The sequence below is a fragment of the Pseudomonas sp. S2_A05 genome (assembly GCF_054668485.1).
The window spans coordinates 2,864,435-3,780,788 of the sequence record NZ_CP162775.1 but is presented as its reverse complement, the minus strand read 5'-3'; the positions used below and the strand labels follow the sequence as shown (position 1 = coordinate 3,780,788).

Genomic DNA, 916,354 nt, shown 5'->3' with positions numbered 1-916,354 from the left:
TCAGCCCCAGCCACAGCAGCGGCAGCACCAGCACATCGGGCAGCAGTTGATGTTCGCAGTCGATCAGACTCATCGCCAGCAAGCCCCACGTCAGCAAGATCAGCAGACCTGCCGGCCAACCGAAGCCGAGATGCCAGGCAATGAATGCCGAGAGGACGCCGCAGGCCAGTTCGGTCAGCGGGTAACGTTTGCTGATCGGCGCCGAGCAGGCCGAGCAGCGACCGCGCAGCAGCAGATAACTGAGCAGCGGAATATTTTCCCACGGGCGGATCCGGTGTCCGCAATGCGGGCAAGCGGAGTGCGGCAGCATCAGGTTGTAAGTCGGCACAGGCGTTTCAGTGGGCAGGCCGAGCACATCTTGGGCCTGCTGGCGCCAGTCGCGCTCGAGCATCTTCGGCAGGCGCCAGACCACTACGTTGAGGAAGCTGCCGACCACCAGCCCGAGCAGCAGCGCGCTGACCACAAAGGCCAGCGGATACACGGCAAACAGTTCGTCGATAGGCATGTCAGATCGCTGAGCCGAGCTGGAAGATCGGCAGGTACATGGCCACCACCAGTCCACCGACGATGACCCCCAGCACCACCATGATGAACGGCTCCATCAGGCTGGTGAGGTTGTCGACCATGTTATCGACTTCCGCTTCATAAAAACCGGCGACCTTGTCGAGCATGTCATCCAGCGCGCCCGATTCCTCGCCGATGGCGGTCATCTGCACCGCCATGTTGGGAAACACACCGGTGCTGCGCATGGAGAAATTCAGTTGCATGCCGGTCGAGACGTCCTGCCGCACCCGCAACACCGCGCGCTTGAACACCACATTGCCGGTGGCACCGGCGACCGAATCCAGCGCTTCCACCAGCGGCACACCGGCTGCGAATGTGGTCGACAGGGTGCGGGCAAAACGTGCGACGGCGGACTTGTACGTCAAGGTGCCCACCAGCGGCAGCTTCAGCAGCCAGGCATCGCGCCGGTCGCGCAGGGCCTGCGAAGTCTTCAACGCGTGGCGAGTGCCGAAAAACACCGCCACCAGCGCAAAAAGAATCGCCCACCACCACTGCTGCATGAACTCCGACAGGCTGATGATCATCAGGGTGAAGCCCGGCAGTTCGGCGCCGAACCCGGAGAATACCGACTGGAACTGCGGCACCACTTTGACCAGCAGAATGCCGGTCACCACCGCCGCCACCAGCACCACCGCAGTAGGGTAAGTCATGGCCTTCTTGATCTTGGCCTTGAGCGCTTCGCTTTTTTCCTTATAGGTCGCGACCCGTTCGAGCAAAGTGTCGAGGGCACCGGACTGTTCGCCGGCGTCGACCAGGTTGCAGTACAACTCGTCGAAGTATTGCGGCTTCTTGCGCAGGGCCGTGGCGAAGCTGTTACCGGCCGCAACTTCCTGTTTGACCTCATCGACCAGTTTGCGCATGGCCGGGTTTTCGAAGCCTTCGCCGATGATGTCGAAGGACTGCAACAGCGGTACACCGGCCTTCATCATCGTTGCCATCTGCCGGGTGAACAGGGCGATGTCCTGCGGTTTGATGCGTTTGCCGAAGGTCAGCAGGGACGCGGATTTCTTGCGCACCTTGCCCGGGTTGATCCCCTGTTTGCGCAGTTGCGCCTTGATCAGTGCGGGGTTCTGTCCGCTCAACTCGCCGCTGACTTTACTGCCTTTGCGGTCCGTGCCTTCCCAAGCGTAAATGCTGACTTTCGCTGCCTTGACCGCCATGTTCAATCCTTGGTGACCCGGTTGATTTCCTCAAGGCTGGTGATGCCTTGCATCGCCTTGTGCAGCCCGGAAGTGCGCAGATCGGCGAAGCCGTCGCGGCGCATCTGAATATCGATTTCCAGCGAATTGCCTTCGGCCATGATCAACCGTTGCAGGTCCGGTGTGTTCTTTACCACTTCATAAATCCCCACGCGTCCTTTGTAACCGCCGTTGCAGTGATCGCAACCGACCGGCTCGTAGATCGTGAAATGACCGATGCGTTCCTCGGGGAAGCCTTCCTTGAGCAAGGTCTCGTGCGGGATTTCCAGCGGCCGCTTGCAGTGCGCGCACAATTTGCGCGCCAGCCGCTGGGCGATGATCAGGCTGACCGAGGTGGCAATGTTGAAACCGGGAATGCCCATGTTGTGCAGGCGCGTGAGGGTTTCCGCCGCGCTGTTGGTGTGCAGGGTCGACAGCACCAGGTGGCCGGTCTGCGCAGCCTTTATCGCGATCTCGGCGGTTTCCAGGTCGCGGATCTCGCCGACCATGATCACGTCCGGGTCCTGACGCAGAAACGAGCGCAGCGCCTGGGCAAAGTCCAGCCCTTGGCGGGGATTGACGTTGACCTGGTTGATGCCTTCCATGTTGATTTCCACCGGGTCTTCGGCGGTGGAAATGTTGATGTCGACGGTGTTGAGGATGTTCAGCCCGGTGTACAGCGACACGGTTTTACCGGAGCCGGTGGGGCCGGTGACCAGAATCATCCCTTGCGGCTGTTTCAGCGCGGCCAGGTACAAGGCCTTTTGTTCGGCCTCGTAGCCCAGCGCATCGATGCCCATCTGCGCACTGGACGGGTCGAGAATCCGGATCACCACTTTTTCGCCCCACAGGGTCGGCAAGGTGTTGACGCGAAAATCGATGGATTTGCTTTTCGACAGGCGCATCTTGATCCGCCCGTCCTGGGGTTTGCGGCGTTCCGAAATATCCAGACTGGCCATGACTTTCAAACGTGCGGCAATACGCCCGGCCAGCTGAATCGGCGGCTTGGCCACCTCGCGCAGCATGCCGTCGGTGCGCATGCGCACCCGGTAATTTTTTTCGTACGGCTCGAAATGCAGGTCGGACGAGCCGCTCTTGATCGCATCGAGCAGCATTTTGTGCACAAAACGTACGACCGGGGCGTCGTCAGCATCGAGGCCGCCGATCACGTCCTGTTTGTTGTCATCAATGGACTCGACGTCGAGGCCGTCGAGATCGACATCGGCCATTTCCTCCAGGCCCGAGGCATGGCTGTCGAAGAACTTGTCGATGGCGTCGCTGAGTTTGTCGTCCTCGACCAGAATCGCTTCGGTGCTCAGGCCGGTGCTGAACTGGATGTCGCTGATCGCCTGCTGATTGCTCGGGTCGGAAAGGCCCACGAACAGTTTGTTGCCGCGCCGCCACAAGGGCAGGGCGCAATGCTGACGAACCAGTTTTTCACTGACCAGGCCCTTGGGCTGAGTCTCTTTGTCGAGGCAATGCAGATCGAGCAGGGCCATGCCGAAATGTTCCGAGGCGATCTCGGCAATTTGCCGGCTGTTGACCAGTTTGTTGTGCACCAGGTAATTGACCAGCGACACGCGATTGCGCTGGGCCTGCGCCCAGGATTGCCGGGCACTTGTTTCCGTGAGCAGTTCGGCCTGGACCAATTGCTTGGCCAGACCGCTCAGAGCGATGTCATTCATGGGGATTCCGCACGCTTGCCGTTCATGACTTATAGCCTAGTCAAGTGACAGCGCCAAACACGGCCGGTGCAGGTGACAAAAAGTGTCAGATAGTGCGGTTGCGGGTTGTAGGAAACGGCGCAGGCGATTGCGCGCGCCCAGCAGGCGGGGCCTGAAAGGCGTTGGCATGGGCTGTGCTGAGCCTTGTTCAGATCATGAGATTTCGACTCATGCATGGAGCGTGTCTATGAAAAAACAACAAGGTTTCACATTGATCGAGCTGCTGATCGTTGTGGCGATCATCGGCATTCTGGCGACTATCGCCCTGCCGCAGTATTCGAAGTATCAGGCGCGGTCGAAGGTGACCGCTGGGATTGCGGAAGCATCAGCTCTTAAGGTCAATTTTGAAGACGTGATCAATGCCGGATCGACTGACCCGAGCATTACCAACGTGAACGGCGGCACAGCGGCCACGCAGAATTGCACGTTGGCGGCCTCCGGAAAAGTCGCCGATGGGACGGGTACTATTACTTGTACGCTGCTCAACGCTCCAGCGCCTGTTCTCGGCCAGACCGTAACGCTGACACGCAGTCCTACCACTGGCTGGACCTGTAAGTTCTCCGGCTCGAAAGAATATACAACTACGAGCTGCCCGGGCGTTTGACACGCACCTGCAACTTAAAAAGCTCCGCAATTGCGGAGCTTTTTATTACGCAACGGTTTTTAAAAGCTCCAATAATTTCAGCAGCTTATGAACTTTCCAAAAAACCGCAACTTGCATGTGATTTTCACGCACGTCATGCATTTTGCATGAAAATGAAAATCAGCGTTTTTCATAACTGTTTGTTTTTAAACGATTTTATGCGGTCGAAAAAGTTGGCACAGCGTTCGCAATATCTCCGGTAACCCTGCTGACAAGCGTTACAGCAGACTTCCAGTAAAAACAGGAGTTACTCGTATGAAGAAGTTCGCTATCACTGCCGCTGCTACCGCTCTGACCCTGACCATGGCTGGTGGCGCTTTCGCCCAGTCCGCTCAGGCTACCCAGTCGCCAATGGTTCTGGCTGCCGGTGAAGTTACCAAGGCTAAAGAAGCTACTTCCGACACTTGGATCACCACCAAAGTGAAAGGCGATCTGGTTACCGAAAAAGGTATTCCAGGCACCGACATCAAAGTCGAAACCAACAAAGGTGTAGTTTCCCTGTCTTCTGACGTAGCAGTAACAGACGCTCAGAAAGCTACCGCTGTCGCGATCACCAAAAAGATCAAAGGCGTTAAAGCAGTTTCTGCTGACGGCCTGAAAGCCGAGTAAGGCAAGACTTCTCGCCTGAACCGGGAGAAGACGCGACAGACGGGCCGAGCAATACGTCTGCCGCAACTTTAGAGTTCATGCGAACGGTCACACGGATGTGACCATTACAGGCCCCGGCACTTGTGTCGGGGCCTGTTCTATTTGGAGAATCAAAAGATCGCAGCCTTCGGCAGCTCCTACAGGGAAATGCATTCCAAATGTAGGAGCTGCCGAAGGCTGCGATCTTTTGCTCTTCTCAGTTACCGCGTTTGCTGTTGATCTGCCGCAGGCGATTGCCTTCGAAGCGCAGGTACTGGTACATGCCGTTGTTTGGTCCGTAGGTCCATTCCTCGACCTGAAACTCTTCGCGGCGATTGGCACTGCGCTTGTAGCCGAGCACATCGCGACTGACCGGCTCACCACATTTTTGCAGCACTTCGCTGGCGCGGTCGCCGAGGCTGATCAATTGGCTGCCGCAGCGCAATGTATCCGACGCCGACGCATGGCCGGCGGCGCACGTCAGAGCAAGCACAGCCAGCCAGTTACGCACGGTCATTCGGCATCCAGGTGCATTTGCGTCACCACGCGGCCGTCGCTTTCGGCCTCGCCGAGGTTGGCGTCGATGAAGTACACGCGGTCATCCTCGAGCTTGCCCTTGTCGACCAGGTAATCCTTGATGGTGCTGGCGCGGTCCTGGCCCAACTGGCGCAACAGCACCTCGCTGCCACTCCAGAATGCGATCACGCCCTGGCGCATTTTCGCCGTGCGTTCTTCTTTGCCGAGGTCTTTCCATTCTGCCGGTGGCTGGGTTTTCAAGCGGGTGCGGTAGATGCCTTCGAGCAACGCGCCTTTCTCGCTTTCGGGCACTTGCAACAGCGAGGCCTGGGCCGGGACTTTGTCGCCACGGCGCTGGAGCATCTTGTAGTAGTTGTACTGATATTCGCGTTCCAGACGTTGCTCGGCCAGCAGTGGCCCATCGCTGCTCTTCGCGGCCGTGCCTTCGATTTCCAGGCGCAGCGCCGGACGTTCCTTGAGTGCCTGCGACAGTTTCACCAGCGCCGCTTCGGCGTCTTTGCTCAGATCGCTGGAGCCCGGCGCGAAGGACACCGTGCCGAGGTCTTCGGAGCCGCCGCCACTGACCAGCCCGCCGATCATTTTGAACGGTGCGGCGGCCGCTTTGACGATCAAATTGCGCAGGGTTTGCCAGACGATCGGCATCACGCTGAACTGTGGATTATTCAGGTCGCCGGTCACCGGCAATTCGATGGAGATCTTGCCGTCGACGTCCTTGAGCAGGGCGATCGCCAGTTTCAGCGGCAGACTCACTGCATCAGGGCTGTCGACCTTCTCGCCCAGTTGCAGCTGCTCGACGACGACTTTGTTCTCGGCTTTCAGCTGGCCTTTGGTGATCAGGTAGTGCAGATCAAGGTTGAGCCGGCCCTTGCGGATGCGATAGCCGGCGAATTTGCCGGAGTAGGGCGTCAGGGTCGTCAGTTCGACGCGCTTGAAGCTGGTGGCGATGTCGAGGCTGGCCATCGGGTCGAACGGATTGACCGCACCCTTGATGGTCACCGGCGCATAACGGTCGACCTTGCCTTTGATATCGACGCTGGCCGGCTTCGCCTGACGACTGTCAATGGTGCCGATCTGACCGTTGAGCTGCTGCACGGCGGTGGCGAAATTCGGCGTCAGGCTGAAGTCGGCGAAGTTGGCCGAGCCGTCGTTGATCGCAATCGCGCCGATGTGAATACCCAGCGGTTTGTCCTTTCCTGCCGGTTTGGCTGCGGTGCTTTTTGCTCCGCTGTCGGCCGGTTGCGGGATCAGCAGGTCGTCGACGTTGGTGGTGCGATCGTCGTTGATCATGAAGCGTACATAGGGCTGCAACAGGTTGACCTTGTCGATCGACAGGCTGTCGCCGTGCTGATAGTTGATGCCGTCGACCACTACTTGCTGCCATTTGAGAAAATCGCGGGTCTTGAGCGTATCGAGGGTGTGCAGTTGATCGATCTGCGCGCGGCCGGTGACGCTGAGGGCCAGTGGTTCGGTGCTTTTCAGGTTGACCTTGAGGTCACTGCCGAGCATGCCGCTGCGCAGTTCCAGGCGAATGAACGGGTTGATATAGGACTGCGCGACACGCAGGTCGACGTCCTGGGTTTTCACGTTGAGCTGCGCGTTGACCGGGGCCAGATTGACCGTGCCGTCGGCGCTGATCTTGCCTTGCTTGCCCAGGCCGCTGTCGAGCTTGAGCTTGAAAGGCGAGCCGTTGAGGCTGTCGAAATCCTGCAGATCGACGTTCAGCGGGGTGATGTCCAGCGCTACTGCCGGTTGCGCCGAGCGGTCGGCGAGATGGACCGTGTAGTTGCGCAGTTGCACATCCTTGACCAGCACCTGCCATGGCTTGCTCGGCGCGCTTGGCTCAGGTTTCGGCGAGTCGGCGGCGGCCGGTGTATCCGCCGGTTCGGCAGCGGCTTTGGCAGCCGGTTTCGACGGTTGGCTGGCGAACAGCTTCTGCCAATCCAACTGGCCGTCGGCTTCCAGCGCCGCCCAGGTTTCCAGTTTGTTGCTGCGGATCTTGCCGACCACCACTTGCTGCTTGGCCAGGTCCAGCGAGGTTTCGCTGACGTCGAGGCGTTCGAGCCCGGCCAGCGGACGTCCGTCCGGAGCCTTGATGGCGAACGGCGCAATGCTCACCGCGACGTTGTTCAGCAGCAGTTCGGTCTGTTTCGACAGGTTGAGTTTGTACTCGGTGCTGAGGCTGACCACGCCGTTTTCCAGCACTAGCGGCACGGCGTCGCGCACGTAGGGCCAGAAGGATTTCATCTGGCCATCGGTGACTTTCAGGGTGCCTTCGGAGGTGAACGGGATCAGGCTGAAATTGCCGGTCCAGTCGATCCGCCCGCCAGCGGGGCCGATGGCGACGAGGGTCATGTCGGCGCTGTCCTCGGGCAGGGTACTGAGGTTTTTCAGCTCGAAACTGAGGTCGTCGTAAAGAAATTCGATCGGCTCGCTGGGCCGCATATCCTCGAAATGCACCACGCCGCCGGCCAGTTTGATGTTGTCGATACGCAGCGGGAATGGCTTGGCGTCGGGATCGGCGGGTGTCGGCTCGCTCGGCGGCACGTTGAACAGGCCGAGCAGGTTGAGCTTGCCGTCCTTGGCGAAGAGGATTTCGCTTTTGGGTTTGTCCAGTTCGATGTCGGACAGATGCAGCGCTTTGGTCCACAGGCTGTCGATTTGCAGGTTGGCATAGAGGCGATCGAAGCCGACCTGCTCCTTGCCCGGCTCGCCGATCACCAGCCCCCACAGGGTGACCTCAAGGCTGAAGGGGTTGAGTTCGATGCGCTGCAGATGCGCCGGCATCGTCGCGTAGTTCGCCAGTTGCTGGTTGGCCACGCGCAAGGCAATGCCCGGCAGGATCAAAAACCCCAGCAGGCTGTAGAGGGCCAGGGCTGTCAGCAGTGCGCCAATCGCGCGAATCAATCCTTTGGGCATGTGCGGCTTCATCTGTCTGAATCGGAGTGCCTTGGAGTATGGCACGCGATTCTGGTTCCGAAGTGCTTGATGTGGGACAGGATTGTTCAGAAATTTCTGTAGGAATAGATCTCCCCGGTGGGAGCGAGCCTGCTCGCGAATGCGCTGGTTCAGTGAAAAACAAGTCGACTGACACTGCGCTTTCGCCAGCAGGCTCGCTCCCACAGGGAAATGAAATCGCTCATGCCGGAGGGATCACAGCTGCAAAATCAGTGTCTTCAACGGTGGCTGCTGGTCCCGCGAGGGGAAGTCCGCACCCGGGGTCATCACGCTCCATTCGCGCACCGGGCGACCGGCCTTTTCGGCGCAGCGCAGCACTTGTTCGCGCCAGTCGTCCATGCTGACTTTCGCCAGGTTGTTGCAGCAGATCAGTACGCCGTTGTCGGCGGTGGCCAGCAGCGCGGGTTTGAGCAGGCTCTGATAATCGCGTAGCAGGTCGACGGTGCCGAATGCGCTTTTGGCCCACGCCGGCGGATCGAGCAGGACCAGATCGTATTGGCGCTGTTCGAGGCGCTGATAGCTCGGCAGCTTCTGCCCGCGCCGCACGCTGATCGGCAGGCCAGCGAGCTGGCGGATCGCCGGGAAGTAATCGGACTGAATGAATTGCATCGGCGGCAGTTGCGGGTTGAGCAAACCATTCTCGCGACCGACCGCCAGGTTGCCCTCGGCAAAATCGAGGTTGCACACCTCACGTGCACCGCCGGCCGCTGCACTGAGGCCAACACCACAGGTGTAAGCGAACAGGTTGAGCACGCTTTTGCCTTGCGCGTGATCCTTGACCCAGCCACGGGTGTTGCGCAGGTCGAGGAACAGTAGCGGATCCTGTCCGGCATGACGCCCGCGCACGCGGTAGTTCAGGCCCCATTCATGACCGACCAGATCCGCCAGTGCGGCGTCATCGGCTTTATAGACGCTGTCCTCGCGATCAATCCGCGAGTTGCCACGGGAGCGGTCGTTGTAGACCAGCAGGCTGTCGAAGCCCAGGGTCTGGTTGACCATGGCGTGCAGTTGCAGCAGGTCGTCACGTTCGAGCGTCTGGTGAAAACTCTGCACCAGCAGTTGCGGGCCGTAGCGGTCGATGGTCAGGCCGCCGGCGCCTTCCTGGCTGCCGTGGAACAGCCGATAGCAATCGGTGCCCTGGCTGTGCAGCGCAGCGAGCAGGTCCTGGCGTTGATCGAGGGCGGCGCGCAGCGCCTGATTCAAGGAAGACATGCGGGCGCCTTGCTGAGGGGAATTGGGGCGCGGGAGTTTAACAGTTTGCCGGGGGATCGCGTGATGGCCCTTCGCGAGCGAGCTCGCTGCCACATGTGCAATGCGATCACCTGTGGCAGCGAGCCTGCTCGCGAAGCTATTGATTCAAACGTTTATCAACGAGGTCCTGCACCACACTCGGATCTGCCAGGGTCGAAGTATCGCCAAGGCTGTCGAGCTCATTGCAGGCAATCTTGCGCAGAATCCGCCGCATGATCTTGCCCGAACGGGTCTTGGGCAATGCCGGCGCCCACTGGATCAGGTCAGGTTTGGCGAAGCTGCCGATCTCCTTGCTGACATGCGCCAGCAGGTCTTTCTTCAGCTCTTCGTTGGCCTCGGTGCCGTTCATTGGCGTCACGAATGCGTAGATGCCCTGGCCTTTGACGTCGTGGGGATAACCGACCACGGCGGCTTCGGCGATGCTGTCGTGCAGCACCAGGGCGCTCTCCACTTCGGCGGTGCCGATGCGGTGGCCGGAGACGTTGATCACATCGTCGATGCGTCCGGTAATCCAGTAATCGCCGTCCTCGTCACGGCGGGCGCCGTCGCCGGTGAAGTAATAGCCGGGGTAGGGCTTGAAGTAGGTGTCGATCATCCGCTGCGGATCGCCGTAGACGCTGCGAATCTGCGCCGGCCAGCTGGATTTGATCGCCAGCACGCCGCTGCCGGCGCCTTTGATTTCCTTGCCGGCTTCGTCAAGCAATACCGGTTGCACGCCGAACATCGGTTGCGTCGCGCAGCCGGGTTTGATCCGTTGGGCGCTGACCAGCGGGCTGAGCATGATGCCGCCGGTTTCGGTCTGCCACCAGGTGTCGACGATCGGGCAGCGCTGTTCACCGACAGCATTGAAATACCATTCCCACGCTTCCGGGTTGATCGGCTCACCGACGCTGCCGAGCAATCTGAGGCTGGCGCGCGAAGTTTCCTTCAATGGTCCGGCGCCTTCGCGCATCAGCGCGCGCAGGGCGGTGGGCGCGGTGTAGAAAATGTTGACCTTGTGCTTGTCGATGACCTGCCAGAAGCGCGAACTGCTCGGGTAGCTCGGCACGCCTTCGAACATCAGTGTGGTCGCACCGTTGGCCAGCGGCCCGTAGACGATGTAACTGTGGCCGGTGACCCAGCCGACGTCGGCGGTGCACCAGAACACTTCGCCGTCGCGGTAGTCGAGCACATATTTGAAGGTCATCGCCGCTTGCAGCAGATAGCCGCCGGTAGTGTGCAGCACGCCTTTGGGTTTGCCGGTGCTGCCGGAGGTGTAGAGGATGAACAGCGGATCTTCGGCGTCCATCGGTTCCGGCGGGCAGTCATCGCTGACCTCGCGCACGGCCTGGTGATACCAAAGGTCACGGCCTTCGACCCAATCGACTTGGCCCTGAGTGCGCTCGACGACCACCACGGTGCTGACGTTCGGGCAGCTTTGCAGGGCTTTGTCGACGTTGTTTTTCAGTGGCACGAAGCGGCCGCCACGTACGCCCTCATCGGCGGTGATCACGGTACGGCAGTCGGCGTCGAGAATTCGATCACGCAGGGAATCCGGGGAAAATCCGCCGAACACCACCGAATGAATCGCGCCGATTCGCGCGCAGGCGAGCATGGCGTAGGCGGCTTCGGGGATCATCGGCATGTAGATGCACACCCGGTCGCCTTTCTTTACGCCACGGCTTTTCAGCACGTTGGCCAAACGGCAGACGTGGTGATGGAGTTTGTTGTAAGTGATCTGCGCCGACTCGGCAGGATCGTCGCCTTCCCAGAGCAGGGCGGTCTGCTCGCCGCGTTGCTTGAGGTGACGGTCGATGCAGTTGTAGCTGACGTTGAGCTTGCCGCCGGCAAACCAGGCGGCTTCTCCGGTTTTCAGGTCATAGCGCTGAACGGTCTGCCACGGCGTGCTCCAATCGAGAAAACGCGTGGCCTGCTCGGCCCAGAAGGCACTGGGGTGTTCAATCGATTCGCGGTACAGGCGCCGATACTCGTCCTGGCTCAACTGAGCGGCCTGGCGCACGGCATCGGCTTTGGGGAACGTGCTGATATCGAACATGACGGTTCCTTATTCTTGTGGTGCGACACGAATAAAGATGCGCCGAGCGCTGCACAGGTTCAAGTCATGCGCCAAAACAACTGCGGGAGCGAGCCTGCTCGCGAAGGCGGAATGTCAGTCAACGAAGGTGTTGAATGAAGAACCGCTTTCGCGAGAAGGCTCGCTCCCACAGGGGAACAGCGTTGTGCCCGAAGGCTTTTATCAGCCGCGATGGCGCCCGCGGAAGTAGTTGATCAGGCCTTGAGTCGAGGCATCGTCAGCCACGGTCTCGTCGCTGCCGACCAGGCGGTTGTAGACGCCTTTGCCCAATTCCTTGCCCAGTTCCACACCCCACTGGTCGAAGGCGTTGATGCCCCAGACCACGCTTTGCACGAACACTTTGTGCTCATACATCGCCACCAGGGCGCCAAGGCGACGCGGGCTGATGCGTTCCACCACCAAGGTGTTGCTCGGGCGATTGCCCGGGATCACCTTGTGCGGCGCCAGTTTGCGCACGTCGTCTTCGCCCATGCCTTTGTCGCGCAGTTCGGCTTCGGCTTCCGGCAGGGTCTTGCCGAGCATCAGCGCCTGGCTCTGCGACAGGCAGTTGGCGTACAGCCACTGGTGATGGTCGGAAACCGGGTTGAAGCTGACGATCGGCACGATGAAGTCGGCCGGGATCAGTTGGGTGCCCTGGTGCAGCAACTGGTGATAAGCGTGCTGGCCGTTGCAGCCGACGCCGCCCCAGATCACCGGGCCGGTATCGGTCGACACCGAGGTGCCGTCCTGACGCACGCTCTTGCCATTGGACTCCATGTCCAGCTGTTGCAGGTGCTTGGTGATGTTGCGCAGGTAGTGGTCGTACGGCAGGATCGCGTGGCTCTGCGCACCCCAGAAGTTGCCGTACCACACGCCGAGCAGCGCCAGCAGCACCGGCATGTTCTGTTCGAACGGCGCGGTCTGGAAATGCTGGTCCATGGTGTAGGCACCGGACAGCAGTTCCTTGAAGTTGGACATGCCGATGGCCAGGGCGATCGGCAAACCGATGGCCGACCACAGCGAGTAACGCCCGCCGACCCAGTCCCACATCGGGAAGATGTTTTCTTCGCGGATACCGAAGGCCACAGCGGCGGCATTGTTGCTCGACACAGCGATGAAGTGGCGATACAGCTCGGCTTCCGAGCCGCCCTGCGCCAGGTACCAGGCGCGTGCGGCCTGCGCGTTCTTCAGGGTTTCGAGGGTGTTGAACGACTTCGACGAAACGATGAACAGCGTGGTCTCGGCGCGCAGTTTTTGCGTCAGCTCATGGAACTCGCTGCCGTCGATGTTTGCCAGATAGTGGCAGCGCACGCCTTTCTGCGCGTAGGACAGCAGTGCTTCGGACACCAGCTCAGGACCGAGGAACGAACCACCGATACCGATGTTGACCACGTCAGTGATCGGCTTCTCGGTGTAACCGCGCCACAAGCCATCGTGGATGCGACCGACGAGATCGGTGATCTGGTTCAGCACCTTGTGCACTTCCGGCATCACGTTGACGCCGTTGACCGACAATTTGTCGCCGACCGGGCGGCGCAGGGCGGTGTGCAGTGCCGGGCGGCCTTCGGAGGCATTGACGATTTCGCCGTCGAACAGCGCTTTGATCGCGCCCTTCAGATCGACTTCATTGGCCAGGCCCACGAGCAGGTTGCGGGTCTCGGCGTTGATCAAATTCTTCGAATAATCGAGAAACAGACCGCAGCTGCTGAGGGTGAACTGATTGAAACGCTGCGGATCGGCGTTGAAGGCTTCGCGCATGCTGAAATCCTGCATGGCTTGGCGGTGGTCTTTCAACGCTTGCCAGGCGGGCAGAGCGGTAACGTCGTGAGGAGTGCGGTAGTACGCCATCGCTGCGGTTTTCCTTTTTACTTGAACGGCCTTTTGAACACGGTACAGATCAACCACGGGTTTTAGCGCATGGGATCAACTGCGTCGACACGAGATCTGGACACAGGGCGAATACAGTAAACCTCGCGCTGCGTTCTGTCTTGACTTTGTCTGACCAGATCCCTGTACTTTTTTAACATCCGCAGAGGAATCTGGCCGACAAACGGAGGTGCCCGGAAGACTTTCGCCCAACCGGCATGCACCGGAAACACATGTGGGAGCGAGCTTGCTCGCGAAGGCGTGGTGTCAGGCAACTTATAAGTCGCTGATACACCGCCTTCGCGAGCAGGCTCGCTCCCACAGGGAAATTCGTTGCTGCTTAAATCGGGCTATCGAGATTCAGGTGCAGGTTGTCGATCAACCGCGTGGTGCCGAGGAACGCCGCCGCGAGAATCACCAGATCGCGATCCTCCGCCGTCGCCGGACGCAAGGTCAGGCCATGACGGATTTCCAGATAATCCGGACGCAGCCCCGCCGCTTCCAGCACCTGCAACTGCGCAGCGATCAGCGCCGGGTAATCACGCTCACCTTGTTTGATCGATTCGGCGATGCTGCTCAGCACGCGATACACCACCGGTGCCACGGCGCGCTGGTCTTCACTGAGGAAGCCGTTGCGCGACGACAGCGCTAGACCGTCCGCAGCACGTACGGTTGGCTCGCCGATGATCTGGATCGGCATGTTCAGGTCATGCACCAGTGCGCGGATCACCGCCAGTTGCTGGTAATCCTTCTGGCCGAAGATCGCCAGGTCCGGTTGGACCATGTTGAACAGCTTGCTGACTACGGTCGCCACACCTTCGAAGTGCCCCGGACGGCTGGCACCACACAGGCCTTCGGACAATTGCGGCACGCTGACCCCGGTTTGGCCGGCCATGCCGTCCGGGTACATCTCTTCAACCGTCGGCGCGAACAGCAGGTCGCAACCGGCTTCGAGGAGCTTTTCCTGATCGGCGGCGAGGGTGCGCGGGTATTTGTCGAGGTCTTCGCCGGCGCCGAACTGCAGCGGGTTGACGAAAATACTCGCGACGACGAAATCGACTCGCTGCGTAGCCTTGGTGATCAATGCGACGTGGCCGCTGTGCAGGTTGCCCATGGTCGGCACGAAGCCGATGCGCTTGCCTTCACTGCGCGCGCGAGCGACGGCGGCACGCAGTTCGCGTACGGTTTTGACGGTGTTCATGCAGAGAATCCGTGTTCGATGCCGGGAAACGTGGTGGCTTTGACTTCACTGACGTAAGCCTTCAGCGCGGCCTGGATGCTGTCCTGACCTTGCATGAAGTTCTTGACGAATTTGGGGACGCGGCCGGTGATCGACAGGCCGAGCATGTCGTGCAATACCAGTACCTGGCCGTCGGTGGCGTTGCCGGCACCGATACCGATCACCGGAATGCCCACGGCCTGGCTGATTTCTGCCGCCAGTTCGCTCGGCACGCACTCGAGCAACAGCATGGCCGCACCGGCCTGCTCCAGCGCGATCGCATCGGCACGCATCTGCCGCGCCTGGTTCTCATTGCGGCCCTGCACCTTATAGCCACCAAGGATGTTCACCGCTTGCGGGGTCAGGCCCATGTGCGCACACACCGGCACACCGCGCTCGGCGAGCAGGCGTATCGACTCCGCCAGCCATAGCTGACCTTCAACCTTGACCATGTGCGCGCCGGCCTGCATCAGCATGGCGCTGTTGTTCATGGTCTGTTCGAGGGTGGCGTTGGCCATGAACGGCAGGTCGGCGAGGATCAGGGCATCGCCATTGCCACGCTTGACGCTGGCGACGTGATAGGCCATTTCCGCCGTGGTCACTGGCAGGGTGCTGTCGTGCCCCTGCAGGACCATGCCCAGGGAGTCGCCGACCAGCAGCACTTCGACACCGGCCTCATTGCAGGCATGGGCGAAGGTCGCGTCATAGCAGGTCAGCATGGTGATTTTTTCACCTTTCTGCTTGAGGCTCTGGAGCGTGGTCAGGGTGATGGCTGGCATGTAAAAAATCCTCGTTCAGGCGCTCTGGAAACTGCTGCGAGTCACGCGCGTGATTCTTCATCTACTCAGGCGCACGGTCTTGTGTCGTGCTTTGAAAGGCCTGGATTGCGCCCGTTCATGCCGGGTTGGCGGCAGCGGGACGCCTATAGTCGTGATGAGCCAACAGGAAGTCAATTGCGTGTGTTACCGCCTTGTTACGCGGGCGGTGTTACCGGCGTTACTGATGCGATTCAGCGGCGCGGCGGGCCTGATTGGGGGGATTTTTGTCTGACAAAAACTGGAGATTGGCAGGTGACCTGTGGCGAGGGGATTTATCCCCGTTGGGTCGCGGAGCGGCCCCATGTTTGTATACGGCTTGGTCAGATTTGGGCCTGCTTCGCAGTCCAGCGGGGATAAATCCCCTCGCCACATAACCACATTTCACAGAAGATTTTTGTCAGGGCTGGGAGATGCGTTCGAGGCCGACGAACGGGCAGGCGGCCAGCAGGTCTGTCAGCGTGCGGCCGTCGGCAAGACGCAGATCCTGCGGTGCCAGTTCAGCGAGGGGATAGAGAACGAACGCCCGCTCCTGAATCTGGTAATGCGGGACCTTCAGCCGTGGCTCATCGATCAGGCGATCGCCGAACAGCAGAATATCCAGATCCAGCGTGCGTGGTCCCCAGCGTTCCAGACGTTCGCGGCCCTGAGCGTTTTCGATCGCCTGCAAGGCGTCGAGCAACTCGATCGGTGCGAGCGAGCTGTCGAGGGCGGCGACAGCGTTGGTGTAGCGCGGCTGGCCCGGCAACAGTGAATCGCTTTGATAAAAGGCTGAAACGCCGGCAAGACTCGTCTGCGGCAATTGCCCCAGCGCCGCGATGGCGCTGCGCAACTGGTCGGCCGGGTCAGCGAGGTTGCTGCCCAGACCAATGTAGATGCGTTCCATCGCTTACTCGCCCGTCGCGCTCGAAGCGCCGGCGCGCTTGCGCTTGGAACCGCCACTGCGGCGACGTTTGCGTGGCGCGCCGCTGGCATCGTCACCCTTGCCGCTGAGGTCGCGGATCATGTCGCGACGCTCGCTGTCGTTGGCGTCCTGATAATCGGTCCACCATTCGCCGAGGCCATCGGTCTCCTCACCGGCGCTTTCGCGCAGCAGGAGGAAATCGTAACCGGCACGGAAGCGCGGGTTGTCCAGCAACAGATCGGCGCGTTTGCCACTGCGCCGTGGCAGGCGTTCCTGCATGTCCCAGATTTCGCGGATCGGCATGGTGAAGCGCTTCGGAATCGCGATGCGCTGGCACTGTTCGGCAATCAGCTCGTGAGCGGCTTCCTGCATCGCCGGAATCGGCGGCATGCCACGTTCCTGCAGACGCAACACGCGGGCCGGCAGTGCCGGCCAGAGCAGGGCGGCAAACAGGAACGCCGGGGTCACCGGTTTGTTCTGCTTGATGCGCAGGTCGGTGTTGGTCAGCGCTTCGCTGATCAAGGTGTGGGTGTATTCCGGATTGTATTCCAGCGCTTCGGCACTGGCCGGGAACAGCGGGGCGAACAGTTGCAGATCAACCAGCATTTCAAAGGTGATCGCGCCGTGCCCGGAGAGGAACAGCTTGAGCACTTCTTCGAACAGCCGCGCCGACGGAATCTCGCGCAGCATCGGCGCCAGCTCACGGATCGGCTGCACGGTGTGCTTCTCGATGCCGAAGTTGAGCTTGGCGGCAAAACGCACGGCCCGCAGCATGCGCACCGGGTCTTCCTGGTAACGCTGCTTCGGGTCGCCGATCAGACGGATCAGGTGATTGCGAATGTCGTGCACGCCATTGGCATAATCGAGAATGCGCTCGCTGACCGGATCGTAATACAGAGCATTGATGGTGAAGTCGCGGCGTTGCGCGTCTTCTTCCAGGGTGCCGTAGACGTTGTCGCGCAGAATCCGCCCGCTCTCGTTGCGCGAAGACTGGTTGCTGTCTTCCTCGTCTTCGTTGACCGGGTGATTGGCGCGGAAGGTCGCGACTTCAATGATTTCGCGACCGAAATGGATGTGCACCAGTTTGAACCGGCGACCGATGATCCGCGCATTGCGGAATTCGGCACGGACCTGCTCGGGGGTGGCGCTGGTGGCGACGTCGAAATCCTTGGGCGTGATGCCCAACAGCATGTCACGCACGCAACCACCGACCAGATAAGCCTGGTAACCGGCACCTTGCAGGCGTTCGACGATATTCACCGCATAGCGGCTGAACTGCGTTTTCTGCAGCGAATGTTGGCCGCTGTTGAGCACTTCAGGGGTGCTGCGGATGTGTTGCGTACGACGCACGGGAGTTCGGAATGACTGGAACAGCTTCTTCAGCATGGGATGCACTGTTTGAAGGAATGTTCGGCCATACCAAAAGAATGACCGCATGATGGGCGCAGATTCTAGCATTTAGTCGGGGGATGGTGTAGGACGCAGCAGATATGAGCTGCAAGCCGCAAGCTGCAAGGGTCGAACGCGGGAAACGGGGGGATTTCACGGAGGGGAGAAACTACAAGGGGAGCCGAAGCTCCCCAAGAAGTAGTTGCGTGCTCTTTTTATTATTGATTCGGGCTTCTTGTTTTTGTTGAGTGCCCTCGCCACGAAGCGTTTCCTTCGTGACCCTCCCAATCGGGAGCCAAGAGCAAACGGATTGCTTTGGTCGCTGAATTGCAGTGATCTGTCGATCCAACCAGTACAGGCTCTGTCTTAGGACAGTTTTTGTTGTTCTCGGCCTGGTCGTGGGGCAAGCCCCAAATACAACGCCTCTCCAAAAGAATCAGTTAGCTGCGCCTCTCGCCGTCTTGTTTTTATTGTGCGTGAGTCGATTCGTCTTATTTTTATTGTCTTGTGCATTGCTTGTTATTGTTCTTGTACCAAACATATAGCAGGGTGCGTGCCAACTTTTGCCAAGCCCAGTAAAACAAGGGGTTAGGTCGATATAACCGTTTTGCAGGGGCGAAAAAAAGCCGGGGTTTCGTTACCGATAACCCCGGCTTCTGTTACGTGAATCGACTGCGGTAACAGTTTTTTCACGTTGTCATGCGTTACCCGCGCACGCGGTGGGTAACGCTCAGCTTTCGCTGGCGACCCCGGTCTTGCGCCGTGGAATGCCCAGACGCTGGCGGCGTTCCCACAGGCATTTGCGGCTGACGCCCAGTTTGCGTGCCAGTTCGGTCTCGGTCATGTGGTCCTGATGCTCGAGGACGAAGTGCTGGAAATAGTCTTCCAGCGACAGATCCTCGGTCGGCTCATGGCTGCTGTTGCTGGCGTTACCGCCGGTTTGCGGCGGCAGACCGATGAACTCGTCGTCTTCCAGATCGCTCAGCTCGATGTCGATGCCCAGCAGGTCGGCCGAAATCTCCGGGCTTTCGCTGAGAATCACCGCGCGCTCAACCGCGTTTTCCAGCTCACGCACGTTACCGGGCCACGAATAGTGCCGGATCGCCTGTTCAGCGTCGGCAGCGAATTTCAGGTCGGTGCGATTGATCCGCGCGCTCTGGCGAGCGAGGAAGGCATTGGCGATTTCGTTGACGTCGGCGCCACGCTCGCGCAGCGGCGGCAGCTTCAGGGCAATCACGTGCAGACGGTAATAAAGGTCTTCACGGAACTGGCCGATTTTCGCCAGGCTCTTCAGATCTCGGTGCGTTGCAGCGATCAGGCGCACATCGACTTTCTGCGACTGCACCGAACCTACGCGGCGGATCTCGCCCTCCTGCAGAACCCGCAGCAAGCGAGCCTGGGCTTCGAGGGGCAGTTCGCCGATCTCATCGAGGAACAGGGTGCCGCCGTCCGCCGCTTCGACCAGACCGGCGCGACCGGCGCTGGCTCCGGTGAACGCGCCTTTCTCGTGGCCGAACAGTTCGGACTCGATCAGGCTTTCCGGAATCGCCGCGCAGTTCACCGAGATCATCGGCGCCTTCGCGCGTTTCGACAGATTGTGCAGGGCGCGGGCCACCAGCTCTTTCCCGGTGCCGGACTCACCCTGAATCAATACGTTGGAATCGGTTGGCGCGACTTTGCGGATCTTGCTGTACAGGTCCTGCATCGGCGGGCAGGAGCCGATGATGCCGATTTCGCCATTGCTGTTATCCACAGCGGCTTTGCCGTTGCCGGCGGCAGGCTTGCTCGCCGTGGTTTCGCCGGCAGCTGGCGCCGACTGGCGATCGCGCAGGATCCGTGCAACCGCCTGGAGCATTTCATCGTGGTCGAACGGCTTGGCGATGTAATCGACCGCACCCATTTTCATCGAGTCGACCGCCGAGCGCAGGCTGGCGTAACTGGTCATGATCAGCACCGGTGTGCCTTGCCCGAGCTTGATCAGCTCGGTGCCCGGAGCGCCCGGCAGGCGCAGGTCGCTGACGATCAGATCGAACGTAGGAATGGTGAAGCGTTCTTGTGCTTCCTGCACTGATCCGGCTTCGCTGACCTGGTACTGGTTGCGTTCCAGCAGGCGGCGCAAGGCGGAGCGGATAATGGTTTCGTCTTCGACGATCAAAATGTGCGGCATTGATTCGATACTCTCGACGGTCTCAGTTCACAGCGGACGTCGCTTCGACATGACGCGGTAAGGTCACCCGGATACGGGTGCCGCGTTGGCTTTGTACATCAGCCGGGCTGTCGATGGTGATTTGTCCATAATGCTCTTCAACGATGGAATAGACCAGTGCAAGGCCCAGACCGGTGCCTTCACCCGGATCCTTGGTGGTGAAGAAAGGTTCGAACAATCGGTCCATGATGCTCGACGGAATACCGCCGCCTTCGTCTTCGACGATCAGATCGACCGTGTGTTCGCCGGCTTCGCTCTTGACCCGTACCGCACTGTGCGGCGGCGAGGCGTCGCGGGCGTTGGAGAGCAGATTGATCAGCACCTGGGCAAGCCGTTGCGGGTCGCCTTCGACCCAATGATCGGGATCGCACAGGTTGTAGAACTGCACTTCGAAATTGCGCCGGTTCAGCGCCAGCAGGCCGATGGCATCCTGCGCGACTTCGGCCAGACACACCGGTTCGTCGTTGTGCTGATGACTGCCGGCATGGGCGAAGCTCATCAGCGACTGGACGATGCGCGAGACGCGTTTGGTCTGCTCGAGAATCTGCCCGCTGATTTCCGTCAGCTCGCCGTCGTCTTCGCGCTCTTCGCGCAGGTTCTGCGCCAGGCAGGCGATGCCGGTGATCGGGTTGCCGATTTCGTGGGCCACACCCGCTGCGAGTCGGCCGATGCTGGCCAGCCGTTCGGAATGCACCAGTTTATCTTCGAGCATCTGCGTTTCGGTCAGATCCTCGACCAGTAACACCAGGCCACTGTTACCTGGGGCCAACGGCTCGTCGATTGCCGCTTTGTGCAGATTCAGCCAGCGGGTCTGACCATCTAGGGCCAGATGCTGTTTGTGCAAATGCTCGTCGGGCAGGTTGATGAAGCCTTGCAGCAATTCTTTCCACGGGTTGGCGATGGTACTCAGACGCGAACCGACCACTCGCTGCGCAGCGATGCCGGTCAGCTCTTCCATGGCCTTGTTCCACATCAGGATCTCCTGATCCTTGGCCAGCGAGCAGACGCCCATCGGCAGTTCCTGCAAGGTCTGGCGGTGGTAGCGGCGCAGGGCGTCGAGTTCGGCGGCCAGGCCGGTGAGGCGCGAGTGGTAATCCTCGAGACGGCTTTCAATGAAGTGAATGTCTTCGGTGACGTAGTTTTCGCCGCCAGCCTTGTAGGGCAGGAAGGTTTCCACCATGTCCTGCGCAACGCTCGGACCCATCAGGCCGGACAGGTTGGCCTCGATGCGGTCGCGCAACCGGCGCAAGGCATACGGCCGGCGTTCATCGAAGGGCAGATACAAGTCGCGCAGCGCTTGCTCGACCTCCTTCTGCGCGGCCTTGGCACCCAGCGGCTTGGCCAGTTGCGTGGCGAACTCCTGCGGCGAAGCGGCGTGCAGTTCGCGGCGTTGCGGGCGGCGCACGTTGTCCACGGCGCAGGCTTCGGCGGCGCTGGCTTCTTCCGGGCTGGCGTTGGTGAACAGCGAGATCAGGGTGAACATCAACACGTTGGCGGCCAGCGAGGCGATGGCCGCCATGTGCCAACTGGTGTCGTCGAGCACGTAGATCATGTTCAGCAGCGGGATATAGAAACCCTGCAGATTGCCGACCAGCGGCAGCAGCATGGTCACCACCCAGACCGTGATCCCCGCCAGCAGACCGGCAATGAAACCGCGGCGGTTGGCGGTCGGCCAGTACAGCACCGACAACACCCCGGGCAGAAATTGCAGGGTCGCAACGAACGCGACGATGCCGAGGTTGGCCAGATCCTGTTCGACGCCGAGCATCAGGTAGAAACCGAAACCGGCCATGATGATCGCCACGATCAGCGCCCGACGGGTCCATTTCAGCCAGCGGTAGATGTTGCCTTCGGCCGGCGGCTGATAGAGCGGCAGCACCAGATGGTTCAGCGCCATGCCCGACAAGGCCAGGGTGGTGACGATGATCAGGCCACTGGCGGCGGACAGGCCACCGACGTAGGCGAGCAAGGCCAGCGGTTTGCTGTTGGCGGCAATGCCGATGCCGAGGGTGAAATATTCCGGGTCGGTGGTGGCGCCGAGTTTCAGTCCGGCCCAGAGAATCAGCGGTACGGCAAGACTCATCAACAGCAGAAACAACGGCAGGCCCCAACTGGCGCTGACCAGCGAGCGCGGGTTGAGGTTTTCCGTAAAGGTCATGTGATACATGTGCGGCATCACGATCGCCGAGGCGAAGAACACCAGCAACAGTGTGCGCCACGGGCCTTCCTGCAACGGCGTGTGCAGGGCGGCGAGGGCGGTCTGGTTTTGCAGCAGCCACAGTTCGAGCTGTTGCGGGCCGTCGAATACGCCATACAGCGCATACAGGCCAACGCCGCCGAGGGCGATCAGTTTGATGATCGATTCGAAAGCAATCGCGAACACCAGCCCTTCATGTTTCTCGCGCGTGGCGATGTGCCGGGAACCGAAGAAAATCGTGAACAGAATGATCAGCGCACAGAACGCCAGCGCCACGCGGCTCTGCACACGTTCGCCGGTGAGGATGCCGATCGAGTCGGCCACTGCCTGAATCTGCAGGGCAAGCAATGGCAACACGCCAATCAGCATGAAAATCGTGGTCAGCGCGCCGGCCCAGGTGCTGCGAAAGCGGAAGGCAAACAGGTCGGCCAGCGACGACAGTTGATAGGTGCGGGTGATCTTCAGGATCGGATAAAGCAGCACCGGCGCCAGCAGGAATGCACCGGACACGCCGAGATAACTGGACAGAAAGCCGTAACCGTACTGATAGGCCAGGCCCACCGTGCCGTAGAACGCCCAGGCACTGGCGTAAACCCCCAGCGACAGGGTGTAGGTCAACGGGTGGCGAATGATCGCGCGCGGGATCATGCCCCGTTCGCTGACCCAGGCAACGCCGAACAGCGCCGCCAGGTACGCGGCGCTGATCAGGATCATCTGGGTCAGGCTAAAGCTCATCGGCATCTTTTTGGCTCTGCAGGATGAAGGTCACGACAATCAGGATCAGCCAGAGCAGATAAGGGCGATACCAGGCGCCCGTCGCGTCGATCCACCAATCCATGATGGCGGGGGAGAACAGGTAGATCCCGACGACCAAAAGCAGGACCAAGCGATAGATGTACATCCCGGCCTCTCTTTTTTATGCGCGTGCCCGAAAACGTGCGGCGATGGTAACGGATGGGCGCGCGACTGCAAGTGTCGTCATTGCAGTTGCGCTTCGGGCAGGGTCAGTGTGCGCGGGATCTCTTCGGCATCCCAGTGCGCGCTGCCCCAGGCCAGCAGTTCGCGCGGCGAAGCGTGTGCCAGTTCGGTGCCGGGATTCTGTCCCAATGCACGCAAGGCCCGCAGCAGCAACGGCGTGGCCTGATCGGCTTCGAGCGGCGGCGAACGGTAGGACTTGCCGAGTTTGTTGCCATCCGGCTGGGTGATCAGTGGCAGGTGCAGATAGCGCGGCTGTTTCAGGCCGAGCAGTTCTTGCAGGTACAGCTGACGCGGCGTCGAATCGAGCAGATCGGCGCCGCGCACAATATCGGTAATGCCTTGCCAGGCGTCGTCGAGCACCACCGCCAATTGATAAGCGTAGAGACCATCGCGCCGACGAATGACGAAGTCGCCGACGTCGCGGCCCAGGTGCTGACGGTATTCGCCCTGCACGCGATCGATGAAGTGGTATTCCAGCTCAGGCACGCGCAGGCGGATCGCGGCGTCGTGCTGATCATGGCCGGCATTGCGGCAAAACCCCGGATAAATCCCGTGATAGGGCTCCAGTTGTTTGCGCGAGCAGGTGCAGGCGTAGGCAAGGCCATGGTTGAACAGGCTGTTGAGCACTTCGGCGTAGGCAGCGTGCCGATCGCTCTGGCGGACCATTTCGCCGTCCCATTCGAAACCGTAGCTTTCCAGCGCCTTGAGAATCGCCGCTTGCGCACCGGGCTCTTCGCGCGGCGGATCGAGATCTTCCATGCGCACCAGCCAGCGCCCACCGACGGAGCGGGCGTCGAGGTAAGACGCCAACGCAGCGACCAGCGAACCGAAGTGCAGGTGGCCACTGGGGGTAGGGGCGAAGCGGCCGATGTAGGCGGGGGATTTGGCAGTCATGGAGGCGATAAAGGCTATTCAGAATTTAAGCAGGTTACCCCTGTGTGAGCGAGCCTGCTCGCGAAAGCGCTGTGTCAGGCAATAATGAGCTGTCTGAAGGGACGCTTTCGCGAGCAGGCTCGCTCCCACAGAGGCAGAAGCAGATTCCGCGGGCAAAACACAGAAACAAAAACGGAGCGTTTACACGCTCCGTTTTTCGTTCAGGCCGAGATTACTTGCCGACCTGCTTTTCCTTGATTTCCGCCAGGGTCTTGCAGTCGATGCACAGATCCGCGGTCGGACGGGCTTCGAGGCGCTTGACGCCAATCTCGATGCCGCAGGACTCGCACCAGCCGTACTCTTCGTCTTCGATCAACTGCAGGGTCTTGTCGATTTTCTTGATCAGCTTGCGCTCGCGATCGCGGGCGCGCAGTTCGAGGGAGAACTCTTCTTCCTGGCTGGCACGGTCGGCCGGGTCAGGGAAGTTGGCCGCTTCGTCTTTCATGTGATCAACCGTACGGTCGACTTCCTGCATCAAGTCCAGTTTCCACTTGTTCAGGATCTTGGTGAAGTGCGCGCGCATCGGAGCGCCCATGTACTCTTCACCCGCCTTCTGAACGTAAGGTTCGAAGCCGCTGATCGACGTTTGCTGCTGTTGCTTTGCTTGGGTGGGCATGAAATGGACCGCCTCTACTCTTGTAATCCATTGCGCAGGATTGCTCCATCACCGACACCTGCCGGCCCTGCGGCTGCAAGCGGGCGAACTTACCAGATCAAATCAGCCTGCGCTACTCCCGGATGTCGAGCCCCCGGCGGGTGGCGCTTGCAGATGTCTGACAAGCCGTGTCTGTGGGAAGGGAGACCTGTTCAATCACTGATTTTAGTCAATCCTGGAGCGTACGTTCAGATCGTTACAGTCCAGCGTTCTTGAGGCTGTGACCTTCACGGGTTCTCGCTCGTTCCGGCAGACAGGTAGAATCGTCTCTTTTTTCCGTCGAAGGCATTCCAATGGCCCCCTACAGTGCGCGCAGTCGTGCGATCGAACCGTTCCATGTGATGGCGCTGCTGGCGCGGGCCAATGAATTGCAGGCCGAAGGCCACGACGTGATCCATCTGGAAATCGGTGAGCCGGACTTCACCACCGCCGAGCCGATCATTCGCGCCGGGCAAGCTGCGTTGACGGCGGGCAAGACCCGTTATACCGCCGCCCGTGGCATTCCCGAACTGCGCGAGGCGATCGCCGGTTTCTACCAATCGCGTTACGGCCTGAATATCGACCCACGGCGGATTCTGATCACGCCGGGCGGCTCCGGCGCGTTGTTGCTGGCCAGTGCCCTGTTGGTCGATCCGGGTAAACACTGGCTGCTCGCCGACCCGGGCTACCCGTGCAATCGGCATTTCTTGCGGCTGGTCGAAGGCGCGGCGCAATTGGTGCCGGTCGGGCCGGAGGTGCGTTATCAACTGACCCCGGATCTGGTGGCGCGGCATTGGGACCACGACAGTGTCGGCGCTCTCGTCGCTTCGCCGGCCAACCCGACCGGAACCCTGCTGACCCGCGATGAACTGGGCGGATTATCCACAGCCATCAAGGCCCGGCACGGGCACTTGGTGGTGGATGAGATCTACCACGGCCTGACCTACGGTACTGATGCTGCCAGTGTGCTGGAAGTCGATGACGGCGCTTTTGTCCTCAACAGTTTCTCCAAGTATTTCGGCATGACCGGTTGGCGCCTGGGCTGGCTGGTGGCGCCAGACGCGGCGGTCAGCGAATTGGAAAAGCTTGCGCAGAACCTCTACATCAGCGCGCCGAGCATGGCGCAATACGCTGCGCTGGCCTGTTTCGAGCCAGCCACCATTGCGATTCTCGAAGAGCGCCGCGCCGAGTTTGCGCGCCGTCGCGACTTCCTCCTGCCGGCGCTGCGTGAACTCGGTTTCAACATTGCCGTTGAGCCGGAAGGCGCGTTTTATCTGTACGCCGATATCAGCCGTTTCGGCGGCGATGCATTCGCATTCTGCCGACATTTCCTCGAAACCGAGCACGTTGCCTTTACGCCGGGACTGGATTTCGGTCGTTATCAGGCCGGTCATCACGTGCGCTTCGCTTACACACAAAACCTCGCACGTTTGCAGGAAGCGGTGGAGCGCATCGCGCGCGGCTTGAAGAGCTGGCAAGGCTGATGCGCTTTTATCCTGCTCTGGAAGAAGCGCGGCTGATTCGACGTTACAAGCGTTTTCTCGCTGATATCGAGACCGTTAGCGGCGAGTTGCTGACCATTCACTGTCCGAATACCGGTTCGATGCTCAATTGCCAGGTCGAGGGCGGGCAGGTCTGGTTCAGCCGCTCCAACGACCCTAAACGCAAGTTGCCCGGCACTTGGGAAATTGGCGAAACCCCGCAGGGCCGGCTGTTTTGCGTCAACACCGGGCGCGCCAACGGCTTGGTTGAGGAAGCCTTGCACGCTGGGGTGATTACCGAGTTGAACGGCTTTACCGCGTTGAAGCGTGAGGTTGCCTACGGACAGGAAAAAAGCCGCATCGACTTCCGCCTCGAATACCCCAGCGGCCCGGCGTATGTCGAAGTCAAAAGCGTCACCCTCGGCTTTGACGGCACGGCGGTGGCGGCGTTTCCCGATGCGGTGACCCAGCGCGGCGCCAAACATCTGCGCGAGCTGGCGCATCTGGCGCGCGACGGCATTCGGGCGGTGCAGTTGTACTGCGTGAACCTCACCGGCATCGATGCCGTGCGCCCGGCCGAGGAAATCGATTGGGCTTACGCCGAGGCGCTGCGTGAGGCGGTCGCGTGCGGTGTCGAGGTGTTGGCGTATGGCGTGCGCCTTGACCATGAAGAGATGGTCATCGATCGCCGGCTCGACGTGCGGCTCAACGGTTAAACGTCGATCCACACGCCTTGTGTATCCTCCCGGCATTCAATTGCCGTGAGCGACTGCCCGGCGCAGGGGCCGGCGACGCATTCGCCGTTCTCGATCAGAAACAGTGCGCCATGGGTGGCGCACTGGATCAGGCTGTTGCTCGGATCGAGAAACTGGTCGGGCTGCCATTCCAGCCCGACACCCCGGTGCGGGCAGCGATTGAAATAGACAAAGACTTGGCCACCTCGACGCACGGCAAACAGCTTTTTGCCTTCGATTTCGAAACCGCGACTGCCAGCTTCGGCCAGATCGCTGCCGGCGCAGAGAAACTTCATGGCTATCCTCTAATGTCCGCTCGTGTCGGGATATGTCCGAGCTTGACGTTCAAATGCAAACAATTATCAAATGGCGACCTTCTCCCACAAGGAGTCTGGCCGTTGCCGAGGATACTTGGCTCGCTGCGCCGATGCCCGGGAAACCTTGTTCAAGGAAGCTGCGTATGCGCCTGAAAACCCGCGTTGCCGTACTGTGCGTCGGCCTTTTTCTCAGCCATCAGGCGAGCGCAGCGGATTTACCGCAACGCTGGGTCAGCGCCGGCGGTGCGCTGTCGGAATGGGTCAGCGCACTGGGCGGCGAATCGAAGCTGGTAGGGGTCGACACCACCAGTCAGCATCCCCAATCGTTGCAGACGCTGCCGAGCATTGGTTATCAGCGCAGCCTGTCGGCCGAAGGCATCTTGAGCCTGCGCCCGGACATTGTGATCGGTACCGAAGAAATGGGGCCGCCGCCGGTTCTGGCGCAAGTCAAAGCAGCCAAGGTACAGGTCGAGTTGTTTTCAGCCCAGCCTGATCTGCCGACGCTGGAAAAGAATGTCACTCATCTGGGCCAGTTGCTCGGCGCACAAAGCCAGGCGGCGCAGCTACTGCAGAGTTATCAACAGCAACTCCAGGCGCAGACAGTGCGAGTTGCCCAAGTGCAAACCACACAGAACGCCCCCGGTGTGTTGCTGTTGCTCGGGCACGCCGGCGGCAAGCCGTTGATCGCCGGCAAGGACACTGCCGCCGACTGGTTGCTGCAACAGGCCGGCGGGCACAACCTTGCGACGCATACCGGCTACAAACCGTTTTCTGTCGAATCCCTCGCCAGCCTCGATCCCGAAGTGCTGGTGTTCGCTGACCGAGCGTTGACCGGTGAGGCGGCAAAAGCCGCGTTGTTCAAGGAAAACCCCATCCTCAATTCCAGCCGCGCGGCCAAAAGCGGGCGGGTGATGGAGCTGGACCCGACGCTGCTGGTTGGCGGTCTCGGGCCACGGTTGCCGGCTGCTTTGCAAACCCTGACGGACGGTTTCTACCCGGCCAAGGGCGGCCAATGACCACACTGGTCAAACCCCGTGGCTTGTTCATCGGCCTGACATTGTTGTGTCTGCTGGCGATCTGGCTGTCGCTGGCATTGGGGCCGGTGAGCCTGCCGCTGTTTGACACTTTGCGCGCCGCGCTGCGTCTGGTTGGCGTGCCGCTGGCGCCGGAGGGGCTGGAGCAGGCCGAGCTGATTCTCGGCCAGATCCGCCTGCCGCGAACCTTGCTCGGCTTGGCGGTCGGTGGCGTGCTGGCGCTGTCCGGCGTGGCGATGCAGGGTCTGTTTCGTAATCCGCTGGCGGACCCGGGGCTGGTCGGGGTGTCCAGTGGCGCGGCACTTGGCGCGGCGATTGCGATTGTCGGCGGCTCGTTCTTTGGCGGCCTGCCGGAGTGGTTCGGGCCGTATCTGTTGTCGGTGTGCGCGTTTCTTGGCGGGCTCGGGGTGACGGCGCTGGTCTATCGGCTGGGCAGGCGCAACGGTCAGACCCACGTGGCGACCATGTTGCTGGCCGGTATCGCGCTGACGGCGCTGGCCAGTTCGGCGGTCGGTCTGTTCACTTATCTGGCCGATGACGCGACGCTGCGCACTCTGACCTTCTGGAACCTGGGCAGCCTCAACGGCGCCAGTTACGCGCGGTTGTGGCCCTTGCTGATCATCACCATCGGCGTGGCGCTGTGGCTGCCGCGTCGGGCCAAGGCATTGAATGCCTTGTTGCTCGGTGAATCCGAGGCTGGTCATCTGGGCATCGATGTCGAACGGCTCAAGCGCGAACTGGTGTTCTGCACCGCGCTGGGTGTTGGCGCGGCGGTGGCCGCTGCGGGCATGATCGGTTTTGTCGGGCTGGTGGTGCCGCATCTGGTGCGCCTGCTGGCCGGCCCGGATCACAAAGTGCTATTGCCAGCCTCGGTCCTGGCGGGTGCGAGCCTGTTATTGCTCGCCGATCTGGTGGCGCGCCTGGCGCTGGCGCCGGCGGAGTTGCCAATCGGCATTGTCACCGCGTTTATCGGCGCGCCGTTCTTTCTTTATCTGCTGCTGCGAGGGCGTGCCTGATGTTGTCTGCGCACAATCTGCATGTTCGCCGTGGCCGCAAAGCGGTGCTCAGTGGAGTCACGCTCGGGCTCGAACCCGGCGAGGTGCTTGGCGTGCTGGGGCCGAACGGCGCCGGGAAAAGCACGTTGCTTGGCGCCTTGTGCGGGGAGTTGCTCGCCAGTGACGGCAACGTTTCGCTCGATGGACAGGCATTGAGCTATTGGAGCGGAACACAGCGGGCACAACGACTGGCGGTGTTGCCGCAGGTGTCGACGCTGGATTTTGCCTTCGCCGTCGAAGAGGTCGTCGGCATGGGCCGTTTGCCGTACCAGACCGGGCGCGTACGTGATGACGAAATCGTCGCGGCAGCGCTGGCCGCCGCCGATGCCGGTCACTTGGGTGGGCGCAGCTATCTGGCATTGTCCGGTGGCGAGCGTCAGCGCGTGCATCTGGCGCGGGTGCTGGCGCAACTCTGGCCGGGTCAGGCCGGGCAAACCTTGTTGCTCGACGAACCGACATCGATGCTCGATCCGCTGCATCAGCACACCACCCTGCAGGCGGTGCGCGAGTTCGCCGATCGCGGCGCGGCGGTACTGGTGATCCTGCATGATCTGAATCTTGCGGCGCGCTATTGTGATCGCGTGCTGTTGCTGGAGGAGGGGCGCCCGGTTGCGCTGGATACCCCGCAGCAGGTGCTGCGTCCGGATACGCTCAGAGCGGTGTTCGGCCTGGAGGTTTTGGTGCAACCGCACCCGGAGCGTGGGCATCCGCTGATCATCGCCCGCTGATCAATCATCGAGGTGTCGCATGCGTGGATTGTGGTTGTTGGCGCTGGTGTTGCTCGCGGGCTGTCAGCACGTGGCGGCTCCGCCGGTGGGCGCTGATATCCGCGATCTGCGCAGCGGCGAGATGCTCACCGCGCAGCAACTGCTGGTGCGTCTCGCTGAACCTGAGCGTTTGATCATCGGTGAGCAGCACGACAATGCCGATCATCATGCTGCGCAATTATGGCTGTTGCAGTCGCTGGGCAAGCGCCGGGCGCAAGGCAGTCTGCTGCTGGAAATGCTCACGCCGGATCAACAAGCGAAAGTCGATGCGTTGCGCCAGTCGAATTCCGTTGCGGCTGATTTGCCTGCGGCATTGACCTGGCAGGAGGGCTGGGACTGGAATCTTTACGGGCCGATCGTGCGCTTCGCTCTGACACAGCCATATCCGCTGCTGGCGGCCAATCTCGATGACAGGGAAATCCGTGCGTTTTACCGAAATCCACCTGCGCTGAACGGTCCTCGCAGTAATGCGTTGTCCGTGCAGAACACGTTGCTTGGACAAGTCAGTGAATCCCACTGCGGCCTGCTGCCCGAATCACGGATGCCGGCGATGCTGGCAATTCAGCAACAGCGTGATCGACGCATGGCCGAACGCATGCTGGCGGCGCCAATGCCTTCGATCCTGCTGGCCGGTGCCTGGCATGCGCGCAAGGATGTCGGCGTGCCGCTGCATTTGCTGGATCTTGGCGCTGGCAAGCCACCGATCGTATTGATGCTGGCCGAGCAGGGCGCTGCGGTAACGGCGGCGATGGCCGATTACGTCTGGTACACGCCGGCCACGCCGAAGCCGGATTACTGCGAGCAGATGCGTCAGCAATTCGCCAAATGACTTTCCGGCAGGCAAAAAAAGACCCGGTAAAAACCGGGTCAAATAACCGTGATTAGCCTGATGAGGAGATAATCTGAGAGTCCGAACCAAGGGCTTTTCAGAATATCGACTGATCTCGCGACCAGTTGTGATAATCATAGCGATTCTCATTACCGCGTCAACCGCTGTTTTTGCAAATCTGTAATTTAGTTTTGCGAGTGGTGGTGAGGCCCTGTGAATAAAGGGCTATGCGCTAGGTGCGCTGCGTCGTCAACTGCGTGATCTGGCGATTCAACTGTCCGATGCGTCGAGCCATACCCTCAATCAGGCCATGGGCGATCTTCGGATTGCTGCGAGTCATGCTCAAAAATTGATCACCGGGAATCAACATCACCGTGCTCGGCTCGGACGTCACCACCGAAGCGTTGCGCGGCTCGCCGGTAAACAACGCCATGGCGCCGAAAATCTCGTCCTTCGGCACGTCACCGACCTTGTGCCCGTCAACAAATGCCTCAGCATGCCCATCGATAATCACGAAAACATGGTCCGCTGCATCGCCCTGTTGAATCAGCACGGCGCCGGCCTCGACCCGTTTGAAGCCGTTGGTGCTGCGGAACTCCCGGGGTTTCAACTCGGCCACAGCGTGGGCGAGCAGCGCCATTTGCCCGAGCAGATAGCTCAGAAGCTGCTCGGCTCGATCAGGGTCGGCATACAAATGCTGCAAAACCTCTGCGCGACCATAGGGCAGCAGGCGCACAGTGCTGTCGCTGCATACGCGGCAGTCGCTCCATTGCTCGCCACGTTGCAGACCGAGCAGATCACCTTCCTGCCAATAGAACAGAGGGCGGCCCGCGATGCAGCCATGCACAACGCCCTCGCTCAGCAAAAACAGCTGATCGTCCGGCAACTGCGCAAACAAATCATCCGTGGCCTCCAGTTCGACAACAGGCGCGCACGGCGACAAATCCTGCAGCCACTGCCCGGGAAGACTCTGCAAGCGATTGATCAATGCGTCGGCGTGGGCCGACTGTTCCCCCAGCAAATACATGGCGTCAGCGCCTGTTCAGTTTTTATGGCGCGCGGAAATGGCTTCGAGCTGCTTGTTCAAGGCGTCCTTGCGCTCGGCAGGGATGTCGTTCCAGTGCACGTCCATCAACGCCCCTTCGATCGCATACAACAACACCTTTGAAGCGCGAAAGCCTCGAGTACGCACGGCCCGGTAGGCATCCACTGCACCGAGGCGACGCAAGTCCGAGGCGCTGTGGATGCCCACGGCATGCAGCCATTGCGCCGATGTCTTGCCAAGATTTTTCAGGTGTTGCAGTTCATCATTCATCAAGCCTCCTTGCGACGGCCGAATGGTGCGTGGGCGAGCTTCTCAGCAGTGTAGCCATCAGTAGGAAAAGCGTGGTTGTTTGGTCGGATTCGACGCAAAAGCTTCTAAGAAAGGGGGTAAAGGACCTGCGAACGCAGAGGGAAGGGAGGTAAACGATTATCAATGTGGGAGCGAGCCTGCTCGCGAAGAGGGCGTATCAGACACAATCAATATCGACTGACACTACGCCGTCGCGAGCGGGCTCGCTCCCATAGGGGCAAGGCGTGGTGTCAGGAAGATTTCCGGATATCAGCGGGTGCGATAGCGCAACCGTGTGCCGAAATTCATCGACATCAGGATCTCGTCGGCACTCAGCTCCGGCGGAAAGTACGCACCGGAAATCTGTGCATGGGCCAGGCTGGCGCCTTCGAGCGAAGCCTTGCGGAAATCGATGCCGCGCAAATCGGCGGAGCGGAAATACGCATCCCGGAAATCCACGTTATCGGCGTTCAGTTCACGCAGGTCGAGGCCACGGAAATCGCCGCCGACCATGTCGATCAGATCATCCTGTGGACGTTCTTTGTTGAAGCCTGCAACGTCATCTTTGTGCAGCAGGGCGTAAAGCGGAGTGTCGAGCAGTTTAGGCTGGCTCATGTCAGATCACCTGTTGGTTTTATGACGCCAGTATAGTGCCACTATTTGCCGGCCGTGAAGCGAGCGAGGGCTTCACGGCCGAAATAGTTTTTTACAGGCCCGGCAGGCGCTGACGGATCTGCGCGACCACAGTGTCCAGCGTGCCGGATTCATTGGTCTGCACGCGTTTGCTGCGCAGGATTTCTTCCGGCGTCAGCGCTTCGCGGTTGGCCTGTTGCGCTTCGATCACGGCGAGGGTGGCGTCGGACGGATCCTTCTGGTCGGCCTGACGCATCGCCAGCCAGCTCTCGATCACGGCTTGCGGGGCGTTGCAGTCGAGGATCAGGAACGGCGTGCCGGTGGCTTCGGCAATCTTCGCCGCGTTGTCGCGCTGTTCACGCTTGAGGTAAGTCGCGTCGATCACCACCGGGAAACCGGCGTGCAGGATCACCTCGGCGATTTCATGCAGGCGCGCGTAGGTCGCAGTGCTGGCATCGGCGCTGTAAATGCCGGCCTGCACATCGTTGGCAACGGTCTGCTCACCAAACAGACGCTTGCGCTCGACATCGGAACGCAGGCGAATCGCGCCCAGCGCTTCGACCAGGCGCATGGCCACATGGCTCTTGCCGACTGCGGAAACACCGTGGGTAATGGCCATGAAGCGCGAAGGAATGGTGCTGTAGCTTTCCGCCAGGTTGGCGTAGTTGCGGTACTGGCGCAGGGTGGTGGCGCGCTGCACCGCAGTCGCGTCCGCCGGCATGCTGAACAATGCCACCTTGGCCCGCACCAGCGCGCGGTAGGCTTTATAGAAGTTCAGCACTTCCAGGCCCTCATAGTCGCCGGTCAGTTCCAGGTACTGGCTGATGAGGCGACGCGCCAACGATTTCAGGCCACGGTCTTCCAGGTCCATGGCGAGGAAGCCGGTGTCGGCCCAGACATCAGTGAAACGGAATGGCTCGTTGAACTCGATGCAGTCGAAGATCACCACATTGCCGTCGATGACCGTGGCGTTGCCCAGGTGAATGTCGCCGTGGCATTCACGGGTGAAACCTTGTGTCTTGCGCTGGGCGAACAGGGGCTTGAGGCGCTCGAAGCTGCTTTCGGCCCAGGCTTTCAATGCCTCAAGTTGCAGCAAATCGTTCTTGTCGCTGAGGAACGGCAGGATCTGCTCGAAATTTTGCGCGACCGGCGCCATCACGCTGTCCGGTGTACCGGCGTCGTGTTCGGCCGGGACTTTCGGGGCGTTGAGATGGAAATGGGCGATCTGCTCGGCCAACGCGTCGATGTGCTGAGTGGTCAGTTCGCCATTGGCTTGCAGGGTGCTGAGCAACCCGCTCTGCGGGAACTGGCGCATTTTCAGCACGTATTCGATAGCCGGGCCGTCGCCGCCCAGTTGCGGTGCCTCGACGCTGCCGGTGACCGGCAACACGTCCAGATACAAATCATCGGTCAGACGCTGGTTCAGCCGCAGCTCTTCAGCGCAGAAATGCGCACGTGCGTCGAGGCTGGTGAAGTCGAGGAAGCCGAAATTCACCGGCTTCTTCACTTTATAGGCAAAGGGCCCGGTGAGAATCACCCACGAGATGTGGGTTTCGATGACCTGAAACCCTTCGACGGGATGCGGGTAGAGGGCCGGGTTTTGCAGGGCAGCGATCAGGGACTGGCTCACGGGCGATCCTTCAGAGGCGGGGGAATTCGAGGCGGCCATTATGGCTGCTTGCCCGCCTGACGCAAACCTCCGCGCGTGCCTGTTGAGGATCGATAAAGTGCGTATAATCCGCCGCCATGACTCGATCCCGATCCCCCCGTACCAAGAAAAAACCACCAGCCAAGGGCCTCAGCCCATGGTTGAGCTGGGCCATTAAACTCAGCCTGGTCGGCCTTGTAGTGCTCGCCGGCTTTGCCGTTTACCTCGATGCCGTGGTGCAGGAGAAGTTCTCCGGCAAGCGCTGGACCATCCCGGCCAAGGTGTACGCACGCCCGCTCGAGCTGTTCGTCGGACAGAAGCTCAGCAAGGACGATTTCCTCACCGAACTCGATGCCCTCGGCTATCGCCGCGAAGCCGTGAGCAATGGCCCCGGCGCCGCCGCCGTCAGCGGCAATACGGTTGACCTGAACACCCGTGGCTTCCAGTTCTATGAAGGTCTGGAAAAGCCGCAGCCGGTGCGTGTGCGCTTCTCCGGCGATTACGTCGCCGAACTGTCCTCGACCAACGGTTCGAAACTGTCGGTGGTGCGCCTCGAGCCGCTGATGATCGGCGGCATTTACCCGAAAAATCTCGAAGACCGCATCCTGATCAAACTCGATCAGGTGCCGCCGTACCTGCTCGAAACCCTGATCGCCGTCGAAGACCGCGACTTCTACAGCCATTGGGGCGTGTCGCCGAAATCGATCGCCCGCGCCGTGTGGATCAACACCTCCGGCGGCAAGATGACCCAGGGCGGCAGTACGCTGACCCAGCAGTTGGTGAAGAACTTCTACCTGACCAGCGAACGCAGCCTGACCCGCAAGCTCACCGAAGCGATGATGGCGTTGCTGCTGGAACTGCATTACGACAAGAAGGAAATTCTTGAGGCCTACCTCAACGAAGTCTTCGTCGGTCAGGACGGCCAGCGTGCGGTGCACGGTTTTGGTCTGGCCAGTCAGTTCTTCTTCGGCCAGCCATTGTCCGAGCTGAAACTGCATCAGGTTGCGATGCTGGTCGGCATGGTCAAGGGACCGTCCTACTACAACCCGCGCCGCAACCCGGAACGCGCGCTGGAGCGGCGCAATCTGGTCCTCGACGTGCTGGCGCAGCAAGGCGTGGCAACCCCCGAACAAGTCGAAGCGGCGAAGAAAATGCCGCTCGGTGTGACGACTCGCGGCAAGCTCGCCGACAGCTCGTTCCCGGGCTTTATCGACTTGGTCAAACGCCAGTTGCGCGAAGACTACCGCGACGAAGACTTGACCGAAGAAGGCCTGCGCATCTTCACCAGTTTCGACCCGATTCTGCAGATGAAAGCCGAAGCCTCGGTCAACGACACGTTCAAGCGTCTGGCCGGGCGCAAGGGCTCGGATGACGTCGAAGCGGCGATGGTCGTGACCAACCCGGAAACCGGCGAAGTCCAGGCGATGATCGGCAGCCGTCAGGCCAGTTACGCCGGTTTCAACCGCGCACTCGATGCGGTACGCCCGATCGGCTCGCTGATCAAACCGGCGGTGTATCTGACCGCGCTTGAGAAACCGAGCCAGTACACGCTGACCAGTTGGCTGTCGGACGATCCGCTGTCAGTCAAAGGCGCCAACGGTCAGGTGTGGAAGCCGCAGAACTACGATCGCCGCTCCCACGGTACGGTGTTCCTCTATCAGGGCCTGGCGCATTCCTACAACCTGTCGACCTCGCGCCTGGGCCTGGAAGTCGGCGTGCCGAACGTGCTCAAGACCGTAGGTCGCCTGGGCGTTACCCGTGAATTCCCGGCGTTCCCGTCGATGCTGCTCGGTGCTGGCGGCATGACGCCGATCGAAGTGGCGACCATGTACCAGACGCTGGCCAACGGTGGTTTCAATACGCCGATGCGCGGCATTCGCAGCGTGCTGACCGCCGAGGGCGAGCCGCTCAAGCGTTATCCGTTCCAGATCGAACAGCGCTTCGACCCTGCCTCGATTTACCTGATCCAGAACGCCATGCAGCGGGTGATGCGTGAAGGTACCGGCAGTTCGGTTTATAACGTGCTGCCCAAGACCCTGACACTGGCGGGCAAGACCGGTACCAGTAACGATTCGCGCGACAGCTGGTTTGCCGGTTTCAGTCAGGATCTGCTGGCAGTGGTCTGGCTGGGTCGCGACGACAACGGCAAGACGCCGTTCACCGGGGCCACCGGTGCGCTGCAGGTCTGGACCAGTTTCATGCGCAAGGCCGATCCGCTGCCGCTGGACATGCCGCAGCCGGACAACGTCGTGCAAGCGTGGGTCGATTCGCGCACCGGCCAGGGTTCCGATGCCAACTGCCCCGGCGCGGTACAGATGCCGTATATTCGCGGCAGCGAGCCGCCACCCGGCGCCGCGTGTGCAAGCGAAACACCTGCCTCGCCGGAGTCGGTGATGGACTGGGTCAAGGGCTGGATGAATTAAGCAAAGAGGGTTTCAAGTGAACAAGTGGTTGATTCCAGCGGTGACCGCCGTGGCTTTGCTCAGCGGCTGCTCCACCGTACAGCGTGGTTCGATTCCGGTAGTGGATTCGGGTACGGCCGTGTCCAACAGCGAACGCATCGGCGCCAATGGCGGTTTCCGCCAGACCACGGTCAAGCGCCCGGCGCAGGGCCAGACTCAGGCGATTCCGCAGGGCGATACCGGCGTGGTGGTGATGGTGCCGGGCGGCGGTGCTGCGGTGTCAACACCGATCAGTTCTTCGCCGATCGTCCCGGGGCCTGCATCTGGCGGTATCACGTCGGGGCCGTATAACCCATCGGCGGTTGAGTCGGCGCCGATCAACTCCGGCAGCTACAGCATGCCGTCGACGCCAAGTGGCATTCCTTCGGCCAGCAGCGGTGGCGGGCTGTCGGCGGATGAGCAACTGGACGGTCCGGTACTCGCCTTGCTGACCACCGCGCAACAGCAGCAGGCCGGCGGCGACCTCAACGGTGCCTCTTCCAGCCTGGAGCGGGCGCAACGTGTCGCCCCCCGGGAGCCACAAGTGCTTTACCGTCTGGCGCAGGTGCGCATGGCCCAGGGCGATGCGCCGCAAGCCGAGCAGTTTGCCCGTCGTGCGCTGACCATGGCCAACGGTCGTCCGGATCTGCAAGCCAGCCTGTGGGAAATCATCGCTCAATCTCGTGAGAAACAAGGCGATTCCGCCGGCGCCGCGCTGGCCCGTCAGAAGGCCAAGGTTTCCCTGTGATGGACGTGCGTTTCCCGAAAATCGCCGATCAGCTGTTGTTGATTGAACGCGAGCTGCGCACCCAGGGCTGGTGGGATGAGGTTCAGCCGTCGGTCGAAGCCCTGAGCAGTGTCGAGCCGTTTTCGGTCGACACGCTGGACTTCGAGCAATGGCTGCAATGGATCTTCCTGCCGCGCATGAAGATGATCCTCGAACAGGATCTGCCCTTGCCGAACGCCTCGGGCATTCAGGAAATGGCGGAAATGGTCTTCGCCCAGCGCAACCTTGGCGGCAAGGATCGGCAGTTGCAGGTGCTGCTCAAAGAGTTTGACCGGCTGATCACTGCCTCCCGCTGAGCGCGTTTGTGTAGGAGCTTTGTAGGAGCTGCCGAAGGCTGCGATCTTTTGACTTTAGACGAGCAGGATCAAAAGATCGCAGCCTCGTTGCACTCGTCAGCTCCTACAAGTTCCGACGTCGCGATTACGAGCAATTCTCGGCAATCTGCTTCTTCGCTTCGACGATGCGTTCCTGACGCTGTGTATCGTCGAGCCTGCGCAAATCCCCCTCAACCTCCTCACGCAAGCGCGGATTGTTCTGCAGTTGCGCCAGGTTCGTGCGTGCCTGTTCGCAAAAGGCCTTGAGCTGCGCCTGCTGCTCGGCGACCTGTTTCTTCACCTTGGCATCAATGGCTTTCTGATCGCCGAGTACGCCGCCGCCCGGCAGCGGCGCGGCTTTCGGCGCGGGTGAGGAGGGCGTTTGCACGGTCGTCGCCGGTTGGCCCTGCGGCGGTTGTGCATCGAAATGTGTGACGCCTTGGGCATCGACCCATTTGTAGATTTGAGCGGCCGAGCACCATGGGCTGAGACCGATCAGCAAAGTGAGGAGGAGCGTTCGCATGCTGATTCCTTGGCAAAAATGCGCAATTGACGCTAACAGAGTAGCGCTTTTCAGGTTTTTTCTTGCGTTCTCATGTGCTTACCCACAATTAACCCCACAGACGACTTGACTTGCAGAGGGCGAAACAGAAGAATCCAAAGTCCGCTGTAGAGGGACTGCCAGAAGCAGACCCACTCGGTAGATCATGAGGCGCACATCCGCGCCGACCTGTTACACCCGCAACGCGTTACCTCGCGCTGGGTGGGAAAGGCCCGCAACACTTGGGACGATCCCAATACTTGCTCAGTCAGTGCTGACGTAGTCGGCGACCACCGTCGCTCATGCTCTGCCGAGAAGTAAACCTATTAAGACCCGCCCCTTTTTTGTGGACGGTATTCTGGCGTTTTAGAGGTGAACAACGTGGAGCTTTTATCTGGCGGTGAGATGCTCGTCCGCTTTTTGCGTGACGAAGGCGTCAAATATATCTACGGGTACCCGGGTGGTGCTCTCCTGCATGTTTACGATGCCCTGTTCAAAGAACCGGAAGTGACCCACATCCTGGTTCGTCACGAACAAGCGGCGACCCATATGGCTGACGGCTACGCCCGTGCCACCGGTAAAGCCGGCGTGGTATTGGTGACATCCGGTCCAGGCGCCACAAACGCCATCACCGGTATCGCCACCGCCTATATGGACTCGATTCCGATGGTGATCATTTCCGGTCAGGTGCCAAGCACCATGGTCGGCACCGACGCGTTCCAGGAAACCGACATGATCGGTATCTCCCGGCCGATCGTGAAGCACAGCTTCATGATCAAGCACGCTTCGGAAATCCCGGAAGTCATGAAGAAGGCCTTCTACCTGGCGCAGTCCGGTCGTCCGGGCCCGGTCGTGGTCGACATCCCGAAAGACATGACCAATCCGGCCGAGAAATTCGAATACGTTTTCCCGAAGAAAGCCAAGCTGCGTTCCTACAGCCCGGCCGTTCGCGGTCACTCCGGGCAGATCCGCAAGGCGGCAGAAATGTTGTTGGCGGCCAAGCGCCCGGTGCTGTACTCCGGCGGCGGCGTGATTCTCGGCAATGGCTCCGCGCAACTGACCGAGCTGGCGAAAATGCTCAACCTGCCGGTGACCAACACCTTGATGGGCCTGGGCGCTTTCCCTGGCACTGACCGTCAGTTCATCGGCATGCTCGGCATGCACGGCAGTTACACCGCGAACCTGGCGATGCACCATGCCGATGTGATCCTCGCCGTCGGCGCACGCTTCGACGATCGGGTGATCAACGGCCCGGCGAAATTCTGCCCGAACGCCAAGATCATCCACATCGACATCGACCCGGCGTCGATCTCCAAGACCATCAAGGCTGACGTGCCAATCGTGGGTCCGGTCGAGAGCGTCCTGACCGAAATGGTCGCGATCCTCAAGGAAATCGGCGAGACCCCGAACAAGGAGTCCGTGGCCAGTTGGTGGAAGCAGGTCGATGAATGGCGTGGCGATCGCGGCCTGTTCCCTTATGAAAAGGGCGACGGCAGCAAGATCAAACCGCAGACCGTGATCGAAACCCTCTGCGAAGTGACCAAGGGCGACGCCTTTGTGACCTCCGACGTGGGTCAGCACCAGATGTTCGCTGCGCAGTACTACACGTTCAACAAGCCGAACCGCTGGATCAACTCCGGTGGTCTGGGCACGATGGGCTTCGGTCTGCCAGCCGCGATGGGCATCAAACTGAGCTTCCCGGACGACGACGTTGCCTGCGTCACCGGCGAAGGCAGTATCCAGATGAATATCCAGGAGCTGTCGACCTGCCTGCAATACGGCTTGCCGGTGAAGATCGTCATCCTCAACAACGGTGTGCTGGGCATGGTTCGCCAGTGGCAGGACATGAGCTACGGCAGCCGTCACTCGCACTCCTACATGGAATCGCTGCCCGACTTCATCAAGCTGGCTGAAGCCTACGGCCACGTTGGCGTACGCATCACCGAATCGAAAGATTTGAAGTCGAAGATGGCCGAAGCGTTCGCCATGAAGGATCGCCTGGTGATCATCGATGTTGCGGTCGACACCAGCGAGCACGTCTACCCGATGCAGATCAAAGACGGCTCCATGCGCGATATGTGGCTGAGCAAGACGGAGCGTACTTAATCATGCGGCACATTATTTCCCTGCTTCTGGAAAACGAACCCGGCGCTCTGTCTCGTGTAGTCGGCCTGTTCTCGCAGCGCAACTACAACATCGAAAGCCTGACCGTGGCGCCGACCGAAGACCCGACCCTGTCGCGTCTGACGCTGACCACCGTGGGCCACGATGAAGTGATCGAGCAGATCACCAAAAACCTGAACAAGCTGATCGAAGTGGTCAAGCTGGTGGACCTGTCGGAAAGCGCTCACATCGAGCGTGAACTGATGCTGGTCAAGGTCAAGGCCACTGGCGCCCAGCGCGCCGAGATCAAACGCACTACCGATATCTACCGTGGGCAGATCGTCGATGTCAGCGCCAGCGTGTATACCGTTCAGTTGACCGGTACCAGCGACAAGCTCGACAGCTTCATTCAGTCCATCGGCACCGCATCGATTCTGGAAACCGTCCGTAGCGGCGTGACCGGCATTGCTCGCGGCGACAAAGTTCTCAGCATCTAAACCAAATTAGCGCATGGCCTGAACGGCCGGATATAAGGGGAAATTCATGAAAGTTTTCTACGATAAAGACTGCGACCTGTCGATCATCCAGGGCAAGAAAGTTGCCATCATCGGTTACGGCTCCCAGGGCCACGCTCAGGCGTGCAACCTGAAAGACTCCGGTGTCGACGTTACCGTCGGTCTGCGTAAAGGTTCGGCCACCGTTGCCAAAGCCGAAGCTCACGGCCTGAAAGTGACCGACGTTGCTTCCGCTGTTGCCGCTGCCGACCTGGTCATGATCCTGACCCCGGACGAGTTCCAGTCCTCGCTGTACAAGAACGAAATCGAGCCGAACATCAAGAAAGGCGCCACCCTGGCCTTCTCCCACGGCTTCGCGATTCACTACAACCAGGTTGTTCCGCGTGCCGACCTCGACGTGATCATGATCGCGCCGAAAGCCCCGGGCCACACCGTGCGTTCCGAGTTCGTCAAAGGCGGCGGTATCCCTGACCTGATCGCGATATACCAGGACGCCTCGGGCAACGCCAAAAACGTTGCACTGTCCTACGCCGCTGGCGTCGGTGGCGGTCGTACCGGCATCATCGAAACCACCTTCAAGGACGAGACCGAAACTGACCTGTTCGGCGAACAAGCCGTTCTGTGTGGCGGTACCGTTGAACTGGTGAAAGCCGGTTTCGAAACTCTGGTTGAAGCTGGCTACGCGCCGGAAATGGCCTACTTCGAGTGCCTGCACGAACTGAAGCTGATCGTTGACCTCATGTACGAAGGCGGTATCGCCAACATGAACTACTCGATCTCCAACAACGCCGAGTACGGCGAGTACGTGACTGGCCCGGAAGTGATCAACGCTGAATCCCGTCAGGCCATGCGCAACGCCCTGAAACGTATTCAGGACGGCGAATACGCCAAAATGTTCATCAGCGAAGGCGCAACCGGCTACCCTTCGATGACCGCCAAGCGTCGTAACAACGCCGCTCACGGTATCGAAATCATCGGCGAGCAACTGCGCTCCATGATGCCGTGGATCGGTGCCAACAAGATCGTCGACAAAGCCAAAAACTAAGTCGTCGTCCCTTGCACGAAAAACGCGGCCTAGGCCGCGTTTTTTCGTTTGGGCCGGTGCTTCTGGTATAAAGCTGCATCGTTTGTGGCCGAACTGTCGTCCTCAAGCCTCTGTCGAATTTTTTCCAAACCGTTGCAAGGTAATGTCCATGAGCGAACGTCCCGAAGAGCCGAACAAGGCTTCCGACGCCGAAAGCCTGCTGCCCATCGATGAACACATCGAAGAAGGGCACGACGCTGAAGGTCGTAAAGTCCGGCATCGTGGTATCTATCTGCTGCCGAACCTGTTCACCACTGCCAACCTGTTCGCAGGCTTCTATTCCATCATCAACTCGATGAGCGCGCAGGCCGCGTTGAGCGCCGGCGACTCGGTGAATGCGAGCAAGTATTTCGCCTTCGCTGCGATCGCGATTTTCGTGGCGATGGTGCTCGACGGTCTCGATGGTCGCGTGGCACGCATGACCAATACGCAAAGTGCTTTCGGCGCCGAGTATGACTCGCTGTCGGACATGGTCGCCTTCGGCGTCGCGCCGGCATTGCTGGCCTTCGGCTGGGCGCTGGGAGACATGGGCAAGGTCGGCTGGATGGTCGCCTTCATATATGTAGCGGGTGCGGCGTTGCGTCTGGCGCGTTTCAACACCCAGGTCGGCACGGCGGACAAACGCTACTTCATCGGTCTGGCCAGCCCGGCGGCGGCAGGTGTGGTGGCCGGCATTGTCTGGGCGTTCAGCGATTACGGCATTCAGGGTTCGAAGATGTCGTTCCTGGTGGCGTTGATGGTGGCGGCGGCCGGCATGCTGATGGTCAGCAACATCAAGTACAACAGCTTCAAGGAGCTGGATCTCAAAGGTCGCGTGCCGTTCGTGGCGATCCTGGCGGTGGTGCTGGTATTCGCTGTCGTGTTCAGTGATCCGCCACGCATTCTGCTGCTGGTGTTTCTCGCCTATGCGGCGTCCGGTCCGGTGCAGTATCTGTTGCGTCTTCGTCGTCACAAAAACGCCGAATGATGTAATTTCCCGCATACTCCGCAGTCTATGGGTGCACCTGTCCTCCAAAGCTGCGGAGTTGTCATGTTGATCAAGATCCCCAAAGCATCCGACTGCCATGAGTCGGATGTCACGCCTGAAGCCATTTATCTCTCCCGTCGCCAATTGCTCGGCGCCACTGCTGCCGGTATTGCCATGGGCAGCCTGCCACGCTGGGCCAGTGCCGCTGATGCCCCTCGCTACTCTGATGTTGAACCCGGCAAGGCTCCGGCCTGGTTTGCCGAAAAGCTTCCTTCTACTCAATGGGGTGCGGTCAACGTCAAGGACGAGGCGATCACGCCTTATAAAGACGCTACGAACTACAACAACTTTTATGAATTCGGTACCGGCAAGGGCGATCCGGCGAGGAACGCTGGCGACCTGAAAACCGAACCCTGGAGCGTGGTGATTGACGGGGAGGTGGGTAAGCCGGGGCGTTATGCGCTGGAAGACTTCATGAAGCCGTATCAACTGGAGGAACGTATTTATCGTCTGCGCTGCGTCGAGGCGTGGTCGATGGTCATTCCCTGGATCGGCTTTCCCATCTCGGCCTTGCTCAAGCAGGTCGAGCCGACTTCCAAGGCCAAGTACATCCGCTTTGAAACCCTGCAGGATCCCAAGAGCATGCCCGGCCAGCGTTCCGGTTTTGCCTTGATCGACTGGCCGTACGTCGAAGGCTTGCGTCTGGATGAGGCGATGAATCCTTTGGCGATTCTGGCGGTGGGCATGTATGGACGCGAACTGCCGAACCAGAACGGCGCGCCTTTGCGTCTGGTGGTGCCGTGGAAGTACGGCTTCAAAAGCGTGAAATCCATTGTGCGCATCAGTCTGGTCAGCGAGCAGCCGAAGACCACTTGGCAAAGCATTGCTGCCGATGAGTATGGCTTTTATGCGAACGTGAACCCTACGGTCGATCATCCGCGCTGGACCCAGGCGCGCGAGCGGCGCCTGCCGAACAGTCTGTTCAAACCGAATGTGCGCGATACCCAGATGTTCAACGGCTACTCGGATGAAGTCGCTTCTTTATATACAGGGCTCGATCTGCGGAAGAACTACTGATGCGTTATCCGTTCTGGCGAGTGGGCGTGTTCATTGCGGCAGCGATCTGGCCATTGCTGTGGTTCTATCAGGCGTTCGCCGATCTGCTCGGGCCTGATCCGGGCAAGGTGCTGGTTGATCGTCTCGGGCTTGGCACGCTGGTGTTTCTGTTGATTACGCTGAGCATGACGCCGTTGCAAAAGCTGAGCGGCTGGGCGGGGTGGATCGCGGTGCGCAGGCAGTTGGGGCTTTGGTGTTTTGCTTATGTAGCGCTACATCTGTTCAGCTATATGGCGTTTATCCTCGGGTTTGACTGGTCACAGTTGGGCGTCGAGCTACGCAAGCGGCCTTACATCATTGTCGGTGCACTCGGCTTTCTCGGATTGCTGATACTGGCAGTGACGTCGAATCGTTATAGTCAGCGTCGTTTGGGTGCTCGCTGGAAGAAGCTGCATCGCTTGGTTTACGTGATACTTGGGCTGGGTTTGCTGCATATGCTCTGGATCGTGCGGGCCGATCTAGAGGAGTGGGCGATTTATGCCTTTATAGGCGCTGTGCTCTTGCTGCTTCGTGTGCCGCCGGTGATGAGGCGAATCCCGCGTTTACTGGGTAAAAAGCAGAATCTGCAAGAAAAGCGAAATTAACGGTTGACGGCAGATTCCAGAGGTCTATAATTCGCCCCACTTCCGGCGCAGTCGAAACGGAAAACTCCTTGAGATTCAAAGAGTTACGCAGTTTTCGACAGCGGCTTGCTTCAGGTCATCGAAGCCTGGAAGGAGTTGAAAGGGCAGTGATGTGTAGCTCTTTTAACGGTTCGATCTTCTCGGTCGAAAGCGGAGAAAAAGAGGTGTTGACAGCAGCGATTAACGCTGTAGAATTCGCCTCCCGCTAACGAGAGATCGGAAGCGCAAGTGGTTGAAGTTGTTGAAGAATTCTTCGAAAACTTCTGAAAATAATCACTTGACAGCAAATGAGGCTGCTGTAGAATGCGCGCCTCGGTTGAGACGAAAGATCTTAACCAACCGCTCTTTAACAACTGAATCAAGCAATTCGTGTGGGTGCTTGTGCAGTCAGACTGATAGTCAACAAGATTATCAGCATCACAAGTTACTCCGCGAGAAATCAAAGATGTAACCAACGATTGCTGAGCCAAGTTTAGGGTTTCTTAAAAACCCAAAGATGTTTGAACTGAAGAGTTTGATCATGGCTCAGATTGAACGCTGGCGGCAGGCCTAACACATGCAAGTCGAGCGGATAAGAGGAGCTTGCTCCTGGATTCAGCGGCGGACGGGTGAGTAATGCCTAGGAATCTGCCTGATAGTGGGGGACAACGTTTCGAAAGGAACGCTAATACCGCATACGTCCTACGGGAGAAAGCAGGGGACCTTCGGGCCTTGCGCTATCAGATGAGCCTAGGTCGGATTAGCTAGTTGGTGAGGTAATGGCTCACCAAGGCGACGATCCGTAACTGGTCTGAGAGGATGATCAGTCACACTGGAACTGAGACACGGTCCAGACTCCTACGGGAGGCAGCAGTGGGGAATATTGGACAATGGGCGAAAGCCTGATCCAGCCATGCCGCGTGTGTGAAGAAGGTCTTCGGATTGTAAAGCACTTTAAGTTGGGAGGAAGGGTTGTAGATTAATACTCTGCAATTTTGACGTTACCGACAGAATAAGCACCGGCTAACTCTGTGCCAGCAGCCGCGGTAATACAGAGGGTGCAAGCGTTAATCGGAATTACTGGGCGTAAAGCGCGCGTAGGTGGTTTGTTAAGTTGGATGTGAAATCCCCGGGCTCAACCTGGGAACTGCATCCAAAACTGGCAAGCTAGAGTATGGTAGAGGGTGGTGGAATTTCCTGTGTAGCGGTGAAATGCGTAGATATAGGAAGGAACACCAGTGGCGAAGGCGACCACCTGGACTGATACTGACACTGAGGTGCGAAAGCGTGGGGAGCAAACAGGATTAGATACCCTGGTAGTCCACGCCGTAAACGATGTCAACTAGCCGTTGGGAGCCTTGAGCTCTTAGTGGCGCAGCTAACGCATTAAGTTGACCGCCTGGGGAGTACGGCCGCAAGGTTAAAACTCAAATGAATTGACGGGGGCCCGCACAAGCGGTGGAGCATGTGGTTTAATTCGAAGCAACGCGAAGAACCTTACCAGGCCTTGACATCCAATGAACTTTCCAGAGATGGATTGGTGCCTTCGGGAACATTGAGACAGGTGCTGCATGGCTGTCGTCAGCTCGTGTCGTGAGATGTTGGGTTAAGTCCCGTAACGAGCGCAACCCTTGTCCTTAGTTACCAGCACGTAATGGTGGGCACTCTAAGGAGACTGCCGGTGACAAACCGGAGGAAGGTGGGGATGACGTCAAGTCATCATGGCCCTTACGGCCTGGGCTACACACGTGCTACAATGGTCGGTACAAAGGGTTGCCAAGCCGCGAGGTGGAGCTAATCCCATAAAACCGATCGTAGTCCGGATCGCAGTCTGCAACTCGACTGCGTGAAGTCGGAATCGCTAGTAATCGCGAATCAGAATGTCGCGGTGAATACGTTCCCGGGCCTTGTACACACCGCCCGTCACACCATGGGAGTGGGTTGCACCAGAAGTAGCTAGTCTAACCTTCGGGAGGACGGTTACCACGGTGTGATTCATGACTGGGGTGAAGTCGTAACAAGGTAGCCGTAGGGGAACCTGCGGCTGGATCACCTCCTTAATCGACGACATCAGCTGCTGCATGAGCTCCCACACGAATTGCTTGATTCATTGAAGAAGACGATAGAAGCAGCCCGAAATTGGGTCTGTAGCTCAGTTGGTTAGAGCGCACCCCTGATAAGGGTGAGGTCGGCAGTTCGAATCTGCCCAGACCCACCAATTTTGTGTGGGAAACGCCTGTAGAAATACGGGGCCATAGCTCAGCTGGGAGAGCGCCTGCCTTGCACGCAGGAGGTCAGCGGTTCGATCCCGCTTGGCTCCACCACTACTGCTTCTGAAGTTTGAAAGCTTAGAAATGAGCATTCCACCGGTTTGGTGATGAATGTTGATTTCTAGTCTTTGACTAGATCGTTCTTTAAAAATTTGGGTATGTGATAGAAAGATAGACTGAACGTTACTTTCACTGGTAACGGATCAGGCTAAGGTAAAATTTGTGAGTTCTCTTAGTTGAGAAATTCGAATTTTCGGCGAATGTCGTCTTCACAGTATAACCAGATTGCTTGGGGTTATATGGTCAAGTGAAGAAGCGCATACGGTGGATGCCTTGGCAGTCAGAGGCGATGAAAGACGTGGTAGCCTGCGAAAAGCTTCGGGGAGTCGGCAAACAGACTTTGATCCGGAGATGTCTGAATGGGGGAACCCAGCCATCATAAGATGGTTATCTTGTACTGAATACATAGGTGCAAGAGGCGAACCAGGGGAACTGAAACATCTAAGTACCCTGAGGAAAAGAAATCAACCGAGATTCCCTTAGTAGTGGCGAGCGAACGGGGACTAGCCCTTAAGTGGCTTTGAGATTAGCGGAACGCTCTGGAAAGTGCGGCCATAGTGGGTGATAGCCCTGTACGCGAAAATCTCTTAGTCATGAAATCGAGTAGGACGGAGCACGAGAAACTTTGTCTGAATATGGGGGGACCATCCTCCAAGGCTAAATACTACTGACTGACCGATAGTGAACTAGTACCGTGAGGGAAAGGCGAAAAGAACCCCGGAGAGGGGAGTGAAATAGATCCTGAAACCGTATGCGTACAAGCAGTGGGAGCAGACTTTGTTCTGTGACTGCGTACCTTTTGTATAATGGGTCAGCGACTTATTTTCAGTGGCGAGCTTAACCGAATAGGGGAGGCGTAGCGAAAGCGAGTCTTAATAGGGCGTCTAGTCGCTGGGAATAGACCCGAAACCGGGCGATCTATCCATGGGCAGGTTGAAGGTTAGGTAACACTGACTGGAGGACCGAACCGACTACCGTTGAAAAGTTAGCGGATGACCTGTGGATCGGAGTGAAAGGCTAATCAAGCTCGGAGATAGCTGGTTCTCCTCGAAAGCTATTTAGGTAGCGCCTCATGTATCACTGTAGGGGGTAGAGCACTGTTTCGGCTAGGGGGTCATCCCGACTTACCAAACCGATGCAAACTCCGAATACCTACAAGTGCCGAGCATGGGAGACACACGGCGGGTGCTAACGTCCGTCGTGAAAAGGGAAACAACCCAGACCGTCAGCTAAGGTCCCAAAGTTATGGTTAAGTGGGAAACGATGTGGGAAGGCTTAGACAGCTAGGAGGTTGGCTTAGAAGCAGCCACCCTTTAAAGAAAGCGTAATAGCTCACTAGTCGAGTCGGCCTGCGCGGAAGATGTAACGGGGCTCAAACCATACACCGAAGCTACGGGTATCACCTTCGGGTGATGCGGTAGAGGAGCGTTCTGTAAGCCTGTGAAGGTGAGTTGAGAAGCTTGCTGGAGGTATCAGAAGTGCGAATGCTGACATGAGTAACGACAATGGGTGTGAAAAACACCCACGCCGAAAGACCAAGGTTTCCTGCGCAACGTTAATCGACGCAGGGTTAGTCGGTCCCTAAGGCGAGGCTGAAAAGCGTAGTCGATGGAAAACAGGTTAATATTCCTGTACTTCTGGTTATTGCGATGGAGGGACGGAGAAGGCTAGGCCAGCTTGGCGTTGGTTGTCCAAGTTTAAGGTGGTAGGCTGAGATCTTAGGTAAATCCGGGATCTTAAGGCCGAGAGCTGATGACGAGTGTTCTTTTAGAACACGAAGTGGTTGATGCCATGCTTCCAAGAAAAGCTTCTAAGCTTCAGATAACCAGGAACCGTACCCCAAACCGACACAGGTGGTTGGGTAGAGAATACCAAGGCGCTTGAGAGAACTCGGGTGAAGGAACTAGGCAAAATGGCACCGTAACTTCGGGAGAAGGTGCGCCGGTGAGGGTGAAGGACTTGCTCCGTAAGCTCATGCCGGTCGAAGATACCAGGCCGCTGCGACTGTTTATTAAAAACACAGCACTCTGCAAACACGAAAGTGGACGTATAGGGTGTGACGCCTGCCCGGTGCCGGAAGGTTAATTGATGGGGTTAGCTAACGCGAAGCTCTTGATCGAAGCCCCGGTAAACGGCGGCCGTAACTATAACGGTCCTAAGGTAGCGAAATTCCTTGTCGGGTAAGTTCCGACCTGCACGAATGGCGTAACGATGGCGGCGCTGTCTCCACCCGAGACTCAGTGAAATTGAAATCGCTGTGAAGATGCAGTGTATCCGCGGCTAGACGGAAAGACCCCGTGAACCTTTACTATAGCTTTGCACTGGACTTTGAATTTGCTTGTGTAGGATAGGTGGGAGGCTTTGAAGCGTGGACGCCAGTTCGCGTGGAGCCATCCTTGAAATACCACCCTGGCAACTTTGAGGTTCTAACTCAGGTCCGTTATCCGGATCGAGGACAGTGTATGGTGGGTAGTTTGACTGGGGCGGTCTCCTCCTAAAGAGTAACGGAGGAGTACGAAGGTGCGCTCAGACCGGTCGGAAATCGGTCGTAGAGTATAAAGGCAAAAGCGCGCTTGACTGCGAGACAGACACGTCGAGCAGGTACGAAAGTAGGTCTTAGTGATCCGGTGGTTCTGTATGGAAGGGCCATCGCTCAACGGATAAAAGGTACTCCGGGGATAACAGGCTGATACCGCCCAAGAGTTCATATCGACGGCGGTGTTTGGCACCTCGATGTCGGCTCATCACATCCTGGGGCTGAAGCCGGTCCCAAGGGTATGGCTGTTCGCCATTTAAAGTGGTACGCGAGCTGGGTTTAGAACGTCGTGAGACAGTTCGGTCCCTATCTGCCGTGGACGTTTGAGATTTGAGAGGGGCTGCTCCTAGTACGAGAGGACCGGAGTGGACGAACCTCTGGTGTTCCGGTTGTCACGCCAGTGGCATTGCCGGGTAGCTATGTTCGGGAAAGATAACCGCTGAAAGCATCTAAGCGGGAAACTTGCCTCAAGATGAGATCTCACTGGAACCTTGAGTTCCCTGAAGGGCCGTCGAAGACTACGACGTTGATAGGTTGGGTGTGTAAGCGCTGTGAGGCGTTGAGCTAACCAATACTAATTGCCCGTGAGGCTTGACCATATAACACCCAAGCAATTTGCTGACCTGAAAAGGCACCAGATTGCGGTGTGTGAAGACGAAACGAACCGAAAGTTCGAAGTTCACAAACACCTAGCTGTCACATACCCAATTTGCTGAAGCGAGGCCATCTGGTCCCGAGTCAGTACCCGAATTTCTTGACGACCATAGAGCGTTGGAACCACCTGATCCCATCCCGAACTCAGCAGTGAAACGATGCATCGCCGATGGTAGTGTGGGGTTTCCCCATGTGAGAGTAGGTCATCGTCAAGATTAAATTCCGAAACCCCAATTGCGAAAGCAGTTGGGGTTTTGTTTTGCCTGCGAGAAAGTTTCAGCGCTATGGCGAACAAAATTGCACAGTTATTTTCGAAGCAGAACACTAGAATAGCCCCATCTTTATCGGAGCCAGAGCCTGTATGTCAGAATCGGTTGACGCCCCCGGGCTGTCAGATTTACCGCTGGAAGACTTGATAGCCTGCCACGAGTGCGACCTGCTGATGCGCAAGCCGACACTTGCCCATGGTGAGAAAGCACTCTGCCCGCGTTGTGGTTATGAGTTGTACGCCCATCGCCATAACGTGGTGCAGCGCAGCCTCGCCCTGGTGATTGCCGCGTTATTACTTTACGTGCCGGCAAACTTTTTACCCATCATGCAACTCAATATCCTCGGGCAATCCTCGCAGGATACGGTCTGGAGTGGCGTAGTCGGCCTGTTCAGCACCGACATGCAAGGTGTGTCGATCGTCGTCTTCCTTTGCAGCATGGCCATACCGTTACTCAAGTTGTTGTGCCAGCTGTTTGTGTTACTGACGATTCGTTTCGATGTCGGCCGAAGCTACGGTTTGCTGCTCTATCGTATTTACCACCACCTTAGGGACTGGGGCATGCTCGAGGTCTACCTCATGGGCGTGCTTGTCGCGATCGTGAAGCTGGCGGATATGGCAGCAATTACCGTCGGCCTCGGGCTGGCATGTTTCATTGGCTTGTTATTGGTGCAAGTCTGGCTGGAGGTGGTGATGTCACCGCATCAGATCTGGCAGGCATTATCAGGAGAGGATGCCCATGCGGGCGATTGATGCGGGCATTCTGGTGTGCACCGAATGCCACGAGCTGAACAAGCAGGAAGCTGACGTCGACGAGCAGAGCTGTACCCGCTGCGGCGCGCAGGTTCACGCTCGCCGCCCCAACAGCTTGACCCGCACCTGGGCGCTGTTGATCACGGCAGCCATTATCTATGTTCCGGCGAATGTCTTGCCGATCATGACGGTCAGTTCTCTGGGCCAGGGTGAACCGAGCACCATCATGTCCGGCGTGATTGAACTGGTTCAGCACGGCATGATCCCGATCGCCACCGTGGTGTTCATCGCCAGCATTCTGGTGCCCACGTTCAAACTGGTTGGCATCGCGCTGCTGCTGTTTTCCGTGCAGCGTCGGCAGCCATTGTCGGCCCGTCAGCGTATCTGGATGTACCGTTTCATCGAGTTCATTGGCCGCTGGTCGATGCTCGATATTTTCGTGATCGCCATTCTCGTGGCGGTCGTCAACTTCGGCCGGATAGCCAGTGTCGAAGCCAATTTGGGCGCCGTCGCCTTCGCCTCTGTGGTGATTCTGACGATGCTCGCCGCAGTTACTTTCGATCCCCGACTGATTTGGGATAACACGGAGTCGGACGACGACCATGACTGATTTGCCTGTAGCGAAAACCCGACCGGCTTCGAACTGGTCGGCCATTTGGGTGCTGCCTCTGATCGCGCTGATCATCGGCGGCTGGCTCGGCTGGCGTGCTTATTCCGAGACCGGTATCGAGATTCAGGTGCGCTTTGAAAGCGGCGAAGGCATCCAGGCCAACAAGACTGAAGTGGTCTACAAAGGCATGCCGGTCGGCAAGGTCAAGACGCTCAAGCTCGACGATGAGGGCAACTCGAAAGGGGTGATCGCCACCATCGAAATGAACAAGGACGTTGAGCAGTACCTGAAGACCAGCACGCGGTTCTGGCTGGTCAAACCGAGCGTGACCCTGGCCGGTATCACTGGTCTGGAGACATTGGTCTCGGGTAACTATGTCGCGATCAGTCCCGGTGAAGGCGAGCCCGTGCGCAAGTTCAAGGCACTCGCCGAAGAGCCGCCGCTGTCCGACGCCAAGCCCGGTCTGCACCTGACCATCAAGGCCGATCGCCTCGGCTCGCTGAATCGCGGCAGCCCGGTGTTCTACAAACAGATCAAGGTCGGTCAGGTCAAAAGCTACGTGCTGTCCGAGGATCAGAGCACCGTTGAACTTAAGGTGTTCATTGAGCCGACCTACGCCAAACTGGTGCGCAAACATACTCGTTTCTGGAACGCCAGCGGCATCAGCATCGACGCTAACCTGTCCGGCGTGAAAGTGCGCAGTGAATCCCTGGCTAGTATCGTCGCCGGTGGTATCGCGTTCGCGACGCCGGAGAATCGCAAGGACAGTCCGGCGACCGACCCGAGCCTGCCATTCCGTCTCTATGAAGACTTCGACGCTGCCGCTGCCGGCATTCGCGTGAAGGTCAAACTCAGCGATTTCGAGGGCCTGCAAGCCGGTCGCACGCCGGTGATGTACAAAGGCATTCAGGTCGGCAACCTGAAAGCGCTCAAAGTCGATCCGGACCTGAACAGTGCAACAGCCGAGCTGACCCTCGATCCGTTGGCCGAAGACTATCTGGTTGAGGGCACGCAGTTCTGGGTGGTCAAACCGTCGATATCCCTTGCCGGTATTACCGGCCTGGAAGCGCTGGTGAAAGGTAACTACATCGCCGTGCGTCCGGGCGACAAAGGCGCTGCGCCGAAACGCGAGTTCGAAGCGCGACCGAAAGCTCCGCCGCTGGATCTGCGTTCGCCGGGCCTGCATCTGGTGCTGTTCACCGACTCGCTGGGCTCGATCGATGTTGGCAGTCCGATTCTGTACAAGCAGGTCAAGGTCGGTTCGGTGCAGAGCTACCAGTTCTCCCGAACCAAGAAGCAGCTGGTCATCGGCGTGCACATCGAGAAGGAATACGAAAACCTGGTCAACGCCTCGACGCGCTTCTGGAATGTCAGCGGCATTACCCTCACGGGTGGCTTGACCGGCGGCATTCAGGTCAAGAGTGAATCCCTGCAAACCCTGATGGCCGGCGGTATCGCGTTCGAAACGCCGCAAGCCAATGCGCCGTTGAAGAAACGTATCCCGCGCTTCCGTCTGTTCGCCGATCACGATGAGGCGAACAAGAAAGGTGCGGTAGTGACGATCAAGGTTGATCGCGCTGACGGCTTGAGCAGCGGTACGCCGGTACGTTTCAAGGGGCTGGATGTCGGCAAGATTGAAAGCGTCGATCTGACCGATGACATGCAGTCGGTAATCCTCACCGCTCGCATCACTGAAGTGCCGGAGAAGATCGCGCGAGTCGGCAGTCAGTTCTGGGTGGTCAAGCCGGAACTGGGTCTGATCAAGACGCAGAATCTGGAAACGCTGGTCACCGGCAAATACATCGAAGTCCAGCCGGCGGCGAAGAATCTCGGCCCGCAGAAGAACTTCGTTGCCTTGGCCGAAGCGCCGGAAGTCACCAGGCAGGAAGCGGGTCTGAGTCTGGTGTTGAGCGCCGCACGTCGTGGTTCGCTTAAGCCTGGCGTACCAGTGACTTACCGTGAGATCACCGTCGGAAAGGTGACCGGTTATGAATTGGGCCAGACAGCTGACCGTGTGTTGGTGCACATCCTGATCGAGCCGAAGTATGCGCCACTGGTGCGCAGCGGCAGCCGTTTCTGGAACACCAGCGGCGTGGGCTTCGATTACGGCTTGTTCAAAGGCGTGACGGTTCGGACCGAATCGCTGGAGACGCTGATTCAAGGTGGCATTGCCTTCGCCACACCGGATGGCGAGCGCATGGGCAATCCGGCGAGGGCCGAGCAGACGTTCCCGTTGTTCGACAAGTTCGAGGATGAATGGCTGACCTGGGCGCCGAAGATTCAGCTGGGTAAGTAGTGGCGCCTATTGAATAGCCTTCGCGAGCAGGCTCGCTCCCACAGGGGAACGCATTCCAATTGTGGGAGCGAGCCTGCTCGCGAAGGGGCCAGCCAAATCAACACAAAATCCACTCCATAAAAAAGGGCCGCGATCTCATCAGATCGCGGCCCTTTTTTTGCTTCAGCTACCGCCGATCAAACCGCATCCAGCTCCGGCTCATCGGCCTGCACATTCAGCGTGGCCTTGACCACATCATGCCGGCGAATGTACTTCCAGTCCGCCTCATCGATGTAGATCCCGGCCGGGCCGCTGCCGCCTTCCAGGTCGATTGCGACACTGGCGCAGACCTGCGGCTTCACACTCGCCAGAATCGGCACGAAGCCTAGTTGCAGACTGGTTTCCAGCAGCGCCGCCTGGTTCTTCTCGTCGATGTCCGCCGCCTCGTCGAGGTAGTACGGCAGACGCACGCGGCCGGCCAGATCGCGATCCATCAAGTGCAGCAACAAGTACATGTTGGTCAGTGCCTTGATGGTCATGGTCGTACCGTTGGAGGCCGCGCCGTCGATGTCGGTGTGGATGACTGGTTGACCGTTGACCTTGGTGATCTCGAAGGCCAGTTCGAACAAGTCCTTGAGGCCGAGCTGGTTGTGGTTCGCTGCCACCAGCCGCGCCAGATATTCCTTGGCCTCTTCGTTCTTGTTGTCCTGCTCGGCGCTCTGGCTGAGATCGAACACCGACAGGGTTTCGCCTTCCTCATATTGCCCGGCGCTGTGGATGATCTGGTCGATGTGCTTGAGTGCTTCCTTGTTTGGTGCGAGGACGATGCGGAAGCTCTGCAGGTTGGAAACCTGCCGCTTGTTGATCTCGCGGTTGAACAGCGCCAGTTGATGCTCGAGGCTGTCGTAATCGCTGCGGATGTTGCGCAGAGTACGGGCGATGTCGGTGACCGCCGCGCGCCGCGCCTTGCCGAGGGTCAGGGCTTCATCGGTGCGGTGCGCGTAAGCGTTGATCAGCAGCGACAGACGTCGTTCCATGTCGTCTTCGCTGTCGAACTTGGCCACGCCTTTGAGGCGGACCTGCGCGTACAGCGCTTCGATCTGGCCATCGGCACGCAGCAGACCCTGCCAGCTGTCCTGATAGTCGTTGAGCAGCGGCAGCAGGTTGTCCATCGAATCATCGACCGGATCCATGAACGGCGTGCCGAACGGCAGATCCGCTGGCAGCAACTGACGACGACGCAAAGCATCGTCGAGCGTGCGTTGCTTGGCTTCCATGTCGGCGATCTGACGGCCGACCAGTTGCAGCTTGGCCGACAGTTGCTGGACGCGCTCGGTGAACGCATCGCTGGAGCGCTTGAGTTCGTCCTGCGCGGCTTCCATCTGCGCCAGTTGCTCGAGCTTGTCACTTTCTTCGGCGCTCAGGGTCTGGGTGCGACGGAAATCTTCCAGCGCCTTCTGCGCGTCCAGCACCTGCTGGTACAGCGCTTCGGTCTGGGTCTTGCTCGCGGCGCGGTCGGCGGCCACGGCCTGCTGGGTTTTCAGTTGCTTGAGCTCTTTTTCCAGACGCTCTTTCTGATCACGCAACGCGGCGCGGTCAGCCAGAGCCTGCAAGGCAGGCGGCTCAATGTGCGAGATGTCGATCGACAGGCCCGGCACTTCGAAGCGCTCGCCCTTGAAGCCATCAAGAATCAGCTCCACGGATTTGACCCACTCGCCATTCTCGTCGAGGGTGATGCCATGTTCGCCCAGCGGCAGGCTGAACAGCGCGCTGTTGAACAGACGCATCAGGCGCTCGACGTCCTGTTGCGAGAACTCTTCGCGCAGGCGGGCATAGCTGTTGTTATCAGCGTGATCGAGTTGTTGCTTCACCGACTTCAGGCGTTTTTCCAGATCGCGCAGACGCTCTTCGAGATCTTCGGCGCTGAACTGACGCGACTGCGCCAAGGCACCGGCCAGTTCGTCGTGTGCATCCTTGGCCGCGAGCAATTGTTGCTCGAGCACTTTGACGTCATCGACCAGGGCGAAGCGGTTCTTCAGCACCGACAACTCGCCGAGCCAGCGCTGGATGCCTGAAATTTCCCGCTCCAGACGCATCAGTTCCTGAGTACCACCGCGTTGATCGTTCTGCAGATCGTCCTGCTCGCGACGGTAGTGCTCGGCCTGGATGGTCAGCTCTTCCTTGCGCGCCGTGGCGTAGTCCGACCAGGTGCCGAGCAAGGAGTCGAGCAGCGGCGACAGGCGATGCAGCTTGCCGCGCAGCACATCGCGCTGTTTCACGCCGTTGGCCAGCGCTTCGACCAATGGGCCGGCGGCGACCAGCGAGTTGTAGTCCTGCTCCATGCGCCGCACGTCGCGGAAGGCTTCTTCGCACGCGGCGATGTAATCGACGCTGCCCGAACGCAGGCTGTGCTCGAAAGCATCGAGGAACAGTTGCTTGAGCTTGGCCGCGGTGATTTCGCGCATGTGCAGCAGGTTGATGAACAGCGCGCGGAAGGTCTTCAGGCTCTGCTCGCTGGTGGAGCGCAGCGGGATCAGGGTCAGGTCGAGCGGGATTGACGTGTGGCCGCCAACCAGCAAGCGGCGCAGTTCGTCCGGCTTGAGTTCGTAGGCTTTCAGGCCTTCTTTTTCGAGATTGCTGAACAGTTCTTTCTGGCGCAGGCAGGTGTCGTTTTTCTGGTAATGCGCCAGGTCGAGCTTGCCGGCGTAGGCGAAGAACTGGTGCCCGAAACCGCCGCCCGGGCCGCGACCGACCACGCCGATCACGTGGGGGCCGTGGGGCAGGTTGACTTCAACGAGGATGTAACTGGTGTCGGAGGCGAAGTAGAAGCGCCGCGATTGTTCGAGGCTGTACTTGCCGAAGCTCATGTCCGACATGCGCGCCAGAATCGGGAACTGCAAAGCGTTGATCGACGCCGACTTGCCGAGGTTGTTCGCGCCGTAAACCGACAGCGGTTCTTCCAGCGGAAACAGACCGAGGCTGTAGCCGGCGGTGTTCAAAAGAGCAAAGCGGCGGATGCCGTAGCGTTCCTGGCTCATGCATCGGACTCCTGTTCTTCGGCAATGGCGCGGGCCAGTGCGTCTTCTTCGCTTTCTTCTTCAAATTCGGAAAGATCGAGCGGATCGTCGGTTTCGAGGAATTTCGCTTCGGCTTCTTCGTCGATCAGCACCGGCGCAGGCAGCGGCAGAACGCTGTGGACGCTGGCTGCCAGGTCGCGGTCCTGCTGTACCGACAGGCACACGTCGAGGAAACGGTGCATCGGCGGCAGGAAGCGGTAGACGCCGTTTTCTTCGCCGGCAAAACCAAGCTGGGTCATGCGGCGCATGATTTTTTCTTCGAGTTCTTCAACAGTCTGCACTTCGGCCTGAATGAACAGGTCGCGGTACTTGTCCAGCAGCGACGGCAATTCTTCGCGGCCGAGGCTGCCGCCGTCGAGCACGGCAATCGGGTCGCGGCCCTGATCGGCCAGGTGCTCGACGAGGATGAAGGTGAACAGCGCCAGACGCTGGGCGGTCTTGTTCACCGCTGCGGCGGCCATGTCCGGCACGAAATAGTAGAAGCCACGGGTGTCGCAGACCAGTTCAAAGCCCAGCGCCTTGAACAGCGTGCGGTACTGATCCTGGAAGTTTGACAGTTGTGCGTACAGCTCAGGATCACGGCGGCTGACGTGGTAACCCTTGAACAACTCGCGGAAGATCGGCGCCAGTTGCGACAGTTCGGAAAGATCAAGATGCATTTGGGATGCTCGCAGAATCCTCGGCGGCGGTATCGCTGGCCGAGAGCAGGGCGAAGGAGCGCAGGCTGACCTGGTGCTCGTGAGTATGGTATTCGCGGCGTTCCAGACGCTCGCGCTTGAAGCGTTTTTCCCGCGACAGGCGCGAGAACCAGTAAAGCAATTCGTCGGTGGCGCCGTCCGGTTCCTGCTCCAGCAGCCAGGTCATCAGGTCCGGCATCGGCAGGGACTCTTCGCAACGATCGACCATCTCGCGCACGGTGCGCGGTGCACGTGGGGCGTCGCCAGCCTTTTGGGTTTTGTGCGCCTTGGGGAAGCGCGCCGGTTTCGGCTCGAAACGCGCCAGGGCATACACGTAGGCTTCGACCTGACTGGCGCTGCCGAGGAAGGTGCTCTGTGGGCGGGTGAACAGTGGCATCGCCGCTTGCGGCACGGCGTCGATGCCTTTACGCCGGATCGCCGCCAGCGCCAGTGCGGCGCCACGGGTCACGGCGTTATGCCGACGCGCTTCTTCACGCAATGGCAGCAGCAGTTCGCGGGCATGGCGCAGGGTCAGTTGCGCGCTGGTCTGCATTTCGAGGATGCGCGCGTGGGTGCGCAGGAGCATGTCGTCATCGACCAGATGGCCGAGGCGCTGCTGTTCGCTGAGCATCTTCAGCAGCACGGTTTCGACCTTGCGCACGCCTTGTTCGAAGGCGCCATCGGCGTTGACCAGATCGATCATCGGCTCGACGTATTCGTCCCACGTCGCCAGGACTTCGGCGTAACGCTGACGCAGCGGAATCTGCCGGTCGCTGGTCTTCGCCCGTTCGGCCACGGCCACCAGGGCCTGTTCATCGTTGTCGAGTTTCTTCAGTACGTCGCGCACACGCATGTCGAGCAAACGCAACTGGCGCGCCAGATCGTTGCCGTCACGGACGTCGAAAGCGTCCTGGATATAACCGGCCAGACGCTCAAGGTGACGCAGGTAGGCTTCGATTTCCAGGCACAGGCCGAGGCGGTGTTCGCGGCGCAGGTAGGCGAGGAAGTCGTGGATCTGCGCGTTGAGCTCGAAACGGTTCGGGCTTTTCGCCACCGGAACCAGAATATCGAGGCGAATCCACACGTCGAGCAGGCTGGTGATGTCCTGCGGCGTGCTATCGAGTTGTTGGGCGGCCAGTTGCGTGCGCAGTTCGTTGAGGCTCAGGGTGCCTTGGTCGAAGTGCTCGCACAGTGGCTCCAGAAGTGCCCAGTGTTCAGCGAGGGCGCGCAAGACGCGCTTGGGTTCGATCATCGGAATGGCCGGCTGGTTGGCGATTAAAAGCGGCGATTGTACTGCATCACAGGCGCGGCGATTCACTCTCGGGACGGGCTGTCGCATTCTTTGGCCAAAGGGCAGCGGCGCAGCGCAGCGCGGGGTATCGATCAACAGCGAGCGATCTTGTGCGAAGGGCGGTAGAATCAGCGCACTTTCCGTTATCCACAAGTGGCCGACCTTTGCTTATCGAGTCCCGCCGCCGCGCCTATTTGAACGCCATGCAGGTGGTCAACTGGCTGCCGCGCACCGAACTGCCTTTCGCCGCACCGTCGCGGCCCGAGCTGCTGGAGATGCCCGAGCCTGAGCTTGAGGTGCCGGTTGCACCGGCGCCTCAGGCCGAAGCACCGGCGCAGCCTGCCGCGCGTCAGGTCGAGCGACCGAAAATCGAGGTGCCGCGTCCGTCGCTGGCCAGTACCCGCAACGGCGCCAAACCGGTGGAGGAAGTCGATGACACGCCGGTGGTGGTCAAGCCTGCGCCAGTGCCGCCGCCTCGGTTCGCCCTGCAACTGCTGCGCGCCGGGCGCTGCCTGCTGCTGGTCGAGTTACCCACAGGCGAAGCGTTTCAAAGTCGCGATCCGGCCTACCTGCTGCTCAAGGACATGCTGCGCGCCGCCGGTCTGCCGGATGCGCCGCAGATCGTCGGCGAGCCGGTGCGCTGGCCGTGGCTCAATCGCGGCACGCTGGATCAAGGCCCGGAAGCGGCGCGCGACTTCGTGCAAGGCTTCCTCTCGGTGCAGATGGAAGCAGCACCCTGCGCCTGTCTGTGGCTGATCGGCCTGCCGGCGCTGAAGTTTGCCGGGGAAGCGGACGCCGAAGCGTTCAATAGTGAATTGCAGATCGAAGGTCTGGGCCTGGCCTGGGCGATTCCCGGTCTGGAACTGTTAATGGAAGAGCCACAGCGCAAGGCCGCTGTGTGGCAAGCCATGCGTCGGCTGATGGCGCGCTGGAAACAATCCGATGAGTGAGGCTGTAACCTTTCGCCCGATGACCGAGGCGGACCTGGACGCTGTGTTGAAGATCGAATACGCCGCGTACAGCCATCCGTGGACCCGGGGGATTTTTCTCGATGGCCTGGGCAAATACCAGATCTGGCTGATGTTCGAAGGCCAGCAACAGGTTGGCCATGGCGTGGTGCAGATCATTCTTGATGAGGCGCACCTGCTCAATATCACCGTCAAGCCGGAAAATCAGGGGCGCGGGTTGGGCCTGACGTTGCTTGAGCATTTGATGTCGCGTGCGTATGCGGCTGAAGCGCGGGAGTGCTTTCTCGAAGTGCGCGACAGCAATACTGCTGCTTTCAAGTTGTATGAGCGGTATGGCTTCAACGAGATCGGCCGGCGTCGCGATTATTACCCGGCGGTGGGTGGGCGTGAGGATGCGGTGGTGATGGCCTGTACCTTGGTGGATTAGGCCTGTAGGAGCTGCCGAAGGCTGCGATCTTTTGATCCTGTTTTTGTAAGATCCAAAGCAAAATCAAAAGATCGCAGCCTTCGGCAGCTCCTACAGGGGGCGAATTTCAAGTCAGCGGGTCAGCGCTTGCCATCCAGCGGATCCAGATCCGCCAGTTCCGCTTCATCCAGCCCGTCACCGCCGCCGATGTCGGTTTCACTGACCTCGCTCAAATCCCAATCCGCCGGATTGCCCTCGCCGAGTTCATCGGCATCGCGCGCGCCATCCTCGCGAATCAACGTTTCCGGGCTCAGGTCATCGTCGGTCGGCTGATGATCATCCACCGAAGCCCCGGTCATACCCGCCTCACGCACTCGCTCAGCCGGCATCAATTTTTCGCGTTCACGCTCGGGCAGCTCATCTCCGATTTTCGCGCTGGGCTCTTCGTCGTCGAAATCCAGCTCGTGCACCGAGCCCATGCGGTCTTCGTTATCGTCGATGGGTTCCGGTTGCACCGCATCATAAGGGCGTCGTGAATCAGTCATGGCAATTCCTCATACTGTGGGCCTTACTGAGTGGACTCACCGGGCGCGCGAGAATTCCAACGAAAACACTTTGCGCTGGCGGCGTGACTTCGACGGGTGGTCGTCTATCAAACCTGCGCATCTTTCTTGAGGCCTTATCCATGCACGATCTACAAGACCTGATTGATAACAACGAGCGTTGGGCTGACGCGATCACCAAGGAAGACCCGGACTTCTTCGCCAAACTGGCGCGCCAGCAGACCCCGGAATATCTATGGATCGGCTGCTCCGACGCGCGCGTACCGGCCAACGAAATCGTCGGCATGCTGCCGGGCGATCTGTTCGTACACCGCAACGTCGCCAACGTCGTGCTGCACACCGACCTCAACTGCCTCTCGGTGATCCAGTACGCGGTGGATGTGCTCAAGGTCAAACACATCCTCGTCACCGGCCACTACGGCTGCGGCGGCGTGCGCGCGTCGATGCAGGATCGCCAGTTCGGCCTGATCGACGGCTGGCTACGGTCGATCCGCGATCTGTACTACGAGAAACGCGAAGAGCTGGCCAAGCTGGCGACCGAAGAAGAGCAGGTCGATCGCATGTGCGAACTCAACGTGATCCAGCAAGTGGCCAACGTCGCGCATACCAGCATCATCCAGAACGCTTGGCATCGCGGACAGCCGCTGTCGATCCACGGCTGCATCTACGGGATCAAGGACGGCCGCTGGAAAAGTCTCAATACCACCATAAGCGGTTTCGAACAGTTGCCGCCGCAATACCGCTTACGTCCGGTCGGCGCCCCGTAACCGCGGCGTTCAGTTACGGCCTGGATGCCGCCAGCGCTGTAAAAAGCGCTGGCCTTCAGGCGTGGGTGGTTCGTCGTAACCGGTGATCCAGCCACGGCAGCGCGACGAACCGCAATCGCAGGCGAACTGGCGCAGCAGTTTATCTTCGGTCGATGCGTAGTCGATGCTCAGATGGTCGCCGCTGTGGATATCTTTCAAGGCCCACAGCCACAACTCGCTCATGTCGAGAAATACATTCGGATCGCAGGCGTGCTCGAGCACCCCGCAAAAACGCGGATCGTAAACGTGGATGCCGGTTTGCAACTGACGGGTCTGTCGACGGCGATAGGGCAGCAATTGCCCGGAAACCCGGCACATTCGGCTAATGCGCAGAAACTCGCGGCGCGCGACCACCGCCGTGGCCATGCCACGTTCGTCGTGGATAATCTGAAAGTCCTGGCAGGATGGGAAGCCCAGCCGCACCGGAAGTCCGGCGAACGGATAGATGCCTTCTGTGTCGCGCGGCAGGTGCCGGCCCATGGCTTGATTGTTCATAACGATCCTTGTTGGTGAGTATTGCCTCCGGGTTGTCCCCACGCCCGTCAGGCGAAGCATGATTGGATCCAAGCGTCGCGCAATTGAAGGTACCGGTCTACTGTCAAACCTGACAGGCGCGATCACCGCTGGCCCGCGTCAGCATTGGCTGACACGGGGGACTCCAGCAGCGATTACAGAGTTGGTGCGGGCACGGCGGCCGCAGGCAGTGGCGCTTTCAGCTGTCGCAGTTGTGTCTTGACCGATGGCGTGGCGCACTTGGCAACCGCTTGTTCAGCGCTGAGGTTGCGGATCGAGGTATAGAACAACTCGCAGGTTTTGACCTTTTGCGTCACCTGCCATGTTTGCGTGCAACTGTTCAGCGTGGCCTGCGCATCGCTGCCCGGTTTGCTGCCCATTGCCGCCTGCCAGCAGGCAGCACTCAAATCCTGGCCCATGACTTTCAAGCCCGCCGCGTCAGCCTTCGCCTGGGCATCGTCGCCGGTATAGCTTTTCGGATCGGCGGCGTACCAGATATAGCTCGGATGATTCGAGCCGAGCACCGGCACATTCACTCCTTCGGCCGGACTGATGCTCGCCAGCCCCAGCACCCCCAAGGTCGGCCCGTATTGTTCCTTGATCCAGTTGCGCACCGGCGCCCCGAACGCAACCATCGGCAGCGTCGCGCCGCTGGCGGTCTGGCTGAACTGCTTGACCAGCGTGGTCTGGTAATCCTTGAAGTAGTCGTAGACATCCTCCAGATCCCCGCCGGCATTGGACGGCGCGGCGATCGGCGCGATGTCGATGATGGTCTGGTAAGCCGGCGTCTGCCCGGCGGGGATGCCGTTATCGGTCAGCAACGTCGCCCAGCGATCGGTGGTGTTCGAGCGCAGATAGTCCTGCGCCTGGGTCAGCGAGTAGTCAGGCGGGAAGTGCAGCAACTCGACGCTCTTGCGATTTTCCAAGGCCATGCCCAACGGCAGGAACAGATACCAGCTGTAGGCCCATTTGCCATCGGCATTCAGCTTGCTGGCGCCAGCATAAGCCAGGTCGCCGGCGTCGAGCAACGCCGACAGCGGCTTGTCATAGCCGTCCGGCACTCCGGTGATCTCGGCGTAAAGCTGATCGTTGTCGGTTTTCACCAGCACCTTGGCATCGGCGTAACCGTCGCGCTGGACGCTCTGGCTCAGGTAGTGAGCAACGGTCTGCTCCAGCGTCCAATTGCGAAAGCAGATCACGCTGCAATTGTTGGGGTAGGCGAAGAGGCGGGTGACGCGCTCGGTGCTGCCCAGTTTTACGTCGACATCGGCGTGGACGGCGGCGCTTAGCGTCAGTGCAACGAGGGTAAGTCCTGCGAGTTTGAACATGCTCAGATCCTTTTCAGCGTGGGTTCCCCTCGATTTGGGGGCGCTTCATAGTGGATCAGTGGTGTTTGACAGAAAAGCGGTTGAGTGTGGATTCTTGCCTGAATGCGGTATTACCCAAGCAGCGCACATATTGTTACGGCTGTGCCAACAAGCACGCTGCCTGGTGCGCGTCCGCACTGCTAGACTGCAGCGACATCGAATTTTCCAAGGGTGAGTCATGAAGCCTTCTACTGCTCTCGACATGCAAAGGTCCGCCGTCCGCGAAGTGATCGGGCGCTTTCGCGTGGCCAACCCGCGTGTATTTGGTTCAGCATTGCTGGGGACGGATCTGGACGGCAGCGATCTCGATCTGCTGGTTGACCCACTGCCCGGCACGACGCTTTTTGATCTGGGCGGACTTCAGGTTGAGCTTGAAGACCTGCTGGGTGTTGCGGTCGAGGTGCTGACCCCCGGCGACCTGCCAGTGAAATTTCGTCAGCAGGTGCTTGATCAGGCGCGACCCGTCTAAAGCAGCGATCAAACCAAGTTTTGAGAGCACCTGCCCTTGAGCAGGTGCGTTTTTATCGACTTACGGCATCACCGGCGGCGTATACGCCAATGTCGTCCCCAGCGCCCACAACAACAGCAGCACCAGCGGCGTGTGCACCAGCAGTTGCACAAACGAGAAGCCTATCAAATCCCGCGCCTTCAACCCGAGCACGCCCAGCAGCGGCAGCATATAGAACGGATTGATCAGGTTCGGCAGGGCTTCGGCGGCGTTGTAGATCTGCACCGCCCAGCCGAGGTGGTATTGCAGGTCATTGGCGACTTGCATCACGTAGGGCGCTTCGATGATCCATTTACCGCCGCCGGACGGGATGAAGAAACCGAGAATCGCCGAATACACGCCCATCAGCAGCGCATAGGTGTCGTGGGAAGCGATGCTGACAAAGAAAGTCGAGATGTGATGCGCGAGGGTTTGCGCATCGGCGCCTTTGACCGTGGTCATCAGCGCGGCGATCGAGCCGTACAGCGGAAACTGGATCAACACGCCAGTGGTGGTCGGCACCGCACGGGCCACGGCATCGAGGAAGCTGCGCGGGCGCCAGTGCAGCAGCGCGCCGAGCATGATGAACAGGAAGTTATAGGTGTTCAGGCCGGAAATCGCGGTAATCGCTGGTTTGGTCGAGAACTCGTGAAACAGCCATCCTGCTGCGAGCAGCACCAATACGATGATCAGCAACGGGCTGTGTTCCAGCCATTCGCCGGGGCGAGTGCGCGGTTGCAGCGGCGGCAGGTTGAACGCCGGATCGATGCCGCAGGCCTTGGCGTCGCGTGCCGAATTCGGCCCGGGCGCGGTGGCGTAGGCGATGATGATCGAGATCACGATCAGCGCCAGCAGCATGACTCCGGATTGCCAGAGAAAAATGGTTTCGGTGAACGGGATTACGCCAGTGATCGACAGGATCGACGGCGGCAGGCTGCCCGGGTTGGCCTGCAACTGTGCGGCCGACGATGACAAGCCCAGCGCCCACACCGCGCCGAGGCCCAGGTAAGCAGCGGCACCGGCGGCGCGGTAATCCATCTTCAGATCGGTGCGGCGGGCGAGGGCGCGTACCAGCAGCCCGCCAAATACCAGCGACAGACCCCAGTTGAGCAAAGATGCGACCATCGAAATCAACGCCACCCAAGCCACGGCGGAGCGGCCGTTTTTCGGGATGCGTGCCAGTTTGTCGATCAGTTTGACTGCGGGCGGAGAGCTGGCGACGACGTAGCCGCCGATCACCACGAAGGCCATCTGCATGGTGAACGGGATCAGGCTCCAGAAGCCGTCGCCGAAGGCCATCGCTGCAGCGGTGGGTTTGGCGCCCATGGCCAGAGTGGCCAGCGCAACGATGATCACGGCCAACGCGGCGAATACCCAGGAATCGGGAAACCAGCGTTCGGCAAAACTGGAACAGCGCAGGGCAAAGCGCGCGGAGCGGCTATCTTCGATATCAACGGCCACAGGAAGTACCTCGGATTTTTTATGGTTATTTTGATCCGTGGGAGCAGTCGCCCGGCTCGACAGCCACAGAGACCCCTGTGGGAGCGAGCCTGCTCGCGAAGACGTCGGCACATTCAGCATCAGGTTGTCTGAACTGACGCTTTCGCGAGCAGGCTCGCTCCCACATGGGCGGCTGGTCGGTGTTGGCGTGGTCCCTTGGACAGGCGCTAACAGTAAATCAAGCGCCGCCCTTTTGTTGAGCAGGTTTTCGCAAACCGAGACTATGGTCTGACGGGTTGTCGATCCGTGCTTTTGCGTAGACCATGGGCGCCTTGGTTTTTGCCGATGCCTGAGTTCTTTGTCATGACTGCCAATTCTCCAGCCCGACCGGCGCCGTTCAGCCGTGCCGACTACAAGACCCTCGGCCTTGCTGCGCTTGGCGGGGCGCTGGAAATCTACGATTTCATCATCTTCGTATTCTTCGCGCTGACCCTGAGTCAGTTGTTCTTCCCCCCGGAAATGCCCGAGTGGCTGCGTTTGCTGCAAAGCTTCGGCATCTTCGTCACCGGTTATCTGGCGCGGCCGTTGGGCGGGATTCTGATGGCGCATTTCGCCGACCGTCTGGGCCGCAAAAAGGTGTTCAGCCTGAGCATCCTGATGATGGCCCTGCCGTGCCTGCTGATCGGGATCATGCCGACCTACGCACAGATCGGCTATTTCGCGCCCTTGCTGTTGCTGGCGCTGCGCATCCTGCAAGGCGCAGCGGTGGGGGAGGTGCCGAGTGCCTGGGTGTTCGTCGCCGAGCATGCGCCTGTCGGCCATCGTGGTTACGCCTTGGGATTTCTGCAGGCCGGCCTGACCTTCGGTTACTTGATCGGCGCACTCACGGCGACCTTCCTGGCGCAGGTTTTCACGCCTGCCGAAATTCTCGATTACGCCTGGCGCTATCCGTTTCTGCTCGGCGGCGTGTTCGGCGTGGTGGGCGTTTATCTGCGCCGCTGGCTCAGCGAAACCCCGGTGTTCATGGCCATGGAAGCGCAGCGCGAGGCGCGGGTCGAGCTGCCGCTGCGCACGGTGCTGCGTGAACATCGTCTGGCCATGCTGCCGGCCATGTTGCTCACCTGTGTGCTGACCTCGGCGGTGGTGGTGTTCGTGGTCATCACCCCGACGATGATGCAGAAAACCTTCGGCATGACCGCCAGCCACACCTTCGGCCTCAGTGCCTTGGGCATCGTTTTTCTGAATATCGGCTGCGTGATCGCCGGACTGCTGGTCGACCGCATCGGCGCTTGGCGCACGGTCATGCTGTACAGCCTGTTGCTGCCGCTGGGCATTGGCGTGTTGTATGGCTGCCTGATCATGGGCGGCCATTGGATCGGCATGGCCTATGCGGTCGCCGGCCTGGCTTGTGGGGTAGTAGGTGCGGTGCCTTCGGTGATGGTCGGGTTGTTTCCGGCGCGGATTCGCGTGTCGGGCATTTCTTTCACCTACAACATTGCCTACGCCGCCTGGGCAAGTATCACGCCGCTGTTGCTGATTGGTCTGATGCCGTGGAGCCCATGGATCTGCGTGATCTTCTGTGCAGTGATGGGCGCGGTGGGGGGTGTGACGGCGGCGTATTTCGGTGCGCGCATGCCACGTACCGGACCGTGTCAGGCGGCCGGCGCTGCCTGATCCGCAAGCGCCGGATTATTTTCGACTGACGGGTCTGGCGCTGGCTTCAGAAAAGCTGTGCAAGGCCGATGGCTAGGTTGTATCCGCTAACTACCCTGCCATCGGTGCTTTCCCATGTTTAATAAACGCTTGAAACAAGAGCTGGCCGCTCTGCGCGAAGAACTCTCCAGTCTTGTACAAGTGAAGGAAAGCCTGGAAAGCGAAATGCTCGCGCTGACCCTTGAGCCCGACGGGCGGATTCGTTCGGTCAACCAGAATTTTCTCGATGAAATGTTCTACAAGAGCCAGGACCTGATCGGCCGGGCAATCGAAGACATCGTCCCGGCCCACGTCAAAACCGACGAATTCCATCAGCGCTTCAAAAACTCGATGAGCCGTGGCGAGCATTTTGCCGGCGCCGTGCGCCTGTTGCGTGGCAATGGCGACGAGGCGTGGCTGCGTTCAATCGTGCAACCGGTGCGCTCGTCTGATGGGCGGATCAGACACATCTCCTTCTACGCCAGTGACCTGACCCGCACCATCGAAGCCTCCCGCGAGCATGAGAACCTGATCGGTGCGCTGGTGCGTTCCACCGCCGTGATTGAATTCGACCTCAACGGCAATGTGCTCAGCGCCAATGATCGCTTCCTCAACGGCATGGGTTACAGCCTGGCGCAGATCAAGGGTAAACATCACCGCACGTTTTGCGCCCCGGAAGAGTACAACAGCGCCGAGTACCAGAACTTCTGGCGGCGCTTGAACAGTGGCGAATTCGTCGCAGGCCGCTTCAAGCGTATCGACAGCCATGGTCGTACGGTGTGGCTGGAAGCGTCCTACAACCCGGTGGTCGATGCCAACGACAGACTGTACAAAGTGGTGAAGTTCGCCACGGTGATTACTGATCAGGTCAACCGCGAGCAGGCGGTTGCCGACGCGGCCAGCATCGCTTACAGCACCTCGCAACAAACCGACAGCACCGCGCAACGGGGCACCACGGTCGTCACCGAAGCGGTGAACGTGATGCGTGATTTGTCGCGTCACATGCAAGCCGCCGGCGAAGGTATCGAGGCGCTGAACGAGCAGTCGCTGGTGATCGGCACGATCGTCAAAACCATCAGCGGCATTGCCGAACAGACCAACCTGCTGGCGCTCAACGCTGCCATCGAAGCCGCCCGGGCCGGCGAGCAGGGCCGTGGTTTTGCCGTGGTCGCGGACGAGGTCCGGCAACTGGCCTCGCGCACCAGCCAGGCGACGGACGAAATCGTCGGCGTGGTACGGCAGAACCAGGAAATGGCCCGCAATGCCGTGGCGCTGATGACCGACGGCAAGCTTCAGGCCGAACAGGGCCTGGCGCTGGCGGCGGAGGCGGGCACGGTGATCGTCGAGATTCAGGACGGTGCGCAGAAAGTGGTGGATGCGGTGGGGCAGTTTGCCAATCAGCTCTCTCACTGATACCGCACTGATCGTTCCCACGCTCTGCGTGGGAATGCCGCCCGGGACGCTCCGCGTTCCTTCGCTGGCGTGACGCAGAGCGTCACAGGATGCATTCCCGCGCGGAGCGTGGGAACGATCACCGAGGGGCAGCGCCGCATCTGCTCGCTCCCACAGGTTCTGTGTTTCGCCAGTGACAGCGCTACAATCGGCTCCTTTTCCTCCGGAGCAAATCCCATGAGCGTTTCCCACCGCCGTCCGGTGCCTCTGAACAAAGCCTACCGCCTGCTCAACCACGGGCCGACCGTGCTGGTCAGCGCCGCTCACGACGGCCAGCGCAACATCATGGCCGCCGCCTGGGCCATGCCGCTGGATTTCGAACCGCCGAAAGTCGCCGTCGTCCTCGACAAATCCACCTGGACCCGCCAGTTGCTTGAAGCCTCCGGGACCTTTGTGCTGAACGTGCCTTGCGTCAATCAGGCCGATATCGTGCAAACCGTCGGCAACACCTCCGGCCTGGAAATCACCCGCGACCAAGGTCAGGACAAGTTTCAGGCGTACGGTCTGCAAACCTTCGCTGGCGAACAGGTTGAAGCGCCGCTGCTCGAGGGCTGTGTCGCCTGGCTCGAATGCCGCCTGCTGCCGGAGCCGCGCAATCACGAGCAATACGACCTGTTCCTTGCCGAAGTCATCGCCGCCCAGGCCGACGAGCGTGTGTTCAGCGATGGGCGCTGGCATTTCGAAGGGCAGGATGGATTGCGTACCTTGCACCACGTGGCGGGGGGGCATTTCCTGAAGATTGGGGACGGGGTGGATGGCAAGACGTTGGCGGTCTGATTTACTCCCGGGAGAAGGCCTGCTGCTCGGCAGGCCTTTTTCAATGCGGTGTTTCAGTCCCCCAACGCTTCTCCCTCACGCCGAGGATCGGCACCCCCGTCAAGGTCGCTTTGCCCTGCGCATCCTTCACCCGCACGATCGCTTGGGTGCCGCTGGTCATGTCGATTTCACTGACCGTGTGGCCTTTGTCTTTCAACGCCTGAATCAGCACCGGGCTGAACTGTCCCTGTTCCAGTTCGGTGGGACCGTTGCGGCTGCCGAAGTTGGGCAGGTTGATTGCACTTTGTGCATCGAGGTTCCAGTCGAGCAGGCCGATGGTGGTTTTCGCCACGTATTCGATGATTTGCGAGCCGCCGGGCGAGCCGACCGTGGCGACAAATTCACCAGTGTTGCGATCAAAGATCAGCGTCGGCGCCATCGACGAACGTGGGCGTTTGCCCGGTTCGACGCGGTTGGCGACTTTCTGCCCGTTCTCTTCGGGGATGAACGAAAAGTCGGTCATCTGGTTGTTCAGCAGAAAGCCCTGAACCATCAGGTGCGAGCCGAACGCGGCTTCGATGGTGGTGGTCATCGATACGGCGCCGCCGAGGTCATCCACCGCCACCACTTGCGAGGTGGAGATGCGTAACGGCGAGCGGTCCGGTGCATAGGCAACCTGCACGCCCGGCGGTGTGCCCGGTTTGGCGCTGCCCATGCTGCGCTCGCCGATCAGGCTGGCGCGGCTGGCCAGGTAGGCCGGATCGAGCAGACCTTTGACCGGCACCGGGACGAAGTCGGTGTCGGCCACGTATTGCGCACGGTCGGCATAGGCCAGACGTTCAGCCTCGGCGATCAGGTGCACCGCTTGCGGCGCCGGTTCCATGCCGGCCGGCCTATTGGTGTTCACTGGTTTGAGTGGAGTCAGCGACAGGCGGGGATCGCGAGTCTCCAGCGCCTGCAACGTGCCGAGAATCTGCGCCACGGCGATCCCGCCCGACGACGGTGGCGGCATGCCGCAGACCTGCCAACGCTTGTAGTCGGTACACAGCGGCGCGCGCTCCTTGGCCTGATAACGCTGCAAATCGTTCAGCGACAGGCTGCCGGGGTTGGCGTGCTGTTGAACCCCTGGCGACGATCTCTTCGGCGATCGGACCTTTGTACAGCGCATCGGCACCTTCGCTGGCGATACGTTTGAACACGGCCGCCAACTTCGGGTTCTGCAGGCGCGTGCCGACAGCTTTGACGCTGCCATCGTCATTGAGGAAGTACGCGGCCATGTCTGGCGACTGGCGTATCAGTGGATCGGCAGTCAGCAGCGAATGCAGGCGCGGGGAAATCGCAAAGCCTTGCTCGGCCAGTTTGATCGCTGGCTCAAACAGCTTCGCCCAAGGCAAGCGACCGTGTTGTCGATGCGCCAGCTCCAGCGCCCGCAATACCCCGGGCGTACCGACCGAGCGCCCGCCGATCTGCGCTTGCGTAAAGGCCATCGGTTTACCGTCAGCCTTCAGGAACAGCTTCTCGGTGGCCCCGGCCGGCGCCGTTTCGCGGCCGTCATAGGTGCGCACCTGCTTGCCATCCCACAACACAATCATCGCCCCGCCACCGATCCCGGAAGACTGCGGCTCAACCAGCGTCAACACCGCCTGCATCGCAATCGCCGCATCAATCGCCGAACCACCCTGACGCAACATCTCCCGCCCGGCTTCGGCCGCGAGTGGATTGGCAGCAGCGGCCATGTGTTTATTGGCATGACGGGTTTGCAGATCAGTGCGGTAACCGGAAGCGGCTTCCGGTGCCAGCGGCAACGAAGAAGAGGGCGGGGCGTTGCATGCGGTGAGGGTCAGAGCGCTGACAAGCAGTGTCAGGGCTGGCAGGTGAAAGCGCTTCAAGGGCTGGGCTGGAAACACGCGGGCTCTCCGTCCGTGGGGTAGAAGTCTTCGGGGACTTTATCGAGTGGGCCGGCGGGGTGCAAACTGCGTGGGGATTACAGCCCTCCCGCTCAGCGGCCGCGCCAATCGATCGGCCGAAAACGATGCCCTTGTGGGAGCGAGCCTGCTCGCGAAAGCGGTAGCTCGGGTGGTGCGATCTTCTTGAGAGTGATGCAGGGTTAGTGAGTCAGAAACTCATTGCTTGAAGCCCGGCAGACCATGGGTAGAGCGCCACTTTTTCACGATTTCGGTAATGCTCTCGGCTGTTTGTTGTTTCATATCCTCGGGCCAATAGATAAGGTCAGTGCCCGCTGGGTGCTCACACAGACGTACAAATTCAAACAACAGCGGATCGAGAATCTCGTCTGGGCTTGTGTTGGCTGCAAGAACAGATTGCACAAATTTCAAGAATTCTGCTTCGGTGTAGTCAGCTATGCTTTGCTTGGTGCGTTTTCTTATCATTGCTTGAAGCCCGACAGCCCATGGTCACTACGCCATTTCTTCAATGACTCAATGATTCCCTGTGCCGAGTCATCGGCGCCATCTTCAGGGTAAAAAATCAAATCGGATCCTGTTGGGTGTCCACATATCAAATTAAAGTGCAGAACGAGCTTGCTTTCTTCTTCTTCGCTCCCCTCATTTCCGATAATGCGCTCAAGGACGTTGATGAATTCTTGCTCGGTGTAATCTGACAAATCGTCTTTAATAAGGAATTCCGTTGCCATTGCCTATCTCATGCACGAATCTTGGATATGTTGTGACGCAATAAATCGTAACAGCCAAAGTTAACTCGATGGCTCGAACCCTCAACGACACGATTTATCAAGAGTCTTTGAACCCCGGCAATCCCTGTGCTTCTCGCCAGTCCCTGACACTTTGCATTACCCCCACAGGGGAGTTATCAGCACCAGGCTCCGGGTAGTAGATCAAGTCCGATCCTGCTGGATGCTCGCTGATTGTCTCGAAGTGTGCCAACAGTAAGTCAGCACGATCATCGTTTTCAGCCTCTTCATCCTCTTTCGCGAGCTCTTGTAGTAGCGCGACGAATTCGGCCTCTGTGTATTCAGAAATGCTGGCTTTTAATAAGGTGTCTTTCATATTTGCCTATTCACGCCGGTGTATATCGATATGGTTCCGAGGAGTATTTACTCGAAGGTTATCTAGGTCATATACGCCACCACCCTTGGATATTTTTTCGAGATGGTGAATTTCATAAGACTTTCTACCGCCGACTCTATCGGCTTTACGCACACGTGGCGCCTTACCCTTACGCATGCGACCAACATTCTGTTCAATCAACTCCCCCCCGATGTTGACTCTGCAACAGTTTTCCAAAAGGTTGCTCTGAATGAGTCGAAGTTTTTGAATTCTCGTCCTCGTAGAGAGTTGGCAACGTCTGTTGGAATCGGAACCCCCACGTCCGAATCAGCTCCCGCAAGCCATATCCCCGCCACATCCTCTCCCACCCCCGTAACGATCCCAGGCGTCTGCCTCGCCGGCCTTGAATAAACCACATACAACGACTTCAGCCCGGTGTCCGCCGGGAACACCAGAATACAATCCTCGGCCGTTACATCCTCGCCCGGCAGACCCTCAATCTGGCTATCGGTGTTGTCCGGGATCGGGTGGACGAGGATCGGGTCGAGTGCATCACCGTGGTCGGGATAAACCAGCGGAGGCATCGACCCCAGCGGCCCGCGTTGCGGCGTCCAGAGAATGGTGATGCCGTTGAGCTTGGCCTCCATGGCGGTCTTGTCGGCGTTCCACTTGACGTTCACCGTGCGTACGGCGTCGTCGCCAGAGGCGCCGGAGTGGATGCCGTAGACCCGCAGAACACCTTCGGCATCACGACGAAACTGGAAGCGCACGCGCGTGGTGGCGCGGCTCATGCGGCGTAGTTCTTCGTCGGTGTGAAGCGTGCCGTCGGCCATTTTGCTCGGCAGCATTCCCAGCACGAACACGCTGGCCGGCCCGCCGGCGCCACGGATGGCCCAGTTCAGGCGCTGTTGCAAAATCCCGCCGCCGGCCAGACGCCCCAAAGCCAGGTCGGCACCTATCGCCGTCGCTACAGCGGTACTGGCGGAGGGCATGAGCATGGCGCCGGCGACCATGATCTTGCCGAAGTTGCTGGCTGGCTCCTCGGCAGTGCCAGCGTCCGTGCGACACCAGTTGTCCGGCGTGCAGGACTTGGCAAAGACCCTGTCTTCGCGTGGCTTGGGCGCAGGCCACTCATCCTTCTCGATGTACACCGGCTCCGGCGCTTTCGGTGGAAGCAAAGTAAACCAGGCCCTGCCACCGCTATACGGATTTAATAACCAGTCATCGTCGAGAAGGTATTTGTATTGAGGCATGCCAACTCCCTGTATGGCGCTGAATCGAGCCAGGGGGAGCTTGTCGGTATAGGAGCGATTCGGGGAGAGAGCGACAGGTGGCTGATGCTACGAAAGATCCGTTTCGTACCAGAGATCTACTTTTTTCTTACGGAGGCATCTGAATTGCATGCAGGGAGCGGGAGGAAAAGGACTTTTCTCGAGGCATAAAAAAACGGCCTACCTTTCGGTAAGCCGTTTTTAGTACTTGGTGGCTACACAGGGACTTGAACCCCGGACCCCAGCATTATGAATGCTATGCTCTAACCAACTGAGCTATGTAGCCAAGTGGCGCGCATTATTCCCCTGAAATGGCAAAGCGTCAAGCGTAAATCGAAAATATTTCTTCCTGTTTTCAACTGCTTATCCTCCAGCCCCGAAAATCGGGGCCGGGGAGGGCGTCAGCGCAGTTGGAATCTGGCGGTATTGGCGCTCAGTGCCTCGCTGCCCTGGCTCAAGGTGTCCGCCGCGAGGTTTACGGCGCGTGCACCTTCAAGCAAACGCACCGCCGCTTGATCGACCTGCTGGATATTGCCGCTGACTTCGTCGGCAGTGCTGGCCTGTTCTTCAACCGCTGTGGCGATTTGCGCCAGGGTGTCGGTGACACTCTGTACGGCGCTGGCGATTTCTCCCAGGCGTTCGCCGAGTCCGGTGACTGCTTCGGCATCCGATTGCGCCTGACCACAGGCGGCTTCCATCAGGCTTACCGCTTCGTTGACCGTGGCGCGCAGGCTGTCGACGGTGCCGGCGATCTGCGCGGTGGACGATTGCGTGCGCTGCGAGAGGCTGCGCACCTCGTCGGCGACCACGGCAAAGCCGCGACCCTGTTCGCCGGCGCGGGCGGCCTCGATGGCGGCGTTGAGCGCGAGCAGGTTGGTCTGCTCGGCGACGCCGCGAATGGTATCCACGACCAGTTGAATCTGCTGGCCTTGCTCGCTGACCCGGCCAAGCGCGGCGGCGGTATCGTTAAGGCGCTGATTGAGCTGCTGAATGCTCGCCGTGGTGCGTTCGCTGTCGCGGCTGCTGTCGGCGGCGATGCGCCGGGTTTGCTGGGCGCTGCCGGAGGCCTGTTCGCAACTCTGCGCGACACCTTGCGAGGTGGCGGCCAATTGCGTGGCGGCAGCGGCGATCTGGCTGATCTGCAATTGCTGCGCTTCGACTTCGCTCAGGGCGCCGCTGGAGTGTTGGTTGAGGCTGCGTACCGCGTTGCTCAACTGCGAGGTCTCGTGGTCGACGCCAAGCATGCTGCTGCGCAATTGCACCACAGCGACGTTGAGCGCGGTGCTGATCGCTGCCAGCTCATCGCGCCCCACCACCGGCACTTGCAGGCTCAGGTTACCGTCGCGCAAGGCTTCGGCGAGCAAGGTGATGCCGCTGGCGCTACGGCGGATCGAGGCTTGCAGGCAAACGAACAGGTATAACGCGGCCAACAGCAGGCAACCGAAGATTGCGGCGACAACAATGAACTGGCGGATCGCCGAGCTGTAATACGCATCGAGCCGCTGATCCAGCGCGACCAGGGATTGCTGGCGCAGGGAAGCGAGGTCGGTGAGCAGCGCGTCGAGGCTGCGTTCGAAGTCCTCTGGCTTGAGGTTGATGCTGCCGCCAAACACACCGTCGTCGAGGACTTTCAAGCCGCTGTCGAGGTGTTTCAGGCTGTCGTGATACTGGCCGGCCCAGGCTTGCAGCTCGGCTGGCAGACGCGCCTCCAGCAGGCCGGCGGTTTTCACCAGTTGCTCTCGGGCGTCACCAATGCGGCTGCGCAGGTCGCGCAACTGCAGGCGGCTCTGCAGGGTGAACTGCCCGGAGACCACCGAAGCCTGGCCGACCGCGGCGAGACGGCCGACACGCTCGATCAGGTCCGGCGCGTGCTGCGTGGAAATCTGCGTCAGCAGGTAGGTTTCCAGCCACGGCGCGAGGGTCAGGCGATTGTCCATGACGATCTGCTCGCGCAAGGCTTGCAGCGCGCCCAAGGCATTGGTGAAGCGGTCATAACCGTCCGGCCACCAGCCGACACTGCTCAGGCTTTTCGAATCAAGGCCATTGAGTGCGGTTTGCAGCGCCTGAAAGCGTTCGAGGATTGCGCCGTCGGCGCCTTGCTGGTTCAGGGCATTGCCCAGCTCAGTGGTGGCTTGCAGCACCGCCGGTTGCACGCCGTCGAAGGCAGCCATGGCGGCGAGGGTGGCCGGTGTCGGCTGACGATTGGTCTCGGTGGCGCGCCAGCGGGCGGCGCGGTCGCGTTGCGCGGCGAGCAGGTTGTCCAGCGCATCCAGCGCGAGCAGCTGACGCACGCCGGCACGTTCGCCCGAGATCAGATTGAGCTTCTCGCGATAGTCATGGCCGATCATCAACAGGCTACCGGCCAGCGGCAGAATGAACAGCAGAAACAATAATTGGAATTTACCTGCGAAGCCAAACCGCCCCAGCAAATTGATCCCCGGTGAAAGGAAAGCCTGCATGCCTCATGACTCCTCTGGACACCACGCACCATTGGCGTGCATCGCGAACCTTTCGGCTGCGACCTGTGCCCTCTAAAAGGCCTCGAAAGTTCACCCTCGCCCGCTCTGTAGGCCGGCTCTGTAGCGAAACTTCCCATTGTCGAGCGCCTTTGTAAGGCGATCGTGTTCAAGGGCAGAAGCAAGGCAAGATTCAGACCATGGCGTTGCGCTATCACCTTCGCCACCAACGATCCCCTGTAGGAGCTGCCGAAGGCTGCGATCTTTTGACTTTGATGCTTAGAAGCAAGATCAAAAGATCGCAGCCTTCGGCAGCTCCTACGCGAGATAGGAATGTTGGTTAGTTAGCTGGCTAAGGGGATAGCGCGAGCGCACCGAAAAATGGCACATTGACGCACCTGCCTGCGGGCACCCATCTGCTGTCCGGAATTTTCCATGGCTATCAGCAACGTCCAGACCGCCGCTGCCTCGGCGACCGCTGCTCCGCAAAGCAGCCCCTTGGTGATGCGCATCATCGGCGCGGTGGCGCTGGCGCATCTGATCAATGACCTGATCCAGTCGGTGCTGCCGTCGATCTACCCGATGCTCAAGGCCAACTATGGCCTGACGTTTACCCAGGTCGGCCTGATCACCTTGACCTTTCAGTTGACCGCGTCGCTGTTGCAGCCGTGGGTCGGGTATCACACTGATCGCCACCCCAAACCGTGGCTGTTACCGGCAGGCACGGTGTGTACCTTGATCGGCATTCTGATGATGTCGGTGGTCGGCAGCTTCCCATTGATTCTGCTGGCGGCGGCGCTGATTGGTATCGGCTCGTCGACCTTTCACCCGGAAGCCTCGCGTGTTGCGCGGCTGGCCTCGGGCGGCCGGTTTGGTCTGGCGCAATCGACCTTTCAGGTCGGCGGCAATGCCGGCTCCGCGTTCGGCCCATTGCTGGCGGCGGCGATCATCATTCCCTTCGGCCAGGGCAATGTGGCGTGGTTCGGTCTGTTCGCGGTGTTTGCGCTGTTCGTGCTGTACCGCATCAGCCGCTGGTACGCCAATCACCTGAACCTGTTCAAGCTCAAGGCCGGCCAGGCGGCGACGCACGGCTTGTCGAAGGGCAGGGTGACCAGTGCGCTGGTGGTGCTCGGGCTGCTGGTGTTCTCCAAGTATTTTTACATGGCCAGTTTCACCAGTTATTTCACCTTCTACCTGATCGAGAAGTTCGACCTGTCAGTGGCGAGTTCGCAATTGCACTTGTTCCTGTTTTTGGGCGCAGTGGCGGCTGGGACGTTCTTCGGCGGGCCTATCGGCGACAAGATCGGGCGCAAGGCAGTGATCTGGTTTTCCATCCTGGGGGTGGCGCCATTCACCCTGATCCTGCCGCATGTCGATCTGTTCTGGACCAGCATTCTCAGCGTGGTGATCGGCTTCATTCTGGCGTCGGCATTCTCGGCGATCGTGGTGTACGCGCAGGAACTGGTGCCGGGTAATGTCGGGATGATTGCCGGGATTTTCTTCGGCCTGATGTTCGGTTTCGGCGGGATTGGCGCGGCGCTGCTCGGGCATCTGGCGGATGTGCACGGGATTGAGTACGTGTATTTCCTTTGCTCATTCCTGCCGTTGTTTGGTGTGTTGGCGGTCTTTTTACCGCGTACCAAAAATTGAAGAGGCGCGTCCCCCCGCAAACTATCAGCTGCCTAGGCAGTGAGCGTTAGGGAAGGAAAAGCTTCCACCAGCCTTAAATTAAAAAATTTGGTGGAAGCTTGAGGTCATATGTGTTCTTAAATTTCGCTACGTTGAAAAGACAAAAAACCGGATCTATATTCTGCGATATTTAAAATTGACGACTTTAGGCATTTGATTAGTGCACCGTCAATTTCTGTTTTGCACTGTTTTAGTAATTCGTCGTTATCAAAGAACAATACTAGGGGCCTATTTTTTGTGTCTGAATCTTGGTCGAAGCTATTGAGCGCTTCCGCCAAGTGCGAACTCAGGTTGTCTATGTTTTCTTTTGAGTATATTCCAGCTCTCCCGAAAAAATCGAAATAGCTCATTTTCATTTCGTCGAACAATTTGAATGCTAATAGTCTAGAGCCTGCAAATAAGTCCAGGCGAGGAGCTGTTCTCATATCCAACATACATAAAGGACGATATTTTTTTGCGAACTCCGCAAAGGCTCCTTTCTTCTGAAGTTCGGACTCTCGCATGAGAACGATTATCCTGTCAGTCGTATTCACAGACGTGAGGTTCGACATCGTCTTATCCTTGAGAGCCGGGAGGGGGATCTCCGAATATGCGTTCACAATAAGGTGTAGATTTCCTTGTTTTCTAATTCTATTCATTGGGGATTCCAACGGAGTTAGAGATAAGTCTTTTTTCGACCTCTTTGTAGCTGATGCGAAGTAGTCCCGAAGTCCACTCCGGCGAACCGAGAGTCATATTCCCTTCGCTATCTTTAAGAGGTCTGTTTTTAATAAAGGCTTGTTTGTAAAGTCGAGGGGCTACGCCTGTGAAAGGTCTAAAAAGCACTTTTATTGGTTTTTCAGTGCCAGGGGACTTTGCGATTATTTCGCTAGGGGGCAGCCATTCTGTTTTTGATTTGGCAATAGCATCACCGTGCAAATCGAATGCTAAGCTCTTTGGGTACGGTTCAATGTACTGAACCTCATCAACTCCAGCTGAAACGATATGTCGGGCGCAATAATGGCAAGGAAATGTAGTTACAAAAAGCTTCCCACCTACCGGAGAGGCTCCTTTGCGAGCTGCGCTAAGCAGGGCATCCATTTCAGCGTGGACAGCTCTGCTGAATTCTAGAAGTCTTCCTATTCCCGTGTTTTTTAGAGTCTTTTTCAGGTCGGTAAATACTACGTTGTTAAGTTCTGGTACCGAACTGATTAACTCTCTAATTATTTGATCTTGGTGCCTGTTGCTGCTGCAGTATTCGTTAGTGAACGCGCACCTATGATCATGGTGGTTACCGGCATCTAAAGAGAAATTACCGCCATATACACCGCCGCCCGCGCTTGGAACTTCGTTTTTTCCTGTGGAGACTAGGTTTCCTGATTTGTCCATCAAGGCTGCACCGACTTGTCTGGAAAGACATGCGCTAGTCATTTGTGCGCCATAGGCGTGAAACATACCTGTTTCGCTAGGTGAGGGGCGAACTACCTTCCTGTACGTAAGTATATCAATCAGCCTTCCAAGTTGATCATTTACATCCCACGCAGGGTTTTCTTGTTTCTTTTCCTCACCAATGAAGCGATCTTGGGAGTTGTCAACGAAAAAGTCTGCTAGATGAAACGTGTCAGTAACTTTTTGTCCGTAAGCTATTCCAGAGTCTTGGTCGCGTGCAATGAAATTATCAATGTCAACTGTTGCGGAAGCCCTGCATTTTTCATCGCGCAGACGCGAGCGTCCTTTCTGGCTTTCACACACAACGCCTATCAAGCAAAAAGCGTCTTGATAAACGCTCCTCATAAGAGCAACCTCTGCGGGATGCTTAAGGGAATCTAGAATGTAAACGCGGAAGGTATCTTCGCTCTCATGGGTTGTTTCTTCTTCAGCTTTGTCCCTAGTAGACTTGATCTCAGTCATCAGAGTGACAGCTACACCTGCTGGATCAAGTCGTCTGATTTCGTCGCCTGCATCTTGTAGTGACTTTGCGCGAGATAGTTTATTAGTCTCGTCAATGTTTTGACCATTTTTGATGGCCCAATTTTCGATCGCAGTACTTGCTTTCAGAATAACTATTTCAGATCCCGGAATTACTGAAAGAAGCTGTTCTTGCAGGGCGGTAGCAATCCAGCTGGTTCCTGAGCCTACAGGCCCCACCACACCAAAAATTAACTCATTCGAACTGAGCTCCTTGAGGATGTCCTTCGATACCTGAATATTATCGTTGGACGCTGCTGCCAGAGATTTTTTATGGGGAGTGGCCATTTTCAATTCCATTTGCATATCAGCTCACGAATGAGCGGGATCGCATTATTTTTATCTTAAAGCGCAAAAAAAGGATAGACCAAAAAACAGATCTATCCTTTCAAGAACACCACTGAATTTAGGCAATTTCTATGCCTGTTATTTGTAATCAGACGTTGAAGCGGAAGTGCATCACGTCGCCGTCCTTGACGATGTAATCCTTGCCTTCCAGGCGCCACTTGCCGGCTTCTTTGGCGCCGGCTTCGCCCTTGTACTGGATGAAGTCGTTGTAGGCGATGACTTCGGCACGGATGAAGCCTTTTTCGAAGTCGGTGTGGATCACGCCGGCGGCCTGTGGTGCGGTGGCACCGACCTTGACGGTCCAGGCGCGGACTTCTTCGACACCGGCGGTGAAGTAGGTCTGCAGGTGCAGCATTTCGTAACCGGCGCGGATCACGCGGTTCAGGCCGGGCTCTTCCAGGCCCAGCGCTTCGAGGAACATGTCCTTCTCTTCGCCGTCGTCGAGCTCGGCGATTTCCGCTTCGATCTTGTTGCACACCGGAACGACCATGGCGCCTTCTTCTTCGGCGATGGCCTTGACCACGTCCAGGTGCGGGTTGTTCTCGAAACCGTCTTCGGCAACGTTGGCGATGTACATGACCGGCTTGGTGGTCAGCAGGTGGAAGCCCTTGATCACGGCTTTCTCATCCGCGCTCATGTTCTTCATCAGGCTGCGTGCCGGTTTGGCTTCGGTGAAGTGCGCGATCAGTTGCTCGAGCAGAGCCTTCTGAACCACGGCGTCCTTGTCACCGCCCTTGGCGTTGCGCGCGACTTTCTGCAGTTGTTTCTCGCAGCTGTCGAGGTCGGCGAAGATCAGTTCAAGGTCGATGATTTCGATGTCGCGTTTCGGGTCGACGCTGTTGGACACGTGGATCACGTTGTCGTCTTCGAAGCAGCGCACCACGTGAGCGATAGCGTCGGTTTCGCGGATGTTGGCCAGGAACTTGTTGCCCAGGCCTTCACCTTTCGAGGCGCCGGCGACGAGGCCGGCGATGTCGACGAATTCCATGGTGGTCGGCAGGATGCGCTTGGGATTGACGATGGCCGCCAGCGCTTCCAGGCGTGGATCAGGCATCGGCACGATGCCGCTGTTCGGCTCGATGGTGCAGAAGGGGAAGTTCTCGGCCGCGATACCGGATTTGGTCAGGGCGTTGAACAGGGTGGACTTGCCGACGTTAGGCAGGCCGACGATGCCGCAATTGAATCCCATGGTGTTTCCCCTCGGGTAAAAGTCAGGCCTTCTGGCTGTGCAGGTTTTTCATCGCGCGGTTCCATTCCCCGGCGAGGATATCCGGCAGCACGCCGAGGGCAAAGTCGATGCTGGCATCGAGTTTTTCCTGTTCGGCGCGTGGCGCACGACCCAGGACGAAATTTGAAACCATACTGGCAACGCCCGGGTGGCCGATGCCAAGCCGCAGACGGTAGAACGTATTCTGATTGCCCAGTTGCGCAATGATGTCGCGCAACCCGTTGTGACCGCCATGGCCGCCGCCCTGCTTGAGCTTGGCAACGCCCGGAGGCAAGTCGAGTTCGTCATGCGCCACGAGGATTTCTTCAGGCTTGATGCGGAAGAAACCGGCGAGTGCCGCCACGGCCTGGCCGCTGCGGTTCATGTAGGTGGTGGGAATCAGCAGACGAACATCCTGACCCTGATGCGAGTAGCGCCCGGTCAGGCCGAAATATTTGCGATCGGCCACAAGATTCACATTCTGTGCGTGGGCGATGCGCTCAACAAAAAGGGCCCCTGCGTTATGCCGGGTCTGTTCGTATTCAGCGCCTGGATTTCCCAGGCCAACGATCAGTTTGATGGCAGTCACGATAGGGGCCCTTCCTTGGAGTGGTGGATAACATCGCCGCGATCAGGGAAAGCGGCGAAAGTGGACGAAAAATGCTCATTTACCATGGATGTAAACTCCGCGTTCTCGCCCGCTTTCTCGCTACGTTCCAGTCCGCGATGTTACTTGCTCACTCCGGCATGACAGAGTGAATTACTCTGCTTCGCCTTCTTCGGTAGGTTCTGCAGCAACACGTGGAGCGTGGACGTTGGCAACAGCCTTGTCATCGCCGTGTGCCAGAGCAACGAACTCAACACCTTTAGGAGCTTTGAGGTCCGACAGGTGAATGATGGTGCCGATTTCTGCTTTCGACAGATCGACTTCGATGAACTCAGGCAGATCTTTTGGCAGGCAGGTCACTTCGATTTCAGCAACAACGTGCGAAACTTCGCCGCCTTTCTTCACTGGAGCTTCTTCGCCAACAAAGTGTACAGGCACGATGGCGGTCAGTTTCTGGCCGGCAACAACGCGTACGAAGTCAGCGTGCATCACGTGGCCTTTGGCCGGGTGACGCTGCAGCGCCTTGATGATGACGTTCTGCTTGGTGCCACCAACGTTCAGCTCGATGATGTGGCTGTAAGCCGCTTCGTTTTCGAGCAGTTTGGCAACTTCTTTGGCCAGCATGCTGATGGATTCAGGGGCTTTGTCGCCACCGTAAACAACAGCTGGAACCAGAGCGGCGAGACGACGCAGGCGGCGGCTCGCACCTTTCCCCAGGTCGGAACGCACTTCAGCATTCAGAGTAAAATCGTTCATTTTGTATCTCCAAAATAGCCATGACCGAGTGGCGTTTGCGACCAGCGCCGAACACGGTATGGGCAAAAAAGCCCCGCCCCGACAGGAATGCCGGGGCGGGGCGCTTTTCGTCAACGAGACATTTCGCGAAGGGCAGGGCCCTTAACGGAACATCGCGCTGATCGATTCTTCATTGCTGATGCGGCGAACCGCTTCGGCAACAACCGGTGCGATATCCAGTTGACGGATACGTGCACAGGCTTGTGCTGCAGCGGACAGCGGGATGGTGTTAGTGACCACCAGCTCGTCCAGCACGGAATTTTCGATATTCTCGATGGCCCGGCCCGACAGCACAGGGTGTGTGCAGTAGGCAAAGACCTTGGCTGCGCCATGCTCTTTCAGGGCCTTGGCCGCGTGGCACAGGGTGCCGGCGGTATCGACCATGTCATCGACCAGAATACAGGTACGCCCTTCGACATCACCGATGATATGCATCACTTCAGAGTGATTGGCTTTCTCACGGCGTTTGTCGATGATCCCGAGATCGACGCCCAGCGACTTGGCAACAGCCCGTGCACGCACGACGCCACCAATATCCGGGGACACGATCATCAGGTTTTCGAAGCGCTGATCTTCGATGTCATCCACCAGAACCGGGGAGCCGTAGATGTTATCTACCGGAATATCGAAGAAGCCCTGAATCTGGTCAGCATGCAGATCAACCGTGAGAACACGGTCGATGCCGACTACGGTAAGCATGTCAGCAACGACTTTCGCGCTGATAGCCACACGTGCGGAACGCGGACGGCGATCCTGACGGGCATAACCAAAATAAGGAATAACAGCAGTGATACGAGTAGCTGAGGAGCGGCGGAAGGCATCAGCCATCACTACCAGTTCCATCAGGTTATCGTTGGTCGGAGCGCAGGTCGGCTGAATAATGAAGACGTCTTTACCGCGAACGTTTTCATTGATCTCGGCTGTGATTTCGCCGTCGGAAAACTTGCCGACAGAGATGTCACCGAGAGGGATATGCAGCTGACGTACGACACGCCGAGCCAGATCGGGGTTGGCATTCCCCGTAAAGACCATCATCTTGGACACGCGCAGTACCTAGAGGCTGAGGGTAACCTGGATGAGTAGAGAAAATGGCAGGGGCGGCTGGATTCGAACCAACGCATGGCAGGATCAAAACCTGCTGCCTTACCGCTTGGCGACGCCCCTGTATCTGTTGCTTTCAAGTGCCGGGCACTTGATTCCTTTAGAGCAGACTTTGCAGCTTGCGATGCAACATCGAAACGTTGCTTCCTTTCGCTACAAACCCTGTAAGGGTCTCTGTCAGAAGGGCCGAGACTTTATCAGCTTCAGCTTTGCTTGGGAAGCCCCCAAACACACAACTTCCAGTTCCGGTGAGCTTTGCTTCGGTAAATTTACCTAACAAATCCAATGCGTTACGTACCTCTGGATAACGCCTTGCTACCACCGGCAAGCAGTCATTTCGACTGTTTCCCTCGGGAACGGGGCGCACTTTAATGGGCGGTGTGTTACGTGTCAACAAAGGATCGGAAAAAATTTCTGCCGTACTAACAGCGACTTGCGGCACGAGCACCAGATACCACGGTTCTTCGGGGTCGACCGGGGTCAGTTTCTCGCCGACGCCCTCGGCAAATGCCGCATGGCCACGGACGAACACTGGTACGTCGGCACCGAGTGACAGGCCCAGTTCCGCCAGACGATCTTCATCCCAGCCCAACTGCCAGAGATGGTTGAGGCCGAGCAAAGTCGTCGCCGCATTCGAACTGCCGCCACCGATGCCGCCGCCCATGGGCAGCACCTTGTCGATCCAGATGTCGATACCGAGCGCGCAGGCGGACTGTTGCTGCAACATCTTCGCCGCGCGCACGATCAGGTTGCTGTCGTGGGGCACGCCGGCGAACTCGGTGTGCAGCTGAATCACGCCGTCATCGCGCACGGCGAAAGTGATTTCATCGCCATAATCGAGGAACTGAAACAGCGTCTGCAATTCGTGATAACCGTCTTCACGGCGACCGAGAATGTGCAGCATCAAGTTGAGTTTGGCCGGCGAGGGCAGGGTCAGGCGTGCAGCGGTCATGCTTTATTGCCCCAACTTGCGCGGTTGCCAGGTCTTGATCACCAGCGTCACGTCGAGATCGGTGCCGTGCAGCTTGATGCGCTCGGGCAGCCAATAACCATTCTGTTCGGTGTAGGCGGTGTATTCGACTTTCCAGCCGTCCTGCTCAAGGCTGGCCAGGCGACTGTCGGCGTCCAGGTTCAAGCGACTCTTGCTTTCCGGCGCTGGCAGGCCGCGAACCCACCAGGCCAGATTCGACACCGGCAATTTCCAGCCCAGTTGCTCTTCGAGCAAGGCTTCAGGAGATTGCGATTCGTAGCGGCCCTGGTTGGCGACTTCCAGCGATACCTTGCCCGGGCGCCCGGTCAGGCGCGCCGCGCCACGACCCAGCGGGCCGGACAGGCGAATGTCGTAGTAGTCCTGACGCTGCAGCCAGAACAGCGTGCCGCTGCCGGAATCCTTCGGCGCGCGGATGCCGATCTTGCCGTCGATCTGCCAGCCATCGAGGCCGGTCAGTTGCTGTTTGTTTGCCGCCCATTGGGCCGGGCTGCCGTGGCCCTCGACCGATTCGCGAGTGCCGAAGCCCGAGCAGCCGGCGAGGAGGGCGATGAAGCTGAAAACAATAACGTGGCGCAAAAGCATGGTTTAAAGATTCTCGGATCCGGTCAGGCGCTTGATGGTGCTGCGCAGAATGGTGCTGTCGGGCTGATCCTTGAGGAACTTGCCCCACACTTGTTTGGCTTCGCGCTGATTGCCCTTGGCCCACAGAACCTCGCCAAGGTGCGCGGCGACTTCGTGGTCAGGGAAACGCTCGAGCGCCTGGCGCAGGTATTTCTCCGCGTCGTCCAGATTGCCCAGGCGATAGTTCACCCAGCCGAGGCTGTCGAGAACTGCCGGGTCTTCCGGGTTGATCTGGTGCGCCTGCTCGATCAGCGTTTTCGCTTCAGCATAGCGGGTGGTGCGATCGGACAAGGTGTAGCCCAGCGCATTCAGCGCCATGGCGTTGTCCGGGTCGCGCTTGATGATCAGGCGCAGGTCTTTCTCCATTTGCGCCAGATCATTGCGTTTCTCCGCGAGCATGGCGCGGGTGTAAAGCAGATTGAGATCGTCCGGATATTTCTGCAGCGCTTGTTGCAGAACCTTCCAGGCCTTGTCGTCCTGTTTGTTGGCCGACAGGCTTTCCGATTCGATCAGATACAGCTGGATCGCGTAATCCGGTTGCTCGTCACGCTCGGCCGCCAGCTTGCTCTGCGCTTCGGCGGTTTTGCCGTTGCTCATCAGGATATCGGCCTGACGCAGCTGTGCTGGCAGATAGTCATTGCCCGGGCCGACCTGGGCGTATTCGATGAGCGCGCCTTGTGGGTCATTGCGCTCTTCGGCAATCCGGCCGAGATTCAGATGCGCTGAATCGACGTGGCTTTCGCGAGCGATCAGGTCTTCCAGATAGCCCTTGGCCTCATCCCACGCCTTGGCTTCCAGGCACACCAGTGCCAGCGAGTAACGCAGTTCATCGTCTTCCGGGTATTGCTGAACGAGGGTGGAGAATTCGGCCTTGGCGTCGTCCATGCGGTCCTGTTCGACCAGCATGCGCGCGTAGGTCAGGCGCAGGCGCTTGTCTTCCGGGTATTTTCTGATGCTTTTTTGCAACAGCGGCAGCGCCTCGTCGCCACGGTTGAGCAATTGAAGCAGGCGCGCACGCAGCAGGATCGGTGCGATCTCGCCATCTTCCGGCGGATTGTCTTCAAGCAGAGTCAGCGCACCTTGATTGTCGCCATCCTGCTGCAACAGCAGAGCCTTGCCGAAAATCAGCTGATTGTTGTTCGGGTGGCGCTCAAGCAAACGGTCGAAGCTTTTCATCAGGCCGTTGCGGGTTTCCTGATCGGTGTCGGCGGCCGACAGCGCGAGGAAATCGAAATGGGTGTCGCCCTTGCCCTGCAGGACTTTCTCCATGTAGACCATGGAGTCGTCGTAACGCCCGGCGCGGGCCAGTTGCACGGCGGCGGCGCGTTGCGCTTCGAGATCGTCCGGGGCATTGCGGGCCCAGATCAGCGCGGTGTCGAGGGCCGGTTGATCGGCGCCCAGATATTCGGCGATGCGGAACGCACGCTCGGAAACGCCCGGATCCTGGGTGTTGATGGCCTGGGTCACGTAATTGTCCAGGGCAATGTCGAAACGATTGCGCTGGCCAGCGAGTTCGGCGCTCAGCAGGCTGAACACGGTTTCCTCGCTGAACGAGCCGTAAACCTTGGGCTTTTCAGGTGCGGGCGTGGTGTCTTCGACCGGCGGGGTGCCATCCGGCGCAACGGGCGCCATGGCCTGGCAGCCGCTGAGGAAGACAAAAGCGAGGAGCAACGCGGAAGATCTATTCATATAGGAAGAGGACGACTAACCTGCGGTCGGATCATCATGACACAAGCCTTCGGCCAAACATAACCGAGACTCAATTGTGGCCATTATAGGGGCTGACGATTGGGACAATAGTCAGCGGTAGTTGTTCTGAATCTTTCGAAGTAGGACAATTGCCGGCTTCACGTCACCATCAGCGACCTTGAATGGCCTTCCTTGCACTCGGTATTAACCACAAGACTGCTTCAGTAGACGTCCGCGAGCGCGTGGCCTTTACCCCTGAGCAGCTGGTGGAGGCCTTGCAGCAGCTCTGCCGACTGACCGACAGCCGCGAAGCCGCGATCCTCTCCACCTGCAATCGCAGTGAGCTTTATATAGAACAGGATCAGCTGTCGGCCGATGTCGTGCTGCGCTGGCTGGCCGATTATCACCATCTGAGTCTCGACGAGCTGCGCGCCAGTGCTTACGTGCATGAAGACGATGCGGCTGTTCGTCACATGATGCGCGTCGCCTCCGGGCTCGACTCGCTGGTGCTGGGCGAACCGCAGATTCTCGGTCAGATGAAATCGGCCTACGCCGTGGCCCGCGAGGCCGGCACCATCGGTCCGCTGCTGGGGCGGTTGTTTCAGGCGACGTTCAATGCCGCCAAGCAGGTGCGTACCGATACTGCGATTGGCGAGAACCCGGTGTCGGTGGCGTTTGCTGCGGTGAGCCTGGCGAAACAGATTTTCAGCGATCTGCAACGCAGCCAGGCGCTGCTGATCGGTGCCGGCGAGACGATTACGCTGGTCGCGCGCCATTTGCATGAGCTGGGGGTCAAGCGCATCGTCGTCGCCAACCGCACGCTCGAGCGCGCCAGTCAGTTGGCCGAGCAGTTCGGCGCTCACGCGGTGCTGCTCTCGGACATCCCGGCGGAGCTGGTGCGCAGCGACATCGTCATCAGTTCGACCGCCAGCCAGTTGCCGATCCTCGGCAAGGGTGCGGTGGAAAGTGCGCTGAAGCTGCGCAAGCACAAGCCGATCTTCATGGTCGACATCGCGGTACCACGAGATATCGAGCCAGAAGTCGGCGAGTTGGACGACGTTTACCTGTACAGCGTCGACGATCTCCACGAAGTGGTCGCCGAGAACCTCAAGAGCCGTCAGGGCGCTGCGCAAGCGGCGGAGGAGATGGTCTCGGTCGGCGCCGACGATTTCATGGTGCGCCTGCGCGAACTGGCGGCAGTCGATGTGCTCAAGGCCTATCGTCAACAGAGCGAGCGCTTGCGTGACGAGGAATTGCAAAAAGCCCTGCGTCTGCTGGCCAACGGCGGCAACGCCGAAGACGTGCTCGGGCAACTGGCCCGTGGCCTGACCAACAAACTCTTGCATGCGCCCAGCGTGCAATTGAAAAAGCTGTCTGCCGAAGGCCGCCTCGATGCGCTGGCCATGGCCCAGGAACTCTTTGCCCTTGAGGGCTCACCGGATAGTTTTTCGGATAAAAAACCGCAATGAAAGCGTCACTGCTCAACAAGCTGGACATTCTCCAGGACCGTTTCGAGGAACTGACCGCGCTGCTCGGCGACGGTGAAGTCATTGCCGATCAGGCCAAATTCCGCGCCTATTCCAAGGAGTACGCCGAACTCGAGCCGGTAGTGGCCGCCTATAAAAAGCTGCTCGGCGTACAAAGCGATCTTGAAGGCGCGCAGGCGCTGCTCAAGGACAACGACCCGGACATGCGCGAAATGGCCGTGGAAGAAGTTCGCGAAGCCAAGGAGTTGCTGGTCACGCTGGAATCCGATCTGCAGCGCATGTTGCTGCCTAAAGATCCGAATGACGGGCGCAACGTCTTCCTCGAAATCCGCGCCGGCACCGGTGGCGACGAGGCGGCGATCTTCTCCGGCGACCTGTTCCGCATGTACTCGCGTTATGCCGAGCGGCGTGGCTGGCGCGTCGAGATCCTCTCGGAAAACGAAGGCGAACACGGTGGCTATAAAGAAGTCATCGCGCGCATTGAAGGCGACAACGTTTACGGCAAGCTGAAATTCGAGTCCGGCGCGCACCGCGTTCAGCGCGTACCCGCCACCGAATCCCAGGGCCGGATCCACACCTCGGCGTGCACCGTGGCAGTGTTGCCGGAGCCGGACGAGCGCGAAGCGATCGAGATCAACCCGGCGGATCTGCGCGTCGACACTTACCGTTCCTCCGGGGCCGGTGGTCAGCACGTCAACACCACCGATTCGGCGATCCGCATTACCCACATCCCGACCGGCACTGTCGTCGAATGCCAGGAAGAGCGCTCCCAGCACAAGAACCGTGCCCGGGCGATGGCGTGGCTGTCGGCCAAGCTCAACGATCAGCAAAACGCAGCGGCGGCCAACGCGATTGCCAGTGAGCGCAAGTTGCTGGTCGGCTCCGGTGATCGTTCCGAGCGTATCCGCACCTACAACTATGCCCAGGGCCGGGTCACCGACCATCGCGTCAACCTGACCCTGTATTCGCTGGATGAAATTCTCGCCGGTGGCGTCGAAGCCGTGATCGAGCCCTTGCTGGCCGAATATCAGGCTGACCAACTCGCAGCGATAGGTGAATAAATGACCATCATCGCCAGCCTGTTGCGCGCCGCCGAGTTGCCGGACTCGCCGACTGCGCGTCTGGACGCTGAATTGCTTCTCGCCGCCGCACTGGGCAAGTCGCGCAGCTTCCTGCATACCTGGCCCGAGCGCATCGTGCCGAGTGAAGCGGCGCTGACCTTTGCCGAGTATTTGCAACGGCGGCGTAGCGGTGAACCGGTGGCCTACATTCTCGGCCAGCAGGGCTTTTGGAAGCTGGATCTGGAAGTCGCGCCGCACACGCTGATTCCGCGTCCTGACACCGAATTGCTGGTGGAGGCAGCCCTTGAGCTGCTGCCGGCAACTCCGGCCAAGGTTCTTGATCTGGGCACCGGCAGTGGCGCGATTGCTTTGGCCTTGGCCAGCGAACGCCCGGCGTGGAAAATCACTGCCGTGGATCGTGTGCTTGAAGCCGTGGCCTTGGCCGAACGCAATCGCCAGCGTCTGCACCTGAACAACGCTACGGTGCTGAACAGCCATTGGTTCAGCGCACTTGCAGGCCAGCGCTTTCAACTGATCATCAGCAACCCGCCGTACATTGCCGCCGCCGATCCGCATCTGGTCGAGGGCGATGTACGCTTCGAACCGGCCAGTGCGCTGGTCGCCGGTGAAGATGGTCTCGATGATCTGCGTCTGATTGTTGCGCAGGCGCCGGATTATCTTGAAACCGGCGGCTGGCTGATGCTCGAACACGGCTATGATCAGGCCGAAGCCGTGCGTGATCTGCTGCTCACTCGTGGCTTTGAAGAAGTCCACAGCCGCACCGATCTGGGCGGCCATCAACGCATCAGTCTGGGGCGCCTGCCGTGCTGAATGATCAGGAATTGCTGCGCTACAGCCGGCAGATTCTGCTGCAACACATCGACATCGACGGGCAGCTGAAGCTCAAGGCCAGCCGCGTGCTGATCGTCGGCCTCGGCGGCCTCGGCGCGCCAGTGGCGTTGTATCTGGCAGCGGCGGGCGTCGGCGAATTGCATCTGGCGGATTTCGACACGGTCGATCTGACCAATCTGCAACGGCAGATCATTCACGACACCGACAGTGTCGGCATGTCCAAGGTCGACTCGGCGCTCAAGCGCCTGGGCGCGATCAATCCGGAAATTCAACTGGTCGCCCATCGCCAGGCGCTGGACGAGGATTCTCTCGGTGCAGCGGTGGCGGCGGTGGATCTGGTGCTCGATTGCTCGGACAACTTCTCTACCCGCGAGTCGGTTAACGCCGCCTGTGTTGCCGCGTGCAAGCCACTGGTCAGTGGCGCGGCGATTCGTCTAGAAGGGCAGTTGTCGGTGTTCGATCCACGACGTGCCGACAGCCCTTGCTATCACTGCCTGTACGGTCACGGCAGTGAAGCCGAACTGACCTGCAGCGAGGCCGGCGTGGTCGGGCCATTGGTCGGTCTGGTCGGCAGCTTGCAGGCGCTCGAAGCGTTGAAGGTTCTGGTCGGCTTTGGTGAACCATTGGTGGGGCGACTGTTGTTGATCGACGCCTTGGGCTCGCGATTCCGTGAGCTTCGCGTCAAGCGCGATCCGGGCTGCAGCGTCTGTGGCGCCCGCCATGCGTGAAGCGCCGATCGGCGTGTTCGATTCCGGGGTCGGCGGCTTGTCGGTCCTCGGCGAAATCCAGCGCTTGCTGCCCAACGAATCGCTGCTTTATGTCGCCGATTGCGGGAACATTCCTTACGGCGAGAAAACCCCGGAATTCATCCGCGAGCGTTGCAGCGTGATGGCCAGGTTTTTTCGCGAGCAGGGGGCCAAAGCTTTGGTGCTGGCGTGCAATACCGCGACCGTGGCGGGGGTTGCCGATCTGCGTCGCGATTTCCCCGACTGGCCGATTGTCGGCATGGAACCGGCGGTCAAACCGGCCGCAGCGGCCACACGAAGCGGCGTGGTTGGCGTCCTGGCCACGACCGGCACGTTGCAGAGCGCGAAGTTTGCCGCGTTGCTCGATCGCTTCGCGGCTGACATAAAAGTCATCACCCAGCCCTGTCCGGGACTGGTCGAACTGATCGAAACGGGTGATCTGCACAGCGCCGAATTACGCACTTTATTGCAAGGTTACGTCGCTCCATTGCTGGCGCAAAACTGCGACACGATCATTCTTGGCTGTACCCATTATCCCTTCCTAAAGCCGCTACTCAGGTCGATGATCGCCGACGATGTCAGCCTGATCGATACCGGAGATGCCGTGGCCCGGCAGTTGCAACGCTTGCTCGCCGAGCGTGATCTGCTGGCGCAACGTCCGAGCCAGCCGGTGAAGTTCTGGACCAGCGGCGATCCGCAATCTCTCAGAAAAATCCTACCGTTGCTGGGCCAAACTGCGTCGAATGTGCAAAACTTCGACTTGTAAAAAAAATGTGAAATAACTAAAAAAACGCTGAACTTCTGACCAAGCGCGGATTTCTATAGCGACAGCAGCAACTAAAAACCAAACGATCGTTCCGGAAAAGGAAGTTTCAAAGTGAAGCGACTATTCTGCTTGGCCGCGATTGCGGCCGCACTGATGGGGCAAAGCATTACTGCACAAGCCGCTGGCGTTGAATTCGCCGTCGGCGGTACCAGCGATTCGACAATGACGTATCGCTTAGGCATGAATTTCGACTGGGACAAGAGCTGGCTGCAGAGCGACGTGGGTCGCCTGACCGGCTACTGGAGCGGTGCCTACACGTACTGGGAAGGTGACAAGACTTCCAGCAACAACAGCCTGTCGTTCTCACCTGTATTCGTTTACGAGTTTGCCGGCCAGTCGGTCAAGCCATACGTGGAAGCGGGTATCGGCGTGGCGTTCTTCTCCAACACCGAATACGAAAGCAACAACCTGGGCGGCTCCTTCCAGTTTGAAGACCGCATCGGTGTCGGCCTGCGTTTCAACGGCGGCCACGAAGTCGGAATCCGCGCCACGCACTACTCCAACGCCGGCCTGTCCAGCGACAACGATGGTGTAGAAAGCTATGCGCTGCATTACACAATGCCGCTGTAATCCGCCTACGCGGAACCAACGTGGGAGCGAGCCTGCTCGCGAAAGCAGAGTGTCAGCCAATTCAAATGGTGGCTGACACACCGCCTTCGCGAGCAGGCTCGCTCCCACAGTTGTTTCTGCGCCGTCAAAGAAATCAGCGGTAGGCTGTAGCAATTCCCCGGCGCTCTTCGATGCACTCCGGCGCGCCCATTTCAAACTCGCGGCAAATCAGCGGGCGTCGTTCATAGATCGTGCACATCATGCTGTCGCGATCCAGTGCCGCGCACCAGCCGTCGTCCAGACGCAGCATCACTTCGCCGCCCCATTCATCGGTATCGATAAAGCGATCAGGCACGCCGGTGTCGGTGATCAGCATCACTTCGAGCTGGCAGCAGCACGCCGCACAGGTCGAGCAGGTGACCGCCGGTTCGGCGATTTGTGTGTGAGGGATGGTTTTCATCGTGGCAGTGTAAGGCAGTGATCGCGGTGGGTGTGAAAGCGCTGACGGACGCTCACGGCGCCAGACGCCGTGCCATCAAGTGCAACAGCGGGAACAGCCCTGCCCAGAGCAGCCCGATAACGATCAGCGTCGACACTTCGCCGTAAGGGAAATGTACGCCGGCCAGGCGTCCGCCACCGTAGTACGACAACGCCCCGCCCACCGCGCCAAGTGCGCTGGCCAGCCACCATGGCCGCGCGCTCCAGGCCAGGCAGTGGCGCAACGTGGTGGCGAGCAGTGCCCATAGCAGCATCAGCCACAACGGAATCAGCGGTGACGCGTCTGCAAAGCGGAACACGTCGAGGTAACGCAGAACACTGTCCACCGCCGTGCCGACAATCACCACGCACAGTATCAAACGACCTTCTGCCGCCCAACTGCTGATCCAGCGCAGATGAATCACCAGCGCCGCCAGTGCCAGCAACAGCCATAAACTGTTGCCGCCGAGCACGCAGGCCAGCCAGCCGAGCTGAAACAGCACGGCATTGGCGATTCGCTCACGCATCGAAGCGTCCGAGCAGCGGCGCGGTCATCGCCGCCGGTTTGGCCAGCAGCAATTGCGCGGTGCCGATGGTGCGTTCGAGGAACCCGCCCTCGCAATAGCACAGGTAAAACTCCCACAAACGCAGGAAATAATCGTCGTAGCCCAGCTCGCTCAGGCGACCATGGGCGAGGCGAAAGTTCTCGTGCCACAGGCGCAGTGTCTTGGCGTAATGCAGGCCGAAATCTTCCATGTGCAGCAGGTTCATGTCGGTTTCGCGGCCGACCACATCGAGCATCTTGTGCACCGAGGGCAGGGCGCCGCCGGGGAAGATGTAGCGCTGGATGAAGTCGACGCTGCGCTTGGCCTGTTCGTAGCGTTGTTCGCGAATGGTGATCGCCTGGAGCAGCATCAGGCCGTTGCTTTTGAGCAACTGCGCGCATTGTTTAAAGTAGGTCGGCAGGAACCGATGGCCGACCGCTTCGATCATCTCGATCGACACCAGTTTGTCGTACTCGCCGCTGAGGTCGCGGTAGTCCTTGAGCAGCAGGGTGACGCGATCCTGCAAGCCCAGTTGTTCGATGCGCTTGGCAGTGAACGCGAACTGCTCTTTCGACAGCGTCGTAGTGGTCACGCGGCAACCGTAATGCTGCGCTGCGTAAAGGGCCATGCTGCCCCAACCGGTGCCGATTTCCAGCAGGTGGTCGCTGGGTTTGAGCGCGAGTTTCTGGCAGATGCGCTCGAGTTTGTTCAGTTGCGCCTGTTCCAGGGTGTCGCTCGGCGAAAGGAACTGGGCGGCGGAATACATCATGGTCGGGTCGAGAAACTGTTCGAACAGTTCATTGCCGAGGTCGTAGTGCGCGGCGATGTTTTTCTGCGAACCCTTGCGCGTGTTGCGATTGAGCCAGTGCAGCCCTTGTACGAAGGGCCGGCCCAGACGCGCCAGGCCACCTTCCATGGCGTCGAGTACATCGAGATTGCTGACGAACACGCGCACCACAGCAGTCAGGTCCGGCGAACTCCAATAGCCGTGGATGAATGCTTCGCCGGCGCCGATCGAGCCGCTACTGGCGACCATGCCCCACAGGGCCGGATCGAGCACATGGACTTCACCAAGCAGAGCACTGCCCGGGGTGCCGAAAAGCATTTGTTCGCCATCCTCGACGACCATCAATTGTCCGTGTTTGAGCTGGGCCAATTGGCGCAACACGCCACGGCGCAGCAGCGAGCCGGTCAAACCGTTGGTGCTGAAGCGACCGAGCGGCAGGCTAGAGGATTTCATGGTGCGGCTCCTTCGGAGGCACAGTGGCGGTTTTAAAGCTGCCGTCGGCAGCCTGGTGAGGGAAGATCGGCGCGCGCTTGAGCAGCAGTCGCAGTGCTTGCCAATAAATCGCCAAGGCGGTTTTTGCGGTCATCCACGGGAAGCGCCGCAGATAGCGATGCAGGCTGCGACGATCGAGCGGTTCGCGGCGCAGATTCAGTGTGGCGTCGAACAGTTTCTCGCTGCCCTGCCAATCGGCCATGTGCACACCCAGGCTTTGCGCGGCCGGGCTGAAGCTCATGCGGTATTCGAGGTCGCGGGGCAGAAACGGTGAAACGTGAAACGCCTTGGCTACAGCAAAATGTTGGTGGAAATCCACCAGACTGGTCGGCGTCTGCGCCGGCAACACGTAATGAAAACGCTCGCGCCATGGCGTATTGGTGACTTCACAAACGATCGCCGCCAGTTGTCCGTCGGCTTCATGGCAGTAGAAGAAACTCACCGGATTGAACGACAGGCCCCAACTGCGCGGCTGAGTCAGCAGGCACACCGCGCCTTGTGGTTCATGACCGATGGCTGCACCGACCTGCTGGCGCACCGCGTCGATCAGGCGCATGCCCTTGCCGGTGAAGGCTTTGAGGTAATCGGTTTCGCGAAACGAGAACGGCGCAAAGCGGCTGCGCCCCGCCAGCGGCGACAAGGCCAGCACGGCGTCCTGTTCGCTCAGGTCGAGATAGAGCAGGCCAATGCGGTAGCGGAATTCGTGGCGGCGCGGCGCAAAACGTCGGTGGCCAATCACGCCGCTATACAGTGCGCTGTTCACAGGGTTTCACCGAACGCGGCGGCCACGCGCAAACCGCTGACCACGCCATCTTCATGAAAGCCGTTGGCCCAGTAGGCGCCGCAATAATGGGTGTGCTGCTCACCATCGAGTTCGCCCCAGCGGTTTTGCGCGGCCGCTGCGGCGAGGGTGTATTGCGGGTGCGCGTAGGTATAGCGGGCCAGCACTTTATCGGGGCTGATGCCGGCAGTCTGGTTGAGGCTGACGCAGAACGTGGTGTCGCTTTCGATGCCCTGCAGGATGTTCATGTTGTAGGTGACCGCCGCGCGGGTATGGCCTGCGCCGCCGAGGCGATAGTTCCAGCTGGCCCAGGCCAGTTTGCGCGTCGGCAGCAGGCGCGTGTCGGTGTGCAGCACGACGTCGTTGTCGGCGTAGAGCAGGGCACCGAGAATCGAACGCTCGGCGTCGCTCGGGTTGGCCAACAGCTTCAGTGCCTGATCGCTGTGACAGGCGAACACCACCTTGTCGAAATGTTCGAGGCCGGCCGGGCTGTGGATAACCACGCCATGCTGATTGCGCTCGACGCGGCTGACCGGGCAGTTCAGGCGAATCCTGTCGCTGAACGAAGCGGTCAGCGGCGCGATATACGCACTGGAACCGCCTTCGATGACCTGCCACTGCGGCCGATCACTGACCGACAACAGGCCATGATTCTTGAAAAAACGCAGGAAGAATTGCAGCGGGAAATTGAGCATTTCCGCCATTGGCATCGACCAGATCGCCGCGCCCATCGGCACGATGTAGTGCAGGATGAAGCGCTCGCCGTAGCCGCCGGCCTTGAGGTAATCATCGAGCGTGGTATCGGCGGCGATGCGCAGTTCCACCAGGTCGCGCTGGGCTTCTTTGTTGAAGCGCAGAATGTCGCGCAGCATGCCCCAGAACCCCGGCGACAACAGATTGCTGCGCTGGGCGAACAGGCTGTTGAGGTTGTTGCCGTTGTACTCGACGCCGGTGTCCGGGTCGGTTACCGAAAAGCTCATTTCGGTCGGCTTGAACGCCACGCCGAGCTGGTTGAGCAAGCGAATGAAGTTCGGGTAGGTCCAGTCGTTGAACACGATGAAACCGGTGTCGATGGCGAACGATTGCCCAGCCACGCTGACCGGTACGGTGTGGGTGTGGCCGCCGACCCAGTCACTCGCTTCGAACACGGTGATGTCGTGGCGGCGGTTCAGCAGGTAGGCGCAGGTGAGCCCGGCGATACCGCTGCCAATTACGGCGATTTTCATATCGGGTCCCGCTGCGGTGGGTTCTTGCGCACCATGCGTTTGCCGATCGCCAGTTGCGCGCGAGCGGGCAGTTTCGACAGCGGCCACAGCGCGGCCATGAACAGCCCCGGGAAGGCAATTTCCAGCGGACGGTCCTTGAGTTTGGCGAAGATGTGCCGCGCCGCTTTATCTGCGGGCCAGCTCAGCGGCATCGGGAAATCGTTCCTCTCGGTCAGCGGCGTTTCGACAAAACCCGGGCTGATGATGGTGACTTCAATACCTTCATCCGCCAGATCGATGCGCAGCGATTCGAACAGGTAACGCAGCCCGGCCTTCGATGCGCCATAGGCTTCGGCCCGTGGCAGCGGCAGGTAAGTCACCGAGCTGGCCATGCCGACCAGATGCGGCGCCGTGCCTTTGCGCAACAGCGGCAGGGCGGCTTCGATGCAATAGCTGCTGGCGAGCAGATTGGTGCGCACCACGTGCTCGATGATCGACGAGTCGAACTGGCGCGCGTCGACATATTCACAGGTGCCGGCGTTGAGAATCACGCTGTCCAGCGAACCCCAGGCCTCGGCGATCTGCTCACCGATTTCGCGCACGGTCTGACTGTTGGTCAGATCGCCGGGCACCACCAGCACCTGGCCCGGATAACGCTGGGACAAGACCTTGAGCGGCGCGGCCGAGCGCGAGCTGACCGCCAGGTGCGCGCCGCTTTTCAGAATGTCCTCACACAAGGCTGCACCGATGCCACTGCTGGCCCCGGTCAACCAATACCGCCGTGGAGGTGTACGACTCATCCCATTCTCCTTTTCAGCCAGGCAATCACCCGGCCCAATATTGGCAAGTGTTCATACAGCAGCGCCCCGGCATCGAAATAATCCCGATGGCGATAAACCTTGTCGCGCCAGAGCAGGTGCGAACAGCCACCGACTCTGATTTCCCGCCCGTTGGCCAGGCGCGGATGGCGATAACTCATGACCCAGCGCAGGTAACCCTCACCTTCGCGGATCTGGTCGAAACCATGAAAATCGAAACGCAGATCGCTGACGTTGGCGTACAGCTCGCTGAAGTAATCCTGCAGTTGTGCCAGGCCCTGAACTTCGTGCAGCGGATCGGTGAAATGAATGTCGTCGCTGTACAGCTCGCCGAGGCGATGCAGGTTGTCTTTGTTCAACCCGCAAAACTCGCGGGCGAAGCTGCGCAGGAATTCACTCATCGCTGCCGCCCACAGGCTGGCGCGACGGCAGGTTCTTGAACGCCGTCAGCGCACGCTCGCGTGAAGTGCTGAGATTAACGATCGGCGCCGGATAACCGGACACGCCGAACAGTCCTCCGGCTGCCGCCGGATTGTGCACTTCCTTCTTGTTGAGCCCGGCCAGTTCCGGCAACCAGTGCTTGATGAACACGCCTTCGGCATCGAATTTTTCCGACTGGCTCAACGGGTTGAAGATACGGAAGTACGGCGCCGAGTCGGTGCCGGTCGATGAGCTCCACTGCCAGCCACCGTTGTTGGCCGCCAGGTCGCCGTCGATCAGGTGGCGCATGAAAAAGCGTTCGCCCTCGCGCCAGTCGATCAGCAGGTTTTTGGTCAGGAACATCGCTACGACCATGCGCAGGCGATTGTGCATCCAGCCGGTTTCCAGCAGTTGACGCATCGCCGCGTCGATGATCGGCAGCCCGGTGCGTGCCTCCTGCCAGGCCTTGAGTTCTTCCGGCGCATCGCGCCAGGCCAGCGCTTCGGTTTCCGGGCGGAAGGCGCGATGCCGGGAGACGCGTGGATAGCCGACCAGAATGTGTTTATAGAACTCGCGCCACAGCAGCTCGTTGATCCAGGTCACCGCGCCGACCTTGCCGCTTTCGAACTCGCCCTGATTGCTTTGCAGTGCAGCGTGCAGGCACTGGCGTGGCGAGATCACGCCGGCGGCGAGATACGCCGACAATTGGCTGGTGCCAGGTTTGGCCGGGAAGTCGCGTTCGCTGCGGTAGTAGTCGATCTGCGCATCGGTGAAGGTGTCGAGGCGGCGCCGCGCCTCTTGCTCGCCGGCCGGCCACAGGGCGCGCAGGGATTCGCTCGGTGTGGCGAAACCTTTTACCGCCTCCGGAATTGCATCGCTGGCGATATCCAGCGCGGCCTGCTTGCCGGGTGCCTTGACCAGTGCCGGCATCGAGCGATGCAGGCGTTCGTAGCAGACTTTGCGAAACTGACTGAACACCTGGAAGTAGGTGCCGGTCTTGGTCAGCACTGTGCCGGGTTTGAACAGCAACTGATCCAGGTAACTGTGGAATTCGATGCCTTCGGCTCGCAACGTTTCGGCCACGGCTTCATCACGGCGGCTTTCGTGAACGCCGTATTCCTCGTTGACGTGCACCGCCTCGACCTTCAAATGCCGGCAGAGTTTGAGCAGCTCCGCCGGTGCCTGATCCCAGTGCGGTGCGCTGCGAATCAACAACGGGATGTTCAGCGCGCCGAGGCTCTGACTCAGTTCGCGCAGGTTGCGCAGCCAGTAATCCACTTTGCACGGCGCATCGTCGTGCTCCAGCCATTGCTGGGGACTCAACAGATACACCGCCACGGTCGGGCCGCGCGCTGCGGCGGCCGCGAGGGCAGTGTTGTCATGTAGGCGCAAGTCGCTGCGCAGCCAGATCAGTTGCATGTGATTAAACCCATCATCAAATCAATCCGCGCTCGAGCAGCGCCTGGTGGGCGGCAAGCGGATCTTCAGCCAGGAACAGATCGGCAGTCTGGGCGGTGCGTGCGGACAACTCGGTGTGGTGGATGTGCACCGTGGGGCCAGCAATCAAGGTCGGGCAATTGACGTTTGCCAACAGCTTGGGCAACTGCGCCAGTTGCATGGCTTTGCTCGAATACAGCAGCACGCCACGGGCTTGCAGATGCTCGACGGTCAGCGCCAGTTCACCGGCCGGCAGTGGCCAGTCGAACACTTGCACCGGGCAATCGGCACTGCTGATCAGCCATGCGCACAGCCACAGATGCGGCTCCAGCGGCAGGTCGGAATGATTGATCAACAGCAGCGGCGCCGAATGCAGCTGACGGTTGTTATGGTAGATGCGTGCGCCGAATTTGCTGCGCAACCAGGAAAAGAAAAACGTCCGTTCCATCTGCGCACCGAACTGGCCCTGCCAGCGCTGTTCGAGCTCGGCCAGCAGCGGCATCAGCAATTGCTCGCACAACGTCCGTGGCGGATACAAGGCGATGGCCTGATTGACGCTGTCATCCAGCGCGCGCTCATTGAGCGAGGTGACCGCCGACAGCAACGTCTGATGCAGACGCTGCCAATCGTTTTCCACAGTTTCCGTGAAGGCCTGCGGCGCATCGAGCAGTGGCTTGACCTGGCTCACCGCAACGCCACGGTTGAGCCAGGTGAGGATGGCCATGATCCGCTGCACATGTTCAGCGCTATACAGTCGATGGCCCTTGGGCGTGCGCTGGGGCACCACCAACCCATAGCGACGTTCCCACGCGCGCAGGGTGATGGCGTTGACGCCGGTCTGCCGCGCGACTTCGCGAATCGGCAACCAGCCCTCGTCGAGGGCTTTCTTGAAGTCGGCGCCGAGGTCTTCCTGGGCGCTGCTGTCGGTTTTATCGTTCATTAGATCGCGTTTCGCAGACTGAGGTTTTCCGGATGCGGCTGCAGGTAAACCTGCTGCGCGATGTACGGGTCCGGATGGAGTCGAAAATGGTGTTTGAGCAGCGTCAACGGCACCACGAGCGGCACGATGCCCTGGCGGTACTGGCCGATGATCTGCTGCATTTCCTGTTTGTCTTCGGCGCTCAGCGATTGTTTCAAATAACCGCTGAGGTGCAGCAGCACGTTGCAATGGGTGCCGCGAGTGGCGCATTTCTTCAGCGCGGCCATCAGCTCGCTGAAATAGCGCGGGCCGAGTTCGGCGGGATCGCTGTCGGCCATGTTGCCGAGCATCTTGCCGAGGTTTTTGTATTGCAGCGGGTTGTGCGCCATCAGCAGGTACTTGTAGCGCGAATGGAACTCGGTAAGGGCGCGGCGGCTCAGGCCCTCGGCGAGCACTTGTTGCCAGGCGCTGTAGGCCAGGACGCGGGTGATAAAGTTTTCCCGCAGCACCGGATCGTTGAGGCGTCCGGCTTCTTCCACCGGCAGATCCGGATGCTGTGCACAGAATGCCTGCGCATAGATCCCGCGTCCGCCACCATTCACTGGTGCGCCGTTGTCGTGATAGACCTTGACCCGTTCCAGCCCGCAGGAGGGCGACTGCTGCATGAAGATGTAGCCGGACAGGTCCTGCAACTCGGCGGCCATTTTCTCGCCGTACTCGGCCAGCGGCCTGGTCACGTTAATAGTGCGATCAACGGTGCCGACCGCCTCGGGTTGCTCAGGGTCGCCGACCAGCCGAATCGGCTCACGGGGAATACCCATGCCGATAGCAACTTCAGGGCACAGCGGGACGAAATCGAAATATTCGGTAAGGGTACGGCTGCACAGCCGCGATTCCTTGTGCCCACCGTTGTAGCGCACTTCTTCGCCCAACAGGCAGGCGCTGATGGCGATCTTCGGCTTGGACAGGGAAGCAGTAGACATGAGCACCTCGAATCTATACCTGTACAGAGAGTTATCTCTGTACAACTTTTCCTCAGCATAGATCGATGGATGTACAAGTCAAATGATTTGTATAAGATTTTTCTACAGCGCTGAATCTGTGGGAGCGAGCCTGCTCGCGAAAGCGGTGGGTCAGTCAGTGATTTCGTATCCGATACAGCGCTTTCGCGAGCAGGCTCGCTCCCACAAGGGAAATCTATTTCCAGCCCAGTAACCAGTGCTCGCTGTCTTTCAGCACCTGCCAATCCATCCGCTCGCTACGCTGGGTCAGCACCGCCTGCAATTCAACTTCCAGCACCGTACCTTCCTCGTCGCGGATCAGTTCGGTGACCAGAAAATGTTTTTCGCGATTTTGCGGATGGGCTGCTGTCCACTTCGACAGCAGCAATTTGCGCGGATTGATGCGATTCATTGCAGGTGTTCGTGCAAGCGACGTGCAGCCTCCTGACCGCTCAGCCAAGCGCCTTCAACGCGGCCCGACAGGCACCAGTCGCCGCAGGCGTACAAGCCCAGATCGGCGTCGGCCAGCGTGGTCCACTCGTGGCCGGTAGCGGGGCGGGCGTAGAGCCAGCGGTGGGCGAGGCTGAAGGTCGGCGCAGGCATGGCGCTGTGCAGCAATTCGGCGAACGCACCGTGCAGATGTTCGATTACTGCTTCCTTGGAGAGGTCGATGTGTTGCCGGCTCCAGGCGCTGGTTGCATGCAGCACCCACGTGTCGAGAGTGCTGTCGCGCCCGGGTTTGCTGCGGTTGCGCGCCAGCCAGTCGAGCGGGCTGTCCTGCACGAAGCAGCCTTCGATTGGCGTATCGAGCGGGGTTTCAAATGCGAGGGCGACGGCCCAGGTCGGCTCCATTTTCACCCCGGCAGCGACGCCGGCAAGTTTCGGTGCGGCGGCCAGCAGCGCGGTGGCTTGCGGTGCCGGTGTGGCGATCACCACATGGCTGAAGGGGCCGTGGGTGCAGCCGTCGGCGTCCTGCAGATGCCAGTGCTCTTCGCCGCGATAGACCTCGGTGATGCGGCAGGCAAACTGCACGTCCAGGCCATCGAGCAGGCCACGGGTGATGGCGCTCATGCGCGGCGTGCCGACCCAGCGGGTCTGCTCGTCCGGCGACATGTTCAGTTGGCCGCCCCGGAAGGTGTACAGCTGTGGCGTCCACTCAGCGGCCCAGCCCCGGCTCTGCCAGCGCTGCACTTCGGTGACGAAGCGCCGGTCGCGCGCGGTGAAGTATTGAGCGCCCAAGTCCAGCGAGCCGGCGTCGCTGCGCTTGCTCGACATGCGCCCGCCGCTGCCGCGGCTTTTATCGAACAGTTGGACGGTATGCCCGGTCTCTGTCAGAGCCTGAGCGGCGGAGAGCCCGGCGATGCCGGTGCCGATGATTGCGATAGGTACAGTCATAGGGGCCTCGTTTACCTTTCTGTACAGACTACGCCGTCGATGAAACCTGTACAATTCTGTTTTTTGGTATAACTTCTAGCGTTCTCGTTCTGACAGCTTGGCCTATTGTTAAACCATAGAGCCTGCCCGATCGAAAAGATCCCTGCCTATAAAAATAGACTAGTGATCCGGGTTAAACGCCACGCGAGGAAGATGTCATGCACATATTGCTGACCGGCGGTACTGGTTTGATCGGACGTCAGCTCTGCCGGCACTGGCTGGAGCAGGGCCATCGGCTGACGGTGTGGAGTCGCCGCACGGAAAAAGTCGCGCAGATCTGCGGCGCGCAGGTGCGCGGAATTTCGCGTCTGGAGGACCTCGGCGAGGAGCCGCTGGATGCGGTCGTCAATCTTGCTGGTGCACCGATTGCCGATCGCCCCTGGACCCATCGTCGCAAGGCGTTGCTGTGGAGCAGCCGCATCACGCTGACGGAAACGCTGCTGGCGTGGCTGGAAACTCGCGCGCAGAAACCGTCGCTGCTGATTTCCGGCTCGGCGATCGGCTGGTACGGCGACGGTGGCGAACGCGAGTTGACTGAAGAATCACCGCCGGGCATCGACGACTTCGCCAGCCAATTGTGCATCGCCTGGGAAGAAACCGCCCTGCGCGCCGAAAACCTCGGCATCCGCGTGGTACTGGTGCGAACCGGTCTGGTGCTGTCGGCAGAGGGCGGCTTTTTGTCGCGGCTGTTGCTGCCGTTCAAGCTCGGGCTGGGCGGGCCTTTGGGCAATGGTCGACAGTGGATGCCGTGGATTCACATCGACGATCAAATCGCCCTGATTGATTTTCTTCTGCACCGGAATCAGGCCAGCGGTCCTTATAATGCCTGCGCGCCGAAACCTGTGCGCAACCGCGAATTTGCCAAGACCCTGGGCAGTGTGTTGCACCGCCCGGCGTTCATGCCGATGCCGACCCTGGCGCTGAAAGTCATGCTCGGCGAGCTGTCACTGTTATTGCTCGGCGGCCAGCGTGCGACGCCGGCACGCCTGGTGGAAGCGGGGTTCAGCTTCCGCTTTACGGATTTACGCGCGGCTCTGGATGACCTCTCCAGCCGCCTCTGAAATAGGACGTTGCATGACCGATCACGCTTTGCTTCTGGTCAACCTGGGCTCTCCGGCCTCCACCTCGGTGGCCGATGTGCGCAGCTATCTCAATCAATTTCTGATGGACCCCTACGTGATCGACCTGCCATGGCCGCTGCGGCGGCTGCTGGTGTCGCTGATCCTGATCAAGCGTCCCGAGCAATCGGCACACGCCTATGCCTCGATCTGGTGGGAAGAGGGTTCGCCGCTGGTGGTGCTCAGCCGCCGCTTGCAAGAGCAGATGACCCGCACGTGGAAACACGGCCCGGTGGATCTGGCGATGCGCTATGGCGAGCCGTCGATCGAGACCTGTCTGCTGCGGTTGGTGAAGGCCGGGCACAGGAAAATCACTCTGGCGCCGCTGTACCCACAGTTCGCCGACAGCACCACGACCACGGTGATCGAAGAAGCCCGGCGCGTGCTGCGCGAGAAGAAGCTCGACGTGCAGTTGTCGATCCTGCAACCGTTCTACGATCAGCCGGAATACATCGAGGCGCTGGCCGCCAGCGCTCGACCACATCTGCAGCAGGACTACGATCATCTGCTGCTGAGCTTTCACGGCTTGCCTGAGCGCCATCTGAGCAAACTCGATCCGACGGGCAATCACTGTCTCAAAGGCGCCGATTGCTGCCAGACCGCCTCGCCGGCGGTATTGGCAACCTGTTATCGCGCGCAGTGTTTCCGTACCGCCGCCGCCTTCGCCAAAAGCATGGGGCTGGCGGACGGCAAATGGTCGGTGTCGTTTCAGTCGCGCCTGGGCCGGGCGAAATGGATCGAGCCGTACACGGAAGCGCGGCTGGATGAACTGGCCAAAAGCGGGACGAAAAAGATTCTGGTGATGTGCCCGGCGTTCGTCGCCGATTGCATCGAGACGCTGGAAGAGATTGGCGATCGCGGTAGGGAACAGTTCCGCGAAGCGGGGGGCGAGGAGTTGGTGCTGGTGCCGTGCCTGAACGACGACCCGCAATGGGCCAAGGCGCTGGCGACCCTCTGCGAAAGAGCGCCGCTGGCCCTTTAAAAACTTCGCGAGCAGGCTCGCTCCCACAGGGGAAATACATTCCAACCTGTGGGAGCGAGCCTGCTCGCGAATGCTATCTGTCAGGCGATGAAGATCTGAAAGCCTTAGATCAGCGGCTCATCCGCCTTCTTCTGCTTCCAGCCATCATTGCCCGGCAGGATCAGGTTCAGCGCAATCGCAACCACCGCGCACAGCGCGATGCCTTTGAGGCCGAAGTCATCAGGACCGGTGCCGGTGCCGACCAGCACGCCGCCGATACCGAACACCAGCGTCACCGAAACAATCACCAGGTTGCGCGCTTCGCCCAGGTCGATCTTGTGACGGATCAGGGTGTTCATGCCCACCGCTGCGATCGAACCGAACAGCAAGCACAGAATCCCCCCCATCACCGGCACCGGAATGCTCTGCAGCAGCGCGCCGAACTTGCCGATGAACGCCAGGGTGATGGCGAAGATCGCCGCCCAGGTCATGATTTTCGGGTTGTAGTTTTTGGTCAGCATCACCGCGCCGGTCACTTCGGCGTAAGTGGTGTTGGGCGGGCCACCGAACAGGCCGGCGGCCGTGGTGGCGATGCCGTCACCGAGCAGGGTGCGATGCAGGCCCGGCTTCTTCAGATAGTCGCGACCGGTCACGCTACCCACGGCAATCACGCCGCCGATGTGTTCGATCGCCGGGGCCAGTGCCACTGGAACGATGAACAGAATCGCCTGCCAGTTGAACTCCGGCGCGGTGAAGTGCGGCAGAGCGAACCATGGCGCTGCAGCAATTTTCGCCGTGTCGACCACGCCGAAATAGAACGACATGGCAAAACCCACCAGCACGCCGGAAATGATCGGCACCAGACGGAAGATGCCCTTGCCGAACACCGCCACGATCAACGTGGTCAGCAGCGCCGGCATGGAAATCATCATCGCCGTCTGATAGTGGATCAGTTCGGTGCCGTCGCCGGCCTTGCCCATCGCCATGTTCGCGGCAATCGGCGCCATGGCCAGGCCGATGGAAATGATCACCGGACCAATCACCACCGGTGGCAGCAGACGGTCAATGAAGCCGGTGCCTTTGATCTTCACGGCGAGGCCGAGGAAGGTGTAGACGAAACCGGCCGCCATCACCCCGCCCATGGTCGCGGCGAGGCCGAACTGGCCCTTGGCGAGGATGATCGGCGTGATGAAGGCGAAGCTCGACGCGAGGAACACCGGCACCTGACGGCCGGTGACGATCTGGAACAGGATCGTCCCCAGACCCGCGGTAAACAGTGCGACGTTGGGGTCCAGGCCGGTGATCAGCGGCATCAGCACCAAGGCGCCGAAGGCCACGAACAGCATCTGCGCGCCGGACAGCACCGTGCGCCAGAGCGGATCGTTGAACTCTTGCTGCATGGTCACGCGTCCTTCTGCTTGGTGCCGAAGATCTTGTCACCGGCGTCGCCAAGCCCGGGAATGATGTAGCCGTGCTCGTTCAAACGTTCATCGATGGACGCGGTGTAGATGGTCACGTCCGGGTGCGCCTGTTCGACCGCAGCAATGCCTTCCGGCGCGGCCACCAGGACCATGGCGCGGATGTCGCGGCAACCGGCCTTTTTCAGCAGGTCGATGGTGGCAACCATGGAGCTGCCGGTGGCGAGCATCGGGTCGATGATCATCGCCAGTCGCTCGTCGATTTCCGGTACCAGTTTTTCCAGATAGGTGTGCGCTTGCAGGGTTTCTTCATTGCGGGCAACGCCCACAGCGGAGACCTTGGCGCCCGGGATCAGGCTGAGCACGCCTTCGAGCATGCCGATACCGGCACGCAGGATCGGCACGACGGTTATCTTCTTGCCGGCGATTTTCTCCACCGACACGGTGCCGCACCAACCGGCAATGTCGTAGGATTCGAGCGGCAGATCTTTTGTAGCTTCATAGGTCAACAGGGCGCCGACTTCCTGAGCGAGCTCGCGGAAATTCTTGGTGCTGATGTCAGCGCGGCGCATCAGGCCGAGTTTATGACGGATCAGCGGATGGCGGATCTCGAGGATGGGCATGGGAAAGGCTCCGGCGGCGGGCAAAAAAACCGGCCTAGATTAATCTATCCGAGGGTGATGTCCTATAGGACATTCTGTACGTTAGTCCATAAGAGCTTGATTCGACCTCGCGGGATGCGTACCTTTGCCCGCTTTTCCAATTCCGCCAACCCCTGGAGAGCGCCATGTCCGCTGATCTCGAGCATATCCGTCAAATCATGCGAGAGGCTGACTGCCTGTACACCGAGTCTGAAGTCGAGGCGGCCATCGCTCGCGTCGGTGCACAAATCAACGAACAACTGGCTGACAGCAATCCGGTGGTGTTCTGCGTGATGAACGGCGGCCTGATCTTCTCCGGCAAACTGCTGACGCATCTGCAATTCCCGCTGGAAGCGTCCTACCTGCACGCGACCCGTTATCGCAACGAAACCAGCGGCGGCGACCTGTTCTGGAAAGCCAAGCCGGAAGTCTCGTTCATCGACCGCGACGTGCTGATCATCGACGACATCCTCGATGAAGGTCATACCCTGGGCGCGATCATCGACTTCTGCAAACACGCCGGCGCACGCAAAGTGCACACCGCCGTGCTGATCGACAAGGACCACGACCGCAAGGCACGTCCTGACCTGAAAGCCGATTTCGTCGGCCTGCCATGCATCGACCGCTACATCTTCGGTTATGGCATGGACTACAAGGGCTACTGGCGCAACGCCAACGGGATTTACGCCGTTAAAGGCATGTAAGAACCTGCATTGCCCCCTGTGGGAGCGAGCCTGCTCGCGAAGGCGTCGTGTCAGTCAGCATCATTGAAAACTGACACACCGCTTTCGCGAGCAGGCTCGCTCCCACAGTTGTTTTTATGTGTGCTGATCCTTGCGCGACAGCCATGCTAGAGTGCTCGGCCCCGCCCCCCGGAGCCTGTCATGCGCCTCTTGATCCGCAGTCTCGCCGCCCTGTTGCTGTCCCTCAGCCTGCCGCTGTCCGCCGCGCCGATGCACAGCCAGTTCCTGCCGCCGGACGATCTGACCCTGCGCGACGCTGAACCCGAGCAGCAGCAACTGCTGCAAGTCAGCGAGTATTCGGTGGTGGTCGGTGCGCAGCGCCAGTCCAATCAGCAGCCGATTCCGGTCACCTCATCCTTGTTGATCCGCCTCAAAGGCAAATCGCTGAACAAAGGCGCGAGCATTTCTCAGGTGTTGGTGAGTTTCGACGGCGAAAGCAAAAGCCTGAAAAAACCGGCCTACGACGACAAAAGCAAAACCCTGACGCTGTTCTATCCGCTCGCTCAGTACCGCGTGGTGATGGATCTGCTGCGCAACGACACGGTGTATGTGCAGTTCCTCAGTTATGCCAACGGCCATATCTGGGCCGATTTGCACACCGGGGCGATTCGTCCGCGTTGAGCCGGGCGGTCGGGCAGGGGTAAACTGCCCGCCCCGTGTCATGTCTGCGAGCTGGAGTCGGCAATGCGTAAAGATAAGAAACAAGTGATTGGTGACGAGATCGGCGATGAGCAGATCAAGCTGTTCCTCGATTTTGAGCCGGTCGACGCCACTTCGCCGTCGCTGCACAAACTGATCAAGGCCTATCGCGGTTTGCGCATCGATGATTTCGAGCGCTTTCTGGGCTTCTTCGTTGCGGCGGGTTATGACGTTGATGGCAAGGATGAGCAGGGCAAGACCTTTGTTGACCTGATCGCAGATCAGCGCAACGCCCCGGACTACATCGAGCTGATCGAAAAGTCCCGCTCCTGAGATCAAAAGATCGCAGCCTGCGGCAGCTCCTACAGGTTGAACACAAAACCTGTGTAGGAGCTGCCGAAGGCTGCGATCTTTTGCTTTTCAAGGCCATAAAAAACGCCCCGATCGGGGCGTTTTTTCATGCCGCAAGATCAAGCGAAGCTTGGCGTCTCGCTGCTTTCTTCAACCAGTTCCAGGGCGATGTTGTTCTGCGTGTTGATCTTGCGATACAGCGCAGCATCGGTTTCCAGAACCTTTTCACGGGCCGGGAAGATCTCGGCCAGTTTGCTTGCCCACTCGCCGGACGCCTTGGCCGGGAAGCACTTCTCGATCAGTTCGAGCATGATCGAAACGGTCACCGACGCGCCTGGCGAAGCGCCGAGCAGGGCGGCGAGGGAGCCGTCCTTCGCCGCGACCAGTTCGGTACCGAACTGCAGGATGCCGCCCTTTTTCGGGTCCTTCTTGATGATCTGCACCCGTTGGCCGGCCACTTCCAGGCGCCAGTCTTCGGCTTTCGCCTGCGGGTAGAAACGCCGCAGCGATTCCAGGCGCTGTTCCATCGATTGCATCACTTCGCTGACCAGGTACTTGGTCAGGTCCATGTTGTTTTTCGCCACCGCCAGCATCGGCCCGATGTTGCCGGCGCGCACCGACATCGGCAGGTCCATGAAGGAGCCATGCTTGAGGAACTTGGTGGTGAAACCGGCGTATGGCCCGAACAGCAGGGATTTCTTGCCGTCGACGACGCGAGTGTCGAGGTGCGGCACCGACATCGGTGGCGAACCTACGGCCGCCTGGCTGTAAACCTTGGCCTGGTGGTGCTTGACCACTTCCGGGTTATCGCAACGCAGCCACTGGCCACTGATCGGGAAGCCGCCGAAGCCTTTGCTTTCTTCGATGCCCGAAGCCTGCAGCAACGGCAGGGCCGCGCCACCGGCACCGAGGAAGACAAACTTTGCGTCGACTTCGCGGGTGTTGCCGTTGTTGACGTCCTTGATGCTGACGGTCCAGCCGGCGCCGTTACGCTTGAGGCCGGTCACGCGCTTGCAGTATTTGACCTGAGTGTCCGGGGCGCTGCTCAGGTGCTTGAGCAACTGATTGGTCAGGGCGCCGAAGTTGACGTCGGTGCCGTTCATCACACGGGTGGCGGCGAGGACTTCGTCGGGCGAGCGGCCCGGCATCATCAGCGGCATCCACTCGGCCATCTTGCCTTTGTCTTCGGTGTACTCCATGTCGGCAAACGCGTGGTGCTTGCTCAGGACATTGAAGCGCTCCTTGAGGAACGACACACCGCTTTCGCCCTGAACGAAACTCAGGTGCGGAACCGGGCTGATGAAGGATTTGCACGAGCCGAACGTGCCCTTTTTGGTCAGGTACGACCAGAACTGCTTCGACACCTCGAACTGGGTGTTGATGTGCACGGCTTTCTTGATGTCGACGCTGCCATCGGCAGCCTGCGGGGTGTAGTTCAGCTCGCACAGGCCGGCGTGACCGGTACCGGCGTTGTTCCACGGATTGGAACTCTCGGCGGCGCCGGAATCCATCAACTCGACGACTTCCAGCTTGATCGCGGGGTCGAGCTCTTTGAGCAGTACGGCCAGGGTGGCACTCATGATGCCGGCCCCTACCAGAACTACGTCGACTGCTTCGTTATGCGCCATTTAACGCGTCTCCCAAATCTGCAGCACCAAATTGTCGGCATGGCTGCCAGGCGTTCCAGGGCAGGTCAGTGGGCCCGGGCTATCCGTGGTCAGGTGGGCCATGTCCGAATCTTCGCAATTTTTCGCAACTTCGACGGATGCGTGCGGCCTGGTTTCAAGCGTTCCATGAACGCATTTTCGCGCAGGGCTGGCAATTCGACTTATGGTCGAGTCATCCGTTTTCGTGCAACCAAATCCGTAGCGGACAGGCTTCAGGCTCCGATGTTCGAGGTATACCCGGTCCTGTGTCGTTGGGCTGTTTCAGACGCTAATGGTGCATGTTCAGACGCAAAACTATTCATTTGCTCGCCACACTCTTGTGAAGTTGTGAAAACCCGTTTTTTTCACGCTCTTTTGAAGACGTGAACCTCAAAAAAGGGCTGCCTTGGCCTGGCACCTGCCCGCTAGGGCAAAACAACGCGGTGGCCGAGCGAATGACAGCTCTGCAGATTCGCGAAAAGCGGGTTTTTGCCGGAAGAACAGGCAAGCGCGCCAACTTCACTCGATCTGTGTGGGCGGCTCTCTGTGGGCGATTTTGATGTCGATGCATGCGCATTGACGCTGTTGCGGGGCCCGATCAGGAGACGTCCTTATAATCGGGGGGAGATTGTAGCGAAGAAATGCGCGCAGTTGCTCGTGTTTAATGACTTTTATTAGGCATCCGGTCAGATGCTCAACTGCACCTGACCCCGTGCGCGCATTTGTCGCGGTACGACCCGGGCGCTGGCGGGCAGCGGCTGGTTCAGCCAGGTCAGGCGGATTTCTTCGATTTCCACCCAGCCGTCGCCCATCGGTTGCAGGCTGCACTGCTTGAAGGCCTGGCAATGACCGTTGCGGTCGAGCAGGGCAAAGCTGCGATGCAGCGGGCGTGGGGCGAACAGCGAGATCAGATAACGCATGGCAGAGTTCCTTGAAGGAGGACTGCTGTGAAGCTTGCCGGTGGGCCGTGACGTCGCGGTGTATGGACGGTGAAGAATGTGTGACAGGAACCGCTTTCAGCGGGGTTTGTCAGACATTGCAGTATTCACTGTGCGACGCTGGTTACGCGCAGTGGCCCACCGCTATACTGCCGGCCTGTTTGTGCCTGATTCTGGAGAGAAGAGCATGTTGCAACGCCTGTTGTTCGGTTTGATCACTGTCGCCGGTTTGACCCTCGCCGGCTGCGCCCACAGCCCGCAACAACTGAATCCGGAGCCAAAGCTGACCACGCAATTGCCAGCGGTCGGTCGCGGCCAGCCTGTCATCGTGCGTGTGGTCGACGGTCGTCCGTCGCCGACCCTCGGTACCCGTGGCGGTCTGTATCCGGAAACCAGCGCCATCACCGTGCAGCGCGAGCAGATCCTGCCGAAGCTGCAGGCCCAGGCCGAAGCTGCCGTACGTCTGCTCGGCTTCACCCCGACCACCAGCGCACCTAACGCGCCGCAGCTGACCGTGACCCTGGCCGAGCTGAAATACCAGTCGCCGAAAGAAGGCATGTACGTGACCGAAGCCACCATCGGCGCGACCTTCCGCTCCGACGTGCAGAACGCCAACCGCCGTTACAGCGGCCGTTACGGTGCGTCGCTGGACCAGCGCTTCGGCATGGCGCCGAATCAGGAGACCAATACCAAACTGGTCAGCGATGTATTGAGTGACGCACTGACGCGTCTGTTCAAGGACCCGACCGTGGGTCAGGTTCTGGCTGAGTAAGTTTTCCGTAGATGTGAAAAAGCCCGGGGCCAGTGATGGTTCCGGGCTTTTTTGTGGATCTGAGATTTGTGTCGTATGGGAAATCGATTCCCCTCACCCCAGCCCTCTCCCGAGGGAGAGGGAGCCGATCGCGTGTGCTTCAAAACCTGAATTCGGCGCGGTATCTCATGTCGGCGTATCTACCGCAAACACCTCGGTCAGTCCCCTCTCCCCAAGGAGAGGGAGCCGATCGCGTGTGCTTCAAAACCTGAATTCGGCGCGGTATCTCAAGTCGGCGTATCTACCGCAAACACCTCGGTCAGTCCCCTCTCCCTCTGGGAGAGGGCTAGGGTGAGGGTCTTTTGACGTTCAGGCAGCCTGAGAATAAAAATCGAGCACGCTCACGCCAGTCAACAAATCTGTCTCGGGCAGGTCCGCATGCTGATGCCCGCCCAGCGCGCAATACACCAGCCAGTGCCGATCCTGCACGTTGAAGGCAAGGCTGCCGATCAGGCTTTGCTGGTCGTCGTAAGGAGTGATGAGGTACAGGCGATCCTGGTTTTCCGCGTGCAGCATGTCGCATTCCATTCGAGTTTCGAGGCGCGCAGGGTGAAGCATCCACGTGACGATGCCATGACACAGGACAGCCATCGGTCGATTGTCAGGTTATTTGTCGCAAAGGCTGGGGCAGAGCGTCAGGGTTTGGGTAGAATTCGCGCCGCGGTCGTCGGTCTGGCGTCTGCCACACCGGTTAAGTTCGAGGTCTGTGATGTCGCTGCACTTGATGACGCTGTTTACCGCCCATCCCGCCAAGTTGATCAACCTGCTGGCCTTGCTCCTGGCCTTTCCGGGCAGCTGGCTGCTGCACGCGACCCGCCGCCGTGAGCAACGCGCCCAGGCCAGTCTCGCCGCCCAGCGCCAGGCGCAGCCCAATGCCGAGCCGATGCTCGATTGGGCGACGTTGCGCATGAACCGGTTTTTCTATCGTTTTGGTTTTGCTTGCCTTGGCCTGGCCCTGATCGTCTCGTGGATCAGCACGCGCTTCTGAAAGCAAAAGCAAACCCTGTGGCGAGGGGATTTATCCCCGCTGGACTGCGTAGCAGGCCCCGTTTTTCTCAGGTAAAAACTTGGGAGCGCTGCGCACTCCAACGGGGATAAATCCCCTCGCCACAGCCGTTGCCTACAGCGGCAATCCAGCCTTGACCCGATACTGATTACGCACCGGCGTCGCATATTGCAGCACCAGGTACGGACGATGCTCAGCGGGGCACGCATCCAGTCGGCTTTGCCATTCATCCTGCGCCTTGGCCAGTTCGTCAGCCGGGAACACCTCGGCCGCCGTCGGCACATTCAGTTGCGGATCGGCATCCGCCCACTGCGCGTACGCCAGATAATGCACCGGGAACAACCGGTAGCCGCCGAGAATCTGCTTGTCCATCTCGATCGCCAATTGCTTGGTGTCCTCGAACACCTCAGTGATCGGCGCGGCAAAGTTCACGTGCACGCGACCCTTGTAACCGGTGATGCCCTTCGCGATGCTCACGTCATCCTCGCCCGGCGCCTTGGCGTAGGTGCCGGTGGTGGCGCGGATGTAGAGTTCGCGGGCCTTGGCCTGGTCGCAGGGGTCGTACTCATAGCTGATCGACACCGGCGTCACGTTGAGCGAGCGGATCACTTCGCCGAACGGCTCGTCCTTGCGGCTCATGTGGAACATCTTGAGGATCGCCGACTCGGTGCGGTCGTCGCCGTCCTTCGCCCGACCTTCAGCCTGAGCAATCCAGATCGACGCGCAGTCGTTGCGGATCGAGTGGTTGATGTACGCCGACAGCAACTGATAAGCAGCCATCTTCTCGCGGCGGCCGGTGATCGAGCGGTGGACGATAAAGCTCTTGTTCAAGCGCATCAGGTCACTGACAAACGGCTTTTGCAGCAGGTTGTCGCCAATCGCGATGCGCGGCGTCGGCAGGCCGGCGTGGTACACGGCGTAGTTGACGAAGGCCGGGTCCATGACGATATCCCGGTGGTTGGCGATGAACAGGTAGGCGCTGCCGGACTTGAACTGCTCGACACCGGTATAGGTCACGCCGTCGGTGGCGCGCTCGATGGTGTGGTCGACGTAGAACTCGACTTTGTCCTGTAAGGTAGCCACGGAATTCACGTCGGCAAACTCACGACGCAGCCGATGGGCTATAAGAGGTTTGAGCATCCAGCCGAAGGCACCGGCAAAACGCGGGAAGCGGAAGTGGGTGAGGATATCTAGAAACGCCTTGTCGCCGAGCAGCCTTGCCAGTACCGCAGGTACTTCGCTGTCGTCGTAAGGTCGGATGGCATCGAATTCGCCCATCATGCTCTCTTGTTGGAAACGGCTAGGGTAAGTAAAGGGTTTGATCGAAAACCCGCAGGGCACGGTCTGAAAAGTAGTCAGACAAAAATAGCCCTGCAAATAGACCGGCGATTATACGCACAAGTCACTTGGGAGACCGCGATGCTGGAAGATGCACGGTATGAATGTCCGTATTGCGGTGAGGAAGTCGAGACCACGCTGGATTTGTCCGGCGGCGATCAAACGTATATCGAAGACTGCCAGGTGTGCTGTCGTCCGATCACCTTTGTCCTGCAAGTCCATGAAGACGAGTGGCATCTGGAAGTCTTCAGCGAAAACGAGTGAGGGCCGCGTATGCAGCGCATCTACGAACCGGCGAACCTGATGGAAGGGGAGATGCTCAAGGGCATGCTCGCCAACGAAGGAATCGAGGCGCACCTGATCGGCTGTGATCTGGTGGGCGGTACGGGTGAACTGCCGATCTTCGGCCTGCTCGGGCTGTCGGTGGATAACGATCAGGCCGAATACGCCCGCGAGCTGATCAACTTGTACAATGCCGCGCTGCCGCTGCACGGCGACGAACCGGAGAGCTTCCCCGGGACGCTGGTCTGTTAGGCTGGCGCTGGTTTTATTCAGAGTTATGTTGCCCCATGTGTGGACGTTATGCCCTGTTTCGCTGGAACCGCGACTTTGCGGCCCTGCCAGGTTTTCCCGCCGATCAACAGGCGCAGTGGAACATTTCCCCCAATGATTCGGTGTTGATGCTGCGTGCCGACGAAGACGGCCAGCGCACGTTGGCCCGTGCGCGCTGGGGCCTGACACCGCCGTGGCTGACCGATCTGTCGAAGACCCCGGCCCATGCTCGCGCCGAAACCGTGGCCGAGCAGCCGATGTTTCGTGAGGCGCTGCGTCTGCGGCGTTGCCTGCTGCCGGCCAACGGTTTCTACGAATGGCGCGGCACCCAGCGCAAGCGACCGTACTGGTTGACGCCGGGGGAGGGCTCATCGTTGTTTTTCGCCGCGATCTGGGAAGCGTATCCGGTGCAGGAACAGGTCTGGCTGAGCACGGCAGTGATCACTCAATCGGCGGCGAGTCAGCGGCGACCGTTGATTCTCGATGAAGCGGGGCAGGCTGCCTGGCTTGATCCCGAAACGCCGCTCCATGTCTTGCAGGGTTTGCTCGCCAGTGAACCGGCGGCGCTGCGTGAGCGGGTGTTGGCGAATCTGGTGAATGATCCGAAGTTGAACGGGCCGGAGTGTTTGACCCCGGCTTGATTTGCGTGGATCAAAAGCCCCTCACCCCAGCCCTCTCCCGGAGGGGAGAGGGAGCCGAATGGGGATACTTCAGAGGTACACCGACCTGAACGATCTGTTGTGAATCCATAATCGACTGTTTTTTTCAGGTCGATGTATAGCGCAAGACATCGCGGTCGGTCCCCTCTCCCTCCGGGAGAGGGCTAGGGAGAGGGCTAGGGTGAGGGGGCTCTTGATCTTTCAGACCTTGAATTGATTGATCAACCGCCGCTGCTGTTCCGCCAGTTTGGTCAACCCGGCGCTCGCCGAACTCGATTCATCCGCACCGCCGGCCACTTCATTCGCCACCTGACCTATGTTGATCACATTGCGGTTGATGTCGTCGGCCACTGCGCTTTGCTCTTCTGCCGCACTGGCGATCTGCGTGTTCATGTCGTTGATCACCGACACGGCCTGGGTGATCGTTTCCAGCGCTTCGGCCGCTTTCGCCGCGTGTTGCACGCTTTCGTCGGTGCGGTTCTGGCTGTCTTCCATGACGCGCACCACATCGCGGGTGCCCTGTTGCAACTGCTGGATCATGCTCTGGATTTCTTCGGTGGCCTTCTGGGTTTTCTGCGCCAGATTGCGCACCTCGTCGGCGACCACGGCAAAACCGCGACCCTGCTCACCGGCTCGCGCGGCTTCGATCGCCGCGTTCAGTGCCAGCAGATTGGTCTGTTCAGCGATGCCGCGAATGGCAGTGAGGATGGCGTTGATGTTTTCGCTGTCCTTGGCCAGCGTCTGCACCACCTCGACAGCCTTGCCGATTTCCACCGCCAGTACGCCAATCGAATTCGAGGTGTCGCGCACGATCTGCATGCCCTGGCTGGCGGCCTGATCGGCGTGGCTTGCCGCTTGTGCTGCCTGGGTGGCGTTGCGCGCCACGTCCTGGGCGGTAGCGGTCATTTCCTGCACCGCTGTCGCCACTTGATCGATTTCGGCCATTTGTTTCTGCACGCCGATGTTGGTGCGGATGGCGATGTCGGCGGTGTGTTCCGAGGAATCGCTGACGCTCTGCACCGAGGTCACCACCTGGGTGATCATCGCCTGCAACTTGCCGAGGAAGGTGTTGAAGCCCTTGGCAATCGAGCCCAATTCGTCGCTGCGGTCACTGCTCAAGCGACGGGTCAGATCGCCTTCGCCCTGAGCGATGTCATCGAGCATGGCGACCATTTGCTTGAGTGGCCGCGCGATGCCGTGACCCACCAGCCAGATCACCAGCAGGCCGATGCCAGCGATGATCAGACCGACCATGGCCATGCCGAAGGTGTCGGATTTGCGCTGGGCATCAAGGTCGGCTTGCAGGTTTTGCAGATCGGCCATGACGGCGTTGAGCGGCAATTGCAGCATCAGCGTCCAGCGTGCGTCGGTCTGGCCGATGCCGAACGGCAGGTACAGTTCGATGCGGCCCTTGGCCTGATTCACCGAATAGGTGACCTCGTCGCGCTTGAGATTGGCGAGACTGCTGGCCTGTTCGGCGTCGAGGATGTCGCTGACTTTTTCACCGAATTTGCTCGAGTCCTTGGTGTAGGCAACGATCCGCCCGTTGCCGCCGACCAGAGCCATTTCACCGGCGCCGCTGTAAAGCTTCTGGTTGGCGGCGAGCAGCATGTCCTGAATGAAGTTCACCGAGAGGTCGGCGCCGACGATGCCCTGAAATGCGCCGTTGACCATGATCGGTTCAATGAACGAGGCGAGCATGACAATCTTGTCGCCGACCTTGTACGGTGCCGGGTCGATCACGCAGGGTTTCTTCGTCTCTTTCGAGCACAGGTAGTACTCGCTGGCGCGCACCCCGGTGGACAAGGTTTTCTGATCGTCGACATCGGCCAGTTTGTCCACGCCCAGACTGCCGTCGGTATTGCGGAACCACCACGGCAGGAAACGTCCATTGGCTGGATCGATACCGACCACGGCGCTGCCGATGTAGGCCGCGTCATTGTGGTCCAGTGCGTTTTTTTCCCAGCCGATGTAGGTGCCGAGAATCTTCGGGTTCTTTTCGACGTTTTCCTTGATCAGGCTGATCAGTTGTTCGCGGCTGACGCTCAGGCGCGGCTGGCCATCGGTGCCGGTTGTGCCGAGCAGGGCGTTGACGCGCACCAGGCCGCCAGCAATCAGCAGCGGCGCTTCGAGTTCGCGCTGGATCTGGCTGACCTGGGTCTGCGCCAGCGAGGTCAGGCGCTGTTCGATGACTTGCTCGAACTGCGCCTGGGTGCGCTGTTGCACCATTTCTTGAGTGCGAGCGCCGGAGAACAGCGCGTACAGCACCAGCGCCGCGACCACGCTGAGAACGATGGCGCCGGCCAGAGCGGCGACGGAAAACTGGATCGACTTGAACTTCATGGGAGCTCCGCACGCAAGAGGACAATCTGCGAGGGATTTATCGGCGGGGTGGGCGCGGCCATGAGAGACGCTGGTCGGAATCGCCGCGCGATGTCGCTGATGGATCGGTGCACGGCGGATTCAATGCGCGTTGAGGAATTTCCAGCCAGTCTTGCGGCCTTAGGTGGATGTACGCGCAATGCGTCCGTTGTATCTGGCGCCAATACAATTAGCCGCCTAGGATACGCCTCAGGTTTTCAGGGAGCTTTTGAATGAACAAGACATTAGTGGTAAGTGCTTTGAGCGCAGCGCTGTTGCTGGCCGGTTGTCAGTCGGTCAACACCACCAGCGGCGGTGCCGTCGGCGTGGAGCGCAAGCAGTACATGTTCAGCATGCTGTCCTCGCAAGAGGTGGACCAGATGTACGCGCAGTCTTATCAGAAGACCGTCGGCGAGGCGTCGAGCAAAGGTGTGCTGGACAAGACCAGCCCGGAAGCCAAACGCGTGCAGACCATCGCCAACCGCTTGATCGCCCAGGCGCCAACCTTCCGCCCGGACGCGGCGCAGTGGCAATGGGAAGTCAATCTGATCAAGAGCGATGAGCTCAACGCCAACTGCGGGCCCGGCGGCAAGATCATTTTCTACACCGGATTGATCGACAGCCTGAAACTCACCGACGATGAAATCGCTGCGGTCATGGGCCATGAAATCGCCCACGCCCTGCGCGAGCACGGTCGTGAAGCGATGTCCAAGGCTTACGGTATGGAGATGGCCAAGCAGGGCGCCGGTGCCTTGTTCGGTCTGGGCCAGGACAGCCTGGCGCTGGCCGACACCGTGGCCAACTACGGCATGACCTTGCCCAACAGCCGCGCCAACGAAAACGAAGCCGACCTGATCGGCCTGGAACTGGCCGCCCGCGCCGGTTACAACCCGAACGCGGCGATCACCCTGTGGGACAAGATGAGCAAGGCTTCCGAAGGCGCGCCACCGGAATTCATGAGCACTCACCCGGCATCCAGCAGCCGCATTGCTGCGTTGCAGGCAGCGATTCCGAAGGTGATGCCGTTGTACGAAAAAGCGCCAAAATCCTGAATAAAGCAGCTGTAAGCTTCAAGTGACAAGCTGCAAGTCAAAGCAGATTCGCTTGGCTTGCAGCTTTTTACTTTCAGCTTGCAGCTTGCAGCTTGCAGCTGCTTCAAACCCAGCCGCTGCTCTGCATCGCTTTATAAACCGCAACAATCGCCAGAATCATGAACGCCGAAGCCGCGAGGCGGCGGATCAGGGTCAGCGGCAGTTTCTCTGCAACAAAGTTACCCGCCAGGACCACCGGCACGTTGGCAATCAGCATGCCCACGGTGGTGCCGATAATCACCAGCCAGAGTTCCGGATATTGCGCGGCGAGCATCACCGTGGCGATCTGCGTCTTGTCGCCGATTTCCGCGAGGAAGAACGCGATCAGCGTAGTCAGGAACGGCCCGAACTTGCGCGCCGTGCTGGCTTCGTCGTCATCCATTTTGTCCGGGACCAACGTCCACAGTGCCGTGGCGGCGAAGCTGGCGGCGAGGATCCAGTGCAGAACGGCGTCGGAGAAGAAACTGCCGACCCAGGCGCCTACCGCACCGGCTGCTGCGTGGTTGGCCAAAGTCGCGGCGACAATCCCGGCGATGATCGGCCAGGGTTTGCGAAAGCGAGCGGCGAGAATCAGCGCGAGCAGTTGCGTCTTGTCGCCGATTTCGGCCAAGGCAACGATAGCGGTGGGAACGAGTAACGAGTCCAGCATCAGGGATTTCCTAAGGGGCGGGTCGACACGGCTATGACACGTACAGCCTTCCCGCCCCGGGTAAGGTGTGCGTGTCATAGGTCTTGTCAAACCCTGCGATCCGTCTGGTGCGGACGCTTGGGTCGCATACGCCATGATCTGAGGATCAAGTATGTTGACGTATGCCGGACGAGCTTGGCGCTCGTGGGAGACTACTCCCCTAGGACGGAGCGGATTCTGCCTAGGCAAATCCGATTGGGCAAGAACAAATTTTCAACCGCGCTTGGCCCGGTAAATCCGGAAACCATTGCCTTCAGCCTTGATCGCACACACGCCCAAGTGCTCCTCGATCAACGGCTGATACTTGAGAAAGCTGTTCGCCACAAGGCGCAGTTCGCCACCGTTTTTCAGATGTTTCGCCGCTTTTCGCAGCAGGTTCTCCGTAGCGAAATAATCGGTGTGCACGCCGACATGGAACGGCGGATTGCTCAGAATCGCGCTCAAACCCATTGGCGCGGCATCGATGCCGTCCCCGGTCAGCACTTCCGCCTCCAGGCCGTTGGCGGCCAGGGTCAGACGGCTGCTGGCGGCGGCGAACGCGTCGACATCCAGCAAGGTGACCTGATTGTGCGGATAGCGACGTTTCACCGCAGCCCCGAGCACGCCGGCGCCGCAACCGAAATCGAGCAGATGGCCGCTCGGCAGTTTGTCCAGATGCTCCAGCAGCAGGGCGCTGCCGCGATCCAGTCGACCGTGGCTGAACACGCCCGGCAAACTGATGACTTTCAACGGCCCTTCGGCCAGGGGCAGTTCGTAGGTCTGCGCAAGACTTTCCAGGGATTTCGCTTCAGGCGCATTGGCCACGGTGACTTGCCAGAGCTGGCAGTGACGCGCGCTGTCGAGTTTACGTGGCTTGCCAAAAGGATTGAGCTGTTTGGATGCGCCTTCGATGCCGCTGCGTTTTTCCCCGACCAGAAACACCTCACGCCCGGCCAGACGCGACGCCACGGCGTTGAGGATGTAATCGGTCAGGTCCTTGGATTTGGGCAGGAACACCACAGCGCTGTCGAACTCGCGCTCCGGGACATTCACGCCGAACTGGCTGCGGCCCTCGAAACGCGCGTCCAGTGCGGCTTGGTCGCCAGCGTGCCAGCACCAGCCGAACGCATTCGGCAGACGCCCGAGCAAATCATCGGCGGGCAGGCCGGCCAACAGCAGCGAACCCTGGAATAACTCGGCCTGACGAAGCAGTACTTCACTGCGCGGATCCATAACTGCTCCTTGAAAAAAAGTGCCGCAGTTTATCAACTGACGACCCGCAGCGCCTCACCGCTGAAGAACGCCTGGGCGTTTTCGCTCAGTTGCCCGACGATACGCTGGCGTGCCTCGCGGCTGCCCCAGGCGTTGTGCGGGGTGACGATCAGGCGCGGGATATCGGCGGCGAGCAGCGGATTGCCCTGGGTCGGTGGCTCGACACTCAACACATCGGTGGCCGCACCGCCGAGATGACCGCTGCGCAAAGCGTCGGCCAGCGCCTGCTCATCGATCAGGCCGCCCCGGGCGGTATTGACCACAAATGCGCCAGGCTTCATCGCGGCCAGTTCGCGGGCGCCGATGAAATGCCGGGTGTGCTCGTTGAGCGGGCAGTGCAGGGTCAGGGCGTCGATCTGCGGCAGCAGTTCTTCCAGCGGCAGGCGATCCGGTCGAGCAGGGCGCCCCGGAATCTGTCCGAGCAACACACGCATGCCGAACGCTTCGGCCAATCGCGCCACGGCGCCACCGAGCTCGCCATGCCCGAGCAGGCCGAGGGTTTTGCCTTGCAGTTCGACGATCGGGTAGTCGAGCAGGCAGAACTGTTTCGCCTGCTGCCAGCGGCCTGCGCTCACAGCTTTCTGATAGTCGGCCAGGCGCGTGGCGAGGTTGAGCAACAGCATGATCGTGTGTTGCGCCACCGACGGCGTGCCGTAAGCCTGGCAATTGCACACGGTGATGCCGTGGGTGCGGGCGGCAGTGAGGTCGACATTGTTGGTGCCGGTGGCGCTGATCAGGATCAGTTTCAGTTGCGGGTTGGCAGCCATGGCAGCAGCGTCGATCACGACCTTGTTGGTGATCGCCACTCCGGCGCCTTGCAGGCGTTCGCTGACCTGTTCCGGCAAAGTCTGGGCGAACAGCTGCAAGTCGCTGAAGCATTCGCGCAACGGACCGAGGTCCAGATCGCCGAGATCCAGCGAAGGGTAATCAAGGAATACCGCGCGGCGCGTGTTCGTCATCAACTGTACCTTTTGTGCTGTGAGCGGAGGGCGTACCCTGCCGAGCCTACCAGATGAAACAATTGGTTACTCGACACCGAGATGCCTTGAACTCTTGTGGGAGCGAGCCTGCTCGCGAAAGCTCTGGCCCAGTCAACATCTCTGTTGGCTTACCCAGCGCTTTCGCGAGCAGGCTCGCTCCCACAGGGAAAGCATTCGGCAATGAGCCCAGTGTGAACATTCGAATCCTGAGGAGCCCCCATGTACTGGACCGAGTTCTTGACCGTTGCCCTGATCCACTTGCTCGCCGTCGCCAGCCCTGGCCCGGACTTTGCCGTGGTCGTGCGCGAGAGCGTGACCCATGGTCGCCGCGCCGGTACCTGGACCGCGCTGGGCGTGGGCTCGGCGATTTTCCTGCATGTCGGCTATTCGTTGCTCGGCATCGGTCTGATCGTGTCGCAATCGATCGTGCTGTTCAACGCGCTGAAGTGGGCCGCCGCCGCGTATCTGCTTTACATCGGCTTCAAGGCCTTGCGCGCGCAACCGGCGAAAACCGTCACCGATGACTTGCACCGGGAAACCGGCGTACGCACCGCGCGGGGCGCGTTTACCTCGGGCTTCGTCACCAACGGTCTGAACCCGAAAGCCACGCTGTTTTTCCTCTCGCTGTTCACCGTGGTGATCAACCCGCACACACCGCTGGCGGTGCAGGCCGGTTACGGCGTTTACCTGGCGGTGGCGACGGCGATCTGGTTCTGTCTGGTGGCGATGCTGTTCAGCCAGCAACGCGTGCGCGCCGGCTTCGCCCGCATGGGCCATTGGTTCGACCGCACTATGGGTGCCGTGCTGATTGCTCTCGGCGTGAAAATCGCGTTCACCGAGATGCATTGAGAACTGGAACACATCAATCCCTGTGGGAGCGAGCCTGCTCGCGAAAGCGCCAGTACAGTCACCAAAAATGTCGACTGACCCGACGCCTTCGCGAGCAGGCTCGCGCCCACCGGTCGTGTTTTCTTCAACTTCGGCCCGAAATGCTGGCGCAAAGCTAGCATTTGTACGGCTCTGCAAATCATTCCTTTGGCTGATTTGACTGTCATGCAGGCGCACTAGAGTACGAATCTCTCCGCCAACACCGTGCAGTCAGAAAAGGGATTCTTATGTTGCAGACTCGGGTCATTCCGCCGGCCGATGGGGCCTACCAGTATCCATTGCTGATCAAACGGCTGCTGATGTCCGGCGCCCGTTACGAGAAAACCCGCGAAATCATCTACCGCGACCAGTTGCGCTACAGCTATCCGACCCTGATCGAGCGGGTTGCGCGGCTGGCCAACGTGCTGACGGCTGCCGGCGTCAAGGCTGGTGACACCGTGGCGGTGATGGACTGGGACAGCCACCGTTATCTGGAATGCATGTTCGCCATTCCGATGATCGGCGCGGTGATCCACACCATCAACGTGCGTCTGTCGCCCGAGCAGATCCTCTACACCATGAACCATGCCGAGGACCGCTTCGTGCTGGTCAACAGCGAGTTCGTCGGGCTGTATCAGGCGATTGCGCCGCAGCTGACCACGGTGGAGAAAACCCTGCTGCTGAGCGATCTGCCGGAGAAAACCGCAGAGCTGCCGAACCTCGTCGGCGAATATGAGCAACTGCTGGCCGCTGCGAGTGCGCAATACAATTTCCAGGACTTCGACGAAAACTCGGTCGCCACCACGTTCTACACCACCGGCACCACGGGCAATCCGAAAGGCGTGTATTTCACCCATCGGCAACTGGTGCTGCACACCATCGGCGTGGCGACGATCATGGGTTCGATCGACAGCGTACGGCTGCTCGGCACCAACGATGTGTACATGCCGATCACGCCGATGTTCCACGTTCACGCCTGGGGTTTGCCGTACGTGGCGACCATGCTCGGGCTCAAGCAGGTTTATCCGGGGCGCTACGATCCGGAGTATCTGGTGGAGTTGTGGCGCAAGGAGAAGGTCACCTTTTCCCATTGCGTGCCGACCATCCTGCAGATGCTGCTCAACGCCAAAGCCGCGCAGGGTGCCGACTTCGGTGGCTGGAAGATCGTCATCGGCGGCAGCGCACTCAATCGCAGTCTTTATGAAAACGCCAAGGCCCGTGGCATTCAGCTGACGGCCGCATACGGCATGTCGGAAACCGGGCCGCTGGTGTCTTGCGCGCACCTCAACGACGAACTGATGGCCGGCAGCGAAGACGAGCGCACCACTTATCGGATCAAGGCTGGCGTGCCGGGGCCGTTGGTCGAAGCGGCGATTGTCGACGGCGACGGCAATTTCCTTCCCGCCGACGGTGAAACCCAGGGCGAACTGGTGCTGCGCGCGCCGTGGCTGACCGAAGGCTATTTCAATGAACCGCAGAAGGGCGCCGAGCTCTGGGCCGGTGGCTGGTTGCACACCGGCGACGTCGCCACGCTCGACAGCATGGGCGTGATTGATATTCGTGATCGCATCAAGGACGTGATCAAGACCGGCGGCGAGTGGATCTCCTCCCTTGACCTCGAAGACCTCATCAGCCGGCATGCGGCGGTACGCGAAGTAGCAGTGGTGGGCATCGCCGATCCGCAGTGGGGCGAGCGCCCGTTTGCCTTGCTGGTGGTCCGCGAAGGGCAGGTGATCGGTGCACGGGAACTGAAGGAACACCTCAAGCCGTTCGTCGAGCTGGGACACTTGAGCAAGTGGGCGATCCCCAGTCAGATCGCCCTTGTTACCGAAATTCCCAAGACCAGCGTCGGCAAGCTCGACAAGAAGCGCATTCGCCTCGACATCACCGAGTGGCAAGCCAACAACAGCACCTTCCTTTCCACACTTTGAGTGCCTGCTGGCGCGCCGAAACCGGCGCGCCAGACCCACCAAGCAAGCGCTTGGCTTGTGAAATCGAAAAAATCAGCCATCCTTGCCCTGCCGACGTGTGTCGGACTGGCGAAAGGACTGTTCCAGAGTGGTTGGCGGCTGCAAATCACACTTTAGAGGGATCAAGCACTACCACCCGCTGGATATAGTCCGCTCAAGGACTTTTTAGAAACGGAGCACACGCACTGATCGGGGCGAGCAACTCTGGAGCGATTTCGGGCAGCCTTGGCGCCCGGTCCTCCACAGCGTTTTTAAAAGTACTCACTGCCATAACAATAATGCACATGGAGTAGCGTCGATGACCTCAGTAAACCAGTTCTGGCGCCGGGCGAAACTGCCTCTGGCGGTCAGTCTTGCCTCCTCGCTCGCCGGGCCTGCATTCGGCGTCAGTTTCAACGTCGGTGAAATCGAAGGCCAGTTCGACTCGTCCCTGTCGATCGGTGCCAGTTGGTCTACTCAGAGCCCGAACAAGAACCTTATCGGCGTCAACAACGGCGGCCGTGGCCTGTCGCAGACTTCCGATGACGGGCACGCCAACTTCAAGAGCGGCGAAACCTTTTCGAAGATCTTCAAGGGCATCCATGACCTTGAATTGAAATACGGCGACACCGGCGTGTTCGTCCGTGGCAAATACTGGTACGACTTCGAACTGAAGGACGAGAGCCGCGAATTCAAGGACATCAGCGACAGCAACCGCAAAGAGGGCGCCAAGTCCTCCGGCGGGCAGATCCTCGACGCCTTCGTCTACCACAACTACGCGATTGCCGATCAGCCGGGCTCCGTGCGTCTGGGCAAGCAGGTAGTGAGCTGGGGTGAAAGTACCTTCATCGGCGGCGGCATCAACTCGATCAACCCGATCGACGTCTCCGCGTTCCGTCGTCCGGGCGCCGAGATCAAGGAAGGCCTGATTCCGGTCAACATGTTCTACGTGTCGCAGAGCCTCACCGATAACCTCTCGGCCGAAGCGTTCTACCAACTGGAATGGGACCAGACCGTCGTCGACAACTGCGGCACCTTCTTCTCCCAGCCGGACATCGTTGCTGACGGTTGCGACAGCAATCTGCGCGTGCTGAACAAGCGTTCGCAGATTCCGGCGATCGCTTTGGGGCCGTTGGCCGCCAACGGTGTGAACGTCGACCAAGAAGGCGTGCTGGTGCGCCGTGGGCCGGACCGTGACGCGCGCGACAGCGGTCAGTGGGGCGCGTCCCTCAAATACATGTTCGAGCCACTCGACACCGAGTTCGGCGCGTACTTCATGAACTACCACAGCCGTGCGCCGATCTTCAGTGCAACCGGCGCACCGCAGTCGGTCTACAACACTGCCGCCGCGCTGCCGGGGCCGTTCGCCGCACTCGCACCGCTGCTGGTCGCGGGCAATTCGAATTACTTCATCGAATACCCGGAAGACATTCGTCTCTACGGCCTGAGTTTCTCCACCACCCTGCCTACCGGTACGGCGTGGAGCGGTGAGATCAGCTACCGTCCGAACGCGCCGGTACAACTGAACTCCACCGACATCCTGTTTGCCGGCGTGCGTCCATTGGGCGGTGCACTGACCAACGCTTCGCTGCTCACTGGCGTGCCGGGTCAGGATCTGCATGGTTACGAGCGCAAGGAAATCACCCAGATCCAGACAACGTTCACGCACTTCTTCGATCAGGTCATGGGCGCCAGCCGTCTGACCCTCGTTGGTGAAGTCGGCGCGACCTACGTCGGTGGCCTGGAAAGCCGTTCCGACAAGCGTTATGGCCGCGATCCGGTCTACGGTCCGGGTGAGTTGCCGGCTACTGGCACAGTCGATACCTGCGCCAACATCCTCAACAACAGCACCATCAACGGCGCAGGTCCTGGTTCGCCGCAGAACAACCGCAGCCGCAATTGCGAAAACGACGGCTTCACCACGTCGATGTCGTGGGGCTACCGTGGTCGGGCGATCTGGGAATACAACGACGTGTTTGCCGGTGTGAACCTCAAGCCGAACGTGGCCTGGTCCCACGACGTGAGCGGTTACTCGCCAGGCCCTGGCGGCAACTTCGAGGAAGGTCGCAAAGCGGTCAGCCTGGGCGTCGACGCCGAGTACCAGAACACCTACACCGCGAGCCTGGCCTACACCAATTTCTTCGACGGCAAGTACACCACCGTGGATGACCGCGACTTCGTGGCGCTCAGCTTCGGCGTGAACTTCTAAGCACTGCATTTCAGGACGAACGAATTTATGAAAATAACAAAGAGTCTGTTCCACGCCGGTGTTCTGGGCCTGTCGCTGCTGGCGACCAGTGTCATGGCGGCGGTGCCTGCTGCCGAAGCGGATAAACTGGGCAAGAGCCTGACGCCGATGGGCGCGGAAATGGCCGGTAATGCCGACGGTTCGATCCCGGCCTGGAAACCGCTGCCGAAAAATGCCGGCAGCGTCGACAGCAAGGGCTTCCTGTCCAACCCTTACGCCAGTGAGCAGCCGCTGTTCACCATCACCGCCAAGGATGTCGACAAGTACAAAGACAAGCTTGCCCCGGGCCAGTACGCGATGTTCAAGCGCTACCCGGAAACCTTCAAGATGCCGGTCTATCCGTCCCATCGCGGCGCCACCGTGCCGGATGACGTGTTCGCCGCGATCAAGAAGAACGCCACCAGCACCAACTTGGTGTCCGGCGGCAACGGTCTGGAAAACTTCGATACCGCCGTACCGTTCCCGATCCCGAAAACCGGTGTGGAAGTGATCTGGAACCACATCACCCGCTATCGCGGCGGCAGCGTGACCCGTCTGGTGACCCAGGCCACGCCGCAACCGAACGGCTCGTACAGCCTGGTGTACTTCCAGGATCAGTTCGTGTTCCGCGACAAGATGAAGGACTACGATCCGGCGAACCCGGGCAACATCCTGTTCTACTTCAAGCAGAAAGTGACCGCGCCGGCGCGTCTGGCCGGTGGCGTATTGCTGGTGCACGAGACGCTCGACCAGGTCAAGGAGCCGCGTTCGGCGTGGGTCTACAACGCCGGTCAGCGTCGTGTGCGCCGTGCACCGCAAGTGTCGTACGACGGCCCGGGTACTGCCGCCGACGGCCTGCGTACCTCGGACAACCTCGACATGTACAACGGTGCGCCGGATCGTTACGACTGGAAGCTCGAAGGCAAGAAAGAGATGTACATCGCCTCCGACAGCTACAAGCTCGACGATCCGAAACTGAAGTACTCGGACATCATCAAGGCCGGTCACATCAACCAGGACCTGGCTCGCTACGAGCTGCGCCGCGTCTGGCACGTGGTCGCGACCCTGAAGGAAGGCCAGCGCCACATCTACGCCAAGCGTGACTTCTACATCGACGAGGACACCTGGCAGGCAGCGGTCATCGACCACTATGACGGTCGCGGCCAACTGTGGCGTGTAGCCGAGGCGCATGCCGAGAACTACTACGACAAGCAAGTGCCGTGGTACGCCCTCGAAACCCTCTACGACCTGCAGTCCGGCCGCTATCTGGCACTGGGCATGAAGAACGAAGAGAAGCAGGCGTATGACTTCGGCTTCACCGCTACCACCAGCGACTTCACCCCGGCCGCTCTGCGTCAGGATGGTGTTCGCTAAACCTGCGTAAACCCGAGGCCGCATCCTCGTGAAAACGCCCCGACCGGTTCGGGGCGTTTTTGTGTCTGTAGCCTTTTTGTAGCCATTTGTAGCAGCGACCTTCATTACCTCTTCGTTTAAGGCTAGGCTGCGGACATCTGCAACGCCGCCAATCGCCTTCGAACAAGAGCCGGCCATGACTGATCTGTCCCCACTTCCGGGTCCCGCAAGCATCACCGTCGCAGCACTGGACGGGCGTTTTTTTCGCCCGCCGCTGCCTGATGGCTATGTCTTGCGGCCGCGCCTTTGCCAGCGTCTGCAGGCCGGGCTCGGAGGTCGGTTGCTGCTGGTCAGCGCCCCGGCCGGGTTCGGCAAAAGCTCGCTGGCAGTGGAGTTCTGTCAGAGCCTGCCGGCGCATTGGCAAAGTCTCTGGCTGGGCTTGAGTCCGCGTGACAGCGATCCCGGACGCTTTCTTGAGCGCTTGCTCGAAGGTCTGCAGGACTACTTTCCGGCCTTGGGCGCTGGCGCTCTTGGTCTGCTGAAAATGCGTCAGCGTCATCAGCCATTCGCTTTTGAAGAATGGCTCGACGGTCTGCTCGATGAGCTGGCGCTGCACCTCGATCCTGCTGCACCGCTGCTGCTGGTGCTCGACGACTACCACCTCGCTCAGGGGCCGGTGCTGGATCGTTGCCTGCAATTCTTCCTCAATCATCTACCCGATGGCTTGCTGGTGATGGTCACCAGCCGTCAGCGCCCGGACTGGCATCTGGCGCGTCTGCGCCTGTCGCGGCAGTTGCTCGAGCTGCACGAACAGGACTTGCGCCTGACCCACGACGAAGCCCTGACCTTGCTCGACCGCCACAGCAGCTCACTGCGCGGCGAAGCACTGGAAAGCCTGATCCAGCGCAGCGAAGGCTGGGTCGCCGGCCTGCGCTTCTGGCTGCTGGCGGTGGCCGAGGCGGGCAACGATGCCGCGCTGCCGCAAGCATTGAACGGCGGGGAAGGGCTGATTCGCGACTATCTGCTCGAAGAAGTCATCGATTGCCTGCCCGCCGAAGTGCAATCCTTCCTCTACGAAACCGCTCCGCAGGAACGCTTTTGCAGCGAGCTGTGCGACGCCGTCCGCGAAGCCCACGACAGCGCCGAGATCCTGCGCTTTCTCCTCGCTCACCAAGTGTTTCTCGTGCCGCTGGACGAGCACGGTCACTGGTATCGCTATCACCATTTGTTTTCTGACTTGTTGCGCAGCCGGCCGATCGCCCAGGCGATGGTGCCCAACGCTACCCTGCATTTGCGCGCCTGCCGCTGGTTCAATGCGCAAGGCCTGCTCGACGAAGCGGTGGAGCAGGCGTTGCGTGCCGGGCATCTCGACGTCGCGGCGAATCTGGTACAGAACCTGTCCGAAGAACAGCTGCTCGCCGAGCAGAACGTCGGCATGCTGCTGCGCTGGAAAATGGACTTGCCCGACAGCCTGCTGATCAGCACGCCACGGCTGATCGTGCTCTACAGCTGGGCGCTGGGGCTGGCCTGTCAGCTCGACGCCGCTGAAGAGCTGGCCAGCCATTTGAGCCGTTTCCTGCCGGCGCCTTCGGCCACCGCGCAAAAATCCATGCTGGCGCAATGGCTGGCGCTGAGCGGGATCATCGCTCGCGGGCGCGGCCATCGCGATTTGACCCTGCGTTATTGCAGTGAAGCGCTGGAGAGCCTGCCGGCCAAGCGTTATGGCCAGCGGCTGATGTGCCTGTCGACCTTGTCCAATCTGGCGATCGCCGACGGTGATCTGTGGCGCGCCCGTGGCCTGAACCGTGAATCCCTCGAGCTGGCGCAACGGGTCGGCAATCCATTATTCGAAGCGTTGGCTCACTACGACAGAGCTCGAGTCTTGCAATCGAGGGGCGAGATTCTGCGTGCGCTCGATGAAGTGCATCAGGGCCTGGAACGCTTGCGCGGTCTGTCGCCGCAACGCCTGTACGCTGTACGCGCGCGGCTGACGTTGTACGAAGGTTTCCTGCTGGCGATGCGTTTGCAGCCGCAAGCCGCACGCGTGCGTCTGCTGGCCGGCATTGGCGAGGCGCGCGCCTGTCGCGACATCAGCGTGCTGATCGGCCACTGCGTGATTGCCCGCCTCGACGGCGCCAGCGGCGAGTTCGCCAAGGCCTTCGCCGAACTCGCCGAAGCCGAACGCCTGATGCACATCTGGGACGTGCCGCCGATCTACTATCTGGCGATGATCACCCTGGTCAAATGCGAGCTGTGGCTGGCCCAGGGCCGGATTGATCTCGCCGAGGCGTGGCTTGCACGATTGGGCCAGACCTACACCGGCGAAAACGCTGCGGCGCCACCGGAGTTTCATCCACAGCTGCCGCTGCATGTGGAACTTCAACAGGCGCTGCTCGATGTGATTCAGGGGCAGCCTATGCTCGCCGAAGGGCGGCTGAACGTGTTGCATGAAAACGGCCAGCGGACCGGACGCCAGTTGCTCAGTGTGATGGCGTTGACGCAGAAGGTGGCGCTGTTGCTGTCGAGTGGACGCGAGCCCGATGCGCGCAAGGTGTTGAGTCAGACGCTGGAAGCTGCGGCCGGCGGCGTTTACCAGCCTTTTGATGCGCTGCTGAAAAACCATGCCGACTGGTTGCGCGGACAATTGCAGGCGCTCACTTGCAACGCGGTCGGCCAGCAATTGCTCACGCATTTTCCAACAGCCGCGCCACGCCCGGCCGTGGAAAGCTCCGCTACCGAACAACTCAGCAGCCGCGAACTGGCGGTGCTGCGCCTGATCGCCCAAGGCTGTTCCAATCAGGAAATCAGCGAGCAGTTGTTCATTTCCCTGCACACGGTGAAAACCCACGCCAGCCATATCAACAGCAAGCTGGGGGTCGAGCGGCGTACGCAGGCAGTGGCGCGGGCGAAGGCGTTGGGGTTATTGCTCTAGCGACGGTAAAATTCGCCATCGGCCGTTGCCAACGGCGTTGACCCTGTCCAGGATTTTTCCATGATCACGCCCAGCCCTGCGCTTATCCGCGAAACCTTCCCCGTCGGCCCGCTCCAGTGCAACTGCACGATCATCGGCGACCCACTCACCAAAAAAGCCATCGTCGTCGATCCCGGCGGCAACCCGGACCTGATCATGGCGCGCCTCGATGCCCATGGCCTGAAAGTCGTCAGCATCATCCACACCCACGCGCATCTCGATCACTTTCTCGCTTCCGGGCAGATGAAGGAGAAAACCGGCGCGACCCTGCATCTGCATAAGGAAGACCAGTTCCTTTGGGACAACCTTGAAATGCAATGCCAGATGTTCGGCGTGCCTTACACCCCGGTGCCGTCGCCGGATCGCTGGTTGAGCGATGACGAAGAACTCGCCTGCGGTTGCGGTGTGGCACTGCACACGCCGGGACATACACCCGGGTCCATGAGCTTTTGGTTTTCCGAGGCTAAGCTGTTGATAGCCGGCGACACGCTGTTTCGTCGCGGGGTAGGGCGCACGGATTTGTGGGGTGGCGATCAGGCGACCATCGTGCGTTCGATCAAGCAGCGGCTGTATACGCTGGACGAGGACGCAACGGTTGTCACCGGGCACGGCCCGGACACGCGTCTGGGTGATGAGATGCGCGAGAACCCGTTTGTGCGTGCCTGAATTTTTTGTCACGGGCAGCGGGCGGAATTTTTAGGCATTGTCATGATCCAACGCCCGCGCAGGTCCATTGATTGATCAGTGGCCGCTGCACCACAGAATGCAGAAAACCAGGAGCTCTCCATGTTCACCACGCGTCGTTTGATTATTGTCGCTACTGCCGTGGCCGTGCTGTCCGGCTGCGCCTCGCCTAATCCGTATGACAATCAGGGTCAGGCCGACGGTGGCTCGCAAGGCATGAGCAAAACCGCCAAATACGGTGGCCTCGGCGCGCTGGCCGGCGCACTCGCCGGTGCCGCCATCGGTCACGACAACCGTGGCAAGGGCGCCTTGATCGGCGCTGCTGTCGTCGGTGCCTCCGCTGCCGGCTACGGCTACTACGCCGACCAGCAGGAAAAGAAACTGCGCGCGAGCATGGCCAACACTGGCGTTGAAGTGCAGCGGCAGGGCGATCAGATCAAGCTGATCATGCCGGGCAACATCACCTTCGCCACCGATTCGGCGAACATTGCCCCGAGTTTCTACCAGCCGTTGAACAACCTGGCCAACTCGCTGAAGGAATTCAACCAGAACCAGATCGAAATCGTCGGTTACACCGACAGCACCGGCAGCCGCCAGCACAACATGGACCTGTCCCAGCGTCGTGCGCAGAGCGTGGCGACCTACCTGACCTCGCAAGGTGTCAGCGGTGCCAACCTGTCGGCCCGTGGCGCCGGCCCGGATAACCCGATTGCCAGCAACGGCGACGTCAACGGCCGCGCGCAGAACCGCCGCGTTGAAGTCAACCTGAAGGCGATTCCGGGCCAGCAGTATGGTGGTCAGCAGCAACAGCCGGGTACGGTGCAGCAGTATCCATAAGCGATTGCCTGAATGAAGAAATGCCCGATCCTGTGATCGGGCATTTTTTTGTCTGGGCAGTGCCGGCCTCTTCGCGGGCAAGCCCGCTCCCACCGGTATTGGCGGTGGCCACAAAGTCTGTGTTCCACACCTGACCCCTGTGGGAGCGGGCTTGCCCGCGAAAAGGCCAGTGTTGTCACCGCAAAATCAGCCGATACAAAAAAGCCCCCGGACAACAGCATTGTCCGGGGGCTTTTTGTTGGGCGCGAAACTCGATTACTTCTTCAAACCATAATGCTCATCAAGCATGCCAGGGGAATTTGGCGATTTCGGTGCGTAGTCACGCGGTGGCTCCTGATCGCGCGGTGGCGTCAGGCGTTCGCGAGGTGCCTGCGCTGCGTCGGCGTGCAGGGCGGCGATCAGGCGCTGGCGGGTCTGCTCGTCCAGGGCCAGACGATTGGCGCCCTCGGCGAGGTGGTCCTGCACTTCCTGATAGCTCTGGGTCAGTTTCTTGACCAGCATCGCTGTGCTGTTGAAGTGGGTGACCACTTCGTTCTGATAACTGTCGAAACGCTCCTGGATATCATCCAGTTGACGCTGCGTGCGGCTCGGTGCGGCGTTCGGCGCAACGCGCGCGATCAGGAATCCAATGGCGACACCCACAACCAGGGCAAGAGTCGGTAACAACCAAACTAAGAGCGAGTGTTCCACGAGTCCTTCCTCTATAAACGGCTTTGCTTTACGTTAACGGCTCGAACCTGCGCTGTATACCGCGATTCACTCGCAATAGATTGGCACAGACAATTTGCTAGACGAGTCGACCCGATTCGAGGTCACGGAGTTCCTCCCTTGCTGATGCGTGAAACCCCTGTAGTGATTGACGGCCCTGTCGGCCAAATTGAGGCTTTGTATCTGGATAACGAGCAGCCACGCGGCATCGCGCTGATCTGCCATCCGAACCCGGTGCAGGGCGGCACCATGCTCAACAAGGTTGTCTCGACCCTGCAGCGCACCGCGCGCGACGCAGGCCTGATCACCTTGCGTTTCAACTATCGCGGCGTCGGCGCCAGCCAGGGCACGCACGACATGGGCACCGGTGAAGTCGACGACGCCCAGGCCGCCGCCACATGGCTGCGGGAAAAACACCCGGATCTGCCGCTGACCCTGTTCGGTTTCTCCTTCGGCGGATTTGTTGCAGCAAGTCTCGGCGGCCGTCTCGAAGCCCAAGGCGTCCAGCTTGCCCACCTGTTCATGGTTGCCCCGGCGGTGATGCGTCTGGGCGAGCAGGATCAACTGCCGCAGCACGGCGGGTTGACCGTGATCCAGCCGGAAACCGATGAAGTCATCGATCCGCAACTGGTCTACCAGTGGTCGGAACAACTCCAGCGCCCCCATGAGCTGCTGAAAGTGGCAGAATGCGGACACTTTTTTCACGGCAAGCTGACCGATCTCAAGGATCTGCTGCTGCCGCGTCTCTCGAATTGATTGCAGTCTGACAAGCGATTACCCATGACCAACCGTACCCGCATTCTCACCGGCATCACCACCACTGGCACGCCGCACTTGGGCAACTACGCTGGGGCCATTCGCCCGGCAATCCTCGCCAGCCGCGACAGCCAGGCCGATTCGTTCTATTTCCTGGCCGACTACCACGCCCTGATCAAATGCGATGACCCGCTGCGCATCCAGCGCTCGCGTCTGGAAATCGCCGCGACCTGGCTGGCCGGTGGCCTCGATGTCGACCGCGTGACGTTCTACCGCCAGTCCGACATCCCGGAAATCCCCGAGCTGACCTGGCTGCTGACTTGCGTCGCCGCCAAGGGCCTGCTCAACCGCGCGCACGCCTACAAGGCCTCGGTGGACAAGAACGTTGAGACGGGTGAAGACCCGGATGCCGGCATCACCATGGGCCTCTACAGCTATCCGGTGCTGATGGCGGCGGACATCCTGATGTTCAACGCGCACAAGGTGCCGGTCGGACGCGATCAGATTCAGCACGTGGAAATGGCCCGCGATATCGGTCAGCGTTTCAACCATCTGTTCGGCCAGGGCAAAGAGTTCTTCAACATGCCCGAAGCGCTGATCGAAGAAAGCGTGGCGACGTTGCCAGGCCTCGACGGTCGCAAAATGTCGAAGAGCTACGACAACACCATTCCGTTGTTCAGCAGCGCGAAAGAAATGAAGGACGCGATCTCGCGGATCGTCACCGACTCCAAGGCCCCGGGCGAAGCGAAAGATCCGGACAACTCGCACCTGTTCACTCTGTTCCAGGCCTTCGCCACTCCGGCGCAGGCTGACGAGTTCCGCAGCGAACTGCTCGGTGGTTTGGGCTGGGGCGAGGCGAAGAATCGCCTGTTCCAGTTGCTCGACAACGAGCTGGGCGAGGCGCGCGAGAAGTATCACCAGTTGATCGAGCGTCCGGCGGACCTGGAAGACATCCTGCAGATTGGTGCGAAGAAGGCCCGGGCGGTGGCCACTCCGTTCCTCAACGAATTGCGTGAAGCCGTTGGCCTGCGTTCTTTCGTCAATCAGGTTCAGGTGGCCGCGACTACCAAGAAGAAAGCCGCGAAAGCCGCACGTTTCGTCAGCTTCCGCGAGGACGACGGCAGCTTCCGTTTCCGTCTGCTGGCGGCCGATGGCGAGCAATTGTTGTTGTCGCGCAACTTCGCCGACGGCAAGACTGCCGGCCAGGTGACCAAACAGTTGCAGTCCGGCGAGTCGCTGGATGTGCGTACTGATGACCTGAGCTTCAGCGTCTGGCTGGCCGGTGAGTGCGTGGGCGACAGCCCGGCGTTTGCCAGCATCGGTGCGCGGGACGCCGCCATCGAGGCGTTGCGCGTCGCGCTGACTCCAGCTCAAGACTGATCGGCGGCACGACCCGACCAAGGGCCGATTGCCATTCCCACAGGCCGTCGCTACAGTGACGGCCCGTTTTTGTTGCCTTGCTAACGAATTATGACGCCCCTAGAACGATATCAAGCTGATCTGAAACGCCCGGACTTCTTCCATGACGCCGCGCAGGAAACTGCTGTGCGTCACTTGCAGCGTCTGTACGACGACTTGATCGCCGCTGACCAGAACAAGCCGGGCTTGCTCGGCAAGCTGTTTGGCAAAAAGGATCAGGCACCGGTCAAGGGCCTGTATTTCTGGGGCGGCGTCGGTCGTGGCAAGACTTACCTGGTCGACACCTTCTTCGAAGCGTTGCCGTTCAAGGAAAAGACCCGCACGCACTTTCACCGCTTCATGAAGCGTGTGCACGAAGAAATGAAAACCCTGGGCGGCGAGAAGAACCCGCTGACCATCATCGCCAAGCGCTTCGCGGCCGAGTCGCGGGTGATCTGCTTCGATGAATTCTTCGTCTCCGACATCACTGACGCGATGATCCTCGGCACGCTGATGGAAGAGCTGTTCAAGAACGGCGTGACCCTGGTCGCGACGTCGAACATCGTGCCGGACGGCCTGTACAAGGATGGCCTGCAACGCGCGCGCTTCCTGCCAGCCATCGCGTTGATCAAGCTGAACACCGAGATCGTCAACGTCGACAGCGGTGTTGACTATCGTCTGCGTCACCTCGAGCAAGCCGAGCTGTTCCACTATCCGCTCGACGAAGCCGCCCACGAAAGCCTGCGCAAGAGCTTCAAGGCACTGACGCCGGAGTGCACGGCGGCGGTGGAAAACGATGTGCTGATCATCGAGAACCGCGAAATCCGCGCTCTGCGCACCTGCGACGACGTGGCCTGGTTCGACTTCCGCGAACTGTGCGACGGCCCGCGCAGCCAGAACGACTACATCGAACTGGGCAAGATCTTCCACGCCGTGCTGCTCAGCGGCGTCGAGCAGATGAGCGTCACCACCGACGATATCGCTCGGCGCTTCATCAACATGGTCGACGAGTTCTACGATCGCAACGTCAAGCTGATCATTTCTGCTGAAGTCGAGTTGAAGGATCTGTACACCGGCGGACGCCTGACCTTCGAGTTCCAGCGCACCCTGAGCCGACTGCTGGAGATGCAATCTCACGAATTCCTGTCGCGGGCGCACAAGCCTTAAACGGAGTTTCGGCGACAAAAAAGGGCCTGCGATTGCAGGCCTTTTTTATGCGCTGAAGTTTTTCCCTGTGGGAGCGAGCCTGCTCGCGAAAGCGCAGTGTCAGCAACGTCAATGTTGCAGGTAAGTACGTATTCGCGAGCAGGCTCGCTCCCACATTGGATCGCGCAGTTGAGTTACGCAGCCTGCTGAAACTGTTGCCGATACTGGTTAGGCGACAGTTCGGTGTGCTGGCGGAACAGTCGCGCGAAGAAGCTAGCATCGTCGTAACCGACCTCATAACTGATGGTCTTGATGCTCTTGCGCGTGCCCGAAAGCAGGCCCTTGGCCGTCTCGATGCGCAGGCGTTGCAAGTAATGCAGCGGCTTGTCGCCGGTGGCGGTCTGGAAGCGGCGCATGAAGTTGCGGATGCTCATGCCGTGCTCGCGGGCGACGTCTTCGAAGCGGAACTTGTCGGCGAAATGCTCTTCGAGCCACTGCTGGATCTGCAGGATGATCACGTCCTGATGCAGCTTCTGCCCACCGAAACCGATACGTCCCGGCGAATAGCTGCGCTGCACTTCGTAGAGGATGTCGCGGGCCACGGCTTGCGCCACGTTCGCGCCGCAGAAGCGTTCGATCAGATAGATATAGAGATCGCATGCCGAGGTAGTACCGCCGGCGCAGTAGAGATTGTCGGCATCGGTCAGGTGCTTGTCCTGATTCAGATAGACCTTGGGGAAACGCTCGGCGAAGGCATTGAAGAAGCGCCAGTAGGTGGTCGCTTCCTTGCCGTTGAGCAGTCCGGCTTCGGCGAGCCAGAACACCCCGGTGGCTTCGCCACACAACACCGCGCCGCGCGCATGCTGTTCGCGCAGCCACGGCAGGATTTGCGGATAACGGCCGCACAGCGTATCGAAGTCGTCCCAGAACGCCGGGAGGATGATCACATCGGCGTTTTCCAGGCCACCGTCGACCGGCATGACCACGTCGCTGAAGCTTTTCACCGGTTTGCCATCCGGGCTGACCAGGCGCGTTTCAAACGCCGGTGTCAGGCCGTGGCCCAGTTGTTTGCCGTAACGCAGGCTGGCCACATGGAAAAAATCCTTGGCTTGCATGAGGGTGTAAGCGAAAACCCGATCGATGGCCAGGATGCTGACGCGCCGCAAGGGCGGGGAGACGTGCTTAGACATAATTCAACTTTTGTTTTGTTTTTATAAGGGAAAGTGGTCACCAGACGGCTGGATCGTCTTATTTTTTGTCGGATGTGTCCAGTGTCCCGTAGCGGAAGCGGGGCTTAGTCTCTGAGAGCCGAATCCCTCCAACAACAAAGAAAGGTGCCGCATGATCCCTAGAACCCTGTTCAGCCCCGAGCACGAATTGTTCCGCGACAGTGTGCGAACTTTCCTCGAGAAAGAGGCCGTGCCGTATCACGCGCAGTGGGAGAAGCAGGGGCACATCGATCGCGCACTGTGGAACAAGGCGGGGGAGGCGGGGATGCTTTGTTCGCACCTGCCGGAAGAGTACGGCGGGCTGGGCGCGGATTTCCTCTACAGCACCGTGGTCATTGAGGAAGTCGGGCGTCTGGGACTCACCGGCATCGGCTTTTCCCTGCACTCGGACATCGTCGCGCCGTACATCCTGCATTACGGCAGCGAGGCGTTGAAACACAAATACCTGCCGAAACTGGTCTCGGGCGAAATGGTTACGGCGATTGCCATGACCGAGCCTGGCGCCGGTTCCGACCTGCAAGGGGTGAAAACCACGGCGGTTCTGGACGGTGACGAATATGTGATCAACGGCTCGAAAACCTTTATCACCAACGGCTTTTTGGCTGATCTGGTCATCGTGGTGGCCAAGACCGACCCCAAGGCTGGGGCCAAGGGCACCAGTCTGTTTCTGGTGGAGGCGAATACGCCGGGCTTCGAGAAAGGCAAGCGCCTGGAGAAGGTCGGCATGAAAGCGCAGGACACCTCCGAATTGTTCTTCCAGGACGTGCGCGTGCCGAAGGAGAACCTTCTCGGCCAGGCGGGGGCCGGGTTTGCCTATCTGATGCAGGAGTTACCGCAAGAGCGCCTGACCGTGGCGATTGGCGGCCTGGCCTCGGCTGAAGCGGCGTTGCAATGGACGCTGGATTACACCCGTGATCGCAAGGCGTTCGGCAAGGCGATTGCCGATTTCCAGAACACTCGCTTCAAACTGGCCGAAATGGCCACCGAGATCCAGATCGGCCGGGTCTTCGTTGACCGCTGCCTGGAGCTGCATCTGCAAGGCGAACTCGATGTGCCGACGGCGGCGATGGCCAAATATTGGGGCACCGACCTGCAATGCAAAGTGCTCGACGAATGCGTGCAACTGCATGGCGGCTACGGCTTCATGTGGGAATACCCGGTGGCCCGGGCGTGGGCGGATGCGCGGGTGCAGCGGATTTATGCCGGCACCAATGAAATCATGAAGGAGATTATTGCGCGGTCGCTTTGATGATCGTTCCTACGCTCTGCGTGGGAATGCCGCCGGGGACGCTCCGCGTTCCGCTGTTGAGGTAATCCGACTGGCCTCTTCGCGAGCAGGCTCGCTCCCACAGGGGATCACCGTACCTGTGGGAGCGAGCCTGCTCGCGAAGCCTTTGGCGGTCAGTTACGGCGCGGGATTCGGATGATCCTTGTGAATCGCCTCGATCCCGGCCAGCACTTCATCGGACAGTTTCAGATCAAAACTGGCAATGTTGCTGTCCAGTTGCTCAAGCGTCGTTGCGCCAATGATGTTGCTGGTGACGAAGGGTTGCTGGGTCACGAAGGCCAGTGCCATTTGCGCCGGGTCCAGACCGTGTTCACGGGCCAATGCAACGTAACGGCTGCACGCCGCTTCGGATTGCGGGTTGAAATAGCGGCTGAAGCGGCTGTAGAGGCTCAGGCGTCCTTTCGGTGGTCGGGCGCCGCCTTCGTACTTGCCGGAGAGGAAGCCGAACGCCAGTGGCGAATAGGCGAGCAGGCCGCACTGTTCGCGGATGGCGATCTCGGCCAAGCCGACTTCGAAGCTGCGGTTGAGCAGGTTGTACGGGTTCTGGATCGACACTGCACGCGGCCAGCCACGGGCTTCGGCCAAAGCCAGAAAGCGCATGGTGCCCCACGGCGTCTCGTTGGACAGACCGATGTGGCGAATCTTGCCGGCCTTCACCTGTTCGTCGAGGGCTTCGAGGGTGTCTTCCAGCGGCGTCAGGTTGGCTTCGATCTTGTGCTTGTAGCCCAGCTGTCCGAAAAAGTTGGTGCTGCGTTCCGGCCAGTGCAGTTGGTACAGATCGATGTAATCGGTCTGCAGGCGCTTGAGACTGCCGTCCAGCGCCTCGGTGATGTGCTGGCGGTTGTGGCGCAGGTTCTTGTCGCGGATGTAGTCGATGGTGTTGCCGGGGCCGGCGATCTTGCTGGCGAGGATCCAGTCGGCACGGTCACCGCGACTCTTGAAGTAATTGCCGATGTAGCGCTCGGTGGTGGCGTAGGTTTCGGCTTTGGGCGGCACCGGATACATTTCGGCAGTGTCGAGGAAATTGATCCCGGCTTCCTTGGCCCTTTCGATCTGGGCGAAGGCTTCAGCTTCAGTGTTTTGCTCGCCCCAGGTCATGGTGCCGAGGCAGATTGCACTCACGTTCAGATCGGTACGGCCTAGCTGGCGATAGTCCATCGGGTGCTCCTTGGGCAAAACAATCATAAAAGCAGGTTGAAAAATTTTTCGCAATCTGCATAATTGCCGACCTCTTTCTGCAGTGGAAGTGATGCGCCGCCGCCGAAGAATCTTGCCGTTGAACGGACGCGCCGACCCGAGCCCCCGAAAGCGTCTGTATCCGGCTGCCTTTGACTTGTCAAAGTACGCACTATTCAGTAAGATCCGCCGTCTTATTTACAGGCGGCCCCTGAGGCTATAAAGAATGAAAACTTTTACTGCTAAACCGGAAACAGTAAAGCGCGACTGGTTTGTCGTCGACGCTGCTGGTCAGACCCTGGGTCGTCTGGCCACCGAAATCGCGAGCCGTCTGCGTGGCAAGCACAAGCCTGAGTACACTCCTCACGTTGACACCGGCGACTACATCGTCGTCATCAACGCCGAGCAGATCCGTGTTACCGGCGCTAAAACCACTGACAAAATGTACTACTCCCACTCCGGTTTCCCGGGCGGCATCAAGTCGATCAACTTTGAAAAGCTGATCGCCAAAGCCCCTGAGCGCGTGATCGAGACCGCGGTTAAAGGCATGCTGCCTAAAAACCCACTGGGTCGCGACATGTACCGTAAGCTGAAAGTCTATGCGGGCGCTGCACACCCTCATACTGCTCAGCAGCCCCAAGAACTGAAGATTTAACGGAATAGTTCATTATGTCGGCGACTCAAAATTACGGCACTGGCCGTCGCAAGACCGCAACCGCACGCGTTTTCCTGCGTCCGGGTACTGGTAACATCTCCATCAACAACCGTTCGCTGGATAACTTCTTCGGCCGCGAAACTGCCCGCATGGTAGTTCGTCAGCCGCTGGAGCTGACCGAGACTGTCGAGAAGTTCGACATCTACGTCACCGTGATCGGCGGTGGTGTAAGTGGTCAGGCTGGCGCAATCCGCCACGGCATCACCCGCGCTCTGATGGACTACGACGAAACCCTGCGTAGCGCTCTGCGCAAAGCTGGCTTCGTTACCCGCGACGCCCGTGAAGTTGAACGTAAGAAAGTTGGTCTGCGTAAAGCGCGTAAGCGTCCGCAGTACTCGAAGCGTTAATTCCGCTTCCACGTTCAAAAAAGAACGCCCGCCTCCTCACGGAAGCGGGCGTTTTTTTATGCGTGCGATTTATCAAAGAATTGCGTTGTGACAACTTGCCACAGCCGTAGACCCCCTATACTCCAAGGCTTGAGGGGTTGAGCCCCGGGGAATTAACCTTGTCAGAATTGGGGGTTTTCATTACCATTCGGGCAAAATTTTTATAAGTAACATTTGATTTATTTAGTAGACGCCTGATTTAACAGGCCAAAAAAGCTGATGGGAGAGGACTGAATGAGCAATGACGGCGTGAATGCAGGCCGGCGTCGCTTCCTGGTGGCAGCCACATCCGTGGTGGGTGCTGCAGGAGCGGTGGGGGCTGCGGTCCCGTTCGTGGGGTCATGGTTTCCCAGTGCCAAGGCGAAAGCTGCCGGTGCACCGGTGAAAGTGAATGTCAGCAAAATCGAGCCAGGCCAGCAGATGATTGCTGAATGGCGCGGCCAGCCGGTGTTCATTGTCCGCCGTACCGAGGAAATCCTGGGGAATCTCAAGAAGATCGAGGGTCAGCTCTCCGATCCGACCTCCAAAAACTCCACGCAACCCACTTATGTCGACCCGGAAGTACGCTCGATCAAGCCGGAGATTCTCCTGCTGATCGGGATCTGTACGCACCTGGGTTGCTCACCGACCTTCCGTCCCGAAGTGGCACCTGCGGATCTGGGCAAGGACTGGGTAGGCGGCTATTTCTGCCCGTGCCACGGCTCCCACTACGATCTGGCTGGCCGCGTCTACAAGTCGCAACCTGCGCCTTTGAACCTGCCAGTTCCCCCGCATTCCTATGAGACCGATGACCTGATTGTCATTGGCGTCGATACGGAGAAAGCGTGATGAGCAAGTTCATGGATTGGGTTGATGCGCGCTTTCCCGCGACCAAAATGTGGGAAGACCATCTCAGCAAATATTACGCACCAAAAAACTTCAACTTCTTCTATTTCTTCGGCTCACTGGCGCTGCTGGTGCTGGTCAACCAGATCGTTACCGGTGTCTGGCTGACGATGAGCTACACGCCGTCGGCAGAAGAGGCCTTCGCCTCCGTCGAATACATCATGCGCGACGTCGAGTACGGTTCGATCCTGCGTCTGCTGCACTCGACCGGCGCTTCGGCGTTTTTCATCGTCGTCTATCTGCACATGTTCCGCGGCCTGCTCTACGGCTCGTACCAGAAACCGCGCGAGCTGGTCTGGGTGTTCGGCATGCTGATCTACCTGGCACTGATGGCCGAAGCGTTCATGGGTTACCTGCTGCCGTGGGGCCAGATGTCGTACTGGGGCGCCCAGGTGATCATCTCGCTGTTCGGCGCGATTCCGCTGATCGGCGATGACCTGACCCAGTGGATTCGTGGTGACTACCTGATCTCCGGAATCACCCTGAACCGATTCTTCGCCTTGCACGTTGTCGCGCTGCCGATCGTGATTCTCGGTCTGGTGGTGTTGCACATTCTGGCGCTGCACGAAGTGGGCTCGAACAACCCTGACGGCGTCGATATCAAGAAGCACAAAGACGAAAACGGCATCCCGCTGGACGGCATCGCGTTCCACCCGTACTACACGGTGAAGGACATTGTCGGCGTCGTGGTGTTCCTGTTCATCTTCTGCTTTATTGTGTTCTTCTTCCCGGAAATGGGCGGCTACTTCCTCGAAAAACCAAACTTCGAGCCGGCTAACCCGTTCAAGACGCCTGAGCACATTGCCCCGGTCTGGTACTTCACTCCGTTCTACGCAATCCTGCGTGCGGTGCCGGACAAGCTCATGGGCGTTATCGCCATGGGTGCGGCGATTGCGGTGCTGTTCGTGCTGCCATGGCTGGATCGCAGTCCGGTGAGGTCGATGCGCTACAAGGGCTGGATGAGCAAAATCTGGCTGGTGGTGTTCTGCATTTCTTTCGTGATTCTCGGCATCCTCGGCGTTCTTGCGCCGACGCCGGGGCGCACGTTGCTGTCGCAGGTCTGCACCTTCCTGTATTTCGCCTACTTCATTCTGATGCCGTTCTACACCCGGCTCGAGAAGACCAAACCGGTTCCGGAAAGGGTGACTGGCTGATGAAAAAGTTATTTCTTGCTCTGATTTTTACTGCGCTGCCTTCCCTGGCTTTTGCTGCCGGGGGCCATGGTCCGGAACTGGAAAGTGTCGATATCGACGTCTCCGACAAAGCCGCCCTGCAGGATGGTGCACGGACCTTTGCCAACTATTGCATGGGTTGTCACAGTGCCAAGTTCCAGCGTTACGAGCGCGTCGCCGATGACCTTGGCATCCCGCACGAGCTGATGCTGGAGAAGCTGGTGTTCACCGGTGCCAAGATTGGCGACCACATGAACATCGGCATGCAGCCGGCCGACGCCAAGACCTGGTTCGGCGCAGCGCCGCCGGACCTGACTCTGGTAGCGCGGGTACGTGGCACCGACTGGCTCTACGGTTACCTGAAGTCGTTCTACGAAGATCCGGCGCGTCCATGGGGCGTGAACAACAAGGTCTTCCCGAACGTCGGCATGCCTAACGTGCTGGTCGGCCTGCAAGGTCGGCAGGTCGTCGGCTGCAAGCAGGTGCAGATCGTCGAGGACGGCAAGAAGCAATACGATCCGCTGACCGGCACGCCGCTGACTCATGAAGCGTGTGATCAGTTGACCATCGTGCCGAAGTCCGGTGCTCTGAACGAAGAGCAGTTCGATGAGAGGGTCAAGAATCTGGTAACCTTCCTGGCTTACTCGGCTAACCCGGTTAAGCTGCAACATCAGCGCATCGGTACTTATGTCTTGCTGTACCTGGCGTTCTTCTTTGTGTTCGCCTACCTGCTCAAGCGTGAATACTGGAAAGACGTGCACTGATACGCTTCAAGCATTGCTGTTAATCGCGCGCGCCCAAGGGCGCCTCCGCTAAAGCAGGATCTGCTCAGTCAGACCCTGCGGGAGGTGCCCTCTGGGCGCGCGCGTTTTTCCGGTTCCGACAAATTCAACAAGCGAGGAGGATCGCCATGGGCGTGACCAATCGGTTGGCCTGTTACTCCGACCCCGCCGACCACTATTCCCACCGAGTGCGCATCGTGCTTGCAGAGAAGGGTGTCAGCGCCGAAATCATCTACGTGGAAGCGGGCCGCCAGCCGCCTAAACTGATTGAGGTGAACCCTTACGGCAGTCTGCCGACGCTGGTCGATCGTGACCTGGCGTTGTGGGAGTCGACCGTGGTGATGGAGTATCTGGATGAGCGTTACCCGCACCCGCCGCTGATGCCGGTTTATCCGGTGGCGCGGGCCAACAGTCGTCTGCTGATCCACAGGATTCAGCGTGACTGGTGCGGGCTGGTGGATCTGATTCTGGATCCCAAGAGCAAAGAGGCCGCACGGGTCGTGGCGCGCAAGGAATTGCGCGAAAGCCTGACCGGCGTTTCGCCGCTGTTTGCCGACAAACCGTTCTTCCTCAGTGAGGAACAAAGTCTGGTGGATTGCTGCCTATTACCCATACTCTGGCGTTTGCCGATTCTGGGTATTGAACTGCCGCGGCCGGCCAAGCCGCTGCTTGATTATATGGAGCGTCAGTTTGCGCGTGAGGCTTTCCAGGCGAGTCTGTCTGGTGTCGAACGCGATATGCGCTAAGGCTTAAGGAGCCGCTATGAACTCCAGTCGACCTTATCTGGTCCGCGCGCTCTACGAGTGGATTGTGGATAACGATTGCACCCCGCACATGCTGGTCAACTCCGAGTACCCGGCGGTGCAGGTGCCACAGGGTTTTGCCAGTGACGGCCAGATCGTCCTGAACATCTCGCCGAGTGCCGTGCGTCATCTGCACATGGATAACGACGTGGTCACGTTCGAAGGCCGCTTCGGCGGTGTTCCGCACAGTCTCTACGTGCCGATCAGCGCGATCCTGGGCATCTACGCCCGGGAGAACGGCCAGGGCATGGTGTTTGACCTCGAGTTGCCGATGGACGACGAGGAAGACATCGATCCGGATGACGACTCGCCGCCACCGGGCAGCGAGCCGCCACGTCCGAGTGGCCGGCCAAGCTTGAAGGTTGTGAAATAAAAAAAGGCGATCCGGATGGATCGCCTTTTTTGTGCCTGCATTGGTCGTGTAGGAGCTGCCGGAGGCTGCGATCTTTTGATTTTTAAAAGCAAGATCAAAAGATCGCAGCCTCGTTGCACTTGTCAGCTCCTACACAACTCCTGCGTAATCAGGTCAGTCGATGTATTCGAACAGCTTCACGATCTTCTGCACACCGGACACACCCTGAACCAGATTGGTTGCCTGAGTGGCTTCCTGTTTGGTCAGCAGGCCCAGCAGATAGACGATGCCATTCTCGGTCACGACTTTGATGCGCGAGCCAGGAATGCTGGCGTCGGTGAGCATCTGGGTCTTGATCTTGGTGGTCAGCCACGCGTCGTTCTGGCGCGCGAGCAGGGAGGACGGTTGCAGCACTTGCAGTTCGTTATGCACCTTCTTCACGCGCTGGACGTTGGCGGCGGCCTGTTCGGCTTTGGCCTTGAGGTCTTCGCGTGGCGTCTGGCCGGCGAGCAATACCACGCCGTTGAAGCTGGTAATGACGATGTGCGAGTCGTTGTCCAGTGCCGGATCGGCCTTGGCGATGTTCACGCCTGCTTTGGTTTCGATCAGCGAGTCGTCGATCTTGCTGCCGAAGGTGCGCGTGCCACGGTCGTCTTCGATCGGCGCTTCACGGCTGGCATTTACCACCGAGGTGCAGCCGCTGATGCCGAGGCACAGGGTCAAGGCCAGAAGGCCAAGGCGATTAGGGGTCATTCTTCACTCCCGAACAGTTGGCTGTCGATCAGATCGCAGAGGCAATGGATCGCCAGCAAGTGGACTTCCTGAATACGTGCAGTGACGTTGGCCGGTACGCGAATCTCTACGTCCTCGGGCAACAGCAGCGACGCCATGCCGCCGCCATCGCGTCCGGTCAAAGCTACGACAATCATTTCGCGATCATGTGCGGCCTGGATCGCTTGAATAATGTTCGCCGAGTTGCCGCTGGTCGAAATCGCCAGCAATACATCGCCCGGCTGGCCGAGCGCGCGGATCTGCTTGGAGAACACTTCGTTGTAGCTGTAATCGTTGGCGATCGAGGTGATCGTCGAAGTGTCGGTGGTCAGCGCAATCGCCGGCAGGCTCGGACGCTCGCGCTCGAAGCGGTTGAGCAGCTCCGAAGAAAAATGCTGGGCATCGCCGGCCGAACCACCGTTGCCGCACGAGAGCATTTTGCCTTCGTTGAGCAGGGCGTTGACCATGATCTGGCTGGCTTGCTCGATGTGCGGTGCAAGTACGTCCATCGCCTGTTGCTTGGTGTCGATACTGGCCTGAAAAAGCTGGCGAATTCGGGATTGCATGTCCATCTGTGTGACCTTAAGTGGCGCGGCTGTTCGGCACGTGAATGTGCAGCCGGCAAAGCAAAGAGCAAAATGTGTCGGACGAAAACGGGGCAGGGTGCAGGCGATCAACTGTCGAAAGCATTCTGCAACCAGTTCAGCTGATTCGGGTGGCTGTCGATTGCCACCACATCGAAGCGGCAGGGGGAATTGGCCCAACGCGACTCGCGCTGAAGAAAATACTGTGCTGCAAAGATCAGTTTCTGCTGCTTGCGCTCGTCGATACTGGCGAGCGCGCCACCCCATTGAGTGTTTTTTCTGTAGCGAACTTCAACGAATACTACTGTATCGCCATCAAGCATGACCAGATCAAGCTCGCCGCGTTTGCATAACCAGTTCTGCGCCAACAGGCGCAGACCTTGTTGTTGCAGATGTTCGAGCGCCTGGCGCTCGGCATCCTTGCCGCTTTGCGAGCGTGACCTGTCGGGCATCAGCGCGGGGTGTCCGGCAGGCGCTGCACCTGACCGCTGACGAACTGTGCCCACGGCAACTGGCGCACAACGCGCTGGGTCTGGGTCATGCCGAGGCTGCCCGACTGACCTTCGATGCGGCTGTCCGGCAGGGCCTTGAGTTGGCCCAGGCGCGGTGCCAGGCGATAGGCGTCGGCGCCCATGGCGTACAGGCGACCGAGGCTGCCATTGGCTTGCGGCCATTGCGCAGCTACTTGCTGGCGCAGCGGATCGCTGGTTTCCAGCAGCCATGGGGTTTCGCAGAAGCGAATGCCGTTCATGTCGTTGTACTGATTGACGTCGCCGCTGGCGCTGTAGACGTGGGAGGTCGCGTAGACCGGGACGTCACCGGCGTACTGGAAATTCAGGGTCGGCTTGATCTGCTGGGCCTGTTGCGGCGTGGCGGCCAAGAAGATGAATTCGATGTCCTGACGACGCGAAGGCTGCGCGGCGACATTGGTGCCGGCAACATTCTGCAGGCTCTTGGCGCGGGCTTCGCTCTGGCGCAGCTGGAACATGTCGGCAATCTGCTGGGCCAGTTGCACCGGCTGATCGACACGCTCGGTGGCAACGATGCTGCCGCCATTGGCTTGCCAGTCCTGGCTGAAGGCACGCAGGACGCGATCGCCCCATTCGCCCTTCGGTACCATGATAGCGGCGCGATGCAGGCCGTCGGCACGAGCGCGACGGGAAACTTCGCGAGCTTCGTCTTCAGCCGCCAGGCCGAACTGGAACAACTGCGCCGGGCCTTGCTCGCCTTCGCTGTAGTTCAGCGCCAGGGTGGTGATTGGCAGTTGCGGGCGAGTGCTCAGTTGCTTGACCAGTGGTTTTTCCAGCGGGCCGACTACCAGTTGCACGCCGTCAGCCTGAGCCTTGCGATAGAACTCGTCCATCGAAGTCAGCTTCGAGCTGTCGTAGAACTCGATGGCAGGTGGGTTCTGGCCGGCCTGTTGCGCCTGATAATGCGCGGCCATGAAGCCTTCACGCAGCGCTTTGCCGACCGACGCCAACTGGCCGTCCTGTGGCAGCAGCAGGGCGATTTTGCTCAGTGGCTGGCTGGCCAGTTCCTTGAGCTTGGTCAGCGGCAGCGGCAGGTTGATCGCCGCCGGGTGCTTTGGATTCTGCGCACGCCAGTTGTCGATCGCGGCTTGTTGCTGTTCCAACGTGCCTGCGGTTTTCACCGCTTGCGCCAGAGCCATCCAACCCCCGAGATCGTCGGTGTTGTTCGGTTGCAATTGATCGGTTGGCAGCGAAGCGATCAGGGTCCAGATCGCTTCGTGGTTCTTGCTCGCCGCTTCGCCTTCCAGCATCGGTGCGATGAACACACGCTCACGGGCAGCGGCCAGTGTCTGGCCATCGGCTTCAAGGGCGCGGGCGTGAACAGTGCCAGTGCGCACTTGCTGCTCTTCCGGCATTTCCCCGAGCTTCTGGAAGCTCGGATGGCTCAGGGCGGTCAGCGCAGCTTTCGGCTGATTGCGCGTCATGGCCAGTTCGGCGGACAGCGTATTGGCGAAAATCTGCTGGCCTGGCTTGAGTTGCTCCACCGGCACTTGTTGCAGGATTTGCGCGGACTGGCCGGCATTGCCTTGGCGGTAAGCCTGGTCCGCCGCGCTCAGGCGCAGCAGGGCGGCTTGTTCCGGGGTTTTAGCCTGCGCAGCCTGTTCGAGCAGTTGCTCGATGCTGGCGTCCGGAGTCCGTGGAAGTTCGCCAAGGCTGGAGGAAGGGGAGCTGGCACACGCGGCCAACAAGGCAGCGAGGCAGAGGGCAGTGAACAGCCGCAGGCAAGCGATCATGTAAGTGTTCCTGATACTCGATCAAATTAGCGTGGAATTGTACCCAAGCACTGGCCGGGGCGCGATGTTACTGGCGTGAATCGGTCAATTTAGCTGGAGTAAATGTTGCGGCAGCGCACAACCGGGCGAAAAACCGCACTCGGCGGGAGCGCATCGCAAGCCTCATGACGCGCTACAATGGCCGCTTTTACCGATCACGAGGTGTGCGCTTTGACTGCTCCAGGTCCTTTGAATTCCGCTGCTGGCTCGCTTTATGTGGTGGCGACGCCCATCGGCAACCTGGACGACATCAGCGCCCGGGCCTTGAAAATCCTGCGTGAAGTGGCGCTGATTGCAGCGGAAGACACCCGGCATTCGGCGCGCCTGATGCAGCACTTCGGCATCGGTACGCCGCTGGCCGCATGTCACGAACACAACGAACGGGATGAGGGTAGCCGCTTTATTACCCGATTGCTGGCGGGCGACAACGTCGCGCTGATCTCCGATGCCGGCACGCCGCTTATCTCCGATCCGGGTTATCACCTGGTGCGTCAGGCCCGTGCCGCCGGCATCAACGTGGTGCCGGTGCCGGGTGCCTGCGCTTTGATCGCGGCGCTGTCGGCGGCGGGATTGCCGTCCGACCGTTTTATCTTCGAAGGTTTCCTGCCGGCCAAGTCGGTCGGACGCAAAGCGCGTCTGGAAGCGGTTAAAGAAGAACCGCGCACGCTGATTTTCTATGAAGCGCCGCATCGCATTCTCGAATGCCTGCAGGATATGGAAGCAGTGTTTGGCGGCGAGCGTCAGGCTCTGCTGGCGCGGGAAATCACCAAAACCTTCGAAACCCTCAAAGGCCTGCCGCTCAGCGAACTGCGTGCGTTCGTCGAGTCCGACAGCAATCAGCAGCGCGGCGAGTGCGTGGTTCTGGTGGCCGGCTGGACGGCGCCGGAGTCGGAGGACGCGGTCAGCAGCGAAGCCATGCGCATCCTCGATTTGCTGCTTGAGGAAATGCCGCTCAAGCGCGCCGCCGCACTGGCAGCGCAAATCACTGGCGAGCGCAAAAACGTGTTGTATCAGGTGGCGCTGGATAAACAGAAAGGCGTGTAAGCCGTCGCCCATGGCGTTCCTGAGGGTTTTAGCGCTTGTTCTTCCGGCGCTCTGCCGTTAACCTTCGCGGCGGAGAGTCGATCGGACAGTCGCTGCCCTCTATGAAAATTAGGGGGGAGGAAAGTCCGGGCTCCATAGGGCGAAGTGCCAGGTAATGCCTGGGAGGCGTGAGCCTACGGAAAGTGCCACAGAAAATAACCGCCTAAGCGCGCAAGCGCCGGTAAGGGTGAAAAGGTGCGGTAAGAGCGCACCGCACGTCTGGCAACAGTTCGTGGCTAGGTAAACCCCACTTGGAGCAAGACCAAATAGGGTCCCAAGGCGTGGCCCGCGCTGGGACCGGGTAGGTTGCTAAAGATGTCCAGTGATGGCCATCGTAGACGAATGACTGTTCAAGACAGAACCCGGCTTACAGATCGACTCTCCACCTTTTTCTTTCCCTGCTTGAAACAAAAAAGACGCGGCTGTGTAATATCAGCCGGCCTGGTCTGAAATTCCGGCAGCGGCAAACGCGGTAATAGCCTTTTCCCACCCTGCTTCAATCAACAGCCGAAGCGCCTTTGTAATACCGAAAAAATCTTACTCTTAACAAACTACTTTAACTTTCGAGCGCAGCTTTCAGTGCTGCATCAAGTTATTGACCAAAACTTCACGTCAGATTCTCGTTGAGCCTCCTTTTACGTCGCTAAATCTCCGTTCTGTAAGGCTTTTCCTTTAATCCGCGCCTTGACGGTGTGGTGGGCGCATTCCTATAGTGTGCGCAAGTGGCGGAAAGTGGCATGAAGTGGGTTTTTTGAGCTCAAAACGATAAAAATTGGAGAAACGCTGACGTGTTTCGCGGAGCTAACGCTATCAGTCTCGATGCAAAGGGCCGTCTCGCCATGCCGAGCCGGTACCGTGACGAGCTCGATTCGCGCAGTTCCGGCCAATTGATCGTGACCATTGATGCCGTTGATCCGTGCCTGTGTGTCTATCCGCTCGATGAGTGGGAAATTATTGAAACCAAGTTGCGCGCACTCCCTTCGCTTCGCGAAGAGAACCGTCGCCTGCAACGTTTATTGATTGGTAATGCCGTCGACCTCGAACTCGATGGCAGTGGTCGTTTCCTGGTTCCGCCGCGTTTGCGCGAATACGCCAAGCTCGATAAGCGCGCGATGCTGGTCGGCCAACTGAACAAGTTCCAATTGTGGGACGAGGATGCATGGAATGCGGTATCTGCCGCTGACCTTGCTGCTATTCAACAACCGGGCGCGATGCCTGATGAACTGCGTGATTTGATCCTGTGACTATTGATAGCGGCTTTAACCACATCACCGTACTGCTTGACGAAGCCGTCGAGGCTCTCGCCGTACGTCCTGATGGCTGCTATCTGGACGGCACGTTCGGGCGCGGCGGGCACAGTCGGCTGATCCTCAGCCAGCTCGGGCCGGACGGTCGACTCATCGGATTCGATAAGGATCCTCAAGCGATTGCCACCGGGCAAACGCTAGCGGCCGAAGACGGCCGCTTTGTCGTTGTGCAGCGCAGCTTTGCCGAGCTCGGTTCGGTGGTTGCCGAGCAAGGCCTGACCGGCAAGGTCAGCGGCATTCTGCTCGACCTCGGCGTGTCGTCGCCGCAGCTCGATGATGCCGAGCGCGGCTTCAGTTTCCTCAATGACGGTCCACTTGACATGCGCATGGACCCGTCCCGTGGCATCAGCGCTGCCGAATTCGTCAACACCGCGCCGGTGGAAGAAATCGCCCGGGTGTTCAAGGAATACGGCGAAGAACGTTTCTCCGGGCGTATGGCCCGTGCCGTCGCCGAGCGCCGTGACATCAAGCCGTTCGAGCGCACCGCCGATCTGGCCGAAGTGCTGAAAGTCGCCAACCCGGCGTGGGAAAAGGGCAAGAACCCAGCTACCCGCGCGTTCCAGGGTTTGCGCATTCACGTCAATAACGAACTCGGCGATCTGGAAGCCGGCCTCGACGCCGCGCTGGAAGCGCTGGAAGTTGGCGGCCGTCTGGTGGTCATCAGCTTCCACTCGCTGGAAGACCGCATCGTCAAACTGTTCATGCGCAAGCTGGTGAAAGGCGAGGCCGACAACCTGCCGCGCAACCTGCCGGTTCGCCACGTCGCCTTCGAACCGAAAATCAAAATCCACGGCAAAGCGCAGACGGCCTCCGACGCCGAACTCAAAGCCAACCCACGTTCCCGTAGCGCCGTCATGCGTGTCGCGGAGAAGTTGCGGTGAGCAAGCTTTTCGCCAAACCACTGCCCGGCGGCAGCTTTCTGATGCTGCTGCTGTTTATCGGCGTGCTGTTTTCGGCCATTGCCGTGTCGTACAGCGCGCACTGGAACCGGCAGTTGCTCAACACCCTTTATAACGAACTGAGCGTGCGCGACAAGGCGCAGGCCGAGTGGGGCCGCTTGATTCTCGAGCAGAGCACCTGGACTGCGCACAGCCGCATCGAAGTGCTGGCCACCGAACAACTGAAGATGCACATACCTGGCGCGGCTGACGTGAAGATGGTGGCGCCATGATGAAACTCGAAGGCGCGCTGTTCCCATGGCGCTTCCGCCTGATGGTGGCGCTGCTCGGTCTGATGGTCGCAGCGATCTGCTGGCGCATCATCGACCTGCAAGTGGTCGACCGTGACTTCCTCAAAGGGCAGGGCGATGCGCGCAGCCTGCGGCATATTCCGATTCCGGCGCACCGTGGCCTGATCACCGACCGTAACGGCGAGCCTCTGGCTGTCAGTACCCCAGTGACCACGCTGTGGGCCAACGCCAAGGAAATGCAGTCGGCCAAAGAGAAGTGGCCGGCACTCGCCGCCGCGCTGGGCCAGAACCCGAAAGCGCTGAGCGAACGCCTCGAAGCCCAGGCCAACAAAGAATTCATTTATCTGGTGCGCGGGCTGACCCCCGAGCAGGGTCAGGCTGTGCTCGATCTGAAAGTGCCGGGCGTCTACGGCATCGAAGAATTCCGCCGCTTCTACCCGGCCGGTGAAGTCACCGCGCACATGGTCGGCTTTACCGACATCGACGATCACGGTCGCGAAGGCGTCGAGCTGGCCTATGACGAATGGCTGGCCGGGGTGCCGGGCAAACGACAAGTCATCAAGGATCGCCGTGGCCGGTTGATCAAGGATGTTCAAGTCACCAAGAACGCCAAGGCCGGCAAGCCCTTGGCGTTGTCGATTGACCTGCGTCTGCAATACCTGGCCAACCGCGAGCTGCGCAACGCGATCATCGAAAACGGCGCCAAGGCCGGCAGTCTGGTGATCATGGACGTAAAGACCGGCGAGATCCTGGCCATGGTCAACCAGCCGACCTACAACCCGAACAACCGTCGCAACCTGCAACCGGCGATGATGCGCAACCGCGCCATGATCGACGTGTTCGAGCCGGGTTCGACCATGAAAGCCATTTCCATGAGCGCGGCAATCGAAACCGGCCGCTGGAAACCGAGCGACACCGTCGAGGTGTATCCGGGCTCGTTGCAGATCGGCAAATACACCATTAAAGACGTGTCGAAGACCGAAGGGCCAGTGCTCGATCTGACCGGCATCCTGATCAATTCCAGTAACGTCGGCATGAGTAAAGTCGCCTTCGATATCGGCGGCGAAACCATTTTCCGTCTCGCGCAGAAAGTCGGCCTCGGTCAGGACACCGGCCTGGGCTTCCCCGGCGAACGCGTCGGCAATCTGCCCAACTACCGCGAATGGCGCAAGGCTGAAACTGCAACCTTGTCTTACGGCTATGGTATTTCCGTGACCGCGATCCAGTTGGTGCACGCGTTCTCGGCACTGGCCAACAACGGTCGTCTCGCGCCGCTGACGCTGATCAAAACCGACAAGATGCCGCAGACCACCCAAGTGCTGCCGGAAGCCGTGGCGAAAACCATGCAGGGCATGTTGCAGCAGGTAATCGAAGCGCCGCGCGGCGTGTTCCGTGCGCAGGTGCCGGCTTATCACGTCGGCGGCAAGTCGGGTACCGCGCGCAAGACTTCGGTCGGCACCAAGGGCTACGCAGAAAACTCCTACCGTTCGCTGTTCGCCGGCTTCGGCCCGATGAGCGATCCGCGTTACGCCATTGTTGTGGTGATTGATGAGCCAACCAAGGCCGGTTACTTCGGTGGTCTGGTGTCGGCGCCAGTGTTCAGCCGTGTGATGTCCGGCACCCTGCGCCTGATGAACGTGACCCCGGACAACCTGCCGACCACCCAACAGGCCAACGCCACCCCGGTCGTTCCGCTGAAAGCCAATGGAGGGCGCGGCTGATGTCATTAAGTCTGAACAAGATATTTCCCCACGCCGGCCACGATCTGTTGATCCGTGAACTGGCGCTGGACAGCCGCAACGTGCGCGCCGGCGACTTGTTTCTTGCCGTGCCCGGCGGCCGTTTCGATGGCCGTGCGCATATCGCCGATGCCTTGCAACGCGGCGCGGCTGCCGTGGCTTATGAAGTCGAAGGCGCCACCGTGCTGCCGATCACTGACGTGCCGCTGATTCCGGTCAAGGGTCTGGCGGCGCAACTTTCGGACATTGCCGGGCGTTTTTACGGTGAGCCGAGTCATCACCTGAACCTGATCGGTGTCACCGGCACCAATGGCAAGACCAGCGTGACCCAATTGGTCGCGCAGGCGCTGGATCTGCTCGGCCAGCATTGCGGCATCGTCGGTACGCTGGGTTCCGGTTTCTACGGCGCGCTGGAAAGCGGCCTGCACACCACGCCGAATCCGATTGCCGTGCAAGCGACCCTGGGCGACCTGAAAAAGGCCGGCGCGAAAGCCGTGGCCATGGAAGTGTCGTCCCACGGTCTGGATCAGGGCCGGGTCACCGCGCTGGCCTTCGACGTGGCGGTGATGACCAACCTGTCCCGCGATCACCTGGATTATCACGGCACCATGCAGGCGTACGCCGAGGCCAAGGCCCGGCTGTTCGCCTGGAATGACCTGAAGTGCCGCGTGGTCAACCTCGACGACGATTTCGGCCGGCAACTGGCGGCGGAAAAACGCGAGTCGCGTTTGATCACCTACAGCCTGCTCGACAGCAGTGCCTACCTGTTCTGCCGCGAAGCGCAGTTCGACGACCATGGTGTACGCGCCACGCTGGTCACGCCGCAGGGCGAGCATCACCTGCGCAGTACGCTGCTTGGTCGTTTCAACCTGAGTAACGTGCTGGCCGCAGTCGGCGCCTTGCTCGGTCTGGATTACGCCCTCGACGAAATTCTCAAAGTGCTGCCGAAGCTCGAAGGCCCGGCCGGTCGCATGCAGCGTCTGGGTGGTGGTACGCAACCGCTGGTGGTGGTCGATTACGCCCACACCCCGGATGCGCTGGAAAAGGTTCTCACAGCACTGCGCCCGCACGTCAAAGGCCAACTGCTGTGCCTGTTCGGCTGCGGCGGTGATCGCGATCGCGGCAAACGTCCGTTGATGGCCGAAGTGGTCGAGCGTCTGGCTGACCAGGTGTTGGTCACCGACGACAACCCGCGCACCGAAGATCCTGCGGTGATTTTCGACGACATCCGCGCCGGTTTCACCGCTGTGGATAAAGTCACTTTCGTCGCCGGTCGCGGCCAGGCCATTGCGCAATTGATTGCTGGCGCAACCGCTGATGACGTCATTGTGCTGGCCGGCAAAGGTCACGAGGACTATCAGGAAATCAACGGCGTGCGCCATGCCTTTTCCGATCTGGTCGAGGCCGATCATGCCCTGACCGCGTGGGAGGTGGCCCATGCTTAAGGCCCTGACACTCAGTGAACTGACCAACGTCCTCGAAGCCCGTTTGATCGGCGCTGATGCGAGTTTCGACGGCGTCAGCATCGACAGCCGTGCGATCCAGCCCGGCCAGTTGTTCATCGCCCTGACCGGCCCGCGTTTCGACGGTCATGATTATCTGAACGACGTTGCCGGCAAAGGCGCCGTGGCGGCACTGGTCGAGCGCGAAGTCGCCGACAGCGCGCTGCCGCAATTGCTGGTCAAGGACACCCGTCAGGCGCTGGGCCAACTCGGCGCGTTGAACCGTGCTGCGTTCACCCAGCCAGTGGCGGCGGTGACCGGTTCCAGTGGCAAGACCACGGTCAAGGAAATGCTCGCGAGCATCCTGCGCACGCGCGGTCCGGTGCTGGCGACCCGTGGCAACCTGAACAACGACCTCGGCGTACCGCTGACCCTGATCGAACTGGCGCCGGAACACACCTCGGCTGTCATCGAACTGGGCGCTTCGCGTCTCGGTGAAATCGCCTACACCGTCGGCCTGACCAAGCCGCACGTAGCGATCCTGAACAACGCCGGCACCGCTCACGTCGGTGAGTTCGGCGGTCCGGAAAAAATCGTCGAAGCCAAAGGTGAAATCATCGAAGGCCTGGCCGCCGATGGCATCGCCGTGCTCAACCTCGATGACAAGGCTTTCGGTATCTGGAAGACCCGCGCTGCCGGTCGTCAGGTGCTGACCTTCGCCCTGAGCAACAGCGAGGCGAATTTCCACGCCAGCGATCTGGCCACTGATGCCCGCGGTTGCCCGGCGTTCAACCTGCACACCCCTGAAGGTAGCGAGCGCGTGCAACTGAACCTGCTCGGTACTCATAACGTCGCCAATGCCCTGGCTGCCGCCGCTGCTGCTCACGCCTTGGGCGTGTCGCTGTTCGGCATCGCCACCGGCCTCGGTGCGGTGCAACCGGTCAAGGGGCGCACCGTCGCGCAACTGGCAAAAAACGGCATGCGCGTCATCGATGACACCTACAACGCAAACCCCACCTCGATGTGCGCGGCCGTTGATATACTCGCCGGCTTTTCCGGCCGCACCGTCCTGGTGCTCGGGGATATCGGCGAGTTGGGCGACTGGGCGGAGCAGGGGCACCGCGACGTGGGCGAGTACGCCCGAGGCAAGGTTTCCGCGCTTTACGCGGTCGGGCCGAACATGGTCCACGCGGTAAACGCTTTCGGTGAGCAGGCGCAGCATTTCGGCACCCAGGCCGAGCTGATCCAGGCCCTCGCCGCGGAGCAGGACACAAACACCACCATTTTGATCAAGGGTTCGCGCAGCGCAGCGATGGAAAACATCGTTGCGGCTCTGTGCGGGTCCAGTCTGGAGAAACATTAATGCTGCTGCTGCTAGCGGAGTATCTGCAACAGTTCTACAAAGGCTTCGCGGTCTTCCAGTACCTGACCCTGCGCGGGATTCTCGGTGTGCTGACCGCGCTGGTCTTGTCGCTGTGCTATGGCCCGTGGATGATCCGTACTCTGCAGAACCGTCAGATCGGCCAATCGGTGCGCAACGACGGTCCGCAATCGCACCTGTCCAAATCCGGTACGCCGACCATGGGTGGCGCGCTGATTCTGTCTTCGATCGGCGTCAGCACCTTGCTCTGGGCTGACCTGAGCAACCGCTACGTCTGGGTGGTGCTGCTGGTGACCCTGCTGTTCGGCGCCATCGGCTGGGTCGACGATTACCGCAAAGTCATCGAGAAGAACTCCCGTGGCCTGCCGAGCCGCTGGAAGTATTTCTGGCAGTCGGTGTTCGGCCTCGGCGCTGCGATCTTCCTTTATATGACTGCCGCGACGCCGGTGGAAACGACCTTGATTCTGCCGATGCTCAAGGACTACAGCATTCCGCTGGGCGCCGGGTTCATCGTGCTGACCTACTTTGTGATTGTCGGTTCGAGCAACGCGGTCAACCTGACTGATGGTCTCGATGGTCTGGCGATCATGCCAACCGTGATGGTCGGCGGCGGCCTGGGGATTTTCTGCTACCTGTCGGGTAACGTGAAATTCGCCGAATACCTGCTGATTCCTTACGTGCCGGGCGCGGGCGAGTTGATCGTCTTCTGCGGCGCGCTGATCGGCGCGGGTCTGGGCTTCCTGTGGTTCAACACTTATCCGGCGCAAGTGTTCATGGGCGATGTCGGTGCACTGGCACTCGGCGCGGCACTGGGCACCATCGCGGTGATCGTTCGTCAGGAAATCGTCCTGTTCATCATGGGCGGCGTGTTCGTGATGGAAACCCTGTCAGTGGTCATTCAGGTTGCCTCCTTTAAGCTGACCGGTCGCCGCGTGTTCCGCATGGCGCCGATCCACCACCACTTTGAACTCAAGGGCTGGCCCGAGCCGCGCGTGATCGTCCGTTTCTGGATCATCACCGTGATTCTCGTCCTGGTCGGCCTTGCCACCCTGAAGCTGAGGTAGAACGAGTGTCTCTGATCGCTTCTGACCACTTCCGCATCGTTGTCGGCCTCGGCAAGAGCGGCATGTCCCTGGTTCGCTTCCTGGCGAACCGGGGCACGTCGTTTGCTGTGGCCGACACGCGGGAAAATCCACCGGAACTGGCCACGCTCAAGCGTGACTATCCGCACGTGGAAGTGCGTTGTGGCGAGCTGGACGTCGAATTCCTCTGCCGTGCCGACGAGCTCTACGTGAGCCCCGGCCTGGCGCTGGCGACTCCGGCCCTGCAAGCCGCCGCTGCCCGTGGCGTGAAAATGTCTGGCGACATCGAACTGTTCGCGCGTAACGCGCGGGCGCCGATCATCGCGATCACCGGCTCCAACGCGAAAAGCACCGTGACCACGCTGGTCGGCGAGATGGCGGCTGCGGCGGGCAAGCGCGTCGCTGTCGGTGGCAACCTCGGCACCCCGGCGCTGGATCTGCTCAGCGATGACGTCGAGTTGTATGTGATGGAGCTGTCGAGTTTTCAACTGGAAACCACCGACCAGCTCAACGCCGAAGTCGCCACCGTGCTGAACATCAGCGAAGACCACATGGATCGCTACAGCGGTCTGCCGGCCTATCACCTGGCCAAGCACCGGATCTTCCGGGGCGCGAAGCAGTTTGTGGTCAACCGTCAGGACGCCCTGAGCCGTCCATTGATCGGTGAAGGTCAGCCATGCTGGACCTTTGGCCTGAGCAAACCGGATTTCAAGGCGTTCGGCATTCGCGAAGAAGACGGCGAGAAGTACCTGGCCTTCGAATTCCAGAACCTGATGCCGGTGCGTGAACTGAAGATTCGCGGTGCGCATAACCAGTCCAACGCTCTCGCCGCATTGGCACTGGGGCACGCTGTGGGTCTGCCGTTCGACGCCATGCTCGCGGCGCTGCGCACGTTTGCCGGGCTCGAACACCGCTGCCAGTGGGTGCGCGATCTCGACGGCGTGGCTTATTACAACGACTCCAAAGCCACCAACGTTGGCGCCGCTCTGGCCGCGATCGAAGGCCTCGGTGCGGACATCGACGGCAAGGTCATTCTGATCGCCGGCGGTGACGGCAAAGGCGCCGAATTCAACGATCTGCGCGATCCGGTGGCGGCCAACTGCCGCGCTGTGGTCCTGATGGGCCGCGACTCCGACAAGATCGGCGCAGCCATTGGCGATGCCGTGCCGCTGATCCGCGCGACCTCGCTGGTCGACGCCGTCGCGCAATGCCGCGCCGCTGCCCAACCGGGCGATGTGGTGCTGCTGTCGCCGGCCTGCGCCAGTTTCGACATGTTCAAGAATTACGAAGACCGTGGTCACCAGTTCGTCCGCGCGGTGGAGGAACTGGCATGAACCTGAGAAACATCATCAAGCCGTACCCGTCGCCGCTGATCACCGGGCGTGGCATCGACCTCGACTTCCCGATGCTCGCCGGTTGCCTGGCGCTGCTCGGCCTGGGCCTGATCATGATCGCTTCGGCGTCCACCGAAGTGGCGGCGGCGCAGTCGGGCAGCCCGCTGTATTACATGATTCGCCACCTTATCTATGTGGTGCTGGGTCTGGGCGCGTGCATTGTCACCATGATGATCCCGATCGCCACTTGGCAGCGCCTCGGCTGGATGATGCTGATCGGTGCGTTCGGCCTGTTGGTGATGGTGATCATCCCCGGCATCGGCCGCGAAGTGAACGGTTCGATGCGCTGGATCGGTTTCAGCTTCTTCAACGTGCAGCCGTCGGAAATCGCCAAGGTGTTCGTGGTGATCTACCTCGCCGGTTATCTGGTGCGCCGGCAGAAAGAAGTGCGCGAGAGCTGGATGGGCTTCTTCAAGCCGTTCATCGTGCTGCTGCCGATGGCGGGTCTGTTGCTGATGGAACCGGACTTCGGTGCCACCGTAGTCATGATGGGCGCGGCGGCGGCGATGCTGTTTCTTGGCGGGGTCGGGCTGTTCCGCTTCTCGCTGATGGTGGTGCTGGCGGTTGGCGCGGTGGTTCTGCTGATCCAGATGCAGCCGTATCGAATGGCGCGTCTGACCAACTTCGCCGACCCGTGGGCCGACCAGTTCGGTGCCGGCTATCAGTTGTCGCAGGCCTTGATCGCTTTCGGTCGCGGCGAGTGGCTGGGCGTCGGCCTGGGCAACAGCGTGCAGAAGCAGTTCTACCTGCCGGAAGCGCATACCGACTTCGTGTTCTCGGTGCTCGCCGAAGAACTCGGTGCAGTCGGTTCGCTGTGCACCGTCGCGCTGTTCGTGTTCGTGTGTATTCGCGGCATGTACATCGGCCTGTGGGCGGAGAAGGCCAAGCAGTTCTTTGCCGCTTACGTGGCTTACGGCTTGTCGTTCCTGTGGATTGGTCAGTTCCTGATCAACATCGGTGTGAACGTCGGCCTGCTGCCAACCAAAGGTCTGACCTTGCCGTTCCTCAGTTACGGCGGCAGCTCGCTGGTGATCTGCTGCGCCTGTCTGGGCCTGTTGCTGCGCATCGAGTGGGAGAGTCGGACCCACCTGGGCAGCGAAGAGATGGAATTCCAGGAGAGCGACTTCGCCGAGGAGCCGACTCATGGGCGCTAACGTATTGATCATGGCCGGCGGTACCGGCGGCCACGTGTTCCCGGCGCTGGCCTGTGCCCGCGAGTTTCAGGCTCGCGGCTACACCGTGCACTGGCTCGGCACGCCACGCGGGATCGAAAACGAACTGGTTCCGGCGGCAGGGCTTGAACTGCACCGGATCAACGCCAGCGGTCTGCGCGGCAAGGGCAAGCTGTCGCTGCTCAAGGCGCCGCTGATGTTGCTCAAATCGGTGTGGCAGGCGCGGGCGATCATGCGCCGCCTGAAACCGGTGTGCGTGGTTGGCTTTGGCGGATATGTGACCGGCCCTGGTGGTCTTGCCGCGAAACTGGCTGGCGTGCCGGTGATCGTTCACGAGCAGAACGCTGTCGCCGGCACCGCCAATCGGTTGCTGGTGCCGTTCGCCGCCAGAGTGTGTGAAGCGTTCCCCGACACCTTTACTCTGTCGGACAGCCGCCGTACCACCGGTAATCCGGTGCGCAGCGAGCTGTTCCTCGACACATCGCGACCGGCACTGGCCGGGCGCAAAGCGCGTTTGCTGATCCTTGGCGGCAGCCTGGGCGCAGAACCGTTGAACAAATTGCTGCCTGAAGCCCTGGCCCAAGTCGCTGCCGACCTGCGCCCGGAAGTGTTTCATCAGGCCGGCAAAAATCACGATGAAGTGACTGCCGAGCGTTACCGCGCCGTGGGTGTGGAAGCGCAGGTGCAGCCGTTCATCAAAGACATGGCCCAGGCCTATGGCTGGGCTGACCTGGTGGTGTGCCGCGCTGGCGCGTTGACCATCAGTGAGCTGGCGGCCGCCGGTCTGCCCTCGATGCTGGTGCCCTTGCCCCACGCGATCGACGATCACCAGACCCGCAACGCCGATTATTTGGCCCGCGAAGGCGCTGCCTTCCTGATGCCGCAAAGAACGACTGGTGCCGCGGATCTTGCCGCGCGCCTGACAGAGGTCTTGATGCAACCGCAACGACTCGAAGCAATGGCCCAAGCGGCCCGCCGACTGGCCAAACCCGATGCCACCCGTAGCGTGGTCGATACCTGTCTGGAGGTGGCCCATGGTTGAGAATCAGAAAGCCATGCCACAACCGGAAATGCGCCGCATCCGTCGCATCCACTTCGTCGGCATCGGCGGCGTGGGCATGTGCGGTATCGCTGAAGTGTTGTTGAACCTGGGCTATCAAGTCTCCGGTTCCGACCTGAAAGCCTCGCCGGTCACCGAGCGCCTGGAATCGTTTGGCGCGCAGATCTTCATCGGTCACCGTGCCGAGAACGCGGCTACCGCCGACGTGCTGGTGGTGTCGAGCGCAGTAAACACGTCCAACCCGGAAGTGGCGACTGCCCTTGAGCGCCGCATTCCAGTGGTGCCGCGTGCAGAAATGCTCGCCGAGCTGATGCGCTATCGCCACGGTATCGCCGTCGCCGGTACCCATGGCAAAACCACCACCACCAGCCTGATCGCTTCGGTGTTCGCGGCCGGTGGTCTGGACCCGACATTCGTAATTGGTGGTCGTCTGAATGCAGCGGGCACCAATGCCCAGCTCGGCACCAGCCGTTACCTGATCGCCGAAGCCGACGAAAGCGATGCTAGCTTCCTGCATCTGCAGCCGCTGGTGGCCGTGGTCACCAACATCGACGCCGACCACATGGCGACCTACGACGGTGACTTCAACAAACTGAAGAAAACCTTCGTCGAATTCCTGCACAACCTGCCGTTCTACGGGCTGGCGGTGATGTGCCTGGACGATCCGGTGGTGCGCGAAATCCTGCCGCTGGTGAAGCGTCCGACCGTGACCTACGGCTTCAGCGAAGACGCCGATGTGCGCGCGATCAATGTGCGCCAGCAGGGCATGCAGACCTTCTTCACCGTCTTGCGCCCGGATCGCGAGCCGCTGGATGTGTCGGTGAACATGCCCGGCAACCACAACGTGCTCAACTCGCTGGCGACCATCTGCATCGCCACCGACGAAGGCGTCAGCGATGAAGCCATCGTTCAGGGCCTGTCAGGCTTCCAGGGTGTCGGTCGGCGCTTCCAGGTCTACGGTGAACTGCCGGTAGATGGCGGCAACGTGATGCTGGTCGACGACTACGGGCACCACCCGACCGAAGTCGCTGCCGTGATCAAAGCCGTGCGCGGTGGCTGGCCGGAGCGTCGTCTGGTGATGGTCTACCAGCCGCATCGCTACAGCCGCACCCGTGATCTGTACGACGACTTCGTCAATGTACTGGCCGACGCCAACGTGCTGCTGCTGATGGAAGTCTATCCGGCCGGCGAAGAGCCGATCCCGGGCGCCGACAGCCGCAAGCTGTGCAACAGCATCCGCCAGCGCGGTCAGCTCGACCCGATCTACATCGAGCGTGGCGTTGACCTGGCGCCGTTGGTCAAGCCGCTGCTGCGCGCCGGTGACATTCTGCTGTGTCAGGGCGCTGGTGATATCGGCGGTCTCGCGCCGAAGCTGTTGAAAAGTGAATTGTTCGCCGGCGCCGTGGCGGCGCCGGTCGAGGGGAAGTTGAAATGACTGCTGCCTACGCCAAGCTGTTCTCCACCATCGCGCCGAAAGACTTCGGCCGCGTCGCCGTGCTCTTCGGCGGCCTGAGTGCCGAGCGTGAGGTTTCGCTGAAATCCGGCAATGCCGTGCTCGAGGCGCTGCAAAGCGCTGGCGTCGATGCGTTCGGCATCGATGTGGGCGAAGACTTCCTGCAGCGTCTGCTCAGCGAAAAGATCGACCGCGCGTTCATCATTCTCCACGGTCGCGGCGGTGAAGACGGCAGCATGCAGGGCCTGCTCGAGTGCGCCGGCATCCCGTACACCGGCAGCGGCATTCTTGCTTCCGCACTGGCGATGGACAAACTGCGCACCAAGCAGGTCTGGCACAGTCTCGGGATTCCGACGCCGCGTCACGCCGTGCTGTGCAGCGAAGCCGATTGTATTTCCGCAGCGACGGAACTGGGCCTGCCTTTGATCGTCAAACCGGCGCATGAAGGTTCAAGTATCGGGATGGCCAAAGTGAATTCTGCGTCCGAGTTGATCGACGCATGGAAAGCGGCCAGTACCTACGATTCGCAAGTGTTGGTCGAGCAATGGATTCAAGGTCCGGAGTTCACCATCGCCACCCTGCGTGACCAGGTGTTGCCTCCAATCGCCCTGGGTACACCGCACACATTTTACGACTACGACGCCAAGTACATCGCCAACGATACCCAGTACCGCATTCCGTGCGGGCTGGACGCGGCCAAGGAACAGGAACTCATGGAACTCACGGCCAAGGCCTGTGAGGCGCTGGGTATCGCCGGTTGGGGTCGGGCGGACGTGATGCAGGACGCCGACGGGCAGTTCTGGTTCCTCGAAGTCAATACCGCACCGGGCATGACCGATCACAGCCTGGTGCCGATGGCGGCGCGGGCTGCCGGTCTGGATTTCCAGCAACTGGTTCTGGCCATTCTGGCCGCCAGCGTTGAAGACGCAGGCGCAACAGAGGCGCGAGGTTAAGACCATGCAAGGCGCTCATCTCAGACATCAGCCACCCGCACCCGGCCGCAAGCCGGTGCCGCGGGGTGCCAGCCGAATGGTGGCGAAAGAGCCGATGTCCGCGCGCCTGCCGAAAGCCAATTTCAGCTTTCTGAAAAGTCTGTTCTGGCCGGTGCTGCTGGTGGCGCTGGGCTTTGGTACCTACGAAGGCGCGCAGCGTTTGCTGCCGTACGCCGACCGGCCGATCAGCAAGATCGCGGTGCAGGGCGACCTCAGCTACATCAGCCAGCAGGCGGTGCAGCAGCGGATCGCGCCGTTCGTGGCGTCGAGCTTCTTCACCATCGACCTCGCCGGTATGCGTACCGAGCTCGAGCAGATGCCGTGGATCGCCCACGCCGAAGTGCGTCGGGTGTGGCCGGATCAGGTGGTGATCCGCCTCGAAGAGCAATTGCCGGTGGCGCGTTGGGGCGACGAGTCGTTGCTCAACAACCAGGGCCAGGCGTTCACGCCCAAGGAACTGGCGAACTACGAACACCTGCCGCAGCTGTTCGGCCCACAACGGGCTCAGCAGCAGGTGATGCAGCAGTATCAGGTGCTGAGCCAGATGCTGCGCCCGCTGGGTTTTTCGATTGCACGCCTGGAATTGCGTGAACGCGGCAGCTGGTTCCTGACCACCGGTGCCGGCAGTTCCGGCCCCGGCATCGAGTTGCTGCTGGGACGCGGCAACCTGGTGGAAAAGATGCGCCGCTTTATCGCCATCTATGACAAGACGCTGAAAGAGCAGATTACGAACATTGCGCGCATCGATCTGCGCTACGCCAACGGCCTCGCTGTTGGCTGGCGGGAACCCGTAGCGCCGACGACAGCCCAACCCGCTGTCGCAAAGAATTAAGAAGAGGCAGGACCCATGGCAAACGTGCAAAGCGGCAAAATGATCGTCGGTCTGGATATCGGCACCTCCAAAGTGGTGGCGCTGGTAGGCGAGGTCGCGGACGACGGCCAGCTGGAAATCGTCGGGATCGGCACGCATCCGTCCCGCGGCCTGAAGAAGGGCGTGGTGGTCAACATCGAATCCACCGTGCAGTCGATCCAGCGCGCGATCGAAGAAGCCCAACTGATGGCCGGCTGCCGCATTCACTCGGCGTTCGTCGGCGTTGCGGGCAATCATATCCGCAGCCTGAACTCCCACGGCATCGTCGCGATCCGTGATCGCGAAGTCAGCTCGGCCGACCTTGAGCGTGTGCTCGACGCCGCCCAGGCCGTGGCGATCCCGGCTGACCAGCGCGTGCTGCACACCCTGCCGCAGGATTACGTGATCGATAACCAGGAAGGCGTGCGCGAGCCTCTGGGCATGTCCGGCGTGCGTCTGGAAGCCAAGGTTCACGTGGTCACCTGCGCCGTCAACGCTGCACAGAACATTGAAAAATGCGTGCGCCGCTGCGGTCTGGAAATCGACGACATCATTCTCGAGCAACTGGCCTCGGCCTACTCGGTGCTGACCGACGACGAGAAAGAACTGGGCGTGTGCCTGGTCGACATCGGCGGCGGCACCACCGACATCGCGATCTTCACCGAAGGCGCGATCCGTCACACCGCGGTGATCCCGATTGCCGGTGATCAAGTGACCAACGACATCGCCATGGCGTTGCGCACCCCGACCCAGTACGCCGAAGAGATCAAGATCCGTTACGCCTGCGCCCTGGCCAAACTGGCCGGTGCCGGTGAAACCATCAAGGTGCCGAGCGTTGGCGACCGTCCACCGCGTGAGCTGTCGCGTCAGGCCTTGGCCGAAGTGGTCGAGCCGCGTTACGACGAACTGTTCACCCTGATCCAGGCCGAGCTGCGTCGCAGCGGCTACGAAGACCTGATCCCGGCGGGCATCGTGCTCACCGGTGGTACTTCGAAAATGGAAGGCGCCACTGAACTGGCCGAAGAAATCTTCCACATGCCGGTGCGCCTCGGTGTGCCGCATGGCGTGAAAGGTCTGGATGACGTGGTGCGCAACCCGATTTATTCCACTGGCGTCGGCTTGTTGATGTACGGCCTGCAAAAGCAGTCCGATGGAGTTTCGTTCTCCGGCATCGGCAGCCGCGACAGCTACAGCAGCGAAGAGCCTCAGGCGCCGCTGCTGGACCGACTGAAAAAGTGGGTTCAGGGCAATTTTTAAAAAAGCAGCTTGGAGCGACAAGCTTCAAGCGGCAAGCAACTGCAGTAGATACACCGCAACAAACAGCAGTAGGCGAAAAAACTAGAGAATGTAAGGAGAGGGAAAATGTTCGAACTCGTAGACAACATCCCCGCAAGCCCGGTAATCAAAGTTATCGGTGTCGGCGGTGGCGGCGGCAACGCTGTCAATCACATGGTCAAGAGCAACATCGAAGGCGTTGAGTTCATCTGCGCCAACACCGATGCTCAAGCGCTGAAAAACATCGGCGCGCGGACCATCCTGCAACTGGGCACCGGCGTGACCAAGGGCCTGGGTGCCGGCGCCAATCCTGAAGTCGGCCGTCAAGCCGCTCTGGAAGACCGCGAGCGCATCGCTGAAGTCCTGGCCGGCACCAACATGGTGTTCATCACCACCGGCATGGGCGGCGGTACCGGTACCGGTGCAGCGCCGATCATCGCCGAAGTGGCCAAGGAAATGGGCATCCTGACCGTTGCGGTCGTGACGCGTCCGTTCCCGTTCGAAGGCCGCAAGCGTATGCAGATCGCCGACGAAGGCATTCGCATGCTTTCCGAAAGCGTCGACTCGCTGATCACCATTCCGAACGAAAAACTGCTGACCATCCTCGGCAAAGACGCAAGCCTGTTGTCGGCTTTCGCCAAGGCTGACGATGTCCTGGCCGGTGCCGTTCGCGGTATCTCCGACATCATCAAGCGTCCGGGCATGATCAACGTCGACTTCGCCGACGTACGCACCGTGATGAGCGAAATGGGCATGGCGATGATGGGCACTGGCTGCGCCAGCGGTCCGAACCGTGCACGTGAAGCCACCGAAGCGGCAATCCGCAACCCGCTGCTGGAAGACGTCAACCTGCAAGGCGCGCGCGGCATTCTGGTGAACATCACCGCCGGTCCTGACCTGTCCCTGGGTGAGTACTCCGACGTGGGTTCGATCATCGAAGCCTTCGCTTCCGAGCACGCGATGGTCAAGGTCGGTACCGTTATCGATCCGGACATGCGCGACGAGCTGCACGTAACCGTAGTTGCCACCGGTCTGGGCGCGAAAATCGAGAAGCCTGTAAAGGTCATCGACAACACCGTTCACACCTCGATGGCTTCGGCGCAGGTGCAACAACCGGCTCCGGCCCGTCAGGAGCAGCCAGCGGTTAACTACCGTGATCTGGACCGTCCGACCGTCATGCGCAACCAGGCTCAGGCCGGTGCTGCGGCTGCCGCGAAGATGAATCCGCAGGATGACCTGGACTATCTGGACATTCCGGCATTCCTGCGTCGTCAGGCCGATTGATGGAATGTATCAGGGCTATGAAGGTGATTGGTGTTCAGCAAAGGCATGGTCTGCTATCATCGCCAGCCTTTGTTGATACCAGTTCGCAATTTGCGCTGAAGCGGCCCAAGCCATGATTAAACAACGCACACTGAAAAATATTATCCGTGCCACAGGTGTAGGCCTGCATTCCGGCGAGAAGGTCTATCTGACCCTCAAGCCTGCGCCTGTCGACACTGGCATTGTGTTTTGTCGCGCTGACCTCGACCCTGTGGTGCAGATTCCTGCCCGCGCGGAAAACGTCGGTGAAACCACTATGTCGACGACGCTGATCAATGGCGACGTCAAAGTGGACACGGTAGAGCACTTGCTCTCGGCCATGGCTGGCCTGGGCATCGATAACGCCTACGTCGAGCTCTCCGCGTCCGAAGTCCCGATCATGGATGGCAGCGCTGGACCCTTCGTATTCCTGATTCAATCGGCAGGCCTGGAAGAACAGGACGCCGCCAAGAAATTCATCCGCATCCTGCGTGAAGTGACAGTGGAAGACGGCGACAAGCGCGCCACTTTCGTCCCTTTCGAAGGCTTCAAGGTGAGCTTCGAGATCGATTTCGATCACCCGGTATTCCGGGACCGCACCCAGAGTGCAAGCGTGGATTTTTCCAGCACTTCGTTCGTAAAAGAAGTCAGCCGCGCCCGTACCTTTGGTTTCATGAGTGACATCGAGTACCTGCGCAAGCACAACCTCGCACTCGGCGGCAGCGTGGAAAACGCGATCGTGGTCGACGCTGATGGCGTGTTGAACGAAGACGGTCTTCGTTATGAAGACGAATTCGTGAAGCACAAGATCCTCGATGCGATTGGCGACCTGTACCTGCTGGGCAACAGCCTGATTGGTGAGTTCAAAGGCTTCAAGTCCGGTCATGCACTGAACAACCAGCTGCTGCGCAAATTGATTGAGCAGACAGATGCTTGGGAAGTGGTGACGTTCGAAGACGCCAGCACCGCACCAATCTCTTACATGCGCCCGGTTGCGGCGGTGTAAGTAAAAAACCTCTCTAGTTTTTTGAAGGCCATCCTCGGATGGCCTTTTTTTATGCCCTTTCAAAAGCAAAAGATCGCAGCCTTCGGCAGCTCCTACAGGGATACCGCATTTCAGATGTAGGAGCTGCCGAAGGCTGCGATCTTTTGACTTTAAATTGACACTACAACGCGATTGCGCCCGCCTTCCTTGGCCTGATACAGCGCCTTGTCCGCTGTAAACAGCAGCTGCTCCAGTGTCATCTCGCTCGCCGTCGTCCATGTGGCGATGCCGATACTCACCGTCATCGCCCGCTCAGCGCCTTCAACCCATGGCAAGTTTTCCACCGCCTGGCGAATCTGCTCGGCGATCTGCTGCGCCCCGGCGCTGTCGGTCTCGGCGAGAATCACCGAAAACTCTTCACCGCCATAACGTGCGACCAGATCCGCCGGGCGCCGCACGTTCGCGGTGATTACCTTGGCCAGTTCGCGCAACACCTGATCCCCAGCCTGATGGCCATGGCGATCATTGAATGCCTTGAAGTGGTCGGCATCGATCATCATCACCGACAGCGGCTGGCCGGAGCGCTGCGCGCGGAACCATTCGTGGCGCAGGGTCTGGTCGAGCATGCGTCGGTTGGCAACGCCGGTCAGATCATCGGTGGCAGCCAGTTGCGCCAGTTCGCGTTCGGCGCGATGGCGCAAACGCAGTTCCCGAGCGAGCAGCCAGGTCAGCCACAACAGCCCCAGGCACAACACGCCGGTGGCGCCGCTGATCAGGATCGCCGTGCGCCGCCAAGTGCCGAACACCTCCTCGCTGGACAGCGCGACCATCACCGTCAACGGCAGATTGCCCACCCGCGAGTAGGTATAGAGCCGGCGTTGTTTATCCATGCTCGAGGTACTGGTGAAACTGCCGCTGCCATCGCGATCGTTGAGAATCCGCACGACGTTGGGCCGGTTGCCGAAACTCTTGCCGACCGAATCGCTTTGCAAATAGGGCTTCTGCGCGAGCAGCACGCCATCGCTGTTGATGATGTTCAGTGTGCTGTCGGTGCCGATGTCGAGGCTTTTGAACAGGTCGTCGAAGTAGTCGAGTTTCAGCGACGCCACCGCTACGCCGAGGAATTCGCCGGTCTGCGAGGAGATGCGCCGGCTGAAGCTGATGCGCCACTGATCGGCCTCTTCGCAATCGCAACGGGTCTTGAACGGGCGGCTGATGAACATGCCCATGTCACGGTTGAACGCATGGGCGAGGAAATAATCGCGGTCGGCGAAATTGCCCGGTTTCGGTTCGATGCGCGAGGAGTCGGCGATCACCTCGCCATGCTTGTCGAGCAGGAGGATGTCGCCCTTGAAACGCGCGGTGGCAGAGCGATCGAACAGTGCCAGATGACGGATCTGCGGCGAGACGTTCTGCAGGTCGTCACGCTGAGCGGCGGCGATCAGGCCTTGCAGCGTCAGGTCGTACAGCTCGACGGTGCGCAGCACATCGGCGTCGATCAATTGCGCGATGGTCGTGGCGCGGCGCGTGGCGACTTCCTGCGCACTGGCGTACTCGCGGATCAGCAGAAATGTGACGATGCACACCATCGCAATCACCGTCAGCAGGCTGCCGAGGATCAGCAGGCGCTCGGGGCGACCGGTAAGGCCTGTGATGGAAGGCGTGCGGCTGGTGATCATGATGGGCTGTCGGTAGGAGTGGTTTCGTAAGCTTAGTAGGGCTGACGCCGGAAAAACTTGTGGGAGCGAGCCTGCTCGCGAAAGCGGTGTGCCATTCAACATCAATGTTGATGGATCAACCGCGTTCGCGAGCAGGCTCGCTCCCACAGGGTAGATCACAGGATCTGAAAAACGCAGCGCCGATCTTAGAAGACGTTGACCGGGTAGTCGATGATCACGCGGTATTCATCTGTATCCGAATCAATCGCGCCGTAGCCGTTGCCGCCACGGTTGGTCGCCCATTGCAGGCGCACCGCCAGGTTCTTGGCCTGGCCGCTTTGCACGACGTACTGCAAATCGATGTCGCGTTCCCAATGCTTGGCGTTATGGCCGTCGGCGCTGTACCAGCTGGAATAGCCTGCGCTGTTCGGGTCGGCTTTGGTCAGATCCACCGTGCCGCGTGAATAGGACAGCGCCGAGGTCAATCCGGGCATGCCGAGGCCAGTGAAGTCGTAAGCGTACTTGAGCTTCCAGGAGCGTTCGTTCGGACCGTTGAAGTCCGAATACTGCTGCGAGTTGTCTAGATAAACGCTGTCGCCCTGGCTGATGTAGTCGAACGGCGTATTACCGTTGACCCGCTGAAAGGCGGCGGTAACGCTGTGATGACCGACGCCAACGGTGAAGTGCAGGCTGTAGGTGTTGTTGTCGATATCGCCGAGCAGCGCATCACCGGTGTCTTGCGTGTGATAGAAGTGCAGGCCCGGGTTGAGGCTGACCAGATCGTTCAAGTGCCAGGTGTAACCCAGGTCGTAGTAGTACTGGTTCCAGATGTCCTTGAGCTCGGACGCGTAAAGGCTGCTCGTCAGGCCTTCAACGCCGCTCCAGGCCACTCCGGCCCAGTTCAAGTGTTGGCTGTCATCGCCATCGGCCAGCGTGCCGTAGGACGTGCCGATTCGGGTATGACCGCTCTGGTTATACGGCTTGGTGAAACTGGCCTGGCCACCTTCGATCAGCCAGCCGTCGAAGCTGCGGTTACTCAGGCTGATGCCACGAAAGGTCTGCGGCAGCATCCGCGTGTCGCCGCCGGCAATCACCGGGTTGGTGAGGAACAGGTCACCGGCCTTCAGTTCGGTATCGAATGCTCGCAGCTTCAGGGTCCCGCCGGCGGTTGAAAACGAGCCCGGCGCTTTGCCGTTGCCGTCGCTGATCGGCAGGATGCTCGAACCGTCGGTACCGCCTCCGCCATCGAGTTTCAAGCCGAGCATGGCATGAGCATCGACGCCGAAGCCGACCGTGCCTTCGGTATAACCCGATTCGAAAACCCCGAGAAAACCTTGCCCCCATTCAATGTTGTCGTCCGCTTTCTGCAAGCGGTTGCGATTCATGTAGTAGTTGCGGGCATTGAGGCTGAGGCTTGAGCCTTCGACGAAACCTTGTTCAGCGGGCTCGTCGGCGTGGGCGGCGGGAGCAATCGTTGCGGCAATTGCAATGAACAGCGGGGTGAGGCGGGCAGGGTAAAACACGTGCGGTGGAGCTCCTTGGGTCAGCGGGCCGCTCTGGTTCATGAGCGGCTTGATGTTTCTTGTTTTTTCAGACGCGCCAGACGGCTTTCAGACCACAACGAAAAAAGGCCGCTGAATGGCAGCGGCCTGGAGTGACGACGGTTGAACGGGAAGAGCCAAACAACCGCGTCGAGGGAAACCTTTCGCGGTGCGACTCAGCTGTCTTTCTCGAGCGCTTGAGCCTGGGAAGTAGCGGCCTGCGGGGATTGCGTCGCGTCTTGAGCCTTGGCCATCACTTCGGCCTGATGCTGATCGAATGCCTGCGCGCGAGCGACGTTGTGCGCCACGAACGCTTGCGATTCTTCAGCCATCGCCATCGGCGACAGGATCAATGAGGACAAAACGAATGCGCTGGCAATACCCATACTGTTGGACATCTTGAAAACCTTCTCGCTTGGCGAGTGCTGTTTGGTGCGGGCAAAGATAAGGTTGCCGGGGGTTGGGAAACAGCGCGATTTTCATAAATGACTGTTACAGCAAAAGCAAAGATCGGCACGGGTAACAACCCGGTCTGTGCGTGATGGTGGCCTGTGGCGAGGGGATTTATCCCCGTTGGGCTGCGAAGCGGCCCCAAGAATTCCAGCCTCAAAGATTCTTAGAGCTTGTGCACAGGATTTGCGACTGCTGCGCAGCCGAGCGGGGATAAATCCCCTCGCCACAGGGCTTGGCTGAGCATTCAGACCGGGAGATGGATGCCAAAGGTGTTCATGCCCCGGTCACTGCGCACAAACACATCCCCGCCATGCATCAGCGCAATCGCCTTGACGATCGCCAGCCCCAGGCCGTGGTTATTGCCGCTGTTGCTGCGCGAAGCATCGACCCGATAAAACCGTTCGAACAATCTCGGCAGATGCTCGCTGGCAATCGGCGTCCCGGGATTGGCCACGCCAATGCTCACCTGGTGTTCTTCAACCTCGATGCGCACCTCGATCACCTGGCCCGGATCGGTATGCTGCACCGCGTTGCTGAGTAAATTGATCAATGCCCGGCGCAGGTGCGCGACCTCGATCTGCACTTGCGCATCGCCGCTGACCTGCACTTCAACCTGCGCGTCTTCAAGGATGAAATCCAGATAGTCCAGTGTCGTCGCCACCTCATCAGCCAATGACGTCGAGGTCAGTTTGGTCGCTTTATTGCCTTGATCGGCGCTGGCCAGAAACAGCATGTCGTTGATGATCGAGCGCAGTCGCTCAAGCTCTTCGAGATTGGATTGCAGCACTTCGAAATAGTGTTCGGCGGAGCGCCCGCGAGTCAGTGCGACCTGGGTCTGGCCGATCAGGTTGGTCAGCGGCGAACGCAGTTCATGGGCGACGTCGGCGTTGAACGATTCCAGCCGTGAATAGGCCAGTTCGACCCGTTCCAGAGTTGAGTTGAACGATTCGACAAACTGCTCCAGTTCCGGCGGCAGCGGCGACAGACGCAAGCGCCCGGCGCGCAGCGGTGGTGCCAGACGCTGGGCTTCCTGCGACAGTTTGATCAGCGGCTTCAGACCGATTCTTGCGACCCAATAGCCCAATGCCGAGGCCAGCAGCACCCCGACAATCGCCAGACTGATCAGGGCGATGAGCAAGTGATGCTGGGTCTGATGCAGCGTCTCGGTGTCGATGCCGATCATGAAGCGCAGCGGCGGGCGCTGGTCCTTGGCCGGGAACTGACTGACCAGCACTTTCAGCGGGTAGGGCTGATCGGGCAGTTGCAGATCAAGCATGCCCAACGGGCCGTTGATGGCCGCGCGAATCTGCGGCGTAAGGTTGCCGTACTCGTAGCGCGGATCACCGCTGCTGATCCAGAAACTGATGCGCTTGTCTTCCTCGCCGAGCAGTTTGAGCTTGTTGTTGATCTTCACCCAATGCTCCGGCGTGCCGTAACGGCCAACGGTGGATTCGAGCACGCTGTACCGCGCATCCAGCTCGGCTTCGGGCAACAATCCCAAGCCCTTGTCGACCTGTTGATACAGCGCGCCGCCAATTAACAGAAACACCACCAGCGCCACCAGCGTGAACATGCCGCTCAGGCGCAAGGCAATCGAGTTACTGGACACCACGGCTCTCCAGCACATAACCCATGCCGCGAATGGTGTGCAGCAGTTTTTCGTTGAACGGCCCGTCGAGCTTGGCGCGCAGGCGTTTGATCGCGACTTCGACGACGTTGGCGTCACTGTCGAAATTGATGTCCCAGACCATTTCCGCGATGGCGGTTTTCGAAAGGATTTCACCCTGGCGGCGGGCGAGGACGCTCAACAGCGAAAACTCTTTGGCGGTCAGATCCAGACGGGTGCCGGCGCGGGTGGCCTTGCGGCTGATCAAATCGATCCACAGGTCGGCGATGGTCACTTGCACCGGTTCGTGGCCGCCGCTGCGCCGGGTCAGCGCTTGCAGGCGGGCGACCAGTTCTAGAAAGGAAAACGGTTTGCCGAGGTAATCGTCGGCGCCGTCGCGCAGGCCCTTGATGCGATCTTCGACGCGCTCGCGGGCGGTGAGCATGATCACCGGGGTTTGCTTGCGCGCACGTAATGCGCGCAGTACGCCGAAGCCATCGAGCCCCGGCAACATGACGTCGAGGACGATCACGGCGTAGTCGCATTCCAGTGCCAGATGCAGGCCTTCGACGCCGTCGCGGGCAAGGTCCACGGTGTAGCCCTGTTCGGTCAGGCCACGGTGCAGATAGTCCGCGGTTTTTTCTTCGTCTTCGATAATCAGAACGCGCATGACCGCCTCAGTCTGTGGTCGCCAGTGCCGTTGCGGGCGTTGCGGCTGGTGGGTGTGAGTGCCGGTGAAACAGCCGCTCGAGCCATAAGTATATGACCGGCGTGGTGAACAGCGTCAGCATCTGGCTGACCAGCAAACCACCGACCACGGCAATGCCCAACGGCTGGCGCAGTTCGGCGCCGGTGCCGTAACCGAGCATCAGCGGCAACGCACCGAGCAGGGCGGCGAGGGTGGTCATGATGATCGGCCGGAACCGGGTGATGCACGCTTCGAAAATCGCCTCCTGCGGCGGCAGACCGCGCTGGCGCTGCGCCTCGAGCGCGAAGTCGATCATCAGGATGCCGTTCTTCTTGACGATACCGATCAGCAGCACCAGACCGATCAACGCCATGATCGAAAAGTCCTGGCCGCAGATCCACAGCATGATCACCGCGCCGAGGCCTGCTGCCGGCAGGGTCGAAATGATCGTCAGCGGATGCACGAAGCTTTCATAAAGCACGCCGAGAATGATGTATACCGCCACCAGCGCCGCCAGAATCAGCCATGGCTGGCTGGCCAGCGAACTCTGGAACGCCTGCGCCGCACCCTGGAAATTGCCGCTGATCGCGGTGGGCATGCCGATCTCGGCCTTGGCCTGATTGAGCTGAATCACCGCATCGCCCAATGCCACGCCGGGGGCGAGGTTGAATGACATGTTGGCGGCGGGGAACATGCCGTCATGGGCAATCGACAGCGGGCCGATGGTCGGCGCGTCGAATCGGGCCAGCGCCGACAGCGGCACCATTTCCCCACTGAGCGGCGAGCGCAGATAGAAATAGTTGAGGCTTTCGGCCTTGCCGCGTTGTTTGGTATCCAGTTCCAGAATCACGTTGTACTGATTGACCTGGGTCTGGAATTCATTGATCTGCCGTTGGCCGAATGCATCGTACAGCGCCTCGTCGACATCGCTGGCGGTCAGGCCGAAACGCGCGGCGGCGCTGCGATCGATGCTGATGTGGGTGATGCTGCCGCCCAGTTGCAGATCGTTGGAAATGTCGCGAAACGCCGGGTTGCTGCGCAGTTTCTCGGTCAGGCGCTGGGTCCAGGTGGCGAGGGTCGCGCCGTCATTGCTCTTCAGCACATATTGATACTGGGCACGGCTCGGGCCGGAGCTGAGGTTGATGTCCTGCCCGGCGCGCAGATACAGGACGATGCCGGGGACTTTCATCAGTTGCGGGCGGATGCGATCGATGAACTGGCTGGCGCTGACATCGCGATCACCACGTTTTTTCAGGGCGATCCAGAAGCGCCCGTTGGCGATAGTCTGGTTGCTGCCGGAAACCCCGACCGAGTGCGAAAACGCCTGCACCGCCGGATCGGCCGCGACGATTTCGGCCATCGCCAAGTGTTTTTTCACCATGTCGCCGTAGGAGATATCCGCAGCGGCTTCGGTGGTGCCGAGGACAAATCCGGTGTCCTGCACCGGAAAGAAACCCTTGGGAATAAAGATGTAACCGGCAACAGCCAGCGCCAACGATAAACCGAACACACCAATCATCAGTTTCTGGTGGTCGAGGGCGCGGCGCAGGCCTTTTTCGTACCAGCCGAGCAAGCGCTCGCTGAAACCCGGTTTGGCGCTGGCGTGATGCACCGGTTTGCGCATGTACAGCGCAGCAAGGGTTGGCGCCAACGTCAGCGAGACCACCACGGAAATCATGATGGTCGATGTCGCGGTCAGGGCGAATTCCTTGAAAAGGCGCCCGACCACACCGCCCATGAACAACAGCGGAATAAACGCCGCCACCAGCGAGAAACTGATCGAAACGACGGTGAAGCCAATCTCGCCGGCCCCCTTGATCGCCGCCTCGCGCATATCATCGCCGGCCTCGAGATGGCGATGGATGTTTTCCACAACCACGATCGCATCGTCCACGACGAAGCCGACCGCGACGACGATCGCCACCAACGTCAGGTTGTTCAGACTGAAGCCGAGGACGTACATCAGGGCGAAACTGGCGATCAGCGAGACACCGAGCACCGCCGAGACAATCAGCGTCGCCGACAACTGGCGCAGGAACAGCGCCATGACCGCGACCACCAACAGGATCGCGATCAGCAAAGTGATTTCCACTTCATGCAGCGAGGCGCGAATGGTCTGCGTGCGGTCGATCAGGGTTTTCACCTGCACCGAGGCCGGCAGCATCGCTTCGAGGCCGGGCAGGGCGGCCTGAATGCGATCAACGGTCTCGACAATGTTGGCGCCAGGCTGGCGGAAAATCACCAGATTCACACCAGGTCGATCTCCGGCCCAAGCCTGCACGTAGGCATCTTCCGCACCGTTGACGACGTTGGCGACATCGCGCAGGTGAACCGGGGCGCCATCCTTGTAGGAAACGATGAGCTCGCTGTAGTCCTCGGGGTGGAACAACTGGTCGTTGGTCGACAGCGTGGAAATGCTCGATTCGCCGTACAACGCACCTTTGGCCAGGTTGAGGCTGGTCTGCTGAATCGCCAGCCGAATGTCGGCCAGCGTCAGGCCAATCGCCGCGAGTTTGTCCGCCGAGGCTTGCACTCGGATCGCCGGGCGTTGCTGACCGGTGATGTTGATCTGGCCGACGCCGTCGATCTGGCTGATCTGACGCGAGAGCAGGGTTTCCACCAGGTCGCTGAGTTCGGTGCCGGGCATTTGCGTCGAGCTGACGCTGAGGATCAGCACCGGGCTATCGGCCGGGTTGACCTTCTTCCACGTTGGCAGCGTCGGCATGTCTTTGGGCAACTTGCCGGCGGCGGTATTGATCGCCGCCTGCACTTCCTGGGCGGCGGTGTCGATGCTTTTGTCGAGAGTGAACTGCAAGGTCAGCAGAGTTGAGCCCAGCGCACTGCTCGAGGTCATCTGGGTCATGCCGGGGATGGCGCTGAATTGCACCTCCAGCGGCGTCGCCACCGAGGAAGCCATGGTGTCGGGGCTGGCGCCGGGCAACTGTGCAGAGACCTGGATCGTAGGAAATTCCGCTTCCGGCAGTGGCGCAATCGGCAAACGCGGAAAGGCAATTACGCCGACCAGTACCAGAGCGAACGTCAGCAAAATCGTCGCTACCGGGTGATCGATGCACCAGGTCGAGATGCCCTTGTGCGAGTTCATGGCTTGGGCTCCGCCTGCACCACTTGCGGCGGCTCGCTCATGATTTGCACGATCGCCCCGGGCTTGAGCCGCGACTGGCCGTCGGTCACCAGTACGTCACCGGCGTTGACGCCTTTGATGATGTCCTGACCGCTGCCCTGATAAACCATTTGCACCGGCACTGCCTCGACCTTGTCGTCCTTCACGCGGTAAACGAAGTGTTGTTCGAGGCCTCGCTGTACGACGGTGGGCGGAACCACCAGCGCGTCTTTATCCACAGCGGTCTGAATTTTCACCGTCACCAGCAAACCCGGCCAGAGCTTCTGGCTGGCATTGGCGAACTCGGCCTTGGCGCGGATGGTGCCGGTGTTGGCGTTGATCTGGTTGTCGATCAGGGTCAGCTGACCTTCGCCGAGCAGATTGCCGGTTTCGCCATCGGTGTCGGCGCCGATGTAAGCCTTGACCGGGGCGCGTTGCGGATCGCTGATCAGGCTCTGCAGGGTCGGCAGCATCTGCTGCGGCAGGGAGAACTCGACGGCGATCGGGTCGATCTGCGTGACGGTGAACAGGCCCTGGGTGTCGGTCATGCGCAGGAAGTTGCCTTCATCGACCGTACGAATACCGACGCGCCCGGTGACCGGCGAGCGAATCTGCGTGTAGGACAGCTGCACCTGCGCCGCATCGATCGAGGCCTGATTGCCTTGCGCAGTGGCTTTGAGCTGATTGACTAAGGCCTGTTGCTGGTCGACGGTCTGTTTCGATACGCCGTCGTCGACGCTGAGCAGTTTGTAGCGCTTGAGATTGACCAGCGCTACCTGCAACTGCGCCTGACTCTCGCCCAACTGCGCCCGGGCCTGGTCGAGGTTGGCGCGGATCGAGCGGTCGTCAATGGTCGCGAGCAGGTCGCCTGCTTTGACCCGTTGGCCTTCCTTGACCAGAATTTTCGTCAGAATGCCGTCGATCTGCGGGCGTACCACCACGCTGTGCAGCGAGAGCACCGAGCCGATGCCGCTGGTGTAGCGCGGCACGTCTTTGGCGCTGACCGTCACCACCCGCACAGGAATGGCGGTCGGGCTGGCCAGTTTGGCCGGCGCCGGTTTCAGCGCGAACCACAGGCCGGCGGCTGCCAGCAGAATCAGGAGAGTGGCCAGCAGGATTTTGTTTTTCTGGATGGACATGCGCGGCGCCGAAGTCTGGAGTTTGGGCAGATTGACCAGTTATAAACCGCTCAGGCGGTCGGCAGGGTGACGGCTGGCTGTCAGGATTGTCAGTTTCGTTTGTATAGATGGGGAGTAGCAGTGTGCGGCGATGCTCTTGTGTTGGATTCGCCCCTCACCCCAGCCCTCTCCCCAAGGAGAGGGAGCCGATTTGTGGGCTTTTCGAACCTGAGTTCGACTCGGTATCCCATGTCGGCGAACCTCGAGTAAACACCTCGGTCTGTCCCCTCCCCAGGGCGAGGGTTACGGTGAGGGGAAACCATTCAGCGCACCGTGCAAATCTTCAGATGCCGAGCCAGAGCGCACAGGTATACTGCGCGCCTTTGCGGCTCACTGATCGGGCCGACTTTTTGTTCCCGGAGCTTTTATGACTTCCCCGACCCAACCGCCGGTTGACGACGCTGTGAGCGACGTCCCGGCTGAAGTGGCTGATGCCAGCGAAACCAAGGCCGAGATCCCGGCGTTCAAGTTCCCGTTCAAGCCGGGCGAGCTGGCTTCGGCGAAAGGCTCGAATCAGCCGTGGTACAAGAATGGCGCGAAGAATGGCCACACCAAAACCCCGGGCATGGCGCCGCCGGGGACGCGTCGGTCGATGGGCAAGCGCTGACATCGGAAAGTGATGGTGCTTGTGCTTGCCTCTTCGCGAGCAGGCTCGCTCCCACAGGTTTTGTGTTTGGCGCAGATCCAATGTGGGAGCGAGCCTGCTCGCGAATGCGACAGCCGCTACAGCACAAATGTCAGATCAAGCCGCGCGCAATGAAATAAACCCATAAGTCTGCGCCGGTTCAGTCACCACCAGCCCACCCGCAGCCAGCACCTGTCCGGCCACGTCATCGCCGGACAAATGAAACAGCCATTCACTGGTTTGCGCCGCTAGCGGTTGCGCGCTCACTTGGTCGATCACTGCCGCAAAGGCATCCATGTTCGGCAAGTACGCGGTGAACCCGTCACCCTTGAGCGCCGTGGTGCGAATTCCCAGGGTTGCGCAGATCGCATCCTTGAGTCTGATGTCGTCCCGATCCGCCTGACGTGAACGCTGAATCAACTCAACCAGTTCCCGATCAACCAACTCGCCCCCCACAATCAGCTCCGGTCCCTGTTCCCAGGACTCCGGTGGGCAATCCTTGGCAGCAGGATTGAGCGGGATGTGCGGATTGATTTCCGCCGGGTAAATCCGGCACACCAGCGGGCGACGCTCGTAGATCCGGCAGCGCTTTTCGTCGTCAAGATTCCGGCAGGGGCCGACGTTGTAGGCGGCAAAGGTGATCGCCACGTGAGCATCAGTAGTGCCACTGCGGACCACCGCCGAACGGCGCTCGGCATGTTCGCGCTGTTGCGCTGGCAGCCCCAGGCCATTGCCGAGAAAAGCCTCGGCCAGCACGATCACCTGACCGCCATCCGCCGCCCACATGCGGGCTTCGGCGAGCGTCAGCGGGACATGGTGATCGGTGCAGCATTTGCCGCAACCTACGCAGGAAAACGTCGTATTCATTGAGCGATCTGTCTTCAATCAGGGTGTGAAACGGTGGCGGAAAACCACCGCACAGGGCCGGGTCGAAGCAAGTTGTGCGCCATTCACTGAGGTTTGGCGGTCGGGCGAATCGAATCCCACTCGGTGACGTACGCGGTTTTCGACTGTTTGTTGTACAGGCACAGCTCGCTGCCTTGCTGGCCTTTCATGTGTTTTTGCGGGTATTGGCCTTGCAGCAGAACGGCGGTGTAACCGACGCGGTCGTCGAATTGCGCCGGTGTGCCGACCGGTTTGACGTTTTTCAGACCGCTGGCCTTGGTGCAGCTGGCGAGGACGGTCTTGTCATAGGCAGCCCAGGCGTCGGGGCTGGAGGCATGGGCCTGGGAGGCGAGGGCGATGAGGCTGAGCAGCGCCAGGGTGATGGCTTTCATGGTTGGGGCATCCTTGGTTATGGCCAAGGTTGGAGTCTGTCGGATAGCGGAAGTTGCCAGTGCTGCCCTTCGCGAGCAGGCTCGCTCCCACAGTTTGAAATGCAATCCACCTGTGGGAGCGAGCCTGCTCGCGAAAGCGGTAGATCAGTCGGGCACAGGCTCGCGCCGAACCACAACCATCCCGGCATTTTCATACAACCGCCGCGCCCGCAGGTTGTCCTCCAGAACCCGCAAATCGACAAACCCCTCGCGCCGCTGTTGAAAGACGCTGAAGGCATGCAGCAACAACGCGCGTCCAAGCCCCCGGCCCTGCATTCGCGGGTGCACCACCAGATTCTTGATATACGCACTGGTCCAGCACTGCGCCACGCCCACCACACCCTCGGCATCGCAGGCGACGAAACACAGCGCTGGATCGTATTCAGGGTCGCTGGCAAAGCGCCGCTGCCAATCGTCCAGTGACGGCACTCGACCGCCACCTTCCAGATGTCCGAGGTACATCAACTGATGCACCGCCGGCGCCAGCTCCTCGCGGTAGACGGACAGCTCAATCCCGTCCGGCCGCTGAGCATCCGGCAGAGGTCCACTCAAGTCGCGGCGCAGCAGAAAGCAAAACGTCTCGGCCAAGACTCAATGCCCGTTGGCCGCGACGTGCTTGGCGGCTTCGATCAGGCGTTGGGTCAGCTCCGGCGAGGAGAACTTGGTCAGCACCGCATTGGCACCGGCCAGTCGGGCCTTTTCACTGTTCATCGCGCTGTCGAGGGAGGTGTGCAGCAAGACGTACAAGTGCGCAAAGTCCGGGGTTTCACGCAGGGTGCGGGTAAAGGCATAGCCGTCCATTTCCGACATTTCGATGTCGGAGACGATCAGATTGATCTGCTGCGCGGTGCCTTGCAGGTCGAGCAGGCAGTCGATGGCTTCCTTGGCACTGCGCGCGGTGTGGCATTGCAGGCCGAGGTTGCGCAGGGTGTGCACCGATTGCTGCAGGGCCACCTGGCTGTCATCGACCACCAGAATGCGCGCGTTGCCGAGCACTTCAGCGTCTTCCATGGTCAGGTCGGTCGGCGCCATTTCGATCTGCGCCGGGGCGATGCTGTGGATGACTTTTTCGATATCCAGCACCTGTACCAGCGTGCCGTCCACCGAGGTCACGCCGGTGATGTAGGCGCGCGAGCCGCCGGAGCCGAACGGTGGTGGCTTGATGTCTGTAGTCAGGCAATGGACGATCTTGCTCACCGCCTGCACATGCAGACCCTGCTTGGAACGGCTGACATCGGTGACGATCAGGCAGCCACCGTTGGGATCTTCCAGCGGCCGCTCGCCGATCGCGCGGCTGAGATCGATCACCGACAGCGATGCACCGCGCAGCGAGGCGATGCCTTTGACGTGCGGGTGCGACTCCGGCAGCTTGGTCAGCGGCGGGCAGGGAATGATTTCACTGACTTTCAGCAGGTTGATCGCCATCAGCTTGCCGCTGCGCAAGGTAAACAGCAGAAGCGAAAGTGAATCTGCGCGGGCTTTGGTGGAGGACATAAGAACCTTCTGTGGGGCGAGAGTGGAAATCGCCAGAAACCTTTGATGCCGTGTTATCGGCGTCAGAAGGTGGGGCTTTAGCTCAGTTGTCGGCTGGACAAAAAACATCTGTGGCGAGGGGATTCATCCCCGTTGGGTCGCGTAGCGGGCGCAAAAGACGGGACTGCTGCGCCGTCCAACGGGGATAAATCCCCTCGCCACAGGTCACCAAGCAAGCTACATGGCGTGGTTATTTCATGCCCAAGCGCTTGGCCATCCGCCCCAGATTCGCCCGATCCACCCCCAACTCCCGCGCCGCACTCGCCCAGTTATCCTGATGACGCTCCAGCGCTGCACTGATCAGGCGCCGCTGAAACTCATCGGTGGCAGTGCGCAGATCCCCGCTGATCATCGGCAGTACATTGGTCAAGTCGGTACTGGCAGGCGCAACCACGTTATCCACAACCTCACGGGGCAAATCCAGATCCGCCGCGCTCAAACTCAGAATTTTCGGCCGCACTTTGCAGTTACCCAGCGCCTTCAGCGCACTGCGTCCGATCAAATGCTCCAGCTCTCGGACATTGCCCGGCCAGGTGTAGGCCAGCAGTGCTTCCTGAGCATCACTGTTCAAGCGCAGGCTATTGAGGCCCATGCGCGAGCGGTTCTGCTCGAGAAAGAAGCCACTGAGCAGCAACACGTCGCGCCCGCGATCGCGCAGGGCCGGCACCCGCAGCGGATACACGCTCAAGCGGTGATAAAAGTCGGCGCGGTAGCGACCGCTGCGCACTTCCTCGGCCAGATCGCGATTGGTCGCTGCAATCAGACGCACATCGACCTGATGCTCCTTGTCCGAACCCAGGCGCTGCAACTGACCGCTCTGCAATACGCGCAGCAACTTGGCCTGGACTGTCAGCGACAGCTCGCCGACTTCATCAAGAAACAGCGTGCCGCCATTGGCCAGTTCGAACTTGCCACGCCGGTCGCTGGTGGCGCCGGTGAAGGCGCCGCGCACGTGGCCGAACAGTTCGCTTTCCACCAGCGTGTCGGGGAGGGCGGCGCAGTTGAGGCTGATGATCGGTTTGTCGGCGCGCGCGGAGGCGGCGTGGATCGCTTGGGCTACCAGCTCTTTGCCGACCCCGGTTTCGCCGGTGATCAGAACAGTCAGATCACTGCCACCGACCAGATTGATTTCTTCCACCAAGCGTTTGTGCGCTTTGCTCTGGCCGATCATTTCGCGGTGCTGCTGACCGCTGGCCTGACGGTAGACCTCGGCGCGCTGATGCTCGTCTTCGGCGCGGGTGGCCAGACGTTCGATGCGTTCGGCCGCATTGACCGTGGCCGAGGCGAGGCTGGCGAAGGCTTGCAGTGCGTCGAGTTCGATCGGCTCGAAACGCTCCGGGTCCAGCGCGTCGAGCGTGATAAGGCCCCAGAGTTTTTCATCGACGAATAAAGGACAGCCGAGGCAGTCGTGAACTTCAAGATGATCGTCGAGGCCATCGACCAAACCGTCATAAGGATCGGGCAAGTCGCTGTCGGCGGCGAAGCGCGTCGGCCCGGCGCCGGCCAGCAGGATTTCGAAACGCGGATGCTCGCTGACCTTGAAGCGGCGGCCGAGGGTGTCGGTGCTCAAACCGTCCACCGCCAGCGGCACCAATGATTCGCCATCCAGACGCAACAACGCGGCGGCATCGCAGGGCAACAAGGCGCGCATGGCCTCGAGGAGGCGCCGGTAGCGCTCACCTTCGGGCAGTTCGCGGGAGAGGTCGGCGACCAGAGGCAGCAGGGCGGTAAGCAAGGATTTAGCGGTCATGATTTTTTGTAGTCAAAGAGACAAGGTGTAGTCGCGAGGACTATACGTTCATTTGTGTCGAAATGACTATGAAGGTTTCAAGCTGTTGAATTAAAAGGATTAATTAGTTGGCACGAAAGCTGATATCCCTAATGCAATCTTTCAAGAAAGCGCAGGAGTCACCTTATGCTTAGCGTCCAGGATCGTGCCATCATCAAATCCACTGTGCCTCTGCTGGAAAGCGGCGGCGAGGCGTTGATCACACATTTCTACCGCATGATGCTCTCCGAATACCCGCAGGTGCGGCCACTTTTCAACCAGGCGCATCAGGCCAGTGGCGATCAGCCGCGTGCCTTGGCCAACGGCGTGCTGATGTACGCCCGGCACATCGATCAGCTCGACCAGTTGGGCGATCTGGTGGCGAAGATCATCAACAAACACGTCGCCCTGCAAATTCTGCCAGAGCATTACCCGATCGTCGGTACCTGCCTGCTGCGCGCCATTTCCGAAGTGCTCGGCGAAGAGATCGCCACACCAGAGGTGATGAGTGCCTGGGGCGCTGCGTACGGGCAACTGGCCGACATCCTTATCGGCGCCGAAACCGCGATCTATGACCAGAAGGAACACGCTGTCGGCGGCTGGCGCGGTGCGCGGGAATTCATCGTCGCAGCGAAGGTGCAGGAGAGCGCCGAAATCACCTCGTTCTACTTCGAACCGGCAGACAAAGGGCCGATTCTTGCGGCCGAACCGGGTCAGTACATCGGCATGAAGCTGATCCTCGACGGCGAAGAAATCCGTCGCAACTATTCGCTCTCGGCACTGGCCAATAACGGTCAGTACCGCATCAGCGTCAAGCGTGAACCGAATGGTCGCGCGTCCAACTATCTGCATGATCAACTGCACGTCGGCGCGAGCATCCAACTGTTCCCGCCGTCGGGCGAATTCACCCTGGCGGCCAGCGACAAGCCGCTGGTGCTGATCAGCGGCGGCGTCGGCATCACTCCGACGCTGGCGATGCTGGAAGCAGCGCTGGCCACCGAGCGTCCGGTGCACTTTATCCACTGCGCGCGCAATGGCAGTGTCCACGCGTTCCGCGACTGGGTCGATGGGCTGGCGGCGCGTCATCCGCAGCTCAAGCGCTTCTATTGCTACGCCGAAGAAGATGGTGTCAGCCCGGCGGCGGACAAGGTTGGCCTGCTCAACGAAGAACTGCTCGGCCAGTGGCTGCCGGCGCAGCGTGATGTCGATGCTTACTTCTTGGGACCGAAAGGGTTCATGGGCGCGATCAAACGGCACCTGAAAGCGTTGGGCGTGCCGGAGAAGCAGAGCCGTTACGAGTTCTTCGGCCCGGCTGCTGCTCTGGAGTGATCCGAGACCGCCTTGTCTCGTTCGCGAGCAGGCTCGCTCCCAGCGGATTTGCGTTCGACGCAGATCCATTGTGGGAGCGAGCCTGCTCGCGAATCTTCTGCGCGCCGCAAAAGCCATGTTGGTTAATCATTCCTTAACCGCTCTATCGTTTATTGCCCCGGTGTAGACTTGCGACAATTTCAGCCGCCGGCCGGCTGGACCATGGACTTACAAAGGAAAGGCAATGAGCGAGGAAACGATGCGGTTGGGGCGTGAGCGGCGCTATCTGGTGTTGCTGGGGATCATCTGCCTGGCGTTGATCGGCGGCGCACTTTACATGCAGGTCGTGCTCGGCGAAGCACCTTGCCCGCTTTGCATCCTGCAGCGCTATGCACTGTTGCTGATTGCACTGTTCGCCTTCATTGGCGCGGGCATGCGCAGCCGTCGCAGCATCACTGTGTTCGAGACGCTGGTAGTGATCTGTGCGATCGCCGGGGCCGGTGTGGCCGGGCATCACGTCTATACACAGTTCTATACGGCGGTGAGCTGTGGCGTCGATGTGCTGCAGCCGATTGTCGATGATCTGCCGCTGGCAAAGATTTTCCCGCTGGGCTTCCAGGTTGACGGTTTCTGCTCGACGCCGTATCCGCCGATCCTCGGTCTGTCGCTGGCGCAATGGGCGCTGGTGGCGTTCGTGCTGGTGGTGATTCTGGTGCCTCTGCTGACTTCGCGTAATCGAAAAGCGCTGCGCTGAGTCAACTTCTCGGCACAGCTGCCGATAAACAAAACGCCCCGATTTTCGTTGATGAAAATCGGGGCGTTTTGCATTTCAGAGCGTTTGTGAAAACACCGTGACGAACGGCAATGAAGCGTGCGGCAAATGTGCGACATGTTGTCACACAGGGGCTGTCGCAGTGGCTCGGGATGCGGCGGATTGGCCGCCTGTTACATAAAAACATTGGCCAGTTTTAGTGTTTTCGGGCTTGAGCACGGACGTACCAGAGCAGGCAGTTTTAACAGGCGCCGGCAGATGGACGAAGCCCTTGGAACATCGGGCTTTGCGCCGCTCCAGCGTTTGTAGATCGGGTGCAGAGCTGTCTGATTTGACGCGGTTTCGCTGGCAGATTTTGCCGCTTTTATTGAGAAACGCTTTCGATAACTTGCGCAACTTTTGCAAAAATGGCGATGGATTGTTGCTCTGAGTGATAAAAATTATTTCGGGATAAGACATGGTGTATAGGGCGCTACCTATCTACAATCGCCCGCACTGAATTCCCGACGCTGTTCAGCCTTTATCAAGGAACTGATCAGGAGGTCGGGTGTCGAGCGAGCCGCGAGGCTTTCGAGACACCCTGGTGTCGGTGCCTTTCCAATTTTCCGCACCAAATGGAATTGGTCTGTAACAAGGCCTTTGACCACGAATTCGAATAAGAACTGAACGCTGTCCCAAGGTTTTGTCGAGCGTGAGACGCGCGACGGGCGGCCCTTATTCAATCCAAAGAAAATGCCAACCCTTGGCAGGGTGAAGTGTTGGCGATCAAAACCCAACTGCATTGCGCAAGCTGCTTTAGAGGTCGTGAGATGAGTAAAAACAGGTACCCCAGATTACTAGGCCTAGTGCCGCTGCTCGGCACGTTGTTGCTGGGAGGCTGCAACATGACCTTGCTCAATCCAACGGGCCAGGTCGGCCTGGAACAGCGCAACCTGATCATCACCGCCACGCTGCTGATGCTGTTGGTCGTCGTGCCGGTCATCGTCATGACCTTCCTGTTTGCCTGGAAGTACCGCGCTTCGAACAAGAACGCCGTCTACACGCCGAAGTGGTCGCACTCGACCAAGATCGAAGTGGCCGTATGGACCATCCCGGTGCTGATCATCATCGCCCTGGGCTACATCACTTACATCTCGACTCACGAGCTGGACCCGTATCGTCCGATCGAGTCTGACGTCAAGCCGGTGACCATCGAAGTCGTCGCGCTGGACTGGAAGTGGCTGTTCATCTACCCGGAACAAGGCATTGCCACGGTCAACAAGATCGTGTTCCCGGCGCACACGCCAATCAACTTCAAGATCACCTCCGACGCCGTGATGAACTCGTTCTTCATCCCGGGCCTGGGCGGCCAGATCTACGCGATGGCGGGCATGCAGACCAAGCTGCACCTGATCGCTGACCGCAACGCTGAAATGGACGGTATCTCCGCCAACTACAGCGGTGCCGGTTTCACCGGTATGAAATTCAAGGCTATCTCCACCACTCAGGAAGATTTCGACGCCTGGGTAAGTGAAGTCAAGAAGTCGCCTAAACAGCTTGATCAGGCTGAATACGCGGCCCTGGCCAAACCGAGCCAGAACAACCCAGTCGAACTCTACTCGTCGGTCACGCCGAACCAGTTCCAGATCATCGTCGACAAGTACGAAGGTATGAAGCCGGGCAAGCCGCTGAAGCACGAGAAGAAAGAGAAAGAAGTGGCGGCCACGGATATTGACGCGGGTTCGCATTCAGCTGCCGGGGCAGAGGAGTAAACGATGTTTGGTAAATTAAGTTGGGAAGCAGTCCCATTCCACGAGCCGATCGTGATGGTGACCATCGCCATGATCGCCCTCGGTGGTCTGGCGCTGTTCGCTGCGATCACTTACTTCAAGAAGTGGACGTACCTGTGGACCGAGTGGCTGACTTCGGTCGACCACAAGAAAATCGGCGTGATGTACATCATCGTCGCCATGGTCATGCTGCTGCGCGGCTTTGCCGACGCGATCATGATGCGTACCCAGCTGGCCATGGCCACCGAGGGTTCGCCTGGCTACCTGCCACCTGAACACTATGACCAGATCTTCACCGCTCACGGTGTGATCATGATCATCTTCATGGCGATGCCATTCTTCACCGGCCTGATGAACCTTGCAGTGCCGCTGCAGATCGGCGCGCGTGACGTTGCGTTCCCGTTCCTGAACTCCCTGAGCTTCTGGCTGCTGGTGTCCGGCGTTGTGCTGATCAACCTGTCGCTGGGCGTCGGCGAGTTCGCCAAGACCGGTTGGGTTGCGTATCCGCCGCTGTCGGGTCTGCAATACAGTCCTGGCGTGGGTATGGATTACTACATCTGGGCGCTACAGCTATCCGGATTGGGTACGACGTTAACCGGGGTCAACTTCCTCGCGACCGTACTGAAAATGCGTACCCCTGGCATGAAACTGATGGACATGCCGATCTTCACCTGGACCTGCACCTGGGCAAACGTTCTGATCGTGGCTTCGTTCCCGATCCTGACCGCTACCCTGGCACTGCTGACCCTTGACCGTTACATGGATTTCCACATTTTCACCAATGAACTTGGTGGCAATCCAATGATGTACGTCAACCTGTTCTGGGCCTGGGGCCACCCTGAGGTTTACATCCTGATCCTGCCGGCATTCGGCATCTTCTCGGAAGTGATCTCGGCGTTCACCGGCAAGAAACTGTTCGGCCACCACTCGATGATCTACGCCTCGGGCGCGATCTCGGTACTGGGCTTCATGGTCTGGCTGCACCACTTCTTCACCATGGGTTCGGGTGCGAGCGTCAACGCCTTCTTCGGTCTGGCGACGATGCTGATTTCCATCCCGACGGGTGTGAAGCTGTTCAACTGGCTGTTCACCATCTACCAGGGCCGTCTGCGCTTCACCAGCCAGGTAATGTGGACACTGGGCTTCATGGTGACCTTCGCCATCGGCGGCATGACCGGCGTACTGCTGGCCATCCCGGGTGCTGACTTCGTGCTGCACAACAGCCTGTTCGTGATCGCGCACTTCCACAACGTGATCATCGGCGGTGCGGTATTCGGTTACATCGCTGGCTTCGCGTTCTACTTCCCGAAAGCGTTCGGCTTCAAGCTGCACGAAGGCTGGGGTAAAGCAGCGTTCTGGTTCTGGATCTCGGGCTTCTTCGTCGCGTTCATGCCGCTCTATGCACTGGGCTTCATGGGCATGACCCGTCGTCTGAACGCCACCACCAACCCTGAGTGGGTACCGTACCTGTACGTTGCCATGTTCGGTGCGGTGATGATTGCTGTGGGTATCGCCTGCCAACTGATCCAGCTGTACGTCAGTGTGCGCGACCGCAACAAGCCAGAGAACGTTTGCGATCACGGTGACCCGTGGAATGCACACACCCTGGAATGGTCGACCTCGTCGCCACCACCGTTCTACAACTTCGCTGTGCTGCCTAAGGCTGACTGCATCGACCCGTTCACCGAAGCCAAGGAAAACGGTACTGCGTACCAGCGTCCGGCCAAGTACGAGCCGATCCACATGCCGAACAACACCGCCACTGGCGTGGTGATGGGCGCGCTGTTGACCGTCTTCGGTTTCGCGATGATCTGGCACATCTGGTGGCTGGCGATCGCGAGCCTGGTGGGCACCGTCGTTTACTTCGTGATCCACGCTGCACGTGACGACCAGGGCTATATGGTTCCGGTTGAAACGATCGAGCGTATCGAAGCCGAGCAGCACAAGCGTCTGGTCGCGGCAGGGAAAATCCCGGCCAATGCCACCCGTGTTGAAACCTCGTTGGAACAGGCTTAAACCATGTCGAACTTAGTGACCAATGTTGGACACGCCCATGGTGACCATGGGCACGATGACCATCACCACGACTCGGGCGAGATGACCGTATACGGTTTCTGGCTCTACCTGATGACCGACTGCATTCTGTTTGCGTCGATCTTCGCGGTGTACGCAGTACTGGTAAACAACGTTGCCGGTGGCCCGTCGGGCCACGACATCTTCGAACTGCCTTACGTGCTGGGCGAAACCGCTCTGCTGTTGTTCAGTTCGATCACCTACGGCTTCGCCATGCTGGCGTTGTACAAGGGCAAGAAGCAGGCGGTCCTGGGCTGGTTGTTCATGACCTTCCTGCTCGGCGCGGGCTTCATCGCCATGGAGATCAACGAGTTCCACCTGCTGATCTCCGAGGGCTTCGGTCCTAGCCGTTCGGGCTTCCTGTCGGCGTTCTTCACCCTGGTCGGTACCCACGGTCTGCACGTTTCGGCCGGTCTGATCTGGATGGGCATCATGATGTATCAGGTCAACAAGCATGGCCTGACGTCGACCAACAAGACCCGTCTGAGCTGCCTGAGCCTGTTCTGGCACTTCCTGGACGTGGTCTGGATCTGCGTCTTCACCGTTGTTTACCTGATGGGGACTCTGTAATGGCTAATGCACACTCCCATGACAGCCACGATGCTGGCCACGGCAGCGTCAAGTCGTACGCCATCGGCTTCATCCTGTCGGTAATCCTGACCGTCATTCCGTTCGGTCTGGTGATGTACCCGACCCTGCCGAAGTCGACGACGCTGGCAATCGTTCTGCTGTTCGCAGTGATCCAGGTGATCGTTCACCTGTATTACTTCCTGCACCTGGACCGTTCCATTGCACAGCGTAACAACGTGATCGCGTTCGTCTTCACGGCGATTGTGATCGTGCTGCTGGTTGGCCTGTCGCTGTGGATCATGTTCAGCATCCACACGTACATGATGGCGAAGTGAGGTAGACCCGATGTCGCTCAAGCACTTTATCCAAATCACCAAACCGGGGATCATTTTCGGTAACGTGCTTTCTGTGGCAGGCGGGTTCTTCCTGGCCTCGAAAGGGCATGTCGATCTGGCGGTGTTTCTGGCCGCCATGATCGGTACTTCCCTGGTCGTGGCCTCCGGTTGCGTGTTCAACAACTGCATCGACCGCGACATCGACCTGAAGATGGAACGCACCAAGAACCGTGTGCTGGTCCAGGGCCTCATCTCCCTGAAACTGGCCCTGGTTTACGCGACCATTCTGGGTGTTCTCGGCGTTGCCTTGTTGTACAAGGTGGCCAACCCGTTGGCTGCCTTGTTCGCAGTAATCGGCTTCATCATCTACGTCGGCTTCTACAGCCTGTACCTCAAGCGCAAGTCGGTTCACGGCACGCTGGTGGGCAGTCTGTCGGGCGCCATGCCGCCAGTGATCGGTTACGTTGCCGTGACCAACAGCTTCGACATGGCCGCACTGACCCTGCTGGTGATGTTCAGCCTGTGGCAGATGCCGCATTCCTACGCCATCGCGATTTTCCGTTTCAATGATTACCTGGCCGCATCGATTCCGGTGCTGCCAGTGAAACGCGGCATCCAAGTGGCGAAGAAGCACATCCTGCTCTACATCCTGGCGTTCCTCGTGGCGACCTTGATGCTGACCTTCAGCGGCTACGCCGGCATGAGCTACCTCGCCGTCGCCGCCGCCATGGGCATGTACTGGCTGTACATGGCCTGGACCGGCTACAAGGCAGTCGATGACACCGTCTGGGCACGCAAGCTGTTCGTGTTCTCGATCTTCACCATCACTGCGTTGAGCGTCATGATGTCCCTGGACTTCAAGGTGCCGACAGAGCTGTTGCTGACGTACGCACCGTAAGGTTTGCAAGCTTCAGGAAAAACCCCGCACGTTGAGAGATGTGCGGGGTTTTTTGTTTATTCGAGCAGCGATTTGTTGATAGGCTGTCTATAGTCAAGCTGCTTATAGTTTGGCTATGCGAACAATCTTTTTTGAAACAACGATATTTACCAAAAGCGTTGGCCGTTATCTGACGGACGACGAATATCGAACATTGCAGAACTACCTTCAGAGCAATCCGCTTGCGGGCGATGTAATGCCTCGAACGGGTGGCTTCCGTAAGCTGCGCTGGGCTGATTCTCGCCGTAGCAAGGGAAGACGGGGCGGCTTGCGGGTTCTCTACTATTGGCTTATGAATGATGGTCAGTTCTGGATGTTCGCCATTTACGACAAAGATGAGCTTGAGAAGCTGACTGCCGAGCAAGAGAGGGCACTCAGGACAGCCATTGATAAAGAGTTGAAAAAACGAGGTACCCCATGAAAAAACGCGACCTGTTTGCAGAGTTAATGCAGGGCGTTGATGAGATGGCGGCTCAACGCGAGGGCAAGATCACACTGCGCAATACAGTGCTTGAGGACAAGCCTGTACCTGAAGTGGGCGCACAGGAAATTGTGGCTCTTCGAGAAAAACTGCATATGTCTCAAGCTGTTTTTGCCAGTCGAATCAGGACAAGTCCAAACACCCTTCGAAATTGGGAGCAGGAAAAGTCGAAGCCCAATGCTCAAGCAGCCTTATTGATACGACTGGTTGAAAAATTTCCAGATATGGTTGAGCGCTTGAACACTGTTTGAGCGCCGCTGAAGACCAGCTTGTGGTCCGGGGCATCCGAAAGGTTTAGGGCTTTTTGTTCCATCTACGCTGGTTGCACAACTTAGGCAAACGCCATAGATTTGGATCCAACCCCGACAGTAGTAGCTCCAAGCCATCCCCCGGTGCTCGACTGTCTCAACCCGTGCATTGATCAAAAGGCTGGGCGCAATGACCGAACGGATGACCTGCGATGAGCGTTTTATCGCCTTGGCCGAAGAACTCAACTATGACATCTATGGCGAGAACACCGCCGGTGGCAATTACGCGCCGCTGATCCGTCATCACGACGAGCTCTACATCAGCGGCATGGTGCCGCGGGTCAATGGCAAGATTCTGTATCCCGGTCGCGTGGGGCTGGAATTGAACCTCAAGGATGCGCAAGCCGCGGCGAGCATCAGCGCCATGCGTTGCCTGGCGCTGATTGTCGATGCGGTGGGTTCGCTGGACAAGATTCGTGCGTTGTTGCGTGTCACGGTGTATGTGAAGTCGACTGCTGACTTTGTGGACCTGAGCGAAGTGGCCAACGGCGCTTCGGATGTGTTCAGCCATGTGCTGGGCGATGCCGGACGGCATACGCGCACGACCATCGGCGTGTATCAGTTGCCGAAGAATGCGGCGATTGAAGTGGACATGATTGCGGCGTTGCATCCTTCGGCTTGAGGGGGGGTAGCGGTTTGCCCTCACCCTAACCCTCTCCCGGAGGGAGAGGGGACTGACTGAGGGGCTTTCAAGATATACGCCGACCTGAAATACCGAGCCGAACTCAGGTTTGAAAATCACACAAGTCGGCTCCCTCTCCCTCGGGAGAGGGCTGGGGTGAGGGGCGACGATTTTCGCCTCCTCACGAATCACAAGCCGGACAACAAAAAGCCCCGCCTGAATCTCAGCGCGGGGCTTTTTTGCAAGTGCTTGGCAGATTACTGCGCCGCGATGCTGTACCCGTCAAACGCCGTCTGCTGCTGCAGCGCGGTGATGATGTTCTTGCGGTTCACCGCCTGTTCGGTACCGGCGTTATCGACGAAGGTTTCGCTTTCCAGCTCGGCTTCATCGCCTTCACCCACGAAGGTGAAACCGAGGAATTCCAGTGCCTCACGATCTACGTTCAGACGCGAACGCGGGGTGCGCATTGGCAGGGTCACGCTGGCGCCGTCCTTGCTGATGGTGAAGATTTCCACTTCTTTCTTCTTCGCAGCTTTGCTCTTGCCGCCGCTCGGATTGCTGATCGCCTGATGGGTCTGATTCAGCACCTTCAGCGCCAGGCCATAGACGATTTCCTGGAATGCCGGATCGTCCTTGAAGCTGGACAGAATGCGTCCGATCGAGAACTTGCTGCTCAGGTCTTCCAGCGCGGCAATATCGGCTGCCTCAGCGTCTTTCAGGCGCTTGAGTTCGCCCATCAGCTCGTACGCCTTGTCGTCATCAAAACTGTCATGCGCCTGACGGATCGCCGCACGCAATTCGCGGATCTGGTCGCTTTCGCGGGTCGACTGGAACGCGTCGAGGACCATCTCGCTGATGATTTTGGCTTGAGGCAGGTGTTGTGAAAGATTGATGGAGTTTTCGTATTCCGCTTTGGACGACTGGGTGACTACGGATTCAGCGGTGTTGAAATCGGACATTGAAATTTCACTACTTTTTAACTTGAGTTGAGGCGAGAAAGCACGAGGTCTTTTTCAGGCCGACTAATTTAGGGGAGCGGGGCGGCGTTGTCACGGAGCAACGGTCTGGTGGTCGGGATTTTTCCCGGCGTGCGTTATTTTCCGGGCATGGCGTCAGCGGGTTTCCCCCACGTACGCATCGCAAACTCGACAAAGCGTCTCAGCTTCGGCAGTCGATAGCGATCCTGCGCATACAACAGATGCATCGGCCTGCTCGGCGGTTGGTAGTCCGTCATTACCCTGACCAGTTTGCCGTCGCGCAGATCCTGTTCCACCAGCGCGTCGGGCAGCATCATGATGCCCATGCCGTTGCGCGCTGCCTGGTGCAAACCGGCGGAGCTGTTGATCAACATCGGCCCGCTGACGTCGACGAGGACTTCACCTTCCGGGCCGCTCAGACGCCAGCGTTTTTCCACCGATTGCCAGTCATCCCCAGCCGGGTAGGCGAAGGACAGGCAATCGTGTTGCTGCAAATCCTGTGGCGTGTGCGGCATGCCGCGCCGCGCGATGTAATCAGGGGAGGCGCAGACCGTCAGGGTGTAGTCGATCAAGGGCCGGGCGATCAGGTTGGATTGGTCGAAATTGCCCAGGCGGAATGCGACATCGAGGCCGTTCTCCAGCAGATCCGGACGGCTGTTGGTCAGCACCACGTCGAGTTTCACTTGCGGATACAGCAAGGAATATTCGCTGAGAGCCGGGGTCAGTCGTTCGACGCCGAAGGTCAGCGGCGCGGTGATACGCAGCAAACCGCGCGGCTCGTCCGACGCTTGTTCGGCAAGGCGTTCGGAGTCGGCCACCAAGCCAAGCACTTCCAGGCAGCGTTGATAATAGATGCTGCCGAATTCGGTCAGGCGCTGGCGGCGCGTGGTGCGTTGCAGCAGTTGCACGCCGAGCCGTTGCTCCAGCGCGCGCAGATGATTGCCCACCATTGTCGTCGACATTTCGCACTTCGCCGCGGCGGCCGTCATGCTCCCGGTTTCGACCACTTTGACGTAGACGCTCATCGACTGAAACAAATCCATTATCAAGCTCGGCTTTTAAATGATTGAAGTTTTTCCGGGTTTATCCAGCTCAGGTGGCTAACCATACTGCAAAAACACCGACCTGCAATGGAGTTTCACGTCATGACCGCCGCCCTGATGAACACCTACCAACCACTGGCCCTGAGTTTCACCAAGGGCCTGGGCACGCGCCTGTGGGATCAGGCGGGGCGCGAGTATCTGGATGCCGTTGCTGGTGTGGCAGTGACCAACGTCGGCCACTCGCATCCGCGTATCGTCTCGGCGATCAGCGAGCAAGCGGGGCTGCTGCTGCACACCTCAAACCTGTACAGCATCGACTGGCAGCAACAACTGGCCAAACGGCTGGCGGTGTTGTCGGGCATGCAGCGCGCGTTCTTCAACAACTCCGGCGCCGAAGCGAACGAAACGGCGCTGAAACTGGCGCGTCTGTACGGCTGGCGTAAAGGCATCGAAGAGCCGCTGGTGGTGGTCATGGCCAACGCGTTTCATGGCCGCACCCTCGGCACGCTGTCCGCCAGCGATGGCCCGGCGGTGCGGCTTGGCTTCAACGAACTGCCGGGGGACTTCGTCAAAGTGCCGTTCGGCGATCTCGCCGCGCTGGAGCAAATACAGCGCAAACACGGCGCGCGCATCGTGGCGATTCTGGTCGAGCCGATTCAGGGCGAAAGCGGCGTACAAGTCGCACCGCCGGGTTATCTCAAGGCCCTGCGCGACCTGTGCAATCGCCACGCGTGGCTGCTGATGCTCGATGAAATCCAGACCGGCATCGGCCGCACCGGGCAGTGGTTCGCCTTTCAGCACGAAGGCATCGTGCCCGATGTCATGACCCTGGCCAAAGGCTTGGGCAATGGCGTGCCGATCGGCGCCTGCCTGGCCCGTGGCCGCGCGGCCGACCTGTTCACCCCGGGCAGCCATGGCAGCACTTTCGGCGGCAATCCACTGGCCTGCCGGGTCGGCTGCACGGTGCTGGACATCATCGAAGAACAAGGCCTGCTGGCGAATGCGCGGGTGCAGGGCGCACGGCTGCTGGAACGCTTGCGCGCCGAATTGGCAGACAACCCGAACGTGCTGGCAATCCGGGGGCAGGGCCTCATGATCGGTATCGAACTGAAACAACCGGTGCGCGACCTGACGCTGATCGCTGCGCGGGATCACGGCTTGTTGATCAACGTGACTCGTGGCAAGACCATCAGGTTGCTCCCGCCGCTGACGATTGATGAGCGCGAGGTGGGGATGATTGTCAGAGGGGTTGGGCGGGCTCTGGCCGCACATTGATTGGTCTGCGCAAAACCCTGTGGGAGCGAGCCTGCTCGCGAAAGCGGTCGACTATTCACAGTAGATGTCGACTGAAATTGCGCCTTCGCGAGCAGGCTCGCTCCCACAGATCAGCGCATGGCTTTAGTCCGGCACATCTTTAAACTCCGGCGCCAGCATCCTCGTCTTCTCCGCCCCATTCGAGTTGTGCTGAACAATCTCGCTCGGCTGCCCCTGTTCATTGAAAAACACCTGTCCGATCCCCGCCGAATTCCACAACCGTTCCCCGGCCTCGGCATGTTCCGGCGTATACGGGACGATGCGCATCAGGCGGCGTTTGGTGAACCAGTTCAATGGCGAGCGCGGTGAGTAGAGCCAGCGGTTGAGGCGGTCGAACCATTCCAGCAGCGTTGGTGGGAATTCGTTCTTGATGCCGCTGCTGGTGATCTGCCAGATCCGTGGGCCGGCCTTGCGGTGGCGGATCAGGACTTCGTAGACGAAGGAATAATGCACATCGCCGGACAGCACCACGTAGTTCCCCGGTGTGCGCGAGTGTCGGAAAATGTTCAGGATCACCTGCGCCGCGCCGCGATGGGCCATCCAGTTTTCCGCGTCGACCAGCAGCGGATAACCGCACCAGCTGAACACTTTCTGCACGGTTTCAATCAGCTTCACGCCAAAGATCGGCGCCGGCGACACGATGATTGCCGAAGGGTGATCGAGCAGTTCCTGTTGCAGTTCGCTCAAGGCTTCCCAGTCGAGCAGGCCCGACGGTTGCTTGAGGGCCATCTCGCTGCGCCAGCGCCGGGTGCGCGTATCTATCACCACCAGTGCCGGACTGCTCGGCAACACAAAATGCCACTGCTGAAAACGCAGCAACTGATCAATCAGATCGTCCTGCACCGGCATGTCCAGATAGCCGTCGTCACCGCTGGCGCTCAGTTGCGCGGTCTGCTCCAGCATTCCTTTGAAAGCGTCCGGATTGTTGCCCCAGCCCTGACACAACAGATAAGCAATCAGCGCGTTGCCGATGATGCGTTTGGAGAACGGATGGCCGTAGGCGGTTTCCTCCCACTGCGCAGAAAGATTCCAGTCATCGGTGATGTCGTGGTCATCGAAAATCATCAGGCTCGGCAGATGCGCCAGCACCCGCGCGACGTTGCCCAGGCCCGTCTTGAAGGCATCGATGCGCGTCTGCTCGAGGTGGTAGCGCTTGCGGCGTTCCGGCGTCAGCGTCGGCGCGTTCGGATTGATCAGCGACCACGGCGTCGGCGACCACACCAGCATGTACATGGCCATGACTTCGGCGAACGTCACCAGATGGTTGTCGGCACTGCTGCTGGTGAAAATCGGCTTACGCGCGCCACCGAAAAATCGCTCGCGCAAGGTCTCGTTGCTCTCTAGCGCCGGTAACAAATCCGCACGGTGGTAGTAGCTGGCCGGGTGTTGGTAGAGCTTGGCGCTGTCGCTGACCACGGCACCGTCAAGGTGCTCATCGAACAGACCCAGACGCTCGATCAAGCCATGAATCGCCCGCAGCATCGGCCCGGCAACATCGTCGGCATAGACCTGATCACCGCTCATCATCAGCAGCGCCGGGCGCCGTTGCGCATCGGTTTCGTCGGCCAGCAATTGATCGACGCAGAGCAAACCGTCGGTTGCCGGATGATGTGGCTTGCGGCAGGAACCGTGGAGCAATTGATCGATCCGCGAACGCACGACGAGGTTCGCGCAGCTGGCACCAGGGTAAAGCAGATGAGGCGCCCACTCAGCCATACCGATGGCGTCGTCGATCAGCAGGTCGTAAGCGATAAACGTGTCGCAGGGCAGGGCGCTTTCAAGTTGAACGTCTATCAGATGCACGAACGCATGACGGCCTACGGCAATGACCGTGCATTTCTCTGAGTCGAGCGGAATATCTCCTACACCTTGCAGGTGCAAGGTCAGCGACAGTTCACGCGAGCCCACCAGCCACAGCGCCACGCGCGTCGGCTCCAGCCGCCGCAGCAGCGGGCCGGCTAGTACAGGAGGCAGCGAGGTGAGGTCATCAGGTGTTGAAAACATCGAGGGCAAGGTTCAAGGCGCACAGGCCGGCGATGATAGCGCAGCCGGCGCCTTGATCCCTTAAATGAGTCTTAAGAGTCGGCTTTTTGCAGTTTCAGCGCCAGCAAACGCCATTCCCCAGCCGTCGCATCAACCCGTGGCAATTCCTGCACGGAGCAATCGAAACGGTAGGTGATATCGTCGCCATTCATGTTGCGCGCAGTGACGCTGTTGCTGAAGCTGTAGACCTGATCCTTGTAGCGATGACTGACCAGCGCTTTGCTGTCAGCAAAACGCGCCGAAGCGGGATAACGCAGGGTGCTGGTGACAAACGGGCTGCACATGACATACGCGATCATCGACTTGTCGGCCTGTGCGTCGCCGCGCAACTTCTTGTTCAGCGCGGCGAGGGCCATGCGACCCTCGTAGTCGCTTTGATTCAGCACCGTCTGTACCGCCATTGATTTCGGTGCCCGGCTGACGTTATTCGGCAACAGTGCGGAGTCCGGGGGGGAAGGCTTGTCATCCGCTTCGATGGCAGCAAAAACCGGCGCATCTTTCAGTTCGGTGGCGGGCGTGACTGCCTCGGCTTCAGGCAGTACAGAGGTCGACTCGACGACTGGCGTGTTTTGCGCCTGCGCCTCGTGATCGAACGACGAAGGAAACAGCGAAAAGGTGATCGACAACATCACCAGCCCGACAATGAACCCACCCGCCGCGCCAACGATGTTGCCGTAGAAAATGTTCCAGCTGCCGCGGTTCTTCACCACCCAGCGCCACATGAAACCCCAGACAGCGACGAACGCCAGAAAACGCAAAAACTCCATTTGATCCTTTCCTTACCTTTCAACAATCCAAGCGCGGCGCGAGACGATCAGCGAGCCCCAACGATGCGCGGCAAGATAGCAAAATAGACGCGCCGTCCGGCTACGGTTGCGGAAAATAATTCGCCGCCAGAAAAATCAACGTGACCATGCCGGCGGCAACGCCACAGACGCCCGCGAGCAGTTGACGTGCAACCGGATGCGCCGGCTGTCGACGCTTGGCGATCCACAACCACACACCCGCCAGGACGCCCGCGCTGGTCATGAACACCACCAGGCTGTTATGCAGTCCCGGCGCTGCCATGGTGGTGCCGAACAGACCGTCATAAAGCAGTGTGAAGACAATGCCCGCCACCACAGCGCTGCCCGCTCCGGCGAGGTTTGCCAACAACAGATTCCAGTGCCCACGCTGTCGCACCACCCAGAACCACATTGCCGCCATGACCACTAAACACAACACAGCATCCATCGGATCTCTTTCCTTGCCACGAGACAGAGGCGACAACTTGTTCGCCTGTTGAGAGTGGACGGAACGATAGCAAAATAGTAGCGTCGCGCCATGCCTTCTCTGTAATGGACTACCCATGTTTTCCACAACCCGTTTGCTGCAACTGCTCGGCGCTCTCACCCTTGCCGTCTCCATTACCCCAGCCTTCTGCTTCGCGAAAGAACACCCGCAAGCCAGCTGGGATTACTACCTCGCCAATTGCCAGCGGATGCAGGAGACAATCGCCGACGTCCAGAGCGGTCGCGTCTCCGCTGCCTATGCACTAACGTCCGGCCTGCAAGACAGCCTCGCCTCCATGAACGAGCGCCGCCTTAACCTGCTACCGCAACACCTCGACTCCAGCGAGTATGCCCACTGCGAAAACGTCGCGGGCCATGCCGAGGCAACCCTGGCCCAAGGCAAAGCCGAGTTCGCCGCGCAAATGCAACGCGGTGTGGAGGAGGGCCGAATTGCGCACCAGAACTCCCCCGCCTATCAACGCGCCCGTTCCCTCGGCTACAGCGACGTCGGCGACATCTCCTTCCTGAAACTGCACGAAGACACCGACGGCGAAGCCCGTCTGAAAACCATGCTCATCACCGTCGACGAAATCTGCGGCCAATACTTCCGCGCCACGCAATACGTGAAGCCGTATGTGATCTACACAGTGCGACCGTCGGATGGCGGCTGTGGCGAAGTGAAGCGTGTTGCGATAGTTGGCGGAGGGCAGCCAGAGAAGGGCGACTACATTGATCCCAATGGCGAATTTCAATACATGGGCTGGAAAAAACTGGTGGGCGCTGACGGCTTCCCAACAGATATTCGAGTGCTGAAAGCACGTCGCTGACAGGAGAGATACTGGCGTGGCTGTAGCGCGGCATTCAAAGAATGTCGCGCAGATACCCCTTCAGTGCGAGCAGCGGCTGCCCCAGCTGCTCCACCGACCGCGCCTGAGCCAACTCCGCCGACAACTTGCGCAACTCCCGCCCCAACGGCTTCTCGACCCCACCCAAGGCATCCAGCGCCAGGTTCAGGCATTCGTTCATCTTGAACTGAATGGCCTCGACATCGCCGCGTTTCACCAGTAACTCGAAAACGTCTTTCTGATAATCGCCCATGACCATGTCATCGCGCAGGATCGGGCTCAGGCCTTCTTCTTCGTAGGCGAGTTTGAGGGAGAAAAGGGCGACGGTTTCCAGTGAGGTTTCCATGGGGATGTCTGTCAGTGAAGTGAAGGGCTTGAGCCCGATGCGCGAAGTACCAGCGGAAGTCTATTTTGCGGGCGCGATTATACGGGCGGTCATCGCATGCGAGGCAACCAGCAATCGGCCATCTAAACTCTCAAGCTCGCGCAGCATTGACATCCACTTTGATACGACGCTTTGATTACAAAAACTGAACATCAGCGGAGTGACCATCATGGAATACGACATGAAACTGATCGACGACGCCGTCCTTGCTCTCCTGGCTGCCTATAGCTCCGACGACGGCAATGCGTGGAAGGGCTATGACTTCGAAATCATGAACCGCTTGCACGAACAGGGTTTGATCAGTAATCCGGTGAACAGGAACAAGTCGATATGGTTGACGAAGGAAGGGATGGAGCGGGGGCGGGAGATTGCTGGGCTGATGTTTGGGGCTAAGGAATAGGTTGGGCAAGCGTCCGATTCTGGACTTGAGCTGTTGCTCGGCAAAATGACGTCAGTTTTGGCCATGGCTCGCCATAGCGATATGCATACGATTGTCGTCGGTGCGGTTACACGCAGATCTGCAGACGAAACGGTAGCGAGTTACTGGATAAGGAATCGGAGGATTTTTGCATTGGGACATCATCTGAATGAACCACAACTGACTAGGGTCAGAGATGCCTTATCGGAGCCTTTCAATCATTTCCCCACTGATTACGACTACGTCGTTCGTCAGCTCAAGGGCGTTGATCCAGCGGTGCTCTACAAGATTTTTTATTCAGAAGTAGCACCAGTGTGTTTCACAAACATTGCTGCAGTTCTGCCCACTGTATGGACTGGGTTCGACCCTGATTGGCTCAGATCCGAGATAGAGGAGAGGCTCGCGGCGCGACGGCGCAATTGGTTTCGCAGGCAGTACGACAGATTATTGGTGCGTTGGTTGGAGTACAACTATGACTACATGTGGAAGGAGATAGCCTCTAGGCTATGAGGACGGTTGCATGCGGTTTGGTATTCCTCGATGGTAAAAGCCACCTTTTGTTTCACCTATGCGGTGATTCAGGTCGCTTCAAGCTCAATCGTCGGGCGGGGCTTTAGTGGTCGGCATTGCACCAACCACTTTCCACCAGACGAAAAAAAGGCCCTGCTTTCGCAAGACCTTTTTCTCTGTGTTGGTGCCCCGAGGGAGACTCGAACTCCCACTCCTTTCGAAAACGGATTTTGAATCCGCCGCGTCTACCAATTCCGCCATCAGGGCTCAATGGCGGCGAAGTATAGAGAGGTGATTACCGTTGGTCAATCACGTTTCATGGTCAATTTTCGATATTTCCGCTAGACTTTCCGGCCCTGCTAGACGAACCCCATCATGCGCGTTGCTGACTTTACTTTCGAGCTTCCTGATTCGCTGATCGCCCGCCATCCGTTGGCCGAGCGTCGCGGTAGTCGCCTGCTGACCCTTGATGGGCCGAGCGGCGCCCTGGCACACCGTCAATTCACTGATTTGCTTGAGCATTTGCGCCCGGGCGATTTGATGGTGTTCAACAATACCCGGGTGATTCCGGCGCGGCTGTTCGGGCAGAAAGCGTCCGGCGGCAAGCTGGAAATTCTCATCGAGCGCGTGCTCGATGCGCACCGTGTGCTGGCCCATGTGCGCTCCAGCAAGTCGCCGAAACCGGGTTCGAAGATCCTTATCGACGGCGGTGGCGAAGCCGAGATGCTCGCGCGTCATGATGCGCTGTTCGAGCTGGGTTTTGCCGAGGAAGTGTTGCCGCTGCTCGACCGTGTCGGGCACATGCCGTTGCCTCCTTATATAGACCGCCCGGATGAAGGCTCGGATCGCGAGCGTTATCAGACCGTGTATGCCCAGCGTTTGGGTGCGGTGGCGGCGCCGACGGCGGGGCTGCATTTCGATGAGCCGCTGATGCAGGCGATTGCTGCCAAGGGCGTCGAGACTGCGTTCGTGACGTTGCACGTCGGCGCGGGGACGTTTCAGCCGGTGCGTGTCGAGAAGATCGAAGATCACCACATGCACAGCGAGTGGCTGGAAGTCGGCCAGGATGTGGTCGATGCGGTCGCTGCGTGCCGTGCGCGTGGCGGTCGGGTGATTGCGGTCGGCACCACCAGCGTGCGTTCGCTGGAAAGCGCGGCGCGCGAGGGTGTGCTCAAGCCGTTCAGTGGCGACACCGACATCTTTATCTATCCGGGCCGGCCGTTTCATGTGGTCGATGCCCTGGTGACCAATTTCCATTTGCCGGAATCCACGCTGTTGATGCTGGTTTCGGCGTTTGCCGGTTATCCCGAAACCATGGCCGCCTACAAGGCCGCCGTGGAAAACGGCTACCGCTTTTTCAGTTACGGGGATGCGATGTTCATCACCCGCAATCCCGCTCCAACTGCCCCTGAACAGACAGGCCCAGAGGAAACAGAATGAGTCGCGAATGTCGAATGTCCTTTGAGCTGCTGGCCACCGATGGCAAGGCTCGTCGTGGTCGCCTGACCTTCCCCCGTGGCACCGTAGAGACCCCGGCGTTCATGCCGGTCGGCACCTATGGCACGGTCAAGGGCATGCTGCCGCGCGACATCGTCGCCACTGGCGCGGAAATCATTCTGGGCAACACTTTTCACCTGTGGCTGCGTCCCGGCACTCAAGTGATCAAGGAGCACGGCGACCTGCACGATTTCATGCAGTGGAAAGGCCCGATCCTCACCGACTCCGGCGGCTTCCAGGTGTTCAGCCTCGGCGCGATGCGCAAGATCAAGGAGGAGGGCGTGACCTTCGCTTCTCCGGTCGACGGCGCCAAAGTGTTCATGGGCCCGGAAGAATCGATGCAGGTGCAGCGCGATCTCGGTTCCGACATTGTGATGATCTTCGACGAATGCACGCCGTATCCGGCTGACGAAGACGTCGCGCGGGTATCGATGGAGCTGTCGTTGCGTTGGGCCCAGCGTTCGAAGAATGCCCACGGTGACAACACCGCAGCGCTGTTCGGCATCGTTCAGGGCGGCATGCATGAAAACCTGCGCATGCGCTCGCTCGAAGGCCTCGACAAGATCGGCTTCGACGGCCTCGCCATCGGCGGTCTGTCGGTGGGCGAACCGAAGCACGAAATGATCAAGGTGCTGGATTATCTGCCGGGCCAGATGCCCGCTGACAAACCTCGTTACCTTATGGGCGTTGGCAAACCGGAAGATCTGGTTGAGGGTGTGCGCCGCGGGGTGGACATGTTCGATTGCGTGATGCCAACCCGTAATGCCCGCAATGGGCATCTGTTCATCGATACCGGTGTGCTGAAGATCCGTAACGCGTTCCATCGCCATGATGAATCGCCGCTGGATCCGACCTGCGATTGCTACACCTGCCAGAACTTCTCGCGCGCTTATCTGCATCACCTGGACAAGTGCGGCGAAATGCTCGGCAGCATGCTCAATACCATCCATAACTTGCGCCATTATCAGGTGCTCATGGCTGGTTTGCGCGAGGCTATTCAACAGGGTACATTGGCCGCCTTTGTCGATGCCTTCTACGCCAAACGCGGACTTCCCGTCCCGCCTTTGGACTGAGTTTTCTGACCCCAAGATTCAACATTTGCAACTGGAGTGCTAAATGAGCTTTTTTATCTCTAACGCCATGGCTGACGCAGCTGCACCGGCTGCTGCAAGCCCAATGGGCGGCGGCTTCGAGTGGATTTTCCTGGTCGGCTTCCTGGTCATCTTCTACCTGATGATCTGGCGTCCACAGGCCAAGCGCGCCAAAGAGCAGAAGAACCTGCTGAGCAGCCTGCAGAAGGGCGACGAAGTCGTGACCACTGGCGGCATCGCCGGCAAGATCACCAAGGTTGCCGATGACTTCGTGGTTCTGGAAGTTTCCGACACCGTGGAAATGAAGTTCCAGAAAGGCGCCATCGCCGCCACGCTGCCAAAAGGCACGCTGAAAGCGATCTAAGAGCAACAACTTCTACTCAATCGACGGGGCGCGCAAGGCGCCCCGCGTTCATAACGGGCGGCGTGATGCTGAACAAATACCCTCTGTGGAAATACATTCTGATCCTGGCGGTGCTGGCGATCGGTCTGATTTATTCCGCTCCCAATCTTTATCCTGATGACCCGGCCATTCAGATCAGCGGCGCCAGCACGGCTCTGCAAGTCAATGACGCCGATCTGGCTCGCGTCAGCACAGCGCTGAAAGAGTCCGGCATCAACGTCAAGGCGGCCACGCTGACGGCTGGCGGCAAGGGCGGTCTGATCCGTCTGAGCAAGGCTGAAGACCAGCTGCCGGCCAAGGACGTTGTACGCAAGGCATTGGGTGATGACTACGTCGTCGCGCTGAACCTGGCACAGACCACTCCGCAATGGCTGCGCAACCTCGGTGCGCACCCGATGAAGCTGGGTCTGGACTTGTCCGGTGGTGTGCACTTCCTGCTCGAAGTGGACATGGACAAAGCCCTCGATGCGCGCCTGAAAGTCTACGAAGGCGACGTCAAGAGCCTGCTGCGCAAAGAGAAGCTGCGCTATCGCAGCCTGCCGCAACTGGGCGGTGCCATTCAGTTGGGCTTCAGCGATGAAGATTCCCGCGAACAGGCCCGTGCGCTGATCCGCAAGAACTTCAACGATTTCGACATTGTTCCGGCCGACCTCAACGGTCAACCGGTGCTGCGTCTGGCGATGACCCCGGCCAAGCTGGCGGAAATCCGTGAATACTCCATCAAGCAGAACCTGACCACGGTACGTAACCGCGTCAACGAGCTGGGTGTTGCCGAACCGATCGTGCAGCGTCAGGGCGCCAACCGCATCGTGGTTGAGCTGCCGGGCGTGCAGGACACTGCCGAAGCCAAGCGTATCCTCGGCAAGACGGCCAACCTTGAGTTCCGTCTGGCCGCCGAGCCGGGCGCTTCGAAAGCCACTTCCGAGTCGTTCGAATTCCGCGAAGGCAACCGTCCGCCAGCGCAGATCGAGCGTGGTCTGATCATCACTGGTGACCAGGTCACCGACGCCAAGGCCGGTTTCGGCGAGCACGGCACGCCTGAAGTGAACATCCGTCTGGATGGCCACGGTGGCGAGCTGATGAGCCGCGCGACCCGTTCCAACGTCGGCCGCAGCATGGCGGTGATCTTCATCGAACAGCGTCCGGTCACCACTTACACCAAGCAAGTGGTCGATGGCGTCGAGAAAGACGTTGCGGTGCAGACGTTCAAGGAAGAGAAGAAGATCATCAGCCTGGCGACCATTCAGTCGCCGCTGGGTGCGCAATTCCGCATCACTGGCCTGAACGGTCAGGGCGAGTCGTCCGAACTGGCACTGCTGCTGCGTGCCGGTGGTCTGGCTGCACCGATGTACTTCGCTGAAGAGCGCACAATCGGTCCGAGCCTGGGTGCTGACAACATCACCAAAGGTATCGACGCTTCCCTGTGGGGCATGCTGTTCGTATCGCTCTTCATCATCGCCATCTACCGCTTCTTCGGCGTCATCGCCACCGTCGCGCTGGCGGTGAACATGGTGCTGCTGCTGGCATTGATGTCGCTGTTGGGCGCCACGCTGACCCTGCCGGGTATCGCCGGTATCGTCTTGACCATGGGTATGGCAGTCGACGCCAACGTACTGATCTTCTCGCGGATTCGTGAAGAGATCGCCGCCGGCATGACTGTGCAGCGGGCAATCAACGAAGGCTTCGGCCGGGCATTCACCGCGATTCTCGACGCCAACCTGACCACCTTGCTGGTCGGCGGCATTCTCTTCGCCATGGGCACCGGCCCGGTGAAGGGTTTCGCAGTGACCATGTCCCTCGGGATCTTTACCTCGATGTTCACGGCCATCATGGTGACCCGCGCAATGGTCAACCTGATCTTTGGCGGACGTGACTTCAAGAAGTTGTGGATTTAAGGGGCTGCCATGTTACGTACAATCAACTTCATGGGCGTTCGCAACTTCGCGTTCGGCGTCACCGTGTTGCTTACCGTCATTGCCTTGTTCAGTGTCGCCACCAAGGGCATGAACTGGGGTCTGGACTTCACCGGCGGTACGCTCATCGAGCTGACCTACGAGCGTCCGGCCGATGTCACCAAGGTGCGCGAGCAACTGGCGACTTCCGGTTATCACGAAGCTGTGGTGCAGAACTTCGGCGCCACTACTGACTTGCTGGTGCGCATGCCGGGTGAAGACCCGCAGCTGGGCCATCAGGTCGCAGACGCATTGCAGAAAGTCGGCGGCGACAACCCGGCGACGGTCAAGCGAGTCGAGTTCGTCGGCCCGCAAGTCGGTGAAGAACTGCGCGACCAGGGCGGCCTCGGCATGCTGCTGGCGCTCGGCGGCATCCTGATCTACCTGGCGTTCCGCTTTCAGTGGAAGTTTGCGGTCGGCGCCATTGTCTCGCTGATCCACGACGTGATCGTGACCGTGGGTATCCTCTCGTACTTCCAGATCACCTTCGATCTGACGGTGCTGGCGGCGGTGCTGGCGATCATCGGTTACTCACTGAACGACACCATCGTGGTTTTCGACCGGGTACGTGAGAACTTCCGTGTGCTGCGCAAGGCGACGCTGATCGAGAACATCAACATCTCGACCACTCAGACCCTGCTGCGCACCATGGCGACCTCGATCTCCACTCTGCTGGCGATCGCGGCGCTGCTGTTCTTCGGCGGCGACAACCTGTTCGGCTTCTCCATCGCACTGTTCATCGGTGTACTGGCGGGTACCTACTCGTCGATCTACATCGCCAACGTGGTGCTGATCTGGCTGAACCTGACCACCGAGGATCTGATTCCTCCGGCTAACACCGATAAGGAAGTCGACGACCGTCCATAACGGCCAGCGATTTTCCGGCTGTCAGCCAACAAAAGGCGCGAGTTGAACTCGCGCCTTTTTTTGTGCTCCAAGGCTGGGAGAAGCGCGGGCGCGTCCCGCATGTGATGGTCAGGAGGTTCATGTGAACAAGTCGTTGCTGGTTGGTGCGGTATTGGGTGCTGTCGGTGTCACAGCCGGGGGTGCTGTTGCCACCTACAGCCTGGTTAAAAGCGGCCCTGAGTATGCGCAAGTATTAGCCGTTGAGCCGGTCAAGACACAGATCAAGACTCCACGTGAAGTATGCAAGGATGTAACCGTGACGCGGCAGGCGCCGGTCAAGGATCAACACCAGATTCTCGGCACGGCGATCGGTGCCGTAGCCGGTGGTTTGTTGGGTAATCAGGTGGGTGGCGGTACCGGCAAGAAGATTGCCACCGTGGCCGGTGCAGTTGGCGGCGGTTATGCCGGTAACAAGGTGCAGGAAGGTATGCAGAACCGCGACACCTACACCACTACGCAAACTCGCTGCAACACGGTCAATGACATCAGCGACAAGGTCGTCGGCTACGACGTGCGTTACTCGCTCGATGGCAAGGAAGGCAAGGTGCGGATGGATCGCGATCCGGGCAACCAGATTCCGGTCGACAAGGAAGGCAAGCTGATCCTGTCGCAGAATGAGCCGGCTCAGTAAGGCTCCACAGTTGTGAAAAGAAGCACCCTGCGGGGTGCTTTTTTTGTGCTCGCGATTCAGGGCAGCGCGCGATTCTCACCTGTGGGAGCGAGCCTGCTCGCGAATAAGGTCTAACAGTGGATATTTTCTTTGCTGACACGCCCCATTCGCGAGCAGGCTCGCTCCCACAGGGAATTGTGCTGTTTGGAATTGCAGACATAAAAAAAGCACCCCGTAGGGTGCTTTTTTGGTTTCGCGGAAAGCTTAGCGCTTCAGCGAAGCCGGCAGGTGCGGCTGGATCGCCGTCAGCACTGCCTTGAAGCATTTGGTGTTGCCGGCAACGATGTGGCCTTTCTCAAGGAAGTCGTGACCACCGGTGAAGTCGCTCACCAGGCCGCCGGCTTCTTGAATCAGCAGGGCGCCTGCAGCCATGTCCCACTCGGACAGGCCCGATTCCCAGAACGCATCGAAACGACCGGCAGCTACGTAAGCCAGGTCCAGGCTCGCCGAACCGGCGCGGCGGATGCCGGCAGTCTGGCCAACCAGAGCGCGGAACATGCCCAGGTAGTTGTCGAGGTTGTCCATCTGGTCGTCACGGAACGGGAAGCCAGTGCCGAGCAGGGCGCCGTCGAGGCTGGTACGACCGCTTACGCGCAGACGACGACCGTTCAGTTGAGCGCCGCGACCACGGCTGGCGGTGAATTCTTCCTGGCGAACCGGATCCAGAACCACTGCGTGCTCCAGGCGGCCACGATATTTGCAGGCAATGCTCACTGCAAAGTGCGGAATGCCACGGAGGAAGTTGGTGGTGCCGTCCAGCGGATCGATGATCCACAGGTACTCTTCGCCTTCGATGCCGGTGCCAGCGTGCAGGCCGGTTTCTTCACCCTGAATCGAGTGGTTCGGGTAAGCCTTGCGCAGGGCATCGATGATTTTCTGTTCAGCGGCGCGATCGACCTCGGATACGTAATCCTTGGCGTCTTTTTCGTCGACCTTGATGGTATCCAGGCGCTCGATGGAGCGGAAGATCAGTTCACTGGCGCTGCGGGCGGCGCGCAGCGCGATATTCAGCATGGGCTGCATGGATGTGTCACCTAAGGTTGTTAAAGAAAGCCGCGCATTCTATCAGAACTTTTCTTCAGGTGAAGGACGCTGTTCGCTTTCATAGCTTAACGGTAGGCTGTTCTGTAAGATTTGCCCCCCTTTCCCGTGTCCGAGAGCGCCTCCCTTGCTGCAGAACATTCGTGTCGTCCTGGTCAACACCAGCCACCCCGGCAACATCGGCGGGGCCGCGCGCGCCATGAAAAACATGGGTCTGTCGCGACTGGTGCTGGTCGATCCGCGGGTCTTCCCGCACCACGAGGCCGATGCCCGCGCCTCCGGTGCCGGTGACATCCTTGAAAACGCGCAAGTCGTCGCCACCTTGGAAGATGCTCTGGTCGGCTGCAATCTGGTGCTCGGCACCAGCGCCCGCGACCGGCGTATTCCCTGGCCGCTGCTGGATCCGCGCGAATGCGGCAACAAGGTGGTCGAGGAAGCCGGGCAGGGCGCCGAGATTGCTTTGGTGTTCGGTCGTGAAGATTCCGGCCTGACCAATGAAGAGCTGCAGCGATGTCATTTTCACGTGCACATCCCTTCCGACCCGACGTTCAGTTCGCTGAATCTCGGGGCGGCGGTGCAGGTGTTGAGTTATGAAGTGCGCATGGCCTGGCTGGCCGCACAGGGTCAGCCAAGCAAGGTCGAGAAAGAAGAAGTGGCCTCGGTGAAAAGCGCCGAGCTGGCGACCATGGATGAGCTGGAGCGATTCTATGAGCACCTGGAGCAGACGCTGGTCGCCATCGAATTCCTCGATCCGGAAAAGCCACGGCACTTGATGGCGCGCCTGCGCCGGTTGTACGGACGCAGCTCGGTCAGCCGGGCGGAAATGAATATTTTGCGTGGCATCCTCACGGAAACCCAGAAAGCGGCCCGTGGCGAGCTTCTAAAGCGGAAGGATTGAATGATGTTTGAGCGTTTGCGTGAAGATATCCAGAGCGTATTCCATCGAGACCCGGCGGCGCGTAACGCTTTTGAAGTCCTGACCTGCTACCCCGGCATGCATGCAATCTGGATTCATCGTCTGGCCGGCATGCTCTGGCGCAACGAGCTGAAATGGCTGGCGCGGCTGGTGTCGAACTTTGGTCGCTGGCTGACCGGGATCGAGATTCATCCGGGCGCCAAGGTCGGTCGGCGTTTCTTCATCGACCACGGCATGGGCATCGTCATTGGTGAAACCGCCGAGATCGGCGACGACGTGACTATCTATCAGGGTGTGACCCTCGGCGGCACCAGTTGGAACAAAGGCAAGCGTCACCCTACGCTGGGTGATGGCGTGGTGGTCGGCGCTGGCGCCAAGGTGCTTGGCCCGTTCACGGTGGGTGCCGGTGCCAAAGTCGGTTCCAATGCTGTGGTCACCAAAGAAGTGCCACCGGGCGCCACGGTGGTGGGGATTCCGGGGCGGATCATCGTCAAGACCGATGAAGAGCAGGACGCCAAGCGCAAAGCCATGGCGGAAAAGATCGGTTTCGACGCCTACGGTGTCAGCGAAGACATGCCTGACCCGGTGGCTCGCGCCATCGGCCAGTTGCTCGATCATCTGCAAGCAGTGGACGGGCGCCTGGAAGGCATGTGCGGCGCACTGAAGGATCTGGGCAGCAATTACTGTGCGAAAGATCTGCCTGAACTGCGCGAAGAAGACTTCGCTTGCGTCAAAGGCAAGGACGAATCGAAAGCCGGCTGAACCGCGGCGCTGCTTTTCGCGAGCAGGCTCGCTCCCACAAGAGCAATGCATTCCAATGTGGGAGCGAGCCTGCTCGCGAAGAACGATCACGCGGTTCCGCTGGCTGTCCGCAGCCCGTCTTTGCTATAGTGCGCGCGCTCTTTTGCGGGTAAACCCGACTAAAGCACTAGGTCTTATAGTTGACTTAAATGCTCGGGAATTGCATACTCCCGCCCATTCCGAACTCCGTGGTAACTGTCCATGCGACTGACTACAAAAGGCCGATACGCCGTGACCGCCATGCTTGACCTGGCGTTGCACGCGCAGCACGGGCCGGTGTCTCTGGCCGATATCTCCGAGCGCCAAGGCATCTCCCTGTCCTACCTCGAGCAGCTGTTTGCCAAGCTGCGCCGCAGCAACCTGGTTTCCAGCGTTCGCGGTCCGGGTGGTGGCTACCAGTTGTCCCGCGACATGCAGGGCATCCAGGTCGCCCAAGTGATCGATGCGGTGAACGAATCGGTCGATGCCACCAAGTGCCAGGGCCAGGGCGATTGCCATTCCGGTGATACCTGCCTGACCCATCATCTGTGGTGCGACTTGAGCCTGCAGATTCACGAATTTCTGAGCGGTATCAGCTTGGCCGACCTTGTCACTCGCCGTGAGGTACAAGAAGTGGCCCAGCGTCAGGACCAGCGCCGTTGCAGCAGCAAGGCGCCACGCCTGGACAAGATTGAAGCGTCCGCCGTCGAATGACAGCCGAAGAGCTACCCGCGGCACGCCAGCCCTGATTTAGGAGATAGTCCATGAAATTGCCGATTTACCTTGATTACTCTGCAACCACCCCGGTTGATCCGCGCGTTGCGCAGAAAATGAGTGAATGCCTGCTGGTCGACGGAAACTTCGGTAACCCGGCGTCCCGCTCCCACGTGTTCGGCTGGAAGGCTGAAGAGTCCGTCGAAAACGCTCGTCGTCAGGTGGCCGATCTGGTCAACGCCGACCCGCGTGAAATCGTCTGGACCTCCGGCGCCACCGAATCCGACAACCTGGCGATCAAGGGCGCGGCACATTTCTACGCCTCCAAGGGCAAGCACCTGATCACCAGCAAGATCGAGCACAAGGCAGTCCTCGACACCATGCGCCAGCTGGAGCGTGAAGGTTTCGAAGTTACCTACCTCGAGCCGACCGAAGACGGTCTGATCACCCCGGCAATGATTGATGCGGCACTGCGCGAAGACACCATTCTGGTGTCGGTGATGCACGTCAACAACGAAATCGGCACCATCAACGACATCGCTGCAATCGGCGAGATGCTGCGCGCCAAAGGCGTGCTGTTCCATGTCGACGCGGCTCAGTCCACCGGCAAGGTCGAAATCGATCTGCAGAAGCTGAAAGTCGACATGATGTCGTTCTCCGCTCACAAGACTTATGGCCCTAAAGGCATCGGCGCGCTGTACGTCAGCCGCAAGCCGCGTGTGCGCATCGAAGCGACCATGCACGGCGGCGGTCACGAGCGCGGCATGCGTTCCGGCACCCTGGCGACCCACCAGATCGTCGGCATGGGCGAAGCGTTCCGCGTAGCCAAGGAAGACATGGCCGCTGAAAACGTGCGCATCAAAGCCTTGAGCGATCGCTTCTACAAGCAGGTCGAGCATCTGGAAGAGCTGTACGTCAACGGCAGCCTGACCGCCCGCGTTCCGCACAACCTGAACCTGAGCTTCAACTACGTTGAAGGCGAGTCGCTGATCATGGCGCTCAAGGATCTGGCAGTATCGTCCGGTTCGGCCTGCACCTCGGCGTCGCTGGAGCCTTCGTACGTACTGCGCGCCCTGGGCCGCAACGACGAACTGGCACACAGCTCGATCCGCTTTACCTTCGGCCGTTTCACCACCGAAGAAGAAATCGACTACGCCGCGCAGAAAGTCTGCGAGGCCGTTACCAAGCTGCGCGCTCTGTCGCCGCTGTGGGACATGTACAAAGACGGCGTCGATATCTCGAAAATCGAGTGGGCGGCACACTAACTATAGAAGCCGCCGGATACAGATCCTGTAGCGACGCGGCGTTAACGCAGCGCAGTTGCAGGGTCTCAAGAGCGGCCCTGATGAGTGAGGATTGAGAATCATGGCTTACAGCGAAAAGGTCATCGACCACTACGAAAACCCGCGCAACGTCGGCAAGATGAACGCGGAAGATCCTGATGTCGGCACCGGCATGGTCGGCGCTCCGGCGTGCGGCGACGTGATGCGTCTGCAGATCAAGGTCAACGATCAGGGCGTTATCGAAGACGCCAAGTTCAAGACCTACGGTTGCGGTTCGGCCATTGCCTCCAGCTCCCTCGCCACCGAGTGGATGAAGGGCAAGACCCTGGACGAAGCCGAAACCATCAAGAACACTCAGCTGGCCGAAGAACTGGCCCTGCCGCCAGTGAAAATCCACTGCTCTGTGCTCGCTGAAGACGCTATCAAAGCGGCTGTCCGCGATTACAAGCAGAAGAAAGGCTTGATCTGAATTTCAAGATTCGGCGACGAGTAAGGAGTCAACGATGGCTATCAGCATGACAGAAGCGGCTGCTCGACACGTGCGGCGCTCCCTCGATGGGCGCGGCAAAGGTGAAGGGATTCGTCTGGGTGTTCGCACCACAGGCTGTTCCGGCCTTGCCTACGTGCTGGAGTTTGTCGACGAGGTAGTGGCGGAGGATCAGGTGTTCGAGAGTCACGGCGAAAAAGTGATCATCGACCCGAAAAGCCTGGCCTACCTGGACGGCACCGAGCTCGACTTCGTCAAGGAAGGGTTGAACGAAGGCTTCAAGTTCAACAACCCCAACGTGCGCGGTGAATGTGGCTGCGGCGAAAGCTTCAACATCTGAGGCTGGTCGTGGGTATTCCTTGTCATTTCGCTTTATTCGAGCTGCAACCGAGCTTCCGCCTGGACCTCGAGCAGTTGGCCACGCGCTACCGTGAGTTGGCGCGCGGCGTCCATCCTGACCGCTTTGCCGACGCTTCCGAGCGCGAGCAGCGCTCGGCACTCGAGCAATCGGCGCGGCTCAACGACGCCTACCAGACGCTCAAGAGCCCGGCCCAGCGCGCACGCTACCTGCTGAAAATCAGCGGGCATGAAGTGCCGATGGAAGTCACCGTCCACGATCCCGAGTTTCTTCTGCAGCAGATGCAATGGCGCGAAGAGCTCGAAGATCTGCAGGACAGCGCTGACCTCGACGGTGTCGCGGTATTCAAGCGTCGTTTGAAGACGGCTCAGGAACAGCTCAACGAAAGCTTCGCAGCCTGTTGGGATGATGCAGCGCAACGCGAGCAGGCCGAACGCCTGATGCGGCGCATGCAGTTCCTCGACAAGCTCACCTACGAAGTGCGCCAGCTGGAAGAGCGCCTCGACGATTAACCCAGTGCTGCCCTGATTGCACGCTGACAGACAGACAAGACCTGATCACCATGGCTCTACTGCAGATCGCCGAACCCGGCCAAAGTCCTCAACCGCACCAGCGCCGTCTGGCTGTGGGCATCGACTTGGGTACTACCAATTCGCTGGTCGCTGCGCTGCGCAGTGGTCTTTCCGAACCGCTGGCCGACGCCAACGGGCAGGTCATCCTGCCGTCCGCCGTGCGTTATCACGCCGACCGCGTCGAAGTCGGTGAGTCCGCCAAGCTGGCGGCATCCTCCGATCCTCTTAACACCGTGCTCTCGGTCAAGCGCTTGATGGGTCGTGGTCTGTCCGACGTCAAGCAATTGGGCGAGCAACTGCCGTACCGCTTTGTCGGCGGCGAATCGCACATGCCGTTCATCGACACCGTGCAAGGACCGAAAAGCCCGGTTGAAGTCTCCGCCGATATCCTCAAGGTCCTGCGTCAGCGCGCTGAAGCGACCTTGGGTGGCGAACTGGTTGGCGCGGTAATCACCGTTCCTGCCTACTTCGACGATGCGCAGCGTCAGGCCACCAAAGATGCGGCCAAACTCGCCGGTCTGAACGTGTTGCGTCTGCTCAATGAGCCGACCGCTGCTGCTGTGGCGTATGGTCTGGATCAACATGCTGAAGGCCTGGTTGCAATTTATGACCTTGGTGGCGGTACCTTCGATATTTCCATTCTGCGTCTGACTGGCGGCGTCTTTGAAGTTCTGGCCACTGGCGGCGACAGCGCGCTGGGCGGCGATGACTTCGATCATGCGATTGCCGGCTGGATCATCGAGAGTGCTGGCCTGTCCGCCGATCTCGACCCGGGCGCACAACGCAATCTGCTGCAAACCGCTTGCGCGGCCAAAGAGGCTTTGACCGATGCGGCCAGTGTGGAAGTGGCTTACGGCGACTGGAAAGCGCAACTGACCCGCGAAGCCTTCGATGCGCTGATCGAGCCAATGGTCGCGCGCAGTCTGAAAGCCTGCCGCCGCGCGGTTCGCGATTCCGGTATCGAGCTGGAAGACGTCCACGCCGTGGTCATGGTCGGCGGTTCGACCCGCGTGCCGCGCGTGCGTGAAGCCGTTGCCGAAGCCTTCGGTCGTCAGCCATTGACGGAAATCGACCCGGATCAAGTGGTTGCCATCGGGGCCGCGATCCAGGCCGACACCCTGGCTGGCAACAAGCGCGATGGCGGCGAACTGCTGCTGCTCGACGTGATTCCGCTGTCCCTGGGGCTGGAAACCATGGGCGGGCTGATGGAGAAGGTTATTCCGCGCAACACCACCATCCCCGTCGCGCGCGCTCAGGATTTCACCACGTATAAAGACGGCCAGTCGGCCATGGCGATCCACGTGTTGCAGGGTGAGCGCGAGCTGATCAGCGACTGCCGCTCTCTGGCACGGTTCGAATTGCGCGGCATTCCGGCGATGGTGGCCGGTGCGGCGAAAATTCGCGTGACCTTCCAGGTCGACGCCGACGGTCTGCTCAGCGTGTCTGCCCGTGAATTGGGCTCGGGCGTTGAAGCGAGCATTCAGGTCAAGCCTTCCTATGGTCTGACCGATGGCGAAATCGCCAAGATGCTCAAGGATTCGTTCCAGCACGCCAATGACGACAAGGTCGCCCGCGTTCTGCGTGAGCAGCAAGTCGATGCCCAGCGCCTGCTCGAAGCGGTGCAGGGCGCGCTGGAGGCCGATGGCGAGCGTCTGCTCGACGCCGAAGAGCGCATGGTCATCGAACTACAAATGCAGGAACTGGCCGAACTGATGAAAGGTACCGATGGCTACGCCATCGAGCAGCAGACCAAGCGTCTGTCGCAAGTGACCGATGCTTTTGCTGCTCGCCGCATGGATCTGACGGTGAAAGCCGCTCTGTCGGGGCGCAACCTGAATGAAATCGAGGATATCTGATGCCGCAGGTCATTTTTCTGCCCCACGAGAAGTTCTGCCCTGAAGGCATGGTGGTCGAGGCTGCGCCCGGCACATCGATTCTCGAACTGGCCCACGAACACCATATCGAGATGGAAAGCGCGTGCGGCGGCGTCTGCGCCTGCACCACGTGCCATTGCATCATCCGCGAGGGTTTCGACTCGCTGGAAGAGGCCGACGAGCTGGAAGAAGATTTCCTCGACCGTGCCTGGGGCCTGGAAGCGCAATCGCGTCTGGCCTGTCAGGCCATCGTCGGTGAGGAAGACCTCACCGTCGAGATTCCGAAATATTCGCTTAACCATGCGGCCGAAGCGCCGCACTGACTGGTAAGACTGTCATGAGCTACGGTTGGAATGATGTTCAACGCATTGCAGAAGAATTGGCGGAAGCCAAGCCGGATGTAGATCCGGTTTATGTCAATTTCGTCGACTTGCAGCGATGGATCATGGAACTGCCTGACTTCGACAACACCTCCGGCCGTGTCGGCGAGAAGGTGTTGGAAGCGGTTCAGGCGCTCTGGATCGAAGAAGTCGACTGATCGTCCTCGCAGGTTAGGCAATACCAAAGAACCCGCGTATAATTCGCGGGTTTAATTTTTCGCAAATTACCGTTTCTGGAGTTACACCATGGCTGTTCAACGTACTTTCTCCATCATCAAGCCTGACGCCGTTGCTAAAAACGTGATCGGCAAGATCACCACTCGCTTCGAAGACGCTGGCCTGCGCGTTGTAGCTTCGAAACTGAAGCAACTGTCCAAAGCCGAAGCCGAAGGCTTCTACGCTGAGCACAGCGAGCGCGGTTTCTTCGGTGACCTGGTTGCTTTCATGACTTCCGGCCCGGTTGTCGTTCAGGTTCTGGAAGGTGAAAACGCTATCGCTCGCAACCGTGAGCTGATGGGCGCTACCAACCCTAAAGAAGCTGCTGCCGGCACCATCCGTGCTGACTTCGCTGAATCGATCGACGCCAACGCCGTTCACGGTTCGGACTCCGAAGCTGCTGCCGCTCGCGAAATCGCTTACTTCTTCGCAGCTACTGAAGTAACCACTCGCTAAGCATTGCTTGCAGAGTGAAGGTGAATCCATGACTACATCGACTGTTAAAACAAACCTGCTGGGTCTGACCCAGCCGGAAATGGAAAAATTCTTCGACTCAATCGGGGAGAAGCGTTTCCGTGCCGGTCAGGTAATGAAATGGATTCACCACTTTGGCGTCGATGATTTCGACGCCATGACGAACGTCAGCAAAGCCTTGCGCGACAAGCTCAAGGCCATTGCTGAAGTGCGTGGTCCGGAAGTGGTCAGCGAGGACATCTCCAGCGACGGCACCCGTAAATGGGTGGTGCGCGTGGCGTCCGGCAGCTGCGTCGAGACCGTGTACATTCCCCAGGGCAAGCGCGGCACTCTGTGCGTTTCGTCCCAGGCAGGCTGTGCCCTGGATTGCAGTTTCTGCTCCACCGGCAAGCAAGGCTTCAACAGCAACCTCACCGCCGCCGAAGTCATCGGTCAGGTGTGGATTGCCAACAAATCTTTCGGCAGCGTCCCGGCCACCGTCGACCGCGCCATCACCAACGTGGTGATGATGGGCATGGGCGAGCCGTTGCTGAACTTCGACAACGTCGTCGCCGCCATGCATCTGATGATGGATGACCTCGGCTACGGGATCTCCAAGCGCCGCGTGACCCTGTCCACCTCGGGTGTGGTGCCGATGATCGATGAGCTGGCCAAGCACATCGACGTATCCCTGGCGTTGTCCCTGCATGCACCGAATGACGCATTGCGTAACCAATTGGTGCCGATCAACAAGAAATATCCGCTTAAGATGCTGCTCGAGTCGTGCCAGCGCTACATGTCCGCCCTTGGTGAGAAACGTGTGCTGACCATCGAGTACACCTTGCTCAAGGACGTCAACGACAAGCTTGAGCACGCAGTGGAAATGATCGAGCTGCTTAAAGACATCCCGTGCAAGATCAACCTGATCCCGTTCAACCCGTTCCCGCACTCCGGGTACGAGCGGCCGAGCAACAATGCCATCCGCCGCTTCCAGGATCAGTTGCATCAGGCCGGTTTCAACGTCACCGTGCGCACCACCCGTGGTGAAGACATCGACGCCGCATGTGGTCAATTGGTAGGGCAGGTGCTGGATCGCACCCGTCGCAGCGAACGTTACATCGCCGTGCGCGAGTTGAGCGCCGACAGCGATCTGGCACAGAACGCCGCGAACACTAACTAAGAGAGGATCTCTATGTCCCTGCGCTTTGCGCTGCTGTTGCTGTTGGCCAGCCTGTGCGCTGGCTGTGTCCTGTCGGGTGACTACAACCCGATGAAGACCAGCAAGGGCCGCGATGAAGCGCGGGCTGCCTACGTTCAGCTGGGGCTGGGCTACCTGCAGCAGGGCATGACCGAGCGCGCCAAGGTGCCATTGAAGAAAGCGCTGGAACTGGACGGTTCCGACCCCGACGCCAATGCGGCCCTCGGTCTGGTGTTTCAGGCCGAGATGGAGCCGGCACTGGCCGACGAGCACTTTCGCAAGGCCCTGTCCTCACGTCCCGCCGATGCGCGCATCCTCAACAACTACGGCAGTTTTCTCTACGAAGAACAGCGCTACAAGGAAGCCTACGAGCGTTTTGAACAAGCGGCCGCCGATACCCTGTATCCTGAGCGCTCGCGGGTCTTCGAAAATCTCGGCATGACCGCCGCCAAGCTTGGCCAGCGTGATCTGGCCCAGCAACAGCTGGAAAAGGCGCTGCGCCTGAACCGCCAACAACCACGGGCGTTGCTGGAAATGGCTGAGTTGTCCTTCGAAGACAGGCATTATGTGCCCGCGCGTGACTATTACGACCGTTTCAGCCAGCTCACCGAACAAAATGCACGTAGTCTATTGCTCGGCGTTCGGCTGGCAAAAGTGTTTGAAGATCGCGACAAGGCAGCCAGTTACGGTCTGCAATTAAAACGACTCTATCCCGGTACGCCGGAATATCAGCAATACCTGTCGGAGCAATGATGAAAGCGGCGCATCCCGAAGTTGTAGCAGCGAATCGCGTAAATCCCGGTGAGACCCTGCGCCAGGCCCGCGAAAGCAATGGCTGGTCGCTGGCCGAAGTGGCCCTCAAGCTCAACCTCACCGTGACGTCCCTGAGCAATCTTGAAGCCGGCGCTTTCGACAAGCTGCCGGGGCATACCTTTGCTCGCGGTTACATTCGCGCCTATGCCAAGTTGCTCGGCATGGACCAGACCGTTCTGGTTCAGCAGTTCGACCAGTCCACCGGCACCGATTCCCAGGGCAGCAACGTTCACGCCCTCGGTCGTATCGAAGAGCCGGTGCGCGTTTCCCACACCATTTTGCGTATCGTCAGCCTGTTGCTGCTGATCGCGGTCATCGGCGGCGGTTTCGTCTGGTGGCAGGATCAGACCTCGCAGCGCACCCGCGATCTGACCAGCCTGGCGCCGGAACACGTCGAAGTCGAAGGCGCGGACGGCACCACGCAGATCCACCCGATCGACGAGCCGGAAGATCAGGCTGTCGCCGAAAATCAGGCCGACAGTTCGACAACGCTCGCCTTGCCGCAGTCGGAAACCAGTGCTGAATCGACCGGCGCCGAATCTGCTGCCCCAGCGACCGAGCCAGCTGCCCCGGCAGTTGCGCCAAGCGCACCGGCACAGACGCCTGCGCCAGTGGTGGCGGCTCCGGCCACTCCAGCGCCGAATGTCCCAGCGACACCTGCCCCGACCGCGCCGGTTGCTCAAGCGCCAAGCGCTGAAGCAGCTGCGCCGGTCGCCGGCGAAGGCCAGGTGCAGTTGCAGTTCACCGGCGATTGCTGGGCACAGGTGACCGATGGCCGTGGCAAAGTGATTTTCAGCGGCCTGAAGCATAAAGGCGACAGCGTGAGTGTTTCCGGCAAGCCGCCGCTCGCCGTACGTCTGGGCGTTGCCCGCGCGGCACAGGTCAGCTACAACGGCCAACCGGTCGATATCGCTCCGTTCACCAGTGGCGAGACTGCTCGCCTGAAGTTGGGTCAATAAGTCATGCACGGCGAATCTCCAATCAAACGTCGCGAATCGCGCAAGATCTGGGTCGGCAACGTACCGGTGGGCGGCGACGCGCCGATCGCTGTGCAGAGCATGACCAACAGCGACACCAATGACGTCGCCGCGACCGTGGCGCAGATCAATCGTCTGGAAGCCGCCGGCGTCGACATCGTTCGCGTCTCGGTACCGGACATGGACGCCGCCGAGGCGTTCGGCAAGATCAAGCAACTGGTCAAAGTGCCGTTGGTGGCTGACATCCACTTCGACTACAAAATCGCCTTGCGCGTGGCCGAACTGGGTGTGGACTGTCTGCGCATCAATCCGGGCAACATCGGTCGCGAAGACCGCGTGCGTGCCGTGGTCGATGCGGCGCGTGATCGCGGCATTCCGATCCGCATCGGCGTCAACGCCGGTTCGCTGGAAAAAGACCTGCAAAAGAAATACGGCGAGCCGACCCCGGCCGCATTGGTCGAATCCGCGCTGCGTCACGTTGAACACCTCGAACGCCTGAATTTCCAGGACTTCAAGGTCAGCGTGAAAGCCTCCGACGTGTTCATGGCCGTCGAAGCCTACCGTTTGCTGGCGAAAGAAATCGTCCAGCCGCTGCACCTCGGCATCACTGAAGCCGGCGGTTTGCGATCGGGCACGGTGAAATCCGCCGTGGGCCTAGGTATGCTGCTCGCCGAAGGGATTGGCGATACTATCCGCATCTCGCTGGCGGCCGACCCGGTCGAGGAAGTGAAGGTCGGTTACGACATTCTCAAGTCTTTGCATCTGCGTTCCCGTGGCATCAACTTCATCGCCTGCCCGAGCTGCTCGCGGCAGAACTTCGATGTGGTCAAGACCATGAACGAGCTGGAAGGGCGCCTTGAAGACCTGCTGGTGCCGCTGGATGTCGCGGTCATCGGTTGCGTGGTCAACGGCCCCGGCGAAGCCAAGGAAGCCCATATCGGCTTGACCGGCGGCACGCCAAACCTGATTTACATCGACGGCAAGCCGTCGCAGAAGCTGACGAATGACAATCTGGTGGACGAGCTGGAAAAGCTGATCCGCCAGAAAGCGGCCGAAAAGGTCGAAGCTGACGCTGCCGTTATCGCGCGCGGCTGATCGAACGAATTAAGGAAATTTTGTGAGCAAGTCTCTGCAAGCCATTCGTGGCATGAACGACATCCTGCCCGAACAGACCCCGCTGTGGCGTTATTTCGAAGGCACTGTGGCGCGTCTGCTGGATAACTACGGTTACAAGCAGATCCGCATGCCGATCGTCGAGTTCACCGAGCTGTTCAAGCGCTCGATCGGCGAAGTCACCGATATCGTCGAAAAAGAGATGTACACCTTCGAAGACCGCAACGGTGATTCCCTGACCCTGCGTCCCGAAGGCACTGCGGCGTGCGTGCGTGCCGTGCTTGAGCACGGCATCACCGGCGGTGGTCAGGTGCAGAAACTCTGGTACATCGGCCCGATGTTCCGCCACGAGCGTCCGCAAAAAGGCCGTTATCGCCAGTTCCACCAGATCGGTCTGGAAGTGTTCAACCTCGACGGTCCGGACATCGACGCCGAGCTGATCATCATGACCTGGCGCCTGTGGGGCGAGCTGGGCATCCGTGATGCGGTCAAGCTCGAACTCAACAGCCTCGGCACCAGCGAATCCCGTGGTCGCTATCGTGAAGCCCTGGTCGAGTACCTCTCGGCGCACCACGACAAGCTCGACGAAGACAGCCAGCGTCGCCTGAAAACCAACCCGCTGCGCGTGCTCGACACGAAAAATGCCGACACCCAGGCCGTGCTGGTCGATGCGCCGAAAATGGCCGATTACCTCGACGACGAGTCCCGCGCTCACTTTGAAGGCCTGAAGGCGCGTCTGGATGCCGTCGGCATTCCTTACGTGCTCAACCCGAAACTGGTGCGTGGCCTCGATTACTACAGCAAAACCGTTTTCGAATGGGTCACCGACAAGCTCGGCGCCCAGGGCACCGTGTGCGCGGGCGGCCGTTACGACGGTCTGGTCGAGCAGATGGGCGGCAAGCCAACCCCGGGCGTCGGTTTCGCCATGGGCATCGAGCGTCTGGTATTGATGCTCGAAACCCTTGAGCAGATTCCGCAGGAAATTTCCCGTCAGGTCGACGTCTACCTCTGCGCCTTCGGTGAAGAGGCCGAGCTGGCCGGTCTGGCCCTGGCCGAACGTGTTCGCGATGAACTTCCAAACCTGCGCCTGCAAGTCAATGCCGGCGCCGGCAGTTTCAAAAGCCAGTTCAAGAAGGCCGACAAGAGCGGTGCGCTGTACGCATTGATCCTCGGTGACGACGAAATGGCCCAGCAAGTGGTAGGTTTCAAACCCCTGCGTGGCCAGGGCGAACAACAAAGCATTGCCTGGGATGCGCTTGCCGCTCACCTGGCCACCTGCGTCGTGCAGGGTTGAAGCTGTCTTAACAGCCGATTTAGCGATTAAGGAGTATTGGGGTGTCGAGTACCGAAGACGAACAGTTGGCGGATTTGAAGGACTGGTGGACACGCAACGGCAAACCTCTGGTCACCGGCGGCCTGTTGGCGCTGGTCATCGTGTTCGGCTGGCAGGCCTGGCACAAGTACCAGAGCAACCAGTCGCAAGGCGCCTCGGTGCTCTATCAGCAATTGCTGGAAACCACGCTGACGCCTGACGGCAAGCCTGATGCCGCCCGCGTTGCGGATCTGGCCGGCAAGCTCAACAGCGAGTACGGCGGTTCTGCCTATGCGCAATACGGCAGCCTGTTCGTCGCCAAAGTGGCGGTCGACAGCGGCAAGCTGGACGACGCGGCAACCGAACTCAAAGCCATCGTCGACAAACCGGCCAACCCGGCGCTGGGCGAAATCGCCCGTCAGCGTCTGGCGCAGGTGCTGGGCGCGCAGGACAAGGCCGAAGACGCCCTGAAACTGCTCGACGGCGATGCCGACAAAGCGTTCCTGGCCACTCGCGAAGAACTCAAGGGCGACCTGCTGGTGCGCTTGGGCCGTACCGATGACGCGAACAAGGCGTATCAAAAAGCCAAGGCGGCACTGTCGGATGAAGCGGCGGTCGGTGGCCTTCAAATCAAGCTCGACGACCTGGCCAAAGGGGATGCGTGACGTGATCCGTTGGAAGCATGCAGCATTGCTGGCTCTGGCCCTTCTGGCCGCGGGTTGCAGCAGCAACAGCAAGAAAGAATTGCCACCGGCCGAACTGACCGACTTCAAAGAAGAAGTCGTTCTGCAGAAGCAGTGGAGCCGCTCGATCGGTGACGGTCAGGGCGAAACCTACAACATGCTGGTGCCGGCGATCGACGGTGACACCATCTACGCCGCCGATGTGACTGGTGTGGTGATGGCGCTGGATCGCAGCAACGGCGACGTGAAGTGGGACCAGGATCTGGAACTGCCTGTCTCCGGCGCCGTCGGCGTGGGTTATGGTCTGGTACTGATCGGTACGCTGCGTGGCGAAGTCGTCGCTCTGGACACCAGCAACGGTGAAGAGAAGTGGCGTGCCCGCGTCAACAGTGAAGTGCTCGCGCCGCCGGCCAACAATGGCGACGTGGTCGTCGTGCAGACCCAGGACGATCGTCTGATCGGGCTGGACGCTGCCACCGGCAACCAGCGCTGGGTGTATGACAGCACCCCGGCGGTCCTGACCCTGCGTGGCACCAGTGCTCCGCTGGTCACCAACCGCCTGGCCGTAGCTGGCCTGTCGACCGGTAAAGTGGTCGCGCTGGACATCTCCAACGGCGTGCCGGTGTGGGAACAACGCATCGCCATTCCACAAGGTCGTTCGGAGCTGGAGCGCGTCGTCGACATCGACGGCGGTCTGCTGCTGTCGGGCGGCACGCTGTACGTGGCCAGCTATCAGGGTCGCGTTGCGGCACTGGACTTGGAAAGCGGTCGTCAACTGTGGCAGCGCGATGCGTCGAGCTACGCGGGTATCGCTCAGGGTTTCGGCAGCGTCTACGTGAGCCTGTCCTCGGGCACCGTTGAAGGCGTCGACGAGCGTTCGACCACCGCACTGTGGAACAACGATTCGCTGGCTCGCCGTCAATTGTCGGCACCGGAAGTGTTCTCCAGCTACGTAGCTGTGGGTGACCTGGAAGGTTATCTGCATCTGCTGAGTCAGGTCGACGGTCGTTTCGTCGGCCGTGAGCGCATCGACAGCGACGGCCTGCGTGCTCGTCCGCTGGTGGTGGGCGACACGATTTATGTGTATGGCAACAGCGGCAAACTGGAAGCCCTGACCATCAAGTAACAACTATGCTTGGGGTTCATCCCCAAGCAGCCCTGCATCAGCAGGGTTTGCAGCGCCCCCGGGTGTTGCCCCGAGCACCAGCCGCTGCCTCGCAGCGGCTTTTGTATTTTCTGAAATAACGAAGTGGAGAGCCGCATGGTTCCCGTAATCGCCCTGGTGGGCCGACCGAACGTCGGCAAGTCCACCTTGTTCAACCGCCTGACCAGGACTCGTGACGCCATCGTCGGCGACCTGTCCGGTCTGACCCGTGATCGCCAGTACGGTGAGGCCAAGTGGCAAGGGCGTTCCTACATTCTGATCGACACCGGCGGTATCTCCGGTGACGAACATGGTATGGACGAAAAAATGGCCGAGCAGTCGCTGCTGGCCATCGAAGAAGCCGATGTGGTGCTGTTTCTGGTAGATGCCAAGGCCGGTTTTACCGCTGCCGACCAGATGATCGCCGAGCATTTACGCAAACGTAACAAGCGTTCCCACGTGGTGGCCAACAAGGTCGACAACATCGACCCGGAAATGGCCCGCGCCGAATTTGCCCCGCTGGGCATGGGCCACGCGATCCCGATCGCCGGCGCCCACGGCCGTGGCATCACGCAACTGCTGGAAGCCGCCCTGAGCGAATTCCCGCGCGATGATGACGAGCCGGCTGAAGGTGAAGAGGAAGAAGTCGTTGCCGAAGGCGAGGAAGCCAAGCGCATTCCTGGTCCGAGCGAAAAAGACGGGATCAAGATCGCCATCATCGGTCGTCCGAACGTCGGCAAGTCGACCCTGGTCAACCGCATGCTTGGTGAAGACCGGGTCATCGTGTATGACCAGCCGGGCACCACCCGCGACAGCATCTACATTCCGTTCGAGCGCAATGAAGAGAAGTACACGCTGATCGACACCGCCGGTGTGCGCAAGCGCGGCAAGATCCACGAAGAAGTCGAAAAGTTCTCCGTGGTCAAAACCCTGCAGGCGATCAAAGACGCCAACGTGGTGATCTTCGTGATGGACGCCCGCGAGGGTGTGGTCGATCACGACCTGAACCTGCTGGGCTTCGCGATCGAATCCGGTCGTGCGCTGGTCATCGCGATCAACAAGTGGGATGGCATGACGCCGAGCGAGCGCGACTTCGTGAAAGTCGAGCTGCAACGCCGGCTGTTCTTCGTCGACTACGCCGACATTCACTTCATCTCGGCGTTGCACGGCACGGGCGTGGGCAACCTCTACGCTTCGGTGCAGAACTCGTTCAAGTCCGCTGTTACCCGCTGGCCGACCAACCGCCTCACCCAGATTCTCGAAGATGCGGTGGGCGAGCACGCGCCGCCGATGGTCAACAACCGTCGGATCAAGCTGCGTTACGCTCACCTCGGTGGTGCGAACCCGCCGATCATCGTGATCCACGGTAACCAGATCGAGAAAGTGCCGAAGTCGTACGTGCGCTATCTGGAGAACACTTACCGTCGTGTACTCAAGCTGGTCGGTACGCCGATCCGCATCGAGTTCAAGGGCGGCGAGAACCCGTACGAAGGCAACAAGAACACGCTGACCGACCGCCAGGTCAACAAGAAGCGTCGCTTGATGTCGCACAACAAGAAAGCCAGCAAGAAGCGCCGCGACAAGAAGTGATCCGAGGCCCTGCACAATTTTGTGTGGGGCTTTTGTGGCGAGGGGATTTATCCCCGATGGGCTGCGCAGCAGCCCCAAAACCTGTGTCCGCGGTGTATCAGTCAAACCGCATTCAACGGGTTTGCGACTGCTTCGCAGCCGGAACGGGGATAAATCCCCTCGCCACAGGATTGGGTTTGTTCAATGAGAGAAGGGCGCCGTTTGGCGCCCTTTTTTTATGGGCGCCGGATGGGCTATCCTCGGGCTCTCCCGCGCCGTCGTCAGAGCCGGGTGTTGAGCAGAGAACCCCCGATGATCACCAGCAAGCTGCCGAATGTCGGCATCACTATTTTCACGCAGATGTCTCAGCTCGCGGCGCAGACCGGCGCGATCAACCTGTCCCAGGGTTTCCCGGATTTCGACGGCCCGCAGTCGTTGCGTGATGCGGTCGGGCGGCATATCGCCAGTGGCCATAACCAGTATTCGCCGATGACCGGTTTGCCGGCGTTGCGTCAGCAGATCGCGGCCAAGATCGCGCGCAGCTATGGCGTGACAGTCGATGCCGATCATGAAGTGACGGTAACGCCCGGTGCGACTCAGGCAATCTTCTGCGCGATTCAGGCAGTGATTCACAGCGGCGATGAAGTCATCGTCTTCGATCCGTGCTACGACAGCTACGCACCGGCGACGGAATTGGCGGGTGGTCGTTGCGTACATGTGCAACTGAATCCGGACGATTTCTCCATCGATTTCGATCAACTCGCAGCGGCCCTCAGTCCGCGGACGAAAATGATCGTCATCAACACCCCGCACAACCCGAGCGGCGCATTGATCAGCCGCGACGAGCTCGATCAACTGGCGGCGTTGATCCGTGATCGCGACATCTATCTGATCAGCGACGAAGTCTACGAACACCTGATCTTCGACGGCGTGCCGCATGTCAGCGTGCTGGCCCATGAAGAGCTGTATCAGCGCTCGTTCGTGGTCAGTTCGTTCGGCAAGACGTACCACGTCACCGGCTGGAAAACCGGCTATGTCGTCGCCCCGCCAGCCCTGACCGCCGAACTGCGCAAGGTGCATCAGTACGTGAGCTTCTGTGGCGTCACGCCGCTGCAATACGCGCTGGCCGATTACATGGCCGAGCACCCGGAACACGTTGAAGAGCTGCCGGGTTTCTATCAGGCCAAGCGCGATCTGTTCTGCGATCTGCTTGCGCCATCGCGCTTCAGCTTTACCCGAGTCACCGGCACCTATTTCCAGTTGGTCGATTATTCGCAGATCCGTCCGGATCTGAACGATGTCGACATGGCCATGTGGATGACCCGCGAGCACGGTGTCGCGAGCATTCCGGTGTCGGTGTTCTACCAGAATCCACCGCAAGGCCAGCGCCTGATACGCCTGTGCTTTGCCAAACGCGAGGAGACGCTGCGTGACGCGGCGGCGAAACTATGCGTGATCTGAGTGCATTGCCAGACCTGACCCTGGCGCTGATCCAGACCAGCCTGGCCTGGCACGACCGCCGGGCCAACCTCGAGCACTTCGAGTTGTTGCTGGAACAGGCCCGGGGCGCCGATCTGATCATCCTGCCGGAGATGTTCACCACCGGATTCTCGATGGAATCGGAAACCCTCGCCGAAGCCGAAAACGGCCCGAGCAGCAAATGGCTGCGGGTGCAGGCGGCCAAGTTCGATGCGGTCATCACTGGCAGCGTGATCATCCAGGCGGCTGACGGCAGCCATCGCAACCGCTTGCTGTGGGCGCGGCCGGACGGTGAAGTGCTGCATTACGACAAACGTCACCTGTTTCGTATGGCTGGCGAGCACAACCATTACACGCCGGGCGAGCGTCAGGTGCAGTTCGAGCTCAAGGGCTGGCGGATTCGTCCGCTGATCTGCTACGACCTGCGTTTCCCGGTGTGGAGCCGCGACGCGCAGGACACCGATCTGCTGCTGTACACCGCCAACTGGCCGGGCGCACGGCGTCTGCACTGGAATCGCCTGCTGCCGGCGCGAGCGATTGAAAATCTCTGCTACGTGGCAGCGGTAAATCGGGTGGGCAGCGATGGCAAAGGCTTCGCCTATACCGGCGACAGTCAGGTGCTGGATTTCCAGGGCGAGACGTTGCTGGCGGCGGGGGAGGCGGATGGCGTGTTCAAGGTGGTTCTGGAAGCGGCGCCGTTGGCGGCGTATCGCGAGCGCTTTCCGGCGAACCTGGATGCCGACACTTTCGAGTTCACCTGATACTCCCAGCGCCTGTCAGGACGCCTTCGCGAGCAGGTTCGCTCCCACAGGGAAATGCATTCCAAATGTGGGAGCGAGCCTGCTCGCGAAGGGGCCATAAAAGTCAGCCAGAAACCTGAAGGCAAAAAAAGGCCCCGGAGCTCACACTCCGGGGCCTTTCGCATTTCAGCAGTCGGATTACGCCGCTTTCGCCTCTGGCTGGCTCAGCGAGCGGTTCAGCGCGCTGAACAGTGCCTTGAAACTCGCCGTGGTGATGTTTTCATCGATACCCACGCCGTGCACCGCACGTTCACCGTTCACACGCAATTCGATATAGGCCGCCGCTTTGGCATTGGTGCCTGCGCCGATCGCGTGTTCGTTGTAGTCCATGATTTCCACCGGAATCGGCAGGCCGGCGACCAGGGCTTCCAGCGCGCCGTTGCCCTTGCCGCGCCAGTGCAGGTTGGTTTCGCCCTGACCTTTGCTGGCTACTTCGACTTCGACGGCGCTGTTGCCGTTTTCTTCCTGCAGACGATGGCTGACGAGCGCATACGGAGTGTTGGCCTGCAGGTATTCGCTGATCAACAGCGAGTGAATCTGCTTGGCCGTCATCTCCAGGCCCAGGCGATCGGTCTCACGCTGTACGACCTGGCTGAACTCGATCTGCATGCGCCGTGGCAGGCTGATGCCGTATTCCTGCTCCAGCAAGTAAGCGATGCCGCCCTTGCCCGACTGGCTGTTGACGCGGATCACCGCCTCGTAGCTGCGACCGATGTCGGCCGGGTCGATCGGCAGGTACGGCACTTCCCACAGGGTGTCCGGTTTCTGCTGGGCGAAGCCCTTGCGGATTGCGTCCTGGTGCGAGCCGGAGAACGCGGTGTGAACCAGGTCGCCAACGTACGGATGACGCGGGTGCACCTGGATCTGGTTGCACTCTTCGACGACCTTGCGCACGCCGTCGATGTCGGAGAAGTCCAGCTCAGGGTCGACGCCCTGGGTGTACATGTTCAGCGCGACGGTGACGAGGTCGACGTTGCCGGTGCGCTCGCCGTTGCCGAACAGGCAGCCTTCGACGCGGTCGGCGCCGGCCATAAGGCCCAGCTCGGTGGCCGCGACGCCGGTGCCCCGGTCGTTGTGGGTGTGCAGGCTGATGATCACGCTGTCACGACGGTTGATGTTGCGACCAAACCATTCGATCTGGTCGGCGTAGACGTTCGGCGTCGCGCATTCAACCGTGGCCGGCAGGTTGAGAATCATCTTGTGCTCAGGCGTCGGGTTCCACACCTCGATCACGGCGTCGCAGACTTCCTTGGCGAATTCCAGCTCGGTAGCGCTGAAGGTTTCCGGCGAGTATTCGAAGGTCCACTCGGTCTCCGGCTGCATGGCCGCGTATTTGACGAACAGCTTGGCAGCGTTGACGGCGATGGCCTTGATACCGTCCTTGTCCTGGTTGAAGACGATGCGACGGAAAGAAGGCGAGGTGGCGTTGTACAGGTGAACGATGGCTTTCTTCGCCCCGCGCAGGGATTCGAAGGTGCGCTCGATCAGGTCTTCACGGCCCTGGGTGAGCACCTGAATGGTGGTGTCGTCCGGGATGTGGCCTTCTTCGATCAGCGTACGCACGAAGTCGAAGTCGGTTTGCGACGCGGCCGGGAACGACGCTTCGATCTCCTTCACGCCGACCTGCACCAGGGTTTTCCAGAAGCGCAGCTTCTTCGCCGCGTCCATTGGTTCGATCAGCGACTGGTTGCCGTCACGCAGGTCGGAGCTGCACCAGATCGGCGCGGCGTCGATGGTCTTCGACGGCCAGGTACGATCCGGCAGGTTGATGACGGGAAACGCGCGGTATTTCGAAGACGGGTCTTTGAGCATGCTCATCGGGAAATTCCTTGTTGTCTGGGCCGAAAAGAGGCGGCCTGCCGGTTGAACGAATGTTCTTGGAAAAGCGTGGGACGAGGCGCAGCGATTCAGCCTGGCAGTCGTGCGCTGACGAGGCACAGGCTGCGGTGCTGGCGAAGCTGAATGAGGGTGTGAGAGGTTTTCATGGCTTCAACCCTAACCGCGAGGGGAAAGGATGGCAAGCAGTCGGAAAAAATTGAGAGGAATACCCGAAAAGCGGGGTTTTGCAGGAATTTATTGCGCTTTAGGCGGTGGAAGTTGTTGATGTTTGCGTAAGGCTAGATTGGGGCGCAATTGAGTTTTAGGAGATTCATTGAGTATGGCGGTGTTTTATAGGGCGCCTTCGCGAGCAGGCTCGCTCCCACAGGGGATCTTTGTTGTGAATAAGATCCAGTGTGGGAGCGAGCCTGCTCGCGAAGAGGCCGGTCGCCTCAACCCATATTCAAGGTTGGAAAGCCCCAATGAAAATCGCCGGATCCACCCGCGCGTCATTCAGGCTGACGTTCCAGTGCATATGCGGCCCGGTCGCGCGGCCGGTCGCGCCGACCTTGCCCACCACCGCGCCACGGGCCAGTTGCTGGCCGTTTTTCACGTCGATCTTCGACATGTGGCAGAACATGCTGATAAAGCCTTGGCCGTGGTCAACGAACACCGTGTTGCCGTTGAAGAAGTAATTGCCGATCAGAATCACCTTGCCCGCCGCCGGGGTCTTGATTGGCGTGCCCGCCGGCACTGCGAAATCGAGGCCGGCGTGAGGATTGCGCTCTTCGCCGTTGAAGAAACGACGCACACCGAACTTGCTCGACAGCGGCCCGTTGACCGGTTTGTCCAGCAGCAGATTGCTCGGCGTGTTCGGGCTGAAACTGCGATAAGCCGCGATCTGTTCCGCCAGTTCGCCTTCAATGCGCTTGAGGTTGTCGGCGTTCGGATTGACCTGCTGTTTGTTCTTCAGGGTGATGTGCTGTTCCGGGTATTTCTTGCTGCCCACGGTAAACGGCAGGTTACGCCCGCCACTGCTGATCTGCTGCGCGCCAGGCTTGACCGTCAGCGGCACGCCAACGATCGCCAACCAGTTGTTCTGCTCTTTCACCACCAATACCGGTTTGCCTTGATAAGTGGCTTTCGGCACCTGCGCTGCGGTGCCCAGATCCACCACGGCGACGCCGCCCGGCACCGGTTTGTTCAGCAGCCGAGTGATGTAGCTGTCGGCGTGGGCGTTGAAAGTCAGGCAGAGCAACAGCAGCGGAGCAAGAAAACGCGGCATGGATCAGTCCAGTAAAGAGAGGGTGACGGGCGTCAGGTGATTGTCCTCGACGCGCACTTGCAGTTCGCCTTCGCCGAGTTTGGCTTTCAGGCGCTGGCCGGTGTGGGTCTGCGCAGCGTTGCGGATCGCGTGGCCACGCTCGTCGAGCAGGATGCTGTAACCGCGACCGAGGGTCGCCAATGGACTGACCACATGCAGGGTCTGCATCTGACTGTGCAATAGCTGACGACGCTGTTTCAGACCATCGCGCATGGCTCGGGGCAAACGTTCGGCGAGGCTGTCGAGGCGCTGACGAAGCATCGCCAATTGGCGTCCCGGATGTTGCCCGGCGAGACGCGTTTCCAGACGGATCAGGCGCTCTCGACGCGTATTGAGGCTGCGCTCGAATGCGCGGCGCATGCGCATGTCCAGATCATCCAGACGCTGAGCCTGCTGGCGCAGACGTTCGCCGGGATGGCGCAGGCGACGGGCCATGCCTTCGAGGCGCAGACGATCACGCATCAAGCGGTCACGCATGCGCATCACCAGACGCCGGTGCAGGCTCTCGACCTGACGGATCAGATGGCTGGAATCCGGGGCGAGCAGTTCGGCGGCGGCCGAGGGCGTCGGTGCGCGGACGTCGGCGACAAAATCGCTGATCGAAACATCGGTTTCATGGCCGACGGCGCTGACTATCGGTGTGACACAGGCATCGACCGCGCGCGCCACCGCTTCCTCGTTGAAGCACCAGAGGTCTTCCAGCGAGCCGCCGCCACGGGCCAGGATCAGCGCGTCGAAGCCACGGGTATCGGCCATTTTCAGCGCGCGGACAATCTGCGCGGTGGCCTCGCGGCCCTGCACAGCGGTTGGAATCAGGGTCAGTTGCACCTGCGGCGCACGGCGGCGGAATACGCTGATGATGTCGCGAATCACCGCGCCGGTCGGCGAACTGATGATGCCGATGCGCTGTGGATGCGCGGGCAGCGGCACTTTGCGTTCGGCACTGAACAGGCCTTCGGCGCTGAGCTTTTCCTTCAGCGCATCGAAGGCCAGACGCAGCGCGCCGTCACCGGCCGGCTCCACGGTGTCGAGGATCAGCTGATAGTCGCCACGGCCTTCGAACAGCGAAACCTTGCCGCGCACCTTGACCGCCAGACCATCCTTCAACGCCTGACGTACGCGCGCGGCGTTCTGCCGGAACAGCGCGCAACGCACCTGCGCGCCGCTGTCCTTGAGGGTGAAATAGACGTGGCCGGACGCCGGGCGCGCGAGGTTGGAGATTTCGCCCTCGACCCAGATGTTGCTGAACACGTCTTCAAGCAACACCCGCGCGCGGCCGTTGAGCTGGCTGACGGTCAGGACTTCACGGTCCAGGCCAAGTCTTGCAAAGGGATCTTTAATCATGGGGCGCAGTTTAAAGGCATTTGCCCGCCAATCACCATGACGCCGCACAAAACCCTGTGGGAGCGAGCCTGCTCGCGAAAGCATTGTGTCAGCGGACAACAACGGGAATGACACTCCGCCTTCGCGAGCAGGCTCGCTCCCACATGGGATCAATTTGATATCTGGTCGTGCTGCCCGCTACTGGCTACAGTCAGCGCGGTCTTATAAAGGATGCGGACGATGAGCGTGATGGAGCTGTTGGGGGCGTGGTCGTGGGGCGCTGGCGGTTGGGCGGTCATCGGGTTGGCCATTGCCCTGGCCTACATCGTCTTCGGCATCGCCGGTTTCGGCACGGCGCTGGTCGCGGGGCCGATGCTGATTCTGTTCATGCCGCTATCGAAAATCGTGCCGCTGCTGGTGCTGCTGGATTTCGTCGCGGCATTCGGCAATCTGCTGCCCTCGCGGCGCGACGTCGCCAAGCCGGAATTGCTCAGGCTGCTGCCGTGCATGGCGATCGGCTGCACGTTGGGGGTGATCTTCCTGCTGAATCTGAAATCCGATCTGTTGCTGTTGTTGATGGGGCTGTTCATCAGCGCCTATGCGGTTTACAGCCTGTGGGTCAAAGCGCGGCCGGCACAGTTGTCAGCGGCGTGGGCGGTGCCGATGGGCACGGTGGGTGGGTTGTTCGGCGCGTTGTTTGGCAGTGGCGGCTTTCTTTACGCGATCTATCTGAACAGCCGCCTGCCCAAGGAAGCGGCGCGGGCCACGCAAAGTGCGTTGATCAGTTGCAGCACCGTGGTGCGCTTGAGTCTGTTTGTCATCGCCGGTGTGTATGCCGAGCTACCCTTGTTGATGCTGGCGCTGTGTCTGTTGCCGGCCATGGCGCTGGGCTTGTGGATCGGCCGGCGGCTTACCATGAGATTGTCGCGCGAAGCGTTTGTGCGGCTGGTGACGTGGCTGGTGCTGGCCAGCGGGATCGCGTTGATGGTGCGCTATTTCAGCACTTGACCGGATTTCTTCAGGGATTAAGCTGCCGGCCGCAGTTCCTTGTGGGAGCGAGCCTGCTCGCGAATGCGGTGGGTCAGCAACAAAAATGCAGCCTGACACTGCGCTTTCGCGAGCAGGCTCGCTCCCACATTGGAAATCTTAAATACTGGCAGCAGGCTCCACCATGAACTCGCAAAGCATTATCGTCCCGAAAATCTCCACCCTGCCGGTGCACGAGCCCCGGGCGCGGGCGATCGTGCGCTGGCTGGTGCGCAAGAATATCATCGAAGAACAGCTGACTACCTGCGGCCGCACCGGCAACCGTATGGCCCACGCCATCGCTGATGGGGCTCGCGCCGTGGTGCTGCACCCGCAAGCGCTGCCGTTCGGCGAGCCGGTCAATGGCCTGGAGATCGTCACCAAACGCTGCATCTACACCCCGGCCAAGGGCTTTCTCGAAGAGGCGGGTTGCGCCGAATGTCGCCGCGAAGTGGGTGAGGCGCTGTTCGAGAGTCTTGAAGACTGGTTTCCAGGCCGCACCGACAATTTCACCTGCCCCGAATGCGGGCATGAGGACGACATCAACGGCTTTCTGTTTTTGCAGGAATGCGCGTTTTCCAACCTCGGCTTCATTTTCAACAATTGGCTGGAGGCGGGGTTCAAGCAGAGCTTTATCGACGAGTTCGCCGATTGGCTCGATCAACCTGTCTCTTGGGTCAAGGTGGAGCTGTAGGGCCGGGCTTTTCCATCTATCAATTAGGCTGAGTTTTACATTGAACAGCAGGGGGTGTCTGACTATAATGGCGCGCTTCCATTTTCCCGCTCGGGAGCCCCCGCGATGCTGCGTATCAGCCAAGAAGCTCTGACATTCGACGACATTCTCCTAGTGCCCGGTTATTCCGAGGTACTTCCCAACGAAGTCAGTCTCAAGACCCGTCTTACCCGTGGCATCGAACTGAATATTCCTCTGGTTTCTGCCGCCATGGACACCGTTACTGAAGCCCGTCTGGCAATCGCCATGGCTCAGGAAGGTGGCATCGGCATTATCCACAAGAACATGACCATCGAGCAGCAAGCTGCCGAAGTGCGCAAGGTCAAGAAGTTCGAAGCCGGTGTGGTCAAGGATCCCATCACCATCGAGGCCGATGCCACGGTGCGTGATCTGTTCGAACTGACCCGTCTGCACAATATCTCCGGCGTTCCGGTCCTGCACGATGGCGACCTGGTCGGCATCGTCACCTCCCGCGACGTACGTTTCGAAAACCGTCTGGAAGCCACTGTCCGCGAAGTGATGACGCCTAAAGAGCGTCTGGTCACGGTCAAGGAAGGCGCCGACAAGAACGACGTACGCGAACTGCTGCACAAGCACCGCATCGAGCGCGTGCTGATCGTCGACGACAAATTCGCCCTCAAAGGCATGATGACCGTCAACGACATCGAAAAAGCCAAAGCCTACCCGCTGGCCAGCAAGGACGATCAAGGTCGTCTGCGCGTTGGCGCTGCGGTCGGCACCGGTAAAGACACCGGTGATCGCGTGACTGCACTGGTCAATGCCGGCGTGGACGTGGTGGTGGTCGACACCGCACACGGTCACTCCAAAGGCGTGATCGACCGCGTACGCTGGGTCAAAGAGAACTTCCCTGAAGTGCAGGTGATCGGCGGCAACATCGCCACCGGCGCTGCCGCCAAGGCCCTGGCCGAAGCCGGCGCCGACGCAGTCAAGGTCGGTATCGGCCCCGGCTCGATCTGCACCACCCGTATCGTCGCCGGTGTCGGCGTACCGCAAATCAGTGCCATCGCCAACGTCGCCGCTGCCCTTGAAGGCACTGGCGTACCGTTGATCGCCGACGGCGGTATCCGTTTCTCCGGTGACCTGTCCAAGGCCATCGTGGCCGGTGCGTCCTGCGTGATGATGGGCTCGATGTTCGCCGGTACCGAAGAGGCCCCGGGCGAGATCGAACTGTTCCAGGGCCGTTCGTACAAGGCTTATCGCGGCATGGGTTCGCTGGGCGCCATGTCCCAGGCTCAAGGTTCGTCCGACCGTTACTTCCAGGACTCCTCGGCAGGCGCCGAGAAACTGGTTCCGGAAGGCATCGAAGGCCGTGTGCCGTACAAAGGCACCCTGAGCGCGATCATTCACCAGTTGATGGGCGGTCTGCGTTCCTCGATGGGTTACACCGGCAGCGCCAACATCGAAGAAATGCGTACCAAACCCGAGTTCGTGCGGATCACCGGTGCCGGCATGGCCGAGTCCCACGTTCACGACGTGCAGATCACCAAGGAAGCGCCAAACTACCGCGTAGGTTGAGGCTTCCAGCAAAACGTTAAATCACCGGGGCTGTTCATTCAGCCCCGAGTTGTTTCTGATTCACTACATGAGAATGAGTCATGGCCCTCGACATTCACGCTCACCGCATCCTGATCCTCGACTTCGGTTCGCAATACACCCAGCTGATTGCCCGCCGCGTGCGCGAGATCGGCGTGTACTGCGAACTGCACCCGTTCGACATGGACGAAGATGCGATCCGCGAATTCGCCCCTAAAGGCGTCATCCTCGCCGGCGGCCCCGAGTCCGTGCACGAAGCCAACAGCCCGCGCTGCCCGCAGGCGGTGTTCGACCTCGGCGTTCCGGTGTTCGGCATCTGCTACGGCATGCAGACCATGGCCGAGCAACTGGGCGGCAAGGTTGAAGGTTCCGAACTGCGTGAGTTCGGTTACGCCCGCGTTGACGTGGTCGGCAAGAGCCGCCTGCTCGACGGCATCGAAGACCACATCGATGCCGACGGCCTGTTCGGCCTCGACGTGTGGATGAGCCACGGTGACAAAGTCACAAAGATGCCGGAAGACTTCCACATCCTCGCCAGCACCCCGAGCTGCCCGATCGCCGGTATGTTCAACGACGACCGCGCTTACTATGGCGTGCAGTTCCACCCGGAAGTGACCCACACCAAGCAGGGCGGGCGCATCCTCTCGCGCTTCGTCCTCGACATCTGCGGTTGTGAAGCCCTGTGGACGCCGTCGAAGATCGCTGAAGACGCCATCGCCAACATCCGCGCCCAGGTCGGCACCGACAACGTGCTGCTGGGTCTGTCCGGCGGCGTTGACTCCTCGGTGGTTGCCGCGCTGTTGCACAAGGCCATCGGCGATCAGCTGACCTGCGTTTTCGTCGACAACGGCTTGCTGCGTCTGCACGAAGGCGAGCAAGTGATGGCCATGTTCGCCGAGAACATGGGCGTCAAGGTGATCCGCGCCAACGCTGAGGAGCAGTTCCTCAACAACCTGGCCGGCGAAGCCGACCCGGAAAAGAAGCGCAAGATCATCGGCCGTACCTTCATCGACGTGTTCGATGCCGAATCCTGCAAGCTGGACAACATCAAGTACCTGGCTCAGGGCACCATCTACCCGGACGTGATCGAGTCGGCTGGCGCGAAAAGCGGCAAGGCCCACGTGATCAAGTCGCACCACAACGTGGGCGGCCTGCCGGAAGAGATGAACCTGAAACTGGTCGAGCCACTGCGCGAACTGTTCAAGGATGAAGTGCGTCGTCTGGGCCTGGAACTGGGCCTGCCGTACGACATGGTCTACCGTCACCCGTTCCCGGGCCCGGGCCTGGGCGTGCGCATCCTCGGTGAAGTGAAAAAGGAATACGCCGACCTGCTGCGTCGCGCCGACCACATCTTCATCGAAGAACTGCGCAAGGCCGATTGGTATCACAAGGTCAGCCAGGCGTTCGTAGTGTTCCAGCCTGTCAAATCGGTCGGCGTGGTCGGCGACGGCCGTCGTTACGCCTGGGTCGTTGCCCTGCGTGCCGTAGAAACCATCGACTTCATGACCGCACGTTGGGCGCACCTGCCTTACGAACTGCTGGAAACTGTCAGCGGCCGCATCATCAATGAAATCGAAGGCATTTCGCGCGTCACTTACGACGTGTCGAGCAAGCCGCCGGCGACGATTGAGTGGGAATGATCCTGCTGCGGTTCGAATAACGAAAAACCCTTGGCGTGAAGCCAAGGGTTTTTTCGTTTCAGAGCCCTGATAACTGATCAGGCGGGTAAACGACTTTGCAGGGTCATGCCGAGCTCGATCAGGCGCTCGGCTACTGCGGCGATGTCGCGGAAGACCATGCCGGTGATGCGACGCATCGACTGGTCCCAGATATAAAACCGGCCATCTGCGGTGCAATGCACCCTTGTTTGCACGATGTTGCTGGCGCTGTTGCGCCGCACGAGTGTGTATGTGCTTGGTTCTGTTTTCCGTATCACGAACATGCCATTGCGAGGCAGAAGCTTTTCCAGCGTTGCATCATTCCATGGCGGCACGGGGGCCTTGACCTGCAATCGCAGGTCAGCGAACAGAGGGTCGAAGGCGCTGTTTGTCGTCGCCCCGTTGTAAAACGGGCCGCGAGCGACTTCCACTCCCGGGTCGATCCTGAGGTCGGCCACCTCGTCGGGCCAGACTTCTTCGATGCGCAAACCGATGCCGCCGCGGAGTTCGCTTATGCCTGCCAGATCTCTGAAGGTATTGGTATTCGTGGCATCGACCAGAGCCACCCACTTGCCGGGTCTGTTGAGGAGCTTGTCACGCTCCATGATCTGCGTTGCGAGGCGCGCCTTGATCATCTGCTCTTCGATCGACGTGAGCGGGACTTTCAGCGTGCAGGTTTCTGCTGCATCCAGTCCATGAACCCGGACGCCATTGGCTTGGGCAGCCCGGATCAATTCGAGCATGTTGAACCGGTTCTCAGGGTCGGTACCCAGGCTGGACAAATAGGTACTGAGGTCCTCTGACATGTCTCCCGACAGGTAGAAATGGTTGAGGTCATCCTGGGCGAAATCACTCAGCAACCCACGCACGTAGAGCGTTTTGATATGCCGCGCGAACTTGGGCATGTTCTCGATCATGAAACGCGTGCTGGCGATGCGATCGAGGGTTTCACCGACGGCCAGTCCATCGGTACTGGCAAAGATGAGATCAATCAACTCATTGATCTCCATCTGCGGACTGACGGGCGGAATGACCGGGCGCTGGGGCAGGTTGATCCATTTCAACTCCCGATAGAATGCTTCGGCGTCGTTCAGCAGAGCCGTGCGTTGTTCTCCGAAATGGGCCACGTAGCGGTCGGTCGCCAGCAGATAGCGGCGCCCGGCGCTTGTGGTCTCGGCGGAGGCGTTGGGCAAGTTCATTGCCCATCTTCTCATTCCGGGTATTTCCGTCTCTGAGATACCCTTGAGCTTCGTAACCGGGCGTAGCGGACACGGAACGCCTGGAAGCGGTTCGACGCGTGGCAGGTCCACCGACGGTGTTGCCTCGGTTGAGCTCACATCAGTCTCCGGCAAACATGCCTTGCCCACGCATTGACCGCCTCCGCGCAGCCGCAGCGCTGGCATGCGCTCCCACTTGCCGGCGCTTCCCAGGCGGACCGGCAACGAATAAGCGAACTGATTGGGGCGCTCGGGATTGATGATTGCCCAGTTGCCACTGTCCTGCGAGTCGGCGAAGTAGCGCACGTAATAGGCGGCGCCATCCATTTCGATGGCATGACCGGGTTCTTTGTCGAGGCGGTAGATGCCTTCGTATTTCCCCGGCGTCGCCTCTACAGCGTGTTGCGCAAGTAACTCGTTGCATCGATAGCTGGCCGGTACTTGCGCAAAAGTCGAACCTTGCCGCGGAGCAGGCGTAATCAATGGCTCAGTGACATCGACGAATGCCTTTTCGCCGGGGATCTCGTTTGCCAACTCGCTGGCAGTTTCGTTGGACGACCTGACGGGCGGGGGATCCAGAGGCGGCAATAACCGTGAGTCAGCCGAAGTAAGTTCGATCAGCCCGCGCATCTCTTCAGCCTCGGCATACTCGACCTGTGGCCCAACTTCCAACTGCGCGCCAGTGCCAATCAGGAACGGAATATTGAATACGGTTTCGATCGCGCTGAGCACCGCACCGATAACCCCGGCTCTACGTTCGGTCGCCGTAATGCCGTTGATCGCCTGATCGATGTTCAGCCCCGTGTTGACGACGCCCGCCCCAATCAACGGCAAAGCTGCAGGCCAGCCCACGGCCGCCATCGGGCCGAACACTTTCAGCCCGGCGCTCAGATAGCCGGTCCAGAGTTTCTTGCGCAGGTCACTGTTGGACGTGAGCACCAGATGCGCCTCGGCAACCATGCCCGTGCGGGTCGACTCGCTTAACCACGTGAAGGCGTCACCGCTGATCGCAACGTTGCTGCGGTTGATCATTCGATGATCGCTGTGGCCCCAGGTGCTCACCAAACGGTTCATCAGATCAGTGAGGTTCTCGGTGATGTGATTGCTGTCAGCCAGCGAGAAGTGCTTGAGAAACAAAGAGCGTTTCTGCTCTGAATTCATCTGCTCAAGCAGCCACCAGTGCAGATCCGCGGCAGTGTCCATCAGCCGAAAGGCCTGGGCCTGTCCCGGCAGGTAAAGGGTCTGCCGGCCACTGTCTTCGACCAGACGCAGCACGTTGGTGGCGACGTGACCGTCCAGATCCAGCGTGCGCACTTGCGCGCCGACCGGGTACGTCGATCGGAGCATATGCAGGGTTACCGGCCAGGTAACGGGGCCGATCAACGAGGTGACGATGCGTTGAAAGTCATTGCCGTCAACGTCCCCCTGTTGCAGCGCCTGCACCGCCTGACTGAGAAAATTGCACTTGGCCATGGCGCGGAAATCGTCCGACGAGGTTTGCCAGAATTTGGTCAATTGACCGCTGTAACGCGTGCTGAAATCAACGGCCCAGAATGACTTCAGCACATCGCTGCCAAGCAGTCGCACTTCGTTGCTCTGATTGAAATTCTCCGCGCCCGGGCCATCCGAGTAGAAGCCGCAGTAAAGGCCCAGCAAATCTGCGTTGTCTTGGTCGGTGGCGCGAAATCGATGGACGACCAGTTGCGTGAGGGTGAGCGTTTCATAAGGCTTTTCGAGCAAGTGCTCCCAACCGGTAAAGGTCAGCGTGCTGCTTTGCGCCGTTTTGAAACGATGGAAATAAACCTGGTCGGGATCAAGGCCAGATAGGCCCTTGGCGGTCAGCAGTTCGATCGCGACTAGCCGGGCCTCATCCAGCAGGCTTGGGCAGTTCTGCACAATGGTAGTGGCGATGGCTTTGAGGGCGGTTTTGTCCGCTGCGTTTGGCAGCAGACGACGTTCGGCAGTGGTCATTCGGGTGTTCATCCTTGAGACACAAAGGCAGAAGATGGCCCATGCGCTCAAGGGGAGGGTGTTAGCCGGTTATCGCGTGTTGTCCTTTTGAAAGTGAGCCAATGCCTTCGCAGATATCAAAGATATTCAGACCGAATAAGATCCGTATCGAACGGAGTCAGCCCTTGTTCAGGTGCGAACACCCTCTGCGCCTGCTCTGCAGAGGCCACTCGTTCGCCTCGTGCTCGCACGTGTAAATCGAAAAGCGTGTGCAGGTCCGGCCTTGGTGTATGCACCAGGGCGCGCAGCATCAACGAAACTCCGCTGAGGTTGTTGTCGACGTTGTTCCAGCGGGGCGATGAAGTCAGCCCCAGATCGGCCCAGATCATGCGACGTTCCACCAGGTCCATCACGAATGGGAGGCAGATACTCGTGTCGGAGGCGATATCGATGCGGTCGACTACGGTGCGCGGCTCGAACACTTCGCCAGATGCCGTATCGGCGCGGGCCATCCAGCCCGCGAAGCATTCAGGAAGGTCACAATATGGCTGCCAGGTAAATGAGTTGAGGGACGTGACGAGATAGCGGACGCCCTTTTTGACGAGAGCATCAAGGTCGAGGTCGATGAACTCGGAAGCGCCATTAGGCGCGTCGACGATGTCGCCGCTGTGGTAACCGCCATAACCTTTGAGGTTGTAATAGGCGACCGCTTCCTTGAAGACGAAGTCGCTGTCGAAGAAGGCGGCGGACAAGTCGATGTCCGTGCGGTCACGACCGTTCTTCCACCACAGGAATAGGCGAATGAATCGCGTATCGGGCATTGGCAAGCGACTGCCGCGTACAAGTGTTCGCAGTGACTTCGCTGCGGCGCGCTGTGCCAATGGCACCCGGTATTCGCGCAATGCCGGATCGACAAAGCAGCGGCCCAGCGGTGGCAGCGACGCGAAACGTGCGATCAGGGCGTTCTCGCAAATCTGTGCGGCACGTGCCAATACCTGCGGTGCGATCGACTCTCGACGATCAGCAGTGCCGAAGACTTTCGCCAGCGCTCCTTTAGGTGTGAACGCTCGCAAGGGCAGGGGGCGCGGGGCATTTACCTGGGCCAGTAATTGCAGCAGCACAGGTGAGGACACTTGCGCCGCGACAGCCGCAAAGGCGTCGAGCACCGCGTCCGGTTCTGTGGCACGCCGTAACATCACGTTCAGACGGCGCGCGAATTCTCCGGGACGATCCTGCAGCACCGACGTAAGCGCGGCGATCTGGCGTTGGGCAAGCATGGTTTCGACACGCGACCCGAACGAGGCCGGCGGATCATTGCGTCGCGCTGCGGTGATGGCCGCAAATGCTCGCGGATACTTCTCAGCGTAATCGCCTGGATGCAGGACTTCGGCCAGACGTTTCCAGCGTTCGGCCTGGCGCATCACATCCTCGGTAGCGTTGGGCATGCGGTCGAGCAGGCGCAACAGCTTGCGACGCATCGAACGTTTCATTTTGCTAAAGCGCGTCAACGCTGTCGCCAGCGACACGTCTCCACCATGCAGTGCGATCGCCACGCGCAGCACGTCCGTCGCCGTTTCGACATTTTGCTCAAGGAAAGCCTCAACCTGTGCATCGTCGCCGATATGCAGGATTAGCGCGCCGCCAACGAGCGCGCGAATCTCGCGAAACGGAACGGTCTCGGGCAGTAGACGGAACACACCGCTTTTGTACGTTCGGATAAACCAGCTGACATCCGCAGCTTCCTCTTCGGACAGCGAGGTGCGCGATGAGACCAGCGGCTCGAGCAATGCCTCGAACTCGCTGACACTTCCCGGTTCGATGACCCAATGGATGAAGTTGCCTTCAAGCATGGCTGGCCGAACCTGTTCGCTGGGTGGCAGGCGCCGAAGTGTGTGGTAGTGAATGACGGCGTTGAGATACAACTCCGCCTCTGTCGCTTCGAGGACTTGATTGGGGAAGTCAGGATAAAACGGTCGGTGATGTACATGAGCACCGCTGAGACGGCGCAGGACTCGAATGACTTCACGCAGCCAGTTCTTGAGTTCTACCGCAGAGAGCATGCCGATTCGCTCGATCAGCGGTTCAGAGAGTACATATCGAAACGCCGCGACTTCTTTGACCGCTGATGCGACCTGCGCGCGCGTGGCTCCGCCAGAGCCGGCAGGGACGTGAAGTTTTGTACGGCGCCGCAGGAACAGCTCCTGATTGATCATGATTTCTTCCTTGGTCGCCGTTTCCAGTGAGCTGATGCTCACCTGTGCAATCGATACGAAAACGCCTGCAATAAGCAGGCGCGGTGTGGAGAGCGGAACCCCTAGTTCATGGAGGATAGAAGGAAGGTGTTCCATAGCCACGGCGGCATACTATCGGAGGTCATCGCGGCTTGTCAGCCAATCACATATTTTGAAATGGGCTCGCCTGTTGGCGAACGTCAGCGCCGCGCCACATCGGAAAAATAGAACTTGTCCAGCGTATGCCGCGATTCGGTGTACTCGAACTGGCGGCCGTCCTGCAGGAAGGTCTGGTTGCTGACCACGATGACATGGCTCTGGCCGTCGAGGTCCAGATGGTGGTGGTCGTCCTTGCTGCACGGCATGGCTTCGATGGTGCGCTGGGCGTAGGCGATCTGCAGTTGCAGGGTCTGTTCGATGTGGGCGTAGATCGAATGTTCGGCGATGTCTGCAGACAGGTCGGGAATCACCTCGCTGACGAAGTGGTTGATGTCGAGGATGACGCGTTTGCCGTCGATGCGCCGCACCCGTTTGATCCGGGTGATCGGGCTGCCGGGCTCGGCATTGATGTGTTCGAGCAGCGCACCTTCCAGCGGCACCTGACACATCTCGACCACTTCGGTGCTGACGTCGTTGCCCAGTCGCGGGTGGGTCTCCTGGAAACTGACGATGCCGCCGAGCTGGAATTCGATCGGGTTGGTCGCCAGCACGAACGCGCCTTTGCCGTGAATCTTCTGAGCGAAACCGCGTTCCTGCAACTGGTCGATGGCCTTGCGTACCGTGCCACGGCTGGCCTGATAGGTGTCCATCAGCTCGGTTTCGGAAGGCAGCCGGGCGCCGCGCTCCAGGCGCTGCGTGGTGATGCTGGCAAGCAAATCGCTGTAGATCTGGTTGTATTTGCTCATGGCTGGACTCTGTGCCGACGGTACTCAAAACCCCGAACCTTAAGGGCAGGGTAGGGGTTTGTCCATGCGGACGAAGGAAAACATCTTAGGTCGGAGTAGGAAGAATCCGCATTTTTCTGACGTTCATCCACGGACGCAAACTCGTACAGACGAGTTGTTGCATTAACTCGTACAGACGAGTATTTTTCCTCTCGGCGTGCTGCCAATAACAACAATCCACGACGGAAGAACAAGCATGAGCCATGACTACCCGAACATCGCCAAGGAGCTGCTGGAAAGCCTCGGTGGCCGCGACAACATCGAGCAGGCGGCGCATTGCGTGACGCGTTTGCGCCTGGCGCTGAAGAACCCCGCGCTGGTGAATGTGGCCGCGCTCAATGGCGTCGATCTGGTCAAGGGTTCGTTCTTCACCGGCGGCTTGTATCAAGTGGTCATCGGCCCGGGTGATGTTGAAAAGGTTTATGCCGAACTGCGCCAGCAGACGGGCCTGGCGGCATCGACCATCGCCGACGTTAAACAGAAAAGCGCCGAGAAGATAAACGCCATGCAGCGGCTGGTGCGGGTGTTTTCCGATGTGTTCATGCCGATCCTGCCGGCGCTGATCATTGCCGGCCTGTTGATGGGCATCAACAACCTGCTCGGTGCCAAGGGCATGTTCATCGAGGGCCAGACCCTGCTGGATGCCTATCCCAACCTCGACGGGTTGTGGAGTCTGATCAACCTGATGGCCAACACCTCGTTCGTGTTCCTGCCGGCGCTGGTGGGCTGGTCGGCGGCCAAGCGTTTCGGCGGCAGCGAAATCCTCGGCATTGTCCTCGGTCTGATGCTGGTACACCCGGACCTGCTCAATGCCTGGAATTACGGCAAGGCCGTGGCCGGGCTGGACGGGCAGCAACTGCCGTACTTCGACATCCTCGGCCTGTTCCAGGTGGAAAAGGTCGGCTACCAGGGGCAGATCCTGCCGATCCTGCTGGCGGCGTACGTGATGAGCGTCATCGAAAAATGGTTGCGGGCGCGAGTGCCCAACGCCGTGCAGTTGCTGGTGGTGCCGATCACCACCATCGTTGTCACCGGCGTGCTGGCGCTGGCAATCATCGGCCCGGTGACCCGGCATATCGGCATCTACATCACCGAAGGGCTGGTGATGCTGTTCGATCTGGCGCCGTTGGTGGGCGGTCTGATTTTCGGTTTGCTGTATGCGCCGCTGGTAATCACCGGCATGCACCACATGTTCCTCGCCGTGGATCTGCAACTGATCTCCAGCCAGGGCGGCACCTTCATCTGGCCGATGATCGTCATGTCCAATCTGGCGCAGGGCAGTGCGGCCCTGGCGGTGTTCTGGATGACGCGCAATGCGCGGGACAAGAGCATGGCCTCGACCTCGGCGATTTCTGCGTATTTCGGCATCACCGAGCCGGCGATGTTCGGTGTCAACCTGCGCTACAAGTTTCCGTTCTACGCCGCGCTGGCCGGTTCGGCGCTGGGCTGCATGTTCCTCTCGCTGAACAAGATCCAGGCCTCGGCCATTGGCGTTGGTGGCCTGCCCGGTTTCATCTCGATCATTCCGCAGTTCATCCCGATGTTCGTCATCGGGATGCTGATTGCCATGCTCGTGCCGTTTGCCCTGACCTGCGTGCTGAGCATGAAGATCATCCGCCCGGGTTACCGGGTTGCCTGAAATTGAACCGTAGGAGCTGCCGGAGGCTGCGATCTTTTGATCTTGCCTTTCAAAATCGAAAGATCGCAGCCTCCGGCAGCTCCTACAGAGATCGTAAAATTCAAGAGGGAAATCCGCCATGCAAGACTGGCAACGTTCGGTGATCTACCAGATCTACCCGAAGAGCTTTCACAGCCATGCCGGCAACGCCACCGGCGATCTGCTCGGCATCGTCGCCAAGCTTGATTACCTGCAATGGCTGGGAGTCGATTACCTGTGGATCACGCCGTTCCTGCGCTCGCCGCAGCGCGACAACGGCTACGACATCAGCGACTACTACGCGGTCGATCCGAGCTACGGCAGCATGGCCGACTGTGAACTGCTGATCGCCGAAGCGGGCAAACGCGGGATCAAGCTGATGCTCGACATCGTGGTCAACCACACCTCGATCGAGCATGTGTGGTTCCAGCAGGCGCGCAGCAGCCTCGACAACCCTTACCGCGACTTCTATATCTGGCGCGACCAGCCGAACAACTGGGAATCCAAGTTCGGCGGTTCGGCCTGGGAGTACGAAGCGCAGACCGGCCAGTACTATCTGCACCTGTTCGACCACACCCAGGCGGATCTCAATTGGGACAACCCCAAGGTCCGCGATGAAGTGTTCAAGATGATGCGCTTCTGGCGCGACAAGGGTGTGGGTGGTTTTCGTCTGGACGTGATCAACCTGATCTCGAAACCGGCGGACTTTCCCGAAGACGACAGCGATGGTCGGCGCTTCTACACCGACGGGCCGAACGTGCACACCTACTTGCAGCAGATGCACCGCGAAGTCTTCGAAGGGCATGAGCTGATCAATGTCGGCGAGATGTCCTCGACACGTCTGGAACACTGCATTCGTTACTCCAATCCGCAGTCGAAAGAACTGTCGATGACCTTCAACTTTCATCACCTGAAGGTCGATTACCCGAATCTGCAGAAATGGGTGCGCGCCGATTTCGATTTCCTCCAGCTCAAGCAGATTCTCTCCGACTGGCAGACCGGCATGCAGGCGGGTGGCGGCTGGAATGCGCTGTTCTGGTGTAACCACGATCAGCCACGCGTGGTCTCGCGGTTCGGCAATGACGGCGAGTACCGCGAGCTGTCGGCGAAGATGCTCGGCACTGCGCTGCACTTTCTGCAGGGCACGCCCTTCGTTTATCAGGGCGAAGAATTGGGAATGACCAATCCGGGGTTCGAGAGCATCGAGCAATACCGTGACGTCGAGACCCTGAATATCTTTCGCCTCAAGCGTGAAGCCGGGGCAAGCGACCTCGACAACATGGCAGCGATCATGCAGAAGTCCCGCGATAACGGGCGCACGCCGATGCACTGGCACGCCGGGCACAACGCCGGCTTCACCCGCAGCGAACCATGGATCGGTGTGCCGGCCAATGCCGCACAGATCAACGTCGCGCATCAACTGCACGACCCGGAATCGGTACTGCATCACTATCGGCGCCTGATCGCTTTGCGCCGCACTGAAGCGTTGATCTCCGATGGCATCTATCGCCAACTACTGCCGGAGCATCCACAGGTCTGGGCGTACCTGCGCGAGGGGACGGGAGAGCGCTTGTTAGTGGTGAACAATTTCTATGGCACCGCATGTGAGGTCGAGCTACCGGCGCTGATCGACGAAGCCCAGGAGCAGCGCCTGCTGATCAGCAACTACCCGGACTGCCCGCAACGCACGAGTTTGCTGCAGTTGCGACCTTACGAATCCTTCGTGCTGCACCTGACCGACCCCTGATTTTTTAACTGAATAACAACCTTTGAAAAAACACGCAGAACGCTGCGCGGGGGATTTGTGCGCGCTGAATTCCTGCAACCACACAATAAAAACAACGGGTGGCATATATGAGAGCAACCATAAATTACAGCCTGGCAGTCGCGGGGATTTGTCTGGCAATGCCCACGTCCTCACAGGCGCTGGAGTTCGGCGGCTATCTGCGCAGCGGTGTCGGTACTTCGGTCAACAGCAGCAGCCAGTCGTGTTTCCAGTTGCCCGGCGCGCAGACCAAATATCGCCTCGGTAACGAGTGCGAGCAGTACGGTGAGCTCGAGCTGCGCCAGGATCTGTACACCCTCGACGACGGCTCGGTGCTGAGCGTCGACGGCATGGCATCGCTGTACAACCGTTACGACCGCAGCCTGACGTTCAAGGAAGACAACGGCTCGATTCGTTTGCCGCAGGCTTACGCGCAATGGTCGGCGATGCCCGCGCTCAACGGCGGCTCGCTGTGGGCCGGTCGGCGCTACTACAAACGTAACGACATCCATATTTCCGATTTCTATTACTGGAACCAGAGCGCCACCGGTGCAGGCATTGAAGACGTGTTGCTCGGTGGCCTGAAATACAGCTACGCCTTTTCGCGCAAGGACAACCTTTACCAAAAGGATTACATCAACCGCCACGACTTCAACGTCGGCGGTTTCAACAGCAACCGCGGCGGAGAACTGGAGTTCGGCCTCAGCTACATCGACAAGCCCGACAGCCGCGACGCCCACCGTGGCTGGGCGATTACCACTCAGCACGTGCAGCAGGACTTTCTCGGCGGCAAGAACAAACTGGCGCTGCAATACGGCGAAGGGCCGGGCACCGGATTGGGCTATACCGGTAACGTCAGGCTTGATGACCGCAACAAGAGTTATCGGATCGTCGAGTTCTTCGACTGGCAACTGACGCCACGTTTTGGCGGACAATTCCAGGCGGTGTATCAGAAAGATATTCGTCAGGGCGGCGCCGATCAGAACTGGCTGTCACTCGGTGTGCGTCCGGCCTATGCACTGAGCGAGCAGTTCAAACTGGTGACCGAACTGGGTCACGATCAGGTCGAGGCGGCGGACGGCACGCGCAAGCTGAGCAAGTTCACCTTTGCACCGACCTGGTCACCGAAAGGCCCGGAATTCTGGGCGCGGCCCGAGGTGCGTCTGTATTACACCTATGCCAGCTGGAACCAGGCAGCCAAGCGTGCCGCCAACCTGTTGGCCAAAGGTTCGGCGCTGTCCGACACCGGCGTCTTCGGCAACGCACGGCACGGGGCCAATGTCGGGCTGCAGGTTGAATACTGGTGGAAATAAGCAAAGCGGCTGCGACCGCTCATTCAATCAATACACGCTCAGGTGATGTCATGGCCACACCCCAACAATTGCAGCTGCTGGCTCCTTTATCCGGCGTGCTGATGGCGCTGGACCAGGTGCCCGACCCGGTGTTTGCCGGGCGGATCATCGGCGACGGTTTGTGCATCGACCCGACTTCGTCAACGCTCTGCGCACCGCTTGCAGGTGTGGTCAGCGACGTGCAGGCCAGCGGGCATGCGCTCACCATCACCAGTGATGCGGGTGTTCAGGTGTTGATGCATATCGGCCTGGACACGGTGAATCTCGCCGGCGAAGGATTCACCCGCCGCGTTGACGCGGGGCAGCGGGTCGAAGCGGGGCAGGCGCTGATCGACTTCGATGCTGACTACATTGCCCTGCACGCGCGCAGTTTGTTGACCTTGATGCTGGTGGTCAGCGGCGAGCCGTTCGATTCACTCGTTGGCTCAACCGGGTTGGTCGAGGTGGGCCAGCCAGTGCTTGACGTCGTGGTCGGCGCAGCCGCCGGCGAACATCCTGCGCCGGTGCCGGGCGACGCGGTGTTCTCGCAGCCGATCCATCTGCCCAATCCCAATGGCCTGCACGCGCGGCCGGCGGCAGTATTCGCCCAAGCGGCCAAAGCATTTTCAGCGACCATCCATCTGCACAAGCTGCAAGCTCAAGCCAACGGCAAATCCCTGGTGGCGATCATGGCGTTGCAAACGGCTCATGGCGACAGTGTGCAGGTCAGCGCCGAAGGCGAAGATGCCGTAGCCGCCGTCGATGCGCTGACACGCTTGCTGAGCGAAGGCTGTGGCGAAGCGGTCAAAGCGCCCGCGCCGGTCGAAGTCGATGCAGCAGAAATGCCGAACATCCTGCGCGGTGTCTGCGCCTCGCCCGGTTCGGCGTTGGGGCAAGTCATGCAGATTGTCGAAGCGTCGCTCATGGTCAACGAGTTCGGCGCCGAGCCGCCAGTTGAACTGGAGGCGTTGAGCCAAGCACTGATCGAAGCCGACATGGCCCTGCAACATCTGCGCGACACCGCCAGCGGCCAGGCGCAGGCGGAGATCTTCAAGGCGCATCAGGAACTGCTCGCCGACCCGAGCCTGCTGGATCAGGCCGGGGCGCTGATCGACGCGGGCAACAGCGCGGCGTTTGCCTGGAAGACCAGCACCGACGCAACGGCGGCGATGTTTCGCTCGCTGGGCAATGCCTTACTGGCTGAGCGCGCGGCGGATCTGGATGATGTCGGCCAGCGCGTGCTGAAGCTGATCCTCGGTGTTCACGAGCAGACGCTGGAGTTGCCGGACGACACCATTCTGATCGCCGATCAGCTGACCCCGTCCCAGACCGCCGGGCTCGATACGCGCAAGGTGCTCGGGTTTGCCACCGTCGGCGGTGGCGCCACCAGCCATGTCGCGATCCTCGCGCGAGCCTGCGGTTTACCGGCGATCTGCGGCATGCCGGCGCAAATGCTCGGGCTCGGCAACGGCACGCGGGTGCTGCTCGATGCCGACAAAGGCGAATTGCAGTTGCACCCGGACGCCGAGTCCATTGATCAATTGCGCACGCGACATGAGCGCCAGCGCCAGCGTCATCAGCAGGAACTGGCTCAGGCCAGCGAGGCGGCCTGCACCCGTGACGGTCAGCACATCGAAGTCACCGCCAACGTTGCCTCGCAGCAAGAAACCGCCCAGGCCATGGAGCTGGGCGGGAATGGCGTGGGGCTGTTGCGTTCGGAATTTCTCTACCTGGGCCGTCAGCAGGCGCCGAGCCATGACGAACAGGTGGCCACTTATAGCGCCATCGCGCGCACCATCGGGCCGGCACACAATCTGGTGGTGCGCACCCTCGATGTCGGTGGCGACAAACCGCTGGCTTATGTGCCGATGGACAGCGAAACCAATCCTTTCCTTGGTTTGCGCGGCATTCGTCTGTGCCTTGAGCGACCGCAACTGTTGCGCGAGCAGTTCCGTGCAATCCTCGCCTGCTGTGAACTGACGCGTCTGCACATCATGTTGCCGATGGTCACGAATTTGGCCGAACTGCGTCTGGCGCGGCAGATTCTCGAGCAAGAAGCGCGGGTGCTGGGCCTGGCGCACCTGCCAAAGCTGGGAATCATGATCGAAGTGCCTGCCGCTGCGCTGATGGCCGATGTGCTGGCGCCGCACGTGGATTTTTTCTCCATCGGCACCAACGACCTCACCCAATACACCCTGGCCATGGACCGCGATCATCCGCGTCTGGCCAGTCAGGCGGACAGCTTTCATCCCTCGGTACTGCGCCTGATTGCCATGACGGTGAAGGCTGCGCATGCCCACGGCAAATGGGTCGGCGTCTGCGGCGCCATGGCGTCTGAACGCCTTGCCGTGCCGCTGCTGCTGGGGCTGGGTGTGGATGAGCTGTCGGTGAGCGTGCCGTTGATTCCGGCGATCAAGTCGGCGGTGCGCGAGGTGAATCTGGCCGACTGTCGAATCATCGCCGAACAGGTCTCGAACCTGGAAAGCGCCGCCGACGTGCGCGAAGCCTTGCAGCGGTTTCATGAGGCGAAAGTCGATGCCTCGCCGGTAATGGAGAATTGAACATGTTCGACAAATTGCAGCAGGCATTCTGGAAAGCACTGACACCGGATCTGGTCCCGGATGAGGTGAAAGCCGTCGCCGAACCGATTGCCGGCCTGAGCGCCGAGATTGTTGCGGCGCTGGGCGGTGTGGATAACCTCAAGTCGCAGCAACCGGTGGCGCTGACTCGGGTGCGCGTGGCGCTGCACGACGCGGCACGGGTCGACCGTCAGGCCCTGAGTGTGGCCGGTGTGGCGGGCGTCATGCCGCTTGAGGGCGGCGTGCTGCACCTGATTACCGGGCTGCGCGCATAAGGCCGACAAGACGTGCGGCCGCAGGTCGCCCTTACTGTTTCTCAACTGCGGGTGTATCGTATTCGCCTTTTGCAGGTCCCTCGGGATCTGTCGCTGATACGTGAGGTAGTTGAGTTCATGTCCTTTACCCGTCGCCAAATCCTCGGTGGCCTGGCCGGTCTTGTTGTCGTTGGCGTGGGCGCGGGAGGCGCGTCGCGTTACTGGCTGGGCAAGATGGCCGACGCCGAGGCCGGCCACGACTATGAACTGATCGCCGCGCCGCTCGATGTCGAACTGGTGCCGGGCCACAAGACCGAGGCCTGGGCGTTCGGCCCGTCGGCGCCGGGCACCGAATTGCGCGTGCGTCAGGGTGAATGGCTGCGTGTGCGTTTCATCAATCACTTGCCGGTGGCGACTACCATTCACTGGCACGGTATCCGCCTGCCGCTGGAAATGGACGGCGTGCCTTACGTGTCGCAACTGCCAGTGCTGCCGGGCGAATACTTCGACTACAAATTCCGAGTGCCGGACGCTGGCAGCTATTGGTATCACCCGCATGTCAGCAGCAGCGAAGAACTCGGACGTGGTCTGGTCGGGCCGCTGATCATCGAGGAACGCGAGCCGACCGGTTTCAAGTACGAGAAAACCCTGAGCCTGAAGAACTGGCATGTCGACGAGCAAGGTCAGTTCGTCGAATTCAGCATCCCCCGCGAAGCGGCCCGTGGCGGTACCGCCGGGCGCTTGTCGACGATCAATGGTGTGCCGCTGCCGGTGATTGATCTGCCGGCCGGGCAGGTCACCCGGGTGCGTCTGCTTAATCTCGACAACACCCTGACCTATCGCATCAACATCCCCGGTGTCGAAGCGAAGATCTACGCGCTGGATGGTAACCCGGTCGAGCCGCGCCCGTTGGGCAAGGAATACTGGCTCGGCCCCGGCATGCGCATTTGCCTGGCGATCAAGGCGCCGGCGGCCGGTGAAGAGTTGTCGCTGCGCAACGGTCCGGTGCGTCTGGGTACGCTGCGTTCAGTCGCCAACACCGATGCGCCGACGGACTGGCCGAAGGCCCTGCCGGCCAACCCGGTGGCCGAGCCGGATCTGGCCAATGCGGAGAAACTCAACTTCAATTTCGAATGGGTCGGCTCGGTCTCGGTGAACACCGAAAACGGCAAGCCGCCGAGCCTCTGGCAGATCAACGGCAAGGCCTGGGACATCACCGACAAGACCTGTGCTGACCGACCGATTGCCAGCCTGAAACTGGGCCAGAGCTATATTTTCGAATTGAAGAACATGACTCAGTACCAGCACCCGATCCACCTGCACGGCATGAGCTTCAAGGTGATCGCGTCGAACCGGCACAAAGTCGTGCCGTATTTCACCGACACATATCTGCTGGGCAAGAACGAGCGTGCGCAAGTGGCGCTGGTGGCGGATAACCCGGGGGTGTGGATGTTCCACTGCCATGTCATCGACCACATGGAAACCGGCCTGATGGCCGCGATCGAGGTGAAGTAATGCGCCAGATCCGCCCGGCGGCGATCATCGACCGCAGCCGCGACCGCGACTTCATGCGCGAAGCCCTGACCCTCGCCGCACAGGGCGCCGCCCTCGGTGAGGTGCCGGTGGGCGCGGTGCTGGTGCACGATGGCGTGATCATCGGTCGCGGCTTCAATTGCCCGATCAGCACCAGCGACCCGAGTGCCCACGCCGAAATGGTCGCGATCCGCGCCGCCGCGCAGGCAGTGGATAACTATCGCCTGCCGGGCAGCACGCTGTATGTGACGCTGGAGCCTTGCAGCATGTGCGCCGGGCTGATCGTGCATTCGCGGGTGGCGCGGGTGGTGTACGGCGCGCTGGAACCCAAGGCCGGGATTGTGCAAAGTCAGGGGCAGTTTTTTACCCAGGTTTTTTTGAATCACCGGGTGTTGTATGAGGGCGGGGTGCTGGCTGAAGAATGTGGTGCGGTGCTGACCGAGTTTTTCCGCGCCAGACGCACTAAAAGCCCCTCACCCTAACCCTCTCCCAGAGGGAGAGGGGACCGACCGAGTTGAATGGACCAAGTCCGCCGACCTGAAATACCGAGTCGGACTCAAGTTTTGAAAAGCTCAACAATCAGCTCCCTCTCCCTGGGGAGAGGGCTGGGGTGAGGGGTAGGCCCACCGCGGTCATGGGAAAATACGCTTACTTCCTGGCGACGATAACTGCCCGCATCGGCGCCGGCAGCCCTTCAATGGTTTTGCTGTGGTCCTCGGGATCAAGAAAATCACTCAGCGACTGATACTTCATCCACTCGGTCCCGCGCTGTTCCTCAACCGTGGTCGTGCTGACATCCACGCAACGAATATCGCTGAAACCCGCCCGTCGCAGCCACAATTCCAGCGCCGGCACCGACGGCAAAAACCACACGTTGCGCATCTGCGCGTAGCGATCTTCCGGCACCAGCACCTGATGCTTGTCGCCTTCGACCACGAGGGTTTCCAGCACCAGTTCGCCGCCCTTGACCAGGCAATCCTTCAGCGCCAGCAAATGCTCGATCGGCGAGCGACGGTGATAGAACACGCCCATGGAAAATACTGTGTCGAAGCCTTCCAGATTCGGCGGCAGGTCTTCGAACGGGAACGGCAGGTGCCAGGCATTCGGCTCGGACAAGTAACGCTGCACCGCCTGGAACTGGCAGAAGAACAGCCAGTTCGGGTCGACCCCGATCACGCTGTCGGCGCCGGCGCCGAGCATGCGCCACATGTAGTAGCCGTTGCCGCAGCCGACATCGAGGATGCGTTTGCCCTTCAGGTCGAGGTGCGGAGAGACCCGCGACCACTTCCAGTCCGAGCGCCATTCGGTGTCGACATGCACACCGAACAGATCGAACGGCCCTTTGCGCCACGGCGACAGGCCCATCAGCGCGGTGCGCATCTGTGCGCGAGTGTCGTCGTCGCAATCGGTGTCGAGTTTCAGGCCGTTGAGCAGGTCGACTTCGCTTGGCTGGATCTTCGGCAAGGCGTCCAGCGCACTTTGCCAGCGCTCCAGATCGCCGTGGCCTTTGTCCATTTTCTTGTCGAGTTGCGCTTGCAGCGTGTTGGCCCATTCGGCCAGCGGTGTACCGGCCAGACGCCGGGCGAGGGGGGACAGGTCAATCATGGCAAGGCAATCAACGAGGCAAAGTTAAGACACTGGAACCACGGCACGACTTTCGAGAACCCGGCGGCCAGCAGGCGTTCGCGGTGTTCTTCGAGGCTGTCGGGCTTCATGACGTTTTCGATGGCGCTGCGTTTCTGGGCGATTTCCAGTTCGCTGTAGCCGTTGGCGCGTTTGAACGCTACGTGCAGGTCGGTGAGCAGGGCGTGTTCTTCGGCATCGTTGAAGCGCAGCTTTTCCGAGAGAATCAGCGCGCCGCCGGGCAACAGTGACTGACGGATGCGCGAGAGCAATTCAGTGCGCTGATCCGGGGCGATGAATTGCAGGGTGAAGTTCAGCGCCACCACCGACGCGGGCTGAAACTCCAGCGCGAGGATATCGCCCTCGATCACCTCGACCGGCAGCAGTTCCTGGAACATCGAATCCTGACCGTTGAGGTATTCGCGACAGCGCTCGACCATCGCCGCCGAGTTATCCACAGCGATGACCCGGCAATCGTCGGTGCGCACATGGCGGCGCAGGGCTTGAGTCACTGCGCCGAGCGACGAGCCGAGGTCGTAGAGCACGCTGTTCGGCTGGGCGAACTGCGCCGCGAGCACGCCGAGGTTTTCGACGATGGTCGGGTAACCCGGCACCGAGCGCTTGATCATGTCCGGGAACACCCGCACCACGTCTTCATTGAAGGCGAAGTCAGGCACCTGGGCCAAAGGCTGGGCGAATAGGCGATCGGGTTCTTTGCTCACGGCGGCGTCCGGCGGTGTCGGTGGAAAAGGCCGGCATTTTAGCCAAAGTGGCGCGGGGATGCTTGGGTTGTCTGATAAAGCACCGAACCGGGTGTAATGCTCGCCGTCTGGGATATGGCTTTCGCGAGCAGGCTCGCTCCCACAGGGGGGGCGCGGTGATCTGTCGGAGCGAGCCTGCTCGCGAAGAAGCTGCAGTCAGTTCACCGAAATGGCGCAGTCGAAGGTCTCAACAGGCAGCACTTCCGGTGCCCACGGTTGTTGCGAGGTCAGGCGCAAACGCCCGGTGCCTGCTGCGAAGGCCTGGAAGCGCCAGGTCGAAACCCCCGCTGCGCCCACCACGCCGGCATCTTCCGGATTGCTGTAAACCTCGGGGCTGAGGGCGCGCAACACGCCGCCAGCTGAATCCTGAATCGCCCAGCGGTAGCCGGTGGTCGGGTTGCTTGGCAGGCTGATGATCAGGTTTTGCCCGATGTTGAGTCGCACGGGACATTCGCTTTGTTTTTCCACAGTCACGTTGTGTTTCGGTTGCGTGGCGCAGGCCGCCAGCAAGGAAAGGGCGAGGGGGAAAAACAGGCGAATGGGGGACATGAGGTCAGCAGCTCCGGCGGTTACGACGAACGGCGAGCATAACTGAAGATGGGACAAAGTGTGACGGTCAGGGAGTTCCGTGTTGGCAGCACTGAAGCCATCGCTGGCAAGCCAGCTCCCACAGGTTTCTCGGTTGACCACAAGATTTGTGGGCACATTGAACATTGTGGGAGCTGGCTTGCCAGCGATAGCGGTACATCAGGCACTACATGATTGTCAGAAGAGCACCTTCGCCACGTCCGCAAACCGCTTGGCAAAGTGCACGGTAATCCCTTCCTTCAGATAATCCGGCAATTCCTCAAAGTTACCCCGGTTCGGTTCCGGCAGAATCAATTCGAAAATCTTCTGCCGGCGCGCTGCGATGACCTTTTCGCGCACGCCGCCGATCGGCAATACATGCCCGGTCAGGGTCAGTTCGCCAGTCATCGCCACGCCTTTTTTCGGCGGCTGATTACGTGCAAGCGAGAGCAGGGCGCTGGCCATGGTCACGCCAGCGCTCGGGCCGTCCTTCGGCGTTGCGCCTTCCGGTACATGCAGGTGGACGAAGGCTTCGTCGAAGAACTTCGCATCACCACCAAATTGCTTGAGGTGCGAGCTGACGTAGCTGTAGGCGATCTCCGCCGATTCCTTCATCACATCGCCCAATTGCCCGGTGAGCTTGAAGCCCCGGTTGAGCGTATGAATCCGCGTGGCCTCGATCGGCAAGGTCGCGCCGCCCATGCTGGTCCAGGCCAGACCGGTAATCACGCCGGTGCCGGACAGCACTTGCTCATTGCGGAACACCGGATGGCCCAGCGAGGCTTCGAGGTCTTTCGGCCCGAGTTTGATCACCGCTTTCGGATCGTCGATCAGCTTCATCACCGCTTTGCGCACCAGTTTTCCCATCTGCTTTTCCAGCTGACGCACGCCGGCTTCGCGGGCATAGCCATCGATCAGTGCTTTGAGCGCGCTGTCGCTGATGCTCAGGCTGCCTTTCGATACTCCGGCCTTTTCCAGCAGTTTCGGCCACAAGTGACGCTTGGCGATGGCGACTTTTTCTTCAGTGATGTAGCCGGACAGGCGAATCACTTCCATCCGGTCCAGCAACGGGCCGGGGATCGAATCGAGGGTGTTGGCGGTGCAGACGAAAAGGACCTTCGACAGATCCATGCGCAGGTCGAGGTAGTGGTCGAGGAATTCAACGTTCTGCTCAGGATCGAGGGTTTCCAGTAGCGCCGAGGCCGGGTCACCCTGGTAGCTCTGGCCCATCTTGTCGATCTCGTCGAGCATGATCACCGGGTTCATCACTTCGACGTCTTTCAACGCCTGCACCAGTTTGCCCGGTTGGGCGCCGATGTAGGTGCGGCGGTGGCCCTTGATTTCGGCCTCGTCGCGCATGCCGCCGACGCTGAAGCGGTAGAACGGCCGCCCGAGGGATTCGGCGATGGATTTGCCGACGCTGGTTTTACCCACGCCCGGTGGGCCGACCAGCAACACGATCGAGCCGCTGATCTCGCCTTTGTAAGCTCCAACGGCGAGGAATTCGAGGATGCGATCCTTGATGTCGTCCAGACCCGCATGGTGCTTGTCGAGGATTTTGCGTGCGTGCTTGAGGTCGAGTTTGTCCTCGCCGTACACGCCCCACGGCACTGATGTTGCCCAGTCCAGATAATTGCGTGTGACCGCGTACTCCGGCGAGCCGGTTTCGAGGATCGACAGTTTGTGGGTTTCTTCCTCGAGGCGCTTCTGCACTTGCGCCGGCAGGGTTTTGCCTTCGAGGCGCTGCTGGAACTGTTCGAGGTCGGCGCTGCGGTCGTCCTTGGTCAGGCCGAGTTCCTGCTGGATGACCTTGAGTTGCTCCTTGAGGAAGAACTCACGCTGATGCTCGCCGATCTTGCGGTTGACTTCGGCGGAAATTTCTTTCTGCAGGCGCGCGACTTCGACTTCCTTGCGCAGCATCGGCAGGACTTTTTCCATGCGCTTGAGCATCGGCACGCAGTCGAGCACTTCTTGCAGCTCGGGGCCGGTGGCGGAGGTCAGCGCGGCGGCGAAGTCGGTCAGCGGCGACGGGTCGTTGGGGCTGAAGCGGTTGAGGTAGTTCTTCAGCTCTTCGCTGTACAGCGGGTTGAGCGGCAACAATTCCTTGATCGCATTGATCAGCGCCATGCCGTAGGCCTTGACCTCGTCGGTCGGCTCGGTGGGCTGGTGCGGGTATTCGACTTCGACCAGGTACGGCGGGCGATGGTGCTTGAGCCAGGTCTTGATGCGCACGCGGCTCAGGCCCTGGGCGACGAATTGCAGTTTGCCGTTTTCGCGGCTGGCGTGGTGCACCTTGACCAGCGTGCCGTATTCGGGGAGGGCGCCGGTGTCGAAGTGGCGCGGGTCTTCCTGGGGCGTGTCCATGAAGAACAGGGCCAGGGAGTGGTGTTCGGATTTGCTGACCAGTTCGAGGGTCTCGGCCCACGGTTCTTCGTTGACGATGACCGGCAGGACCTGGGCCGGGAAGAACGGACGGTTGTGGATCGGAATGATGTAGACCTTGTCCGGCAGGTTTTGCCCGGGCAGCGCCAGGCCGGTGCCGGAGGAGGTGTGTTCGATGTGGTCGTTTTCGTAATCGTCGTGGTTGTCCGGGCGATCTTGCTGGTCGGTCATGGGGCACCTGCGCAATGGGGTATGGGGTGTTAGATGGGGCAGGGGTGGGGTGGTTTCAATGGGGCGGGTGTGTTTCTGCTTGTGTGTTCAGGTTTGCAAAGTTTTTCACCTTGTTAACCTTGGCGGCCGTTGGGCCGGTGGCAAGATCCTTCAGGTCGGCACGGATGCCTAGTGGAATCTAACAATGTCTGTGCATAACTAGCGAAAAACGCGAGTGTTGGTTAGCTTTTACTATTAAATGGAGTTTTGATGGGTTCCGTTCGGCTTATTTCGAACTGGCCTTGAGCCCCTGTAATTTCTGACAGTAGACAACTGACTCAATCGTCCGAAGATTGCAGTTCAATCTCGAACGCCAGAGAGGTGTTCGAGAATTTACCAACGTCAAGGAATCGAACCATGAGTCATACCGATACGAAATACAGGGATTTCATCATTCGCGAATATTCTTCCGACACGCCGGGTTTGCGTTTCCAGGTGATCTACAGCGAAACGGATAAGAGTTTGTTGCTGGAAACCCGCAAGCATGCCGAGCAACTGATCATCGATCGATTGCAACGGATGGCAAATGGAGGAAAAGCCTTTTGATTCTGTCGGGTCACGCTGACGACAAGCGTTCGAAGGTTGCGATCTTTTGATTTTTTCTTGAAAGCACCGAATTGCCCAAGGCGAAGTGGACAGACTTCATTGATGCCATACACCTTGGTGCGAATGGAGCATGTTGGGCACGCCTCCATGCAAAAAGGCGCCACCCCTCACAGGGTGGCGCCTTCTTTTTTACCGCCGCTACCGCTTATTCCGGCAGTTTGTACGCAATGATGTAGTCACCCATCTTGGTGCCCAGCGAGCCGTGACCGCCAACAACGAGCAGCACGTATTGCTTGCCGTCCTTGCCGGTGTAGGTCATCGGAGTCGCTTGGCCGCCTGCTGGCAGGCGCGATTTCCACAGTTCTTTACCGGTATTCACGTCATAGGCGCGCAGGTACTGGTCGAGGGTGCCGCTGAGGAAGCCGACGCCGCCGGCAGTGACCATCGAACCGCCCATGCTCGGTACGCCGAGGGTGAAGCCGATCGGGATTGGCGAGCTGTCGCGGCTGGTGCCGTTCTTGCGTTTCCACACGACTTTGCCGGTGGTCAGGTCGATACCGGCGACGTAGCCCCAGGCCGGGGCCTGGCACGGTACGCCGAGTGGCGACATGAACGGGTGCATGATCACCGCGTATGGCGCGCCAGTGTTTGGCTGCACGCCCGAGGTTTCGCTCTCGCGCTTGCTGCCGGCTTCGACTTGCTCGCGTGGCACCATTTTCGAGACGAACGCCATGTAGTTCGGGCTGGTGAACAGCAGTTGGCGAACCGGGTCGACCGAGACGCCGCCCCAGTTGAACACGCCGACGTTACCCGGATAGATCAGGCTGCCCTGTTCCGATGGCGGGGTGTACTGACCTTCGTAACGCAGTTCCTTGAACTGGATGCGGCACAGCATCTGGTCGAACGGGCTGGCGCCCCACATGGCTTTTTCGGTCAGTTCCGGGGCCAGCAGGTTGAGGTCCGAACGGGCCTGGGTCGGTGCGGTGTGGTCGCCTTTCACGGCGCCCTGCGGAACCGGGATTTCCTTGATCGGAATGATCGGCGTGCCGTCACGACGGTCGAGGACGTACAGGCTGCCCTGTTTGGTCGGGGCGATCAGCGCAGGTTTCACGCCGTCGGCGGTTTTCATGTCGAGCAGGGTTGGCTGGCTGCCCACGTCCATGTCCCACAGGTCGTGGTGGGTGAACTGGTAGTTCCAGCGCACTTTACCGGTAGCCAGGTCCAACGCGACGAGGCCGGCGCTGAATTTCTCGGCGCCCGGGGTGCGGTTGCCGCCCCATTGGTCAGGGGTCTGGTTGCCCAGTGGCAGGTAGACCATGCCGAGTTTTTCATCGACGCTGGCCAGCGACCACATGTTCGCCGAGTTGCGGCTGTAGGTTTCGCCCGGAGCCAATGGCTCGGTGGCGTCCGGCTTGTCGCTGTCCCAGTTCCACACCAGGTGACCGTCGCGCACGTCGAAGGCGCGGATCACGCCCGATGGCTCGTTGGTCGATTCGTTGTCGGTAACGTGACCGCCCATGATCACCAGATCACGGGTAATCGCTGCTGGCGAGGTGGAGTAGTAGCCGCCGGCGGTGAACGGGCCGATGCCTTGGGTCAGGTCGACCACGCCGTTGGTGCCGAAGCCTTCGCAGATCTTGCCGGTGTCGGCGTTCAGTGCGATCAGGCGGGCATCAGCAGTTGGCAGGTACAGGCGACGCGGGCAGGCCTGAGCAACGGCCTGGCCGGCTTCAGAGATGACAGCGGAACCGGCATTTTCAGACTTGGCATAGGCGGCTTCGTCGTAGTACGACACGCCACGGCAGGTCATGTGGGCGAAGCCCTTGAAGCCGACCGGGCTCTTGATCTGTGGATCGAAGCGCCAGATTTCCTTGCCGGTGTCCGGGTCCAGTGCCAGCACTTTGCTGTGCGCGGTGCAGGCGTAGACCATGCCGTTGGCTTTGAGCGGGGTGTTTTCGTTGGTCAGCTCGACCGGGTCATCCGCAGTTGGCAGGTCGCCGGTCTGGATGCGCCAGGCTTCTTGCAGCTTGCCGACATTTTCCGGGGTGATCTGCTTGAGCGGCGAGTAGCGGTCACCGAACTCGGTGCGACCGTAGGCCTGCCAGTCGCCATCCGGCATGGCCGGTGCAGTGCTGGTCATGTCGGCGCTGTCGCGGTCCAGTTCACCGAAGGTTTCGCCCGGGTGGGTGAAGAGGCTGGCCAGGGCGGTAACGCCGGCCAGGATCACCGCCACGGTCAGACCGCCAGTGCCGATTTTCGCCGGGCCGTTGAGCAGCAGCGGACGACGGAACCATGGCAGCAGCATCACGAAGCCGAGGACAAACCACAGCGCCAGACGCGGCACCAGTTGCCACCAGTCCAGACCGACTTCCCACAATGCCCACACGGTGCTGGCAAACAGCACGATGGCGTACAGCCCCAGTGCCGCGCGGCGGCGCATCAGCAGCAGAATGCCGCTCAGCGCGATGCCGATACCGGCCAGCAGATAGTAAAGCGAGCCGCCGAGCATGCTCAGCTTGACTCCCCCGGCCAGCATGGCCAGGCCCATCAGTAGAAGCAGGATGCCGAGCAGGCCCGGTAGCAGACGGCCCCGACTCGAAGCACTTTCGGTGCTCATAGTGTGATTCTCCGTGACGTTTATGTAGTCCCGCGCTGTAGTCACTTTAGATGACGATCTGGCGCAGGCATGGTTCAGATAAAAACTTGTTCGGCTAACGAATTTCATGGATCCCTGTGGGAGCTGGCTTGCCAGCGATGGCGATTGCACATCCAACACTGAAATCGCCAGACAGATTGCTATCGCTGGCAAGCCAGCTCCCACAGGGCCTTGTGGCGTTTTTTAGAACGACGACTGGATCTTGATCCCGCCGATCAGGGCGTCGTCGACGTCGTTCACGCCACCGGGATGGCGGATGTATTGCAGGTTGGGGCGCACGGTCAGCCAGTTGGTCACGTGCACGCCGTAATACAGCTCGGCGCTGTATTCGGTGTCCTGCGGTGGCAGGAACGCCGGATTGTCGTAGTCGTAGACGGCGTTGGCGCGGTTGCTCGCCTCGGCGTTCTTGCGATAGGCCGGGTTGACGTGCACACGCGCGAGGGCGAAACCGATGTCATCTTTGGCGCGGGCGTCGAACGGGCCTTTGTAGGTCAGGCCGGCCTGCACGTAGTTGTCGATGGCGTTGGTTTTCTTGTCATGCATCGTCGCGTTGGCGAACAGGCTCAAACCACGGGAGTGGTCGCTAGCGATGCTGGTGACTTGCTGCTGAATGCCCAGCCATACGCCGTGCTTGCTCGAGGCACTGCGATAGGCTTCGCCGCTCAGCGCTGCCGGTTGGTCATTGCGGTCTTTATAGACGTCAGAGGCCTTGGCATTGCTGTAGTAATAACCGGCGCGGTATTCGCCCGGCAGACCGTTGAGCTTCGGCGTCCACACCAGTTCGACCGGCAGGATCGCGCCTTGCGTGCCGCTGCCGCTGAGTTTGAAGCCGTTGCCGCGATCGAGGTTCGACGGGTTCTGCTCGTAGGCGCCGACCTGCGCGTACAGCTCGGGCGTCAGGTGATATTTGACCCGCAGCGCCCATTGGCTGACCGGCCAGTTGTACCAGATGCCGCCGACCCAGTTGCCGACCTGCGAGCCGCAGAAGGCCAGGTTCTGGAAGTCGCAAGGGAAGCTGTTGAAGTCTTCGCCTTCGCCGAAACGGCCGACCTTGATATCGAGCTTCTGATCGAAGAATTTCTGCTGATACCACATCTGCGTCAGGCGAGTGGTCTGGCCACGACCCCAGACTTCCTGGGCGGAAGTGAAGCCGCCAACGCGCGGGTCGTTGATGCGGTCGTTGCTGATGTTGTTGCCACTGCGCTTGGTGATGGTCAGCTGAAATTCAGCGTCGTTCCAACCGAGGATCTTTTGCAGATCCAGATGGGTGCCGAGGCCGAACTGGTCGCTGTAGCGGGCAGTGCGGTCGTGGTCATAGCCGCCGTGCAGATTGCTGCCCATTTCGCCGGTGTAATCGAGTTTGAAGTCGTAGCCTTTTTCCGCAAGTTCCGTGCGCGTGCCGTTCCAGTCACCAAGCATGTACGGTGATTCACTGTCGAAGGCCGGCGCCGCGTGGGCGCAAGTGGCAAGGCCGAGGGCGGTGCAGCCGCCAAGGGTGCGCAGGGCAGAGATAGCGCTGTCTCGGGAGAAGGAAAAGTCAGGCATGAAGAAGTCTTTTTTTGATGTTTTCAGGTGCAGGCCGAACGCTTCAGATTGTCGCAGGCAGTGAAGCGTTTCAGCGGAAGGGCGGCAGGATAATGATCTGTAACAAATTGAGAAAGCGCTTTTGCAGACATGCAGCGTTTCGGATTTGGTAACAGTGCGGCAAACGGGCGCATTGTGAGTCGGGCCACAGCCTGCGATCTTCCCGGGTTGGCCTACATTTGCAGGAAGGCCTTCCACCTGCTCTGCCCCTCGGCTAAGGTGCGCGGCTTCTGCATATCACTTCGCCCAAAGGCCCGGCATGAACGAACAAACCCCCGATCCGCTGCACGGCGTGACCCTTGAACAGATCCTCAATGCACTGGTGACTCACTACGAGTGGTCGGGGCTGGCCGAGCGTATCGACATCCGTTGCTTCAAGAGCGATCCGAGCATCAAGTCGAGCCTGACCTTCCTGCGTAAAACCCCGTGGGCGCGGGAAAAGGTCGAGCGCCTGTACGTTAAGCTGATGCGCACCAAGCGACCGCTCTGAGATGGACAGCGCGAGGCGCCGACGCCTGATCACCGGCCTGGCCGTGTTGGGCTGGGCCGGATTGACGATTCAGCTGTACCTGATCTTCTTCGCACGATTGAGCATCGGCGCCAGCCTGCTGGGCGGGCTGGTGAGTTTTTTCAGCTACTTCACCATATTGACCAACACCTTGGTGGCGACGGTGTTGACCTGCGCGGTCACCGAGCGCGAATCCGCCGCACGGCGCTGGTTTCTGCAACCGTGGGTCAGCAGTGGAATCGCGGTGAGTATCGCCGTCGTCGGTCTGGCCTACAGCATTCTGTTACGGCATTTGTGGCACCCCGAAGGCTGGCAGTTTGTTGCCGATGAGTTGCTCCACGACGTCATGCCATTGCTGTTTCTCGGCTATTGGTGGCGCTGCGTCCCCAAAGGCACGTTGCGCCTGTGGCATCTGCCGCTGTGGCTGATCTATCCGCTGGTGTACTTCATCTATGCCTTGCTGCGCGGGCATCTGCTCGGCGCCTATGCGTACCCGTTCATTGATGTGGCGGTGTTGGGTTATCCACAGGTGCTGGCGAATGCCGGGGGGATATTGGTGGGGTTTGTGTTGGTGGGGGTGCTGATTATCGGCCTCGACCGCAAATTGTCCGCACGAAGTTGAGATCCAGTGTGGGAGCGAGCCTGCTCGCGAATGCGGTGCGTCAGCCAGCAAATCTTTCGACTGTGCCGATGCCTTCGCGAGCAGGCTCGCTCCCACAAGGGTGATATGGGTCAGGAAGAGATCACTCTTCCTCAGAGCCCTCGGCGCGCCAGTAGCCGACCGCCTTGATGAACTGTTCATCGAGCCCATGCTCATCGATCAGGACCCGGCGGATCTGCCGTGAGACCTTGGTTTCGGTCGCCACCCATGCGTACAGATTGCCCTTGGGCACCTGCAATTGCTTGACGGTAGCCAGCAGGTTGTCCTTGCCGCCTTCGCGCAGCACCCAGATCACATTGAACGGCGCTGCGCTTTCCAGCACTTGCTGCTCAGCGCCGTTTTCCACTTCGATCACCACCAGCGCCTTGCGATTCGCCGCGAGGTGTTCGAGGCGGCGGGCGATGGCGGGGAGGGCGGTTTCGTCGCCGATCAGCAGATAGCTGTCGAAGATGTCCGGCACGATCATCGACCCGCGTGGCCCGCCGATGTGCAGGAACTGCCCCGGTTGTGCCTGCTCGGCCCATGTCGAGGCGGGGCCGTCGCCGTGCAGGACGAAATCGATGTCCAGCTCCATTTTTTCCAGGTCGTAACGACGTGGGGTGTAGTCGCGCATCTCGGGCATCGGCCCGTTGTCCTTGCCGGCGCCCAGTTGCATCGTCTCCAGCGCCGCCGCTTGTTCGGCGTTCTGCGGGAACAGCAGTTTGACGTGATCGTCCGTGCCCAGGCTGATGAACCCGGCCAGTTCCGGCCCGCCGAGGGTGATGCGGCGCATGCGTGGGGTCAGGTCGGTGACGCGCAGCACTTCAAGCTTGCGCCGTTTGATTTCGTGCATCACGCGGTGAATGGTTTGAGTATCGACTGCAGTCATTCGGCTTTCTCCGTGGCAGGTTGAACGGCAGGGCCGTCGACGATGGCTTTGGCGGTGTCGTTGAGCAGGTCGCGCACGCGCAGGATTTCCTCGGCGCTCCAGCGCCCGTGGTGCAGCTGCAAGGCATGGCGCAGGTTGTGCACCGCTTCGTGGATTTCCGGCGGACGATCATGGCCGCGCAGCGAGCGCTTGCTGACGTCAATGCGCATGCGTACGCCGTCGAGCGCCACCGCTTGTTCACTTAAAGACAAACGACCGGCGTCGGTGACGCTGTAACGCTTTTTGCCGGCCTCGGCATCACCGGCAATCAAATCGCTCTCTTCCAGAAAGGTCAGGGTCGGGTAGATCACCCCGGGGCTCGGGCTGTAAGCGCCATCGAACATGCCTTCGATCTGGCGGATCAGGTCGTAGCCGTGGCAGGGCTGCTCGGCGATCAGCGCCAGCAACAGCAATTTCAAGTCACCGGGGGCAAAAACTCGCGGGCCGCGACCGCCGCGTTCGCGACCGGGGCGTTTCTCGAAGCCGTCGCGGCCATCGCCGTGCTCGCGATGGGGGGAATGATGGTCTCTCATTTCGCTTCTCTCTCGTCGTATTTAGATACAACTTAAGATATATCTTAATGGTTGCGCAAGACGTTTTTGGCCTTGTCCTGAGCCTGACGGACGAGCGGTCAAAGTGAAAAAGAGCCGAAAAAAGTTTTTTGATCAATAAATCAAAGCGGTGACCGTAAAGTTAAAGTTATCGCTCTAGTTGTACTTGAGTATATGTTCTAATTCCTCGCAAGTTACCGCGTTAAAGCGGCTAAGTTGCTGTATGGTTTTTTGCCTGTAACTGTGTGTAGGGCGCAACTTACAGCGAATGTTGCAAGTATCTGTTTTTTGTTCTTTTTTCTGGCGGGGTGTGAGGTTGTTTAACTACGAGTTTGTCGGAAGTTGCCTGCTTACATTCCAGAGGCAACAGCCGATGATGCCCGCCATTGAAAGTTCAAGTTGCTCTGGCGGTCGATGAGCAAATGGTTTGTGAACTTTCAATGACACCCCCTATATAAAGCAAACAGGTACTGAACGATGTTCAAGAAAATCGCAATCGCTGCTCCACTGGCTCTTCTGGCAATGTCCTCCACTGCCTTCGCTGCGGGCGAAGCGTCGCACTCCATCAGCCTGATCGCTCATGTGCCAACCAACGGTTTCTATGTGGTGCCGACTGATCCGGATCTGGTCAACAAAGACCAGGACATGAGCTATCAGCCGACCACCGGCAAGATGGCCGACGTCAACGGTTTCTTCGATGTGCGCAATAACAACGGTTCGGTTCACGCCAGTCTGGAAAGCCTGCCGAAACTGGTTGCCGGCAATACCTCGATCGACCTGCAGGTCATGCTCAACAACAAGGAACTGACCCTGACCCCGCAAATGGTCGTCGGTGAATCCGAGTCGGATGTGAACTACCGCGCCCCGCTGAAAATCTCCGCCAAAGGCAGCAACTTCCAGCCGGGTGACTACACCGGTTCCGTGGCGATGATCTTCGACGCCGTGCCACCGGTTGGCGGCAACTGATCGACTGATCAGGTCCAAAACGCTCGCTTTTCAGCAGTGGCGTCAACCGACGGGGCAGGCAGTGATGTTTGCCCCGACGGACTTTCATTGTCAGTCAATCAGAGTACGAGTTCATGTTCCCGATGACACCCATCGCGGCTGCGCTTGCGCTGTTGTTTTGTGCCAGCGCAGCCGTCGCATCCAACACCGCCGGTACGACGCCACGCAGTTTGCTGGCGCAGGCCAAAGGCTTGCCAGCGGATTTCGAGGAGCATTTCTTTGATGTGCCTCTGGCGGTGCGGGTCGAAGTCGACCAACAGTCGTTGGGTGAGGCCATGGTGGTGTTGTCCCGCGATGATCGCATCACCCTTCTCGAATTCACCGACACCAGCGAAAACCGCTTCGGCCCCGCTGAACGGGAAAAATGGGCAAGCTACCTCAAACCCGGCGTGCCATTAGGTGCGTGCAGCGGTTCCTGCCCCGACCAGTTTCTCGCGGTGCATTACAACCTGGAAAGTTCGCTGGTATCGATCGTCACCGAAAACGCCGAACGCGACCTTCAAGCCAAGCGTTATTACGAGCAACCGAGCGGTGGTAGCAGCGGCCTGATGGTGCGCAACCAGCTCAACCTGAACGGTGGCCAGGATCAGGACCTCGGCGGACGCTTCGGCCTGGAAGCCAGTTCAAGCCTGGGCAACTGGAGCCAGACGCTGAATCTGCAATTGGCCCGGCTCGGCGGCCCCGACGACAAGCTCTACCACGCCGTGCACGAGCTGCACACCCAGCGCGAACTGCAAGGCAGCTTCTTGCGCCTGGGCTATTTCACCCCCAATTCCGAAGGACTCACGCGCCAGCCGCGCACGTTTGGCACCAGCCCCGATACGGCGGTCGGCCTCATGTACGGCAGCTCCGACAGCCTCGCGATCAACAGCCCGATGCCCAGCGTTTACCCGATCTACGTGACAGCCAACCGGCAGGGTTCGGTGGAGATCTGGCGCGACGGTCTGTTGATCAATACCCAATCGGTGCCGGCCGGTTTGCAGACCCTCGACACCCGGCCGCTGCCCGGCGGTATTTATGAAGTGGAAGTGCGCCTGATCGAAGACGGCCAGATCACCTCCACCACCCAAGAGTTGGTGTACAAGCCCAGCAACTGGCGCAACCTTGACGAACGCTGGCGCTACAACGTGTTTGCCGGTGAAGAAAGCAAACTGCTGAGCAACTGGGACACGCAATCGAGCGGCAGTCCCACCGCCGGTGCGGCGGTCAATTACCTGCTGCACCCACGGGTGATTGTCGGCGCGTCGGCGCGGCAGATCCGCGAAAAACTGCAATACGGTACTTCCATCGACTGGACCCTGGCCAACCACGTCAGCCTGTATGCCAATGTCTACAAGACCGAGGATTACGGCACCGGTCTGGACCTGCAAAGCCTTTACAACTATGGCGCGGGCAGTCTGGTGATCAGCCACAACCGCAGCTGGCTCGACACCACCAACACCTACGACACGCTGCCGGACGGCACGCGCGTTCGTCCACGTAACGTGTTTGTCGGCCAGACCAGCAATTCGTCGCTGGCGCTCAACCATCGGCTGAGCAGCAAGAGTTCGGTCAATGCCCGGGTCTCGCACAGCGAAGGCAATGTCGAAGGCGTGGGCGTGGATCTGGGCTGGACCCAGCGCGCCGTATTGCTGGGCAGTGATGCCAGTTGGCGCCTGTCGGTCTTTGATCGCCCGGGCAGTTTCAGCAGTGGCGATGCGCGCAATCGCGGCGTCGATCTGAGCATCAACCTGGCGTTGGGCGCTCCCGGTCAGCAGCTCACCGGCAGCATCGGTTCACGCACGGCCCGCGACGGCAAACGCGACAACAATGCTTCGCTCGGCTGGCGCAAGGATTTCAAGGATCACGTGCTGCAAAGCGTCTCGGTGACGGCGCTTACCGACACTTACGGCCTGGGCATGTCGAGCCTGACCAATTTCCGCACCGACGCGGTAAACGGCGACGCCTTCGTCCAGCGCTCTTCCTACAACGGCAACTTCACTGGCGGGCTCAACCTCGACAGCACACTGGTGGTCGGCGGCGAAAAGATGCTGCTGACCAGCCAGAGCGACGTGCGCGGTGCGGGAATGATCGTCGACGTCGAGTCGGATATTGACGACATCGTCCTGCGGGCTGACGACTACAGCGGCGGCGGTGCCGCGCTGAAGCCGGGGCGCAATTTCATTCCGATCACCGCTTATCAGAACAGCTCGGTGAGCTTCGACTTCGAAGGCAACACCGTACCGGCCGCCACCATCGAACCGGCGCGAACCCGCTATCACCTGAACAAGGGCGGCATCGAGTATCGCAAGGTTCGCGTGATGAAAACCCTCACCGTGCTCGGTCGCCTGGTCGATGCAAGCGGGCGGCCGCTCAAGGGCCACCACGTGATCAACCACGCCAGCCGTGGCGTGACCGAAGTCGACGGTTTCTTCTCGATGGAAATGAACGCCGGTTCACCCACCCTGGAAGTGCGCCAGGGCAACCAGTTGTTGTGTCAGTTCCGCTTGAACGAGGCCGACCACCGCAGCGAAAACGACGTGTTGATGATCGGCGATCTGCGTTGCACCCCAGACACCCTCGCCGACGTCACTACCACCGAAATGAAGGCAGGCTGAGCATATGAAAATCTTCCAGGCAGGCTGCGCGCTGACGCTGGCGTTGGCCATGTCCACCGCCCATGGATTCAATCAGGAAATCCGTGCGACGTTTCAGCCTGACCCGACGCAGCCAGGCAAGAATCTGTTCGTGAACAAAACCCCCAACACCGGCTACTGCGCAAGCTACCCGGCGCAATGCGCCGACCACAACATTTTCAGCATCGAAATGCCTGTACGGTTCGACTCCACACGCTTCATCTCACGCGGTGAACCGATGCTGGTGAAAGCCCCGGCCGACTGGCGACAATTGACAGTTACCAATATGCAAACGCAGGAAACCGAAACCGTCGAAGTGCGCATCATCGGTATCGGCTCCACGTACATTCTGGGCGATTCCGCGACCAGCATCACCGGCGTGTCAGACGTGGCTGAAGCGCATGACAAATTATGGGACTCCAGCGGTTGGGTTTATGTGCCGGAACCCTGCCGTTACAGCGGTGTGGCGTCCTACGGTACGCACAGTTATCGCTTCTTCTGGAAGACCCCGGTGCAAGCTGGCTGCTCCAAAAATGTCGCTTACCGTCTCCCGTCAATAGCTTTCGACAAGATGGATTTTGCTTATGAATTAAGGACTCCCAATCCGTTGGGCATGTCTACCGGGCAATATACCGGCTCGGTTACTTACACCTTGGGAGGCGGCCGCGATTTTGTTCTGGGCGGCCTCTTGCTGCAGCCCGACGACCCCACGCTGACCCTGGATTTCGTCCTCGACGTGCAACACACCCTCAAGGTCGACCTGCCCCCCGGCGGCACTCGGGTCACGCTCGAGCCCGTGGGTGGCTGGGAGCCATGGATCAACAGTGGACGCAAACCCACGCGGATATTTGCCGACCAGGTCTTCTACATTTCGGCCTCATCGCGTTTCAAGGTCATGATGTTGTGCAATTCCTACGGCGGAAACGTCTGCAACCTGGGTAGCCCGAAGGGCGATACGGCCCCGGTTCATGTCTCGATGAGTTTGCCTTCGGGCATCAGCGGCCCCGGCGGCGGTCCGGTTAACCGGATTTCCCTGGATTTCAATCGCTGGTCAGCGCCGTTTCAGCCTGGCGTGTATGTCGAGCGCAAGCCTGGATATCTGCATTTTGATATGACATCGAAAGACATCGACTTCCTGCTCAGGCCGGGCAAGAACGACCGTTTGCGCGGCAATGTCACCATTATCTGGGATTCGGAAGTATGAGCGTCCCGGTCCGCTTTCACTCAACGTTCATGGAGTTCAACACGATGAACCGTGGTCTTTTGCTGGGCCTGCTCAGCGTTTTTTGCCTGACGGCGCAGGCCGGGCCGCAGATCAATGTCGGCACCGTTTACGACTATCTGGAAGCCGACAAGAGCACCTATCTCAAACGGGTTTTCAACAGCGGCGACGCCACCGCATTCGTCAAGATCAATGTGCTCGAAATCGTTTACGACGACGCCGGCACGCCCAAGGAAATTGCTGTCGAGAACGCCGCCGATGGCGCCTCGCGCAACGGCCTGATGGCCAGCCCGGCGCGGCTGATCGTCCCGGCGCAAGGCATGCAGGGCACACGCTTGCTGTACATGGGCGAACGGGATCGAGAACGCTATTTCCGCGTGCGCTTCGTGCCCGTGGTGCCGGAAAAGGAAGACGATTTTGTCGTCACCGGTGAAGAGCGGGAGGATTACAAAAAGTCGTTGTCGGCCGGCGTCAACGTCATGACCGGGTTTGGCACGATCTTCTTTGTCCGCCCCGGGAAGCGCGTTACGCCACGGCGATCAACGAAACCGAAGGTCGCTACGAACTGCGCAACAACGGCAATACCGTGGTGATCGTCGATGAGTTCAAGAGCTGTTCGCTGAGCAAGGAAAGCGATTGCGGGGCGACCACCAAACACCATGTGCTGGCGGGCAAATCCTTTGCCTTCAACAAGGAAAAGGGCCGTGAGTACCGCTTCTTTCTGATCGAAGGCAGCGACAAGAAAACCATGAAAGTCGCCAGCCGCTAGGCCGGTTTTCCATTCACGCATCAGGTAGCCAACATGATCAAGCAATGCACCGCCGCCCTGCTGGCGGTCGCCGCCGCGTTGACCGCGGCTGTGACGTGGGCCGCCCGGGAGGAGCACACCTTCGAAGTGTCGCTGACCATTCCCAGCCGACCCTTCTACATCATTCCGGCACAACCGGACTGGATTCACCGTCCGCAGGTGCTGGCCTGGCACCATGCCACGGACAGCCTGGGCAATCTGGAAAAATCTTTCGACATGCGGCATGACAGCAGCGCCATCGAGGCGCGTCTGGCCACCGAGCCATTCCTTGATACCGGCACAACGGGTGAAGTGATTGAGCTGCGGGTGACGTTCCATGACGTCGTGCTGAGTTCGCACATCATTCCGCAACAAGTGCTTTCGGAAGAAGAGGCGGCTGTCGGTAAACGTGTGCTGCTGAAAATCGAACCCATCAAACCGCCGGGTGGCTACCGCCCCGGTCATTACAGCGGCAACGTCGTGCTGTTGTTCAGCGCCAGCGCGCCAAACGGCAATGACGCTGATGCCTGAATGTCTTACGCGGTGGGTATCGCAAGCACGACCAGGGTCCGTCGGCAGATTCGGCCAGCCTGAAACGCTCGCCGAATGCCGTGTGATGGTTTCAGAGTCCGGCCCTGTCGAGGGCTTCGCGACTCAAGGCGCGGGATAGTTCGTTGCGCTCGTAGCTGATTTTGTCGGCCAGCTTCCTGTACTCCCGGTCGCTGCTGAACACCTGGCTGTCGAGCTGACGGAATTTTTCTTCGTACAGGCGCAGGTTCTCCTGATAACGGTCAGGATAGGTATTGCGCAGGTAATCCTCCCAGAAAGGATCGGTATAGAGATCGATCATGCCGTTGACCAGGCCATCCCCTTGTTCGCGCTGGATGATTCTCTGGTAAGCCGCGTTGAGCTTTTCCTCGGTGACCCCGGCCCGAGGCTGCACAGGCATGCCCTCCGCTTGCCAGGGCAAATCCAGACGCTCGCCCAGGCCCGCTTCGAACGCCCGATGAATCTGAATTTCGTCCGGCGCCGGCAGGCGCGGATCGATCAGGTGTTGCTGCTGCTGACGACTGACCTCCATGGCGGCCTCATCGCTGACCCGATCAAGGCGCGCCGCGCTGCGCGCCAGACGCACGAGTCTGTCTTCCAGCTGCGGGGCCGATGCCGTTTCGTTCCAGGCCTTGGACACCAGGACTTTGAGCCCCAGTGAATTGAACAGCTGCTGGCCCAGATCAGCGCAATCCTGTGCAGACACGTTCTGCTCGAAGAGCTTTTTGCGCAGATGTTCGTCGAGCGCCGCCGCATCGACCATGTCCCAGACCCGTGCGGTCAAATTCCGCCGCCCCGCGTCAGTCCCGTAATCGGCGGATTCGCGTTGCTTGCGGATCACGCTGAAAAAGCCGGCGGAATCAGGCTCGGCCATCAGGTCATGCCAGGACTGCTCGCGGTACCGGCTGAAGGCTGCCGAGGGGTGGGACGGATCCGCATTGGCGGGCATCAACTTCCAGTAATCAAGCTCATCGGCGGCGGCGGATGAATAACCGGGCACGACGCTCAACCCTACCGACTGGCGATACTCGCCAAGACGCCGCAACTGGTCACCGTCGAATTTGGCAACACTGATCCGTGCGCGAGCCAGCAGGCGCGCCTGATCGCTACCGGGTTCGACCCGGGGCAGGGTGTCCAGCGGATTGTCTCGCATGTCCAGGTAGAAGCCTTTCGGGCGCTGCCGTATCTGTCCATCGACTTCAAGCCATCCTGCCGGCCAATCGCGAATGCGCGTATTGACCAGGTTCAGTTCGACCAGTTGCTCCATGCGCCCGATATCCGGCGGCACACGCAGGTTGTTGCCATTGAGATTCAGGCTGTGCAAGCGGGTGAGATTGCTCAGGCGCGTGCTTGAGTCATAGGTCAGTTCAATGCTGTTGTGCGACAGGTCCAGCGTCTGCAACTGATGCATTTTTCCGAGGGCAGCCGGCACCTCCTTGAAACCGCACCGCTGGGCGCTCAATTGCCGCAGATTCGGGAAACTCGCCAGCAGGCTGTCCGGTGTGGTTGAAAGCGCAATGTTGGTGATGTTCAGTCCGGTAATCCGCTCGAAGTATTGCTGCATCCCGGGACGCCGTCGCAAGTCGCGCCACCATGACTCAAGGTTCGGTAGCGGCAGTTCGGCTGAAAGGTCCAGCGTATAGCCGTGTTCCGGATGGGGATTGCGTGCGCCGGGCCGTTCGTTCTCGCGTTTGAAGCACTTCCTCAACTGCTGCTCGATGTACAAGCCGCCCTCGCGGACGAAATCCGTTGGCAGCGCGATCAGTTCCCCGTTGTCTTCAATGACGGGGGTGTAACTGCTGCGCCAGCTGTCGAGGGCGTTGTCGAGCACTTCGCGTTCGCGCTCAAGGTCGGCGATGGCGCGTTCGCTGTTGCCCTTTTTTTCCAGCGCCGCCAGGAAACCCGCGACCTCTCTGTCGTTGAGTTTCGGGTACAACTGTCTGAGCCGCTGTTCCGGGGTTTTTGCCGCCCAGGGCCAGCCGCGTAGAAGAATCTCCGTCTCGCGGGGGGCGACCGTTCGGATCGGCGGTTGCGCCAGAGCAATACGGCGTCCGGCTGGCGGGGCGCTTTGTTCCATGATCCACAGTTTCAAGGCGCGGCCCTGACCGCGCTGATAACCGGTACTCGCCAGCGTTTCGAGCGGTACGGCGCGCAGGATGGCTTCGTGGAAATCGCTACTGTCATGCAGCACCTGACCCTTGGCGTCGCGCACTTCATAACGGCCTTCGCCACGCCTCAGCAGCTGCCTTACAGTGCTGGCGTCCTGCGGCCCGACACTGCAGCGCAACGGACCGTGCGGGCTGCCGTCGAACACTTCGATGCGCAGGTCGACAAAGGTGTCGGTGTGGATTTTCAGCGTATTGAGCGCCAGGCGTTCGGTCTGTTCGGTCATCAGATCGTCCCGATAAAAACCGTCGTACGCGCGACTGGCCGACGCCTCGAAATCCAGCTCTCGGGCCTGATTCTTCAGGCGTAGCGGCAAGTGCTGTTCGTCGCTGATGCGTTGGCGTTCGGCGACGCGAGCCTGGCTCAGAACCGTCTCGGCCAAGGGCAATGGCAGATCCGGGAACGACTGTCTGATCACCGCTATCTCGGCGTCGCCGCTGCGCTGCCCGGCCTGGTACAGATGGCGGGCGACGGCGCTGCGCTGCTCATTGAGCGCGTCGGCCAGTTGACTGCGCAGGACCTCGACCCGTTGCTCGGCAGTGACCATCGGGCCGAGCAGATGATTGAACTCATCGTCGCGCAGGAACCCGGCGACCCGCTCGGGCAAATGTCCGGCGTTGAGATCAGCCCGGCTGATGCGCAACGTGTCGGCTTCGGACGCCAGCGCGTTGCCGTATTTATGCGAGTAGCCGGTCAGGTCCTGACGCGCGAAAACCTCCAGCGCGCGTCGCGGCGGCCAGCCCGGCAGGCTGGTCAGCATCGGCTCCAGCCATACCGCATCGGCATCGATCGGTTTGCCGTTACGCAGGTTCTGCACAGCCTCGATGACATCCTCGTATGCACTGACGCGCCTGACCGTGTCGGCCAGCAGCGGCGGTGGCGGGCTGTTGTCGCTGTGCATGCGACGCAGTTCATCGTGGCTGGTGCCGCTGCTGCGCCGGATGTCCTCCAGTTGCACAGGCGTAAAGCGCTCGACGCTGTGGCCCAGGCGAGGCATCAGCCGGGCGTCGGGCCAGTCGCCTGGCGATTCTGCTTCATGCAGCCAGGCGCCGTGACCGTTGTGTTCGATCCTTGGCTGGTAGGCATTTTCTCGATTCGGATGTTTGATCCGGTGAGTTTTGCTGGTGGCATCGGCGGAGGCTTTTTCCACCACGTAGAGCTTGCCTTCCAGCGGCAGGACGCTGGCGCTGGCATGTTGATGCAGGCCGTGACGATCGGGCTTCGATTGCGCTGCCAGGCTCAGCTCGTCACGTGCATAAGGGCTGAGGTCGCGATGCCACAGGCTTGGTTTGCCGTCGGGCAATTTGACCTGTTGCATGGCATCGACCTGCGGTGAGAGTTTTATCCGCAACGTTTCGCCAATCTGCGCGCCGGCGCCGAACGCCGCCAGTTGAATGACATCGGTCACCACACTGATGACATGTCCGGCAGCTTCCTCCCAGACGCCTTCGGCCAGATCGACGATGCCTTCAATCACATCGCTGGTCAGTTGATAGGCGGTATAGGCCATCATCACCTCGCCCAGACCAGGCACAAAGGGCGTGGCAATCAGCAGGGCGACGTTGAAGATGTCCGAGACGATCCGCTTGAAGTTGTCCCACCATGCCCAGCGTGCGTTGCTATCGGCATCGGCGGTCGAGACAGCGATTTGCCGCGCATCATTGATGACCTTGTTGAGTTTCTGCTGATAGACGTGCCGCCAGTAATCGCCCTGCAACGGCAAGCGCGTGAACTGCAACCTGGGCTTTTCCACCGGGTCCTTGCGCCACACCGGGCGCTGGTCGGTGCTCTGCTCGCGTTCGTGATGGCGGACGACGAACAACCGCTGTTCGAGTTCGGCAAAAAAATGCCCACGTTGCTGCTGATCGACGAACTGGCTGAAGAATTGCCGGTACGTATGCCCGGTCGAGGCGCTCAGGCGGTCCTCGCGCAACTGGCGGGTCAGTTCGTCACGAAACGCCGCCAGCGACTCGTACTCCTTGAGTGGATGATCCGGATCGTGCGGCACGTAGACGATCAGGCGTCGAACGCCACGACTGTCGGGGTGGCCATGCATCAGCAACAGAATGCCGGTCAGGCGGGTACCGAGCATGGACAGGTCATTGCAGCGAATCGAACGGTTGTTGAGACGCAAGCGCGGGTTTTCCTCTGTGCTGAAGCTGAGCACCATCCTGAAGGTGTCGTACTGGATCTCTGCCTTGAGCAAGGCGATGTGCGCCGCGACGGCGAGGGCGTCTTTGAGGCTGGTGCCGATCTTGTATTGCAGAAGGCTCTCGGCCAGCGCTTCGCCGGGCAGCAAGTAGCCCTGCAAGTGCCTGGCATATTGCCCGCCCAGGTCGAGGTCGCGACACAGTGTCTGGAACTGGCTGATGGGCATTTGGTTTTTGAGCGGCAAGACGTCGAAGTGGCCGCGCGCATCAGGCTGGCTGATGTAGTCCGAGCCTGCGCCGACCGTCTCGTTGGCGGCAAAGTTGTGCAGAGCGGCATCGAGCAGTGAGACCGTACGGGTCGTCGAACCGTCGACCACGTCGATTGCATACCAGGGACTGCTGGCGGGGATATACAGGCGCAGCCAGGTCTTCCTGACGTCCGGCTCGATGCCATGGCATTGCTTGATCCTTGCTTTGAGCAGCGGCTCCGCGAAGGCGTACAGATCGGTCCTGGCCAGCAGATGATCGACCTTGTTCTGCGAGTCCCAGGCCTTGAGATTGGCGGCGGCGAGTCGGCTGGCAAACGTACCGGGTGCGCTGTACCAGGGTTCGCGCTTCAGTGGCGTGGCGGCGAGTGCCAGGCTGCGGCTGAGCGTTGCAGTTTTGAACGGCGCGCTGACAGCCGATTCGATGAACGCGTAATGCCGGCCTTTGTCGGCGGCTGCGGCAGGCTGAGGGGAGTCAGACATGGCCAATCATCCTTGATTGTTTGAGGAATGATCAGCGTACCGGCGGCAGGGCAAAACAAAAGTTCAAAGATCGGGAGCCAAACGTGTGATCGCCTCAGCGATGCGACAAGAATTCGAATCGGAACAATGCACGAATACCACCATTTGCGCCGATGGCCTTCGGCGCGACGTGCAGGCCATGTTCGGTCAGTGCAGCGCCGATGCCACCACGGGCGCCTGTGGCGGTTGGCACTGTGAGTCGCTGCCCGGTTGCAGATACGGCGTGAGAATCGGCGCCATGCCTTTGAGTACCTGCGTGGGCAGAGCCGAGGTGAACTTGAAGTTCTCCGCCGAGCGCCCCGGGACGAACGCGGTGAGGGTGCCGAAATGGTGGTCGCCGATGTAGAACACAAAGGTCGCCGTGCGGTTGATCGACTTCGAACTGATGATCCGCCCGCCAGACCCGATCGCCGCAATGCGGTTGTCGCCGGTGCCGGTCTTGCCGCCCATGGCCAGCGGTGTGCCGTCGGGCAGTTTGAAACTGCCGGACAGCCGTTTGGCGGTACCGGCGTCGACCACTTGCGACAGCGCCTCGCGCATGGCTCGGGCCACTTCCACCGGCATCACGCGTTTGCCCACGTGCGGGTCGTTGATCAGCCCGGTTTCATACGGCGTATCGGCGGCGAAGTGCAGGCTGTCGATGCGCAGCGTCGGCATGCGCACGCCGTCATTGAGGATGGTGCCGATCAGCTCGGCGAGCGCGGCGGGACGGTCGCCGGAACTGCCGATGGCGGTGGCCAGTGACGGCACCAGGTGATCGAACGGGTAGCCGAGTTTCTGCCAGCGCTGATGAATGTCGAGGAACGCTTCGATCTCGAGCATAGTGCGAATGCGGCTGTCGCGCGCGCCTTTGTGCCGGCTCTTGAACAGCCAGCTGTAGACTTCCTGGCGTTCGAATTGGCTGGCCTTGACGATCTCGCTGAAGGTCGCTTCCGGGTGATGCAGCAGGTAACCCATCATCCACAGATCCAGCGGATGCACCTTGGCGATGAAGCCTTGGTCAGGCAAATCGTAACTGCCGGGGCCATAGGAATCGTAGAGGCGGATCAGACGGTCGTCGGTGAGTTTTTCGTTGAGCTTGGTGCCCTTGAGGTGCGAGCGCACGAAACGGTTGAAGTCTTCCTGACTGGCCTCCGGCAGCAGATAGCGATGCACCGCCGCCATGCGGATCGGCGTCGGGCGGATGCTGTCGAGGAAGGTTTCCAGGCGCGCCTGGGTGTCCTTGTTCTTGTACTTTTTCCAGAATTTGAGCAGGAACGAGGTGCCTTCGCGGTCGGCGAAACTGGCCAGGTATTCCTGACGGCGCGGATCGCGATCATCCTTGAGCAATTCGCCGTTGGGGCCTGAGTAGGTGGTGTAGCGGACGATGTCGCGCATCAGGCGAATGAATGGCAGGTTGATCGACTCGCGCAGCGAATCGCGCAGGGTCGGCAGGCGACCGTTGTCCTCTTTGCGGAAGTTGTTGAATCTGTGCAGCCCACCGCCGGTAAAAAACGCCTCGCCGGGGCTGGCCGAGTATTTGCGATCCAGCGCGGCGCCGAGCAGCTTCGACAGGTCGTGATCCTTGTTCTGGATCAGGTAGTCGATGACCCAGCGGCTGAGGCGGTCCTGATCGGGCACTTCGACTTTTTTCAATTCTGCCACGCCCATCGCGCCGTATTTGTCGTGCAGCTCGGCGACGATTTGCAGGTACGTGGTCAGCACACGCATTTTCGCCGTCGAGCCGAGTTCAAGCTTGCTGCCTTCGTTGATGTCGAACGGCTGATCGGTGCTGTCGGTCTGCACGCGCACCCGCGAGCCGTCCGGGGTCAGTTCGAACAGGGTGAAGCTGTAACGCACTTGCGTGGTGCTGGTGGGTGTCAGCAAGCGTTCGCCGAGCAGACCGATTTCTGCTGCGTAGGCCGGGTCGGCAAGTTTTTTCAGATAAGCCGTGGCCTGCGTTTGCAGATCGCCCTGCAGGGTGCTGGTGGCCGACAGGTCGAGGCGATCGAGGTCGTACAGCGGGCGATTGAGCATGCTCGCCAAGCGGCTGCGGGCAACACTGATGCCCTTGTTGGTTTCAATCGGCTGCATCGTTGGCTGGGTCTGCCAGTCGCGATACGACACGGTGCTCGCCAGCGCAGCGTCAGCGAGGGCGCTGTCGATCACGCCGTTCTGCTTGAGCAGGCGCAGGTGGCTGTCGGTGAGGCTGGCCAATTCGTCGCGACCCTTGGTCAGGTAATGCGAAGGGCGGCGCTGGGCGATCATCAGCGAGAGCATTTCACGCAAGGCCAGGCCTTTGGCGGCCATGGTCTGCGGGTCAGTCTTCGGGCTGTTCAGTTGCTCGTTGGCCTTGTTGAAATCACTGCCGTACCAGACCCGCAAACCTTCGGCCATGCCGTGCACTTCACCGTGGCCGGGTACTGCCGAGAGCGGCACGCTGTTGAGGTAGTCGCGCACGATGTTCTGCCGCGAACCGAGGGTCTGCGGGCCATCCTGATAGGCGCGCACGCTGGCGGAAATCATCTGGCGGATCTTCTCCGCGCCCGACACGGTGAGGCCGTCGGGCGAGTGGCGATACTTCTCCAGTTGCGTTGCCAGGGTGCTGCCGCCGGCCGATTGCCCGGGCAGGTGCAGCAACTTCGCCACTTGCGACCACGCGGCCATGCCGAAGCGCGGCCAGTCCACCGCCGGGTTGGCCAGCGGCTGTTTCGGGTCGAGGAGAAAGCGGTTTTCGATGAACAGCAGGCTGCTGACCACCACCGGCGGAATCGCCGCGAAGTCGGCATACAGTTGCTGCGGATAGTTGTATCGATACAGCGGCGCGCCTCGGCAGTCGGTGATCGACAACCCCGCCTGGATCTTTTCCGAATACGGCACGAACAGGCCTTTGTCGGTGTAACCGAGCAGGGCGGGGGAGAAGCGCGTCTGCTCGGTGATCACGTAATTGCGCTTGAGCAGGCGTGGCAGGAATTCGTCCAGAGAGCTGTAACCCAGGCGCAGATCGAAAGGGCCGTTGCCCGGATAACGAATCGCTTCGCTGGGACCGGGTTCCAGTTTGTAGGTCAGCGAAGCGGCGTACTGGCTCAGCTCCCGCGCCTGAAAGCGCGAAGTGCGCATTTCCTTGGACGCGGCGAGTCCCACCACCACCGCAATGATCAAAAACAGCAACCAGAAAGCCTTCCACCCGTGCCGCTGACGACGGGGTTTTTCAGGGACAGGCGCTTCATTCACACGTTCAGTCTGAACCACGGTTTTACTCGAATCGGTTTGCCACAAAGCGCCCATAGTCGACTGATCCATTCACGCAGATTGATCGGACTTGTCTGAAGCTTAGACGGTGGTTGGAGCCGGTGAAGAAAATGTGCAGAGCGGAGGAGACGGCTTGTCTGAATAACTGGAACACACACTGTGGCGAGGGGATTCATCCCCGCTGGGCTGCAAAGCAGCCCCAAAACCTGCCACCACAGTTTCTACAGGCACACCGAGTCTGAGCAAGTTGCGCCTGCTGCGCAGCCGAGCGGGGATAAATCCCCTCGCCACAAAGAGGCTGTTCACATGCCGGGATGTTGTCAGTGTGAGGGATTCAGGCGGCTAGCCGATTTATCAGTCATGCGGGGACTCCCTGTGGCGAGGGGATTTATCCCCGCTGGGCTGCAAAGCAGCCCCAAAACCTGCCAGCACGGTTTCTACAGGCACATCGCATGTCAGCCAGTTGCGCCTGCTGCGCAGCCGAGCGGGGATAAATCCCCTCGCCACAACGATGCTGTTCACATCCCCATGATGTGTCTGTGCGAGCGATGGACTCCCTGTGGCTAGCCGATTTATCAGTCTTGCAGGGACTCCCTGTGGCGAGGGGATTCATCCCCGCTGGGCTGCAAAGCAGCCCCAAAACCTGCCAGCACGGTTTCTACAGGCACACCGCATGTGAGCAAGTTGCGCCTGCTGCGCAGCCGAGCGGGGATAAATCCCCTCGCCACAAGGATGCTGTTCACATCCTCATGATGTGTCTGTGTGGGCATGGATTCAGTTGGCTAGCCGATTTATCAGTCATGCGGGGACTCCCTGTGGCGAGGGGATTTATCCCCGTTGGGCTGCGAAGCAGACCCAAAACCTGCCAGGACGGTTTCTACAGGCACACCGAGTCTGAGGAAGTTGCGACTGCTGCGCAGCCGAGCGGGGATAAATCCCCTCGCCACAAGGATGCTGCTCACATCCTCATGATGTGTCTGTGCGAGCGATGGATTTAGATGGCTAGCCGATTTATCAGTCATGCGGGGACTCCCTGTGGCGAGGGGATTCATCCCCGCTGGGCTGCGAAGCAACCCCAAAACCTGCCAGCACGGTTTCTACAGGCGCACCGCATGTGAGCAAGTCGCGACTGCTGCGCAGCCGAGCGGGGATAAATCCCCTCGCCACAAGGATGCTGTTCACATCCTCATGATGTGTCTGTGCGAGCAATGGATTCCCTGTGGCTAGCAGATTTATCAGTCATGCGAGGACTCCCTGTGGCGAGGGGATTTATCCCCGCTGGGCTGCAAAGCAGCCCCAAAACCTGCCAGCACGGTTTCTACAGGCGCACCGCATGTGAGCAAGTTGCGACTGCTGCGCAGCCGAGCGGGGATAAATCCCCTCGCCACAAAAAGGCTGCTCACATCCCCATGATGTGTCTGTGCGAGCGATGGACTCCCTGTGGCTAGCAGATCTATCAGTCTTGCAGGGACTCCCTGTGGCAAGGGGATTTATCCCCGTTGGGCTGCAAAGCAACCCCAAAACCTGCCAGCACGGTTTCTACAGGCACACCGCATGTGAGCCAGTTGCGCCTGCTACGCAGCCGAGCGGGGATAAATCCCCTCGCCACAAAAAGGCTGTTCACATGCCGGAATGTTGTCAGTGTGAGGGATTCAGGCGGCTAGCCGATTTATCAGTCATGCGGGGACTCCCTGTGGCGAGGGGATTTATCCCCGTTGGGCTGCGAAGCAGCCCCAAAACCTGCCAGCACGGTTTCTACAGGCACACCGCATGTCAGCAAGTTGCGCCTGCTACGCAGCCGAGCGGGGATAAATCCCCTCCCCACAAGGATGCTGTTCACATCCTCATGATGTGTCTGTGCAAGCGATGGACTCCCTGTGGCTAGCCGATTTATCAGTCATGCGGGGATTCCCTGTGGCGAGGGGATTCATCCCCGTTGGGCTGCAAAGCAGCCCCAAAACCTGCCAGCACGGTTTACGCAGGCACACCGCATGTCAGCAAGTTGCGCCTGCTACGCAGCCGAGCGGGGATAAATCCCCTCGCCACAAGGATGCTGCTCACATCCCCATGATGTGTCTGTGTGAGCATGGATTCAGTTGGCTAGCCGATTTATCAGTCATACGGGGACTCCCTGTGGCGAGGGGATTCATCCCCGTTGGGCTGCAAAGCAGCCCCAAAACCTGCCAGCACGGTTTACGCAGGCACACCGCATGTCAGCAAGTTGCGCCTGCTACGCAGCCGAGCGGGGATAAATCCCCTCGCCACAAGGATGCTGTTTACATCCCCATGATGTGTCTGTGCGAGCGATGGACTCCCTGTGGCTAGCCGATTTATCAGTCATGCGGGGACTCCCTGTGGCGAGGGGATTTATCCCCGCTGGGCTGCAAAGCAGCCCCAAAACCTGCCACCACAGTTTCTACAGGCCCACCGCATGTGAGCAAGTTGCGCCTGCTACGCAGCCGAGCGGGGATAAATCCCCTCGCCACAAAGAGGCTGTTCCCATGCCGGGATGTTGTCAGTGTGAGGAATTCAGGCGGCTAGCCGATTTATCAGTCTTGCAGGGACTCCCTGTGGCGAGGGGATTTATCCCCGCTGGGCTGCAAAGCAGCCCCAAAACCTGCCACCACAGTTTCTACAGGCCCACCGCATGTGAGCAAATTGCGCCTGCTACGCAGCCGAGCGGGGATAAATCCCCTCGCCACAAGGATGCTGTTCACATCCTCATGATGTGTCTGTGTGGGCATGGATTCAGTTGGCTAGCCGATTTATCAGTCATGCAGGGACTCCCTGTGGCGAGGGGATTTATCCCCGCTGGGCTGCAAAGCAGCCCCAAAACCTGTCAGCACGGTTTCTACAGGCACACCGCATGTGAGCAAGTTGCGCCTGCTACGCAGCCGAGCGGGGATAAATCCCCTCGCCACAATAGATGCACTTACTCCAGAGAGCTGTTGCGCTCAGAGCCAGCAGGTATCCCAAAGCGGGTAATCACCGAGGTTATCGACCAGCCCGGCTCGCAAGGGATTATTGATGATATAGCGGGCGATGGGCTCCAGGTCCTCGCCGTCACGGATCGCTCGGTCATGGTAGCCGGTTTGCCACAGCGGTCCGTGACGTCCGGTGTTTCTGTTAACCGCATGCGTACAGCGAGCCTTTACACCGCCAATGACTTCACCAAGTGAGCCGCGTTGCAATTGCATCAGCCAATGAAAGTGGTCAGGCATGACAACCCAGGCGATGGACTGCGCGACTCCTTGCTCATGAGCCCGGCGCAGTTCTGCAACCAGTAATCGGCCTGTCCGCCAATCTGCAAATACAGGCTGGCGTTCGTGGATGACAGAGGTGATGAAGTAGGCACGACCGTTTTCCGAGAAACGACCTTGGCGCAAACGGTGGGAATTGGGACGAACTGGCATGTGAGCTTCCTTGCATATGCTCCTGACTTTTTCAAAGGTTAGTGGTTGGCCGCCCCGGTCGGCGCTGCAACTGTTGAGCGAAATTTCTGAATCCGCCGGGCGATTTATCCGTGATCAAGCGCGAGGGGAGACATCGCGCGGTGAATCAAATGCACCGGGGCTGGAACATGACGCTGCACCATGTCTGTGCAATACTTCGCGGCTTTTTCAGTGGCGACTTTTCCTACGTAATGCAGGTAATGCCTCTCCGCAGAACCCACTATTGCCGAGAGTTGTCGCTGAATGTTGTGACTTTTAGAGTGAAAAATCCTGCCCTGAGCTTTTTATACTGCACGCCCCGCTGATCTTTCAGGCCTGCCCTGCAAGACGCGTCTGCCCACGAAGCCGACGCGGTTTCCTGCCCAGCCAAGGCCTATCGGCCGATGCTTCGAAACCCGGTGGTCATATCCAATAACAAGACGAGGTTGTACCCCTATGCCAGTTGGCAATCCTCTGCCGCACGGCGACACCGCTTCGGGCGGTCCGCTCAAACGTGAACTCGGCGAACGGCATATCCGCCTGATGGCGCTCGGTGCCTGTATCGGCGTCGGTCTGTTTCTCGGTTCGGCCAAAGCCATCCAGATGGCCGGGCCGGCGATCATGCTCTCTTACATCCTTGGCGGTCTGGCGATCCTGGTGATCATGCGCGCCCTCGGTGAAATGGCCGTGCATAACCCGGTGGCCGGTTCGTTCAGCCGCTACGCGCAGGATTATCTCGGTCCGCTGGCCGGCTTTCTCACCGGCTGGAACTACTGGTTTCTGTGGCTGGTGACCTGCGTCGCGGAAATCACCGCCGTGGCCGTGTACATGGGCATCTGGTTCCCCGATGTGCCGCGCTGGATCTGGGCCTTGGCAGCGCTGATCAGCATGGGCTCGATCAACCTGATCGCAGTCAAAGCCTTCGGCGAATTCGAATTCTGGTTCGCCCTGATCAAGATCGTCACCATCATCGCCATGGTCATTGGCGGCGTCGGCATCATCGCCTTCGGTTTCGGTAACGATGGCGTGGCGTTGGGCATTTCCAACCTGTGGGCGCATGGCGGTTTCATGCCCAACGGTGTGACCGGTGTGCTGATGTCGCTGCAGATGGTCATGTTCGCCTATCTCGGCGTCGAGATGATCGGCCTGACTGCCGGTGAGGCGAAGAACCCACAGAAGACCATTCCTGACGCAATCGGCTCGGTGTTCTGGCGGATCCTGCTGTTCTACGTCGGCGCGCTGTTCGTCATCCTGTCGATCTACCCGTGGAATGAAATCGGCACCCAGGGCAGCCCCTTCGTGATGACCTTCGAGCGTCTGGGCATCAAGACCGCTGCGGGCATCATCAACTTCGTGGTGATTACTGCGGCGCTGTCGTCGTGCAACGGTGGCATCTTCAGCACCGGGCGCATGCTCTACAGTCTGGCGCAGAACGGCCAGGCCCCGGCGGGCTTCGCCAAGACCTCGAACAACGGTGTGCCACGCCGGGCACTGCTGCTGTCGATCGCGGTGTTGCTGCTGGGCGTAATGCTCAACTATCTGGTACCGGAAAAAGTCTTTGTCTGGGTCACCTCGATCGCCACCTTCGGTGCGATCTGGACCTGGGTGATGATCCTCCTCGCCCAGCTGAAATTCCGCAAAGGCCTGAGCGCCAGCGAACGTGCCGGGCTCAAGTACAAGATGTGGCTGTACCCGGTCAGCTCGTACTTCGCGCTGGCGTTTCTGGTACTGGTGGTCGGCCTGATGGCGTACTTCCCGGACACCCGCGTGGCGCTGTATGTGGGACCGGCGTTTCTTGTGCTGCTGACGGTGTTGTTTTACGTGTTCAAGTTGCAGCCGACGCAAGTGACGCAAGGTTCGGTGCGTTCGGTTTCTTGAACCTTAAGTGCGTAAACAACGAAGCCCTGATCGAGAGATCGGGGCTTTTGGGTTTTATGGGCAAGGCGATTAACGGTCAACGCCTTAAAATCGCACGGGAAGAGCTATTGACACGTGAGTACGACAAGATGACCGCTGGTCGGATAAAGCCCTCGACCTGTAATTTCTGACAGTAGACCGTCTTCAAGCTCTGGCCTAGTTTGGAGGTCCGTCCTCTGGCAGCGGCTGGCCCTCACCATGAAAGGATTCTCTGCAACCACCGCCATCGGAGTGGCCGATGCGCTCATCCATTGGCAGATATTTTTCGTGCTCTGTCAGGCGGCCGCCCTGAGTCAGGCGGCCAGCAACTTTGCGGCGTTCTGCGTAGCTGCTGCGCTCTCTTTCTATCTGAACATGCTTTATATCTTTGAAAGGGAAACGCCGGTATTTCCCTATCTGATGTTCATCGGCCTGATGGGCGGCGTGAGTTTTGGCGTGGGTGTCATTGGGGATGTCTGGCGCTTGTCGGGGCTTGTGACGGTCGCTTCGTTTTCGCTGGTGAATATTGTTTTAGGGTACTGCGTTTTCCGCTTTGTCCTTTTTCCAGGGCGACGGGCATGAACGTCTCTCCGCCTGACGTACTGCCGATGTCAGCGTCCTGCGCTGCTTCAATGCCCTTCGTAGTTGATCTGGACGGTACCCTCGTCAAATCTGATCTGCTGTTCGAATGCGTGATGTCCTTTGTCCGCAGCAAACCATTGCACTGCCTGAAACTCTTTCCCTGGCTCTGGCACGGCAAGGCGTATCTGAAAGATCGACTGGCAATGACATCGGACGTCGATCTCGCGACTTTGCCCTATGATCCCGACGTACTCCGGATGATCGAGGAACAGCGCAACGCCGGTCGGAAAATTGTTCTCGCCACAGCCAGTCATTACACATTGGCAGTGCGGATCGCCGAGCATCTGCAGGTGTTTGATGACGTTCTGGGTTCAACCCTCGAGCAGAACCTTTCGGGAACGAACAAACGTGATGCGCTGGTGGCGTTATATGGGGAGAAAAGTTTCGATTACATCGGCAATTCGCTGGACGATCTGCCGATCTGGCGGTCGGCCAGGCAAGCTTATATCGTCAATCCGCTAGCGGGCGTCCAACGTGCCGCCCGGCATCTGGATAACGTAGCCCAGGTGGTTCACTCTCGCGTTACGTATTTCAGAAGTTTGTACAAAGCCTTGCGCATTCATCAATGGATGAAGAATGTGCTGATTTTCGTTCCCCTGCTTGCAGCGCATCAAGTGGCCAACCCGCTGCTATTGGGTCGCGGCTTGCTGGCCTTCATGCTTTTCGGCTTGTGTGCATCCAGCGTCTATCTTCTGAACGACTTGCTCGACCTGAACGATGATCGCAGGCACCCGAGCAAACGCAATCGACCCTTCGCCAATGGTTCGTTATCCATCCAGTCCGGTCTGCTGATTTTCCCCCTGCTGTTGTCAGTGTCGTTCATCGGCGCGTGGTTGTGGCTGCCTCACCCATTCATTGCCGTGCTGGCCTGCTATTACGGCCTGACGCTGGTGTATTCGCTGGTGCTCAAGAGGTTGATGGCGCTGGATGTCATCGCTTTGGCGCTGCTTTACACCTTGCGCATCATTGCCGGTGGCGCCGCTTTCGGGCTCGACCTGACGGGGTGGATGCTGGCTTTTTCCATGTTCATGTTTTTGAGCCTCGCGCTGGTCAAGCGCTATGCCGAGCTGTTGCTGGCGCTGCACGGCGGCATCACCGGTAAGACCGGCGGCCGCGACTACTTTCCTGCGGACCTGGCAATGCTCTCCTCTTTGGGGGCCGCATCCGGTTATCTCGCTGTCCTGGTGCTGGCGCTTTACATCCATGACAGCGCAACTACCGAGTTGTATGCATATCCCCGATGGCTCTGGTTTGCCTGCCCATTGATGCTGTTCTGGATCACTCGTATCTGGCTGCTGACGCATCGCGGCCGCATGAATGAGGATCCGGTGGTTTTCGCACTGCGTGATCGCTTGAGTCTGGTGATGGGAACAGTGTTCTGTCTGATTTTCTGGGTGGCGGCATGATGGCCTCGCTGGCTTCCTGGGGAAACTATCCCTATGCCCCGCAGAGTGGTCGTCCCTGCCACTGGCAAGCGGATATCGGACCGCAGTGGCAGCAGTTGATCGAATCACACGGGACAACTTTGCCGTTTGGCAATGGGCGCAGCTATGGCGATAGCTGCATGGCCGCAAGCGATCATGTGCTGCAATTACGTCCCCTGAACCGCTTCATCGAAGCCGACTGGGAAAAGGGTGAGATCTGCGCTGAGGCCGGCGTGACACTGGGCGAGATTTTACAACTCGCCATTCCCCGTGGCTGGTTTTTGCCCGTCACACCCGGTACGCGGCATGTAACGCTGGGTGGGGCGGTGGCCAATGACGTCCACGGGAAAAATCACCATCGCTGCGGCACGTTTGCCCATTCGCTGGTGTGTTTCGGGCTGCACCGTTCCATGCAATCGCCGATGGTGTGCTCGGCGACGCTAAACCCACAGTGGTTTGCCGCCACCATCGGCGGGCTCGGCCTGACGGGCGTGATTACCTGGGTGCGCATTCGTCTGCGCAAGATCCAGTCCAGCCTGATCGACAGCACACGGGTGCGTTTTGACTGTCTGGATGACTTTTTTGCCCTGTCGGCCGACATGGATGCGCGGCATGAATACAGCGTCGCGTGGATCGATTGCCTGGCCAAGGGCAATGCGCTAGGGCGCGGATGCTACACGGCTGGGGATCATTGCGAGGCGGGGCCCCTTGAGGTCGCTGCACCACGTTCTCTGTCTGTCCCGATCCGCCCTCCGGTATCGCTGATCAATTCGCTCACCTTGAAACTGTTCAACTATCACTACTGGAAACGGCAGCCAACGAACGGACAACATCAAAAGGTTGCCTACAGCTCGTTCTTCTATCCGTTGGACCGTATCGAAAACTGGAATCGCATCTACGGACGCAGAGGTTTCCAGCAATTTCAGTGCGTATTGCCGGCCTCGGTTGCAGCCGTGGCACTGGCCGAATTACTCAAGTCGATTGCGCGTAGCGGCAGTGGCTCCTTCCTCGCGGTGCTCAAGCGTTGTGGCGACATTCCTTCGCCGGGATGGCTTTCCTTTCCTATGCCCGGTACTTCATTGGCGCTGGACTTTCCACACGACATAGATCTGCCGAAAAAACTTCTGCCGCGTCTCGACGCCATCGTGCGGGAAGCAGGCGGTCGTTTGTATCCAGCCAAGGACGCTCACATGAGCGGCAGCGATTTTCGCCAGGCCTATCCCGCCTGGGAGCAGTTGGAAGCGATGCGCGATCCGACCCTGATGTCCCGTTTCTGGCAGCGAGTCACTCGATGAAAAAAATACTGATTGTGGGCGCCACCTCGGCGATTGCCTGCGCTTGCGCACGATTGTGGGCGGCTGATCGCAGCGAATTGTTCCTGGTCGGCAGGGATGCGCAAAAACTCCAGCAAACCAGCGTCGATCTTCAGGCTCGAGGTGCCAGAGCCGTGACCACGTACGTCATGGACGCCAGTGATATCGCCGCACATCCGGTCATGTACGAGAAATGCCTGGCGACGTTGCAGACGGTGGATATCTGTCTGATTGCCTATGGCTCGCTGCCAGATCAGTACGCGTGCGAACAACACGTTGAACAGGCTATGGAGCAGTTCGCCAATAACGGCAGTTCAATGATCGCGCTGTTGACGCTGTTGGCAAATCGCATGGTTGTCCAGCAGCACGGCACGCTGGCGGTCATTTCCTCGGTTGCCGGGGATCGAGGACGACCTTCCAATTACCTGTACGGCGCGGCAAAGGCGGCCGTTTCCACGTTCTGCGAAGGCTTGCGGGTACGCTTGTTCAAAGCGGGTGTGCATGTGATCACGATAAAGCCTGGGTTAGTCGACACGCCCATGACGCGAGGGTTGGCGCTGCCCTCCGTGCTTGTAGCGCAACCGGATACGGTTGCCCGGCGAATAGTCAGAGGGATCAATCGACAGGTGGCGGTGCTGTATGTGCCCGGCTTTTGGGCGGTGATCATGTGGCTGATTCGGGTGATGCCGCAGCCGCTGTTCAAGAGGCTGAACCTGTGAATCAGACACTGAGGTTATCCGGGTGGCGTTACCGCGTTTTGATTGGCTCGGTGATTTGCTCCGCCCTCGCTTATCTCGCTGTTTCCCTGTGGGGTGGGTGGTCGGCGGTGAGCGCGGCGGTCAGTCGAGTGGGTTGGTGGCAGTGCGGGCAAATCGTCTGCGTGGTTTTGCTTGGATACGGTCTGCGTTTTTTGCGTTGGCAGGGTTATCTGTCTGCCTTGGGTCACCGGTTGCCTTGGCGGCCGAGCTTGAACATCTACCTGGCCGGATTCGCCCTGACGACGACTCCCGGCAAGGCCGGGGAGGCGTTGCGCGGTGTTTTGCTCAAACGTTTGGAGGTGCCTTACGCACAGAGCTTTGCCGCGCTGTTCAGTGAGCGGCTTGCGGACCTGCTGGCGATGGTGGGCCTGGCATTGTTCGGCTTGAGCGCGCATCCGGAATGGTTGTCGATGATCATTGCCAGTTTCGTCCTCTTGGTATGCGGTACATCGATGATGTTTTCGCCAAGCCTTGTCAGCGCGATTGATCGTCGCACTGAGCAACGGCACGACAGATTCTCGCGGTTGCTGGGGCATGCCGTTCAGGTATTGCGTCAGTCGCGCCGCTGTCATTCCCCTCGTCGCTTCATGGGCGCAACGCTATTGAGCCTGCTGGCCTGGGGGCTTGAAGCATTGGCGTTTTACTGGATTTTGCAGGCGATGGGCGCGGACGTGGGCCTAACGTTGGCGATCTTTATTTATGCGGTGGCCATGTTGGCGGGGGCTCTGAGTTTCATGCCGGGCGGTTTGGGCAGTGCCGAAGCAGCGATGCTAGCGCTGCTGGTTTCAGGCGGAGTCGGGTTGGCAGATGCGATCGCGGCGACGGTTTTGTTACGGCTGGTAACGTTGTGGTTGGCGGTCGGGGTGGGAATGCTTGCACTTTTATGGAAGAGGTCGGTAGCCGGTTTTGATCATGGCTGAGTAACTACTGAGGAGATGACAATGGACACTGCGTCGCGAAAGTACAAATTGGCAATGTACCTGTGTCTGATTGGCGCAATTGGATTTGGCCTGTATGTAAGGTTGCGCAACATCGATGCTACTGGCCTGTGGCTGGATGAGGCCTTCAGTGTATCGGTAAGCGATCCGCAAAATGGATTCTTTGACGTGTATCGAACTACATTGAGTGACGTTCATCCTCCCTTTTATCAGATTTTACTGTGGACTTATTATCAGGCTGTCGGGTTTGGCGAACACACAGGGCGGTATCTCTCTGCGGTAATCGGCGTGCTGTTGATTCCCTCTGTATTCCTCCTCGGGCGCAAATTGTTTGATGAACAAGTAGGGCTCATCGTTGCGTGGTTGGCAGCGGTCAATAGTTTCTTGGTTCAGTATTCGCAAGAGACTCGCTCTTATGCGCTTCTGTCGTTGCTTACCGTTTTGTCTTTTGTGATCTTCTTGCGCTGCTTAAGTCGAGGCAGAGGGCAGGATTTTTTTTGCTATTGGCTGACTTCCGCCGCGCTGATAAATACTCATTACTTCGGTTATCTGCCGGTCTTTGCTCAAGTGCTTGTGTTGCTTCACATGATCTTGCGCAGCGAGGTCCACAGCCAAGTTATATACAGGTTCATTTGCGCCGGATTTTTTGCCGCATTAACCGTAATTCCTGGTTTATCGTACGCTGAGAGTAGCTTTTCTCGGGATTTCTGGATTCAACCACCCGAAACTGTTTTTTTCTTCAAGGTTTTCCTGTTGTATTTCGGAGATACGTTTCTGGCCGCTTTGCTCGCTGTAATTTTAATTTCAGGGCTGGCGTCGATGGCTCAAAATCCTGAAAGCGCAATTGCTTGCAGGCTGATTGTGTTCTGGGGGGTAGTAGGAATTGTGGTGCCCTATGTCTGTTCTGTTTACTTACGCCCGGTGACAACTCAACGCAATTTTATTTTTCTTTTGCCCGCCGTATTGCTGGTGGCTGCGTACGCAGTTGGCAATATAAGAGATGTGCCAGTAAAAGTGTTAATGCTGGTGGTATTGATGACATTTTCTGCTACGCCTTTATTCAGGGATATCAGTTATCTGAGGGATCCTGAAAATCCGTACTCACGCGAGACGCACATGAGAGATATCGTCATCTCTGTAATGAATAAGTCAAGCGTGTTGCCAATCTATTCGCTTGATGCGATTCAGTTTGGTGTCTATTTCAAGTTGCTGGGATCTCCGCTGCTTGTTAGTAATTTAGAGAAGCTGAAAACTGATTTGTCGTTGCCCAGTCACCCGAAAGAATTTTATGTTCTGGAGACGAACTATGGTCCTGGTTTTGCTCAGGGAATCAAAAATCTAGAAAGGTACGAAGCAAAAATTATCGATAAGGAAGAAATAGGTCATGTGCGATTATTCAAGATCCGTACATTTGAACCATGATCGGTAGCGGTGGGCATTCCGAATAGAAATGCACACCTTTGAGCAGTTACGCAGCGACGACCTCGCTCGGCTCAAAACTGTCCGCCCGCGCCATCTGCCACATCCGCGAATAGAACTCGCCATTCACTTCACCGGTGAGCAATTCCCCCGGTTTCAAAAACACGTGCAACTGCGAGAACAGTTTGATCTCGGTCGCCGACATGCGTCGTACCAGATGCTTGGCCGACAGTTGCGAGGGATGCTCAAGGCCTGCTGCAGCGAGCATTTCCGCCAGTGCTTTGAGCGTGCTGCGATGGAAGTTGTAGACGCGCTGGGCTTTGTCCGGTACCACCAGAGCGCGTTGGCGCAAGGCGTCCTGGGTGGCAACGCCGGTCGGGCATTTGTTGGTGTGGCACGACTGCGACTGGATGCAGCCGATGGCGAACATGAAGCCGCGCGCGGAGTTGGCCCAGTCAGCGCCGATGGCCAGCACGCTGGCGATGTCGAAGGCGCTGACGATCTTGCCGCTGGCGCCGAGTTTGATCTTGTCGCGCAGGTTCAGGCCGACCAGCGTGTTGTGCACGAACAGCAGACCTTCGCGCATCGGCACGCCGATGTGGTCGGTGAACTCGACAGGGGCGGCGCCAGTGCCGCCTTCCTTGCCATCGACGACGATGAAATCGGGAAGGATGCCGGTTTCCAGCATGGCCTTGGCAATGCCCATGAACTCCCACGGATGGCCGAGGCAGAATTTGAAGCCCACCGGTTTGCCACCGGACAATTCGCGCAGTTGCTGGATGAACTGCATCATCTCGATCGGCGTTGAAAACGCACTGTGGCGCGACGGCGAGACGCAGTCCTCGCCCATCAGGATGCCGCGTGTTTCCGCAATCTCCCTGGTGACCTTGTGCTTGGGCAAGATCCCGCCATGGCCGGGTTTGGCGCCCTGGCTCATCTTGATTTCGATCATGCGCACTTGCGGATTCTGCGCCTGCACGGCGAAGCGCTCAGGGTCGAAACGGCCGTCGCTGGTGCGGCAGCCGAAGTAGCCGCTGCCCAGTTCCCAAGTCAGATCACCACCGTGTTCGCGGTGATACGGGCTGATGCTGCCTTCGCCTGTGTCGTGGGCGAAGTTGCCGAGTTTGGCGCCCTGGTTCAAGGCGCGGATGGCGTTGGCACTGAGCGAGCCGAAGCTCATTGCCGAGATATTAAAGATCGATGCCGAGTACGGCTGCGTGCACTGCGGACCGCCGACAATGACGCGGAAACCGTTCGGGTCACTCAACGGCGCCGGGCGCATCGAATGGCCGATGAATTCGAAGCCGGACTGGTAGACGTCGATCAGCGTGCCGAACGGTTTGTCGGCAGTTTCGTTTTTCGCTCGCGAGTACACCAGCGAACGCTGCGCGCGGGAGAAGGGCAGGGCATCGCTGTCGGACTCGAGCAGGTACTGGCGAATCTCCGGGCGGATGCCTTCGACCAGATAACGGATGTTGCCCAGAATCGGATAATTGCGGCGCACTGCATGGCGCGTCTGCAACAGGTCGAACACGCCGAGCAGGCTCAGCACAGCGGTGGCGGCGGTGATCGGCCACAGCCAGTCATGTTCGAGAAAGGGCAGGCTGGCGAGGGTGAAAATCACGCAGACGGCAAAGAAGGCGTAGCGGCTCAGCAGCGACAGGCTCATACGGTTTCCTTGGTTCGGATTGTTTGTGGCTGGCAGGCATATTGCGCCAACGACGGAACCGTGAACAGGCAGATTTCCCTCTCCTCGCCTACATCGGAGCCGTCTCGCTTACGATGCCAGTTGACTTGGCTGTTGAACGCGAGAAGCAGCCATGCAGCAATACTGGTGGGCAAACTTGTGGCATTGACGAACGCCTTCGCGAGCACGCTCGCACAAGGAATTGCAGTGAAAGGTGGAAGCGAACTTGCACGCGAAATCGACGATTACCTTTTTGTTTATGCCGCGACCGATTCCTGAGGCGTTTGCCGTTTCTGGTCATGTTTGTGCTTGGCCCTGGCCATATCGTTGATGCAGTAATTGATGTGATAGAAGGTGAACAGGACTGAATACAAGCGGTTCATTCGCGGTTCGAAGTTGTGTTTGGTCAGTGTGTAGGCGCGCAAGGCTCTGCGAACTCGAAAGCACCAAGCAATGGCGATGAGCTGGGCAATGACCGTCATCGCATACCCCGTGGCTATGAACCGCGGATCAGATACGGTGAAAAAGATCCCTCCGATACCACAGAGCGCCAGATAAACGACCAGACCGGTCTGGCTCAGTGTCTTGATTTGAGTGACCTCCTCAACCACGGTTGTTGTTTTGTGCAGCCATACAACCGAGTAGAGCCCCATGGTGACTACGGTCAGGAGAATGAAATGGAGCGTCTTGAGATTGTTCTTTTCCTTGAGCGTTGAAATGTCAGACATGCAGCGTTTTCCCTCTTAGGCGATGTAGCGAATGGCTGCCGGGCAGCGATGAATAACGCTACCAAATTCGCGAGTGGGAAATTTCCGAGCCTTTGGGCGGACTTGTCGTCAGAGTCAGGCTGATCACGGATGCTCCTTGTAGGGATCTTCTGATGACGCAGGCGCGTCGGGCGTGGGATCCTGCGATCTTTTCGCACAAGGCATTTTTCGACTCATGACGCCGACATCCGCCGTTTCGCCCTGCATCATCCATATGCCGCCGCCCTGTTGCTCAACGCCCAAGGCCAGACCCTGCTGGTGCGCAAGCGCGGCACCACGGCCTTCATGCAACCGGGTGGCAAGATCGAAGCCCACGAGTTGCCAGTACACGCATTGGCCCGTGAGCTGGAAGAAGAACTCGGGTTGCAGATCGACCCGGCGCAGGCGATTTTCCTCAACAGTTTTTCCGCCCCCGCCGCCAACGAGCCGGGCTTCATCGTGCACGCGGAGATCTTCCAATTGACCATCGATACTGACGTGTGTCCGGCGGCGGAAATCGAGGAAGTCATCTGGGTCGATCCGGCCACTGATCCGGCGCTCGAGCTGGCGCCATTGACACGCGAACACATCCTGCCGTTTTATCGCCGTTCACTGACTGCACTCGCCTGATCATTCCCGCAAAGGACGTTGCCATGATCCCGTTGCAAGACCTGCTGATCTTCGCCGCCGCCGCGTTGCTGATGGTGCTGACACCGGGGCCGAACATGATCTATCTGATCTCGCGTTCGATCTGTCAGGGGCGCCGCGCGGGGGTGACTTCGCTGCTCGGCGTGGTCGGCGGGTTCTTCGTGCATATGTTCGCTGCGGCGGTCGGTTTGACGGCAGTGTTTCTTGCCGTGCCGATGGCTTATGAAGTGTTGAAGTGGGCCGGTGCGCTGTACCTGCTGTGGCTGGCCTGGCAAGCGCTGAAACCCGGCGCGCGTTCGCCGTTCGAAGCGCAGCAATTGCCGCCGGACTCGTCGCGCAAGCTGATCACCATGGGCTTTCTCACCAGCGCACTGAACCCGAAAATCGCCGTGTTCTATCTGTCGGTGTTCCCGCAATTCATCAGCCCTGAGCACGGCTCGGTGTTCACCCAAAGCATCGTCCTCGGCCTGACGCAGATCAGCGTCAGCTTCAGCGTCAATCTGTTGATCGCGCTGTTCGCCGCAGGCATCGCCTCATGGTTTGTGCGCAACCCGACGTGGCTGGTGATGCAGCGTTATTTCATGGGCATGGTCCTCGGTGGCCTCGCCGTACGGCTGATGCTCGAACAACGCCGGACCGCCTGACATGTGGATCGAGCGGCTGGACGCCAGCCATGCCCTGGCTTACCGCGAACTGATGCTGCAAGCCTACGACCGGCATCCGCAGGCGTTCACCTCCAGCGTGCGCGAACGCGCGGTGATGCCATTGAGTTGGTGGGAAGGGCGCCTGACCAGCAAGCTCGATGTGGTGCTGGGGGCATTCGATGCCGGGACGTTGGCCGGGATTGTCGGCCTGGCCTTTGAACCGCGCGAGAAGGCACGACACAAGGCCACGCTGTTCGGCATGTATGTCTCGGCGGATTTTCGTCGCAAGGGGCTGGGCTTTGATCTGGTGCAGGCGGCACTGGTCGAAGCGCAAAAGCATCCGGCGCTGAAGCTACTGCAGCTCACTGTCACCGCCGGCAATGACGCGGCTTTTCAGTTGTACCAGCGTTGCGGCTTCATTCAGTTCGGCCTCGAGCCACTCGCCGTGCGGGTGGGCGAAGACTACTTCGACAAGATCCACATGTGGCGCCAGCTCTGACCCACCACGACAATCCTTGTGGGAGCGAGCCTGCTCGCGAAGGCGTCCGTCCAGCCGACATCATCGCTGAATCATCCACCGCTTTCGCGAGCAGGCTCGCTCCCACAGGGGGAACTCTTGCTCGGAAAAATCAGCGTACGGCACTGACCCCATCGAGGGTCGAGAACGAAGTGTCCTTGGCGGTCAGCAGGAAATCGCGCATGTACGGCGCGTCGAGCATGTCCGTGCGAATCGCCGCGTACAGCGTCGCGAACAAGCCTTTCTCACCCAACCGTTTGCCCTTCACATAGCCGCGCGATCTGTATTCATGCAGCGCCCAGTGCGGCATCCCGCAGACGCCACGGCCGCTGGCGACCAGTTGCATCATCATCACCGTCAGTTCCGAAGTGCGCACCTGCGCAGGTTCGATGTCGGCCGGTTCGAGGAAGCGGGTGAAGATGTCCAGACGATCACGCTCGACCGGGTAGGTGATCAGCGTTTCCGTCAACAAATCTTCGGGCACGATGTACGGCTTGCTCGCCAGCGCATGCTGATTGGCCACCGCGAGCATGGCTTCGTAAGTGAACAGCGGCACGTAAGTGATGCCGGCAATTTCCAGCGGATCGGAGGTCACCACCAGATCCAGATCGCCGCGCGCCAGTGCCGGCAGTGGGGCGAAAGCGAAACCCGAAGCCAGGTCCAGCTCGACCTCCGGCCAGGCATCGCGGAACTGGTCGATGGTTGGCATCAGCCACTGAAAGCAGCTGTGACATTCGATAGCCATGTGCAGACGCCCGGCGGTGCCACCGGCCAGCCGACCGATGTCCCGTTCAGCGGCGCGCAACAGCGGCAGGGTGGCGTCGGCCAGTTGCAGCAGGCGCAAACCGGCGCTGGTGAAGCGCACCGGTTTGGTCTTGCGCACGAACAACTGCATGCCCATGCGCTCTTCCAGCTCTTTGAATTGATGCGATAGAGCGGATTGCGTCAGATGCAGGCGATCAGCGGCATCCACCAGGCTGTCGGCCTCGCGCAGGGCGTGCAGGGTTTTCAGATGTCGGATTTCAAGCACCGGCGGGGCTCCATGAAGAAAACTTGTGACGAATGCGGGGAAGGTGAGTTTGTCTCATGACGTTGGCTTTGTCGATCTGTCGGCGAGGATCCGGGGGAATTCGACAGACGACCGCTCGGCACTCTTCATCAAACTGTCATGCAACTGTGGCAGCGCGCTCGCACGAACTTCATCAGACTCGCGCTCTACTGGGGTGCTGCGTTTTGGTATTTTTCATGTTCAAGAGAGTTTTTTCAGTCGCGGCCGCGTTGGCCGCGCTTTTGTTCGGGGCCGGCTCGTTTGCAGCCGGACGCTGTGATGTCAACGTGCCGACCGAGCACGCCGAGCTGGCGCAGGTCAGTCTTGCCTATCAAAGTATCGGCCGCGCATCGGACCCGGCGCTGTTGCTGGTCATGGGCCTGGGTGGGCAGTTAATCCACTGGCCGGACGAAGTCGTGGTCGCGCTGTGTCAGCAGGGTTTCCGGGTGATCCGCTATGACAACCGCGACGTCGGATTGTCGACCTGGCGGCAAGCGCCGATCGAGGCCAACCTGACCTTCGAAGTGCTGCGTTACAAACTCGGTTTGCCGGTTTCGGCGCCCTACAGCCTGACTGACATGGCCGACGATGCGCTGGGTTTGATGACGGCGCTGAAGGTTGAGCAATTCCACGTGCTCGGCGCGAGCATGGGCGGGATGATCGCTCAGCACATGGCGGCGATGGCGCCGCAGCGGGTGGAAAGCCTGACGCTGATCATGACCACTTCCGGCGCTGAAGGCCTGCCTGCACCGAGTGCGGCGCTGGTGCAGTTGCTCTCGCGGCGGGGCGCGCCGAATCGCGAAGTGGCACTGGAGCAACAGGCCGATCTGCTCGCGGCACTCGGTAGCCCGGCGGTAACCGATGATCGCCAAGCGCTGTTGCAACAGGCGGCGGCGTCCTACGACCGCGCGTTCAACCCCGAAGGCGTCAAGCGCCAGATCATGGCAATCCTTGCCGAACCGAGCCGGGTGGCATTGCTCAATCAGCTGCGCGTACCGACCCTGGTGGTGCACGGCACGGCAGATCCGCTGCTGCCGGTGATGCACGGCGTGCATCTGGCGGCGCACATTCAGGGCAGTCAGTTGAAACTGATTCCGGGACTGGCGCATCGCTTTCAGGAGGCGTTCAAGGAGCCGTTGCTGGCGGCGGTGCTGCCGTATTTGCAGGCGCATCGCGAGGACACTTCGCATTGGGCTCGGGTCGATCCGCCGGCGCCGAACAATCTGCTGTAAGAGTGCGCCAGCATCCTGTCGCCAAAAAAATATCAATGTGCCACTATTGTTTGCCGCGTTGTTGCCGATAAGGCGCAGGAACGTTTTCAGACATAGGGACTTGATCCATGATTTTTCGCGCTACACGTCAATGGGCCGCGCTGGCTCTGCTCGCCGTACTGACTCTCACCGGCTGCGCCCATGTGCAACCGCCCGTGGCCCTGGACAAACAGTTCTGGGATGCCAAAGAGCCGACCATCGGTGTGGCCATTACCGTCGTACCGTCGCCGGTGCTGGCGCTGACCGGCAATCAGGGCATCCTCGATTACGCCATCAATGCCGGCGTCAACAGCAAGCTCAGCGCCAATGTCGAGACCTGGCAGGTGCGCGACCTGGAAACCCTGCCCGACGCCATCGTCGCCAAGCTGCAAGCCAAGGGCTACAAGGCCAAGCGCATTGATGAAAAGGTCGATCTGAAGACCTTCAAGGAAGTCGATTTCCGCGAGGGCTACATGACCAAGGACCTGTCGCCGATGAAAGCTGCCCACGGCATCGACCGTCTGTTGCTGGTGTCGATTTATGCCACCGGTGCCACCCGCAGCTACTACAGCATCGTGCCCACCAGCGTGCCGATGGCCCAGGTCGGCGGCCAGGGCATGGTGATCGATCTGTCGGACAACAGACTCTTGTGGTACCAGCCATTCGCCGCTGTACAAGCCGCGCAAGGCGAGTGGGACGAGCCGTCTTACACCAACCTGTCCAACGCGTTTTATCAAGCGATGGATAACAGCCGTCAGCAAATGATCGCCCCGTTCGCGCAATGAAACGTCTGGCGCTGACCCTCGCGGCGATCTCGCTGCTGGCGTTGCCTGGCTGTGCGCAGAAACCGCCACCCGAGGCCGGTTTCAAGGATCAGGCGGCCATGAGCTATGTGCAGGCACACGGGCTGAAGGTCGACGTGCAACTGCCGGCGGAGTTTGTCGGCGCCAGCACGGTGATCGACAGCAAGGCGGCAGTGAACGCGGCGAATTCCAGTTACACGCTGGTGTCGAGCTCCGGTGCGGGCGCCGGGCTGGCGGGCATTCTGGTGGCCAGTCTGATCAACACGCAAATGGGTTCCGGTACGTTACAGCGCGATGCCGAAAAAGCCGCGCTGAACGAATCGCGGCCGCTGGCCGACCTGCTCGCCGGCGTGCCGTTGCAGGAGCGCTTGCAACAGCGTTTTCAGGCGGCGTCGCAAGTCTCCGGATTCAAGCAGGGGGCAGGTGCGGTCACGGCACGGTTGCTGATCGAACCGAAGCTGATGCTGACGCCCGATCGCGGCAGTTTCGTGCTGGTCAATCAGGTGCAATTACAGGATATCGCCGGCTCGCCGCTGTACCGCATGCGCATCGAAGTGGCCAGTCAGCCGATCCGTCGTTGCGGCAAGCAATGCATCGATGACGGCGCCCTTGACCTGGCCAAGGTCACCGCCGTGCTGGATGAATGCATTGATGAATCCATGCGCGTGTTAAGCGCCGATCTGATGCAACCGACGCCACCGCCCGCCGCGCAGGAAACCCTGCGTTACGTGCTCGACGGCCAGCGCGTGGTCGAGCGCGGTTATCAACTGGCGCAGAACGGCAACTACTGGCGCTACCGCAATCTCTACGGTGCGGTGAAGTCAGTGCCAGTGCCGTTCGAGGATGCCTTGTCGTCCGCGCAACTGGCCAGAGTCTACGGTCGCTAGAGGCTGATGCGCGTGGGTTCAGGCATGCAGCCGGACCCACACGCTCACCAATACCGTCGCCGCCATCAGCCACGCCACCGCCGCCACGGCCAGCGATGCTTCCAGGCGCATGCGGTCGACCATCACATACAGCGTCGCCAGATACACGAAGTAGGGAATGATCGACCACATGCCGAACACGATCGTGGTTTTCAGATCGTCGACCGAGCGGCCTTTGCCGACGATGTAGTGCGCAATCAGGGCAAAGGTCGGGAACAGCGGCACCAGACCGGCGATGTAGTAGTTTCTGGTCTTCGACAGCGCAGCGAGGATCAGCACGACTGCGGCGCCGATAGCGGCTTTGAGAATCAGATCCATCAGTGGCTCAGCCCGTACTTTTTGACTTTATCGAACAGCGTGGTCTTGGCCATGCCCAATTCCTGGCTGGCCTGGGTCAGGTTGCCGCCGCTGCGTTGCAAGGCGTCGACCAGCAGATTGCGCTCGAACGCTTCCACCGCTTCGGCAAACGCCAGGCCCTGGCCGGCGCTGGCCCCGGATTTCTTGAAAGCCGGCAGGCCGAGGGCGAAGCGTTCGGCGACGTTGCGCAGTTCGCGCACGTTGCCCGGCCAGTCGTGGCTCATCAGGTTCGACAGGGTCTGGTTGTCCAGCTCCGGCAGCGCGCGGTCGAAGCGCAGCGCCGACTGCTGGGTGAAATGCTCGAACAGTTGCAGGATGTCTTCGCGGCGTTCGCGCAGCGGTGGCAATTCCAGGGTCACGACGTTGAGGCGGTAGTACAAGTCGCTGCGAAATTCCCCAGCCTTGCTCGACTCATCAAGGTCGGATTTGGTCGCCGCAATCACCCGGCAATCCACGGCCACGCTCTGGTTCGAGCCGAGGCGCTCAAGGGTGCGTTCCTGCAGCACGCGCAGCAACTTGATCTGCAATGGCAGCGGCATGCTTTCCACTTCATCGAGGAACAGCGTGCCGCCGTCGGCGTGCTCGATCTTGCCGATGCGCCGTTTGCCGGCGCCGGTGAAGGCGTTGGCTTCGTGGCCGAAGATTTCGCTTTCAAAAAGGTTTTCCGGCAGGCCGCCGCAGTTCAGCGCGACGAACTGTTTGCTGTGGCGCCGACTGAAATCGTGCAGGCAACGAGCGACCAGTTCCTTGCCGGTGCCGGTCTCGCCTTCGATCAAGACGTTGGCCGAGGTGTCGGCGACGTTGGCGATCAGCTCGCGCAGGTTCTGCATCGCCGGTGAGCGGCCGATAATCCGCCCTTCCAGCGAATCGCGTTCGGCCAGTTGCCGACGTAGCGATGACACTTCACGGGCGAGGCTGCGTTGCTCCAGCGCCCGCCGCGCGACATCGACCAGGCGTTCCGGCGAGAACGGTTTTTCCATGAAATCGTAGGCGCCTTTCTGCATCGCGCCGACGGCCATGGAAATGTCGCCGTGGCCGGTGATCAGCACCACCGGCAGGCTGCGATCACGCTGCTTGAGGCGGGTGAGCAATTCCAGCCCATCGATGCCCGGCAGGCGGATGTCGCTGATGACGATGCCGGCAAAGTCGTCGCCGACCTGCGCCAGCGCCTCTTCGGCACTGCCGACGCCGATGCACGGAATGTCTTCGAGGGTCAGCGCCTGTTGGCAGCCGAGCAGCACATGGGGGTCGTCTTCGACAATCAGCACACTGAGTTCAGGGTTCATATTGGCTCGGCAGATAGAGGGCTTACCAACGGTAAACTGAGGACGAAAGTGGTGCCACCGCCGGCCGGGTGTTCGACACCCAGGTGCCCGCCGGTGGCGGCGGCGAGGCTGGCGGACAGGGTCAGGCCCAGTCCCAGGCCTTGCTCGCCGGGCTTGGTGGTGAAGAACGGTTCGAACAGATGCTTGCGCGCTTCGGCGTCGATGCCGTGGCCGTTGTCGCGCACCCGCAAGCGGTACTTGCCGTTGAATTCTTCACCCTCCAGCCACAGCTGCGGCTGCGGTTGCGCGTGCATGGCGTCGAGGGCGTTGCCGATCAGGTTGACGAGGATCTGTTCGAGACGGGTCTGATCGATCAGCAATTGCACATCGGCAAACTGCCGGTGAATCTGCAGCGCGGTGTTTTCCACGCGCGCGCCGAGCACTTGCAACGCGGCGTCGACGGCTTTGCCGAGACTGGCCTGACCCTTGTTGTCACCACGCCGGGCAAACGAACGCAGGCTGGCGGTGATCCGGCCCATGCGGTCGATCAGGTCGTTGATGGTCTTGAGGTTGGTGCTGGCGACGTCGAGCTGGCCGCGCTCGAGAAAGCGCACGGTGTTGCCCGACAGCGTGCGCATGGCCGCCAGGGGCTGGTTCAATTCATGGGCAATGCTGGTCGACATCTGACCGATAGCCGCGAGTTTGCCGGCCTGAACCAGTTCATCCTGGGCGCGGCGCAAAGTCTCCTCGGCCTGACGACGCTCGCGGATCTGACTCTTCAGGCGTTCGTTGCTGGCGCGCAGATCGGCGGTGCGTTCGGTAATCCGACGCTCCAGTTGGCTGTTGGCTTCCTGCAGCGCTTCGCGGGCGGCGAGGCGGGTGGCGAGGACCTTGCGCCGCTCGTTCCAGGCAATCAGCAGGAAGGCGAACAGGGCAAACGCAACGGCCACCAGAATGCCTTGGTTGATGGCTTCGCGGCGCAGGTCCTGCAATGGCGTGAGCAGGGTGAAATTCCACGGCGTGTCGCTCAGCAGTCGGGTTTGCGCCAGATAACTGATGTCGTCTTCGTCGGGCTGCAATTCGCTGTTGGCCGGGAAAGTCAGTTTCTCCACGCCTTCGGCCAGCGTCTCGCGGGCCAGTGGTTGCAGTTCGTTGAGCGGGAACCAGTAATACTGCAGGCTGCGAGCGAGTTTTTCCTTGACCTCATCGCTGAGCGGGATCACCGATTTCAGCCGCCTGGCCGGATCGCTGGAGAGAATGATGATGCCGTTCTCATCGCTGACGAACGCTTCCAGTCGCGCCCGCTGCCAGCGTTCTTCCATGGCTTCCAGACGCACCTTGACCACCGCGACACCGATGATCTTGCCGTGCTCTTCGAGGCCGTGGGCGAGGTAGTAACCGGGTTCGCCGTTGGTGCTGCCAATGCCATAGAAGCGCCCGGGCTGGCCGCGCACGGCGTCTTTGAAATAGGCGCGGAAGGACAAGTCTTCACCCAGATAACTGTCGACATCGCGCCAGTTGCTGGTGGCCATGACCCGGCCGGTGGTGTCCATCACGTAGATGGCGCGGCTGCGGCTGCGGCGGTTCAGGCCCTCGAGGTAGTCGTTGACCGTCTGCCGGTGCTCCGGGGTCGGATCGGCCAGCAACTGCGGCACACTCGTTTCGAGTTCCAGCAGGCTGGGCAGGTAGGTGTATTTGCTGATCTCGCTTTCGACCGCTCGGGCGTGCAGTTCCAGCTGACGCTGGCCGTTTTCGCCGAGGCTGCGGATGCCGAAGTGTTCACTGGTCCAGAAGCCGATGAAACCCAGGCCGACCATCAGGGCGATGATCAGCGGCGGCAGGAACAGATGACGGATCAGACGGGGCTTCACGGCAAGTGATGGCTCGGCAGCGCGATAAAGAGTGGGGTCGCATTTCATCACAGATGCCTTGGGTCAACCACAACACTTGTTTGTGCCTGTGGCGAGGGGATTTATCCCCGTTGGGCCGCGAAGCGGCCCCAAAACCATCACTGCGGTTTAACTGAAAGACCGCATGCACAGGGTTTACGACTGCTGCGCAGCCGGACGGGGATAAATCCCCTCGCCACAAGGGATCTCATTGTCAGGCTGCCCGCACCCCACAGACAGGGTGCGGGTGTGTTGCTTTCAGTGCTGCAGGATTTTCTCGAGGAAGTGCTGCGCGCGTTCGGAGCGGGCGCTGATGTCGCCGAAGAATTCCTCTTTTGGGCAGTCCTCGATGATCTTGCCCTGATCCATGAAGATCACCCGGTCGGCCACTTTACGGGCGAAGCCCATTTCGTGGGTCACGCACATCATGGTCATGCCTTCGTGAGCCAGTTGCACCATCACGTCGAGTACTTCGTTGACCATTTCCGGATCGAGCGCCGAGGTCGGTTCGTCGAACAGCATGACGATCGGGTCCATCGCCAGCGCACGGGCAATCGCCACACGCTGTTGCTGCCCGCCGGACAGTTGCCCCGGGTGCTTGTGGGCGTGCGCCGACAGGCCGACGCGCTCAAGCAGCTGCAGACCCTTTTTGGTCGCCTCTTCCTTGCTGCGGCCGAGCACCTTGATCTGCGCGATGGTCAGGTTTTCGGTGATGGTCAGGTGCGGGAACAGCTCGAAATGCTGGAACACCATGCCCACGCGCGAACGCAGTTTCGGCAGGTTGGTTTTCGGGTCGGCGATCGACGTGCCGTCAACCACGACATCACCTTTCTGGAACGGCTCCAGGGCGTTGACGCATTTGATCAGCGTCGACTTGCCGGAACCCGACGGGCCGCAGACCACGATCACTTCGCCTTTCTTGACCTCGGTGCTGCAATCAGTCAGCACCTGGAAGTCCCCATACCACTTGTTGATGTTTTTGATAGAGATCATACGGCGAACCTTTTTGCAGACGCTTGACCAACCGCGAGGCGGCGAAGCTGATGATGAAGTACACGAGACCGGCGAAAATCAGGAACTCATTGGAGCGGCCGATGATGTCGCCGCTGGCACGCGAGGCGTTGAGGAAATCCACCAGGCCCACGGTGTAGACCAGCGAGGTGTCCTGGAACAGGATGATGCTCTGCTGCAGCAGCAGCGGGGTCATCTTGCGGAACGCCTGCGGCAGGATGATCAGGCGCATCATCTGCCCGTAGTTCATGCCCAGTGCCTGAGCAGCACCCATCTGGCCCTTGGAAATCGACTGCACACCAGCCCGGACGATTTCGCAGAAGTACGCCGCTTCGAACATCATGAACGCCACGACGCAGGAGGTGAATGCACCGATCGGCGTGTCTTCGCCGGTGATCCAGCGCAGCACGAACGGCACCGCCAGGTAGAACCAGGTGATCACCAGCAGCAGCGGAATCGAGCGGAAATAGTTGACGTAGGCGCCGGCTATGCTCGACAGCAGCTTGTTGTGCGACAGACGGCACAGCGCGAGGATCGTGCCGAGAATCATCCCGCCGATCACGCCCATGGCCATCAGCTTGAGGGTCATCACCATGCCGTTCCACAAACCGGGAATGGCCGGGACGATGCCACTGAAATCGAATTCCATTATTTACCCCCCACGGAGATCAGGCCGGGCACCGCGACTTTCTTCTCGACCAGGCGCATCAGCAGCATCAGGCTCATGTTGAGGGTGAAATAGATCAGGGTCGCCAGGGTGAACGCTTCGAACAGGTTGGCCGAGAACTCGGCGGTCTGTTTGGTCTGCGCCAGCAATTCCATCAAACCGATCAGGGACGCCACGGAGGAGTTCTTGAACACGTTGAGGAATTCCGAGGTGAGCGGCGGAATGATGATCCGGTAGGCCTGGGGCAGCAGCACGTTCCAGTAGATCTGCGGCAGTTTGAAACCCATCGCGCGGGCGGCGGATTCCTGGCCACGGGGCAGCGCCTGGATACCGGTGCGCACTTGCTCGCAGACACGGGCGGCGGTGAACAGACCGAGGCAGACGACAACGCTCAGGTAGGCCGAGGTGGTCGGATTGAGGTCCTGCTTGTACCACTCCTGCAGATCCGGCGGCAGCAGATCGGGTACCAGGAAGTACCAGATGAACAGCTGCACCAGCAGCGGCACGTTACGGAACAGCTCGACGTAGCAGGTCGCGATGCCCGATACGATGCGGTTCGGCACAGTGCGCATGATGCCCAGCAGCGAGCCGAGCAGCAGGGCGATGATCCACGCCACGACGGCGATGGCGATGGTCCAGCCCAGACCGGAGATGAACCAGTCGAGATAGGTCTCGCTGCCCACGCCGGTGGACTTGAAGAACACGCCCCAGTCCCAGTTGTAATTCATTAGGGTCTCCCCTCGATTCGATCGATGTACAAGTGCCCGCCTGGGGAACTCCGTTCCCTCCCCAGTCTTTTTTTCAAAGACCGGGCACACGCGATCGGCTCGACAGCCACCGGTTCGAGTGTTTCCAGAAAAATGCCAGCAGGGAGTGACCATCCCCTGAAAAGGCAGGCGCCTCCTCAGGGGATAAGGTTAGTCAGAAAATCAGGACTTCTTGTCGTCAGCCGCTTTGTCGGTCGGATTGGCGATCAGGGTCTTGAGCTCGTCGCTCATCGGGAAGTTCAGGTTCAGGCCTTTTGGCGGAATCGGCTGCATGAACCACTTCTCGTAGATCTTGTTGATTTCGCCCGAAGCGTAAGTGGCCTTGATCGCGTCATCCACAGCCTTTTTGAACGGCTCGTCGCCTTTGCGCATCATGCAGCCGTAGATTTCGTACGACTGTGGCGTGCCGGTCACTTCCCAATCGGCGGCTTTCTTGGCCTTGGCGGCTTCGCCGGCCAGCAGTGCGTCATCCATCATGAAGGCAACGGCACGGCCCGATTCCAGCATCTGGAAGGACTCGCCGTGGTCTTTGGCGGAGATGACGTTCATGCCCATCTGCTTGTCGGCGTTCATCGCCTTGAGGATGCGCTCGGAGGTGGTGCCGGCGGTGGTTACGACGTTCTTGCCTTTCAGATCGTCGAAATCCTTGTACTTGGAGTCTTTCTTGGACAGCAGACGGGTACCGATTTCGAAGATGCCGACGGAGAAGTCGACCTGCTGCTGACGCTCGACGTTGTTGGTGGTCGAACCGCACTCGACGTCCACGGTGCCGTTCTGCACCAGCGGGATACGGGTCTGCGAGGTGACGAGGTTGTATTTGACTTGCAGGTTCGGCAGGTCGAGGTCTTTCTTGATCGCTTCGACGATCTTCAGCTGGATATCGTGCGAGTAGCCGACCGGCTTGCCGGACGCATCAGCGATATAGGAGAACGGAATGGAGGCGTCACGGTGGCCCAGGGTGATGACACCGGACTCTTTGATCTTCTTCAGGGTGCCGGTGAGTTCGGCGGCGAAAACTGGCGTGCTGATCAGAGCGGCAGCAATGGCTGCGCCCAGGATATGGGGAACGATGCGCATCAAATTTTCCTCGACATTGTTTTTTTTATGGAGCCAGTTTGTCGGCCCTTTTTGTGCTTCGAATGCCTGACGGCTCCTGAAGTGCTGGCACAGCAGGCATTCGTCGAGAGAGTGTAGAGCATGACTCGTGCCAGAGCAGTCGAACTCAGTTAAGCGGTTGTTTTATAACGTTATTAAAGTTTTATGGCGGTAATTTTATGAAGGCATGATCCGGTTAACCGAATCGACTGTGGAGTCGCGTTCGGAAAACCGAACGATCAAAAGCCCCTCACCCTAACCCTCTCCCGGAGGGGAGAGGGGACTGACTGCGGTGGATGGTCGAGTTACGGCGACGTGAGATACCGAGTCGACCTCGGACTTTGGAACCCACAGAGATCGGCTCCCTTTCCCCTCTACCCTCGGGGAGAGGGCTGGGGTGAGGGGGAAAAGATCCAACTGCCCCAATCAGGTTCAACAAAGTCCACATAACAAAAAGCCCCTGAATCTCACAATTCAGGGGCTTTCGTTCAAGCGATGGGGCGAAGATCAAGCCGCCTCGATCTTCCGGTTCTGCTCAACCTTGCCCAGATACGTCGACAGCGTCTGCTGTTCCTCCGGTGTGGTGAACAAGCCTAGCTTGGTGCGGCGCCACAGGATGTCGTGCGCCGTAGTGGCCCACTCTTCGCTGCACAGGTAATCGACTTCGCGGGTGTAGAGCCCGCCGCCGATGTGCTCGCCCATATCGGCCAGCGTTTGCACGCCTTCAAGCATGCGCCAGGTGCGGCTGCCGTAGGTGACGGCCCAGCGCCGGGCGATTTCGGTCGGGACGAAATCGAACTTGTCGCGAATCCGCGCGCTCAGGGCCTCTGGCGTGGTCATGTCTTCGCCGCCGGGCAGGGTGGCGGTCGCGGTCCAGCTCGGGCGCATCTGGGTGAAGAACGGCATCAACTGCGCCATCGCCGACTCGGCGAGCTTGCGGTAAGTGGTCAGCTTGCCGCCGAACACCGACAGCAGCGGCGCTTCCTCGGCGTTGCCCGACAGCGCCAGGGTGTAATCGCGAGTGACCGCAGACGGGTTGTCGGATTCGTCGTTGCACAGCGGCCGAACGCCCGAGTAGCTGTGCAGGATGTCTTCGCGGCTCAGCTGCTTCTTGAAGTGGGCGTTGACCACTTTCAGCACGTAATCGGTTTCGCCTTCGGTGATCGCTACTTTCGCCGGGTCGCCGGTGTATTCGCGGTCGGTAGTGCCGATCAGAGTGAAGTGGTTCAGGTACGGAATAGTGAAAACGATGCGCTGATCTTCGTTTTGCAGAATATGCGCATGTTCGCCTTCGTACAGTTTCGGCACGATGATGTGGCTGCCCTGGATCAGACGGATGCCATACGGCGATTCCATCTTCAGGTCGTCACGGATGAACTTGGCCACCCATGGGCCGGCGGCGTTGACCAGTGCTTTGGCGGTGATCGAAAACAAACTGCCGTCGGCGCGCTCCAGATGCAGATGCCACAAACCTTTGGTGCGGCGGGCACTGACACAGCGGGTCTGGGTATGCACATGCGCGCCTTTTTCACGGGCGGCCATGGCGTTCAGGACCACGAGGCGGGCGTCATCGACCCAGCAATCGGAGTATTCGAAGCCTTTCTTGATTTCGCTTTTCAGCGCGCTGTCGGCGCCGAACTTCAGGCTTTTCGAACCTGGCAGCTTTTCACGTTTGCCGAGGTTGTCGTAGAGGAACAGGCCGGCACGAATCATCCACGCCGGACGCAGGTGCGGGCGGTGTGGCAGTACGAAACGCATCGGTTTGACGATATGCGGCGCCTTGGCCAGCAACACTTCACGCTCGGCGAGCGCTTCACGCACCAGACGGAATTCGTAATGTTCCAGATAGCGCAGGCCACCGTGGATCAGCTTGCTGCTGGCCGACGAGGTGTGGCTGGCCAGGTCGTCTTTTTCGCAAAGGAACACCGAAAGACCGCGACCGGCGGCATCCGCTGCGATCCCGACGCCGTTGATCCCGCCGCCAATCACGGCAACGTCATAGATCTCGGAGAGAGGGGGCGTACGCAAGGTAGAGGTGGACATCGGCTGGCCTCGGTTCTTTTGATTTTGTATTGGAAATCGAACATAAATGTTCATTTGCGAAAATGGTAGCCCATAAACACGCGCGCAGCCAGTCGCGTTCGATTGAAAAAACTCATCGAAGGGCGATTAAAAGAAAATTTTCGAACATGAACGCGCGCAGGGGCGCAGAAGATGTGTTGTTTGATCGATTGTTTTCGCGAGCAGGCTCGCTCCCACATTTTGCAATGCATTCCAAGAGTGGGAGCGAGCCTGCTCGCGAAAGCGTCGGTTCGGTCAGCGAGGGAGAGGAATCAGACGACTTCCAGACGAATCTTGTGCTGACTCAGCAATTGCGCCAGCGCCGGTACCGGCTGCTGATCGGTGACAAGGCAATCGATCAGGCTGATCGGCCCCAGTCGAATCATCGCGTTACGCCCGAACTTGCTCGAATCCGCTGCCAGAATCACCTGTCGCGCGTTGGCGATGATCGCCTGGCTGACCCGGACCTCCTGATAGTCGAAGTCGAGCAGGCTGCCGTCCTCATCGATCCCGCTGATGCCGACCAAGGCGAAATCGACCTTGAACTGATTGATGAAGTCCACACTCGCCTGACCGACCACACCGCCGTCGCGGCGCACGTTGCCGCCGGTCAGCAGCACATCGAAATCATCCTTGGCGCTGAGCATCGAGGCGACGTGCAGGTTGTTGGTGATGATTTTCAGGTGGCTGTGATTGAGCAGGGCGCGGGCGATCGATTCGGTGGTGGTACCGATATTGATGAACAGCGAGGCGTGATCGGGGATCTGCGCGGCAATGGCTTCACCGATGCGTTGCTTTTCATCACGCATCTGATCGGCACGCATGGCATACGCGGTGTTTTCGACACTGGAATCGTAAGCGGCGCCACCGTGGTAGCGACGCAGCAGATTGGCTTCCGCGAGCTGGTTGATGTCGCGGCGGATTGTTTGCGGGGTGACGACGAACAGCGTGGCCATTTCCTCGATGCTCACATAGCCGCGTTCGCGGACCAGCTCGAGGATTTGCTGCTGACGGGGAGGCAGATTCATGGGGCTTCCTTTGGGCTGCCAAGCAAAATTTGCCCATGATGCCGCAGGAATCTGCTCCCTACCAGTTAGATACCCTTCTGGAACTGCACGTTGGCTTATTCAGCGTCCTCACGCGCCCAGTCACGGGTGCGGCTGACGGCTTTTTTCCAGCCTTTGTAGAGTTTCTCTTTCTCGGTTTCGTCAAGGCTCGGTTCGAACTCGCGCTCGATCACTGCCTTGCCGCGCAGTTCTTCCAGGCTGCCCCAGAAACCGCAGGCCAGGCCGGCCAGATAAGCCGCGCCGAGTGCGGTGGTTTCGCGCATTTGCGGGCGTTCGACCTGGGTGCCGAGGATGTCGGCCTGGAACTGCATGAGGAAGTTGTTCGCCACCGCACCGCCGTCCACGCGCAGGGCTTTGAGGCGTTCGCCGGAATCCTGTTGCATGGCGTCGAGTACGTCGCGGGTCTGGTAGGCGATCGACTCCAGCGCGGCGCGGATGATGTGATCCACGCGGACGCCGCGCGTCAGGCCGAACAGTGCGCCACGGGCATACGGGTCCCAGTACGGCGCGCCGAGACCGGTGAACGCCGGCACCAGATACACACCGTTGCTGTCCTTGACCTTGTTGGCAAAGTATTCGGTGTCGTGGGCGTCGTTGACGATTTTCAGTTCATCACGCAGCCATTGCACGGTCGAACCGCCGTTGAACACGGCGCCTTCCAGAGCATAAGCCACTTCGCCGCGCGGGCCGCAGGCGATGGTGGTGAGCATGCCGTGCTGGGATTTCACCGCTTTGTCGCCGGTGTTCATCAGCAGGAAGCAACCGGTGCCGTAGGTGTTTTTCGCCTGGCCCGGCTCGACGCACATCTGCCCGAACAGTGCTGCTTGCTGGTCGCCGGCGATGCCGCCGATGGCGATGCCGCTCTTGGTGCGACCGTAGATTTCCGAGGACGCTTTGACTTCCGGGAGCATCTCGCGGGGGATGTCGAGGATCTCCAGCATCTTCGAGTCCCACTCCAGCGAATGGATATTGAAGAGCATGGTGCGCGAGGCGTTGGTGTAGTCGGTGACGTGCACCTTGCCGCCGGTGAATTTCCAGATCAGCCAGCTATCGACGGTGCCGAACAGCAGCTCGCCGTTGCGCGCACGCTCGCGGCTGCCTTCGACGTTGTCGAGGATCCACTTCAGTTTGGTGCCGGAGAAGTACGGGTCGGTGACCAGGCCGGTGGTGTCACGGATGTAGTCTTCGTGGCCATCGCGCTTGAGCTGCTGGCAGATCTCGGTGCTGCGGCGGCACTGCCAGACGATCGCGTTATACACGGGGCGGCCGGTGGTCTTGTCCCAGACCACGGTGGTTTCACGCTGGTTGGTGATACCGATCGCGGCAACCTGGTCATGGTGCAGGCCGGCCTGGGCCAGCGCTTCAACCATCACCGCGCTCTGGGTGGCGAAGATTTCCATCGGGTCGTGCTCGACCCAACCGGCCTGCGGGTAATGCTGAACGAATTCGCGCTGCGCGGTGCAGACTACGTTCGCGTCGCGGTCGAAGATGATCGCGCGCGAACTGGTCGTACCCTGATCAAGGGCAATGATGTAGTTCTTGTTCTGAATGTCGGTCATGTCGATTGCCTTGGACGAAAAAAACGAGAGTGGGCCGTGGCGCAGGCTCGGATGGGCAGGAGCCGGCGCCGACTGTTTCAAGAAGTTCTTGGTTTGCCGTCAATGGCCGGTTCTGCATCCTTTGTAGCAGGTGTGGCGCCGGTCAGGTGACGGGCGATGAGCCCGCGATACCCGGCAGCGCCGAGGCAGGCACCGACAATCGGTGCAAAAATCGGAATCAGGAAATACGGAATATCACGACCACCGGTGAAGGAAATTTCACCCCAACCGGTAAAGAAAGTCATCAGTTTCGGACCGAAGTCACGCGCAGGGTTCATCGCGAAACCGGTCAGCGGACCCATCGCACTGCCGATCACGGCAATCAGCAAACCGATCAGCAACGGCGCCATCGCGCCGCGTGGCAGGCCGTTGTTGTCATCGGTCAGGGCCATGATCACGCCCATCAGGATCGCGGTGATGATCATCTCGACCAGAAAGGCCTGGGCCGTCGAAAGCACCGGGTTCGGGTAGGTCGAGAACACCGACGCCAATTCAAGGCTGGCGGCCGAGCCACGAATCATCTGGTGGGTTTGTTCGTAATCGAAGAACAGATTGCTGTAGAGCGTGTAGACCAGCAATGCGCCGCAGAAGGCGCCGGTAATCTGCGAAAGGATGTAGAACGGCAGTTTGCGCTTTTCGAAGTCAGCGAAGATTGCCAGAGCAATGCTCACTGCCGGGTTCAGGTGCGCGCCGGAAACCCCGGCGGTGAGGTAGATCGCCATGCTCACGCCGACGCCCCAGATGATGCTGATCTCCCACAGGCCGAAGCTGGCACCTGCGACTTTGAGCGCGGCGACACAACCGGTGCCGAAGAAGATCAGAAGGGCGGTGCCCAGGAATTCGGCCATGCATTGGCCGGAAAGCGATGGTTGCGGTAAAGCAGCTGTCATTGAAAACCTCGGTTCTTTTTCTTGTGTGGCGCCTTGCCAACGGAGCAGGGCGCGATCTTCACCGGGTCGGAATCCCCATTCGGTTCCCGGGTTACTGCTGGGTACTGCGTTGAGCATGATTCTTACATTATTCAGATTCGAAAAAATATAGACAAGAAACAAACCTGTCAAAGGTCGAAAGTGAACCACCGGTCACAATAAAACTATTCGCCTTGTGAATGATCAGCGCCGCGAACTGCTTGAATGCAGCGCGAAGCCACGGGATTCGCGGCTTGGAATAGAGCCTTTTGCCCAACGATGACCTAGAATCCGCCGCAGGTTTTTCAAAGATTGCCGAACCCGGAGCTGCCATGACCCCAGCGTTGGACTTGTTGAAAAAAGTTCGTGCCGAACATCGCGTGCACAGTTACGAACATGATCCGAAGGCCGCGTCCTATGGGCTGGAGGCGGCGGAGAAGCTCGGGCTCGCACCGGCGCAAGTGTTCAAAACCTTGCTGGCCGCCAGTGAAAAAGGCGAACTGCTGGTGGCTGTGGTGCCGGTCGTCGGAACGCTCGACCTCAAAGGGCTGGCCCATGCCGCTGGAGTGAAGAAAGCCGAAATGGCTGACCCGGCTGCCGCGCAACGTTCAACCGGCTACCTGTTGGGCGGCATCAGCCCGCTCGGGCAGAAGAAACGCCTGCGCACCTTCATCGACAATTCCGCTCAGGGGTTCGCGACTATCTATGTGAGTGCCGGGCGGCGAGGACTGGAAGTGGAATTGGCACCGGCGGTGCTGGGCGAGCACACTCAGGCGCAGTTCGCCGATATCGGCCGGGCTTAAAATGCGCGCCAGCTGTATGAAGAAAAAATTGCGCTTCTGTCACTGGCACTGATCCGGGCCGCCGTTGCATGCTCGGTCGACCAATTCAGGGAGAAAATCATGCAGCTTGCGTTTCATCAGGTCGACGCGTTCAGTGATCGGCCGTTCAGTGGCAACCCTGCGATGGTCTATCGGCTCGACAGCTGGCTGGCCGATGACTTGATGCAGAAAATCGCCGCCGAACACAACCTGGCGGAGACTGCGTTTCTGGTGCGCGAAGGGCAGGCCTGGCATATCCGCTGGTTCACCCCGACCACCGAAGTGCCGCTGTGCGGGCATGCGACCCTGGCCAGCGCGTTTGTACTGTTCGAAATCTATAAGGAAAGCGCCGAGCGCATCGACTTCATCTGCAAGTCCGGGCCGCTGAGTGTCAGCCGCGAAGGCGACCGGCTGTGGCTGGATTTCCCGACCATCGTGCCTTCGGAAATCGGCGTGACGCTGGATGTCGAGCGGGCGCTGGGTGTCGAGGCTGTTGATGTGCTCGGCTCCAACGAACTGTTCGTGGTGCTGGAATCGGAGCAGGCCGTGCTCGACTGCAAACCGGACATGGCGGCGCTGGCGAAACTGCCATGGCTGGGTGCAATCGTCACCGCGCGTGGCAATCAGCACGACTTCGTCTCGCGCTATTTCGCCCCGGCGATCGGTATCAATGAAGACCCGGTGACTGGTTCGACGCATTGCAGCCTGATTCCGTACTGGTCCAAGCGTCTGGGCAAAACGAATCTGACCGCGTGCCAGCGCTCGGCGCGGGGCGGCGAGTTGTTCTGTCGGCTGGACGGTGAGCGGGTGAAGATTGGCGGCAATGCGACGCTTGTGGCCAGCGGTACCCTGTTTTTAGGCTGAGGCAATACCAACTGTGGGAGCGAGCCTGCTCGCGAAAGCGCTCTTTCAGTCAACATCTTCGGCGACTGAAACACCGCATTCGCGAGCAGGCTCGCTCCCACAATTTTTATCCAGTGCGGATCAAAGGCTGGTGCTGAACCGACGGACGCCGTTTTCCACCGCCGGAATCTGCGCCGCGGTGCTGCCGGATGCCTGGAACAGCACCAGGTGATCCGCCGCTACGCGAATCCCGACCTGCGCGCCAACCAGATGATCGGCGTGGCTGGGGAAGATCGATTCCAGCTGCGCGCCGGTCGGCAGTTGCAGGCGATACAAGGTCGCCGCGCCGAGGAATGTCTTGCCGACAATCTGCGCCTTCAATGGGCTGTCCGGTGCATAAACAATGTCATCCGGACGCAACAGCACATCCACTGCACCGCCAATCGGCCAGGTGTAAGCACGGTTGCCGCGCAGTTCACCCAGCTCGGTCTGCACCGATTCCGGGGTGACGAGCTGGCCGCGAATGAAATAGCCCTGACCGATGAAACTGGCGACATACGGCGTCGCCGGTTCGTGATAGAGGTTGTAGGGCGTATCCCACTGTTCCAGCCGACCTTCCTTGAACACGCCAACGTGATCGCTGACGGCGAACGCTTCTTCCTGATCGTGGGTGACCAGAATCGCACTGGTGCCACGAGCCTTGAGAATGTCGCGCACCTCATGGCTGAGCTTGCGGCGCAGTTCGCCATCGAGATTGGAGAACGGCTCGTCGAGCAGCAGCAACTGCGGCTCCGGCGCCAGGGCGCGGGCGAGGGCGACGCGCTGTTGCTGACCGCCGGACAATTCGTGGGGGAAGCGCTTGCCGAGGTTTTTCAGGTTGACCAGTTCCAGCAGCTCTTCGACCACGCGCGCCTTGTTCGGGTGCTTGCGAATGCCGAAAGCGATGTTGTCGGCCACGCTCAGGTGCGGGAACAGCGCGTAGTCCTGAAACACCATGCCGATCCGGCGTTTCTCCGGTGCCAGGGTGAAACCGGCGCTGGAGAGGGTTTCGCCACCGAGGGTGATTTCGCCTTCATGCACCGGTTCGAAACCGGCGATTGCGCGCAGGGTGGTGGTCTTGCCGCAGCCGGACGAGCCGAGCAGGCAGCCGATGTCGCCGGCGTTGAGGTGCAGATTGAGGTTCTGCACCACGCGTTGATCTTGGTAGCCGCAAGCGAGGTTGCGCAGGTTCAGCAGTAATTCATGGCTCATGCGTGGTGATATGCCGGTTCGACGAGGAACTCGAGCAGGGCCTTCTGTGCGTGGAGACGGTTTTCTGCCTGATCCCAGGCGACGGAGCGCGGGTCATCGAGCAGGTCGAGACTGATTTCTTCGCCACGGTGCGCCGGCAGGCAGTGCATGAACAGCACGTCCTCGGCAGCGAGGTCGAGCAAGGCACGGTTGACCTGAAACGGCGCGAACAGCTTGAGGCGCTTGGCAGTTTCCTCTTCCTGACCCATCGAAGTCCAGACGTCGGTGCTGACCAGATGCGCGCCACGCACGGCGTCCTGCGGATCGCGGACGATGGTCACGCGATCACCAGCCTGGGCGACGAATTCCGGGTTCGGCTCGTAGCCTTCCGGGCAGGCAACGCGCAACTGGAAGTCGAACTGGATCGCCGCTTCTATATAGCTGTTGCACATGTTGTTGCCGTCACCGATCCAGGCCACGGTCTTGCCCTGGATCGAGCCACGGTGTTCGAGGAAGGTCTGCATGTCGGCGAGCAACTGGCACGGGTGCAGATCATCGGACAGGCCGTTGATCACCGGCACGCGCGAGTTGGCGGCGAATTCGGTGAGGGTGCTGTGGGCGAAGGTGCGGATCATCACCGCATCGAGCATGCTCGACATGACGATGGCGCAATCGCTGATCGGCTCGCCACGGCCCAGTTGGGTGTCGCGCGGGGACAGGAAGATTGCCTGGCCGCCGAGCTGGATCATGCCGGCCTCGAAGGAGATCCGGGTACGGGTCGAGGATTTTTCGAAGATCATCCCCAGCACGCGGTTTTTCAGAGGCTCGAACAGTACGCCGCGGTTACGCAGGTCCTTGAGCTCAACGCCTCGACGGATCACGCTGACCAGCTCTTCGGGCGTGCAATCCATCAGGGAGAGAAAGTGCCTTGCGCTCATCATTGACTACCTTTTTGCTACAGACCGCAGATGCTCAAAGCCTTGTTTAACGGAACAACGGGCGAGACCTGCGGCGTAAGCCGCACGGGGCGACGAAATAGGGGGAGGCGCGATATTGACACTAAATGTCGCGTTTTTCCAATAGGGTACTTTTTCAGCGGGATTCGGAGCGCGGACCGAGCATTTCGATCACGCATGTTGAAGCCGGATTCAGTACAGCGGTGAGCCTCTTTGTACACTGGCGCCGCCGCGCTTGGCAATGCGCCGCGACGGCAACGCAGCGGTCCTGGTCGGTTTGCGAACGCGGCGCCACCGATTCGCTTGGTCGGATGTTCAGACTGAAACATTTGCTAAAGCAAAGTGCTGGGTTATAAATAAGTTTCGAGCGACGCAGGGAGCCTCCGCATGGAATCGAAAGAACAACTGTTAATGGAGCTGCTGGGCCACACGGCTCGCTCTCTGACCCATCTCACCGCGTCAGTCACCTCGATGTCTTTCGAGTTGCTGCGCAGTGACGACGAAGTGGTCAAATCCGCCGGCCGACACATGATCGATCGCATGGCCACCATCAGCGCCGGGCTCGATGAGCACTGGCGGTTGATCGGCGAGCTCACCGGCGTCCACGTCGCCCACGAGCAGATCGAAACCATCCAGGAAATCCAGCTGGCCGCACCGCCGCAGTTGCCTTCGAACTGATCGCGACGGTTTATCGGCTGCCCTGATAACCGTCGATTCACGAGACGAACGTCGCTGGCGCCTGCTCCGCGCACGGGCCATAGTTTTGTTCCCGCGGGCGTGATTGCCTGCCCCCGAACAAGACAGAGACTGGCCATGACCAAGACTCTTCACCACCGTGCGTGCCACCTGTGCGAAGCCATTTGCGGGCTGACCATCGAAACTACGGAAACCGATGGCGATGTCGCGATCACCTCGATCAAGGGTGATGCCCTCGACACCTTCAGCCGCGGCCATATCTGCCCGAAAGCCGTGGCTCTGCAAGACATTCAAAACGATCCCGACCGGCTGCGGCAGCCAATGCGCCGCGTCGGCAGCGAATGGCTGCCGATCGAATGGGACGAGGCGTTTGCGCTGGTGGCCGAGAAACTCGCGGCGATTCAGGAACGTCACGGCCAAAACGCCGTTGCGGTGTATCAGGGCAATCCGAGCGTGCACAACTACGGCCTGATGACCCACAGCAATTACTTCCTGGGGTTGCTGAAAACCCGCAATCGTTATTCGGCCACTTCAGTCGATCAACTGCCGCATCACCTCAGCAGCTATCTGATGTACGGCCACGGTCTGCTGTTGCCGATCCCGGACATCGACCACACCGATTTCATGCTGATTCTCGGCGGCAATCCGCTGGCGTCCAACGGCAGCATCATGACCGTGCCGGATGTCGAGAAACGCCTGAAGGCTATTCAGGCACGTGGCGGCAAAGTGGTGGTGGTCGATCCGCGGCGCAGCGAAACCGCAGCGATGGCCGATCAACATGTATTCGTTCGCCCGGGCGGCGATGCGGCGCTGTTGTTCGGCATGCTCAATACGCTGTTCAGCGAAGGCCTGACCCGCGACAGCCATTTGCCGGTCGATGGCCTGGATGAGGTGCGCAACGCCGTGGCGGCGTTCAGCGCCGAAGCCATGAGCCCACTTTGCGCGGTGCCTGCCGAGCAGATCCGCCAACTCGCCCGCGACTTCGCTGCCGCGCCAAGCGCCGTCTGCTATGGACGCATGGGCGTCTCGACCCAGGCCTTCGGCACCTTGTGTCATTGGGTGGTGCAGTTGATCAACCTGGTCACGGGCAACCTCGACCGCGTTGGCGGTGCCCTGTGCACCGAGCCAGCGGTGGACCTGGTGGCGTCGACCTCGGGCGGGCATTTCAACAAATGGCAGAGCCGCGTTTCCGGGCGTCCTGAATACGGCGGCGAGTTGCCGGTCTCGGCGCTGGCCGAAGAAATGCTCACCGAGGGCGAGGGGCAGATCCGCGCGCTGATCACCGTCGCCGGCAACCCGGTGTTGTCGACACCCAACGGCCGGCAACTGGAGCAGGCGCTGGATGGCCTCGACTTCATGCTCAGCATCGACCTGTACATCAACGAAACCACGCGCTATGCCGATCTGATCCTGCCGTCGACCTCGGCGCTGGAAAACGATCACTACGACACCACTTTCAACCTGTTTGCGGTGCGTAACGTGACCCGCTTCAATCGCGCGATCCTCGCCAAGCCCGAGGGTGCGCTGCACGACTGGGAGATCTTCGTCGGTTTGGCCAAGGCCTTCGCCGAGAAAACCGGCAAGGAGCTGAAACCGACGATGCCGCCGGCGAAGATGATCGACATGGGCCTGCGCATGGGCCGCTACGGCGATGCGTCCGAGCACAAGTTGTCGTTGGCGACGCTGTTCGATCATCCGCATGGCGTGGATCTGGGTGCGCTGAAGCCGAATCTGGCATCACGTCTGAAAACGCCGAATCAGCGTATCCAGGCCGCACCGCCGGAAATTCTCGCTGACCTCGCTCGCTTTGCCGCGTTGCAGGCGCCGGCTGCCGATGAGTTGTTGATGATCGGCCGCCGCCATGTGCGCAGCAACAATTCGTGGATGCACAATTTTCATCGACTGGTGAAGGGCAAGCCGCGGCATCAGTTGCTGATGCACCCGGATGATCTGGCCAGCCGTGGCCTGGCTGATGGGCAACGGGTTCGGGTGAGTTCGCGGGTCGGGCAGATCGAGGTGGAAGTGCTCGCCAGTCTCGACATGATGAAAGGCGTGGTCAGCCTGCCCCACGGTTGGGGCCACGCGCGCCCGGGCGTGCAGATGGCGATCGCCAGCGGCCAGCCGGGGTCGAGCGCCAACGACCTGACCGACGAGTGCCAGCTTGACGAACTGTCGGGCAACGCGGCGTTGAACGGTGTGCCGGTGACAGTGGCGGCGGCTTGAGCGGGTCTGTCGGGGAGACCGAGCATGGCGCTCGGGATTCCGTTACAATGCGCCACCGTGCCGACCTCTGAGTCGGAAAGTTCAGCCGAGGTGCTCCATGGATATCATCGAAACGATTAAAGAGCAGATTGCCAACAACACCATTCTGCTTTACATGAAAGGCTCGCCGAATGCCCCGCAGTGCGGCTTCTCCGCAAAAGCTGCGCAAGCCGTGATGGCCTGTGGTGAAAAGTTCGCGTACGTGGACATCCTGCAGAACCCGGAAATCCGCGCCAACCTGCCAAAGTACGCCAACTGGCCGACTTTCCCGCAACTGTGGGTCGGCGGTGAGCTGGTCGGCGGCAGCGACATCATGACCGAGATGGCTGCAGACGGTTCGCTGCAAAGCACCATCAAGGCGGCTGTCGAAGCGGCAGCGGCGAACAAGTCCGAAGCCTGATTCTACGTTCATAGAGTTTCGCTCGACGACGCGTCTCCCGTAGGAGCTGTCGAGTGAAACGAGGCTGCGATCTTTTGATATTCGGCCAGCAAAAAGCCCCGCACCTCGAAAGAGGGCGGGGCTTTTTGTTGGTTATATGAGTTGACTGAGTATCAAGGCTGAAATCGATAAAGATCGCAGCCTCGTTTCACTCGACAGCGCCTACTCTTCGCCCATCTGCGACTGCAGATAGTTTTCCAGGCCGATCTTGTCGATCAGGCCGAGCTGGGTTTCCAGCCAGTCGATGTGTTCTTCTTCCGACTCGAGAATGTCTTCGAGCAGTTCACGGCTGCCGAAGTCGCCAACGGTTTCGCAATGGGCGATGGCGGCTTTCAGGTCAGCGTGGCCGGTCTTTTCGATGCGCAGGTCGCATTCGAGCATTTCGCGGGTGTGTTCGCCGATGTGCAGCTTGCCCAGGTCCTGCACATTTGGCAGGCCTTCAAGGAACAGGATGCGCTTGATCAGCTTGTCCGCGTGTTTCATCTCGTCGATGGATTCGTGATATTCGTGCTTTCCGAGCTTGTTCAGACCCCAATCTTCATACATGCGCGCATGCAGGAAGTACTGATTGATCGCGACCAGCTCATTGGCAAGGATCTTGTTGAGATGCTGGATGACTGTAATGTCGCCTTTCATGATCGGAGTCCTGCCCTGTATTAACTGTATATAAGGCGGAGTTTGAGCTTGGTGTTTATAAGTGTCAAACCTAAGTTATTGAATAATAAATGAAAATTAATCGGAATAAGAATGTTTGTGTTCCGCGTCTGGACGCTAAGCAATTGATTTTCAGGCATAAAAAAACCGGACGCGAAGTCCGGTTCTTTGAAATGGGGGCATTTACGCAGCAGTAAATTCTACAGGGTAAGGGATCGCGGCCTGGGCGGTTTGCAGCTTGGTCAGGGTTTCGCGCACCACTTCCTTGGCAAGGCAGGCGCATTTGCCGCACTGGCTGGCGACGCCGGTGGCCTGGCGAACTTCTTTGTAGCTGCAGCAACCTTCATAGATCGCTTCGCGGATCTGTCCGTCGGTGACGCCAGTGCAGAGGCAAACATACATAAGTAAGAACCGTCGCTGGTTGTGACTCAATTGCGATGGATCTTAATGTTAACGAGAATGATTGTCAAAGTGCTTTCGGAACGCTTCGCAGCCAATTTCCCAGCGACTGACGAACGGTATTTTCCAAATGCGCGTCTGACCCCATGAATACGCAGTGGATAACCGAACAGGGAAAATCCGTTACGGACAGGCCAAACACGCAGTGTATGATGGTCGTCCCTTGCGAAGAGGGTTCGTGTCACAGGGCTGTCGCCTGAGGGTGACAGGCTGGCCCGGACCCTGAACTTCAAGTTTCTACACCAGGAGATATCAATGAGCGTACTCGTAGGCAAACAAGCCCCAGACTTCACCGTCCCGGCCGTACTCGGCAATGGCGAGATCGTTGACAGCTTCACCCTGTCCTCGGCCATCAAAGGCAAATACGGCCTGGTGTTCTTCTACCCGCTGGACTTCACCTTCGTCTGCCCGTCCGAGCTGATCGCTCTGGACAACCGCATGGCTGACTTCAAGGCGCGCAACGTTGAAGTGATCGCTGTGTCGATCGACTCGCACTTCACCCACAACGCCTGGCGCAACACTCCAGTGAACAATGGCGGCATCGGCCAGGTGAAATACACCATGGCTGCCGACATGAAGCACGACATCGCCAAGGCTTACGACGTTGAATCCGAAGGCGGCGTGGCTTTCCGCGGCGCGTTCCTGATCGACGACAAAGGCGTGGTTCGCTCGCAGATCATCAACGACCTGCCGCTGGGCCGTAACATGGAAGAGCTGATCCGTCTGGTCGACGCGCTGCAATTCCACGAAGAGCACGGCGAAGTCTGCCCGGCCAACTGGAAGAAAGGCGACAAAGGCATGAACGCTTCGCCAGAAGGCGTTGCGGCTTACCTGACCGAAAACGCTGCTGCCCTGTAAGGCGCAACGTCGAGGTAGAAAAAAACCGGCCCATGTGGCCGGTTTTTTTATGCGCGGGATTTGTTCGCCGAGGATCAGTCGTCGAAGTCTTCCCAGCCGCCCATCTGTTTCCAGCGATTGACGATGCCGCAGAACAGCTCAGCGGTCTTTTCGGTGTCGTAGCGCGCCGAGTGCGCCTCACGACCGTCGAAATCGATGCCGGCGGCCTGACAGGCTTTCGCCAGCACTGTCTGACCGTACGCCAGACCCGCCAGGGTCGCGGTGTCAAAACTGGAGAACGGGTGGAACGGGTTGCGCTTCATGTCCAGCCGCGCGACTGCGGCGTTGAGAAAGCCCAGATCGAAGCTGCTGTTGTGCCCGACCAGAATCGCCCGTTTGCAGCCGTTGGCTTTCAGCGCCTTGCGGATGCCACGGAAAATGTCGGTCAGTGCGGTTTCTTCGCTGACGGCCATGCGCAGCGGGTGATCGAGCTTGATCCCGGTGAACTCCAGCGCTGCCGCTTCAACGTTCGCACCTTCGAATGGCTCGACGCGGAAGAAGTAGGTGTGATCCGGGTAGACGAAACCCTTTTCATCCATGGCGATGGTGGTCGCGGCAATCTCCAGCAGGGCATCGGTGGCTGCGTTGAAGCCACCGGTTTCTACGTCGACGACAACCGGCAGGTAGCCGCGAAAACGCGCTGCCATCGGGTGACGGGAACCGCCGCCACCACTTTGACCGTCCAGCTCATCGTCGAAATGCTCTTCACTCACGCGTGTTCCTCCAGCAGGCGCCAGCGCAGTTTTTCACCGGCGCGCAGCGGGATAACGGTCAGCTCGCCAAATGGCAGGCTGGTTGGGGCGGTCCATTCTTCGCGAACCAGGGTGATGCGATCGGTGTTTGCCGGCAGGCCGTAGAAACGCGGGCCGTTGAGGCTGGCGAAGGCTTCGAGCTTGTCCAGCGCATTACGCTGTTCAAACGCTTCGGCATACATCTCGATGGCGGCGTAGGCGGTGTAGCAACCGGCGCAACCGCAGGCGGCTTCCTTGGCGTGCTGGGCGTGGGGCGCCGAGTCGGTGCCGAGGAAGAACTTGGCGCTGCCGCTGGTGGCGGCATCGAGCAAGGCTTCCTGATGGGTGTTGCGCTTGAGGATCGGCAAGCAATAGAAATGTGGCCGAATCCCGCCCACCAGCATGTGGTTACGGTTGTACAACAGGTGGTGCGCGGTGATGGTCGCGCCGACGTTGGCCGAAGCCTCGTTGACGAATTGCACGGCGTCACCGGTGGTGATGTGCTCGAACACCACTTTCAGCGTCGGGAAGCGCTCGACCACGCGGCGCATGTGCTCATCGATGAAGATCTTTTCGCGGTCGAACACATCGACGTCGCCACGGGTGACTTCACCGTGGATCAACAGCGGCATGCCGACTTCGGCCATGGCTTCCAGCGCCGGGAAGATCTTGTCGATGCTGGTCACGCCGGAATCGGAATTGGTGGTCGCGCCGGCCGGGTAAAGCTTGGCGGCGTAGACGAAACCGCTGGCCTTGGCCTGACGAATTTCTTCCGGTTGGGTGCGGTCGGTGAGGTACAGCACCATCAACGGCTCGAACTGACTGCCGGCCGGGCGGGCAGCGAGAATGCGCTGACGATAGCCGTCGGCTTCAGCGGCGTTGCGCACCGGCGGTACCAGGTTCGGCATGATGATCGCGCGCCCGAAGGTGCGGGCCACATCGGCAACGGTATTGTTCAACACGGCACCATCGCGAAGATGAATGTGCCAGTCGTCGGGACGCAGCAGGGTCAGGCGGTCGGACATGAGGGGATTCCAGGCGGGTCAAACTGAGGCGAATGCTACCGGAAAAGACTCTTGCAGGCACCCGCTATCAAGTTTTGCCACAAGCGTCCGATATCCCGAAGGTATGCCGTAAACATTGTGTGAATCGGTGTTTGTGTTTCACAAGCCAATGGAGCCTCCCGTGCGCCAGCGTTATTTAGCCCTGCTCAGTGTGTTTGCCAGCCTTCCCGCGATGGCGCTGACTTACCAGACCCGTCTGGAGAACATTGAGTGGACGGTCGCCGGCGACCAGTTCGAATGCCGCCTGACGCAACCGATCACCGATTTCGGCTCGGGCGAGTTCGTGCGCAAGGCCGGTGAGCAGGCGATCTTTCGCCTGAATGCCTACAACGCCATGCTTGGTGGCGGCTCGGCGACGTTGCTCGCTGCCGCTGCACCGTGGCAGCCGGGGCGCGGCGATATCAATCTGGGCTCGGTACGGCTGGGCAGTGGCAATGTGTTGTTCAACAGCTCGCAATCCCAGGCCGGTGGGCTGATCAGCGGTCTGCTGGACGGCCGTAGCCCGGTAGTTCGCCGTGCGTCTGGCGATGGCCGGGTGTCGGAAGTGCGTTTGTTGCCGGTGAAATTCAGCAAGGCGTTCAACGACTACCAAGGCTGCGTGGCGAAATTGCTGCCGCAGAATTTCGACCAGATCAAGCAATCGCAGATAGGCTTTCCCGGCGAAGGCGTTGAGCTGGACCCGGCTGCCAAGGCCAAGCTGCAAGTGATGCTCGAATACATGAAGGCCGACCCGACGGTGAACCACATTGACCTCGACGGCCATTCCGACAACAGCGGCAATCGCCTGACCAACCGCGAATTGTCGCGCCGCCGCGCGCTGGCGGTGGTGGATTTCTTCAAGGCCAACGGCATTCAGGAATCGCAGATCACCGTGCGTTTCCACGGCGAGCAGTATCCGATCGTGCCGAACACCAGCAAGGCCAATCGTGCGAAGAATCGCCGGGTCAACGTGAAACTGTCGCGTGTGGCACCGACCACAGCCCCTGCGCCAGCGCCGCAAGCGAGTACGCCAGCCACCGCCGCAGCGACTTCCTGACTCGCCGGTCATCGTCGCGCTCTCGACAGATTCTGTCGCTTTGTCGTCTTAAGCTGTCGCGCCTCTGTAAATTATCGCGTTTGAGCGGTAGACTCCCCGGCTTTCCGTAGAACCCCGTGGAGTGATGGCATGGCGGACGTAAACAAGGTCGTTCTGGCGTATTCCGGCGGCCTGGACACTTCGGTGATCCTCAAGTGGCTGCAGGATACTTATAACTGTGAAGTGGTGACTTTCACCGCCGATCTCGGTCAAGGCGAAGAGGTCGAGCCGGCCCGCGCCAAGGCTCAGGCCATGGGCGTCAAAGAAATCTACATCGACGATCTGCGCGAAGAGTTCGTGCGTGATTTCGTGTTCCCGATGTTCCGCGCCAACACCGTTTACGAAGGCGAGTACCTGCTGGGTACTTCCATCGCCCGTCCGCTGATCGCCAAGCGCCTGATCGAAATCGCCAACGAAACCGGCGCCGACGCCATTTCCCATGGCGCCACCGGCAAGGGCAACGACCAGGTGCGCTTCGAACTGGGCGCTTACGCGCTCAAGCCAGGCGTGAAAGTCATCGCCCCTTGGCGCGAGTGGGACCTGCTGTCGCGCGAGAAGCTGATGGACTACGCCGAGAAGCACGCGATCCCGATCGAACGCCACGGCAAGAAAAAATCCCCGTACTCGATGGACGCCAACCTGCTGCACATCTCCTATGAAGGCGGCGTGCTGGAAGACACCTGGACCGAGCACGAGGAAGACATGTGGCGCTGGACCGTCTCCCCGGAGAAGGCTCCCGACACCCCGCAGTACCTGGAACTGACTTACCGCAACGGCGACATCGTCGCACTGGACGGCGTCGAAATGACCCCGGCCACCGTACTGGCGACGCTGAACAAGATCGGCGGCGAGCACGGCATCGGTCGTCTCGACATCGTCGAAAACCGTTATGTCGGCATGAAGTCCCGTGGCTGCTACGAGACCCCGGGTGGCACCATCATGCTGCGCGCTCACCGCGCCATCGAATCGATCACTCTGGACCGCGAAGTCGCTCACCTCAAAGACGAGCTGATGCCCAAGTACGCCAGCCTGATCTACACCGGCTACTGGTGGAGCCCTGAGCGTCTGATGCTGCAACAGATGATCGACGCTTCGCAGGTCAACGTGAACGGCGTAGTGCGCCTGAAGCTGTACAAGGGCAACGTCATCGTCACCGGCCGCAAGTCCGACGATTCGCTGTTCGACGCCAACATCGCCACCTTCGAAGAAGATGGCGGTGCTTACAATCAGGCGGATGCGGCGGGCTTCATCAAGCTCAACGCGCTGCGCATGCGCATTGCTGCCAACAAGGGCCGCAAGTTGTTCTGAGTGGCTCAGACCGACGCGCAATAAAAATGGCGGCCTGTTGAGGGCCGCCTTTTTTTCATCTTTTTTTTCTGGTTCATCAGGCTCCCTCGTGTATCTGCGCGCAGTCTTGACCCGGTTCAGCTGGTTCGTCCCAGTAATGTCACCGTCTGCGAACACAGGTTATATACGATGCACAGTGTGGCTCCTGAGCCTTTCTTGGCCTGCCTGATCTGTTGCAATGCGGAGTGGGCAAGCGCGTCCGACGCATGATTACAAAGAAATACGAGAACCCGCGCGTGCTTTTTATCGACGCCTTTTAGCGTTTCGAAGATGGCATCGAATTCCTTCGCTGCATCAACTTCTCTTGCGTCAATGATGTTCAGTTCACTTACCCAGGGTGACAGCTTGATATTCTGCATAACCGGATGGGATGGGTCGCGTGGACCGAGCGGTGGGTCCGGCGCGTTGTGAACTCTGCAGGAATCGGCACTCGGCCTGGCCCGGTTTTACCCGACACGATGCAACTGGTCAGCTCAAAAGCACAACGCTCGCCTGCTTCGCGAAAGGATTCGTCCCTCTGGTTATTTTGAGTGGTTTTCAAAAAGCTTTTGTCTTTGCCGAAGTCTGAAGGCGAGTAAAGCGAGCGATGATTGAAGTTGAGAGTGATAAAGAACAGGAATAACAAGTAAAAGGGGAAACTGATCAGAAACCAGACGTAAATTTCCCGGTCCTTGTTATCGAGAAATGGTAACGATACCGCCGCCGAGGTTTCCGAAAGAATTGCAAATATGGCGATGACTGTCATGGGGTTGGTGATTTTGTTTTTTATCTTTAGCATTGTTTTGCTTCTACATGGTTTGTCTAGTTTAAGTTGGTTGTTTCAGCGATAGTAAAGGCGCTTGTGTAAGTGCGCGGCTGTTAACTAAAGTTTTATAGAATCAACGATGTTGTGTCGAACAGGTGGTTGTGTCGGTTCGTTACGTCGTATGTCCCAGTGCTTGCCCAAGGCCAATTTGACAGGTAAATCATCGTGTATGAAGGTTCGTAATTGCGCCTGTTGAAGTTTTCCAACGACCCACCATGGCGTAGGACTCGACTGCATGAAGATCAAACTCCGCCGGTGTATGAAAGATCGGAAGGCGGTTGCAATGGGGCAAGGGCAGCGAATTTGTGGGAATTATCCTCAATGCCTGTAGGGAATGTCTCTGGATGCAAATGCGTGTAAAAGTTGCCATGCCTTGAAGCAAGTGACTGGGATATCGTGCGTGTTCTAAAAATTCGAACAGCGAAAACTGGACTTGCCCATGAATAAAGTGCTGATCGTGGATGACCACCCCGTCATTCGACTTGCGGTACGTATGCTGATGGAACGGCATGGCTACGAAGTCATTGCAGAAACGGATAATGGCGTTGATGCACTACAAATTGCTCGTGAACAAATACCCGATCTTGTCATCCTGGATATTGGAATACCCAAACTCGACGGGCTGGAAGTTATTGCGCGCCTGACCTCCACTGCCATGCCGGTGAAAGTGCTGGTGCTGACTTCCCAGGCTCCCGGACATTTTTCAATGCGTTGCATGCAATCGGGCGCAGCGGGTTACGTGTGCAAGCAGCAGGATTTGACCGAGTTGCTCAGTGCGATCAAGGCAGTTCTGTCCGGCTACAGCTATTTCCCCAATCAGGCGCTGCACACTGTGCGCACCAGTCTGGGCAATGCGAGTGAAGCGGACATGGTTGATCGTCTGTCCGGGCGGGAAATGATGGTGTTACAGCAGTTGGCGCGCGGCAAGACCAACAAGGAAATCGCCGATGGCATGTTTTTGAGCAACAAGACTGTGAGTACCTACAAGACTCGCCTGTTGCTGAAACTCAATGCGCGCTCTCTGGTTGATCTGATCGAGCTGGCGCAGCGTAACGGCCTGGTTTGAACGATTCGACAGCTGAGAACGTCATGGGCCGATCAAGCTCGGTTGTCGCAAAAAATGAAAAGCCTCCGTCTCGGGAGGCCTTCAGATATCACAGATCATAATCGTAGTCGGCCAATTGCCTTTGCAGTCGGCGCTCCTCAAGCAGGTTGTCGATTGTGCGACGCTTGCTAAGGTTGGTCTTGGCCACTTCAACCACCGGTTCGACCTCATCGGCGTCGGTGGCAATAAGATCCTCTTCTACATCCAGTTGCTCTGTGTCGGTACTCATGAAGTCAACTCCCGGCTAAGACTGCCTTTGGCGCTCCTTATATCGACATTACTGCGGCGGGTAAAAAAGATTTTTTCAATCGATGGATGCGAAAAACCGATGACCGCTCAATCGTCAGAAGTTTTATGTTTGTATTCGCATAGATCTTCGATGCGGCAGCTGCCGCAGCGCGGTTTACGCGCCAGGCAAACATAACGACCGTGCAAAATCAGCCAGTGATGAGAGTCGAGCAGGAATTCTTTCGGTACAAACTTCATCAACTTCATTTCAACTTCCACCACATTTTTCCCCGGCGCGATGCCGGTGCGATTGCTGACGCGGAAAATGTGCGTGTCGACCGCCATGGTCAATTGACGGAAAGCGGTGTTGAGCACCACGTTGGCGGTCTTGCGCCCGACGCCCGGCAAGGCTTCCAGTTCTTCCCGGGTTTGCGGGACTTCACCGCCATGACGCTCAACCAGCAAACGGCAGGTTTCAATGACGTTTTTCGCCTTGCTGTTGTAGAGGCCAATGGTCTTGATGTACTCGGACAGTCCCTCGACACCCAGCGCATGAATCGCGGCGGGTGTATTGGCGACGGGAAAGAGTTTGGCAGTCGCCTTGTTGACGCCGACATCGGTGGACTGCGCCGAAAGAATCACCGCAATCAGTAGCTCGAACGGCGAAGAGTAGGCCAGTTCGGTTTTCGGCTCGGGATTGTCTTCGTGCAGTCGGCGAAATATCTCAAGACGTTTTGCAGCATTCATGGGCGATGCGTTTCCTTGATGACAGAGTTGCGGCGTGTCCACGCCTGACGGGCGGCGAGAAGCAGGCCCAGTAAAACCAAAGCGCCGGGAACCAGCGTAATCAGACGCAGTCCTTCGGGGAACAAAACCAGACCTGGCCAATGCTCCGAAAGGCCTCGGCCAAGGCTGCCATAACCGATAATCTCGCGCAGCCCGCCGACTACCAGCATGAGCGCGCCGAACATTGCGCAGCGTTTGAAGCTGACAGCGACGGGCTCGCGGAAGGCACCGTGGTATTCAAACACGACGCAGTGCAAGGCGATCAGCCCTATGTAGAGCTCAGACGTCTGCTGCCATGGCAAAAACCAGCGTTGCGCCACAATATCCGCGCAACTGGTCAACGTCGCGGCGATTATCAGGCTGGCGAGCAATGCACGGGTGCCCGTGAGGCGCTCGCGCAGCGGCGACATGCAGACGGCAAATACACCGAGTACCGCGCTGAGCATCAAGGTTATCCCCAGTGCAGCGCTGAATGTTGGTGTGGCGCCCAGTAGGGGCACCAGCATCAATAAATTCACCGTGCGCTTCATGGGCCAGTCCCCAACAGCAGCGCCCGATGCTCATCGAAATAACGCAGTGCGTCATGAATTGCGTCAATGGCGGCACGGGAGGTAATGGTCGCGCCAGCGATTTGATCGAACTCCCCCTGATCCTTTTTCAGCGCCCAACCGGCGTCTGTGGGCTCAGTACGGGATTTGCCGATGAAGGCCTGAAGCCAGGCATTCGGCCATGCACCGATGTAACCACCCAATCCTGGCGTTTCGCGCTGCTCAAGGGTTTTCACGCCTAAAAGTTTGCCATTAGCATCAATGGCAATCAGCAGTTCCAGAGTACCTGCGTAACCTTCACTGCGACTGCGCAACAGCACCGCGACTGTCTGACCGGAGCGGGTCGCTCGATAGCCGCCCGACAGCGTGCTATGGCGCAAAGCAGGCTCGGCGAGCGTCAGCGGTTGCTCCAGCGGCTGATTGTCGTAGAGCGCGGCAGGCATGACATCGAGCAATTTGCGGCTGTCGAGCAAGCGCTGCTCGCTGGCAATCTGCGGCGCATTGCTGCGCTGCAGCACATATGTCGTACTCATGCCAACGAGTGCCAGCAGCACCACCGTCGCGACACTCGCTGAGCGATTCACGCGTTCACCTTCGACTGGCGGCTGAGGGCGAAGCGTTCGAGTGCCGGCACCAGAAGATTCATCAGCAATACCGCAAACGCGACGCCGTCCGGGTAACCACCCCACGTGCGAATCAGATAAGTCAGCAGGCCGACGCCAACACCGAACAGCAGGCGGGCAAGGGCGCTTTTCGCGCCGGACACCGGCTCGGTCACAATAAAAAATGCACCGAGCATGGTCGCGCCGCTGAGCAGGTGAAACAGCGGCGAACCATGGGAATCCGACCCCGAGCCGTTCCAGCACAACAGGCTGATGACGAACAGACTGGCGAGCATGCCCACCGGTGCGTGCCAGGAAAAGATCCGCCGCTGCAACAGCCACAGGCCGCCGAGCAGAAACGCCAGATTCACCCATTCCACACCGCGCCCGCCGAAACGGCCGAAGGCCGGGTTGCTGGCGAACAGCTCCTGCATGGTCAGGCTTTTATTGATGCGCAGACTGTCCAGTGCCGTGGCTTGCACCCAAGCGTCCGGCGCCTGCGCTGGACTGAAAACCTGTTGCAGCGCCGCAAGAAAATCCAGGCCATGAGCGGGCCAATGGGTCATCGCTTGCGGGAACAGCACCATGCTCAGGACAAAGCCAAGCATCGCCGGGTTGAACGGGTTTTTGCCGACGCCGCCATACAGATGTTTGCCGAACAACAGACCTGAAGCGGTCGCAATGACCGTCAGCCACCAAGGGCAATAAGCCGGCAGCGCGGCGGCCAGCAACATCGCACTGACCAGCGCGCTGCCATCACGCATTGCCGCTTGCACCGCTTGCCGACGCAGACAGGCGACGCCCGCTTCGACGAGCAAAGCACTGACAACCGCCAGGGAAAGGTTGATCAACACGCCCCAGCCATACAGCCAGAATAAAGCGAGCAGACCCGGCGCAGCGGCCAGCAGCACGGTGTTCATCGCCTGTTGCAGGCGATCGTCCACTGGCTCAAGGGGCGGCATGGTCTTGCACCCGGCGCTCGGCGTCACTCACGGCTTGCTCCAGTGCTGCGATCTGCTCCGGCGCAGCCTCCGCTGCCTGAGCCTTTTTCAACTCGGCGCGGCGCATGGCCAACTGGATCTTGGCTCGCTTCAGTTCGGCGTCGTTGGTAGTTGCGGGAACGGCGGGAATCACCGTTTGGCTGCTTTCCAGATTCGCCAGCGCCTGCTCGGCGGCTTCGAATTGTTGCTGCAGGACGATCAATTGCGACTGCTGCTCGAACGTCGGCGGGTGACCGAAGGCTTTCAGCGATTTGTGCAGTTGCGCTCGACTCATCGCCACATCGACCTTGGCCTTCTTCAGCGCCGCATCAGCGTTCGCGGCTTTTTGTGCACGCACCCGCTCCAGCGCAGCCTGCACCGGGTCGGCGGTCGATACTTGCGGTTGTGCCGCACGCGCGGCTCGCGCTTCACGTTCAGCCTGCTTTTGCTGTTCTTCATGCAGCAAGCGCTGGTTGCGGCGCTCGAAACGCTGGCGCGCATGGTCACGCTTTTCAGCGCGGGCGCGCTGTTCTTCGAGATCGAATGCGAGACCGCCAACCACTGGGATCGTGTTCGCAGGCAAAGGATGCATTTCTATGCAGTCAACCGGGCACGGCGCAACGCACAGATCACAACCGGTGCACTCGTCGATCAGCACCGTGTGCATGAGTTTTGCCGCGCCGACGATGGCGTCGACCGGGCACGCCTGAATGCACTTGGTGCAGCCGATGCATTCGGCCTCGCGGATAAAGGCGATTTGCGGCGGTGCCGGGCCACGGCTGATGTCCAGTTCCAGGACCGGTATTTTCAACAGCTCGGCCAGGGCGACGATGGTCTCCTCGCCGCCCGGCGGGCACTTGTTGATCGGCTCGCCGTCAACAATGCCTTGCGCATACGGTTTGCATCCGGGATGGCCGCACTTGCCGCATTGGGTCTGCGGCAGCAGGGCATCGATGCGTTGAATCAGACTCATGTTTTGATCAATCCACTGAATCCGAGAAAAATCACTGCGACCAGTCCGGCGCTGATCAGATCGATCGGCAGGCCGCGAAAGGGCAGGGGAATATCGTTGTCGACCGTGCGCTCGCGCAGGTCGCAGAACACGCTCAGCACCAGCCAGAAACCCAGCCCTGCACCCAGACTCAAAGCTGTCGCGTGCAGCAGGCCATGATCGTTTTGCGCATTGATCAAGGCCAGCCCGAGTACCCCGGCACTGCCCAGCAGCAGCGGCCACAATCCAGCGAACGGCCAATCGGGCAGGCCGCGCGCCAGCAGTTTCAGCAGCGGCGCGATCAACAACACACTCAATGGCAGAAACACGAACAGGCGCAGCGCTTCAAGCTGCAACGGCACCAATATCCACTGCCAGATCGCCTGACCGATAACGCCGACCACCACCATCAGGCACAACGTCGCCAACCCCAGCGCATGGACCTGGCGTCGGCTCCCCGCCAGCAGCGGAGCGACGCCCAGCGGCCAGTGCAACACGAAGTTGTTGAGCAGCGCAGCACTGATCAGCGTTAACACGAGTTCGGTCATGGTTCTGCCAGCGAAACGGGCGGGTGTCTCTTAAGGGTAGGCACTATCGGGCCAGATATGAAAAATCCCACCGGCATGCAGAGCACGTCGGTGGGATCGTTTTACGGCAACCTCTTACTTGATGCGCTGACCCGGCTTGGCGCCGCTGTCCGGGCTCAGCAGGTAAATCTCTTCACCACCAGGGCCCGCCGCCATCACCATGCCTTCGGAAATACCGAACTTCATTTTCCGTGGCTTGAGGTTGGCGATCATCATGGTCAGGCGACCGTCGAGCTTGGACGGGTCCGGGTAGGCGCTCTTGATCCCGGAGAACACGTTGCGTTGCTCGTCACCGATGTCGAGGGTCAGGCGCAGCAGCTTGTCGGCGCCTTCGACGTGTTCGGCCTTGACGATCAAAGCGACGCGCAAATCGATGGCGGCAAAGGCGTCGAAATCGATTTCCGGCGACAGCGGATCCTTGGCCAGTTCGCCGTTGCCCGCAGGCTTGGCTTCGCCAGTGTCGGTCTGGCTGGCGGTCAGGTCTTCTTTCGATGCGTCGGTCATGGCTTGCACTTTTACCGGGTCGATGCGGGTCATCAACGGCTTGAATTCGTTGAGCTGGTGATTAGCCAGCAGGGTGGTGTGGTCATTCCAGGTCAGCGGCGCGACGTTGAGGAACGCCTCGGCATCTGCGGCCAGCAGCGGCAGTACCGGTTTGAGGAAGATCACCAACTGGCGGAACAGGTTGATGCCGGTGGCGCAGATCGCTTGGACTTCATCCTGCTTGCCTTCCTGCTTGTTCAGCGACCACGGCGCCTTGTCGGCGATCCAGGCGTTGGCACGGTCAGCCAGGGCCATGGTTTCACGCATGGCGCGGGCGAAGTCGCGGGCCTCGTAGGCGTCGGCAATGCTCGGCGCGGCGGCGAGGAAAGCCTCGGTCAGCTCCGGCGCGGCATTGTTGCCGACCAGCAGGCCGCCGTTGCCCTTGTGGATAAACCCGGCGCAACGGCTGGCGATGTTGACCACTTTGCCGACCAGGTCGGAGTTGACCTTCTGCACGAAGTCTTCGAGGTTCAGGTCGAGGTCGTCGACGCCACGGCCAAGCTTGGCCGCGTAGTAGTAGCGCAGGTATTCCGGCGACAGATGATCCAGATAAGTGCGGGCCTTGATGAAGGTGCCGCGCGACTTGGACATTTTCTGGCCGTTGACGGTCAGGTAGCCGTGCACGTTGATGCCGGTCGGCTTGCGGTAGCCGGCGCCTTCGAGCATGGCTGGCCAGAACAGCGCGTGGAAATTGACGATGTCCTTGCCGATGAAATGATACAGCTCGGCGGTCGAGTCCTCGCCCCAGAACGCGTCGAAGTCCAGCTCCGGCGTACGGTTGCAGAGGTTCTTGAAGCTGGCCATGTAACCGATCGGCGCATCCAGCCACACATAGAAATACTTGCCCGGCTCGTCCGGGATCTCGAAGCCGAAGTACGGCGCATCGCGCGAGATGTCCCACTGCTGCAGGCCGGCATCCAGCCATTCGGCGATCTTGTTGGCCACGGCGTCCTGCAGGGTGCCGCTGCGAGTCCAGGCCTGAAGCATTTCCTGGAAATCCGGCAGCTTGAAGAAGAAGTGCTGGGAATCCTTGAGCACCGGGGTGGCGCCGGAGATGGCCGACTTCGGATCCTTCAGATCGGTCGGCGCGTAGGTCGCACCGCATTTTTCGCAGTTGTCACCGTACTGGTCTTCAGTGCCGCATTTCGGGCAGGTGCCCTTGATGAAGCGGTCGGCCAGGAACATTTTCTTTTCCGGGTCGAAATACTGCGTGATCGAGCGCTGGGCGATGTGCCCGGCGTCACGCAGCTTGAGGTAGATCTGGCTCGACAGCTCACGGTTTTCTTCGGCGTGAGTGGAGTGGAAATTGTCGAAATCGACAAGCAAGTCGGCAAAGTCGGCGCTGTGTTCAGCCTGCACGTTGGCGATCAGTTGTTCCGGGGTGATGCCTTCCTTTTCTGCGCGCAGCATGATCGCCGAACCGTGGGCGTCGTCGGCGCAGACATAAATGCATTGGTTGCCGCGATGCTTCTGGAAGCGCACCCACATATCGGTCTGGATGTATTCCAGCATGTGGCCAAGGTGAATCGAACCATTGGCGTAGGGCAGGGCGCTGGTGACGAGGATCTTGCGTGGCTCGGACATGGGGCTTCGCTACTTGATGAAACGGAGGTCGGCCACTATAAAGCGCCGGCGCATATTTTTCACCCCTGCGCCACTGGGTACTTTGAGTGTTCTTGTGGCGAGGGGATTTATCCCCGCTGGGTGGCGAAGCCGCCCCAAAACCACAAACTTCGATGCATCAGACAGTCCGAGTGCAATGGCTTTACGAGTGCTGCGCAGCCCAACGGGGATAAATCCCCTCACCACGGTGGCTTTTCAGCGCAAGTAATCTGTTCGCCTCAAATCGGTGTCCAGCGTACGATAGCCGCCATTCTTTCCAGTCTTGTTATCGGAGTTGCCCATGAGCGCCGTCACTCGCGCAGCGGTGGAAGCCGTCCTCAGCCAATACACCGACCCTTACCTCAACCAGGACCCGGTCAGCGCCGGTTGCGTGAAAAACATCGAGATCATCGGTGACCGCGTCAATGTGCAGCTGGAAATCGGCTACGCCGCCGGACTGTTCAAGAGCGGTTGGGCGCAATTGCTGCAACTGGCCATCGAAAACCTCGACGGCGTGGTCATCGCCCGTGTCGAGGTCACCAGCGTGATCGCCGCGCACAAGGCCCAGGCTCAGATTCCGGGGCTGGCCAACGTCAAGAACGTCGTCGCCGTCGCTTCCGGCAAGGGCGGCGTGGGCAAATCCACCACCGCTGCCAACCTCGCGCTGGCGCTGGCCCGGGAAGGTGCCAAGGTCGGCATCCTCGACGCCGATATCTACGGCCCGAGCCAGGGCATCATGTTCGGCATTCCCGAGCGCACCCGGCCCGAGGTCAAGGATCAGAAGTGGTTCGTGCCGCTCAAGGCTCACGGCGTGGAAGTCATGTCGATGGCCTTCCTGACCGACGACAACACGCCGATGGTCTGGCGCGGGCCGATGGTTTCCGGGGCGCTGCTGCAACTGGTCACGCAAACCGCGTGGGGCGATCTGGATTATCTGGTCATCGACATGCCACCAGGCACCGGCGACATCCAGCTGACCCTGGCGCAGAAAGTCCCGGTGGCGGGTGCGGTGATCGTCACCACGCCGCAGGATCTGGCACTGCTCGACGCACGCAAAGGCGTGGAAATGTTCCGCAAGGTCAACATTCCGGTGCTGGGCGTGGTGGAAAACATGGCCGTGCACATCTGCTCGAACTGCGGGCATGCCGAGCATCTGTTCGGTGAAGGTGGTGGCGAGAAACTGGCCACCCAGTACGGCGTCGAATTGCTGGCCTCGCTGCCGCTGTCGATGCTGATCCGCGAACAGGCCGATGGCGGCAAGCCAACCGTAATCGCCGAGCCGGACAGCCAGATCGCCATGGTCTATCAGGAACTGGCCCGCCACGTCGGCGCGCGCATTGTCTTGCAGGAAGCGGCCACGCCGGCGATGCCGAATATCACCATCAGCGACGATTGATCCATCGGCAGCGCTGAAAAACCTGTGGGAGCGAGCCTGCTCGCGAAAGCGGTGTGTCATCCAACTCATCAGTTGCCTGATACGACGCCTTCGCGAGCAGGCTCGCTCCCACATTGGCTTGTGTAATGGGACTTAGATACGCAACCCGCCATCCATCTCCAGAATCCGCCCGGTGTAGTAGTCGTTCTCGAAGATATACGCCGCCGAATGGGCGATCTCTTCGGGCTTGCCCATGCGCTTGAGCGGAATCCCCAACGTCATCTTCTCCAGCGCTTCCGGTTTCATGCCCAAAGTCATTTCGGTTTCGATGAAGCCCGGTGCGATGCCCGCCACGCGAATGCCGTAACGCGCCAGCTCCTTCGCCCAGGTCACGGTCGCCGCTGCGACGCCGGCCTTGGCTGCGGAATAGTTGGTCTGGCCGACATTGCCTGCGCGGGAGATCGAGGAAATATTGATGATCGCGCCGCTGTTCTTCAGCTCGACCATCTTCGCTGCGACTTCACGGGTGCAGAGAAACACGCCGGTCAGGTTGACGTCGATCACCGCCTGCCACTGCGCCAGGCTCATCTTGGTCATCTCGCCGTCCTTGACCTTCAACAGCAGACCATCGCGCAGAATCCCGGCGTTGTTGATCAGGCCGTGGATGGCGCCGAAGTCTGCGGCCACTTGCGCGACCATGTGCTCGACCTGTTCTTCATTGGCGACGTTGCACAGGTAGCTGCGCGCTTCGACACCTTTGGCTTTGCAGGCGGCCACGGCGTCGTCGAGTTTTTCCTGATTCAGATCGACCAGGGCCAGCTTCGCGCCCTTGCCGGCGAAATACTCGGCCATGGAACGGCCCAAACCCTGGCAACCGCCGGTGATAATGATTACTTTGTCGTTGAGTTGCATTCGCATGTCCCGCTGGCAGGTCTGAGTTGTTTTTGTTGTCGGCAACGCTCGATCGGCACCGGTCAGGCCTGGTAGCACACGAACATTTGCCCGATGCGCGCCGGTTACTTTTCGCTGCGCGCCTGTCCGTTTTCTAGACGGAACCTAATTAAGGAGTCACAAATTGAGCGCTGAAGTGGCGAAGAATGCCCGAGAATTGCTTCTCAAGGAATACCGGGGAGTGCTGTCGACCCACTCCAAATCGATGCCGGGTTTTCCCTTTGGCTCGGTTGTGCCGTATTGCCTGGACGAGCAGGGCCGGCCGCTGATCCTGATCAGCCGCATCGCCCAGCACACGCATAACCTGCAGAAAGATCCGAAGTGTTCGATGCTGGTGGGCGAGCGCGAGGCCGACGATGTGCAGGCGGTCGGGCGGCTGACTTATCTGGCCGAAGCGCAGAAGCTCGCAGAACCGGCAGCGATTGAGGCTGCCGCCGAACGCTACTACCGCTATTTCCCCGACTCGCAGAATTATCACCAGGCCCACGATTTCGATTTCTGGGTGCTCGATCCGGTGCGCCATCGCTACATCGGCGGCTTTGGTGCGATTCACTGGATCGACGATCTGACCCTGGCCAACCCGTTCGCCGGCAAGGCTGAAATCAGCATGGTCGAGCACATGAACAGCGACCATGCCAAAGCCATCGCCCATTACGTCGAGCTGGCCGGGCTGCCCAACAGCACGCCGGCGCAACTGGCCGGCATCGACAGCGAGGGCATGCACCTGCGCATCGGTCAGGCCGTCTACTGGTTGCCCTTCGCGGCGCCATGTAATACGCCGACACAAGTGCGCGAGGCCTTGGTTTCTCTGGCTCACGCCCAGTCCTGGCCGAAAAAAGCGCAAAGTTAAGCTTGAATTCACGCAAGGGCGACGTCATCTAGGGCTTACTGCAAGGCATTTCTTGCGTTGAGGAAACTTTGATGCGCCCTTTTCTGTTGCTCTTTCTGCTGTTTCCAGTGCTGGAGCTGTTCGTATTCGTCAAAGTGGCAGGCTCTATCGGGTTCTTCCCGGCCCTGCTGCTGATCATTCTCGGCTCGATGTTCGGTGTGTTCGTGCTGCGCGTCGCCGGTCTGGCCACCGCATTGCGTGCCCGGGAAAGCCTGAATCGCGGCGAGTTGCCCGCGCAGACCATGCTCGAAGGCCTGATGCTGGCGCTGGCTGGTGGCCTGTTGATCATTCCCGGCTTCATCAGTGACGTCGTCGGTCTGGTGATGCTGTTGCCGGTCACCCGTCGTCTGCTGGCGAACAAGATGCGCCAGCGCGCCGAAGATCAGGCCATGCGTCAGCGCGCCTTCGCCGACGACCTGCAACCCCGTGGCGGCCCGGCCCCGCGCGAGCCGCTCGGTCGAGAGCCGAATGTGATCGAAGGCGAGTTCGAACACCGCGACAACAAGTGATATCAGCATCGACACGGCACCCTCGGGTGCCGTGCTCGTTTATGGCGCTTTTTTACGGTGTGGCGATGAAAAATTTTTTCCGCCAGCCCTTGTAATCGGCTTGTACGCCCCTATGTATCGGTCACCGAAAGGTTTCCGGTATTCAAACCGGACAGACTTGCGCGGTTCGCTCGACGGACCGCAACCGGCGCAGGCCGGATTCGTTAAACCCGCCGGGACTACACCGGCCGATGAAAACCACAATTAGGAGAGATCGACAATGAAGCTTCGTCCTCTGCATGACCGCGTCGTCATCCGTCGCAGCGAAGAAGAAAAGAAAACCGCTGGCGGTATCGTCCTGCCAGGTTCGGCTGCTGAAAAAGCCAACCACGGTGTGATTCTCGCTGTAGGCCCGGGCAAAGCTCTGGAAAACGGTGAAGTGCGTGCACTGTCCGTGAAGGAAGGCGACAAGGTTGTGTTCGGTCCTTACTCCGGCAGCAACACTGTGAAAGTCGATGGCGAAGACCTGCTGGTAATGAGCGAGAACGAAATTCTCGCGGTTATCGAAGGCTGATACTCCCGTTCATTTTCCCGTTACTACAAAGTATTTAAGGAATATCGATCATGGCTGCTAAAGAAGTTAAGTTCGGCGATGCCGCCCGCACCAAGATGCTCAAAGGCGTCAACGTTCTGGCTGACGCGGTAAAAGCGACCCTGGGCCCGAAAGGCCGTAACGTGGTTATCGAGAAGAGCTTCGGCGCTCCGACCATCACCAAGGACGGCGTTTCCGTCGCCAAAGAAATCGAACTGGATGACCGCTTCGAAAACATGGGCGCGCAGCTGGTCAAAGACGTTGCCTCCCGTGCCAACGATGACGCTGGTGACGGTACTACCACCGCTACCGTTCTGGCTCAGTCGATCGTCAACGAAGGCCTGAAAGCCGTCGCTGCCGGCATGAACCCGATGGACCTGAAGCGCGGCATCGACAAGGCGACCATCGCCATTGTCAAAGAGCTCAAAGCCCTGTCCAAGCCATGCGCTGACTTCAAAGCCATCGCTCAGGTCGGCACCATCTCGGCCAACTCCGACAACTCCATCGGCGACATCATTGCCGAAGCCATGGAAAAAGTCGGTAAAGAAGGCGTGATCACCGTCGAAGAAGGCTCGGGCCTGGAAAACGAACTGTCGGTTGTAGAAGGCATGCAGTTCGACCGTGGCTACCTGTCGCCATACTTCGTCAACAAGCCGGACACCATGGTTGCCGAGCTCGACGGCCCGCTGATCCTGCTGGTCGACAAGAAGATCTCGAACATCCGCGAAATGCTGCCAGTGCTGGAGGCCGTTGCCAAAGCCGGCCGTCCACTGCTGATCGTGGCCGAAGACGTTGAAGGCGAAGCCCTGGCGACTCTGGTTGTGAACAACATGCGTGGCATCGTCAAAGTCGCTGCCGTCAAGGCACCGGGCTTCGGCGACCGTCGCAAGGCCATGCTGCAGGACATCGCTGTTCTGACCGGCGGTACCGTTATCTCCGAAGAGATCGGTCTGAGCCTGGAAAGCACCACCCTGGAGCACCTGGGTAACGCCAAGCGCGTAACCCTGTCCAAGGAAAACACCATCATCGTTGACGGTGCTGGCGTGCAGGCAGACATCGAAGGCCGCATCGCCCAGATCCGCGCCCAGGTTGCCGAAACTTCCTCGGACTACGACCGTGAAAAACTGCAAGAGCGTCTGGCCAAGCTGTCCGGCGGCGTTGCAGTGATCAAGGTTGGCGCTGGTTCCGAAGTTGAAATGAAAGAGAAGAAAGCCCGCGTTGAAGACGCCCTGCACGCAACCCGCGCAGCCGTTGAAGAAGGCGTGGTACCTGGCGGTGGCGTGGCGCTGATCCGTGCTCTGGAAGCACTGACCGAGCTGACCGGCGACAACGCTGACCAGAACGTCGGTATCGCTGTGCTGCGTCGCGCTGTTGAAGCGCCGCTGCGTCAGATCGCTGCCAACTCCGGTGACGAGCCAAGCGTAGTCGTCAACGAAGTGAAGAACGGCAAAGGTAACTTCGGTTACAACGCTGCTTCCGGCGAATACGGCGACATGATCGAAATGGGCATCCTTGACCCAACCAAGGTAACCCGTTCGGCTCTGCAAGCTGCAGCCTCGATCGGCGGTCTGATCCTGACCACCGAAGCAGCGGTTGCCGACGCACCGAAGAAAGAAGGTGCAGCTGGCGGCGGTATGCCAGACATGGGCGGCATGGGTGGCATGGGCGGCATGATGTAAGCCAGCCTCGGCCCTGTAACGCAAAACCCCGCTGGCGAAAGTCAGCGGGGTTTTTTATTACCCCAATTTCGAAGCTCACTGGTATCCCCCTGTGGGAGCGAGCCTGCTCGCGAAAGCGGTCTGTCATCCGACATGCAAGCCAGTTGAGCCGACAATTCGCGAGCAGGCTCGCTCCCACAGGTGCTTTATTTCAGGCATTGATCGGCTGTGTGTTCATCGCCGTCGAAGTCTTGCCAGCCGGGCGATACAGCACCCAGTAATAAGCCCCCAGGCAAATCAGCCAGCAGAAAATCGCCGTCCACACGTTGTGCGAAAAGAAGTGCGCGCCTTGCATCATGCGACTGATCGAGAACACCGAACCCAGCGCAAAGGCGAACACAAACGCCTGCCGCGCCAGTCGTGGACGGCGGTCGCGCAGCACGAAGAACAGTGCAAACAGGGTGAACCCGGTCGCCGCATGGCCACCCGGCCAGCAACGTCCCGGCTTGTCCGTGGCGGGGCGATGTTCCATGAGTTTGCTGTAGGTCTCGTGACCGCCGAATTGCTCCAGGCTCCATGGGCACTGCACGGCGGTGACGGCTTTGACTGGAGTAACAAACGAAGTCGCCAGCCCCAGCGACAGCACCAGACAGCCCAATTCACGCTTGAACGGTTTCAGCCGTTCGATGAAAAACGCGCCGATGAAACCCAGAATGGCAAACACCGAGAAGCCGATCACCAGCTGTTTCGCCCGGTCATGCAGGATGTCTTCAAGAAAAAAGCTGTGCCGTCCGATGAAATCCCCGGCGACCGGGTCGTAGAACATTTGCGCCAGAACCATGTCCAGATCGGTCAGTTCGAGCAACAGCAGAATGATCGCCGCCGCTGCGGGAATGCCCAGACACAACCACCAGTTCAGCGGTCTTGAAGCGGGAAGGGCAGAGGTCGACACCATGGCAGGTTCCTTGGTCGATGAACGGAGGAGAGAGCGTAATCGCGCGGAGTCTGCGCGCGCTGGCGTCGGCGATTTGTTAACCGAAAGTGAAAAAAACGTCGCAGCGCGCAGCGCAGGTTTATCGAAAAACGCCCCTAGCCCTCAGCCGCTCTTGGCCGTAAGCTGCGCGGGCCAAGACGGCCGTTACCCCGTTCGGAGGAGGTGCCCATGCGAATTCTGCTGGTCGAAGACAACCGCGACATCCTGGCCAATCTGGCCGACTACCTGGGCCTCAAGGGCTATACCGTCGATTGCGCCCAGGATGGTCTGTCCGGTCTGCATCTGGCGGCGACCGAGCATTACGATCTGATCGTGCTCGACATCATGCTGCCCGGCATCGACGGCTACACCTTGTGCAAACGCCTGCGCGAAGACGCCCGGCGTGACACGCCGGTGATCATGCTGACCGCCCGTGATCAACTCGACGACCGTCTGCAGGGCTTCAAGTCCGGCGCCGACGATTACCTGATCAAACCGTTTGCGCTGTCCGAGCTAGCGGCCCGCGTCGAAGCGGTCATGCGCCGTGCTCAGGGCGGCGGTCGCCGGGCGTTGCAGGTCGGTGACCTGAGCTACGACCTCGACACCCTGGAAGTGACCCGCGAAGGCAAGCTGCTCAAACTCAACCCGGTGGGTCTCAAGCTGCTCGCGGTGTTGATGCAGAAGAGCCCGCACGTGCTGCGTCGGGAGATTCTCGAAGAAGCGCTTTGGGGCGATGACTGCCCGGACAGCGACAGCCTGCGCAGCCATGTTCACCAATTGCGCCAGGTGATCGACAAGCCATTCGCCAAGCCACTGCTGCACACCGTGCACGGTGTCGGTTATCGCTTGGCCGAGGGGCGAGATGGAGTTTAAGCAGAGTCTTTCCCAGCGGATCATCATCGCCTTTGCGCTGATGAGCGCACTGGTCGCCGGCGCTTTCGCCATGGGCATCGTTGCGACGGTGCACCTGGTGGAAGAGAAACTGATTTCCGCAGGGCTGGGCGGCGACCTGCAACGTTTGCTGCTGATGGACAATGTCTCCGACTGGAGCCATCGGCCCGAGCCGGATCAGTTGTTCTACTTCAGTGGCGGGCCGGGGGATTTCGACCTGCCCAAGGATCTGCGTCACCTCGATGCCGGTTTCCATGAGGTCTTTCGCGAGCAGCTGTCCTATCACGCCATGGTCGAAGTGGTGGATGGTCGGCGTTATGTCTTGCTGCAGGACCAAAGCGATTTCGAAGAGCGCGAGCGCGTGCTGTTTGCGGTGGTGCTGGTGGGCTTCGTGCTCAGCCTGGCCTTGGCGGTATTTCTCGGCTGGGTGCTCGCGCGCAAGGTGATGGCGCCGGTGGTGCGCCTGGCGCGGCAGGTCCGGCATCGCGACCAACTGCTCGGGCTGGCGCCGCCCTTGGCGCCGGACTACGCGGCGGATGAAGTCGGTGAACTGGCGGTGGCGTTCGATGCCACCCTGGGGCGCTTGCGTCAGGCACTGACCCGCGAACGTCTGTTCACCAGCGACGTCAGCCATGAATTGCGCACGCCGCTGATGGTCCTGGCCAGTTCCTGCGAACTGCTGCTGGAAAACCCCGGAGTCGATCAGCGCGGTCGCGCCCAGGTCGAGCGCATTGCCCGGGCCAGCGAGGAGATGCGCGAACTGGTACAGACCTTCCTGATGCTGGCGCGCACGCAGAACGAAGAGGCCGCAGCGGCGCCCCAGCAGAACCTCACACAGGTGGCCGAGAGCCTGCTGTGCCTGTGGCGTGAGCCGATCGAGCGCAAGGGGCTGACACTGATATTCGAGCCGGGCACCCCAGCGGATACTCGCTACAACGCGACCTTGCTGAACGCGGTGATGGGTAACCTTTTGCGTAACGCACTGCATTACACCGAACAGGGTTTCATTCGCCTGACGCTCACCGCCAACGGTTTCGTCGTTGAGGATTCGGGCGTGGGCATTCCCGAGGAAAAACGCGAGGCGATGTTCGAGCCCTTTGTGCGCGGCAGCGAGAAGCGTGGCGAAGGGCTGGGCCTGGGTTTGTCGCTTGTGCAGCGTATCTGCGAAAACCAGGGCTGGACGGTCAGCTTGAGCACGATGGACCCCAATGGCTGCCGATTCGAGGTAGATCTTGGCGTGAATGCCAGCAAATAGTGGCTCGAGGCTACTCCCGTACACCTGTCTGAATCCTGTATAACGTTGTAATAATTTACGGATTTACCTGACAGATTTTTCACAATTGGATGACCTGACGCTGACACGCCGCTGATTAAGGTGGCGTCATCAGAACAGGAGTCCAGATGATGGCCGGCCCGATCAAGCTCGATTTTTCCGAAAAGTACGACGACCAACACGCACAACGATATCTGCGCAAGCACCAGCAAAGCCTCGGTCGCCGCCTGTCGCACTTGCGCGATGAGCAAGTCGGTCGCAAGGCCTTGGCGCTGGCGGGAGATCCCGGGCTGGTGCTGGATCTGCCCTGCGGTGCCGGGCGTTTCTGGCCAATGCTCGCGGAGAAGCCCAACCGGGTGATCATCGGCGCGGACAATTCCGAGTCGATGATCAAGACCGCGATGCAGGGACAACCGGCCGAGGTGGTCAAGCGTGTACAACCGCTGCACACCTCGGCATTCGATATCGCTCTGCCGGATAACTCGGTCGACAGCATCTTTTGCATGCGTCTGTTGCACCACATCGGCGAGGCCGAGCACCGTCGGGTGATCCTGCGCGAGTTCGAGCGGGTGACCCGCGACAGCGTGATTGTTTCGTTGTGGGTCGACGGCAATTTCAAGGCCTGGAAGCGCAAGCGTGCCGAGCGGGATCGGCCAAGTCATGATTACCAGAATCGGTTTCTGATTCCGGCGGCGACGATCGAGAAAGAATTTGAACAGGCGGGTTTCCGCATTCAGGAACAACTGGACTTCATACCGCTCTATGCGATGTGGCGAGTTTACGTATTACGCAAGAGGTAGAGGATGGCAGTGCAAGCAGCGGTTGAAGCGGATGTCGCTCCCCAGGATCGTTTCGATTATTACTGGAACCAGCGCGGCGAATGGGTTGAAGAGCCCAATGTGCGCCGTGGTGGCGAAAGCGGGGTGCAGCGCATCGTCGACCGTGACGGGCAGCTTTTGTACGCCAAGCGCCAGACCGGGCACATCTATCGCAGTTGGTTGCACCCCTTCGGTCGCCCGACCGTATTGCGTGAACTCGACGCCCTGACTGGCGTTAGCAAACTCGGCGTGCGCGTACCGCAGATCGTCTTTTGCGGCGCCCAGCCGGATCCGCAGCACAAATGGCGCGCGCTGCTTGTCACCAAATCCCTCGACGGTTTCCAGGAACTGGAACACTGGCTGGCCGCTGCCGGTGGTCGCGATCAGTGTGGCGACGTGGTTTACGAGAAAGTCCTCAAGGACCTCGCCGAGAACCTGGCGCGCATGCACAAGGGCCGCTGGCAGCACAGCTGCATTTACATCAAGCACGTTTTCGTTCGCGTCACCGGCGAGGGCGAAGCAGCGCAGGTTGAAGTGGCGTTGATCGATCTGGAGAAGTGCCGCCAGCGTCTGACCCCCTATCGCGCCGCGCAGCATGACATGAAGCAACTGCGTCGCCATTCGTCGTTCCGCGATGCCGACTGGAAGAAACTCGTCTACTTTTATGAGACGGCGTTTGGCAGCGCTATCAAAGGTTTATAGCGATGAAACTCGAAATTGCACGAGGTTTGTTCCTGATCGGGGCCTTGGCAGTTGCTTCACTGGCGGTGGCTGCCTGGGAGCAGCCGCGCATGCAGGTCATAGGGGCGTCCGGGAACGACGCTCATTGTTCGGTTCCACGGGTGGCCAAGGCTTCCGTGGCGACCCAGCCCGATCATGATCTGCTGTTGTTCATGTTCGGACTGTCTCAAGGGATGAGGCCAGCCAGTTGAAACGATTCAAGCCCAAATAAAAGGCCTCGCAATTGCGAGGCCTTTTATTTGGAATACGGATTGTGTAGGAACTGCCGAAGGCTGCGATCTTTTGATCTTACTTGATCGTTCCTACGCTCTGCGTGGGAACGCCTCAAAGGACGCTCCGCGTTCCAATGGGACGCGGAGCGTCCCGAGCTGCATTCCCACGCAGAGCGTGGGAACGATCAACATCGATTCAACTGAACTACCGCATTCGCGAGCAGGCTCGCTCCCACAGGGAAATGTGCTTATCTGGCATCTGGCTTAGCAAGGAAGGTATAAACACACGGCAGCACGAACAACGTAAACAACGTGCCAATCGACATCCCTGTGGCAATCACCATGCCGATATCAAAGCGGCTCACGGCGCCCGCGCCGGTTGCCAGAATCAGCGGCACCATGCCGAACACCATTGCCGCCGTCGTCATCAGTACCGGGCGCAAGCGAATTGCTGCCGCTTCCTCCACCGCGTCACGGGCGCTCAGGCCCTTGTCCTTGCGCAACTGGTTGGCGAATTCGACGATCAGGATGCCGTGCTTGCTGATCAGGCCGATCAGCGTCACCAGCCCCACCTGGGTGTAGATGTTCATGCTCGACCAGCCGAGGAACAACGGGATCAGCGCGCCGCAGATCGACAGCGGTACGGTGACCAGAATCACCAACGGATCGCGGAAGCTTTCGAACTGTGCGGCCAGCACCAGAAAGATGATCGCCAGCGCCAGAGCGAATGTGACCCACAATGCGCTGCCTTCCTGCACGTACTGGCGCGAGGCACCACCGTAATCGAAGGCAAACCCGGCCGGTGCTTCTTCGCGGGCAATCTGCAGCACGGTATCGATGGCTTCGCCCATGCTCACCAGCGGGAAACCGGAAATCTTCGCTGCGTTGAGCTGCTGGAACTGATTGAGCTGGCGCGGCCGTGCGCGGTCGCTGACCTTGATCAAGGTCGACAGCGGCAGCAATTCGCCCTGGGTGTTTTTCACGTAGTAATTGTTCAGCCAGTCCGGGTTGTCGCGGTAGGCCCGTTCGACCTGGGCGATGACCTTGTAGCTGCGCCCGTCGATGGTGAAGCGGTTGATCTCCGCCTCGCCGAGCAAGGTCGCCAGCGTGCTGCCGAGGTCGAGCATCGACACGCCCATCTGCGCAGCCTTGTCGCGGTCGATATCGACCACTACTTCCGGCTTGTCGAACGCCAGATCGAGGTCGACGAAGGCGAACTTGCCCGACTCCATGGCGCGTTTCTCGATGCGCTCGGCGACTTGCAGCAGCAGCTCGTAGTCATTGGCGGTGTTGATCACGAATTCGAAGGGCAGGCCTTCACCGGTGCCGGGCAGGGAGGGCAGGTTGAAACCGAAGATCTGCAGGCCGGGAATGCTCTCCAGTTTGCTCTGCACCTCGGGGAGGATTTCCATCTGCGTGCGGCTGCGCTCATTCCATGGCTTGAGCAGGAAACCGCCGATACCGGCCTGCACGCCGCTGTAGCCGTTGATCTGGAACGAGGAGTAGTACTCGGGAAACTCCTTGAAGATGGTGATGAATTCGTCGGTGTAGGTGCTCAGGTAGTTGAGGTTGGTCGGCTGCGGCGCGCTGGCCATCATGAAAATGATGCCCTGGTCCTCGTCCGGGGCCAGTTCCGACTTGGTGAACTTGAGAAACACCGGAATCAGGCACAGCACGATCACCGCGAACACCAGCACCACCGGCCGAGTATTCAGCGTGCCATGCAGCATGCTTTGATAACGGCGCTTGAGGCCTTCAAAGACTCGGTCGAGACGATGGGCCAGGCCGCTGGGATTCTCTTCGTGGCGCAGCAGAAACGCGCACATCATCGGCGACAGCGTCAGGGCGACGACGCCGGAAATCACCACTGCGCCGGCCAGGGTCAGGGCGAACTCCTTGAACAACGCCCCGGTCAGCCCGGTGAGGAAACCGATCGGCGCATACACCGCCGCCAGGGTGATGGTCATCGACACCACCGGCATGGCGATTTCCCGGGCGCCTTCCAGGGCTGCATCGAACGGCGTCTTGCCTTCCTCGATGTGCCGGTGGATGTTTTCCACCACGACAATCGCATCGTCCACCACCAGACCGATGGCCAGCACCATTGCCAGCAGCGTCAGCAGGTTCATCGAGTAACCCATCATCTGCATGAAGAACATCACGCCGATCATCGACAGCGGAATGGTCACCACCGGGATCACCACCGAGCGCAACGCGCCGAGAAACAGGAACACCACGACGATGACGATCAGTACCGCTTCGAACAAGGTCTTCACCACCTCATCGATCGAGGCCTGAATGAACAGCGTGGCGTCGTAGGCGATTTCGCTTTTCAGGTTCGGAGGCAGCTGCGCTTCCAGCTCGGGCATCAGCTTGCGCACTTCCTTGATCACGTCCAGCGGGTTGGCGCCGGGGGTGGCCTTGATGCCGATGTACACCGACGGCGTGCCGCCGAACGAGCTGATCGAGTCGTAGTTTTCCGCGCCCATTTCCACCCGCGCCACATCACGCAGCAGCACGCGGCTGTCGCCATCGACCTTGAGCGGAATCGCCGCGAAGGCTTCCGCGGATTTCAGTTCGGTGTTGGCGTTGATGCTGGTGACGGTGTACTCGCCTTTCACTTCGCCGGCAGCGGAGAGGAAGTTGTACTGGCGCACCGCCGCAGTCACGTCGGCGGCGCTGAGGCCGAAGCCGGCGAGTTTCACCGGGTCGAGCCACAGGCGCATGGCGAACACCTGATTGCCGAGGATCTCCGCTTCGGCCATGCCCGGCAGCGTCGCCAGTTTCGGCTGGATCACACGCGACAGGTAATCGGTGATCTGCGGGTTGCTCAGGTCTTTGCTGAAGAAGCTGATGTACATCAGCGCCGAAGCGTCGGCGGACTCCTTGCTCAGCACCGGGTCTTCGGCGTCCTGCGGCAGCTTGTTCTTCACCTCGTTGGCCTTGGCCAGCAGTTCGGTGAACAAGCGGTCGGTGTTGGCACCGATGCGCGCGTAGATCGAAATCACCGAGAAGTTCTGCCGGCTGACCGAGGTCATGTAATCGATGCCTTCGGCGCTGGCCAGGCTCTGTTGCATCGGCTGGGTGATGTAGCCCTGAATGGTTTCGGCGTTGGCCCCGGGATAAGCGGTGGTCACCGTGATCAGGGCGTTTTCCATTTGCGGGTACTGGCGCAGCGGCAGCTTGCTCCAGGCCTGAAAGCCCAGCAGAACAATCAGCAGGCTGACCACGGTGGCGAGCACCGGGCGGCGGATGAACGGATCGGTAAAAGCCATGGGGATTCCTTGATCAGTCGGCGCGAGGCGGACTGTTCTGCTCGCCGAGGGTCTTGTCGTCGCTGATGGCGATAGGGGCACCGTTGTCCAGTTTGATCTGGCCCGCCGTCACCACTTGTTCGCCGCTCTGCACGCCCTTGTTGATCATCACCAGGCCATCGCGGCGTTCGCCGGTCTCGACGAAGCGCCGCTCGGCAATCAGCAGCGGTTGGCCGTTGTCATCCTTGGCGACGCTGCCGTCCTCGGCCTTCTTCTGCCCGACCACGTAAACCGAGTTGCCGTACAGGGTGTAGGTGATCGCGCTTTCCGGCACGACGATGTGCTTCTGCGGATTTGGCAGCAGCACTTCAAGGCTGGCGAACATCCCCGGCAGCAGCTTGCCGTCGGGGTTGGCGAGGGTGGCGCGGACCAGAATATTACGCGTGGTGCTTTCGACGATCGGGTTGATCGCGCTGATCTTGCCGACAAAGTTCTGTCCCGGATACGCGGCGACAGTGAACTGCACGGGCTGGCCGATAGCGAGTTTCGGCACCGCTTGTTCGGGCACGTAGAAGTCGGCGTAGAGGCTGCTCAAGTCCTGCAACGTGGCGATTTTGGTGCCACTGGCGAGGTAGTCGCCGACGTCGACCTGGCGGATGCCGATGGTGCCGCTGAACGGCGCGAGGATGCGCTTTTTCGCCAGCGATGCGTTGAGCTGATTGACCGTGGCCTTGTTCTTTTGCAGCACGGCGGAGAGGCGGTCGTACTCGCCTTTGGAGATCGCGCGGCTGTCGACCAGTTGCGCGCCACGGCCGAAATCAAGCTGCGCTAGACCGAGGTCGGCGCGGGCAGTTTCCAGCAGAGCGGTCTCGACGGCGCTGTCGAGCTGCAGCAGCGGTTGGCCGGCCTTGACCTTCTGCCCGGATTCGAATTTGAGTTCAGTGACGGTGCCGGCGACTTCCAGACTCAAGTCGACACCTTGCAGGGCCTTGAGCGTGCCGACGGTGGGCAGGCGCATCTGCCACGGCTGTTCGCCGGCAGTGGCCACGGCGACGCTGATCGGCGGCTTGGGCTTGGAAAAGCCCTGGATCATCGTGTAGATCGAAAAGGCTTTGTATCCGCCCAGTACCAGGACGATCAGCAAAACAACACCCAACATGATCAGCATGCGGCGACGCAGCATATTTCCATTTCCTTGGATAAATCATGAGACAGGCGGGCACATTACTCCGAGTCAGGTGGGGATTCCAACTGGCAGTTATTACGTGAAGGCCGGATATGAACCCTGTGGCGAGGGGATTTATCCCCGCTGGGCTGCGAAGCGGCCCCCTGAATCCTTCAGTCATACCGCAATTGCAGTTTTAAGGGCGGCTGCGCCACCCAACGGGGATAAATCCCCTCGCCACAGGATGGGGGGCCATCTCAAAAATGGGGGGTATCAGGCCATCAGATGAAGATGGTTGTCCCAGAGCCCCGCCGGCAATTCCAGCGGCTTGGCCAGCAGTTGTTCCTGGCGGCAATCGTAGTAACGGCAACGGCCCTGCCCCGAGGTCACGACGAAGCCATCCTTTACCGCACCGACGCCGGCGCAATCAGGCAAAGGCGCATCGAGGCGCAATTCGCCGCTGTCCAGATCCCAGATAAAGAAGCGATTGCCGCGCGGTGCCGTCAACGCGACCAGACGCAGATCGCTGTGCACCGCGACGCTGGCGGTGTAGTGCCCCATCGCCTGCAACTGCTGCTCGGCCACCGGGAACGCCACGAACGCTTGTCCCGGTCGCTTGATCGCCAACAGCTCCGAACGCTCGTGGGACGGCCCCATGAATTGCTGACCGGCGACGATGGTGCCGTCACTGGCGATGCCCAGGTGGCGGACGCTGTTCATCTGCTGGGCGAGGGTTTCCTTGCTCAGCAACGTGCCGTCGCGCTGCATCAGCACCAGGCTCGGTTCCATGGCGTTAAGGTTCATGTCGACGCGGCTTTCCGCCTCGGTGCGAATGCCGCCGTTGGCCACCACCAGCGTCTCGCCGTCGGGCATCCACGACACCTGATGCGGGCCGAGGCCATGGGTGGAAATCTCGCCCGTGTGCACCAGCCGCTCGCCTTCGAACTTGTACACACCGAGCAGGCCACGGCCGGGATCGCTCGTGTCATTCTCGGTGGCGTACAGGTATTCGCCGTCCTTGTGCACCACGGCGTGGCCGTAGAAGTGCCGGTCCGGCTGCGAGGTCACGGTCTGCAGCAACTTGCCGTCGCGCAGGTCGATCAGGTAACTCTCGGTTCCCGGACGCCGCGCGACGAACAGCGCCAGCGGCTGCGTCGGATGATTGATGATGTCGTGACAACGCTGGCCGACGTGGGTGGCGAACACTCGCGTACCGTCGAGCCGATAGCCGACGGCGTAATGCTTGCCGTCAGTATCGTCGCGCGCCGACAGCAGCAGCGGGCTCTGATCCTTGCGTTTGAACAGCGTCCAGCCGCCCAGCGTCACTGCTCCCAGCAGTGCACTACCTAAAGTCAGAACCTGACGTCGCAGCATGGCACTCGCCCTCATCAGTCACCGTCGTTGGCGTTGAAGCCCAGTTGGATGCCCAGCGCCTTGGCCAGCTCGCCTTCATGCAGGCGATGGACGACGTTGAGGCTGTCGTAGATATCGTTGAGTTGCTGGCGCCCGGCGTCGTCCTCGAGCATTTCGCCGAGCGAACGCTGGGTGCTATCGAACAGCTTCAGCGAAGCGGCATAAGCGGCATCGATCTTGTCCGCCAACGGTTTCTGCTCGGCCGGCAGCAGACCGCGCAGGCCTTTGTTGTCGACGCCTTCCCAGACGGTTTTGGCTGCGGCAAGGCTGGCTTCCAGCGCCGTCAGCGACGACTGGCTGCGCCACGCATCCGCCTGGAATGGCTGCGGCACGCCTTTGCTCTGCCGGCCCATCGGCGTGCCGAGTTTTTTCTTCAGGGTATCCAGTGCCGTCACTTGTACGCGCAGCAGATCGGCGATCGCTTCGTGGGAGTCGGCGTAGCGCTGGTTAGGGAACTTGCTCATCTGCGCGAGCATGCCGTCGGTGTTGTTCCAGCCCTGCAGGATCTCTTCGGCCAGTTGCTTCTGGCGTTCGCCGATGGCGATCAGCAGCGGGCAGTACTTGGCTTTCTGCGCATCGTTGGCGACGTCAGGCTTGGCGTCGAAGAGGATGTATTCGTAAGCCGACAGGCCCTGCACCACGACGCTGGATTTGGCCAGCGCTGCGGCATCGATCTGCGGCTGGGCGACGATCAGTTGCTCGACCTGACGGCCAACCAGGTTTTTCTTGTCCGGCCAGAACTGCACTTGCCACGAGCGATTGCCCTCGGCCAGCGGCCCGATCAACAGCGGTTGCAACTCGGCCCAGGCTTTCTGCGCGTGAAGGAAGTCGGCACGGGCGGTTTCCAGGGTCTCTTTGCCCTGGCAGTAGGCGAGGGCGCTGACCGCCAGTTGCCGGTCGGCTTCGACCCAGCGAGTGTAGGTCGGCAGGATCACCGATTTGGCGATCGCCGCCGAAGTGACCGCTTGCGGGTCCTGCGGCGAGCAGGCGCCGAGGGCGAGCGCGGCAAGGCTGGTGAACAGTAACTTGGGACGGAACATGTCGGGCTCCCGATGCTTTTACAGTATTTAAAGTGAGTTCAGAAAAGCCAGCAACGCAGCGCGCTGCTCGGCATTGAAAGACAAAACCTGTTGCTGCGCCGCCGTCGCCTCGCCGCCATGCCAGAGCACCGCTTCGAGCAGGTTGCGTGCGCGACCGTCATGTAAAAACTGGGTGTGACCGCTGACCGCTTGCGTCAGACCAATCCCCCACAACGGCGGCGTGCGCCAGTCGCGGCCGGAGGCCTTGAATTCCGTGCGGTTGTCCGCCAGGCCTTCGCCCATGTCATGCAGCAGCAAGTCGCTGTACGGACGAATCACCTGATTGGCCAATTCCGGTTCGGCGGCATCGGCGGCGGTGGTGTATTTCGGCGTGTGGCACGACTGGCAACCGGCCTGGAAAAACAGATTCTTGCCGGCCAGCACCTGTGGATCGTTGACGCCACGGCGCGCCGGCACTGCGAGATTGCGGCTGTAGAACAGCACCAGCCGCAGGATGTTGTCGCTCACCTCCGGTTCACCGTCCGGGCCATTGCCGTTCGGCGCCTGTTTGCAGGCAGTCTGCGCCTCGGTGCAATCGTCGAACGGGCGCAGGCTGGTGGTCAGGCCCATGTCACCGGAGAACGCGTGAACATTCTGTTGATTGAGATTCGGTTGCCCGGCTTTCCAGCCGAACCGGCCGATGACGGTTTTCTGCAACTGGTCATCCCAGACCTGGTTGGGTCGGCCATTGATGCCGTTGTTCTCTTTCGCCTGGGCGGCGGCGTTGGCGAGGATCGCCTCTTCGGGGATCGCTTCGAGCAGGCCCAGACCAATCATCGGCGGCGCCACCCGCGCGGAAAAACGCGTGTCCGGGTGCATCGGCCCGTAACCGAGTTGAGTGATCTGCAAGGTCGGTTTGCGCAGCTCGACTTCAGTGCCGTCCTTGAAGCGTACCGGCACCGGCGTGTAGTCCACCCGCACCTTGCCTTCCGGGGCAACGCCGGGCACGGCCATGTCCTGGAACTGCCCGCCATACACCGGCTCCGGAACCACGCCGAGCTGTTCGATGACTTTGGCGTAGGGCGGCGCGTCGGGAATCGACAGGCGTACCAGCATCGACACTGCATTGCTTGCATCAGGTGCCGGCGGATGCCCGCGACCGTCCTTGATGTGGCAGTTCTGGCAGGCGTTGGTATTGAACAACGGGCCGAGGCCGTCGCGCGCCGTGGTGGTCGACGGCGCGATCACCCACGGGCTGCGAAAGAAACTGTTGCCGACACTGAAGTCCACGCGCCGCGAGGGCGGCAAGTTGGCCGATGGCAGGGAGAAGGCGTTCTGATCGCTCTTGCGCACGGTCGCCGCACCGCCCGAACGCGCTTCCCCCGGCTCGGCCTTGGTGAAACGCGGGGCGTCATCGCAGGCACTCAGGCCCAGGGCCAGCAACAGTGCGGACAAGCGAAGAGGCAGCGAGGGCATCAGACATCCTGCGGACGGGCAAAAATGAAGGCGCAAAGTCTAACAGGGCGGGGGAGTTTGAATAAGAGGAATTATCGTTTGCTTGATACAGCGCAAATCTGCAGAGCGATGCAAACCTCCTGTAGGAGCTGCCGAAGGCTGCGATCTTTTGATTTTGATCTTCAAAAATCAAGATCAACAGATCGCAGCCTTCGGCAGCTCCTACAGGGGACTGTGAACATGGGGTATGAAAAAGGCGACCCGAAGGTCGCCTCTTTTTTGACGCGGACGCTGCGATCAGAATTCGTGATCGGCGCTGTCCGGGTTCAGGTCGCTGATGCCCAGTTTGCCCGCAGCGGCTTCGATCGAGCCGGTCTGCTTGACCAGCGCGGCGATGGCGTCGCGAACGACCTGGTTGCCAGCGGTGTTGCCGGCAGCGATCAACTGGTCGTAGTGCTCACCCTTGTTGGCGTGATCGACCATGACCTGGATCTTCGCTTCGGTCGCGGCCAGATCGGCTTTCAGCGCGGTGTCGGCAGCCGGATCGGCCTTGGCCACCAGCGACGACAGGCTGGCGCCGGTCATCTTGGTGCCGTCAACACGGGTGTACTCGCCCAGGTAAACGTTACGCACGCCTTTGGCGTCGTAGAAGTGCGAGTAGTGGGTGTTGTCGCTGAAGCAATCCTGCTCGTCTTCAGGGGAGTTGGCTTCCAGGGAAACCTTCATGCGCTCGCCCGCCAGTTCACCCAGGGACAGGCTGCCCATGCCGAAGAGCATTTTGCGCAGGCCGGTTTCGCCTGGCTCGGCTTCCAGGGTGGCGCGGTAGTTGTCGGCGACGTTCGGCTTCCAGTTGGCGACCATTTCTTCCAGGTCGCTGACCAGCAGTTGGGTCACGGCTTTCAGGTAGGCACGACGACGGTCGTTATGACCACCGGTGGCGCCGGCGCCTTCCAGATAGTCCGAGGCCGGACGGTTGCCAGCGCCAGGGCCGGTGCCGTTCAGATCCTGGCCCCAGAGCAGGAATTCGATCGCGTGGTAGCCGGTGGCGACGTTGGCTTCGGAACCGCCCAGCTCGTTGAGGCTGGCGAGTTTTTCCGGGGTGATTTCTTTCACGTCGACTTTGTCTTCGCCGACCTGCACTTCGGTGTTGGCGATGATGTTGGCGCTGGCGCCCGGGTTACCCAGCGCGTGCTCGTAGGATTTGTCGACATAGTCGATCAGGCCTTCGTCCAGCGGCCAGGCGTTAACCTGACCTTCCCAATCGTCAATGATGGTGTTGCCGAAGCGGAACACTTCGCTCTGCAGGTACGGCACGCGCGCGGCGACCCAGGCAGCCTTGGCGGCTTTGAGGGTGTCGGCATTCGGCTTGGCGAGGAACGCGTCGACCGCAGTTTGCAGGGTTTTCGCAGTGGATTCGGCATCGCTGTAAACGGCGAAGACCATGTCGGCATAGTGCGCGACCACAGCCTTGGCGGCAGCATCGTCAACTTTACCGGCAGCAGGAGCCGGTGCAGCGGCAGGGGCTGGAGCAGCGCTGCTGGAAGCCGGAGTCATTTCGGAGGCTTTTTCTTTGTCCTTGCCTTCGCCGCAACCGGCGAGGGAAATAGCGATGGCCAGCAGACTGGCGGTAGCCAGAGGCATACGAATCATGGCGAACATCCTGCTTCGGTAGTTGAATGGACTGGCGCCGGGGGCGCGCAAAACTGCGACATAATGCAAATCTTTCGCATTATGTGTAAAGGCGTGCTTGGAAATATTTCTTATTTGCGCATGAAGATCAAAAGATCGCAGCCTCGTTGCACTCGTCAGCTCCTACAGGAGGAACGCATTTCAAATGTAGGAGCTGCCGAAGGCTGCGATCTTATAAAATAGCCGCGTTGCTGCGTTGCGCCTGCTTGAGGTAAATACCCAGCTCCCGCGCCGGCAGCGGTTTGCTGTAGTGGTAGCCCTGACCTTCGTGGCAACCCTCGGAAATGATGTAGGTTTCCTGCTCGGCGGTTTCCACGCCCTCGGCAATCACCTGCATGCCCAGGCTCTTGCCCAGCTGGATGATCGCGCGAACGATGGTCGCGTCATCGTCGTCATCGAGCAGATCCTGCACGAAGCTCTTGTCGATCTTGATCTTGTCCAGCGGCAGGCTTTTCAGATAGCTGAGGGACGAGTAGCCGGTGCCGAAGTCGTCGATCGCGATCAGCGCGCCGGAGCGGCGCAGGCTGAGCAGATGCTGGGCGGCGGTGGTGATGTCTTCCATCAGGCCGGTTTCGGTGACTTCCAGTTCCAGACTGCGCGGCGGCAAGCGGTACATCTGCAACAGGTTGTTGACCACCCGTGGCAGCTCGGCGTGGTGCAGTTGCACGGTGGACAGATTGACCGCCATGCGCAAATCGACAAAACCTTGATCGTGCCATTCGCGCAATTGCTTGCAGGCCTGATCGAGCACCCACTCGCCGATGGCGATGATCGTGCCGTTCTGTTCGGCCAGCGGAATGAACAGGTCCGGCGGCACCAGCCCGTGTTCCGGATGTTGCCAGCGAATCAGCGCTTCGACGCCAACCACGCGGTGATCGCGATAACTGATCTGCGGCTGATAGACGAGGTAGAACTGGTCGCGGATCAGCGCATCGCGCAAATCCTTTTCCAGCTCGCGACGACGGCGCATCTCGCTGTCGACGCTGGCGATATAGAACTGATAGCGATTGCGCGAGCGGGTCTTGGCCAGGGTCATGGTCTGCTCGGCTTTCTGCAACAGCTTCTCGGTGCTGTCGCCGTCCTCGGGGAACAGGGTGATGCCGATGGTCGCGCGCAGGCGGATTTCCTGATCGTCGAGGGCGAAGGGCGCCTCGAGGTCATCGAGAATGCTCTGCGCCAGTTCCGCTGCTTCGTAAGGCTGTTCAATGTCGGCCTGCACCAGCGCGAACTGATCGCCGCCCAAGCGAGCGAGGGCGCCCAGGCGACCGCTGTGGGCACGTAGACGATCGGCCAGGGCCAGCAGCAATTGGTCGCCGGTCTGGTAGCTGAATTGCTCGTTGATGCCCTTGAAGTCATCCAGGCCGACGCACAACACCGCGACGCGGCGCTGCAATTTTCCGGCATCGACGAGAATCTTGTCCAGTTGCTGCTGCAATTGCTGGCGGTTCGGCAGGCCGGTGAGGAAGTCGTACTGGGCCATGCGCAGCAGGCTGTTTTCCGCTTCGTGGCGCAGGTGGGTGTTGCGTTCGATGGACTCGAGCAACTGGTTGGCGGTGTTGATCCACAGGCCCAGCTCGTTTTTTTCGTGGCCCTTGATCTGCGGAATCTTGTGCTCGCTGGGACGATCCGGGTTGATTTCGGTGAGGTGCTCGATGATTCGCGACAGCGGTTTGGTCAGCAGCCAGTGATAGACCAGATACAGCACCAGGCCCAACGCCAGTGCGCGCAGCACGCCGGAAATGAAAATGATCACTGAGCTGACGATAAACCCTTCGCCATAGGTGGCGGTGTCGAGGGTGATGCTCAGGTCGCCGTAGTATTCGCTGTAGGGGCCGCGGCCGACCAGTTGCGTGGTGAAGGTGCGTTCCTGGCCGAGAATCAGGTCGGTCAGCCAACGGCTATTGGAATGCTGCAGTTCGCGGGATTTCTGCGCCAGCATGGCTTCGTTGGGGTGGCCGATGGAGGCCTGACGCACGGCGTCGTCCTGGAACAGCCCTTCGATCACCTGCATGCCCATTTCCCGGTCCAGGCTGTACACGGCCTGGGTCGATGGATCGCGGAACATGTCGAGGATGCGCTCGGCGTCGCCGGCAACCGCCTGACGGGTCTTGTAGGCATCGAAGACAATCTGCGCGCAGCTCAAGACTACGCCTACGATCAATGCCGACAGGAGCACGACCCGGAGCAACTTCACCGACAAGCTGTTCTTGAGTTCCAGCTTCAAAGGGTTATTCCTTGTTCCGTGCGGGTAGCGTCAAGTTGCCATGAGTATTGGCAATCCCGGGTTGGCAGTCAAAGGGACAATCGGGCACGGGAAAAGTCGCCGTGATCCTGGCCGCAATGTCGTCATTTGAGTAATAGCTCTGAATTAACTGTGTCGGTTGCAATTGCCTTCAACTTGAGCACTGGGCCAAAGATTTTTTCCTGTCTGTGATGGTAGACGGCTGGGGGCTGGCGGCAAACGGCGCGAAGCTGCTTTTACCGTGCGAGAAACGCCATGCGCCGGGCATAAAAAAACCCGGCCGAAGCCGGGTTTTTCATCTGGCGCGCAGCTTAAGCGGTGAAGGTTTTGCCTTCGAACTGCTCGGCCACGAACTTCCAGTTGACCAGGTTCCAGAACGCTTCAACGTACTTCGGACGCAGGTTGCGGTAGTCGATGTAGTAAGCGTGTTCCCAGACGTCGCAGGTCAGCAGCGGGGTGTCGCCGCTGGTCAGCGGGTTGCCGGCGCCGATGGTGCTGGCCAGGGCCAGGGAACCGTCAGCCTTTTTCACCAGCCAGCCCCAGCCGGAACCGAAGGTGCCGATCGAGGTTTTGCTGAATTCTTCCTTGAACTTGTCGAACGAACCGAACGCTGCGTTGATGGCATCTGCCAGTGCGCCGGTTGGTTGACCGCCGGCGTTTGGCGCCAGGCAGTTCCAGTAGAAGGTGTGGTTCCAGACCTGAGCGGCGTTGTTGAAGATGCCGCCCGAAGAAGTCTTGACGATTTCTTCCAGGGTCTTGCCTTCAAACTCGGTGCCTGGCACCAGGTTGTTCAGGTTCACGACATAGGTGTTGTGGTGCTTGTCGTGGTGGAACTCCAGGGTTTCCTTGGAGATGTGCGGCTGCAGGGCATCGTGTGCGTAAGGCAGCGGCGGCAATTCGAAAGCCATGATGATTCTCCTAATCAGGTCTGTTGCGGTGAGCGCAAGGCCGATCACGGGCGGCCGGAAATGCACCGGCGAGTTTTTACTCTTTGCGGCGCAGGGTTCGGATCATAGCACCGGGGTCGCGCCTTAACCACGCAACAACTGTGTGGGATAGAGGTTCCAGAGCCTTTGCGAATAAATCATCCGGCGATGATCAACTGCGCGGCGACGGTGAACATCATTAACGCCACCACCAGATCGAGAATGCGCCACGTGCTCGGGCGGGCCAGCCACGGTGCCAGCCACGCCGCGCCGAGGGCCAGGGTGAAAAACCACAGCAACGATGCACTCGCCGCGCCGACCACATAAGCGCCCGGCACCGATTGCTGCGCGCCCAGCGAGCCGATCAGCAATACCGTATCGAGATAAACGTGGGGGTTGAGCAAGGTCACCGCCAGCGCGCTGAGCATCACTGCGCGCAGCGAACGCACGCTCTGGTTTTCGCCTTGCTCAAGGCTCTGTTTCGAGCAGGCCCGGCGCAGTGCCTGGCTGCCGTACCAGATCAGAAACGTCGCACCGCCCCAACGGGCGATCGCCAGCAGGGTCGGGTTCTGCGCGAGGATCGTCGCCAGGCCGAACACCCCGGCCGCGACCAGAATTGCGTCACACACCACGCACAATGCCGCCACCGGCAAATGGTGTTCACGGCGCAGGCTTTGCGCCAAGACGAAAGCGTTCTGCGTGCCGATCGCCATGATCAGGCCGAACGCCACCAACAGGCCGTTTACGTAGCTTTGCCACATGGGAGAGATCCTTGAAAGAGAGTGCTTGCTGGCTATTCTCCGGTGTGACGCTGTATAAGAAAAACCAATAGTGCTGATCGCCCATTAGGAAAACTGATGTTCGACTATAAGTTGCTTTCCGCGCTCGCCGCTGTGGTCGAGCAGGCCGGATTCGATCGCGCCGCACAGGTGCTCGGCCTGTCGCAGTCGGCGATCTCCCAGCGCATCAAATTGCTTGAAGCGCGGGTCGGCCAGCCAGTGCTGGTGCGCGAAACACCGCCATCGCCGACCGAGATCGGCCGACGCTTGCTCAACCATGTGCAGCAGGTGCGTCTGCTCGAGCGCGACTTGCAATCAGTGGTGCCGGCGCTGGACGAAGAAGGCCTGCCCGATCGCCTGCGCATCGCCCTCAACGCCGACAGCCTCGCCACTTGGTGGGCCGAGGCCGTCGGCGATTTCTGCGCCGAGCAGCATTTGTTGCTCGACCTGATCGTCGAAGACCAGACCGTCGGTCTCAAGCGCATGCGTGCGGGTGAAGTGGCCGCATGCCTGTGTGCCAGCGAGCGGCCGGTGGCGGGAGCCCGCAGCGTGTTGCTCGGCGCCATGCGTTATCGGGCGCTGGCCAGTCCAGCCTTCCTTGCTCGGCATTTTCCCGAAGGCGTGCGCGCCGAACAGCTGCCGCGCACCCCGGCGCTGGTGTTCGGTCCGGACGATTTCCTTCAGCATCGCTATCTGGCGCTGTTGGGCGTCGACGGCGCGTTCGAGCACCATTTATGCCCGTCCTCCGAAGGCTTCATCCGCCTGACCGAAGCCGGTCTGGGCTGGGGCCTGGTGCCGGAACTGCAGGTGCACGAGCAATTGCAACGCGGGGTGCTGCGCGAATTGCTGCCAGATAAACCGATCGACGTGCCGCTGTACTGGCATCATTGGCGCAATGGCGGCCAGTTGCTCAATCTACTGACCGAACAACTGCTGCGCTCCTCAAAGCAATGGCTAGTGGCTTGAACGCAGCAACAAGCGTCAAGCTGCAAGCGGCAAGAATACGTACCGTTTCAACTTGCAGCTGAAAGCTCGAAGCTTGCAGCTGCTTCCCTGGAGTTTTTGATGAAGATTTTGGTTACCGGCGCCAGTGGCTTTATTGGCGGGCGCTTTGCGCGTTTCGCCCTGGAGCAGGGCCTTGAAGTGCGGGTCAACGGTCGCCGGGCCGAGAGCGTCGAACATCTGGTGCGCCGGGGCGCGGAGTTCGTGCCGGGCGATCTGACCGACGCCGATCTGGTGCGCGACCTGTGCAGCGATGTCGAGGCCGTGGTGCATTGCGCTGGTGCTGTCGGTGTGTGGGGGCGTTATCAGGACTTTCATCAGGGCAACGTCGAAGTCACCGAAAACGTTGTCGAAGCCTGCCTCAAGCAGCGGGTGCGGCGGCTGGTGCATCTGTCGTCGCCGTCGATCTATTTCGATGGCCGCGACCATCTCGGTCTGACCGAAGAGCAAGTGCCCAAACGCTTCAAGCATCCCTACGCCGCGACCAAATATCTGGCCGAGCAGAAAGTCTTCGGTGCCCAGGAATTCGGTCTGGAAACCATCGCCCTGCGCCCGCGTTTCGTCACCGGTGCCGGCGACATGAGCATCTTTCCGCGCCTGCTGAAGATGCAACGCAAGGGGCGGCTGGCGATCATCGGCGACGGCTTGAACAAGGTCGATTTCACCAGCGTGCAAAATCTCAACGAAGCCATGCTTAGCAGCTTGTTGGCGCAAGGTTCCGCGCTCGGCAAGGCCTACAACATCAGCAACGGTACGCCGGTGCCGCTGTGGGACGTGGTCAATTACGTGATGCGCCGGATGGACGTCGATCAGGTGCGCAAATATCGCTCCTACGGTCTCGCGTACAGCGTCGCGGCGCTCAACGAAGGCGCGTGCATGCTCTGGCCGGGACGCCCGGAGCCGACACTGTCGCGCCTGGGCATGCAGGTCATGAAGAAAAATTTCACCCTCGACATCAGCCGCGCCCGGCATTATCTCGACTACGATCCGAAAGTCAGCCTCTGGGCTGCCCTCGATGAGTTCTGTGCGTGGTGGAAAGCCCAGGACATCCGTTGAAACGATTCGGCCGGGCGGCAATGAACCGCCTTGCGGGTTGAGGGTCAATGCCTGCGGCTGCGGCGGTTATACTTCGCAGCATTTAGCCATCACCGCGTTTGCCAAAGGTTGCCTCAATGTCCATGCGAAACGATGCCCACGACGACGATTTCGATAACGTGCCAAGCCTGCGCGCTGACCCGTTCGACGACGATGACATCGCGCCCGGCCCCCGCACTTCCGTGCATTCGCGCACGGCGCCAGTGGTCAAGGTCAAGGCCGCCAGCACCGGGCCGCTGTGGGCGCTGGTCGGTGCGTTGTTTTTCGCCTTCATCGGTCTGGCCTGGTGGAGCTTCCAGCAGATCTCGCTGATGGAACAGCAACTGGTCGCCACCCAGGAAAGCTTCGCCCGCATCAGCGAAGAAGCGGCGGGGCGCCTGCAGGATATTTCCGGCAAGGTTGTCGCCAGCCAGAGCAACGTCAACAGTGACAGCGAAGCGCTGAAGCTGCAGATCAAACAACTCGAAGGCAAGCTGCTCGACCAGAGCAAGCAGCAGCAAGGCGTGGCCGGTCAGGCCAGCGAACTGGACAAGCGGCTGGCGCAAATGACCGCGCAGACCACCGAACAGCAGAACGCCAATACGCAGTTGCAGGCTCAGGTCAAAGCCTTGAGCGCCGAGCTGGCGACCATCAAGAGCACCCCGGCCGATACCAGCAAGGTCGATGCGCAGTTGAAAGCCTTCGACGCCCAGTTCAAAAGCCTTGGTGCCGATATCGCCGCGCTGAAGAAACAGGGCAACCCGAGCGCGGCGATCGATCGTCTGGAGCAGGACATCGTGGTGCTGAAAAGTCAGCAGGACAATCGCCCGGCAGCGCCGCAGGGTGGCGGCAATACCGCCGAGTTCGATGCGTTCCGCGCGCAGATGACCCGCAACCTCAACACTTTGCAGGCGCAGATCCAGAATCTCCAGCAGCAGATCAATTCCCGCCCGTAGCGACTGATCTGTTGCCCGGAGGGCTTTGTCCCCTCACCACAGGGGCCTGTAATCCCCTGCATCATTCTGAATACTCGTACATCAGCCCAAGCCGTCTACGCTCTTGAGACACCAAAAAGAACGAGGGATGCGCTATGGGGTTTTTGCATAAAGTGGCCTGGCTCGGCCTGATTCTGTTGGCCGGTTTCGGCCAGGCCAGCGCCGCCACCGCCGCCAAGGATGACAGTCAGGCGGCCATCGCCCTGCTGGAAAAAGCCTTGGCCTACTACCACGACAATGGCGACAAGGCCTTCGCCGCCTTCAGCCGCCAGGGTGAGTTCGTCGACAAGGATCGCTACGTGTTCGTCCTCGACACCAAAGGCGTCATGCTTGCCAGTGGCGGGCCGTCATCGGCGCTGATCGGCCGTGATGTCAGCGAAGTGCTCGGGCCGGATCTGCAGAAGGCGTTCAAGGATGCGCTGAAAGTGCCGGAAGGCAACGGCATCCAGCAGGCCGAATACCGCTGGCAGAATTGGGCCGACGGCAAGGTCGAGCGCAAGCATGTGTTTTATCAGCGCGTCGGGCAGCGCATTCTCGCGGTGGGTTACTACTTGCCACGGGCTTCGGCTGAGCAGGCCAAGGCCTTGCTGGACAAAGCCGCGACGGATCTGGGCAAGGACGAGAAGGGCACGCTGGTTGCGATCAACTCGCTCAAGGGCGGATATCTGCAGGATGACCTGTATGTCTTCGTGGTCGATCTGAACAACCAGCGTTATGTCGCCCACGGCACCAATCTGCGCTTGATCAACACTGATTTTGGCAAGGTCAAGGACCCGGAAGGCAAACCGGTGGGCGAGCCGATTCTGGCGCTGATCGGCAAGCAGGATGAAGGCGAATATGAATACCGCTGGAAAAACCCGGTAACCGGCAAGATCGAGGACAAGCATGCGTACCTGAAAAAGGTCGGGCATTTCCTCGTCGCGGTGGGCTACTACAGCCCTTGAGAGAACACCGTTCCCTTGTGGGAGCGAGCCTGCTCGCGAAGCGGTGTGTCATTCAGCTATGTGTCGGCTGACACCGCGCATTCGCGAGCAGGCTCGCTCCCACAGTGGTATTTGTTGCGGCAATTATTTCGCGCCGTGCTCCCGTCCGCGCAGCAGGTTGTTCGGCATGGCAATCGCCGCTGCCAGCCCCAGCAACGACACTGCCGTGCTGACCCAGAGCAAGTGGCGGAAGGTCACCAGCAGCTCCGCGCGCAAAGCGTTCTGCGCTTCACCGGGTGCGGCGTTCAGGCCATCGAGCAGGACGTTGCCCGAATGCCCTTCGCTGATCAGCGAACTGTTCGCCAGGTGGGCGAAACTGGAATGGTGCAGCAACGCCAGCAGCAGCGCCGACATCAAAGCCACGCCCACCGCGCCGCCCAGTGAGCGGAACAGGTTGGTGGTGCTGGTGGCGACGCCGATGTCGCGTTGTTCCACCGAGTTTTGCGTGCCGACCAGCGAGGTCGGGAACTGCATGCCGCCGGCGATGCCGCTGAGCAGCATGAACAGACCGCTGAGCAAGGTTGCTTGGGGCGGACTGAAGGCCATGCCGAGAATCGAGATCGGCATGAGGATCGCCCCGGTGAGAATCTGCGGTTTGTAGCGTCCGGTAATCGAGGTGCGGCGGCCGGCGAAATAGGCACCGATCGGCAAGCCCATCGCCAATGGCAGCAAGTGCAGCGCTGCGCTGTCGGCGCCAGCGCCGGTGACGCTTTGGAAACGCAATGGCATCAGCACGATCAGCGAGATGGCCTGGAAACTGGTGAAGAAGATCGTGCACCAGCACAGCAGCGCGCTGCGATTGGTGAACAAGTGCATCGGCAGCAATGGCTCACGTGCACGGCGTTCATGCCAGACGAACAGCGCCAGCACCACCACGGCGCAGGCGAACAGGCCGAGCACTTCGCCGCTGCGCCATGAATGACCCTGGCCGACTTCGGTGATGCCGAGCAGCAACGCCGTGAGACCAATGATCATCAGCACCGTGCCGAGGTAATCGATCACCGGTTTGCGCTGCGGAATCGGCAAGCCGCGCAGGTTGCGCCGTGCCACCCACCACGCGCCAAGCCCCAGCGGCAGGTTGATCAGAAACACCCAGCGCCACGACAGGTATTCGGTCATGTAGCCGCCGAGCACCGGGCCGGCGACGCTGGCCACGGCGTACATGCTGCTGAAGTAACCCTGATAGCGCCCGCGTTCACGTGGCGGGACGATGTCGCCGATGATCGCCTGACTCACCGAGATCATGCCGCCGGCGCCGATGCCCTGAAGGATCCGCGCCAGCACCAGTTGCTCCATGCTCTGCGCCATGCCGCAGAACAGCGAGGCGAGGGTGAACAGGCCCATGCCGAACAACATCAGTTTGCGCCGCCCGTACAGGTCGCCGAGTTTGCCGTAGATCGGCACCGCCACGGTCATCGCCACCATGTAACCGGAAATCACCCAGGCCAGCAGGCTGACGTCCTTGAATTGCGCGGAGATCGCCGGCATCGATACGGCGACGATGGTCTGGTCCAGCGCACCGAGGAAGATCGCCATCATCAAGGCGACCAGCACGCTGCGAATGGCCGGTTTGGGCGTTTCAGGTTGATTGAGAGTGGTCACGGGCGAGCCTGCGGGCATTGATGGACCCGCGCGGCCATCGCGCGCGGGTGGATGCTCGCAGTGTAAGTCGGTAGGAAGCTATTCGATAGCCTCGTACGGAAGCCCGACGTAATTTTCTGCAATGGTTTTTTGCCCGGCTTGCGAGCTGACAAAATAGTCCAGTTCCGAAGCGCAGATGCGCTGGCTGAATTCATCGTGCTCGTCGAAGCGATGCAGCATCGACGTCATCCACCAGGAAAACCGCTCGGCTTTCCACACCCGGCGCAGGCAGATTTCCGAGTATTTTTCCAGCAGATCAGTGCGGCCTTCGCGATACACCTTCAGCAGAATATTGAACAATGTGCTGACATCGCTGGCCGCCAGGTTCAAGCCCTTGGCGCCAGTGGGCGGGACGATGTGGGCGGCGTCGCCGACCAGGAACATCCGGCCGTATTGCATCGGTTCGACGACAAAACTGCGCAGCGGCGCGATGCTTTTTTCGATCGAAGGGCCGGTCACCAGTTTTTCCGCGAGGGCATCCGGCAGGCGTTTTTTCAGCTCATCCCAGAAACGCTGATCGCTCCAGTCATCGACGTTTTCATCCGCCGGGACTTGCAGGTAATAGCGGGTGCGGGTGGCCGAACGCATGCTGCACAAAGCGAAGCCACGCTCGTGGCGGGCATAGACCAATTCGTCGTGAACCGGCGGCGTGTCGGCGAGAATGCCCAGCCAGCCGAACGGGTAGACCCGTTCGAAGATCTTCAGGCAATCGGCCGGAATCGACTGCCGCGCGACGCCGTGGAAACCATCGCAACCGGCGATGTAATCGCAATCGACGCGCCAGCTTTCACCGTCCTTTTCGAAGGTGACGAAAGCTTCGTCGCTTTTCATGCCGTGGGGAACGACATTGCTCGCCTGATAAATTGTCGGCGCCCCCGCATCCCGACGAGCGGCCATCAGGTCGCGGGTGACCTCGGTCTGACCGTAGACCATTACTGTTTTGCCGCCGGTCAGAGCGTGCAGATCGATGTGCACCTGACGCCCGTCCAGCGCCAGATCGAAGCCGCCATGAACCAGACCTTCGGCATCCATTCGCTGACCGACGCCGGCCTGACGCAGCAGCTCTACCATGCCTTGTTCAAGCACGCCGGCACGGATGCGCCCAAGAATGTAATCAGGCGTCTGGCGTTCGAGGATCAGGGTTTCGATGCCAGCGTTGTGCAGCAACTGGCCGAGGAGCAGTCCGGAAGGACCGGCGCCGATAATGGCGACTTGGGTTTTCAGGGTTTTCATTGTTTTTATGACTCGCAAGCTTCACGCAGCAACAGCCGGTGAATGATTTTATGGATCGAGTGCTTGCATTTTTCCCTTGCGGGTCTGTCAATTGAAGGTGAAAACTGAGCCGATACCTGTACATTCTGCCAATCGGTGCGATTATCGCCCAAAAACCAGAGGCCTGGATTGAAGTATGAACAAGCCTGCCCTGCCTTCTATTCCGGTGTTCAAGCTCTACGGTGAAAGCCTGGACTGGCCGACCCCGGACTTGCTGCACTGTGAAACCATTTCCTCGCGCAGTCGCGAACATCAATGGGAAATCAAACCTCACCGCCACGCGGATCTGTGCCAGCTGCTGTTCGTTTTCAAAGGTCAGGCAGAGCTTGAAATCGAAGGCCAGCGCACGCAACTCGAGACGCCAGCGATTCAGGTGCTGCCACCGTTATCGGTGCACGGGTTTCGTTTTTCCGAGGATGTTGAAGGCTTCATCGTCACCTTGGCCACACCGCTGATCAATCATTTGCAGGCGCAATTGGGTGATTCGGTACACGCCTTGGCTCGGGCGGAAAACTACCCGGCGGGCAAGGATGGCGATTATCTCAACAGCCTGTTTTCAGCCTTGCAGGCCGAGTACAACGGCCATCAACCGGCGCGGGAAATGCTCATGCATTCGCTGGTCAGTGTGATCATGGTCTGGGTCAGCCGTCAGGCGATCGTCCGCCACAAGGCCAGCCAACGGCCGCAACGCCAGCGCGAATACCTCAACGGTTTCATTCAGTTGGTGGAAGAGACTTACCGCCAGCACGTCAAGGTCGAAGACCTCGCCCATCGCCTGGGCATCTCCGTGTCGCATCTCAACGGCACCTGCCGTGAACTGGCCGGGCAACCGGCGTTGCAGATCATGCACGAGCGTCAGTTGCTGGAAGCCAAGCGCCTGCTGACCTACACCAGCATGACGATTTACGAGATGTCGGAGCTGTTGGGGTTTTCCGATCCGACCAACTTCACGCGCCTGTTCCGTCGCCGGGTGGGGATTTCGCCAAAGGCATTCCGCGACCGCTTGAAGGCCGAGCAACAATCCTGATGAGCCCTGTGGGAGCGAGCCTGCTCGCGAATACGGTCTTTCATTCAGCAACTAGGCTGGCTGACACAGCGCATTCGCGAGCAGGCTCGCTCCCACAGCAGTTGCATTCCAGCGCAGGTCTATCAGCGCAATGCGTTCAGCGTGGCATTGTGCGGAATACACCGCTCATAGTTGCAGCTCGCATACTCACGCGGCAGCTGGCGCAACTGCTCGACCCGCCAGGCAGCGGTGCCGTACAGCGCCAGCGTGGCGGCGCAGGTGATGAAGATGGCGGCGTATCTTTTGTTTTGATGTTCATGGTGTTCGACCTCTGAACGTCTACCTTGCGGTATTACTTTGAGCATAGGTCAGCGGCGCGCACTTGCCAGCGAGTGCGCTTGAGGATTTAGCCGGCCATTCAGCGAATTGATGCCTATGTGGGAGCGAGCCTGCTCGCGAAGGCGGTGGTCCAAGCGACATCAATGTTGAATGTACTGGCCTCTTCGCGAGCAGGCTCGCTCCCACAAGGGATCGGGTTTACAGGCCGGCATCCCAGTGCCGGGGCCTCGGGAAAGCGCTGCACAAGAAAGTCGAGCATGCTGCGCAATGCCGCCGGCATGTGTTTGCGTGAGGCGTACACCGCGTAGATATTCATCTGGCGCGGTTCTGCGTGTGGCAGCAAACGCAGCAGTTCGCCGCTGTGAATATGCACGCCAGCCTGGTAGCTCGGCAGCATCGCCACGCCCGCGCCGGCCAGGGTTGCGCGCAGGAGGGTGCTGGCCTCGTTGGCGCTGATATTGCCCTGCACCGGCACCGAAACCGGTTCGCCATCCTCCTCGAAATGCCACAGGCTCTTGCCGAAATAGGAATGAGTCAGGCAGTTGTGTCGGCTCAGTTCCTCCACCCGCAACGGCGCCGGATGCTCAAGCAGATACGCCGGTGCTGCGCAGACCACCGAGCGGCACACGGTCAGGCGCCGGGCGATCAGATTCGGATCAAGATCGTTGCTGGTGCGAATCGCCAGATCGATGCGCTCATCGACCAGATTCACCGTACGGTCGAGCATCTGCAGATCGATGCTCACGCCTGGGTAAAGCTTGACGTATGCCGCCATCGCATCGGCCAGTTGCGCCTGGCCAAACGAGGTGCTGACGCTGATCCGCAGCAATCCGCGCGGCGCGTCATGGGGTTCGCTGACGGCGGCCTGCATGTCGTGCGACAGGTCGATCATCTGCCGGCAGCGCGGGAGGATTTCGCTGCCGGCGGCGGTCAGGCTCAATTTGCGCGTGGTGCGGTGCATCAGCCGCGCGCCGACCCAGTCTTCCAGCTCCGCCAGATAGCGCGACACCACCGGCCGCGACAGGTCGAGGTGGTCGGCCGCCGCCGACTGGCTGCCCAGGTCCACGACCGTGACGAATACCCGCATTGCTTGAAGCCGATCCATGATTTGCCCGCTTTCAGAAACAAACTATGTCCAAGCATCGCATTTTTTGTGCTGAGTCTGGCAACTAAGCTCTGTTGCATCGCCAGACTGGCATTCGCAATCCGGAGCAACACATGATCGGCTTCACCCCCTTCAAACGCGTTCTGCTCGCCGCAGCATTTTTCGGCTTTGCCGCCCATGCATCCGCCGCCGAGCTGAGCCTCGATGTCTACAACCCGGGCACCCAGGCGATTTTCCCGGTCAGCTCGGTGCTGGTCAGCGGTGAGAAAGAAGCGATTCTGGTCGACGCGCAATTCGGCAAATCCCAGGCTGAGCAGGTCGTGGAAAAGATCCGCGCCAGCGGCAAGCAATTGACCACCATCTACATCAGCCATGGCGACCCGGATTACTACTTTGGCCTCGACACCCTGACCAAGGCATTCCCGCAGGCGAAAGTGCTGGCTTCGCAGCCGACTGTCGATCACATCAAGCACACCGTCGACGGCAAACTGGCCTACTGGGGGCCGAAAATGGGCGCCGACGTGCCGGCGAAAACCATCGTCCCGGACGTGCTCAAGGGCGACAGCCTGACCCTCGAAGGCAAGCAATTGCAGGTGATCGGCCTCGACGGCAAGCAACCGGATCGCAGCTTCGTATGGATCCCGTCGCTCAAAGCAGTGGTCGGTGGCGTAGTGGTCGCCGAGAACATTCATGTGTGGATGGCTGACACCCAGACCGCGCAATCCCACGCCGATTGGCTGCACACCCTGCACACCATCGAAAGCCTGAAACCGCAAACCGTGGTGCCCGGTCATTACCTGGGTGACAGCAGCCGCTCGCTGGCCAGCGTGAAATTCACCGCCGATTACATCAAGGCCTTCGATGCCGAAACCGCCAAGGCCAAAGACTCCGCTGCACTGATCGCGGCGATGAAAAAACGCTACCCGCAGCTGGGCGAGGAAAGCTCGCTGGAGCTCAGCGCGAAAGTCGCCAAGGGCGAGATGCAGTGGTAAGCCGAACCTGAACACGCAGCATTTTCAAGCCAACTGGAGAATGTCATGAGCAAGATCGCAATCATTGGCGCCACCGGCCGTGCCGGTAGCCAATTGCTGGAAGAAGCCCTGCGTCGCGGCCACAGCGTCACCGCCATTGCCCGCGATACCTCGAAGATCGGCAGCCGTGCCGGTGTCGTCAGCAAGAGCCTCGACGTACTGGATTCGGCAGCGTTGCAAGCGGCGGTGGCCGGTCACGACGCAGTGATCAGCGCAGCGCATTTCGCCTCCGTCCCGGCCTCGGCGATTGTCGGACCGGTGAAGCAGACGGGCGTGAAGCGCTTGCTGGTGGTCGGCGGCGCCGGTTCGCTGTTGCTGCCGGATGACACGCGGGTGATCGACAGTGCCGGTTTCCCGGCCGAATACAAAGCCGAGGCGAGCGCAGGTGCTGAGTTTCTTGATGCGTTGCGTCACGAGCAGGAACTGGACTGGACCTTTTTGTCGCCGTCGGCGGAGTTCGTCGAGGGTGAGCGCAGTGGCACATTCCGCGTCGGCAAGGATCATCTGTTGGTCAGTGCCGAAGGACGCAGCTGGATCACATTTGCCGATTACGCGATTGCGCTGATTGACGAAGTGGAAACGCCGAAGCATTCGCGGCAGCGTTATACCGTCGGGTATTGAGTCAAGCCTTTTCCCCTCACCCCAGCCCTCTCCCGGGGGAGAGGGGAGCCGACCGAGTTGTCTTGGGTCACGCATTGACCTGAACGGCCGTGTCGATTATGGATTCGGCGGGGCTGTGTCAGGTCGATGAATTTCTTGAGTATCCCCAATCAGTTCCCTCTCCCTGGGGAGAGGGCTAGGGTGAGGGGAGAGGCTTCAGCGCAAATGAGCCTGCTCAACCAGCCAGAGCATCAGTTCCTCAAGTTGCGGCGAGGGTTCGGCTCCAGCAGGCACCACCACGTAATACGCCAACCCCGTCTTCACCTTCAACGCAAACGGCATCACCAGTCGTCCAGCGTTCAGATCATCACCAATCAGCGACCAGTCCCCGATCGCCACCCCCGTGCCGTGCGAGGCCATCGACATCGCCTGATCCAGCGTTTCGAAATGCTGCCCGCTGCCAAGGTTGCCCAATCGCAATCCCGCTGCATCGAGCCACACCGACCAGTCCTGAATGTCGTGGGTCGGGTGCAATAACAGATGCTCCTGCAAATCCTGCGGTGAATTCAGCGCCGGCGAACCTTTGAGCAGTTGCGGTGAGCAGACCGGTGTCAGTTGCTCGTCGAACAGATGCAGTGCGCCTGGCGAATTGTCCGGCGGCGGACCGTAGATCACGGCGGCGTCGAATTGCTCGCGCTGGAAATCCACACCGTGTTGCAGCGAGGCCGTCAATTTCACCGGCACGTCCGGGCGTTCCTTCTGCCATTGCAGCAGGCGCGGCAGCAGCCAGCGCATCACGCAGCTTGGGGCCTTGAGTTGCAACGTCTGGTGTTTGAGCCCGATCTGCTCGGTCGCTTCACTGATCAGCCCGAAAACCTTCTCCACTTGTGGCAGCCATTCGCGGCCTTCGGCCGTCAGCGCCAGACCTCGGGCCAGACGGATGAACAGCGGATAACCGAGCTGTTCTTCCAGCCCGGCGATCTGCCGGCTCACCGCGCCCTGAGTGATGTGCAACTGCTCGGCGGCGCGAGTGAAATTGCAGCATTGCGCGGTGATCCAGAACGTATGCAGAGCGGGCAGGGGTGGCAGGCGTTTCATGGCGATCCGAGGTATGACGTGGGGACATGGCTAGTATGACTTTTAATCGATTGTTGCTGCCAGTTGCGCACCGTTCCAATGGGCACTCCACGGACCCTGTGGGAGCGAGCCTGCTCGCGAAGACGGTTCAAGGTTCGACACGGATGTTGGCTGGACCGCTTATTCGCGAGCAGGCTCGCTCCCACAGGGAGTGTTCAGTGAATGAAAGGGCAATCAACATGGCAACGTGCGGCGAAGTACTGGTCAGGCTGTTGGAAAATTACGGGGTCGAGCAGGTGTTCGGCATTCCCGGTGTGCACACCGTCGAGCTGTACCGAGGCCTCGCGCGTTCAAGCATCAACCACGTCACGCCTCGCCACGAACAGGGCGCCGGGTTCATGGCTGACGGCTACGCGCGTACCAGCGGTAAACCCGGTGTGTGTTTCATCATCACCGGCCCAGGCATGACCAATATCACCACGGCCATGGGCCAGGCTTACGCCGATTCGATTCCGATGCTGGTGATCTCCAGCGTGCAGTCGCGCAGTCAGTTGGGCGGTGGGCGCGGCAAGTTGCATGAGCTGCCGAACCAGAGCGCACTGGTCGGCGGCGTCGCAGCGTTCTCGCACACGCTGATGTCCGCTGCCGAATTGCCGGTGGTGCTGGCCCGTGCGTTTGCCTTGTTTCAGGCCGGACGACCACGACCGGTGCATATCGAAATTCCGTTGGACGTGCTGGTGGAAGACGCCGATGAGTTGCTCGCCAGCCTGCCGGTGAATATCGATCGCGCCGGCGCCGCACCGGCTGCCGTGAGCCGCATGAGCGAAATGCTGGCCAGCGCGCAACGTCCACTGATTCTCGCTGGCGGCGGTGCCATCGACGCGGCGCCGGAGCTGACGCGACTCGCCGAACTGCTCGACGCTCCAGTGGCGCTGACCATCAACGCCAAAGGCATGCTGCCGACCAGCCATCCGTTGTTGATCGGTTCGACGCAAAGCCTGGTCGCCACGCGCGCACTGGTCGCTGAAGCCGACGTGGTGCTGGCGATCGGCACCGAGCTGGCCGAGACCGATTACGACGTCACTTTTGCCGGCGGCTTCGAGATTCCTCGGCAAGCTGCTGCGCATCGACATTGATGCCGATCAGACCGTGCGCAACTACCCGCCGCACGTCGCGCTGGTCGCTGATTCGCGCAATGCCGCACAAGCCTTGCTCAGCACGCTGACGCAAAAGCCGCTGGCCGAGCGTCGTAATGATTGGGGCCAGGTTCGCGCCGCGCGTCTGCGTGATGAATTGGCGGCGAGCTGGGATGCGCCGACGCTGGCGCAGACGCGTTTCCTCGAAACCGTGCTGCACGAACTGCCTGATGCGGTGTTCGTCGGCGACTCCACGCAACCGGTGTACACCGGCAACCTCACTTTCAACCCCGAGCGTCCGCGTCGCTGGTTCAACGCATCCACCGGTTACGGCACCCTCGGCTATGCGTTGCCGGCGGCGATCGGTGCGTGGCTCGGTGGGCAACTCGATAGCGGCGCGCGCCCGCCGGTGGTGTGCCTGATCGGTGACGGCGGCTTGCAATTCACCCTGCCGGAACTGGCCAGCGCCGTTGAAGCACGGGTGCCGGTGATCGTGCTGCTGTGGAATAACCAGGGTTACGAGGAGATCAAAAAGTACATGGTCAACCGCGCCATCGAACCGGTTGGCGTGGACATCTACACCCCGGACTTCGTCGCCGTGGCCAAGGGCCTCGGTTGCGCCGCGCAAGCCATCAGCAGCATCGACGAATTGCGCGCAGCGCTGCGCGAGGCGACGGACCGGCAAGGCCCGACGCTGATTGAAATCGACCAGAACCAGTGGATGCAGGCGGTGGCCCAATGATCAGCTTTCCAACCACACTCGACGGCCTCTACATCAATGGCCAATGGTCGTCAGGCCGCGAACATCTGCGGGTGATCAATCCCGCTACCGAAGCGCTGCTGACCACCGTCAATGGCGGCGACGAACAGGCCGTCGACCAGGCGATCAGCGCGGCGACCGAGGCGTTCAAACACTGGTCGACAACCACCGGCGCCGAACGCGCTGCGATCCTGCGCAACATTGCCAACGGCGTGCGCAACGGTCGCGATCACTTGATGAACCTGCAGTCGAGCAACAACGGTAAACCGCAGTTCGAAGCGGCCATCGATGTCGATGACGTGATCGCCACGTTCGACTATTACGCCGAACTCGCCGAAGGCCTCGACGCCGGTCAGGACAGCAACGTGCCGTTGCCCAGCGATGATTTCAGTGCGCGCCTGCGGCGCGAGCCGTGCGGCGTGGTCGGGCTGATCGTGCCGTGGAATTTCCCCATGGTCACCACCGCTTGGAAGCTCGCCCCGGCGCTCGCCGCCGGTTGCTGCGTGGTGCTGAAACCTTCTGAAGTGACGCCGTTGCCGGAGCTGGAACTGGCCGCGATCATCGCTGCATCCGGTTTGCCCGACGGCGTGTTCAATCTGGTCTGCGGCACTGGTCTGGCGGTGGGCGCGCCGTTGTCGGCCGATCCACGCATCGCCAAGATTTCCTTCACTGGCAGCAATGCGGTTGGCGTGCAGGTAATGCAACGCGCTGCTGAAACCGTGAAGGGTGTGAGTCTGGAGCTGGGTGGCAAATCATCGTTGCTGGTGCTGGCGGATGCCGATCTGCAGCTGGCGGTGGAACTGGCTTGTGGTGGGGCGTTCTTCAACGCCGGGCAAATGTGCTCGGCCACCAGTCGGGTGCTGGTTGCCGAGGAATTGATGGACGAATTTCTTCAGCGTCTGCAAAAGCGCGCAGAGGCGATTCGAGTCGCTGATCCGTTTGATGCGGATGTGGAGATGGGCGCGCTGGTCAATCAGGCGCAGTACCAACGGGTGCTTGGGCATATTGATCGCGGCCTGAGTGCGGGCGCGCGTTTGCTTTCTGGCGGCAATCGTCCGGCGCATTTGCCGCGCGGTTATTTCCTGCAACCGACGGTGTTCACCGACGTGTCGCTGGACAGCGCCTTATGGCGTGAAGAGATTTTCGGCCCGGTGGTGTGTGTGCGCGGTTTTGCCAGTGAGGCCGAAGCGATTGCCTTGGCCAACGACACGCAGTTCGGCCTGGTCGCGAGCGTAGTGACACGCGATGCCACCGCAGCAGATCGCGTGGCCAATGCGTTGCAGGCAGGGCTGGTGTGGATCAATGCTCCGCAGGTGATCTTCCCGCAGGCGGCATGGGGTGGGTACAAGCAGAGCAGCGTCGGCCGCGAACTGGGGCATTGGGGGTTGGCGGCGTTTTTGGAGATCAAGCACGTCGTGCGAGCGGTGTAGAAGCCTGCCCTCACCCCAGCCCTCTCCCGGGGGGAGAGGGAGCTGACCGAGGTGTCTTGCGTTCTCCGTCGACCTGAAAAACCGAGTCGATTATGGATTTGAAGGTCATCAATCCAACGGCGGGTTGGCCTGGCTTGGCTGATTCCGGATTCAGCACCGATATCGCAAGTCGATGAACCTCTCCAATATCCCACAATCGGTTCCCTCTCCCTCTGGGGAGAGGGAGCTGACCGAGGTGTCTTGCGTTCTCCGTCGACCTGAAAAACCGAGTCGATTATGGATTTGAAGGTCATCAACCCAACGCCGGGTTGGCCTGGCTTGGCTGATTCCGGATTCAGCACCGATATCGCAAGTCGCTGAACCTCTCCAATATCCCCCAATCGGTTCCCTCTCCCTCTGGGAGAGGGCTAGGGTGAGGGGCTTCTATGGAGTTACACCGACAGCCGCAACCGCGCCAGGTCCCGCAACGGTGGCGCACCAAACAGTCGGCTGTACTCACGGCTGAACTGCGACGGACTTTCATAGCCCACCCGATACCCCGCCGCCGACGCTTCCAGCCCTTCGGTCAACATCAGCCGACGCGCCTCTTGCAGGCGCAACTGTTTTTGATACTGCAACGGACTCATCGCAGTCATCGCCTTGAAGCGATGATGCAACGTCGACACGCTGAGGTTCACTTCCCGCGCCAGATCATCGATGCGCAGTGGTTGCTCGAAATTGCCGTTGAGCCATTTGATGGCCTGGCTGATGCGATGGCTCTGACTGTTGGCAATCGCAATCTCATACAGACGATGGCCCTGTGGGCTGCGCAGCAGGCGATAGAGAATCTCCCGGCGAATCAGCGGCGCGAGCATGGCGATGTCTTTCGGCGCGTCGAGCAGCCGGGCCAGCCGCAGCACTGCGTCGAGCATGGCGCTGTCGATTTTTTCCACGTACAGACCGCGTCCGGTCGGCCGCGTCGGTACGCCCATCGGGCCGGCGTCGGCGATCAGCGCGGTGATTTCGGTCGGATCGATGTCGAGGCGCACGGCGAGGATCGGTTCTTCCGGCGAGACATTGACCACGCGCCCGCTGAGCGGCATCGAAACCGACACCACCAGATAATTCAGCGGGTCGTAGTTGAAGAACTCGTCGGCCAGGCGGACCTCTTTGCGCCCCTGCGCCATGATGCACAGCGCCGGCTGCGCGAGCACCGGGGCAAAGTCATGGGACTGGGTGTGACGCGACATCACCAGTGAGCCGATGGCGGTCTGGTAGCTGCCATCGTCGCTGGTGTTGCGGCGGATGATCGCGGCCAGCTCCGCGCGCTGCTTTTCCATGTCGGCGCTGGGTTCGGCTTGAAAACGATCGAATGACGTCATGCACGGCATCCTCGGCAAGTGAGGGGGAATGCAGCAGAGCATATGTTTGTGCAAGCGGCGGCGGTAGACACATTCTGCCAAATGCTTGCCTGATTCTGCCCGCAGGTGCGCACATGCCTCCCGCCATACGATTCCGTAGGAGCTGCCGAAGGCTGCGATCCGTTGATCTTCGAGGCAAAAGCCAAAGATCGCAGCCTTCGGCAGCTCCTACACAAAACGCGTATGACAGACGTGTTGCGCGGGTTTACAGGTTGTTACAGGTCGTCTGCGCAGTCTCGCAGGATTGTGCAACGCGAAGGCAGGAATCGACTAACGGCGCAGCCGCCCCGGCCCTTAATCTTTGCTTCAGTCGCAGCCCGTCCCCCGGCTGTCACGCGATTTCATGGAGGGTTGATCATGTCCAAGCAAATGCCTGTCAGTCATATGGCCTTCGTTCGTGCCCAGGCCGGGCGTTCGGCGGAACTCGGTGTGCGCCTGAGCGCATTGATCGAAGTCTCGCGCGCGGCGCCCGGCTGCCTGAGTTTTTCCTTGCAACAATCGCAGTGCGACGCCGACCTCTGGCTGGTCAGCGGCTACTGGAGCAGTCAGCAAGTGATGACGGCGTATTTCAACAGTCCGTCGATGGAAGTCTTCGCCGAGCTGGTCCAGGACCTGGTGGTCAACAGTCTCGACTTCCACACGTTCAGGGACGTTTCCGCCGCGCAGGCCCTCGGTCAATGCGCTGCGCCGATACACAAACTCGCCGGTTGAGGGTTTAATGTCCGGCTTATTTGATTGAGCCAGGATCCGCGACATGGCACGTAAAGAGTTTGAACGCTTCGAAGCAGTCTCCGCAGTCGTCCCCGTCGAGCTGGGCGGCAACAAGGGTTATTACGCGGCGATCGCGGTCAAGGCCCTGGTCGATGGCGGCGCCCCACGCTTTCACAAATTGCTCAATGAGCAGGTGTTCCCCGGCGCCATTGCTGCCGATGATGCAGCCATCAACGAACTGGACAAGCTCAAGGGCGTCACTGATGACGCCGAGCTGATCTGGTAATTACTTCTGCGCCCCCGGGCGCCACATCTTGAACAGCGCCTCAGGCCCCAGCTGGAAATAATCCGCCGGCCCGCCGCCGCGCAGAATCGGTTGTGCGGCGGCGGTGTCGTAGATGCCATCCTTCAGCAGCCATTTGGCGATGTGCACCGCGACCACCTCGCCGAGGATCAGCCAACTCGGCACCGTTTCGCCATCGGCGCGTTGCAGCTGGACGATCTGCGTGACCTTGCACTCGAAGGACACTGGACTCTCGGCGACCCGTGGGACCGAAATCACCTTTGACGCCACGGTGGTCAGCCCCGCCAGTTCAAACTCGTTGACCTCGGGCGCGACCATCGCGCAGCTCTGGTTCATCTGCTCGGCCAACGGGCGGGTGGCGAGGTTCCAGACGAACTCACCGGTCTGCTCGATGTTGTTCAGACTGTCTTTGCGCCCGACACTGGAAAAACCAATGATCGGCGGCACGTAGTTGAAGGCGTTGAAGAAACTGTACGGCGCGAGATTGAGTCGGCCTTCGGCATCCTGCGAGGAAATCCAGCCGATGGGGCGCGGGCCGACGATGGCGTTGAACGGATCGTGAGGCAGGCCGTGGCCGTTGGCGGGTTCGTAGAAGTGGATGTCATCGGGCATGGGGAGCGGATTCCTGAGCTGCATTCGGATGCAGCCATAGTGCAAGGACCCAGCGCATATTTCCAGCCGGACGCGAGACCCCGTAGGGTTCGTGGCAGGACACAGATTTTGTGGCCTGCCAGCGAAGTAGCCCTATCAGTCAGTCACGATCCGCGAGTGCTTCTGGGTGTCTTTCATGGTGATGTACACCAGCAGCGACACGGCAATGCACGCGGTGACGTACCAGTAGTAACCGGTTTCCATGCCGATGCTTTTGAACCACAGCGCGATGTATTCGGCAGTGCCGCCGAAGATCGACACGGTCAGTGCGTACGGCAGGCCGACGCCCAGGGCGCGGATTTCGGTCGGGAACAATTCGGCTTTGACCACCGCGTTGATCGAGGTGTAGCCGCTGACGATGATCAACGCCGCCATGATCAGGAAGAACGCGCCCCACCAGGTCTGGATGGTGTGCAGGGTCATCAGGATCGGCACGGTGAAAATCGTACCGAGCACGCCGAACGCGATCAGGATCGGGCGACGACCGATCTTGTCCGACAGGCCGCCGATGATCGGTTGCAGGCACATGAACAGGAACAGCGTGGCGGCGGAAATGGTGGTCGAGTCGGAGATGCTCATGCCGACCGTGTTCACCAGGTATTTCTGCATGTAGGTGGTGTAGGTGTAGAACGCCAGGGTGCCGCCCATGGTCAGGCCGACCACGGTCAACAGCTCTTTCGGGTGGCGCATCAAGGTGCGCATGGCGCTTTCCTTGGATTTCTCTTTTGGTGAACGACTCGGTTTCTTCCATGCCGCGACGCAGGTACAGCGCCACGACCGCACACAGCGCACCGATGGCGAACGGGATACGCCAGCCCCACGCGTAGAGCTGTTCGGTGGTCAGCATGTTTTGCAGCACGATCAATACGCCGAGGGCGATGAGCTGCCCGGAGATCAGGGTCACGTACTGGAAGCTGGAGAAGAAGCCGCGACGTTCTTTGGTCGCCATCTCGGACAGATAAGTCGCCGAGGTGCCGTACTCGCCGCCGACCGACAGGCCTTGCAGCAGGCGGGCGAACACCAGCAGGATCGGCGCGCCGATGCCGATGGTTTCATAATTCGGGCTCAGGGCGATCAGCAGCGAGCCGAAGCACATCAGGTACACCGAGGCCATCAGCGCTTTCTTGCGCCCGACCTTGTCGGCGTACATGCCCATCAGCCAGCCACCGATCGGACGCATCAAGAAGCCCACGGCGAAGATCGCAGCGGTGTTCATCAGTTGCGCGGTGGTGGAACCGGCGGGGAAAAAGGTTTTCGCGAAGTACAGGGAGAAGGCGGCATACACATACCAGTCGTACCACTCGACCATGTTGCCGACAGAGCCGCTGAAGATCGATTTGATCCGGCTGGCGGTGGTTCTCGGTTTGGCCGGCACGGCAGCCGACCCAAGGGGCAGGGCGTTGGAGTTATCCATTGAAGGATCCTTCGTTTAATTGTTTTTGTGGAGCGCGTCGGAACGCAGCCTGCCAGGGCTATAGCAGGAGGTGTGCCAAGGGGTGAGGGGCCGGTTTAGAGGGGGGTAGCGGGGAGGAGTGAGCGGATTTGTGCCGACTGATTGGGCTGAGTGAGCGGATTTCCGCTTACCGCGTGAAGATCAAAAGCCCCTCACCCTAGCCCTCTCCCCAGAGGGAGAGGGGACTGACCGAGGTGTTCTGGTGGGTTACATCGACCTGCAACATCGAGTCGAATACAGATTCGGGAAAGCATGGAGATCGGCTCCCTCCCCCCTCGCCCCCCCGGGGAGAGGGGCTGGGGTGAGGGGGATGGATTTCAGCTACACCACAAATCTCTGCCTCACTCCGCCAGAAACATCTCCCGACTCAACCCATGCCGCTGCATCTTTTCATTGAACGTGCGGCGCGGCAGTTGCAGTTCTTCGAGCACGGCTTTCACATCACCCTTGTGCCGGGTCAACGCCGCGCGCAGACATTGTGCTTCGAAGGCTTCCTGCTGCGCCGCCAGGGATTGCCCCGGATCGATTCCGGCGACCGGTTCATCCAGCCCCAATACCTGACGTTCCGCGACGTTGGCCAGTTCGCGCACATTGCCCGGCCAGTCATGGCTGAGCAGATGGCTCAACTGCGCGCCTGTCAGCGGCGGAAATGTTCTGCCCAGCCGTTGGGCCGCATTGTGGGCGAAGGTTTCAAACAGCAACGGAATGTCTTCGCGGCGATCGCGCAGCGGCGGCAGGCGCAGTTCGGCGACGTTGAGGCGATAAGCCAGGTCCTCACGAAAACGTCCGGCGCGGGCTTCGTCGAGCAGGTCCGGTTTGGTCGCCGCGACGATACGCAAATCAACGCGAATGCTCTGGTTCGACCCCAGCCGCTCAAGCTTTTGCTCCTGCAAGACCCGCAACAATTTCACCTGCTGGGCCAGCGGCATGCTTTCGATCTCATCGAGAAACAGCGTGCCGCCATCGGCATATTCCAGCTTGCCGATGCGTTTGCCCGAGGCGCCGGTAAACGCGCCGCTTTCATGGCCGAACAGTTCGGCCTCGAACAGTTGCTCCGGGATCGCCGCGCAGTTCAGCGCCACGAAAGGTTTGCCGGCGCGCGGGCCGAAATCATGCAGGCAACGTGCGACCAGTTCCTTGCCGCTGCCGGTTTCGCCCCGGATCAGCACATTGACCGGCAACGTCGCCAGATCCAGCACTTGCCGACGCAATGTCTGCAAACCTCGGGACACGCCGAGCAATGTTGCATCGAGCTTTGCGCGGTTGTCGGCCAGTTCGTGCAGGGCGCGGTTTTCCAGGACCAGGCGGCGTTTGTCCAGCGCCCGGCGCAGGCTGCCGAGCAGGGTTTCCGGGCTGAACGGTTTTTCCAGAAAGTCGTAGGCGCCGTCGCGCATGGCTTCGACCGCCATCGGCACGTCGCCATGGCCGGTGAGCAGAATCACCGGCAGATCGCTGTCGCGCTTTTGCACTTCGGCGAGCAATTGCAAACCGTCCATGCCGGGCATGCGCACGTCGCTGAGGATCACCCCGGCAAAATGTTCCGGGAGCGCGGCGAGGCATTCTTCGGCACGGCTGAACAATTGCACCTGAAACCCCGACAGGCTCAGCCACTGTTCAACGGCGTCGCGAATGCTGCTTTCATCGTCGACCACCATCACCGAATTGAGCATCAGATATGTGCCTCCAGATCGATTGGCAGGGTCAGGCTGAACACCGCGCCGTGGTCGCCATTCTCGACGCTCAGGCGTCCGCCGGATTCATGCACGATGGCGAAGGATACTGCCAGCCCCAGGCCCAGACCGTCACCCACCGGTTTGGTGGTAAAGAACGGATCGAACACCTGGCCGACATGTTCCTCGGCAATGCCGCCGCCGTTGTCGCTGACGCTCAGCCGCCACAATTGTTCATCAGCCTCCAGACGGATTTCCAGACGCTTGCAGGCTTTACCCTGCATCGCATCCAGCGCGTTGCGCAGCAAATTGATCAACACCTGTTCCAGACGAATCGCATCACCGCGTACCCACGCCGGGCGGGTCAGATGCAGGACCAGACTGACCTGTTCGTCACGCAGTCGCGCATCGAGCAGTTGCAGCGATTGATCGACCACCGTCGCCAGATCCAGACGTTCGCGCAAGCCGCTCGGGCTTTTGCGGGCGAAGGTCTTGAGGTGGCCGGTGAGGGCGGCCATGCGGGTGAGCATGTCGTCCACCGGTTTCAGCGCCTTGTAGGCGTCATCGACGCGGCCATGTTCGAGCAGCAGGCGCAGAGTTGCCAGTTGCATGCGCTGGGCGGTCAGCGGTTGATTGATTTCGTGAGCCAGCGCCGCAGACATCTGCCCCAGCGCGGCGAGTTTGGCCGACTGCACCAGACCTTCCTGCGCGGTGCGCAAGTCGCGGGTGCGCTCCTCGACCAAGCGCTCAAGCTCTTCACGATTGCGCTGACGGACCTTGGCCAGCCGCCAGCGCTGATTGAGGAACAGCAACAGGAACACCAGCGCCAGCCACACGCCAGCGGCGGCCAGCGCGGCGTTGCGCAAATCCTCGAAGGCCACTTGCGGACGACGCAGCAGGTGCAGGGTCCAGCCCTCGGTCGTCAGCGGCAGTGATTCCCACAGATAGTCCGCCGTGCCTTGTGGACCTTCGACCCGGCGCAGATCGCTGTTGTCATCGAAGCGCCGCAGCGGCAAATGGGTCAGCGGCAGCAGCGATTGCTTGTCGTACTGGCGGGTGGTTTTGATCTCGGCCAGATCATCAGCGCTCAACGGCCGCAAGGCGCGATAACGCCAGCCCGGCTGATTGGCGATAAAGATGATCCCGCGTGCATCGCTGACCAGCAGCGTGTCGCTGCCTTGGCTCCATTCGCGCTCCAGTTCGGGAAACTCCAGCTTGACCACCATCGCGCCGAGAAACTCGTCGCTGTCGCCAAGTACGGCGCTGGAAAGGAAATACCCGGGAATGCCGCTGGTCACGCCTACCGCGTAAAAACGCCCGGTGCCTTGGGTGCGGGTCTGGCTGAAATAGGGGCGGAAGCCGTAATTGTGGCCAACGTAACTGCTGGGCAAGCGCCAGTTGCTGGCGGCCACGGCCAGGCCGGTGCGATCGAGCAGTTCAAGGGTCGAGGATTGCGCGGCGCCGTTGATCTTTTCCAGCTTCACATTCAATGCCGCTTGCTGCGCAGCATCGACCGGGCCGGCCAGGGCCGAACGCAATTGCGGATCCAGCGCCAGCACGGCGGGCAGGGCGCGATAGCGGTCGATCAGGGTGTGCAAGGAGTTGGCGTACAACCCCAGTTGCTGATTGGCGCGGGCGGCGTCTTCTTCCAGCGCCTGACGTTCCGCGTGGCGCATCGCGAGCGTCGCGGCAATGACCGTGCCGGCGATGATCAGCAGGGAATACAACGACAGACGCAGGGTACGGGAAGTCGGCAGCATGCTGGATGAAAGGTCGGCAGGACGGGCGGGCACGATAGCATGGGCCGAGGTGGCCGGGCGCACTGTTCGCGCCGGCCGTGTCTGCTAGACAGCTGTCTCCTGTACCTGACGTCGATGCACAAGATTCAACCTCGGCTTCGGCACCGGTCTTGCCTTAGGTTCGGCAGCGAGCGAGCGCTCCAGTTGCTGCAGGCGTTCAGTCACGCCTTGCGCCTCGCTTGGCGCTTCGATAGTCGCCTGGGCGGTTTGCATGACCTTGTCGATGGCTTCGAACGGGTCTACACCATTCCTGGACAGCTTCATGACCTGACGCTGTTTTTCTGCATCCAGTGCGTCCAGTTGGGCGTAGAACATCTTCTGGATGTGCTCGGAGTAGCTGTTGAGGTTATCCGTGAAAGTCTTGATGCTGTCGATAAGCGCAGCACCTCCATCGAGAAGAGCCCTCGCGCCGTCTACGGCTTTTGCAGCGCCGTCGCCCAGCGTTTTCAGCCCGTCCTTGAGCTCTTGGGTGTGCAGTGTCTGCGCTGCTTTCAAACCCTTCTTGAAAAAGTGGTAACGCAATACCGGAAACACTATTGCCCCCGCGATTGCCCCTGCGCCGGAACCGATGGCGTTGCCGATTCCGGGTACCACGGTGCCGATGACACTGCCGATGGCGATGCCTTTGCCGATACCGTAAAAGACCGATTTGATGCCGGCCCGGGAGGTGATGAATTTGCCGAACGTCATGCTTTTGCGCACCTCCTCGATGTTCTGGCCTTCAGGAATCAGGCCATCGAACTCGGTAGTCAGGTTGTGCAATTGCTCCGCCGCAGTTTGCGCTTGATCAAAGATACCCACCGCTTTTCTGATCAGGTCAAACACCACTTTGAAGGCACCGGTCTGGTCGACATGGACGATCGGGTTGTTACCGACAAAACCATACAGATTCAAACCGTCCACATCCCCCGCCGGATCCGCACTGACCCAGCGCTGCAACCACGGCGCGTAATAACGGGCGCCGTAGTAGTACAAACCGCTGACATCCATTTCCTTGCCGGAATAACGGATAAAGCGGTATTCGATTTCCGATTCCGGCGCCATCCATGCGGTTTCGCCGAACGGGTAATAGCCTTCTGCGCTGGTGACCACGGCGCCTTCATTGAGCTCCATCACGCAAGAGCCGAGGTGGTCTTCGAGGGTGTAACGCATCTGGTCGTCTATCGGCGCTGAACGTTGCGCCCAATGCAGGCAGCGCGCGTTACCGAGGCTGATGATGTGCAGCTCCTCGCCGTTGTCCTTGCTGCGAATTTCCAGCCCCGGCAGGTAGCGCACCTGGTGGAAGTGGCGGACCTTGTCGGTGAACCATTCATGACATTTGAGGACCCGCTGGCCCGCGCTGTATTGGTAATACTCGGCATCGTTATCGCTGTCCTGACGGATAACCAGATCCACGCGCTCCAGTTCATCACGGCTGTTCCAGTGCAATGACGGACCGTGGTGCAGCTTGCGTTGATTGCCGTGCGGGTCGAACCAGATGTCGAAGTCCGGCGGCTCGTCACCTGTTTGCCAACGCACCCCGCGATTGCTTTTGTCGTCGATGCGCATGGTGCGGGTACGACTGTTGCCGTCGCGCTGATGACGCAACTCGGTCAGATTGCCGCCATCGTCGTAGCTATACGTCTGGGTGTAATTGAGGCGGTTTCGCTCGTCGGGCGGTCGCGGCAGGCCGGGAATGTCCGGGGGCAGGGCGTCGTCATGACCGGTCGCACGAATCAGGCGATACAGGGAGTCGTAGTCGAATTCACGGTGGCCGTCGACCCGTTGATTGGCGAACCAGGTTGGCTCGAAGGCGTGGTCTTCGATGCGGATGATATTGCCGACGCGATCGTAGAAATATTGCAGATCCTGCAATCTGGGGTGAGCGGTTTTCTGACTGGTGCGCGTATGCAGGCGTCCATCGGCCGGGTCATACGTCCACTGACTCAGGACACCGTTACCGGCCAGTTGCGAGATGATCTGATTGTTGGCGTTGTACTGCGCATCCAGCAAGACCTGCGTGGCTTTCGTCTCGACTTGCAGCTCCATTTGCCTGAGTTGCCCGGCAAGACCATAGCGCGATGCTCTGCGATGGCCGCCGGCATCGGTTTGCTCCAGCACCGTGCCCAGCGGGCTGAACACCTGATGGCTGGTGAAAGCCTGTGTGTCCTGGAAAGTTCGGGTTTCCTGCATCGGCTGGCCGGCGAGGGAATAGCTGGATATCGCCAGAACACCAGACGCATCGGTTTGCTTGATCAACCGTCCGCGCAGGTTGTGGTTGGTGGTGTCGGCGCCACCGGCGTAGAGGAAGGTTTCGACCTCTTCCTCTTCCTCCTCATCCTTTCTGGTGACCTGGAGTCTGACGACACGCAGCTGGTCGTCAAAGGTCGATCGCCAGACATGGCCGCGCTCGTCCCAACGTTGCCGAGGCTCACCGGCCAGTCCCGGCAGTACCAAACGCCAGCCGGCATCGACGCTGTCGATTTTCAACACGGTGCCGTTGAGCGAGTAGTGAGTAGTGAGGTTGGGTGCAGATAAGCGCGGATCCCGTTTTTCTAGCAGGCGCCCGGCAGGGTTGTGAGTCTGGCAGGTGATCAGGGGCTTGATTTCTCCATGCGTCGTTGCACACAGATAGGCAATATGCCTGACAACCAAAGCCCGAGGATCCTTGACCTGCACGCTTGGCGTATGGATATGCGTTGATCTATTCAAGGGCCAGGTGCTCATGATTTATCCAGGCGCAGAACCACGGCAAAACTGCCTGAAGGTAGGCGAACTTGTTTACGCCGTCTTTTGACCGCTGTATTGGCGATACCTGCCAATCAACTCAATACCGCGCCTTGCTTCAGCCATGCGCACGGAAATTTCTTTCTTGATCCGATCCCGGCTGATTGAGCTGGAGCTCTGGGTTCCGACGCTACCTTTTGCAAGATCCAGCGCAAAACCGAATGAGCCCACCAGGCCTTGGTCATAAAACTCGTTGACTCCGATTTCACTGAAAGCCGCATTGATGTCGCTTTGGTCCTGTTCAAGCATGTCGATAATCAAACCCAACGCTGTCTCGAGGTCATCAATTTCGATATCCCTTAAACCGGCCAGCGCTGTGGCTGTGTCCTTCCCCGCGTAAGCAATGGCCATCATGTCACTCGCAGCGGGTACCTGCGCAAACTTGCTGAGCGTTTTCTCGGCTACTGTTCCGATCAGCTTATTTGCTCCCTCGGAAGTCCGAGGATCATAAGATCTGGCTATTTTTTTTGCGTATCTCAGAGGGGTTAAAATGCTTGTTGTGGCATTGCTGTGAATGCTCTCGGGGTTCAGTTTTTTGGCATCGGGCAGGACGGGAGTGGAAACAGTTGTAATTTCGCCGAGTTTGTCCATTGCCACGCCGGAGATTTTTGAGGCGACGATCCCTCCGATAAATGTCCCGACTCCGGGCAATATCAGCGTCCCAAGTGCTTCGCCGCCTTTCCCTGCTGTCGTGGTGGCAACTCCCTTGCCAATGTTGAAGCCGGTGTTTATGGCCATGCGTTTGGAAATGTCCGTAGCGCTGAACAGTCCGTTCAATTGCCGATTGTACGTTTGCAGCTCATTGCCCAGGTTATCCAGGACTTTTGCGTAGGTCGCGATGTCCTGCCTGACGTCAGACGGCAAGTCTTTTTTGTTACCGTCGTTATCGATGAACAGAATCGGGTTGTTACCGACAAAACCATACAGGTTCAACCCATCCACATCCCCCGCCGGATCAGCACTGACCCAACGCTGCAACCACGGCGCGTAATAACGGGCGCCGTAGTAGTACAAACCGCTGACGTCCATTTCCTTGCCGGAATAACGGATAAAGCGGTATTCGATTTCCGATTCCGGCGCCATCCATGCGGTTTCGCCGAACGGGTAATAGCCTTCTGCGCTGGTGACCACAGCGTCTTCATTGAGCTCCATCACGCAAGAGCCGAGGTGGTCTTCGAGGGTGTAACGCATCTGGTCGTCCATCGGTGCTGAACGTTGCGCCCAATGCAGGCAGCGCGCGTTACCGAGGCTGATGATGTGCAGCACTTCGCCGTTGTCCTTGCTGCGGATTTCCAGCCCTGGCAGGTAACGCACCTGGTGGAAGTGGCGGACCTTGTCGGTGAACCATTCATGACATTTGAGGACCCGCTGGCCCGCGCTGTACTGGTAATACTCGGCATCGTTATCGCTGTCCTGACGGATAACCAGATCCACGCGCTCCAGTTCGTCACGGCTGTTCCAGTGCAATGACGGACCGTGGTGCAGCTTGCGTTGATTGCCGTGCGGGTCGAACCAGATGTCGAAGTCCGGCGGCTCGTCACCTGTTTGCCAACGCACCCCGCGATTGCTTTTGTCGTCGATGCGCATCGTGCGGGTACGACTGTTGCCGTCGCGCTGATGACGCAACTCGGTCAGATTGCCGCCATCGTCGTAGCTATACGTCTGGGTGTAATTGAGGCGGTTTCGCTCGTCGGGCGGTCGCGGCAGGCCGGGAATGTCCGGGGGCAGGGCGTCGTCATGACCGGTCGCGCGGATCAGGCGATACAGGGAGTCGTAGCTGAACTCACGGTGGCCGTCGACCCGTTGATTGGCGAACCAGACGGGCTCGAAGGCGTGGTCTTCGATGCGGATGATATTGCCGACGCGATCGTAGAAATATTGCAGATCCTGCAATGCGGGTTGACCGGGCTTATGACTGATCCGCGTGCGCAAGCGTCCGTCGGCTGGATCGTAGGTCCATTCGCTGAGCACACCGTTGCCGTCCTGTTGCTCGATGAGCTGGCCATTGGCGTTGTAGTGCGCATCCTCCAGGACTTGCGTGATGTTCGCCTTCACTTGCAAGTGCATTTGCCTGAGTTGCCCGGCAAGCCCAAAGCGCGAGGTTCTGCGATGGCCGCCGGCGTCGGTCTGTTCAAGCACGGCGCCAAGCGGACTGAACACCTGATGGCTGGTGAACGCTTGGTGATCATCAAATGTGCGCTTTTCCACCAGTGCCTGTCCGGTGAGGGCATAGCTGGTGATATCCAGCGAGCCTGACGGATCTGTCTGCTGGATCAACCGGCCGCGCAGGTTGGAGTCTGCTCCGGCAGAGCCGGGGGCGTAAGTGAAGGTATCGAGCTGATTTTCGCCGTTTCCCGAAACTTCGAGCTGCACCACGCGCAATTGCCCGTCAAAGGTCGATTGCCAGACATGGCCGCGCGCGTCCCAACGGTGTCCGGGCTCCCCGGCCCTGCCCGGCAGCAGCAGGCGCCAGCCGCTATCCCGGCTGCTGGTAAACACGGCGATATCGTTCAGCGAAAACACGGTAGTTGTGTTCGCGATCGGCAGGCGCGGATCCTGTTGCGCGACCAGGCGCCCGGCGACATCGTGGTGCTGGCGGGTCACGAGTGCGCTAGGCGTGTCGCCCGCCACGGTACGCAAATAAGCGACCTGACGGACTGGCAGGCCACGTCCGTCGCTGACGGTCAGCGAAGGCGTGCGCCAATGTGTGGAGGCGCTCATGCGCCTGACCCACGCGTAGACACCACCTCTTCAGCGGTGTCGTTGAAGTCTTCGCTGGTGTGATACCAGGGATGATACGTCTCGCGGGAAAAGTCGCCCTTGGCGTTGATCAGCTTGATCGGACGTGCCGTTGCGTCATAGAACAGCTGATCGAAGAGCCCGAGTTGGCGCAGCGATTGATCATTGACGTAGCGGTGCGTGTTAGCGAAAAACGGCCGGTATTGGCGCTGCGGCAGACCTTTGTTGTTGTATTCGACGCGTTCACTGATACGCCAGCGTGTCTGCGTCGGTTGCTCACCTTCTTCGATCAGCAATTGACCATCCTCACCCACCACATAAGCCAGCCCGGGGTCGACCTTCTGCTGGGTTTGCAGTACCCGACCAAAGCCATCGATGCAGGTTTTGACGATCTGGATCTGTGCCTTGACGGTGTCGTAGGGATAGCGGTCGGCACTGAGCACCACGGTGTGTACCGGCTCTCGGTACGCCAGTTCAATGGCCTCGAGCAATTGCTGGTCTTCAGGCGTCAGATTGAGGCTTTGCGCGAGCCGGCGACGTGCGCTGGCGCGGATCTGCCCGCCGGGCAACAGATCGCCCTGCTTGATTGACAGGGTTTGAAGTGTGGAGGCGGGTATCAGGCCCATCCAGCTGAACAGGTTTTTGTGCAGGGTGCTGGCTGCGTTTTTTACAGTGTCCTCCGGATACTGGATGGCCTGTTCCGGACTGGGGGCCGGCAAGGTCCAGTCATCGGTCAGCTTGTCGAATCCGGCAGGTTGGCCATTCTCGGTACCGTGAAAGCTGATGACCAGCGGCTGACCGGAAGGCTCATGGATGACTTCTTCAGTGTTGTCGTTGGCGTCGGTGATTCGCTTGGGTTTCAGGGCGTGGTAATCGAATTCCGCGACCTGCACGGCACAACCGTCGGGCAACTCCATGCGCATGACCGTCAGCCAGTGTTGATCGTATTCGGCTTTGGTCACGCCATGGCTTGGCGTTTCGTTGAAATCGAGCACTTTATAGAACGCTTGCAAGTCGCCGTACCGAGCCAGATTGAACCGCGACGACCAAAGATCTTGTTCCTCACTCGGCGTCGCTTCGAACAGCATCGGCATGGGCGAGTAACCAATTGCCTTGAGGGCCTCGCGAATGTTCAGATCCGGCACAATGCTGTAAGCCTCCAGCGCGGTCTTGTCCAGCAGGGCAAGCTCCAGAGAATGCGACAGGGCTTCGAATCCGGCGACGCCGTCTTCCAGTTCAATACCCTCTACGTCCACATAGTGCTGTATGGATTGGGAAGTCAGTACCCGTTCGATGGCCCATTCTTGCGAATCCTGCAGCTTTCTCAACGATTCGAAAGATATCTGTGCCGGGTTCAGCTCGCCGGGTAGCGTACCTTTGGTCAATTTCAGCGCGTCGCCCCGTTCCTGATAGGGCAAGCCCAGTCGCCATTGCTGCGGCTCTGGCAGATTGATCAGACGCGCACGGGTTTCACTGATGTAAAAGTATTGCTGCGCCTCGTCGTGAGCGTCGGACCACCATTGATTCAGGTGGTCCTCGGTGAAGGGTGGCGGGCTCTGGGCGGTCAACCTGCGCGCATAGCTCACCGTCAGTGCATGGGTCGCGGCGCCATAAGCGTCCCAGCGCAGGCTGACATCGTGGCGGCACAGCGGGTCATTGATAAAGCCGTCGTACTGATAACTGATTGCTTCAACCTGAAGGGGCAGCAGAACGGCTGCGGCATATGGCCCCTGGGGCCGCACCTCGCGCACCAGATAACGCTTTTCCTCTACCGAGTACAGCTTGGCAGCGCCAGGTACCTGCGAATCTTCCTGGTAGGCAAGGGTCTCCGTTCGGGCGACCGAGCCGACCAGTGCCTGCGCAATCCGGTAGCGACTGTCGGCATCTTCCGGGGTGACAGGCTCATCGATTTCACCTTTGGGGTGATAACGACTGAACAGGGTTTCGCCCAACGGGCAGGCGTCCACGTCCGCGTTGAAATAATCCTCGCGGGAACGATTCATTTCCTGCCCGTTGTGAAACCAGGTGCATGTTTGCACCGGCTCGTTGAAGCCAGGCTCTGAAGGATCGGCTCCAATCTCGCAGTCAAGTTGCTGCAAATAGCCGAACCCGCGAAACTCCCGTTCCCTGCCGTCGTAGAACCCTTCGCGCCAGGTGAATGACTGGGTCAACCGGTTGTCGGTGATCTCGTCGTGTTGCTCCTGTTTCTTCACCACGGGCAGCGGAAACGGCAGATGACATACCGGTGCACGCGCAAGTGCCAGCAGTCGCTCCTTTTCATCCAGCCATTCCTGAGCCGAACTGCGATAAGTCACGCTGCTCGAGTAACCCATGTTGTTGTTGCTGTTGACCAGCAGATAGGGCTTGGCTGCAACAAAATCGTAGCGCCAATGCCGAGGCTGGATATGCGGCACCGTCAGAATCAGGCTGGCGCAACCGAGGCCTTGCAGGTCGGCGAAACTGACCTGGCACAGACGGTCATAGCGCACCTCTTCGGGCCACGGCACGCTGACGGGAATCTGCTCCAGACCGTTGCCGCCCCGGTTCAGGTAGATGTCGAACCCTTCGGATCGCAGATAGATCAGCGCGGGTGCGCCGGAGCCATCGAGGTCGGCCAGACGCACTCGTGCGGCGTCGAATTCGTCGTAGGTGAAGGGCAGGGCACTGATCTTGCGACCTTGACCGAATTTGCCATGACCAAGATTCGGCCAACAGCGGACTTCGTCATGGCGGATGCGACACAGCTCGGGCATGTCGCTGCCGAGCAGATTGCCCAGAAGCACCAGTTCGGTTCGCGAGTTGCTGAATACCGGCAGACGGTCGTCTTCGTATGCATGGGGGATTTCCTGTGCGGCGGCGAAGCCTTTTTCGCGCAGGCTGGCATAGAGCCGCACGCGGTCGGGGCTGATGCTGGCCGCTGACATCAGGCCGTCGCCGCTGAAATCCCCCATGGTCAAAGTCAGATCCTGGTGTTCCCGGGGAAACGTGTCGAACGCGCTGAACAGTTCGAATTGGCGCTGCGCATTCAGCGCATGGAACCCGCAGTAACCCAACCGGGCGATGATCAGGTCCAGGCGCCCATCGCCGGTCAGATCCAGCAGTTGCGCCACGGCGCGGTTACGATCTGCCACCGGGATCTTGTCCAGCAGAGCCCATGGGCCGTAACCGATCAGTTCGGTGCCAGGCGCCGCGCGCAGCGGCTCGCGGTAGTACCAGGCGTTGTCATAGCGGCAGAGAAAACCCGGTACGCCCTCGCCATACAGATCGACGCATTGGTAGAACCCGCCGTCTTCGATGCCCGGTTGAGTCTCGTTTTCCAACAGGCGTGCAGCTGTCTTGTTGATCTCGAAGGGCGAGTATTCGAACTCTAGCGGCGGTGAATGCTCGACATTGCCTTGCGCATCGAAGGCCTGATAGTGCGCCGCGCTGATCTGGCTGTAGGCCCACGGCGCAGAGTTCTGGATAGGTCGATATTCCAGCAGCAGGCGACGTACAAGCTTCGCCTCTGTCGCCAGCCCTTCGGGGAAGTGATGAAACATCAACACTTGCTGGCACAGCCTGCGGGTGCTCAGTTCAAAACCCTGGCCATAGGTGGAAAACGGATCCGGTCGCAGCCGCCAGCGGTTCACTTCTTCGTAGCTCGGGGTCTCCGTCAGCGAACTGCTGCGTTCGCCATAATCGAACACCAGTTGAAAATGCCAAGGCAAATCCGTCGGCCGGTCGGTGTCCCAGCTATAGAGACGATCGCTCGCCGTGGCATTGCCATAACACACCCGTCGCAGATAGCGCTGGGCGCGGTAGTCGTGAATCGGATCGTGCTCGTCAGGCTCATCGTCGGGCTTGTACTCGTAGCAGATGTGTTCGCCATGGGCGTTCATGCTTTCACACAGCAGCCAGCTACTGATGCGCGATTCGTCGTCGGGGTCGGCACGGCGTGAGGCGCTGGTTTTGCCGTAGACATGCAACGTACCGTCGGCACCATGTACCAACCAGAACGGGGCTCCACCGTCAGCCGGATGCCAGCATTCGCGCAGGGAAAAATCACTTTCGATCCGCGCCCGGTAAGACACGACGTTGTGTTCGGGAATGGGGCGGTCTCTGTAGCTGTGTTCCGTGCGTGACTTCAAGTCTCCGGCATCATCGAGCTCCGGCATCCACACCTCGCCGTCATGCCCGATGATTTCATCGTGCTCGGTATAACGTGGAACACCTTTGTTGGTGCGGCGGCTGATCTGGCTCAGGCCCAGGTGGCAACCAAGGCCAAACGGACCGTTACCGCTCTGGCTGTTGATTGACAGGGATATTTGCGGGTCGTAACCACGACCGCTCGATAGCGGAATCGGCAATTCGCATCCAGCCGAGGCGGTCGGCCCGACGGCGCTCCAGCTTTTGCCGATGGTGGCGATCGATGAGCTCTTGGCGATGGAAGGAGCTGTGATGCTGAGGTCTTGATCGGCCATGGTCGAATCCGTTCGCGCTACATAGGGCGTATGGACAGACGCTAACAGGAGTGGGCCAGAGATGGACCTGTCAGATCTGACAGGTGCGCAAGATCATTTTCTGTGCATGGGAAATTCTGTTATCGCGATTGGTTTGAACAAGCAAAAACGGCCGGGGCATCTTTGCGGATGCGCCGGCCGTTTTCATACGCCTGAGGCTTACTGCACTTCTACCGCCAGGCTTTCGCTGATCTTCTGTTGCCAGATCGCCGGGCCAGTGATGTGTACCGACTCACCTTTGCTGTCCACCGCTACGGTGACCGGCATGTCCTTGACCTCGAACTCGTAGATCGCTTCCATGCCCAGCTCGGCAAATGCCAGCACCTTGGACTTCTTGATCGCTTGCGCAACCAGGTACGCAGCGCCGCCGACTGCCATCAGGTACACAGCCTTGTTGTCCTTGATCGCGTCGATCGCGGTCGGGCCGCGCTCGGACTTGCCGATCATGCCCAGCAGGCCGGTCTGCTCGAGGATCTGGCGGGTGAACTTGTCCATCCGCGTTGCGGTGGTAGGACCCGCCGGGCCAACCACTTCGTCACCGACCGGATCAACCGGGCCGACGTAATAGATGAAACGACCTTTCAGATCCACCGGCAGGGTTTCACCCTTGTTCAGCATCTCGACCATGCGCTTGTGCGCGGCGTCGCGACCGGTGAGCATCTTGCCGTTGAGCAGCACGGTTTCGCCCGGCTTCCAGCTCTGCACGTCTTCCGGGGTCAGGGTGTCGAGGTTGACACGACGCGCCGACGGGCCGGCTTCCCAGACGATTTCCGGGTAGGCGTCCAGCGGTGGCGCTTCCAGCGAGGCCGGGCCGGAACCGTCGAGCACGAAGTGTGCGTGACGGGTGGCGGCGCAGTTGGGGATCATGCACACCGGCAAGGATGCGGCGTGGGTCGGGTAATCCATGATCTTCACGTCGAGCACGGTGGTCAGGCCACCGAGGCCCTGGGCGCCGATACCCAACTGGTTGACCTTCTCGAACAGTTCCAGACGCATTTCTTCGATGCGGTTCTGCGGGCCACGGGCCTTGAGCTCGTGAATGTCGATGGATTCCATCAACACTTCCTTGGCCATCACCGCGGCTTTCTCGGCGGTGCCGCCGATGCCGATGCCGAGCATGCCCGGCGGACACCAGCCGGCGCCCATGGTTGGCACGGTTTTCAAGACCCAGTCGACGATCGAGTCGGACGGGTTGAGCATGGCCATTTTCGACTTGTTCTCGGAACCGCCGCCCTTGGCCGCCACGTCCACTTCCACGGTGTTACCCGGGACGATGGAGTAGTGGATCACCGCCGGGGTGTTGTCCTTGGTGTTCTTGCGAGCGCCTGCCGGGTCGGCAAGGATCGAGGCACGCAGGACGTTTTCCGGCAGGTTGTAGGCGCGACGCACGCCTTCGTTGATCATGTCGTCCAGGCCCATGGTGGCGCCATCCCAGCGCACATCCATGCCGACACGGACGAACACGGTGACGATACCGGTGTCCTGGCAGATCGGGCGATGGCCGGTGGCGCACATGCGCGAGTTGATCAGGATCTGCGCCATCGAATCACGGGCCGCTGGCGACTCTTCGCGCAGGTAGGCTTCGTGCATCGCCTGGATGAAATCCACGGGGTGGTAATAGGAAATGAACTGCAGGGCGTCGGCAACGCTCTGAATCAGGTCATCTTGCTTGATCACGGTCATGAGTCGCGCTCCTCTGAAACACGGGAACATTCTATGGGGCAGCTTGAGGCTTTCGGCTCACAGCTGATCCTCTGGCACGCCGGGGCTGCTGGCGCGACGCTAAAAAGGCGCGGCAGTATACCGCGCCTCGGTGGGGCGTACACGCGCCGGCAGTCATTCGTTGGTCGCATGGGTGGGCGAATATCGGACAGCGGGTTTGCACTTCAGGATCGCCCCCCTCACCCCAGCCCTCTCCCCCAGATGGGGCGAGGGGGAAGGGAGCCGATCTTCATCTTGTTCAAAAACTAAGTCCGGCTCAGGAAAATGAAGCTGTTTTGTGCCGTTTCCAGACTCGAGTTCGGCGCGATGTTTGAAGTCGGTGTAACTCGGATAAACAACCCGGTCAGTCCCCTCTCCCCTCTGGGAGAGGGCTAGGGTGAGGGGCTTTTGGCGGTGTCAGTGGGCCACACTTTTGACGTCAATTTTCGAGCCCGAAAATCGGTGGTCATTTAGCGACCGGCCCTCTAAAGTGGCATCCGGTCTGTAGAGTAGGACACTCGGTCAGCCTCCTATCGCACGGTGAGTCAACGATTGACCCATAACGCCATTCAACGCCTTTTGCTCAAACGCTTCGCCCTCGCTGCGGCCACCTACGGATTGGCTCTGCTGCTGCTGTGGCTGGCGTTTTTCACCGGGCATTACCAGCAATCGCTCAGTGGCGTGGCCATCGGCAGCGCGCTGGTGGTGATCAGTCAGGCGAGCCTTTTCGCGATGTTCTGGAGCGGGCGCAACCAGCGCTTCGCCGACCCCAGCCTGACCGAAGCGCAAGTGCTGATGGGTCTGGGCTGGCAGACGTGGCTGATCGCCCATGTCGACGAGGCGCGCGGTGCGTTTCTGGTGTTCTATGTGCTGATTCTGCTGTTTGGCCTGTTCCATCTCACCCGACGGGTGTTCATCCGCTGTGCGCTGTTGGTGTTCTTCAGTTTTTCCGCGATTACCCTGTGGGACGCCTACCACTTCCGCTTGGCCGAGCCTGCGCTCGCAGCGTTGCAGGTGTGCATTCTGGCGATGGTCTTGGCGTGGCTGGTGCTTTACGCACGTTTTGTCCAGGTTTCCCGACAACGTCAGCGCCAGCGCCGGTTTGCCTTGCAGGCGCATCAGGACACCCTGCGCGGGATGATGCGCCAGCTTGAAGATCTGGTCGCCACCGACGAACTGACCGGGCTGTTCAATCGCCGGCATTTCCTGCGCATCGCCTCGCGCGAGCTGAACGCGCTGGACAGCGACGTGATGCACGGGCTGGCGCTGATCGATCTGGACCACTTCAAGCGCATCAACGACCTGCATGGCCACGCCGCCGGCGATCAGGTATTGCAGGCGTTTGCCGGGGTGGCGCAAGCCTGTCTGCGCGACGGTGACGTGCTGGCGCGTTATGGTGGCGAGGAATTCGTCGTGCTGGTGCCCGACTGTGATGCCGAACGCCTGACCGCGTGTTGCGAACGTTTGCGCATCGCCTTCAGTGAGGTGGAATTAATGGGCCTGCAAGTGCGCAACCTGAGCCTGTCGGCGGGCATGACCCTGCTGTCCGTTGGCGATGATCTGGATGAGGCGTTGCAGCGTGCCGATCAGGCGCTGTATCGGGCCAAGCGTGACGGGCGCAATCGTTGTGCCGCCGCGTGGGAGAACATTGATGCCTGAATTGCGCGTCGGTGATCGGCAGTGGACGGTTGAGGCGGGCAGCAACCTGCTCGACAGTCTCAATCAGAACGGCGTTGCCGTGCCCTACAGCTGTCGCGCCGGCAGTTGCCATGCCTGTCTGGTGCAATGCATCCAGGGCCTGCCCGCCGACAATCGTCCGGATGCCTTGAGTGCCGAGCAACGTCAGGACGGTTGGCGCCTGGCTTGTCAGTGTCAGGTGGTCGAAGACTTGCAGGTACACACTTTCGACCCGATCAGCGACGGCCGCCCGGCCGTGGTCGAAGCGCTGGACTGGCTCAGCGACAGCGTTCTGCGCCTGCGCCTGACCCCGCAGCGGCCATTGCGCTACAGCGCCGGCCAGCATCTGGTGCTGTGGATCGGCCACATCGCCCGCCCTTACTCGCTGGCGAGCCTGCCGCAAGAAGACCGCTTCCTCGAGTTTCACCTCGATTGCCGCCAGCCCGGCGAATTCATCGATGCCGCACGCCAGCTGCAGATCGGCGACTCGATCCGCCTTGGCGAACTGCGCGGCGGTGCCTTGCATTACGATCCGGACTGGCACGCCCGGCCGCTGTGGCTGCTGGCTACCGGTACTGGTTTGGGTCCGTTGTTCGGGGTGCTGCGTGAGGCCTTGCGTGAGGATCACCAAGGCGCCATCCGCGTCATTCACCTGGCCCATGACGAACGCGAACACTATCTGGCCAAACCCCTTGCCGCACTGGCCGCGCAGCGGGAAAACCTCAGTGTCGAGCTGTGGGCAGCGGCCGACTCGGCCGCCGCTTTGGCACAACTGCGCCTTGTTTCCCGGCAGACCCTGGCCTTAGTCTGCGGCTCGACGGCCAGTGTCGACGCGTTCGCCAAGCGTCTGTATCTGGCCGGATTGCCGCGCAATCAACTGCTGGCCGACGTGTTTGTGAGCCGTGGTTGAGCGCTGATTTTCAGACGCGAGACACGCCATGACCGAAGCCATCCTGCTGGAACGCGAACGCGGTTTGCTGACCCTGCGCCTCAACCGCCCGGACAAGAAAAACGCCCTGACGCGCGCCATGTACAGCCGCCTCGCCGAAGCACTGAAACAGGCCGACAGCGACCCCGAAATCAATGCCGTACTGATCAGCGGCAGCGCCGAGTGCTTCACCGCCGGCAATGACATCGCCGACTTCATCGAACAACCGCCGAGCGACCTCGACAGCCCGGTGTTTCACTTCATGCTCAATCTGCTCGAATGCCGCAAACCGGTGATCGCCGCCGTGGCCGGTGCTGCGGTGGGTATCGGCACGACCCTGCTGCTGCATTGCGATCTGGTCTATGTCAGCCGCGACGCCCGGCTGCGCATGCCGTTCGTCAACCTCGGGTTGTGCCCCGAATTCGGCTCCAGCCTGATCCTGCCGCGTTTGCTCGGGCAAGCGAAAGCGGCTGAGTTGTTATTGCTCGGCGAAGGCTTTAGCGGCGCACAGGCTGCGCAATGGGGAATTGCCACAGACGCGCTGGACAGTGGCGCGGCTGCGTTGAGCAAGGCCCGGGAAATGGCGCTGCGGTTTGATGAGCTGCCGGCCGAAGCGGTGCACATCAGCAAGCAACTGATGCGAGCGCCCGATCGCGAGCTGCTGCGCAAAGTGATCGAGGAGGAGGGCGCATTGTTTACCCAGCGGCTGCGTTCGCCAGAGGCGGTGGCGGCGTTGAGCGGGTTCTTTCGCTGAGTGTCAAGACGCCTTCGCGAGCAGGCTCGCTCCCACAGGAGATTGCATTTCAAGTGTGGGAGCGAGCCTGCTCGCAAAAGGGCCTTACCAGACAAAATATCTGTTGAATCATAAGCAAAAAAGCCCCGCCATTCACATGGCGGGGCTTTTTTGCGTTTCAGCTGCCGGTCACTCAGACCTGCGGATCACCGACATGCAGGATCTTCATGCCATTGGTGCCGCCGGTGGTGTGGTAGCTGTCGCCCTTGGTCAGGATGACCCAGTCGCCTTTTTCCACGACGCCGCGCTTGGTCAGCTCGTCGATGGCTTTCTGGCTGACTTCGTGCGGTTCCAGCGAGGCCGGGTCGAACGGGATGGTGTAGACGCCACGGAACATTGCTGCGCGGGCCTGGGCTTCGCGGTGCGGGGTGAACGCGTAGATCGGCACCGAGGAGCGGATACGCGACATGATCAGCGGGGTGAAGCCGCTTTCAGTCAACGCGATGATCGCTTTGACGCCCGGGAAGTGGTTGGCGGTGTACATGGTCGCCAGCGCGATGCTCTCGTCGCAGCGGCTGAATTCCTTGCCGATGCGGTGGCTGGAGGTCTTGCCGGTCGGGTGTTTCTCGGCGCCGACGCAGATGCGCGCCATCGCCTGCACGGCTTCCAGCGGGTAGAGACCAGCGGCGGATTCGGCCGAGAGCATCACGGCGTCGGTGTAGTCGAGCACGGCGTTGGCCACGTCGGACACTTCGGCGCGGGTCGGCATCGGGTTCTGGATCATCGACTCCATCATCTGCGTCGCGACGATCACGGCCTTGTTGTGGCGACGTGCGTGCAGAATGATTTTCTTCTGAATGCCCACCAGTTCGGCATCGCCGATTTCCACACCGAGGTCGCCACGGGCAACCATCACCGCGTCGGAGGCCTTGATCAGGCCGTCGAGGGTTTCGTCGTCGGCCACGGCTTCGGCGCGTTCGATCTTCGCCACCAGCCAGGCAGTGCCGCCGGCCTCGTCACGCAGTTGACGGGCGTATTCCATGTCGGCGGCGTCGCGCGGGAAGGATACGGCGAGGTAGTCGACTTCCATTTCGGCGGCGAGCTTGATGTCGGCCTTGTCTTTTTCAGTCAGGGCCGGCGCGGTCAGACCGCCACCGCGACGGTTGATGCCTTTGTGGTCGGACAGCGGGCCACCGATGGTCACCACGCAATGCAGTTCAGTGGCGGTGGCGGTTTCAACGCGCATCACCACACGGCCGTCGTCGAGCAGCAGCTCGTCGCCCACGCCGCAGTCCTTGACCAGATCCGGGTAGTCGATGCCGACCACCTGCTGGTTGCCTTCGGTCAACGGATGGCTGGTGGAGAAGGTGAACTTGTCACCGATCTTCAGCTCGATCTTTTTGTTGGCGAATTTGGCGATACGGATTTTCGGGCCTTGCAGGTCACCGAGCAGGGCGACAAAGCGGCCGTGCTTGGCAGCGAGGTCACGCACCAGCTTCGCGCGAGCCTTGTGCTCGTCGGGGGTGCCGTGGGAGAAGTTCAGACGGGCGACGTCCAGACCAGCCAGAATCAGCTGTTCGAGAACTTCCGGCGAGTTACTGGCCGGGCCAAGGGTAGCGACGATTTTGGTACGACGGACGGACATGCAAAGACTCCTGAGTTCAAGCGCAGGCAGAGGCTACTATGCTCGAAGGGTGTAGTCATTGTTCGAATGCACTACTTATCGTTTTCTTTATTGAACGCGGCAACTTTGCGACCAGCGCGTCTGAAGTTTTCCGACCTGGGGTCGATACAGAGCACAAGACAGGAGAACCCCCATGCGATTGTTGCCCATTGCCGCCCTTGCCCTCAGCGCCCTCGCCGCGACGGGCTGCACCCGTTGGTCGATGAACCACCATTTGAACAACGCCTACAGCGCCTATGAACGCGGCAACTGCGAGCAGGTCATGCTCGAACTGTCCAAGGTCGAACGCGCCAGCCGCGCCCGCCCGTACGTGTGGCCGGAAGTGTCGATGATGCGCGGTCAGTGCCTGGAACGGCAGAAGCTCTACATCGACGCGGTGCAGACCTACCAGTTCATTATCGCTTCGTACCCCAACAGCGAATACGCCTACCGCGCCCGCGCGCGTCTGGAAACGTTGCAGAGCCTGGGCCATTACCCGACACGCAGCGCCGCTGCGGTGGTTCGGCCGACGCGCTTCTGACGCGGTTTTCGTACAAAATCTGGCCGTCTGTACAAGCTCCGCTATAGTCAAGGAAACCGTTTCGAGCCGTGTCTCGATAACGGCGCAACACCTGCGACTGGCAGTTACAAGGTGACGGCGATTGTCGCGACCGTCACACCGGAAGCGGGGAGAGCGGGCCTGTCGCACAGGTTCGTTCCGAAGCACAGGTGCGGCTCCGTGACGGAGCCCTGCATGGCGAACAGCACATCATGTTTACCGACCGCCGGATCGAACGGCATCAATTGCCGTATTACCTCAGAGTGTTCAACAGCGTCACCGACAAACCCGTCGGCTTTCTCGGCAATGTGTCTGCGGACGGGCTGATGCTGATCAGCCAGTTGCCGATGATGATCGGGGTGGATTTTCAGTTACGCCTCAAGGTCCCCGCCCGCGATGGCAGCCAGCAAGTCATCGATTTCAGCGCCTGTTGCGTGTGGTGCCATGAAGACGCCACGCCGCTGCATTACGACGCCGGGTTCATCCTGCGCCGCGCTCCGCCGGAGTTTGGCCAACTGGTGCTGGCGCTGAAGCAGTATTTCAGTTTTCAGCCGCTGCCCGCTTCTGCCTGAACAGCAAAAGATCGCAGCCTTCGGCAGCTCCTACAGGGGGAACGCATTCCAGATGTAGGAGCTGCCGAAGGCTGCGATCTTTTGATTTTTACGTCACGCCACCGCGATCGCCCGCTCCTGATCCAGCGCCTTTTCCGCCAGCAATAACCCCATCTCGCTCAACTGATAGATCGCCATCGCCAGATGTCGCGGCTTGTCCTCGAGGCTGTCCGCCAGGTCGAGCAGCAGAATGCTGACCGAAGAAAAGGTTTCGTAGGTTTGAATGGCCATCGCTTCGGGGTTGATGTCGGGCGCGACCATGAACATCTGCATGCCGCGATCGACGGAATTGCACGACGGCGCAGCGGCGGGTTTTTTCAGGTAGTGATCGAGGGCTTTTTCAGCGGCCTCGTGGAGTCTGGTGGAATCGGGGGAAGCGTAGGGGGAGGTCGAGTCTTCGATTTCGGGGGATTGGGTGTTGGTTTGATCATGGTGATAACCCTTGGTTGGGGCCTTCACCCCTCGCGACTAAACGAAAGGGTGGCGGCTGGACGCAGGTTAGTCGACCGGGGGTATCACCAAAAACCGGCGCGCCGAAGCGCCCTGCGTACAGCCACCATCGAGTGCGGGGATAGGGATTACCCGACTGGATGACGCTTATACACCTTGATGACAAACCCCCGGGCGACTAAACCCGACCACTGATTGGCAGCGGCACGGATCACGTTACGGGGCAGCTTCAAAGCGCACAAGCCGGCGGATTCTGAGTGATGTGTAGGCAACGGCGCAAGCCGATGTAGCCGCGTGTTAATGACTGAAGGACGTCTGCATGTTGCAGCGTGGGAATAGTTACCGCTGATCGGGACTGTCAGGTTTTACAGGTGTCATTTCGTGCTTACGGTTCTTCAATGAGGCACCCAGGTACCGACGGTATAAGGAAGCTCGATCATGTCCGACCATGAGAACCCAGGCTCCAATCCTCCAGAAGATGGCCCGTTTCCTGAGGACCATCGCCCTTCCCAAAAATCCGATGATCCGATTTCCGAAGAGCCGGGAATCCTGGTCGCGGATTTGGAGTATGAGGCCGGCTCCGAGTCACTGTTAGTAGATACCACGATGGACTTCAAGTTTCGTATACCGGTAAACGATGGCCGTTATCACAACGTTCATCTGGATTTTCACGGAGCCGATAATTACTACCGACGTATCACTGAAAGTGCATGGTTGGGGGGCGTCTGGCACAGTATTCGAGTCGAAGACCTTCCCGAGAGTGACCTGCAAGTCAGAGTTGATGGAAGATGGGATTACATTGATCAATGGTCAAGGAGGACACCGCGGACTTTGCTGGTCAGAAAGGCTGCTCGCATTGCCAGCAATCGTACTGTGACTACAACGGTTCCAGGCCTCGCCGGTAAAGGCAGCAAAATCACGCTTGTGCGTCCCAATTCAGGCACTGTACTGAGCACAACGGCCATTACCAATGGCTACGGAAATTGGACTGTCACGCTCCTTGATAATGTCCCTCAGGGTTTACAGGATTTCATTATCCGTGAGGAGTATGGAAATACGCAGGGGCGCTACGCGGGGAAAGCGTCACTGACCGTACTCAAGCCTGTAACGCTCAGTCCGTTGCCGCAGGTTATAAGTACACAAACGCCGCAATTTGCGGGTACAGGCGGTCTGCACCAAGAGTTGACAAGAGTGGATGTTTACATCAAAGACACATCGATCAAAGTATTGGCCTACGCAAAGATCGAAATTGATGGGTCATGGGGTGGTACCAGCACTTATAAGTTTGCGTTCGGCAAAAATTATTCTCTAGTCGCCAGTCAAAGATACGATGGCGCAACATCTGTGCCGTCAGTCCAACGAAATTTTTATGTCATTGACCCCCCCGAATAACGTCTCCTGGATTGACGCAGACGGTGGACATGACATCGACGTTCACAGGCACTGTCGTCGCCGGGATCTCCAGTGCTGTTGCTGTGCGTTCGGAAAACACCCAAGCTCAAATCAGCACCCCAACCGATGCCGCCACAGGCGCATGGTCTGCATCTTTCACGCTGACACCTGGTCCGCATTCAATTGTCGGCACGCATACCTATTTGGGAACGACATCACTGACCAGCCAACCCTTCGGCATACGAGTACGCACGGGCAAGCCGACGGTCACATACACGCAAGCCAATGAAACGATCACATTTTCCGGCACCGGACATTTCGACGAGAAGCTCAGAACCGAAATCGAGTTCACTATCCTCGAAAGTCCAGCCGACCCAATGCCGGTCGCGCCTCCAAATGCACAAGTACAGCGCAACGGCACTTGGAGCACCACCGTAACGGGCTGGAAATTTGGCACCTATAAAATCAACGCCGTCCAGAAGATCAGAGACAACGCCAGCGGCTGGATCGACTCGCTGCCGCTGACCTTCGAAGTAAAGAATGTCCTCCCCGATGTCAGTGATGTGCAATTCACCAACGACTACCAACCGACCTTCAGCGGCAAAGGCTTCAACGGCGCCACGGTGAATCCACGCAGGCCCAATAGCGGAGATCTCGAAGCGCCAGCAGTGGAGGTTGCTGGCGGGCGGTGGTCTACCAAGGCTTCAACGGTCTGGGGACCCTCGTTTGAGCGTCAGGTCCACATCAAGCAATATCTCGACGGGCACCAGTCGCCAAACTGGTTTGTCCTCAAAGTCACCATCCCGCCGCAGGCCCCTGGCTTGAACGAGCCTGAAGATGACGGACTTTCGCCCAGGTTCAGCGGCACGTGCTGGCCGGGTGCAACCGTGAACATTGAGTACAGCGACGAAAGCGGCATTGTGCACAAGGGCATCGTCAGTGCTGGCACGTGGCAGTTCAGGCGCGACAAAGAATTTGCCCTGGATATCACACATACCGTCACGGTGACCCAGGTCGCCGCGCAGCAAACTTCGCAGCCGACGTCCACGACATTCATTGTCAGGAGAGCGATGGTTACGCCAGTGATTACCCAGCCGCCGAACGGCTCGGAAGTCGGTCGTGCTGTAACGGTCGAGGGCACGATGGGTATGGTGGGCGCCACTTTGCAACTGCGCGACAAGCAGTTTGATCGTCCCTTGGGCGATCCGAAAATATTGAGCCAGGATGGCGACTGGTCGATTGACCTGAGCCTCGAGCAATTCAGGCTCTACACATTTGACGCCCAGCAGACACTGGACGGTCGACCGTCGCTACACAGTGACGAGCATGAATTGACGGTGGTGCTGCTACCGCCAGAATTTCTCCAGCCGATACAACACGGCAAGTTGCCACGAACCGCGTTGCTCAAGGGTACGGGCATGAGGGGCGGGGTTGTCGAAGTCTGTCTGCAAGGGCTTGCCGAACCTCTGATCAGTGATGTCATTGTGGATTGGGCAGGCAATTGGCAAGCCGAAGTGACGTTGCCGGTGGGCAGCAAAACGATCTGGGCCCGGCAAAGTTTCATGGATGAAAGCGGCAAACTGCAGGAGTCGAAAGACAGCGATCCGCTGCACTTTGACGTTGTGCCAGCGGCACCCTTCATTGAAACCCCGATCGAGGGCGATGCCATCGGGCAGCAGGTGGTGGTGTGCGGTTTTGGCGTGCCGGGCGATACGGTCACGGTGACCCTGGTCGGTGCCGCGCGTTCCGAGCCGGCAAGCGCCGTCGTGCAGGAAAATCGCACCTGGTCAGTGATGCTCGATGCAAGTCTGCTCGGCGGGGGCTTTACCGGCTCGAGGCAGTCGCATCTCTGGACGGGTTCGAATCATTTGAAACCCTGCGCTCGGTCATTCTGGGTACTTTCCGACCTGTGCTCGACGGGCCTGCAGCCGGACGCTGGGTCAGTCATCCAGTGCAGTTCAGCGGCAAGGGCCGTCCGGGCGTGGGCGCCATCGCGAGTTGGTACAACCCGGATGTTCAGTGGCTGGCTCAGGTACCCGTGGTCGATGAGCACTGGCGCGGGGCGGCGACAAGGGCACTGCCTCTGGCGGGCAACTGGTACCGATTCCGGCAGACGCTGACTGACGCGGCGGATGACGCAACGATATCCGATTGGGCCGACAGTGCGCGTTTTGAAGTCGAAGCTGCGCGCTTGCCCCACGCCGACTCCTGAAATCCGGCTTCCGACGAACGGCTATCAAAACTGTCAGAACTGACAGTGGACTTGACGGCGTTCGAAGCGCTCAATCGTACTCACTGAATGTGCAGCCTGACGAAGGACGTCAGGTTGCGCGGGCCAGTTGTCGCCTAAAGGAATCTGATCATGGTTGATTCGCGCCGTCCCGCCCTGCAACTGTTCGATGAGTTGTTCAGCGAGGAACAACGAGCACAGAACGTCGGACTGCAGAACCTCGAGACATACCTGCAAAACGGTGGATCAATTTATCCACTGGTTGAAAGGGGTGTTCAATACATGGTCCAAGAGCATCAGCTCAGCGTTGAGCAAGCGCAACAATATTGGCGCGGCGCCAATAGCATAGCCACGTCTCAGCGGCGCCAATTTATCGAGCAGACGCTGCGGGGCACCAGGCCCGCGCCAAAGCGCAGCTCCAGCGGTTTGTTATCGATCGTGGACGGTCCCAATTATCACGCTCTGATCGGTACCGATTTTTCCGCGTTGTGCCCGCCAGATGCACTGGAGTCCATCTGGTCGCCAGTGGCGTATCTGATCGACTTGTTGCGCTGGGTTCGTGACCGTCTGGAGGGTATCAGAGAGGAAGACGATTTCTCGCTGCATAACCGGCGCACAGATCTCTTGGCACTGAACGTCGACTTCAATGCGGTTTATCAATCGATCTCTTCTGTGGACATCATCGTTGAGGTGCTGGAGAAATTCATCGCGGCGCAAACGGATATCGAATCCATCGAAGACGCGCTGATCGCAGCCCGCTACCCCAATGGTCTGCCTTATTACCAGCATTGGGTCACAATTGATGGTATCGCGCAGTTTCATGACTTGTCGGTGGGCGACTTCGAGCACCGGGTCGACCTGGCTTATCCCTATTTTCTGCAAGCCAATGCTCGAGGTGCCAATACTGCACAGGGTTTCGCCCATGCCTCGCGGCTTGGCCCTTATCAGCGCCAGTTGCTGACCGAACCGCGTGCGGATTTCGCCCTTCGCGAAGATTTTTTTGCGCACAACTTTGGTACCTATACCGAGATGTATTCGAATCTCAATCAGGTGGAGTTTTTCGGTCAGCGCACCAAGCTCGACAGCCGACAGATCGAGGCTCTTCTGTCGATTGGCGACTTTGCTCCCGTGCGCTCGGCCAATGTGACCTACCCGGATGAAACGCCCAAGCAGCCTGAAAGCGAGCGCTCGGGTTCGGTTTACATCAATGACGGTACTGCGCCGGCGGTGGGTTTCGATCCTGCAACCATGCCTCGCATTCGAATGACGGCAATCCCCGACGAACTCATCGGGTTCAACCGCTATACCCGGATGAATCAGATGGTGCGTCTGGCCAACTGGACAGGATTGCCGTTCGAACAGCTGGACGCAGTGTTGACATCGGTCATCCGGGCAACAGGGCGCGGCAATTCAACGAAAGGTCACAGCAACGAGATGGACATCTCCAGTGGCGCGGTTCATGCGCTTGGGTTGTTCCAGACGTTGCGCGAGCGCTACGAATGCACCGCCGCGGACTTTGCTGTGTTTGTGGGTGAGCTGTCGGTTTATGGCCGCGGTGAAGCGCTCTCGCAATTCGATCAGGTGTTCAATTTTCAAACCGGTTATCGCGAGCCTTTCAAGCTCGACAACGATGAGTTTGCGGTGGCGCCGATACCGGGCGTGGTGGATCTGACGATCAGCCAGCTCTGCAGTGGTCTGGCGATTGATCCGCAGACTTATTACGTGCTGGCGAACGCTGTGGCCAAGGCTCATGGCTTGACCGACAAATTGAAGCGCAACGCAGCGATCATCTCGAGCTTCTACCGTTTGGTGAGGCTGGCCCGGCTGTTGAACATCACTCCGGTTGAAGGCGTGCTGATGCTATCGATCCTGGGCGGCGATGACTGGGTCAATGGCTTGGCCGGTACTCCTGTCATCCACGATGTACCGGACGGTTCACCGGATGCGCTGGAACTGATCGAGGCTATGCAAAGTTGCGTGCAGTGGTGCGCGCAAAACAATCTGCCGGTGTTGTGGGTGTTGCAGCATGCGGTCGCTGCGCCAGCGGCTCAGGATCCATCCGAACAGGATGAGCAGTTTTTCGAGCAGGTTCGCAATTTGCTGCCGACTGCACAGTTGTCCAATAGTACGTTTCTCATGGCAGGCGTTCCGGCAGCCGGGGCCGCGGACTGGATCGAATTTCTCGCGACATCCGCCGACAGCCTGGGGCCGATAACCGACGGGCATGGTTTGATCCTGCCTCCGGAGGGAAGCGCTGAGATGTATCTGGCCTCCGTCCATAAAAAAATCGCCTGGGCGGTCGACAGCGCCTTGGGTGAGATCGAGCCAGCGTTGCGGCAGAGCATCATCGACAGCATGGTCAGCGCGTTTTTACAGATGCGCGATGCGCAGACTTCGCTGGTCAAGGAGACGCTGGCGGCATACGCCGGCGTTGGCGTGGATCAGGCATTGCCGGTCCTGAACTGGGCAGACGTCACGGTGCATCAGTTACTGCTGCATGTGCTGGAGCAAGCGGATGCGGGGAGCGAAGGGGGCGGCCGAACTCGCCCCCGAGTTGCCGACACATCATTCGATCTACTGGCTGAAGTTCGCCGGCGCAGTGAGGTGGTGTCGACCCTGGGGTTAAGCGCGGCGCTGTTGCAGGATTATCTGGATAGCGGCTACAAGGACTGGCTGGTTCAGGACGACAAGCATGCGTTGACGGTGCGCACGCTTTATTACCTGACCATGCTCACTCGCGCTTTTGCCCTCGCCTCAGCCTCGAGCGGCCAACCGCCACAGAAGCTGTTGGACTACCTGCGCCAGGTCAACGCATTGCCGGATGTCACCGGAGATGCGAGATGGCTGGCACAACAGGCGGCGGCGATCAAACTGGCCGATTTTTTTGGCTGGAGCGTTCAGGAAGTGCGCGAATGTGTGAGCCGCATCGATCCCGACCTGAAGGTGTTGAAAAACCTTCCCCAGCTCGATTTGTTGATGCGCGTGCTGGCGCTGTCCACCGAGAGCGGCATGGATGCGTTAACGATTTTTCTCATTGGTAATCTGCCCGAAACCGTCGACAAAAAATCCTATGCCGATGCCGCCGAACATGCCCTGCTCGGCGAGTCCGATACTCGTGCCCCGATCGTGCACGTTCCAGGCGACGTCAAAGGGCTGGTCACAATCACGTGCGAAGTGGTGGATGACAGCACCGTCGTGGCTAACAAGCCAGACGAAAAAGTCACTTATAAAGTGACCCTCAAAGACGCCAATGGAAAGTCGCTGAGTGGCGTCAATGTTTATTGGCGCGCCACATTGGGCACCATTGAATACAAGGCGACGGGAACGGACGGGACACTTTTGGCCGAGTTCATCCCCGGCAAGGTCATGGGCCGCGACACGCCAATGCTTTGGTTGGACTTGTTCGAGCCGCAATACGCCCCTCCCATAGAAATAACTGCCGACTTCACTACGTTGTCGTTCCCTATTGCAGAACTTTCACCTACGCCTTTGGAAACAGTGAAATACGGTCATGAAGTAGAACTGTATGCGGTGCTGGAGGACGACTACGGAAACCGCGGACAAAACTCGCTCGTGGAGTGGTTCGGCAAGAGCGTTCCGCCCGCGAAGATGGATGCCGTCACTATTCGGCCGGCGCAGGGGTTCACTGATCAGCAGGGGCTTACCCGGGTTTTTGTCTCAAGCAAGACGGGCGGCACATTCGTGTTCAGCGTTCGCTCTCAGTCTGGGGAAAGCGAAAGAATATTCCCCCATGCCATTACCTTTGCCAGGGAGTAGCGGCAGGGCGTTGCATACCGCCTGGCGAACGTTTTTCCCCGGGCCATATTCCAAGGAGCAAGATCATGGCACTGAGTAATATTGGCGGGCTGCTGGAAAAACGTCGCTCGGCACTTCTTGAATACTGCATCGGTCAAGTGGCCAATGATAAATACCCTTTTCTGAAAACACCTGAAGACTTGTTTGAATTGCTGCGCATGGATCCTCTGGATACTTATCAGGTCAAGAGTTCCAGAGTTGCCGAAGCGATAAGTTGTGTGCAGCAGTACATCCATGCGGTGTATCGAAAGCTGGAACCAGGATTCCGGGATCACGAGTTCGACAAGCGTCATCTGCGCGAATGGGAGATTTTCAGCAATTATCCCGACTGGACCGTGCCCCACCAGATTTCATGCTATGCGGAAAACTTCATCGTTCCATCGGTGCGATTGCGCAAAACCAGTCTGTTCAAGAATCTGGAAAACAACCTGAACCAGGCCCGTCTGGACAAAGATACCGTGCAGGCGGCGCTGCAGGATTATTTGCAGGCATTCGAACAAGTCTGCGATCTCGATGTGATCAGCTGTTTCATGGACGGCGTGACACCGGCCAAAGCTGATTACTACTTTCTGGGGCGGCAGCGGGTGCAGCCGTTTCAGTATTTCTGGCGCAAGGCCGAGATCGAACTGGGCGCAACCAGCGTTTCGGTCAATCCGGCGGTCTGGAGTGAATGGCAGGCCGTGGAAATCCCGACCGCCGATCAGGTGCTGGATATCCGCCCGGTGTTCTGGAATGGCCGGTTGTGTGTGGTCTGGGCCGAATGGCGCGACGCGGTAGTCGCGAGTGCAGCGGAGTCGCTCAGCCCGAGCAAACTGGTGATCAATCTGGCATTCATGAAGCAGAACGGGCAGTGGTCTGCGCCGTTGTGTGTGCACAGTTCAGAACACAAGGACGAGGGTTTGGCGAGCTCCAGACTGATTGCGACGGTGCAGGTCGATTATCTGAATCCGAAGGGCAAGTTGGGGATTTTACTGACGGGCAACCTATCTTCGCCATCCGGCAGTCTGCGGGTGCATGGTGTCTACGACGTTCTGATGCGCCCCCTTCTGGACGGTGGCGCATGGCTGGATCTGGCGCTTGAGGAGCGATTTGTCAGCAACGATACGGTTCAGCACCCACTGAACAGTCAGGTGACTGTTGTCACTCGCATAAAGACCCATGGTTCCCTGACGCCCTATCTCGACCTGCACGTTATGGCGACGCGCGCGGATGACAAAGATGTGCTGACGGTGCAGGGTTTTGCAGCCCCACGGGCCTGGACAGCGCTCGGTTGAAAATGGAGCTGCAAATTGCAGGTCTGCCTTCTGATAGTGACCCGCCGCCGATCCTCGAAGAACAGGATGCAGGCGGGGGCTGGGTAACTCAGTCGTGGACTTCCTCGCGGACGAAAGGCACCTGGCCCACGCCAGTCATTTTTTCATTCGCCTCTCCCACTTCCCCGACAGGACAGAAAGAGTTCGACCTGACGATTGTCGATCTCATGGATTTCGTCCCGCCAGCTCTGCACAAGAACAGTACCGACGGGGCACAGTTTCTTTCATTCAATCAAACTGGACTGGCGTTGAAATTCATTCGGCTCAATTCCTTGTTTGGCTCGGAACTGGTGAGATGCTCGAATATTTCCGTGGACGCCGTGCTGGACTGGTCCAACCAGTTCATTCGCGAACCATCGCCGATCGGCGCAGAGTTCGTTGAACCACCCAATGGTGCCTTCGACGGTGCCAATGGTCTGAACTTCTGGGAGCTGTTTTTTCACCTGCCGCATTTGATTGCCACCCGGTTGCGCGACGAAGAACGCTTTCAGGAAGCGCAGAGCTGGCTGCATTACGTATTCGATCCACAGGCCACCGCAGATCCGGCCAATCCGCCGGTTCCGATCGCGAACCCGAAACCGGCGTATTGGCGTTGCCGGCCTCTGGATATCGCAACAGCGCCGGGCAATCCGGGTGGGAAATCCAGAATCCCCTCGATCCGGATGCCATTGGCTATGCCGCACCCGCACATTTTCAGATCCTGATGTTCACCGACTACGTAGAAAACCTGATGGCGTGGGGCGATTGGTATTACCGACAATTGACCCGTGACAGTCTGGTGGCCGCCAAGCTTTGCTATGTCCAGGCCGGGTTTCTGATGGGCAAGGCGCCCACCGCCGACACAGCGACTCGTTGGCAGACCGACACCGTGGAAAACCTCTTGGACAATTGCGAATCGCGACCCCTGCTTGAAGCGCTTGAAAAAACGCTGGATTTCAACCTGGCAGATTACCCGATCGCTTCCGACACCCCGCCGATCCTGGGTTTGTTGGCCTGCGAACCTTTCAGAATTCCGATCAATCAATCGCTGCTCGACCTGTTCGCAAAGCCGCAGCAACGCCTTGATAACCTGCGCAACAATCTCACGATCGATGGCAAACCGCTGGACGTGTTGCTGTTCAGCCCGATGACCGATCCCGGCAATTGCTCCGCGATCTGGCCGCTGGTAGCGCGGCCGGGCCCAGACCGATGGGCGGGCGCCTGGTGGTCAATGCGTATCGCTGGCGGGTCACGTTCGAAGTCGCGTTGCGCGGGGTACAGAGCCTGCGGGATTTCGGCAGTCTGGTGCTGCGTCTGCTCGAGCAACGCGACCGTGCCGAGCAGGAAGAATCGCAGCAGAACCATTTGCTCGAGCTGGGTCGCTATGCCGAAACGGTACAGGAACAATCCATCGCCCAACTGGAGGCGAATGTCACAGCGCTGAAGCAGAGTCGGGCAATGGCGCAGGACCGGGCCGACGCCTATGCAATGCGTTACAGCGAAAACGTTTCGCCGATCGAGTATCAGGTCATGGCCAGTCTGCAGCAGTCGAAGACATCAGCACTGCAGGCCAAAGTTGTCAGGGTGGCAGGGGGCGTCATCGCGGCGTTGCCAAAAATCTATGGTACTTCCAACGGTGGCTTCAAACCCGAACGCACTTTCGATGCGGTGGCTTTCGGCCTGGAGGTTTCTTCGTCATTGCTGCAAATCGACGCCGACCGACAGGCCACCACTGAAGGTTATCGCCGTCGCCGCAGTGAGTGGGCGCTGCAACGCGATCAGGCGCTGGCGGAGGTGGGCGCAATCGATGCGCAGATCGAAGCGCAAAGCCATGCGGTCAGCGCGGCGAGGTCCAGCCTTGAACAGACGCTCAGGGCTAACAGCCAAGCGTTGACCATGTACAACTTCCTTAAAAAACGCGCGAGCAATGCCGAGCTGTTCGGCTGGATGCTTGGCCAGCTCAAGGCTCTGCACTATCAGGCGTACGACGCGGTCGTCAGCCTGTGCCTTAGTGCTCAGGCTTCACTGGCTGCCGAAACCGGGGATTATGATGCCCCCGTCCCTTTGCCTCAGGCCTGGCTCGATCACCGTTATGGTCTGGGCTCGGGTGAACAACTGCATATGTACCTGCTGGACCAGGAGCGCAGGCGCTTGCAAAGCTACGAGCGGCGGCCGGAACTGATCAAAACCATTTCCTTGCGGCAGTTGTTCGACGACAGAATCGAGCCTCAAGAGGGCATAACCAGCTGGGCAGATGCACACGCGCAATTGATGGCAACAGGTGTGTTGGAGTTCAGACTGACCCAGTTGTTGTTCGACCGTGATCATCCTGGCCATTTCTGCCGGCAGATCAGTTCGGTGGAAGTCGATCTGCCTGTGCTGGCCGGTCCCTACGAGGATGTGCGGGCAACGTTGCTGCAGATCAGTAGCGTGACCGCGACCCGACCGACCACACAGTCTGTGCAGTATTTGCATAAGCCCACCGCAATCGCACCTGGCGATCTGCTGTTCAACCTGCGCAGCGGTCAGCAGATCGTTTTGTCGGTCGGGCTTGGCGATAATGGCCAGACCCACCAGAAACCCGACGAAGGATTGCTCAACCCGTTTGAATACACGGGTGCCGTTTCCCATTGGCGGCTGAGTTTTCCTCGCCCCCTTAATCAGCCGCAAGCTGCAATGCTCAAATCCTTGACCAATATCATTCTTCGCGTGCGGTACTCCATCAAGGCCGGCGAGCCGACGTACGTCCAAAAGGTCACAGACCTGGTGACCGAGGCTGAAAACACCTACCTGGCGCGCCAACGCAACGGAGCCAGCGATCATGAATGAGCCCGTCGTGCAAAAAAATGAAAGCCTGCTGCTCAATGGTGACTTCAATGATCGGCTCAAAGAGTGGCGTACCAGCGGTAGGGTTGGCCTGGCGAGCGAGTTTTATGATGGCGAGTTAGTCAATTTCATGGAGGTCGGTGTCGGGGCTTCGGCCACACAGGAAGTCAAAGCTCCCAAAACCCCCGGTGCACAAGCCGGTTACGAACTGACGTTTTTATGTGAACTGCGGCCCGGCGTTTCATGGTCGGGCGAATCGGGCTGGTTGCACATCCGCAAGCGCGGTGAAGTGTTGATGAGCATCGAGCTCACGGCGCCAGAAGGTCGGAATCCGGAGCTCGAAAACGCCCGACGGCTGGCGGGACAGCCGCTTGAATTCAAGCCGCGCGCGTATCAACGGTCGCTGGATCAATTGGAATTCGTGAGCGATGACGCATTGAGCTTCGAGGTCAGCGGTGTCCCTGACAACACGGGCGACAATCGTTCGGCAATCTGCATCACTCGAATCGACCTGCAACTGAAGCTTGAACCGCTGCAACTGCAGACGGTGCGACTGGATAGCGAAGATCTGCCACCAGGCCAGACGTTATACCTTTGCCTGGGCGCTTCCCTTGGCGATGACCCGGACGACTCTCTGTTCATTCCCCACGGCCTGTCTTTTATTCCGGCAGACGGCAGCGCCTGGCTGGATACGAATATCGCATTGATCATTCACGGCAACCCGATGGAGTCAGTCAAGGCGACCCCCGACTGGGGCGCCTATCAACCGCTATTGTCGCAGTGGTCGCTCGATTGCCCGGATATGGGGGAGGAAAAGGCTCATGACTTCACGATAAGTCTGGTGAACCAGTACAACGCCGAGCCTTACACGATTGACGTATCGTTGGGGCATCATCGATTAGCGCTTCGCGAAGTACAGAGCGCGGCTTATTACCCTGTCCTGGATTGTGCCCAAAGCGTCCGTTTGGGTGTGCAGGTTCTCTCGTACTACACCGGCCAGGCGATTGATGGCCGGGAAGTCAGGTGGACGACTGCCGGGCAAGGTGTGCTGGGCACCGGCACTACCGATGAACAAGGCTTGGTCTACTTCGATTTCGTTCCTGAGCAAGCAGGCGATTTCATTCTCACAGCTTCGGTCGACAGTCCTTATTACCCAAGTGGCGAGGTGACTCTCGAGTTTTCGGTCACGGTGCTGGCGACCGATCCCTGGATGGACTTGCGTTGCGTTGTCGAAGGGCAGGTAACCCAGTGGAGCGCGACCGGTTATCCCAATCGCGGCACTGATTACCCCTTCATTGTGCGCTTGCCCGCCGACAGCCCTTTGCTGGCGACTGATCTATCGCTGCACTGGAGCGGCGTCGGGCATGAAGAGCTGAAGGTCACGGTCAACCCGCCACTCCAGCAACCGGTCGCTTTCGATGGGGACGATAGTCTCTGGACGCTGGCCTGCGAGGACTGGCTGGACGGTCGCTTCGAACTGTCATTGGTCTGCTCGAAGCTGTTACTGCCATCGCCGCGTAAACCCATGTCGCTGGCGCGCAACAAGGTCAGGATCGCTGACACGCGCGGCCCGAATATTTCACCGGTTGTCGAGGACTCCGAAAAGACGTTGATGCGGGTGCAGGTGGTGCATGTCACTGACAAAGGTGCCGGTGAGCCAGTGATTGATGCGATCGTCGACTGGCAAACCCCTGAGGGCATTGTCGAGTCTCGTACCGGCAGTGGGGGCTGGGCCAGCCTGTATTACCGACCGTTGACGGCTTTGAGCAACGAGACGATTACCGCCAGTGTGAGTGCCTACGAAGGCGGGCCGGCAGATGAACACTCATTTTCGGTCACGGCGTTTGCACGAGACGAATGGAAGGACAAGGTCAGCATCACGTTTGATGCCGTTCCGATTGCCCATGACGGAATCGCATGCAAGCGCGGCCAGAGGCATATCCTGACGGTCCGGGCATTAGCGGGCAGCCCGTTGATTGGCGAGGCAATTACGCTCGGATGGCGGAACGAAAATCCAGAGAACGGTCTGGCGGTGAGCGACCTTGACGTACCAAGAATATTGCGCGAAGGGGAAGATTTGAGTTGGTTGTTCAGCTCTGATCGTATCGAAAGTACCAGCAGTATTTTCGAGGTGAGTTTGCGCACCGACACTCTCACGAACAAGGATTTTTCTTGCCGACTGTTATCACCTGACCTCCATGAAGAAATGACCGTGGTCCTGGATCAGATGACCGATCTCAGGGGCCAGCCACTCTTTCCGTGTATCGGCGCTGTACATCGCTATATCTTCCGCACCAATGCGCTAAGCCCTTTAGTGGGTATTGCCATGGATCTGGTATGGAATGGAAGCCCGGCGGCAGAGCTCGGAATCGAATTGAGTCCACCCCGCGGAAGCGAAAATTTTGTGGATGACAGCGGGTTTATCTGGACGCTGGACTGTTCAAAAAGTACCAAACCCGGTGTCTTCGCACTTCGGTTCGTTATCGATACCCATGGTTTCAGCGACATCAATACGATGACCTTGGGCCACAATAAAATCACTATCGAAGACGCCCGTGCATCTGCGGTGGATCCGGTCATTGGGCAGGATCCTGCGTGGATGTGGCTGAAGGTACGCTCCCCTTATGGTCCCGACCTCGCTCTGGATCAAGTGCCTGTTCAATGGACAGGCGACGGCAGCACCGAAGAGCACAGGACGGCTGCCGATGGCTGGAGTGGTTTTCCTTTGCGCCATCCACCGCAGGTGAACATGTGGTGACAGCGGCGGTTATCAGCCCTTATGACCGTTTTGAAGAGCGCCGAACCATGAAGGTTCTAGCGCTGGAAGGGGATCCCTGGGCCGGATTTGAATACAGTTTCGACTCCCAACCGTTTCAGCCACTGGGTCAAAGCGCTGAGTTCCCTCGGCGCAAGGGGCAGCACCAATTGCGCGTGAGTGCCCCGGCGGGCAGCGCGTTGTTTGACCATCACCTGACGCTGGGCATGACCGGCACCGGGCCGACGGAATTGGGCATGCGCTTCGAGGAGCCACGTCTGGGTGACCCCGGGCTTTTCTCGAGCGCCGGAATGACCTATCGGTTCAACGCGGGCGACCTCAAGGACGGGCGTTTCGGCCTGCGCTTTTCCTCGGAGCGGTTGGCCGGGCTTTCTCCGGTTATTGCAATGTCGCTGGGGCAAGGCGCGCAGGTGGTAAAAATTGCGGATCGTTCGCGCAGCAGTCAGACGCTGTTTTGGGGCGAGGCTGTATCTGAGCAGATCACCATTGTGTCGGGCATCAGTGGCAGACCGATGGTGGGGATGAAGGTTGTCTGGTGCAGTCCGGACCTTGGTGAGGTGACCACCACTACCAACTTCTACGGTGAAGCTCGGATACGGTTTGTGCCGACAACACCGGGTGCGGCGCAACTGACCGCCACGGTGGGCGATGCGCTGTATTCGGAGTCGATTTCTTTACCGTTTGTTCTGCACGAGCCCCGGGAGATCAAGGAACTGATCAGCGCTGATCCGAGCGGGTATCCGGGGCAGGTGATGACCGCGCAAGTCCTGGTCGTTTCAGCCAGTACCGCGCAACCCTTGGCCAATGTCGAAGTGATGTGGGAGTACGACCGCACCTCGCTGCCGACAACCCTGACGGATGCCGAAGGCAAGGCAACGGCGCGCATTGTCTTGGGAGGAGCAGGCGAGGCTGCATTGCGGGCGTCGGTAAAGGGTGGTTTGGCTGGCTGGGTGGTAAAAACGCTCTGGTTGACCGTCACTGAGTGTCCAGCAGCGGTGGAATCCGTTGTTGCGTCGCCTAATCCGGTTCCCTTGCAGACCTACGTCTCCATGACCGCGCTGATTGTGGCCAAGGAGGGGCGAGAGCCCATGCCCAGACGGAAAATCCTTGTTTCCACTAATGGAGCACCGTTCACTGATTCGTTTACCGATCACAGAGGGCGATACCAGGCTCACTGGCGGCCGATGAACCTTACGGAGCAGATTTCGCTGGTCGTCAAAGTAGAAAACAGCGACGGCACTTCGGACAGCGGCGCTGTGTATGTTGCAGTCACCAACTGATCGAATCTGTCAGATCGCAGCGGTCTTTTTCCAGCTCATGTAACTTGTCACCAGTCCGGCCCCCAGCTCGGCGGGCCGAACATCCATCACTGCAACGCCATGAGCAGTCAGCCGCTCATGGAGTTGCGAGCGGGCATTGAGAAAATCGATGGTGCCGCAGTAGGCGAGTGCCTCGGGCAACGTTTGCACCGTGGTCTGGCGCAATGTATCCAACGCCTGTTCACGCAGGCTCGCCACCAGCACCCGATGTTGTGCGCTCAGGCGTTTGACTGCGGCCAGCAGTTGCTCGTCTTCATCGCGCAAATTGGTTACCAGCACTACCAGCGCCCGGCGCTTTTGGCGGGCCAATAGCTGGTTGGCGGCAGCCTGATAATCGGCGGAGCGCTGAGTGCTCCCAAGGTCATAAACAGCGTTGAGCAAGACATTCAGTTGGCCGCTGCCTTTGACCGGCGCGACATGGCGCGGCTTATCACCGGCAAAGGTACTCATGCCCACCGCATCCCCTTGGCGCAACGCCACATAACTGAGTAACAGGCAGGCATTGAGCGCGTGATCGAAGTGCGACAGCTCACCGTCCTGGCTGCGCATCTGCCGGCCGCAGTCGAGCATGAAAATGATCTGCTGATCTCTTTCGTCTTCGTACTCGCGGGCAATCGGTGTGCGCTGGCGGGCGGTGGCTTTCCAGTCGATCTGGCGCAGGCTGTCGCCCTCGCGAAATTCGCGCAACTGATGGAATTCCTGACCCTGACCGCGACGTTGTCGCTGGCGCACGCCGAGCTGGCTGAGCCAGTTGTCGACGGCGCGCAACTCGCCGCCGTAAAGCCGGGCGAAGTCCGGGAAGACGCGGGTCTCGTCGCGGACGCTGAGCAGGCGTTTGCCGGACCATAATCCCAAAGGGCTGGGCAGGTTGACTTCGCACTGTTCGAAGCTGAAATGCCCGCGTTCGAGAGGACGCAGACGGTAGCTGATCTGGCTGACATGGCCGGGTTGAAGCTCGACAAGCATCGGCAGATGTTCAAACGCCAGGCCGTCGGGAACGTGGTCGAAGAGTCCAATGGCCAGTGGCTCGGCAAATTCATGGGCCACCTCCAGCTTCACCTCCGCCCAGCGCCCCAATGCCAGGCTGCCGGGCATCTGTCGCTTGATGCGCGGCGAGGGCAGGCGTCTGAGGCGCACAGCGTCGATCACCGCCAAGGCCAGCAGCGCCAGGAGCAAACCCCAGTTGATCGAAATCAGGCTGGACGGGAGGTCGATCTGCAACGCCTGCAACGCGCCGAGCACGATACTGATAACCACCAGCAGGGCCAGCCAGATCAGCAGCAGCCGAGACGGTTTCACAGGCGCGGCGCCGGCACTTGATCGAGCAATTGCGTGAGCACCTGATCGACCTGCAGGCCTTCGATATCCAGCTCCGGCGCGATGCGCACGCGATGACGCAACACCGCCAGCGCGCAGCCTTTGATGTCATCCGGGATTACAAACTCGCCGCCGCGCAACAACGCCCGGGCACGGGCACAGCGAACCAATGCAATCGAGGCGCGTGGCCCGGCGCCGAGGGTCAGCCCCGGCCAGGTGCGCGTGCTGCGCGCCAGGCGCACGGCGTAATCGAGGACCTGATCGTCCAGCGGCAAGTCACTGGCGATGCGCTGCAAGGCTTGAACATCCTTGGCTTGCAACACCGTGCGCAGCGGTTGCACATCGAGCATGTCGGCGCGGGTCGAACGACAGACCTGACGGACCATGTTCAGCTCCTGATCGGCGTCGGGGTAATCCATGCGCACCTTGAGCATGAAGCGGTCAAGCTCGGCTTCCGGCAGTGGATAGGTGCCTTCCTGTTCGATCGAATTCTGCGTCGCCAGCACCATGAACGGTTGCGCGATGGGCAGGGCGCGACCTTCGAGTGTCACCTGGCGCTCCTGCATGGCTTCGAGCAACGCCGCCTGGGTTTTCGCCGGGGCGCGGTTGATCTCGTCGGCCAGCAGCAGGTTGGTGAACAGCGGGCCTTTGCGCAGCTTGAACTGCTCGGTCTGCAGGTCATACACGGCGTGACCGGTGACGTCGCTGGGCATCAGATCAGGGGTGAACTGGATGCGCGCGAACTCGCCGCCAAAGCATCGCGCCAGTGCTCGCACCAGCAAGGTTTTGCCCAGGCCGGGCACGCCTTCAAGCAGCACGTGGCCGCCGGCAATCAGCGCGGTCAGGACAGCGTCGACCACCGCATCCTGGCCAATCAGCGCCTTGTTCAATTCGTTGCGCACTGCCTGCGCCAACTGGCTGGCACGCTGGCGCTGCTGGGCGGCGTGCGTCGCGCTGCCGGGCTCGATCTGTTCAGTCATAACGCGTTCCTCAAGGTTTGCAGATGAGCGACCTGACGGCTGAATTCGGCGCTGGACAAACGCTGCTTCGGTCGTGGGCTCAGGGCCTGGCTGATGGCGCGGGTGGGTTGCCGGGTCAGGCGCGATAGCGCCAGCCATTGTTCGGCGACATTCAATTGATCGAAACCGGGATGGCGGCGGCGCGCGCGGCGCAGGATGTCTTGTTGCAAGGCTTGCAGCAGCGCCTGCTGGCCGTTGTGGCGCAGGAGGAAATCGGCACTGGCACGCAGATGCTCCAGCAGTTGGCGGCGACCCGCTGGCGCCGGCATTTGCACCGGGCCGTGACGCACGCCGGCCTGCCACAACCACAGGCCGATCAAGGCGAGCAGGGCGACGATGGCCTGCGGGAAGTAGCGCCAGAGCAACGTCCACAGACCATCGTGTGCAGTGTTGTAAACCAGCGTGACGTCGGTGTCGGCGCTTAGATACCAGAGCAGCCAGGCGTTGTCGTATTTGCCGATAGCCGGGGTTTTCCACAGCTCGGCATCGGTGACCACGGTGATCGTGCCGAGGCCGTACACCCGTTGCATCATGTGCGTGGCTTTGGCGCTGTTGGCCCAGGCTTGCGCGACATTGTTCGGGTCGTCGAGGTGGAAGTCGGTGTCGAAACCGGCGTAGGCCGGCGCGTCTTCATCTTCCAGATACAGTTTGGTCAGTTTCGGGAAGCGGTCCTTTTCCCCGTCCTCGGGAGGATCTTTCAAGTCCTTGCTCAGCGATTGGTGCAGTTGCACCTTATCGAGCAGCAGATCATTACTTTGCCCGGTTTGCGCATCCCACAACGATTCGGCGACGAACACCAGACGTCCTCCGGCGCGAGTCCAGTTCAGCACCTGATCGACTTCACGCGGCGTCATCCGTGCGCGCTCGCCGAACAGCAACAAGGTGTGGCTGTGCGGATCAATCTGCGGCAGCACCGTCAAGGTCTCGGCGTGGCTGACCGCGAGGCCGCGCTCGCGCAGGAACATTTCTGCCGCCAGATAGGGATTGGCTTGCGCAGCAGGCGAGGGGCCGTGATCGATGACTTCCTGATAAGGACGGGCTTTGAGGTAGAGGAACAGACTCAAGCCGCCAAGCAGCAAAAGCGCCAGCGCAGCCAACGACCCGCCGATGCGCCGGTTCAATGCCCGGATCCTTTGCTGAACAATTCACGCCAGCCGTTACACAGCTCTGCTTGCAGGTGCGCGGCTGGAAGTCGGTGCCCGTAGGCCATGTTCTGCCAGTGAACAGTGAGGTTGCGGCTGTAGGCGAGCAGGTCCGGGCGTTGCAATTGCTCGATGCGGGTGAGGATCTGGCTCTCGGTGTCGGCGGCTTTGAGCGTCAGGTCGAAATCATGCAGCAGATGACTGAGCAGGCCGCGATAGAGCAGGCCCAGCGCGGCGCGAGGTTCGCTCAGCCACAATTGTTCGGCACTGGCGGCGATGTCATCGGGAAGGGTTTCACGGTTCAGATCCAGCCCGAAGACGTGTGGCGGCGCCGGTGGTTTGCTGCGCGCTGGCAGGTTCGGGCGACGACTGACGAAGGCCCGGAGAAATTCGCGATAACGCCAGACCAGCCAGCCCAGCGCGGCAATCAGCGCGCCCCACAACAGCACTTCAATCACGTTCGCCAAGGCATCAAGGTGTCGACCGTCGAGCCAACCGAGAAGGGTTTTCAGCCACTGCGGAGCCTCACCCGGTTGCGCGTCCTTGGCCGGGCTTGCCGGGTCGTCTCCGAAGCGATAGCGGGTGACGCTTTCCTTGTTCTTGAACGGCGGTTGTTCGAGCAGCGACTGGATGCTGTCGCGCGATGCCTGACTGGTCAGCGGCTGATTGAGCAACCGTGGAGCATCCGGCGTATCGCTGGCCCATACCGGTTGCAGGTTCGGCAGCAGCAGACACGCCGCCAGCAACACACCGAGCACGCTGCTGTTCAAACGCTGGCGCAAACGGCGGAAAACCAGCTCGATGTCCCAGGCTTCCAGTTGCGTGCGACGGTTCAGGTACAGGCTGAAGCCGCAGGCGACATACACCGGTCCCCAGGCCACCAGGATCAGCGCATAAAAAACGTTGGTCAGGTGCTCCAGCCAGCGCCAGTCCTGATCGGCGGCGAGCAGCAGCGACTGCCAGTCCCAGTCGGTTTCGATCTGCTGCGGCAAGAGCATGTAGAACAGCAGCATCAAGCCGATCCACAGTGCGGTTTCCAGATGCACGCCGATAATCGTCAGCCATTGCGCGGCGCCACCGTTGCGTTGCAGCAGCACCTGCAGACGTTGTTGTCTGGCCTCGCCGTCGAGCCCTTCGAGTTGGGTCACTGGCAGCACAAAGCTGCGACTCAGGCTCAGCCGGCGCCAGGTCAGACTGGCCAGCAGTTGCGGCTTGAGCAGGCGCGGCCACTCGCGCAAGGCTTGTCTGAGGGTTGGCGTTTCACCGAACAGCGCTTTGGAGAGGATGTACAGCGGCAGGCGTTCGTAGGCCGGTTTCAGCCACCAGAAAATGAACACCGCCAGCGATGGCGAATCCCACAGCAACAGGCTGAGCAGGGCGAACAGCGGCAGGGTGACGATCGCCCAACTGGTCATCAACAACCGCCGATGCTGCTGGCTCATCAACACACCCAGGTCCATGGCTTCCCAGGTCGTGCGCGGGCGGATCACTACGCTGGCGTCACTCAGGCGCATGACGAATCCTTCCGGCAAACAGCAGATACACCGCGACGGCCAGCCACAGCGCGGCGCCGACGGCGTATTTGGTCAGCGGCGTTACGCTGGTTTTCGACGACCAATAAGCCTCGATAAAGGCTGCGATCAACAGGAACAGCATGGCCCCACACACCAGCAACACGCTTTTGCGCGCGGCCAGGCGCAGCGCCTCGCCCCATGTCAGACGTCCGGGGGCGATCAGCGCCCAGCCCAGCTTCAGGCCCGCCGCTCCGGCGAGGGCGATGGCGCTCAGTTCGAACGCACCGTGGCCGATCACGAACGACCAGAAGGTCTGGCCGAAACCGATCTCGCTGAGATGCCCGGCCACCGCGCCGATGATCATGCCGTTGTAAAGCAGGAAAAAACCGCTGCCCACGCCCATCAGCAAACCGCTGGCGAACGTCTGAAAGGCGATGCCCGTGTTGTGCATCACGTAATAGCCGAACATTACCCAGTCTTCGCTGGCCGCACGTTCCGCTGAGCGGCCGAGGTGGCCGGCAACGGGGTCGTACATGCCTTGCATCTCGCGCACCTGCTCGGCCGGGATCAGGTTGTAGATCAGTTCCGGGTTCAGATAAACCAGCACGCCGAAACCGATCAGGCTGCCGAAGAACAACAGGCTGGCGGCCGCAACAAAACGCCACTGTTCGCGCACCAGTCGCGGGAAGTCGGCGAGGATAAAGCTGATGATTTGCGCCCCGAGCCGACTGCGATGCCGATAGAGCTGTTGATGGCCGCGCAGCACTTGTTGTTGCAATGAATCGATCAGAAAACTGCTGTAGCCGCGCGCCTGGGCCAGAGCCAGATGTTGGCAGAGACGTCGATAGGCCTTGGGGAAATCGCTGACTTGCGCTGTCTCCTTGCCTTGTTCTAGGCGTTCGAGCGCCACGGCGAAGCGCTCCCATTCGGCCTTGTGGCGACTTTCGAACAGGCTCTGCTTCATGCGCTCGGCCCCAACAGGCCGCGCGCGATGCCGTTGAGTTCAGACACGGCTTTGGGCGCAGAGATGTGCAGCGGCTGCGCCAGCAATGCCGCCAGCTCGTTGATCCGTGCGGGAGAGAGCTCGGCCTGACGCTCGGCGAAACCGAGTACCGCGCGTTGTTCGCTCAAGGTCAGCGGAACGGGGCTGCGGCGAGGTTCAGCGTCAGGCAGTTGCGGACGGCTCAGCGGGCGTTCGCTGTAAACCACCAAGGTGCCGGCGGCAATGTCGCCGAGGCGTTTGAAGGTCGGGTGTTGCAGGCAACTGAGCGCACCGAGGAAATAGCCGAAGGGCAGTAGATCGACAAAGCGCAGCAGGTTGCGCAATAGCGAGGCCGACCAGCCGATCGGCGTGCCGTCATCGTGCACCACGCGCAAACCCAGCCATTGCTTACCCGGCGAACGGCCCTGACGCAGCACCTCGAACAGCACCATGTACCACCAGCTGATGGCAAACAGCAGCAAGGAACCGAGGCCCATGCCGAGCTTGCCGAGAAATGCCAGCGCGATAAACAGCACGCCGAGGATCAAGCCGCGAATGCCTAGATCGATGGCAAACGCCACGGCGCGCACCATCAACCCGGCGGGGCGCAGTGGCAGGTCGATGCCTTCCGGCGTTTCGACCTGATGCCGGGTATCCAGCGGTGCTTTCCTTCGCGGTGCTGTGGGCTCGAGCATGGGCTACCTGATGTTCGCCTGTTCGGGATGCAAGTGCGCCTGATGCTAGCAGCCTCTCGGGTGTGGGAGCGAGCCTGCTCGCGAATGTGGTGGATCAGTCAGCCTATGTGCACCTGACGGAAAGCCTTCGCGAGCAGGCTCGCTCCCACAAGGGCAATGCATTCCAGTTGTAGGAATCTGGAGAAATTGCTGTTCGAGGGCGACCAGGCTGGCCGTGGCAACCCTGAAACGCCTAGACTTCGCCGATCTTCTGTTCAGGATTCGCCCGTGACTTCAATCTTCTGGTACGACTACGAAACCACTGGCATCAATCCGCGCAACGACCGTCCGCTGCAGGTGGCCGGGATTCGCACTGACCACGCGCTCAACGAAATCGACGAGCCGGTCAATCTCTATTGCCAGCCCAGCGAGGACATCCTGCCGCACCCGGCGGCGTGCGCGATCACCGGCATCACCCCGGGCCAGCTCGCTGAAAAAGGCTTGAGCGAAGCCGATTTCATGACCCGCGTGCATGCGCAACTGGCCGCTCCGGGGACCTGTGGCGCCGGTTACAACACCTTGCGTTTCGACGACGAAATGACCCGCTACAGCCTGTATCGCAATTTCTTCGACCCCTATGCCCGTGAATGGCAGGGCGGCAACAGTCGCTGGGATCTGATCGATGTGGTGCGCGCCGCTTACGCATTGCGCCCCGATGGTCTGGTCTGGCCGACCGATGATGAAGGCCGCGTGACCCTCAAGCTCGAACGCCTCACAGCGGCTAACAATATCGATCACGGCCATGCCCACGAGGCGCTGTCGGATGTGCGCGCCACCATCGCGTTGGCGCGGCTGATTCGCGAGAAACAACCCAAGCTCTACGAGTGGCTGTTCCAGTTGCGTAGCAAACAGAAGGTGATGGATCAGATCCGCCTGTTGCAGCCACTGGTGCATGTATCCGGGCGTTTCTCGGCGGCACGCAGTTATGTCGGCGTGGTGTTGCCGCTGGCCTGGCACCCGAAGAATCGCAACGCCTTGATCGTCTGTGATCTGCATCTTGATCCGCAGGGGTTGCTGGACCTTGATGCGCAAGCCCTGCGTCAGCGTCTTTATACCCGTCGCGATGAGTTGGCCGAAGGTGAGTTACCGGTACCGCTCAAGCTGATTCATATCAATCGCTGCCCGGTTGTAGCGCCGCTGGCGGTATTGCGCGCACAAGACCAGCAGCGCCTTGGGCTGGACATGGCGCTTTATCATGAGCGGGCAGTGCGACTAACTGACGCACAACAAGTCTGGAAAGATAAAGTCGCGGCGATTTATGCCAGCGAAGATTTCACTCCCAGCGAAGATCCCGAGCAGCAGTTGTACGATGGATTTATCGGTGATCGTGATCGTCGTTTATGCGAACAAGTTCGAACGGCGGATCCTGCGCAGTTGGCGCAAGAGCAGTGGCCTTTCGATGATGAACGTTTGCCTGAATTACTTTTTCGATATCGAGCACGCAACTTTCCGGACACCCTGGATGTGGCCGAGCAAGAGCGCTGGAAATTATTTTGTCAGCAACGCCTGACGCAACCAGAGGCAGGTGCGCCGAATACCGTGCAGTCATTTATCGAGGCGGCAGAGCAATGGTCGCTTAGTGCGACGCCAATGCAGCGAGAGGTACTCAATGACTGGCAGAATTATGTACAGGCATTACGCAAACGTTTGAATCTGTGAAATCGAACATACCCGTAATTAATCTGCGGGCATAAAAAAACGCCAGCGCTAGCTGGCGTTCTTTTGTTCGCGGATCGCTCTGCGAAGGTGTTGCGGCTTAGCCCAGCAGGGTAGCCCAGCCTTCAACCACGTCGCCGCCCCACTTGGCTTTCCACTCTTTCAGAGTCTTGTGGTTGCCACCTTTGGTTTCGATGACTTCACCGTTGTGCGGGTTTTTGTATTGCTTAACTTTGCGTGCACGCTTGGTGCCGGTAGTTTTCACTGCGCCGCCGCGTGGAGCCTTGGATTTGGCTTCCGGATCCAGCAGCGCGATGATGTCACGCAGGGACTTGGAGTATTCACCCATCAGCGTGCGCAGTTTGCCTTCGAATTCCAGTTCGGCTTGCAGTTTGTCGTCTTCGGACAGGTTCTTCAGACGGGCTTGCAGCTCTTTGATGGCTTCTTCGGTGGCGCGATATTCGTTGATCAAGGACATGAGTACTACCTTTTGTAGAATGCTGAATGACAGGGGACAGTGCCGCAATAATAGTCAGGCTGTTTCATCAAGTAAACATTTAGATCGGCTTTTTATTTAAATGAGTTACAGGAATTAGCCGCGCTTTGAATGTTCCGTTAAATAATGTGATGCAGTCAGCACAGATATTTACAGTTGTCTGACAAAAGCCCCGCTAAAGCGTCACTGTCTTGACGTAAGACCTGCGCCAGAAAGCCGTTTGACCATGCTTTGTCCCACCCGGCGCGTATGCGTACTGCAGTTTTCCTGCGCAGTCGCTAGAATGGCGGCCTTTGTGAAGTTCTGGAGTTTCCCCCTCATGCGCACTTTTCGGCTGGTGATCTCTTGCCCGGACCGCGTTGGCATCGTTGCCAAAGTCAGTAATTTTCTGGCATCTCATAATGGCTGGATCACCGAAGCGAGCCACCACTCTGACAATCAAGTGGGCTGGTTCTTCATGCGTCACGAAATCCGTGCCGATTCCCTGCCGTTCGGTATTGAAGAATTGCGCGAGAAGTTCGCGCCGATCGCCGAAGAGTTCTCGATGGACTGGCGCATCACCGACACCGAGCAGAAAAAACGCGTGGTGCTGATGGCCAGCCGCGAATCCCACTGCCTGGCCGACCTCCTGCACCGCTGGCACAGCGACGAACTGGATTGCGAAATCGCCTGCGTGATCTCCAACCATGACGACCTGCGCAGCATGGTCGAGTGGCACGGCATCCCTTACTACCACGTGCCGGTCAATCCGCAGGACAAGCAACCAGCATTCGACGAAGTATCGCGGCTGGTCAAACAGCACGACGCGGAAGTGGTGGTGCTGGCGCGCTACATGCAGATCCTGCCGCCGGACATGTGCCGCGAGTACGCGCACAAAGTCATCAACATTCACCATAGCTTCCTGCCATCGTTCGTCGGCGCCAAGCCGTATCACCAGGCGTCCCTGCGCGGCGTCAAGCTGATCGGCGCAACCTGCCACTATGTCACTGAAGAGCTGGACGCCGGCCCGATCATCGAGCAGGACGTGGTGCGTGTCAGCCACAGCGACAGCATCGAAGACATGGTGCGCTTCGGCCGTGACGTCGAGAAGATGGTGCTGGCCCGTGGTCTGCGTTATCACTTGGAAGACCGCGTGCTGGTGCACGGCAACAAGACAGTCGTGTTCTGATCGAGCACGACACGCTTGAAAAACCAAGGGCCTGGGCGTTGAATCGCTCAGGCCCTTGTCATTTGAGCCCGAGGAAAAGTCATGAGCGATCCACTGGACAAAGCCACTTCCAAAGCGCCCGCCACGCTCGGCGAGGGTTGCCTGAGTCGTTACGACCCGGATGACATGAGCCCGGACGACGGCACCGAATTCCCCGGTGCCGCCGAACTTTGGGAGCAGCTCCAGCAAGAGCAGGACGAACCTAAGAAGCCTGCCTGACGTTCATCAACTTCTTCAGCAACGGCTTGCCCAGCATCAACACGAACACCGGGCCGCCAACCAGCAGATAGAAGTAATACGTCACCACGCGCCAGATCAGGATCGCCGCCGCTGCGGTGGATTTGCCCACCATCGGCGCGAGCAGCGCAGCCGAGGTCAGCTCTGCCGCACCGGCACCGCCGGGTAACAGACTGAACTGGCCGGCGCCAAGCGAGAGCATCTGCACCAGAAAGCTCCACGCCCACTGCAAATCCGCGCCGAGCCCGCGCAGGGCCAGATACAGCACGCTGTAGCGCAGCAGCCAGTGCACGCAGGTCAGGGCGAACACCTGAACCAGCGTCTGCCAGGGCAGTTTCAAGGTATCGGTAAATGCCGCGAGAAAGTGCAGCAACTTGCGCGCCCAGCGACGGCGAGTACTTGTCGTGATGTTCATCCCCGCCAACAGCCGCCCGCTCAGGCGAATCAACGCTCGGTGATAACGCGCGATCAACACGCAACTCAACAAACCCCCAAACAGCGAAACGGCGCTGACGGTCAGCAGCCACTCGAGGCGATCGCTCAGGTGCTGGAATAGCGCATAGATCAGAATCCCGCTGAGGGCGCAGAGAAAGAACAGCAGATCGCTGAGCTGATCCATGGCAAACACTGCGCTGCCTCGCGCCGGACGCACGCCGCAACGGGCGAGCAGAGCCATGATCGTCAGCGGCCCGCCGCTGCCGCCGGGCGTGGCGCAGTACGCGAACTCGGCGGCCATCACCACGCCGAGGCTTTTCAATGGCGCGACCTTTTCACGCTGGTCGCCGAGCAACAAACGCAGGCGCAACGTATTGATGCCCCAGCACAGCAGAATCATGCCGAACATGATCAACAGCCAGTTCAGTGGAAAACTGCGCAGGCGCGCCCAGGTTTCGCCGCCGCCGAGCAGCACCGGAATCAGCACCGCCGCGAGCAGGCCGATCAGCAACAACAGGCTGCGCTTCATGCTGCGCGTTCCAGTTGTCCGCGCTGTCGGGCCAGCCAGTCGATTTTGGTCAGCGGCACGCGCCCCTCGGCAAGCAGGCGTTGCAGCGTGTGCAACCAGTAATCGCGAGAAAAACGGTGACGCATGTCCACCGGATGCAGCCCCAGACGAATCACCGATGCCTCGCGCCAGCGCTGTTCACGCTGGTCGCTGAGGATTTTCGACACGCCGCGCCGCCAGGCGCTGCGCGCACTCCACACCAGCCCCGGTGCATCGATGGCGCTGAAATCGGGCAAGCGATAAAGATGCTGTGGATCGCTGGTGTAGCTGAGCGGCAATTCGCGCAAGGCCTGGCGGGTGCCGTCGCTCATCAGCCAGGCCGGGGCGACGAAACCCTGCACCGGCCAGTCGTAGCGCTGAAACATGTCCAGACCTGCGTGTAGGCGGGCAAGGGCTGCTTCGCGGGACAGGCGATAGAACTCGCCTTCGTGGGTGTAGACCCGGCGCATGAACCAGTCGCGCGGGGTGTTTGGCATGGGTTCCTGATCGTCGTGGTAGTAGCCGTGCAGTGCCAGTTCATCGCCTCGGGCGACCCCGGCATCGAGCACTTGGCGAAACGCAGGGTTGGCATCAAGGGCATCGTGGCGATGGAAATCCGGTACCACCAGCCACGTCATCGGCACATCACCCAAGGCATCGACAGTCTCGACGAAGGGCTGGTAATCCGCCCACGTCGAGGGCGCCACATCATGCAACACCAGGCAAACAGCTTTCATTTCTTCAACCATTGGCCACCCGTGGCAGCGTATGGCCGAGCACCGCGTGATAGTGGCTGAGCAGACTGTCGACCACGGTGTCCCAGGCGTAATGCCGTTCGACGTGCTGACGCGCCTGTTGACCGAGTCGATCGCAGCCGCGACTGAACAGCTCACGCACGGCATTGGCCATGGCCTGCGGATTATTCGGTGCACAGAGCAGGCCGCAGGAATCGTTGACGATCTCTTCAAACGCCCCGGCCGCCACCGCCACCACGGGAATGCCGCAGGCCATGGCCTCAAGGATGACCAGGCCGAAGGTTTCCTGGTCGCCGGCATGCAGCAGCGCATCGGCGCTGGCCATCAGCCGCGCGACTTTCGGCGCCGGGCAGAATTCGTCGATAACGCTGACGTTGTCCGGCACCGCCGCAGGCATCGACGAGCCGACCAACAACAAGTGATAACGCGGACCGAGGCGTTGCATGCACTTGAGCAGCACCGGCAGGTTTTTCTCCTTGGAACCGCGCCCGGCAAAGATCAGCAGGCGCGTGTCTTCGGCAATGCCCAGCTCAGCCCGCAGGCCAGGATCGCGGGCGTCGGGATGGAAAGTGTGCAGATCCACGCCCAGCGGTTGCACATGAACATTGCGCACCCCGAGCCCGATGAGCTTGTCGGCCATGACCTGGCTCGGCGCGAGGACACGATCGAAATTGCCGTACAGACGAGTCACGTAAGCCTCGACATTCGGCGTGACCCAATGGCCCATGCGATTGCCCGCCAGCAGCGGCAGATCCGAGTGATAAAAGCCGATCACCGGCACATCCAGCTGCCGCCGCGCATCCAGCGCTGCCCATGCGGTGAGGTAGGGATCGCCGACTTCGATCAGATCCGGCTGCAATTCCTGCAGGACGTTTCGCCAAGGCGCCAGGCGCAGGGGGAAGCGATAACCTTTGCCGAAGGGCAGGGCGGGCGCCGGAACCGTGAAAATGCCGTCATGTTCACCCAGTCTCGCGCCGGGGATCAGCAGGCTGTGGCGAATGGCGTTGCGCTCGCCAAGGCGACGGTGTTTGGCATCCAGATAAGTCCGCACGCCTCCGCTGGCCGGGGCGTAGAACATGGTGATGTCGGCGATATGCACGGTGAGCAACCCTCCGCTGTGTCGTTCTCCCTTGATTGACCTTTATCCAGAATAGATGTTCGGTCGGGATTGCGCGCCCCTCACCCTAGCCCTCTCCCGGAGGGGAGAGGGGACTGATCGGAGTGTTTGGGATTGTTGCGATGTCCTGCGATATCGAGCCGAACGCTCGCATTGAAAAGCTTGAAGATCGGCTCCCTTTCCCCTCGCCCCCTTGGGGGAGAGGGTTGGGGTGAGGGGGTAGGCTTTTGATCTTAAATCCTGAAGCTGCCCACCAGTTGCTTGAGACGCGAAGCCTGCTGCTCCAGATCCGAGCACGCGCGCAAGGTCGCTTGCAGGTTCTCTACACCCTCCTGGTTCAGCGTGTTGATCTCGGTGATATCGACGTTGATCGACTCAACCACCGCAGTCTGCTCCTCGGTCGCCGTCGCCACCGACTGGTTCATCCCGTCGATCTCGCCAATGCGCAGGGTCACGCTGTTCAGGCGTTCGCCGGCAAGGTTGGCGATCTCGACGCTGTCCTGGCTGTGGCGCTGACTGTCGCTCATGGTGCTCACCGATTCCCGGGCGCCGACTTGCAGCTCCTCGATCATGGTCTGCACCTGCTGTGCCGATTCCTGCGTGCGGTGCGCCAGGTTGCGCACTTCGTCCGCCACCACGGCGAAACCACGACCGGCCTCACCGGCGCGCGCCGCTTCGATCGCCGCGTTCAGCGCCAACAGGTTGGTCTGCTGGGAAATACTGGTGATCACTTCGAGAATCTGGCCGATGTTGACGGTCTTGCTGTTCAGCGACTCGATGTTGGTGCTGGACGCGCTGAGCATGCTCGACAGCTGGTTCATCGCCTTGATGCTGCGCTCCACCACTTGCTGGCCATCCTCGGCCAGACCCCGGGCGTCGCTGGCCTGATTCGACGCTTGGGCGGCGTTGCGGGCGATTTCCTGGGCGGCGGCGCCGAGCTGATTGATCGCGGCGGCAACACTGCTGGTGCGCGAAGCTTGCTGGTCAGAGTTGTACATCGACGAGTTTGACGCTGCGACCACGCGCAGCGCGACCTCGTTGACCTGGCCGGTGGCCGAGGACACTTCGCGGATCGAACCGTGAATACGTTCGACGAAACGGTTGAACGCGGTGCCGAGGATGCCGAATTCATCGTTATTGACGATGTTCAGGCGTTTGGTCAGGTCGCCCTCGCCGTCGGCGATGTCTTCCATGGCGCGGGTCATCACGTGCAGCGGCTGGATCAGCAGGCGGATCAGCATGCCGAGCAGGGCGATGATGATTGCCACGGCAATAATGGTTGCGATTACCGCTGAGGTACGGAATTCGCTGAGCATCGAGTAGGCCTGATCCTTGTCGATCGACAGGCCGATGTACCAGTTCACCGACGGCAGGCCCTTGATCGGGGCGAAGGTGACGATGCGGGTTTTGCCGTCGACGCTCACTTCGCTGAAATCGCTGCTGATGCGCGGCGTGTCCTGCGGGTAGGCTTCTTTCAGTGACTTCATCACCAAGGCCTTGTCCGGGTGGACGAGGATCTTGCCGTCAGCGCTGACCAGGAATACGTAGCCCATGCCGTCGAAATCCCGTGCGGCGAGGGTGTCGACCAGCGATTGCAGGCTCAGGTCACCACCGACCACGCCAACGCTCTGCCCGGCCTTTTTCGACGCGGTGGCGATGGAAATGATCAACTGGCCGGTGGCCGCATCGATGTAGGGTTCGGTCAGGGTCGAGGTGCTGCTGCTTTCGGCACCTTTATACCAAGGGCGTACGCGCGGATCGAAACCGTCCGGCATCTTCACGTCCGGGCGGATGGTGAAGTGGCCAGTGGCATCGCCCAGATAGGTGGCCATGAACGTCGAGGTCAGGCTTTTCTGTTCCAGCAGGCTGGCGACCGTGGCAGGTTCCGGGTTGATGGCGATGTTCTGCGCGGCGTTCTCGATCAGCAGGATGCGCCCGCTGAGCCAGGTCTGGATGTTGCCGGCGGTGACCTCGCCCATTTCATTGAGGTAGTTGTTCAGATCATCGCGGATCGCATTGCGTTGCAGCCAGTCGTTGTACAACGTGAACGAGGCGAAAGCGGCAATGACGATGAGAGCGGCGGCAAGCAAAATCTTATGGCTGAAGCGCAGGTTTTTGTTCATGGCTTGGGGTTCCGCTAAGGTCTTAATGTCCTGGGCGTGCTTTTATAGAGACGCGCACTATGGGCAAGGTTGAAAAATTGATATTTCCGGCTCTCCTTAGGGAAATGTCCGACCCGGTTTTCTGATGGGTCTATCCAATTTATGTATCGGCCATGTGTCATCAAAGATTAACCATTGGGTGAGAAAATGCCTGACTCTTCGCAACTCGTTATCGGCGCTGATCCGGCCGCGCAACCCATCGCTCAGGCCATGCGCCTGGCCAACCGCCACGGGCTGATCGCTGGCGCCACCGGCACCGGTAAAACCGTGACCTTGCAGCGCCTGGCCGAAGCATTCAGCGATGCCGGTGTGGCGGTGTTCGCCGCCGACATCAAGGGCGACCTCTGCGGGCTCGGCGCCGCTGGCAACCCGCAGGGCAAAGTGGCCGAGCGCATCGCCGGCATGCCCTGGCTCGGTCACACGCCGCAGGCTTATCCCGTCACGCTGTGGGACATCCACGGTGAATCCGGACATCCGCTGCGCACCACGCTGAGCGAAATGGGTCCGCTACTGATCGGCAGCCTGCTCGAGCTGACCGACAGTCAGCAGTCGGCGCTGTACGCGGCCTTCAAAGTGGCGGATCGCGAAGGGTTGTTGCTGCTGGATCTCAAGGATCTGAAAGCGCTGCTCAATCACCTCAAGGACAACCCGCAGTTGCTCGGCGAAGACGCGGCGCTGATGACCACCGGTTCCAGCCAGGCGCTGCTGCGCCGCTTGGCGACGCTGGAACAGCAGGGCGCCGAAGCCCTGTTCGGCGAGCCGGCGCTGCAACTTGAAGACATCCTGCAACCGGGCGCCGATGGCCGGGGACGCATCCATCTGCTCGACGCCAGCCGTCTGGTGCACGAGGCGCCGAAGGTTTACGCAACGTTCCTGCTGTGGCTGCTGGCCGAGTTGTTCGAGCAACTACCCGAGCGCGGCGATGCTGACAAGCCGCTGCTGGCGCTGTTCTTCGATGAGGCGCACTTGCTCTTCGGCGACACGCCCAAGGCCTTGCAGGAGCGGCTTGAGCAAGTGGTGCGTTTGATTCGTTCCAAGGGTGTTGGCGTGTATTTCGTCACCCAGTCGCCGGCGGATCTGCCGGATGACGTGCTGGCGCAGTTGGGCTTGCGCATTCAACACGGCCTGCGTGCGTTCACCGCCAAAGAGCAGAAATCCCTGCGTGCGGTCGCGGATGGCTTTCGGCCGAATCCGGCGTTCGACAGTCTGTCGGTGCTGACTGAGTTAGGTATTGGTGAGGCGCTGGTCGGCACGCTGACCGAGAAGGGCACGCCGGAAATGGTCCAGCGTGTGTTGGTGGCACCGCCGCAGTCGCGGATCGGCCCGCTGACCGAAACCGAGCGCACCGTGCTGATCGCCGGCTCACCGTTTAAGGGCCGTTATGACAAGCCGATCGATCGCGAGTCGGCCTATGAAATCTTGATGGGACGCAAAGGGCTGGCGCCCGAGGCTGAAACACCAGCGGGCAAAGCTGCGGCCGAAGAGCCGAGCCTGGCTGACCGCGCTGGCGAATTCCTCGGCACGGCGGCAGGCCAGGCGCTGAAATCAGCGATGCGCCAGGCGGCCAATAACCTTGGCAAGCAGTTGGTGCGCGGGTTGATGGGGTCTCTGCTCGGAGGCAGCAAGCGCCGCTAAAAGCAAAGATCGCAGCCTGCGGCAGCTCCTACAGTTGAAATGCATTCATTCTGTAGGAGTTGCCGCAGGCTGCGATCTTTTGCTTTTGCTTCAGGCTTTACCTTTGGCATGCGCCGCCAAACGCTCCAGCGCCGCGCGCAATCCCGGATCGCTGATCCCGTCGGCCGTCGACTGAATCGTCTCCGCCGCACTGCTCGACAGATCCATCGTGTGCCCAACCGCCCGGTGCTGGATGATCGGCGGGCGCACGCTGAATTTGATCCGCGTCAGGTTGGCGAACTCTTCGAACAACTGCAGTTGTCGTTGCAGACGTTTCTGCTGATAGCGCAGGCGCGTTGCCCAATGGCCGTCAGTGACCACCAGCGACAGCTCGCCTTCGCGCCACTTGGCCACCCGGCAATGCTCGCGGGCAGCCGGTTGCAGCTGACTTTCGAGCAGGCGCTGCAAATGCTCCAGACGCTGGGCATGGCCGAGGATGGCTTTCAGCGGTTTGGCTTCGCGTAACAGAACGGCGGGTGCTCTGGCCGTGAGAGGGCGAAACGCCATGATCGAACACCTGAAGGAACAGAGGCGCCATGGTAGCAGAAAGCTGCGGAACCTCTGGGCCATTGCTTTTGTCCCTGATTTGCTCATTAAATCAACGCCTGACTTCTTTCCCCCGACGGGTTGAAGTTGAGCAAAACGCCCCTATTTTAAGTGAGCCCCGTCAAAGCGCAGTGCCAGCATCGTGGAACATCGCCACTTTCCTCACCACCGTTTCCGGGTAGAATGCTCGTTCGCATGCGGCCATGAGGGCTGCACGGGCGACTCACGGGGCCGCCCTCCATCCCTTTAGTGTGGAAGATCCTGCCGATATGTTTGCGCCTTTGTTAAAGAAACTTTTTGGAAGCAAGAACGAGCGTGAAGTCAAACGCATGCTCAAGACGGTGCAGCTCGTCAATGCCTTCGAAGAGCAAATGGTGGCCCTTTCGGACGATCAATTGCGCGCCAAGACCGCCGAGTTCAAGGCCCGTATCGCCAAAGGGGAAACCCTCGACAAGCTGTTGCCGGAAGCCTTCGCCGTCGCCCGCGAGGCCGGCAAGCGTGTGATGGGCATGCGCCACTTCGACGTGCAACTCGTCGGCGGCATGACCTTGCACGAAGGCAAGATCGCCGAAATGCGCACCGGTGAGGGCAAGACCCTCGTGGCCACCCTGGGTGTTTACCTCAACGCACTGTCCGGCAAGGGCGTGCACGTTGTGACCGTGAACGATTACCTGGCCCGCCGTGACGCCAACTGGATGCGCCCGCTGTATGAATTCCTCGGCCTGACCGTCGGCGTCGTGACGCCGTTCCAGCCGCCGGAAGAGAAGCGCGCCGCCTACGCCGCCGACATCACCTACGGCACCAACAACGAATTCGGTTTCGACTACCTGCGCGACAACATGGCGTTCAGCATGGATGAAAAATTCCAGCGCGAACTCAACTTTGCCGTGATCGACGAAGTCGACTCCATCCTCATCGACGAAGCGCGTACTCCGCTGATCATTTCCGGTCAGGCCGAAGACAGCTCCAAGCTGTACATGGAGATCAACAAACTGATCCCGCAGCTGGAACTGCACGTCGAGGAAGTTGAAGGCCAGGTCACCAAGGCCGGTCACTACACCGTTGACGAAAAGACCCGTCAGGTCGAACTCAACGAAGCCGGTCACCAGTTCATCGAAGAAATGCTCACCCGCGTCGGCCTGCTGGCCGAAGGCGAGAGCCTGTACTCGGCGCACAACCTTGGCCTGCTGACTCATGTCTACGCCGGTCTGCGTGCGCACAAGCTGTTCAACCGCAACATCGAATACATCGTCCAGGACGGTCAGGTCGTACTGGTCGACGAACACACCGGTCGGACCATGCCGGGTCGTCGTCTGTCCGAAGGCTTGCACCAGGCTATCGAAGCCAAGGAAGGTCTGAACATTCAGGCCGAGAGCCAGACCCTGGCCTCGACCACCTTCCAGAACTACTTCCGTCTGTACACCAAGCTGTCGGGCATGACCGGTACCGCCGACACCGAAGCGTTCGAATTCCACCAGATCTATGGTCTGGAAGTCATGGTCATCCCGCCGAACAAGCCGTTGGCGCGTAAAGACTACAACGACCTGGTGTTCCTCACCGCCGAAGAGAAATACGCGGCGATCGTCGCGGACATCAAGGAAAGCATGGCTGCCGGTCGTCCGGTGCTGGTGGGTACCGCGACCATCGAGACGTCCGAGCACATGTCCGAATTGCTCGTCAAAGAAGGCATCGAACACAAGGTTCTCAACGCCAAGTTCCACGAAAAAGAAGCTGAAATCATTGCTCAGGCCGGTCGTCCGGGTGCGCTGACCATCGCCACCAACATGGCCGGTCGTGGTACCGACATCCTGTTGGGCGGCAACTGGGAAGTGGAAGTCGCTTCGCTGGAGAACCCGACCCCTGAGCAGATCGCCCAGATCAAGGCCGACTGGCAGAAGCGTCACCAGCAAGTGCTGGAGTCCGGCGGCTTGCAGGTAATTGCTTCCGAGCGTCACGAATCGCGCCGTATCGACAACCAGCTGCGTGGCCGTGCCGGTCGTCAGGGCGATGCCGGTTCGAGCCGCTTCTACCTGTCGCTGGAAGACAGCCTGATGCGCATCTTCGCCTCCGACCGGGTGAAGAACTTCATGAAAGCCCTGGGCATGCAGCCGGGCGAAGCGATCGAGCACCGCATGGTGACCAACGCGATCGAGAAGGCGCAGCGCAAGGTTGAAGGCCGCAACTTCGACATCCGTAAGCAACTGCTCGAGTTCGACGACGTCAACAACGAACAGCGTAAAGTGATCTATCACATGCGTAACACGTTGCTGGCCGCTGACAACATCGGTGAAACCATCGCCGACTTCCGTCAGGACGTGCTCAACGCCACCGTCAGCGCGCACATTCCGCCGCAATCGCTGCCAGAGCAGTGGGACGTGGCCGGTCTGGAAGCGTCGATCGAAAGCGATTTCGGCGTGAAACTGCCGATCCAGCAATGGCTCGACGAAGACGATCACCTGTACGAAGAAACCCTGCGCGAGAAGCTCATGACCGAGCTGATGGCGGCGTACAACGAGAAGGAAGATCAGGCCGGTGCCGAGGCGCTGCGCTCGTTCGAGAAGCAGATCGTCCTGCGCGTACTCGACGACCTGTGGAAAGACCACCTGTCGACCATGGATCACCTGCGTCACGGCATTCACCTGCGTGGCTATGCGCAGAAGAACCCGAAGCAGGAATACAAGCGCGAGTCGTTCACGCTATTCTCCGAGCTGCTCGATTCGATCAAGCGCGACTCGATCCGCGTGCTCTCGCACGTTCAGGTCCGCCGCGAAGATCCGGAAGCCGAAGAGCAACGCCTGCGTCAGGAAGCCGAAGCACTGGCGGCGCGCATGCAGTTCGAACACGCCGAAGCGCCTGGGCTGGATCAGCCGGAAGCGTTGGGTGAAGAGGTCGATGTGGCACTGGCCACCGCCGCTGCCCCTGTGCGCAACGAGCAGAAGCTGGGCCGCAACGAGCTGTGCTACTGCGGTTCGGGCAAGAAATACAAGCATTGCCACGGGCAGATCCAGTAAAACCCGTTTCAATCGCTGAACACCCCGCGCCGCGACCGGCTCCTGCCGTCGCGGCGTTTTGCCATTTATCCCACCGTCCTTTCCCGTGGCGGTGCTGACATCATTGAGTAAGGAGCGCATTCATGGCTGTTGGTCTTGGTCCTTTGCCAACGTTGCACCCGGTTGCCGGTTTTGAACTCGGTATCGCCTCGGCCGGCATCAAGCGCCCGGGGCGCAAGGATGTAGTGGTGATGCGCTGTGCTGAAGGTTCGACCGTGGCTGGCGTCTTCACCCTGAACGCGTTCTGCGCCGCGCCGGTTATCCTGGCGAAAAAACGCGTACAGAACGCCGTGCGTTACTTGTTGACCAACACCGGCAATGCCAACGCCGGCACCGGCGAGCCGGCTTGGCGGCTGCCGAGCGCACCACCGCTAAGTTGGCCGAGCTGACCGGCGTCGATGCCAGCCAGATTCTGCCGTACTCCACTGGCGTGATCGGCGAGCCGCTGCCGGTCGAGAAGATCGAAGGCGCACTGCAAGCCGCGCTGGACGACCTGTCGGAGAACAACTGGGAAGCCGCCGCCACCGGCATCATGACCACCGACACGCTGCCCAAGGGCGCCAGCCGCCAGTTCGAGCATGACGGCGTGACCATCACCGTCACCGGCATCAGCAAAGGCGCCGGCATGATTCGCCCGAACATGGCGACCATGCTGGGTTACATCGCCACCGACGCCAAAGTCTCCCGCGAGGTGCTGCACAACCTGATGCTCGATGGCGCGAACAAGTCGTTCAACCGCATCACCATCGACGGCGACACCTCGACCAACGATTGCTGCATGCTGATCGCCACTGGCAAAGCCGCGCTGCCTGAGATCACCCGCGCTGAAGGCGAGCTGTTCGCCAAGCTGAAACAGGCGGTATTCGAAGTGTGCATGGACGTCGCCCAGGCCATCGTGCGCGACGGCGAAGGCGCGACCAAGTTCGTTACCGTTGAAGTGAACGGCGGCGGCAACCATCAGGAATGCCTGGACGTCGGTTACACCGTGGCCCACTCGCCGCTGATCAAGACCGCGCTGTTCGCCTCTGACCCGAACTGGGGCCGTATCCTCGCTGCCGTGGGTCGTGCCGGCGTGCCGGACCTGGACGTGAGCAAGATCGACGTGTTCCTCGGCGACGTGTGCATCGCCAGCCGTGGCGCCCGCGCCGCGACCTACACTGAAGCCCAGGGCTCGGCGGTGATGCAGCAGGAAGAAATCACCATTCGCATCGAACTGGGTCGCGGCGATTGCAGCGAAACCATCTGGACCACCGACCTGTCGCATGAGTACGTGAAGATCAACGCTGAATACCGTACTTGATTCAAGGTGTGGGAGTGGGCTGCCGGCCTCTTCGCGGGCAAGCCCGCTCCCACAGTGATTGCGGTCGTTCACAAATGCCGTGTACACCACCAAAACCTGTGGGAGCGGGCTTGCCCGCGATGACGGACGACCAGACGCCAGACATTCTGGATTGTTTCCCTGACGAAAAGGCGCCACACCATGTCCCTGCACCTGATCATCGGCGACAAACTGCTTTCCTCCTGGTCCCTGCGTGCGGCACTGGCGCTGGACCTGACCGGCGCACCCTACAGCGAAGAGCTGATCAAGCTCGGCAAACCCGACACCCGCGAGCGCCTGCTCAAGCACTCGCCGACCGGCAAGGTGCCGCTGCTGCATACCACCCGTGGCACCATCGCCGATTCGCTGGCCATTGCTGAGTACCTCGCTGAGCAGTTTCCGTCCGAGCAACTCTGGCCGAGCGATACCTTTGCCCGCGCGCAGGCCCGCTCGGCCTGCGCACAAATGCACAGCGGCTTCTTCGCCATGCGTAACCACATGCCGTTCAACCTGAGCCAAGACGCACCGCTGAATCCTGTGCCGCCAGAAGTGAAGGTCGATATCGAACGCATGCTCGCGCTGTGGGCCGAATGCCGCGCGGCAGCGACGGAAGAGGGGCCGTACCTGTTCGGTTGTGTCAGCCTTGCCGATGCCTTTTTCGCGCCGATCGCCGTGCGCTTGCGCACCTATCAGGTGAAGCTGCCGGCGGTCGACGAAGCCTATGTTGAAACCATCTACCAATGGCCCGCCTTCAAAGCGTGGCAAAAGGCTGGACTGGAGGAATTGAACCCGTGAAACGCGTCCACGTCGCCGCTGCCGTCATTCGTGACGGCGCCGGCAAAATCCTTATCGCCCGCCGTGCCGACACCCAGCATCAAGGCGGCTTGTGGGAGTTTCCCGGTGGCAAGGTCGAGGCTGACGAGTCTGTCGAATCGGCACTGGCTCGCGAGCTGCACGAAGAGCTGGGCATCATCGTTGATGCTGCGCGGCCGCTGATCAAGGTTCGCCACGATTACCCGGACAAACAGGTCTTGCTGGATGTCTGGGAAGTCTCGGCGTTCAGTGGCGAACCCCACGGCGCTGAAGGCCAGCCACTGGCCTGGGTCACTGCCAGGGAATTGATTGACTATGAGTTTCCGGCGGCCAATCAGCCGATCGTCGCGGCGGCGCGCTTGCCTGCCGAATACTTGATCACTCCCGAAGATCTGGAAGGCCCGGCCTTGTTGCGCGGCATCCAGAAGGCGATTGCCGGAGGCATCAAACTGATCCAGCTGCGCGCACCCAACGGCTACGACCCGAAATACCGGGATCTGGCGGTGGATGCGGTGGGCCTGTGCGCCGGCAAGGCGCAGTTGATGATCAAAGGGCCGTTCGAATGGCTCGGTGATTTCCCGTCTGCCGGATGGCACATCACCGCTGCCCAACTGCGTAAATACGCAGCGGCAGGACGTCCGTTGCCGGCTGAGCGCTGGCTCGCGGCGTCCTGTCATGACGCTGAAGAGCTGGCGCTGGCCGAGCAGATGGGCGTTGATTTCGTCACTCTGTCGCCGGTGCAGCCGACGTTGACGCACCCGGATGCGCAGCCGTTGGGGTGGGAGCAGGCACAGGCGTTGATTGACGGTTTCAGTAAACCGGTGTTTCTGCTCGGTGGAGTAGGGCCGGCGGAGCGCGAGAAGGCTTGGGGTACTGGGGCTCAGGGTGTCGCGGGGATTCGGGCGTTCTGGCCTGATCCAGTGTAAGGGCTACCGACCTCTTCGCGAGCAGGCTCGCTCCCACAGTGGATTGCATTTCTCCAGTCAGAATGCAGTCAAATGTGGGAGCGAGCCTGCTCGCGAAGGCGCCCTGACAGGCGCTACTTTCCTCCAGGTTTCGCAGCCGGCTGCCACAAAATCTCCGCCACCCCTTGCCGCCGCGCAATCAACCGCGCCACAACAAACAGCAAATCCGACAACCGATTGATATACGCCAGGCCAACCCCGGCCAACGGCTCCAGCGCATTCAAATGCTGACAGCGCCGCTCGGCACTGCGCGCCAGACTGCGGCAGACATGTGCCTGCGCAATCAACATCGAACCACCCGGCAAGATGAAGTTTTCCAGCGGCCCCAGCTCTTCATTCCACACATCGATGGCCGCTTCCAGCCGCTCGATTTCGGCCTCGTTCAACGCCTGATATTCAGGCATCGCCAGTTCGCCACCGAGGTCGAACAGGCGATGCTGACAAGGCGCCAACACTTCGATGATTTCATTCAGCGCCGGATGCACTTCGCGCTCGGCGAGCAAACCGGCGAGCAACACGCCGACCTGACTGTTCAGCGTATCGACCTCGCCGATCGCCTCGATGCGCGGGTGATCCTTGGGGACGCGACGGCCGTCACCGAGGCCGGTTTCGCCTTTGTCGCCGGTGCGGGTGTAGATCTTCGACAAGCGAAAGCCCATGGGTTACCTCGGTAGTGAATTGGTTTCGGTGGTCAACGGCGCAGGCTGCACCAGCGGCAGACGCAGAGTGAAGCAAGTGCCCTGGCCGGGCGCCGACTGCACTTCCATCTGGCCTTTGTGATTGTTGGTGATGATGAAGTACGACACCGACAGACCAAGCCCCGTGCCCTGGCCGATTTCCTTGGTGGTAAAGAACGGCTCGAAAGTGCGCTTGCGCACGTTCTCGCTCATGCCGATGCCGTTGTCCTCGACCTGAATCTCGGCCCACGGCGGATTGAGTCTGGTACGCAAAATGATCCGGCCCGGCTCGCTGTCGTCTTCGCGCTGATGAATCGCCTGCGCGGCATTTTTCAGCAGATTGAGCAGCACCTGTTCCAGTTCGTTGGCGGTGCCCGGCACTGGACCCAGTGCCGGGTCGAACTGGCGGATGATCGCCTGGCCCTTGAAGTCGAAACCGATGGCCAGATCGAAGTCGTTGCCGGCGATCTCAACGGCTTGATCGATCAGCGCCGGCAGATCGCAGGGCGCCATTTGCCGGGTGCTGCGGCGGCTGAAGCTGAGCATGTGCGTGACGATTTTCGCCGCGCGGGCGCCGGCCTGTTGAATGCCGTCGAGCAGTTGCGGGACTTCGCGGCCTTGCAGGTAGCGGTTCACAGTGTCCAGTTCGATGCCCAGTTGTTCGGCAGTCTCGATGTTCTTCGGCAGATCCGCCGACAGACGCCGGCGAATGTTCTGCACGTTGTGCAGGATCGCGCCGAGCGGGTTGTTGATTTCGTGGGCCATGCCGGCCGCGAGGCCACCGACCGAGAGCATCTTCTCCGACTGCACCATCATTTCTTCCAGCGACAGACGCTGAGTGATGTCGTCGATACGGATCACCACGCCACGCCCGGCACCGCCCATCAGCGGATAAAACGTCAGCGCATAATGCTTGGGTTCATCGTCCTTGAACCAGGTTACCCGGTCGACTTTGGCCACGGTGTGCTGTTCGACGGTGGCCTTGAGCTGCGGCAAAAACGGCTTGAGCGGTTCGAAGGCGAGGAAGATCGGCTGGTTCAAAGCCTCATCCAGGCGTGTACCGGAGAGCGCGCTGGCCTCCTGGTTCCATTGAGTGACGTAGAGCTGCTCGTCGAGGGCGATCAGCGCCGAGGGCATCGAGTCGATGATGCTGTTGAGGTAATTCTGGAAGCCGGTGAGTTTCTTTTCGATCTTGCTGCGCACCTGGACTTCCAGTTCCAGTTTGCGGTTGGTGTGGCGGGTTTCCTCGGCCAGGCCTTGCGCCTGATCGTAGGCGGCCTGCGAGTCGTCGCGGGCGCGTTTCAATTGCTGCTCGCGGGCTTCGATGCGCGAAAGCATGGTGTTGAACGCCTCGGCCAGACTGCCGATTTCGTCGTGGTTGCCGCGCGCGGCGCGCAGGGCGTAGTTCTCTTCGCGGGTGACCTGCCGGGACAATTCCTCAAGCTGGTGAATCGGTCGGGTAATCAGACGTTTGATCTGCCGGGCGATGACCAGCCACAGCAAGACGCTGAAGATCAGGATGCCGAGGCTTGCGGTCAGAGTGCCGGTGTAGAACGCCATCGGCAGTTCGCTGCTGGCGACCAGCAACAGATGCCCAGGTGCGGCGCCGGGGCGGGGTAGGGTGATCAATTGATTGCTGCGGAACTCGGTGAGTTGCCAGGCTTCGACGTGGCGGTAGCGCTCGGGGAGACTGAGTTTTTCGCCGCGCTGCACTTGCGCCAGGCGTTCGCCCTTGCCGTCGTACAGGGCGGCGGCGCGCAGCGGTGAATAACTGTCGAGCTCCTTGAGCAGGCGCTCGGCGCTGCGCGGCGACTCCAGCGCATCGCTGACCAGACTCGGATTGGCGATCAGCCGGCCGATGGTCTGCAGGGCTTGTGGCGCCATGCTTTCCTGAGAAATGTAGTAGGCGGCGCTGATAAAGGTCAGGTTGGCGACCAGCAGAACCGTGGTCAACAACACCAGCAGGGCGGCCAGCAGTTTCTGGCCGACCGGCAGGTTTTCAAGGCGCTGGCGCAATGGCATCAGGTTTATCGCAGCAGGGGAACAAGTCGTCAGCCTAGCGGCTGCTCAGTCGCTGGGCAATCCACGCTTGTGCAGATGAGCGATCAGGCGTTGCTGCAACTGCTGCAGATGCGGCAGGTTCAACTGATGGCGCTCGGCAACTTTGCAGGCGTGGCCCAACAGATAGCTGATCTCGGTGCGGCGCTGGTTGGCGACGTCCTGATACATCGAAGAGTAATTGGCGGCGGTGGCGTGGATCACTCGTTCGACTTCCGCTTGCAGATTGTCCGCCGCAGCGGGTTGGCCGCAGCGTTCGAGCAGTTCGGTCAATTCGGCACAGAGTGTGGCAACTTCGCAGTGATGCTCGCTCAGCCCGCCGTTGCGGCAATCGTGGAGCACGGTCAGCGGGTTGATCGCGCAGTTCAGCGCCAGTTTGCGCCACAGTCGAGTGAGGATGTCAGCGCTCCATTCATGGGGAATGTTCGCCGCTTGCAGCTCGTCCAGCCAGACCGGCGCCAGCGGATTTGCCGCATCGCCCAGCCAGTTGAAACCGTGACCGGCAAACACCACGCGCCAATCGCCATCGCGGAACGCGCCCTCGGTGCTGGACGCGCTGATGCAGCGCGCTTGCGGTACCCGCGCGGCCACGGCGTCCTGACTGCCAAGGCCGTTTTGCAGGAGGATCAGTTCGGCGTCTGGCGCGAGGCGTGAAGCGAGGCGGGCGACGGCCTCTTCGGCGTCATAGGCCTTGCACGTGACCAGTAAACGGCGAATTGGCTCGGGGCTGTCCGGCGTTTCGCCGGGAACTGCATAGGTGTGAGCTTGTCCGTTTTCTACCAGGGTCAAGCCGCCCACTGCCTCGTAGCTGTGCAAACGCGCGGCATCGCGCAGGATCAGTTGCACAGGCAAGCCGGCCCGGGCCAGACGTGTCGCCCAGAGTGTGCCGAGGCTGCCGGCGCCGAGTACGTGCCAGGTGGTCGACATCAGTTTTTTGCTCGATTGCTTGCAGGCATGTGCGGCTCGCCGTATCGGTAGGAAAAGACCCGTTATAATGAGCCCGATTTTAACCGCAAGCCAAGCGCGCTCCATGCACATCGAGCGCGCCTTTTTATTGGAGAGATTACATGCCGTCGTTCGACGTGGTATCCGAACTGGACAAACACGAACTCACCAACGCGGTCGAGAACGCCGTGAAGGAACTCGATCGTCGTTATGACCTGAAAGGCAAAGGCAGCTTCGAGTTCAAGGAAAAAGACCTGACCGTCAGCCTCACCGCCGAAGCCGCTTTCCAGCTCGAAGCGATGATCGAAATCCTCAAGCTGGCGCTAACCAAGCGCAAGATCGACGTGCAGTGCCTCGAGGTCAAGGACGCCTACGCTTCGGGCAAACTGATGAAGCAGGACGCCATCCTCAAGGAAGGCATCGACAAAGAGCTGGCAAAGAAAATCGTCGGCCACATCAAGGAAGCCAAGCTCAAGGTCCAGGCTGCCATTCAGGGCGAGCAGGTGCGTGTCACCGGCAAGAAGCGCGACGACCTGCAGGAAGCCATCGCGGCCCTGCGTGCCAAGGAATTCGGCATGCCGCTGCAGTTCAACAACTTCCGCGACTAAGCTTGGTCTGAAGGCTATGTGGGAGCGAGCCTGCTCGCGAATGCGGTGTTTCATTCAGCGAAAAGTTGACTGACACGCCGCATTCGCGAGCAGGCTCGCTCCCACAGTTGTTTTGAATACACCCCGGGAAGCCGGAAATCAGGAGATAGAACATGGATTTGAATGCGGAAGTGGACCACCTGGTCAAGGCGTCCCAGGCGTGGATCCCGATGATCATGGAATACGGCAGCCGCGTACTGCTGGCAGTGATTACCCTGGCGATCGGCTGGTGGCTGATCAACAAGGTCACGCAGAAACTCGGCGGTCTGCTGGCTCTGCGCAATGCCGATCTGGCCCTGCAAGGCTTTATCAGCAGCCTGGCCAATATCATTCTCAAGGTGCTGCTGATTGTCAGCGTCGCGTCGATGATCGGCGTCGAAACCACCTCGTTCGTCGCGGCCATCGGTGCTGCGGGTCTGGCGATCGGTCTGGCCCTGCAGGGCAGCCTGGCCAACTTCGCTGGCGGCGTGCTGATTCTGCTGTTCCGCCCGTTCCGCATCGGTGACTGGATCGAAGCCCAGGGCGTGGCGGGTACCGTCGACAGCATCCAGATTTTCCACACCGTGCTGCGTACCGGCGACAACAAGACCATCATCCTGCCCAACGGCAACCTGTCGAACGGCATCATCACCAACACCAACCGTCAGCCAACCCGCAAAGTCGTGTTTGATGTCGGCGTGGATTACGAAGCGGATCTGCAGAAGGCCCGCCAGGTATTGCTGGATCTGGCCAAGGATCCCCGCGTCATGCAGGACCCGGAGCCACAGGCAGTGATTTCGACATTGGGCGACAGTTCGATCACGGTATCCCTGCGCGTATGGGTTAAAACTGCGGACTATTGGGACGTGATGTTCATGTTCAATGAACAGGCGCGTGATCGTTTGAAGGCTGCCGGGATTGATATTCCGTTTCCGCAGCGGGTTATACGCGTAGTGCAGGAATCTGCCACGCAGTAAGCGTCTTTGAAATTGGCTTGGCAGTCAGCAACTAATATAAACCCGAGCAGTGTGCACACTCTCGGGTTTTTTATCGGCGAGATAAAACTATGCTGGCTAATAAGTAGTTGGCTAATGTTTTTCTGTTTGATCAGTTATTCATCCATAAAAAAAACGCCCTCCTGATTCAGGAGGGCGGTTTTTTATTAGAGCAGAGCTCTACAGTACTTCAGCTTCGCATCCTTATTAGAGGATGTTCAGTGGGTACTCGATGATCAGACGGGTGTCGTTGTTATCAGACGAGTAACCGCTGTAGGCACCGTTGGAGCGGTACATGGCGTAACGCAGACGGAACGACAGGTCTTTGGCCGGACCTTCCTGAACCACGTACTTGGACTCGGCGTTCCACTCGTTCTCTTTACCTTCACCCAGACCGTTGGTGGTGATGTGGTCACCCATTACGTAACGGGTCATGAAGCTCAGGCCAGGTACGCCGTAAGTTTTCATGTTCAGGTCGTAGCGAGCTTGCCAAGAGCGCTCGTCGCGGCCCACGAAGTCGGAGATCTGAATGGAGTTGGCGACGAAAATGGTGCTGTTGCCGTCAACGCCGTAGTAGTAAGCGTTGTCACCGCTGGAACGCTGGTGAGCGAGGGTGAATTTGTGAGCACCGATGCTGTACGCAGCAGCCAGGGACCACAGGTTGTTGTCTACACCGGTGGTGCCATCGCCAATTGCGTCAACCAGATCACCGCGGCTGTCGCCTTTGGTGTGGTAGCCGTTGAAGTCGAAGTTCAGCGACTGCTCGTCGTTGATCGGCAAGGTGTAGTTGAGGTTGACGTAGTACTTCTTGAAGTAGTCGTCAGCGTCGGAAGCCGCCAGTGCACCGGTGAAATTGTCGGTGAACGAGTAGCTGGCGCCAAAAATGTTGATGCTGGTCAGGCCTTTGCCGCCATTGCCATCTTCATCCGGCAGACCACCGATGCTGTCGCGGCCCATGCCGGTTTGCTTGCTGAGGGCGGTGAAGCGACCTGCGCTCAGTTCCAGACCTTTGATCTCTTTGGAAGTGATCAGGGTACCGGTGGCGACTTCTGGCAGCAGACGGCTGTCGTCAGTGGCGAAAACCGGGCTGGCAACGAATTGCTGACCGTATTTCAGAACGGTGTCGGATACACGGAATTTGACTGCGCCGCCGACCTTGCCCTGGGATTTCTCAGGGTTGCCATCGCTGTCGTTGGCGAACAAACCGTTACCACGACGACCCGAACCGCCGTCCAGTTTTACCGAACCCATGGCCATGGCGTCGAGACCGAAGCCTACGGTGCCTTGAGTGAAGCCCGACTCGTAAGTCAGCAGTTGGCTGAGACCGCTATCCTGGCGATAGCCACTTTTGAAAGTGCCGTCACCGTTGGAAACGTTGCCCGCGCCATTTTTGTAGTCGCGGTTCATGTATTCGAAACGAGTCTTCAGTTTCAGGCTCTGATCTTCCAGGAAACCTTTGGCTTCATCTTGAGAAGACGCCATTGCGAACTGCGAGGTGCCTGCTGCAACAGCCAGGGCGATCATGCTCCACTTCATCACGCGCATCGTGATTTGCTCCTTTGGTTTTTAGAAGAGTACTGCCGTCCCACCTGTTTTATTATCTGGGCGGCTCTTTCTTTTTGTGTCGGCGCAAACTTATATCACGCCGACATTGTTGGCGATACTTGCGAAATCAACCTTTCAGCTTCTTTACGGCGTTGTCGCAAAAGGAGCGCTGGATGTCGCAAATTCACAGTACCGATGCAGCCGGACTGACAACTTTATCGCTGTTTCCGGGCCTTTTTTGCATCGCTAAAAAAGAGTCCCTGGCAAAACACTTGAATCTCCATCGGGCAACCCTGCCACTGTTTTTATTGGCTTCAAGCGACCACTTCCAGTGGTGCGCTTATAGTCCATACGGTTACTAATGCAACAAGCGTGCACAAACCGCGAAAACGCTGCGGTTATTTTTCTGTGGGCCGCTCGCAGATGTGAAAACCGTGTGAAAACGGGGCTCCGGAGCCTTTTTTGCTGCGGGCTTGACGAGGTTCTCCCAATGGTGTTGCAGCGCACCCAGGGTGCGCAGGACAGCAAAAAACGTTACCGGTTCACCCCTTACTGAGTATTTAGCGGATGCCCGACCCAGTGAGCGTAGTCGTGTTGTGCAGTTTTGGTGCAAAAAAATCATGAATCCAGCCTTGGCCAATCTGGCGGCGACTGACCTGAGGTACGGCAGATCAAGGATTTTCGTGCAGCTCTTCACGTCAAGGCTCATATCGGGGCCTGTGTTGGTGCGCGGCCGGGATAAATGTTTCATGTCGGAGCGCCTGGCGATTTACTGCCGGCAGCGGCGTGAAGCTCGCTGCATTCGCAGGTATGCTGCCGTTCTGTCGCTTGGCGCGCTGCTTCGAATGGGCCGCCGCTAAGCTGAGTTAGAGGATCAGCGGGAGTGCTCACAGTGTTTGCTTTGGATTCACGACTTCAACAGGACGCCCTGGTCATCGGCGACTTTCCGTTGTGCCGGCTGTTGCTGTCCAACGACAGCAATTACCCTTGGTTCATACTGGTACCTCGTCGCGAGGATATAAGCGAGTTGTTTCAGTTGGATGTCGCCGATCAGCAACAGCTATGGCGAGAAACCACCACCCTTGCCGAGTTACTCAAGGATTCGTTCGACGCCGACAAGCTGAACGTGGCAACCCTGGGTAACGTTGTCAGCCAGTTACATATGCATGTGATCGTGCGTAAGCGTGACGATGTCGCCTGGCCGGCTCCGGTCTGGGGCAGGCACCCGGCCAAGCCGTACAGCGCGGAACAGGTAGCAGCCATTCGCGAGCGCTTGCGTCTGGTGCTGACCGATGAATTCACTTTTTTGGAGGGCTGAGTCATGAGCCTTGAAGGACGCGTTACCGATCTGGAAAGCCGTCTGGCCTTTCAGGATGACACCATTCAGGCATTGAACGATGTGCTGGTGGCGCAGCAGAAGGTCATCGAGCGCTTGCAATTGCAGATGGAAGCGCTGATCAAGCGTCACGAAGAGATGGTCGGGCAGTTCGGTGCTTTTGAGGAAGATGCACCGCCGCCGCATTATTGAGCCATTCGGCAGGCATAAAAAAACCGCGAACAGACAGGCTGTTCGCGGTTTTTTTTTGCTTTGGATCAGCGACGCGGCAGGGCGGCGATCACGTCCTCGGCTTGCAGGCCCTTGTCGCGGTTCATTACCGAGAACTCGACGCGCTGGCCTTCGACCAGGACGCGGTGGCCTTCGCCACGAATGGCGCGAAAGTGCACGAAAATATCATCGCCGGAGTCCCGGGAGATAAACCCGAAACCCTTGGAAGTGTTGAACCACTTCACGGTGCCGGTATCGCGATTGCTCATGTCATAGGTGGTCGGCGCAGCGGCCGGTGACGATTTGTAGAAGCTCACGGCCAGATGCAGCAGCACGGCAACCAGGGCGATCACCAGACTGAACAACACCGCCGGCTGGCCAGCGATGACCGGCATTGGTGCGATCAGCGTCAGGGTTTGCAGGACGACAGTCAGCACCAGCAGGGCGCTGACCAGATTTTGCAGATGCTGGCGCGGGCCTTTGTTCCAGTACGGAATCACTGGAGCGATGACCAGGTTCAGCAGGCCGAAAAAGGCCAGGTAAAGTGCATCGGGCTGTTGCAGGTAAGGAACGGCTTCGGCTTTCAGGCTGGGTATGAACGACAGCAGCAAGGCTGCTGCGCCCATTAGCAGGTGGACGATTTTCAACATTTTGATTGGCTCACGTTATGACGGCTCACAAGGAAGAGCTGAAGGCGCACGGTTCGCTTCAGGACAAAATAAGAGGCGGTGGACACGTACACGGCATCAGCCTATGCGCAACACCCCGGAAAATAGGGCATGGCGACACACTGCCTATTTAACAGCAAAGCCTGCGGCTACTCAAATCAGCCCGGCCAGCGGCAGAAAAACGGTCGATTTGTCGCAGTCTGACCACGGATTCATAGCTGCGAGCCGGCTCTTGCCTTGCTACAGTGGGACCGAACCTGCTGGATGAATTCAATCACTGTTAGGGGGCAAGCATGGCAATTGATATCGGTATCAGTGAAGAAGACCGCAAATCCATCGTCGAAGGGCTGTCGCGACTGCTGTCGGACACCTACGTGCTGTATCTGAAAACCCATAACTTCCACTGGAACGTCACTGGCCCGATGTTTCGCACGTTGCACCTGATGTTCGAAGAGCAATACAACGAGCTGGCGCTGGCCGTCGATTTGATCGCCGAGCGTATCCGTGCGTTGGGCTTCCCGGCGCCGGGTGCCTACGCGACCTACGCGCGTCTTTCTTCTATTAAAGAAGAAGTCGGTGTGCCGAGCGCCGAAGACATGATCAAGCAATTGGTCGAAGGTCAGGAAGCGGTGACCCGTACCGCGCGCGGCATTTTCCCGCTGCTGGACAAGGTCAGCGACGAGCCGACCGCTGACCTGCTGACCCAACGCATGCAGGTGCACGAGAAAACTGCGTGGATGCTGCGCGCGCTGCTCGAGGAATGACCCGGCCGCTGCGGACGGCCTGAGGTCGTCCGCATGCTCTCCAGACTCTTACCGTTGTCGTTGGCTTATCCTACGAGGCTGGTCAACAAGTCGTATGGCGCTAACTTTGTCACTGGGTTTTTATGAAGGCGCAGGATGTTGCCTTATAAATCAGCAGTCATGGCAAAGGAGTGTCAACGCTATGGTAGAAGGAGACAGGCGAAGCGACAGGATGTCGGCTTCGCGGCATGTAATAAAGGTCGATCCGTTCGTCAGCGAGTTCGACATGAATCTGATCCGGCCGCTGTCGCGGTCGATTCGCCTCAATGGTTTTGCGACCTGCCTGCGACTCGAGCAGGTCTACTGGAACATCCTCGGCGGCATGGCCGAGGACAATCATTGCTCGATCAGCACACTGCTATCCCACGTTGATCGTGAGGTGCATCTGCGTTACGGCGGAGTGAAGAATTTCAGTGCGCTGGTGCGGGTGGTTTGCGTCATGAACGGGATCAAAGATCTCGCGCCCGCAGTTTCGCGCTGAACGGCGGGTGCAACGAGGTTGCGGGCTGTGCAGCGTTACGGCTGCACAGCCCGCATTTAATCGATATAATCCCGCGCTTTCGCCGCAAAGCCCTTCGCGCGGCAGCAATCTGATCGCCGAGACACCTCCATGCCAATGTACGATTACCAATGTGCTTCCTGTGGTCATCAGTTGGAAGCCATTCAGAAGATCAGCGACGCACCGTTGGTCGATTGCCCTGCCTGCCAGGCGCCCGAACTGAAGAAGCAGCTGTCCATGCCGGGTTTTCGCCTCAGCGGCAACGGTTGGTACGAGACCGACTTCAAGACCGGAGCCAAGAAGAATCTGGCCGGTGGCGACAAAGCTGACTAGGGTTCCAACCCTGAACGAACGACACGCGTGAGTTTCCGCCCTGCTTGATGGCGGCGGGATCTCCACCGAATTTCGAATTACGAGAAGCGAACCACACCATGATGCGCAGCCACTATTGCGGCCAACTGAACGAAAGCCTGGAAGGCCAGGAAATTACCCTTTGCGGATGGGTTCACCGTCGCCGCGACCACGGCGGGGTGATTTTCCTCGATATCCGTGATCGTGATGGTCTGGCTCAGGTGGTGTTCGATCCGGATCGCGCCGAGAGCTTCGCCGCCGCCGACCGCGTGCGCAGCGAATACGTCGTGAAGATCACCGGCAAGGTGCGTCTGCGTCCGGCCGGCGCGACCAACGCCAACATGGCCTCGGGCATGATCGAAGTGCTGGGTTATGAACTGGAAGTGCTGAACGAGTCGGAAACCCCGCCGTTCCCGCTCAACGAGTTCTCCGACGTCGGCGAAGAAACCCGCCTGCGCTATCGCTTCCTCGACCTGCGTCGTCCGGAAATGGCCGAGAAGCTGCGCCTGCGTTCGCGCATGACCACCAGCATCCGTCGCTTCCTCGACGAGAACGGCTTCCTCGACGTCGAAACGCCGATCCTGACCCGGGCCACTCCGGAAGGTGCGCGTGACTATCTGGTGCCGAGCCGTACCCACGCCGGTTCGTTCTTCGCCCTGCCGCAATCGCCGCAGCTGTTCAAGCAACTGCTGATGGTCGCCGGCTTCGACCGTTACTACCAGATCGCCAAGTGCTTCCGTGACGAAGACCTGCGTGCCGACCGTCAGCCGGAATTCACCCAGATCGACATCGAGACCAGCTTCCTCGATGAAAAAGAGATCATGGGCCTGACCGAGCAGATGATCCGCAACCTGTTCAAGGAAGTGCTGAACCTGGAGTTCGGCGAATTCCCGCACATGACCTTCGAAGAAGCCATGCGCCGCTACGGTTCGGACAAGCCGGACCTGCGTATTCCGCTGGAACTGGTTGACGTTGCCGACCAGTTGAAAGAAGTCGACTTCAAGGTGTTCAGCGGCCCGGCCAACGATCCGAAGTGCCGCATCGCCGCACTGCGTGTTCCGGGCGGGGCGAGCATGCCGCGCAAGCAGATCGACGACTACACCAAGTTCGTCGGCATCTACGGTGCCAAGGGCCTGGCGTACATCAAGGTCAACGAGCGTGCCGCCGGTGTTGAAGGTCTGCAATCGCCGATCGTGAAGAACATCCCGGAAGACAAGCTCAACGTGATCCTCGATCGCGTTGGCGCAGTCGATGGCGATATCGTGTTCTTCGGTGCCGACAAGGCCAAGATCGTCAGCGAAGCCCTGGGCGCGCTGCGTATCAAACTCGGTCACGACCTGAAGCTGCTGACCTGCGAGTGGGCGCCAATGTGGGTCGTCGACTTCCCGATGTTCGAAGAGAACGACGACGGCAGCTTCTCGGCGCTGCACCACCCGTTCACTGCACCGAAGTGCACCCCGCAGGAGCTCGAAGCCAACCCGGCCGGCGCACTGTCCCGTGCGTACGACATGGTCTTGAACGGCACCGAGCTGGGCGGCGGTTCGATCCGTATCCATCGCAAGGAAATGCAGCAAGCGGTATTCCGCCTGCTGGGCATCAACGAAGCGGAACAGGAAGAGAAGTTCGGCTTCCTGCTCGACGCGCTGAAGTACGGCGCACCGCCGCACGGTGGTCTGGCCTTCGGTCTGGACCGTCTGGTGATGCTGATGACCGGCGCCCAGTCGATCCGTGAAGTGATCGCCTTCCCGAAAACCCAGAGTGCTGCCGACGTGATGACGCAGGCTCCGGGCGTAGTGGATGCCAAGGCATTGCGCGAGCTGCACATTCGCCTGCGCGAAACGCCAAAGGCTGAGTAAGACGGGCCTGAAGGCGCATCTTCGGATGCGCCTTTTTTCTTTCTCAGGTCGAATTTTTCAATTGCCGGCCGCTGCCTCGGCGGGGCGGGCAAGGTTTCAAAGAGCATTCGGAGCAAGTTATGGCAGGTCATTCCAAGTGGGCAAACATCAAGCACCGCAAAGAACGTCAGGATGCCAAGAGGGGCAAGATCTTCACCAAGTGGATCCGTGAACTGACCGTTGCGGCCCGTCAGGGTGGCGGTGATCCGGGTTCCAACCCGCGTCTGCGTCTGGCTCTGGACAAGGCGTTGAGCGCCAACATGAGCCGCGACATCATCGACCGTGCCGTTGCGCGCGGTGCCGGCGCCACTGAAGCGGACAACGTTGAAGAACTGACCTACGAAGGTTACGGCCCGGGCGGTGTGGCGGTGATGGTCGAGTGCATGACCGACAATCGCAACCGCACTGCGGCGGCTGTGCGTCACGCGTTCAGCAAGTGTGGCGGCAACCTCGGCACCGATGGTTCGGTGGCGTATCTATTCGAGCGCAAGGGCCAGATCAGTTTCGCCCCGGGTGTCGATGAAGACGCACTGACCGAAGCGGCGCTGGAAGCCGATGCCGATGACGTGGTCACCCACGAAGACGGTTCGATCGACGTGTTCACCTCGTTCACCGGTTTCTATGCGGTGCGCAACGCGCTGGAAGCGGCCGGGTTCAAGGGCGACGACGCGGAAATCGTCATGCAGCCGACCACCAGCGCCGAGCTGGATCTGGAAGGTGCGGAGAAGGTGCTCAAGCTGATCGATATGCTTGAGGACCTGGACGACGTGCAGAACGTCTATTCCAACGCGGATATCCCGGAAGACGTCGCCGCTCAGCTTGGCTGATAAGCGACTAGTCTTCCTTGTGGGAGCGAGCCTGCTCGCGAAAGCGGTGTGTCATTCAGCACCTGTATCTGCTGACATACCGCCTTCGCGAGCAGGCTCGCTCCCACATTTGCTATTGGCTGTCAGGTAAATCGTTTTATGAATCTGCAGGCGTTATGACTCTAATCCTTGGTATCGACCCCGGTTCGCGCATCACCGGTTACGGGATCGTTCGCGATACCGGGCGGGGTGGCTGCATCTATGTGGCCTCGGGCTGCATTCGCACCGGCTCCGGCGAGCTGCATGAGCGTCTGCAGATCGTCTATCGCGGCGTGCGCGAAATCATCAAGACCTACGGCCCGGTGACCATGGGCATCGAAAAGGTGTTCATGGCGAAAAACGCCGACTCGGCGCTCAAGCTCGGGCAGGCGCGCGGCGCTGCGATTGTCGCCGGCGCCGAAGAGTGTCTGGAAATCGCCGAGTACACCGCCACGCAAGTCAAACAGGCGGTGGTCGGCACCGGTGCGGCCAATAAGGAGCAGGTGCAGATGATGGTCATGCACATGCTCAAGTTGACCAGCAAGCCGCAGATCGACGCCTCCGACGCCCTCGCGATTGCCATTTGCCATGCGCACACGCGCTCAAGCCTGCTGCCGCACGGGCTGGGAACCGCACGCAGTCGTGGCGGGCGCCTGCGTCTCTGATAGCATCAGCATCAATTTTCTCGAAAGTGACTTCGCGGTGCCTGTGTTGTCGGCGCGCAAGCCACCTTCAATCGTCGCCAGCCCACGGCTGGCCAGCGCTCAAGGATTCAAAACGTGATTGGACGCTTGCGCGGCACCCTGGCTGAGAAACAGCCGCCGCACCTGATTCTCGATGTGAACGGCCTTGGCTATGAGGTGGAAGTGCCCATGACCACCCTTTATCGTCTGCCGTCGGTCGGCGAACCGCTGACCCTGCACACCCATTTGGTCGTACGCGAAGATGCGCAATTGCTCTATGGTTTTGCCGGCAAGCGTGAGCGAGACTTCTTTCGCGAGCTGATCCGTCTCAATGGCGTCGGACCGAAACTGGCGCTGGCGTTGATGTCGAGCCTGGAAGTCGACGAGCTGGTGCGCTGCGTGCAGTCTCAGGACACTTCGGCGCTGACCAAGGTGCCGGGGGTTGGCAAGAAAACCGCCGAGCGTTTGCTGGTGGAATTGAAAGATCGCTTCAAGGCCTGGGAAACTTCGCCGGCGATGTTCGCGCTGGTGCCGAATCAGCCGGACGGCCCGGCGCCGGTCAACAGTGCCGAGACCGATGCGGTCAGCGCGTTGATCTCGCTGGGCTACAAGCCGCAGGAAGCGAGCAAGGCGATTTCCGCGATCAAAGACAAGAACCTGAGCAGCGAAGACCTGATCCGCCGCGCTCTGAAGGGAATGATTTAAGTGATTGAAGCTGATCGTCTGATCGCCGCCGCGCACAGCCCGCGCGAGCGCGAAGAAGTCCAGGATCGGGCCATCCGCCCGGTCAGCCTGGCTGATTACATTGGCCAGCCGACCGTGCGCGAGCAGATGGAACTGTTTATCCAGGCTGCCCGTGGCCGCAGCGAGTCCCTCGATCACACCCTGATCTTCGGCCCGCCGGGGCTGGGCAAGACCACGCTGGCGAACATCATTGCCCAGGAAATGGGCGTGTCGATCAAGAGCACCTCCGGGCCAGTGCTGGAACGCCCGGGTGATCTGGCCGCGTTGCTGACCAATCTTGAGCCGCACGATGTGTTGTTCATCGACGAAATTCATCGTCTGTCGCCGATCGTTGAAGAAGTGCTGTACCCGGCGATGGAAGATTTTCAGCTCGACATCATGATTGGCGAGGGGCCGGCGGCGCGTTCGATCAAACTCGATCTGCCGCCTTTCACTCTGGTCGGCGCCACCACCCGCGCCGGCATGCTGACCAATCCGTTGCGTGATCGCTTCGGTATCGTCCAGCGCCTGGAGTTCTACAGCACGGCGGATCTGGCAACGATCGTCAGTCGTTCGGCGGCGATTCTCGGTCTGCCGCTGGATCCGGAAGGTTCGTTTGAGATCGCCCGTCGCGCCCGTGGCACACCGCGAATCGCCAACCGTCTGCTGCGGCGGGTGCGCGATTTCGCTGAAGTACGCGCCAAGGGCCACATCACCAAAGCGGTGGCGGATCTGGCGCTGAACCTGCTGGACGTCGATGAACACGGTTTCGATCACCAGGACCGGCGTCTGCTGCTGACCATGATCGAGAAGTTCGACGGCGGCCCGGTCGGTATCGACAGTCTGGCGGCGGCGATCAGTGAAGAACGCCACACCATTGAAGACGTGCTCGAACCGTATCTGATCCAGCAGGGCTACATCATGCGCACGCCACGGGGCAGGGTAGTGACGCGGCATGCCTATCTGCATTTCGGTTTGAATGTTCCGTCACGCATGGGCGAGATGCCCGTGGCAGACGAGTTTCTGGACGCCGTCGACGATTGATACACATTTGTTGGTGATTTATTCAGGGTTTGTACTGTCAGACGACGGTACTTTTGCGTTAAAGCTTTGAAACCACGAAAAACAGTTGTCTGGCCGGATTGGCAACCTGAGGAGTAAGCACTAGAGTATGCGCGCGCAAAACGGGCTTGAGCCGTTCGCACATCGTTGTCGCGTTTATTACGAGGACACCGATGCGGGCGGCATCGTGTATTACGTTAATTACCTCAAGTTTATGGAACGGGCTCGAACCGAGCGGCTACGGGAACTGGGTTTTGCCCAATCTGTGCTTGCCGGAGAGGACCTGTTGTTCGTCGTGCATTCCAGCGAAGCGCGCTACTACGCGCCGGCGCGACTGGATGACGAACTGCTGGTAAGCGCTGATGTAATCGAATTGAACCGTGCCAGCCTGCGCTTCAAACAGCAGGTCAGGCGGGCCACGGATAATGTGCTGCTCTGCGAAGGGCAGTTTTTGGTGGCCTGCGTGCGCACCGACAGTTTGAAACCCCGGGCCCTTCCCGAAGACCTGCGTGCGGCCTTCGCCGACGCGGTCGGCCCGGGTACACACTCAAAGCAGGAGATAAAGCGTGGAAGCTAACGTCGTCGACCATTCCTCCATGTGGAGCCTGGTCAGCAATGCCAGCATCGTGGTGCAGTTGGTAATGTTGACCCTGGTGGCCGCATCGGTGACCTCATGGATCATGATCTTTCAGCGCAGCAATTTGCTGCGTGCCGGTCGACGTGCCCTGGAGAGCTTCGAAGAGCGCTTCTGGTCGGGTATCGACCTGTCCAAACTGTACCGTCAGGCCGGCAGCAACCCTGATCCGGATTCGGGCGTGGAGCAGATCTTCCGTGCCGGCTTCAAGGAATTCTCCCGTCTGCGTCAGCAGCCAGGTGTCGATCCTGAAGCCGTGATGGAAGGTGTCGCCCGTGCCATGCGCGTGGCCATCTCGCGCGAAGAAGAGAAACTCGAGCAGAGCCTGCCGTTCCTCGCCACCGTCGGTTCGGTCAGCCCGTACATCGGTCTGTTCGGCACCGTGTGGGGGATCATGAACTCCTTCCGTGGTCTGGCCAGCGCCCAGCAAGCGACGCTCGCCACCGTTGCCCCGGGTATCGCCGAAGCCCTCATCGCCACCGCGATCGGCCTGTTCGCTGCGATCCCGGCGGTCATCGCTTACAACCGTTTTGCTGCGCGCAGCGAAACCTTGCTGGGCCGCTACTACACCTTCGCCGATGAATTCCAGGCGATCCTGCACCGCAAAGTGCACACCAGCGAAGAATAAGCAGGTATTTCCCGATGGCTTTAATCGCTCGAGCTCGCAAAAAGCGCAAGCCGGTCGCCGAGATGAACGTGGTGCCCTACATCGACGTGATGTTGGTGCTGCTGGTCATCTTCATGGTGACCGCGCCGATGCTCAATCAGGGCGTGAAAGTTGATCTGCCCAAGGTTTCCAGCGAAGCCTTGCCGCAGGACAACAACACTCAGGTCCTGACCATTTCGATCAAGGCTGACAAGACCTACTACTGGAACCTTGGCAGCGAAGTCGACACCGAGAAGCAACAGGACAGGGCCATGACCCTGCCACAGATGACGGACGCGGTGACCAAGATCATCCGCGCCGGCACCGAGGGCGGCAAACGCACCCAGGTGTTCATTCGTGGTGACAAAACTGTCGACTACGGCGCCGTCATGGGTGCCATGGGCGGGTTGCAGAAAGCCGGGGTCGGTAACGTTGGTCTGATTACCGAGGCCCCCTGATGCAGCAACAGCGAGAGCCGTCCGCCTCGGAAAGCTACTTCTGGCCTAGTGTTCTGGCAATCGTCCTGCACGTGCTGGTGTTTGGCATGCTGTTCGTCAGTTTTGCCTTCACGCCCGAACTGCCGCCGGCCAAGCCGATCGTCCAGGCGACTCTGTACCAGCTGAAATCGAAAAGTCAGGCGACCACCCAGACCAATCAGAAGATTGCGGGTGAGGCGAAGAAATCCGCCGCGCGCCAGACCGAAGTCGAACAGATGGAACAGAAAAAGATCGAGCAGGAAGCGGTGAAGGCGGCGGAACAAAAGAAAGAGGAAGCGGCTCAAAAGGCCGAGGAAGCCAAGAAGGCCGACGAGGCGAAAAAAGCCGACGAGGCGAAAAAGGCTGATGAAGCCAAGAAAGCCGACGACGCGAAGAAAGCCGAAGCGAAAAAGGCCGAAGAGAAACAATTGGCTGATATAGCCAAGAAGAAGGCCGAAGACGAAGCGAAAAAGGCTGCTGAGGAAGAGGCGAAGAAGGCCGCTGCCGAAGAAGCCAAGAAGAAGATCGTCGAAGACGCGAAGAAGAAAGCCGCCGAAGACGCCAAGAAGAAAGCTGAAGCTGAAGAGGCGAAGAAGAAAGTCGCCGAAGACGCGAAGAAGAAAGCTGCTGCCGATGCTGCGAAGAAGAAAGCGCAGGAAGCGGCACGCAAATCCGCCGAAGACAAAAAGGCCCAGGCCCTGGCAGATCTGCTTTCCGACACGCCGCAGCGTCAGCAGGCCCTGGCAGATGAGCAGGGTGACGAAGTTGCCGGCAGTTTCGATGACCTGATTCGCGCTCGTGCAGCGGAAGGCTGGGCTCGTCCTCCTTCGGCGCGCAAAGGCATGACGGTCGTGCTGCAAATCGGCATGTTGCCGGACGGCACGGTGACTTCGGTCAGCGTCGCCAAGTCCAGTGGTGACGGTCCGTTCGATGCTTCGGCGGTCGCGGCAGTGAAGAATATTGGACGTTTGACAGAAATGCAGGGAATGAAGCCGAGCGATTTCGCTCCGTATCGTTCATTCAAGATGACATTCACACCTGAGGATCTAGCCTTGTGAGAAACCTTCTTCGAGGAATGCTGGTCGTGATCTGCTGCATGGCAGGGATCGCGACGGCAGATGAAAAGAACATTCTGGTCACCAGCGGCAGCGATCGGGCCACCCCGATCGCCGTCGTACCGTTCGGCATGCAGGGCGGCGCCGTGCTGCCTGATGACATGGCTGAAATCATTGGCAACGATTTGCGCAACTCGGGCTATTACTCGCCGATTCCGAAAGCCAACATGATTAGCCAGCCAAGCCAGCCGAGCGAAATCATCTTCCGTGACTGGAAGGCGGTGGGTGCTCAGTACATGATGGTCGGCAGCATCGCTCCAGCGGGCGGTCGTCTGCAGGTGCAGTGGGCACTGTTCAACGTCGCCACCGAGCAGAAAGTGGCGGACGGCAGTGTTTCCGGTACGACCGACCAGATCCGTGACATGGCGCACTTCATTTCCGATCAGTCGTTCCAGAAGCTGACCGGCATTGAGGGTGCCTTCTCGACGCGCCTGCTGTACGTGACGGCCGAGCGTTTTTCCGAGAAGAACACGCGTTACACCCTGCAACGTTCCGACTATGACGGTGCCCGCGCAGTGACTCTGCTGCAATCGCGCGAGCCGATCCTGTCGCCGCGTTTTGCACCGGATGGCAAGCGTATCGCCTACGTGTCGTTCGAGCAGAAGCGTCCGCGTATCTTCATGCAGAACATCGACACCGGTCGCCGTGAGCAGATCACCAACTTCGAAGGCCTCAATGGCGCGCCAGCCTGGTCGCCGGATGGCAATCGCCTGGCGTTCGTGCTGTCGAAAGACGGTAACCCGGACATCTACGTGATGAACCTCGGTTCGCGCCAGATCAGCCGCGTAACCAATGGTCAGGGCATCAATACCGAACCGTTCTGGGGCAAGGATGGCTCGACCATCTATTTCACCTCGGACCGTGGCGGCAAGCCGCAAATCTATAAAACCAGCGTCGGTGGCGGTGGTGCCGAGCGTGTGACGTTCGTGGGCAACTACAACGCCAACCCGAAACTTTCGGCTGATGAAAAGACTTTGGTGATGATTCATCGTCAGGATGGCTTCACCAATTTCAAGGTGGCAGCTCAGGATCTGCAGCGAGGTAGTGTAAAGATCCTCACTGATAGCACTCTGGACGAGTCACCTACTGTTGCGCCCAACGGCACCATGGTAATCTACGCCACCCGCCAACAGGGCCGGGGAGTCTTGATGCTCGTGTCCATTAATGGACGCGTGAGGCTCCCGCTTCCTACCGCTCAAGGCGAAGTCAGAGAACCGTCCTGGTCCCCTTACCTGAAGTGAGCGGGCGCTACACGTTTTACTTAACACACTGGGGTTCATTAGGAGTTTCACGATGGAAATGCTGAAGTTTGGTAAATTTGCTGCGCTGGCTCTGGCCATGGCTGTAGCTGTAGGTTGCTCGTCCAAAGGCGGCGACAACGCCGGTGAAGGCGCTGTTGATCCAAACGCTGGTTACGGCGCAAACACCGGTGCCGTTGACGGTTCCCTGAGCGAAGAAGCTGCTCTGCGCGCAATCACCACCTTCTACTTCGAATACGACAGCTCGGACCTGAAGCCAGAAGCCATGCGCGCTCTGGACGTTCACGCCAAAGACCTGAAAGCAAACGGCGCTCGCGTTGTTCTGGAAGGCAACACCGACGAACGTGGTACTCGTGAGTACAACATGGCACTGGGCGAGCGTCGTGCGAAAGCCGTTCAGCGCTACCTGGTACTGCAAGGTGTTTCCCCAGCTCAGCTGGAACTGGTTTCCTACGGCGAAGAGCGTCCAGTTGCTACCGGCAACGACGAGCAGTCCTGGGCCCAGAACCGTCGCGTCGAACTGCGTAAGTAATTCGATATGCGAACGTGCCGTCGTGCTGTAACTGTTCTGGCTCTCAGCCTCGCGCCGCTTGCGGCGTGGGCTGCGGTTCCTGTGGTCGATGACAACTCCGGTTATAACAATAGCGGGAGCAGTTATCCGCCTGCGGGTTACGGTACGAACGGCGCCTATGCCGGGGGAGCGGCTTCGGCCCCTGCCTCGGCACAAGGCATGCTGTTCAACCAATTGCAACAGATGCAGGATCAGATCTCGCGCCAACAGGGCGTGATCGAAGAACTGCAGAATCAGGTTTCGCGCATGAAGCAGGAATCCCTGGAGCGATACCAGGATCTTGATCGGCGCATAGGATCCGGCGTTGCACCAGCCGCGACTCCCGAGAATTCTTCTGCCGGTGGCGATGCAAGTGCTGCTGCCGGTGCTGCCGCAGGCGCGGGTGCTGCTGCGGCAGCCCAGGCCCCTGCTGCGGGTAGCGAACCGGCTGATCCGGCCAAGGAAAAGCTGTATTACGATGCCGCTTTCGACCTGATCAAAGCCAAGGATTTCGACAAGGCCAGCCAGGCCTTCGCCGCTTTCCTGCGCAAATACCCCAACAGCCAGTACGCGGGCAACGCCCAGTACTGGTTGGGCGAAGTGAACCTGGCCAAGGGTGATCTGCAAGGTGCAGGTCAGGCCTTTGCCAAGGTTTCGCAGCTGTATCCCAAGCACAACAAAGTGCCGGATTCGCTGTACAAGCTGGCTGACGTAGAACGCCGCCTCGGTCATACCGACAAGGTCAAAGGCATTCTGCAGCAGGTGGTGTCCCAATATCCGGGCACTTCCGCCGCGCAGCTGGCCCAGCGTGATTTGCAGCGCATGTAAGCCTGTTCATCCGTGTTTTGAAGAAACCCGCGCTTGTCGCGGGTTTTTTCGTTAGAATTCACGCCCTTTTTCTGAAACACGCTTCTTGTGGTCTACGCGTTGGCGGGATTGCCTGAAGTGCCTGACGGAGGCGGACAGCCTGTTTAGCTGTTACGCCCGTGGCGACTATGCAAGACACATTGAGAATCACCGAAGTTTTCTACTCGTTGCAGGGGGAAACTCGGACTGCCGGGCTGCCCACGGTTTTCGTGCGCCTGACCGGTTGCCCGTTGCGTTGCCAATACTGCGACAGCGCTTATGCGTTCAGCGGCGGCACCGTCCGCACCCTCGACGACATCCTTGAGCAAGTGGCCGGTTATCGTCCGCGTTACGTTTGTGTCACCGGCGGTGAGCCGTTGGCTCAGCCGAACGCCATTCCTTTGCTTGAACGGTTGTGTGATGCCGGTTACGAGGTGTCGCTGGAAACCAGCGGCGCCCTCGACGTGTCCGCCGTCGATCCGCGTGTCAGTCGCGTCGTCGACCTGAAAACGCCGGGCTCGAAAGAAGCCCATCGCAACCGTTACGAGAACATCGAACTGCTGACCCGCAACGATCAGGTGAAGTTTGTCATCTGCTCGCGGGAAGACTATGACTGGGCGGTATCGAAACTGATCCAGTACGGGCTTGATCGACGTGCGGGTGAAGTGCTTTTCTCCCCAAGTCATCATGACCTCAATGCCGGGGATCTGGCGGATTGGGTGGTGGCAGATAACCTGCCAGTGCGGCTGCAACTGCAGTTGCATAAATATCTATGGAATGATGAGCCGGGGCGCTGAGATGATTGAGCAACTGAACACTACCGAAAAACGTGCCGTTATCCTGCTTTCGGGCGGCCTCGACTCGGCCACCGTGGTGGCGATGGCACGCGCCGAAGGCTACGCCTGCTATACCATGAGCTTCGATTACGGCCAGCGCTCCCATGCTGAATTGCATGCCGCCGCCCGCGTTGCTCGCGATCTGGGAGTGGTCGAGCACAAGGTCATTGGCCTGAATCTCAACGGCATGGGCGGCTCGGCGCTGACTGACACCAGCATCGACATTCCGGAAGAGCTGGGCGAAGGCATTCCGGTGACTTATGTGCCGGCACGCAACACCGTGTTTCTGTCGTTGGCGCTGGGTTGGGCCGAAGTGCTCGGCGCGCGCGACATCTTCATCGGCGTCAATGCAGTGGATTATTCCGGCTATCCGGATTGCCGTCCCGAGTTCATCGAGTCGTTCGAGCGCATGGCCAACCTGGCCACCAAAGCGGGCGTGGAAGGCAATGGCTTCCGCATTCAGGCGCCACTGCAAAACCTGAGCAAGGCGCAGATCGTCCAGGCTGGCGTGAAGCTGGGCGTGGATTATGGCCTGACGGTTTCCTGCTATCAGGCAGACGATGACGGCCGCGCCTGCGGCAAATGCGACAGCTGCCGCCTGCGTGCTGAAGGCTTCGCGGCGGCGGGTGTGAGCGATCCAACTCCTTATTTTTGATCTTTTTCAAAAAAGGTGTTGAATAGTCCTTAAAAATCAGTATTATACGCGCCACCACACAGCGGGTCGTTAGCTCAGTTGGTAGAGCAGTTGGCTTTTAACCAATTGGTCGTAGGTTCGAATCCCACACGACCCACCATATTTGGCGGTTTAGAAAATCCGGAAGGCCCACGAAAGTGAGGATTTCCGGGTTTTTTTTTGCCTGCAATTCGGGCGTTCGACGTTTCAGCGCGGGCGGCCTGACACAGGTCAGAATCATCTTTTGTATCAACGGGATATTCTGTAGCCTTGCGCAGCTTCAACGCTGTCCGTGCCTGATGATACTCACTCTCCCGGCGGTACCCTCTAACGGTCCGGAGCCGGGTGTATACTCGACTTTCGCGCGAATGCGCCTGCAGGTCTTGCGAACATGACGCAGATTTCCGAACGCCTTCTGGTTCAAGCCCACCTCGACGCCAAACAGCCCAAACCGCTGACGGCAGAAGAGGAGGCTTATTACCGTTCCGCCATCGCCGCCGAGCTCAAGGCTCAGGACGCGGTGCTGGTTGCCCACTTTTATTGCGATCCGGTGATTCAGGCCCTGGCCGAAGAGACCGGCGGCTGTGTATCCGATTCCCTGGAAATGGCCCGCTTCGGCAATGCCCATCCGGCCAAGACCGTGGTGGTCGCCGGCGTGAAATTCATGGGCGAGACGGCAAAGATTCTCAACCCGGAAAAGCGAGTGCTGATGCCGACCCTGGAGGCGACGTGCTCGCTGGACCTGGGATGCCCGGTCGATGAGTTCTCGGCGTTTTGTGATCAGCATCCAGAGCGCACCGTGGTGGTGTATGCCAATACTTCCGCCGCCGTGAAGGCTCGGGCCGACTGGGTGGTGACTTCGAGCTGTGCACTGGAGATCGTCGAAAGCCTGATGGACAACGGCGAGACGATCATCTGGGGCCCGGACAAGCATCTGGGCACCTACATTCAGCGCAAGACCGGCGCCGACATGCTGCTGTGGGACGGTGCTTGCATCGTCCATGAAGAATTCAAGTCCAAGCAGCTCGAAGACATGAAGGCGCTGTACCCGGACGCGGCGATTCTGGTGCATCCCGAGTCGCCGACTTCGGTGATCGAACTGGCGGACGCCGTCGGTTCCACCAGCCAGTTGATCGCTGCCGCGCAAAGCCTGCCGAACAAGACCCTGATCGTCGCCACCGACCGTGGCATCTTCTACAAGATGCAGCAGCTGTGCCCGGACAAGGTCTTTATCGAGGCGCCTACCGCCGGTAATGGCGCCGCGTGCCGCAGTTGTGCACATTGCCCGTGGATGGCCATGAACACCCTTGAGCGCACGCTCAAGAGCTTGAAAGAAGGCACCAACGAGATCTTTGTCGATCCGGCGCTGATTCCCCAAGCGATCCGCCCGTTGAAGCGCATGCTCGACTTCACCCAGGCAGCGCGGATGAAATTGGCCGGCAACGCCTGAGAGAACCCCTTTTATGAGTGAGCCCTGTGGTGAGGGGATTTATCCCCGTTGGGTGGCGAAGCCGCCCTAAATCAAACACCGCGGCATATCAGGGATACCGCGTGGGCTCCTTTACGACTACTACGCAGCCGGACGGGGATAAATCCCCTCACCACAGGCCGGCTCTTGAGTATGGAAGTTATTTGCTCTTCTTCGGGATCCGCACCACGCACGTATCCGAATAGATGTCGTGCCAGGTGCGTTTCTGCTTGTCGAACAGCGACCAGAAGAATCCCAGCCCGACACACAACCACGACGCGATCGACACCATAAAGCGCAGCAGCGCCTGCCACAGGCTGATCGCTGTGCCGTTGGCGTTCTGCACGCGGATCCCCCACACCTGCATGCCCAGTGTCTGCCCGCCATGGGTCCAGAACTTGGCAAAGAAGCCGAACAATACCAACAGCAGCACCGTGGAGTAGAGCGGATCACCATCCAGCTGGCCGGCGTCGGTCATCACTCGCAGACGCTCTTCGCCAATGATCGCCGCCTGGATCAACTTATAGATGAAGCCGGTGACGATCAGCAGGGCGGTGCACAGCAGGAAGTCGTAGAACATCGCCGCCAGACGACGACCGAGAGCAACGGGAGGAAAGTCCCCTTGCGGCGTGAGCAGGTGTTTCGACATGGCAGCCTCGGGACGCGAATGGAAGCGCCATTTTACGGATAAGCGCGCACAAAAAAGCCCCTGATATCAATATCAGGGGCTTTTTCGTATCAGAAGATCAGGCTTCTGCTTGTACTTCGTCAGCCTGCATGCCTTTCTGGCCTTGCACAGCAACGAAAGTCACTTTCTGGCCTTCTTTCAGGCTCTTGAAGCCGTTGCCCTGAATGGCGCGGAAATGTACGAACAGATCCGGACCGCTTTCTGGAGTGATAAAACCAAAACCTTTCTCGTCGTTAAACCACTTGACGGTACCGCTCTGACGTGTGGACATTTCTTATTTCCTTTGACGCATAAATTGATGACAGCCCCTTTCACATGAAAGAGTACTGGAGCTGGTTGCAAGGAGTAAGAAGACGTCGAGCGGGATGTAGCTAACTTGTAGGCTACTGCCCAGGTCACGATTCCAAGCTGACCCATGCAAACACAGTGGACAAACTCTACGCCAACTACGGGAGAAAAAACAAGCCCTGCGAAGGCCCCGGTTTTACTGCTCTTCGCGGCAATTAGTCAGTTCACTAGTGCAGTCTTGGACGATTGTCTGGTTCAGTTTTTCGCAGTCGTTATAAGCAACGTTCATATTCGAAACAGATGATAAAAAACGCACTGTTTTATGGCGATTGCGTTACACATTAGTGCACGCATAACGCAATCGCGTTACTTATAGAAACAGTCGATCAACCGCGATAGTAGCGTTGTGGAACAAATGGCATTTTGCTTACAAGCATTTGCACCTTTTTCCCACGGACGATGGCCCACACAGGTGTATCGAGCGTGACGTAGGCGCTGTCGAGGTAACCCATCGCCAATGGTCCGCCCAAGGTTGGACCAAAGCCGCCGCTGCAGACGCTGCCGATGATCGCGCCGGCCTCGTTGACGATCTCTGCGCCTTCACGCACCGGGGTACGCTCCTGTGGCAGCAGGCCGACGCGTTTGCGTGCGACGCCGTTCTGTTGCTGCGCGAAGATCTGCTCGGCGCCCGGGAAACCGCCGGCCCGCGCGCCATCGGCGCGGCGGGGCTTGGAGATCGCCCAAAGCAGGCTGGCTTCGATCGGCGTGGTTTCGGTGTTCATGTCATGGCCGTACAGGCACAGGCCGGCTTCCAGACGCAGCGAATCACGGGCGCCGAGGCCGATGGCCTGGACCTCTGGTTCGGCGAGCAGGGCGCGGGCGAGTTTTTCCGCGTCGGCGGCCGGTACAGAGATTTCGAAACCGTCTTCACCGGTGTAGCCCGAACGGCTGACAAAGCAGTCCACGCCCAGCAACGACACACGCTTGAACTGCATGAAGGTCATCTTCGTCACGTCCGGCGCAAGACGCGCCAGCACCGTGACGGCTGCCGGACCTTGCAGGGCGAGCAGGGCGCGCTCTTCGAACAGCGCCGTAATGGTGCACTGATCGCCGATGTGTTTTTGCAGATGCGCGAGATCCTGATCCTTGCACGCGGCGTTGACCACCAGGAACAACTCGTCATTGTCCAGATTGGCAACCATCAGGTCGTCGAGGATGCCGCCGCTTTCGTTGGTGAACATCGCATAACGCTGCATGCCCACCGGCAGGTCGATGATGTCCACCGGCACCAGGGTTTCCAGGGCTTTGGCCGCATTGGCACCGGTCAGACGAATCTGGCCCATGTGCGAGACGTCGAACAGCCCCGCCTGTTCGCGGGTGTGCTGGTGTTCTTTCATCACCCCGAGCGGATATTGCACGGGCATGTCGTAGCCGGCGAACGGCACCATGCGCGCGCCGAGTTCGAGGTGCAGTGCGTGCAGCGGGGTTTTCGAGAGTTGTTCGGTGGACATGCGTGGCTCCTTTGAATTTGGGTTGCGGGTGAGAGGCAAGATCAAGAGCCCCTCACCCCAGCCCTCTCCCGGAGGGAGAGGGAGCTAGTTACGTTTGGCTGAGTTCGTAATCAGCATTCGATAATGTTGACCGCCAGGCCGCCGCGGGCGGTTTCCTTGTATTTGCTTTTCATGTCGGCGCCGGTCTGGCGCATGGTGCGGATGACTTTGTCGAGGGAGACGAAATGCTGGCCGTCGCCACGCATGGCCATGCGCACGGCATTGATGGCTTTCACCGAACCCATCGCATTGCGCTCGATGCACGGGACTTGTACCAGGCCGCCGATCGGGTCGCAGGTCAAACCGAGGTTGTGTTCCATGCCGATTTCCGCGGCGTTCTCGACTTGCTGCACGCTGCCGCCGAGCACTTCGCACAGAGCGCCGGCCGCCATTGAACAGGCCACACCGACTTCACCCTGACAACCGACTTCGGCGCCGGAGATCGAAGCGTTTTCCTTGTAAAGAATGCCGATTGCGGCAGCGGTCAGCAGAAAACGCACGACACCGTCGTCATTCGCCCCGGGGATAAAACGCATGTAGTAATGCAGCACCGCCGGAATGATCCCCGCCGCGCCATTGGTGGGCGCAGTGACCACGCGTCCGCCATTGGCGTTTTCTTCGTTGACCGCCAGTGCATAAAGATTGACCCAGTCGAGCACCGACAACGGATCGCGCAGGGCCGATTCCGGGTTCTTGCACAATTGCCGATGCAGCGCCGCCGCCCGGCGTTTGACCTTCAAACCGCCCGGCAAGATACCTTCGTTACGACAGCCAGCAGCGACGCAGTCCTGCATCACCTGCCAGATTTTCAGCAGGCCGGCACGGGTTTCGGCTTCCGGGCGCCAGGCGCTTTCATTGGTCAGCATCACCTGGCTGATCGACAGCCCGTACGTAGCGCAATGAACGAGCAAGTCCTTGGCGCTTTTGAAAGGGAAGGTCAGTGGCGTGGCGTCTTCGACGATGCGATCGGCACCGGCCGCATCTTCATCGACGACAAAACCACCGCCAACCGAGTAGTACTCGCGACTGCGAATCTGAATCCCCGCCGCATCGAAGGCGCGAAAGATCATGCCGTTGGGGTGATAGGCCAACGGCTTGCGGATCATCGCCAGATGTTCTTTCTCGTTGAACGCAATGCAGTGTTCGCCGAGCAGGTTCAAGCGGCCGTTGCCGCGAATTTCCTGCAGGCGCGCGGCGACGGTTTCGGTGTCGACTGTGTCCGGGTGCTCGCCTTCAAGGCCGAGCAGCACGGCTTTATCGCTGCCGTGACCTTTGCCGGTAGCACCGAGCGAACCGTACAGCTCGACACGCACGCTGGCGGTGCTGGTCAGCAGGTTTTCACGGCGTAAGCCCTCGGCAAAGCGCGCAGCCGCGCGCATCGGGCCGACGGTGTGAGAACTGGAAGGACCGATGCCAATCTTGAACAGGTCGAACACGCTTAACGACATGAGTGGTTCTCCGGTTTCTTGTTATAGGGATTGGCGCAGTTTTTGAGATCGGTGCAGATCCCTTGTGGGAGCGAGCCTGCTCGCGAAAGCGTCGGATCAGCCACCATTTACGTTGACTGAAATGGCGCCTTCGCGAGCAGGCTCGCTCCCACAGGGGGATCTAGGGTATTGCTGAAATCGGGGCCGATATTCAGCCCCTCATTCCATTAAGCGTAGCTTTCGATCGACGGGCAGGCGCAGACCAGGTTGCGATCGCCGAAGACATTGTCGACACGGCCGACCGGCGGCCAGTATTTGCCTTCGATCAGCGACGCGACCGGGTACACCGCTTGCTCACGGCTGTACGGGTGGGTCCATTCGCCGACCAGTTCCGCTGCGGTGTGCGGGGCGTTTTTCAGCGGGTTGTCTTCCTTGTCCAGCGTGCCGTTTTCCACTGCGCGGATTTCCTCGCGGATGCGGATCATGGCGTCGCAGAAGCGGTCCAGTTCTTCCTTGGATTCGCTTTCGGTCGGCTCGATCATCAATGTGCCGGCGACCGGGAACGACATGGTCGGCGCATGGAAGCCGAAGTCGATCAGGCGCTTGGCGACGTCATCGACGCTGATGCCGCTGCTGTCTTTGAGTGGACGCAGATCGAGGATGCACTCGTGCGCCACCAGGCCGTTGCTGCCGGTGTACAGCACTGGGTAATGCTCTTCGAGGCGGCGGGAAATGTAGTTGGCATTGAGGATCGCCAGTTGCGAAGCGCGCTTCAGACCGGCACCACCCATCATGCGGATGTACATCCAGGTGATCGGCAAAATACTTGCGCTGCCGAACGGTGCCGCGCAGACCGCGCCTTCCTTGCGTTCCATCTGGCCGTGGCCCGGCAGGAACGGGGTCAGGTGCGACTTGACGCCGATCGGGCCAACGCCCGGGCCGCCACCGCCGTGCGGGATGCAGAAGGTTTTGTGCAGGTTCAGGTGCGAAACGTCGCCGCCGAACTTGCCCGGTGCGCAGAGGCCGACCATGGCGTTCATGTTGGCGCCGTCGATATACACCTGGCCGCCGTTGTCGTGAATGATCGCGCAGATTTCGCGGATGCCTTCTTCGAACACGCCATGGGTCGACGGGTAGGTGATCATCAGCGCGGCGAGATGTTCGCGGTGCTCGATGGCTTTGGCGCGCAGGTCTTCGATGTCGACGTTGCCACGGGTATCGCACGCGGTGACGACCACGCGCATACCAGCCATTTGCGCGGTGGCCGGGTTGGTGCCATGGGCCGACGACGGGATCAGGCAAATGTCGCGGCGCTCGTCGCCACGGCTCTGGTGGTAGGCGCGGATCGCCAGGAGACCTGCGTATTCACCTTGCGAACCGGCGTTCGGTTGCAGCGAGATCGAGTCGTAACCGGTGGCGGCGCAGAGCATCGCTTCCAGCTCATCGGTCAGTTGCTGGTAACCGGCGCTTTGTGCGGCCGGGGCGAACGGGTGCAGCGCACTGAATTCGGCCCAGGTCACCGGGATCATTTCACTGGCGGCGTTGAGTTTCATGGTGCACGAGCCCAGTGGAATCATGGTGCGATCCAGTGCCAGGTCCTTGTCCGCCAGTTTGCGCAGGTAGCGCATCAGCTCGGTTTCCGAGTGGTAACGGTTGAACACCGGGTGGCTGAGGATCGGCGACTGGCGCACCAGCGCAGCAGGGATGGTGCTCTGCACCGAGGCGGCCAGCGCAGCGAAGTCCGGCAGGGTCTTGCCGTCGGCGAACAGGCCCCACAGGGTTTCGATATCAGCCTGAGTGGTGGTTTCGTCGACCGACAGGCCCAGACGTTCGGCGTCGATCACACGCAAATTGATCTGCTCAGCATGCGCCTTGTCGTGCAGCGCAGCGGTGTCTGCGCCGGTAGCGATGGTCAGGGTGTCGAAGAAACTGGCTTGTTCAACTTGAGTGCCGAGAGCAGTAAGGCCCTTGGCCAGGATCGCGGTCAGGTGATGCACGCGGTTGGCGATCTGCGTCAGGCCTTTCGGGCCGTGATAGACGGCGTACATGCTGGCGATGTTGGCCAGCAGCACTTGAGCGGTGCAGATGTTCGAGGTGGCCTTTTCGCGGCGGATGTGTTGCTCGCGGGTCTGCATCGCCAGACGCAGGGCCGGCTTGCCGAAACGGTCAACCGAAACACCGACCAGACGGCCGGGCATGTCGCGCTTGAACGCATCCTTGGTGGAGAAGTAAGCGGCGTGCGGGCCACCGAAGCCCAGCGGCACGCCGAAGCGTTGCGCCGAACCGATGGCGACGTCGGCACCGAATTCGCCCGGTGCGGTGAGCAGGGTCAGGGCGAGCAGGTCAGCGGCCACGGCCACCAGAGCGTTGGCGGCGTGGAAGCGCTCGGTCAGCTCGCGGTAGTCGAACACATCACCGTTGCTCGCCGGGTATTGCAGCAGCGCGCCGAAGAACGGCGTGACGTCAGTCAGTTCGCGCTCATCGCCCACGACCACGTCAATACCGAGCGGCTCGGCACGGGTGCGCAGCACGTCGAGGGTCTGCGGATGGCTGTGGATCGAGGCGAAGAACTGGTGGCTGCCCTTGTTCTTGCTCAGGCGTTTGCAGAAGGTCATGGCTTCGGCAGCGGCGGTGGCTTCGTCGAGCAGCGAGGCGTTGGCGATCGGCAGGCCGGTGAGGTCGCTGATCATGGTCTGGAAGTTCAGCAGCGCTTCGAGACGGCCCTGGGAAATTTCTGGCTGGTATGGGGTGTAAGCGGTGTACCAGGCCGGATTTTCCAGCAGGTTGCGCAGGATCGGCGACGGCGTGTGGCAGTTGTAGTAGCCCTGGCCGATGTAGGTCTTGAACAGCTGATTCTTGCCGGCGATGGATTTGATCATCGCCAGGGCGTCGGCCTCGCTGAGGCCGTCGTCCATGCCGAGCACGCTGGTGCCCTTGATGCTTTCCGGGATGACGCTGGCGCTCAGCGCTTCGAGGGAATCGTAGCCGAGGCTGTTGAGCATGGCTTGCTCGTCACCGGCGCGCGGGCCGATGTGACGGGCGATGAATTCGTTGGCGGTGCCGAGATTGATGGCGGTCATGGCGTAATTCCTCAGGCTTCGGCTTGGGCTTTGATCAGGCGGTCATAGGCGTCCTGATCGAGCAATTTGCCGACAGCGGCGGCGTCGCTTGGCTGAAAGCGGAAGAACCAGCCTTCGCCCAGCGGATCTTCGTTGACCAGCTCAGGAGCGTCTTGCAGCGCCGGGTTGACTTCCAGCACGTCGCCATCGAGCGGCATGTACACGCCGCTGGCGGCTTTCACCGATTCCACGGTGGCGGCTTCAGCGCCTTTTTCGTAAGCCTGTAGCTCAGGCAGTTGCACGAACACCACGTCGCCCAAGGCGTTCTGCGCGAATGCGGTGATGCCGACAGTAACGCTGCCGTCGGCTTCGGTGCGCAGCCATTCGTGATCTTCAGTAAAACGCAACTCGCTCATGGAAACTCCTCAGGGGCCAGACTCGTCTGGTGGACGCGGTGGAAAGCTTGGGGCGGCGAAGCCCTTTATAGATGAGGAGGCAGGTAGCAAGAATGCGGCCAAGGTTGATTTATCTATATAAATCAATGGCTTGTATTTTTTAGGTGGGTGTCGGCAGGTTGCGCCTGTAGCGAAATCGCTACAGCGTGGGGCGGGGAGAAAAGCTTAATCGGATCAAAGCGTTGCGCAGCGCTGGTCACAGGCGACTGTAGCGATATCGTTCCGCTGTAGCGCTTTCGGTACAGGTGGAGGTCGTTTTTGGACGGATTTCGAATCCGCCATAAATCCTGTGGGAGCGAGCCTGCTCGCGAAGACGGTGTGTCAGGCGCCAGCCATTTTGCTGATAGACCGCCTTCGCGAGCAGGCTCGCTCCCACATGGGGAATTCCCTGCAAAAGGGATGCGCGGTGAGTCAGGGTTTATTGGGAATGCCGTATTTGCGCAGGCGATGGGCGATGGCGGTGTGCGAGGTTTGCAAGCGGCTCGCCAGTTGCCGGGTCGAGGGATAGCTGACGTAAAGCTTTTCCAGCAGCGCTCTTTCGAACGATTCGACCGCTTGTTCGAGACTTTCCACCTCAGTGTCGGTCTGGCGCGCGACGGAGGTGCCGGCGATGTCGAGGTCGCCGATGTCGACCAGGCTGCTCTCGCAAATCGCCGCCGCACGGAAAATCACGTTCTGCAATTGCCGCACGTTGCCTGGCCAGCGATTGCCGAGCAGCGCTGTATAAGTGCCGGGCGCCAGACGGCAGACCGGGCGCTGGATCTGCGCACAGGCCTGCTGCATGAAGTAGCGCGCCAGCAGCAAAATGTCCTGACCGCGTTCACGCAGCGGCGGCACTTCGACGTTTAGCACATTGAGGCGATAGAACAGATCTTCGCGGAACAGCCCTTCACTGACCATTTTTTCCAGATCGCGGTGGGTCGCGCTGAGGATGCGCACGTTGACCTTCACTTCACGATCACCACCGACGCGGCGGAAGCTGCCGTCGTTGAGAAAACGCAGGAGTTTGGCCTGCAAGTACGGCGACATCTCGCCGATCTCATCGAGGAACACCGTGCCCTGGTTGGCCAGCTCCATCAGCCCTGGCTTACCGCCACGCGCCGCACCGGTGAAGGCGCCGGGGGCATAGCCGAACAGTTCGCTCTCGGCGAGGTTCTCCGGCAGCGCCGCGCAGTTGAGGGCGAGAAACGGAGCGCTGTGCCGTGCACTGATGGCATGGCAAGCGCGGGCGACGAGTTCTTTACCGGTACCGGTTTCGCCTTGAATCAACAACGGTGCATCAAGGGCGGCGACGCGTTGCGCGCGGGCCTTGAGTGTGCGGATCGCCGGAGACTCGCCGAGCAGCGCGTCGAAGCCTTCGGCGTGATCGTGGTGCAGTGCCGAGAGTTGTTCGCCGATGCGGTTCGGTTGATACAGGGTCAGCAGGGCGCCGGCGTCGGTGATCGGCGTGGCGTCGAGCAGCAGGGTCTGGCCGTTGACGGTGATTTCGCGCAGCGGCAGGCGAAAACCGTTTTCCAGCAGGGTATCGAGCAGGCCGGGATCATTGAACAGCGCCGAGACGCTTTCACCGGCCGGTTCGCGACCGTACAGGGCAATCAACGCCGGGTTGGCCAGCAGCACCTTGCCGGCGCTGTCGAGGGCCAGCACCGGGTCGGTCATCGCCGCGAGCAGGGCATCTAGCTGCAAGTGCCGGCGCTGGCCGGGGAGGATATCGACCACGGTCACCGCTTCCACGCCGAGCACGCGAAACAGCGCATCTTTCAGTTCTTCGAGCACTTGCGGGCTGAGGGTCGGCGCGTCGATGTAGACGTTCGGCGGGATCATCTCCACCGCATCCAGATTGAGATTGCGCCCACCGAGGATAGCCAGGACTTCCTGGGTGATGCCGACGCGGTCGATGAAGCTGACGTGGATACGCATGGGGGCGGTTCAGTGATCTGCATAGCGGAGGGGGGCAAGTATGCCTTAAATCAAAAGCCCCCTCACCCCAGCCCTCTCCCGGAGGGAGAGGGAGCCGACCGAGGTGTCTGGGGTTATGCATCGACCTGAAAGTACCGGGCGATTATGGATTCAGTGATGCAGGATCAGGTCGACGCAATGCTGCAGCATCCCCCAATCGGTTCCCTCTCCCCTCCGGGAGAGGGCTAGGGTGAGGGGCTTTTGATTTTTATTCGAAATGCTCGAGGTTCACCGGATCCCCCGACTGCATATTCAACTTCTGCCGAATGTCTTCAAACATCAGATCGTAATGCTTGTGCACCGAGCCGATCTGGCTGTGGGTCTTGGGGATGCCGTACTTCTCGGCGATCCGCGTGACATCGCGGGCGAAGTTGTAGGCCTCTTCCTTGGGCAGGAAAAACGCCTCCTTCATGTCCTTGCCCTGCATGCTGCCGTGCAGGGTGAACTGAATCCCTTTGCCTTTCTGCGGATCGGTGAACACTTCATAGTCCAGATGCACGTTGTAATTGACGTCATCGTCGGTCAACGCGTGCCGCTCGATGTGCAGATGACCAGGTTCGAACTGGGCCATTGAGCTACTCCTTTCAAGGCATGGAAGCGGAGCAGGTCTTGAGCCTGCCCCGGCGTTTATTGTTATCGGTAGCTGATCCCCGGCTTCGCCGTGCTGACCCGCGTACCGGCGGTGCCCTGGACGATGGCTTCGATATCGGCCAGCGAACCGATCACCGCGACCTTGCCAGTATGGCGCGCGAATTCGCAGGCTGCCTGCACCTTCGGCCCCATCGAGCCGGCGGCGAAACCAAGGCGTTCGAGTTCGTCCGGGTGGGCTTCGGCGATGGCTTTCTGCGTCGGCTTGCCGTAATCGATGAACGCTGCGTTGACGTCAGTGGCGATCACCAGCAGATCGGCTTCCAGTTGCTCGGCGAGCAACGACGAGCACAGGTCCTTGTCGATCACCGCCTCGATACCCTTGAGGTTACGGTTTTCGTCATACATGGTCGGAATGCCGCCGCCACCAGCGCAAATGACGATGCTGCCCTTGTCCAGCAACCACTTGATCGGACGGATTTCGAAGATGCGCTTCGGCCGTGGGCTGGCTACGACGCGGCGGAATTTGTCGCCATCCGGGGCAATTGCCCAGCCTTTCTCGGCGGCGAGTTTTTCCGCTTCGGCTTTCTCGTAGACCGGGCCGATCGGCTTGCTCGGCTTCTTGAAGGCCGGGTCGTTGGCGTCGACTTCGACCTGGGTGAGCAGGGTGGCGAACGGCACTTCGAAGTCGAGCAGGTTGCCCAGTTCCTGTTCGATGATGTAGCCGATCATGCCTTCGGTTTCGGCACCGAGCACGTCCAGCGGGTATGGGGTGACAGAGGTGTAGGCCGCCGCTTGCAGCGACAGCAGGCCGACTTGCGGGCCATTGCCGTGGGCGATGACCAGTTGGTTGCCGGGATGGATCTTGGCGATTTGCTCGGTGGCGATGCGGATGTTGGCGCGCTGGTTGTCAGCGGTCATCGGCTCACCACGGCGGAGCAGGGCGTTACCGCCCAGGGCTACGACGATACGCATGGTGCAATCCTTCTAAGCAGAGGAATGACAAACGATTCGATCTCCCTGCTGGAACCGATATCCCTGTGGGAGCGAGCCTGCTCGCGAACGCGTCAGATCAGTCGACATCGCTGTTGAATGACCCACCGCTTTCGCGAGCAGGCTCGCTCCCACATTGGGTTTCCGGTTCCTTCAGTGGGAGCGCTGTGGCGTCAGAGATCAGCCAGGGTCGAGACCAGAATCGCCTTGATCGTGTGCATGCGGTTTTCCGCTTGCTCGAAAGCGATGCAGGCCGGCGACTCGAACACGTCGTCGGTCACTTCAATACCGTTTTTCAGGTGCGGATATTGTTCGGCGATCTGTTTGCCGACCTTGGTGTCGCTGTTGTGGAACGCCGGCAGGCAGTGCATGAACTTGGTACGCGGGTTGCCGGTGGCCTTCATCAGCTCGGCGTTGACCTGATACGGCAGCAGTTGCTGAATGCGCTCGGCCCAGGCTTCCACCGGTTCACCCATCGATACCCAGACATCGGTGTGAATGAAGTCCACGCCCTTGACCGCTTCTTTCGGATCTTCGGTGAGGGTGATGCGTGCGCCACTTTCCTCGCCGTATTTTTTGCAGCGCGCGACCAGATCGTCCAACGGCCACAGCGCTTTCGGCGCGCAGATGCGCACGTCCATGCCCAGTTTGGCGCCGATCAGCAGCAGCGAGTTACCCATGTTGTTGCGCGCGTCGCCCAGGTAGGCGTAGCTGATTTCATGGATCGGCTTGTCGGCGTGCTCACGCATGGTCAGCACGTCGGCGATCATCTGGGTCGGGTGATATTCATCGGTCAGGCCGTTGAACACCGGCACGCCGGCGAACTTGGCCAGCTCCTCGACGATTTCCTGTTTGAAGCCACGGTACTCGATGGCGTCATACATGCGCCCGAGCACGCGGGCGGTGTCCTTCATGCTTTCCTTGTGGCCGATCTGCGAGGAGTTCGGGTCGATGTAAGTGACGTTGGCGCCTTGGTCATAGGCCGCCACTTCGAAGGCGCAACGGGTACGGGTCGAAGTTTTCTCGAAAATCAGGGCGATGTTGTTGCCCTTCAGGTGTTGTTGCTCGGTGCCGGTGTATTTCGCGCGTTTCAGATCGCGGGACAGGTCGAGCAAGTAACGCAATTCGCGAGGGGTGTGGTGTTCCAGGCTGAGCAGGTTACGGTTGTGAATGTTAAAAGCCATGATGGATCTCCTTGGGTTTCGGTTATCCCCTTGGCCGCGCTGGATAAGTCGCGGCGAAGGCTCAAAGATTAGTAGTCGATCGGGTCGCGGATGATCGGGCAGGTCATGCAGTGGCCGCCGCCACGGCCTCGGCCGAGTTCGCCGGCGCTGATGGTGATGACCTCCACGCCAGCCTTGCGCAGCAGGGTGTTGGTGTAGGTGTTGCGGTCGTAGCCGATGACCACGCCCGGTTCCATGGCCACCACGTTGTTGCCGTCGTCCCATTGCTCGCGTTCGGCGGCGAAGCTGTTGCCGCCGGTTTCCACCACGCGCAGTTTCGGCAGATTGAGCGCTGCAGCGACGGTGTCGAGGAAGCTGCCTTCTTCGCGGCGGATGTCGATGCCGCCCTGTTTGCTTTCGTCAGGACGCAGGGTGAAGGCGACGATCTGGTTGACCACTTCCGGGAAGATCGTCACCAGGTCGCGGTCGCAGAAGCTGAACACGGTGTCCAGGTGCATTGCTGCGCGGGACTTCGGCAGGCCGGCGACGATGACTTTTTCCACCGCTTTGTTGTTGAACAGGTTCAGCGCCAGTTGGCCGATGGCCTGCCGCGATGAGCGCTCGCCCATGCCGATCAGCACCACGCCGTTGCCGATCGGCATGACGTCGCCGCCCTCAAGGGTGGAGTTGCCGTGGTCCTTGTCCGGGTCGCCGTACCAGATCTCGAATTCGGCGTTGGTGAATTGCGGATGGAATTTATAGATGGCGGTGGTCAGCAGGGTTTCCTGACGGCGCGCCGGCCAGTACATCGGGTTCAGCGTCACGCCACCGTAGATCCAGCAGGTAGTGTCACGGGTGAACTGGGTATTGGGCAGCGGCGGCAGGATGAAGCTGGAGTGGCCGAGGAAGTCGCGGAACATCTGGATGGTCTTGCCACCGAAGCTGTCCGGCAGATCATCGGCCGACACGCCGCCAATCAGGAATTCGGCGATGTGGCGTGGCTCGAGGCTTTTCAGCCAGGATTTCACTTCGCTGATCAGGCCCAGGCCCACCGAGTCGGCAGTGACTTTGCGCTCAAGAATCCAGTCCAGCGCTTCGGGGATGGCAACGATGTCGGTCAGCAGGTTGTGCATTTCCACCACGTCGATGCCGCGCTCGCGCATCTTGGTGACGAAGTCGAAATGATCGCGCTTGGCCTGCGCCACCCACAGCACGTCATCGAACAGCAGTTCATCGCAGTTGTTCGGGGTCAGCCGCTGATGGGCCAGACCTGGGGAGCAAACCATGACTTTACGCAGTTTCCCGGCTTCGGAGTGGACGCCGTACTTCACTTTTTCCGTGGTCATTTCTGTGTTCCTCCAGATGACAATTCAATCAGGGGTTACAGCGTCAGGAAGCCATCGTAGAGACCATAGGCCGCCACCACGGCGCCCACGACCACTGCGGCGAAAATCAGCTTCTCGACGTTGGTGAAAACCGGTTGTTTGAGTTCCAGCTTGGCCTTGGCGAACAGGATCGCGCCGGGCGCGTAGAGCAGGGCCGACAGCAGCAGGTACTTGACCCCGCCGGCATACAACAACCACACCGCGTAGATCAGGGCGATACCGCCGATGATCAGATCCTTGCGCCGCTCGGCGGCGAAGCCTTCGTAGCTCTCGCCGCGCACCGCCAGCAGCAGGGCATAGGCCGCTGACCACAGGTACGGCACCAGAATCATCGAGGTGGCGAGGTAGATCAGTGACAGGTAAGTGCTGGCCGAGAACAGGGTGATGATCAGGAACACCTGCACCATCGCGTTGGTCAGCCACAGGGCGTTGACCGGCACATGGTTGGCGTTTTCCTTGCGCAGAAACTCCGGCATGGTGTGGTCTTTGGCGGCGGCGAACATGATCTCCGCACACAGCAGCACCCACGACAGCAGCGCACCGAGCAGCGAGATGATCAAGCCGACGCTGATCAGCACCGCCCCCCAGTGACCGACCACATGCTCAAGCACGGCGGCCATCGACGGGTTCTGCAGTTTCGCCAGTTCCGGCTGGGTCATGATGCCCAGCGACAGCACGTTCACCAGCACCAGAAACAGCAGCACGGTGATGAAGCCGATCACGGTGGCCTTGCCGACATCCGAGCGTTTCTCGGCGCGGGCGGAGAAGATGCTCGCGCCTTCGATACCGATGAACACCCAGACGGTGACCAGCATCATGTTGCGCACCTGGTTCATCACACTGCCCAGATCGGGGTTTTTCACGCCCCAGATGTCGGCGGTGAAGATGTCCAGTCTGAACGCGAAGACTGCGATCAACACGAACAGCAGCAGCGGCACGACCTTGGCGACGGTGGTCACCAGGTTGATGAACGCCGCTTCCTTGATCCCGCGCAACACCAGAAAATGCACGCCCCACAGCAGCAAGGACGCGCCGATCACCGCCGCCGGGGTATTGCCTTCGCCGAAGATCGGAAAGAAATAGCCGAGGGTGCTGAACAGCAGAACGAAGTAACCGACGTTGCCCAGCCAGGCGCTGATCCAGTAACCCCAGGCGGATGAGAAACCCATGTAGTCGCCGAATCCGGCCTTGGCGTAGGCGTAGACTCCGCCGTCCAGGTCAGGCTTGCGATTGGCGAGGGTTTGAAAAACAAATGCGAGGGTGAGCATGCCGACTGCGGTGATGGCCCAGCCGATCAGCACTGCACCGACGTCGGCGCTGGCGGCCATGTTTTGTGGCAACGAAAATATCCCGCCACCGATCATTGAACCGACTACCAGTGCAACCAGTGCACCGAGTCTTAGTTTTCCGGGCGCTTCAGACATTTGCATGACTCCATTGCAGGAAAGGAGAGCTCACAGCCTAGTACCGTTGTCTGTTCGAATAGCTGACTTGGATCAGTGCATGGCCACATTCCATTGTTAATGAATGACTTATCCACCCGTTGCGGGCATAACACTGTGCTCTGGAAGGCCCGTCCCAGAGCCGTTTCGCTGACGCAATTGGGAATAGCAATTAATGCTTTCGAACTATGACGCTAGTTGCTTTTCCGCGTTTGGCAAATGTCCGTCATCTGTTTTCAGTACAGAATTGAATAATCAAGATTGGCGCACAAAACTGACTTAACGTGCTAAGCGTTATCGTGGTCGGCTATATATAACGGTGCGAAATTGGCCATTACCTGATAAACGTCATCTACCCTTAGGCTTTTAGTCGGCAGTTGTTACAAATAAACAACAACGGCTCTTTCAAGGAGATCTGCATGTTGCAACCGACGCAAAAGCTGCGCCTTGGTGCGTTGATCGCGCTGGTGGTGGGGTCGATGATCGGCGGGGGGATTTTCTCGTTGCCGCAAAACATGGCGGCGCGCGCCGATGCCGGGGCGATCCTGATCGGTTGGGGCATTACTGCGATAGGCATGCTGACGCTGGCGTTCGTCTTTCAGACCCTGGCCAATCGCAAACCGGAGCTGGACTCGGGCGTCTACGCCTACGCCAAGGCCGGGTTCGGCGACTACATGGGCTTTTCGTCGGCGTGGGGTTACTGGATCAGCGCCTGGCTGGGCAACGTCGGCTATTTTGTGTTGCTGTTCAGCACCCTCGGTTATTTCTTCCCGGTGTTCGGTCAGGGCAACACGCCGATCGCCATCGGCTGCGCTTCGGTGCTGTTGTGGGCGGTGCATTTTCTGGTGATGCGCGGGATCAAGGAGGCGGCGCTGATCAACCAACTGACCACCGTGGCCAAGGTCGTGCCGCTGATCATGTTCATCGTCATCGCTGCCGTGGCATTCAAGGCTGACATTTTCACCCGCGACATCTGGGGCCGCAGCAACCCGAACTTCGGCGGGGTGATGGATCAGGTGCGCAACATGATGCTGGTCACCGTGTTCGTGTTCATCGGCATCGAAGGCGCCAGCGTCTATTCGGCTCGCGCAGAAAAACGCAGCGACGTCGGCCGCGCCACGGTGATCGGTTTTATCGGCGTGCTGGCGCTGCTGGTGCTGGTCAACGTGCTGTCGCTGGGGATCATGAGCCAGCCGGAACTGGCCAATCTGCAAAACCCATCACTGGCAGCGGTGCTCGAGCACATCGTCGGGCCGTGGGGTGCGTTGCTGATCAGCGTCGGGCTGGCGATTTCGCTGTTGGGCGCGTTGTTGTCATGGGCCTTGCTGTGCGCGGAAATCCTCTTCGCCACGGCCAAAGACAAAACCATGCCGGCGTTCCTGAAGAAGGAAAACAAGAACCACGTGCCGGTCAACGCGCTGTGGCTGACCAATGTGATGATCCAGATTTTCCTGCTGATCACACTGTTCTCGGCGGGGACTTACACCAGTCTGATCTATCTGGCGTCGTCGATGATTCTGGTGCCGTATTTGTGGTCGGCGGCCTACGCGGTGCTGCTCAGCGGGCGCGGCGAAACCTACGAACACGCCTCGGCGGAACGTACCAAGGATCTGCTGATCGGCGGCATCGCCCTGGTTTACGCGGTGTGGCTGTTGTATGCCGGTGGAGTGAAGTATCTGCTGCTGTCGGCGCTGCTGTATGCGCCGGGGGTGATCCTGTTTGCCAAGGCCAAGCGTGAACAGGGGCAACCGGTTTTCACTACGGTGGAAAAGGGGATTTTTGCTTGCGTGGTGATCGGGGCGGGGCTGGCGGCGTATGGGTTGTATAGCGGGGTGTTGTCGTTGTGATCTGAAAAGCAGCCCCTCACCCTAGCCCTCTCCCAGAGGGAGAGGGGACCGACCGAGGTGTCTGGCGCTATACATCGACCTGAGCGATCGAGTTGATTATGGATTCGACGAAAATCTTCCACGTCGGCGTAACTCTCCAATATCCCCCAATCAGTCCCCTCTCCCTCTGGGAGAGGGGACCGACCGAGGTGTCTGGCGCTATACATCGACCTGAGCGATCGAGTTGATTATGGATTCGACGAAAATCTTTCACGTCGGCGTAACTCTCCAATATCCCCAATCAGTCCCCTCTCCCTCTGGGAGAGGGGACCGACCGAGGTGTCTGGCGCTATACATCGACCTGAGCGATCGAGTTGATTATGGATTCGACGAAAATCTTTCACGTCGGCGTAACTCTCCAATATCCCCCAATCAGTCCCTTCTCCCTCTGGGAGAGGGGACCGACCGAGGTGTCTGGCGCTATACATCGACCTGAGCGATCGAGTCGATTATGGATTCGACGAAAATCTTTCACGTCGGCGTAACTCTCCAATATCCCCCAATCAGTCCCCTCTCCCTCTGGGAGAGGGCTAGGGTGAGGGGCTTCTCATGGCCAACACGGAGGATGCGAGCCCAACTCCGTCGCCGGCCAATTCCACCGCATCGCCGTCCCGCTGATCTGCAGCGGCACGCGCAACCTCCGCGCCGGTCCCCACGCGGTGTGTTCAATCGCCGGATCCTGATCCAGTGCGTCTTCAGCCCGCAGCGGGTCAAGCATCCCCGGCCCATGCTCAAGCAACAGCTTCGCCGTCCGTGCCAGCGACAACCGCGCCGAACCCCCGCGACCGCTGGCCAGTCGTTCAGTCAGCAGCCTTATTGCACTCGCCGCCATCAGATACCCGGTCGCATGATCCAGTGCCTGCACCGGCAGTGGCGTCGGTTTATCGCTGTGCCTCCAATGCTGCCCGGCCTCGGCGATGCCGCTGCTCATCTGCACCAGGCTGTCGAAGCCCCGGCGGTTCTGCCAAGGGCCGCTCCAGCCGTAGGCGTTGAGGCAGACGTCGATCAGCCCCGGTGCCAGTTGCCTTCGGCGTTCAATACCAAACCCCAGATGTTCCAGCGCATCGGCGCGATAGCCGTGGAGCAAGATGTCGGCGTCTTGCAATAAACCTTCGAACACTGCGCGATCCGCTGGCACTTGCAGATCCAGCCGCGCACAGCGCTTGCCGACAGTCATTTCCGGAACGACGCCGGGTTCGTTCCAGCTCGGTGGATCGATGCGCAGCACGTTGGCGCCCAGCCCAGCGAGGAAGCGGCTGGCGCTGGGACCGGCGAGCACGCGGGTCAGGTCGAGCACCTTGATCCCGGCCAGAGGCCGTGCGAGCGAACCTTGCCATGGGCTGCGGTTCTCGTCCGTCTGCTCGATGAATTGCACCAGCGCTTCGGCATTCACCGCCAGCCCCTGCGGATGCTGCTGCCACTGCGCCCAACTGCGCATCTCGGCGGCGCAGCCGTTGGCGTCGACCACTGCTTGTTCCAGATCCGCACTGTCCCATTGCGCGACTTTTGCCGCCATTGCGGCGCGGTCGGCGCAGGCACCGAGCACGCGTTCAGCGGCGGCGCGGTGATGCGGGGCGTTGGTGTGCAGACGGATCCAGCCGTCCCGGGTCGCATAGTCGCCGGCGATCGCGTCCCATAACGGCGGCACCTGCCAGCCGATCGGGCAAAGCGAGGTGGAGAACCAGAACGAGGCCAGGCGCCGGTCGACTGCAACCGCAGACAAGTGCCCGGTTTGCTGGTGAAGCAATTCGCTGAGCGCTTGGCCGGCAGCGGCGATGCTGGCGCAGGCCAGTTCAGTGACTGCGAACACCGAGGGCAACGCGCCGTCACCGTTGAAGGGGATGGGCGTGCGAGGCAGGTCGAGTGCGGTTTGGATGGACGTGAGCAGATCAGTCATCGAAGGCCCTCCGGAACGAGAGGGCGATGATAGTGCAAAAGAATCGCGGTTTAGATGAAACCAGGATGTGAACCCGTTTCCCCAGTGGGAGCGAGCCTGCTCGCGAAGGCGTCGTGTCAGTCAACACGGATGTTGGATATGACGACCGCTTCGCGAGCAGGCTCGCTCCCACAGGGATTTATGCTGGGCCGTTACACGCGGAACTGATCCATCAATTTCATCTGCTGGCTCGCCAGGCTGTTGAGCTGGCTGCTGATCGCTGCCGATTCGGTGGCCTGCTCGGTCAGGGTTTCGGTCACGGTGCGAATCGCCGAGACGTTGCGGTTGACCTCTTCGGCCACGGCGCTTTGCTCTTCGGCGGCACTGGCGATCTGCAGGTTCATGTCGCTGATCACTGTCACCGCGTCGCTGATCTTGCCCAGCGCATCAACGGCCTGACGAATCTGCCCGGCATTGTTGTGCGCCTGGGTCTGGCTCGAATGCATGGTCGCGACCACGCCACGGGTGCCGGTCTGGATGCGCTCGATGACGATGCGGATTTCTTCCACCGAATCCTGCGTGCGTTTGGCCAGGTTGCGCACCTCGTCGGCGACCACGGCAAAACCGCGACCGCTTTCGCCGGCGCGGGCGGCTTCGATGGCGGCGTTGAGGGCCAGCAGGTTGGTTTGTTCGGCGATGCTGCGGATTACTTCCAGCACCGAGCCGATCTGCTCGCTGTTGACCGCCAGCGCTTCGACTTCGGTCACCGCTTTGCTGACCTCATCGGCGAGTTGATTGATGTCGCGGGTGCTGCGCTCGATGATCGCCATACCGTCCTTCGCCGACTGATCGGCACCCTTGGCGGCGTTGGCCGCGTTCGAGGCACTGTTGGCGACGTCGTGGGCAGTGGCGCTCATTTCGTTGGACGCGGTGGCGACCTGATCGATTTCGCGGAACTGCACCTGCATGCCTTCGCTGGTCTGCCGGGCAATTTCCGACGACTGATCAGCCGTGCCACGGGCTTCGGTGATGCTCTGTTTGATCTGCGCGATGGTCGGCTGCAGCTTGTCGAGAAAGCGGTTGAACCAGTTCACCAGTTCGCCCAGTTCATCTTTCTTGCTGTAGTTCAGGCGCTGGGTCAGATCGCCTTCGCCGCTGGCGATGTTCTTCAGCATCTCAGCAACGCTGTTGATCGGACGGGTGACGCCGGAGGCGGTGAGCCAGATCAGCAGGAGGCCGACCAGACCGGCCACGCCCGCCACCAGCAGGGCAGTGATGACGCCGGTTTGTTGCGCGTCATCCAGCACCGCTTGCAGTTTCACCGAGTCGGCCAGCAGCACGTGCTCGGGCAGGTCGATGACCACGCCCCAGGCCCGCGAATTGCCGATCGGGTCGACCGGGTAAACCGCGCGAATCAGCTCGCCCTGTTGGAGGATTTTCGCCGTACCGCTGCCGACCAGTTGCAATACATCCTTGCCGTCAGCGCCGAGGGTGTCGCTGATTTTTTTGCCCACTCGCGTCGCGTCGGCACTGTCGGCCGCCAGCACACCGCTGCCGGAGACGATCAGCATATGCCCGGCGTTGTTGAACAGGCTGCGCTGCGAGTCGACGGCGGCGGCTTGCAGGGCGTCGAGCGCGATGTCGACACCGACCACACCGATCGCTTTGCCATCCACCAGCAGCGGTACGGAAATGGTCGTCATGAGCATTTCCTTGCCACCGACCGTGTCGGCATACGGGTCAAGCAGGCAGGTGCGTTTGTTGTCGCGAGGGCAGGTGTACCAACTGTTGTACGGCGTGCCGCTGACGCTGAGGGTGGTCTTGGTCAGGTCGTCCTCGACCATGATTGTATTCAGCGCGGCGCCGGCGGCACGGCTCCAGTACGAGGCGAAGCGCCCGGCTTCGTTGGACTGCCGCGCGGCATCGTTGGCGAATTCGCTGTCCTTGCCGTCGAGGCCGTTGGGTTCGAAGGCCAGCCAGATGCCGAGGACTTTATCGTTGCGCTCGAAGGCGGTTTTCAGGCTCTGGTTCAACTCTTCACGAACAGCGCCGGCTTCGAGCGAACGCTTGGCCGCCATCGTCCGCAGATCCTTGATCTGGTCGGCGAGGGCGGTGACCACGAGCAGGCTTTCACCAAAGGTTTTCTGCACCCGCACCGCTTGCTCAGCGGCCTTGGCCTGCAACAGGTTCTGCACGCTGGCGGTGAGCAACTGGTTGCTGGATTGACTGACCAGCGCGTCGTTCTGGTTGGTCTGGTAGATGTTCATGCTGACGATCAGCACCACCACTCCGAGCAGGCACAGGCCGGAGAGCAGGACGATTTTCAGGCGAATGGAAAGAGAGTCGAACATGGGGCGATCTCGCGAATGGAATAAACAGGTGGCTGGGCCTGAAGCCCGGTTTGCCAAATCCATTCAGCGCCATTCAATGCTCATCGGCGTCGAGTGAGACGGCATGAGGCACTTGCCGACGGACGGTCGCCGCTAAACGTTTGCGCAGGGGAAAGTGCTGAAAAGGCTTTAATTACAGGGATGTTTCACTAACGCGGCGGGCGTCTCCGGGCGCGACCAGATCCACAGGTTGCCCATGGCCATGCCGGCAATCGCCAGATAGATCGGCCAGCCGTGATCAAGCAGTACCAGCATCAAAGTGGCGCACAGCAGCATGCTGACGGTGGCGCTGATCTTGGCCTTGCGCGCGATCACCCTGCCGTTGCGCCAGTTACTGAGGATCGGCCCGAACAGGCGATGATTCTCCAGCCACGCACTCAAGCGCGGCGAACTGCGGGTCGCGGCCCACGCGGCAAGGAGGATGAACTCGGTGGTCGGCAGACCGGGCACGACGATGGCGACCAGGCCAATGCCGAGGCTGACATAGGCCAGCAGGCCGAACAGCAGACGGGCAAGTTTTGATGGGGCGGGTGCGGGCATGGGCTCAGCGGCGGCTTCTGAAGCGGAACGGGGATCTTACAGATTTGTGGTGAGCTCTGTGGGAGCGAGCCTGCTCGCGAAAGCGGTTGATCAGGCACATTGAGTTGAATGTGCTGCCGTCTTCGCGAGCAGGCTCGCTCCCACAAGTGATAAGAGTTGCTTCAGGCCGGTTCGGCTTCTATGGCATAAGCCCGTTCCAACAGCACGGTGAAGCGGTTGAATGCATCCAGCGCACCTTGCTCCACTTCAGCCTCTTCCTCAGCGGTGAACGGCAACGCATCGAGGGTGCGTACGAAGCTTTTCCAGCCCTCGGCGCGGCCACCTTGCGGTTCAGCCAAATGCCGGGCACCAAAGGTTTCGCTCAGATCGAGCGCCACCGCGCGCTTGATCAGGAACGCCGCGCCGAGCTTGGAACCCTCCGACACGAAAATCCAGCCCAGCGCCCGCGCCTTGCTCGGGTTTTTCAGCGCGCCAGCCACCGGGGCCGGAACCTCGGTGTCGAGGTCGGCGAGGTCAGCCCCGGCCGCTTCGGCGCGGCAACGGGCCGGCAGGTCGGGGACGATTGCAGTCAGTTCGGCATCGTTGTACAGCTCGACCAGTTCCGCCTGGAACAGGTATTGCGCAACGACGAAACGGGCGAAGCTGGCGCGGGTTTCGAATGGTGCGTGGGCTTTGACCAGCGCATCGAGTTTGCTGTGCGGCTCATGGGTGATCTGGTTCAGGCGTTGCGAACGCAGGGTTTTTTCCGGGGTAGTCATGGGGTGTCCTTGATTGATGAGGCGCTTGATAACAAGACGTACGGGCGGGCGCCGGACAGTAAAAAAACCTCACTGCGCGGCGAGAACTCGCGCAGTGAGGCCGGGCGGATCAGATGTCCCAGATCAGGTTGATCGCGAAGTTGCGTCCCGGTTGGGTCAGCCGATCGAGGTTGGCCGGTTGCGTCACCGAGGCTTCGCCGACGCTGTCGTAACCGCGCACGTCATCCCACAGCCAGTACTTCTTGTCGGTCAGGTTGTAGACGCCGCCGCTGACGGTGACGTCGTCGGTCACCTTGTAATAGCCGGCCAGATCGAGAATGCCGAAGCCCGGGGTCTTGAACTGACTGCTGACGCCGTCCGGCGACTTGAAGTTGCTGTCGTCGACGCGGTCCTTTTTCTTCACCACGGTCCAGCTCAGCAAACCGCCATAGTTGTCCTGGTCGTAACCGAGACCGAACACGCCGGTGAGCGGATTGACGCTGTTGATCGGCTCGCCGCTGTCGTTGTTGCGACCGTAGGCGTAGGCGATCGAGCCTTGGGTATACAGGCCTTGCGGCGCGCCGAACGCATCCAGGTTCAAGCGACCTTTGACTTCCGCGCCCTTGATGGTGGCGCGCTTGATGTTGTTGCTCTGGAAGGTCAACTGATCGTCGCCCGGCTTGACCGCGTCCTCGTTGATGAAGTCGCGGTACTTGTTATAGAACACCGCGACGTCGAACGAACCCTGCTCGAAATTCCCGCGCAGGCCGGTTTCGAAGCCTTTGCTCTTTTCCGGCTCGAGGTCGGAGTTGGGCGCTACGGTGTAGCCGGTGGTGTTGTTCTCGAAACGCCCGTACAGCGATTTTGCCGTGGGCGTGCGGAAGCCTTCGGCGTACTGGCCGTACCAGGTGTAGTTGTCCGTCAGTGCATAGGTCAGGCCGAATTTCGGCGACACCTTGTGCCAGGTCTTGTTTTTGTCGCTGACCGTGCCCTGGCCGTCGGCGTTCACGGTGTTGAGAAACTCTTCAGTGATGTGCGGCTTGAGCTGGGTGTAGTCGTAGCGCAGGCCCGGCAGGAAGGTCCAGTCGTTCCAGCTGATCTGATCCTGAGCAAACAGGCTGTAGGTGTTGATGGTCGGATCGGGGAAATCAGTGGCTTTGGCCAGCACATCTGCCGGACTCGTCGCGCCTATCGCCGTGCAGCCGCGACCGACGGCTACACAGGTGCCGTCGCCGCTGCGTGAGCCGGTGACTTTCTGCTGTTTGATCGTGGTGCCGTAAGTCAGCAGGTGATCGGTGTCACCGATGGCGAAAGCCTTGTCCAGTTGCGCGTCGAACACCCACTGTTTTTCTTCGTAGAGCGTGTCGCGGGTACGCAGCACTTTACGAGTGATCGGGTAGTACAACTCTTCGGTGCTCTGGTCGGTCTTGGCGATCTGGTGATTGAGGCTCCACTTGACGTTATCGACCAGCAGGCTGTCGAGGGCGAACGCGTGTTCGATGCCGAAACGCTCGCGGGTGATGGTGTCGTTACCGGTGCGCCACTGGTACATGCCGCCGGGCAGTACGCTGCTCGGAATGGTCGGCGCGCCATTAAAGTACGGGCCGCCGTAGGCACTTTTCTGATCGGTGTCGCGATCGTCCTTGTACTTTTCGTAGGTCAGGCCCAGGCGCGAATCGTCGTTGTAGTTCCAGCCGAGCTTGGCCAGGACGTTGGTTGCGCGCACGTCTTCCGGGTTGGCGGCGGTGCGTTCCAGACCGGTGCCGTTGTGGCTGCCAAAGGATTCGGTTTCATGACCGTCGCGCTGGCTGTAATGCAGCAAGCCGTCGAACTCAGCGCTGCGGCCAGCGACGGTGGCGGATTTCAGCCAGCTGTCGTCGGCGGAGCTGTAACCGCTTTTCATGCGCGCGCCGACGTCCTTGCCCGGTTTGATGATGTCGTCGGCGTCCAGCGTGTAATAGCTGACCGCGCCGCCGATGGCGTTGCTGCCGTACAGCACCGAGGCCGGGCCACGGAGGATTTCCACGCGTTTGACGATTTCCGGGTCGACGTAGTTGCGCTGGCTTTTGGCGTAGGGGCCGTTGAAGAAGCCGTTGGGGATTTCCACGCCATCGACTTGAGTCAGGATGCGGTCGCCGTCGATACCGCGAATGTTGTAGCCGCTGATGCCGCCGCGCTGGCCGGCACCGCCAACGGAAACGCCCGGTTCGTAGCGCACCAGATCCTTGATGGTGTTGACGTTGTTGCGGTCAAGCGCTTGGCGATCATGCACGCTGACCGTCGAAGGCACGCTGTTGACCGACTGTTCCTGGCGAGTGGCGCTGATGGTCACCTGATCGAGATTGAGCGTGCCGCTGCTGTTGCGTTTTTCCAGCACGACATTGTTGTTGCTCAGCTTGCGAAAGCTCAGGTTGGTCCCCACCAACAGGCGCTCGAGGGCTTTCTCCGGCGGCAGCGAACCGCGCACGCCCGGCGACGAAACGTTCTGCCCCAACTCTGCCGGCAAGCCGACCTGCCAACCGGTCACGGCGGTGAAGGCATTCAGTGCCGAAACCAGTGGTTGCTGGCCGATGGCGAACGCGTAATCGCCCATGTTGCGCGTCGGTTGCTCGGTGGCCGCCAGCAGCGGTGCGGTGCCAGCCATCAGGATGGCCGCAGTCAGCAGCGACAGTACGCGGGAAGGGGAAGCAGTCTGGCGGGTAAGGCGTGAGGACATCGATAGCGCTCCGTGTCGCACGAATCTTTATAGGTGCTGATCGGCATGGTTAGATGCGAATCAATTGCATTGGCTATAACGAGACGTACTGTCGCTGGCTATCGAGTAAAAATAATTCTCATTCAGTTAAGGATCACCAGCGCCGGGAATTCCTGCAGGCGCGCCGAGGTGATGTGGGCGAGGGAGCGGACCACGTCGAGCGGCTGGTCGAGACGGTAATTGCCGGTGACGGCGACGTCGGCCAGTTGCTCGTTGTTGTTGATGATCCAGCCCGGGTAGTAGCGGCGCAGCTCGGCCAGCACCTGATTCAGCGGGCAGTTCTCGAACACCAGACGGCCTTCAACCCAGGCCAGATCGGCATTGGCGTCGAGCTTGGCCGGGCGATCAAAACCGTTGGGGCCGATGCGAATGCTCTCCCCGGCGCGCAGGCGCACCCCGGCATCGTTGTGGGTGGCGCGCAGATCGACATCGCCACGCTGCACATTCACTTGCGCGACCCCGTCGAGGTAGCGCACGGCGAATGCGGTGTCGTGGACGCTGGCCGTTACCGGACCTGCGTCGATCTCCAGCGGCTGATTGCGCCCGCTGGCGATCTCGAAAAACGCCTCGCCCTGAAACAGCCGGGCCACGCGCTGTTGATCGTTGATGGTGCTGGAAAACGCCGAGTTGGTATTGAGCAGGACCTTCGAGCCGTCCTCCAGTTGCAGTCGCTGACGCTCGCCGACCACGGTCAGGTGATCCGCTTGAATGCGCATCGGCAAATTACTGAAACTGAACAGCCCAAGGATCAGCACCGCAGCGGTGGCCAGCGGTTTCCAATGTGGGCGCAAGCGTTTGAGGAAGGTGATTTTTACCGGTTTTGTCGCCAGAGCCTCGGCGCACAGTGCGACTTGCGGGCCTTCCCAGATGGCCTGGGCCTTGGCGAACGCCTCGGCATTCAACGGATCAGCCGCCAGCCAGGCATGAAATTGCCGGGTCTGTTCCTCATCCGGGCTGCCGAGCACGATGAGCCAGTCCAGCGCCTGGTCCATTGCAGCTGCAGCGTCCCGCGCCGAATCGGGCGAAGGCGAGCGGTGGGTGTCCGTCACGGTGGTTCCTCAGGGCTTCTGGCGAAGCAGTTTCTAGCTTCAAGCTGCAAGCTGCAAGCCGGATGCGTTACCGCTTTTTGTTTTTACCTGTAGCTTGCAGCTCAAAGCTTGCCGCTGCCGTTATGTCGTTCGGCGACGCCAATGCAGATCGACATGATCAGTTTCAGTTCTTTCTGCACGGTGCTCAGCGACACGTTCAGTTCATTGGCGATTTCCTGATAACTGTGCCCGTGCAGGCGGCTGAGGATGAAGATCTGTTGCTGGCGCGGGCTGAGTTGGCTGAGGCTCACGTTCAAACGCTCCAGCAGTTGTTCGGCGTGGGCGGCGTCTTCGGCGCTGCTGGCCGGCGCGGCGATGCTCTGCACTACGTCCTGAGGCACATCATCGACCATGGTCCGCGCATGAATCTTGCGCGCACGCAAATGATCCAGTGCCAGATTGCGCGCGGTCTGGAAGACAAAGGGTTCAAGGTGATCGATGGCCCGTTCGCTCAACGCTCGGGTGACGCGCAGGTAGGTCTCCTGCAACAGGTCTTCAGCGGTGCTGTGATTGTTGACCATCCGTTCCAGCGTGCGCAGCAGGGAAGTGCGCTGGGCGAGGAAGACGTGGTTGAAGCGCGATTGACTCACGGGAGGACCTGATCCATTTCGAGCGAATGATAATGCTTATCATCCAGCTAAATGGTCAAGCGCTGATTTCAAATTGAAATCGGATCTCCTGTGGGAGCGAGCCTGCTCGCGAAGGCGTTGTGTCAGTCAGCTCCATATTGACTGACATATAGCTTTCGCGAGCAGGCTCGCTCCCACAGGGATTGGGGACCGGCCGGGATTATTCGGCGTTACACAACGCCAGGCAGTTATCCAGCATGCGGTTGGAGAAGCCCCATTCGTTGTCGTACCAGGCCAGCACTTTCAGCAACTTGCCGCTGACCTTGGTGTGGTTGGCGTCGAAGATCGACGACAGCGGGTTGTGGTTGAAGTCGCTGGAAACCAGCGGCAAGGTGTTGTAACCGAGAATCTTCGAGTGCTGGCTGGCCGCTTTCAGCAGGGCGTTGACTTCGTCGGCACTGGCTTCTTTCTTCAGTTGCACGGTGAGGTCGACCAGCGACACATTGATCACCGGTACGCGCACAGCCATGCCGGTCAATTTGCCCGCCAGTTCCGGCAGCACCAGGCCTACCGCTTCGGCTGCGCCGGTCTTGCTCGGGATCATGTTCTGCGTGGCGGAACGGGCGCGGTACGGGTCGCTGTGATAGACGTCGGTGAGGTTCTGGTCGTTGGTGTAGGCGTGGATGGTGGTCATCAGGCCGCTTTCGATCCCCAGCTCGCGATGCAGCACCTGCGCCACTGGCGCCAGGCAGTTGGTGGTGCACGAAGCGTTGGAAATGATCTGGTGCGACTGACGCAGAATGTCGTGGTTGACGCCATAAACGACGGTGGCGTCGGCGCCTTTGGCCGGGGCAGAAATGATCACCTTGCGGGCGCCGGCGCTGATATGCGCGGCGGCTTTGGCACGGTCGGTGAACAGACCGGTGCATTCGAACACTACGTCGATTTTTTCTGCGGCCCACGGCAGGTCGGCCGGGTTGCGAATGGCGCTGACCGCGATGCGGTCGCCATTGACCGTCAGGCTCTCGTTATCGTGCGCGACTTCGGCGTCGAAAGTGCCGTGGACGGTGTCGTATTTGAGCAGATGGGCATTGATCGAACTGTCACCCAGATCGTTGATCGCGACGATCTGCAGGTCTTGACGATAGCCTTGGGTATACAGTGCGCGCAGGACATTACGGCCGATGCGGCCAAAACCATTGATTGCAATTCGAAGAGTCATGGAACAGCGCCGCCGTCGTTTTGTTGTTGGAATTACAAGATTATTCGCATAAAAATAGAAAACAAGCCTTTTTAGTGGCAATATTTTGTTTTATCTACAACGAGTGACCTGAATCAACTGGTCCGAATGGTCAAAAAAGCCGTCTGTCATTCCAACAACAACGGCGTTTGATCAGCATAGACAATCAGGTCGCCACATCCGTTAGCCTGGAGTTCTACACATGCATCCCCGCGTTCTTGAGGTCACCGAACGGCTTATCGCCCGCAGCCGCGCCACGCGTCAGGCTTACCTTGCATTGATTCGCGGCGCCGCCACCGATGGCCCGATGCGCGGCAAGCTGCAATGCGCCAACTTCGCCCACGGCGTGGCCGGTTGCGGCACTGAAGACAAGCACAGCCTGCGGATGATGAACTCGGCGAACATCGCCATTGTGTCTTCGTATAACGACATGCTCTCGGCGCACCAGCCGTACGAAGTTTTCCCGCAACAGATCAAGAACGCCCTGCGCGAAATCGGCTCGGTCGGCCAGTTCGCCGGCGGCACTCCGGCGATGTGCGATGGCGTGACCCAGGGTGAGCCGGGCATGGAACTGAGCCTGCCGAGCCGCGAAGTGATCGCCATGTCCACGGCGGTGGCGCTGTCGCACAACATGTTCGATGGCGCGCTGATGCTCGGCATCTGCGACAAGATCGTTCCGGGCCTGATGATGGGTTCGCTCCGTTTCGGTCATCTGCCGACCATTTTCGTACCGGGCGGGCCGATGGTGTCGGGGATTTCCAACAAGGAAAAAGCCGACGTCCGCCAGAAGTACGCCGAAGGCAAGGCGACCCGCGAAGAGCTGCTGGAATCGGAGATGAAGTCCTACCACAGCCCGGGCACCTGCACCTTCTACGGCACCGCCAACACCAACCAGTTGCTGATGGAAGTCATGGGCCTGCACTTGCCGGGCGCGTCTTTCGTCAACCCGAACACGCCGCTGCGCGACGCGCTCACCCGCGAAGCCGCGCATCAGGTCACGCGCCTGACCAAGCAGAACGGCAACTTCATGCCGATCGGCGAAATCGTCGACGAGAAGGCGCTGGTCAACTCCATCGTTGCCTTGCACGCCACCGGCGGCTCGACCAACCACACCTTGCACATGCCGGCCATCGCCATGGCCGCTGGCATTCAACTGACCTGGCAGGACATGGCCGACCTCTCCGAAGTCGTCCCGACCCTGAGCCACGTCTATCCGAACGGCAAAGCCGACATCAACCACTTCCAGGCAGCGGGCGGCATGTCGTTCCTGATCCGCGAACTGCTCGGCGCCGGCCTGCTGCATGAAGACGTCAACACCGTGCTCGGCCATGGCCTGAGCCAGTACACCAAAGAGCCGTTCCTTGATAACGGTGAGTTGGTCTGGCGTGAAGGCCCGACCGACAGCCTCGACGAAAACATCCTGCGTCCGGTATCCCGTGCGTTCTCGCAAGAGGGCGGCTTGCGGGTGATGGAAGGCAATCTCGGTCGCGGCGTGATGAAGGTTTCCGCCGTTGCGCTGGAGAACCAGATCGTCGAAGCACCGGCGATGGTCTTCCAGGATCAACAGGATCTGGCGGACGCATTCAAGGCCGGTCTGCTGGAGAAGGATTTTGTTGCCGTGATGCGCTTCCAAGGGCCGCGCTCCAACGGCATGCCGGAGCTGCACAAGATGACGCCATTCCTCGGCGTACTGCAGGATCGCGGCTTCAAAGTCGCGCTGGTGACTGACGGGCGCATGTCCGGCGCGTCGGGGAAAATCCCCGCAGCGATTCACGTCAGCCCGGAAGCTTATGTCGGTGGCGCTTTGGCGCGCGTGCAAGAGGGCGATATCATCCGCGTCGATGGCGTCAAAGGCACCTTGGAACTGAAGGTCGACGCCGCCGAATTTGCAGCGCGCGAACCTGCCAAAGGCCTGTTGGGCAACAACATTGGCAGCGGCCGCGAGCTGTTTGGCTTCATGCGCATGGCCTTCAGCTCGGCGGAGCAGGGCGCCAGCGCCTTCACTTCTGCCCTGGAGACGCTTAATTGAAACTGGCTTTGGTCGGTGACATCGGAGGCACCAACGCGCGGTTCGCGTTGTGGCAAAACCAGCAACTGCAATCGGTTCAGGTGCTGGCCACGGCCGACTTTGCCAGCCCGGAAGAGGCAATCGCTCTGTACCTGAGCGGGCTCGGCCTGGCGCCGGGTTCGATCGGCTCAGTGTGCCTGTCGGTGGCAGGTCCGGTGAGCGGCGATGAATTCAAATTCACCAACAATCACTGGCGGCTCAGTCGCAGCGCGTTCTGCAAGACCTTGCAGGTCGAGCAGTTGTTGCTGACCAACGACTTCTCGGCGATGGCGCTGGGCATGACCCGCTTGCAGCCGGGCGAGTTCCGCGTGGTTTGCGAAGGCACGCCGGAGCCGTTGCGTCCGGCGGTGGTGATCGGCCCCGGCACGGGCCTGGGTGTCGGCACCCTGCTCGATCTCGGCGAAGGGCGCTTTGCCGCGTTGCCGGGCGAGGGCGGCCACGTCGACCTGCCGCTGAGCAGCCCGCGCGAAACGCAACTGTGGCAACACATCTACAACGAGATCGGCCATGTCAGCGCGGAAACCGCGTTGAGCGGCGGCGGCCTGCCTCGACTGTACCGGGCGATCTGCGCGGTGGATGGTCATGAGCCTACGCTTGAAACGCCGGAAGCGATCACCGCCGCCGGCCTTGCCGGTGACCCGATCGCTTTGGAAGTGCTCGAGCAGTTCTGCTGCTGGCTCGGTCGCGTCGCCGGCAACAACGTGCTTACCACTGGCGCGCGCGGCGGGGTGTTTATCGTTGGCGGGGTGATTCCACGCTTCGCCGATTTCTTCCTCGCCAGCGGCTTCGCCCGCTGCTTCGCCGACAAAGGCTGCATGAGCGATTACTTCAAAGGCATCCCGGTGTGGCTGGTGACGGCGCCGTACTCCGGCCTGGTCGGCGCCGGCGTGGCCCTGGACCAATCAATCCCGACCTGAAATGCAATCCAATTGTGGGAGCGAGCCTGCTCGCGAAAGCGGTGTGTCAGTCAACAGATCTGTTGAATGTTAAAACCGATTCGCGAGCAGGCTCGCTCCCACAAGGGTTTCTGTAGTGTCTGTTAGTTTGATGCTTAAGGCATAATCCGCCCCAACTCCAACAACAAGGATGCCTTCGAAGTGAGCTCAGTCAACAAGTCGATATTGTTGGTCGATGACGACCAGGAAATACGCGAGTTGCTGGAAACCTACCTGACCCGCGCCGGGTTCCAGGTGCGGGCCACCGCCGATGGTGCCGGTTTTCGTCAGGCGCTCAACGAGGCGCCGAGCGATCTGGTGATCCTCGATGTCATGCTGCCCGACGAAGACGGCTTCAGCCTGTGCCGTTGGGTACGCCAGCACCCGCGTCAGGCACAGGTGCCAATCATCATGCTGACTGCCAGTTCCGACGAAGCCGACCGCGTGATCGGTCTGGAGCTCGGCGCCGACGATTACCTCGGCAAACCGTTCAGCCCGCGCGAACTGCAAGCTCGGATCAAGGCCCTGCTGCGCCGCGCACAGTTCGCCCACGAACGCAGCGGCAGCGAAGTGCTGGTCTTCGACGACTGGCGCCTGGACACGGTCAGCCATCGGCTGTTCCACACCGACGGCGAGGAAGTGATCCTTTCCGGCGCCGATTTCGCTCTGCTGAAACTGTTCCTCGATCATCCGCAGCAAATCCTCGACCGCGACACCATCGGCAACGCCACCCGTGGCCGCGATCTGATGCCGCTCGATCGCATTGTCGACATGGCCGTCAGCCGTTTGCGCCAACGCTTGCGCGACACCGAAAAACCGCCACGGTTGATCCGCACCGTGCGCGGCAGCGGCTATCAGTTGGCAGCCAATGTGGTTGCCGGCAATGCTCACTGAGTCGCTGCGCAAATTCGCCAGTCGCATACCGGTGCCGCGCTCACTGCTCGGGCGGATGCTGCTGCTGACTCTGCTGGCGGTGCTGTTCGCGCAGACGCTGTCGAGCGTGATCTGGGTGTCGCAACTGCGCGCCACCCAGCTCGAAGGCCTGGTCACCAGTGCCCGCAGCCTGGCGCATTCGATGACCGCCAGCGTCAGCTATTTCCGTTCCCTGCCAGTGGCCTATCGACCGCTGGTGCTCGATCAATTGCGCAGCATGGGCGGCACCCGGTTTGTCGTGACGCTGAACGATAAGCCGCTGGGCATGGACGTGCTGCCGGTGACGCCGCGCAAGGCTGCGGTGATGCAAGCGGTGGACGAAGTGCTGCGCCAGTCTCTGGGCCATGACACGGATATTTCGGTGACCTTCGTCAGCCCCGAAGACCTGCGCATTTTCAACGCAGGGCTGAAACTTGATGAATTGCCGCGCTCCTGGGCGCACTACGCGTTGACGCTTGAACCGGTGAATCCGCCGGTGCTGGTCACGCAGATTCAAATGGCCCCGGGCGAATGGCTGTACATCGCCTCGTTGCTGCCCGAGCCGTATACCAGTCTCGAAGAACAAGGCCTGCCGGCGCAGCAGGTGTGGTTTATCGTCCTCACCAGCGGCTTTCTGTTGTTGTTCATCGGCCTGCTGGTGCACTGGCAGAGCCGGCCGCTCAAGCGTCTGGCGCGGGCAGCGCGGGATCTGTCGCTGGGCGCGGACGTCGAGCCAGTGGCGGAGGGCGGTGGCAGTGAAGTGGTCGAAGTTGGCCGCGCGTTCAACACCATGCGCGAACGCATCAGCCGTTACCTGACCGAACGCAGCCAGTTGTTCAGCGCGATTTCCCACGACCTGCGCACGCCGATCACCCGCCTGCGCTTGCGCGTCGAGCTGCTCGAGGACGAACAGCTGCAAGCCAAGTTCGGCCGCGATCTGGATGAGCTGGAGCTGCTGGTCAAAGGCGCGCTGCAATGCGTGAAAGACACCGACATCCACGAGAACATCGAGCCGGTGGATCTCAATCATGTCCTCGATTGCCTGGTCGAGCCGTATCTGGCGCCGAACGGCAATGGCCGCGTCACTCAGCATGGCCGCGCGCTGTCGGCCTATCCGGGCAAACCGCTGGCGCTCAAGCGCTGCATCGGCAACCTGATCGACAACGCCTTGAAGTACGGGCAGAACGCGCACCTGCACATCGATGACGATGACAGCGCGTTCGTTTTGCACGTCGACGACGAAGGGCCGGGTGTGCCGCAGCAGCGGCTGGAGCAAGTGTTCGAACCGCACTTCCGTTTGGCGGGACAGCAGCAGGGCTACGGATTGGGACTGGGCATTGCGCGCAACATCGCCCATAGCCATGGCGGCGAGGTGACGTTGCAGAACCTGCGTGAGGGTGGGTTGCGGGTGACGTTGCAGTTGCCTCGGTCTGTGGATTAGCCCCGAAAAGCCCCTCACCCTAGCCCTCTCCCCAGAGGGAGAGGGGACCGATTGGGGGATGCTGCTGAGGTGCGCTGACCTGTAAATGCGGTGGTGAATCCATAATCGCCAATATTTTTCAGGTCGACGGAGGACGCAAGACACCTCGGTCGGCCCCCTCTCCCCTCCGGGAGAGGGTTGGGGTGAGGGTGCTTTTGCTCTTCTCTTTTGTCACGAGCCAGTGACAAACCCCGTCCCCTTCGTTACAAGCCCGCCCCGGCCCGTTGTTTAGACTGCCCGCAGTCCTAACAACAAAAAAGGGTCACGCCATGGACACCTTTCACCCAGACTTCAGCAGTTGGCTGAACGCCCCTGCCCACCAGCAATGGCTAGCCGCCGAAGGCCTGCGTCTGCTGGATTTCGCCAAGGCATCACGACTGCCCGAAGGCTTCGGCAACCTCGACGAACGCGGCCGTTTGCCGGCGCACGCACAAGCCGAGACCATGAACACCGCGCGCATGACCCACAGCTTCGCCATGGCGCACATTCAGGGCCTGCCGGGGTTTGCCGAACTGGTCGACCACGGTATCGCCGCGTTGCGCGGGCCGCTGCGTGATGCGCTGCATGGCGGCTGGTTTGCGGTTGCCCAGCATCGTGACGACAACACCGGCAAGAACGCCTATCTGCACGCCTTTGTCGCACTCGCCGCCAGCTCTGCCGTGGTCGCGCAACGGCCCGGCGCCCAGGCTTTGCTCGATGACGCAATCGACATCATCGACACTTATTTCTGGAGCGAAGAAGAGGGCGCCATGCGCGAATTCTTCAACCGCGACTGGAGCGAAGAAGAAGCCTATCGCGGCGCCAACAGCAACATGCACGCGACCGAAGCATTCCTCGCGCTGGCCGATGTCACTGAAGATCCGCGCTGGCTGATACGCGCCCAGCGCATCGTCGAACGAGTGATCCATGGCCACGCTGCGGCCAACGATTACATGGTCATCGAACACTTCGATCGCGACTGGCAGCCGCTGCGCGAATACAACCACGACAATCCGGCTGACGGTTTCCGTCCTTACGGCACCACGCCGGGCCATGGTTTCGAATGGGCGCGCTTGCTCCTGCACCTTGAAGCCGCGCGGGTGCAGGCCGGCATGCTTACGCCGGGCTGGCTGGCGACTGATGCGCAAAAACTCTTCGAAAACAATTGCCGCCACGGCTGGGATGTCGATGGCGCGCCGGGCATCGTCTACACCCTCGACTGGCACAATAAAGCAGTGGTCCGCCATCGCCTGCACTGGACGCACGCCGAAGCCAGCGCCGCCGCCAGCGCTTTGCTCAAACGCACCGGCGATGCGCAATACGAAACCTGGTACCGACTGTTCTGGGAATTCTGTGAGACGAATTTCATCGACCGTTGCAACGGCAGCTGGTACCACGAACTCAATCCGCAGAATGTGCCGAGTGCCGATATCTGGCCGGGCAAGCCCGATCTGTATCACGCCTGGCAGGCTGTGCTGATTCCACGATTGCCGCTGGCGCCAAGCATGGCCACGGCTTTGGCGCAGTCGTCCCGGCCTGTTGTTGTGTAACCATGTCGTGACATTTACGCGTCCCTTCGTTACCTGCGAAGCGAAACGCTCTGTTTAAACTCCGTGCAGCGCAAGCACCAGACTTGCAATGCATAACAACAAGAAAGGTACATCTCGAATGAATGCGATTTCTCGCCTCGCTACTGTCATTTCTGTCGCCTCCCTGTTCCCGCTCGCAATCCTGCCGCTCAGTGTCTCCGCCGCCGATTCCAAAGGTTCGGTCGAAGTCGTGCACTGGTGGACTTCCGGTGGCGAAAAAGCCGCTGTCGATGTGCTCAAGGCCCAAGTCGAAAAAGACGGTTTCACCTGGAAGGACGGCGCTGTTGCCGGTGGTGGCGGTGCGACTGCCATGACCGTGCTGAAAAGCCGTGCCGTTGCCGGCAACCCGCCAGGCGTAGCGCAGATCAAAGGCCCGGACATCCAGGAATGGGCGTCGACCGGCCTGCTCGACACCGACGTTTTGAAAGACGTCGCCAAGTCGGAAAAGTGGGACAGCCTGCTCGACAAGAAAGTCTCCGATACCGTGAAGTACGACGGTGATTACGTGGCCGTGCCGGTGAACATTCACCGCGTGAACTGGCTGTGGATCAACCCGGAAGTCTTCAAGAAAGCCGGCATCACCAAAAATCCAACCACCCTCGAAGAGTTCTATGCAGCCGGCGACAAGCTGAAAGCGGCGGGCTTCATTCCGCTCGCCCACGGCGGTCAGCCTTGGCAGGACAGCACCGTGTTCGAAGCCGTGGTGCTCTCGGTCATGGGCGTGGATGGCTACAAGAAAGCCCTGGTTGATCTCGACAACAAAGCGCTGACCGGCCCGGAAATGGTCAAGGCGCTCACTGAGCTCAAGAAAGTCGCGACCTACATGGACGCGGACGGCAAAGGCCAGGACTGGAACCTCGAAGCGGCCAAGGTCATCAACGGCAAGGCCGGCATGCAGATCATGGGTGACTGGGCCAAGTCCGAATGGACCGCCGCCAAGAAAGTCGCCGGCAAGGACTACGAGTGCGTAGCGTTCCCGGGCACCGACAAGGCGTTCACCTACAACATCGACTCGCTGGCCGTGTTCAAGCAGAAGGACGCAGGCACTGCGGCCGGTCAGCAGGACATCGCCAAAGTCGTGCTGGGTGAGAACTTCCAGAAAGTCTTCAGCATCAACAAAGGCTCGATCCCGGTGCGCAACGACATGTTGAACAACATGGACAAGCTCGGCTTCGACTCCTGCGCGCAGACCGCTGCCAAGGACTTCCTGGCGGACGCCAAGTCCGGCGGCCTGCAACCAAGCATGGCGCACAACATGGCGACCACGCTGGCGGTGCAGGGCGCGTTCTTTGATGTCGTGACCAACTACATCAACGACCCGAAAGCCGACCCGGCCGATGCGGCGAAGAAACTCGGCGCGGCAGTTCAGTCGGCCAAGTAATGCTTGGCCCCTGTAGGAGTGAGCCTTTGTGGTGAGGGGATTCATCCCCGATGGGTTGCGAAGCGACCCCGGAAAGTTGCAGCGGTGCAGTGTCTGAAATACCGCATGTAATGATTTCGCGACTGCTGCGCAGTCGATCGGGGATAAATCCCCTCGCCACAGGGCTCACTCCTGCAAGGGGAATGCTTTCGTAAACCCTTATTGTGGATTTCCCCATGAGTTCTGTTGCTGTGTTCAGCAAGGCCTCGCCGTTCGATGCATTGCAGCGCTGGCTACCGAAACTGGTGCTGGCGCCGAGCATGTTCATCGTGCTGGTGGGCTTCTATGGCTACATCCTGTGGACGTTCATTCTGTCGTTCACCACCTCGACCTTCCTGCCCAACTACAAGTGGGCCGGTCTGGCGCAATACGCGCGGTTGTTCGACAACGATCGCTGGTGGGTGGCGAGCAAGAACCTCGCCGTGTTCGGCGGCATGTTCATCGGCATTACCCTGGTGATCGGCGTGTTGCTGGCGGTGTTCCTCGACCAGCGCATCCGTCGCGAAGGCTTTATCCGCACCATTTACCTGTACCCGATGGCGCTCTCGATGATCGTCACCGGTACCGCATGGAAATGGCTGCTCAACCCGGGCATGGGCCTGGACAAATTGTTGCGTGACTGGGGCTGGGAAGGCTTCCGTCTGGACTGGCTGATCGACCCCGATCGCGTGGTCTACTGCCTGGTGATCGCCGCTGTGTGGCAAGCCTCGGGCTTCATCATGGCGATGTTCCTCGCCGGCCTGCGTGGCGTTGATCAATCGATCATCCGTGCCGCGCAGATCGACGGCGCGAGCATGCCGCGCATCTACTGGAAAGTCGTGCTGCCAAGTCTGCGTCCGGTGTTCTTCAGTGCGGTGATGATCCTCGCGCACATCGCGATCAAGAGCTTCGACCTGGTTGCGGCAATGACCGCCGGCGGTCCTGGTTATTCCTCCGACCTGCCAGCGATGTTCATGTATTCCTTCACCTTCAGTCGCGGCCAGATGGGCATGGGCTCGGCCAGTGCGATTCTGATGCTCGGTGCGATCCTCGCGATCATCGTGCCTTACCTGTACTCCGAGCTGAGGACCAAGCGTAATGACTAGTCTTGCTGCCAAACCCGCTATCAGCTTGAGCCGCATCGCAATCTACGCGGTGCTGATCCTTGCGGTGTTTCTGTATCTGGTGCCGCTGGTGGTGATGTTGCTGACCAGCTTCAAGACCCCGGAAGACATCAGCACCGGCAACCTGCTGAGCTGGCCGACCGTGGTCAGCGGCATCGGCTGGGTCAAGGCCTGGGCCACGGTTGACGGCTACTTCTGGAACTCGATCAAGATCACCGTACCGGCCGTCATCATCTCCACCGCGATCGGTGCGTTGAACGGTTACGTGCTGTCGATGTGGCGCTTCCGTGGTTCGCAGTTGTTCTTCGGTCTGCTGCTGTTCGGCTGCTTCCTGCCGTTCCAGACTGTGCTGCTGCCGGCCTCGTTCACCCTCGGCAAGATGGGCCTGGCGAGCACCACCACCGGCCTGGTGTTCGTGCACGTGGTCTACGGTCTGGCGTTCACCACACTGTTCTTCCGCAACTACTACGTGAGCATTCCCGATGCGCTGGTCAAGGCTGCGCGTCTGGATGGCGCGGGTTTCTTCACGATTTTCCGCCGCATCATTCTGCCGATGTCGACGCCGATCATCATGGTCTGCCTGATCTGGCAGTTCACCCAGATCTGGAACGACTTCCTGTTCGGTGTGGTGTTCTCCAGCGGTGATTCGCAACCGATCACCGTGGCGCTCAATAACCTGGTCAACACCAGCACCGGCGCCAAGGAATACAACGTGGATATGGCAGCGGCGATGATCGCCGGCCTGCCGACCCTGCTGGTCTATGTGGTCGCAGGCAAGTATTTCGTGCGCGGGCTGACGGCCGGCGCGGTCAAGGGGGTAATCATGGCTACGCTTGAACTTCGCAACGTAAACAAGACCTACGGGGCCGGCCTGCCGGACACCCTGAAGAACATCGAACTGTCGATCAAGGACGGTGAATTCCTGATCCTCGTCGGCCCGTCGGGCTGCGGCAAATCGACCTTGATGAACTGCATCGCCGGTCTGGAAACCATCACCGGCGGCGCGATCATGATCGGTGATCAGGACGTCAGCGGCATGAGCCCCAAGGATCGCGACATCGCCATGGTGTTTCAGTCCTACGCGCTGTACCCGACCATGAGCGTGCGCGAGAACATCGAGTTCGGCCTGAAGATCCGCAAGATGCCGCAGGCGGCGATCGACGAAGAAGTCGCCCGCGTGGCCAAGCTGTTGCAGATCGAACACCTGCTCAATCGCAAACCGGGCCAGCTCTCCGGTGGCCAGCAACAGCGCGTGGCGATGGGCCGTGCACTGGCGCGGCGGCCGAAGATCTACCTGTTCGACGAACCGCTGTCGAACCTCGACGCCAAGCTGCGCGTCGAGATGCGTACCGAAATGAAACTGATGCACCAGCGTCTGAAAACCACCACGGTCTACGTGACCCACGACCAGATCGAAGCGATGACCCTGGGCGACAAGGTGGCGGTGATGAAGGACGGCATCATTCAGCAGTTCGGCACGCCGAAAGACATCTACAACAACCCGGCCAACCTGTTCGTCGCAAGCTTCATCGGTTCGCCACCGATGAACTTCATCCCCCTGCGCTTGCAGCGCAAGGACGGTCGCCTGCTGGCGCTGCTCGACAGCGGTCAGGCGCGTTGTGAATTGCCGATGAGCATGCAGGACGCCGGCCTCGAAGATCGCGAAGTAATCCTCGGCCTGCGCCCGGAGCAGATTGTTTTGGCGAATGGCGAGGGCAATGGTCTGCCGAGCATCCGTGCCGAAGTGCAGGTCACTGAACCGACCGGTCCGGACACGCTGGTGTTCGTCAATCTGAATGACACCAAGGTCTGCTGCCGACTGGCGCCGGACGTGGCACCGCAGGTGGGCGAAAGCCTGACGCTGCAGTTCGATCCATCGAAAGTGTTGTTGTTCGACGCCAATACCGGCGAGCGTCTGGGCGTTGCGGGCCAGGTGCAGACAGAGACCCGGTCGGCGAATGTGGCGCAGTTCAAAGGCCGCTGAAGTACAAAATGTGGGAGCGAGCCTGCTCGCGAAAGCGGTCTGACATCCAGCATTGATGTCGCCTGATACACCGCATTCGCGAGCAGGCTCGCTCCCACAGGGGGCAAGCAGTGCCCGGCCTGTCGAGCACTGCACTTTATGTAAACCGCGTTAGATAAAAACAGTTAATAACAATAAAGACGAGGATGTAGGGATGAAAAAGAAACACGTCAATGCCCGGTTGATCTGCCAGGTTTCAGCGGCAGCTGCACTGGTGCTGGCCGGTAATGCAATGGCGGCGGATGCGTTCAGCTCCGACTCCAAGTGGATGACCGGCGACTGGGGCGGCGAGCGCACCAAGCTGATCGAGCAGGGTATCGACATCAAGGCCGACTACGTTGGCGAGATGGGCGCCAACCTGAACGGCGGTTACAACGACGACAAGACTGCGCGTTATGCCGACCAGTTCGGTCTGGGCGTGGCCCTCGACCTGCAGAAGCTGTGGGGCTGGGACAACACCCAGGCGAAGATCCAGCTGACCAATCGTAACGGCTACAACATCTCCAACGACCGCGTTGGCGATCCGCGTGCCGGCACCCTCAGCTCCTCGCAGGAAGTCTACGGCCGTGGCCACATGGTGCGTCTGACCCAACTGTGGATTCAGCACCAGTTCTTCGACAACAAACTCGACGTCAAGGCCGGTTACTTCGGCGAAGGCGAAGACTTCAACACCTTCCCGTGCGACTTCCAGAACCTGGCGTTCTGCGGTTCGCAAGTGGGTAACTGGGCGACCAACATCTGGTACAACTGGCCCGTCAGCCAGGCCGCGATCCGTGTGAAGTACAACATCAACGACGAGCTCTACGCGCAGATCGGTGCGTACAACCAGAACCCGTCGCAACTGGAACACGGCAACGGCTTCAAGCTCAGCGGCAGCGGCACCAAAGGTACCGTGCTGCCGGTTGAGTTGGTCTGGTCGCCGAAGGTCAACAGCCTGCCGGGCGAATACCGCGTCGGTTACTACAAGAGCACGGCCGATGCCGACGACGTTCGCGAAGACGTCAACGGTCTCGATGCGGCAACCACCGGTGATGACTACAAGTCGCACAACAGCAAAAGCGGTTACTGGTTCGTTGCGCAACAGCAACTCACCAGCCACAACGGTGATGCGACTCGTGGTCTGAACATCGCCGCCAACGCGACTTTCCACGACAAGGACACCAACTTCATCGACAACTACCAGTCGGTGATGTTTGTCTACAAAGGCCCGTTCGACGCGCGTCCGAAGGATGACATCGGTATCGGCGCGGCGCGTATCCACGTCAACAAGGACGTCAAGCGCAATGCTGAACTGCTGAACGCTGCCAACGGTGTCTCCGATTACGACAACGCCGCGTTCTCGCCGATTCGTGAAACCGAATACAACTACGAGCTCAACTACGGCATCCATGTCACCAACTGGCTGACCGTGCGTCCCAACCTGCAATACATCACCCATCCGGGCGGTGTGGATGAAGTCGATAACGCTTTGGTCGCTGGCCTGAAAATTCAGTCAACGTTCTGACGCGTCTGCGATAAGCTCCTCTCTATGTGCGCATTTTGCGGACAGCCCAGGCTGTCCGCTTTTTTTTGTGACACAGGTCAGATGTGTTGCTTGATGATTTTTTGTGGCTGGAGAGCTTTTTGTGGCGAGGGGATTTAGCGAAACGTCGCACCGCCCCGCTGGGCTGCGAAGCGGCCCCAAAACCATCCACTGAGGTGTATCAGCGAGAGGCCGTTTTCCAGGTTTGCGACTGCTTCGCAGTCGAACGGGGATAAATCCCCTCGCCACAGTATTCAAGGGTCACAAAGGTAATTGTACCCCCATGATTTTCAGGACCGTAGCCAATGCATGAGCATCCGCTGCAACGCTTCTTCAAATCCCTGCGTGAACGCCCCGTGTTCGCCTGGGAGCGCTATCAGATGCGCGATGTGCTGGTGATCGATCATCCGTTGTGTCAGGCGGTGTTCAGTCGGCAGGGTGCGCAGTTGCTGCACTTTCAGCCGCGTGGGCAGAAGCCGTGGTTGTGGTGCGCGGCGAAGTGGCCGCATGTCGGCGCGATTCGCGGTGGCGTGCCGGTGTGCTGGCCGTGGTATGGCCGTCATCCGAGCGAAAACGCCTGGCCGTCGCACGGTTGGGCGCGACTGCTCGACTGGAAACTGCTCGACAGCAGCAGCGCCGAGGATGGCGTGCGCCTGCACTGGCAATTGCAGCTGTGCGATTGGCAGGTCGACCTGCACGCGCACCTGGGCGAACGCATGGAATTACGCCTGAGCACCGAGCATCAGGACGACATGCCGTGCCAGTTGAGCCAGGCTTTGCACGCTTACTGGCGTATAGGCGATGTTGGTGAGATAGCGCTGTCTGGGCTCGAAGGCGCTCAGGGTTATGACCAGTTGAATCGCCAGGTTTGCCAGCAGGAAGGTGAATTGCGGGTCGATGGCGGCTGTCAGCGGGTGTTCCAGCATGACGGCGAATTGCAGCTCAAGGATCACGCTTGGCAGCGCGAGTTGTGCATCGATACCGGTGACAGCGGCGACACCGTCGTCTGGCATCCCGGCGCGCGGCCGTTACTGGGGGTAAGTTGGGACGAGATTTCCGAATTCGTCTGCGTGGAAGCAGCGGCGGGCGGCACGGACAGCCTGCACCTGGCGCCGGGGGAGAAGGCGCATTTGAGTTTGCAGGCGTGGGCGGCGGCTTAGTGCGTCAAGTACACCGATACCCTCACCCTAGCCCTCTCCCAGAGGGAGAGGGGACCGAATGGGGGATGCTCAAGAATTACGCCGACGTGAAAGTGCAGTTCTGAATCCATAATCGACTGGATATTTCAGGTCGATGTACCGCGCAAGACACCTCGGTCGGCTCCCTCTCCCTCCGGGAGAGGGCTGGGGTGAGGGGGCTTTTGATCTTTAGTTGAATTCATCCCCAACCGGATACCGGCTCGCATTCAAGCTCTCTTTGATCTTGCGCAGATGCGGCTGGAAATCCACGCCACGGCGCAGGGTCATCCCCGTTGCCAGCACATCCAGCACGGTCAACTGAATGATCCGCGAGGTCATCGGCATATAAATGTCGGTGTCTTCCGGCAGCGGAATGTTCAGGCTCAGGGTACTGGCTTTGGCCAGCGGTGAATTCTCCGCTGTCAGGCCCAAAACCGAAGCGCCGTTCTCCCGGGCGATCCGCGCCACTTCCACCAGTTCGCGGGTACGCCCGGTGTAGGAAATGATCACGAACAGCTCGCCGGTGTGTGCCACCGAGGCAATCATCCGCTGCATCAGCACATCGGCATGGGCAGTGACGGCGAGGTTGAAGCGGAAGAACTTGTGCTGCGCATCCAGCGCCACCGGGGCCGAAGCGCCGAGGCCGAAGAAGTGGATCTGCCGAGCCTGGATCAACAGGTCGACGGCGCGGCTGATCAGGTTCGGGTCGAGCGCCCGGCAAGCACTGTCCAGGGAAGCGATGGCGCTGCCGAAGATCTTCTGCGTGTACGCCTCGGGATTGTCGTCGGCCTCGACCGCGCGGCTGACATACGCCGCACCACTGGCCAGGCTCTGGGCCAATTGCAGCTTGAGTTCGGGGTAGCCGCTGACACCGAACGAGCGGCAGAAACGGTTGACCGTCGGTTCGCTCACCGAGGCGGCCTGGGCGAGGGCGGCGATGCTGAAGCGGGTGGCCTGCTGCGGATTGAGCAGAATCACCTCGGCGACCTTACGTTCGGCCTTGTTCAGCTCTTCAAGGCGACTCTGGATCTGTTCCAGTAAATTTCGCACGCGGTCCATATGGAATTCCTGATTCACCGACGCAGAGTTGCGTCGGGCTATGCAAATTGGGCCTTTGATATGGCCCGTGACGGTGGCCTATCCTACTGATGCGTCCGGGCGACCACCACTCGGATTGAGTATTCTGCGAAAATGTTGTGGTTATTACTACATTTTCCCTTGAGTGATGCCTTGAAAAAAGGTATTTGTAGCTTAACTTGATAAAAGAACAAACATCATGCCTTCCATTACGGTTGAACCGTGCACCTTTGCCTTGTTCGGCGCGCTTGGCGATCTGGCCCTGCGCAAGCTGTTTCCTGCCCTGTATCACCTTGACGGTGCCGACCTGCTGCACGAGGACACGCGCATCATCGCGCTGGCCCGTGAGCCCGGCAGCGAGCAGCAGCACATGGCGTTCATCGCCGCCGAATTGCGCCGTTACGTCGGCAAAGAGCTGAACGAAACCGTGGCCGAGCGCTTTCTCGCGCGCCTGACCTACCTGCACGTCGACTTCCTCAAGGCTGAGGATTACGTGGCGCTGGCGGAACTGGCCGGCAGCAGCCAGCGCATGATTGCCTACTTCGCCACCCCGGCGGCGGTGTACGGCGCGATCTGCGAGAACCTCGAGAAAGTCGGTCTGGCCGAAAATACTCGCGTGGTGCTGGAAAAACCGATCGGCTCTGACCTGGAATCGTCGCGCAAGGTCAACGACGCCGTCGCGCAGTTCTTCCCGGAAGACCGCACCTACCGCATCGACCACTATCTGGGCAAAGAGACCGTTCAGAACCTGATCGCCCTGCGTTTCGCCAATAGCCTGTTCGAAACCCAGTGGAACCAGAATTACATCTCCCACGTGGAAATCACCGTGGCCGAGAAGGTTGGCATCGAAGGCCGTTGGGGCTATTTCGACAAGGCCGGCCAACTGCGCGACATGATCCAGAATCACCTGCTTCAGCTGCTCTGCCTGATTGCCATGGACCCGCCGGCCGACCTGTCCGCCGACAGCATCCGTGACGAAAAGGTAAAAGTGCTCAAGGCGCTGGCGCCGATCAGTCCGGAAGGCCTGACCACACAAGTGGTGCGCGGTCAGTACATTGCTGGCCACAGCGAAGGCAAATCCGTTCCGGGTTACCTCGAAGAACCGAATTCCAACACCCAGAGCGACACCGAAACCTTTGTCGCCCTGCGTGCCGACATCCGCAACTGGCGCTGGGCCGGCGTGCCGTTCTACCTGCGTACCGGCAAGCGCATGCCGCAGAAGCTGTCGCAGATCGTCATCCACTTCAAGGAACCGTCGCACTACATTTTCGCCCCGGAGCAGCGTCTGCAGATCAGCAACAAACTGATCATCCGCCTGCAACCGGACGAAGGCATTTCCTTGCGCGTGATGACCAAAGAGCAGGGCCTGGACAAGGGCATGCAACTGCGCAGCGGCCCGCTGCAATTGAATTTCTCCGACACCTGGCGTAGCGCGCGGATCCCCGATGCCTACGAGCGGTTGTTGCTGGAAGTAATGAACGGCAATCAGAACCTGTTTGTCCGTAAAGATGAAATCGAAGCCGCGTGGAAGTGGTGTGACCAGCTGATCGCCGGGTGGAAGAAATCCGGCGACGCGCCCAAGCCGTATGCGGCCGGGTCGTGGGGGCCGATGAGCTCCATTGCTTTGATCACGCGGGACGGGAGGTCGTGGTATGGCGATATCTGATGTGCAACTGCCGACGGGCGTGACTGCCCGCGAATTCAACAGCCCGGTGCTGCTCGCCGAAGGTCTGGCGCTCAACGTTGCCAAGCAACTGAGCGACGCCATCGCGGCGCGCGGCAACGCGGTGCTGGTGGTGTCCGGCGGACGCAGCCCGGTCGCGTTTTTCCAGCACCTGGCCAAGCAGGAGCTGGACTGGTCGAAGGTCGTCGTGACCCTGGCCGACGAACGCTGGGTACCGGTTGAACATGCCGACAGCAATGCCGGCCTGCTCAAGCAGTATCTGCTCAAAGGCCCGGCAGCCAAGGCGCAGTTCCTCAGCCTCTACAGCGCGGCGGCCAACGTCGAGCAGGCTGCGGAACAGGCTGATCGCTTGCTCGCGGAATTGCCGCCGATTGACGTGCTGGTGCTCGGCATGGGCGATGACGGTCACACCGCGTCGCTGTTCCCCGACAGCCCGAACCTCGCCGAAGCCCTGCAAGCCGATGGCACGCGCCGTTGCTGGCCGATGCTGGCGCCCAGCGTGCCGCGTCAGCGCCTGACCATGAGCCGCGCGCTGCTGGCCTCGGCCCGGCACAAGATTCTGTCGATTTCCGGTCAATCGAAACTGACCACCCTGAATGCCGCGCTGGCATCCGATGACGTTGCGGCCATGCCGGTGCGCGCGTTTCTGCAACCTACGTTAGAGATTTACTGGTGCCCATGAGCCAAGGAACAGCCGCTATGACAACCCCATCCCCGACCGTTTCCATGGCGGACAAAGTTGCCCTGATCGACAGTCTCTGCGCCAAAGCGCGGATCCTGCCAGTGATCACCATCGCCCGCGAACAGGACGTGCTGCCACTGGCCGACGCCCTCGCCGCCGGTGGCCTGACCGCGCTGGAAGTGACCCTGCGTTCGCAGTTCGGCCTCAAGGCCATTCAGATCCTGCGCGAACAGCGCCCGGAACTGATGACCGGTGCCGGCACCGTGCTCGACCGCAACATGCTCGCAGCGGCGGAAGCGGCCGGTTCGCAATTCATTGTCACCCCGGGCATCACCCGTGACCTGCTCGAAGCCAGCGTCGACAGCCCGATTCCGTTGTTGCCGGGCATCAGCAACGCCTCGGGGATCATGGAAGGCTACGGTCTGGGCTATCGCCGCTTCAAGCTGTTCCCGGCGGAAGTCAGCGGTGGCGTGGCGGCAATCAAGGCGCTCGGCGGCCCGTTCGGCGAAGTGAAGTTCTGCCCGACTGGCGGCGTCGGCCCGGCCAATATCAAGAGCTACATGGCGCTGAAAAACGTCATGTGCGTGGGCGGTAGCTGGATGCTTGATCCGGAGTGGATCAAGAACGGCGACTGGGCCCGCATTCAGGAATGCACCGCCGAGGCCCTGGCGCTGCTGGACTGATTGTTACCCGACACTTCGTTGTGTGCTTTACGGCTTTATGGTGCGCTTGGTCGGCGCACCTTTTTTTGCGCTGAAAAAACTGCCGGTACATGCGGCGATACATAGTTACTGCACGCTGTCTTTTTCACGGGGTTAATCTGCGTCCATCTTATGGAAGAGAGAACGCCTCATGGACGACCGTCAGTCTCTGACCCTTACACCACAATCCCGTTATCAACCGAAGCAACTTCCCCTCGGCCGCCCCGCAGCCGATTCCCAAGTGCGCAATATCAGCCAGGGCGTCCAAGGCTTGCCGCTGATCCTGCGTCTGTCGCTGGTCGATGCGATGACCAGCGAGCCGGTCATCGGCGCGCTGGTGCGCATTCAACAGCGTGTCGATGGCGACACCAGCCTGGGCGGCAGTCAATCGACTGACAGCCATGGCATCGTCCGTTTCACCAGTGTCTACCCGGATCGACCTGCGCACGGCGCTGCTTGCCTGAGGCTGAACGTATTCATTCCCGGCGACGAAGCAGGAGCGCAAGCTCACCACGAGGCCTGGGCCGGCACCTTGCACCTCCCAGGCCGCTGCGGCTGTGAAGCTGCCGCCGAGGACGCCTTGCAGTTGCTATTGCAGCCGATCGCCGGCGCCGATCTTGAAGACGGCGCCTTCGCCAGCCAGATCCTCGGCATCGACACCTTCGCCGTGTCGGCCCAGTTGGGTCTTGAAGGCTACGAAAAGAACTCCGGTGTGCCGTTCTAGCGCAGCTGGTTCAATGCGTGGACCAACTGCTCCATCTCGCCAGCCGTGGTGGTCAGCCCCGGGGTAATGCGAATGCACGGCCCGCACGCGGCGCCGGTGCGCACCACGGTGAACAGGTTGAATTCTCTGAGCAGACGCTCGGCCATGGCTTGCTGATCGGCATGCCGGGTGAAGCGCAGCGCGGTGATCCCGCAATACAGTTGCGGGTCGTCCGGCGTCAGCACCTCGATGCCCGGCAGGTGCCGGACCCGGCTGACCCACAGGTTGCGCAGGTAACTCAGGCGTGGGCTTTTGGCTGCGGCGCCGCCGAGGGCGTCGTGCTCTTCGAACACCAGCGGCAAGGTCATCAGTGCCGGGATGTTCGGCGTGCTGTACGAGGTCCGCGCGCGAATATCGCTGACCGGGTAATGCATCTCGCCCATGTCCGGATCGATGTCGGCGAGACGCTGCGGGGCGATATAGATAAAGCCGAGGGTCAGCGGTGCGCCGATCCATTTGTGCAGGTTGTAACCGGCGAAAGCGATGCCCAACGCTTGCAGGTCGAATTCAATCTGGCCGAGGGCGTGGGCACCGTCGAGGATGATGTCGACGCCATGCTCTTTGGCCAATGCGGCGATGGCCTGCACCGGCATGACCAGACCGGTGCGATGGGTGACGTGGGTCAGGGCCATCAGTTTGAGTTTTGGATGGCTGACGAAAGCCTCGCGGTAGCTTTCCAGCAGGCTGTCGAAACTGGCGGGATGGTGGTGGGCAATTTCGATGACCTCCACGCCACGCTGCTTCGCCAGCCAGCGCATGGCGCCCTTGACCGTGTCGTACTCGAGGTCGCAGATCAGTACCTGATCACCCGGTTGCAGACGATTGTAATTGCGGATCAGCGATTGCAGGCCTTCGGTGGCATTGCGGGTCAGGGCCACGCTTTGCGCGCGCACGCCAATCAGTTCGGCCAGTTGCGCGCGGATCTCAAGGTTGTCGTGCTGTTCAAAGCGCTGGCGTGCATAAATCGAGTTGCTGGCGTTGATCAGCTCGATATTGCGCTGGTACTCCTCGATCACTGTGCGCGACATGCGCCCGAAGTAACCGTTTTCAAGATTGACCGGACCGGGCTGCACATCGTATCGGTCGGCGAATGTCTGCCAGAAGGCTTCGTCACGGGCGCGGCGGGTGTTGTCAGGCATGGTCGGCAAGGCTCAAGAGGGAAGGGCGCGTCAGTGGCGCGGGGCGGGTTTGCCGTGTTTGGCGCGCAGCGGCTCGAGCAGGTCGGACAGGCCGTTGTGGTCGATCTCCTGCATCAGCGCCAGCAGGCCACCGAGTTCACCGTGGGGAAAGCCTTCACGGGCAAACCAGTTCAGATAGGGGCCAGGCAGGTCGGCAATGATCCGCCCTTTGTACTTGCCGAAGGGCATTTCGCGGGTGATCAGCAGTTCGAGTTTTTCCGGATTCATCAGCACGCTTCATCGATTCACATCACAGCCTGGAAAATACAGGCATTCTGCATGCAGGCCAAATGACAGATCATGCAAAAAACCAGCATGCAGATGGTTCAATCTTTTTTAAGTCACTGAAAAATAAGGTTCTATTATCAATAAGCAAACTGGCACGCACACTGCAATATCCCTTGCATCTTCAACCAACCGCAAGGAATTGGAAAATGACTGACGTAAACAAAGAATCCATCTCGGTACTCAATGACCTGATCGAAACCTCCAAGGACGGTCAGGAAGGTTTCAAGACTTGCGCCGAAGACATCAAGCACCCAGAGCTGAAAAGCCTGTTTGTGACTCGCGCAGCTGATTGCGCCGCTGCCGCAGCTGAGCTGCAAGCGGCCGTTCGTTCGCTGGGCGGCGATCCGGAAACTTCCACCAGCGTGAGCGGTGACCTGCACCGTCGCTGGGTCGACGTGAAAGCCATGTTCACCGGCAAAGACGAAGAGGCTGTGCTGAACGAAGCCGAGCGCGGTGAAGACCATGCCCTGAAGGCTTACAAAGAAGCGCTGGAAAAAATCACCAAGCACAATCTGGTGGGTATTCGTGACCTGGTTGAGCGTCAGTACCACGGCGTACAACGCAACCACGACCAGGTGAAAGCCCTGCGTAATCAGGCTCGTGCGAACTCGTAAGAGTTAGTCGGCTGAAAAAAACGCCAGCTTGTCTGGCGTTTTTTGTGCGCGTCTGGAAAGCAAAGATCGCAGCCTGCGGCAGCTCCTACAGGGGAATGAATTCCAAAGTAGGAGCTGCCGCAGGCTGCGATCTTTTCGATCAACCGATACTGATCGCCGGCAATGTCGGCAACGTCACCGTCTGCTGTTTACGTGGCGCGAGAATCTCCGCTTCACCATCCACTACCAATTCATCACGCTGATTGAACACGCGAGTGGCAATGCGCACACGAAACTTCGGCAGCTTCTCGAGAATTTCCAGACGCACTGTCAGCGTGTCGCCGATCTTCACCGGCTTCTGAAAGCTCATCTGCTGACCGATATAAATGGTGCCCGGCCCAGGCAATTCACAGGCCACCGCTGCACTGATCAGCGCACCGCTGAACATGCCGTGGGCGATGCGCTCCTTGAACATGCTGGCGGCGGCAAACTCGGCGTCCAGGTGCACCGGGTTGTGGTCGCCTGACATCGCGGCGAACAGCTGAATGTCGCGCTCTTCGACAGTCTTGCTGTAGCTGGCGGTCTGGCCGACTTCGAGGGCTTCGTAAGGGATGTTGGTAACCTGGGTCATCGGTTTCGATTCCTGTGACGGATTTCAGTCAATCCACAAAAAATTATTCGCTGCGCTGCGGGCGCCGGTGGCTCAGGGCCTGGTCGATCCAGGCGAGCACATCGGCGGTCACTTCGTCGCGATTACTTTCATTGAACAATTCGTGCCGGGCCTGCGGGTAGATCTTCAGTTGCAGATGCTGGCTGCCGGCCCTGCGCAAGGCATTGGCCAGATCTGTCAGACGCTTGCCCTCGCTCACCGGATCACATTCGCCACCAATCACCAGCAGCGGCAGGCCCGGATCGATCTGCGCGAGATTGGACGCTTTGCTGATTTGCTGCAAGCCGCCGAGCAGGTCGATCCACAGCTGATTGGTGCAGCGAAAGCCGCACAACGGGTCGGCGGCGTACTTGTCGACTTCGGCCGGATCACGGCTCAGCCAGTCGAAACGGGTGCGCACCGGTTTGAATTCATTGTTGAACGAGCCGAACGACAGCCACTCGATCAACGCACTGCGGCCCTTGCCGCCCTGGCGCAGTTTTTCCAGCCGGGCAATCTGCCGGGCGGCGCGATACAGCGCCACTGGCTGGTAATTAGAGCCACTGAGAATCGCCCCGTGCAGACTGGCACTGTGGTGCAGCAGATACGCCTGCGCCAGATAGCTGCCCATGCTGTGGCCGAGCAGGATAATCGGCACGCCGGGATGTTGCTGGCCGATATGCTGGTTGAGGCTGGCCAGATCGCCAACCACCTTGCACCAGCCATCGTCATCGGCGAAATGGCCGAGGGTGCCGTTGTCGGCGGTACGACCATGGCCACGCAGATCCGGGGCGTAGACGCCATAGTCTTTGTCGCAAAACGTGTCGGCGAGCCGCGCGTAGCGAGCGCTGTGTTCGGCCATGCCATGGGCCAGCAGAATCACCGCTTTCAATGGCGTGGCCGGCAGCCAGCGGTTGACGTACAGGCGGCTGCGGTCACTCGCGTCCAGCCAGAAGGTGTCGTGGGTCATGGCGATTCCTTTGCTCAGCATCGCCACAGTGTATAGCGCGTCTGATCAGCTCACGCCACGGCTGGAAGATTCACGGGATCAATGAGGGCCTGCGTCATATTTGCCTCAATGGCCATAGCTGCTAGTGTCCGTGAAGCTCCGCTTTGTGCTTTTCGCCTTCCATGGACGAAGCAGAAACGACAGAAAGCGGCTCCCGGATCGGCTCAGGTAAAGAGGACAAGAACAATGCAACCTGATTTCTGGAATGACAAACGCCCGGCCGGCGTACCGCTGGACATCGACATGGGCGAGTTCAAGTCGGTCATCGAAGTGTTTGAGCGTTCCTGCAAGAAGTTCGCTGACCGCCCGGCGTTCAGCAGCATGGGCATCACCCTGACCTACGCCGAACTCGAACGCCAGAGTGCGGCGTTCGCCGGTTACCTGCAGGCCCATACCGATCTGGTGCCGGGGGATCGCATTGCGGTGCAGATGCCCAACGTCCTGCATTATCCGATTGCCGTGTTCGGCGCGCTGCGCGCCGGGCTGATCGTGGTCAACACCAACCCGCTCTACACGCCACGGGAAATGCGCCACCAGTTCAAGGATTCCGGCGCACGCGCACTGGTCTACCTGAATCTGTTCGGGCAGAAAGTCCAGGAAGTGCTGCCCGACACCGACATCCAATATTTGATCGAAGCGAAGATGGGCGACCTGATGCCCACCGCCAAAGGCTGGCTGGTCAACACCGTGGTCAGCAAAGTGAAGAAACTGGTTCCCGAGTATTCGCTGCCGCAAGCCACTTCGTTCAAAAGTGCGCTGCGCATGGGGCGTGGTCTGGGCATCAAGCCGCTGAACGTCGGCCTCGATGACATCGCCGTGCTGCAATACACCGGCGGCACCACCGGCCTGGCCAAGGGCGCGATGCTCACCCACGGCAATCTGGTGGCGAACATGCAGCAGGTGCGCGCCTGTCTGGCTCAGCTCGGCCAGGATGGTCAGCCGCTGTTGCGCGAAGGCCAGGAGGTGATGATCGCGCCGCTGCCGCTGTACCACATCTATGCCTTCACTGCGAATTGCATGTGCATGATGGTCTCGGGCAACCACAACGTGTTGATCTCCAATCCGCGCGACATCGCAGGCTTCATCAAGGAACTGAAGAACTGGCGCTTCTCGGCGCTGCTGGGTTTGAACACCTTGTTCGTCGCGCTGATGGATCACCCTGACTTCAAGACCCTGGATTTCTCCAGCCTGAAGCTGACCAACTCCGGCGGCACCGCGCTGGTCAAGGCCACCGCCGAGCGCTGGGAGCAGATGACCGGTTGCCGTATCACCGAAGGCTACGGCCTGACCGAAACCTCGCCGGTGGCGTGCACCAATCCTTACGGCGATCAGTCGCGCCTGGGCACTGTCGGCCTGCCGGTGCCGGGCACGCTGGTGAAAATCATCAATGATGACGGCGTCGAACAGCCACTGGGCGAACGCGGCGAGCTGTGCATCAAAGGCCCGCAGATCATGAAGGGCTACTGGAACAAACCCGAAGCCACCGCCGAAGTGCTGGACGCCGAGGGCTGGTTCAAGTCCGGCGATATCGCCGTGATCGACCCGGACGGTTTTGTGCGCATCGTCGATCGCAAGAAGGACATGATCATCGTCTCCGGCTTCAACGTTTATCCCAACGAAATCGAAGACGTGGTCATGGCCCACCCGAAAGTCGCTAACTGCGCGGTCATCGGCGTGCCGGACGAGCGTTCGGGAGAGGCGGTGAAGCTGTTTGTGGTAGCGCGGGAGAGCGGGGTCAGCCTGGAAGAGCTGAAGGCTTACTGCAAAGAGAATTTCACGGCCTACAAGGTGCCGAAACACATCGTGTTGCGTGAGTCGTTGCCGATGACGCCTGTAGGGAAAATTCTGCGGCGCGAGTTGCGGGATATCGCCTAGGCCTGAACCGCAGCGCTTGTGACATTCGCGAGCAGGCTCGCTCCCACAGGTATCGATGCTTTCTGTGGGGGCGAGCCTGCTCGCGAATCTTTTGTGCCCGCTGAATTCGGGGGTTTTGGGGAGTTATAGGATTTTTGCTCTAAAATGACCGCTGGCAAGTCTTGAGTCATCAATATGACTGTAGGGGCCTCTTTTGGCTCTGGTCGACCCTTGGCAAAGCTGCTACTCTCGGCGCGCTTTGTGACTTCTCGGCCTGTAAAACGCCGGATTCACCAATACAAAACACACACCAATAATAATCGCATCAAATGCGGTGAAGAATTCGCGTTGCTGAGGAGTGGGCTTCCATGATCGAAGACTTTTGGAAGGATAAGTACCCGGCTGGAATCGCAGCCGAGATCAATCCAGACGAGTATCCGAACATTCAGGCAGTGTTGAAGCAATCCTGCCAACGCTTCGCCAACAAACCGGCTTTCAGCAACCTCGGCAAGACAATCACCTACGGTGAGCTGTACGAGCTGTCCGGGGCCTTTGCCGCGTATCTGCAACAGCATACCGACTTGCAGCCCGGTGATCGAATCGCCGTGCAACTGCCCAACGTCCTGCAATACCCGGTCGCGGTCTTCGGTGCCATTCGCGCCGGGCTGATCGTGGTCAACACCAACCCGCTGTACACCGCGCGGGAAATGGAACACCAATTCAATGACTCAGGCGCCAAAGCGCTGGTGTGCCTGGCGAACATGGCGCATCTGGCCGAAGCCGTGGTGCCGAAAACCGGGGTCAAGCACGTCATCGTCACCGAAGTCGCCGACTTGCTGCCGCCGATCAAGCGCCTGCTGATCAACAGCGTCATCAAGTACGTGAAGAAAATGGTCCCGGCCTATCACCTGCCCAAAGCCATCAAGTTCAACGACGTCCTGAGCAAAGGCCACGGCCAGCCAGTGGCCGAAGCCAATCCGGACAGCGGCGATGTCGCAGTGCTGCAATACACCGGCGGCACCACCGGCGTGGCCAAGGGCGCGATGCTCACGCACCGCAACCTGGTCGCCAACATGCTGCAATGCAAGGCGCTGATGGGCTCCAACCTCAACGAAGGCTGCGAGATCCTGATCACGCCGCTGCCGCTGTATCACATCTATGCGTTCACCTTTCATTGCATGGCGATGATGCTGATCGGCAACCACAACATCCTGATCAGCAACCCGCGCGACCTGCCGGCGATGGTCAAGGAACTGTCGAAGTGGAAGTTCAGCGGTTTCGTCGGTCTGAACACGCTGTTCGTGGCGCTGTGCAACAACGAAGGTTTCCGCAAGCTGGATTTCTCCGCGCTGAAAGTTACCCTGTCCGGCGGCATGGCCCTGCAACTGGCGGCGGCCGAGCGCTGGAAAGCCGTGACCGGTTGCGCCATCTGCGAAGGCTACGGCATGACCGAAACCAGCCCGGTGGCCACGGTCAACCCGATTCAGCACATCCAGATCGGCACCATCGGCATTCCGGTGCCGTCGACCCTGTGCAAAGTCATCGACGATGCCGGTGTCGAGCAGCCGCTGGGCGAAATCGGCGAGCTGTGCGTCAAAGGCCCGCAAGTGATGAAGGGCTACTGGCAGCGTCAGGAAGCCACCGATGAAATGCTCGACAGCGACGGCTGGCTGAAAACCGGTGACATCGCGCTGATCCAGCCGGACGGCTACATGCGCATCGTCGATCGCAAGAAAGACATGATTCTGGTGTCTGGCTTCAACGTCTATCCGAACGAACTGGAAGACGTGCTGGCGACTTTGCCGGGCGTGTTGCAGTGCGCGGCGATCGGTGTGCCGGACGAGAAATCGGGTGAGGCGATCAAGATTTTCATCGTCGCCAAACCGGGCGTGACCCTGACCAAAGAGCAGGTCATGGACCACATGCGCGCCAACGTCACCGGCTACAAGGTGCCGCGCTCGGTGGAATTCCGCGACGCATTGCCGACCACCAACGTCGGCAAGATCCTGCGCCGCGAATTGCGGGATGAAGAACTGAAGAAGATCAAGGCCAAGTCTGCCGCGTAAATAAAAAGCCCCGCAGATGCGGGGCTTTTTGTTGGGAAAGATTGGTGATTTGCAGCGTCTGGTAAATCCTACCCCCTCACCCCAACCCTCTCCCCCAAGGGGGCGAGGGGGAAGGGAGCCGATCTTCAAACTTTTCAGAACCTGAGTTCGGCTCGATATTTCAGGTCGGCGTATTCCGTAAGAACAACCCGGTCGGTCCCCTCTCCCTCTGGGAGAGGGCTAGGGTGAGGGGAAGGGCTGACGCCACAAATCCTACTGACGAAACGGCGCAAAATTCACGTTGGTCCCCGCCGGACGCATGTCCTGCAGGTACGAATCCTTGTCCGCACTCAATTCCAGGCTCAGCGCCGCCTTGCGTTTGCCTTCATTGCGAATCACCAGGCCTTCGAGCTTTTCGCGCAGGAACACCGTCGGCACTTTCAGGTGCAGCAACTCATCGGTGGCCGGGGTGTGCAGCAGCAAGTGAATCCACTCGTACTGACCGATGGCCAGACGCGACACCGGCAGGTCGAACCACCAGATATTGCGGTTGCGGTTCAGTTCGGCGAAGTGGCAGTTGTTGGTGCCGAGCACGGCGCCGCCCAGTTCCTGGTTGCGACGGGCGATGGCCTGGGTTTTATTGAGCTTCATGACATTCCTGCGAATCGGTGTGCCGGGCTCAGCGCCCGTAGGCTGAGCATTCTCGGGGCAACGCCGGCAAACATAAAGCGCAACCTGCGCGCCACGACGAAATGCCGGCAAAATAAATGAAACTCGGCGCAAAGCGCACCGGTCAATCGTTACGTAATGACTTTTCTTCCCTATATGCATCACGGAGAAACACCATGAGTAGCACAGGCGATAAAGTAAAAGGCATGGCCAACGAAGCCGTCGGTAACGTCAAGCAAGGCGTCGGCAAGGTCACTGACAACGACAAGCTGCGCGCCGAAGGCAAGGTTCAAGAGAAAAAAGGCGAAGCCCAGCAAGCGGTTGGCAACGCCAAGGACGCGGTGAAAAAAGGCGTCGACAAGGCGTAAGCGAGCCTTGAACGAATCACACGAGCGGCCATCCAAGGATGGCCGTTTTTGTATCAGAACCCTGCGGTCATCCGCCAAAGGATCGCCAAGTAGGCTACCTTGAGGTAAAAAACGGCCCCTGAGTCGCCACGACTTCAACCTTTTGCGGCGCAAGGAGACGCGAATGATATTTCCGGACATGAAAGGTCTGCCCCTGCACCGGGTGATGGTGCGCACGGTCACTGAGTTCGTCGATGACGAAATGTCGACCTATGCCTCGGCATTGGCTTACCAGATGCTGTTCTCGCTGTTTCCGTTCATTCTTTTCCTGATTGCCCTTATCGGTTTCCTGCACTTGCCGGACTTCTTTTCCTGGCTGCGTCTGCAATCTGAACTGGTGCTGCCACCGCAGGCACTGGAGCAGGTCAACCCGGTGATCGACCAGTTGCAGCAATCCAAGGGTGGCCTGCTGTCCATCGGTATCGTTATTGCGCTATACACCGCGTCCGCCGGCGTGCGCCTGATGATGAGCGCAATGAATGCCGCCTACGACGTGGTCGAAGGCCGGCCGATCTGGAAGCGCTTCCCGTTGTCGATCGTCTACACCGTCGGCATCGCCGGCATGCTGCTGATCGCCGCTGCGCTGATGGTGCTCGGGCCGCAGGTGATGGGCTGGATTGCCGCACAAGTGGGGCTGGAATACTTCATCGTCACGGTGTGGACGATCGCCCGCTGGCCGGTGATCGTGATTCTGATGATGGTCGCGGTGGCGCTGATCTATTACGTGATGCCCGACGTCAAACAGGAATTCCGTTTCATCACCCCGGGTTCGGTGCTGGCCGTGGTGGTGTGGATCCTCGCCTCGTTGGGGTTTGCCTTTTACGTGAAAACCTTCGCCAACTACAACGCGATGTATGGCAGCATCGGGGCGATCATCGTGCTCTTGCTGTATTTCTACATTTCCTCCGCAGTCCTGTTGCTCGGCGCGGAAATGAATGCAGTGATCGAGCACATGTCCGCCGAAGGCAAGGAAAAGGGCGAAAAAGCCCCTGGCGAGCCTGACGAATCCCCCAAACAACACGTCTCGGGCCTGGGCCGCGATCATTCGCTCAAGCCGGACACTGATGAAGCGCGACCATGATTCGTGAAATTCTCAAAATGGGTGACGAGCGCCTGCTGCGCATCGCCGCGCCGGTACCACCGGAAATGTTCAACAGCGCCGAGCTCTGGCAACTGATCGATGACATGTTCCAGACCATGGAAAGCGTCGGCGGCGTTGGCCTCGCGGCGCCGCAGATCGGAGTCGACCTGCAACTGGTGATCTTCGGCTTCGAACACAGCGAGCGTTACCCGGACGCCGAAGCAGTGCCGCAGACGATCCTGATCAATCCGCTGATCACGCCGTTGAATCCGTTGATGGAAGAGGGCTTCGAAGGTTGTCTGTCGGTGCCGGGCCTGCGCGGCGCGGTGGAGCGTTATCAGCAGATTCGCTACGAAGGCTTTGATCCGAAGGGCGAGCCGATCGTGCGTGTGGCCTCGGGGTTTCATGCACGGGTGGTGCAGCATGAATGCGATCACCTGATCGGCCGGCTGTATCCGTCGCGGATTACCGATTTCAGCAAGTTCGGCTTTACCGAAGTGCTGTTTCCGGATCTTGATCCCAACGCTGACGACTGATTGTCAGAACACCATCAACCCCTGTGGGAGCGAGCCTGCTCGCGAACGCGGAGTATCAGAACCAAATTCGGCGCTGACACACCGCATTCGCGAGCAGGCTCGCTCCCACAGGGTTTCAGCGTAAATCTGCGGGATTGAGTCCCATCGCAATCATCGGCTTGCTCCGCGCATACCGGCTCAACCGCTCGGCCATCGCCTGCGGCAGCGGCGGATCGAAGCTGAACCCACGCCGCTCATAAAACCCGCGCAAATCCGGATGGCAAAACAGCCACACCGGCTCGTCCACCTGGGCAACCGCCGCTGCGATCAACTGCGCAGCGACACCTTGTTCCCGATACAGCGGATCAACAAACAACCCCGTCAGCCAGTGTCCGCCCGAGACTGGCCGCAGACACAGCGCCGCAACGATCTCGCCGCGCCTTGCCACCCACAACTGCGCCTCACGCACGGCTTTCATCGACGACTGGTGGCTGCGGTAGAACTTGTTCATCAGCGGCCACAACGATTCGTCGAGCTGGCTGTAGTGGATATCGGACATGGTTCGGGCTGTCGCTGCGAAAAGCGCCGATTATAAAAGAACGCGCGCTTCGGGATAGGTGTATACCTGAACTCACACCCCTGTGAGTGGAGTACCGATCATGTCCAAAGGTATGGATTCAAAGAAAGCCGCGAAGAAGAAGCCGGCCAAGACCGCGATTGAAAAACGCGCAGAGAAGAAAGCCAAGAAGGTCGATATTTTCGGCCATTGATCAAACCATGCGGAAGCCCGGTTCACGGGCTCCCGCCTCGCTGGCGAAAACGTCCGTTTTCACCACACTGTTTCCCGCGCTGAACCGTTTCTTGTGCAAAAAATGCCAGATACTGGCCGACTAGTGGCCTTGCGCCCGGCGTTCGGCTGGCTATGCTTGCAGGTAACTAACCATGTCGACCGTCATGCCAACAGGCGACGGCACAGGTTGGTCCGTGATTCATGCTGCCAGAGTGCGCAAATAAAGGCACCGACACTGAACCAACAAGGAGCGTCACCAACATGGAAGTTCTTCACGTTAGGGCTGGCCCGAGTGCGGGCTATCAAGAAAAGGATGTCTTGATCAGAGCGTCGCTGCAGGGACCCTCCGATTGATCATCATTTATTACCTGACAACTTCCTCCCGTGGAGGAAGGCGTGTGCCTGTTCTGTGGAACGTAGTGGTGGATCTTGAAAGACCTGAACTTTCATCAAATCAAAAGAACGCGCGGAAGGTGATACAACCATGTTCAACCTACATCACAAGGCTGACCTGCGGGAAATCGAGCGTTTCAGTTGTGCGCTGACTGAGGCCAACGCGAAAATCGAAGCGATCAGCCGCTCGATGGCGATGATCGAGTTCACTCCGGACGGCATCGTTCTCGACGCCAACGAGAACTTCTGCAAGACCATGGGCTACAGCGCCGAAGAAGTGCGCGGCAAACACCATCGGATCTTCTGCGAAGAAAGCTTTTATCGCAGCGAGGACTACGCGAAGTTGTGGCGCGACCTGGCCCGTGGTGAACCGCTCAGCGGCACTTTCCTGCGTCTGAACAAGAGTGGCCGGGAGATCTGGCTTGAAGCCAGTTACATGCCGGTATTCGGTCCCGACAAACAGGTCAGAAGTGTGATCAAGGTTGCGGCGGACATCACCGCACGCATCAACAAAGAACATGAAGAAGAAGCCATGCTCGCGGCGATCGGCCGTTCCATGGCGGTGATCGAGTTCACCCCCGAAGGCAATGTCATCCGCGCCAACGACAACTTTTTGCAGACCATGCAGTACGCGCACCCAGAAATTGTCGGCCAGCACCACAGCCTGTTCTGTCACCGCGCAGAAGCGGAGTCCGCGCAGTACAAGGCGTTCTGGGCTTCGCTCAATCGCGGCGAATATCACTCGCACCGTTTCGAGCGCAAGAACAAGTCCGGGCAGATGGTTTATCTGGAGGCTTCGTATAACCCGCTGTTCGACGCCAAGGGCCGCTTGTACAAAGTGGTCAAGTTCGCCAGCGACATCACTCGGCAAATGACCACTCTGCAGAACGCTGCGGAATCGGCCCACAGTACCTCGGTGCAAAACGACGCCTGCGCGCAGAAAGGCTCACAGGTGGTGCAGCAGACCGTGCAGATCATTCAGGACATTTCCCGCGATCTGAATGAAGCGGCGGTGAGCATCGATGCGGTCAGCAAACAGTCGGACATCATCGGCACCATCGTCCAGACCATTCGCGGCATTGCCGATCAGACCAATTTGCTGGCGCTCAACGCCGCGATCGAAGCCGCGCGTGCCGGTGAGCATGGACGCGGTTTTGCCGTCGTCGCCGATGAGGTACGCAGCCTCGCCGCGCGGACCAGTCAGGCCACTCTGGAAATTGTCGACGTGGTGCGCAAGAACCACGACCTGTCGCTGAGCGCAGTGTCGAGCATGCAGTCGAGTCTGAGCCGAACCGGGCTGGGCGTGGAACTGGCCAACGAAGCGGGCGAGGTGATCCTGGAAATCCAGCAAGGCTCGCGGCATGTGGTGGATGCGATCAGCCAGTTCAATGAAACCCTGCAATTGAACTGAGCTGTTTCAACGTCACCAATAACCAATGTGGGAGCGAGCCTGCTCGCGAAAGCGTTATGTCAGCCAGCACATGCCTTTCTGACACGACGCCTTCGCGAGCAGGCTCGCTCCCACAGGTGAGTCCTGTGTAGGCCGTCAGCGATGCGCAATGTTCTCCAGCGCCAGATTACGCGTACGCGGGCCGAACCAGCCGATGGTCAGCATCACGATCAGCATGCTGCTGACGATGAACGCCAGTACCCCCGGCGTGCCGAAGTTATCCAGGAACATGCCGATCAGCAGACTGCTGAACACCGTCGACAAGCGACTGAACGAATAGCAGAACCCGACCGCGCGGGCGCGGATGTTGGTCGGGAACAGCTCGCTTTGATAGGAGTGATAACTGAAGCTCAGCCAGGCGTTGCAGAAGGTGATCATAACCCCGCAGAAAATCAGCCCGAAGGCGCTGGTCTGCAGGGCGAACAGGGTGCCGAAGGTCATCGCGCCGAGCGCCGAGCCGACGATTTGCCATTTGTTCTCGAAACGGTTGGCGAACTTCACAAACAGCAACGGCCCGAGCGGGTAGGCGAGGGTGATGATGAAGGCGTACATCAAACTGTGGGTGACGCTTACGCCCTGGCCCGAAAGCAGCGCCGGCAACCAGTTGCCGAAACCGAAAAAACCGATCGCCTGAAAGATATGAAAAACGATCAGCATCAACGCGCGGCGGCGATAGGGCGGCTGCCAGATATCGGCGAAACGGCCCTTGCCTTCGACATCGACCGGCACCGGTTCCGGCGCATCCAGCGCTTTGCCGTAATCCTTGGCGCAGCGCGCTTCGAGATGGTCGAGGATCCGATTGGCCTCATCGAAGCGACCGTGTTGCGCCAGCCAGCGCGGCGATTCCGGCAGACGCTTGCGCAGCCACCAGATAAACAGCGCAAACACCGCGCTGGCCAGCACCACCCAACGCCAGCCGGACACCCCGAACGGCGCTTGCGGCACCAACCACCACGACATCAAGGCCACCGCCGGCACTGAGAGGAACTGCACGAAAAACGCAAAGGCGAACGCCGAGCTGCGCATGCGTTTAGGGACCAGTTCCGAGAGGTAGGCATCGATCGTCACCAATTCGATACCCAAGCCGATGCCGACCAGAAAACGCATGCCGATGATGCCCAGCGCCGAGGTCTGAATCCCCATCAGCACTGTCGCCGCCGTGTACCAGATCAGCGCGAAGGTGAATATTGCCCGGCGACCGAAGCGATCCGCCAACGGACTGAGCAGACTGGCGCCGAGGAACAGGCCGAGGAACGTCGCCGAGGCGAACGCCGCCTGATCGGAGAAGCCGAACACCCCCTGACTGCCAGTAGCGAACAGGCCGTCGCGAATCAGCCCGGGACTGATGTAGGCGGTCTGGAACAGATCGTAGAGTTCGAAAAATCCACCGATCGACAGCAGCGCCACCAGGCGCCAGATGGTGGCGACGGCGGGCAGACGGTCGATGCGGGCGGAAATCTCGGCGGCGCGTACCGGGTCGATGCCGTCACTGTGCGCGGCGGCGGGAGCGTGAGCAGTCATAAGCTGATCCATTTTTTATTGATGGAAAAGCTTAGCCTGCTATCGGAATTGATGGATTGTGAATATCAGCGGTTTACCCGGTCAAACCGCTGATTTCTCGCAATATCTGCTTACGAATTAGCGATTTATGCCGCAGCGGCAGAATCCGGCAGCGCCGAGTTCGGCAGGCCGAAGATCCGGTCGAACAGCCAGTTGAACACGAAGGTGTAGCACGGGATGAAAATGATCAGTGCCAGATCCAGCAGGAACGCCTGCACCAGACTGATGTTCATCCACCACGCGATCAACGGAATCAGAAACACGATCAGCGTCAGTTGAAAGCCGACCGCGTGGGCGATGCGCCGTTTGACCGTGCGGGTGCGCGAGACCTGGCGACTTTCCCAGCGCTCGAACAACGAGGTGTAAATGAAATTCCAGGTCACGGCGATGCTGGTGATGATCACCGCCAGCGGCCCGGTGCTGCCCGGAGATGTGCCCGAGAGCAACGCCAGACCGAGGGCCGAGAAGGTCATCCCAATCACTTCGTAGAGCGACACGTAGACCAGTTTGCGTTTCACGCCTTGCATGCAGATTTGCCTCTTTCTTGCCAAATGTTGGCCAGCAGGGCTGGCGAAGGCGAGCAAAGATAGCTTCAATGCACCTGACACAAAAAGTCGGTAGCTTTCAGTTTTATTGATAGGTGAGGCATTTGAATTTCAGCAGCGACAGCATCGAATTGTTTCTCGCGGTGATCGAGCGCGGCTCGTTTTCCGCTGCCGCGCGGCAGTTGGGCAAGGTGCCCTCCGCGGTGAGCATGGGCATTGCCAATCTTGAAGCGGAACTCGGTTACCCGCTGTTCGACCGCAGTCATCGCGAGCCGCAACCGACGGCGATGGCGCAGTCGTTGGTGCCCCACGCGCGACTGATCGCCGAGCAGCTCAAGCAGCTGCAGGTGCACGCGGTGGAGCTGTCGCTGGGGCTGGAAAGCAGGTTGTCGATTGGCGTGGTTGCGGACATGGATCGGCGCCGCTTGCTGGCAGCGATCAAGGTGATTGTCGAGCGGCATCCGTTGCTCGATATCGAAGTGCTGACTGCGCCACAGGATGATGTGCTGGCGATGTTGCACACTGGCCGGGTCAGCGTGTGTCTGGCGTTTGCCGGGTTAAGCGTCAATGCGCTGGAGCGGTTTCAGTTTGTCGGCAGCGAACGCATGATCGCGACGCTGGCGGCGGACAGCCCGTTGTTGCAGGGGCGGGATGTGTTTCTGGAAGATCTGGTGCAGGTGCGGCAGATCATCGTCGCCAGCCGCGACTTGCCGATCAGCGAAACGCGGCCATTGGTGGCTGAATCCTACTGGCGTACGGACAATCTCGAGACGGCGATGGAAATGGTTGAAGCGGGATTGGGCTGGGGGAATTTTCCGCTGTCGGTGGTGCAGCCTTGGCTGGACGCGGGACGCTTGAAGCGGCTGAATTTTCGCAACATCGAAAATGGCCTGGTGCTGCCGGTGCATGCGGTGTGGCTCAAGAGCCAGCCCTTGCAGAAGGGCGCCCAGGCGTTGGTCGACCTGCTCAGCCGTTGAATTTGGTAGAGATCCCCTGTGGGAGCGAGCCTGCTCGCGAAGGCGTCGTGTCAGCTGTATCAATGCTGACTGACCCACCGCTTTCGCGAGCAGGCTCGCTCCCACAAGGGTTGTGTTTCAACTCAGCATTTGTGAAGGGTCAGGTACTCTCGCGCACCTTCAGCTCAAACCCCATATCCTCCATCGGGCGCGCCACTTTGTTGCCCGCCATTAACGTGAGCATCTGCTCCGCCGCGCGCCGGCCGATCGCCTCGCGCGGGGTGTTGATGCTGCTCAGGCGCGGGACCATGTGCTCGGACATCGGCAAGTCGTTGAAACCCAGAATCGCCACTTGTTCGGGAATCTTGATGCCGTTACGCAACGCTTCCAGCAGCGCACCCTGGGCCAGGTCGTCGTTGCCGAAGAAAATCGCATCAACATCCGGATGCGCCGCCAGCAATTGCAAAAACAACTCGCCACCCAGACCCACCGACGAAGCACGCGGTGTCAGCACTTCCAGATCCGGGTCGTAACGGCCTGCCTTCTGCAACGCCTTGCGGAAACCCTCACCGCGCAGCAGGGTGCGCTGGTCCAGCTGCGCGCCGATGTACGCCAGACGTTTACGCCCACGGGACAGGAGATGTTCGGCGGCAGTTTCACCCGCGCTCAACTGCGAAAAGCCTACGCAATTGACTCCGGCAGCACTGTCCAGCTCCATCATGTACACGCAAGGAATGTTGCTGGCCTCGATCATCCGCCGCGAACTTTCCGTGCGATCAAACCCGGTCAGCAAAAAGCCGCGCGGCTGATAAGCCATGTAATTGCGCAGCAGGTTTTCTTCTTCATCGCGCGAATAATGGAAGTTGCCGATCAGCACTTCGAAGCCTTTGGGCGTCAGCACCCGATGAATGGCTTCCAGCGTGTCGATGAACAGCAGGTTGGACAGTGACGGCACCAGCACCACCACCGAATGGCTCTGCGCCGAGGCCAGTGCGCGGGCGGCGGGGTTGACTACATAGTTGAGTTCAAGCGCAGCTTTCTGCACTTTTTCCACCAGTTCGGTGGCCACCGTGCTTACCCCGCGCAAGGCGCGCGAGGCAGTGATCGGGCTGACGCCGGCCAGGCGGGCTACTTCGTTGAGGGTCGGACGGCCGGTGGTGCGGGTATTTTTATCGTTCTTGGGGGAGGTCATCGGGCGGCTTGCCAAACAAAAATCAAGGCACTAAGGTAGCGCTGTCCTGATGCAGCTGCAAATGCGTGAGCGCGGTCCTGCCTGATCTGTGCTCTTTGGCGTCGGGAACAAACCTGCTGCAACCCAAAAAAACGACAAGAAGGCGTCGGCAACTTCTGCCTGTGCACTAGAGTCATAGCTAGCAAAGGTAGCGCTGTCTGCGCGCTGAGGTGTTATATGAGTCATCCCATCACCGCCCTGGTCATCATGGGCGTTGCCGGTTGCGGCAAGACGTGCGTCAGCCAGGCCCTGTGCCATTTGAGCGGCGCCACTGCCATTGAAGGCGATACTTTCCATCCGGCCGCGAACATCGAAAAGATGAGCGCGGGGATCCCCCTGAACGACGAAGACCGCGCCGGCTGGCTCGACAGCCTGTGCGATGAACTGCGTCGCGTCGATGCCCAAGGCCAGCGCCCGGTGTTGACCTGCTCGGCCCTTAAACACAGCTATCGCGAACGTCTGCGCAGTGCCTTGCCGGGCCTGGGTTTCGTGTTTCTTGAATTGACTCCGGAAGTCGCCGCCGAGCGCGTATCGCACCGCCCGGGCCACTTCATGCCGGCGACGTTGATCGAAAGCCAGTTCGCCACCCTCGAATCGCCCAAGGGCGAGCCGCTGACTCTGCCGCTCAATGCCTCGATTCACAGCGTTGAAGAGCTGGCCCTGCAGGCTCACGTCTGGTGGCAGGCCAACGGCCTGAAACAGGCGATATGAGCATGTTGAAAAAGACAGCGCTGTCCTCCCGACTTCTGTTCAACCCGCTTTAATAACAACAACAATCCAGGAGACACCCCCCATGTTTGGCATGTCCCACGAGACGTTCCTGCTGCTCGATGCAGTGGTCACGGTAATCGGCCTGATTATCCTGATCACCAAATTCAAGATTCACCCTTTTATCGCCCTGACCATCGCCGCCGCCTTCCTCGGCCTGACTTCCGGCATGCCGATCAATACCATCATCAAGGCGTTCCAGGACGGCTTCGGTGGCGTGCTCGGTTTCGTCGGCATCATCCTCGCCCTGGGCACCATGCTCGGCAAAATGATGGCCGAATCCGGCGGCGCCGATCAGATCGCCCAGACCCTGATCCGCGCCTTCGGCAAGGACAAGGTGCAGTGGGCGATGATGTTCGCTGCGTTCCTGGTGGGTATCCCGCTGTTCTTCGAAATCGGCTTCGTGCTGCTGATTCCGCTGGTGTTCATCGTCGCCCGTCGCACTGGCGTATCGATCATCAAGATTGGTATCCCGCTGCTCGCCGGCCTCTCTGCGGTGCACGGTCTGGTACCGCCGCATCCGGGCCCGCTGCTGGCCATCGGCGTGTTCGGCGCTGACATCGGCAAGACCATTCTTTACGGTCTGATCGTCGCGCTGCCGACCGCCATCATTGCCGGTCCGATCTTCGGTACGTTCATCGCCAAGCACATTCCGGGTCACCCGAATCAGGAGCTGGTCGATCAACTGGCCCGCGAAAACGATTCGGCCAACCTGCCGAGCTTCAGCATCACCCTGGTCACCGTGCTGTTGCCGGTGTTCCTGATGCTGCTGAAAACCTTCGCTGACGTGGCGCTGCCGGACGGCAACTTCTTCCGCATCTGGATGGACATGATCGGCCACCCGATCTCCGCATTGCTGCTGGCGTTGCTGCTGTCGCTGTACACCTTTGGCTACAAGCAGGGCATCGGTTCCAACCAGATGCTCAAATGGCTCGACGCGAGCCTGGCGCCTACCGCTGCGATCATTCTGATCATTGGTGCGGGCGGTGGCTTCAAGCAGATGCTGGTGACCAGTGGCGTGGGTGACGTGATCGGCCACATGGCGGTCAGCGCGCAGATCTCGCCGATCCTGCTGGCGTGGCTGGTGGCGGCGGTGATCCGTATCGCGACTGGTTCGGCCACTGTGGCGACCATCACTGGCGCCGGCATTGTGGTGCCGGTTGTCGGCATGATTCCGGGCGTCAACCGTGAGCTGCTGGTGCTGGCCACCGGCGCCGGTTCGCTGATTCTGTCCCACGTCAACGACGCTGGTTTCTGGCTGGTCAAGCAGTACTTCAACATGACCGTGGCCGAGACGTTCAAGACCTGGACCGCGATGGAAACCATTCTGTCGGTGGTGGGCCTGGGCTTTATCCTGCTGTTGTCGCTGTTCGTTTAAGCGGCAGTTTGCAGGCACAAAAAAACCGCAGTGATGCGGTTTTTTTGTGGGTGGATTTCGTGGTTCACCCAAAACCAATGTGGGAGCGAGCCTGCTCGCGAAGGGGCCAGGTCAGCCAGCCAATATGCTGACTGACCCACCGCTTTCGCGAGCAGGCTCGCTCCCACAGGGGGCAGGTGTCAGGCAGGAGATTTCGGATTGAAGCCATCCGCGCGGAACATCCCGCGAATCCCGCGCACGGCCTGACGAATGCGGTCCTGATTTTCGATCAGGGCGAAGCGCACGTGATCATCGCCGTACTCGCCAAAACCCACGCCCGGCGAAACGCAGACCTTGGCCTCGGCCAGCAGTTTCTTGGCGAACTCCAGCGAACCCAGATGCGCATACGCCTCGGGAATCTTCGCCCAGACATACATCGACGCTTTCGGATTCTCGACCATCCAGCCCAGCTCATGCAGGCCTTTGACCAGCACGTTGCGCCGCTGACGATACTGCTCGGCGATGTCGCGCACGCACTGTTGATCGCCTTCCAGCGCGGCAATCGCCGCCACTTGCAGCGGGGTGAAGGTGCCGTAGTCGTGGTAGCTCTTGATCCGCGCCAGGGCGCTGACCAGTTCCGGGTTGCCGACCATGAACCCGATGCGCCAGCCGGCCATGTTGTAGCTCTTGGACAGGGTGAAAAACTCCACCGCAATGTCCTTGGCCCCCGGCACCTGCATGATCGACGGGGCTTTCCAGCCGTCGTAGACAATGTCGGCGTAAGCCAGGTCGTGGATGACCAAAACGTCGTACTGCTTGGCGAGCGCGATCACCCGTTCGAAGAAATCCAGCTCCACGCACTGCGCGGTCGGATTGGACGGGAAACCGAGGATCATCATTTTCGGCTTGGGGATCGAGCCGCGAATGGCCCGTTCCAGTTCATCGAAGAAATCCACGCCCGGCACCAGCGGCACCGAACGCACCTGAGCGCCGGCAATCACTGCGCCGTAAATGTGGATCGGATAGCTCGGGTTCGGCACCAGCACGGTGTCGCCCTGGTCCAGGGTCGCCAGCATCAAATGCGCCAGGCCTTCCTTGGAACCGATGGTGACAATGGCTTCGCTTTCCGGGTCGATATCGACTTCGTAGCGCTGCTTGTACCAGTTGGAAATCGCCCGGCGCAGGCGCGGAATGCCCTTGGACGTCGAGTAACCGTGGGTGTCTTCACGTTGGGCGACCTGCACCAGTTTTTCGACAATGTGCGGCGGCGTGGCGCCGTCGGGATTGCCCATGCTCAGGTCGATGATGTCTTCACCACGGCGGCGAGCGGCCATCTTCAGCTCGGCGGTGATGTTGAACACGTAAGGGGGGGAGTCGATCTATGCGCGCAAAGCGGCGCGGCGAACCTTGTTCGGCCATTGTTGCCTCGGATAACGTAAGCGCCCGGAACCGTCCGAGCGACGCTGGTCACTGCGGTGACCTGTGGCGGAAGATAAGGGCAGTGATGGCATACTGTCCAGCGCGGTTGTAAACATTTTTTTCAAGGAAAATCGGTCAATGGAATTCACCAGCGGCTTCTTGCTGAGCCTTTCGCTGTGCCTGGATATCGGCGTAGCCAACATCGCGATGATCACCCTGGCCATGCAGCGCGGCTACTTTCAGGGCTTCGCTCTGGGCCTGGGCACCTGCGTCGGCGACCTGATTTACGCGGTGCTGGCCTTGGCCGGCATGACCGTTTTGCTGCAATACGAAACCGTGCGCTGGGTCCTGTGGATTGGCGGTTCGGCGCTGCTGATCTACTTCGCGGCGAAGATGATTTATTCGGCGATCCACCACGAAGCGTTGCTGGCGGAAACGGCGGAAGTGGGGCAGAACTCCCATCGCAAGGAATTCTTTCGCGGCATCTTCCTCGCGATGTCGTCGCCGAGTGCGATTCTCTGGTTTGCTGCGGTCGGCGGCACATTGATTGCGCGATCCGGTGGCGGTGGTCCGTTGAGTTCGGCGCTGTTTTTGGGCGGCTTTCTCTGCGCCGGGCTGCTGTGGTCGGCCGGTCTGTGCTTCGCGGCAAGCCACGGCGGCAAACTGCTGGGCGACAAGCTGCTGCGCTACTCCTATCTGGCATCGGCGGCGATCTTCTGCTATTTCGCGGTCTACGTGATCGTTTCCGGGTACAACGAGTTTGTCGGCTCGGGCGCCGTCGAGCAGTTGCATGCGCTGTAAACGTGCGAAACGGATCGGGCTTTCTATACTCCCAGCCGAACCCACTTTTGCGTTCTGAGGAGTCGCGTCATGGATGAACAACCACGCGTCGAATTGGCTGGGCCGCGCTTCGAACACGGGCAATTTCTGTTGATTGCCGGTTTCGGTGGGCGATTCACTCAGCAAACCACCGAAAACATTCCAGCGTTGTGGGAAAAACTGATTCCGCACTTGGGAAAAATCCCGGCGCAAGTCAATGAAGTGACCTACGGCGTTTGCTGCAACGCGGACGGCGAGGGCGGTTTCGAATACATCGCCGGAGTGCAGATCGATAAGCTCGACGACCTGCCGGAAAAGTACCGCTGGGTTGAAATCCAGCCGCAGAAATATGCGGTGTTCGAGCACAAGGGGTCACTGGCGCAACTCCCTGACACCTTCCAGTACATCTGGAACACTTGGCTGCCGCAGTCCGCTTACGAAGCGGCGGATGCCCCGGAATTCGAGCGCTATAGCGAGGATTTCAATCCGAAGCTCAATACCGGCACCCTGGAAATCTGGCTGCCGATCAAGGCTTGAGCGGTGTAACAATCGAGGCGGAGCATGTCCGCCCCGGTGGTTCTGCTTTATGCTGGCGGGCCTTGTTTCCACAGATTCCCGAGTTGCCATGAACACCGTGATCCGCAACGTCAGCGCCGCCGACCTTGACCGCTGCTACGCCATCGAAACCGACGCCTATGAAGGCGACGAAGCTGCTACCCGCGAAAAGATCGCCACGCGCATCGCCACCTGGCCGGACGGCTTCATCGTCGCCGAGGTGGACGGCGTGGTCGCCGGTTTCATCAATTCCGGCGCGGCGTTCGACGTGCAGATGTCCGACGAGGCCTTCAAGGAGCTGATCGGCCACGACCCGAAAGGGCCGAACGTGGTGATCATGTCGGTGGTGGTGCACCCGGATTACCAAGGGCAGGGCCTGGCCAAGCGCCTGCTCGGCGAATTCATCGAGCGCATGCGTGGGATGGACAAAGCGACAATTCATCTGATGTGCAAAGAGCAACACATTGCGTTGTACGCCGGGTTTGGCTTTGCTTACATCAAACCGTCGGAGTCCGACCACGGCGGCATGGCGTGGCACGAGATGATTCTGACCCTCTGAAGCCAACACCTATCGAAACTGCCTGATCGTTCCCACGCTCCGCGTGGTAATGCAGCCGGGGACGCTCCGCGTCCCAAAACCGTGACGCAGAGCGTCACAAAGAGGCGTTCCTACGCGGAGCGTGGGAACGATCAGGGGATACTCAGAAGAACAGCCCCATCCGCCGCTCGTAACCGATCCGGCCCTTGTACGCTTCGCCGCTGTCGACATAGCCATGCTTGGCGTACAGCGCAATCGCCGCCTCATTGTCGGCGTCCACCGACAATTCCAGTCCTTTGATTTCCGGCCACGCTTCACGGGCGACAGCGGGCAGCGCTTGCAGGCAGGCCTTGCCATAACCCATGCCCTGTGCACGGCGATCGACCTGCAAGGCATGCAACGTGGCGCTGTGTTCGTCGGCCCAGTCGGGCAACACCGGCGGGCGCTTGAGCAGCAGAAACGCTACCGGTACGTCGTCCGCCAGCAGGGCAAAACCCTTTACGCCGGGGCCGGGTTTCGACAGTAGGGTGTGCAAGGCACCGTGGATGTCGCCGGAGAATTTGATCTGCTCGGGGTGGATTTCAATGGCCTCGACTTGCTGACGCTGTAAAGGGCTGAGGCTGTCGTAAGGCACGAGTTGGGCTGACACGGGAATTTCCTTTTTCCTACAAAGAGTGAGCCTCGGATTCTAGCGAGATTGTCGTCGGCGAAATTTTTTTGTTTGCCCTGTCGATCCGCGCATTGGGCAAACGACTAAGGGTGTCTTCACAACAAAAACCACGGAGAACACCATGAGCGCACAAAGCGAAATCCAGAACCTGATCAACACCTATCGCGAAGCGGTAATGGCCAAGGACGTCGAGAAAGTCATGGCCCTGTACGCCGACGACATCGTCTCGTTCGATGCGATCAAGGCCCTGCAATTCAAAGGCAAAGCGGCGTACCGCGCACATTGGGTCGAGTGCATGGAAATGTGCCCCGGCCCGCACATCTTCGAGTTCCACGAAATCGCCATCGAAAGTGCCGACAACATCGCTTTCGCCCATTGGGTAGCCAACTGCGGCGGCACCAATGACAAAGGCGAAACCCAGAGTTGCTGGATGCGTGTCACCGCCTGTTACCGGCAAATCGGCGGGGCGTGGAAGATTGCCCACGAGCACTGGTCGGCACCGTTCGATCCGATGAGCGGCGCGACGCTGTTCGATGTGCAGCCCTGATCTTCAGCCATAGTTGATCCGTTCGAATCAGGAGATCGCCATGAAATATCTATGCCTGGTCTACAGCGATGAACGCCTGCTGCACACCTCGCCCGACAGCCCGGAGGACGCCGAATGCTGGGCCTACGCCGAGTCGATTCAGGGCAGCGGGCGGATGATCGCCGCCGAAGCGCTGGAGTCGGTAGAAACCGCCACTACGCTACGGATGCGCAACGGCAAGTTGTCGATCACCGATGGGCCTTTCGCTGAAACCAAGGAGCAACTGGCCGGTTTCTACCTGATCGATGCCAAGGATCTCAACGAAGCGATCCAGGTCGCCGGCAATATTCCGGCAGCGCGGGTCGGCAGCGTTGAAGTGCGTCCGGTGCGGCAGTTGAATGTCTGACGTCAGGGCGCGGGTCGAGCAGGTCTACCGCGAGGATTCGCGGCGGATTCTGGCCACGCTGATCCGCCTGCTCGGTGATTTCGACCTCGCCGAAGAAGCCTTGCACGAGGCGTTCTTCGTCGCGGTCGAGCGCTGGCAGCGCGACGGCGTGCCGGACAACCCGCGCACCTGGCTGGTCTCGACCGGACGTTTCAAAGCGATCGATGTGCTGCGCCGGCGCGCGCGGTTCAAGGCGTCGCAACCGTTGCTGCTGGCACAACTCGATGAGCTGGAGCAGGCTGACTGGAGTGGCGAAGACGTGGAAGACGATCGCTTGCGGCTGATCTTCACCTGCTGCCACCCGGCACTGGCGGCGGATGCGCAGGTGCCGCTTACCTTGCGTGAAGTCTGCGACCTCACCACCGAGGAAATCGCCCGTGCTTTTCTCTCGGCGCCGGCGGCGATTGCCCAGCGTATCGTCCGCGCGAAAGCCAAGATCCGCGACGCGAAAATCCCTTATCAAGTACCCACGCTGAACGAATTGCCCGAGCGCCTCGACAGCGTGTTGCGGGTGATTTATCTGGTGTTCAACGAAGGCTATTCGGCCTCGGTCGGCGCCGAGCTGACCCGCGAGGACCTGACGCGCGAAGCGATTCGGCTGGGGCGCTTGTTGATGGAGTTGCTGCCTGAGCCGGAAGTCATGGGGCTGCTGGCGCTGATGCTGCTGCACGAATCACGTCGACCGGCACGAACCTCGCCGAGCGGTGAACTGGTATTGCTCGACGATCAGGATCGCTCGCTGTGGGATGCCGGGTTGATGGCTGAAGGCTGCGCGCTGGTCGAGCGCGCGCTGAGTACGCGACGCTTCGGGCCATATTGCCTGCAAGCGGCGATTGCAGCGGTGCATGCGGAAGCGCCGTCGGCGGCGCAAACGGACTGGCAGCAGATTGTCGGTCTGTACGACGTGTTGCTGCGCGCGGTGCCGTCGCCGGTGATCGAGCTGAACCGCGCGGTGGCGGTGGCCAAACGGGATGGAGCGTTGGCCGGGTTGTTGTTGGTTGAAGGGATTTTGGCGCGTGGGGAGTTGCAGGATTACCACTTGGCGCATTCGGCGCGGGCGGAGTTTTGCCGGCAATTGGGCCGAGTGGAGGAGGCGCGGGCAGCGTATCAGCGGGCGCTGGAGCTGACGCGGCAGGAGCCGGAGCGGCGGTTTATTCGAGGACGGATCATGGCGCTGGAAATGCTCTGACCTTGGCGCTCTGGCGATTGTGGGCAGTCTGTGAATTTCCCTCACCCTAACCCTCTCCCAAAGGGAGAGGGGACTGATCGGGGGATATTGGAGGAATTCACCGACTTGAACGAATTGTCTTGAATCCATAATCGATAAGGTTTTTCAGGTCGATGCATAACGCCAGACACTTCGGTCGGCCCCCTCTCCCAAAGGGAGAGGGGGCTGATTGGGGGGATATTGGAGGGATTCACCGACTTGAACGAATTGTCTTGAATCCATAATCGATAAGGTTTTTCAGGTCGATGCATAACGCCAGACACTTCGGTCGGCCCCCTCTCCCAAAGGGAGAGGGGGCTGATTGGGGATATTGGAGGGATTCACCGACTTGAACGAATTGTCTTGAATCCATAATCGATAAGGTTTTTCAGGTCGATGCATAACGCCAGACACTTCGGTCGGCCCCCCTCTCCCAGAGGGAGAGGGGACTGATTGGGGGGATATTGGAGGGATTCACCGACTTGAACGAATTGTCTTGAATCCATAATCGATAAGGTTTTTCAGGTCGATGCATAACGCCAGACACTTCGGTCGGCCCCCTCTCCCAAAGGGAGAGGGGACTGATCGGGGGATATTGGAGGGATTCACCGACTTGAACGAATTGTCTTGAATCCATAATCGATAAGGTTTTTCAGGTCGATGCATAACGCCAGACACTTCGGTCGGCCCCCTCTCCCTCCGGGAGAGGGCTGGGGTGAGGGGCTTTTGATCTCAAGCGCTTATTCAAGCATCTTGCTGAGCAACCAGCTCCCTGCCGGTCCCGGCGGATACAAGCGCGACCACAAGGCGTCGACAAACACCGGTTTCGGCCAGCCGCGCACGTCGAGCTCAATCAGCAAATCATTGGCATAACGCTGCACCAGCCACCGTGGCAACGGTGCCCAGCCAAAACCCTTTTCAGCCATTTCCAGCAGCATCAGATAACTCGGCGCCGACCACACCCGGCCTTTGCCACGGCTGTCATACGGATTGACGATGGTCGCCAGACGCAACTCGCGATGTTGCTCGAGGATCTGCTGATCGACATGCTCCAGTTTCGCCAATGGATGCTCGCGGCTGACGAACAGGGCAATCTCCGTGCGCTCGGCCACCGTCGAGGTCACAAGGTCCGGCGGGTAGCTGTCCTGCATTTCCGCGAAGGCCAAATGCGCCCGGCCGCGCTGGACCAGTTCGATCAGGTCTTCGCATTCGGCAATCAGGCATTCCAGCTCAAGCTCCGGATAACGCTGCTCGAAACCCACCAGTGCCGCCTCGAAACGATACGACTGATAAGTGTCGGAAATCGCCACGGTCAGCTTCGGCTCGATGCCCTGCGCTAATTGCCGCGCGCTCATTTCCAGACGACTGGTGGCGGCCAGAATCGCCTCGGCTTTTTGCAGCATGACGTGGCCGGCGGGGGTGAGCGTGGGCTTGCGGCTGCTGCGGTCAAACAGCTGCAGATCCAGATCGATCTCCAGGCTTGCCACTGCCGCGCTAATGGTCGACTGACTGCGCCCCAACTTGCGCGCCGCCGCTGAGAACGAGCCTTGCGTCGCCGCCTGTACAAACGCCAACAGCACTTCCTGCGAAGCCATGAACTATCGCCTTGATCGATGGTTATTGGTTTTGAAGTATCGGTATTCAGTTGGATCATGGCAACCATCGTCAAACAAGGAGTCAGGCCATGTCTGCCCACAAGTCCATCACCGAACGTGTTTTTCAGGCTATCGGTTTCGAATTTCTCGCCATCCTCATCTGTACGCCGCTGCTCGCGTGGATCATGCAAAAGCCGCTGCTCGACATGGGCGCGGTGACCGTGTTGATCGCGCTGTTGGCGCTGGCGTGGAACGTGGTGTTCAACCGTTTTTTCGACCGTGCTCTGGCGCGGATGAATCTGGCGCACAACGCCTGGGTGCGGGTGGTGCATGCGCTGTTGTTCGAAGGTGGACTGATCGTGATGGGCGTGCCGCTGATAGCCTGGTGGCTGTCGGTCAGCCTGTGGCAGGCGTTGTTGCTCGACATTGGCGTGCTGCTGTTCTTCCTGCCGTACACCTACGTCTACCACTGGGGTTATGACGTACTGCGCGAGCGCTTCATGGCTCGCCGCACATGTGAAAGCTGAGGTAAACCTGTGGTGAGGGGATAAATTCCCTCACCACAAAGGTGAGTCATCGCACACAAAGTCAGAGAAACATGCCGCCGGATGCCTCGACCCGCTGACCATTGATCCACTGTCCACCCTCCGACAGCAGCAGCGCCAGTGCACCGCCAATATCATCCGGCAGCCCGACCCGACCCAGCGCGGTATTGCTGGCGACCATCGCGTTGACCGCGCTGTTATCGCGCACCGTGCCACCGCCAAAATCGGTTTCAATCGCGCCCGGCGCCAGAACGTTCACGCCAATCTGCCGCGCACCCAACTCTTTCGCCTGATAACGCGTCAGCACTTCCATCGCGCCTTTCATCGCCGCATAGGCGCCATAACCCGGCAGGCTGAAGCGGGTCAGGCCGCTGGAAATATTGACGATGCGCCCACCATCATTGATCAGCGGCAGCAGTTGCTGAGTCAGGAAGAACGGTCCTTTCAACTGCACGTTCATCAGCAGATCGAACTGCTCAGGGGTGGTCTCGCTGAACAGCGCATGCACGCCGACCCCGGCGTTGTTGATAAGGAAGTCAAAGCGCTGGCGCTGAAAAGTCTGTTCCAGTGCTTGTTCAACCTGCTCGGCAAACGCGGCGAAGTTTTCGCTGCGGCCGACGTCCAGTTGCAGCATCGCCGCGTTCGCGCCGCGTGCCTGTAATTCGCTGACCAGAGTTTGCGCCTCGTCGGCGCGGCTGTTGTAGGTGCCGATGATGTCGATGCCTTGCGCGGCGAGGTGCAGGGCGGCGCTGCGGCCCAGGCCACGGCTGGCGCCGGTGATCAGTGCGATTTTGCGATTCATGCGGACTTCCTCGATTGCGTTGAGTGGGGATGGAAGAAGTTTATTTATCCGCCCTGAGGTGATAAACACGGCAAAAGCGGAATCACTGATCGGCTCAGCCGAACAATCACCGGGGCTTGTCATGAACAAACTGGAACTGCTGCGCACCTTCGTTCGGGTCAGCGAACTGTCGAGTTTCACTCTCGCCGGTGAAAGCCTCGGCCTGCCGCGCTCCACGGTGTCCGAACAGGTGCAGGCGCTCGAAGCCTTGCTCGGCACGCGGCTGTTGCAGCGCACCACGCGCAAGGTGCAGGCCACTCAGGATGGACTGGTGCTGTATGAGCGCAGCAAGGACTTGCTTTCGCACATGGATGAGATCGAAGGGTTGTTCCGTCAGGACGAGGCTTCGCTGACCGGGCGCATCCGCGTCGATATGCCGAACATTCTCGCGCGACGTCTGATCATGCCGCGCCTGCCGGAATTCATGGATCGCCACCCGAATCTGCAGATGGAAATCAGCAGCACCGACCGCCGTGTCGATCTGCTGAGCGAGGGTTTTGACTGCGTGTTACGCATCGGCGCGCAGCCGGATCAGTCAGTGGTCGCCCGGCATCTCGGCGACTTCCCGATGGTCAACTGCGCCAGTCCCGCTTATCTGCAACGCTACGGCGTGCCGCAGACCATCGAGGATCTGGCGCAGCATCGGCTGGTGCATTACGTCGGCGTACTGGGCTCGCGTTCGGAAGGGTTTGTCTATGAGGAGGGTGGCGAAGTGCGGCGCGTGGCGATGGCCGGCAGTGTCACGGTCAACAGCACCGATGCCTATGAAGCGGCGTGCCTGGGCGGCTTCGGGCTGACCCAGGTGCCACGTACCGGCATGCAGCCGCATCTGGAAAATGGCGAACTGGTGACCGTGCTGCCGCAACACACCGCACCGCCGATGGCGATTTCGTTGTTGTACGCGCGGCAACGGCATTTGCCGCTGCGGGTGCGGGTGTTTATGGATTGGCTCGGCGATGTGGTCCGCTCAACGCTCTGACATTGAGCACATGGCCCCTGTGGGAGCGAGCCTGCTCGCGAAAGCGCCATGTCATTCAACATTGATTTATCTGACACACCGACTTCGCGAGCAGGCTCGCTCCCACATTTGCCCTACGGTGCATTGCGTTTTGCGCTCAATAATCCCCACGCTTGCGAAACGCCCAACGCCCGGCAATCACCGTGAACGTCGCCACCAACGCGACCAGCACCCAAAATCCGTGCGGGTCCTGCGACAGCGGCACACCGCCGACATTCATGCCGAAAAAACCGGCGATGATGTTGATCGGCAAGGCCAGCACCGTCACCACCGTCAGGGTGAACAGCGTGCGGTTGCTCTGTTCGTTGAGGTTGGCGGCGATCTCTTCCTGCAACAGTTTGATCCGCTCGCCGAGGGCGGTGAGGTCGTTGATGATCAGCGCAAACTCCTCGGTGGATTTGCGCAACTCCTTGACGTCCTCCTTCTGCAACCACGGCGGCGGACGATTGAGCAAGCGCAGCAACGACCCCGGCTCCAACGCCAGCAGCCGTTGCAGGCGCACCAGCACGCGACGGTTGGCGCCAAGTTCGGCGCGGTTGGTCGACAGGCGTGAAGACAGCAATTCGTCTTCGACCTGATCGACACTCAGGCTGGTCTTGCGCACGATCTGCGTCAGCACCTCACCTTGATCGCGCAGCAGATGCACGAGCAATTCCGAGGGCGAGCGAAAGCACTCGCCGGCCTTTACCGACGAGCGCAATTTATCTACCGAATGCAGCGGTTGCAGGCGCGCGCTGACGATCAGTTTGCTGCGCACGCAGACCCACAGCGTCGACACGTCGGAGGAGACCATGTTGCTGAGGTTGAACACCACATCGTTGACCACCGCCAGCAGCGCCGAATCGACATGCTCGATGCGAGTCGAACGCGAACCTTCGTGCAGCGCTTCGAAAAACTCCTCGGGCAATTGCAGATGACTTTTCATCCAGCGCTCGCACGCGGCGTGGGCCAGGTTCAGGTGCAGCCAGAGAAATTCATCGCTCTCACCGTCATCCTGCAAACAGCGCAACGCCGTCGCCGAATCGATCTCGCGACCGCGCTCCCCGGGCAGAAAACGAAAGCCGTAGAGCAAGCCAAACAGGTCCGGGTCGCGATGGCTGATATCGAGGCTGTGGTTCATGGCGGCTCGCTGCGAGGAGGGTGTCTGGGGCAGGATTTTCAGGTTCACCGGAGCGGCATCATCGCAAGCTCACATGACCGTTTTGTGACAGCAAAATGACGGCAAATCAAAGCGTTACCGGCTGTCGGAAGTTTCTCAAGGAAGGCTCTGGCATGCCGATCTCAGGTGAGTTAGGTTGCGCGCCATTGGCCTTGGTCATGGTACGTCGACAGGGAAGTCCGGCCATTTTTCACGTCCGTTCGGGCGTGCCTCATCCCTGCTTCGAGTACCTTGCAATGCTGCAAAAATCCCTGAGGGCGCAAATTCTCGCCCTGTTGAGCGGCAGTCTGTTGGCGATGCTGTTGATCGCGCTGGCCTGCTTTCATTTCCTCTCCAACGGCGTGCAAAGCTACAGCCAGTTGATCGCCGGCCCGCTGCACACTTCGCAACTGATCGATGAAGCCAACCTGCAATTCAAGGTGCAGGTGCAAGAGTGGAAAAACGTTCTGCTGCGCGGCAAGCAACCAGCGGATCTGGCGAAATACTGGAGCCAGTTCGAAGAGCGTCAGCGCGACGTGCAGAACATTCTCGGCGAACTGGCCGGCCAGAAAGGCATCGAGGCCAATCTCAAATCCCGCATCGAACGCTTGCGCGACGAGCATCGCCAGTTGGGTACTGCCTACCAGAAAGGCCGCGATGCCTACGTGGCTGCCGGTGGTGATCCGAGCGCCGGCGACGCAGCTGTCAAAGGCGTCGACCGCGCCACCAGCGAGCAGATGAGTGCATTGGTTGCCGAACTGCGCGAGCAGGGCACCGCGCAGTCGGCATTGATCAGTGCCAGCGCTGAGCGCACCGTGTGGCTGGGGCTGTTGGTGATGCTCGCGTCAGGCTTGTTGATCGGTCTGCTGAGCCTGTGGCTGGTCAGCCGCAACCTGATCGAGCCGATCCGCAACCTCATCGATTACGTCACCCGCTTGAGCCGTGGCCAGTTGGCCGAACGTGTTGTCAGCGAGCGTCGCGATGAGCTGGGCAACCTCGCCGCCGCAGCGAACACTTTGCGCGATTTTCTGGCGGACACCTTCACTCGCTTGCAACGCAGCGCCGGTGATCTGGACAGCGCCAGCGGCGAGTTGAACGCCATTGCCACGACCATGGCCGGCGGCACCAGCGAGCAATTCAACCGCACTGATCAAGTGGCCACGGCGATGAATGAAATGTCCGCCACGGCCCAGGAAGTCGCCCGTCACGCCGCCGATGCCGCACGTGCTGCCGACGATGCCGATCAGTCGGCGCAGCAGGGTGAAAAGGTCATGCAAACCACCATTCACTCGATCACGCAGATGCGCGGCGAAATCGCCAACACCGCCACGGTGATCCGTCGCCTGGAAACCGACAGCGGTCGTATCGGCAAGGTGCTGGAAGTGATTCGTGGCATCGCCGAACAGACCAATCTGCTGGCGCTCAACGCAGCCATCGAAGCGGCGCGGGCGGGTGAGGCCGGGCGTGGTTTTGCCGTCGTCGCCGATGAGGTGCGCAACCTCGCTCAGCGCACGGCGGAGTCGATCATCGAGATCAACCAGATCATTCAGAACGTGCAGACCGGCGCTGTCGATGCCGCGCAGGCTATCGAGAGCGGCCAGGCGCGCAGTGATGAAAGTGTCGAGCAAGTCACCCAGGCCGGCGCGATGCTGGAGCGCATCACCTTGGCGGTGGAGGCGATTCGCGACATGAACCGTCAGATCGCCACAGCGGCAGAAGAGCAGACGTCGGTGGCCGAGGATATCTCGCGCAACCTCACTGAAATCACCGCGATTGCCAGCACCAACCTGGACAACGTGCAGCGCACCGAAAGTGCCAGTCAGAATTTGCATGGGTTGTCGGGGCAGTTGAATGAGGTGACGGCGCGGCTCAGTGCTTGATTTTGGGTGGTGGTTTGTCAGCCCCTCACCCTAACCCTCTCCCAGAGGGAGAGGGGACTGACCGTGTTGATTGTTCGAGATTCGCCGACCTGAAATGCCGAGGCGTACTCAGGCTGGTAGTCGTTTGTGATGGCTTTTTAATTTTGAGGCGAACTCAGGCTCCGAAATTTCCCCGATCTGCTCCCTTTCCCCCTCGCCCCCTTGGGGGAGAGGGCTGGGGTGAGGGGGATCGATTTCACAGACCACACAAAGTTTGCGCCTCAATCCGCAACCACAAAAAAGCCGCACGATCGTTAAATCGTGCGGCTCTTTAACAGCGGTCTATCAAGTGTCTTGCTTGTCGCTCAGCACTTTACCGGTGGTGGCATCAAAGTCCACGTCGAACTCTTTGCCGTCAGCAGTTTTAAGTTCAACTTCATACTCATAACCATTGAAGTGGTTATCCAGGTCGGTGTCGGTAATCGTTGCGCCCGGGTGCAGTTTCAGTGCTTCGGCGTTCATCGATTCCAGCGACTTGATTTTGCCGTCCTTGACCAGTTGCGGGATCTGGTCGATGCGAACATCAGCCTGAGCCAGGCCAGCGGTGAGGGTCAGGGCAGCGGCGGTAAACAGGGCAGTCAAAGTTTTCATCGGTTCATTCCTTGGCAGTGCGTTGAAGTGGTTGATCTGTGTAAGTGGGTTCAGATTAACCAGCGCAACTTAATTCACCCTTAAATCTCTGCTCCGCGATAAAACTGCTCTTTGCGGGAGCGAGCCTGCTCGCGAAGCAGGCGACTCGATTACAAATCAGAAACCGTTCTTCTTCAAAACATCGTCAATGCTGCCAGCCGCCGGACGCTTATAAAACTTCAACAATTCACTGGCGCGGTTGGTAAAGATGCCGTCGACACCCGCCGCCATGACTTTCTCGTAGTCCACCGCCTCGTCGACCGTATAAACGTGCACCAGCATGCCCTGATCGTGGGTGTACTGATTCATCCACGGTTGCACCAGGTCGGAATAGCTCTGATCACCACCATGAGTCAGCTTCGCCGAAGGGCCGGTGCCGATCGCGCCCTGGGCCTTGGCGTAATCGACCCATTGCTTGAATTCCGCTTCGGATTTTGGCTCCTGCTTGCCGTAGAAAACGTTTTTGTCTTTCTCGCCGGACGCGGCAAACGTCACCGCAGATTTAGGCTCGATGCTGCCTTCGCCGACCCACAACAGCAGGATCTTCGGCACTTGCGGCATCTCCTTTTCCAGCAATTGCAGGCTGTTCTTATCGAAGGTCTGCAGGATCACCTTGCCTTTGCCCTGACCGACGCCCAGCGCACTTTTCGCCAGTTTCGAGCCGGCCGGACTGAGCCAGCCGCGATCCTGCAGTTTTTCCTTCAGGTCATGTTCGATGCCGGGAAACAGCTGCGGCTCTTTGGTTTCGATGTACAGGCCCGGCTTGTGCTGCGGGTTGGCGCGGGCGATGTCGATGATTTCATCGAGGGTAAGAATTTTCAGTCCGGCGTAGGAAGGTCGCGCGCGATCCGGGTATTTAGTGTTGAACCAGCTGCCGGCATCGAGGGTTTTCAGTTCGGCCATGGTGAACGCGGTGGCCGGGCTGTCCTTGCGCTCGGGGAATTTGCTGGCGACGTCGGTGGTGCGTTGCAGGTTGTCGTCGTGCAGGGCGAAGAGCACGCCGTCCTTGCTGCGCTGCAAATCCATTTCCAGGTAATCGGCGCCGAGGTCACGGGCCAGTTTGTAGGCCGCAGCGGTGGATTCCGGGGCATCGAACGACGCGCCACGGTGGGCAATCACCGCCGGATGCGGAATGCCATGGGCGGCAGCGATTGCCTTTGGCTCGGGGTGGCTGGCGGCATGCGCCTGACCGAGGCCGAACAACAGACTCAGCACCAGAGCGCTTCGGGTAAAAGTGGCAGGCATGGTCGAGTTCCTTTCGCAGGTTTTTTTCGAGACGTACCTTTTAACAATTGACGCGCCGCAGGGCTATCGCCAGACCGACATAAAGCGAGCAAAACGGAAATTTCCTGCACTTTTGTGGCGCTGTTTGCAGTACGCTTGCCCACGGCAGACGCCCCGGCAGAGGGCGCACCGCTGCGTTGCCCTGCGTGTAAACCATCATCATCTTTCGTGAGGTTTACCATGCGCATCACCTCCCAAATCATCTGCCAGGCCGCCGACGATCTCAAAGGCTTCGTTGGCCTCAACCGCAAGACCGGTCAGTACATCGTGCGCTTCAGCGAAGATTCGTTCGGCATGGACGTCGCCGACGACGGCATCATCCCGGCCAGTGAATTCGTCTGGGCACCGCTGTCGGACACCACCATGACGCTCAAGCGCGAGTTGATTCAGTTGCTGCTCGATCAACACATCGACGACCGCATCAACATCACCGAACCCTTACGGGTTTACATGAGCAAGGTTGAAGTGCCGGAGATTGTTGCGGTGCGGAGTCTGGTGCGCGGTTGAAGTTTTGCTGTGTGGTTGCGGGCCTCTTCGCGAGCAGGCTCGCTCCCACAGCGATCTTGTGAACGCCACAGATCCAAGGTGGGAGCGAGCCTGCTCGCGAGGCGGCCTTAGTTCTGGCACACGTGAGCGTGCAATTCGCTGGTCAGTCCTTCGATGCGCTCGGTGAGGGTTTTCGTCATTTCGGTAAGGCGGGTGTTTTGTTCCAGCAATGCCAGCAATTGCGCGGAATTCTTCGCCGCCTCTGCCTGACGTTCGGTATTGGCCAATGCCAGAGCTTCGCGGTGCTGCGCATCGGCGTCGGCCTGCGCTTTGTCGCGCGCGGCCTGACGGGTTTGTGCAAGCAGGATCAATGGCGCGGCGTAGGCCGCCTGCAGGCTGAAGGCCAGGTTCAGCAGGATGAACGGGTAAACGTCGAATTGAGTCACGCCCCATACGTTGAGGCCGATCCAAACCGCAACGATCAAGGTTTGCGCGCCAAGGAACAGCGGCGTGCCGAAGAACCGCGCAAAGGCTTCGGCGCGCAGGGCGAAGGCATCGTTGCCGAAGGTCGTATTCAGGTGGGCGTGGGGGCGGTGGAAGCGCAGGTGATCGATGGGAGCGTTGGATATTCCGGGTTTTTCGTTATTCATGGGGCACTCGGCGGGGCTTGGGACGTGTCGTCACTATAGCTCTGCGTGGTGGCGGCCGACCTTCGCGGGCTGCCCACGAAGGTTGCGACTCGTTCTATCGACCCTGCACAAACCTCAATTTGGCACCCGCTCATTGGCAAACATGCTCACCGCATCCACCGCCTCACTGGCGCCGTCGCGAATCTGCAGAATCACCGTGCCGGCCTGATTGGCCAATTCCACGCCTTCTGCGGCGCGGTCACGGGTGCCTTGCATGCTCTTGATCGCCTGCCGTGTTTCGCTCTGGATCAGACTGATCATGGTGGATATCTCGGCGGTGGAGCCGCTGGTGCGCGCTGCAAGTTGCCGCACTTCATCGGCGACCACGGCAAAGCCGCGACCCTGTTCACCTGCGCGTGCCGCCTCGATGGCCGCGTTGAGGGCGAGCAGATTAGTCTGATCGGCGATCGCGCGGATGGTGTTGACGATGGCGGTGATCTGCTCGGAGCGGTCGCCCAGTTGCGCAATCAACGTCGAAGACTGGCTGATGTCCTCGGCGATTTCGCGCATTTCGCTGGCAGCCTGCTGAATCACTTGCGTGCCTTGCTCGGCGACTTTTCGCGTTGCTACCGAGATGTGGTAAGCGGTGCTGGCACTGCGCGCGTCCTGCTCGTGCTGCTCGACACGGGCGGTGACGTCAGACGCGAACTTCACGACTTTGTACAAGCGCCCCGAAGCGTCGTACACCGGGTTGTAATTGGCCTCCAGCCAGACGATCTGACCGCGCTTATCCACGCGCTCGAACTGTCCGTGGAAGAACTCGCCCTGATTCAGGCGCCGCCAGAAATCCTGATAGGCGCCGCTGTTGACCAGCGCCGAAGTGCAGAACAGGCGGTGATGCTGGCCCTTGAGCTCTGCGAGGCTGTAACCCATGCGCGTGAGAAAATTCTGGTTGGCGGTAAGAATGTTGCCGTCGAGATCGAACTCGATCACCGCCATCGCGCGATCGATCGCCTGCAGCTTGGCGTTGGCCTCGTTCTCCTGCTGCACCTTGGCGGTGACATCCATCGCGTACTTGACCACTTTGATCACCCGTCCCGACGCATCCTTGATCGGGTTGTAACTGGCCTCCAGCCAGATCGGCTGGCCCTTGCTGTCGACCCGTTCAAAGGTGCCGGACTGGAACTGACCGTTTTTCAGGCGCGACCACAGCTCAGTGTATTGGGCACTGCGACCGAACTCAGGTGTGCAGAAATGCCGGTGCGGCTGGCCAATCGCCTGGGCAGCCGTGTAACCCATGGTCTTGAGGAAATTGTCATTGGCACGCAACACCACGCCATCAAGATCGAACTCGATCACCGCCATCGAACGGTTGATCGCTTCAAGCATCGCGGCCTGGTCAAAAACGGTGTGTTGCAGTTCAGCGAGGGCGGCTTTCTGGCGATTGAAAAACATGCTTGCGATACTCGGGAAGTGGGGAAAATCTAAAGGATTCAGTCCCTATTCCTGCGCCGGCAAACCGAAATGCACAGGCGGCATTCGGTGGTGACTGCTCAATGCCAACGTTCCGTTACTGGCAGATGGCTACTTATACAAAACTTAATAAAGTTGTACAAGAAAGGAATTTTTCGCGAGGTTGTATAACTTTTTACGAAATTAGTTGTACACGGCTCGACGAGCCGGTGATTCACCGCTGATACAGTGCCAGGAACATCTCCAGCGCCGACTCGGCAACTGCATTCTGCGCGTCTGGATCAAGGGCCGCGCGACCCAGCGAGATCTGCGGCCAGAACGCGAATGCCTTGAGCAAACCTTGTACTTGATGCGCGGCAAATTCCGGATCCACCGGTTTGAGCCGTCCGTCGGCTTGCGCCGCGCGTATCCAGACGGTCAGGCCTTCCTCGCGCTCGCCCATGCGCTCGATCATATTCTGCGCACGTTCAGGGGAATGAATGGTTGCGGCAATCGCCACCCGGGCGAGGGTGAGAAAATTCTCGTCAGCCATCATCTGCACTTTTTCTCGCAGCATCTGGCGCAATTGCTCGTGCAGCGGTTGCTCGCGGTCGTAGCGCACCGATGGTTCGGCGATGATCCGCGCCCACAACTGATTGAGGATCTCGGCGAACAGCTCTTCCTTGCTGGGGAAGTGGTTGTACACCGTACGCTTCGACACGCCGGCCGTAGCGGCGATCTTGTCCATGCTGGTGATTTCGAAACCGTGGGCACGGAATTCGGAGATGGCCGCCTGGATGATGGCTTCGCGTTTGCGGTCAGTGAGGCGTTGTGGAGCGGTCATGAGCGGGCTTCGGCAGAGAGGAATGAAATTACACTCGGCAGTTTACTTGGCGTCGGCTTTGATGCAACCTAGAAACTACACCGCTCAGTGTAATGTTGCGTTAATCCTCGCACCTTACAAACCAGAGCGTTTGGCCCTTGCGTGCAGCTTGGCCATTTTCATTTCCCGTGGAATACCGTGCAGCACACGGTTTTTCGGAGTCGTTCAGTCATGGCCAATCCAGTCTCACTCCCGGATAACACTCCCACGCCTGAAGCCTCGCGCCAGGATCAAGGGCTGTTTCGCAATCATGCGCCGGTGCAGCGCGAAGGGCTACGCAAAATGCTGCGGATCATGTGGAACATGATTTTCCACAAACCGCGCAACACCCGTCCGACCGCCGCCATCCCTGTGCAGCCGCTGACCCGTGAAGATCTGCTCGCAGCGCCCAATCACAGCGTTTACCGCTTGGGGCACTCGACGCTGTTGTTGAAGATGCGCGACAAATTCTGGATCACCGACCCGGTGTTCGCCGAGCGCGCCTCGCCGGTGCAATGGGCGGGTCCGAAACGTTTTCATCAGCCACCGATCAGCATCGACGAACTGCCACCGATCGAAGCGGTGATCCTCTCGCACAACCATTACGACCATCTCGACTACGAAGCGGTACTCAAACTCGCCGCCAAAACCACTTACTTCCTGACTCCGCTGGGCGTGGGCGACACCCTGATCAAATGGGGCATCGACGCCAGCAAGGTGCGCCAGTACGACTGGTGGCAGGGCACCGAAATCGCCGGTGTCCGCTTCATCGCAACCCCATCGCAGCACTTCTCCGGCCGTGGCCTGTTCGACGGTAACAGCACGCTGTGGGCGTCCTGGGTGATGATCGACGCCGACACACGAATCTTCTTCAGCGGCGACAGCGGTTACTTCGACGGCTTCAAACGCATCGGCGAACAATACGGCCCGTTCGACCTGACCCTGATGGAAACCGGCGCCTACAACGTCGAATGGCCCCACGTGCACATGCAACCGGAAGAAACCCTGCAAGCCCACATCGACCTCAAGGGCCGCTGGCTCTTCCCGATCCACAACGGCACCTTCGACCTGGCCATGCACGCCTGGCATGAACCCTTCGACCGCATCCTCGCCCTCGCGTGGGAACGCAGTATTGCGATTACCACACCGCGAATGGGGGAGGCGTTCAACATTGCGCATCCACAACGGGGGAGTGCGTGGTGGATGGCGGTTGAAGAGGAGGGGGAGGCGCTTGCTCAGAATGCCTGACGCGTTCGCCTCAAGCGAATACCACCTCAATACGGCCCTCTTTCCGTGATCGGGGGGCCGATTTGACTACAATTTGCACATCTCGTCCGAGACGTGAAAGGCATTCCATCATTTTGGCCTCACTGATTCCGCGAAATTTGCCACGCAACATTTCGGAAAGCTTGGGTTGTGATAGTCCCAAGATTTCTGACGCCTGAATCTGAGTGAGATGACGCGCCTTAATGATTGCGCCAATTTTCGCTGCGAGCTGCGACTTCACCTGCATTTCACTTGCATTGGGTAAGTCCAGATCGTGATAGACGTTTCCGCTACCTACTTCAATCTCCATGGTTTTCTGATCCTTTCGCATGTTCCTGGGCGGCTCGAAGTCTGTTTCTGATCAGATCAATGTCCGACTGGGCGGTTTTAATCCCGCTTTTCGACTTTTTCTGAAAGCAGTGCAAAACGTAAATTGCACTGCCAAAACGAACCGTATAAATGGCGCGGTAGGTGTCGGTGTCGAAGTCTTCTATCAACTCCAGGACACCTGCGCCTCCGAACCCTTTCAATGGCTTTGCATCTGAATACTTCAGGCCACATTGAGCCAGATCCAGTGCGTGACCAAAAACGTCTTGGACCTCTGTGGGCATCTGCTTGAGATCTTTTTTACTACTGCAGACCCACATAAGCGGCTTCCTTGCACTCATGCGAAATATACCTATTTTGGAATAATTATCAAATTGCCATTTCAGTCAGCCATCGCAAAATCCCCACGCCCCACCGATTCCCCTGCCATACCCTGCGCCCTGACACTGCGCCCCGGTGCGAACCCCGGAAAGAACACCAACCCCTGCGCTTCAAACCGATAAGCCAGTGCCAGTCTCGCGGTGTCCGCCACGTCCTGCTGCGCTTCGAACCGCTGGATATCTGCCACCGCCACCTCGGCCTCGCGCGACAGTTGTTCAACGCTCCAGCCCAGCATGGCGCGGGCCTGGACGCAGTGGGTCGGGGTGAACTGGAAAAGGGCAATGCGTTCGAGGACGTGGTTCATCGCAAGAGAGGCCATGGTGTGCTCCGGGCTCAAAAGTGCTGATTGAAAATGTACTGTGTTTTTGTACAGTTGTTTTCGGCCGGGATCAAATGCATTTTTCGAGTTTGCCTAGTTCGTCGGCTCCAACCAGACGGACGGTGCCTGTCCCAGCACTCGCCGAAACATCGTCGAAAACGCCGCCGGGCTCTCATAGCCGAAGTCCAGAGCAATCCGCGTCACCGCTTCCCCCGCCGCCAACCGTGCCAACGCCTGCACGACGCACGCCTGCTGGCGCCACTGACGAAAGCTGAGCCCGGTCTGCTGCCGAAACAATCTGTTAAAGGTACGCAAGCTTATGTGTAACTGGTCGGCCCAATCCTGCGGCGATTTGTGGGCATTGGGCATGTTCAGAAAGGTCTGACACAGACTGAGGAGCTTTCCTTCGGCGGGCATGGGAATGTGTAGGGCAAGGGGCGCGCAGCGTGTCAGTTCATGCAACAGCAAGTTGATCAGCACACCGTCGCGTCCGGCCTGGTCGTACATCAGTGGCACGTCCACCGCTTCCATCAGCAAATGCCGCAGCAGCGGCGACACATTGAGCACTTGGCAGTCCGGCCCCAATTCCACGTTTCCCGGCTCGATATATACACTGCGCGTGCTCACCCCGAGCATCAATACCTCGTGGGCCACGCCCGGCGGAATCCACACCGCGCGTTGCGGCGGCACCAGCCAATTACCGTTCTGAGTGCTGACCTGCATCACGCCGGTGGCGCCGTAGAGCAATTGCCCACGGCGATGCGTATGAAACGGGAGTAGGTGGCCGTGGGGATAATCGGTACCGATGGCCACGACCGGGCGAGGCGTGTCATCGAGCTGATTGATCGAAATATTGCGCATCAGGCGTATTCCAGCGATTGGCGTAAACGCGAACATTATTGGCCCAACTACTGAAGCCGGCCAGTGCATCACGCTCTAATGTCCTGGGCTCCCCCGATCCTGGACGCCCACCATGTTCTACCTCCTGCTTACATTGTTCGGTTGCCTCGCCGGCATCAGCGCCGTGCTTTTCGGTTTCGGCGGCGGCTTCGTCATCGTGCCGCTGCTCTATCGCATGCTCACCGCCAGCCACGCAGCTGACGACCCCATTGCCCAGTCGGCCATGCACATCGCCGTGGCCACCTCGACCTGCGTAATGATCGTCAACGCCCTGATCGCCACACGCAAACACCAACGCGCCCGCAATCTGCTCCGGGACTACCTCTGGCCATTGGGCGGGTTTATCGGCGTAGGCGCGGTCGTCGGCGCCATCGCTGCGATGTGGGTCAGCGGTCAAGTGATCCGCTACGCCTTCATCGCCTACCTGGGCGTGACCATCGTCGATTGCCTGCTGCGCCGAGGGTTTCTCACACAGTCCCAAACCACATTCCCACGGCGACTGACCTCAACAGAAACGTCCGCCGGCGGTGTAGGCATCGGCGCCATCGCGACGTTTCTCGGTGTAGGAGGAAGCGTCATGACTGTGCCGCTGCTACGCCGTTGCGGGCTGAGCATGTCGCAAGCGACCTCCATGGCCAATCCGCTCAGCGTGCCAGTGGCGCTGGCCGGCACACTGACGTACATGGCGCTGGCCGGGTTCACCGAGGCTGATCTGGGGGGTTGGTATATCGGGTACGTCAATGTGCTGGCGTTTGCGCTGCTGACGGTTGGCTCGTTGCTGGGGATCAGATTGGCTGCGCGGTGGATTGGGCGGATACCGGATCGGGTGCATGCCTGGATCTATATTGGTTTGCTGATCCTGGTGCTGCTGAGCATTTCGCTGAAATGAATCGTTGATTGACGCAGGCGAAAGAAATCAGAATCAGCGGCAGAGCGTCGCCCTCCAGTCTTCAGCAGAGAACCAGGATGTTGATCTTCAATTGCACCGAAGCCGCCAGTAAGTTCTTCAGCCGTGTCCATAAAGGCAAAACGATCACGCCGGTGGACACCAAACCGCCGTCATCAGTTATTGAGGATGATGAGCTGAACGGCGCGGACGAACAGTGGTTGGTTCATGCGATCACTGTGCAGCGCAAACATGCGTTGTTGGTCCTGCACATCAAAACCCGCTATTGCGTGATCCTGGCTGATGCCAAAAAGGCCGACGCCGAAGGGTTTGTAGCGTGGTTTAACGAGCGTTGGCGCGAAGGTCTGATCCGCGATGCAATCAATCATGACCTCATGCAATGGGTTGATGCGGGGACAATGACCGATCGTCTCGAGCTGAGTCGCGAGTATCGTTTTTATCGCCGTGGCCATCGCAGCGCACAAAAGCACATCGAACAAATCGCCTGGTTTTTCGAGGATTGCGCGGCAGAGTGGGGCTGTTTGCCCCAAGGCGAACGTGCAGCTATCGGTTTAGATGCGCGGATGAATTCGCAAATTCGAAACACCAAGGACCGAAAAGATTACTTTCGCCCTGATGAAGAAATGCTCGCTCATTGGCTGCTCCAGTATTGCGGAGTGGAAGATCTGGGCGTTCAGGCTGCACTTGAGCGACGCAGGGAGGCGGAGCGGGAGATTCGAGCGTTTGAAGAAAGGGCACGCATCAACTGAGCTTCACTTCAACCCCGGCGCTTCACGAATAATGAAGTGATCCAGGTTCTCGATATTGGCATTGAAGACCTCGAAAGGTTTTTCGGGGTTCTTCTTGCCGGGCACCTGCTTCAGCTCCGGCGTTACGCCATAGAAGAAACAGAACAACGCCTTGTCGCTATCCACAGCGTGCTTGATCTCTTCCAGAAACGCCTTGCGCTTGCGGTAGTTGTCGATCAGCTTCTTGTTCAGATAAACGCTGACCGGATACGGCTTCTTCTTGCTGTCTTCGGGTTTCTTGAACCAGACCTTGTCCTCGAAATCGATACGAAAACTGGCACTGTGGAAGTCCTCGATCTTCTTGATCCGCCCCCAGTAAATCAGCCCCTTGTTGTCCGTCAGATATTCGATCTTCTTGAAGAACGAACTGTACGGCGCCGTATGCTCGCCGACCTTCAACGGCATGCGCTTGAGCAAATCCTTGTCGGCGAAGTTGGAAACAAAACACTCCACCGGATGCGCAAACACACTGGTCTTGTCCGGCGCCGACTCACGACTCGCCGACTCTTTACCATTGCCCGCCGCCGCCCGCACCGAGTCATCGCGCAACACATCCGCCGCCCCCGCTGGCGCGACAGGCTTGCGCACATACTCACGCCGGGTCAGCAACAACTCCGATGGGAAATGCTCCTCACGCCCGTCATCCACCTCGCCATCCGCCGTCTCAACACCCGACGCCGACGCCTTCAAACTCGCATACGGACAACCCGTCACATGCTGCGTCGTGGGCAGATTCTTGAAGTGCGGCGTGCGCACGTAATTCACATTCTTGGCATTGAACGTACCCAACTCATTGGAAGCCTCGAACGCCGCACGACAGGCATCGTTGGGGCACTGGAAGTGTTCCTTCGCCGAGTCAAACGCTACCGTCTCATCGAAATTGAGATCGCGAACATCATAGATCGACAACTTGTCGTCGAGGCTGAGGCAGTAGGCGAGATCGAATTTCATGGTGGGGCTCGGATCCTTGAGTGGGGGAGGGGTATTAATAGCGGGAGGCGGCGCGGGTTGCACTGATTGTTTTCAGGATGATGCGGGATTTGTGGGAGGTAGCCTGCTGGCGATTCTCGGCATCGACTCAATACCCAATCCCGACTCCCGGCCGGCAGCAACACATTTCAATTGTGGTGAGGGGATTTATCCCCGTTGGGCAGCGAAGCTGCCCCAAGGATTATTGGCCACAAAAAATCCGCTGCTGGAAAACTCAAACAGCGGATTTCTGAAACCATCAGCCTCCACGCAACAATCGCGAAGCCTTGCGCCACCAGGACTCATGGCGATTGAGCGAATTATCTGCGAGCAAACAAGGCATATCCCGCAATCGAATCCACGGCTCATCCTGCCAGTGCAAAGTACTCAGCGACATCTGCGGCCAGCTCAAAACACTCAGCGTTGGCCGCTCTACAGCTCGCGCCGGACGAGCGTCACGCAGCGTAGGCACAACCTGATGCGTCAGCCACTCACGAAGCTGCCGATACTCAGGACAGTAGTGATATATCAACAGGGCATACACGCCGGACTCACTCACCATCATGTGGTCCTCAGCTTCGCCATAGGTCTCTACGCGCATCATCTGCCGCTGATCCGCGTCGAGTTTGCGCAATTGGCGCTCATCAAGATGTTTGCCCATTAATCGGCCCAGCTCATGGACACAGAACCATGCTTGATTCTCAACCAGAAGGGCGTGCAGGTGGGTTTTGTTGCGGATGAAACGAGTAGGAAGAAGTGGTTCAGACATGGCATGCCTCCTGACCTAGAGGCACGTGATTCGAACGGCTGGTACAGCGATTCACCTTCATCATGAAGGTTGGATAGTCAGGCATTTCCATTTACCTCTGGCTGCTTTCTTAGGGCATTCGTTAGGGTGTCGGGAGCTAAGAAACCCACCAGAGACGGGCCGGACATATTCCCCTTTCGGGTCTTGTATTCGCCCACTCCCGACATAACGGGATTTTTCGCAGGCGTAGAGAAACCGCAGACGAAAAAAAGCCGCATGACTATCGGGTGCGGAAGACCGCTCTGGTTTGTAGAGTTTCTTAGGCTCGGAGCTGAGGGTAGGGGCTTCAAGGATGGTCGTCAACCAGCGACTTTTCCTACCGTTCCTGATGCGAAAGGGAACCTGGACAAAGACGCAGAGTAAATTATGCTGTGTATATATCCAGTATTTGATCGCCATTGAATCCCCCAATACCCATGTCCGTGTCGCCACGACTCGTCTCACGGAATCCAGGAAATTTCATTTACTTTGAAGTTTTGCGGGATAGAATGGCGACCATTCGTCACAGCTTTGACCCAGAGGAATATCGGGCTCATGAATCTTTTTGAAACACCGTCTTTTGAATCCTTGAGCGAAACAACCTCGGGTTCGTACGAGCCTGATACTCATCCCGTGACTGACCTAGCGCTGCTGCACAAGCTCTTGGAGATCTACGACCAAGGGCAACTGGCCGAAATTCTCAACGACGTAAGCCCGAGTCATTGGTGCCGTGAAACCATCAATCGATGGATCAAGGGAAAGGCCTCGCCGAAGCTCTCTCACATTGAGTTCACTCGTCTGAAGGATCTGCTGCCCAAGCGCTTGAACCACAGACCTTCATTTACCTTTATCGATCTCTTTGCCGGCATTGGCGGTATCAGGAAAGGGTTTGAAGCCATCGGTGGCGAGTGCTTGTTCACATCCGAATGGAATAAGTACGCCGTTAAAACGTACAAGGCGAACCACTACTGCGATCCTGCTCGTCATCGCTTCAATCTCGATATCCGCTCGGTCACGCTTTCAGACAAGCCCGAAATCAGTGACGAGGAAGCCTACAAGAATATTGATCGTGAAATTCCGGATCACGATGTTCTGTTGGCAGGCTTTCCATGCCAGCCGTTTTCGCTTGCAGGTGTTTCCAAGAAGAATTCCTTGGGGCGTAAGCACGGTTTCGAGTGCGAGACCCAAGGCACTCTGTTTTTCGACGTGGCGCGGATAATTGCCGCGAAACGCCCGGCCGCATTCTTGCTCGAAAATGTGAAAAACCTGAAAAGCCATGACAAGGGCAATACGTTCCGGATCATCTGCGAAGCGTTGGATGAACTGGGCTACGAGGTTGCAGATGTCAACGCGCCAAAAGGCTCAGACCCCAAGGTCATTGATGCCAGACACTTTGTGCCGCAGCATCGTGAGCGAATCGTGCTGGTCGGCTTCCGACGCGACTTGAATGTTCACCAAGGATTCACACTGAGCGACATCAGTAAACTCATACCGAAGCAGCGACCTAGCTTTGGTGACTTGCTTGATAAGGAAGTGGACGAAAAATACATCCTTACACCGAAGCTTTGGGATTACCTCTATCGGTATGCGGAGAAGCATCGTGAGAAAGGCAATGGTTTTGGCTTTGGCCTGACTCGTCCAAACGATGTTGCTCGTACACTCTCGGCGAGATATCACAAGGATGGTTCGGAAATCCTGGTTGACCGCGGCTTTGTCGATACCTTGGACTTCAACAGTGAATTGAATCAACTCCATCGCCCTCGTCGACTGACACCCCACGAGTGCTCGCGTCTGATGGGTTTTGACAAGCCGGGAGAAAGCAAGTTTGTGATTCCTGTATCCGATACCCAAGCGTATCGACAGTTTGGTAATTCCGTGGCGGTTCCTGTTTTTGAGGCGGTGGCTCGTTTGATGAAGGACCGCATTTTGGCGGCGAAGGAAAAAACTGCTGACAAGGAACGCCCGCAGTTGGAGTTTGCTCTTCCTGAGTAATCAGTCGCACCGCCTTCGCTCTCGATGATTGATACGCAAAGACCTGGCACCAGCTGCAGGGCTTTGCGACATCACATTATCCCTCCGCTTGAGGCTTCTCTTAGAAAGGTAATTCTGCGAATCTGTCGGAGATACTTTCCTTTCGTCTCCTCAATTGTTCAGCGGCCTTACCCATGACAAGCTTTTCCCAATGGATTGAAGACAAAAATCAAGATGAATGGTGGATATTCATCAAGCGGCTTTCAGCCAACGACACAGGTCTAACGGGGGGCAACGGGGTAGGTATTTATGTTCCCAAAGCTGTTGTAGCGACAGCGCTACCCTCCATTTCGAGCACTTGTTTCAAGAATCCTGATTGCAGTCTGAGGGCACAGGTCTCGTCACATGGTTTTCCGGAACAAACTCTGAGAGGCATTTACTACAATAATTACCATTTCGACGGGGCAGGATCTCGCAACGAACATCGTTTAACGCGATGGAATACTGACGTTAAAAACAGCCCCGCCCAAGATCCCGAAAATACGGGAGCATTAGCGATCTTCGCATTCCATGTGCCACATTTGGATCAGGATTCCGAGTTCCTGGATATCTGGATTTGCAAAGGTATAGATGAAGAGGAGTTTGTCGAGAATAAGATAGGTGAGGTGATTCCTGGAAGTTCGCTTTTTGAAAGAGGGGATAGAGTATTTGCTGGTTTCGCTGCTAGTTCAGATAAAGAGCCTAGCAATGTTGTAATCCCCCCACGATGGGAGGATAGGTTTCCTAGCGGTGAAGAAATCATTGCCTACCTGGCGTCAGTCTTTCGTTTTAATAAGATAACACCTGATGAACTTATTCTAGAAAGACGTGAAAACGAGTACAAACTATTCCGTCAAATTGAAGAGTTACACGTACTGCATCGAGTTCAGAATGGATTCGGTTCTGTTGACGAATTCATGCAGGTTGCAAACTCGGTGAGTAATCGCCGAAAGTCAAGGTCTGGTAGGTCGCTAGAGATACATCTTGAACACCTTTTTCGTCAGTTCGGGCTTAAGGCTTTCAGTACCCAGTGCAAAACTGAAGGTAATAAGCGACCCGATTTTATCTTCCCCTCATGCGCTGACTATCACAACCCAGCGTTTCCGGTTGACAGCTTGCGTATGTTGGCGGTGAAAACAACGTGTAAGGATCGATGGCGTCAGGTTATTAATGAGGCTGATAGAGTGGTCGGAGTTCATCTGTTTACACTTCAGGAGGGCGTTTCTCCCCATCAATTTGAAGAGATGAATGCCGCGAACGTGAGGTTAGTGGTACCTAAACCGCTACATGCAAAGTACCCGGAGGCGATGCGTAGTGCTCTTATGACTTTGAATGATTTCATCGAGGAAACTAAATCCATTTATTGATGTGCTTGGATCTTTCCTGCTTGATAGCGAGCGCAAAGGAAATTTTTGATAGGGGGGCGAATGGTAGATGTCGTAGATAGCACAACGAGATCGCGAATGATGGCTGGGATTCTCGGAAAGAATACTAAGCCTGAAATGGCCATTCGACGTTACCTGCATGCTTGTGGATATAGATATAGACTTCATCGTAAAGACCTCCCAGGTAAACCTGATTTGGTCATGTCGAAGTACAGGCTTGTGATATTTGTTCATGGATGTTTTTGGCATCGGCATAGTAATTGTGTATATGCAACATCTCCCAATAATCGTCCAGATTTTTGGGAGGAGAAGCTAAATGGGAATGTTTTCAGAGACCAAAGACAGGTTTCAGAATTAATATCGAAGGGATGGAGAGTTCTCGTTATTTGGGAGTGTGGCTTAAAACATCAGGTAGCTGAGCTAGGGGGAGTGCTGGAGAGAGTTAACAATTTAGATAAATTTTTTCAGCAGTGGCCAGAAAAACCGCCAAAAGCTAAAGTTTGAAAGTCAAGTTTTTATTGTAGATCATTTGGGCTGCTAGAGGGTTTTAAAGGTGACATCCATGTCTAAGGTATCTAGCTGAGGCGATTTTCTAGCAAGGTATCTGTAGTGAGGGGCGAGTTTAAATTACCATCCAATAGCCTTATTATGTTTGGGGTGAGATTGTCTTTGCCGTCTGCATAACGGCCAATAACATGAAAAAAGTTTCTGGGTATTCGGTAGTAGTTGGCTTTGCTAGCCCCGCTAAATGAGGTTTTTGATGGCGCTTTTTTTAAGTCGCCTTTCATTATGGCGTTTATTTTGTCAGGGGTTAATACTGCGCCAATCACCAAAGTATTTTTTCTTGCATCTTCGTCTACGAATAAGTAGCCAGGGTCTTCTTGGTCGGTCCAACGAGGTTTGACCAAAATAAGATGTAGTGTATTGAGGCCTTGGTCGGCCAAAAGTTTAATAATGTTTGCCTGTCCCTCGTTTATGCCGAAAGATAAGCAGTAGCGATTGTTCGTGTTGTTTATTTTCTCGAAGAACTCATAGTTGTCAATTGGGTACTTGTGTTTTAGCTCGAACTCCCAAAGTTTTCCTTTGTACCGAAAAATTCTATCTAAATCCCAGCCCGATCGGAAGAAGGGTTGAATTATATAGTTTTTAAATACTCGTGGAAGTATTACATCTCTTATGATTCTTTTGTTGTATGCGGGGAGAAGGCGGCCCAATATTGATGATAATTGTCGCTCGTTGTCTTTTGATTCTGCGTTTACTTGCGGAAATTTGATTTCTTTATCGTTGGTTATTTTTCTTTTTTTACATAAATATCGTTGTAGTGGGAGCCATTTGGAACTTCCGGGTTTTTGTGTGTGAAACTTCATGTTCTCTTCTTTGCAGAGAAATGTAGTGCTGGCACAGCCTTGGGAAAGGTTTTTTAGGATGGATATGAAGTCCTCAATATCAGAGTTATCTCTTTTCCATATAAAATTGCAGTATTGTCCGAGCGCGTTGCTGTGGTCGTCGGGTATACCCCTTACTATCAGTGTGACAACATCTAGTAAAACTATTGAATCTTTTAGAAAAGGGCTGGATATAAACTGTTCTGCGACATATTCAATAACCAAGCCCTCCAGTAGTTGGTGTTTTTCTCTAGTTAAAAGTGACTCGTTGGATGTCAAGTTTGCGAGGTCAATCTCTTCAGGAAAATAACCCAGTGGTGTGTACTGTGCGTCGTCAACGTTGATCTGTTGAACTACATATTTATTTTGCATGTGATGCGCTTGACCCTAAAGCATGTGTGTAAAAGTACTAGATATTTTATGCTTGGCTTTTCAATGGCCTGTGCCGTATTTTATTGTTGCTGTGCTTGTTGTTTTGTTAGCTTTTAATAGATTGGTTGCAGTATGGATGCGTTAGGTTGCAGTTTTCAGAGCGACCAGCCCCCCCGTCACGGGCTCTAATTATATGGTCGTAAGATACGGATTTATCTGTATCAAGATACCCTTCACAAATCGGGCATTTAATTGATGATCGAAGGGCTGTTGTTATAAAGGCTTCACTCTTTGCGTCATCGCTGAAGTTTTTTGTAGGGTCGGATCCAGTGCCAACAAAAATCTTTCCATCAAGGCCGGATATCCTAATTATTTCTAATTCGTTGAGGTCATCACTCGTGTTTAGATGGTTGATGAGATCGTCTAAGAAGTCTGCGTATTTGTCTACCCGCTTGGGGCTGATATGTTTTTGAATAATAGTGGCTATCAAGTCTTTATGATTTACGAGTATTTTTTCAAGTTTTGAGCGTGCTTGGGTGAATTTGTTAAAAAAAACTTTGTCGTTGTTTGATAGTTTTCTTCCCACAAGAGTCATAGTGCCCATGAACATTGGGCCGGAATGTCGGCCTGTTGGTCCGTAAAAATATACGGCTGGATGTAGGCCTAAACTACCGTTCTCATTGCCTGTAATTCTCTCGGCTAAGCGGTATGTTTTCGTTAGTACTGAAATAGTGGATAGGCCATCTTCGTCATCATCAGTATCGAAGACGTTTTTAGGCGTTCCTTGTTGGTTTCTTGTGGCGATTAGTGCTATATCGATTAAAGTTTGCAGTGCGGTTCTAACGCCCTTTGGACCTCCAAGAGGAAGGTCCAAAGTCTTTATAGGACTTTTGATTTCTGGGTCAAAAAGAATTGAGTGAAGTCTACCTGAAAGCTCTTCAATTTTTTCAGCATTTATTTTCTCAAAAGAGGACCAATATCTGTGCCCCTTGCCTGCTCTAATTATTGCTCGAGAGGCGATTGAAATAGGTTTTTTTCTGCTCTTTAGTAGTAGCTCTTCGATGCTATCAAGGGGAGTGCCTTTTGTATTTATTTTAAAGAAAGAACTCTCTGCTTTGTCTGCATCACCTTTTACCCATTGGATGGGAAGTCCCCTGGTAATGAGTGCACTGATTTTTTTACGCTCGTTTGGATCTAAATTTTCATCTTGAATTTTAGCGGTGAAATGCTGCCAGCTTCCTATTTTTTTATTTACCAATGAACGTACTTTTGTGGCGTTTTTTTTCTGTTCCGCGGAAATTTGATAACCAAAAAAAGGTTGAGAGGTAGGGCCGTCACCGTAATCGTCATCAATCCACGCTTTTAAAACACTAAGCCGATGCCCGCCATCAATAACAAATAGGTAAGTTGGTGACTGCCATAAAATTACCGATGGAATTAAGTCACCATTTACGAAGCATTCAAGTAAAGAAACAACTTGCTCTGGAGACCAATGGTTTGTCTCCCTTTGGAAGTCTGGTTTACGTAAACTTGGTCCGATTAATCCACCACTTGTAAAATCCCTTAGGGAAATAGTAGAAACGTTTTCGAACGAAGAGGATTCTGCATCAGAGGCAGCGAAGTCTTCTCGTTTTATCAGGGCGTCTAAATTCACAAGGTTAGATCTGAGTGCCATTTAGATAAACTCCATGTAAAGACCAAGCTTCGGCTGATATTTTTCTGACGAGGTGCCGGTCTATCGTGCCTTAACACTCGTCCGTTCAGCTCAAGATAGCCCATGGCCATTAATGCGTCTAGGCTCGGATTCTGGCGAGTAGGAACGTGCCTATGTAAATGGGCAGATGTCGACTTGCTAGGGTTAAAGAATTTGCGCAAGGATGGGGGCAGTAATTCGTTCGTTTTTTGCTTTAATCCTGGTTTTGCTTGTGAGAATTCTTCGCAAAAAAAAGGGCTCCCATCGCTGGCAGCCCGTTCTTAAATGCTTGATGGGATTGAAATTAAATCAATCCCAGCTCAACGCCCCACCAGTCTGATACTCAATAACTCTCGTCTCAAAGAAATTCTTCTCTTTCTTCAAGTCCATAATCTCGCTCATCCACGGGAACGGATTCGTAGTCCCTGGATACTCCTCCTTCAAACCAATCTGCGACAGACGACGGTTAGCGATGAACTTCAGGTAGTCCTCCATCATCGCCGCGTTCATACCCAACACCCCGCGAGGCATGGTGTCACGCGCGTATTCGATCTCCAGCTGCGTACCCTGCAGGATCATCTGGGTCGCTTCTTCTTTCATCTCAGCATCCCACAAATGTGGGTTTTCGATTTTGATCTGGTTGATCACGTCGATGCCGAAGTTCAGGTGCATGGATTCGTCGCGCAGGATGTATTGGAACTGCTCGGCGACGCCGGTCATTTTGTTGCGGCGGCCCATGGAGAGGATCTGGGTGAAGCCGCAGTAGAAGAAGATGCCTTCCAGAACGCAGTAGTAGGCGATCAGGTTGCGCAGCAACTCTTTGTCGGTGTCTGGGGTGCCGGTTTCGAACTTTGGATCGGAGATCGAGCGGGTGTACTTCAGGCCCCAGGCTGCTTTCTTCGCGACCGATGGGATCTCGTGGTACATGTTGAAGATTTCGCCTTCATCCATGGCCAGCGATTCGATGCAGTACTGGTAGGCGTGGGTGTGGATCGCTTCTTCGAAAGCCTGGCGCAGGATGTACTGGCGGCATTCCGGGTTGGTGATCAGGCGGTACACGGCCAGGACCAGGTTGTTGGCAACCAGGGAGTCGGCGGTGGAGAAGAAGCCGAGGTTGCGCATGACGATGCGGCGCTCGTCGTCGGTCAGGCCTTCCGGATTTTTCCAGAGGGCGATGTCAGCGGTCATGTTGACTTCTTGCGGCATCCAGTGGTTTGCGCAACCGTCCAGATACTTCTGCCAGGCCCAGTCGTACTTGAATGGCACGAGTTGGTTGAGGTCGGCGCGGCAGTTGATCATGCGCTTTTCGTCAACGGCGACACGGGCGGAGGCGCCTTCGAGTTCGGCGAGGCCTTCGGCGACGTCGAGGGAGTTCAGTGCAGCCTTGGCGCGGGCCACGGCGGCCGAGTCGTCGGCGGTGACGGCGCGGGCTTCCAGCGCTGCGGCGCCGCCGGCGTTGTCGAGGCGGTCCATGTTGGCTTCGCTTGCGTGGCCGGCGTTGGCGCCTTTCACGGTTGCGATTTCACTGTCTTCTTTATCGAATTCGTCCCAGCTCAGCATGACGTGTCGTCTCCTGCGTGAGGGCTTGTGCCCGTGTGAAACCTGATGGGTTGGTTTTTCACACGGCCAAACAAGCCGCGTTGGATGTCGTTTTTTGCAGCGCTGCACGCAGGCAAATAAACAGAAATTTTGACGGGTTCCGAGAGCCTCTGATGGGCGCAATCAGCGTCGGGCACTGTTGCGGGGCTTCAGAATGGCTTTTGCTCCCTGTAAGGGAATATTGCTGACCCGTATGGGGCGGCATTATAGGGAAATTTTTACCGGCGTGGTGCGGCGAATCGGCTCATGGCGAGGCCGAGGAGGGGGTGGATTTCGGTCCGACCGAGGGATTACAGGGCTTTGCGCGGAATCGACCCGAGCAGATTTTTTTTCGTTAATTTTTTGGCAGGTGGTTTTTTGTTTAAAAAATAGCCAGAAAATCGGGTTTTTCACTATATCTAGTGTTTTGCAAGCCTTTTTCGCGGCTCCAGACACAACTGAGCCCGACCGTAGCCGGGCTGGAATCGACCCTCAATGTAGCGCTGAGCGATCCGATTCGGTGCAGTCTGGTTCAGTTCGTGCAGCCATTGCCCATGATGCTGTAGCGCAGGATGTGGCGTTGGCCTTTGGAGTCGTCGTATTCCATTTTCGCCGGTACTACTTCGCAGACATTTGGTACTTCGCTCATCGATACAACTTTGGCGATGTCCAGATGTGTAGAGTAAGTGTATTCCTCGATGACCGGTTGTTGCTGTGCGACATCAGTCGGGACCTCGTCTGCCATGGCGGTTGCGCACAGACTGCTGAGGGCCAGAACCAATAAAGCTTTCATTTCTAATTCACCTTTTTGAGGTCGAGTGGGGTCACGCAACCTTTTTAGGGTTGCGTGTGGAGCTTGAGTATTTGATGCGTTACTTGGAGAGCTGGATTAACGGCCTTCGTGGGGGCTGTAACGTTGTTAATCGCGGTTGCCTTGTTGGCGAGGTGAATTTTAGGGCGGTGGGATGCAGGTAAACAGGGGCGGTTTTGATAAACACTTTTGATAGATTTGGTAACAATCGATTGAGGTCTTGGTGTCTGGCCGGATGGGGTTTGCCTGAAGGACTGCGTTGACTGCATCGCTGGCAAGCCAGCTCCCACATGGAATGCGGACATTTTGTAGGGGCTTGTTACTACCATCGTCGAATGGTTCTATGGCCCCCGCCCCGTTACAACAGGGTCATACAAAAACAACTATTACACCGAGGTAGGAAAGATGAGTGCGGCTTCTCTGTATCCCGTTCGTCCCGAGGTTCTGGCAAACACGCTGACTGACGAGGCGACCTACAAAGCCATGTACCAGCAGTCGGTCGTCAACCCTGACGGCTTCTGGCGCGAGCAAGCCAAGCGTCTGGACTGGATCAAGCCCTTCACCACGGTGAAACAGACCTCGTTCGACGATCACCATGTCGACATCAAGTGGTTTGCCGACGGCACCCTGAACGTTTCCTACAACTGCCTCGACCGCCATTTGGCCGAGCGCGGCGACCAAGTCGCGATCATCTGGGAAGGCGACGATCCTTCCGAAAGCCGCAACATCACCTACCGAGAACTGCATGAGCAAGTGTGCAAACTGGCCAACGCCCTGCGTGGTCAGGACGTGCACCGTGGCGATGTGGTGACCATTTACATGCCGATGATTCCCGAAGCCGTGGTCGCCATGCTGGCCTGCACCCGGATCGGTGCGATTCACTCGGTGGTGTTCGGCGGTTTCTCGCCGGAAGCCTTGGCCGGTCGCATCATCGATTGCCGTTCGAAAGTGGTGATCACCGCTGACGAGGGTATTCGCGCCGGCAAGAAGATTTCCCTCAAGGCCAACGTCGACGACGCGCTGACCAACCCGGAAACCAGCAGCATCCAGAAAGTCATCGTGTGCAAGCGCACCGGTGGCGACATCAAGTGGAACCAGCATCGCGACATCTGGTACGAAGACCTGATGAAAGTGGCGGGCACCGTTTGCGCGCCGAAAGAGATGGGCGCTGAAGAGGCACTGTTCATCCTTTATACCTCCGGCTCCACCGGCAAGCCGAAGGGCGTGCAGCACACCACTGGCGGTTATCTGCTCTATGCGGCAATGACCCACGAGCGCGTGTTCGACTACCGTCCGGGCGAAATCTACTGGTGCACCGCCGACGTCGGCTGGGTTACCGGCCACAGTTACATCGTCTACGGCCCGCTGGCCAACGGCGCGACCACCGTGCTGTTCGAGGGTGTGCCGAACTACCCGGATATCACCCGGGTGGCGAAGATCATCGACAAGCACAAGGTCAACATCCTCTACACCGCGCCGACCGCGATCCGCGCGATGATGGCCTCGGGTCAGGCCGCCGTGGAAGGCGCCGATGGCAGCAGCCTGCGTCTGCTCGGGTCGGTCGGTGAGCCGATCAACCCGGAAGCCTGGGACTGGTACTACAAGAATGTCGGCAAGTCGCGTTGCCCGATCGTCGATACCTGGTGGCAGACCGAAACCGGCGGCAACATGATGAGCCCGCTGCCGGGTGCCCATGCGCTGAAGCCGGGTTCGGCGGCGCGTCCGTTCTTCGGTGTGGTGCCGGCGCTGGTCGACAACCTCGGCAACATCATCGAGGGCGAGGCTGAAGGCAATCTGGTGATTCTCGATTCGTGGCCAGGCCAGGCGCGTACGCTGTACGGCGATCATGATCGTTTCGTCGATACCTACTTCAAGACCTTCCGTGGCATGTACTTCACCGGTGACGGCGCGCGTCGCGATGCCGACGGTTACTACTGGATCACCGGGCGTGTGGACGACGTGCTCAACGTTTCCGGCCACCGCATGGGTACCGCCGAGATCGAAAGCGCGATGGTCGCGCATCCGAAGGTTGCCGAAGCTGCGGTGGTGGGTGTGCCGCATGACATCAAGGGGCAGGGCATCTATGTCTATGTGACCTTGAAGAACGGCGAGGAGCCGACCGAGCAATTGCGCCTGGAGCTGAAGAACTGGGTGCGCAAGGAGATCGGCCCGATTGCTTCGCCGGACGTGATCCAGTGGGCGCCGGGGCTGCCGAAGACCCGTTCGGGCAAGATCATGCGCCGCATCCTGCGCAAGATCGCCACGGCGGAATACGACGGCTTGGGCGATATCTCGACCCTGGCGGATCCGGGTGTGGTGCAGCATTTGATTGATACGCACAAGACCATGAATGTTGCTTAAGCGTTAGAAGCATAGGAGCCCTGTCCGGTGATGCCGGGCGGGGCTTTTTTATGGCTGTGAGGTTTGTGGTAGCTGGGAGGGCCTCTTCGCGAGCAGGCTCGCTCCCACAAGGAAGCGGGCGCATTTCAAATGTGGGAGCGAGCCTGCTCGCGAAGGCGATCTGTCAGACACCGCAGTAGTCAGCTGTAGGAAACCGCAACACCCCAACCAATAATTATCGATCTCCCCCGTCAGACCTTTCCCGCTGTTACCCGCCACAACCCAATGTGTAACCGCCCGCGCCAAACCGGGGCGAAGGGAAACGCGGTGCGCCGTTTTAGAGCCTCCAAAGCCCTGCTGAAAAATAAGACATAACGCTGCGCTTGCCGGATTAGAAGGGTTTACGAATAATAGGCCCGCAACTTGCAATATGTATCGGTTCACTGTCTTTCGCTCTTGCATGAAATTGCAGGGCTGTCAATGAGCTCAAACCGCTTTCTCGGTGCATCTGTAATTAGTTGTCGCATTGAAGAAATATCGGCTTCGGGCCTGTCGTTAGAATGCCGATCACTCGCTCATCGTGGCTGACGTTGAAATCGCCTGCGGTTCCAATGGGAAATTTCCGCCGATGCGCAACCGATTTCCGATTCACCCATTCGCATATTGGGCTGTCGCTCACTCTGCCGTTTTTGCCCTTTACCGATGGAGTCCCAAGATGAAGAAACTTGTGCTGCTTGGCGCCCTGGCACTGTCCGTGCTGTCGATGAATGCCTTCGCTGACGAAAAACCGCTGAAGATCGGTATCGAAGCGGCTTACCCTCCGTTCGCTTCGAAAGCACCGGACGGCAGCATCGTCGGTTTCGACTACGACATCGGCAACGCGCTGTGCGAAGAGATGAAGGTCAAGTGCGTGTGGGTCGAGCAAGAGTTCGACGGTCTGATCCCGGCTCTCAAAGTGCGCAAGATCGACGCGATCCTGTCGTCGATGTCGATCACCGAAGATCGCAAGAAGTCGGTCGACTTCACCAACAAGTACTACAACACCCCGGCGCGTCTGGTCATGAAGGCCGGCACTCAGGTCAGCGAAGGTCTGGCTGAACTGAAGGGCAAGAACATCGGCGTACAGCGTGGCTCGATCCACGAGCGTTTCGCCCGCGAAGTTCTCGCTCCACTGGGCGCCGAGATCAAGCCGTACGGCTCGCAGAACGAAATCTACCTCGACGTGGCTGCCGGTCGCCTCGACGGTACCGTGGCTGACGCTACCCTGCTGGACGACGGCTTCCTGAAAACCGACGCCGGCAAAGGCTTCGCGTTCGTCGGCCCGGCCTTCACCGACGTCAAATACTTCGGCGACGGCGTAGGTATCGCGGTGCGCAAGGGCGACGCCCTGAAAGACAAGATCAACACTGCCATCGCGGCCATCCGCGAGAACGGCAAATACAAGGCAATCCAGGACAAGTACTTCGCCTTCGATATCTACGGCAAGTAACACGTCTCTGCGACAAGTCCGAAATGGCGCAAGCAACAGAATCTCTGCGGTTTGCGCCATTTTTTCATCCCAACTTTCGAGGACCTGAATCATGTTGAAAGGCTACGGGGCTGTCATCCTCGATGGCGCATGGCTGACGCTTCAGCTCGCCTTGTCGTCCATGGCTCTGGCCATCGTTCTCGGGCTGATCGGTGTCGCGTTGCGCCTGTCGCCGGTGCGCTGGCTGGCGTGGCTGGGCGATCTGTATTCGACGGTGATCCGCGGCATTCCCGACCTGGTACTGATCCTGCTGATCTTCTACGGCGGTCAGGACTTGCTGAATCGCGTTGCGCCGATGCTCGGCTATGACGACTACATCGACCTGAACCCGCTGGCCGCCGGTATCGGCACCCTCGGTTTCATCTTCGGTGCGTACCTCTCGGAAACCTTCCGTGGCGCGTTCATGGCGATCCCCAAGGGCCAGGCCGAAGCGGGCATGGCGTACGGCATGAGCAGTTTTCAGGTGTTCTTCCGGGTGATGGTGCCGCAGATGATTCGTCTGGCGATTCCCGGCTTCACCAACAACTGGCTGGTACTGACCAAGGCCACCGCGCTGATCTCCGTGGTCGGTCTGCAAGACATGATGTTCAAGGCCAAGCAGGCGGCGGATGCCACGCGTGAGCCTTTCACCTTCTTCCTCGCAGTGGCGGCAATGTACCTGGTGATCACCAGTGTTTCGTTGCTGGCATTGCGTCACCTTGAGAAGCGCTACTCGGTAGGCGTAAGGGCGGCTGATCTATGATCTTCGACTACAACGTCATCTGGGAGGCACTGCCGCTGTACTTCAGCGGCCTGCTGACCACCCTCAAACTGCTCGCGCTGTCGCTGTTCTTCGGTTTGCTCGCGGCGTTGCCGCTGGGGCTGATGCGCGTCTCGAAAAACCCGTTCGTCAATGGCGCCGCGTGGCTGTACACCTACGTGATTCGCGGCACGCCGATGCTGGTGCAGCTGTTCCTGATCTACTACGGTCTGGCCCAGTTCGAAGCGGTGCGCGAAAGCTTCCTGTGGCCGTGGCTGTCCAGCGCAACGTTCTGTGCCTGTCTGGCTTTTGCGGTCAACACCAGCGCCTACACCGCGGAAATCATCGCCGGCAGCCTCAAGGCCACGCCGAACGGTGAGATCGAAGCGGCCAAGGCCATGGGCATGTCGCGCTTCAAACTGTACAAGCGCATCCTGCTGCCGTCGGCCCTGCGCCGGGCGCTGCCGCAGTACAGCAACGAAGTGATCATGATGCTGCAGACCACCAGTCTGGCGTCGATCGTGACCCTGATCGACATCACTGGCGCGGCACGTACCGTCAACGCGCAGTTCTACCTGCCGTTCGAGGCGTACATCACTGCCGGCGTGTTCTACCTGTGCCTGACCTTCATTCTGGTCAAGCTGTTCAAACTGGCCGAGCGTCGCTGGTTGAGCTACCTCGCGCCACGGAAGCACTGATATGCAACGCATCGACCACCTATTGCCGTGGAGCCACCTGGGCAGCGAGCGCAAGGTTTCGGTTTTCCGTTTTGGTAGCGGCGAGCGCAAGGCCTACATCCAGGCCAGCCTGCACGCCGATGAACTGCCGGGCATGCGCACTGCCTGGGAGCTGAAAAAGCGCCTCGGCGAACTCGAAGCCCAAGGCTTGCTCAACGGCGTGATCGAGCTGGTGCCGGTGGCCAATCCGATCGGCCTCGGGCAATTGCTGCAAGGCAATTTCCAGGGCCGTTTCGAGGCGGGCAGCGGCAAGAATTTCAATCGTGATTTCGTCGAGCTCAGCGCGCCGGTCGCGGCGGCGCTGGGCGAAAAACTCGGTGATGATCCCCATGCCAACGTGCGCCTGATCCGTCAGGCAATGGCCGACCACCTGGCCGGATTGCCTGAAGCGAGCAGCCAGTTGCAAGGCATGCAACGTGTGCTGCTCAGCCACGCCTGCACCGCCGATGTGGTGCTGGACCTGCACTGCGATGCCGAAGCCGCGCTGCACATGTATGCGCTGCCGCAGCACTGGCCGCAGTGGCGTTCGCTGTCGGCACACCTGAACGTCAAGGTAGGTTTGCTCGCGGAAGATTCCGGCGGCAGCTCCTTCGATGAAGCCTGCTCGTTGCCATGGCTGCGCCTGTCGCGGCAGTTCCCCGAGGCGCAGATTCCGCTGGCGTGTCTGGCGACGACGATCGAGCTGGGCGGGCAGGCCGACACCGGCCGCGTCGAAGCCGAGGCTTATGCTGAAGGCATTCTGGCGTTCCTTGCCGAGCAAGGTCTGATCACCGGCGAGTGGCCGGACCCGGCCTTCGAACCGTGCGAAGGCATGCCGTTCGAAGGCACCGAATTGTTGTTCGCACCGCACCCCGGTGTGGTGAGTTTTTCCCGCAGGCCTGGCGAATGGGTCGAGGCGGGCGATGAGATTTTTCAAGTGATCGACCCTGTGTCCGATCGGGTCAGCACGGTATGTGCTGGTACGTCCGGGGTGCTGTTTGCCATTGAACGGCTGCGCTATGCCCAACCCGGTTTCTGGCTGGCCAAGGTGGCGGGGCGCGAAGCGCTGCGTCACGGGCGCTTGCTCAACGACTGACTGACTGTTTTTGTGAGAACCGACCGCATGTACAAACTTGAAGTCCAAGACCTGCATAAACGCTATGGCAGTCACGAAGTGCTCAAGGGCGTGTCCCTGAAAGCCGCCGCCGGCGATGTGATCAGCATCATCGGCTCCAGTGGCTCCGGCAAAAGTACTTTCCTGCGTTGCATCAACCTGCTCGAGCAGCCGCACGCCGGCAAGATCCTGCTCAACAACGAAGAGCTGAAACTGGTGGCGAACAAGGATGGCGCGCTGAAAGCCGCTGATCCAAAACAGCTGCAACGCATGCGTTCGCGCCTGTCGATGGTGTTCCAGCATTTCAATCTGTGGTCGCACATGACCGCGATTGAAAACATCATGGAAGCGCCGGTGCACGTGCTCGGCGTACCCAAGTACGAAGCGCGCGAAAAAGCCGAGTACTACCTGAACAAGGTTGGCGTGGCCCATCGCAAAGACGCGTTCCCGGGGCACATGTCCGGCGGCGAACAGCAGCGCGTGGCGATCGCCCGTGCGCTGGCGATGGAACCGGAAGTGATGCTGTTCGACGAGCCGACTTCGGCCCTTGACCCGGAACTGGTCGGCGACGTGCTGAAAGTCATGCAGGCGCTGGCGCAGGAAGGCCGCACCATGGTCGTGGTGACCCACGAAATGGGCTTCGCCCGTGAAGTGTCGAACCAGCTGGTGTTCCTGCACAAAGGCGTCGTCGAAGAAAGCGGCAACCCGCGCGAAGTGCTGGTCAACCCGCAGTCGGAGCGCTTGCAGCAGTTCCTGTCGGGCAGCCTGAAATAAATCAGGGCTGCCGTTGTGCACCAGATTAGGTCATGCTTCGCGATCTTCTGGCTGGCTCAGATCCCTGTGGGAGCGAGCCTGCTCGCGAAAGCGGTACAACAGCCAGCAATTATGTTGACTGGTACACCGCCTTCGCGAGCAGGCTCGCTCCCACATTCTGATCTTCACCGGTTTCAGGATTTGTGTTCATTTCCGGGCTAGCATTGGCCCATGCCTTCATCACCGTTGTTCGTTTCGGATTGCCCGCCCATGACTGCCCATCGAATTGGTTTCCTGATTTGGCCCAGCACTAAAGCGTTGACGCTGGCGCTGGCGGAGGAGGCCTTGCGTGTTGCGCAGCGGGTGCACCCGGACGTGGTTTACGAACTGTCGTTCTTGCAGGCCGAGCCGCAGAGCGAAGGTGCCTGGCAATTGCCCGGCGAGCCGTGGGCCGGCAAGCTCGAGAATTTCCAGAAACTGTTCCTGCTCGCTGACGAGCCACCGACCACGCTCGCGCCGGCGCTGAGCAGTGCGCTCAAGCAACTGGTGCGTGCCGGTTGCGTGATCGGTGGTCTGTCGGCCGGTGTCTATCCGCTGGCCCAGCTCGGTTTGCTCGACGGTTATCGCGCCGCCGTGCACTGGCGCTGGCAGGACGATTTCGCTGAGCGCTTCCCGAAAGTCATCGCCACCAGTCATCTGTTCGACTGGGATCGCGATCGTCTGACCGCTTGCGGTGGCATGTCGGTGCTCGACCTGTTGCTGGCGGTGCTGGCCCGCGATCACGGTGCGGAACTGGCCGGTGCGGTGTCGGAAGAACTTGTCGTTGAGCGCATCCGCGAGGGCGGTGAGCGTCAGCGCATCCCGTTGCAGAATCGCCTCGGCTCCAGCCATCCGAAGCTCACCCAAGCGGTGTTGCTAATGGAAGCCAACATCGAAGAGCCGCTGACCACCGACGAAATCGCCCAGCATGTGTGCGTGTCCCGTCGGCAGCTGGAACGGATCTTCAAGCAATACCTCAACCGCGTGCCGAGCCAGTACTACCTTGAATTGCGCCTGAACAAGGCCCGGCAGATGTTGATGCAGACCAGCAAGTCGATCATCCAGATCGGCCTCTCGTGCGGCTTCTCCTCGGGGCCGCATTTCTCCAGCGCCTATCGCAATTTCTTCGGTGCCACGCCGCGCGAAGATCGCAACCAGCGGCGCAGCAGCAGCCCGTTCGAATTGTCGTCAGTGCCGCCGGAGCGTGGCTGAGCGCGGATCGACCCTCAATCGGTTTCCATGCCGCCGGAGAAGTCATGGAAATCCTCAATCGTCTGATACGCGGTGTCGTTGCTCGACTGCTGCTCCAGCAGGCGCAATTGATACGCCGCCTCATACCGCTGCAGGCGCTGCAAACTTTCGGCAGTCAGCGGGTTGTCGCTGAAGTCGTATTCGGTCAGCACGTCGCCGGGCTGTAAAGGAAACTCGCCCGGCAACTCGGTGATCGCGTTCCCGGACAAGTCGGCGTACATCAATCGAGGCAGTTCGAGCAGGCTGTCAGGCACCTTGCTCAAGGCACAGTTGCCCAGACGCACATCGGTCATCTGCGGGAAATGACTCAGATCCGGAGCGATGTTGAGCGGATTGTCGCTCAGGTCCACCGAACTCAGGTTTCTCAGCGTTGCGAATGCTTCTGCGGTCTGCGCAGTCAACGTGATCTCACAGCCCGGCAGATACAGGCTGCGCAGCCTTTCCATGGCGAAAATCGGGGCGGGAATCTCGCCCAGCGGATAATTGCGGATGTCGATGCCTTTGAGCTTCGGGAACAGCTCCAGCAGACGATCGATCCGAGGCGCAGCGGACGCTGTGGTGGTCAGTTTCAGTTGTTCGATGTGGTCGAAACGCGCGGTCAGCGGCGGCAGCTCACCGGTAAACGACAACTCGCAGCTGACCCTTGGCCCTGTCAGGAACGAGGGCGCACGGCGCAGGTCGTCTTCGAGGTTTTGCCTGAAGTGCTGGCGGTTGAGTCTTTCCCTGGCTGCCGCTTCGGTCGCAAGCGGCATCTGCGTGTCAGTATCGTTGGGAGTCTCGTTGGCCCAGCTATCCAGGCGTTCGAGCAGGCTGGTGAGCTCGGATTTGCGGCGCATCAGCTCAACACGTCCATCGGCCAGCGTGCCCGCAAGCTTGTAGACCAGATCGTTGGCATCGAAGCCGAACAGCGATGGATAAAAGCTTTGCGCCAGATCGATGTCTTGCTGTTGAACCCAGACACCGAAGTTGTCAGCCTTGGCCTGGAATGCGGCCTTGATCCGTTCTCTGGAAGCAACCGACAACGGGTTGCCGCCCAGTTCAATGCCGCGATCGGAATACTGCGTCAGTTGCGCCGGCAATTCGCTGATGTTGTTGTCGCTCAGCAACGCGACTTCCAGGTGCGGCAGCTGTTCCAGCCCGGCGGGAACACTATCGATGCCGGTGTTGATCAGGTCGATGAACGTCAGGTTCTGCAGGGTCGATAGATCGGGCGTCACCTGCAGAGGGTTGCTATACAAGTCCAGAGATTTCAATCGGGTCATCGTGGACAGGATCGCTTGTCCGGCAGGATCCAGAGTGATCTGGCACTTGCTCAGCATCAATCTCTCAAGCAACGGCAGGCTTGGCAACGATTGGGGTATCCGGCCCAAGGCGAAATCCTGCAGTTCCAGTCCGCGCAGGCCACTGAAGCTTCGGAAAAACCATCGGGAATGTTCAACCCCGGATTGCCCTGAAGGTTGAGATGCGTGATGTGGCTGAAGTCAGCGGTCAGTTCCGGCAATTCGCCGGTGAATGTCGCATCGGCTTCGAAAGTATTGAACCGCAGGGCTGAGTTTTCGTTTTGCCGGCCGCGCCAGAGTTTCTCAAGGTCGCTGCTGAATCTTTGTCTGGCGGCAAGTTCTGCAAATCTTTCCGGCGCAGTCCAGGGCAGCTCTGTCGAAGGGTTGTTGACCGGCAGGCGCGCGCTCCATGTGTTGAGATCACTGGTCATGCGGGCGATTTCCGCCTCCCATCTGATCAGTTGCGCCGTGCCGGTCTGTAATGTCCCGGGCAGGCGATAAATCATGTTGATCGCAGCGTTTTCGCCCAGTCGCGGGAACAGTCTCTGCGCCATGGCAATGTCAGCCGATGGCGGCTTGATCCGGAAGTTGCGCCCTTGTGCGGCGTAGTAGCGCTTGACGCGCTCGCGGGCATTCATGGACAGAGGATTGTCGTTCAGATAGACGCTGTCGGCCCGCTCGGGATGCAAACTGAAGACCGCGTCGGGCAGCACGGTTATCTGATTGTTATTGAGATGGAGCTCTCGCAGCAGCGGATGCTCGGCGATGCCCTTCGGCACGCTCGTCAGTTCGCTATGGCCGAGTGAGAAGTTCGTCACCTTGGGCAGGATTGTCAGGTCTGGCGCGTTTGTCAGTGGGTTATGGCTCAGATCGAGCAACCGCAACTCGGGCAGCGCGCCAAGTACCTGCTGCCCGGCAGGGGTAAGCGTCAGCGCGCAGTCATTGAGTTTGAGCTCTTTGAGATAGTGCAGACGGCTGACGAATGAAGGGATGTCATAGAGTGTGAAAGCTTTCAGTTCCAGCATCTGAAGATTCGGGAACAAGGCAGCGAACGGCTCCAGTCCCGCGATCGTCACGTTGCCCGCCAGCTTGAGGCTGGTAACGTGATCGAAGTTGACCGTCAGGCGCGGCATTTCGCCGAGGAACTTCAGGTCTGCCGCAAAATAACCAGCGCGCTTGCCGGTACCCATCGATCTTTCGCCCCAGAAATCCTTTATCAATTGCTTGAAGTCCGAGCGTGCGGATCGTTGCGCCAAACGCTCGCTTGCGCTCAAGGCCTGACCGGTAACCGGGTGCGCAGACGGCGTTGCCAAGGCCCAGCGGGTCAGGTCGTCGCGCATCTGTTGCTGTTCTGCTTGCCAGCGAAGCAGCTGTTGGCGACCGTCGGCCAGGTCGCCGGGCAAGTCGTAAATCATCTCGCTGGCCTCTTGCTTGTTCAAACCGGGAAACAACTGCCGGGCGAGGCTCACGTCCGGCTCGGCCGCCAATACGTCGAAGTCGTTGCGACGGAGGCGGTAGTAGTTTTTGATCTGGTCGCGGGTGGCGGCCGATAGCGGGTTGTCGGCAAGGTCAATGCCGTCACTGCGCTCGGCGGGGAGGTCGAACAGCGCCTCGGGCAGTTGCGTGATGCGGTTGCCTGCGAGCACTGCGGTTCGCAACCCCGGATGGCTGGCCAGTCCTTCGGGAACGACGGTCAGCCCGCAGTTGGACAGATCGAGATAGATCAATTCGGGCAACAAATTCAGGTCGGGGAACGTACCCAACGGATTGTCGCTCAGGTCCAGTGAGTCGAGGCTGCCAAGTGACAGCAGCGCAGCCTGATTTTCCGGGGTCATGACCACGCCACAATTTTTCAGCTCCAGATCGCTCAGTTGAGGCAGTTTTGCTTCGCCCAGCGCAAGCGGTCCCAGTTCGAAACCGCTCATTTTCAGCTTGGCAAGGTTGGGGAAGCACTCCACGAAGCGCAGGGCAGCGGTGCTATTGGCGGTGCCGGTGAGGTTCAGCTGCGTCGCGCGCTCGAGACCGGCGCTGAGTATCGGCATATCCCCACTGAACGTCGCCGTTGCCCTGAGTTCTTCAAGGCGCGGGTACAGGGGCGGGCTGCGCCAGAATTGCTCGATCTGTTGCGCAAAGGATCGCCGGGCCTCCAGTTCGCGGGTTTGCGCCTCGAGGGGAAGACGTTCCCCCGACTCAGAGGCGGTCACGGTGGCCTGGTTGATCCATTGACTGAGTTCGAGATTCAGCACGCCGAGTTCATTTTCCCAGCGGGACAACTGTGCGCCGCACTCCGCCAATGGCCCGGGCAATCGGTACAACACCTGTGTTGCGCCTTCCGTGTCGAGGGATGGAAACAAGGCGATGGTGCGTTGCAGATCTTCCTGCACGGGCCGGACGCCGAAGTGCCTTCCGGTGTGCTCGTAGAACACTTTTACCCGCTCGCGAGAAGCCGCCGTCAACGGGTTATCGGCGAAGGTATAACCATCGCTGAGGGAGCTTGCCAGGTTGAAAAAACTGTCCGGTATCCGCGTGATGCGGTTGCGATCGAATTGCGCCGAAATCAGGCGCGGATGATCCAGCAGATCGTCGGGCACCGTGTGAATGCCGGTATCCGACAGGTTCACGTAGCGCAATGAAGGCAGTGTGTGCAGGTCCGGAGGCAGGCCCAGCGCATTGCCTTGCAGATCGAGCAGGGTGAGCTGCGGCATGGCCGCGAGCACTGACTCTGTGACCGTCGTCAGACTGATCCGACAATTGCGTAAGCGCAATTCGCGCAGCGAGCGCATCGAAGTCAGTGCTTGCGGCAGGCTCGACAGATTGAGATTGCGCGCATCGATATTCTGCAACTGGCTGAAGGACTGCAGAAAGCTGTCGACGGAGGTGGTCATCGGGCTGCCATCAATGGCGAGCGAGGTGATATGACTGAAGTCTGCTGACAACACGGGCAAGTCGCCCATCATCGCAGGTGTAAGGCGCAAGGCGTATCCGGCGGCAAAGCCCTGGTGGTTGATACCCGTGACGTGCTCCCGTCTCCAGGCTTTGAGCAATTGCTCCCGTAGCAGCCTGCGATTCTGGATTTCGGCGCGCTTCTCCAGCGAGGTGAGCGCCGTGCCGGTTTCCGGGTGCACGGCGGGCGGATTGTTGGCCCAGACATGCAGTTCGTTCTGCAATTGCAGGTAGTCATTTTGCAAACGAAGCATTTCGGCGCGCGGGCCTGCGGGACTGCTTCGCATGCTTTCGGCGAGGAAGCGCACTTCATGGTTCGACATGCGTGGATAGAGCACCCGGATGTCTTCTTCGAGGGTGTGCGGCTGGTAAGCGGGGCGTGGCGGACGCGGAGCATGGGCGTAACCATCGGTGCCCAGCAGGCGCAGGGTGTCGACAGCCGGCGCTCGGGACTGCGTATCGGCAATCACCTGACGCCACTCGTGGCGCTCGAGCGTGCGTTCACGAATGGCCGCCTTCAGCGCCAGACCCTGGCCGATCCGCATGTCCAGGCTCTGGCGCTCGCTGTCGGGCAATGCGTACAACAGGCTGGAATAGAAATCAGCGAACGAATGCAGCTGCTGCCCACGATCGTCATAAGGTTGGTATTGGCCATCGTCGCGGCGAACCAGCACCTTGTATTCGGGCGCATCGTCACGGCCGATCGTGTCCAGTAACCGGCCCTCGTAGCGCCCGTCACGGATTTCGATGCGTACATCGCCGCTCCAGCCCGGCAACAATTTGAGGCTGTGCAGCGCCAGAGAGTCAGAGTCGGAATTGCTCACCGAGGCCAGCTCAAGGCCTTCATACGCGCGGGTAACGCGCACCTCGTCACTGGCCATCTGCATGAGTGCCTGCTGGCGCGGGGGGCAATCGTCCTTCGCTGATCTGCAACAGTTCGCTGCCGGTCGCGGTATCGAGCAGTTCGCGGGTAATGCTGGCCGGCAATTGCGGAGGGTGAATCTTGAGTCGAGCGGCCAGCGGGTCGTCGAGGTGCTGGAGGGCTTGATAGCGCGACTCGAACAGCGCGCTGGTGTTGCGTCTGGCGAGGTCGGCCACTTGTTTGCGCAGGTTGTGGCTGCGGACCTCGATGGACGGCGTCGGTCCCGCGAAGGGCTCGTCCAGCAAGGTTTTGATCTGCGTCTCGTCGAGGGCTTGGAGCAGGGTTTTGAGCACGTCGCCACCGGCCAGCGTGTCGTGGCGTAGTTCGATTACCGGCAGGCTTGTGTCGGCAGACGATTGCCACAGTTGCTCGCCTTGGCGATCAAGCAGACGCAGGCATTTGTCGCCTGGCCAGCGGCCGTATTCGCTGAGCACCTGCAACTGCATGACCGGGTCGGCGCGCAAGAAAACTTCAGCGTCAGCGCTGTCGAGCTGGTCGATGAAGCGTTGCAACTGCTGATCAATCTTGAAGCGCTGGATGCTGTCGGCCAGCAGAGGCGGGACCTTTTCCTGCTCGACATGCATTTTGCGCAATGCGTCTTCGCTGGTTCCGCTGATCTGCAGCACGGTTTCGCGCTCGCTCGCGGACAAGCTCTCGACCGCAGGGCCGATACGGCGCAGCGCGGTTGCACCATCCCACTCCAGCGGTTGCTCGAGTTCAGTGTGCCAGGCGCCTTCGCCGTTGTGGCGCAGCACCGGTTGGTATGCGTCGGGGCGACTCGGATGTTCGATGCGGTACTGCCCCGGCACCTGACTTTCCGTGACCGCAAAGTGCGCGTCCTCCAAGGGCAGCAGAAGCTTGTCCTCATGCGCATGCAAACCCAGGGCATCGGGTTGCGAATCGGCACTCGGGCGCTGCGGATGTTTGTAGCGTTCGAGATCCGGTTGCCAGTAGCGGATGTCACCATTGGCCAGTTGTACCGGTTTGAAGCGGTCGATGAACGCCAACATTTCCTTGGGCAATACTTTGCGAAACTCGGCCGCGCCAATCGCACCGCCGACGGCGAACATGCCCAGCTGGATCATCGATTCCACGGTGCCCATCAAGTGTTCGACCGCTTCGGTCGTGCGTCCCTGCGCCCACTCAAGAATGCCTTCGAATACTTCATCGAGCATCTGATAGGCCATGTACGCCATCATCGCTTCACCGAGCACCGGCACGAAGGGCGCGACGATCATCGCGGCGGTCTGGGCGATGGAAGAGAGGATGTTGACCAGCGAATCCCAGAACGCCCAGCGCGCCCTTTGATCAACCAGGGCAGTCGGTACGGCAATGGTTCGGGCGTCATTGAAAATCTTGTTCAGTTTTGCCTGGTACAGGTGTTGCCACACATCGTCGTAAAACGGCGTCAGCGCAGGCTGCAGATCGGGCCGCTCCACTGCGGCTTCGCGCCACGCCGGCCGAGGGTCGCCGGGTTCGTGCGGGTGCCAGCGGATTTCACTCAGCCGGCTGTTGAGGGTGCTGAAGAAGAAGCCGCGCTGGTCGTGATTGACGAAGCGGCTGAAGAACTGCTGATAGTCCCTGGAGCGCAACTGGCGCGTCAGTTCCACGACCATTTCCAATGGCGAGGCGTACTCCTTGAACGGATGTTCGGGGTCATCCGGGACGTAGGCGACGACGCGCGCTGCATTGCGTGTCATGTACAGGTCCGGGGCGAATACCACGATGCCGGTGAGCGGTGCGCAAAGCATCGTCATGTCATGACACAGCAGCGGGGCGCCGTACACATGCAGGCCTTTCACACCGTCGAGCATGGCTTCGATCAGGCGTACCGCGTTTTCCGACACGTCGCGGTTCATCCGCGCCCATTGCAGGGCCGATTTCATCGCGGCCTTCTGGCTGGCGTCGATCTTGCCGCGCAAGACCGACGCGACCATCGGATCGGAGTAGCCCAGATTGTCTTCCAGACTGGCTTTGTATTTCGCGCCGATATCCAGTCGACGGCACAGTTTTGTGAAAGAGGAAATGCTCAGTTTCGCCTTGATCTCGGGCAGGGTTTCAAACTGTCCTGTAGCCGAAGGTGCGCTAGTGAATGTCGACTCGGCTTCGAAGGCGTCGTCTTCGGTTTCCTTGTCTTCGAAGTTATGCAACGCCGCCTCAAGCAGTGACACGGACCAGGCGCGGGCGCCGGTGCGGATCGGAAACCATGGGGTGGTGGCAGGAATGTACAGGTGCACGTAGGTGTTTCTTACATCCAGTTCCAGATCGAAGCAGCTTTTCAGTTCGGCCTTGAGCAGGGGCTCGGCGAAGGCCGCAGCGTCCTGTAAGTGCTCAAGGCTCTTGTCGACCCGGCTCTGCGCGGTGATATGCGCCGCCCCAAGGCTTTTCATCAACGCGTGCTGTTCGGCTGGCGCGACCTTGAGCGCGGCCGGCTGTTGCGGGACGCTGTTCTTCAGCGCTTCGCGCCGCGTGGCTGAGGTGTCGCCCAGCCAGGCCGGAATCGCGTTTTTCAGTGGTTGGTAATGCTCGTCCGCATGTTGCGCGTCATGTGCGGCATCCGGGGTTGCCGATGGGGGTGCTTCAGACAAATGCATGGCCATTCCTTGGCGTTGGGAAGAACCCTCAGCAAATCAGCGGCAAGCGACCACCGTGCGGTAGATATTTATGTCTCTGCCGTGGGGGCTGACTTGGTATCCTGCGCGGCCTGCCGCAAATCGGCCGCGCCCGGTAAACTGCGCCTTTGCGACGCTATATGTCGCATTGCCGTAAACCCGGGAAAATCCGGGGTTTGCGCTATAAGAAGTTGTCGCTTGGCGACAAGGCCGGGCACCCAACTGTCCTTACAATCCCCTCATCGCTCGCCAGTTCCAGGCGGGTGTTCCTCTTCAGGAGACTCCGATGTCCGTTGAGCACGCTGCGGTACAACGCGCCGATTTCGACCAGGTAATGGTTCCCAACTACGCGCCTGCCGCTTTCATTCCGGTGCGTGGCGCCGGTTCCCGGGTCTGGGATCAGGCCGGCCGCGAGCTGATCGACTTCGCCGGCGGGATTGCCGTCAACGTATTGGGGCACGCGCACCCCGCGCTGGTCGGTGCGTTGACCGAACAGGCGAATAAGCTGTGGCACGTGTCCAACGTGTTCACCAACGAACCGGCCCTGCGTCTGGCGCACAAGCTGATCGACGCCACGTTTGCCGAGCGCGTGTTCTTCTGCAACTCCGGCGCCGAAGCCAACGAGGCCGCGTTCAAGCTTGCCCGTCGCGTCGCATTCGACCGTTTCGGCACCGAGAAATACGAAATCATCGCCGCGCTGAACAGCTTCCACGGCCGTACCCTGTTCACCGTCAACGTCGGTGGCCAGTCGAAGTACTCCGACGGTTTCGGCCCGAAAATCACTGGCATCACCCACGTTCCCTACAACGATCTGGCCGCGCTGAAAGCCGCGGTGTCCGAGAAGACCTGCGCGGTCGTGCTGGAACCGATCCAGGGCGAGGGCGGCGTACTGCCGGCCGAACTGGCTTACCTGCAAGGCGCCCGCGAACTCTGCGACGCGAACAACGCGCTGCTGGTGTTCGACGAAGTGCAGACCGGCATGGGCCGCAGCGGCAAGCTGTTTGCCTACCAGCATTACGGCGTGACCCCGGACATCCTCACCAGCGCCAAGAGCCTGGGCGGCGGTTTCCCGATCGCGGCAATGATGACCACCGAAGCGCTGGCCAAACATCTGGTCGTCGGCACCCACGGCACCACTTACGGCGGCAACCCGCTGGCCTGCGCCGTCGCCGAAGCGGTGATCGACGTGGTCAACACCCCTGAGGTGCTGAACGGCGTGAACGCCAAGCACGACAAGTTCAAGACCCGCCTGCAACAGATCGGCGAGAAATACGGCCTGTTCACTCAGGTGCGTGGTCTCGGTCTGCTGATCGGTTGCGTGCTGAGCGAAGCGTGGAAAGGCAAGGCCAAGGACATCTTCAACGCCGCCGAACAGGAAGGCCTGATGATTCTCCAGGCTGGCCCCGACGTGATCCGTTTCGCCCCGAGCCTGGTGGTGGAAGACGCCGATATCGACGCCGGTCTCGACCGCTTCGAACGTGCTGCGGCGAAGTTGACGCAAGCCTGATGGACCTTTCGGCGCCTGGAGTTTTTCCGGCGCCGATCCTAATTTTTATATCGGACAGATTCGACTGTCGGAGTGAGCCCTTGTGGTGAGGGGATTTATTCCCTCACCACAGGGCTCGCTCCCACAGTGTCCGGTGTTTTTTTCTGTGAATATTGAAGAGAAAGGAGTGACACCATGCTGGTGATGCGCCCCGCGCAAATGGCTGATCTGGGCGAGGTACAGCGTCTGGCTGCGGACAGCCCGATTGGTGTCACTTCCTTGCCGGATGACGTGGAACGTCTGAGCGACAAGATCGCCGCGAGCGAAGCCTCGTTCGCCGCCGAAGTGAGCTTCAACGGTGAAGAGAGTTACTTCTTCGTCCTCGAAGACTCGAGCACCGGCAAACTGGTCGGCTGCTCGGCCATCGTCGCTTCCGCCGGTTATTCGGAGCCGTTCTACAGCTTCCGCAACGAGACCTTCGTCCACGCCTCCCGCGAGCTGAAGATCCACAACAAGATCCACGTGCTCTCGCAGTGCCACGACCTGACCGGCAACAGCCTGCTGACCAGTTTCTATGTGCAGCGCGAGCTGGTCGGATCGCCGTGGGCCGAGCTCAATTCCCGTGGCCGCCTGCTGTTCGTCGCCAGCCACCCGGAGCGTTTTGCCGATTCGGTGGTGACCGAGATCGTCGGTTACAGCGACGAGAATGGCGACTCGCCGTTCTGGGATGCGATCGGACGTAATTTCTTCGACCTCAACTACGCCGAGGCCGAGCGCCTGTGCGGGCTGAAAAGCCGCACCTTCCTCGCCGAGCTGATGCCGCATTACCCGATCTATGTGCCGCTGCTGCCGGACTCCGCCCAAGAGGCGATGGGCCAGGTGCACCCGCGTGCGCAGATCACCTTCGACATCCTGATGCGCGAAGGCTTCGAGACTGATCACTACATCGACATCTTCGACGGCGGCCCGACCCTGCATGCGCGGGTTTCCGGGATTCGTTCGATCGCCCAGAGCCGCGTGGTGCCGGTGAAGATCGGCGAGCCAGTGAAAGGTGCCGGGCGTCAATACCTGGTAGCCAATGCGCAGTTGCAGGATTACCGCGCGGTGTTGCTCGAGCTGGACTACGCGCCGGGCAAACCGGTGACGCTGGATATGGAAGCGGCCGAAGCCCTGGGCGTCGGTGAAGGTGCCAGCGTGCGCCTGGTGGCGGTTTAACGCCTTAGCGAGTTTCACGGGTGGCGCGAGCGGCCCGTTTGAGGAGATAGCATGATTGTTCGTCCCGTACGCAGCAGCGATTTATCCGCGCTGATCGACCTGGCCCGCAGCACCGGCACCGGCCTGACCACATTGCCGGCCAACGAAGAGCGCCTGACCCACCGGGTCGGCTGGGCCGAGAAGACCTTTCGCGGCGAAGCCGGGCGTGGCGATGCGGACTATCTGTTCGTGCTCGAAGACGATGACGGCCGCGTGGTGGGGATTTCCGCCATCGCCGGCGCGGTCGGCCTGCGTGAGCCCTGGTACAACTTCCGCGTCGGTCTGACGGTCAGCGCTTCGCAAGAGCTGAATATCTATCGCGAAATCCCGACGCTGTTTCTGGCCAACGACCTGACCGGCAATTCCGAGCTGTGCTCGCTGTTCCTGCACGCCGATTACCGCAACGGTCTCAACGGCCGGATGCTGTCTAAGGCGCGGATGCTGTTCATCGCTGAGTTCCCGGAGCTGTTCGGTAACAAGATCATCGCCGAAATGCGTGGCGTGTCCGATGACGCCGGGCGCTCGCCGTTCTGGGAAAGCCTCGGTCGGCACTTCTTCAAGATGGAATTCAGCCAGGCCGATTACCTGACCGGCGTCGGCAACAAGGCGTTCATCGCCGAACTGATGCCGAAATTCCCGCTGTACACCTGCTTCCTTTCGCCGGACGCGCGCAACGTCATCGGCCAGGTGCACCCGGACACCGAGCCGGCACTGGCCATGCTCAAGAGCGAAGGCTTCAGCTATCAGGGTTACGTCGACATCTTCGACGCCGGGCCGGCCATCGAATGCGAAACCAGCAAGATCCGCGCGGTGCGTGACAGCGAAGCGCTGGTGCTGGCCGTCGGCACGCCGGGCGATGACGCCACGCCGTTCATCATCCACAACCGCAAGCGCGAGGATTGCCGCATCACGGCTGCACCAGCGCGCCTGGCTGCGGGCACCCTGGTGGTCGATCCGCAGACCGCGAAACGTCTTCAACTCAGCGCCGGCGATCAGGTTCGCGCCGTGGCGCTGTCCGCTGCACGGGAGTCGAAATAATGAATTCGCTATACATCGCAGGTGAGTGGCTGGCCGGTCAGGGCGAGGCCTTTCAATCGCTGAACCCGGTGACCCAGCAAGTGCTGTGGGCGGGCGAGGGCGCCACTGCTGCGCAGGTCGAATCGGCGGTTCAGGCTGCTCGCCAGGCATTTCCTCAGTGGGCACGTCGCACCCTCGAGGAGCGCATCAGCGTCCTCGAAGCTTTCGCCGCTGCGTTGAAAAACCACGCTGACGAACTGGCTCGCACCATCGGCGAAGAAACCGGCAAACCGCTGTGGGAAGCTGCGACCGAAGTCACCAGCATGGTCAACAAGATCGCGATTTCGGTGCAGAGCTACCGCGAGCGCACCGGCGAGAAGAGCGGCCCATTGGGCGACGCCACCGCCGTGTTGCGCCACAAGCCCCACGGCGTGGTTGCGGTGTTTGGTCCTTATAACTTCCCCGGTCACCTGCCTAACGGTCATATCGTCCCGGCGCTGCTGGCCGGTAACAGCGTGCTGTTCAAGCCCAGCGAACTGACACCGAAAGTCGCCGAGCTGACGGTCAAGTGCTGGATCGAAGCCGGCCTGCCGGCAGGCGTGTTGAACCTGCTGCAAGGCGCGCGGGAAACCGGTATCGCGCTGGCGGCGAATCCGGGCATCGACGGTCTGTTCTTCACCGGTTCGAGCCGCACCGGCAATCATCTGCACCAGCAATTCGCCGGGCGTCCGGACAAGATTCTTGCGCTGGAGATGGGCGGCAACAACCCGCTGGTGGTCGATCAGGTCGCTGATCTGGACGCGGCGGTGTACACCATCATTCAGTCGGCATTCATTTCCGCCGGCCAGCGCTGCACTTGCGCCCGGCGTCTGCTGGTGCCGCAAGGCGCGTGGGGCGACAGCCTGCTCAAGCGTCTGGTTGAAGTCAGTTCGACCATTGAAGTCGGTGCCTTCGATCAGCAACCGGCGCCGTTCATGGGCTCGGTGATTTCCCTCGGCGCGGCGAAAGCGCTGATGGATGCGCAAGAGCAATTGCTGGCCAACGGCGCGGTGGCGCTGCTGGAAATGAGTCAGCCACAGGCGCAGTCGGCTTTGCTGACCCCGGGCATTGTCGATGTAACGGCCGTGGCTGAGCGTCCGGACGAAGAACTGTTCGGGCCGCTGCTGCAAGTGATCCGCTATACCGATTTCGGCGCGGCGATCACTGAAGCCAACAACACTGCTTATGGACTGGCCGCCGGTTTGCTCTCCGATTCCGAAGCGCGTTACCAGCAGTTCTGGCTGGAAAGCCGCGCCGGCATCGTCAACTGGAACAAACAACTGACTGGTGCCGCGAGCAGCGCGCCATTCGGCGGTGTCGGCGCCTCGGGCAACCACCGCGCCAGCGCCTATTACGCAGCGGACTACTGCGCATACCCGGTGGCGTCGCTGGAAACCCCGAGCCTGGTGTTGCCATCGGCTCTGACGCCTGGCGTGAAAATGGCGTAGCGCCCATTCGCGAGCAGGCTCGCTCCCACAGGTTCAGTGGTGTTCACACATTTTGTGTCCAACCTAAATCCTGTGGGAGCGAGCCTGCTCGCGAAAGCCGCGCCTCGGTCGCAAAGAATAGTTACTGAAGCCTATAACAACAGATTCTCGTGGAGCCTCGCTGATGAAATCCTATGAAGTCAATTTTGACGGTCTAGTGGGGCCGACCCATAACTACGGTGGTCTGTCCTACGGCAACGTCGCCTCGCAGAGCAACAGTCAGCAATCCTCGAACCCGAAGGAAGCGGCGCTGCAAGGTCTGGCGAAGATGAAAGCGCTGATGGACATGGGCTTTCAGCAAGGCGTGCTGGCTCCGCAGGAACGTCCCGACGTGGCGGCGCTGCGTCGTCTGGGCTTCAGCGGCACTGACGCGCAAGTGATCGAGCGCGCCGCCAAAGAAGCGATGCCGCTGCTGGTCGCCAGTTGCTCGGCGTCGAGCATGTGGGTGGCCAACGCAGCCACGGTCAGCCCGAGCGCCGACACCGCTGACGGTCGCGTGCACTTCACCGCCGCCAACCTCAATTGCAAATATCACCGCAGCATCGAACACCCGACCACCAGCCGCGTGCTCGGGGCGATGTTCGCCAATCAACAGCACTTCGCCCATCACGGCGCATTGCCGGCAGTGGCGCAGTTCGGCGACGAAGGCGCGGCCAACCACACGCGTTTCTGCCGTGAGTACGGCGAGGCGGGCGTCGAGTTTTTCGTGTTCGGCCGCAGTGCGTTCGACAACCGTTTCCCGGCGCCGCAGAAATACCCTGCACGGCAGACCCTCGAAGCCTCGCAAGCCGTCGCGCGTCTGCACGGTCTGCGTGACGAAGGCGTGGTCTACGCGCAGCAGAATCCCAACGTCATCGATCAGGGCGTGTTCCACAACGACGTGATCGCCGTGGGCAATGGTGAAGTGCTGTTCTATCACGAGGACGCGTTCCTCGAGACCGACAAGATGCTCGCCGAACTGCAAGGCAAACTGGCCAAGGTCGGCGGTAACTTCCAGTCCGTTTGCGTGCCGCGTTCGGCAGTCACCGTGGATGACGCGGTGCGTTCCTACCTGTTCAACAGCCAGTTGCTCTCGCGTCCTGACGGTTCGATGCTGCTGATCGTGCCGCAGGAATGCCAGGCCAATGAACGCGTCTGGGCTTATCTGCAGAGCCTGACCAGCTCCGGTGGGCTGATCCGCGAAGTGAAGGTCTTCGATCTCAAGCAAAGCATGCAGAACGGCGGTGGCCCAGCGTGCCTGCGTCTGCGCGTGGCGCTGAATGAAACCGAACTGGCGGCGGTCAACCCAGGCGTTATCATGACGGCCCCGTTGTACGGTTCGTTGACCGCATGGGTTGAAAAGCACTACCGCGACCGCCTGAGCGAAACCGATCTGGCGGACCCGCAGTTGCTGCTTGAATGCCGGACGGCACTGGATGAACTGACGCAAATCCTTAAACTGGGCGCGGTTTATCCCTTCCAGATCAATTGATCGCCAGCGCGCTGCCTGAACGCGGCGCGCGGCGTGTCACCCCAAGAGAGTAAAAACATGAGCGATTCCCTGCAACTGATCCTTGAAGACACCGACGGCACGCAATTGCAAACCTCGTGCACCCGCGTTGCGGTCATGTGGCAAGGCAAAGAGCTGTGGATCCAGCAGGACGGCCGTGGCCAGCTGCTGATCGGCGTGGACGTCGAGGAAGGTGACGAAGAGTACGCCAACCTGCTGCTGCGCCCATTGGCGACTAATCTGGTAAGTCTGCAACTGGAAATGGAACCGGCTGACCTCGGCGCTGACGAGGATCACGTACACGGCCCGGATTGCAACCACGACCACTAAGGAAACCGCTCTATGCTCGCCCTCGGCAAACTGCTTGAACTGACCCTCGCCGGCCGCGAACCGGCGGAGAAGACTCAACTGACTGTCGAAGGCGTGCGCATGCGCTGGTTGAGCGAAGGGGCGCTGGAAGTGCGGCCCCCGGAAGCGCGCGACAATGGCCTGGACCTGCTGCTGTCGGCAGGTATCCACGGCAACGAAACGGCACCGATCGAGTTGCTCGACCGGCTGCTGCACGACATCGCGCGCGGCGATCTGAAGCCGCGCGCACGCATTCTGTTCCTGTTCGGCAACCCGGAAGCGATTCGCAAGGGCGAGCGTTTCGTCGAGCAGGACGTCAATCGACTGTTCAACGGTCGCCACGAACAAAGCAGCGGCTCGGAAGCGTTGCGCGCCTGTGAGCTGGAACGGCTGGCGGCGAGTTTCTTCAGCAAGCCCGATCGCGAGCGTCTGCACTACGACCTGCACACGGCGATTCGTGGGTCGAAGATCGAACAGTTCGCCTTGTACCCGTGGAAGGAAGGGCGCCAGCATTCCCGTCGCGAACTGGCGCGCCTGCGCTCGGCCGGCATGGAGGCGGTGCTGCTGCAGAACAAACCGTCGATCGTCTTCAGTTCGTACACCTACGACAAACTCGACGCCGAGGCTTTCACCCTGGAACTGGGCAAGGCGCGGCCGTTCGGGCAGAACGATGGCGTCAACGTCTCACTGCTGGAAACCCGTCTGAAGCAGATCATCGAAGGCACTGAGCCGGATACAGAAGAAGGGCTGGACGGTTTGCAGCTGTTCAGCGTGGCGCGGGAAATCATCAAGCACAGCGATGCGTTCCGCCTGAACCTGCCGGCGGACATCGAAAACTTTTCCGAGCTGGAACCGGGTTATGTGCTGGCCGAGGATCTGGCCAATACCCGCTGGGTGATCGAGGAGCAGGGCGCACGAATCATATTCCCCAACCCCAAGGTCAAGAACGGCCTGCGCGCCGGCATCCTGATCGTCCCGACCACCGACGAAAACCTCGCCTGATAGCGACATCTGAATCGGCACAAAACCAATGTGGGAGCGAGCCTGCTCGCGAAAGCGGTCTACCAGTCAACTTGTCGTCGGCTGGCAGTCCCTCTTCGCGAGCAGGCTCGCTCCCACATTTGATTTGAGTGAGGTCAAAAACTCACTCGACGTTACACGGCTACAGCGCGCGGCTCGGTTCGACGCAGCGCACGAACTTTCTGCAGCGTATCCGCGCAAGTCCGCGCTGCTTCCTGACCCTTGTGCACAAAGTGCTCGAAGAAGAACTTCTGATGCTCTTCGCCGGAATGGAAGTGATGCGGGGTCAGCGACACCGAGAACACCGGCACTTCGGTTTCCAGCTGCACCTGCATCAGGCCGCTGACCACCGATTGCGCAACGAACTCGTGACGGTAAATGCCGCCGTCCACCACCAGGGCGGCGGCGACGATGCCGGCGTAACGGCCTGACTTGGCCAGCAGCTTGGCGTGCAGTGGCATTTCAAAGGCGCCGCCGACTTCGAAGAAATCGATGTCCGATTCCTGATAACCCTGCACCAGCATTTCAGCGACGAAGCCTTTACGGCTCTGGTCGACGATTTCCTTGTGCCAGCAGGCCTGGATGAACGCGACGCGCTCGCCCTGTGGGTGTTTGCTTTTGCTGTCGATAGCGGTGGGTTGCATGTTCTGACTCCTGTTTGTGTGAAAAACAGGGCGTTATGAATCGAAAGGGATGCAAGGGTGCGAACGCAGGCACGAGTGCACGCGGACGGCCCTTTGGCGTCGATCCCGTTCTCTCTTCATCCGGACTATGACCGTCGGCCCCGGAATCACACCGGGTCTGCTGACCTTGCCGATGCACCCGATCCAAGCCGTGTGCAGCGCCAAGCGCTCGCGGGCTATGCGCATTGCGCGCAATTACCGCCGGTGGGGAATTGCACCCCGCCCTGAGAACGTTTTCGCCGCCCATAGGCGGGCGGCGGCAAGTTTGTAACACATATTTCCCGGCCATGCACATGACACTGCGGGAGCGAGCCCGCTCGCGAAAGCGGCTTCACATTCAACGAAGATGCTGACTGTTACTCCGCTTTCGCGAGCAGGCTCGCTCCCACATGGGCTTTGTCTTCTCGAGGAAGAATGGGATTTTTCCTCGTTCTAGGGTTGATTAATCTGTGCGATGACCGCAGTAATCCCACTTCACAAAGGGATTTCCCATCTGACCAGAGGCCAGGTTCATGAGCGTTATCGATCTTCGCAGCGACACCGTCACCCAACCGACTCCCGCCATGCTCGACGCGATGACCGCAGCGGACACCGGCGACGATGTGTACGGCGAAGATCCGACGGTCAATCGCCTCGAGGCCGAACTGGCCAAGCGTCTGGGCTTTGCCGCCGCGCTATTCGTGCCGACCGGGACCATGAGCAACCTGCTCGGGCTGATGGCGCACTGCGAGCGTGGCGACGAATACATTGTCGGTCAGCAGGCGCACACCTATAAATACGAAGGTGGCGGAGCGGCGGTGCTCGGTTCGATTCAGCCGCAGCCGCTGGAGTTGCAGGCCGACGGTTCACTGGATCTGGATCAGGTTGCGGCCGCGATCAAACCGGACGATTTCCATTTCGCCCGCACGCGTTTGCTGGCGCTGGAAAACACCATGCAGGGCAAAGTGCTGCCGCTGGAATATCTGGCGCGCGCGCGACGCTTTACTCAGGAACACGGCCTGCAATTGCACCTGGACGGCGCGCGGCTGTACAACGCGGCGGTCAAGCTTGGCGTCGATGCCCGTGAGATCACCCAGCATTTCGATTCGGTGTCGGTGTGCCTGTCCAAAGGCCTCGGCGCGCCGGTCGGCTCGGTGCTGTGCGGCTCCGAGCAACTGATCGGCAAGGCGCGGCGTTTGCGCAAAATGGTCGGTGGCGGCATGCGTCAGGCCGGATTGCTCGCGGCGGCTGGCTTGTACGCGCTGGATCATCACGTCGAACGGCTGGCGGATGACCACGCCAATGCACAGTTGCTCGCCGATGGTCTGCGTGAGGCCGGTTTCATCGTCGAACCCGTGCAAACCAACATGGTTTATGTGCAAATGGGCGACAGGGCCGCAGCACTCAGGGACTTTGCCGGCGACCGCGGGATCAGGCTCAGCGCCGCTGCGCGCTTGCGCATGGTCACGCACATGGACGTCAGCCGCGCGCAAATCGAGCAAGTGATCGCGACATTCGTCGAGTTTTCACGCAAGTGACAGCGTCAGCCGTCCAATTGACCGTTTCTATCGTATAAACACGCTGTACCCCGCGCGCAGGGCCGATATAATGCGGCCCTTTGCCGTCGCTTCGTCTCATGACGTTTCGAACAGGCCTTTGGCCGCAGCCTCCGTGGAAGAACCTAATGAAAAGCGCAGAAATCCGTGAAGCCTTCCTTCGCTTCTTCGAAGAGCAAGGCCACACCCGTGTAGCCTCCAGCTCTTTGATTCCGGGCAACGACCCAACCCTGCTGTTCACCAACGCGGGGATGAACCAGTTCAAGGACTGCTTCCTGGGCCAGGAAAAACGTGCGTACACCCGTGCCACCAGCAGCCAGAAATGCGTGCGCGCCGGCGGCAAGAACAGTGACCTGGAAAACGTCGGTTATACCGCGCGTCACCACACGTTCTTCGAAATGCTCGGCAACTTCAGCTTCGGCGACTACTTCAAGCACGACGCGATCACCTTCGCCTGGACCTTCCTCACTGGCGTGCTCAAGCTGCCGAAGGAAAAGCTCTGGGTCACCGTCTACGCCACCGACGACGAAGCGTATGACATCTGGACACAGAAAATCGGTGTGCCAGCCGAGCGCATGATCCGCATCGGCGACAACAAGGGCGCGCCGTACGCTTCCGACAACTTCTGGACCATGGGCGATACCGGCCCGTGCGGCCCGTGCACCGAGATTTTCTACGATCACGGCGAGCACATCTGGGGCGGCCCGCCGGGCTCGCCGGAAGAAGATGGCGATCGCTACATCGAAATCTGGAACAACGTGTTCATGCAGTTCAACCGCACCGCCGACGGTGTGTTGCATCCGTTGCCAGCGCCGTCGGTGGACACCGGCATGGGCCTGGAGCGGATCAGTGCGGTGATGCAGCACGTCAACTCCAACTACGACATCGACCTGTTCAAGAACCTGCTCAAGGCTTCGGCTGAAGCGATCGGCTGCGAAAACGGCGATCAGTCGTCGCTCAAAGTCGTCTCCGACCACATCCGTTCCTGCGGCTTCCTGATTGCCGACGGCGTGCTGCCGTCCAACGAAGGTCGCGGTTACGTGCTGCGCCGGATCATCCGTCGCGCCTGCCGTCACGGCAACAAGCTCGGCGCCACCGGCAGCTTCTTCTACAAGATCGTCGCGGCGCTGGTTGCCGAGATGGGCGAAGCCTTCCCGGAACTGCAGAAGCAGCAAAGCAACATCGAGCGCGTGCTCAAGGCCGAAGAAGAGCAGTTCTCCAAGACCCTGGAGCACGGTCTGAAAATCCTCGAGCAGGATCTGGCCGAGCTCAAAGGCACCGTGGTGCCAGGCGACGTGGTGTTCAAACTCTACGACACCTACGGCTTCCCGATGGACCTGACTGCTGACATCGCCCGCGAACGCGGCCTGACCGTCGACGAAGCCGGTTTCGAGCGTGAGATGGAAGCGCAGCGTGTTCGCGCGCGTTCGGCCAGCTCGTTCGGTCTGGACTACAACACACTGGTCAAGGTCGACGTGGCCACTGAGTTCACCGGCTATGCCGCCACCCGCGGCTCGGCGAAAATCGTTGCCATCTATAAGGATGGCCAGTCGGTCGACGTGCTGAGCGAAGGTCAGGAAGGCGTGATCGTGCTCAACCAGACGCCGTTCTACGCCGAATCCGGTGGCCAGATCGGCGACTGCGGTTTCATTCAGGCCGGCAGCAGCCGCTTCGACGTGCGCGATACCACCAAGACCGGCGGCGCATTCCTGCACCACGGTGTGCTGGCCTCGGGCAGTCTGACCATCGGCGCACCGGTGGAAACTCACGTCGACGCCGAAGTACGTCACGCCACCGCGCTGAACCACTCGGCTACGCACTTGCTCCACGCCGCGCTGCGTCAGGTGCTGGGTGAGCACGTACAGCAGAAAGGTTCGCTGGTCGACAGTCAGCGTCTGCGTTTCGACTTCAGCCACTTTGAAGCAATCAAACCAGAGCAGATCAAGCAGCTGGAAGACATCGTCAACGCCGAGATTCGCAAGAACTCCGCCGTTGAAACCGAAGAAACCGACATCGAAACCGCGAAGAACAAAGGCGCCATGGCGCTGTTCGGCGAGAAGTACGGCGACAGCGTGCGCGTGCTGAGCATGGGCGACTTCTCGGTCGAACTGTGCGGCGGTATCCACGCCAACCGTACCGGCGACATCGGCCTGCTGAAAATCATCAGCGAAGGCGGTGTGGCATCGGGCGTGCGTCGTATCGAGGCAGTCACTGGCGCTGCGGCGCTGGCCTACTTGAACGCGGCGGAAGAACAACTCAAGGAAGCGGCCAGCCTGGTCAAGGGCAGCCGCGACAACCTGATCGACAAGCTCTCGGCGGTACTGGAGCGCAACCGTCTGCTGGAGAAACAACTCGAGCAGTTGCAGGCCAAGGCAGCCAGCGCGGCGGGCGACGATCTGTCGGCCTCGGCGGTGGACGTCAAGGATGTGAAGGTGCTGGCCGCCCGTCTGGACGGTCAGGATGGCAAGGCGCTGCTGGCGCTGGTCGATCAGCTGAAAAACAAACTCGGCCGCGCAGTGATCCTGCTCGGCGGTGTCCATGAGGAAAAGGTCGTACTGGTTGCAGGCGTAACCAAGGACCTGACTGGCCAACTCAAAGCCGGTGATTTGATGAAACAGGCTGCTGCGGCAGTGGGCGGGAAGGGCGGTGGTCGTCCGGACATGGCGCAGGGCGGTGGTGTCGATGCCGCTGCGCTGGATGGCGCACTCGCGCTGACCGTTCCATTCGTCGAGCAGGCTTTATAAGACGGCTCGCCAGGCCCGCAGTCTAGTGGCGGGCCTGGCGACTGTTCGGAAGATTATTGGGCGCCCTTCATGGGCAGAGGCGGCTTTGAAATGGCTTTGATCGTACAGAAATTTGGAGGCACCTCGGTCGGCACTGTCGAGAGAATCGAGCAGGTCGCCGACAAGGTTAAGAAATTCCGCGATGCCGGCGATGACCTGGTGGTTGTGCTGTCTGCAATGAGCGGCGAAACCAACCGTCTGATCGATCTGGCCAAGCAAATCAGTGGCGAGGCGCAACCGGTTCCGCGCGAGCTGGACGTGATCGTCTCCACCGGTGAGCAGGTGACGATTGCCCTGTTGGCCATGGCGCTGATCAAGCGCGGTGTGCCGGCGGTGTCGTACACCGGTAATCAGGTGCGGATCCTGACCGACAGTGCGCACAATAAAGCGCGTATCTTGCAGATTGATGACCAGAAGATTCGCGGTGATCTGAAGGCTGGTCGCGTGGTGGTTGTCGCCGGTTTCCAGGGTGTCGACGAGCACGGCAACATCACCACCCTCGGTCGCGGCGGTTCCGATACCACCGGCGTGGCACTGGCTGCGGCCTTGAAAGCGGATGAATGCCAGATCTACACCGACGTCGACGGTGTCTACACCACCGACCCGCGTGTGGTGCCGGTCGCTCAGCGTCTGGACAAGATCACCTTCGAAGAGATGCTGGAAATGGCCAGCCTCGGTTCCAAGGTCCTGCAGATCCGTGCGGTGGAATTCGCCGGCAAGTACAACGTTCCGCTGCGCGTACTGCACAGCTTCAAGGAGGGTCCGGGCACCCTCATTACTATTGATGAAGAGGAAACCATGGAACAGCCGATCATTTCCGGCATCGCTTTCAACCGCGATGAAGCCAAGCTGACCATCCGTGGCGTGCCAGACACCCCGGGCGTGGCGTTCAAGATTCTCGGCCCGATCAGTGCCGCGAACATCGAAGTCGACATGATCGTGCAGAACGTCGCGCACGATAACACCACCGACTTCACCTTCACCGTGCACCGCAACGACTACCAGGCTGCACAGACCGTGCTGGAAAACACCGCTCGCGAGATCGGTGCCCGTGAAGTAGTTGGCGACACCAAGATCGCCAAGGTCTCGATCGTCGGCGTCGGCATGCGTTCCCACGCAGGCGTGGCCAGCCGCATGTTTGAATCCCTGGCAAAAGAAAGCATCAACATCCAGATGATCTCGACTTCGGAAATCAAGGTTTCCGTAGTGATCGAAGAGAAGTACCTGGAACTGGCCGTGCGCGCGCTGCACACGGCTTTCGAACTGGATGCGCCGGCCCGTCAGGGCGAGTAATCCGCTTCTGTGAAGGGCGCGGTCTGACCGCGCCCTTTATTTTTGAATGGCGCGGGCCCTGAACTGTTCTTTTGCTCGCGCTGGTCAATACTCAGGCATGTAGGGCTACGATCGCTGCGGTTGTAGGTCGGGTGCCTTTTTTTTGCAGACTGTTGTCCCTGAAATGAATGGCGTAAGGAGAAAGGTATGCTGATTCTGACTCGTCGGTGCGCGGAAAGCCTGATTATCGGTGACGGCGAAATCACCGTGACCGTGCTCGGCGTCAAAGGAAACCAGGTGCGTATCGGCGTCAACGCTCCGAAAGAGGTTGCGGTGCACCGTGAGGAAATTTACTTGCGTATAAAGAAAGAGAAGGACGAAGAACCAAGCCATTAATTTTTATCGATTTTTATGTTTGCAAACGGGGAAGAAGCTGGTTAATATACGCCCCGTGTTGCGGAGAGCTGGCCGAGTGGCCGAAGGCGCTCCCCTGCTAAGGGAGTACACCTCAAAAGGGTGTCGGGGGTTCGAATCCCCCGTTCTCCGCCATTATTTGCTTAGTACGTCGTAATCTGGCTTCTTCTGTAAGTTGTTGAAATTACTAGAAAAAGTGTTTGACATAGAGATTAGACGGCCTATAATGCGCGGCAACAAATGCACTCGTAGCTCAGCTGGATAGAGTACTCGGCTACGAACCGAGCGGTCACAGGTTCGAATCCTGTCGAGTGCACCATTTAAGAGTTATTTGCTGTAAGGTGAGTAACTCGGCTTCAGCCAGTTGTGGTCTGGTTTAAAAACACAAAATGCACTCGTAGCTCAGCTGGATAGAGTACTCGGCTACGAACCGAGCGGTCACAGGTTCGAATCCTGTCGAGTGCACCATATACCAAGAAGCCCGCGTTTAACGCGGGCTTTTTTGCTGTCCGGGATTTGGCTTTTCCCTTCACGCAGCCTCTTTCATCAAAATCAATTTGAGCACTGCGGCCTCGCTTGAGGTCGTAACGATAGCTCGTGGTCGATGTGCGGGTGTTGATCTTGTCGGGCTTGCCCAGTGCGCTTTCGACGTCCCGCTGACTCATGCCGGCAATCACTCGACGGTTGATGATCGCTTCGCGCCGCTGTCTGTTGTCGATCAGGTTTCCACATTTATGTTCAGTGCCGCCGACGATGCCCGGTTCGCGTCCGCTGTCTTTCATGCCGGTCACAGCTTCGTGATTGAACTCCGGCATGATTGCGACCCAGCCGGGTGAATACGGGTGGACCTCCTGAGTTGAGAGTTGCTCGCCAGTTGCGCAGCTCATCGACGTAAACGTGACGCTGCCGTCAGCAGCCTGGCAGCGATGAAGTGTGGTGGCGTGGGCAGGCGTGATGTGGAGCAGGGCGGTCAGTAGAAAAAGCGCTGGTTTTGCTGGCATTCGATGTCCTCCATGACGATCTAAGCTCAAGGGTAGTCGCTGCTTTTTGCATTGCCGGTGTGTTTTCTTTTCAAGATGAGTCGTCGCATTTGCACGGGTCAGGCAGGCGCTCAGGTTTGTTTCGCAAGCGCTTGTTTCAGCCGTGATTTTTTCAACGTTTTAAACCGTCAGGCGTGTATCATTGCGCCCGTCAGCCCCGCCGGGGCTTATGGAAAACCTCCATGGACTTACCCAGTAGTTGTTCAGTAAACCGTTTCACCAATCATGAATTGACTGATTGATCCTTCCGGCGTGCCCCGCTGCTGGGAGTGGAGTTCGCCTATGTCCGAAATCGAAGTAAAAAAAACACAGGAAAGCCTGCAGGACCGCCTGGCTCAGGTCGTCGAGTTGCTGCAGCGCCAGCGTGTCGTTGAAGACCTGACTCATCGCCAGGAAGGTCCGCACCACGACCGCGTGGAAAACCTGGTTCACCGGCAAAACCTCGTCGAGCTGCAACGCAAGCTCGATGATCTGCACTCCGCCGACGTCGCCTACATTCTCGAAGCCTTGCCGCTGGACGATCGCCTGACGCTCTGGCAACTGGTCAAGGCCGACCGCGACGGCGACATTCTTCTCGAAGTATCCGATTCCGTCCGTGAAACGCTGATCGCCGACATGGACGATCACGAGCTCCTGGCTGCCGCCAAGGACATGGACGCCGACGAACTCGCTGACCTGGCCTCCGAGCTGCCGCGAGACGTTGTCCATGAGCTGATGGAGAGTCTGGATAACCAGCAGCGCGAACGCGTGCGCTCGGCGCTGTCCTATGACGAGGATCAGGTCGGTGCGCTGATGGACTTCGAGATGGTGACGATCCGTGAGGACGTCAGCCTTGAAGTGGTTCTGCGCTATCTGCGTCGCCTCAAAGAGCTGCCCGGTCATACCGATAAATTGTTCGTGGTCGATTACGACGGCGTGCTCAAGGGCGTGCTGCCTATCAAACGTCTGCTGGTCAACGATCCGGAGAAGCAGGTCGCGGAAGTGATGGCCAGCGATCCGGTGAGCTTCCATCCGGACGAAGATGCCTACGACGCTGCTCAGGCGTTCGAGCGTTACGACTTGATCTCCGCGCCGGTGGTCGACAAGAACGGCAAGCTGATCGGGCGTCTGACCATCGATGAAATGGTCGACCTGATCCGTGAGGAAAGCGAAAGCGAAGTCCTCAACATGGCCGGTCTGCGCGAAGAGGAAGATATCTTCGCCTCCGTGTGGAAATCCCTGCGTAACCGTTGGGCGTGGCTGGCGGTGAACCTGATCACTGCATTTGTGGCATCGCGGGTGATCGGTCTGTTCGAAGGTTCGATCGAGAAATTGGTGGCACTGGCGGCGCTCATGCCGATCGTGGCGGGTATCGGTGGCAACTCCGGTAACCAGACCATCACCATGATCGTGCGCGCCATGGCGCTGGATCAGGTCAGCACCGGCAACACTTCGCGCTTGATGCGCAAAGAGCTGGCGGTCGGTTTGATCAATGGTCTGGTCTGGGGCGGGGTGATCGGTGTGGTCGCGTACATGCTCTACGGCAGTTGGTCACTCGGCGTGGTAATGACGGCGGCGATGACACTCAACCTGTTGCTGGCGGCGTTGATGGGGGTGTTGATTCCGATGACGCTGGCGAAGATGGGCCGCGATCCGGCGATGGGTGCCAGTGTGATGATCACCGCAATGACCGACAGCGGTGGCTTCTTCATCTTCCTCGGGTTGGCGACAATCTTCCTGCTCTGACCTTGTGCAATGAAAAGCCCGTCAAATCGACGGGCTTTTTTGTGCCTGCCAAACAAATACGGGCGCAAGTACAAGTAACGGTGGCGAGGGGATTTATCCCCGCTGGACTGCGCAGCAGTCCCATTGTTTTTGGGGCTGCCATGCAGCCCAGCGGGGATAAATCCCCTCGCCACACTCCATTGCCAAGCGGCCATCTGTCATATCGCGGGCAAAAAAAAGCCAGCAATCATGCTGGCTTCAATATGTTCGGTATAACTCAGGACGCGTCTGCGGCCATTTCAGCGTCGTGGGCGATCAGCGACACCAGGGCGTTCTGCTGACGGTGCGACAGCTGACGGAAGCGCTGCAACAGCTCGCGCTCGTGCAGCGACAGCTCCGGGCTGTCCAGGCGCATGCTCAGCTCTTCGCCCAGTGCGCCTTCCTGAATAAGACTCTGCTCAAGGCGCGCAATGATTTCGGAGTTCATGCTGCGATGATGATTGCGAGCCACCTCGGCAATGCGTTCACGCATTCCGTCTGGCAGACGTACGACAAACTTGTCAGCCGTACGGCTGGAATAAATTGCCTGTTTCAATGGGCGCATATATTTAACCGGTTAGTTCAGGGGAGCGGTTCTCGGGATTGGCCGCAGGATGTGTGGTAGGACAAGCATCCGGACCAATTGGTTCAACCTGAATTGTTAAGAGGCCGGCATCATGCCTCAAAATTGCCAGATCATTGGCGTCAATTCTGTGACAAATATTGAGCCGGGTAAAGGCGTAATGCCAGCACCAGTTGTCAGAAATGCGGACTGGTTGGAAAACTTTCCATCCTTCCGTATCGCTGCCCGCTTTCGCATGCACATCTGTTGATGTCCGAAGACCTTAGAACGTGCATGCTATGCGGCTCGCTATTCTTGATCCCTATGTGTACAGGATAGTGGCAATTTGCCGATTTACTAGAGGCAGGACCCGTCGGAGGGCGTTTTCGGGATGGATGGCAAGCTTTTTTACCTGATGGGGCCGTCCGGTTCGGGCAAGGACAGCCTGATCGAAGCAGCGCGTGAGCCACTGCGTGAGTTGAACTGTGAAGTGATGCGCCGGGTGATTACCCGATCGGCGGAGTCAGTCGGCGAAGATGCAATCGGCGTGACGCCTGAAGAGTTCGACCGGCGACAGCACGCTGGCGCTTTTTCCTTAGCCTGGCAAGCCAACGGCCTCTCTTACGGCATTCCAAGGGAAATGGATGAATGGTTGCAAGCGGGCCGGCACGTATTGGTTAACGGGTCGAGAGCGAACCTGCGTCAAGCAATGGAGAAATATCCAACGCTGGTGCCGGTTCTGCTGACAGTCAACGATGAGGTCCTGCGTAAGCGCCTGCTCAAGCGTGGCCGGGAAACCCCTGAGCAAATCGACGCAAGACTCGCGCGCAACGCACTGTTCAAAGACCGCAGATCCAGCGACAGCCCCGTTCATCAGATCGAAAATTCTGTTGATCTTGCTGAAGCTGTCTCTGCATTACTTGAGCTGATCCGGCTCAACGCAGAACCGGATCAAACTTGATCTTGCGCCCTGCAATCAGCGCCAGCACAAACAGCACCGCAAACACGCCACAGCCAACCAGAGGCAAGGTGACTTCCGTCTCCTCGAACAGCGCCAGATGGGTAACGCCACTCAGTAAAGCGAGGATCAGAAATCCCGTCGCTGATTTGGACATGTTGTACTCCTGAAGATATTTCAAAAACCAGACGTTCGGTGGTCGGCGCCGAGGCTAGCTCAGGCTCGCTGACCATTTGCGTAGAGGCATCGCTCCGATCACTCAGCACCGCCCACTGCGGCGCTTTCTGCACCTGCAAGTAATGCGGCATGCGCTGCGCCACTGGCTGCTCGATGTCCGCCTTGGGAAAAAAATGCGATCCGAGCAAGAAGGCCAATGCCGCTGCGTTTGCAAGCAAGAGGGTGCTGTTCATGGCACGACGCTCCAAATTGTTCTTTTTGATAGAACAGCCATAGCAGTCGCCGTGCCAACAGTGTAACGGCTGATAAGTCCTTTAAAAACAAGGGTTTGGTAAGGTTTTTCGGGCGGCACTGATTGCAAACTGCAATGACCGCTTTTTCGCGTAGTGCAAATTGCCCGGTAAAAGTTCCCACAATCTTGCACGGCGCCTGCCTACACTTAAAAAGCCCTACGGACGACATGACAAAACAGGGGCCGGCCGTTAACATGCACGCCGTCTGTCGCCCCGCGTACAGCGCGCTTCAATCAGTGTCTCAGTAGCTCAATTGGATAGAGCATCCCCCTCCTAAGGGGAAGGTTGCAGGTTCGAACCCCGCCTGGGACACCACTTCTTGAAAACGAAAAGCCCCGTCGCATTTATCCATTGCGACGGGGCTTTTTGGTTTGGTCGACGAACAGGCGTTCTGCACTGTTACAAACTCCGGGGTTCCACCTCTGCGGTTGCAGCGGATCATCCTGCGCCGGTGCTGACTGACGATCAGTCGCCGTTCAGTTCGACTTTGCCGAGAGTGCTGCTGACGTCTGTGACATGCCGACGGCCGTGGACTTCGTAAGTAGTCCCGCTCGCCTCGACGCCCGGCTTGCGCACGGCCAGTTGAGCGAATAACCCCGTCTTTTCGCTGTAACTTCCGAACCAGTCAATCAGCGCCCCGATGTAGCATTCGCCGCCGATCATTACCGGCAAATCGGCGATCTTTTCGATGGTGTAGTGCCCTGGACCGTAGCTGTAGTAATCGTCGTCTCCGGCACCCGTGGGAGGAATTGGGCAAAGGGGCGCGTCAGGGTTTGAGTCCGATGCGATTTTCATTGCCTGAGTGATGGCTTGGTTGAGTGCCTCGTGCAGATCCGCGTCAAGCTCGTAGGTGCTGGTGCCATCCTCTTTATGTTGAGTCGTGGGCACCTGCAGGGCGTAACTGTAACGCACGGACACCTTCGGCACCTGACGATTGACCTTCAGCGGATTGAGCAGATAAAGGTTGTCGACACCGTAGGCGCCGTTTCGGTAGGCGGCATAGATTCTGTCGTGAAGCTTGATCCAGCTGATTGCCTGATTGGCGCCACGGTCGTTGGTGTAGAACAGCGAGCTTTCCGGCTCGACCGATCTTTTGACGAACCGCTCGCCCGTGCGGCGCCAGGTTTCCACGTAGGTGAACAAGCCGGTGCCGCCTGCGTATGTGTCGACGATAAGGTCGCGCTGGCCATCATTGTCCAGATCCAGCAGTGCGTAGGAAGACCGTCCGGTCTCGGCGGCGCCGTCGATGCTTGAGGCGTTCAATGCTTTCCATTCGTCCTCGCTCACGCCTTTGGGACGCGACTTGGGGAAGCTGGTTTGCTCGCCGTAGCTGTCGACTGGATCGCCCGCGAACGATGTCTGCGAAGACTCGAAAGCCCGTGCGGCCAAGGCATGTTCCAGCGCAAATTCCGGGTGGCTTTTGCTCTCGGCACGAATGCTTTGTTGCAGATCGTTCATCGCTTGAACATCCACGGTGTCCGGCTGCCACGCCACGGCTTGTGTCCACTGTGCCTTTAATATCTGCAGTCGCTGGCGGTAGCTGCCATCCAGGCAAGCGACATCGTCCGCGCAGGCGTTGCGGGTTTTCAGCCAGGCGCGCTGGGTGCGCTTGAGTTCAGGTTGCCCCGCTGTGGCAGTTGTCATCAGTTGGCGATACAGCGTGCCCATCTGCGCGTCCAGCTCATAGAGCGTTTTGTTCGCGCAAATCGTGTTTTCCACGTCGTTCGCCGCTTTTTTGCAATCCATCGCTGCCGCTGTCGCTTGCTGGACAAAGACAAGCAAACACGCTGACAGGATGTAGCGTCCCTTGATGTACACGATTCAGTCCTTATGCAAATCCTTGAGCAGGCGCGCAGAGTAATACTCCAGGCAACATTCTTGAAGCTCCGCCCTCAGGCCCCGGCACTTTTGGCCGATAACCCGAACGGTGAGTTCAGACTCCAGCGAAATCGCTTGATGGCGCATGGCCTCCGGCTATCATCTGCGCGCCTGAAATCGCCTCGGTTCGTTTTCTTCAATTGCCTGGAAATCTTCGATGTCGTCGTATCACCAAAAAGCTTTCTGATCGTCGATGATTTTTCCGATTTCCGCAGTTCCGTGCGTTCGATGTTGCGTGAGCTCGGCGTCAAGGATGTCGATACTGCCGACACTGGCGAGCAGGCGCTGAAGATGTGCTCGCAGAAGTCCTACGATTTCATTCTTCAGGACTTCCACCTCGGCGACGGCAAGAAGAACGGCCAGCAGGTGCTCGAAGACCTGATGTCGGAAAAGCTCATCAGCCACGAAGCCGTTTTCGTCATGGTCACCGCCGAGACCAGTCAGGCGATGGTGCTCAGCGCCTTGGAGCATGAGCCGGATGCGTACCTGACCAAGCCGTTCAACCGTTCCGGACTGGCCCAGCGCCTTGAGCGTCTGGAGCAACGCAAGACTTTGCTCAAACCGATTCTGCAGGCCCTTGATCGCGGTAAGCCGGTCGAGGTGCTCAATGCCTGTATTGCCTTGTGCAAGCAGGACATCCGCTATTCGCCGCTGTGCCTGCGCTACCGCGCCGACGCCCTGCGTGACATGAACCAGAACGAAGCGCTGGAGCGGCTCTATGACGGCATCATTGCCGACCGGCCGTTGCCGTGGGCATTCGCTGGATTGGGCAAGTTGCTGTTCAAGCGCGGGCAGGTCTCGCAGGCCAAAGAAGTTTATGAAAAAGCCTTGAAAGTCTTTCCGATGATGCCGGCGCTGTATGACGGCATGGCCGATGTGCTGGTGGCCGAAGGCGATAGCAAAGGCGCGCAGCGAGTGCTCGAAGAAGCGATCCGTCTGTCGCCGCTGGCGGTGCGCCGTCAGGCGCTGCTCGGCAAACTGGCGATGGCCAACGAAGATTTCGAAACCGCCTCGCGGGCTTATCGTCAGGCCGTGGCGCAGGGCGCGCAGTCGCGTTTCAAGGACCCGGAAAGCAATCTCGGCCTGGCGCACGCGCTGATCAGCAAGGGTAGCGATCGCGGGCTCGACACGCGTACGCGACTGGAGATCAACACCACCCTCAGCGCTGTGGCCAAAGAAAACCCGAGCGACCCCGGTCTGCAGATTCGCGCGCGTTTGATGAAAGCCACCAGCCTGTTGCTCAACGACGCCGAAACCGCCGACAAGCTCACCGAACAGGCGCTGATGCGCCTTGATGGCATGGAGCAATTCATGAGTCCCGAGGCGGCGTTGCTGGTGGCCAAGCAGTTGCAGATGCTCGGTCAGGCCGAGGCGGGCACTTCGATGCTCAAGAGTTGCGCGGAGATCTACGGTGATGACCCGGCGGTGATGAAAGACATCGCCAAGCTCACCGACGATCCGACGATTCTCAGTTCGAGCAACGCTGCGGCCGACCTCAACCGCCAGGGCGTGCGCGTGTACAAGACCGGCAATCTGGTCGAGGCCCGCGAAGTGTTCCGCAAGGCGCTCAAGCTGCAACCGAAAAACATCAGTATCGCGCTGAACCTGGCCCAGTCGCTGCTGCACGGCACTGACACCAGTGTGCCGTCGGCGGAGCTGGAAGAATGTCGGGCCTGCCTGAAACTGGTGGGCCTGATGCCCGACACCGACGCGCGGTTTGCGCGTTATCAGAAGCTGAAAAGCAAGGCGTTTGGCGAATGAACCCAATAGATCCGGCGCTGGATTTTTCCACGGTGATTGCCTCCACCGTTCACGACATGAAGAACTCTCTGGCCATGCTGATGCAGGCGCACAGCCAATGGCTGGCGCGTCTGCCGAAAGAGCTGCGCGACGGCTCGGAGCAGGGCGTGATCGACTTCGAGTTCGCCCACCTCAACGGCATGCTCGTGCAGTTGCTGGGGCTGTACAAACTTGGCGTGAATCAGTTGCCGCTGCAGCCGGCGTATCACGAACTCGACGATTTCATCGAGGCGCAACTGGCCGCGCATCAGGAAGTGTTTGCCAGTCGCGGCATCATCGCCACCTATGAAGTCGATCCGTTGAGCCCGCTGGGTTTCTTCGATCGCGAGCTGATCGCCTCGGTGCTCGGCAACTGCATCAACAATGCGATCCGTTACGCCCGCGAGTCGCTGCTGATCACCGTCAGCGACGAAGCCGGGCAATTGGTGCTGAGCATCAACGACGACGGCGACGGCTATCCAGCAGAGATGCTCGAGCGTCAGGCCGATTATGTGCAGGGCATCAATCACAGCAGCGGCAGCACTGGCCTCGGTCTGTATTTCGCCAATCGCATCGCGGCGCTGCATCAGCGCAACGGCGTGGAAGGGCGCACCGAAATCAGCAATGGCGGGCCGTTGGGCGGTGGGGTGTTCAGCCTCTACTTGCCCTGAGGTCTGGTGTTGGAGCTGCCGAAGGCTGCTATCTTTTGATTTTAAAAAGCAAGATCAAAAGATCGCAGCCTCGTTGTACTCGTCAGCTCCTACGGCTCCTGCACAAGATCGGGATTTTTGTGGGCGCTGCTTGATATTCCGAACAGCCGCAGCCTATTTTGTCCGGGTCGCCGTTCGCGGCTCGCACAACAACAAGGATTGCGTCATGACAACCGATGGCCGGGGTTCACTCGCGCAGCGATTGACCGGCATTGATGAGATTGAATGTGTCACCCCGGATCTGAACGGTGTGCCACGGGGCAAGGTGATGACCGCCGAGGGTTTCCTCGAAGGGCGGCGTTTGCAGTTGGCGCGGGGTGTGCTGCTGCAATGCATCATGGGCGGCTATCCGCCGGCGCGGTTCTATGGCAGCGATGACGGCGATCTGGCGCTGGTCGCCGATCCTGCGCAGATTCACCGTTTGCCCTGGAGCGACGAGCCGCGTGCCATGGCGATTTGCGACGCCGACGAACTGAGCGGGGGGAGCTCAAGTCTCTCGACCCGTGGCCAGCTCAAAGCGGTCATCGCCCGTTACGCCGCGCACGGTCTGGCGCCGGTGGTGGCGACCGAACTGGAATTTTTTGTCTTCGCACCGAACACCGATCCGACTCAGCCGTTCCGTCCGCCGGTGGGCCTCGACGGCCGCCGCGAGGATGGCCAGTCGGCCTTCAGCGTCAGTTCCAACAACGGCCTGCGGCCGTTCTTCAGCGAAGTGTATAAATGCATGGCCGCCCTCGGCCTGCCGCGCGACACCTTCATGCATGAAATGGGCGTCAGCCAGTTCGAGATCAATCTGCTGCACGGCGACCCGCTGCTGCTGGCCGATCAGACGTTCCTGTTCAAGCACCTGCTCAAGGAGGTCGCGCTCAAGCATGGCCTGAGCGTGGTGTGCATGGCCAAACCGCTGGCGCACACGCCGGGCAGTTCGATGCATATTCACCAGAGCATCGTTGAGATCGGCAGCGGCAAGAATGTCTTCACTGACTCGAACGGCGAGCCGACGTCGATGTTCCGCCACTTCATCGGCGGGCAACAGGCAGGCCTCGCCGATTTCACCGCACTGTTTGCGCCCAACGTGAATTCCTATCAGCGCCTGTGTCATCCGTACGCGTCGCCGAACAACGCCTGTTGGTCCCATGACAATCGCGCCGCCGGCTTGCGTATTCCCGCCAGCTCGCCGGTCGCACGTCGGGTCGAAAACCGCTTGCCGGGCGCCGACGCCAATCCGTATCTGGCGATCGCCGCCAGTCTGGCTGCGGGTTTGCATGGCATCGAGCAGGAACTGGAGCCGAGCGCGGCAATCCAGGGTGAGTTCGCCGTGCCGGATAATCTGGCCTTGCCGTGTACCTTGCACGCCGCGCTGGAGCGTCTGAAACGTAGCCAGTTGGCGAGGGAACTGTTCGGGTCGGAGTTCATCGAAGGCTACATCGCTTCGAAGACCATGGAGTTGACCAGCTTCTTTGATGAAATCACTCCCTGGGAGCGCCGTGTACTGGCCGCCCAGGCCTGACGTATCGCTGCTGCCGGGCTGTCGATCTGACCGCCCGGTATTTACTGCAAGGAGCCGCTCGGAACGCCGATGCGCCAAATCTGGAAATCCTTTCGAGCGCTGTATTTTGCCTCGCTGATGATGTTGATCGGCTCAGGCCTTCTTTCTACTTATCTGGCTTTGCGTCTGGCCGCCGACAATGTCGACGGGCTGTGGGTCGGTGCGCTGATGGCGGCCAACTATTTCGGTCTGGTGCTGGGCGGCAAGATCGGCCATCGCCTGATCGCCCGGGTCGGGCATATCCGTGCCTACTCGGCGTGTGCCGGGATCGTCGGCGCGGCGGTGCTCGGCCATGGGCTGGTGGACTGGCTGCCGGCGTGGCTGGTGCTGCGGACGATCGTCGGTCTGGGCATGATGTGTCAGTACATGGTCATCGAGAGCTGGCTCAACGAGCAGGCCGATGCCAATCAGCGCGGGCTGGTGTTCAGCGGTTACATGATCGCCTCTTATCTGGGCCTGGTGCTGGGCCAGTTGATTCTGGTCATGCACCCCGGCCTCGGCCTGGAACTGCTGATGCTGGTGGCGCTGTGCTTTGCCCTGTGTCTGGTGCCGGTGACGCTGACTCGACGGATTCACCCGGCGCCTCTGCACCCCGCGCCGATGGAGCCGCGCTTCTTTATCAAGCGTGTGCCGCAATCGCTGAGCACGGTGCTCGGCGCCGGTCTGATCATCGGTTCGTTCTACGGTCTGGCGCCGCTGTATGCATCGCAACAGGGGCTGACGACCGAGCAGGTCGGTCTGTTCATGGGTAGCTGCATTTTTGCCGGTCTGCTGGTGCAGTGGCCGTTGGGCTGGTTGTCCGACCGTTATGACCGCGCATTGCTGATTCGCTGCTTTGCCGGGTTTCTGGCGGTGGCGGCGTTGCCGTTGGCGATCATGCCGCAGGTGCCGCTGGAGGTGTTGTTCGTCGTCGGCTTCTTCTGTTCGCTGGTGCAGTTCTGCCTGTATCCGCTGGCGGTGGCGTTTTCCAACGACCACGTCGAAGGCGATCGCCGGGTGTCGCTGACCGCGATGTTGCTGGTGACCTACGGCGTCGGCGCGAGCATCGGGCCGCTGCTCGCGGGCGTGCTGATGAAGTTTCTCGGCAGTCAGAGCCTGTATGCGTTCTTCAGTTTCTTCGCGTTGGTGCTGGTCTGGCGGATTCGTCCGAAAGCAGTGACCAACCTGCACCAGGTCGACGACGCACCGCTGCATCACGTGGCAATGCCGGACAGCATGTCGAGCTCGCCGCTGGTGGCGGCGCTTGACCCGCGTGTCGATGAGCAGGTGGTGCAGGAGCAGATGGTCCAGGACCCGGCGCCGGTCACTCCTGAGCCTGAGCCTGAGCCCGAAGCGCAGCCGGAAGCAGTCGTTGAAACCGAACAGGACAGTGGCGATGACGACAAGCCTGCGCCGGATATCAGCGGTGGCAGGCCTTGAGTCGCACATAAACATCGGCGCATAAAAAAAGGGCAGTCCCGCACAGGACTGCCCTTTTTATTGGTCGCTGCGACTCAGAGATCGTCTTTGTCGAAACGCCGTGCTTCACGCTGCAACTGGTAAACGAAACGCTCGACGTTGCGCGCAGCCTGGCCACTGATGTTGTGGAAGCGCAGACCGGCGAAGGTGATGTTGAGTTTTTCTTCGAAGTGCAGGTAGCGCAGCTCGACCGATGTTGGCTGATTGCCGAACAGCGGCGGGGCGATCAGGCGATCGTAGACCTGGCCCAGTTGCAGGCGATCAGTGATGTCGCCTTCGAAGCGGAATTTGCAGCCAGTGGCGGAGATGTCCAGCAGCTTGCCGTGCAGAGGAACCTTGAGCTTTTCGCCGCCCAGTTCAACGCTGACCAGGTCGGTGAGTTTCAACGCAGCGCGGAAGGCGTTGCGGCGCTGGTGGTAGACCACTTCGCTCGGCAGGTCGCCGGTGTAAAAACGGTCGCCGTCGGATTCTTCGATGTTCAGCGTGCCGTTGCATTCCCAGGCGATGCGCACGCCGTCATGAAAGCCTTCGACCTTGAACGGTTCGCCCGCTTGCAGGAAGCGCTCGCCATCGCGCGGGATCATTTCGTCCAGGGCGATCGTCGCGGTTTCGCGGTCGACCTTGATCAGGTAGCTCTGAAAGCGCTGGCTGCGTTCATGGAAGGTGATGATCAGCGGATCGTGGCTGTCTTGCAGCTGGCGCAGGTTGCTGGAGATTTCCAGTGGCGTGGTGAGCACCTTCGGAGGCTGCGGAGCATCATCCGCGCTTAGGGTGTTGGACACGGTTCTTCAATCTCCAGACAAAATAAGACGACTGGCCAGTATTTTGCCAGCATGTTGCGCAGGTGGATAGTACAGGGTCAGCGAATGGCTCATGCCTGGCTGAGCGTTCGCGGCTTGACCGGTTTGGCAAAGGTCCCGCTGGCGTCGTACAGCGCTGGCGGCTCACCGCCGGTGAGGATCTTCAGCTGATTGGCCGTGGTCGCCTGCTGGATCTGGATCGACTGGCCATTCTTGACGTTGGCAGCCTGGCACTGGGCGATCAGCGCGGTCAGGGCATCGCCCTGGGTCAGCAACTGGTCGCCAATGCTCGACTGGCTGGCCAGTTGCTCAAGACCTGTGCGATCGGTCGGCAGGTTGAGGCTGGCGAGGATTTCGCTGCGCTTGCGGCCATGCTGCTCGAGCAGAATGATCAACGCTTGCTTGGTCGCCAGAATTTCTTCCAGCAACGGCATGTCGCGACCATGCAAAGCGAGGGATTCGGTTTGCAATAACTCCAGCAATTGTTGCGCTGGAGCAAAGTCGTCGTTGATCAGTTGCAATAAGTTAGTGTCGTGCATGGCTGGCCTTGGGGTTTAAGCGTCCAAAAGCCTGGCGCCGGCAAAAGCCTAGCGCTGGGCTTCGAAGTTGAGCAGTTTGCTGGCTACACGGTTGCTGTCGACTTTATAGCTGCCATCGGCAATCGCGGCTTTCAACTCGGCCACACGGGCTTTGTCGACAGCAGGCTGATCGCGCAGCTTGTCAGTGACCTTCTGCAACTGTTGAGCCTCATTGCTGAGGTGTACCGACTCCCCGCTTTTGGCGACATTGGCCTGTTCGGCCTGGGTATTCAGCGGCGCGGAGGGGCTGTTTTCAGCGCTTTCCTTGGCGTTGCTGGTACGTGTGCTGCCGGTTAGTGACGAGGAACTGTTCAATCGGTTGAAATCGATAACCATGATAAAAAACCTCTGGGAATTTGGACGCTTGCCATGTTTTCGGCTATCCCCTGAAAAACTTTAGGCCCAATCAACCATAAGCTTGCATGCGCCGTTGCGAGACCTGCTGCGGCACAGTTTAGGGAAGCGACGGGATCGGCGCCAGTTTTCTCCACGAGGCTTTTACATGGCCACTTCGACCTGTCCCGGCGCAATCACCTGCGCCTTGATAACTCTTTGAGAATTAAGGTTTTTTACTCGAATCTGTTCTTTCATGCCGCCATTGGAGAGCGCTTCCCCCGGCATGCGTACGGCAAGGGTGCCGCTGCGCGCAGTGATCACCACCTGGTCACCCTTACGGACCACTTCGGCCTGTTCCAGATGCACCAGAGTTATGACCTGATCGGCGACCGTTGGTCGGGTAAGTTTCTGCCCGATCGCTTCGTCGACCGAGGTCAGGAAACCCTGGTTGATCGTGCTGACGTCGCGCTCGCGCAAGGTCACATCCTGCGGCTCGATAATGCCGGCGCGTTTCAGCGGACGAGTGGTCGTCACGATCTCGCGAAACAGGCGGACTTGAGCGGGTACGAACACCGTCCAAGGCGAGCTGCCTTCGCAGCGAACCTTCACCGTGACGCGGCCCAGCGGGCGTGCCGGGCTCTCCAGAGTCGCTGTCAATTCCTTGTCGCACATGGGCATGCGCATGCGCGGGTCGAGCTGGTTGACTTCGATTTCGTAGCGGCCTTCGGTTTGACTGGAAGCCAAATAGTCTTCTACGGTGAATTCAAGAAAGCCCTGAGTCACGCCGATAAGCATATCAGGCAAGGTAACCGCATCTGCATGGGCAGGACTGCCAGCAAGCAAGCAGCAAACGGCGGACACCGCGCAAAGCCCTTTGCGAAGGGTAGATGTCAGGCGTCGGGAAAATGTCGTTTGAGCGTTCATACGAGTTAAAAAGCAAGCGCCGTGCCGTTTAGCAATGAATGTGCGTCGCAACAACACTTGGCGTTGATGTAGGAGTCTGGGCATGGCTGGTGTAATGGATTCGGTGAACCAGCGCACGCAACTGGTAGGGCAGAATCGCCTCGAGCTGTTGTTGTTCCGTCTCGACGGGCCACAGCTCTACGGGATCAACGTGTTCAAGGTACGGGAAGTGTTGCAATGCCCGTCCCTGACGTTGATGCCCAAATCCAGTCCTGTCGTGTGCGGGGTAGCGAATATACGGGGAGCGACCATTCCGATCCTGGATCTGGCAATGGCAACGGGCTCCGGTGCGTTGAAAGACAAGAACAGTCCGTTCGTGATCATCACGGAGTACAACACCAAGACCCAGGGTTTCCTGGTCCGCTCGGTGGAGCGCATCGTCAACATGAACTGGGAAGAGATCCATCCGCCACCCAAGGGCACCGGTCGCGATCACTACCTGACCGCTGTGACGCGGGTCGACAACCAGTTGGTCGAAATCATCGACGTCGAGAAGGTGCTGGCCGAAGTGGCGCCGACGCCGGAAGCGATTTCGGTGGGCGTGGTCGATGTCGAGACGCAGACCAAGGCATTGTCGCTGCGGGTGCTGACGGTCGATGACTCGTCGGTGGCGCGCAAGCAGGTCACGCGTTGTCTGCAGACCATCGGTGTCGAAGTGGTGGCGCTGAACGACGGCAAGCAGGCGCTGGATTACCTGCGCAAGCTGGTCGACGAGGGCAAGAAGCCGGAAGAAGAGTTCCTGATGATGATTTCCGACATCGAGATGCCGGAGATGGACGGGTACACCCTGACGGCGGAAATCCGCGGCGACGCACGCATGCAAAAGCTCCATATCATCCTGCATACTTCGTTGTCGGGGGTATTCAATCAGGCGATGGTGAAGAAAGTCGGTGCTGATGACTTCCTGGCCAAATTCCGTCCTGATGACCTCGCATCCCGGGTAGTCGACCGGATCAAAGCAGCAGATATCAGCTAGGGGCCTTCTGCCCCTGGCGGTCAACACGATTTAAGAGGCGGCATCATTGTCTACGGGTAATTTGGATTTCGAACAGTTCCGGGTCTTCCTGGAAAAAGCCTGTGGCATTCTGCTCGGTGAAAACAAGCAGTATCTGGTCTCGAGCCGTCTCAACAAACTGATGGAGCAGCAAGGCATCAAGTCCCTGGGTGAGCTGGTACAGCGCATCCAGACCCAGCCGCGCAGCGGTTTGCGCGAGCAGGTGGTCGATGCCATGACGACCAACGAAACCCTGTGGTTTCGCGACACCTATCCGTTTGAAGTCTTGAAGAACAAGGTACTGCCGGAAGCGATCAAGGCCAGCCCCAACCAGCGTCTGCGGATCTGGTCGGCGGCCTGCTCGTCGGGGCAGGAGCCGTACTCGCTGTCGATGTCGATCGACGAGTTCGAGCGCAGCAACCTGGGGCAGTTGAAGATGGGTGTGCAGATCGTTGCCACCGATCTGTCGGGCCTGATGCTCAACAACTGCAAGACCGGCGAGTACGACAGCCTGGCGATCGGTCGCGGTCTGTCGCCGGAACGCCTGCAACGCTACTTCGACCCGAAAGGGCCGGGGCGCTGGGTGGTCAAGGCGCCGATCAAGAGCCGGGTGGAATTCCGCTCGTTCAACCTGCTCGACAGCTACGCGGCGCTGGGCAAGTTCGACATCGTGTTCTGCCGCAACGTGCTGATCTACTTCTCTGCCGAAGTGAAGAAGGACATCCTGTTGCGCATTCACAGCACGTTGAAGCCGGGCGGGTATCTGTTCCTTGGCGCTTCGGAAGCGCTGAACGGATTGCCGGATCATTACCAGATGGTTCAGTGCAGCCCGGGGATTATCTACAAGGCGAAATAAGCGGTTTGCGCTGATACAAAAACGGGAGGCCCGCAAAGGCCTCCTTTTTTTATGCCCGAATTATTTTCCACGAATCCCCTGTGGGAGCGAGCCTGCTCGCGAAAGCGGTCTGTCCATAAGACAGTTGGCGCCTGACACGCCGCCTTCGCGAGCAGGCTCGCTCCCACAGGGATCTGCGCTGACCTGGCAACGACGGCAAGCGGCAGAAAAGCGGCATCCGGCGGTAACCGGTTGCCGCTTTTCTGGCATTGCCGCTTTGCCTGTCAGGCGCAAAGCCCCGGAATACGGGGCTTTGATCATTTGGCACGGCACTTGCTAAAGCTCAAGTACGAAAAACCGGTCACCTGAAGGTTCCCGACATGAGCATCAGCTTCGACAAAGCGCTGGGCATTCACGAAAAGGCATTGGGCTTCCGCGCCCAGCGTGCCGAAGTGCTGGCCAACAACATCGCCAACGCCGACACCCCGAACTACAAAGCGCGGGATCTGGATTTCTCCAAAGTGCTCGAAGCACAGACCGAGAAGACCAAGACCGGCGGCCACTTTGCCCTGAACATGACCAACAGCCGGCACATCGAGGCTGAAGGGCTGGGCAACGGCGACGAGTCGCTGATGTATCGCACGCCGATGCAGCCTTCGATCGACCAGAACACCGTCGACGCTCAACTGGAACAGTCGAACTACGCGGAAAACGCTGTCGGCTTCCAGGCCAGCTTCACCTTGCTCAACAGCAAATTCAAAGGGCTGGTGTCAGCCCTGCGCGGAGAATAATCCATGTCCCTGTCCAGCGTTTTCAACATTGCCGGCAGCGGCATGAGCGCGCAGACCACGCGTCTGAACACCGTGGCTTCGAACATCGCCAACGCCGAAACCGTTTCGTCGAGCATCGACCAGACCTACCGCGCCCGTCATCCGGTGTTCGCCACCATGTTTCAGGGCGGCCAGGCCGGCGGCAGCAATTCGCTGTTCCAGAACCAGGACGCGGCCGGGCAGGGCGTGCAGGTGCTTGGCGTTGTCGAAGACCAGAGCAACCTCGAAGCGCGCTACGAGCCGAACCATCCGGCTGCCGACGCCAAGGGCTACGTCTACTACCCGAACGTCAACGTGGTGGAAGAAATGGCTGACATGATTTCCGCGAGCCGCTCGTTCCAGACCAACGCGGAAATGATGAACACCGCCAAAACCATGATGCAGAAGGTACTGACCCTCGGTCAGTAATAAGGGGCGACTGCCATGAGCGTTACGGATACCACCAGCAGCCTGAGCATGAACGACATCCTGGCCAACTCGTCGAAGAAGGCCAGCAGCACGACGTCGGGCGGCATCGCTTCGGCGACCAACAGTGCCACAGGCGGCCAGGCGCTGGGCAAGGATGCTTTCCTGCAATTGCTGGTCACCCAGCTGAAAAACCAGAACCCGCTCGACCCGCAGGACAACAGCGCCTTCGTCGCGCAGTTGGCGCAGTTCAGCAGCCTTGAAGGCATCACCACGCTGAACTCCACTGTCAGTGGCCTTGCCGGCAACTACAACTCGTCGCAGGCGTTGCAAGCGTCGTCGCTGGTCGGTCGCAACGTGATCGTGCAGACCAACACCGCCCAGCTCGATGACCCGAGCAAAGGCCTGACCGGTTCGGTCACCGTGCCTTCGTCGATTGCCGGCGGCACCGTGACCATCACCGACAAGGACGGCAAGACCGTGCGCACCATCGACCTGGGCAGCCGCGCTGCCGGCGATGCCAGCTTCACTTGGGACGGCAAGGACACCGCCGGCACCGTGGTTCCGGTCGGCACTTACACGTTCAAGGCCAACGCACCGATCAACGGCACCGCGACCGACCTGGCGACCTACCTGCCGGCGACCGTCAACAGCGTGACGATCAGCCAGACCGGTGGCGAGCTGATGCTCAACCTGGCCGGCAAGGGCACCGTTGCCCTGTCCAAAGTACAAACCATTGGTATATAGAGCCGACTAACCCGGCACGAAGGAGTGGAACATGTCTTTTAACATCGGCCTTAGCGGTCTCTATGCCGCCAACAAACAACTCGACGTCACCGGCAACAACATCGCCAACGTCGCCACCGCCGGTTTCAAATCCTCGCGCGCAGAATTCGAAGACGTCTATTCGTCGACTCGTCTGGGCAGCGGCAGCAAAGTGATCGGCAACGGCGTGCGCCTGGCCAACGTTTCCCAGCAGTTCACCCAGGGTGACATCAACAACACTGGCAACGTGCTGGACATGGGCATCAACGGTTCCGGTTTCTTCACCATGAGCAACAACGGCTCGATCTCGTACACCCGTGCCGGTACGTTCAAGGTCGACAACGCCGGTTACATCACCAACACCGACTACACCTCGCGTCTGCAGGGTTACGGTGTGGATGCCAACGGCAAGATCATCAACGGCGTGTTGACCGATCTGAAGATCGACACCTCGAACCTGGCGCCGAAGTCGTCTTCTGCGGTGACCTCGAGCATCAACCTCAATTCGTCTTCGCCAGTGATCGTTGATACCGGCGCCAGCGCCGTCAAGTTCGATCCGTCGAAGCCTGAGACTTACACCAAGTCCTTCAGCACACCGATCTATGACACCCAGGGCAACGCCCACGTCATGGACCAGTACATGGTCAAGACTGGCGGGAACACCTGGAAGGTTTACACCCTGGTCGATGGCCGTAACCCGGACGCTACCGGCAGCAACCCTGTGACCACTGCGCCGGTTGCCTCGACATTGTCGTTCGACAGCTCCGGCAAGCTGGTTCAGGTGAGCACGCCTAACCCGGCGGATCCAGCCAACCCGATCATCAGCAGCGATCTGAAGATGACCGGCTGGGTGCCGGGCACTGTGACCAATGGCGTGTTTACGCCTAACGGCGCGGCAGCGAACCCGAATGGCGTGACCATCTCGATGGCCAACACCACTCAGTACAACGCTGATACCTCGCGTACGATCCCGACTCAGGATGGTTACGCCACTGGCCAGATCACCAACCTGACCATCGACGGCACCGGTACGCTGTTTGCCAACTTCAGCAACAACCAGAGCAAGGCGATTGGTCAGGTTGCACTGGCCAGCTTCACCAACGAACAGGGCTTGCAGGCTGTCGGTGGCACCAGCTGGAAAGAGACGTTCGCTTCGGGTATTCCGGGCTATGACGCGCCGAAGACCGGTACGTTGGGTGAGGTGGTGTCCAACTCGCTGGAAGAGTCGAACGTTAACCTGACCAATGAGCTGGTTGATCTGATCAAGGGTCAGAGCAACTATCAGGCGAACGCCAAGACTATTTCGACTCAGAGCACGATTATGCAGACCATTATTCAGATGACCTGATTCGGGTTTCTGACTGGTTTTTTGGGCCCCTCGGTTTTGAGGGGCTTTTTTTTGGGGCCGTGGCGGCCTTTGGGCCGACCAGGCTGTTGGGTTTTGGGTGAATATCCGTTGCTTCGGTAGCGGCTGCTGGCGGTTTCGCCTGACGGCGACTTACTTTTTTACAAGCGCCTAAAAAAGTAAGCAAAAAACGCTAGCTCCTGCGTTCGGCCCTCGCAGGCTCGGGTTCCTTCGCTGCGGGATCGATCCGGTCGCAGCGGCTCCGGTTTGCTTCGCTGCACCTCCTTCCGCTGTGTCTGGCTGCGCCAGACGGTCGCTGCGCTCCCGCGCCCGTATCAATCCCTCCGCTCAGCCTTCCGACGTCGCCCGTAGATCAAAAGCACTCGAGCTTGCGCTCATTGTTGAGTGGGGCGGCTTTGCCGCGGGCAGCTGCGCTGCTTTGCCTTTTTGTGGGAGCGAGCTTGCTCGCGAAGGCGGCATGTCAGCCGACCTGTTCTTGAAGTGGTACCCAATCCAACTGTAGGAGCTGCCGAAGGCTGCGATCTTTTGATCTGGCTTTTGCTTTTGCTTTTGCTTTTGCTTTTGCTCTGGCTTTTGATCCGGCTTTTGATCTTTTGCCCCTTCGGCAGGCTTCGTTACGGGATCGATCCGGGGGTGGGAGCGCAGCGACCGTACGACGCAGTCGTACACAGCGAGTGTAGGTGCAGCGAAGCCAACCGGAGCCGCTGCGCCCGGAACGGTCCCGTAACGAAGGTACCCCGAGCTCCAGCGAGCGGGCCGTACGCCGGGGCAAAGCCTTTTGGGTTACCTTTTGGCGTCTGAAAAAGGTGACTCGCTGTAAGAGCGAAACCATAAGAAGCCGTTACCGCAGCAACGGATATTCACCCAAAACCCCAAGAGCCTGGTCGGCCCAGAGGCCGCCAAGGCCGCCAAAAAACAAAACCCCCGACAAACCAGAAGTCTGTCGGGGGTTTCTTTTGCCTGAAGATCCCAGGCGTCTCGCAACGCCTGATCTCAGCTCAGCTTATTGGCAAGCTTCGCAATCCGGCTCGTCGATCGCGCAGGCCTTTGGCACTGGCGCCGGACCTGCCGGAGCGGCCAGAACCGAATCGTCGCCGTGGTTGCCGCCGCTGGAAACAGCGTTCAGCTTACCGGTGTTGATGGTCGACTTCTCGGTGCTGGTCGCGGCCAGGGCACGGAGGTAGTAAGTGGTTTTCAGACCACGGTACCAGGCCATGCGGTAGGTCACGTCGAGCTTCTTGCCCGATGCGCCGGCGATGTACAGGTTCAGCGACTGGGCCTGGTCGATCCACTTCTGACGACGGCTGGCGGCGTCAACGATCCACTTGGTGTCCACTTCGAACGCGGTCGCATAGAGCTCTTTGAGTTCTTGCGGGATGCGCTCGATCTGCTGCACCGAACCGTCGTAGTACTTCAGGTCGTTGATCATCACCGAATCCCACAGACCGCGAGCCTTCAGGTCGCGAACCAGGTACGGGTTGATCACGGTGAATTCGCCCGACAGGTTCGATTTCACGTACAGGTTCTGGTAGGTCGGTTCGATCGACTGCGAAACGCCAGTGATGTTGGCGATGGTCGCGGTCGGTGCGATGGCCATGATGTTCGAGTTACGGATGCCTTTCTGTACACGGGCGCGAACCGGTGCCCAGTCAAGGGTTTCCTTCAGGTCGACATCGATGTACTTCTCGCCGCGCTGTTCGATCAGGATCTGTTGCGAATCCAGCGGCAGGATGCCCTTGGACCACAGCGAACCGTTGAACGTCTCGTAGGCGCCGCGCTCGTCGGCCAGGTCGCAGGAAGCCTGGATCGCGTAGTAGCTGACCGCTTCCATCGACTTGTCGGCAAACTCGACGGCAGCGTCGGAGCCGTAGGCGATGTGCTGCAGGTACAGAGCGTCCTGGAAGCCCATGATGCCCAGACCGACCGGGCGGTGGCGGAAGTTGGAGTTCTTCGCTTGCGGCACCGAGTAGTAGTTGATGTCGATCACGTTATCGAGCATGCGCACGGCGGTGTTCACGGTGCGTTGCAGCTTGGCGGTATCGAGCTTGCCGTCGACGATGTGGTTCGGCAGGTTGATCGAGCCCAGGTTGCAAACGGCGATCTCGTCCTTGTTGGTGTTCAAGGTGATCTCGGTGCACAGGTTCGAGCTGTGGACCACGCCGACATGCTGCTGCGGGCTGCGCAGGTTGCACGGGTCCTTGAAAGTCAGCCATGGGTGGCCGGTTTCGAACAGCATGGACAGCATCTTGCGCCACAGGTCTTTGGCCTGGATGGTCTTGAACAGCTTGACCTTGCCCGGGTACTCGGTCAGCGCTTCGTAGTACTCGTAGCGCTCTTCGAAGGCTTTACCGGTCAGGTCGTGCAGGTCCGGTACTTCGGATGGCGAGAACAGGGTCCACTTGCCGTCATCGAAGACACGCTTCATGAACAGGTCAGGGATCCAGTTGGCGGTGTTCATGTCGTGGGTACGACGACGATCGTCACCGGTGTTCTTGCGCAGCTCGATGAACTCTTCGATGTCCATGTGCCAGGTTTCCAGGTAGGCACACACAGCGCCTTTGCGCTTGCCACCCTGGTTCACGGCGACAGCGGTGTCGTTCACTACTTTGAGGAACGGCACAACGCCTTGCGACTTGCCGTTGGTGCCCTTGATGTACGAACCCAGCGCACGCACCGGCGTCCAGTCGTTGCCCAGACCGCCGGCAAATTTCGACAGCATGGCGTTGTCGTGGATCGCGTGATAGATGCCCGACAGGTCATCCGGCACGGTGGTCAGGTAGCAGCTCGACAGCTGTGGACGCAGGGTACCGGCGTTGAACAGGGTCGGGGTCGAAGCCATGTAGTCGAACGAGGACAGCAGGTTGTAGAACTCGATCGCACGGTCTTCTTTCTGCTTCTCTTCGATCGCAAGGCCCATGGCCACGCGCATGAAGAAGATCTGCGGCAGTTCGAAACGCACGCCATCCTTGTGGATGAAGTAGCGGTCGTACAGGGTCTGCAGGCCCAGGTAGGTGAATTGCTGATCGCGCTCGTGGTTGATCGCCTTGCCCAGTTTTTCCAGGTCGAAGGTGGCCAGCACAGGGTTCAGCAGTTCGAACTCGATACCTTTGGCGATGTAGGCCGGCAGTGCCTTGGCGTACAGGTCGGCCATTTCGTGATGGGTGGCGCTTTCGGCGACTTCGAGGAAGTTCAGGCCTTCGGCACGCAGGGTGTCCATCAGCAGGCGGGCGGTGACGAACGAGTAGTTCGGCTCGCGCTCGACCAGAGTACGGGCGGTCATCACCAGGGCGGTGTTGACGTCGGTCAGGGCCACGCCGTCGTACAGGTTCTTCAGGGTTTCGCGCTGGATCAGGTCGCCGTCGACTTCTTCCGGGCCTTCGCAGGCTTCGGTAACGATGGTGTTCAGGCGGCCCATGTCCAGCGGCGCGAGGCTGCCGTCGGCGCGGGTGATGCGGATCGACGGGTGCGCGTTGACTGCTGCTTCGGCAGGAGCGTGAGCTGCGCGCTCTTTCGAACGGCCGTCACGGTAGATCACGTAGTCGCGTGCAACTTTCTGCTCGCCGGCACGCATCAGGGCCAGTTCGACCTGGTCCTGGATTTCTTCGATGTGGATGGTGCCGCCCGATGGCATGCGACGCTTGAAGGTCGCGGTGACCTGCTCGGTCAGGCGCGCAACGGTATCGTGGATTCGCGACGAAGCGGCAGCGGTGCCGCCTTCAACTGCGAGGAACGCTTTGGTGATAGCGACGGTGATCTTGTCATCGGTGTAAGGAACGACAGTGCCATTACGCTTGATCACGCGCAGTTGGCCAGGCGCGGTGGCTGCCAGATCCGAAGTCGAATCGGCGGCCTGCGGCAAGGTGCCCTGCGGGTTCTCGCGAGTTGTGTCGGTTTGCATGGGGGGTGGTCTCCACATTCTCTATGTTTGTTTGGCACCGTCATGGTGCTCACCGTTCTGTACCGAAGCACTGCAACCGACGGGCGTCGGCATTACAAACTTCGGAACAGTAGGAAAAAGGCTGCAACGCCGCATCCTTGCCGAAGTTTTGGTTACGAGCCGAAGCTCGCCACCGGATTCCTTCGCGGGTGGCAGTCATGACTGCAACACCCATACCGTTTTGTCCGTTTCGGACCAAATAAAACGGTGCCATCCGCCAGTGCGGTTTGGGCTTGAAAAAACTCGCTTGTTCTACCGGAAACCGGCCATAAAGCACTTGAGTTTCAGGTCTGAAATGTGGTTGGGCGTTTTAGGTGAAAACCCTATATGTAGGGTCTCCGTTTTCGCCGTGCTACAAGATAATGCGTTTCAGGGGGGATTGCAATGTACTACCTGTGGATAAGCCTGTGCGTAATTTGTGTAAGAAACAGGGAAAACGCGTGTAGGCCGCGAACCTGCTGAGCCAGACCGTTTGTCACTGTTTTTTTGCCTGGAAAAACGCTTCAGCGGTTTTTTAAGGGCGCGAACCCTATCACAGAATTCCGCCTTGTCCGAACGCATTTACCGACTTGTTTTCCGGGTGATCGGCGTTTATACAATCGCTGGGTGCACGGGCATTTTTATCCTCCTGAAACATGACAGATGATCGGGAGATACACGCAGGATTGTCGGAGCGAGCCTGCTCGCGAATCGGTTGACCACTGAGCATTCAGGTTGAAGCAACAGACGCTTTCGCGAGCAGGCTCGCTCCCACAGGTTTTGTCCGTGTCAGGCGATTGTCTTTCTTCTTTTAATAAAAACAGCAAGCAGAGGTCACCGGTGGAGCAACAAACCTGGCAGGTATTGATCGTCGAGGATGACCAGCGACTGGCCGAGCTCACCCGCGATTACCTGCAAGCCAATGGCCTGCGCGTCGAGATCGAAGGCAACGGTGCGCTGGCGGCGGCGCGGATCATCAAGGAGCAGCCGGATCTGGTGATCCTCGATCTGATGCTGCCCGGCGAAGATGGCCTGAGCATCTGCCGCAAGGTGCGCAGCCAGTACGACGGGCCGATCCTGATGCTCACCGCGCGCACCGACGACGCTGATCAGATCCACGGCCTCGACCTCGGTGCCGACGACTATGTGTGCAAACCGGTGCGTCCGCGCTTGTTGCTGGCGCGCATCCAGGCGTTGCTGCGACGCAGTGACACACCGGAGCCGGTCGCGGAAAAATCCCGGCGGTTGCAATTCGGTCCACTGGTGGTCGACAACGCATTGCGAGAAGCCTGGCTGAGCGACAACGGCATCGAGCTGACCAGCGCCGAGTTCGACCTGCTCTGGCTGCTGGTGTCCAACGCCGGGCGGATACTTTCCCGGGAAGAAATCTTCACTGCATTGCGCGGCATCGGCTACGACGGCCAGGACCGCTCGATCGACGTGCGCATCTCGCGCATCCGCCCGAAAATCGGCGACGACCCCGATCATCCACGCCTGATCAAGACCATTCGCAGCAAAGGCTACCTGTTCGTCCCTGAGGCCTGCGCAGACCTGGCACTGTGAATTCGATCTTCCTGCGCATCTATGGCGGCATGTGCGCCGCGCTGATTCTGGTGGCGGTGCTCGGCGTGCTGGCGCTGAACCTGCTCAATCAGGTGCGCAGCGAGCAATATCGCGAACGCCTGGCCCACGGCACCTTCTCGCTGATGGCCGACAACCTGCAACCGATGAACCAGACCGAACGCCATCGCGCGCTGCTGGTGTGGGAGCGGCTGCTCGGTATACCGCTGACGCTGAAGAAATTCTCTGAAACCGACCTTGATCTGGCCCAGCGCACCCGTGTGCTGCGCGGTCAGGCGCTGGTCGAGCAGACCGGGCCACATGCGGCCAAGGTCTATCGGCTGATCAGCGAAAAAGAGCAGCTTGTACTGGTAGGAGAGGTGCAGCAGATCAGCGAGCAACTGGCCCGGGCGACCATCTATTTGCTGGCCGATGAGCTGGTGCGGGTACCGGTGGGTGAGCAGCCCAAACGTCTGGCGCAGATAAAGCAGGAAAAGGGCTTCGGCTTCGATCTGCGTCTGGTCACGGTAAATGACGCCGACATGGACGAAGACCAGAGTCGCCGCGTGGCCGAGGGCGATACGGTGATGGCGCTGGGCAAGGGCGGCGATTCGATTCGCGTCTTCGCCGGCATGGTCGGTACGCCGTGGGTGCTGGAAATCGGCCCGCTGTACCAGATGAATCCGTACCCGCCGGAATGGCTGGTATTGATTGCCGCGCTCGGTCTGACGCTGATCGGTCTCATCGTTTATCTGCTGGTGCGTCAGCTTGAGCGGCGTTTGCGCGGTCTCGAAGCAGCGGCCACGCGCATTGCCAAGGGCAGCCTGGAAACCCGTGTGCCGGCGCGCGGCGCTGACTCTGTCGGGCGGCTTGCGTCGGCGTTCAATGGCATGGCTGAGCACTTGCAACAGTTGCTGGCGATCCAACGTGAACTGGTGCGCGCGGTGTCTCATGAACTGCGTACCCCAGTGGCACGGCTGCGTTTCGGGCTGGAAATGATCGGCACGGCTACCACCCCGCAGGCACTGGAGAAATACCGCGAAGGCATGGATCACGACATAGAAGACCTCGATAAACTGGTCGATGAAATGCTCACCTATGCGCGGTTGGAGCAGGGTTCGCCGGCGCTGACCTTCCAGCGCATCGATCTGGATGCGCTGGTCAATCAGGTGATCGCAGAATTGGCGCCGCTGCGCGCCGAGGTCACGGTGCAGCGCGGTTTGTGTCTGTCATCGGCCGACAATGACGGCGCCTGGGTCGAGGCTGAACCGCGTTATCTGCATCGGGCGCTGCAGAATCTGGTGGGCAACGCGATGCGCCATGCGCATTCGCAGGTGACGGTGAGTTATCAGGTCGGCCAGTTGCGTTGCCGGATCGACGTCGAGGATGACGGGCCGGGGGTGCCGGAGGTGGCGTGGGAGCGGATCTTCACGCCGTTTCTGCGCTTGGACGATAGCCGCACGCGGGCCTCGGGCGGGCATGGTCTGGGACTGTCGATTGTGCGGCGGATCATTCACTGGCACGACGGCCGGGCGATCATTGGCAAGAGCAAGAGTCTGGGTGGGGCCTGTTTCAGTCTGAGCTGGCCGAGGAATCAGGAGCGCCGCTGAGATTCGGGATACCGCCTTCGCGAGCAGGCTCGCTCCCACATTTGAAATGCAATCCCCTGTGGGAGCGAGCCTGCTCGCGAAGGCGCCATAACAGGCAATGCAAAACTTCAGGCAGGAATGCTGACCAGACTCAACAACTGCCCATCCTGCACTGCAAACTGCGCCTCCAGCTCCGATCCGTTGCGCCATTCGCTCGACAGATCCGTCAACAACCGCAGCCTGACCTGACCCGCAGCAGTCCATTCCAGCACTTCGGCATGCTCGAAATAAAAGCGCTGCTGCACGATCGGGTACAGCGCTTTGAATAAACTCTCTTTCACCGAAAACGTCAGGGTCACCCGCAGCGCCAGTTGCTCCTGCGAGCCTGCCGCCATGCGTTGCAGTTCCGCTGGCGTGAGGATTTCCCCGGCCAAGCGTTCGGCGCGCTCATGGCTCAACAGGTTTTCCAGATCCATGCCCAAGCCGCGCCAGTGTTGCTTGTTGGCGACAATCGCCGCCGCACGGCCAGTGCTGTGGGTGATCGAACCGCAGATGTGCGCCGGCCAAACCGGCGCGCGGTCTTCGCCGATCGGCGGGACGACGTTCAGGCCTTCGAGTTGTTGCAGCGCGGCACGGGCGCAGATGCGTCCAGCGAGAAACTCGGCCTGGCGCTTGGCCACCGAGCGCTGAATGCTCGGTGGCGCCAGCACAGCGCTGCGCTGGAAGTCATCGCCAAGCAGTCGGGCCGGGTCGAAGTGGGTACTGAGCAGCACGGTATCGGCCAGGACCGTCGGCAACGGCCAATGGCTGTCTAGCGCAGTGCAGCAGGCGGGCAGGGCGGGGGTGGTATGCATGGCGGGCATTTTGCCGGTTAGTCGAGGCAAGGTCGAGAACGGCGGTGAAGCCTTCGCGAGCAGGCTCGCTCCCACAGGGGATCTTCTGCGCGACAGATATCCAGTGTGGGAGCGAGCCTGCTCGCGAAAGCCGCGCCTCGGCGTTACTGACTCAACCGAAAATCTTCTTGAAGAACGCCTGCATATCCGCCCACGACTTCTCGTCCGCCGCCTTGTTGTAACCAATGTCCGGCCCGCCATGCTCGCCATGGCTCAGGCGATCGGCATCCGGGTTGCTGAAACCGTGTTTGGCGCCATCCAGACTGACGAACTGGTAGTCCGCCCCAGCCTTGTCCATCTCTGACTTGAAGGCGGTGACGTGGTCCTGAGTGACCATGCTGTCCAGCGCCCCATGCTCGACGAGAATCTTCGCCTTCACACTGCCCGGAGTCGCCGGGGTCTTGGTCGCCAGCGCGCCATGGAAACTCACCACACCGGCCAGGGGCACACCCTGACGGGCGGCATTCAGCACCACGGCGCCACCGAAGCAATAGCCGATGGCGGCGATTTTGTTCGGGTCGGTCTGCTTTTGCTTCTTCAACAGATCGAGCCCGGCGGCGAAGCGTTTACTGGCGGCATCGGCATCCTTGGTCGCTGCCTGCATGAAGGCCATGGCGTCTTTCGGGTGCTCGGTGTTCTTGCCTTCGCCATACATGTCGATGGCCAGCGCGCTGTAGCCGAGTTCGGCGAGATCCCGCGCGCGGCGCTTGGCGTAATCGTTCAGCCCCCACCATTCGTGGACCACGACAACGCCGGGGCGTGGGCCTTTGATCGCGTCGTCATAGGCGTAGTAGCCGATCAGTTGGCTGCCGTCGGCGCTTTGGTAGGGGATTTCTTCAGTCTTGATCGCAGCCTGGGTAAGGCTGCTGACTGCCAGCAAAGTGAGGGCGAGGAACAGGCGCATGGTCGGGTGTCCTTATTGAAAGTGGTCAGAACAGCCTAGTCGATCTGGTTCAGGTCAGGTTCAGAGACGGTTCAGGGGCCGTACAGGGGCGGCTCAGTAACCTTGCGCCATACCCAAACAGCACTGTGAAAGAGGAAATACCCATGACTCGTTTAAACAAATTGCTGCTGGCTTTTACCCTGTTAGGCTCCAGCATCGCGGCGAATGCCGACGACACCAGCAACTTCGCCGGCCTGACATTCGGCCAGACCAGCGACAAGATCGACAAGTCCCACGCGCTCAACAACAACCTCGGCAACCCCAACGTCACTGGGGCCATCGACGGCAACAACACCTACGGCATGCGCCTCGGTCAGCAAAACAGCCAGGGCCGCTACTACGCCACCTATGACAACGTTTCCGGCTCGCACAATGGCGTTAAACTGCGCCAGGAAAATCTGCTCGGCAGCTATGACCTGTTCTATCCAGTAGGCGGCAGCACCAAATTGTTCGGTGGCGCCACGGCCGGTCTGACCAAACTGACGCAGGATTCGCCCGGCTTCAGCCGTGACAGCGACATCGGTTACGCCATCGGTGGCCAGGTCGGTGTGTTGCAGCAAGTTTCGCAGAACACCTCGGTGGAACTCGGTTACCGTTACCTTCGCAGCAACGCCAGCACCGAAATGAAAGAAAGCGGCGGCAGCAAACAGGGCTCGCTGGACTTGACCAGCAGCGCGCAGACCTACCTGTCGGCCAACTACTATTTCTAAGCGGTTGTCGCAGTTTGAAGTGTGGGAGCGAGCCTGCTCGCGAAAGGGGTGTATCGGCCGACACTTGCTTGGCTGATCCACCGTATTCGCGAGCAGGCTCGCTCCCACAGGTAGTTGCCTGGAGAGTTCAAGTGATAGGGAGAAAGGCATGAAACTGTTGGTCGTCGAAGACGAGGCGCTGTTGCGTCATCACCTGCAAACCCGTCTGACGGAGAGCGGTCATGTGGTCGAGTCCGTGGCCAATGCCGAGGAGGCGCTGTACCAGACCGGCCAGTACAACTTCGATCTGGCGGTGATTGATCTCGGCCTGCCGGGCATGGGCGGCCTCGACCTGATCCGCCAGTTGCGCTCGGGCGGCAAGACCTTCCCGATCCTGATCCTCACCGCGCGCGGCAACTGGCAGGACAAGGTCGAAGGGCTCGCCGCCGGTGCCGACGATTACGTGGTCAAGCCGTTCCAGTTCGAAGAACTCGATGCGCGCCTGAACGCATTGCTGCGGCGCTCCAGCGGCTTCACCCAGTCGACCATCGTCGCCGGGCCGTTGCTGCTCGACCTCAATCGCAAACAGGCCAGCCTCGATGAACAACCGCTGGCGCTGACCGCTTACGAATACCGCATCCTCGAATACCTCATGCGCCACCATCAGCAGGTGGTGCCCAAGGATCGCTTGATGGAGCAGCTCTATCCGGACGATGACGAGCGCGATCCGAATGTCATCGAAGTGCTGGTCGGCCGTCTGCGCCGCAAGCTCGAAGGCCCGGCCGGGTTCAAGCCGATCGACACCGTGCGCGGCCTCGGCTACCTGTTCAATGAGCGCTGCACTTGATCCGTTCCCTTCGCGTACGCTTGATGCTCGCCGCCACCACGTTGGCGGTGTTGTTCATGCTTGCCTTGCTGCCGGCGATGCAGGGTGCCTTCAGCCTTGCCTTGCAGGACTCGATCGAGCAACGTCTGGCCTCCGATGTCACCACATTGATCTCCGCCGCCCGGGTGGAAAACGGTCGGCTGGTGATGCCGTCGCAATTGCCGGACGAACGCTTCAACCTCACCGACTTCCGTTTGCTCGGCTATATCTACGACCGCGACGGCAAACTGGTGTGGCGCTCGAAAGCCACCCAGGAAGAGCAGATCAACTACAAACCGCGCTACGACGGTCTCGGCAATGAGTTCGCGCGGATTCGTGAAGCCAGCGGTCAGGAGTTCTTCGTCTACGACGTCGAAGTCAAATTGCTCGGCGGCAAAAGCGCGGCATTCAGCATCGTCGCTCTGCAACCGGTGCGTGAATACGAAACCACCCTCGAAGGCCTGCGCGAAAATCTCTATCTGGGCTTCGGTGCGGCGTTGCTGGTATTGCTGGCGCTGCTATGGATCGGCCTGACCTGGGGCCTCAAGGCCTTGCGCCGTTTGAGCCAGGAACTCGACGAAATCGAAGGCGGCACCCGCGAAAGCCTGACGGAAAAACACCCGCGTGAACTGCTGCGCCTGACCGGCTCGCTCAACCGCTTGCTGCTCAGCGAACGCCAGCAACGCAGCCGCTACCGCGACTCCCTCGACGACCTCGCCCACAGCCTGAAAACCCCGTTGGCGGTGCTGCAAGGCGTCAGCGAAGACATGGCCCAGCGCCCCGAAGACCGCGACCAGGCCTGGGTTCTGCAAAGTCAGATCGAACGCATGAGCCAGCAGATCAGCTACCAACTGCAACGGGCCAGCCTGCGCAAAAGCGGCCTGGTGCGCCATCAGGTGCGCCTGCAACCGGTGCTCAAAAGCCTTTGCGACACGCTGGACAAGGTCTACCGCGACAAACACGTGCGCGTGACCTTTGATCTGCCGGAGCACTGCTACGTGCCGATCGAGCAGGGCGCCTTGCTGGAAATGCTCGGCAACCTGCTGGAAAACGCCTATCGCCTGTGCCTCGGCGAAGTGCGGGTCAGCGTGCGCGAATCACTGGCCGGGATCGAGTTGTGTGTCGAGGATGATGGCCCGGGTGTTCCACTCGATCAGCGTGCGCGGATTCTCGAACGCGGCGAACGCCTGGATGCCCAACATCCGGGGCAGGGCATCGGGCTGGCGGTGGTCAAAGACATCATCGAAAGCTACAACGCGCGTTTGGCTTTGGGTGATTCACCGATGGGCGGGGCGGCGTTCAGGATTGATTTTCCTGCGGTGTGATTGCGAGCTGCCCTCACCCTAACCCTCTCCCAGAGGTAGAGGGGACTGACCGAAGTGTCTTTGGAAAATTATCGACCTGAGCGATTTGCAGCGAATATGGATTCAATAGAGAGCTTGCAGGTCGGCGTATTTCTCAAGCATCCCCCAATCAGTCCCCTCTCCCTCCGGGAGAGGGTTAGGGTGAGGGGCTTTTGATTTAGCGCCTCATTGCTCCTGCGACCGATAAGCCCCCGGTGTCAGCCCCGTCCATTTCTTGAACGCCCGATGAAACGCCGAAGGCTCAGAGAACCCGAGCTGCTCGGCAATCTGTTGCAACGACAGCTCCGCCCGGCCCAGATGGTAGATGGCGATATCCCGCCGCAGCTGATCCTTGAGTTCCTGAAAACTGGTGCCTTCCTCGCGCAAATGCCGGCGCAAGGTCTGCGGGCTGATATGCAGATGCGCCGCAACCGCTTCCAGATCAGGCCAGTGCGCAGCGTCGCGACTGAGCAAGCGGCGCAGGCGGCTGCTCAGGCTGTCGCCGTCGTCCGGGCGCGAGAGCAGGTCGGCGGGGGAGCGTTCGAGAAAATGCTTGAGCGTGCGTTCGTCCTGCAACAGCGGCATGGCCAGATAGCGACTGTGAAACAGCAGGCTGCTTTGCTCGGCATCAAAGGTCAGCGGGCAGGGGAACAGCAGGTCGTATTCGCTGCCGTGCTCGGGGCGCGGATAGCTGAAGGTTGCCTGCTCCAGGCGTATCCGCTGGCCGATCAGCCAACTGCCGAGGCGGTGCCAGATCACCAACAGGCTCTCGCTGAGAAAATGATCCGGGTCCCACGACTGCGCGTCGTCCAGGCTCAAACGCACCCATTCGTCTTCGCGACGCAGGGTCAGGCGTGGGGCGTCGGGGAACAGGCTGTAAAACAACAAGCCACGTTGCAGAGCCTTCTCCAGGTTGCGGCAGTGAATCGAGGCGTGGCACATCATGGCGAAGCTGCCGGGCTTGCTCGGGGCGTTACCGAAACCCAGGTATTCGTCGTCCAGCGCCAGCCACAGCCCTTGAATCAGCCGGGTGAACTGCTCAGGGGCAATCCGCGCGCGGGGCTCGTCGAGCAACTCCGGGCTGATCCCCAGTTGCTGTAACAGGCCTGAATAATCCAGGCCGCGCCGGCGCGCACCGCCAAGGGCGGCACGGGCGAAATGGCTGGCGATGGTGCGTTCGCGCATAAGCGGCAATCCTTGTTCAGGCACCGATCGTAATGGCGGGCCGGCAACGCCACAAGGCGGATTTCCGCCAAATTGCAGGACGCTGAACGCTCAGTTGGCGGAAATCCGCCATGCCTCAAGTCGCTGATTGGTGACAGGGAACTCCCGCAGGCCCTGATATCAAAAGGCTTGCTGCCATTTGCACCAATCTGGCACGACGTTTGCGATACAAGCCACAGAAGCGTGCATTCTCCGACCGGGAAAAATGCCGTTCCAACAACAAATCCCTCCAGTGCAGGAGGGTTCGCAATTAAGGTTCGGCGCTCGACAGATGGATGTTGCCGCTGGACGCTTGAGGAAACCTGCAATGACGACTCGTCAGCCACTGTACAAATCCCTGTATTTCCAGGTGATCGTTGCCATCGCCATCGGCATCCTGCTCGGTCACTTCTATCCGCAGACCGGTGTGGCCCTCAAGCCACTGGGTGACGGCTTCATCAAGCTGATCAAAATGGTCATCGCCCCGATCATCTTCTGTACTGTTGTCAGCGGCATCGCCGGCATGCAGAACATGAAGTCGGTAGGCAAGACCGGCGGATACGCGCTGCTGTACTTCGAAATCGTTTCGACCATTGCCCTGCTGATCGGTCTGATCGTGGTCAACGTTGTGCAACCGGGCGCCGGCATGCACATCGACGTCACCACCCTGGACGCCTCGAAAATCGCCACCTACGTGACGGCCAGTAAAGACCAGAGCATTGTCGGTTTCCTCCTCAATGTGATCCCGAACACCATCGTCGGCGCGTTCGCCACCGGTGACATCCTGCAAGTGCTGATGTTCTCGGTGATCTTCGGCTACGCCCTGCATCGCCTCGGCTCGTACGGCCGTCCGCTGCTGGACATGATCGATCGCTTCGCCCACGTGATGTTCAACATCATCAACATGATCATGAAACTGGCGCCACTGGGTGCGTTCGGTGCCATGGCGTTCACCATCGGTGCCTACGGTGTCGGCTCGCTGGTGCAACTGGGCCAGTTGATGATCTGCTTCTACATCACCTGCGTCCTGTTCGTCGTGCTGGTGCTGGGTGCGATCTGCCGGGCTCACGGTTTCAGCGTGTTCAAACTGGTGCGCTACATCCGTGAAGAGCTGTTGATCGTACTGGGTACGTCCTCGTCGGAATCGGCACTGCCACGCATGCTGATCAAGATGGAGCGTCTGGGCGCGAAGAAATCCGTCGTGGGTCTGGTGATCCCGACCGGTTACTCGTTCAACCTCGACGGTACTTCGATCTACCTGACCATGGCCGCCGTGTTCATCGCTCAGGCGACTGATACGCACATGGACATCACCCACCAGATCACTCTGCTGCTGGTGCTGCTGCTGTCCTCCAAAGGCGCGGCAGGTGTGACCGGTTCGGGCTTCATCGTTCTGGCCGCGACGCTGTCGGCCGTAGGTCACCTGCCGGTTGCCGGTCTGGCGCTGATCCTCGGTATCGACCGCTTCATGTCCGAAGCCCGCGCACTGACCAACCTGGTCGGTAACGCTGTAGCGACCATCGTCGTCGCCAAGTGGGTCAAGGAGCTGGACACCGATCAACTGCAGACCGAGCTGGCTTCCGGCGGTCGCGGTATCTCCGATGAGCGTGAAGAAGACGACCTGGGTGTGGCTGAAGGCCCAACCCCGAGCAATGTGAAGTAAGCATCGCTTGCACAGAAAAACCCGCTTCGGCGGGTTTTTTCTTGCCCGGAATTTGAGCGCAACGGTCACACCTGCTGACATTTGCGGTGATTGCCGCATCGCCGATGGCTGCCTAGGCTGAGTACATCGCCCAAGGAGTTCGCCCATGTCTGCACCGCTGGCCTCACTGAAGATTCTCGATTTCTCGACCTTGCTGCCGGGGCCATTCGCCTCGTTGCTGCTGGCGGACATGGGCGCCGAGGTGCTGCGCATCGAATCGCCGACGCGTATGGATCTGCTGCGGGTGCTGCCGCCGCATGATGGCGGGGTCTCGGCCAGCCACGCTTATCTGAACCGCAACAAGCGCAGTCTGGCGCTGGACCTGAAACAGCCCGAAGCGCTGCAGATCATCAAGCAACTGCTGGGCGAGTACGACATCGTCCTCGAGCAGTTTCGCCCCGGGGTGATGGAGCGCCTGGGCCTAGGTTATGAAGCGTTGAAAGCGATCAATCCAAAGCTGATTTATGTGTCGATCAGCAGTTACGGCCAGACCGGGCCGTACAAGGAGCGCGCCGGGCATGACATCAACTATCTGGCGCTGGCCGGGCTGGCTAGCTACACCGGTCGCGCCGACAGCGGGCCGTTGCCGCTGGGCATGCAGGTGGCAGACGTGGCGGGCGGCTCGCTACACGGCGTGATCGGCTTGCTGGCAGCGGTGATTGCCCGTCAGCAAACCGGGCAGGGCACCCATCTGGATGTGAGCATGACCGACTGCGCGTTCAGCCTGAACGCCATGGCCGGCGCTGGCTATCTGGCCTGCGGCGCGGAACCGGGCCGCGAAGATCAGATGCTCAACGGCGGCAGTTTCTATGACTATTACCGCACCCGGGATGGGCGCTGGATGTCGGTGGGCAGTCTGGAGCCAGCGTTCATGCAGCAATTGTGCACGGCACTGGGCCGGCCGGAACTGGCCGCGCAAGGGTTGTCGCCCAGGCCTGAGCAACAACAAGCCTTGAAAGAGGCGTTGCGCATCGAATTCGAGCGGCACGATTTTGCAGAACTGTGTGAGTTGTTCGCCGGGGTCGATGCCTGTGTCGAGCCGGTGTTGAGTTTGGGCGAGGCGTTGCGCCATCCGCAGTTACAGGCGCGGGAGCTGGTGACCCAGGTGCCGCGCGGCGATGGCACGACGCAGGCGCAGATGGCCTGTCCGTTGAAATTCTCTGAGGCGTTGCCGGCGCCAAGGCATGTTGGTGCGGGGTTGGGGCAGCATACGGATGAGGTGTTGGGGGAGTTAGGGTTGAGTGCTGAGCGGATCACCGAGTTGCGTTCGGCCAGGGTGATTCTGTAGCGCTCATGCCGCCGCCTTCGCGAGCAGGCTCGCTCCCACATTGAAATGCATTCCCCTGTGGGAGCGAGCCTGCTCGCGAAGGGGCCCGCCGATACTCTACAAAACTGTCATTCCACCCGCATTTCACCACTGAACACCAGCGTACTGCGGCAACGCCGGCATAAATACCGCCGCCCTTGCCGCACCAGGCCATGGCGCTGGGCGGTAAACGGGAAATCACTGTCGGGGCACGGGCATTTGTAGATATAGCGGGTCACGCTGCGCCGCTTGATTTCATAGGTGTGGCAGCGATCCGGCGGCAGTTCGTAGACGCCGCGCATGATCAGTTGCCACTCCTCGCCATGGGGCTGGATGCGGTCGCCGAACAGTTGATGAGCGATCAGGTGGGCGACTTCGTGGGCCACGGTCTGCTTGAGGAAGTGTTCGGTGTTTTCCCGGTACAGCTGCGGGTTGAAGCGCAGCAGGTTCTCGTGCAGATGCGCGACACCGGCTTTCTGCCCGCGCAGCTTGAGGCTGACCACGGGGCGTTTGAAGGAACGTTTGAAAAAGGATTCAGCGAGTTGGTAACAATCTTCGACGCGGGTATTGAGTTGCTCGGGCATGCTTGATGGATCTCCAGAGACGCCGAGTATGCCGTAACCCCGGCGACTTGCGAATCGTCGACCTGCCGAATGGTCGTCGCCCCAACGAGAAGGCCGCCTTGCGGCGGCCTGTATTGGCAGATGTTGTTTTTCTCAGGGAGGAAACAGGTCAGTTGGTATAGACCGGGCCGACACCCAGGCCCCAGACAATCACGGTGAACGCCATGATCGCCACCAGCACCACCAGCCCAACCGCGAGCACCGAGCTGGAAAACAGAAAGCCTTCATCCGAAGGGATGTTCATGAACGTCGGCAAGCCGACATACAAAAGATAGACCGTGTAGCAGATGGCCGCCGTACCGACGATCATCCCCAGCCACATGTGCGGATACAGCGCCGCCAGACCGCCGACGAACAACGGTGTCGCCGTGTAAGTGGCGAATGCCACGCAACGGGCCAGGCTTGGATTGGCGTCATAGGTGCGCGCCATCCAGTGCACGAAGGCGCCCATCACCGCGACCCCGCCGAGCATCGCCAGGTACGACATGATGGTCATCCACAAGGCGCTTTCGAACGTGAGCATCACCGGCGCGCGGTTGCCGATCACCCAGCCGACCTGGGTCGTGCCGATGAACGCCGAAACAGCGGGGATCGCCGCTAGAATCAGCGTGTGCGTCAGGTACATGTGGCTGATGCTTTCCTCTTGGTCGCCACGGATCTCCTTCCATTCCTGATCGGGGTGGGTAAACAGTCCCACTACGTGATGGATCATGCCATTCACTCCTCTTGTCATTGCCATCGCCCCCCAACGGAGCGCCTACGGGCCAAGATGGCCGAGCAAATACAGGTCTTCAGATGTGTGCGACCTTATGTCGCAGTATAGAAAGGAGTCCAGCGCACCGGTATGCCGGGCTTAGAGCAAATCGCGCTGTAAACGGGATGGATAATCGCCTCGGGGTCTTGCGCGGGAAGGCATTTTTGGGGTTGAAACACTTTTTGTGGCGAGGGGATTTATCCCCGTTCGGCTGCGCAGCAGTCGCCAGCCCATTCAGCGCGCAGTGTCAGGCATTACGAGTTCCCAGGTTTTGGGGCTGCTTCGCAACCCAGCGGGGATAAATCCCCTCGCCACAGATGCTTCGCGCTACCAGGGTTTTTGCGTAAAATGCCGGCCTTTCGTCACACCTCACGGATTTCGCGTCATGGGCACTCTTACGGTCAACCAGAACAAACTGCAAAAGCGCCTGCGCCGCCTGGCCGGCGAAGCGGTCGCCGATTTCAACATGATCGAAGACGGCGACAAGGTCATGGTCTGCCTGTCCGGGGGCAAGGACAGCTACACCATGCTCGACGTGCTGATGCACCTGCAGAAGGTTGCACCGATCAAGTTCGACATCGTCGCGGTGAACATGGACCAGAAACAGCCGGGCTTTCCCGAGCACGTGCTGCCGGCCTACCTGAAAGAACTGGGCATCGAGTACCACATCGTCGAGAAGGACACTTACTCGGTGGTCAAGGAACTGGTGCCGGAAGGCAAGACCACCTGCTCGCTGTGCTCGCGCCTGCGTCGCGGCACCCTGTACACCTTCGCTGACGAAATCGGCGCGACGAAAATGGCCCTCGGTCATCACCGCGACGACATCGTCGAAACGTTCTTCCTCAACATGTTCTTCAACGGCACCCTCAAAGCGATGCCGCCGAAGCTGCGCGCCGACGATGGCCGCAACGTGGTGATTCGCCCGCTGGCTTACTGCAACGAGAAGGACATTCAGGCCTACTCGGACTTGAAGCAATTCCCGATCATCCCGTGCAACCTCTGCGGCTCGCAGGAAAACCTGCAGCGCCAGGTGGTCAAGGAAATGCTCCAGGACTGGGATCGCAAGACCCCGGGCCGCACCGAATCGATTTTCCGCAGCCTGCAGAACGTGGTGCCATCGCAACTGGCCGACCGCAACCTGTTCGACTTCACCAGCCTGAAGATCGACGAAACCGCGGCTTCGCGCTTCGTTAACGTCGTCAATCTGTAAACACCTTCAAATGTGGGAGCGAGCCTGCTCGCGAAAGCGGTGTGTCATTCAACTGATTGGTTGACTGAGACTCCCTCTTCGCGAGCAGGCTCGCTCCCACATTGGTTTCTTCGCTTCATTCAATAGGAGAGGGCATGCGCGATTACAAGTGGCTGCACGAATACTGTCTGAACCGTTTCGGTTCGGCGGCTGAACTGGAAGCCCATCTGCCCGTTCCCAAGACCCCCGCACAACTGCGCAAGATCCGCGATGACCGCTATCTCTCGACCATGGCCTTGCGGGTTTTTCGCGCCGGGCTCAAGCACAGCCTGGTCGACGCCAAGTGGCCGGCGTTCGAAGAAGTGTTCTTCAAGTTCGATCCGGAAAAAGTCGTGCTGATGAGCGCCGAGCACCTTGAGCGGCTGATGCAGGATGCGCGGATCATCCGCCATCTGGGCAAGCTGAAAAGTGTGCCGCGCAATGCGCAGTTCATTCTCGATGTGGAAAAGGACAAGGGCAGCTTCGGCGCATTGATCGCCGACTGGCCGGTGACCGATATCGTCGGCCTGTGGACGTACCTGAAAAAGCACGGCCACCAACTTGGCGGGCTGTCGGCGCCACGCTTTTTGCGCATGGTCGGCAAGGACACGTTCGTGCCGAGCTACGACGTGGTCGCGGCGCTTAATGCGCAGAAGATCGTCGACAAAGTGCCGACCAGCCAGCGCGATCTGGCGACGGTGCAGAACGCGTTCAACCAGTGGCACGAACAGAGCGGCGGACGGCCGATGAGCCAGATTTCGATGATGCTCGCCTATACCGTGAACCATTAAGACCGCGTCGCTGCATTCGCGAGCAGGCTCGCTCCCACATCTGGAATGCATTCCCCTGTGGGAGCGAGCCTGCTCGCGAAAGCGGTCGTTCAGGCGACGCTGATCTCGCCTTCACCCGCCAATTTGCGATTCAGCTGATACCGCCAGCGCACATACAGCAGCGCCGAGCAGAACACCGCCAGGCTTGCGGCCATTTCCAGCAGGCCGAACAACTGCCGGTTGGGGTCGTACGCCGCCAGCGCGCCTTTGATGAAGTACAGGTTCACCACAAAGCACATCCACGAATGGCCACGGGCGCTGCCCATGATCATCGCCGGGGCGAGCACCAGCCACGGGATCAGCTCGACCAGCAGAATCACCCAAGGCCGCGCGCCATGCAGATCGGCGAACAGCAGGTAATAAACAGCCAGCAAGCCGGCGAGGGCGAAAAAGCTCAGCAGGCTGAGCACGCGCATCGCCTTGACCCGTGGCTCAAGCCACTCTATCGAGGGCAGGACTTTCGGCTTCTTCGCCATCAGCCCACCAGCTTCTGTGAGGTTTTCGCCAGGCGCAGACCGAGTGCGCGACACAGCGCCACTTCGTGCTGATCAAGACCGTTCTTGCCGTCGGCACCGGCGTGATGGCTGGCCCCGTAAGGCGTGCCGCCACCTTCGGTTTCGAGCAGGGCCGATTCGCTGTAGGGCAGGCCGGTGATCAACATGCCGTGATGCAACAGCGGCAACATCATCGACAGCAGCGTGGTTTCCTGACCGCCGTGCAGGCTGGCGGTGGAGGTAAACACGCCGGCCGGTTTGCCGACCAGCGCGCCAGTCAGCCAGAGGTTGCTGGTGCCGTCGAGGAAGTACTTGAGCGGCGCGGCCATGTTGCCGAAACGCGTCGGACTGCCCAAGGCGAGGCCGGCGCAGTTCTTCAGATCATCGAGGCTGGCGTAGAGCGCGCCTTCAGCGGGAATGTCCGCCGCCACTGCTTCGCACTCGGTGGAAATCGCCGGCACCGTACGCAGACGCGCTTCCATTCCGGCCTGCTCGATACCACGGGCGATCTGCCGGGCCATCTCGTTGGTCGAACCGTTGCGGCTGTAATAGAGAACCAGAATGTACGGCGTGCTCATGGCAACAACTCCAGCACGTTTTCCGGTGGGCGACCGATGACGGCCTTGTCGCCGACTTCGAGAATCGGCCGCTCCATGAGTTTCGGGTGCGTGGCGATGGCGTCGATCAGCTGCTGCTCGCTGAGGCTGGCGTCGGCCAGATTCAGGGTTTTGTATTCCTCTTCACCGCTGCGCAGCAGCTGTCGCGCGCTGATCCCGAGCTTGCCGAGCAGGGCCTTGATCTGCGCGGCGCTGAGCGGCGTTTCCAGGTAGCGCACGACAGTCGGATGCAAGCCGCGGGCTTCGAGCAGTTCCAGCGCGCCGCGGGATTTCGAGCAGCGCGGATTGTGATAAAGCGTCAGATCGGTCATGGCGGGTCGCTTCTGGCGTAAAGTGGCGGCTATTCTAACTGTGCGGCGCGCAATCCAGAACCGTCAGAGGCGATGGGTCGCAGGCGCTTTCGAATTTTCACAAGGAACACGACATGACACGGCGATTGGCAGCGGCATTGACGATAATCGGGGCGTTGATGCTGGGGGGCTGCGGTAATGATTACGGCATCGACCAGAACGGCCAGAAGGTAGCGTCCGAACGTCTGGACAAGCAGTGGGTGGTGCTCAATTACTGGGCCGAATGGTGTGGCCCATGCCGCACGGAAATTCCCGAGCTGAATCATTTGGCTGATGAGCTCAAGAGCAAGAACGTCGGGGTGTTCGGGGTCAATTTCGACAATGTGCAGGGCGCGGAGTTGAAAGAGGCGAGCGAAAAACTCGGCATCAAGTTCACCGTGCTGGCGCAGGATCCGGCCGAGCTGTTCGACCTGCCGCGCAGTGAGGCGCTGCCGGTGACCTTCATCATCGATGACAAAGGCAAGGTGCGTGAGCAGTTGCTGGGTGAGCAGACGGCGGCGGGGGTGATGGCGAAGCTGGAGGCGTTGCAGGCTACGAAGTAAACCGCCAGAAGCCCCTCACCCCAGCCCTCTCCCGGGGGAGAGGGGGCCGACCGAGGTGTCTTTCGTCGTACATCGACCTGAGACACCGAGTTGATTATGGTCCCGTCAGACAGAATCCAGTCGATTATGGATTCGGCGAAGAATTACCACGTCGACATAACTCTTCAATATCCCCCAATCAGTCCCCTCTCCCTCTGGGAGAGGGTTAGGGTGAGGGCCTTGGCGATTCAGGGCGGATCAACCCTCTTCGAGCCACCAGCGCAACGGTTTGCCTTGAGCCGGCCAGAAGCGTATCTGCTCGATGGGCGAAATGTCCCAGCGCTCGACTTTTTCCAGCGCCTGCAAGAACCGTTGTTCCTGCTCCATCAGCGCCGGGGCGCAGAGCTTGCGGGTCTTGCCGATCTTGCCGAAAGTCAGCTTGTCGCCGTCCTGCGTGTACGGCGCGAACCAATGGTTGCAGCCGCCGTTGCCGTAGGCGCGGCCGTCATCGCCGAGGGTCACGGTCAGGTGGCTGTAATCCATCAATGGCCGCTCGCCGATCCATTCCAGAATGTAGCTGCGGTTGTGCTGCAGTTGCACCGGCTCTGCGGCGCAACCAGCCAGGCCGACACCGATCAGTGCGGTCAGGGCGAGGCGTTTCATCATGCAGGCTCCTGGCATTTCGGGCACAGGTGCTTGTCGCCGACGGCTTTCCAGCCGAGCTCGGCGATGCGCGCGGTGGCGGCAGGTTTCTCGGCGGTCTTGCCAAGTTTGGCATCCACGGCGAATTCGAAACTCAGCTCTTTCGCGCAGCTGTCGCAGTTGACCTGCCAGGTGTGAATGGCCAGTTCGCCAAACACCGGGCCTGTGGTCATTGCGGTCCATTGGCCTGGCGGATTGATCAAGTGGCGGACCGTGTCGACGGTCAGGCGCATGGACAAATCCTTGCTGCCTTTGAGGGTGACCAACAGGGCATCGCCGATGCGGATCGAGCCACCGTTACCGGTCACCTGATAGCGGCCCGGAACGAGGGCGCGGCATTCGGTGAGGGTGTGTTGCGGGTTCATCAGGGTGTAGCGGAAATCGTGTTCGACCATGGGTCCTCCAAATATGCGCGACATGCTAGCACGGGCTCGATTGCAGAATGATGCACGCGTGCGACCTTCGATCCGGTTCAAATGCGCCGACAGTCATGGCACACTGCCGGCCCCCGAATCTGAAGGAACGGAACATGGCGCTGATCGAATGTTATGAATGCAAGCGGAGCGTCAGTTCCGAAGCGCTGGTGTGCATTCACTGCGGCGCGCCGATGGCCGAGCACGCCGCCATGCAGGCGCAATCGACGGCGGCACCGGTGCAAGCCGCGACGATTTCCTTCGGCAGCCTGCCACGCAACAACGCAGTGCCCGAGGCGGTTGCGCCGCCAGTGTCCGAGCCTTTACCCAAAGTGATGCCGGCAGCAGCAGGGCGTCGCCGTCGTCAGCAGGCCGCAGAACAGGCTCGCGAGGAGCAGCAACCGCTCAACGCCGATGGCAGCCGCCCGGTGGAGGGCTGGCTGAAAATCATGGTGTTTCTGCTACCGGCGTTTTTCGTCTGGTTCCTGCTGCGCAACGGCCACTCCAGCAAGCAGCGCCTGCTCGGGTTCGGCTGGCTGGGCTTGCTGATCCTGGCGTCTTCGCTGTCCAAGTAAAACCGTTCAACCCTCGACCTGGTTCTGCGGCGAACCTGCCGCCCAGGTCGCGATGTTGTGCAGGGTGGTCGCGGCAATCGCGCCCAATGCTTCGCGGGTCAGAAACGCCTGATGCGCGGTGATGATCACGTTGGGAAACGTCAGCAGACGCGCCAGCACATCGTCCTGCAACGGCAGGTCGGAGCGATCCTCGAAAAACAGCTGCGCCTCTTCCTCGTAAACATCCAGCCCCAGATAACCGAGTTGGCCGTCCTTCAGCGCGTCGATCAGCGCCGGCGTGTCCACCAGCCCGCCACGCCCGGTGTTGATCAGCATCGCGCCCGCCTGCATGTGCGCCAGTGAATCGCGATTGATCAGATGCTTGCTCTGTTCGTTGAGCGGGCAATGCAGGCTGATGATCCGTGATTGCGCGAGCAACTCCGGCAGGCTCAGATAACGTGCGCCCAACGCCAGCACCTCGGGATTGGGATACGGATCGTAGGCCAGCAATTCACAGCCGAAGCCGTGCATGATTTTCGCGAAGGTCGCACCAATCTGCCCAGTGCCGACGATGCCGACGGTTTTGCCGACCAGATCGAAACCGGTCAGGCCATGCAGGCTGAAATCGCCTTCGCGGGTGCGGTTGTAGGCACGATGCAAGCGACGATTGAGGGCGAGGATCAGCGCCACGGCATGCTCGGCCACGGCATGCGGCGAGTAGGCCGGCACGCGAACCACGGCCAGGCCGAGGCGTTTCGCCGCCGGCAGGTCGACATGATTGTAACCGGCCGAACGCAGGGCAATCAGCCGCGTGCCGCCAGCCGCGAGGCGTTCGAGCACCGGGGCGCTGAGGTCGTCATTGATGAACGCGCAGACCACTTCGTGCTGCTCGGCCAGCGCCGCCGTATCGAGGCTCAGTCGCGCCGCTTGAAAATGCAATTCAAGCCCGGCCGGGCAGTCGGCGCCGAGAAAGCTGTCGCGATCGTAGGTCTGACTGCTGAAAAAGATTGTGCGCATGAATCCTCCTGGAACATCGACGCGGGCCGCAATGGCCCGCGACAACTGTAGCGCTTTGCGCGTGCAGCGCCTTGCCGTGGATCAGGCGCTGATGCGCGCCTGCGCCGCGAGTCGATTGATCGAGCGCTCCAGTTCATCCAGCGCGGCGGCGGCTTTCGGATCGTCCTGTTTGAGCAAGGTTTCGCTGCGCTGGCAGGCGGCGCGCAGTTGCGGCACGCCGCAATAACGGGTGGCGCCGTGCAAACGGTGCACGCGTTCAAGCAGGGCATTCTGGTCGTGGCTGTCACGCGCGGCGCGAATCGCTTCGCGGTCGGCTTCCAGCGAGGCCAGCAGCATGGCGAGCATGTCTGCCGCCAGATCCGCTTTGCCCGCCGCCAGGCGCAAGCCTTCTTCGTGATCGAGCACCGGCAGTTCCTGCTGACTCGCCGCGCTGTCGCCGTTGCGCTCCGGCGCCTGATTGCGCAGGGCCAGCCCGGTCCACTTCAACACCACCTGCGCCAGTTGCCGCTCGCTGATCGGTTTGGTCAGATAGTCGTCCATGCCGCTTTGCAGCAGCGCGCGTTTTTCGTTGGCCATGGCGTGGGCAGTGAGGGCGACGATCGGCAGCGGTGTGCAATGCCGCTCGCTTTCCCACTGGCGAATGGTTTCAGTGGTCTGGCGGCCGTCCATGCCCGGCATCTGCACGTCCATCAGCACCAGGTCGAACGATTCGCTCTGCACGGCTTTGACGGCCGCGTAACCGCTTTCGACCGCGAGCACCCGGGCGCCCATGTCTTCGAGCAGGGTCTGCACCAGCAACAGATTGGCCGGGTTGTCGTCGACACACAGGACGCGCGGCGCACGGCTGGACAGCGGCTCGCCCGGTTCGCTGCGGGTCTGGCGCGGATTGACCAGATCGGACAACGCCCGGCGCAGCTTGCGCGTACACGCCGGTTTGGCTTGCAGCTGGCTGTGCGGGTTGGGCACCGACAGATGAAACAGCGTCTGTTCGGTGGTCGGGCACAGCACCAAAACTTTGCAGCCCAGGTGTTCGAGGTCCCAGATGTGCTGGTTCAAGCGTTCCGGGAGCATGTCGTTGCTGGTGATGCCGATCACCGCCAGATCGATCGCCTGATCGGTCTGATGCGCGCCGGTAACGCCATTGCTCAGGCTCTCCAAAGTATTGAACGGCGTAACTTGCAGTCCGCAGTCTTCCAGCTGATGTTGCAAGGCCTGACGCGCCAGTTCGTGATTTTCCAGTACTGCCACGCGGCGTCCGAGCAATGGCGCGGCGGGCAGGTCTTCGGCGTCGTCGCGAGTCTTGGGCAGGCTCAGGCTGATCCAGAATTCCGAGCCCTCGCCCGGCGTGCTGTCGACGCCAATCTCGCCGCCCATCTGCTCGATCAGGCGCTTGGAAATCACCAGCCCCAGCCCGGTGCCGCCGGGTTGGCGCGACAGCGAATTGTCGGCCTGACTGAAAGCCTGGAACAGCGCGCGGACATCCTGACTCGACAGACCGATGCCGGTGTCCTGAATGCTGATGCGCAGTTGCACGCTGTCTTCGTGTTCGTCTTCGAGCATCGCCCGGGCGACGATGGTGCCTTCGCGGGTGAACTTGATCGCGTTGCTGACCAAATTGGTGAGGATCTGCTTCAGGCGCAGCGGATCGCCGACCAGCGACAGCGGCGTATCGCGATAGACCAGGCTGACCAGCTCGAGCTGCTTGGCGTGCGCGGCCGGGGCGAGAATGGTCAGGGTGTCCTGAAGCAGGTCGCGGAGGTTGAACGGAATGTGGTCGAGCACCAGTTTGCCGGCCTCGATTTTCGAGAAATCGAGAATCTCGTTGATGATCCCCAACAGGCTGTCGGCGGACTTTTCGATGGTGCCCAGATAGTCGAGCTGGCGCGGGGTCAGTTCGCTTTTCTGCAACAGGTGGGTAAAGCCGAGAATGCCGTTGAGCGGCGTGCGGATCTCGTGGCTCATGTTGGCGAGGAATTCGGATTTGATCCGGCTGGCTTCCAGCGCTTCTTTGCGCGCCAGGTCCAGTTCGATGTTCTGGATCTCGATGGTTTCCAGATTCTGCCGCACGTCCTCGGTGGCCTGATCGACGCTGTGCTGCAATTCTTCGCGAGCATTCTGCAGGGTGCCGGCCATGCGGTTGATGCCCGAGGCCAGTTCGTCCAGCTCCTGGCTGCCGAGGGGCGGCAAGCGGGTTTCCAGATGACCGTCCTTGAGCTGCGCGACAGCCTGTTTGATCTGGCTCAGCGGACGGTTGATGGTGCGGCCCATGCGCAACGCGAGGAGGGCGGCGCCGGCTAGTCCGGCGGCGATCAGCAGCAGGCTGGCGAACAGGCTGCGATAGCCGCGCAGCAACATGCCGTTGTGCGACAGCTCCAGCTCGACCCAGCCGAGCAGGCGTTCGGATTCTTCGGGAATGATTTCACCGGCGAGGTTGCGGTGCTTGCCGAACACCGGCATCAGGTAGCGCGTCGCGTCATTGCCGCTGCGTCGTTGCAGCAGCGCGCTGTCGCCGCTTGGCGCTTGATTGAGCATGGTCGGCCCGGCGTGGGCCAGTGGCGAGCGGTCCGCCGCGAGGAAGGTCACCGCGCGCACGTCGGGTTGTTCAAGGGACTGGGTGGCGATGCGTTCAAGCAGATCGGCGTCGCCGTGGCCCATCGCCGGGGCCACCAGTGGCGCCAGTTGCTCGGCGATCATTTCGCCGCGCTGCATCAATTGGCTGTGCAGGTCGGTCTGCTGCGTCCAGGTGAAATAGCCACCCAGCACCAGCGCCATCAGGCTGGTCGGCAACAAGGTCAGCAACAGCACGCGACCTTTGATTCCCAGTTTCTTGAGCACGCCTATCTCCCGCATCCCGCTGATCTGTTGACACATGCGTGCATCCGGCACGCGACATGGGCGCAGTGTAGCGATTTGCAGGCGGGCAATCTTGCGGAAAATGCAGCGCCGTCCACGCACTCGTTCGTCCGACAGGCCAAGCTTGTGTTGCCCGCTGTCGGACAATCTTGAATAATCCGCCAACTGAGAATTACTTGCAGATACTCATGACTCCTGTTTCCGTTGGCCAGCCACGCATCCTTTCCATTGAAGACGATCCGGTCCTCGGCGCGTATGTGCACGAGCATCTGGGCCGCAGCGGGTTTCAAGTGACCTGGTGCCAGAACGGCCAGGAAGGTCTGAACATCGCCCAGTGCCAGCCTTTCGACGTGGTGCTGATGGATATTCTGCTGCCGGGGCTCGATGGTCTGCAGTTGTTGACGCAATTGCGGCAGAGCCATTCGACGCCGGTGTTACTGATGTCGGCGCTGGGTGCCGAGGCCGATCGCATCAGCGGTTTCCGCCTCGGTGCCGATGACTATCTGCCCAAGCCGTTCAGCATGGCCGAGTTGCATGTGCGCATCGAAGCGATCCTGCGCCGCGTGGCCTTGGATCGGCGCCCGCCTGCGGTTACCGCTGCGGTGGTCAGCGGCACCCTGCGTTTCGATGACGAACAGTGCGACGTGTTTTTCCGCGAGCAAGCGGCCGGGTTGACCCGCAGCGAATTCCGTCTGCTGGAAACCCTGCACCGCAACAACGAGGAAGTGCTGAGCAAGGCCTTCCTTTATCAGCACGTCCTGCAACGCGGCTTTGCGGCGCATGACCGCAGCCTCGACATGCACATCAGCCAGATCCGTCGCAAACTCAAAGCCATCGGTTACACCGAGCGTGAAGTGCGCACGGTGTGGGGCAAGGGCTATGTCTTGAGTGGCGCCGATGAAACTGTCTGAGCTGCCGGGGCGGCATTCGCTGTTCTGGAAACTGGCGTGCCTGCTGGTGGCGTTCTGTCTGCTGATGATCTGGCTGAGCTGGTCGTGGGGCCGCTACATGGAGGAGCGCAATCAGTTCCTCTCCAGTGACGCGCGCAGCACCCTCAGCCGTTATGCCGCGCAAGCCGAACAGGCGTGGCAGCGCGGCGGGCGCAGTGGCGTCGATGACTGGTTGCAGAGCATGGAATTGCGCGAGGCCAGTTGGGTCGGCGTGATCGGCGCTGATTTGCAGTCGCTGAGCAGCCAGCCGTTGAACGCCGCGGAGGTGCAGCACCTGACCTTTTTGCGCGGCCTCGACTGGCCGATCCACAAGAAGGGCCGACCTTGGCTGCGGGTACCGTTCCCTCAGGATCCGGCCGCCGGCATCCTCGTCATCGAGCTGCCTGAACGTTTTGTCCCGGGCAAGTACCGGGTGTTCTGGCGGGTGATCACTAACGGCGTGATTCCCGGGCTGTTCACCCTGTTGCTCTGTGTCGGCCTGTATCGCCTGCTGGTGGTGCCGCTGAATAACCTGCGCGAACAGGCCAACGCCTGGCGCGCTGATCAGTTGAACGTGCGCCTGTCGAGCGGCATCACCCAGCGCCCGGATGAACTCGGTGAGCTGGCGCGAGCGTTCGATTCCATGTCCGAGCGCCTGCAAAGCACAGTCGCCCTGCAACAGCAGTTGTTGCGCGACCTGTCTCACGAACTGCGCACGCCGCTGAGCCGCCTGCGCGTGGCCAGCGAAAGCGAACAGGGCTTGCCGCAATTGCGCGAGCGCATCGGCCGCGAGGTCGACGGCATGCAGCGGCTGGTCGATGACACCCTGCAACTGGCCTGGCTCGACACCGACCGCTCGCCGTTGCCGGATGAAGCGATCCAGATTCAGGCGCTGTGGGAAATGCTTACCGACAACGCCTGCTATGAAAGCGGCTGGCCGAGTCTGCAACTGCAATGCTCGGTCGAGGCATCGTGCTGGGTGCGCGGCAACCTCAATACCCTGGCGCAAGCGCTGGAAAACATCCTGCGCAACGCCATTCGTCACTCGCCCGAGGGCGGGATTGTGCGTCTCGATGCACGGCGCGATGGCGAGTATTGGCATTTGTGGCTGGAGGATCAGGGCGGCGGCGTGGCTGACGAAGATCTGCAGCGGATCTTTTCGCCGTTCATTCGATTGGATGGATCGAGACCCGGGGATGGTGGCTTTGGCTTGGGATTGAGCATTGCGCGCAACGCGGTGCAGCGCCAGGGCGGGTTGCTCTGGGCGGAAAACACGGGGGCGGGGCTGCGGTTGAATTTGCGCTTGCTGGCGGATGATGGTGTTGCCCATGCGGACGCCTTCGCGAGCAGGCTCGCTCCCACAATGGCTGTGCATTCACCGCAGATCGCATAAGCAACATTCATCCCCTGTGGGAGCGAGCCTGCTCGCGAATTCCAAGCAGCACCACGAGAACTGAGTGTTGCGCAAATAAAAGGCTCACCACTGGTGAGACTTTTGTGCCTTATTCCCATAAACCATAAGCACCGCACTTTGCGTGATATGGCCTGCGCGGGTTTGCCGGTATGATAGGCGCCCCCGCACGTCTGGATTGCGAATACGCCATGACCTTGCAGTACCCAACCATCGCCGATTGCGTCGGCAACACGCCGCTGGTGCGTTTGCAGCGCCTGCCCGGCGCCACCAGCAACACCCTTCTGCTCAAGCTCGAAGGGAACAACCCGGCGGGTTCGGTCAAGGACCGCCCGGCGTTGTCGATGATCACTCGCGCCGAGTTGCGCGGGCAGATCAATCCCGGCGATACGCTGATCGAGGCGACCTCCGGCAACACCGGCATCGCGCTGGCGATGGCCGCTGCGATCAAGGGTTACAAGATGATCCTGATCATGCCGGACAACTCCAGCGCCGAGCGTAAAGCGGCGATGACCGCTTACGGTGCCGAACTGATCCTGGTGACTCAGGAAGAGGGCATGGAAGGCGCCCGCGATCTGGCCCAGCGTATGGAAGCCGAAGGCCGTGGCAAGGTGCTCGACCAGTTCGCCAATGGCGACAACCCCGAAGCGCACTACACCACCACCGGCCCGGAAATCTGGCGTCAGACCCAGGGCAGCATCACCCATTTCGTCAGTTCGATGGGCACCACCGGCACCATCATGGGCGTGTCGCGCTACCTCAAAGAGCAGAGCGACAGCGTGCAGATCGTCGGTCTGCAACCGATGGAAGGCTCGGCCATTCCCGGCATCCGCCGCTGGCCGCAGGAATACCTGCCGAAGATCTATCAGGCTGACCGCGTCGATCGCATCGTCGACATGGCGCAAAGCGAAGCCGAAGACGTTACCCGGCGCCTGGCCCGCGAAGAAGGCATCTTCTGCGGCGTGTCCTCGGGCGGTGCGGTGGCAGCGATGCTGCGCTTGTCCAGAGAAGTTGAAAACGCGGTGATCGTCGCGATCATCTGCGACCGTGGCGACCGTTACCTGTCGACCGGCATTTTCGACGCGCCGAACTGATGGCCAAACACGAGAGAGGCCTGCGCTTCCAGCCCACCGGCGGCAGCAAGGCGCCACAGATCCCGACCGGCAAAAAGCAGCGCTTGAGTATCGAGCGCCTGGCCAATGACGGTCGCGGTATCGCCTTTTTTGAAGGCAAAACCTGGTTCGTCCTCGGCGCCCTTGCCGGTGAAGAGGTCGAAGCACGGGTGCTCGGCGCCCACGGCAAAGTGGTCGAGGCGCGCACCGAACGGGTATTCACTGCCAGCGAATTGCGTCGTCCGGCAGCGTGCGCGCACTTTGGTCGCTGTGGCGGTTGCAGCGTTCAGCACTTGCCCCACGACGAACAACTCGCCCTGAAACAGCGCATGCTCGCCGAGCAATTGTCGCGGGTGGCCGGTGTCGAACCTGAAGAGTGGGCGGCGCCGCTGACCGGCCCGGAATTCGGTTACCGTCGGCGCGCGCGGATCGCCGTGCGCTGGGACATGAAGGCAAAAAAACTCGAAGTGGGTTTCCGCGCGGCTGGCAGTCAGGACATCGTCGCGATCAGCGAATGCCCGGTGCTGGTACAGCCCTTGCAGCCGATCATGACCCGCTTGCCGGAGATGCTGCGGCGCTTGAGCAAACCGCAGGCGCTGGGCCATGTCGAGCTGTTCAGCGGCTCATCACTGGCGGTATTGCTGCGGCACATGGCGCCGTTGTCCGAAGCGGATCTGAGCATCCTCAAGGATTTCTGCCAGTTCCACGAGGCGCAGTTGTGGCTGCATGGCGAAGGTGAACCGCAACCGGTCGAGGCCGGTCAGAGCCTCGGTTATCGCCTGGAACAGTGGAATCTCGAGCTGGCTTATCGGCCGGGTGACTTCGTTCAGGTCAACGCCGGGGTCAACGAAGCGATGATCGCCCAGGCGCTGGACTGGCTGAAACCGACGGCTGAAGAACGCGTGCTCGACCTGTTTTGCGGGTTGGGAAATTTTGCGCTACCGCTGGCCAAAGGCGTCCGTGAAGTGGTGGCGGTGGAGGGTGTGCAGACCATGGTCGAGCGTGCCGCTGCCAATGCCATCAGTAACAATTTGCATAACACAAAGTTTTTTCAAGCCGATTTATCCCAGCCTTTGAGCGATGCCCAGTGGATCGGAAACGGCTTTTCTGCGGTACTCTTGGACCCACCGCGTGACGGTGCTTTCGAGGTGGTGCGCAAGCTCGCGACCCTGGGTGCCAAGCGGTTGGTATACGTGTCGTGCAACCCGGCCACGCTGGCGCGCGACACGCAGGAATTGATCAAGCAGGGCTACCGGTTAAAACGTGCCGGGATTCTCGATATGTTTCCTCAGACGGCACATGTCGAGGCCATGGCGTTATTTGAAGCGAGCCAGGACGGCTCGTCTGAATCCGTCTGATCTGTCCGCGCAGCGCTCGCCTGAGCCCCGCGAGCGCGAACGGACACTGAGGATCAGCGATTTGACGCATTGAATCTGCGTCGTAGGGAAGGTAAAGCAGCATGGTACAGGTGAGAGCACACCAGCCGATCAACACCGACGGCAGTATCAATCTCGAGGCCTGGCTCGATCACGCGGTCAGTGTCGATCTGGCACTGGATCGCGAGGCCTTGAAAGAAGCCTGCGAGTTCGCTCGCGAGGCCGAACAGCAGTCCAATGCGAAGAAGAATCTGTGGGCCGAAGGCTCCGGCAGTTTCAGCACTGGCCTTGAGATCGCCGAGATCCTCGCCGACCTCAAGCTCGACCAGGATTCGCTGGTCGCCGCCGTTTTGTATCGCGGCGTGCGCGAAGGCCAGATCGAGCTGGCGGCCATCGGCCAGCGCTTCGGTCCGGTGGTGGCCAAGCTGATCGACGGCGTGCAGCGCATGGCGGCCATCAGCGCCAGCCTCAGCCCACGGCAATCGATGGTCATGGGCACCCAAGGGCAGGTCGAGAACCTGCGCAAGATGCTCGTGGCGATGGTCGATGACGTGCGCGTTGCGCTGATCAAACTGGCCGAACGCACCTGCGCCATCCGTGCGGTGAAAACCGCTGACGATGAAAAGCGCAACCGCGTCGCTCGCGAAGTCTTCGACATCTATGCGCCGCTGGCCCATCGCCTCGGCATCGGTCACATCAAATGGGAACTGGAGGACTTGTCCTTCCGTTATCTGGAACCCGATCAATACAAGCAGATCGCCAAGTTGCTCCACGAGCGGCGGCTGGACCGCGAGCGCTTCATCAGCGACGTGATGACCCAGCTCAAGGACGAACTGCAGGCCACTGGTGTCGATGCCGACATCAGCGGCCGGGCGAAACACATCTACTCGATCTGGCGCAAAATGCAGCGCAAGGGTCTGGAATTCAGCCAGATCTATGACGTTCGCGCCGTGCGCGTGCTGGTGCCGGAAATGCGCGACTGCTACACCGCGCTCGGTATCGTCCACACCCTGTGGCGCCACATCCCGAAAGAATTCGACGACTACATCGCCAACCCGAAAGAGAACGGCTACCGCTCGCTGCACACGGCGGTGATCGGCCCGGAGGGCAAGGTCCTCGAGGTGCAGATCCGCACCCACTCCATGCACGAAGAAGCCGAACTCGGCGTCTGCGCGCACTGGCGCTACAAGGGCACCGACGTCAAATCCGGCTCGAACCATTACGAAGAGAAAATTTCCTGGCTGCGTCAGGTGCTCGAATGGCATGAAGAGCTGGGTGATATCGGCGGTCTGGCCGAACAGTTGCGCGTCGACATCGAGCCCGATCGGGTTTACATCTTCACTCCCGACGGACACGCCATCGACTTGCCGAAAGGCGCGACGCCGCTGGATTTCGCCTATCGCGTGCACACCGAAATCGGCCACAACTGCCGGGGCGCGAAGATCAACGGCCGTATCGTGCCGTTGAACTACAGCCTGCAGACCGGCGAGCAGGTCGAGATCATCACCAGCAAGCACGGCACGCCGAGCCGCGACTGGCTGAACCCGAACCTCGGTTACGTCACCACCTCGCGGGCGCGGGCGAAGATTGTTCACTGGTTCAAATTGCAGGCTCGCGATCAGAACGTTGCGGCCGGTAAAACCCTGATCGAGCGCGAACTCAATCGCCTCGGCCTGCCGGCGGTGGATTTCGACAAGCTGGCCGAAAAGGCCAACATGAAAACCGCCGAAGACATGTTCGCCGCCCTCGGTGCCGGTGACCTGCGTCAGGCGCATCTGGTCAACCTCGCGCAGCAACTGGTCGAACCGGAGCGCGGCAACGAACAGTTGGAACTGATCCCGCGCAAGGCGACCGGTTACAAGCCGGGCAAGCGCGGCGATATCCAGATCCAGGGCGTCGGCAACCTGATGACGCAAATGGCCGGTTGCTGCCAGCCACTGCCGGGCGATGCGATTGTCGGTTACATCACCCAGGGCCGTGGTGTGAGCATTCACCGCCAGGACTGCGCCTCGGTGCTGCAACTGGGCGGGCGCGAGCCGGAGCGGATCATCCAGGTCAGCTGGGGCCCGGTGCCGGTGCTCACCTATCCGGTGGACATCATCATTCGCGCCTACGACCGTTCCGGGCTGCTGCGTGACGTCTCGCAGGTGCTGCTCAACGAGCGCATCAACGTGCTGGCGGTCAACACCCGCTCGAACAAGGAAGACAACACTGCGCTGATGTCGCTGACCATCGAGATCCCCGGTCTGGATGCGCTGGGGCGGTTGCTGGGGCGGATTTCGCAATTGCCGAACATCATCGAAACGCGGCGTAACCGTACCCCGTGATGCAATTGATTGTTCCCTGTGGGAGCGAGCCTGCTCGCGAAGAGGGCGTGTCAGTCGACATCTTTGTTGCAGACACAGCGCTTTCGCGAGCAGGCTCGCTCCCACAATGGTTTTGTGGTGAGACAGAAAAATGATGTACAGCCTCGAAGACCTGCTCCATCTGATGTCCCGTCTGCGCGATCCGCAGTTCGGTTGTCCGTGGGACATCAAGCAAACCTACGCGACCATCGTCCCACACACCCTCGAAGAAGCCTATGAAGTGGCCGATGCCATCGAGCGTGGCGATCTCGACCATTTGCAAGGCGAGTTGGGCGATCTGTTGTTTCAGGTGGTGTATTACAGCCAGTTGGCCAAGGAAGAAGGGCGGTTCGAATTTGCCGGGGTGATCGACAGCATCACGCGTAAACTGATCCGCCGTCATCCGCATGTGTTCCCGACGGGCGACCTGTACGCGCCGCTCGACGTGCCGCGCTTGAGCGACGAGCAGGTCAAGCAGCGCTGGGAAGAGATCAAGGCCGAAGAGCGTGCCGAGAAAGCCTCGGCGCCCGAGCAGTTGTCCTTGCTCGACGACGTGCCGGCCACCTTACCGGCACTGTCGCGCTCGGCCAAGTTGCAAAAACGCGCCGGGCAGGTCGGTTTCGACTGGCCGGACGCTTTGCCGGTGCTCGACAAGGTTCGCGAAGAGCTCGATGAAGTGCTCGAAGCCATGTCCGAAAACGATCCGGTGGCGGTGGCCGACGAGATCGGCGATCTGCTGTTTTCCGTGGTCAATCTGGCCCGGCATCTGAAGGTCGATCCGGAAACCGCCTTGCGCGGCGCCAACGGCAAGTTTGAAAGACGTTTCCGTTTTATCGAACAGGCATTGCGCGACACCCACCGTCCCATGGAAGATTGCACCCTCGAAGAGTTGGACGCCCTGTGGGGCGAAGCCAAACGCCAGGAAAAGAATGAGCCCAGCTGCGGCTGAGCCGTTGCCCAAGTGAGTAAGCATTGATGAGCCTTTCCCTTCGCGACCAGTTGCTCAAAGCAGGCCTGGTCAACCAAAAGCAGGCCAAGCAGGTCAGCAAAGACAAGCAGAAGCAACAGCGCCTGGCCCACAAAGGCCAGGCCGAGCTGGACGATTCGCAGCAGCGCGCCGCCCAGGAAGCCATGGCCGAGAAGGTCAAGCGCGACCAGGAACTGAACCGTCAGCAGCAGGAGAAGGCCGAGGCCAAGGCCCGCGCTGCGCAGGTCAAGCAGTTGATCGAAGTCTCGCGTCTGCCCAAGCTGACCACCGAGGACTACTACAACTTCGTCGACGACAAGAAGGTCAAGCGCATATCGGTCAACACGCTGATGCGCAACAAGCTCAGCAGCGGTTCGCTGGCGATCGTGCACCACAACGGCGGCTACGAAGTGATCCCCCGTGAAGCTGCGCTGAAGATCCAGGAGCGCGACCCGCAGCGCATCGTCCAGCTCAACGTGCAGACTGAAGAGGTCAACGCTGAGGACGATCCGTACGCGGCGTACCAGATCCCTGACGATCTGATGTGGTAAATCCACGGCTGTAACAACGACGAACCCCGCTCATGGCGGGGTTTGTCGTTTTCAAATGCTGTGTTGTTTCAGGCGGACTTCAGTTCTCTTTGCTGTTCCTGCACTTCCAGTTCAGCCTTGTAGTTGTGGGCATCGATCTCGTTGTGAAACATACCGACCAGCAAGTCTTGTTGATGCACATCCCAGATACGGATGCCGGCGGCCAGGCCTTCGTGGGACATGTGTGAATCGTCGCGTTCAGTTACTTTTACAGTCATCTGCTAGCTCCAGATCTCAAGTTACTGCACCAAGGCGTGTGCAGGACTCTGTTATAGGATTTGTTAGTCAGCTAAGTAAACTGCCAATTGGCGCAAGGTGTTGTTGCGAATTTCGCAACAAAGCTGCAGGCCGCGTAAACCGCGACATTCGGTCGCAGGGTAGTAAGTTTCATGACAGAAGTTTCATCTCCAGAACACCCTGAAACCCTGTGGGAGCTGGCTTGCCAGCGATGACGTCGGCACAGCAAACATCTCCGTTGCCTGACACTCCGCTATCGCTGGCAAGCCAGCTCCCACAGAGATCAGCGGTGTCCTAGCTAATTTTCAGGCAAAAAAAACGCCCCGAACCAGTCGGGGCGTTTTCATGTGTGGCTCAGCAGCGGGGAATTATTTGCCTTCCCAGCGCTTCAGTACCAGCGTGGCGTTGGTGCCGCCAAAGCCGAAGCTGTTGCTCATCACGGTGTTGATGGTGGCGTTCTCGCGGGTCTTGGTCAGCACCGGCAGATCGGCCACTTCCGGGTCGAGCTCGTCGATGTTGGCGGAGCCGGCGATGAAGTTGCCTTCCATCATCAGCATGCAGTAGATCGCTTCGTGCACGCCGGCGGCGCCCGGGGAGTGACCGGACAGGCTCTTGGTCGAGCTGATCGCTGGAGCCTTGTCGCCGAACACTTCACGCACACCTTTCATTTCCGCGACGTCGCCGACCGGAGTCGACGTGCCGTGGGTGTTCAGGTAGTCGATCGGGGTGTCGACGGTGGACAGCGCCTGCTGCATGCAGCGGATCGCGCCTTCGCCGCTCGGGGCAACCATGTCGTAGCCGTCGGACGTTGCGCCGTAGCCAACGATCTCGGCGTAGATCTTCGCGCCACGGGCCAGAGCGTGTTCCAGCTCTTCGACGACAACCATGCCGCCGCCGCCAGCGATGACGAAACCGTCGCGGTCCTTGTCGTAGGCGCGGGAAGCTTGTTCCGGGGTGTCGTTGCGCTTGCTGGACAGGGCGCCCATCGCGTCGAACAGGAACGACTGGCTCCAGTGCTCTTCTTCACCGCCACCGGCGAAGACGATGTCCTGCTTGCCCATCTGGATCTGTTCCATGGCGGTACCGATGCAGTGAGCACTGGTGGCGCAGGCAGAAGCGATGGAGTAGTTCAGGCCCTTGATCTTGAATGGCGTGGCCAGGCAAGCGGAAACGGTGCTGCTCATGGTCCGCGTTACACGGTACGGGCCAACGCGTTTCACGCCTTTCTCGCGCAGGATGTCCAGCGCTTCCATCTGGTTCAGCGTGGAAGCACCACCGGAACCAGCGATCAGGCCGGTACGCGGGTTGGACACTTGCTCTTCGGTCAGGCCGGAGTCAGTGATGGCGTCTTTCATGGCCAGGTAGGCGTAAGCCGCTGCATGACCGACGAAGCGATAGATCTTGCGATCGATCAGCTCTTCAAGGTTGAGGTCGATGGAGCCGGAAACCTGGCTACGCAGACCCATTTCAGCATATTCCGGGTTGAACCGGATGCCAGGGCGGCTTGCACGCAGGTTAGCGGAGACGGTCTCTTTGTCATTGCCCAGGCACGAAACGATGCCCAGACCAGTGATAACGACGCGGCGCATGCGAATAACCCTTAGAAGTTGTCAGTGGAGGTGAACACGCCGACGCGCAGGCCTTCGGCGGTGTAGATTTCGCGTCCGTCGACACTGACCGAACCATCGGCGATGGCCATGTTCAGCTTGCCCTTGAGGACGCGTTTGATATGAATGTTGTAAGTGACTTTCTTGGCGGTCGGCAGCACCTGACCGAAGAATTTCACCTCGCCCGAACCCAGCGCACGGCCGCGGCCCGGCAGGCCTTGCCAGCCCAGGAAGAAGCCGACCAGTTGCCACATGGCATCCAGACCCAGGCAGCCCGGCATTACCGGATCGCCTTCGAAATGGCAGGCGAAGAACCACAGGTCAGGGTTGATATCCAGCTCGGCGACCAATTCACCTTTGCCGTACTTGCCGCCTTCTTCGCTGATATGGGTGATGCGATCCACCATCAGCATGTTCGGGGCGGGCAGTTGCGCGTTACCTGGGCCGAACAGCTCACCGCGACTGCAGCGCAGCAGGTCTTCCCGAGTAAAGGCGTTTTGTTTGGTCATGCGAGCTCCTCAATAATCCCATGCGGCAGGTGGGGCAGATCTTCCCGACCGTTCAAGGCATTCATGCCTCGAACCGGCAGCCTACTCATAGACTATTGCGTTGTGGTGAAAGTCACAGCACCAAGGACATGAATGTACACTTGTGCACTGAAATTTTTAATCAAGCCCCTTTTGGGGCTCGTTCGGGTGCCTAAGACTGCCGCACTTTCGCTTTTCACGCCAGTCGCAGATGGTCGAAAGGCCCACACTACGACACCCAGCGCTGCAAAATCTGCTGCAGGTCATTGCGTTTGAACGGCTTGGCCAGGTAATCGTTCATCCCCGCTGCCAGACAGGTTTCGCGATCGCCCTGCAAGGCGTTGGCGGTCAGCGCGATGATCGGCACATCGCGGCGTCCGGGCAGGTCGCGGATCTGCCGTGTGGCCTCGTAGCCGTCGATGATCGGCAGCCGGCAGTCCATCAAAATCACTTCGAACTCGCTGCCCTCGGCACTGCGCACCGCCTGCGCGCCATCGGTCGCCACACTGACGGCAAAACCCAGACTGCGCAGCATCGCTTCGATCACGGTCTGGTTGACCGGGTTGTCTTCGACCAGCAACACATGGCGTCCTTCACCCTGACCACTACCGTTCGGCGCTCGCGGCGCGGCCAGCGCTGGCATTGCCTGCTTATATAGCGCCAATGGAATTTCCAGAGTGAATACCGAACCGCGTCCTTCCTCACTCTGCGCGCGCAACGTACCGCCCATGCGTTCGGCCAGAGTCCGTGCGATCGGCAGACCAAGACCGGTGCCACCGTAACGACGGGAGATCGAACTGTCGGCCTGCTGGAAGGCATTGAACATTAGCTCCAGACTTTCCGAAGAAATGCCGATGCCGCTGTCACGCACCGAGCAGGTGAACCACAGCAGTTCATGGTCCAGCGACTGCCATTGCGCCTCGATGCTGACCCGGCCCTGCTCGGTGAACTTCAAGGCATTGCCAACCAGGTTGACCAGAATCTGCCGGATCCGCGTCGGATCGCCCTGCACCTGCAAGCCGCGCATGTCGTCGGGAATGCGCAGATTCAGTGCCAGGCCTCGCTGCACCGCGCTGTGCTGGAACGATTGCGCGCAGGCGCCGATCAGCTCGGCGAGATTGAACGGGATGTGCTCCAGCTCCAGCTCCGAACGCTCGATTCGCGAGAAGTCGAGAATGTCATTGATGACCTTGAGCAAGTGCTCGGTCGACTCCGAAGCAAGCGCGGCGTATTCGACCTGCTCCTCGGTCATCTCGGTGGTTTCAAGCAACTGCAACATGCCCAGCACGCCGTTCATGGGCGTGCGCAGTTCATGGCTCATCATCGCCAGAAAGTCGGATTTGGCGTTGTTGGCCTTCTCCGCTTCTTCGCGGGTCTGGATCAGTTGCGCCATCGCTTGCTGCTGTTCGCGACTGGCCTGCTCCAGCGCCTGAGCAAGGTTGTTGATGTGCTGCGACAGTGCGCCCAGTTCGGTGTCGTCGACAATCGGCAGCGGGGTTTTGTAGTCGCCTTCCTGAATCGCCTTGACCGCATCGCCAATATCACGGATCGGCTGCGACAGACTGCCGGCCAGACGACGGGCGACGACGAAGGTGAAGAGCAGAGCGAACAGCGCGAGAACCCCGGCTTTGAACAGGATCTCCTGCTGGCGCTGACTGAAAGCGTCATTGGACAGCCCGACGATCACTCGCCCGAGATAATCCTCGCCGGCGGCGCTGTTGCTGACTTTGCCGTCCTGGAAGAAATCGTTGTGCAAGGCGATTCGTTGCAAACGCACTGGTGCCTGGAACACTTCGACCTGGTGCGGGCGGCTGTGGCTATCGGCCGGTTGTTCGACGTACACCAGGATCCGATTGGCGCTGTCCTGCACTTCGAGAAAGCGCACGTTGGGCGTGGCGAGTGTCGCCTTGAGCAGGCTTTCCAGCACTTCGTTGTTGCCGGAGATCACCCCGTATTCCGTGGCAGGCGCCAGTTGGTTGGCAATCAACTGGCCAGTGTGGTTCAGCTCCTGACGCAAATCCTGAATGCGCACGAAGGTAAAGAAACTGATCAACAGCAACGTCAGCAGCAGCGCCGGGCCGAGGCTGATCAGCTGCGTGCGGGTGTTGATGTCCCAACGGCGGCGGAAATTCATGGGCGGCGCTCTCCTTCGGCCAAGGCACTGGCGACAGATGCTTCATTCAACGGTTCGATGCCTAAGGAACGAGCCACCTGCGCATTACTTGAGACTTTGAAACGAGCGGGGTAAAGCGTTCGCGGCCATGCGCTGGTGGGCTGATCGAGCAAATGATCGAGAATCGCCAGCCAGTCGCTCTGGTCGCTGTAGGTACTGGCGAGGCTGCCAGCGCGAACGAATGCAATGTTGGGGCCGATCAGCGCAACCTGCCGCGAGTAGCTGCTGAGCAAAAGGTTTTTCGCCGTTTGCGAGTTGTACAGATCGGGGTCATCGAGGCCGAGCAAGACGTCGCTGCTTTTCAACACCGCTTGCAGCGGACGGCTGTCGTGAATGTTGTCCCAGCGCTGACTGACAATCTCCAGGTTCAATGGCCGCGCAGCCGCGCGCAATTCGTCAATGAGGAATTCGCCGTGCTCATCGAACAGCACGCCGACCCGCCGGGCCTGCGGCAAGATCCGCCGGATCAGTTGCAATTGCCGGCTCAGCGGTGGGTCGCTCCAGAGCAGACTCAGGCGCGCCGGTTGGGCATCGGCGAAACGCTGGCGCGCCTGCAAGCGGCTGATGCGCAACACCAGTGTCGATGGGCCTTGTGAGTCTTGCAGACGCCAGTCGAGGCTGGGCAGGTCGAGCAGAATCAAGCGCAGACTGGCCGGCAGTTTGCCCGGTGCCGGCAAACTGGCCAGCGGCTGGAACCGCACATTGTCGGTCGGGCGCAGTTCACTCAGTGCTTGTACGAAAGCCTGCACGCCGGGGCTTTCCTCGGCGCCGGTCAACAAAATATCCGCCGCTTGCACCGCGACCCCGTGCAGCCACGCGGTCAAGAACAGGCAGAGCCCCGCCAGCCAGTGGCCAAGGGTTGGCGTCTTCCGTGACGGGCCGTTGCGCATCCTAGAACTCCAGCTCGGCACTGAAATACATTACCCGGCGTTCATCGTAATTATTGTCGACGAAGGTATTCGGCTGATGATCGAGGCGCTGTTGCAGCACGCCGGCCAATTGCAGCTGAGCTTTGCCAATGGCGATGCGTTTGGCGATGCGCGTGTCGACGCGTTCGAAGCGATAGCCGTTGAGCGCGTTGTCACCGTAATAGAAGAGGGCGCTGTTCCAGCCATGCCCCCAGTTGCGCAGCCAACCGGCGGAACCGCTGTTGCGCGAGGTCAACTGCTGATCCAGCGGATTGCTCGCCTCGGCGTCGACGAAGGCGTAGGTCAAACGCAAACGGTCGGCGCTATTGAGGCGCCAGTCGAGTTGCGTTTCGGTGCCGCGAAAGCGCGAGCTGTTGGCATTGCTGGCGATGTACTGATTGTTGCGCAGCGGCTCACTGATCATCCCAGTGATTTCGTCGTAGAACAGCTTCACGTCGACGGCCAGTCCGAGCTCGGCGAAGTAGCCGTTGTAGCCCAATTCCCGCGAGCGCATGTGTTCCTGATCGAGATCGCCGGGGCCGCGGGTCTTGACGAAATAACGCGCCGACGACTGGCCATAGGCCGAGGGTCGCAGGTTGCTGACCTGATAGCTCCAGTTGACGTTGTTTTCGAACATGTCCGGCGAACGGATCGCCTCCGAGTACACCGCGCGCAGGCCGTGACGCGGGTTGATCAGGTAGTTGACCGCGAAGCGCGGGGTCAGCGAACTGCCGATCAGTTGCGTGTCTTCGAACATCGCACCGCCCTGCACCAGCCAGTGCTCGGTAGCGCGCCATTCCAGTTGGCCGAAGGCGCGCCAGGTGGTGTCGTCGAGGGTGCCGTTGAAGTAGGTTTCGGAGTCGGCGCGGTCGTAGCGGTAATTCAGGCCGCTGACCAGACGCAGGCTGTCTGCCAGGCTGAGGGTGTCCTGCAGTTCGAGGTCGTAACGCGACTCGCGGGCGCTCTGGTCGATATCGCCGCACAAGGTCTGGCTGGCGCCGTTGCGCCATTGCTCAAGCACTTGATTGGCCAGCGCCATTTCCTGCGGCGTGCCGGGCGCAGCGCCGGGGCCGGTGAACTGAGTGATGTTGCGCGCCAGCCGTTCGGTGTAATTCGGGTTGAGCTGCCACAGCTGCGTCAGTTCAGGGCTGAACGACACTTCGGCATCGCAGGCGCGCCAGACCTGCTGGCGATCCCAGTGCTGCGCCGAACCTTGCACATAGAGGCTGTGTTCGGGATTGATGTCGAGGTTCCAGCGCACCGAACCGGCGTAATCCTTGGCCACCACGTCGGAATTGTTCCCGGCGTCGGTAATCCCAGAGAACACCGGGCGGTAGGTATAAGGCCGCTGATTGCTGCCGTCTTTGGCGTTGAGCTGCCAGTCGAGGCTTTGATCTTCATTGAGATCATGGCTGACCGCCAAGCTCAGACGGTTCAAGCGCCGACTGTCGCGATAATCGGCGCCGTTGCGGTCGCTGTCGAAACCGTCGTCTTCCTGGCCGGACAGCGACAGGCGCAGATCGCCGCCATCCCAACCAGTGCCCTGGCTGGCATAAAAGTCGTTGATGCCACGCTGGCCACGGGTGATTTTCAAGCGCGTGCCGTGGCTGTCGGCCGGGTGGCGAGTGATGATGTTGATCACCGCCATCAACGCGTTGGCGCCATAGCTGACAGTGTTCGGACCGCGAAACACCTCGATCCGCTCGATATCTTCCATCGCGACCGGAATATCGCTCCAGTCCACCGTCGCCAGCCCGGCGCGATACACCGAACGGCCATCGATCAACACCTGCATGCGCCGTGCTTCGCTGGCGTTGGTGCCGTGGTAATTCACCGCCGGCTGATTGCCGTTGATGCTGCCAACCATCATCCCCGGTACCAGTCGCAGCAATTCGCTGATGTCGCGGGCGCCGCTGGCACTGATCAATTCGCTGTCGAGAACGGTCATGCTCCCCGGTACTTCGGCCGGGGTCTGCTTCAGCCGCGTGGCCGTAAGCACCGGCGGCAGCGTCTGGCTGTCGACGAACAGATCGTCCGCCAGCACCAGCGGGCTGAACATCAGCGCGAGTAACAGGGGCGAGCGCGGGGAAGGAGGGCCAGAAAACACGACACAGCCTGCAGAGAGAAGAATTGGCGCGCATGTTAACCGAGGGCTGCGACTTTTCCAGTGACGTTGCAGGCATTTTCCTAGGTTTTATTGGTCTTCTTCCTACAAATGTCGGTAATTGTTGCTGGGGCTGGCCGCCACCGGGTCGCCCCGTATAATGCCCGGCATCGCCACTGGTATGGATTAACGGATTGCATATGACTGAACAGCGCCCGATTGCGGTCCTGGGAGGCGGAAGTTTTGGTACCGCCGTGGCCAATCTGCTGGCCGAGAACGGCCATCAAGTCCTTCAGTGGATGCGTGACCCCGAGCAGGCCGAGGCCATCCGGGTCAACCGCGAAAACCCGCGTTACCTCAAAGGCATCAAGATTCTCCCGGGGGTGACCGCTGTCACCGACCTGCAGGCCACTCTCGATGCCTGCGATCTGTGCTTTGTCGCGCTGCCATCCAGCGCCTTGCGCACGGTACTCGCCGCCCACGCCGAGCGCTTGAGCGGCAAGATGCTGGTCAGCCTGACCAAAGGCATCGAAGCGCAGACCTTCAAGCTGATGAGCCAGATTCTCGAAGAGATCGCCCCGCAGGCGCGGATCGGCGTGTTGTCCGGGCCGAACCTGGCGCGGGAAATCGCCGAGCACGCGCTGACCGCCACGGTGGTCGCCAGCGAAGACGAAGAACTGTGCAAAGCGGTGCAAGCCGCCCTGCACGGGCGCACCTTCCGCGTTTACGCCAGCGCCGACCGTTTCGGTGTCGAGCTGGGCGGTGCGTTGAAAAACGTTTACGCGATCATCGCCGGCATGGCGGTGGCGCTGGAGATGGGCGAGAACACCAAGAGCATGCTGATCACTCGCGCCTTGGCGGAGATGACCCGCTTCGCCGTGAATCAGGGCGCCAACCCGATGACCTTCCTTGGTCTGGCCGGGGTTGGCGATCTGATCGTCACCTGTTCATCGCCCAAGAGCCGCAACTACCAGGTCGGCTTCGCCCTCGGTCAGGGCTTGAGCCTTGACGAAGCGGTGTCGCGTCTCGGCGAGGTCGCCGAAGGGGTCAACACCCTCAAGGTGCTCAAGGCCAAGTCCCAGGAAGTCGGCGTGTACATGCCGCTGGTCGCCGGGCTGCACGCGATCCTGTTCGAAGGACGCACGCTGGAGCAGGTGATCGGTCTACTGATGCGTGCCGAGCCGAAAACCGACGTCGACTTTATTTCCACCAGCGGTTTCAACTGATTCAGCTGTTACACGGACAGGAAGCAAGCCATGAGCGATCCGAAAAGCGAAACCCAGTACGAATCCATCCTCCTGCGGGTGTTGTGGATGATCGTTTATCTGCTGGTCTGGCAAGTCGCGCAATTCATCCTCGGCGCGGTGGTATTGGTGCAACTGATCTACCGCCTGATCTACGGCGCACCGAGCGCCAGCCTGATGAATTTCGGCGACAGCCTCAGCCAGTTCCTCGCGCAGATTGGCCGCTTCGGCACGTTTCACAGTGACCAGAAGCCCTGGCCGTTCGCCGACTGGCCGGCGCCGCGCACCCCGGAAGGTGAAGCGCCGCACACCGTCGCCCCGGCCGCGCATCCGGTGCGCGATGAGGAGCCCAAACTATGAAACTGTGGGTATTGCGTCATGGTGAGGCGGTGCCTCACTCGAAGATCGATTCCGAGCGCGAGTTGACCGAGCATGGTCGTAAAGAAGTCCTGAGCAGCGCCGCGCATCTCATGGGCCAGCCGCTGACGGCGATTTACGCCAGCCCTTATCTGCGCGCGCAGCAAACCGCGCAGATCGTGCGCGACGCATTGGGTTTCGAGCCGGAGATTCGCACGGTCGAGTGGCTGACGCCGGATAGCGATCCGGACAAGGTCGCCGAGCAATTGGTGTCCGTCAGTAATGTTTTGCTGGTCAGCCACAACCCGTTGGTGGGCAACCTGCTCAGCTATCTGCAGCACGGCGCCGGACATCCGCCGGAGCGGGTGAGTACGGCGGGGCTGGCGGAGCTTGAGCACAGCGAGCTGCTGATTGGCTCGATGAAGCTCAATAGCCTCAAGCACCCTTAACGCCATATCCCTGTGGGAGCGAGCCTGCTCGCGAAGGCGGCGTGTCATTCACCCTTTTTTGGGGCTGACATACTGCATTCGCGAGCAGGCTCGCTCCCACATTGATTTCTGCCAACCCATGAAATTATTTGTTTGAAAATTCCAACCAAGCACTTGCTTGGTTGACTACGCTTGCTCCAGACCAAAAAAACAGGAGCGAGTCGCATGTCTGCCGCCTTCCGTTTGCCGCTGGACGTGTTCTACGAACGGGAAGCCCGGCACCCGCGCCAGCGCTTTCTTGTGCAGCCCATCGGCGGCGGTCAGGTCGAGACGCTGACGTGGGCCGATGTCGGCCATCAGGCCCGCTGCGCCGCGCACTGGTTGCGGGCGCGGGAGTTGCCGCCCGGCAGCCATATCGCCCTGATCTCGAAAAATTGCGCGCACTGGATCATCGCCGACCTGGCGATCTGGATGGCCGGGCATGTGTCGGTGCCGCTGTACCCCAATCTCACCGCTGAATCCGTTGCGCAGGTGCTGACTCACTCGGAAAGTGCGCTGGCGTTCATCGGTAAGCTCGATGACTGGGCAGGCATGGCGCAAGGCGTGCCGACGGGTTTACCGACCATCAGCCTGCCACTGCATCCGCCGGGCGAGTTCGATTACAGCTGGGCGGATCTGCAGAGCTGTTCGCCAATCCAGGACGATCCACGTCCCGCCGCCGAGCAATTGGCGACGATCATTTACACCTCCGGCACCACCGGCCTGCCCAAAGGCGTGATGCACAGTTTCGCCAATCTCGGTTTCGCCACCAGTCGTGGCACGCAGCTGTTCGGGCTCAACGAGAACGATCGGCTGCTGTCATATCTGCCGCTGTGCCACGTTGCCGAGCGCATGTTTGTCGAATTGGCCTCGATCTATACCGGCCAGACCGTTTTCTTCGCCGAAAGCCTCGAGACTTTCATCACCGATCTGCAGCGCGCGCGGCCGACGGCAATGTTCGGCGTGCCGCGTATCTGGACCAAATTCCAGATGGGTGTGTACAGCAAGATCCCGGCGCAGCGTCTGGATTTCCTTCTCGGGCTGCCCTTCATTGGCAAGCGGGTCGGCCACAAAGTGCTGGCCGGGCTCGGCCTGGATGCCTTGCGCGTGGCGTTGTCCGGTGCCGCGCCGGTACCGCAGACCTTGCTCGCCTGGTATCAGAAACTCGGCCTCGATGTGCTGGAGGTGTACGGCATGACCGAGGGCTGCGGCTATTCGCATATCTGTCTGCCGGGGCGATACAAACAGGGCTGGATCGGCCAGCCGTGCCCGGAAGTCGAGGTGCGCATCGATGAGTCCGGCGAGGTGCAGGTGCGCAGCCAGGCCAACATGCTCGGCTATTTCAAGGAACCGCAGAAAACCGCCGAGACGCTGACCGCAGACGGCTTTCTGCGTACCGGCGACAAGGGCGAGCAGGACAGCGAAGGGCGCCTGCGCCTGACCGGGCGACTCAAGGAAATCTTCAAGACCAGCAAGGGCAAATACGTCGCGCCGGCGCCGATCGAAAACCGTCTGGCCGTGCATTCACGCATCGAACAAGTATGCGTGGTGGGCGATGGCCTGAGTGCACCGCTGGGGTTGTGCGTGCTGTCGGCGGTCAATCAGCAAGAGCCTCGTGCCAGCCTGCACGCGAGCCTGGAAAAATTGCTGGAGGAGGTCAACGCCGCCCTCGACAAGCACGAACGCCTGCACCGACTGGTAGTGGTCAAGGACAGTTGGGCGGTGGACAACGGCTTCCTCACGCCGACCCTGAAAATCAAACGCAACGTCATCGAAGACCGCTACGGCGAGCGTTTCGAAGAATGGAGCGCGCGCAGCGAGGCAGTGCTGTGGCAGGATTGAGCGTCGATTACAACAACAAAGGAAGTCTGCGATGAGCTTGTGGCGTACTACTCCCGACATTGAACAGTTGAACGCAATCCAGAAGAACACCATTGGCGAAGTGCTGGATATTCGCTTCGAAGCCTTCGACGAACAGTCGCTGACCGCGAGCATGGTCATCGACCATCGCACCCACCAGCCTTACGGTCTGCTGCATGGCGGCGCATCGGTGGTGCTGGCGGAAACCGTCGGCTCGATGGCCAGTTATCTGTGCATCGATGCCAGCAAATTCTATTGCGTCGGCCTGGAGATCAACGCCAACCACTTGCGCGGCTTGCGTAGCGGAAGGGTGACGGCGGTGGCCACGCCAATTCATATCGGCCGCACCACGCATGTCTGGGACATCCGTTTGACCAGCGACGAAGGCAAGGCCAGTTGCGTGTCGCGCCTGACCATGGCGGTGGTGCCGCTGGGGGAACAGCCGCCGCTGCGTTGACAGGTTGTAGATCAAAAGATCGCAGCCTTCGGTGTTGTGGTCTTTTGCTTGCGAAGCGTCTCCACCACCATTTCTGGCAGTTATGGTCATTGCTGCGGCGCCGGGTCTTGCGGACAATCAACGCCACGATTCCCGCTCATGGATTTGCCCGCATGTCGCAACCGATCTTTTTCGCCCACGCCAACGGTTTCCCCTCGGGGACCTATGGCAAGTTGTTCGCGGCGCTGGCGCCGGAGTATCGGGTCGCGCATCTGGAGCAGCATGCCCATGACCCGCGTTTTCCGGCGGACGACAACTGGTACAACCTGGTCGATGAACTGATCCATCACCTCGAGCAGCAGGAGCAGCCGGTGTGGGGCGTCGGCCATTCTTTTGGCGGTCTGCTGCATTTGCACGCGGCGTTGCGTTGTCCCGAGCTGTATCGCGGCGTGGTCATGCTCGACTCGCCAGTACTGACCCGCACTGATCAGTGGGTGATTCGCGCGGCCAAGCGCTTTGGTTTCATCGACCGGCTGACACCCGCCGGGCGCACCCTCGGGCGGCGTGAAGAATTCGCCGATCTCGACAGTGCACGCAGTTACTTTTCCGGCAAAACCCTGTTTCGCGGCTTCGATCCGGAATGCTTCGATGCCTACCTGCAACACGGTTTGCATCAGGTCGACGACAAGCTGCGTCTGCGTTTTGACCCGGCCACCGAAATCAGCATTTATCGCGGCGTGCCGCACACCAGTCCCGGGCGCACCCGCCAGTTGCAGGTGCCGCTGGCCATCGTGCGCGGGCACAAGAGCCGGGTGGTCATGCGCCATCACACACGTTTCGTCTCGCGCCTGCCCCAGGGCGAGGCGCTGAGCATGCCCGGCGGGCACATGTTTCCGCTGGAGCGCCCGCAGGACACGGCGCGATTGCTCAAGAGCCTGTTCATGCGTTGGGAACAGCGGCAGAACAAGGATTGCGCATGAGCCCGACCTGCGAAGAAGTGCGCCTGAACCTGCCGCATATCGAGTTGGCCGCTCATCTGTTCGGCCCCGAGGACGGCTTGCCGGTGATCGCGTTGCACGGCTGGCTCGACAACGCCAATAGCTTCGCCCGGCTGGCGCCCAAGCTTGATGGCTTGCGCATCGTCGCGCTGGACATGGCCGGCCACGGTCATTCCGCTCATCGACCAAGCGGCGCCGGTTATGCGCTGTGGGACTACGCCCATGATGTACTGCAAGTCGCCGAGCAGCTGGGCTGGAAGCGTTTCGGCCTGCTCGGGCATTCGATGGGCGCGATTGTCTCGATGGTGCTGGCCGGTTCGCTGCCCGAGCGCATCAGCCATCTCGCGCTGATCGACGGCGTGATTCCTCCGACAGACAAGGGCGAAAACGCTGCCGAACGCATGGGCATGGCCCTGCAGGCGCAACTTGATCTGCGGGAAAAGCGCAAACCGGTCTACACCACCCTCGCGCGTGCCATCGAGGCGCGGATGAAAGGCCTGGTGGCGGTCAGTCGCGAAGCCGCTGAACTGTTGGCCCAGCGCGGGTTGATGCCGGTGCCCGGCGGTTACACCTGGCGCACCGACAATCGCCTGACTCTGCCATCGCCGCTGCGCCTTACTGAAGAACAGGCGATGGCGTTTGCCTCGCGCGTCAGTTGCCCGGCGCGTCTGGTGGTCGCGGCGGATGGCATGCTGGCCAGGCATCCTGAGTTGCTGGAGCGTCTACCCTTCAGCCACGAACAGTTGCCGGGCGGGCATCATTTGCACCTGAATGACGAGGCTGGCGCAGGTCTTGTAGCAGACTGTTTCAATCGCTTCTTCGCCATGCCTTGACTTGCAGCGGGCAACTGTCGAGGCTGGGCGGGTTGAAATGGGAGACAAACTCGATGGATTTCTATACCGCTGCGACCCCGACCCGCCCAGCCATGACCGTCCGGTGAGGCTGACTATGCGGTCACTCAGTCTCTTCGCGCTGTGCTGCTTCAGCTCCTTGTCCTTCGCTGCCGATGTGCCGGGCAGCCAGGATCTGCAAATCGTGCCGCGTCTGGCCGATGCTCAGATCGTCGACTATCGCCCGGCGGCCGAGCTGGAGCGCATCTACCCGCTGGGCTCGATCCGCAAGATCAGCGGCCAGTTGCGGTTCGACGGTCAGGTCACCGCCCGCGGCCAGACTACCTCGGTGACCTACGAGTTGCCGCCTGAACATTCCGCCACCGAAGCCTTTACCGCCGCCCGCGAAGCCCTGCAACAGCAGGATGCCGAATTGCTGTTCTGGTGCCAGGCCCGCGATTGCGGCGAAAGCAGTCTGTGGGCCAACGAGGTGTTCGGCAACGCCAAGCTGTATGGCTCTGACGAGCAACAGGCTTATCTGTTGTTGAGGCTGGCGGCGCCAAAGGACAACACGCTGGTGGCGCTCTACAGCATCACTCGCGGCAATCGCAAAGCCTATCTGCATGTCGAGCAATTCGAGTCGGCTGCGCCGTTGGGCGAATTGCTGCCGACCTCGGCGACCCTGCTGCGTCAGTTGAAAAGCACTGGCGAGCTGGATTTTCCGAAACTGGTCGATGAACCGGATGCCACCTGGCTGCGCCTGATTTCCCGTGGTCTGAATCTCGACACGACCTTGCGGGTTACGGTTTCCGGGCCCAAGGCCGAAGCCTGGCGCCAGGCGCTGATCAATCAGGGCGTACGGGCGGCACGTCTGGAAGCCGGCAATCTCGAAGGCTCTGGCCTGCGCATCGACTTGTTGCGATAAGCTGTGCCGGGCGAGCACGCACACAGTGTTCGCCTACTCTTTCGCTGACTGACTTTGCCGGGACTTCCCATGCTCAATAACGATCGCCTGCTGGTGCAGATTCTGCTGCTGGTGTTGTTTGGTGCCAGCCTTTGGGTGATGGCGCCGTTCTGGTCGGCGCTGTTCTGGGGCGCGGTGCTGGCGTTTGCCAGTTGGCCGCTGATGCGTTTGCTCACGCGCTGGCTCAATGGCCGCGAATCGCTGGCCGCGTTGATCCTGACACTGGGCTGGATGTTGCTGGTGGCGGCGCCACTGGTGTGGCTGGGTTTCAACCTCGCCGATCATGTGCGCGATGCCACGGCATTCATCAAGGATGTGCAGGTCGACGGTTTGCCGGAAGCACCGACCTGGCTTGGCAGCGTGCCTTTGGTTGGTGAGCGGCTGGTGTCGATGTGGGATAGCATCGATCAACAGGGCGCGGCGTTGATGGTCTCGATCAAGCCGTATCTGGGGCAGGTCGGCAACTGGTTGCTGGCACGCAGCGCGCAGATCGGCGGGGGGATTCTCGAGCTGACGCTGAGTCTGGTGTTCGTGTTCTTTTTCTACCGTGACGGGCCGCGACTGGCGGCGTTTGTGCACAGTCTGCTGCAGCGCTTGATTGGTGATCGTGCTGGCTATTACATCGAACTTGTCGCCGGTACGGTGCAGCGGGTGGTCAACGGTGTGATCGGTACGGCGGCGGCGCAGGCGGTGCTGGCGTTGATCGGCTTTTTCATTGCCGGGGTTCCCGGGGCGCTGGTGCTGGGGATCGTCACGTTTCTGCTGAGTCTGATTCCGATGGGGCCACCGCTGGTGTGGGTGCCGGCCACGGCGTGGTTGGCGTGGAAGGGCGAGTACGGGATGGCGGTGTTTCTCGGGATCTGGGGGACGTTCATCATCAGTGGCGTGGACAACGTGCTCAAGCCGTATCTGATCAGCCGTGGCGGTAATCTGCCGTTGGTGATTGTGTTGCTCGGGGTTTTTGGCGGGTTGATTGCGTTTGGCTTTATCGGGTTGTTTATTGGGCCTACGTTGTTGGCTGTGGCTTATAGTCTTTTGACGGATTGGAGTAAGAGTCAGGCTCGGGTCTAGGGGGGGGCTTGGCGGCCTTTGGGCCGACCATGCTTGGGTTTGTTTGGTGTGAATATCCGAATGTTTCGCTGCGGCGGCTGGCGGTTCCGCCCTTACGGCGGGTCACCTTTTTCAAACGCCAAAAAGGTAACCCAAAAGGCTTGCTCCTGCGTTCGGCCCTCGCAGGCTCGGGTTCCTTCGCTGCGGGATCGATCTGGGCGCAGCGGCTCCGGTTTGCTTCGCTGCACCTACACTCGCTGTGTACGACTGCGTCGTACGGTCGCTGCGCTCCCACGCCCGGATCAATCCCTCCGCTCAGCCTTCCGACGTCGCCGGTGGATCAAGATCAAAAGCAGTACTCGAGCTTGCGCTCATTGTTGAGTGGGGCGGCTTCGCCGCGGGCAGCTGCGCTGGTTTGCTTTTGCTTTTGCTTTTGCTTTTGCTTTTGATTTTGTGGGAGCGAGCCTGCTCGCGAAGGCGGCCTGACAGCCGACCTGTTTTTTGAGGTTGTACCCAGTCCAAGTGTAGGAGTGAGCCTGCTCGCGATGACGTCCTCACTGCCAACCCATCGCCCTCTGAGATCACTCGATCCCCTGTGGGAGCTGGCTTGCCAGCGATAGCGCCCTCACAGCCAACCCATTATCCCGGATGAACACCACTCCAATGTGGGAGCGAGCACCGCGGCAACCGAACAATTGCGGTCAACCCGCCGCCCGGTGTGTCTTCCAGCGTCAATTGCCCACCCAACCGCTGCGCGGCTTCGCGGGCGATGGTCATGCCCAGCCCTACGCCGCCGGAGTTGCGATTACGCGATCCCTCCAGTCGATAGAACGGCTCAAAAACCGCTTCCCGCTGTTCTTCAGCAATACCCGGTCCGTGATCAATCACCCGAATCAGCAGTTCTTCGCGCTGTTCCAGCAGTTCAATCCGTGCCTGTCCGGCGTAGCGCAGGGCGTTGTCCAGCAGGTTGTTGATGCACGAACGCAGCGCCATCGGTTGCACTGGCAAAGGCGTGCAGTGGCCGCTGACCTGTACATCGGCGCCTTGGTCCTGGGCGTTCTCGCACAGCGATTCGACCAGCGCCTGCACGTCCAGCAACTGCAAGGCTTCGCTGGTGCGTTGTTCGTGCAGATAGGTGAGGGTGGCGTCGAGCATGCCGATCATATCGTCGAGATCCTGGCGCATCTGGCTTTGCAGTTTGTCGTCGCTGATGTTTTCCAGACGCAGTTTCAGGCGTGACAGTGGCGTGCGCAGGTCGTGGGAGACGGCGCCGAGCATGCGCGCGCGTTGCTGGACCTGTTCGCGGATGCGCCGTTGCATGAGGTTGAAGGTGTGCGCCGCTTGCCGGGCTTCGCGCGGGCCGGATTCGTCGAGGGGGGCGCTGTCGAGGTCTTCGCTCAGGCGCTCGGCGGCGTCGCTCAGGCGCTGGATCGGCCGGGTGAGCAGTTTGGCGCCGTACCAGGCGGCGATCATCAGCGTGATGAATTGAAAGGTCAGCGGCACCACCGGGCCACCGAACCAGGGCCGCGCTTGCCTCGGTGGATAAGCGGCGTCGCGCATGGGCGGTTGGCCGTCGATGTTCGCTGAGAACTCGGGCGGTGGTGGGGGCGGAGGAGGGCCGTAGAGCCTGAACCAGGCGAAGGCCAGCAGGTGCGCCAGGACAATCGCCGCGAACAGCACCCCGAACAGGCGACCGAACAGGGTGTCGAAGCGCGCCTTCATCAGCCGATGTCCCGCGCGTCGAACAGGTAACCCTCGCCGCGCACGGTCTTGATCAGTTGCGGGGCTTTCGGGTCGTCGCCGAGTTTTTGCCGCAGGCGCGAGACCAGCAGGTCGATGCTGCGGTCGAAGGCTTCGATCGAGCGACCGCGAGCGGCGTCAAGCAGTTGTTCGCGGCTGAGCACGCGGCGCGGGCGTTCGATGAAGACCCAGAGCAGGCGGAATTCGGCGTTGGACAAGGGCACTACCAGGCCGTTGTCGGCGACCACTTGGCGCAGGACGCTGTTGAGGCGCCAGTTGTCGAAGCGAATGTTGGCGCGCTGGTCAGTGCGGTCGTCGCGCACGCGGCGCAGGATGGTCTGGATGCGGGCGACCAGTTCGCGTGGTTCGAACGGTTTGGCCATGTAATCGTCGGCGCCCAGTTCCAGGCCGATGATGCGGTCGGTGGGTTCGCAGCGGGCGGTGAGCATCAGGATCGGGATGTCCGATTCGGCGCGCAGCCAGCGACACAGCGACAGGCCGTCTTCGCCGGGCAGCATCAGGTCGAGGACGATGACGTCGAAATGTTCGCCCTGCAGCGCCTGGCGCATCGCCGCGCCGTCGGTGACGCCGCTGGCGTGAATGTTGAAACGGGCGAGGTAATCGATCATCAGCTCGCGGATCGGCACGTCATCGTCGACGATCAGCGCGCGGATGCTCCAGCGCTTGTCGTCTTTGCTTTCATCCGTCACGGTTGTCGGGGCGTTGGGCATGGGGCTGTTCACTACCAGGGGTGGTTTCAGCATAGGCGTCCGGCCGGGGGGCGGGAAGTGCTGTTGTAAGGACGTGTTGCGCCGGGCGAGGCTAACCCGAATGCTTGTTGCGGGCGTGTCGGTTGTGTATCGGAGTCGACACAATAGCCGCGCCGGCTAAGCTGATAACCGCCAGCGCGACGATTTACCGATCATCGGGTGCCGCGCCGCCGCCGGTTCCGCTACAATGCGCGCCGTTTTCGACCAGCCTGAGAGCCCATCCATGTCCGCCTGCCAGACTCCTATCATCGTCGCCCTGGATTTCCCCACCCGTGACGCCGCACTGAAGCTGGCCGACCAGTTGGACCCGAAACTGTGCCGGGTCAAAGTGGGCAAGGAACTGTTCACCAGTTGCGCGGCGGAAATCGTCGGCACCCTGCGTGACAAGGGTTTTGAAGTGTTTCTGGATCTCAAATTCCACGACATCCCCAACACCACTGCGATGGCTGTGAAAGCCGCTGCCGAGATGGGTGTGTGGATGGTCAACGTGCACTGCTCGGGCGGTCTGCGCATGATGGCCGCCTGCCGTGAAGAGCTGGACAAGCGCAGTGGTCCGCAACCGTTGCTGATTGGTGTGACCGTGCTGACCAGCATGGAGCGCGAGGATCTGGCCGGTATCGGTCTGGATATCGAGCCGCAGGAACAAGTGCTGCGTCTGGCGGCACTGGCCGAGAAGGCCGGGATGGACGGTCTGGTGTGTTCGGCGCTGGAAGCGTCGGCGCTGAAAACCGCGCACCCGTCGCTGCAACTGGTGACCCCGGGGATTCGTCCGGCGGGCAGCGCGCAGGATGATCAACGGCGCATTCTGACCCCGCGTCAGGCGCTGGATGCCGGTTCCGATTATCTGGTGATCGGCCGTCCGATCAGCCAGGCGACAGATCCGGCGCAGGCGTTGGCCGCAGTCGTAGCCGAAATTGCCTAAAGCTTATTGAAGATCCAACTGTGGGAGCGAGCCTGCTCGCGAAGAGGGAGTGTCAGTCGGCATCATTACTGACTGATCCACCGCTTTCGCGAGCAGGCTCGCTCCCACATTGGTTTCAGGCTGGCCTTAAACCTTCAGAACCAACTTGCCAAAGTTCTCGCCGTTGAACAGTTTCATCAGCGTCTCGGGGAACGTCTCCAGCCCATCAACCACATCTTCCTTGCTCTTGAGCTGCCCGTTGGCCATCCAGCCGGCCATCTCCTGCGCGGCGCTGGCGAACTGCGCGGCGTAGTCCATCACCACAAAACCTTCCATGCGCGCGCGATTGACCAGCAGTGACAGGTAATTGGCCGGACCTTTGACCGCTTCTTTATTGTTGTACTGGCTGATGGCGCCGCAGATCACCACTCGCGCCTTCATGTTCAAGCGGCTCAGCACCGCGTCGAGAATGTCGCCGCCGACGTTATCGAAATACACGTCCACGCCCTTCGGGCATTCGCGCTTCAGACCGGCCACGACGTCTTCGGCCTTGTAATCAATGGCGCCGTCGAAGCCCAATTCGTCGATGAGGAATTTGCACTTGTCGGCCCCGCCGGCAATGCCAACGACGCGGCAGCCTTTGATTTTGGCGATCTGCCCGGCCACGCTGCCCACCGCACCTGCGGCGCCGGACAGCACCACGGTGTCACCGGCTTTCGGTGCGCCTACGTCGAGCAAGGCGAAGTAGGCGGTCATGCCGGTCATGCCCAGTGCAGACAAATAGCGTGGCAATGGCGAGAGTTTCGGGTCGACCTTATAGAAGCCGCGCGGCTCGCCGAGGAAATAATCCTGCACACCCAGAGCGCCGTTGACGTAATCGCCGACGGCAAAGCCGGGATTGTTCGAGGCGATGACTTTTCCCACGCCCAGTGCGCGCATGACCTCACCGAGACCGACCGGCGGGATGTAGGACTTGCCTTCGTTCATCCAGCCGCGCATGGCCGGGTCGAGGGACAGGTATTCGTTTTTCACCAGGATCTGTCCTGCCTGTGGCTCGCCGACCGGTACTTCCTGATAAGTGAAAGTCTCGCGGGTCGCGGCGCCCACCGGGCGTTTGGCGAGCAGGAACTGGCGATTGGTCTGGTTGGTCATGACAGGCACTCGAATGGAATGAAGCCTTGTTGATAGCTCTTCAACGCCGATGTCGCAAGGTTGGCTGATACGGCGAATGCGAGTCGATCCAGTGCAGTGATGGTTACGGGGCGGGTTTTATCACTGCGGCGCATGGGCCTTTAAACAGCGATTGCATAGTGCTGACGCGCTTTCGCTGCCCTTGGCTATGCTGCGACGCCAACATCTTCCAGTTTTTGCGTTCGAGGACATACCCATGAGCATGACGTTTTCCGGTCAGGTGGTTGTAATCACGGGGGCCGCCCACGGCATCGGCCGCGCGACAGCCCTGGCGTTTGCCGCCGAGGGCCTGAAAGTGGTGGTGGCTGACCTGGACGCGGCCGGCGGCGAAGGCACGGTGGCGCTGATTCGTACAGCCGGTGGCGAAGCGTCCTTCGTGCGCTGCGACGTGACGGTGGAAAGCGATGTGAAAAATCTGATGGATGAGGTGATCAATACCTACGGTCGTCTCGACTATGCCTTCAACAACGCCGGCATCGAAATCGAGAAAGGCAAACTCGCCGACGGTTCGCTGGACGAATTCGACGCGATCATGGGTGTCAACGTCAAAGGCGTCTGGCTGTGCATGAAGTATCAGTTGCCGCTGCTGTTGGCGCAGGGCGGTGGCGCGATCGTCAACACGGCGTCGGTGGCCGGGCTGGGTGCGGCACCGAAGATGAGCATCTACGCGGCGTCGAAACATGCGGTGATCGGCCTGACCAAGTCGGCGGCGATCGAATACGCGAAGAAGAAAATCCGCGTCAACGCAGTGTGCCCGGCAGTGATCGATACGGACATGTTCCGCCGTGCCTATGAAGCCGACCCGAAGAAGGCCGAGTTCGCCAACGCCATGCACCCGGTCGGGCGCATTGGCAAGGTCGAGGAAATCGCCAGCGCGGTGCTGTATCTGTGCAGCGATGGCGCAGCGTTCACCACTGGGCACTCATTGGCGGTGGACGGCGGCGTGACAGCGTTCTGAAAGTTGCCGAAATACAAAGAACCCGCCTGCGTGCGGGTTTTTTTGTACCTCGTGGTCGGTCCCTGTGAATACCGTTAAACAATGTGTATCAAACCGTTAGAACTGCCGCATTTGGCGGTGTTGTCGCACAGCCTCGGCGGTGCGGCTGTGATTTACTGCTGCCAGCAAAACTGACAGGAGTTTGCGAGCTCATGGAACTGAGAATTGACCGACAGGCAATGGTGCCGGTCGTGCAGCAGATCGTCGACGGAATGACTGACTGGATTGTGCAAAGCGGCATCCCGCCGGCCACCCGGTTACCCTCCGTACGGCAAATCGCCCGGGGGAATCTGCTCAGCCAGTCGTGCGTTGTCGAAGCCTGCGAGCGCCTGGTCTCGCAAGGCGTATTGACCACGCGCCAGGGCGCGGGATTCATCGTCGCGGCCTCGCCGGCATTGCGCGAAGCGGACTCGGAATGGGCAGCGTGCGAGGGCCGCCCCGCATGGCGTGATGAGGTGGACGCCGCAACGAGTCGCTTGATTTTGGGGCAAGGAGGCTTGCCGCCGAGTTGGCGTGAGCCCGACGACCTCAGCTACGCGCTGCGCGAGGTGGCACGCACCGACATGGCCAGCCTGTTCAACTACAGCTCGCCACTGGGCCTGCCAGCGTTGCGCGAGCAAATTGCCAAGCGTCTGAAACTGCTGAATATCGACGCCTGCAATACCCGGCTGATGAGCACCAGCGGTGCCAGTCATGCGCTTGACCTGATCGTGCGCACCCTGTTCAAGGCTGGCGATTGCGTGGTGGTGGAAACGCCCGGTTATGCACCGTTGTTTGACCTGTTGCGTCTGCACGGCGTACAGATGCTCGAAGTTCGTCGTACGCCGAGCGGGCCGGACATCGACATGCTCGAGTCGGTGCTGCGTCAGTTTCGTCCCGGCGCCCTGTTCATCGGCAGTCATCACCACAATCCCACCGGCAGTTGCCTGACGCCTGCGGTGGCCCAGCGTATCGTGCAGTTGAGCAAGACCTACGACCTGCGCGTGATCGAAGATGACGTCTACGCTGATCTGCACACCGGCAACGGTACGCGGTTGGCGGCGCTGGACCATGGCGGCCGGGTCATTTATGTCGGCAGCTTCTCCAAGACACTGAGCAGCTCGTTGCGGGTCGGTTTTGTCCTGGCGGACAGCGAACTGCTGAAGCGCCTGGCGGAGGTCAAGATGATCAGCGGCCTGGGCTGTTCGAGGCTGGCCGAGGCGGTATTGGCCAGACTGATGGCGACCGGCGCCTATCGCAAACTGGTGCAGCGCCAGCGTCAGCGCTTGAATGCCGATCGCGCGGCGGCCTTGCAGGCACTGGAAGACGCCGAGTGGGAAGTGTTCGGCAAGCCGGTTGGCGGGCTGTTTATCTGGGCGCGGGCACGCTTGCGCGACCAGGCGTCGGTGCGCAGGCAGGCCCAGCACTGCGGGCTGGAGTTGTCAGCAGCGGACGCTTTCAGTCCCAGCGGTGAGTGCGGTGACTGGCAGCGCATCAATGTGGCCTGTGCCTGCGACCCACGGGCGCGGCAGTTTTTTCGCAATACCTGCGCGGATCGACCTCCAGCATTCTGAAAACGACGCGGGCGTAGCTTTTTGCCATTATTCCGACGCCAGAGTCTTGTGCTGGTTCGAGCCCGTTGCGAATCTTCGGCAACAGACTTTGGCAGGGGACTACGCGCAATGATTTCGGCCGTGCAAGGACGTTTTGCCAACCTCGGTATGGCGAAAAAACTGGGTATCGGATTTGTGCTCGTCTTGTTGCTGACTGCGTTGGTGGCGGCGATCGGCGTCTGGTCGCTGCAAACCATCAGTCTGCGTTTCGACGGCTTGAAGCAGATGTCCGCGCTCAACAGCGGCCTGCTCAAGGTGCGCCTGCTCGAGCAGGAATACGCCCTGCGCGGCAATCCGAAAACCGCCGATGCCTTGCGCGAAGGCGTCGATGGGCTGGTTGTTCTAGCCGGCGAGCTCAAGGCACATTCCCCGGCCAATGTGCCGGTGATGAGCGATGTCGAGCAAGCGCTGGGCGCGTATCGCAAGGCCTTCGATGAATTCGTCTCGCTGAGCCAGGCCAAGGACCTCGCGCTGGAGATGGCCAGTTGGTCGGTGTCCAGCGTGGCCAATAACCTCGACGTGTTGCAGAGCGGGCTGGCCGATGATGGCGCCTATACGTTGAAAGACACCGAGGGCAAGGACGGCGCCCAGTTCATCGAACAGGCGAATCAGGTCAGTCAGGTCTCGCGACTGATGCTGCAAGCGATGAACGAGGCGCGCGTGCGGCTGGATCAAAGCCGCAAGGGCGATACCGACAATGCCGGCCAGGGCAACATCGAGCAGGCCGCGCAAGCGCAGGAGCAGGCCGAGGCGCTGAAAACCACGGTCAAGGACGAGGGCTATCTGACTGTGCTCAACGAAGTGTCGGGGCATATCGCCGGATTCAACGAGAAACTGGCTGAATACACCGGTTTGCTGGCGCAAGAAAAAACGGTTTATGACCAACTGCATCAGCGCGCGGCGCAGGTGGTGGACCGGGTCAATCAGGCCTACGTCGCCGAAGATGCTTCGATGCAGGCGGAGCTGAAAAAGAACACTGTGTTGATCATTGGCTCTTCGGCGCTGGCCTTGTTGGTCGGATTGCTCGCCGCGTGGGTGATCACGCGCCTGATCGTGGCGCCGCTGCGCAGTGTGATTCGCGTGGCGCAGCAGATTGCTGCGGGTGATCTGACGGCGAAGGTCGAGGTGACGCGCCGCGATGAAATGGGGCAATTGATGTTGGCCATGCAGCAGATGGCTGCCGGTCTCGGCACGATTGTCAGCGGCTTGCAGGCCGGCATCGAGCGCTTGGCCGGTTCCGCGCAATCGCTGTCGGCAGTGACCGAGCAGACCAATCTGGAGGTCAACAGCCAGAAGGAGGAAACCGAGCAGGTCGCCACCGCCATGAACCAGATGACCGCCACCGTGCATGACGTCGCGCGCAATGCTGAAGAGGCAGCTCTCGCGGCGCAGACGGCGGATGACAAGGTCGAGAGCGGCCAGCAGGTGGTGCGTCAAAGCATGGCGCGGATCGAGCAGTTGGCGGATTCGGCGACCTCGGCCAGTTCCAGCATCGAAAGCCTCAGCGCCGAAATTCAGAACATAGGCACGGTGCTGGAGGTGATCAAGAGCGTGGCCGAGCAGACCAATCTGTTGGCGCTGAACGCGGCGATCGAAGCGGCGCGGGCCGGCGAGCAGGGCAGGGGGTTTGCGGTGGTGGCCGATGAGGTTCGTGCGCTGGCACGGCGCACGCAGCAGTCGACCGAGGAGATCGAGCGCTTGGTCAGTGCCTTGCGCGCGGCGGCGCAGTCTTCGGTGCAGCAGATTCGCAGCAGTGGCGAGCTGGTGAAGCTGGCGGTCAGTGATGCGTTGCAGACCGAGAGTGCGCTGGGGAGTATTGCCGCGGCGGTGTCGTTGATTCAGCAGATGAATCAGCAGATCGCGGCGGCGGCGGAGGAGCAGAGTTCGGTGGCGGAGGAGATCAACCGCAGTGTTACGCAGATTCGTGCGAGTGCGGATCACTCTTCCGTGGCGATGAGCGGGAATGCGGCTTCGAGTGTTGAGCTGGCGCAGTTGGGCGGCGAGTTGCGCTCGATGGTTGGGCATTTTCGGCTTTGAGCCTTGGCGGCCCTTGGGCCGACCAGGCTCTCGGCTTCGCCGCGTGGGGATGGCCCGGGTTTGCTTTTGCTGTTCTGTGGGAGCTGGCTTGCCAGCGAAGGCGGCCTGACAGCCGACCGATTTTTACCTGAGAACACTACTTCCCAATGTGGGAGCGAGCCTGCTCGCGAAAGCGATCTTCAATTCACACCCTCTTTCAATTCGCCCACAAAAAAGCCACCAATAAAGGTGGCTTTTTTATCAGTATTCCCGCCTCAGTCGTAAATCACTTTCTTCTTCCAGTCCGCATCGGCTTCGACATCCTTCAAACCGGCAGTCAGTTGGTTTTCTTCACCTTCAACCGGGGCAATCTTGTCCATGACCTGGGCGTTCGCTCGGGCGAGGAGTTTTTCCAGGTATTGCAGTTGCTCCGCGTACATCTGCGGGTCCTGCTGTTTGCGCAGATATTGCACGCCGCGTTCGAAGGCGAGGCGGGCCTGGCCGGGTTGGTTTTGTTGCAGGGACTGTTGGCCGAGGTTGTTGAAGAATTCGATGTGCAGCAGCACGAGGATGTGGCGCACCTCGCGGATCCATTGTTTGGCTTCGTTCGGTGGCAGGAAGCCGTCGTGGGCGGCGCGGGTGATCTGGCCGTGCAGGGCTTCGAGGAGGAAGCGCACGTCTTTGGCTTTGGCTTCGGTCAGGATCGGCGCGGGCGGGTTGTTCACCGGGATCGATTCGCCTTGGGCAACGAGGGCGCTCAGTTCGGTGATGCGGGCCTTGGTGGTTGCGCTGGTCTTTTCCAGATTGAGCAGGCGCTGGCAGACGTTGAGTTCCAGTGCGGGTCAGCAGCAACTTGAGCGCCGGGGTCATGAACTGGCCGGGGAAGGTTTCGGTCAGTTCGCCGCAGCGGCGCAGGCGGTCGTTGAGTTCGACTTTGGTGCGGGCCTTCTCCAGTTTGTTGTTTTCCACCACATGGTTCATGTAGCCAATGGCGATCAGAATTGCGATCCCGGCTACGACTAGCAGGGTGATCATGAGTGGTGTCACCGGTAAGACCTCTTTATAGGGTTCGCATGCGAGTGTAGTGGCTGGGCATTTAGGCGCCTAGCGCCGCTCGACGGGTTTGATCGGCTGCTGCAATCTGTATCGGCCGCCAGCGGTATAGATGAATGCTGGCGCTTGATGTGCAGATTGCCATCACTGTTCGGTGGACTATAACGTCTTGGCGAGTGGCGGAATATAGGCGTCAGGTTTCGGACGACGGAAAAGCCTTACGCGGCCCGTAATCCGGGTCGAAGTCATTGATTTAAATAAATTTATATCAGGGGGTTGACGACCCCTCAATCCATCCATAGAATGCGCGCCACTTGCAGCGTAAAGCACACAGCGAAACGCGGCAGGGAGTGAATGTTGTAGTGTGTCCCCTTCGTCTAGTGGCCTAGGACACCGCCCTTTCACGGCGGTAACAGGGGTTCGAGTCCCCTAGGGGACGCCAATGCGGGAATAGCTCAGTTGGTAGAGCACGACCTTGCCAAGGTCGGGGTCGCGAGTTCGAGTCTCGTTTCCCGCTCCAATTTTAAACAGCAGTGCTTTCGGGCGGTGCTGAGTGAAACCAGAACCAAGTCTTCGGATGCGGATCTGGACACCGAAACACACACCATGTGTTCCGGGTAGCGTGTCCCCTTCGTCTAGTGGCCTAGGACACCGCCCTTTCACGGCGGTAACAGGGGTTCGAGTCCCCTAGGGGACGCCATTTGCGGGAATAGCTCAGTTGGTAGAGCACGACCTTGCCAAGGTCGGGGTCGCGAGTTCGAGTCTCGTTTCCCGCTCCAATTTCACAAAAACGCCGATCAGTGATGATCGGCGTTTTTGTTTGTGCGCGTTTTGTGGTGGCAATAAAAAAGGACCTTTTCACAGGTCCTTTTTTATTTTGAGCCCGGTCATCGGTGACTGGGCTCAGGCAGGCTTTACAGCTTCGGCAACTGCCCGACACGCCCCATCATTTCCGTGACGATCTGCAGATCCAGCAGGAACTGGTCGACGGTCTTGAATTCGCCATCGGTGTGGCCGGTGTATTTGGCTTCCGGTCGCGCCAGGCCGAATTGCACACCGTTCGGCAATTCGTGAACCGAAGTCGCGCCAGCGGAAGTACCGAATTCCGACTTCATGCCGAGGTTTTCGCTGGCTACGGCAAGCAGCGCCTTGACCCACTCACCCTCGGGGTTGCGATACATCGGTTCGGCCACGGAATAGTCGAACGCTACAGCGACATGAGTCTTCTTGCTCCAGGCGTCCAGTTTCTCGGCGATCTCAGCCTTGAGCTTTTCCGGGGATTTACCCTTCGGCACCCGCAGGTTCACCGCCAGTTTGAAGGCTTTGTCGTCCTCGCCGACGTAGGTCAGCGAGGTGGTCAGTGGTCCCATGAACGAATCGGAGAAGCCCACGCCAAGTTTTTTGCCCAGATAATCCAGGCCCCAGTTGTCATCGGCATAACGTGCGGCATCGGTGAACTGGTTGTGCTTGAGCGCGACTTTGCCGTCCAGGCTGTTGATGAAACTCAGCATTCGCGCGACCGGGTTGACGCCGGACTCTGGTTCGGAGGAGTGCGCAGAAACCCCCGTCACGGTCAGTTTGACGTCTTTGCCATCAATCTTTGCCGCGACTTCGAAGTCGCCGCCGTTGGCTTTGGCATAGGCATCGCCGGCTTTTTGCAGACTGGCGGCGAGCTCGGCAGGCTTGTCGGTTACCAGCGTGACCACCGAAGCGGACGGAATCTGGTTGGTCGCCTTGCCGCCGGTCATCGAAATGATTTCCGCGCCGTTGCCTTCGCCTTTGCGTTTGGCAAAGTTGGCCATGACGGTGCCGTAACCTTTTTCGGCGATCACTACCGGATAACCGCCGTCCAGCGCCATGTTGTAGTTCGGCGTCGGGTTGCGCTCGAAGTAATAGGGAATGGCGTCGCCGCTGGTTTCTTCGGTGGTGTCGACCAACAGCTTGAAGTTACGCGCCAGTGGCAGTTTTTCGTCCTTGATCACTTTCATGGCGTACAGCGCCACGACAATGGCGTTCTTGTCATCCTCTGTGCCACGACCGTACATGCGATCGCCAATCAGCGTGACTTTGAACGGGTCGAGTTTGGTGCCATCTTTCAGCACCCAGTTTTCCGGCGTCACCGGCACCACATCGGCGTGGGCATGAATGCCAACGACTTCGTCGCCTTTGCCATCCAGAGAGATTTCGTAGACACGGTTATCGATGTTGCGGAATTTCAAACCGAAGGATTCGGCGAGTTTCTGGATCTCGCCGGCAATTTTGATGAATTCCGGGTTGTCGTGTTGCTCCACGCCGTCCTTGCGGAAGGTCGGGATCTCGACGAGTTGGCGCAGGGTTTCCAGCGCGGCCTTGCCATATTTCACGCGGGTATAAATGCCCAGCAGACGGTGAATTTCATTCTGCTGTTCGGCGTTCAGGGTCTTGTTGTCGAGGAAGGCGCTGATGGACGGGTTGAGGTTATCCGTCTTGGCCAGGTCGCTTTTCGCCAGGCTGCCAAGGAAGCTGTGGAAATCCGTCAAGCTCTTGCCGTCAAAGGATTTCAGGATCGCTGCACTTTGCTCGGCAGTGATGTTGGCTTGTGCAGCGCTGGTAAACGCGGTGAGACTGGCCATCACGAGCGTAGCGGCGGCCAGTTTTTTAAGGGAAAAGACCATTGAACAGGCATTCCTTTGCTAAGGGTGGGAGGAAATGATTCTGATGCTTGTTGCAGAAACATTTTGCAACCTAACACCGTGGGCGGGTGAAGAGGGAGTCACAAACTTGATCTGTCGCACAGAAATGCAAAAGAGGCGCACAAATGAAAAAGTCCCGGCAGCTGATGCCGGGACTTTTTTTGTGTGAGTTACATCGACAGCATCAGGCGTCCGGCAAACAGAATCAGGATGACGCCCATGCTGCGCTCGAACCAGTGTCCAAGGCGCATGAACAGGAGGCGCACTTTGTTGCTGGAGAAAAACAGCGCGACGATCACGAACCACAGCGCGTTGACGAAGCACATCCACAATCCATAGAACGCCTGGATCTGCAGCGGTGTGCTGGCGCTGATGATCGTGGTGAAGATGGCCAGGAAGAACAGCGTGGCCTTGGGGTTGGTCGCATTGGTCAGAAAACCGGTGCTGAAGGCTTTGAACAGCGACTGTTCGACCAGCGGCTCGTCAGCGTTTTTTTCGCCTTCGACGCTGCTTTTCGGTTTGCTGCGGATCAGGCTGACGCCCAGATAAAGGATGTAGGCACCGCCGACAACCTTGGCGACGGTGAGCAGCCAAGGCGTGGTGTGCATCAAGGCGCCGACGCCCAGCAAGGTATACAGCACATGCACGGAAATCCCCGCGCCGATGCCCAGCGCAGTGCAGATACCGACGAGCCGGCCGAAGCGCACGCTTTGACGGATGGTCACGGCGAAGTCCGGGCCGGGTGCTACCACGGCGAGAAAGTGGATGGTGGCCAATGCGAGAAACTCGCCCAGGTAATTGGAAAGCATGTCAGCTCCAGAAAGTCAGAGGGGAGGCATTGCCGCGATAGCCGACAAAGAACGACAGGCTCAAGCGCGGATCCGCGACGCCCGGAGTTACCGAGTGCATGCGCCGCGAATTGAACATGATGAAATCGCCGGGCTGCGGTCGTACCTCGAGGGCGGGCGGCCCCAGCAGCGACGGCTCGATGCCATAACTGTCGCCGCGCATTTCGTCGAATTGATCGGGGGTGATGTGGTCATTCCACATCTGCAAGGCGCCACCCTCGGCGGGCATGTTCAGGTAGACGTTGCAGGCAAATTGCGCCTCGAGGCTGCGCGCCTGAAAACTGTCCGGGGCGTCCTTGGCGAAGATGTCGTGATGAGCAAGAAAGCACACGCCGGGTTTGACCACGCGCGACAAGCCGACATACATCTTGCGCCCGTAGAGGTTTTCCAGATGCGCGCCAGCGGGCCAGGATTCGTCAAGCATGCAGCGCAACGTGTCGATCGGCGAAGAGTAGGGCGCGCAGCGCTGGCGCAGTTCGTCGATGTTGCGGGTGGCGCGTTCGAAGTAATCCTCGATCAGCAGTGGCTGGTTTTCCGCCTCGTAAAAGGCCATGCCGATACGGCCGATACTCGGCGCGTTGATGTAGCCTTCAAAGCCCGGGGCGAGGATCTTGTCGCCGATCTCGATCGCCAGCGGCTCGGGCAGAAAGCGTTTGACGCGGATGGCGAGGACTTCTTCGTTGGCCAGTTTTTTTATGCACGTCTCATCGAGACGCTCGACGTCTAGCATCATTTTTTTTAGGTCCATCTATCGATAGTCAACGGAACCGGCGAGTGCAGTTCCCCGGCGTCGGACGCTGCGCGATGGCAATGTCCGAAATGCTCAATCCACGCTGTAGTGGACGGACAGCGTGCCCTTCTTCTGCGAAAGGGACGCGATCGTGACTGTGCCCAGATCCTTCAGGCTACGTACGTGGGTGCCACCGCAGCCATAGGCTGGCAGCTCACCGAAACTGATTTCCCGCGCGCCTTCGCGCAGCGAGGTCAGGCGCGGCAGATCATGTTCGATCCACTGCTTGATACCGGTTTGCACGGTTGGCGCATCGATTTCTTCAGCGCTATCGCCCGGCTTGAATTGCACCCGGCCTTCGTCCGGCCAGTGGTGCGCCTTGATCGGCATCCAGCCCATGGCCTGAATGAAATGACCGATCAGGTGCCCGGCCGAGTGCATGCGCGTATTGAAGCGGCGGCGCTCTTCATCGATACGGATGACGGTCATGCCCAGCGGCAGCGGGCGGTCGACGAAATGCACAATGCGCTCCGGTTCCTGCACCACGCGCGACACCCGGCTTTCACCGATCCAGCCGGTATCGCAAGGCTGACCGCCGCCCTGGGGGTGAAACAGGGTGGCGCGCAGCACTACGGCGAATTCGTTCTCGTGGGGTGTGCAGTCGAGGACTTCGACATTCGCCTTGAGGTCGTCACTGTGAAAAAACAGGCGAAGCGTCATATTCCATGCCCTGATCGAAGTTCTGTTTTTATTATATGAATCGTGCAATAACGTGATAATCCGTTCGAACATCAAAGGACTTGTGCGTCGTGAGCATCAATCTTCCGCTGCCGCTGCTGGGTGAAATGGCGATTTTCGTCAAGGTTGTCGAGACCGGCAGCTTCTCTGAAGCGGCGCGGCAGATGGGTTCCTCACCCTCGGCGGTCAGTCGCAGTATTTCCCGATTGGAAAAGGCGTTGGCCACGCGCTTGCTGCAACGCACCACGCGCAAACTGCGCTTGAGCGATGGCGGTGAGGAGGTGTTCAAGCGTTGCCAGGAAATGGTCAGCGCGGCCAGGTCGGTGATGGAAATCAGCGGCCAGTTCACCCACGAAGCCGAAGGCCTGGTGCGGGTCAGCGTGCCGAAAGCGGTGGGGCGCTTTGTGATTCATCCGCACATGCCGGAGTTTCTGCGCCGCTATCCCAAGGTTGATGTGGAGTTGTTGCTGGAAGATCGTCAGGTCGATCTGATCGATGATCATGTCGATCTGGCGATTCGCATCACTGATCGTCCACCGGCCGGTCTGGTCGGGCGGCAGTTGCTGACCATCGATCATTTGCTTTGCGCCACGCCGCAATACCTGGCCGAACATGGCACGCCGACGCATCCTCATGATTTGCTCAATCACAGTTGTATTTATCTGGGCGAAACGCCGAGCGATGCGCGCTGGAAATTCAAGAAGGGCAGCAAGGCGGTGACGGTCGGCGTGCGTGGGCGCTATGCCGCCAATCACACGGGTGTGCGCTTGGGGGCGGTGTTGCAGCACATCGGCATTGGCAGTCTGCCGTATTTCACGGCGCGTTACGCCTTGGAGCAGAAGTTGATTGTGCAGGTGTTGCCGGACTGGACGTTTCTTGCCTCTTATCATGGTGGGTTGTGGTTGCTGCATTCGCCGACGCGTTATCTGCCACCGAAATTGCGGGTGTTTATTGATTATCTGGTGGAGTGTTTGCAGAAGGAGCCGACGTTGGGTAGGCCCGGGAAATCTGCCGGTGGGAGCAATGCGGCTGTGGCGTATGAGCTGCCGGAGAGTGAGGGGTTGCTTTGAGGTTTTTTTGGTGGGACTTGGCGGCCTTTGGGCCGACCAGGCTCTGGTGGTTTGGGTGAATATCCGTTTCTGCGGTAACGGCTGCTTAGGGTTTCGCCCTTACGGCGACTTACTTTTTTACAAGCGCCTAAAAAAGTAAGCAAAAAACGCTAGCTCCTACGTTCGGCCCTCGCAGGCTCGGGTTCCTTCGCTGCGGGATCGATCCGGGCGCAGCGGCTACGGTTTGCTTCGCTGCACCTACACTCGCTGTGTACGACTGCGTCGTACGGTCGCTGCGCTCCCACGCCCGGATCAATCCCTCCGCTCAGCCTTCCGACGTCGCCTGTGAATCAAGATCAAAAGCGGTACTCGAGCTTGCGCTCATTGTTTTGAGTGGTGAGGGGCGGGTGGTGTCTGGCTGTTTTTGTGGTGAATTTTCCCCTCACCCCAGCCCTCTCCCGAGGGAGAGGGGGCCGGTTTGTGGGTTGTTCATAATCTGCATTCGACTCGGTAATTCAGGTCGACGTACCTCATCCAAACAGCGCGGTCAGTCCCCTCTCCCCTCCGGGAGAGGGCTAGGGTGAGGGGCTTTTGATCTTGAAAAAAGGCCCGCATGGAATCTCCATGCGGGCCTTTTCAGTAGTGTTCGAATATCAGTGCTTGCTGTCCTGCGCCGACATGGCCAGCAGTTGTTTTTCCTGGTTCCAGTCAAACGGTTCGTCGTTCTGTTCGGCTTCGTAGCGGCGTTCTTCGAGGGCCTGGTAGAGGTCGATTTCTTCGTCGGAGAGGTAGTGCAGGCAGTCGCCGGCGAAGAACCACAGCAGGTCGCGTGGGATCAGGTGGGCGATTTGCGGGTAGCGGGTGATGACTTGGGTGAGGATGTCCTGGCCCAGGTATTGGCTTTCGATAGGGTCGATAGGCAGGGAGGCCAGCAGTTCGTCGAAGCGCTCGAGGAACAGGGCATGGCTTTCTTCGGGCACTTGTTCGGCCTCACCTACGGCGACCAGGATACTGCGCAGGTGGTCGAGCAACACGAGATGATCGGCAACGACGTTGGACACGAGATAAGTCCTCAAGAGCAAAACGGGCGCGGGAGTATAAAGCCCTCGCGCCGTTTTTTCACATAAACCGGGTTCAGCGGACTTTGCCCTCTGCCTGGGTCAGTTCTTCTTTGGCGAAATCGTCGACGTCGATCACCTTGCGGCGGGCCGCTTCGGCGTCGCGCAGGCTTTGCGCTTCGACGGCTTGCAGCACGCCGGCTTCCAGCGCGGCATCGATGGCGTGTTCGCCGGCTGCCGGTTTGACCTGGCCGCTCTTCAGTGCGGTGTGCAGTTTCTTGTGGAGCGGTTGCGCGGCATTGAGCAGGTCGCTGGCGTGTTGCAGCGCGCCCACGGCATCGTCCGCCGATTGCGGGCGGTAGCAGCCGGCGAGCAATTCTTCGAGGGCCGGATCGCCTTTGGCGCGACCGATGACCGCAGCGACTTCGGCGCCGAGTTTGTCCGATGGGCCTTTGTGACGGCGCCCGAACGGGAAGACGATGACCCGCAGCAGGCAGCCGAAGACTTTGTTCGGGAAGTTGCTCAGCAGTTCATCCAGCGCACGCTCCGACTGGCCGAGGCTTTCTTCCATGGCCCAGCGGAACAGCGGCTCCATGTACGCCGGCGAATCCAGGTCGTGATAACGCTTGAGCGCCGCAGAGGCCAGATACAGGTTGCTCAGCACGTCGCCGAGGCGCGCCGACAGGCGTTCGCGGCGTTTCAGTTCGCCGCCCAGGAGCATCATGCTGAAGTCGGCGAGCATCGCGAATGCGGCGGCCTGACGGTTGAGCGCGCGGAAGTAGCCTTGGCTGATCCTGTCGCCCGGCGCATGTTCAAAGTGACCAAGGCCGAGGTTCAGCACCAGTGTGCTGGCGGCATTGCTGACGGCGAAACCGATGTGCTTGAGCAACAGACCGTCGAATTCCTTGAGTGCCTGATCCTTGTCCTCGCGACCCGCCAGGGCCATTTCCTTGAGTACGAACGGATGGCAACGGATCGCGCCCTGACCGAAGATCATCAGGTTGCGCGACAGGATGTTCGCGCCTTCGACGGTGATGAAGATCGGCGCGCCGTTCCAGCTGCGGCCGAGGTAGTTGTTCGGTCCCATGATGATGGCTTTGCCGCCGTGCACATCCATGGCGTGGCTGATGCATTCGCGGCCGCGTTCGGTGAGGTGGTATTTGAGGATCGCCGACAGCACCGATGGTTTTTCACCCAGGTCCACCGCGTTGGCGGTGAGCATGCGGGCGGCGTCCATCATCCACGCGTTACCGCCGATGCGCGCCATGGCTTCCTGAATGCCCTCGAAAGCGGACAGCGGCACATTGAACTGCTCGCGAATCTGCGCGTACTGGCCGGTTACCAGACTGGTGAACTTGGCCGCACCGGTACCGACGGCTGGCAGCGAGATTGAACGCCCGACGGACAGGCAGTTCATCAGCATCATCCAGCCCTTGCCGAGCATTTCCTGACCACCGATGAGGTAGTCCAGCGGAATGAACACGTCCTTGCCGGAGTTCGGGCCGTTCATGAACGCGGCGCCCAGCGGCAGGTGACGACGACCGATTTCCACACCTGCGGTATCGGTCGGGATCAGCGCCAGACTGATGCCGAGGTCCTCTTCTTCACCGAGCAGGTGATCCGGGTCATAAGCCTTGAATGCCAGGCCAAGCAGAGTCGCGACCGGGCCGAGGGTGATGTAGCGCTTTTCCCAGTTCAGGCGCAGGCCGATGACTTCCTGTCCTTCCCACTGGCCTTTGCAGATGATCCCGGTGTCGGGCATCGCGCCGGCGTCGGAACCGGCCAGCGGACCGGTCAATGCGAAGCACGGAATATCGTCGCCACGGGCCAGGCGCGGCAGGTAGTGATTACGTTGTTCGTCGGTGCCGTAATGCAGCAATAGTTCGGCAGGGCCGAGGGAGTTGGGCACCATCACGGTGGAGGCGAGGTCGCCGCTGCGTGTCGCCAGTTTCATTGCCACTTGTGAGTGAGCGTAGGCCGAGAAGCCTTTGCCGCCGTATTCCTTGGGAATGATCAGGGCGAAAAAGCCATGTTCCTTGATGTGCGTCCAGGCCTCGGGCGGCAGGTCCATGGACTGGCCGATCTGCCAGTCGCTGACCATTGCGCAGAGTTCTTCGGTCGGGCCGTCGATGAAGGCTTGTTCTTCTTCGCTCAGTTGCACTTTTGGATAGGACAGCAGTTTGTCCCAGTCCGGACGGCCGCTGAACAGCTCGCCGTCCCACCATACGGTGCCAGCATCGATCGCGTCGCGTTCGGTCTGTGACATGGGCGGCAGGGTTTTCTGGAACCAGTTGAACAGCGGCGCGGTGAAGTGCTTGCGGCGCAGGTCAGGCAGCAACAATGGCGCGGCGACCACCGCCAACAGGACCCAGAAGACAAACAGCAGCCAGCCCGGCGCGTGACTGAAAATCCCCATGGCGACGAGATAGGCCGCAACGATGCCCAACGCGGGCAGCGGGGCGATGCGTCGATGGGCGAGATACGCCACGCCGACGATCAAAACCAGTATCCACAACAACAGCATATTCAGTCCTCCGTGAACCAAGGCAAATCGACCCTCCAGAGCTTAGACGGCATCTGCAAACAAGGGTGGTCAGAGCATGGTGATTGAAATCGTGGGAAACCCCGGATGGTTTTCGTAGGTTCGGTGGGCAACACGTGTGGGAAATCGTTCGTTGCTGCGCAGCTTTGCTTTCAGGTTTGGCCGAAACGTCGTTATCTCTGTGCTCAGGCTGTCGCTAGACTCGTGGCTTACCCAGGAGATTGCCGTCATGCACGAGTATCTGAGCCCCGGCCGCTTCATCGATAGTGACCACCCGGCGGTGGTGGAGTTCGCCGATCAGCATCGCGGCGCCAGTAACGATCCGCGTGAGCAGGCGATCAGTCTGTATTACGCCGTGCGCGAGGCGGTGCGCTACAACCCCTACACCTTCAGTCGTGATCCGCAAACTTTGTGTGGCAGTTACGCACTGGCGGCGGGGGAGAGTTATTGCGTGCCGAAAGCTACGCTGCTCGCCGGTTGTGCCCGGCATTGCGGGATCCCGGCGCGCATCGGTCTGGCCGATGTGCGCAATCATTTGTCGACGCCGCGTCTGCTCGAGTTGCTGAAAAGCGACGTGTTCGCCATGCATGGCTACACCGAGCTGTTTCTCGACGGCCGCTGGGTCAAGGCGACGCCGGCGTTCAACCAGCAACTGTGCGAGCTGTTCAACGTCGCAGCGCTGGAATTCGACGGGGTCAACGACAGCGTTTTCCACCCGTTCAACCGTGATGGCGCGCAGTTGATGGAATATCTGCTCGATCACGGCCAGTTCACCGATGTGCCGGAAACGTTCTTCTTCGAGCACCTCCAAAAGTGCTATCCGCATCTGTTCAGTGAGCAACTGCCGGTGCTGTTGGGCGACATGCAGACTGATTTGAGTCGCACCTGATCCGGCGTATGCTGGCCGTCCACTCACTTGCAAAGAGGCGGTCATGCTGAAGATCTGGGGACGGAAAAATTCATCGAACGTCAGAAAGCCTTTGTGGGCTGCCGAAGAGTTGGGCCTGGCTTACGAGGCCATCGATGCCGGCGGCGCGTTCGGTGTGGTCGATACGCCCGAGTACCGCGCGATGAACCCCAATGGCCGGGTGCCGGTGATCGAGGATGACGGTTTCGTGCTTTGGGAATCCAACGCCATCGTTCGCTACCTGCTGGCCAAGCACGCCCCAGACAGCGCTTGGTACCCGGCGGATGCGCAAGCCCGCGCCACGGCGGACAAATGGATGGACTGGACCACGTCGAGTTTCGCCGGGCCGTTTCGCACGGTGTTCTGGGGTGTGCTGCGCACGCCTGCCGAGAAGCAGGACTGGAAGGCGATCAACGCCGCGATCAAGGAATGCGATGAACTGCTGAACATGGCCGACCACGCCTTGATCAGCCAGCCTTATCTCTCCGGCAATGACATCGGCATGGGCGACATCCCGTTGGGCAGCTTCATCTATGCCTGGTTCGAAATGCCCATCGAGCGCGCCCCGCAACCGCATCTGCAAGCCTGGTATGAACGTTTGAAGCAGCGTGTGGCCTATCAGAAAGCGGTCATGACCGCGTTGACTTGATAATTACTATCGACACACTTGACTGTACTTGTTCGGCGGCGGCAAGCACCATTGCGAACTTGCGCCGCGGTTGTTTCCCTCGCCGCCCGCCCTTATTTACTTCTTTCCTTCCTTCTTGGTGCGTAAATCCGATATGAGTTCCGCTCTGTCCATCCGGCAGCTAACCAAAACCTACGGCAACGGGTTCCAGGCCTTGAGTGGTATCGATCTGGACGTCGCCGAAGGTGATTTTTTCGCCTTGCTCGGCCCCAACGGCGCCGGCAAATCCACAACCATCGGCATCCTCTCGACCCTGGTCAACAAAACCAGCGGCACCGTGAATATTTTCGGCCATGACCTGGACAAGAACCCGGCGGCGCTCAAGCGCTCGATCGGCGTGGTGCCGCAGGAATTCAACTTCAACCAGTTCGAAAAGACCTTCGACATCGTCGTGACCCAGGCCGGCTACTACGGCATTCCGGCGAAAGTCGCCAAGGAACGCGCCGAGCAGTACCTGACCCAGCTGGGGCTGTGGGACAAGCGTGATGTGCCATCGCGTTCGCTGTCCGGCGGCATGAAACGGCGTCTGATGATTGCCCGTGCGCTGGTGCACGAACCGCGTCTGCTTATTCTTGATGAACCGACTGCGGGCGTCGACATCGAGCTGCGCCGTTCGATGTGGACCTTCCTCACCGAGCTGAACCAGAAAGGCATCACCATCATTCTGACCACGCATTATCTGGAAGAGGCCGAGCAGCTGTGCCGCAACATCGGCATCATCGACCACGGCACCATCGTCGAAAACACCAGCATGAAACAGTTGCTGGGCCAGTTGCACGTGGAAACCTTTTTGCTCGACCTGAAACACGACTTGCACGTTGCGCCGCAATTGCTCGGCTACCCGGCCCGATTGCTCGACGGCCACACCCTGGAAGTGCAGGTCGACAAATCCATGGGCATCACGGCGCTGTTCACCCAGTTGGCGCAGCAGAACATCGAAGTGCTGAGCCTGCGCAATAAAACCAATCGCCTTGAGGAGTTGTTCGTGTCCCTGGTGGAGAAAAATCTGTCGAAGGTGGCGGTATGAGTTCCGAGTTCGGTCCCAACCTCGTCGCCCTGCAAACCATCGTCTACCGCGAGGTCAAACGCTTCATGCGGATCTGGCCGCAGACGTTGCTGCCGCCGGCGATCACCATGGTTCTGTACTTCGTGATCTTCGGCAACCTGATCGGCCGACAGATCGGCGACATGGGTGGCTTCACCTACATGGAGTACATCGTGCCGGGTCTGATCATGATGTCAGTGATCACCAACTCCTACGGCAACGTGGTCTCGAGCTTTTTCGGCAGCAAGTTCCAGCGCTCGATCGAAGAGCTGATGGTCTCGCCGGTGTCACCGCACACGATCCTGATCGGCTTCACCATTGGTGGGGTATTGCGCGGTCTGGCGGTGGGTCTGATCGTGACGATCCTGTCGCTGTTCTTCACCCATCTGCAGGTGCATCACCTCGGCGTGACTATCCTGGTGGTGGTACTGACCGCGACGATCTTTTCGCTGCTGGGCTTTATCAACGCGGTGTTTGCGCGCAACTTCGATGATATTTCGATCATCCCGACCTTTGTGCTGACCCCGCTGACTTACCTTGGCGGCGTGTTCTACTCGATCACTTTGCTGCCACCGTTCTGGCAGACCGTGTCGCTGGCCAACCCGGTGCTGCACATGGTCAACGCCTTCCGCTACGGCATCCTTGGTGTCTCGGATATCCGTATAGGCATCGCCATCACCTTCATGCTGGTGGCGACCGTGGTGCTTTATCTCGGCTGTGCGCGGTTGCTCGTAAGTGGACGCGGAATGCGCACCTGATCCCGACCGTGTCACCTTCTTCGCGAGCAGGCTCGCTCCCACATTGGAATGATGTTCTCTGTGGGAGCGAGCCTGCTCGCGAAGGGGCCAGCCCAGACACAACAAAAAACGGCCTCCCATCGCGGAGGCCGTTTTGCATTCATTTCTGCCGACTTTGCTTGCGCCGCCGCCATTGCCGCGCCACCCACCAGCGCCAGTACAGCATCACCAGAAAGTACGCGAGAACGCCCAGCACCAGGCCGACAACCACCGAGCCCAATAAAAACGGCTGCCACAATGTCGACAGCTCACCGCTGATCCATTCCCAGGTCAACTCGTCCGGCAGATGCCGCGCCGGCACATCCATCAGGAACGCCCCGGCCTGGTAGGTGCAGAAAAACACCGCCGGCATGGTGATCGGATTGGTCAGCCAGACCAGGCTCACCGCGATTGGCATATTGCCGCGCACCATCACCGCCAATGCCGCCGCTACCAGCATCTGTGCCGGGATCGGCAGGAATGCCGCAAACAGGCCGACCGCCATCGCCCGGGCGACCGAGTGGCGGTTGAGATGCCAGAGGTTAGGGTCATGCAGCAACGTGCCGAGAAAGCGTAAGGATTTGTGTTCCCTGATGCTCGTCGGGTCGGGCATGTAACGTTTGAATAAGCGCCGGGGCATAGGGCTTCTCGGTCGGTTAAGGCGGCAAGTATGTCTGGATTCTACGAACCGCCCATTCAGACTTTGTGACAATTGTTGACGACGGTGGTGCCGCAGACCGGCTATGCCTAGTGGGGGGACTCTCAAGGACGGGCATATGCGCACAGGGATGATGGCGCTGGCAGTCGGTCTGCTGGCCCCGGTTTTTTTGCCGGCCTTGCCGCCGGTCGGTTGGTTGCTGGTGCTGCCAATGGTGGCGCTGATGTTGCTGCCGTTTCGCAGCTTTCCACTGGCATTTTTGCTGTTTGGCTTTACCTGGGCCTGCGTTGGCGCGCAGTGGGCGCTAAATGACCGCTTGCCACCGAGCCTGGACGGCGAAACCCGTTGGCTTGAAGGGCGCGTGGTCGGCTTACCGCAGCACAGCGATGGCGTGGTGCGTTTCGAGCTGGCTGATGCGCGCTCACGCCACGAAAAACTGCCATCGCTGCTGCGCCTGGCCTGGTACGCCGGGCCGCCGGTCAACAGCGGCGAACGCTGGCGCCTGGCGGTGAAGTTGAAGCGCCCGGGTGGCCTGCTCAACCCGCACGCCTTCGACTACGAGGCCTGGCTGCTCGCGCAACGGATCGGCGCAACCGGCACGATCAAGGATGGCCAGCGCCTGGCTGAGGCCCGGCATGCATGGCGCGACGGCGTTCGCCAACGCCTGCTGGCGGTGGATGCGCAAGGACGCGAGGGCGCGCTGGCAGCGCTGGTGCTCGGTGATGGCTCTGGGCTCAGTGGCGAGGATTGGCAGGTACTGCAAGACACCGGCACCGTGCATCTGCTGGTGATCTCCGGCCAGCACATCGGTTTGCTCGCCGCAGTGATGTATCTGCTGGTTGCCGGGCTGGCGCGTTTCGGAATCTGGCCGTTGCGCTGGCCCTGGTTGCCGTGGGCGTGTGGCCTGGCATTCGCGGCGGCGCTGGGTTACGGCTTGCTCGCCGGGTTCGATGTGCCGGTGCAGCGCGCCTGCGTGATGGTGGCGCTGGTATTGTTGTGGCGCCTGCGTTTTCGCCATCTCGGCGCGTGGTGGCCGTTATTGCTGGCGTTCAATGGCGTGCTGTTGTTCGATCCGCTGGCCAGTTTGCGTCCAGGTTTCTGGCTGTCCTTCGCGGCGGTGGCAGTGTTGATCTTCACTTTCGGCGGGCGGCTGGGGGCCTGGCGGTGGTGGCAGACCTAGACCCGCGCGCAGTGGCTGATCGCGATCGGCTTGTGTCCGGTGTTGCTGGCGTTGAGCTTGCCCATCAGCGTCAGCGGGCCTGTAGCCAATCTGCTGGCCGTTCCGTGGGTCAGCCTCGTGGTGCTGCCGCCGGCATTGCTCGGCACGCTATTGCTGCCCGTGCCTTATGTTGGCGAAGGACTGTTGTGGCTGGCCGGTGGTTTGATCGACTGGCTGTTTATCGGGCTGGCGCTGATTGCCGGGCAATGGCCGGCGTGGATACCGGCCGCCATTCCATGGTGGGCGTTGGTCCTGGGCAGCCTTGGCGCGATTTTATTGCTGTTGCCCCGTGGCGTGCCGATGCGTCCGTTGGGCTGGCCGCTGCTGTTGCTCTTGGCACTGCCGCCTCAAGAGCGAATAGAGGAAGGGCGAGCCGATGTCTGGCAAATCGACGTCGGCCAAGGCTTGGCGATTTTTGTGCGCACGCGACATCACGCATTGCTCTATGACGCCGGCCCGCGCTTCGGCGATTTCGATATCGGCGAGCGAGTGGTGTTGCCAGCGTTACGCAAACTCAACGTGCAAGCGCTCGACTTGATGCTGCTCAGCCACGCTGACGCCGATCACGCTGGCGGCGCCCGGGCGGTCATGCGTGGATTGAACGTGCAACGCGTGGTCAGCGGCGATCCGCCAAACCTGCCGCCGGAGCTGAACGCCGAAGCCTGCGCAAGTGGCGAACAGTGGCAGTGGGATGGCGTGCAGTTCCAGCTCTGGCAATGGTCGGCGGCCGATGACAGCAACCAGCGCTCCTGTGTATTGCAGATCGAAGCCAACGGTGAACGCCTGCTGCTCACCGGCGACATCGACATTCACGCCGAGCGCGTTCTGCTCGACAGCCCGCTGGCCGTGCCGACGCAGTGGCTGCAATCGCCACATCACGGCAGTCGCAGTTCATCGTCGATGGCGCTGTTGAAAGCCTTGCAGCCGGAATCAGTGCTGATCTCCCGCGGTCACGGCAACTCCTTCGGTCATCCGCATCCCACCGTGCTGGCGCGCTACCGCAAGCAAGGTCTGCGCATCTACGACAGCGCCGAACAAGGTGCCATTCATTTGCAACTGGGCAGCTTCAAGCCGCCGTGGACGATGCGGCAACAGCGGCGTTTCTGGCGCGATCCGCCGGTCCCGGGCCGTTGATCGGTGCCAGCATGGGTGCCACCTCACGGTCGTCGGGGCGGCGGGTCTTAATCGCGGATCGGTATGGTAAAGTGGCGCACTTTTTCGAGGGGACTGTCACTGTGTGGGAATTGGTCAAATCCGGCGGCTGGATGATGTTGCCGATCATTCTGAGTTCCATCGCGGCCATGGCGATCGTCGCCGAGCGCCTGTGGACACTGCGCGCCAGTCGCGTCACCCCTGAGCATCTGCTGGGTCAGGTCTGGGTCTGGATCAAGGACAAGCAGCTCAACAAGGAAAAACTCAAGGAATTGCGCGCCAACTCGCCGCTGGGGGAAATCCTCGCCGCAGGCCTGGCCAATTCCAAGCATGGTCGCGAGATCATGAAAGAGTGCATCGAAGAGGCCGCCGCGCGGGTCATTCATGAACTCGAGCGCTACATCAACGCGCTCGGCACCATCGCCGCCATGGCGCCGTTGCTCGGCCTGCTTGGTACCGTGTTGGGCATGATCGACATTTTCAGTGCCTTCACCGGGTCCGGCATGACCACCAATGCTTCGGTACTGGCCGGCGGTATTTCCAAAGCGCTGATCACGACCGCAGCGGGCCTGATGGTCGGTATTCCGGCGGTGTTCTTCCACCGCTTCCTGCAACGTCGTATCGACGAGCTGGTGGTCGGCATGGAGCAGGAAGCGATCAAACTGGTGGAAGTGGTGCAGGGCGACCGTGATGTCGACCTGGCCGAGGGCAAAGCGTGAAATTCCGTCGCAAGCCCCGGGAAACCGTGGACATCAACCTCGCGTCGCTGATCGACGTGGTGTTTATCCTGCTGCTGTTTTTCGTGGTGACTACCACTTTCACTCGGGAAACCCAGTTGCGCGTGGATCTGCCGGAAGCGGTCAGCGGTTCGCCCGCCGAAGATCAGCAGGTCAAACAGCTGGATGTCGCGATCAGTGCCGAAGGCGTGTTCTCGGTGAACAACAAGATTCTGCCGAAGAATGATCTGCCGACGCTGATGGAAGCCATGCAGAAAGAATCCAACGGCGACACCAACATGCCGCTGTCGATCAGTGCCGATGGCAAGGCCCAGCATCAATCGGTGATCACTGCCATGGACGCGGCCGGCAAGCTCGGTTTCAGCCATCTGCGCATGACCACGGTCGAGGCGGCGCCGAAATCCTGATGAGCCTGTCCGATCGCCTGCTCGCCGCGTGGTATCAGGGGCACCCGGCCCTGACGCTGCTGCGACCACTGGAAATGCTGTATCGCCGCGTGGTGATCAACAAGCGTCAGCGCTTTCTCGATGGTGAAGGTGAGATCTACCAGTCGCCGGTGCCGCTGATCGTGGTCGGCAATATCACCGTTGGCGGTACCGGCAAGACGCCGATGATTCTCTGGCTGATCGAACATTGCCGACGCCGTGGACTGCGCGTTGGCGTGGTCAGTCGTGGTTATGGCGCCAAACCGCCGCAACTGCCGTGGCGGGTTGAGGCCAAGCACAGCGCCGAGGTTGCCGGTGACGAGCCGTTGCTGATCGTCCAGCGCACCGGCGTGCCGCTGATGATCGATCCCGATCGCAGCGCCGCCGTCAAAGCCTTGATCGCCAGTGAACCGCTGGACCTGATTCTGTCTGACGACGGCATGCAGCATTATCGCCTCGCGCGGGATCTGGAACTGGTGCTGATCGACGCTGCACGTGGCCTGGGCAACCAGCGCTGTCTGCCGGCCGGGCCGTTGCGTGAGCCGGTCGAGCGCCTGCAAAGTGTCGATGGCGTGCTGTTCAACGGTGCCCTTGATGATCGCGACGATGGTTTCGCCTTCCGCCTGCAACCCACGGCCCTGGTCAATCTGCGCAGCGGCGAACGTCAGTCACTGGAGCATTTCCCGCCCGGGCAAGCGCTGCATGCGGTGGCCGGGATCGGCAATCCGCAACGTTTCTTCAATACCCTCGAAGCGCTAGACTGGCGGCCGATCGCCCATGCGTTCGCCGACCACGCCGAGTACAGCGTGCAGGCGTTGAATTTCACCCCGTCATTGCCGTTGGTGATGACCGAAAAGGACGCGGTGAAGTGCCGTGCCTTTGCTGCTGCCGACTGGTGGTATCTGGCGGTCGATGCCGTGCCGTCGCCAGCCTTCGTGGCCTGGTTCGACACTCAGCTGATGCGCCTGTTGCCGGATCGTCTGCTGCCTTAACTCTTTTATTTCTGGGAATGTTCATGGACACCAAATTGCTCGACATCCTCGCTTGCCCCGTGTGCAAAGGTCCGCTCAAGCTCAGTGCCGACAAGACCGAGCTGATCAGCAAGGGCGCTGGTCTGGCGTACCCGATCCGCGACGGCATCCCGGTGATGCTGGAAAGCGAAGCGCGCACCCTGACCACCGACGAGCGCCTGGATAAATGACCACAGCCTTCACCGTTGTCATCCCGTCGCGGTTCGCCTCGACCCGTCTGCCGGGCAAGCCGTTGCTGGATATTGCCGGCAAGCCGATGATCCAGCATGTCTGGGAACAGGCGAGCAAAAGCAGCGCCAGCCGTGTGGTTGTCGCGACTGACGATGCGCGCATCGTCGAGGCCTGCAGAAGCTTCGGCGCCGAAGTGGTGCTGACCCGTGAAGATCACAATTCCGGCACCGATCGTCTGGCCGAGGTCGCAGCGAAACTCGGTCTTGCGCCTGATGCGATCGTGGTCAACGTCCAGGGCGATGAGCCGTTGATTCCGCCGAGCGTGATCGACCAGGTCGCCGCCAACCTTGCTGCCCATACCCAAGCGCGCATGGCCACGCTGGCCGAGCCGATCGAAGACGTGGAAACCCTGTTCAACCCGAACGTTGTGAAGGTTTCCAGCGATATCAACGGTCTGGCCCTGGCGTTCAGTCGTGCAACCTTGCCATGGGCACGCGATGCATTTGCCAAGAGCCGCGAGCAGCTGCCGGAAGGCGTGCCCTATCGCCGCCACATCGGTATTTATGCCTATCGCGCCGGGTTCCTCCACGACTTCGTGAGCTGGGGGCCGTGCTGGCTGGAAAACACCGAATCCCTTGAGCAACTGCGTGCCTTGTGGCACGGCGTGCGTATCCATGTTGCCGACGCGCTGATCGCGCCGCCGACCGGTGTCGACACCGTCGAAGACCTTGAGCGGGTTCGTCGCCTGCTGGGGGCCTGATGCGCGTTCTGTTTGTGTGCTTGGGCAACATCTGCCGTTCGCCCACCGCCGAAGGCGTGTTGCGCCACAAGTTGCGTGAAGCCGGGCTGGCGGATGTGGTCGAAGTGGCCTCCGCCGGCACCGGTGACTGGCACGTCGGCAACCCGCCGGACAAGCGCAGCCAGGCGGCGGCGAAACTGCGCGGTTATGACCTGTCGACGCAACGCGCGCAGCAGGTCAGCCGGGCCGATTTCGCCAGCTACGACCTGATTCTCGCCATGGACAACAGCAATCTGCGCAACCTCAAGGCCTTGCAGCCGTCCACCGGCAGGGCCGAGCTGGATCTGTTCCTGCGTCGTTATGCCGGGCTGGTCGATGAAGTGCCGGATCCGTATTACGACGGTGATCAGGGTTTCGAGCAGGTGCTGGATCTGATCGAAGCGGCCTGCGACCAGTTGCTGATCGAAGTGAAGGGCCGTTTATGAGTTTGCAGGTCCAACCGCAAGTATCGTTGCAGGCCTTCAATACGTTCGGCGTCGATGTGCGCGCGCAGCTGTTTGCCGAAGCCCACAGCGATGACGATGTCCGCGAAGCGCTGGCCTATGCCGCGTCCCATGACGTGCCGTTGCTGGTGATCGGCGGCGGTAGCAACTTGCTGCTGACGGCGGATATTCCGGCGTTGGTGCTGCGCATGGTCACGCGCGGCATCCGCGTGCTCAGCGATGATGGCAGTCGCGTGGTGGTCGAGGCGGAAGCGGGCGAACCGTGGCATCCATTCGTGCAGCACACGCTGGCCCAAGGTTTGGCCGGGCTGGAAAACCTCAGCCTGATTCCTGGCACCGTTGGCGCCGCGCCGATGCAGAACATCGGCGCCTATGGCGTCGAGATCAAGGACGTGTTTGCTGGCCTGACCGCGCTGGACCGCGAGAGCGGCGAGCTGCGTGATTTCAGTCTGGAAGACTGCAATTTCGGCTACCGCGACAGCCTGTTCAAGCAGCAGCCGGGACGTTGGCTGATTCTGCGGGTGCGCTTCAAGCTTGATCGCGCCGCGCACCTGCATCTGGAATACGGCCCGGTGCGCCAGCGCCTGAGCGAGCAGGGCATCGAGCAGCCAACGCCCACCGATGTCAGCCGCGCCATCTGCAGCATCCGCAGCGAAAAACTGCCGGACCCGGCGGTGCTCGGCAATGCCGGCAGCTTCTTCAAAAACCCGCTGGTGCCCGCCGCTGTGGTCACGCAGATCAAAACGCAGCACCCGGATCTGGTGGCTTACCCGCAAGCGGACGGGCAGATGAAACTGGCCGCTGGCTGGCTGATCGAACGCGCCGGCTGGAAGGGTTTTCGCGATGGCGACGCCGGCGTGCACAAGTTGCAGGCGCTGGTGCTGGTCAACTACGGCACGGCCACCGGCCTGCAACTGCTCGACCTGGCGCAACGTATCCAGAAAGACATCGCCGAACGGTTTCATGTCGAACTGGAAATGGAGCCCAATCGGTATTGAGGCTACGCTTGCCTGACGCCATCAAAAGCCCTGCACTGATGAAAAAGTGCAGGGCTTTTTTGTTAATGCTGGGTTAACTTAGCGAGCTAACGATACCAACCATTTGCTCCACCCAAAGGCCCGGTGCAGACGTTCCCGTCGGCGCAAGAGAGCCTGATTAGCCTGAGTCGATCTGCGCGAACCCACCGCTGATTTTCCGGCGGCAGATTGCTCGACCCCATAACCACTAAAAAATATGCGGGCGTGCCCATGATTACCCTGAAACTCAACGGTCAAGACCACTCCCTCGATGTCACCGAAGACATGCCGCTGTTGTGGGCGATTCGTGACGTCGCCGGTTACAACGGCACCAAATTCGGTTGCGGCATGGGCCTGTGCGGCGCTTGCACCATCCATATCGACGGCTTGCCGGCACGCAGTTGCATCACGCCGATCGGCTCGGTAATTGGTCAGAACGTCACCACCATCGATAATCTCCACGCCGACCCGGTAGGCAAGGTCGTGCAGCAAGCCTGGCTCGACAGTGCCGTGGCCCAATGTGGTTATTGCCAGGGCGGGCAGATCATGTCGGCCACCGCTCTGCTGAAAACCAATCCGAACCCGAGCGACGAGCAGATCGAAGAAGCCATGGTGGGCAACATCTGCCGCTGCGGCACCTACAACCGGATCAAAACCGCGATCCGCCAGGCCTCCACTCAACTGAAGGAGGTGAAGGCATGAGCCGCGTCCCGAATGATTTCGCCCTGAGCAACCTCAGCCGCCGTGGCTTTCTCAAAGGCGTCGGCGCCACCAGTGCGCTGGTCCTCGCCGCGAGCTGGGGCTGGCAGGATGCGCTGGCCGATGACGCTGCGAAGAAGTTTGGCGCCGATGGCATGCCCAATGGCTGGATCGACGATCCCAAAGTCTACGTGAGCATTGCTGCCGATGGCAGCGTCACCGTGGTTTGCAACCGTTCGGAAATGGGCCAGGGCGTGCGCACCAGCCTGAGCATGGTGGTTGCCGATGAGCTCGAGGCCGACTGGGCACAGGTCAAAGTGCAGCAGGCGCCGGGCGACGAAGTGCGCTTCGGCAACCAGGACACTGATGGTTCGCGCAGCATGCGTCACTGGTACGAGCCGATGCGTCGTTGCGGCGCCGCCGCGCGAACCATGCTTGAACAGGCGGCCGCTGCGCAGTGGAAAGTGCCGGTTGGCGAATGCCATGCGCAACTGCACAAGGTCATTCACAAACCGTCCGGCCGCGAACTGGGCTACGGCGAACTCGCCGCTGCGGCCAGTGCGCTGGCAGTACCGGCGCGTGACAGCCTGCGTCTCAAGCAGCCGTCGGAATTTCGCTACATCGGCAAGGAAGGCACCAAGGCCATCGACGGTGCCGATATCGTCAATGGCCGCGCAGTGTACGGCGCCGATGTGCATTTCGATGGCATGCTCTACACCACCATCGCTCGCCCGGCGGTTTATGGAGGCAAGGTCAAAAGCCTCGATGACAGCGCCGCACTGAAAGTCCCTGGCGTGCTAAAAGTCATGCAGATCGAAGGCCGGCCATTGCCGTCGGAGTTCCAGCCACTAGGCGGCGTCGCGGTTGTGGCCAGCAATACCTGGGCGGCGATCAAGGGCCGCGAGGCGCTGAAGATCGAGTGGGATGACGGCCCGAATGCCAGTTATGACTCGATTGCCTATCGCAAAGAGCTTGAAGCCGCGTCGCTGAAGGCCGGCAAAGTGGTGCGCAACACCGGTGATATCGACAAGGCCTTGAGCGGCGCTGCCAGCACTCTCGAAGCGTCGTATTACCTGCCGCACCTGGCGCAGGCGCCGATGGAACCGATGGTTGCTATCGCCCGTTACAAGGACGGCGTCTGCGAGGCTTGGGCGCCGAGTCAGGCACCGCAGGTCACCCGTGAGCGCATCGCCGAGCGTCTTGGCGTGCCGTTCGAAAAGGTCACCGTCAACGTGACATTGCTGGGCGGTGGTTTCGGTCGCAAGTCGAAACCGGACTTCGTCGTCGAAGCGGCGATTCTCGCCAAGGAATTTCCGGGCAAGGCTGTACGGGTGCAGTGGACGCGCGAAGACGACATCCACAACTCGTATTTCCACACCGTGTCGGCGGAATATCTGAAGGCGGGCATCGACAAGAACGGCATGCCGTCCGGCTGGCTGCATCGTACCGTGGCGCCGAGCATCACCGCGTTGTTTGCGCCGGACATGAACCATGAGGCGGCGTTCGAGCTGGGCATGGGCTTTACCAACATGGCCTACGCGATTCCCAACGTGCGCCTGGAAAACCCCGAAGCCAAGGTACACACGCGGGTCGGCTGGTATCGCTCGGTGTCGAACATTCCCCACGGCTTCGCGATTCAGAGTTTCGTCGATGAACTGGCGCACAAGGCCGGGGAGGATCCGCTCAAGTACCAGATCAAATTGCTCGGCCCGGACCGGCAGATCGATCCTCGCACCTTGAGCGAAGAGTGGAACTACGGCGAATCGCCCGAGCGTTATCCGATCGACACCGGGCGCATGCGCACCGTGCTGGAAACCGCCGCCAAGGCAGCCGGATGGGGACGCAAACTGCCCAAGGGTCGTGGCCTCGGTCTGGCAGTGCATTACAGCTTCGTCACCTATGTCGCGGCGGTGATCGAAGTCGAGGTCAAGGATGACGGTTCACTGATCGTGCACAAGGCCGACATCGCCGTGGACTGCGGGCCGCAGATCAACCCTGAGCGCATCCGTTCGCAGTTCGAAGGCGCGTGCGTCATGGGCCTGGGCAACGCTGTGCTCGGTGAGATCAGCTTCAAGGACGGCAAGGTCCAGCAGGACAACTTCCATATGTACGAGGTCGCGCGCATGTCGCTGGCGCCCAAGGAAGTCGCGGTGCATCTGGTCACGCCGCCGGGTGACGTGCCGTTGGGTGGCGTTGGTGAGCCGGGCGTGCCGCCGATTGCTCCGGCGCTGTGCAACGCGATCTTCGCCGCCACCGGCAAGCGTATCCGCAATCTGCCGGTGCGTTATCAGTTACAAGGCTGGCAGAAGGCGGAGGCGTAAATGGACAGCGTCGATCTCAACGTCCTGCGCAGCGTCCTCGAGTGGCGCCGCGCCGGGCAACGGGTGGTGCTGTTCAGCGTGGTGCAGACCTGGGGCACCGCGCCGCGCTCGCCCGGCGCCATGCTCGCCTTGCGCGAGGACGGCGTGGTGATCGGTTCGGTGTCAGGCGGCTGTGTCGAAGATGACCTGATCGCGCGGCTGCACGACGGCCGCATTGCCACCGATGGTCCGCCAGTGCAGATGATTACCTACGGCGTGACCCGCGAAGAGGCCGCGCGTTTCGGCCTGCCTTGCGGCGGCACCCTGCGCCTGACCGAAGAGCGCGTCGGTGACCCGGCGTGGGTCGCCGAGCTGCTGCAGCGTTGCGAAAACCATGAAATCGTCGCCCGAGAACTGAACATCGAAACCGGCGAGGTGCGGCTGGCTCCGGCGAGCAAGTCCGATTCGCTGGTGTTCGACGGCAAGACTCTGCGAGCGATTTACGGCCCGCGCTGGCGCTTGTTGCTGATCGGTGCCGGGCAGTTGTCGCGCTACGTCGCCGACATGGCGCGGCTGCTGGATTTCGAAGTGCTGATCTGCGATCCGCGCACCGAGTTCGTTTACGGCTGGGAAGAGCAGCATGGCCGTTTCGTCCCCGGCATGCCGGATGAATCTGTGCTGAACATCCAGACCGACGAGCGCACGGCGATTGTCGCCTTGACTCACGATCCACGCCTGGATGACATGGCTTTGCTCACCGCGCTCGACTCGCCGGCGTTTTACGTCGGCGCGCTCGGTTCGCGGGTCAACAGCCAGAAGCGCCGGGAAAACCTCGCTCAGCTAGGCTTGTCGCAAGCGTCGATTGATCGCTTGCACGGGCCGATCGGCCTGCACATCGGCAGTCATTCGCCGGCAGAGATCGCTTTGTCCTTGCTGGCGGAAATTGTCGCGATCAAGAACGGTGTGGAGCTGAAACAGAAAAAAACGCTGGAGGGTGCATGAGCCAATCCATCGCAGTGATCGTGCTGGCGGCGGGCGAGGGCAAACGCTTTCGCCAGATCGCCGGCCCCGACAAAGACAAATTGCTCGCTGACTGCACCGGGCGTGACGGCGCGGTGCGTTCGGTCATCGAGCAGGTGCTGGTGAACCTGCCGGCCAGTCTCGACAAGCGCGTACTGGTCACCACCGAAGCGCGACCACAGGCGATGCGCATGGCCCAGGCATATGGCTGCGACGTGGTGTCAATCGAGTCGACCGGCATGGGCGACAGCATCGCTGCAGGTGTTGCCGCTTGCCCTGACGCTGATGGCTGGTTGATTGTGCTCGGCGATATGCCGTTTATCTTGCCATCGAGTATTGAGCGAGTGGTCGCGGCGATGGCTGATGATGCGGTGAGCGTGCCGGTGCGGGGTGGCGAGTTTGGCCATCCGGTGGGGTTTGGCCGTTCGTTTGCCGCGCAGTTGCAGGCGCTGACCGGCGATCGTGGCGCACGGCCGTTGTTTGCGCAGGGTAGGGTGGTGGAAGTAGCGGTGGAAGATCCGGGGGTGTTGTGGGATATCGATGTGCCTGAATCTCTGGTATTTCCTCGGCCCTGAGCCGTGTTGAAATTCCTTGTGGGAGCGAGCCTGCTCGCGAATGCGCTGGTTCAGCTACATGAATATTGTCTGACCTAGCGCTTTCGCGAGCAGGCTCGCTCCCACAAAGGTTGTGGATGATGCTGGTATTTCAGGCAATAAAAAGCCCCGCCAGGCTTTCACCGGGCGGGGCTTTTTAATGGCTTCAGGAATTACACGAGTGGTTTAGGCTCGTGCTCTTTTTCCTGGGCTTCTTCGCGCTGTTCAACCGCGTCCTGAACGGAGCGTGGTGCTTCAGCGATCACCGCTTCAACCGATGCTTCTTCCGCGACCGGGGCAGGGGCTGCCTCGACCACTTCAGCCGCAGCGGCTGGTTCGGCAGCCACTGGCGCTGCAGCGGCAGCCAGTTCGGCTTCCTTCTGCAGACGCTCGGCTTCACGCTTGCGACGACGCACTTCACGCGGGTCGTTTGGCGCACGGCCGTTTGGCGTCAGGGCGCTGACCGGAGCCGGAGCTTCAACCACCGGGGCTGGCGCTTCGACTGCGGCTGGTGCTTCTTCAGCCTGAGCTTTTGCAACTGGTGCTTCGACAGCTGGTGCTTCAACCACTGGCTCTGGAGCCGGTTCGGCCGCTACAACTACTGGTTCGGAAACCATGGCCTGCGGTACTTCGGCTTCAGTGACTGGCGCTGGAGCTTCGGTCACAGCTGGCTCGGCAACCCAGTTGAACGCAGTCTGCTCTTCGCGAACTTCACGCACGGTTTTGGTCACGTTTTCGCTGACGGTTTCGGTCGCTGGTTCGGATTCAGCAACTGGCGCTTCAACGACAGCTTCCGGTTCGGCAGGCGCTTCAACCTGAGGCTGAGCTTCGCGGACCGGGGCGACTTCGATTTCCGGTGCAGCAGTCACTTCCACTGGAGTGGTGGCTTCGACAACCGGCGCTTCGACTGGAGCGGTTTCCAGTGTGGCGGCAGTGGCGCGTTCAGCCTGCTCGTGAGCTTCGGCTTCTGCCGGAGCGCTGATGGTGCTGCTGGCTACGGCGGCGGTGACGGCCAGGCCAGCGGCCAGATCGGCAGTGCTTGGCTCGCCAGCGTTTTCAGCGGACTCGGATTCTTCCGAACCTTCGATCACGTTGCCGTTGGCATCACGTTGACGCTCGCGACGGTTGCTGCGACGACGCTGGCCACGGGAGCGACGACGTGGACGATCGCCTTCGGCGTTGTCCTGACAGTCTTCCGGCAGTTGCTCTTCGTTGTTGCTGTTCACTTCTTCTTCAGCAACGGCAGCAGCGGCCTGCTCGGCACGCGGTTGACGCTCTTCACGCGGCGGACGCGGGGCGCGTTCTTCGCGTGGCTGACGGGCCGGACGCTCTTCAGCGGTCACGGCAGCAACAGCTGCGGCTGCGGCTGGCGCGGCGTCCAGCGGCTCGCGCAGTTCACGCACGCGTTCTTCACGCTCGCCACGCGGCTTGCGATCTTCACGCGGTGCACGCGGTGCACGTTCTTCACGCGGGGCACGTGGTGCGCGCTCTTCGCGGGCTACCGGCGCTTCGCTGCGGGTTTCACGCGGCTCGCGGGCTTCGCGTGGCTGGCGCTCTTCGCGCGGCTCGCGTGGTGCGCGCTCTTCACGTGGAGCACGGTCTTCGCGCGGCTTGCGTTCTTCATCGCGGCGACCGTTGCGGTTGCGGCTCTGCTGACGACCGTTGCGACGCTCTTCGTTGCGGGCAGGACGCTCGGTGGCAGCCGGTTTCGCGACAGCGACCGGTGCGGCTGGCTCTTCCTTGGTGGCGAACAGGCTGACCAGCGACTTCACCAGGCCCTTGAACAGGCTTGGCTCAGGTGCGGCAACCGATGCCGGAGCAGGTGCGGCAGGTGCAACTTCAGTCGGCACCGGAGCGTTGGCACGGGCCGGCGCAGTTTTCACTGCAGCTTCCTGGCGAACCAGAGTGCGGGTCGCAGCGGCTGGCTGGACTTCTTCGACTTCGGCAGCGGCCGCAGCGATTTCGTAGCTGGACTGGTTGGTCGCGGCTTCCGGGCTGTCGTCACGCAGGCGCTGAACTTCGAAGTGCGGCGTCTCGAGGTGATCGTTCGGCAGAATGACGATACGGGCACGGGTGCGCAGTTCGATCTTGGTGATCGAGTTGCGTTTTTCGTTGAGCAGGAACGCAGCGACCGGGATCGGCACTTGCGCGCGAACTTCGGCGGTGCGGTCTTTCAGGGCTTCTTCTTCGATCAGGCGCAAGATGGCCAGCGACAGCGATTCAACGTCACGGATGATGCCGGTGCCGTTGCAACGCGGGCAGACGATGCCGCTGCTTTCGCCCAGCGATGGACGCAGGCGCTGACGGGACATTTCCAGCAGACCGAAACGCGAGATGCGGCCGATCTGCACACGGGCGCGGTCAGCTTCCAGGCATTCGCGGACTTTCTCTTCCACGGCGCGCTGGTTCTTGGCCGGGGTCATGTCGATGAAGTCGATGACGATCAGGCCGCCGATGTCGCGCAGGCGCAACTGACGGGCGATTTCTTCGGCGGCTTCAAGGTTGGTCTGCAGCGCGGTTTCTTCGATATCGCTGCCTTTGGTGGCGCGCGCCGAGTTGATGTCGATGGACACCAGGGCTTCGGTCGGATCGATGACGATGGAGCCGCCGGAAGGCAGTTCGACGACGCGCTGGAACGCGGTCTCGATCTGGCTTTCGATCTGGAAACGGTTGAACAGTGGCACGCTGTCTTCGTACAGCTTGATCTTGCTGGCGTACTGCGGCATCACCTGGCGGATGAAGGTCAGGGCTTCGTCCTGGGCTTCAACGCTGTCGATCAGCACTTCGCCGATGTCCTGGCGCAGGTAATCGCGGATGGCGCGGATGATCACGTTGCTTTCCTGGTAGATCAGGAATGGCGCGGAGCGATCCAGCGAGGCTTCTTTGATGGCGGTCCACAGTTGCAGCAGGTAATCAAGGTCCCACTGCATTTCTTCGCTGCTGCGGCCCAGGCCGGCAGTGCGCACGATCAGACCCATGTCGGCCGGAGCAACCAGACCGTTCAGCGCTTCACGCAGTTCGTTGCGTTCTTCGCCTTCGATGCGACGGGAGATGCCGCCGGCACGCGGGTTGTTCGGCATCAGTACGAGGTAACGACCGGCCAGGCTGATGAAGGTGGTCAGGGCGGCGCCCTTGTTCCCACGTTCTTCTTTCTCGACCTGAACGATGACTTCCTGGCCTTCGCTCAGGACGTCCTTGATGTTGACGCGGCCTTCTGGGGCTTTCTTGAAGTATTCGCGGGAGATTTCTTTGAGGGGCAGGAAGCCGTGGCGCTCGGAGCCGAAATCGACAAAGGCAGCCTCAAGGCTTGGTTCGATGCGAGTGATACGGCCTTTATAGATGTTGGCCTTCTTCTGCTCGCGTGCACCGGATTCGATGTCCAGGTCGTAGAGGCGTTGGCCATCTACCAGTGCAACACGCAACTCTTCGGGTTGAGTTGCGTTAATCAGCATTCTTTTCATGTAGTACCGTCGGTTTCCGGGCTGCCGGAAACGGCGTTCGGCACACACGACTTCTCACGGTCGGTGTCAGGTGCGTCGGGAGTGGTTGGCCATTCCCGTGTCCAGCGATGTGCGGCCAATTGGGCCGATACCGCGACGTACGCGTCCTGCTTGCTGTGGCTACTTAAGCACTCAGTCAGGAGGAGGAATCAACCAGCGGCTGTGGACGAGATGAAGCGTCTTGATCAAAGCTTGTTGCTACACAGTCCGGCGGTTGTGCATCTCCACCCTACACGTATCCCTGATAATTCGGGTGCTGCCGCGCGCAGAATCCGCAGCGGGTTGGCATTTACCGTGAGCTCCGAAAGGGGAGGTCACGCATCATGGCTAATTCAGGCGATGTTTCCGAAGCAATCGCTCGGGGTCATTCGCAGTCGACTGCACTTTGTGAACTGGCCTCGAATGTCGCCTGCCTGGCGAGTCAGAACTCTGCCCGGCGGTGTAATTCAGGCCTCATGTCACCTGCGCTCGTTACAACCGCAAACTCCACCGTTACGTAGCGAAAGCCCCGTAGGACGGCCTCGCGCCCTGGTGAATTGCGTTGGTCAGGGCCGGTCTTTGACCGTGGTTCCGCTGTCCAGGCCGCTTTTGGCGGCGTTCGCGACTATAGCAGCAATGATTAAGTGCTTCAATTCCATAAAAATTGTTATCATCCGCGGCATGACAACTACTGCCCCTTCGACTCCAGGCGTTCAACTGCTTGAAGTCTCGCCGGAGTATGCCGGCCAACGAATCGACAACTTTCTCCTCGCCCGGCTCAAGGGCGTGCCCAAGACCTTGATTTACCGCATTTTGCGCAAAGGCGAAGTGCGCGTGAACAAAGGTCGGATCAAGCCCGAATACAAGCTGCAGGCCGGCGACATCGTGCGCGTGCCGCCGGTTCGCGTGCCTGAGCGCGACGAACCGGTGCCGCTGGCCCAGGGGCTGTTGCAGCGCCTGGAAGCCTCGATTGTCTTCGAAGACAAGGCCCTGATCGTGATCAACAAGCCCGCCGGCATTGCGGTTCACGGCGGCAGCGGGCTGAATTTCGGCGTGATCGAAGCCTTTCGTCAGTTGCGTCCCGACGCCAAGGAACTGGAGCTGGTTCATCGTCTGGACCGTGACACCTCCGGCCTGCTGATGATCGCCAAAAAACGCAGCATGTTGCGCCACCTGCACGAGCAGTTGCGCGGCGACGGCGTCGACAAGCGCTACATGGCGCTGGTCCGTGGCAACTGGGCAACCTCGATCAAGCAGGTTCGCGCACCGTTGCTCAAGAGCAATCTGCGCTCCGGCGAGCGCATGGTCGAAGTTAACGATGAAGGCAAAGAAGCCCTGACGCTGTTCAAGGTGCTGCGCCGCTTCGGCGATTTTGCCACCATGGTCGAAGCTAAACCGGTTACCGGTCGTACCCACCAGATTCGCGTGCACACCTTGCATGCTGGCCATTGCATTGCCGGTGACAGTAAGTATGGCGACGAGGATTTCACCAAGGAAATCCGCGATCTGGGCGGTAAGCGTCTGTTCCTGCACGCCTACATGCTGACGGTGCCGCTGCCCGACGGCGGCAAGCTGAATCTGCAAGCGCCCGTCGATGAAATGTGGGCCAAGACCGTGGAGCGATTGAGTGCGCCCATCTGATTACAAGCTGCTGATTTTCGACTGGGACGGCACCCTCGCCGATTCCATCCATCGGATCGTCGAGGCCATGCACTCGGCGTCCGGGCGTTCCGGTTTCGAGCTGCGCGATGACTTCGCTGTCAAAGGCATCATCGGTCTCGGCTTGCCGGAGGCGATTCGCACGCTGTACCCCGAAATCAGCGACGCAGAAATGCTCGCGTTTCGCGAATATTACGCCGATCACTACATCGCTGCCGAAGCCGTGCCGTCGCCGCTGTTCGAGGGCGTGGTCGAGTCGATGGCATCGTTTCGCGAGCAGGGTTATCACCTGGCGGTAGCGACGGGCAAGAACCGTCGCGGACTGGATCGGGTGCTCAAGGCCAATGGCTGGGAAGATTATTTCGATATCACCCGCGCCGCCGATGAAACTGCCAGCAAGCCACACCCTCTGATGCTTGAGCAGATCGTCAGGCACTGCGGCGTACGTCCGGAGCAGGCGTTGATGGTCGGCGATTCGTCGTTCGATCTGCTGATGGCACGCAACGCGGGGATGGATTCGGTGGCGGTCAGTTACGGCGCGCAATCGATCGAGTCCCTGCAACAGTTCGAGCCGCGCCTGTCGATCGACCGTTTTTCTGAATTGCACGCCTGGCTGGGTCAGCAGGCTTAATACGTTTTTGCTGGGGTAGATGGCATGACCGACGAATGGAAAGCACCGGCCAAGGCAAGTGCCGACGACGGTGACGCGAAAAGCTGGAAGCTGTTGGAAAAGACTTTGCTGGCCGGCGTGCAGGAACAACGCCGTTCGCGGCGCTGGGGGATTTTCTTCAAGCTGCTGACGTTTGTTTATCTGTTTGTTGCGCTGCTGCTGTTCACGCCGCTGATGGACATGGAAAAAACCGCCACCCGCGGCCCGAACTACACGGCGTTGATCGAGATCGACGGCGTAATCGCCGACAAGGAGCCGGCCAGCGCCGACAATATCGTTGGCAGCCTGCGTGCGGCGTTCGAAGACAAGAAGGTCAAGGGCGTGGTCCTGCGCATCAATAGCCCGGGTGGCAGTCCGGTGCAGTCTGGCTATGTCTATGACGAGATCAAGCGTCTGCGTGGGTTGCATCCGGAGATCAAGCTCTACGCAGTGATTTCCGATCTTGGTGCTTCGGGCGCCTATTACATCGCCAGCGCGGCGGATCAGATCTATGCCGACAAGGCCAGTCTGGTCGGCTCGATCGGCGTGACGGCGGCGGGTTACGGTTTCGTTGGCACCATGGAAAAACTCGGGGTTGAGCGCCGCACCTATACCTCGGGCGAGCACAAGGCATTCCTGGATCCGTTCCAGCCGCAAAAGCCTGAAGAAACCGCATTCTGGCAAAGCGTGCTGGACACCACGCACAAGCAGTTCATCAACAGCGTCAAGCAGGGCCGTGGCGATCGTCTGAAGGACAAAGAGCATCCGGAGCTGTTTTCCGGGCTGGTCTGGTCGGGTGAGCAGGCGCTGCCGCTAGGCCTGATCGATGGCTTGGGCAATGCCAGTTCGGTGGCGCGTGATGTGATTGGCGAGAAGGAGCTGGTGGACTTCACCGTGCAGGAATCGCCGTTCGATCGCTTCTCGAAAAAGCTCGGCGCCAGCGTGGCCGAGCAGTTGGCGATGTGGATGGGGTTTCACGGGCCTTCGTTGCGGTAAATCGTTTCAAGGTCAGAAGATCGCAGGTCAACGGCAGCTCTTGCACAATCGGTGTAGGAGCTGCCGAAGGCTGCGATCTTTTGCTTTAAGGGATTTGCACACCCTCGACCAACAACATATCGATCAGGCGAATCAGCGGCAGGCCGATCAGGCTGGTGGCATCCGGGCCTTCGGTCGATTGAAACAGGCTTACGCCGAGTCCCTCGGCCTTGAAGCTGCCGGCGCAGTCGTACGGCTGCTCGATGCGCAGATAGCGCTCGATGCGTGCCTGATCCAGCTGGCGCATGTGCACGGTAAACGGCACGCAGTCGACCTGGCATTGCCCGGTCTGGCTGTTGAGCAGCGCCAGGCCGGTCAGGAAGGTCACGCTCGCGCCGCTGGCCGCCATCAATTGCTCGCGAGCCTTCTCGAAGGTGTGCGGCTTGCCGATGATGTGTTCGCCGAGGACGGCAACCTGATCCGAGCCAATGATCAGATGAGCAAGGTGGCTGTCCGCCAGGGCGCGGGCTTTTTCCTCAGCGAGGCGTTTGACCAGATCGATCGCGGATTCGCCCGGGCGGTGGCTTTCGTCGATGTCCGGCGAGCTGCAGACGAACGGCAGGTGCAGGCGGGCGAGCAATTCGCGGCGATAAGTCGAGCTTGAAGCGAGTAATAAAGGCAGCATGGACGTCTCCTGAGGCAGGTGCGGATTCTAGCGGAGGCGCGCAAGTGACGGACAGGGCACAATTTCCTTTGACATGGTTGGGTGCATCCCTATAATGCTGCGCCTATGTTGAATGACCCGATTCCACCTCACGTTGACCCGCGCAAATTGGCTGACCGTGGCACCACCCTTCAAGGTGAACTGCTGCTGGCCGATTTGAAGAGACTCTGCGACCCGCTTTCCGACGATGTCGGTACGGTGCAGGCCAAATTCGTTTTTGAACGAGATGAACGTAAGTCTGTGGTCATCCACAGCTTTATCGACACCGAAGTCAAAATGGTTTGCCAGCGTTGTCTTGAGCTGGTCACCCTGCCGATCCACAGCGAATGCAGTTACGCGGTGGTGAAGGAGGGTGCGAATACCCAGTCGTTGCCGAAAGGTTATGACGTGCTGGAACTGGGCGAAGATCCATTGGATCTGCAGTCACTGATCGAGGAGGAGCTTCTGCTCGCCTTGCCCATTGTGCCTGCTCATCATCCGGAAGAATGCCAGCAGCCGGCGGGAGCAGATGAGCCCGAACCGAGCGAGGACGAGGTAACGCGGTCCAACCCGTTCAGTGTATTGGCGCAGTTAAAGCGTGACCCAAACGTTTAGGAGTTAATCAATTATGGCTGTTCAGCAGAACAAAAAATCCCGCTCTGCCCGTGACATGCGCCGTTCGCACGACGCTCTCGAGGCTAGCACCCTGTCTGTAGAAAAAACCACTGGTGAAGTTCACCTGCGTCACCACGTATCGCCAGAAGGCGTTTACCGTGGCCGTAAAGTGATCGACAAGGGCGCTGACGAGTAATCACTTGTCTGCTCAAGTCATCGCGATTGACGCAATGGGCGGGGACTTCGGTCCCCGCAGCATTGTTCAGGCCAGTCTCGCTTGCCTGTCTGCTACACCCTCGCTGCACCTGACCCTCGTCGGTCAACCCTCCCTTCTTGAAGAACTGATCCACGGCCAGTCGGCTGCCGATCGCGCGCGCCTGACGATTGTCGCGGCGAGCGAAGTCATCACCATGGACGAAAAACCCGCCCAAGCCCTGCGTGGCAAGCCGGATTCGTCGATGCGTGTAGCCCTTGAACTGCTGCGCGATGGCAAGGTGCAGGCCTGTGTCAGCGCCGGCAATACCGGTGCGTTGATGGCCTTGTCACGATTCGTGCTGAAGACATTGCCCGGCATTGATCGTCCGGCCATGGTCGCGGCGATTCCGACGCAGACCGGTTATTGCCAGCTGCTCGATCTGGGTGCCAACGTCGATTGCAGTGCCGAGCACCTGTTGCAGTTTGCGGTGATGGGCTCGGTCGCTGCACAGACCCTGGGTATCGCCCGTCCGCGTGTGGCACTGCTGAATATCGGCACCGAAGACATCAAGGGTAATCAGCAGGTCAAACTGGCCGCCACGCTGTTGCAGGCTGCGCGCGGGATCAACTACATCGGTTTTATCGAAGGCGACGGCTTGTATCGCGGTGAGGCCGATGTGGTGGTGTGTGACGGCTTCGTCGGCAACATCCTGCTCAAGTCCAGCGAAGGTCTGGCGACGATGATTGCTGCGCGGATCGAGGCTTTGTTCAAGAAAAACTTCGCTTCGCGCGCTGTCGGCGCTCTCGCGCTGCCGTTGATGAAGCGTCTGCAGGCCGACCTGGCCCCGGCGCGGCATAATGGCGCAAGCTTTCTCGGCTTGCAGGGCATCGTCGTGAAAAGCCACGGATCGGCCGGGGTACAGGGCTTTCAGAGTGCCATTCAACGGGCGCTGATCGAGATTCAAGAGAACCTCCCCGAGCGTCTCCACGGTCGTCTGGAGGAGCTGTTGTCTTAGGCGTTTTCGTCGGACAATGCTTAAATGTGACCGCCCGGTTCAAAGGGCCATCCAAACTGTCAGTTTCTGGCGTCCCCAACAGGGCGTTATTTTCCGACGACAAGATCATTAGGGGCTTGTTACATGTCTGCTTCCCTCGCATTCGTCTTTCCAGGACAGGGTTCGCAGTCCCTCGGCATGCTGGCCGAGCTGGGCGCGCAACATCCGCTGATCCTCGAAACCTTTCAAGAAGCCTCTGCTGCGCTGGGCTACGACCTGTGGGCACTGACCCAACAGGGTCCGGAAGAGCTGCTCAATCAAACCGACAAAACCCAACCAGTCATTCTGACCGCTTCGATCGCCCTGTGGCGTCTGTGGCTGGCCGAAGGCGGCGCGCGTCCGGCGTTTGTCGCCGGCCACAGCCTGGGTGAATACAGCGCGCTGGTTGCCGCCGGCAGCCTGACCCTGGCTGACGCGGTCAAGCTCGTCGAGCGCCGTGGCCAGTTGATGCAGGAAGCGGTGCCGGCCGGGCAAGGCGGCATGGCCGCGATCCTCGGCCTGGAAGATGCCGACGTGCTGGCTGCCTGCGCCGAAGCGGCGCAAGGCGAAGTCGTCAGCGCAGTGAATTTCAACTCGCCGGGCCAAGTGGTGATCGCCGGTGCCAAGGCGGCCGTCGAGCGCGCCATCGAGGGTTGCAAGGCCCGTGGTGCCAAGCGCGCCATGCCATTGCCGGTGAGCGTGCCGTCGCACTGCGAGCTGATGCGTCCGGCTGCCGAGCGTTTCGCCGAATCCATCGCCGCCATCGACTGGCAGGCGCCGCAGATCCCGGTGGTGCAGAACGTCAGCGCACAAGTGCCAGCCGATCTGGAAACCCTCAAGCGCGATCTGCTCGAACAGCTCTACAAGCCAGTGCGCTGGGTTGAATCGGTGCAGACTTTGGCCGCCAAGGGCGCGACCAATCTGGTTGAATGCGGCCCGGGCAAAGTCCTCGCTGGCCTGAACAAACGTTGCGCCGAAGGCGTTTCGACTTCCAATCTCAATATCCCAGACGCCTTCGCTGCCGCTCGCGCAGCGCAGGCCTGAATCAGGAGAAACTTGCATGAGTCTGCAAGGTAAAGTTGCACTGGTTACCGGTGCAAGCCGCGGCATCGGCCAGGCCATCGCGCTGGAACTGGGTCGTCAGGGCGCCATCGTTGTCGGCACCGCGACCTCCGCGTCGGGCGCCGAGCGCATTGCCGCGACCCTGAAGGAAAACGGTATTCAGGGCGCCGGTTTCGAACTCAATGTCACCAGCGACGAATCGGTCAGCGCCGTGCTGGCAGGCATTCAGGAGCAGTTCGGTGCGCCGGTGGCGATTCTGGTCAATAATGCCGGTATCACCCGCGATAACCTGATGATGCGCATGAAAGACGACGAGTGGTACGACGTGATCGATACCAACTTGAACAGTCTGTATCGCCTGTCCAAGGGCGTTTTGCGTGGCATGACCAAGGCGCGCTGGGGTCGAATTATCAGTATTGGCTCGGTAGTGGGTGCCATGGGCAACGCCGGCCAAGTAAACTATGCAGCCGCCAAGGCCGGTCTGGAAGGTTTCAGCCGGGCGATGGCGCGTGAAGTCGGTTCGCGTTCGATTACGGTCAACTCGGTAACCCCAGGGTTCATCGACACCGATATGACCCGCGAGCTGCCTGAAGCACAGCGTGAAGCCTTGCAGACGCAGATTCCGCTGGGTCGTCTGGGGCAAGCTCAAGAGATCGCGTCCGTGGTCGCTTTTCTTGCATCCGACGGTGCGGCATACGTTACCGGGGCTACAATCCCGGTGAACGGTGGGATGTACATGTAAGTAAAATGTGACGGATTGCTTCAAAAAAATGTCATACGAGCTGTCTAAAATCCGTTATAAAGCTGCAATCTATTTATAGGCAGAGGGCCGCAGGGTTTGAGGAGTGAAGCTTTCAGTTGAAAAACTGAAAAGGCTTTCTATACACTTACCCACTGGCCAGCTGCCTGAATTTGTCCATTAGGAGTGAAAACAAGGTATGAGCACCATCGAAGAGCGCGTCAAGAAAATCGTTGCCGAGCAACTGGGTGTTAAAGAAGAAGAAGTGGTCAACACCGCTTCCTTCGTAGAAGACCTGGGTGCCGACTCCCTTGACACCGTTGAGCTGGTGATGGCTCTGGAAGAGGAATTCGAGACCGAAATCCCTGACGAAGAAGCTGAAAAGATCACTACTGTACAAGCTGCAATCGACTACGTTACCAGCCACCAGGCGTAATAGTTTGTAATCGTTGCTTGCTGTCATGGAAAAACCGCACTGCCATCATGGCGTGCGGTTTTTTCTTTAGGCCTGATGCAAAGTCGTCATTTGAAAAAGGAGAGTGCTGTGTCGCGTAGACGCGTCGTAGTCACCGGTATGGGTATGTTGTCGCCACTGGGCACGGATGTGCCGAGCAGTTGGCAGGGCATTCTGGCTGGCCGCAGTGGCATTGGTCTGATCGAACACACCGACCTTTCTGCCTATTCGACCCGCTTCGGCGGTTCGGTCAAGGGCTTCAATGTCGAGGAATACCTGTCGGTCAAGGAAGCGCGCAAGCTCGACCTGTTCATTCAGTATGGCCTCGCCGCAGGCTTTCAAGCCGTGCGCAACGCCGGTCTGGAAGTCACCGATGCCAACCGTGAACGCATTGGCGTGGCCATGGGTTCGGGTATCGGCGGTCTGACCAACATCGAAGAGACCAGCCGCACCCTGCACGAGACCGGTCCGCGACGGATCTCGCCGTTCTTTGTGCCTGGCTCGATCATCAATATGATTTCCGGCTTCCTGTCGATCCATCTCGGCGCACAGGGACCCAACTACGCCATCGCCACCGCGTGCACCACCGGTACGCACTGCATTGGCATGGCCGCGCGCAACATCATGTACGACGAAGCCGACGTGATGATTGCCGGCGGTGCGGAAATGGCTGCCTGCGGTCTGGGCATGGGCGGCTTCGGCGCATCCCGTGCGCTGTCGACCCGCAACGACGAGCCAACCCGCGCCAGCCGTCCGTGGGACAAGGGCCGCGACGGCTTCGTTCTGTCCGATGGTGCTGGCGCTCTGGTTCTCGAAGAGCTGGAGCACGCCAAGGCCCGTGGAGCGACGATCTACGCCGAGCTGATCGGTTTCGGCACCAGTGGCGACGCGTTCCACATGACCTCGCCACCCGCCGATGGCGCCGGTGCCGCGCGCTGTATCACCAATGCCCTGCGTGACGCGAAGATCAATGTCGATCAAGTGCAGTACATCAACGCCCACGGCACCTCGACCCCGGCCGGCGACCTTGCCGAAGCCAATGCGATCAAGTCGGTGTTCGGCGATCACGCCTACAAGCTGGCCGTCAGCTCGACCAAGTCGATGACCGGCCACCTGTTGGGTGCGGCGGGCGCGGTCGAAGCGATTTTCAGCGTGCTGGCGATCAACAGCCAGGTGGCACCGCCGACCATCAACCTCGATGAACCGGACGAAGGCTGCGATCTCGATTTCGTTGCGCACACCGCGCGTAACATGGACATCGATGTCGTGCTGTCCAACTCCTTCGGTTTTGGCGGCACCAACGGCACTCTGGCGTTTCGCCGGTTCGCCGGCTGATGGACAGCTGGGTCGACGGTCAACCGGCTGACGTGGTGTCGCTGAAAGATCGCGGCCTGGCTTACGGCGATGGTCTGTTCGAGACCATTGCCGTGCGCAGTGGTCAGCCCGTCCTGCTGGATCGGCACCTGACGCGTCTGGCTGATGGCTGCGCGCGTCTGGCCATCGCGACCGATCTCGAGCTGGTTCGCCATGAGCTGCTCAGCTATGCCGCTGCGATGGGCGAGGGCGTGCTCAAGCTTATCCTCACTCGGGGTGACGGCTTGCGTGGTTATGCGCCCGATCCTGCGGCGCAGGGCCGACGCATCCTGCAAGGCAATCCGCCGGCAGCGTATCCCGCTGCCCATGCCGAGCACGGCATCCGCCTGTTTCCCTGCAACACGCGTTTATCTACGCAGCCTTTGTTGGCCGGGCTCAAACATCTGAATCGACTGGAACAGGTGCTCGCCCGCGCCGAATGGCAGGACAGCGAGCATGCCGAAGGCTTGATGCTCGATCAGGCCGGGCGCGTCGTCGAAGGTGTGTACAGCAATATTTTCCTGGTGCGCGACGGTGGTCTGATTACGCCCGACTTGAAGCGCTGCGGGGTCGCTGGGGTGATGCGCGCGGAAATATTGTTTCAGGCCGAGTCGCTGGCCATCCCCACGCAAATCGCCGATATCAGCCTCGAACAGCTGCAATGGGCTGATGAAGTGTTTGTCTGCAACAGCGTTTATGGCGTCTGGCCGGTACGCGCCTGTGCTGCACTGAGCTGGCCGGTTGGCCCGCTCACCCGTAAACTGCAAACCATTGCCCGCGCGCTACTGGATGCTTGATTCGTGAGACGTAAACTTTTGCTGCTGCTGGAAACCGGACTGGTTCTGGCAGGGCTGCTGTTGGGCGCCAGCGCCTGGAAAATTCATTCGGCGCTGGAACAGCCCCTGAACATCCCGCAGGAACAACTGCTGGATGTGCCGAAAGGCTCTACACCGACCCGTACCTTCCTTGAACTCGAAACCGATGGCGTCATCAAGGACGCGTTCTGGCTGCGCGTCTACTGGCGCTTCAATCTCGCCGGCACACCGATTCACAGCGGCGAATACCGCATGCAGCCGGGCATGACCGTCAACGGTCTGATCGACTCGTGGAAGCGTGGCGACGTGGTTCAGTACAGCCTGACCCTGGTCGAAGGCTGGACTTTTCATCAAGTGCGCGCCGCTCTGGCCAAGGATGACAAGCTCGAGCAGACCCTCAATGGCCTGAGCGACAGCGACGTGATGGCGAAGATCGGCCACAAAGGCTTGTTCCCGGAAGGTCGGTTTTTCCCGGATACCTATCGCTTCGTGCGCGGCATGTCCGATGCCGAGCTGCTGAAAAAGGCCTTTGATCGTCTCGATGAAGTGCTCGCCAAAGAGTGGGCGCAGCGTTCTGCCGATGTGCCTTACAGCGAACCTTATCAAGCGCTGATCATGGCCTCGCTGGTCGAGAAAGAGACCGGCGTTCCGCAGGAGCGCGGGCAGATTGCCGGCGTCTTTGTACGGCGCATGGCGCTGGGCATGCAGTTGCAGACCGATCCAACGGTGATTTATGGCCTCGGTGATCGCTACACCGGCAAACTGACCCGCGCACATTTGAAAGAGCCGACGCCTTACAACACCTACGTGATTCCAGGCTTGCCGCCAACGCCGATTGCGATGGTCGGGCGCGAGGCGATTCATGCTGCGCTCAACCCGGTGGAGGGCAGCAGCCTGTATTTCGTCGCCCGTGGCGATGGCAGCCATGTGTTCTCCGATGATCTGGATGCGCACAACAACGCAGTGCGTGAATACCAGCTCAAGCGCCGCGCCGATTACCGTTCCAGCCCGGCACCAGTAACCGCGCCGGCCACCGATGAGGCGACTCCGGCGGCCTCGCCGAACACCGCGCCCGAGGCGCTGCCGCAAGTGCCGCCGCAAGAACCTGCGCCAGCCCTGGAACCGGACGCCGCTGCACCACAGAACGCGCAATGACTTTGATGAAGGACTGCCTGTGACTGGCTTGTTTATTACCCTGGAAGGCCCGGAAGGCGCGGGCAAGAGCACCAATCGCGAATACCTCGCCGAGCGCCTGCGCGCCGCCGGTATCGAAGTGCTGCTCACCCGTGAGCCCGGCGGTACACCGCTGGCCGAACGGATTCGTGATGTCCTGCTGACCCCGGCCGACGAAGTGATGCACCCGGACGCCGAGCTGTTGCTGATGTTCGCCGCGCGCGCCCAGCATCTGGCCGAGGTGATTCGCCCGGCGCTGGCCCGTGGCGCTGTGGTGCTGTGTGATCGTTTCACCGACTCGACATACGCCTATCAGGGCGGCGGTCGTGGTTTGTCACTGGAGCGCATTGCTACGCTGGAAACTTTTGTGCAGGGCGACTTGCGGCCCGATCTGACCTTGATTTTCGACCTGCCCGTTGAAATCGGCCTGGCCCGCGCCAGTGCCCGTGGTCGCCTGGACCGTTTCGAACTCGAAGGCCGGGCGTTTTTCGAGAACGTGCGCAATGCGTTCCTGAAACGCGCCGAAGCCGACCCGTCGCGCTACGTGCGCATCGATGCCGGTCAGCCATTGGCCAAGGTCCAGCAATCGCTGGACACCTTGCTACCGAATTTGCTGGAGCTGGCCCGTGGCTGAGGCCTATCCATGGCAGGACAGCCTCTGGCAGCAACTGGCCGGACGCAGTCAGCATGCCCACGCGTATCTGCTGCACGGTCCGGCCGGGATCGGCAAGCGTGCGCTGGCCGAACGCCTGATGGCGAGCCTGCTGTGCCAGCGTCCGACGCCTGAGGCGTGCGGCGAGTGCAAATCCTGCTTGCTGCTCAAGGCCGGCAGTCATCCGGACAATTACATCCTGGAGCCGGAAGAGGCGGACAAGGCGATCAAGGTCGATCAGGTTCGTGATCTGGTCAGTTTCGTCGTGCAGACCGCGCAGCTCGGCGGGCGCAAAGTGGTGTTGATCGAGCCGGTCGAGTCGATGAACATCAACGCTGCCAACGCCTTGCTCAAAAGTCTTGAAGAACCGTCCGGCGATACCGTGCTGCTATTGGTCAGCCACCAGCCGAGCCGTTTGTTGCCAACCATCAAGAGCCGTTGCGTGCAGCAGGCCTGCCCGCTGCCGGGCGAGGCGATGAGCCTGCAATGGCTGGCCCAGGCGCTGCCGGATTGCGCGGAGGAAGAGCGCGTCGAACTGCTGACCCTCGCCGCCGGGTCGCCGCTGATGGCGGTCAGCCTGCAATCGCAAGGTGTGCGTGAACAGCGCGCGCAAGTGGTCGAAGGCGTGAAGAAGTTGCTCAAGGGCCAGCAATCGCCGACGCAACTGGCGGAAGAGTGGAAAAGCATTCCGATGCTGCGTCTGTTCGACTGGTTCTACGACTGGTCGAGCCTGATCCTGCGCTATCAACTGACTCAGGACGAAGCCGGTCTCGGCCTGGCCGATATGCGCAAGGTCGTGCAGTACCTGGCCCAGAAAAGCCCGCAGGGTAAAGTGCTGGATATTCAGGATTGGATTCTCGCCCAGCGACAGAAAGTGCTGAGCAAGGCCAACCTCAATCCGGCCCTGTTGCTGGAAGCATTGTTGGTGCAATGGGTGGGATTGCCTGGTCAAAGATAAGAATGTGTACCTAGACTCTGAAGATCAGCAGTGGAGGTGAACATGATTGAACCTGTCAGCCCGGGGCCGCGTAACGGCATCTTGTCCCTGACCATCAAGGACAAGTCGGTGCTCTACGCCGCCTACATGCCGTTCATCAAGAATGGCGGACTGTTCATCCCGACCAACAAAAGCTACCGGTTGGGCGACGAGGTGTTCATGCTGTTGCACCTGATGGATGAAGCGGAAAAAATTCCGGTCGCCGGCAAAGTCGCCTGGATCACCCCCAAAGGCGCACAAGGCAATCGCGCCGCCGGTGTCGGTGTGCAATTCAACGACGGCGACGACACCGCGCGCAGTCGCATCGAAACTCATCTGGCCGGAGCGCTGAAATCCGACCGTCCCACTCATACGATGTAAGTTGCAGTCCTTTTTATGCTCGTAGATTCCCATTGTCACCTTGACCGTCTCGACCTCGCCGCCCATGAAGGCTCGCTGGATGCCGCACTCGCTGCGGCCCGTGAGCGCGGGGTCGGACACTTTTTGTGCATTGGCGTCAGCGCCGACAACGCCGCCGACGTCAAAGCCCTCGCCGAGCGTTATGCCGATGTCGATTGCTCGGTCGGCGTGCATCCACTGGATGTGCAGCCGGGCGCGGCACCGGCGCTGGACTGGCTGCTGCACGAACTCGATCACCCGAAAGTGGTGGCGATCGGCGAAACCGGTCTCGACTATCACTACGAGCCGGAAGCTGCCGAGTTGCAGCAGGAGTCGTTTCGCCTGCATCTGCAAGCGGCGCAGCAGACCGGCAAGCCGGTGATCATCCACACTCGCGGCGCCCGTGCCGACACCCTCGAACTGCTGCGCGAAGCGGCGCTGCCCCAGGCCGGTGTGTTGCATTGCTTCACCGAGGATTGGGACATGGCCAAAGCGGCGCTGGACATGGGTTATTACATTTCCCTGTCGGGCATCGTCACGTTCCGCAATGCCGACGCTCTGCGCGATGTGGCGAGCAAAGTGCCGGCCGATCGCCTGCTGGTGGAAACCGATTCGCCGTATCTGGCGCCGATTCCGTATCGCGGCAAGCCGAACCTGCCGCAGTACGTGCGCGAAGTGGCGGAGTTTCTGGCGATGCTGCGTGGTGAGAACTACGAGCGCTTTGCCGAGCAGACCACGGAAAACTTCAAGCGCTTGTTCCCGCTGGCGAGTGTTAAATCTGCCGTATGACGGCAGGCCAAATCGCAGGCAAAAAAAACCCGGGTTCTGGGGGGTGAATCCGGGTTAAGACCATTAGGAGTAAAACAAAGGCACGCGGTCCGTTGGTACCTTTACCGGCACGACACTTGGGGGAGATGTCGCCCGACAGTTCAAGTATTGATCAGTCTGGCGTGCAGTCCAGTGAGCGGGTCGGGGTTTTTAAACAAATTTGGAATACGTTTGCTTCAGTTGAGTTCTCATTGCACCCGATTCGTTCTCGAAATGAACAAGAAACACAGATTTGGTCGATGAACCGTGCTTTTTTGCGCAAGTTAGGCATAATACGCGGCTTCGAATTTTGACCCTTCAGACCTTTTTCTTATGCATAAAGAACCTCGTAAGGTCCGTGAATTTCGTCGCCGCGAGCAGGAAATTCTCGATACCGCGCTCAAGCTGTTCCTCGACCAGGGTGAAGACAGTGTCACCGTCGAGATGATTGCTGATGCCGTGGGTATCGGCAAAGGCACGATCTACAAGCACTTCAAATCCAAGGCCGAGATCTACTTGCGCCTGATGCTCGACTACGAGCGCGATTTGAACGAGCTGCTGCATTCGGCCGATGTCGACAAGGACAAGGAAGCGCTGTCGCGCGCCTACTTCGAATTCCGCATGCGCGACCCGCAGCGCTATCGCCTGTTCGACCGTCTCGAAGAGAAAGTGGTCAAGGGTAATCAGGTGCCGGAGATGGTCGAGGAGCTGCACAAGATCCGTGCCTCGAACTTCGAACGCCTGACCCTGCTGATCAAGGGGCGCATCAGCGAAGGCAAGCTCGAAGACGTGCCGCCGTACTTCCACTACTGCGCATCCTGGGCGTTGGTACACGGCGCGGTGGCGCTGTATCACTCGCCATTCTGGAGCAATGTGCTGGAAGATCAGGAAGGCTTCTTCCAGTTCCTGATGGACATCGGCGTGCGCATGGGCAACAAGCGCAAGCGCGACCCGGAAACGCCGAGCACATAAGTCATTCAGCGGGCTGATTGCGCCGTGTTTTCACAACATGGCGCAATAGCACAGGAATATACTCAGGCATAGGGCTTGCTAAAACCTGATTTCTCAGTCAAGTTTTGCTCGCTCGATTTCTTTCGCCGGAGTGTTTCATGATCGTTGACCGTCAAGGCAGGCGTTTTCGCAATCTGCGCATCAGCCTGACCTCTGCCTGCAATTACGCCTGTACCTACTGCGTGCCCAACGGCAAGCGGTTGGTCGCTGCGCAGGATGAACTGTCGGCCGAAGCCATGGCGCGCGGCGTCGAATACCTGATCGAAGCGGCCGGCATCGAGCGCCTGCGCATCACTGGCGGCGAGCCACTGGTCAGCCCCAAACTCGAATCGTTCATGACTGCCGTCGGCCAGATGGGCCTCGACGACATCAGCCTGACCACCAATGGTCAACTCCTCGCGAAAAAACTGCCGCTGCTGGTCGATGCCGGTCTGCGTCGAATCAACGTTTCCCTCGATACTCTTGATGCCGCTGCTTTTCGCAGCATCGCTCGTGGCGGCGATCTGGCCAGCGTGCTCGATGGCATGGATCAGGCTGCCGCTGCCGGGATGAAGATCAAGGTCAACATGGTGCCGTTGCGCGGGCAAAACCTCGATCAGGTCATGCCGCTGCTTGATTACTGTCTGGAGCGCGGCTTCGAACTGCGCTTCATCGAGCTGATGCGCATGGGCCACCTGGCCAAGGATTCCAATGCCTTCCTGCAGCAGTTCGTCAGCCTTGAGCAGTTGCTCGGCCTGATCGGCGAACGTTATGAATACGCCCAGACCGACGCACCGGTGGACGCCACGGCTGTGCGCTATGCGATTCCCGGTCGCGGCAATTTCGGAGTAATCGCCAACGAAAGCGTGCCGTTCTGCCGCACCTGCTCGCGCTTGCGCCTGTCGTCGACCGGTTGGCTGCATGGCTGTTTGTCGTCGAGCAACCGCCACTATGTCGGCGATCTGCTCGACAAGCCGCGTCATCAGGCGTTGCCGGCGCTGCAACGTTTGCTGGTCAAGGCGTTGGGTGACAAACAGGAGGTGGCGTTCTCTGGCGGCGCTACTGTCATGAAGATTATTGGCGGTTGAACAACGGCTTTCGCGAGCAGGCTCGCTCCCACATTTGGAATGCATTTCAATTGTGGGAGCGAGCCTGCTCGCGAATGCCTTTATCACTGAATTTGTCGAGCTGGCGCAAAAGCTGCATTCAACGGCCATTCGCCGGTTTTCCGACACCGGCTTCTGGAGGAATAGGATGCGTAGCCTGGTTTTGCTGCTGGCCGTTTTGGCGCTTGGCGGCTGCATGAATGTCAGCGATATGGCCGAAGGCACTCGCTATCACATGAGCGATGCGGGGCTTCTGGACCATAGCGACAGTCGCCGGGTGAACAATCTCCGCATTCAGCCGGACTCGTTCATCTTCATCGCCCAGGGCGCGTTCGCACCGCCGGGTGGTTCCTATCCACGGCCGAACGTGGTCGCCGAAGAAGCCTTCAAGGGCTTTGTCGAATACTTCCCGATGGTCCGCCGCGCCCGTGCGCCGGAAGGCCTCGACCAGGCCATGGGCGAAGCACGCGATGCCGGGGCGCATTACCTGCTCTACACACGATTCGCCAAGGCTGACGACCGCATCGGCAACTCCGATGAGTGGCTGGACCAGGAAGCCGTGGATCGCCTCGGTATCGATGGCGGCGTGATTCAGATCATGTTGATCGAGACCAGCACCCAGTATTTGATTGATACTGCGCGGATCAAGAGTCGTGGCGGTTTACTGACGTTCCATGATTCCAAACCCGAAGACCTCATCGGTCCGCCGCTGGCGCAATACGCACGCAGCCTGCTGGGGATCGGCGACCAGTAATCAAGGAGTACGCCATGAGTGACCCGCAAACAGCCAATGACCTGCTGGGGCAGATCCCCAAGACCAAAGGCCTGCCACCGGTGCATTTGTGGAACCCGGATTTCTGCGGCGACATCGACATGCGCATTGCCCGTGACGGCACCTGGTACTACCTGGGTACGCCGATCGGGCGCAAGCCGATGGTCAAACTGTTCTCCACCATCATCCGCCGCGACGGCGATGATTATTTCCTGATCACCCCGGTCGAGAAGGTCGGGATCAAGGTCGATGACGCGCCGTTCGTGGCGGTTGCCGTTGACGTGCAAGGCGAGGGCGAGGCGCAGGTTTTGCGCTTTACCACCAACGTCGAGGAAACCACCGAAGCGGGGACTGAGCATCCGCTGCGTGTCGAGATCGATCCTGAGACCCAGGAGCCTGCGCCTTATGTGCATGTGCGCAGCAACCTTGAAGCGCTGATTCACCGCAATGTGTTTTACCAGTTGGTGGAACTGGCGGTGAGCCGCGAGATCGATGGTCAGCGCTGGTTGGGCGTGTGGAGCGGCGGCGAGTTCTTTCGCATCGGCCTGGAACCCTGACACAACATCAAAATGTGGGAGCGAGCCTGCTCGCGAATGCGCTGTATCAGTCGCCAGCAATGTTGACTGACACGACGCTTTCGCGAGCAGGCTCGCTCCCACAATGGTTTGCGCAAGCTGAAAAAATCCGATTGACTGTTATTCGTATGATGATTAGCGTAGGCACCCATCGCGATTCGCCTTGAGGTGTATATGTCCAGCAGCTTTCATGCGTCGACCGTTGACTGGCTGGGCAGTTGGATTGCGGCCGGTCAGGTCAAGCCGGGGCAGACTATCAAGGTCGAGGCGGATCTGGGCGAGCAGCTTGGCGTCAGCCGCACGGTGATCCGCGAAGCAATCAAAACCCTCGTCGCCAAAGGCATGCTCGAAGTCGGTCCGAAAGTCGGCACGCGGGTGTTGCCAGTACGGCGCTGGAATCTGTTCGATCCGCAGGTGGTCGGTTGGCTATCGCGCAATGGGTTGCCGGAAAACTTCGTCGATGACCTGCTGGATTTGCGCCGCACCATTGAGCCGATGGCGGTGCGCTGGGCCTGTGAGCGGGCGACACCGGAGCAGATCGAAGCGGTACAACTGGCTTTCAATGCGCTGGAACGTGCAGTCGACAGCGGCGTTGATTACAACCGTGCCGACCAGGCTTTCCACGAATGCATCCTGGCCGCCAGCCATAATCAGTTCATCGAACAAATGGTCCCGGCCCTCGGCGCGTTGCTGGCGGTGTCGTTCGAAGTCTCCGCCGCCGACCCCGATGAACTGCGCCGCACCTTGCCGATCCATAAAGACATGGCCGATGCCATCGCCGCGCGCGATTCGACCCGTGGCGTGTGGGCGTGCATGACCTTGATCGACAATGCCGATCTGGCGATAAAACGCTTTTACCCGAAAGTCATGGCGGACCGCAAAGCCAGCTAAGACCGAAAATTCCCTGTGGGAGCGAGCCTGCTCGCGAATGCGTCAGGTCAGATGCATCATCATTGACTGACACGCCGCTTTCGCGAGCAGGCTCGCTCCCACATTGGAAACAACAAGAACATGAAGGATTCCAGATGACCTGCACCGCCCTGACCCAACACCGCGCGCAACTCGGCGAAGGCCCGTTCTGGGATGCGCCGACCCAGGCGTTGTACTGGGTCGATATCGCCGGTAAACAAGCGTTGCGCCTGATCGGCCAGAACGTGCAGATCTGGCAGATGCCCGAGCACATCTCCGCCTTCATTCCCTGCGCCAGCGGCGATGCGCTGGTGACATTGACCAGTGGTGTCTACCGCCTCGATCTCGATTCGCCTGGCCTCGAGCCACGTTTGACGCTGTTCTGTGTCGCCGACCCGCAACCGGGCAACCGGCCCAACGAAGCCCGTTGCGATGCCTTGGGCCGGTTGTGGTTGGGCACCATGCAGAACAACATCGGCGAGCACGGTGAGGATCTGCCGCTGGTGCGCCGTTCCGGTGGCCTGTTCCGTATCGATCCCGATCAGCGCGTCACACCGCTGCTGCTCGGCCTGGGCATTCCCAATACCTTGTTGTGGAGCGACGACGGCACCACGCTGCTGTTTGGTGAAAGTCTCGACAGCACGCTCAATCGATATTTCATCCGCACCGACGGCAGTCTCGATGCGCCGCAGGTGTTCTACTCGTCCGATCAACACGGTGGTCCCGATGGCTCGGCGATGGACGCCGAAGGCTACGTGTGGAATGCACGCTGGGACGGCAGTTGCCTGCTGCGCCTGACGCCGGACGGGCAGGTGGATCGCAAAATCGATCTGCCGGTCAGTCGCCCGACCAGTTGCGTTTTCGGTGGCGAAGACTTGAAAACCTTATTCATCACCAGCGCCAAGAGTCCACTGAATCATCCATTGGATGGCGCGGTGCTGAGCATGCGCGTCGACGTTGCAGGAAAACTCTGTACGCGTTTTGCTGGTTAAATCCCAAAATATGGGATGCGAAATTATATATTGAGATTATTTGGCGGTCGGGTTTATAGTCGGCTCCAGCAGTAACACGCACTCACACTTAAAAAGAACAAAACAGGTGAAGTGATGCAGCGAATTCTTGTTGCCCGCGCCAGCGGGATCCGCCTTTCGTCACGGCTCAATGCCGTTGACGACGCATGCCTGTCTGTTTTTCCCAGCCGTCAGAACCGGACATCCACCGATGGCCGGTTTTTTTGCGCCTGCGTGCGGGAGGCCTGAGCCATGGCTGAAGCGCTGACATTGCCGCAAGTGTCGGCCCCGCCGAAAGGCGAGCGTCTGAAAAACAAGGTCGTGCTGCTGACCGGGGCCGCTCAGGGCATCGGCGAAGCGATTGTCGCCGCCTTCGCCGCGCAGCAAGCCAGATTACTCATCAGCGACATCCAGGCCGACAAGGTCGAGCAGGTCGCCGCTCACTGGCGCGATCAGGGCCATGACGTGCAGGCGCTCAAGGTCGACGTATCGAATCAGCAGGATCTGCATGCCCTGGCCCGACGCGCCGTGGAATTGCATGGCCGCATCGATGTGCTGGTCAACTGCGCCGGGGTCAATGTGTTCCGCGATCCTTTGCAGATGACCGAAGAAGACTGGCGCCGCTGCTTCGCCATTGACCTGGACGGCGCCTGGTATGGCTGCAAAGCGGTGCTGCCGCAGATGATCGAGCAGGGCGTGGGCAGCATTATCAACATCGCCTCGACCCATTCCAGCCAGATCATTCCCGGTTGCTTCCCGTACCCGGTGGCCAAGCACGGCTTGCTCGGCCTGACCCGCGCGCTCGGCATCGAATACGCGGCCAAGGGCATTCGCGTTAACGCTATCGCGCCGGGCTACATCGAAACGCAGCTGAACGTCGACTACTGGAACGGCTTTGCCGATCCGCACGCCGAACGGCGGCGCGCCTTTGACCTGCACCCGCCCAAGCGCATCGGCCAGCCGATCGAAGTGGCCATGACGGCAGTGTTTCTGGCCAGCGATGAAGCACCGTTCATCAACGCATCGTGCATCACCATCGATGGCGGCCGCTCGGTGATGTACCACGACTGAATAAAGCGGATTTCCAGCGCTGAACTACGCTTGCAATCCAATCATCATACGATATGACTATTTTCAAACAGCTTCACTGAGAACACGCTTCAACGCTTTCCAAACCTTGCTCAAAAAAAATAACAAGGAGTCATCTGATGAAACGTCGTTTCGGGATTCGTACCCTGTGCAGCACTGCCCTGGCGGTCACTGCGTTCAGCCTGAGCAGTGCGCTGCTCGCCGCCGACGCGGTGAAGATCGGTTTTCTGGTCAAGCAGGCCGAAGAACCGTGGTTCCAGACCGAATGGGCTTTTGCCGAAAAAGCCGCCAAGGACAAAGGCTTTGAACTGATCAAGATCGCGGTGCCGGATGGCGAGAAGACCCTCTCGGCGATCGACAGCCTGGCCGCCAACGGCGCCAAGGGTTTTGTGATCTGCCCGCCTGACGTGTCCCTCGGCCCGGCGATCATGGCCAAAGCCAAGATCAACGACCTGAAAGTGATTGCCGTCGACGACCGTTTTGTCGATGCCAACGGCAAGTTCATGGAAGACGTGCCGTACCTGGGCATGGCCGCGTTTGAAGTCGGCCAGAAGCAGGGCGCCGCCATGGCTGCCGAAGCGAAGAAGCGTAACTGGGACTGGAAAGACACCTACGCGGTGGTCAACACCTACAACGAACTCGACACCGGCAAGAAGCGCACCGACGGTTCGGTCGATGCCCTGAAGAAGGCCGGCATGCCGGAGGACCATATCCTCTTCGCCGCGCTGAAAACCCTCGACGTACCGGGCAGCATGGACGCCACCAACTCGGCGCTGGTGAAACTGCCGAGCGCGGCGAAAAACCTGATCATCGGCGGCATGAACGACAACACCGTGCTCGGCGGCGTGCGCGCCACCGAAGCGGCCGGTTTTGCCGCGAGCAACGTGATCGGCATCGGCATCAACGGCACCGACGCCATCGGCGAGTTGAAAAAGCCTAACAGCGGCTTCTTCGGTTCGATGCTGCCAAGCCCGCACATCGAAGGCTACAAGACCGCCGAGATGATGTACGAGTGGATCACCGCCGGCAAAGAGCCGCCGAAGTACACCGCCATGGATGACGTCACCCTGATCACCCGCGAAAACTTCAAGCAAGAGCTGGAAAAAATCGGCTTGTGGAACTGAGGCAGCGACGGCCCGGGCAGCCGGGCCGTCTTTCGGTGTGAAGAGGTGGCTTTATGCACGCGCAAGTACAGACACAAGAACAACACGGCGCCAGCGGCAGCCTGCGCTTCAACGGGATCGGCAAGACCTTTCCCGGCGTGAAAGCGCTCGACGGCATCAGCTTCGTCGCCCACCCCGGCCAGGTTCATGCCCTGATGGGCGAGAACGGCGCGGGCAAATCGACCCTGCTGAAGATTCTCGGTGGTGCTTACATTCCGAGCAGCGGCGAGCTGCAGATCGGCGAGCAGGCGATGGCGTTCAAGTCCACCGCCGACAGCATCGGCAGCGGCGTCGCGGTGATTCACCAGGAACTGCATCTGGTCCCGGAAATGACCGTGGCCGAAAACCTGTTTCTTGGCCATCTGCCGGCCAGTTTCGGCCTGATCAATCGCAGTGAGCTGCGCCAGAAAGCCTTGAATTGCCTGAAGGGGCTGGCGGACGAAATCGATCCGCAAACCAAGGTCGGACGCTTGTCGCTGGGTCAGCGGCAACTGGTGGAAATCGCCAAAGCGCTGTCGCGCGGCGCTCACGTCATCGCTTTCGACGAACCGACCAGCAGCCTCTCGGCGCGCGAGATCGATCGCTTGATGGCGATCATCGGGCGCCTGCGCGACGAAGGCAAAGTGGTGCTCTACGTGTCCCATCGCATGGAAGAAGTTTTCCGTATTTGCGACGCCGTCACCGTGTTCAAGGACGGCCGCTACGTGCGTACCTTCGAGGACATGAGCCAGTTGACCCACGATCAACTGGTGACCTGCATGGTCGGTCGCGACATTCAGGATATCTACGATTACCGCCATCGCCCGCGCGGTGCCGTGGCGCTGAAGGTCGACGGCTTGCTCGGTCCGGGCTTGCGCGAGCCGATCAGTTTCGAAGCGCACAAAGGCGAAATCCTTGGCCTGTTCGGGCTGGTCGGGGCAGGGCGCACCGAGCTGTTTCGCCTGCTCAGCGGCCTGGAGCGCAACACCGCTGGCCGTCTCGAACTGCGCGGCCATGAGCTGAAACTGCGCTCGCCCCGTGATGCGATTGCCGCCGGCATTCTGCTCTGCCCGGAAGATCGCAAGAAAGAAGGCATCATCCCGCTGGCCAGCGTCGCCGAGAACATCAATATCAGTGCCCGCGGTGCGCATTCCGGGCTCGGCTGCCTGATTCGCGGCTTGTGGGAAAAGGGCAACGCTGACAAGCAGATCAAGGCCCTGAAAGTGAAAACCCCGCACGCCGGCCAGCAGATCAAGTTCCTTTCCGGAGGCAACCAGCAGAAAGCCATTCTCGGCCGCTGGCTGTCGATGCCGATGAAAGTCCTGCTGCTCGACGAACCGACCCGTGGCATCGACATCGGCGCCAAGGCTGAGATCTACCAGATCATTCATAACCTCGCCGCCGACGGTATTTCGGTGATCGTGGTGTCCAGCGATCTGATGGAAGTGATGGGCATTTCCGACCGCATCCTTGTGCTGTGCGAAGGCGCCCTGCGCGGCGAAGTCAGCCGCGACCAGGCCAATGAATCCAACCTGCTGCAACTGGCTTTGCCACGCCACCGCGCTGACGGCGTGGCGAACTGAGAGGTGACTATGATGACTACGCAAAACGAAACCCTGCCGACCGAGCGCAAACCGCTGGACATGCGGCGCTTCCTCGATGACTGGGTCATGCTGCTGGCGGCGATCGGCATCTTTGTCGCCTGCACACTGCTGATCGACAACTTCCTCTCGCCGCTGAACATGCGTGGCCTGGGTCTGGCGATTTCCACCACCGGCATCGCCGCGTGCACCATGCTTTATTGCCTGGCATCCGGACACTTCGACCTCTCGGTCGGCTCAGTGATCGCCTGTGCCGGCGTGGTCGCGGCAGTGGTAATGCGTGACACCAACAGTGTATTTCTCGGGGTCAGCGCGGCGTTGGCGATGGGCCTGATCGTCGGGCTGATCAACGGCATCGTGATTGCCAAGTTGCGCGTCAATGCCTTGATTACAACGCTGGCGACCATGCAGATTGTGCGCGGCCTGGCCTATATCTTTGCCAACGGCAAGGCAGTCGGCGTTTCGCAGGAATCGTTCTTTGTTTTCGGCAATGGCCAGCTGTTCGGTGTGCCGGTGCCGATCCTGATCACTATTGTCTGCTTCCTGTTTTTCGGCTGGCTGCTGAACTACACCACCTATGGGCGCAACACCATGGCCATCGGTGGCAACCAGGAAGCGGCGCTGCTGGCGGGCGTCAACGTCGACCGCACCAAGATCATCATCTTCGCCGTGCATGGTTTGATCGGTGCGCTGGCGGGTGTGATTCTGGCCTCGCGGATGACTTCCGGGCAGCCGATGATTGGTCAGGGTTTTGAACTGACAGTGATCTCGGCTTGCGTGCTGGGCGGAGTTTCGTTGAGTGGCGGCATCGGCATGATTCGCCACGTGATTGCCGGGGTGTTGATTCTGGCGATCATCGAGAATGCGATGAACCTGAAGAACATCGATACGTTTTATCAGTATGTGATTCGTGGTTCGATTCTGTTGCTGGCCGTGGTCATTGACCGCTTGAAACAACGGTAACGTCAAAAGCTACCCCTCACCCCAGCCCTCTCCCAAAGGGAGAGGGGGCCGACCGAGGTGTCTTGCGTTCTACATCGACCTGAAATATCGGGTCGATTGTGGATTCGCTAAAGCAACATCAGTTCGGCGCATTTCCTGAGCACTCCCCAATCAGTTCCCTCTCCCAAAGGGAGTGGGGGCCGACCGAGGTGTCTTGCGTTGTACATCGACCTGAAAGATCGGGTCGATTGTGGATTCGCTAAAGCAACATCAGTTCGGCGCATTTCCTGAGCACTCCCCAATCAGTCCCTCTCCCAAAGGGAGTGGGGGCCGACCGAGGTGTCTTGCGTTCTACATCGACCTGAAAGTTCGGGTCGATTGTGGATTCTCTAAAGCAACATCAGTTCGGCGCATTTCCTGAGCACTCCCCAATCAGTTCCCTCTCCCAAAGGGAGTGGGGGCCGACCGAGGTGTCTTGCGTTGTACATCGACCTGAAAGATCGGGTCGATTGTGGATTCGCTAAAGCAACATCAGTTCGGCGCATTTCCTGAGCACTCCCCAATCAGTTCCCTCTCCCTCCGGGAGAGGGCTAGGGTGAGGGGCTCTTGATTTTGCTCTCTCCACCGGTCACCTCCCTCAAATTTTTGTTGCCCGCCACGCCTCGTTTCGGTTATCAATTTGTACATGATTAGACAGGTACGATTCGACAAGAAACAACGGGTGGTCGACGAGCTCGTCCGACGCATCGAAAGCGGCCTCATGGAGGACGGCTTTCTGTTGCCCGGCGAACATCAGTTGGCTCAAGAATTCCAGGTCAGCCGTGGCACCTTGCGTGAGGCGCTGGCCGAACTGAAGCGGCGTAATTACATCGCCACGCAGAGCGGTGTCGGTTCCATCGTCACTTTCGACGGTGTCGCGCTGGATCAGCGCAGCGGCTGGGCGCAGGCATTGGCCGACAGCGGGGCGCTGATCAATACCGAAGTGTTGCGCCTCGAAGCCGTGACTCGCCCGGATCTGCTGGTGCGTTTCGGCACCGATCAATTCATCACCCTCGACCGTCGCCGGCGCGCCACCGACGGTACGCTGGTGTCTCTGGAACGATCCTTGATGCCGGCCAACGGCGGCCTGGAAAGCCTGCCTCGCGTCGGCCTGATCGACAATTCCCTAACCATCACCCTGGCCGCCTACGGCTATATCGGTGAGCGCGGCGATCAGTGGATCGGCGCCGAGCCGCTGAATGCCGAAGACGCTGAGCTGCTTGGTCGACCGGTCGGCACGGTGTTTCTCAAAGCCCTGCGCACCACCTACGACCGGCAGAACCGTTTCATGGAACAGGTCGAAAGCCTGCTTGACCCGGTGCACTTTCGTCTGCACCTGCAATTCGGAGAATCGAAATGACCGCGCTCAACCGTGCGCTTGGCGCTTTCTATGGTCTGGCTCTGGGTGATGCGTTGGGCATGCCGACGCAGTCGCTTGATCGTGAAACGATCAAGGCGCGCTTCGGCCAGATCACTGATTTGCAGGACGCAGGTCCCTTGCAACCGATCGCCGCGAACATGCCCAAAGGCTCGATCACCGATGACACCGAGCAGGCGATCCTGGTCGGCGAATTATTGGTCGAAGGTCACGGCCGTATCGAGCCGGCGGTCCTCGCCCAGCGCTTGATCGAATGGGAAGCCGAGATGCAGGCCAAAGGCTCGCAGGACTTGCTCGGCCCCTCGACCAAACGCGCTATTGAAATGATCCTCGCCGGGCATTCCCCGGAAGAAGCCGGGCGTTACGGCACCACCAATGGCGCGGCGATGCGCATCACCCCGGTGGGCATTGCCGCGAACGTGGCCGATCCGCAGCGCTTCATTGCGGCGGTCGTGCAGGCTTGCCAGGTGACGCATAACACCACGCTGGGGATTTCCAGTGCAGCAGCGGTGGCGGCGGTGGTTTCCGCTGGCATCAACGGCGTCGATCTGGGCGAGGCGCTGAACCTCGGCCAGCAGATTGCCCAGCAAGCCGAAGCCCACGGGCATTGGGTCGCTGGCGGGCGCATCGCCTCGCGCATCAGTTGGGCGCGCAGTATCAGCGTCGACAGTGACAAAGCACTGCTCGCCGATCTGCTCTACGACGTGATCGGTACATCGGTGGCGTCGCAGGAGTCGGTGGTGGTCTCATTCGCCCTGGCCCAGCAAGTGGCCATCGGCGAGATGACGGCATTCGAGGCGTTGTGCATGGCCGCCAGTCTCGGCGGCGACACGGATACCATCGCGGCGATTCTCGGCGCCATGCTCGGGGCCTGCCTGGGTCTTGAGTGCTGGCCGCAGCCGATGATCGAAACGGTGAAAGTCGTTAATCAACTTGAGCTGGAACCGTTGGTGCAGGGGCTGTTGGCCTTGCGTTGACTGGCTGGCCTCTTCGCGAGCAGGCTCGCTCCCACAATTGGAATGCATTTGCTTGTGGGAGCGAGCCTGCTCGCGAAAGGGGCGGCGCATTTCTAAAGAATTCACACAGCAATGGATCGCACAGACAGGCCTCGGAAGGCCGGTTGTCTTGTCGTTTTGCATCATTGCCACAACCACAAAAAAGGCAAACAGGAGCATCTTCATGAGTTCATCAACCGCCGGGCAAAGCGTCGGGCAACTGGAAACCCGGGGCATCGAGCCGGTGCCGGAAGCCGAGTGCAACGGCCATCCGCTGCAACTGTTCTGGGTCTGGTTTGCGGCCAATATTTCCATCCTTGGCCTGCCGCTGGGAGCCACGCTGGTGGCGTTTCGCGGGCTGGCGATCTGGCAGGCGATCATCGTCGCCATCCTCGGTGCCGCCGGTTCGTTTGCCGTGGTCGGGATCATCTCGATTGCCGGGCGCCGTGGCCGCGCGCCGAGCCTGACGCTGTCCCGGGCAATTTTCGGCGTGCGCGGCAACATCGGCCCGACGCTGGTTTCGCTGATGTCGCGTCTGGGTTGGGAAACCGTCAACACCACCACTGCGGCGTTTGTCCTGCTGTCGCTGTGCTCGATCCTGTTCGGCTCGCCGGTCGAGGCGAAAAGTGCGCCGGTACTGACGCTGATCTTTATCGCCATCTTCGTCCTGCTGACCTTGTCAGTGTCCGGCCTCGGCCACGCGACTTTGCTGGTGATCCAGAAGTGGGCGACCTATGTGTTCGGTGCGCTGAACATTCTCGTCGGTGGCTTCCTCTGCGCGACGATCGACTGGAGTGCGGTGTTCAACGCCACGCCAGCACCGCTGAGCGCAATGATCATCGGCATCGGCACCATGGCCGCCGGCACTGGTATCGGTTGGGCCAACGCTGGTGCCGACATGTCGCGCTATCAGCATCGCAGCGTCAAGGCAGTGCGCCTGGTGGCGTCGGCGGCGTTCGGCGCAGGGATTCCGCTGGTGCTGCTGATCACCCTCGGCGGCTTGTTGTCGGTGGGCAACAATGACCTGGCGTCGGCGACTGACCCGATCGTGGCGATTCGCGACATGCTGCCGACCTGGATGGCCGTGCCGTACTTGATCACCGCGTTCGGCGGCCTGCTGCTGTCGAACAACCTGTCGGTATATTCCGCCGGCCTGACCACGCTGACCCTGGGCCTCAAGGTCAAACGCGTCTACGCGGTAGTGGTCGACATCGTCGCGATCTTCGCCGGCTCGATCTACTTCATGCTGATCGCCGACAGTTTCTACGGCCCGTTCATTACCTTCATTTCCCTGCTGGCAGTGCCGATCACCGCATGGGTGGGGATCTTCGTGGTCGATCTGATTCACCGTCACTACTACAGCCCCAAAGACCTGCTCGATGTCAGCCCGAGCAGCGCCTACTGGTATCGCGGCGGCATCGAGTGGCGCGCGTTTGGTGCCTGGGCGATCGCCATCGTCCTTGGTTTCAGCTTCACCACCATCGGCACCACGGCAGAAAACGTCTGGTTCAAGGGCTTTCTGTCCGACTCCTGGCTGGGCCACAACGGCCTCGGCTGGATCGTGACCTTCGTCGTCGCCGGTGGCATTTACCTGATACTTGGCGGTGCGAAAGATCGCCGCGCCGCGCAAACCGAGAATGCTCATGCCTAAGATGTTGCACACCGGCCAGGTCATCATCGACCTGGTCATGGCCGTGGATAAACTGCCGCAGATTGGCGGTGATGTGCTGGCGCAGTCGGCCGGTTTCGAAGCGGGCGGCGGTTTCAACGTGATGGCCGCTGCGGTGCGTAACGGTCTGCCGGTGGTTTACCTCGGTCGCCATGGCACGGGGCGTTTCGGTGACCTGGCGCGCCAAGCGATGCAGGCGGAAGGTATCTGCATCGGCATCCGCGAACCGGCCGAGCGCGATACCGGTCTGTGCGTGGCGCTGACCGATGCGTCGGCTGAACGCAGTTTCATTTCCTACATCGGCGCTGAAGGTGAGGTGACCGAAGACGATTTGAACAGTGTGGCTGCCGAGCCCGGCGATTACGTTTATCTCAGCGGTTACAGTCTGCTGCACGAGGGCAAGGCGCAGGCGTTGCTCGACTGGACGCTGGCGCTGCCGGCGTCGGTCAATGTGGTGTTCGACCCGGGACCGTTGGTGGAGTCACCTGACGCGCCGATGATGCAGGCGTTGCTGCCGCGCATCAATGTGTGGACCAGCAACAGTGTCGAGGCGCTGCGGTTTACCGGAGCCGATGAGATTGGTATAGCGATGGATCGCCTCGCGGAACTGCTGCCGGAAAGTGTGCTGATGGTGGTGCGCGACGGGCCGCAGGGTTGCTGGATTCAACAGCGCGGCGAGCGTCGACAAGTGCCGGGGTTTGCTGTCAATGCAGTGGACAGCAATGGCGCCGGTGATGCGCATGCCGGGGTGTTTGTGGCCGGATTGGCGCAGGGGCTGGATGCACTGGAAGCGGCGCGGCGGGCGAATGCTGCGGCGGCGCTGGCGGTGACGCGCTGGGGGCCGGCGACATCGCCGGGGGCGGGTGAGGTGGATGCGTTTATCCGCGAATCCTGCGGCGACTGATGCACCGCAATCGCTGGCAAGCCAGCTCCCACAGGGTCTTCGTGTGTAAGTGTAATAGTGCAACTACCCGAAAAATCTGTGGGAGCTGGCTTGCCAGCGATGAGGCCATCAGACTTAACCTGCCTTGCGCAACGCCTCAATCAACTCCTGCTTGCGCATCGAAGAGCGTCCCGGAATATTCTTCGCTCGGGCTTCCTTCATCAGGCTATCGACAGTCTGCGTATCCTTCGAAGTCTCGCTATCGCGTGAATGGCCCTTGCGGCTAGCCACCGCGCGGCGGGATGACTCTTTGCGCTCTTCCGACTTGGCACTTGCAGGCTTCTTGCGCCCTGAGCCGCCGGACTTTTCGCCACCGCCGGATTGCTTGTTCACCGTCGCCCAGGCACGCGCCTCAGCTTCATCTTTCGACACGCCCTTTTTCTCGTAGCTGTCTTCGATGTGCTCGGCTTTGCGCTTCTGTTCGCTGGTGTATTTGTCTTTGCTTCCACGAGGCATGGGATTTCTCCTTGCGTCAGGATGTGCCGCGTTACGCCGAAGGCTGCGAATCACTCGAGACGAATCACCCGTTCGAAGTCGAAGATCCGCAGCCCCAACCAGCGTCAGCTATCGAGTTTCTTCGCCGCTTCAACCCCGGCTGAACTGAGCTTGATCGGCAGGTTCAGCGAGTGCTCACCGGCTTCGCTGCAGGTCACATGACCATGGTGAATCAGCCCGCGATCCTGCAGGGCGGCGAGGGCGCTGGCCACGACTTTCTCGCCCCGGTAATTGTCCAGCACCTCCTTGCCCAAGCCGTTGGGATGCGCGTGCAGCAGGCGGGTGAGAACTTCTTTTTCCAGGTCTTTGTCGACGTTCATGGTTACCTCTTCATGGGAGTGAATAGGGCGCTCGCGTCGGCGAACTACTGACCGGCACCTTCGGAACCGGAGCCACCGGTGGTGGTTTTCGAGCCGACACCGGGGCCGGCATTGTCAGGCGGAGTGGCAGGAGAGTCAGGCGTGTTCATGCCACCCTGACGGCCCGGATCGCTGCCTTGTGTGCGCGGATCGGTGCCGGTGGCGGGTGGCTGATTGATCAGCGGCACGCCGGAACCATCGGTATTCATACCGGGAGCACTGTTGATGGCGGGCGCGCGTGGCGGGGTCGGATCGGTAGGGCCAGTGCCCGCTGCCGTGGACGAGGCGGCGAACACCGCAGGGCAGAGCAGGGCGCTGAAGACTAAAGCGGTCAACCTTGACGAGATCATAGGGCTTCTCCAGTGATTGGAATCCTTACACTGGGTTGGTCAGCCCTGATGACGGATTGGTGCCTGATGATCGACGAACGGTCTTCTCCGGGGTCGCGTGTCTGCTGTTCAGACGATGCCGATCTTTAGTGTTTCCATCGGTGCAAAACAGTTAACGGTCATAAGCATCCTTTCAGAACGTGCGCTATCAACTGTGGGAGCGAGCCTGCTCGCGAAGGCATTTTGTCAGTTGACTCGAGGCTGACTGGAAGGACGCGTTCGCGAGCAGGCTCGCTCCCACAGGGGCAACGGCGTTCGCCCGATCGGGCAGGTCAGTATGTTTGCCATGTGACGAGCGCCGCTGCGCGCCTTAGTATGGCGCTTTAATTTGCAGACAAGGCCCGTCCATGACGATCGAAATCCGCCCGGCGACCCCCAGCGATGCGCCGCAAATCCTCGCCTTCATCACCGAACTGGCAGATTTCGAAAAGGCCCGTCACGAAGTCATCGCCAGCGTCGCCGACATCGAACGCAGCCTGTTCGGCGAAGGCGCGACCGCCCATGGCCTGATTTGCCTGCGCGACGGCTTGCCGATCGGCTTCGCGGTGTTCTTCTTCAGTTATTCAACCTGGCTGGGCAGCAACTGCCTGTACCTCGAAGACCTTTACATCACCCCCGAACAACGCGGTGGCGGCGCCGGCAAAACCCTGCTGCGCCACCTGGCGAAAATCGCCTGCGCCAACGACTGCGGCCGCTTCGAATGGAGCGTGCTGGAATGGAACACCCCAGCCATCGAATTCTACAAATCTCTCGGCGCACAACCGCAGGAGGAATGGGTGCGGTATCGCATGGATGGCAAGGTGTTGCGAGAGTTTGCCGAGGGCTGAGCACAATGATGGCAATCTACTGCTGATTCAGTTGTCGCCACCGCTCTGGTCCGGCATTCTGTGCGCCATTTTTGCGCGCTCACGGACGACACCTGCAATGCATCTGGCAAAATTTCTCCGCGCCTGTGGAGCCCTCGCTGCGTCAATGAGTGACCAGCTATGAGCGGACTGCAGGCGTCTATGCGTCTGTATGGTCTGGTGAAAACTACCGGCTCTTCTGACGACCCGAATCGACAGGCTGTCGAAATTCTCTGCATGGCCCAGCGCACCGGCGGCCTGGCTATTCGGGCTTTCGTGTCGCGGCTCGACGCCGAGTTGATGACGCGCAGTGCCGACCTTGGCGACTACCGCGTGGTAGCGCTGAGAACCTTTGATCCCACAGCGATTATCGACGCCCATCAAGGCTGGCTGATGCTGCACATCTGTTGCGGCTTCGTCGCTCTCGCCGGCCATTCTCTGTTGAAAAACGGTGCGTTGATCCCGATGGGCTGGCACGTCTACTCCGAAGTGGGGCGCTGGACCTCCAGGCATCATCTGGACCTTGGCGTGGAAATGGTCGAGTTGCTGCAATCGACTTTCGAGCGCAATCACCTGCGCAACTACAACGCCTGGCTCAACGAACTTGATGATGCAACGCCTGCCGAGTTGAGTTGGCAAGCCAACGAAGCCTGGCGTGCCATACAAACCGCGACATCACCTGAAAGCCGTGAGCATTGTCATGCTCTGTTCGACCCGGTCGATAATCGCTGGCGCTTTGCCGCGACCGACATCGACATCTATCAGCCATCCCCGGCACCCCTTAAGCAAGGAGCTTTGAATTGAGTGGTAAACCCGCAGCTCGCGTCACCGACCCAACCGCCTGCCCACTGCCAGGTCACGGCACCAACCCGATTGTCTCCGGCTCGCCGGACGTATTCTTCGACGGCCTCGCTGCTGCACGCATGACCGATAAATCAGCGTGTGGCAGCCCTATCACCGGAGCGGTCTCCGGCACTGTTTTCATTAACGGCCTGAACGCCGCGATGCTCGATAGCACTGGTGGGCATGGCAATGTCGTGATCGGTGGCTCGGGCACGGTGATCATCGGCCAAAGTGGGGGAGGGGCCGCATTTAGTGGGCTGTTGCCGATGCCGGTGCATTTCACTGACAGGTTGCAAGTAGTCAATCAGGACACCGGAGAGCCGGTCTCTTATCACCCTTACATCATTCAGCGGGGTGACGGCAGTGAAGAGTCTGGCGTGACGGATGCGGCGGGATTTACCCATACCGTCAGTTCTCACCTGGCTGAGACGATTAAATTATTTGTGGAGTAATTAGAGATGGCAAATGGAAGTGCTACAGCAGAGGCTCCACCACCGCCAATGGCGACAAGGGATCCCGTGAGTCATACACTTACTTGCAAGACAGATCAATCGGTCAAGCAAGTAACAGTAAGCATCCGCGATGCAATGGTTTTTCTTGTTGGTGGAGCTGGCGATCAGGAACGGTATTACGTTGATGGTCCCAATCACAATGTCGACTATGTGCGAGATATGGTCGACGCGGACATCGAAGCGCTGGAAATACAGAAATCTTGTACGACGTTGCCTCTTGGTTATAACTCATTTATGAGTGAGGAGGATTTGGAGCGTAACGTTATTCGAAAAATTCCAAGTTGCAATACTGCGATTTATATCATTGGCCACAGTTTGGGTGGCTGGAACGGTGCTCATTTGTCTGCCGTTTTAACCGAGCGCGGTTTCAAAATAAAAATCTTGGTGACCCTGGATCCCGTAGGACACGGCAAAATCGTATATGGTATTTCGAAAATATATCGTCAGGTTCCCAAGCCTAAAGCGCAGTATTGGGTAAATATCAGGGCAGCTGCGGTCGATTGGAACCTGTCAGATCTGGTTGCAGACTTCGGTGAGCAATGGGAGATCTCCGAAGGACCGAACGTCATGGGGCGGCTCGATATCAATCACGCAGATGCCAACTCTATGTATGCTCACGCCTTGCCCGGTGGAAAGTCAGCGCGACAGATTGTAGCGGAGTCAATATTCAAGTGGATTAAGGGGTAACAACCTGTGAAGGTTTTAATCTTGACAATATGTATGTCGGTGCTCTCGGCTTGTTCTTTGAATCATGGTCGGCCCATTGCTGACCTCAAATACGAAAAGACAGAGCGGCTTCGTACTACCGGAATTTATCAAGTTTATTTCAAGTCCGACGTGGAACTTCTCGGCCTGTTCAAGTCGTCTATAGGGCGTGGGCTGGTCTGCTCGTTGACAAATGACCTTGATTTTTCTCAGGCACATCGAATTAAACAGTCCGGCTTCGGGTTTATCGAGAGGGTTTCGCCGGACTCGTTAATTTACAGGGCAGATGTCATTTTTGACGAGTCGGTAGACGATGAGGGGGGAGAAAGACGCCTGAAAGGGGAAACACTGGATCCCTTTTTAAAAGCCAGAGATTCCTTTTCCTGTGTGTATAGAGTCCACTCCACTACATACAAGACGTATTTTTCCAGGATTATGCGGGTACCTAGCGCGGATTTGCTGACAACTGGACCTGCAAAATAAAAACTATCCCGTCCGGCCTTGCCTCTTTCGAGGGCCGGTCTCCCTGAGTATTTCCCGACCGCAGCGGCATGGCGAACCTTGCATTTTTGCCCGTGCAAGCCTGACTCGGTCCTTCCCGGCATTCGATCGCCATCGTTGCAGCCCAAGGGCGGCGTTTCGAGTGAGGTGATACCGTTACTGTTGATTCTTCCCATAATGTGGGATTGATATTTATATATTGAGATTTCCCGTCTCTCGGGTTTATAGTCCATCGCACTCACTGCCAAAAACAAAACAGGTGAAGCGATGCAGGCGCAATTGATCGCGCTCGATTGGGGGACGACCTCATTACGTGCTTACAAACTCGCGGCCGACGGTGTGGTGCTGGAGCAGCGTGCGCTGTCGTCCGGGATCATGCAGTTGCCCAAGACCCCGCGAATCATCCACGGCCGTGAATGCGCCGATGGTTTTGAACTGGCCTTCGACGAGGCCTGTGGTGACTGGCTCGATGCGCAGCCGGATCTGCCGGTGATCGCTTGCGGCATGGTCGGCAGTGCGCAGGGCTGGCGCGAAGCGCCTTACTGCGAAACGCCAGCCGACGTCGCCCATCTCGGAAATTCCCTACAAACCGTTGTCAGTCTGCGCGGTACGCCGGTGCATATCGTCCCGGGCGTGATCCAGCGTTCGCGTCTGCCGAATGTAATGCGCGGCGAAGAAACCCAAGTCCTCGGCGTGCTGCAAAGTCTGCCGGTCGAGGCGGGTGATGATCTGCTGATCGGCCTGCACGGCAGCCACTCGAAGTGGGTGGAGGTGGTCGATGGCCGCATCACCCATTTCGACACGTTCATGACCGGCGAAGTGTTTGCCGTGCTCAGCGAGCACAGCATTCTCGGCCGTACCCAACAACCGAGCGCGACCTTCGATGCGCAGGCGTTCGATCGCGGCGTGCAAATCGCGCTGTCGACAGATGCCGAGCTCGGTGTGCTGTCGACCTTGTTCAGCGCCCGTACCCTCGGCCTGACCGGTGAACTGAGCCCGAGCGCTCAGGCGGATTATCTGTCCGGTCTGATGATCGGCCATGAGCTGGCCGCGCTCGCCAATGTGCAGCGGCGCCGGCGCAATCAAGCGAATCTTCCAGCGATCGTGCTCATCGGCAATGCGCTTCTGTGCGCACGCTATCAACGCGCCCTCGACGCCTGCGGCTTTGCTCGGGTGACGCTGGCCGAGCAGGCGACCGAGCGTGGCCTGTGGCAACTGGCGCGCGCCGCCGGACTGATCGATTCCTCATCCCGTTAACCCTGACTGGAGGCCTGACATGCTCAAGCAAGCACTGGCACAAAACGGTCTGATCGCGATTCTGCGTGGCCTGCAACCGCAGGAAGCGGCGGCTGTCGGAGAAGTCCTTTATTCCGCCGGATTTCGCGTCATCGAAGTACCGCTCAATTCCCCATCGCCGTACGAAAGTATCCGCATCCTGCGTGATGCGCTGCCCGCCGATTGCCTGATCGGTGCTGGCACGGTGCTCAGCCCCGAGCAGGTCGAGCAGGTCAAAGCTGCTGGCGGACAAGTGATCGTCATGCCGCACAGCGATGCCAAAGTATTGCGCGCGGCGAAAGCGGCGGGGCTGTTCCTGTCGCCGGGTGTGGCCACGCCGACCGAAGCCTTCGCCGCACTGGCTGAGGGCGCGGACATTCTCAAGCTGTTTCCGGCCGAGCAAATGAACCCGGCGGTCGTCAAGGCCTGGCTGGCGGTGTTGCCAGCCGGCACGGTGCTGGCGCCGGTCGGCGGGATCACACCGGACAACATGCAGGCCTTTATCGATGCCGGTGTGAAAGGTTTCGGCCTCGGTTCCGGTCTGTTCAAACCGGGCATGACGCCCGAGCAGGTGGCGGTCAATGCCAAGGCCTACGTGACTGCCTGGAAAGCCCTGCGTTAAGAATTTTTGGGCGCTGTGTGCGCTGCATCTAATAAAAGCTGCATTTACAAAAGAGAGCAGAGATGAAAATCACCAAACTCACGACCTTCATCGTTCCGCCGCGCTGGTGCTTCCTCAAGGTCGAAACCGACGAGGGCGTGACCGGTTGGGGCGAGCCTGTGGTCGAAGGGCGCGCGCATACCGTAGCTGCTGCGGTGGAAGAATTGTCCGACTACCTGATCGGCAAAGACCCACGCAATATCGAAGACATCTGGACCGTGCTCTATCGCGGTGGCTTCTACCGTGGCGGCGCGATTCACATGAGCGCGCTGGCCGGTATCGACCAAGCGCTGTGGGACATCAAGGGCAAGGCCCTCGGCGTGTCGGTCAGCGATCTGCTCGGTGGCCAGGTGCGCGACAAGATTCGTGTCTATTCGTGGATCGGCGGCGACCGTCCGGCGGACACCGCGCGTGCGGCGAAAGAAGCAGTGAGCCGTGGTTTCACTGCGGTAAAAATGAACGGCACCGAAGAACTGCAGTTCCTCGACACCTTCGAGAAAGTCGACCTCGCGCTGGCCAACGTTGCCGCCGTGCGTGATGCGGTGGGGCCGAACGTCGGTATCGGCGTCGACTTCCACGGCCGCGTGCACAAGCCGATGGCCAAGGTGCTGATGAAAGAGCTCGACCCGTACAAACTGATGTTCATCGAAGAACCGGTGCTCAGCGAAAACTACGAAGCATTGAAAGAACTGGCGCCGCTGACCAGCACGCCGATTGCCCTCGGCGAGCGGCTGTTCTCGCGCTGGGACTTTAAACGGGTGTTGAGCGAAGGCTACGTCGACATTATCCAGCCGGATGCCTCTCACGCTGGCGGCATCACTGAAACCCGCAAGATCGCCAACATGGCCGAAGCCTACGACGTCGCGCTGGCGCTCCATTGCCCGCTGGGACCGATCGCCCTGGCTGCCTGTTTGCAACTCGACGCGGCTTGTTACAACGCGTTTATCCAAGAGCAGAGCCTGGGCATCCATTACAACGAGAGCAACGACTTGCTCGACTATGTGAAGGATCCGCGCGTGTTCGACTACGACCAAGGCTTCGTGAAGATTCCGAACGGCCCGGGGCTGGGCATCGAGATCAACGAGGAGTACGTGATCGAGCGTGCCGCCGTCGGCCATCGCTGGCGCAACCCGATCTGGCGCCATGCCGATGGCAGCTTTGCCGAGTGGTGATCTCCTGATTCAGCACTGATCCCTGTGGGAGCGAGCCTGCTCGCGAATGCAATGTCACATCCGCCATCCATGTGACTGACCCGACGCTTTCGCGAGCAGGCTCGCTCCCACAGTTTGATCTCCAGGGAGAGGAGATCTGCGTCATGACCTCAACAAACATAAAAAGAGGCATCTCTCATGCAAACGCATACCCTCTCCGGGCAGGCGTCTTTAGTCACGCCTAGCCGCAAGCGATTTTTCATCATGGTGTTGCTGTTCATCACCGTGGTCATCAACTACCTCGACCGCAGCAACCTGTCGATTGCCGCGCCGGCGCTGACCAGTGAGCTGGGCATCGATCCGGTTCACGTCGGTCTGATCTTCTCCGCCTTCGGCTGGACTTACGCTGCCATGCAGATCCCCGGCGGCTGGCTGGTCGATCGCGTGCCGCCGCGCATCCTTTACAGTGTCGCGCTGCTGCTGTGGTCGCTGGCCACGGTGATGCTCGGTTTCGTCAGCAGCTTCATCGCCCTGTTCGTGCTGCGCATGGCCGTCGGTGCGCTGGAGGCGCCGGCCTATCCGATCAACAGCCGCGTGGTCACCACCTGGTTCCCTGAGCGCGAGCGCGCCACGGCGATCGGTTTCTACACTTCCGGACAGTTTGTCGGTCTGGCTTTCCTGACCCCGGTGCTGGCGTGGCTGCAACATGAATTCGGCTGGCACATGGTGTTCGTCGCCACCGGCGCGGTGGGCATTCTCTGGGCGCTGATCTGGTACGCGGTGTATCGCGAGCCGCGCGATTTCAAAGGCACTAACCAGGCGGAAATCGACCTGATCCGCGAAGGCGGCGGGCTGGTCGATATTCAGGCCGAAGCGGCCAAGGTCAAAGCCAAATTCAGCTGGACCGATCTGGGCATCGTCCTCAGCAAACGCAAGTTGTGGCGTATCTACCTCGGCCAGTTCTGTCTGAACTCGACGCTGTGGTTCTTCCTCACCTGGTTCCCGACCTATCTGGTGAAATACCGCGGCATGGACTTCATCAAGTCCGGCCTGCTTGCATCGCTGCCATTTCTTGCCGCTTTCGTCGGTGTGTTGTGCTCGGGATTCTTTTCCGACTTCCTGATCCGGCGCGGCTACACCGTGGGCTTCGCACGCAAGTTGCCGATCATTGGCGGGCTGCTGATTTCGACCTCGATCATCGGCGCCAATTTTGTCGAGTCGACGCCGCTGGTGATTGCCTTCCTCGCCCTGGCATTTTTCGGCAACGGGCTGGCGTCGATCACCTGGTCGCTGGTGTCGACGCTGGCGCCGGCGCGTTTGCTCGGTCTGACCGGTGGCGTGTTCAACTTCATCGGCAACCTGTCGGCGATTGCTACGCCGATTGTGATCGGCTTCCTTGCCAGTGGCGATTCGTTCGCTCCGGCGATCACCTACATCGCCGTGCTCGCGCTGGTCGGTGCCTTGTCCTACGTGCTGCTGGTGGGCAAGGTCGAGCGTATCGAGTTGTAGTGCTCAGCGTCGGGCGACCATAATGCCGCCCGTTCCTTCGCTCAACGGTAAAAAGGCTGGATATGCAGGAAGACGCCCCGGAAAAAACCAAGGACGCCGCGCCCACCGGCACCCAGACGCTGCTGCGCGGCCTCGGTGTGGTGCAGGCGGTGGCCAGTGGCGCGCGTGATCTCAAGGAGATTGCCCGGCTGATCGGTACCACGCGCAGCACTACCCATCGTCTGGCCAGCTGTCTGGTCGACGAGCGTTATCTGCGCGTGGTGCCGCAAATCGGTTATCTGCTCGGGCCGAAACTGATCGAACTGGGCTTCCAGGCCCGCGAAGAGTTGCCACTGGTGACCCTGGCCGGGCCGTATCTGGACGAGCTCTCGGCGCTGACCGGCGACACGGTGCATTTGGGGATCAGGGAAGGCGACGAAGTGCTGTACCTGCTGAAGAATCCAGGGCGCAACGGCCCGGAAATGCGCTCACGGGTTGGCCATCGCATGCCGCTGGTACGCACCGGGATCGGCAAGGCCTTGATGCTCGATGATTCGCCGCAGGATTGGCGGCGGCTGTACGACATCAGCCTGCCGGCGGGTGGCAAAAGTCAGTTCTGGCCGCAGCATCCGCAGCAATCGTGGGAGCAGCTGGAGCAGCGCATGGGCGAATACGTTGCCGGTGGCTACGCGTTCGATCTGGAAGACAACGAACCGTCGATCCGCTGTGTGGCGGCGCCAATTCGTGATGCGAGCAAGGGCATCGTCGCGGCGATCAGTATCGCCAGCACCGTGCCGTACATGCCGCTGGAAAAAATGGCCGAGTTGATCCCCCTGCTCAAAGGGGTCACAACCCGGCTGTCGGCGGAGCTTGGTTTGAAGGTATAGCCCTAAGGTTTAGGCCTTCAGCGTCGCCATGTCGATGACGAAGCGGTACTTGACGTCACCGGCAATCATCCGCGCGTAGGCTTCGTTGATCTGGCGGATGTCGAGCATTTCGATGTCGCAGGTGATGTTGTGTTCGGCGCAGAAATCCAGCACTTCCTGGGTTTCGGCGATACCGCCGATCAGGGAGCCGGCCAGTACGCGACGGCTCATCACCAGTTTGCCGGCGTGCACGGGCGGGTTCACTGGCTCGATCAGGCCGACCAGAATGTGCACGCCGTCGAAACGCAGGGTGTCGAGGTACGGGTTCAAATCGTGTTGCACCGGAATGGTATCGAGCAGGAAGTCGAAGTAGCCGGCCGCGGCCTTCATCTGCTCGGCATCGGTGGAGACGATGACGTGATCGGCGCCCTGACGGCGACCTTCTTCAGCCTTGCTCGCCGAACGGGTGAACAGCGTGACTTCCGCGCCCATGGCCTTGGCGAACTTGATGCCCATGTGGCCGAGGCCACCCATGCCAAGAATGCCGACCTTGTCACCGGCCTTGACGCCGTAGTGCTTGAGCGGCGAGTAAGTGGTGATGCCGGCGCAGAGAATCGGTGCGGCGCTGGCCAGTGCGAGTTTCTCGGGGATGCGCACAACGAAGTGTTCGCTGACCACGATGCTGTCGGAGTAACCGCCCATGGTGTTGCTGCCATCAACCCGATCCGGGGTGGCGTAGGTCATGGTCGGGCCTTCGAGGCAATATTGCTCGAGGTTCGCCTGACAGGCTTCGCAGCTGCGGCAGGAGTCGACCATGCAGCCTACGCCAACCAGATCGCCTACCTTGTGACGGGTGACATTCGCACCGACTGCGGTGACTTTTCCGACGATCTCATGGCCAGGCATCAGCGGATAAACGGCGATGCCCCATTCGTTGCGTGCCTGATGGATGTCGGAATGGCAGACGCCGCAGTAGAGAATTTCGATCGCCACGTCGTCGGCGCGCGGGCTGCGGCGTTCGAATTTCATCGGGGCGAGGGGCGTGGTGGCCGATTGGGCGGCATAGCCGATGGCGGTGTACATGGGTGACCTCGCAAAAACAGTGACAAGTGAGGCGGTGAATTCTGGCCGTCAGACGCGGGTGCGGCCATGACGATTTCTCCGGGTCTCATGCCTAATCCTCCGGCATGCGGGTTTCGGCGATCGCATTGGTCAGCGGATCTGCGATGATGTTTTCATCCACTTTTCCGTGAATTTTACGAAGACCTATTCGATGCAGTTGACCCGTCATCTTGATGCCAATGCCCGGCTGGTTTCGCTGATCGAACCGCTGGCGCTGCGCGATGGCTACAGCCAGACCGGCCTGCCCGGTGTGCAGATCCTGCGCGCCAGTTGCGACGTCGCCCGTGGCCCGCACATTTACGAGCCGAGCCTGATGATCATCGCCCAGGGCAGCAAACTGGCGTTCCTCGGCCCACGAACCATGGAATACGGCGCCGGGCATTACCTGATCCAGGCGCTGCCGGTGCCGTTCGAATGTGAAACCTTTGCCTTGCCCGATGCGCCATTGCTCGGTGTGTCGGTGGCGATTGATCGCGTCCTGCTCGGCGAATTGGTGCTGGCCATGGGGCTGGCGCCGGGTCGGCATATTCCGGCGCAGACGCCGGAGTCGATGACCTCGGTGGTGCTCGACGATGGCATGCGCGGTTGTGTCGAGCGGCTGCTCAGCTGTCTGCACGATCCGCTGGAATGCCAGATTCTCGGCCCGGCGCGGGTCCGCGAGTTGTTGTTCGTTGCGTTGCGCGGGCCGCAGGCGGATGTATTGCGTGCGTTGGTCGAGCAACAAGGGCAATTCGCCCGGGTGGCGGCGTCGATCAGCCATCTGCATGCGCATTACACCGAGCCGCTCAATGTCGAGACACTGGCCGGTTGCGCGAACATGAGCGTGTCGACGTTTCATGAGCATTTCAAGCGCAGCACACTGTTGTCGCCGGTGCAGTATCTCAAGCGTTTGCGCTTGTTGAAGGCGCAGACGCTGCTGGTGGCGGAGGGGCTGGGTGTCGCGCAGGTGGCGCATCGGGTGGGGTATCAGAGCACGTCGCAGTTCAGCCGCGAGTACAAGCGTTACTTCGAACGCAGTCCGGGGGATGAGCGCGCTGCCTGATCCGCCGATATTCCCTGTGGGAGCGAGCCTGCTCGCGAAGGCGCTGGATCAGTCGACATCATCTTTATATGACACACCGCTTTCGCGAGCAGGCTCGCTCCCACAGTTGTTTTGTGGTGTCAGGGGTATTTTGGGCAACAAAAAGGCCCCCATTGCGGGAGCCTTGTTGTTCAGCGTTTCGACTTACATGTTCGGGTAAGTCGGGCCGCCGGCACCTTCCGGCGCGACCCAGGTGATGTTCTGCGCAGGGTCCTTGATGTCACAGGTCTTGCAGTGCACGCAGTTCTGGGCGTTGATCTGGAAGCGCTTCTCGCCGTCTTCCTTGGTGATCACTTCGTATACGCCGGCCGGGCAGTAACGCTGCGCCGGTTCGTCGTACAACGGCAGGTTTTTGCTGATCGGGATGCTCGGATCAGTCAGCTTCAAGTGGCATGGCTGCTCTTCTTCGTGGTTGGTACCGGAGATGAACACCGAGCTGAGTTTGTCGAAACTCAGTTTGCCGTCGGGTTTCGGATAGTCGATCTTCTTGCAGTCGGCCGCGAGCTTGAGGCAGGCGTAATCCGGCTTGGTGTCGCGCAGGGTGAACGGCAGTTTGCCGCCGAAGATGTTCTGGTCCAGCCAGTTGAAACCACCGCCGATGATCGCGCCGTACTTGTGGATCGCCGGGCCGAAGTTACGGCTGGCGAACAGTTCTTCATGCAGCCAGCTGTTCTTGAATGCGTCGACGTAAGTGGTCAGTTCGACGGTGCAATCCTGCTCGGCGAACAACGCATCGGCCACCGATTCCGCCGCGAGCATGCCGGACTTCATCGCGGTGTGGCTGCCTTTGATCTTGGCGAAGTTCAGGGTGCCGAGGTCGCAACCGATCAGCGCGCCGCCCTTGAAGACCATTTTCGGCAGCGAGTTCAGGCCGCCCTTGGCGATGGCGCGGGCGCCGTAGCTGACGCGCTTGCCGCCTTCCAGATATTGCTTGAGCACCGGGTGATGCTTGAGGCGCTGGAACTCATCGAACGGCGACAGGTAAGTGTTGCTGTAGGACAGGTCGACGATCAGACCGACCACCACCTGATTGTTTTCCAGGTGATAGAGGAACGAGCCGCCGGTGTTCTCGGTGCCCATGATGTCCAGCGGCCAACCGGCGGTGTGCACCACGAGGCCCGGCTGATGCTTGGCCGGGTCGATTTCCCAGATCTCTTTCAGACCAATGCCGTAATGCTGCACGTCGGCATCGCTGTCGAGGTTGTAGCGCTTGATCAGTTGCTTGCCGATGTGGCCACGGCAGCCTTCGGCGAACAGCGTGTATTTGCCACGCAGTTCCATGCCAGGGGTGTACAGGCCTTCTTTCGGGTTGCCTTCACGGTCGACGCCCAGATCACCGGTGATGATCCCGCGCACTACGCCGTTTTCATCGATCAGCGCTTCCTGAGCGGCGAAGCCCGGGTAGATTTCCACACCCAGATTCTCGGCCTGCTGAGCCAGCCAGCGGCACAGGTTGCCCAGGGAGATAATGTAGTTGCCTTCGTTGTGCATGGTCTTGGGCACAAAGAAGTCGGGAATCTTCTGCGCGCTGTCGGCGTTTTTCAGTACGAAAATGTCATCGCGCGTGACTGGCGTGTTCAGCGGTGCGCCGAGTTCTTTCCAGTCCGGGAACAGTTCGTTCAGGGCGCGGGGTTCGAACACCGCACCGGAGAGGATGTGTGCGCCGACTTCGGAGCCTTTTTCGACCACGCAGACGCTGATTTCCTTACCGGCGTCAGCGGCCTTCTGCTTCAAGCGGCAGGCGGCGGACAGACCAGCGGGGCCGGCACCGACGATGACGACGTCGAATTCCATGTATTCGCGTTCCACAGGCTATCTCCTACTCAAGGCTCAACAGTTTTTTTTCTAATATGGAGGTTTGATCTCGCATCCGTATTGCCTTTACGTTAACGTCAAAGGGAATATTGGCGAATCCACCTTTCTCTCTAGGCGGCGCATTATATCTACACCACTCCTAGCGTCCAATACAAACGTTTGTTTGAATCGCCTCCAGCCCTGATAAATCAAAGAAGCGCGGCTTATGACAGGGCATTTTGGCGTATTGACCAGAATGGGCGTTCCGGTCAAGATACGGGCGGTTTTGCGCTCGCCGTAGGCAGACTGGCGGTTTCAAGAGCACCTCTAAAGACAGGGCACAGGCAGTAGACGGTGATGCGCAGCGCAAGTCCGGCGCGCAGTTTACACAGCGTGAGAATGAATGACCCGACAGTCACCCCTGACGAACGGTCACCGCTCTTCGCGAAGTGAATCACCTCACATTCAAGCCGGCGTTTTTAGAGGTGCCCTTGTCGCCCGATGAGCATCATCCGCCAGGTTCGCCTAGGCGACTTTCTTTTCACCGGAGAGTAACGAGGAATCCATGAAGGTTCTTGTAGCTGTCAAACGCGTTGTGGATTACAACGTCAAGGTCCGCGTCAAGGCGGACAATTCCGGCGTCGACCTCGCCAACGTCAAGATGTCGATGAACCCGTTCTGCGAAATCGCCGTGGAAGAAGCCGTACGCCTGAAAGAGAAGGGCGTTGCGACTGAAATCGTCGTCGTCTCGATCGGCCCGACCACCGCTCAGGAGCAGCTGCGTACCGCACTGGCTCTGGGTGCCGACCGCGCCATCCTCGTCGAATCCGCTGAAGACCTGACCTCGCTGGCCGTGGCCAAGCTGCTCAAGGCCGTTGTCGACAAGGAACAGCCTCAGCTGGTGATCCTTGGCAAACAGGCGATCGACAGCGACAACAACCAGACCGGCCAGATGCTCGCGGCACTGAGCGGCTACGGTCAGGGCACCTTCGCTTCGAAAGTCGAAGTCTCCGGCGACAGCGTTGCCGTGACTCGCGAAATCGACGGCGGCGCGCAGACCGTTTCGCTGAAACTGCCGGCCATCGTCACCACCGACCTGCGTTTGAACGAGCCGCGCTATGCGTCCCTGCCAAACATCATGAAAGCCAAGAAGAAGCCTCTCGAAGTGCTGACTCCGGACGCTTTGGGCGTTTCCACCGCCTCCACCAACAAGACCCTGAAAGTCGAAGCGCCGGCTGCACGCAGCGCGGGCATCAAGGTCAAGTCGGTGGCTGAACTGGTTGAAAAACTCAAGAACGAAGCGAAGGTAATCTAAATGACTATCTTGGTTATTGCTGAACACGACAACAAAGTGCTGGCCCCGGCCACACTGAACACCGTGGCTGCTGCGGCAAAAATCGGCGGCGACATCCACGTTCTGGTAGCAGGTCAGGGCGCAGGCCCGGTGGCCGAAGCCGCAGCGAAAATCGCTGGCGTGAGCAAAGTCCTGAATGCTGACAACGCCGCTTACGCGCATCAGCTGCCGGAAAACGTTGCTCCGCTGGTTGCAGAGTTGGGCAAGAATTACAGCCACATTCTGGCTGCCGCCACTTCCAACGGCAAAAACATCCTGCCGCGCGTTGCTGCTGCGCTGGACGTTGACCAGATCTCCGAGATCATCTCGGTAGAAAGCGCTGACACTTTCAAGCGTCCGATCTACGCCGGTAACGCCATCGCCACCGTGCAATCAACCGCCGCGATCAAAGTGATCACCGTGCGTGCCACCGGTTTCGATCCGGTTGCTGCTGAAGGTGGTTCGGCTGCCGTTGAAGCTGTTGGCGCTGCGCACGACGCCGGTACCTCGAGCTTCGTCAGCGAAGAGCTGGCCAAGTCCGATCGTCCTGAGCTGACCGCTGCCAAGATCGTCGTCTCTGGCGGCCGCGGCATGCAGAACGGTGACAACTTCAAACACCTGTACGCGCTGGCCGACAAGCTTGGCGCTGCTGTTGGCGCTTCGCGCGCTGCGGTCGACGCAGGTTTCGTACCGAACGACATGCAGGTCGGTCAGACCGGCAAGATCGTTGCGCCACAGCTGTACATCGCCGTCGGTATCTCCGGCGCGATCCAGCACTTGGCCGGTATGAAAGACTCCAAAGTGATCGTTGCGATCAACAAGGACGAAGAAGCGCCGATCTTCCAGGTGGCCGATTACGGCCTCGTGGCGGATCTGTTCGAAGCAGTACCTGAGCTGGAGAAGCTGGTCTAATCCTGCGGCTTCACTTATAAAGAGCCCGGCCTGTTGGTCGGGCTTTTTTTTTGTCTCGAATTTCAAGCGGGAGCGTTTAGCCATGGATCTGCGCTGCGGATGGTTGTTGGGATGGGTGCTGTTGCCAGGTCTGGCCACGGCCGCTGGCAAGTGCGAGCGCCTGGTTGTCACCGGCAGCCCGGATGCGCCGCCCTATCTGTGGCAGGACCCGCAAAACCCCAAGCGCCTGATCGGCGCCAGTGCCGATCTGTTGCAGCAAGTGGCCAAGGATCTGGGCATCAAAGTTGACCTGCTCTACGCCGGCAAACGCTCGCAGGCCCTCGATGAAGTGCGCAGCGGGCGCATGGACATGCTGGCCGACGCGCCGTTGACCGTGAATGAGCTGGAAAACCTCGACTACATCCATCCGCCACTGCTGGAAAACGACTATCTGGTGTGGACGCGCAAAGGCTCGACGCTGACCTATGCCGAGGCCAGCGACCTGAAAGGCCACGCCGGCGCTGTGTCGGAAAAGTCTCGGATGACCCAGGCATTCGGCACCTTCGCCGAACAGAATCTGACCCTGACGCGGACAGCCAATCTTACCCAGGCCCTGCAGAAACTTCTTTTGGGCGAGGTGGAATATGTTCTTGCCGGACGTTACTCAGGCCTGGCCGCCGCGCAGACATTGGGCATGACCAGCGATCTGTTGGCGTTCGAACAACCCATCGACCGGCCGGGTCTGTTCCTCGCGGTTTCGCATAACTCGGCTTGCAACGATCCGTGGTTGCGCGGACAGCTCGCCAAAAAGATGACAGAATTGCCCGCGTCCGGACTGACGGAAGCCGCGCTGCAAAGCAACATCGAGCGCTGGAAGGCGCAACAGCAACAGTCGCCACAACCTGTCAGTGCCCCAAAACAGTAGGGATTCTTAGTGAGTATTCGACCTCTTTTCGCGGCTGTGGCCGTTCTGGCCCTGGCCGGGTGCGCATCCGATCCGGCACCCAGTGAACAAATGCGTTTGACCGAACAAGCCATCGTGCAGGCCAAGGCAGTCGGCGCTACCGCCGACGAAGTGCCGGAAATGCAACTGGCCGAAACCAAATACAACCGCGCCAAAGGCAGCATGGCCGACGAGTCCTATCGCAACGCGCGCATGCGTGCCGAGCAGGCGGAACTGGATGCACGTCTGGCCGAGGCCAAGGTGCTGACGAAAAAAAGTGAAGAACAGCTGAATGTGCTCAATACCCGCATTGTCCGCCTGCGCAAGCAGCTGCAACTGGGGGAAGCACAATGAGCCTCAAGTCCAATGCTCTCGGCATTCTGCTCCTCGCCGGTTGCGCCAGCCTGTACGGCTGCGCCGGCCAGCACAGCGAGGCGGCGCTGCAACAGGCCGGCGCTGATTTCCAGAAGGTCAAGGAAGATTCCAACGTCCTGCGCATTGCGCCGAAAGACGTGATCCGCGCCGGCGAATCCCTGGCCCGTGCCGATCGGCTGTCGACCTATTGGGGCAGCGGTGCCGACGTGGTGCATTACGCCTACTTGAGCCAGCGCTACAGCGAAATCGCCCGCGAGCACACCAACCAGGCGCTCAACGAGGAACGCGCAGCCAAGCTCGAGCTTGAGCGTCAGCGTCTGCAACTGGCTCTGCGCGAGTCGAAGCTGCTCAGTGTGCAGCAGCAGGGCAAGTGGCTGGAGGAACAGATCGAGGCGCTGGCCACCACACAGACCGACCGGGGGCTGGTCATGACCCTCGGCGACGTGTTGTTCGACACCGGCCAGGCGGAACTGAAAAACTCGGCCAACCGTGTCGTGCTGAAGATCGTCCAGTTCCTGCAACTCAACCCCAAGCGCGTGGTGCGCATCGAGGGCTACACCGACAGCACCGGTGGCAAACAGGAAAACCTCAAACTGTCCCGCGATCGTGCGCAGTCGGTAGCTGACGTGCTGGTCGATCTGGGCATCGATGAAAAACGCATTCAGGTCGAAGGTTATGGCGACCAGTTCCCGGTTGACGCCAACGCCTCCGAGCGCGGCAGGGCGCAGAACCGCCGGGTGGAAATCGTGTTCTCCGACGAAAAAGGCCAGCTCGGCGCCGCCCGCTGAGGGCTGCGTCTCTGGAAAGCCCGGACTGTCATGCAGTGCCGGGCTTTTTTATGTCTGTCGATTGCTGCGCAAAACCGTACAGATGGGGCAGACACCCCACTGTACGGTCGAGTAATCTGGCAACTGTCCCAGTACACTTCTAAACTGTTCCGGTATTGTTTCAGACAAGAATAAAACGCCCGTGAAATCGAGTGCTGCGTCATGACCAATCTCTTGCTCTACCAACGTATTGCTCAGCAACTGGCCGAAGACATCCGCCGTGGTGTCTATCAACCGGGGGAGCGCGTGCCTTCGGTGCGCAAGATGAGTTCGCAGCTCAACGTCAGCCATGCGACGGTGTTGCAGGCTTACGCCAACCTTGAAGATCAGGGCCTGATCCGCGCTCGGCCGCAGTCGGGTTACTACGTGCACCAGACCCCAGCGCTGACCGCGCCGACGCCGGATATTGCCCGGGTCGAACGGCCGGGGCTGGTGACGCGCAGCAGCATCATTCAGCAGGTATTGGTCGAATCCCGCCGCGAAGGCGTGTTTCCGCTGGGCGCTGCGGTGCCGAGCGTCGATTATCTGCCGGTGCGCGCGCTGCATCAGCAACTGGCCAAGGTCACCCGGTTTCACAGTCCACGGGCGTTCAGCTACATGTTCAGCCCCGGCTTCGAACCGCTGCGTCGGCAAGTCGCGATCCGCATGCGTGACGCCGGCGTGGTGGTCGATCCGTCGGAAGTGGTGATTACCCACGGCTGTGTCGACGCCTTGCAGATGTCATTGCGTGTGCTGACCCGGCCGGGGGATCTGATCGCTGCCGAATCACCGACCTATTACGGCCTGCTGCAACTGGCCGATCTGCTTGGCCTGAAGGTCATCGAAATCCCCAGCGACCCCGCCACCGGCATGAGCCTGGAAGCCTTGCAACTGGCCGCCAACCAGTGGTCGATCAAGGCGCTGGTGCTGACCACGCGCCTGAGCAATCCCCTCGGCGGAACCATGCCGGAAGAGCGGCAGAAACAGTTGCTGCGGCTGGCCTCGGATTTCGACATTCAGATTGTCGAAGACGATATCTACGGCGAACTGATGTTCGAGCAGGGCCGTACCAAGGCGCTGAAGGCTTACGACAGGCTGGATCGGGTGATCTACTGCTCGAGCTTCTCCAAAACCTTGTCGCCAGGTGTGCGTATCGGCTGGATGATCGCCGGCAAATACCAACAGGAAATCCAGCGCCTGCAAACCTTCAGTACCCATTCGGCGTGCAGCGTCACGCAGATGGCGATTGCCGCCTATCTGGAAAACGGTGGTTATGACCGGCATTTACGCTACATCCGCCAGGAGTACCGGAAAAACCTCAGCGCGTTCCAGCTGGCGGTTCAACAGCATTTCCCTGAAGGCACGCAGATGTCCCGTCCAACGGGCGGTTTCATCCTTTGGGTGAGCTTGCCGGGGCGGGTCAACACCCAGGAATTACATGTCCGCGCACTGCAACAAGGCATCAGCATCGCGCCGGGGCTGATCTTCAGCAACACCGAGCAGTTCAACCACTGTATCCGGCTCAATTGCGGCATTCCGTGGAACCGCGAGGCGGAGCGCGCGCTGATGACGTTGGGTCTGTTGGCCACCCAACTGTGTCAGGAAATGGCTGGCGGATTCTGAACGGGGAGGGCGGTGGTGCTTGTCATGTGACGCACAACAAGCGAGCATGTGGCCCTCTGCCGTTAGTTCGTTGGGTCCATGAAAGCCATTGTTCCTGCCGCGTGGGTATTGCTGGGTTTGTTGATGATCGGTCAGGCACCGGGTGTCATGGCGGCCGCAGCCCAGGAAAAACCGGCAGCGACCAGTACGACGAAGAAAGCCGTCAAAACCGTGGCTCCGGCAAAAAAAGCCCAGGCCAAAAAAAACGCCACGGTGAAGAAGCGTCGCCCGGTTGCCTCGAAGTCGAAATCCGCCAGCGAAGTGGCCAAGACCAAATTGCCGCCGGCAAAACTCGATCTCAGCCTGCCCAAGGATATGGTTGAAGACCTGAAGCCACAGGGCACCGTAGAACTGCCCAAACGCGAGGCCATCCTGCCGCAGATGTTTGGCGAAAAAGATAACGGCTTCCAGCTCAACGGCCGCTTGCTCAGCAATGAAATGGAGTTGCAATTGCGCAACGAAGCGCGACGCGATGTGGAAGGCGCGGCGCTGGATTTCGAATTCAAGCAATAGATGCAGGCCTCTGCGACGCGCAGAGCAGACGCTTCGTCGGAGACTGCCCGGTCACTTTTACTTATCGTTGAAAAGCCGCTTGCAGCAATTTGAAACGGCTGTTTTAGCGGTTACTCTGTTTCCCGTCTCTTTACACATCGCCCGTCGCGAGGATCTGTTCGTCATGAAATGCCGTGAAGGCTGTGGCGCTTGCTGCATTGCCCCCTCCATCAGTTCGCCGATTCCCGGCATGCCCGATGGCAAACCCGCCGGCGAACGTTGCGTGCAACTGTCGGTCGATAACCTGTGCAGCATTTTCGGCCGTCCGGAACGTCCGGCTGTCTGCTCGGGCTTCGCTGCGGATGTCGAGGTGTGCGGCAGCAGTTCAGAAGAAGCGATCAGATTGATCGGCTGGTGGGAGCAGATGACGGCGGCGTGATGTGTTCACCAACGGAACTTCAACAATAAGGAATAAAACTATGGGTTCGCTGCACCGTATCGCTGTGTTGTGTGGTCTGACTGCCGTACTAGCCACTTCGGTCGCCCACGCGGAAGACTGGAAAGTGGCCAAGAACGAAGACGGCATCAAGGTTTCCCTGAGCGAAATACCCGGTTCGGATTACAAGTCCTACCAAGGCGTTGCGCTGATGAAAACCACCGTTGCCAAACTGCGTGCCTTGCAGGAAGACGTCTCCGGCGCCTGCGCGTGGATTCACGAATGCAAGAGCCAGAAACTGCTCAAGCACGAAGGCGATCTGAGCTGGACCTATTCGCAATTCAATACGCCGTGGCCGGTGACCCCGCGTGATTCGGTGTTGAAGATCACCACTGTTGAGGGCGCCGATGGCAGCCTGACCCGTAATCTTGAAGGCGTGCCGACCTATCTGCCGGAAGAAAAAGGCTTCGTGCGGGTTCAGCAAGTCAAAGGCTTCTGGAAGTTCGTGCCTAAAGGCGATCAGGTTGAAGTGACTTACCAGGTGCACACCGAGCCGGGCGGTAGCGTGCCGGCCATGGTCGCCAACAAGTTTGTGGTGGATGCGCCATTCAATACCCTGAAAGCGCTGAAAGAACGCGCCGAGAAATAATCAATTGGCTGTAAGCAAAACGCCCCGATCGCTTCGGGGCGTTTTGTTTTGTCTCTAAATTGTATTTCCAGATATGCGTTGCACGAAATTTTCACAAAGTCTCCAAGACAATTCGCCCGCACTTGTTGACTGCCATTGCGTTGCCAGCCTTCGAATGAAAGTCTCGAAGGGCTGGGCAGTAATCAATGGCAATGGTGTGAACGATCGTGCAACATTTGCGCACCGCGCACGCCCCGGGGTCTGGAATGACCAATAGAGGGCATGGCGCCGCTGTATTTTTGCAACTTCAACTTCCAATGGGTCCTAAAACGACATGGCAAACCCGGACGCCCTGAGTCAGCAGCGATCTTCTGCTCGTCTGCTGCAACCGACCGTCAAATCGCATCTGGCCTACACGCTGCTGTGCGCGCTGGTCATGATGGTGATGTTTTCCGCGCTGCGCCTCGCGCTGCTGGTCTACAACCGCGAGATGATCCTCGACACCCCGGCCGCGACCTTCCTTGAAGCGTTCGTCAACGGTCTGCGTTTCGACCTGCGCCTGGTGGTCTACCTGTGCATTCCGCTGGTGCTGGCGCTGTTCAGTGCCCGGGCCATGGCCGCGCGCGGTTTCTTCCGTCTGTGGCTGACCGTCGCCTCGAGCATCGCGCTGTTCCTCGGCCTGATGGAAATGGACTTCTACCGCGAGTTTCACCAGCGCCTCAATGGTCTGGTGTTCCAGTACGTGAAGGAAGACCCGAAAACCGTAATGAGCATGCTCTGGTACGGTTTCCCGGTGGTGCGCTACGTGCTGGCGTGGGTAATCGGCACGGTCATTCTGACCCTGGCGTTCAAAGGTGCCGACCGCGCCACCCGCCCGCGCGGGCCGTTCAGCGGGGGCAGCGTCAGCTCCCGTCAGGTTGCGCCGTGGTACACCCGCCTGGCGGTGTTCGTGGTCTGCCTGCTGATCTGCGTAGTCGCCGCTCGCGGCACCTTGCGTCAAGGCCCGCCGATGCGTTGGGGTGACGTCTATACCACCGATTCCAACTTCGCCAACCAGCTCGGCCTCAATGGCACGCTGTCGCTGGTCGCCGCAGCCAAGGCGCGCATGGGCGAAGACCGCGACAATATCTGGAAAGCCACGCTGCCTCAGGAACAGGCGCAGCAAGTGGTGCGCGACATGCTGCTGATGCCGGACGACAAACTGGTCGATGCCGACATCGCCGCTGTTCGCCGCGACTACATGCCGCCGGCTGACAAGACCCTGCCGATCAAGAACGTTGTGGTGATCCTGATGGAAAGCATGGCCGGTCACTCGGTCGGTGCTTTGGGCGCGCCGGGCAATATCACCCCGTACCTGGACAAGCTGTCGAAGGAAGGTCTGCTGTTCGACCGTTTCTTCTCCAACGGCACCCACACCCATCAGGGCATGTTCGCGACCATGGCCTGCTTCCCCAACCTGCCAGGTTTCGAATACCTGATGCAGACCCCGGAAGGCAGCCACAAACTGTCCGGCCTGCCGCAGTTGCTCAGCGCCCGCGACTATGACGACGTCTATGTCTACAACGGCGATTTCGCCTGGGATAACCAGTCGGGCTTCTTCAGCAACCAGGGCATGACCAACTTCGTTGGCCGCAATGACTTCGTCAACCCGGTGTTCTCCGATCCGACCTGGGGCGTGTCCGACCAGGACATGTTCGATCGTGGCCTGCAAGAACTGAAGGCGCGGGAAAACGGCAAGCCGTTCTACGCGCTGCTGCAAACCCTGTCCAACCACACACCGTACGCCTTGCCGACGCCATTGCCGGTCGAGCGCGTGACTGACCGTGGCAGCCTCAACGAACACCTGACCGCCATGCGCTACTCCGATTGGGCGCTCGGTCAGTTCTTCGAGAAGGCGCGCAAAGAGAAGTACTTCAACGAAACCCTGTTCGTCATCGTCGGCGACCACGGCTTCGGCAACGAGCGCCAGATCACCGAAATGGACCTGGGTCGCTTCAACGTGCCGATGCTGATGATTGCCCCGGGCATTCAGCAGAAGTTCGGTACCCGCGACCACACCGTGGGCACGCAGATCGACATCGTACCGACCATCATGGGCCGTCTCGGTGGCGAAGTGCGTCACCAGTGCTGGGGCCGTGACCTGCTCAACTTGCCGCAGGGCGATACCGGTTTCGGTGTGATCAAGCCTTCGGGCAGCGAACAGACCACCGCCATTGTCACCGCCGACCAGATTCTGGTGCTGCCGCGTGACAAGGACATGGGCCCGAAAATCTGGCAATACCAGCTCGGCGCCAACCCGCACGCCGAAGTAGTGCCGGACGCGCCGCGCACTGCCGAACTCAAACTCAAACTTGAGGCGTTCCTGCAAACCGCGACCAAGAGCCTGCTCGATAACACCGCCGGTGTTATTCATGGCAAGCCGGACTGATCACTTCTTAAAGTCCACGCAATAAAAAAGAGGCCCTTGAACAAGGGCCTCTTTTTTTACCGCGTCAAATCGTCATATCTTGCCGAGTAACAACAGCACCAGCAGCACGACCAACACCACGCCGATAATGCCCGACGGGCCATAACCCCAACTTCTTGAGTGCGGGAAGACCGGCAGACCACCGATCAGCAACAGGATCAGGATGATGATTAGAATTGTGCCCATGGGTGATTTCCTTGTTCAGAGTCTGGAAGAGTCTTGATGCTCAGTGGGCAGCTGGAGAGCAACTAAATTCCAGCCGGCTTACATGTTCCGACTTGCGCCGATGAAAAAAAATTCAATGTTTTTTTAATGTATTTGGATTGCTCGGTTATTTCCTTTCCAGCAAAAAGATCGCAGCCTCGTTGCACTCGTCAGCTCCTGCATGAGACCAACCGGAAAACAATGACGGCTGGAATCTTTTGATCCTCCATTCAGCAACTGGATGGAGCGTGGGCGAACGAAGTTCCTTCGCTACACTCGGCGCATCTCTCCCGGAACAACAAGGCTGTCCGCTATGCAAAATCGCATGATGATCACTGGTGCAGGCTCAGGCCTGGGTCGCGAAATCGCGCTGCGCTGGGCCCGTGAAGGCTGGCGGCTGGCCTTATCCGATGTCAGTGAGCCCGGCCTGCAGGAAACCTTGAAGCTGGTGCGCGAGGCGGGCGGTGACGGCTTCATCCAGCGCTGTGACGTGCGCGATTACAGTCAGCTCACCGCCTTCGCCCAGGCCTGCGAAGAGAAACTCGGCGGCATCGACATCATCGTCAACAATGCCGGCGTCGCCTCGGGCGGTTTTTTCAGCGAATTGTCGCTGGAAGACTGGGACTGGCAGATCGCGATCAACCTGATGGGCGTGGTCAAAGGCTGCAAGGCGTTCCTGCCGCTGCTGGAAGAGAGCAAGGGCAAGATCATCAACATCGCCTCCATGGCCGCGTTGATGCAAGGCCCGGCAATGAGTAACTACAACGTGGCCAAGGCCGGCGTAGTGGCGTTGTCGGAGAGTCTGCTGATCGAACTGGCGCAGCAGGAAGTGGCGGTGCATGTGGTTTGCCCGTCGTTCTTCCAGACCAACTTGCTCGATTCTTTCCGTGGCCCGACCCCGGCCATGAAAGCCCAGGTCGGCAAGTTGCTGGAAAGTTCGCCGATCAGCGCAGCCGACATCGCTGACTACATCTATCAGCAAGTCGCCGCCGGCGAATTCTTGATTCTGCCCCACGAACAAGGGCGCATGGCCTGGGCGCTCAAACAGAAGAATCCGCAACTGCTCTACAACGAAATGACTTCCATGGCCGAGAAAATGCGCGCCAAGGCCAAACAAAACAACGCTTGATCTTGTTTGATGCCCGTCGCGTCGTTAGGGTGGCCGCCAATGGTCACCCTGTCGAGATGCGCTCATGCTCAATTACTTGTGGTTCTTCCTTGCGGCGCTGTTTGAAATCGCCGGCTGTTTTGCCTTCTACATGTGGCTGCGCCAGGGCAAGAGCGCGTTGTGGGTGATTCCCGCGTTGCTCAGCCTGACCCTGTTCGCGCTGTTGCTGACCCGTGTTGAAGCGGCCTACGCCGGGCGCGCCTATGCCGCGTATGGCGGGATCTACATCGTTGCTTCGATTGGCTGGCTGGCGGTGGTCGAGCGGGTGCGTCCGCTGGGCTCGGACTGGATTGGCATGGCCCTGTGCGTGGTCGGTGCCAGCATCATTCTGTTCGGGCCGCGCTTTTCCGCTGCCTGAGGCTTTTGTGCGAAGTGTCTGACAGCCGTGGGCGTGGGCGCCTGTAGGGCAAGACTGATTTGCTCGTCGTGGATTGTGAAGACGCTGTAAGCCGCGCATCTTCAGGGTTTGCCAGTCCTGAAGGATGAATCCCATGCTTGTACTCAGCCGTGTGGTCGGTGAGTTGATTTCAATCGGAGACGACATCACCCTGCGTGTTCTGTCGGTCAACGGCTCCAGCGTGCGCTTCGGCGTCGAGGCGCCGAAAAAGGTCCATGTACACCGCGCCGAGGTCTATGACCGGATCAAGCGCAAGGAGGCTGCGGCGAAGGCTGGCTGACGGCTTCAGTCGAACAGATGCTTGGGTACGTCGTGCTTGAGCATCAGCTGGCACTGCTCGCTTTCCGGATCGAACACGATCAATGCCTGGCCTTTGGTCAGTGCCTGACGCACGCGCAGGACGCGGGTTTCCAGCGGGGTGTCATCGCCGTTGTCGGTACCGTCGCGGGTGACGAAATCCTCGATCAGGCGGGTGAGGGTGTCGACTTCAAGCGCGTCGTGGGGAATGAGCATGGGCACCTCGGTCAAATCAATGTCGGGATGCTACGGGGAATGGGTTTCGTCTGCCAGTTCTGTATCGGTCTTGCCGGCCCATTCGCGAGCAGGCTCGCTCCCACCTTTGAGTTGCGATCCCTGTGGGAGCGAGCCTGCTCGCGAAAGCGGTTATCTGTTCACCGAAGGCTCAACTGTCAGAACGCTGCCCAACCAGACTGTCCACCGGCGGCACGCGGGTTTCGCTTTCCATTTGGGTGTCATGCTCGATCTGATGGCTGAAGCGATCCAGTGAAGCATTGGCTGGCGCCGCATCGCTGGCGAAGACCGGCGGGCTCAGAATGTACGCGCCGAGCAAACGGCTGAGCGCCGCCAGGCTGTCGATGTGCGTGCGTTCGTAGCCATGCGTGGCATCGCAGCCGAAAGCGAGCAGGGCAGTACGAATGTCGTGGCCGGCGGTGACCGCCGAGTGCGCATCGCTGAAGTAATAGCGGAACATGTCACGGCGCACCGGCAATTCGTGTTCATCGGCCAGACGCAACAGATGCCGCGACAGGTGATAGTCATACGGCCCGCCCGAATCCTGCATCGCCACGCTCACCGCGTGTTCGCTGGAGTGTTGGCCGGGGGCGACGGGTGCGATGTCGATGCCGACAAATTCGCTGACGTCCCACGGCAATGCCGCCGCTGCACCGCTGCCGGTTTCCTCGGTGATGGTGAACAGTGGATGGCAATCGATGTTCAGTTCCTGGCCACTGTCGACAATCGCCTTCAGGGCAGCGAGCAGTGCCGCGACGCCGGCCTTGTCGTCGAGGTGGCGAGCACTGATATGGCCGCTTTCAGTGAACTCCGGCAGCGGATCGAAGGCCACCACGTCGCCGACATGGATGCCCAGCGATTCGCAATCGGCTTTGGTCGTGCAGTAGGCATCCAGACGCAGTTCGACGTGGTCCCAACTGATCGGCATTTCATCGACCTGGGTGTTGAACGCATGCCCGGACGCCATCAGCGGCAACACGCTGCCGCGAATCACCCCGGTGTCGGTAAACAGGCTGACCCGGCTACCCTCGGCAAAGCGACTCGACCAGCAGCCGACCGGGGCTAGGGTCAGGCGACCGTTGTCTTTCACCGCACGCACAGCAGCGCCGATGGTGTCCAGGTGCGCAGACACCGCGCGGTCAGGGCTGCTCTTTTTGCCCTTCAACGTCGCGCGGATGGTCCCGCGCCGGGTCATTTCAAACGGAATGCCCAGCTCTTCGAGACGCTCGGCGACGTAGCGCACGATGGTGTCGGTGAAACCGGTCGGGCTGGGAATGGCGAGCATTTCCAGCAGGACTTTTTGCAGGTAAGCCAGATCCGGTTCAGGGATTTGTGTGGTCATGGTCATGGAAACTCCTGATGGGTTGAGCACACCGATGGTTTCGATGAGGAAAATTGGTGGTGACGTTCAGGGCCTCTTCGCGAGCAGGCTCGCTCCCACATTTGGAATGCATTCCCCTGTGGGAGCGAGCCTGCTCGCGAAGGCGTCAGCCGGAACAACGATGGTTCAAGAGACAGCCGGCTGACTATGCGGAAACAACAGATCGACAAAGCGCTCCGCCGTCGGCTGCGGTTCATGGTTGGCCAGGCCGGCGCGTTCGTTGGCTTCGATGAACACGTACTCGGGCTGATCCGCCGCCGGCACCATCAGATCGAGCCCGACCATCGGAATGTCCAGCGCCCGCGCCGCGCGCACTGCCGCGTCGACCAGGGTCGGATGAAGAATGTCGGTCACGTCTTCCAGCGTACCGCCAGTGTGCAGATTGGCCGTGCGCCGCACGAACAGATGCTCGCCGGCCGGCAGGATGCTGCTGTAGTCGTAACCGGCCGCGTGCAGCGTGCGTTGGGTTTCGTGGTCAAGCGGGATCTTGCTTTCGCCGCTGGTGGCCGCTTGCCGACGGCGACTCTGCGCTTCGATCAGCGCACCGATCGAATGCTGACCATCGCCAACCACTTCCGCCGGCCGGCGAATCGCCGCCGCTACCACTTCAAAACCGATCACCACGATGCGCAGATCAAGGCCTTCGTGGAAGCTTTCCAGCAGCACGCGACTGTCAAACTGCTTGGCGGTTTCGATGGCCTTCTGCACTTCTTCGATGGTGCGCAGATCCACCGCGACGCCGTGGCCCTGTTCGCCATCGAGGAGGCTTGACCACCACCCGTTGGTGCTCATCGAGGAAGGCCAGGTTGTCGTCGGCGTTGCCCGCCAGTTGCTGCGCCGGCAGTTTCAGGCCTGCGGCCTTGAGCACCTTGTGGGTCAGGCTTTTGTCCTGGCACAAGGTCATGCTGATCGCACTGGTCAGGTCGCTCAGCGACTCGCGGCAACGCACGCGACGGCCGCCGTGGCTGAGGGTGAACAGCCCGGCGTCGGCGTCATCCACTTGCACGTCGATACCGCGCCGATGGGCTTCTTCGACGATGATCCGCGCGTAAGGATTGAAGTTCGCCTCAGGCCCCGGGCCGAGAAACAGCGGCTGGTTGATGCCGTTTTTGCGCTTGATGGCGAAGGTCGGCAGGTTGCGGAAACCCAGTTTGGCGTAAAGGTTTTTCGCCTGACGATTGTCGTGTAGCACCGACAGATCCAGATAAGCCAGGCCGCGACTCATGAAGTGCTCGACCAAATGTCGCACCAGCACTTCGCCGACGCCCGGGCGTGAGCAATGCGGGTCGACCGCCAGGCACCACAGGCTGCTGCCGTGTTCCGGGTCGTTGAAGGCTTTTTCATGATTGAGACCCATGACACTGCCGATCACCGCGCCGCTGTCCTCGTCTTCCGCCAGCCAGTACACCGGGCCGCCCTGATGATGTGGGGTGAGCAGCTCCTGATCGATCGGCAACATGCCGCGCGCCTGGTACAAACGGTTGATGCCCTGCCAGTCGGTTTCGCTTTGCGCACGACGAATGCGGAAGCCGCGAAACACCCGCGTGGCCTGCCGGTAATCGCTGAACCACAAACGCAAGGTGTCGGATGGATCGAGAAACAGCTGCGTCGGCTCGAGGCCGAGAATCTGCTGCGGTGCGGCAACATACAGGGCGATATCGCGTTCGCCGGGCTGCTCGTTGAGCAGCTCCTGCGCCAGTGACGCCGGGTCGGGAAAGGTGTGACCGATCAGCAGCCGGCCCCAGCCGCAATGCACGGCAATCGGGGCGCTGGCAGGCTCGCTGCCGTCTTCGGCCAGGCGCGCCTGCAAACGTTCATACGACGGGGCCTGACCACGCAACAGGCGTTGGTTGATGGACGTGGCATGGGGTTTCATCAATCAGATTCCTTGTTCACTGAGCCACAGGTTCAGGGCCGCCAGTTGCCACAGTTTCGAACCGCGCAACGGGGTCAGTTGGCCTTGCGGATCAGTCAAAAGCTTGTCGAGCATGGTCGGGTTGAACAGGCCGCGATCCTGGCTCGGATCCAGCAGCAGTTCGCGCACCCAGTTGAGCGTGTCGCCCTGCAAGTGCTTGAGACCCGGCACCGGGAAATAGCCCTTCTTGCGGTCGATCACTTCGCTTGGAATGACCCGGCGCGCTGCTTCTTTCAGCACTTGCTTGCCGCCATCGGGCAGCTTGAATTGACCTGGTACACGAGCCGATAGCTCGACCAGTCGATAGTCGAGGAACGGCGTGCGCGCTTCCAGGCCCCAGGCCATGGTCATGTTATCGACGCGTTTGACCGGGTCATCGACCAGCATCACCGTGCTGTCCAGGCGCAGCGCCTTGTCCACGGCAGCATCGGCGCCGGGCTGGGCAAAGTGCTGTTTGACGAAATCACCGGCCGCATCGTGGTCGACCAGCCATTTCGGCTGCACAGTCGCTGCGTAGTCGTCGTAGCTGCGATCGAAGAACGCATCGCGGTAGGCCGCGTATGGGTCCGCCGCGCCGTCGACCTGCGGATACCAGTGGTAACCGGCAAACAGTTCGTCTGCGCCTTGGCCGCTTTGCACCACTTTGCAGTGCTTGGCCACTTCACGGGACAACAGATAAAAAGCGATGCAGTCATGGCTGACCATCGGTTCGCTCATCGCCCGGAAGGCGGCGGGCAGTTGCTCGATGATTTCTTTCTCGTCGATGCGCAACTGATGGTGGCGCGTGCCGTAGTGCTTGGCGATCAGGTCCGAGTACTGGAACTCATCGCCGCGCTCGCCGCCGGCATCCTGGAAACCGATGGAGAAGGTCGACAGATTCTCTACACCGACTTCGCGCAACAGGCCGACGAGCATGCTCGAGTCGACACCGCCGGACAGCAACACACCGACATCCACCGCCGCACGCTGACGAATCGCCACCGCTTCGCGGGTGCTGTCGAGGACGCGATCGACCCAGTCTTCGAGGTTGAGGTTTTTCTCGTCCTCATGCGGGCCGTAGGGCAGGGTCCACCAGGTTTTCTGCTCGGTGCGGCCATCAGCTTCAACGCGCATCCAGGTGGCGGGCGGCAGTTTTTCGATACCGGCCAGCAAGGTGCGCGGCGCGGGTACGACCGCGTGGAAATTCAGATAGTGATTGAGCGCCACCGGATCGAGGATCGGGTTGATGTCGCCGCCCTTGAGCAGCGCCGGCAGTGCTGAGGCAAAACGCAAGCGTTGGCCAGTGCGCGACAGGTACAACGGCTTTACGCCGAGACGGTCACGAGCGATGAACAGGCGCTGGGCATCACGCTCCCAGATAGCGAAAGCAAACATGCCATTGAGCTTCGGCAGCAGCGCCTCGCCCCAGGCGTGATAACCCTTGAGCAGCACTTCGGTGTCGCCACCCGAATAGAAGGCATAACCGAGTGCTTCGAGCTCTGCGCGCAATTCCGGGAAGTTGTAGATCGCACCGTTGAACGCCAGGGACAGGCCCAGTTGGCTGTCGATCATCGGCTGCGCCGAGCCGTCCGACAGGTCCATGATTTTCAGGCGTCGATGGCCCAGGGCAATTGGCCCTTGGGCATGGAAGCCCCACGCGTCAGGGCCGCGAGGGGCCAGGTGATGGGTGATTCTCTCGATCGCTGCAAGGTCTGCAGGTTGTTGATCAAAACGTAACTCGCCAGCTAATCCGCACATAAAGTCCTTACCGGTTTTTCCGTTGGGGAAGGTCAAGCCGTACCGCGCGAGAAGTGCGGGTACTCAGAAACTGACCTGTCTCGGTAGGTGGAGTTTTAGATCGATAAGTTATAAGGCGGCCACGCTGGCTCCGGCCGTAACGCTATCGGTGCGGATCGAGGCTCGGGATGTACCCCTGCGCCGTTACGCTTTTTTTGCATAAGCCCACACGTGCACGGACGTTCCGGGTGGGGTGGTGCAGGGCTGTTTTTTCCATACAAAAAAGCGTTTGATCTGCGCGGATTTTGTCCAGCATTTTGAACTGTTATCGGCTGTCCGGCAGCGCTAGGGTCAAGGCTTCAAATCGCAATAAAGGACTATTGCCATGCCCACCCAAGACAAGACAAATCCACAGATTCAGGCCTCGGTCCTGAGCACCTTGTACGCCGCGACCGGTGACCTCGATACCGCTGAAAGCCTGGAAAAAAACCTGCCGGCGCATCTGCTCACGGCTTCTGCGGCCACGCTGAACAAGCTGGACGAAATCAATCGTGAACTGCACACCCTGCAAGTCAAAGTCGACAAGGATCTGACCCGGCTCAAACCCTTGCACAGCTTCTGCATCAGCGAACTCAACGCGGCGCTGAGCGAGAAATGGCCAGCGGTCTATGACGTGAGCGAGGATCTGCTCAGCCTGCCCGGCGTCGATTGTGGCTGCGATGTGAAGGCGACGGTTCAGGCCGATGTCGGCTTGGTCAGACACGCGACGCAAAGCCTGTTGCAGGCAGCCATGCAAAACTTCACCGCAGACGAGGAGCAGGCCGACGGTTTCCCCGCCGGCAGCCTGGTGCGCGTCAAGAGTGTGCCCGCTGGCGTGAAGGATCTGACGCCGGCAGCGTTTGCAACGATGTGCCGCAAGCTGGATCTGGGCAAGAAATACCAGGAGCATCTGCAGCAAGTGTTCGGTCTGCGTGAGGACTGCGGCAAAGTCGTGGCGACCAGTGCCATGACCCGCAATATCGCCGCATTGAAGCAATCGCTGCTGGAGCTGGACGCTCATCTTGCGGAGCTCAAGGGCGATATCACCGCAGCTGGTTTGCGCATGCTGCAGGATCTGATGCTGGCCGAAGGCGTCGCTTCGGCGCAGCACCTGCGCTACGGCAAAGACCCGATGATCATGCAGGGCATCAGAATCCTCGACAGCTGCGTTTGGGGCGTGGTGGTATTTTCCAAACGCTCCGTGGAACAACACCCTGAGGACGGATGCATGGTGTATATGCCCGGCGAGCCCGAGCGCGCCGTGTATGAGTACCCGAGTTTCAATGCGTTCAAGCGCTACCTCGCGCAACAACTCAAGAGCACGGAATATCAGGGGTATTTCGCCGGCAGCCTCGATGAAGATGACAAGGCTGACTTCTTCAAGGCGTTGGCTGAGAAACCCGATCTGGGCGTCGTCGAACAATGGCCGATCAATGTGGCGCTTTTTGATTTCATGGTGCAAAGCCATGTCGGCAAGTTGCAGATCGACGCGCGCAAACTGGCGGTGCCAACCGCTGATATCGATGAAGAGATCCGACAGAAACGCCTGTTGGATTTCGTTCAGCGCGGGGTGACCGTGGCATCGGTGGCGGGGCTGTTCGTGCCGGTCCTGGGGCAATTGATGATGGGCGTCGCGGTCGGGCAATTGCTCGGTGAAGTGTATGACGGCGTCGCGGACTGGCGTCGCGGTGATCATCAGGAAGCACTGTCACATCTGCTCAGTGTGGTAGAGAACATCGCATTGATGGGCGTTTTCGCCGGCGGTCAGAAGGTGCTGGGAACTGTGGGCAAAAAACTGCTGCGCACGCATCCGGAGTTCTTCGCGCAGTTCACCGCGATACTCGATCGGGCCGGCAAGCCACGCCTGTGGAAGTCCGATTTGAGCCCGTACGAGCATGCTTTGCCGGCCGGATTCACCATCGGTGCCGGTTCAAAGGAGTTCTACCAGATCGGCAACAAGACCATCGCCCGCTTCGAGCACCGCCTGTTGGCGGGCAACTTTGATATCGACACTCAGCACTGGCGCCTGGAACACCCCGTACGCGCACAAGCCTATGCTCCGGAACTGATCCGCCACGTCGAGGGCGGCTGGCGGTTCCCCGCTGAACAGCCCGAAGAATGGGGCAGCAGCGCCTACACGCTCAAGCGCATCGATCCGCAGTTGAGCGAATTTGCCGACAGCGACCTGGACATCCTTCGCCGGCTGAGCAACACCTCGCAGCAAACCTTGCTGGAGACCTTCAACGACAATCTGAGCCTGCCGGTACGCCTGCGCGATACCGTCGAGCGCGTGCGCATCGAGCGCCAGCTGCGTGAGTTGACCACGGAACTGGAAAACGGCGAGATCCACTCCGAGCAACCTCTTGAAGAACAGATGCACGCCTTGACGCAACTGCCGGGCTGGCCGACTGACCGATACCTTGAGGTCATCGGTCATGAAGGAGACGTCGAAACCACTTATCCTGCAAACAGCACGCTCGACGAAACCCTGGGAGTGCCGGTCACCCAAGGCCAGTTGGCACTCGGGCGCTTGCTGCAAACCGTCATCGATGGCCTCTACGAGCATGAAGTCGAGGCCTTGCTCGGCGGCAAAGTCGCGAAAAGCACGCAAGCCACCGGGCTGGCAAGAAAACTGGGTGCTGCGCTCAAATCCGATTACCGCGCGGCGTTCGAGCGGATGTACAAGCGCTATGACCACAGTGACGCGCAGGATCTGGGCAAATTACGCCAGGTCTTCGCCGACATTTCGGCGCGCCATGGTCAAAGGCTGATCGACCGCGCTTCGAGTGTCGAGCGCCTGCACTTGCGCTCGACCGGGAGCGCGCCCTTGCGGTTGGGACAGCGGGCTCGGGCCGGCATTGCCGAGGTCCGGCTTGACCGGGCTTTGAGCGGGTTGCACTGGTCGTGGCTGGCCAATGCCGACACCGACAGGCTGGCCATGAAATTACTGCCGCGCCTGAGCGGCTGGAACGCGCAGCTGCGTCTGCAAGTCCGCGACAAGGCCTTGACCGGACCGATACTCGAAGACATCGGCGATGGGTCGGCGACCTCGGAAAATACCGGCTATCTGGTGAAGTCCACGCAGGGCTATGAGGCGTTTGGCGGCGACAAAAAATCCTTGGGCAAGGTGGCATCCGGCCCCGACGCTTTGTACATGGCCATCCTCAAGGCATTGCCGCCACGTCAGCGGACCGCACTCGGGTTTGCCGATACCGGACAGGTCAGTACGCAACAGTTACGCAAAAAGCTGCTCAACGTTGCCCTCGACGAACGCGAGGGCACTGCGCGGGCATTGCGCGGCGGCAGTACGGAATCACTTCCCGTCGAGCCGGCCTGCGTGCAAGGCGATCAGGTTCCCGCGACAGCTCATTCACGCACACTGCTGCGCAAAGCGCGCAGGCTTTATCCGCGTCTGAGCGAGCCGCAGCTCAGTCAATTGCTCGATGCACTGGGCGATGATCCGCTGAGCCGTGCGACCCGCATCAAAGCCCTGCGTCAGGACCTGCAAACCCTGCGTGACGCGCTGTTTGTCTGGAGTGAAGATGCCGCCGCCCTGCAAGCCATGGGCGGCGATCTGGCTGAAGCGCGGCACAGTCGGAAAATGGCCGCCGAGCTGATCGAAGAAGCGTTTCGACGCTTTCATTGGGCCACCAACGAAGAGGGAAAAAACCTCTGTACCCTTGACCTTGACGGCATGCGCATCGGTAAGGTGCCGACGTTACCGTCGTCGGTGAGCTTCGACCATGTCGAGCAATTGTCGATGCGGAACATGGCGCTAGGGGATGATGTGGCGTACTTCCTCAAGTCCTTCAAACAGCTCGACTCGCTGGAACTGGGCAACAACGCGATCACCCGGCTGCCCGAAATGTTGTCGCACATGCCGCGTCTGCAACGGCTGAGCCTGGCAAACAATCAGCTCAAGCTCACCGAGCAGACCCTGGCGAAGCTGAACAGGCTGAGCACTTTACGCTACCTGAATCTGGACAAGAATCCGTTGGGTGCCACCCCGGATTTCAGCCGAATGTCGCAACTGCGTCGCTTGTCGCTGAACGATACCGGCATCACCGAACTGCCAGAAGGCCTCGACCATTCTGCGCACATTGAACTGATGGATCTGAGCGCCAACAGCATCACGGAGCTGCCCGAGTGGTTATTCGAGAAATCACGACGTTTCACCGGCGCACTCAAGCTGGGACTGAATCCCTTTTCCGAAGCGACCAAAACGCATCTGGAGAACTATCGCGATAATTTCGGCGTTGGGATGGACTATGTCGCCGATGACATCGCACGGCTGAACGAGCAAACGGCGCGCTCGCTCTGGTTGACCAAGGTCAGTGGCGAAGAGTGGGCAGAGCAGTCGCGCATCTGGGCGGCATTGCGCAGCGAGCGGACGGCCGATGGCTTGTTCACTTTGCTGGCGCAACTGGGCGATACCGCAGACGGCAAACAGGGCAGCGCTGACATGCAGCGACGCGTCTGGGCGGTACTGAAGGCGGCGGAAGCTGACGAGCCGCTGGGCCGTCAACTGCTCGACATCGCGGCCGATCCGCTGCACTGCACCGATAACGCGGCGCTGGTTTTCAGTCGCCTTGAAGTCGCAGTGGAAGTCGAGCGGGTGAGCAGGGCTGCAAGCGGGAGCAGGGGTACTGCCAAGGCGTTGTTGGAACTGGGCCGCAGCCTGTTCAGGCTGGACAGGCTGGAAGAAATCGCCCGGGAGCATTCGCTCCGGGCGCCAAAGGTCGATGCGCTGGAAATGAACCTCGCTTACCGCATCGGTCTCACCGATGCGCTGGGGCTGCGCGGTCAACCGAAAGATATGCTGTTCAGTGCCCAGAGTGGCGTGACGGCCGCTGATCTTGAGGTCGCAAAAAATCGCGTCTTCACCGCTGAACTCTCCCCGCAATGGCTGGAATACATGCAGGGGCGAACGTTCTGGCGTGACTATCTGCGACGCATATTTGTCCGCAAGTTTGCGCTGATCGATGACCTGTACGACCCGCAAATGAGCGCACTGTTCGACAAGAAGGACACGCTGCCCTCTGGCGATTATTTGAGTCAGAACCAGGCACTCAAGCTTGAAAAGGACCAGGCTGAAGACGTGCTGTTCAAGAGCCTGACGGAAGACGCGATACGGCTGATGGATCTGGGCATCTGCGAAATGCCCGATACGTGAAATTCACTTGCCGCGAATCAACTGCCGTAAGGCGAAACGATTGGGATGGCAGGCTTCGGCCACACTGCGTGGCAATGGCAGCGGCTCGTTGTCCAGCCACGCGGCAAGCAGCTCGCCGGACAGCGGCGCGGTGATCAGCCCGCGAGAACCGTGGCCGCTGTTGACGTACAGACCATCGAGCCACGGGCAGGCGAGGTCCGGTACTTGCCGGGCGTCTTTGCTCAACGCTGCGTAGGTCTGATTGAAGGTTTGCAGATCAGCGAGCGGGCCGACAATCGGCAGGTAATCGGGGCTGGTGCAGCGGAAAGCTGCCCGGCCCTCAAGGTTCGCAAGTGGCTGCTCGCTGATGTTGAGGCGTGTCAGCAGGTCGCTGGAAATTTCTTCGAGCATCGCCAGATTGCCTTGGTGCTCGGCAGTCGTGGGTGTCAGATCGTCATTGTTGAAGTCGAAACTGGCACCCAGCGTGTGCTCGCCCAGGCGCGCCGGGGCGACGTAGCCCTCGGCGCACACCACCGTAGCCAGCGCATGACTTTCTGCAGTCTCGGCCAGACGCGTGATTTGGCCGCGAATGCGCTTGAGCGGTAGGTCGGCACTCTGGGCAAAACGTTTGATTTCGGCGGCACCGGCCAGGATCACCACCGGCGCACTGGCGAGCAAACGTTCGCCGTCGAAGGCTTGCCACAGGTCTGCGACTTTGCGCAGTTCCAAAGCTTCGTGATGGCTGAGCAACTCAATGTTGGTGTGGGTCGCCTGGGCCTGACACAACGCCGGCGGATGCACCCAGCCGCCTTCGGGGTAGAACAAGCCGCCGTGGGCCACGCCGACACCGGCGCGATCCTGCGCTTGCGGCTGTTCCAGCCACTGCAAGAGATCTTCAGGAAACGCCGCCGCCAGTTGCGCGTGGCGCTCGGCTTCCTTGGCGTTGAACGCCAGTTGCAGCACGCCGCAGTCATCCCAGTCGCTGCCGCGTTGCAGGCTTTCCAGCAGGCGCCGGGTGTAACCGAAGCCGCTGACGATCAACTGCGACAACGCCGTGCCATGGGCGGACAGCTTGAGATAGAGCACACCTTGCGGGTTGCCCGAAGCTTCTTGCGCCACCGCCGCGTGACGCTCGAGCAGACTCACCTGCCAGCCGCGCGCCGCCAGGCTCGACGCTGTCGCGCAGCCAGCCAGGCCGGCGCCGATCACCAGCGCCCGGCGTTCACCGCGCAACGGAGCAGGGCGGGCGAACCAGGGTTTCGCCGGTAGCGGCGCCGCCACCTCGGCGGGCCAGCCGAGAAACTCGCCACGCAGGATTTCCCATTTGTGGCCGATGCCCGGCGTGCGCTTCATCTTGAACCCGGCAGCATTGAGCAGACGGCGGACCCAACCGGTGCTGGTGAAAGTGCTGATGGTCGAGCCCGGCGCAGCCAGCCGCGCCAGTTCGACGAACAGTTCAGCAGTCCACATGTCCGGATTTTTCGCCGGGGCGAAACCGTCGAGAAACCACGCGTCGATCTGTGCATCGAGTTGCGGCAGTTGCTCCAGCGCATCGCCGATCAGCAAGGTCAGCGTCACGCGGCCGTTGGCCAGAGTGATGCGTTGAAAGCCTTGATGAATCGCCACGTAATGCCTGAGCAACTGATCCGCCAACGGCATGAGTTCTGGCCACAGTGCCAAGGCTCGGCGCAGATCCGCAGGCGCCAGCGGGTACTTCTCGACGCTGACAAAATGCAAGCGCGCGCCGGCAACAGCGTGCTGTTCGAACAACTGCCAGGCGCAGAGAAAATTCAACCCGGTGCCGAAACCGGTTTCGCCAATGACCAGACGTCCATCCGCCGGCAGCGCAGCGAAACGCTCAGCCAGACGGTTCTGTTCGAGAAACACGTAACGGGTTTCCTCCAGCCCCGACTGGTCGGAAAAATACACGTCATCGAACACCCGCGAACGTGGGCGTCCCTGGTCGTCCCAGTCGAGTTGGGCGTGGGGCATTTCGGCTTTCATGGCAGGCTCGGCAAACACAAGGCGGCCATTCTAGCCGATCGCGCCGATACTACCGATCCAGCACAAGACTCGCGGTGAAAAGAACCCTGTGGCGAGGGGATTTATCCCCGCTGGACTGCGAAGCAGTCCCAGAACCAACCACCCCGTTTTCCCGAGTTAAACCGTGCTTCCGGGGTTTACGACTGCTGCGCAGCCGGTCGGGGATAAATCCCCTCACCACAAAGTTCTCATCCCGTCCTGAGTTCGTGGGAATTTCTGCCCTGCGCCCGTGCCCAATCCGCTAGTCTTGCTGAACCCTGGAAGGAGCCGTCCCATGTTTGAATCCGCTGAAATCGGTCACGCCATCGACAAAGACACTTATGAGGCGGCCGTCCCTGCGCTGCGTGAAGCCTTGCTGGAAGCGCAGTTCGAGTTGCAGCAGCAGAAGCGCTTTCCGGTCATCATCCTGATCAACGGCATCGAAGGGGCGGGCAAGGGCGAGACGGTCAAACTGCTCAATGAATGGATGGACCCGCGCCTGATCGAAGTGCGCACCTTCGACCAGCAGACCGATGAAGAACTCGCGCGGCCACCGGCCTGGCGCTACTGGCGGATGCTGCCGGCCAAGGGGCGGATGGGTGTTTTCTTCGGCAACTGGTACAGCCAGATGCTCCAGGGCCGGGTGCACGGACTGTTCAAGGATCCGCGTCTGGACCAGGCCATCGCCGGCGCAGAGCGTCTGGAAAAGATGCTCTGCGATGAAGGCGCGTTGATCTTCAAGTTCTGGTTTCACCTGTCCAAGAAGCAGATGAAAGCGCGGCTCAAATCACTGGCCGACGACCCGTTGCACAGTTGGCGCATCAGTCCGCTGGACTGGCAGCAATCACAGACTTACGACAAATTCGTCAAATACGGCGAGCGGGTGCTGCGCCGCACCAGCCGCGATTACGCGCCGTGGCATGTCATCGAAGGCGTCGATGCCAATTACCGCAGCCTGGCGGTGGGCAAGATTCTCCTCGAAGGTCTGCAAAACGCGCTCAAGCGTGCCGACGTCAATCCTCACGAAGTCAGTGCCGCGCCGCTGGGTACGCCGGTCGATCAGTTGAACCTGCTCGACAGCCTCGACCTGACGCAGCGTCTGGACAAGAAAGACTATGAAGAGCAACTGATCACCGAGCAGGCGCGCCTGTCCGGGCTGATGCGCGACAAACGCATGCGTCGCCATGCGCTGATCGCGGTGTTCGAGGGTAACGACGCGGCGGGCAAGGGCGGGGCGATTCGCCGCGTGGCAGCGGCGCTCGATCCGCGTCAGTACAGCATCGTCCCGATTGCCGCACCGACCGAAGAAGAGCGCGCACAACCGTATCTGTGGCGGTTCTGGCGACACCTTCCGGCGCGGGGCAAATTCACCGTGTTCGACCGCTCGTGGTACGGGCGGGTGCTGGTCGAGCGGATCGAGGGCTTCTGCACCCCGGCCGACTGGCTGCGCGCCTACGGCGAAATCAATGACTTCGAAGAGCAACTGGCCGATGCCGGCGTCATCGTGGTCAAGTTCTGGCTGGCGATCGACAAGGACACGCAGATGGAGCGCTTTCAGGAGCGCGAGGAGATTTCCTTCAAGCGTTTCAAGATCACCGAGGACGACTGGCGCAATCGGGAAAAGTGGGACGACTATCGCCGGGCGGTCGGCGACATGGTCGATCGCACCAGCACAGAGATCGCGCCGTGGACGCTGGTCGAGGCCAACGATAAACGCTGGGCACGGGTGAAAGTATTGCGCACGATCAACCGCGCGCTGGAAGACGCGTTCGAGAAATCCGACAAGAAGGCCAAAAAGCACAAGGACTGAAGCGATGGCCGCGCATACGCCGGGTGAATGATCCTCGCGGTCGGCAAGAAGGTGGACTTATGCTCAGGTCCACTCTCAACCGACAACAACAATGAGGTATGCCATGCGTGAAGTGGTGATCGTCGACAGCGTGCGGACCGGCCTGGCCAAATCCTTTCGCGGCAAGTTCAACCAGACCCGCCCCGATGACATGGCGGCCCACTGCGTCAATGCGCTGCTGACCCGCAACGATATCGACCCGGCCAGCGTCGAGGACTGCATCGTCGGCGCCGGCTCCAACGAGGGCGCGCAGGGCTACAACATCGGCCGCAACGTCGCGGTACTGTCGCGCCTGGGCACCGGCACTGCCGGCATGACCCTCAACCGTTTCTGCTCGTCGGGTTTGCAGGCGATCGCGATTGCCGCCAACCAGATCGCCTCCGGTTGCAGCGACATCATCGTCGCCGGCGGCGTCGAGTCGATCAGCCTGACCCTGAAGAGCGTCAACACCGATCACCTGATCAACCCGCTGCTCAAGCAACAGACTCCCGGCATCTACTACACCATGGGCCAGACCGCCGAAGTGGTGGCACGACGTTATGGTGTCAGTCGTGAGGCGCAGGATCGCTATGCGCTGCAAAGCCAGATCCGTACCGCTCAGGCCCAGGCTGCCGGTCTGTTCGACGATGAAATCGTGCCGATGGCGGTGAAATACCGCGTCGAGGACAAGAACAGCGGTGAAGTGCAGATTGTCGACGGCGTCGTCGAGCGCGACGACTGCAACCGCCCGGACACCACCTACGAAAGCCTTGCCGGACTGAAACCGGTGTTCGCCGACGACGGTTCGGTGACGGCGGGCAATTCCTCGCAGCTGTCCGACGGTGCGTCGATGACACTGGTGATGAGTCTGGAAAAAGCGCTGGAGCTGGGGCTCAAACCGAAAGCGTTTTTCCGTGGCTTTACCGTCGCCGGTTGCGAGCCGGACGAAATGGGCATCGGCCCGGTGTTCTCGGTGCCAAAACTGCTCAAGGCCAAGGGCTTGCAGGTAGCGGATATCGATCTGTGGGAATTGAACGAGGCGTTCGCTTCGCAGTGCCTGTACAGCCGCGACCGGCTGGAGATCGACAACGACAAATACAACGTCAATGGCGGCTCGATTTCCATCGGCCACCCGTTCGGCATGACCGGCTCGCGTCAGGTAGGGCATCTGATCCGGGAATTGCAGCGGCGCAACCTGCGTTACGGCATCGTCACCATGTGCGTGGGCGGCGGCATGGGAGCGAGCGGGTTGTTTGAGGCGGTGCGCTAAAGGATTGGTTGCCCGTTCAGGCCCCTTCGCGAGCAGGCAGCGCCACGGTTCAGCGGCTGGAATCCCGCCGCTGCATCCGCGCTATATAAGCCTGAATCTCCCGCTCGATCACCTGACCGTCAAACGGCCCCTCAAGGGTATTTTCCCGGGTGCTGAAATACAGCTCGCCATTGACCCGACATATGCGGTCGCTGCGAAAACGGGTGGCGGGGGCGCTGTCCTCGGCGCGCATGGCGTACATGTCGGTCTCCATGATTAATGCGCTGAAAAGTCTGCAATCAGCTTATGCCTGAAGCACTTGGTGCGCCTGCCCGGCCGATCAACGGCGGCGCGCCGGTTTACTGCTGCGACCTGCACAGTTTCATTCGCGGCCTGCCGGCAACTGTCCCTGTGTTGTGCGCAGTTGGACGCCTAGAATGAGTGTCCTTGTCAGCAGGCTTCTGGGGTTCGCATGCACATTTCATCGGGGCGCTGGGTGTACGGACTGTTCCTGGCGCTGCTGACCGCTTTTCTGTGGGGCATCCTGCCGATCAAGCTCAAACAGGTATTGCAGGTGATGGACCCGGTCACGGTGACCTGGTTTCGTCTGATGGTTTCCGGCGGCTGCCTTTTCATTTATCTGGCTTCGGTCAAGCGCCTGCCAAGTCGCAAGGTGCTCGGGCCGAAGGGCGGCTGGCTGGTGCTGATGGCGGTACTGGGGCTGGTCGGCAATTACGTGCTGTACCTGATGGGCCTCAACCTGCTCAGCCCCGGCACCGCGCAATTGGTGGTGCAAATGGGTCCGATCATGCTGCTGATCGCCAGTCTGTTCGTGTTCAAGGAACGCTTCAGCATCGGCCAGGGCCTCGGCTTGCTGGTGCTGTTGATCGGCTTCGGCCTGTTCTTCAATCAGCGCCTGGCCGAACTGCTGACTTCGCTGTCCGATTACACCGCCGGCGTGTTGTTGGTGCTGCTGGCGTCGACGGTCTGGACCTTCTACGCGCTGGGCCAGAAGCAATTGCTGACTGTGTGGAATTCGTTGCAGGTGATGATGGTGATCTACCTGTTCTGCGGGCTCTTGCTGACGCCGTGGGTACATCCACTTGAAGCGCTCAACTTGAGCCCGTTGCAGGGCTGGCTGTTGCTGGCGTGCTGCATGAACACCTTGATCGCCTACGGCGCATTCGCCGAAGCGCTGGCGCACTGGGAAGCCTCGCGAGTCAGTGCGACGCTGGCGATCACGCCGCTGGTGACATTTGTTGCGGTGGCGATTGCGGCGCGGATCTGGCCGGACTACGTGCATGCCGAGCAGATCAATGCGCTGGGCTATGGCGGGGCGGTGCTGGTGGTGCTGGGTTCGGCGCTGGTGGCGTTGGGGCCATCGTTGATTGCCGGGCTCAGGGCGCGGCGGGCCAGGGTTGTGCCTGGCTGACGATCGGCGGCGCCTGAATTCGCGAGCAGGCTCGCTCCCACTTTGCAATGCAATTTTCCTGTGGGAGCGAGCCTGCTCGCGAAGACGGACTTTCAGGCGCTACATGACTCAGCCCTTGGCGCCAGCCTCGATCATGTTCTCCGGGCGCACCCAGGCATCGAACTCTTCATCAGTCAGATAACCCAGCTGCAACGCCGCCTCACGCAAAGTCAGCCCTTCGCTGTAAGCCTTCTTGGCGATCTCCGCCGACTTGTCATAACCGATGTGCGGGTTCAGCGCGGTCACCAGCATCAGCCCACGTTCCAGATGCTTGGCCATGACCTCCGCATCCGGCTCGAGCCCGGCGATGCAGTGCTGCTGGAAGTTGCTGCAGCCATCACCAAGCAAACGGATCGATTGCAGCAGGTTGTGGATGATCACCGGTTTGAACACGTTCAGCTGCAAGTGCCCCTGACTGGCGGCAAAACCGATCGCCACGTCATTGCCGAGCACCTGGCAGGCGAGCATCGACAGCGCTTCGCACTGGGTCGGGTTGACCTTGCCGGGCATGATCGAACTGCCCGGTTCGTTGGCCGGCAGCTTCACTTCAGCAAAACCTGCGCGAGGACCTGAGCCCAGCAGACGCAGGTCGTTGGCGATCTTCATCAAGGCCACGGCGAGGGTTTTCAGCGCACCTGAAAGCGTTACCAGCGGTTCATGACCGGCCAGTGCAGCGAACTTGTTCGGCGCGGTGACGAACGGCAGACCGGACAGTGCTGCGAGTTCAGCGGCAATCGCCTCACCGAAGCCGTGCGGCGAATTCAGCCCGGTGCCGACCGCAGTGCCGCCCTGCGCCAGTTCGCAGACCGCCGGCAGCGCGGCGCGGATGGCGCGCTCGGCGTAATCCAGTTGCGCGATGAAGCCGGACAATTCCTGACCGAAGGTGATCGGCGTCGCGTCCATCATGTGCGTGCGCCCGGTCTTCACCAGTTTCATGTGCCGCGCCGCCAGTTCGGCAAGGCCGCCGGACAGCTCGGCAATCGCCGGCAGCAGTTGTTCCTGCACCGCTTTGGCGGTGGCGATGCTCATGGCGGTGGGGAAGCAGTCGTTGGAACTTTGCGAGCGATTGACGTGATCGTTCGGGTGCACCGGCGACTTGCCGCCGCGCGGGTTGCCGGCCAGTTCGTTGGCGCGACCGGCGATCACTTCGTTGACGTTCATGTTGCTCTGGGTACCGCTGCCGGTCTGCCAGACCACCAGCGGGAACTGCTCGTCATGCTCGCCGGCGAGCACTTCATCGGCGGCCTGTTCGATCAGGCGAGCGATGTCGGCGGGCAGGTCGCCGTTGCGGTCGTTGACCCGTGCGGCGGCTTTCTTGATCAGCGCCAAGGCGTGCAGCACCGGTAGCGGCATGCGTTCCTGACCGATTGCGAAGTTGATCAGCGAGCGTTGCGTCTGAGCACCCCAGTAAGCGTCGTCCGGGACCTCGATCTGGCCCAGGCTGTCGGTTTCGATACGGCTCATCGTGCACACTCCTGTTGGTCTGTTGGCGCAATTTAGGCCGGCATCGGCCCGGGTGGTTCCATCGGCTCGATTGTTGACCGCAAAACCCCGCCAATCAAGCGCGGCAAGGGCCGGGGGTTGAGCCATAGCGATTGTTAGGCGCAGAATGGTCGCCCTTGGGGTTCGACCTCGCTTTGCTTAAAGGAAACTCGATGACTCGTCTTCGCGCCATCTGTACCGCGGTTGCACTGGTTTGCGCCAGCGGCCAGGTGCTTGCCGATACCGCCAGCCACAACGCCAGTGCCGAAGCTTTCCTGACGCTGGCTCACGCTGACAAGCTGGGTACCCCGGTGTACATGCAAGTGCAGCAAATGTTCGCCCAGCGCTTTGAACAGACCAAAGCCCCTGAGTCGAAGAAAGCCGTGCTCGAAACCTACCAGGCCAAGGCCAACGCCGCGCTGGACCAGGCCATCGGCTGGAACAAGCTCAAGCCCGACATGGTCAAGCTCTACACCAGCAACTTCAGCGAATCCGAGCTGAAAGATCTGGTTGCCTTCTACCAGTCGCCACTGGGCAAGAAAGTCCTGGAAAAAATGCCGCAGCTGACCCAGCAGTCGGCGCAGATGACCCAGGGCAAACTGGAAAGCGCGGTGCCAGTGGTCAACAAGCTGCTCGATGACATGACCAAAGAGCTGACCCCGGCCGCGGCGCCAGCCAAGAAGAAGTAAGCGGAGTTCGTGATGACCATGCAACAACGCATCGAATCGACGCTGGCTCTGTTACAGCCTGAGCACCTGCAAGTGCTGGACGAAAGCCACATGCACAGTCGCGGGTCACAGACCCACTACAAGGCGGTGGTGGTCAGCGCGCAGTTCGAAGGCCTGAACCGGGTCAAGCGCCACCAGAAAGTCTACGGCACGCTCGGCGAGCTGATGGGCGAGTTCCATGCGTTGGCGCTGCACACCTACACCCCGCAGGAATGGGCAGAGATCGACGGCGCTCCGGCGTCGCCGACCTGTGCCGGCGGTAGCAAACATTAAGATCAAAAGATCGCAGCCTTCGGCAGCTCCTACAGGGCACAGCCGCAGGCGGTGGTGTTTTTTGCTAGAATCCGCAACGCGCCGCTTAGCCGGCGCGTTTTTTATTGAATCCGGTTCACCCTTTGCGAGGGTAGCCACCTGGAGAAATACCCATGACACAACCGATTGTCGTGGCGGCACTGTACAAGTTCGTCACCCTCGAAGATTACGTTGACCTGCGCGAGCCACTGCTGCAAGCGATGGTCGACAACGGCATCAAAGGCACTCTGCTGATCGCCGAAGAAGGCATCAACGGCACGGTTTCCGGCAGCCGCGAAGGCATTGACGGCCTGCTCGCCTGGCTCAAGAACGATCCACGCATGGTCGACATTGACCACAAGGAATCGTACTGCGACGAACAGCCGTTCTATCGCACCAAGGTCAAGCTGAAGAAAGAGATCGTCACCCTCGGTGTCGAAGGCGTTGACCCGAACAAAAAGGTCGGCACTTACGTCGAGCCGCAAGACTGGAACGCGCTGATCAGCGACCCGGAAGTGCTGCTGATCGACACGCGCAACGACTACGAAGTGTCGATCGGTACCTTCGAAGGCGCCATCGATCCGAAAACCACCAGTTTTCGCGAGTTTCCCGACTACATCAAAGAACACTTCGACCCGGCCGTGCACAAGAAGGTCGCGATGTTCTGCACCGGCGGCATTCGCTGCGAGAAAGCCTCGAGCTACATGCTCGGCGAAGGCTTCGAAGAGGTCTACCACCTCAAGGGCGGCATCCTGAAGTACCTCGAAGAGGTGCCGCAGGAAGAAACCAAATGGCGCGGCGACTGCTTCGTCTTCGACAACCGCGTCACCGTGCGTCACGACCTGACGGAAGGCGACTACGATCAATGTCATGCCTGCCGCACGCCGGTCAGCGTTGAAGATCGCGCCTCCGAGCACTACGTCGCCGGCATCAGTTGCCCGCATTGCTGGGACAAGCTCAGCGAGAAAACCCGGCGCAGCGCCATCGATCGGCAAAAGCAGATCGAACTGGCCAAGGCACGCAATCAGCCGCACCCGATCGGCTACAACTATAAGCAAGCATCTTCCGAGGCTTAATCATGTCTGCGCGCCTGCTCTATGTGATGGATCCGATGTGTTCATGGTGCTGGGGGTTTGCTCCGGTGGCCAAGGCACTGGTCGAGCAGGCGCAGGCAGCCGGGGTCGAGCTGCATCTGGTGGTCGGCGGTCTGCGCACCGGCAGCGGTTCGGCGCTGGAGCCGACCACGCGGCGCTACATTCTCGAGCACTGGCAAGCGGTCACCGAGGCCACCGGCCAGCCGTTCAAGTTCGACGGCGCGTTGCCTGACGGTTTTGTCTACGACACCGAGCCTGCCTGTCGCGCCATTGTCACCGCGCGCAGTCTGGCGCCGGATTGCGCGTGGACATTGGTCGGGCTGATCCAGCAGGCGTTTTACGCCGAAGGTCGCGATGTCACCCAGGCCAGCGTGCTGGTCGAGTTGGCGGAGCAGGCCGGTGTGCCGCGTATCGAATTCGCGGCGTTGTTCGATCATGCCGATCAGCACAGGGCGACCCAAGCCGACTTCACCTGGGTGCAGGACTTGGGCATCGCCGGTTTTCCGACCCTGCTGGCCGAGCGCAACGGGCAACTGGCGCTGCTGACCAACGGCTATCAACCGCTCAGCGAGCTGTCGCCGTTGCTCGGCCGCTGGCTGGAGCGCGCGGCCTGTGTCTGACCGCGCCGATGACACGCCAGCCGTAGAGCGTGTCGACCGGCTGAGCTGGGCTGAAGTCCGGCGTCTGGCACTGCATCACAAGAAATCCCTGTGGATCGCCAACGGCGTGGCCGTGCTGGCGACGCTGTGCAGCGTGCCGATCCCGTTGCTGCTGCCGTTGCTGGTCGACGAAGTGCTGCTCGGCCACGGCGATGCCGCACTGAAAGTCATGAATCATTTTCTGCCGAGCATGTGGCAGCAGGCGGCGGGTTATATCGGCCTGATGTTGGTGGTGACCCTGACCTTGCGTTGCAGCGCCCTGTGTTTTGGCGTGTTGCAATCGCGGCTGTTCGCGCGCCTGGCCAAGGACATCGTCTACCGCATTCGCGTACGCCTGATCGAGCGGCTCAAGCGCATTTCCCTCGGCGAATACGAAAGCCTCGGCAGCGGCACAGTAACCACGCATTTGGTCACCGATCTGGATACCCTCGACAAATTCGTCGGCGAAACCCTCAGCCGCTTCCTCGTCGCCATGCTGACCCTGGTCGGCACCGCCAGCATCCTCATGTGGATGCACTGGAAGCTGGCGCTGCTGATTCTGCTGTTCAACCCGTTGGTGATCTATGCCACGGTGCAGTTGGGCAAACGCGTCAAGCATCTGAAGAAGCTGGAAAACGACAGCACCTCGCGTTTCACCCAGGCCCTGAGCGAAACCCTCGATGCGATTCAGGAAGTGCGCGCGGGCAATCGTCAGGGCTATTTCCTCGGGCGCCTCGGTGTGCGCGCGCAGGAAGTACGCAACTACGCAGTCAACTCGCAGTGGAAAACCGACGCCTCGAACCGCGCCAGTGGTTTGCTGTTCCAGTTCGGCATCGACATCTTCCGCGCGGCGGCGATGCTCACCGTACTGTTTTCCGATCTTTCGATCGGGCAGATGCTCGCGGTGTTCAGCTACCTGTGGTTCATGATCGGCCCGGTCGAACAACTGCTCAATCTGCAATACGCCTACTACGCAGCGGGCGGTGCGCTGACGCGGATCAATGAACTGCTGGCGCGTGCCGACGAGCCGCAGTATCCCGGCGGCGTCGATCCGTTCAAGGGGCGCGACACCGTCGGCATCGAGGTGCAAGGCCTGAGCTTCGGTTACGGCGACGAGCTGGTTCTGGATCAGATGAACCTGTCGATCCTGCCCGGCGAAAAAGTCGCGATTGTCGGGGCGAGCGGCGGCGGCAAAAGTACCTTGGTGCAGTTGCTGCTGGGCCTGTACACGCCAGCGGCCGGGACCATCCGCTTTGGCGGGTCGACCCAGCAGGAGATCGGTCTGGAGACGGTGCGCGAGAACGTCGCGGTGGTGCTGCAGCATCCGGCGCTGTTCAACGACAGCGTGCGCGCCAACCTGACCATGGGCCGCATGCGCAGCGACGAAGCCTGCTGGCAGGCGCTGGAAATCGCGCAAATGGCCGCAACCATCCGCGCGCTGCCCGCTGGCCTCGACAGCATCGTCGGTCGTTCCGGCGTGCGCTTGTCCGGCGGCCAGCGCCAGCGTCTGGCGATTGCACGGATGATTCTCGCCGAGCCGAAAGTGGTGATTCTTGACGAAGCCACCTCGGCCCTCGACGCTGCCACCGAGTACAACCTGCACCAGGCGATGGCGAAGTTTCTCCATGGCCGCACCACGCTGATCATTGCCCATCGCCTGTCGGCGGTGAAGCAGGCCGACCGCGTACTGGTGTTCGACGGCGGGCAGATCGCCGAGGACGGCGACCATCGCCAACTGATCGCCGACGGCGGTCTGTACGCCAAGCTCTACGGCAACTTGCAACAGCACTGATCGAAACCCTTGCCGACCTGTCAGAGGTTCTGCGCGCGGTGTAACGCCGCGCCTTGCCTTGAACGAGAACCCCACCTAGTCTCGTCATAGCGAATTCGCCCGGAAGGCGAGCGGGCAGTGCTCATGCAAGGAATCTCATGAAGCAAAAGCAGACTCTGGGAACACCACGGTTGTTGGGTATCGTCTGGCCCTTTATTGCTGTCGTGGTGTTCCAGGCATTACTGGGGGGCGTGAGCCTTTACGTGCTTTCGGCCGTGCGAGGCTACGTCGCTGGCGAAAGCCTGTGGTCCAAGGGCCAGAAAGACGCCATCTATTACCTCAACCTCTACGCCGACAGCCGCGACGAGGCGATCTACCGCAAATACCTGACGGCGATTGCCGTGCCCCAGGGCGGGCACCAATTGCGCCTGGCACTGGATCGTCAGCCGCCTGATCTGCAAGCGGCGCGCGAAGGCATTCTCAAGGGCGGTAATCATCCGGACGATGTCTCCAGCGTCATCTGGCTGTACCTCAATTTTCGCCACTACAGTTATCTGGAAACCGCGATCGATCGCTGGACGATTGGCGATGCCTATCTCGACCGATTGCACGAAGTCGCGCAGGAGATGCATCAGGGCATTGCGCAGAACCAGGCCAGCCCGGGCGATGTGCAGCGCTGGAAGTTACAGATCTTCGCCATCAACGATGCAGTCACCCCAGCGGCCGGGGCTTTCAGCGATGCCTTGGGCGAAGGCTCGCGGGTGATCATGCGCCTGCTGTTGTTCACCAACCTGGCCACCGCGCTGGGTCTGATCGCGCTGGCGCTGTGGCGCACGCACAAACTGCTCAGGCAACGGCATGAATTTGCCCAGGCGCTGCAACTGGAAAAGGATCGCGCGCACATCACCTTGCAATCGATTGGCGATGGCGTGATCACCACCGACGTCAACGGCGCGATCGATTACATGAACCCCGCCGCCGAGGCCATGACGCACTGGAAGGCCGAGCAGGCGGCGGGGCTGCCGTTGTCGGCGCTGTTCAACCTGCTTGACGATAACGCTCAGACCGAAGGGCTGACGTTGATCGAGCACATTCTCAGTGGCCAGCTCAGCGGCGGCAGCGAACATTCCAAGCTGATCCAGCGTCTGGACGGTAGCACCCTGTCGGTGACCCTGGTCGGAGCGCCGATCCGCAATGCCGGCAACGTCAGCGGCACAGTGCTGGTGCTGCACGACATGACTCAGGAGCGGCAATACATCGCCAACCTGTCCTGGCAGGCGACCCACGATGCGCTGACCGGTCTGGCGAACCGCCGCGAATTCGAATATCGCCTCGAACAGGCCTTGCACAACCTGACGCGCCAGCCCGGCCGGCATGCCCTGATGTTCCTCGATCTGGACCAGTTCAAACTGGTCAACGACACCTGTGGTCATGCGGCGGGCGATGAGTTGCTGCGGCATATCTGCACGCTGCTGCAATCAGACCTGCGCGAGGGCGACACCCTGGCGCGACTGGGCGGCGACGAATTCGGGATTTTGCTCGAGAACTGCCCGCCGGACATCGCGGAGAAGATTGCCGAAAGCCTGCGTCAGACCGTGCAGAATCTGCATTTTGTCTGGAAAGGACGGCCGTTCCTGACCACCGTCAGTATTGGCCTGGTGCATGTCGCGCAGAATCCGACCACTCTCGAAGCCTCCCTGCGTGCGGCGGACATGGCTTGCTACATGGCCAAGGAAAAGGGCCGCAACCGCGTGCAGGTCTATCATGCGGACGACTCCGAACTGTCCATGCGCTTCGGTGAAATGGCTTGGGTGCAAAGGCTGCACATGGCGCTCGAAGAAAACCGCTTTTGCCTTTATGCCCAGCAGATCGCGCCGCTCAAGCCGCAACCCGGCCAGGCCGGACACATCGAAATTCTCCTGCGCCTGCATGATGAATCCGGGCGAATGATTTTGCCTGACAGCTTTATTCCGGCGGCGGAGCGTTATGGTTTGATGACCCAGTTAGATCGCTGGGTAGTTCAAAACGTTTTCAAGGTTATTGCCCAGTGTATTGAACAGGAACATGAACTTCCTTTGGCAATGTGTGCGATTAATCTGTCAGGCATTACTATAGGAGATGACGCGTTTTTGCACTTCCTGCGGGAACAGTTTGTTAACTACGCTATACCGCCTGAAATGATTTGTTTTGAAATTACCGAAACCAGTGCAATTGCAAATCTTGGCAGTGCAATTCGTTTTATCAATGAACTCAAAGGCTTAGGTTGTCACTTTTCTCTGGATGACTTTTGTGCCGGAATGTCTTCATTCGCTTACTTGAAACATTTGCCTGTAGACTTCCTGAAGATCGACGGGAGTTTCGTAAAGGATATGCTGGACGACCCGATTAATCGGGCAATGGTCGAAGTGATCAATCACATCGGTCATGTTATGGGTAAGCAGACAATTGCCGAGTTTGTTGAAACTAACCAGATCGAACAGGCGTTGCTTGAAATAGGTGTGGATTACGCTCAGGGGTATGTCATCGAGCGTCCGCAGTTGTTTACCTGTGACAGTTTGCAAAGTCGTCCTGCCAGACCGCAGCCGTTGTTGTTCAAAGCGCCTGGCACGTTCCGTTGAAGTCTCTCGCCGATCCTTGCCATCACAACTCAAAAGGAGCCGAACAGTGATCGACACATTCAACCGAACCGGACCCCTCATGGAAGCTGCAAGTTATCCTGCCTGGGCGCAACAGCTCATCAAGGATTGCAGCGAGAGCAAGCGCCGGGTTGTCGAACATGAACTTTATCAGCGCATGCGTGACAACAGACTCAGCGCGAAAACCATGCGCCAGTACCTGATCGGTGGCTGGCCGGTGGTCGAGCAGTTTGCCTTGTACATGGCGCAGAACCTGACCAAGACCCGCTTTGCCCGCCATCCCGGCGAAGACATGGCGCGGCGCTGGCTGATGCGCAACATCCGCGTCGAACTCAATCACGCCGACTACTGGATGCACTGGAGTCGCGCCCATGGCGTCAGTCTCGAAGATCTCCAGGCCCAGCAAGTGCCGCCGGAGCTGCATGCTCTGAGTCACTGGTGCTGGCACACCAGCTCGGCGGATTCGCTGATCGTGGCGATTGCCGCGACCAACTATGCGATCGAAGGGGCGACCGGGGAGTGGTCAGCGGTGGTCTGCTCGACCGGGGTCTACGCGGCGGCGTTTCCGGAAGAAGATCGCAAGCGCGCGATGAAGTGGTTGAAGATGCATGCCCAGTACGACGATGCCCATCCGTGGGAAGCGCTGGAAATCATCTGCACCCTGGCCGGCATGAACCCGAGCAAGGCTTTGCAGGCGGAATTGCGGCAGGCGATCTGCAAGAGTTATGACTACATGTACCTGTTCCTGGAGCGGTGCATGCAGCTTGAAACTTCGGAACGCTTGCTGGTCAACCGCGAGCGCCGGACCGTAACCGAAAGCTGATCGAACTGTGGGAGCGAGCCTGCTCGCGAAAGCGGTGGGTCATGCAACGAATCGTTGTCTGACACTCCCTCTTCGCGAGCAGGCTCGCTCCCACAATGATTTTTAGCCGGCCATCGCCAGCCGGTTCCGCCCCTCGCGCTTTGCGACATATAACGCACTGTCGGCCCGGCGCAGCAAGCTGTCTGCCGACTCGCCCGGCAACAACGTCGAGCATCCCAGGCTCACGGTGATCTCGATCAACTGGCCATCGGCAAAATATTCCTCTGACTGCGTCGCCTGGCGCAAACGCTCGCCAACCATCGCCGCCGCTTCGCGACCGGTGTTGGACAGCAGGATCAGAAACTCTTCGCCGCCATAACGGAACACCATGTCGACGTTGCGCAGTTGCGCCTTGATCGACGCGGCAATGGCTCTGAGCACGTCATCACCGGCGCCATGCCCGTGGTCATCATTGACCCGTTTGAAGTGGTCGATGTCGAGCATCAGCACCGACAGCGGTTGCGCATGACGGCGCGACATGTCGATCTCGCGCTGCAAGGTCTGCTCCATGGCTACCCGGTTGCCAGCACCGGTCAACGGGTCGCGCAAGGCACTCTGGGTCGCGGCGCGATAGAGCAGGGCGTTGCGCATCGGGTACAGCAGGCAGGACAGTAACGACTCGAGGTCGCCCTGTTCCTTGTCGTTGAAACGCTGATTGCGGCGGAAGACCAGTTCGCCCATGTGCTCGCCTTCGTGGCTCAGGATGTAGCTGACCGAGTGGTGGCCGCGTGTGCCGAACTCCAGGCGCAAGTCACTGGCCTGATGCACATAGCTGAGCGCGTCCAGCGGCACCAGGCGTTGAATTTCGCGAAAGAACAGGCCAAGGATGCGCTGTGGCTCAAGGCTGGTTTGCAGTTGCAGGCTCATTTGCTGACGCAGTTGCGCCAGGCTGGTCGGGCGCTCGATCAGCGCCGGTAGTTGACCGAAGCCCAGGCGCTGCAATTTGGCACTGTCGAAGTCAATTGCATGGGTCTGGGAAGGAGATTTCATATGGCGTGAGCCCCTAAGCAGTAAGTCTGTCTTACAGGCTGGGTGAGAGCGGCTATGGGCTGCGCGTCGTACTGATCCATCAGTCCCGTAGGACGTTTGGCGTAAGTTTAGTCTGCCGCAAGACGATCAGTCAGCTATCGAAATCGGCGTTTGCCCCATGGCCATCACACGGCATGTTTTGAGGGAATTTAGAGCGAAAGGCGTGCCATTCGGTTCGATTTTATTTAAAGCTTTTCGAATCAATGACTTGCTGGAGAATGCCAAGCAGCCGCGCTGGGTTATTGGCGGCTTTGTGACGGTTATGAGCGGCAATGGCTTGCCGCGACAGCATTCTGCCGCGGCAACAAATGCGACGTATGGCGTTATTGGGCGTTGAACGCCTGGCCATTAACGCCTGCGCTGTCGGGGCCCATCAGGTACAGATAGACCGGCATGATCTCTTCCGGTGTCGGGTTGTTCAGCGGATTTTCCCCCGGATACGCCTGCGCGCGCATGCTGGTGCGCGTGCCGCCCGGGTTGATGCTGTTGGAGCGTACCGGCGCAACGCCTTCCACTTCATCGGCCAGGGTTTGCATCAGGCCCTCGGTGGCAAATTTCGACACACCGTAAGCGCCCCAGTATGCGCGACCCTTGCGCCCGACGCTGCTGGAGGTGAACACCACCGAAGCATCCTGGGACAGCTTGAGCAACGGCAGCAGGGTGCTGGTCAACATGAACATCGCGTTGACGTTGACCTGCATGACACGCATGAAGTTTTCGCCGGACAGTTGCTCGATCGGCGTGCGCGGGCCGATGATCGAAGCGTTGTGCAGCAGGCCGTCGAGGTGGCCGAACTCGGTTTCGATCATCGCCGCCAGCTCATCGTACTGATGGGGCAGGGCGGTCTCGAGGTTGAACGGGATCACCGCTGGTTGCGGATGACCGGCAGCCTCGATTTCGTCGTAGACCTCCGTCAGATTGGCTTCGGTCTTGCCCAGCAGCAGCACGGTGGCACCGTGGGCGGCATAGGTTTTCGCCGCAGCCGCACCAATGCCACGGCCGGCACCGGTGACCAGAATGACCCGATCCTTGAGCAATTCAGGGCGAGCGGTGTAATCAAACATAAAAACCTCATAGTCCATTTCATGAAGACCTGCTTCACCCAGTGGCGAGGGGATTTATCCCCGTTCGGCGGCGAAGCCGTCGCAAAACCTGTGTGTCACATCGCCTGGATAAAAGCGGGGGCCGCTTCGCAGCCCGGCGGGGATAAATCCCCTCGCCACACAGGGAATTTGCAACAGTCAGGTCAGCAACTGCACAGCGCGCTATCGAGCACCTTGCGCAACTCCAGCGGGTGATCTACCACAACGTCCGCGCCCCAGTGCCGTGGGTTGTCGTCCGGGTGGATGTAGCCGTAAGTCACCGCAGCGGTCTTGGTCCCGGCATCGCGGCCCGATTCGATATCGCGCAGATCATCGCCGATAAACAGCACGGTCGACGGATCCAGATCAAGCATCTTGCAGGCGAGGATCAGCGGCTCCGGATCCGGCTTGCTGTTCTTCACATGATCCGGGCAGATCAGCAGCGCTGAACGCTCGGCCAGCCCCAGACGCTGCATGATCGGCTCGGCGAAACGCAACGGTTTGTTGGTGACCACGCCCCAGATCAGGTTGGCCTTTTCGATGTCAGCGAGCAGTTCGCCCATGCCGTCGAACAGCTTGCTGTGCACTGCGCAGCCGACCAGATAGCGCTCGAGAAACTCCAGACGCAGCTCCTCAAAGCCCGGCGATTCCGGATCCATCGAGAACGTCACCGCGACCATGGCCTTGGCGCCGCCGGAAATTTCGTCGCGGATATGCTTGTCGTTGATCGGCGGCAGACCGCGATCGGCGCGCATCGCCTGGCAGATGGCGATGAAGTCCGGCGCGGTGTCGAGCAGGGTGCCGTCCATGTCGAAAAGTACCGCTCTGATGGCCATCGGCTTATTCCTCGCGCAGGGTCTGGATCATGTAGTTGACGTCAACGTCGTTGGCCAGCTTGTAGTGCTTGGTCAGCGGGTTGTAGGTCAGGCCGATGATGTCCTTGACGGTCAGGCCAGCCATGCGGCTCCACGCGCCGAGCTCGGAGGGGCGGATGAATTTCTTGAAGTCGTGGGTGCCGCGCGGCAGCAGCTTCATGATGTATTCGGCGCCGATGATCGCGAACAGATACGCCTTCGGGTTGCGGTTGATGGTCGAGAAGAACACCTGGCCGCCCGGCTTGACCATGCGGAAACAGGCGCGGATCACCGACGATGGATCCGGCACGTGCTCGAGCATTTCCAGGCAGGTGACCACATCAAACTGCTCGGGCATTTCGTCGGCGAGGGCTTCGGCGGTGATCTGCCGGTATTCGACGCTGACCCCGGATTCCAGCTGATGCAGTTGTGCGACCGCCAGCGGCGCTTCGCCCATGTCGATGCCCATCACGGTGGCGCCGCGCTGAGCCATGGCTTCGCTGAGGATGCCGCCGCCGCAACCGACGTCGAGGACTTTCTTGCCGGCCAGATTGACTCGTTCGTCGATCCAGTTGACCCGCAGCGGGTTGATGTCGTGCAGCGGCTTGAATTCGCTTTCACGGTCCCACCAGCGATGGGCAAGGGCCTCGAATTTGGCGATTTCGGCGTGGTCGACGTTGCTCATGTTAAATCCTCTAAAACTTGAAAAAGGCTGTAGCCGCGGATATTGCGCCGCGGTGTTTACGATTCGGTGTGGCCGCTGATGCGCTGGCCCCAGTGGCGGGCGGTCTCGCCCAGCTGTTGTTCGTCCATGCGGGTCAGGCGCCGGTCGTCGAGCAGTTGCTTGCCGGCAACCCACAGGTGCTTCACGCAATCACGCCCGGTCGCATAGATCAGCTGCGACACCGGGTCATACACCGGTTGCTGCGCCAGGCCGGACAGGTCGAAAGCGACGATGTCTGCGGCTTTGCCGATTTCCAGCGAGCCGACCTGCGCCTCGATCCCCAGCGCACGGGCGCCATTGAGAGTGGCCATGCGCAAGGCGCGATGAGCGTCCAGCGCCGTGGCAGAACCGGCCACGGCTTTGGCCAGCAGGGCGGCGGTGCGGGTTTCGCCGAGCAGGTCCAGATCATTGTTGCTCGCCGCGCCATCGGTGCCGACGGCAACGTTCACCCCAGCCTGCCACAAACGTTCGACCGGGCAGAAGCCGCTGGCCAGTTTGAGGTTGGATTCCGGGCAGTGGATCACGCTGCTGTTGCTTTCTACCAGCAGCGCGAGGTCTTCATCGCTGATCTGGGTCATGTGCACCGCCTGGAAGCGCGGGCCGAGCAGGCCAAGGCGACCCAGGCGCGCCAGTGGCCGTTCGCCGGTCTGCTCGACGGCCTGCTGCACTTCGAATGCGGTTTCATGCACATGCATGTGGATCGAGGCGTCAAGCTCCTCGGCGATCACCCTGATTTTCTCCAGGTTCTCATCACCAACCGTGTAGGGTGCGTGAGGGCCGAAAGTAATCTTGATGCGTTCGTGATGCTTGAGATCCCCGAACAATTCGACGCCCTGACGAATGGCTTCGTCGGCACTGCTGGCGCCGGGGATCGGGAAATCGAGGATCGGAATGGCGATCTGCGCGCGGATACCGCTGTTGTGTACGCGCTCGCTGGCGACCTTCGGGAAGAAATACATGTCAGAGAAGCAGCTGATGCCGCCCTTGATCTGCTCGGCGATGGCCAGATCGGTGCCGTCGCGGACGAAGTCCTCATCGACCCATTTGCCTTCGGCCGGCCAGATGTGGTTTTCCAGCCAGGTCATCAGCGGCAGATCGTCAGCCAGGCCACGGAACAGTGTCATCGCCGCGTGGCCGTGGGCATTGATCAGTCCCGGCGCCAACAGAACATCCGGCAGTTCACGGATTTCTGTCGCGTTACACTTCAACGCTTCGGCGCGCGGGCCGATAAACACGATGCAACCGTCACGGATGCCCAGGCCGTGCTCCTTGAGCACCACGCCTGCAGGTTCGACGGGGACCAGCCAGGTCGGCAGCAATAACAGGTCGAGCGCAATGGCAGGTTTCGGCATCGAGGGTCGGTTCCAGTGCTTTTGTAAAGGATGGCGAAGTATACCCGAGCGTCTTCGCGGGGGGATCGCTATAATCGGCGGCTTTTGTTCATGAGTGCGGGGTGTGGGATGCGCGATCGACTGTTGGCTGCGGAGAAAGTGAAGGCCATCGATTGGCGTGATGGCGCGCTGCACCTGCTGGATCAGCGTATTTTGCCGTTCGAGGAAACCTGGATCGCCTACACCAGCGCCGCCGGCGTGGCCGAGGCGATTCGCTCGATGGTCGTGCGTGGCGCGCCGGCTATTGGCATCAGTGCGGCCTATGGCATCGTCCTCGCGGCGCGGGCGCGGATTGCCGAGGGCGGCGACTGGTACGCGGCGCTGGAAGAGGATTTCGCTCTGCTGGCCGATTCGCGTCCGACCGCGGTCAATCTGTTCTGGGCGCTGGGTCGCATGCACGATCGCCTGGATCGGCTGAAAAGCAACGCCGATCCGCTGGCGGCGCTGGAAGCCGAAGCTATCGCCATTCATGAAAGCGACCGCGAGGCCAACCTGACCATGGCGCAGCTTGGCGTCGATCTGATTCGCAAGCATCAGGGCAACGCTCAAGCCATCCTGACCCACTGCAACACCGGCGCGCTGGCCACCGGTGGGTTCGGAACTGCGCTGGGAGTGATCCGCGCGGCTTATATAGAAGGCATGGTCGAACGCGTCTATGCCGACGAGACCCGGCCGTGGCTGCAGGGCTCGCGGCTGACCGCGTGGGAACTGGCCAACGAAGGCATCCCGGTGACCCTGAATGCCGACTCCGCCGCCGCGCACATCATGAAAACCAAAGGCGTGACCTGGGTGATCGTCGGCGCTGACCGCATCACCGCCAATGGCGACGTGGCGAACAAGATCGGTACCTACCAACTGGCAGTCAACGCCATGCACCACGGCGTGCGCTTCATGGTCGTGGCGCCAAGTTCGACCATCGACATGAATCTGGCCAGCGGCGATGACATTCCGATCGAAGAGCGTGATGGCGCCGAGCTGCTTGAAGTTGGCGGTAAACGCGTCGGTGCCGATGTTGAAGCGTTCAACCCGGTGTTTGATGTCACTCCGGCGGATCTGATTGACGCGATCGTCACCGAGAAAGGCATCGTCGAACGCCCGGACACCGCGAAAATGGCCCAGCTGATGTGTCGCAAGCGCCTGCATTGACAGGCTTTGGTGTTGTGTTGAGCCATTCGCGAGCAGGCTCGCTCCCACAGGTTTTGTGAACGCCACTGGCCTGTGTGGGAGCGAGCCTGCTCGCGAAGAGGTCGGTAATGTCAATAAACATCGCTAATTCAGACCCCGATTTCACATTCAACCAAGCTCTGAGCCTCTCTCGTCCCCCTCAAGCCTGTCATCGGTCAACTAACTATGCTCCATGCGCATCTGGGGGATAGGTGCGTGGCGGCCTTTGTGATAACATCCGGCGTTTTCCGAGGCGGCTCCACGGAGCTGTCTTTACTGCGCAAATCCGCGATCCAATGTTGATTTGTCGTAAGTCGGCGCATGGCACTCGGCCGGCCCCGACGAGCTTCGTTGCTCCCACATGGATATGACGAAGTTTCACCAGAAAAAGGAATCAGGCTTCTCATGGGCGAACTGGCCAAAGAAATCCTCCCGGTCAATATCGAAGACGAGCTGAAACAGTCCTACCTCGACTACGCAATGAGCGTGATCGTCGGCCGTGCACTGCCGGATGCGCGCGATGGCCTCAAGCCCGTGCACCGTCGCGTACTGTTCGCGATGAGCGAGCTGGGCAACGACTACAACAAGCCGTACAAGAAATCTGCCCGTGTCGTCGGCGACGTGATCGGTAAGTATCACCCGCACGGTGACACTGCCGTGTACGACACCATCGTTCGCATGGCCCAGCCTTTCTCCCTGCGCTACCTGCTGGTCGACGGCCAGGGCAACTTCGGTTCGGTCGACGGCGATAACGCTGCGGCCATGCGATACACCGAAGTGCGCATGACCAAGCTGGCGCACGAGCTGCTGGCTGACCTGCACAAGGAGACCGTGGACTGGGTGCCGAACTACGACGGCACCGAACTGATCCCGGCAGTCATGCCGACCCGCGTACCGAACCTGCTGGTCAACGGTTCCAGCGGTATCGCTGTGGGCATGGCGACCAACATTCCGCCGCACAACCTCGGTGAAGTCATCGACGGTTGCCTGGCCCTCATCGACAACCCCGAGCTGACCGTCGATGAGCTGATGCAATACATTCCCGGTCCGGACTTCCCGACGGCTGCGATCATCAACGGTCGCGCCGGCATCATCGAAGCCTACCGCACTGGTCGCGGGCGCATTTACATGCGTGCCCGCTCGATCATCGAAGACATCGACAAGGTCGGTGGCCGTCAGCAGATCGTCATCACCGAGCTGCCTTACCAGCTGAACAAGGCGCGTCTGATCGAGAAGATCGCCGAGCTGGTCAAAGAGAAGAAGCTCGAAGGCATCACCGAGCTGCGCGACGAGTCCGACAAGGACGGTATGCGCGTCGTGATCGAACTGCGTCGCGGCGAAGTGCCGGAGGTGATCCTCAACAACCTCTACGCCCAGACCCAGCTGCAATCGGTGTTCGGTATCAACATCGTCGCGCTGATCGACGGCCGCCCACGCATCCTCAACCTCAAGGATCTGCTGGAAGCCTTCGTCCGTCACCGTCGCGAAGTGGTTACCCGTCGTACCGTGTTCGAACTGCGCAAGGCGCGCGAGCGTGGGCACATTCTCGAAGGCCGGGCCGTTGCCCTGTCGAACATCGACCCGGTGATCGCCCTGATCAAGGCTTCGCCAACGCCGTCGGAAGCCAAGGAAGCGCTGATCAGCACGCCTTGGGAATCCTCGGCTGTGGTGGCGATGGTTGAGCGTGCCGGTGCCGATTCGTGCCGTCCGGAAAACCTCGATCCGCAATACGGTCTGCGTGAAGGCAAGTACTTCCTCTCGCCAGAACAGGCGCAAGCCATTCTCGAACTGCGCCTGCACCGTCTGACCGGTCTGGAGCACGAGAAGCTGCTGGCCGAGTATCAAGAGATTCTCAACCAGATCGGCGAGCTGATCCGCATCCTCAACAGCGCCGTGCGCCTCATGGAAGTGATCCGCGAAGAGCTGGAAGTGATCCGCGCCGAATACGGCGATGTGCGCCGCACCGAAATTCTCGATGCCCGTCTCGACCTGACCCTGGGTGACATGATCCCGGAAGAAGAACGCGTCGTGACCATCTCCCACGGTGGCTACGCCAAGACCCAGCCGCTGGCTGCTTACCAGGCTCAGCGTCGTGGCGGCAAAGGCAAATCGGCTACCGGCGTCAAGGACGAGGACTACATCGCTCACCTGCTGGTTGCCAACAGCCACACCACGCTGCTGCTGTTCTCCAGCAAGGGCAAGGTGTACTGGCTCAAGACCTACGAAATTCCGGAAGCATCCCGCGCGGCCCGTGGTCGTCCGCTGGTCAACCTGCTGCCGCTGGATGATGGTGAATACATCACCACCATGCTGCCGGTCGAGGAATACACCGAAGGTCACTACATCTTCATGGCCACCGCCAACGGCACCGTGAAGAAGACCCCGCTGGAATCCTTCAGCCGCCAGCGCAGCGTCGGTCTGATCGCGCTGGAGCTGGACGAGGGCGACGTGCTGATCTCTGCGGCCATCACCGATGGCGAGCGCGAAGTGATGCTGTTCTCCGACGGCGGCAAGGTCACCCGTTTCAAAGAGTCCGACGTGCGTGCCATGGGCCGTACCGCTCGCGGCGTGCGCGGGATGCGTCTGCCGGAAGGGCAGAAGCTGATTTCCATGCTGATCCCGGAAGAAGGCAGCCAGATCCTCACCGCTTCCGAGCGTGGTTATGGCAAGCGCACCGCGATCACCGAGTTCCCTGAGTACAAGCGTGGCGGTCAGGGCGTGATCGCCATGGTCAGCAACGAGCGTAACGGCCGTCTGGTCGGCGCGGTACAGGTGCTCGACGGCGAAGAAATCATGCTGATCTCCGATCAGGGCACCCTGGTGCGTACCCGTGTCGACGAAGTGTCGAGCCTCGGACGTAATACTCAGGGCGTGACGCTGATCAAGCTGGCCAAGGATGAAACCCTGGTCGGCCTGGAGCGGGTTCAGGAGCCTTCGGAAATCGAGGGCGAAGAGCTCGAAGGTGAAGAGGGCGAGGAAATCGCAGGCACCGTCGGTATCGACGAGGCCGCAGACGACCAGCAACTCGACGCCGCAGCAGACGAAGAACCGCAGGAATAAGCGGACAAACGAGGGGGCGGATGAGAATTCGCCCCCTTGTTATTTGTCCGGTATGAATTTTCGACATAATGGAGATCCCCTGTGGGAGCGAGCCTGCTCGCGAAAGCAGGCGCTGCGGTACCTCTGAAGCACCGCGGTGATGCATTCGCGAGCAGGCTCGCTCCCACAGGGCCATGTTGATCGGTAGTGTGATTTATTGCGTGATACCACCAAATCAGAGCGAGATTGGATGTGAGCAAGCGAGCCTATAACTTCTGCGCCGGTCCGGCGGCGCTGCCTGAAGCTGTCCTGCAGCGCGCCCAGGGTGAACTCCTTGATTGGCACGGCAAGGGTCTGTCGGTCATGGAAATGAGCCATCGCAGCGATGAGTTCGTGTCCATTGCCACCCAGGCCGAGCAGGATCTGCGTGACCTGCTGAATATCCCGTCGAACTACAAAGTGCTGTTTCTGCAAGGCGGCGCCAGCCAGCAGTTTGCGCAGATCCCGTTGAACCTGTTGCCTGAAGGCGGCTCGGCCGACTACATCGACACCGGTATCTGGTCGCAGAAAGCCATCGAAGAAGCCTCGCGCTATGGCCACGTCAACGTTGCTGCCACTGCCAAGCCTTACGACTATTTCGCCATCCCAGCCCAGAACGAGTGGAACCTGTCGAAAGACGCCGCGTACGTTCACTACGCGCCGAACGAAACCATCGGTGGTCTGGAATTTCAGTGGATCCCGCAAACCGGTGACGTACCGCTGGTGGCGGACATGTCTTCGGACATCCTCTCGCGCCCGGTCGATATTTCGCGTTTCGGCATGATCTACGCCGGCGCGCAGAAAAACATCGGCCCGAGCGGCATCGTCGTCAACATCATCCGCGAAGACTTGCTCGGCAAGGCCCGCTCGCTGTGCCCGACCATGCTCAACTACAAGGTCGCGGCCGATAACGGCTCGATGTACAACACCCCGCCGACGCTGGCCTGGTACCTGTCCGGTCTGGTGTTCCAATGGCTGAAAGAGCAGGGCGGCGTCGAAGCGATCGCCAGGCTCAACGACGTCAAGCAGCGCACCCTGTACGACTTCATCGACGCCAGTGGCCTCTACAGCAACCCGATCAACAAGTCGGATCGCTCGTGGATGAACGTACCGTTCCGTCTGGCTGATGATCGTCTGGACAAGCCATTCCTTGCCGGTGCCGACGAGCGCGGTCTGCTCAACCTCAAGGGTCACCGTTCGGTGGGCGGCATGCGCGCCTCCATCTACAACGCCGTCGACATCACTGCGGTCAACGCGCTGGTGGCGTACATGGCGGAATTCGAGAAGGAACACGGCTGATGTCCGAGCAAGAACTCAAGGCACTGCGCGTTCGCATCGACGCTCTGGACACCAAAGTCCTCGAGCTGATCAGTGAGCGTGCGCGTTGCGCCCAGGAAGTCGCCCGCGTGAAGATGGCCTCGCTGGCCGAAGGCGAAGTGCCGGTGTTCTATCGTCCCGAGCGCGAAGCTCAGGTGCTCAAGCGCGTGATGGAGCGCAACCAGGGGCCACTGGGCAACGAAGAAATGGCGCGGCTGTTCCGCGAAATCATGTCGTCGTGCCTGGCGCTGGAGCAGCCGCTGAAAGTGGCGTATCTCGGCCCTGAAGGTACGTTCACCCAAGCGGCAGCGATGAAACACTTCGGCCACGCGGTGATCAGCAAGCCGATGGCGGCGATCGACGAAGTGTTCCGTGAAGTCGCCGCCGGTGCGGTGAATTTCGGCGTGGTGCCGGTGGAAAACTCCACCGAAGGCGCGGTCAATCACACGCTGGACAGCTTCCTCGAGCACGACATGGTGATCTGTGGCGAAGTCGAGCTGCGCATCCACCATCATCTGCTGGTCGGCGAAAATACCAAGACCGACAGTATCAGCCGCATCTACTCCCACGCGCAGTCGCTGGCTCAGTGCCGCAAGTGGCTGGATGCGCATTACCCGAATGTCGAACGCGTCGCGGTATCGAGCAACGCCGAAGCGGCCAAACGGGTCAAGGGTGAGTGGAACTCGGCGGCGATTGCCGGCGACATGGCGGCCGGTCTGTATGGCCTGACCCGTCTGGCCGAGAAGATCGAAGACCGTCCGGACAATTCGACGCGCTTCCTGATGATCGGTAATCAGGAAGTGCCGCCGACCGGCGACGACAAGACCTCGATCATCGTGTCGATGAGCAACAAGCCCGGCGCGCTCCATGAGCTGCTGGTGCCGTTCCACGACAATGGCATCGACCTGACCCGCATCGAAACCCGTCCGTCGCGCAGCGGCAAATGGACCTACGTGTTCTTCATCGACTTCGTCGGCCACCACCGCGATCCGTTGATCAAAGGTGTGCTGGAAAAGATCAGTCAGGAAGCAGTAGCACTCAAAGTGCTGGGTTCCTACCCGAAAGCAGTTCTCTAAGGGGCGGTAGCAAATGAGTGGCAACTTCCTCGCTCTGGCACAGCCGGGCGTGCAACAACTTTCGCCGTACGTTCCGGGCAAGCCTGTGGACGAACTGGCGCGCGAGCTGGATCTGGATCCGGCAAAAATCGTCAAACTGGCGAGCAACGAAAACCCATTGGGCGCCAGCCCGAAGGCATTGGCGGCGATCCGCGAAGAGCTGGCCGAGCTGACCCGCTACCCGGACGGCAATGGTTTCGCCCTGAAGTCTCTGCTTGCCGAGCAGTGCCGTGTCGAGCTGAATCAGGTCACGCTGGGCAACGGCTCCAACGACATTCTTGAGCTGGTCGCCCGTGCCTATCTGGCGCCGGGCCTGAACGCGGTATTCAGCGAACATGCATTCGCTGTGTATCCGATTGCTACCCAAGCTGTCGGTGCGCAGGCCAAAGTCGTTCCAGCCAAAGACTGGGGCCATGACCTGCCGGCGATGCTTGCGGCCATCGATGCCAACACCCGCGTGGTGTTCATCGCCAACCCGAACAACCCGACCGGTACCTGGTTCGGCGCCGAAGCGCTGGACGAATTCCTGCAGGACGTTCCCGAGCATGTGCTGGTAGTCCTCGACGAGGCTTACATCGAGTACGCCGAAGGCAGCGATTTGCCGGACGGTCTCGACTTCCTCGCGGCGTACCCGAACCTGCTGGTGTCGCGCACCTTCTCCAAGGCCTATGGTCTGGCCGCGCTGCGCGTCGGTTATGGCTTGTCGACGCCTGTGGTGGCAGACGTGCTGAACCGCGTTCGCCAGCCGTTCAATGTCAACAGCCTCGCCTTGGCGGCGGCGTGTGCGGCGCTGAAAGACGAGGAATATCTGGCGCAAAGCCGTCAGCTCAACGAAGCCGGCATGCAGCAGTTGCAGGCGGGTTTCCGTGAGCTGGGACTGAGCTGGATCGAGTCCAAAGGCAACTTCATCTGTGTCGATCTCGGCCAGGTCGCGGCGCCGATTTTCCAGGGCTTGCTGCGCGAAGGCGTGATCGTGCGTCCGGTGGCCAATTACGGCATGCCGGACCACCTGCGGGTGACCATCGGTCTGCCGGCGGAAAACAGCCGTTTCCTCGAGGCGCTGCGCAAGGTTCTGGCTCGTGGTTGATGTCACTGCGCTGCAACCTGTTGCACCTATGATCGGTCGCCTTGTGGTGGTCGGTCTGGGGTTGATCGGTGGTTCGTTTGCCAAGGGTTTGCGTGAAAGCGGCCTGTGCCGTGAGGTGGTCGGTGTTGATCTCGACCCGCAATCGCGCAAGCTCGCGGTCGAATTGGGTGTGGTTGATCGCTGCGAAGACGATTTGGCGGCGGCTTGCGTCGGTGCCGATGTGATTCAGCTGGCGGTGCCGATTCTGGCCATGGAAAAGCTGCTCGCGCGTCTGGCTGTCATGGATCTGGGGCAGGCGATTCTTACGGATGTCGGCAGCGCCAAAGGCAACGTGGTGCGCGCGGCGACCGAGGCGTTCGGCGGCATGCCGGCGCGCTTCGTCCCGGGGCACCCGATTGCCGGTTCCGAGCAGAGCGGGGTGGAAGCCTCGAATGCCGAGCTGTTCCGCCGGCACAAGGTAATCCTGACGCCGCTCGAGCGGACCGATCCTGCCGCACTGGCGCTGGTCGATCGGCTCTGGCGCGAGCTGGGCGCCGATGTCGAGCACATGCAGGTCGAGCGGCACGACGAAGTGCTTGCCGCGACCAGTCATCTGCCGCACCTGCTGGCTTTCGGTCTGGTCGATTCGTTGGCCAAGCGCAATGAAAATCTGGAGATCTTCCGTTACGCTGCCGGTGGTTTTCGCGATTTCACAAGAATCGCCGGAAGCGACCCGGTGATGTGGCACGACATCTTCCTCGCCAACCGCGAGGCTGTCCTGCGCACACTCGATACATTTCGCAGCGACCTCGACGCCTTGCGCGACGCGGTCGATGCAGGGGATGGGCACCAATTGTTGGGCGTTTTCACGCGCGCCCGGGTTGCCCGCGAGCATTTCAGTAAAATCCTGGCCCGCAGGGCCTATGTGGACGCTATGAATTCCAACGATCTGATCTTCCTGGCTCAACCTGGTGGCCGCCTGTCCGGTCGGATTCGCGTACCGGGCGACAAATCGATTTCCCACCGTTCGATCATGCTCGGCTCGCTGGCCGAAGGCGTCACCGAAGTCGAAGGCTTCCTTGAGGGCGAAGACGCCCTGGCGACCTTGCAGGCGTTTCGCGACATGGGCGTGGTCATCGAAGGCCCGCACCACGGCCGCGTTACCATCCACGGTGTCGGCCTGCACGGCCTGAAACCTGCGCCGGGCCCAATCTATCTGGGCAACTCTGGCACCTCGATGCGTCTGCTCTCTGGCCTGCTGGCGGCGCAGAACTTCGACAGCACCTTGACCGGCGACGCTTCGCTGTCCAAGCGTCCGATGAATCGCGTGGCTAATCCTTTGCGAGAAATGGGCGCCGTGATCGAAACCGCTGCCGAAGGTCGTCCACCGATGACCATTCGCGGTGGCCATAAGCTCAAGGGCCTGACCTACACCATGCCGATGGCCAGTGCTCAGGTGAAATCCTGCCTGCTGCTTGCCGGTCTCTATGCTGAAGGCAAGACCACGGTGACCGAGCCAGCACCGACCCGCGATCACACCGAACGCATGCTGCGTGGCTTCGGCTACCCGGTCAGCGTCGACGGCGCCACGGCTTCGGTCGAGTCCGGCGGCAAGCTCACCGCGACTCACATCGAAGTGCCGGGCGATATCTCGTCGTCGGCGTTCTTCCTGGTCGCAGCCTCAATCGCCGAGGGCTCCGAGCTGGTGCTCGAGCACGTCGGCATCAACCCGACCCGTACTGGTGTGATCGATATCCTGCGTCTGATGGGTGCCGATATCACTCTGGAAAACCAGCGTGAAGTGGGCGGCGAGCCAGTGGCTGACTTGCGCGTGCGGGCAGCTAAACTCAAAGGTATCGAGATTCCGGAGGAACTGGTGCCGCTGGCCATCGACGAATTCCCGGTCCTGTTCATCGCTGCTGCATGCGCCGAAGGGCGGACCGTGCTGACCGGCGCCGAAGAGCTGCGAGTCAAGGAATCCGACCGGATTCAGGTCATGGCGGACGGCTTGCTGGCGCTGGGCGTCAAGTGCGAACCGACCCCGGACGGCATCATCATCGACGGCGGCCAGATCGGCGGCGGTGAAGTGCACGGTCACGGCGACCACCGTATCGCCATGGCCTTCAGCGTTGCCTCGTTGCGCGCTACCGCACCGATCCGCATCCATGATTGCGCCAACGTCGCGACCTCGTTCCCCAACTTCCTCGCGCTGTGCGGGCAAGTCGGCATTCGTGTGGCACAAGAGGCTCAGTCGTGAAAAACATTGCACCGGTCATCACCATCGATGGGCCAAGCGGCTCCGGCAAAGGCACGGTCGCCGGGATTCTGGCCAAGCGTCTGGGCTGGAACCTGCTGGATTCCGGTGCGCTTTATCGCTTGCTCGCGTTTGCTGCGCATAACCATGGCGTCGACCTGACCAATGAAGAGCTGCTGAAGACATTGGCCGCTCATCTGGATGTGCAGTTCATCGCCGCGACCGAAGGTCAGCTGCAGCGGATCATTCTCGAAGGCGACGAAGTCAGCGATGTCATTCGCACCGAAAGCGTCGGTTCCGGGGCCTCGCAAGTGGCTGCGCTGCCCGCCGTACGCGAGGCGCTGCTGCAGCGCCAGCGTGCGTTTCAGGAAGCGCCGGGTCTGGTGGCGGACGGTCGCGACATGGGCACGGTGGTATTTCCGGGTGCACCGCTGAAGATTTTCCTCACCGCCAGTGCCGAGGAGCGGGCGCGCCGTCGATATTTGCAGTTGAAGGGCAAAGTCGAGGGTGTTAGTCTGTCGAGTCTGCTAGATGAGATCCGTGCACGCGATGAGCGTGACACCCAGCGCGCAGTAGCCCCGCTCAAGCCGGCGGCCGACGCGATTCAGCTGGATTCAACGGAGCTTTCCATCGATCAGGTGCTTGAACGCATCATGAGCGAGATCGCCATTCGCGATATCGCCGGGTGACCAAGAAGGCCGCAGGGGACCAGTCATAGTCCTGCGGTGCTTCTTTTAAATGAAACTAACCCACACCGTCTGGGGTGTGGAGATGGGCGTTTACTTCGCCCTCATCTACAGGAATTAAAATGAGCGAAAGCTTTGCGGAACTCTTTGAAGAAAGCCTGAAAACCCTGAACCTTCAGGCAGGCTCCATCATCACCGGTGTTATCGTTGATATCGATTACCAGGCTCGCTGGGTAACCGTTCACGCTGGTCTGAAGTCTGAAGCACTCATCCCGCTTGAGCAGTTCTACAACGATGCTGGCGAACTGAACATCAACGTTGGTGATGAAGTTCACGTTGCTCTGGATTCGGTTGAAGACGGCTTTGGCGAAACCAAGCTGTCCCGTGAAAAAGCCAAGCGCGCTGAATGCTGGATCGTTCTGGAAGCAGCCTTCGCAGCCGAGGAAGTGGTCAAGGGCGTTATCAACGGTAAGGTTAAAGGCGGCTTCACTGTCGACGTTAACGGCATCCGTGCGTTCCTGCCAGGTTCCCTGGTTGACGTCCGTCCAGTGCGCGACACCACGCATCTGGAAGGCAAAGAGCTGGAATTCAAGGTCATCAAGCTGGACCAGAAGCGCAACAACGTTGTCGTTTCCCGTCGCAGCGTCCTCGAAGCCGAGAACTCCGCCGAGCGTGAAGCTCTGCTGGAATCCCTGCAGGAAGGCCAGCAAGTCAAAGGTATCGTCAAAAACCTCACCGATTACGGCGCATTCGTCGATCTGGGTGGCGTGGACGGCCTGCTGCACATCACCGACATGGCCTGGAAGCGCATCAAGCATCCTTCCGAGATCGTCAACGTTGGTGACGAAATCGACGTCAAGGTTCTGAAATACGATCGCGAACGCAACCGTGTTTCCCTGGGCCTGAAGCAACTGGGCGAAGATCCATGGGTTGCTATCAAAGCCCGTTACCCAGAAGGCACTCGCGTTACCGCTCGTGTAACCAACCTGACCGACTACGGCTGCTTCGCTGAGCTGGAAGAAGGCGTTGAAGGTCTGGTACACGTTTCGGAAATGGACTGGACCAACAAGAACATCCACCCTTCGAAAGTCGTACAAGTCGGCGACGAAGTGGAAGTCATGGTTCTGGACATCGACGAAGAGCGTCGTCGTATCTCCCTGGGCATCAAGCAGTGCAAGTCGAACCCATGGGAAGACTTCTCTGGCCAGTTCAACAAGGGCGACAAGATCTCCGGCACCATCAAGTCGATCACCGATTTCGGTATCTTCATTGGTCTGGACGGCGGCATCGACGGTCTGGTTCACCTGTCCGACATCTCCTGGAACGAAGTGGGCGAAGAAGCCGTACGTCGTTTCAAGAAGGGCGACGAGCTGGACACCGTCATCCTGTCGGTTGACCCAGAGCGCGAGCGCATCTCCCTGGGCATCAAGCAACTGGAAAGCGATCCGTTCTCCGAGTACGTCTCGGTTAACGACAAGGGCGCTATCGTGACCGGTACCGTGAAAGAAGTTGACGCCAAAGGCGCCATCATCGTTCTGGCCGACGACATCGAAGCTACCCTGAAAGCCTCCGAAATCAGCCGTGACCGCGTTGAAGACGCGCGCAACGTTCTGAAAGAAGGCCAGGAAGTTGAAGCCAAGATCATCAGCGTTGATCGCAAGAGCCGCGTAATCCAGCTCTCGATCAAGTCGAAAGACGACGCTGAAGAGAAAGAAGCCATCCAGAGCCTGAAAGCAGCTCCGGAAGGCGAAGCAGCTGACACCACTATGGCGGCACTGCTGCGTCAAGCAATGGCCAAACAGAACTAAGTTCTGCTTGATCATTAAAAAGGGCGACTTCGGTCGCCCTTTTTTGTGCCTGCGATTTGGCTCTTGTACGTCCGTGCATGAAACCAATGGCTTCGCCTGTGGGTCTGTTTCTTTAATCGGATCAATCGCCTATTCGCGACTAAGCTTGATCTTGAGTATTAGTCGTCAGGCTTGCCTGGCATAAGGAAGTGGATGAACAAGTTATTTGTTGTTGCGGTGGTCCTGGCGCTGGCAGGTTGCACCACCAGCGCGAAAACCCATGCGGTGCGCGGCGTCAGTGGTATCGAGGTCGATTGCTCCGGGTTGGGTTCCGGTTGGGAAAAGTGCCAGAAGCGTGCAGCGAAGGAGTGCAAAGGTAAGGGCTACAAGGTCATCACCCGCTCTGATGATGCGAAAGATGAAGATGAATACCCGTTTGGCTTCAATCCCGCAGGCTTTGTAACCCGGACCATGCTGGTGATGTGTCGTTAAGTGAGCAGCGATCCGACTCGCTAGGAAATGCCCTGAAAATGGGCGTTTTGACCGCGGGAGATATATGTCAATCCCTGGGCTGTTCAAATTCTTCCGGGCATGCTAAAACCTTTCAAGCGCTGATCTAGCTGCTTGAAAAAGAAGGGAAAAATATGACGAAGTCGGAGTTGATCGAACGAATTGTCACCCATCAAGGGCTACTCTCATCCAAGGATGTGGAGCTGGCCATCAAGACCATGCTTGAACAAATGTCTCAGTGCCTCGCCACCGGTGATCGTATCGAGATCCGTGGTTTCGGCAGCTTCTCCCTGCACTACCGCGCGCCGCGCGTCGGCCGCAATCCCAAAACCGGCCAGTCGGTAAGTCTGGACGGTAAATTCGTTCCGCACTTCAAGCCGGGCAAGGAATTACGTGATCGCGTGAACGAAGAAGAGGAGGAGGGCGCTTGATCTTCGCTATTCAAATTCAAGGGGGCATGAATGCGTAACCTGAAACGCATACTGCTTGGCGTTTTTCTTCTGCTGATGGTTCTGGTTGTGCTGGGATTCGTGCTGGAGAACCAGCAATCGGTTTCGCTTTTGTTTCTGGGTTTTACCGGCCCGCAGTTGCCGGTGTCGGTTGTTGCGGTGTTGGCGTTGCTGATTGGTATGTTGATTGGTCCTGTGTTGGGCTGGTTTCTGGGGCGCTCGTCCAGAGCTGCACGCAAGCGAGTGGTGTGAAAACGACAGGCGCACGGCATCTGTCGAAATTGCGCCTCAGCCTGTCTTTATCCATTAGTAAAACCATCATTAAGCTGAAAAAATGCATCCCTTGTTCGATCGTGCCTTCATGCGCGTCGATTCAGACTGACTCTGACGGATGCCAACTGATAGTGGCTTCTGCATTCATGGATTAGACCGCGCTCGCTGGCAGCGCTGTCCGCAGCTCAAGGGTATCGCTTCGCGTGAAAGTTCTAGTTACCGGCGGCGCCGGCTTTATCGGCTCGGCAGTCATCCGTCACATCATCTCCAACACTGCCGATGCGGTCGTCAACGTCGATAAGTTGACTTACGCCGGCAACCTGGAGTCCCTGGCAGAAGTCAGCCAGAATTCGCGTTACACCTTCGAGCGTGTCGATATCTGTGATCGTGATCAGATCGACCGCGTCCTGCGTGAACACCAACCTGATGCGATCATGCACCTGGCGGCAGAATCCCACGTTGACCGCTCGATCTCCGGCCCGTCCGAGTTCATCCAGACCAACATCATTGGCACTTACACGCTCCTAGAAGCTGCGCGCCATTACTGGGCTGCTCTGGATGACACCCGCAGAGCCAATTTCCGCTTCCACCACATCTCGACTGACGAAGTTTACGGAGACCTCGAAGGCCCGGAAGACCTCTTCACCGAAACCACCCCTTACCAGCCAAGCTCGCCTTATTCGGCAAGCAAGGCCAGCTCCGACCACCTGGTCCGTGCCTGGGCCCGCACTTACGGCCTGCCGACACTGGTTACCAACTGCTCGAACAACTACGGCCCGTGCCACTTCCCTGAGAAACTGATCCCGCTGATCATTCTCAACGCACTCGAAGGCAAGCCACTGCCGGTCTACGGCAAAGGTAACCAGGTTCGTGACTGGTTATATGTCGAAGATCATGCGCGCGCGCTATACAAAGTCGTCACCGAGGGCGTAATCGGAGAGACCTACAACATCGGTGGCCATAACGAAAAACAAAACATTGAAGTAGTTCGGACCCTGTGTGCATTGCTTGATGAATTACGTCCGGATTCGGCCCACCGCCCGCATGCCAACCTGATTACTTATGTTCAGGATCGCCCTGGTCACGACGTGCGTTATGCGATCGACGCGAGCAAGATCCAGCGTGAACTGGGCTGGACTCCGGAAGAGACTTTCGAGACTGGTATTCGCAAGACTGTAGAGTGGTATCTGAATAACACCGAGTGGGTAGAGCACGTGAAGAGCGGTAGCTACCAGCAGTGGATTGATCAGAACTACACGGATCGTTCGAACAAAGCATGAGAATTCTTCTGCTGGGCAAGAACGGTCAGGTGGGCTGGGAGCTGCAGCGCTCACTTGCACCGTTGGGTGAGCTGGTTGCTCTTGATCGACATCCCGTTAATGGGCTCAGTGGCGATCTGGCCAATCTCGAATCCCTGCGCGCAACGATTCTTCAGGTCAAGCCTGACGTTATTGTTAACGCCGCCGCTTATACCGCGGTCGACAAGGCTGAGTCGGAAACCGATTTGGCGGATCGCGTGAATGGACTCGCGAGTGGCGTTATGGCGGAAGAAGCCGCCGCGTCGGGCGCATGGCTGGTTCACTATTCGACGGATTACGTTTTCAGTGGCCAAGGCGTCACGCCATGGCAGGAAACAGACGCTGTTGCGCCGGTGAACTATTACGGCTCCAGCAAGCTAGCCGGCGAACAGGCAATTATCGCGTCGGGTTGCAAGAATCTGATCTTTCGTACCAGCTGGGTATATGGTGCTCGCGGCAACAACTTCGCGAAGACCATGCTGCGCTTGGCCAAAGACCGCGAAACGTTGAGCGTGATTGCAGATCAGATCGGAGCGCCGACCGGGGCTGATCTGATTGCTGACGTTACGGTACTGGCTATCCAGCAAGTTATAAAGAGTCCAGAGTTGGCCGGTCTTTACCACTTGGCCGCTGCTGGCGAAGTGTCCTGGCATGGATATGCCAGTCTTGTAATCGACTTTGCAAAAGCCCAAGGTGAGGAATTGGCTGTGAAAACGGTCAGTCCTATCGAAACGACTGCATATCCGACACCTGCACGTCGCCCTCTGAACTCACGTTTGAATACTCAGAAGCTGCGCGACCATTTTTCTCTACACTTGCCGGATTGGCGAAGTGGTGTGACCCGAATGCTTAGGGAAGTTCTGAACAAATGACCACGATAAATCGTAAAGGCATCATCCTCGCCGGTGGTTCGGGCACCCGACTGCACCCGCTGACGTTGGGCGTCTCCAAGCAGATGCTGCCGATCTACGACAAGCCGATGATTTTTTATCCTTTATCGGTTTTGATGCTGGCAGGCATACGCGAGATTCTGGTTATTTCCACACCAGAGGATCTTCCCAGTTTTCGAAAGTTACTGGGAGACGGTAGCCGCTACGGCATCTCATTGACCTTTGCTGAGCAACCAAGCCCCGACGGGTTGGCCCAGGCGTTCATCATTGGTGAAGAGTTCATCGGGGATAGTCCCTGCTGCCTCATATTGGGAGACAACATCTTTTACGGGCAGCACTTTTCTGAAAAATTGATATCCGCGGCAAATCAAAGTTCTGGTGCCACGGTTTTTGGCTATCACGTTTCAGACCCCGAGCGTTTCGGTGTGGTCGAATTCAACTCTGCCGGCAGGGTGCTAAGTATAGAAGAGAAGCCGAGTCAGCCAAAATCCAGTTATGCGATCACTGGATTATATTTTTACGATAATCAAGTTGTCGAGATTGCCAAGAGCATCAAGCCTTCGGCGCGGGGCGAGCTTGAAATTACCGATATCAATCGTGCGTATCTTGAAAAAAATACATTGAAGGTTGAAATGCTGGGCCGTGGATTTGCCTGGCTGGATACGGGTACTCATAACGCGTTATTGGAAGCCAGTCATTTCGTTCATACCATAGAGCAGCGCCAAGGACTTAAAGTGGCTTGTCTGGAAGAGATTGCTTACGTTAACGGATGGATAACTACCGAAGAGCTGCGTACTCAGGCGCATAGTCTCGGCAAGACGGGCTACGGGCAATATTTGCATAAACTTTTGGCATCGGCGCAAGACCCGAGCAGCGGATCGCCGTCGGCATTGATCTGATGAAGGCGCATTATCAGAATAATTGGAAACCAGAAGAATATGATCGAGCGGATGATATGAGCGCGTCGCGGGTTCTTGTGACAGGTGCAAGCGGATTTGTTGGAGGCGCTCTAGTCGCGAAATTGCTGGCTTCCGAAAAATTTTCTCCAGTAGGCGCCGGTCGTTCCCTTTCCCCTGACCCTGCATCAGGTGAGCGGATTCATTATGATCTGGGTCTGGAGGTTCCATTAGAGACGTTGCGCGGCATCGATACAATTGTTCACGCTGCTGCCAGGGTTCATGACATGAAAGCCTCGGGAACTGACGATTTGGAGCAGTATCGGCAGGCTAATAGCCATGCGGCATTGAAACTTGCTGAATCAGCGGCGCGAGCGGGTGTCAGGCGATTTATATTCATCAGTTCCATAAAGGTCAACGGAGAAGAAACCCGGTTAGATAGGCCCTTCACAGCGCTTGACGCTCCAGCTCCAGCGGATGCTTATGGCATTTCAAAGTGGGAGGCTGAGTGTGGACTTCGCGAGCTGGCTCAGCGGACTGGCCTTGAGGTCGTCATAATTCGTCCACCCTTGGTATATGGGCCCGGAGTGAAGGCAAACTTTTTGCGAATGGTTAGATGGGTACATTCAGGTATTCCATTGCCTTTTGGCGCAATCAACAATCGGCGCAGTATTGTGGCCATGGATAATCTGGTGGGTCTGATAATTCGCTGCATTGATCACCCAGCGGCACCGGGCAACACTTTTCTGGTCAGTGATGGTGAAGATTTGTCTACCACTCAGTTGCTTGAGAGCGTGGCCAGATCACTTGCTGTGCGCTCGGTCCTTGTTCCGGTTCCGGAGCGTTTGGTGATCGCAGGCTTGGGGCTGATGGGTAAGCGTGCGCTTGCCAAAAGGTTGTGCGGGTCGCTTCAAGTCGATATCAGTCGCACGCGCGATTTACTGGAGTGGGAGCCGCTCGTTACAAGCCGTCAAGCGCTTGATCATGTGGCAGGACATTACTTGGGAGCGAGACAGAAATGAGTGCCCTCTTTGTTGGGGTGTTTCTGGCATCACTCCTGATGACATTCGTGTTGCGGCGATATGCGCTGCATCGCCAGCTAATTGATATGCCTAACGCCCGCAGTTCTCACACTGTTCCAACCCCTCGCGGTGGAGGAGTGGCCATAGTGGTGTCGTTCCTGGCCGCTTTGGCGGCGGTCGCTGCGGTCGGGATCTTGCCTTTGGATCAGTTCGCTGGACTTTTTGGTGCGGGACTGATTGTTGCCTTGATCGGATTTGCCGACGATCACGGTCATATCGCCGCGCGTTGGCGTTTGTTAGGCCACTTTGCCGCAGCCAGCTGGTTGCTCGTCTGTTTTGGGGGGCTGCCACGTCTGAATGTGTTTGGGTTTGATCTTGATCTGGAGTGGTACGGTGCGATCCTGGCCGCTGTTTACTTAGTCTGGGTATTGAATCTTTACAATTTCATGGATGGTATTGATGGCATAGCAGGTGCGGTAGCAATCTGTGTCACCGTAGTTGGTGCAGTTTTGTATTACTGGTGTGGTCACCCTCAGCAAGTATGGACGCCTTTGCTGCTTGCCAGCGCGTGCGCGGGGTTCCTTATATGGAATTTTCCCCCGGCAAAGATATTCATGGGCGATGCAGGTAGCGGCTTTTTGGGGATAATTTTGGCAAGCATGGCACTTCAGGCTGCGTCGATTGAGCCTCAGCTGTTGTGGAGCTGGCTCATATTGATGGGGGTTTTCGTCGTGGATGCGACCTACACTATGCTGCGTCGGTTGATACGTGGTGAAAAAATCTATGAGGCGCATCGCAGTCACGCCTACCAATACGCGTCCCGTCAACATTCCAGTCACAAGAAAGTGACGCTATCGGTCGTCCTGATCAACATCGTTTGGCTGACGCCTTTGGCTTTGTGGGTGGGTAAGGGAGGGCTGGATGGTCTTTCCGGCCTTGTGCTCGCCTATGTTCCGTTGCTCTTTCTTGCGATCAGGTATAACGCTGGAAAACCGGAGTTCCTGTGAAAATCTGACTGTCAAGTCGACGTTGGAGTTCTTCGCACAGGTAATTTGTATCACGCCTTTGAATCCTGGCAGGATGGCGGTTGTCGTCCTCTCAGTCGGTCAAAATTGTATGGTAAACTTCGTTGGTTTTTATAGGGTGGTGGCATAAGGCTGGTAGTCAAGTTGTTTTCTCCTTGTAAAAGCCCGGCAGCCACTCTGTCGATAGGTCTATGTGCGTTGGATGCCTGTACCCCCATTGGGAGGTATCGAAGTCAAAACCGCATTTCCTGGCTACATGGATGAACAGCGGGTTCCAGCTGGAATTGTGTGCGCACTGCGGATTTGAATATTGCGGCCTGAGGTCGCTTTTCTGATCTGCTTTGCCATCGGATTCAAGCTAAGGAGCCCTGCCTCGCATTGAGTAGAGATTCGCGATACGCCCTTCATCGAAGCCGCGCATCTAGACGTCCACTGGTGAGCAGGAATCGAACCTAAACACGTTCCGGTTCGGGAAGTGAGGAGTAGAGTAATGAAAGTTTTGGTGTTGGGTGTTTCCGGAATGCTGGGTAATGCAGCCTACCGAGTATTGTCCGCAAACCCCGATTTGAGGGTTTTTGGTACTGCTCGGAGCGAAGGCGCCCGAAAGTTTTTTTCACCAGCGTTGGCGGAGAACATCCTGCTGGGTGTAGATGTTGAAAGTCAGGACTCCCTTATCAAGGCTTTCGGAGCCGTCCGTCCGGACGTGGTGGTCAACTGCGTAGGATTGGTCAAGCAGCTTTCCGACGCGAACGACCCACTGATGGCCGTGCCGATCAATACTTTGCTGCCGCACCGTCTTGCGGCACTGTGCAAAGCCGGTGGAGCCCGCCTGGTTCATGTAAGTACCGATTGCGTATTCTCTGGCAAGACTGGAGGCTATCGGGAGTCCGATTTTCCTGACGCGTACGATCTTTATGGCCGTACCAAGTTGTTGGGGGAGGTCGATTACCCTCACGCAATAACTTTACGCACGTCCATTATCGGACGTGAATTGTCGGGACACCGCAGTCTTGTTGGCTGGTTTCTGGCGCAGAGCGGTAAAGTCGATGGCTTCACTGGAGCTATCTTCTCAGGCTTGCCGACAATGGAATTGGCGCGTGTCATCAATGAATACGTATTGCCACGCCCTCATCTGCACGGCCTGTATCATGTAGCCGCTAAACCTATAAATAAGTACGAGTTGCTAAAGCTTGTGGCGAGCACTTATGGAAAAGATACGGAGATTGTCCCTTCCGATAGGCTGACAATTGATCGTTCGTTAAATGCAGATCGTTTTGCTGAGGCGACGGGTTATGTTGCCCCGGAGTGGTCTGTGTTGATCAAAAATATGCATGACTTCAATTAAGCGCAAGGTTTAGACAATGTTTGATAACAAAGTACTAATGATCACTGGCGGTACAGGCTCCTTCGGAAATGCTGTTCTTAATCGTTTTTTGAAAACCGACGTCAAAGAAATTCGTATTTTCAGTCGTGATGAAAAGAAACAGGAAGATATGCGGATCGCGCTTAACAATCCGAAGCTCAAGTTTTATATCGGTGATGTCCGCGATTACGACAGCATACGCAATGCTATGAAGGGCGTTGACTATGTATTTCACGCCGCAGCATTGAAACAGGTTCCATCGTGTGAGTTTTACCCAATGGAGGCTGTTCGTACGAACGTCCTGGGCGCTGATAACGTCATGCAGGCAGCGATTGAGAACCACGTCGGTCGTGTAATCGTACTCAGCACAGACAAGGCGGTCTATCCCATCAACGCCATGGGCATCTCCAAGGCAATGATGGAGAAGTTGATGGTTGCCAAAGCGCGAATGCAGACGGAAGGCGAGACGGTCTTCTGTGCTACCCGCTATGGCAACGTCATGGCTTCTCGCGGTTCGGTTATTCCATTGTTCATCGAACAGTTGCGTGAAGGTAAGTCTATTACCATCACCGATCCAACGATGACACGTTTCCTGATGTCTCTGGAAGATTCGGTTGATCTGGTATTGCACGCTTTTGAACACGGCAATCAAGGTGATATTTTCATTCAGAAGGCTCCGGCTTCGACTATCGAAGTGCTGGCCCAGGCTTTGAAGGAATTGTTCCAGAAGGACAATGAAATTCGCGTGATTGGTACTCGTCACGGCGAAAAATTGTTCGAGTCCTTGGTCGCTCGCGAAGAATTGGCGAAGGCAGAGGACATGGGGCAGTACTATCGTGTACCTGCGGATAATCGTGATCTGAATTACGCTAAATTCGTTGTTGAGGGCGAAACTGAAATTTCCAGTTTCGAAGACTACACGTCTCATAATACCGAACGCCTTGATGTAGAAGGTGTAAAAAAGTTGCTGCTGAAACTTTCCTATATTCAGGAGCAACTCAATGCTTAAGGTCATGACCATCGTCGGAACTCGTCCTGAGTTGATCAAGATGTCTCGCGTGATAGCGGAATTTGACACGCATACTCAGCACATTCTGGTCCACACCGGGCAAAATTTCGATTACGAGTTGAACCAGGTATTCTTCGATGATCTGGATATTCGCAAGCCGGATTATTTCCTCGGCGCTGTCGGCAGCAATGCCGCGCAAACCATCGCTCGGGTCATCGAGAAAGCTGATGAGGTCATGGAGGCAGAAAAACCTGACGCGTTAATGCTTTATGGGGACACCAACTCTTGTCTCGCAGTTATAGCTGCAAAGCGTCGGAAAATTCCTGTTTTTCACATGGAAGCGGGTAATCGTTGCTTCGATCAACGCGTACCAGAAGAGCTTAATCGTAAAGTTCTTGATCATCTCAGCGATATAAACCTCGTGTTGACCGAGCATGCGCGACGTTATTTGCTTGATGAAGGCATCCCGCCTGATCGGATCATCAAGTCCGGTTCTCACATGCAGGAAGTGCTTGAGCATTTCATGCCAAGAATCGACGGCTCCGAAATCCTCGAAAAACTTGAGCTGAAGTCCAAGTCATTCTTCGTTGTGAGTACTCACCGGGAAGAAAACGTCGATACGCCGAGCAACTTGCAGGATTTGCTTGATACATTACAGGCGCTCGTTAAAACTTACGATATGCCGGTGATAGTTTCAACACACCCGCGCACCCGTCAGCGCCTTGAAGCGTTGGGACTTGACGGTCTGGATTCGCGAATTCAGTTCCTGAAACCCTTCGGATTCTTTGATTACATCAAATTGCAGAAAGAAGCGTTCTGCATTTTGTCAGACAGTGGAACAATTACCGAAGAAGCGTCTTTGTTGGGGCTGACCGCCGTGACTATCCGCAACGCACATGAGCGTCCGGAAGGCATGGATCAAGGTACCCTGATCATGAGCGGATTGAAGTCTGAGCGAGTTCTGGATGCCGTGCGTATCGTTACGACTCAGGACCAGGCCGATAGTGTGCGCCCCGTAGTACCAGACTACGAAGGTGGTCTAGTATCACAGAAAGTACTTCGAATCGTTTTGAGTTACGTTGATTTTATCAATCGCGTTGTTTGGTCGAAATAAAATGTGCGCATTCGGTATGTATATTCACATACCTGAATGCGCTATTTTTGAATGAGCGTAATGTTCAAGTCAAAAATGGTTTCGATTAATCAGACAAGCGGTTTTCCATTTCACGCTTGTTGATGCTAAAAGGTAAAGTTACGTGAATACGATTATCGATGAAGGCGTTGTCTGGTGCGACCGCGAAGAGCTACACAGCAAGGCCGCCAGTTTCATCAGACCTGTGTCCACTGTGTTGGACATTGGCTGTGGTATCCGGCCTCAGCAATATATAACGCCTGAACAGTTGATCTGCGTAGAGCCGCATCCTGAATATGTGGAATTGCTGAAAGAAAATCTTAAGGATTCGAGTTCGGTCATTATCCCTCTTGATGCGATACAAGCGTTGGCCGGGATGCCAGATCGTTCAATCGACTCGATTTTTCTAATCGACGTGATTGAGCATATGGAGAAGGAAGTCGGCGCTCAGGTTCTATTGGAATGTGAACGAGTTGCGCGTCAGCAGGTGATTATTTTTACTCCGCTTGGATTCATGCCGCAGGAGGTCCACGCCGGAGCCGTCGACGGCTGGAATCTTCATGGTGGAGAGTGGCAGGACCACAAGTCAGGCTGGTACCCGGAAGAGTTTCCTGGTTGGGACATCATTGGCTGCAAGCACTTGCATTTGCAGGACTACCTTGGTCAGGATATAGATCCTCCATATGGCGGTTTCTATGCAATAAAAAATATAAATAAAGTCGCAAATCATTTTAATGATGTTTATTCAAACGACATCATTGCGAGTCGGGTTGCGCATCTCGATTGGCTTCATGATAATTTCCCACTGCTCAGTGAAAAAGTAGTTGGTCGTGATATAAATACCAGCTATTTGAAGTGCGGTTTGGCTGCTTGCCAGCGTACTACGGAACTGTTCATCGAGTTGGGTGCAACTGAAAGTCGGGAAGTTATTCTGAGCAAGGCTGCGCATGAGAAATCCGAGGCGATGCTTCTGGAAACGCGCAAGCACAACGAGCGCATCAAGGCGTTTGCTGACGAATTTGCCAGGCTTGATGGTTTTGCTTTTTCGCGTTCCGAATTCGACTCGAGAGCGGCAGCTCTCGACGCCTATGCGCACGAGCTGGACGGTAGAGCTAGCGAATTCGAGGCTAAGTTTAGTGAGTTCTCTGCAAAAGAGTCCGAATTAGTTGCTCGTGAATCGCTGCTGGCAAGCAGAGATGCTGAATTGTCCAAACGCGAAGAGCTACTCAACGCCTTGGATAAGGAGATTAATAATAATTTATGCGGAAGAATAAGCCGCTCAATCCGAGCTCTGTTTAAATGAAAGTCTTGCAAGTAAATGGCTACGAGTCTCCAGGTCGTCGATTCAATGGTCTTTCCATTACGCCGCTTCTGAAAAAATATGATGTCGAGTCCCGTCACCTCATTTGGGAAAAAGATACGCAAAACCCCGAGGTCCTGACATTCGAAGGGAAAAACACCAGAAAGATCAACCGAATTATCAATCGCGTTGAGCGGCTGACTTCGATGCAGTCCGTGTTGTATCCGCATGCCCGCGAAATGATGAAGATGCCCGCCTTCGAAGAAGCGGATGTCCTGCATTTGCATATTATTCACTCGGGCTACATGAGCCTGTCAGACTTGCCCGAGATTACCCGAAGAAAGCCCACAGTGTGGACGCTACATGACCCGTGGGCCATGACTGGACATTGTGTATATCCATTCGAATGCAAACGCTGGATGACTGGCTGCGGCAAATGCCCAGATCTGGATATTCACTTTCCATTGTTAATGGATACCACCCGATTTTTGTTCAAATACAAAAAGCGTGCTTACAACAAATCGAAGTTTGATGTGATCGTGGCGTCTAAGTGGATGCGCGATATGGTCGAGGCTTCTCCTCTATTCGAGGATGTGGATATCCACCAGGTACCGTTTGGCCTGGACCTTGATTTCTTCAATCCAGACGCGTCGCCGGATGCTCGCAAACGTTTCGGTATTCCTGACGACGCGTTGGTCATTTGTTTCCGAGCTGTTGACAATCAATTCAAGGGCTTGCCCTACATCATTCAGGCACTTGAGAAGATCAGTGCCAAGCAGCCGGTATGTTTGCTGACGCTCAACAGCAAAGGACTGGTTGAGCAGTTTGCTGACCGTTTTCAACTCGTTGAACTCGGTTGGACCAACGATGAGGAACTTGCTCGCGATGCATTTGTTGCTTCCGATATCTTCCTGATGCCTTCGATTGTAGAGGCATTTGGTGTGATGGCGATCGAGGCACTCGCTTGCGGCAAGCCGGTGATCGTTTTCGAGGGAACGTCTTTGCCAGAGGTCACTTTCGCTCCCGAAGTGGGCGTCTCGGTGCCGATGTACGATGGTGAAGGGCTGTATCGGGCGTTGCAAAACCTGATCGATAATCCGGCCGAACGTGAAGAACGCGGTCGCAAAGGACGAGAGATTGCCGAAAAACACTATGGCGATGACTTGTACGCACAGCGACTGGCGGAGATATATAAAACGGTTGCTGCTAAATGAAAGTAATGCTTTTGACAGATATCCCACCCTGCCGAAATTTCACGGCAGGTTTGGTGCTGGATCGGTTGGTCGGCTTTTTGCCCAAGGATCAGATTGCGATCTGTGCTGTTGTTAATCCGGCGCTGAATCCGGAAATTCCCGCAGATCTGGACGCAGTTCCGAAACTTCTTTTGAAAAAACCAAGAGAAGCGGCAGTGCGCGTTCTACCTAGAAAAGCCGGGGTTCTATCGGCATTTCCATTTGAGCTAGTACAGGCCAATCGTGTTCAGCGTGAACTGCTGCCTCAGATCGTCAAGTTTGCGACAGAGCAGAAGGTGGATGCAGTTTGGGTCGTGCTGCAAGGCCAGACGATGGTGCGCTTGGCTCGTCAGGTCACCGGTGCACTGAATGTGCCCCTGTTGACTCAGGTATGGGACCCGTTCGGATGGTGGTTGCAGGCGAATCTGATTGATGGATTTACCCGTCGTCGCTTGCTTAAAGAGTTCGACCAGGTCATCAAGAGCAGCGCTTCATGTGCTACCGCATCGTGGGCAATGTCGGAGAACTATACGAACAAGTACCGGGTGACTAACGCCCCGGTGATTGCCGGGCTACCACGTGAGCTGGCGTTGCCACCTGCGACGAATATGCATGATGGTGATGAGTTCATTATTGCGATGGCGGGACAGTTCTATGCTCAAACCGAATGGGAGTGCCTGCAACACGCGTTGAATTCATGCAACTGGAAAATTGCGGGCAAACGCATTCGCGTGCGTGTGATGGGCGGCGCTTTTAAAGTGTTCACACAGAGCCCTTCAAACTTCGAGTATCTGGGCTGGCAGAGTCAGGACGATACGATTCGGCTGTTGTCCGAATCCGATCTTCTCTACATGCCTTACTGGTTTTCTGGTGAATATCACGAAGAATCCAGTAACAGTTTTCCATCGAAACTGGTTACTTACTTTGCCTCGGGACGCCCGGTTTTCTGTCATGCGCCTGGTTACGCATCGCCGGCGAAGTATATCAAGGACAATGAAGCTGGCTTTCTCTGCGAATCGCTGGACACTGCAGCGATCGTCAGTCAGTTGGAGAAGGCAGTGAAAGACACCGAGGCGTATGGCCGTTTCGCTGGCAACGGCCACGCGTGCTTCCTGAAGGACTTTACTCTGGAGCGAATGAAAGAGTCGTTTCTGGCGTTCTTGGGGACACACACTAAGGCATCATTGGGGCTTTCCAGTTGAGTCAATCTATTATCATTGCTCATGTCAGGCATTTCGATCTGATCAAACAACTGATCAAGCGTGATGTTGATATGCGATTCAAAGGGGCGCTTTTGGGCGTCCTCTGGCCTCTGATCACTCCATTGCTGACGCTGGCAATGTACGCGGTCGTGTTCGGTTATTTCCTGCCTTCGCGCTGGCCCGGCGTAGAAGGCATAACCGGCTTTGCATTGATGTTGTTCCCCGGTCTCATCGTTTTCCAGTTCTTTGCCGAATGCGTCAACCGTGCGCCAAACTTGATAACCACGAATCCCAATTTCGTAAAAAAAGTGGTTTTCCCGGTTGAGCTTCTTGTTTGGGTACCGATTGGCTCGGCGGCGTTCCAACTGTGTCTGAGCGTTGTTGCGTGGGCCGCCATCGCGCTGTTCGTCAACGGTGAAATGAAATGGACGATCGTCTTCCTGCCGTTAGTGATCGCTCCTCTGGTGCTTTGCCTCTTGGGTCTCACATGGTTTCTTAGCGCGTTAGGCGTTTTTCTAAGGGATATTGCACAGCTGACGATCGTGATTACTCAGGCATTGATGTTTTTCTCTCCGGTTTTGTATCCGCTTGACAAATTGCCGCAATGGGCCAGTCATTTGATTATGCTCAATCCGCTGTCGTTCATCGTCGAACAAGCAAGGATGGTGATGATCAATGGTTCAATTCCTGATTTTCAGGGGTTGCTGATTTATTCCTGCGTAAGTTTGTTCGTGTGCTGGCTTGGCCTTCGGTTTTTCAGGTCGGTAAGACACGGCTTTGCGGACGTTTTATGAGTATGGATATGACAACAGAAGCGAAGCCGCAGCCAGTCATCGAAGTCGTCGGTCTGGAAAAGGCTTATCACATTTACGATGCGCCTCATGATCGGTTGAAACAGATTTTTCTCGGCTGGAAGCGAAATTACTATAGAGATTTTCTGGCTCTCAAGAATGTCAGTTTTGAAGTTTTGAAAGGGCAGTCAGTCGGCGTGATTGGTCGCAACGGTGCGGGGAAAAGTACCCTCCTGCAGTTGTTGACAGGCACTCTGACGCCTACAAGCGGGTCAGTAAAGATCAACGGTAAGGTCGCGGCGGTGCTGGAGCTTGGTTCGGGCTTCAATCCGGAGTTCAGTGGTCGCGAAAACATATATTTGTACGCCAGCCTGTTTGAATTGAAAAAAACCTGCATTGAAGAGCGGTTTCAGAAAATTGTAGATTTCTCGGAACTTGGCGATTTCATTGATCAGCCGGTCAAGGCATATTCCAGTGGTATGCAGGCGCGCTTGGCGTTTTCGGTCATTGCGCATGTTGATGCGGATATTCTGATTATCGATGAAGCCTTGTCGGTGGGCGATGCGTTCTTCGCACAGAAGTGCATGCGTTTCCTTCGTCAGTTCCAGGAGAGGGGGACGATCCTCTTCGTTAGCCACGACCTTGCTGCAGTCACGGCTTTTTGTGATCACGCAATCTGGCTGGAAGGTGGCGTTGTCCGCGACGCAGGCAGTGCAAAAGATGTATGCGAAAAATATTTCGCCCAACTGTATATGCGGCACACCGGTGCGGACGGTGCTGCGGCTGCGGTCGAGGCGGCTGCTATTGAACAGGACGCGGAAGAAGCAGATGAGATGGTCGATGAGGAGCCTGACGCCGAAATCATCGAGCAACGCATCGTCATGCAGGATGACGGTTCGATTTCCAAGGGAGCTCAGGAGATCGAAGGTTTTGGCTTCAACCCCCAGTCCTCTACATTTGGCACGGGTGGGGCAGAAATTCTCAACGTCAGTTTCACCAACGCCAATGGACGACCATTGACTGTTTGTGAAGGCGGCGATGAAGTAGTGGTAAAAGTTTCCGCCAGGGCTAACCACGATGTTGATATGCCAATCATCGGCTTTATCATCAAGGATCGACTGGGTCAGCCACTGATCGGTGGAAACACTTATCATTCCTACAAAAATACGGCGGTCAGAGTTACTGCCGGCAAACGAGTCGATGCAGCCTTTCATTTCAAATTGCCGATATTGGCTGTCGGCGATTATTCAATCGTAGCGGCTGTTGCCAACGGCACTTTGCATGAACACGTGCAATTGCACTGGATGCACGACGCTGTACTTTTCAAAGTGGTCGCTACCAGTATCGACGGCGTAATCGTCGGCGCGCCGCTGGATAAAATTATCCTTACCACCAAGGCTTGATTCATACCATGACACTACAAAAAGATCCGGGACGCTTAGCCTGGGCCGATGCTTGTCGATTGATCGCGATGTTTGGAGTACTCCTCATCCATATCTCGGCGCCTATATTTTATGACTTCAGAAATATAGAGCTGAACAGCTTTTTGGTCGCCAATGGGCTGGACTCGATTGCCAGAGTATCGGTGCCTCTGTTTGCGATGCTATCCGGGGCATTATTGCTTGGGCGTGACATGTCCAAAGGGCTTGGGGGAATCGTGTCGCGAATCCTGAAAGTGGCGATTCCGTTGGCGTTCTGGAGCGTGCTGCACGTATTCTGGATCAACTACTGGACCGGTAAGCCAATGGATATTCCGAACGCGCTTGCTCAAGCCTGGCAAGGTCCGGTGATGTATCACTTGTGGTTTGTATACATGACAATAGGCGTGTATATCCTTCTGCCCATTCTGCAACCGATCTCGGTGGCTCTTTTGGCGAGCAAGCGCCTTGCGGCATATTTTTTTGGCGTCTGGTTCGCCGTCAACGCGGTAACGATCTACTTCCCGGCCAATATCGTCACGCACCTTACGCTAACCAGCTTTTTGAATTGGCCAGGTTACTTCCTGTTAGGGTTCTACATCATTCGCTCGGATGTCCTCAACAGATTGCCCATCTGGGGTAGCGCGTTGGTGTTCTGTCTGGCGACTCTGGCGACATTCCTGCTCAGCTGGAGATTCAATTCGCTGTCAGCTGTGCCAGATGAAACAGCATTTCTGTACTTCAGTCCTAACGTATTGATCGCTGCGTGTGCCGCTTTTCATATGATAAGTAAAATACGCGTTACTCCGATTTTGCTACGACCCGTGGCATTTCTTTCCAGTATCGTGTTCCCTGTCTACTTCATGCATTTATTGGTGATCGATTTGATCAAGGCGAGCATGTTCGGGTTCACCTTGAATCTGGCGTCGATGTCTACTTTCACCGCCATTTTCAGTCTTTCCCTGAGCACGTTTGCAGTGTGTCTTCTGCTGGCAGCTCTGACCCGTGTGATACCGTATTCGGCAAAACTGGTAGGTTAAAACCTAATTCTGATAAGCACACTGTTAAAGTAGCCCGTTTGAGAGAGTAAAAATGACCATAAATGAATCCTTCCACTCTGTTCCTGAGGTTTCCGGTTCGCTAGCGTCTTCGGTCGAAGATCCTATCGATCTGACTATCGTGATCCCGTGTCTAAATGAAGCGGAAAATATTGTCGGTATTCTCGACAGTGTGAAAGTTGCGGTTTCCAACCAGCCGTTCACTACCGAAGTCATTGTTGTAGATGATAAAAGTGATGATGAGACGTACAGTCTCGCTATGGCCTGGGGAGAGGCCAATCGGGACCAATTACCGGTTCGTGTGATCAGCCGTTCTCTGCACCGACGCGGTTACGGGGCGGTCGTGCGCTTCGGAGCAGCTCATGGCATCGGGCGCTATTGTATTTTTGTTTCCGCAGATGCCGTTGATCCGATTCATCTGATTCCTGCACTTTACAACGAGATGGAAAAGGGCGCGATTCTGGCCCAATGCTCTCGATACATCCAGGCAGGCGATGATGGAACGATTCCTTTCAAGTACAAATTCTTCCAGTTTTTCTTCCGCATTGGTGTTCGAATTGCGTTGGGGCAGTACATTCCTGATTCGACATACGCATTTAAAATGTTCCGCAGAAGAGAGACATTGGGTGTAGGGCTGAGTCAAAACCGGTTCAGCATCAGCCCAGAGATCACCTTCAAGTCAATTCTTATGGGCGGCGAAGTCAAGTACATCGCAGGGGCACAGGGCGTGCGTGAGCGCGGGGTTTCCAAGTTTATCTTCAGAAAGGAAGGCTTGGGCTTTGGCTATTGCTTGATCCGCGCCTTCCTGCACAAAACAAAATTGATTTACTGGTTCTGATACCCCTTAGATATTGAAGAATGTGGATGCCCCGTGTCTAATTTTTTTGCTGTCGTAAAAGATCGATTCAAAATAAGTCGTAAAGTGGCGGAGGCTTACTTTGTAGCATTGTTGTTATTGGTGGCGGCGTTTCCGGATGTGATATTCAAGGACGCCAGTCTGCGACTTACAGATCAAATTAACGCGGCTTTCACGGGTGTTCCTTTGCAGCCGTTTTATCCAATCCCCAATAGCACTGGTTGGTGGGCTGGATATAACGATAGCGGCGGGGCAACTTATCAGTCTGAACCCATGGCCCAGTTCATGGTTAATGCCATCCGTGATGGCGAAAGTCCGTATTGGAATCCATATTCTGCAGCTGGTGCACTCGGACCTGAAGCACTCATTGATCAAAAGTTTTCTGCGATGACTCTCGCTAATGCATTCTTGGGAGGCGGATCGCGCGCTTACAATCTTGTTATGCTCTTAGCACTCTATTTTGGTGTGTTTTTTATCTACCGAATTGTCAGGGAAGTGTTTGGGCTTTCTGCAATTGCAGCCTTTGCGTCGAGTGTATTTTACTTATTGAATGGCTATATTGCTTCCAATCTTGGATCTAATGTTACTCAAAGTTATTTGTATGTGCCGATATGCCTCTACGCGGCGCTTTTATATGTAGCCAAACTCTCTGCCATAAGGTGGAGCATGGTCGTGCTTGCCTTTGCATTGTTTTTTTCCTGCACATTCATGCCAACCACGGTAACTTCTTTGATCGTGATGGGGTGCATAACGATTGGCTATGTACTTTACTGCGTTAGAAGCGAGCTGTATTCCGCTAAAGTTGGTATAATAGGTATTTCAATTCTAGGGTTGGCATTGGTTTCATCGTGTTTGCTATTGGCGCCACTGTATTTCCCGTTTTTGGAGAACTTAAAAAGTCTCGGAACACTAGACGATTACTCGAAAAGACAATTTTGGCCCTTGCGTTTCCCAAACGCTATCCCATCTTTTTTTCTTCCTCGCATTTATTTGAATCGTATAATGCTGCAGAACCACGCGCAGCCTTGTTTGATCAACACGGATCGTTCACCGGTAATACTGTCTTTCATAGTGGAGTCATCGCACTAGGATTGGCCAGCTGTGCGTTAGCCAATCGACTCGGTCGTTTCAAATGGTTAATTGGAATTAGTCTGAGCATTACATCCCTTGTGCTGGTACGGCTTTTCGATCCAGTTTGGATCCGGACTCTGTTTTCTCAGTTACCTATTATTGGGAACATCGGTAGCCAGTATTGGTGGCCGGTCATCATGTTCTTCCTGACCTTTTTGGTAGGTTTTGGGGTTCACAATCTGCAGGAACGCAACGCGCGTGTATTGCCGTGGGTGGCGTTGCTGGCCCTCGGCGTGGGCTCGTTAATATGGTGCTATTTCGCTTTCGGATTGCAAGAACCGCATTTGGCGTATAAAAGCGCATCGTTAATCTTGCTGATGCTGACCAGTACATTGATGCTTTCGTTATTACTGTTCTCTAAGTACATCACCGGAGATCATGTCCTGCGCGGGGTCTGCGCGGGTGTTGTTGTACTGATGTTTGTTGAGCTAATGATTATGGGGAAGATGGTCCGTTTCGAAAGAAATGATCTTTTTGCTAACCTGCCGCCAGCTCTTCAATTCGTCAAACAGAATATCGGCATCTCGCGAACGTTGAACTTTGGTCAGCGTGGACTCTATCCAGAACTGGGTTCGGCATTTAAAATCCAGGAAGTGAGCACCATGAATCAGGGTGGTCTCCCTGAATTCAGAGATTTTTTCTACTCTTCCATTGATTTGGATAACGCACAACGACTCGGTTACAACCCGATAACTCGCGGAGCCTTTCCATCCCTCATTATGGTTCAGGACACACCAAAAAAGAATATCATCAACTGGCAAGCGATGAATTTTCTCGGTGTCAAATATGTGCTCTTGCCTTTGACGTACACCGCTTACGAAGCTGATCTGAAATCGCGCGGCTTCAGAGAGGTTTACCAGAGCTTGGAAACAAGAGTAATGGAGAACATGGACGTCCTGCCGCGTGCTTTCGCCATCAGTACCGATAGGCTGGCCGAAAAGAATAATCCAGCGTTACCGGCAGACTACGCCAAGCACGTTGTTCCGGTATCCATCGACTCCTACCATAATGCCCGCGTGAAATTATCTGGCAGCACGGATAAAGAGTCTTTGATCGTTCTGTCTGATACATGGCACTCCAATTGGTCTGCCAAGCTGAATGGAAAAAAGGTGCCTATTGTCAAAGTTGATAATGTGTTTCGTGGAGTGGTCGTACCAGCGGGTGATTTTAAGATAAAGATGACTTATCGCCCCAAATCTCTGCCTTGGGCCCTGGGGGCTTCGGTTCTGATGATCATGCTTCTGCTGTATCTCTGCATCTGCCGGAAACGTATGAATGCAAAAAATGATTCGTGGTTGGTCAAGGCCAGTTGATTGTGAGTTTTCAGCTTGCAATTTCGATGGAAAAACCAGATCTCGGAAATATAACCAAGGTTGATCAAAATGCTTCGTGCAGTTAAGAAGAGCCATGTTTTCCTGCTGATCAAGCTGACGCTGGCAGTAATACTGGTGATGGTTTTATTGAATAGCGGGCAGCTTGATTTTCGCTCGATCTTGATCGTGTTCGAAAAGCTCGATTTATTCGTCCCAGCGTTGGTTTGTCTTTTCCTCGGCATCGTCATCAGCGGGTTTCGCTGGTGGCTGCTGCTACGCGCAACGGACAACAACATTCCCTTGGGTACCGTGCTCAATCTGCAATTGATCGGCAGTTTCTTCTCGACCTGGCTACCCGGCGCTGCTGGCGGCGATGCTGTGCGCGGGGTTCAGGTTTTTCGACTGTTGAAGAACGGTCGGTCGACGGCGTTGTTATCGATCGTGGCGGACAGGGTGTTTGCGATGATCGGATTGATTTCCGTCGCCGTCCTGGTGTCTTTTTTCTGCCGATGGCGATTTCTCCCGACGCAAGTATCTACGAATATGTGGGATTGATTCAGACGTTGGCTTTTGTGCTGGTCGGCGCAATAATTCTCGCATTGGTTGGCATCTATTCAGCCTTGCGGTTTTCGTTTATCGATTACTTGCCAGTCAAGATTCGTCACTACTTGCACCCATTTGGCGTTACCCTGTTGATGTACCTGCGTGCATGGCCCACGTTGCTGATCTGTTGGGCGGTCTCGGTATTGGCGACCGGCATTGTAATTATCGGAATGGTGACTATTGCCTCCATTTTTTCTTATGCGGCCAATCCGCAGGTCACTGCCATTGCAGGTATTTTCGGCAACCTCTTCTCGGTTATACCGATTACTCCTGGTGGAGTAGGCGTGGGGGAGTCTGTCTTCTCGAAAGTGTGCGTTGAGCTTGCAGCACGCACTGCGCCCTTTGCCACAATCTATTTCAGTTTTCGTGTGGGAATGTTGATCGTTAATATTCCCGGTATGATTGTTTCATTATTTTATAGCACGGCCCGGCACCGAGAAAAGGCAGATACCTCAATTTGACGGGGTGGGCTGATGTTTGATGAAACGATTCAATGGCGGGGATTGAAATGAGTTTTTGCGATGGTGCTGATTCAGTAGTGGTCGAGTTCAAACCCCGTGTCACCGTTGTTATTCCCGTCTATAACGGAGCTGAGTTCCTTGCCCAAGCGATCACTAGCGTTCTCGAGCAGACCTATCGCGATATCGAACTTATTGTTGTCAATGATGGAAGTAATGATGATGGAGCCACCGACAGAATAGTGCGCTCTTTCGGTAATGCGATCCGTTATTATACGAAGAGTAACGGGGGCGTTGCCTCTGCCTTGAATCTGGCAGTTCAGGAAATGTCGGGAGAGTATTTCTCCTGGTTAAGCCATGATGATCTTTACGCCAAAGACAAGATCTCCAGACAGATTGACTTTCTGTCGTCTCAACCAGAACACACCATTGTCTACTCTGACTACTCTATTTTCACCGGTAAGGATGTCGGCAAGGCGGTGCCGGTTACCATGCCAACCGTGCAGCCGGAATATTTTCGTTATTGGATTACCGCCCAAAGCGCTCTGCATGGCTGCAGTCTGTTGATTCCGCGCAGCGCATTCGAAGTGGCTGGATCATTTCATGAAGGGCTTAGAACAACGCAGGACTATGAACTCTGGTTCCGTATGGCGGGCACCCATCGATTCGTCCATATTCCTGAACTTCTCCTGTTTGCTCGCAGTCATGGTAATCAGGATACCCACCGACTCGCTGACCTCGCGTTTGCTGAAGCTGGCGATTTATACCTGGAGTTCGTGAAGTCAATGAGCCCGTCGGAGGTCCCGGGTAGCTCACCTGCGGAAGTAGGTTCCAGTTATTTGCGGCTGGCTTCCGGTCTCTGGCAACGAGGTTTCAATGATGCGGCAGCTTACAGTGTCGCTCTTGCTCGTCGGTATGGTGTTTCCTTCTATCATGTGCTTGGATCTCAGTTACTGGCTGTGTGCGCGCGTAGCATCAGGCGGTATGCCCGCGCTGCGCTTTCTCCACAGAGAAGGCAGACTGTTCGACGTGTCATCGGGCATTTACTGCCGTTTCATAGAGGCCGTTAGTTTTTTTGAATACTTCCAAGAAGCTTTTTTTGCATGCGCCGAATGTCCATGTCGGGGGAGGCTTGAGTTTACTGAGGGCACTCTACGCTCTCCCCGAACTCAATGTGGCCGTCGAACAGCTGGATATACGCGCGCAAGCCTGGTTGATCCCTGTATCCGCGAGTACCTATTGGGTACATCCGACTTTTTTTTCCAGGCTGTCAGCCGAATTGCGGTTGCGGCGGCAAGTAGAAGCTAAGGATGTCGTGTTGTGTTTCCACGGTCTCGTCCCATTGTTGCCGTTGAGGGGTGAAGTCACGGTTTTCCTTCAGAACCGGATACTACTTTCACCAGCGAGCCTGAAAACATTCCCTCTGAAGACAAGATTGCGTTTGTGGCTCGAGCGCTCAATGCTCAAGGCTTTCGCGCATCGAGTAAAAAAATTCGTGGTACAGACGCCGTCAATGGCAGAACAGGCGCGGGCATTCCTTGGGGATTTGACACCTGTGGTCGTCTGTCCTTTTGTTATTGCGCAGTTCAATGAGCAACGAGCAGTCGTCGCAGAGAAACGTTTTGATTTCATCTACGTTGCAAGCGCAGAACCACATAAAAATCACCAGAAATTACTGGCCGCATGGTGCCTTCTTGCGCAGCAAGGGTTACGGCCTGAACTGGCGTTAACGGTACCTTTTAGTTCGCCAATCGCGGACCGGATCGAAGAGCTCAAGCAAACCTGGGGCCTGAATATTTCAAATTTTGGTCACGTCAGTCCGCAACAGGTCGCTGCGTTGTACGATCAATCCAACGCGTTGATTTACCCCTCGTTGACTGAGTCCCTCGGGCTGCCACTAATCGAGGCGCAGTCGCGCCACCTGCCAATTGTCGCTGCGGAACTGGATTACGTCAGGGATGTAGTCGAACCAGTTGAAACCTTTGATCCGAGATCGCAAACTTCGATAGCCCGAGCTGTGAGTCGCTTCATGGGGATCGAACAGGTTGTACAACCGATGAATGGCCCCGAAGTGTTTTTGAGGGAAGTATTGCGATGAAGGTTTTGCTTTGGACGCAATACTTCTGGCCTGAAAACTTCCATATAAATGAAGTGGTCGCAGAACTCGTCCGACAGGGCGCCGACGTTACGGTGTTAACGGGCAAGCCGAATTACCCTGACGGTGAAATTTTTCATGGGTATCGAGCCTTGGGAACTCAGATCGACGACTTCAATGGAGTCGAAGTCATTCGGTTACCCTTGTTTCCACGCGGGAAGAACTCAGCGAAAGGACTCATCCTCAACTATTTGTCCTTTATTCTTTCAGGCTATTTATTGGCACCTTGGGTGCTGCGTGGAAGGCAATTCGATATTGTGTTCGTCTACGCTCCATCGCCTTTGCTGCAGGCATTGCCTGCAATTTTTGTCTCCTGGATCAAACGCGCGCGAATGGTATTGTGGGTGCAGGATATCTGGCCGGAATCCCTTAAGGCCACCGGGTTTATCACTAACGGCAAGGCCCTCAGGTGCGTTGAATGGGTTGTTCGGTATATCTACCGCTATTCCGACTCGATTCTGATTCAATCGCAAGGTTTCCGTGATTCGGTGCAACGGCTTTGCCGTGATTGGTCCAAGGTAAAGTTTTTCCCAATTCTGCACCGGAATCCGTGGCTGGCGAAGGGGTTCAATTGTTCGACTGTAATCCACTTGTCGAGCATTTTTCTGTGGTCTTTGCCGGCAATATCGGTATTGCACAGTCTTGCGACACGATCGTGGGTGCAGCTAGGATTTTGCGCAATTACAAAGAAATCCGCTTCTTTCTCGTGGGCAGCGGGAGTATGGAGCAATCCATTACCCAGATGATTCAGGATGAGCAGCTGGATAATATCGAATTGCCCGGACGCGTTTCTTCCGAAGAAATGCCGAATGTTTACGCGGCTTCTTCAGTCCTGTTACTGACGCTGAGTGCTGATCCGATATTTGCGCTCACGATTCCCAGCAAGTTTCAGAGTTATCTGGCAGCGGGAAAGCCGATCATTGCCAGTTGCAACGGGCAAACGGCGGCAATGGTAATAGAAGCGGGCGCTGGATTGAGTTGTGCGGCACAGAATGCAGACGAGCTGGCTGAAGCGGTATTGACTCTATATCGCACGGATCGGGACCGCCTGGCAGAAATGGGCACGCGAGGACGCGCTTTCTTTCTCGACCATTTTGGTCTTTTTGGCCGGGTGTCTCAGTTGATCGATCATTTCGAAGCCGTGCTGAAAAAAACGACGCGGTGAGTGCTTGTTCACTTCGTTTGCCTGTGCTGCCAGGAAATGAGGCTTTGAACGACCTCTTGTCATAATATCTCTGTGACGCTGATCCCTACCTACGTACAATGCGCGCTACTGTCGCATGCAAGGGAGCGGGAGACTTGGGACAAGGGTATATGGATAAAGTACGTATGTTTCTGCTGGCATTGCCGCGCCGGCAGAAACGGTTGATCCAGGTGCTGACCGACGTCGTTCTCGTCTGGGTAGCCTTGTGGATGGCTTTTATCGTGCGTCTGGGGATTGATGAAATGATCAATCCTTTCAGAGTTCATATCTGGCTGTTCGCGTGCGCCCCGGTCGTGGCGATCCCATTGTTCATCCGCTTCGGCATGTACCGTGCGGTGATGCGCTACTTTGGCAATGACGCGCTAGTCGCGATTATCAAAGCGGTCAGCTTGTCAGCGTTGATTCTTGCCTTGGTGGTTTACTGGTACAGCAATCATGAAGCCGTCGTTCCCCGTTCCATTATCTTCAACTACTGGTGGCTAAGCCTCGTCATCATCGGTGGCTTGCGTCTGTGCATGCGCCAGTACTTCATGGGCGACTGGTTCAATGCTGCACAGCACGTGCCCTTCACGAACCGGGATGACGGACTGACGAAAGTGGCAGTGTACGGTGCTGGTGTAGCTGGTAATCAACTGGTGGCAGCTTTACGTATGGGGCGCGTGATGCGACCTGTCGCTTTTATCGATGACGACTCCAGTATTGCGGATCGGTCCATTTCCGGCTTGCATGTCTACAAGCCGAAAAACATACAGCAAATGATCGATGTGACAGGTGCCCAGGAGATCCTCCTGGCACTGCCGTCTTCCACGCGCGCCCGGCGCAGGGAGATACTGAATCTCTTGGAACGCTACCCGCTGCATGTCAGAAGTGTGCCTAACTTCACTGATCTGGCCAGTGGTCGGGTGAAAGTCGAAGATATCCAGGAAGTTGACATTGCCGACCTGCTCGGACGCGACGCTGTCCCCGCCCAGCCTGATTTGCTTGAACGATGCATCAAAGGCAAAACAGTCATGGTGACAGGTGCAGGAGGGTCAATCGGATCGGAGCTATGCCGGCAGATATTTTCGTTGGGACCGACCACACTCTTACTTTTTGAACACAGTGAGTTTAACCTCTACAGCATTCTTACTGAACTGGAACAACGTGCACTCCGCGAGTCCGTGAATGTGCGACTGTTGCCGATTTTAGGTTCAATACGCCATCACGAGAAGCTGCTCGATGTCATGAAGACGTGGCATGTGGATACCGTCTATCACGCTGCGGCTTATAAGCACGTGCCTATGGTAGAGCACAATATTGCTGAAGGTGTTCTCAACAATGTGATAGGTACGCTAAATACTGCTCAAGCCGCGCTCAAGTCCGGGGTGGCCAACTTCGTATTGATTTCCACGGACAAAGCAGTACGCCCTACCAATATCATGGGTAGCACGAAACGTCTGGCCGAATTGACATTGCAAGCACTGAGTAATGAACTCGCCCCGGTGTTGTTCAATGAAAAAGCTAATGTCGCCCATGTCAACAAAACCCGGTTCACCATGGTCCGCTTTGGTAACGTCCTGGGATCTTCCGGGTCGGTCATTCCGGTTTTTCACAAGCAGATCAAATCGGGTGGGCCACTGACGGTAACTCATCCCAAAATTACCCGCTATTTCATGACAATTCCCGAAGCAGCCCAGTTAGTGATTCAAGCCGGCTCCATGGGCCATGGAGGCGATGTTTTTGTGCTGGACATGGGTGATCCGGTGAAAATTGTCGAATTGGCTGAAAAAATGATTCATCTGTCGGGCTTGAGTGTGCGCTCCGAGCGTAACCCACAGGGAGATATTGCGATTGAGTTCACCGGTCTGCGTCCAGGTGAAAAGCTTTATGAAGAACTGCTCATCGGCGAAAATGTCTCGGCGACCGACCATCCAATGATCATGCGTGCGAGTGAAGATCATTTGCCCTGGGAAGTTTTGAAAAGCCGCTTGAGCGAGCTGCTGGCTGCTGTCGAACTCGATGATTATGCGCGCGTCCGTCAGCTCTTGCGCGAGACCGTATGTGGTTATTCACCGCATGGCGAAATCGTCGACTGGATCTACCAGCAACGCCGCCTCGAACCCTGATTATTTCACATCCTGTAACGCTCGCATTTTTGACTTCGCTCTATCATGACCTACGTTTGGAGAGCAGCTTCGGAAAAGCTGCTTTCTAAAACGATGATGGAGCGTCACTTATGCGTACCGGTTATTTCTACTCGCTGATCTTTGCTTTCCTCACCAGCGCCTCGATCGCTGCCATTGCTGCGCCTGTAGCGCCGACCGAGTCAACAAAAGCGCCGTTGCTGATGGATGCAGCTGCGCCCTCGGCAAGCGCCAAGGTCGATCTCAACGGCGCGGATGCGGCCACGTTGCAGAAGGAGTTGGCGGGCGTGGGTGAGGCGAAGGCGCAGGCGATTGTTGCGTATCGGGATACAAACGGGCCGTTTGCGTCGGTGGATGAGTTGCTGGAAGTGAAGGGGATTGGCAAGGCGATTCTGGATCGCAATCGTGAAAAGCTGGAAGTGAACTAAGCTGACAGTTCAACGCCGAGAGGCCGGTCATTGACCGGCCTTTTTATTGGGTGCCGATCTGGTGGATGTCTGAATGCTAAAAATTACGGGTATCATATTGTGTCTTGATTATGCCTATAATAATTTCGCTCGGGACTGATTCAGCAGCCGAATCGAAGCACACCGATGCACGTCGAATTTTGAATTGATAAGGGGTAACCACGATATGAACCAACGTCGAGTCGTCGTCACGGGCATGGGCCTGGTTTCACCCTTGGGCAGTGATGTTGAAATTGTCTGGCAGCGCTTGCTGGCCGGTCGTTCCGGGTTGCGCAATCTGCCTGACGCTGTGGTGGCTGATCTGCCGACCCGGGTCGGCGGCAGTGTGCCGACGGTGGAGGAGGATGCCGAGGCCGGGTTTGATCCGGATCGTGCGACGCCGCCCAAGGAACAGAAGAAGATGGATCGCTTCATCATGTTTGCCATGGAAGCGGCGCGGCAGGCGCTGGAGCAGGCCGGCTGGCATCCGGCGGACGCTGAAAGCCAGGAGCGCACTGCAACAATCATCGGCTCGGGTGTCGGTGGTTTCGGTGCGATTGCCGATGCGGTGCGTACCACCGACAGCCGTGGTCCTCGGCGTTTGTCGCCGTTCACCATTCCATCGTTTCTGGTCAATCTCGCGGCGGGTCATGTCTCGATCCAGCATGGCCTCAAAGGGCCGTTGGGCGCTCCGGTTACCGCATGTGCCGCCGGGGTTCAGGCGATCGGCGATGCAGCGCGGTTGATCAGGGCGGGGGAGGCGGACATCGCTGTATGTGGCGGTGCGGAGGCGTCGATCGATCGCGTCAGTCTCGCCGGTTTCGCGGCGGCGCGGGCGTTGTCCAGCGGCTACAACGACACCCCGGAAAAAGCTTCGCGTCCCTTCGACAGTGGGCGTGATGGTTTCGTGATGGGCGAGGGCGCTGGTTTGTTGGTGATCGAATCGCTCGAGCATGCGCTTGCACGCGGTGCGAAGCCGCTGGCCGAACTGGTCGGTTACGGCACCACCGCCGACGCCTATCACCTGACCGCCGGTCCGGAAGACGGCAGCGGCGCACGCCGGGCGATGCAATTGGCACTGGCTCAGGGCGGTGTGACGCCGGAGCAGGTGCAGCATCTCAACGCTCATGCCACTTCAACACCGGTCGGTGATTTGGGCGAGTTGGCGGCGATCAAGGCGTTGTTTGGCACGCAGAACAAGATCGCCGTAACGTCGACCAAATCCGCTACCGGTCATTTGCTCGGCGCGGCCGGTGGGCTGGAGGCGATTTTCACGCTGCTGGCGATTCGTGATCAGGTGGTGCCACCAACGCTCAACTTTGAAAACCCGGATCCAGCGAGCCAAGGGGTGGACATTGTCCATGGCGAGGCGCGGTCGATGGCGATCGAATATGCATTGTCCAACGGCTTCGGTTTTGGCGGGGTCAATGCGAGCGTGTTGTTCAAGCGCTGGGAAGGTTAATCGCTCGATTGCTTGAGATGCTCGCGGGTGACGTCGAGGATGCGCTGGGCGAAGTCGGCATCCGCGACGCTGCGTGACAGCAGAAGAGCGCCGGCCAGGGTCGCCATGATGACAATGCTGCGATCGGCGCTGTTCTCGCCATCGAGCGTGGCCTGAATTTGTTCGAGGCGAGCATTGAGGACTTCGTCACTGGTGGGGCTTGGCTGGCCGCGCAGGCCCAGCTCGGAGGAAATGGTCAGCAGCGGGCAGCCTTCGTGGGGCGAGGTCTGATGCCACTCTGACAGGTAGGTGTCGATGAATACTTGCAGAGGGTTTTCCTGCGCGAAGATTTCTTCGCACAGGCCCGCGACTTGCTCGCCGGCCTCTTGCAGGGCTTTTTCGACCAGCTCTTCCTTGGATTTGAAGTGCGAGTAGAAACCGCCATGGGTCAAGCCCAGGGCTTTCATCAAAGGCTGCAGGCCGGTGCCGCCGATACCGTCCTTGCGAAATCGGGCGGAAGCCTCCTTGATGATGCGTTGATGGGTCTGGGCTTTGTGATCTGGCGAGTAACGCATGTGGAGCTCTCCGCGACGATGCTGCCATCTTAACCACGGAAGATTAAATGGTGACTGTACTTCTAAAATCTAAACAGCCTGCGGGTAAGTCCGATTGTGCTGAAAAAACTAACCCCGCCATTGCGGCGGGGCTCGTATCAGCGGTCTTGCGCATCCTTGGCATCCGCTTCGGCATTGCGCTGTGCGACGCGCTTGCGTTCTTCATCGGTCAGTTCGACCTTGTTGGCGGTGTCGCGCAACATCATCAATCCGCCGACAATCGAGCCGATCGCAACGACCAGAATCAACCAGGCATACCAGGGCATAACGGCTCTCCTTAATGGCAGCTCGACGGGCGAGGACTTCGCCGTGCGATGCTGCATACCACCTCTGAGCGAAACGACTTCGCAGTGGTTCCATTCTAGGCCGCTTGCACCCGGTGCATCCGAAATTCCTGTAGGAGCTGCCGAAGGCTGCGATCTTTTGATCTTGAAAAGCAAAGATCGCAGCCTCGTTTCACTCGTCAGCTCCTACAGGGGACGAGTCGTTACAGGCCTGTGAGCATGGCATCCGCCGGCGCATCGGCGCGCAGTTGCCCGGTGAGCATGAAGTAGCAGAACCCCACCGCCATGAAACCGAGGAAAATCAGCCCGATCAGTGTGTTGAACCACGCCATCGCCACCAGGCAAACCACCGCCAGCACCAGCGCGATCAGCGGAACCAGCGGATAGCACGGCGCGCGGAAAGTACGCTCCAGATTCGGTTCCGATTTACGCAGTTTGAACAGGCTGAGCATGCTCATGATGTACATCACGATGGCGCCGAACACGGCCATGGTGATCATCGCGGCGGTGAGTGTCATGCCGCCGAGGTTGATCAGACCGTCGCTGTAGATCGCCGCGATGCCGATAAGGCCGCCAGCGATGATTGCGCGGTGCGGGGTCTGGAAGCGCGACAGTTTTGCCAATGAGGCGGGCAGGTAACCGGCGCGGGCGAGGGCGAAGAATTGCCGCGAATAACCAAGGATGATGCCGTGGAAACTGGCGACCAGGCCGAACAGGCCGATCCAGACCAGCATGTGCAGCCAGCCGGAGTTGTCGCCGACCACGGTTTTCATCGCCTGCGGCAGTGGGTCGTTGATGTTGGACAAGGTGCGCCAGTCGCCGACGCCGCCAGCGAAGAACATCACGCCCATTGCCAGCAGCACCAGCGTCAGGATGCCGCTTATGTAGGCTTTTGGGATCGTGCGTTTCGGGTCCTTGGCTTCCTCGGCGGCCATGGCGGCGCCTTCGATGGCGAGGAAGAACCAGATTGCAAATGGAATTGCCGCGAACATCCCGGCAATTGCCGGCGCGCCGAAGACGTCGGAACCGGCCCAACCATTCAGCGCGAAGTTGCTGAAGCTGAACGCCGGCGCGACCACGCCCATGAACACCAGCAACTCAGCCACCGCCAGCACGCAGACGATCAGCTCGAACGTCGCGGCCAGTTTCACCCCGAGAATGTTCAGGCCCATGAACACGATGTACGCCCCGACCGCCGCGTGTTTCGGGTCGAGTGCCGGAAATTGCACATTGAGATACGCGCCAATCGCCAAGGCAATCGCTGGCGGGGCGAAGACGAATTCGATCAGTGTGGCCAGTCCGGCGATCAATCCGCCTTTTTCGCCAAACGCGCGGCGGCTGTAGGCAAACGGCCCGCCGGCATGGGGAATCGCGGTGGTCAGTTCGGTGAAACTGAAGATGAAGCAGGTGTACATGGTCGCGACCATGAATGAGGTCACCAGAAAACCCAGCGTACCGGCCACGCCCCAGCCGTAACTCCAGCCGAAATATTCCCCGGAAATCACCAGCCCCACGGCAATACCCCACAGGTGCAACGTGCCCAGCGTGGGTTTGAGTTGTGTGTTCATGCGCTTGCTCCCGCAATGGTTGGAAAGCTCAAGGGAGGGCGTGTGCAGTGGGCGTGCCACTATCGTGAAACAAGTCGTAATGAGTTCAAAGCTGTCGCAGGGGGGATGTCCGGGTGGGGATAGCTGCTTTTTGTGCGCCAGTTGGGTGCGATGTTGTCGGTGATGCCGTCTTCGCGAGCAGGCTCGCTCCCACATTTTGAAATGCGTTGCCCCGGTGGGAGCGAGCCTGCTCGCGAAGGCGCCAGCCCAAACACCACGAAACTCAGCCGTAAAGCCCGCATAAACCCACTCTTTACGCTTTCTTTATGACCCACGCCGGGCCTCGCTCTCGTTCCTTTACAGCCTCCTTCCCGACAATCGCTGCACACACGGCAATACGCCGTTACACGGAGATCTTCCATGAGCGTTCTGGACGGGGTGTCACTGCTGTTGGCAGTGGGGCTGTTCATTTATCTGTTGGTTGCGCTGTTGCGCGCGGACCGGAACTAGGAGCGGCTATGCACAGTTATGACTATTGGCTGATCCTCGGGTTTTTTGCGCTGGTCCTGCTGCCGGCGCCGTTCCTTGGGCGCTTCTATTACAAGGTGATGGAGGGCCAGCGCACCTGGCTGACGCCGATTCTCGGACCGGTCGAGCGCGGTTGCTATCGTCTTGCCGGGGTCGATGCGCAGGCGGAGCAGAGCTGGCAGAAGTACACGCTGGCGCTGCTGGCGTTCAACCTTGCCGGTTTCCTGCTGCTGTTTGCGATTCTGCTGTTCCAGGATCACCTGCCGCTGAACCCGCAAAATCTGCCAGGCCAGGAATGGACCCAGGCGTTCAACACCGCGGTCAGTTTCATGACCAATACCAACTGGCAGTCCTACAGCGGTGAAGCGACCCTCAGCTATCTGAGCCAGATGGTCGGTCTCACCGTGCAGAACTTCGTCAGCGCCGCTACCGGCCTCGCCGTGCTGGTCGCGCTGTGCCGTGGCATCGGCCGTAAATCAGCGCAGACCCTCGGCAACTTCTGGGTCGACATGACCCGCGCCACCCTCTATGGCCTGCTGCCGCTGTGCCTGCTGCTGGCGCTGTATCTGGTCTGGCAGGGCGTGCCGCAAACCTTCGCCCAGTATGTAAATGCCGTGACCCTGCAAGGCGTCGATCAAGTGATCCCGCTCGGGCCGGCTGCCAGCCAGATTGCGATCAAGCAGCTGGGCACCAACGGTGGCGGTTTCTTCGGCGTCAACTCGGCGCATCCGTTCGAGAACCCGACCGCGTGGAGCAACCTGTTCGAAGTCGCTTCGATCATCCTGATCCCGGTGGCGCTGGTGTTCACCTTCGGCCATTACGTCAAGGACCTGCGTCAGAGCCGCGCGATCATCGCCTGCATGCTGGCGTTGTTCCTGATCGGCGGTGCGACATCGTTGTGGGCCGAGTATCAGCCGAATCCGACCCTGAACAACGCTGCCGTCGAGCAGACCGCGCCGCTGGAAGGCAAGGAAGCGCGCTTCGGTACCACCGCGACGGTGCTGTGGTCGGTGACTACCACGGCGGCTTCGAACGGCTCGGTGAACGGCATGCACGACAGCCTCAACCCGCTGAGTGGCATGGTCGCGCTGGTCAACATGATGGTCGGCGAAGTGATCTTCGGCGGTGTCGGTGCCGGGCTCTACGGCATGTTGCTCAACGTGCTGATCGCGGTGTTCCTCGCCGGTCTGATGATCGGTCGTACGCCGGAATACCTCGGCAAGAAACTCCAGGCCCGCGAAGTGCAATTGCTGGTGGTGACGCTGCTGGTGATGCCGGTCGGCGTGCTGGTGCTCGGCGCGATTGCCGCCACGGTTCCCAGCGCTGCGGCAACCATCAGCAACCCCGGCGCGCACGGCTTCAGTCAGTTGCTCTATGCCTACACCTCGGCGAGCGCCAACAACGGTTCGGCATTCGGTGGCCTGAGCGCGAACACGCCGTTCCACAACCTGATGCTCGGTCTGGGCATGTTGATCGGCCGCTTCGGCTACATCCTGCCGGTGCTGGCACTGGCCGGTAGTTTGGCGATGAAGAAAAGCGCACCGGTCGGCCAGAACAGCTTTCCGACTCACGGCCCGCTGTTCGTGACCCTGTTGACCGTGACCATTCTGCTGGTGGGCGGCCTGACGTTCTTGCCGACGCTGGCGCTCGGTCCTGTCGCCGAACATTTAAGTATGGGCTTCTAAGGAATCCATCATGAATATGCCTGCAATCAAACCCGCCGCCGTCAAGGCGCCGGAACAAGCCAAAACCGCGATCTCGGCCCTGTGGCGTCCGGCGCTGGTGCAAGCCTTCGTCAAGCTCGACCCTCGGCAATTGGCGCGTTCGCCAGTGATGCTGGTGGTCGAACTGACGGCGATTTTCACCACCGTGCTGTGCTTCCTTCCGGACGCTGATGTGCCGACCTTCGTCGCCGCGCAAATCGCCCTGTGGCTGTGGTTCACCGTGCTGTTCGCCAACTTCGCCGAGGCCTTGGCCGAAGGTCGTGGCAAGGCTCGCGCCGACAGCCTCAAGGCCGGCAGTGAAGGCCTCAGCGCCCGTTGCCGCCAGGCTGATGGCAGCTTCAAGATCGTGCCGGCTGCCAATCTGCGCAAGGGCGACGTGGTGCGAGTCGAAGCCGGGGAGATGATCCCCGGTGACGGCGAAGTCATCGAAGGCATCGCGGCGGTCAACGAAGCGGCGATTACCGGTGAATCGGCGCCGGTGATCCGCGAGTCCGGCGGCGACCGTTCCGCCGTCACCGGCAACACGCGGCTGGTGTCCGACTGGCTGCTGGTGAAGATCACCACCAACCCCGGTGAATCGACCCTCGACCGCATGATCGCCCTGGTCGAAGGCGCCAAGCGTCAGAAGACCCCGAACGAAGTCGCGCTGGATATCCTGCTGATCGGCCTGACCCTGATCTTTCTGCTGGTGGTCGTCACCCTGCAACCGTTCGCGCACTTTGCCAATGGCAGCCTGCCGCTGGTGTTCCTCGTGGCGTTATTGGTCACGCTGATTCCGACCACCATCGGCGGTCTGCTGTCGGCCATCGGTATCGCCGGGATGGATCGGCTGGTGCGCCTGAATGTGATCGCCAAATCCGGCCGCGCTGTGGAAGCGGCGGGTGACGTGCACGTGCTGTTGCTCGACAAGACCGGCACCATCACCTTCGGCAACCGTCGTTGCAGCGCGGTGTATGCCGTGCCGGGTGTGAGCGGCCGTGAGCTGGCCGAAGGCGCGCTGTTCGCCTCGCTGGCCGACGAAACCGCTGAGGGCAAGTCGATCGTCGAATTCCTCCGTGGCCTGCATCCACAACCGGAGCCGGCCCCGGAAACCCTGACCGCCGTGCCGTTCAGCGCGGAAACCCGCTTGTCTGGCGTCGATTATCAGGGCCGCGTGTATCGCAAAGGGGCGGTGGATTCGCTGCTGGCGTTTCTCGGTCAACAACGTAGTGATCTGGCCCCGGCGCTGGCGCGGGAAATCGACAAGATCGCCCAGAGTGGCGGCACGCCGTTGCTGGTCTGCGCTGACGGCAAATTGCTTGGCGCGATCCATCTCAAGGACGTGGTCAAGCCAGGCATCCGTGAGCGTTTTGCCGAGTTGCGCAAACTGGGAATTCGCACGGTGATGGTCACCGGCGACAACCCGCTGACCGCAGCAGCGATCGCCGCTGAAGCGGGCGTCGATGATGTGCTCGCCGAAGCCACGCCGGAGAAGAAACTCGCGCGCATTCGTCACGAGCAGAACGACGGTCGCCTGGTCGCCATGTGCGGCGACGGCGCCAACGACGCCCCGGCGCTGGCCCAGGCAGACGTCGGCATGGCCATGAACGACGGCACACAAGCGGCACGCGAAGCGGCGAACATGGTCGATCTCGATAGCGACCCGACCAAGCTGCTCGACGTGGTGCAGATCGGTAAGGAATTGCTGGTGACCCGTGGCGCGCTGACGACCTTTTCCATCGCCAACGACATCGCCAAATACTTCGCGATTCTGCCGGCGCTGTTCGCCTCGATTTACCCGCAGCTGGGCGTGCTGAACATCATGCATCTGAGCAGTCCGCAGAGCGCGATTCTCTCGGCCATCGTCTTCAACGCTTTGATCATCGTTGTGCTGATTCCACTGGCATTGCGCGGCGTGCGTGTGCAAGCAGCGAGTGCGGCGGCGTTGCTGCGGCGCAATCTGCTGATCTATGGCGTCGGCGGGATTGTCGTGCCGTTCTTGGGGATCAAGGTGATCGACATGCTGCTTACGGCGTTGCATCTGGTGTAAGGCTGAAAAGAGCCCCTCACCCTAACCGTCTCCCGGGGGGAGAGGGGACTGACCGAGGTGTTTGTGCGAGGTTCGCCGACCTGAAATTCCGAGCCTAACTCGGGTTTGAACAGCGCAAGGATCGGCTCCCTTTCCCCCTCGCCCCCTTGGGGGAGAGGGCTGGGGTGAGGGGGAAAAATCTCCCTGACACCCCGCAAAAGTTTGCCCAACGAATTCGAGGATTTTGAAATGTCCACAATGATACGCCCGGCCCTGACCCTGTTGGCGCTGATGACCCTGATCACCGGCGTCGCCTATCCACTCGCGGTCACCGGCATTGCCCAGGTCGCTTTCCCGGGTCAGGCCAATGGCAGCCTGATCCACGACGCCGACGGCAAAGTCCGCGGCTCGGCGCTGATTGCGCAGGATTTCAGCGGCGACAACTGGTTCCACCCACGCCCGTCCGCCGGGGCTTTTGCCACGGTCGCCAGCGGCGCCAGCAACCTCGCGCCGAGCAATCCGGCCCTGGCGACCCGCGTAATCGAAGACGCGCAAAAACAACAAGTCGCTGGGCAGGGGCCGGTGCCATTGGCCTTGCTGACCACCTCCGCCAGCGGCCTCGATCCGGACTTGCCACCGGCGGCAATTGCCTATCAACTGGCGCGTGTCGCAGCAGCGCGTAACCTGCCGGTGTCGACCTTGCAGCAATTGCTCGATAAGCACATCGAACAGCCGCTGGTTGGGCCGCCGGTGGTGAATGTGCTGGAGCTGAATCTGGCACTGCAAAACCTGTAATCGGCGGCGCGGCCATTCGCGAGCAGGCTCGCTCCCACCTTTGGAATGCATATCCATGTGGGAGCGAGCCTGCTCGCGAAGGCGCCCTGACAATCACCGCATAAACATCAGAAGAAAGAGAGCATCCCCAGCATGAGCGACTCCGGCCGCGCCGACGCATTGTTAGCAGACCTGCCCCGCGATGGCCGTGGCCGGCTCAAGGTTTTCCTCGGCGCGGCGCCCGGGGTCGGCAAGACCTACGCCATGCTTCAGGCGGCGCACACGCAACTGCGCCAAGGCGTGAAGGTTCTCGCCGGCGTGGTCGAAACCCATGGCCGCGCCGAAACCGAAGCCTTGCTCGGCGGCCTGCCGCAGCAGCCGTTGGTGCGCAGCGAATACCGTGGCGTGCTGCTCGAAGAAATGGACCTCGACGGCATTCTCGCGGCGAAACCGAAGCTTGTGCTGGTGGATGAACTGGCCCACAGCAACGCCCCCGGCAGTCGTCACGCCAAGCGCTGGCAAGACATTCAGGAACTGCTCGCCGCCGGCATCGACGTGTACACCACGGTCAACGTCCAGCACCTGGAAAGCCTCAACGATCAGGTGCGCGGCATCACCGGCGTACAGGTGCGCGAAACCCTGCCGGACTGGGTCCTGCAGGAAGCCTTCGAGCTGCTGCTGATCGACCTGCCGCCGCGTGAATTGCTCGAGCGTCTGCGCGAAGGCAAGGTCTACGTGCCGGAACAGGCCCGCGCTGCGATCGACGCGTTTTTCACCCAGACCAACCTTACCGCCCTGCGTGAACTGGCGATGCAGACCGCCGCCGCGCAGGTCGACAACGATCTCGCCCAAGGCTATCGCCAACTCGGGCAGGCCGCGCCGGCGGTACGCGGGCGTTTGCTGGTCGGTATCGATGGCGATGCGCAGGCCGAACGGCTGGTGCGTCACGCCAGCCGCGTCGCCCAGCGCCGGCATCTGCCGTGGAGTCTGGTGCATGTCGACAACGGCAGTGCGCGGGATGAGCAATCGCGTTTGCGTTTGCAAAGCGCCCAGCAACTGGCCGAACGCCTCGGTGGCGAAGTGGTGCTGTTGCGGGCCGGCGAAGTGGCGAAAACCCTGATTCAACACGCCGCCGAACGCCGCGCCAGTCTGTTGCTGGTCGGCCAGTCGCGGCCACGCTTGCGCCGTCGCCTGTTCGGCGGTGGCCTGGCGGCGCGCCTGTTGCGTCAGGCGCACGGTCTGGAAATCAACGTGCTCGACAGTGACCACGAGCAGCGCCAACCGCGCCCGCGCAATTCAGTCACGCTGGTGTGGTTCGACTACGCGCTGGCGCTGGTCGCGACGTTGTTGGCCACGGCCCTGGCCTGGGCGGTGTCGAGTGTGTTGCCGCTGCCGAACATCTCGCTGGTTTTTCTCGCGGCGGTGTTGCTGGTGGCGGTGCGCAGTAGCCTCGGCCCGGCGCTGGCCTGTGCGGCGCTGTCGTTTCTGACCTACGATTTTCTATTCATCCCGCCGAATTTCTCCTTAAGCATTCAGCGCGAAGAAGACGTGCTGACGCTGCTGTTCTTCCTGTTGATGGCGGCACTCACCGGCAACCTCGCGGCGCGTCAGCGGCGGCAGTTGCAAGCTTTGCGCGATACCCAGGAAGAGACCAGCGAGCTGCTCGACCTGTCGCGCAAACTCACCGCCGCGACGGATCGCCAAGCCGTGATCAGCGCTGCCGCGCAACACCTCGAAGGCTGGAGCGATGTGCAATTGTGCTTGCTCAACCGCGACGGGCAGGGCGGCTGGAAAGTCGAAACCGGCGGGCCGCTGCAATTCACCGAGGCCGAACGCGCCGCCGCCGATTGGGCCTGGCAACACGATCAACCGGCGGGCAAGGGCACCGGCACCTTGCCGCTGGGACGTTGGTGGTGGTGGCCGTTGTCGGTCGAGGACGGGCCGCTGGCGCTGCTTGGTGTTTGCGCCAAGGAAGGCCAGAGCTTGAGCGGTCAGCGCCGGCGCTTGCTCACTGCGCTGAGTCAGCCGCTGGCGCAAGCCTTGGCTCGTGCGCAATTGGCCGATGACCTCGAAGCGGCGCGTCTGCACGGCGAAACCGAACAGTTACGCAGCGCCTTGCTGGCCTCGGTGTCCCACGATTTGCGCACGCCGCTGACGGCCATGCGCGGCAGCATCGACAGCCTGCTGGCCCTTGGTGAAGCGATCCCGCTGGAGGATCGCCGCGAGCTGCTCGAAGGCACCCGCGACGAGGCCGAACGCCTCGACCGCTACATCCAGAACCTGCTCGACATGACCCGCCTCGGCCACGGCGCCTTGAAGCTGGCGCGCGACTGGGTGTCACCGGCCGATATCGTCGGCAGTTCACTCAACCGCCTGCGCGCCGTGCTGGCGCCGCTGCAGGTCAGCACCGAAGTGCCGGCCGAGCTGCCGTTGCTCTATGTGCACGCGGCGTTGATCGAGCAGGCGCTGGTCAATGTGCTGGAAAACGCCGCGCGATTTTCGCCCAGCCACGGTCGCCTGCAACTGCGCGCCGGCGCCGATGAGCAGCAGATTTTCTTTGCGGTCAGCGACGAAGGCCCGGGGATCCCTGAAGAGGACCGAGCGAAGATTTTCGACATGTTCTACACCGCCGCGCGCGGTGATCGCGGCGGGCAGGGCACGGGGCTGGGGCTGGCGATCTGTCAGGGCATGGTCGGCGCGCACGGCGGGCGTATTTCCGTGGCTGACGGCATCGACGGGCGCGGCACCTGCATCACCTTGCACCTGCCGTTGCAGGCGCAACCGGGGATGGACGGTGAAGCTTGAAGTCGACTGCGCTACTCTCTTGCCAATCTATTGTGTTGATGTGAATTCATGAGCCAGACCGCGACCATTTTGGTCATCGATGACGAACCGCAGATCCGCAAATTCCTGCGCATCAGCCTCGCCTCACAAGGCTACAAAGTGCTTGAAGCCGGCACCGGCGCTGAAGGCCTGGCACAAGCCGCGCTGAGCAAACCGGACCTGGTGGTGCTCGACCTCGGCCTGCCGGACATGGACGGTCAGCAGGTCCTGCGCGAACTGCGCGAGTGGGCGACCACGCCGGTGCTGGTGCTGTCGGTGCGTGCCAGTGAAGGGCAGAAGGTCGAAGCGCTGGATGGCGGCGCCAATGACTACGTGACCAAGCCGTTCGGCATTCAGGAATTTCTCGCCCGAGTCCGCGCGTTGTTGCGTCAGGCCCCGGCGGGGGAGGCGCAGCCAGCGGCGCTGAGTTTCGGCCCTCTGACCGTGGATCTGGCCTATCGGCGCGTGCTGCTCGACGGTGCCGAAGTCGCCCTGACCCGCAAGGAGTATGCGGTGCTCGCGCAACTGGCGCGGCATCCGGGGCGGGTGATCACCCAGCAGCAGTTGCTCAAGGATATCTGGGGGCCGACGCACACCGAGGACAGTCATTACCTGCGCATCGTGGTCGGGCATCTGCGGCAGAAACTGGCGGATGACCCGACCCGGCCACGGTTTATCGTGACTGAGGCGGGGGTTGGGTATCGGTTGTTGAGTGAGAACGGCCTGTAGCTTTGTAGTGGCCGATCCGGCGCTTTCGCGAGCAAGCTCGCTCCCACATTTGGAATGCATTCCTCTGTGGGAGCGAGCTTGCTCGCGAAGAGGCAAGAATAAACACTGAAGGACTTTCAGGATTTCAACCCTGCTCCTGCTCATACCGATCCAGCGTATCACTGGCAATCTGTCTGCCCAGCGCGATCAACTCCGGCGCCTTGTAGAACTCGAAAAACCGGCACACCCGCTTCGGCACGTTGATCAGGATATCCGGCGGATACCCGGCAATCTTGTACTGCGCCAGTGAGGTCTGCATCACCTCGAAACTCTGGTTGATCAGATCCAGCAGCGACGCCGGCCCGACGTTATCGATGATGAACGAACCGGTAGCGGATTTCGGTGCGCCTTCGCGTTCCGGGGCGGCCGCCGGTTGCTGGCTTTCCGGTTCGACGCCCTCGAGCCACGGATTGATCTCCGCCGCCTCGGCGCGCAAGGCTTCCTGTTCCAGCTTCAACAATTGCTCGGCCTGTTTACGCCGGAACGGCAACTTCGAACCCATGGATTTGATCAGACTGTCGAAGCGCGAACGGAACGCCGCCGGCCGCTCGATCACCGGCAACTTGTACTGGCGCTGATTGGTGGCGTTGAGGTTGACCGCGATGATCAGGTCGCAATGGCTCGACACCACCGGAACGATCGGCAACGGATTGAGAATGCCGCCGTCGACCAGCATGCGGTTGCCCTGCATCACCGGGGTAAACAGGCTGGGAATCGCCGCCGAGGCGCGCATGGCCTGATGCAGGCAGCCTTCCTGAAACCAGATTTCCTGCTGATTGGTCAGGTCGGCGGCGACGGCGGTGTAGGGAATGCGCAGGTCTTCGATGTTGATCTCGCCGACGATCTTGCGAATCTGCCCGAAGACCTTTTCGCCGCGAATCGCGCCGAGACGGAAACTCACATCGACCAGACGCAGCACGTCGAGGTAATCAAGGCTTTCGATCCAGCGGCGGTACTCATCCAGTTTGCCGGCGGCATAGATCCCGCCGACCACCGCGCCCATCGAACAACCGGCAATGCAGGCGATGTCGTAGCCGCGTCTTTCAATTTCTTCGATAACGCCGATATGGGCATAGCCCCGGGCGCCACCGGAGCCCAGTACCAGTGCGACACGCTTTTTCATCAAACTTCCTCCGGACAAGCCTGCACAATGCACGCATCGGCCAAGCGGCTCAATCGCCAAGGTCGTTGCGCGAAGCGGTGACGTCGTTTTTCGTTCGCGGCGCACGCTTGCGCGCTATGCTCTGCGCCACGTGGTTTGACCGATCAGCGAGGCACTTTTTCACCGCTTGACCGTCTTACCTGCACGACTGTTGACCTACCTTGAGGTGTGAGTGATGAAAGCCTGGATCTGTGTACCGTTGATGGCTCTGGTTCTGGCCGGTTGCGCCGGCAAAACCGCGTACCGCGACAGCTGCGGCAGCCAACTCGACGCGGCCTGGCACGAACTGGACCTGGCCAAGGCCGAAGGCTTCGCCGGCACCGTCAGCTATTCCAAAGCGCTGTCGCTGCTGACCGCCGCCAAGACCCAGCAACAATTCGAAGGCTTTGAAGGCTGCAGCAAGAAAGCCGAGAAAGCCCGCTTCTACATTCGCGAATCCCGCGCAGGACGTTAACAGCAGCTGCAAGTTTCTAGCTGCAAGCCACAAGCTTTGAAGCAAAAGCATTCAGCTTGAAGCTTGTAGCTAGAAGCTTGCAGCCGTCTACGGAGTAGACCCCATGATCGATCGCTTGGTGGCTCATGTGTTGAGCCTGGATGTGCGGCTGCTGGCATGTCAGGCGCGCTTGACTGCGCGGACTGATCCAGAGGCGTTGCATGATTTGCGCACTACGGTGCGGCGCTTGCGCAGTCTGTTGCGGCCGTTGCGAGGGTTGCCGGGTGTCGAGCAACTGGAGGCGGCGGCGTCTGCGGTGGGCGAGTTGACCACACCGTGGCGTGATCGCGAAGTGCTCGCGGCGTATCTGCTCGAGCATGATCAGCCCGAGGCTGCGCAGCGGCGTCTGGCGCAAATGGCCGAAGCGTATCCGGCGCTGGCGGCGAGTGCGGAACTGGCTTCGTTGCTGATGATTCTCGACGCATTTCCACGGTTTCTGCGCGCGTCCGAGCGCCAGGGCTTGCTCAAAGATCTGGGTAAACGCATTGAAAAACGCCTGGGCAAACAATGGCAGAAACTCGACGATGCGCTGCACGATCCCGCCCATGACCGCCATCGCCTGCGCCTGCTGATCAAACGCGTGCGCTATGGCATCGAAGCCTATCCCGAGCTCGATCGCTTGCCGAAGCCGGCCTACAAACGCCTGAAATCCGCGCAAGGCGCACTGGGCGACTGGCACGATTGCTGGCAATGGCTGGCGCGTGCCGAGCAGGAGGCTGATCTGCAACCGTGCGTGGCCACCTGGCAGGCCGGGTTGATCAAGGCAGAGCTGAAGGCCGATCAAGTGCTGGAAAAGCTCAGCGCGACCTGTTTCAAACGTTCCTGAGGATGACTCCGTTCCCCTGTGGGAGCGAGCCTGCTCGCGAAGAGGCCGTGTCAGTCGCAATCGTTGTCGACTGATCGACCGCTTTCGCGAGCAGGCTCGCTCCCACAAGGTGATTTGTCGCTTGAAGGAATCGGGCCAAGGCCTATCTGTCAGCCCATTTGACCGGAATAGACGCTGCGCCGCCGCCCGGGGCTGGGTAAGATCCGCGCATTCCTTTCTCGTTTTCCGAGGTTGCCATGCGCTTTTGCGATCTGCTCGATGCTGTCCGCCAACAACCTGAAGTAATCATCCCCGCCGAATGGGGGCAGGGCCGCGCCAGTTTTGGCGGACTGGTGGCCGCGCTGCAATTTGAAGCCATGCGCGCCGGGGTGCCGACGGAGCGCCCGGTGCGTTCGCTGGCGATTACCTTTGTCGGCCCGGTCGAGCCGGAAGTGCCGGTGAGTTTCGAAGTCGATGTGCTGCGTGAAGGCAAAGCCGTCAGCCAGGTGTTGGGCCGCGCCATGCAGAATGGTCAGGTGGTGACGATCATTCAGGGCAGCTTCGGTGCCTCGCGGCCCTCGGAAGTCGCCGTCGAAGCCTACCCGGCGCCTATCATGAAACACTGGGACGAATGCCAAGAGCTGCCCTACATCAAAGGCGTGACCCCGGAATTCATGCGCCATCTGGCGATGCGCTGGAGCGTCGGCGGCATTCCGTTCTCCGGCACGGCCTCGCGCTTGATGGGCGGCTGGGTGCGGTTGCGTGGGGATGTCAAAGAGGAGCCGGTCAACGAGGCGCATCTGCTGGCGCTGGTGGATGCCTGGCCGCCGGCGCTGTTGCCGTATCTGAAGAAACCGGCGCCGGGTAGCACGCTGACCTGGACCATCGAATTCGTGCAGCCGTTACACGACTTGAGCACGCTGGACTGGTGCCAATACCTGGCCGATATCGAACACGCGGCCGACGGTTACGGCCATGTCGCCGCGAAGCTGTGGAGTGCGAAGGGAGAGTTGATTGCCATGAGTCGGCAGACCGTGACGATCTTCGCCTGACTCAATGCCGACGGTGGCGCTCACGCCAGGCGCGCCACCAGCCACCGCTGAGGAAGAACCGCGGAAAGGTCAGAAACTGCTCGACCAGCAAACGTGACACGGCATCTTTGCGATCACTGAACGGCTCGGAGGCTTGCGCCTCCAGGCGGTGACCGTGGCGCTGCAGACCCAGCGCCGCGATGATACCGATCACGCCGATGGCGACGCTGGCCAGACTCAGGCTGAACACCCCCGACACGATCAGCAGAAACGCCACGATAAACAGCGGCACGGCAATCAGGTGCAGGACCAGATTGGTCGGATGCTGATGACTGCCCGGGTAGGCGCGCCATTGCCACGCGGGAAGGTTGGGGTGACGTTTGCCCATGTTTGCTACTCCTCGATCCATGTTGAACTTCATGGTTGAAGAATAGGCCCGGGCGCGGAGGGCGGCGAATCAAGGTTGGCTATTGAAGTGATAGCCGTCATCGCAGGATTCGATGTAGGTGCCTCTGACGCCTTCGCGAGCAGGCTCGCTCCCACATTGATTCTATGGCGCATGTGGGAGCGAGCCTGCTCGCGAAAGCGGATTCACAATTTCAACTGGCCTATCGCCTTGTTAAGCGCCCCGGCCAGCGCCGCCAGCTCATTACTGGTCGTCACCGAATCCACCGTCTGCTGCACGGTGTTCTCGGTCACGTCACGAATACTCACCACCGCGCGATTCATCTCCTCGGCAACCTGACTCTGCTGTTCCGCCGCCACGGCAATCTGCGTGTTGCTTTCGCGCATCTGCGCCACTGCCCCGGTGATTTCCGCCAGCGCCGCGCCAGCCTCTTGGGCCTGCTGCACGCAGTCGTCGGCCTTGTACGAACTCTCCTGCATGAAATCCACCGCATCGCGGGTGCCGGCCTGCAATGCGGCGATCATGCCGGTGATCTCGTCGGTGGAAGCCTGCACGCGCTTGGCGAGATTGCGCACTTCATCGGCGACCACGGCAAAGCCGCGACCCATCTCCCCGGCGCGGGCCGCTTCGATCGCCGCATTCAGCGCGAGCAGATTGGTCTGTTCGGCAATGCTGTGAATCACGCTGACCACGCCGTTGATCTTCTGGCTGTCCTCGGCCAGGCGTTGAATCATTTCTGCCGTCTGCTGCACGCCGTTGGACAACCCGGCAATCGATTGCTGCACCCGCGCCACCACCTGCTGACCGCTGCCGGCGAGGCCATCGGCGGTTTTCGACAGATCGCGTGTGGCGCCGGCGTGTTGCGCGATGTGATAAACGGTGGCGGTCATTTCGTTGATCGCGGTGGCAGCCTGGTCGGTTTCGCTTTGTTGGCCGAGCATGCCGTGGCGCACGTCGTTCATGCTCGAGGCCAGCCGCGCTGCACCGTCATCCAGTTGTCGCGCGGTGCTGGCAACGGTGGTCACGACGCGTTGATAACCGGCCTGCATGGCGTTGAAGGCATTGGCCATCTGCCCGACTTCGTCCCTGCCCACCAGCGGCACGCGAGCGGAGAGGTCGCCGGTTTTTTCAACGTGCAGCATCACGTCTTTCAACGTGTTGAGCTGGCTGAGCAGAAAGCGGATCAACAGTTGCGAGGCGCCGAGCATCGCCAGCATCAGGATGAATACCGCCAGCGCATAGTTGGCGAAACGCTCGCTGAACACCTGGCTCAGGCTCGGGGCATAGGCGATGACCGCCACTTGCTCGCCGTCGGCACGGCTGAACACTTCGGCGCCGATCAACGGATTCTCGCCAAACAGCGGCATTTCATTGATGGCGTTCCAGCCGTTGCTGCCGGTGATTTCCAGCAGCGGTTGATCATTGAGACGCGGCGCTTCACTGCGCTTGAATGTCAGCACTTGGGCGGACTTGGGCAACGGTTGCCCGAGCGGCCAGGCCTTGAGCAACTGCGCCTGCGCTTGTGCGGATGCCTGCGCGGCGTGGCTGCGGGCCTGCTGTTCGAGATGTACGGCGTACAGTACGAGCAGCAGGGTGGTGACAAAGGCGACCGCGTTGACCGCCCAGAATTTGTATTTCAGCGAGATGTTGCTAAGCCAGGCACCCATGGAGGTCTTCTCTGATAGCGGAAACAGTTTTGGCAAGGTGCCATTATTGTGCCGCTATGCAGATTCGGGAGTTTTGATATGAATCAACAGATGCCGAGATCTATTGTGGGAGCGAGCCTGCTCGCGAAAGCGCTGCGTCCTTCAGCCCATTTGTAGCTGATCCACCGCCTTCGCGAGCAGGCTCGCTCCCACAGGGGAAGTGTGCAGTCAGGTGAGAATGGGAAGATTAAAAAACGCCCGGGCACACGCGGTGGTATGTGCGGCCAGCGCTTCCTCAGTCTCGCCGCGATGCAACGCCACCTCGCGCAGCACTTCGGTCAGATACGCCGGTTCGTTGCGACCGTTTTTCGGCTTCGGCCGCAACGTGCGCGGCAGCAGATACGGCGCGTCGCTTTCCAGCATCAGCCGTCCCGCTTTGATCTCTTTGACCAGCGGATGCAGATGCGTGCCCCGGCGTTCGTCGCAGATCCAGCCGGTGATGCCGATGTGCAGATCCAGATCGAGGTAGCTGAACAAAGCCTTTTGCTCGCCAGTGAAGCAGTGCACCACCGCCGCCGGCAGTTGATCGCGGAAGTCTTTGAGGATCTCCAGCAGCCGCTGGCTGGCATCACGCTCGTGCAGGAACACCGGCAATTGCAGTTCGACGGCCAGCGCCAGATGTTCTTCGAGAACCTTTTCCTGTTGCGCGCGCGGGGAGAAGTCGCGGTTGAAATCCAGCCCGCATTCGCCCACCGCGACGACGCTGGATTCGTTCAACAGACTGCGCAGGCGACGCGCGCTGTCAGCATTCCAGTCGCTAGCCGAATGGGGGTGAATACCGGCCGTGGCGAACAGCCGTTGGCCGCTTTCATCCAGTTGCCGGCACAGTTCCAGCGCCTGCTCGCTACCCTCGACGCTGGTGCCGGTCAGTACCAGTTGGCAGACGCCGGCGGCATAGGCACGGTCGAGCACGGCCTGGTGTTTGTCGGCGAAACTGGGGTTGGTCAGGTTGACGCCGATATCGATGAGTTGCATGGTGCTACCTCGGGCCGAAGGCCGGAAAGCATATCAGAGCTGTAGATTTATAAGAAAAGCCAAGAACTACAACGACTTATGGCTGTCTGTTGAGGCCGCGAAGGACTCCGGGGTGGCGACGATGCCATCACTGTGCCAGTCTCTCGCACTTTATCAGCGCGCAAAGCGCTCTGTTTTCGTCGGTGATGTCGTCTTTTTTGCGACGAATCGCCCCGTATTCTTTTCGGAGAGTGGATGCATCGTCCCTCGGTTCTGCTGCTGTTGTGTGCTGCGTTGCTGCTGCCGATGACGGCGGTCGCGCGCCTGCCCGGGCCGCTGCAAGCCGTGCCGGCGAGCAAGGTTCGCGACCTCTCCGAAATTCGCAGCAGCCGCGTGTTGCGGGTGTTAGTCAATCAGAGCCGCAACAGCTCCGGCGAGGTCCAGGGCCAGGCCATCGGTGTCGAGTACCACCGATTGCGCGCGTTCGAGCAATACCTCAATGGCCATGCTCGTGACGGCCAGGAAGTCACCCTCAAGATCATTCCCAAAGCCAAGGATCAATTGCTCGGCGCTTTGCAGCGCGGCGAAGGCGACATGGTCGCGCCCGGTGAATTGCTCGATCTGCCTTCTGGCTACGCGGTCGCCAGCAGTGAGCCGATTGCCAGCAACGTGCCGTTGGTGCTGGTCGGGATCAAGGGCCAGCGCCGTTACACCAAGGTCGAGCAACTGTCCGGCAAGACCCTGGCCTTGCCCACCGGCAGTGCGGCGGGGGAGGTGGTCAGCCAGCTCAACCAGAAACTGGCGCTGCACAAACTGGCGCCGATCAATATCGAGTGGGTCGATCCGACGCTGGCGGTCGAAGATGTGCTGGAGATGGTTCAGGGCGGGATTTTCCACCTGACCATTGTCGAGCAACCGATTGCCGAGCGTTGGGGCAAGATCCTGCCGAAGCTGCGTCTCGATCGGCAGCTGAGCCTCGGCGAGCCGGGCGAAGAACATTGGTTCGTGCGTCGCGATGCGTCGATGTTGCGCGCGAGCATCGATCGCTTCCTCACCGGTTACAAGAGACCGTCGGACGAAGACGCGGCGTTCCTGCGCATCTATCGACGCTTGTACCAGGTGCACAACCCGCTGGCCAAAGCCGATCGCCAGCGTCTGGAAAAACTCCGTCCGACCCTGCAGAAGCACGCCGATGCGCAGAACATGGACTGGCTTAACCTGGCGGCGCTGGCGTTCAAGGAATCGCGTCTGCAGCCCAACGCTCGCAGCGGCAGCGGCCCGACCGGGCTGATGCAGATCACCCCGTCCGCCGCGCAGCGGGTCGGCGTGAGCAATATCCAGAATCTCGATGCGAATGTGCAGGCCGGCGCCAAGTACCTGGCGATGATCCGCCGCAAGTTCTTCAGCAGCCCGAAACTCAACGAGCGTGAGCGCATGGCCTTCACCCTCGCCGCTTACAACATCGGCCCCGAGCGCGTGCAGGGCATGCGCGCGGAAGCCCGCCGCCGTGGCCTCAATCCCAACCAGTGGTTCTTCCAGGTCGAGCGCATTGCCATGGAGCAGGTGGGGATGGGCGCCGTCAGCTATGTTAATAGCGTGAACAAGTATTACCTGGCATTCGACCGGGAGCGAGAGTCGCTCGAGCCCCGGCAGCAGAAAGTGGTCACACGGAAATAATCTAACAATTCGATTGTTATGGCGAAATTTTTGCGCTTTAAACATGAAATAAACTGATTAATATAGCGACCAACCCAAACACACAAACACTTCTGCACAACAAGGAATGCACCATGAGCTCTCTGATCAACAAGGTTCTGTTCACCCGCGCCGGTTACGGCCTGACTGTCCTGCGCATTGCTGTCGGCGTGATCTTCGCCGCCCACGGTTCGCAGAAACTCTTTGGTCTGTTCGGTGGTTACGGCCTGGCCGGCACTGCGCAATGGATGGAAAGCATCGGCCTGACCCCCGGCTATCTGATGGCCTCGCTGGCTGGCGGTACCGAGTTCTTCGCCGGTCTGGCGCTGATCATCGGCCTGCTGGCACGCCCGGCGGCACTCGGTCTGGCGTTCCTCTCGCTGGTGGCGATCTTCTCGGTGCACATCGGTAACGGTCTGTTCATGGCCAACAACGGTTACGAGTTCGCCCTGGCTTTGTTGGCCGGCAGCATTGCGGTCCTCATCGAAGGCGCCGGCAAGCTCTCGGCGGATCGCGCCATCGCCGGTTGAAGGCTCTGGCTCAAGGCAAAGGCCCGCATTGCGCGGGCCTTTTTTGTTGCTGGCGATTCTTGACACTGATCGGTCACGTTCTCTAGGATGTTGCCCATGCGCCGATTTAAACAGCTACTTGCGGGGCGCCAGGTGACTTCTACAGTTACCGTCAGAAGCCGGAACAGGGCTTCGAAATACCGCTAAAGCGCTGGTTCGGTGTTGCCTCTCACCTGCCATGCAGACTTTTGAGGCAGAGACACGACACGATGAACGCACTACGCCCTCCAGCACGTCCCGCGCCGATCACGGCACATGTCACCCAGCGCAACCCGAAAATCCTTCTTGGCGGCAAACACCAGCCGACGCTGTTGCGTTATCTCGATGGCTGGCCACGTCGCAGCGGCGGTCCTGCCGCGTTCCTGATCCAGTTTGTCGATGACGGCGAGTCGCTGGCGCGTTTTGCTACGGACAGCTTCGATCTGGCGGTGATTCAGGCGCCGAGCGCAGAAGATGCGCCGGACATGATCAAGCAACTGACCCGCGTAGCGCGGCAGGGCCTGATCACTCGGCTCTGATCAGTCTTACGGGTATTCAATCGCAACGATGTAAACGAACTGCTCGCCGGTCGGCGTCTGCACCCGCACTTCTGCGTCGAGTGCCTTGCCGATCAGCGCGCGGGCGAGCGGCGAGTCGATGCTGATCAAACCCTGTTTGAGGTCCAGTTCATCGGGGCCGACAATGCGGTAGCGCGACTGCTTGCCGTCCTCGTCTTCGATGGTTACCCAAGCGCCGAAATAGACTTTGTTCGGGTCGCTGGGTTTTTCGCTGACTACCTTGAGCGCTTCCAGGCGTTTGGTGAGAAAACGCACGCGACTGTCGATTTCGCGCAGCATCTTCTTGCCGTAGGTGTATTCGGCGTTTTCCGAACGATCACCCTGCGCCGCCGCTTCACTCACCGCCTGGGTGACCTGCGGGCGACGCACATGCCACAACTCATGGAATTCGGCGCGCATCCGCGCTTCACCCTCGGGGGTGATCAGCGCGGTGCCAGCGGTGCGGGGAGGGCGATAACGGCTCATGGCGACTTCTTGTGATTAAGACCGTTTGAGTCTATCAACCCTCGCGCAACACTGTCAGCGGGCTCGCATTCAGAGCGCGACGCGTGCCGAACACACCGGCGCCACCAATCAGCGCGGCGCCAATCAGCGGCAGCACCAGCAGCCATGGATGCGGATGCCATGGCAGATCGAAGGCGAAGCGGTACAGCACCAGACTGACCACCTCCGAACCGATCGCCGCGAGCAGACCGCTGACCGCACCCAACAAACCGAACTCGATACGCCGCGCCTTGATCAGCAACTGCCGCTCGGCGCCCAGCGCGCGCAACAGCGCACCCTGGCGGATGCGTTCATCCAGCGTCGCTTGCAGGCCGGAGAACAGCACCGCCATCCCCGCAGCCAGAACAAACAACAACACATATTCCACCGCCAGGGTGACCTGGGCGAGGATGCTGCGTAGCTGTTCGAGCAAGGCCTCGACCTGCAGGATGGTCACCGCCGGGAAGGTCCGCGACAACTCGACGATCTGCTGATCATGCCCCGGAGCCAGATAGAAACTGGTCAGATAGGTCGCCGGCAGATCCTTCAGGGTGCCAGGCTGGAAGATCATGAAGAAGTTCGGCTGGAAGTTGTCCCAATTGATCTCGCGCAGGCTGGTGACTTTCGCTTCGCGATTGACCCCGCCAACACTGAATACCATGTGATCGCCGAGTTTGAGTTTCAGGCTTTCGGCAACCTTGCCTTCCACCGAGACCCCCGGCACATCATCGGACGGCTGGCCGCTCCACCACGAGCCGGCGGTGAGCTTGTTGCCGGCCGGCAGATCCGCCGCCCAGGTCAGGCTCAGGTCACGCTGAATGGCGCGGTCACCGGCCGAGTCCTTGCTGACGATCTGTTGTACCGCTTCGCCATTGATGCTGATCAACCGACCCGGTACCACCGGATACAACGGCGCCGCTTGCGCGGACACCTTGATCAGGTGATCGGCGAAAGCCTGTTTGTCCGCCGGGAGGATATTCAGCGCGAAATAGTTCGGCGCGTTTTTCGGTAGCTGGTTCTGCCAGGTGTCGAGCAGTTCGCCGCGCAGCAGTGCGATCAGCGCCATCGACAACAGGATCAGACCGAACGCCAGCGACTGCCCGGCCGCCGCCAATGGATGCCGCAACAACTGGCCAAGGCCCAGACGCCAAGGCAACGAGGCGCGGGCCAGCATGCGGCGCAGGCTTTGCAGCAGCAACAACAGCAGGCCGCCCAGCACCAGCGCGGCGACTACGCCACCGCCAAGCAGGGCGAAGGTCAGCAGCAGATCCAGACTCAGACGCCACATGATCAGGCCCAGCGCACCCAACGCCGCGCCGTACACTATCCATGTGCTCGAGGGGATCGGCAGCATGTCGCGGCGCAACACCCGCAGCGGCGGCACGCGACCCAGTGCAGCCAAAGGCGGCAAGGCAAAACCGGCCAGCGCCACCAGCCCGGTGCCAATCCCGGCCATCGCCGGAAACAGGCCGCCCGGCGGTACGTCACTTGGCAGCAAATCATGCAGCAACGCGAACAGACCCAGTTGCGCCAGCCAGCCGAGCAGGGCGCCGCTTATGGCGGCAATCAGGCCGAGCACGGTCAGTTGCAGGCTGAACAGCACCATGGTTTCCCGGCGTGACAAGCCGAGGCAGCGCAGCAAGGCACTGGCGTCGAAACGGCGACTGGCGAAACGATTGGCCGACAGCGCCACGGCCACGCCAGCCAACAACACCGCGACCAGACTGGCCATGTTCAGATAGCGCTCGGCCTTGCCCAGCGCACCGCCAATCTGCCGGTTACCGTCACGGGCATCCTGGATTCGCTGGTTTGCAGCGAGGCCCGGTTTGATCAGCTCGCGATAAGTTTCCAGCGCCTGCGGTTCGCCGCGCCACAGTTCGCGATAACTCACCCGGCTGCCCGGTTGCACCACGCCGGTGGCGGCGAGGTCCTCAAGATTGATCAACACCCGTGGCGTCAGGCTGTAGAAGTTGCCGGCGCGATCCGGCTCGTAGGTCAGCACGCGGGTCAGCTTGAGCGTCTTCATGCCGACGTCGATGCTGTCGCCGATCTTCAGATCCAGCGCGGTCAACAGACGTGCCTCGACCCAGGCTTCACCGGGTTGCGGTTCGCCGCCGACTTCTTCATTGGCAAATGGCGCGGGCGCGCTTTTCAGCTCGCCGCGCAGAGGATACGCGCGGTCGACGGCTTTGATGCTGGATAACTGAATGCCATTGTCGGTGGCGATGACGCTGGAGAACTCCACCACTTGCGCATGATTCAGGCGCAGTTCGGTGCCGCTGCGGATTTGCTCATCGCGGGCCGGCGAGCTGCCTTCAAGGACCAGATCGGCACCGAGAAACTCGGTAGCGCGCAGCATCATTGCGCCATTGAGTCGGGCGCCGAAATAGCCGATCGCGGTGCTTGCCGCGACGGCCACCACCAGCGCAAAGAACAACACGCGCAGCTCACCGGCGCGGGCATCGCGCATGAGCTGGCGCAGGGCAAGGCTGAACAGACGCAACAGCGGCAGACGTGCCATCAAGGCTCCAGAGGGGCGACCAGCAGCCCGGCTTCAAGACGGATCAGGCGCCGGCAGCGATGGGCCAGGCGTTCGTCGTGGGTCACCAGCACCAGGGTGGTGCCGCGTTCCTTGTTCAATTCGAACAGCAAGTCGCTGATGCGCTCGCCGGTGTGGCTGTCGAGGTTGCCGGTCGGCTCGTCGGCGAACAGCACGTCCGGTTCGGCAGCGAAGGCGCGGGCGATGGCCACGCGTTGCTGTTCACCACCGGAGAGCTGGCGCGGCGAGTGGGTCAGGCGCTGACCGAGGCCGACGCGCTGAAGCAATTGCGTGGCGCGCTCGCGGGCATCTTTGCGGCCATCGAGTTCAAGCGGCAACATGACGTTCTCCAGCGCATTGAGGCTGTCGAGCAACTGGAACGACTGGAAGACAAACCCGACGTGCTCGGCGCGGATTCGCGCGCGCTGGTCTTCGTCGAGATTGCTCAGGCCCTGGCCGGCGAGAGTGACTTCGCCGCTGCTCGGCAGGTCGAGTCCGGCGAGCAGGCCGAGGAGGGTGGATTTGCCGGAACCGGACGCGCCGACGATGGCCAGGCTGTCGCCCTTGTTCAGTTCCAGGCTGAGTTCGTGCAGGATAGTCAGTTCACCTTCCGCGCTAGGGACCACTTTGCTGAGGTTCTTCGCGGTGAGAATGCTTGCGCCCATGGAGAATCCGATGCGTGTATGGTTTTTGAGTGCTGGCCTGGCCTTGATGTGCATGGCCCAGAACGCAGCGGCGGGTACTGTCCTGATCGTTGGCGATAGTATCAGCGCCGGTTTCGGCCTGGATACCCGTCTGGGGTGGGTGTCGCTGCTCGAGCAGCGCCTCAAACAAGAGGGTTTCGACGATAAAGTGGTCAACGCCTCGATCAGTGGCGACACCAGTGCCGGAGGCCTGGCGCGGCTGCCGGCGCTGCTTGCAGAGCATAAGCCTGAGCTGGTAATCCTCGAGTTGGGTGGCAACGACGGCCTGCGCGGGATGCCGCCAACGCAATTGCAACAAAATCTTGCCTCGATGATCGACAGCTCGCGGCAGAGCGGCGCGAAAGTGCTGCTGCTCGGCATGCAGTTGCCACCCAATTATGGCAAGCGCTACACCGATTCGTTCGCCGAGGTTTACGGCAAGCTCGGCGAAGAGAAAAACATCCCGTTGGTGCCGTTTTTTCTCGAAGGTGTCGGTGGGCATCCGGAGTTGATGCAGGCCGACGGTCTGCACCCGGCGGCCGGGGCTCAGGGCAAGTTGCTGGAAAATGTCTGGCCGACGCTAAAACCGCTGTTATGAGGCTTTTCTAGAGGCAGGCTTTCGGCTAATGTGGCGCCCCCTAATTTGGAGCCCCCGATGCCGCGTCCTGCCTGGTCCCTGTTTGCCTACCAACTGATCGAGCCTGACGAGCAGCTGGATCTGTTCGCCTGCCAGGAAGTGCGGGTGCATCTGGTGACGCGTCAGCTGGAACTCGGTGGCTCTGCCGATCGCACGCTGTGCGGCACGCTGCTGCCAGCGCAACCGCGCTGGTCGAATGTTGATCGCCGGGTGTTCCAGGATCAGCGTCTGTGCTCGCTGTGCCGGGCGATTCTCGAATCGCAGAAGCGCGGTACGTCGCCGATCTGGCCCGAGCTTCGATTCGAACTTTAAGATCAAAGATCGCAGCCTCGTTGCATTCGTCAGCTCCTACAGGGAATGCGTTGCAAATGTAGGAGCTGACGAGTGCAACGAGGCTGCGATCTTTCAGGGCGCGACACGGTCTATCGGCGTGTCTCCCGAATCCCCAAGCCGCGGTGTACAATCGCGTCCTTATACCCTTGATGATCATGCGAAGGATTTTCCGGATGTTGCCGCGCTTTCCTGCCGTCACCCGCTGCCTGTCACTTGCCGCCCTGTGTGTGGCCGGCCCCGTTGCTGCATTGGAGCTTCCCCTGCCACCACCCGGCGAAGACATCGTCGGCCAGGTGCAGGTGATCAAAGCCAAGTACGAAGACACCTTCGCCGACCTGGGTACCACCTACGATCTGGGTTATTCGGAAATGGTTGCGGCCAACCCGGGCATCGATGCCTGGCTGCCGGGCGCCGGTACCGAGATCGTCCTGCCGACGCGTTTCATCCTGCCGCCGGGCCCGCGTGAAGGCATAGTCATCAACCTCGCCGAATACCGTCTCTATTACTACCCGAAAGGCCGCGACGTGGTGTACACCTTCCCGCTGGGTATCGGCCGGGAAGGCTGGGGCTCGCCGATCGCGCACACCTCGATCATCGCCAAGACACCGAACCCGACGTGGACGCCTCCGGCTTCGATCAAGGCCGAACACGCCGCTGACGGTGATCCGCTGCCCAATGTGGTGCCGGCCGGTCCTGATAACCCGCTGGGTCCGTTCAAGTTCACCCTCGGCACGCCGGGCTACCTGATCCACGGTTCGAACAAGAAGTTCGGCATCGGCATGCGCACCAGCCACGGCTGCTTCCGCATGTTCAACAACAACGTGCTGGAGATGGCCGGCATGGTCCCGGTCGGCACCTCGGTGCGCATCATCAACGACCCGTACAAGTTCGGTCGCAGTGGCGGCAAGGTCTATCTGGAAGCGCACACGCCGCTCGACGACAAGGGCAACCCGTCGGTGGTCGACAAGCACACCGCGGTAATCAACGCGATGCTCAAGCGTGAGGACATCACCAGCAACCTGCGCATGAACTGGGATGTGGTGCGTGATGTGGTCGCCGCCGAAGACGGCCTGCCGGTAGAGATCGCCGTGCCGAATACCTCGGCGCCAATGGTGAGCAGTGCACCGATCGACCTGCAGCAATAAGCTCTGATTGAAAACCCGCCGATGCGAGCAGCGTCGGCGGGTTTTTTATTGCACGGAGAAAAGCACCGGGCACAAAAAAGCCGACCCGGAAAACCGGATCGGCTCGATAACAATCCCGAGGGATTATTACTTGCGGCTAGCTTTTTCCAGCATGCGCAGAGCACGCTCGTTAGCTTCGTCAGCAGTCTGTTGTGCTTTTTGAGCAGCAGCCAGAGCTTCATCAGCTTTACGGTAAGCTTCGTCTGCACGAGCCTGGGAGCGAGCAGCTGCGTCTTCAGTAGCGGTCAGACGTGCTTCGGTTTCTTTCGATGCGCTGCTGCAACCGGTAGCCAGAACTGCGGCCAGAGCCAGAGCAGAGAATTTCAGAACGTTGTTCATCGTGTTCCCCTTCAAGGACTTTCAAATTAAGTAGCTGTCTCCTCACGATTGAGGAAATAGCCGGCGTACATACTACCCATTACTTGTAGTAAGTAAACTGACGTAGCGCAAGAAGCAAAAAAAATTGTAGGCGTTGATTCTTTTTCGAGCAACTTTTAACTGCGCTGTATAAAAAATATCCAGCTGCAAGCCCCGGCGTGAGCGACTCAAACGGGAAAAGTTCCCGCGCTCGCGCGCTGTTTTTGCGACTTCGGCTAAAGTCTTTCTAAATGAATTCGTCCACACTTTTGTTCAGGTTCTGCGAAGCGCTTCGCGTATCTTTGTTGATGTACAGGTGACTTTAAAAAAGGTCGCACGTCTTAAGTCTCAACATTCCGGCAATGTTCAGGCAAACGGCACGCAAAGATTGTCTTGCGGCCGAACCTGCGACCATCGATGCCAATGCACGCAAACCATCCGATGACGAGCGTACCTTGAGCATTTTCGCCAATGGTGCCTACTATTCAGCAGGTGTCAGATTGCGCGAGATCGGTGTGGCTCTTCTCAGTGTCCATCAGGCACGGGGTGGCGTAGATGTTCCTTCGCCGGAAAAACATCGGTAAGGTAGGGGTCACAATTCAAGACCCGCGAGGAGTAGTGATGAGCGAGGCGTTGTCCATCCACCATGACCAGGCTGGTCATCAATTCGAGACCACTGTGGACGGTCATCGTGCTTACCTGACCTACATGGATCTGGGCAAGCAGACCCTGGATATCTATCGTACCTTCGTGCCCAACGCCCTGCGCGGCCGTGGCATTGCCGCAGCGCTGACTGAACGCGCGCTGCAATACGCCGAAGAAATGGGCTACACGGTGATCCCGTCATGCTCCTACGTCGAGCGCTATATGGAACGCCATCAGCGTCGCGCCGCGAAGATCTGAACCGCACACACAAAAACGCCGGGCAATGCCCGGCGTTTTTTTATGCCCGCAAAACGCAGCTTACGTGCGCTGACGCTTCGGCAATACGTCCTTGAGCTTGGCGTGCATGCTGCGCAAGGTGTTTTCGGTGGCGGACCAATCGATGCAGGCATCGGTGATCGACACGCCGTATTGCAGGTCGGCGAGATCCTTTGGAATCGCCTGGCAGCCCCAGTTCAGGTGGCTTTCAACCATCAGGCCGATGATCGACTGGTTGCCTTCAAGAATCTGGTTGGCGACGTTCTCCATCACCAGCGGTTGCAGGGCCGGGTCCTTGTTGGAGTTGGCGTGGCTGCAGTCGACCATGATGTTCGGCTTGATCTTCGCCTTGTTCAGCGCCTGCTCGCACAGGGCTACGCTGACCGAATCATAGTTCGGCTTGCCATTACCGCCGCGCAGCACCACGTGACCGTAGGCGTTGCCTTTGGTGGTGACGATCGACACGCCACCTTCCTGGTTGATGCCGAGGAAACGGTGCGGGCTGGACACCGACTGCAAGGCGTTGATCGCCACGGTCAGGCCGCCGTCGGTGCCGTTCTTGAAGCCGACCGCCGAGGACAGGCCGGAAGCCATTTCGCGGTGAGTCTGCGATTCGGTGGTACGCGCGCCGATGGCCGACCAACTGATCAGATCCTGCAGATACTGCGGGGAGATCGGGTCGAGGGCTTCGGTCGCGGTCGGCAGGCCTTTCTCGGCCAAGTCGAGCAGTAACTGACGACCGATGTGCAGACCGTCCTGGATCTTGAACGAGTCGTCCAGATACGGATCGTTGATCAGACCTTTCCAGCCGACGGTGGTACGCGGCTTCTCGAAATACACACGCATGACCAGATACAGCGTGTCGGAGACTTCCTCGGCCAGCACCTTGAGGCGATCGGCGTATTCGTGGGCAGCCTTGATGTCGTGAATCGAGCACGGGCCGATCACGACGAACAGACGGTGGTCGGTGCCATCGAGAATGTTGCGAATGACTTCGCGGCCCTTGGTGACGGTGCGCAGGGCGGCGTCGCTCAGGGGGATATCACGCTTGAGCTGATCGGGAGTGATCAGGGTCTCGTTAGAGGCGACGTTTAGGTCGTTGATCGGTAAATCAGCCATCGTTTACTCGTCAGGTCACGGGTGCCGGCCGCCAGCGATCCCCGCGCGGCGGAGCACAGCAGATTTAGCGCGTCGGGGGAGCCGAACCTTAGCGCGTCAGAGGCGGCTCGACAATGGGCAAACCGTGCTTTAGTCCAGCGCTGGCTGCGCGAAAGCCTTGCGCAAGTTGTCGTGGGAGAACTCTTCGGCATGCTCCTCGACCCATTGCAGGGCCAGCGCCTGACTATCCTGCAGATCGTCGTGGCTTTCCTGCATGCGCGAATAGCGTTCGATCTGACACACCTGCTCACCCATTCGCGCGCTGAACAGGGTCTGTTCGTCAGTGAAGGCGATGCCCACCAGATAGCCTTTTTTACGGCGCAGACACCAGGCCACGTAGCCCGGGCAACAGAAGTCGGCATTCAGCGTCGGCATGCGTACTTGCAGTGCAGTGCCGTGGCGCCAGGCGCGGTGGTAATTGCAAGCGATGCCGCCGAGGCTGATAGTGTGCAGCTGTTGTCTGGAAATGCATTCAGGCTTGAGTAACGTCAATTCAACCGGCACTTCGTCCGGATGAGGAATGAAACGTCCCATGAGCACAGACTCCCTGTGTCGGCCATCTGACATTGTTTCCCCCAGTATAGTGGTCGAATCCGAGCTGACCGACTTCGACGCCGACCAGCGGCTGCTGGCGATGCGCGGGGTTTCTCTGGTGATCTTCACCAGCGTCGGCTGTGCCAGTTGTCGTTATGCCCGCGAGGTGTTGCCGGGATTGCCGCTGGCTATCGATCGGCTGTGCTGGATTGACGCCGGCGACAATGGCGGGCTGGTCGAGCGTTATCAGGTGTTTCATTTGCCGGCGCTGTTTGTGGTGCGCGACGGCGAGTTCTTTGGCGCAGTGCACACTCGCCTGACGGTTGATCAACTCAACCAGGCGGTGGCGCAATCGCTGAGTCGAATTGCAGAGGAGTTGCCATGAGCGAGACAGTCAGCAAACCGGTGGTGGGGATTATCGGCACCGGTGCAATCGGCGGATTCTACGGGGTGATGCTGGCGCGTGCCGGTTTCGACGTGCACTTTTTGTTGCGCAGCGAATTCTCGGCGGTGGCTGAGCGCGGTTTGCAGATCAACAGTGCGGTGCACGGGCCGTTGACGCTGAATCCGGCCAATGCCTATTCCGCTGCCGAAGACATGCCACCCTGTGACTGGCTGCTGGTCGGCACCAAGACCACCAGCAACGCCGGTCTGGCCCCGGCGATCATTCAGGCCGCTAAGCCTGACGCCAAGGTGCTGTTGCTGCAGAACGGTCTGGATGTCGAAGACAGCCTGCGGCCACTGTTGCCGGATTCGCTGCATCTGCTCGGTGGTCTGTGCCTGATCTGCGTGCACCGCGAGGGGCCGGGGCAGATTACCCATCAGGCCCTTGGCGCGGTGAATGTCGGTTATCACAGCGGCTCGGCCATTGATGAAGTAGCGCGCATGGCGATCGTCGAGGAGGGCGCCGGACTGTTCCGTGCCGCCGGCATCGACTCGCAGGCGATGGCCAACCTGCATCAGGCGCGCTGGCAGAAACTGGTGTGGAATATTCCCTATAACGGCCTTTCGGTGTTGCTCGGCGCGGGAACCGAAGCGCTGATGGCTGATGCTGACAGCCGCGTGTCGATTCAGGCACTGATGGCGGAAGTGGTGCTGGGCGCCAAGGCCTGTGGATACGAGATCCCGCCCGGCTATGCCGAGTACCTGTTCACCATGACGGAAAAAATGCCCGATTACTGGCCGAGCATGTACCACGACTTTGCACACAAACGCCCGCTGGAGCTGGAGGCGATTTACGCCCGGCCACTGGCGGCGGCGAAAGCGGCGGGCTGCGAGTTGCCGCGCATCGAGGCGCTGTATCGCCATTTGGGTTTTATCGACCGACGCAATACCTGAGTCGGTTGTTTTGGGGGGAAGGCATGGCCAATAACATCGATGACAAACTGGTGCTGGCGATTTCCTCGCGCGCCTTGTTCGACCTGAGCGAAAGCCACAAGGTCTACCTGTCGAGCGGCGTCGAAGCCTATCGGCAATATCAGATCGAGCACGAGGACGAAATCCTCGCGCCGGGCGATGCGTTCCCGCTGGTGGAAAAACTCCTGAGCCTGAACAGCCGCCTCGGTCGCGCGCGGGTCGAGGTGATTCTGGTTTCCCGTAACAGCGCCGACACCGGGCTGCGCGTGTTCAATTCGATTCATCATTACGGCCTGGCGATTTCTCGTGCGGCGTTCGTCGGTGGGCGCAGTCCGTACCCTTATCTGAAAGCGTTTGGCTGCGACCTGTTTCTCTCGACTCACGCCGAAGACGTGCGTGCCGCGCTGGACGCCGGGTTCGCCGCCGCCACGATTCTGTCCGGTGGCGCGAGCCGTGCGGCCAGTGATGAATTGCGTATCGCCTTCGACGGTGACGCGGTGATCTTCTCGGACGAGTCCGAGCGCGTTTATCAGTCCGGCGGCCTGGAAGCGTTTCAGGCCAAGGAACGCGAATCGGCACGCGAGCCTTTGCGCGGTGGGCCGTTCAAGGGCTTTCTGGCAGCGCTCAATCTGTTGCAGCGCGAGTTTCCCGATGACGATTGCCCGATCCGCACCGCGCTGGTGACTGCGCGTTCGGCGCCGGCCCATGAGCGGGTGATTCGCACCTTGCGGGAATGGGATATCCGTCTCGATGAGTCGCTGTTTCTCGGTGGCCTGACAAAATCGGCGTTCCTCGAAGCCTTCGCCGCTGACGTGTTCTTCGATGACCAGACCGGTCATTGCGAGCTGGCTCGCGAAGTGGTCGCCACCGGCCACGTGCCCCACGGCATCAGCAACGAACCGCCGATCTAGAGCCTTTTCATTCAGGACGTTGCGTCGCACGTCGTACTCGCCAAGGCACTGCTAAGCTGAATCAATCTCCGCCATCGTTGGCTCGCGAGGAGGTCCCATGATTCGCTCAATGCTGTATGCCACCGACCTCGGTCTGTACGCACCGTTCGTGATGCAGCATGCCCTGGCCTTGGCGCGCACCTTCAATGCCGATCTTTATGTAGTACACGCGGTGGAACCCATGGGCCTGTTCGCCGAGTCAGTGCTGCAAAGCTATCTCGACGAACAGGCATTGAACGAATTCCATAGTCAGGGTCTGAAAACAGTCATCGCCAATATCGAACAACGGGTGCTCGACAGCTTTCGTGAAGAACTGGGGGACGACGGCGAACAGGATCTGCAACGCATTCGCGCGGTGCGCGTGCTGCAGGGCGACCCGTCGCAGGTGATTCTCGACCAGGTGCACAAGCTCTCGGTCGATCTGCTGATCGTCGGCAGTCACAGCCATGGTGTCGGTGCGGAAACACCGTTGGGGCGCACGGCGGCGCGGGTCCTGCAATTGGCCAAGGTGCCGGTCTATCTGGTGCCGCTGATGGAACGCCGGCGGCGTGAGGATCGCTGAAGCAGGAATAATGGCTTTTTGATAAAAAAGTTCTAGATTTATTCTTCGAACCATTAATATAGTTATATACCGTCGCTGATGCCCGTGGCGTCTACCTGCTTTGAGGGATTGATATGAAGCTTCAACAACTGCGCTACATCTGGGAAGTGGCGCACCACGACCTCAACGTTTCCGCTACCGCTCAAAGCCTGTACACCTCGCAACCGGGCATCAGTAAGCAGATCCGCCTGCTGGAAGACGAGCTGGGCGTCGAAGTCTTCGCCCGCAGCGGCAAGCACCTGACCCGCGTCACCCCGGCCGGCGAGCGCATCATCACCACCGCTGGCGAGATCCTGCGCAAAGTCGAAAGCATCAAGCAGATTGCCCAGGAATTCTCCAACGAGAAAAAGGGCACCCTGTCGATCGCCACCACCCACACCCAGGCGCGTTATGCGCTGCCGCCGGTGATCAGCAATTTCATCAAGCAATACCCGGACGTGGCCCTGCACATGCATCAGGGCTCGCCGATGCAGATCGCCGAAATGGCCGCTGACGGCACCGTCGATTTCGCCATTGCCACTGAAGCGCTGGAGCTGTTCGGCGATCTGGTGATGATGCCGTGCTACCGCTGGAACCGCTGCGTGGTCGTACCCCATGGCCACCCGCTGACCAAGCTGCCGAAGCTGACTCTCGAAGCGCTGGCCGAACACCCGATTGTTACTTACGTGTTCGGTTTCACCGGCCGTTCCAAGCTCGACGAAGCCTTCAGCCATCGTGGCCTGACGCCGAAAGTGGTGTTCACCGCTGCTGACGCCGACGTGATCAAAACCTACGTGCGTCTGGGGCTGGGCGTAGGCATCGTGGCTAAAATGGCCGTCGATACCAAACTCGATAACGACCTGGTGGTGCTGGATGCCAGCGAGCTGTTCGAGTCGAGCATCACCAAGATCGGTTTCCGTCGTGGCACCTTCCTGCGTGGCTTCATGTGCGACTTCATCGAGAAATTCGCCCCGCACCTGACCCGCGAAGTCATGGCCAAGGCCATTCAGTGCCACAACAAGCAAGAGCTCGAAGAGCTGTTCGACGGCGTCGAACTGCCCGTTCACTAAGCACCCGCTTCAGAGCACCTCGGTGACAGCAAATTGTTGCCGGGTGCCCGCCACCAGAATCTCCACCTCATCGCCCGCGAACTTGCCCAGCAGACTTTTGCCCAGCGGCGAGCGTGGGGTGATGACGGTGATCGGCTGACCCACCACGTCGACTTTCAGCCCCGCCGCATCCGGCGCCAGAAACAGCCATTGCTCGCGACCCTTTTCGTCCTCCAGTGCCGAGCAGGGCGCCGACTTCAATGCCGCGATTTTCATCGTAGGCACGCAACGTCAGGTTCTGACATAGCGCCAGTGACTGGCGGATTTCCTCAACCCGCTTCGCCTGACCCGCCGCCAGATATGACGCTTCCAGCCCCAGCGTGTCGTACTTGTTTTCGGCGATGTTTTCTTCGTGGGTCGCGGTTTCGTAAGCGGTTTGCGCAGCGCGTTCGGCGATGTCGAGGTCGATGCGCAGCTTGTCGAGAATCAACTGGTGGACGCTGTGTTTGTTCATGATCAATCGCAGAATTGCAAAACGTTGGCGCGGCTCTTTTCGGTCGGCGCGGTCTGGTCCTGCTGCAGCCAGAACTGGCATTTCGGGTTCGACGCATTGCGCGAATTGGCGCGCGCCTGATCCAGTCGGGTCTGCTGTTCATTCTTGCGCAGGTTTTCTTCGTACTGTTGGAACAGCGGCGTTGGCGGCGGTGCGACGTCCGGCTGTGGCTCGACTGCAACTGGCGGATTGGCCAATTGCTGCACCGCTTGAGCCACCGGGGCCAATTGCTCGGGAAAGATGAAGCGCGATAGCAGCCAGCAGGTCAGCGCAATCGCCAGGAACCCCAGCCACAGGCCCAGCGCAATGCTGCCGGTCAGATGCAGCGCGCTAAGCTGAACAGGCAAGGGACGACGCGGATTCGGACGGTAGGGCATGGCGGCCTCCTGGCGGATGGTTGCGGGCAAGCGGCGATTGTCGCACGAAGATTAATCGCCGTCGGCTCTTCTGCGCGAGCGCATTTATGCGGACAATCGAGGTTTTTTGCCAACGGGAGAACGGCATGCCTGAAGCGAAACCCCGCTGGGACATTTTCTGCACCGTGGTCGATAACTTCGGTGACATCGGCGTGACCTGGCGCCTGGCCCGGCAACTGGTGGCCGAACATGCCTTGCCGGTGCGCCTGTGGGTGGATGATCTGCGCGCGTTCGAGCGCCTCTGTCCTGAGATCGATATCGATCTAGCGCAGCAGTGGCAGCAGGGCGTCGAGGTGCGTCAGTGGCCGAGCGAATGGCTGCACGCCGAGGCAGCCGACGTAGTCATCGCCGCCTTCGCCTGTCAGTTGCCCACTGATTACATGGACAGCATGGCTGCGCGGGAAACGCCGCCGCTGTGGCTCAACCTCGATTATCTCAGCGCCGAAGACTGGGTCACCGGCTGCCATGGCTTGCCGTCGGTGAAATACAAATCGGTGCAGAAGTTCTTCTTCTTTCCGGGCTTCAAGCCGGGCACCGGTGGCCTGCTGCGCGAATGCGGACTGCTCGAACAGCGTCGGCAGTTTCAGAAGGATCGGCCGGCTCAGCAACATTTCCTGCAAGACCTGGGTATTGATCCCGCGCCCGATGCGCAACTGATCTCGCTGTTTGCTTATGAAAATGCCGGGTTGGCCAGTTGGCTGGATGTGCTGGCGGCCGACGCACTGGCGACTCACCTGCTGGTGCCGGAAGGGCGGATTCTCGGCGATGTGGCGCGCTGGCTGAATGTGGAAACCCTGACGGTCGGCGCGATTCATGTGCGCGAGTCCCTGACCGTGCAAGTGCTGCCGTTCGTCCGTCAGGATCAATACGACCACCTGCTCTGGTGTTGCGATTTCAACGCGGTGCGCGGTGAAGACTCATTCGTGCGCGCGCAATGGGCGGGGCGGCCGATGCTCTGGCACATCTATCAGCAGGACGATGACATCCATCTGGACAAGCTCGACGCTTTCCTCGCGCTCTACACTCACGGCCTTTCCCCCGCTGCGGCGCAGGCGATGAACGGTCTGTGGCGAGCGTGGAGCGCCGGGCAACCGATCGGCGAGCACTGGCTGGCGGTGCGAAGTCATCGGCCGGAACTCGAGAAAAATGCCGAGGCATGGTGTCTGGAACAGGCCTTGCAGGCGGATCTTGCCACGGCGCTGGTACAGTTTTATGTAAATTGGATATGATACGCGGCCTAGATTTTTGTAAATCCCATCCAAATTCGGATATTCGCAATGAAAACTGGTAAAGAACTCAAACCCGGTACCGTGATCCGTATCGACAACGATCCTTGGCTGGTTCAGAAAGCTGAATTCACCAAGTCGGGCCGTAACAGCGCGATCATGAAGACCAAGCTGAAGAACCTGCTGACCGGTTACAAGACCGAAACCGTTTACGGTGCGGACGACAAACTGGACGACGTGATCCTGGATCGTAAAGAAGCCACCCTGTCGTTCATCAGCGGTGACACCTACACGTTCATGGACACCACTGACTACACCATGTACGAGCTGAACGCCGAAGACATCGAAAGCGTTCTGCCTTTCGTTGAAGAAGGCATGACCGACGTTTGCGAAGCCGTGTTCTTCGAAGAGCGTCTGGTTTCCGTAGAGCTGCCGACCACCATCGTGCGTCAGGTTGACTACACCGAAGGCTCCGCTCGCGGTGACACTTCCGGCAAGGTGATGAAGCCTGCCAAACTGAAGAACGGTACCGAGCTGTCGGTTGCCGACTTCATCGAAATCGGCGACATGATCGAGATCGATACCCGCGAAGGCGGTTCCTACAAAGGCCGTGCGAAATAAGCACTGCTTTTTGCGGAAAGAAAAAACCCGACCATTGAGTCGGGTTTTTTTGTGCCTGCGCTTTGAGTTTCACACCTGTCCCATGTGGGAGCGAGCCTGCTCGCGAATGCGGTGTGTCATTCAATGAAGCGCTGTCTGACGGGACGCTTTCGCGAGCAGGCTCGCTCCCACAATGGGACTGTGGTTATTTCAAGTGTTGCTTCAGTTCTTCAGACGCCTGCAACATCGCCGACCGCACCGCCGGTACCTGGCTGACCACGTTGAGCAAACCGTAATCGTGAATCATGCCGTTGTAGCGCACCGACGTAACCGGTACTCCGGCTTCATCGAGTTTGCGTGCGTAAGCTTCACCTTCATCACGCAGCACGTCGGCGCTGGCAGTCTGCACCAGTGCAGGTGGCAGACCTTTGAGTTGCGCGGTGGTGGCGCGCAGCGGTGAAGCGTAGATCTCGTTACGCTGTTTGGCGTCGGTGGTGTAGTTGTCCCAGAACCACTTCATCATGTTGCGGGTGAGGAAGTGCCCTTCGGCGTACTGGTTGTACGAACCGGTGTCGAAGTTGGCATCGGTCACCGGCCACAGCAGTACCTGGAATTTGATCGCCGGGGTGCCCTTGTCCTTGGCCATCAGTGCAACCACTGCGGCCATGTTGCCGCCGACGCTGTTGCCGGCCACGGCCAGGCGCTTGCCATCGACGTTGATCTCTTTGCCGTGTTCCGCCACCCATTTGGTCGCAGCGTAGGCCTGGTTGATCGCCACCGGGTAATGCGCTTCCGGCGAAGGGGTGTAATTGACGAACACCGCCGCCGCACCCGAACCGACCACCAGATCGCGCACCAGACGTTCGTGAGTCGGGAAGTCCCCCAGCACCCAGCCGCCGCCGTGGAAGAACATGAACACCGGCAGCTCACCCTTGACCCCGGCCGGCCGGACGATGGTCAGGCTCAGCGGTTGACCATCGACCTGGATGGTCTTCTCGCTGACATCGGCTTTGGGCAACGTCAACTTGACCCCGGACTGCGCGCCGACCAGCACGGCGCGGGCATCCTTGGGCGACAGCTGCTCGATCGGCTTGCCGCTGCCTGAGTTCAGCGCATCGAGAAATGCCTGGGTGTTGTGTTCGACATCACCGGCGAAAGCGCTGTGTACCGACAGGGCGAGAAGGGTGCCGGTCAAGACTTTGCTGAAAGTGTTCATGTTCAATTTCCTTGTTCGGGCCGGAGACTTGAGTGATTACACGGTTACGTGCAGACGCACATCGACGTTGCCACGGGTGGCGTTGGAGTACGGGCAGACCTGGTGAGCGGCGTCGACCAGCGACTGCGCATCGGCTTGTTCCAGGCCCGGCAGGCTGATGTGCAAATCGATGTCCAGACCGAAACCGCCAGGGATCTGGCCGATGCCGACATGGGCGGTGATCGACGCGTCGTCGGGAATCTTGCGCTTGGTCTGGCTGGCGACGAATTTCAGTGCGCCGATGAAGCAGGCCGAGTAACCGGCAGCAAACAGTTGCTCAGGGTTGGTCGCCGCACCGCCAGCACCGCCAAGTTCTTTCGGAGTGGCCAGTTTGACGTCCAGTACGTTGTCGCTGGAGATCGCACGACCGTCACGGCCGCCAGTGGAAGTTGCGATTGCGGTGTAGAGAGTTTGCATGGTGTGAGCCTCATGGGTTGTGGTTTTGTGCGCTAATTGTTTGCGCGCTAAGTAGGTGTGAAGAGAATGTATAGCGCTAATGTTTAGTGCGCAAGATAAATTTTTAACAAAAAGCACGTTTTGCTCAAGGGCATAGCGTGGCAGGGACCGGTAAGGCTTGATTTAGAGCGCTTGCCGAGGGAATTCAGGCGGGAAAAATATTTTTGTTGGCGCTGAAATCAGTGTGGGAGCGAGCCTGCTCGCGAAGGCGTCGTGTCAGCCGACACACGTTTTGACTGATCAATTGCCTTCGCGAGCAGGCTCGCTCCCACAGGGGAATGTAGCGGGGCTTAATTCAGGCTGTCTTGCAGATGTCCGCGCAGCGCTTGCAGCTCGGCCTGCAATTTCTGCAGACGTTCAAGGGTGAAGCCACTGGCGCCGAGAATGCACTGTGGCACGGTCTGCGCCTTGTCGCGCAAGGCTCGGCCCGCTGCGGTCAGTTCGACAATCACCACCCGCTCATCTTCGCGACTGCGGGTGCGGCTGAGCAGGCCTTCGGCTTCCAGACGCTTGAGCAATGGCGTCAGCGATCCCGGATCGGTCAGCAGGCGTGCGCTGATTTCTCCGACAGTCAGACCGTCCTTCTCCCACAGCACCATCATCGCCAGATATTGCGGATAGGTCAGGCCCAGCGCCTGCAACAGCGGCTTGTAGACCTTGGTCATCATCAGCGAGGTCGAGTGCAGGGCGAAGCACGCCTGATTGTCGAGCAGAAGGTCGTCGCAGTTGTCGCGTTCGGAAGTCATGTCAAAGCCTTGATCGTTGATCGTTTTTTAATCTAGCGCTCGAATCTTTAAGGCGCCAGATAAATATGTCCGGCCTCAGTGCCGGGCGAATTGCCGTTGCAACGCCAGATCCCACGGCGGCACCGGACTGAAGCGGGTTTTCAGATATTCCAGCAATAACCGACTGCGCGAATGGACCTGCTGTTCCATGCGCAGCGCGTAAATGCCGGTGGACTCCGGCGGAGGGAGGCCATTTTCGCAGAACAGTGGCACCAGTTCGCCACGCAGCAGGTATTCGCTGGCCAGCCAGGTCGGCAAGTGTGCGACGCCCAGACCCGCCGCCGCGCCACACGCCAGAGCTTCGGCATTGTTTGCGCTCAGACGTACGCGCGATGGCCGGTGCAATTGCATTTGCCCGTCCACTTCGAATTTCCAGGCAAACGGCGGCGCAAGGCCTTCCCAGTCGAGCCCGTCGTGTTCACTCAACTGCGCCGGATGCTCGGGCACACCACGCTGCTTGAGATAGTCAGGGCTGGCACAGGCGACGCGGACCATGCTCGCCAATGGCGTGGCGACCAGGCGCGAGTCAGCCAACTGGCCGGTACGCAGCACCAGATCGACCTTGCCCAGGCTGCTGCCGGCCATGTCGCTGAAGCTGTCGATCAGGTGCATCTGCACATCGAGTCCCGGATACAGCAGGAGAAAATCGGCAATTACCGGCGCCAGATGTCGCCGCCCGAAAGCTGCTGGCGCATCGATGCGGATCAGGCCTTCCGGTGCGCTGCTCAACGACACCGCTTCGGCACGTGCCAGTTGCAACTCGGCGATGATCCGTCGCGCCCGTTCGGCGAAGGCCAGACCGGCCGAAGTCGGCAGCACGGCATGGGTGCTGCGTACGAACAGCTGACTGCCGACGGCACTTTCCAGGCTGTCGATGCGCCGGGCTACGGCGGAAGGTGTCAGCGGATGGCGGCGCGAAGCGGCAGAAAAGCTGCCACTCTCCAGCACATCGAGAAACAGGCCGAGTTGATCGGTCAATTGGTTGGGATTCATGGAAATCACGCTTGTGCAAAATCGGCATAGCCATTGTGCGTTGCTATGCGTTTCCCCGCTAGGCGCGAGTGCGTAGCATTGGCCGCCTGTCGTTAGAGGATTACCGTTGTGATGGATTTTCTGTTGTACCTGCTGTTCGGCGCCGCCCTTGGCACATTGGGCGGGATCTTTGGCATTGGCGGTGGCTTGATTGCGATCCCGTTGCTTGGCGTGTGGTTTGGGCTTGATCAGCAGATCGCCCAAGGCACGGCGCTGGTGATGGTGGTACCGAACGTGATGCTGGCGCTGTGGCGTTATCACCAGCGCAATCGCATCGAATTGCGCCATGCGCTGCCGCTGGCGGTGATGGGTTTCTGCTTTGCCTGGCTCGGCTCGATCTGGGCGGTGGGCATCGATGCGCAGACCATGCGCATCGGCTTTGTCGCCTTTCTGGTGGCGCTGTCGGCCTACAACCTGTTGAAGATGTTCGGCCCGCGCCCAGCGCCGACTGCCGAGATGCGCTATTCGTGGCCTTGGCTGGGCGTGCTCGGCGCCGCCTCGGGGACCATGGGCGGTCTGTTCGGCGTCGGCGGCGCGGTGGTGGCGACGCCGGTGCTGACCAGCCTGTTCGGCACCAGCCAAGTGGTCGCTCAGGGCTTGTCGCTGGCGCTGGCCCTGCCGAGCACTGGTGTAACCCTGGTGACCTACGCCGTGCACCATGAAGTCGACTGGATGATCGGTCTGCCTCTGGCGGTCGGTGGTCTGCTCAGCATCAGTTGGGGCGTGAAAGTTGCCCACGCCATGCCGGAAAAAATTCTGCGTGGGCTGTTTTGCGGCTTCCTCGTGCTGTGTGCGGTGATGCTCGCGTTTAAAGTTTGAAGCCCTCGACAATGTGCTCGGCCAGGCACTCGGTGATCGGCGACGGGTTGTTAAGATTGCGGATCAGCATGATGCTCGCCTCGGGCAGCAGCGGCAGGTCTTCGGCGGCGCCAAGGATGCGCATGTCCGGGGTGATCAGGCTTTCCAGTTGCGCGGTGATCGCCAGCCCTGCGCTGACCACGGCCATCAGCGCCGACAGGCTGCTGCTGTTGTAGGCGATGCGGTAATCGCGGCCCATCGCGTCCAGCGCATTGCACGCCCACAGGCGGCAGAAACAATCACTGTTGAACATCGCCAGGGGCAGCGGCGTCTGTTCGTGGGCGCTGAAGTTCTGCGCCTCGGCCCAGACAAAGCGCTCCTTGCGCAGCAACTGGCCGATCTCGTTGCCCGGCTCACGGGTGACGATCGACAAGTCCAGATCGGTGCGTTGCAACAACTGCTTGCTCGACTCGCAATGCACCTCGATCTGGATCAGCGGATAGAACTGCGCGAATCGCGACAGGATTCCCGGCAGAAAACGCATCACGTAATCATCCGGCGTACCGATGCGAACGGTGCCGACCATGTGCGGCTCGCGCAGGGTGTTGAACACCTCACTGTGCAGTTTGAGGATGCGCCGTGCATAACCGAGCAGCACCTGGCCTTCGGCCGTCAGGCGCACCTGGCGTCCATCGCGCTCGAACAGCTGGCGCTGCAATACGTCTTCTTCCAGGCGTTTCATCTGCATGCTCACCGCCGACTGGGTGCGGTTGACCATCTCGCCGGCACGGGTGAAACCGCCCTGATCGGCAATGGCGACGAAGGTGCGCAGGACATCGGTATCGATACTGGGGTAGGCGGACAATTGATGAATCTCCGTGATGCATGCCATCAGAAACATTCGTTGGATTGATCTTAGCGCTGGCGCGAGACTTGAGCCATCCACAGAAGGAGGCAATACGATGAAAGGTCAAAGAGAGTATGCAAGCCAAGAACAGCTGTCCGGCCATGGCCATATCGTGTCCGATCTGCTGCACAAATTCAGCCGTTGGTATGAGCTGCATCGCGAACGGGAAATGCTCGCCGGTCTGAGCGATGAGGCACTGAAGGACATCGGCATCAGCCGCGCCGATGTCGAGCATGAAACCGTGCGGCCGTTCTGGGACGACCCGATGCATAAATGATGAGGCTATCGCTACACAAACCCCTTTCAGGTGAGGTAGGTTGCGAGCAGACATGGAGGAATAAATGCCCGCGACAGTGTCCTTTTCCCTCAAACAGGCACGACGTCTGGCGCTGGCTGCCCAAGGGTTCAACGGGCGCCAGCCGCCGAACGTCAATGCCAGTCATCTGAACCGGCTGATCGAACGGCTGGGCCTGCTGCAAATCGATTCCGTCAATGCCGTGGTGCGCTCGCACTACCTGCCGCTGTTTTCCCGTCTCGGTTGCTATTCATCTGACTTGCTCGACCAGGCTGCCTGGAGTTCGGGCCGTCGGCGCACGCTGTTCGAATACTGGGGCCATGAAGCGTCGCTGTTGCCGTTGTCGATGTACCCGTTGCTGGGCTGGCGCATGCAACGCGCCAAGCGTGGCGAAGACATCTATCAGCAACTGGCAAAGTTTGGTCGCGAACAGCAGGAAACCATCCGCCGTGTGCTGACTGCGGTAGAGGAGCGGGGTGCGCTTGGCGCCGGCAGTCTGTCGACCCGCGAAGACAAGGCCGGGCCATGGTGGGACTGGAGTGCCGAGAAACATGCGCTGGAATGGTTGTTCGCCGCCGGTGAGGTCACAGTGGCGGGGCGACGCGGTTTCGAGCGCTTGTACGATTTGCCCGAGCGGGTGATTCCTGCTGCGATCCTGCAACAGCCCACGCCGGACGAGGCCGAGGCGCAACGCGGTTTGCTCTTGCATGCGGCGCAAGCATTGGGCGTTGGTACGGAAAAAGACCTGCGTGATTACTTTCGCCTGAACCCTGCGGATGCGCGGCGGCGTCTGGCTGAGTTGGTTGAAGCTGGTCAATTGCAGATGTGTGAAGTCGCCGACTGGCGGCAGATCGCCTATTGCCTGCCGGAGCCCAAAGTGCCGCGCAAGGTCATTGCCAGTGCGCTGCTGTCGCCGTTCGATTCGCTGATCTGGGAGCGCAGCCGCACCGAGCGTTTGTTCGATTTCCGCTATCGCCTGGAAATCTACACACCGCAGCCCAAGCGGGTTTACGGCTATTACGTGCTGCCGTTTTTGCACAACGAGCGGATCGCCGCGCGGGTTGATCTGCGCGCCGAACGGGCGGCAGGGCAGTTGGCGGTGCATGCGGTGCATGAGGAAGAATCGGGACTGGACGAGGAGGGCATGCTGGCGCTGGCGCTGAATTTGCGGCGGATGGCGGGTTGGCTGGGTTTGGCGCGGGTGCAGTTGAATTGTCAGCGCGAGAGTGCGGGGCGGTTGCGGGTGGCATTGGCGCGGATTGAGGTTGCCTGAGCCGGCCCTTTCGCGAGCAGGCTCGCTCCCACAGGGAAACGCATTGCAAATGTGGGAGCGAGCCTGCTCGCGAATTGGGGCTACTCGGTCTAGCGGCGGACTTGCTTCAGGGTCTCGGCAATCAAAAACGCCAATTCCAGCGACTGATCGGCATTCATCCGTGGATCGCAGTGGGTGTGATAACGGTCGGACAAGCCATCCTCGGTAATCGGTCGGGCGCCGCCGATGCACTCGGTGACATTCTGCCCGGTCATCTCGATATGAATGCCGCCGGCATAACTGCCTTCCGCTTCGTGCACCTGGAAAAACTGCTTCACCTCGCCAAGGATCTGCGCGAAGTCACGGGTCTTGTAGCCGCTGCTGGCCTTGATGGTGTTACCGTGCATCGGGTCGGAGCTCCACAGCACTTGCTTGCCTTCGCGCTGGACCGCGCGGATCAGTGCCGGTAGATGATCGCCGACCTTGTTCGCACCCATCCGCGCGATCAGGTTCAAACGCCCCGGATCGTTGTCCGGGTTGAGCACGTCGATCAGGCGGATAAGATCATCGGGGTCCATGCTCGGTCCGACCTTGACGCCGATCGGGTTGTTCACCCCGCGCAGGAATTCAACGTGCGCGCCGTCGAGCTGACGCGTGCGGTCGCCGATCCACAGCATGTGCGCCGAGCAATCGTAGTAATCGTTGGTCAGGCTGTCGCGGCGTACGAAGGCTTCTTCGTAATTCAGCAGCAGCGCTTCGTGGGCAGTGAAAAAACTGGTTTCGCGCAGTTGCGGCGAGCTGTCCATGCCGCAGGCGCGCATGAATGCGAGGGTTTCATCGATGCGGTCTGCGAGGTGGCTGTACTTCTCGGCCAGCGCCGAGTTGGCGATGAAATCCAGGTTCCACTTGTGCACTTGGTGCAAGTCGGCGAAACCGCCCTGGGCGAAAGCGCGCAACAGGTTCAGGGTCGCTGTGGACTGATGATAGGACTGCAGCAAACGCTCAGGATCCGGCACGCGGCTCTTTTCGTCGAAGCCGATGCCGTTGACGATGTCGCCACGGTAAGCCGGCAGGGTCACGCCGCCGAGGGTTTCGTCGTTGGCCGAACGCGGCTTGGCGAACTGACCCGCCATGCGCCCGACCTTGACCACTGGGCAACCGGCAGCGAAGGTCATGACGATCGCCATCTGCAGCAACACTTTGAAGGTGTCGCGAATCTTCGCTGCGGAGAATTCAGCGAAGCTTTCCGCGCAATCGCCGCCCTGCAACAGAAACGCGCGACCCTGGGTAACTTCGGCGAACTGGCGGCGCAGCTCGCGCGCTTCGCCGGCGAACACCAGCGGCGGATAGCTGGCCAGGGTTTGCTCGACCTGGCGCAGGTGCGCGGCGTCGGGGTATTGCGGTTGTTGCTGGATCGGCAGGGCGCGCCAGCTGTCAGGGCTCCACGGTTGGCTCATCACGGTCTCGAAGTTCGTACGCAGGGAAGCGCCATGTTAGCAGCAATTAGTGCGTGACCTGCTCCCGCCCCATCGCCGACAATCGCCGCTTTGCCACGGCGCCACAGCGGTGCCATCGCGTCACCGCGCCCGGTGACCATCAGGAGACGAAATGACTGAGGAGCGCGTCGAGCATCTGCTCGCCGAGGTACAGGATGAGTTCGGCGTGATTCGCGTGCTGGAAGTGGCCGATTACCGCTTTCTCGAGTTCGGCGATGCGATCGAGCAGAGCTGCGTGTTCACAGCCGACCCGAGCTGGCTGGAGTACGACTACACCCGCGCGATGCTGATCGGTGCGCTGTGCCACGAGCAGCCGGAGAGCGCGCTGTTTCTCGGTTTGGGTGCGGGCACACTGACCCAGGCTTGCCTGAAGTTTCTGCCGCTCGAAGACGTCGAGGCCATCGAACTGCGCCCGGACGTGCCGCGGCTGGCCATCGAATATCTTGGCCTGGATGATGATCCGCGTTTGTACATCCGCGTCGGCGATGCGCTTGAACTGCTGCCGACTGCCGAGCCGGCGGATCTGATTTTCGTCGACCTCTATACCGATGTCGGCCCCGGGGTCGGGCATCTGGCCTGGAGTTTTCTCGGCGATTGTCAGAAGCGCCTGAATCCGGGCGGCTGGCTGGTGATCAACCAGTGGGCCACCGACGATGGCAAGCCACTGGGCGCGGCATTGTTGCGCGGCCTCTATCACCGGCATTACTGGGAATTGCCGGTGAAGGAGGGCAACGTGATTCTGATTATCCCGGCGGATCTCGATCAGGCGCTGGACATGCAGGCGCTGACCCAACGAGCCGAAGCGCTGGCGCCGCAGTTGGGGTACTCGTTGCAGTCGTTGATCAACGCGATTCGCCCGGCGACCTGAGCCGGCAGTACCGCCCCTTCGCGAGCAGGCTCGCTCCCACATTTGAAATGCGTTCGACCTGTGGGAGCGAGCCTGCTCGCGAAAAGGCCCTGACAGGCAGCAGATTCTTCACACCCCTTTGAAAATCCCTGGCCGCCGCTCCACCAGCGATCTCACCCCCTCCCGGGCATCTTCAGTGGCGAGCAACTTCTTCACCAGCGCCGGTAACGCCTGCGCCGCCGCTGTCTCCCCCTCATAACGCGCCTGTCGCGCTGACATCAAGGTCGCCTGCACGCCCAGCGGCGCCTGCCGGGCAATCCGTTCGGCCAGCTCGATCGCGCGGGGCAGCAAGTCTTCACTGGCCATCACTTCCTGGACCAAGCCCAGATGCAACGCATCGTGTGCATCAAACTCGTCGCCAGTGAGCAACCAGCGCATCGCATTGCCCCAGCCGGCAATCTGCTGGAAACGCAAAGTCGCCCCGCCAAACGGAAAAATCCCACGCTGCACTTCCATCTGCGCGAAGCGGGTATTGCTCGCGCACAGATTGATGTCCGCCGCCAGCATCAGCTCGATGCCGATAGTCAGGCAGTAACCCTGCGCGGCGACAATCACCGGCTTGCTTACCCGTGGTCCGACGAAAACGCCCCGGGATCGCACCCGCCTGTCGGAACCTGCCAGCCTTCGGCCAGAGCCGCGCTGGCATTGACCAGATCAAGCCCGGCGGTGAAGTGCTCGCCGTGGCCGAACACCACGGCGACCCGCGCTTCGCGGTCGGCTTCGAACTCGCCGTAGGCCGGGCTCAGGTCGTTGAGCAGGTCGATATCGAAAGCGTTGCGCTTGGCCGCCCGATCGAGGCCGATCAAGTGCACATGACCACGACGTTCTCGGCTGACGCGGCCGGCGCAGGGCTGATTCATGGCTAAATCCTCAAGCGGGAAGGGCGGATGCGCGGCGCTTTGCCGCAGGTCGGTGAACCGTTTAAGCGTCATCGCCCGCAGGGCCGGGCCTTTGCAAAATAGACCGTTGCGCGATTATCCGCAAAACCCCGTTACACGGCGGTGACACACGGATAGGGGCCACAAAAAAAGCTCCCTTTTCGGGCGAAATCCGGTATAGTGCGCGCCGGCCTTTAACCGGGCCGCGTTTAGGTAGCGCATTTCCCGAAGTCAGCTTCGGCTGCACGTCCGCATTGCGGGCTCTTCCTTGACGATTCATCTTCATTCATTCGTTTTCGCAAATCCCCGCCGACAAAGCTGCCAGGGCGACTCTTGAGTCTCAACACGGCATGCGCAGCTTTGGAGCATGGGTCTTTGCGGATGCACTTAGAGGCAGACCCATGACCCAGGAAACCGGCGGATTCGCCGCTTTTAATCTCAACCCGAATATTCTTGCAGCCGTCGCAGCGACTGGCTACGAAGAGCCTTCGGCGATTCAGCAGCAATCGATCCCGATCATCATGGCCGGCCAGGACATGATTGGCCAGGCGCAAACCGGTACCGGTAAAACCGCCGCGTTCGCACTGCCTATTCTGCACCGCATCGATCCTGCCAAGCGCGAACCGCAAGCCCTGATCCTGGCGCCAACCCGAGAGTTGGCGCTGCAAGTAGCAACCGCTTTTGAAACCTACGCCAAGCAAATGCCAGGCGTCACCGTCGTGGCTGTCTACGGCGGCGCGCCGATGGGCCCGCAACTCAAGGCAATCCGTAATGGCGCACAGATTGTTGTCGCTACTCCGGGTCGTCTGTGCGACCACCTGCGTCGCGACGAGAAAGTCCTGTCGACCGTGAACCATCTGGTTCTCGACGAAGCTGACGAAATGTTGAAGCTGGGCTTTATGGATGACCTGGAAGTTATCTTCAAGGCTCTGCCATCGACCCGCCAGACCGTGCTGTTCTCGGCGACCCTGCCGCAGTCGATCCGCGCCATTGCCGAACGCCACCTGCGCGATCCGCAACACGTCAAGATCCAGACCAAGACCCAGACCGTTACCGCGATCGAACAGGCTCACCTGTTGGTTCACGCTGACCAGAAAACCTCGGCCGTGCTCAGTCTGCTGGAAGTCGAAGACTTCGACGCCCTGATCATGTTCGTGCGCACCAAGCAAGCCACTCTGGACCTGGCCAGCGCCCTCGACGCCAAAGGCTACAAAGCCGCCGCGTTGAACGGTGACATCGCCCAGAACCAGCGTGAGCGCGTCATCGACTCGCTGAAAGATGGCCGTCTGGACATCGTTGTTGCGACCGACGTTGCTGCCCGTGGTCTGGACGTTCCGCGCATCACTCACGTGTTCAACGTCGACATGCCGTACGATCCGGAATCCTACGTGCACCGTATCGGCCGTACCGGCCGTGCCGGTCGCGAAGGTCGTGCACTGCTGCTGGTGACTCCACGTGAGCGCCGCATGCTGCAAGTGATCGAGCGCGTAACCGGTCAGAAAGTTGCCGAAGTACGCCTGCCAGACGCTCAAGCCGTTCTCGATGCTCGCATCAAGAAACTGACCAACAGCCTTTCGCCGCTGGTTGCTGATGCCGAATCGACTCACGGTGAGCTGCTCGACCGCCTGACCGCCGACATCGGTTGCACCCCGCGTGCTCTGGCTGCTGCGCTGCTGCGCAAAGCCACCAATGGTCAAGCGCTGAACCTGGCCGCAATCGAGAAGGAACGTCCACTGGTGCCGAACAACGCACCGCGTGGCGACCGTCCTGAGCGTTCCGGTGATCGTCCGGATCGTGGTGACCGCGAGCGTCGCGCGCCAATGCCTTTGGGCGAAGGCCGTGCTCGTTGCCGTACCGCGCTGGGTGCGCGTGACGGTATCGCTGCGAAAAACCTGCTGGGCGCCATCCTCAACGAAGGCGGTCTGGCCCGTGAAGCGATCGGTCGCATCCAGGTGCGTGACAGCTTCAGCCTCGTCGAGCTGCCGGAAGAAGGTCTGGAAAAACTCCTGACCAAACTGAAGGACACTCGCGTGGCCGGTAAGCAGCTCAAGCTGCGTCGCTACCGCGAAGATTGATCCGCCCTCGGGCTGATTGATCGAACATAAAAAAATCCCCGACTGGTTCGGGGATTTTTTTTGCCTGCTCATCGGGCGACACAACACCTTGTGGGAGCTGGCTTGCCAGCGATGACGTCAGCCGAAGCGATAAATATCCATACCCAGCGCCCCCATCGTGAAACCCTGATGCGCCACGCTGAAAACCCCGCCAGCACCGCGAGCAAAGTACAGCGGCAACAAATGCTCATCACTCGGGTGACTGCGCACGGCATTCGGCGCCTGCTGGCGATAATCATGCAGCGCTGTTTCATCGTCGGCCGCCAGCTTGTCGATCATCCAGTCACGGAAATCCCGCGCCCACGGTTCAACGCTTTCCGGGCCGGCATGCCAATCCAGCTCCCGGAGGTTGTGGGTGATGCTGCCGGAGCCGATCAACAGAATGCCGTGTTCGCGCAGGCTCGCCAGTGCACGGCCAACTCGCGTCTGCAATGCCGGTCCGCCGCGACTCGGCAACGAGACTTGCACCACCGGAATATCGGCCTGCGGATACATCAAAGACAGTGGCACCCAAATACCATGATCGAACGGTCGTTGCGGATCGAGCCGCGCCGGCAGGTCATTGGCGTTCAGCAGTTGAGCCACCTCGGCGGCCAGCTGCGGATTGCCCGGTGCCGGGTACTGCACTTCAAACAGCGCACGGGGGAAACCGCCGAAGTCGTGCCAGGTTTCCGGGTGCGAGTGGCTGCTGACCAGCAGTTCCTGGCTTTCCCAGTGCGCCGAGACGATGACAATGGCGTTGGGGCGCGGCAGTTCAGCGGCCAGTCGCGCCAGTGCCGGGCCGCTGGCACCGGGCTCCAGCGCCAGCATCGGTGAACCGTGGGAGATAAACAGGCTGGGCAACATGGACGGGCTCCTGAGCGCTAAGATGAACCATCTTCAGTCAGATCATCGATCTGAATCCAATATAAGTTTCTGCGGTTTTTCATCGGTTTTTCGGGAGTGATCCATGCAGCCTGAGTTTTGGTACAAGAAATGGGATTCGAACCAGATCGGCTTTCATCAGCCCGAGGCCAACCCGTATTTGCAGCGCTACTGGCCGGAGCTGGCGATTGCACCGTCGGCGCGTGTGCTGGTGCCGCTGTGCGGGAAGAGTCTGGATCTGCTCTGGCTTGCCGGGCAGGGACACCAGGTGATTGGGGTTGAGCTAGCGGAAAAGGCTGTCGAGGAGTTTTTCAGCGAACATCAGTTGCAACCGCAGATCAGCGAGCAGGGCGCATTCAAGGTTTATCGCAGTGTTGCGTTCGAATTGTGGTGCGGTGATTTTTTTGCGCTGACGGCCGAGGACGTCGCAGATTGTACTGCGCTGTATGACCGCGCCGCGCTGATTGCCTTGCCGGACGCGATGCGCCAGCGCTACGCGGCGCATTTGCAGCACTTGCTGGCGCCGGAGATGAAAGGGCTGGTGATTACCCTGGATTACGATCAGACGCAGATCCCGGGACCGCCGTTTGCGGTGAATGATGATGAGGCGCAGCGGCTGCTGGGCCAGGGTTGGCAGCTGGAGAAACTGGAAGAGCGAGATATTCTGGCTGAGAGCCCCAAGTTTCTACAGGGCGGGGTTGAGTGGTTGGTGGAGCGGGTTTATCGGGTTTCTGCCTGATGGTTTTCTGTTAACAATTCCGGCGTCTTCGCGAGCAGGCTCGCTCCCACAGGGAAATGCGTTTCAAAGGTGGGAGCGAGCCTGCTCGCGAATGGGACTTTGCTGACAACGCATGATCTGAAGATACAAAAAAAGGCCCGCATCACTGCGGGCCTTCTTTTTTATTGCGATCAAATCAACCGCGACGACGCAGTGCGTCAATACGCTCTTCCAGCGGCGGGTGGCTCATGAACATGCGGGCGAAGCCCTGTTTGATGCCACCGTTGATGCCGAAGGCGTTCAGGGTGTCGGGCATATGCACCGGCAGGCCCTGTTCGGCGCGCAGACGTTGCAGAGCACCAATCATCGCGCTGGTACCGGCCAGGCGGGCGCCGGCTTCGTCGGCACGGAATTCGCGCTTGCGCGAGAACCACATGACGATTGCGCTGGCGAGGATGCCCAGCACCAGTTCGGCGAAGATGGTCGCCACGTAATAGGCGATGCCCTGGCCTTCTTCGTTCTTGAAGATGACCTTGTCGACGAAGTTGCCGATGATCCGCGCGAAGAACATCACGAAGGTGTTCACCACGCCCTGGATCAGAGCCAGCGTGACCATGTCGCCGTTGGCGACGTGACCGATTTCGTGGGCCAGTACGGCTTTCACTTCATCGGGCGAGAATCGCTCGAGCAGGCCCTGGCTGACCGCGACCAGCGCGTCGTTCTTGTTCCAGCCGGTAGCGAAAGCATTCGCTTCGTAGGCCGGGAAAATCCCGACTTCAGGCATCTTGATCCCGGCTTCGCGGGACAATTGCTCGACCGTTTGCAGCAGCCATTGCTCATGACGAGTGCGTGGCTGGCTGATGATTTGCGTACCGGTGCTCATCTTCGCCATCCACTTGGAGATGAACAGCGAGAACAGCGAGCCGGCGAAACCAAAGACCGCACAGAAGACCAGCAGCTGACTGAGGTCGAGGTCGACCCCGTTGGCCGCCATGAACCCGTTGAAGCCGAACAGGCTCAGGGTGATGCTGGCTATCAGCACGACCGCCAGGTTAGTGGCCAAAAACAGCAGGATGCGCATCATGGTTGTAGAACTCTCCTCAAGCTAAAGATGTAGCGTACTGCGGGGTATATAAGGTGCGGCACCGGGCTATTCAACCGAGTGACTATTTCAAACTGTGTCCTACAGCGGTTTCTTGAGGAAAAAGAAAATTCCCACCCTCGATTCCGATACGGATGACACAGCCTTTCGCCCCGCCGCCATTAGGTCAGACACGTCTGTACGGCTCGCATCGCAAGTGTAGAAGGGCTGCAAAGGCGCGGAACGAAGATGTGTTGCTGAATCAGACAGTGCGCAACAGCCAATCCGTTGCGCACTGCAGGCCGGTTACTGGCGGTAGGACTTGAGGAAGTTGCCGATGCGGCCGATGGCCATTTCCAGATCATCGACGCGGGGCAGGGTGACCACACGGAAGTGATCCGGCCACGGCCAGTTGAATGCCGTGCCCTGGACCACCAGCAGTTTTTCGGAAAGCAGCAGGTCGAGAACGAATTTTTCGTCGTTATGGATCGGGCAGACCTTCGGGTCGATTTTCGGGAACGCGTACAACGCGCCCATCGGCTTCACGCAGCTGACGCCGGGAATGTCGTTCAGCAACTCCCAGGTGCGATTGCGCTGCTCCAGCAGGCGACCCTGCGGCAGCACCAGATCGTTGATGCTCTGGTAGCCGCCCAGCGCGGTCTGGATTGCGTGCTGGCTCGGCACGTTGGCGCACAGGCGCATGTTGGCCAGCATGTCGATCCCTTCGATGTAGCTCTGCGCGTTGTGTTTCGGCCCGGAGATGGCGATCCAGCCGGAGCGGAAACCGGCCACGCGGTAGGATTTCGACAAGCCGTTGAAGGTCAGGCAGAGCAGGTCCGGGGCCAGCGAAGCGGTGCAGATGTGCACGGCGTCGTCATAAAGAATCTTGTCGTAGATCTCGTCGGAGAACACCACCAGATTGTGCGCCCGGGCGATTTCCAGCATGCCCAGCAACACTTCCTTCGAGTACACCGCACCGGTCGGGTTGTTCGGGTTGATGATCACCATGGCCTTGGTGTTCGGGGTGATCTTGGCCTTGATGTCGGCCAGATCCGGGAACCAGTCGGCGCCTTCGTCGCACAGATAATGCACAGCGTTACCGCCAGCGAGGCTGACGGCAGCGGTCCACAGCGGATAGTCCGGGGCTGGCACCAGCACTTCGTCGCCATTATTGAGCAGCGCCTGCAGCGACATCACGATCAGCTCGGAAACGCCGTTGCCCAAGTAGATGTCTTCGATGCCGACACCTTCAACCTGCTTCTGCTGGTAGTACTGCATCACCGCCTTGCGCGCGCTGAACAGGCCTTTGGAGTCGCTGTAACCTTGCGCGGTCGGCAGGTTGCGGATCACGTCCTGGAGGATTTCGTCCGGCGCTTCGAAACCAAACGGCGCCGGGTTGCCGATGTTCAGCTTGAGGATGCGCTGGCCTTCCTCTTCCAGTCGTTTGGCGTGCTTGAGCACTGGGCCGCGAATGTCGTAGCAGACGTTGGCGAGCTTGTTCGATTTGCTGAACTGCATGGCGATGTGATCCCGAAAATGAACGATCCAGGCGGCAAATGGACAACCGTACTGGGATTGCTGCGTCTTCGCACAGGCGGAGGTCTGGCGCTTTAGCGCTCAGAATCCGTTTGAATGCGCCCGGTCTGGCTGCCAGACTGGCGCGTGACGAGGCGCAATCATACGTGCCGCCCGATCCGTGGAAAAGGTACAGATCGGGCTTTTTCAGCCGCTGAGGTGTGATGATGGAAAAGTTGCAGAAAACCCTGGAAGAATGGCGTGCCATGCTCGACCCCGAGCAGTACAACGTCTGCCGCCTGAGTGACACCGAGCGTCCGTTCTCGGGCAAATACAACAACACCAAAACCGACGGTGTCTACCACTGTGTCTGCTGCAACGAGCCGCTGTTCGATTCCAAGACCAAATTCGACTCCGGCTGCGGCTGGCCGAGCTTTTACGCGCCGATCGGCGATAGCGCGATGGCTGAGATCCGCGACACCAGCCACGGCATGGTCCGCACCGAAGTGAAATGCGCGCGCTGTGATGCGCACCTGGGCCACGTGTTCCCGGATGGTCCGCCACCCACCGGCCTGCGTTATTGCATCAACTCGGTGTGCCTGAATCTCGAGCCGCGCGAATAACCGATAAAGAGGCGACATTGTGTCGCCTTTTTATCGAGCAATTAGATTGCACACAATTCAATTGCTCGTTATGTTTGCGCCTTCCTCACCATTGCGGAGCCGACCCATGAGCGACAACCTGCTGAATATCCCGTGCACCACCATCAAGGGTGAGCAAAAGACCTTGGCCGATTTCGCCGGCAAAGCCGTGCTGGTGGTCAATACCGCGAGCAAGTGTGGCTTCACTCCGCAATACAAAGGTCTCGAAGAACTCTGGCAGACCTACAAGGACCAGGGGCTGGTGGTATTGGGTTTCCCCTGCAACCAGTTCGGCAAACAGGAGCCGGGCAATGACGGCGCCATCAGTGAATTCTGCGAACTGAATTTCGGCGTCAGCTTCCCGCTGTTCAAGAAGATCGACGTCAACGGCGCCGATGCTCACCCGCTGTTCGTGCAGTTGAAGAAGCGCGCCCCGGGCCTGCTCGGCTCGCAGGGCATCAAGTGGAATTTCACCAAGTTCCTGATCGGCAAGGACGGCCAGTTGGTCAAGCGTTTCGCCCCGACGACCAAACCGCAGGACCTGAGCGGCGAGATCGAAGCTCTGCTGAAATGAGCCTGGCGGTTGATTCGCTGAAGCTCGACAGCCAGTTGTGCTTCAAGCTGTACGCGGCCTCGCGGGCGGTGATTCGCGCCTACAAGCCGATGCTCGATCAGTTGGGCCTGACCTACCCGCAGTACCTGGCGATGCTGGTGCTGTGGGAATGGCAGGATGCTGCGCCGGAGCAACCGACGGTCAAGGCCTTGGGCGAACGCTTGGCCCTGGACTCGGGGACGTTGACGCCTTTGCTCAAACGTCTGGAGCAGAGCGATCTGGTCCAGCGTCGGCGCTCGGCGCGGGATGAACGCGAGATGCACCTGAGCCTGACGCCTGCCGGAACAGCACTGCGCGAGCAGGTCGGGCCACTCAAGGCGCGCCTGTTGTGCGACAGTGGCGTAGATCTCGACCGGCTCAATGATTTGCGCGCCGGCCTCGATCATTTGCTCGGGCAGATCAAAGGGCTTTCGTAGTCGGCATCCACTGATCAAGCAGCGCGGCGAGTTCTTCGCGGCGAAACGGTTTGGCCAGATAGTCGCTCATGCCGGCCGCGCGGCAACGTTCGCGTTCCTCGGACATGGCATTGGCGGTCAGCGCGACAATCGGCAGATTCGGCCAGCGCCCGCTCTGGCGAATCTGCCGACTGGCTTCATAGCCATCCATCACCGGCATGTTGCAGTCCATCAGCACCAGATCGAAATCGGCAAACTCCAGCTGATCCAGCGCCTCGGCACCATGGCCCGCCACCACTACATCGCAGCCAAGCTTGCCGAGCATGCCTTTGGCGACCAGTTGATTGACCGGGTTGTCCTCGACCAGCAGCACCTTGCCCCGGCGCGCGGACGGCAAGGCATCCGCTTGTGCTTCGTTGAGGGTGGCGGCGTCCGGTTGCAGAATCCGTCGCAGATGCTGGTACAGCGCGTTGCGCGCCAGCGGCCGGGCTTGCTGCTGCAAGGGCGCGAGGGCGGCGGCTTCTTCGCTGGGCAGAAAACTGCCGTAAGCAGTCACCAGCAGAATCGGCGCGGTGATGCTCGGGCGCAGACCGAACAGGCATTCCGGGCAATCGGTGATCAGCACATCCGGATTCAGGCCCAGCAGCGAATCGTCAATGGTGCGCTGCGTGTATTCCAGGCCCCACACCGGCAACAGGCTTTTCAGCAATTCCGCCAGACCACTGCTGGCAGCGGTAATGGCGAGGACCTTGCCGCGTAATGGCTGCGGTGGGAGGGCGCGGGTGTGAGAGGGCAGTGGCAGTTCGGCGCAGAACTGGCTGCCGAAGCCGCTTTCGGAACTGATGGTCAGCCGACCCTGCATCGCTTCGCACAGGTTGTACGTCAGCGCGAGCCCCAGCCCGGTGCCGCCGTACTGACGGGTGATACCGGCGCCGGCCTGGGTGAACGGCTGGAAGATTTTCACCTGCGCTTCCTGGGCGATGCCTATGCCGGTGTCGCAGACTTCGATGCGCACGCCGCCCTTGTGTGCCGACAGGCGCACATCGACCCGACCGAAACGGGTGAATTTCAGCGCGTTGGACAGCAGGTTGCTGACGATCTGCCGCACCCGGGTCGGGTCGCCCAGCACCAGCGCCGGGAAGTGCGGTTCGATCAGACAGGTCAGCTCGACGCTTGGCGCGGCGTTCTGCGAGAGCAGGTTGGCGGTGTCTTCGATCAGCGAACCGAGGTCGAACGGGATGTTTTCCAGCTCCAGTTGCCCGGCGTCGAATTTCGACAGGTCGAGAATATCGTTGAGCAGTTCCACCAGCACCTTGCCCGAGTCGTGGGCGATCGACAGTTGTTGCTGCTGCTCGGCGTTGAGCGGGCCGTCCAGCGACAGCGCGATCATCCCCAGCAGACCGTTGAGTGGTGTACGGATTTCATGGCTCATGTTGGCCAGAAACGCCGAACGCGCTTCGGCCATGTCCAGTGCAGTACGACGTGCCACTTCCAGTTCTTCGTTGGACTGGCTGAGGCGGGCGTTGATTGCCTTGAGTTCGGCGGTGCGCGCCGAGACGATGTCTTCCAGTTGCGCGAGGTATTCGGTCAGGCGATTTTCCGCGGTGCGCCGCTGCTGGATTTCGGTGGCGATGTTTTCGAACTGCTGATTGGCGACCTTGACCAGCACGCCGATCTCATCGTTGCCGTGGCCGGCGGGGCACTCAAGCGTGGTCGGCTCGGCGCTGCGCGGGTCGCGGCCGCTGAGTTCACGGATGACCCGCACCAACGGCTTGGTCAGCATCACGTAGAACAGCGCCAGGAGGATCCCGGTCAGCAGCAGGCTGCGGGCAAAACCGTTGAGCAGGGTGACTTCCGCACGGCGCAGGAAGCGGCTGCCGAAGGCATAAGTGTCGACTTCAAGCTTGAGAACGCCGAGGGATTCGTTGGGCAAGTGGTCGAGGTACAGACGATCTTCGAAATGACGCTTGGCGCCGAACAGGAAGTCGCTGATCAGCCGATAGCTGCTCTGCAGTTCCGGGCGTTTGACGCTGGCCAGCACGGTCTCGTTGTTGTCGATCAGTTGCGCGGCGATGATCGCCGGCGAGCGCAGCAGGCCGAGGGTGAGCTCCTGCGCGAGCTCGGCGTCGATGTTATAGGCGATGCGCGAGGCCGGATTGTGGCTGATTTCCAGCAGTGCGAGGATTTCCCGGTTGATGGAAGCGTCTTCGCTGGCATAATCGATGCCGATCTGCAGCAGACTGAGCAGGGTGCCCAGAATGAACCCGACCAGCACGGTAAGCCTGGCTTGCTTGTAAGACAGCCGGTGGGTGAATTTGATATCCATGGGTTGTTGAACCACTTCCGTTTCCCTTCGCTGCTCAAGCATAGTCGATCATGCAGGGATACCGAGGTTCCCGAATCGCCTTGTAACAAGGCTTGCTGAGGCGATTTTATCTGTGTGTCGTCGCTGGATCGTCATCATCACTGTGAAAGTGCCCGAGGAGAAGACGTGGATTCCCGATTGAATGCTTTTCTTGAACGCGCCGAGTCGGTTCTGGCGCGAATCGAACCACTGTTGCCGGCACCGCGCCCTGTCATTGACTGGAACACTTGCCTGGCAGCGCGCTGGCAGCGTGACGGTCGCAGCGGCTACCTGTTGCCGCTGGAAGTCAGCCTCGACATGCGTCTGTCCGACCTGATCGGCGTCGACCGGCAGTTGGAGCAGTTGGGGCGCAACACACAACAATTTCTTGATGGCATGCCGGCCAACCACGCCTTGCTCTGGGGTTCACGCGGTACCGGCAAGTCTTCGCTGGTGCGTGCGTTGCTGGCCGAGCACGCCGGTGCCGGCCTGCGTCTGATCGAGATCGAACGCGATCACTTGGCTGACCTGCCACGCGTGGTCGAGCAAGTCGCCAAATTGCCGCAACGATTCGTGCTGTTCTGCGATGACCTGTCGTTCGAATCCGGCGAAGGCGACTACCGCGTGCTGAAAAGCGTGCTCGACGGTTCGCTCGAGCAGGCCCCCGACAATGTCTTGTTGTACGCCACTTCCAACCGCCGCCACCTGGTGCCGGAAAAGGAAAGCGACAACGAAAACTGGAAGCGCGTCGACGGCGAACTGCACCCGAGCGAAGCGGTGGAAGACAAGATCGCCCTGTCCGACCGTTTCGGCCTGTGGCTGTCGTTCTACCCGTTTACCCAAGAACATTTTCTCGACGTCGTCGAGCACTGGATCGGCCAGTTGGCCGCCAAGGCCGGCCTGAGCTGGCAGCGCGACGAAGCACTGGACATCCTCGCCGTGCGCTGGGCCACCGGCCGCGGTAATCGCAACGGACGTTGCGCGTATCAATTCGCCCGCTACTGGGTGGGACTGAAATTGCTGGAGCACAAGGCATGATTGATTTGCAACAAAGCGGCCAGGGCCTCGAAGGCTACGGTATGTTGGCCGCACAACTGGAATCGCTACTGGCGGACGAACGCGACTTCATCGCCAATGCCGCGCAGTTTTCCGCGTTCCTGTTCAACCAGCTCGATGATTTGAACTGGGCCGGTTTCTACCTCAATCGTAACGAAGAGCTGGTGCTCGGCCCGTTTCAGGGCCAGATCGCTTGCGTGCGCATCCCGTTCGGGCGCGGTGTTTGCGGCGCCGCTGCTGCCAGTCTGCAAACCCAGCGCGTCGAGGATGTACATGCCTTCCCGGGCCACATTGCCTGCGACAGCGCTTCCAACAGCGAACTGGTAGTGCCTTTGGTCAAGGACGGTCGCCTGATCGGCGTGCTCGACCTCGACAGCCCGAAGCTGGCGCGTTTCGGCGCCGAAGATCAGGCCGGCATCGAGCAACTGGCGGCGATTTTCCTGCGCCTGACCGACTGCTGATCAACCGCTGAGGCCAGCCTTGTGCATCAGGCTGGCCGTGTCCACGCTGTCGATTTGCGCGGGATCGAGAAACCGCGTCGCGTACTGCATGTACACACCCTCATTGATGAACAGGCCGAACAACGGCGCATCGATGTGCGCTTCACGGCACATGGTCGCCATGATCCCCAGCGCTTCGCTCAGCGACTTGGCTTTCTTGTAAGGGCGATCGGCGGCGGTCAGCGCTTCGAAAATATCGGCAATCGCCATCATCCTCGCCGGCAGGCTCATTTCCTCGCGCTTCAGCCGTTTCGGATACCCGGTGCCGTCCATTTTTTCATGATGACCGCCGGCGATCTCGGCAATGCTGTCCAGGTGGCCGGGGAAGGGCAGGTGGCTGAGCATCATGATCGTCTGCACCATGTGATGGTTGATGATGTAGCGCTCTTCGCGAGTCAGCGTGCCGCGGCCGATCTTCAGGTTGTACAACTCGCCGCGGTTGTACTTGTGCGCGGGCACATCGAGTTTGAAGCCCCAGGGGTTGTCCTCGGGGATCAGTTCGCTCTTGTCGCGTTCGATCAGATGCTCGGGTTTGTCGGCCAGCAGACTTTCACTGACGGGCAGCAGCGGCGCAGGGGTTTTCGCCTGGCGGCGGTTTTCTTCCCAGGACACACCGACGCGATCATCAAGTGTGCGCAGCCATCTGCGTTGCGCCACTCGCTCGAGGCGTTGCAGATCAGCCTCGGCCATGGCCTCGCCACCGAGATTGCAGCGGGCGACAAAGGCGAAGTCGTCGTCGAGCATCAGCAACTCACTATCACGGGCGCGGGCCAGCGCCGCTTCGTCTGCACCGCTTGCCAGGGTCTGCCAGTAGTTGATCCACACGTCACGCTTGAGCACTTCGAAGCGGGTGCGGATTTCATGGATGCGGTCGTTGATGGTCTCGAGCTTGGTGGCTTTGTCGACCACGTATTCCGGCGTCGTGACCTTGCCGCAATCGTGCAGCCACGCGGCGATGTGCAACGCCTCCCATTCATCCTCGCTCGGTTGGTAAGCGCTGAACGCCGGGTCCTGGCTTGCCGCAGCAGCCTGGGCGAGCATCAACGTCAGTTCCGGCACCCGCTGGCAATGGCCGCCGGTGTAGGGGCTCTTGGCGTCGATCGCGCTGGCCAGCAGTTGGATGAAGGCGTCGAGCAGTTGTTTCTGCCGCGCTTGCAGACGCTGACTTTCGATGCTCACCGCCGCCGCGCCGGACACCGCCTGCAAGAAGGCAATTCGGTCAGGCCGCAGCTTTTCCAGATCACTCGGCTCACCACTGTCATTGACCAGCAGAATCAGCAGGCCGATGGTTTCATCGTGCTGGTTGTGCAGGCGGATGCCGATCAGGTGAATGCGCGGTGATTCCATGGCCAGGAGGATTTTCTGCAAGTCGCCGGCCTGATCGAAGCCCAGATGGCTGACGGTATTGTTGGCGCTGGCCAGTTGCTCGAACCACGCCGGGCCGGTGTTTTTATGCAACTCACGTCCTTGAATGTCGAACGCCTCCAGCTTCTGCGGCACGCCATCAATCACCAGTCCATAAGGTTCCATGCGCGCGCCGTCGGCTTCGCGCAGGTAGATCAGACCGGCCTGCGCCTGAGCGATCTGTACGGTTTCGAACAGCACGCGTTCGAGCAGCGGGGCAAAACGGGTTTCGGCGCAAAGGCTGTCAGTGATGCGGAAGAAACTGCCCAGGGTTTCTTTCATCCGCGCCATCGACAGGCTTAATTGATCGACTTCCAGTACGGGCGAGCGGCGCGCCAGCGGAGAACTGAAGTCGAAGCTGCGGATCGCGTCGGCCTCCTTGACCAGGGCATGCAGCGGCTTGACCAGAATCCGCGAAATCACCCAGCCCAATGGCAGGCACAGCAGCAGGATGGCCAGGGTGATCAGCGCGCCTTGCCAGCGCATCCGGAACGCATCCACCAGTAATTCGTCTTCCGGCACCAGCAGCGCCAGTTGCAGACCTTTCGGCCCGCCTTCCTCGATGCTGGTGCGTGCGACGATCCATTGCCGGTCGTTTACTTGCAGACGCTTGCCGATATTGTCGGAGCTGAGCAGCGCGTTCAGCTCAGGGCTGAGATCGGCCGCTCTGGCCAGCCGCGCAGTGCGGTCATCGACGATCAGGCGATGGCTGTCGGGGTAAGCCACGGCGTTGCCGTCGGTGTCGTACAGCGCGATCTCTGTCGAAGGCGTGACCTGGTGCTTGCCCAGGGCGGTCGACAGCGAAGCGAGGGTCAGGTCGGCGCCGATCACCGCGTTCTCGCCGCTGCGCCGGGCCAGCGTGGTGCCGACATTGTGGGTCGAGAAAAATACATAGGGCTCGGTGGTGATTTGCCCGGCCTGTTGCAGGGCGTCGCTGAACCAGGTCCGGCTGCGCGGATCGTACGGCTCTTGGGGATGCTCGCGGCGGTTGATCGGTGTCAGGGCCTGATCAAAGAACAATGATTGCGAGCGTATGGCGCCTTGTGGAGCATGCTCGATGCTCCAGACTTGATAGGCCGCCGCTTCCGGCGCCTGAAGCTGTGCCTTCAGAGCCGGAGTACGCAGCGCGCGCACCATGAAGAAATCGCCATTGGCGTAACCCAGATACAGCGACGCCAGCGCCGGGTTGTCGGTGAGCGACTGGCTGAAGGGTTTGAGCAAGGGCAGGCGTTGTTCCAGATCACTAGCCTGGGCTGCCGGGGTATCCGCCAGCAGGCTCAACAGGTTGCGGATCGGCTGATAGGTTGCCTGCAGATCGAGGCGTACATCCTGCTCGATGCGGTCAAACAGCTTTTCGCTGCTCGACAGGATGATCTGCGTGGTCTGGTGGTAATTGAACAGGCCCAGCACCACGCCGGTGAGCAATAAAAGAAAGGTGAACATGACGCTGATGTGCACGTGCAGCGGCAACCGGCGTTGCTCGGGGCGCAGTGGGCTGTGCATTGCAGGCTCTCCATGAATGTTTAACTCACTGCTCAGCGTCCAAGCATAGTTAAGACTCGCTCACTGTGCCTTGATCGGCCAGGGACAATTGCTGTTGCAGGGCCTGCGCCAGTTCGAGCATCGCTTGGCTGGTTGCCGCCCAGCGACGGGCAATCTCCTGTGACGCGAGCGCTTGCTGGCAGGCGTCCTCGAGCTCATCGCAACATTCGATCAACCGCGAGGCCTGCGCGATGCGTGCTGCGCCCTTGATCTTGTGCGCAACCACTGCCAGCGCTTCGCGATCATCCTCGGGCGACAGCCTCAGCAGTTCTTCGCGGTCGAGACGGCTGCTCTTGAGCAGTTCCACCAGCATGCGCCGGGTTTGCCCGGGGTTGTTGCCGGTCAGCAGGCTCAGACTTTGCAGGTCGAAGACCGAGGCCGGTGATGCCGGCGTGATGCCGTCGATCCATTGTCCGAGCAAGGTCAGACTCAACGGTTTGAACAGGCAGTCGTCCATGCCGGCGAGCTTGCAGCGCTGGACTTCTTCGGGCTGGGCATTGGCGGTGAAACCCAGCACGGTGCACGGCGGGCGGTGGTTTTGCAGTTCAAGCTGGCGAATCCCACGGGTCATGTCATAGCCGTTCATCAAGGGCATGTTGCAGTCGACGATCACCAGATCGAAATGATCGGCCTTCCACCGCTCGAGGCCGCTGCAGCCATCTTCGGCAATGCTGAAGCGATGACCGAGAAACTCCAGTTGCTGACACATGAGCAAACGGTTGGCCGGATGGTCGTCGACAACCAGGACATGTAACGGCGTTGTCGCAGGCTTGATCAACGGTTCGCTTTTCGGCGGATTCGCCTTCGCCGGCAGGCTGTCCAGCGGCAGCGATATGCAAACCTGAGTGCCGATGCCGGGCTGGCTGCTCAACTGCAGTTGTCCGCCCATCATTTCGCACAGGTTGCGACTGATGACCAGCCCGAGTCCGGCGCCGTTTTTTGCCTGCCTACTGCCGTTATCCGCCTGCGAGAAAGGTTCGAACAAGCGCTGTTGATCTTCGGCGCTGATGCCTGAGCCGCTGTCCTGCACGGTCAGTTGCATCAATGTTCGCCCAGCAGCGTCTGCCGGGATCAGGTCGAGGGTGATCCGCACGTGGCCGCTTTCGGTGAACTTGATGGCATTGCTGACCAGGTTGGACAGCACCTGCTTGAAGCGCAGCGGATCCAGATGCACATCCACAGCCGGGTTCGGCGGGTTGAAGACGACTTGCAAGGCAAGGTTTTTCTGCCGCGCTAGGCCGTCGAAGATGCGCGCAACGGAGGTCACCGTGTCGACCAGATTGATCCACTCCGGAGACAGGCTCAGACGGCCGGACTCAATGCGGGCGATGTCGAGGATATCGCCGATCAGCCCGAGCAGATCCTTGGCCGAATGGTAGGCCGTGTCGATCGAAGCGCGATCGGGGTGCTGCGGATCGATGCGTCGCAGGGTCAGTTCGAGCATGCCGATCACGGCGTTCATCGGTGTACGGATCTCGTGGCTCATGGTTGCCAGGAAGGTACTTTTGGCCCGGTTCGCCTCGTCTGCCTGTTCTTTGGCCGCACGCAGTTTTTCAAACAATTGGCGGCGTTCACTGATATCGATCCAGCCGCCAATGATGCCCTGGACGGCACCGCTGGAGTCGCGGTAGGGAAGTATCCAGTGGTAAATCGTCAGGCGGCGGCTGCCGATGTGCAGAGGCCGGTCGAGTATCAAGGGAATGCCTTCGGCAATGACTCTCTGGTAATCAGCCTGGAATGCCTCGGCCTCGAACGCGTTGCTCAGGGTGCCTTGCACGACGCCTTTGCCGATGATGTCCTCGCGTCTGGCGTTGAACGCTTCGAGATAACTGTCGTTGCAACTTTGCAGCAGACCCTGGCGATCTCGCACGTAGATCGGGTGTGGTGTGCCGTTAACCAGCGAGCGCATGAACTCCAGTTGATCGTTCAGCGCGCGTTCGGCAGCCTGACGTTGCTTGATCTGGTGGCGCATGTAGGCGTTCCAGGTCAGTAACAGCAGCAGGATCAGGCCGGCGGCCGCGACTACTTGATAGAACAGCCGCTGATAGTTTTGCCAGATGTTCTGTGATGCCGTGGAGTAACCGCGCCAGCGGCCGTTGATCACGCCGAGCTCCTCGGGAGCGATGCTCAGCAGCGCCTTGTTGATGATCGAGGCCAGTTCGGTGTTGTCACGGGCGGTCGCCAGCGAAAAGGCCGCCTGACTGGTGCCGATCGTGGTGGTGATTTGCAGTGGCCGATCGAATATGCGCGAGGAGATGAAATAGTTGGCGATCACCAGCGAGTTCACTGCGCCGTCGACGTGATTGTCGGCCAGCATCGACACGGCGCTGAAGGTGTCGGGGGTTTCGATCAGTTCGATGCCCGGAAAATTCTCATGCAAGTAGGCGACCAGCGGATTGCCTTGGGCGATCGCCAGACGCTTGCCTTTGAGTTGGGCCAGGTTGGTCGGGCTGTCGGCGCTTTTGCGGGTCAGCAGCACGTAGGAATTTTCCAGATAGGGACGACTGAAACTCAGGTTTTTTTCACGTTCGGTGCTGGGCAACAGGGCGGCAATCAGATCGGCCTTGTGATTGTCGATCTGCCTGATCATTTCCGCATCGTTGCGACTGCGCTGGATTTCGAAACGCAGGCCGGTACGCAAGCGAATCAGTTCGAGCAGGTCGGCACTGATGCCGCGGAAATTGCCGGCGCTGTCGAAGAAGGTCAACGGTGCGTACGCCTCATTGACCACTACGCTGACGACGGGATGCTGCTTGAGCCAGTTCTCCTCACGATCCGTCAGCTGGAGTTTACTGTCGGTGAGCAGCAGGTCGCTGCCGGCGCTCCAGCGTTTGGCGATGTCATCGCGCTGGCTGCGCGGGATCGCTGCGAGCACGGTGTCGATGATGCCCAGCAACTGCGGATTGCTGCGCCGCACGGCGAAGCTGAAGCCATGGGCTTCCTGCTTGCCGAAGTTGGCCATGCGGACGTTATTGAGATAGCCCTTGTTGATCATGTAATGGGTGGAGAGGGTGTCGCCGAGAAACACATCGGCCTGGTCGAAGGCCACCGCGTTGATTGCGTTCTGATAGGACGGATAGCAGGTGATCAGCGCTTTGGGATACAGCGCCTTGATCTCCGGCAGCGGCAAATAGTGATACACCATGCTCAGGCGCAGGCCGGCGAGGCCTTCGGTCAGCGAGCGGGTTTCATCTTCGCGGGTCACCAGTACCGGCTGATCGACCGCGTAAGGTGTGGAGAGCGCGAGGTTGGCATTGCCTGCTTCGTAGCCGTTGGCTGTGCCAAGCAGGTCGATCTGGCCATCGATCAAGGCGCGAATGGCAGCCTCGCGCGAGGGAAAGCGTTGCACGCGAATCGGCAAACCGGTGGCTTGACCGAGAATCCCTGCGTAATCGGCGGTCAGTCCCTCGTAGTCCTGGCCACTGACGGTCATGTCGAATGGCGGGTAATCAGGTGCGGAGGTACCCAGTTTCAGTTCGCTGCGAGTCTGTAGCCATTGCCGTTGTGACGATTGCAGGACAATCCCGACAGCCTCGGTTGCCGAGCGGCTGAGCAACGCATAGTCGGGTGAGGGGCTTGGCGAGGCGAAGGCATTGGCGCTCAGATACAGAACGGCGCTCAAGGTGATCAGGTAGTCCTTCAGACGGCTGGGCATGTGGGGTCTCACACGAGTGCGTTGCGTTTGGCCATCTCGATAAGTTCTACAAGGGATCTGGCTTTGAGTTTTTGCATCAGACGCTTTTTATAAGTGCTGACGGTCTTGTTGCTCAGAAACATGCCCTTGGCAATTTCCTTGTTGGTGCGTCCTTGTGCAAATAACTGCAATACCATCAGCTCGCGATCATTAACGGATTTGAATAGTTCAAGTTCTTCATATCGAGTGTCATCGCTGCGCACCGGATTAAGTGCCTGACTGGGGAAGTAGTTGTAACCGGAAAGTACCGCTTTGATTGCGCTGACCAATTCGCTCAAGTCTTCCTGCTTGCAGACATATCCCGATGCACCGGATTGCATGCAGCGGATACCGAACAGCGTAGGACACTGCGCCGTCAGAATCAGAATCTTGAAATTGGAACCCATGGTGTTGAAGCGGGCCAGTACTTCGAGGCCGTCCAGCTTGGGAATGCTGATATCGAGAATGACCAGGTCGGGCATGCATTCACGGACCATCTGCATGGCATCGACACCGTTATCGGTCTCACCGACGACCTTGTAGCCTTCATGTTCCAGGAGCATTCGCACGGCGAGGCGGATGACCGGATGATCGTCCACAATAAAAACGGAGTTCATAAATAGAGTCCCATGCAAGCATGAATAAAGCGCGCACCTTAGCTCAGATGCATGAGCACTCGCATGGACTGGTAGTGTCGCGACTACGTTATCGGATTAATCCTACGCGTAATGAAGAAATGGACTACGTTGAAATTAGGATTGGCGTAAGGAAGCACGAGCGTTCAATTCGCCGAAGATGGAAATTATCCGAGAGCCAATATTGATCTCCAATTATTTACTGGTGTTTAAAGCTGTGTTTAACAAGTGCGGTTCGTTTTGTTTGGTTGCCTGGGTCAGCGCGATCCAGTCTTACCAGTTTAAAGAACGCGTATAACGTTCGTGGCGATAACTCACCGGGCATCAGCCGGCCAGACCAATGGCCGGCTGATGGGGACGATCAATGACTTGAGCGGCCGGTCATTTCCAGTGCCATGTCACTGGCGTAACTGTCGGTCATGCCGGCGATGAAATCGATCATGCGCAGAAACGAACTGTGCAGCGAACCTTGAGGGTCCGGCGCATTGTTGCCGAGCAAATCGAGAATACGCCGGCTCTTGAACGACGGCGTGCGGCCGTTGTGCTGCTCCAGCGCGGCACCGCAGAACGAATTGAGCAGAATCTCCAGCGTGGTATACGCGCCGATCTCATGCAGCGTCTTGCGCTTGTCCTGGAAGATCTTCTTGCGCGCGATGTCCTTGGCGTTCAACACGCAGCGCTTTGCCGGCCCGTGCATGTGTTCGACCAGATCGCCGTGCAGTGTGCCGGCGAGCAGGGCATCCTGCTGTTCGACAAATGCCCGCGCCGCCGCGTTGGTCAGGTGCTCGATGGCCTTGCCGCGCAGGATCGCCAGTTTGCGCCGCCGGGAATCCTGCGGGCCGAGCTGGCGATAGGTTTCCGGCAAATCGTCGCCGACCAGACCGAGCAGCAGTGACTCGACTTCGGCGTATTCGAGCAGCTCCATTTCCAGACCGTCTTCGAGATCGATCAGCGCATAGCAGATGTCATCGGCAGCCTCCATCAAGTACACCAATGGATGGCGTGCCCAGCGCTGGTCTTCGATTTGCGGGAGACCGAGTTTGTGCGCGATCTGTTCGAGCAGCGGCAGCTCGCTTTGGTAGCAGCCGAATTTGTGTTTCTTGTAGCCGAGGGAGTCGGCGTGGCGCGCGGTCCACGGATACTTCAGGTAGGTGCCCAGCGTCGCGTAGGTCAGACGCGTGCCGCCATCGAACTGGTGATATTCCAGCTGCGTCAGCACGCGAAAGCCTTGAGCATTGCCCTCGAAATTGAGGAAGTCACCACGCTCGGCTTCGCTCATGCCATCGAGCCAGCCGCGCCCGGCGGCTTGCTGGAACCAGTGGCGAATGGCGTCTTCGCCGGAATGGCCGAACGGCGGATTGCCGATGTCATGGGCCAGGCAGGCCGACTGCACGACCATGCCGAGGTCGGCCGGGTCGCACCAGTCTGGCAGCGCGCTGCGCAAGGTTTCACCGACACGCATGCCCAGCGAACGGCCGACACAACTGACTTCCAGCGAATGGGTCAGGCGCGTGTGAATGTGATCGTTGCTGGTGACCGGATGCACTTGGGTCTTGCGCCCGAGGCGGCGGAAGGCCCCGGAGAAAATGATGCGGTCATGGTCTTTGTGAAAAGGGCTGCGGCCGAGTTCTTGCGGGCTGTGCAGCGGCTTGCCGAGGCGTTCGCGGTTGAGCAGGGTTGGCCAATCCAAGGCTGAATCTCTCCGTCTGGTGACTGATCGCCCTAGCTTCCCGGTTCGGCCCCGCGCCTGCAAGCGGAACTACAGACCCGCCGCATCGATATCGATCAGCAACAGCCGTTCACCGTTATCGAAGAACTGTCCGGCAGTCAGGCAATACTGGTTGCTGGTGGCGTCGCGATAGGTGTTGGACAGGGTCAGGCGGCGTTCTTCCCAGCCTTCGGCCAGCAGATGATAGAAGTACGGTCGCCACGACCAGTTGTGCCCCAGATAGCGATCATCGGCAAACCAGCCGTCATGGCGCCATTCCAGGTTGGGCGTCAGTTGCGTGCCGTGGCGGTCGCACTGATAAAAGCGCAGCAGCCAGGGAAACGCCTGCAGTTGCGGCAATGCACTGAGCGGGGCGCGGGCCTGCGCCCATTGCTGCAGAATCGCCATCAGCTCGCTGAGCTGCTGACGCATTTGCATCAGCCGTCCGCGCTCGCTGAGTTTCTGCTTCACGTAGCGTTGCCGCAATTGCGCGAAATGCGCGACGAAGGCATCGGTAGCGAAGAATTCTTCTTGTGCCCGGGCGAAGAGAAATCCCTGCACATAGCGCGAGCCGCACTCCAGCGCGAAATTCAGCTGCGCTTCGGTTTCGACGCCTTCGGCGATGATCCAGCAGCCGGTTTTCTCGGCCATCTGGGCGAGAGCCTTTACCACATCGCTGCTCGGTCCGCCGAGGGCTGCAGCCTGAAACAGGCGCATATCGAGCTTGAGAATGTCCGGTTGCAGGGCCAACACCCGATCCAGCTGCGAATAGCCTGCGCCGAAATCATCAATGGCGATTCTCGCCCCTGCGTCACGGTAGCGCCCGACCACGTGGGCCAGGCGTTCGCTGTTACCACCCAGTTCGGTGATTTCAAATACGATGCGCTGCGGATCAACCTCGTGTCGCGCCAGTTGTTTGAGACTTGGCAGCGCTTGATCGGCGCGCAGGCGGCTGATCCAGCGTGGCGACATGTTCAGGCTGAGAAACCACTCGGCCGGCGCTTCATGCAGGCGGCTGAGGGCGTGATCACGGATTTGCCGGTCGAGACGGCGCAAGGCAGTGGCCGGCGTGCGCGGATCGGCGAACAACGGTCCTACCGAGGTCAGTTGACCATCGCTCTGACGCAGGCGGCCCAATGCTTCGACGCCTGCAATGCGGCCGGTGGCGGTATCGATGAAAGGCTGAAAACAGGCGAGCGGTTGCCCGTCGATCACGGCAAGTCCTTAATCTTGTTTTTGGTTTGGCCGCGCTTGCCGGATAGGCACGCGGGATGGAATCTCCCGATAAGGAGATTCATCCCGGCGCTACTGCAAGAATGTAGCCAGAAGGGCGATTCAGCGTTTGCCTGAGCTGTGCATGACCAGTCTGATCAGCGGCCCAAGCGTCGTGCCCAGACGCAGCAGTCGCGTCAAACCGCCACCACCGCTGCGTTTCGAGCCTTTACCGGTGAGGAAACCCAGCAGCGTCACCGCCGCCACGCCCCACAACGGCGCATGCTTGATGCCGAAACCATCCTGCACGTTCTGCTTCATGCCACGCATGCGCTGCAACGGTTGCAGCACTTGCGCGGTTTCGTGGCGGATCTCCTGACGGTGCATTTCCATGCGCAGGCGGATCAGCGCCTTGCGCATTTCCCGGCGCGAGCTGTTGTGCGGAAGTTCAGGCAGGCTCATGGCAGCAGGCGCTCCCGGTCATTGGCCAGCTCTTCGAGCGTGCCGTGGAAAGGCGAGGACTCATCGAAAATCGCCGCTTTGAGGCGCAGACCGCAGAAGATCGACGCCAGCGTGTAAAACACGCACAGGCCGATGATCGCCGCCAGGCGGTAGGTGTCCCAGAAGATGATCATCACCAGCGTCGACAGACCTACCAGCAACAGCAGGGCAAAAACCAGCGCCAGGCCGGCGAACAGCAGCAGGCTGACAGTGCGTGATTTCTGCTCCTGCAGTTCGATGCCGAACAGTTCGACATGACTGTGCAGCAGGCCCAGAACGGCAGCGCCGAGGCGACGCGTGGAGGAGGCGGTGCCCGCAGTCGGGCCGGATTCACCGATCGACATGATCAGCGCCGAGTTGCCAGCAGGCCGATCAGAAAACCGACGCCGGCAGCGATGCCCACCGACTGCCATGGGTTGGCCGACACATAGTCTTCAGTAGCGGTTACGGCCGCCTGACCGCGCTCACGCAGGGTGTCTTCGGTCACCTTCAGGGTTTCCCGGGCACGCAGCAGGCTGTCATGAATCTGGGCACGCAGCTCATCGGCCTGATCACCCGCGAGGGTCTTGGTGTGTTCGAGCAAGCGTTCGGTGTCGGCGACCAGAGTCTGGAAGTCGTTCATCAGGATTTCTTGAGCAGTCTTTGCCTTGATGCTGGCCATGGGTGGATCTCCGTAGGTGGCTTTGAAGCGTTCGAGTATGAGCCTTGCGCGAAGGTTCAGTGCAAATGCCTGGTACAACTTTTGCTGTGTCGTGGTGCGCCGCTCGGCGTATGTGCGCTGTTGCCGGGCGTCCGATCAGAAAACTCTAATTCATTTGCTCGCGGTTCGTGATCAGACATCGATATATGCGCCAAATCAGTTCATCAACCCTGCCGTTGGATATTTGATGAGTCGTAATTTGGTGCATGAAATGCACACATGAACCGCTTTGGTGCCTTTTAGCCTTGGGTCTGCCTCCTCATGGAAAATCTGCAAAGCGCTGTGGACACGCTGGTTCACAGCTCCAACACGTTGTTCATTCTGATCGGTGCGGTGATGGTACTGGCGATGCACGCCGGTTTCGCCTTTCTGGAGGTCGGCACGGTCCGGCAGAAGAACCAGGTCAACGCGCTGGCGAAAATCCTCAGCGATTTCGCCGTCTCGACCCTGGCCTATTTCTTTATAGGCTATTGGATCTCCTATGGCGTCACCTTCATGCAACCGGCGGCGGTGCTCACGGCTGACCATGGCTATGGACTGGTGAAGTTTTTCTTTCTGCTGACCTTCGCTGCCGCGATCCCGGCGATCATTTCCGGCGGCATTGCCGAACGCGCGCGGTTTGTCCCGCAGTTGTGCGCGACGGCGCTGATCGTGGCGTTTATCTATCCGTTCTTCGAAGGGCTGATCTGGAACGGCAACTTCGGTTTGCAAGGCTGGCTGGCGGCGCAGTTTGGCGCGGCATTCCATGATTTCGCCGGCTCGGTGGTGGTGCATGCCGTGGGCGGTTGGCTGGCGTTGGCCGCTGTTCTGCTGCTCGGCCCGCGCAATGGTCGCTATCGCGATGGACGCCTGGTCGCGTTCGCGCCGTCGAGCATTCCGTTTCTCGCACTGGGCTGGTGGATCCTGATTGTCGGCTGGTTCGGCTTCAACGTGATGAGCGCGCAGACGCTGCAAGGCGTCAGTGGCCTGGTCGCGGTCAACTCGCTGATGGCCATGGTCGGCGGTACCGTCGCGGCGTTGATCGTTGGGCGCAATGACCCGGGCTTTCTGCACAACGGCCCGCTGGCCGGGCTGGTGGCGATTTGCGCCGGCTCCGACCTGATGCATCCGGTCGGAGCGCTGGTGACCGGCGCGATCGCCGGAGCCTTGTTTGTCTGGTGCTTTACCGCTGCGCAAGTCAAATGGCGCATCGATGATGTCTTGGGTGTCTGGCCGTTGCATGGTTTGTGTGGCGTGTGGGGCGGGATTGCCTGCGGCATCTTCGGTCAGTCTGCGCTGGGTGGCCTGGGCGGCGTCAGCCTGATCAGCCAGTTGATCGGCACTGCGCTTGGCGTGGCAGTGGCGCTGGTTGGCGGCTTCGTCGTCTACGGCGCGATCAAGGCATTGCATGGGCTGCGCCTGAGTCAGGAACAAGAGTATTACGGCGCCGACCTGTCGCTGCACAAGATCGGCGCGGTGAGTCAGGACTAGATTTCCTCATCATTGGCTCCGGGATAGAAACCGTGGAGCAGGCGATAGCGATCGATACGCACTTGATCGACCTTCTCCTGCACTTTGTGCGCGGGCAGGCCAAGCATGATCAGCGCGTGTGAAGCGAGCATCAGGCTCGACTCCAGAAGCTCCGGCACCACCTCGGTGGCGCCGGCAGCTCTGAGTTCCGCCGATTGGCTGTCGTCACGGGTGCGTACCAGAATCGGCACCTGTCGGTTGAGTCGCCGGGCTTCGCGCAGAATGCGCAACGCCACGTCACTTTGATCCACGGCAATCACCAGCAGCCCGGCGCGCAACAGGCCGACGGCTGTAAGCAGATCGCCACGCGCCGAGTCGCCGTAATGCACGTCGCTTTCCGCGGATGCGGCTTCCTGCACCCGCACCGGATCGTTGTCCAGCGCGACATAGGCTTGCCCCGCATTGCCCATGAAGCGGCCGATGGACTGGCCGACGCGACCGTAGCCGCAGATCACCACGTGCTGGTCGAGGTCGGCGTTGAGCGCGCTGATCTGTTCGATCTGCGCCTCCTGATTGGGCTTGCGGTGCAGCACGGCGGCAATGCGCGGCGCCGCACGCAACAGCAGTGGCGTGAGCAGCATCGAACAGAACGTCGCCGCGAGCAGCAGCGCCCCCGGCTCGGCCGGCAACAGGCTGTTCTGCTGCATCTGCGCCATCAAGGCAAAACAGAACTCCCCGCCCTGGGCCGGGGCCAGACCGCTGCGCCACGCGGTTTCGCTGTCACTGCCGCGCCACTTCACCAGCAGCGCGACCACGATGCCCTTGATCAGCATCAGGCCAAGCGTCAGGCCGATGATCAACAGGCTGTGACTGACGAACAGTTGCAGGTCGATGAGCATGCCGATGCTGACGAAGAACACGCCGAGCAGAATGTCGCGAAAGGGCCGGATGTCAGCTTCGATCTGGTGCCGGTAATGGCTTTCCCCGAGCAACATGCCGGCAAGGAAAGCGCCGAGTGCAGGCGACAGCCCCAGCAAGTGCGTGAGCCAGGCAGTCAGCAGCACGATCACCAGCGCCAGCAGGACGAACAGCTCCGCCGAACGCGAGGCCGCCACTTCATGAAACAGCCGTGGCAATAACCAGCGACTGGCGAGCAGCAGGCCGAAGAACAGCACCAAGGTTTTGCCCAGGGTCAACGGCAAGGCCCAATACCAGGCCTGCTCGCTGGTGCCGGCGAAGACCGGAACCAGTGTCAGCAGCAATACCGCGACAACGTCCTGAAACAGCAGCACGCCGACCGCGTTCTGGCCGTGGCTGCTGAACACTTCACCAAGACTGCCCAGCTCCTTGGTCACGATCGCCGTGGATGACAGCGATAATCCGCCACCGAGCAACAGCGCCGGCATCAGCGGCATGCCCAGGCCCATCAACAGGGTGCCGAGCAGCGCTGCGCTGATCAGCACTTGCTGACTGCCGAGGCGAAACACCACCTGACGCAGCGCAATCATCTTCGACAGGGAGAACTCCAGGCCTAGCGAAAACAGCAGAAACACCACGCCCAGCTCGGCGACATCCGGCAGATGTTCGCTCTCGTTGACCCAGTCGAATGCGTTCGGCCCGACCAGTAATCCCACGCACAGGTAACCCAGCACCGGCGGCAGTCGCAGGCGCCGGAACAGGGCAATCACCACCAGGGATGAGGCGAGGATGATCAACAGATTTGCAAACACGGGACACTCCGCTGTCAGGGCGTTGGCCTCTGAAGCGTAGAGGCAAAAAGTCCGCGAGGATGACGCATTTGCAATTTGCGCTGAATGATTTGCGTCAGGATTTTGCGCCGGGAGCGTTGGGTCCTTTGAGCGGCGCTGGGTCGACGAGGGTTTAGTGGCGTCCTAGAATGGGCTCACTTGTTTTCCGGTAATGCCGTCATGCCTCCTGAATGTCAGCTGTTCGGCACCCTCGGGTGTCATCTGTGTGAAGTCGCCGAAGCCGAGCTGATGCCCTTCGTCGAGCATGGTCTGCTGGTTGAACTGGTGGACATTGCCGAAGACGAATCGTGGTTCGAAAAATACAGCTTGCGCATCCCGGTACTGCGGCGCGTTGACACTGGCGCGGAGCTGGATTGGCCGTTCAGCGCCGACCAGGTGGTGGCATTTTTAGGCTGTTGATTTTGCCTTGATCCTTCCGCTGGTCGCAGCGATACATCCTTGCATTGGCGCTCGCTGACTTCTTCGGTTACTGTATGTCCATACAGCAATCGAGTCGGAGGGATGAACCGTGGTCAATGTCGAACAGTTGAAGAGCAGCGTTAACCGGATGTCGGTCGACGTGGTGCGCGAGGCCGTCCTCGAATTGCGCCTGGACGGGCTGGTCACGGAAGGCAAGACGCCGTTCAACAAGCTGCATTTCAACACCTGCTTTGCCGAAATCGAAGCCCTGTTTCAACGCGCCGGGTATCACAAGCAACTGGATGTGGTCGGTTATCAGGGCCTGCTGTATGCCTTGTACGATCCGGGTCGCTGGGAGGCGGTCGATGTGTTGCGCTGGCTGAAGGAGTTCACCGAAGCGGCGGCCCTCAAGTCGATTCCGGCCTGATGAAACTGCGCTAGGTGGCTTTGCCTCACTGTTGGATAATGCCGGCCTGCATTGAGGATTTCTGTTTCGTATGACCAGCCCCGTATTTTCCGCTGCGCACAATCAGGCCAGCACCTTGTATTTGCCGCCCGGTCCCTGGCTGACGGTACTCGATTGCCTGTGCGAGCACTTCAGCGCTATCGGCCGTGAACAATGGCTCGACCGGATTGCTCGCGGGCGGGTGCTGGATGCGCAGGGCCAGCCGATTGCGCTGGACTTGCCGTACAAGGAAGGTCTGCGCATTCACTACTTTCGCGAAGTGCCGGACGAGAAGCCGATTCCGGTGCTCGAGTCGATTCTATACGCTGACGAACATCTGGTAGTGGCCGACAAACCTCATTTTCTGCCAGTAACCCCGGCCGGGGAATATGTCGAACAAACCCTGCTGCGCCGGCTGATCCGTCGGCTGGACAATCCGCATCTGGTGCCGCTGCACCGCATCGACCGGCACACCGCAGGTCTGGTGATCTTCTCGGCCAACCCGCAAACCCGCTCGGCCTATCAGTCGTTGTTCCCGACCCGGCAGATCGACAAGCGCTATGAAGCGATCGCCCCGGCGCTGCCCGAGCTGAATTTCCCTTTGGTGCACAAGAGCCGGTTGGTCGATGGCGAGCCGTTTTTCCGCATGCAAGAAGGGCCTGGCGCCAGCAATACCGAAACGGCGGTCGAGGTGCGTGAGAAAAATGGTGATCTGTGGCGCTATGGCCTGTATCCCGTGACGGGCAAGAAGCATCAGTTGCGGGTGCACATGACGGCGCTGGGAGCGAGTATTTGCAACGATCCGTTTTATCCGACGGTGTTGAAAGATGTCGAGGACGACTACGCCAACCCGTTGAAGCTGCTTGCGCAGGGCCTGCGCTTCATTGACCCGGTGACCGGGGAATTGCGGGAGTTCGAGAGTCGAATCACCTTGCAGTGGTAATGCTGAAACTGCTTTCCGAGCGCCCATGAAAAAGCCCGCATGACAATGCGGGCTTTTCTGTATCCGGTAACGACGCGGAGCCTTACAGCTCTTTAACGGTACGAACCTGATCCTTGTTGATGCGGGTCTCTTTGCCGTCCAGCTGCTGGAACTCGTAGAAGCCCGAATCATCATCGTATTTCGGGGTGTCGACGGCCTGGATTTCGCGACCGTCATTCAAGGTGATCACTGTCGGCGAGGAGCAACCGGCGAGGGTTGCCAGGCCCAGTGCGAGCATGAAAGTGGCGAGGGTCCGTTGAGTCATGAGTGTGTCTCCGAATGGGAAATCTTCTGGTTACTGAGCTTGAGACGTAAACAAGGCGTGAGAGTTCCTTGGATAGTGTCAGTCTGACACAGTGTTGTGCAGATGTAACAATTCGGGGGTGTTGAGGTTGGCCAGTCGCGGGTCGTTGTCAGGGCATTGCAATGCGACGGCGCCGAGACTGCGCATCACCCGCCCCGGGCTGCGTTCACCTGCATTCCAGGCTGCTTCGAATGCCGGCAACAGCGCCACCGGAATCACGCACAGCAGCGGTTCCCAGTGCTCGCCGTGGCGCAGCATTAAAGGTTTTTCACGTTGCAGATCGGCTGTGGTCAGCATGGCTTCCAGCAACGCCGTGTCGATTCGCGGCACATCGCATGGCAACACCAGCAAATGCGCATGGCGCGCCGCTTTCAGTCCTGCACGAATACCGGCCAGCGGCCCGGGGAAATCGCCTTCATCATCCATTACCAACTGATCGGCAAACCCGGCATAACGCTCGCGATTGCGGTTGCAAGAGATGATCAGGTCGTCGGTCAGCGGCCGCACCTTGCGCTGCAGATGCGCGATCAAAGGCTCGCCCAGCCACTCGATGAGGCCCTTGTCCTGACCGCCCATGCGTTGACCGCGTCCACCGGCCAGAAGCAGGACGGAGCAGGGTGGCAACGGGTTGTTCGAGGGCATGACGACTCTCCAGAGGGGCGGCGGAAAAATGAGCCGCTGTGATATAACACCGGGCTGTTTCCCCTACAACTGGAAGAGCCTATGAAAGCCAAGGCTGATGTACCTTTCGTGCCGCTCAATATTGCGGTGCTGACTGTCAGTGACACCCGGACCCTGGAAACCGATACCTCCGGGCAGGTCTTCGTCGATCGCTTGATCGCCGCCGGCCACGCGCTGGCCGAGCGCGTTTTGCTTAAAGATGATCTCTACAAAATTCGCGCGCAAGTCGCCAACTGGATTGCCGACGATGTGGTTCAGGTTGTGTTGATCACCGGCGGCACCGGCTTCACCGGGCGTGACAGCACGCCGGAAGCGGTGGCTTGCCTGCTCGACAAACAGGTCGACGGATTCGGCGAACTGTTCCGCCAGATCTCCGTGGCCGATATCGGCACTTCGACTGTGCAGTCCCGTGCCTTGGCGGGTCTGGCCAACGGCACGCTGGTGTGCTGCCTGCCGGGTTCGACCAATGCAGTGCGCACCGGCTGGGACGGCATTCTCGCTGAGCAACTGGACGCCCGTCATCGTCCGTGCAACTTCGTCACCCACCTGAAGCAGGCGGCGCCGTGTGAATCCCGTGGGTAAGCCGGGCAAGACCGGCAGTCTGCTGCCTGTCGAAACGGCGCTCGAGCGTTTGCTGGCCATGGCCGATGCGTCGCGCATTGTCGAGCGCGAATACTTGCCGCTGTCTCAAGTCGAAGGGCGGGTGCTGGCTGAAGATCTGATCTCGACGCTGGATCTGCCGCCGTGGCCGAACAGCGCCATGGACGGCTATGCCTTGAACCTGGCTGATTGGCAGGGCGAGCCGCTGCCGGTCAGTCAAAAGGTGTTTGCCGGGCAATCTCCGCAGTCGTTGGAACCGGGTACCTGCGCACGCATCTTTACCGGGGCGCCGTTACCGGCGGGCGCTGACTGTGTCGAGATGCAGGAAAACGCCGAAGTTCAGGCCGACGGCCGAGTGCGCTTCCTCGAGCCTTTGAAAGCCGGGCAGAACATTCGTCCGCAAGGGCAGGAAACCACGGTCGGCGAATTGGTACTGCAAGCTGGAACCCGGCTCGGACCGATTGAGCAAGGCCTGGCTGCTTCGCTTGGCTGTGCCGGGGTTAACGTCGTGCGCAAGCCGCGGGTGGCGGTTCTGTCCACTGGGGACGAACTGGTTGAACCCGGTCAGGCATTGGGGCCGGGCCAGATCTACAACAGCAATCGCGTACTTCTGTGCAGCTGGCTGCAGCGTCTGGGCTGCGAAGTCATCGATGGCGGAATTCTTCCGGACGATCTACCCGCGACGCGGGCGCGGCTGGGCGAGCTGCAAAATGTCGATCTGATTCTGTCTACTGGCGGTGTCTCGGTCGGTGAAGCGGATTTTCTCGGCATTGCCTTGCGAGAGGAAGGCGAACTGGCCTTGTGGAAGCTGGCCATCAAGCCCGGAAAACCGTTGACGTTCGGCCATTTCCGCAACGTGCCGGTGATTGGCCTGCCCGGCAATCCCGCCTCTACGCTGGTGACGTTCGCCTTGCTGACGCGGCCCTATTTATTGCGACGCCTGGGTGTGCAAGATGTCGAGCCGCTCAAGTTTGCAGTGCCAGCAGGCTTTGTCTGGCCGGTGGCCGGCAACCGTCGTGAATATCTGCGCGGGCGCTTGGAACAGGGGCGGGCGATCATTTACCGCAACCAGAGTTCGGGTGTGCTGCGTAGTGCGGCGTGGGCCGACGGATTGGTGGAAGTCCGAGAAGGCCGCACGCTGAGCGAGGGTGATGCAGTGAGCTTCATTCCCCTCAGTGACCTTCTGGGGTAGAGCATCTCGCCCATGCACGCGTCGGCTGATGCGCACGGCGCGTGCAACGAATGATTCGGTCAGTTGCTGATCAATGTCACCAACTGGTCGAATCGGCTGTTGGCCACCCATCCCAGCAGTCCGAGGATGACAGCGGTGGCACCCGCCGAATACGCCAGACGGTGCTTGATCGTCCGGACATCATTGAGCACTTCGTCCATATCGCGGCGCATGTATTTGAAGTGAGTCTCCAGCTCGCTGACTCGGGGTTCCATATCAAACTCTCCAGGGGTCTTGGCGCTGTTACAGAAGTCTGGTTTCTTGCTGGCACGACTTTCGGCGAGAGCGGCGACCGGGCTCACCGGTGCCTTGGTTTCATGGTTGTGCATGGAAGTTCTCGCCGATCGTATCAACTGCACGCTTGCTGGTTTTGCCATTGCTCGATTCATGGAAATAAATCGGGGGGTATCCGTTCATTACCGGCACATCCTTGTGTTATTGGGTTGAAGGTTGATGCTGCTGGCACACGGTGACCCAATGGTCGGACGGGGTCAATTAAGCCGATTCCTCTTGTTTCGTAAGAAAAAATACCGCTGTGTAGGACGCCAGCAGTTGGACGAAGAATTAATTGCCAGCTCGGTGGCTTTTTTAAGGCGCACAGTGGTCAAGATGTTTCAATCGATTTCAATTCTTGGAGTGACGTTATGAGTGAACGCCGGGCACTGCTGATCTTGCATGGCAAACAGGCACTCAACGAGGATGTCCGCGCTGCCGTCGA

Annotated in this window: 805 protein-coding genes, 14 tRNA genes, 3 rRNA genes, 1 other RNA gene, 25 pseudogenes and 2 riboswitches (2 of these 850 cut by a window edge); of the genes and pseudogenes, 510 read left to right on the top strand and 338 right to left on the bottom strand. The window is 59.7% G+C overall.

Annotated features, from left to right (window positions below; genetic code table 11):
* The 3 genes in view from AB4O12_RS17200 to pilB are tightly spaced (at most 2 nt apart) and all read right to left on the bottom strand, a layout consistent with a single transcriptional unit that may run on beyond the window.
* Window positions 1-505, bottom strand: partial view of a prepilin peptidase gene (locus AB4O12_RS17200; protein ID WP_256811000.1) — the 5' portion only. The gene continues 368 nt to the left of window position 1, outside the view; the window shows 505 of its 873 coding nt (coding positions 1-505); it begins with the start codon at window positions 503-505; the stop codon falls past the left edge of the window.
* Between the two features lies 1 nt (window position 506).
* Window positions 507-1,724: a type II secretion system F family protein gene (locus AB4O12_RS17195; protein ID WP_460059201.1), complete on the bottom strand. Its 1,218-nt coding sequence runs from the start codon at window positions 1,722-1,724 to the stop codon at window positions 507-509.
* 2 nt (window positions 1,725-1,726) lie between these two features.
* Complete coding sequence (pilB, locus tag AB4O12_RS17190; RefSeq protein ID WP_056790439.1) at window positions 1,727-3,427, bottom strand: type IV-A pilus assembly ATPase PilB; 1,701 nt, start codon at window positions 3,425-3,427, stop codon at window positions 1,727-1,729.
* A 226-nt stretch (window positions 3,428-3,653) separates the two neighbouring features.
* Between pilB and AB4O12_RS17185 the strand changes: the two genes are divergently transcribed.
* Together AB4O12_RS17185 and AB4O12_RS17180 are read left to right on the top strand one after the other, a co-directional pair.
* Window positions 3,654-4,070 carry a pilin gene (locus AB4O12_RS17185; protein ID WP_056790436.1) on the top strand — a complete coding sequence of 139 codons (417 nt, stop codon included), beginning with the start codon at window positions 3,654-3,656 and terminating at the stop codon, window positions 4,068-4,070.
* A 294-nt stretch (window positions 4,071-4,364) separates the two neighbouring features.
* Entirely contained in the window at window positions 4,365-4,718 is a 354-nt protein-coding gene (locus tag AB4O12_RS17180) for a BON domain-containing protein (RefSeq protein ID WP_150638507.1), read from the top strand.
* 235 nt (window positions 4,719-4,953) lie between these two features.
* Here the strand turns inward: AB4O12_RS17180 and AB4O12_RS17175 are convergent, their stop codons facing one another.
* From AB4O12_RS17175 to dksA, 14 genes are all read right to left on the bottom strand, one after another.
* Window positions 4,954-5,253, bottom strand: a complete 300-nt coding sequence (locus AB4O12_RS17175) for a DUF2845 domain-containing protein (RefSeq protein WP_039761633.1) — start codon at window positions 5,251-5,253, stop codon at window positions 4,954-4,956.
* Window positions 5,250-8,201, bottom strand: coding sequence for a DUF748 domain-containing protein (locus AB4O12_RS17170; protein ID WP_460059197.1), 2,952 nt, complete (start codon window positions 8,199-8,201; stop codon window positions 5,250-5,252). Before AB4O12_RS17170 ends, AB4O12_RS17175 begins: the two co-directional genes overlap by 4 nt.
* A 222-nt stretch (window positions 8,202-8,423) precedes the next feature.
* On the bottom strand, window positions 8,424-9,440 hold the full coding sequence (locus tag AB4O12_RS17165; RefSeq protein ID WP_252868295.1) for a class I SAM-dependent rRNA methyltransferase: 1,017 nt from the start codon (window positions 9,438-9,440) through the stop codon (window positions 8,424-8,426).
* A 136-nt stretch (window positions 9,441-9,576) separates the two neighbouring features.
* Complete coding sequence (gene acs, locus AB4O12_RS17160; RefSeq protein ID WP_150638513.1) at window positions 9,577-11,514, bottom strand: acetate--CoA ligase; 1,938 nt, start codon at window positions 11,512-11,514, stop codon at window positions 9,577-9,579.
* Window positions 11,515-11,715: 201 nt separating this feature from the next.
* A complete protein-coding gene (gene pgi, locus AB4O12_RS17155; protein WP_016773160.1) occupies window positions 11,716-13,380 on the bottom strand; it encodes a glucose-6-phosphate isomerase in 1,665 nt (554 codons plus the stop codon).
* A gap of 358 nt (window positions 13,381-13,738) precedes the next feature.
* Window positions 13,739-14,599 (bottom strand): pantoate--beta-alanine ligase, encoded by an 861-nt coding sequence (gene panC, locus AB4O12_RS17150; protein WP_460059194.1) that lies wholly within the window; start codon window positions 14,597-14,599, stop codon window positions 13,739-13,741.
* A complete protein-coding gene (gene panB, locus AB4O12_RS17145) occupies window positions 14,596-15,396 on the bottom strand; it encodes a 3-methyl-2-oxobutanoate hydroxymethyltransferase (RefSeq protein ID WP_041477826.1) in 801 nt (266 codons plus the stop codon). The genes panC and panB overlap by 4 nt, the downstream gene beginning before the upstream one ends.
* 436 nt (window positions 15,397-15,832) lie before the next feature.
* Window positions 15,833-16,318, bottom strand: a complete 486-nt coding sequence (gene folK, locus AB4O12_RS17140; protein WP_310220213.1) for a 2-amino-4-hydroxy-6-hydroxymethyldihydropteridine diphosphokinase — start codon at window positions 16,316-16,318, stop codon at window positions 15,833-15,835.
* Window positions 16,319-16,321: 3 nt separating this feature from the next.
* The gene (locus tag AB4O12_RS17135; RefSeq protein ID WP_039761624.1) at window positions 16,322-17,722 is read right to left on the bottom strand and encodes a polynucleotide adenylyltransferase PcnB; all 1,401 of its coding nucleotides are present in this window, start codon (window positions 17,720-17,722) and stop codon (window positions 16,322-16,324) included.
* 733 nt (window positions 17,723-18,455) lie between these two features.
* Complete coding sequence (locus AB4O12_RS17130) at window positions 18,456-19,892, bottom strand: sigma-54-dependent transcriptional regulator (protein WP_041477828.1); 1,437 nt, start codon at window positions 19,890-19,892, stop codon at window positions 18,456-18,458.
* Window positions 19,893-19,914: 22 nt separating this feature from the next.
* Complete coding sequence (locus AB4O12_RS17125) at window positions 19,915-22,869, bottom strand: sensor histidine kinase (RefSeq protein WP_460059191.1); 2,955 nt, start codon at window positions 22,867-22,869, stop codon at window positions 19,915-19,917.
* Window positions 22,853-23,029 (bottom strand): hypothetical protein, encoded by a 177-nt coding sequence (locus tag AB4O12_RS17120; protein WP_003176118.1) that lies wholly within the window; start codon window positions 23,027-23,029, stop codon window positions 22,853-22,855. The genes AB4O12_RS17125 and AB4O12_RS17120 overlap by 17 nt, the downstream gene beginning before the upstream one ends.
* A gap of 77 nt (window positions 23,030-23,106) precedes the next feature.
* Entirely contained in the window at window positions 23,107-24,000 is an 894-nt protein-coding gene (gene gluQRS, locus AB4O12_RS17115; protein WP_095181824.1) for a tRNA glutamyl-Q(34) synthetase GluQRS, read from the bottom strand.
* Window positions 24,001-24,211: 211 nt separating this feature from the next.
* Entirely contained in the window at window positions 24,212-24,655 is a 444-nt protein-coding gene (gene dksA / locus AB4O12_RS17110) for an RNA polymerase-binding protein DksA (RefSeq protein ID WP_041477831.1), read from the bottom strand.
* 332 nt (window positions 24,656-24,987) lie between these two features.
* Here dksA and AB4O12_RS17105 point away from each other — a divergent pair, with 332 nt between their 5' ends.
* Complete coding sequence (locus tag AB4O12_RS17105; protein WP_056790414.1) at window positions 24,988-26,157, top strand: pyridoxal phosphate-dependent aminotransferase; 1,170 nt, start codon at window positions 24,988-24,990, stop codon at window positions 26,155-26,157.
* Window positions 26,157-26,870 (top strand): DNA/RNA nuclease SfsA, encoded by a 714-nt coding sequence (sfsA, locus tag AB4O12_RS17100; protein WP_258707209.1) that lies wholly within the window; start codon window positions 26,157-26,159, stop codon window positions 26,868-26,870. Before AB4O12_RS17105 ends, sfsA begins: the two co-directional genes overlap by 1 nt.
* Here the strand turns inward: sfsA and AB4O12_RS17095 are convergent.
* Window positions 26,867-27,184, bottom strand: a complete 318-nt coding sequence (locus AB4O12_RS17095; RefSeq protein ID WP_122506697.1) for a Rieske (2Fe-2S) protein — start codon at window positions 27,182-27,184, stop codon at window positions 26,867-26,869. The genes sfsA and AB4O12_RS17095 overlap by 4 nt on opposite strands.
* Window positions 27,185-27,348: 164 nt before the next feature.
* Here AB4O12_RS17095 and AB4O12_RS17090 point away from each other — a divergent pair, with 164 nt between their 5' ends.
* Genes AB4O12_RS17090 through AB4O12_RS17075 form a run of 4 tightly spaced genes read left to right on the top strand, consistent with a single transcriptional unit; the run spans window position 27,349 to window position 30,890 of the window.
* On the top strand, window positions 27,349-28,221 hold the full coding sequence (locus tag AB4O12_RS17090; protein ID WP_460059187.1) for a heme/hemin ABC transporter substrate-binding protein: 873 nt from the start codon (window positions 27,349-27,351) through the stop codon (window positions 28,219-28,221).
* 50 nt (window positions 28,222-28,271) lie between these two features.
* Window positions 28,272-29,255, top strand: a complete 984-nt coding sequence (locus AB4O12_RS17085; RefSeq protein ID WP_162999784.1) for a FecCD family ABC transporter permease — start codon at window positions 28,272-28,274, stop codon at window positions 29,253-29,255.
* The gene (locus AB4O12_RS17080; RefSeq protein WP_252876905.1) at window positions 29,255-30,022 is read left to right on the top strand and encodes a heme ABC transporter ATP-binding protein; all 768 of its coding nucleotides are present in this window, start codon (window positions 29,255-29,257) and stop codon (window positions 30,020-30,022) included. Before AB4O12_RS17085 ends, AB4O12_RS17080 begins: the two co-directional genes overlap by 1 nt.
* A gap of 19 nt (window positions 30,023-30,041) precedes the next feature.
* Complete coding sequence (locus tag AB4O12_RS17075; RefSeq protein WP_460059185.1) at window positions 30,042-30,890, top strand: ChaN family lipoprotein; 849 nt, start codon at window positions 30,042-30,044, stop codon at window positions 30,888-30,890.
* A 232-nt stretch (window positions 30,891-31,122) separates the two neighbouring features.
* Here AB4O12_RS17075 and AB4O12_RS17070 read toward each other — a convergent pair whose 3' ends face one another.
* From AB4O12_RS17070 to AB4O12_RS17055, 4 genes are all read right to left on the bottom strand, one after another.
* On the bottom strand, window positions 31,123-31,917 hold the full coding sequence (locus AB4O12_RS17070) for a Crp/Fnr family transcriptional regulator (protein WP_460059183.1): 795 nt from the start codon (window positions 31,915-31,917) through the stop codon (window positions 31,123-31,125).
* Between the two features lie 15 nt (window positions 31,918-31,932).
* Complete coding sequence (locus tag AB4O12_RS17065) at window positions 31,933-32,205, bottom strand: TfoX/Sxy family protein (RefSeq protein ID WP_016773175.1); 273 nt, start codon at window positions 32,203-32,205, stop codon at window positions 31,933-31,935.
* A gap of 288 nt (window positions 32,206-32,493) precedes the next feature.
* Window positions 32,494-32,838 (bottom strand): pentapeptide repeat-containing protein, encoded by a 345-nt coding sequence (locus AB4O12_RS17060; protein ID WP_056790397.1) that lies wholly within the window; start codon window positions 32,836-32,838, stop codon window positions 32,494-32,496.
* A gap of 91 nt (window positions 32,839-32,929) precedes the next feature.
* Window positions 32,930-34,486 (bottom strand): bifunctional aminoglycoside phosphotransferase/ATP-binding protein, encoded by a 1,557-nt coding sequence (locus AB4O12_RS17055; RefSeq protein WP_056790394.1) that lies wholly within the window; start codon window positions 34,484-34,486, stop codon window positions 32,930-32,932.
* A gap of 116 nt (window positions 34,487-34,602) precedes the next feature.
* Here AB4O12_RS17055 and mrcB point away from each other — a divergent pair, with 116 nt between their 5' ends.
* From mrcB to AB4O12_RS17040, 3 genes are read left to right on the top strand one after another with little or no spacing between them, the layout of a single operon-like run.
* Complete coding sequence (gene mrcB / locus AB4O12_RS17050; RefSeq protein ID WP_095181816.1) at window positions 34,603-36,927, top strand: penicillin-binding protein 1B; 2,325 nt, start codon at window positions 34,603-34,605, stop codon at window positions 36,925-36,927.
* Between the two features lie 16 nt (window positions 36,928-36,943).
* Window positions 36,944-37,693 carry a tetratricopeptide repeat protein gene (locus AB4O12_RS17045; protein ID WP_041477844.1) on the top strand — a complete coding sequence of 250 codons (750 nt, stop codon included), beginning with the start codon at window positions 36,944-36,946 and terminating at the stop codon, window positions 37,691-37,693.
* Window positions 37,693-38,028, top strand: a complete 336-nt coding sequence (locus AB4O12_RS17040) for a YqcC family protein (protein WP_056790386.1) — start codon at window positions 37,693-37,695, stop codon at window positions 38,026-38,028. The genes AB4O12_RS17045 and AB4O12_RS17040 overlap by 1 nt, the downstream gene beginning before the upstream one ends.
* Window positions 38,029-38,152: 124 nt before the next feature.
* Here the strand turns inward: AB4O12_RS17040 and AB4O12_RS17035 are convergent, their stop codons facing one another.
* Entirely contained in the window at window positions 38,153-38,569 is a 417-nt protein-coding gene (locus AB4O12_RS17035; RefSeq protein ID WP_150638534.1) for a DUF4124 domain-containing protein, read from the bottom strand.
* 399 nt (window positions 38,570-38,968) lie between these two features.
* Between AB4O12_RS17035 and AB4O12_RS17030 the strand changes: the two genes are divergently transcribed.
* The 14 genes from AB4O12_RS17030 to AB4O12_RS16965 all read left to right on the top strand — a co-directional run bounded on the left by AB4O12_RS17030 (window position 38,969) and on the right by AB4O12_RS16965 (window position 54,421).
* Complete coding sequence (locus AB4O12_RS17030; protein WP_039761986.1) at window positions 38,969-40,693, top strand: acetolactate synthase 3 large subunit; 1,725 nt, start codon at window positions 38,969-38,971, stop codon at window positions 40,691-40,693.
* 2 nt (window positions 40,694-40,695) lie between these two features.
* A complete protein-coding gene (gene ilvN / locus AB4O12_RS17025) occupies window positions 40,696-41,187 on the top strand; it encodes an acetolactate synthase small subunit (RefSeq protein ID WP_003176102.1) in 492 nt (163 codons plus the stop codon).
* A gap of 46 nt (window positions 41,188-41,233) precedes the next feature.
* Window positions 41,234-42,250 (top strand): ketol-acid reductoisomerase, encoded by a 1,017-nt coding sequence (gene ilvC / locus AB4O12_RS17020; RefSeq protein ID WP_003228216.1) that lies wholly within the window; start codon window positions 41,234-41,236, stop codon window positions 42,248-42,250.
* Window positions 42,251-42,398: 148 nt separating this feature from the next.
* Window positions 42,399-43,256, top strand: a complete 858-nt coding sequence (gene pssA / locus AB4O12_RS17015; protein ID WP_016773182.1) for a CDP-diacylglycerol--serine O-phosphatidyltransferase — start codon at window positions 42,399-42,401, stop codon at window positions 43,254-43,256.
* Window positions 43,257-43,319: 63 nt separating this feature from the next.
* Window positions 43,320-44,333 carry a protein-methionine-sulfoxide reductase catalytic subunit MsrP gene (msrP, locus tag AB4O12_RS17010; RefSeq protein WP_150638536.1) on the top strand — a complete coding sequence of 338 codons (1,014 nt, stop codon included), beginning with the start codon at window positions 43,320-43,322 and terminating at the stop codon, window positions 44,331-44,333.
* Window positions 44,333-44,956: a protein-methionine-sulfoxide reductase heme-binding subunit MsrQ gene (gene msrQ / locus AB4O12_RS17005; RefSeq protein ID WP_150638538.1), complete on the top strand. Its 624-nt coding sequence runs from the start codon at window positions 44,333-44,335 to the stop codon at window positions 44,954-44,956. The genes msrP and msrQ overlap by 1 nt, the downstream gene beginning before the upstream one ends.
* 541 nt (window positions 44,957-45,497) lie before the next feature.
* Window positions 45,498-47,034 (top strand): 16S ribosomal RNA (locus tag AB4O12_RS17000).
* Between the two features lie 81 nt (window positions 47,035-47,115).
* Window positions 47,116-47,192 (top strand) — tRNA-Ile (locus AB4O12_RS16995).
* A gap of 30 nt (window positions 47,193-47,222) precedes the next feature.
* Window positions 47,223-47,298 (top strand) — tRNA-Ala (locus AB4O12_RS16990).
* Between the two features lie 247 nt (window positions 47,299-47,545).
* Window positions 47,546-50,439 (top strand): 23S ribosomal RNA (locus AB4O12_RS16985).
* Window positions 50,440-50,593: 154 nt separating this feature from the next.
* A 5S ribosomal RNA gene (gene rrf / locus AB4O12_RS16980) occupies window positions 50,594-50,709 on the top strand.
* The 16S, 23S and 5S rRNA genes sit together here with 2 tRNA genes alongside, the layout of an rRNA operon.
* 146 nt (window positions 50,710-50,855) lie before the next feature.
* A complete protein-coding gene (locus tag AB4O12_RS16975) occupies window positions 50,856-51,515 on the top strand; it encodes a paraquat-inducible protein A (RefSeq protein ID WP_056790348.1) in 660 nt (219 codons plus the stop codon).
* Window positions 51,502-52,125, top strand: coding sequence for a paraquat-inducible protein A (locus AB4O12_RS16970; RefSeq protein WP_056790346.1), 624 nt, complete (start codon window positions 51,502-51,504; stop codon window positions 52,123-52,125). The genes AB4O12_RS16975 and AB4O12_RS16970 overlap by 14 nt, the downstream gene beginning before the upstream one ends.
* Window positions 52,118-54,421 carry a PqiB family protein gene (locus AB4O12_RS16965; RefSeq protein WP_041480022.1) on the top strand — a complete coding sequence of 768 codons (2,304 nt, stop codon included), beginning with the start codon at window positions 52,118-52,120 and terminating at the stop codon, window positions 54,419-54,421. The genes AB4O12_RS16970 and AB4O12_RS16965 overlap by 8 nt, the downstream gene beginning before the upstream one ends.
* Before the next feature lie 176 nt (window positions 54,422-54,597).
* Here AB4O12_RS16965 and mksF read toward each other — a convergent pair whose 3' ends face one another.
* Genes mksF through mksB form a run of 3 tightly spaced genes read right to left on the bottom strand, consistent with a single transcriptional unit; the run spans window position 54,598 to window position 59,406 of the window.
* Window positions 54,598-57,438 carry an Mks condensin complex protein MksF gene (gene mksF / locus AB4O12_RS16960; protein WP_041480021.1) on the bottom strand — a complete coding sequence of 947 codons (2,841 nt, stop codon included), beginning with the start codon at window positions 57,436-57,438 and terminating at the stop codon, window positions 54,598-54,600.
* Window positions 57,435-58,136, bottom strand: a complete 702-nt coding sequence (mksE, locus tag AB4O12_RS16955; RefSeq protein ID WP_016773189.1) for an Mks condensin complex protein MksE — start codon at window positions 58,134-58,136, stop codon at window positions 57,435-57,437. Before mksE ends, mksF begins: the two co-directional genes overlap by 4 nt.
* Window positions 58,126-59,406 (bottom strand): Mks condensin complex protein MksB, encoded by a 1,281-nt coding sequence (gene mksB, locus AB4O12_RS16950; RefSeq protein ID WP_160768349.1) that lies wholly within the window; start codon window positions 59,404-59,406, stop codon window positions 58,126-58,128. The genes mksE and mksB overlap by 11 nt, the downstream gene beginning before the upstream one ends.
* A gap of 242 nt (window positions 59,407-59,648) precedes the next feature.
* On the opposite strand from mksB, the gene AB4O12_RS16945 reads away from it, so the two are divergent.
* Entirely contained in the window at window positions 59,649-60,395 is a 747-nt protein-coding gene (locus tag AB4O12_RS16945) for an energy transducer TonB (protein ID WP_095181642.1), read from the top strand.
* The gene (gene rimI / locus AB4O12_RS16940) at window positions 60,388-60,840 is read left to right on the top strand and encodes a ribosomal protein S18-alanine N-acetyltransferase (protein WP_039761243.1); all 453 of its coding nucleotides are present in this window, start codon (window positions 60,388-60,390) and stop codon (window positions 60,838-60,840) included. The genes AB4O12_RS16945 and rimI overlap by 8 nt, the downstream gene beginning before the upstream one ends.
* A 119-nt stretch (window positions 60,841-60,959) precedes the next feature.
* Here the strand turns inward: rimI and AB4O12_RS16935 are convergent, their stop codons facing one another.
* Window positions 60,960-61,364, bottom strand: a complete 405-nt coding sequence (locus tag AB4O12_RS16935) for a serine kinase/phosphatase (RefSeq protein ID WP_095181643.1) — start codon at window positions 61,362-61,364, stop codon at window positions 60,960-60,962.
* 140 nt (window positions 61,365-61,504) lie between these two features.
* Between AB4O12_RS16935 and can the strand changes: the two genes are divergently transcribed.
* Window positions 61,505-62,149, top strand: a complete 645-nt coding sequence (gene can / locus AB4O12_RS16930) for a carbonate dehydratase (protein ID WP_039761245.1) — start codon at window positions 61,505-61,507, stop codon at window positions 62,147-62,149.
* A 9-nt stretch (window positions 62,150-62,158) separates the two neighbouring features.
* Here the strand turns inward: can and AB4O12_RS16925 are convergent, their stop codons facing one another.
* Both AB4O12_RS16925 and AB4O12_RS16920 read right to left on the bottom strand, forming a co-directional pair.
* Complete coding sequence (locus AB4O12_RS16925) at window positions 62,159-62,683, bottom strand: SET domain-containing protein (protein ID WP_460059174.1); 525 nt, start codon at window positions 62,681-62,683, stop codon at window positions 62,159-62,161.
* 173 nt (window positions 62,684-62,856) lie between these two features.
* On the bottom strand, window positions 62,857-64,029 hold the full coding sequence (locus AB4O12_RS16920) for a hypothetical protein (RefSeq protein ID WP_460059172.1): 1,173 nt from the start codon (window positions 64,027-64,029) through the stop codon (window positions 62,857-62,859).
* 217 nt (window positions 64,030-64,246) lie between these two features.
* On the opposite strand from AB4O12_RS16920, the gene AB4O12_RS16915 reads away from it, so the two are divergent.
* The gene (locus AB4O12_RS16915; RefSeq protein ID WP_042609686.1) at window positions 64,247-64,537 is read left to right on the top strand and encodes a nucleotidyltransferase family protein; all 291 of its coding nucleotides are present in this window, start codon (window positions 64,247-64,249) and stop codon (window positions 64,535-64,537) included.
* A gap of 60 nt (window positions 64,538-64,597) precedes the next feature.
* On the opposite strand, the gene AB4O12_RS16910 is transcribed toward AB4O12_RS16915, so the two are convergent.
* A complete protein-coding gene (locus AB4O12_RS16910; protein ID WP_016773194.1) occupies window positions 64,598-66,016 on the bottom strand; it encodes a short-chain fatty acid transporter in 1,419 nt (472 codons plus the stop codon).
* A 342-nt stretch (window positions 66,017-66,358) separates the two neighbouring features.
* Here AB4O12_RS16910 and AB4O12_RS16905 point away from each other — a divergent pair, with 342 nt between their 5' ends.
* From AB4O12_RS16905 to AB4O12_RS16890, 4 genes and pseudogenes are all read left to right on the top strand, one after another.
* Complete coding sequence (locus AB4O12_RS16905; protein WP_460059169.1) at window positions 66,359-67,669, top strand: MFS transporter; 1,311 nt, start codon at window positions 66,359-66,361, stop codon at window positions 67,667-67,669.
* Window positions 67,670-67,783: 114 nt separating this feature from the next.
* Window positions 67,784-68,512 (top strand): annotated as a pseudogene (locus AB4O12_RS16900) (PAS domain-containing protein); the annotation flags it as partial.
* Window positions 68,492-69,100: a methyl-accepting chemotaxis protein gene (locus AB4O12_RS16895; RefSeq protein WP_370695150.1), complete on the top strand. Its 609-nt coding sequence runs from the start codon at window positions 68,492-68,494 to the stop codon at window positions 69,098-69,100. The pseudogene AB4O12_RS16900 and the gene AB4O12_RS16895, both read left to right, overlap by 21 nt.
* Window positions 69,101-69,316: 216 nt before the next feature.
* Window positions 69,317-69,916 (top strand): flavin reductase family protein, encoded by a 600-nt coding sequence (locus AB4O12_RS16890; protein WP_460059168.1) that lies wholly within the window; start codon window positions 69,317-69,319, stop codon window positions 69,914-69,916.
* Window positions 69,917-69,969: 53 nt separating this feature from the next.
* On the opposite strand, the pseudogene ggt reads toward AB4O12_RS16890, so the two are convergent.
* The 8 genes and pseudogenes from ggt to AB4O12_RS16850 all read right to left on the bottom strand — a co-directional run bounded on the left by ggt (window position 69,970) and on the right by AB4O12_RS16850 (window position 76,651).
* Window positions 69,970-71,802 (bottom strand): annotated as a pseudogene (ggt, locus tag AB4O12_RS16885) (gamma-glutamyltransferase).
* 216 nt (window positions 71,803-72,018) lie between these two features.
* On the bottom strand, window positions 72,019-72,285 hold the full coding sequence (locus AB4O12_RS16880; RefSeq protein WP_460059166.1) for a bacteriocin immunity protein: 267 nt from the start codon (window positions 72,283-72,285) through the stop codon (window positions 72,019-72,021).
* Entirely contained in the window at window positions 72,282-72,548 is a 267-nt protein-coding gene (locus AB4O12_RS16875) for a bacteriocin immunity protein (RefSeq protein WP_224789895.1), read from the bottom strand. Before AB4O12_RS16875 ends, AB4O12_RS16880 begins: the two co-directional genes overlap by 4 nt.
* Before the next feature lie 97 nt (window positions 72,549-72,645).
* Window positions 72,646-72,921 carry a bacteriocin immunity protein gene (locus AB4O12_RS16870; protein ID WP_150741817.1) on the bottom strand — a complete coding sequence of 92 codons (276 nt, stop codon included), beginning with the start codon at window positions 72,919-72,921 and terminating at the stop codon, window positions 72,646-72,648.
* Between the two features lie 6 nt (window positions 72,922-72,927).
* Window positions 72,928-73,098, bottom strand: coding sequence for a hypothetical protein (locus AB4O12_RS16865; protein ID WP_330221322.1), 171 nt, complete (start codon window positions 73,096-73,098; stop codon window positions 72,928-72,930).
* Window positions 73,099-73,118: 20 nt separating this feature from the next.
* Complete coding sequence (locus AB4O12_RS16860) at window positions 73,119-74,174, bottom strand: S-type pyocin domain-containing protein (protein ID WP_460059163.1); 1,056 nt, start codon at window positions 74,172-74,174, stop codon at window positions 73,119-73,121.
* A 227-nt stretch (window positions 74,175-74,401) separates the two neighbouring features.
* A tRNA-Met gene (locus AB4O12_RS16855) sits at window positions 74,402-74,478 on the bottom strand.
* Between the two features lie 115 nt (window positions 74,479-74,593).
* A complete protein-coding gene (locus AB4O12_RS16850; protein ID WP_460059161.1) occupies window positions 74,594-76,651 on the bottom strand; it encodes a methyl-accepting chemotaxis protein in 2,058 nt (685 codons plus the stop codon).
* A gap of 432 nt (window positions 76,652-77,083) precedes the next feature.
* On the opposite strand from AB4O12_RS16850, the gene AB4O12_RS16845 reads away from it, so the two are divergent.
* Complete coding sequence (locus AB4O12_RS16845) at window positions 77,084-78,298, top strand: MFS transporter (protein WP_460059159.1); 1,215 nt, start codon at window positions 77,084-77,086, stop codon at window positions 78,296-78,298.
* A 669-nt stretch (window positions 78,299-78,967) separates the two neighbouring features.
* On the opposite strand, the gene AB4O12_RS16840 is transcribed toward AB4O12_RS16845, so the two are convergent.
* The 9 genes from AB4O12_RS16840 to AB4O12_RS16800 form a co-directional block, all read right to left on the bottom strand.
* Entirely contained in the window at window positions 78,968-80,572 is a 1,605-nt protein-coding gene (locus AB4O12_RS16840) for an anti-phage dCTP deaminase (RefSeq protein ID WP_460059157.1), read from the bottom strand.
* A 148-nt stretch (window positions 80,573-80,720) separates the two neighbouring features.
* Window positions 80,721-81,821, bottom strand: coding sequence for a redox-regulated ATPase YchF (gene ychF, locus AB4O12_RS16835; RefSeq protein WP_016773202.1), 1,101 nt, complete (start codon window positions 81,819-81,821; stop codon window positions 80,721-80,723).
* A gap of 22 nt (window positions 81,822-81,843) precedes the next feature.
* Window positions 81,844-82,428, bottom strand: coding sequence for an aminoacyl-tRNA hydrolase (gene pth / locus AB4O12_RS16830; protein ID WP_016773203.1), 585 nt, complete (start codon window positions 82,426-82,428; stop codon window positions 81,844-81,846).
* 171 nt (window positions 82,429-82,599) lie between these two features.
* On the bottom strand, window positions 82,600-83,202 hold the full coding sequence (locus AB4O12_RS16825; protein ID WP_024014298.1) for a 50S ribosomal protein L25/general stress protein Ctc: 603 nt from the start codon (window positions 83,200-83,202) through the stop codon (window positions 82,600-82,602).
* A 141-nt stretch (window positions 83,203-83,343) separates the two neighbouring features.
* Window positions 83,344-84,285 carry a ribose-phosphate pyrophosphokinase gene (locus tag AB4O12_RS16820; protein WP_003171603.1) on the bottom strand — a complete coding sequence of 314 codons (942 nt, stop codon included), beginning with the start codon at window positions 84,283-84,285 and terminating at the stop codon, window positions 83,344-83,346.
* Window positions 84,286-84,330: 45 nt separating this feature from the next.
* A tRNA-Gln gene (locus AB4O12_RS16815) sits at window positions 84,331-84,405 on the bottom strand.
* Between the two features lie 37 nt (window positions 84,406-84,442).
* On the bottom strand, window positions 84,443-85,294 hold the full coding sequence (gene ispE, locus AB4O12_RS16810; protein ID WP_136492711.1) for a 4-(cytidine 5'-diphospho)-2-C-methyl-D-erythritol kinase: 852 nt from the start codon (window positions 85,292-85,294) through the stop codon (window positions 84,443-84,445).
* A gap of 3 nt (window positions 85,295-85,297) precedes the next feature.
* Complete coding sequence (gene lolB / locus AB4O12_RS16805; protein WP_016773207.1) at window positions 85,298-85,915, bottom strand: lipoprotein insertase outer membrane protein LolB; 618 nt, start codon at window positions 85,913-85,915, stop codon at window positions 85,298-85,300.
* 3 nt (window positions 85,916-85,918) lie between these two features.
* A complete protein-coding gene (locus tag AB4O12_RS16800) occupies window positions 85,919-87,643 on the bottom strand; it encodes a tetratricopeptide repeat protein (protein ID WP_041480005.1) in 1,725 nt (574 codons plus the stop codon).
* Between the two features lie 182 nt (window positions 87,644-87,825).
* On the opposite strand from AB4O12_RS16800, the gene hemA reads away from it, so the two are divergent.
* From hemA to AB4O12_RS16770, 6 genes are all read left to right on the top strand, one after another.
* A complete protein-coding gene (gene hemA / locus AB4O12_RS16795) occupies window positions 87,826-89,112 on the top strand; it encodes a glutamyl-tRNA reductase (protein ID WP_016773209.1) in 1,287 nt (428 codons plus the stop codon).
* The gene (prfA, locus tag AB4O12_RS16790; RefSeq protein ID WP_016773210.1) at window positions 89,109-90,191 is read left to right on the top strand and encodes a peptide chain release factor 1; all 1,083 of its coding nucleotides are present in this window, start codon (window positions 89,109-89,111) and stop codon (window positions 90,189-90,191) included. Before hemA ends, prfA begins: the two co-directional genes overlap by 4 nt.
* On the top strand, window positions 90,192-91,022 hold the full coding sequence (gene prmC / locus AB4O12_RS16785; protein ID WP_460059152.1) for a peptide chain release factor N(5)-glutamine methyltransferase: 831 nt from the start codon (window positions 90,192-90,194) through the stop codon (window positions 91,020-91,022).
* The gene (locus AB4O12_RS16780) at window positions 91,016-91,771 is read left to right on the top strand and encodes a molybdopterin-synthase adenylyltransferase MoeB (RefSeq protein WP_375122681.1); all 756 of its coding nucleotides are present in this window, start codon (window positions 91,016-91,018) and stop codon (window positions 91,769-91,771) included. Before prmC ends, AB4O12_RS16780 begins: the two co-directional genes overlap by 7 nt.
* Window positions 91,764-92,555: a glutamate racemase gene (murI, locus tag AB4O12_RS16775; RefSeq protein ID WP_375122680.1), complete on the top strand. Its 792-nt coding sequence runs from the start codon at window positions 91,764-91,766 to the stop codon at window positions 92,553-92,555. Before AB4O12_RS16780 ends, murI begins: the two co-directional genes overlap by 8 nt.
* A 111-nt stretch (window positions 92,556-92,666) precedes the next feature.
* The gene (locus AB4O12_RS16770) at window positions 92,667-93,185 is read left to right on the top strand and encodes an acyloxyacyl hydrolase (RefSeq protein WP_041480001.1); all 519 of its coding nucleotides are present in this window, start codon (window positions 92,667-92,669) and stop codon (window positions 93,183-93,185) included.
* Between the two features lie 133 nt (window positions 93,186-93,318).
* On the opposite strand, the gene AB4O12_RS16765 is transcribed toward AB4O12_RS16770, so the two are convergent.
* The 12 genes from AB4O12_RS16765 to AB4O12_RS16710 all read right to left on the bottom strand — a co-directional run bounded on the left by AB4O12_RS16765 (window position 93,319) and on the right by AB4O12_RS16710 (window position 103,441).
* Complete coding sequence (locus AB4O12_RS16765; RefSeq protein WP_024014290.1) at window positions 93,319-93,624, bottom strand: YkgJ family cysteine cluster protein; 306 nt, start codon at window positions 93,622-93,624, stop codon at window positions 93,319-93,321.
* A 52-nt stretch (window positions 93,625-93,676) separates the two neighbouring features.
* A complete protein-coding gene (locus tag AB4O12_RS16760) occupies window positions 93,677-94,168 on the bottom strand; it encodes a DUF2878 domain-containing protein (protein WP_151551149.1) in 492 nt (163 codons plus the stop codon).
* Window positions 94,161-95,426 carry an SAM-dependent methyltransferase gene (locus AB4O12_RS16755; RefSeq protein ID WP_236168897.1) on the bottom strand — a complete coding sequence of 422 codons (1,266 nt, stop codon included), beginning with the start codon at window positions 95,424-95,426 and terminating at the stop codon, window positions 94,161-94,163. Before AB4O12_RS16755 ends, AB4O12_RS16760 begins: the two co-directional genes overlap by 8 nt.
* Complete coding sequence (locus AB4O12_RS16750; protein ID WP_056790285.1) at window positions 95,413-96,228, bottom strand: DUF1365 domain-containing protein; 816 nt, start codon at window positions 96,226-96,228, stop codon at window positions 95,413-95,415. Before AB4O12_RS16750 ends, AB4O12_RS16755 begins: the two co-directional genes overlap by 14 nt.
* Window positions 96,225-97,472, bottom strand: a complete 1,248-nt coding sequence (locus tag AB4O12_RS16745; protein ID WP_460059147.1) for an NAD(P)/FAD-dependent oxidoreductase — start codon at window positions 97,470-97,472, stop codon at window positions 96,225-96,227. Before AB4O12_RS16745 ends, AB4O12_RS16750 begins: the two co-directional genes overlap by 4 nt.
* Complete coding sequence (locus tag AB4O12_RS16740; protein WP_016773219.1) at window positions 97,469-98,251, bottom strand: SDR family NAD(P)-dependent oxidoreductase; 783 nt, start codon at window positions 98,249-98,251, stop codon at window positions 97,469-97,471. The genes AB4O12_RS16745 and AB4O12_RS16740 overlap by 4 nt, the downstream gene beginning before the upstream one ends.
* Entirely contained in the window at window positions 98,248-98,670 is a 423-nt protein-coding gene (locus AB4O12_RS16735) for a nuclear transport factor 2 family protein (RefSeq protein WP_460059144.1), read from the bottom strand. Before AB4O12_RS16735 ends, AB4O12_RS16740 begins: the two co-directional genes overlap by 4 nt.
* Window positions 98,663-100,108, bottom strand: coding sequence for a deoxyribodipyrimidine photo-lyase (gene phrB / locus AB4O12_RS16730; RefSeq protein ID WP_460059142.1), 1,446 nt, complete (start codon window positions 100,106-100,108; stop codon window positions 98,663-98,665). Before phrB ends, AB4O12_RS16735 begins: the two co-directional genes overlap by 8 nt.
* A 16-nt stretch (window positions 100,109-100,124) precedes the next feature.
* Window positions 100,125-101,066 carry a MerR family transcriptional regulator gene (locus AB4O12_RS16725; RefSeq protein WP_056790272.1) on the bottom strand — a complete coding sequence of 314 codons (942 nt, stop codon included), beginning with the start codon at window positions 101,064-101,066 and terminating at the stop codon, window positions 100,125-100,127.
* Window positions 101,066-102,028: a YbgA family protein gene (locus tag AB4O12_RS16720; protein ID WP_041479992.1), complete on the bottom strand. Its 963-nt coding sequence runs from the start codon at window positions 102,026-102,028 to the stop codon at window positions 101,066-101,068. The genes AB4O12_RS16725 and AB4O12_RS16720 overlap by 1 nt, the downstream gene beginning before the upstream one ends.
* Before the next feature lie 214 nt (window positions 102,029-102,242).
* A complete protein-coding gene (locus AB4O12_RS16715; RefSeq protein WP_041479991.1) occupies window positions 102,243-102,458 on the bottom strand; it encodes a TIGR02450 family Trp-rich protein in 216 nt (71 codons plus the stop codon).
* A complete protein-coding gene (locus tag AB4O12_RS16710) occupies window positions 102,455-103,441 on the bottom strand; it encodes an NAD(P)/FAD-dependent oxidoreductase (protein ID WP_460059140.1) in 987 nt (328 codons plus the stop codon). The genes AB4O12_RS16715 and AB4O12_RS16710 overlap by 4 nt, the downstream gene beginning before the upstream one ends.
* Window positions 103,442-103,638: 197 nt before the next feature.
* Here AB4O12_RS16710 and AB4O12_RS16705 point away from each other — a divergent pair, with 197 nt between their 5' ends.
* Window positions 103,639-104,541, top strand: coding sequence for a TIGR01777 family oxidoreductase (locus AB4O12_RS16705; RefSeq protein ID WP_252884826.1), 903 nt, complete (start codon window positions 103,639-103,641; stop codon window positions 104,539-104,541).
* A gap of 13 nt (window positions 104,542-104,554) precedes the next feature.
* Window positions 104,555-105,580: a ferrochelatase gene (gene hemH / locus AB4O12_RS16700; RefSeq protein ID WP_095181662.1), complete on the top strand. Its 1,026-nt coding sequence runs from the start codon at window positions 104,555-104,557 to the stop codon at window positions 105,578-105,580.
* 104 nt (window positions 105,581-105,684) lie between these two features.
* Here the strand turns inward: hemH and AB4O12_RS16695 are convergent, their stop codons facing one another.
* Together AB4O12_RS16695 and upp are read right to left on the bottom strand one after the other, a co-directional pair.
* On the bottom strand, window positions 105,685-106,959 hold the full coding sequence (locus AB4O12_RS16695; RefSeq protein ID WP_016773229.1) for a uracil-xanthine permease family protein: 1,275 nt from the start codon (window positions 106,957-106,959) through the stop codon (window positions 105,685-105,687).
* 2 nt (window positions 106,960-106,961) lie between these two features.
* Complete coding sequence (upp, locus tag AB4O12_RS16690) at window positions 106,962-107,600, bottom strand: uracil phosphoribosyltransferase (protein ID WP_024014279.1); 639 nt, start codon at window positions 107,598-107,600, stop codon at window positions 106,962-106,964.
* Window positions 107,601-107,764: 164 nt separating this feature from the next.
* On the opposite strand from upp, the gene AB4O12_RS16685 reads away from it, so the two are divergent.
* The 3 genes from AB4O12_RS16685 (at window position 107,765) to AB4O12_RS16675 (ending at window position 109,333) form a co-directional block, all read left to right on the top strand.
* A complete protein-coding gene (locus AB4O12_RS16685) occupies window positions 107,765-108,322 on the top strand; it encodes a hypoxanthine-guanine phosphoribosyltransferase (RefSeq protein WP_016773231.1) in 558 nt (185 codons plus the stop codon).
* 180 nt (window positions 108,323-108,502) lie between these two features.
* Window positions 108,503-108,982, top strand: a complete 480-nt coding sequence (locus tag AB4O12_RS16680) for a hypothetical protein (protein ID WP_071173567.1) — start codon at window positions 108,503-108,505, stop codon at window positions 108,980-108,982.
* Window positions 108,983-109,045: 63 nt separating this feature from the next.
* On the top strand, window positions 109,046-109,333 hold the full coding sequence (locus AB4O12_RS16675; protein ID WP_041479985.1) for a PA4642 family protein: 288 nt from the start codon (window positions 109,046-109,048) through the stop codon (window positions 109,331-109,333).
* A gap of 137 nt (window positions 109,334-109,470) precedes the next feature.
* Here the strand turns inward: AB4O12_RS16675 and mqo are convergent, their stop codons facing one another.
* Both mqo and AB4O12_RS16665 read right to left on the bottom strand, forming a co-directional pair.
* Complete coding sequence (mqo, locus tag AB4O12_RS16670; RefSeq protein ID WP_024014277.1) at window positions 109,471-110,979, bottom strand: malate dehydrogenase (quinone); 1,509 nt, start codon at window positions 110,977-110,979, stop codon at window positions 109,471-109,473.
* A 704-nt stretch (window positions 110,980-111,683) separates the two neighbouring features.
* The gene (locus tag AB4O12_RS16665; protein WP_039761314.1) at window positions 111,684-111,917 is read right to left on the bottom strand and encodes a hypothetical protein; all 234 of its coding nucleotides are present in this window, start codon (window positions 111,915-111,917) and stop codon (window positions 111,684-111,686) included.
* A 205-nt stretch (window positions 111,918-112,122) separates the two neighbouring features.
* On the opposite strand from AB4O12_RS16665, the gene AB4O12_RS16660 reads away from it, so the two are divergent.
* Window positions 112,123-112,707 carry a YajG family lipoprotein gene (locus tag AB4O12_RS16660; protein ID WP_039761315.1) on the top strand — a complete coding sequence of 195 codons (585 nt, stop codon included), beginning with the start codon at window positions 112,123-112,125 and terminating at the stop codon, window positions 112,705-112,707.
* A gap of 348 nt (window positions 112,708-113,055) precedes the next feature.
* Here AB4O12_RS16660 and AB4O12_RS16655 read toward each other — a convergent pair whose 3' ends face one another.
* Window positions 113,056-113,262, bottom strand: a complete 207-nt coding sequence (locus AB4O12_RS16655) for a hypothetical protein (protein ID WP_095181665.1) — start codon at window positions 113,260-113,262, stop codon at window positions 113,056-113,058.
* 193 nt (window positions 113,263-113,455) lie between these two features.
* On the opposite strand from AB4O12_RS16655, the gene AB4O12_RS16650 reads away from it, so the two are divergent.
* On the top strand, window positions 113,456-113,734 hold the full coding sequence (locus tag AB4O12_RS16650) for a hypothetical protein (RefSeq protein ID WP_016770663.1): 279 nt from the start codon (window positions 113,456-113,458) through the stop codon (window positions 113,732-113,734).
* 132 nt (window positions 113,735-113,866) lie between these two features.
* Here AB4O12_RS16650 and AB4O12_RS16645 read toward each other — a convergent pair whose 3' ends face one another.
* The gene (locus AB4O12_RS16645) at window positions 113,867-115,033 is read right to left on the bottom strand and encodes a 1-acyl-sn-glycerol-3-phosphate acyltransferase (protein WP_041479984.1); all 1,167 of its coding nucleotides are present in this window, start codon (window positions 115,031-115,033) and stop codon (window positions 113,867-113,869) included.
* A gap of 138 nt (window positions 115,034-115,171) precedes the next feature.
* On the opposite strand from AB4O12_RS16645, the gene AB4O12_RS16640 reads away from it, so the two are divergent.
* The 3 genes from AB4O12_RS16640 to AB4O12_RS16630 are packed head-to-tail and all read left to right on the top strand — an operon-like array spanning window position 115,172 to window position 116,283.
* A complete protein-coding gene (locus AB4O12_RS16640; protein WP_041479983.1) occupies window positions 115,172-115,354 on the top strand; it encodes a CPXCG motif-containing cysteine-rich protein in 183 nt (60 codons plus the stop codon).
* Window positions 115,355-115,363: 9 nt separating this feature from the next.
* Window positions 115,364-115,624 carry a putative signal transducing protein gene (locus tag AB4O12_RS16635; RefSeq protein WP_041479982.1) on the top strand — a complete coding sequence of 87 codons (261 nt, stop codon included), beginning with the start codon at window positions 115,364-115,366 and terminating at the stop codon, window positions 115,622-115,624.
* Between the two features lie 35 nt (window positions 115,625-115,659).
* Complete coding sequence (locus tag AB4O12_RS16630; protein ID WP_039761324.1) at window positions 115,660-116,283, top strand: SOS response-associated peptidase; 624 nt, start codon at window positions 115,660-115,662, stop codon at window positions 116,281-116,283.
* Window positions 116,284-116,502: 219 nt separating this feature from the next.
* Here AB4O12_RS16630 and AB4O12_RS16625 read toward each other — a convergent pair whose 3' ends face one another.
* Window positions 116,503-117,207 (bottom strand): methyl-accepting chemotaxis protein, encoded by a 705-nt coding sequence (locus AB4O12_RS16625; protein WP_370695149.1) that lies wholly within the window; start codon window positions 117,205-117,207, stop codon window positions 116,503-116,505.
* A gap of 198 nt (window positions 117,208-117,405) precedes the next feature.
* Window positions 117,406-117,465: pseudogene (locus AB4O12_RS16620) on the bottom strand (hypothetical protein); the annotation flags it as partial.
* Window positions 117,466-118,895: 1,430 nt separating this feature from the next.
* Here AB4O12_RS16620 and AB4O12_RS16615 point away from each other — a divergent pair.
* The gene (locus tag AB4O12_RS16615; protein WP_016773242.1) at window positions 118,896-119,714 is read left to right on the top strand and encodes a M48 family metallopeptidase; all 819 of its coding nucleotides are present in this window, start codon (window positions 118,896-118,898) and stop codon (window positions 119,712-119,714) included.
* A 103-nt stretch (window positions 119,715-119,817) separates the two neighbouring features.
* On the opposite strand, the gene AB4O12_RS16610 is transcribed toward AB4O12_RS16615, so the two are convergent.
* The 3 genes from AB4O12_RS16610 to AB4O12_RS16600 all read right to left on the bottom strand — a co-directional run bounded on the left by AB4O12_RS16610 (window position 119,818) and on the right by AB4O12_RS16600 (window position 122,651).
* A complete protein-coding gene (locus AB4O12_RS16610; protein WP_460059132.1) occupies window positions 119,818-120,402 on the bottom strand; it encodes a TMEM165/GDT1 family protein in 585 nt (194 codons plus the stop codon).
* 88 nt (window positions 120,403-120,490) lie between these two features.
* A riboswitch (yybP-ykoY riboswitch) is annotated at window positions 120,491-120,615 on the bottom strand.
* A gap of 39 nt (window positions 120,616-120,654) precedes the next feature.
* On the bottom strand, window positions 120,655-121,653 hold the full coding sequence (locus AB4O12_RS16605; protein WP_056790248.1) for a class I SAM-dependent methyltransferase: 999 nt from the start codon (window positions 121,651-121,653) through the stop codon (window positions 120,655-120,657).
* 32 nt (window positions 121,654-121,685) lie between these two features.
* Entirely contained in the window at window positions 121,686-122,651 is a 966-nt protein-coding gene (locus tag AB4O12_RS16600) for a 2-hydroxyacid dehydrogenase (RefSeq protein WP_460059130.1), read from the bottom strand.
* Between the two features lie 240 nt (window positions 122,652-122,891).
* Here AB4O12_RS16600 and AB4O12_RS16595 point away from each other — a divergent pair, with 240 nt between their 5' ends.
* From AB4O12_RS16595 to AB4O12_RS16565, 7 genes are all read left to right on the top strand, one after another.
* A complete protein-coding gene (locus AB4O12_RS16595) occupies window positions 122,892-123,521 on the top strand; it encodes a LysE family translocator (RefSeq protein WP_016773245.1) in 630 nt (209 codons plus the stop codon).
* Window positions 123,522-123,787: 266 nt separating this feature from the next.
* The gene (locus tag AB4O12_RS16590) at window positions 123,788-125,470 is read left to right on the top strand and encodes a fatty acid--CoA ligase (RefSeq protein WP_252876884.1); all 1,683 of its coding nucleotides are present in this window, start codon (window positions 123,788-123,790) and stop codon (window positions 125,468-125,470) included.
* A 337-nt stretch (window positions 125,471-125,807) separates the two neighbouring features.
* A complete protein-coding gene (locus AB4O12_RS16585; protein ID WP_056790239.1) occupies window positions 125,808-127,697 on the top strand; it encodes a DUF1302 domain-containing protein in 1,890 nt (629 codons plus the stop codon).
* Window positions 127,698-127,724: 27 nt separating this feature from the next.
* Window positions 127,725-129,089, top strand: a complete 1,365-nt coding sequence (locus AB4O12_RS16580) for a DUF1329 domain-containing protein (RefSeq protein WP_024014265.1) — start codon at window positions 127,725-127,727, stop codon at window positions 129,087-129,089.
* Window positions 129,090-129,264: 175 nt separating this feature from the next.
* Complete coding sequence (locus tag AB4O12_RS16575; protein ID WP_056790235.1) at window positions 129,265-132,000, top strand: LuxR C-terminal-related transcriptional regulator; 2,736 nt, start codon at window positions 129,265-129,267, stop codon at window positions 131,998-132,000.
* Window positions 132,001-132,063: 63 nt separating this feature from the next.
* On the top strand, window positions 132,064-132,705 hold the full coding sequence (locus AB4O12_RS16570; protein WP_162245422.1) for an MBL fold metallo-hydrolase: 642 nt from the start codon (window positions 132,064-132,066) through the stop codon (window positions 132,703-132,705).
* A 120-nt stretch (window positions 132,706-132,825) separates the two neighbouring features.
* Window positions 132,826-133,560 (top strand): OmpA family protein, encoded by a 735-nt coding sequence (locus AB4O12_RS16565; RefSeq protein WP_041479972.1) that lies wholly within the window; start codon window positions 132,826-132,828, stop codon window positions 133,558-133,560.
* A gap of 255 nt (window positions 133,561-133,815) precedes the next feature.
* On the opposite strand, the gene AB4O12_RS16560 is transcribed toward AB4O12_RS16565, so the two are convergent.
* Window positions 133,816-134,250: a Z-ring associated ZapG family protein gene (locus tag AB4O12_RS16560; protein WP_016773251.1), complete on the bottom strand. Its 435-nt coding sequence runs from the start codon at window positions 134,248-134,250 to the stop codon at window positions 133,816-133,818.
* 144 nt (window positions 134,251-134,394) lie between these two features.
* On the opposite strand from AB4O12_RS16560, the gene AB4O12_RS16555 reads away from it, so the two are divergent.
* The 3 genes from AB4O12_RS16555 to zapE all read left to right on the top strand — a co-directional run bounded on the left by AB4O12_RS16555 (window position 134,395) and on the right by zapE (window position 137,589).
* The gene (locus tag AB4O12_RS16555) at window positions 134,395-135,024 is read left to right on the top strand and encodes an alpha/beta hydrolase (protein WP_051600784.1); all 630 of its coding nucleotides are present in this window, start codon (window positions 134,395-134,397) and stop codon (window positions 135,022-135,024) included.
* Between the two features lie 24 nt (window positions 135,025-135,048).
* The gene (locus AB4O12_RS16550; protein WP_305381516.1) at window positions 135,049-136,404 is read left to right on the top strand and encodes a tryptophan--tRNA ligase; all 1,356 of its coding nucleotides are present in this window, start codon (window positions 135,049-135,051) and stop codon (window positions 136,402-136,404) included.
* 90 nt (window positions 136,405-136,494) lie between these two features.
* A complete protein-coding gene (gene zapE, locus AB4O12_RS16545) occupies window positions 136,495-137,589 on the top strand; it encodes a cell division protein ZapE (protein ID WP_252868275.1) in 1,095 nt (364 codons plus the stop codon).
* Window positions 137,590-137,762: 173 nt separating this feature from the next.
* Here zapE and AB4O12_RS16540 read toward each other — a convergent pair whose 3' ends face one another.
* Window positions 137,763-138,659 carry a GlxA family transcriptional regulator gene (locus AB4O12_RS16540; protein WP_163012735.1) on the bottom strand — a complete coding sequence of 299 codons (897 nt, stop codon included), beginning with the start codon at window positions 138,657-138,659 and terminating at the stop codon, window positions 137,763-137,765.
* Between the two features lie 250 nt (window positions 138,660-138,909).
* Between AB4O12_RS16540 and AB4O12_RS16535 the strand changes: the two genes are divergently transcribed.
* Window positions 138,910-140,046, top strand: coding sequence for an acyl-CoA dehydrogenase family protein (locus AB4O12_RS16535; RefSeq protein WP_252868274.1), 1,137 nt, complete (start codon window positions 138,910-138,912; stop codon window positions 140,044-140,046).
* 156 nt (window positions 140,047-140,202) lie between these two features.
* Here the strand turns inward: AB4O12_RS16535 and AB4O12_RS16530 are convergent, their stop codons facing one another.
* Entirely contained in the window at window positions 140,203-141,243 is a 1,041-nt protein-coding gene (locus tag AB4O12_RS16530; RefSeq protein WP_039761359.1) for an NADP(H)-dependent aldo-keto reductase, read from the bottom strand.
* Between the two features lie 244 nt (window positions 141,244-141,487).
* Here AB4O12_RS16530 and rplM point away from each other — a divergent pair, with 244 nt between their 5' ends.
* The 7 genes from rplM to AB4O12_RS16495 all read left to right on the top strand — a co-directional run bounded on the left by rplM (window position 141,488) and on the right by AB4O12_RS16495 (window position 146,377).
* A complete protein-coding gene (gene rplM / locus AB4O12_RS16525; protein WP_003228062.1) occupies window positions 141,488-141,916 on the top strand; it encodes a 50S ribosomal protein L13 in 429 nt (142 codons plus the stop codon).
* Between the two features lie 14 nt (window positions 141,917-141,930).
* Window positions 141,931-142,323, top strand: a complete 393-nt coding sequence (rpsI, locus tag AB4O12_RS16520; RefSeq protein ID WP_003228056.1) for a 30S ribosomal protein S9 — start codon at window positions 141,931-141,933, stop codon at window positions 142,321-142,323.
* Window positions 142,324-142,596: 273 nt separating this feature from the next.
* A complete protein-coding gene (gene petA / locus AB4O12_RS16515; protein ID WP_007917031.1) occupies window positions 142,597-143,190 on the top strand; it encodes a ubiquinol-cytochrome c reductase iron-sulfur subunit in 594 nt (197 codons plus the stop codon).
* On the top strand, window positions 143,190-144,401 hold the full coding sequence (locus tag AB4O12_RS16510) for a cytochrome b (protein WP_016773261.1): 1,212 nt from the start codon (window positions 143,190-143,192) through the stop codon (window positions 144,399-144,401). The genes petA and AB4O12_RS16510 overlap by 1 nt, the downstream gene beginning before the upstream one ends.
* The gene (locus AB4O12_RS16505; RefSeq protein WP_305381514.1) at window positions 144,401-145,183 is read left to right on the top strand and encodes a cytochrome c1; all 783 of its coding nucleotides are present in this window, start codon (window positions 144,401-144,403) and stop codon (window positions 145,181-145,183) included. Before AB4O12_RS16510 ends, AB4O12_RS16505 begins: the two co-directional genes overlap by 1 nt.
* Window positions 145,184-145,329: 146 nt before the next feature.
* The gene (locus AB4O12_RS16500) at window positions 145,330-145,947 is read left to right on the top strand and encodes a glutathione S-transferase N-terminal domain-containing protein (protein ID WP_007961620.1); all 618 of its coding nucleotides are present in this window, start codon (window positions 145,330-145,332) and stop codon (window positions 145,945-145,947) included.
* A 16-nt stretch (window positions 145,948-145,963) separates the two neighbouring features.
* Complete coding sequence (locus AB4O12_RS16495; protein ID WP_016773263.1) at window positions 145,964-146,377, top strand: ClpXP protease specificity-enhancing factor; 414 nt, start codon at window positions 145,964-145,966, stop codon at window positions 146,375-146,377.
* A 153-nt stretch (window positions 146,378-146,530) separates the two neighbouring features.
* Here the strand turns inward: AB4O12_RS16495 and AB4O12_RS16490 are convergent, their stop codons facing one another.
* The 4 genes from AB4O12_RS16490 to AB4O12_RS16475 all read right to left on the bottom strand — a co-directional run bounded on the left by AB4O12_RS16490 (window position 146,531) and on the right by AB4O12_RS16475 (window position 149,974).
* Complete coding sequence (locus tag AB4O12_RS16490) at window positions 146,531-147,109, bottom strand: BON domain-containing protein (RefSeq protein WP_024014250.1); 579 nt, start codon at window positions 147,107-147,109, stop codon at window positions 146,531-146,533.
* Window positions 147,106-147,699 (bottom strand): phosphoheptose isomerase, encoded by a 594-nt coding sequence (locus AB4O12_RS16485; protein ID WP_008082788.1) that lies wholly within the window; start codon window positions 147,697-147,699, stop codon window positions 147,106-147,108. The genes AB4O12_RS16490 and AB4O12_RS16485 overlap by 4 nt, the downstream gene beginning before the upstream one ends.
* Window positions 147,700-147,800: 101 nt before the next feature.
* Window positions 147,801-148,163: a YraN family protein gene (locus AB4O12_RS16480; RefSeq protein WP_016773265.1), complete on the bottom strand. Its 363-nt coding sequence runs from the start codon at window positions 148,161-148,163 to the stop codon at window positions 147,801-147,803.
* On the bottom strand, window positions 148,163-149,974 hold the full coding sequence (locus AB4O12_RS16475; protein WP_073473468.1) for a penicillin-binding protein activator: 1,812 nt from the start codon (window positions 149,972-149,974) through the stop codon (window positions 148,163-148,165). Before AB4O12_RS16475 ends, AB4O12_RS16480 begins: the two co-directional genes overlap by 1 nt.
* 177 nt (window positions 149,975-150,151) lie before the next feature.
* On the opposite strand from AB4O12_RS16475, the gene rsmI reads away from it, so the two are divergent.
* The 18 genes from rsmI (at window position 150,152) to lpxC (ending at window position 169,740) form a co-directional block, all read left to right on the top strand.
* On the top strand, window positions 150,152-151,057 hold the full coding sequence (rsmI, locus tag AB4O12_RS16470; protein ID WP_016773267.1) for a 16S rRNA (cytidine(1402)-2'-O)-methyltransferase: 906 nt from the start codon (window positions 150,152-150,154) through the stop codon (window positions 151,055-151,057).
* A gap of 73 nt (window positions 151,058-151,130) precedes the next feature.
* Window positions 151,131-151,482: RNase P RNA component class A (gene rnpB, locus AB4O12_RS16465), an RNA gene on the top strand.
* A gap of 402 nt (window positions 151,483-151,884) precedes the next feature.
* On the top strand, window positions 151,885-152,340 hold the full coding sequence (mraZ, locus tag AB4O12_RS16460; protein ID WP_007917012.1) for a division/cell wall cluster transcriptional repressor MraZ: 456 nt from the start codon (window positions 151,885-151,887) through the stop codon (window positions 152,338-152,340).
* Complete coding sequence (gene rsmH, locus AB4O12_RS16455) at window positions 152,337-153,284, top strand: 16S rRNA (cytosine(1402)-N(4))-methyltransferase RsmH (protein ID WP_024014247.1); 948 nt, start codon at window positions 152,337-152,339, stop codon at window positions 153,282-153,284. The genes mraZ and rsmH overlap by 4 nt, the downstream gene beginning before the upstream one ends.
* Window positions 153,281-153,574 carry a cell division protein FtsL gene (gene ftsL, locus AB4O12_RS16450; RefSeq protein WP_016773269.1) on the top strand — a complete coding sequence of 98 codons (294 nt, stop codon included), beginning with the start codon at window positions 153,281-153,283 and terminating at the stop codon, window positions 153,572-153,574. Before rsmH ends, ftsL begins: the two co-directional genes overlap by 4 nt.
* Complete coding sequence (locus tag AB4O12_RS16445; RefSeq protein ID WP_174823877.1) at window positions 153,574-155,313, top strand: peptidoglycan D,D-transpeptidase FtsI family protein; 1,740 nt, start codon at window positions 153,574-153,576, stop codon at window positions 155,311-155,313. The genes ftsL and AB4O12_RS16445 overlap by 1 nt, the downstream gene beginning before the upstream one ends.
* Window positions 155,313-156,776 (top strand): UDP-N-acetylmuramoyl-L-alanyl-D-glutamate--2,6-diaminopimelate ligase, encoded by a 1,464-nt coding sequence (locus tag AB4O12_RS16440; RefSeq protein ID WP_016773271.1) that lies wholly within the window; start codon window positions 155,313-155,315, stop codon window positions 156,774-156,776. Before AB4O12_RS16445 ends, AB4O12_RS16440 begins: the two co-directional genes overlap by 1 nt.
* Window positions 156,769-158,136 carry a UDP-N-acetylmuramoyl-tripeptide--D-alanyl-D-alanine ligase gene (locus tag AB4O12_RS16435; protein ID WP_056790214.1) on the top strand — a complete coding sequence of 456 codons (1,368 nt, stop codon included), beginning with the start codon at window positions 156,769-156,771 and terminating at the stop codon, window positions 158,134-158,136. Before AB4O12_RS16440 ends, AB4O12_RS16435 begins: the two co-directional genes overlap by 8 nt.
* The gene (gene mraY, locus AB4O12_RS16430) at window positions 158,136-159,218 is read left to right on the top strand and encodes a phospho-N-acetylmuramoyl-pentapeptide-transferase (protein WP_016773275.1); all 1,083 of its coding nucleotides are present in this window, start codon (window positions 158,136-158,138) and stop codon (window positions 159,216-159,218) included. The genes AB4O12_RS16435 and mraY overlap by 1 nt, the downstream gene beginning before the upstream one ends.
* A 5-nt stretch (window positions 159,219-159,223) precedes the next feature.
* Window positions 159,224-160,570: a UDP-N-acetylmuramoyl-L-alanine--D-glutamate ligase gene (gene murD / locus AB4O12_RS16425; protein ID WP_460059118.1), complete on the top strand. Its 1,347-nt coding sequence runs from the start codon at window positions 159,224-159,226 to the stop codon at window positions 160,568-160,570.
* Window positions 160,567-161,784 (top strand): putative lipid II flippase FtsW, encoded by a 1,218-nt coding sequence (gene ftsW, locus AB4O12_RS16420; RefSeq protein WP_016773276.1) that lies wholly within the window; start codon window positions 160,567-160,569, stop codon window positions 161,782-161,784. Before murD ends, ftsW begins: the two co-directional genes overlap by 4 nt.
* Entirely contained in the window at window positions 161,774-162,844 is a 1,071-nt protein-coding gene (murG, locus tag AB4O12_RS16415) for an undecaprenyldiphospho-muramoylpentapeptide beta-N-acetylglucosaminyltransferase (RefSeq protein WP_016773277.1), read from the top strand. Before ftsW ends, murG begins: the two co-directional genes overlap by 11 nt.
* Window positions 162,837-164,297 (top strand): UDP-N-acetylmuramate--L-alanine ligase, encoded by a 1,461-nt coding sequence (murC, locus tag AB4O12_RS16410; protein WP_039761387.1) that lies wholly within the window; start codon window positions 162,837-162,839, stop codon window positions 164,295-164,297. The genes murG and murC overlap by 8 nt, the downstream gene beginning before the upstream one ends.
* Complete coding sequence (locus tag AB4O12_RS16405) at window positions 164,294-165,268, top strand: D-alanine--D-alanine ligase (protein ID WP_016773280.1); 975 nt, start codon at window positions 164,294-164,296, stop codon at window positions 165,266-165,268. Before murC ends, AB4O12_RS16405 begins: the two co-directional genes overlap by 4 nt.
* Before the next feature lie 4 nt (window positions 165,269-165,272).
* Window positions 165,273-166,139, top strand: coding sequence for a cell division protein FtsQ/DivIB (locus AB4O12_RS16400; protein WP_039761388.1), 867 nt, complete (start codon window positions 165,273-165,275; stop codon window positions 166,137-166,139).
* A 15-nt stretch (window positions 166,140-166,154) separates the two neighbouring features.
* Window positions 166,155-167,414 carry a cell division protein FtsA gene (gene ftsA / locus AB4O12_RS16395; RefSeq protein ID WP_016773282.1) on the top strand — a complete coding sequence of 420 codons (1,260 nt, stop codon included), beginning with the start codon at window positions 166,155-166,157 and terminating at the stop codon, window positions 167,412-167,414.
* A gap of 105 nt (window positions 167,415-167,519) precedes the next feature.
* The gene (ftsZ, locus tag AB4O12_RS16390; RefSeq protein WP_016773283.1) at window positions 167,520-168,716 is read left to right on the top strand and encodes a cell division protein FtsZ; all 1,197 of its coding nucleotides are present in this window, start codon (window positions 167,520-167,522) and stop codon (window positions 168,714-168,716) included.
* A 112-nt stretch (window positions 168,717-168,828) separates the two neighbouring features.
* Window positions 168,829-169,740 (top strand): UDP-3-O-acyl-N-acetylglucosamine deacetylase, encoded by a 912-nt coding sequence (gene lpxC, locus AB4O12_RS16385; RefSeq protein WP_007916984.1) that lies wholly within the window; start codon window positions 168,829-168,831, stop codon window positions 169,738-169,740.
* Between the two features lie 149 nt (window positions 169,741-169,889).
* Here the strand turns inward: lpxC and AB4O12_RS16380 are convergent, their stop codons facing one another.
* The 7 genes from AB4O12_RS16380 to AB4O12_RS16350 form a co-directional block, all read right to left on the bottom strand.
* Window positions 169,890-171,398: a sensor domain-containing diguanylate cyclase gene (locus AB4O12_RS16380; protein WP_460059113.1), complete on the bottom strand. Its 1,509-nt coding sequence runs from the start codon at window positions 171,396-171,398 to the stop codon at window positions 169,890-169,892.
* Window positions 171,399-171,583: 185 nt separating this feature from the next.
* Window positions 171,584-172,942, bottom strand: coding sequence for an OprD family porin (locus AB4O12_RS16375; protein ID WP_460059111.1), 1,359 nt, complete (start codon window positions 172,940-172,942; stop codon window positions 171,584-171,586).
* Window positions 172,943-173,094: 152 nt separating this feature from the next.
* The gene (locus AB4O12_RS16370; RefSeq protein WP_016773285.1) at window positions 173,095-173,316 is read right to left on the bottom strand and encodes a hypothetical protein; all 222 of its coding nucleotides are present in this window, start codon (window positions 173,314-173,316) and stop codon (window positions 173,095-173,097) included.
* Between the two features lie 299 nt (window positions 173,317-173,615).
* The gene (locus AB4O12_RS16365; protein WP_256809622.1) at window positions 173,616-174,980 is read right to left on the bottom strand and encodes a heavy metal sensor histidine kinase; all 1,365 of its coding nucleotides are present in this window, start codon (window positions 174,978-174,980) and stop codon (window positions 173,616-173,618) included.
* Complete coding sequence (locus AB4O12_RS16360; protein ID WP_016773287.1) at window positions 174,970-175,647, bottom strand: heavy metal response regulator transcription factor; 678 nt, start codon at window positions 175,645-175,647, stop codon at window positions 174,970-174,972. The genes AB4O12_RS16365 and AB4O12_RS16360 overlap by 11 nt, the downstream gene beginning before the upstream one ends.
* Window positions 175,648-175,654: 7 nt before the next feature.
* Window positions 175,655-178,768 carry a multidrug efflux RND transporter permease subunit gene (locus AB4O12_RS16355; RefSeq protein WP_256809623.1) on the bottom strand — a complete coding sequence of 1,038 codons (3,114 nt, stop codon included), beginning with the start codon at window positions 178,766-178,768 and terminating at the stop codon, window positions 175,655-175,657.
* On the bottom strand, window positions 178,765-179,925 hold the full coding sequence (locus AB4O12_RS16350; protein ID WP_256809624.1) for an efflux RND transporter periplasmic adaptor subunit: 1,161 nt from the start codon (window positions 179,923-179,925) through the stop codon (window positions 178,765-178,767). The genes AB4O12_RS16355 and AB4O12_RS16350 overlap by 4 nt, the downstream gene beginning before the upstream one ends.
* A 406-nt stretch (window positions 179,926-180,331) precedes the next feature.
* On the opposite strand from AB4O12_RS16350, the gene AB4O12_RS16345 reads away from it, so the two are divergent.
* The gene (locus AB4O12_RS16345; RefSeq protein ID WP_016773292.1) at window positions 180,332-180,571 is read left to right on the top strand and encodes a hypothetical protein; all 240 of its coding nucleotides are present in this window, start codon (window positions 180,332-180,334) and stop codon (window positions 180,569-180,571) included.
* A gap of 135 nt (window positions 180,572-180,706) precedes the next feature.
* Here AB4O12_RS16345 and AB4O12_RS16340 read toward each other — a convergent pair whose 3' ends face one another.
* From AB4O12_RS16340 to norR, 5 genes are all read right to left on the bottom strand, one after another.
* Window positions 180,707-181,456 carry a YkgJ family cysteine cluster protein gene (locus tag AB4O12_RS16340; RefSeq protein WP_252876874.1) on the bottom strand — a complete coding sequence of 250 codons (750 nt, stop codon included), beginning with the start codon at window positions 181,454-181,456 and terminating at the stop codon, window positions 180,707-180,709.
* 83 nt (window positions 181,457-181,539) lie between these two features.
* Window positions 181,540-181,866 (bottom strand): hypothetical protein, encoded by a 327-nt coding sequence (locus tag AB4O12_RS16335; protein WP_056790191.1) that lies wholly within the window; start codon window positions 181,864-181,866, stop codon window positions 181,540-181,542.
* A 144-nt stretch (window positions 181,867-182,010) separates the two neighbouring features.
* A complete protein-coding gene (locus AB4O12_RS16330) occupies window positions 182,011-182,493 on the bottom strand; it encodes a GNAT family N-acetyltransferase (protein ID WP_056790189.1) in 483 nt (160 codons plus the stop codon).
* Window positions 182,494-182,496: 3 nt separating this feature from the next.
* Window positions 182,497-183,399: a chemotaxis protein CheV gene (locus tag AB4O12_RS16325; RefSeq protein ID WP_016773296.1), complete on the bottom strand. Its 903-nt coding sequence runs from the start codon at window positions 183,397-183,399 to the stop codon at window positions 182,497-182,499.
* Between the two features lie 229 nt (window positions 183,400-183,628).
* Complete coding sequence (gene norR, locus AB4O12_RS16320) at window positions 183,629-185,188, bottom strand: nitric oxide reductase transcriptional regulator NorR (protein ID WP_110646184.1); 1,560 nt, start codon at window positions 185,186-185,188, stop codon at window positions 183,629-183,631.
* A 165-nt stretch (window positions 185,189-185,353) separates the two neighbouring features.
* Here norR and hmpA point away from each other — a divergent pair, with 165 nt between their 5' ends.
* From hmpA to AB4O12_RS16270, 10 genes are all read left to right on the top strand, one after another.
* The gene (gene hmpA / locus AB4O12_RS16315) at window positions 185,354-186,535 is read left to right on the top strand and encodes an NO-inducible flavohemoprotein (RefSeq protein ID WP_016773298.1); all 1,182 of its coding nucleotides are present in this window, start codon (window positions 185,354-185,356) and stop codon (window positions 186,533-186,535) included.
* 223 nt (window positions 186,536-186,758) lie between these two features.
* Window positions 186,759-187,268 (top strand): disulfide bond formation protein B, encoded by a 510-nt coding sequence (locus AB4O12_RS16310; protein WP_460059105.1) that lies wholly within the window; start codon window positions 186,759-186,761, stop codon window positions 187,266-187,268.
* A gap of 827 nt (window positions 187,269-188,095) precedes the next feature.
* Entirely contained in the window at window positions 188,096-189,037 is a 942-nt protein-coding gene (gene cyoA / locus AB4O12_RS16305; RefSeq protein WP_024014231.1) for a ubiquinol oxidase subunit II, read from the top strand.
* Between the two features lie 3 nt (window positions 189,038-189,040).
* Window positions 189,041-191,071, top strand: a complete 2,031-nt coding sequence (gene cyoB, locus AB4O12_RS16300; protein ID WP_041479948.1) for a cytochrome o ubiquinol oxidase subunit I — start codon at window positions 189,041-189,043, stop codon at window positions 191,069-191,071.
* Window positions 191,072-191,074: 3 nt separating this feature from the next.
* Window positions 191,075-191,698, top strand: a complete 624-nt coding sequence (gene cyoC / locus AB4O12_RS16295) for a cytochrome o ubiquinol oxidase subunit III (protein WP_016773303.1) — start codon at window positions 191,075-191,077, stop codon at window positions 191,696-191,698.
* Window positions 191,698-192,033 (top strand): cytochrome o ubiquinol oxidase subunit IV, encoded by a 336-nt coding sequence (gene cyoD / locus AB4O12_RS16290; RefSeq protein ID WP_011335842.1) that lies wholly within the window; start codon window positions 191,698-191,700, stop codon window positions 192,031-192,033. The genes cyoC and cyoD overlap by 1 nt, the downstream gene beginning before the upstream one ends.
* A 10-nt stretch (window positions 192,034-192,043) precedes the next feature.
* Window positions 192,044-192,931 (top strand): heme o synthase, encoded by an 888-nt coding sequence (cyoE, locus tag AB4O12_RS16285; RefSeq protein ID WP_016773305.1) that lies wholly within the window; start codon window positions 192,044-192,046, stop codon window positions 192,929-192,931.
* Between the two features lie 115 nt (window positions 192,932-193,046).
* Window positions 193,047-193,391, top strand: a complete 345-nt coding sequence (locus AB4O12_RS16280) for a toxin (RefSeq protein ID WP_252876871.1) — start codon at window positions 193,047-193,049, stop codon at window positions 193,389-193,391.
* A complete protein-coding gene (locus AB4O12_RS16275) occupies window positions 193,388-193,702 on the top strand; it encodes a helix-turn-helix domain-containing protein (protein ID WP_041479944.1) in 315 nt (104 codons plus the stop codon). The genes AB4O12_RS16280 and AB4O12_RS16275 overlap by 4 nt, the downstream gene beginning before the upstream one ends.
* Window positions 193,703-193,889: 187 nt before the next feature.
* Complete coding sequence (locus AB4O12_RS16270) at window positions 193,890-194,381, top strand: RidA family protein (protein ID WP_016773306.1); 492 nt, start codon at window positions 193,890-193,892, stop codon at window positions 194,379-194,381.
* 257 nt (window positions 194,382-194,638) lie between these two features.
* On the opposite strand, the gene AB4O12_RS16265 is transcribed toward AB4O12_RS16270, so the two are convergent.
* Both AB4O12_RS16265 and AB4O12_RS16260 read right to left on the bottom strand, forming a co-directional pair.
* Window positions 194,639-195,340 (bottom strand): hypothetical protein, encoded by a 702-nt coding sequence (locus AB4O12_RS16265; protein WP_016773307.1) that lies wholly within the window; start codon window positions 195,338-195,340, stop codon window positions 194,639-194,641.
* A 134-nt stretch (window positions 195,341-195,474) separates the two neighbouring features.
* On the bottom strand, window positions 195,475-196,401 hold the full coding sequence (locus AB4O12_RS16260) for a LysR family transcriptional regulator (RefSeq protein ID WP_460059101.1): 927 nt from the start codon (window positions 196,399-196,401) through the stop codon (window positions 195,475-195,477).
* A gap of 102 nt (window positions 196,402-196,503) precedes the next feature.
* On the opposite strand from AB4O12_RS16260, the gene AB4O12_RS16255 reads away from it, so the two are divergent.
* The gene (locus tag AB4O12_RS16255; RefSeq protein WP_305381502.1) at window positions 196,504-197,676 is read left to right on the top strand and encodes an aspartate aminotransferase family protein; all 1,173 of its coding nucleotides are present in this window, start codon (window positions 196,504-196,506) and stop codon (window positions 197,674-197,676) included.
* Between the two features lie 123 nt (window positions 197,677-197,799).
* On the opposite strand, the gene AB4O12_RS16250 is transcribed toward AB4O12_RS16255, so the two are convergent.
* From AB4O12_RS16250 to AB4O12_RS16240, 3 genes are all read right to left on the bottom strand, one after another.
* Window positions 197,800-199,719: an alkaline phosphatase D family protein gene (locus AB4O12_RS16250; protein WP_460059098.1), complete on the bottom strand. Its 1,920-nt coding sequence runs from the start codon at window positions 199,717-199,719 to the stop codon at window positions 197,800-197,802.
* A gap of 71 nt (window positions 199,720-199,790) precedes the next feature.
* Window positions 199,791-200,525: a hypothetical protein gene (locus AB4O12_RS16245; protein WP_305381500.1), complete on the bottom strand. Its 735-nt coding sequence runs from the start codon at window positions 200,523-200,525 to the stop codon at window positions 199,791-199,793.
* A gap of 100 nt (window positions 200,526-200,625) precedes the next feature.
* Window positions 200,626-200,991: a hypothetical protein gene (locus tag AB4O12_RS16240; protein WP_041479936.1), complete on the bottom strand. Its 366-nt coding sequence runs from the start codon at window positions 200,989-200,991 to the stop codon at window positions 200,626-200,628.
* A gap of 115 nt (window positions 200,992-201,106) precedes the next feature.
* Here AB4O12_RS16240 and AB4O12_RS16235 point away from each other — a divergent pair, with 115 nt between their 5' ends.
* Window positions 201,107-201,856: a hypothetical protein gene (locus AB4O12_RS16235; RefSeq protein ID WP_252876865.1), complete on the top strand. Its 750-nt coding sequence runs from the start codon at window positions 201,107-201,109 to the stop codon at window positions 201,854-201,856.
* A gap of 34 nt (window positions 201,857-201,890) precedes the next feature.
* On the opposite strand, the gene AB4O12_RS16230 is transcribed toward AB4O12_RS16235, so the two are convergent.
* Complete coding sequence (locus AB4O12_RS16230; protein WP_016773313.1) at window positions 201,891-202,220, bottom strand: hypothetical protein; 330 nt, start codon at window positions 202,218-202,220, stop codon at window positions 201,891-201,893.
* Window positions 202,221-202,440: 220 nt separating this feature from the next.
* On the opposite strand from AB4O12_RS16230, the gene AB4O12_RS16225 reads away from it, so the two are divergent.
* The gene (locus tag AB4O12_RS16225) at window positions 202,441-202,659 is read left to right on the top strand and encodes a DUF6429 family protein (RefSeq protein WP_305381499.1); all 219 of its coding nucleotides are present in this window, start codon (window positions 202,441-202,443) and stop codon (window positions 202,657-202,659) included.
* A gap of 171 nt (window positions 202,660-202,830) precedes the next feature.
* Window positions 202,831-203,187 carry a DUF7079 family protein gene (locus AB4O12_RS16220; RefSeq protein ID WP_095181806.1) on the top strand — a complete coding sequence of 119 codons (357 nt, stop codon included), beginning with the start codon at window positions 202,831-202,833 and terminating at the stop codon, window positions 203,185-203,187.
* 182 nt (window positions 203,188-203,369) lie between these two features.
* On the opposite strand, the gene AB4O12_RS16215 is transcribed toward AB4O12_RS16220, so the two are convergent.
* Window positions 203,370-203,454, bottom strand: a tRNA-Leu gene (locus AB4O12_RS16215).
* Window positions 203,455-203,562: 108 nt separating this feature from the next.
* On the opposite strand from AB4O12_RS16215, the gene queA reads away from it, so the two are divergent.
* The 6 genes from queA to AB4O12_RS16185 all read left to right on the top strand — a co-directional run bounded on the left by queA (window position 203,563) and on the right by AB4O12_RS16185 (window position 209,667).
* Window positions 203,563-204,627 carry a tRNA preQ1(34) S-adenosylmethionine ribosyltransferase-isomerase QueA gene (gene queA / locus AB4O12_RS16210; protein ID WP_460059094.1) on the top strand — a complete coding sequence of 355 codons (1,065 nt, stop codon included), beginning with the start codon at window positions 203,563-203,565 and terminating at the stop codon, window positions 204,625-204,627.
* A gap of 14 nt (window positions 204,628-204,641) precedes the next feature.
* Complete coding sequence (gene tgt, locus AB4O12_RS16205; protein ID WP_160768392.1) at window positions 204,642-205,757, top strand: tRNA guanosine(34) transglycosylase Tgt; 1,116 nt, start codon at window positions 204,642-204,644, stop codon at window positions 205,755-205,757.
* A 43-nt stretch (window positions 205,758-205,800) separates the two neighbouring features.
* Window positions 205,801-206,139, top strand: a complete 339-nt coding sequence (gene yajC / locus AB4O12_RS16200) for a preprotein translocase subunit YajC (RefSeq protein WP_016773317.1) — start codon at window positions 205,801-205,803, stop codon at window positions 206,137-206,139.
* A gap of 65 nt (window positions 206,140-206,204) precedes the next feature.
* On the top strand, window positions 206,205-208,073 hold the full coding sequence (gene secD, locus AB4O12_RS16195; RefSeq protein WP_016773318.1) for a protein translocase subunit SecD: 1,869 nt from the start codon (window positions 206,205-206,207) through the stop codon (window positions 208,071-208,073).
* Window positions 208,074-208,082: 9 nt separating this feature from the next.
* The gene (gene secF, locus AB4O12_RS16190; protein WP_041479932.1) at window positions 208,083-208,997 is read left to right on the top strand and encodes a protein translocase subunit SecF; all 915 of its coding nucleotides are present in this window, start codon (window positions 208,083-208,085) and stop codon (window positions 208,995-208,997) included.
* A gap of 121 nt (window positions 208,998-209,118) precedes the next feature.
* On the top strand, window positions 209,119-209,667 hold the full coding sequence (locus AB4O12_RS16185) for a glycine zipper 2TM domain-containing protein (RefSeq protein ID WP_041479931.1): 549 nt from the start codon (window positions 209,119-209,121) through the stop codon (window positions 209,665-209,667).
* 243 nt (window positions 209,668-209,910) lie between these two features.
* Here AB4O12_RS16185 and suhB read toward each other — a convergent pair whose 3' ends face one another.
* Window positions 209,911-210,729 (bottom strand): type III secretion system regulator SuhB, encoded by an 819-nt coding sequence (gene suhB, locus AB4O12_RS16180; protein ID WP_016773320.1) that lies wholly within the window; start codon window positions 210,727-210,729, stop codon window positions 209,911-209,913.
* Window positions 210,730-210,874: 145 nt separating this feature from the next.
* Here suhB and trmJ point away from each other — a divergent pair, with 145 nt between their 5' ends.
* The 21 genes from trmJ to AB4O12_RS16075 all read left to right on the top strand — a co-directional run bounded on the left by trmJ (window position 210,875) and on the right by AB4O12_RS16075 (window position 229,829).
* Entirely contained in the window at window positions 210,875-211,645 is a 771-nt protein-coding gene (gene trmJ / locus AB4O12_RS16175) for a tRNA (cytosine(32)/uridine(32)-2'-O)-methyltransferase TrmJ (protein WP_041479930.1), read from the top strand.
* A gap of 3 nt (window positions 211,646-211,648) precedes the next feature.
* On the top strand, window positions 211,649-212,425 hold the full coding sequence (cysE, locus tag AB4O12_RS16170; protein WP_024014221.1) for a serine O-acetyltransferase: 777 nt from the start codon (window positions 211,649-211,651) through the stop codon (window positions 212,423-212,425).
* A gap of 240 nt (window positions 212,426-212,665) precedes the next feature.
* Window positions 212,666-213,157, top strand: coding sequence for a Fe-S cluster assembly transcriptional regulator IscR (gene iscR / locus AB4O12_RS16165; protein WP_016773323.1), 492 nt, complete (start codon window positions 212,666-212,668; stop codon window positions 213,155-213,157).
* A 50-nt stretch (window positions 213,158-213,207) separates the two neighbouring features.
* Entirely contained in the window at window positions 213,208-214,422 is a 1,215-nt protein-coding gene (locus AB4O12_RS16160) for an IscS subfamily cysteine desulfurase (protein WP_016773324.1), read from the top strand.
* Window positions 214,423-214,522: 100 nt separating this feature from the next.
* Window positions 214,523-214,909 (top strand): Fe-S cluster assembly scaffold IscU, encoded by a 387-nt coding sequence (gene iscU, locus AB4O12_RS16155; protein ID WP_003227907.1) that lies wholly within the window; start codon window positions 214,523-214,525, stop codon window positions 214,907-214,909.
* 34 nt (window positions 214,910-214,943) lie between these two features.
* Window positions 214,944-215,267 (top strand): iron-sulfur cluster assembly protein IscA, encoded by a 324-nt coding sequence (gene iscA / locus AB4O12_RS16150; RefSeq protein ID WP_003227904.1) that lies wholly within the window; start codon window positions 214,944-214,946, stop codon window positions 215,265-215,267.
* A gap of 8 nt (window positions 215,268-215,275) precedes the next feature.
* Window positions 215,276-215,797: a co-chaperone HscB gene (gene hscB / locus AB4O12_RS16145; RefSeq protein ID WP_056790165.1), complete on the top strand. Its 522-nt coding sequence runs from the start codon at window positions 215,276-215,278 to the stop codon at window positions 215,795-215,797.
* Window positions 215,798-215,847: 50 nt separating this feature from the next.
* Window positions 215,848-217,713, top strand: a complete 1,866-nt coding sequence (gene hscA / locus AB4O12_RS16140) for a Fe-S protein assembly chaperone HscA (RefSeq protein WP_039761433.1) — start codon at window positions 215,848-215,850, stop codon at window positions 217,711-217,713.
* Complete coding sequence (gene fdx / locus AB4O12_RS16135) at window positions 217,713-218,054, top strand: ISC system 2Fe-2S type ferredoxin (RefSeq protein WP_016773327.1); 342 nt, start codon at window positions 217,713-217,715, stop codon at window positions 218,052-218,054. The genes hscA and fdx overlap by 1 nt, the downstream gene beginning before the upstream one ends.
* A gap of 14 nt (window positions 218,055-218,068) precedes the next feature.
* Window positions 218,069-218,269, top strand: coding sequence for a Fe-S cluster assembly protein IscX (iscX, locus tag AB4O12_RS16130; RefSeq protein WP_252868237.1), 201 nt, complete (start codon window positions 218,069-218,071; stop codon window positions 218,267-218,269).
* Between the two features lie 88 nt (window positions 218,270-218,357).
* Window positions 218,358-218,783, top strand: coding sequence for a nucleoside-diphosphate kinase (ndk, locus tag AB4O12_RS16125; RefSeq protein WP_024014216.1), 426 nt, complete (start codon window positions 218,358-218,360; stop codon window positions 218,781-218,783).
* Window positions 218,784-218,811: 28 nt separating this feature from the next.
* Window positions 218,812-219,960, top strand: a complete 1,149-nt coding sequence (rlmN, locus tag AB4O12_RS16120; protein ID WP_024014215.1) for a dual-specificity RNA methyltransferase RlmN — start codon at window positions 218,812-218,814, stop codon at window positions 219,958-219,960.
* 12 nt (window positions 219,961-219,972) lie between these two features.
* Window positions 219,973-220,731 (top strand): type IV pilus biogenesis/stability protein PilW, encoded by a 759-nt coding sequence (pilW, locus tag AB4O12_RS16115; RefSeq protein ID WP_016773330.1) that lies wholly within the window; start codon window positions 219,973-219,975, stop codon window positions 220,729-220,731.
* On the top strand, window positions 220,731-221,750 hold the full coding sequence (locus AB4O12_RS16110; protein ID WP_095181707.1) for a RodZ domain-containing protein: 1,020 nt from the start codon (window positions 220,731-220,733) through the stop codon (window positions 221,748-221,750). The genes pilW and AB4O12_RS16110 overlap by 1 nt, the downstream gene beginning before the upstream one ends.
* A gap of 3 nt (window positions 221,751-221,753) precedes the next feature.
* On the top strand, window positions 221,754-222,863 hold the full coding sequence (gene ispG / locus AB4O12_RS16105) for a flavodoxin-dependent (E)-4-hydroxy-3-methylbut-2-enyl-diphosphate synthase (protein WP_016773332.1): 1,110 nt from the start codon (window positions 221,754-221,756) through the stop codon (window positions 222,861-222,863).
* Between the two features lie 22 nt (window positions 222,864-222,885).
* Window positions 222,886-224,175, top strand: coding sequence for a histidine--tRNA ligase (hisS, locus tag AB4O12_RS16100; RefSeq protein WP_024014212.1), 1,290 nt, complete (start codon window positions 222,886-222,888; stop codon window positions 224,173-224,175).
* A gap of 41 nt (window positions 224,176-224,216) precedes the next feature.
* Entirely contained in the window at window positions 224,217-224,858 is a 642-nt protein-coding gene (locus AB4O12_RS16095; RefSeq protein ID WP_056790153.1) for a tetratricopeptide repeat protein, read from the top strand.
* Window positions 224,851-226,002, top strand: coding sequence for an outer membrane protein assembly factor BamB (bamB, locus tag AB4O12_RS16090; protein ID WP_460059084.1), 1,152 nt, complete (start codon window positions 224,851-224,853; stop codon window positions 226,000-226,002). The genes AB4O12_RS16095 and bamB overlap by 8 nt, the downstream gene beginning before the upstream one ends.
* A 135-nt stretch (window positions 226,003-226,137) precedes the next feature.
* Window positions 226,138-227,610: a ribosome biogenesis GTPase Der gene (der, locus tag AB4O12_RS16085; RefSeq protein WP_024014210.1), complete on the top strand. Its 1,473-nt coding sequence runs from the start codon at window positions 226,138-226,140 to the stop codon at window positions 227,608-227,610.
* 291 nt (window positions 227,611-227,901) lie between these two features.
* On the top strand, window positions 227,902-229,050 hold the full coding sequence (locus tag AB4O12_RS16080; RefSeq protein ID WP_460059082.1) for a pyridoxal phosphate-dependent aminotransferase: 1,149 nt from the start codon (window positions 227,902-227,904) through the stop codon (window positions 229,048-229,050).
* Window positions 229,038-229,829, top strand: a complete 792-nt coding sequence (locus tag AB4O12_RS16075) for an amidohydrolase (protein WP_460059080.1) — start codon at window positions 229,038-229,040, stop codon at window positions 229,827-229,829. The genes AB4O12_RS16080 and AB4O12_RS16075 overlap by 13 nt, the downstream gene beginning before the upstream one ends.
* 177 nt (window positions 229,830-230,006) lie before the next feature.
* Here AB4O12_RS16075 and leuA read toward each other — a convergent pair whose 3' ends face one another.
* The 3 genes from leuA to xseA all read right to left on the bottom strand — a co-directional run bounded on the left by leuA (window position 230,007) and on the right by xseA (window position 234,354).
* Window positions 230,007-231,686 (bottom strand): 2-isopropylmalate synthase, encoded by a 1,680-nt coding sequence (leuA, locus tag AB4O12_RS16070; RefSeq protein ID WP_016773339.1) that lies wholly within the window; start codon window positions 231,684-231,686, stop codon window positions 230,007-230,009.
* 463 nt (window positions 231,687-232,149) lie between these two features.
* Window positions 232,150-232,971 (bottom strand): peptidoglycan DD-metalloendopeptidase family protein, encoded by an 822-nt coding sequence (locus tag AB4O12_RS16065; protein WP_305381496.1) that lies wholly within the window; start codon window positions 232,969-232,971, stop codon window positions 232,150-232,152.
* Between the two features lie 3 nt (window positions 232,972-232,974).
* Window positions 232,975-234,354, bottom strand: a complete 1,380-nt coding sequence (xseA, locus tag AB4O12_RS16060; protein WP_252868232.1) for an exodeoxyribonuclease VII large subunit — start codon at window positions 234,352-234,354, stop codon at window positions 232,975-232,977.
* A 219-nt stretch (window positions 234,355-234,573) separates the two neighbouring features.
* Between xseA and AB4O12_RS16055 the strand changes: the two genes are divergently transcribed.
* The 4 genes from AB4O12_RS16055 to guaA all read left to right on the top strand — a co-directional run bounded on the left by AB4O12_RS16055 (window position 234,574) and on the right by guaA (window position 239,286).
* The gene (locus AB4O12_RS16055) at window positions 234,574-235,341 is read left to right on the top strand and encodes a sulfite exporter TauE/SafE family protein (RefSeq protein WP_095181712.1); all 768 of its coding nucleotides are present in this window, start codon (window positions 234,574-234,576) and stop codon (window positions 235,339-235,341) included.
* Window positions 235,342-235,504: 163 nt separating this feature from the next.
* Window positions 235,505-236,053 (top strand): sugar ABC transporter ATPase, encoded by a 549-nt coding sequence (locus AB4O12_RS16050; RefSeq protein WP_041479923.1) that lies wholly within the window; start codon window positions 235,505-235,507, stop codon window positions 236,051-236,053.
* 105 nt (window positions 236,054-236,158) lie between these two features.
* The gene (gene guaB / locus AB4O12_RS16045; RefSeq protein WP_016773343.1) at window positions 236,159-237,628 is read left to right on the top strand and encodes an IMP dehydrogenase; all 1,470 of its coding nucleotides are present in this window, start codon (window positions 236,159-236,161) and stop codon (window positions 237,626-237,628) included.
* 80 nt (window positions 237,629-237,708) lie between these two features.
* Complete coding sequence (gene guaA, locus AB4O12_RS16040) at window positions 237,709-239,286, top strand: glutamine-hydrolyzing GMP synthase (RefSeq protein WP_016773344.1); 1,578 nt, start codon at window positions 237,709-237,711, stop codon at window positions 239,284-239,286.
* Between the two features lie 77 nt (window positions 239,287-239,363).
* Here the strand turns inward: guaA and AB4O12_RS16035 are convergent, their stop codons facing one another.
* The 3 genes from AB4O12_RS16035 to treR form a co-directional block, all read right to left on the bottom strand.
* Window positions 239,364-242,492: a membrane-targeted effector domain-containing toxin gene (locus AB4O12_RS16035; protein WP_460059075.1), complete on the bottom strand. Its 3,129-nt coding sequence runs from the start codon at window positions 242,490-242,492 to the stop codon at window positions 239,364-239,366.
* 116 nt (window positions 242,493-242,608) lie between these two features.
* Complete coding sequence (locus AB4O12_RS16030) at window positions 242,609-244,819, bottom strand: TerD family protein (protein WP_460062474.1); 2,211 nt, start codon at window positions 244,817-244,819, stop codon at window positions 242,609-242,611.
* Between the two features lie 83 nt (window positions 244,820-244,902).
* A complete protein-coding gene (gene treR, locus AB4O12_RS16025; protein ID WP_310218213.1) occupies window positions 244,903-245,607 on the bottom strand; it encodes a trehalose operon repressor in 705 nt (234 codons plus the stop codon).
* Between the two features lie 235 nt (window positions 245,608-245,842).
* Here treR and treP point away from each other — a divergent pair, with 235 nt between their 5' ends.
* The 7 genes from treP to tadA all read left to right on the top strand — a co-directional run bounded on the left by treP (window position 245,843) and on the right by tadA (window position 255,247).
* Complete coding sequence (treP, locus tag AB4O12_RS16020) at window positions 245,843-247,285, top strand: PTS system trehalose-specific EIIBC component (protein ID WP_095181714.1); 1,443 nt, start codon at window positions 245,843-245,845, stop codon at window positions 247,283-247,285.
* Between the two features lie 118 nt (window positions 247,286-247,403).
* A complete protein-coding gene (gene treC / locus AB4O12_RS16015) occupies window positions 247,404-249,050 on the top strand; it encodes an alpha,alpha-phosphotrehalase (RefSeq protein WP_056790136.1) in 1,647 nt (548 codons plus the stop codon).
* A 107-nt stretch (window positions 249,051-249,157) separates the two neighbouring features.
* Window positions 249,158-250,381 (top strand): maltoporin, encoded by a 1,224-nt coding sequence (locus AB4O12_RS16010; RefSeq protein WP_375122626.1) that lies wholly within the window; start codon window positions 249,158-249,160, stop codon window positions 250,379-250,381.
* A gap of 50 nt (window positions 250,382-250,431) precedes the next feature.
* Complete coding sequence (gene ptsP, locus AB4O12_RS16005; protein ID WP_460059072.1) at window positions 250,432-252,960, top strand: phosphoenolpyruvate--protein phosphotransferase; 2,529 nt, start codon at window positions 250,432-250,434, stop codon at window positions 252,958-252,960.
* A 2-nt stretch (window positions 252,961-252,962) separates the two neighbouring features.
* Window positions 252,963-253,253, top strand: coding sequence for a PTS transporter subunit EIIB (locus AB4O12_RS16000; protein ID WP_095181718.1), 291 nt, complete (start codon window positions 252,963-252,965; stop codon window positions 253,251-253,253).
* Between the two features lie 117 nt (window positions 253,254-253,370).
* Window positions 253,371-254,747 carry a multicopper oxidase family protein gene (locus AB4O12_RS15995; protein WP_041479914.1) on the top strand — a complete coding sequence of 459 codons (1,377 nt, stop codon included), beginning with the start codon at window positions 253,371-253,373 and terminating at the stop codon, window positions 254,745-254,747.
* Entirely contained in the window at window positions 254,747-255,247 is a 501-nt protein-coding gene (gene tadA, locus AB4O12_RS15990; protein ID WP_375122623.1) for a tRNA adenosine(34) deaminase TadA, read from the top strand. The genes AB4O12_RS15995 and tadA overlap by 1 nt, the downstream gene beginning before the upstream one ends.
* Before the next feature lie 166 nt (window positions 255,248-255,413).
* On the opposite strand, the gene cmoB is transcribed toward tadA, so the two are convergent.
* The 4 genes from cmoB to lon form a co-directional block, all read right to left on the bottom strand.
* On the bottom strand, window positions 255,414-256,370 hold the full coding sequence (gene cmoB / locus AB4O12_RS15985; protein WP_095181720.1) for a tRNA 5-methoxyuridine(34)/uridine 5-oxyacetic acid(34) synthase CmoB: 957 nt from the start codon (window positions 256,368-256,370) through the stop codon (window positions 255,414-255,416).
* Window positions 256,367-257,110 (bottom strand): carboxy-S-adenosyl-L-methionine synthase CmoA, encoded by a 744-nt coding sequence (gene cmoA / locus AB4O12_RS15980; protein WP_315435910.1) that lies wholly within the window; start codon window positions 257,108-257,110, stop codon window positions 256,367-256,369. Before cmoA ends, cmoB begins: the two co-directional genes overlap by 4 nt.
* Before the next feature lie 195 nt (window positions 257,111-257,305).
* Complete coding sequence (locus AB4O12_RS15975) at window positions 257,306-257,698, bottom strand: protease inhibitor I42 family protein (protein ID WP_252878840.1); 393 nt, start codon at window positions 257,696-257,698, stop codon at window positions 257,306-257,308.
* A gap of 216 nt (window positions 257,699-257,914) precedes the next feature.
* Window positions 257,915-260,329, bottom strand: coding sequence for an endopeptidase La (lon, locus tag AB4O12_RS15970; protein WP_041479909.1), 2,415 nt, complete (start codon window positions 260,327-260,329; stop codon window positions 257,915-257,917).
* A gap of 396 nt (window positions 260,330-260,725) precedes the next feature.
* Here lon and AB4O12_RS15965 point away from each other — a divergent pair, with 396 nt between their 5' ends.
* The gene (locus AB4O12_RS15965; RefSeq protein ID WP_041479908.1) at window positions 260,726-260,914 is read left to right on the top strand and encodes a hypothetical protein; all 189 of its coding nucleotides are present in this window, start codon (window positions 260,726-260,728) and stop codon (window positions 260,912-260,914) included.
* Window positions 260,915-261,119: 205 nt separating this feature from the next.
* Here the strand turns inward: AB4O12_RS15965 and AB4O12_RS15960 are convergent, their stop codons facing one another.
* A complete protein-coding gene (locus tag AB4O12_RS15960) occupies window positions 261,120-263,531 on the bottom strand; it encodes a glucose/quinate/shikimate family membrane-bound PQQ-dependent dehydrogenase (protein ID WP_460059067.1) in 2,412 nt (803 codons plus the stop codon).
* Between the two features lie 222 nt (window positions 263,532-263,753).
* The gene (locus AB4O12_RS15955; protein WP_056790107.1) at window positions 263,754-265,115 is read right to left on the bottom strand and encodes a carbohydrate porin; all 1,362 of its coding nucleotides are present in this window, start codon (window positions 265,113-265,115) and stop codon (window positions 263,754-263,756) included.
* Between the two features lie 298 nt (window positions 265,116-265,413).
* Between AB4O12_RS15955 and AB4O12_RS15950 the strand changes: the two genes are divergently transcribed.
* Complete coding sequence (locus AB4O12_RS15950; protein ID WP_016987543.1) at window positions 265,414-265,644, top strand: VF530 family protein; 231 nt, start codon at window positions 265,414-265,416, stop codon at window positions 265,642-265,644.
* Window position 265,645: 1 nt separating this feature from the next.
* Window positions 265,646-266,284, top strand: a complete 639-nt coding sequence (locus AB4O12_RS15945; RefSeq protein WP_095181724.1) for a Pr6Pr family membrane protein — start codon at window positions 265,646-265,648, stop codon at window positions 266,282-266,284.
* A 121-nt stretch (window positions 266,285-266,405) separates the two neighbouring features.
* On the opposite strand, the gene AB4O12_RS15940 is transcribed toward AB4O12_RS15945, so the two are convergent.
* Both AB4O12_RS15940 and AB4O12_RS15935 read right to left on the bottom strand, forming a co-directional pair.
* Complete coding sequence (locus AB4O12_RS15940) at window positions 266,406-267,191, bottom strand: siderophore-interacting protein (RefSeq protein ID WP_056790103.1); 786 nt, start codon at window positions 267,189-267,191, stop codon at window positions 266,406-266,408.
* Window positions 267,188-267,763 carry a PadR family transcriptional regulator gene (locus tag AB4O12_RS15935; protein ID WP_016773362.1) on the bottom strand — a complete coding sequence of 192 codons (576 nt, stop codon included), beginning with the start codon at window positions 267,761-267,763 and terminating at the stop codon, window positions 267,188-267,190. The genes AB4O12_RS15940 and AB4O12_RS15935 overlap by 4 nt, the downstream gene beginning before the upstream one ends.
* Window positions 267,764-268,258: 495 nt before the next feature.
* Between AB4O12_RS15935 and AB4O12_RS15930 the strand changes: the two genes are divergently transcribed.
* From AB4O12_RS15930 to AB4O12_RS15910, 5 genes and pseudogenes are all read left to right on the top strand, one after another.
* Entirely contained in the window at window positions 268,259-268,747 is a 489-nt protein-coding gene (locus AB4O12_RS15930) for a CS1 type fimbrial major subunit (RefSeq protein ID WP_041479903.1), read from the top strand.
* Between the two features lie 113 nt (window positions 268,748-268,860).
* Window positions 268,861-271,383, top strand: a complete 2,523-nt coding sequence (locus tag AB4O12_RS15925; protein ID WP_460059063.1) for a TcfC E-set like domain-containing protein — start codon at window positions 268,861-268,863, stop codon at window positions 271,381-271,383.
* Between the two features lie 4 nt (window positions 271,384-271,387).
* The gene (locus AB4O12_RS15920) at window positions 271,388-272,605 is read left to right on the top strand and encodes a hypothetical protein (RefSeq protein WP_150638600.1); all 1,218 of its coding nucleotides are present in this window, start codon (window positions 271,388-271,390) and stop codon (window positions 272,603-272,605) included.
* A 44-nt stretch (window positions 272,606-272,649) separates the two neighbouring features.
* A pseudogene (locus tag AB4O12_RS15915) lies at window positions 272,650-273,392 on the top strand (molecular chaperone).
* A 33-nt stretch (window positions 273,393-273,425) separates the two neighbouring features.
* Window positions 273,426-273,941, top strand: coding sequence for a fimbrial assembly protein (locus AB4O12_RS15910; RefSeq protein ID WP_460059061.1), 516 nt, complete (start codon window positions 273,426-273,428; stop codon window positions 273,939-273,941).
* A 91-nt stretch (window positions 273,942-274,032) separates the two neighbouring features.
* On the opposite strand, the gene AB4O12_RS15905 is transcribed toward AB4O12_RS15910, so the two are convergent.
* From AB4O12_RS15905 to AB4O12_RS15895, 3 genes are all read right to left on the bottom strand, one after another.
* On the bottom strand, window positions 274,033-279,024 hold the full coding sequence (locus AB4O12_RS15905; RefSeq protein WP_460059059.1) for a dermonecrotic toxin domain-containing protein: 4,992 nt from the start codon (window positions 279,022-279,024) through the stop codon (window positions 274,033-274,035).
* A gap of 186 nt (window positions 279,025-279,210) precedes the next feature.
* Complete coding sequence (locus AB4O12_RS15900; RefSeq protein ID WP_460059057.1) at window positions 279,211-282,330, bottom strand: transglycosylase domain-containing protein; 3,120 nt, start codon at window positions 282,328-282,330, stop codon at window positions 279,211-279,213.
* Window positions 282,331-285,248: 2,918 nt separating this feature from the next.
* Window positions 285,249-285,707, bottom strand: a complete 459-nt coding sequence (locus AB4O12_RS15895) for an REP-associated tyrosine transposase (RefSeq protein WP_095181732.1) — start codon at window positions 285,705-285,707, stop codon at window positions 285,249-285,251.
* A gap of 474 nt (window positions 285,708-286,181) precedes the next feature.
* On the opposite strand from AB4O12_RS15895, the gene AB4O12_RS15890 reads away from it, so the two are divergent.
* The 7 genes from AB4O12_RS15890 to AB4O12_RS15860 all read left to right on the top strand — a co-directional run bounded on the left by AB4O12_RS15890 (window position 286,182) and on the right by AB4O12_RS15860 (window position 294,118).
* Complete coding sequence (locus AB4O12_RS15890) at window positions 286,182-287,603, top strand: amino acid permease (protein WP_095181733.1); 1,422 nt, start codon at window positions 286,182-286,184, stop codon at window positions 287,601-287,603.
* A gap of 237 nt (window positions 287,604-287,840) precedes the next feature.
* A complete protein-coding gene (locus AB4O12_RS15885) occupies window positions 287,841-288,203 on the top strand; it encodes a GtrA family protein (RefSeq protein WP_095181734.1) in 363 nt (120 codons plus the stop codon).
* A 26-nt stretch (window positions 288,204-288,229) separates the two neighbouring features.
* Window positions 288,230-289,669: a UbiA family prenyltransferase gene (locus AB4O12_RS15880; RefSeq protein ID WP_056790362.1), complete on the top strand. Its 1,440-nt coding sequence runs from the start codon at window positions 288,230-288,232 to the stop codon at window positions 289,667-289,669.
* Window positions 289,666-290,982 (top strand): FAD-binding oxidoreductase, encoded by a 1,317-nt coding sequence (locus AB4O12_RS15875; RefSeq protein ID WP_310218158.1) that lies wholly within the window; start codon window positions 289,666-289,668, stop codon window positions 290,980-290,982. Before AB4O12_RS15880 ends, AB4O12_RS15875 begins: the two co-directional genes overlap by 4 nt.
* Window positions 290,979-291,719 carry an SDR family oxidoreductase gene (locus tag AB4O12_RS15870; protein WP_150638615.1) on the top strand — a complete coding sequence of 247 codons (741 nt, stop codon included), beginning with the start codon at window positions 290,979-290,981 and terminating at the stop codon, window positions 291,717-291,719. Before AB4O12_RS15875 ends, AB4O12_RS15870 begins: the two co-directional genes overlap by 4 nt.
* Window positions 291,716-292,678: a lysylphosphatidylglycerol synthase transmembrane domain-containing protein gene (locus AB4O12_RS15865; protein WP_095181738.1), complete on the top strand. Its 963-nt coding sequence runs from the start codon at window positions 291,716-291,718 to the stop codon at window positions 292,676-292,678. The genes AB4O12_RS15870 and AB4O12_RS15865 overlap by 4 nt, the downstream gene beginning before the upstream one ends.
* Window positions 292,679-292,699: 21 nt before the next feature.
* Window positions 292,700-294,118 carry a glycosyltransferase family 39 protein gene (locus tag AB4O12_RS15860; RefSeq protein ID WP_191637011.1) on the top strand — a complete coding sequence of 473 codons (1,419 nt, stop codon included), beginning with the start codon at window positions 292,700-292,702 and terminating at the stop codon, window positions 294,116-294,118.
* A gap of 46 nt (window positions 294,119-294,164) precedes the next feature.
* On the opposite strand, the gene AB4O12_RS15855 is transcribed toward AB4O12_RS15860, so the two are convergent.
* The gene (locus AB4O12_RS15855; protein ID WP_252876838.1) at window positions 294,165-295,784 is read right to left on the bottom strand and encodes an FMN-binding glutamate synthase family protein; all 1,620 of its coding nucleotides are present in this window, start codon (window positions 295,782-295,784) and stop codon (window positions 294,165-294,167) included.
* A gap of 275 nt (window positions 295,785-296,059) precedes the next feature.
* Window positions 296,060-296,530 carry a DUF4234 domain-containing protein gene (locus tag AB4O12_RS15850; protein ID WP_056790069.1) on the bottom strand — a complete coding sequence of 157 codons (471 nt, stop codon included), beginning with the start codon at window positions 296,528-296,530 and terminating at the stop codon, window positions 296,060-296,062.
* A 214-nt stretch (window positions 296,531-296,744) separates the two neighbouring features.
* Here AB4O12_RS15850 and AB4O12_RS15845 point away from each other — a divergent pair.
* From AB4O12_RS15845 to AB4O12_RS15835, 3 genes and pseudogenes are all read left to right on the top strand, one after another.
* Window positions 296,745-297,178 (top strand): annotated as a pseudogene (locus tag AB4O12_RS15845) (NUDIX hydrolase).
* A gap of 23 nt (window positions 297,179-297,201) precedes the next feature.
* A complete protein-coding gene (locus AB4O12_RS15840) occupies window positions 297,202-297,840 on the top strand; it encodes a LysE family translocator (protein ID WP_252876836.1) in 639 nt (212 codons plus the stop codon).
* A gap of 1 nt (window position 297,841) precedes the next feature.
* The gene (locus AB4O12_RS15835; protein ID WP_150638626.1) at window positions 297,842-298,339 is read left to right on the top strand and encodes a GNAT family N-acetyltransferase; all 498 of its coding nucleotides are present in this window, start codon (window positions 297,842-297,844) and stop codon (window positions 298,337-298,339) included.
* 130 nt (window positions 298,340-298,469) lie between these two features.
* On the opposite strand, the gene metR is transcribed toward AB4O12_RS15835, so the two are convergent.
* Entirely contained in the window at window positions 298,470-299,387 is a 918-nt protein-coding gene (gene metR, locus AB4O12_RS15830; protein WP_460059051.1) for a transcriptional regulator MetR, read from the bottom strand.
* 215 nt (window positions 299,388-299,602) lie between these two features.
* Between metR and AB4O12_RS15825 the strand changes: the two genes are divergently transcribed.
* The 3 genes from AB4O12_RS15825 (at window position 299,603) to AB4O12_RS15815 (ending at window position 302,345) form a co-directional block, all read left to right on the top strand.
* Window positions 299,603-300,637, top strand: coding sequence for an alpha/beta fold hydrolase (locus tag AB4O12_RS15825; RefSeq protein WP_056790057.1), 1,035 nt, complete (start codon window positions 299,603-299,605; stop codon window positions 300,635-300,637).
* A gap of 107 nt (window positions 300,638-300,744) precedes the next feature.
* Window positions 300,745-301,440 carry a hypothetical protein gene (locus AB4O12_RS15820; protein WP_095181777.1) on the top strand — a complete coding sequence of 232 codons (696 nt, stop codon included), beginning with the start codon at window positions 300,745-300,747 and terminating at the stop codon, window positions 301,438-301,440.
* Window positions 301,437-302,345 carry a hypothetical protein gene (locus AB4O12_RS15815; protein ID WP_406227312.1) on the top strand — a complete coding sequence of 303 codons (909 nt, stop codon included), beginning with the start codon at window positions 301,437-301,439 and terminating at the stop codon, window positions 302,343-302,345. Before AB4O12_RS15820 ends, AB4O12_RS15815 begins: the two co-directional genes overlap by 4 nt.
* A gap of 18 nt (window positions 302,346-302,363) precedes the next feature.
* Here AB4O12_RS15815 and AB4O12_RS15810 read toward each other — a convergent pair whose 3' ends face one another.
* The 11 genes from AB4O12_RS15810 to AB4O12_RS15760 all read right to left on the bottom strand — a co-directional run bounded on the left by AB4O12_RS15810 (window position 302,364) and on the right by AB4O12_RS15760 (window position 315,051).
* Complete coding sequence (locus AB4O12_RS15810; RefSeq protein WP_177342732.1) at window positions 302,364-302,693, bottom strand: GlpM family protein; 330 nt, start codon at window positions 302,691-302,693, stop codon at window positions 302,364-302,366.
* Between the two features lie 8 nt (window positions 302,694-302,701).
* Entirely contained in the window at window positions 302,702-303,979 is a 1,278-nt protein-coding gene (gene aauR, locus AB4O12_RS15805) for a two-component response regulator AauR (RefSeq protein WP_236168384.1), read from the bottom strand.
* 44 nt (window positions 303,980-304,023) lie between these two features.
* Entirely contained in the window at window positions 304,024-305,925 is a 1,902-nt protein-coding gene (gene aauS / locus AB4O12_RS15800) for a two-component sensor histidine kinase AauS (protein ID WP_056790048.1), read from the bottom strand.
* 228 nt (window positions 305,926-306,153) lie between these two features.
* Entirely contained in the window at window positions 306,154-306,888 is a 735-nt protein-coding gene (locus tag AB4O12_RS15795) for an amino acid ABC transporter ATP-binding protein (protein ID WP_016773390.1), read from the bottom strand.
* Entirely contained in the window at window positions 306,833-307,555 is a 723-nt protein-coding gene (locus AB4O12_RS15790) for an amino acid ABC transporter permease (protein ID WP_460059047.1), read from the bottom strand. Before AB4O12_RS15790 ends, AB4O12_RS15795 begins: the two co-directional genes overlap by 56 nt.
* Window positions 307,555-308,301, bottom strand: coding sequence for an amino acid ABC transporter permease (locus AB4O12_RS15785; protein WP_056790046.1), 747 nt, complete (start codon window positions 308,299-308,301; stop codon window positions 307,555-307,557). The genes AB4O12_RS15790 and AB4O12_RS15785 overlap by 1 nt, the downstream gene beginning before the upstream one ends.
* Window positions 308,302-308,502: 201 nt before the next feature.
* On the bottom strand, window positions 308,503-309,417 hold the full coding sequence (locus AB4O12_RS15780; RefSeq protein WP_095181779.1) for a glutamate/aspartate ABC transporter substrate-binding protein: 915 nt from the start codon (window positions 309,415-309,417) through the stop codon (window positions 308,503-308,505).
* A gap of 525 nt (window positions 309,418-309,942) precedes the next feature.
* On the bottom strand, window positions 309,943-311,478 hold the full coding sequence (glpD, locus tag AB4O12_RS15775; protein ID WP_305381460.1) for a glycerol-3-phosphate dehydrogenase: 1,536 nt from the start codon (window positions 311,476-311,478) through the stop codon (window positions 309,943-309,945).
* 290 nt (window positions 311,479-311,768) lie between these two features.
* Complete coding sequence (locus AB4O12_RS15770; protein ID WP_007953179.1) at window positions 311,769-312,524, bottom strand: DeoR/GlpR family transcriptional regulator; 756 nt, start codon at window positions 312,522-312,524, stop codon at window positions 311,769-311,771.
* Window positions 312,525-312,619: 95 nt separating this feature from the next.
* Window positions 312,620-314,122 (bottom strand): glycerol kinase GlpK, encoded by a 1,503-nt coding sequence (gene glpK / locus AB4O12_RS15765; RefSeq protein WP_024014162.1) that lies wholly within the window; start codon window positions 314,120-314,122, stop codon window positions 312,620-312,622.
* Between the two features lie 77 nt (window positions 314,123-314,199).
* Window positions 314,200-315,051, bottom strand: coding sequence for an MIP/aquaporin family protein (locus AB4O12_RS15760; RefSeq protein WP_460059043.1), 852 nt, complete (start codon window positions 315,049-315,051; stop codon window positions 314,200-314,202).
* A gap of 350 nt (window positions 315,052-315,401) precedes the next feature.
* On the opposite strand from AB4O12_RS15760, the gene ybaK reads away from it, so the two are divergent.
* Complete coding sequence (gene ybaK, locus AB4O12_RS15755) at window positions 315,402-315,872, top strand: Cys-tRNA(Pro) deacylase (RefSeq protein ID WP_406227304.1); 471 nt, start codon at window positions 315,402-315,404, stop codon at window positions 315,870-315,872.
* Window positions 315,873-315,971: 99 nt separating this feature from the next.
* A complete protein-coding gene (locus AB4O12_RS15750) occupies window positions 315,972-316,754 on the top strand; it encodes a PhzF family phenazine biosynthesis protein (protein ID WP_150638637.1) in 783 nt (260 codons plus the stop codon).
* Between the two features lie 120 nt (window positions 316,755-316,874).
* Here AB4O12_RS15750 and AB4O12_RS15745 read toward each other — a convergent pair whose 3' ends face one another.
* Both AB4O12_RS15745 and argF read right to left on the bottom strand, forming a co-directional pair.
* Window positions 316,875-317,984, bottom strand: coding sequence for an ABC transporter ATP-binding protein (locus AB4O12_RS15745; RefSeq protein ID WP_095181785.1), 1,110 nt, complete (start codon window positions 317,982-317,984; stop codon window positions 316,875-316,877).
* Window positions 317,981-318,901, bottom strand: coding sequence for an ornithine carbamoyltransferase (gene argF, locus AB4O12_RS15740; RefSeq protein WP_024014160.1), 921 nt, complete (start codon window positions 318,899-318,901; stop codon window positions 317,981-317,983). Before argF ends, AB4O12_RS15745 begins: the two co-directional genes overlap by 4 nt.
* 405 nt (window positions 318,902-319,306) lie before the next feature.
* On the opposite strand from argF, the gene AB4O12_RS15735 reads away from it, so the two are divergent.
* The 3 genes from AB4O12_RS15735 to grxD all read left to right on the top strand — a co-directional run bounded on the left by AB4O12_RS15735 (window position 319,307) and on the right by grxD (window position 322,277).
* Window positions 319,307-319,597: a hypothetical protein gene (locus AB4O12_RS15735; RefSeq protein ID WP_041479870.1), complete on the top strand. Its 291-nt coding sequence runs from the start codon at window positions 319,307-319,309 to the stop codon at window positions 319,595-319,597.
* Between the two features lie 135 nt (window positions 319,598-319,732).
* The gene (locus tag AB4O12_RS15730; protein ID WP_375122613.1) at window positions 319,733-321,838 is read left to right on the top strand and encodes a molybdopterin oxidoreductase family protein; all 2,106 of its coding nucleotides are present in this window, start codon (window positions 319,733-319,735) and stop codon (window positions 321,836-321,838) included.
* 97 nt (window positions 321,839-321,935) lie between these two features.
* The gene (gene grxD / locus AB4O12_RS15725) at window positions 321,936-322,277 is read left to right on the top strand and encodes a Grx4 family monothiol glutaredoxin (RefSeq protein ID WP_016773402.1); all 342 of its coding nucleotides are present in this window, start codon (window positions 321,936-321,938) and stop codon (window positions 322,275-322,277) included.
* 201 nt (window positions 322,278-322,478) lie between these two features.
* Here grxD and bfr read toward each other — a convergent pair whose 3' ends face one another.
* Both bfr and AB4O12_RS15715 read right to left on the bottom strand, forming a co-directional pair.
* A complete protein-coding gene (gene bfr / locus AB4O12_RS15720; protein WP_016773403.1) occupies window positions 322,479-322,952 on the bottom strand; it encodes a bacterioferritin in 474 nt (157 codons plus the stop codon).
* Window positions 322,953-323,153: 201 nt separating this feature from the next.
* A complete protein-coding gene (locus tag AB4O12_RS15715) occupies window positions 323,154-323,372 on the bottom strand; it encodes a bacterioferritin-associated ferredoxin (protein ID WP_003227725.1) in 219 nt (72 codons plus the stop codon).
* Between the two features lie 312 nt (window positions 323,373-323,684).
* Between AB4O12_RS15715 and AB4O12_RS15710 the strand changes: the two genes are divergently transcribed.
* Entirely contained in the window at window positions 323,685-324,287 is a 603-nt protein-coding gene (locus AB4O12_RS15710) for a peroxiredoxin (protein WP_003227723.1), read from the top strand.
* A 74-nt stretch (window positions 324,288-324,361) separates the two neighbouring features.
* Here the strand turns inward: AB4O12_RS15710 and rnt are convergent, their stop codons facing one another.
* Both rnt and pyrC read right to left on the bottom strand, forming a co-directional pair.
* Window positions 324,362-325,039, bottom strand: a complete 678-nt coding sequence (gene rnt / locus AB4O12_RS15705; RefSeq protein ID WP_041479868.1) for a ribonuclease T — start codon at window positions 325,037-325,039, stop codon at window positions 324,362-324,364.
* Window positions 325,036-326,082, bottom strand: coding sequence for a dihydroorotase (pyrC, locus tag AB4O12_RS15700; RefSeq protein ID WP_252886737.1), 1,047 nt, complete (start codon window positions 326,080-326,082; stop codon window positions 325,036-325,038). The genes rnt and pyrC overlap by 4 nt, the downstream gene beginning before the upstream one ends.
* 160 nt (window positions 326,083-326,242) lie before the next feature.
* Here pyrC and AB4O12_RS15695 point away from each other — a divergent pair, with 160 nt between their 5' ends.
* On the top strand, window positions 326,243-327,157 hold the full coding sequence (locus tag AB4O12_RS15695) for a flagellar protein MotY (RefSeq protein WP_041479867.1): 915 nt from the start codon (window positions 326,243-326,245) through the stop codon (window positions 327,155-327,157).
* 129 nt (window positions 327,158-327,286) lie between these two features.
* Entirely contained in the window at window positions 327,287-328,504 is a 1,218-nt protein-coding gene (locus tag AB4O12_RS15690; RefSeq protein ID WP_007953201.1) for an argininosuccinate synthase, read from the top strand.
* 367 nt (window positions 328,505-328,871) lie between these two features.
* Here AB4O12_RS15690 and AB4O12_RS15685 read toward each other — a convergent pair whose 3' ends face one another.
* Entirely contained in the window at window positions 328,872-329,321 is a 450-nt protein-coding gene (locus tag AB4O12_RS15685; protein ID WP_460059036.1) for a hypothetical protein, read from the bottom strand.
* Between the two features lie 466 nt (window positions 329,322-329,787).
* Between AB4O12_RS15685 and AB4O12_RS15680 the strand changes: the two genes are divergently transcribed.
* Window positions 329,788-330,414 (top strand): response regulator transcription factor, encoded by a 627-nt coding sequence (locus AB4O12_RS15680; RefSeq protein ID WP_016773408.1) that lies wholly within the window; start codon window positions 329,788-329,790, stop codon window positions 330,412-330,414.
* A gap of 88 nt (window positions 330,415-330,502) precedes the next feature.
* Here the strand turns inward: AB4O12_RS15680 and AB4O12_RS15675 are convergent, their stop codons facing one another.
* From AB4O12_RS15675 to metG, 8 genes are all read right to left on the bottom strand, one after another.
* A complete protein-coding gene (locus tag AB4O12_RS15675; protein ID WP_041479865.1) occupies window positions 330,503-330,682 on the bottom strand; it encodes a PA3496 family putative envelope integrity protein in 180 nt (59 codons plus the stop codon).
* A gap of 107 nt (window positions 330,683-330,789) precedes the next feature.
* Window positions 330,790-331,428, bottom strand: a complete 639-nt coding sequence (gene nth, locus AB4O12_RS15670) for an endonuclease III (protein WP_016773410.1) — start codon at window positions 331,426-331,428, stop codon at window positions 330,790-330,792.
* Window positions 331,425-331,997 (bottom strand): Rnf-Nqr domain containing protein, encoded by a 573-nt coding sequence (locus AB4O12_RS15665; protein WP_150741899.1) that lies wholly within the window; start codon window positions 331,995-331,997, stop codon window positions 331,425-331,427. Before AB4O12_RS15665 ends, nth begins: the two co-directional genes overlap by 4 nt.
* Window positions 331,994-332,599, bottom strand: coding sequence for an RnfABCDGE type electron transport complex subunit G (locus AB4O12_RS15660; protein ID WP_252886736.1), 606 nt, complete (start codon window positions 332,597-332,599; stop codon window positions 331,994-331,996). The genes AB4O12_RS15665 and AB4O12_RS15660 overlap by 4 nt, the downstream gene beginning before the upstream one ends.
* Window positions 332,596-333,579 (bottom strand): RnfABCDGE type electron transport complex subunit D, encoded by a 984-nt coding sequence (locus AB4O12_RS15655; protein ID WP_252886735.1) that lies wholly within the window; start codon window positions 333,577-333,579, stop codon window positions 332,596-332,598. Before AB4O12_RS15655 ends, AB4O12_RS15660 begins: the two co-directional genes overlap by 4 nt.
* On the bottom strand, window positions 333,566-334,570 hold the full coding sequence (gene rsxB / locus AB4O12_RS15650; RefSeq protein WP_252886734.1) for an electron transport complex subunit RsxB: 1,005 nt from the start codon (window positions 334,568-334,570) through the stop codon (window positions 333,566-333,568). The genes AB4O12_RS15655 and rsxB overlap by 14 nt, the downstream gene beginning before the upstream one ends.
* Window positions 334,567-335,136, bottom strand: coding sequence for an Rnf-Nqr domain containing protein (locus tag AB4O12_RS15645; RefSeq protein WP_252886733.1), 570 nt, complete (start codon window positions 335,134-335,136; stop codon window positions 334,567-334,569). Before AB4O12_RS15645 ends, rsxB begins: the two co-directional genes overlap by 4 nt.
* Window positions 335,137-335,250: 114 nt before the next feature.
* The gene (metG, locus tag AB4O12_RS15640) at window positions 335,251-337,302 is read right to left on the bottom strand and encodes a methionine--tRNA ligase (RefSeq protein WP_460059030.1); all 2,052 of its coding nucleotides are present in this window, start codon (window positions 337,300-337,302) and stop codon (window positions 335,251-335,253) included.
* 319 nt (window positions 337,303-337,621) lie between these two features.
* Here metG and apbC point away from each other — a divergent pair, with 319 nt between their 5' ends.
* Complete coding sequence (gene apbC, locus AB4O12_RS15635) at window positions 337,622-338,716, top strand: iron-sulfur cluster carrier protein ApbC (RefSeq protein ID WP_024014150.1); 1,095 nt, start codon at window positions 337,622-337,624, stop codon at window positions 338,714-338,716.
* Between the two features lie 132 nt (window positions 338,717-338,848).
* Here the strand turns inward: apbC and AB4O12_RS15630 are convergent, their stop codons facing one another.
* Window positions 338,849-339,607: an SDR family oxidoreductase gene (locus tag AB4O12_RS15630; protein WP_460059028.1), complete on the bottom strand. Its 759-nt coding sequence runs from the start codon at window positions 339,605-339,607 to the stop codon at window positions 338,849-338,851.
* Between the two features lie 163 nt (window positions 339,608-339,770).
* Between AB4O12_RS15630 and AB4O12_RS15625 the strand changes: the two genes are divergently transcribed.
* The 4 genes from AB4O12_RS15625 to groL all read left to right on the top strand — a co-directional run bounded on the left by AB4O12_RS15625 (window position 339,771) and on the right by groL (window position 343,294).
* Complete coding sequence (locus AB4O12_RS15625) at window positions 339,771-340,496, top strand: HugZ family pyridoxamine 5'-phosphate oxidase (protein WP_095181796.1); 726 nt, start codon at window positions 339,771-339,773, stop codon at window positions 340,494-340,496.
* Window positions 340,497-340,567: 71 nt separating this feature from the next.
* Window positions 340,568-341,044: an FxsA family protein gene (locus AB4O12_RS15620; RefSeq protein ID WP_016773418.1), complete on the top strand. Its 477-nt coding sequence runs from the start codon at window positions 340,568-340,570 to the stop codon at window positions 341,042-341,044.
* A 259-nt stretch (window positions 341,045-341,303) separates the two neighbouring features.
* The gene (locus AB4O12_RS15615) at window positions 341,304-341,597 is read left to right on the top strand and encodes a co-chaperone GroES (protein WP_007916610.1); all 294 of its coding nucleotides are present in this window, start codon (window positions 341,304-341,306) and stop codon (window positions 341,595-341,597) included.
* 50 nt (window positions 341,598-341,647) lie between these two features.
* Entirely contained in the window at window positions 341,648-343,294 is a 1,647-nt protein-coding gene (gene groL / locus AB4O12_RS15610) for a chaperonin GroEL (protein ID WP_016773419.1), read from the top strand.
* A gap of 190 nt (window positions 343,295-343,484) precedes the next feature.
* Here groL and AB4O12_RS15605 read toward each other — a convergent pair whose 3' ends face one another.
* Window positions 343,485-344,228: a phosphatase PAP2 family protein gene (locus AB4O12_RS15605; protein WP_460059024.1), complete on the bottom strand. Its 744-nt coding sequence runs from the start codon at window positions 344,226-344,228 to the stop codon at window positions 343,485-343,487.
* 207 nt (window positions 344,229-344,435) lie between these two features.
* Between AB4O12_RS15605 and colR the strand changes: the two genes are divergently transcribed.
* From colR to AB4O12_RS15580, 5 genes are all read left to right on the top strand, one after another.
* Window positions 344,436-345,119 carry a two-component system response regulator ColR gene (gene colR, locus AB4O12_RS15600; RefSeq protein WP_041479855.1) on the top strand — a complete coding sequence of 228 codons (684 nt, stop codon included), beginning with the start codon at window positions 344,436-344,438 and terminating at the stop codon, window positions 345,117-345,119.
* Window positions 345,109-346,392 carry a sensor histidine kinase gene (locus AB4O12_RS15595; protein WP_252886731.1) on the top strand — a complete coding sequence of 428 codons (1,284 nt, stop codon included), beginning with the start codon at window positions 345,109-345,111 and terminating at the stop codon, window positions 346,390-346,392. Before colR ends, AB4O12_RS15595 begins: the two co-directional genes overlap by 11 nt.
* A gap of 149 nt (window positions 346,393-346,541) precedes the next feature.
* Window positions 346,542-347,210, top strand: coding sequence for a class I SAM-dependent methyltransferase (locus AB4O12_RS15590; protein WP_041480029.1), 669 nt, complete (start codon window positions 346,542-346,544; stop codon window positions 347,208-347,210).
* Between the two features lie 3 nt (window positions 347,211-347,213).
* Complete coding sequence (locus AB4O12_RS15585; protein WP_024014147.1) at window positions 347,214-347,930, top strand: lipopolysaccharide kinase InaA family protein; 717 nt, start codon at window positions 347,214-347,216, stop codon at window positions 347,928-347,930.
* A 2-nt stretch (window positions 347,931-347,932) separates the two neighbouring features.
* Window positions 347,933-348,160 carry a hypothetical protein gene (locus AB4O12_RS15580; RefSeq protein ID WP_041479852.1) on the top strand — a complete coding sequence of 76 codons (228 nt, stop codon included), beginning with the start codon at window positions 347,933-347,935 and terminating at the stop codon, window positions 348,158-348,160.
* A gap of 269 nt (window positions 348,161-348,429) precedes the next feature.
* Here AB4O12_RS15580 and AB4O12_RS15575 read toward each other — a convergent pair whose 3' ends face one another.
* From AB4O12_RS15575 to AB4O12_RS15535, 9 genes are all read right to left on the bottom strand, one after another.
* The gene (locus AB4O12_RS15575; protein ID WP_252884770.1) at window positions 348,430-351,456 is read right to left on the bottom strand and encodes a multidrug efflux RND transporter permease subunit; all 3,027 of its coding nucleotides are present in this window, start codon (window positions 351,454-351,456) and stop codon (window positions 348,430-348,432) included.
* Window positions 351,457-351,469: 13 nt separating this feature from the next.
* Window positions 351,470-352,618 (bottom strand): efflux RND transporter periplasmic adaptor subunit, encoded by a 1,149-nt coding sequence (locus tag AB4O12_RS15570; protein WP_460059020.1) that lies wholly within the window; start codon window positions 352,616-352,618, stop codon window positions 351,470-351,472.
* A gap of 255 nt (window positions 352,619-352,873) precedes the next feature.
* Window positions 352,874-353,974, bottom strand: coding sequence for a DUF1513 domain-containing protein (locus AB4O12_RS15565; protein ID WP_056789981.1), 1,101 nt, complete (start codon window positions 353,972-353,974; stop codon window positions 352,874-352,876).
* Between the two features lie 14 nt (window positions 353,975-353,988).
* Window positions 353,989-355,053, bottom strand: coding sequence for an imelysin family protein (locus AB4O12_RS15560; protein WP_460059018.1), 1,065 nt, complete (start codon window positions 355,051-355,053; stop codon window positions 353,989-353,991).
* A 27-nt stretch (window positions 355,054-355,080) separates the two neighbouring features.
* Window positions 355,081-356,508, bottom strand: coding sequence for a di-heme oxidoreductase family protein (locus AB4O12_RS15555; RefSeq protein ID WP_460059016.1), 1,428 nt, complete (start codon window positions 356,506-356,508; stop codon window positions 355,081-355,083).
* 276 nt (window positions 356,509-356,784) lie between these two features.
* Complete coding sequence (locus AB4O12_RS15550; protein ID WP_460059014.1) at window positions 356,785-358,137, bottom strand: imelysin family protein; 1,353 nt, start codon at window positions 358,135-358,137, stop codon at window positions 356,785-356,787.
* Between the two features lie 211 nt (window positions 358,138-358,348).
* Window positions 358,349-360,400 carry a putative bifunctional diguanylate cyclase/phosphodiesterase gene (locus AB4O12_RS15545; protein WP_016773430.1) on the bottom strand — a complete coding sequence of 684 codons (2,052 nt, stop codon included), beginning with the start codon at window positions 360,398-360,400 and terminating at the stop codon, window positions 358,349-358,351.
* Window positions 360,401-360,729: 329 nt separating this feature from the next.
* Window positions 360,730-361,326, bottom strand: coding sequence for a superoxide dismutase (locus AB4O12_RS15540; protein WP_016773431.1), 597 nt, complete (start codon window positions 361,324-361,326; stop codon window positions 360,730-360,732).
* Window positions 361,327-361,502: 176 nt separating this feature from the next.
* The gene (locus tag AB4O12_RS15535) at window positions 361,503-362,105 is read right to left on the bottom strand and encodes a LysE/ArgO family amino acid transporter (RefSeq protein ID WP_150637403.1); all 603 of its coding nucleotides are present in this window, start codon (window positions 362,103-362,105) and stop codon (window positions 361,503-361,505) included.
* Between the two features lie 96 nt (window positions 362,106-362,201).
* On the opposite strand from AB4O12_RS15535, the gene AB4O12_RS15530 reads away from it, so the two are divergent.
* The 4 genes from AB4O12_RS15530 (at window position 362,202) to AB4O12_RS15515 (ending at window position 366,138) form a co-directional block, all read left to right on the top strand.
* Window positions 362,202-363,089: a LysR family transcriptional regulator ArgP gene (locus AB4O12_RS15530; RefSeq protein ID WP_150637405.1), complete on the top strand. Its 888-nt coding sequence runs from the start codon at window positions 362,202-362,204 to the stop codon at window positions 363,087-363,089.
* A gap of 99 nt (window positions 363,090-363,188) precedes the next feature.
* The gene (locus AB4O12_RS15525) at window positions 363,189-364,181 is read left to right on the top strand and encodes an NAD-dependent epimerase/dehydratase family protein (RefSeq protein ID WP_423663331.1); all 993 of its coding nucleotides are present in this window, start codon (window positions 363,189-363,191) and stop codon (window positions 364,179-364,181) included.
* 116 nt (window positions 364,182-364,297) lie between these two features.
* Entirely contained in the window at window positions 364,298-365,155 is an 858-nt protein-coding gene (locus AB4O12_RS15520) for a hypothetical protein (RefSeq protein WP_056789961.1), read from the top strand.
* A 134-nt stretch (window positions 365,156-365,289) separates the two neighbouring features.
* Window positions 365,290-366,138 (top strand): cache domain-containing protein, encoded by an 849-nt coding sequence (locus tag AB4O12_RS15515; protein ID WP_095181439.1) that lies wholly within the window; start codon window positions 365,290-365,292, stop codon window positions 366,136-366,138.
* A 123-nt stretch (window positions 366,139-366,261) separates the two neighbouring features.
* Here AB4O12_RS15515 and AB4O12_RS15510 read toward each other — a convergent pair whose 3' ends face one another.
* The gene (locus AB4O12_RS15510; protein ID WP_095181440.1) at window positions 366,262-367,779 is read right to left on the bottom strand and encodes an MDR family MFS transporter; all 1,518 of its coding nucleotides are present in this window, start codon (window positions 367,777-367,779) and stop codon (window positions 366,262-366,264) included.
* Window positions 367,780-367,857: 78 nt separating this feature from the next.
* Window positions 367,858-369,051 carry a 4-hydroxybenzoate 3-monooxygenase gene (pobA, locus tag AB4O12_RS15505; protein WP_258707129.1) on the bottom strand — a complete coding sequence of 398 codons (1,194 nt, stop codon included), beginning with the start codon at window positions 369,049-369,051 and terminating at the stop codon, window positions 367,858-367,860.
* 175 nt (window positions 369,052-369,226) lie between these two features.
* Between pobA and AB4O12_RS15500 the strand changes: the two genes are divergently transcribed.
* Window positions 369,227-370,117, top strand: a complete 891-nt coding sequence (locus tag AB4O12_RS15500) for a helix-turn-helix domain-containing protein (RefSeq protein ID WP_024014136.1) — start codon at window positions 369,227-369,229, stop codon at window positions 370,115-370,117.
* Between the two features lie 122 nt (window positions 370,118-370,239).
* On the opposite strand, the gene AB4O12_RS15495 is transcribed toward AB4O12_RS15500, so the two are convergent.
* Both AB4O12_RS15495 and AB4O12_RS15490 read right to left on the bottom strand, forming a co-directional pair.
* The gene (locus AB4O12_RS15495) at window positions 370,240-370,461 is read right to left on the bottom strand and encodes a hypothetical protein (RefSeq protein ID WP_460062522.1); all 222 of its coding nucleotides are present in this window, start codon (window positions 370,459-370,461) and stop codon (window positions 370,240-370,242) included.
* A 172-nt stretch (window positions 370,462-370,633) separates the two neighbouring features.
* Window positions 370,634-371,540, bottom strand: a pseudogene (locus AB4O12_RS15490) (LysR family transcriptional regulator).
* A 113-nt stretch (window positions 371,541-371,653) separates the two neighbouring features.
* Between AB4O12_RS15490 and AB4O12_RS15485 the strand changes: the two are divergent.
* Together AB4O12_RS15485 and AB4O12_RS15480 are read left to right on the top strand one after the other, a co-directional pair.
* Window positions 371,654-372,532 carry an MBL fold metallo-hydrolase gene (locus AB4O12_RS15485; protein WP_056789950.1) on the top strand — a complete coding sequence of 293 codons (879 nt, stop codon included), beginning with the start codon at window positions 371,654-371,656 and terminating at the stop codon, window positions 372,530-372,532.
* A gap of 45 nt (window positions 372,533-372,577) precedes the next feature.
* Entirely contained in the window at window positions 372,578-373,192 is a 615-nt protein-coding gene (locus AB4O12_RS15480) for an NAD(P)-dependent oxidoreductase (protein ID WP_252868189.1), read from the top strand.
* Between the two features lie 195 nt (window positions 373,193-373,387).
* Here the strand turns inward: AB4O12_RS15480 and AB4O12_RS15475 are convergent, their stop codons facing one another.
* Entirely contained in the window at window positions 373,388-374,269 is an 882-nt protein-coding gene (locus AB4O12_RS15475; protein ID WP_252868188.1) for a LysR substrate-binding domain-containing protein, read from the bottom strand.
* A 218-nt stretch (window positions 374,270-374,487) separates the two neighbouring features.
* Here AB4O12_RS15475 and AB4O12_RS15470 point away from each other — a divergent pair.
* Together AB4O12_RS15470 and AB4O12_RS15465 are read left to right on the top strand one after the other, a co-directional pair.
* Window positions 374,488-376,126, top strand: a pseudogene (locus AB4O12_RS15470) (5-guanidino-2-oxopentanoate decarboxylase).
* Entirely contained in the window at window positions 376,123-377,574 is a 1,452-nt protein-coding gene (locus AB4O12_RS15465; RefSeq protein ID WP_460059006.1) for an aldehyde dehydrogenase family protein, read from the top strand. Before AB4O12_RS15470 ends, AB4O12_RS15465 begins: the two are co-directional and overlap by 4 nt.
* Window positions 377,575-378,005: 431 nt before the next feature.
* Here AB4O12_RS15465 and AB4O12_RS15460 read toward each other — a convergent pair whose 3' ends face one another.
* The gene (locus AB4O12_RS15460; RefSeq protein WP_016773445.1) at window positions 378,006-378,935 is read right to left on the bottom strand and encodes an AraC family transcriptional regulator; all 930 of its coding nucleotides are present in this window, start codon (window positions 378,933-378,935) and stop codon (window positions 378,006-378,008) included.
* A gap of 396 nt (window positions 378,936-379,331) precedes the next feature.
* Here AB4O12_RS15460 and AB4O12_RS15455 point away from each other — a divergent pair, with 396 nt between their 5' ends.
* A complete protein-coding gene (locus AB4O12_RS15455; protein WP_150637421.1) occupies window positions 379,332-379,685 on the top strand; it encodes a putative quinol monooxygenase in 354 nt (117 codons plus the stop codon).
* Between the two features lie 43 nt (window positions 379,686-379,728).
* A complete protein-coding gene (locus AB4O12_RS15450; RefSeq protein ID WP_041479831.1) occupies window positions 379,729-379,971 on the top strand; it encodes a hypothetical protein in 243 nt (80 codons plus the stop codon).
* On the opposite strand, the gene AB4O12_RS15445 is transcribed toward AB4O12_RS15450, so the two are convergent.
* The 8 genes and pseudogenes from AB4O12_RS15445 to AB4O12_RS15410 form a co-directional block, all read right to left on the bottom strand.
* The gene (locus AB4O12_RS15445) at window positions 379,972-380,601 is read right to left on the bottom strand and encodes a flavin reductase family protein (protein WP_041479830.1); all 630 of its coding nucleotides are present in this window, start codon (window positions 380,599-380,601) and stop codon (window positions 379,972-379,974) included.
* Window positions 380,602-380,736: 135 nt separating this feature from the next.
* Window positions 380,737-382,054 (bottom strand): annotated as a pseudogene (locus tag AB4O12_RS15440) (MFS transporter).
* A gap of 380 nt (window positions 382,055-382,434) precedes the next feature.
* Window positions 382,435-383,763: a sigma-54-dependent transcriptional regulator gene (locus tag AB4O12_RS15435; protein ID WP_252868184.1), complete on the bottom strand. Its 1,329-nt coding sequence runs from the start codon at window positions 383,761-383,763 to the stop codon at window positions 382,435-382,437.
* On the bottom strand, window positions 383,763-385,523 hold the full coding sequence (locus AB4O12_RS15430; protein WP_460059002.1) for an ATP-binding protein: 1,761 nt from the start codon (window positions 385,521-385,523) through the stop codon (window positions 383,763-383,765). Before AB4O12_RS15430 ends, AB4O12_RS15435 begins: the two co-directional genes overlap by 1 nt.
* Before the next feature lie 84 nt (window positions 385,524-385,607).
* Window positions 385,608-388,268 carry an RHS repeat domain-containing protein gene (locus AB4O12_RS15425; protein ID WP_460059000.1) on the bottom strand — a complete coding sequence of 887 codons (2,661 nt, stop codon included), beginning with the start codon at window positions 388,266-388,268 and terminating at the stop codon, window positions 385,608-385,610.
* Between the two features lie 54 nt (window positions 388,269-388,322).
* Window positions 388,323-391,049: an RHS repeat domain-containing protein gene (locus AB4O12_RS15420; RefSeq protein WP_460058998.1), complete on the bottom strand. Its 2,727-nt coding sequence runs from the start codon at window positions 391,047-391,049 to the stop codon at window positions 388,323-388,325.
* Window positions 391,046-395,527, bottom strand: coding sequence for a SpvB/TcaC N-terminal domain-containing protein (locus AB4O12_RS15415; RefSeq protein WP_460058996.1), 4,482 nt, complete (start codon window positions 395,525-395,527; stop codon window positions 391,046-391,048). The genes AB4O12_RS15420 and AB4O12_RS15415 overlap by 4 nt, the downstream gene beginning before the upstream one ends.
* Window positions 395,528-395,725: 198 nt before the next feature.
* Window positions 395,726-397,249: a fumarate hydratase gene (locus tag AB4O12_RS15410; protein WP_016773454.1), complete on the bottom strand. Its 1,524-nt coding sequence runs from the start codon at window positions 397,247-397,249 to the stop codon at window positions 395,726-395,728.
* Between the two features lie 570 nt (window positions 397,250-397,819).
* Here AB4O12_RS15410 and AB4O12_RS15405 point away from each other — a divergent pair.
* Genes AB4O12_RS15405 through AB4O12_RS15395 form a run of 3 tightly spaced genes read left to right on the top strand, consistent with a single transcriptional unit; the run spans window position 397,820 to window position 400,626 of the window.
* Window positions 397,820-398,926: a GGDEF domain-containing protein gene (locus AB4O12_RS15405; protein ID WP_041479822.1), complete on the top strand. Its 1,107-nt coding sequence runs from the start codon at window positions 397,820-397,822 to the stop codon at window positions 398,924-398,926.
* Window positions 398,919-399,854: an iron-sulfur-binding ferredoxin reductase gene (locus AB4O12_RS15400; protein WP_460058993.1), complete on the top strand. Its 936-nt coding sequence runs from the start codon at window positions 398,919-398,921 to the stop codon at window positions 399,852-399,854. Before AB4O12_RS15405 ends, AB4O12_RS15400 begins: the two co-directional genes overlap by 8 nt.
* Before the next feature lie 28 nt (window positions 399,855-399,882).
* Window positions 399,883-400,626 (top strand): enoyl-CoA hydratase-related protein, encoded by a 744-nt coding sequence (locus AB4O12_RS15395; RefSeq protein ID WP_056787833.1) that lies wholly within the window; start codon window positions 399,883-399,885, stop codon window positions 400,624-400,626.
* Between the two features lie 172 nt (window positions 400,627-400,798).
* Here the strand turns inward: AB4O12_RS15395 and pyk are convergent, their stop codons facing one another.
* Window positions 400,799-402,250: a pyruvate kinase gene (pyk, locus tag AB4O12_RS15390; protein ID WP_024014116.1), complete on the bottom strand. Its 1,452-nt coding sequence runs from the start codon at window positions 402,248-402,250 to the stop codon at window positions 400,799-400,801.
* A gap of 172 nt (window positions 402,251-402,422) precedes the next feature.
* On the opposite strand from pyk, the gene AB4O12_RS15385 reads away from it, so the two are divergent.
* Both AB4O12_RS15385 and AB4O12_RS15380 read left to right on the top strand, forming a co-directional pair.
* The gene (locus tag AB4O12_RS15385) at window positions 402,423-402,809 is read left to right on the top strand and encodes a tetratricopeptide repeat protein (protein WP_095181453.1); all 387 of its coding nucleotides are present in this window, start codon (window positions 402,423-402,425) and stop codon (window positions 402,807-402,809) included.
* 230 nt (window positions 402,810-403,039) lie between these two features.
* Window positions 403,040-403,399 (top strand): PilZ domain-containing protein, encoded by a 360-nt coding sequence (locus tag AB4O12_RS15380; protein WP_236168306.1) that lies wholly within the window; start codon window positions 403,040-403,042, stop codon window positions 403,397-403,399.
* A gap of 93 nt (window positions 403,400-403,492) precedes the next feature.
* Here AB4O12_RS15380 and AB4O12_RS15375 read toward each other — a convergent pair.
* Window positions 403,493-403,869, bottom strand: a pseudogene (locus tag AB4O12_RS15375) (DUF6124 family protein).
* Window positions 403,870-404,326: 457 nt separating this feature from the next.
* Here AB4O12_RS15375 and AB4O12_RS15370 point away from each other — a divergent pair.
* From AB4O12_RS15370 to AB4O12_RS15330, 9 genes are all read left to right on the top strand, one after another.
* Window positions 404,327-405,280, top strand: coding sequence for a hypothetical protein (locus AB4O12_RS15370; protein ID WP_460058990.1), 954 nt, complete (start codon window positions 404,327-404,329; stop codon window positions 405,278-405,280).
* Window positions 405,281-405,309: 29 nt separating this feature from the next.
* Window positions 405,310-407,400 carry a hypothetical protein gene (locus AB4O12_RS15365; RefSeq protein ID WP_460058988.1) on the top strand — a complete coding sequence of 697 codons (2,091 nt, stop codon included), beginning with the start codon at window positions 405,310-405,312 and terminating at the stop codon, window positions 407,398-407,400.
* 242 nt (window positions 407,401-407,642) lie between these two features.
* Entirely contained in the window at window positions 407,643-411,287 is a 3,645-nt protein-coding gene (locus AB4O12_RS15360) for a Tc toxin subunit A (RefSeq protein ID WP_460058986.1), read from the top strand.
* A 65-nt stretch (window positions 411,288-411,352) separates the two neighbouring features.
* A complete protein-coding gene (locus AB4O12_RS15355; RefSeq protein WP_460058984.1) occupies window positions 411,353-412,600 on the top strand; it encodes a neuraminidase-like domain-containing protein in 1,248 nt (415 codons plus the stop codon).
* Entirely contained in the window at window positions 412,597-413,343 is a 747-nt protein-coding gene (locus AB4O12_RS15350) for a hypothetical protein (protein ID WP_460058982.1), read from the top strand. Before AB4O12_RS15355 ends, AB4O12_RS15350 begins: the two co-directional genes overlap by 4 nt.
* Window positions 413,226-414,062: a hypothetical protein gene (locus tag AB4O12_RS15345; protein WP_460058979.1), complete on the top strand. Its 837-nt coding sequence runs from the start codon at window positions 413,226-413,228 to the stop codon at window positions 414,060-414,062. Before AB4O12_RS15350 ends, AB4O12_RS15345 begins: the two co-directional genes overlap by 118 nt.
* A gap of 14 nt (window positions 414,063-414,076) precedes the next feature.
* Window positions 414,077-415,447, top strand: coding sequence for a Tc toxin subunit A-related protein (locus AB4O12_RS15340; RefSeq protein WP_460062470.1), 1,371 nt, complete (start codon window positions 414,077-414,079; stop codon window positions 415,445-415,447).
* On the top strand, window positions 415,440-418,202 hold the full coding sequence (locus AB4O12_RS15335; RefSeq protein WP_460058977.1) for a hypothetical protein: 2,763 nt from the start codon (window positions 415,440-415,442) through the stop codon (window positions 418,200-418,202). The genes AB4O12_RS15340 and AB4O12_RS15335 overlap by 8 nt, the downstream gene beginning before the upstream one ends.
* A 47-nt stretch (window positions 418,203-418,249) precedes the next feature.
* Window positions 418,250-419,500, top strand: a complete 1,251-nt coding sequence (locus AB4O12_RS15330) for a hypothetical protein (protein WP_460058975.1) — start codon at window positions 418,250-418,252, stop codon at window positions 419,498-419,500.
* 9 nt (window positions 419,501-419,509) lie between these two features.
* On the opposite strand, the gene AB4O12_RS15325 is transcribed toward AB4O12_RS15330, so the two are convergent.
* From AB4O12_RS15325 to AB4O12_RS15300, 6 genes are read right to left on the bottom strand one after another with little or no spacing between them, the layout of a single operon-like run.
* Complete coding sequence (locus AB4O12_RS15325) at window positions 419,510-420,838, bottom strand: DUF58 domain-containing protein (RefSeq protein WP_460058973.1); 1,329 nt, start codon at window positions 420,836-420,838, stop codon at window positions 419,510-419,512.
* The gene (locus tag AB4O12_RS15320; RefSeq protein WP_460058971.1) at window positions 420,835-421,836 is read right to left on the bottom strand and encodes an AAA family ATPase; all 1,002 of its coding nucleotides are present in this window, start codon (window positions 421,834-421,836) and stop codon (window positions 420,835-420,837) included. The genes AB4O12_RS15325 and AB4O12_RS15320 overlap by 4 nt, the downstream gene beginning before the upstream one ends.
* Entirely contained in the window at window positions 421,833-422,996 is a 1,164-nt protein-coding gene (locus tag AB4O12_RS15315; protein ID WP_460058969.1) for a DUF4350 domain-containing protein, read from the bottom strand. The genes AB4O12_RS15320 and AB4O12_RS15315 overlap by 4 nt, the downstream gene beginning before the upstream one ends.
* Complete coding sequence (locus tag AB4O12_RS15310; protein ID WP_460058967.1) at window positions 422,993-424,531, bottom strand: DUF4129 domain-containing protein; 1,539 nt, start codon at window positions 424,529-424,531, stop codon at window positions 422,993-422,995. Before AB4O12_RS15310 ends, AB4O12_RS15315 begins: the two co-directional genes overlap by 4 nt.
* Window positions 424,518-425,495 carry a stage II sporulation protein M gene (locus AB4O12_RS15305; protein WP_460058965.1) on the bottom strand — a complete coding sequence of 326 codons (978 nt, stop codon included), beginning with the start codon at window positions 425,493-425,495 and terminating at the stop codon, window positions 424,518-424,520. Before AB4O12_RS15305 ends, AB4O12_RS15310 begins: the two co-directional genes overlap by 14 nt.
* A complete protein-coding gene (locus AB4O12_RS15300) occupies window positions 425,492-426,208 on the bottom strand; it encodes an RDD family protein (protein ID WP_460058963.1) in 717 nt (238 codons plus the stop codon). Before AB4O12_RS15300 ends, AB4O12_RS15305 begins: the two co-directional genes overlap by 4 nt.
* A gap of 267 nt (window positions 426,209-426,475) precedes the next feature.
* On the opposite strand from AB4O12_RS15300, the gene sbcB reads away from it, so the two are divergent.
* Window positions 426,476-427,906: an exodeoxyribonuclease I gene (sbcB, locus tag AB4O12_RS15295; RefSeq protein WP_252878783.1), complete on the top strand. Its 1,431-nt coding sequence runs from the start codon at window positions 426,476-426,478 to the stop codon at window positions 427,904-427,906.
* Window positions 427,907-428,003: 97 nt separating this feature from the next.
* Here sbcB and mvaT read toward each other — a convergent pair whose 3' ends face one another.
* On the bottom strand, window positions 428,004-428,381 hold the full coding sequence (gene mvaT / locus AB4O12_RS15290; RefSeq protein WP_016773476.1) for a histone-like nucleoid-structuring protein MvaT: 378 nt from the start codon (window positions 428,379-428,381) through the stop codon (window positions 428,004-428,006).
* Window positions 428,382-428,718: 337 nt separating this feature from the next.
* On the opposite strand from mvaT, the gene purU reads away from it, so the two are divergent.
* Window positions 428,719-429,567, top strand: a complete 849-nt coding sequence (purU, locus tag AB4O12_RS15285; protein WP_041479808.1) for a formyltetrahydrofolate deformylase — start codon at window positions 428,719-428,721, stop codon at window positions 429,565-429,567.
* An 81-nt stretch (window positions 429,568-429,648) separates the two neighbouring features.
* Window positions 429,649-429,825 carry a hypothetical protein gene (locus AB4O12_RS15280; protein ID WP_016773478.1) on the top strand — a complete coding sequence of 59 codons (177 nt, stop codon included), beginning with the start codon at window positions 429,649-429,651 and terminating at the stop codon, window positions 429,823-429,825.
* Here the strand turns inward: AB4O12_RS15280 and AB4O12_RS15275 are convergent.
* The 4 genes from AB4O12_RS15275 to AB4O12_RS15260 form a co-directional block, all read right to left on the bottom strand.
* Complete coding sequence (locus tag AB4O12_RS15275) at window positions 429,809-430,807, bottom strand: lysylphosphatidylglycerol synthase transmembrane domain-containing protein (protein WP_460058960.1); 999 nt, start codon at window positions 430,805-430,807, stop codon at window positions 429,809-429,811. The two genes, AB4O12_RS15280 and AB4O12_RS15275, sit on opposite strands and share 17 nt — an antisense overlap.
* Window positions 430,804-431,574 (bottom strand): DUF2334 domain-containing protein, encoded by a 771-nt coding sequence (locus AB4O12_RS15270; protein WP_460058958.1) that lies wholly within the window; start codon window positions 431,572-431,574, stop codon window positions 430,804-430,806. Before AB4O12_RS15270 ends, AB4O12_RS15275 begins: the two co-directional genes overlap by 4 nt.
* The gene (locus tag AB4O12_RS15265) at window positions 431,567-432,658 is read right to left on the bottom strand and encodes a glycosyltransferase family 4 protein (RefSeq protein WP_460062468.1); all 1,092 of its coding nucleotides are present in this window, start codon (window positions 432,656-432,658) and stop codon (window positions 431,567-431,569) included. The genes AB4O12_RS15270 and AB4O12_RS15265 overlap by 8 nt, the downstream gene beginning before the upstream one ends.
* Window positions 432,659-432,930: 272 nt before the next feature.
* Window positions 432,931-434,820, bottom strand: coding sequence for a methyl-accepting chemotaxis protein (locus AB4O12_RS15260; protein ID WP_071173370.1), 1,890 nt, complete (start codon window positions 434,818-434,820; stop codon window positions 432,931-432,933).
* Between the two features lie 186 nt (window positions 434,821-435,006).
* Here AB4O12_RS15260 and AB4O12_RS15255 point away from each other — a divergent pair, with 186 nt between their 5' ends.
* Window positions 435,007-436,494 (top strand): helicase HerA-like domain-containing protein, encoded by a 1,488-nt coding sequence (locus AB4O12_RS15255; RefSeq protein ID WP_041480025.1) that lies wholly within the window; start codon window positions 435,007-435,009, stop codon window positions 436,492-436,494.
* Between the two features lie 90 nt (window positions 436,495-436,584).
* Here AB4O12_RS15255 and AB4O12_RS15250 read toward each other — a convergent pair whose 3' ends face one another.
* The gene (locus tag AB4O12_RS15250) at window positions 436,585-437,040 is read right to left on the bottom strand and encodes a DUF721 domain-containing protein (protein WP_110646619.1); all 456 of its coding nucleotides are present in this window, start codon (window positions 437,038-437,040) and stop codon (window positions 436,585-436,587) included.
* A 308-nt stretch (window positions 437,041-437,348) separates the two neighbouring features.
* On the opposite strand from AB4O12_RS15250, the gene secA reads away from it, so the two are divergent.
* The 4 genes and pseudogenes from secA (at window position 437,349) to AB4O12_RS15230 (ending at window position 443,186) form a co-directional block, all read left to right on the top strand.
* Window positions 437,349-440,090 carry a preprotein translocase subunit SecA gene (secA, locus tag AB4O12_RS15245; protein ID WP_038861039.1) on the top strand — a complete coding sequence of 914 codons (2,742 nt, stop codon included), beginning with the start codon at window positions 437,349-437,351 and terminating at the stop codon, window positions 440,088-440,090.
* Window positions 440,091-440,212: 122 nt separating this feature from the next.
* Window positions 440,213-441,429 (top strand): annotated as a pseudogene (gene argJ / locus AB4O12_RS15240) (bifunctional glutamate N-acetyltransferase/amino-acid acetyltransferase ArgJ).
* Window positions 441,430-441,609: 180 nt separating this feature from the next.
* Window positions 441,610-442,242, top strand: coding sequence for a glutathione S-transferase family protein (locus AB4O12_RS15235; RefSeq protein ID WP_460058955.1), 633 nt, complete (start codon window positions 441,610-441,612; stop codon window positions 442,240-442,242).
* Window positions 442,239-443,186 (top strand): Nudix family hydrolase, encoded by a 948-nt coding sequence (locus AB4O12_RS15230; RefSeq protein ID WP_460058953.1) that lies wholly within the window; start codon window positions 442,239-442,241, stop codon window positions 443,184-443,186. The genes AB4O12_RS15235 and AB4O12_RS15230 overlap by 4 nt, the downstream gene beginning before the upstream one ends.
* Before the next feature lie 113 nt (window positions 443,187-443,299).
* Here AB4O12_RS15230 and AB4O12_RS15225 read toward each other — a convergent pair whose 3' ends face one another.
* Genes AB4O12_RS15225 through AB4O12_RS15215 form a run of 3 tightly spaced genes read right to left on the bottom strand, consistent with a single transcriptional unit; the run spans window position 443,300 to window position 446,887 of the window.
* A complete protein-coding gene (locus AB4O12_RS15225; RefSeq protein ID WP_150637464.1) occupies window positions 443,300-443,884 on the bottom strand; it encodes a cob(I)yrinic acid a,c-diamide adenosyltransferase in 585 nt (194 codons plus the stop codon).
* 3 nt (window positions 443,885-443,887) lie between these two features.
* A complete protein-coding gene (locus tag AB4O12_RS15220; protein ID WP_076563949.1) occupies window positions 443,888-445,924 on the bottom strand; it encodes a sensor histidine kinase in 2,037 nt (678 codons plus the stop codon).
* Between the two features lie 45 nt (window positions 445,925-445,969).
* Window positions 445,970-446,887 (bottom strand): putative 2-dehydropantoate 2-reductase, encoded by a 918-nt coding sequence (locus AB4O12_RS15215; RefSeq protein WP_460058950.1) that lies wholly within the window; start codon window positions 446,885-446,887, stop codon window positions 445,970-445,972.
* Between the two features lie 140 nt (window positions 446,888-447,027).
* Between AB4O12_RS15215 and AB4O12_RS15210 the strand changes: the two genes are divergently transcribed.
* Both AB4O12_RS15210 and AB4O12_RS15205 read left to right on the top strand, forming a co-directional pair.
* Window positions 447,028-447,513, top strand: a complete 486-nt coding sequence (locus tag AB4O12_RS15210) for a YajQ family cyclic di-GMP-binding protein (protein WP_016773491.1) — start codon at window positions 447,028-447,030, stop codon at window positions 447,511-447,513.
* A 152-nt stretch (window positions 447,514-447,665) separates the two neighbouring features.
* Complete coding sequence (locus tag AB4O12_RS15205) at window positions 447,666-448,508, top strand: mechanosensitive ion channel family protein (protein ID WP_016773492.1); 843 nt, start codon at window positions 447,666-447,668, stop codon at window positions 448,506-448,508.
* Window positions 448,509-448,733: 225 nt separating this feature from the next.
* On the opposite strand, the gene AB4O12_RS15200 is transcribed toward AB4O12_RS15205, so the two are convergent.
* Entirely contained in the window at window positions 448,734-450,071 is a 1,338-nt protein-coding gene (locus AB4O12_RS15200) for an OprD family porin (protein ID WP_016773493.1), read from the bottom strand.
* Window positions 450,072-450,963: 892 nt separating this feature from the next.
* Here AB4O12_RS15200 and AB4O12_RS15195 point away from each other — a divergent pair.
* Both AB4O12_RS15195 and AB4O12_RS15190 read left to right on the top strand, forming a co-directional pair.
* Window positions 450,964-451,389 carry an HIT family protein gene (locus AB4O12_RS15195; RefSeq protein WP_252886704.1) on the top strand — a complete coding sequence of 142 codons (426 nt, stop codon included), beginning with the start codon at window positions 450,964-450,966 and terminating at the stop codon, window positions 451,387-451,389.
* A 3-nt stretch (window positions 451,390-451,392) separates the two neighbouring features.
* Window positions 451,393-451,599, top strand: coding sequence for a SlyX family protein (locus tag AB4O12_RS15190; RefSeq protein WP_041479795.1), 207 nt, complete (start codon window positions 451,393-451,395; stop codon window positions 451,597-451,599).
* 65 nt (window positions 451,600-451,664) lie between these two features.
* Here the strand turns inward: AB4O12_RS15190 and AB4O12_RS15185 are convergent, their stop codons facing one another.
* On the bottom strand, window positions 451,665-452,267 hold the full coding sequence (locus tag AB4O12_RS15185) for a cold-shock protein (protein WP_016773496.1): 603 nt from the start codon (window positions 452,265-452,267) through the stop codon (window positions 451,665-451,667).
* 311 nt (window positions 452,268-452,578) lie between these two features.
* Here AB4O12_RS15185 and AB4O12_RS15180 point away from each other — a divergent pair, with 311 nt between their 5' ends.
* From AB4O12_RS15180 to nadA, 19 genes are all read left to right on the top strand, one after another.
* Window positions 452,579-453,049: a Dps family protein gene (locus AB4O12_RS15180; RefSeq protein ID WP_041479794.1), complete on the top strand. Its 471-nt coding sequence runs from the start codon at window positions 452,579-452,581 to the stop codon at window positions 453,047-453,049.
* A gap of 181 nt (window positions 453,050-453,230) precedes the next feature.
* On the top strand, window positions 453,231-453,569 hold the full coding sequence (locus tag AB4O12_RS15175; RefSeq protein WP_024014091.1) for a ribbon-helix-helix domain-containing protein: 339 nt from the start codon (window positions 453,231-453,233) through the stop codon (window positions 453,567-453,569).
* Between the two features lie 129 nt (window positions 453,570-453,698).
* Complete coding sequence (locus AB4O12_RS15170) at window positions 453,699-453,920, top strand: FmdB family zinc ribbon protein (protein ID WP_016773499.1); 222 nt, start codon at window positions 453,699-453,701, stop codon at window positions 453,918-453,920.
* A gap of 98 nt (window positions 453,921-454,018) precedes the next feature.
* Window positions 454,019-455,794 (top strand): aspartate--tRNA ligase, encoded by a 1,776-nt coding sequence (gene aspS / locus AB4O12_RS15165; RefSeq protein ID WP_041479793.1) that lies wholly within the window; start codon window positions 454,019-454,021, stop codon window positions 455,792-455,794.
* Between the two features lie 119 nt (window positions 455,795-455,913).
* Window positions 455,914-456,660, top strand: a complete 747-nt coding sequence (locus tag AB4O12_RS15160) for a YebC/PmpR family DNA-binding transcriptional regulator (protein WP_024014089.1) — start codon at window positions 455,914-455,916, stop codon at window positions 456,658-456,660.
* Between the two features lie 155 nt (window positions 456,661-456,815).
* Window positions 456,816-457,343, top strand: a complete 528-nt coding sequence (gene ruvC, locus AB4O12_RS15155; RefSeq protein ID WP_016773501.1) for a crossover junction endodeoxyribonuclease RuvC — start codon at window positions 456,816-456,818, stop codon at window positions 457,341-457,343.
* Window positions 457,344-457,457: 114 nt separating this feature from the next.
* Window positions 457,458-458,066 (top strand): Holliday junction branch migration protein RuvA, encoded by a 609-nt coding sequence (ruvA, locus tag AB4O12_RS15150; protein ID WP_024014088.1) that lies wholly within the window; start codon window positions 457,458-457,460, stop codon window positions 458,064-458,066.
* Entirely contained in the window at window positions 458,067-459,128 is a 1,062-nt protein-coding gene (gene ruvB, locus AB4O12_RS15145; protein WP_024014087.1) for a Holliday junction branch migration DNA helicase RuvB, read from the top strand. It begins immediately after the preceding gene.
* A gap of 127 nt (window positions 459,129-459,255) precedes the next feature.
* On the top strand, window positions 459,256-459,723 hold the full coding sequence (gene ybgC, locus AB4O12_RS15140; RefSeq protein ID WP_150637475.1) for a tol-pal system-associated acyl-CoA thioesterase: 468 nt from the start codon (window positions 459,256-459,258) through the stop codon (window positions 459,721-459,723).
* Window positions 459,713-460,408 carry a protein TolQ gene (gene tolQ, locus AB4O12_RS15135; RefSeq protein WP_008080223.1) on the top strand — a complete coding sequence of 232 codons (696 nt, stop codon included), beginning with the start codon at window positions 459,713-459,715 and terminating at the stop codon, window positions 460,406-460,408. Before ybgC ends, tolQ begins: the two co-directional genes overlap by 11 nt.
* A gap of 23 nt (window positions 460,409-460,431) precedes the next feature.
* On the top strand, window positions 460,432-460,884 hold the full coding sequence (tolR, locus tag AB4O12_RS15130; protein ID WP_160767866.1) for a protein TolR: 453 nt from the start codon (window positions 460,432-460,434) through the stop codon (window positions 460,882-460,884).
* Entirely contained in the window at window positions 460,884-461,960 is a 1,077-nt protein-coding gene (gene tolA / locus AB4O12_RS15125; protein ID WP_016773505.1) for a cell envelope integrity protein TolA, read from the top strand. The genes tolR and tolA overlap by 1 nt, the downstream gene beginning before the upstream one ends.
* A gap of 17 nt (window positions 461,961-461,977) precedes the next feature.
* Window positions 461,978-463,258: a Tol-Pal system beta propeller repeat protein TolB gene (tolB, locus tag AB4O12_RS15120; protein ID WP_164488347.1), complete on the top strand. Its 1,281-nt coding sequence runs from the start codon at window positions 461,978-461,980 to the stop codon at window positions 463,256-463,258.
* A gap of 52 nt (window positions 463,259-463,310) precedes the next feature.
* Window positions 463,311-463,808 carry a peptidoglycan-associated lipoprotein Pal gene (pal, locus tag AB4O12_RS15115; RefSeq protein ID WP_003178634.1) on the top strand — a complete coding sequence of 166 codons (498 nt, stop codon included), beginning with the start codon at window positions 463,311-463,313 and terminating at the stop codon, window positions 463,806-463,808.
* Between the two features lie 6 nt (window positions 463,809-463,814).
* On the top strand, window positions 463,815-464,654 hold the full coding sequence (gene ybgF, locus AB4O12_RS15110) for a tol-pal system protein YbgF (protein ID WP_024014085.1): 840 nt from the start codon (window positions 463,815-463,817) through the stop codon (window positions 464,652-464,654).
* A 167-nt stretch (window positions 464,655-464,821) separates the two neighbouring features.
* On the top strand, window positions 464,822-465,469 hold the full coding sequence (queE, locus tag AB4O12_RS15105) for a 7-carboxy-7-deazaguanine synthase QueE (RefSeq protein WP_460058941.1): 648 nt from the start codon (window positions 464,822-464,824) through the stop codon (window positions 465,467-465,469).
* A gap of 1 nt (window position 465,470) precedes the next feature.
* A complete protein-coding gene (queC, locus tag AB4O12_RS15100; RefSeq protein WP_041479788.1) occupies window positions 465,471-466,163 on the top strand; it encodes a 7-cyano-7-deazaguanine synthase QueC in 693 nt (230 codons plus the stop codon).
* 63 nt (window positions 466,164-466,226) lie between these two features.
* Window positions 466,227-466,302: transfer RNA gene (locus AB4O12_RS15095), tRNA-Lys, on the top strand.
* 270 nt (window positions 466,303-466,572) lie between these two features.
* A complete protein-coding gene (gene nadA, locus AB4O12_RS15090) occupies window positions 466,573-467,631 on the top strand; it encodes a quinolinate synthase NadA (protein ID WP_016773509.1) in 1,059 nt (352 codons plus the stop codon).
* Between the two features lie 178 nt (window positions 467,632-467,809).
* On the opposite strand, the gene AB4O12_RS15085 is transcribed toward nadA, so the two are convergent.
* The 12 genes from AB4O12_RS15085 to arcD (AB4O12_RS15030) all read right to left on the bottom strand — a co-directional run bounded on the left by AB4O12_RS15085 (window position 467,810) and on the right by arcD (AB4O12_RS15030) (window position 482,628).
* Window positions 467,810-468,298 carry an RDD family protein gene (locus tag AB4O12_RS15085; protein WP_071173361.1) on the bottom strand — a complete coding sequence of 163 codons (489 nt, stop codon included), beginning with the start codon at window positions 468,296-468,298 and terminating at the stop codon, window positions 467,810-467,812.
* Between the two features lie 97 nt (window positions 468,299-468,395).
* The gene (locus AB4O12_RS15080; protein ID WP_003227496.1) at window positions 468,396-468,608 is read right to left on the bottom strand and encodes a cold-shock protein; all 213 of its coding nucleotides are present in this window, start codon (window positions 468,606-468,608) and stop codon (window positions 468,396-468,398) included.
* 403 nt (window positions 468,609-469,011) lie between these two features.
* A complete protein-coding gene (gene gcvT / locus AB4O12_RS15075; protein WP_460058937.1) occupies window positions 469,012-470,136 on the bottom strand; it encodes a glycine cleavage system aminomethyltransferase GcvT in 1,125 nt (374 codons plus the stop codon).
* A 110-nt stretch (window positions 470,137-470,246) separates the two neighbouring features.
* Window positions 470,247-471,623 carry an L-serine ammonia-lyase gene (locus AB4O12_RS15070; RefSeq protein ID WP_056787927.1) on the bottom strand — a complete coding sequence of 459 codons (1,377 nt, stop codon included), beginning with the start codon at window positions 471,621-471,623 and terminating at the stop codon, window positions 470,247-470,249.
* Window positions 471,624-471,829: 206 nt separating this feature from the next.
* The gene (gene gcvP / locus AB4O12_RS15065; RefSeq protein WP_460058935.1) at window positions 471,830-474,682 is read right to left on the bottom strand and encodes an aminomethyl-transferring glycine dehydrogenase; all 2,853 of its coding nucleotides are present in this window, start codon (window positions 474,680-474,682) and stop codon (window positions 471,830-471,832) included.
* A gap of 11 nt (window positions 474,683-474,693) precedes the next feature.
* Window positions 474,694-475,077, bottom strand: a complete 384-nt coding sequence (gene gcvH / locus AB4O12_RS15060; protein ID WP_039758162.1) for a glycine cleavage system protein GcvH — start codon at window positions 475,075-475,077, stop codon at window positions 474,694-474,696.
* 450 nt (window positions 475,078-475,527) lie between these two features.
* Entirely contained in the window at window positions 475,528-477,036 is a 1,509-nt protein-coding gene (locus AB4O12_RS15055; protein WP_056787934.1) for a sigma-54-dependent transcriptional regulator, read from the bottom strand.
* Between the two features lie 247 nt (window positions 477,037-477,283).
* Entirely contained in the window at window positions 477,284-477,646 is a 363-nt protein-coding gene (locus tag AB4O12_RS15050) for a DUF5064 family protein (RefSeq protein ID WP_041479784.1), read from the bottom strand.
* A 62-nt stretch (window positions 477,647-477,708) separates the two neighbouring features.
* Window positions 477,709-478,638 carry a carbamate kinase gene (gene arcC, locus AB4O12_RS15045; RefSeq protein ID WP_056787936.1) on the bottom strand — a complete coding sequence of 310 codons (930 nt, stop codon included), beginning with the start codon at window positions 478,636-478,638 and terminating at the stop codon, window positions 477,709-477,711.
* A 191-nt stretch (window positions 478,639-478,829) separates the two neighbouring features.
* Complete coding sequence (locus tag AB4O12_RS15040) at window positions 478,830-479,840, bottom strand: ornithine carbamoyltransferase (protein WP_041479782.1); 1,011 nt, start codon at window positions 479,838-479,840, stop codon at window positions 478,830-478,832.
* 68 nt (window positions 479,841-479,908) lie between these two features.
* Entirely contained in the window at window positions 479,909-481,165 is a 1,257-nt protein-coding gene (gene arcA, locus AB4O12_RS15035; RefSeq protein ID WP_016773516.1) for an arginine deiminase, read from the bottom strand.
* A gap of 35 nt (window positions 481,166-481,200) precedes the next feature.
* Window positions 481,201-482,628, bottom strand: a complete 1,428-nt coding sequence (gene arcD / locus AB4O12_RS15030) for an arginine-ornithine antiporter (protein ID WP_016773517.1) — start codon at window positions 482,626-482,628, stop codon at window positions 481,201-481,203.
* Between the two features lie 437 nt (window positions 482,629-483,065).
* On the opposite strand from arcD (AB4O12_RS15030), the gene arcD (AB4O12_RS15025) reads away from it, so the two are divergent.
* The gene (gene arcD, locus AB4O12_RS15025) at window positions 483,066-484,493 is read left to right on the top strand and encodes an arginine-ornithine antiporter (protein WP_423664056.1); all 1,428 of its coding nucleotides are present in this window, start codon (window positions 483,066-483,068) and stop codon (window positions 484,491-484,493) included.
* A gap of 586 nt (window positions 484,494-485,079) precedes the next feature.
* On the opposite strand, the gene AB4O12_RS15020 is transcribed toward arcD (AB4O12_RS15025), so the two are convergent.
* The 9 genes and pseudogenes from AB4O12_RS15020 to gap form a co-directional block, all read right to left on the bottom strand.
* Entirely contained in the window at window positions 485,080-486,429 is a 1,350-nt protein-coding gene (locus AB4O12_RS15020) for a CoA transferase (protein ID WP_460058930.1), read from the bottom strand.
* A 191-nt stretch (window positions 486,430-486,620) separates the two neighbouring features.
* Window positions 486,621-487,148 (bottom strand): annotated as a pseudogene (locus tag AB4O12_RS15015) (methyl-accepting chemotaxis protein); the annotation flags it as partial.
* A 378-nt stretch (window positions 487,149-487,526) separates the two neighbouring features.
* Window positions 487,527-488,486 (bottom strand): annotated as a pseudogene (locus AB4O12_RS15010) (methyl-accepting chemotaxis protein); the annotation flags it as partial.
* Window positions 488,487-488,927: 441 nt separating this feature from the next.
* Window positions 488,928-489,338, bottom strand: a complete 411-nt coding sequence (locus tag AB4O12_RS15005; RefSeq protein WP_252886697.1) for a YbaN family protein — start codon at window positions 489,336-489,338, stop codon at window positions 488,928-488,930.
* 161 nt (window positions 489,339-489,499) lie between these two features.
* Entirely contained in the window at window positions 489,500-490,096 is a 597-nt protein-coding gene (locus AB4O12_RS15000) for a biliverdin-producing heme oxygenase (protein WP_460058928.1), read from the bottom strand.
* 109 nt (window positions 490,097-490,205) lie between these two features.
* Window positions 490,206-492,791: a TonB-dependent receptor gene (locus AB4O12_RS14995; RefSeq protein WP_460058926.1), complete on the bottom strand. Its 2,586-nt coding sequence runs from the start codon at window positions 492,789-492,791 to the stop codon at window positions 490,206-490,208.
* Window positions 492,792-492,913: 122 nt separating this feature from the next.
* Complete coding sequence (locus AB4O12_RS14990; RefSeq protein ID WP_460058924.1) at window positions 492,914-493,879, bottom strand: FecR family protein; 966 nt, start codon at window positions 493,877-493,879, stop codon at window positions 492,914-492,916.
* 101 nt (window positions 493,880-493,980) lie between these two features.
* A complete protein-coding gene (locus AB4O12_RS14985) occupies window positions 493,981-494,508 on the bottom strand; it encodes an RNA polymerase sigma factor (RefSeq protein ID WP_041479774.1) in 528 nt (175 codons plus the stop codon).
* 199 nt (window positions 494,509-494,707) lie between these two features.
* Complete coding sequence (gap, locus tag AB4O12_RS14980) at window positions 494,708-495,709, bottom strand: type I glyceraldehyde-3-phosphate dehydrogenase (RefSeq protein WP_016773526.1); 1,002 nt, start codon at window positions 495,707-495,709, stop codon at window positions 494,708-494,710.
* A gap of 220 nt (window positions 495,710-495,929) precedes the next feature.
* On the opposite strand from gap, the gene edd reads away from it, so the two are divergent.
* The 11 genes and pseudogenes from edd (at window position 495,930) to AB4O12_RS14925 (ending at window position 509,918) form a co-directional block, all read left to right on the top strand.
* On the top strand, window positions 495,930-497,756 hold the full coding sequence (gene edd, locus AB4O12_RS14975; RefSeq protein WP_016773527.1) for a phosphogluconate dehydratase: 1,827 nt from the start codon (window positions 495,930-495,932) through the stop codon (window positions 497,754-497,756).
* A complete protein-coding gene (locus tag AB4O12_RS14970; RefSeq protein ID WP_056787957.1) occupies window positions 497,753-498,712 on the top strand; it encodes a glucokinase in 960 nt (319 codons plus the stop codon). Before edd ends, AB4O12_RS14970 begins: the two co-directional genes overlap by 4 nt.
* Before the next feature lie 180 nt (window positions 498,713-498,892).
* Window positions 498,893-499,624: a response regulator gene (locus AB4O12_RS14965; RefSeq protein ID WP_016773529.1), complete on the top strand. Its 732-nt coding sequence runs from the start codon at window positions 498,893-498,895 to the stop codon at window positions 499,622-499,624.
* On the top strand, window positions 499,614-501,083 hold the full coding sequence (locus AB4O12_RS14960; protein ID WP_056787959.1) for an ATP-binding protein: 1,470 nt from the start codon (window positions 499,614-499,616) through the stop codon (window positions 501,081-501,083). The genes AB4O12_RS14965 and AB4O12_RS14960 overlap by 11 nt, the downstream gene beginning before the upstream one ends.
* Window positions 501,084-501,391: 308 nt before the next feature.
* A complete protein-coding gene (locus AB4O12_RS14955) occupies window positions 501,392-502,651 on the top strand; it encodes a D-mannose isomerase (RefSeq protein WP_460058918.1) in 1,260 nt (419 codons plus the stop codon).
* Window positions 502,652-502,769: 118 nt separating this feature from the next.
* Window positions 502,770-504,071, top strand: a complete 1,302-nt coding sequence (locus tag AB4O12_RS14950) for an ABC transporter substrate-binding protein (protein ID WP_024014061.1) — start codon at window positions 502,770-502,772, stop codon at window positions 504,069-504,071.
* Between the two features lie 215 nt (window positions 504,072-504,286).
* Window positions 504,287-505,195 carry a carbohydrate ABC transporter permease gene (locus AB4O12_RS14945; RefSeq protein WP_042607263.1) on the top strand — a complete coding sequence of 303 codons (909 nt, stop codon included), beginning with the start codon at window positions 504,287-504,289 and terminating at the stop codon, window positions 505,193-505,195.
* A pseudogene (locus tag AB4O12_RS14940) lies at window positions 505,188-506,030 on the top strand (carbohydrate ABC transporter permease); the annotation flags it as partial. The gene AB4O12_RS14945 and the pseudogene AB4O12_RS14940, both read left to right, overlap by 8 nt.
* A 6-nt stretch (window positions 506,031-506,036) precedes the next feature.
* The gene (locus tag AB4O12_RS14935; protein WP_073472036.1) at window positions 506,037-507,197 is read left to right on the top strand and encodes an ABC transporter ATP-binding protein; all 1,161 of its coding nucleotides are present in this window, start codon (window positions 506,037-506,039) and stop codon (window positions 507,195-507,197) included.
* 193 nt (window positions 507,198-507,390) lie between these two features.
* Complete coding sequence (locus AB4O12_RS14930) at window positions 507,391-508,740, top strand: carbohydrate porin (protein WP_016773536.1); 1,350 nt, start codon at window positions 507,391-507,393, stop codon at window positions 508,738-508,740.
* 323 nt (window positions 508,741-509,063) lie between these two features.
* Window positions 509,064-509,918, top strand: coding sequence for a D-hexose-6-phosphate mutarotase (locus tag AB4O12_RS14925; RefSeq protein ID WP_039758108.1), 855 nt, complete (start codon window positions 509,064-509,066; stop codon window positions 509,916-509,918).
* Between the two features lie 207 nt (window positions 509,919-510,125).
* Here the strand turns inward: AB4O12_RS14925 and AB4O12_RS14920 are convergent, their stop codons facing one another.
* Entirely contained in the window at window positions 510,126-510,986 is an 861-nt protein-coding gene (locus AB4O12_RS14920) for a MurR/RpiR family transcriptional regulator (RefSeq protein WP_460062464.1), read from the bottom strand.
* A gap of 226 nt (window positions 510,987-511,212) precedes the next feature.
* Between AB4O12_RS14920 and zwf the strand changes: the two genes are divergently transcribed.
* The 4 genes from zwf to AB4O12_RS14900 all read left to right on the top strand — a co-directional run bounded on the left by zwf (window position 511,213) and on the right by AB4O12_RS14900 (window position 514,804).
* Entirely contained in the window at window positions 511,213-512,679 is a 1,467-nt protein-coding gene (gene zwf / locus AB4O12_RS14915) for a glucose-6-phosphate dehydrogenase (protein WP_016773537.1), read from the top strand.
* Window positions 512,666-513,379, top strand: coding sequence for a 6-phosphogluconolactonase (pgl, locus tag AB4O12_RS14910; protein WP_041479176.1), 714 nt, complete (start codon window positions 512,666-512,668; stop codon window positions 513,377-513,379). The genes zwf and pgl overlap by 14 nt, the downstream gene beginning before the upstream one ends.
* Before the next feature lie 17 nt (window positions 513,380-513,396).
* Entirely contained in the window at window positions 513,397-514,062 is a 666-nt protein-coding gene (locus tag AB4O12_RS14905; RefSeq protein ID WP_016773539.1) for a bifunctional 4-hydroxy-2-oxoglutarate aldolase/2-dehydro-3-deoxy-phosphogluconate aldolase, read from the top strand.
* Between the two features lie 169 nt (window positions 514,063-514,231).
* On the top strand, window positions 514,232-514,804 hold the full coding sequence (locus tag AB4O12_RS14900; protein ID WP_122602102.1) for a peptidase associated/transthyretin-like domain-containing protein: 573 nt from the start codon (window positions 514,232-514,234) through the stop codon (window positions 514,802-514,804).
* Here AB4O12_RS14900 and AB4O12_RS14895 read toward each other — a convergent pair.
* Window positions 514,801-515,982: an aminotransferase class V-fold PLP-dependent enzyme gene (locus AB4O12_RS14895; protein WP_460058913.1), complete on the bottom strand. Its 1,182-nt coding sequence runs from the start codon at window positions 515,980-515,982 to the stop codon at window positions 514,801-514,803. The genes AB4O12_RS14900 and AB4O12_RS14895 overlap by 4 nt on opposite strands.
* 30 nt (window positions 515,983-516,012) lie before the next feature.
* Window positions 516,013-516,249: a DUF3820 family protein gene (locus tag AB4O12_RS14890; protein WP_003227425.1), complete on the bottom strand. Its 237-nt coding sequence runs from the start codon at window positions 516,247-516,249 to the stop codon at window positions 516,013-516,015.
* A 206-nt stretch (window positions 516,250-516,455) separates the two neighbouring features.
* On the opposite strand from AB4O12_RS14890, the gene AB4O12_RS14885 reads away from it, so the two are divergent.
* Entirely contained in the window at window positions 516,456-516,923 is a 468-nt protein-coding gene (locus tag AB4O12_RS14885; protein ID WP_042607255.1) for a PA2169 family four-helix-bundle protein, read from the top strand.
* Window positions 516,924-517,062: 139 nt separating this feature from the next.
* Here the strand turns inward: AB4O12_RS14885 and AB4O12_RS14880 are convergent, their stop codons facing one another.
* Window positions 517,063-517,533 (bottom strand): MaoC family dehydratase, encoded by a 471-nt coding sequence (locus AB4O12_RS14880; protein ID WP_003227420.1) that lies wholly within the window; start codon window positions 517,531-517,533, stop codon window positions 517,063-517,065.
* A 43-nt stretch (window positions 517,534-517,576) separates the two neighbouring features.
* Window positions 517,577-518,521 (bottom strand): alpha/beta hydrolase, encoded by a 945-nt coding sequence (locus tag AB4O12_RS14875; RefSeq protein WP_460058910.1) that lies wholly within the window; start codon window positions 518,519-518,521, stop codon window positions 517,577-517,579.
* A 225-nt stretch (window positions 518,522-518,746) separates the two neighbouring features.
* Here AB4O12_RS14875 and fadD2 point away from each other — a divergent pair, with 225 nt between their 5' ends.
* Together fadD2 and fadD1 are read left to right on the top strand one after the other, a co-directional pair.
* The gene (fadD2, locus tag AB4O12_RS14870; RefSeq protein WP_150637506.1) at window positions 518,747-520,435 is read left to right on the top strand and encodes a long-chain-fatty-acid--CoA ligase FadD2; all 1,689 of its coding nucleotides are present in this window, start codon (window positions 518,747-518,749) and stop codon (window positions 520,433-520,435) included.
* 347 nt (window positions 520,436-520,782) lie between these two features.
* The gene (gene fadD1 / locus AB4O12_RS14865; protein ID WP_024014053.1) at window positions 520,783-522,480 is read left to right on the top strand and encodes a long-chain-fatty-acid--CoA ligase FadD1; all 1,698 of its coding nucleotides are present in this window, start codon (window positions 520,783-520,785) and stop codon (window positions 522,478-522,480) included.
* Window positions 522,481-522,732: 252 nt separating this feature from the next.
* On the opposite strand, the gene AB4O12_RS14860 is transcribed toward fadD1, so the two are convergent.
* On the bottom strand, window positions 522,733-523,110 hold the full coding sequence (locus tag AB4O12_RS14860; RefSeq protein ID WP_016775519.1) for a hypothetical protein: 378 nt from the start codon (window positions 523,108-523,110) through the stop codon (window positions 522,733-522,735).
* Window positions 523,111-523,304: 194 nt separating this feature from the next.
* Between AB4O12_RS14860 and AB4O12_RS14855 the strand changes: the two genes are divergently transcribed.
* The 3 genes from AB4O12_RS14855 to def all read left to right on the top strand — a co-directional run bounded on the left by AB4O12_RS14855 (window position 523,305) and on the right by def (window position 525,152).
* Window positions 523,305-523,496, top strand: a complete 192-nt coding sequence (locus AB4O12_RS14855; protein ID WP_041479186.1) for a CsbD family protein — start codon at window positions 523,305-523,307, stop codon at window positions 523,494-523,496.
* Between the two features lie 163 nt (window positions 523,497-523,659).
* A complete protein-coding gene (locus tag AB4O12_RS14850) occupies window positions 523,660-524,616 on the top strand; it encodes a YihY/virulence factor BrkB family protein (protein WP_041479188.1) in 957 nt (318 codons plus the stop codon).
* Window positions 524,613-525,152 carry a peptide deformylase gene (gene def / locus AB4O12_RS14845; RefSeq protein ID WP_076563914.1) on the top strand — a complete coding sequence of 180 codons (540 nt, stop codon included), beginning with the start codon at window positions 524,613-524,615 and terminating at the stop codon, window positions 525,150-525,152. Before AB4O12_RS14850 ends, def begins: the two co-directional genes overlap by 4 nt.
* 115 nt (window positions 525,153-525,267) lie before the next feature.
* On the opposite strand, the gene AB4O12_RS14840 is transcribed toward def, so the two are convergent.
* A complete protein-coding gene (locus tag AB4O12_RS14840; RefSeq protein WP_252878758.1) occupies window positions 525,268-525,690 on the bottom strand; it encodes a GNAT family N-acetyltransferase in 423 nt (140 codons plus the stop codon).
* Window positions 525,691-526,405: 715 nt separating this feature from the next.
* Between AB4O12_RS14840 and AB4O12_RS14835 the strand changes: the two are divergent.
* Together AB4O12_RS14835 and AB4O12_RS14830 are read left to right on the top strand one after the other, a co-directional pair.
* Window positions 526,406-527,131: pseudogene (locus AB4O12_RS14835) on the top strand (PAS domain-containing protein); the annotation flags it as partial.
* A 54-nt stretch (window positions 527,132-527,185) separates the two neighbouring features.
* Window positions 527,186-527,725, top strand: coding sequence for a methyl-accepting chemotaxis protein (locus AB4O12_RS14830; protein ID WP_223259141.1), 540 nt, complete (start codon window positions 527,186-527,188; stop codon window positions 527,723-527,725).
* Window positions 527,726-527,860: 135 nt separating this feature from the next.
* On the opposite strand, the gene AB4O12_RS14825 is transcribed toward AB4O12_RS14830, so the two are convergent.
* On the bottom strand, window positions 527,861-529,285 hold the full coding sequence (locus AB4O12_RS14825) for an MFS transporter (RefSeq protein WP_460058906.1): 1,425 nt from the start codon (window positions 529,283-529,285) through the stop codon (window positions 527,861-527,863).
* A 125-nt stretch (window positions 529,286-529,410) separates the two neighbouring features.
* Window positions 529,411-529,851, bottom strand: coding sequence for a PACE efflux transporter (locus AB4O12_RS14820; RefSeq protein WP_076563910.1), 441 nt, complete (start codon window positions 529,849-529,851; stop codon window positions 529,411-529,413).
* A 122-nt stretch (window positions 529,852-529,973) separates the two neighbouring features.
* Between AB4O12_RS14820 and AB4O12_RS14815 the strand changes: the two genes are divergently transcribed.
* Window positions 529,974-530,846, top strand: coding sequence for a LysR family transcriptional regulator (locus AB4O12_RS14815; RefSeq protein WP_460058903.1), 873 nt, complete (start codon window positions 529,974-529,976; stop codon window positions 530,844-530,846).
* 139 nt (window positions 530,847-530,985) lie between these two features.
* Here AB4O12_RS14815 and gntR read toward each other — a convergent pair whose 3' ends face one another.
* Window positions 530,986-532,017, bottom strand: coding sequence for an HTH-type transcriptional regulator GntR (gntR, locus tag AB4O12_RS14810; RefSeq protein ID WP_056787988.1), 1,032 nt, complete (start codon window positions 532,015-532,017; stop codon window positions 530,986-530,988).
* A gap of 216 nt (window positions 532,018-532,233) precedes the next feature.
* On the opposite strand from gntR, the gene AB4O12_RS14805 reads away from it, so the two are divergent.
* Complete coding sequence (locus tag AB4O12_RS14805) at window positions 532,234-532,767, top strand: gluconokinase (RefSeq protein WP_041479197.1); 534 nt, start codon at window positions 532,234-532,236, stop codon at window positions 532,765-532,767.
* An 82-nt stretch (window positions 532,768-532,849) separates the two neighbouring features.
* Window positions 532,850-534,202, top strand: a complete 1,353-nt coding sequence (locus AB4O12_RS14800) for a GntP family permease (RefSeq protein ID WP_016773551.1) — start codon at window positions 532,850-532,852, stop codon at window positions 534,200-534,202.
* A gap of 179 nt (window positions 534,203-534,381) precedes the next feature.
* Here AB4O12_RS14800 and alaC read toward each other — a convergent pair.
* Window positions 534,382-535,600 (bottom strand): annotated as a pseudogene (gene alaC, locus AB4O12_RS14795) (alanine transaminase).
* 138 nt (window positions 535,601-535,738) lie between these two features.
* Between alaC and AB4O12_RS14790 the strand changes: the two are divergent.
* The 3 genes from AB4O12_RS14790 to AB4O12_RS14780 all read left to right on the top strand — a co-directional run bounded on the left by AB4O12_RS14790 (window position 535,739) and on the right by AB4O12_RS14780 (window position 537,533).
* Window positions 535,739-536,401, top strand: a complete 663-nt coding sequence (locus tag AB4O12_RS14790; protein ID WP_041479200.1) for a LysE family translocator — start codon at window positions 535,739-535,741, stop codon at window positions 536,399-536,401.
* 69 nt (window positions 536,402-536,470) lie between these two features.
* A complete protein-coding gene (locus tag AB4O12_RS14785; RefSeq protein ID WP_150741965.1) occupies window positions 536,471-536,956 on the top strand; it encodes a GyrI-like domain-containing protein in 486 nt (161 codons plus the stop codon).
* 88 nt (window positions 536,957-537,044) lie between these two features.
* Window positions 537,045-537,533: a GNAT family N-acetyltransferase gene (locus AB4O12_RS14780; protein ID WP_041479202.1), complete on the top strand. Its 489-nt coding sequence runs from the start codon at window positions 537,045-537,047 to the stop codon at window positions 537,531-537,533.
* Window positions 537,534-537,675: 142 nt separating this feature from the next.
* Here the strand turns inward: AB4O12_RS14780 and AB4O12_RS14775 are convergent, their stop codons facing one another.
* On the bottom strand, window positions 537,676-538,161 hold the full coding sequence (locus AB4O12_RS14775) for a GNAT family N-acetyltransferase (RefSeq protein WP_056788001.1): 486 nt from the start codon (window positions 538,159-538,161) through the stop codon (window positions 537,676-537,678).
* Window positions 538,162-538,303: 142 nt separating this feature from the next.
* Between AB4O12_RS14775 and AB4O12_RS14770 the strand changes: the two genes are divergently transcribed.
* The 3 genes from AB4O12_RS14770 to AB4O12_RS14760 are packed head-to-tail and all read left to right on the top strand — an operon-like array spanning window position 538,304 to window position 540,342.
* Window positions 538,304-538,729 carry a YybH family protein gene (locus AB4O12_RS14770; RefSeq protein ID WP_217852989.1) on the top strand — a complete coding sequence of 142 codons (426 nt, stop codon included), beginning with the start codon at window positions 538,304-538,306 and terminating at the stop codon, window positions 538,727-538,729.
* A gap of 40 nt (window positions 538,730-538,769) precedes the next feature.
* Entirely contained in the window at window positions 538,770-539,114 is a 345-nt protein-coding gene (locus AB4O12_RS14765) for a YciI family protein (RefSeq protein WP_460058898.1), read from the top strand.
* Window positions 539,107-540,342: an RNA polymerase sigma factor gene (locus tag AB4O12_RS14760; RefSeq protein ID WP_460058896.1), complete on the top strand. Its 1,236-nt coding sequence runs from the start codon at window positions 539,107-539,109 to the stop codon at window positions 540,340-540,342. The genes AB4O12_RS14765 and AB4O12_RS14760 overlap by 8 nt, the downstream gene beginning before the upstream one ends.
* 758 nt (window positions 540,343-541,100) lie before the next feature.
* Here AB4O12_RS14760 and AB4O12_RS14755 read toward each other — a convergent pair.
* Window positions 541,101-541,955, bottom strand: coding sequence for a LysR family transcriptional regulator (locus AB4O12_RS14755; RefSeq protein WP_256808966.1), 855 nt, complete (start codon window positions 541,953-541,955; stop codon window positions 541,101-541,103).
* 89 nt (window positions 541,956-542,044) lie between these two features.
* Here AB4O12_RS14755 and AB4O12_RS14750 point away from each other — a divergent pair, with 89 nt between their 5' ends.
* Entirely contained in the window at window positions 542,045-542,482 is a 438-nt protein-coding gene (locus tag AB4O12_RS14750) for a multidrug/biocide efflux PACE transporter (RefSeq protein ID WP_460058893.1), read from the top strand.
* A gap of 61 nt (window positions 542,483-542,543) precedes the next feature.
* Here AB4O12_RS14750 and AB4O12_RS14745 read toward each other — a convergent pair whose 3' ends face one another.
* Complete coding sequence (locus AB4O12_RS14745) at window positions 542,544-543,302, bottom strand: SDR family NAD(P)-dependent oxidoreductase (RefSeq protein ID WP_460058891.1); 759 nt, start codon at window positions 543,300-543,302, stop codon at window positions 542,544-542,546.
* Between the two features lie 121 nt (window positions 543,303-543,423).
* Between AB4O12_RS14745 and AB4O12_RS14740 the strand changes: the two genes are divergently transcribed.
* Window positions 543,424-544,320, top strand: coding sequence for a LysR family transcriptional regulator (locus AB4O12_RS14740; protein WP_016773563.1), 897 nt, complete (start codon window positions 543,424-543,426; stop codon window positions 544,318-544,320).
* Window positions 544,321-544,456: 136 nt separating this feature from the next.
* Here the strand turns inward: AB4O12_RS14740 and AB4O12_RS14735 are convergent, their stop codons facing one another.
* Complete coding sequence (locus AB4O12_RS14735) at window positions 544,457-545,479, bottom strand: transporter (RefSeq protein WP_056788021.1); 1,023 nt, start codon at window positions 545,477-545,479, stop codon at window positions 544,457-544,459.
* 95 nt (window positions 545,480-545,574) lie between these two features.
* On the opposite strand from AB4O12_RS14735, the pseudogene AB4O12_RS14730 reads away from it, so the two are divergent.
* Together AB4O12_RS14730 and AB4O12_RS14725 are read left to right on the top strand one after the other, a co-directional pair.
* Window positions 545,575-546,444, top strand: a pseudogene (locus tag AB4O12_RS14730) (hypothetical protein); the annotation flags it as partial.
* A 165-nt stretch (window positions 546,445-546,609) separates the two neighbouring features.
* Window positions 546,610-547,377, top strand: coding sequence for a methyl-accepting chemotaxis protein (locus tag AB4O12_RS14725; RefSeq protein ID WP_408005036.1), 768 nt, complete (start codon window positions 546,610-546,612; stop codon window positions 547,375-547,377).
* Between the two features lie 324 nt (window positions 547,378-547,701).
* On the opposite strand, the gene AB4O12_RS14720 is transcribed toward AB4O12_RS14725, so the two are convergent.
* Complete coding sequence (locus AB4O12_RS14720; RefSeq protein WP_016773566.1) at window positions 547,702-548,007, bottom strand: PepSY domain-containing protein; 306 nt, start codon at window positions 548,005-548,007, stop codon at window positions 547,702-547,704.
* A 156-nt stretch (window positions 548,008-548,163) separates the two neighbouring features.
* Window positions 548,164-549,291, bottom strand: a complete 1,128-nt coding sequence (locus tag AB4O12_RS14715; protein WP_353188040.1) for a glycerophosphodiester phosphodiesterase — start codon at window positions 549,289-549,291, stop codon at window positions 548,164-548,166.
* A 219-nt stretch (window positions 549,292-549,510) separates the two neighbouring features.
* On the opposite strand from AB4O12_RS14715, the gene AB4O12_RS14710 reads away from it, so the two are divergent.
* Window positions 549,511-549,837, top strand: coding sequence for a DUF2025 family protein (locus tag AB4O12_RS14710; protein WP_305381371.1), 327 nt, complete (start codon window positions 549,511-549,513; stop codon window positions 549,835-549,837).
* 107 nt (window positions 549,838-549,944) lie between these two features.
* Here AB4O12_RS14710 and AB4O12_RS14705 read toward each other — a convergent pair whose 3' ends face one another.
* From AB4O12_RS14705 to AB4O12_RS14695, 3 genes are all read right to left on the bottom strand, one after another.
* Window positions 549,945-550,466, bottom strand: a complete 522-nt coding sequence (locus AB4O12_RS14705; protein ID WP_095181511.1) for a DUF1003 domain-containing protein — start codon at window positions 550,464-550,466, stop codon at window positions 549,945-549,947.
* A 114-nt stretch (window positions 550,467-550,580) separates the two neighbouring features.
* Window positions 550,581-551,900, bottom strand: a complete 1,320-nt coding sequence (locus AB4O12_RS14700; RefSeq protein WP_460058887.1) for a methyl-accepting chemotaxis protein — start codon at window positions 551,898-551,900, stop codon at window positions 550,581-550,583.
* A gap of 232 nt (window positions 551,901-552,132) precedes the next feature.
* A complete protein-coding gene (locus AB4O12_RS14695; protein ID WP_252878747.1) occupies window positions 552,133-552,741 on the bottom strand; it encodes a TetR/AcrR family transcriptional regulator in 609 nt (202 codons plus the stop codon).
* A 210-nt stretch (window positions 552,742-552,951) separates the two neighbouring features.
* On the opposite strand from AB4O12_RS14695, the gene AB4O12_RS14690 reads away from it, so the two are divergent.
* Entirely contained in the window at window positions 552,952-554,007 is a 1,056-nt protein-coding gene (locus AB4O12_RS14690) for an MBL fold metallo-hydrolase (RefSeq protein WP_460058885.1), read from the top strand.
* Window positions 554,008-554,017: 10 nt separating this feature from the next.
* Here the strand turns inward: AB4O12_RS14690 and AB4O12_RS14685 are convergent, their stop codons facing one another.
* The 4 genes from AB4O12_RS14685 to AB4O12_RS14670 form a co-directional block, all read right to left on the bottom strand.
* Window positions 554,018-554,335 (bottom strand): helix-turn-helix domain-containing protein, encoded by a 318-nt coding sequence (locus tag AB4O12_RS14685; protein WP_122602120.1) that lies wholly within the window; start codon window positions 554,333-554,335, stop codon window positions 554,018-554,020.
* Window positions 554,325-554,636 (bottom strand): type II toxin-antitoxin system RelE/ParE family toxin, encoded by a 312-nt coding sequence (locus AB4O12_RS14680; protein ID WP_202883384.1) that lies wholly within the window; start codon window positions 554,634-554,636, stop codon window positions 554,325-554,327. Before AB4O12_RS14680 ends, AB4O12_RS14685 begins: the two co-directional genes overlap by 11 nt.
* Window positions 554,637-554,734: 98 nt before the next feature.
* On the bottom strand, window positions 554,735-555,052 hold the full coding sequence (locus AB4O12_RS14675) for a helix-turn-helix domain-containing protein (RefSeq protein ID WP_460058882.1): 318 nt from the start codon (window positions 555,050-555,052) through the stop codon (window positions 554,735-554,737).
* A 93-nt stretch (window positions 555,053-555,145) separates the two neighbouring features.
* On the bottom strand, window positions 555,146-555,913 hold the full coding sequence (locus AB4O12_RS14670; RefSeq protein ID WP_252886678.1) for an AraC family transcriptional regulator: 768 nt from the start codon (window positions 555,911-555,913) through the stop codon (window positions 555,146-555,148).
* A 112-nt stretch (window positions 555,914-556,025) separates the two neighbouring features.
* On the opposite strand from AB4O12_RS14670, the gene AB4O12_RS14665 reads away from it, so the two are divergent.
* Together AB4O12_RS14665 and AB4O12_RS14660 are read left to right on the top strand one after the other, a co-directional pair.
* Complete coding sequence (locus AB4O12_RS14665) at window positions 556,026-556,841, top strand: sulfite exporter TauE/SafE family protein (RefSeq protein WP_252886677.1); 816 nt, start codon at window positions 556,026-556,028, stop codon at window positions 556,839-556,841.
* A 77-nt stretch (window positions 556,842-556,918) separates the two neighbouring features.
* Window positions 556,919-557,608: a DUF6933 domain-containing protein gene (locus AB4O12_RS14660; RefSeq protein ID WP_252886676.1), complete on the top strand. Its 690-nt coding sequence runs from the start codon at window positions 556,919-556,921 to the stop codon at window positions 557,606-557,608.
* A gap of 3 nt (window positions 557,609-557,611) precedes the next feature.
* Here AB4O12_RS14660 and AB4O12_RS14655 read toward each other — a convergent pair whose 3' ends face one another.
* Together AB4O12_RS14655 and AB4O12_RS14650 are read right to left on the bottom strand one after the other, a co-directional pair.
* The gene (locus tag AB4O12_RS14655; RefSeq protein ID WP_460058879.1) at window positions 557,612-558,598 is read right to left on the bottom strand and encodes a hypothetical protein; all 987 of its coding nucleotides are present in this window, start codon (window positions 558,596-558,598) and stop codon (window positions 557,612-557,614) included.
* A 277-nt stretch (window positions 558,599-558,875) separates the two neighbouring features.
* Window positions 558,876-559,385: a BRO-N domain-containing protein gene (locus AB4O12_RS14650; protein WP_252878742.1), complete on the bottom strand. Its 510-nt coding sequence runs from the start codon at window positions 559,383-559,385 to the stop codon at window positions 558,876-558,878.
* A gap of 573 nt (window positions 559,386-559,958) precedes the next feature.
* Between AB4O12_RS14650 and dcm the strand changes: the two genes are divergently transcribed.
* The 3 genes from dcm to AB4O12_RS14635 all read left to right on the top strand — a co-directional run bounded on the left by dcm (window position 559,959) and on the right by AB4O12_RS14635 (window position 563,302).
* Window positions 559,959-561,395, top strand: coding sequence for a DNA (cytosine-5-)-methyltransferase (gene dcm / locus AB4O12_RS14645; RefSeq protein WP_460058877.1), 1,437 nt, complete (start codon window positions 559,959-559,961; stop codon window positions 561,393-561,395).
* Window positions 561,396-561,568: 173 nt separating this feature from the next.
* Window positions 561,569-562,780 carry a type II restriction endonuclease gene (locus AB4O12_RS14640; RefSeq protein ID WP_252878740.1) on the top strand — a complete coding sequence of 404 codons (1,212 nt, stop codon included), beginning with the start codon at window positions 561,569-561,571 and terminating at the stop codon, window positions 562,778-562,780.
* 96 nt (window positions 562,781-562,876) lie between these two features.
* Entirely contained in the window at window positions 562,877-563,302 is a 426-nt protein-coding gene (locus tag AB4O12_RS14635) for a very short patch repair endonuclease (protein ID WP_460058874.1), read from the top strand.
* Between the two features lie 71 nt (window positions 563,303-563,373).
* On the opposite strand, the gene AB4O12_RS14630 is transcribed toward AB4O12_RS14635, so the two are convergent.
* The 4 genes from AB4O12_RS14630 to AB4O12_RS14615 form a co-directional block, all read right to left on the bottom strand.
* Window positions 563,374-564,555 (bottom strand): hypothetical protein, encoded by a 1,182-nt coding sequence (locus AB4O12_RS14630; protein WP_460058872.1) that lies wholly within the window; start codon window positions 564,553-564,555, stop codon window positions 563,374-563,376.
* Between the two features lie 106 nt (window positions 564,556-564,661).
* Window positions 564,662-566,230: a GmrSD restriction endonuclease domain-containing protein gene (locus tag AB4O12_RS14625; protein WP_460058870.1), complete on the bottom strand. Its 1,569-nt coding sequence runs from the start codon at window positions 566,228-566,230 to the stop codon at window positions 564,662-564,664.
* A 327-nt stretch (window positions 566,231-566,557) separates the two neighbouring features.
* The gene (locus AB4O12_RS14620) at window positions 566,558-567,808 is read right to left on the bottom strand and encodes a ribonucleotide-diphosphate reductase subunit beta (protein ID WP_460058868.1); all 1,251 of its coding nucleotides are present in this window, start codon (window positions 567,806-567,808) and stop codon (window positions 566,558-566,560) included.
* Between the two features lie 550 nt (window positions 567,809-568,358).
* On the bottom strand, window positions 568,359-568,619 hold the full coding sequence (locus AB4O12_RS14615) for a DUF2790 domain-containing protein (RefSeq protein WP_007912695.1): 261 nt from the start codon (window positions 568,617-568,619) through the stop codon (window positions 568,359-568,361).
* Between the two features lie 423 nt (window positions 568,620-569,042).
* Here AB4O12_RS14615 and acs (AB4O12_RS14610) point away from each other — a divergent pair, with 423 nt between their 5' ends.
* The 7 genes from acs (AB4O12_RS14610) (at window position 569,043) to argR (ending at window position 577,078) form a co-directional block, all read left to right on the top strand.
* A complete protein-coding gene (acs, locus tag AB4O12_RS14610) occupies window positions 569,043-570,998 on the top strand; it encodes an acetate--CoA ligase (RefSeq protein WP_016773581.1) in 1,956 nt (651 codons plus the stop codon).
* Window positions 570,999-571,692: 694 nt separating this feature from the next.
* The gene (locus AB4O12_RS14605) at window positions 571,693-572,466 is read left to right on the top strand and encodes an ABC transporter substrate-binding protein (protein WP_041479236.1); all 774 of its coding nucleotides are present in this window, start codon (window positions 571,693-571,695) and stop codon (window positions 572,464-572,466) included.
* Window positions 572,467-572,557: 91 nt separating this feature from the next.
* On the top strand, window positions 572,558-573,247 hold the full coding sequence (locus AB4O12_RS14600; RefSeq protein ID WP_016773583.1) for an ABC transporter permease: 690 nt from the start codon (window positions 572,558-572,560) through the stop codon (window positions 573,245-573,247).
* A complete protein-coding gene (locus AB4O12_RS14595; RefSeq protein ID WP_024014019.1) occupies window positions 573,244-573,942 on the top strand; it encodes an ABC transporter permease in 699 nt (232 codons plus the stop codon). The genes AB4O12_RS14600 and AB4O12_RS14595 overlap by 4 nt, the downstream gene beginning before the upstream one ends.
* Window position 573,943: 1 nt before the next feature.
* Window positions 573,944-575,056, top strand: a complete 1,113-nt coding sequence (locus tag AB4O12_RS14590; protein WP_252882529.1) for a succinylglutamate desuccinylase/aspartoacylase family protein — start codon at window positions 573,944-573,946, stop codon at window positions 575,054-575,056.
* A gap of 27 nt (window positions 575,057-575,083) precedes the next feature.
* Window positions 575,084-575,848 (top strand): ABC transporter ATP-binding protein, encoded by a 765-nt coding sequence (locus AB4O12_RS14585; RefSeq protein WP_007912705.1) that lies wholly within the window; start codon window positions 575,084-575,086, stop codon window positions 575,846-575,848.
* Between the two features lie 249 nt (window positions 575,849-576,097).
* Window positions 576,098-577,078 (top strand): transcriptional regulator ArgR, encoded by a 981-nt coding sequence (gene argR, locus AB4O12_RS14580; protein ID WP_024014018.1) that lies wholly within the window; start codon window positions 576,098-576,100, stop codon window positions 577,076-577,078.
* A 14-nt stretch (window positions 577,079-577,092) separates the two neighbouring features.
* Here argR and AB4O12_RS14575 read toward each other — a convergent pair whose 3' ends face one another.
* From AB4O12_RS14575 to AB4O12_RS14565, 3 genes are read right to left on the bottom strand one after another with little or no spacing between them, the layout of a single operon-like run.
* Window positions 577,093-578,436, bottom strand: a complete 1,344-nt coding sequence (locus AB4O12_RS14575) for a leucine-rich repeat domain-containing protein (protein ID WP_460058863.1) — start codon at window positions 578,434-578,436, stop codon at window positions 577,093-577,095.
* The gene (locus AB4O12_RS14570; protein WP_460058861.1) at window positions 578,436-582,227 is read right to left on the bottom strand and encodes a leucine-rich repeat domain-containing protein; all 3,792 of its coding nucleotides are present in this window, start codon (window positions 582,225-582,227) and stop codon (window positions 578,436-578,438) included. The genes AB4O12_RS14575 and AB4O12_RS14570 overlap by 1 nt, the downstream gene beginning before the upstream one ends.
* Window positions 582,211-584,856: a dermonecrotic toxin domain-containing protein gene (locus AB4O12_RS14565; protein WP_460058859.1), complete on the bottom strand. Its 2,646-nt coding sequence runs from the start codon at window positions 584,854-584,856 to the stop codon at window positions 582,211-582,213. Before AB4O12_RS14565 ends, AB4O12_RS14570 begins: the two co-directional genes overlap by 17 nt.
* A 304-nt stretch (window positions 584,857-585,160) precedes the next feature.
* On the opposite strand from AB4O12_RS14565, the gene AB4O12_RS14560 reads away from it, so the two are divergent.
* From AB4O12_RS14560 to astE, 7 genes are all read left to right on the top strand, one after another.
* Window positions 585,161-586,381 (top strand): aspartate aminotransferase family protein, encoded by a 1,221-nt coding sequence (locus AB4O12_RS14560; RefSeq protein WP_016773586.1) that lies wholly within the window; start codon window positions 585,161-585,163, stop codon window positions 586,379-586,381.
* A gap of 174 nt (window positions 586,382-586,555) precedes the next feature.
* Window positions 586,556-587,575: an arginine/ornithine succinyltransferase subunit alpha gene (gene aruF / locus AB4O12_RS14555; protein ID WP_024014015.1), complete on the top strand. Its 1,020-nt coding sequence runs from the start codon at window positions 586,556-586,558 to the stop codon at window positions 587,573-587,575.
* A 51-nt stretch (window positions 587,576-587,626) separates the two neighbouring features.
* Entirely contained in the window at window positions 587,627-588,652 is a 1,026-nt protein-coding gene (gene astA, locus AB4O12_RS14550) for an arginine N-succinyltransferase (RefSeq protein ID WP_024014014.1), read from the top strand.
* Window positions 588,649-590,118 (top strand): succinylglutamate-semialdehyde dehydrogenase, encoded by a 1,470-nt coding sequence (gene astD / locus AB4O12_RS14545; RefSeq protein ID WP_460062459.1) that lies wholly within the window; start codon window positions 588,649-588,651, stop codon window positions 590,116-590,118. The genes astA and astD overlap by 4 nt, the downstream gene beginning before the upstream one ends.
* Before the next feature lie 163 nt (window positions 590,119-590,281).
* Window positions 590,282-591,628, top strand: coding sequence for an N-succinylarginine dihydrolase (gene astB / locus AB4O12_RS14540; RefSeq protein WP_460058856.1), 1,347 nt, complete (start codon window positions 590,282-590,284; stop codon window positions 591,626-591,628).
* Between the two features lie 57 nt (window positions 591,629-591,685).
* Window positions 591,686-591,976: a hypothetical protein gene (locus AB4O12_RS14535; protein WP_016773591.1), complete on the top strand. Its 291-nt coding sequence runs from the start codon at window positions 591,686-591,688 to the stop codon at window positions 591,974-591,976.
* A gap of 12 nt (window positions 591,977-591,988) precedes the next feature.
* On the top strand, window positions 591,989-592,996 hold the full coding sequence (gene astE / locus AB4O12_RS14530) for a succinylglutamate desuccinylase (RefSeq protein ID WP_460058854.1): 1,008 nt from the start codon (window positions 591,989-591,991) through the stop codon (window positions 592,994-592,996).
* A 152-nt stretch (window positions 592,997-593,148) separates the two neighbouring features.
* Here astE and AB4O12_RS14525 read toward each other — a convergent pair whose 3' ends face one another.
* Window positions 593,149-593,658 carry a 6,7-dimethyl-8-ribityllumazine synthase gene (locus AB4O12_RS14525; RefSeq protein ID WP_076563870.1) on the bottom strand — a complete coding sequence of 170 codons (510 nt, stop codon included), beginning with the start codon at window positions 593,656-593,658 and terminating at the stop codon, window positions 593,149-593,151.
* A gap of 103 nt (window positions 593,659-593,761) precedes the next feature.
* Window positions 593,762-593,933, bottom strand: a riboswitch (FMN riboswitch).
* 276 nt (window positions 593,934-594,209) lie between these two features.
* On the opposite strand from AB4O12_RS14525, the gene ltaE reads away from it, so the two are divergent.
* From ltaE to mgtE, 8 genes are all read left to right on the top strand, one after another.
* Window positions 594,210-595,214 carry a low-specificity L-threonine aldolase gene (ltaE, locus tag AB4O12_RS14520; RefSeq protein ID WP_460058851.1) on the top strand — a complete coding sequence of 335 codons (1,005 nt, stop codon included), beginning with the start codon at window positions 594,210-594,212 and terminating at the stop codon, window positions 595,212-595,214.
* Between the two features lie 146 nt (window positions 595,215-595,360).
* Window positions 595,361-597,976, top strand: a complete 2,616-nt coding sequence (gene alaS, locus AB4O12_RS14515; RefSeq protein ID WP_095181528.1) for an alanine--tRNA ligase — start codon at window positions 595,361-595,363, stop codon at window positions 597,974-597,976.
* 90 nt (window positions 597,977-598,066) lie between these two features.
* Window positions 598,067-599,308, top strand: coding sequence for an aspartate kinase (locus AB4O12_RS14510; RefSeq protein ID WP_016773595.1), 1,242 nt, complete (start codon window positions 598,067-598,069; stop codon window positions 599,306-599,308).
* 186 nt (window positions 599,309-599,494) lie between these two features.
* A complete protein-coding gene (csrA, locus tag AB4O12_RS14505; RefSeq protein WP_002554426.1) occupies window positions 599,495-599,683 on the top strand; it encodes a carbon storage regulator CsrA in 189 nt (62 codons plus the stop codon).
* Between the two features lie 62 nt (window positions 599,684-599,745).
* Window positions 599,746-599,836 (top strand) — tRNA-Ser (locus AB4O12_RS14500).
* A gap of 107 nt (window positions 599,837-599,943) precedes the next feature.
* Window positions 599,944-600,020, top strand: a tRNA-Arg gene (locus AB4O12_RS14495).
* Window positions 600,021-600,092: 72 nt separating this feature from the next.
* Window positions 600,093-600,169: transfer RNA gene (locus AB4O12_RS14490), tRNA-Arg, on the top strand.
* 854 nt (window positions 600,170-601,023) lie between these two features.
* Window positions 601,024-602,466 (top strand): magnesium transporter, encoded by a 1,443-nt coding sequence (gene mgtE / locus AB4O12_RS14485; RefSeq protein WP_016773597.1) that lies wholly within the window; start codon window positions 601,024-601,026, stop codon window positions 602,464-602,466.
* A gap of 256 nt (window positions 602,467-602,722) precedes the next feature.
* On the opposite strand, the gene AB4O12_RS14480 is transcribed toward mgtE, so the two are convergent.
* On the bottom strand, window positions 602,723-603,049 hold the full coding sequence (locus AB4O12_RS14480; RefSeq protein WP_003178899.1) for an Arc family DNA-binding protein: 327 nt from the start codon (window positions 603,047-603,049) through the stop codon (window positions 602,723-602,725).
* Between the two features lie 388 nt (window positions 603,050-603,437).
* Here AB4O12_RS14480 and phnN point away from each other — a divergent pair, with 388 nt between their 5' ends.
* Window positions 603,438-604,007 (top strand): phosphonate metabolism protein/1,5-bisphosphokinase (PRPP-forming) PhnN, encoded by a 570-nt coding sequence (gene phnN, locus AB4O12_RS14475; protein ID WP_056788074.1) that lies wholly within the window; start codon window positions 603,438-603,440, stop codon window positions 604,005-604,007.
* Here phnN and AB4O12_RS14470 read toward each other — a convergent pair.
* The gene (locus AB4O12_RS14470) at window positions 603,982-604,161 is read right to left on the bottom strand and encodes a PA3371 family protein (RefSeq protein WP_016773599.1); all 180 of its coding nucleotides are present in this window, start codon (window positions 604,159-604,161) and stop codon (window positions 603,982-603,984) included. The two genes, phnN and AB4O12_RS14470, sit on opposite strands and share 26 nt — an antisense overlap.
* A gap of 22 nt (window positions 604,162-604,183) precedes the next feature.
* Window positions 604,184-604,414 (bottom strand): annotated as a pseudogene (locus AB4O12_RS14465) (hypothetical protein); the annotation flags it as partial.
* Between the two features lie 298 nt (window positions 604,415-604,712).
* Between AB4O12_RS14465 and AB4O12_RS14460 the strand changes: the two are divergent.
* Window positions 604,713-604,789: transfer RNA gene (locus tag AB4O12_RS14460), tRNA-Arg, on the top strand.
* Window positions 604,790-604,939: 150 nt separating this feature from the next.
* Here AB4O12_RS14460 and AB4O12_RS14455 read toward each other — a convergent pair.
* The gene (locus AB4O12_RS14455; RefSeq protein WP_460058847.1) at window positions 604,940-606,292 is read right to left on the bottom strand and encodes a lysozyme inhibitor LprI family protein; all 1,353 of its coding nucleotides are present in this window, start codon (window positions 606,290-606,292) and stop codon (window positions 604,940-604,942) included.
* A gap of 217 nt (window positions 606,293-606,509) precedes the next feature.
* Between AB4O12_RS14455 and AB4O12_RS14450 the strand changes: the two are divergent.
* From AB4O12_RS14450 to AB4O12_RS14435, 4 genes and pseudogenes are all read left to right on the top strand, one after another.
* Window positions 606,510-608,113 (top strand): annotated as a pseudogene (locus AB4O12_RS14450) (response regulator).
* Entirely contained in the window at window positions 608,110-608,802 is a 693-nt protein-coding gene (locus AB4O12_RS14445; protein WP_016773604.1) for a sensor histidine kinase, read from the top strand. The pseudogene AB4O12_RS14450 and the gene AB4O12_RS14445 overlap by 4 nt, the downstream one beginning before the upstream one ends.
* Before the next feature lie 307 nt (window positions 608,803-609,109).
* Window positions 609,110-610,351 carry a glutamine synthetase family protein gene (locus tag AB4O12_RS14440; protein ID WP_172834031.1) on the top strand — a complete coding sequence of 414 codons (1,242 nt, stop codon included), beginning with the start codon at window positions 609,110-609,112 and terminating at the stop codon, window positions 610,349-610,351.
* Between the two features lie 69 nt (window positions 610,352-610,420).
* Complete coding sequence (locus tag AB4O12_RS14435; RefSeq protein WP_460058845.1) at window positions 610,421-611,809, top strand: MFS transporter; 1,389 nt, start codon at window positions 610,421-610,423, stop codon at window positions 611,807-611,809.
* A 74-nt stretch (window positions 611,810-611,883) separates the two neighbouring features.
* On the opposite strand, the gene AB4O12_RS14430 is transcribed toward AB4O12_RS14435, so the two are convergent.
* From AB4O12_RS14430 to flgA, 4 genes are all read right to left on the bottom strand, one after another.
* The gene (locus AB4O12_RS14430) at window positions 611,884-612,630 is read right to left on the bottom strand and encodes a flagellar brake protein (RefSeq protein ID WP_041479276.1); all 747 of its coding nucleotides are present in this window, start codon (window positions 612,628-612,630) and stop codon (window positions 611,884-611,886) included.
* An 89-nt stretch (window positions 612,631-612,719) separates the two neighbouring features.
* The gene (locus tag AB4O12_RS14425; RefSeq protein WP_041479278.1) at window positions 612,720-613,187 is read right to left on the bottom strand and encodes a flagella synthesis protein FlgN; all 468 of its coding nucleotides are present in this window, start codon (window positions 613,185-613,187) and stop codon (window positions 612,720-612,722) included.
* Window positions 613,188-613,235: 48 nt separating this feature from the next.
* Window positions 613,236-613,562: a flagellar biosynthesis anti-sigma factor FlgM gene (gene flgM, locus AB4O12_RS14420; protein WP_016773609.1), complete on the bottom strand. Its 327-nt coding sequence runs from the start codon at window positions 613,560-613,562 to the stop codon at window positions 613,236-613,238.
* 162 nt (window positions 613,563-613,724) lie between these two features.
* Window positions 613,725-614,486 carry a flagellar basal body P-ring formation chaperone FlgA gene (flgA, locus tag AB4O12_RS14415; protein WP_150743498.1) on the bottom strand — a complete coding sequence of 254 codons (762 nt, stop codon included), beginning with the start codon at window positions 614,484-614,486 and terminating at the stop codon, window positions 613,725-613,727.
* A gap of 82 nt (window positions 614,487-614,568) precedes the next feature.
* Here flgA and AB4O12_RS14410 point away from each other — a divergent pair, with 82 nt between their 5' ends.
* From AB4O12_RS14410 to flgE, 6 genes are all read left to right on the top strand, one after another.
* Window positions 614,569-615,501 carry a chemotaxis protein CheV gene (locus AB4O12_RS14410; protein ID WP_016773611.1) on the top strand — a complete coding sequence of 311 codons (933 nt, stop codon included), beginning with the start codon at window positions 614,569-614,571 and terminating at the stop codon, window positions 615,499-615,501.
* Window positions 615,502-615,547: 46 nt separating this feature from the next.
* Window positions 615,548-616,375 (top strand): protein-glutamate O-methyltransferase CheR, encoded by an 828-nt coding sequence (cheR, locus tag AB4O12_RS14405; RefSeq protein ID WP_016773612.1) that lies wholly within the window; start codon window positions 615,548-615,550, stop codon window positions 616,373-616,375.
* 359 nt (window positions 616,376-616,734) lie between these two features.
* Window positions 616,735-617,145, top strand: coding sequence for a flagellar basal body rod protein FlgB (gene flgB / locus AB4O12_RS14400; protein WP_016773613.1), 411 nt, complete (start codon window positions 616,735-616,737; stop codon window positions 617,143-617,145).
* Between the two features lie 3 nt (window positions 617,146-617,148).
* Window positions 617,149-617,592, top strand: a complete 444-nt coding sequence (flgC, locus tag AB4O12_RS14395; protein WP_016773614.1) for a flagellar basal body rod protein FlgC — start codon at window positions 617,149-617,151, stop codon at window positions 617,590-617,592.
* A 15-nt stretch (window positions 617,593-617,607) separates the two neighbouring features.
* Window positions 617,608-618,336 carry a flagellar hook assembly protein FlgD gene (gene flgD, locus AB4O12_RS14390; protein WP_016773615.1) on the top strand — a complete coding sequence of 243 codons (729 nt, stop codon included), beginning with the start codon at window positions 617,608-617,610 and terminating at the stop codon, window positions 618,334-618,336.
* Between the two features lie 31 nt (window positions 618,337-618,367).
* The gene (gene flgE, locus AB4O12_RS14385; protein ID WP_041479563.1) at window positions 618,368-619,702 is read left to right on the top strand and encodes a flagellar hook protein FlgE; all 1,335 of its coding nucleotides are present in this window, start codon (window positions 618,368-618,370) and stop codon (window positions 619,700-619,702) included.
* 1,021 nt (window positions 619,703-620,723) lie between these two features.
* Here the strand turns inward: flgE and AB4O12_RS14380 are convergent.
* Window positions 620,724-623,618 (bottom strand): ribonucleoside-diphosphate reductase subunit alpha, encoded by a 2,895-nt coding sequence (locus AB4O12_RS14380; RefSeq protein ID WP_460058839.1) that lies wholly within the window; start codon window positions 623,616-623,618, stop codon window positions 620,724-620,726.
* Between the two features lie 858 nt (window positions 623,619-624,476).
* Between AB4O12_RS14380 and AB4O12_RS14375 the strand changes: the two genes are divergently transcribed.
* Window positions 624,477-625,199 carry a response regulator gene (locus AB4O12_RS14375; RefSeq protein ID WP_056788095.1) on the top strand — a complete coding sequence of 241 codons (723 nt, stop codon included), beginning with the start codon at window positions 624,477-624,479 and terminating at the stop codon, window positions 625,197-625,199.
* Window positions 625,196-626,806 carry an ATP-binding protein gene (locus tag AB4O12_RS14370; RefSeq protein WP_041479566.1) on the top strand — a complete coding sequence of 537 codons (1,611 nt, stop codon included), beginning with the start codon at window positions 625,196-625,198 and terminating at the stop codon, window positions 626,804-626,806. The genes AB4O12_RS14375 and AB4O12_RS14370 overlap by 4 nt, the downstream gene beginning before the upstream one ends.
* Window positions 626,807-626,913: 107 nt before the next feature.
* Here the strand turns inward: AB4O12_RS14370 and AB4O12_RS14365 are convergent, their stop codons facing one another.
* Together AB4O12_RS14365 and AB4O12_RS14360 are read right to left on the bottom strand one after the other, a co-directional pair.
* Window positions 626,914-627,639: a 4'-phosphopantetheinyl transferase family protein gene (locus tag AB4O12_RS14365; protein WP_310217798.1), complete on the bottom strand. Its 726-nt coding sequence runs from the start codon at window positions 627,637-627,639 to the stop codon at window positions 626,914-626,916.
* Between the two features lie 151 nt (window positions 627,640-627,790).
* Window positions 627,791-628,582, bottom strand: coding sequence for a dienelactone hydrolase family protein (locus AB4O12_RS14360; protein ID WP_460058836.1), 792 nt, complete (start codon window positions 628,580-628,582; stop codon window positions 627,791-627,793).
* A gap of 143 nt (window positions 628,583-628,725) precedes the next feature.
* On the opposite strand from AB4O12_RS14360, the gene AB4O12_RS14355 reads away from it, so the two are divergent.
* The 3 genes from AB4O12_RS14355 (at window position 628,726) to AB4O12_RS14345 (ending at window position 631,500) form a co-directional block, all read left to right on the top strand.
* Window positions 628,726-629,331: a membrane protein gene (locus tag AB4O12_RS14355; RefSeq protein ID WP_041479569.1), complete on the top strand. Its 606-nt coding sequence runs from the start codon at window positions 628,726-628,728 to the stop codon at window positions 629,329-629,331.
* A 148-nt stretch (window positions 629,332-629,479) separates the two neighbouring features.
* The gene (locus tag AB4O12_RS14350) at window positions 629,480-630,157 is read left to right on the top strand and encodes a response regulator transcription factor (protein ID WP_016773623.1); all 678 of its coding nucleotides are present in this window, start codon (window positions 629,480-629,482) and stop codon (window positions 630,155-630,157) included.
* On the top strand, window positions 630,154-631,500 hold the full coding sequence (locus tag AB4O12_RS14345; RefSeq protein ID WP_150743501.1) for an ATP-binding protein: 1,347 nt from the start codon (window positions 630,154-630,156) through the stop codon (window positions 631,498-631,500). Before AB4O12_RS14350 ends, AB4O12_RS14345 begins: the two co-directional genes overlap by 4 nt.
* Before the next feature lie 204 nt (window positions 631,501-631,704).
* On the opposite strand, the gene AB4O12_RS14340 is transcribed toward AB4O12_RS14345, so the two are convergent.
* Window positions 631,705-632,703: an AraC family transcriptional regulator gene (locus AB4O12_RS14340; protein ID WP_375122552.1), complete on the bottom strand. Its 999-nt coding sequence runs from the start codon at window positions 632,701-632,703 to the stop codon at window positions 631,705-631,707.
* Between the two features lie 346 nt (window positions 632,704-633,049).
* Between AB4O12_RS14340 and AB4O12_RS14335 the strand changes: the two genes are divergently transcribed.
* Window positions 633,050-634,384, top strand: a complete 1,335-nt coding sequence (locus tag AB4O12_RS14335) for a dicarboxylate/amino acid:cation symporter (protein ID WP_122707473.1) — start codon at window positions 633,050-633,052, stop codon at window positions 634,382-634,384.
* A 145-nt stretch (window positions 634,385-634,529) separates the two neighbouring features.
* On the top strand, window positions 634,530-635,711 hold the full coding sequence (locus AB4O12_RS14330; RefSeq protein WP_460058832.1) for a CaiB/BaiF CoA transferase family protein: 1,182 nt from the start codon (window positions 634,530-634,532) through the stop codon (window positions 635,709-635,711).
* A gap of 107 nt (window positions 635,712-635,818) precedes the next feature.
* Here the strand turns inward: AB4O12_RS14330 and AB4O12_RS14325 are convergent, their stop codons facing one another.
* Window positions 635,819-636,313, bottom strand: coding sequence for a SprT family zinc-dependent metalloprotease (locus tag AB4O12_RS14325; protein WP_024013976.1), 495 nt, complete (start codon window positions 636,311-636,313; stop codon window positions 635,819-635,821).
* Window positions 636,314-636,461: 148 nt separating this feature from the next.
* Window positions 636,462-637,064 carry a Yip1 family protein gene (locus tag AB4O12_RS14320; RefSeq protein WP_016773629.1) on the bottom strand — a complete coding sequence of 201 codons (603 nt, stop codon included), beginning with the start codon at window positions 637,062-637,064 and terminating at the stop codon, window positions 636,462-636,464.
* Between the two features lie 427 nt (window positions 637,065-637,491).
* Here AB4O12_RS14320 and ttcA point away from each other — a divergent pair, with 427 nt between their 5' ends.
* Both ttcA and AB4O12_RS14310 read left to right on the top strand, forming a co-directional pair.
* Window positions 637,492-638,316, top strand: a complete 825-nt coding sequence (gene ttcA, locus AB4O12_RS14315; protein WP_024013975.1) for a tRNA 2-thiocytidine(32) synthetase TtcA — start codon at window positions 637,492-637,494, stop codon at window positions 638,314-638,316.
* Window positions 638,317-638,450: 134 nt separating this feature from the next.
* Complete coding sequence (locus AB4O12_RS14310) at window positions 638,451-639,125, top strand: DNA-3-methyladenine glycosylase I (RefSeq protein WP_016773632.1); 675 nt, start codon at window positions 638,451-638,453, stop codon at window positions 639,123-639,125.
* Between the two features lie 89 nt (window positions 639,126-639,214).
* Here AB4O12_RS14310 and AB4O12_RS14305 read toward each other — a convergent pair whose 3' ends face one another.
* From AB4O12_RS14305 to arsC, 3 genes are read right to left on the bottom strand one after another with little or no spacing between them, the layout of a single operon-like run.
* A complete protein-coding gene (locus AB4O12_RS14305) occupies window positions 639,215-639,640 on the bottom strand; it encodes a DUF2069 domain-containing protein (protein ID WP_016773633.1) in 426 nt (141 codons plus the stop codon).
* The gene (gene wrbA, locus AB4O12_RS14300; RefSeq protein WP_460058828.1) at window positions 639,640-640,236 is read right to left on the bottom strand and encodes an NAD(P)H:quinone oxidoreductase; all 597 of its coding nucleotides are present in this window, start codon (window positions 640,234-640,236) and stop codon (window positions 639,640-639,642) included. Before wrbA ends, AB4O12_RS14305 begins: the two co-directional genes overlap by 1 nt.
* Window positions 640,233-640,586: an arsenate reductase (glutaredoxin) gene (gene arsC / locus AB4O12_RS14295; protein ID WP_122707466.1), complete on the bottom strand. Its 354-nt coding sequence runs from the start codon at window positions 640,584-640,586 to the stop codon at window positions 640,233-640,235. Before arsC ends, wrbA begins: the two co-directional genes overlap by 4 nt.
* Before the next feature lie 113 nt (window positions 640,587-640,699).
* Between arsC and AB4O12_RS14290 the strand changes: the two genes are divergently transcribed.
* Window positions 640,700-641,167, top strand: coding sequence for a TlpA disulfide reductase family protein (locus AB4O12_RS14290; protein ID WP_056788124.1), 468 nt, complete (start codon window positions 640,700-640,702; stop codon window positions 641,165-641,167).
* Window positions 641,168-641,404: 237 nt separating this feature from the next.
* Here the strand turns inward: AB4O12_RS14290 and AB4O12_RS14285 are convergent, their stop codons facing one another.
* Both AB4O12_RS14285 and AB4O12_RS14280 read right to left on the bottom strand, forming a co-directional pair.
* Window positions 641,405-641,809 (bottom strand): META domain-containing protein, encoded by a 405-nt coding sequence (locus AB4O12_RS14285; RefSeq protein WP_217851866.1) that lies wholly within the window; start codon window positions 641,807-641,809, stop codon window positions 641,405-641,407.
* On the bottom strand, window positions 641,809-642,243 hold the full coding sequence (locus tag AB4O12_RS14280) for a hypothetical protein (protein ID WP_039757838.1): 435 nt from the start codon (window positions 642,241-642,243) through the stop codon (window positions 641,809-641,811). Before AB4O12_RS14280 ends, AB4O12_RS14285 begins: the two co-directional genes overlap by 1 nt.
* A 134-nt stretch (window positions 642,244-642,377) precedes the next feature.
* Between AB4O12_RS14280 and AB4O12_RS14275 the strand changes: the two genes are divergently transcribed.
* Window positions 642,378-642,836: a hypothetical protein gene (locus tag AB4O12_RS14275; protein ID WP_460058825.1), complete on the top strand. Its 459-nt coding sequence runs from the start codon at window positions 642,378-642,380 to the stop codon at window positions 642,834-642,836.
* Between the two features lie 6 nt (window positions 642,837-642,842).
* Here the strand turns inward: AB4O12_RS14275 and AB4O12_RS14270 are convergent, their stop codons facing one another.
* Together AB4O12_RS14270 and AB4O12_RS14265 are read right to left on the bottom strand one after the other, a co-directional pair.
* A complete protein-coding gene (locus AB4O12_RS14270) occupies window positions 642,843-643,832 on the bottom strand; it encodes a 2-hydroxyacid dehydrogenase (protein ID WP_460058823.1) in 990 nt (329 codons plus the stop codon).
* An 81-nt stretch (window positions 643,833-643,913) separates the two neighbouring features.
* Window positions 643,914-646,667 carry a response regulator gene (locus AB4O12_RS14265; RefSeq protein WP_122752293.1) on the bottom strand — a complete coding sequence of 918 codons (2,754 nt, stop codon included), beginning with the start codon at window positions 646,665-646,667 and terminating at the stop codon, window positions 643,914-643,916.
* Window positions 646,668-646,873: 206 nt separating this feature from the next.
* On the opposite strand from AB4O12_RS14265, the gene AB4O12_RS14260 reads away from it, so the two are divergent.
* The 7 genes from AB4O12_RS14260 (at window position 646,874) to AB4O12_RS14230 (ending at window position 655,376) form a co-directional block, all read left to right on the top strand.
* Window positions 646,874-647,596 (top strand): response regulator transcription factor, encoded by a 723-nt coding sequence (locus AB4O12_RS14260; RefSeq protein ID WP_460058821.1) that lies wholly within the window; start codon window positions 646,874-646,876, stop codon window positions 647,594-647,596.
* A complete protein-coding gene (locus tag AB4O12_RS14255) occupies window positions 647,583-649,007 on the top strand; it encodes a histidine kinase sensor domain-containing protein (protein WP_460058819.1) in 1,425 nt (474 codons plus the stop codon). Before AB4O12_RS14260 ends, AB4O12_RS14255 begins: the two co-directional genes overlap by 14 nt.
* 209 nt (window positions 649,008-649,216) lie before the next feature.
* A complete protein-coding gene (gene cysM / locus AB4O12_RS14250; protein ID WP_041479583.1) occupies window positions 649,217-650,119 on the top strand; it encodes a cysteine synthase CysM in 903 nt (300 codons plus the stop codon).
* Window positions 650,119-651,495 carry a 23S rRNA (uracil(1939)-C(5))-methyltransferase RlmD gene (gene rlmD / locus AB4O12_RS14245; RefSeq protein ID WP_460058817.1) on the top strand — a complete coding sequence of 459 codons (1,377 nt, stop codon included), beginning with the start codon at window positions 650,119-650,121 and terminating at the stop codon, window positions 651,493-651,495. The genes cysM and rlmD overlap by 1 nt, the downstream gene beginning before the upstream one ends.
* A gap of 101 nt (window positions 651,496-651,596) precedes the next feature.
* Window positions 651,597-653,840 (top strand): GTP diphosphokinase, encoded by a 2,244-nt coding sequence (relA, locus tag AB4O12_RS14240; protein ID WP_041479585.1) that lies wholly within the window; start codon window positions 651,597-651,599, stop codon window positions 653,838-653,840.
* Window positions 653,841-653,973: 133 nt separating this feature from the next.
* Window positions 653,974-654,807, top strand: coding sequence for a nucleoside triphosphate pyrophosphohydrolase (gene mazG / locus AB4O12_RS14235; RefSeq protein WP_460062456.1), 834 nt, complete (start codon window positions 653,974-653,976; stop codon window positions 654,805-654,807).
* A gap of 26 nt (window positions 654,808-654,833) precedes the next feature.
* Complete coding sequence (locus tag AB4O12_RS14230) at window positions 654,834-655,376, top strand: DUF2058 domain-containing protein (RefSeq protein ID WP_016773645.1); 543 nt, start codon at window positions 654,834-654,836, stop codon at window positions 655,374-655,376.
* Between the two features lie 68 nt (window positions 655,377-655,444).
* Here the strand turns inward: AB4O12_RS14230 and AB4O12_RS14225 are convergent, their stop codons facing one another.
* From AB4O12_RS14225 to AB4O12_RS14200, 6 genes are all read right to left on the bottom strand, one after another.
* Window positions 655,445-655,633, bottom strand: a complete 189-nt coding sequence (locus AB4O12_RS14225; RefSeq protein ID WP_016773646.1) for a hypothetical protein — start codon at window positions 655,631-655,633, stop codon at window positions 655,445-655,447.
* 387 nt (window positions 655,634-656,020) lie between these two features.
* Window positions 656,021-657,241, bottom strand: a complete 1,221-nt coding sequence (fabB, locus tag AB4O12_RS14220; RefSeq protein ID WP_460058814.1) for a beta-ketoacyl-ACP synthase I — start codon at window positions 657,239-657,241, stop codon at window positions 656,021-656,023.
* Window positions 657,242-657,252: 11 nt separating this feature from the next.
* A complete protein-coding gene (gene fabA, locus AB4O12_RS14215; RefSeq protein WP_024013962.1) occupies window positions 657,253-657,768 on the bottom strand; it encodes a 3-hydroxyacyl-[acyl-carrier-protein] dehydratase FabA in 516 nt (171 codons plus the stop codon).
* 247 nt (window positions 657,769-658,015) lie between these two features.
* Window positions 658,016-659,920, bottom strand: a complete 1,905-nt coding sequence (locus AB4O12_RS14210) for an ATP-binding protein (RefSeq protein ID WP_252886658.1) — start codon at window positions 659,918-659,920, stop codon at window positions 658,016-658,018.
* On the bottom strand, window positions 659,917-660,849 hold the full coding sequence (locus AB4O12_RS14205; RefSeq protein WP_252884693.1) for an ABC transporter substrate-binding protein: 933 nt from the start codon (window positions 660,847-660,849) through the stop codon (window positions 659,917-659,919). Before AB4O12_RS14205 ends, AB4O12_RS14210 begins: the two co-directional genes overlap by 4 nt.
* A 1-nt stretch (window position 660,850) precedes the next feature.
* A complete protein-coding gene (locus AB4O12_RS14200) occupies window positions 660,851-662,926 on the bottom strand; it encodes a TonB-dependent receptor plug domain-containing protein (protein ID WP_406227170.1) in 2,076 nt (691 codons plus the stop codon).
* A gap of 245 nt (window positions 662,927-663,171) precedes the next feature.
* Here AB4O12_RS14200 and AB4O12_RS14195 point away from each other — a divergent pair, with 245 nt between their 5' ends.
* From AB4O12_RS14195 to AB4O12_RS14155, 9 genes are all read left to right on the top strand, one after another.
* Window positions 663,172-664,197: an NAD(P)H-dependent glycerol-3-phosphate dehydrogenase gene (locus tag AB4O12_RS14195; protein WP_024013958.1), complete on the top strand. Its 1,026-nt coding sequence runs from the start codon at window positions 663,172-663,174 to the stop codon at window positions 664,195-664,197.
* A gap of 30 nt (window positions 664,198-664,227) precedes the next feature.
* A complete protein-coding gene (locus tag AB4O12_RS14190; RefSeq protein ID WP_041479590.1) occupies window positions 664,228-664,575 on the top strand; it encodes a DUF4389 domain-containing protein in 348 nt (115 codons plus the stop codon).
* Window positions 664,572-665,021 carry a phosphohistidine phosphatase SixA gene (sixA, locus tag AB4O12_RS14185; RefSeq protein WP_150637596.1) on the top strand — a complete coding sequence of 150 codons (450 nt, stop codon included), beginning with the start codon at window positions 664,572-664,574 and terminating at the stop codon, window positions 665,019-665,021. Before AB4O12_RS14190 ends, sixA begins: the two co-directional genes overlap by 4 nt.
* A gap of 204 nt (window positions 665,022-665,225) precedes the next feature.
* On the top strand, window positions 665,226-666,881 hold the full coding sequence (locus AB4O12_RS14180) for an AMP-binding protein (RefSeq protein ID WP_375122542.1): 1,656 nt from the start codon (window positions 665,226-665,228) through the stop codon (window positions 666,879-666,881).
* A gap of 31 nt (window positions 666,882-666,912) precedes the next feature.
* Window positions 666,913-667,356 carry a hotdog fold thioesterase gene (locus AB4O12_RS14175; RefSeq protein ID WP_016773655.1) on the top strand — a complete coding sequence of 148 codons (444 nt, stop codon included), beginning with the start codon at window positions 666,913-666,915 and terminating at the stop codon, window positions 667,354-667,356.
* A 152-nt stretch (window positions 667,357-667,508) separates the two neighbouring features.
* Entirely contained in the window at window positions 667,509-668,315 is an 807-nt protein-coding gene (locus AB4O12_RS14170) for an alpha/beta fold hydrolase (protein ID WP_056788154.1), read from the top strand.
* Window positions 668,312-669,166: an alpha/beta hydrolase gene (locus AB4O12_RS14165; protein ID WP_460058809.1), complete on the top strand. Its 855-nt coding sequence runs from the start codon at window positions 668,312-668,314 to the stop codon at window positions 669,164-669,166. The genes AB4O12_RS14170 and AB4O12_RS14165 overlap by 4 nt, the downstream gene beginning before the upstream one ends.
* 115 nt (window positions 669,167-669,281) lie before the next feature.
* The gene (locus tag AB4O12_RS14160; RefSeq protein ID WP_150637602.1) at window positions 669,282-670,088 is read left to right on the top strand and encodes a DUF4892 domain-containing protein; all 807 of its coding nucleotides are present in this window, start codon (window positions 669,282-669,284) and stop codon (window positions 670,086-670,088) included.
* A gap of 69 nt (window positions 670,089-670,157) precedes the next feature.
* Entirely contained in the window at window positions 670,158-671,198 is a 1,041-nt protein-coding gene (locus tag AB4O12_RS14155) for an AI-2E family transporter (protein ID WP_041479597.1), read from the top strand.
* 618 nt (window positions 671,199-671,816) lie between these two features.
* Here AB4O12_RS14155 and AB4O12_RS14150 read toward each other — a convergent pair.
* Both AB4O12_RS14150 and AB4O12_RS14145 read right to left on the bottom strand, forming a co-directional pair.
* Entirely contained in the window at window positions 671,817-672,899 is a 1,083-nt protein-coding gene (locus AB4O12_RS14150; RefSeq protein WP_460058806.1) for an ATP-binding protein, read from the bottom strand.
* On the bottom strand, window positions 672,899-673,648 hold the full coding sequence (locus AB4O12_RS14145; RefSeq protein WP_095181601.1) for a response regulator: 750 nt from the start codon (window positions 673,646-673,648) through the stop codon (window positions 672,899-672,901). Before AB4O12_RS14145 ends, AB4O12_RS14150 begins: the two co-directional genes overlap by 1 nt.
* Before the next feature lie 262 nt (window positions 673,649-673,910).
* Here AB4O12_RS14145 and pyrF point away from each other — a divergent pair, with 262 nt between their 5' ends.
* Complete coding sequence (pyrF, locus tag AB4O12_RS14140; RefSeq protein ID WP_122746841.1) at window positions 673,911-674,609, top strand: orotidine-5'-phosphate decarboxylase; 699 nt, start codon at window positions 673,911-673,913, stop codon at window positions 674,607-674,609.
* A gap of 126 nt (window positions 674,610-674,735) precedes the next feature.
* Here pyrF and AB4O12_RS14135 read toward each other — a convergent pair whose 3' ends face one another.
* On the bottom strand, window positions 674,736-675,740 hold the full coding sequence (locus tag AB4O12_RS14135) for an NADP-dependent oxidoreductase (protein WP_457262326.1): 1,005 nt from the start codon (window positions 675,738-675,740) through the stop codon (window positions 674,736-674,738).
* Between the two features lie 235 nt (window positions 675,741-675,975).
* Between AB4O12_RS14135 and AB4O12_RS14130 the strand changes: the two genes are divergently transcribed.
* From AB4O12_RS14130 to AB4O12_RS14115, 4 genes and pseudogenes are all read left to right on the top strand, one after another.
* Entirely contained in the window at window positions 675,976-676,737 is a 762-nt protein-coding gene (locus AB4O12_RS14130; RefSeq protein WP_252868104.1) for an SDR family oxidoreductase, read from the top strand.
* Between the two features lie 191 nt (window positions 676,738-676,928).
* Entirely contained in the window at window positions 676,929-678,329 is a 1,401-nt protein-coding gene (locus AB4O12_RS14125) for an aminotransferase-like domain-containing protein (protein ID WP_076563828.1), read from the top strand.
* A gap of 108 nt (window positions 678,330-678,437) precedes the next feature.
* A pseudogene (locus AB4O12_RS14120) lies at window positions 678,438-679,496 on the top strand (HAMP domain-containing protein); the annotation flags it as partial.
* 15 nt (window positions 679,497-679,511) lie between these two features.
* Window positions 679,512-680,405, top strand: a complete 894-nt coding sequence (locus AB4O12_RS14115; protein WP_460062453.1) for a methyl-accepting chemotaxis protein — start codon at window positions 679,512-679,514, stop codon at window positions 680,403-680,405.
* Between the two features lie 254 nt (window positions 680,406-680,659).
* Here the strand turns inward: AB4O12_RS14115 and AB4O12_RS14110 are convergent.
* A pseudogene (locus AB4O12_RS14110) lies at window positions 680,660-681,419 on the bottom strand (hypothetical protein).
* 384 nt (window positions 681,420-681,803) lie between these two features.
* Here AB4O12_RS14110 and AB4O12_RS14105 point away from each other — a divergent pair.
* The 4 genes from AB4O12_RS14105 to AB4O12_RS14090 all read left to right on the top strand — a co-directional run bounded on the left by AB4O12_RS14105 (window position 681,804) and on the right by AB4O12_RS14090 (window position 682,216).
* Window positions 681,804-681,879, top strand: a tRNA-Glu gene (locus tag AB4O12_RS14105).
* Between the two features lie 2 nt (window positions 681,880-681,881).
* Window positions 681,882-681,957 (top strand) — tRNA-Gly (locus AB4O12_RS14100).
* Between the two features lie 104 nt (window positions 681,958-682,061).
* A tRNA-Glu gene (locus AB4O12_RS14095) sits at window positions 682,062-682,137 on the top strand.
* A 3-nt stretch (window positions 682,138-682,140) separates the two neighbouring features.
* Window positions 682,141-682,216 (top strand) — tRNA-Gly (locus tag AB4O12_RS14090).
* Window positions 682,217-682,351: 135 nt separating this feature from the next.
* Here AB4O12_RS14090 and AB4O12_RS14085 read toward each other — a convergent pair.
* The 4 genes from AB4O12_RS14085 to AB4O12_RS14070 form a co-directional block, all read right to left on the bottom strand.
* Window positions 682,352-684,091, bottom strand: coding sequence for a dipeptidase (locus AB4O12_RS14085; protein WP_256809758.1), 1,740 nt, complete (start codon window positions 684,089-684,091; stop codon window positions 682,352-682,354).
* Window positions 684,092-684,279: 188 nt separating this feature from the next.
* Window positions 684,280-684,918, bottom strand: a complete 639-nt coding sequence (locus AB4O12_RS14080) for a LysE family translocator (protein ID WP_042610677.1) — start codon at window positions 684,916-684,918, stop codon at window positions 684,280-684,282.
* 1 nt (window position 684,919) lies between these two features.
* A complete protein-coding gene (locus AB4O12_RS14075; protein WP_095181606.1) occupies window positions 684,920-685,690 on the bottom strand; it encodes a 2OG-Fe(II) oxygenase in 771 nt (256 codons plus the stop codon).
* A 90-nt stretch (window positions 685,691-685,780) separates the two neighbouring features.
* Window positions 685,781-686,407 carry an alanyl-tRNA editing protein gene (locus AB4O12_RS14070; RefSeq protein WP_460058800.1) on the bottom strand — a complete coding sequence of 209 codons (627 nt, stop codon included), beginning with the start codon at window positions 686,405-686,407 and terminating at the stop codon, window positions 685,781-685,783.
* A gap of 89 nt (window positions 686,408-686,496) precedes the next feature.
* On the opposite strand from AB4O12_RS14070, the gene AB4O12_RS14065 reads away from it, so the two are divergent.
* Entirely contained in the window at window positions 686,497-687,495 is a 999-nt protein-coding gene (locus tag AB4O12_RS14065) for a LysR family transcriptional regulator (RefSeq protein ID WP_024013940.1), read from the top strand.
* 632 nt (window positions 687,496-688,127) lie between these two features.
* On the opposite strand, the gene AB4O12_RS14060 is transcribed toward AB4O12_RS14065, so the two are convergent.
* Window positions 688,128-688,535: a PA2817 family protein gene (locus tag AB4O12_RS14060; RefSeq protein WP_007967565.1), complete on the bottom strand. Its 408-nt coding sequence runs from the start codon at window positions 688,533-688,535 to the stop codon at window positions 688,128-688,130.
* A 73-nt stretch (window positions 688,536-688,608) separates the two neighbouring features.
* Window positions 688,609-691,056 carry an acyl-CoA dehydrogenase gene (locus tag AB4O12_RS14055; RefSeq protein WP_423664925.1) on the bottom strand — a complete coding sequence of 816 codons (2,448 nt, stop codon included), beginning with the start codon at window positions 691,054-691,056 and terminating at the stop codon, window positions 688,609-688,611.
* A gap of 247 nt (window positions 691,057-691,303) precedes the next feature.
* Here AB4O12_RS14055 and AB4O12_RS14050 point away from each other — a divergent pair, with 247 nt between their 5' ends.
* From AB4O12_RS14050 to AB4O12_RS14035, 4 genes are all read left to right on the top strand, one after another.
* Window positions 691,304-691,963, top strand: coding sequence for a transglutaminase-like domain-containing protein (locus AB4O12_RS14050; RefSeq protein WP_252876732.1), 660 nt, complete (start codon window positions 691,304-691,306; stop codon window positions 691,961-691,963).
* Window positions 691,964-692,006: 43 nt separating this feature from the next.
* On the top strand, window positions 692,007-692,630 hold the full coding sequence (locus tag AB4O12_RS14045) for a glutathione S-transferase family protein (RefSeq protein ID WP_305381319.1): 624 nt from the start codon (window positions 692,007-692,009) through the stop codon (window positions 692,628-692,630).
* 133 nt (window positions 692,631-692,763) lie between these two features.
* Window positions 692,764-693,696 carry an ABC transporter ATP-binding protein gene (locus AB4O12_RS14040; protein ID WP_076563818.1) on the top strand — a complete coding sequence of 311 codons (933 nt, stop codon included), beginning with the start codon at window positions 692,764-692,766 and terminating at the stop codon, window positions 693,694-693,696.
* Complete coding sequence (locus tag AB4O12_RS14035; RefSeq protein WP_056788203.1) at window positions 693,693-694,472, top strand: ABC transporter permease; 780 nt, start codon at window positions 693,693-693,695, stop codon at window positions 694,470-694,472. Before AB4O12_RS14040 ends, AB4O12_RS14035 begins: the two co-directional genes overlap by 4 nt.
* A gap of 139 nt (window positions 694,473-694,611) precedes the next feature.
* Here the strand turns inward: AB4O12_RS14035 and AB4O12_RS14030 are convergent, their stop codons facing one another.
* Complete coding sequence (locus AB4O12_RS14030; protein WP_039760200.1) at window positions 694,612-695,130, bottom strand: DUF2062 domain-containing protein; 519 nt, start codon at window positions 695,128-695,130, stop codon at window positions 694,612-694,614.
* 136 nt (window positions 695,131-695,266) lie between these two features.
* Here AB4O12_RS14030 and AB4O12_RS14025 point away from each other — a divergent pair.
* The 12 genes and pseudogenes from AB4O12_RS14025 to AB4O12_RS13970 all read left to right on the top strand — a co-directional run bounded on the left by AB4O12_RS14025 (window position 695,267) and on the right by AB4O12_RS13970 (window position 706,735).
* A pseudogene (locus tag AB4O12_RS14025) lies at window positions 695,267-697,501 on the top strand (DNA internalization-related competence protein ComEC/Rec2).
* Between the two features lie 101 nt (window positions 697,502-697,602).
* Window positions 697,603-698,238, top strand: coding sequence for a MotA/TolQ/ExbB proton channel family protein (locus AB4O12_RS14020; RefSeq protein WP_016771007.1), 636 nt, complete (start codon window positions 697,603-697,605; stop codon window positions 698,236-698,238).
* Window positions 698,235-698,663, top strand: a complete 429-nt coding sequence (locus tag AB4O12_RS14015) for an ExbD/TolR family protein (protein WP_041479458.1) — start codon at window positions 698,235-698,237, stop codon at window positions 698,661-698,663. The genes AB4O12_RS14020 and AB4O12_RS14015 overlap by 4 nt, the downstream gene beginning before the upstream one ends.
* Window positions 698,663-699,673: a tetraacyldisaccharide 4'-kinase gene (gene lpxK / locus AB4O12_RS14010; protein ID WP_460058794.1), complete on the top strand. Its 1,011-nt coding sequence runs from the start codon at window positions 698,663-698,665 to the stop codon at window positions 699,671-699,673. The genes AB4O12_RS14015 and lpxK overlap by 1 nt, the downstream gene beginning before the upstream one ends.
* 23 nt (window positions 699,674-699,696) lie before the next feature.
* The gene (locus AB4O12_RS14005) at window positions 699,697-699,882 is read left to right on the top strand and encodes a Trm112 family protein (RefSeq protein WP_003179363.1); all 186 of its coding nucleotides are present in this window, start codon (window positions 699,697-699,699) and stop codon (window positions 699,880-699,882) included.
* Window positions 699,879-700,643 carry a 3-deoxy-manno-octulosonate cytidylyltransferase gene (kdsB, locus tag AB4O12_RS14000; RefSeq protein WP_460058792.1) on the top strand — a complete coding sequence of 255 codons (765 nt, stop codon included), beginning with the start codon at window positions 699,879-699,881 and terminating at the stop codon, window positions 700,641-700,643. The genes AB4O12_RS14005 and kdsB overlap by 4 nt, the downstream gene beginning before the upstream one ends.
* On the top strand, window positions 700,643-701,107 hold the full coding sequence (locus tag AB4O12_RS13995) for a low molecular weight protein-tyrosine-phosphatase (RefSeq protein WP_076563814.1): 465 nt from the start codon (window positions 700,643-700,645) through the stop codon (window positions 701,105-701,107). Before kdsB ends, AB4O12_RS13995 begins: the two co-directional genes overlap by 1 nt.
* Complete coding sequence (gene murB / locus AB4O12_RS13990; protein ID WP_150637629.1) at window positions 701,104-702,123, top strand: UDP-N-acetylmuramate dehydrogenase; 1,020 nt, start codon at window positions 701,104-701,106, stop codon at window positions 702,121-702,123. Before AB4O12_RS13995 ends, murB begins: the two co-directional genes overlap by 4 nt.
* Window positions 702,124-702,372: 249 nt before the next feature.
* Window positions 702,373-702,843 carry a (2Fe-2S)-binding protein gene (locus AB4O12_RS13985; RefSeq protein WP_041479453.1) on the top strand — a complete coding sequence of 157 codons (471 nt, stop codon included), beginning with the start codon at window positions 702,373-702,375 and terminating at the stop codon, window positions 702,841-702,843.
* A complete protein-coding gene (locus AB4O12_RS13980; protein WP_460058789.1) occupies window positions 702,840-705,161 on the top strand; it encodes a xanthine dehydrogenase family protein molybdopterin-binding subunit in 2,322 nt (773 codons plus the stop codon). Before AB4O12_RS13985 ends, AB4O12_RS13980 begins: the two co-directional genes overlap by 4 nt.
* Complete coding sequence (locus AB4O12_RS13975; RefSeq protein WP_460058787.1) at window positions 705,162-706,142, top strand: XdhC family protein; 981 nt, start codon at window positions 705,162-705,164, stop codon at window positions 706,140-706,142.
* Window positions 706,139-706,735, top strand: a complete 597-nt coding sequence (locus AB4O12_RS13970; protein WP_056788227.1) for a nucleotidyltransferase family protein — start codon at window positions 706,139-706,141, stop codon at window positions 706,733-706,735. The genes AB4O12_RS13975 and AB4O12_RS13970 overlap by 4 nt, the downstream gene beginning before the upstream one ends.
* 191 nt (window positions 706,736-706,926) lie before the next feature.
* On the opposite strand, the gene rne is transcribed toward AB4O12_RS13970, so the two are convergent.
* Window positions 706,927-710,214 (bottom strand): ribonuclease E, encoded by a 3,288-nt coding sequence (gene rne / locus AB4O12_RS13965; RefSeq protein WP_460058785.1) that lies wholly within the window; start codon window positions 710,212-710,214, stop codon window positions 706,927-706,929.
* A gap of 699 nt (window positions 710,215-710,913) precedes the next feature.
* Between rne and rluC the strand changes: the two genes are divergently transcribed.
* From rluC to sppA, 3 genes are read left to right on the top strand one after another with little or no spacing between them, the layout of a single operon-like run.
* A complete protein-coding gene (gene rluC, locus AB4O12_RS13960) occupies window positions 710,914-711,873 on the top strand; it encodes a 23S rRNA pseudouridine(955/2504/2580) synthase RluC (protein WP_016770994.1) in 960 nt (319 codons plus the stop codon).
* Window positions 711,860-712,522: an HAD-IA family hydrolase gene (locus tag AB4O12_RS13955; RefSeq protein ID WP_095181622.1), complete on the top strand. Its 663-nt coding sequence runs from the start codon at window positions 711,860-711,862 to the stop codon at window positions 712,520-712,522. Before rluC ends, AB4O12_RS13955 begins: the two co-directional genes overlap by 14 nt.
* 24 nt (window positions 712,523-712,546) lie before the next feature.
* The gene (sppA, locus tag AB4O12_RS13950; protein ID WP_056788236.1) at window positions 712,547-713,536 is read left to right on the top strand and encodes a signal peptide peptidase SppA; all 990 of its coding nucleotides are present in this window, start codon (window positions 712,547-712,549) and stop codon (window positions 713,534-713,536) included.
* Window positions 713,537-713,621: 85 nt separating this feature from the next.
* Here sppA and AB4O12_RS13945 read toward each other — a convergent pair whose 3' ends face one another.
* The gene (locus AB4O12_RS13945) at window positions 713,622-714,200 is read right to left on the bottom strand and encodes a Maf family protein (RefSeq protein WP_236168400.1); all 579 of its coding nucleotides are present in this window, start codon (window positions 714,198-714,200) and stop codon (window positions 713,622-713,624) included.
* 105 nt (window positions 714,201-714,305) lie between these two features.
* Between AB4O12_RS13945 and AB4O12_RS13940 the strand changes: the two genes are divergently transcribed.
* From AB4O12_RS13940 to AB4O12_RS13810, 27 genes are all read left to right on the top strand, one after another.
* Complete coding sequence (locus AB4O12_RS13940; protein ID WP_003204262.1) at window positions 714,306-714,833, top strand: YceD family protein; 528 nt, start codon at window positions 714,306-714,308, stop codon at window positions 714,831-714,833.
* Window positions 714,834-714,846: 13 nt separating this feature from the next.
* Window positions 714,847-715,029: a 50S ribosomal protein L32 gene (gene rpmF / locus AB4O12_RS13935; RefSeq protein ID WP_003179396.1), complete on the top strand. Its 183-nt coding sequence runs from the start codon at window positions 714,847-714,849 to the stop codon at window positions 715,027-715,029.
* A 4-nt stretch (window positions 715,030-715,033) separates the two neighbouring features.
* The gene (gene plsX / locus AB4O12_RS13930) at window positions 715,034-716,044 is read left to right on the top strand and encodes a phosphate acyltransferase PlsX (protein ID WP_081932528.1); all 1,011 of its coding nucleotides are present in this window, start codon (window positions 715,034-715,036) and stop codon (window positions 716,042-716,044) included.
* 123 nt (window positions 716,045-716,167) lie between these two features.
* Window positions 716,168-717,106: an ACP S-malonyltransferase gene (gene fabD, locus AB4O12_RS13925; RefSeq protein ID WP_315436003.1), complete on the top strand. Its 939-nt coding sequence runs from the start codon at window positions 716,168-716,170 to the stop codon at window positions 717,104-717,106.
* A gap of 16 nt (window positions 717,107-717,122) precedes the next feature.
* Window positions 717,123-717,866, top strand: coding sequence for a 3-oxoacyl-ACP reductase FabG (gene fabG / locus AB4O12_RS13920; RefSeq protein WP_016770989.1), 744 nt, complete (start codon window positions 717,123-717,125; stop codon window positions 717,864-717,866).
* 196 nt (window positions 717,867-718,062) lie between these two features.
* Window positions 718,063-718,299 carry an acyl carrier protein gene (acpP, locus tag AB4O12_RS13915; protein ID WP_003175607.1) on the top strand — a complete coding sequence of 79 codons (237 nt, stop codon included), beginning with the start codon at window positions 718,063-718,065 and terminating at the stop codon, window positions 718,297-718,299.
* Window positions 718,300-718,407: 108 nt separating this feature from the next.
* Window positions 718,408-719,652, top strand: a complete 1,245-nt coding sequence (gene fabF, locus AB4O12_RS13910; RefSeq protein ID WP_038860467.1) for a beta-ketoacyl-ACP synthase II — start codon at window positions 718,408-718,410, stop codon at window positions 719,650-719,652.
* Window positions 719,652-720,467 (top strand): aminodeoxychorismate lyase, encoded by an 816-nt coding sequence (pabC, locus tag AB4O12_RS13905; RefSeq protein ID WP_252878698.1) that lies wholly within the window; start codon window positions 719,652-719,654, stop codon window positions 720,465-720,467. The genes fabF (AB4O12_RS13910) and pabC overlap by 1 nt, the downstream gene beginning before the upstream one ends.
* Before the next feature lie 3 nt (window positions 720,468-720,470).
* Window positions 720,471-721,640 (top strand): endolytic transglycosylase MltG, encoded by a 1,170-nt coding sequence (gene mltG / locus AB4O12_RS13900; RefSeq protein WP_460058779.1) that lies wholly within the window; start codon window positions 720,471-720,473, stop codon window positions 721,638-721,640.
* Between the two features lie 19 nt (window positions 721,641-721,659).
* Complete coding sequence (tmk, locus tag AB4O12_RS13895) at window positions 721,660-722,292, top strand: dTMP kinase (RefSeq protein WP_056788253.1); 633 nt, start codon at window positions 721,660-721,662, stop codon at window positions 722,290-722,292.
* Window positions 722,285-723,268, top strand: coding sequence for a DNA polymerase III subunit delta' (locus tag AB4O12_RS13890; RefSeq protein WP_095181625.1), 984 nt, complete (start codon window positions 722,285-722,287; stop codon window positions 723,266-723,268). Before tmk ends, AB4O12_RS13890 begins: the two co-directional genes overlap by 8 nt.
* A gap of 42 nt (window positions 723,269-723,310) precedes the next feature.
* Window positions 723,311-723,667 (top strand): PilZ domain-containing protein, encoded by a 357-nt coding sequence (locus tag AB4O12_RS13885; protein ID WP_016770983.1) that lies wholly within the window; start codon window positions 723,311-723,313, stop codon window positions 723,665-723,667.
* A 15-nt stretch (window positions 723,668-723,682) separates the two neighbouring features.
* A complete protein-coding gene (locus AB4O12_RS13880; protein ID WP_236168404.1) occupies window positions 723,683-724,474 on the top strand; it encodes a TatD family hydrolase in 792 nt (263 codons plus the stop codon).
* A 351-nt stretch (window positions 724,475-724,825) separates the two neighbouring features.
* Window positions 724,826-725,464 (top strand): TetR/AcrR family transcriptional regulator, encoded by a 639-nt coding sequence (locus AB4O12_RS13875; RefSeq protein WP_016770981.1) that lies wholly within the window; start codon window positions 724,826-724,828, stop codon window positions 725,462-725,464.
* 137 nt (window positions 725,465-725,601) lie between these two features.
* Window positions 725,602-726,570: a GTP 3',8-cyclase MoaA gene (locus AB4O12_RS13870; protein ID WP_076563802.1), complete on the top strand. Its 969-nt coding sequence runs from the start codon at window positions 725,602-725,604 to the stop codon at window positions 726,568-726,570.
* 166 nt (window positions 726,571-726,736) lie between these two features.
* Window positions 726,737-727,342 (top strand): DUF4823 domain-containing protein, encoded by a 606-nt coding sequence (locus AB4O12_RS13865; protein WP_016770979.1) that lies wholly within the window; start codon window positions 726,737-726,739, stop codon window positions 727,340-727,342.
* Window positions 727,343-727,356: 14 nt separating this feature from the next.
* Window positions 727,357-727,917 (top strand): DUF1285 domain-containing protein, encoded by a 561-nt coding sequence (locus AB4O12_RS13860; protein ID WP_041479438.1) that lies wholly within the window; start codon window positions 727,357-727,359, stop codon window positions 727,915-727,917.
* 192 nt (window positions 727,918-728,109) lie between these two features.
* Entirely contained in the window at window positions 728,110-728,826 is a 717-nt protein-coding gene (locus AB4O12_RS13855) for a FadR/GntR family transcriptional regulator (protein ID WP_041479437.1), read from the top strand.
* 134 nt (window positions 728,827-728,960) lie between these two features.
* Entirely contained in the window at window positions 728,961-729,836 is an 876-nt protein-coding gene (locus AB4O12_RS13850; protein WP_056788268.1) for an SMP-30/gluconolactonase/LRE family protein, read from the top strand.
* 270 nt (window positions 729,837-730,106) lie between these two features.
* Window positions 730,107-730,925, top strand: coding sequence for an SDR family oxidoreductase (locus tag AB4O12_RS13845; protein WP_460058773.1), 819 nt, complete (start codon window positions 730,107-730,109; stop codon window positions 730,923-730,925).
* 137 nt (window positions 730,926-731,062) lie between these two features.
* Entirely contained in the window at window positions 731,063-732,067 is a 1,005-nt protein-coding gene (locus AB4O12_RS13840; protein ID WP_016770973.1) for a substrate-binding domain-containing protein, read from the top strand.
* A gap of 53 nt (window positions 732,068-732,120) precedes the next feature.
* Window positions 732,121-733,668, top strand: a complete 1,548-nt coding sequence (gene araG, locus AB4O12_RS13835; protein WP_016770972.1) for an L-arabinose ABC transporter ATP-binding protein AraG — start codon at window positions 732,121-732,123, stop codon at window positions 733,666-733,668.
* A gap of 12 nt (window positions 733,669-733,680) precedes the next feature.
* Window positions 733,681-734,649 (top strand): L-arabinose ABC transporter permease AraH, encoded by a 969-nt coding sequence (gene araH, locus AB4O12_RS13830; protein ID WP_101156425.1) that lies wholly within the window; start codon window positions 733,681-733,683, stop codon window positions 734,647-734,649.
* A gap of 664 nt (window positions 734,650-735,313) precedes the next feature.
* Window positions 735,314-736,027: a GntR family transcriptional regulator gene (locus AB4O12_RS13825; RefSeq protein ID WP_016770970.1), complete on the top strand. Its 714-nt coding sequence runs from the start codon at window positions 735,314-735,316 to the stop codon at window positions 736,025-736,027.
* A complete protein-coding gene (locus tag AB4O12_RS13820; protein WP_150637654.1) occupies window positions 736,024-737,022 on the top strand; it encodes an ADP-ribosylglycohydrolase family protein in 999 nt (332 codons plus the stop codon). Before AB4O12_RS13825 ends, AB4O12_RS13820 begins: the two co-directional genes overlap by 4 nt.
* Before the next feature lie 202 nt (window positions 737,023-737,224).
* Window positions 737,225-738,691, top strand: coding sequence for a purine-cytosine permease family protein (locus AB4O12_RS13815; protein ID WP_457262363.1), 1,467 nt, complete (start codon window positions 737,225-737,227; stop codon window positions 738,689-738,691).
* Window positions 738,684-739,613 carry a PfkB family carbohydrate kinase gene (locus AB4O12_RS13810; RefSeq protein WP_460058768.1) on the top strand — a complete coding sequence of 310 codons (930 nt, stop codon included), beginning with the start codon at window positions 738,684-738,686 and terminating at the stop codon, window positions 739,611-739,613. The genes AB4O12_RS13815 and AB4O12_RS13810 overlap by 8 nt, the downstream gene beginning before the upstream one ends.
* Window positions 739,614-739,727: 114 nt before the next feature.
* Here the strand turns inward: AB4O12_RS13810 and AB4O12_RS13805 are convergent, their stop codons facing one another.
* The 3 genes from AB4O12_RS13805 to AB4O12_RS13795 all read right to left on the bottom strand — a co-directional run bounded on the left by AB4O12_RS13805 (window position 739,728) and on the right by AB4O12_RS13795 (window position 740,856).
* Window positions 739,728-740,108 (bottom strand): Rho termination factor N-terminal domain-containing protein, encoded by a 381-nt coding sequence (locus tag AB4O12_RS13805; RefSeq protein WP_095182257.1) that lies wholly within the window; start codon window positions 740,106-740,108, stop codon window positions 739,728-739,730.
* Between the two features lie 104 nt (window positions 740,109-740,212).
* A complete protein-coding gene (locus tag AB4O12_RS13800; RefSeq protein ID WP_041479421.1) occupies window positions 740,213-740,467 on the bottom strand; it encodes a hypothetical protein in 255 nt (84 codons plus the stop codon).
* 44 nt (window positions 740,468-740,511) lie between these two features.
* The gene (locus AB4O12_RS13795; RefSeq protein WP_041479419.1) at window positions 740,512-740,856 is read right to left on the bottom strand and encodes a hypothetical protein; all 345 of its coding nucleotides are present in this window, start codon (window positions 740,854-740,856) and stop codon (window positions 740,512-740,514) included.
* A gap of 386 nt (window positions 740,857-741,242) precedes the next feature.
* Between AB4O12_RS13795 and AB4O12_RS13790 the strand changes: the two genes are divergently transcribed.
* The 9 genes from AB4O12_RS13790 to AB4O12_RS13750 all read left to right on the top strand — a co-directional run bounded on the left by AB4O12_RS13790 (window position 741,243) and on the right by AB4O12_RS13750 (window position 749,763).
* Window positions 741,243-741,722, top strand: coding sequence for a GNAT family N-acetyltransferase (locus tag AB4O12_RS13790; protein WP_041479417.1), 480 nt, complete (start codon window positions 741,243-741,245; stop codon window positions 741,720-741,722).
* Window positions 741,723-741,881: 159 nt separating this feature from the next.
* Window positions 741,882-742,544, top strand: a complete 663-nt coding sequence (locus AB4O12_RS13785) for a hypothetical protein (protein ID WP_150742568.1) — start codon at window positions 741,882-741,884, stop codon at window positions 742,542-742,544.
* Window positions 742,541-743,035 (top strand): PAAR domain-containing protein, encoded by a 495-nt coding sequence (locus tag AB4O12_RS13780; protein WP_039760120.1) that lies wholly within the window; start codon window positions 742,541-742,543, stop codon window positions 743,033-743,035. The genes AB4O12_RS13785 and AB4O12_RS13780 overlap by 4 nt, the downstream gene beginning before the upstream one ends.
* Window positions 743,036-743,041: 6 nt before the next feature.
* Window positions 743,042-743,782 carry an alpha/beta hydrolase gene (locus tag AB4O12_RS13775; RefSeq protein ID WP_150742567.1) on the top strand — a complete coding sequence of 247 codons (741 nt, stop codon included), beginning with the start codon at window positions 743,042-743,044 and terminating at the stop codon, window positions 743,780-743,782.
* A gap of 786 nt (window positions 743,783-744,568) precedes the next feature.
* Window positions 744,569-745,558, top strand: a complete 990-nt coding sequence (locus AB4O12_RS13770) for a 2-dehydro-3-deoxygalactonokinase (protein ID WP_460058764.1) — start codon at window positions 744,569-744,571, stop codon at window positions 745,556-745,558.
* Between the two features lie 19 nt (window positions 745,559-745,577).
* Window positions 745,578-746,198: a 2-dehydro-3-deoxy-6-phosphogalactonate aldolase gene (locus tag AB4O12_RS13765; protein ID WP_460058762.1), complete on the top strand. Its 621-nt coding sequence runs from the start codon at window positions 745,578-745,580 to the stop codon at window positions 746,196-746,198.
* A 62-nt stretch (window positions 746,199-746,260) separates the two neighbouring features.
* Window positions 746,261-747,409, top strand: a complete 1,149-nt coding sequence (gene dgoD / locus AB4O12_RS13760) for a galactonate dehydratase (protein ID WP_016770960.1) — start codon at window positions 746,261-746,263, stop codon at window positions 747,407-747,409.
* A 177-nt stretch (window positions 747,410-747,586) separates the two neighbouring features.
* Complete coding sequence (locus AB4O12_RS13755; RefSeq protein WP_460058760.1) at window positions 747,587-748,897, top strand: MFS transporter; 1,311 nt, start codon at window positions 747,587-747,589, stop codon at window positions 748,895-748,897.
* A gap of 62 nt (window positions 748,898-748,959) precedes the next feature.
* Window positions 748,960-749,763: an IclR family transcriptional regulator gene (locus AB4O12_RS13750; protein ID WP_016770958.1), complete on the top strand. Its 804-nt coding sequence runs from the start codon at window positions 748,960-748,962 to the stop codon at window positions 749,761-749,763.
* Window positions 749,764-749,772: 9 nt separating this feature from the next.
* Here the strand turns inward: AB4O12_RS13750 and AB4O12_RS13745 are convergent, their stop codons facing one another.
* The gene (locus AB4O12_RS13745) at window positions 749,773-750,825 is read right to left on the bottom strand and encodes an NAD(P)-dependent alcohol dehydrogenase (protein ID WP_016770957.1); all 1,053 of its coding nucleotides are present in this window, start codon (window positions 750,823-750,825) and stop codon (window positions 749,773-749,775) included.
* Between the two features lie 190 nt (window positions 750,826-751,015).
* Between AB4O12_RS13745 and AB4O12_RS13740 the strand changes: the two genes are divergently transcribed.
* Complete coding sequence (locus AB4O12_RS13740; protein ID WP_016770956.1) at window positions 751,016-751,906, top strand: AraC family transcriptional regulator; 891 nt, start codon at window positions 751,016-751,018, stop codon at window positions 751,904-751,906.
* A gap of 183 nt (window positions 751,907-752,089) precedes the next feature.
* Here the strand turns inward: AB4O12_RS13740 and AB4O12_RS13735 are convergent, their stop codons facing one another.
* Complete coding sequence (locus AB4O12_RS13735; protein ID WP_016770955.1) at window positions 752,090-753,754, bottom strand: electron transfer flavoprotein-ubiquinone oxidoreductase; 1,665 nt, start codon at window positions 753,752-753,754, stop codon at window positions 752,090-752,092.
* Between the two features lie 550 nt (window positions 753,755-754,304).
* Between AB4O12_RS13735 and AB4O12_RS13730 the strand changes: the two genes are divergently transcribed.
* The 10 genes from AB4O12_RS13730 to AB4O12_RS13685 all read left to right on the top strand — a co-directional run bounded on the left by AB4O12_RS13730 (window position 754,305) and on the right by AB4O12_RS13685 (window position 763,733).
* Window positions 754,305-755,054 (top strand): electron transfer flavoprotein subunit beta/FixA family protein, encoded by a 750-nt coding sequence (locus AB4O12_RS13730; RefSeq protein WP_007908338.1) that lies wholly within the window; start codon window positions 754,305-754,307, stop codon window positions 755,052-755,054.
* Window positions 755,055-755,984, top strand: coding sequence for an electron transfer flavoprotein subunit alpha/FixB family protein (locus tag AB4O12_RS13725; protein ID WP_056788298.1), 930 nt, complete (start codon window positions 755,055-755,057; stop codon window positions 755,982-755,984). It begins immediately after the preceding gene.
* An 82-nt stretch (window positions 755,985-756,066) separates the two neighbouring features.
* Window positions 756,067-756,888, top strand: a complete 822-nt coding sequence (locus tag AB4O12_RS13720) for a substrate-binding periplasmic protein (protein ID WP_460058756.1) — start codon at window positions 756,067-756,069, stop codon at window positions 756,886-756,888.
* A 9-nt stretch (window positions 756,889-756,897) separates the two neighbouring features.
* Window positions 756,898-757,260, top strand: a complete 363-nt coding sequence (locus tag AB4O12_RS13715; protein WP_038860459.1) for a DUF4398 domain-containing protein — start codon at window positions 756,898-756,900, stop codon at window positions 757,258-757,260.
* Window positions 757,257-758,069 (top strand): OmpA family protein, encoded by an 813-nt coding sequence (locus AB4O12_RS13710; RefSeq protein ID WP_056788304.1) that lies wholly within the window; start codon window positions 757,257-757,259, stop codon window positions 758,067-758,069. Before AB4O12_RS13715 ends, AB4O12_RS13710 begins: the two co-directional genes overlap by 4 nt.
* A 201-nt stretch (window positions 758,070-758,270) precedes the next feature.
* The gene (locus tag AB4O12_RS13705; protein ID WP_041478242.1) at window positions 758,271-759,710 is read left to right on the top strand and encodes an aminotransferase-like domain-containing protein; all 1,440 of its coding nucleotides are present in this window, start codon (window positions 758,271-758,273) and stop codon (window positions 759,708-759,710) included.
* Between the two features lie 78 nt (window positions 759,711-759,788).
* The gene (locus tag AB4O12_RS13700) at window positions 759,789-760,262 is read left to right on the top strand and encodes a hypothetical protein (protein ID WP_041478244.1); all 474 of its coding nucleotides are present in this window, start codon (window positions 759,789-759,791) and stop codon (window positions 760,260-760,262) included.
* Between the two features lie 163 nt (window positions 760,263-760,425).
* A complete protein-coding gene (locus AB4O12_RS13695; RefSeq protein WP_016770949.1) occupies window positions 760,426-760,680 on the top strand; it encodes a YkgJ family cysteine cluster protein in 255 nt (84 codons plus the stop codon).
* Window positions 760,681-760,720: 40 nt separating this feature from the next.
* Window positions 760,721-761,326 (top strand): START domain-containing protein, encoded by a 606-nt coding sequence (locus AB4O12_RS13690; protein ID WP_056788309.1) that lies wholly within the window; start codon window positions 760,721-760,723, stop codon window positions 761,324-761,326.
* Window positions 761,327-761,639: 313 nt separating this feature from the next.
* Window positions 761,640-763,733: an LTA synthase family protein gene (locus AB4O12_RS13685; RefSeq protein ID WP_041478246.1), complete on the top strand. Its 2,094-nt coding sequence runs from the start codon at window positions 761,640-761,642 to the stop codon at window positions 763,731-763,733.
* Window positions 763,734-763,805: 72 nt separating this feature from the next.
* On the opposite strand, the gene AB4O12_RS13680 is transcribed toward AB4O12_RS13685, so the two are convergent.
* The gene (locus AB4O12_RS13680) at window positions 763,806-763,958 is read right to left on the bottom strand and encodes a DUF3309 family protein (protein WP_003183939.1); all 153 of its coding nucleotides are present in this window, start codon (window positions 763,956-763,958) and stop codon (window positions 763,806-763,808) included.
* Window positions 763,959-764,289: 331 nt separating this feature from the next.
* Between AB4O12_RS13680 and AB4O12_RS13675 the strand changes: the two genes are divergently transcribed.
* The 3 genes from AB4O12_RS13675 to csrA (AB4O12_RS13665) all read left to right on the top strand — a co-directional run bounded on the left by AB4O12_RS13675 (window position 764,290) and on the right by csrA (AB4O12_RS13665) (window position 765,821).
* Window positions 764,290-765,105, top strand: coding sequence for an SDR family oxidoreductase (locus AB4O12_RS13675; RefSeq protein WP_041478247.1), 816 nt, complete (start codon window positions 764,290-764,292; stop codon window positions 765,103-765,105).
* A 64-nt stretch (window positions 765,106-765,169) separates the two neighbouring features.
* The gene (locus AB4O12_RS13670) at window positions 765,170-765,502 is read left to right on the top strand and encodes a YnfA family protein (protein ID WP_016770946.1); all 333 of its coding nucleotides are present in this window, start codon (window positions 765,170-765,172) and stop codon (window positions 765,500-765,502) included.
* A gap of 133 nt (window positions 765,503-765,635) precedes the next feature.
* The gene (gene csrA, locus AB4O12_RS13665; RefSeq protein WP_024013891.1) at window positions 765,636-765,821 is read left to right on the top strand and encodes a carbon storage regulator CsrA; all 186 of its coding nucleotides are present in this window, start codon (window positions 765,636-765,638) and stop codon (window positions 765,819-765,821) included.
* Between the two features lie 5 nt (window positions 765,822-765,826).
* Here csrA (AB4O12_RS13665) and AB4O12_RS13660 read toward each other — a convergent pair whose 3' ends face one another.
* The 4 genes and pseudogenes from AB4O12_RS13660 to AB4O12_RS13645 form a co-directional block, all read right to left on the bottom strand.
* The gene (locus tag AB4O12_RS13660) at window positions 765,827-766,054 is read right to left on the bottom strand and encodes a YheU family protein (RefSeq protein ID WP_003172962.1); all 228 of its coding nucleotides are present in this window, start codon (window positions 766,052-766,054) and stop codon (window positions 765,827-765,829) included.
* A 169-nt stretch (window positions 766,055-766,223) separates the two neighbouring features.
* Window positions 766,224-767,414 carry an osmoprotectant NAGGN system M42 family peptidase gene (locus AB4O12_RS13655; protein ID WP_024013890.1) on the bottom strand — a complete coding sequence of 397 codons (1,191 nt, stop codon included), beginning with the start codon at window positions 767,412-767,414 and terminating at the stop codon, window positions 766,224-766,226.
* A gap of 165 nt (window positions 767,415-767,579) precedes the next feature.
* Window positions 767,580-769,329 (bottom strand): annotated as a pseudogene (gene ngg / locus AB4O12_RS13650) (N-acetylglutaminylglutamine synthetase).
* Window positions 769,330-769,332: 3 nt separating this feature from the next.
* Window positions 769,333-771,105 carry an N-acetylglutaminylglutamine amidotransferase gene (locus AB4O12_RS13645; protein WP_252876719.1) on the bottom strand — a complete coding sequence of 591 codons (1,773 nt, stop codon included), beginning with the start codon at window positions 771,103-771,105 and terminating at the stop codon, window positions 769,333-769,335.
* A gap of 364 nt (window positions 771,106-771,469) precedes the next feature.
* Here AB4O12_RS13645 and AB4O12_RS13640 point away from each other — a divergent pair, with 364 nt between their 5' ends.
* A complete protein-coding gene (locus AB4O12_RS13640) occupies window positions 771,470-776,296 on the top strand; it encodes an NEL-type E3 ubiquitin ligase domain-containing protein (RefSeq protein ID WP_460058749.1) in 4,827 nt (1,608 codons plus the stop codon).
* Between the two features lie 3 nt (window positions 776,297-776,299).
* Here AB4O12_RS13640 and mnmC read toward each other — a convergent pair whose 3' ends face one another.
* On the bottom strand, window positions 776,300-778,279 hold the full coding sequence (gene mnmC, locus AB4O12_RS13635; protein WP_460058747.1) for a bifunctional tRNA (5-methylaminomethyl-2-thiouridine)(34)-methyltransferase MnmD/FAD-dependent 5-carboxymethylaminomethyl-2-thiouridine(34) oxidoreductase MnmC: 1,980 nt from the start codon (window positions 778,277-778,279) through the stop codon (window positions 776,300-776,302).
* A gap of 313 nt (window positions 778,280-778,592) precedes the next feature.
* On the opposite strand from mnmC, the gene pap reads away from it, so the two are divergent.
* A complete protein-coding gene (gene pap / locus AB4O12_RS13630) occupies window positions 778,593-780,107 on the top strand; it encodes a polyphosphate:AMP phosphotransferase (RefSeq protein WP_041478254.1) in 1,515 nt (504 codons plus the stop codon).
* Between the two features lie 103 nt (window positions 780,108-780,210).
* Window positions 780,211-781,395 (top strand): thiolase family protein, encoded by a 1,185-nt coding sequence (locus AB4O12_RS13625; protein ID WP_434766334.1) that lies wholly within the window; start codon window positions 780,211-780,213, stop codon window positions 781,393-781,395.
* Window positions 781,396-781,444: 49 nt separating this feature from the next.
* Here AB4O12_RS13625 and AB4O12_RS13620 read toward each other — a convergent pair whose 3' ends face one another.
* Window positions 781,445-781,636, bottom strand: a complete 192-nt coding sequence (locus tag AB4O12_RS13620) for a DUF6316 family protein (protein ID WP_150637689.1) — start codon at window positions 781,634-781,636, stop codon at window positions 781,445-781,447.
* Between the two features lie 210 nt (window positions 781,637-781,846).
* Between AB4O12_RS13620 and AB4O12_RS13615 the strand changes: the two genes are divergently transcribed.
* Window positions 781,847-782,806: a DMT family transporter gene (locus AB4O12_RS13615; RefSeq protein WP_460058744.1), complete on the top strand. Its 960-nt coding sequence runs from the start codon at window positions 781,847-781,849 to the stop codon at window positions 782,804-782,806.
* 108 nt (window positions 782,807-782,914) lie between these two features.
* On the opposite strand, the gene AB4O12_RS13610 is transcribed toward AB4O12_RS13615, so the two are convergent.
* The gene (locus AB4O12_RS13610; protein WP_016770937.1) at window positions 782,915-784,309 is read right to left on the bottom strand and encodes a class II fumarate hydratase; all 1,395 of its coding nucleotides are present in this window, start codon (window positions 784,307-784,309) and stop codon (window positions 782,915-782,917) included.
* A gap of 191 nt (window positions 784,310-784,500) precedes the next feature.
* Between AB4O12_RS13610 and AB4O12_RS13605 the strand changes: the two genes are divergently transcribed.
* The 7 genes from AB4O12_RS13605 to AB4O12_RS13575 all read left to right on the top strand — a co-directional run bounded on the left by AB4O12_RS13605 (window position 784,501) and on the right by AB4O12_RS13575 (window position 792,308).
* The gene (locus AB4O12_RS13605; protein WP_016770936.1) at window positions 784,501-785,016 is read left to right on the top strand and encodes a DUF2059 domain-containing protein; all 516 of its coding nucleotides are present in this window, start codon (window positions 784,501-784,503) and stop codon (window positions 785,014-785,016) included.
* Window positions 785,017-785,028: 12 nt separating this feature from the next.
* Window positions 785,029-785,328: a BolA family protein gene (locus tag AB4O12_RS13600; protein ID WP_016770935.1), complete on the top strand. Its 300-nt coding sequence runs from the start codon at window positions 785,029-785,031 to the stop codon at window positions 785,326-785,328.
* Window positions 785,329-785,480: 152 nt separating this feature from the next.
* Window positions 785,481-786,422, top strand: a complete 942-nt coding sequence (gene trhO / locus AB4O12_RS13595) for an oxygen-dependent tRNA uridine(34) hydroxylase TrhO (protein WP_041478261.1) — start codon at window positions 785,481-785,483, stop codon at window positions 786,420-786,422.
* A 35-nt stretch (window positions 786,423-786,457) separates the two neighbouring features.
* Window positions 786,458-787,060: a DsbA family protein gene (locus AB4O12_RS13590; RefSeq protein WP_178372427.1), complete on the top strand. Its 603-nt coding sequence runs from the start codon at window positions 786,458-786,460 to the stop codon at window positions 787,058-787,060.
* Window positions 787,053-788,870: an ABC transporter ATP-binding protein gene (locus tag AB4O12_RS13585; RefSeq protein ID WP_110646023.1), complete on the top strand. Its 1,818-nt coding sequence runs from the start codon at window positions 787,053-787,055 to the stop codon at window positions 788,868-788,870. Before AB4O12_RS13590 ends, AB4O12_RS13585 begins: the two co-directional genes overlap by 8 nt.
* Before the next feature lie 137 nt (window positions 788,871-789,007).
* Complete coding sequence (locus tag AB4O12_RS13580) at window positions 789,008-791,467, top strand: EAL domain-containing protein (protein WP_460058740.1); 2,460 nt, start codon at window positions 789,008-789,010, stop codon at window positions 791,465-791,467.
* 79 nt (window positions 791,468-791,546) lie between these two features.
* Complete coding sequence (locus AB4O12_RS13575) at window positions 791,547-792,308, top strand: TenA family transcriptional regulator (protein ID WP_166554491.1); 762 nt, start codon at window positions 791,547-791,549, stop codon at window positions 792,306-792,308.
* Window positions 792,309-792,410: 102 nt separating this feature from the next.
* Here AB4O12_RS13575 and AB4O12_RS13570 read toward each other — a convergent pair whose 3' ends face one another.
* The gene (locus tag AB4O12_RS13570) at window positions 792,411-793,337 is read right to left on the bottom strand and encodes a GGDEF domain-containing protein (RefSeq protein WP_151552915.1); all 927 of its coding nucleotides are present in this window, start codon (window positions 793,335-793,337) and stop codon (window positions 792,411-792,413) included.
* A 157-nt stretch (window positions 793,338-793,494) separates the two neighbouring features.
* On the opposite strand from AB4O12_RS13570, the gene AB4O12_RS13565 reads away from it, so the two are divergent.
* Window positions 793,495-793,713: a hypothetical protein gene (locus tag AB4O12_RS13565; protein WP_406226931.1), complete on the top strand. Its 219-nt coding sequence runs from the start codon at window positions 793,495-793,497 to the stop codon at window positions 793,711-793,713.
* On the opposite strand, the gene AB4O12_RS13560 is transcribed toward AB4O12_RS13565, so the two are convergent.
* The 4 genes from AB4O12_RS13560 to AB4O12_RS13545 form a co-directional block, all read right to left on the bottom strand.
* Window positions 793,700-794,440 carry a YciK family oxidoreductase gene (locus AB4O12_RS13560; RefSeq protein WP_024013876.1) on the bottom strand — a complete coding sequence of 247 codons (741 nt, stop codon included), beginning with the start codon at window positions 794,438-794,440 and terminating at the stop codon, window positions 793,700-793,702. The genes AB4O12_RS13565 and AB4O12_RS13560 overlap by 14 nt on opposite strands.
* Window positions 794,441-794,622: 182 nt before the next feature.
* The gene (gene mupP / locus AB4O12_RS13555; RefSeq protein WP_041478269.1) at window positions 794,623-795,294 is read right to left on the bottom strand and encodes an N-acetylmuramic acid 6-phosphate phosphatase MupP; all 672 of its coding nucleotides are present in this window, start codon (window positions 795,292-795,294) and stop codon (window positions 794,623-794,625) included.
* A gap of 4 nt (window positions 795,295-795,298) precedes the next feature.
* Window positions 795,299-795,997: a bifunctional 2-polyprenyl-6-hydroxyphenol methylase/3-demethylubiquinol 3-O-methyltransferase UbiG gene (ubiG, locus tag AB4O12_RS13550; protein WP_024013875.1), complete on the bottom strand. Its 699-nt coding sequence runs from the start codon at window positions 795,995-795,997 to the stop codon at window positions 795,299-795,301.
* A 56-nt stretch (window positions 795,998-796,053) separates the two neighbouring features.
* Window positions 796,054-797,388 carry a TRZ/ATZ family hydrolase gene (locus AB4O12_RS13545; protein ID WP_406226930.1) on the bottom strand — a complete coding sequence of 445 codons (1,335 nt, stop codon included), beginning with the start codon at window positions 797,386-797,388 and terminating at the stop codon, window positions 796,054-796,056.
* Window positions 797,389-797,496: 108 nt separating this feature from the next.
* Here AB4O12_RS13545 and mtnA point away from each other — a divergent pair, with 108 nt between their 5' ends.
* The 37 genes and pseudogenes from mtnA (at window position 797,497) to fabF (AB4O12_RS13360) (ending at window position 838,513) form a co-directional block, all read left to right on the top strand.
* Window positions 797,497-798,573 carry an S-methyl-5-thioribose-1-phosphate isomerase gene (gene mtnA / locus AB4O12_RS13540; protein WP_016770927.1) on the top strand — a complete coding sequence of 359 codons (1,077 nt, stop codon included), beginning with the start codon at window positions 797,497-797,499 and terminating at the stop codon, window positions 798,571-798,573.
* Window positions 798,574-798,996: 423 nt separating this feature from the next.
* Complete coding sequence (gene gyrA, locus AB4O12_RS13535; protein ID WP_460062358.1) at window positions 798,997-801,651, top strand: DNA gyrase subunit A; 2,655 nt, start codon at window positions 798,997-798,999, stop codon at window positions 801,649-801,651.
* 231 nt (window positions 801,652-801,882) lie between these two features.
* Window positions 801,883-802,968 carry a 3-phosphoserine/phosphohydroxythreonine transaminase gene (gene serC, locus AB4O12_RS13530; protein WP_095182242.1) on the top strand — a complete coding sequence of 362 codons (1,086 nt, stop codon included), beginning with the start codon at window positions 801,883-801,885 and terminating at the stop codon, window positions 802,966-802,968.
* On the top strand, window positions 802,968-804,062 hold the full coding sequence (pheA, locus tag AB4O12_RS13525; protein ID WP_016770924.1) for a prephenate dehydratase: 1,095 nt from the start codon (window positions 802,968-802,970) through the stop codon (window positions 804,060-804,062). Before serC ends, pheA begins: the two co-directional genes overlap by 1 nt.
* 13 nt (window positions 804,063-804,075) lie before the next feature.
* Window positions 804,076-805,188 (top strand): histidinol-phosphate transaminase, encoded by a 1,113-nt coding sequence (gene hisC, locus AB4O12_RS13520; protein ID WP_310217594.1) that lies wholly within the window; start codon window positions 804,076-804,078, stop codon window positions 805,186-805,188.
* A gap of 28 nt (window positions 805,189-805,216) precedes the next feature.
* Entirely contained in the window at window positions 805,217-807,424 is a 2,208-nt protein-coding gene (locus AB4O12_RS13515; protein ID WP_310217591.1) for a bifunctional prephenate dehydrogenase/3-phosphoshikimate 1-carboxyvinyltransferase, read from the top strand.
* A complete protein-coding gene (cmk, locus tag AB4O12_RS13510; RefSeq protein ID WP_056788351.1) occupies window positions 807,421-808,110 on the top strand; it encodes a (d)CMP kinase in 690 nt (229 codons plus the stop codon). The genes AB4O12_RS13515 and cmk overlap by 4 nt, the downstream gene beginning before the upstream one ends.
* 119 nt (window positions 808,111-808,229) lie before the next feature.
* A complete protein-coding gene (gene rpsA, locus AB4O12_RS13505) occupies window positions 808,230-809,915 on the top strand; it encodes a 30S ribosomal protein S1 (RefSeq protein WP_016770920.1) in 1,686 nt (561 codons plus the stop codon).
* A gap of 192 nt (window positions 809,916-810,107) precedes the next feature.
* Window positions 810,108-810,386 carry a hypothetical protein gene (locus AB4O12_RS13500; protein WP_073472356.1) on the top strand — a complete coding sequence of 93 codons (279 nt, stop codon included), beginning with the start codon at window positions 810,108-810,110 and terminating at the stop codon, window positions 810,384-810,386.
* Between the two features lie 152 nt (window positions 810,387-810,538).
* Entirely contained in the window at window positions 810,539-810,835 is a 297-nt protein-coding gene (ihfB, locus tag AB4O12_RS13495) for an integration host factor subunit beta (RefSeq protein WP_007950920.1), read from the top strand.
* Window positions 810,836-810,865: 30 nt separating this feature from the next.
* Window positions 810,866-811,105: a LapA family protein gene (locus tag AB4O12_RS13490; RefSeq protein ID WP_353187542.1), complete on the top strand. Its 240-nt coding sequence runs from the start codon at window positions 810,866-810,868 to the stop codon at window positions 811,103-811,105.
* A 224-nt stretch (window positions 811,106-811,329) separates the two neighbouring features.
* On the top strand, window positions 811,330-812,406 hold the full coding sequence (gene rfbB / locus AB4O12_RS13485) for a dTDP-glucose 4,6-dehydratase (protein ID WP_353187541.1): 1,077 nt from the start codon (window positions 811,330-811,332) through the stop codon (window positions 812,404-812,406).
* Window positions 812,403-813,296 (top strand): dTDP-4-dehydrorhamnose reductase, encoded by an 894-nt coding sequence (gene rfbD, locus AB4O12_RS13480; RefSeq protein WP_353187540.1) that lies wholly within the window; start codon window positions 812,403-812,405, stop codon window positions 813,294-813,296. The genes rfbB and rfbD overlap by 4 nt, the downstream gene beginning before the upstream one ends.
* Complete coding sequence (gene rfbA, locus AB4O12_RS13475; protein ID WP_353187539.1) at window positions 813,293-814,213, top strand: glucose-1-phosphate thymidylyltransferase RfbA; 921 nt, start codon at window positions 813,293-813,295, stop codon at window positions 814,211-814,213. Before rfbD ends, rfbA begins: the two co-directional genes overlap by 4 nt.
* Window positions 814,213-815,232: an NAD-dependent epimerase/dehydratase family protein gene (locus AB4O12_RS13470; RefSeq protein ID WP_353187538.1), complete on the top strand. Its 1,020-nt coding sequence runs from the start codon at window positions 814,213-814,215 to the stop codon at window positions 815,230-815,232. The genes rfbA and AB4O12_RS13470 overlap by 1 nt, the downstream gene beginning before the upstream one ends.
* On the top strand, window positions 815,229-816,239 hold the full coding sequence (locus AB4O12_RS13465) for an MraY family glycosyltransferase (RefSeq protein ID WP_460062350.1): 1,011 nt from the start codon (window positions 815,229-815,231) through the stop codon (window positions 816,237-816,239). Before AB4O12_RS13470 ends, AB4O12_RS13465 begins: the two co-directional genes overlap by 4 nt.
* A gap of 508 nt (window positions 816,240-816,747) precedes the next feature.
* On the top strand, window positions 816,748-817,602 hold the full coding sequence (locus AB4O12_RS13460; protein WP_353187536.1) for a dTDP-4-dehydrorhamnose reductase family protein: 855 nt from the start codon (window positions 816,748-816,750) through the stop codon (window positions 817,600-817,602).
* Window positions 817,603-817,618: 16 nt separating this feature from the next.
* Window positions 817,619-818,629 (top strand): SDR family NAD(P)-dependent oxidoreductase, encoded by a 1,011-nt coding sequence (locus AB4O12_RS13455; RefSeq protein ID WP_136492967.1) that lies wholly within the window; start codon window positions 817,619-817,621, stop codon window positions 818,627-818,629.
* Window positions 818,622-819,743, top strand: a complete 1,122-nt coding sequence (wecB, locus tag AB4O12_RS13450; protein WP_353187535.1) for a non-hydrolyzing UDP-N-acetylglucosamine 2-epimerase — start codon at window positions 818,622-818,624, stop codon at window positions 819,741-819,743. Before AB4O12_RS13455 ends, wecB begins: the two co-directional genes overlap by 8 nt.
* A gap of 142 nt (window positions 819,744-819,885) precedes the next feature.
* Window positions 819,886-821,064: a methyltransferase domain-containing protein gene (locus tag AB4O12_RS13445; RefSeq protein ID WP_353187534.1), complete on the top strand. Its 1,179-nt coding sequence runs from the start codon at window positions 819,886-819,888 to the stop codon at window positions 821,062-821,064.
* Entirely contained in the window at window positions 821,061-822,275 is a 1,215-nt protein-coding gene (locus AB4O12_RS13440) for a glycosyltransferase family 4 protein (protein WP_136492970.1), read from the top strand. The genes AB4O12_RS13445 and AB4O12_RS13440 overlap by 4 nt, the downstream gene beginning before the upstream one ends.
* Window positions 822,272-823,495, top strand: a complete 1,224-nt coding sequence (locus AB4O12_RS13435) for a glycosyltransferase (RefSeq protein ID WP_353187533.1) — start codon at window positions 822,272-822,274, stop codon at window positions 823,493-823,495. Before AB4O12_RS13440 ends, AB4O12_RS13435 begins: the two co-directional genes overlap by 4 nt.
* A complete protein-coding gene (locus AB4O12_RS13430; RefSeq protein WP_217878634.1) occupies window positions 823,492-824,289 on the top strand; it encodes an ABC transporter permease in 798 nt (265 codons plus the stop codon). Before AB4O12_RS13435 ends, AB4O12_RS13430 begins: the two co-directional genes overlap by 4 nt.
* On the top strand, window positions 824,286-825,689 hold the full coding sequence (locus AB4O12_RS13425) for an ABC transporter ATP-binding protein (RefSeq protein WP_353187532.1): 1,404 nt from the start codon (window positions 824,286-824,288) through the stop codon (window positions 825,687-825,689). Before AB4O12_RS13430 ends, AB4O12_RS13425 begins: the two co-directional genes overlap by 4 nt.
* 8 nt (window positions 825,690-825,697) lie before the next feature.
* Window positions 825,698-826,744 (top strand): acyltransferase, encoded by a 1,047-nt coding sequence (locus tag AB4O12_RS13420; RefSeq protein WP_460062343.1) that lies wholly within the window; start codon window positions 825,698-825,700, stop codon window positions 826,742-826,744.
* A 52-nt stretch (window positions 826,745-826,796) separates the two neighbouring features.
* Entirely contained in the window at window positions 826,797-827,600 is an 804-nt protein-coding gene (locus AB4O12_RS13415; protein WP_136492973.1) for a glycosyltransferase family 2 protein, read from the top strand.
* A 33-nt stretch (window positions 827,601-827,633) separates the two neighbouring features.
* Window positions 827,634-828,707 (top strand): hypothetical protein, encoded by a 1,074-nt coding sequence (locus tag AB4O12_RS13410; RefSeq protein ID WP_460062341.1) that lies wholly within the window; start codon window positions 827,634-827,636, stop codon window positions 828,705-828,707.
* A gap of 179 nt (window positions 828,708-828,886) precedes the next feature.
* Complete coding sequence (locus tag AB4O12_RS13405; protein WP_460062339.1) at window positions 828,887-830,062, top strand: YfhO family protein; 1,176 nt, start codon at window positions 828,887-828,889, stop codon at window positions 830,060-830,062.
* Between the two features lie 69 nt (window positions 830,063-830,131).
* Complete coding sequence (locus AB4O12_RS13400; RefSeq protein WP_460062337.1) at window positions 830,132-830,617, top strand: lysylphosphatidylglycerol synthase transmembrane domain-containing protein; 486 nt, start codon at window positions 830,132-830,134, stop codon at window positions 830,615-830,617.
* Complete coding sequence (locus AB4O12_RS13395) at window positions 830,572-831,126, top strand: lysylphosphatidylglycerol synthase domain-containing protein (RefSeq protein WP_460062335.1); 555 nt, start codon at window positions 830,572-830,574, stop codon at window positions 831,124-831,126. Before AB4O12_RS13400 ends, AB4O12_RS13395 begins: the two co-directional genes overlap by 46 nt.
* A gap of 32 nt (window positions 831,127-831,158) precedes the next feature.
* Complete coding sequence (locus AB4O12_RS13390; protein WP_353187528.1) at window positions 831,159-832,193, top strand: glycosyltransferase; 1,035 nt, start codon at window positions 831,159-831,161, stop codon at window positions 832,191-832,193.
* A 5-nt stretch (window positions 832,194-832,198) separates the two neighbouring features.
* Window positions 832,199-833,221: a glycosyltransferase gene (locus tag AB4O12_RS13385; protein WP_460062333.1), complete on the top strand. Its 1,023-nt coding sequence runs from the start codon at window positions 832,199-832,201 to the stop codon at window positions 833,219-833,221.
* Window positions 833,218-833,739 (top strand): annotated as a pseudogene (locus tag AB4O12_RS13380) (glycosyltransferase family 4 protein); the annotation flags it as partial. The gene AB4O12_RS13385 and the pseudogene AB4O12_RS13380, both read left to right, overlap by 4 nt.
* 47 nt (window positions 833,740-833,786) lie before the next feature.
* The gene (locus tag AB4O12_RS13375; protein ID WP_460062331.1) at window positions 833,787-834,443 is read left to right on the top strand and encodes a glycosyltransferase family 4 protein; all 657 of its coding nucleotides are present in this window, start codon (window positions 833,787-833,789) and stop codon (window positions 834,441-834,443) included.
* 149 nt (window positions 834,444-834,592) lie between these two features.
* Entirely contained in the window at window positions 834,593-836,587 is a 1,995-nt protein-coding gene (locus AB4O12_RS13370) for a polysaccharide biosynthesis protein (protein ID WP_353187525.1), read from the top strand.
* A gap of 110 nt (window positions 836,588-836,697) precedes the next feature.
* Window positions 836,698-837,033 carry a ComEA family DNA-binding protein gene (locus AB4O12_RS13365; RefSeq protein ID WP_122700150.1) on the top strand — a complete coding sequence of 112 codons (336 nt, stop codon included), beginning with the start codon at window positions 836,698-836,700 and terminating at the stop codon, window positions 837,031-837,033.
* Between the two features lie 205 nt (window positions 837,034-837,238).
* The gene (gene fabF, locus AB4O12_RS13360) at window positions 837,239-838,513 is read left to right on the top strand and encodes a beta-ketoacyl-ACP synthase II (protein WP_038860441.1); all 1,275 of its coding nucleotides are present in this window, start codon (window positions 837,239-837,241) and stop codon (window positions 838,511-838,513) included.
* On the opposite strand, the gene AB4O12_RS13355 is transcribed toward fabF (AB4O12_RS13360), so the two are convergent.
* The 3 genes from AB4O12_RS13355 to eat all read right to left on the bottom strand — a co-directional run bounded on the left by AB4O12_RS13355 (window position 838,510) and on the right by eat (window position 840,958).
* Window positions 838,510-839,067, bottom strand: a complete 558-nt coding sequence (locus AB4O12_RS13355; RefSeq protein ID WP_130929847.1) for a TetR/AcrR family transcriptional regulator — start codon at window positions 839,065-839,067, stop codon at window positions 838,510-838,512. The two genes, fabF (AB4O12_RS13360) and AB4O12_RS13355, sit on opposite strands and share 4 nt — an antisense overlap.
* A gap of 137 nt (window positions 839,068-839,204) precedes the next feature.
* A complete protein-coding gene (locus AB4O12_RS13350) occupies window positions 839,205-839,372 on the bottom strand; it encodes a DUF2897 family protein (RefSeq protein WP_016770901.1) in 168 nt (55 codons plus the stop codon).
* A gap of 221 nt (window positions 839,373-839,593) precedes the next feature.
* A complete protein-coding gene (gene eat, locus AB4O12_RS13345) occupies window positions 839,594-840,958 on the bottom strand; it encodes an ethanolamine permease (protein WP_016770900.1) in 1,365 nt (454 codons plus the stop codon).
* A gap of 399 nt (window positions 840,959-841,357) precedes the next feature.
* Between eat and kdpF the strand changes: the two genes are divergently transcribed.
* From kdpF to AB4O12_RS13315, 6 genes are all read left to right on the top strand, one after another.
* Complete coding sequence (gene kdpF / locus AB4O12_RS13340; RefSeq protein WP_007899818.1) at window positions 841,358-841,447, top strand: K(+)-transporting ATPase subunit F; 90 nt, start codon at window positions 841,358-841,360, stop codon at window positions 841,445-841,447.
* 8 nt (window positions 841,448-841,455) lie between these two features.
* Window positions 841,456-843,150: a potassium-transporting ATPase subunit KdpA gene (kdpA, locus tag AB4O12_RS13335; RefSeq protein WP_122611495.1), complete on the top strand. Its 1,695-nt coding sequence runs from the start codon at window positions 841,456-841,458 to the stop codon at window positions 843,148-843,150.
* A gap of 10 nt (window positions 843,151-843,160) precedes the next feature.
* Window positions 843,161-845,218, top strand: coding sequence for a potassium-transporting ATPase subunit KdpB (kdpB, locus tag AB4O12_RS13330; RefSeq protein WP_460062325.1), 2,058 nt, complete (start codon window positions 843,161-843,163; stop codon window positions 845,216-845,218).
* A gap of 228 nt (window positions 845,219-845,446) precedes the next feature.
* Complete coding sequence (gene kdpC / locus AB4O12_RS13325; protein ID WP_460062322.1) at window positions 845,447-845,992, top strand: potassium-transporting ATPase subunit KdpC; 546 nt, start codon at window positions 845,447-845,449, stop codon at window positions 845,990-845,992.
* 132 nt (window positions 845,993-846,124) lie between these two features.
* A complete protein-coding gene (locus tag AB4O12_RS13320) occupies window positions 846,125-848,776 on the top strand; it encodes a DUF4118 domain-containing protein (protein WP_460062320.1) in 2,652 nt (883 codons plus the stop codon).
* A 48-nt stretch (window positions 848,777-848,824) separates the two neighbouring features.
* Window positions 848,825-849,523 carry a response regulator gene (locus AB4O12_RS13315; RefSeq protein ID WP_071173139.1) on the top strand — a complete coding sequence of 233 codons (699 nt, stop codon included), beginning with the start codon at window positions 848,825-848,827 and terminating at the stop codon, window positions 849,521-849,523.
* A gap of 124 nt (window positions 849,524-849,647) precedes the next feature.
* Here the strand turns inward: AB4O12_RS13315 and AB4O12_RS13310 are convergent, their stop codons facing one another.
* A complete protein-coding gene (locus AB4O12_RS13310; RefSeq protein WP_076563739.1) occupies window positions 849,648-850,685 on the bottom strand; it encodes a patatin-like phospholipase family protein in 1,038 nt (345 codons plus the stop codon).
* Between the two features lie 214 nt (window positions 850,686-850,899).
* Between AB4O12_RS13310 and AB4O12_RS13305 the strand changes: the two genes are divergently transcribed.
* From AB4O12_RS13305 to AB4O12_RS13295, 3 genes are all read left to right on the top strand, one after another.
* Entirely contained in the window at window positions 850,900-851,178 is a 279-nt protein-coding gene (locus tag AB4O12_RS13305; protein ID WP_016770894.1) for a hypothetical protein, read from the top strand.
* A gap of 103 nt (window positions 851,179-851,281) precedes the next feature.
* Window positions 851,282-852,043 (top strand): CHAD domain-containing protein, encoded by a 762-nt coding sequence (locus AB4O12_RS13300; protein ID WP_460062316.1) that lies wholly within the window; start codon window positions 851,282-851,284, stop codon window positions 852,041-852,043.
* Window positions 852,044-852,279: 236 nt separating this feature from the next.
* Window positions 852,280-853,074: an acyl-CoA thioesterase gene (locus AB4O12_RS13295; protein ID WP_460062314.1), complete on the top strand. Its 795-nt coding sequence runs from the start codon at window positions 852,280-852,282 to the stop codon at window positions 853,072-853,074.
* A 1-nt stretch (window position 853,075) separates the two neighbouring features.
* Here AB4O12_RS13295 and AB4O12_RS13290 read toward each other — a convergent pair whose 3' ends face one another.
* From AB4O12_RS13290 to AB4O12_RS13280, 3 genes are all read right to left on the bottom strand, one after another.
* Complete coding sequence (locus AB4O12_RS13290; RefSeq protein ID WP_460062312.1) at window positions 853,076-853,441, bottom strand: DUF962 domain-containing protein; 366 nt, start codon at window positions 853,439-853,441, stop codon at window positions 853,076-853,078.
* A gap of 203 nt (window positions 853,442-853,644) precedes the next feature.
* Complete coding sequence (locus tag AB4O12_RS13285) at window positions 853,645-855,126, bottom strand: methyl-accepting chemotaxis protein (RefSeq protein WP_460062309.1); 1,482 nt, start codon at window positions 855,124-855,126, stop codon at window positions 853,645-853,647.
* A gap of 207 nt (window positions 855,127-855,333) precedes the next feature.
* On the bottom strand, window positions 855,334-856,140 hold the full coding sequence (locus AB4O12_RS13280; protein ID WP_460062307.1) for a TatD family hydrolase: 807 nt from the start codon (window positions 856,138-856,140) through the stop codon (window positions 855,334-855,336).
* A 234-nt stretch (window positions 856,141-856,374) separates the two neighbouring features.
* On the opposite strand from AB4O12_RS13280, the gene AB4O12_RS13275 reads away from it, so the two are divergent.
* From AB4O12_RS13275 to AB4O12_RS13265, 3 genes are all read left to right on the top strand, one after another.
* Window positions 856,375-857,796: an MltF family protein gene (locus tag AB4O12_RS13275; protein ID WP_122507529.1), complete on the top strand. Its 1,422-nt coding sequence runs from the start codon at window positions 856,375-856,377 to the stop codon at window positions 857,794-857,796.
* Between the two features lie 113 nt (window positions 857,797-857,909).
* Window positions 857,910-858,344 (top strand): DoxX family protein, encoded by a 435-nt coding sequence (locus AB4O12_RS13270; protein ID WP_016770887.1) that lies wholly within the window; start codon window positions 857,910-857,912, stop codon window positions 858,342-858,344.
* A gap of 248 nt (window positions 858,345-858,592) precedes the next feature.
* The gene (locus tag AB4O12_RS13265; RefSeq protein WP_423521639.1) at window positions 858,593-858,901 is read left to right on the top strand and encodes a class I SAM-dependent methyltransferase; all 309 of its coding nucleotides are present in this window, start codon (window positions 858,593-858,595) and stop codon (window positions 858,899-858,901) included.
* A gap of 6 nt (window positions 858,902-858,907) precedes the next feature.
* Here the strand turns inward: AB4O12_RS13265 and greB are convergent, their stop codons facing one another.
* From greB to AB4O12_RS13250, 3 genes are read right to left on the bottom strand one after another with little or no spacing between them, the layout of a single operon-like run.
* Window positions 858,908-859,405 carry a transcription elongation factor GreB gene (greB, locus tag AB4O12_RS13260; RefSeq protein WP_071173132.1) on the bottom strand — a complete coding sequence of 166 codons (498 nt, stop codon included), beginning with the start codon at window positions 859,403-859,405 and terminating at the stop codon, window positions 858,908-858,910.
* 34 nt (window positions 859,406-859,439) lie between these two features.
* Window positions 859,440-861,944 (bottom strand): ABC transporter permease, encoded by a 2,505-nt coding sequence (locus tag AB4O12_RS13255; protein ID WP_460062302.1) that lies wholly within the window; start codon window positions 861,942-861,944, stop codon window positions 859,440-859,442.
* Complete coding sequence (locus tag AB4O12_RS13250; protein WP_016770883.1) at window positions 861,944-862,627, bottom strand: ABC transporter ATP-binding protein; 684 nt, start codon at window positions 862,625-862,627, stop codon at window positions 861,944-861,946. Before AB4O12_RS13250 ends, AB4O12_RS13255 begins: the two co-directional genes overlap by 1 nt.
* Window positions 862,628-862,637: 10 nt before the next feature.
* On the opposite strand from AB4O12_RS13250, the gene AB4O12_RS13245 reads away from it, so the two are divergent.
* The 3 genes from AB4O12_RS13245 to AB4O12_RS13235 all read left to right on the top strand — a co-directional run bounded on the left by AB4O12_RS13245 (window position 862,638) and on the right by AB4O12_RS13235 (window position 864,760).
* Window positions 862,638-863,243, top strand: coding sequence for an arylesterase (locus AB4O12_RS13245; RefSeq protein ID WP_460062300.1), 606 nt, complete (start codon window positions 862,638-862,640; stop codon window positions 863,241-863,243).
* Between the two features lie 57 nt (window positions 863,244-863,300).
* Window positions 863,301-863,594 (top strand): hypothetical protein, encoded by a 294-nt coding sequence (locus tag AB4O12_RS13240; protein WP_016770881.1) that lies wholly within the window; start codon window positions 863,301-863,303, stop codon window positions 863,592-863,594.
* Between the two features lie 194 nt (window positions 863,595-863,788).
* Complete coding sequence (locus AB4O12_RS13235; protein ID WP_024013783.1) at window positions 863,789-864,760, top strand: L,D-transpeptidase family protein; 972 nt, start codon at window positions 863,789-863,791, stop codon at window positions 864,758-864,760.
* 126 nt (window positions 864,761-864,886) lie between these two features.
* Here the strand turns inward: AB4O12_RS13235 and oprI are convergent, their stop codons facing one another.
* A complete protein-coding gene (gene oprI, locus AB4O12_RS13230; protein ID WP_003183784.1) occupies window positions 864,887-865,138 on the bottom strand; it encodes an outer membrane lipoprotei OprI in 252 nt (83 codons plus the stop codon).
* Window positions 865,139-865,777: 639 nt separating this feature from the next.
* On the opposite strand from oprI, the gene AB4O12_RS13225 reads away from it, so the two are divergent.
* Entirely contained in the window at window positions 865,778-866,059 is a 282-nt protein-coding gene (locus tag AB4O12_RS13225; protein ID WP_016770879.1) for a GNAT family N-acetyltransferase, read from the top strand.
* Window positions 866,060-866,119: 60 nt separating this feature from the next.
* On the opposite strand, the gene AB4O12_RS13220 is transcribed toward AB4O12_RS13225, so the two are convergent.
* Together AB4O12_RS13220 and AB4O12_RS13215 are read right to left on the bottom strand one after the other, a co-directional pair.
* Complete coding sequence (locus AB4O12_RS13220; protein WP_016770878.1) at window positions 866,120-867,196, bottom strand: 3-deoxy-7-phosphoheptulonate synthase; 1,077 nt, start codon at window positions 867,194-867,196, stop codon at window positions 866,120-866,122.
* Between the two features lie 129 nt (window positions 867,197-867,325).
* Window positions 867,326-867,769: a PilZ domain-containing protein gene (locus AB4O12_RS13215; RefSeq protein ID WP_150637752.1), complete on the bottom strand. Its 444-nt coding sequence runs from the start codon at window positions 867,767-867,769 to the stop codon at window positions 867,326-867,328.
* Between AB4O12_RS13215 and AB4O12_RS13210 the strand changes: the two genes are divergently transcribed.
* The 5 genes from AB4O12_RS13210 to cysB all read left to right on the top strand — a co-directional run bounded on the left by AB4O12_RS13210 (window position 867,768) and on the right by cysB (window position 871,725).
* On the top strand, window positions 867,768-868,154 hold the full coding sequence (locus AB4O12_RS13210; RefSeq protein WP_041478405.1) for a thioredoxin family protein: 387 nt from the start codon (window positions 867,768-867,770) through the stop codon (window positions 868,152-868,154). The genes AB4O12_RS13215 and AB4O12_RS13210 overlap by 2 nt on opposite strands.
* Complete coding sequence (locus tag AB4O12_RS13205; RefSeq protein ID WP_460062294.1) at window positions 868,151-869,107, top strand: putative 2-dehydropantoate 2-reductase; 957 nt, start codon at window positions 868,151-868,153, stop codon at window positions 869,105-869,107. The genes AB4O12_RS13210 and AB4O12_RS13205 overlap by 4 nt, the downstream gene beginning before the upstream one ends.
* 23 nt (window positions 869,108-869,130) lie before the next feature.
* The gene (locus tag AB4O12_RS13200; RefSeq protein ID WP_024013777.1) at window positions 869,131-870,036 is read left to right on the top strand and encodes a 5'-nucleotidase; all 906 of its coding nucleotides are present in this window, start codon (window positions 869,131-869,133) and stop codon (window positions 870,034-870,036) included.
* A 97-nt stretch (window positions 870,037-870,133) separates the two neighbouring features.
* Entirely contained in the window at window positions 870,134-870,637 is a 504-nt protein-coding gene (locus tag AB4O12_RS13195) for a universal stress protein (protein ID WP_016770874.1), read from the top strand.
* Between the two features lie 113 nt (window positions 870,638-870,750).
* On the top strand, window positions 870,751-871,725 hold the full coding sequence (gene cysB / locus AB4O12_RS13190) for an HTH-type transcriptional regulator CysB (RefSeq protein WP_423662694.1): 975 nt from the start codon (window positions 870,751-870,753) through the stop codon (window positions 871,723-871,725).
* Window positions 871,726-871,734: 9 nt separating this feature from the next.
* Here the strand turns inward: cysB and AB4O12_RS13185 are convergent.
* Window positions 871,735-872,218, bottom strand: a pseudogene (locus AB4O12_RS13185) (GreA/GreB family elongation factor).
* A gap of 2 nt (window positions 872,219-872,220) precedes the next feature.
* Window positions 872,221-872,634 (bottom strand): hypothetical protein, encoded by a 414-nt coding sequence (locus AB4O12_RS13180; RefSeq protein ID WP_460062291.1) that lies wholly within the window; start codon window positions 872,632-872,634, stop codon window positions 872,221-872,223.
* Window positions 872,635-872,759: 125 nt separating this feature from the next.
* On the opposite strand from AB4O12_RS13180, the gene earP reads away from it, so the two are divergent.
* Window positions 872,760-873,902 (top strand): elongation factor P maturation arginine rhamnosyltransferase EarP, encoded by a 1,143-nt coding sequence (gene earP, locus AB4O12_RS13175; protein WP_460062289.1) that lies wholly within the window; start codon window positions 872,760-872,762, stop codon window positions 873,900-873,902.
* Between the two features lie 48 nt (window positions 873,903-873,950).
* The gene (locus AB4O12_RS13170; RefSeq protein ID WP_003226785.1) at window positions 873,951-874,520 is read left to right on the top strand and encodes an elongation factor P; all 570 of its coding nucleotides are present in this window, start codon (window positions 873,951-873,953) and stop codon (window positions 874,518-874,520) included.
* A 184-nt stretch (window positions 874,521-874,704) separates the two neighbouring features.
* On the opposite strand, the gene AB4O12_RS13165 is transcribed toward AB4O12_RS13170, so the two are convergent.
* From AB4O12_RS13165 to AB4O12_RS13150, 4 genes are all read right to left on the bottom strand, one after another.
* The gene (locus AB4O12_RS13165) at window positions 874,705-875,715 is read right to left on the bottom strand and encodes an alpha/beta hydrolase (protein ID WP_024013773.1); all 1,011 of its coding nucleotides are present in this window, start codon (window positions 875,713-875,715) and stop codon (window positions 874,705-874,707) included.
* 36 nt (window positions 875,716-875,751) lie between these two features.
* Window positions 875,752-876,171: an organic hydroperoxide resistance protein gene (locus AB4O12_RS13160; RefSeq protein ID WP_007940002.1), complete on the bottom strand. Its 420-nt coding sequence runs from the start codon at window positions 876,169-876,171 to the stop codon at window positions 875,752-875,754.
* 329 nt (window positions 876,172-876,500) lie between these two features.
* Complete coding sequence (locus AB4O12_RS13155) at window positions 876,501-876,956, bottom strand: MarR family winged helix-turn-helix transcriptional regulator (protein WP_042607887.1); 456 nt, start codon at window positions 876,954-876,956, stop codon at window positions 876,501-876,503.
* 75 nt (window positions 876,957-877,031) lie between these two features.
* Window positions 877,032-877,988 (bottom strand): LysR family transcriptional regulator, encoded by a 957-nt coding sequence (locus AB4O12_RS13150; RefSeq protein ID WP_016770867.1) that lies wholly within the window; start codon window positions 877,986-877,988, stop codon window positions 877,032-877,034.
* 111 nt (window positions 877,989-878,099) lie between these two features.
* Between AB4O12_RS13150 and AB4O12_RS13145 the strand changes: the two genes are divergently transcribed.
* Window positions 878,100-878,846, top strand: coding sequence for a sulfite exporter TauE/SafE family protein (locus AB4O12_RS13145; protein ID WP_221264894.1), 747 nt, complete (start codon window positions 878,100-878,102; stop codon window positions 878,844-878,846).
* Here the strand turns inward: AB4O12_RS13145 and AB4O12_RS13140 are convergent.
* Window positions 878,836-879,690 carry a LysR substrate-binding domain-containing protein gene (locus AB4O12_RS13140; RefSeq protein ID WP_172667885.1) on the bottom strand — a complete coding sequence of 285 codons (855 nt, stop codon included), beginning with the start codon at window positions 879,688-879,690 and terminating at the stop codon, window positions 878,836-878,838. The genes AB4O12_RS13145 and AB4O12_RS13140 overlap by 11 nt on opposite strands.
* 97 nt (window positions 879,691-879,787) lie before the next feature.
* Here AB4O12_RS13140 and AB4O12_RS13135 point away from each other — a divergent pair, with 97 nt between their 5' ends.
* Together AB4O12_RS13135 and AB4O12_RS13130 are read left to right on the top strand one after the other, a co-directional pair.
* Window positions 879,788-880,009, top strand: coding sequence for a DUF1127 domain-containing protein (locus AB4O12_RS13135; RefSeq protein WP_016770864.1), 222 nt, complete (start codon window positions 879,788-879,790; stop codon window positions 880,007-880,009).
* 64 nt (window positions 880,010-880,073) lie between these two features.
* Window positions 880,074-881,300 carry a winged helix-turn-helix domain-containing protein gene (locus AB4O12_RS13130; RefSeq protein ID WP_460062282.1) on the top strand — a complete coding sequence of 409 codons (1,227 nt, stop codon included), beginning with the start codon at window positions 880,074-880,076 and terminating at the stop codon, window positions 881,298-881,300.
* An 89-nt stretch (window positions 881,301-881,389) separates the two neighbouring features.
* Here the strand turns inward: AB4O12_RS13130 and AB4O12_RS13125 are convergent, their stop codons facing one another.
* Window positions 881,390-882,736: a class II 3-deoxy-7-phosphoheptulonate synthase gene (locus AB4O12_RS13125; protein ID WP_252878647.1), complete on the bottom strand. Its 1,347-nt coding sequence runs from the start codon at window positions 882,734-882,736 to the stop codon at window positions 881,390-881,392.
* Between the two features lie 151 nt (window positions 882,737-882,887).
* Between AB4O12_RS13125 and AB4O12_RS13120 the strand changes: the two genes are divergently transcribed.
* Window positions 882,888-883,643, top strand: coding sequence for a spermidine synthase (locus AB4O12_RS13120; RefSeq protein ID WP_056788491.1), 756 nt, complete (start codon window positions 882,888-882,890; stop codon window positions 883,641-883,643).
* A gap of 108 nt (window positions 883,644-883,751) precedes the next feature.
* On the opposite strand, the pseudogene AB4O12_RS13115 reads toward AB4O12_RS13120, so the two are convergent.
* Window positions 883,752-884,542, bottom strand: a pseudogene (locus tag AB4O12_RS13115) (crotonase/enoyl-CoA hydratase family protein).
* A gap of 419 nt (window positions 884,543-884,961) precedes the next feature.
* Here AB4O12_RS13115 and AB4O12_RS13110 point away from each other — a divergent pair.
* Complete coding sequence (locus AB4O12_RS13110) at window positions 884,962-886,635, top strand: DEAD/DEAH box helicase (RefSeq protein ID WP_016770859.1); 1,674 nt, start codon at window positions 884,962-884,964, stop codon at window positions 886,633-886,635.
* Window positions 886,636-886,752: 117 nt separating this feature from the next.
* Here AB4O12_RS13110 and AB4O12_RS13105 read toward each other — a convergent pair whose 3' ends face one another.
* Window positions 886,753-887,520 carry a DODA-type extradiol aromatic ring-opening family dioxygenase gene (locus AB4O12_RS13105; RefSeq protein ID WP_375122481.1) on the bottom strand — a complete coding sequence of 256 codons (768 nt, stop codon included), beginning with the start codon at window positions 887,518-887,520 and terminating at the stop codon, window positions 886,753-886,755.
* Window positions 887,521-887,623: 103 nt separating this feature from the next.
* On the opposite strand from AB4O12_RS13105, the gene AB4O12_RS13100 reads away from it, so the two are divergent.
* Window positions 887,624-888,277, top strand: a complete 654-nt coding sequence (locus AB4O12_RS13100; RefSeq protein WP_460062278.1) for a thiopurine S-methyltransferase — start codon at window positions 887,624-887,626, stop codon at window positions 888,275-888,277.
* 175 nt (window positions 888,278-888,452) lie between these two features.
* Here the strand turns inward: AB4O12_RS13100 and htpX are convergent, their stop codons facing one another.
* Complete coding sequence (htpX, locus tag AB4O12_RS13095) at window positions 888,453-889,340, bottom strand: protease HtpX (RefSeq protein WP_007908619.1); 888 nt, start codon at window positions 889,338-889,340, stop codon at window positions 888,453-888,455.
* Between the two features lie 303 nt (window positions 889,341-889,643).
* Window positions 889,644-890,855 (bottom strand): pyridoxal phosphate-dependent aminotransferase, encoded by a 1,212-nt coding sequence (locus AB4O12_RS13090; protein ID WP_016770856.1) that lies wholly within the window; start codon window positions 890,853-890,855, stop codon window positions 889,644-889,646.
* A gap of 224 nt (window positions 890,856-891,079) precedes the next feature.
* On the opposite strand from AB4O12_RS13090, the gene msrB reads away from it, so the two are divergent.
* From msrB to AB4O12_RS13075, 3 genes are all read left to right on the top strand, one after another.
* Window positions 891,080-891,475: a peptide-methionine (R)-S-oxide reductase MsrB gene (gene msrB / locus AB4O12_RS13085; protein WP_353187508.1), complete on the top strand. Its 396-nt coding sequence runs from the start codon at window positions 891,080-891,082 to the stop codon at window positions 891,473-891,475.
* 106 nt (window positions 891,476-891,581) lie between these two features.
* Complete coding sequence (locus AB4O12_RS13080) at window positions 891,582-892,067, top strand: glutathione peroxidase (RefSeq protein WP_056788500.1); 486 nt, start codon at window positions 891,582-891,584, stop codon at window positions 892,065-892,067.
* Complete coding sequence (locus tag AB4O12_RS13075; protein WP_095182197.1) at window positions 892,064-892,522, top strand: MarR family winged helix-turn-helix transcriptional regulator; 459 nt, start codon at window positions 892,064-892,066, stop codon at window positions 892,520-892,522. Before AB4O12_RS13080 ends, AB4O12_RS13075 begins: the two co-directional genes overlap by 4 nt.
* On the opposite strand, the gene AB4O12_RS13070 is transcribed toward AB4O12_RS13075, so the two are convergent.
* Complete coding sequence (locus AB4O12_RS13070; protein WP_460062273.1) at window positions 892,506-894,827, bottom strand: hybrid sensor histidine kinase/response regulator; 2,322 nt, start codon at window positions 894,825-894,827, stop codon at window positions 892,506-892,508. The two genes, AB4O12_RS13075 and AB4O12_RS13070, sit on opposite strands and share 17 nt — an antisense overlap.
* A gap of 165 nt (window positions 894,828-894,992) precedes the next feature.
* On the opposite strand from AB4O12_RS13070, the gene AB4O12_RS13065 reads away from it, so the two are divergent.
* The gene (locus AB4O12_RS13065) at window positions 894,993-895,883 is read left to right on the top strand and encodes an ATP-binding protein (RefSeq protein ID WP_095182195.1); all 891 of its coding nucleotides are present in this window, start codon (window positions 894,993-894,995) and stop codon (window positions 895,881-895,883) included.
* The gene (locus tag AB4O12_RS13060; RefSeq protein ID WP_016770850.1) at window positions 895,880-896,362 is read left to right on the top strand and encodes a GAF domain-containing protein; all 483 of its coding nucleotides are present in this window, start codon (window positions 895,880-895,882) and stop codon (window positions 896,360-896,362) included. Before AB4O12_RS13065 ends, AB4O12_RS13060 begins: the two co-directional genes overlap by 4 nt.
* Here AB4O12_RS13060 and AB4O12_RS13055 read toward each other — a convergent pair whose 3' ends face one another.
* From AB4O12_RS13055 to AB4O12_RS13020, 8 genes are all read right to left on the bottom strand, one after another.
* Window positions 896,363-899,308, bottom strand: coding sequence for an HD domain-containing phosphohydrolase (locus AB4O12_RS13055; protein WP_460062270.1), 2,946 nt, complete (start codon window positions 899,306-899,308; stop codon window positions 896,363-896,365).
* A 49-nt stretch (window positions 899,309-899,357) separates the two neighbouring features.
* Window positions 899,358-903,002 (bottom strand): transporter substrate-binding domain-containing protein, encoded by a 3,645-nt coding sequence (locus AB4O12_RS13050; RefSeq protein ID WP_460062268.1) that lies wholly within the window; start codon window positions 903,000-903,002, stop codon window positions 899,358-899,360.
* Between the two features lie 8 nt (window positions 903,003-903,010).
* The gene (locus AB4O12_RS13045) at window positions 903,011-903,637 is read right to left on the bottom strand and encodes a response regulator (protein ID WP_460062265.1); all 627 of its coding nucleotides are present in this window, start codon (window positions 903,635-903,637) and stop codon (window positions 903,011-903,013) included.
* A 379-nt stretch (window positions 903,638-904,016) separates the two neighbouring features.
* On the bottom strand, window positions 904,017-905,345 hold the full coding sequence (locus AB4O12_RS13040) for a deoxyguanosinetriphosphate triphosphohydrolase (protein WP_016770846.1): 1,329 nt from the start codon (window positions 905,343-905,345) through the stop codon (window positions 904,017-904,019).
* Between the two features lie 69 nt (window positions 905,346-905,414).
* Window positions 905,415-906,578 (bottom strand): EAL domain-containing protein, encoded by a 1,164-nt coding sequence (locus AB4O12_RS13035; protein ID WP_041478435.1) that lies wholly within the window; start codon window positions 906,576-906,578, stop codon window positions 905,415-905,417.
* Between the two features lie 120 nt (window positions 906,579-906,698).
* A complete protein-coding gene (locus tag AB4O12_RS13030) occupies window positions 906,699-907,037 on the bottom strand; it encodes a hypothetical protein (RefSeq protein WP_041478436.1) in 339 nt (112 codons plus the stop codon).
* Complete coding sequence (locus tag AB4O12_RS13025; protein ID WP_008079909.1) at window positions 907,034-907,420, bottom strand: phage holin family protein; 387 nt, start codon at window positions 907,418-907,420, stop codon at window positions 907,034-907,036. The genes AB4O12_RS13030 and AB4O12_RS13025 overlap by 4 nt, the downstream gene beginning before the upstream one ends.
* A 2-nt stretch (window positions 907,421-907,422) precedes the next feature.
* A complete protein-coding gene (locus AB4O12_RS13020) occupies window positions 907,423-907,737 on the bottom strand; it encodes an ElaB/YgaM/YqjD family protein (RefSeq protein WP_016770842.1) in 315 nt (104 codons plus the stop codon).
* Window positions 907,738-908,037: 300 nt separating this feature from the next.
* Between AB4O12_RS13020 and AB4O12_RS13015 the strand changes: the two genes are divergently transcribed.
* Window positions 908,038-909,246 (top strand): ammonium transporter, encoded by a 1,209-nt coding sequence (locus tag AB4O12_RS13015; protein ID WP_460062261.1) that lies wholly within the window; start codon window positions 908,038-908,040, stop codon window positions 909,244-909,246.
* On the opposite strand, the gene AB4O12_RS13010 is transcribed toward AB4O12_RS13015, so the two are convergent.
* On the bottom strand, window positions 909,243-910,955 hold the full coding sequence (locus tag AB4O12_RS13010) for a cation:proton antiporter (protein WP_460062259.1): 1,713 nt from the start codon (window positions 910,953-910,955) through the stop codon (window positions 909,243-909,245). The two genes, AB4O12_RS13015 and AB4O12_RS13010, sit on opposite strands and share 4 nt — an antisense overlap.
* Before the next feature lie 198 nt (window positions 910,956-911,153).
* Between AB4O12_RS13010 and AB4O12_RS13005 the strand changes: the two genes are divergently transcribed.
* The 3 genes from AB4O12_RS13005 (at window position 911,154) to AB4O12_RS12995 (ending at window position 912,781) form a co-directional block, all read left to right on the top strand.
* Entirely contained in the window at window positions 911,154-911,393 is a 240-nt protein-coding gene (locus tag AB4O12_RS13005) for a glutaredoxin family protein (RefSeq protein WP_122746645.1), read from the top strand.
* Window positions 911,394-911,502: 109 nt separating this feature from the next.
* Window positions 911,503-911,820, top strand: coding sequence for a hypothetical protein (locus tag AB4O12_RS13000; protein ID WP_016770837.1), 318 nt, complete (start codon window positions 911,503-911,505; stop codon window positions 911,818-911,820).
* Between the two features lie 70 nt (window positions 911,821-911,890).
* Window positions 911,891-912,781 (top strand): pseudouridine synthase, encoded by an 891-nt coding sequence (locus AB4O12_RS12995; RefSeq protein WP_460062255.1) that lies wholly within the window; start codon window positions 911,891-911,893, stop codon window positions 912,779-912,781.
* 82 nt (window positions 912,782-912,863) lie between these two features.
* On the opposite strand, the gene AB4O12_RS12990 is transcribed toward AB4O12_RS12995, so the two are convergent.
* Complete coding sequence (locus AB4O12_RS12990) at window positions 912,864-913,085, bottom strand: YgdI/YgdR family lipoprotein (RefSeq protein ID WP_016770600.1); 222 nt, start codon at window positions 913,083-913,085, stop codon at window positions 912,864-912,866.
* Between the two features lie 78 nt (window positions 913,086-913,163).
* On the bottom strand, window positions 913,164-913,766 hold the full coding sequence (mobA, locus tag AB4O12_RS12985; RefSeq protein WP_041478442.1) for a molybdenum cofactor guanylyltransferase MobA: 603 nt from the start codon (window positions 913,764-913,766) through the stop codon (window positions 913,164-913,166).
* 81 nt (window positions 913,767-913,847) lie between these two features.
* Between mobA and moaB the strand changes: the two genes are divergently transcribed.
* Both moaB and AB4O12_RS12975 read left to right on the top strand, forming a co-directional pair.
* Entirely contained in the window at window positions 913,848-914,387 is a 540-nt protein-coding gene (moaB, locus tag AB4O12_RS12980) for a molybdenum cofactor biosynthesis protein B (protein ID WP_016770598.1), read from the top strand.
* On the top strand, window positions 914,371-915,597 hold the full coding sequence (locus AB4O12_RS12975; protein WP_095182187.1) for a molybdopterin molybdotransferase MoeA: 1,227 nt from the start codon (window positions 914,371-914,373) through the stop codon (window positions 915,595-915,597). Before moaB ends, AB4O12_RS12975 begins: the two co-directional genes overlap by 17 nt.
* Before the next feature lie 59 nt (window positions 915,598-915,656).
* Here AB4O12_RS12975 and AB4O12_RS12970 read toward each other — a convergent pair whose 3' ends face one another.
* Window positions 915,657-915,965, bottom strand: coding sequence for a hypothetical protein (locus AB4O12_RS12970; protein ID WP_172834003.1), 309 nt, complete (start codon window positions 915,963-915,965; stop codon window positions 915,657-915,659).
* 315 nt (window positions 915,966-916,280) lie between these two features.
* Here AB4O12_RS12970 and yegS point away from each other — a divergent pair, with 315 nt between their 5' ends.
* A protein-coding gene (gene yegS / locus AB4O12_RS12965) for a lipid kinase YegS (protein WP_217851645.1) crosses the window boundary here: on the top strand, window positions 916,281-916,354 show its 5' end (the start). It continues 844 nt past the right edge of the window; 74 of the gene's 918 nt are visible here — the first part of the coding sequence; its start codon is at window positions 916,281-916,283; its stop codon lies beyond the right edge, outside the window.

Excerpts from the sequence above, each read along its gene's own strand:
- oprI (WP_003183784.1), bottom strand. The coding sequence starts at position 865,138 with ATGAACAACGTTCTGAAATTCTCTGCTCTGGCTCTGGCCGCAGTTCTG.
- cysB (WP_423662694.1), top strand. The coding sequence starts at position 870,751 with ATGAAGCTTCAACAACTGCGCTACATCTGGGAAGTGGCGCACCACGAC.
- hemA (WP_016773209.1), top strand. The coding sequence starts at position 87,826 with ATGGCCTTCCTTGCACTCGGTATTAACCACAAGACTGCTTCAGTAGAC.
- AB4O12_RS14675 (WP_460058882.1), bottom strand. The coding sequence starts at position 555,052 with ATGGCCTCTCTTGCGATGAACCACGTCCTCGAACGCATTGCCCTTTTC.
- ftsW (WP_016773276.1), top strand. The coding sequence starts at position 160,567 with ATGAACCTGAGAAACATCATCAAGCCGTACCCGTCGCCGCTGATCACC.
- AB4O12_RS13165 (WP_024013773.1), bottom strand. The coding sequence starts at position 875,715 with ATGAACACTTTCAGCAAAGTCTTGACCGGCACCCTTCTCGCCCTGTCG.
- apbC (WP_024014150.1), top strand. The coding sequence starts at position 337,622 with ATGAGCGCCGTCACTCGCGCAGCGGTGGAAGCCGTCCTCAGCCAATAC.
- AB4O12_RS15945 (WP_095181724.1), top strand. The coding sequence starts at position 265,646 with ATGGACAGCGCGAGGCGCCGACGCCTGATCACCGGCCTGGCCGTGTTG.
- trhO (WP_041478261.1), top strand. The coding sequence starts at position 785,481 with ATGACACAACCGATTGTCGTGGCGGCACTGTACAAGTTCGTCACCCTC.
- suhB (WP_016773320.1), bottom strand. The coding sequence starts at position 210,729 with ATGCAGCCCATGCTGAATATCGCGCTGCGCGCCGCCCGCAGCGCCAGT.
- AB4O12_RS14330 (WP_460058832.1), top strand. The coding sequence starts at position 634,530 with ATGTCTGCACCGCTGGCCTCACTGAAGATTCTCGATTTCTCGACCTTG.
- rlmD (WP_460058817.1), top strand. The coding sequence starts at position 650,119 with ATGGCCAAACACGAGAGAGGCCTGCGCTTCCAGCCCACCGGCGGCAGC.
- ubiG (WP_024013875.1), bottom strand. The coding sequence starts at position 795,997 with ATGAGCAACGTCGACCACGCCGAAATCGCCAAATTCGAGGCCCTTGCC.
- AB4O12_RS15365 (WP_460058988.1), top strand. The coding sequence starts at position 405,310 with ATGACATCGACGTTCACAGGCACTGTCGTCGCCGGGATCTCCAGTGCT.
- AB4O12_RS13875 (WP_016770981.1), top strand. The coding sequence starts at position 724,826 with ATGCATAAAGAACCTCGTAAGGTCCGTGAATTTCGTCGCCGCGAGCAG.
- AB4O12_RS13080 (WP_056788500.1), top strand. The coding sequence starts at position 891,582 with ATGAGCGACAACCTGCTGAATATCCCGTGCACCACCATCAAGGGTGAG.
- msrB (WP_353187508.1), top strand. The coding sequence starts at position 891,080 with ATGGAAAAGTTGCAGAAAACCCTGGAAGAATGGCGTGCCATGCTCGAC.
- AB4O12_RS17120 (WP_003176118.1), bottom strand. The coding sequence starts at position 23,029 with ATGTACATCTATCGCTTGGTCCTGCTTTTGGTCGTCGGGATCTACCTG.
- AB4O12_RS16265 (WP_016773307.1), bottom strand. The coding sequence starts at position 195,340 with ATGTCCGATTTCAACACCGCTGAATCCGTAGTCACCCAGTCGTCCAAA.
- AB4O12_RS16030 (WP_460062474.1), bottom strand. The coding sequence starts at position 244,819 with ATGGAACACCTTCCTTCTATCCTCCATGAACTAGGGGTTCCGCTCTCC.
- AB4O12_RS13745 (WP_016770957.1), bottom strand. The coding sequence starts at position 750,825 with ATGTACACCGCCATCGGCTATGCCGCCCAATCGGCCACCACGCCCCTC.
- AB4O12_RS13575 (WP_166554491.1), top strand. The coding sequence starts at position 791,547 with ATGGAAGCTGCAAGTTATCCTGCCTGGGCGCAACAGCTCATCAAGGAT.
- AB4O12_RS16345 (WP_016773292.1), top strand. The coding sequence starts at position 180,332 with ATGACTTCCCCGACCCAACCGCCGGTTGACGACGCTGTGAGCGACGTC.
- AB4O12_RS15040 (WP_041479782.1), bottom strand. The coding sequence starts at position 479,840 with ATGGCTTTTAACATTCACAACCGTAACCTGCTCAGCCTGGAACACCAC.
- gcvP (WP_460058935.1), bottom strand. The coding sequence starts at position 474,682 with ATGACCGCCATCAATCTCGGCACCGCCAACGAATTCATCGCCCGTCAC.
- AB4O12_RS14745 (WP_460058891.1), bottom strand. The coding sequence starts at position 543,302 with ATGAATCGCAAAATCGCACTGATCACCGGCGCCAGCCGTGGCCTGGGC.
- araH (WP_101156425.1), top strand. The coding sequence starts at position 733,681 with ATGACTACGCAAAACGAAACCCTGCCGACCGAGCGCAAACCGCTGGAC.
- AB4O12_RS14630 (WP_460058872.1), bottom strand. The coding sequence starts at position 564,555 with ATGCAAAATAAATATGTAGTTCAACAGATCAACGTTGACGACGCACAG.
- gluQRS (WP_095181824.1), bottom strand. The coding sequence starts at position 24,000 with ATGACTGCCAAATCCCCCGCCTACATCGGCCGCTTCGCCCCTACCCCC.
- AB4O12_RS16610 (WP_460059132.1), bottom strand. The coding sequence starts at position 120,402 with ATGCTGGACTCGTTACTCGTTCCCACCGCTATCGTTGCCTTGGCCGAA.
- AB4O12_RS16685 (WP_016773231.1), top strand. The coding sequence starts at position 107,765 with ATGTCCGCTGATCTCGAGCATATCCGTCAAATCATGCGAGAGGCTGAC.
- AB4O12_RS16890 (WP_460059168.1), top strand. The coding sequence starts at position 69,317 with ATGAGCGTTTCCCACCGCCGTCCGGTGCCTCTGAACAAAGCCTACCGC.
- AB4O12_RS16370 (WP_016773285.1), bottom strand. The coding sequence starts at position 173,316 with ATGTCCAACAGTATGGGTATTGCCAGCGCATTCGTTTTGTCCTCATTG.
- dksA (WP_041477831.1), bottom strand. The coding sequence starts at position 24,655 with ATGCCCACCCAAGCAAAGCAACAGCAGCAAACGTCGATCAGCGGCTTC.
- AB4O12_RS13490 (WP_353187542.1), top strand. The coding sequence starts at position 810,866 with ATGCGTAACCTGAAACGCATACTGCTTGGCGTTTTTCTTCTGCTGATG.
- tolA (WP_016773505.1), top strand. The coding sequence starts at position 460,884 with ATGCAGCAACAGCGAGAGCCGTCCGCCTCGGAAAGCTACTTCTGGCCT.
- AB4O12_RS16490 (WP_024014250.1), bottom strand. The coding sequence starts at position 147,109 with ATGACCCCTAATCGCCTTGGCCTTCTGGCCTTGACCCTGTGCCTCGGC.
- AB4O12_RS15250 (WP_110646619.1), bottom strand. The coding sequence starts at position 437,040 with ATGGCGTTTCGCCCTCTCACGGCCAGAGCACCCGCCGTTCTGTTACGC.
- AB4O12_RS14590 (WP_252882529.1), top strand. The coding sequence starts at position 573,944 with ATGCAACGCATCGACCACCTATTGCCGTGGAGCCACCTGGGCAGCGAG.
- AB4O12_RS14210 (WP_252886658.1), bottom strand. The coding sequence starts at position 659,920 with ATGAATTTCCGCCGCCGTTGGGACATCAACACCCGCACGCAGCTGATC.
- AB4O12_RS16335 (WP_056790191.1), bottom strand. The coding sequence starts at position 181,866 with ATGAAAGCCATCACCCTGGCGCTGCTCAGCCTCATCGCCCTCGCCTCC.
- AB4O12_RS15185 (WP_016773496.1), bottom strand. The coding sequence starts at position 452,267 with ATGTTGAAAATCGTCCACCTGCTAATGGGCGCAGCAGCCTTGCTGCTG.
- AB4O12_RS16920 (WP_460059172.1), bottom strand. The coding sequence starts at position 64,029 with ATGTTCAAACTCGCAGGACTTACCCTCGTTGCACTGACGCTAAGCGCC.
- AB4O12_RS14205 (WP_252884693.1), bottom strand. The coding sequence starts at position 660,849 with ATGCGCAACGGCCCGTCACGGAAGACGCCAACCCTTGGCCACTGGCTG.
- rsxB (WP_252886734.1), bottom strand. The coding sequence starts at position 334,570 with ATGAGTCTGATTCAACGCATCGATGCCCTGCTGCCGCAGACCCAATGC.
- AB4O12_RS14880 (WP_003227420.1), bottom strand. The coding sequence starts at position 517,533 with ATGACCCAGGTTACCAACATCCCTTACGAAGCCCTCGAAGTCGGCCAG.
- AB4O12_RS14575 (WP_460058863.1), bottom strand. The coding sequence starts at position 578,436 with ATGCTGAGCAAGTGCCAGATCACTCTGGATCCTGCCGGACAAGCGATC.
- AB4O12_RS15885 (WP_095181734.1), top strand. The coding sequence starts at position 287,841 with ATGAAAGGATTCTCTGCAACCACCGCCATCGGAGTGGCCGATGCGCTC.
- AB4O12_RS14715 (WP_353188040.1), bottom strand. The coding sequence starts at position 549,291 with ATGCCTGCCACTTTTACCCGAAGCGCTCTGGTGCTGAGTCTGTTGTTC.
- AB4O12_RS15630 (WP_460059028.1), bottom strand. The coding sequence starts at position 339,607 with ATGCAACTCAACGACAAAGTAATCATTATCACCGGCGGTTGCCAGGGT.
- AB4O12_RS15170 (WP_016773499.1), top strand. The coding sequence starts at position 453,699 with ATGCCAATGTACGATTACCAATGTGCTTCCTGTGGTCATCAGTTGGAA.
- AB4O12_RS13210 (WP_041478405.1), top strand. The coding sequence starts at position 867,768 with ATGAGCACAGACTCCCTGTGTCGGCCATCTGACATTGTTTCCCCCAGT.
- AB4O12_RS16660 (WP_039761315.1), top strand. The coding sequence starts at position 112,123 with ATGTTGCAACGCCTGTTGTTCGGTTTGATCACTGTCGCCGGTTTGACC.
- AB4O12_RS15770 (WP_007953179.1), bottom strand. The coding sequence starts at position 312,524 with ATGAATCTGCCTCCCCGTCAGCAGCAAATCCTCGAGCTGGTCCGCGAA.
- gap (WP_016773526.1), bottom strand. The coding sequence starts at position 495,709 with ATGACTCTTCGAATTGCAATCAATGGTTTTGGCCGCATCGGCCGTAAT.
- gyrA (WP_460062358.1), top strand. The coding sequence starts at position 798,997 with ATGGGCGAACTGGCCAAAGAAATCCTCCCGGTCAATATCGAAGACGAG.
- AB4O12_RS13225 (WP_016770879.1), top strand. The coding sequence starts at position 865,778 with ATGAGCGAGGCGTTGTCCATCCACCATGACCAGGCTGGTCATCAATTC.
- kdsB (WP_460058792.1), top strand. The coding sequence starts at position 699,879 with ATGACCACAGCCTTCACCGTTGTCATCCCGTCGCGGTTCGCCTCGACC.
- AB4O12_RS14900 (WP_122602102.1), top strand. The coding sequence starts at position 514,232 with ATGGACGACCGTCAGTCTCTGACCCTTACACCACAATCCCGTTATCAA.
- AB4O12_RS15005 (WP_252886697.1), bottom strand. The coding sequence starts at position 489,338 with ATGCCCGCACCCGCCCCATCAAAACTTGCCCGTCTGCTGTTCGGCCTG.
- AB4O12_RS14030 (WP_039760200.1), bottom strand. The coding sequence starts at position 695,130 with ATGCCCCGGCGCTTATTCAAACGTTACATGCCCGACCCGACGAGCATC.
- arcD (WP_423664056.1), top strand. The coding sequence starts at position 483,066 with ATGTTGCAACCGACGCAAAAGCTGCGCCTTGGTGCGTTGATCGCGCTG.
- rne (WP_460058785.1), bottom strand. The coding sequence starts at position 710,214 with ATGAAAAGAATGCTGATTAACGCAACTCAACCCGAAGAGTTGCGTGTT.
- AB4O12_RS14190 (WP_041479590.1), top strand. The coding sequence starts at position 664,228 with ATGAGCGATCCGAAAAGCGAAACCCAGTACGAATCCATCCTCCTGCGG.
- AB4O12_RS15850 (WP_056790069.1), bottom strand. The coding sequence starts at position 296,530 with ATGTCTGACATTTCAACGCTCAAGGAAAAGAACAATCTCAAGACGCTC.
- AB4O12_RS13265 (WP_423521639.1), top strand. The coding sequence starts at position 858,593 with ATGAACGCACTACGCCCTCCAGCACGTCCCGCGCCGATCACGGCACAT.
- AB4O12_RS14160 (WP_150637602.1), top strand. The coding sequence starts at position 669,282 with ATGCGGTCACTCAGTCTCTTCGCGCTGTGCTGCTTCAGCTCCTTGTCC.
- ptsP (WP_460059072.1), top strand. The coding sequence starts at position 250,432 with ATGGCCACACCCCAACAATTGCAGCTGCTGGCTCCTTTATCCGGCGTG.
- AB4O12_RS14860 (WP_016775519.1), bottom strand. The coding sequence starts at position 523,110 with ATGAAGCTCAATAAAACCCAGGCCATCGCCCGTCGCAACCAGGAACTG.
- AB4O12_RS14360 (WP_460058836.1), bottom strand. The coding sequence starts at position 628,582 with ATGCGCCTGTTCCTCGCCCTCACTTTGCTGGCAGTCAGCAGCCTTACC.
- AB4O12_RS15750 (WP_150638637.1), top strand. The coding sequence starts at position 315,972 with ATGCAGCTTGCGTTTCATCAGGTCGACGCGTTCAGTGATCGGCCGTTC.
- AB4O12_RS13465 (WP_460062350.1), top strand. The coding sequence starts at position 815,229 with ATGAGTGCCCTCTTTGTTGGGGTGTTTCTGGCATCACTCCTGATGACA.
- AB4O12_RS15205 (WP_016773492.1), top strand. The coding sequence starts at position 447,666 with ATGGATTTGAATGCGGAAGTGGACCACCTGGTCAAGGCGTCCCAGGCG.
- cysM (WP_041479583.1), top strand. The coding sequence starts at position 649,217 with ATGACCTTGCAGTACCCAACCATCGCCGATTGCGTCGGCAACACGCCG.
- AB4O12_RS16325 (WP_016773296.1), bottom strand. The coding sequence starts at position 183,399 with ATGTCCTCCACCAAAGCCCGCGCAGATTCACTTTCGCTTCTGCTGTTT.
- metG (WP_460059030.1), bottom strand. The coding sequence starts at position 337,302 with ATGTCCGAGCCACGCAAGATCCTCGTCACCAGCGCCCTGCCCTACGCC.
- AB4O12_RS14935 (WP_073472036.1), top strand. The coding sequence starts at position 506,037 with ATGGCTACGCTTGAACTTCGCAACGTAAACAAGACCTACGGGGCCGGC.
- AB4O12_RS15175 (WP_024014091.1), top strand. The coding sequence starts at position 453,231 with ATGGTAGAAGGAGACAGGCGAAGCGACAGGATGTCGGCTTCGCGGCAT.
- AB4O12_RS14180 (WP_375122542.1), top strand. The coding sequence starts at position 665,226 with ATGTCTGCCGCCTTCCGTTTGCCGCTGGACGTGTTCTACGAACGGGAA.
- AB4O12_RS13350 (WP_016770901.1), bottom strand. The coding sequence starts at position 839,372 with ATGCCCTGGTATGCCTGGTTGATTCTGGTCGTTGCGATCGGCTCGATT.
- mnmC (WP_460058747.1), bottom strand. The coding sequence starts at position 778,279 with ATGAAAGCCGAAATGCCCCACGCCCAACTCGACTGGGACGACCAGGGA.
- AB4O12_RS15050 (WP_041479784.1), bottom strand. The coding sequence starts at position 477,646 with ATGGCCCAGTTCGAACCTGGTCATCTGCACATCGAGCGGCACGCGTTG.
- AB4O12_RS13405 (WP_460062339.1), top strand. The coding sequence starts at position 828,887 with ATGTTCTTCCTGACCTTTTTGGTAGGTTTTGGGGTTCACAATCTGCAG.
- cyoE (WP_016773305.1), top strand. The coding sequence starts at position 192,044 with ATGTCGCTCAAGCACTTTATCCAAATCACCAAACCGGGGATCATTTTC.
- AB4O12_RS15605 (WP_460059024.1), bottom strand. The coding sequence starts at position 344,228 with ATGGTGTCGACCTCTGCCCTTCCCGCTTCAAGACCGCTGAACTGGTGG.
- AB4O12_RS16665 (WP_039761314.1), bottom strand. The coding sequence starts at position 111,917 with ATGCGTTATCTGATCTCGCTGTTCGCCCCACGCCCGCTGCATCGCAGC.
- AB4O12_RS14125 (WP_076563828.1), top strand. The coding sequence starts at position 676,929 with ATGGAACTGAGAATTGACCGACAGGCAATGGTGCCGGTCGTGCAGCAG.
- iscX (WP_252868237.1), top strand. The coding sequence starts at position 218,069 with ATGAGCTACGGTTGGAATGATGTTCAACGCATTGCAGAAGAATTGGCG.
- AB4O12_RS13110 (WP_016770859.1), top strand. The coding sequence starts at position 884,962 with ATGACCCAGGAAACCGGCGGATTCGCCGCTTTTAATCTCAACCCGAAT.
- AB4O12_RS15900 (WP_460059057.1), bottom strand. The coding sequence starts at position 282,330 with ATGGGCGCTTTGTGGCAAACCGATTCGAGTAAAACCGTGGTTCAGACT.
- AB4O12_RS15745 (WP_095181785.1), bottom strand. The coding sequence starts at position 317,984 with ATGAGCCATGAATTACTGCTGAACCTGCGCAACCTCGCTTGCGGCTAC.
- AB4O12_RS15975 (WP_252878840.1), bottom strand. The coding sequence starts at position 257,698 with ATGTCCCCCATTCGCCTGTTTTTCCCCCTCGCCCTTTCCTTGCTGGCG.
- AB4O12_RS17185 (WP_056790436.1), top strand. The coding sequence starts at position 3,654 with ATGAAAAAACAACAAGGTTTCACATTGATCGAGCTGCTGATCGTTGTG.
- AB4O12_RS13750 (WP_016770958.1), top strand. The coding sequence starts at position 748,960 with ATGCAGGAAGACGCCCCGGAAAAAACCAAGGACGCCGCGCCCACCGGC.
- AB4O12_RS13500 (WP_073472356.1), top strand. The coding sequence starts at position 810,108 with ATGAACAAGTTATTTGTTGTTGCGGTGGTCCTGGCGCTGGCAGGTTGC.
- AB4O12_RS13170 (WP_003226785.1), top strand. The coding sequence starts at position 873,951 with ATGAAAACTGGTAAAGAACTCAAACCCGGTACCGTGATCCGTATCGAC.
- AB4O12_RS13105 (WP_375122481.1), bottom strand. The coding sequence starts at position 887,520 with ATGTTGCCCAGCCTGTTTATCTCCCACGGTTCACCGATGCTGGCGCTG.
- rpmF (WP_003179396.1), top strand. The coding sequence starts at position 714,847 with ATGGCTGTTCAGCAGAACAAAAAATCCCGCTCTGCCCGTGACATGCGC.
- AB4O12_RS13130 (WP_460062282.1), top strand. The coding sequence starts at position 880,074 with ATGCCCGCGACAGTGTCCTTTTCCCTCAAACAGGCACGACGTCTGGCG.
- AB4O12_RS14155 (WP_041479597.1), top strand. The coding sequence starts at position 670,158 with ATGCTCAATAACGATCGCCTGCTGGTGCAGATTCTGCTGCTGGTGTTG.
- AB4O12_RS13870 (WP_076563802.1), top strand. The coding sequence starts at position 725,602 with ATGATCGTTGACCGTCAAGGCAGGCGTTTTCGCAATCTGCGCATCAGC.
- AB4O12_RS13090 (WP_016770856.1), bottom strand. The coding sequence starts at position 890,855 with ATGCAGTTCAGCAAATCGAACAAGCTCGCCAACGTCTGCTACGACATT.
- AB4O12_RS13250 (WP_016770883.1), bottom strand. The coding sequence starts at position 862,627 with ATGGGCGCAAGCATTCTCACCGCGAAGAACCTCAGCAAAGTGGTCCCT.
- AB4O12_RS16745 (WP_460059147.1), bottom strand. The coding sequence starts at position 97,472 with ATGAAAATCGCCGTAATTGGCAGCGGTATCGCCGGGCTCACCTGCGCC.
- AB4O12_RS16710 (WP_460059140.1), bottom strand. The coding sequence starts at position 103,441 with ATGACTGTACCTATCGCAATCATCGGCACCGGCATCGCCGGGCTCTCC.
- fabD (WP_315436003.1), top strand. The coding sequence starts at position 716,168 with ATGTCTGCTTCCCTCGCATTCGTCTTTCCAGGACAGGGTTCGCAGTCC.
- AB4O12_RS15520 (WP_056789961.1), top strand. The coding sequence starts at position 364,298 with ATGTCCATGCGAAACGATGCCCACGACGACGATTTCGATAACGTGCCA.
- AB4O12_RS15265 (WP_460062468.1), bottom strand. The coding sequence starts at position 432,658 with ATGTTCTACGCCCCGGCCAGCGGAGGCGTGCGGACTTATCTGGATGCC.
- AB4O12_RS16860 (WP_460059163.1), bottom strand. The coding sequence starts at position 74,174 with ATGCCTCAATACAAATACCTTCTCGACGATGACTGGTTATTAAATCCG.
- AB4O12_RS13320 (WP_460062320.1), top strand. The coding sequence starts at position 846,125 with ATGAGCGACTCCGGCCGCGCCGACGCATTGTTAGCAGACCTGCCCCGC.
- queA (WP_460059094.1), top strand. The coding sequence starts at position 203,563 with ATGCGCGTTGCTGACTTTACTTTCGAGCTTCCTGATTCGCTGATCGCC.
- AB4O12_RS15200 (WP_016773493.1), bottom strand. The coding sequence starts at position 450,071 with ATGCGCGTGATGAAGTGGAGCATGATCGCCCTGGCTGTTGCAGCAGGC.
- AB4O12_RS13200 (WP_024013777.1), top strand. The coding sequence starts at position 869,131 with ATGGCCAATAACATCGATGACAAACTGGTGCTGGCGATTTCCTCGCGC.
- AB4O12_RS16350 (WP_256809624.1), bottom strand. The coding sequence starts at position 179,925 with ATGTCCATCCAGAAAAACAAAATCCTGCTGGCCACTCTCCTGATTCTG.
- ruvC (WP_016773501.1), top strand. The coding sequence starts at position 456,816 with ATGACTCTAATCCTTGGTATCGACCCCGGTTCGCGCATCACCGGTTAC.
- bamB (WP_460059084.1), top strand. The coding sequence starts at position 224,851 with ATGCGTGACGTGATCCGTTGGAAGCATGCAGCATTGCTGGCTCTGGCC.
- AB4O12_RS13865 (WP_016770979.1), top strand. The coding sequence starts at position 726,737 with ATGCGTAGCCTGGTTTTGCTGCTGGCCGTTTTGGCGCTTGGCGGCTGC.
- AB4O12_RS13365 (WP_122700150.1), top strand. The coding sequence starts at position 836,698 with ATGCGTACCGGTTATTTCTACTCGCTGATCTTTGCTTTCCTCACCAGC.
- fadD1 (WP_024014053.1), top strand. The coding sequence starts at position 520,783 with ATGATCGAAGACTTTTGGAAGGATAAGTACCCGGCTGGAATCGCAGCC.
- AB4O12_RS17170 (WP_460059197.1), bottom strand. The coding sequence starts at position 8,201 with ATGAAGCCGCACATGCCCAAAGGATTGATTCGCGCGATTGGCGCACTG.
- AB4O12_RS17035 (WP_150638534.1), bottom strand. The coding sequence starts at position 38,569 with ATGCGAACGCTCCTCCTCACTTTGCTGATCGGTCTCAGCCCATGGTGC.
- AB4O12_RS16870 (WP_150741817.1), bottom strand. The coding sequence starts at position 72,921 with ATGAAAGACACCTTATTAAAAGCCAGCATTTCTGAATACACAGAGGCC.
- AB4O12_RS13805 (WP_095182257.1), bottom strand. The coding sequence starts at position 740,108 with ATGCCTCGTGGAAGCAAAGACAAATACACCAGCGAACAGAAGCGCAAA.
- rimI (WP_039761243.1), top strand. The coding sequence starts at position 60,388 with ATGAGTGAGGCTGTAACCTTTCGCCCGATGACCGAGGCGGACCTGGAC.
- iscA (WP_003227904.1), top strand. The coding sequence starts at position 214,944 with ATGGCTATCAGCATGACAGAAGCGGCTGCTCGACACGTGCGGCGCTCC.
- AB4O12_RS13730 (WP_007908338.1), top strand. The coding sequence starts at position 754,305 with ATGAAGGTTCTTGTAGCTGTCAAACGCGTTGTGGATTACAACGTCAAG.
- AB4O12_RS14680 (WP_202883384.1), bottom strand. The coding sequence starts at position 554,636 with ATGCCCACAGAGGTCCAAGACGTTTTTGGTCACGCACTGGATCTGGCT.
- AB4O12_RS15355 (WP_460058984.1), top strand. The coding sequence starts at position 411,353 with ATGGCACTGAGTAATATTGGCGGGCTGCTGGAAAAACGTCGCTCGGCA.
- AB4O12_RS16260 (WP_460059101.1), bottom strand. The coding sequence starts at position 196,401 with ATGGATTTGTTTCAGTCGATGAGCGTCTACGTCAAAGTGGTCGAAACC.
- ispG (WP_016773332.1), top strand. The coding sequence starts at position 221,754 with ATGCACGGCGAATCTCCAATCAAACGTCGCGAATCGCGCAAGATCTGG.
- AB4O12_RS15860 (WP_191637011.1), top strand. The coding sequence starts at position 292,700 with ATGGACACTGCGTCGCGAAAGTACAAATTGGCAATGTACCTGTGTCTG.
- AB4O12_RS14685 (WP_122602120.1), bottom strand. The coding sequence starts at position 554,335 with ATGGAGATTGAAGTAGGTAGCGGAAACGTCTATCACGATCTGGACTTA.
- AB4O12_RS14335 (WP_122707473.1), top strand. The coding sequence starts at position 633,050 with ATGACGACTCGTCAGCCACTGTACAAATCCCTGTATTTCCAGGTGATC.
- acs (WP_016773581.1), top strand. The coding sequence starts at position 569,043 with ATGAGTGCGGCTTCTCTGTATCCCGTTCGTCCCGAGGTTCTGGCAAAC.
- AB4O12_RS14525 (WP_076563870.1), bottom strand. The coding sequence starts at position 593,658 with ATGCAACCCACCGCTATCGACAGCAAAAGCAAACACCCACAGGGCGAG.
- gcvH (WP_039758162.1), bottom strand. The coding sequence starts at position 475,077 with ATGAGCGAGTTGCGTTTTACTGAAGATCACGAATGGCTGCGCACCGAA.
- AB4O12_RS13970 (WP_056788227.1), top strand. The coding sequence starts at position 706,139 with ATGAGCCAATCCATCGCAGTGATCGTGCTGGCGGCGGGCGAGGGCAAA.
- AB4O12_RS14045 (WP_305381319.1), top strand. The coding sequence starts at position 692,007 with ATGCTGAAGATCTGGGGACGGAAAAATTCATCGAACGTCAGAAAGCCT.
- AB4O12_RS15795 (WP_016773390.1), bottom strand. The coding sequence starts at position 306,888 with ATGATCTCTATCAAAAACATCAACAAGTGGTATGGGGACTTCCAGGTG.
- AB4O12_RS16340 (WP_252876874.1), bottom strand. The coding sequence starts at position 181,456 with ATGAATACGACGTTTTCCTGCGTAGGTTGCGGCAAATGCTGCACCGAT.
- AB4O12_RS14635 (WP_460058874.1), top strand. The coding sequence starts at position 562,877 with ATGATGGCTGGGATTCTCGGAAAGAATACTAAGCCTGAAATGGCCATT.
- lolB (WP_016773207.1), bottom strand. The coding sequence starts at position 85,915 with ATGCTTTTGCGCCACGTTATTGTTTTCAGCTTCATCGCCCTCCTCGCC.
- AB4O12_RS15400 (WP_460058993.1), top strand. The coding sequence starts at position 398,919 with ATGCCTGAATTGCGCGTCGGTGATCGGCAGTGGACGGTTGAGGCGGGC.
- AB4O12_RS13980 (WP_460058789.1), top strand. The coding sequence starts at position 702,840 with ATGAGCCGCGTCCCGAATGATTTCGCCCTGAGCAACCTCAGCCGCCGT.
- AB4O12_RS16865 (WP_330221322.1), bottom strand. The coding sequence starts at position 73,098 with ATGCGTAAGGGTAAGGCGCCACGTGTGCGTAAAGCCGATAGAGTCGGC.
- AB4O12_RS15360 (WP_460058986.1), top strand. The coding sequence starts at position 407,643 with ATGGTTGATTCGCGCCGTCCCGCCCTGCAACTGTTCGATGAGTTGTTC.
- panB (WP_041477826.1), bottom strand. The coding sequence starts at position 15,396 with ATGCCAGCCATCACCCTGACCACGCTCCAGAGCCTCAAGCAGAAAGGT.
- AB4O12_RS13655 (WP_024013890.1), bottom strand. The coding sequence starts at position 767,414 with ATGACCACACAAATCCCTGAACCGGATCTGGCTTACCTGCAAAAAGTC.
- AB4O12_RS12990 (WP_016770600.1), bottom strand. The coding sequence starts at position 913,085 with ATGACTCAACGGACCCTCGCCACTTTCATGCTCGCACTGGGCCTGGCA.
- AB4O12_RS15735 (WP_041479870.1), top strand. The coding sequence starts at position 319,307 with ATGGAATCGAAAGAACAACTGTTAATGGAGCTGCTGGGCCACACGGCT.
- gcvT (WP_460058937.1), bottom strand. The coding sequence starts at position 470,136 with ATGTCCACCGAACAACTCTCGAAAACCCCGCTGCACGCACTGCACCTC.
- AB4O12_RS15780 (WP_095181779.1), bottom strand. The coding sequence starts at position 309,417 with ATGCGCATCGTTCCCCATATCCTGGGCGCAGCCATTGCTGCCGCTCTG.
- AB4O12_RS15515 (WP_095181439.1), top strand. The coding sequence starts at position 365,290 with ATGGGGTTTTTGCATAAAGTGGCCTGGCTCGGCCTGATTCTGTTGGCC.
- AB4O12_RS15160 (WP_024014089.1), top strand. The coding sequence starts at position 455,914 with ATGGCAGGTCATTCCAAGTGGGCAAACATCAAGCACCGCAAAGAACGT.
- alaS (WP_095181528.1), top strand. The coding sequence starts at position 595,361 with ATGAAAAGCGCAGAAATCCGTGAAGCCTTCCTTCGCTTCTTCGAAGAG.
- secD (WP_016773318.1), top strand. The coding sequence starts at position 206,205 with ATGCTGAACAAATACCCTCTGTGGAAATACATTCTGATCCTGGCGGTG.
- AB4O12_RS15790 (WP_460059047.1), bottom strand. The coding sequence starts at position 307,555 with ATGGAATTCGATTTCAGTGGCATCGTCCCGGCCATTCCCGGTTTGTGG.
- pyrF (WP_122746841.1), top strand. The coding sequence starts at position 673,911 with ATGTCCGCCTGCCAGACTCCTATCATCGTCGCCCTGGATTTCCCCACC.
- AB4O12_RS14765 (WP_460058898.1), top strand. The coding sequence starts at position 538,770 with ATGAAATATCTATGCCTGGTCTACAGCGATGAACGCCTGCTGCACACC.
- pabC (WP_252878698.1), top strand. The coding sequence starts at position 719,652 with ATGGACAGCTGGGTCGACGGTCAACCGGCTGACGTGGTGTCGCTGAAA.
- rfbA (WP_353187539.1), top strand. The coding sequence starts at position 813,293 with ATGACCACGATAAATCGTAAAGGCATCATCCTCGCCGGTGGTTCGGGC.
- bfr (WP_016773403.1), bottom strand. The coding sequence starts at position 322,952 with ATGAAAGGCGACATTACAGTCATCCAGCATCTCAACAAGATCCTTGCC.
- AB4O12_RS15825 (WP_056790057.1), top strand. The coding sequence starts at position 299,603 with ATGTTCAAGAGAGTTTTTTCAGTCGCGGCCGCGTTGGCCGCGCTTTTG.
- AB4O12_RS16925 (WP_460059174.1), bottom strand. The coding sequence starts at position 62,683 with ATGAACAATCAAGCCATGGGCCGGCACCTGCCGCGCGACACAGAAGGC.
- flgM (WP_016773609.1), bottom strand. The coding sequence starts at position 613,562 with ATGGTTATCGATTTCAACCGATTGAACAGTTCCTCGTCACTAACCGGC.
- mvaT (WP_016773476.1), bottom strand. The coding sequence starts at position 428,381 with ATGTCCTTGATCAACGAATATCGCGCCACCGAAGAAGCCATCAAAGAG.
- AB4O12_RS16495 (WP_016773263.1), top strand. The coding sequence starts at position 145,964 with ATGAACTCCAGTCGACCTTATCTGGTCCGCGCGCTCTACGAGTGGATT.
- AB4O12_RS13940 (WP_003204262.1), top strand. The coding sequence starts at position 714,306 with ATGTTGAATGACCCGATTCCACCTCACGTTGACCCGCGCAAATTGGCT.
- AB4O12_RS14285 (WP_217851866.1), bottom strand. The coding sequence starts at position 641,809 with ATGAAACGCCTCGCCCTGACCGCACTGATCGGTGTCGGCCTGGCTGGT.
- AB4O12_RS13205 (WP_460062294.1), top strand. The coding sequence starts at position 868,151 with ATGAGCGAGACAGTCAGCAAACCGGTGGTGGGGATTATCGGCACCGGT.
- AB4O12_RS14255 (WP_460058819.1), top strand. The coding sequence starts at position 647,583 with ATGAAACTGTCTGAGCTGCCGGGGCGGCATTCGCTGTTCTGGAAACTG.
- AB4O12_RS15940 (WP_056790103.1), bottom strand. The coding sequence starts at position 267,191 with ATGACTGCAGTCGATACTCAAACCATTCACCGCGTGATGCACGAAATC.
- AB4O12_RS14830 (WP_223259141.1), top strand. The coding sequence starts at position 527,186 with ATGACCACTCTGCAGAACGCTGCGGAATCGGCCCACAGTACCTCGGTG.
- fabB (WP_460058814.1), bottom strand. The coding sequence starts at position 657,241 with ATGCGCCGCGTCGTTATCACTGGTCTGGGCATCGTTTCGTGCCTGGGC.
- AB4O12_RS15905 (WP_460059059.1), bottom strand. The coding sequence starts at position 279,024 with ATGTCTGACTCCCCTCAGCCTGCCGCAGCCGCCGACAAAGGCCGGCAT.
- AB4O12_RS13075 (WP_095182197.1), top strand. The coding sequence starts at position 892,064 with ATGAGCCTGGCGGTTGATTCGCTGAAGCTCGACAGCCAGTTGTGCTTC.
- ftsZ (WP_016773283.1), top strand. The coding sequence starts at position 167,520 with ATGTTCGAACTCGTAGACAACATCCCCGCAAGCCCGGTAATCAAAGTT.
- AB4O12_RS17195 (WP_460059201.1), bottom strand. The coding sequence starts at position 1,724 with ATGGCGGTCAAGGCAGCGAAAGTCAGCATTTACGCTTGGGAAGGCACG.
- AB4O12_RS14895 (WP_460058913.1), bottom strand. The coding sequence starts at position 515,982 with ATGCCTGACAACACCCGCCGCGCCCGTGACGAAGCCTTCTGGCAGACA.
- flgD (WP_016773615.1), top strand. The coding sequence starts at position 617,608 with ATGAGCGTTACGGATACCACCAGCAGCCTGAGCATGAACGACATCCTG.
- ndk (WP_024014216.1), top strand. The coding sequence starts at position 218,358 with ATGGCTGTTCAACGTACTTTCTCCATCATCAAGCCTGACGCCGTTGCT.
- kdpB (WP_460062325.1), top strand. The coding sequence starts at position 843,161 with ATGAATATGCCTGCAATCAAACCCGCCGCCGTCAAGGCGCCGGAACAA.
- AB4O12_RS13570 (WP_151552915.1), bottom strand. The coding sequence starts at position 793,337 with ATGAAATCTCCTTCCCAGACCCATGCAATTGACTTCGACAGTGCCAAA.
- AB4O12_RS13795 (WP_041479419.1), bottom strand. The coding sequence starts at position 740,856 with ATGATCTCGTCAAGGTTGACCGCTTTAGTCTTCAGCGCCCTGCTCTGC.
- AB4O12_RS15555 (WP_460059016.1), bottom strand. The coding sequence starts at position 356,508 with ATGCCCTCGCTGCCTCTTCGCTTGTCCGCACTGTTGCTGGCCCTGGGC.
- cysE (WP_024014221.1), top strand. The coding sequence starts at position 211,649 with ATGTTTGAGCGTTTGCGTGAAGATATCCAGAGCGTATTCCATCGAGAC.
- AB4O12_RS16645 (WP_041479984.1), bottom strand. The coding sequence starts at position 115,033 with ATGATGGGCGAATTCGATGCCATCCGACCTTACGACGACAGCGAAGTA.
- AB4O12_RS15955 (WP_056790107.1), bottom strand. The coding sequence starts at position 265,115 with ATGCCTGACTTTTCCTTCTCCCGAGACAGCGCTATCTCTGCCCTGCGC.
- AB4O12_RS16405 (WP_016773280.1), top strand. The coding sequence starts at position 164,294 with ATGACTGCTGCCTACGCCAAGCTGTTCTCCACCATCGCGCCGAAAGAC.
- AB4O12_RS16555 (WP_051600784.1), top strand. The coding sequence starts at position 134,395 with ATGCGTGAAACCCCTGTAGTGATTGACGGCCCTGTCGGCCAAATTGAG.
- AB4O12_RS13680 (WP_003183939.1), bottom strand. The coding sequence starts at position 763,958 with ATGGGCACAATTCTAATCATCATCCTGATCCTGTTGCTGATCGGTGGT.
- AB4O12_RS13880 (WP_236168404.1), top strand. The coding sequence starts at position 723,683 with ATGCTCGTAGATTCCCATTGTCACCTTGACCGTCTCGACCTCGCCGCC.
- AB4O12_RS16050 (WP_041479923.1), top strand. The coding sequence starts at position 235,505 with ATGAACTCGCAAAGCATTATCGTCCCGAAAATCTCCACCCTGCCGGTG.
- AB4O12_RS13220 (WP_016770878.1), bottom strand. The coding sequence starts at position 867,196 with ATGGCTGATTTACCGATCAACGACCTAAACGTCGCCTCTAACGAGACC.
- AB4O12_RS13180 (WP_460062291.1), bottom strand. The coding sequence starts at position 872,634 with ATGCCCTACCGTCCGAATCCGCGTCGTCCCTTGCCTGTTCAGCTTAGC.
- AB4O12_RS16605 (WP_056790248.1), bottom strand. The coding sequence starts at position 121,653 with ATGGATCCGCGCAGTGAAGTACTGCTTCGTCAGGCCGAGTTATTCCAG.
- AB4O12_RS13700 (WP_041478244.1), top strand. The coding sequence starts at position 759,789 with ATGAAAGCCATTGTTCCTGCCGCGTGGGTATTGCTGGGTTTGTTGATG.
- AB4O12_RS15820 (WP_095181777.1), top strand. The coding sequence starts at position 300,745 with ATGATTTTTCGCGCTACACGTCAATGGGCCGCGCTGGCTCTGCTCGCC.
- AB4O12_RS14310 (WP_016773632.1), top strand. The coding sequence starts at position 638,451 with ATGCGCGATTACAAGTGGCTGCACGAATACTGTCTGAACCGTTTCGGT.
- arcD (WP_016773517.1), bottom strand. The coding sequence starts at position 482,628 with ATGTCTGAAGCGCCCGGAAAACTAAGACTCGGTGCACTGGTTGCACTG.
- edd (WP_016773527.1), top strand. The coding sequence starts at position 495,930 with ATGCATCCCCGCGTTCTTGAGGTCACCGAACGGCTTATCGCCCGCAGC.
- AB4O12_RS13275 (WP_122507529.1), top strand. The coding sequence starts at position 856,375 with ATGCATCGTCCCTCGGTTCTGCTGCTGTTGTGTGCTGCGTTGCTGCTG.
- AB4O12_RS14905 (WP_016773539.1), top strand. The coding sequence starts at position 513,397 with ATGACAACCCCATCCCCGACCGTTTCCATGGCGGACAAAGTTGCCCTG.
- msrP (WP_150638536.1), top strand. The coding sequence starts at position 43,320 with ATGTTGATCAAGATCCCCAAAGCATCCGACTGCCATGAGTCGGATGTC.
- AB4O12_RS15070 (WP_056787927.1), bottom strand. The coding sequence starts at position 471,623 with ATGTCGTTAAGCGTGTTCGACCTGTTCAAGATTGGCATCGGTCCTTCC.
- AB4O12_RS14710 (WP_305381371.1), top strand. The coding sequence starts at position 549,511 with ATGCGCATCACCTCCCAAATCATCTGCCAGGCCGCCGACGATCTCAAA.
- upp (WP_024014279.1), bottom strand. The coding sequence starts at position 107,600 with ATGCCCATCCTCGAGATCCGCCATCCGCTGATCCGTCATAAACTCGGC.
- AB4O12_RS16280 (WP_252876871.1), top strand. The coding sequence starts at position 193,047 with ATGCGAACAATCTTTTTTGAAACAACGATATTTACCAAAAGCGTTGGC.
- AB4O12_RS16935 (WP_095181643.1), bottom strand. The coding sequence starts at position 61,364 with ATGACTGATTCACGACGCCCTTATGATGCGGTGCAACCGGAACCCATC.
- AB4O12_RS14820 (WP_076563910.1), bottom strand. The coding sequence starts at position 529,851 with ATGCAAGGCGTGAAACGCAAACTGGTCTACGTGTCGCTCTACGAAGTG.
- aspS (WP_041479793.1), top strand. The coding sequence starts at position 454,019 with ATGATGCGCAGCCACTATTGCGGCCAACTGAACGAAAGCCTGGAAGGC.
- AB4O12_RS16585 (WP_056790239.1), top strand. The coding sequence starts at position 125,808 with ATGACCTCAGTAAACCAGTTCTGGCGCCGGGCGAAACTGCCTCTGGCG.
- mraY (WP_016773275.1), top strand. The coding sequence starts at position 158,136 with ATGCTGCTGCTGCTAGCGGAGTATCTGCAACAGTTCTACAAAGGCTTC.
- mgtE (WP_016773597.1), top strand. The coding sequence starts at position 601,024 with ATGTCCGAAATCGAAGTAAAAAAAACACAGGAAAGCCTGCAGGACCGC.
- AB4O12_RS16055 (WP_095181712.1), top strand. The coding sequence starts at position 234,574 with ATGAGCGTGATGGAGCTGTTGGGGGCGTGGTCGTGGGGCGCTGGCGGT.
- AB4O12_RS16580 (WP_024014265.1), top strand. The coding sequence starts at position 127,725 with ATGAAAATAACAAAGAGTCTGTTCCACGCCGGTGTTCTGGGCCTGTCG.
- hmpA (WP_016773298.1), top strand. The coding sequence starts at position 185,354 with ATGCTTAGCGTCCAGGATCGTGCCATCATCAAATCCACTGTGCCTCTG.
- arcC (WP_056787936.1), bottom strand. The coding sequence starts at position 478,638 with ATGCGTATCGTCGTAGCCCTGGGCGGTAACGCCCTGCTCCGCCGTGGT.
- AB4O12_RS16530 (WP_039761359.1), bottom strand. The coding sequence starts at position 141,243 with ATGGACTATCGCCAGCTAGGCCGTACCGATCTGAACGTGAGTGCAATC.
- AB4O12_RS16840 (WP_460059157.1), bottom strand. The coding sequence starts at position 80,572 with ATGGCCACTCCCCATAAAAAATCTCTGGCAGCAGCGTCCAACGATAAT.
- AB4O12_RS15685 (WP_460059036.1), bottom strand. The coding sequence starts at position 329,321 with ATGCTAAAGATAAAAAACAAAATCACCAACCCCATGACAGTCATCGCC.
- AB4O12_RS14260 (WP_460058821.1), top strand. The coding sequence starts at position 646,874 with ATGACTCCTGTTTCCGTTGGCCAGCCACGCATCCTTTCCATTGAAGAC.
- guaA (WP_016773344.1), top strand. The coding sequence starts at position 237,709 with ATGGCCCTCGACATTCACGCTCACCGCATCCTGATCCTCGACTTCGGT.
- AB4O12_RS14670 (WP_252886678.1), bottom strand. The coding sequence starts at position 555,913 with ATGCGCAATATTTCGATCAATCAGCTCGATGACACGCCTCGCCCGGTC.
- AB4O12_RS13710 (WP_056788304.1), top strand. The coding sequence starts at position 757,257 with ATGAGCCTCAAGTCCAATGCTCTCGGCATTCTGCTCCTCGCCGGTTGC.
- mrcB (WP_095181816.1), top strand. The coding sequence starts at position 34,603 with ATGACTCGATCCCGATCCCCCCGTACCAAGAAAAAACCACCAGCCAAG.
- AB4O12_RS15475 (WP_252868188.1), bottom strand. The coding sequence starts at position 374,269 with ATGAAACGCCTGCCACCCCTGCCCGCTCTGCATACGTTCTGGATCACC.
- AB4O12_RS13390 (WP_353187528.1), top strand. The coding sequence starts at position 831,159 with ATGGCGGGGATTGAAATGAGTTTTTGCGATGGTGCTGATTCAGTAGTG.
- wrbA (WP_460058828.1), bottom strand. The coding sequence starts at position 640,236 with ATGAGCACGCCGTACATTCTGGTTCTCTATTACAGCCGCAACGGTTCG.
- ftsA (WP_016773282.1), top strand. The coding sequence starts at position 166,155 with ATGGCAAACGTGCAAAGCGGCAAAATGATCGTCGGTCTGGATATCGGC.
- AB4O12_RS14840 (WP_252878758.1), bottom strand. The coding sequence starts at position 525,690 with ATGTCCGATATCCACTACAGCCAGCTCGACGAATCGTTGTGGCCGCTG.
- panC (WP_460059194.1), bottom strand. The coding sequence starts at position 14,599 with ATGAACACCGTCAAAACCGTACGCGAACTGCGTGCCGCCGTCGCTCGC.
- AB4O12_RS15270 (WP_460058958.1), bottom strand. The coding sequence starts at position 431,574 with ATGGTTGAAGAAATGAAAGCTGTTTGCCTGGTGTTGCATGATGTGGCG.
- AB4O12_RS15690 (WP_007953201.1), top strand. The coding sequence starts at position 327,287 with ATGGCGGACGTAAACAAGGTCGTTCTGGCGTATTCCGGCGGCCTGGAC.
- AB4O12_RS13580 (WP_460058740.1), top strand. The coding sequence starts at position 789,008 with ATGAAGCAAAAGCAGACTCTGGGAACACCACGGTTGTTGGGTATCGTC.
- AB4O12_RS15385 (WP_095181453.1), top strand. The coding sequence starts at position 402,423 with ATGCGATTGTTGCCCATTGCCGCCCTTGCCCTCAGCGCCCTCGCCGCG.
- phrB (WP_460059142.1), bottom strand. The coding sequence starts at position 100,108 with ATGCAACTGATCTGGCTGCGCAGCGACTTGCGCCTACATGACAACACT.
- AB4O12_RS13070 (WP_460062273.1), bottom strand. The coding sequence starts at position 894,827 with ATGGATATCAAATTCACCCACCGGCTGTCTTACAAGCAAGCCAGGCTT.
- AB4O12_RS13145 (WP_221264894.1), top strand. The coding sequence starts at position 878,100 with ATGGATTTTCTGTTGTACCTGCTGTTCGGCGCCGCCCTTGGCACATTG.
- sixA (WP_150637596.1), top strand. The coding sequence starts at position 664,572 with ATGAAACTGTGGGTATTGCGTCATGGTGAGGCGGTGCCTCACTCGAAG.
- AB4O12_RS14565 (WP_460058859.1), bottom strand. The coding sequence starts at position 584,856 with ATGCATTTGTCTGAAGCACCCCCATCGGCAACCCCGGATGCCGCACAT.
- AB4O12_RS14605 (WP_041479236.1), top strand. The coding sequence starts at position 571,693 with ATGAAGAAACTTGTGCTGCTTGGCGCCCTGGCACTGTCCGTGCTGTCG.
- AB4O12_RS17070 (WP_460059183.1), bottom strand. The coding sequence starts at position 31,917 with ATGTATTTGCTGGGGGAACAGTCGGCCCACGCCGACGCATTGATCAAT.
- ihfB (WP_007950920.1), top strand. The coding sequence starts at position 810,539 with ATGACGAAGTCGGAGTTGATCGAACGAATTGTCACCCATCAAGGGCTA.
- AB4O12_RS15615 (WP_007916610.1), top strand. The coding sequence starts at position 341,304 with ATGAAGCTTCGTCCTCTGCATGACCGCGTCGTCATCCGTCGCAGCGAA.
- AB4O12_RS14960 (WP_056787959.1), top strand. The coding sequence starts at position 499,614 with ATGCTCACTGAGTCGCTGCGCAAATTCGCCAGTCGCATACCGGTGCCG.
- AB4O12_RS16915 (WP_042609686.1), top strand. The coding sequence starts at position 64,247 with ATGAAGCCTTCTACTGCTCTCGACATGCAAAGGTCCGCCGTCCGCGAA.
- AB4O12_RS13435 (WP_353187533.1), top strand. The coding sequence starts at position 822,272 with ATGAAAGTAATGCTTTTGACAGATATCCCACCCTGCCGAAATTTCACG.
- AB4O12_RS15680 (WP_016773408.1), top strand. The coding sequence starts at position 329,788 with ATGAATAAAGTGCTGATCGTGGATGACCACCCCGTCATTCGACTTGCG.
- AB4O12_RS13025 (WP_008079909.1), bottom strand. The coding sequence starts at position 907,420 with ATGTCGATCGGTGAATCCGGCCCGACTGCGGGCACCGCCTCCTCCACG.
- AB4O12_RS16250 (WP_460059098.1), bottom strand. The coding sequence starts at position 199,719 with ATGTTTTCAACACCTGATGACCTCACCTCGCTGCCTCCTGTACTAGCC.
- AB4O12_RS14875 (WP_460058910.1), bottom strand. The coding sequence starts at position 518,521 with ATGACCCACGACACCTTCTGGCTGGACGCGAGTGACCGCAGCCGCCTG.
- AB4O12_RS15340 (WP_460062470.1), top strand. The coding sequence starts at position 414,077 with ATGGCGCAGGACCGGGCCGACGCCTATGCAATGCGTTACAGCGAAAAC.
- AB4O12_RS16485 (WP_008082788.1), bottom strand. The coding sequence starts at position 147,699 with ATGGACATGCAATCCCGAATTCGCCAGCTTTTTCAGGCCAGTATCGAC.
- pheA (WP_016770924.1), top strand. The coding sequence starts at position 802,968 with ATGTCCGAGCAAGAACTCAAGGCACTGCGCGTTCGCATCGACGCTCTG.
- AB4O12_RS13995 (WP_076563814.1), top strand. The coding sequence starts at position 700,643 with ATGCGCGTTCTGTTTGTGTGCTTGGGCAACATCTGCCGTTCGCCCACC.
- AB4O12_RS13300 (WP_460062316.1), top strand. The coding sequence starts at position 851,282 with ATGATCGATCGCTTGGTGGCTCATGTGTTGAGCCTGGATGTGCGGCTG.
- AB4O12_RS13060 (WP_016770850.1), top strand. The coding sequence starts at position 895,880 with ATGATTGATTTGCAACAAAGCGGCCAGGGCCTCGAAGGCTACGGTATG.
- flgC (WP_016773614.1), top strand. The coding sequence starts at position 617,149 with ATGTCCCTGTCCAGCGTTTTCAACATTGCCGGCAGCGGCATGAGCGCG.
- purU (WP_041479808.1), top strand. The coding sequence starts at position 428,719 with ATGCGCACTTTTCGGCTGGTGATCTCTTGCCCGGACCGCGTTGGCATC.
- AB4O12_RS16010 (WP_375122626.1), top strand. The coding sequence starts at position 249,158 with ATGAGAGCAACCATAAATTACAGCCTGGCAGTCGCGGGGATTTGTCTG.
- AB4O12_RS14995 (WP_460058926.1), bottom strand. The coding sequence starts at position 492,791 with ATGTCCTCACGCCTTACCCGCCAGACTGCTTCCCCTTCCCGCGTACTG.
- AB4O12_RS13695 (WP_016770949.1), top strand. The coding sequence starts at position 760,426 with ATGAAATGCCGTGAAGGCTGTGGCGCTTGCTGCATTGCCCCCTCCATC.
- AB4O12_RS16535 (WP_252868274.1), top strand. The coding sequence starts at position 138,910 with ATGATCCCTAGAACCCTGTTCAGCCCCGAGCACGAATTGTTCCGCGAC.
- AB4O12_RS15260 (WP_071173370.1), bottom strand. The coding sequence starts at position 434,820 with ATGAACAAAAACCTGCGCTTCAGCCATAAGATTTTGCTTGCCGCCGCT.
- eat (WP_016770900.1), bottom strand. The coding sequence starts at position 840,958 with ATGAACACACAACTCAAACCCACGCTGGGCACGTTGCACCTGTGGGGT.
- AB4O12_RS14340 (WP_375122552.1), bottom strand. The coding sequence starts at position 632,703 with ATGCGCGAACGCACCATCGCCAGCCATTTCGCCCGTGCCGCCCTTGGC.
- treP (WP_095181714.1), top strand. The coding sequence starts at position 245,843 with ATGAGCCATGACTACCCGAACATCGCCAAGGAGCTGCTGGAAAGCCTC.
- AB4O12_RS13420 (WP_460062343.1), top strand. The coding sequence starts at position 825,698 with ATGACACTACAAAAAGATCCGGGACGCTTAGCCTGGGCCGATGCTTGT.
- AB4O12_RS16375 (WP_460059111.1), bottom strand. The coding sequence starts at position 172,942 with ATGAACCAGAGCGGCCCGCTGACCCAAGGAGCTCCACCGCACGTGTTT.
- AB4O12_RS15835 (WP_150638626.1), top strand. The coding sequence starts at position 297,842 with ATGTGGATCGAGCGGCTGGACGCCAGCCATGCCCTGGCTTACCGCGAA.
- AB4O12_RS17135 (WP_039761624.1), bottom strand. The coding sequence starts at position 17,722 with ATGCTGAAGAAGCTGTTCCAGTCATTCCGAACTCCCGTGCGTCGTACG.
- astB (WP_460058856.1), top strand. The coding sequence starts at position 590,282 with ATGAAATCCTATGAAGTCAATTTTGACGGTCTAGTGGGGCCGACCCAT.
- AB4O12_RS17105 (WP_056790414.1), top strand. The coding sequence starts at position 24,988 with ATGGCCCCCTACAGTGCGCGCAGTCGTGCGATCGAACCGTTCCATGTG.
- AB4O12_RS16355 (WP_256809623.1), bottom strand. The coding sequence starts at position 178,768 with ATGAACTCGCACAAGGGCATCTCGACCTGGTGCATCGATCACCCGGTA.
- AB4O12_RS14890 (WP_003227425.1), bottom strand. The coding sequence starts at position 516,249 with ATGAATCCGGAAAAACTCGAACTGCTGATCACCCGCGAAATGCCCTTC.
- AB4O12_RS13315 (WP_071173139.1), top strand. The coding sequence starts at position 848,825 with ATGAGCCAGACCGCGACCATTTTGGTCATCGATGACGAACCGCAGATC.
- AB4O12_RS14225 (WP_016773646.1), bottom strand. The coding sequence starts at position 655,633 with ATGACTGTAAAAGTAACTGAACGCGACGATTCACACATGTCCCACGAA.
- sfsA (WP_258707209.1), top strand. The coding sequence starts at position 26,157 with ATGCGCTTTTATCCTGCTCTGGAAGAAGCGCGGCTGATTCGACGTTAC.
- AB4O12_RS15335 (WP_460058977.1), top strand. The coding sequence starts at position 415,440 with ATGAATGAGCCCGTCGTGCAAAAAAATGAAAGCCTGCTGCTCAATGGT.
- pobA (WP_258707129.1), bottom strand. The coding sequence starts at position 369,051 with ATGAAAACCCTGAAAACCCAAGTCGCCATTATCGGCGCCGGTCCTTCC.
- AB4O12_RS14585 (WP_007912705.1), top strand. The coding sequence starts at position 575,084 with ATGTACAAACTTGAAGTCCAAGACCTGCATAAACGCTATGGCAGTCAC.
- AB4O12_RS16635 (WP_041479982.1), top strand. The coding sequence starts at position 115,364 with ATGCAGCGCATCTACGAACCGGCGAACCTGATGGAAGGGGAGATGCTC.
- AB4O12_RS15965 (WP_041479908.1), top strand. The coding sequence starts at position 260,726 with ATGAGTCATACCGATACGAAATACAGGGATTTCATCATTCGCGAATAT.
- AB4O12_RS16875 (WP_224789895.1), bottom strand. The coding sequence starts at position 72,548 with ATGGCAACGGAATTCCTTATTAAAGACGATTTGTCAGATTACACCGAG.
- AB4O12_RS12970 (WP_172834003.1), bottom strand. The coding sequence starts at position 915,965 with ATGCACAACCATGAAACCAAGGCACCGGTGAGCCCGGTCGCCGCTCTC.
- AB4O12_RS14445 (WP_016773604.1), top strand. The coding sequence starts at position 608,110 with ATGAACCCAATAGATCCGGCGCTGGATTTTTCCACGGTGATTGCCTCC.
- AB4O12_RS13305 (WP_016770894.1), top strand. The coding sequence starts at position 850,900 with ATGAAAGCCTGGATCTGTGTACCGTTGATGGCTCTGGTTCTGGCCGGT.
- AB4O12_RS14770 (WP_217852989.1), top strand. The coding sequence starts at position 538,304 with ATGAGCGCACAAAGCGAAATCCAGAACCTGATCAACACCTATCGCGAA.
- AB4O12_RS14785 (WP_150741965.1), top strand. The coding sequence starts at position 536,471 with ATGGATGAACAACCACGCGTCGAATTGGCTGGGCCGCGCTTCGAACAC.
- cyoB (WP_041479948.1), top strand. The coding sequence starts at position 189,041 with ATGTTTGGTAAATTAAGTTGGGAAGCAGTCCCATTCCACGAGCCGATC.
- colR (WP_041479855.1), top strand. The coding sequence starts at position 344,436 with ATGCGAATTCTGCTGGTCGAAGACAACCGCGACATCCTGGCCAATCTG.
- AB4O12_RS12995 (WP_460062255.1), top strand. The coding sequence starts at position 911,891 with ATGACCAGCCCCGTATTTTCCGCTGCGCACAATCAGGCCAGCACCTTG.
- csrA (WP_024013891.1), top strand. The coding sequence starts at position 765,636 with ATGCTTGTACTCAGCCGTGTGGTCGGTGAGTTGATTTCAATCGGAGAC.
- ybgF (WP_024014085.1), top strand. The coding sequence starts at position 463,815 with ATGCGAACGTGCCGTCGTGCTGTAACTGTTCTGGCTCTCAGCCTCGCG.
- AB4O12_RS14755 (WP_256808966.1), bottom strand. The coding sequence starts at position 541,955 with ATGGCTTCGCAGGAAGTGCTGTTGGCGTTTGTACAGGCGGCGACGCAA.
- AB4O12_RS16650 (WP_016770663.1), top strand. The coding sequence starts at position 113,456 with ATGTCGCTGCACTTGATGACGCTGTTTACCGCCCATCCCGCCAAGTTG.
- AB4O12_RS14070 (WP_460058800.1), bottom strand. The coding sequence starts at position 686,407 with ATGACGCTTCGCCTGTTTTTTCACAGTGACGACCTCAAGGCGAATGTC.
- cyoD (WP_011335842.1), top strand. The coding sequence starts at position 191,698 with ATGGCTAATGCACACTCCCATGACAGCCACGATGCTGGCCACGGCAGC.
- AB4O12_RS13155 (WP_042607887.1), bottom strand. The coding sequence starts at position 876,956 with ATGACTTCCGAACGCGACAACTGCGACGACCTTCTGCTCGACAATCAG.
- AB4O12_RS14410 (WP_016773611.1), top strand. The coding sequence starts at position 614,569 with ATGGCTGGTGTAATGGATTCGGTGAACCAGCGCACGCAACTGGTAGGG.
- AB4O12_RS13645 (WP_252876719.1), bottom strand. The coding sequence starts at position 771,105 with ATGTGCGGATTAGCTGGCGAGTTACGTTTTGATCAACAACCTGCAGAC.
- pgi (WP_016773160.1), bottom strand. The coding sequence starts at position 13,380 with ATGGCGTACTACCGCACTCCTCACGACGTTACCGCTCTGCCCGCCTGG.
- rplM (WP_003228062.1), top strand. The coding sequence starts at position 141,488 with ATGAAAACTTTTACTGCTAAACCGGAAACAGTAAAGCGCGACTGGTTT.
- kdpC (WP_460062322.1), top strand. The coding sequence starts at position 845,447 with ATGTCCACAATGATACGCCCGGCCCTGACCCTGTTGGCGCTGATGACC.
- mksF (WP_041480021.1), bottom strand. The coding sequence starts at position 57,438 with ATGAGCCAGGAACGCTACGGCATCCGCCGCTTTGCTCTTTTGAACACC.
- AB4O12_RS14695 (WP_252878747.1), bottom strand. The coding sequence starts at position 552,741 with ATGACCGCTCCACAACGCCTCACTGACCGCAAACGCGAAGCCATCATC.
- AB4O12_RS16905 (WP_460059169.1), top strand. The coding sequence starts at position 66,359 with ATGACTGCCAATTCTCCAGCCCGACCGGCGCCGTTCAGCCGTGCCGAC.
- AB4O12_RS14560 (WP_016773586.1), top strand. The coding sequence starts at position 585,161 with ATGTCCGTTGAGCACGCTGCGGTACAACGCGCCGATTTCGACCAGGTA.
- zapE (WP_252868275.1), top strand. The coding sequence starts at position 136,495 with ATGACGCCCCTAGAACGATATCAAGCTGATCTGAAACGCCCGGACTTC.
- AB4O12_RS16765 (WP_024014290.1), bottom strand. The coding sequence starts at position 93,624 with ATGAAAACCATCCCTCACACACAAATCGCCGAACCGGCGGTCACCTGC.
- AB4O12_RS14510 (WP_016773595.1), top strand. The coding sequence starts at position 598,067 with ATGGCTTTGATCGTACAGAAATTTGGAGGCACCTCGGTCGGCACTGTC.
- AB4O12_RS13285 (WP_460062309.1), bottom strand. The coding sequence starts at position 855,126 with ATGGGTGCCTGGCTTAGCAACATCTCGCTGAAATACAAATTCTGGGCG.
- AB4O12_RS17175 (WP_039761633.1), bottom strand. The coding sequence starts at position 5,253 with ATGACCGTGCGTAACTGGCTGGCTGTGCTTGCTCTGACGTGCGCCGCC.
- AB4O12_RS15855 (WP_252876838.1), bottom strand. The coding sequence starts at position 295,784 with ATGAGCCTGTCGCTGCTGAGCCGCTACGCCTTCTTTGCCGTCTGCGTG.
- AB4O12_RS13840 (WP_016770973.1), top strand. The coding sequence starts at position 731,063 with ATGAAACGTCGTTTCGGGATTCGTACCCTGTGCAGCACTGCCCTGGCG.
- AB4O12_RS16550 (WP_305381516.1), top strand. The coding sequence starts at position 135,049 with ATGACCAACCGTACCCGCATTCTCACCGGCATCACCACCACTGGCACG.
- AB4O12_RS14050 (WP_252876732.1), top strand. The coding sequence starts at position 691,304 with ATGCACGAGTATCTGAGCCCCGGCCGCTTCATCGATAGTGACCACCCG.
- AB4O12_RS15255 (WP_041480025.1), top strand. The coding sequence starts at position 435,007 with ATGCCTGACTCTTCGCAACTCGTTATCGGCGCTGATCCGGCCGCGCAA.
- rfbD (WP_353187540.1), top strand. The coding sequence starts at position 812,403 with ATGAGAATTCTTCTGCTGGGCAAGAACGGTCAGGTGGGCTGGGAGCTG.
- lpxC (WP_007916984.1), top strand. The coding sequence starts at position 168,829 with ATGATTAAACAACGCACACTGAAAAATATTATCCGTGCCACAGGTGTA.
- AB4O12_RS15675 (WP_041479865.1), bottom strand. The coding sequence starts at position 330,682 with ATGAGTACCGACACAGAGCAACTGGATGTAGAAGAGGATCTTATTGCC.
- AB4O12_RS14175 (WP_016773655.1), top strand. The coding sequence starts at position 666,913 with ATGAGCTTGTGGCGTACTACTCCCGACATTGAACAGTTGAACGCAATC.
- gntR (WP_056787988.1), bottom strand. The coding sequence starts at position 532,017 with ATGACCTCCCCCAAGAACGATAAAAATACCCGCACCACCGGCCGTCCG.
- AB4O12_RS15655 (WP_252886735.1), bottom strand. The coding sequence starts at position 333,579 with ATGCCGCCCCTTGAGCCAGTGGACGATCGCCTGCAACAGGCGATGAAC.
- mksB (WP_160768349.1), bottom strand. The coding sequence starts at position 59,406 with ATGATCGAACCCAAGCGCGTCTTGCGCGCCCTCGCTGAACACTGGGCA.
- AB4O12_RS16735 (WP_460059144.1), bottom strand. The coding sequence starts at position 98,670 with ATGAGTGAATTCCTGCGCAGCTTCGCCCGCGAGTTTTGCGGGTTGAAC.
- moaB (WP_016770598.1), top strand. The coding sequence starts at position 913,848 with ATGAAAGCCAAGGCTGATGTACCTTTCGTGCCGCTCAATATTGCGGTG.
- AB4O12_RS14945 (WP_042607263.1), top strand. The coding sequence starts at position 504,287 with ATGAGTTCTGTTGCTGTGTTCAGCAAGGCCTCGCCGTTCGATGCATTG.
- astA (WP_024014014.1), top strand. The coding sequence starts at position 587,627 with ATGATTGTTCGTCCCGTACGCAGCAGCGATTTATCCGCGCTGATCGAC.
- AB4O12_RS16380 (WP_460059113.1), bottom strand. The coding sequence starts at position 171,398 with ATGATCACCAGCCGCACGCCTTCCATCACAGGCCTTACCGGTCGCCCC.
- AB4O12_RS13600 (WP_016770935.1), top strand. The coding sequence starts at position 785,029 with ATGACCATGCAACAACGCATCGAATCGACGCTGGCTCTGTTACAGCCT.
- AB4O12_RS15715 (WP_003227725.1), bottom strand. The coding sequence starts at position 323,372 with ATGTATGTTTGCCTCTGCACTGGCGTCACCGACGGACAGATCCGCGAA.
- AB4O12_RS14230 (WP_016773645.1), top strand. The coding sequence starts at position 654,834 with ATGAGCCTTTCCCTTCGCGACCAGTTGCTCAAAGCAGGCCTGGTCAAC.
- AB4O12_RS13100 (WP_460062278.1), top strand. The coding sequence starts at position 887,624 with ATGCAGCCTGAGTTTTGGTACAAGAAATGGGATTCGAACCAGATCGGC.
- AB4O12_RS16850 (WP_460059161.1), bottom strand. The coding sequence starts at position 76,651 with ATGCAGGCTTTCCTTTCACCGGGGATCAATTTGCTGGGGCGGTTTGGC.
- AB4O12_RS15215 (WP_460058950.1), bottom strand. The coding sequence starts at position 446,887 with ATGTCGACCACCTGGCACGTACTCGGCGCCGGCAGCCTCGGCACACTC.
- pap (WP_041478254.1), top strand. The coding sequence starts at position 778,593 with ATGTTTGAATCCGCTGAAATCGGTCACGCCATCGACAAAGACACTTAT.
- ilvN (WP_003176102.1), top strand. The coding sequence starts at position 40,696 with ATGCGGCACATTATTTCCCTGCTTCTGGAAAACGAACCCGGCGCTCTG.
- AB4O12_RS13605 (WP_016770936.1), top strand. The coding sequence starts at position 784,501 with ATGACTCGTCTTCGCGCCATCTGTACCGCGGTTGCACTGGTTTGCGCC.
- AB4O12_RS15785 (WP_056790046.1), bottom strand. The coding sequence starts at position 308,301 with ATGAATTACAACTGGGACTGGGGCGTGTTCTTCAAGTCCACCGGCGTG.
- AB4O12_RS17095 (WP_122506697.1), bottom strand. The coding sequence starts at position 27,184 with ATGAAGTTTCTCTGCGCCGGCAGCGATCTGGCCGAAGCTGGCAGTCGC.
- AB4O12_RS13440 (WP_136492970.1), top strand. The coding sequence starts at position 821,061 with ATGAAAGTCTTGCAAGTAAATGGCTACGAGTCTCCAGGTCGTCGATTC.
- AB4O12_RS14690 (WP_460058885.1), top strand. The coding sequence starts at position 552,952 with ATGGCCAATCCAGTCTCACTCCCGGATAACACTCCCACGCCTGAAGCC.
- AB4O12_RS16625 (WP_370695149.1), bottom strand. The coding sequence starts at position 117,207 with ATGACCGCTACCGCCCAGGACGTGGCGCGCAACGCCACCCAGGCAGCA.
- AB4O12_RS16755 (WP_236168897.1), bottom strand. The coding sequence starts at position 95,426 with ATGAAATCCTCTAGCCTGCCGCTCGGTCGCTTCAGCACCAACGGTTTG.
- AB4O12_RS16510 (WP_016773261.1), top strand. The coding sequence starts at position 143,190 with ATGAGCAAGTTCATGGATTGGGTTGATGCGCGCTTTCCCGCGACCAAA.
- AB4O12_RS16080 (WP_460059082.1), top strand. The coding sequence starts at position 227,902 with ATGATCACCAGCAAGCTGCCGAATGTCGGCATCACTATTTTCACGCAG.
- AB4O12_RS13690 (WP_056788309.1), top strand. The coding sequence starts at position 760,721 with ATGGGTTCGCTGCACCGTATCGCTGTGTTGTGTGGTCTGACTGCCGTA.
- AB4O12_RS15645 (WP_252886733.1), bottom strand. The coding sequence starts at position 335,136 with ATGACCGAACTCGTGTTAACGCTGATCAGTGCTGCGCTGCTCAACAAC.
- AB4O12_RS14720 (WP_016773566.1), bottom strand. The coding sequence starts at position 548,007 with ATGAAAACTTTGACTGCCCTGTTTACCGCCGCTGCCCTGACCCTCACC.
- AB4O12_RS16255 (WP_305381502.1), top strand. The coding sequence starts at position 196,504 with ATGACCGCCGCCCTGATGAACACCTACCAACCACTGGCCCTGAGTTTC.
- greB (WP_071173132.1), bottom strand. The coding sequence starts at position 859,405 with ATGAGCCGTTATCGCCCTCCCCGCACCGCTGGCACCGCGCTGATCACC.
- AB4O12_RS17165 (WP_252868295.1), bottom strand. The coding sequence starts at position 9,440 with ATGTCTTCCTTGAATCAGGCGCTGCGCGCCGCCCTCGATCAACGCCAG.
- AB4O12_RS15460 (WP_016773445.1), bottom strand. The coding sequence starts at position 378,935 with ATGACGTCATTCGATCGTTTTCAAGCCGAACCCAGCGCCGACATGGAA.
- mobA (WP_041478442.1), bottom strand. The coding sequence starts at position 913,766 with ATGCCCTCGAACAACCCGTTGCCACCCTGCTCCGTCCTGCTTCTGGCC.
- AB4O12_RS14665 (WP_252886677.1), top strand. The coding sequence starts at position 556,026 with ATGTTCTACCTCCTGCTTACATTGTTCGGTTGCCTCGCCGGCATCAGC.
- AB4O12_RS15370 (WP_460058990.1), top strand. The coding sequence starts at position 404,327 with ATGTCCGACCATGAGAACCCAGGCTCCAATCCTCCAGAAGATGGCCCG.
- AB4O12_RS15275 (WP_460058960.1), bottom strand. The coding sequence starts at position 430,807 with ATGAAGCGCAGCCTGTTGTTGCTGATCGGCCTGCTCGCGGCGGTGCTG.
- kdpA (WP_122611495.1), top strand. The coding sequence starts at position 841,456 with ATGCACAGTTATGACTATTGGCTGATCCTCGGGTTTTTTGCGCTGGTC.
- AB4O12_RS16245 (WP_305381500.1), bottom strand. The coding sequence starts at position 200,525 with ATGGAGTTTTTGCGTTTTCTGGCGTTCGTCGCTGTCTGGGGTTTCATG.
- AB4O12_RS13235 (WP_024013783.1), top strand. The coding sequence starts at position 863,789 with ATGTTGCCGCGCTTTCCTGCCGTCACCCGCTGCCTGTCACTTGCCGCC.
- AB4O12_RS13845 (WP_460058773.1), top strand. The coding sequence starts at position 730,107 with ATGGCTGAAGCGCTGACATTGCCGCAAGTGTCGGCCCCGCCGAAAGGC.
- AB4O12_RS15880 (WP_056790362.1), top strand. The coding sequence starts at position 288,230 with ATGTCAGCGTCCTGCGCTGCTTCAATGCCCTTCGTAGTTGATCTGGAC.
- pilB (WP_056790439.1), bottom strand. The coding sequence starts at position 3,427 with ATGAATGACATCGCTCTGAGCGGTCTGGCCAAGCAATTGGTCCAGGCC.
- AB4O12_RS13945 (WP_236168400.1), bottom strand. The coding sequence starts at position 714,200 with ATGCTGCCTTTATTACTCGCTTCAAGCTCGACTTATCGCCGCGAATTG.
- argF (WP_024014160.1), bottom strand. The coding sequence starts at position 318,901 with ATGAGCGCAAGGCACTTTCTCTCCCTGATGGATTGCACGCCCGAAGAG.
- rsmI (WP_016773267.1), top strand. The coding sequence starts at position 150,152 with ATGGCCGCTTTTACCGATCACGAGGTGTGCGCTTTGACTGCTCCAGGT.
- AB4O12_RS13020 (WP_016770842.1), bottom strand. The coding sequence starts at position 907,737 with ATGGCCAGCATCAAGGCAAAGACTGCTCAAGAAATCCTGATGAACGAC.
- ispE (WP_136492711.1), bottom strand. The coding sequence starts at position 85,294 with ATGACCGCTGCACGCCTGACCCTGCCCTCGCCGGCCAAACTCAACTTG.
- AB4O12_RS16975 (WP_056790348.1), top strand. The coding sequence starts at position 50,856 with ATGTCAGAATCGGTTGACGCCCCCGGGCTGTCAGATTTACCGCTGGAA.
- AB4O12_RS16500 (WP_007961620.1), top strand. The coding sequence starts at position 145,330 with ATGGGCGTGACCAATCGGTTGGCCTGTTACTCCGACCCCGCCGACCAC.
- AB4O12_RS13120 (WP_056788491.1), top strand. The coding sequence starts at position 882,888 with ATGACTGAGGAGCGCGTCGAGCATCTGCTCGCCGAGGTACAGGATGAG.
- AB4O12_RS14035 (WP_056788203.1), top strand. The coding sequence starts at position 693,693 with ATGAGTTCCGAGTTCGGTCCCAACCTCGTCGCCCTGCAAACCATCGTC.
- xseA (WP_252868232.1), bottom strand. The coding sequence starts at position 234,354 with ATGATTAAAGATCCCTTTGCAAGACTTGGCCTGGACCGTGAAGTCCTG.
- AB4O12_RS15225 (WP_150637464.1), bottom strand. The coding sequence starts at position 443,884 with ATGGGCTTTCGCTTGTCGAAGATCTACACCCGCACCGGCGACAAAGGC.
- AB4O12_RS15305 (WP_460058965.1), bottom strand. The coding sequence starts at position 425,495 with ATGAAGCAGAGCCTGTTCGAAAGTCGCCACAAGGCCGAATGGGAGCGC.
- tolB (WP_164488347.1), top strand. The coding sequence starts at position 461,978 with ATGCTGGTCGTGATCTGCTGCATGGCAGGGATCGCGACGGCAGATGAA.
- AB4O12_RS15590 (WP_041480029.1), top strand. The coding sequence starts at position 346,542 with ATGGCCGGCCCGATCAAGCTCGATTTTTCCGAAAAGTACGACGACCAA.
- tgt (WP_160768392.1), top strand. The coding sequence starts at position 204,642 with ATGTCCTTTGAGCTGCTGGCCACCGATGGCAAGGCTCGTCGTGGTCGC.
- aruF (WP_024014015.1), top strand. The coding sequence starts at position 586,556 with ATGCTGGTGATGCGCCCCGCGCAAATGGCTGATCTGGGCGAGGTACAG.
- AB4O12_RS15450 (WP_041479831.1), top strand. The coding sequence starts at position 379,729 with ATGGCACGTAAAGAGTTTGAACGCTTCGAAGCAGTCTCCGCAGTCGTC.
- AB4O12_RS16720 (WP_041479992.1), bottom strand. The coding sequence starts at position 102,028 with ATGTCTACTGCTTCCCTGTCCAAGCCGAAGATCGCCATCAGCGCCTGC.
- AB4O12_RS15220 (WP_076563949.1), bottom strand. The coding sequence starts at position 445,924 with ATGCCATTGCGCCAGCGCCTTGAAAACCTGCCGGTCGGCCAGAAACTG.
- AB4O12_RS15000 (WP_460058928.1), bottom strand. The coding sequence starts at position 490,096 with ATGACTACCCCGGAAAAAACCCTGCGTTCGCAACGCCTGAACCAGATC.
- AB4O12_RS16275 (WP_041479944.1), top strand. The coding sequence starts at position 193,388 with ATGAAAAAACGCGACCTGTTTGCAGAGTTAATGCAGGGCGTTGATGAG.
- AB4O12_RS14320 (WP_016773629.1), bottom strand. The coding sequence starts at position 637,064 with ATGATCCATCACGTAGTGGGACTGTTTACCCACCCCGATCAGGAATGG.
- aauS (WP_056790048.1), bottom strand. The coding sequence starts at position 305,925 with ATGAAATGCGACCCCACTCTTTATCGCGCTGCCGAGCCATCACTTGCC.
- acpP (WP_003175607.1), top strand. The coding sequence starts at position 718,063 with ATGAGCACCATCGAAGAGCGCGTCAAGAAAATCGTTGCCGAGCAACTG.
- AB4O12_RS13045 (WP_460062265.1), bottom strand. The coding sequence starts at position 903,637 with ATGAACTCCGTTTTTATTGTGGACGATCATCCGGTCATCCGCCTCGCC.
- AB4O12_RS15950 (WP_016987543.1), top strand. The coding sequence starts at position 265,414 with ATGAACGAACAAACCCCCGATCCGCTGCACGGCGTGACCCTTGAACAG.
- AB4O12_RS14615 (WP_007912695.1), bottom strand. The coding sequence starts at position 568,619 with ATGAAAGCTTTATTGGTTCTGGCCCTCAGCAGTCTGTGCGCAACCGCC.
- lpxK (WP_460058794.1), top strand. The coding sequence starts at position 698,663 with ATGAGCCTGTCCGATCGCCTGCTCGCCGCGTGGTATCAGGGGCACCCG.
- AB4O12_RS16725 (WP_056790272.1), bottom strand. The coding sequence starts at position 101,066 with ATGAACGATAAAACCGACAGCAGCGCCCAGGAAGACCTCGGCGCCGAC.
- AB4O12_RS16445 (WP_174823877.1), top strand. The coding sequence starts at position 153,574 with ATGAAACTCGAAGGCGCGCTGTTCCCATGGCGCTTCCGCCTGATGGTG.
- rpsA (WP_016770920.1), top strand. The coding sequence starts at position 808,230 with ATGAGCGAAAGCTTTGCGGAACTCTTTGAAGAAAGCCTGAAAACCCTG.
- ybaK (WP_406227304.1), top strand. The coding sequence starts at position 315,402 with ATGACCCCAGCGTTGGACTTGTTGAAAAAAGTTCGTGCCGAACATCGC.
- cyoC (WP_016773303.1), top strand. The coding sequence starts at position 191,075 with ATGTCGAACTTAGTGACCAATGTTGGACACGCCCATGGTGACCATGGG.
- AB4O12_RS13785 (WP_150742568.1), top strand. The coding sequence starts at position 741,882 with ATGAGCGGACTGCAGGCGTCTATGCGTCTGTATGGTCTGGTGAAAACT.
- nadA (WP_016773509.1), top strand. The coding sequence starts at position 466,573 with ATGACGCAGATTTCCGAACGCCTTCTGGTTCAAGCCCACCTCGACGCC.
- iscU (WP_003227907.1), top strand. The coding sequence starts at position 214,523 with ATGGCTTACAGCGAAAAGGTCATCGACCACTACGAAAACCCGCGCAAC.
- AB4O12_RS16435 (WP_056790214.1), top strand. The coding sequence starts at position 156,769 with ATGCTTAAGGCCCTGACACTCAGTGAACTGACCAACGTCCTCGAAGCC.
- AB4O12_RS15575 (WP_252884770.1), bottom strand. The coding sequence starts at position 351,456 with ATGGCTTTTACCGATCCGTTCATCCGCCGCCCGGTGCTCGCCACCGTG.
- treR (WP_310218213.1), bottom strand. The coding sequence starts at position 245,607 with ATGAGCAAATACAACCAGATCTACAGCGATTTGCTTGCCAGCATCACC.
- AB4O12_RS14660 (WP_252886676.1), top strand. The coding sequence starts at position 556,919 with ATGTTGATCTTCAATTGCACCGAAGCCGCCAGTAAGTTCTTCAGCCGT.
- AB4O12_RS17060 (WP_056790397.1), bottom strand. The coding sequence starts at position 32,838 with ATGAGCCAGCCTAAACTGCTCGACACTCCGCTTTACGCCCTGCTGCAC.
- AB4O12_RS14950 (WP_024014061.1), top strand. The coding sequence starts at position 502,770 with ATGAATGCGATTTCTCGCCTCGCTACTGTCATTTCTGTCGCCTCCCTG.
- AB4O12_RS16565 (WP_041479972.1), top strand. The coding sequence starts at position 132,826 with ATGTTCACCACGCGTCGTTTGATTATTGTCGCTACTGCCGTGGCCGTG.
- ttcA (WP_024013975.1), top strand. The coding sequence starts at position 637,492 with ATGGGCACTCTTACGGTCAACCAGAACAAACTGCAAAAGCGCCTGCGC.
- AB4O12_RS15410 (WP_016773454.1), bottom strand. The coding sequence starts at position 397,249 with ATGACCGTGATCAAGCAAGATGACCTGATTCAGAGCGTTGCCGACGCC.
- AB4O12_RS15535 (WP_150637403.1), bottom strand. The coding sequence starts at position 362,105 with ATGTGGCAAAGCTACGTAAACGGCCTGTTGGTGGCGTTCGGCCTGATC.
- AB4O12_RS14750 (WP_460058893.1), top strand. The coding sequence starts at position 542,045 with ATGTCTGCCCACAAGTCCATCACCGAACGTGTTTTTCAGGCTATCGGT.
- AB4O12_RS14075 (WP_095181606.1), bottom strand. The coding sequence starts at position 685,690 with ATGATGCTAGACGTCGAGCGTCTCGATGAGACGTGCATAAAAAAACTG.
- AB4O12_RS15210 (WP_016773491.1), top strand. The coding sequence starts at position 447,028 with ATGCCGTCGTTCGACGTGGTATCCGAACTGGACAAACACGAACTCACC.
- queC (WP_041479788.1), top strand. The coding sequence starts at position 465,471 with ATGATTGAGCAACTGAACACTACCGAAAAACGTGCCGTTATCCTGCTT.
- nth (WP_016773410.1), bottom strand. The coding sequence starts at position 331,428 with ATGAATGCTGCAAAACGTCTTGAGATATTTCGCCGACTGCACGAAGAC.
- AB4O12_RS13775 (WP_150742567.1), top strand. The coding sequence starts at position 743,042 with ATGGCAAATGGAAGTGCTACAGCAGAGGCTCCACCACCGCCAATGGCG.
- rluC (WP_016770994.1), top strand. The coding sequence starts at position 710,914 with ATGACAACTACTGCCCCTTCGACTCCAGGCGTTCAACTGCTTGAAGTC.
- AB4O12_RS13135 (WP_016770864.1), top strand. The coding sequence starts at position 879,788 with ATGAAAGGTCAAAGAGAGTATGCAAGCCAAGAACAGCTGTCCGGCCAT.
- AB4O12_RS13545 (WP_406226930.1), bottom strand. The coding sequence starts at position 797,388 with ATGCCGAAACCTGCCATTGCGCTCGACCTGTTATTGCTGCCGACCTGG.
- AB4O12_RS14735 (WP_056788021.1), bottom strand. The coding sequence starts at position 545,479 with ATGAACCACAGCCTCGATATCAGCCATCGCGACCCGGACCTGTTTGGC.
- AB4O12_RS16740 (WP_016773219.1), bottom strand. The coding sequence starts at position 98,251 with ATGAGTCGTACACCTCCACGGCGGTATTGGTTGACCGGGGCCAGCAGT.
- AB4O12_RS15550 (WP_460059014.1), bottom strand. The coding sequence starts at position 358,137 with ATGATTCGTATGCCTCTGGCTACCGCCAGTCTGCTGGCCATCGCTATT.
- AB4O12_RS13610 (WP_016770937.1), bottom strand. The coding sequence starts at position 784,309 with ATGAGCCGTATCGAAACCGACAGCCTGGGCCAGATCGAGGTCCCGGAC.
- AB4O12_RS15235 (WP_460058955.1), top strand. The coding sequence starts at position 441,610 with ATGTCCCTGCACCTGATCATCGGCGACAAACTGCTTTCCTCCTGGTCC.
- AB4O12_RS13770 (WP_460058764.1), top strand. The coding sequence starts at position 744,569 with ATGCAGGCGCAATTGATCGCGCTCGATTGGGGGACGACCTCATTACGT.
- rlmN (WP_024014215.1), top strand. The coding sequence starts at position 218,812 with ATGACTACATCGACTGTTAAAACAAACCTGCTGGGTCTGACCCAGCCG.
- AB4O12_RS13850 (WP_056788268.1), top strand. The coding sequence starts at position 728,961 with ATGACCTGCACCGCCCTGACCCAACACCGCGCGCAACTCGGCGAAGGC.
- AB4O12_RS15585 (WP_024014147.1), top strand. The coding sequence starts at position 347,214 with ATGGCAGTGCAAGCAGCGGTTGAAGCGGATGTCGCTCCCCAGGATCGT.
- AB4O12_RS16440 (WP_016773271.1), top strand. The coding sequence starts at position 155,313 with ATGTCATTAAGTCTGAACAAGATATTTCCCCACGCCGGCCACGATCTG.
- AB4O12_RS13755 (WP_460058760.1), top strand. The coding sequence starts at position 747,587 with ATGCAAACGCATACCCTCTCCGGGCAGGCGTCTTTAGTCACGCCTAGC.
- AB4O12_RS15530 (WP_150637405.1), top strand. The coding sequence starts at position 362,202 with ATGTTCGACTATAAGTTGCTTTCCGCGCTCGCCGCTGTGGTCGAGCAG.
- AB4O12_RS16825 (WP_024014298.1), bottom strand. The coding sequence starts at position 83,202 with ATGAACGATTTTACTCTGAATGCTGAAGTGCGTTCCGACCTGGGGAAA.
- AB4O12_RS13295 (WP_460062314.1), top strand. The coding sequence starts at position 852,280 with ATGCGCTTTTGCGATCTGCTCGATGCTGTCCGCCAACAACCTGAAGTA.
- AB4O12_RS13590 (WP_178372427.1), top strand. The coding sequence starts at position 786,458 with ATGTGTTCATGGTGCTGGGGGTTTGCTCCGGTGGCCAAGGCACTGGTC.
- cyoA (WP_024014231.1), top strand. The coding sequence starts at position 188,096 with ATGAGTAAAAACAGGTACCCCAGATTACTAGGCCTAGTGCCGCTGCTC.
- AB4O12_RS13245 (WP_460062300.1), top strand. The coding sequence starts at position 862,638 with ATGCGTGTATGGTTTTTGAGTGCTGGCCTGGCCTTGATGTGCATGGCC.
- AB4O12_RS15960 (WP_460059067.1), bottom strand. The coding sequence starts at position 263,531 with ATGAGCACCGAAAGTGCTTCGAGTCGGGGCCGTCTGCTACCGGGCCTG.
- AB4O12_RS16715 (WP_041479991.1), bottom strand. The coding sequence starts at position 102,458 with ATGAATCGCATCAATCCGCGCAAATTGCTGCTGTCGAAGTGGACAGCA.
- AB4O12_RS17040 (WP_056790386.1), top strand. The coding sequence starts at position 37,693 with ATGGACGTGCGTTTCCCGAAAATCGCCGATCAGCTGTTGTTGATTGAA.
- AB4O12_RS16600 (WP_460059130.1), bottom strand. The coding sequence starts at position 122,651 with ATGACGAACACGCGCCGCGCGGTATTCCTTGATTACCCTTCGCTGGAT.
- pal (WP_003178634.1), top strand. The coding sequence starts at position 463,311 with ATGGAAATGCTGAAGTTTGGTAAATTTGCTGCGCTGGCTCTGGCCATG.
- AB4O12_RS14435 (WP_460058845.1), top strand. The coding sequence starts at position 610,421 with ATGCGCCAAATCTGGAAATCCTTTCGAGCGCTGTATTTTGCCTCGCTG.
- AB4O12_RS13195 (WP_016770874.1), top strand. The coding sequence starts at position 870,134 with ATGATTCGCTCAATGCTGTATGCCACCGACCTCGGTCTGTACGCACCG.
- AB4O12_RS15560 (WP_460059018.1), bottom strand. The coding sequence starts at position 355,053 with ATGTTCCGTCCCAAGTTACTGTTCACCAGCCTTGCCGCGCTCGCCCTC.
- AB4O12_RS16110 (WP_095181707.1), top strand. The coding sequence starts at position 220,731 with ATGAAAGCGGCGCATCCCGAAGTTGTAGCAGCGAATCGCGTAAATCCC.
- murG (WP_016773277.1), top strand. The coding sequence starts at position 161,774 with ATGGGCGCTAACGTATTGATCATGGCCGGCGGTACCGGCGGCCACGTG.
- can (WP_039761245.1), top strand. The coding sequence starts at position 61,505 with ATGCACGATCTACAAGACCTGATTGATAACAACGAGCGTTGGGCTGAC.
- AB4O12_RS13560 (WP_024013876.1), bottom strand. The coding sequence starts at position 794,440 with ATGTTTGATTACACCGCTCGCCCTGAATTGCTCAAGGATCGGGTCATT.
- AB4O12_RS15445 (WP_041479830.1), bottom strand. The coding sequence starts at position 380,601 with ATGCCCGATGACATCCACTTCTACGAACCCGCCAACGGCCACGGCCTG.
- AB4O12_RS13825 (WP_016770970.1), top strand. The coding sequence starts at position 735,314 with ATGATTAGACAGGTACGATTCGACAAGAAACAACGGGTGGTCGACGAG.
- AB4O12_RS16680 (WP_071173567.1), top strand. The coding sequence starts at position 108,503 with ATGCGCCTCTTGATCCGCAGTCTCGCCGCCCTGTTGCTGTCCCTCAGC.
- wecB (WP_353187535.1), top strand. The coding sequence starts at position 818,622 with ATGCTTAAGGTCATGACCATCGTCGGAACTCGTCCTGAGTTGATCAAG.
- AB4O12_RS13355 (WP_130929847.1), bottom strand. The coding sequence starts at position 839,067 with ATGCGTTACTCGCCAGATCACAAAGCCCAGACCCATCAACGCATCATC.
- AB4O12_RS14425 (WP_041479278.1), bottom strand. The coding sequence starts at position 613,187 with ATGCACGACACTAACTTATTGCAACTGATCAACGACGACTTTGCTCCA.
- AB4O12_RS14130 (WP_252868104.1), top strand. The coding sequence starts at position 675,976 with ATGAGCATGACGTTTTCCGGTCAGGTGGTTGTAATCACGGGGGCCGCC.
- AB4O12_RS16970 (WP_056790346.1), top strand. The coding sequence starts at position 51,502 with ATGCGGGCGATTGATGCGGGCATTCTGGTGTGCACCGAATGCCACGAG.
- AB4O12_RS14440 (WP_172834031.1), top strand. The coding sequence starts at position 609,110 with ATGACCGCCGAGGGTTTCCTCGAAGGGCGGCGTTTGCAGTTGGCGCGG.
- AB4O12_RS16845 (WP_460059159.1), top strand. The coding sequence starts at position 77,084 with ATGGCTATCAGCAACGTCCAGACCGCCGCTGCCTCGGCGACCGCTGCT.
- AB4O12_RS16640 (WP_041479983.1), top strand. The coding sequence starts at position 115,172 with ATGCTGGAAGATGCACGGTATGAATGTCCGTATTGCGGTGAGGAAGTC.
- AB4O12_RS16075 (WP_460059080.1), top strand. The coding sequence starts at position 229,038 with ATGCGTGATCTGAGTGCATTGCCAGACCTGACCCTGGCGCTGATCCAG.
- AB4O12_RS13725 (WP_056788298.1), top strand. The coding sequence starts at position 755,055 with ATGACTATCTTGGTTATTGCTGAACACGACAACAAAGTGCTGGCCCCG.
- flgA (WP_150743498.1), bottom strand. The coding sequence starts at position 614,486 with ATGAACGCTCAAACGACATTTTCCCGACGCCTGACATCTACCCTTCGC.
- AB4O12_RS16695 (WP_016773229.1), bottom strand. The coding sequence starts at position 106,959 with ATGCAGCAAGAGTTCAACGATCCGCTCTGGCGCACGGTGCTGTCCGGC.
- AB4O12_RS14805 (WP_041479197.1), top strand. The coding sequence starts at position 532,234 with ATGAGTCATCCCATCACCGCCCTGGTCATCATGGGCGTTGCCGGTTGC.
- AB4O12_RS13855 (WP_041479437.1), top strand. The coding sequence starts at position 728,110 with ATGTCCAGCAGCTTTCATGCGTCGACCGTTGACTGGCTGGGCAGTTGG.
- glpD (WP_305381460.1), bottom strand. The coding sequence starts at position 311,478 with ATGTCCACCTCTACCTTGCGTACGCCCCCTCTCTCCGAGATCTATGAC.
- AB4O12_RS13615 (WP_460058744.1), top strand. The coding sequence starts at position 781,847 with ATGCACATTTCATCGGGGCGCTGGGTGTACGGACTGTTCCTGGCGCTG.
- AB4O12_RS13620 (WP_150637689.1), bottom strand. The coding sequence starts at position 781,636 with ATGTACGCCATGCGCGCCGAGGACAGCGCCCCCGCCACCCGTTTTCGC.
- AB4O12_RS15455 (WP_150637421.1), top strand. The coding sequence starts at position 379,332 with ATGTCCAAGCAAATGCCTGTCAGTCATATGGCCTTCGTTCGTGCCCAG.
- flgB (WP_016773613.1), top strand. The coding sequence starts at position 616,735 with ATGAGCATCAGCTTCGACAAAGCGCTGGGCATTCACGAAAAGGCATTG.
- norR (WP_110646184.1), bottom strand. The coding sequence starts at position 185,188 with ATGACCGCTAAATCCTTGCTTACCGCCCTGCTGCCTCTGGTCGCCGAC.
- AB4O12_RS14885 (WP_042607255.1), top strand. The coding sequence starts at position 516,456 with ATGACTGACGTAAACAAAGAATCCATCTCGGTACTCAATGACCTGATC.
- AB4O12_RS13290 (WP_460062312.1), bottom strand. The coding sequence starts at position 853,441 with ATGGGCAAACGTCACCCCAACCTTCCCGCGTGGCAATGGCGCGCCTAC.
- prmC (WP_460059152.1), top strand. The coding sequence starts at position 90,192 with ATGACCATCATCGCCAGCCTGTTGCGCGCCGCCGAGTTGCCGGACTCG.
- AB4O12_RS15580 (WP_041479852.1), top strand. The coding sequence starts at position 347,933 with ATGAAACTCGAAATTGCACGAGGTTTGTTCCTGATCGGGGCCTTGGCA.
- AB4O12_RS15430 (WP_460059002.1), bottom strand. The coding sequence starts at position 385,523 with ATGCTGCCGACTTCCCGTACCCTGCGTCTGTCGTTGTATTCCCTGCTG.
- guaB (WP_016773343.1), top strand. The coding sequence starts at position 236,159 with ATGCTGCGTATCAGCCAAGAAGCTCTGACATTCGACGACATTCTCCTA.
- AB4O12_RS14850 (WP_041479188.1), top strand. The coding sequence starts at position 523,660 with ATGATATTTCCGGACATGAAAGGTCTGCCCCTGCACCGGGTGATGGTG.
- AB4O12_RS13395 (WP_460062335.1), top strand. The coding sequence starts at position 830,572 with ATGGCGATTTCTCCCGACGCAAGTATCTACGAATATGTGGGATTGATT.
- earP (WP_460062289.1), top strand. The coding sequence starts at position 872,760 with ATGCCTGAAGCGAAACCCCGCTGGGACATTTTCTGCACCGTGGTCGAT.
- der (WP_024014210.1), top strand. The coding sequence starts at position 226,138 with ATGGTTCCCGTAATCGCCCTGGTGGGCCGACCGAACGTCGGCAAGTCC.
- AB4O12_RS13400 (WP_460062337.1), top strand. The coding sequence starts at position 830,132 with ATGCTTCGTGCAGTTAAGAAGAGCCATGTTTTCCTGCTGATCAAGCTG.
- rpsI (WP_003228056.1), top strand. The coding sequence starts at position 141,931 with ATGTCGGCGACTCAAAATTACGGCACTGGCCGTCGCAAGACCGCAACC.
- AB4O12_RS13815 (WP_457262363.1), top strand. The coding sequence starts at position 737,225 with ATGAGTTCATCAACCGCCGGGCAAAGCGTCGGGCAACTGGAAACCCGG.
- AB4O12_RS15730 (WP_375122613.1), top strand. The coding sequence starts at position 319,733 with ATGACCAAGACTCTTCACCACCGTGCGTGCCACCTGTGCGAAGCCATT.
- AB4O12_RS13765 (WP_460058762.1), top strand. The coding sequence starts at position 745,578 with ATGCTCAAGCAAGCACTGGCACAAAACGGTCTGATCGCGATTCTGCGT.
- AB4O12_RS15525 (WP_423663331.1), top strand. The coding sequence starts at position 363,189 with ATGAAGATTTTGGTTACCGGCGCCAGTGGCTTTATTGGCGGGCGCTTT.
- AB4O12_RS14055 (WP_423664925.1), bottom strand. The coding sequence starts at position 691,056 with ATGCTGTTGTTGTGGATACTGGTTTTGATCGTCGGCGTGGCGTATCTC.
- AB4O12_RS15620 (WP_016773418.1), top strand. The coding sequence starts at position 340,568 with ATGCGCCCTTTTCTGTTGCTCTTTCTGCTGTTTCCAGTGCTGGAGCTG.
- AB4O12_RS16705 (WP_252884826.1), top strand. The coding sequence starts at position 103,639 with ATGCACATATTGCTGACCGGCGGTACTGGTTTGATCGGACGTCAGCTC.
- treC (WP_056790136.1), top strand. The coding sequence starts at position 247,404 with ATGCAAGACTGGCAACGTTCGGTGATCTACCAGATCTACCCGAAGAGC.
- iscR (WP_016773323.1), top strand. The coding sequence starts at position 212,666 with ATGCGACTGACTACAAAAGGCCGATACGCCGTGACCGCCATGCTTGAC.
- AB4O12_RS15910 (WP_460059061.1), top strand. The coding sequence starts at position 273,426 with ATGATCAAGCAATGCACCGCCGCCCTGCTGGCGGTCGCCGCCGCGTTG.
- AB4O12_RS16945 (WP_095181642.1), top strand. The coding sequence starts at position 59,649 with ATGCAGGTGGTCAACTGGCTGCCGCGCACCGAACTGCCTTTCGCCGCA.
- AB4O12_RS13820 (WP_150637654.1), top strand. The coding sequence starts at position 736,024 with ATGACCGCGCTCAACCGTGCGCTTGGCGCTTTCTATGGTCTGGCTCTG.
- pgl (WP_041479176.1), top strand. The coding sequence starts at position 512,666 with ATGGCGATATCTGATGTGCAACTGCCGACGGGCGTGACTGCCCGCGAA.
- murC (WP_039761387.1), top strand. The coding sequence starts at position 162,837 with ATGGTTGAGAATCAGAAAGCCATGCCACAACCGGAAATGCGCCGCATC.
- AB4O12_RS15870 (WP_150638615.1), top strand. The coding sequence starts at position 290,979 with ATGAAAAAAATACTGATTGTGGGCGCCACCTCGGCGATTGCCTGCGCT.
- AB4O12_RS13675 (WP_041478247.1), top strand. The coding sequence starts at position 764,290 with ATGCAAAATCGCATGATGATCACTGGTGCAGGCTCAGGCCTGGGTCGC.
- AB4O12_RS13310 (WP_076563739.1), bottom strand. The coding sequence starts at position 850,685 with ATGAAAAAGCGTGTCGCACTGGTACTGGGCTCCGGTGGCGCCCGGGGC.
- AB4O12_RS15180 (WP_041479794.1), top strand. The coding sequence starts at position 452,579 with ATGGCAATTGATATCGGTATCAGTGAAGAAGACCGCAAATCCATCGTC.
- AB4O12_RS14800 (WP_016773551.1), top strand. The coding sequence starts at position 532,850 with ATGTTTGGCATGTCCCACGAGACGTTCCTGCTGCTCGATGCAGTGGTC.
- AB4O12_RS13015 (WP_460062261.1), top strand. The coding sequence starts at position 908,038 with ATGGAAAATCTGCAAAGCGCTGTGGACACGCTGGTTCACAGCTCCAAC.
- AB4O12_RS14705 (WP_095181511.1), bottom strand. The coding sequence starts at position 550,466 with ATGAATAACGAAAAACCCGGAATATCCAACGCTCCCATCGATCACCTG.
- secF (WP_041479932.1), top strand. The coding sequence starts at position 208,083 with ATGTTACGTACAATCAACTTCATGGGCGTTCGCAACTTCGCGTTCGGC.
- AB4O12_RS14655 (WP_460058879.1), bottom strand. The coding sequence starts at position 558,598 with ATGAAATTCGATCTCGCCTACTGCCTCAGCCTCGACGACAAGTTGTCG.
- ychF (WP_016773202.1), bottom strand. The coding sequence starts at position 81,821 with ATGGGATTCAATTGCGGCATCGTCGGCCTGCCTAACGTCGGCAAGTCC.
- AB4O12_RS16630 (WP_039761324.1), top strand. The coding sequence starts at position 115,660 with ATGTGTGGACGTTATGCCCTGTTTCGCTGGAACCGCGACTTTGCGGCC.
- AB4O12_RS14115 (WP_460062453.1), top strand. The coding sequence starts at position 679,512 with ATGGGGCAATTGATGTTGGCCATGCAGCAGATGGCTGCCGGTCTCGGC.
- glpK (WP_024014162.1), bottom strand. The coding sequence starts at position 314,122 with ATGACCGACATTCAGAACAAGAACTACATCATTGCCCTTGATCAGGGT.
- acs (WP_150638513.1), bottom strand. The coding sequence starts at position 11,514 with ATGTTCGATATCAGCACGTTCCCCAAAGCCGATGCCGTGCGCCAGGCC.
- AB4O12_RS14325 (WP_024013976.1), bottom strand. The coding sequence starts at position 636,313 with ATGCCCGAGCAACTCAATACCCGCGTCGAAGATTGTTACCAACTCGCT.
- AB4O12_RS13885 (WP_016770983.1), top strand. The coding sequence starts at position 723,311 with ATGATTGAACCTGTCAGCCCGGGGCCGCGTAACGGCATCTTGTCCCTG.
- AB4O12_RS13470 (WP_353187538.1), top strand. The coding sequence starts at position 814,213 with ATGAAGGCGCATTATCAGAATAATTGGAAACCAGAAGAATATGATCGA.
- fabF (WP_038860441.1), top strand. The coding sequence starts at position 837,239 with ATGAACCAACGTCGAGTCGTCGTCACGGGCATGGGCCTGGTTTCACCC.
- pilW (WP_016773330.1), top strand. The coding sequence starts at position 219,973 with ATGTCCCTGCGCTTTGCGCTGCTGTTGCTGTTGGCCAGCCTGTGCGCT.
- AB4O12_RS13515 (WP_310217591.1), top strand. The coding sequence starts at position 805,217 with ATGATCGGTCGCCTTGTGGTGGTCGGTCTGGGGTTGATCGGTGGTTCG.
- fadD2 (WP_150637506.1), top strand. The coding sequence starts at position 518,747 with ATGCAACCTGATTTCTGGAATGACAAACGCCCGGCCGGCGTACCGCTG.
- AB4O12_RS15480 (WP_252868189.1), top strand. The coding sequence starts at position 372,578 with ATGAGCAAGATCGCAATCATTGGCGCCACCGGCCGTGCCGGTAGCCAA.
- sppA (WP_056788236.1), top strand. The coding sequence starts at position 712,547 with ATGACCGACGAATGGAAAGCACCGGCCAAGGCAAGTGCCGACGACGGT.
- AB4O12_RS14760 (WP_460058896.1), top strand. The coding sequence starts at position 539,107 with ATGTCTGACGTCAGGGCGCGGGTCGAGCAGGTCTACCGCGAGGATTCG.
- AB4O12_RS15320 (WP_460058971.1), bottom strand. The coding sequence starts at position 421,836 with ATGACTGAACAGATCGAGCCCGGCAGCGCGACGCACGCCGCCCAGCAG.
- AB4O12_RS15760 (WP_460059043.1), bottom strand. The coding sequence starts at position 315,051 with ATGACAGCTGCTTTACCGCAACCATCGCTTTCCGGCCAATGCATGGCC.
- fabA (WP_024013962.1), bottom strand. The coding sequence starts at position 657,768 with ATGACCAAACAAAACGCCTTTACTCGGGAAGACCTGCTGCGCTGCAGT.
- AB4O12_RS13985 (WP_041479453.1), top strand. The coding sequence starts at position 702,373 with ATGATTACCCTGAAACTCAACGGTCAAGACCACTCCCTCGATGTCACC.
- AB4O12_RS14170 (WP_056788154.1), top strand. The coding sequence starts at position 667,509 with ATGTCGCAACCGATCTTTTTCGCCCACGCCAACGGTTTCCCCTCGGGG.
- AB4O12_RS14080 (WP_042610677.1), bottom strand. The coding sequence starts at position 684,918 with ATGCTTTCCAATTACCTGGGCGAGTTTCTCGCATTGGCCACCATCCAC.
- AB4O12_RS16160 (WP_016773324.1), top strand. The coding sequence starts at position 213,208 with ATGAAATTGCCGATTTACCTTGATTACTCTGCAACCACCCCGGTTGAT.
- csrA (WP_002554426.1), top strand. The coding sequence starts at position 599,495 with ATGCTGATTCTGACTCGTCGGTGCGCGGAAAGCCTGATTATCGGTGAC.
- AB4O12_RS14925 (WP_039758108.1), top strand. The coding sequence starts at position 509,064 with ATGCATGAGCATCCGCTGCAACGCTTCTTCAAATCCCTGCGTGAACGC.
- AB4O12_RS16880 (WP_460059166.1), bottom strand. The coding sequence starts at position 72,285 with ATGATAAGAAAACGCACCAAGCAAAGCATAGCTGACTACACCGAAGCA.
- AB4O12_RS17080 (WP_252876905.1), top strand. The coding sequence starts at position 29,255 with ATGTTGTCTGCGCACAATCTGCATGTTCGCCGTGGCCGCAAAGCGGTG.
- AB4O12_RS15995 (WP_041479914.1), top strand. The coding sequence starts at position 253,371 with ATGTCCTTTACCCGTCGCCAAATCCTCGGTGGCCTGGCCGGTCTTGTT.
- lon (WP_041479909.1), bottom strand. The coding sequence starts at position 260,329 with ATGACCGACCAGCAAGATCGCCCGGACAACCACGACGATTACGAAAAC.
- AB4O12_RS16230 (WP_016773313.1), bottom strand. The coding sequence starts at position 202,220 with ATGGAAACCTCACTGGAAACCGTCGCCCTTTTCTCCCTCAAACTCGCC.
- AB4O12_RS14930 (WP_016773536.1), top strand. The coding sequence starts at position 507,391 with ATGAAAAAGAAACACGTCAATGCCCGGTTGATCTGCCAGGTTTCAGCG.
- arsC (WP_122707466.1), bottom strand. The coding sequence starts at position 640,586 with ATGACCGATCTGACGCTTTATCACAATCCGCGCTGCTCGAAATCCCGC.
- AB4O12_RS16270 (WP_016773306.1), top strand. The coding sequence starts at position 193,890 with ATGACCGAACGGATGACCTGCGATGAGCGTTTTATCGCCTTGGCCGAA.
- AB4O12_RS16225 (WP_305381499.1), top strand. The coding sequence starts at position 202,441 with ATGAAACTGATCGACGACGCCGTCCTTGCTCTCCTGGCTGCCTATAGC.
- AB4O12_RS13625 (WP_434766334.1), top strand. The coding sequence starts at position 780,211 with ATGCGTGAAGTGGTGATCGTCGACAGCGTGCGGACCGGCCTGGCCAAA.
- queE (WP_460058941.1), top strand. The coding sequence starts at position 464,822 with ATGCAAGACACATTGAGAATCACCGAAGTTTTCTACTCGTTGCAGGGG.
- AB4O12_RS14625 (WP_460058870.1), bottom strand. The coding sequence starts at position 566,230 with ATGGCACTCAGATCTAACCTTGTGAATTTAGACGCCCTGATAAAACGA.
- AB4O12_RS14040 (WP_076563818.1), top strand. The coding sequence starts at position 692,764 with ATGAGTTCCGCTCTGTCCATCCGGCAGCTAACCAAAACCTACGGCAAC.
- groL (WP_016773419.1), top strand. The coding sequence starts at position 341,648 with ATGGCTGCTAAAGAAGTTAAGTTCGGCGATGCCGCCCGCACCAAGATG.
- AB4O12_RS14195 (WP_024013958.1), top strand. The coding sequence starts at position 663,172 with ATGACTGAACAGCGCCCGATTGCGGTCCTGGGAGGCGGAAGTTTTGGT.
- murI (WP_375122680.1), top strand. The coding sequence starts at position 91,764 with ATGCGTGAAGCGCCGATCGGCGTGTTCGATTCCGGGGTCGGCGGCTTG.
- AB4O12_RS15085 (WP_071173361.1), bottom strand. The coding sequence starts at position 468,298 with ATGTCGAAACACCTGCTCACGCCGCAAGGGGACTTTCCTCCCGTTGCT.
- AB4O12_RS15565 (WP_056789981.1), bottom strand. The coding sequence starts at position 353,974 with ATGCTGCGACGTCAGGTTCTGACTTTAGGTAGTGCACTGCTGGGAGCA.
- AB4O12_RS13125 (WP_252878647.1), bottom strand. The coding sequence starts at position 882,736 with ATGAGCCAACCGTGGAGCCCTGACAGCTGGCGCGCCCTGCCGATCCAG.
- AB4O12_RS14955 (WP_460058918.1), top strand. The coding sequence starts at position 501,392 with ATGGACACCTTTCACCCAGACTTCAGCAGTTGGCTGAACGCCCCTGCC.
- fabG (WP_016770989.1), top strand. The coding sequence starts at position 717,123 with ATGAGTCTGCAAGGTAAAGTTGCACTGGTTACCGGTGCAAGCCGCGGC.
- AB4O12_RS15280 (WP_016773478.1), top strand. The coding sequence starts at position 429,649 with ATGAGCGATCCACTGGACAAAGCCACTTCCAAAGCGCCCGCCACGCTC.
- AB4O12_RS15020 (WP_460058930.1), bottom strand. The coding sequence starts at position 486,429 with ATGACTGATCTGCTCACGTCCATCCAAACCGCACTCGACCTGCCTCGC.
- AB4O12_RS14150 (WP_460058806.1), bottom strand. The coding sequence starts at position 672,899 with ATGAAGGCGCGCTTCGACACCCTGTTCGGTCGCCTGTTCGGGGTGCTG.
- AB4O12_RS14275 (WP_460058825.1), top strand. The coding sequence starts at position 642,378 with ATGGCGCTGATCGAATGTTATGAATGCAAGCGGAGCGTCAGTTCCGAA.
- zwf (WP_016773537.1), top strand. The coding sequence starts at position 511,213 with ATGCCTTCCATTACGGTTGAACCGTGCACCTTTGCCTTGTTCGGCGCG.
- AB4O12_RS14365 (WP_310217798.1), bottom strand. The coding sequence starts at position 627,639 with ATGCATACCACCCCCGCCCTGCCCGCCTGCTGCACTGCGCTAGACAGC.
- pyk (WP_024014116.1), bottom strand. The coding sequence starts at position 402,250 with ATGTCCGTCCGTCGTACCAAAATCGTCGCTACCCTTGGCCCGGCCAGT.
- yajC (WP_016773317.1), top strand. The coding sequence starts at position 205,801 with ATGAGCTTTTTTATCTCTAACGCCATGGCTGACGCAGCTGCACCGGCT.
- AB4O12_RS14085 (WP_256809758.1), bottom strand. The coding sequence starts at position 684,091 with ATGGTCTTTTCCCTTAAAAAACTGGCCGCCGCTACGCTCGTGATGGCC.
- flgE (WP_041479563.1), top strand. The coding sequence starts at position 618,368 with ATGTCTTTTAACATCGGCCTTAGCGGTCTCTATGCCGCCAACAAACAA.
- dcm (WP_460058877.1), top strand. The coding sequence starts at position 559,959 with ATGAATCTTTTTGAAACACCGTCTTTTGAATCCTTGAGCGAAACAACC.
- AB4O12_RS14855 (WP_041479186.1), top strand. The coding sequence starts at position 523,305 with ATGAGTAGCACAGGCGATAAAGTAAAAGGCATGGCCAACGAAGCCGTC.
- AB4O12_RS13270 (WP_016770887.1), top strand. The coding sequence starts at position 857,910 with ATGAGCTCTCTGATCAACAAGGTTCTGTTCACCCGCGCCGGTTACGGC.
- AB4O12_RS15500 (WP_024014136.1), top strand. The coding sequence starts at position 369,227 with ATGAACAAGCCTGCCCTGCCTTCTATTCCGGTGTTCAAGCTCTACGGT.
- AB4O12_RS16360 (WP_016773287.1), bottom strand. The coding sequence starts at position 175,647 with ATGCGCGTTCTGATTATCGAAGACGAAGAAAAAACCGCGGACTATCTG.
- AB4O12_RS16615 (WP_016773242.1), top strand. The coding sequence starts at position 118,896 with ATGAACAAGACATTAGTGGTAAGTGCTTTGAGCGCAGCGCTGTTGCTG.
- AB4O12_RS17090 (WP_460059187.1), top strand. The coding sequence starts at position 27,349 with ATGCGCCTGAAAACCCGCGTTGCCGTACTGTGCGTCGGCCTTTTTCTC.
- AB4O12_RS14480 (WP_003178899.1), bottom strand. The coding sequence starts at position 603,049 with ATGCGCCCATTGAAACAGGCAATTTATTCCAGCCGTACGGCTGACAAG.
- AB4O12_RS14165 (WP_460058809.1), top strand. The coding sequence starts at position 668,312 with ATGAGCCCGACCTGCGAAGAAGTGCGCCTGAACCTGCCGCATATCGAG.
- ltaE (WP_460058851.1), top strand. The coding sequence starts at position 594,210 with ATGAGCGTTATCGATCTTCGCAGCGACACCGTCACCCAACCGACTCCC.
- AB4O12_RS13640 (WP_460058749.1), top strand. The coding sequence starts at position 771,470 with ATGCCCACCCAAGACAAGACAAATCCACAGATTCAGGCCTCGGTCCTG.
- AB4O12_RS16760 (WP_151551149.1), bottom strand. The coding sequence starts at position 94,168 with ATGCGTGAGCGAATCGCCAATGCCGTGCTGTTTCAGCTCGGCTGGCTG.
- AB4O12_RS14200 (WP_406227170.1), bottom strand. The coding sequence starts at position 662,926 with ATGTTCAGCCCGCTGGTGCTGGCGGACGATCTGTTCGTCGACAGCCAG.
- tadA (WP_375122623.1), top strand. The coding sequence starts at position 254,747 with ATGCGCCAGATCCGCCCGGCGGCGATCATCGACCGCAGCCGCGACCGC.
- AB4O12_RS15930 (WP_041479903.1), top strand. The coding sequence starts at position 268,259 with ATGTTCAAGAAAATCGCAATCGCTGCTCCACTGGCTCTTCTGGCAATG.
- AB4O12_RS14350 (WP_016773623.1), top strand. The coding sequence starts at position 629,480 with ATGAAACTGTTGGTCGTCGAAGACGAGGCGCTGTTGCGTCATCACCTG.
- AB4O12_RS16965 (WP_041480022.1), top strand. The coding sequence starts at position 52,118 with ATGACTGATTTGCCTGTAGCGAAAACCCGACCGGCTTCGAACTGGTCG.
- AB4O12_RS14725 (WP_408005036.1), top strand. The coding sequence starts at position 546,610 with ATGGCCGGCGGCACCAGCGAGCAATTCAACCGCACTGATCAAGTGGCC.
- hemH (WP_095181662.1), top strand. The coding sequence starts at position 104,555 with ATGACCGATCACGCTTTGCTTCTGGTCAACCTGGGCTCTCCGGCCTCC.
- AB4O12_RS16800 (WP_041480005.1), bottom strand. The coding sequence starts at position 87,643 with ATGAATAGATCTTCCGCGTTGCTCCTCGCTTTTGTCTTCCTCAGCGGC.
- AB4O12_RS14570 (WP_460058861.1), bottom strand. The coding sequence starts at position 582,227 with ATGCAGATGGCCAGTGACGAGGTGCGCGTTACCCGCGCGTATGAAGGC.
- AB4O12_RS14780 (WP_041479202.1), top strand. The coding sequence starts at position 537,045 with ATGAACACCGTGATCCGCAACGTCAGCGCCGCCGACCTTGACCGCTGC.
- hscA (WP_039761433.1), top strand. The coding sequence starts at position 215,848 with ATGGCTCTACTGCAGATCGCCGAACCCGGCCAAAGTCCTCAACCGCAC.
- AB4O12_RS17180 (WP_150638507.1), top strand. The coding sequence starts at position 4,365 with ATGAAGAAGTTCGCTATCACTGCCGCTGCTACCGCTCTGACCCTGACC.
- AB4O12_RS15465 (WP_460059006.1), top strand. The coding sequence starts at position 376,123 with ATGATCAGCTTTCCAACCACACTCGACGGCCTCTACATCAATGGCCAA.
- AB4O12_RS13150 (WP_016770867.1), bottom strand. The coding sequence starts at position 877,988 with ATGAATCCCAACCAATTGACCGATCAACTCGGCCTGTTTCTCGATGTG.
- prfA (WP_016773210.1), top strand. The coding sequence starts at position 89,109 with ATGAAAGCGTCACTGCTCAACAAGCTGGACATTCTCCAGGACCGTTTC.
- AB4O12_RS15380 (WP_236168306.1), top strand. The coding sequence starts at position 403,040 with ATGTTTACCGACCGCCGGATCGAACGGCATCAATTGCCGTATTACCTC.
- AB4O12_RS13160 (WP_007940002.1), bottom strand. The coding sequence starts at position 876,171 with ATGCAAACTCTCTACACCGCAATCGCAACTTCCACTGGCGGCCGTGAC.
- AB4O12_RS17125 (WP_460059191.1), bottom strand. The coding sequence starts at position 22,869 with ATGCCGATGAGCTTTAGCCTGACCCAGATGATCCTGATCAGCGCCGCG.
- AB4O12_RS14280 (WP_039757838.1), bottom strand. The coding sequence starts at position 642,243 with ATGGTCGAACACGATTTCCGCTACACCCTGATGAACCCGCAACACACC.
- AB4O12_RS13005 (WP_122746645.1), top strand. The coding sequence starts at position 911,154 with ATGCCTCCTGAATGTCAGCTGTTCGGCACCCTCGGGTGTCATCTGTGT.
- AB4O12_RS14135 (WP_457262326.1), bottom strand. The coding sequence starts at position 675,740 with ATGACCAACCAGACCAATCGCCAGTTCCTGCTCGCCAAACGCCCGGTG.
- AB4O12_RS15080 (WP_003227496.1), bottom strand. The coding sequence starts at position 468,608 with ATGTCCACACGTCAGAGCGGTACCGTCAAGTGGTTTAACGACGAGAAA.
- mtnA (WP_016770927.1), top strand. The coding sequence starts at position 797,497 with ATGCGCGATCGACTGTTGGCTGCGGAGAAAGTGAAGGCCATCGATTGG.
- AB4O12_RS13975 (WP_460058787.1), top strand. The coding sequence starts at position 705,162 with ATGGACAGCGTCGATCTCAACGTCCTGCGCAGCGTCCTCGAGTGGCGC.
- AB4O12_RS13280 (WP_460062307.1), bottom strand. The coding sequence starts at position 856,140 with ATGCAACTCATCGATATCGGCGTCAACCTGACCAACCCCAGTTTCGCC.
- AB4O12_RS14270 (WP_460058823.1), bottom strand. The coding sequence starts at position 643,832 with ATGCGCACAATCTTTTTCAGCAGTCAGACCTACGATCGCGACAGCTTT.
- AB4O12_RS15935 (WP_016773362.1), bottom strand. The coding sequence starts at position 267,763 with ATGAGAGACCATCATTCCCCCCATCGCGAGCACGGCGATGGCCGCGAC.
- AB4O12_RS16400 (WP_039761388.1), top strand. The coding sequence starts at position 165,273 with ATGCAAGGCGCTCATCTCAGACATCAGCCACCCGCACCCGGCCGCAAG.
- ilvC (WP_003228216.1), top strand. The coding sequence starts at position 41,234 with ATGAAAGTTTTCTACGATAAAGACTGCGACCTGTCGATCATCCAGGGC.
- mupP (WP_041478269.1), bottom strand. The coding sequence starts at position 795,294 with ATGGCCATCAGAGCGGTACTTTTCGACATGGACGGCACCCTGCTCGAC.
- fdx (WP_016773327.1), top strand. The coding sequence starts at position 217,713 with ATGCCGCAGGTCATTTTTCTGCCCCACGAGAAGTTCTGCCCTGAAGGC.
- msrQ (WP_150638538.1), top strand. The coding sequence starts at position 44,333 with ATGCGTTATCCGTTCTGGCGAGTGGGCGTGTTCATTGCGGCAGCGATC.
- AB4O12_RS14290 (WP_056788124.1), top strand. The coding sequence starts at position 640,700 with ATGACACGGCGATTGGCAGCGGCATTGACGATAATCGGGGCGTTGATG.
- AB4O12_RS16575 (WP_056790235.1), top strand. The coding sequence starts at position 129,265 with ATGACTGATCTGTCCCCACTTCCGGGTCCCGCAAGCATCACCGTCGCA.
- AB4O12_RS13370 (WP_353187525.1), top strand. The coding sequence starts at position 834,593 with ATGGATAAAGTACGTATGTTTCTGCTGGCATTGCCGCGCCGGCAGAAA.
- AB4O12_RS16480 (WP_016773265.1), bottom strand. The coding sequence starts at position 148,163 with ATGCCCGACAGGTCACGCTCGCAAAGCGGCAAGGATGCCGAGCGCCAG.
- AB4O12_RS14595 (WP_024014019.1), top strand. The coding sequence starts at position 573,244 with ATGATCTTCGACTACAACGTCATCTGGGAGGCACTGCCGCTGTACTTC.
- AB4O12_RS13660 (WP_003172962.1), bottom strand. The coding sequence starts at position 766,054 with ATGCTCATTCCCCACGACGCGCTTGAAGTCGACACCCTCACCCGCCTG.
- AB4O12_RS14355 (WP_041479569.1), top strand. The coding sequence starts at position 628,726 with ATGACTCGTTTAAACAAATTGCTGCTGGCTTTTACCCTGTTAGGCTCC.
- AB4O12_RS13240 (WP_016770881.1), top strand. The coding sequence starts at position 863,301 with ATGCCGCGTCCTGCCTGGTCCCTGTTTGCCTACCAACTGATCGAGCCT.
- AB4O12_RS13740 (WP_016770956.1), top strand. The coding sequence starts at position 751,016 with ATGCAGTTGACCCGTCATCTTGATGCCAATGCCCGGCTGGTTTCGCTG.
- dgoD (WP_016770960.1), top strand. The coding sequence starts at position 746,261 with ATGAAAATCACCAAACTCACGACCTTCATCGTTCCGCCGCGCTGGTGC.
- petA (WP_007917031.1), top strand. The coding sequence starts at position 142,597 with ATGAGCAATGACGGCGTGAATGCAGGCCGGCGTCGCTTCCTGGTGGCA.
- grxD (WP_016773402.1), top strand. The coding sequence starts at position 321,936 with ATGGATATCATCGAAACGATTAAAGAGCAGATTGCCAACAACACCATT.
- AB4O12_RS13800 (WP_041479421.1), bottom strand. The coding sequence starts at position 740,467 with ATGAACGTCGACAAAGACCTGGAAAAAGAAGTTCTCACCCGCCTGCTG.
- AB4O12_RS14380 (WP_460058839.1), bottom strand. The coding sequence starts at position 623,618 with ATGCAAACCGACACAACTCGCGAGAACCCGCAGGGCACCTTGCCGCAG.
- AB4O12_RS14145 (WP_095181601.1), bottom strand. The coding sequence starts at position 673,648 with ATGCCCAACGCCCCGACAACCGTGACGGATGAAAGCAAAGACGACAAG.
- AB4O12_RS15875 (WP_310218158.1), top strand. The coding sequence starts at position 289,666 with ATGATGGCCTCGCTGGCTTCCTGGGGAAACTATCCCTATGCCCCGCAG.
- AB4O12_RS16655 (WP_095181665.1), bottom strand. The coding sequence starts at position 113,262 with ATGCTGCACGCGGAAAACCAGGATCGCCTGTACCTCATCACTCCTTAC.
- AB4O12_RS13460 (WP_353187536.1), top strand. The coding sequence starts at position 816,748 with ATGAAAGTTTTGGTGTTGGGTGTTTCCGGAATGCTGGGTAATGCAGCC.
- AB4O12_RS14825 (WP_460058906.1), bottom strand. The coding sequence starts at position 529,285 with ATGACTGCTCACGCTCCCGCCGCCGCGCACAGTGACGGCATCGACCCG.
- ybgC (WP_150637475.1), top strand. The coding sequence starts at position 459,256 with ATGCGCGCGCAAAACGGGCTTGAGCCGTTCGCACATCGTTGTCGCGTT.
- AB4O12_RS13255 (WP_460062302.1), bottom strand. The coding sequence starts at position 861,944 with ATGGCACGTCTGCCGCTGTTGCGTCTGTTCAGCCTTGCCCTGCGCCAG.
- AB4O12_RS15415 (WP_460058996.1), bottom strand. The coding sequence starts at position 395,527 with ATGGCCGATCAAGACCTCAGCATCACAGCTCCTTCCATCGCCAAGAGC.
- AB4O12_RS17065 (WP_016773175.1), bottom strand. The coding sequence starts at position 32,205 with ATGAATGATGAACTGCAACACCTGAAAAATCTTGGCAAGACATCGGCG.
- AB4O12_RS15435 (WP_252868184.1), bottom strand. The coding sequence starts at position 383,763 with ATGCTCAATTCGGTGATGGTGGTCGACGATGAAAGCAGCATTCGCGAC.
- mksE (WP_016773189.1), bottom strand. The coding sequence starts at position 58,136 with ATGCATCTTGATCTTTCCGAACTGTCGCAACTGGCGCCGATCTTCCGC.
- cmoB (WP_095181720.1), bottom strand. The coding sequence starts at position 256,370 with ATGATTGACCTGTCCCCCCTCGCCCGGCGTCTGGCCGGTACACCGCTG.
- htpX (WP_007908619.1), bottom strand. The coding sequence starts at position 889,340 with ATGATGCGCATCCTGCTGTTTTTGGCCACTAACCTGGCGGTCGTGCTG.
- astE (WP_460058854.1), top strand. The coding sequence starts at position 591,989 with ATGCTCGCCCTCGGCAAACTGCTTGAACTGACCCTCGCCGGCCGCGAA.
- AB4O12_RS14700 (WP_460058887.1), bottom strand. The coding sequence starts at position 551,900 with ATGTTTTTCAATCGCCAGAAAGCCGCCCTCGCTGAACTGCAACACACC.
- hisC (WP_310217594.1), top strand. The coding sequence starts at position 804,076 with ATGAGTGGCAACTTCCTCGCTCTGGCACAGCCGGGCGTGCAACAACTT.
- AB4O12_RS13415 (WP_136492973.1), top strand. The coding sequence starts at position 826,797 with ATGACCATAAATGAATCCTTCCACTCTGTTCCTGAGGTTTCCGGTTCG.
- AB4O12_RS13050 (WP_460062268.1), bottom strand. The coding sequence starts at position 903,002 with ATGCCCAGCCGTCTGAAGGACTACCTGATCACCTTGAGCGCCGTTCTG.
- AB4O12_RS15485 (WP_056789950.1), top strand. The coding sequence starts at position 371,654 with ATGATCGGCTTCACCCCCTTCAAACGCGTTCTGCTCGCCGCAGCATTT.
- AB4O12_RS17130 (WP_041477828.1), bottom strand. The coding sequence starts at position 19,892 with ATGCCGCACATTTTGATCGTCGAAGACGAAACCATTATCCGCTCCGCC.
- AB4O12_RS15420 (WP_460058998.1), bottom strand. The coding sequence starts at position 391,049 with ATGAGCGCCTCCACACATTGGCGCACGCCTTCGCTGACCGTCAGCGAC.
- AB4O12_RS15570 (WP_460059020.1), bottom strand. The coding sequence starts at position 352,618 with ATGCTGCGTCGCCGCATGCTGATCATGTTGGGTGTTGTTTTGCTGATC.
- mqo (WP_024014277.1), bottom strand. The coding sequence starts at position 110,979 with ATGGCGCATAACGAAGCAGTCGACGTAGTTCTGGTAGGGGCCGGCATC.
- AB4O12_RS15330 (WP_460058975.1), top strand. The coding sequence starts at position 418,250 with ATGAAGGTTCTAGCGCTGGAAGGGGATCCCTGGGCCGGATTTGAATAC.
- AB4O12_RS14790 (WP_041479200.1), top strand. The coding sequence starts at position 535,739 with ATGGAATTCACCAGCGGCTTCTTGCTGAGCCTTTCGCTGTGCCTGGAT.
- AB4O12_RS15055 (WP_056787934.1), bottom strand. The coding sequence starts at position 477,036 with ATGCGTATCCACGTCAGCTTCATCGACCGCGTCGGCATCACCCAGGAA.
- AB4O12_RS14600 (WP_016773583.1), top strand. The coding sequence starts at position 572,558 with ATGTTGAAAGGCTACGGGGCTGTCATCCTCGATGGCGCATGGCTGACG.
- AB4O12_RS14740 (WP_016773563.1), top strand. The coding sequence starts at position 543,424 with ATGAACAAACTGGAACTGCTGCGCACCTTCGTTCGGGTCAGCGAACTG.
- relA (WP_041479585.1), top strand. The coding sequence starts at position 651,597 with ATGGTACAGGTGAGAGCACACCAGCCGATCAACACCGACGGCAGTATC.
- AB4O12_RS16675 (WP_041479985.1), top strand. The coding sequence starts at position 109,046 with ATGCGTAAAGATAAGAAACAAGTGATTGGTGACGAGATCGGCGATGAG.
- AB4O12_RS13670 (WP_016770946.1), top strand. The coding sequence starts at position 765,170 with ATGCTCAATTACTTGTGGTTCTTCCTTGCGGCGCTGTTTGAAATCGCC.
- AB4O12_RS15595 (WP_252886731.1), top strand. The coding sequence starts at position 345,109 with ATGGAGTTTAAGCAGAGTCTTTCCCAGCGGATCATCATCGCCTTTGCG.
- AB4O12_RS16590 (WP_252876884.1), top strand. The coding sequence starts at position 123,788 with ATGTTGCAGACTCGGGTCATTCCGCCGGCCGATGGGGCCTACCAGTAT.
- murB (WP_150637629.1), top strand. The coding sequence starts at position 701,104 with ATGAGTTTGCAGGTCCAACCGCAAGTATCGTTGCAGGCCTTCAATACG.
- AB4O12_RS15665 (WP_150741899.1), bottom strand. The coding sequence starts at position 331,997 with ATGAAGCGCACGGTGAATTTATTGATGCTGGTGCCCCTACTGGGCGCC.
- mazG (WP_460062456.1), top strand. The coding sequence starts at position 653,974 with ATGTACAGCCTCGAAGACCTGCTCCATCTGATGTCCCGTCTGCGCGAT.
- AB4O12_RS14650 (WP_252878742.1), bottom strand. The coding sequence starts at position 559,385 with ATGTCTGAACCACTTCTTCCTACTCGTTTCATCCGCAACAAAACCCAC.
- AB4O12_RS16240 (WP_041479936.1), bottom strand. The coding sequence starts at position 200,991 with ATGGATGCTGTGTTGTGTTTAGTGGTCATGGCGGCAATGTGGTTCTGG.
- AB4O12_RS15190 (WP_041479795.1), top strand. The coding sequence starts at position 451,393 with ATGAGCCTTGAAGGACGCGTTACCGATCTGGAAAGCCGTCTGGCCTTT.
- AB4O12_RS15425 (WP_460059000.1), bottom strand. The coding sequence starts at position 388,268 with ATGAGCACCTGGCCCTTGAATAGATCAACGCATATCCATACGCCAAGC.
- AB4O12_RS14005 (WP_003179363.1), top strand. The coding sequence starts at position 699,697 with ATGGACACCAAATTGCTCGACATCCTCGCTTGCCCCGTGTGCAAAGGT.
- AB4O12_RS15395 (WP_056787833.1), top strand. The coding sequence starts at position 399,883 with ATGACCGAAGCCATCCTGCTGGAACGCGAACGCGGTTTGCTGACCCTG.
- AB4O12_RS13790 (WP_041479417.1), top strand. The coding sequence starts at position 741,243 with ATGACGATCGAAATCCGCCCGGCGACCCCCAGCGATGCGCCGCAAATC.
- AB4O12_RS15540 (WP_016773431.1), bottom strand. The coding sequence starts at position 361,326 with ATGGCTTTCGAATTGCCGCCGCTGCCTTACGCACACGATGCCCTGCAG.
- AB4O12_RS13425 (WP_353187532.1), top strand. The coding sequence starts at position 824,286 with ATGAGTATGGATATGACAACAGAAGCGAAGCCGCAGCCAGTCATCGAA.
- AB4O12_RS15895 (WP_095181732.1), bottom strand. The coding sequence starts at position 285,707 with ATGCCAGTTCGTCCCAATTCCCACCGTTTGCGCCAAGGTCGTTTCTCG.
- AB4O12_RS14620 (WP_460058868.1), bottom strand. The coding sequence starts at position 567,808 with ATGCTGAGCTGGGACGAATTCGATAAAGAAGACAGTGAAATCGCAACC.
- AB4O12_RS15840 (WP_252876836.1), top strand. The coding sequence starts at position 297,202 with ATGATCCCGTTGCAAGACCTGCTGATCTTCGCCGCCGCCGCGTTGCTG.
- pyrC (WP_252886737.1), bottom strand. The coding sequence starts at position 326,082 with ATGTCCGACCGCCTGACCCTGCTGCGTCCCGACGACTGGCACATTCAT.
- leuA (WP_016773339.1), bottom strand. The coding sequence starts at position 231,686 with ATGAGCATGCTCAAAGACCCGTCTTCGAAATACCGCGCGTTTCCCGTC.
- arcA (WP_016773516.1), bottom strand. The coding sequence starts at position 481,165 with ATGACCACGGAAAAAGTGAAGTACGGCGTCCACTCCGAAGCCGGGAAA.
- AB4O12_RS13055 (WP_460062270.1), bottom strand. The coding sequence starts at position 899,308 with ATGCACAGCCCACTGCGCCCCGAGCAACGCCGGTTGCCGCTGCACGTG.
- pssA (WP_016773182.1), top strand. The coding sequence starts at position 42,399 with ATGAGCGAACGTCCCGAAGAGCCGAACAAGGCTTCCGACGCCGAAAGC.
- AB4O12_RS13565 (WP_406226931.1), top strand. The coding sequence starts at position 793,495 with ATGGCCATCACACGGCATGTTTTGAGGGAATTTAGAGCGAAAGGCGTG.
- AB4O12_RS15920 (WP_150638600.1), top strand. The coding sequence starts at position 271,388 with ATGAAAATCTTCCAGGCAGGCTGCGCGCTGACGCTGGCGTTGGCCATG.
- AB4O12_RS15495 (WP_460062522.1), bottom strand. The coding sequence starts at position 370,461 with ATGCTCAAAGTAATACCGCAAGGTAGACGTTCAGAGGTCGAACACCAT.
- AB4O12_RS17075 (WP_460059185.1), top strand. The coding sequence starts at position 30,042 with ATGCGTGGATTGTGGTTGTTGGCGCTGGTGTTGCTCGCGGGCTGTCAG.
- argR (WP_024014018.1), top strand. The coding sequence starts at position 576,098 with ATGACTGCCCATCGAATTGGTTTCCTGATTTGGCCCAGCACTAAAGCG.
- AB4O12_RS16475 (WP_073473468.1), bottom strand. The coding sequence starts at position 149,974 with ATGATCGCTTGCCTGCGGCTGTTCACTGCCCTCTGCCTCGCTGCCTTG.
- AB4O12_RS13030 (WP_041478436.1), bottom strand. The coding sequence starts at position 907,037 with ATGAGCCTGCCTGAACTTCCGCACAACAGCTCGCGCCGGGAAATGCGC.
- AB4O12_RS13455 (WP_136492967.1), top strand. The coding sequence starts at position 817,619 with ATGTTTGATAACAAAGTACTAATGATCACTGGCGGTACAGGCTCCTTC.
- AB4O12_RS16035 (WP_460059075.1), bottom strand. The coding sequence starts at position 242,492 with ATGACCACTGCCGAACGTCGTCTGCTGCCAAACGCAGCGGACAAAACC.
- folK (WP_310220213.1), bottom strand. The coding sequence starts at position 16,318 with ATGGAACGCATCTACATTGGTCTGGGCAGCAACCTCGCTGACCCGGCC.
- AB4O12_RS14305 (WP_016773633.1), bottom strand. The coding sequence starts at position 639,640 with ATGGCGAAGAAGCCGAAAGTCCTGCCCTCGATAGAGTGGCTTGAGCCA.
- araG (WP_016770972.1), top strand. The coding sequence starts at position 732,121 with ATGCACGCGCAAGTACAGACACAAGAACAACACGGCGCCAGCGGCAGC.
- AB4O12_RS16235 (WP_252876865.1), top strand. The coding sequence starts at position 201,107 with ATGTTTTCCACAACCCGTTTGCTGCAACTGCTCGGCGCTCTCACCCTT.
- AB4O12_RS14470 (WP_016773599.1), bottom strand. The coding sequence starts at position 604,161 with ATGTCCAAATCAGCGACGGGATTTCTGATCCTCGCTTTACTGAGTGGC.
- AB4O12_RS16065 (WP_305381496.1), bottom strand. The coding sequence starts at position 232,971 with ATGCCGCGTTTTCTTGCTCCGCTGCTGTTGCTCTGCCTGACTTTCAAC.
- def (WP_076563914.1), top strand. The coding sequence starts at position 524,613 with ATGATTCGTGAAATTCTCAAAATGGGTGACGAGCGCCTGCTGCGCATC.
- AB4O12_RS15815 (WP_406227312.1), top strand. The coding sequence starts at position 301,437 with ATGAAACGTCTGGCGCTGACCCTCGCGGCGATCTCGCTGCTGGCGTTG.
- AB4O12_RS15310 (WP_460058967.1), bottom strand. The coding sequence starts at position 424,531 with ATGCGCCTGAGTGACGCCAGCGTAGTGATCCGCCCGCGCACGACCTGG.
- AB4O12_RS16000 (WP_095181718.1), top strand. The coding sequence starts at position 252,963 with ATGTTCGACAAATTGCAGCAGGCATTCTGGAAAGCACTGACACCGGAT.
- AB4O12_RS13215 (WP_150637752.1), bottom strand. The coding sequence starts at position 867,769 with ATGGGACGTTTCATTCCTCATCCGGACGAAGTGCCGGTTGAATTGACG.
- AB4O12_RS13705 (WP_041478242.1), top strand. The coding sequence starts at position 758,271 with ATGACCAATCTCTTGCTCTACCAACGTATTGCTCAGCAACTGGCCGAA.
- AB4O12_RS16505 (WP_305381514.1), top strand. The coding sequence starts at position 144,401 with ATGAAAAAGTTATTTCTTGCTCTGATTTTTACTGCGCTGCCTTCCCTG.
- AB4O12_RS13720 (WP_460058756.1), top strand. The coding sequence starts at position 756,067 with ATGGATCTGCGCTGCGGATGGTTGTTGGGATGGGTGCTGTTGCCAGGT.
- AB4O12_RS13860 (WP_041479438.1), top strand. The coding sequence starts at position 727,357 with ATGAGTGACCCGCAAACAGCCAATGACCTGCTGGGGCAGATCCCCAAG.
- AB4O12_RS14535 (WP_016773591.1), top strand. The coding sequence starts at position 591,686 with ATGAGCGATTCCCTGCAACTGATCCTTGAAGACACCGACGGCACGCAA.
- AB4O12_RS14640 (WP_252878740.1), top strand. The coding sequence starts at position 561,569 with ATGACAAGCTTTTCCCAATGGATTGAAGACAAAAATCAAGATGAATGG.
- AB4O12_RS16310 (WP_460059105.1), top strand. The coding sequence starts at position 186,759 with ATGAGCGAGGAAACGATGCGGTTGGGGCGTGAGCGGCGCTATCTGGTG.
- phnN (WP_056788074.1), top strand. The coding sequence starts at position 603,438 with ATGGATGGCAAGCTTTTTTACCTGATGGGGCCGTCCGGTTCGGGCAAG.
- kdpF (WP_007899818.1), top strand. The coding sequence starts at position 841,358 with ATGAGCGTTCTGGACGGGGTGTCACTGCTGTTGGCAGTGGGGCTGTTC.
- AB4O12_RS15710 (WP_003227723.1), top strand. The coding sequence starts at position 323,685 with ATGAGCGTACTCGTAGGCAAACAAGCCCCAGACTTCACCGTCCCGGCC.
- AB4O12_RS16595 (WP_016773245.1), top strand. The coding sequence starts at position 122,892 with ATGTACTGGACCGAGTTCTTGACCGTTGCCCTGATCCACTTGCTCGCC.
- AB4O12_RS13685 (WP_041478246.1), top strand. The coding sequence starts at position 761,640 with ATGGCAAACCCGGACGCCCTGAGTCAGCAGCGATCTTCTGCTCGTCTG.
- AB4O12_RS15890 (WP_095181733.1), top strand. The coding sequence starts at position 286,182 with ATGCCAGTTGGCAATCCTCTGCCGCACGGCGACACCGCTTCGGGCGGT.
- secA (WP_038861039.1), top strand. The coding sequence starts at position 437,349 with ATGTTTGCGCCTTTGTTAAAGAAACTTTTTGGAAGCAAGAACGAGCGT.
- AB4O12_RS15300 (WP_460058963.1), bottom strand. The coding sequence starts at position 426,208 with ATGCTCGAGCCCACAGCACCGCGAAGGAAAGCACCGCTGGATACCCGG.
- AB4O12_RS15925 (WP_460059063.1), top strand. The coding sequence starts at position 268,861 with ATGTTCCCGATGACACCCATCGCGGCTGCGCTTGCGCTGTTGTTTTGT.
- AB4O12_RS13810 (WP_460058768.1), top strand. The coding sequence starts at position 738,684 with ATGCCTAAGATGTTGCACACCGGCCAGGTCATCATCGACCTGGTCATG.